This window comes from Nonomuraea terrae (genome assembly GCF_044465245.1).
GTDB classification, from domain to species: domain Bacteria; phylum Actinomycetota; class Actinomycetes; order Streptosporangiales; family Streptosporangiaceae; genus Nonomuraea; species Nonomuraea terrae.
Genome location: NZ_JBITLL010000002.1, coordinates 501,515 through 1,294,498 on the forward strand (window position 1 = coordinate 501,515; position 792,984 = coordinate 1,294,498).

The following is a 792,984-nucleotide window of genomic DNA, read 5'->3' on the forward strand; positions in this document are numbered from 1 at the left end:
GCCAGCGGCGTGCCGGCTCCCGGCGACAACCGCTCGGTCAGCGGGACGGGCATCTGCGCCATGAACCGCGGCTCGGTGCCGAGGTGCTCCTGCGCGGCGTGCACGGTGAACGGGTGCAGCACGTAAGCGTCGCCCGGCCGTCCGGTCGCGAACGCCAGGGGACGCCCCTGGCTGGCGTCGTCCACGAGCGGCCCGGCCTCCATCGGGTCGATCGCCTTCTCGTCCAGCACACCGGCCACGTCGCGGTGGGACCCGACGCGCACCCGGGTCGGCGCGTCGTCGGGGCCGACGTCGGAGAAGATGATCAGCAGCAGGAACGTGCCGGGACGGCCGCTCACTCCCCAGCTTCCGTCGGGCCGCTCGGTGTTGGCGTCGATGTGCCAGCCGCGGTCTTCGGCCGGCGGCACCCGGGGGAACCGGACCGGGATGTTCCCCGCGGCGCCGCGCGGGATCCACCGGCTCGGCCCGGCGATCGCGTCCAGCGCCGCGCGCAGCCGGGGACTCCTCATGAACTCCCCGAACGGGCCCTCGCCGGTCAGGTCGGCGGTCCACACCACCGGCTGCGTCCACCTGGAGGGGTCGTCGGGCGACAGGCCGATCCGCTGCCACAGCAGCGCCCTCGCGGCGTCGCCGACCTCGCGCGGCACCACCCCTTCGACCTTGGCGAACCCGTCCGTGACAAACTGATCGACATCGACAACGTTCATGCCTGGCACGCTACCAACGCCGTCTACCGGTTTTCCGCGTGGCGAAGCCCCGTGAGGAACTCGTCGGCCAGGCGGATCTGGTGCTCGGGCGGGAACCGTTCCGGATCGAAGAGCGCCTGCACGACCAGGCCGTGCGTGAACGACAGCACGGTCTGCGCGAGCCGTACCGGATCGGCTTCGGGGGGCAACTCGCCGAGGCGCCGCGCGTCGCAGATCGCGGCGCGCAGCGTCTCGCGGATGCGCTCGTAGCGGGCGGTCTGCGCGGCGAAGAGCGCGGGGTCGGAGAGCGCGAGGTCCCACGAGCCGACCCAGATGCGGCTCATGGCCGTGCTGTCCGGGGTCAGCGGGAGGATGTCGAGCACGCGGGCGCGCAGCGCGGGCAGGCCCGGGGCGGGCGTCGTCCGGCGCGGGCGCTCGCGCGTGCGGGTCTCCAGGATGTCGAGCGCGTGGGCGACGAGCTCCCGCTTGCCGGCGAAGTAGTGGGTGACCAGGCCGGTGGAGGCTCCCATGGCCGCGGCGACCGCCCGCAGCGTGAGCCCGCCGAAGCCGTGCTCGGCGAGGACCCGCCACACGGCCTCGGAGACGTCGTGGCGGCGGGCGTCGTGGTCGGTGCGGGCTGGGCTCATGAAGTGCTAGCTTACATACCGAACGTTTGTTATGTACTTCTTCCGGAGGCTTCCGATGTTCGCTCTTCCCCTCACCCCCGGCGCCGAGCTGCGGCCGCTGGAGCCGTGGCAGGCCGAGGAGTTCCTCGCGCATCTCGACCGGGCGCGCGAGCACATCTCGCCGTGGGTGTCGTCCTCGTTCGTCGCCTCCGACCTCGACGGAGCCCGCGCGGTGCTCCAGGGTTACGCGGACCGCCGGGCGCGCGACGCCGGCGGCATCTGGGGCATCTGGCTGGAGGGCACACTCTGCGGCGGCGTGATGCTCCGGTCGTTCGACGCCGGGCTGGGCGTCTGCGAGGTGGGCTGCTGGCTGGAGCCCGCCGCCGAGGGGCGCGGGCTCATCACGGGCGCGGTCGGCCGGATCGTCGACTGGGCGGTGCGGACGCGCGGCATCCAGCGCGTCGAGTGGCAGGCGGTCGCCGGCAACGTCCGCAGCCTCAACGTCGCACGGCGCCTCGGCATGAGCCGCGAGGGCGTGCTGCGCCAGGTCTACCCGCGCGGCGGCGGCCGCGTCGACGTGGAGGTCTGGTCGCTGCTGGCCGACGAGTGGCGCGGCTGAATCTGATTGGCTTGAGTCTCCAGTAAGGGGAGACGCGAAGGTGGGGTCATGGACGCGGACACGCTCTACTCGATCGGCGACCTGGCCCGGCGCACCGGGCTGACGGTCAAGACCATCCGGTTCTACTCCGACGAGGGGATCGTGCCGCCGGCCGACCGCAGCCCGGCCGGTTACCGCCGTTACGGCCCCGACGCCGCCGCCCGTCTCGACCTCGTGCGCACGCTGCGCGACCTGGGGCTCGACCTGGCCACGATCCGCAGGGTCGTGAACCGGGAAGTTCCCCTCGCCCAGGTCGCCGCCGCGCACGCGGAGGCGCTGCGGGCGCAGATCCGCACGTTGCGGCGGCGGCAGGCGGTGCTGACGGCGGTGGCCCGGCGCGGGTCCACCCCTGAGGAGATGGAATTGATGCACGAACTCGCCGGCCTGTCAGAGGACGAACGCCACCGCCTGATCGCCGACTTCCTCGACGCCGCCTTCACCCCTGACGGCCCGTTCGCGGCGGTCAGGGGCTCGATGACCCCGCACCTGCCGGACGATCCCGAGCCCGAGCAGGTCGAGGCGTGGATGGAGCTGGCCGAGCTGGCCCGCGACCCGGAATTCCGCGCGGTGATGCGGCGCATGACCGGCCTGCACGCGGCCGACCACGCCGGGGGCGGCCTCCCGCGCCCCGACGCCGCGGCGCTCGTGCGCGACGCGGTCCGGCCGGCGCTGGAGGCGGGCGTGGACCCGTCCGCGCCCGAGGCCGCCGCCGTCGTCGCGCAGGTCTGCTCCCGGTACGCCGGAGCGGACCTGCGCGCCCGGCTGGAGGCGGCCTGCGACGCCCGCAGGGACCGTTACATGGAGCTGCTCGCGACCGTCAACGGCTGGCCGCGGCCGGAGCCCCTGACGCCGGCGCTCACCTGGTTCGCCGAAGCGCTCCGCGATCAGGCCGTGTCGCAGTAGGGCCCCAGCGGCGTCCCGTTCGTGTGGAACGTCAGGCACAGCACGTCACCCGGCGCCGGCGGCGGGTACGGCTCGTACCAGCCCCGCACGTATCCCGGCTGGGGGAACGCGGTCAGGCTGCCCGTGACCGGGACGCCGTTGACCGTGGCCGTCACGGAGAGCGTCGCGGGCGGCGGCCTGAGGGTGAAGACGTACGAGCCGCCGTCGAGCTCCCCGCACACCGGGGTCTCGGGGCCGCAGTACGGCGCCTCGGCCCGCGCGGGAGAGGCCGCCACCAGCAGGACGAGAGGCGTCAGCAAGGCCAGCGCGATCCGGCCGGCGGTCATGGCGTGCCCCTCTCGTCGATCTACGAGCAGACGGTAACCCGGAGATCCACTCCCGTCCAGGGGTGTCAGGGTGCGTAGCGATGGCCGCCGTGGCGGGCCAGCGCCGCGCGGAGGCGAGCGGGCATCGCGGCGCGCGCCGGGTCCGCCACGGACAGCCGGGCCACGACGTGGCCGCCGTGCCCGGCGCGCAGGTCGTGGCGGGCGGGCTCGTCCTCGTCCGTGAACGTGACGACGACGCGATGGGCGCCGCCGCCGGGCTCGGCGACCAGGCGGACGCGTTCGACGCGGAACCACGGGATGACGACCGACCGGTCGCGGCGGCGGATCCACCGCTGGTCGGTGAGGGTGAGCCCGCCGGCGTCCACGGTGAGCAGGTCGTGCCCGTCGGAGCCGGAGTGGACGAAGGCGGCGCCCAGGCCGAGCACCCAGAACCACCACAAGTTCGCGGACAGGTGGCGGGTGAACTCCCACGCTCTGGCCGGGTCGCGGCTGATGCACAGCTCCACCAGGCCGGCGATCCCGAACAGGGCGGCGATCTGCAGCGCGCCCACGCCCACGTCGGTGACCCGTCCGGCGGCGCGCATGGCGGGCGTGGTGATCGGGAAGCTGTGCTTCGTGGCGCGGTCGCCGTCGTCCACGGCGACCGCCGTCCGGGACCGCTCCGTGCGGCCCTCGGGGGTCATGGTGAAGGAACGGCGGCCGGCGCCTGAGCGCGGCATCGCCTGTCCGGTGAGCGAGTCCAGCAGGTCCGGCAGCGCGGGGCGGCGTCCCGGGTTCTCGGCGAGGCAGGCGGCGACCAGGCCGGCGAGGTCGTCGCGCAGCCCCGACAGGTCAGGCTCGTCGTGGCGGACGGCCTCTTCGCCGAACGGGCTGCGGCCGGTGGCGGCGAACGCCAGCACCGCGCCCAGGGAGAACACGTCGCCCGGCGGCCCGGCGTCGTGACCGCGCACCTGCTCGGGAGGCGCGAACGTGCCCGGTACGCGGCGCACGCCGTCCAGCGCCCGGGCGATGCAGAAGTCGGTGAGCCGCGGCCCGTCGGCGGCCAGGAGCACGTTGCCGGGCTTGAGGTCGCGGTGCACCAAGCGGCGGGCGTGGATCGCGGCGAGCCCCTCGGCGAGCCCCGCCCCCAGGACGAAGATCGCGTCAGCGGGCAACGGCCCGTGCGCCCGCACGGCCTCCTCCAGGGAAGGGCCGGGGACGTACGCGGTCGCCAGCCACGGCCGGCCGGCTGAGGTGTCGGCGTCGAGCACGCGTGCGGTGAAGGGGCCGCCCACCCGGCGCGCGAGCCCGACCTCCTCGGCGAAGCGGCGGCGGAAGCCCGCGTCGCCTGCCAGCTCGGGAAGGACCACCTTGACCGCGACCGGCGGGCCGCCGCCCGAGCGCCCCAGGAACACCCGCCCCAGACCGCCGTCGCCCAGCCGCCCCCGCAGCGTGTACGGCCCCACCTGGCGGGGGTCGCCCGGCCGCAGAGGATCGATCACCCTTGCCAAGGACCCACCCGAAAACCGCTTGACGGACCTTCGCCATCATGCCAGCCCGCCAGCCAGAAGCGAAAACCGGCAGATCCCGCGCGGTCTCACTCAGGGCGCAGCCACCGTGCCAACGGCGTGGCGGCGATGCGGGCATGGCCCTCGTCGGGTACGAGCGTGCGCTCGCCCAGCTCGCCGCCGAAGTACGGCGCGTGCGGGTCCGTGATCACCGTGCGCGGGTCGCCCCACGCGGCCAGGGCCGTCCGCGCCACCTCGTCCAGCGGGAACACCTCGGGCCCCGCCACCTCCACGATGCCCCGCAGCGGCGGCCCGGTGACGATGTCGGCGAGCACGGCGACGACGTCGGCGGCGGCGACGGGCTGGACGAGCGCGGGCGGCAGGAGGATCGTGCCGCCCGCGGCGGCCGAGTCGGCGATGGCCCGGATGAACTCGAAGAACTGCGTCGCCCGCACGATCGAGTACGCGATCCCGGACTCCTCGATCAGCCTCTCCTGCGCGACCTTGGCGCGGTAGTGGCCGGAGGCCGGCAGCCGGTCGACCCCGACGATCGACAGCGCGACGTGATGCCACACGCCCGCGTTCCGCTCGGCGGCGAGGACGTTGCGGGTCGCGGTGGTGAAGAACTCCATCGCCGCCCCGGCCTCGAAGGACCGCCCTTTCGCCACGTCGGCCACGGCGTCGGCGCTCGCCAGCGCCGCGGCCAGGCCCTTGCCGGTGACCGCGTCCACCCCCGACGAGGGAGAGGCCGGGACCACGTCGTGCCCCCTCCCGCGCAGCGCGTCCACGAGTCCGGCCCCGATGAGGCCGGTGCCGCCGATCACCACGATCTTCATGGACGGAGGGCAGCCTTGAGCACGTCGACGGCCTGGGCGATGGCGGCGGAGGCCGCGCGGGTCCGCCGGACGGGGTTGAGCATCATGAAGTCGTGCAGGATGCCGTTGTAACGCACGCTCGTCGTCGGCACGCCCGCCTCGGTCAGCCGGCGCGCGTACGCCTCGCCCTCGTCGCGCAGCACGTCGTTCTCGTCCACGATCACCAGCGCGGGCGGCAGCCCGGCCAGGTCCTCCAGGCTCGCGCGCAGCGGTGAGGCGGTGATCTCGGCCCGCGCGCGATGGTCGGGGGCGTACGCGTCCCAGAACCACGCCATGGCCTTGGCCGTCAGGAACGGGCCGTCGGCGAACTCGCGGTAGCTGCCGGTGTCCTGGGCGGCGTCGGTGACCGGGTAGTACAGCGACTGCTGCACGAACGTCACGTCGCCCCGCCGCTTGGCGAGGATGGCCAGCGCGGCGGTCATGTTGCCGCCGACCGAGTCGCCGGCCACCGCCATCCGCCGCGCGTCCAGCCCTTCCTCCGTCCCGCTGCTGGTGATCCACTGCGCGGTGGCGTACGCCTGCTCGACGGCGACCGGGTAGCGGGCCTCGGGCGAGCGGTCGTACTCGACGAAGGCGACCGCGGCGTTCACCCCGGTGGCCAGCTCGCGGACGAGCCGGTCGTGGGTGCCCGCGTTGCCCAGGATCCAGCCGCCTCCGTGGACGTACAGGATGACCGGCAGCGCACCGGACGACCCGGCCGGCTTGACGATCCGCACCCGCACCTCCCCGGCCTCGGCCGGGACGGTGATCCACTTCTCGTCCACGTCGGGCATGTCGATCGGGGCGGACTGGATGTCGTCCAGCACCTCGCGGGCGCGTTCGGGCCCGAGCTCGTAGAGGAAGGGCGGTTTCGAGGTCGCGTCCGCGATCTCCTGGGCGGCCGGCTCCAGAACGTGCCTGCTCATGGCGGGCTCCTCACCATCGACGCGCTCACCAGAACCCACGTAACCCCCTGCCCCACGACCAGGGCAACAGCCGCCCAGAAGATCGTTCCCCACGCTTTGCCCGGGAACGAGGAGATCCCCGTGGGCCGGTCAGGCCGGCTGGGGGAAGCGTTCGGGGTTGGGGAGCTGGATCCAGCCCGGGTACTCCGGGGGGAGGGCACTGGCCTGGTCGAGGTCGGCGAGGTCCTGGGCGGTGAGTTCCAGGTCGACGGCGGCGAGAGAGTCCTCGAGCTGCTCCGGGCGCTTGGCGCCGACGATGGCGCTGGTCACCCCGGGCTGCGCGAGCACCCAGGCGAGCGCGACCCGCGCCACCGGCGCCTCGTGGCGGGCCGCGACCTCGCGCAGGACGTCGATGACGTCGTACGCGCGCTCCATGTCGACCGGCGGCCACGCGAGCGTGGCGCGACGGGCGCCGCTGTCGGTCGTGCCCTCGCGGCCGAACTTGCCCGTCAGCAGGCCGGCCACGAGCGGGGCCCACACCAGCAGGCCGATCCGCTGGTCGGCGACGAGCGGCACGATCTCCCGCTCGATGTCGCGCGCCGCGAGCGAGTAGTGCGACTGCAGGGAGCTGAAGCGGGCCCAGCCGCGCCGCTCGGAGACGCCCAGCGCCTTCATGGTCTGCCACGCGGTCAGGTTGGAGGCGCCGACGTAGCGGATCTTCCCCTGGCGTACGGCGTCGTCCAGGGCGGCCAGCGACTCCTCGAACGGGGTGAGGGGGTCGAGGTTGTGGATCTGGTACAGGTCGATGTGGTCGGTACGGAGCCGGCGCAGGCTGTCCTCCAGCGAGCGCATGACGTGCAGGCGGGACTGGCCGACGTCGTTCGGTCCGGGCCCTGAGCGCGCGGTCGTCTTGGTGGCCAGCACGACCTCGCGCCGCCGCGTCCCCAGCACCTGGCCGAGCAGGTCCTCCGACTCGCCGCCCGCGTACACGTCGGCGGTGTCGATGAGGTTGACGCCGTTGTCCAGCGCCATGCCCACCATGCGGTCGGTGTCCTTCGGCCCCAGGGCGCCGACGGCGTCCCAGACGGGCGATCCGCTGCCGCCGAAGTTCATCGCGCCGAGCGAGACACGAAGACCCCCGTTGTCCCCAATGCCGCATATTTCATCATTTATCCCCTTCTGTAGGGTCTCGTCCGGCACGCTACAAGTTGCACAATGGACACTCCATGCGGAAAAGTCCGATTTACCTGCGAGATCGTCCGGAGCCGCCGTGGACCCGCTCTCCGATGTCCTGACCCTGCTCAACCTGCGTGCCGCGTTCTCCTCGCGTTTCGAGGCCGGCGGGGAGTGGGCGCTGCGCTTCCCGGCGTACCAGCATGTCAAGATCGGGGTGCTGCTGTCGGGGTCCTGCCTGCTGACGCCCGACGGCGGCACGGCGCTGCGGCTGTCGGAGGGCGACTGCTACCTGCTGGTGGGCGGCCGGCCGTACGAGGTGGCCAGCGGGCCCGGCCTCGAACCGCGCGACGGCCAGGCCGTCTACCGCTCCGCCCCCAGCCGCAGGAACATCCGGTACGGCGACGAGACGGGCGAGCGCACGGTCATCGTCGGCGGCAGCATCAGCCTGGAGGACACGACGGCGACGCTGCTGCTCGACTGCCTGCCCCCCGCCGCTCACATCCCTGCGGGCAGCGACCATGCCAGGACGCTGCGGCCGGTGCTGGCGATGCTGGCCGAGGAGACGGCCACCGAGCCGCTCGGATCGGTGGTGATGATCGACCACCTGACCCAGATCCTCTTCGTCCAGGCCCTGCGCGCCCACCTGGCCGGCCCGGAGCAGATGGAGGGCTGGCTGGGCGCCCTGCACGACCCGCAGATCGGCGCCGCGCTCGCCATGATGCACCGGCGGGCCACCCATCCGTGGACGGTCGCCGCCCTCGCCGCCGAGGTGGGCATGTCGCGCTCCGGCTTCGCGCGGCGCTTCAAGGAGCTCGTGGGCGTGCCGCCGCTGACGTACCTGCTGCACTGGCGCATCCGGTCGGCGGCCCGCGCGCTGCGCAGCGACGGCCGCACGGTCGCCGCCACGGCCGCCGCATGGGGGTACGCCTCGGAGAGCGCGTTCAGCAACGCCTTCAAACGGGTCACCGGCCAGCCACCGGCCCGCTACCGCAGCGCTCCCCCGCCCACCCCCCAGCCGCCGGACGCCGCGGCCGGCGAGCGACCGTGAGAGGTCCGAAGCGGCGGCCGGGCTGTGTGTGCCGCCCGGCGCGGTGACGTCATCGCGCTCGGGCCCTCCTTGCGGACCCGGCCCGGTTCGCGCCCGGAGGACGTGATCGTCGTTTCCCGCGGCCGGCAGCGGGCAGGCGCCCAGGATGGATGACGAGGTCACGGTGACGCCGTGTGAGGACGGGCCGCTGCTGGTCAGAGGGGCGTTCGAGCTGGTGACTCAGGACGGTGAGCGCATCGAGCGGGGGCGTTCGACGGTGGCGCTGTGCCGGTGCGGGGGCTCGTCCACCAAGCCGTTCTGCGACGGCTCCCACAAGGCGCTCGGCTTCCGCGCCCCCAGCCAGGCCGACCCGCCGCCCTGACGGCGGATCCGGCGTACGGAGTTCGCGGCGCGGCGCAGGCGGCGGCCCGCGTACGGCACGCCGCCCCGCAGCGCGGCGCCCACCGCGAGCCAGCCGCACACACCCCGCTCCAGCACCCAGACCGGCGCGAACAGCGCCGTGTCCCACGGGAACACCCGCCGGCCCCCGGCCCTGCGCCGCCCCGCCTCGGCCAGCCCGACCGCCAGCACCGCGCCCACGCCCAGCGGCGCGTACGCACGCCGCAGCAGGCACGCGGCCACGGCGGGCAGCACCGACAGCGAGAACGCCAGCCGGGCCGGCTGCGCGAGGTCGTCGTAGGCCTGCCGCACCCGCTGCGACCAGAACCGCGACGCGTCCGGGGGCAGGCGGCGCACGTAGAGCCCGGGCGGACGGGCCTCGACGCCGCCGTGCGCGCGGACCGTGCGGATCAGCTCCAGGTTCTCGAACAGCACGTCGCCGTCGTAGCCGCCCATCCGCTCGAAGAAGGGACGCCGGATGCCGAACGTCCCCGGGTAGTCGGCGCCGAGTGCGCGGTTGAGCAGCGTGCGGGCGGTGTCCCAGCGGGCGTGCCAGGGCAGCGGGCTGAAGTGGTTCTGCGGCCTGACCAGGTCGGCGCGGCAGAGCAGCCGGTCGACGGCCGCGAGCGAGGCGGCGTCGTAGCGGACGTCGTCGTCGGCGATCACCACGTGCTCGGCGCGGGCCAGCCGCAGCCCCGTCGTCACCCCGGTCACCTTGCCGTTGGCGAAGCGCAGGTCGCGCGCGGGGCGCACGTGGGTGACGAGGCCGCGCCACCGCCGCGCGTGCCGGGCGAAGAGCGCGGCGTCGCTGCCGTCCACCACGATGACCCGGGCCCGGCGGGACAGCCATCGCAGGTACGCGGTCAGCTCGTCCAGGTCGGCGTCGTCGTCCCAGCGCAGCGGCAGTACGTAGTCGATCCGGGTCATGACGCGGCGGCGAGCGGTGCCTCCTCCAGCGAGGTCCGGCCCTGCCGCCAGCGGGACATGACGTGGTGGGCCCAGCGGCGTTCGACCTCCAGCGCGCAGGCGGCGCCGTAGAGGACGTCGCCGGTCAGCGACGGCTCCTGGGCGGCCAGGCGGGCGCACAGGTCGTGCGCCGCGATCTGCTCGTGCACGGCGTCGGCCTGCACGTGCTCGTCGAAGAAACGGGTGACGTCCGGTCCGTGGCCGAGGCGCCGCAGGCCGGCGCCGTAGCGGCGGTTGGGCGCGGACGAGGTCATCTCCAGAGCGGCGAGATGGCCGGCCAGGGCGCCGCGCCGGGCCCGGTGCAGCCCGAACAGCGACATGACGTTGGAGACGGCCAGCGTGACGCCGGGAACCCGATCGAGGTAGGCGCCGTAGGAGCCGTCCAGGCCGAGGCCGGTCATGGTGGCGCGGAACAGCTCGGCGTGCATGCGCTCGGCGCGGCCGCCGCCGTACTCGTCGGCCTGGATCTCGACCAGGGCCGCCTTGGGTCCGCCGTCCAGGCGCGGGATGGCCCAGGTGTGCGGGTCGGCCTCCTTGAGGTGGTAGATCGACCGGTGCACGACGAACTCGCGGAACTGTTCCAGGTCGGCCGCGCGCTGGAGGTGCTGTGAGAGGGGCGCCTCCCGCTCGGCCTCGGCGACGAGCCCGGCCAGCGCGGACCGTACGCGTTCCGGCGGCACGACCGGGGGCCGGGGCACGGCGCGGGCGAGCGCGCCCCCGAAGCAGCGTTCGAGGTCGAGGCGGACGGCCAGCAGCGCCGGCTGCCACTCCCAGCCGTCGTCCACGTCGTCGAAACCGCGGTAGTGCAGCTCGTAGCAGGCGAAGAGGGCGAGCTGGAGGTCGCCGTCGTCCAGCGCCCGCGCGGGCGGGGGCGTGACGAGCGGCGGCTCCAGGTCGCCCGGCGGGCCGGCGAGCCGGTCGAACAGGGCGGCCGTGATGGGACCGCGGGGAGCGGGCAGCCGCATCAGGCACCTCCAGTGAGACGGTAGACGGAGACGTGGGTGCGACTGTCGTCGGTGAACGGCGTGCCGGCCCAGTCGGACCAGCGGTGCTCGCGTTCCATCCCGGCCAGCCGGGCCATCAGGTCGAGCTCGGCGGGCCAGGCGTAGCGGTGGTTGGCCGGCAGCAGCCGCAGCCCCTCACCGGTCATCCGGACCTTGGTGGTGTACATCAGCTGCTCGGCCGGCGACAGGCGGGCGGCCTCGGCCAGGACCACGTCCTCCGACACCGACAGCAGACGCAGGCTGGAGCCGTCGCGGAAGCCGGCCAGGTCGGGCACCCACGCCTCGATCACGAACCTGCCGCCGGGCTCCAGGTGCGCGGCCGCGTTGCGGAAGCAGCTCACCTGGGCGTCCTGCGACGGCAGGGCGAAGATCGTGTTGGTGGTGAGAACGACCAGGCTGAACCGCCCGTCGACCCGGGTGGTGGCGAAGTCGCCGATGGTCACGGGGATGCCGTCTCCCCCGGACTTCCCCCGCAGGATCTCCACCATGTCGGGCGAGCCGTCGATCCCCGCCACGGTCAGCCCGCGGCTCACCAGCGGCAGCGCCAGCCGTCCCGTTCCGATGCCGAACTCCAGCACCGGCCCTCCGCCTGCCAGCTCGCAGAGCCGCTCCACCGCCGCCTGTGTCGGCAGGTCGCGCACCGTCGCGTCATAGATGTCGGCGATGCTCCTGCCGTAGGCGGCGACGTTGAACGACGTCACCGCGCACCCCCTTCCCAGGTTCGCCGGACACTGCCCCTGGGACGGATGTCCAAACCGGCCCGTCCGTCAGGGGCGTGCGAACCCCGTCCGGTTCCTTCAGCTGCTGGTCGGCGGGGTTATCGGTGCCGGTTCGAACCGTACGGGAGTGGCGGCCTCGACGCGGGCGTGCGCTCCGTGCGCCCGGTGGTCCGCGGGCTCCCCGTGTGTCCCGTGAGCGAGATGCCGGGCCACGCGCCGGCCGGGATGCGCGCGCGGGATCGCGACGCGGTGAACCCGGTGGGCGGGCCGTCGGTGTTGTCCGTGGGCGGCCGCCGGTCTGGAGTCCGGGGGGCCTTCCCCGGACTGCTCCTGAGGACCGGACGAGCGTGGCGGCGGGGGCAGCAGCGTCTCCTCCAGCAGCTGCATCAACATCAGGCCGATCAACGCCAAGAGCGGGATGGCCAAGGCCACGGCGAGGATGGGTGTTCACCTCCTGAGTTCGGCGCGCCGCGGATGCGAGCCGGCGGGGGTCGGCCCGGGGCTCCATCGCGAGCGCACGCGACGGGTCGGCATCGTGTTCAGGTACGCCGTCCGCTGCCCCATTCGTGCCCATTCGAACGAAATCTCATTGATTGTCCGATTGGGCAGAGTCATGATCTTCCACCTTCGTCGCGGCGGGAGCGGCCGCCGCCGGTTCGGGGATTCGCGGTCGGTGAGCCCTCCATCGTGGGAGCTACCTGCGCCCCTACCGCTGACAACCGCCCCTAAACCGGCCAGATCAGCCCATCAGCGGCAGGCTGTGCCGCAGGCCGGTGATGTTCAGCAGCCGGGTCATCCGCGGGCCCGGCCCCCGGAACCAGAGCGTGACGCCCTGGGTGCGCGCGCGGCGATGGGCGGCGACGAGCAGCCCGAGCCCGCAGGCGTCGCAGAAGGTCACCCGTGAAAGGTCGACGACGACCACGCGGTCGCCGGCGCACAGCGCTGCCGTCAGCCGCCGGCGTACGGCGTCGGCGGTGCAGAGGTCGATCTCACCCGACAGGGCGACGACCGTCGGGGACGATCCGGGCGGCATGGGACGCCTGGCTGTCATGGGGTTCCCCCTGATGGGTACGGGCAGCGAGCGTCGGAGACGGGCTCGATGGCAGGGAGCGGGCCGTCCCGCCTGACCTGCTCGGCCCCCGTCCGGCTCCGGTGGGGCGGCTCCGGTTCGCCGGGCGATGTCGAACGGCGACGTCCGGAGATTCCCTCAGCAATAGGAGGCTACCGGCGCCGACGACAATTGCCCGATAAATCGCCATACACCGCACCGAATCCATTCGGTTGTTTGACCTGGTCGCGCCAGGATGCCGCAGCTGCCGGGCCATCCGAGAGCCCTTGACGTGCGACCGGCCGTGACACGTCCCCGGACGAGCCACCCGAGAGCCTCGCCGGCCGCCATCCCGGCGCGCGCCGCCGATGCGGCGCCGCCGCGGCGCGGCGCGCACGACCTCCGGGACCGTACACATGACATTTTTTTGGGCAAAACCCGGACAACGGGAATAAAATCCCGGGAGGCTTATGCCGGGGCGCCCGCCCACGACCGACTGCGACATGCAGGTGCGGGCGAGATTTGCTTCGCGCCCCGCGCTTGTGGTAACGTCGGGGACGTTGCAGATGTGGTACCCAGCAAAAGACTTTGGCGCACCTGAGCAACTCGGGTGCGCTTTTTCTTTTTCCGGTCATCTCCGGGTGGGCTCATGCGGCGACAAGGGGTTTCGCAAGGTGCGTCACCCGTCTCAGCACCTATCTGAGGAGATCAAGATGGCTACCGGAACCGTGAAGTGGTTCAACTCCGAAAAGGGCTTCGGCTTCATCGCGCAGGACAACGGCGGCGCTGACGTCTTCGCGCACTACTCCAACATCGTCTCCAACGGCGGTTACCGTGAGCTCTTCGAGGGCCAGAAGGTGGCCTTCGACGTGGTCCAGGGCCAGAAGGGCCCGCAGGCGGAGAACATCGTCCCCGCCTGACACGGCACACGCCACGCGCCGGGGCCCGCACCTTTCACCAGGTGCGGGCCCCGGCCGCGTTTCCCGCCCTTTCCCGGAATTCCCGTTGACCGGCAAAAGTCCGGCATCCGCTACTAAAGCGTTTATATAGCGATATACGTCGAGATTTCGCCTTTCCTCGCGGCCCCCGCCGCCCTCACGGCTCTCCGCCGAACGGCGACCCCCGCCCGGTCGCGTCCCGGCGGGCGTGGTTGAATCGGCACGCCCGACCCCGGAGGAGGAAAGCATGCCGGTCGACCGCGAGCGCAGCGTGGTGTTCGGAAGCGTGGCCACGGAGTACGACTCCGCCCGCCCCGGCTATCCCGACCGGCTCGTCACCGACGTGCTCGCCTACGCGCCCCCCGGCCCCGCGCTGGAGGTGGGCGCCGGCACCGGCAAGGCCACGGTGAGCTTCGCCGCCCACGGCGCCGACCTCACCTGCGTCGAGCCCGACCCCCGCATGGCCGCCGTGCTGACTGCCAAGTGCCCGGACGCCCGGGTCGAGATCGGGATCTTCGAGCATTACGTGCCCGACCGGCGCTTCGCCCTGCTCTACTCCGCCCAGGCCTGGCACTGGGTCGACCCCGACCGCCGCTGGGACCTCGCCCACGCGGTCCTGGCCCCGTCGGGCGCGGTCGCGGTCTTCTGGAACCAGTACGTCGTCACCGACCCCGCCCTGCGGGCCGAGCTCGCCGCCGTCGACCGGCGCTACGAGGTGACGACGTCCAGCCTGCACCGCAGCACCGAGGTCCGCGCCCATCAGGCCGAGCACGAGCTGGCCGGCGACCCGCGCTGGACCGACCTGGAGGAGCGCCACTACGAGCATCCCGGCCGCTACGACGCCGGCCGTTACCTCGACCTGGTCCGGTCGATCTCGGCGTACCGGATGCTCGACGCCGGCGTCCGTGAGGCGCTGCTGGGCGAGATCGCCGCGCTCATCGGCGACGGCGTGGACATGACGTTCACCACCGACCTGACGCTGGGCCGCCGGGCGGGCTGAACACCGGTTCAGTAGCTGGGCGGGGTGATCGTGACGAGGAAGCCGGCCGGCTCCTCGCCCGGGTTGCGGTAGAGGTGCGGCAGCGAGGAGTCGAAGTAGCAGCTGTCGCCCGCCTCCAGCAGGTGATCCGTGCCCGACACCGCCACCACGAGCCGGCCCCGCAGCACGAGCACGCACTCCTCCGACGGGTGCGACCAGGGCTCGGCGGCCGAGGACCCGCCCGGCAGCAGGCAGCCCTCCAGCACCTCCAGCCGCCCGTGGCCGGGTGACACGCGGGTGTAGGAGATGCCGCCGGCCGGCGACCTGACGCGCATCCGCCCCTCCCGCCTGACCACGGCGACCGCGGCGGCGGCCGGCTCCTGGAAGAGGCTGAACAGCGGCAGGTCCAGCACCTTCGCGATCTTCCTGAGCGTCTCCAGGCTCGGGTCGGCGAGGTCGCGCTCGACCTGGCTGATCAGCCCGCTCGACACACCGGCCGCGGCGGCGAGCTGGGCGAGGGTCAGCCCGCGCTCGGTACGCAGCTCACGGATCCTGGCGCCAATCACCCGCCGATCCTAGTTCACCCTCCGATGGGCAGCTTCGTGAGGATCAATGCCATTAAAGACATATTGACCTGGTTAAACGACCGCGGATAGGGTGCCCGAAATGTCAGAGATGCTGAACGCCACTCAGTTCCGGGCCGAGTTCCCCTCCCTGGCCGACGCCGTCCACCTCGCGAGCTGCAGCCAGGGCGCGCTGTCGTCGCGGCTGGCGTACGCGCTGCAGGAGATCGGGCATTCGCTGCGGGAGCAGGGCGCGCCGTGGGGGCGGTGGATGGCCGAGGTGGGCCGGGCCAAGGAGCGGTTCGCCCGGCTCATCGGCGCGCGGCCGGACGAGGTGGCCGTGCTGTCGTGCGCGTCGGAGGCCGCCTACCAGGCCGCCTCGTCGCTCGACTGGTCGCGCCGTCCGGGCGTCGTCACCACCGACCTGGAGTTCCCGTCGATCGCGCACGTGTGGCTGGCCCAGGGCAGGCGTGGCGCGAAGGTCACGGTGGCGGCCGACACCGGCGAGAACGTCGCGGCGGAGGCGTACGATGCCGTCATCGACGAGAGCGTCAACCTGGTGTCCGTGCCGCTGCACACCTACCGCAACGGCGCCCGCCTCCCGGTCGAGGACGTCGCGCGCATCGCGCACGCGCGGGGCGCGCGGGTGTTCGTGGACGCCTACCAGGGCGCCGGCGTCGTCCCGATCGACGTCGACCGGCTGGGCTGCGACTACCTGGTGGCCGGGTCGCTGAAATACCTGCTCGGCCTGCCCGGCATCGCGTTCCTGTACGTGCGCGGCGGCCTGGAGCGGCAGCGCGACCCCGAGCTGACCGGCTGGTTCGGCCGCACGGACCCGTTCGCGTTCGATCCCCGGCTGCTCGACTTCCCCGCCGACGCGAGGCGCTTCGAGACCGGCACGCCGCCCGTCCCGTCGGCGTACGCGGCCAACGCGGGGCTGGACCTGATCGAGCGGGTGGACCTGCACGACGTGCGGGCGCACGTGTCGGCGCTGGTCGACGAGCTGGCCGAGCGGCTGACGGCCGACGGCGAGCGGGTGGCGAGCCCGGCGGGGGCGCGCGGCCCGCAGGTGGCGATCTTCGACGCCGACCCGGACCGGCTGGCGGCGCGGCTGGCCGAGCGCCGTATCTGGACGGCGCCGCGGGGCGACCTGCTGCGGCTGTCCTTCCACTACTACAACGACCGCTCCGACGTGGACGCGGTCGTCGACGCCATCCGCGCCTGCCGTAAGGCGTGATCATCCCCCCCGAGAGGTCACCAGTGGACATCGACACCACCTCCGGCCTGCATCGCAGGCTGACCAGCCGGCAGCTCACCATGATCGGGCTGGGCGGCGCGATCGGCACCGGGCTCTTCCTCGGCTCCAGCCTGGCGATCTCGCAGGCGGGCCCGGCGACCATCCTCGCCTACGTCATCTGCGCGGGCGTCGCCCTGGTGATCGGCTGGTCGCTGGCCGAGATGGTGGTCGTCCACCCGGAGGCGGGGGCGTTCGGGGCGATCGCCCACCGGTACCTGGGGCCGTGGGCCGGGTTCGTGGTGCGCTGGACGTACTGGACGATCCAGGTCATCGCGATCGGCGGCGAGGTGATCGCGGCGGGGATCTACGTGCAGTTCTGGTGGCCCGCGCTGCCGCTGTGGCTGCCCGTCGTGGTCTTCTCCGCGGTCGTGCTGGCGGTGAACGCGGTCGCGGTCAAGCTGTTCGGCGAGGTCGAGTACTGGTTCGCGATGATCAAGGTGGTGGCGATCGTCGTGTTCATCCTGCTCGGCGTGCTGCTCATCACCGTCGGCCTGCCCGGCGCCGAGTCCACCGGCACCGCCAACCTCACCGCGCACGACGGCTTCCTGCCGAACGGCGTGAACGGGCTGTTCCTGGCCATGGTGTTCGTGCTGTTCAGCTACATCGGCACCGAGGCCGTCTCGGTGACCGCCGCCGAGTCGGAGAACCCGGTGCGCGACATCCCGCGGGCGGCCCGCCGCATGGTCACCCGGCTTGCGCTGTTCTACGTGCTGGCCATCTCGGTCGTGCTCACCGTGGTGCCGTGGACGACCACCGCGCAGGGCGGCGAGGTGACCGAGAGTCCGTTCGTGAGCGTGTTCTCGGCGGCCGGCATCCCGGCGGCGGCGACCGTGATGAACTTCGTCGTGCTGACCGCCGCCCTGTCCAGCGCCAACACGAACCTCTACCTGACCACCAGGATGCTGCACTCGCTGGCCGCCAACCGGTACGCCCCCGCCTGGACCGGCCGGCTCAGCGCCTCAGGCGTGCCGCGTAACGCGCTCGCGCTGTCGGCGCTCGGGCTGGCGCTGGCCGCGGGCGTCTCGGCGGCCAGCGAGAGCGGGGCGTACCTGGCGCTGTTCGGGGTGTCGGTGTTCGGGGCGCTGGTGGTGTGGTTCCTGATCCTGCTCACCCACCATGCCTTCCGGCGTACCCGCGCGGCGCAGGGACTGCCGGCGTCGCCGGTGCGGCTGTGGGGCGCGCCGGTGACGTCGTCCGTGGTGATGGTCTTCCTGGCGGCCGTGCTGGTCTCGACGCTGTTCATCGATTCGCTGCGGCCGGCGTGGTGGGCGGGCGTGCCGTTCTTCGTGATCGTCAGCGTGGCTTACGTCGTCGCGTCGCGCCGCGCGGCCGCCAGAGCCTGATCGCGCGCCCGGGCGGCGGGATCACGAGCGGGGCCGGCGCCGTCCCCGCAGCAGGTAGGCGATGGGCCCGACCGGCTGGACGAAGATTCCCGCCCACCACAGCGCCTTCCGCCCGCGCACGTCGTCCTGGGGGCGGAAGGCGAGATCCACCGCGACGGCGGAGGTCAGTGCGATCTCCGCGCATCCCAGCGCCACCAGCGCGCCCCGTCGCCTCCTCGACATCTCGCTCCAGCGCATCGGGAGGCTCCTTCCCTCGCTCCTCCGCCACCAGAGTGCCGGACGGTGACGGCTAGAGCCTGATCGCGCCGGGACGGCGGTCCTCGACGACGAACGACGCGAACGTCGTCGCGGCGGCGTCGGGCCGGCTGACGGTCGGCACCATGCGCAGGTCGGTGCGCCACCGGTGCCGGTCCACCTGGCAGGTGACGTAGCCGCGCCGGTCGCCGTCGAAGAACTTGATGTGCGGGTTCCACTTGATCATCGGCCCGTAGTAGGGGCCGTAGACCTCGTCGTCGCCGTTCGTGGTGATCGACGTGCCGACGAACTCCGTCGCCACGACCGGCGAGTCGGGCCGGTCGAAATCCTGGTGGATGTCGTTGACGAAGGTCGAGTGCCAGTCGCCGGCGACCAGGATCGGGTTGCGCACCTTGGCCGAGACGAACGTGTCGGTGATGGCGCGGCGCGAGGCCGGGTAGCCGTCCCAGGCGTCGTGCCAGATGATGTCGCCGGTGGGGCCGTCGTGGTGGAGACGGGCCATCATCACGCTGGTCGCGATCACGTTCCAGCGGGCCTTCGACGCACGCAGCCCGTCCAGCAGCCAGCGTTCCTGGGCGGCGCCGAGCATGGTGCCCTTCGTCGGGTCGTCGCCCGCCGCACACGCGGGGGCCTCGCCCCAGCCGCACGGCGGCGCGCTGCGGTACTGGCGGGTGTCCAGCAGGTCGATCTGCGCCAGGCGGCCCCAGTTCGTCCGGCCGTGGAGCAGCAGCGAGCCGTCGGGGCGGGGCAGTGAGCGGCGGCTGACGGGCTGGTGCTCGTACCACGCCTTGTACGCGGCGGCGCGGTTGGCGTCGATCGGGCCGTACGCGCCGGCGTAGTCGTTGGCCACCTCGTGGTCGTCCCAGGTGACCAGCCAGGGGAAGCGGGCGTGGGTGCGCCGCAGGTCGGGGTCGGACTTGTACAGGGCGTACTGCATGCGCCAGCGGTCGAGGTCGCGCGGGCCGTCGCGGAGCACCTCGGGCGTGGGGGTCTCGCGCAGGCCGCCGTCGGCCGGCACGCCGTACTCGTAGACGTAGTCGCCGAGGTGGACGACCAGGTCGAGGTCCTCTTCGGCCATGCTCCGGTACGCCGCGTAGTAGCCGTGCGTCCAGTCCTGGCAGGAGGCGAAGGCGAAGCTCAGCGAGCCCGGGCCGCCGTGCTCGGGGGGCGCGGTACGGGTGCGGCCGACCTCGGACACGTCGCCGCGGTAGCGGAAGCGGTAGTAGTAGTGCCGCTCCGGCTCCAGCCCGTCCACCTCGACGTGCACCGAGTGGGCGAGCTCCGGCAGCGCCGAGACGGTGCCGCGCCGGACGACCTTGTTCATGTTCTCGTCCAGGGCGAGCTGCCAGTCGACCGGCACCGCGCTGGTCGGCATGCCGCCGTCGGGGCTGAACGGGTCCGGCGCGAGCCGGGTCCACAGCACGACGCCGTCGGGCGTGGGGTCGCCCGACGCGATGCCGAGGGTGAACGGGTACGCGCCCCCGCGCAGGGCGGGGGCGGCGAGCGCGGTGCCTTCGAGCGGGACCTGGCTGAAGGCGGCCAGCCCGGCGACGGCGCCGACGCCGGCGAGGAAGCCGCGGCGGCGTAAGGGATTGTTCGGGGAGATCACCGGGTCATCGCAGCGACCCCGCCCGACCGCCAGGTGTCCCCTGGCGGACCTGAACGTGACTTTTCCCGCAAAGATTGCCTTCCGTGCAGGGAGGCCTCAGGCATGGCAGTGACCTCCCGGCGTGCTCGTCGGGGCCAGGTCGATGGCGGGATCGAGGTCGAAGAACCCGGCGTGCTTGAGCGTGGAGCCGATGGCGGGCGGCTCGGCGACGTCTCCCTCTGGGATGTGGCTCGAACGGCCGACGCGCGAAGGAGCCGCAGCGGGCGACGATGCGCCGGCGGCCGGATCTCCCTCGGTGAGCCACTCAGCGTGACCGTCACCATGCCGGCCCCTGGCGGCGGCTCGATGGCGCCTGAATGCCTGTGGTCCTGAGCGGCGGCGGCATGCCGGACCTGGCATCAGCCGTCGTCCGTCGGCGTGGGAGGGCACTGGTCAGACCTGCTCGAAGTGGAACGCCTTGATGAAGCAGTCGCGGGGCTGGGCGACGGCGAAGAGGATGCACTCCACGAGCGAGTGCGCGGTGAGGGCGTCCTTGGCCGTGCGCGGGGTCGTCTCCCATTCCTCGGAGAGCGGATCGGCGTTGTCGAAGTCGGGCGGGTAGAGCGAGATCACCCGGACCCCTTGAGGACGCAGCCGCTTGGAGAGGATCTCGGCGAACCCCGCCTGAGCGCTCTTGGCCGCGTAGAAGGCGTCGTGCGCGTCCGACCGGTGGTGGCCCGGTGTTCCGCAGGCGGAGACCATCGTCACGACATCTGGCATCTCCGAGTTGCGCAGCAGAGGGAGGAAGTTCTTCGTGGTCAGGACCGTGCCAGTGGCGCCGGAGGCGATGGTGTCGACAACGTCGGCGTCGCTTGCTGACAGCAGGTCCGGCCCGGCGAGGTAGCGAGAGCCGTTGTTGACGAGTACGTCGACGCGGTCCGTGTGTTCCGCGACGCTGGCAGCGAAGTCGCGGATCGAGGAGGGGTCCGTCAGGTCACAGGCGAAGGCGTGCACCCGCTGATGGCCGCGGTCGCGAATCTCGTCGCGGACTCGTTGAGCGGCGGCGAGTTCGCGTGCCGAGAGGAAGACCTCGGCGCCGAGGTCCGCGAGGCGGATTGCCAGGGTTCGCCCGAAGTCGCGGCCGGCGGCCGTGATGACGACGCGGTGATCGTCCCATCTCATGGTGTCGCTCCTGGTTCGTGGATCGGTTGGTGCGGTGCATTACGGCGGCTGACATCGGCTGCGTAGGCGGCCCAGCCCCGGCCGATGCTTTCAGCCACTGAACGGCGGCCTTGATTCGGACGTACGACTGGGCCCCTGCCCAGCGTCGGCAACTCGGCATCGGTGAGCTCGGGCGGAGGTCCTTGGCGGGGTGCGTCTCCTAGCCAGTCGTCGACCGTCACGTACCGTGCGGTCTAGCGGCCCAGCCAGGCGTCCAGGCGGGACAGCAGCTGCGCCGTGGGAACCGTGCCGCCTGTGGAACCTGTGTACACGGCCTGGCAGGGGGCGCGCCAGATCCGTACCTCGGCGATGGCGCCGGTGTGGTCGCCTACCCACACCACGTCGAGTGCTGTCGGCCGCGTGGATCTCGCCAGCCCGCAGTCAGTGAGGTTGGTGACGTTTTCCGTTCCTCCGCTGTCGGTCACGGTGTTCACGGCCGTCGAAGTGTTGATCAGCGAACGCACGGATACGAGGTCGTCCGGGACGCGGAGCTGGGCTCGCAGCCGGAGCAGGTCGCCGTCGAGCCGGTACCGGCAGGCGGTGGCCGCCGACAGCGGGCTAGGCAGGAAAGTGCGCCAACCGGGGCCCCGGTTGGCCGCGACGTCATCTCGCGGCCAACCCCGTGCGTGGGTCAGGTCGATGTCCGCCGCGGGCAACTCGGCCGCGCATCCGGCGAGCGCCGAGGGCTTCGGCCGAGCCTCCAGTTGGGCCCGGTAACGGCGGAGAAAGGCGTCGCTCGGATTGCCGAACCTCGTCCGGTCCGCGTACCGGGCGGTGCCGCAGTTGCGGTCCACCAGCACGACGGCGGATGTGCGCCCGTCCCCGTAGTGCACGACGAAGGACAGGCTCGTGCCGTAACCGACGGCGGTGCATACCTCGCCGAGGTGAAGGTCGTCTCCCAGAACGCGTCCTTTGGCCGCCTCCCGCTCACGCAGCTCGGCCTCCAGTACGTCGCGCGTGGGTAACGCGTTGAGCTCGGCAACCATCGCGTCGACCTGCGTGGTGAGCTTTCTGACCGGTGCCGACGCTCCCGCGGGCCGCTGCGCCGTCGCCAGTGGCAGCTCACACATCGTCACGGAGACGGCCCCGTCTGGGGGCACCAGCGCCCCCGGCCGATCGCCGCCCTCCCACCCTCCGTCGGGCGAGGTCGGGCACCCGTCGGCTCCGAGCCGCGGGCCGAGGTTGTGCAGCGGGAAGGCGGCTGGAGCCGCGAACAGCAGCGCGAACACTCCCGCGATGACTCCGCCGATGCGCAGCACCATGGAAGAAGAATGTACGGGGTGACAGCCGTTGTGTGGGTGCGACCGGAAAACGGCGGGATCCTCCACGAGGAATCTTGTCAGGCGAACCGCTGACGGTGTATCCGGTCGTAGTCGGCGTGCCGGACCAGGCGGCGTGCGCCTCGGCCTGGCCATCACGCTCAGCGATCATCCGCTTGACGAAAGCTGCAGCCACTCACACCGTTCAGGCCTGCCGAGCGGGCTATCGGCTCGACATCCGCTGTGCGGGTTCGTGAATCGCCTTGGACGGCAGGTGTCGTTCGAGTTAGAGGGTGCCGCCGAGCGCGGCGATGTTGGCCGCCCCGAGGATGAGGAAGGGCGCCGCATGACTGACACCGAACAGAGGGGCGAAGAAGACCGGGGCGATGATCTCGGCTGCGACAAAGGAGTATTGGAACACTGCGAGGTAGCGTCCGCGTGCCTGGAGCGGGGAGGTCGCGGCTGCGAGGGCCATGGAGGCCGGAGCGTGCATGACCTCGGCGATGGTGCACAGGAGCATCGCGGCGATGAGCGCCGTCATCGCCCATGTACCCCGACCTTGGGTGATGGCAGCCAGTGCCAGGCCCCAGCAGGCCCGCAGTCCTGCAGCAGCGCACAGGACACGGGTACGTCGGTAGCGGGCGAGCCGGCGTGTGATGGTGCTGCCCAGGAGTGCGATGAGGACCGCGTTGCCGACCAGGACCGCCGATGTCAGCCACGCGGGGCCGTCCAGGGCGGCCTTGATGAACGTCGGTAACGCGAGCCCGAGCATGAGGGTCGACAGGGCGTAGACGATGTTGAGCACGGTAAGTCCTATGAAGGCCCGGTCTGCGAGCAGAGTCCCGTATCCGACGGAGGTGTGCGCGCGTTGTTCTGAACGGCGAGGCAGGTGCAGGAAGACGGCGAGTGCGAGCGCTGCGAGCGCGAGGCAGGCGCAGGAGGCGCACGCGATCGCGTGGTAGGTGATCTGCCGGCGTCGGCGATGAGGAGGCCGGCGCTGAGCCCTCCCACGCCGATTCCCACGGTCCGAGCGACGTTCGCCCGTGCGTACCAGAGGTCCTTGCGGGTGGAGGCGGAGTGGTCGGCATGGTCAGCGACGACCTGGGTGCCGGGGGCGCCCGCCGACCGTGCCCCTGTCACGCGCGCCGCGGAGGCGGCCACCGCCCTGGCCGCCTTCCTGACGGCACTTCACCACCCTGCCGCCGAACAGGCGCCCACGGCCAGGACCGCGGAGGGCCGCTGGCCGGCTGCTCCGAGGGTTTCGCCAGAGGACTCGCCTCGGCCACCGAGTTAGGGCTCATCCCCTCGCCGTCCGCGGAGTCTGGGAAGACGCCGCCGCGCCCGGCTGGGCAGGTCCGGCGCTCTGGCTCCACGGCGACCTGCGTCCGGCCGACGTCCACACCGCGGACGGCGCCATCTGCGGCGTGATCGACTTCGGCGACCTCTTCGCGGGCGACCGCGACCTCGCCGCCGCCTGGATCCTGCTGCCGGACGACACGACCGACCGCTTCCATGCGGCCTACCAGCCGGCCCCGGGCGGCGGGCGATCCTGCGCCGCGCCCGCGGATGGGCGGTGCTCCGCGCCCTCGGCGGCATCCTCATCGGCGAAGCCGGCGTCCGCGGCCGCCCAGGCGGCAAGGCCACATGGGGCCCACCTGCCCAGGCCGCACCGCGACGCCTCATCGCGACGACCCAGCACTGACCAACCGCTCCGCGCACCGGGCGGGATTGCTGGACCGGACCCGTCGAACGGTCGGCAGCGGCGCCGGATCACGGCGAGGCTCCGTGGTCGTTGTACGCTCACTGCCGCTCAGCTGTCACCATCGCGTCCGTGTCCGAGGCTGTCAGGGCGCTTCTTTCCAGGCGGGCAGTTCCTCGATGTCGCGGGTGCCGCGCAGGGCACGGCAGAGGGGCAGCGGGGAGAGCAGGATGATCACGGCGGCCGCCCACAGCGTGGCGCGCGGCCCCGCCGTCTCCCCCACAACGCCGCCAAGGAGGGCGCCGATGGGGAAGACGCCCATCATGAAGAAGCGCATGGTGGCGTTGACCCGGTTCAGCAGGTGTCCGGGGCACAGGCGCTGGCGCAGGGTGACGTTCGTGACCGAGTAGACGATCTGGCCGAGCTCGCCGGTCGCGGTGCCGATCACGAGCAGGACGACCCCCCACCCGGGTTCCGCCAGCGGTCCGAGCAGCGCGACGGGGCCGGTCACGGCCAGCGAGAGCCAGATGATCCGGGCGGAGCCGAAGCGCCGGGCGAGGCGGGGCGTGAGGGCCGCGCCGATCATGACGGCGGTCGAGCCGAAAGCGAGGACGACCCCGATCGCCACGGGCGGCAGGCCGAGGGTGCGCACCATGAAGACGAAGCCGGCCGCCGAGGCGACGGCGAAGGCGAAGTTGCAGGCGGCGCTGGTCAGCAGGGTCGCGCGCAGCAGCCGGGTCCGTACGACGAAGGCCAGGCCGCGGCGGATCTCCGTACCGAGCCGCTCCCCTCGCGGCCGGGGCGGGGCGGCCGGTTCGCGGGTCCTGATGGCCAGCAGCGACGCGGCCGACACGGCGAACGCGGCGACCTGGATCAGCACCACGTTCGCGGCCCCGACCAGGGTGGACGCCCAGCCGCCGATCCCCGGACCGGCCAGCTGGCCGCCGGCGCGGATGGTCTCCATGGCCGCGTTGCCGGCGAGCAGGCCGCCCTTGCCGACGACGGAGGGCAGGTAGCTCTGGTAGCCGACGTCGAAGAAGACCCGGGCGGCGCCGGTCAGCAGCGAGACGAGCACGAGGTGGGTGATGGACAGCGTGCCGAGAAGGGCCGCCACGGGGATCGTGGCCAGGAGCGCGGCGCGTACGAGGTCGGCGGCGACGAGGACCGGGCGGCGGCGGCACCGGTCGAGCCAGGCGCCGGCGGGCAGGCCGATCAGCGCGAACGCGATCGTCCCTGAGGCGGTGACGAGACCGAGCTGCAGTGGGGACGCCTGCAGGGTGACGACGGCGAGCAGCGGGATGGCGACCATGCTCACCTGCGCGCCGAGCTGGCTGGTGGTCTGGCCGAGAAGGAGCAGGCGGAAATCGCGCTGCCGGAACGTGGGGTCGCCGGGCATCGGATCCTCCAGAGAGCCGGTGGGGTCGGACCCCCACCCGCGGCTCCGAAGGCGTCGCCAGGGGTGGGGGACGTTACCGGTCCCTCCCGGGCGGCGTCAAATCAGGGGGGTGCGTTCCGCCGGGAAGATCGCCGCTCACGCCCGAGATCGCGAATTTCGCCACACCCATTCCGGCATTCAAGGATCGTGATGGTTTGACACAGGGAACGTATCTGGCGTGACCTTGTCCCAATCCTCCCATCGGTACCAGCCACCGTCGCAGAACCCCGGCGGTCTGGCGGAGACGATCATTGGGACGTCCCGCCGGCTCGTATCTCAAGAGGAAATCACCAGGTCAGGACGGTCACCAGCGCGCCGTGCGGCCCTCTCGGAGAGGGCCTCCGCGCGCATTCAGGTAACAAACATTTCCTGAAATAACCGGTCTATCGTATTGTCATTGACTGGAATTGTTGGAACATATGGTCAGAGTCATCGAGTGAGGTCCATAGATCGCTTCCAGGAGAAGACGGCGGCGAGGGGAAAGGGGCGACGCTCATGCACCAACGTGCTGTCCGAAACTTGGCCAAGCTCGATACGACGCAAGCCAGAATCACGCGGATTTTCGACGCGGCGGCCGGCGGGAAGAACCACTTCCTGGCGGACAGGGACACAGTGCGCCATTTCGACCAGGCGACCCCGGCCCTCACGAACGCGGCCCGCGCCGTGCTGGAGTTCCTGACCCGGATGATCCGCCATCTGGCCGCGAGCGAGGGCGTCGACCAGTTCATGATCGTGGGCAGCGGCATCCCCGGCCTGCCGGACGGGCTCCTGCTGCACGACATCGCCCGCCGCGCCGCCGCGACGCGTGATCTGCGGGTGGTGTACGTGGAGAACAACCCGATGGTCGTGACCATGGCGCAGGCCACCGTGGAGCCCTTCACCGACCTGGTGCGCGTGGTCGACGGCGACGTCCGGGAGATCGACGAGATGCTCCACGACCACGTCGTCCAGACGTACCTCGACTGGGACCGGCCGGTGGCGATCCTGCTGCTGTCGACGTACTGTCTCGACGAGGACGAGTACGCCCACTACGTCGTCAAGCGGCTGCGGCACACGGCGGCGCCCGGGAGCTTCCTCGGTCTGCTGCACACGACGTTCGACGGCGTGCCGGACGAGCTGCTGCCGGCGATCAGCGACCTGCTCGCCATGACGCTGCCCCGTCTCGCGATCCGCTCCCGCGAGGAGGTCGAGTCTCTGCTGGAGGGCCTTGACCTGCTGGAGCCTGGCCTGGTCTGGGTGCCGGAGTGGCGTCCGGACGGCTCCGCCGTCACCTGCGCCACCGACCCCGCCGCCTCGGGCACCTACGGCGCCCTGGCCCACATCCCCTGACCCTCGCGTGCGCAACAATCTTGTCCGCGGCGGATTCCCAAGAGTGAACATCAGCGTTTATCGTGGTATTGGGAGCGCTCCCAACCTGAGAGGTCTGATGCTGATGGCCCTTCCCCCCGGGCCCCTGTCCGCCCCTCCCCTCCACACCGTGGAGTGCCTGCTCCCGTCCGTCCCGGCCGGTGTGGCCAAGGCGCGCTCCCTGATCCGTACGGAGCTGACCCGCTGGGGACGTGTGCGGGAGATCGACGGCTGCCTGCTCATCGTCAGCGAGCTGGCCACCAACGCCGTCCGGTACGGCGGTTCCGCGTACGCGCTGCGCCTGGAGGACCGCGGCGACCGCCTCTACGGCGAGGTCTTCGATCCGGGCGACGGCGAACCCTGCCCTCGCTCCCCCGACGTCGAGGCGCTTTCCGGGCGCGGCCTGCAGATCGTCGCCGCGCTCGCCGACGAGTGGGGCGTCACGGCGGCCGAGGGCGGCAAGGCGGTCTGGTTCTCGGTCCGCTGCGCGGCGTAGATCGGCATTTGTCACATCTTGGTGATGGTCACGGAGTTCCGGGTAATGGGTCACCTCGGCCGGCCGTTCCGTGACGAACGGCCGGCGGGTGATGCCGATCGCGCCGGTGGAGGACGGTTTGCCGATCACGGGACAGCCGTGGCCGTTGGGCTTGGCGATCGCGGTCTTCCTGATCGCTTCGGTGGTCACGATGGTGTGCACGGTGCGGCTCGTCGGTCTCGGGGACGCGCTGGCGGACCGTACCGGCTGGGGCGAGGCGCTGTTCGGGGCGGTGTTCTTCGGCGCCGCCACCTCGCTGTCGGGGATCGTCATGACGGGCGTGAGCGCCGCCGACGGGCAGGCGCAGCTCGCCTACAGCAACGCGGTGGGCGGGATCGCGGCTCAGACCGTGGCGATCGTGGCGGCGGACATCGCCTATCGGCGCGCCAATCTGGAGCACGCCGCCGCCTCGGCGCAGAACCTGCTGTTCGGCTGGCTGCTGATCGTGCTGCTCAGCGTCGCGCTGCTGGCGTCGTTCAGCCCACAGGTCACCGTGCTCGGCGTGCACCCGGCGTCGGTGGTCATGATCGCCCTGTACGCGGGCGGGCTCAAACTCATCCACGGACAGCCGCTGATGTGGCGTGCCGTGACCCCGGGAGGTCAGGCCGGACACGCCGTCCGACCACGGCCCGCTCGGCCGCCGCCGCGCCTGGCTGCTGTGGGCGGAGTTCGCGGCGGTGGCCCTGCTCGTCGTGGCGGGCGGCTGGGCGGTGGCAGGGGCGGCGCAGGACATGGTGGTGCTGACCGGGCTGAGCGCCGGCGTGGTGGGCGCGATCTTCATGGGCGTGGTCAACGCGCTGCCCGAGTCGATCACCGCGGTGGCCGCCGTCCGCCGCGGGGCCGTGACGCTGGCCATCGCGGCGGTCATCGGGGGCAACAGCCTCGACGCGCTGAACCTCGTCGTGGGCGACATCGCCTTCCGCGGCGGGTCGCTGTTCCACGCCGCCCGGGCCGATCAGCTCTTCCTCACCACGGCCGCGTTGCTCATGACCGCCGTGCTCCTGGGCGGCATGCTCGTCCGCCAGCGGCGCGCATGGGCGCGGGTCGGTTTCGAGGGTGTGCTGCTCGCCGTCCTCTACGTCTCCACGGTGGTCATCCTGGCGTTCTGAGCCGGAGGTTGTTTACCTCTCCGGACCACCTTGCTGACCTGCGCGGGGGTATGACGAGGCCGCACATCGTCAACGATCTTCAGGGTGACCGCATGAGCGTGTACAGAGGGCTGATCGGCTGCGTTCTGCTGATGGCCGGCGGAGCCTCTCCCGCCCTCGCCGCACCGTCCGGCGCGGCGGCGCGCCCGAGCTCGATCGCCGACTGCCGGGATCTGCGCATCGACCCGCCGCGGGTCGCCGACGGCCCGGTGGTCTCTCTGCGCCTCGACGGCGGGAACCTCACGGTCGAGGACGCCTTCGCGGTGCTGACGGCACCGCGCCTGCGCGTCCGGCTCGACCCGGAGGCCGTACGGACGATGCGCCGCTACCGCGAGGACGCGGTGGCGCTGGTGACGCGGCAGGACCCGCCGCCGCCCCGCGTGTACGGGTGGAACCAGGCCCTCGGACCGCTCAAGGACAGGTCGATCGGCGTCGAGGAGTCCGCGGAGTTCCAGAGGCGGATCCTCGCCTCTCACGGGGTGGCCACCGAGCCCGTGCTGGACGGGGCGATCACCCGGCTGGCTCTGGTGATCCGCGCGAACCAGATGGCGCGCGGGCACATGGGCGTGCGGCCCGAACTGCCCAGGAAACTTCTCGAGCTGGTGAACAAGGGGGTCACCCCGGTGCTGCCGCAGGTCGGATCGCTGGGGTCGGGAGACCTGCAGCCGATGGCGGTGGCCGGCCTGGTGGCCACCGGAGGCGCCGGGGCGTGCGCCGGCCTGAGCCGTCCGGGACAGGCCACCCTGGTCGCCCCCGCCGGGGAGATCCTCCGCGAGGCGGGGATCGCGCCGCTGGAGCTGGAGATGGGCGAGGCGCTGCCGATCGTGAGCGGCAGTACGGTCGTCGCCGCCGGCCACGTGGCGGCGCTGCGCCGGGCCGAGGCGCAGGCCGACCACGCCGAGGGCGCGTTCGCCCTGTTCATGGAGGCCACCCGGGCCGAGGCCGGCTCGCTGGACCCGCGTACCCACGCCGAACGCGGGATCCCCGAGGAGGAGCGGGTCGCCGCGAGGCTGCGGGCGCTGGTGCGAGGTAGCGCGTTCATGACCGGCCGCACCCGCGTCCGGTTCAACCCCGACGACACCGACCGGATCCAGGACGCGGTGTCGGTGCGCGCGGCGCCGCACATCCTGGCCTCGCTCCGGCAGAACCTCGCCCACTCCCGGCAGGTCCTCCGCCAGGAGATGAACGCCTCGACCTCCAACCCGCTGCTCTTCAGGGACGGCGACGGACAGGTGGAGTTCGTGATGGGCGGCAACTGGGACGGGGCGGTCATGGGCCACAACCTGGACGCGCTCAACGCCGGCCTCGCGGACGTGGGCGTGCTGTCGCAGGAACTGTCGGCCCGGCTGTTGTCCAGCAGGTGGAGTTACGGGCTGCCGGCCAACCTGGCCGGCGGCCCGGTGGGGCTCAACTCCGGCATGGTGCAGCTCCAGACGGTCGCCACGGCGCTGATCCCCGAGATGCAGGTACGGGCGTTCCCGTCGGGGACTCTGTCGCGGCCCGCCAAAGACGGGCAGGAGGACCACAACAGCATGGCGATGGCCTCGCTGCGCAATCTGCTGGCGAACCAGGAGCGGCTCGACACCGTCCTGGCCGTGCTGTACATGATGAGCGCGCAGGGGGTCGACCTGGTCGTCCGCGGCATCGACGACGGCGCTCCGCCGCCGCGCCTCGGGGACGGCACCGGGCGCCTCCAGGCCGTGATCCGCTCCAGGATCGCGGAACTGGAGAACGACAGAAACCTCACCGGCGACCTCCAGGAGATGATCGTCCTGGTCAACGGCCGTGGCGACGACCGCCTCCGGCAAGCCGTCCGCGGCACGCCCACCACGCCGAACCCGGCACTCACCCAGACGACCGCCACACCGGCCCGCTGATCCCGCAGGTGGGTGGAGGAGGCCCTCAGCGACGTCATCGTCGCCGCGAACACCGGCTGGGGCCCGTCGCCCGTCCGCTCGGCCGCTCGCCGGACCGGCCCTGCCAGGCGGGACGTGCGACCGGGCGGCCCCGGGTCGCCGGGCGGGCGGGGTGCGGAAACTGTCGGCGGGGGGCGCTAGTTTCCGCGCATGGATCACTGGGGCGAGATCAGGAAGCTGATCGAGACGCGACACGCCGACCGGCTCGCGGAGCGGGTCAAGGAGCTCGACGAGGAGGGGCGCAAGGAGGTCGCGGCCCGGTTGCCGCACCTGCTGAAGGAGTTGCGCGGCCGCTTCGACCGGTGGGACACCGGCGTGGTCGACTACGCGATCGTGCTCCGCGTGGCGGGCGCGGCCACCCTCGGCGGGGCGGCGGCCGTGGCGTCGTGGCTCTACCGGCGCGACTTCGCACCCCAGTGGGCGGGCGCCGACAGCGACGTCGACCTCGTCCTGGCGGTGATCGCCGAACGGCCCGCCGCCTGGCGCGTCGATCTCGCCAAACGCCTGGCGCTGCGCACGCGCACGTCCGACGACCGCGGCATGCCGCTCGCCCTGGCGCTGCTGCGTGCGACCGGCGTCGAGCCGCCGCCGCACGACCCCCTCGTGAGCGGCTGGCTGACCAGCCACCTGAACGGCCCGCAGGAGGGCCTGCCCGACGATCCGCTGCTCGACCACCTCCTGCCGCGCCTGTTCGAGGCCGAGGGCGCCGGCCGGGTGCTCCAGTGGGAGAACGACCCGCGCAGGGGCTGGCTCGCCGCCCTGCCGGCGCTGGCCGAGTCGGGCCGGGTGAAGCGCGAGATGCTCATCGACGGCTGCGTACGCCGGTTCCTGCGCGGAGGCACCCCGATCGACCTGCGGTTCTTCGTCCGGCTCCACGAGGCGCTGGCCCCGTCACCCGCCGAGTCGGCCGCCTACGCCCGCGACTACCTGCGCCTGCTGCCCGCCTCCCCCGGTCAGGTGGCCGAGCTGGCCGTGAAACGCCTGCGCGCCCTCGACGACCACACCGCAGCGATGAGCGGCTCCACCGCAGGGGGCGGTCGTGCCGCGGGGGATGTCACACCCGGCGGGCTGACCCCGGATGACCTGGCCGAGGCGTGGGAGTCGTTGCTGTTCCGGTCCGAGCGGAAGCTCGTACGAGCCGGTCTGTCGTGGCTCGACCGTTCCGTGCGGCGAACGCCCGAGCTGGCCGGTGTGGTGGCCGCGCCGCTGGCTCGCGCGTTCGCCGCCGAGTCGCGCGACCTGCAGGAGAAGGCCGTCGAGCTCGCCGTCGCACACGCCGCCGCCATGGACGAGGAGGGCCGCGCCACCGTCCGGGAGGCGATCGAGTTGCTCCCGTACGATCTCGGCCGGCGCGCCGCCGAGGCGTTCCCCGGGGGCACGGTCGCGGAGCCCGAGCCCGCGTTCACTCCCCCGCCGCTGCCCGCCGCACCCGAGCGGTCCGGCAGGCTGGTCGCCCCGATCAGCTCCCTCGCCGAGCTGAGCGATCTGATGAACCCGCACATCGTCTCCTGGTCGAGCTGGGAGAAGTGGGAGCGGATGCTCGCCGGTTTCGTCGCGCTGGCCACGCTCGACCGAGCGGGCCTCGTGGCCGCGCTGCGTGACCGGATGCCCAGATCCTCCTATCCGTCGGTTCCCTGGCACTATCCCGACGGAAGCTGGAACCGCGCCGAACACTGGCTGTTCGGCGCGGCCCGCTCCCTGACCGGCACAGCGCCCGAAGCCGGCACCTGGCGACGCCTGCTCCCGACGCGACGCATGACCCCGCCGCACCGGATGCTGCTGCACCGGGCGGCCGAGGTCGTGCGAGCCGTCGAGGAGGGCACGCTCCCTCCCGTGCTGCTGGCCACGCCCACCCACAGCACCGGGCACGTCGCGGCGGACGAGCTGGTGCGGCGGCTGGAGATCCTGGCGGCGGCCGGGGCGAAACCGATGGCCGCCGACCTGCAGCAGGCGCTGCTGCGTCTGCCCCGCACCCCCGACCCCGAGGCGATGGCGCGGGCGGCCCGGCTGGCCTCGCCCGCCGCCCGGATCGTCGCCGAGTGGCGGTGCCCCGAAGTCCGGGTGGAGCTGGACTGGACCTGCGGGAGCGGAGCCGCCTGCGACGACTGGCACGACGGGAGCCACCACCACGACATGCGCCCGGTCCCGGCTGCCACCGCCGAGCTCACCGGGCTGCCGCTGGCCGACCTGCTGCTGGGCAGCTTCGAGAGCTCGGCGTCCGAGGCCCAGCATCTCGCGTGGTGGGCCGCGACGTTACCCTCGCACCGCGAGGTCGCCGCGGCACACGCGCTGCCACATGTGCTCAAACACCTCTGGACGGACTCCCCGGCCGGTTCCGGCCGGCTCCGCGGGCTCGCCCGGGCCGAGGGCGCGCCGGGGGCGGCGTTCGCGGCGATGCTCGCCCACGCCCTGGGCGATCCGGAGCAGGCCGATGCCGTCGACGTTCTGCTGGAGGTCGCCGCGCGGGACGAGCTGCCGGCTGACGAGGTGGGCCGGCAGGCCGGGCTGCTCGGGGCGAACGGCCATGTCAAGCTCACGGGCCTGACGGCCGCGCTCGACGCCGCCGCCAGGCGAGGAGCGTACGCGCAGGTGTGGCTCATCGCGGCGGCGGCGCTGCCGGCGCTGCTGCCCGCACCGGGACAGCGCCCGCGCCACGGCCTGACGGGATTCGTCACGCTCGCCGCCACCACCGCCGAGTGGTGCGGCGCCCACGGCGAGATCCCGGCGGTACGCGACGCCGCCGCCCGCAGAGGCACCAGCGGCCTCCTCCGCGAACTTCGCCGCCTGCACACCCTGCTCACGGCCGTCCCCACCACCGCCACATCCGGCCCGACCACCGCCGAACCCGGCGCCGCCGTGCCTGGCCCGGCCACCACCGAACCCGGCACCACCGCCCAACCCCGCGCCACCCCCCAACCCGCGCCACCACCAACTCCGGCGCCGCCACCCCCCAACCCCGCGCCACCACCAACTCCGGCGCCGCCACCGCCCAACCCCGCGCCGCCGCCACCGAACCTGGCGCTGTCACCACCGAACCCGGTCCTACCGCTGTCGGGTCCGGCGGCGGACGCGCGGTTCCCGGTGTCTTGAGCGGGCGGCCGCGCCGGAGCGCCGGCAGCGCAGTCGGACAGGAAGGATGATCATGATGAAGCGATCTGAGCGTTGGCGGTCGCGCGACGGCGAGGCGCACGCGCGCCGGACGTCGATCGGTGACGTGGTGCGTGCGGCGGCCGTGCCTGGCTGGTCGGAGCTGGTGGTCCGCCGGGCCCAGGTCGGGTCGTACGCGGTGACCTCCGTCATCCGCGACGGCCGGGAGATCGCCGTCGAGGCGGTGGACGAGCCGTTCCGGCTCCTGCGCGAGGTGTCCTACAGACCCGGCGTCGGCACCTGGTTCACCTGCGAGCTGGCGTTCGCGCCCCATGGCCGGGGATACACCGGCCGGGTGGACGCCTCCGCGCCGCCGCTGGCCGACGTTCCCCCCGCCGCGGCGCTGGCGGAGCTGACCACGTTCCCGCGTGAGGACACGCCCGGCTGGCTGCTGGACGCGTTGCCGACCACCGTGCCGCTCACCGCGCCCACGACGTACGGCGACCACTACGACCGGTGGCGCGAGCACCGCGGCAGGCATCCGTTGCCGCCGATCGACGGTGACCTGGTGTACGTTCCCGCCGCCGTCATGACCGCTCGTGTGTTCGATCACGGTGTGGAGCGCGGTCAGCACCTGTGGCACGTGGCGGAGAAGGACGCGGCCGGGGCCGACGCCCTGATGATCTCGGCGTACGAGCAGAAGTACTGGGTCGGCCGGGACGGTGCGCGCGGCATCGGTGAGGGGGTGCGCTCGCTCTCCCTCGACGGCGCGGTGCTCCGGCTTGAGCTGACGTCCGAGGCGGCCGACGAGCTGCGTACGGAGACTCTTTACGAGGTCCGGCTCGACCTGCCACCCGAGTCGATCGACCGGCTGCGCGCCGCCGTGCCGGACATGTTCCGGCTCGTGGACGACGCTCCCGAGCTGATCGGTTTCTGACCCATGCCACCACCCCTGACCTGTTCCGACTCCTAGACGTGGCGCCCTGGCACTGATCGGGTTTCCTCCCGGACATGCTCCGGCCCTCATCAGCGACCACCGGCTCGTGCCGCCGTCCCAAGCGGCCGCGGGGTCGAAGACGATCGGCCCGGCCGTCGCCCCCCGTCAGGGCTCGGGCCGGAGATGATCGACCCGTCCCGCACACGCTGGGGCCCGTGGCCCGCACACCGGCCGGGCCGCCATCCTGAGCGGCACCCGGCGCCAGAAGCGATGACTCCTTCACACCAAGGAGCAGCTGCCGCGACCACGGGTCCGGAGCGCCGAGCGGTGTCCGGGGCAGGGGCGAGCGGCCCCGGCCGGTGTCGCGGGCAGCGATCGATGTCAGGGCGATGACGGAGAAGGAGCTACGTGACGCGTTCAGGCCGGGCCGTGTTCCGGCTGTTGATCGGGGGTGGAGGTGATCGCCGCGCGCCGATGGTGCGGGGGCGGTCGGTTGCGGATGGTTGGTTCCGTGCCGGAACCGGAAACCGAGGGCCGCACGTGGTGCAGACGGTTCGTCCCGTGCCGGAAACCGACGGCCGCACGTAGTGCAGACGGTTCGTTCCGTGCCGGAAGCGGAGGGCCGCACGTGGTGCAGATGGTTCGTTCGGTGCCGGAACCGGGGGCCGCGCGTGGTGCGGGCCCCTGGTTCCGGCTCGGCCGCCGATGGAGGCGTGGCTGTTCGCGGTTACGGCTGGACGACGGTGATGTCGGCGCCGAGGAGCTCGGCGGTGGCGTGGAGGTCGGCGGCGCGGTGGCCGGTGCCGAGAGCCCAGTGGTGGGAGATGCCGGTGGCGCTCCAGGCGTCGGTCCATTCGCCCGGGTCGCAGCCGAAGTCCACCCGGGAGGTGGTGTTCCCGATCTGGAGCAGGGGGCCGTCCACCACCTCGCCCTCCGAGACGACGAAGCCGTAGCGGCCGTCGCGCGCCTGCCGCAGCCCGAACACGGTGACGGGCCCGTGCTTGACGTCGAACTCCACCGACACGCCCCACCCCCGCTTGCCGTGGTAGACGCCGAGGCCGCGCAGCAGCGGCCTGCGGGCGCTGATGGCCAGGTGGGCGGGGCCGTCGTGGCCCATCTCCACGTGACCGCGGTGGAAGTCGAGCGCCTGGAACTCGGTGAACGAACCGCCGGCGCCCAGCCGGTCCATGATGAGCATGGCCAGGCTGGTGCGCAGCTCGTACTCGCCGGCGGCCGGGATGCCGCGTGCGGTGAGCAGGGACGCGCCGAGGATCATGCCGGCGCCGAGCCGTTCGTGGATCTCGCCGTCCAGGCCGCGGTGGTAGTACGCGAGGCTGTCCAGCTCGAAGTCGTCGACCAGCCGGTCGAGGCCGACCGACACGCGGGCCGCCCACTCCAGGTCGTCCTCGTTGACCGAGTCGGCCAGCTCGAACACCTCGCGGGCCAGCTTGACGCGTTCGGCGGCCTCGTCGCCGGTGACCTTCTCGACGCGTACGCGCAGGTCGTCGAACTCCAGCACCTCGACGTGCCCGCCGAGGTTGGCGCTGACGAGGGTGAGGTCGGTGGCGACGTCCATCATGCCCGGGTAGAGGTGGCCCATGAGGCCGTGCCGGCCGCGGCGCAGCGCCGCGCGCACGCCGGCCGCCCGCACCCAGCGGCCGATCTTCGTCCACGCCCGCTCGTCCTCCAGGTACCCCGACACCGAGCGGAACGGGATGCCGAGCCGGGTGAAGGCGTTGGCCATCTCCGGCAGCGGGCACGCCCCGCAGTAGGCGAGCCACTGGCCGGTGTCGAACGTGGCGTGGTCCATCGACTCGGTCGGCTGCAGGTTGATCAGCAACATGGGGGCGCCGCTGCGCTGCGCGATGGGCGCGAGCATGGTGGCCGTCATGTACGTCGTCAGGAAGCCGACGATGAGGTCGCAGCCCGCGGCCCGCAGCTTCTCGGCCGCCTGGGCCCCTTCCTGGGCGTCCGAGATGAACCCGACGTCCACGATCTCCGCGTCGAACTCGCGCATCCGCTCCGACACGCGCGCGGACGAGCGCTGGAGCTGCGGAAGCAGGTCGGGGAACTGCGGCCAGTACGCCCCCAGCCCCCCGGCGACCAGCCCCACCTTGACGCGGGGCGGCGTGATGCGAGTTAACGTGCTCATGACGAGCCTCCTTCGGTCAGCGGACCTCGACCTCGATGATGCGGGTGTAGTCGTTGGCGCCGTTCGAGGCCAGCGCCACGATGCGGACGGCGTCCGCGGTGACGGGCGCGAAGTCGGAGCGGGCGTCGCCCGCGGTGTTGCCGCGCACCTGGGCGACGGTCTGCCACTGGCCGCCGACCTGCGCCTGGACGTCCCAGTCGCGCAGCCCGTAGGTGTCGGCCGGGTAGCGCTCGGTGTCGAGCGTGTACAGGTCCACCCGCGAGACCTGCTTGGCGCCGCCGAGCGCGATCGCCACGGTGTCGGGCCAGGCGCGTCCGGTGGCGTCGTTCCAGCCGTTGCCGCCGGCCCAGCCGTTGGAGGAACGGTCGCCGTCGACGACGCTGCACGGCGGGTAGTTCGCGCTGGCGTGCTGCGAGGAAGCGGTGACCGGGCGGCGCAGCGCGAGGTTGCCGCCGTTGTCGAGCTCGTCCACGGTCGTGACCTCGACCGGCACGGTCAGCGTCTCGGCCGGGGTGCGCAGGCGCAGGCCGTACCCGCCCTGCTCGGTGCCCGGCGGGACGGCGACCAGCAGCTTCGCGCGGACCTCGTGGCCGGGCGGCAGGTAGCTGGTCAGCATCGTGCGCGAGGCGGTGAGCGGCGCGTCGATCTCGACGTTCATGGTGGCGAACCGGGCCTTCTTGGCGTCGCTGCGCATGCCGATGTCGATCTTGGCCGGGCAGGCGGGGTCGACGCCGAGCGGGGCGACGAGCCGCTCGGCGCCCGCGACCGGGGTGAGCTTGCCGGTGCCCGTGGAGGAGCCGGGCTTGACCTTGACCGACACCGAGGACGGCGGCTCGGGGTCCGGTGCCCAGGCGGCGGCGGTGAGCGTGGCGACGGCGGCGACGGCCAGCGCGGCGGTGAGGGTACGCATGATCGTTCCTTCCTCAGAGCACGTTGACGCCGGGGGCGCCGTCGAGGGTGACCAGGCTGGCCCTGGTGGTGATGGGGGCGCCGGGCCGGTCCACGTAAGGGACGACCTTGAAGTCGGAGCGCCACCGGTCGCGGGTGACCTCGCAGGAGACGTAGCCGCGCTGGTAGCTGGAGAACCTCAGGTGCGGGTTGAGCGGGTCGGCGCCGCCGGGCGGGATGCCCTGGTTCGGGTTGCCGTTGCCGCCGCTGCTGATGGACGTGCAGACGAGCTCCACGCCGACGGTCCGGGAGGACGGGTCGTCGAAGTTCGCCTTCAGATCGCCCGCCATGTTGCAGTGGATGTCGCCGGTCAGCACCACGGGGTTGCTCACCTCGCGGTCGATCATGCCGTGCAGCAGGCGGTCCTTGGCGGCCTTGTAGCCGTCCCACAGGTCCATGCTGAGCTGCTGCTCGGGGCCGGGGGCGAAGTCGAGCTGCATCATGGCGATCTGCTGGGCCAGCACGTTCCACCTGGCGCGGGAGGCGCCGAGGCCGTCGAGCAGCCACTTCTCCTGCTCGGCGCCGAGCATCTGGCGGGCCGGGTCGAGGCGGTCGTCGCAGCCGATCTGCTGGCCGTCGCCGCAGAGCTGGTCGTCGCGGTACTGGCGGGTGTCGAGCACGTTGAACTCGGCCAGGTCGCCGAAGGTGAACCGGCGATAGATCCGGGCGTCCGGGCCCTCGGGCGCGGGAACTCTGATGGGCATGTTCTCCCAGAACGCCCGGAAGGCGTTGGCCCGGATCACCAGGAAGTCCTCCTCGGTGACCTCGCCGCCGGGGCCGTGGGGGCCGGCCCAGTTGTCGAGCACCTCGTGGTCGTCCCAGGTGACGATCCACGGCGCCCGGTGGTGCGCGGCCTGCAGGTCGGGGTCGCTCTTGTAGAGGCCGTACTGGATGCGGAAGCGGTCGAGGGTGTCGCACTGCACCCGGAACTGCTCGGGAACGGGGGTCCTGCGGTTGCCGCCCATCGGCAGGATGCCGAACTCGTAGAGGTAGTCGCCGAGGTGGAAGACCACGTCGGGCTCCTCCTCCGCGAGGTGGCGGTAGGCGGTGTAGTAGCCGTCCTGCCAGGCCGCGCACGAGGCGAACGCCAGCCGCATCGACTCGGGGCCACCGCCGGCGGCGGGTGCGGTCTTGGTGCGGCCGACGGGGCTGATCTCGCCGCCGGCGCGGAACCGGTAGAAGTACTCGCGGCCGGGGTCCAGTCCCTTGGCGTCCACGTGGACGGAGTGGCCGTACTCGGGGTGGGCCCAGGTGGAGCCGTGCCGGGCGCGCCGGCTGAACGTCTCGTCCTCGGCGACCTCCCACTCGACCTTGATCTTGCCGAACGGGAGGCCGCCGAGCGGCTCCAGAGGGTCGGTCGCGAGGCGCGTCCAGAGGATGACCCGGTCGGAGAGCGGGTCGCCGGAGGCCACGCCGAGCCGGAAGGGGTTGTCGCCCTTCACGGCCGCGCGTGCGGTCCAGGGGTCGGCCAGGTTGGTGGTGAAGGCCAAGGCCAGAGCGGAGCCGCCGAGCCCGAGGAACGTACGTCGCGAGGGACGATGCATGCTTGCTTCCTAAGGTGGGGGGCGAAAGCCCTCACTTTGTAGCAAGCAGGCAACGTCTTAACAAGATGCAAGTTACAAATAACATCTTCGTGCGTTACATCGGCGCGAAGCCGCCGGGTGCGGGGGACGCGGTCGTCGCGAAGCCGTCCCGGGGGCGGGGTGTCACATCTGCGCGACCTCGACGTGGGCGTGGTGGTCGCGGAGCCGTTTGAGGAGGTCGGCGGGGGCGTTCGCGTCGACCACGACGACGTCGAAGTCGCTCAGCGGCGCTACCCGGTGCAGCGCCACCCGGGCCAGCTTCGAGCCGTCGACGGCCAGGATCCGGCGCCCGCCCGAGCGCAACATCGCCCGTTTCACCAGCACGATCTCCTGCTCCTGGTGGAAGGCGTACTTCTCGGAGATGGCGGAGGTGGAGACCACGACGAGGTCGGTGCTGACCGCCTCCACCGCGTCCACACAGCCGAGGCCGAGAAAAGAGTCATGTGTGGCGTGATATTCACCGCCGAGGGCGATGAGCCGGATGTCGGGGTGGCCGGCCAGCAGCCTGATGGCCTCCAGGAAGTTCGTCACCACGGTCAGCGGGGCCAGCTCGTGCAGCTGCCGCGCCACGGCCAGCGCCGTGGTGGAGTCGTCCAGCATGATGGAACTGCCGGGCTCGATCATCCCCGCCACCACGCGCGCGATCGCGTCCTTCTCCGCCGTGTGGGCCTTGAGCCGGTAGGCGATGTTGCTCTCCCACACGTTGCTGGCCTGCGCGGTGGCCCCGCCGCGGACCTTGCGCACCATCCCCTGGCGCTCCAGCTCGTCGAGGTCGCGGTGGACGGTCATCACGCTCACGCCGAAGCTCTCGGCGAGCTCGGTGACGGAGGCGGAGCCCTGGCGCACGATGTGCTCGGCCATGCCGTGCCAGCGCGCTGACCTGCTCGAGGTGTGCGGCCGCGAATTCACCTGGTTCTTCCACCTCTCGGACGGCAGCGAATCCTAACTCTTGACACCCATCTTGGGCGACTCGTACTCTCCCCCCATCTATCAGTTTTAACAAGTTTGATTGTTAAGTTAACAAACCCTTTTCCAGGGAGGTGGGCGTGGAGCTCACCACGGAGATGCGGACGACAAGCATTAAAACGTTCGCATCGGAGCCGGGCCGTCGCCGTGCCCCGGCACGGAGGCCAGTCGCGGCACGGCGTGCCGGCGGGCAGGCCCACCAGGTTCTCTCGGGGGATCACACCTTCCGAACGACCGAGGAGACATTATGACCGACCTGCTGCACGACGCCCGGGTGAGTCGGGGCCAGTTCCTGCGCATGATGGGCGGCCTGGCCGCGGCCGCGTTCGCCACCGCCTGCTCCACCCGGCCCCAGACGAGCGCCCCGTCGGGCGGCGGGCAGGCGACGACGGAGCTGAAGTTCATCGGCGTGTCCGACCAGAAGGCGCCGATGGACCAGCTGGTGGCGGCCTACCAGAAGGCGAAGCCGTCGGTGCGGATCACCGCGTCGTACGCCCCGACCGATCAGGTGCAGACCTCGGTGCGCACCCAGCTCGGCGCCGGCAACGCCCCCGATCTGCACGTCGTCTACCCGGGCAACGGCAGCGCGATGTCGATGTCGCAGATCGCCGAGGCCGGGCTGCTGGCTGACCTGTCGGCGCAGGCGTGGACGCGGAGCATCCCCGAGGGCTTCAAGCCCGCCTTCCAGCTCGACGGCAAGACCTACATCCACTCGGCGGGCTCGTCGGTCATCGGCGCGGTGTACAACAAGAAGGCGTTCGAGCAGGCGGGCGTCGAGGCGCCGCCGACCACGTGGAGCGAGTTCCTGTCGGTCTGCGACCGGCTGAAGAAGGCCGGCCTGGTGCCGCTCGCGCTGGGCGCGCAGACGCCGTGGGTGACCCAGCTCATCACGTACGCGCTGGTGCCCTCCACCGTCTACGCCAAGGATCCGACGTTCGACGACAAGCAGCTCGCCGGGCAGACGAGCTTCGCGCAGTCCGGCTGGCGCGAGGCCATGGAGATGTACCTGGAGCTGCAGAAGCGCGGCTTCTTCAACGACAACCCGAACGGCACCACGTTCGAGCAGCAGACGTCCATGGTCGCCACCGGTAAGGCGGCGATGGCCGTGCAGGTGTCGGCCGTGCTGCCGGACTTCCGCAAGGCCGCCTCCACGCCCGACGACCTGTCGATGTTCCCCCTTCCCGGGGCCGACGACGCGGCGAGCGTGTGGATCCCGGCCGGTGTGGTCGTCGGGCTCGGCGCCGCGGCCAAGGGCGCGAACGTCGAGGAGGCCAAGGCGTTCATCGACTTCCTCGGCAAGCAGGAGAACATCAACGCCTGGGCGAAGTCCATCGCCGCCATCCCGCTCGTGCAGGACGCCTCCTCGACCATCGACCCGGCCGTGGAGTCGTTCCTGCCGTTCACCAAGGACCGCGCGGTGCCGTTCATGGACCAGCGCTGGCCGAACGCCGAGGTGCAGCCCGTGCACTTCGCGGTGATCCAGGAGCTGCTGGCCGGCGAGTCGACCATCGACGAGGCGCTGCGGAAGATGGACGAGGCGTACCAGAAGTGACCCCCCTGACGGCCTCCCGGGCCAGGCCCGCGCGGGCCTCCCGGCGGCGATTCAGCGTGACCAGCCCGCCGTGGCTGTTCGCCGCGCCCGCCCTCGTGGTGTACGCGGTGGTGGTGCTCTACCCGGCGGTGAGCGGCGTGGTGTACGCGTTCACCGACTGGAGCGGCATCGGCGAGGACATGTCGTTCGTGGGCCTGGCCCAGTTCCGCACGCTGCTCGGCGACGAGCAGGCCATGGGCTCGATCGGCAACACCCTGCTGCTGACCGTGACCATCGTGGTGGTGCAGAACGCCGTCGGGCTGCTGCTGGCCCTCGGCGTGCACGCCAGGCTGAAGAGCAGGGCGCTGCTGCGGGTGGTCTTCTTCGCCCCGGTCGTGGTCAGCCCGGTCATGGTGGCGTTCCTGTGGAAGTACATCTACAACCCCGACCCCTCGTCCGGGCTGAACGGGCTGCTGGGCCTGCGGGTGGACTGGCTGGGTGAGCCGTCGGTGGCGTTGTGGTCGATCGCCGGCATGGTGGTGTGGCAGTACGCCGGGTACTCCATGGTCATCTTCCTGGCCGGGCTGGAGGGCGTCGCGCCGGAGCTGCACGAGGCGGCGATGATCGACGGCGCGGGCACGTGGCAGCGCTTCCGCTACGTCACCTGGCCGCTGCTGGCGCCCGCGGTGACGATCAACGTGATGTTGTCCACGATCGGCGGGCTCAAGCTCTTCGACCAGGTCTTCGCCGCCACGAACGGCGGCCCCGGCTACGCCACGGAGACCCTGTCGACCGTGCTGTACAAGCAGGCGTTCGTCTTCGGCAAGTACGGCTACAGCACGGCGATCGCGCTGGTGCTGGCGCTGTTCGTGGCCGCGGTCTCGCTCGTCCAGGTGTACTACTTCCGCAACCGGGAGGTGGCCGCGTGAGAAGGACGTTCCTGCTCGAGATCGTGATGATCGCGGTGGCGGTGGCGTTCCTGTTCCCCGTCTACACGCTGGTGTCGTTGTCGCTGAAGGACCCGGCGCAGATCTCGCAGTCGCCGCTGGCGCTGCCGGCCCCGCCCACGTTCGCGAACTTCACCGAGGCGTGGACGGCGGCGGCGCTCGGCCCGTCGCTGGTGAACAGCACGGTGATCACGGTGGTCAGCCTGGTGGCGCTCATCGCGCTCGGCTCGTTCGCGTCGTACTTCCTGGCCCGGGTGCGGACCCGGCTCGGCTACGGCCTGTACGTGCTCTTCCTGCTGGGCATCGTGCTGCCGTTCCAGCTGGGCATGATCCCGCTCTACGGGCTGGTGAACGATCTGGGGCTGATCGGCACGCACGCCGGGATGATCCTGTTCTACACGGGCATCCAGCTGCCGTTCACCGTGTTCCTCTACACGGGGTTCATCCGGGCGCTGCCCCGCGAGTACGCCGCCGCCGCGCAGATCGACGGGGCCTCGCACTTCGTGGCGTTCACCCGGGTCGTCTTCCCGCTGCTGCGGCCGATCACCGGCACGGTGCTGATCCTCAACGCCGTCTTCATCTGGAACGACTTCTTCACGCCGCTGGTCTACCTCGGCGGCTCCGGATACGAGACGGTCCCGGTCAGCGTCTTCGCCTTCGTCGGCCAGTACGTCTCCCAGCACGGCCTGGTCTTCGCCGGTCTCGTGCTCGGCGCGGTGCCGATCGTGCTGGTGTTCCTGGCACTGCAGCGTTACGTCATCAAGGGCTTCGCGAGCGGACTCAAAGGGTGAACGTCCTCGACCTGCTGCGGGAGCCTCCCGCGACGTACTCGCCGGCGGCGATCTGGTGGTGGAGCGGCGAGCCGCTGCGCCGGGAACGGCTGCGCTGGCAGCTGGAGCGCCTGGTCACGGGCGGGGTGCGCAACCTCGTCATCCTGAACCTGGCGCCGTCCGGGCCGATGTTCGGCGCCGACGCCGACGACCCGCCGTTCCTGTCGGAGGCGTGGTGGGAGCTGCTCGACGGGGTGTGCGCGGACGCGTACGAGCTGGGGGCGCACCTGTGGTTCTACGACCAGCTGGGCTTCTCCGGCGCCGACCTGCAGGCCCGGCTCGTGGTGGAACGCCCCGAGTTCGCCGGCCAGTGGCTGGCGCCGGACGGCTCGGTGACGTCGCGCGGCTTCGACTACCTGTCGCGTGAGGCGTGCGCGGTGCTGCTGGACCGGGTGCACGGCGAGTTCGAGCGGCGGGTCGGGCACTGGTTCGGCCGGGTGATCGCCGGGTCGTTCCAGGACGAGCTGCCGACGCTGCCCACGTGGTCGGCGCGGTTCGCCGAGGAGCACCTGGCCCGGCGCGGCGAGGCGTTCTCGCTGGACGAGCCCGACTGGCTCGCCTACCAGCGGACGCGGGCGGAGCTGGCCGAGGAGGCGTTCTTCCGGCCGCTGGCGGCGTGGCACGAGCGGCACGGCCTGGTCAACGGTTGCGACCAGCAGGACCCGGCCCGCGGCGGGCACCCCGTCGAGGGCGTGCAGCTGTACGCGGACTACGCGCGCACCCACCGCTGGTTCGGCGCGCCCGGCTCCGACCACCACGGCGACGCCCGCCTGCACGCCTCCCTCGCCCACCTGTACGGCCGGCCGCGCACGTGGATCGAGGCGTTCCACTCCAGCGGCTGGGGCGGCACGCTGGAGGAGACGTTCGACTGGCTGCTGCCGTGGCTGCGCGCGGGGGCGACGTTGTACAACCCGCACGCGGTCTACTACACGACCCGGCGCGGCTGGTGGGAGTGGGCGCCGCCGTCCACCGACTGGCGGCAGCCGTACTGGCGGCACCACCGGGTGTTCGCCGACGCCGTCACCCGGCTGTGCGCGGTGTTGTCGCAGGGCCGGCACGCCTGCGACGTCGCCGTGCTGCTGCCGACCGCCACCGCGCAGGCGGGCACGGGCCTGGCCTCCGTGGACGCGGACGCCGCCCGGGCGCAGGAGGTCTACCGCGAGATCGTGGGCGACATGGCGTGGTTCGCCACGAAACCGGGCGTGCTGGACCGGCTGTGCCTGGACGCCGACGTGATCGACGAGGACTCGGTGCGGCGCGCGGCCGTCGAGGACGGGCGGCTGGCGGTCTCGACGGAGGCGTACCGCGCGGTCGTCCTGCCCGCCGCCACGGAGCTGGACGACGACGTCGCCGCCCGGCTGGCCGCGTTCGCCGCCGCCGGCGGCCTGCTCGTGACGGTGGGCGCGCTCCCCGCCGCCTTGGAGGGGGCCGCGCGTCACGTCGCGTCCGCCGCCGAGCTGGGCGAAGCACTCGCGGACCTGCCGCGCCGGGTGGAGGCGCCGGTGCCCGCGCTGGTGCGTGAGGTCGGGCGGACCACGCTGGTGTTCCTGACCGCGACGCACCCCATGGCGAGCAGGATCGGCGTGGGCCGCCCTGACGAGCGCGGCGTGGAGCTGGGCTGGCTGGACGCCTCCATCGACTTCGACCCCGCCCGGTACGCGCGCGAGACGCGCGTCACCGTCAGGGGCGTCTCGGGCACGCCTCGCCTGGCCCGCCTCTTCGATGGGGGCGAGCCGGTGGCGCTCCCGTGCACCCGTGACGGTGACGTGGTGGAGGTCGTGGTGCCGTTCGACGACGGGCCGGCCGCGTTGCTGGTCTTCGACGGCACCGAGGCCGAGCCGGCGCCGCCGCGGCCCGCCTACCCGGTGCAGACCGATCTCGGGGACGAGTGGGACGTCGAGCTGGTGCCCACCCTGGACGACACGTGGTCCGACTTCGGTGGCGGGGCGGGCGTCGAGCGCTGGACACTGCGGACGCCGGACGGGGAGCCGGTGCACGTGACGTTCGGGCCGCACGGCGAGCAGCGGGTCGGCGACGGCCCGTGGACCCCGTCGGTGTGGTCGGCCTCGCGGGGGCTGCGCAAGGACCCCGTGCACCGGGACACGCTCGGCCCCAAGGGGCACGTGCCGACCGAGTTCCTGGCGTTCGGCCGGGTCGCGGCGGGCGCGCGGGCGTGCTTCCGCGCGGTCCTCACCGTGCCGCCGGGCCCGGAGGTGTGGCTGGCCGTGGGCGCGGGGGCGGCCAAGACGCTGCGGCTCGACGGCGCCGAGCGGGCGCTGGACGATCCGGGCTACGCCGCCGTCACGCGCGCGCCGGTCGCGCCCGGCGAGCACCTGCTGGAGCTGACCCTCACCCCCGGCGAGGACCTCGACCTGCGCGCCTACGTCTGCCTGGTGGCCGACCCGGCCGACGCCGCCCGCCCCGAGTGGATCTCCGGCACGCCGCTGGAGACGACCGTGCGGGTCGCCGATCCGGCCGCCGCCGAGCCGCTGCAGGTGGCCTCGACCGCGTCCTGCCGGGTGCTGGTCAACGGCGTGGAGGCGGGCCGGCAGGGCGGCTTCGACCCGTACGCGGAGGCGGACATCCCCCGGGTGCGCCGCTACGACGTCTCCGGCCTGCTGCGCGCGGGCGCGAACACGATCAGCATCGAGTCGGACGGCTGGGTGCTGACGGACGGCCTGGCCGTCTCCGGCCCCGGCTGGTCACCCCGCCCCCGGGTACGCCGCCGCCAGCACGGCGAACCCGCCGCCCTCTACCTGCGGCCCCGCCCGCATCCGCTGCCGGAGGCCGGCTGGCTCGACGGCCTGCCCGCCGCGCTGCCCGCGACGTTCGCGGTGCCGGGCGCCCGCCCGCGCGTCGAGACCTTCCTCCTGGAGCCGCCGCCGGGCGCGATCCGCGTCGATGCCGGGCCTGCCGACGTCATCGGCGACCTGTCCGCGGCGACCGTCGAGCTGCGGGTGGCCACGCGGCCGGGCGCGCAGGGAGGCGCGGCGTTCGGCGGGCCCGTCCGGTTCGCCTGCGGGCCGGGACGGATGCGGCTCGGCGACTGGGAGGATCGCGGCCTGGCGGGGTACAGCGGCGGCGTCCGCTACCGCACCGCCGTCACGGCGACGGCCGGGCCCGGGCTGCTCGACCTGGGGCGGGTCAGGGGCACGGCCGAGGTGACGGTGAACGGGCGGGCGTGCGGGGTGCGGGTGTGCTCGCCGTACACGTTCGACGTGGAGCTGGACGAAGGGGTCAACACGGTCGAGGTGCTCGTCCTCGGGACGCTCGGGCCGTACCTGGACGAGGTGAGCCCCACCCACTTCGTCTTCCCCGGCCAGCGCAGCACCGGCCTGTTCGGCCCCGTCCGCCTGCTCACCGCCGATCGGGGGCAGCCGCCGCAGCAGCGTCATGGACACCACGGCCGGCGCGAGTGACAGCACGGCGCTCACGACCGCGACGGTGCGCAGGCTCTGGCCGAAGGCGGCCCGGCCTGCTCCACCCGAACAGCGAACGGCCGGCCGCCGCATCGATGCCGTAACCCGCCCAGTGCCCCTCTGGCCGAGGGGCCGCTCCTTCGGTGCGAGCCTGTCGGAAGACTGCTGCTTCGGTGCCGCCGGTCGAAGGGTCCTGCTTCGGTCGCGGGCGGTCAAGGAGCCCTGCTTCGGTACCGGCCGATCAAGGCGGCCCTGCTTCAGTGCCGGCCGGTCAAGGCGGCCCTGTTTCGGTACCGGCCGGTCAAACGGCCGTGCTTCGGTGCCGGCCGATCAAGGCGGCCCTGCTTCGGGTCGAGGGCGGTCGGGGGCCACCAGGGCGGTCAGTGGCCGGTCGCGCGGCGCAGGGCGCGTTTCACCGTGCCGGTGAGCTTGAAGCGCACGCCGACCTTGGCGGCGCGCTCGGCGCGGGTGGCCGCGTGCAGGTCGCGGCGCAGCGTGCCGACCTCGCGGCGCAGCTCGACGGCGCTCTTGCGCCACTTGCCGGCCTCGTCGCGCCACTTGCCGACCTGGGCGCGCAGCCGTTCGTTCTCCTTGGCGAGGCGGTCGGCCTCGGCCCTGGCCTCCGTCCTGGCCCGGTACGCCGCCCGCCGCCCGAGCAGCTCGGCGGGCTCGCGGCCGAACCCGTACGTCTCCCCCTCCACCCACCGGACGGCGGAGACCTCGTCCACCACGTCGTCGAGCGGCTCGCCGGGCCGGGCGAGAAGGCGGGCGCGGGCGAAGGACGACACGCGTTCCAGCCGCGCCGCCGTGACGCCCTCGGGCGTCTCGTCCAGCAGCACGCCCACCAGTCCCGCCTCGTCGGCCTTGGCCACGTTCAGCAGCCGGCTCACGGTGTCCTCGCCGGGGACCCAGCCGGCCGGGACGCGCAGCACGAACGGCACGGACGGGTGCACCTCCTCCGTGGTGGCGAGGTGGACGCGGCTCTCGTGCTCGTAGTGGCCGTGGACCAGCACGAGCTCCAGGTTCGGGTCCTTGAGCGGGGCGCGGCGGTCGCGGTCGAGTTCGTCCCACGGGCCGACCACGACCACGGACAGGTCGCCGGCCGTGCCGGCGAGCAGCGCGTCCACGGTGGCGCGGACGTTGTCGTAGCCGGCGGTGCCGTCCACCACCGCGGTCACGTACGGGATCTTCCACTGCCGGTCCGGGTGCGTGCGCAGCCACTGGTAGGCGGGGATGCGGTCGGCCACGAACGCGTGGCTGACCCGGTCGATGCGCTTCTGCTCGCGCATCCGCATGGTGGGGCCCAGGTGGTAGGCGCGGGCCCGCGGCTCGGGGATGAACACCGCGCCGGCCTGCGCGAGGCGGTAGCCCATCTCGGTGTCCTGGCCGAGGATCAGCTCGTCGTCCATGGGGCCGGCCGCCTCGACCAGGCGGGCGCCGACGGAGGTGGCGCCGCCCACGTGCAGGCTGAACGGCCGCTGCGTGCCGCCCGTCAAGCCGTCGGTGCGTTCGACCAGGCCGACGATCCAGGCGTGCGGCTCGGCCGGCTCGAACGCCGCCTCCAGGTCGTCGGGCAGGGCCTCGGGCAACTCGGCCGAGGTGAACCTGAGGTAACCGGTGACGGACAGGTAGGGGGCGGTGTGGTGCCAGCGCATGTGCGCCTCGATCGCCCCGGGGGTGAGCACCACGTCGGAGTCGAGCCAGTGGATGACGTCGCCGGTGGCCTCGGCCAGCCCCGCGTTGCGGGCACTGGCGCGGCCGGGCCGTTCGCACAGGACCAGTCGGGCGTCCACACCCTCCGGCAGCCGCAGCGGCGGCACGCTGCCGTTGTCGACCACGATGATCTCGGTCAGCTCCGCCGGGTACGTCTGCCGCGCCAGCGCCCGCAGCACCAGGTCGAGCTTCCGCTGCCCGCCGTAGGCCGGGATGATCACGCTGACCCGCAGCTCGGGCGTGAAGTGCTCCGGCGGCTGGAGGACCCGGTAGTCGTTACCGCGCACCCGTGCCACGCCGCCTCCGTCAGGCGGCTGGGGGCGGTCTCCTCGGGGTGTCGCGGACATACGTGCAGACGCTCCTCGGCGATCGGCTCGGTGACTGCGGCAACACACTTTACGCCGCTTTTCCGGGGGAACCTCCTGGTCACCCCTCTTCCGGGCCGTGTTCACACAGGTCATCCCGCACAGTAACCTCACAGAATCCTCTGTGGTGCTCGCCAGGGATCCACGCCGGCAGAAAATGGGGTTTTGAGGGGGTCGGCGGCGGTTACGCAACGTATCGGAGTAGTGTCATGTGTCGCGTGCGGCGTGACTCTGGACACTATCTCGACATCTCGTGGCCGATTCTCAGTCAATCTCCAGAAACAGCCGGTACCCTCGCCCATCATGATGTGGCAGCGTAGAGTCAGCGGCGCGCTGGCCAAGTACGCGGGTTTCCGAATCGAACGAGTAGGAAAAAGCGGAAAGGCTGTGCCAGAACGGCCGGCGCCGAAGAAGAAGCCCGCAGAAGTGTCGTTCCGGCCACCGGCCGACCCCGAGGCCGATCGCCTGCTCACCGCCCCCGTGTTCGTCATCTCCCCCGTGCGGTCGGGCTCGACGCTGCTGCGCTCGATGATGAACTCCCACCCCGACCTGCACGCCCCGCACGAGCTGCACGTCCGCAGGCTGAGTGTGGACTTCGGCACCGGGCTGGCGGAGCGGGCGATGGCCGCGCTCGGCCACAACCGCGCCGACCTCGAGCACCTGCTGTGGGACCGCGTCCTCCACCGTGAGCTGGTGCGCAGCGGAAAGCGCTTCATCGTCGACAAGACGCCCGCCAACGCCTTCGCCTACGACCGCATCGCGGCGTGCTGGCCGGACGCGCGCTACATCTTCCTGCTGCGCCACCCTGCCTCGATCGCGACGTCCTGGCACGAGGCGAGCCCCGACAGGCGCACGCCCGAGGAGGCCGCGACCGACGCGCTGCGCTACATGAAGGCCGTGGAGCGCGCCAGGAAGGCGCTGCCCGGCCTGACCGTGCGTTACGAGGACCTGACCGGCGAGCCGGAGAAGACGGGCCGCCGCATCTGCGAGTTCCTCGGCATCGACTGGGCCCCCGAGATGCTGACCTACGGCACTCCCGACGTCGTGACGAAGGGGCTCGGCGACTGGAAGGACAAGATCCGTTCGGGCGAGGTCCAGCCGGGCCGCGACCTGCCCACGCCGGAGGAGATCCCTGAGGCGCTGAAGCCCATGTGCCGGACCTGGGAGTACTTGCCATGAAGATCCGTTACATGCTGGTGCACGCCTACGGCATGGGCGGCACGATCCGCACAGTCGTCAACCAGGCCAACGCGATGGCCCAGGCGGGCCACGACGTAGAGATCGTCAGCGCGGTGCGCCGCCGTACCAAGCCGCAGTTCGAGATCGACGAGCGGGTCAAGGTGTGGGCGCTGGTCGACCAGCGTGACGGCGTGGTGCCCGACTCGTTCGCCCGCAAGGTGTGGCGGCGCGCCCGCGGCAAGATCGTGCCGTACGGCGAGTTCGCCGCCCACTACTTCACCCAGCGGGTGGAGGGCGCGCTGATCGAATACGTGTCGTCGGTCGAGGACGGCATCCTGGTGACCACCCGCCCGGCGCTCAACCTGGTCTCCGCCCGCCGGGGCTCCAGCAAGGCCGTCCGGGTGGCGCAGGAACACATGAACCTGGCCTCCTACCACCCGGCCGTGCGCGAGCACATCACCCGCTACTACGGCAGCTTCGACGCGGTCGCGGTGCTGACGGAGACGAGCCGGGCGGAGTACCGCGCGATCTTCAAGGACATGCCGATCGTCCGCATCCCGAACGCCGTGCCCATGGAGCACCGCAAGCACTCCGACCACAGCAACCCGATCGTCATCGCGGCCGGCCGGTTGGTGCCCCAGAAGGGCTTCGACATGCTCATCCCGGCCTTCGCCTCGATCGCGGAGGCCCACCCCGAGTGGAAGCTGCGGATCTTCGGCACCGGACCGCTCCAGCAGAAGCTGCAGAACCGCATCAACAAGCACGACATGGGCGACCGCATCAAGCTCATGGGGCGCAGCGACCGCCTCCACGAGGAGCTGGCCAAGGCGTCGATCTACGCGCTGAGCTCCCGGATGGAGGGGCTGCCGATGGCGATGATCGAGGCGATGGGCCACGCCCTGCCGATCGTCGCCTTCGACTGCCCGACCGGGCCGGCCGACGTGCTGACGCCGGGCCAGGACGGCGTGCTGGTGCCGCCGCGCGACGTCCCGAAGCTCGGAGAGGCGCTGTCGCAGGTGATGGGCGACACCGACCTGCGCCGGCGCATGGGCGCCACCGCCGCGGAGACCGCCCGCGGGTACACGCCGCAGGTCGTCATGCCGCTGTGGGAGGAGCTGTACACCGCGCTGCTCAACCGCGCCCCCATCGCCCACGACTACGGCGCCGCACGCGGCTGATCGTTCCCGGCTGACGGACACGCCGTCCCCCGGCCCCGCTCCGACGGGCCGGGGACGGCGTGCGTTCAAGGGTGCCCCGCCCCGAGGTCAAGGTCGCGCCCGCCAGGCCGTGCCCGAGATGGTGCACAAGGTAGGAATGACTTCATGGGGCTCGCACGGCTGCTGCACCACCACGCCGGCACGATCGACCACCCGCTCGCGTACGAGGTGTCGGCCACGGTCTGGTTCCTGGGGGCGCGCCGCGCGGTGTTCACCCGGCTGGCCGCCGCGGTCCGGCCGCGCGCCGGTGACCGGATCCTCGACGTGGGTTGCGGCACCGGCTACCTGAGCCGGATCCTCTCCCCCGTGGTCGGGCCCGCCGGTCAGGTGACCGGGATCGACCCGTCCCCCGCGATGATCCAGTACGCCGCCGCCCGCGCCCGCGGCAACTGCGCGTACGTCCTCGGCGGCGCCCAGACCCTGCCGTTCCCCGACGGGTCGTTCGACGCGCTGACCGCCACCCTGGTCGTCCACCACATCCCCGCCGAGGACCGGCCGGAGGCGCTGGGCGAGATGTACCGGGTGCTGCGGCCGGGAGGGCGGCTGCTCGTCGCCGAGCCCCGGCCGCTCGCCGGCCGGCTCGGGCCGATGGATGGCGACCCCCGTGACCTGCTGGGCTCGCTGATCCTCGACACCGGTTTCCAGGTGGAGTCGGAGGGCGAGCTGCCGTACCTGCTGTACTACGTCCGCGCGGCGCGGCCGTAGGCCGGCGTGAGGCCGGGCGTCTCGTGCCGGCGGGCGGCGACGATCCCCGCCGCGCTGAAGACCGCGGCGATCACCCACGTGATCGGGCCCTGCAGCCCCGGCCACAGCGGCGCGTAGCCCGGCACGATGACGAACACGACGAACGCGATGTCGAGCAGGGACACCAGGATGAGGTTGATCCAGAAGCCCGCCCTGGAGTTGCGCCAGTTCATGGCCGCGCCGACGACGATCACGACGATGGCGCCGGCCAGGATGTTCCAGGCGTCCTGGAAGACGCGGGCCTGCACCATGCCCGGATCGAGCGACCGCCCGAGCGTCAGCAGGGCGTAGGCCGCGTTGATGTGCACCAGGCCCCAGAGGATGTAGAAGATCGCCCCGATCTTCGGAGCAAGCCGATTCATCTGTCGTCGCTCCCGTGCAAGGAGTCGTATGGCTGTACGCTCAGGCGGCACTCGTCAGGGGACCGCCGCGAACGAGCGTCCCGGCAGCGACATGGCCCTCCCGAAGGGCCCCGCTGACCAGCTTTTTCACTTTCGCTCAGCGGAGCTATGGTGTCCAACGAAGACATTCGATCGCCGCCATCGATTCGGGGAATACCGATGGAGCTGCGTCAACTCGAGCATTTCGTCGCGCTGGCCGAGCATGCGAGCTTCACCAAGGCGGCCGAGCGGCTCAACCTCGTGCAGTCGGCCCTGTCGGTGTCGATCAAGAAACTGGAGAAGGACCTGGGCGCCGCCCTCTTCGAACGGACGAGCCGCGGGGTGCGGCTGACCCAGGCGGGTGAGGCGCTGCTCCCTTCGGCCCATCGGGTCCTGCGGGAGGTCGAGGCGGCCAGGGACGAGGTGGCTGCGGTCCGCGGCGTGCTCCGGGGGCGGCTGCGGATCGGCATGATGCAGTCGCTGGCCCTCATCGACGCCGGCACGCTGTTCGCCGCGTTCCACCGGGAACATCCCGGTGTGGTCATCGAGCCCCGGCCTGCTCCGGGCGGTGCCCTCACCCTCGCCCGTCAGGTGCGCGACGGCGACCTCGATCTGGCGTTCGCGTGGGTGCCCGAGGTGTGGGCGCAGGGGCTGCGCGTGGCCGAGCTGGCCCGCGAACCGATCGGGCTGGCGGCGCCGGCGGACCGCCGCCTGCCCGAAGGGCCTGAAGGGGAAGTGCGGATCGCCGATCTGGACGGGGAGGCGTTCGTCGACTTCCCGGAGGGGTGGGGCGCCCGGGCGCTGACCGACCAGGCGTTCCGGGAGGCGGGCGTGCGCCGGCGCATCGCGGTCGAGGTGGCCGACATCATGACGTGCGCCGAGCTGGTCCGTGCCGGGTTCGGCGTCGCCGTCGTCCCCAGATCCCATGTACGGCGGGCGCGGGGGCTGGCGTGGCGGCCGGTGGCCGGCCTGCCACCGTGGGGCGTCTCGCTGGTCGCGCCGAGCGGCAGACGGCTCACGTCGGCGGCCGCCGCCTTCGCGGATCTGGTCTGTACGACGTTCGGCGTCACACTGTCGCCGTGAGGCCGCTGAGGCCGCTGGCCGCAGAGGCCCGGGATGACTGTGTGGCCGCTCAGGCCGGGGTGAATGCCCGCTTCTTGCGGACGAAGCTTTTCGCACGTTCGGGGTGGGGGCATGCGCGCAAGTGCGCGTACTTCTTGACGGCGGTGGCGTCCTGGCCGGCGCGGGCGAGTCGCCTACTTCTTGACGGCGGTGGCGTCCCGGCCGGCGCGGGCGAGTCGCGTACTTCTTGAGGGCGGCGGCGTCGTGCCGGCGAAGCCGCGGTGTACGCACCGATGGAACGGGTCGCCTTCTGGTAGGGGCGGATCTTGAGGTCTTCTGCGCCGGTGAGGCCTGTCGCTTGCCCCTTGCACGGCGCGCGCCAGGGCGGCGTCGAGCGTCGCCGCGCTCGCGTCGTCCTGGCTACGTCATGTTGTGCTTCCCGGACGTCCCAGGTGGGCGTCAGCGGCGACGCCTGCGGCGGCGAGCACTCCGCGCGCTGTCGGAGCCGCCGCGGCCTCCCGGGTGCGGGTAGGGGTCATACGCTGTGCGGACCCCGAGTCCGAGGTATTGGCGGATCGTCATTGGTCCCCCCATTATCATGTGCCGGACGTTTTCCTGAGCCGGCGCTTCTCTTATCGATCGGATACAGTCGCCAACCAGCAAGCTATAAGGAAACTTCCCCGGATATCCGCATCAGGGAGAATTGACCCAGTCTTTTACCCGTGGCGTACCCGCGCGTGCCCTAGTCCGCAAGGTCGTGGAGGAGGTCGCGGATCTCGCGGGTGCTCGGGTGGCCGGGACCATGGCGCTGTTTGAGGTCGGCCAGCGGGCGCCGAGGGTGTGACGGGCCGCCGCGTGGTCGCCGAGTTCGAGCAGGCCGATCTGGCGGCGCAGCTCCAGCGTGCGCTCGTCGTCCAGCAGGTGTCTCAGCCGAGCGAGCGCGAGGGCCGTGTCGCCGAGCATGGCCAGGCAAGTGGCCTCCATCATGCGGAACCGCAGGGCCAGGTCGTCGGCCGGGCCCTGGCGCGCGGCGATGCTGGCGGCCGGCCGCGGCAAACTCCGCTGCGGCCCGGCGGTGGTCCCCGGCGAGGAAGAGCGCGTCGGCCAGGTCGATCCGGAGCGCGGTCACCTCGGAGTCGGTCGTGCCGAGCGCCCGACGAGCGGGCTCCGCGATCCGTCCCAGCACCTCGGCGGCCTGCGTGAAACGCGACTCCGCCTTGAGCGCCCCTCGTCCCACGCACGAGCGATGTCGCCGCGCCGGAACTGCGGCGCCTGCCTCGCGGCGGCGGGCCGTGACCGGCTCGCCGAGGTCTGCCAGGACTGCGGGGCTTGCGTTTCGACCGCGAGCCACGACGGCGAAGCCGGGGTCAGGCTCTCGCTGTCAGGCGGGAGGCGGCCTTTCGGAGGCGGGCCGAGACAGCCGGGTCGAGGCCGGACTCTCGCTGTCAGGCAGGACGGCGGCCTTTCGGAGGCGGGCCGGGACGGCGGGGTCGAGGCCGGGCTCTTGGAAGCGGGACGGGACGGCGGTGACGCGGGGGTGGTCAGGCGGCCGACCATGTGGGCGTAGATGCGGATCGGATGCGCGTCGGCCTGCACGTACCCAGGGAACCGGCGGGAGCGGGTCGCAGAACTCCAGGAGCCGGTCGTAGACCTCCGCCGCCGAGGAGGGCGGCCGGTCCTGGGCCTTCTCCAGCAGCTGCAGGACCGGGCTTTCGGGCCGTTCCGGCACCTCCCGCTGCGCCGGCGCAGCGGGCACGGCGCCCGGCGCAGGTGGTTGTGCAGGGACGCCAGCGTGTGGCCCCGCCGAACTGGTTCTCGCCCGTGATCATCTCGTCGAGGACCACACCGAGCGAGTACAGGTCGCTCCGCGGCCCGGTGGCGCCCGCCAGAGCCTGCTCGGGCGCCATGTACTGCGGGGTGCCGACCGAGACGCCGGTACGGGTTAGCCGGGTGGCCGAGGGCGAGATCGCCGCCGCGACGCCGAAGTCGAGGACCTTGACGGCGCCCTCAGGGGTCAGCATGAGGTTGCCCGGCCTCAGGTCACGGTGGATCAGCGACCTGTCGTGCGCCGCCGCCGGCACCGAGCACACCTGGGCGGCGATGGCCGCGGCCCACGGCACGGAATCTCGGTCTCGTCGAGCAGCGTCGCGACCGGAACTCCAGGAATCTGCTGCATGACCAGGTACAGCCGTCCTTCGTGGGTGCCGCAATCGTAGACGGCGGGCATGCCCGGATGTTCCAGCCGGGCCGTGATGCGTGACTCGCGGACGGAGGCGCTGCGCGAGGTCGTCGTCCGGTCGTCCGGTCGTCCGTCGGGCAGCCGGTCGACGCGGCTGAGCTTCATCGCGATCGGCCGGTCGAGGCGTTTGTCGTAGCCGATCCAGACCTCGCCCATGCCGCCTCCGCGGCGCGACAGCAGATCGAGCTCGTATCGGCCGCCGACCACCTGCCTGTCCACCCGGCCGACTTTCCCTCGGCTCGTTTCTCCGCGTCCGTAGCTCTGCGCTCATTTCACCGTGCTTATTACTCCGGGAGGGAAATTACTGGATATACCCGACACTCACATGGGTCACGCCGGACTTCGCTTTTACTAAGATTTGCGCCATGGCCCGCAGAACGACGATCGGCCCCATCCCGCCGGGCCCACGCATACGCGACCTCCTCTGACAGAGACGCTCAGTTTCGTGTGGGCGGTCGTTGCCCTGGTGTCGTTCGGGTTCCTGGCCTCCCTGTGCATCGGCTTCGCCGCGTTCCGGCTGCGGAGGCGGGCGGTCGCGCTGTCCGCCCTCGGCTATGTGAGCGCGCTCGTCGGTCTCGTGGCGACGGCCGACGTGCGCGAATTCCCCTCCGGCGACTGGCGTAACGAGCCGGCGCTGTTCGTGTGGCGCTTCGGCCCGTGGCTGGGGGCGACCCTGCAGGCGTTCGTGCTACGGGGCGGGTCTTCCCGCCGCGGCCTCTCGCCGCGTCCGCGCCGGTCGGCGGGATGCGGTCGTGGGAGCCACGGAACGGTCCGGCCGAGCCCGCCGCCGAAGAGCCGGCGCCGCCGGTCCTGGCGGGGCCCACCGGGATCGCCGACGCCGTGCCGTCTCTGCCCGGCCCGCCCGCCGAAGCCGGCCACCGGTGCGTCCCCGCCCGCCGAAGCCGGCCACCGGTGGGTCCCCGCCCGAACTCTTGACGACCCGGGGCGATCGCGGCCTCGAGGTTGTCGTAGCGCACCTTGCCGCGGGGCGCCGCATGGGGTGGCGCCGCCGCTGACCTACCAACGGTGCCGGTGCTCACCGTCAGCCCCAGCATGGCGCACGTGCAGATGCCCCTCCGTAGGGAAGACCGGAGGCTGCGGGGGCAACACGCGCTGAAAGCCGTAGCCGCATCGCTCGGCGACACGACATGAGCCGTGATTGTCCGCAACATGAAACAGCTCGATGCGGGCAAGCCGCAACGGCCCCTGCGCGCTGAACGCCCACCGAGTCACGGCCTCAAGCGCCCGGGACGCGACTCCCCGCCCCCGAATCTCGGCCGACATCCAATAGCCGACCTCGGCGACACCCGGCTCCGCGCCGGTCTTCAGCACGACCTGCCCGGCCAACCGCACCGAGCCGATCCCCTCGCCACCACCGACCTTTCGCCCGCCACTCCCGAACCCGACCCCGGCTTCCGCCCCGATCTCCGCGTTGCTTCCCGATCTGACCTCCGCCAAGCCACGCGGCCCCGTCTTTCCCGGCGGCTCCCGCGCGGCCTCCTGCCCCAGGCCCGTCTCCCCCGCTTCACCGCCCGAGACCGCTTCCAGGACGGCGAAGCTGAAGCGAGTGGCGGCGGCCCAGGCTTCGTGCTGGGCCGCGATCCAGCGGCGGGCGTCAGCTTCGGTGGTGACGAAGGTGGTGAGCCGGCGGCGCAGGACCGGGTCGCGGTGCGCCCGCGCGAGGGCCGCCGCGTCGTCGGCCTGCCAGGGGCGCAGGCGCAGCGCGGGGGCGGACGCGGTGGCCTTGACGGACAGGACGACGGTCATGACCCTCCGTGGCTCTCGGGATGGGCTCGGCGGTCGGTGAGACCGCGATCCGGTGTGCGATTTCTGGTGTTCGGTGGGGTTACCTCGCAGCGCGGAAGAACTCGGTCACCACCGGGCCGGCACGTCGTCGGGCACGCCGTACCACTGGCCCGGCAGACTTCGCCCGCGGCAGTCGGGCAGCGCCGCCACCGGGGCGGCCGTGCCGCTCGGTCGGTGCCGCATGCCGCCTCCCTCGTACGCCGCTGGCATCGGTCATACCGCGCGGGCGCGGAACGCGTCGGCCGTCACCAGCGCTCCACGAGGTGCTCGCGGCCGGCGGGCGGATCGTACGGCTCGGGCCAGAAGTCGGTGACCCGGCTGATCAGACCCTCGGCGGACAGCTCGAACCACGCGCACGCGTCCTGCGAGTCGTCGCCGACGCGGGCGTCGAGCCAGGCGGCGGCGTGACGGCCGTCAGCGACGACGTGACGCACTTTCAGATGCCAGTCACCCGGATAGTCGGTGTTGAACTGGAGATAGGCGGTCTTGCCTCGGATGCGCTCGCGCGTCTGCGGCATCTCGTAGACCACGTCGTCGGCGAGCAGGGCGGCGAACGCGGCCCAGTCGCGTCGCTCCGCCGAGTCGACGTAGGCGTGCACGACGCCGCGGGTGCGGGAGGTCTCGTCCATGCGCGGAACCCTAACGGCCGCCACCGACGTTTTCCCCGCCCGCGTCAGGCCGATCCGGCCGCCGTCGGCGTCCGACATAAACTGCCCGTTATGCGGCGTTTGATCAGTACGGTGGTCGTGGTGGCGGGCGAGGGCGCCGGCGACGTGGTGGCGGGCCTGGAGGGGCTGCACAACGTACGGGCGATCCCGCGGGGAGATCGGCGGCCGGCCGAGGTGATGGAGCTCGCCGGGCGTTCGCCGGCGACGTACGTGGTGCACGACGCCGACCCGCTGGCCGACGTCGCCGCGGCCTGGACGGCGTTCTTCGACGGTACGGCTCCCACCGGCGCCCTGGAGGTGGCCATCGAGGCGGCGCTGGCCGAGCTGCGCGCCGACCGGCTCGTCCTGCCCGACTATTACCTGGTGCTGGACCCCGACGGGATGACGGCGACCTGGCGGCACTGGTGGCTCGGCGTCCTGGCGGGGGCCGCACCCGTACGGGTGGTTCCCGTGCACGCCTCGGCGTCGGCGGTCGGCCAGGAGCTGGGCCGCCTGACCGCCGGCCGCTGGTGGCCCGCCGACCTGGAGGGCTGGCTGCGCGGCCTCCCCCGCGTGGTGCCCGACCAGGCCGGTCTCCCCGCCTCCGGCATCGCGGTCCCCTGACTGTCCGCACCGCGGCGGCGCCCGCACGGTCCGGCACGACCACGGCGAGCAGCCGGGGCCCGCAAGGACCGCGATCAGCAGCGCGCGGGCGAAGCGATCAGAAGAGGCTGCGCGGTGTGGCGGGAGTCACGGTCGTCCTGAGGCCCGGGCGGTCGTGACGCGCGCGACGAAGTGTCGCACGGTGCGCGGATTCCGCAGCACGTGCAGGTTCGCGTCACCCGCGTGGGCCTCGATCGCCGCGAGGAGGAGCGGCCGGCTCCGGCGTCGGTAGGCCCATACCCACCACCAGAAGTCGGCGCGTTCCCGAGAGCGCCGGATCGCTCGCCAGGCGCAGCGCCAGAACGAGAAGTCCAGCAGGATGACGGTGTCCGCCGCTCGGAGCCGGACGTCGGGGACGTCGTAGGGCCCGAGGTCGCCGTCCATGATCCAAGCCTCGGCTCTGCCGAGTTCACGTTGGACGGCGGCCCACTGCCAGGGAGGCGTCGCTTCGAGGTCGGGCCGCCAGAAGTGCTCGTCCAGCTCGATGACGGGAAGCCCGGTGATCAGGCCCAGGCGGGCGGCGAGCGTCGACTTCCCCGAACCGCCACGCCCGAGGATCACGACTCGCTGCACGGCGTCCATGGTTCCACAGGCCCATGGCGGGTGGTCAGCGGTTGTGCCAGCGGGGTGGGCGGTTCTCGGCCATGGCTCTGAGGCCTTCGGTGGCGTCCTCGGTGAAGAGGGCTTCGTCCAGGGCCGGGGAGGGGTGCGTGACGGCGTCGATCGGATCGGGGATGGCGGCGGTCTCGGACATGATCCGGAGTGAGGCATGCACGGCCGGCGGTGCGGCGGCCAGGAGGTCCTGGGCGAGGGCGCGGGCGCCTTCCAGTGCGCCGCCCGGTCCTGTCACGCGGTTGACCAGGCCGTGCCGATGGGCTTCGGCGGCGGTGAGGTGGCGGCCGGTGAGGATGAGCTCGGTGGCGAGCCTGGCGGGCAGGGCGCGTGGCAGCCGGACGAGCCCTCCCCCGGTCGCCACCTGGCCGGCCCTCACCTGGTCCAGCGCGAAGACGGCGGTCTCGTCCGCGACGACGAGGTGGCAGGCGAGCGCGATCTCGAAGCCGGCCCCCAGGGCGGGGCCGTTGACCGCGGCGATCACCGGCTTGGTCAGGGCGCGCCGGGCGGTCAGCCCGGCCAGGCCGTTCTTCGGGGCGGGCCGGCCCATGAGGCCGTCACCCGCCGAGAACATCCCGCCGCCCGCCCCCGTGAGGATCGCGACCCACAGGTCCCGGTCGGCGAGGAAGGCGTCGAAGACCTGGTCGAGCTCGTCGTGGGCGGCCGGGTCCAGCCGGTCGACGGCGGCCTCCAGGACATGCCCGTCGCGGCGGACCAGCACGTGCGCGTAGTCGTCGCGCAGCACGGCGGGCCGGGGCGGGAACAGCTCGTCCATCCGCGCGTCGCCGACCGTGACGCGGTTGCCGAAGCCGAAGGAGCGCACGTAGACGCGGCGGCCGACCGGCTCGCCCCCGGTGAGCAGGTCGAGCGCCGCGTCGTCGCCGTCGGCGGTCCTGGCGAGGAAGCGGCGGCCGTCGGCCTTCAGCCGTCCGATGACGATGCCGGTACGCCTGCCGTCGCGCCCGTGCTTGACGGTGTACGTCTCGACGGTGGCCCAGCCGTCAGGACGGGCCGTCTGCTCGACGGCCGGCCAGGAGTCGATCTCGGCCTGCAGGGTCGCGCCGCGGCCGGGCCGCCAGGGTGCCGGGGTGGTGGAGTAGACCCCGGCGGAGTACTTGCTCAGCATGCCGCCGTTCGCGCCGACCAGCCCGTACGCGCCGGGCTGCGCGCGCATCCGCCCCACGATCTCGGCGATGGCGTGCAGCGAGTAGGCGTTGCCGGGTCCGCCGAAGAACGGCAGGCCGCCGGTCACCGTCAGCTCGCGTGAGCCGTCCATGGGCAGCCCGAGCCCCTCGCAGACGTGGGAGACCGCGATCGGGAAGCAGCTGTACAGGTCGATGGCGGCCAGGTCGTCGGCGTCGATCCCGGCCAGCTCCAACGCGTGGCGGGCGGCCATGACGGAGGCGGGGCCCCTGCTAAGGTCGGCGCGTTCCAGCAGGTCGCGTTCGCGCAGGTCGGCGTGGCCGTGCAGGAACACCCACCGGTCCCGCGGCACCCCCAGCCGCTCCGCCTCCTCCACCGACGTCAGCAGCACGGCCGCGCCCTGGTTGACCTTCTCCCTGGCCACGAGGTAGCGGGTGTACGGGTCGGCGATAGGGCGGTTGCGCTCCGACGGGGTGACCAGCTCCTCCGCCGTGCGCTCGACGGGCGCGGCGGCGTGCGGGTTCGCGGCGGCGATCTTCGTGAACGGCGCGAACAGGGCGCCCATGCCGGCGGCGTACTCCTCGCGGCTCTGGCCGAGCCGGGCGCGGCGGGCGTTGTCGAACAGGGCGTACTGGGTCGGGGCGTCGGTGAGCCCGTGCGCGATCAGTGACCGGGAGACGAGACCGGCCAGGCCGTACCCGCGGTCTTCGAGGTCGCCGTCGACGGTCTCGGTGAAGTCGGGCCGGTCCGCGGCCCGGGCGAGGTGCTGGGCGGTGGAGATCGCCTCGGAGCCGACGATCAGAGCCGCCCGGGCGGCACCGGCCGCGATCGTCGCGGCCAGCTCGTTGACCAGGTGCTGCGGCGACTGGCCGCCCACCACCTCGAGGATCGCGCGCCGGGGCGCGGCGCCGATCCGGCCCGCGACGGACCTGGGGTAGTTCGTGGACCTGCCGAGCGGCGCCCGCGCGCCCGGCGTGGAGATCTCGAACTGGCGCACGCCGGCCACGGTGTCGACGGCGGCGGCGACCTCGGCGGGGTCGGCGCCGGTGTCGGCGAGGGCCTCACGCGCGGCGGCCGCGCCCAGCTCGACGGCCGACAGCCGCCGGTAGCCGGGCTCGTCGATCCGCTCGGACGCCTGCCCCGCGCCCACCAGCACCGGCGTACGGGGATCAACACCCTCGAACCGCTTCAAGCCCATCACCAGCCACGATTTATAGACGCGTTTCGTCCCAAAAAGTGCTGAACAACGGGAGCGTAACCGCGTCCGCGAGGCCCGGCAAGCATGATCGGCGGACATTCCCGAACCGGGACCGGTATCAGCCCCGTGCCCCTATCATCTCTGCCCTCTGCGCAGACCGTCTTCCAGGCAGGAGATCCCAGTGAAGCGCATCATCCCCCCGTGCCTGCTCGCCGTCGCCGCCCTGTCGGGCTGCTCGATCACGAACGTCGAGCCCGACGAGGGCGGCATCGTCTACGACGCGGGCATGTTCAGTTCCACGAAGTTCCAGGAGTGCCTCAGGCCGTCCACCCGCGACGTCTCGGGGCCGGGCGACGAGGGCTACCGCTATCCGAACGGCCAGCGCACCTACGACTTCTCCGGCCGGGACGAGTCGGAGGGCAGCCAGATCACGTCGGTCAGCGCGGACGGGCAGGTCATGACGATGTCCGGCGGGCTGACGTTCTACTTCTCCGCCTCCGACTGCAAGAAGCTGCAGTCCTTCCACGAGAACATCGGGAAGAAGTACGCCGCGTACGAGCCCGACGGCTGGACCAGGATGCTGCAGTTCTACATCGGCAACAGCGTCGAGCGCGCGATGGACGAGGCGACGCTCAAGTACGACTGGCGCGACCTCTACGCCGACCCCGCCAAGAAGGCCCTGTGGGAGCAGGACATGGCGAGGCTGACCAACCAGTACGTGGCCGCCCTGACGCAGGGGCAGTACTTCGAGCGGCTGCAGTTCATCATCCGCCAGCCCGAGCCGCCCGAGGCGATCGTGAACGCCCAGACCGAGACGCAGGCGGCTCAGGAGCGGCAGAAGGCCCAGGAGGCGGAGAACACCCGCGCGCTGACCGAGCTGAAGTCGCTGGAGCAGCTGGCGAAGGTGCTCGGGCCGCAGGGCGCGATCCTCTACAAGGCCATCCAGGACGGCAAGGTCTCGATCGTCCCGGTGCCGACGGGCAGCGCCGTGAACGTCACCCCGAACAACCAGTGAGGAACGCCGCCGTCGTGGCGGCGAACCATGGGGCGTCGTCGAGCCACGGGTAGTGACCCGCCTGCGGCTGGACGATGTACTCGGCGCCGGGGAGCAGCGCCGCGAGCCGGGCCACGGCGCCGGGCAGGGAGTTGAGGTCGAGCTCGCCGGCGAGCACCAGCGTAGGGGCGGGGAAGGAGGCGAGCGCGGCGCGGGTGGCCTCGGGGTCGAACGCGCCCTCGGCGGCGAGGACGGCCGCGGCCTCCGGGTTGCGGCGGCCGTCCTGGGCGGCCAGGTGCGCCCGGGCCGGCGCGTCCCATCGGCCGTAGAAGAAGGGGTCGATGGCCTTCCAGTCGTCGCCGTCGCCGGCCACGATCGACTCGAGGGCGGCGTAGGCGGGGCCGAACCACGGCTCGTCCGCGCGCAGCCGGGCCGCCGCGAGCCGGTCCTCGCCGGTGGGGGCGAAGCCGACGGCGACGGTGCTCGGAGTGATCAGGGCGAGCCTGGCGACGCGCTCGGGGTGGCGGACGGCGTACAGGAGGGCGAGGTTGGCGCCGGCACAGTGGGCGAGCAGGTCGATCCGGTCGAGGCCGAGGTGCTCGCGCAGCGCCTCGACGTCGCCGACGAGCCGGTCGCAGCGGTACGAGGCCGGGTCGGCGGGTGTCGCGGACCGGCCGGTGCCGCGCGGGTCCAGCAGGACGAGCCGCCGGTGGGCGGACAGGCCGCCGAGGTCGCCGAGATAGCCGGCGTCCTGTGCGCCGCCGGGCAGGCAGATCACCGGGCTTCCCCGGCCGGAGACGTGGTAGGCCAGCTCGGTGCCGTCGGGGGCGGAGAAGGAGGGCATGACCGACGAGCGTGTCAGCGCGCCCCCTCCGGGGGCAACCGATTATCCACTGTCTCGTATTACGATACGAACTTGCTCACTATGCGGACGCCTGCTTGGCTGACACCATGAGGACGAGTGAGGTCATCGTGGTGGGCGGCGGTGTGGCGGGTCTGCAGGCGGCGCTGGTGCTGGGGCGCGCGCGGCGCGCCGTGACGGTCGTGGACGGCGGCGAGCCCCGCAACGCGCGGGCACGCGCCGTGCACAACGTGGCCGGGCACGAGGGCGTGGCGCCGGGCCGCCTGCTGGAGCTGGCGCGCGACGACGCCCGCCGCTACGGCGCCGAGGTGGTCTGCGACGTCGTGACGCAGGCGCGGCGGGAGGGGGCGCGATGGCTGGTCGGGCTGCGGGACGGCGGCAGGCTGCGGGCCCGGGCGCTGGTGCTGGCCACGGGGGTGATCGAGGAGCTGCCGCCGGTTCCCGGCCTGGCCGCGTTGTGGGGCGGCGACGTGGTGTCGTGCCCGTACTGCCACGGGTGGGAGGCGCGTGACCGGCCGGTCGCGGTGGTGGGGGCGGGCGAGCGGGCCTGGCGGCAGGTGCTGCTGCTGCGGCGCTTCACCGGCGACCTCGTCGTGCTGACCGGCGGCCCGTCCGGGTTCGACGACGAGCGGCTGGAGTGGCTGCGCGCGGCGGGCGTGGCCGTACGGGAGGAGCCGATCGCGCGGGTGGTGGCCGACGGCGGCCGCCTCACCGGCGTCGAGTTCGCGCACGGGGAGTTCCTGCCCCGGGCCGTGGTGTTCGCGGCCACCTCCCGCCGCCCGGCCTCACCGCTGCCCGCCGAGCTCGGGTGCACGATCAGCGGCGCGGCCGTCGTCACGGACGCGGACGGCCACACGGGGGTGCCGGGGGTGTGGGCGGCCGGGTCGTGCGCGCAGCCGGCCCTGACCGTCGCGGGCTCCGCCGGCCACGCCACCGCCACCGCGATCGCCCTCAACGACGCCCTCCTCGACGAGGACACGGGGCTCGGTTCTCCGGGCCGGTGAGGCCGAGGCGCCGGTTCATGGCGATCGTCAGCGCTCGGATGGTGGAACGTCACCAGCCGCCGGTACCTCGCCTCACGGACGAAACCGGTCGCCGGCGACCACCCGCGCCCGGGGATGCCGGCCGAACACGTCCTGTCGAGGTCGTAGAGTGCGCGGCGGTGCTGCACGCCGTCGCGCGTCTCGGCCGGCGCGGTGAACGCGACGCCCGCCTCCCTGGCGCGCGCCGGGCACGGCTCCAACGCCGCCTCGTCGAACGCGTCCGCGTCCAGCCCCCGACGGGCCCGGTCGGCCATGGTCGGACCCTGTCCGGCCGCCCGTCCAGGGGATGAACCGGGAGCAATAGGATCATGCCGCATGAGCCTCATTCAGCGGATCAAGGACGACCCCGAGCTCGCCGATCTCCTCATCCACCCGTTCGACTTCGACCTGGACCGCCCCTACTGGGTCGGCGAGGAGGAGACGCTGCGGTCGGGGCAGCCGAAGGAGGCCGTGGCCGGCATGGCGAGCGGCTGCGGCTACTTCTTCTGCGGCGAGGGCGGCGAGGAACGCCCGGTGCTGTACCTGTCGTCCGACGGCATGACGAGCCTGGTCGCGGAGAACCTCACCGACCTGCTCACCCTCGTGGTGGCGGCGCCCTGGTGGCTCGACTGCCTCATCCGCTGGCGGGGCGGCGTCGAGGCCATGCGCGCGATGTCCGAGGAGTGCCGGGCCGAGTTCGTCGAGGAGGACTTCCCCGATCTCGCCGAGTGCCAGGAGCGGGTCGCCGCCGCGCTCGGGCTCGACCTGACGGCCGACGTCATGGGAAGGCTGCTGGCCGCCGCGCGGCGTACCGATCCCGATTTCATCCTCGTCCACGACGAGGGCCACGAGCTGACGCCGATCGTCCCGGCCGCCGCCGCCGTCTGAGAGGCGGTCAGGCGGGCGCGATGTTGTGGTTCACGCGGAACAGGTTGCGCGGGTCGTACCGCTTCTTGATCGCGGCGAGCCGGTCGTGGCGTTCGCGGCCGTAGGCGGCCCGCAGCTCGTCCGGGGTGGTGCCCTGGGAGGCGGTGAGGAGGTTGGCGTTCATCTCGTCCTGCGTCCACGGCGCCAGTGCCCCGGCCAGGGCGGCCAGCTGCGCGCGGAAGACCGGGGCCTGGTCGGGGGCGCCGGCGCCCGAGGCGATCAACGCCCATCGTGCGTTCCGGCCGGACACCGCGTTCGGCACCGCGGGCGGGCGGGCGAGTGCGCCGTCGAGGAGCCGCACCTCGACGAAGCCCAGCCGCGTCCCGGAATCGGGGCCGATCTGCCTGAGGAGCGCGTCGGCGGCCTCGCCGGGGAAGTCCCGCAGCGCCGACGACCGCTCGACCCACGGCGCGGGCCGGGGCGGGTCCATGTGCAACGTGCGGGCCATGCGGTAGGGGGTGTCGGCGATCGTGTCCAGCACGGGCGGCGCGATCGCCCGCATCGGCGCGAGCAGGCGTCCGGCCTCCTCCGCCGGCAGCAGGGACGAGAACCGGACGTGCACGACGAACGTCCCCCGCAGGGGCTCCGGCACCCCGGGCAGCGGCGGCCGGCGCAGGAACGCGATGGAGGACGTCGTCTCCAGCGGCAGGCCGGTCGTCCACTCGCGCCAGGTGCGCAGCACCTCCGCCGCGTGCTCGCCGGCGAAGAACAGGCCACCGCCGTAGAAGCGCTCAACCGGGAAGAGGCTGAACTCCAGCGCGGTGACCACGCCGAAGTTCCCCTTGCCGCCGCGCAGCGCCCAGAACAGGTCGGGCTCGGACGTGGCGGTGACCCGGCGCGACGCTCCGTCCGCGGTGACGATCTCGACGGCCTGTACGTGGTCGGCGGCGTACCCGTGCGTGCGGCCGAGGATCGGGCTGTGCCCGCCGCCGAGGTGGTAGCCGACGACGCCGACGGTGGGTGAGGCGCCGCTGACCCCGGCGAGGCCGTGCTCGCCCGCTTCGTCGAGCACCTGATGCCAGCGGGCGCCGCCCTCGACGCGGGCGAGCCGGCGGCCGGGATCGACGTGGACGGCGTCCATCCGCGACAGGTTGATCAGCACCGCGCCCCCGGCCTCGCCGACCACCTGGTGCCCGGTCGCCAGCACGGCCACCGGCAGGTCGCGTCCGGCGGCGAACCGGACCGCGGCCCGCACGTCGGCCACGCCGGTCGCCCCGACGGCGACGGCCGGTCGCACCGGGGTCATCAGGTTGAACGTGGCGCAATCGGCCTGGTAGCCATCGTCGCCGGGCAGCGACACAGGACCGGCGATCCGCGTGGCGAGATCGGCGGCTTCCGCGCTGCTCAGCGAGGCAGGGCCTGTCGTGTCGTACGAGGTCATCCGTCTCGGCCTTCCGTATCCGGGCTCGTGATGGCCTTACGTTACACATAGTGTGTGTAACGCAGAGAGGGCGGCTCGATGACACGCATCTCAGACGCGGCTTCCCTGCCGGGTCGCGTGAGAGCCTGAGCGCATGTTCCCGCAGACTCCCGCCGCCGCGGCGGCCCTGTCCGTGGCCAGGCGTTTCTGCTCGTCCGCGCTGCTCAACCACTGCCTTCGCTCCTACCTCTGGGGAGCGATGTACGCGACGGCGCACGGCATCGACCACGACGACGAGCTCTATTACGTCTCGGCGCTGCTCCACGACATCGCGCTGACGGAGACGTTCGACAGCCACACCGTGCCGTTCGAGGAGGCGGGCGGGCGGCTGGGCTGGGTCTTCGGGGTTGCGGCCGGCTGGCCGGCGGATCGGGCCGCCAGGGTCGAGGACGTCATCGTGCTGCACATGCGCGACGACGTGTCGGCGTTCGCCGACCCCGAGGCCCACCTGCTGCAGGTCGCCACCAGCTGGGAGGTGACCGGACGGCATCCCGGGGAGTTCGGCGCGGACGCGCGGGCGGAGATGCTCGGCCGCTATCCCCGGCTGGGGTTCGGCACGGAGTTCCTGGCGTGCTTCGAGGACCAGGCGAGACGGAAGCCGGACAGCGCCGCCGCGGCGTCGGTCCGCAACGACGTCGCGGGGCGGATCGCCGCCAACCCCCTCGAATCAGCCTCCTGACCCCGGGGCTCCGGGTCAGCCGGTGATGCGCATCAGGGTGATGCGGTCGCCGTTCACGGTGAAGGCGAAGTCGGACGGGCCGTTGAAGCCGTCGCCGCCGACCTGGGCCGACACCGTCGTCGTGGCGCCCGACCGGCGCACGCCGGTGACCTTCAGGCTCGCCCGCACGCCGATGAACTCCTTGTCGCTCCAGCCTCTGACGGCCTGGTGGCCGCGGAAGATCCGCCCCCAGTCGTCCACGGCCCCGTCGTCGGCGAAGAGCGCGAGGAAGGCGTCGGTGTCACCGGCGTTCGCGGCGTCGACCGCCTGCTGGATGACGGGAGGCAGATCAGTCATGAGCGTGTCCTTGGTACGGGTCCTGGGTGCGGGTCCTGGGTGGACGGCCGCATGAGCGCGGCGAGTCCCTGCCCATGCGGTCGTGTACGTCCAGGATCACAGCGCGGCCGCGGCGAGGGAATCGCCGGGCCTCGGGTTGTGGACCCCAGGTTGCGCGGGCTACGCGAGGCTCTTGTGGTAGACGCGGAAGTCGCACGCGGTGGCCAGCAGGGGCGCCAGCGCCGGATAGCTCTCCGCGACGTCGCCGACGCTGACCATCCGGTAGCCGAGCCGTCCGTACCAGTCCGCCAGGAACTCCTTCGACGGGTGCGACCAGGTCTGCGGGGTCAGCAGCTCCAGCTGCATGACGCGGCGGCCCTCCGCGCGGGCGCGCTCCTCGGCGAACCGGACGAGCTCGCGGCCCGCGCCGATGCCGCGGTGCTCGGGCGCGGCGGCGAGCATCCCGAACTCGCCCAGCTCGTCGCTCAACCGCTGGACGCGGACGCATCCGACGGCCCGCCCGTCCAGGCGGGCCACGGCGATCTGCCCCGCCCGGGTGAACTCCGCGAGCTCCGCCGCGCTCGTACGGGCGGCGCCCTCGCGCCACAACCCCTTCTCGGAGTCGGCGTACACCGCGTTGACCAGGTCGGCGAGCGTGGACATCAGCGCGGCGTCCTCGGCCGCCTGCTCGGGGAGCGGCTCCACCAGGAGCCGCTGCGGCGGCCGTCCGTCTTCCCGCATGTGGTCCCTCCTGACATCGGGAAAGGAACGCCCTTCAGGGCACAAAACGGCAAGTCTACGCACCGTCCCCGGCGACGGATCACCCGGTCCGGACGGTGACCTGAGGTTCGCGGAGCGGGAAGTGACACGCGGCCGAGTGGCCGGGGTCGAAGTCGCGCGGCTGCGGCTCCTCCTCGGCGCAGCGGGCCTGCGCGCGCGGGCACCGGGTGCGGAAGCGGCAGCCGGACGGCGGCTCGTACGGGCTCGGCATCTCCGAGCCGATCTCGATCCGGTCGCCGTCTCCGGCGTCGGGGTCCGGCTCGGGGATCGCGGCGAGCAGCCCCGCGGTGTACGGGTGCGCCGGGCGCAGGTAGATGTCGTCGGACGAGCCGGTCTCGACGAGTTTGCCGAGGTACATCACCCCCACCGTGTCCGCCATATACCTGACGACCGTCAAATCGTGAGAAATCACGACATAGGTGAGACCGTGCTTGGCCTGCAGCCGCTTCATCAGGTTGAGCACCTGGGAGCGTACCGAGACGTCCAGCGCGCTCACCGGCTCGTCCGCCACGATCACCCGCGGGTTGAGCGCCAGCGCGCGGGCCAGCGCGATGCGCTGCCGCTGCCCGCCGGAGAACTCGTGCGGGTAACGTTCGAGCACGCTGTGCGGCAGGCCGACCTCGTCCAGCAGCTCCCGGATGGCCGCCAGCTGCTCGGCGGCCGTGCCGATGCCCTGAGCCTCGAACGGCTCGCGCAGGATGGCGCCGATGCGCATGCGCGGGTCGAGCGCGTCGAGCGGATCCTGGAACATCATCTGCAGGTTGCGGCGGTGCCGGCGCAGGGCGCGTCCGCGCAGCTCGTTCAGCTTGCCGCCCAGGGCGGTGACGCTGCCGGAGCTCGGCGGCTCCAGCGCGACGATCATCTTGGCCAGGGTGCTCTTGCCGCAGCCGCTCTCGCCGACGAGCCCGAACGTCCGGCCCGGCTCCACCGCGAACGACACCCCGGAGACGGCCTTGACGCTGCGCTGCCGGCCGCGCAGCGCGAAGCGGCCGCCGCCGTACTCCTTGACGAGGTCGTCGACGTCCAGCACGGGGCCGGCCTGCTCCGTGTCCGGGACGGGCGCCTGCGCGGGGGTCGTGGCCGGGTCGAGGGGCCCGTCCACCGGATGCCAGCAGGCCAGGGTGTGCCCGGGGCGGGCGGCGGCGAGCGGCGGCGCCTCCCTCTCGCAGCGCTCGGTGGCGTGCGCGCAGCGGGCGGCGAACCGGCAGCCGGCCGGCGGATCCAGCAGGTCGGGCGGGGCTCCGGGGATGGAGTAGAGCGTGTTCTCGCGTGGCTGCGTCAGCCGCGGCGTGCACGCCAGCAGCGCCTGCGTGTACGGGTGCCGCATGCCGGTGAAGAGCTCGCGGGTGGGGGCGCTCTCGACGATGCCTCCGGCGTACATGACGCTGACCCGGTCGGCCCAGCGCGCGATCACGCCCATGTCGTGCGTGATCAGCAGCATGGCCATGCCGAGCCGGTCCTTGAGGTCGTGCAGCAGCCGCAGGACCTGCGCCTGCACGGTCACGTCGAGCGCCGTGGTCGGCTCGTCGGCGATCAGCACCTTCGGCTCGCACGACAGCGCCATCGCGATCATGACGCGCTGCCGCAGCCCGCCGGACAGCTCGTGCGGGTAACTGCCGAGCCGTTCGGCGGGGCGCGCGATCCCGACGAGCGCCAGCATCTCCAGCGCCCGCTCGCGGGCCTGCCTGGCGCTCGCGCCGAGGTGCAGCCGGATCGGCTCGGCGACCTGCTCGCCGATGGTCTTGGTGGGGTTGAGGGAGGTCATCGGGTCCTGGAAGACCATCGCGATCTCGTTGCCGCGGATCCGCCGGTACTGCCGCTCCGGCAGGCCGACCAGTTCGCGGCCCTCCAGCTTGATGGAGCCGGCGGCGACGTGCCCGCCGGGCGGGAGCAGACCCATGATCGACAGCCCGGTCATCGACTTCCCGCTGCCCGACTCGCCCACCAGCCCGAGGGTCTCGCCCTTGCGCAGCAGCAGGTCGACGCCGTTGACGGCGGCGACGGCCGACGTCCGCAGCCGGATGCCGGCGGACAGGCCCTCGACCGCCAGGACCTCACCGTCGCCGGCCATCATCGGCCCCTTTCCGTGCGGGCGGCCATCAGCGCCGCCTCAGCCGTACGTCGATCGAGTCGCGCAGCGCGTCGCCGACGAAGTTGAACGCCATGACGACGAGGACCAGGCAGCCCCCGACCGGGTAGATCAGCCACCAGGCGCCCTCGAACAGGTAGCTGACGCCCTCCGACAGCTGCGTGCCCCACTCGACGTCGGGGTAGTTGAGCCCGAAGCCGAGGAAGCCCAGCAGCGACACCGCGATGATCGCGTCGGCGACCTGGAAGGTGATGTTCACGATCACCACGCCCAGCGCGTTCGGGATCAGATGCCTGGTGATGATCCGCAGCTTCGTCGCCCCCATCACGGTCGCCGCGGCGACGAACCCGCGCGAGCGCAGCGAGAGCACCTCGGCCCGCACCAGCCGGGCGGGCGCGAGCCAGGAGAACGCGCCCAGGATCAGGCTGAGCGACAGGACCGTCGAGCTGAACCGGGTGGCCGCGATCAGCACGATGAACAGGAACGGGATCGACAGCAGCGTGTCGACCACGCGCATCATGACCCCGTCCACGACGCCGCCCGCGAGCCCGGCGACGGTGCCGTAGAGCGTGCCGATCGCGGTGGCGATCAGGGCCGCGAACAGCCCGATCTGCAGGGACGCCTGCCCGCCCCGCATGATCCGCCCGAGCACGTCGAACCCCTGCGCGTCGGTGCCGAGCGGATGGGCGGCGTCCGGCGGCAGCAGACTGCTGACCGGGTCGACCGTGACCTGGTCGGTGACGTAGAGGTGGGGGCCGGCGAAGCAGAACAGGACGAGCGCGACGATGATGCCGACGCCGAGGACGGCGAGCCGGTTCTGCGCGAACGACCGTACCGCGAGCCGCCATCCGCTCGTGAGCTCCGGTACCGGGCGTGCCGTTGCCGTCTCTGTCATGCGTTCTGCGTCCTCGGGTCGCTGACCGCCACGACCAGGTCCGCGAGGAGGTTCCCCAGCACGGTCATGATCGAGGCGACGAGGGTGTAGCCCAGCAGGACCGGATAGTCCTGGTTGTTGAGGCTGTTGAAGAACAGCAGCCCCAGGCCCGGATAGTTGAAGACCGACTCCACCACCAGGTTGCCGGCCAGCAGCAGCGGGATCGACATGCCGATCAGGGTGACCAGGGGCAGGCAGGCGTTGCGCAGCAGGTGGCGGGTGAGCACCATGCGCGTCGACAGGCCCTTCGCCCGCGCCACCCTGATGTAGTCCTGCGCCAGCTGGTCGAGCGCGGCCGAGCGCTGGTAGCGGGAGTACATCGCGACCGTGACGCCGGTCAGCGTCAGCACCGGCAGCAGCATGGCGCGCGGCTCGGTGAAGATCACGAAGTTCGAGCTCGACTGCGACGCCTGGGCCGGCAGAATGCCCAGCCCCAGCGCGAAGACCTGGATCAGCAGCATCGCGAGCAGGAAGACGGGCATCGAGTACGCGACGAAGGTCAGCGCGGTCAGCACGTTGTCGCCGACGCTGTTGCGCTTGACCGCCTGGAACACGCCCAGCGGGACCGCGATGCCGATGGCCAGCACGAGCGCCGCCCCGGCGAGCATCGCCGTCCGCCCGGCGTTCTCGGCGAGCAGGTCGTTGACGCTCTGGTTCAGCCGGTAGGAGTAGCCGAGGTCGCCCTGGAGGAGATCGCCCAGGTACATGACGTACTGCACCACGAGCGAACGGTCGTAGCCGTGCTCCCGGTCGAAGGCGGCCACCGCCTCCACGCTCGCCTCGACGCCCAGGATCGCCCGGCCGGGTGACCCGGACAACCCGTGCAGCATCATGAAGGTGATCAGCGAAACGCCGAGCACCACGACGGCCGACGTCGCCAGCCGCCGCAGCACGTACCGAGTCACACCGCCCTCCTCTCGCTCGCCGTCGCCGCTACTTCAGGTACCAGTACTCGGGGGTCAGCACCGTGGTCGGCAGGGCGGCGAACGTCTCCTGCGGCCCGGACAGCGTGTCCTTCCAGGCCCAGATGGTGTGCGCGTTCGGCAGCCAGAGCACGGGCAGGTTGGTCCGCAGGTGTTCGATCTCGGCCTTGACCGCGTCGCGGTCGTCGCCGTGCACCGAGGCGCGGATCAGCTCGTCGGTCTTCGCGTCGCTGTAGGCGCCCACGTTGCCCGAGCCCTCGGAGTCGAAGGTGCCCGTCATCGTGGGGTACGGCGTGATGCTGAAGCCGCCCCAGGTGGACATGGCCCATTCGCCGGCCTTGTCGGGGGCCGCGGGCACGTTGTAGTTCTGGATCAGGAAGCTGAACGTCTTCGGCGCGACCGAGATCGAGATGCCGAGCTTGCGGGCCTCGGAGGCGAACGCGGTGCTGACCGCGCTGTGCAGCTGCGGCTCGCTGCGGTAGAAGAGGTTGAACCTGATCGTCTGGCCCCGCGGGATGCCTTCGCCGCACTCCGTCGGCCCGCTGCCGGGGCGCTCGCACGTCGTGGCGCCGTTCGGCACGACCTTCCAGCCGTGCTCCTCCAGCAGCTTGCGAGCCGCGGCCGGGTCGTACGGGTAGGGCGCGGTGGCGACGTCGGGTGAGGCGTACGGGGAGGTCGCGGGCGCCGTGCCGTAGCTCTCGGCCGCCGCGCCGTTGTACATGCCCTTGCTGGCGATGTAGCCGGGCTGGTCGATGAGGTGCTGCAGCGCCTGCCGGACGTAGAGCTGGCCGAGGATCTTGTCGACGTTGTCCGTCGTGTCCTTGAAGTTCAGCATGATGAAGTTGAAGCCCAGCCGGGGCGCGCCGTAGACGTGGTATCCGGCCGCCTTGAGCGCCCTGACCTGGCCCACGTGGGCCTGATCCACCGTGGCCATCGTCAGGTTGCCGCTCAGCAGCTGGTTGAACTTCGCGGTCTCCGAGGTGAACGGCCGGAAGTTCAGCGTCTGGATGCGGGGCTTCTGCGGACCGGTGTACTTCTCGTTGGCGGTCATCGCGTAGAAGTTCGTGGTCACGTCGAAGGCGCTCAGCCGGTAGGGGCCGTTCACCGTCTGCCAGAGCGGGTTCGAGGCGAACGTGGCCGGGTCACGCGAGGCCTTGTCGAGGTAGGTGTAGATCGCCTCGGCGTTCTCCGGGTCGGCGTGGTCGAGGATCGGCCCGTCGGCCGAGGCGCGGGCCCACTGCTTGGCCGGGAGCGGCACGACCGAGGTGAGCTGGTCGGTGGTGAACCACTCCGGGTTGTAGGCCTCCTTCAGCTTGATCGTCACGGTGCTCGCGTCCGTCGCCGTCACGCTGTCGAGGTTGTCGGGGAACTGGCCGGGCGTGTAGCCGGCCCAGTTGGCGGCGTTCTTCCGCAGCGCCGCCTTCACCAGGTTGACGAAGAAGACCACGTCGCCGGCCTCGACCGGGTTGCCGTCGGACCACGTGTAGCCGGGCTTCAGCTTGATGGTCACCGTCTTGTTCTCGTCGGAGAACTCCGGCAGCTCGGCGAGGCTGAGCTGCGGGTTGACCTTGGGGCTGGCCCCCTCGGGGAACCAGTACAGCGGCCGGTACATCAGCCGCTGGAACTGGTACGTCACGTACGTCGAGTTGAACGCGCCGGGCACGATCGGCAGCACGTAGTACGGCCCGGCTCCGGGCTGCTGGGCGATGTCGACGGCGCCGCCGTCCTTGGGGGTGCCCGACTCGGGCGGCAGCTCGCCGAAGGTCTGCGAGCCCTGCGTACGGCCGGCGGCGGCGCCCTGGTCACCGGTGTCGCCCGTTCCGCCGCTGCACGCGGAAAGGGGCAGGAGCGTAACCAGGACCGCGGCGGCGAGTGCCCGCCGCGCGCGAACGCCGTTCATGACCGCACCATCGCGATGTCCGTGCCGTATCGGTCTGTGTCCACGTAAGCCCTGCTCCTTGTGCCGTATCCGGGGAGAACTGGGCGGCCGGGCCGTCAGCTGCCCCAGACCGCCTTCGCGTAGGTGTAGAAGTTCCGGCCGAGGATCTTCTCGATCCTGGCCGTCGAGTAGCCGCGTCGCTCCAGCAGACGCGCCAGCTCCCGGAACTGGTCGACGCCGCGCAGGTCGACGACGAACGGGAAGGTGTCGCTGCGCTCCCCCGCCGCGGACGCCCCGGCGGCGCGGCGCCGGGCGACCTGCTCGGCGAGCCGGTCGCGGTAGGCGTCGAGGTCGTCGATGGCGGTGATCGTGCCGTCGGTGCCGATGCCGACGTGGTCCTCGCCGCACACGTTCACCGCGTGCGCGATGTGCTCGACCACGTCCTCGGCGCGGGCGTGCCCGGAGGCGTCGAGGAACGGCATGAAGTAGATGCCGACGAAGCCGCCCTGTGAGGCGACCAGCCGGAGCTCCTCGTCGGTCTTGTTGCGCGGCAGGTCGACCAGGGCGCGGCAGCCCGTGTGGTTGATCGAGACGGGCTGCCGGGACGCCCGAGCGGCCTCCAGGCAGGTCCGCTCGCCGCTGTGCGACAGGTCGACCATGACGCGGTGTTCGTTGAGCCGCTCCACGACCTCGTGGCCGAGCGGGGTCAGGCCGCGGTTGCCCGGGGCCATGCAGCCGTCGCCGACCTGGTTGGCCTGGTTGTAGGTCAGCTGGATGACGCCTACGCCGCGCTCGGCGAAGGTGGCGACGCGCTCCGGCCGGTCCTCGACCGCGGCGGCATTCTGGAAGCCGTAGATGATGCCGATCCTGCTCCGCCGGGCGGCCTCGGCGATGTCCCGCGCGGTGCGGATGTGCGTCAGGTCGTCGTGGTGGGTGCGGATGATCGCGTCCCAGGTGTCGAGCTCGCGCAGCGTGTGCTCGTAGGGCGGGAAGTCACCCATGGTGTAGCCGAGCGTGACGTTGATCGCGGTCACGCCGGAGGCGTGCGCGTCCGCGAGCGTGCGCGCGTCGATGGTGAGCTGGTCGCTGGTCTGCACGAGGCCGGCGGAGGCCGAGGCCGACGCGACGGCGTTCGGGTTGTCCAGCACGCCCAGCGCGTTCACGACGATGCCGCCCGTGAGGTCATGGCTCATCGCGCCTGCTCCTCGGTGTTCGCGGCGGTCCGCCGGTCGTAGTCGGCGCGGTCGTGACGACGCCCCCGCTTGACCGTCGTGAGGACGCGGCGCAGGTGGCCGATGTCCTCGTACGGGTCGTCGGCGACGATCACGAAGTTGGCCAGTTTGCCGGGGTGCACGCTGCCCGTCGTGGCCTCCTGGCCCATCGCGGCGGCCCCCGTGAGGGTGGCGGCGCGCACGACCTCGCGGGGCGGCACGCCCATCGCGTGGACCAGGTAGTGGAGCTCGTCGTGGAGCGAGGGGTAGGGGTCGCCGGGCGGCGTCTCGTAGTCGGTGCCGGTGCACAGGGCGACGCCGGCCCGCCGCGCGCGGTCGATCAGCCGCCGCAGCACCTCCTCGGCGAGGCCGTCGGCGCCGGGCGGGCTGAGCGGGATCCGCGCCACGACGCTCGCGGTCGCGTCGAGGATCGTGCCGCGGCGCCGCATGTCGTCGAAGAGCCCGTCGACGGCGCCGGGCGGCGCGTCGAGGAAGCGCTGGTAGACCTCGGCGAGGTGGGCGCGCTGACCCCGGTAGGCCGGCGGCCGTAACCCGGACAGGTGGTAGGCGAGCATGTGGGCGTGGGAGAGCACGTCGACCCCGGCCGCCACGACCTCGCCGGGCAGGGCGGGGAACACCGACGCGTGCGCCCAGACACGCAGGCCCTGCCGGTGGGCCTCGGCGGTGACGCGGGCGACCAGCGCGGCGTCGAGGTCGGCGTAGACCTTGATCGCCTGCGCGCCGGTGCCGCGGGCCATCGCGACCGCCAGCGGCAAGTCGGTCTTGTCGTCGATCGCCCGCATCCACGGCACGGCGCCGGGCGTGGCACCCTGCGAGACCTGCCACGTGCGCGGGTCGTCGAAGAAGCTCGGGCCGGCCATCAGTGCGGCGGAGCAGATGTCGGGGCCGGCGATCTCGCCGAGCAGCGCGGCGCGCCCGAGGTCGGCCATCTGGCGCAGGTCGCCGGCCATCTCGCGGATCGCGGTGACGCCGCCGTACAGCTGGCGGCGCATCGTCTCCTCGGCCTGCGCGCGGTTGGGCGGGGTGGACAGGTGCTGGTGGGTGTCGATCAGACCGGGCAGCAGGTACGCCCCCGCCAGGTCGACGACCTCCGCCCCGGACGGCACGCTCAGCTCGGCGTCGGGGACGACCGCTTCGATCACCGGCCCGCCGGTCACCACCGCCATGCCGCGGCGCACGGGGCCACCCGTGCCGTCGATGAGGGACACGTCGCGGTAGACCGTCGTCTCGCCAGGCGCCGCGGGCGCGAAGGGCGTGGGGGCGGGGTCGTTGCCCGCGACGGGTCGCGCGTCGTTGTCGGTCATGGCGATCGCCGGATCTCCGTTCCAGGGCCGTCAGGCGGGGGTGCTGCGGACGGAATGTGTTACATACACCGTAACAACTGTTGTAACAGTAGCAACATCTGTTAACATGCGTCAACCATGGAATGATGTGCTCAGCCGACCGTGGAGGGACGTTGCCCAGACCGGCCAGCTCCGCCGTGGACAAAGCCCTGGATCTCATCGAGGCGGTCGGCCGGGCCGACCGCCCTGTTCGCCTCAGCGAACTGGCGAGCCAGGCGGGGATGCACCGCGCCACCGCCTACCGCATCCTGGTCGACCTGGTGCGGCGCGGCTGGATCATGCGCAACCAGGACCACTACCTTCCGGGCCCCGTCGTGCTGCAGTTCTCGCAGGCCGCGGCGGCCAACTCCATCACGGTGCTCAGCCGTCCCGTGCTGCAGACGTTGTCCGACCAGACGGCGATGATGGTCAACCTGCAGGTCCTCGAGCCCGAGGGCGGCCGCGTGATCGACGTCGTGCGGCCGCCCAGGCTCGCGATGATCACGGATCTGCTCGGCGAGCTGCTGCCGATCCACAAGTTCGCCGGGCCGCTGGCGCTGGTCTCCGCGCTCGACGAGGCCGCCCAGATCCCCTACGTACGCGCCGCCGAGGCGCAGGGCCATCCCCCCGAGGCCGGCGACGAGCTGCTGAAGGACCTGTCCCTGGCCCGGCGCACCGGGTTCGCGCTGGAGCGCGGCCGCAACGAGGACGTCGTGGCCTCGCTGAGCCGCGCGGTGCTCACCGGCAACGGCCGCCCCATCTGCGCGCTCACCGTCGTCGGCCCCGACAGCGAGTTCGACGACGCCACGCTGACGAAGCTGAAAGAGCATCTGTCCGCCGCCGCGGACGAGCTGCGCCGCACCCTCGACGGCACGACCCCCGGAGCCGACCTTGACTGACACCGCGGTGAGCGGAGTTCTCGTCCTCGACCGCGAGCAGACCAGGGCGGCGTTAACCGCCGAGGCACTCCTGGCCGCGGTGCGCACCGCGCTCGTCGCCATCAGCCGCGGCGAGGTCTCCGCGCCACCGCGCGTCGCCGCCCGCTCCGGCCACGGCCTGCTGGGCGCGATGCCCGGTTACGTGCCCGAGCTGGGGCTGGCCGCCAAGCTGGTGTCGGTCTTCTCGGCCGTCGCCGACGGGGGCCACGGCGCCCACCGCGGCATCGTGGCGTACTTCGACGAGGTGACCGGGCGGCCGCTGGCCGTCATGGACGCCGAGACGGTCACCGCGGTCCGCACGGCGGCCACCGCGACCGTCGCCATGCGGGCCCTGGCGCGCCCCGGCGTCACCCGGATGGCGGTGATCGGCACCGGCACCCAGGCCCGCGCCCAGATCGACCTCATCGCCTCGATGGACTCCGTCGAGCTGCTGGTCGGGGCCCGTGACGTGGGCAACGCCGAGAGCGTCGTCGCGCGGCTGGCGGCCGGCTCGGCGATGACGGTCGAGGCGGCGGCCCGGGGCGCCGACGTGGTGTTCTGCTGCACCTCCAGCCGCGAGCCCGTGCTGCGCCGGTCGTGGCTCGCCGACGGCGCGCACCTCAGCTCGGTCGGCGGCTCCGACGGCCCCGAGTTCGGCGACGACACCCTCGAGGCGTCGTCGTTGTTCGTGGAGTGGCCGGGCGCCGTGACCGAGCCGCCGCCGGCCGGCGCGTGGGAGCTGCAGAGCACCGATCCCGAGCGGGCGAGCCTGATCGGCGCCGTGCTCGACGGGGCGCACCCGGGGCGGCGCTCGGCGCGGGAGCTGACGGTCTTCAAGTCGACCGGACATGCCGCGCTCGACGTGGCGGCGGCGTCGGTGGCCTACCGGGTGGCCCGCGAGCGTGGGCTGGGCCTCAGCGTCGATCTGTAGCGGGTCGATCTGCAGCGGGTCGATCCGCAGCCGGTCGATCTGTGGCAGGCGGCACGGCGGTGACCGGCCTGCTGGTCACCGGGCTGGAGAAGATCATGGTGCTCGACGGCTTGCCGTACGCGGCCAGCCGGTCGATCAGCGACTCGAACGCCGCCATCGACGGGACGGCGATCTTCAGGATGCTGCACACGTCGCCGGTGACCCGGTGGATCTCGCGGATCTCCGGCCAGGTCGCGACATCCGGGTCGCGCAGCACGCACGAAGGCCCGTAGCAGGTCAGCTGCACGAACGCGGAGACGTCCCAGCCGGCCCGCGCCGGATCGACCACGGCGTGGTAGCCGGTGATCACGCCCGACTCCTCCAGCCGCCGGACCCGCTCCGCCACGGCGGGCGGCGACAGGTGGACGCGGCGCGACAGCTCGTTGAAGGAGAGCCGGGCGTTGTCCTGGAGCTCACGCAGCAGCTCCCAGTCCATGGCGTCCATCAGGCGGTCCTTTCGATCGTCAACGGCCTGGCCGATATTGATACCAAACGTGAAGTCACTCGGGTGAAGCGCCGTTGTCCTGGCATTCCTTCCGGCGTACGGCCGCACCATCATGATGGGCCGGCACGTGAAAGGAGCGCGGCGACATGCGGCAGACGGAACGGGTGCGTCCGACCTCGGACCTCGAACGGGCGGAGCGGGCCCGCGCGGGCGGCGGGACGCCGACCCTCGACTTCGAGCGGGAGACCCCCTACGACGCCTACGTGCGCACCGGCGTCCTGCACAGCCTGCAGCGCCCGCTCAGCGACGCACCGGGCGAGATGGCGTTCCTGGTGGTCACCCAGGTGATGGAGCTCTACTTCCACCTCGTCGCCCACGAGCTGGGCGCCGCCCAGGAGTCGCTGCGCGCCGACCGGTCCGACGAGGCCGCGGGGGCGCTGCGCCGCACGGCCCTGCACCTGGAGGCGCTGAACGCCGCCTGGCGTGGCCTGCGCTGGATGACGCCGGCGGACTTCAACCGGTTCCGCGACCTGCTCGGCGAGGCGTCGGGACTGCAGTCGGGCATGTACCGGCTGGTGGAGTTCCGGCTGGGGCTCAAGAGCGAGGCACTGCTGCGGCCGTTCCGGCGCAGCCCGGGCGGTGCGGCGCTGCGCCGCGCGTTCGCCGAGCCGAGCCTCTGGGACGACACCGTCGCCCTGCTCGCCCGGCGCGGCCACGACCTGCCGGACGAGGTGCTGCACCGCGACCCGCGGGCGGCGTACGAGCCGCACGAGGCGGTCGAGCGCGCCTGGGTCGCGGTCTACCGCGACGGACCCGACGACCTGCGCCGGCTCGGGGACGCCCTGGCCGAGGTCTCCGAGGGGTTCGGCGACTGGCGCCACCAGCACGTGGCCGCGGTGCGCCGCACGATGGGCGCCAAGCCCGGCAGCGGCGGCTCCAACGGCCTGGCCTGGCTCGAACGCGGCATGGCCCGCGTCGTCTTCCCCGAGCTCTGGTCGGCCCGTACGCACATGTGACGTCGGGCGCCGTCCGTTCGCCGCGACGAACGTGGCCCCTCTCATTGGTCGTCCGGCACGAATCGTCCCGCCCGCACCTTGGCATACCGTCGCCAGTGAACATCCCAGAACGAGAGGCGGCAGGTTGATCGCGGTCAGGGAACTCCATGAGGTGGCGGAGTTCGAGCGGCTCCTCGCCCTGTACGAGGAGATCTGGCACTTCGAACCGGGCGACCCGCCCATCACGATCGAGCTGCTGCGCGCGCTGTCGCACGCCGGCAACTACGTCGCGGGGGCGTACGACGGGGAGCGGCTCGTCGGCGGCTCGGCCGCCTTCTTCGCCGCGGACGGCGCGCTGCACTCCCACATCACCGGCAGCGCCGCGGGCCGCGGCGTCGGCCTGGAGCTGAAGCTGCACCAGCGCCGCTGGGCGCTGGAGCGCGGCGTGCGGCGCATCACGTGGACCTACGACCCCCTCGTGCGCCGCAACGCCCACTTCAACCTCGCCAAACTGGGCGCGCGCCCGCAGGAGTACCTGCCGTGCTTCTACGGCGTCATGAACGACGCGATCAACCACGGCGACGAGAGCGACCGCCTGCTCGCCTCCTGGCAGCTGACCGCGCCACACGTGGAGGCGCTCGTCCGCGGGGAGCCGCACGACGTCCCGAGGCCGCCGGACGCCGCGGTCGCGCTGGCCGACGAGGACGGGCGTCCCGTGACCCGCCGGGCCGGCGCCGCGACGGTGCTGGTCGCGCTGCCCGCCGACATCGAGGCGTTGCGCCGCGCCGACCCGGGCATGGCCAAGGCGTGGCGGCACGCCGTCCGCGACGTGCTGGGCGGCCTGATGGCCGACGGCGCGGCCGTGACGGGGTTCTGCGAGAAGTCCTTCTACGTAGTGGAGAGATAGTGAAGATCACCGGAGTTGAGCTGCGGCGGATCGCGATGCCGCTGGTGGCGCCGTTCCGCACCTCGTTCGGCACCGAGACCACCCGCGACATCCTGCTGGTGCGCGTGGTGACGCCGGACGGCGAAGGATGGGGCGAGTGCGTGGCGATGTCCGAGCCGCTGTACTCCTCCGAGTACGCCGACGGCGCCGCCGACGTGATCCGGCGTTTCCTGCTGCCCGCGCTGCCGCGGACGCTCCACGCCAACGACGTGGCCGGCGCGCTGGAGCCGATCAAGGGGCACCGCATGGCCAAGGCCGCCCTGGAGACGGCGGTGCTGGACGCGCAGCTGCGGGCGGCGGGCGAGTCGTTCGGCCGGTTCCTGGGCGCGGCCCGCGCCCGGGTACCGTGCGGCGTCTCCGTCGGCATCATGGACTCGATCCCGCAGCTGCTCGACGCCGTGGCGGGCTACCTCGACGAGGGTTACGTCCGGATCAAGCTGAAGATCCAGCCGGGCTGGGACGTCGAGCCGGTACGGGCGGTGCGCGAGCGCTTTGGCGACGACCTGCTGCTGCAGGTGGACGCGAACGCCGCGTACACGCTGGTCGACGCCCGGCAGCTGGCCAGGCTCGACGACTTCGACCTGCTGCTGATCGAGCAGCCGCTGGCCAACGACGACTTCGTCCAGCACGCCAAGCTGGCCAAGCAGCTGAAGACGCCCATCTGCCTGGACGAGTCGATCGAGTCGGCCGAGCACGCCGCGGCGGCGATCGCGCTCGGCTCCTGCTCGATCGTCAACATCAAGCCGGGCCGGCTGGGCGGCTACCTGGAGGCGCGGCGGGTGCACGACCTGTGCCGGGCCAACGGGATCGCCGTGTGGTGCGGCGGCATGCTGGAGACCGGCCTCGGCCGGGCCGCGAACGTCGCCCTGGCGGCGCTGCCGGGCTTCACCCTGCCGGGCGACACCTCCGGCTCGCGCCGCTACTTCGCCACCGACATCACGGCGCCGTTCGAGCTGGAGGACGGCCACCTGCGGGTGCCGACCGGCCCGGGCCTCGGCGTCGAGCCGCTCCCCGAGGTGCTCGACGAGGTCACCACCTCGACGGAGTGGATCACCCTCTGAGCCGCGGCACCGCCGCCAGCAGCGCGCGCGTGTAGTCGTGCGCGGGCTCGCCGACGACCTGCTCGGCGGGCCCGTGCTCGACCACGTGCCCGCGGTGCATGACCGCGATCGTGTCGGCGACGTACCGGACGACGGCCAGGTTGTGCGAGATGAACAACATCGACAGGCCGAGCTCGTCGCGGAGCTCCCGCATCAGGTTGAGCACCGCTCCCTGCACCGACACGTCCAGCGACCCGGTGATCTCGTCGGCGACCAGCAGCGCGGGCTCGCCGCCGAGCGCGCGGGCGATGGCCACCCGCTGGCGCTGCCCGCCCGACAGCTCGCGCGGGTAACGTCCGGCCAGCTCGGCGGGCAGCTGGACGAGGCCGAGCAGGCGCGGCACCTCGGTGGCGCGGCGCCGCTTGGCGATCCCCTCCCCCACCGTCTCGCCGACCGTCATGCGCGGGTCGAGCGACGCGTACGGGTCCTGGAACACCATCTGCACGCGCGGCGCGCCCGTGATCCTCCCGGTGTACGGGACGAGCCCGCTCACGGCCCTGGCCAGTGACGACTTGCCCGATCCCGACTCGCCCACGAGGCCGAGGACGTGGCCGTCCGGGATGTCGAGGGTGACGTCGTCGACCGCGGTGAAACCGCCGTAGCGGACGCTCAGCCCTTCGATCCTCACGACGTGACCTCCCAGCAGGCGACCCGCCGACGCGGGCCGTGGACGACGAGTTCTGGACGTTCGGTACGGCAGCGTTCGGTGGCCAGCGCGCAGCGGGCGGCGAACGCGCAGCCGGCGCCGACCTGGGCCGGGGCCGGCTGCGTGCCCGGGATGCCGGCCAGCGGGCGGCTCCGGTCGGTGTCGAGGTCCGGCAGGGACGCGATGAGCGCCCGCGTGTAAGGGTGAGCGGCGCCGGCGGCCAGCCGGTCGGCGGGCAGCTCCTCGACGACGCGGCCGGCGTACATGACGACGACGCGGTCGCACAGCTCACCGACGACGGCGATGTCGTGCGAGATGAACAGCAGGGCGGCGCCGGTCTCCTCGACGACCTCGCGCAGCAGCTTCAGGATCTGCCGCTGCACGGTCACGTCCAGGGCAGTGGTGGGCTCGTCGGCGATGATCAGGCGGGGCTCGCCCATGAGGCCCATCGCGATGACCGCGCGCTGCCGCATGCCGCCGGACAGCTCGTGCGGGTGCTGGCCGGCCTGCTTGGCGGGGTCGGGCAGGTGGACGTGGCCGAGCCGGTCGACGGCGCGGCGGCGGGCGTCCGCCCGGCTCATGCCCTGGTGCACGACGGCCACCTCGGAGAGCTGGCCGCCGACCCGCAGGGCGGGGTTGAGCGAGGCCATCGGGTCCTGGAAGACCATGGCGAGCGCGGTGCCGAGCTCCTTGCCGGACATGCCGGCGACGTCGGCGCCGCCGAGGCGCAGCCGCCCGTACGTGACGGTGCCCGGGTAAGGGACGAGGCCGCCGATGGCGGCGGCGGTCAGGCTCTTGCCGCTGCCTGACTCGCCGACCAGACCGACGATCTCGCCGGGGGCCATGGTCAGCGACAGGCCGCGTACCGGGGTGGAGCCGCCGGGGAAGGAGACGGTCAGGTCGCGCACCTCGAGGACGGCGTCCGGGTCGGGCTCGCCCTCGGCCCGCGGCGGTTCGGTGCGGGCGCTCTCCTGCCGTCCGGCCGAGGAGCGGGCGGCGGCCCTGGCCAGGGTGTCGCCGAGCAGGTTGAAGCCGATGCCGGCCAGCGCGACGAGCGCCGCCGGGCCGAGCGCCACCTCGGGATGGACGTAGATGCGCGCGAACCCGTCGAAGAGCAGGCGTCCCCAGTCGAAGTCCGGGGGCTGCACGCCGAGGCCCAGGAACGACATGCCGGCCAGGCCGAGCAGCGCGCCGCCGAGCGACTGGGCGAGGTTGAGGATGAGGGGTTCGGCGATGTTGGGCAGGATGTGCCGGGCCAGGATGCGGCGGCGCGGCACGCCCAGCATGCGGGCGGCGGCCACGTAGTCGGCGCCGGCGACGGAGGCGGCCAGCGTCTGGGTGAGCCGCGCGAAGCCGGGCGCGATGGCCACGCCGATGCCGAGCACCGCGCCGCGGGCGCCGAGCCCGGCGATCACTGCCGTGAACATGGCCAGCAGCAGGCCGGGGAAGGCCACCAGCGCGTTGACCAGGCCGGTGACCAGCCGGGCGCCGCGCCGGGGCAGCACCGACGGCAGGGCGCCGAGCACGGTGCCGAGCACGGCGCCGATGAGCGTGGCGGCCAGCGCCAGGGCGAGGGAGTAGCGGCCCGCCACCAGGACGCGGGCCAGCAGGTCGCGGCCCAGGTTGTCGGTGCCGAGCGGGTGCTCGGCGGAGGTCCCCTGGAGGATGGCGCCGGCGTTGATGCGCTCGGCGGCCTCGCCCCAGATCAGCGGCCCGGCGATGGCCAGCACCACCATGAACGCGACCAGCACGCCGCTGATCAGCGCGGACGGGCTCCGCCACACGGCGCCCCTGGACGCCGCCTTCCGCGCCTGCCCGCCCTCGTCCGGGACCGCTTCCGACTGGCCGGTGGGCCGGGCGTTGTCGTCGACCCGCATCAGGCCGCGACCTCCTTGATCTCCGAGGTGGGGTCGAGCGCGCCGAGCACCAGGTCCACGACGAGGTTCACGACCAGCACGATGGCGCCGTAGACGAGGATCACGCCCTGCGCGACCGGATAGTCCTTCTGCGTGATCGACTCGACGATCTTCTGGCCGAGACCGGGCCAGGCGAAGACGTACTCCACCAGGACGCTGCCGGCGATCAGCGAGGTCAGCAGCAGGCCGCCCATGGTCAGGGTGGCCGTGAGCGTGTTGGGCAGCACGTGGCGCAGGTGCAGGCGGAGCGCGGGCAGGCGTTTGGCGCGGGCCAGCCGGACGTAGTCGGTGCCCAGCTCGCGCAGCGTCTCCACCCGGGTGATGCGGGCGATCATCGCGATCGACCCGATCGACAGGGCCAGCACGGGCAGCACGTACGTGAGGGGCCCGTCCTTGCCCGCGGGCGGGAACCAGCCGAGCCCGACGGCCAGGACGGCCACCAGCGCGATCGAGTACAGGAACTCCGGCACCGCGACGGCCGCGCCGGTGACCGTGCCGAAGGTGACCTCGGTGCCGCGGTTGCGGCCGTTCTCGGTGCGGACGGCCGCCCACATGCCGAGCGGCACGGCCACGATCAGCGCCACGGCGGTGGCGAGCAGCGCCAGGGTGAGGGTGTTCGGCAGGCGGGCCGCGATGACCTCGCTGACCGGCTCGCCGGTGAGGAACGACGTGCCGAGGTCGCCGGTCAGCACGCCGCCGACGTACGTGACGAACTGCTCGGGCAGCGGCCGGTCGAGCCCGAGCGCGGCGGTGCGCTGCTGGACCAGCTCGATCGGCGCGGCCGGGCCGAGCGAGGCGCGGACCGGGTCGCCCGGGATCAGGTGGATCATCGCGAATGACGCCGTGAGCAGCACGGCCAGCGACACGGCGAACCGCACGATCCGGCGCACGGCCATGCGCAGCGCTCTGCGCACGGCCGTGCGGTCAGCCGTCCTGGCCGGCCGCGCCGCCGGGGCCCCCACCGGGGTCTCGGGCGGGGTCTCGGGCGGGCGCGCGTCCGTCCGTGGGTCGGTCACTCAACCTCCCTGCGTGAGGCGGATCGAGGTGGGGACCAGCGAGCCCGCCGAAACGCGGAACGTGGCGCCCTTGCCCGCGACGAGCACCGTGGTGTCCACGACGGGCACCAGGTCGGCGGTCTCGAACAGGGCCGACTCCGACTCCAGCCACTTCGGGCAGCCCTCGGCGGACGGCAGCTTGCTCGCCTCGGCCACGAGCTGCTCGTAGCGCTTGTTGGCCAGGTGGGCGAAGTTGGCGCCCTCGGGGGCGGCCGGGCCGGACAGGAAGCCCACCAGCTGGCTGGGCAGGATGACGCCGATCGGCAGCCAGACGACGTCCCAGTCCTGGGTGGAGTTGAGCGACTCCGACAGCTTGGTGTCGATGACGCCGTTGAGCTTCACCTCGACGCCGAGCTTCTTCCAGGCGTCGGCCATGTACTCGGCGGCGGCCTGGTAGCCGGGGCCGCGGGTGGTGGCGTACATGTAGCGCAGGCTCAGCCGCTTGCCGTCCTTCGTCCTGACGCCGTCGGCGCCGGGCTTCCAGCCGGCCGCGTCGAGTGCGGCGGCCGCGGCGGCGGCGTCGAAGGCGGGAACGTGGCCGCTGACCGTGTCGCCCTGGCAGGGGCGGGGGTCCATGACCAGGCCGGTGGCCGGCTGGCCGGTGCCGCCGGAGGCGATGCCGGCCAGCTCCTTCACGTTGAGCGCCTGGGTGAGGGCCTTGCGGACCTCGGGGTCCTTGGTGGGCCGGTCGTCGCCCTGGTGGTAGAAGAACTGGCCGTTGCCGGCCGAGACCAGCTGCTTGTTCACGCCGGGTGCGGACTCGATGCGGGAGCGGTCGGCGCCGATGAAGTTGGCGCCGTTGATCGTGCCGGCGATGAGCATGTTGGCGGCGGTCTGCTCGTTCGGCACGACCTTCATCACCAGCGTCTCGGGCAGCTCCTTGGCGGTGGCGCCGGCCGGTCCCCAGACATAGTCGCGCCGGGCCTTGAACGTGTAGTGGTCGCCGGGCACGGCCTCGGTGAGCTGGTACGGCCCGCTGCCGGAGGTCGCCCGGGCGATCGAGGCGCGGTCCTTCGCCCCCTTGCCGCAGACGATGAAGATCGACCGCGCGCTCTCCAGGATGAAGCTGAACGGCTCCGGCATGGACAGCGTCACGGTGCCGGCGGCGTCGTCGGCCTCCGCCTTCATGCCGGCGGGCACCATCACCCCGTAGATGGGCGACTTGGAGGCGGGGTCGGCGATGTGGTTGACGTTGTCGGCCACGTTGGTGGGGGTCACCGGGGAGCCGTCGGAGCAGGTGACGCCCTTGCGCAGCGTGAACGTGACCGAGTCGGGCTTGACGTCCCACTTCTCGGCCAGCGCCGGGACGATCTTGCCGTCCGCTCCGACGGCCACGAGAGTGTCGTACGCCACGGAGAGCACGTTGTTGGTGACCGTCAGCACGCCCTGGGCGGGGTCGAGGACGCCGGGGTCGGCGGGGATGGCGTAGGTGAAGGTGCCCGCGGTGACCGGTCCGCCCTGCTGCTCGGGGGCGCCCGTCGTGCCTCCGCACGCGGCCGTCAACAGAGCGAGGCCGGCGAGGGCCGCGACTGCGGGTTTTGTCATGGGGGACTCCAGACGAGCGTCGGGGGGTGGGCACAACCTTCCTGCCTGCGCAGATCCGGTTCTATGTGCCCGTACACGAAAAAAGCGGGTCTGTGTGGTGCTATCGGCCGAAGATCCGCATCTGCAGCATCACCGTGAGCCGGGCGTCGGGGTCGGACAGGTCGAGCCCGCTGATCTCGACCAGGCGCTTGAGCCGGTAGCGGAAGGTGTTGGCGTGCACGTGGACCCGCGCGCTGGCCACGTTGACGTCGCCGAACGCGTCGAGGTACGCCCGCAGGGTGGCGGCCAGCTCGGTGCCGTGCTCGGCGTCGTGCTCCAGCAGCCGCTGGTACGGCCCGGTCGGGGCCTGCTCCTCGGCGGCGGCCACGTCGGCGACCTGGAGCAGCAGCGACTCGAAGTGCACGTCGGTGTAGCCGGCCGCCTGGCCGGTGGTGCCGCGGGCGCGCAGCACGCGCAGCGCCCGGTCGGCGTCGGCCCGGGACCTGGCCACCTGCGAGAGGTTGGCGGCCAGCCGGCCCACGCCGATGTTGGCGGCGTGCCGGGGCCCGACCCTGGCCAGGAAGCTCTCGGCCACGCGCACCGCCCGCGCCTCCTCGTCGCCCACCGAGTGCAGCGGCAGCACGGCGTAGGCGATGGAGCCGACGGACGCGGCGGCGGCCTTCGGGTGGATGGCGGCGACGTGCAGCGCGAGCGCGTCGCAGAAGCGCTGCCGGTCGCTCTCGCCGCGCGCGGGGTCGGCGGCGGCGGCGTCGGTGAGCTGGGCGGCCAGCACGCACAGGCGGGTGGTGGCGATGCCGAGCCGTCCGGCGGCCTCGGGCGCGTCGGCGCCGCCCGCCAGCACGGTGGACAGCAGGTCGGCGCGCAGGCGCCGCTGGGTGTCGGCCCCGGCGCGCTCGCGCAGCAGCTGCAGCGCGACGATCTTGGCGGCGTCCGCGAGGGCGCGCCGGCGCTGCTCGCTGAGCGGCTCGCGCACGGCCACCCAGATCGAGCCGAGGATCTCGTCGCCGCTGCGCACGGCCACGGCCGTGCGGTTGATCACGCCGTCCGCACCGAGCTCCATGTAGACGGGCTCGCGGCTCTGGTAGAGCTCCTTGAAGAAGCCGCGCTCGTCGAGCATCCGCAGGTAGCGCTCGGGCACCTGACGGCCGAGCACGGTCTCGACGCGGCCCTGGTCGGCCTCGTCCTGCCGGCCGGAGAAGGCCAGCACGCGCGACGACCTGTCCTCGATCGTGACGGGCGCGTCGAGCAGCGCGCAGACGGCGTTGGCCAGCGAGAACAGGTCGCCCTGCGGGCCCTGCCCCGGCTCGGCCAGGTCGCCCTCGGCCAGCAGCGAGCGCAGCAGCGCGGCGACCTGCGCCCAGGAGGCGGCCCGGGTGAGGGCGAGCACGGCCACGCCGGTCTCCAGGACGGTGGCGCGGACCTCCTCCTCCACGTCGACGGGCAGCTTCACGACGACGCCGGCGGCTCGGGGGGCGCGCCGGATCAGGGAGCAGATCTCCGCGGCCCCGCGTACGCCGACCGCCAGCACGATCCCGCCCGGCGGCACGATGAGCTCGTCGAGCGGGTCGAAGATGTGCACGCCGGTGACCTCGGTGTCGAGGTCGCCGGGAGAGGCCGCCACGTCGAGGACGGTGGTGCCGAGATCCTGCAGAATCCGTCCCAGGCTGGCGCGGGGGCGGTTCCTCATCCGCTCACCATAGTCCACGAAAACGGACATCAGCGCAGCTGTTCCACGGCCAGGCGGGCGGCGCGGCCGATGACGGCGTCGGCGTGCGGCAGGCGTTCCCTGATGACCTCGCTGCGCACGAAGACGGCGACGGCGTAGCGCCTGCCGTCGGGGTACTCCACGACACCCGACTCGTTGCGCACGCCCCACAGGCTGCCGGTCTTGCCCGACACCTTGACCTCGTCGGGGAAGCCGGCGCTCAGCCGGTGCGGCCAGATCTGCTCGCCCATGAGCCCGCGCACCTCGGCGCACGCCTCGGGCGGGCCGGCCTCGTCGCGCCAGACGAGGCTGAGCAGCGCGGTGATCTCGCGCGGGGTCCCCGCGGTGGTGCGGGCCGGGTCGCGCACGGCCATGGCGCGCAGCTGCTCCTGCGAGGCGGCGTCCCAGTCGTCGCCGATGTCCTGCCTGACCTGGTCGAACAGCTCGGCGCAGCCGCCGATGAGCCGGGTGCGGCGCAGGCCGAGCGCGGCGAGCGTGCCGTTGACCCGGTCGAGCCCGACGCGGCGCAGCAGCACGTCGGTCGCGGCGTTGTCGGACATGGTGATCATGAAGTGGGCCAGGTCGCGCAGCGTGAGCGACACGTCGTCGTGGCAGCCGGAGGTGCCGATGCCGCCGTCCTTGTCGGCGGCGGCGACGGTGAGCCGCTCGGTGCGGCTGATCTCGCCGGCCGCGGCCTGCCGGGCGTACTCCAGCGCGACCGCGATCTTGAAGACGGAGGCGAGCACCACGGGCTCGTCGGGGTCCAGCCCCGTCTCGGCGTCGCCGTCCACCTCGCGGGCGTGCAGGAAGCCCCGCACGCCCGCGTCGGCGAAGACCCCGGCCAGGTCAGGCACGCGCCACCGCTCGGCCGTTGTGCAGGTAGGCGGCCCGCCCGTCCCGCAGCACGAAAGTGATCGAGTCGTAGCGGCCGTCCTGCGGCTCGGCGGAGATGAACGACTCGCCGTGGAAGTGCACATACCTCCTGGTCGTACGGGTGGCGCCCATGCTCTCCATGAGCGGGCCGGGCAGGAGTGTGACGTCGAGACCGTTCTCGGCGGCGGCGACCTCGTAGCCGTACTGCGGCCCGCGGTAGCCGCCCACGTACGGGGCGCCGTCGACGGCGGCCGGCTCCCGCGGCGGCACGCGCGGACTCGGCACCGTCAGGCCGGTCGCCTCCTCGATGACCGGCATCGCCACGTCGGCGACCAGCCCGGCGAAGGAGCCGCCGTTGCCGGTCATGGCGATGACGAAGTCCGAGCCGGGCACGATCCGCCAGAACGTGCTCTGCCCCGGCGTGTTGCCGTCGTGGCCGAACGCGCCCCAGCCGAACAGCTCCACCCCGAGACCCCACTTCTCGGCCAGCGGGGCGCCGCCGCCGGGCACGTCGATCTGGGGCGTGAGCATCGCGGCCACCGACTCCTGCGACAGCACCCGGGTGCCGTCGGGCGCGACGCCGCCCGCGGCCAGGGTGCGGCCGAACGCGACCAGCTCACGCAGCGCCAGGCTCATGGTGGCGCCGGCCGGGGCGTTGGAGCGGGGCATCAGCCACTCGGAGTAGACGGCGTTGTCCGGCCCGACGTGCCCGACCGCGGCGCGGAAGTACACCGCCTCCTCACCGAGGAGCGCGGCGTGCGTGACGCCCAGCGGGCCGAACAGGTGCTCGCGCATGGCCTGCTCCCAGCTGACGCCGCGCAGCCGGGCCACCAGCGCGCCGAGCACGCAGTAGCCGGCGTTGCAGTAGGAGAAGATCTCGCCGGGCTCGTGCACGCGACCGGCGCCGCGCAGGTACTCCAGGTACTTGTCCAGGCAGTCGTCGCCGCGGCCGGTGTCCTCGAACAGGTCGCCGTCGAAGCCGGCGCTGTGCATGAGCAGCTGCCGTACGGTGACGGCGCCGTGCGCGAAGTCCGGCAGGTACTCCCCCACGGGGCTGTCCAGCTCCACCAGGCCCTCGTCGGCCAGCTGCATGACCAGAGCCGCGGTCCACACCTTGGTGGTGGAGCCGACCTGGAACACGCTGTCGGTCGTCGCCGCCACGCCGGTGTTCCTGTTGACCACGCCCGCCGCGGCCTCGTGCAGCCGGCCGTCGCGCCACACCGCGACCGACGCGCCGGGCACGCCGTGCTCCTCTATCGCCTTCTGGAGGCGGTCCTGCAGGTCCATGTCCGTCTCCTCAGCCGACCTTGGGGGTGGCGCGCGCGCCCATGTGGATGTACGGGGTGCCGTCGGCCAGCTCGAAGAAGACGGCCGTCATCCAGTCGCGGGTGCCGGGCGCCTGGAAGGCGAAGAGGTTCTCGTCGATGGGGACGAAGACGGACTCCTCGGGCTTGTGCAGGCCGGCGAGCTCGCCGGTGGACTCCATGCGCAGCGTCCCCTTGCCGTCCTCGACGGCGATCGTGATCCGGGCGCCGGCCCGCTCGTACACGCCCGCGTACGGTTCGAGGTCCACCTCGGGCGGCGTGTCCGACGGGACCGGGGACGGCGGCACGGTCAGGCCGTCCAGCTCGGCGAACAACTCCGTGGCCACGGCCCGGGTGAACGCGCCGCTCTGGCCGCCGTTGGCGGTCACGCAGACGACGGTGCCGGTGCCGGGGACGACCCAGAGCATGGCGTGCTGGCCGATGGTGTTGCCGCCGTGGGAGATGACCTTGTGGCCGCTCCACTCGTCGAGGATCCAGCCGATGCCCCACTGCTTGCCCAGCGTGTACGGGTTCGGGATGTCGACCTGCGCCTCCCACATCGCGCTCGGGTCCTCCAGCAGTCCGCCCTCGAGGTGGGCGCGGCCGAAGGCGACCACGTCGGCGGGGCGGGCGCAGATGAGACCGGCCGGGCCCATCGACCGCATGAGGCCCCACTGCGGGACGGGCTTGCCGTCGTCGTGGCCGATCGCGGAGCGGAAGCGCAGCACGTCCTCGGGCAGCGTCCAGGTGTGGGAGAGGCCGAGCGGCTCGCAGATGCCCTCGCGCAGGACGTCGTCCCAGCGCTTGCCCTCCAGCACCTCCAGCACCCGGCCGGCGACGACGAACCCGGCGTTGCAGTAGGACTGGGTGACGCCGAGCGGGTGGTTCAGCGCCACGTCCGCCAGGGCCGCCACGTACTTCTCCACGCAGTCGTCACCGCGGCCCGTGTCGATGAACACGTCGCCGTTGATGCCGCTGGTGTGGCAGAGCAGCTGCCTGATGGTGACGGCCTTGGTGACCTCGGGGTCGACCAGCTTGAACTCGGGCAGCACCTCGGCGACTGGGGTGTCCAGCGTCAGCCGGCCCTTCTCGACCTGCTGCATGATCAGCGTGGCGGTCCACACCTTGCTGACCGAGCCGATCTGGTAGAGGGCGTCGGTGGTGGCGTCCAGGCCGGCGGTGGTGTTGAGACTGCCGGCCGCGAACTCGTGCAGCTCGCCTCCGTGCCAGTACGCCAGCGCCGAGCCGGGAACCTCGTACTCGGCGATCAGCTCGGCGAGCCGATGACCCATTGCTCCAGCCACGCGATGATCCTTTCGTTGTAGTCGTGCCTGTGCGAGGGGCGCCCGCTCAGGATGAACAGATGGCTAGCGCCGGGGTAGCGCACCAGCCTGACGGGGACCCGCCGCTCGCGCAGGGCGGCGAACCACTGCTCGGCCTGGCCGACGGGGCAGCGGTCGTCGTTCTCGCCGTGCAGGACGAGGGTCGGCGCGGTGACGCCGGCGACGTGGGTGATGGGCGACTGGGCGGCCAGGTCCCCGGCGTACTCGTGGGTCTTCATCAGGTGGCCGAGGTCGGAGGTGCCGCTCAGGCTGGACAGGTCGCTGACGAGGCCGCCCGGGATCGCGGCCTTGAACCGGCCGGTCGTGGCCGACAGCCAGCAGGTCATGTAGCCGCCGTAGCTGTAGCCGGTGACGGCCAGCCGGTCGGGGTCGGCGACGCCCTCGGCGACCAGGGCGTCGATGGGGGCGAGCAGGTCCTGGGCGTCGGCCAGGCCCCAGGCGCCGATCGAGGCGGTGTAGAACGCCTCGCCGTACCCGTCGCTGGCGCGCGGGTTGACGGTGAGCACGGTCCAGCCTTGGGCGGCGAGGACCTGGTGGTAGAGGTGGACGCCGTCGAAGACGGGCGACCAGGCGTTGTGCGGGCCGCCGTGCACGTCGAGGAGCAGCGGGCCGGGCGTCCGCGCGGACTCGTCGCGCAGGACGAACGCCTCGACCTGGGTGCCGTCGGGGGCGGTGAAGGTGCGGCGGCGGGCCTTGAACAGGTCTACGCCTTCGACGGCGTAGGTGGTGAGTCGGGATATATCCGGCGCTGACGCGCCAGATATATCCGACATTTCGCCTGACGCGACTTTTTTCGGGCCGGAGGTTGAGGCGGCGCCCGACTCCCCGCTCGACTCGGCGGCCGGGTCCTGGCCGGTGGCGGTGCCCGGGTCGGCGCCGGCACCAGGGCCGAAGGTGGCGAGATAGACGTCGCCGGCGCTCTCCTGGGTGGCGGCCACGTACGCGACCGCTCCGGCCGCCGTACTGATGCCCGAGATGTTGACCTCGCCGGGGACGAGGCGCTCGCCGGGCGCGCGGTAGAGGTGGGTCGAGCCGCCGTCGCGGGCGCAGAAGATCAGATCCTCGCCGAGCAACGCCGGGGTGCCGCCGGGGTAGCCGGGCGCGCCGGTCATGACGTTCCGGTCGAGGCCCGTCTCCACCTCGGCCGCTCCCCCGGGCCCGAGCGCGAACAGGCGCGCGTGCCCCACGGGGGTGTTCTTGCGCCCGGCGGCGATCAGCCGGTCGCCGATCCACCAGACGCCGCCGCACAGCAGCTCCGGCTCGCTCAGCGGGTCGGGGACAGCGCCCTTGGCCGCGTCCACGGCGTACGCGGTCCCGCCGAGGTCCAGGTCGCGGTCGGGGTGCATGGAGGCGACGAAGGCCAGCCTGAGCCCGTCGGGAGACCACGTCGGCTCGCTCGCGTGGAAGTCGCCCTCGGTGACCTGGACCGTCTCTCCGCCGTCCACGTCCGTGACGAAAAGGTGCCTGGTCACGCCGCGCAGCAGCCCCGCCCCGTCGGCCTTGTGGTCGAGCCGGTCGGCCACGACAGGAGCGTGCGGCGAGGCGGCGGCGCCGTCCGGGCCGGGGCCTACGGGGGCGGCGAAGGCGACGCGCGCGCCGTCCGGCGACCACACGGGCACGCCCGCGCCGAGCGCGGCCGAGGTGATCGCGACGGCCTCGCCGCCGTCCATCGGCAGCAGGTGGATCTGCGGCCGGCCGTCCACCGGGCGCAGGAACGCCAGTGTCCGCCCGTCGGGCGACCAGCGCGCGGCGCTGCCGGCGGCGAGCCTGCGCGGCTCGGCGCCGGGCGCGGCCAGCCAGATCTCGGTACGGCTCTCGTCGGCGTCGCGGTCGGCCGTCGTCAGCGTGTACGCCACGGCCTTTCCGTCGGGACGGATCCGCGGGTCTGAGGGGATGGCGATGCGGTAGAGGTCATCGAGGACGAGAGGCGGCATGAACGAACCGTAGAGCCCCGCGCTCCGGGCATCTTCGGTGCTTCCCACAAAGGGCGCCGCCCAGGTTGTGCCCGAGTCCAACGGCGCCCGCGAAGTTTCCGGCGAAGAAGGCGTTGACCATCCACCGGGATGAAAGTAACTTCCGGGCAGTGCCGTGACCTTGCATGAAATTTCCAGACATGCGAGGAGTTGGAGGAGACATGCGTCACCCGCGGTTCCTGGCCCTGGCGGCGGCGATGATTCTCAGCGTGGGGACGGCTCCGGCCGTACACGCTGACAGCGGTGAGGATCCGTGGATCCTCGGCAAGATCGCGAGCATGCCCCTGGAGGAGAAGGTCGGGCAGCTGTTCGCGACGAACGTCTACGGCGAGAGCGGCGACACGACCGCCCCCGCCGACGTGGCGGCGAACCAGGCGATGTACGGCCCTGGCATCGAGAACGGCGACGACCTCATCGCGCGGTACAAGCCCGGCGCGATCCTCTATTTCCGCTGGTCGAACAACCTGCACGACCCCGTGAGGACGGCGGGCCTCTCCAACGACCTGCAGCGGGCGGCGCTGGCGCAGCCTGCGAGGATCCCGCTGCTGATCGCCACCGACCAGGAGCACGGCGCCGTCTACCGGCTCGACGAGCCGTTCACCGCGTTCCCCGGGCAGATGGCGCTCGGCGCGACCCGCAGCGCGGGCCACGCGCTCACCGCGGGCAAGGTCACCGGCCGGGAGCTGGCCACGCTCGGCATCAACCAGGACTACGCGCCGGTCGCCGACGTCAACGTCGACCCGCGCAACCCGGTGATCGGCGTGCGCTCGTTCGGCGAGGACACCGGGCTGGTGTCGGAGCTGACCCGGGCCTCCGTCCGCGGCCTGCAGCAGGGCGGCGTCTCGGCGGCCGTCAAGCACTTCCCCGGCCACGGCGACACGGTCAACGACAGCCACAACAGCGTGCCGTGGATCTTCCACACGAGGGAGCAGTGGGAGCGGATCGACGCGCCGCCGTTCCGGGCCGGCATCGCCGCCGGCGCCGACATGATCATGACGGCGCACGTCGTCATGCCGTACCTGCAGAGCGACTGCGACGTACAGACCCAGGTGGGCTGCGACCCCGCGACGCTCGACCCGGAGATCATGACCGGGCTGCTGCGCGAGGAGCTCGGCTACGACGGCGTCGTGGTCACCGACTCGCTGTCGATGCAGGGGGTGCGCGACAAGTACGGCGACGACCGGGTGCCGGTGCTCGCGCTCAAGGCCGGGGTCGACATGCTGATGATCGTCGACGACCCGGCGAGCACGATCTCCTTCGACGTCGCCTACAACGCCGTCCTGAACGCCGTCCGCTCCGGCGAGCTGACCGAGGAGCGCGTCGACGAGTCCGTCCACCGGATCCTGCGCCTGAAGAAGCAGCGCGGCTTCTTCGACGGCGACCAGCAGGTCGACGAGGGCAAGGTGCTCCAGCGGCTCGGCTCCCCCGCGCACCAGGCGCTCGCTCGCGCGGTCGCCGACCACAGCGTGACGCTCGTACGGAACGACTCCGGCGCGTTGCCGCTGACGGACACCGGGCAGCGGGTGCTGGTGACCGGCTACCGCAACGTCGCGCCGCCGTCCGTCAAGATTCCGCCGGCCGAACGGCTGGCCGAGGCGATCGGCGATCTCGGGGTGACCACGGAGCTGTTCGAGACGGGGACGAGCCCGAGCGCGGCCACCGTCGCCGCGGCGGCGGCCAGGGCCCGTGCCAGCGACGTCGTGGTGGTCGCCACGGTGAACACCGCCGGCTCGGCGTCCCAGCGCAGTCTCGTCAACGCCCTCCTCGCCACCGGCAAGCCCGTCGTCGTCGTGGCCGCCCGCAACCCGTACGACGTCGCGGACTTCCCCGGCGCTGCGGCGTTCGTCGCGACGTACTCGTGGGAGCGGCCCGCGATGCAGGCCGCGGCGCGGGTACTGTTCGGCCGGACCGACCCCACGGGCAGACTGCCGGTGACGATCCCGGCCACCGACGGCTCGGTCCTCTATCCGTACGGACACAGCCTGAGTTATCGATCCTCCCCAGGACGGAGCAGCACCTGATGGGCACTTTCTTCTCGCGACGGGCGATCCTGTCGACCTCGGCCGTCGCCGTGGCCGGCACGGGCGTGGGCCTGCCGTCGCTCGACCGCCGTCCGCGGCCGGCCAAGCTGCGCACCGGTGTCGAGGTCCTGATGGCCGACGACTACCGGCTCGTACGGGGCCAGAAGGTCGGCATCGTGACCAACCCGACCGGGATCCTGCCGGATCTCGGCCACGAGGTGGACGTCATGGCCGCCAGTGACGACATCGACCTCGTCGCGGTGTTCGGCCCCGAGCACGGCTTCCGCGGCACGGCCCAGGCCGGCGGCTCCGAAGGCTTCTACGTGGACGAGCAGACCGGGCTGCCGGTCTACGACACGTACCTGCAGAGCGGCCAGGCGCTGGCCGACATCTTCACCAGGTCGGCCGTGGACACGATCATGTTCGACATCCAGGACGTGGGCGCCCGCTTCTACACCTACATCTGGACGATGTTCGACTCCCTGCAGGCGGCTGCGCTGGCGGGCAAGCGGTTCGTCGTCCTCGACCGGCCCAACCCGATCACCGGCCGCCGGGCGTACGGGCCGATCATGACGCCGCCGTTCGCCACGTTCGTGGGCCGGGAGGCGATCTCCCAGGCGCACGGCATGACCGTCGCCGAGCTGGCGCGGCTGTTCAACGCCGAGTTCCTGGACCGGCCGGCCCAGCTCGAGGTCGTGGAGATGCGCGGCTGGAAGCCGGACATGACGTACGAGGAGACCGGCCTGCCCTGGGTCATGCCGTCGCCGAACATGCCGACGGTGGACACCGCGTTCGTCTACCCGGGCACCGGCATGTTCGAGGGCACCAACCTGTCGGAGGGACGCGGCACCACCCGGCCCTTCGAGCTGATCGGCGCCCCGTACGTCGACCACCGGTGGGCGGACGCGCTCAACGAGCTGGACCTGCCCGGCGCCGCGTTCCGGCTCTCCTACTTCACGCCCACGTTCTCCAAGCACGCGAACACGCTGTGCGGCGGGGTGCAGGTGTACGTCACGGACCGGGAGGCGTTCGACCCGGTCAGGACGGGCGTCGCGATGATCGCCACGGCCAAGCGGCTCTACCCGGACGGCTTCGCCTGGCGCTACGACACCTCCGACCCGCAGCGGCCGTACTGGATCGACAAGCTGACCGGCTCGCCCCAGGTCCGTACCGACATCGACGCCGGCAAGGACCTGGACGAGGTCGAGGCCGGCTGGGCCGGCCCGCTGCGGACGTTCGCGGAAACGCGCGAGAAGCACCTGATCTACCGCCGCTAGCGGGTGGCCGGTGGATCAGCCGGCGGCCCAGCCTGCTGATCCACCGGCTTGTCCGCGTCTCGAAGGCCCCGGGCGCCCAGCCTGCCGAGGGCGGTCCAGGCGACGGCCGTGACGCCGGCGGCCAGAGCCAGGACGAGAGCGACCAGGAGACATTCGAGGACATGCCCGTTCAGCAGGGCAGGCGTGGGATGACTGACCACCACGATCGGGGCCGTCCGCGTGGGGCCCGCGCGAACGGCGACGATCATGTGCTGCTTCGAGGACAGCCGTGCCACGGGATCGCCAGGGCCCGGTGGGAGGCCGAGGAGGGCGGGCCGGTCCCGAGCGGCTGCGCTGGCCGTCAGGACGGTGCCGCGAGCGTCGGTGATCTGCACCATGTCGATGTCGCCGGAGAGCGGCAGCGGGTCGGGCAGCCTGCTCGGCGGGACGGTGCGGGCGGCGACGCACCACTGACGCGCCACCCGTTCGTCCAGGCGGTAGACCTCTTGGGGCAGCGTGTGGCGAACGGCCAGGTCGGCGGCGGCCCCGAGCGCGGCCAGAACGGTCAGTGCGACCAGGGCGGTGATCGTGGTGCATCGCGCTCGGGAGGACCGGGGACGGCAGATCGCGATCATGATGTGCCCCCCAGGTCTGCCTCCCAGCGGCGGCACGGTCAGGCCAGCACGCGGGGAGGCATGGCGATGCCGTACAGCCGCTGGGCGTAGGTGGCGTACGCCGCGGTGGCGACGTCCCTGATAGTCGGCCGGACGTCGGCGGGCATCCGGGCCATGATACCGGCGATCACCTCGGGGTCGCCCTCGTACATGACCATGCCGAAGACGACGGCGAATGCGTCGGGCGGCGTGTGCGCGGCGCCCTCCTCGGCCACGCGCGCGTACTCCTCCGCGGTGAGGTGTCTTTCGATGAGCGGGACGACCCGCGCCTCCTCGAGGGCGAGATGCTCGTCCAGCAGGGGCAGCAGAGCGTCGAGCACCTCGGCGACAGCGTCCCGGTCGTGGGCGGAGGCGCTCTTGCGCCAACTGGCCAGCGCCGTGTCGAGCCGCACGTAGCCCTGGTGGATGCGCTCGTGCTGGTCCTCCATGACGGAGACGATCGCGGTGAGCTCCGCGTCGACCCGCTCCAGCAGGAGGGGCCAGATGTGCGTGTCCTCGGCCATGTGATGGCCGTGCAGCACCTGGTTCATCAGCGCGATGTGGTCGGCGACCACCGTGAGGCGCGGCCGGTCGCCGGCGGTCACGGCGCGGACCAGGCCGGGCATCATGCTGTATTCGCGGCGGAACATGGTGTGCACCGCGAACATGTCGCGCGCGTCGGCAGGACGTTCATGGGTCATGGTGGATGTTCTCCTGATGGTCTTCGAGTCGGAGGGCGAGGCCGGACCCCGCCCTCACGGCACGCTAATGACCGGTTGTCCCGATGACTCCGCCGAAGAACCACATCCTGCGCGATGTGGACAGGCTTCCGCGTTCACCGGACCACGCGTGACGCCAGGCCGTTGGCGGCGCGCAGCCGCGGCGAGCTCTCCTTGCTCGCGTGCATGAGGATCACCAGGTGGTGATGCCTGACGCCGAACCACACATTGACGTTGTCAGAACAACTCACCGCCACCGCGTTCCCGCTCACGTCGCGCCCCGGACGCTGCGCTCGGCTGGACTGCCCGTACGCTCGGGACACGGGGGATGACCGAACGACATCAGGGGGGATCGTGACGCCATGCTCGTCCTCGATCCTGCGCCGTACGTGGGATCACGCACTGTCCTTGGACGACGAGAGAAAGGAGTTGGCCGGCCTCTTCGACTCCTTCGACATCGACGCTCCCGGCGGCGACCGGCCCTTGGTGAAAATGCGTTACGCGCAATGCGGGCCCGTCGCTTTCGGCGATGTGACTCATAGCGGGGACGTGCTGGTACGGCCCGCCGACAGCCGGTCCGGCTACCATTTGCTGGTCCCGCTGAACGGCCGGCTCCGATCCCATTACCTGGGGACGGACATCGTCCTGCCGTGCGGAACGGCGCTGCTGTACCGGGCGGAGGGAGCCGTCTCCACCAGGGTGGGCGCCGGCGTCCGGGTGCTGAACGCCAGGTTCGACCTGGCCCATGTCCACCGGGTGCTGGAGTCGCAGGTGGGCGAGCCGGTGGACGAGCAGATCCTCTTCTCGCCGGTTTTCGAGCGATCGACGGGCCGGGGTATGAGCTGGACCCGGATGCTGCTGACGATCATCGACCAGCTCGGCCTCGACGACAGCGTCATGCTGACCCCTTCGGTGGCGCTTCCCTACGCCGAGAGCCTCGTCCACGGTCTACTGCTGACGGCCGACCATCCCTACCGCCGGCTGCTCGACCGGCAGGCTGAGCCCGCCCGGCCCGGCGCCGTCCGTATCGCGATCGACCTCATGGAGGCCGCACCCGACCGGCCCCTCACCACGTCCGTGCTGGCGGCGGAGGCTCACGTCAGCGTCCGCAGCCTTCAGGAGGGCTTTCGGCACCATCTCGGCATCTCACCCATGGCCTACCTTCGGGAGGTACGGCTGCGGCGCGCCCACGAGAGCCTGCTGGCCGCCGACCCCTCAACGACCACCGTCGCCTCCGTCGCACGCCGCTGGGGCTTCACCCACCTGGGCCGGTTCGCGGCGGTCTACCAGACCGCTTATGGCCAGCCGCCGGCCACCACATTGCGCGCACCGCGTTAGACGCACCGGCCCGGCACCTCCCTGCCCCTCCGAGGGCCGCGGCGCAGGCCCGTACGCCGTCTATCCCCGGTGGACCATGGCGGTGATGTCGCGGAAGAGGCGGTCGCAGGCGGCGGTCGCCTCGGGGCTCGTGTCCTGGATGAAGCCGTGCGTCAGGCCGGGCTCGCGCCGGTGGGTCACCCGGACGCCGGCCTGGGCGAGACGGCGGGCGTAGGCGTCGCCTTCGTCGCGCAGGGTGTCGTGCTCGGCTGTCACGACGAGCGCGTCCGGCAGGCCGGACAGATCGGGCACGAGCAGCGGGCTGGCGCCGGCCCGGTCTGCGTCCTCGGGGATCCAGCGGGAGAGCGCCCAGCGGAGGAAGGCGGCGTCGGGTTCGAGGCCGTCCTCCAGGATGCTCGGCTGCGACAGCGTCAGGTCGGTGTTGGGGCAGAGCAGGATCTGCGCGGCGGGCAGCGGCTCGCCTTCGTCGCGTAGCCGCAGGCAGGTGAGGGTGGCCAGGTGGGCGCCGGCGCTGTCTCCGGCCACCGCGACCGGCCGGGAGCGGCGCAGCACCGCGGCCACGTCGTCCACGGCCGCCGGGTACGGGTGCTCGGGCGCGCGCCGGTAGCCGACGGACAGCACCTCGACGTCGCAGGCGCGGGCGATGCGCCGGCAGGCCCGGTCGTGGGTGTCCAGGTCACCCATGACGAACGCGCCGCCGTGCGCGTACACCAGGAGGGGTCGCGGCCGCGGTGCGGGCCGGTAATGACGCAGCGCCACCCCGTCCGGGCCTCGCACGTCCCGCACGGACGCGAGCTCGGGGCCGCGCGGCCGCCCGGCGGCCCGCCGCCGCGCGCCTTCCCGCAACTCGACCACATCAGGAACGGTCACGACGGCCGCTCCTCCGGAACGTCGCGGACGCTCATCGGGGGTCTGGCCGTGGGGCGGGGTGCGGTGATGACGGCGAGGGCGGTGGCCAGGTCGTGGCTGGAGGGGGCGCGTCCGGGGTCGACGAGGTACTGCGCCATGACGCCGGTCAGCAGCGCCTCGTAGAAGCCGCCCACCAGCCAGGCGTCGGGATGGTCGGGCCCGAGACCGCCCAGCACGTCGGCCAGGCCGAGGCGCGCCTGCTCCAGCCCGGCGGCCAGGTGCCGGCGGACCTGGTCGGCGTGCGCGCTCCGCCCGAGCGCGTCGAACGTGGCCGCCCAGAGGGGACGGTGAGCCTCGAACGACTTGATGATCTGGGCCCAGGCCGTCTCGAACCGCTGCAACGAGTCGGCGCCTGGATCGACGGGGACGGCCGCCAGCGCCTGCGTCAGCTCCTCGGCCCAGTCTCGCGCCGCCTGCGAGAGAGCCTCGTTGAGCAGCGCCTCCTTGGAGCCGAAGTGGTAGCCGACGGCGGCCGGGCCGACATCGCCGGCGGCGGCGGTGATGTCGCGGATGGTGGTGCGGGCGTAGCCCTTGGCGTAGAGGCAACGCTTGGCCCCGTCGATCAGGTCTTCGCGGTTCCCCATGAGGCGGGAGCCTACAGCAGCACTAAAACGCTTGACTTAGAGCCTGGCTGTGTGCCTGTCAGCCGGACGTGGCCGGAGAGGCTCGACCGAAGGCGTTCCCTGCCGGGGCCGGAGCGCGAGTCCGCGTTCTGGTGACCGGCGACCGCCTATGGGTCACGCCGCCATTCACCGACATCAGATCCGTTCTCTCTTGGCGAGTTCTGACCAGCCAAGAAATCGGACCTTATTTTCCCAGTGACACTAATAGTCACAAAGTTCGAGAATTGTCACTAGCATCTCACCTCGTGCCCAACGAGCATCACCACACCGAGCCGCTGCCCATGATCGCCTTCGAGCCGCAGTCCACGGCGGTCTCCGTGGACCAGAGCGGCCGTCGCCGGCGGCTCATCATCCTTGGTTCGATCGCCGGGACTCTGGCCTTGTTCGGGTTGCTCGTCGTCGTGGTCGGCGGGCTGTTCTCCAACACGACGCAGGCCGTGAGCGGCCGGCCCGGGGGCCAGCCCGGCGGCCCGGCCGCCACGGCTTCGCCCGACCGTTCGAGCCCCACACCGACGCGCCGTACCACGCAGGCGGGCCGGCCGCCGATGGCGACGCAGACCCTTGTCCGCTCGCCCTCCCCCACCGCCGACCGGCGCAGAACCAGCACGGCCCAGCCGACACGGGCACAGACCCAGCGGGATCCCGTGCAGTCGCGCACCAGAGCACCCGGGGAAAGTCCGGAGTCCGAGCAGCCGATCGCGGACCCCCGTGGCACGACGAGCGCGGAACCGAGCAGAGAGCCGACCCGCGGCGAGAGCACCGCATCCGCGCCCACCGCCGAGCCGGCGCCGACGCGCAGGGACAGGCCGGGCCGCGGCATTCCGCCGGGACACGACCCGAACAGACAGAAGGGGCCGAAGGGTTGAGCCATCCCGCCGACCAGGCCGGACCGCCGATTCCGGCCGGGCAAGACTCCTGCGCCGTCATGGTGACCCAGTCGGTGGCCATGGCGATCCTCGGCGTGCGGCTGCGCCGGCACACGATCAACCGTCAGCGCACGTTCACCGCGCCGGGCACGCTCGCCCGGCACGCCGGCCCGTGAGCGGCAGGCTACTCGCCGACGTGGTGGGAGCGCGCCTCCCACCACGTTCTCGGACGCTCGCTAGAGCGCGGCGTGCGTACGCCGCCGGGCCAGCAGGGCTCCGAGCGCGATCATCCCGACGCCCAGCACCAGGTGCAGCCAGTTGTCGGCCGTGTTGAACGGGGCGAAGTTGGCCGGGCTGCCGTGCGGGACGATCAGCCCGTAGAGCCAGAGCACCAGGTAGATGATGCCGCCGATGATCAGGAAACCGCGTGCCCCCGCCCACGTCCTGGCCAGGAGGACGCCGGCGACCCCGAACACCAGGTGAACGATGTTGTGCAAGATCGACACCTGGAACAGGCCCAGCAGCAACGCGCCCGACTCGTGGCCGGCGAACTGCATCTGGCCGTAGTTCGTGGTGATGCCCGGGATGAACCCGAGAATACCGATCAGCAGGAACACGGCACCGACGACGAGCGCCGCCAGCTGGACCGTGCTCTTGGTGGCGGAGGAAAGAACGCCGCTCATGGCGCCTCCCTTGTCGTACCGGTCATAACCCCCTGCGCCTACCCCCCAGACGGGCCATCACGCACACCGCGACCTGCGGAAATCCTTATTCGAAATCGTCCGGGTTCAGTTCCTTGATCCGGATGCACGGGTCCTCGTCGTAGCGGCTGCGCCCTTCGGTGTCGTCGCCCTCCTCGAAACCGGGCGTCGCGCCGGGTGTGACGCCCGCAGGGCGCCTCGACACCTCCGCCTCGGTCGGGGTCAGGGGCGTACGCGTCGCTTCCTCGGCGCTCCCCCGCTCGACGTGTTGTCCGGCCGCTTTCACGGGCGTTGTCTTTTCCTGCTTGCTCATCGTGCCTCCCCCGCCGGCGCCCGGGACGCCGTCCGAGGCCGTCGTTCACCTCATCCGGTTCCCTCTGCCCGCCTTGCCCCGTCTTCATGCGGATCGTTTAGCCGCAGGCCACGGGGTAGGTTTCGGCTCTCATGAGACTCAACGACAAGGTCGTCGTGATCACCGGCGCCTCCAGCGGGATCGGCCGGGCCACGGCGCTCGCGTTCGCCGCCAAGGGGGCCGCGGTGGTGCTCGGGGCGCGCGGGCACGAGGCCCTGGAGGAGACCGTACGGGAGTGCGTGCGCCGTGGCGGGCGGGCGGTCGCGGTGCCGACCGACGTGAGCGACGCGCACGCCGTGCAGCGCCTGGCGGGACAGGCGGCGGCCCGCTTCGGTGGCGTCGACGTGTGGGTCAACTGCGCCGCCGTCACGCTGTTCGGGCCGTTCGACCAGGTGCCGCTGGAGGACTTCCGCCGGGTGCTGGACGTCAACGTCATGGGGTACGTCCACGGAGCCCGCGCGGCGCTGCCGCACCTGCGTCACCGGGGCGGGGGCATCCTGGTGAACGTGTCGTCGATCGCCGGGGCGGTGGCCCAGCCGTACGCGCACGCGTACACGATGTCGAAGCACGCGATCCAGGCGCTCGGCTCGAGTCTCCGCCAGGAGCTGCGGCTGCAGGGGGCGGACGGAGTCGGCGGCGTGAAGGTGTGCACGGTGATGCCGGCCGTCATCGACACGCCGCTGTTCCAGCACGCGGCCAACCGGACGGGGCGGCAGGTGCGGGCGATGCCGCCGGTGTACTCCGCCGAGCGGGTGGCCCGCGCCGTCGTCGGCCTCGTTCGCCGGCCGCGCCGTGAGGTCGTCGTCGGGCCGATGGGCCGTTTCCTGGTGGCGCAGGCGAGGCTGGTGCCGGGCCTGACGGAGAAGATGATGGCCGGTCAGGTCGAGCGGTCCCATCTGGCGCACGAGGAGCCGGCCGAGGCGACGCACGGCAACCTGTACGAGCCTGCTCCTGGTCCCGGCTCGGTGCGCGGCGGCTGGCACGGCAGGCGCAAGACCGCCGTGCGCCGGGCCCTGGCCGCGGCGGCCGTCGTCGGCACGGTGACCGCCGCCCGCCGCGTCCTGCGCTGACCGATGCGTGATACTGCCGCGGCCTGCGAGCGCACGGCGAGAGACGCCCTCGGCCTGACCGAGCTGCGGCCCGGCCAGCTGACCGCGATGACGGCGCTGGCCGAGGGACGTGACGCGCTGGTGGTGATGCCGACGGGCGGCGGCAAGTCGGCGATCTACCAGGTTCCCGCCCTGCTGCTGGAGGGACCGACCCTGGTGGTCTCGCCGCTGATCGCCCTGCAGCGCGACCAGGTCGAGGCGCTGCGCGAGCGCGACGAGGACGCGGTGCGCCTGGACGCCGGCACCGCGGCGGGCACGCGGGCGGCGGCGTTCCAGTCGCTGCGCGCCGGGCGGACGGAGTTCCTGTTCTGCGCGCCGGAGCAGCTGGCCAACCCCGACGTGCTCGGCGAGCTGGCCGCCGCGCGCCCGTCGCTCATGGTGGTGGACGAGGCGCACTGCGTCTCGGCGTGGGGGCACGACTTCCGCCCCGACTACCTGCGGCTCGGCGCGGCGGCCGAGGCGCTGGGGCGGCCGGTGATCGCGGCCCTGACCGCGACCGCCGCGCCGCCGGTGCGGGCGGAGATCGCCGAGCGGCTGGGGCTGCGCGATCCGCTGGAGGTCGTCCAGGGGTTCGACCGGCCGAACATCCGGCTGGAGGTGCGCCGGGCGCTGGACGACCCCGCCGGCGACATCGTCGCCGGCGTCGCGGCCGAGAGGGGGCCGGGGATCGTCTACACGGCCGTGCGCAGGCAGACGACCCGGCTGAGCGGGCTGCTCGGCGAGCGGGGCGTGCGGGCGGCGGCGTACCACGCGGGGATGCGGCGGGCCGAGCGCGACGAGGTGCACGGCCGGTTCATGGACGGCGACGTGGACGTGGTGGTGGCGACCAGCGCGTTCGGCATGGGGATCGACAAGCCGGACGTGCGGTTCGTCTACCACGCGCAGACGCCGGGATCGCCGGACGCGTACTACCAGGAGATCGGCCGGGCGGGCCGCGACGGCGAGCCGGCCGGCGCGGTGCTGTTCTACCGGCCGGAGGACCTGGGGCTGCAGCGTTACTTCACCGGCGGCGCGCCCGACGAGGAGACGCTGGCGCGGGTGGCCGAGGCGGTGGCGGCCTGCGGGCCCGGGAGCACGCGCAAAGGGCTGGGCGAGCGTACCGGTCTGTCGGCGCGGCGGCTGACGAAGCTGCTCGACCTGCTGGAACGGGCCGGTTCCGTACGGCTGGGCGCGCGGCGGATCGACCCCGCACCCGGGGCTCCGGACCCGCGGGAGGCGGCCGGGATCGCCCGTGAGCTGGCCGAGCGCCGCCGGGACGTCGAACGCACCCGGCTGGAGATGATGCGCCGCTACGCCGAGACGGCCGACTGCCGGCGTCGTTTCCTGCTGGGGTACTTCGGCGAGGAGCTCGCGGAGCCGTGCGGCAACTGCGACACCTGCCGCGCGGGCACGGCCGAGCAGCAGCGGCGGGAGTCGGAGACGGGCCCGTTCCCGCTGCACGCCCGGGTGGAGCATCGCAGCTGGGGCGCCGGCCAGGTCATCCAGCGCGGCGAGGACCGGCTGACGGTGTTGTTCGAGGAGGCCGGCTACCGCGAGCTCCAGCTCGACACGGTGCTCGCCGAGGACCTGCTGAAGGAGCTGCCCTCCTGACGCTCAGCGCGCGGGATCTCCCGGTCGGGGTCTGCTGGGCCGCAGGGCGCGTACCTGCCGGGCGAGGCCGGCGCGGTGGAGGTTCATCGCGACCTGCACGCCGTGCCACAGGCCCTCCACCCAGCCCAGCAGCTGCGCGTGCGCGATGCGCAGCTCGGCGTGGGTCGGGCGGCCGTCCAGGGACGGGCGCAGCGTGTCCAGCTCCGCGCGCAGCTCGGGCGGCAGCACGTCGCCGATCTCCGCGCTGATCCGCTCGTACAGCGTGCCCAGGCGTTCGCGAGCCCGGTCGTCGAGGGTCATCTCGCGCAGCTCGCCGCACAGGTGCCGGACCGTCGTGGCCAGCCGGACGAGCTTGTCCTGCCGGGCCATGGCGGCCAGCTCCGCCGCGGGCCACATCTCCTTGCGCGGCGGCGACGTGGTGTCGCCGCGCCCCTGGCCGGCCCGCTCGTCAGGCTCCTTGCCGCTGTCGACGACGAACAGACCGGCCGGCGACCGCCTGATCCGGAGCTCGTCCGCCTGAACGCCGAACATCGTCTCTCCTTCCGCGCCGGCGGCGCCGCTCGCCGGCCCCGCCCGTCCGGGGCCGGTCGGCGTCGCACCGACCGGCCGGGTGCGTCGTCAAACGCGGGCCAGGTGCCCGCCGGACCGCTCCAGCTCGACCCCGCCCTCGGTGTTCCACAGACCGTTGGACAGATGAACCGGACAGATGAACCGCGCAGGCCGCGAGCATCACGCCGATCACCATCGCGGACGCCGGCGGCGTCAGGAGACCGGCGATCAGCAGCACGCCGCCCAGCGTCTCGGTGAGCCCGGCCGTCGGCGCCGGCCGCCGCGCCGGCCGGAAGCCGGCCGGGTCGAAGAACGACGCCGTGCCCGCGAGACCGTGACCGCCGAACCAGCCGAACAGCCTCTGCAGCCCGTGACCGGCCGGCAGCGCCCCCGGCACGACGCGAAGGACGAGCAGCCCGAAGTCCATGCATGTCTCCCTCGGAGCCGAACTGCATCTCCAAGATTATTAAACCTACAAGTGAAGTCACAAGTTCCCGCGAGTGCGCCGTGGGCGTGCGGCGGTGCGCCGAAGCGGAAGGCCGCGTCTCCGGGGCGATACGGGGACGCGGCCTTCCGGCGCGGCGGAGATCACGCGCTGGTGGACGCGGCCTCCTGCTTCGGGTTCGGCGCGGGCAGGTCGAGGCTGTCGCGCAACCGGGCGGGCTTGAGGAACGCCGCGGCCAGCAGGCCCACGACGGCGATGCCCGCTGAGATGAGGAAGATGTGGCCGGTGGCCTCGCCGTACGCGGCCCTGACGATCTGCTTGACGGGCTCGGGCAGGGCGGCGATGTTCAGGCTGCCGCTGGCCGCCGCCGCGTCCCCGGTGACCGGGATGCCGGCCTTGGCCAGGCCCGCGGCGATGTCGGAGGCGACCCGGTTGGCCAGCACGGCGCCGAGCACCGAGACGCCGACGGTGCCGCCGAGCGAGCGGAAGAACGTGATCGCGCCGCTCGCGGCGCCGATCTCACTGAGCGGGACGGTGTTCTGGATGACCAGGACGAGGTTCTGCATGGACATGCCGACTCCGATGCCGACCAGCAGCATGTACGCCGACACCAGCACCAGCGTCGTCTCGTGGTCGATCGTGGCCAGCCCGGCGAACCCGGCCAGCAGCACGACGAGCCCGACCAGGATGTACGGCTTCGTCCGGCCGCTCCTGGAGACCATCTTGCCGCTGATGGTGGAGGACAGCAGCACGCCGATCATCATGGGGATGGTCATCAGACCGGCGGCGGTGGGGCCGTACCCGCGGCCGATCTGGAAGTACTGGCCGAGGAAGACGGAGCCGCCGAACATGGCCATGCCGACCGCGAGGCTGGCCAGGATGGCGAACGCAGGCGTACGGCGGCTGATGATGTGCAGCGGCACGACGGGCTCGCGCACCTTCGACTCCACCCATGTGGCCACCGCGAGCAGCAGCAGGCCGCCGATCACCATGGCCGCGGTCTGCCAGGACAGCCAGTCGAAGTCGTTGCCGACGAAGGTGACCCAGATGAGCAGGACGCTGACGCCGGCCGCGATGAGGGTGGCGCCCCAGTAGTCGATGCTGACGCCGGAGCGGCGCACGGTCGGCAGGTGCAGGGTCTTGGCGAGCAGCCCGAAGGCCGCGATGGTGAACGGCACGGCGATGAAGAAGCACCCGCGCCAGCCGAGCCACGAGGTGTCGGCGATGAGCCCGCCGAGCAGCGGCCCGCCGACCGTGGCGACGGCCATGACGGCGCCGAGGTAGCCGTTGTAGCGGCCGCGCTCCTTGGGCGTGATCATGGCGGCGAGCACGACCTGCGTGAGGATCTGCAGGGCGCCCATGCCCAGGCCCTGGACCGCGCGGAAGGCGATGAGCTGGCCGGTGTTCTGGGCGAAGCCGCAGGCCAGCGAGGCGACCATGAAGATCACGATGGCGATCTGGAGCAACAGCTTCTTGTCGAACAGGTCGGCGAGCTTGCCCCAGATGGGCGTGGAGGCGGTGGAGGCCAGCAGGGACGCGGTGACGACCCAGGTGTACTGGGACTGGGTCCCGTCCAGGGCGCCGATGATCTGCGGCAGCGCGACCGAGACGATCGTGGCGCTGATCATGGCGACGAACAGGACGAGCAGCAAGCCGCTGAGGGCTTCGAGGACTTGGCGGTGAGTCATCGGCTCCGCCGTGGACGGCGCTGCCGGTTGTGCGCTCACGCGAACTCCGATCAGGAACAAGGGGGATGCAACCTGGACACCTTACATGCCCATGGAGCAAACTTGCGCATTGAGCATTTATTCCCATTGGGTAAGCTCGTACGCACCATGAGCAGTACAGCAGGGTTGCGCGAGCGCAAAAAGGCCGAAACACGGCAGGCGGTGCACGAGGCCGCTCTCCGGCTCACCCTTGAGCACGGCTTCGACAACGTCACCGTCGAGGCGATCGCGGACGCCGCCAACATCTCCCGCCGGACGTTCTCCAACTACTTCGCCGGCAAGGAGGACGCCCTGCTCTTCGGCGACGAGCAGACCCTGAACACGCTGGTGCAGCGTGTGCGCGAGCAGCCGGCCGGGCTCGCGGCGTGGCGCGCGCTGCGTGGCGCGCTGGACAGCCTCTTCGACGAGTACGGCGACGCCGACCGCGAACTGCACCTGCGCACCCGCCTGGCGCTGCGGCACCCGTCGCTGCTGGCCCGTCAGCTCGCCAGCAGATTCCGGCTGGAGAGCGAGCTCAGCCTGGCGGTGGCCGAGCGCGAACAGGCCGGCGACGTCAGCCCCGAGATGATCACCGCCGCCTTCCTGGCCGGCCTGCGCGTGGCCACGCAGTGGTGGTGCGCCGAACACGAGACCCGCCCGCTGCGCGACCTCACCCACGAGGCCCTCGACCAGATCGTCCGCCCCTTCGACTGAGGCGTGCTCACAGCGTCTGGAGAGGCTCCCCGAAGGGATTCCATCCGACGGCGACGAGTCCGCCGTACCGCTCGGCCAGTCTGCGGCGCAGCGCCTGGTCGAAGGCGTTCACCTCGTGAGGCCAGCTCACGTCCGCGCGGGGCGACGTAGGGGACGACGAGCCGGTACGAGCCGCCGTGCGCGATGTACGGGGGAGCCAGATCGTACGGGTGCGCCTCGGCCCGCTCCTCCGCGACGATCTGCGCCCGATTGAACGTCTCGATGCCGTCGTACGACCTCATCAGCACGGGCGAGGTGACCTCGACCGCGTCGTCGGCGGCCGGCTGCACGATCACCCGCCACTCACCGGGCAGGAAGGCGGGCGCCGCCGTGACGGCGTACACGGCGAGGAGCGCGAAGATCGTCTTCAGTCGCATGCGCGCCGAGTGTAGGCCAGCCGTCGATCATGGGTGCGCCGACTCCGCCGAGAGGTCGCTGTGCGCGCACTCCCCCGGTCGGGCCCCCGGACCGGCGAACTTCCGGCCCGCGGCCGGGATCCAAGCAGAGGACGGTGCACAGGGGAGGTCGCCATGAAGCAGGTTCTCGTAGCGGTGGTCGCGGGTGGGGCGCTGGTGCTCACCGGGACGCCCGCGCTCGCCGCGCCGACGCTTGGCCCGTACGGCTACGGAGCGGTCCGGCTCGGGATGAGCGCGAAGCGGGCCGCGGCGACCGGCGCGGTCGTGCGCAAGAATTTCGCCGGAGAGGGCACGTGCTCCGGCTGGGACTTCAAGGCCCACCCCACCGGTCGAAACAGCGTGGGGCTCTACATCTCCAAGAAGTGGGGCGTCGTCGTGATCTCCGCCCCCAAGGGGGTCCGGACACCCCGGGGCATCGGCATCGGCTCGACGATGAAGCAGGTCGAGAAGGCCTACCCGGGGGTGAAGCGCCCCAGGGACGGAGACCCGTACGCCGTGGTTCCCGGCAACCCCAAGGCCCGCTACTCCTTCGGCGCTTCGGCGAACGGCAGGATCGAGCAGCTGCTCCTGATCCACCTGAACCAGGACTGCGTGAGCTGACCATGACGGCCGACCCGGCGCCGGCGCGGTTCTCCCGTATCAGGATCCGCACCGGCGCTCTGGTGTTCTGCGGCGACCAGGTCGCCCTCATCCGCCGCGACCGTGCCGGCTCCGTCCACTACACCCCGCCGGGCGGCAACGTCGAGCCCGGCGAGGACCTCCTCGCGGCGCTCGGCCGCGAGCTCGCCGAGGAACTCGCCCTCGACCTTCGCGACGCCACGCCCCCACACCTGCTGTGTGTGGCCGACCAGATGGTCACCCGCCCTGGCCCCACCCCGCCGCCGCGGAAACTGCACCTCCTCTATCGGCTGCACATCACGCCGGCTGTACGCGCGCGCACGGCCGCGGTGGAGTACGACGTGTTGCCCGGGGGCGGGCGGGAGGCCGGGGTCGTCGAGTGGATCGGCTACCGGGCGACGGCCGTGCTGCCGATCTTCCCGCCGATCGGCCCAGCGCCGGCCGCGCTGCCCTCGCCGTACGCGCCCGTCGGCGACGCGGCTCTGCCCGCCGTCACCGACGACACCTATACGTGGATCTGAGGATCAGGTGAGGATGCGCAGGTCGGTGACGGTGTACGACAGGGAGCCGCGGAAACCGATGCCGGTGCGGACGATCTTGAGGTCGGCCAGCTCCTCACCGGGCGCCGCCAGGAAGCTCAGCTGGCCGGAGCCGGTCCACGTGCCCGCCGTACGAGGGTCGTCCAGGATGGACATGGTGAGCTCGTGCACGGCCGGGTTGTCGTGCTGGCCCGCCGTCAGGCGCGGGAAGTGCCGCAGGTTGACGATCGGGCGGCCGAGCGCGGGCAGCGTGTTCGAGGTCTGCTGCAGGGTGACCCGCGCCTCCGCCAGGCGGCGGCCGGCGGCGGAGAGGCTGGCGCCGAACTTCCCGCCCGGTCCCACGACCGGCGTCGCCTTGCCGGGAACCTGGAACGCGCGGGTCTGGTGGATGGCGCCCATCTTCTTGGGGAACCCCTGCACCCAGCCCCGCGCCAGCGACGAGTCGTTGTCGACGTAGATGTAGGGGCACCAGGCGACGGGCGTGTCCTGCCAGCGGGCGTCCATCAGGATCAGGAACTCGCTGTACAGGCTGCGCACCGGGTCGAGGTACTCCTCGTGCTCACCGGAGAACTGCCAGTCGATGAACAACGCGTACCCGTGTCCCGACGACGACGGATCCGGCGACAACCCGGTCGGCAGGGACGCCGCGGCCGCCTCGGCCGAGGTCCAGAACTCCACCCCGACGACGTCGCCCGCGTAGTTCCACGGGGGCGCTGCGGCCAGGTTCGCCACACCTCGGGGGCTGAGCGGAAGGGTGTAACCCCGCAGGCGTTCCTCCGTCACCTGCGCCGCCCCGTCGCCCGCCGCCCCGTCGCCCGCCGCCCCGTCGCCCGCCGCCGCGACCGCGGGCGAAGCCACCGCGGTCGCGGCGATGCCGGCGAGCCCGCCGGCGATCAGGCTCCGCCGGCCTATCTCGTTCTGCTCCACGAACGTTCCTTCACTGACTCGTCAATGACTGCGGTCCCCCGCAGGCGCGCAGGCTGGAGCTCGACGCGCGTCCGCGCGATCGGCTGCCTGCGCGCGGAGGTCATTGGAGCAGCAGGCGCATGCCCGCTTCCATGTCCTTTTACCGGTTCAGCCGAAGGTCAGCTGGTATTCGACCTGTTCGATCGGGTGGCCGTCGCCGAAGTCGTGGGCGCGTACCGCGCCCGACTCCGTGAAACCGTTCTTGGCGTAGAAACGGCGTGACTGGGGCGTGTCCCTCAGCGTCCACAGGTGGACACCGTCGAAGCCCGCCTCGCGCATCGCGCTCAAAGACGCTGTCATCAGGGCGCCCGCCACGCCGCTCCCCCACCCGTCCGGGTGACCGTAGAAACCGAAGAGCTCCGCCGAGCCCGGCCGCTCCGGCGATCGGCCGAAGTAGGAGAAGGCCAGCGGCCGCCCGTCGACCGCGGCCAGCATGACCGTGCCCTTTCCCTCAGGGCCCTTTCCCTCAGGGCCCTTTCCCTCAGGGCCCTCGGCGAGGACGGCGTGCCATTTGCCGCGACGCTCCCGCACGGCCTCGGCGAAGAACTCCGGGGCGAAGAATCCGGCGTACGCGGATTTCCAGGACTCCGCGTGTATCTCACCCACGACGTCCCCGTCGCCAGCAGAAGCCGTGATTATGGTGATATTTCGGGTCATCCGATCACCGTATCGCGGGCCTTCCGGACGCCGATCATCCCCCGCTGGACCGCCGGCTCGCCCATCGTCCGCCCCGCGCCGCACGTCGTTTCTGGCCGATACCGCCCCTTTCCATGCGCGATGCCATGCCATGATGTCGATAACCGTTTTCAATCCGGCAACCGGCGGCGGCGGTCGGCGTCGTCCGCCAGTCGCGCGGCGGGGACACGGGCCTCACGGAGGCGGCCCATGATCCAGTCCGCGAAGGATCTTCCCGAATCCGGATTTACACGGTCACCTGTGCCGTATGCGAGCGGAGAAAACCATGCGAAGGCGACTCTTGATCACGTTCATGGCCGTTCTGACGGCGCTGTTACCGGGGTGCGGCGGGCAGGAGGCGGGGCCGGAGACGGCGCAGCTGACCCTGGCGGCGCCGCGTGACCTCGTCGCGGGCCCGGAGGATCCGTACTACGTCCACCAGACCTTGCGGGTGTGGGAGCCGCTGGTCACGGTGGACGACCGGCTGCGGCCGGTCCCGGCGCTGGCCGCGTCGTGGAGCGCCGCCGAAGATGGGCGGCGGTGGACGTTCACGCTGCGCGAGGGCGTGCGCTTCAGCGACGGCACCCCGCTGACGGCCGAATCGGTGGTCGCCAACGTCGAGCGGTTCCTGCGGATCGCGCCCCGCCAGTCGGCCTTCTTCAGCCTCGACGCCGGCATGGAGGCGGCCTACGGCAAGGTCGAGGACGTCCGCGCCGAGGCGGACGCGGTGGTGTTCACGCTGGAGGAGCCGGTGGCCGACCTGCCGGCCAGGCTGGCGGGGTTCTTCAGCATGGTGCAGTCGCCGAAGGCGTTCACCGCCTCGGGCGGCTTCGCCGGCCGGCCGGTGGGCACGGGACCGTACACGCTGGCCGAGTGGGTGAAGGGGCAGCGGGCCGTGCTGACGGCCAACCCGCACTACCACGGCGCGGCGCCCGCGTACGAGAAGGTCGTGGTCAGGGTGATCCCGGACGCCAACGCCCGGGTGGCCGCGTTACGCGCCGGCGAAGTGGACGGGCTGATCGACAAGGGGGCGCTGCTGCCCGCGCAGGCGCCGGCGATCGCCGCCGACGACGCCTTCCGGGTGCTGCGCAGCCCGTCGGTGCTGACGCACTACCTGACCTTCAACGCCTCGCGGCGGCCCTTCTCCGACCCTCGCCTGCGCGAGGCGGCCGACCTGGCGATCGACCGCCAGGCGATCGCCGACACGCTGCTCGCCGGCACGGCCGCCCCGGGCGCGGCCTTCCTGTCGCCGGTCTTCGGCGACCTCGCCGCTCCCGGCGTCACCGCCGCGTACGACCCCGGCGGGGCCCGCGCACTGGTGGCTGAGGCGGGCGCGCCGTCCGCGCCGGTCACGATCCTGATCTCCTCCGCCGAGACCGGGCAGTTCCCGTACGCCGACATCGCCGAGGTGTTGCGCGCGGCGCTGGAGCAGGCGGGCATCCCGGCGAAGGTGACCGTGGCCGAGGCCACCAAGGCCGTGATGGAGTCGGGCGACTACGACGTCTTCCTCAGCGCGTACAGCGTGCCGAACGGCGACGCCGACTACCTGTTCCGCCGGTTCCTGCGCTCCGACGCGCCCTGGAACGTCGAACGCCGGCTGGGCTACCGCAGCGCCGAGTTCGACCGGCTGGTCGACCGGGCCGCGACGGAGACGGACGCCGCCGCCCGGCGTGACCTCTACCACCGGATCCAGGGGCTGCTCGCCGCCGACCGCCCGATGATCCCGCTGGCGTACCAGGACAATCCCATCGTGACGACCGCCGCGGTCGGCGGGGTGCGGCAGAGCGTGGCGTACGTGGTCGACCTGGGTGCGCTGGCGCCCTCGACGTGACGGCCGTGGTGGTGCGGCGCGGCGCCGAGCTGCTGTTCGCGCTGCTGGCGCTCTCGCTGCTGGTCTTCCTGCTCACCGCGCTGGCGCCGGGCGACCCGGCCGAGGAGATCCTGCGCCGCGGCGGCGTCCAGCCGACGCCGGAGAGCGTGGCGGCGCTGCGTGCCGAGCTGGGGCTCGACCGGCCGTTGTTCGACCGGTACCTGAGCTGGCTGGGCGACGTGCTCCGCGGTGACCTCGGGCGTTCCTACGCCGACCGGTCGCCGGTGGCGGGCGAGATCGCCGCGCGGCTGCCGGCGACGCTGCGGCTGGCGGGGGCGGCGGCGCTGGTCGCGGGCGGGCTCGCCGTGCTCGCCGCGCTCATGGCCGTCCTGCGGCCGGGCTCGCCGGTCAGCCGCGCCCTCGCTCTCGTGACGGTCGCGGTCTCCGGTGTGCCGCCGTACGTGGTGGGGATCGTGCTGATCAGCGTCGTGGCCGTCGGCCTGCGCGCCCTGCCCACGGGCGGCGGCGACGGCCCCGGCGCGGTGGTGCTGCCCGCCGTCACGCTGGGCCTGGCGGGCGCCGCGACGCTGCTGCGGCTGCTGCGCGCGGACCTCGCGCACGCCGTACGGCTGCCGTTCGTCAAGCTGGCCGCGGCCAAGGGGTTGCGGCGGCGGCGCACGATCGTCGTGCACGCGCTGCGGGTGGCCGCGCCGAACGCGATCACCGCGGCCGGGGTGATGCTCGCCGAGCTGCTGACCGGCGCGGTGGTGGTGGAGACGCTGTTCTCCTGGCCGGGCGTGGGGCAGCTGGCGGTGACGGCGATCAGGCAGCGGGATCTGCCCGTCGTGCAGGCGTACGTGCTGGTCACCGCGGTCGCGGCGGTGCTGCTGCTGGCGCTGGCCGAGCTCTGCCTGGCGGCCTGCGATCCGCGGGTGCGTCGCCGGTGAGGCGGCGTACCGGGGTCGCGGCGGGCGCCTCGCCGACGAGAGGGCGTACCGGGGTCGCGGCGGGTGCCTCGCCGGCGAGAGAGCGCGCCGGGGTCGCGATGCTCGCGGCGGTCGTGCTGTTCTGCCTGGTCACGCCGGTGGTGTCGGCGTACGATCCGCACCTGCCCGACCTGCGGCGGGCGCTGCTGCCGCCGGGGCCGGCCCACTGGCTGGGCACCGACCAGCTCGGCCGTGACCTGCTCACCAGGACCGCCGCGGCCGGACGTACATCGCTGCTGGTCGCCCTGGCCGTCACGGCGATCACCACGGCCCTCGGCGCGGCGCTCGGGACGGCGGCGGGCCTGGCCGGGGGGACGGCCGAGCGGCTGCTGCGCTTCGCCGCCACCGTGGCGCTCGCGCTGCCCGGCCTCACCCTGGCGCTCGCGCTGGCGGGCGCGCTCACCCCGGGGTACGGCACCGTGCTGGCCGCGCTCGTGCCGCTCGGCTGGGTGAGCTGCGCTCTCGTCGCCGCCACGGCGACCCGGCGGGCGGCCTCGGCCGACCACGTGCTGGCGTCGCGGGCCATCGGCGCGTCGGCGGGCTACCTGCTGCGGCGCGTCATCGGCCCGCACATCGCCGGGACCGTCCTGACCGTCGCCACGGCCGACTTCGCCAGGGCGCTCATCGCCGTGACCTCACTGAGCTTCCTCGGCGTCGGGCTCCCTCCCCCGGAGACCGACTGGGGCGGCATGGTGAGCGAGGCCACGCCGCTGCTGGTGACCGCACCCCGCCTCGCGCTCGTGCCCGCCCTCGCGCTGGCCCTCACCGGCCTGGCCCTCGCGCTCGTCGTGGACGCCCGCCATGGCCGGCCCGGCCAGGAGGCTTGACCGGGATTCGGGCGTGAGACGGGCGCGCCCATGATGTGATGACCAGCCATGAACACGGCGACGACGAAACGGAGGAGGCGGCGCGTACTGATCGCGGCCGTGCTCGCCCTCGTCCTGGGCACGACGGGCCTGTATCAGCTCATGAACGCGCGGTCCTTCCAGCTGGCCGGAGAGCTGACCCATCGCGTGCCGACCGCGGAGAAGGTCGTCGCCCTGACGTTCGACGACGGCCCCGGCGAGCAGACCGGCGAGATCATCGCCACGCTCGCCGAGCAGCGGGTGCGCGCCACGTTCTACGTCAACGGCGCGCAGGTCGCGGCCCGGCCGCAGGACGCGAGGGCCCTGGTCGCCGCGGGTCACGAGCTCGGCAACCACACGTACTCGCACCGGCGGATGGTGTTCGTCGGCCCGTCCACGGTGGCCGAGGAGGTCGAGCGGACGGACGTGGCCATCCGCTCGGCGGGTCAGCGCGGCGACATCACGTTCCGGCCGCCGACCGGCAAGAAGCTGCTGGCGCTGCCGCTGTATCTGGCCCGCACCCAGCGGCACACGGTCATGTGGGACGTGGAGCCCGACTCCGGCACGACCCCCACCGCCGCGGAGATCGTCGCGGCCGTGCGCGAGCGGACCCGGCCGGGCTCGATCATCCTGCTCCACCCCTGGTTCGGCGGGGGCGCGAACACCCGGGCCGCCCTGCCGGGCCTGGTGGCCGGCCTGCGCGAGCAGGGCTACCGGTTCGTCACCGTCTCGGAGCTGCTCGCCCTGCGCGACCGCTAGGGAGTGAGGGACTCCTCCCCCGCGAAGGGCCGTGCGCTTCTCGGCGCTTCGGGGGCGCAGAGTGCGCCCAGCACGAGGATGGCGGTGAGGACTCCGGTGACGACGACAGCGGTGCGGAAGCGCACGGGACCTCCTGGAAGGCGTTCCAACGACGCCCCATCTCACCCACCGCCACCGGCCGCGGGCCGGCACATGTCACCAATGGAAGTCACATCGTTACCTACAGCGACATTGACCGCAGGGGGCGCGGGATCGTCAATCGCCGGGCGGTCAGGTGAGCCGGCGTTCCGGCGCGACGGCGGCCCGGGTGTCCACCCCGACCTTGGCGAAGACGTTCGGGCACTCGACTTCGCTCACCGTCGTACGGCGCGCGCGGGTCCGTGCGGCATCACCCGATCGTGCCTGCGCCGCTCCTCGTGCGGAGAATGCCCGAACTGCTGGAAAGAAGGGACTTTGGTCCCTACCGGACACGGGGCCGGTAGGGGAACGTGGGCGCGTGCTCCACCTCTGGAGCGCCAGGCGGAGCAGGCAGGCATGCGGCTCCAGCGTCGCCGTGCGCATCCGCCCCTGGCAGGTCACCGCTTTTCACGTCTCTGCAGACAGGAACGTTGGGACCCCATGGAGAACGGCACGGTGCTGGCCGTCTTGTCGGCGGCCGAGCGTGGACAGGTGTTGCTCGCCCTCTTGGAAGCGCATCCCGATCTGGTCCCCGAGGCGGAGGAGATCGGCCGGCGGATGCTCGGCAGCGGCGACTGGACGGCGGTGGCGAAGGACGTCTCCGCCGCCCTGCGCGGCCTGCGCCTGAGCGACCTCGCCGAACGCGCGGGGCCGCAGTGGGGCGGCGGGTACGTCGACCTGCGCGTGGCGGCCTGGGAACTGCTCGACGAGGTGATCCGCCCCTACCGGGAGGATCTGGCCCGCCGGGTGCGGGCGGGAGCGTCCCAGGCGGCTCTGGAGATCGGCCTGAGGCTGCTCGCCGGCCTGTACGCCTGCCGCGAGCACCGGGCCTGCGAGCCGGCGCTGGCCCAGGCGGGCATGCCTGACGTCATCGACTTCCAGGCCGACCGCCTGCGCAGGACGCTGAAGGAGCACCGGCTGGAGGTCCCCGGCGGCTGGCTGGGCGAGCACTGCGCGAAGTGGTCCTGAGCCGGCCTCACGCCTCCCGTACGACGCCGCCCAGGACGGAGCTCACGTATCCGCGGACGGCCGCGGCCTCCGGCGGCGTGCCGTCCCGGCCGGAGAACAGCAGGTGCCCCGTCCCGACCAGGGTGAGGGCCAGCGTGTCGACGTCGGCGCCGGGCACGAGGCGGCCCCGATCGCGCTCGGCGGCGAGGTAGGAGGCGAACGCGGCGGCGGCCTCCGTGAGCACGGGGATCCCCGTCGGCCAGGTCTGGCGCAGCCGGGCGCGCAGGCCGTCGCGGAAGGTGAGCAGGCCGACGATGGACAGCTCGACCGGCCCGAACAGATCGGTCAGGGCGTCGGCGAGGTGGCCGGCGACGGAGCCGGTGCCGGCCGAGTCGCGCAGCGCGGCCTCCAGGTGGGCGATCCGGGCGGCCCGCTCGCGTACGAGCTCGGCCAGGAACGAGTCGAAGTCGGCGAAGTGCTTGTGCAGCACGCCCTTCGCGACCCCCGCCTCGGCGGTGACCGCGCGGCTGGTCAGCGCGCTCGGCCCGTCGCGGAGCAGGACGCGCTCGGCTGCGGCGAACAACTGCTCGCGTACGTCGCGGAGGGCCACCCCTGTCGGCACCGTGCATCGCTCCTTCGTTGACGAGTGGGCGCACGCCCACTTAAAGTGGGCGCATGCCCACTATACCTTCGGGGACCGACCCCCATCAGCAGCGGCAGATGGCCGAGTCGTTCGGCGTGGACGCCGAGCGCTACGACCGGGCCCGCCCCTCCTACCCCGCCGCCTTGGTGGAGCGGATCGTCGCCGCCGTCCCCGGGCGCGACGTGCTCAGCGTGGGCTGCGGTACCGGCATCGACGCCCGCCAGTTCCAGGCGGCCGGCTGCGAGGTGCTCGGTGTCGAGCCCGACGCGCGGATGGCCCGCTTCGCCCGGGACACCGGGGTCGAGGTCGAGGTGGCGACGTTCGAGGCGTGGGACGCGGCCGGCCGCACCTTCGACGCGGTCGTCGCCGCGCAGGCCTGGCACTGGGTGGACCCGGTGGCCGGAGCGGTGAAGGCGGCGCAGGTGCTGCGTCCCGGTGGCCGGCTGGCGGTGTTCTGGAACTCGTTCCAGGCGCCGGACGAGGTGGCCGAGGCCCTCGGGGCGGCCTACCGGCGGGTGCTGCCCGGCGCGCCGGACCCGCGTAGCCCCGCGGGCGGCCCGGAGCCGTACGCGTTGCTGTGCGAGAAGGCCGCGGACGGGATGCGGCAGGCGGGCGCGTTCGGCGAGCCGGAGCAGTGGCGGTTCGCGTGGGAGCGGGTCTACACCCGTGACGAGTGGCTGGACCAGGTGCCCACCAGCGGCCTGTTCACCCGGCTCGGGCCCGAGCAGCTGGACGAGGTGCTGACCTCCGTGGGCGCCGCCCTGGACGCCATCGGCGGCGCCTTCCCCGTGAAGTACACCACCGTGGCCGTCGTCACCCGCCGCACACCCTGATCACCGCGGACTCGCCGCTTCCCCGCCGAGCCGAACATGCCGCGGCATGCCAGGCCGGCCGTCTCGACCCGCCGGCGTGCCGTGGCTGCGGGATTCCCGCTGCGCGGTGATCCCGCCAGGGCGGCCGTCGCGACCCTGTTCGGCAGCGTGCCGGCCGTCATGGCGGGCTCGGTCTCGCCGCCCGAGGGCGGGCACCGGTCGGTCACGTCATCCCCTCGTCCGCAGGCCGTACGTGAGCAACGCGACGGCTGGCAGCGCCGCGGCGAGCGCCATGGCCAGTGCGGCGGGGAGGAGCCGTCCCGCATCGAGAAGGGGCGTCACGCATGCGGCGCCGAGGGGCGGGGTGGCCTGCATGAGCGTCCTGAGGATCGCGAAGCCCCGGCCGCGCAGCGGCGCGGGGATGCGCGCCATGCGCAGCGACTGCGCCCAGACCGTCATCGGGGCGCTGAACAACCCGATCACCAGGTAGCCGACGGCGACGGCGGCGGTGTGCGGCGCGAACGTCACCGCCAGGAAGCCGGTCGCGGCGACCAGCTGCACCACGGCGATGGCCACGACCGGGCGGCCCCGCGGCTGCCGGGCTCCGGCGGCGGCAGCTCCGGCCAGCTCGCCGGCCGCCATCGCGGCCAGCACCAGGCCGAGGGCGTTCGGGCCGCCGGACAGCTCGTTCTTGGCCAGCCAGGGGCCGGCGACGAGCAGCATGCCCATGGCGACGTTGAACGCCATGAACGCCGCCGTGGTGGCCACCAGCACCGGGTCCCGCAGCAGCACAAGCACACCGCCGGACGTCCCCCGGAGCCGGCCCGCCGAGCGGCGAGCCACGGAGGCGCCCGTCCGCGGAGGGCGACGGGAGGCGGGGGCGTCCGGATCGAGGGAACGGCGGACGTCACCCGCGTCCGGATCCAGGGAACGGCGGACGTCACCCGCGTCCGGCTTCAGCGGACGGCGGACGCACAGGGCCGTGACGGCGAGCACCGCGTACGTCAGCGCGTCGAACGCGAGCACGGCCTCACCCCCGGCCACGCCGATCAGCAAGCCGCCCAGGGCGGGCCCGATCATCCCGGCCACGCTGAAGCTCAGCGACTCCAGGGCGTTGGCCGCGTCCCGGTGCTCCGGCACGACCAGGTCGGGGATCGCCGCGGGGAACCCGGCCAGCGGCACCATCTTGAACAGCCCGTACACCGCGGCGACGACGAACGGCAGCGCCGCCGGCACCTCCCCGGCCCACGCGGCGACCGGCACGGACGCCATGGCCAGCCCGCGCACCACACTGTCCACCGCCAGCACGTGCCGCTTGTCGAACCGGTCGAGGACCGGCCCCGCGAGCAAGCCGCCGACGAACACCGGCAGCGTGTAGCAGACGGTCAGCAGCCCCAGCTGCCGGGTCCCGCCCGGCTGGGACAGCACGATCCAGGTGAGCGCCACGAACGTCATCCCGTCGCCCACCAGCGACAAGGACGAGCCGATCCACAACAGGCGGAAGTCGCGGCCGGCGAGCGCGCGCCGGTAGACGCCCGACCGGCCACGAGAAAGATCATCGACAACAGGCATGCGGGCCAGCCTGGCGGGCACGCGCCGCCCGGCGCTGGCGGGCATCGGCCGTCGAGCCGTCGAGCCGTCGACGTCCGATGCCCGCCGGTCCGGCGCGGTGAGCGGCTGGCATGCTGGCGGGGATGGTTGACGAGGAGGCCGTCTACGCGGCGATGCGCAGCCGCGACCCCCGCTTCGACGGGTGGTTCTACGTCGCGGTGACCACGACGGGCGTCTACTGCCGCCCGAGCTGCCCGGCGGTCATGCCCAGCCGGCGGAACGTGCGCTTGTTCCCCACCGCGGCGGCGGCCCAGGTCAACGGCTACCGGGCATGCAAGAGGTGCCGCCCTGACGCCGCTCCCGGCTCGCCCGAGTGGAACGCCCGCGGCGACCTCGTGGCCCGCGCGATGCGGCTGATCGCCGACGGGCTCGTCGACAGGGAGGGCGTGACGGGGCTGGCCGCGCGGCTCGGCTACAGCGAACGACACCTGCACCGCCTGCTGACGGCCGAGGTCGGCGCGGGACCGCAGGCCCTGGCCCGGGCACAGCGGGCGCAGACCGCCCGGACGCTGCTGGAGTGCACCGGCCTGCCGGTCAGCGACGTCGCCTTCGCCGCCGGGTTCGCCAGCATCCGGCAGTTCAACGACACCATCCGGCAGGTCTACGCCACCACGCCGACCCGGCTGCGGCAGGCCACCCGGCCCGATCAGCTGCCGCACACGCCCGGCGTGATCGCGTCGCGGCTGCCGTACCGGCCGCCGATGGACGTGCCCGCGCTGCTGCGCCGCCTGGGCCGCGACGCGGTGCCCGGGGTCGAGGAGTACGCAGAGGGCACGTACCGCAGGTCGTTGCGGTTGCCGCACGGCACGGGCGTGGTCGCCCTGCGGCACGTCCCGTCCGCCGCGTACGTGGCCTGCGAGATCCACCTGGAGGACGTGCGCGATCTGGCGGCGGCCGTACGGCGCTGCCGCAGGCTGCTCGACCTGGACGCCGACCAGCGGGCCATCGACGCCTTCCTCGGCGCGGACCCGGTGCTGGGGCCGCTCGTCGCGGCGCGCCCCGGCCTGCGCGTCCCCGGCCACCCCGATCCCGCCGAACTGGCTGTCCGCACCGTGTTGTCACGCCGCGTCCCCGCCGAGCGGGCCCGCGTCCGCCTCGCCGACCTGGTCGCGACCTACGGCCGCCCACTGACCACCCCGGTCGGGCAGGTGACGCACACGTTCCCCGACCTGCCGGCGCTGATCTGCTGGGCCCGGCGGCCCGCCCACGACCCCGGCCCGGCCTCCTCGGTCCCGCCGGCTCCCTACGGCTTCGGCCCGCAGTGTGCCGAGGGTCGCGGCACGGGGGCGGCGGAGCGTCGTCGCACGTTGCCCGCCCTTGTCGACGCGCTCGCGGAGGGCGAGGTCGTGCTCGACGCCGGGGCCGATCCCCGTGAGGTCCGTGCGGGTCTGCTGCTCCTGCCGGGGTTGGGGCCGCGCGCGGCGTCCCTGGTCCTCATGCGTGCCTTCGGCGACCCCGACGTCTTCATTCCCGACCTCGCCGTACGGCGTGCCCTGCACCGGATGCGCGCCCGGCCGAGCCGGTGGAGCCCGTGGGGCTCGTACGCCACCCAGCACCTGTGGGCGGTGGGTTCCCCGTGAACGTCTCCGAAGAGCGAGCGGGAAGGCCGCGCATGGCGCTTTCCCGGCGGCAACGCCGGAGGGTGAGTTCGGTGGACGAGATCAGCTCCGCGTCCCCCTTGGCCCTGCGCCGTTCCAGCGCCTCCAGGAGCAGCAGCTCGGCTTCGCGGAAACGCTTCTGGTCGATGCGCAGCTTGGCGAGGTGCTGGAGGGCGAAGTCGCGCAGCCGCGCCGGCGCGAGGTCGAGCGCTTCCAGGTTGAGAGGTTCGGCGCGGTCAAAGTCATCGGCGTACCGATGAGCGTCGGCCAGGTTGATCAGCACGGCCGTCCGGCGGCCTGGATCGTCCCCGGCCACGGCCAGCGCGCGTTCCAGGTATGAGACGGCTTCACCGCACGCGCGCAGGACGACCAGACCGGAGCCGATCGCTCGCAAGAGCTTGAACACCGCGGACGGCTCCGCCGCGCCGCCCAGCCGTTCCAGGTCGGCCTTCATCTGCTCGACCGCAGCCGCATACCGTTCGCTATCGACCGGCACCATGCGCAGACGGTCGTCATAGGTCACTTCGGTGCTCATAGCGGCAGATGCTACGCCGCGCCCATCGGCAGGAATCCTTTCCGTCCGTCGGGGAAGCCGTGCCGGAATGCGGAGCGAGGAAGGACATCTCGGGCTGAGGCTGGCGATGGCGAGCGTCGCGGTGGTGCTCGCCATGATCCCGTTCGGTCTGCTGCTGATCGTCGCCAGGATGCCGGTCGACGACCTGGACATGCGGGTCGCCGAGGACCTGCACGCGTACGCGCTCGAGAATCCCGGCGTGACGCGGCTGCTCATCGTGTGGACGAACCTGTTCGGGCCGTGGCCGTGGCGGATCGCGGTCGTCGCGTACGCCGTCTGGCTGCTGAACAAGGGCGCCGCGCGGCTGGCCGCCTGGGCGGTCACGACGATCACCGTGGGCGGGCTGCTCGCCCTCGTACTGAAGATCATCGTCGCCCGGGCCAGGCCGCACCTGCCCGATCCCGTCGCGCTCGCGCCCGGGGACTCCTTCCCCTCCGGCCACGCGGTCAACGCGACGATCGGCGCGGGCGTGATCGTCCTGCTCCTGCTGCCCGCGCTGCCTCGCTGGTGGCGGCGCGTGGCCTGGGGTTTCGCGTGGTTCCTGGCGCTGTCGGTGGCCTGCACGAGGGTCGCGCTGGGGGTGCACTGGGTGAGTGACGCGGTCGCCGGCGTCGTGCTGGGGGTGGCCGTGGTGGCCGCCACCACGGCGGCGTTCGAGACGTGGCGGCGGGATCAGGGGCGCAGGCCCGCCGCCCCGCTGGCCGAAGGAGTGGAGCCCGAGTCGGTGGAGGCCCTGCGTGACCGGACCTGATCATGTGGAGTACTGCGCGCTGACGTTGTTATGCGATGTCCGTCTCCGGCGTGGCGCCGGTCGCCTCGGCCACCCGGCGGCAGAACTCCGCCACGCCGGACGTCTGTGTCCGTTCCGTCCTGGCCGGGACGGCGTCGGCCGGGTAACCGCGCGGCCAGGTCCTCGGCCGCGCCCGGGGTGATGCGCTGCCCGAGCACTCCAGCACCGCCGCGGCGGCCCGCTCGGCCTCCTGGCGGGCGGTGTACTCGCCGCGAACGCGTCGTCCTGCATGGTCGTTCGTCCCCGATCAGAAGCTTCCCGGGTCGTACGCGGACGCGGCGGCCAGCTGCTCGTACAGCTTCCGCTCGCGTTTCGAGAGCGTCCGCGGCACCACGATCCGCACCTCCGCGTACACGTCGCCGGGCACGCCGTGGGGGTCGGGCAGGCCGCGTCCGCGCAGGCGCAGCCGCCGCCCGCTGGAGGTGCCGGGCGGCACCCTGACCCTCGTCTCGCCGCCCGGGGTGTCCAGCGCGACGGACGTGCCCAGGGCCGCCTCCCACGGCGCCAGGCGCAGCTCGGTGTGCACGTCGCGCCCCTCGACCCGGTAGCGGGGATGCGGCGCGATGCGCACCACCAGCCAAAGGTCGCCGTGACGGCCGCCACCGGAGCCGCGGCCGCCCTGCCCGGCCAGCCGGATCCGCTGTCCCTCCGTCACTCCCGCCGGGATGGCGATCCGGATGCCGTGCCCGCCGTCGCAGGTGATCGTGCGCCGAGTGCCGTGGTAGGCCTCCTCGACGGTCACCTCCAGCTCGGCCTCCCGGTCAGCGCCGGGGACGGGCCCCCAGCCCGCCCGCCTGCCGCCGAAGAAGCCGCCGAACAGGTCGTCGAGGATGTCGTCGCGGAAGCGGGTCTCGAAGCCCGCGCGCGGTCCGCCGTCCCACGGCCCGGCGGTCCAGCCCGCCGTACGCGCCCCCGCCCCGGCGTGCGCCCACACGTCGCCCGGCTCGCTGAAGGCGTCGTAGCGGCGGCGCCGCTCGGGATCGGACAGGATCGCGTACGCCTCGGCGACGTTCCTGAACGTCTCCTCGGCCTCCGGACTCTTGTTGACGTCGGGGTGGTAGGCGCGCGCCAGCCTGCGGTAGGCCCGCTGGATCTCGGCCCGCCCGGCGTGGCGTGACACCCCCAGCACCTCGTACGGGTCGCGCATCGCCATCACCTTCCGGATCTACGCGGCCTCCGCCGTACGTGCTGGTCCCAGGGATCGCGGCACACGCCGGGCAGGCGCGGCCCCGATGGCGTGCCCGGGGCGGGAGGCGTCATCGTCGGCGCGTCCACGCGGGGGCCGGCCCGCCGGTGTCATCCGGTCACGGCCTTGGTCCGGTCGCGGGTGTGGATCTCCACCTTGCGCGGCCTGGTGGTCTCGAGCGTCGGAATGCGCACGGTCAGCACGCCGTCGTGGCAGGCGGCCTCGATGTGCTCGGGGTCGAGCTGCTCGGACAGGTAGACGCGCCGGATGAAGCTGCCCATCGGCCGTTCCTGGACGAACATCCGCTCGTCGTCGCCGGCGGGCTCCTGCCGGGTGGCGCTCACCGACAACACGCCCCGGTCGACGGTCACCTCGATCGAGCCGGGGTCGACGCCCGGCACGTCGAAGCGCAGCAACACGTCGTCGTGGCGGCGGACGCCGTCCATCGGCATGACCGGCGGACCGGGCCGGTCGAGCCGCCGCGTGACCTCCTGGAGGAAGGGATCGATCGACGTCAGCAGCATCGTCATCACCTCCTGGTCGCCCGTCTGGGTCGACCTGACGTCGTCACTATCACCTTTATACCTCCGCGTACAGGAAACCTCAAACCGAACTTTGAGGTTGCCGGTGTCAGTAGCCGGGAGGCGGCTGCTGGCCGTAGTTCTGCACGGGGACCGTCCGCTTGACGCGCCAGCCGAAGAACGTCACCGGGATGGCGACCAGCAGCCAGAACCCGAGCGTGAACAGCATCAGCCACGAGTGCACGAAGATCCACAGGCACAGGTGGACGCCGAACGTGACCGGGTTGAAGCCGTGCTCCTTGACCTGCCGGTACTGCACCGGACCGTACTGCGGCCCGGACGGCACGGGCGCGTACGGCTGACTGGGGGGCTGCGAGCCGTAGGGATCCTGCGGCTGGGGCGGGTAGCTCATCGAGACTCCAGATCGTTGGGGCGACTTGTGAGACGTGTGGAACGTGCCAAAGGTTGGCGTCGGCGGCTGTCCTGATCCGGACACCGGTCGGATGTACGGCACCCGCCCGCGGGAGCCGGAACTGTCGGTGGCGGCGGGCATGATCGAGGCATGACCGAGACGCCGCCCTTCACCGTCCTGGCCGACGACACGGCCTACGCCGAAGCCGTCCAGCTCTCGCTGGACTCCGCCGCCGCCTACTACGCCGACGGCACCTCCACACTCGACGACGACGCCTACGACCGGCTGGTCCGGGGCATCCAGGCGTACGAAGAGGCCCATCCCGAGTCGGTGCTGCCGTCCTCGCCGACGGGCAAGGTGGCGGGCGGCGCCGTGGTCGGCGACGTGCCGCACACCGTGCCCATGCTGAGCCTCGACAACGTGTTCGGCGCCGAGCAGCTGGCCGACTGGGCGGCCGGGCTGGAGCGCCGGCTCGGGCGGCCGGTCACGGCGTGGAGCGTGGAGCCCAAGCTCGACGGGCTGGCGATCTCGGCCCGCTACCGCCACGGCAGGCTGGCCCAGCTGGTCACGCGCGGCGACGGCACCGCCGGCGAGGACGTCTCCCACGCCATCGGCACCATCGTCGGCCTGCCCGACCGGCTGGCCGATCCGGTCACGGTGGAGCTGCGCGGCGAGGTCATGATGACCACGGCGCAGTTCGAGGAGGCCTGCGCCAAGCGGCAGGCGCACGACGGCACCACGTTCGCCAACCCGCGCAGCGCCGCCGCCGGCACGCTGCGCGCGCAGGACCGGCCGTACGTCTGCGAGCTGACGTTCTTCGGCTACGGCGTGCTGCCGCCGCCCGGCGACGAGTCCGAGCTCGCCGCGCTGTAGCGTCCCAGCCTGGGTGGCATTTTCCCAAAGATCTTGGCGGCTTGATGGCATCTCGTCCCGGGTCAGTGACATTGCTTGGGGTGCCAGCTTGAGATTTGACTCTCCATAGCGTCATGAATCTGTCACTATGCGTCATATGGTTAGCGGTCCTGCCGCGACGGCTTCGTACGCGACAGCTACGGTGTCAGCACGCGCCGCGGACGGCAAAAGCCAGACCACCACGGCGCTATCGCTGGTAAGCATCGAGTGGATGAAGTCCGTTGCGCCATGGCGGACACTCCGCTGGCATGAAGGGCAGCGGCATTTTCCGGGTTTCTATTGGTCTGCCACCATGGCGGACCTGGTGATCTATGAATCTCGGTTGGAGCTGGCGAGATTGCTGTACGCCGACTTCGATCAATGCGTGTCCTGGATCGTAGCTCAGCCATTCCTACTCATGGCCCAAATTCGAGGAGATACCCGGCGGCACGTACCGGACTTCCTGCTGATCACGAACACCGGGCCGGTAGTAGTGGACGTCAAGCCGCGCAAGCGGCTGGAGGTAGAAAAGGTCGCGTTCACGCTAGCGTGGACGCGAGACCTCGTCGAAGAGCGTGGCTGGCGGTATGAGGTGTGGTCCGAGCCGCCGTCGGCCGAATTGGCGAACTTGCGACTGCTTGCAGGTTTTCGCCGCGACTGGTTGTTCGATTCGGATTTGTTGCGAGCGTTGATCGCAGCGGATCTCGAAGGTCGCACGGTACGCGAGGCTCTGGCTGCCGTCACTGGATGGCCGCAGCGGCTTGTTCGTTCTCATCTGCTTCACCTGCTTTGGAAGCAGGTCTACGGCGTGGATCTGACAATAATGCTTTCGGGCGACCATGTGCTGGAGCGGCCAAGATGAGCTGGGCCGGGGTGAGATTCGGGGTAGGGACTCGGCTGCTGTTGGACGCCGAGACGGTTGAGATCGTTGAGCTGATGGCCACCCAGGCGGGTAACGAAGTTGTCTTGAAGGACAGATTGGGCCGTATACGGCGTATGTCGCAGCGAGAGCTCCTGTTCGGCGATCGAGCCAGGGTGATCCCGAATGTCGACGGGCCGGAGGTCGATGACCTGTACGAGACCGCCAGTGCAGTCCTGAGTCGGCTGACACCCGCTCAACTGGCGCAAGTAGCAGAGCGAGCGGCCCACTTAGAGGAGACATTGACCGGTTATCGCTCGGGCAGCGCGGAGGTGCCGCAGCCTGGTGAGCCCCATGCCGGATACGACCCAACGCTACCGCTGACCAAGAGGTACACGGCCAAGGCCAGCGAACTCGGAGTCGGCCGTAGGACCTTGGAACGCTGGATCAGTGACTACAAGTCCTTCGGTCAGGCGGGCTTGGTGGCAAGTTTCGGCTTTGAGTCCCAGAGCGCGGGGCCGTTAGGCCGGGCCGATCCGCAGTGGGTGGAGATGGCGTTGGAAGTTATGGCCGAGTACACCAACGAGTCCGAGCCGACCATGGCCTTCGTCGCTGACCAGATCGCAGCCCGGTTGACGGCCCGCTACGGGCTAGACGTGGTGCAAGTGCCCAGCAGATCGGCGACCTATCGGTATCTGGAGGAGCTGAATCGCAAAGTCCCCACCTTCCACAGTAGCTCCAAGCGGCGCAGAGAAGCAGCTGACCGGCCAAAGAAGGCCTATGGACGGCTCCGTCCGACGCGGCCGGGCGAGTATGTGCTGTTGGACACCACCCGATCGGATGTGTTCGCGCTGGATCCGATCACGCTGCGGTGGGTGCAGGCGGAAATCACGGTTGCCATGGACTGGTATGACAGGTGCATCGCCGGGCTTCGGGTGACGCCAGTGTCGACCAAGGCCGTGGACGTCAGCGGCGTTCTATATCAGGTCTTCCGCCCACGCCCGGCCGGCAAGGACTGGCCGCCACATGCCGTCTGGCCCGAGCATGGCCTTCCGCGGGGTGTGCTGGTCGACCGCGATGCTTTCACCTCGACACCGTCACGTTCAGGAGCGATCGCGCCGCGAGTGCCAGAGACGATCGTGATCGATCATGGCAAAGTGTTCCTTTCGGCGCATGTGACCAGCGTTTGCCGACGATTGGGGATCTCAATTCAGCCCGCGAGGCTACGCACGGGCCGAGATAAGGGACCGCTCGAGCGGTTCTTCCGCACGTTGCGGCAGGGGCTACTGGAGCGGTTGCCCGGCTATAAGGGGCCAGATGTCTACTCACGAGGGCTCGATCCCGAGGGCCAGGCATTTCTGTTTCTGGATGAGCTCGAAGCGCGTATCGCCACGTGGATCGCGACCGTCTACCACCATCGGCCGCACCGTAGCCTGGTCGACCCGCACATGCCGGGTCTAAAGCTTTCGCCGGCGATGATGTTCGAGCACGGAGTCGCCCGATCGGGCTACGTGGAGGTGCCACGGGATCCGAACCTTGGCTTTGAGTTCCTGAGGGCGGAGTACCTGCCAGTCCATCACTATGGAGTGGAGGTGAATCGCTGCCGCTACAACGGCGACGTCCTGGAAGACTTTCGCCACCAGACCAGCCCTTACCTGGGCGAGGCCAAGGGCCGCTGGCCCTTCCACATCAACGTTGATGACATCACCAAGATTTATTTCCGGCATCCCGACACTCGTAAGTGGCATGCGCTCAACTGGGAACACGCCCCGATGCTGGATACCCCCTTCAGCATGGAAGCGCTGGAGTTCGCTCGTCGCCTCGCCGCAGCAAAGTACACCTACCCCGATGACAGGCTTGCACTGCATGACCTGCTGGAACGTTGGAACCTCGGACTGAACGTGAGTCGCACCGAGCGACGGATGGCGCTGCGACTCTCACGTGAGCAGGCTGCCATCGAACTGCCTGATCTGGACGACGATCCAGCGTCGTCACTGCCCTTACTCAAGAGAACTCTCTGCGGTCCAGCCGAGGCTGACCGCCAGTGGCAGGAGCTATCCCAGGAGGCAGTCGGGGATGACGATGATGCCGATGAACTCGACCTGCTCCCCGCGCCGCCGGCATCTGTGAGTACTCGCGGCCACGACGACGCGGTGCACGAAGCCGAAGATGACTTCTACGCGACCGCTTTTAAGGATGTCGATGACTAATCGCCATCAATCCAAACACGCCGATGACCTGCGCTCCAAGCTGGATCAGCTGACGTTGTCACGCAAGGAAGGCTTTAAGCGTCTGGCAGAAAGTCCCGCCCGACCCAGACCTGAGCCCCTCACCCGCTGCCAACTAAACAACCTCCATGAGTCGGCACGAGAGGAATACAATAAGCTACGGCGCAAACACCACGCAAACCTGGGACCGATCGAAACGCCGCAGATGGCAGCTCTGCATGAAGATCTGTGGGACATCTTCGATAGCAATGATCAGGACTGCGACAAGGTCAAAGGTGGAATCGCGATCGACGCGTTCCCTGGGCTCGGCAAAACCACCGCCGCCTTGGCATTTGCTAAGAAGCTGCACCGCCGTGAGATTAGAGACAAGGGCGAGCGCACCGATTTCGGCGATGAACGATGGCCCGTATGCCGGGTCGGGCTCACCAGCAACACCAGCATGCGAGACTTCAACCGTGCCATCTTGGAGTTCTACGGCCACCCCGGCCGTTTTAGTGGCACCGCTGCCGACTTCGGGTTTCGTGCTCTGGATGCCATGCTGTCATGCGAGGCGCAGCTTCTGATCATCGATGACCTGCATTTTCTAGGGTGGAGGACCAAGAACAGCATCGAGGTCAGCAACCACTTCAAGTACATCGCGAATGAGTTTCCTGTAACCCTGCTCATGATCGGCGTCGGACTGCAGAAGCGGGGACTATTCGACGAAGGTGATAGCTACGAGGACGCTGTCCTGGCCCAGACGGGGCGCCGGACCACGCAGCTAGGCATCGCACCCTTTCATATCACCACTGGCGAAGGCCGCACTACATGGCGCAACACCTTGCTGGCGATCGAGCAGCACGTCGTTCTAGCCGACAGGTACCCAGGCATGATCGCCGATGAGCTGTCGGACTACTTGTTCGCCCGAAGTACTGGACATATCGGCTCGCTGATGACGTTGATAAATCGCGGCTGCCAGAGAGCGGTCCGTACCGGAGCCGAACGTCTGAACGTCGCGCTGCTAGACCAGGTCAAGAACGACGCTGCTTCAGAGAAGGGCCGCCAGGAACTTGAGCTTGCCTTCGCTGGCGGCAGGCTGACTAGTCGGCCGAGCCAGCGCCTGACGTGATGGACCTCCGGACGCTGCCGATCCGACTAGAACCGGTGGCTGGAGAGGCAATCGACTCTTGGTTTGAAGCGACTGCCGCGCGCTTGCACACCCCGATGGGTGAGGTGCTGCAGCAACTTGGCCTCTACCGACCTTCGCACCTAGGCCATGCTGATGAGACTGTTGACAATCGCTTCAGCGGCTGGACTACACGCCTCCGCGAGCGCCAGACCGACGCGGTCGCATACGTCACCGGGACACACCCGCAAACGATCAAGGCGATGACGTTGGAGCACTACGATGGACGCGCCCTTCGCCTCGACCGATCCGCTGGCCGAGTCACCACGCAGGTGCTGTGGGGTCGAGCCCGAGTTTCACGATTCTGTCCACACTGCCTCACCTTCAGTTCGGGAAGATGGCAACTTTTCTGGCGCCTCGGGTGGGCCTTCGCCTGTCCAATTCACGACTGCCTGCTCGCTGACCTCTGCCCGGTATGCAAACGTGTTCAGCGCAAGCATGCCCATGCCACGTATGTGATCCCTCAGCCTGGATACTGCGCCAACCCGGGAGCTAACCATGCTCGGTGCGGAGGAGCGCTTACTACGGTCGGCTGTATCCAGGTTCCCTCTTCTCACGCGGCTATGACAACGCAGCGGCTGCTCCTTCAGGCGATCGACACCGGCACTGCCGGGTTCGGCCTTTATGCCGATGATCCACAGCCAGCCATGACGGCCTTGTCCGACGTCCGAGCCCTCGCCGGCCGCGTCCTGGCCCTAGCGACAACTCAAGAACTCGCCGAGTGCCTACCCGCGGATCTTCTGGAGCCTTACAACGAGCTGTTGTCCATGTCCGTAAGCGATGTGGCCAACCCGTCTGCCCGCTTGGGGTTTACGTCTCCCCCCAGTGCCATCGCTACAGCGGTTGGTCTCACCGCTGCAGTCAATATCCTCAACCAGCGCAGCGTCCGCGAAGCCGGGCAGGCGATGCGCTGGCTCATCTCCGCTCGTCAACAGACTGCCGCGAGAGTCAACCCATCGATGCTGGCGCAGTGGGGGATTGGTACGAGCGCCGTGTTCAGGTCCGCCCAGCTCGCGGCTGTCGGCCCAATGCTCAGACCTAGCGAACAGCTTCGGCACCGGGTCACCTCCTCAAGGCCGGACACCCTTGAGGCCGTATCCGCACGCACCCTGGACCGTTCACGATCCGTCCCTAGCGTTTTCTGGCCTGCATGGTCTCTGCGGATATCACCGACGCAGGGATCACTTACGCGGCTTCTGCGGCCTGCGCTCTCATGCGTGCTACTGATCATCGGCAATCGCCTGGAGTACGCAGACGTAAGTCGACGCCTCTCCACCGTGGTCAAAGCGTCGCGCACTTCATGGTTTCTTCAAAAACTTGCAGCTGATCCAGCGTGGCCCGACATACTTGCCGCGTTGACTCGGCTCGCCGACTATCTCGACGAGTGCCCTGCTCCCATCGACTACTCACGACGACGGCGCCTGGACTACACCGGCATACTCCCGGACGCCTATTGGACAGAGATCTGCCGCCGCACCGCATTGCTGCCAGGCAAAGGCGTTCGCGTCAGATTCGCCCGCTGCCTACTGTATGAAAGGCTCAGTGGACTGCCTGCTGAGCACGCACCCTCCACCTTCAACATCACGGGCCCTGTCTTCCGCGCCGGGCTGACCGACTTCGCCACGCAACTCACTCCCGAGCTCGTCATCGAACTCGACCGAGTCGCCGACCAATTCCTGCAGGTCAACTCCATCCACGAACCGCTTTCCTGGCAGCCGCCCAATCATCTACTTGAGGGCCTTAACTTTCCTGGTCGCGATCCAGAGACCATCGACGTCAATCTGCTACACGGCTTGATCCGCGAACCAGGAATGACGCTGCCACGAGCAGCTGAAAGTCTCGGCACGACATCCGATACCATCAGGTACCTCATGGAATGCCATCCTGCGATCCCGGTTCCCATGACCATTCAACGAGCCCGGGCTGTGGGGGATGTCAAACGCTGGGCACGTATCAATCTGACCGCCAACGAAGTTTCCCGGCTCTTAGAGGAAGAAGGGCTCTCTCTCCAACAGATCGGAGCAAGACACGGCATAGGCCGGAGAGCCATCGAAGCACTCGCCCGAGAGTACAGCGTCATCACCCACCGACCGCGCCGACCCGGCCCCGGACCCACACCCCGTGTCGTAATCTCCCGAGATTGGCTGTACGACCAGCACGTCAACAGCCAACGCACCTTGACCGAGATCGCCAGGGAAACTGGTATGAGCCAGCCCAACATGGTCCGCTGGGCAGCACGGCTCAACATCCCCGTCAGACCCGGGGGCGGCCGCAGCCACACTGCGGCTCTTAACATCGCGAAACAAGCAGCAACATGTCCATCGATGCTGCAGAAAGTGCTGACCGGCGCTGGAGCTTGGGAACGGCTTGACCGCTTCGTGGCCATCGCCGACCAACCCTCCATGACGGCTGGGGCTGCCGCGCTTGGCATCAACCGCAACGCTCTCGTTCTACAGATCAACCGAATCGAGAGAGAACTCGATGGCCCTGTATTCTTCCGAGGAAATCATGGCCGTCCCATGCGACTGACCGATCTCGGACACCAGCTTCTCGTCGCGATTGCACAAGCTCAGCCATTGCGCGGCTTGCAATCATGACCATGTCGGCTGACGAACCGGCCGGGCGATGGTGGTTGGTCCTGGCCTTCGCTGCGGGAATCGCGCTCGAGGTCCGTCTCGGTCGGTGCCCGTGTTGCGGCGGCGCAGCGCGCGGGGGCCGGCGTGCCGACCCCCGCGACGATGACTCACCTTGATTCAAGTGGGATCAGGACAGGTGCAGCACCCGGACGAGGGCACCGCGTACTTCAGGCGGGAGCAGATGCCACACGCGGATGATCCATTTCAGGATCGTGAGGCATCGGAGCAGGTAGAGCATTGGATTCTCGAGGAACCGCCTGCTATGGTCGAAGGCGGTCCTTGATTCAGACGGGGACATCTTGTGGCGGGGAGCTCCCACCAGGTTGCCGCCTGGTGATGCGGGGCTCCTCCGTCGTTTCTGCGGCGCAACGCGACGTCGCGCGTTACATCGCTTTCCTTTGCGGGGTTTGGACACGGTCGCTGTCATCTTCCCTTCCCCATGCCTGCTCGGCATAGTTGTCGTCAGGCGCAGCATCTTCTGCCTGCGCCTCCTCGTACTCGAGGTCTTCAATAGGGCGGCGCGAACGACAGCGGTAGACGCCCTTGCGTTCGCGGTGCAGGCGCCCGCGGGTCACCCAGTACCCCAACGCGTTGCTGACGCGGTTGGCGGGCCAGGAGGCGCCCAAAGCCTCGAGGCGCTGCACGACGTCGGCGACGGTGAAGTCCTGGTCTGGATCGATCACCTGCCAGACCAGCCGGCGCAACGGAACGTCCTCGGCGGGCACGCGTCTCCCCCTCGGCCCGCCCCGCTTGCCCGCCTCCCGGGGGACGGACGCGGCGGGCTGGTCGGCACGTGACACTGAGGCCGCGTTGACCGTTCGGGCGGGACGGTCGTGCTGGCCCGGATCCGGGCCCGGGTCGTGCCGGGTCACCACCTCCAGGCAGGCCTGGTACAGCGAGGCGGGCACGGCCACCGGCAGCCCGAAGGTGCGCGCGTGGTCGAACGCCTCGACCACCGCGCGCAGGGAGGAGACCAGCGCGTCGATGTCGGTGGAGTCGGCACCACCGTCGGAACCCGTCACGATGCACCTCCCTCCCACGCTCCACTGTTTCACGCTTACGTGATTCGACACTCTACATGACGTGACAGGCGCGGGTGACGACGACGCTCGTCGGCCAGCCGGGTTGCCTCGTTCCCATTGCCGCCCAGGCCGTTACTCATCTAGCCTGATCGGCGCGACCTGAGCGCTGGGGGGCCACCAGGTCATGTACCACCCGTTGCCCGAGCGCTCAGGGGCTGAGCGGTGCCACCGCATGGCCGCAGGAGCGTGGGAATGCCCGTGTCTCCGAAGGAGGACATGTGTCCACCGTGATTCATCTGCTGGCCCTGCGGATCGGTACGGCGCTCGGCTGGCAGGCACCCTATGAACTCGACGCCCCAGTCGTGGCCATCGTCGGACCGGTGGACACCGGCAAGAGCTCGATGCTGGACTGCATCGCCTACGCCCTCGGGCGCGAGGTGCGAGCCTTTCGTGGAGCGGTCCACACCCAGCTCACCGATGTCGAGCTGCGCGTCCGGTTCGGCACCAGTACGTACCTGCTGCGGCGCAGCCGTCGCGAGCACAGCCACGTCACGGTATACGACGCGGGCGGCACCCTGGAGGGACGCTTCCCGGTCAAGGCCGAGGAGGGCCGCCAGACGTTGTCGGACTGGCTGCTGGCGCAGCTGGACCTGGACGAGGCCTTCGCCGCCGTCAGGCTGTCCGGCAACCGCCGGCTGGATTTCGCCGACGCGCTCCTGCCCTACTGCTACATCCGCCAGAGCGCCATCGATAACCAGATCATCCGCGACCCCCGAGACGACGAGGAACGCCTCATCGTGGCCAGGCTCCTGCTCAACCTCACCACCCCCGAGTTCGAACGCAGGGCCAGCCAGATCCGCGACGTGGACAACCAGATCGAGCGCAGCCGCAGCCGGGCCAGCACGATCGACAAGTTCCTGGGTGAATCCCCGCACACGAGCCTGGCCAGCCTCGATGAACGGATCGCGGCCCTGACGGAACAACGCGGCCGCGCCAGTACCCGGCTCGCGCAGCTACGCAACGACGCGCGTGCGGCCGACAAGGCCCTCGACCTTCACCGCGACGAGCTCTCCGGCGCGCGCCAGGAGGTGTCCGACGCCGAGACGGAGCTGGACCGCACGCGACTCGCCCACGACAGGCTCCTCGCCAAGCTGAAGGAGACCGACAACGCGCTGCACGCCCTGGCGGAGATGGAGAGGCGTGCTGCTGACTACCAGCCGCCGTTGGGCCTGGTGCAGCCGGCGTGCCCGCTGTGCAAGTCGAGCATCGCCGAGCGCCCCGTCCAGCCCGATCACTGCCCGCTGTGCACGCAGCGCCACCCCGGCACGGTGGACCCGCAGGAGCGCCAGGTGCTCATGGCCATCCGTGAGACGATCAAGGCCGACCTGGCCACGGCTCACGGTGAGGTCGTCGAGGCGCAGCAGCGGGCCGATGCCGCCTACGCCGCCGCCAAGCGTATTCACGACGGGTTCAACCAGCTCATTGAGGAGCCCGTGTCGCCGTACGCGGATGCCCTCGCCGCCGCGTCATCGGCGGTGCATCAGATCGAAGGCGAACTCGCCGCGCTCGCAGCCCTCCAAGACGCCCACCGCCGGCTGCGGCAGCAGCGCTCGGACATCGACAAGCTGAAAGCCGAGCAGGCAGAGCGGCGGCGCGAGCAGGTCGCCAACGAAGCCGAGCTGGAGTCCGCGCGCGACGTCGTCAACGCGCTCAACGACATCTTCCGTTCCGTGATCAGCAGCATGGATCTCCCGCACGCGACGGGACGGGCCGAACTGGATCCGCACACCCTGCTTCCCCTGGTCGACGACCAGTCCTTCGAACAACGGGGTGGAGGGGCGCGCAGCGCCGTCGCCATCGCCTACAGCCTGGCCCTGCTCATCTACACGCTGGGAAACGAACTGGCGCGGCTGCCGTCCCTGCTCATGATCGACTCGCCGAAGAAGAACTTCGGCGCCAACGATGACGACAGCGCCTTGGCCCAGCGAGTCTACGACGGATTCCTCAACGCCAGAAGTCTGCGCGCCAGCCTGAAGGACGACCGTTTCGACCGGCCCTACCAGCTCATCATCGTCGACAACGACATCCACGAGGATGTGGAAAAGCGCGTCCTGGTGCACCGCTTCGAGCGGGGTGAGGGGTTCATCCGGGGCTTGCGGGAACCGCACGGCCCCCACGAGCAGGGCGAGCTGGACCTCGACACCTAAAACAGCGCACCCCAGGTCCCGGCCCGTCGGCGGCCACCTCGTCAGCGCACGGCCCCGGGGCGGTCGCCGCAGGCTTGCTGTCCGCACTCCGGCCATGATCCTGGCCGCCGCAGGCGCTCAAGGCTGCGGCGGACCGCCGCGCCCAAGGGGTGCCGAGCAGGTGGCACCGATCAGATGGGTCAGCTGGCGACGCCGTGGACAGCGACCGTGCTGGAGGGGTGCCCGCCGCCGAAGGGGGTGATGATAGCGAAGACCTCGCACGGCAGGAGCTCGGTGTCCTCCGGCGTGTCGCTGTCGAGCAGCCAATCCAGCGCGGCGGCCAGCAGGTGCGGGGGCACGAGGTGGCCTCGGGTATGCACGACCCGCCATGGCGTGGGCGGCTGGTCCGCCAGTTTCCACACCGGTGCGTCCGCTTGGCTGCCGTCGGCGACGAGCAGGCCGATGTCGTGCCAGAAGGCCAGCAGGTCGGCCATGGTGTCCAGGGGCGGGTCGTCGCAGGCCTCGACCAGGGTGGCGAAGCGGGCCTGCCAGAGCTCCCACTCACGCCGGCGTGTGGCCAGCGCGCCGCGCAGCACCTGGACGCTGGGGTGTTCGTCGAGCTCGGGGTCCTCGCCGAGGGCGGGCAGCACGAGATTGGGGGGCCGGATGCCGTCCCAGATGCTGGATTCGAGCCATTGCTCGCCGCAGGACCAGCGCTCTGGTGCCTTGGCGGCGGCGAGGTCGGCCAAGACGGCGGTGGTGGCACGCGGGCGCTGCAGCAGCGCGTCGACGATTTCCGCCGAGCGGGGGCACAACGTCAGCCAGCCGGTGTCGTACAGAGCGAGCATGGCCTGCTCGTCTTTGTCGGCCGTCAGGCCGGGATGTCCGTCGAGGGGCCCAACCAGGCGGAGGCGACTGGGTGCGGCGGGCAGTTCGACACGATGAGGGCGATGCCCGTAGCGGTCGATCCAGGTGGCGGCCAGCAGCGTGCGGTGCTCCTCCAGCGCGTCCTGGATGGCTTGCATGCGCCGGTCCTGGGCGGCGCGCAAGGTGTCACGGCGCTGGCGTTCGGCGGGTGTGAGATGCGAGGCGCAGTGCTCCGAGCCGATGCCGGTGACGATGGTCTTGGCACAACGCTCCTTCTTCAGCGTGGTGCCGGCGCATTGCGCGTCGGGGTCGGGGTCCTCGCGGTAGGCGGCCGCGACGTCGCGCTTGATCTGCGGGTCGATGGGCGGCCGTGTCAGGTCCACGTCCGGGCGGACCTCGGCCGGTTCGGTGCCGGCCTCGCGGGCCTGGGCGAAGATGGAGCGGGCACGGGGCGGGCCGCTGCCCCAGGCGGGAGCCAGCGGAAGCCGGGCTTCCATGACGGCGGTGGCATGGGCGGCGTTGAGCAGCATGTCACTGGCCTCGCTGTGAACCTGGAGCTCCTCGCTGAGGTTGAGCCGCATGCCGTTGATGAGCTGCAGCACGTTGCGGATCTCCCAGGACAACTGAGCGGCCTGCATGAGCAGCCAGGCGGGTGACATGCCGCCGTGGCGATCGCGGCGAGGCGGGGTGATAGTGCGGACCGGGAGGGAGTGGGCCGGGCGGAAGCGGGTCATGCCTTCTTCTCCAAAGAGCGCGGCGGGAACGGCTGCACGCGTAAGGGGTGCGGCTGCATGCTCGCACGTCACAGCAACGCGACTGAGCACTCCTGTCGTTATTTGTACCAACGTTGGTACAGACCTTGGTGGATCATGCCCGCCACCGTGGGTAAGTGCCCGATCCGATCACCCCACGCCTCGCTGAGCTGCGCAGACAGTTCGGCCTTCGGCTGCGTGAGCTTCGTGAAGGGCACGGCCTGACCCAGGAGCGGCTGGGCGAGCTGGCCGGTGTCGACCGCAAGACGATCAACCGTATCGAGAACGGCATGTACAGCCCGCACCTGGACAAGGTGTTTCAGATCGCCGATGCCCTGAGCGTGCCGCCCAAGGACTTGTTCGAGTGGGACGGCGTCGCAAGCCGCCCATAGATGTCGTTTTCTGACATGCACGCGGTTCGCTGGACGGGTGACGGCACGCAGGGGCCTTGGGTACATCGCTTCGTTCTTCACAGGGAGGGTGCTGCGTGCCCGTCTGGGCGGGCGGGCCCACTGGAACGGATCCGCTGGCGTTCCTCTTCGAGGAGGGCGTCGAGATCGACGCCTTGGCCGACGAAGTGGGCCTCGATGTCTTCGGCCAGGTCGCTCGGGTGGGCCACCCGGTTGAAGATGTCGGCCTTGACGTGCCCGCGCTGAACCAGTCGCTCCTCCAAGGTGTCCAGGGCGATGAACCGGTAGAGCGTCACGGGACGGGTCTGGCCGATCCGGTGAGCGCGCCCGGCCGCCTGCCATTCCGTGCTGGGCTTGTCCTGCGGCTCCAGGATGACGATCACGGAGGCGCTCTGCAGGTTCAGGCCTTGGCCGCCGACGGTGATCTGTGCGATGAGAACGGCGTAGCCGGGCGCGCGCTCGAAGGCCGAGATCCGCCGTGCCCTCTCGGAGGGGGACCGGACGTCGCCGTGCAGCACGGTGCAGCCGGGTCCCAGGACAGCCTCAGCCAGCACGAGTGCATCGCGGAAGAAGCTGAAGACCAGGAGCTGTTGCTCATTGGCGCGGCATTCCTGAGCGATCTCGTGCAACCGCCGCATCTTTCCCGAGGTTTCGCCGCCGAGCGTGGTCAGCCTTCTGCGAACGGTGCTGACGTGCTCAGTAAGCGCCATGCGCTGATACGTGCGCTGTTCGGAGTTCTTCAACGGGATGAGCTCGTCGTGCAAGGTGAGCGGGGGAAGTTCCTGCATCACGTCTTCTTTGGTGCGGCGCAGGTAGACGTCGGCGATGGCGCGCCGGAAGCGATCGGGCTCACGGTGAGCGCGTTCTCCGCGCCCGAAGGCGTTGCGCAGCTCACGTGCCTTGTCTGGGTTGGCCAGCTCGATCACGTTGAGGAATTCCGTGGCGTTGTTCTCCATCGGGGTGCCGCCCATGAGCAGGCATCGTCGAGCTCGGGCGACGAGGGCGGTGGTCGCCTGGGTGCGCTGGCTCTCGGGGTTCTTGACCAAGTGAGCCTCGTCGGCGACGGCGAATCCCAGGCGTGGGAGCGGATAGCCGGCCAGTGTGGCGGCCATGTTGTAGGAGACGACCATGAGGCCGCCTTCACTCATCCAGCGGCTCCGGTTGCTGTCGGCGCCTGGGCCGCGATAGGTGGAAGCGGGCACGTCCGGGAGCGTTTCGGTGATCTCTTGCAGCCAGGTGTCGATCAGTGAGGCCGGGCAGATGATGAGGTGGTGGTGCTCACGCTCGCGCGCGATCACATGCCCGATCGCCGCCAGCGACTGCACGCTCTTGCCCAGCCCTATCTCATCGCCCAAGATGGCCCGTCGGACGACCAGGGCGAAGGCCGCGCCCAGCTCCTGATACAGGCGTAGTTCCTTGCGCAGCAGCGAACGGTCGAGGTGGACGGCGGCAATCTGACCGGCGAGGTCGGCCGGAATCGAGCCGCGGCCCGCGCGAGCCAGGAGGACCTCCTGCTCGCTGGGTTCGCCCTCGTGCACGGTGAGCTGCTCGAGTAGGGCCATCAAGGTGGCGTTGTGCCGACTCCAGGCGGTCTTGACCTCGCCGCTGGCTGGCGGTGTTCGGATGAGTCGCGCCACATGTTCGCGTTGTTGTTGCACGGCGGCCAACGGCACGCCGATGGAGGGAGCGTGCGCTCGCTCCCACAGCGTCTGATGGTCGAGGAGGAGTTGCCGCTGCCGTTCCCCGGGCGTGGTGAACCACGATCGTCGTCGGGTTGCGTGAGTCAACTGGTGCAGGTCGTACATCAAGGGCTGCAGCAGTTGCCAGGCCGGGGCTTGGGCCAGGTTTCTGGCCGCGTGCAGGGTGTACAGGGCTCGGGCGAGGTCCACCTCGTCCGCCTGCCACGTGCGCTCGTCGAGCGAGGGACGCAAATCGTCCGCCAGTGGTCGCAGAGCGTGCAGCAGGCCTTGTTCGAGTCGGACGGCGTACGTCTGCCCGATGCCGTCGAGGCGCGTCAGGCGGTTTCGGCGACGGTAGAGGTCGGCCGCGGTGTGGAGTCCGGCGGCGTACAGCGGTGCGGTGGGGACTTTGCGGCCGTCATAGTCCATCTGCTGCACGGGAAGACGGGCGAGCCGTTCCTTGATCTTGCGGTCACGCATGGCGCGCCGGGCGCGATGCGTGGCTGCGATGGCACGCTCGAGCAGATGCTGTGCCGCCTGCTGATCGTCGTGCAGGGCGGTCAGCAGGTCATGCGCCCAAGTGTGAATCTCCCTACGTTCGCGTCGTCTGGAGAACAGCACGTCGTCCCCTCACCGTCAGGGCATGACCGGATGCCATGATGAGGATCGTTCACCATCACGTCATCTGGCTATCGGGCTGAATGCCTGACTCTTCTGCCGGTAGGTGAAGACAACTGTCACCATTTGCCGATCACCGCCGCGGCCGCCGGGGTGCCCGCCGTTGATTCCGCCCGCCGTCGATGTCCGGGAACGCCGTCTGGGGATGACGACAGGGTGGCGGGCAGAGCCAATGCAGGCGCCGTTTCGCTCCGCTGCCGCGCAGGGCGGCTTCGCGCTGCTGGGAGCAGGTCGGGCAGATCGGGGGCCGCGCGAACTCGTCGGCACGCTCGTGCCGCAGGATGTGGGCGGCGAAGTGCCGGCTGCGCATTACGGCCATGACTTCGCGCCGCCCGCCGACCCGCTGGTGGGAGAGCATGTTCATACTGCCGATAAAGGTGAGGCTGCCGTCGATGACGGCGAGCTTTTGATGCTCGTCCCGCAGGAATACCACGTGCTGGACAGCCTGGCGCAGCGCCTCGACGTAGGGTTCGTAGCGTTCCTCCTTCTCGCGCGGCGGCAGCACGACAGCCCGCACAATGACACCGCGCCGCGCGGCTGCCTTCAGCGCGGGCAGGATGTCAAAGACGCGCTGGCCGACCCAGGGGCTCCACATCCACACGCTCTGCTCGGCCGCGTCTATGGCCGCGCACAGCTCAGCAGGAAGGAGCTCCTCGTCGTACAGGCCGGTGACCTTGACGTGGCTGTGCAGCGCTTCCCACACGGTGCGCCGGGCCCCCGAAGGTTCCGGGGCGTGTTCGAGTCCGAGCAGGTCGCGTGCGGAGACGATTGTGACACGGCGTTCCCGGCACAGGTCGCCCAGAATGCGCAGCGGCCCGGACCCGGCACGGGCGACGACCGCACCGGGAGCGATGAGATAGAGCAGTTGGCGAGCCCGGGTCACGGCCACGTTGACGGTACGCCGTGCTCCGGGCATGTTCCGGGCGATCCGGCTCCAGCCATCCTCCACCAGATCCACGATCGCCGTGTCGAATTCCCGACCTTGGAACCGGTAGATAGTGCCCGCCTCGACCCGGGCGTCAACGTCGGTGTCGGTGAACACGTCGGTGATCAGATCGAGCTCGTCACGATACGGCGTGATCACGCCCACCGAGGTCTCGCCCCCGGCGAGATGGTGCTCGGCCAGGGCTCGGGCCAGTAAGGGACCGACCGCCCAGCACGGCGAGCCGCTGTCGCGCCGCACGGACACCAGCTCGGGCGGCAGACCTGAGGTATCGATCAGGACGATCTCGTCGGCGATGGGGCGGCCCACGACCAGGCGTCCGCCGTAGGCGAGCCGGTTGGCCAATTCGTTGATGGCCGGGCCGAACCGGTACTGGGTGCTGAGTGTGACGCATCCGGGCACCGGATGCCGGCCGTCGATCCCGAGGGCGGTGAAGGCGTCGCGTGCCAGCCAGGTCGTCACGTCCGGGCTGTGCGGCTCAGGCAGATCCACGATGGGGCCATTCTGCATGAAGTCGCCCAGCAGGCTGGCGCCGTGCGTGGCCCGGCTGAGGGCGTACAGCACCTCGGCGGGGTAGCACGCCGAGGCCTCATCGATGAGCACGTGGTCGTAGGAGCGCCGGTGTACGGCCGGGCGCATCCGCAGCATGGCGTGCGTCGTTGCCACCACCTGGGCCGAGTTGATGAGTTCCTGCTCGGCGTCGCGCTCGAGCCGCCGCCGCCTGGCCAGGACCTTCTCGTGCTGCTGTTCCAGGAGGATCAGCTGCTGCATTGGCTCGTGTGCGGCTTGTTCGAGTTCACGTAGGCGGGCATGCAGGGTGGGCAGCCCCGTGTCATCGGCGTGCTGGGCCAGCGCCAGGTCCTCCGGGGTGGGCTCCGGCACGTCGGGCAGCGCGTTCAGGGCGTGCTCGGCTCGGCCGAGTGTGGCTTGGGCCTGCTGGTACGAGCGCTGTGCTGTGGCCGCCTGCCGGCGCAGCATGGTGCGTTCGGCATCGTGACGGGCGATCTCGGCCTGCGAGCATGAGGCGGCCTGCTCGCAGGCGGCGATGCGCTGTCGGAGGTCGGGGGCGTATCGGGCCAGCGCGTCGCGGATCTGGCCGAGTCGTTGGCGGCTGTCGGCCAGGGCGCGCTCGGCCTGATCGGCCTCAGTACGTAGCGCTTTCAGCTCCGTTGCGCGGCGCATCCGCTTCCAGCGTGACCACGTCTCCTGCTCGCCCAGCCGGTCCTGCAGATCGCGCAGCGCGTCGTCCTGGCTCGCCAGGCGCAAGCTGGCGCGATCGGCTGTGCGGTGGTAGTCGTCCAGTTCGGTCCGCAGGCGAGCGGCCTCGGCATGCAGGCGCCGGTCGGCTTCCCGTTCCAGCCAGGCCGATTCCGCCTGCCGTACCAGCTCATCGAGCTTTTCGCAGTGTCGGCGCGCCTGGTCGCGGTGTGTCCGCGCCCGCTCGCATCGTTCAAGGTGCTGCTGCTTGTCGGCGGAGGCGGCGATGCGGGCGGTGGCTGCAGCGTGAGCGACGGGATCGAATCCGCGCAGGTGCTCCCCTGCTTCGCGCGCGGCGGCCAGACGTGGATCTGCACGGGTGTCGTCGATGCGGTCGGCGATCGCCAGGCGTTCCCGCTCCACCTGCTCCAGTGAGCCTCGGACCAGCTGAGCCAGAGCGAGTCGTTCATCCTCGGCGACCGCGCGCACCGTGGGCGCTCCGACCCGGACGAACTGGCCGGGCAGCAGATCGGTGGCGAGCTCGGCGGCGCGCTGCAGGGCGTTGTCGACGGCGACGTTCGTCCCCGAGACGAGCAGCACGCTCTTGCCGGCCGCGCGCAGGGCGCGCAGGGCGTGGGCGATGACACGCGTCTTTCCTGTTCCGGGAGGACCCCAGATCGCGTGCAACCCTGCGGCGCAGCAGGCCGAAACCGCCTGATTCTGTTCCGCATTTAGGCCGTGCTCCCGCGTGGGGGGCATGGGCGATAGCCGGCCCGTGGCGAAAGCGGACGTCAAGGGGGACGGCGACAGCTCGCGTAGGTGCTCGGTCAGCGACCGGACGAGCGTGCTGGACGCGGCCTGCTGAACGCACAGCACCATGTTCTCCGTCGGGGCGGATTCCATGACGCGGAGGTAGAGGAGTCCCTGGTCACTGAACGTTTCGAACACCGAGTAGCGGGTGGCATGCCCTTGCCCGCTGGTGAGGAAGACCGCCTCGGCCTTGTCGAGATCGAGCGGCTGGCGCAAAACCACCGTGAACCAGCCGCGGTCTCTGCCGGTCGCCGCATAGGCGGGTCCTACCTGCCGTGGACGGTCGGATGGCCGATCTTCCGCGCAGCTTGCCCACAACTCTTGTACTGCGGTGACAGCTGCGGTGAGCCACGACGGCTTTTGCCCAGAATCCATGATCCTCATCTGCTGCTGAGCGAGGGAGGCGGCTCTCGTCGATCCAGATGCGGCACTCCGCTGCCACAGCGTGACAGACGCCATTCTGCGTGACGGCGCAGGCGAATTCCGGAGAGCGACCAAGGCCCATGACGGATATCACAAACGGAGGTGATTCTTGTGCCGGATTGGACCGACCGGGAACAGGAGGGGCGAGCGGCGTTGCGGACGGTCGCGGCGTGTCTTCTGCCGCATGTCAGCGCGCCATCGGCATTTCGCCTTCGGGATGCGGGGGGCCTGCTAGCGCTTCTTCCTCTTGCTCTGGGAAGATCGCACCGAACAACGAATGCTGGGGTGCTTGAGTCCAGCAGGCAGCGCAACAAGTCAGAAAGAGATCACACGTGTCCCTTGCTGGCGGCATAGGCCAGGAACACGACGATCAATACGGCGATCAGGAAGCCCCAGCCCGAGTTGCCGGATACGGGCCGGTTGTTCGTTCCCCTGTTGCTTCGCATGTGGGAAGGGACGCGCACGACGCGCCCATTGGCAAGACGTCGCTCATGACTGCGGACTTTGTGCTGCATGTAGCTCACCTCCTTCAGGCACACGCAAGTGACGCAGACGACGGACTCTTGCCGTCGCTGCTGCAGCAGAGCAGAAGATCCCGGCAAGGGGAGGCCGTTAAGCGGAGAGCAGGATCTATCGAAAGGCGACACGGGAACTGTCGCGCGATGGCATACGGCCCGCGATCAGAAGGATCTCGCTGCATGCGCAGTCGGGCGTCGAGGAGAAACAATAGCGTAGCCATCAAAGCGCCCGTAGGCGAGTCGTAAAGATTTTCCGCAACCTGCAGGAAGAAATGCGCAGGTTGACCTGAGGCGGAGCAACTGGTGTACCACTGGACTGTTTGTAGCGCAGAAGAGTGCTGAGGTGGTCATGGCCTTTTCCTCATTAGGGGGTGGCCGCGAAAGCTGAAATCGGCAGGGCGATCGCCTTAACGCCACGCACGGGTGGGGCGGCGCACTTCTGTACGCGGCGGGTGCCAGCCCGGACTCCCTTCGAGTGGGGTGAAACAGCCAAGCACCGGCGGCGTTCCGGCTCCGCGGGAAGGTCGAGGTGGACGGGCAGCAGTTCCTACGCCGTTTGGTGCTGATCTTCCTGGCGGGCCTTGGCCAGGGCATAGGCGCTTGCGACGAATTCTTCCGCCTTCCTCGCGATTGCGTCCGCCTCGTTGTCAGGCTGATCCTGCGCCTGGAGAGTTTCCATCAGGACCGCGGTGATGTGGGCGCGCAGCGCCTCAGGGTCATCGGAAGCGCCGGTCGGCGTCGATTCTTCGGTCCAGCCGGCGCGGGCCGCGCCGAGCTCGCGTGCTTGGCGTAGCCCCATTTCGGCGGACAGCACCAGTTCGCTGAGTCCTTGCCGGGTCAGCCCCACCGTTTGTTCGGCGACCAGGCAGGTCAGGCGGGCTGCACGGGCGGGTGCCTCGTGCGGGTGGGCCACCCCGGCGAAGCCGCATACCCCGCACAGCAGCCATCCTGCGACGGCCTGCGGTTCCTGCCGGTGAACCGCATGGATGAGGGTGAGGAAGGTCTCCAGCGTTTCGAGGGGTTCCCGCCAGGCGCTGGGGCGGGCGAAGGGGACGGCTGCGCCGCGCGGCTGCCAGCCGTCGGACTGGGCTTGTCGGCTCAGCAGATCCGGGTGGAGGGGCAGATCGACCACGTAGTCGGCCAGGAAACGGCGGTGGTCATCGTCGGTGGTGTCGGCCAGTCCCTGGTCGTAAAGAACGTGCAGCAACGCCAACGTGCCGAACGTCGGGATATTCGCCCCAGCGGCTATGGCGCGCAGGATGACGTCGTCGCTCCAGAGCGGAGAGCCTGTCTCCAGGGCGAGTTGGACTGCCGCCAGCCAGGCACCTTCGCGCTGCGCAGTGAAGGTCGGGCTCTGTGGCACCAGGTTGGCATCGAGACCGCCGGTCATGAGTTCCGTCGCGAGGGTCAGATCCGCCACCGGGACGATGTCCGTGAGCCCGGCCGCCTTCACCAGTTGCTGCATCCGATCACCCAGATGGTCCCTGTCCTGTGGCGTGAGCTGGGACACGCGCAGGCCGAAGCCGGGTTCGACGCCGATGTTCATCGACGATTTCCGCACCTGCTCGATGGCGGTCGTGGTCATCATGAGGTCGTCGTGGCACGGGGACGGCAGGTGGACCGAGGCGAAGCGCGCACGGAGTGCGGCGAAGCCGGCGACGGTTTGGGTGGCCAGGTACAGCGTGCTGGTGTCGATCACCACGACCTGGTCCAGTGCCGCCTGAACGGCTGTTACCTCGGCGTCGAAGCGTACGGGATCGGCCTCGCCTGCGGGAATGCAGCCGGCCGCCCGCTGCAGCAGCGCCAGTGCATAGGGCCGGTTGAGCTGGCTGGCGAGAAGCCCGAGCGGGATGACGCCGGCCAGGACCTGGGTACGCAGGTGTTGAGCAAGACGGGCGCGCGGCTCCAGCATCCGGCTCAGCGTCTCCGGATCGGTGATGTCGCTCGGATCGATCGGGCGCAGCGGCCCGTCCGGGTTCAGGTGCAGCTGTGTCTCGAGGGCGGCCTGGAGCCGGGCGCCCAGGGCGGAAGGCAGGACGAGTGCGGAGGCCGGAGAAGTGGAGGGTGCGTCGTCCTGTTGAGGAGGTTCACCGGTGGCGAGCAGGATCGCGCTGAGTACCTGGCCCGTGAACTGTGTGTGTTCCGCGAAGCGTTCGACAAGGTCGAGCAGTTCCTGGACGGTATCGGACGACCATCCCGTCCGCGGCAGCACGGCTGCCTTGAGTTGCGCCTGCACCAGGGTGAGCACCGGTGGAAGGAGCGCCCGGTAGGCCCGGAGCGCAAGATCGGGCTGGCGTGCGAACCAGCGCGCGCCGATGAGGCTCCAGGCGTACCCCACCTGCTCGATCGTCAGCGGTCTGGTGCGTGTGCCCGCCTCCAGTACGGTCTCTCCTGGCGCGCCCGGGGTGTCGCTTTCGGTGAGAGCGGCGACAGCATGCTGCTCGACGGCCGTCCAGTCCTGGCGGTTGAAGGCGTCATCCAGGAGTTCGCGGCGTAGCGGCCCCCGTACGGCCTGGGGCAGGCTGGACCGGCTCAGCACCAGCAGGGCCCGGTACCTCCACTCGTCGTGCTGGCCCGGGCGCTGCAGGATTCGCAGCGCCCGCTGCAGGAATTCAACGTCGCCGAAGCGGGCGGCGGCGCGGTCGCACGCGTGCACGGCTTCGGTGTGGCGTTCCAGCTCGACCAGGGATTGCACCAGGGCGGCCGCGCCGGACAGGGATCGATCGGCGAGTTGCCGCAGGCGCATCAGGCCGGCTTGGTGGTGACCGTTGGCGATGTCGGCTCGTGCGTGCAGGGTCGAGGACTCCTCGTCGGTGACGACCTGGCGGGCCAGGAGGTCCTCGAGGCCGGGCAGTGGCCAGACGCCGAGTTCCGCCAGCGACCTGAAGGCGATCATGCGTTCTTCGAGGGCATCGCCATCGGCCAACTCCAAAACTTGGTTCCACAAGGCGATGAGGTCGCTCGGTTCGGCGGCTTGGGCATCGGCGCGGACGGCGTCGAGCACGGCGACGCCGACGGGGCTGCTCACCTTGGCGGCCAGGTCGTCTGCCTGAGGGTGGCCGAGTTGGAGCGCGGCCCGGGCGGCGGCCTGCGCCAGTTGCTCAGCGGCGGCCTCCCGGGCGTTCGCCTGCCCGTGCGGTGCCGGCAGCGCGACGGCGATCGCGGCGTCGAGATCGCTGGTGAGCAGGTGAGCATGGAACAGGACGTAGGCCGCGTGTTCACTTGGCCCGCCCCAGCGGCGCTGCTCGGCACGGGCGCTGTCGGCGAGCTTGCGCGCACGGGAGAGATCGCCCTCGTGCAGCGGGCTCATGCCTTTGCTGGCCCGCTGAGCCAGAGCCCTGGCCAGCGCGATGCGACCGGAGTCGCTCCGGGGAAAGGCGGAGACGAGCTTTTCGAACCAGGCGACGGCCGTGTCAAGATCCTGGTTGGCCATGGCCTGATCGGCGAGAAAACGCAGAGCCGTACCCTCCGCCCGGGCACTGCCGTCTTCGACGGCCTCCATGAGGCTGGCGGGAAGGGCGAGCGGTCCTCTGCCGCCAACCCTTTCGCGCTCGAGCAGGGCGAGGCCGAGGTCGGCCAGGAGCCGGCCGTCCGGCGATGTGGCGGCCTCGGTCAAGATCGCTGTCGCCTGTGCTGGGTCGGACTGGATCAAAGACAGCCCGGCGAAGGCTCGCCACCGCGGCGCCGGCGTGGCTCCCGCGGTCAGGGCACGGTTGAAGCATTCCGCCGCCTGAGGCTCCAGCAAATGCTCATTGGCGTAGTCGGCCACCGACGCCCACAGCTGCCATCCCCATTCATCGTCCGGCCACCACGCGGGAAGTTTCGCCAGAAGGGTGGAGACCGTCTCGGTCGGCGGGCCTGCCTGCAGCAGATCCGCCAGCCGTTCGACGGCACGCGCTGCCACGGTGTCGCTGTCTTGGAGGGCACGGCGCCGGGTACGTGCGAGCCGGTCGCGCGCCTCGCCGGGCAGGCGGTCCAGCCATCGTGCGAACCGCTGCTCGGCCGGGTCGCCGTCCTCGCGCGCCGGGCGCGCCAGGCTGGTGAGCGCCGGCACGCTAGCCTGGTCGATCTGCTGGTCGGCCGGGACGGTCACCTTCCAGTCCTTGCCCGTGGACTCGGCTGTGTCGTGCGAGAGTGACTGCCAGTAGAGCGCTCCAGAGATGGGGTCGTGCAGGACGATCACGACGGGAATGTCGTAGTCGAACCAGTATTGGGCGTGCTCGTCGTTGAAACGGAAGGTCCAGCCATCGCGAGTCGGCTTGTTGAACCAGCTTGTGCCGGACTTGATCTGCGCACCGAGCAGCCGCCCGGCGGTGTGGCCGTTCTCGACGAGCTCGAGGATGGCATCGACCCCGAAGTCGTTGACCGGTTGTTCTCGGCACAGCCAGCCGAGACGTTCGTGGGCGGCCTTGGCAAAGGCGGCCACGCCCGCACGCTCGACGTGTACAGAAGCATCGACCCGCACAGCCACTCCTTCGTGAGCCGGCTTGGATGAAGGGCTCCCACGAGCCAGATCGAACAGCTTAGCGAAGCGGCACAGACACCACCCGCATGACCAAGAGGGCACCGTCGTCCGGCAACGCGATTCCAACGCGCGGAATATTTTGATGCTTTAATCTGAGAGATAGAAGAGCGGTGGATGGCGAGATCAGGGGCGTGGCGTGGCCCAAGAGACGGCGCATGCGGGCATGCTGGCGCTGGCTCGTGAGTCGCGCGGGATGACCCAGACAGCGCTCGCCCACGTCATGTCGGACCTGGCGGGAGAGCCGATCAGCCAGGGCTACGTGAGCAAGGCCGAAGCGGGTCGGCTCGCCGTCGAAGGCGACCGCCTGGTCGTGTACGCACGCGCTCTGGGCTACCCGCCGGCGCTGCTCCAGCTGAACGCCGACCTGACCGGGATCGGCATCGGGCTGGTGCACCACCGCAAGAAGGCCGCACTGGGAGCCCACGCGCTACGCCGCATCCACGCGCAGCTCGCCCTGAGCCGCCTGCAAACTCACCATCTGCTCCGGGCCCAACCTGCCGACCCGACCCTGCACCGCTTCGAGCACATCGCCGTGAACGACCTCGACACCCCCACCGAGGCAGCACAAACCCTGCGCAAGCTGTGGGAGGTTCCCACCGGGCCGATCACCCACCTGATCAGGATGATCGAAGACGCTGGCGGACTGATCCTCGTACGCGATCTCGAAAGCCGTGACCTGGACGCGGTCAGCCAGTGGAACGGAGCCGAGCGCCCGCTGTTCCTGCTGGGCGCGCACGCTCCGGCCGACCGCTTCCGGTTCAGCCTCGCCCATGAGCTCGGGCACGTGATCATGCATCCCGAGCCCGGTGCCACCCCACAGCAAGAACGGCAGGCCGACGAGTTCGCCAGCGAGTTCCTGATGCCCGCCGCCGACATCGGCGGCGAGTTGAGCTCAGGCTTGGATCTGTCCCGTCTGCAGGCACTGAAGCGACGCTGGGGAGTGTCGATGGCCGCCGTGGCCCGTAAGGCGCTCACTCTGGCCGCCATCAGCGAATGGCAGTACCGCAACCTGATGATCGAAATGTCCACGCTCGGCTATCGCACCCACGAACCCGGCGCAATCCCGCGCGAACTCCCGCACGCCGTACCCACCGCCGCGCGACGCCTCGTCGCAGAGCACGGACTTGACCGCGCCGCCGAAATCGCGGGACTGCTCCCTGAGGAGTTTGCCCGCTTGCTGTTGCCCCACCCCGGCTCGCCGGACCCCAACCCCGCCTGACACCGGTTACGTCTCACGAGGTGAGCACATGGACGACCGCACCAGCGCACCATCCCGTACCGTGGCGAGTTCCCTGCTCACCTCGCCGCCCGACCACGGTACGGCCGGGCGCGCCATCACACAGCGCGCCCTAACCTTGGAGCGCGCCAAACTCCTACTCGAAGCGCCCGGTTACCTTCACCCCGACCACGGCGGCCTGGTGGTGTGCGGCACCGGCTGCTCAGCGCGGCTGTACGCGCTGCGGCGAACCTTCGCCGGAGTCCTGGCCGAGGACTGCGCCGCCTACGAAAAAGAAGTCGCCACCACCGACGCGCCGTTCAGCCTGCCGGAGGACGCCCTGTTCGGCGGCGACCTGGACAGCGCGCTGCAGGAGCAGCTCGACAACGGGGCCTCCTTCGCCATCACCCCGACCCGCTACATCAAGGCCGGCGATCCCGCGGCCTTGAAGGCCGTGGTGAAGGCGGCCAAGGCGCTGCGGCGCGACGACGTCGTGGTGACGCTCCCCGTCTCGATCGTTTGGCTCCGGCCGGAGACACGAGCCACCCTGGTGGCCGCGATCCGCGCGATCAACCACCCGGTCGCACTGATCCTCGGCGGACAGTACGACCCGCTCCAGCAGTTCGCGGCCGCGCCGCAGCAGCTTCGGGAACTGCTGGCCGATGTGCCGGGCACCGGGCTGTGGCGTACGGACCTGGCCGGGTTCGACGCGCTGGCCCACGGCGCCGGCTTCGCCGGCATCGGCGCGGGCGGCTCCTTGCGGCACCTCGTCCCCGCCGGGGAACGCGCCGAGACCTCCGGCGGCGGAGCGAACTATCCCTCGGTGCTCATGCCCGAACTGCTGCGCTTCAGCAGCGCCAAGTTCATCGCCGATCTCTACGCCAACACCGCCCCGCCCCGCTGCACCTGTAGCCAGTGCGAGGGCAGGCCGCTGGACGACTTTCTCGGGCTCACGAACCCCGTGAAGGCGGCCGCGCACGCGCACAACAGCGCCACCTGGAACGCCTGGTTGCCCGAGCTGCTGGAGCAGCCCACGCTGACCGACCGGCAGATCTGGTGGCGTGCCCGCTGTAAGCAGGCCGTGAACGCGCACGCCTTGGAGAACACCCGCATCAAGCAGCCCAATCGGCTCAAGCCACCGAAGTCGCTGGAGAAGTGGGCCAGCCTGCCGCTCCGTACTGACAGCCCGGCGGTCACGCCTCCGCCGGCACCATAGTGATCTGCTGGTAGGCCTGCTCCAGAAACAGCCAGTCTGCGGCGGTGCGCCGGCGGCGTCCGAAGGGCGCCGGCGGGACGACCACACACATTTCGCCGTCGGTGTCGACGATCACGCCAATGCCGTAGAAGTCGGCTTCCATCCGCAGCATGTGGAGATCACGCGGCGGCGTGGGCAGCAGCATCGCGCGGGAACAGAACGGCGCGAACCGGCCTGCCCGCTCCAGGCCGACGCGCCAAGATCGGGCCGGCACGACCGCCAGGCGCGCCTCGATCGGCGCAACCGCCAGGCGGGTCACACAGCCCCGGTCCACACGAACCGCACCGTTGGGGAGCAGACTGAGAGAGCCTGGTGCCGCCCGTTCGATAGCCGATAGCGGCAACGGCGCGTTCACCGGCAGATCCAGCAGCATGCGCAGCGCGTCAGGTGAAGTGATGGCCGCCAGCCCGCTGAGCCGCCGCCGCGCGATCTCGGCTTGGTGCGGCTCATAATGCAGCACGGCCGAAGTGCCCTGTAGCACCACGCACGACCTTGAGGCCCGGCCCAGGGCGAGGCCCGGCGCGTCGGCGACGGCCTGAGAGAAAGCCTCCGCAGCACCGGTCACGTCTCCACCTTCTTCTGCTCGCCCATGTCCTTCATATCGGTCCCCGCGATCAGGTCGTAATGCCCCCGCAGGCCCACGACCAACCGCCCCAAGGTCTCCCAGAGGGCCTCGCCGCCTGCTCGGCGATACCAGCGCCGCCGGTCCCGACCGACCTCCGTCACCCTGGTCACGAGCCGCAATGCCAGTAGATCCCGCATCACTGGGTAATACACCGCTGCTTGCACGCCCTGCCGGACGGCCAGCCTTCCAAGGTTCACCTGACCATCCGGTGCGTCGGCGAACGCCTCCAACACCTCCAACCGGTACCGATTGCCGAACATGCAGGCAGAGACTGCGCGTATGTCATTCAGGCCCGCTCCACGCATCCCTCCACCTTAGTGATTAATGAATCCGTAATCCATGAGCACCACGTCCTCTGCTTCCTGCCCTGGCGAGCGGACCAGGCACAAACATCGGCGACGATGCACGAGCGTACGCCTGCGTGGCTGGCCCTGAGCGAACTTTCTGCTATGAACCAACCACGATACGTACGCCGCCTGAAACCGAGAGACGTCGATGACGATCTTGGGCTGGCAGCCTTTCTCGTGCGGCTCACGACCCAGCCTGGAGGCGGAAAACGGCGAATGCGAACCAGAGTGGGGCATTCTCCGCGTACAGCGGAAAGCATCTTGTCCTCAGGTCATGGGATATCCGACCTCTGTGCGCATATCCTTGCGCTTGAGCCACGACTGTATGCCCTAGGCTATTTGTGTATCACCAGAAACAAGATCATCGACGTGTCCTGGTTTGGAAGTGGATAGCCGAAGGTGTACATCTCCGAGATCGAAGTCGAGAATTTTCGCTCCTGCGTTTTCGTACGCGTCCCCCTGCGGAAGGACGTCACGGTCCTGAGCGGCGAAAACAATGCCGGAAAGACCGCGATCATGGATGCGTTCCGGTACCTGACCGAGCCTCTCGACGGGCATCGGCCGACCGGGCTGGACAGTCGCGACACGTTTCGCACGGCGGCCGAAGACGGGCTTCGCCTGAAGGCGTGGCTGGCCGAGATCGCGGTTAGCCAGGCAGGCACCTATATCCAGGGCCTCCTTGAGGGCGTTGCGGAGAATGGGGCACGAACCGCTTCGTGGTCGCTGAAATACACGCCTGCGCCGCTTGCCCGGCGACGTGGCAGAACGCTCTGGTTCGTGGGCGCGAACAGGGAGATCGGCGGTGAGCCGGAGTTTCGTCACGCCGTCCGGCATGTCCACATGCCCGCACTTCGGGACGCCGTCCGGGAACTCGGCGAAGGCGGCAGTACGAGATTGCGTGTCATTCTCGAGGCGTTGCTCGGCAGCAAAGACGCCGTGGCGGAATTCGTGGAGCGCATCCACGGACAGCTGGCACAGGTCACCGAAGACAATGCCCTGATCGACCTGCGTGACCACGTTGTCCAGCCGCTGGGCGAGATCACCGCCGGCGCCCACAGACAACGGACAGAGCTACTTCCCAGCGATTCCAGTCTCTCCTCGATCACCCGGTCGCTGCGTATGATGCTCGGAGACGCGGCGGCCACCGAACTCGATCCCGTGCGCTCCTCCGGACTCGGGTACGCGAACATCCTGTACATCGCGACCGTACTGGCGGAGCTGGAGACGGCCCGGGAGTCCGACCTCACCTTGCTGCTCGTGGAGGAGCCCGAGGCACACCTTCACCCACAGCTCCAGACCCTGCTCCTGCGGTACCTGAAGCGCCGGGCCCAGGAATCGAGGAAACACGAACTCGCCGATCCCACGGCCCCGGCGGGCCATATCCAAGTGATCATCAGTACGCACTCGCCCGTGCTCTCCGCGGCGGTGAGCGTCGAGGACATCGTGGTCATGACACGGCACAAGCGGCAGGAAGGCCAGGAGTGGGAGAGCCGGGCGGTGCCGATCGCCCGGCTCGGCCTGAAGGCGAAACAGGTCCGCGAGCTGGACCGCTACCTCGACATCACGAAGAACACCCTGCTCTATGGGCCACGGGCATTGCTGGTCGAGGGGATGTCCGAAGCGCTGCTGCTCCCAGCGATCGCCGAGCTGGTGCTCGATCCCACGCAGTACGAGAAGCCTGAAGATAGGGAACGTGCCAAAGAGGCCATCGAGCGCTTCCACGGCACCACGCTTGCACTTGTCGACGGAGTCAACTTCAACCCCTATCTCCAGGTACTGATCACGCCCGTCAGCGGCGCGCGCGTGGCACGCAGAGTGGCCGTCATCACCGATACGGACCTACCGCCGGGCGGTGGCGAGCCGAAGCGGATCAAAGAGGCGAGGGATCTGGCGGCCAAGCATGGCATGACCGACTTCGCCGTCTTCGCCGGCGCGCCGACTCTGGAGCCGGAGCTGATGCGAACGGGAAATGAGGAACTGCTCCGCATGGCATTCCTCGAGTGTGCGTCGAGGTCCCAACACCGCTGGGACGGGGTGATGGCAGACGAAGATCGACCAGCGGCCTTCACGGCCTTGTTCGAGCGCGACACAGAAGGAACGAAGATCTCCAAACCCGAGTTCGCGCATGCGCTCGCGGATCTTCTCGTCCCTGGATGCGGGTTCATCGTCCCGCCCTACCTTGCCGCTGCGGTGAAGTTCATCTCGACGCCCGACCCGATGGAGGCCGGCGCCAGATGAGCCCAGAGGACAAGGAGGGAGCGGAAGCTCAGCAGCAGTCGGCCGTCACCGCTCTTGCGCCGCTGTACGTCCCAGCATGCCCAGGCTCGGGCAAGACGCACGTGATCGTCGCCCGCCACCTTACCCACCCCGCCGGCCACTTCCGCCAGGCGCGGGCCCTGATCTCGTTCACGAGGACCGCCCGCAACCAGATGGGAGAACGGTGTCGTGCTGAGGGCCGGGCCGAGCTGGCGGCCTTTCCGAACTTCATCGGGACCATGGACTCCTTCCTGTGGGAGTTCCTCGTGCGCCCGTACCTCTCGGCTGACCGTCAATGGCAACTGGTCGACACGTGGGCGGCGCTTGGCGCCGAGGTCAAGCTCGACCGAACCGTGGCCTTGGCTGAGTTCCCTTTCGTCATCGACCCTGACAACGGCCAGGAACGCATCTCGCAAGAGCGGCTCAGGGAGAACAACCCTGGCCTGATCAACAGCAGCAAATACCCGTGGGGAACGTGGGCGGGCGCTGCCTGGAAGGTCCGTGACCGACTGGTTGATCAGGGATACCTCAGCTGCCATGAGAACCGGCTGTACGCCTTCAGACATCTCACCACTCGCCCGTCCGAGGTACTGGGGCCGCTGAGATCACGCTTCAGCGAGATCATGGTGGACGAGGTCCAGGACTGCTCCGCAGTCGAGATCGCCATTTTGGGGATGCTTCACGACGCCGGAGTGAAGCTCACCCTGGTCGGCGATCCCGACCAGATGATCTACGAATGGCGGGACGCTGACCGCCAGCGCCTGGACGAGTTCACGGCGAAGTTCGACACCAAGATCGAGCTCACGGGCAACAGGCGTAGTACCCCGACCATCTGTGCGCTGGCGGCGACCTTGCGCTCGGGCAGCCGTCCGCCTGACATCTCGGTGGCCGGGCATGACGATGATCTGCCTGTTCTCCTCATGCCTGCCGTCTTCAAGAAGAAGGCCGTTGCCGAGTGCGCAGGTTCGGGAAGCGACGTGCTCGAGGTCTTCTGCGAGCAGGCGACGACCCGTGCTGGCATTCCCCCCGAGAACTGTCTCATCACGGCGCGGAACAGGGACACGCTGCCGATCATGCCGTCGCAGCGCGGCGCGAACCAGATCACCCACCTTGCGAGGGCTTGGGAGTTGGTGAACTCCGGCAGAGGCGCCGCAGCCGACGTTGTGCAGGCCTGCCGTGCCGCTGCCTCGACGCTTCTGAAGTATTGGTATCCCGACATCTCCGGCAGCGTGGAGGCCATCGCCAGAAAGCAGCATCTCCAGGTCCAAGACCTCCTCCGACAGGGCTATGCCTTCCTCGCAGCTCTCACGCAACCGCATGTGCGCTGGAACAACGACATCAACGCGCTGATCAAAAGCTGGCCGCGACCCGCGACCGCTACACCACGAGCCACCAAGGGGCTCTTCAGAGGGGGCCCCGCCAACGTGATGAGCACGGTCGCGGTCGATCCCCGCCCGAGAATCGACATCGTTCACCAGATCAAGGGAGACGCCGCAGATGCCGTTCTGCTCCTGTTGCCGACCTCCGGAGTGGGAGCCCGATGGCGAGACGGCGACCCCGCCTATGACGAAGAACTGCGCATTCTGTATGTGGCCGTGACCCGTGCCCGCCGACTTGTCGGCCTGGCCATGCCGGAGGGAGAAGTGAGCATCGTCCGTACCGTTCTGACGGCTGCTCGGGTTCCTCACCACGTGATCGGCCCGGCCGAGTCACTGAAGCTGGTGAGCGGCCCGTGAGGATTCAGATCCGGACAACCGGTCGGATCAGGGCGTTGTAAAAGGGTGCTTGGCGAGCAGAGTTTCGAAGAAATCCTGAAGCATCGCGGTGACCGCAGCCTCGCTCCTGTTCAGCTCGTGGCCGCCGAACCGGTACACCTCATACCCCTTGAGCCGCAGCGCCCGGTCTTCGGCCGCCATCTTGGAGTAGAGGCGGGGTGAGGCGGCCGCGCCTGCCTGCATGCCGTCGGCGTAGTGCTGCTGGCCATCGACCTCCAAGACGACACGGGTGTTGTGCGGCAGAAGGAGCAGGAAATCCATCCGCTCACGTCCCAGCACGCTGTCTTTGCCGCCTCGCTGCCTACGGGTCTGCGGGTCGTAGTGCAGGTAAACCTGCGGGATGAGGGCGGGACAGCGCACGGTGTCCTCGCGCAGGAGATAGGTCCGGGCGTAGGCGCGGAAGAGAGCCTGCTCGGGTTCGCTCGCCAGGGACTTCCACAGTCGATTGCACAAATCTCGTCCGGCATCGAGATCGGACATCTCGGCCGGCAGGGATTGCCGGTCGCGCCACCAAGACAACAGATCGGCCCAGGTGAGGCCCTCGGGGTGCAGGGGCCGGTCGTAGACCAGGCAGTTGTCGGCATTGCGCTCGATCCGGATGTCGTTGTTCACGGCATCCTCAAGCACGATCTTGGGTTTGGGGCCGTCCGCGGCGAAGATGATGTTCTTCATCGTCCCAGAGACCCCACCGCCGATCCTGTGGCCGGCGAAGAGCGGCGCTCCGCTGATCTGGCCGACCTGGACAAGCTCGTACCCGTCGTGGGCGAGGACGGCGTTGTAGAAGGCGTGCAGATGCCGGACCTCGACCTGCTCAGGACGCACCACTGGGTGCAGGGTTTCGGCCAGGAACCGCAAAAGTCGGCCATCGTGCGCGCCGATGCCGAACCGGTCGTCCCAGTAGATCCAGTCAGAGGGGAAGTCATCGTGGTTGATGCAGTGCTGGATGAGGTCCAGACGAGCGGTGGGATACCGGGGGTCGCGGCTTGGCATCTGGTCCAGGTTGTACAAGCGGTCGAGAAAGGCGACCTCGTCGAGGGTGCCCCACCAGAACAGAGCCGGGCGCTCGACCGAGGCACCTGTCTCCGCCCGCTCATCCATGATCTTCTTGCGGACCGCGTCGAGACCGTCGATGAGCCTGCGGCGGGTGACCTCCGTGATCTGGCCACCAGCGCCATCGCGGTCGGCCTGCTGCGCGGTCTGCAGGTCCTCGATGGTTTCCAGCTGTGTGAGTACCGGCTCGAACAGGCCGGCGAGGTAGGCCCGCCGCTTCGCCCAGCCTCCCGCGTCCGACATTCCCCGGCTCTTCCAGTACTGATGGAAACCGGATTGGTCACGAAATGGTGGGTCGAAGACGATACGCAGACGCCCCAGGACGGCACGCAGGGTCCGCAACGCGCTGGCGATCTCGGAGTTGTCCAGCCGGAGGTTCTTCTGCTCGGTGCCGTAATCCAGCAGTTCGTCCCAGGTCAGACGGGCTAGCGCCGACGCGGCGTCCACGTCGGCGAGGTCCGCTAACGGCCCCTTGCGCAGTTGCTCCACCCGCGCGGAATCGAAGATCGTCCCGCTCGGCGTCTGGCTGAAACCCTTCAGGAAGGAATTACCGGGAAGCATCGCCTCATTATCTCCTGGCCACTTTGGTCTCGGGCCGCGTATTGCTCAGCCGCGCGCCCCAGCACCTGAACCCCTGGGCGATCGCGCGGACAGCCACGTGCCCAACGTGGCTGAGCGACCTGCACGCGGCCAGCCAGCATTCTCACTTGACTACCGCAATCAACGATCCACATGTCAGCCGCTGCTGACGAGTCGAAGATCGGCTGAAGGTGACCGGCGCGCAACGTGATGCGCGATGCGTCGACCTCTCAAAACCAGCCAAGGTTGAGTGCCGTCTCATGCAGGAGATCTTCCGGATTCGGCGCGGCTACCAGTGTCGCCAGTTCCTTGACACGGAGTTCGCGGAACGCGGCGTACTCGTTCGCGAGCTCGGATCCTGTGAGCGCCGATCTCAGCGCAAGCTGGATTTCCCAGGAGGCAAGCAGACCGCTGAACTCTGTGATCGACTCGGCGGCGGCAACGGTGACGGGGCCTCCATGAGTGACGGCGTTGCGTGCTCGGTGGGTCCTCCTGATAAGGATCTCCCAGCGCTTCGCCAGCTTGCTCCGCCACTGCTCGATCGCTGGCTTGGGCGACGCGCTCTTCACCTGCGATCGGAGCCGGCGTCCCATCAGATGGCGCTCTGGGTAAACCGCGATAAGCGCGTGCAGGGCAGCCTTTGTCGTGCGAGGCACCAGGTCGACCTGCAGCAGGTCGTCGAACGCCAGCGTGTCCTTCCTGATGCTGTCCCAGGTTTCCAGCCTGTCGGCCGGCACGCGTTCGATGTCGCTGCCGCCTGCTGCTTCGATGATGGTGCTCGCGAACGTGCTGTTGATGGTGTAGATCAGCCAGGCTGCCTCGAACATGTGCCGCAGGTGGCTATCCCAGTCGGAGTCACCGAGGCGCGTGGCGAGGGTTTCTATCACCTTGACATTCGATATCACCCTGGCCAGGGGTGCCTGTTCCTGGGCCGCCTGCCACCAGTGCAGCAGGTCGATCACTTCACGCAGCCGAACACTGTCTGGAGCAGTGTGGTGCTTCATGTCCTGCCACGATCGACTGATCCCTTCGTGGACGACGGCGCCGAGACGAGAGCTCGTCCGGGGGTGGATCACGTTCTCCGTGGTCACTCGCAGGTGTCCTTCGGCTGAATAGTGCAGGAGCCATGGCTGGGGTTGCCACGCATGACTTCTTCGCACGCTCACGTCCAGGGCGCCGAGGGCAATCCAGGCTTCGATCCGGCGCTGTGCCTCCGCTATGGGGTCCTCGTACAGGCCCTGGGGAAGAAAGACGCGGGCGATGACCGTGTTGGCGCGCTGCTTGGGCAGATGGGCGACGGCCTTTGTGTCATGTTCGGTCCAGTTCTCCACCGTCTCGCCGTACTCGGACGCGGCGTCCTGATCCGAGTCAGGAATCGTGCCCCCGTTGAAGAACGACACACCGTCCATGCGGGCATGATTCGTGAGGCGGAGCCGCGCGTGTTCGTACCCCAGCCAGACGACATGCCATGCCTCCTGCGGAGGCAATTCGAGCACCCGCTCGCACAGGTCGAGGCGGTCCGACTCGGAAAGCCCTGCCTGCTCCCACAGTTGGTGCACGCCAGAGGCAACTGGGCTCTCACCGAGCAGTGCGCGCGCGTTGCTGATGGATGTTGCCAGGTCGTCGAGGACACCGTCCAAGAGGTCAAGGCGATTGCCACCATGGCCGGCGCGGAACATCAGAGCAATGAAGAGGTCACGGCAGAGTGCCACTTGCTCCGCAGAGCTTCTTTCCGCGCTCGCCTTTTTCTCGAGGTCTCGCCACGCGGCTTACAGGACAGGCGGCTGCTCCGTCTTTCTGCGAAGTGCCTCCACTGCTGCAGCGGCGACCTCTTTGGAACTCTTCTCCGCATAGTCCGCTTTTACGTGTACGAGCGCCGCGCGAACTCGACGGACCTCAGGTTCGAGAGCCTTGTAGACTTTTCCGCCAAGTTCATGTTCGGCTGAGTGGGCGAAGTCGCCGATCGCCGACTCCACGGCCGCAGGGTGGTTCGCCTTGTCGAAAACTCGTGGATCTCGCAGCCAGCCCAGCAGTTCGTCAACCGCTGCGGGGAAACCGAGCATGGCGATGGGAGTCCAGCGACGACTCGGTGTCCCGATGGCTTGTCTTAACGCGTCTAGGGATCCGAAGTCCTTCGGGGATCCGCCGGGGTCGACCATTGTGCTTCTCTTCTTTCTCACGGCGAAAGTGAACGACCTATACGCGTTGCCGGGGCGGGCGTTTTCGGACGCTTGCGACGGGCAGAGGGCCGCTCTTGCTGAAAGCCTGGATGAGGCTAACCGGGGTGGTTACCATCCAGTTGGAGAAATGACGCTTCCCGCTCTCGGAGCAGCCTCTCGGCAACTGCCGCCGCCGTTACCGCCTCCTCGCGCTGGTGCTGGGCCACAGCCAGTTCCGCCACGAGCGCGGCACACCTGGCACGCAACCGCTCAGACTCTCCGGCCTGCTGGCATCAGTCGACCCACCCGCCAGCGTTTTCAGGGTCTACAGGAAGGCGGCCACCTGGGCGGCGAAGTCGTCAGGGGTGACGACGCGCACGCCGAGCGTCTCGGCCTTGGCCCGCTTGGAGCCGGCCTTCTCTCCTGCCACCACCACGCTCGTCTTCGCCGACACGCTGGAGGACGCCCGGCCGCCCGCGCGCTCGATGAGCTCGTTGATCTCGTTGCGGGACAGCGCCTCCAGCTTGCCGGTCATCGAACCGGTGACGACGACGGTCAGCCCGGCCAGCGGCCGCTCTGCCGCCTCCACCTCCGCTGCCCTCTCCATCGTCGCCGCCTCTCCGGACTCCGTCGCGCCCGCGCCGTCGGCGTCGGAGGGAGCGGCCGCGAGCGGGGTGGCGCCGGGCTCGGTCATGTTGACCCCGGCCGCGACCAGCTTGTCGATGAGCGGCGCGATCTCGATCAGCTCGGCGACCACGACCGGCGCCTTCTCTGGCCCCATGCCCTCGACCTGCTGGATGGCCTCGGCGTCGGCGGCCCGGATGGCGTCCATGGCGGCGAAGTGGCGGGCGATGCGGCGGCTCATGGAACGGCCGGTGCCGCGCACGCCCAGCGCGCAGAACACCCGGCTGAGCGGCTGGCCTTTGGCCCGCTCGATGGCGGCCAGCAGCTTGGCGGTGCTGGTCTCGCCCATGCGCTCGAGACTGAGCAGCTGCTCGCGAGTCAGCGTGAACAGGTCGGCGAAGTCGGCGATGAAGCCAGCTTCGAGCATCTGCTCGATGCGGCTTTTGGCGAGCCCTTCGATGTCGAGCTGGTCGCGGCCCACGGCGTAGACGATGGAGGCCAGGGCGAGGCAGTCGCGCCCCTGGACGCACCGCCACCGCTCCTGCGACTTGTCGATGTCGCTGCCGCAGTTGGGGCAGACCTCCGGGATCGGGATCGACCGCTCGTCGCCGGTGCGCAGGTGGACGACCGGCGCTTCGACGCGTGGGATCACGTCGCCCGCCTTGTAGACGGTGACGCTGTCGCCGAGCATCAGGCCGCGGCGGGTGATGTCGGCGGCATTGTGGAGGGTGGCGTAGGTGACGACGCTGCCGTCGAGCTCGACCGGCTCCAGCACCGCGCGCGGGGCGATGATGCCGGTGCGGCCGGTGTTCCACTCCACGCCGACCAGCTTGGTGATCTTCTCGGTGGCGGGCAGCTTGTAGGCCACCGCCCAGCGCGGCGCCCGCGAGCTGAACCCCGCCTCGGCCTGGTCGGCCGCCAGGTCGCACTTGATCACGATGCCGTCGATGCCGAACGGCAGCGTCGCGCGGGCCGCGGCGATCTCACCGACGCGCTCCTGCACCCGCTCCAGCGTCTCGGCCACGATGCCGGCCACCGGGGTGGCCGCCGTGGTCTGCACGCCCTGCCCGGCCACCCATTCCATAACCCCGCTGTGCGGCAGCTCGCGCAGGCGCACTGCCAGTTCGGAGTCATCGCCGGAAGGTGGCATTGCCCCATAAGCGAAGAATGTCAGCTCGCAGACGTATGGCCTGTCCTGGGCGCGCAACGTGCCCGCGGCGGCGCTGCGCGGGTTGGCGAAGGTGCTGCCGTCGTGGGCCTGTCGCTTGGCGCACGCTTCCTCGAACTGGGTGGTGGTCATCATGACCTCGCCGCGCAGCTCCACCGTAACAGGCTCGGCCAGCCGGGCAGGCAGGCCGACGATGGTGCCGATGGCGTGCGAGACATCCTCGCCCGCCATCCCGTCGCCGCGCGTGACCAGCTGCGCGAGCCGCCCGTTTCGGTAGCGGGCCGAGATCGCCAGGCCGTCGAGTTTGGGCTCCACGCTCCACGCCGTGACTGGGCGCGCGAGCCGACGCTCCAGCCCCGCCGCCCAGTCGCCAAGCTGGTCAGCGCCGAACACGTTGTCGAGGCTCAGCATGGGCACGGTGTGCGGAATGTCGCCCACCACGGCGCCGCCGGCCACCTTGCCCGTCGGTGAGGACGGCAGCACCGATTCGGGGTGGGCCTCCTCGTACGCCTGGATGCCCCGCACCAGCCGGTCGTAGGCGTCGTCGTCAAGTGTGGAGGTGCCGTCGGCGTAGTAGGCGGCGGCGGAGTCGACGGCGAGTTGGACGGCCTCGGCGTAGGCCGTGTCATCGGCGAGGACGGTAAAGGGGGGCATCTCGGTCATGACACCACAATGCCGGTCGCCACCGACAATTCCGAGCCCAGAGCCCCTTTCGCCGACGATCAGACTGCGGTGCCTCAACGCTGGCCCGGCACGGCGGCTGCGAGGCTGCCCGCGACCTACAGTGGGCCCGAAAAGTCTACTCATGTGCAATTAAGTCCTTCTGGGCGTGGTGACACGGCGCAACAGCATGTCGGCTCGTCACCGAAATCCACATCAAGCTTGAGCGAAGTGAGCGTGTTCGGTGACCCAGAAATGTCATCAGGCTGGGACTGAGACTGATGACATTCGATTGGGACAACCGACGCGACGCAGGTCACGGGCACGAGGGACGTCAGCAGATTTGGGATCCTTCACGTGCGGCTGCGCGAGCTGCCGCACAGCCAGATCATGGAGTGGGTGGCCGGGCAGGGCGTGCAGACCACCGCCGCGACGCCGGTGGCCGGCATCGCCGCCGGGACGCTGGAGCGGGTGCAGGAGCGGGTCGGCGAGATCGCGGCGGCGCGGGCGGAGCTGCCGTTCGGCATCGACGGCATCGTGATCAAGTGCGACCTGGCCGCCGACCAGGCCGAGGCGGGGTTCAGCTCGCGGGCGCCGCGCTGGGCGGTGGCCTACAAACTGCCCGCCACGGAAAAGATCACCAAGCTGCTGGCCGTGGAGTGGAACACCGGCCGCACCGGCGTCATCGCCCCGCGCGCGGTGCTGGAGCCGGTCGAGCTCGACGGCAGCGTCGTCACGTACGCCACGCTCCACAACGTCGCCGACATCACCCGGCGCGGCCTGATGCTGGGCGACAGCGTCACCGTCTACAAGGCGGGCGACGTGATCCCGCGGGTGGAGGCGCCGGTCGTCCACCTGCGCACGGGCGACGAGCAGCCCATCCCGATCCCGGAGGTCTGCCCGTCCTGCGGGGGCGACATCGACGCCTCGCAGGAGCGCTGGCGCTGCGTGCGCGGCCGCGACTGCCGTGCGATCGCCTCCATCGTCTACGCCGCCGGCCGCGACCAGCTCGACATCGAAGGGCTGGCGGAAAACCGCATCAGGCAACTGCTCGACGCCGGGCTGATCGCCGACTTCGCCGACCTGTTCTTCCTGACCCGCGAGCAGCTGCTCGACCTGGAGCGCATGGGCCAGACCAGCGCCGACAACCTGCTCGCCGCTCTCGACCAGGCCCGGTCCCGGCCGCTGAGCAGGGTGTTCGCGGCGCTCGGCGTACGCGGCACCGGCCGCTCGATGAGCCGCCGCATCGCGCGCCACTTCGCCACGATGGACGCCATCCGCGCGGCCGACGCCGAAGCGATCCAGCAGGTCGACGGCATCGGCCCGGAGAAGGCGCCGGTCGTGGTGGCCGAGCTGGCCGAGCTGGCCCCGCTGATCGACAAGCTCGTCCGGGCCGGGGTCACCATGGTGGAGCCGGGCGCGACACCGCCGTCCGCGGAGCAGCCGGCGCAGACGGCGGTCGAGCTGCCGTTGTCGGCCATGTCGGTGGTGGTGACCGGCACGATGACCGGCCCGCTGGCGGCGCTGAGCCGCAACGAGGTCAACGAACTGATCGAACGCGCCGGCGGCAAGGCCTCCTCCAGCGTGTCCGCCAAGACCTCCCTGCTGGTGGCCGGCGAGAAGGCCCGCTCCAAACGAACGAAGGCCGAGTCCCTCGGAGTCCGCATCGTCACCCCGGAGGAGTTCGCCACCCAGGTCAGCGCCTTCCTGTGACGCGTCACCCGCGGACGGATCGGCACCGTCCCCGCTGACGATCGCGGTCCGACCGGTGTGGTCCCTTACCGACCAACCAGGTTCGGGCCTGGGGCCGGCCTGGTCATTCAGGTGGCGCTCATGTCGGCAAGGTGTGGTGCGTGCGCCACGATGAGCCGATGTTCACTTGCCACGCTCCAGAGGGCGCCACCTGGAGCGGCCACGACCCGCGCTTTCGGGGGACCTCCCCCGTACCTGATCGGTGACGGCGACTGGACTGGCCTCCTGATCGGCGCAGGCCGTACCGCCGAACAGGCCTTCTCCGAGGTTGCGGCCTCGCTCGGCGGCTCACGCTACGAGGCTCAACCTCACCGATCCGGCCAACAGGGCCGCTCATGCCCCTCCTTGAGGTACGGGCTGGAGCGGCCGGCGAGTAACTGTTCGGCCGCCGGCAAGGGGGCGATGCCGATCGCTCACACCGTGCCGCGGAGATACCTGCGGCACTTCCCTTGGCGAAACAAGGATGCGGCTGACACACATGTCCGCTGCTGAACACGATCCGCTGCCGTTGGTCGCCTCACACCTGAGTGGTGCACGACTCCTTGTCCCAGGCGACGGTGATCAGCGGGCGACGGCCTTTTCTGCATCGTCGACGGATCCGGCCTTGGCCTCGGATTCGCCTGTCGAGCGGCGGTGGCTGAGCGAGTGCGCCGCTGAGCAGTGCAATCCAGGAGTGGAAATTCCCTGAGGTAGACGCAACGGGCACAGCCGACGCGGATATCGGCCGGGCAGGCCTGCGAATGACGCGCACGTTGCCGGAATTCTGCTGCCGGCGGGCTCCATATGAGTAATCTTCTGCAAAAGATCAAGCGTCACCGCCCCCCTCTTCTTCCGAGAGATCGCGCAGTTTCGAAAGATCGCGGAGTGTCATGCCAATAGACCGACCTGAACTGGTATTCGATGGCGCGCCAGAGTTCCTGGAATGGCTCTACGCTCTCGCCCGGCGCCCCTGGCCACTCAACCGGGAGAAGCTGCTCCCCATCGTTCACCTTCACGTCGCGGAGCCTCCGGCAGAGTCGAGGAGGCTGCTGACGGCCTTGCACGAGCGCTGGACGGCGCATCGACTGCGCGGGGCGCGCCAGTGCGTCATGGTCGCGCCCTCCCACGTGGCGGCCGAGCAAGGAGTGGAACAACTGCTGGCCGCCGCGGCGGCGCAGTTCTTCCAGGGGAACCGCCTCGGCAGAGGGCGGGGCGCGCCGCATTTCGCGCTCGCCTCGTGGCTGGCGACCCTCCAGCGGGAGGGACGCGAACGGCTGTCGGAGGACGAGGTCGTCGCCCAGCTCTCCGCCCACTTCTCCCAATACGAGCTCTTCTACGAGGGGCAGGAGCTCCGGGAAGACGCGCAGATCAGGGTGCCCCTGGCCACCATCAGCGACCTGCCCTGGTGGATCAAGCTACCCGCGTCCGTGTTGCCGCGCTTGGTCCTGCACATCGCTGACACGGTGTTCGGACCGCAGAGGTGGTTCGAGCACCGGGGCGAAAGCCGGCAGCAGGAGAGGCGCCGAGACGAGCCGGAGCCTCTCAAGGGCAGTCTGTTCACCCTGGCCAAGAGGTTCGCGGGGATCGAGGGCCAAGCGCCGACGCGGCAGCAAGTGAACGCGCTGCTCGCCGATGCGCTGTTGGAGGATCTGCGGCGAGCGTACAGCAGAGGCGGCCTGTTCGGCCGCGGACGGCGCCGCCGCACCTACCCGGTCCTCCTGCTGGGGTGCGAGAGCGGAGAAGCGACGACCGACCTGCTCCGGGCGATCAAGGACGTGCGGAACAGCCGGCCCCGCCGCGGCACGTTCAAGAAGGATCCGCTGCTCGTCGTCGCCGCGGGCCCGCACGCGGCATCCGATGTCGACGCGCGTGCTCAGGAGGAGGCGGCACCCGGCAGTCCGGAGGCCGCCTACATGGGGTGGCACGAGGGGCTGAAGGAGGCGCCGAGGCGAGACCGCGTCTGGCTGCTTCCGTTCGCGATCCCTACGAATGCGCCGCCGGCGACAGTCCGCGACCGGGTCATGAAGTTGCGACCTCCTCAGCGGGTGCCGTGGATGTCGTTCGTGGGGCTGGGTTTGCTGGTCGCAGGCGTCGTGGCGGTGCCGGTCTCCAGTCACGAGTTCTGCCGACCGTGGTGGTCGCCGTCGGTGCGGGCCTGGCCGCCGGGTGTGCTCGATGCCATGACCCTCGAGGATCTGGGCGACGACGGGAAGCAGTGCGTGGGGCTGGCAGGCGAGGACCCGCCGCTGGTCGACACGAAAGAGCTGGGCGGAGCCATCGACAAGATCAAGGAAACCAACGCGAAGGTGGTGCTCAATCCGAAGCACATCACCGTGGTCCACCTGACGATCCTGTCCCCTGGCAACGAGCAGGGCGTGCGGGTCGCCCGTGAGGAGTTGCGCGGGCTGGCGATCGCGCAGCAGGAGTCACTGGAGGAAGACGCCCCGATCCGGCTGCTGCTGGCCAATGCGGGCGCGAACATGGAATACGCGGACCGCGCCGCACAGAAGATCGTAGCGGAGGCGCGCCGGGACCCGCGGATCGTCGGCGTTGTCGGGCTGGGGCTGAGCACGCAGCAGACGATCGACGCGGTCCAGCGACTGGGTCAAGCGGGCCTGCCGTCCGTCGGCTCGGCGACCACGGCGGACGAGCTGATCGACGCCTCGCCCTACTACTACCAGGTGAGTCCGGGCAACCGGCGCCAGGCCGTCTTCGCCGCCGGGTACGCCTCGGCGGACCTGCGTGCCCGGCGGGCCCGCGTGTACTACTCGGCAGACCCGGACGACACCTACAGCGCCGAGCTCGCCACCGCCATGCGCGACGAGTTGCCGGTCGCGGGGGTGGAGATCAGCGATCACGCGGGCTACCGCGTGACCGATGAGGGTCCGGGCGAAAGTGTCGGCCAACTGGGCAGAAGGGCCTGCCAGGCCGCGGAACGCCCGGACGAGATCGTCGTCTACGCGGGGCGTGCGGAGCGCTTCGAACAGTTCCTGACCGGCATGAAGCTCGCCTGCCAGAACCGCTACCCGCGCATCCTGGCCACCGATGACGTCTCCCGTTTCGTCCTGTCGGGCGCCAACCGCAAGTACCCGGGGCTGCGGCTGGAGTACATGACGCTGGCCAGCAGCGCGCTGTGGGGCGCCGACTGCCAGGCGACCCGGAGACAGAGCGGCTTCTACATCCGCTACAACGGTCTGTTCGGGGGCGCCTGCGAGGAGAACCGTGACGGCCGGGCGTTGCTGACGTTCGACGCGCTCGCGGTGATCCGGCAGGCGGCGGCGAACGTGCTGGCGAAGGACGCGGTCACGCTGAAGACCCAGGGCATCGTCGCCGGGCTGGCCGACATCCGCGGCAAGGGGCTGGTCAGCGGGGTCAGCGGCGACCTGGACTACTCGGATTCCGAGGCGCCGCGGACGCCTGTGGACAAGGCGATCCAGGTGCTGCGTGCCACCGAGGGGCAACCGTGCCTGGCCAAGGTGGAGGGCAAGTTCAGCTCGCAGCCATGGATCGCGCGCGACTGCCCTTGAACCTGCGGCGCTGTCATACGTGATGGTGGCTTGGTGTGTGCCGGTTCGAGGCCGGCCAGGGGCGATGCGGATGCTGTCAGGCGCCGGGGGCACGGTAGCCGACGGCGGAGAGGACGAAGTCCACGGTCTCCTCGACGTACTTGGTCTTGTGTTCGAGGAGGGTGGGGATCTGGCTCGTCGGCGTCGACAGGAAGTGGTTGGTGAGGATGCCGGCGAGCGCGTCCAGCACGAGTGCGGGGGACGTGCCGCCCGGGAGCTCGCCCCGTTCGATGGCGGCGAGCACGATCGCGCGGCCCCGGCGGATGCGCTCGCGCTGGAACGTCTCCAGCGCCTGCCCGAACAGTTCGGGATACACCCTGGCCTCGACCTGGGCCCTGAGGTAGACCAGGCCTCTGGGCTCCAGGTAGCTGTCGAGGATGTCGGTGGCCATGTCGAGCAGGTTCTTCCGCAGGGGGCCCGTACGGCTCGGCGGGAGGCTCTTCGACAGCCAGCTGGTCAGGGCGTCGGCGATCAGTTTGTCCTTGCTCTCCCAGCGGTTGTACATGGCGGCCTTGCCCACGCGCGCCCGGCGGGCCACGGCGTCGATGGTGAATCCGGCCCAGCCGACCTCTCCGTACAGCTCCAGCGCCGCGCCGTGCACCCGCGACTCCAGACCGGGATCCGGCCGCCGACCTCGTCCGCTCACAGGCACAGTGTGCCAGATTCGTGATCAGCTCAGCGGGTGAAGCGCTACGGCGCGGGCCTGGTCGGGACGGCCTCGGCCCGGCCGTCGGGGTGCGCCCGGGCGGGTTCCGGACGCCGGCGGCGCCGGGGCAGGAGCGCGGCGATGATCATGGCGACGGTCGCCGAGACGGCGGTGATGATCAGGGCCAGGTGGAGCCCGTTCTGCGAGGGCAGCGAGAAGGCGCCGCGCTGGACGGTCGCGGCGGCGAGGACCGCGCTGATCACCGCGCTGGCCGTGGAGGTGCCGATGGCGCGCATGAGGGCGTTGATGCCGTTGGCCGCGGCCGTCTCCGACGTGGGCACCGCGCCCATGATCGAGGCGGGCATGGCGGCGTAGCCGAGACCGGCTCCGGAGGAGACGATCGTCGCGGCCAGGACGACGTGCCAGATCTCGTCCATCAGGAACAGCGCGCTGCCGTAGCCGGCGAGCATGAGCAGAGCGCCGATCACGAGGGTCACCTTGGGCCCGTAGGCGCCGGTGACGCGGGCCGACACGGGGGAAAGGACGATCATCAGCGCGCCGCCCACGGCCATGCACAACCCGGCCTCGAGCAGGGACAGCCCCATTCCGTAGCCGGTGGCCGACGGGGCCTGGAGCACCAGGGGGAACACCAGGCTCATTCCGAACATGGAGAAGCCGAAGGCGATGGACGTCAGGTTCGTGATCAGCACCTGGGGCCGTGCGGTCGTCCGCAGGTCGACCAGCGCATCGCTGATCCTCAGCTGGACGAAACCCCAGACGAGGAAGACCACGGCCGAGGCGGCGAACAGGCCGAGGGTGAGCGGGCTGGTCCAGCCCCAGCTGCCGCCTTTGCTGATGGGCAGCAGGAAGCACACCAGGCCGGCCGTCAACCCGGCCGCGCCGAGGAGGTCGAACCGTCCCCCGGCCCGCACCCGCGAGTCGGGCACGACCGTGAGGGCCAGGACCAGGCCGGCCACGCCCATGCCGGCCGACACCAGGAAGAGCATGTGCCAGTCGGCGAACTGCGCGACCAGCGCGCCCAGCGGGAGGCCGGCCGCGCCGCCGGCGCCCATGGTGGCGCTCATCAGCGCCATGGCGGAGCCGAGCCGTTCGGCCGGCAGCAGGTCGCGCATGATGCTGATGCCCAGCGGGATCACGCCCACGGCGCAGCCCTGCAGCGCACGGCCCAGCACCACGAGGGGCAGCGAGCTGGAGACGACACAGATCGCCGACCCGGCGATCATCAACGCGAGACTGATCACGATCATCCGGCGCTTGCCGTACATGTCGCCGAGCCGCCCGCTGACCGGTGTGAACACCGCCGAGGACAGCAGCGTGGCGGTGATGACCCAGGAGGCGTCCTCGGCCGGGACGGACAGCAGCCGGGGAAGCTCGGGGATGATCGGCACCATCAGGGTGAACATCACGGCGACGACCATGCCGCAGAAGGCCAGTGCGCCGATGGCGATGTTCGATCGCCTGCGAGATAAGGGCGACGCCACCGTACTCCGTTCTGTGGAAGCTGATCGGCCGGGGCGACGTTCAGCCCTGATCATTATGCCCGTCGCTCCTTGCCCGCGGGGTCCAGCTTCGGCGCCATCGTGATCTCCCCTTCCAGCGATAACGACCTGCGAGCCGGCACTCCGCCGGCCGATCGGGGACGCGCCCGGGAGGAGGCGGTGCGGCATTGCGACAAAGGGATCGAATCGAGGAATCCCGCCGCACTCTAACTAGACAAGGATTGTCTGTAAATAGGCCGGCACGGCGCTCATACGGGCCCGGCACACCCTTGACACCGGTCGGAGCGCCGACTTAGCTTCTATTTACAGACATGTTGCGTCCAAATTAATTCCCAGCTCAACCCCGGCACCCAGCCGACGTCCGACACCGGCGTCGGCCCTGCGGGGCGACCGCCGCACGCCGGCAGGTCTGGAGGAAGCGCATGCCCCGTCATCCCCCGCGCAGCGCACCCGCATCACCCCATGGAGCACCCGGCGAAGGGCTCCTGAGACCCGGCCCGACCTGATCGGGCGGCGGGCCACGGCAACCTGAACGCGCCGGGCTCCACCTTCAGGCCCGCCACGGCGCCGGAGAACCGGCCGCATCTGATCATCACCACGCAGGGCGCGCGGCGTTCCGCCGCGTCCTCCACCCGTCATGCCCGCAACAGCCGCGCGGACCGCTCGCGCGGCCGCGCCGGCCTGCCCCCGTCTCCTCACCATGCTCCGGGCCGTCGCCGCGGAGCCGATCAGCCCTACCCCGACGTCACTCATGCCGTCCGGCCACCCGCCGGGCGCGCAGTCGGCCACGGATGTTCAAGGAGCCCCCCACCATGGTCAGCGAGCGTGTCCCACCGCAGAGCGAGCCGACAACATCGAGCACCGAGGCGGCGGCCGGCCCTCCGGCGCATTCCAAGGTCATGGCCTGGGCCATCACGCTCATGCTGCTCGCCTCCACCCTCATCGCCTATCTGGACAAGGCGATCCTCGGCCTGGTCGCCCAGCCCGTGATGGCCGACCTCGGGCTGACCGCCGCCCAGTTCGGCAGCATCAGCACCGCCGCCAGCCTGCTCGGCCCGCTCGTGGCCCTGCTGTTCGCGGCCGTGGCCGACCGGCTGCCGCTCAAGGGCACCCTGTTCACGCTCGTCCTGCTGTGGTCGCTGCTCCAGCTGCCGATCTTCTTCGCCGCCTCGGCCGGTCTGCTCATGGTGACCCGGCTCATGCTCGGCGCGGCCGAGGCTCCCGCCAACTCGGTGATGCACTCGATGGCGTACTCATGGTGGCCGAACGAGCGCCGCGGGCTGCCCGCGGCGCTGCTCACCACCGGAGCGTCGTTCGGCAAGCTGATCTTCGCCCCGATCATCGTCCTGATCATCGCCGCGTTCGGCTGGCAGTCCGGCTTCCTCAGCGTGGCCGTCATGGGCTTCATCTGGTGCCTCGGCTGGGCCTTCATCGGCAGGACCGGCCCGTACTCCGACCAGGTGACCCCGATCGCCAAAAGCCCGCAGACCCCCGAGGACCCGACGGCCGGCAAGCGGGCTCCGCTGCGCTCCATCCTGCTGACCGGTACCTTCATCGGCTTTCTGGCGATCTTCGCCTCCGTCGGCATGTTGGTGTCGATCGTCATGACCTGGCTTCCGTCGTACTTCGAGGCCGGTCTTGGCTTCTCCGCGGTGACGGCCGGCTCGCTGTTCGGGGTGCCGAGCATCACTTCGGTGATCTTCCTGTTCCTGTACGGCGGGCTGGGCGACAAGGCGCTCAAGAACGGCGCGTCGTCCCGGGTGGTCCGCGTGCTGATCGGCGGCGGCCTGGCGGCGGCCGGCGGCCTGTGCCTGATGACCCTGCCGCTCGCCTCCGGCGTGGCGGTCCCCATGGCCCTGCTGATGCTCGGCTACGGCCTGTCCACGAGCATCTACGCCATCGCCAACCCGGCGCTCGCGCAGATCGCGCCGCCCGCGCAGCGCACCAGCGTCCTGTCGATCGGCCTGGCCGTGAGCGGCCTGCTCGGCGTGTCGGGGCCGGTCCTCGCGGGCGTGGTCCTCGACGCCGCCACGGCTTCCGGCGCGCCGCCCGCCGAAGGCTACACCAGCGTGTTCATGCTGGCGGGAGGGATCGTCCTCATCGGCGGCGCGCTCTTCGCCCTGCTGGCGAACCCGGAGCGGGACGCCCTGAAGGTGGAGGCGGCCCGCGCCGCCCTCGCGGCCGACAAGCCCTGACCGCTCCCCAGGCCGGCGGCGAGCCTGACCGCTTCCCGGGCTCCGGATGTGGTGCGATGCCACCGCGTCCGGAGCCTTCTCCGTGTCCGGCGATGGCCTCGGTGCCGCCCTGCGCCCTGGCGCCGATCAGCTCGGCCGCGGCCGCGTCAGGCGGGGTCCTTGATCGCACAGATCACCGCGCCGGCGGCCACTGTGGCGCCCGTCTCGGCCGACATGCCGAGCACGGTGCCGTCCTTGTGGGCGGTGAGCGGCTGCTCCATCTTCATCGCCTCCAGCACGACGATGATGTCGCCCGTCGTCACGCTGTCGCCGTCGGCGGCCACGACCTTGACGATCGTGCCCTGCATGGGGCTGACCAGGGCGTCGCCTCCCGCCGCGGGAACCGCGCCGGCCCGCCGGGGCGCGCCGCGGGCAGCGGGCTTACGCGCGCCGCCGGCGAGCCCGGCGGGCAGGACGACCTCCAGGCGTTCGCCCGCCACCTCCACCGTGACCCGCTCCCGCGCTCCCGGCGCTTCCTCGGCCGCGACCGGTCCCGCGTACGGCGCGATCCGGTTGCCGAACTCGGTCTCGATCCAGCGGGTGTGCACGGTGAACGGCTCGGCGGTGAAGGCCGGGTCCGTCACGACGGCCCGGTGGAACGGCAGCGCGGTGGGCATGCCGTCGATCCCGAACTCGGCCGGCGCCCGCCCGACCCGCCGCAACGCCTGAGCGCGGGTGGCGCCGGTGACGATCAGCTTGGCGACCAGCGAGTCGAAGGCTCCGGGCACGGTCTCGCCCTGCCCGTAACCGCTGTCGAGGCGGACCCCTGGACCGGAGGGGGCGCGCCAGCCGGTGATGGTCCCGGGTGCGGGCAGGAAGCCCCGGCCGGGGTCCTCGGCGTTGATCCGGAACTCGATGGAGTGCCCGCGCGACGGCGGGTCGCCGTAGCCGAGCCGCTCACCGGCCGCGATGCGGAACATCTCGCGGACCAGGTCGATGCCCGTGACCTCCTCGCTGACCGGGTGCTCGACCTGCAGGCTCGTGTTGACCTCCAGGAACGAGATCGTGCCGTCCTGACCGACGAGGAACTCACACGTCCCCGCCCCCACGTACCCGGCCTCCCGCAGGATGGCCTTCGAGCTGTCGCGCAGCAGCGCCTCCTGCTCGGGCGTGAGGAACGGGGCCGGGGCCTCCTCGACCAGCTTCTGGTGACGGCGCTGGAGCGAGCAGTCGCGGGTGGAGACCACGACCACGTCGCCGTACGCGTCGGCCAGGCACTGGGTCTCCACGTGGCGCGGCCGGTCGAGGTAACGCTCGGCGAAGCACTCGCCCCGGCCGAAGGCGGCCACGGCCTCGCGTACGGCGCTCTCGTACAGGCCGGGGATCTCCTCCGGGGTGCGGGCCACCTTCAGCCCGCGCCCGCCGCCGCCGTACGCCGCCTTGATCGCGATCGGCAGCCCGTGCTCCGCCGCGAACGCCACCACCTCGTCCACCCCGGACACCGGGTGCTCGGTGCCGGCGACCAGGGGCGCGCCCACCTTCTGGGCGATGTGCCGGGCCCGGACCTTGTCGCCGAGCGCGGTGATCGCCGAAGGGGGCGGCCCGATCCAGACCAGCCCGGCGTCGATGACGGCCTGGGCGAAGGCGGCGTTCTCGGCCAGGAACCCGTAACCGGGGTGCACCGCGTCGGCGCCGGACCGCGCCGCCACCTCCATGATCTTCCCGATCGCCAGGTACGTCTTCCCCCGGCGTCGCCCCCTCCAGCGCGTACGCGCAGGGCGTCGCGGTCGGGGTCGGCGTAGACGGCCACGCAGCCGATCCCGGCGTCCCGGCAGGCCCGGACGACGCGTACGGCGATCTCACCGCGGTTGGCGACCAGCACCTTGCGCAGGCTCACAGGTGTCCTCCAAGATTCCATCTCGACTCCCGCCAGCCGCGGGGACCTCTGACAAGAGGACGGCGCAACGCCCGCCGGCCGCGGCGAGGGTTCCGCCCGGATCGGGCGCTCGCTCGGCCGGATCACCGCGTCCACGGAGCCGCGCTCGGCCGCCAGGTACGGCGTCGCCAGGGTGTCCTCGTACGCGCGGACCGGCTCGGCCCGCAGCGCGTCCGGGACGTCGGTCGGCGGCCAGGCGCCTGCGCCGCAGGATGTCGACCGCGCCCATGACCGCGATCTGCGCGGTGCGTGGTGCGTTGTCAGCGGGCTGTTCCGGGGGTTCGTGGCCGAGTGGCTTGGGCGACTCCCCGACGCCGGTCTGCGCGCCGAGCTCGTGGTGGCCTCCGTGGTGAGCACGCACAACGAGGTGCCGCGCGCCGGCGGCGCCCACGACCCGTCCGAGCCGCTCGACCACGCCCTCGGCTACGTCATCGCCACCTTCCGCCACCTCGAACGACCCCAGGAGAACTGGGGGCAGGTCGTCGTCGCGACCTTCTCCCAGGCCGTCATGGCCGCCGTCCGGCAGCACCTGGACTCCCGGCCTTCTTCGTGAAGGTGCCGTGGTCGAGCACGACCCGCCCGGCCACCGTGGTCTGGAAGCGGCAGGTCTCGCCTTCGTCCCAGATGGCGACCGACAGCTCCTCGCCGGGCAGCACCGGAGAGGCGAAGCGCGCCGACATGGAGCCGAACGAGGCGGGGTCGGAGCCGCAGACGGTGTGCAGCAGCGCCCTGCCGGTGAAGCCGAACGTGCACAGGCCGTGCAGGATCGGACGGTCGAACCCGGCCTTCCCGGCGAGCCAGGGGTCGGAGTGCAGCGGATTGCGGTCGCCGCTCAGCCGGTACAGCAACGCCTGGTCGGGCCGGGTGCGGTAGGTGACCACGTGGTCCGGCTCGGCCTGCGGCCGCTGCCAGGTCACGGAGGCGCCGCGGTCGCCGCCGAAGCCTCCTTCGCCGCGGATGAAGATGCCGCTGCTGACGTCGGCGAGCACCGCTCCCGAGGCCTTGTCCGTGATGGTCGACTCCGTCACGGCGATGGCGTGCCGCCCTTTGTCGTAGAAGCCGGCCACCCGGCTCCTGGTCACGGTGGCGCCCTCGACGGGCAGCACGCCGTGCAGGGTGATCGACTGTTCGGCGTGCAGCACCTGCGAGATGTCGAAGTCGCCGAGGGCGGGCATCGAGCCGGCGCCGCCGATCATCACCGCGAAGGTGGGCAGCACCTGCTGGGTGACGTCGTGGGAGTTCTCCGTCGTGAACGACAACTCCGCCAGCGGATCCTCGCTCCCCGCGCCGACGCCGAGCGCGTAGAGGATGGCGTCGGCCGAGGTCCATCGGCGGCCTTCGCCGTCCCATTCCTTGCCCACCAGGTCGAGGTTCAGCGCCACGTGATCATTCCTTCCGGGAGTCGGTCCGGGCCGATGCGTTCGTGCTGAGGGGCGGCTGGGAACCAGCGCACCGGGCTGCGCCCCTGCCTGCGGACGGCGCCGCGGGCCTCGAGGTGGTCCAGGTGTGACAGCGTCTCCCCGACCGCGCTGGTCAGCAGGAAACCGGAATACTCCGCCCAGTCGCGTGACCACGTGACCTGCGAGGCGATCTCCCACGCGGTCACACCGGGCGTGCCGGCCACCTGGTTGTGGATCTCCGCCAGCCGGCGATCATGGTGCGCCCTGACCGTGGCCGTGCGCGCCGCGATGCCGCGGAAGCGGTACTCGTGGCCCGGGAGGGCCTCGTACGCGTCGTGCTCCGGCAGCAGGGTCAGGCTGTCGAGGTAGTCGCCGAGGGGATCGAGCGTGTCGTAGGCGTAGCCGCTGATGTTGGGGGTGATCCGGGGCAGCAGGTGGTCCCCGGTGAGGATCACGGCGTCGTCCGGGGAGACGAAGCACAGGTGGCCGGGCGTGTGACCGGGCGTCCACAACGCGCGGACGTCCCGGCCCGGGATGCGGGCGTCGTCACCGTGGCCGAGGAAGAAGTCGGCCTCGAGATCGGTCAGGCCGGTCGGTGTCGTGGTGCCGCTCGCCCCGCTCGGCGGAGCGTCAGCGTCCGCGTCAGGGGGGATGCCGGCCGCGTCCCGCCAGCGGCGCGTCCTGGCCGCGCTCGTCTCCCTGTTCGCCTGCCGGCGCAGCGCCTCCTGCTCCGCCTCGTGCATCGCCACCCAGCAGCCGGACTTCTCGCGGACCCAGGACGCCAGCCCGTGGTGGTCGAGGTGGGCGTGGGTCACCAGCACGCCGGTCACGTCCTCGGGGCGGGCGCCGATCGTGGCGAGCCCCGCCGTGTGCGATTCGCCGCCGCCGTCGAAGGGCCAGCCGGGGTCCACGAGGGTCACTCCGGGCCCGCTCTCGAACGCGTAGCACAGCACGTAGCGCAGCGGGTTTCCCGTCATGGGCACCGGCAGCGACCACAGCCCCGGCCGGACCCGCTCCACGGGAGGCAACGTCCGGCGCCGCCACGCCTCCAGTTGCAGGCGCCCGGTGACCTCCATGTCAGGCCCCCTCGTCCCGGTCCTGGAGCTCTGTCAGGGCCTTGCGGATCTCGGCCGCCGGCATGCCCGGCGGCGGCTGGAGGTGGACCTGGTCGACCAGCCCCCCGAAGCGGCGGGAAACCTCCGCCGTCACCTCCGCCAGTGAGCCGCTCACGCAGAACGTGTCGAGGACCTCGTCGTCGACGAGGTCGGCCATCCGTTCCCAGCGGTCGGCCTCGGGACGGACCGACAACGCGTGCAGCCGCTCGTGCAGCTCCTCCCAGCCGTGCAGGGCGAGCACTCCCTTGTACGCCGGGGTGGAGCCGTAGAAGGCGATCCTCCCGCGCAACATCTGCCGCTCGCGGTCCTCCTCCGCTCCGAAGACGTGCACGAACCCGGGACAGTGCACCGTCACCTCGGCCCGGTCACGACCGGCCCGCTCCAGGCCCTCCTCCAGGGCCGGGACGGTGACCTCCCGGAAGTACCGCTCGGTGCTGAAGCCGTGCGGGATCAGCCCGTCCGCCACCTCGCCGGCCAGCCGGGTCATGAGCGGGCCCACCGCGGCGAGGTGGATGGGCGGGTCGCCGTGGCCGTGCGGCGGCGGGCGGAAAGTCGCCGTCATCAGGGTGTGCCGGTAGTACTCGCCTTCGTGCCGGACCTCCCGGCCGTGGTTCCAGTCGTCCCAGATCGCGCGCAGGGCCGTGACGTACTCACGCATCCGCGCCGCGGGATGGCTCCAGGGCATGCCGAACCGGCGGGTGATGTGCGGCTTGGTCTGGGTGCCGAGGCCCAGGACGAAACGTCCCCCGGACAGCGACTGAAGGTCATGGGCGACGTACGCGAGCGTCATCGGCGTGCGGGCGAACGCCACCGCGATCCCGGTCGTGAGCCGAATCCGGCTCGTCGCCGGGGCGGCCAGGGCGAGCGGCAGGAACGGGTCGTGGTCGACCTCGGCGCTGGTGACGGCGTCGAAGCCGGCCTCCTCCGCCCATGCGGCGAACCTTCCGGCCGCTGCCAGCGGCGCGGCGCCGCCGTGAACACTGACCTTCATGTCGCTTCTCCTCAACGGCTGGGGGCTATCGGCCGGCGTAGGCGTCACGGAGCCTGCGGCGCTGCAGCTTGCCGGTCTCCGTCCGCGGGAAGTCGGCCAGGAACTCGAACCGCCGGGGGATCTTGAACGAGGCCAGCCGCTCGGCGCAGTGGGCGCGCAGCGCCTCGGCCAGCTCGTCGCCGGGAACCGCGTCCTCGGAGGGCTGGACGACGGCGAGCACGCTCTGTCCCCAGTCGGGGTCGGGGACCCCGATGACGGCGACGTCGGCGACGGCGGGATGCGTGATGAGCTGCTGCTCGATCTCGGCGGGGTAGATGTTCACGCCCCCGGAGATGATCAGGTCGGTACGCCGGTCGAGGAGGAACACGTAACCGTCCTCGTCGAAGTACCCGTAGTCGCCGACCGTGGCCAGGTCTCCGCGCCGGCTGGCGGCGGTCTTGACCGGGTCGTTGTTGTACTCGAAGCGGGGCCGCTCCCCCGGGATGCCGAAGTAGATCGTGCCCTCCGTCCCCGCGGGCACCTCCTTGCCGTCCTCGTCGAGGATCTTGACGATCGTGTTCGGCGCCGGCCGCCCCACCGTGCCGGGCTTGCGCAACCACTCGTGCGAGCCCACCAGCGAGACGCCGCCCTCGGTGGCCGCGAGGTACTCCCACAGGACGGGCCCCAGCCACTCGATCATCTGCTGCTTGATGGCCACGGGGCACGGCGCGCCCGCGTGGATCACCGCCTCCAGGCTGGACAGGTCGTACTTCGACCGGACCTCCTCCGGCAGGCGCAGCATGCGGTGGAAGTGGGTCGGGACCATGTGGACGCTGGTCACCCGGTGCCGTTCGAAGGCCCGCAACACGCCCTCGGGGTCGAATTTGCCCTGGATGACGACCGTGTGACCGACGTTCAGGTAGGCGTAGGCGTGCCCGGACGGGGCGGCGTGGTAGATCGGCGAGCACACCAGGTGCACGCCCGCGTCGAGGGTGACCTCGTAACGGGCGGCCAGCGCCACGTACGTCGACTGGATCACCGGCTCGGGAGGAAGGTCAGGAAGGGCGGTGCGCACGCCTTTGGGATTGCCGGTGGTGCCCGAGGTGTAGCCCATCACGCTGCCGAACCGGCGATCCGGCGGCGCGTCCGACGACTCCCCCTCGCCGAACGACTGGTACGGCCGCCACCCGTCCACCTCGCCGCCGATCACGAACCGGTGCTCCGGCAGCGACTCGACAGGCAGCGTACGCGCCTGCTCGGCGTCCACGAGCACGGCCTTGGCCCCGGAGTCGCGGACGATGTAGAGCATCTCGGCCGGGGTCAGCCGCCAGTTGACCGGGACGAAGTACATGCCGACCTGGCCGGTGGCCAGCATCATCTCCAGGTACTCGTGACCGTTGTGCACCGCCACGGCGACGGCGTCGCCGGTCGAGAGGCCGTGGGAGCGCAGGGCACGCGAGACGCGGTTGACCCGCGCCAGGAGCTCACCGAAGGTGAGCACAGATCCGTCGGGATCGATGACGGCCCGCCGGCCGGGGTCGGCGGCGGCGATCTCGTAGAAGCCGATGGGTGCCGTGGTCGAGTGATGAGTAGAGGACATCATGCGTCCCTCTCCTGTCGGCTGAACTTCGGTGACGATCCCCTCGACGCCTGGTCGCTCATGGCCGCCCGCGCGGATCACCCGAGCGCTTCCAGGCAACCCCCGTGTTCGTACGTCCTCAGCTCACTTGGGGAGCTGTCCCATGAAGATCGAGGGGTGCAGGCCGTCCGCCTTCGGGCGGAAGAACTTCGCGGCCTTGTCCGCGAGGTCCTGCAGGTCCCACGGCCCGTCGGCGCTGATGGTCTCCACGACCTCGGGGTTGTTCCAGAGTTTCACCTCGTGGCCGGACGCGCCGAGGGTGCGGCCCGACAGCCAGTCCGACTCGGTGCCGGCGAGGTAGGTGACGATCGGCGCGACGTTGTCCGGCGACATGAGCTCGGCGCCGGAGGATTCGCCGATCTTCTTCTCGTCCGGGACGGTGGCGGTCAGGCGGGTGGCGGCGCCGGGCGCGATGGCGTTCGCCGTCACGCCGTACCGGGCCAGGCCGTTGGCGAGGGACGCGGTCAGCCCGATGATGCCCATCTTCGCGGCGGCGTAGTTGGGCTGGCCGGGGGAGCCCTGCAGGGCCGAGTCGGAGGTGAAGTTGATGATCCGGTAGTGGCCGTCCGGGTTGCGCTGCTCCCGCCAGTAGGCGGCGGCGGGCTTGATGGTGCTGAAGTGGCCGCGCAGGTGCACCCTGATGACCGCGTCCCAGTCGTCGTCGGGCAGGTTGAAGATCATCCGGTCGCGGAGGATGCCGGCGACGTTGACGACGACGTCGAGCTTCCCGTGATGCGCGACGGCCATCTCGACGAGGCGCCGGCCGGTCGCGGTGTCGGCGATGTCGCCCGCGTCCGCGACGGCCTGGCCGCCGAGGCCGTTGATCTCGTCGGCGATGTCCTGCGCGGGACCGGCGTCGCCGCCGCTGCCGTCCGGCTCGGCGCCGAGGTCGTTGAGTACGAGCTTCGCACCCTGCTGGGCGAACATGCGGCTGATGGACGCGCCGATGCCGCGGCCGGCACCGGTGATGATGGCCACCCTGCCGTCGAGAGATCCCATGGAATGCCTTTCGGAGCGGAGGGTCGTGCGGCGGTGCCACGACCGGTCACCAGGTTCGACGGAGATGCACCACAGCACTGGTCAGGCATCAAGTAGAACACGTTACGACAGTGTGAACAAGGGCTCCTCTCCCCTGAGACAGCTCATCCTGGCCAACCAAGAAGAACGTGTTATCTTTGGCTCTTGGCGGCCAGTCCTGCCCTCCGGCTCGCCCATGACGCACCGAATCACCTGGATGGCTGTCTGATGAAGCGTTTCAGGACGCTGCCTCCGGAGCTGCGGGTCTGCACCCTGATCTCGTTCGTCGTCGCGCTCGGTTTCGGGGTCGTCGCGCCCGCTCTGCCGCTCCTCGCGGACATGTTCGGGGCGGGCAACACGGCCGTGGGCGCGGCGATCAGCGCGTTCGCGGTGTTCCGGCTGGCCACGGCCGTGGTCAACAGCCGGTTCGTGCAGCGCTTCGGTGAGCGCCGGGTCATCGCCTGGGGCCTGTGGCTGCAGGGAGCCACGATGGTCGTCGCCGGCCTCGCGCCGAACTTCACCCTGCTCATCGCCCTGCGGGCGGTCGGCGGGATGGGCAGCTCGGCGTTCACCATCGCCGCCATGGCCCTGGTCCTGCGCCTGGCGCCGCCGGACGCCCGGGGGAACGCGGTGAGCGTCTACCAGACGGGGTTCATGCTCGGCGCCATCGCGGGCCCCGGGATCGGCGGCGTGCTGGCCGACGTGAACGCTCGCCTCCCCTTCCTGTTCTACGGGGTGGCCCTGTTCGTCGCCGCGGGGATCTCCCACTTCATGCTCACCCCTTCGCGCCCCGCCGAGCAGCCGGACGGCAGGCCGGCGCCGGCCGAGAACCGGTCGGCGCCGGCCCTTTCCCGTGGCGTGTACCTGCGCGCCCTCGTCGCGATCCTGGTCGCGAGCTTCGGCACGGGCTGGCTGTTCTACGGGATGCGCAACTCGGTGATCCCAATGTTGGGCACCAACGAGCTGGGCGGCAGTGGCACCTTCGTCGGCCTGGCGATGCTGAGCACGGCCGTCACCCAGCTGGTCTTCGTGCCGGTGTTCGGGCAGTGGGCGGACGCCCGGGGAAGGCGGCCGGCGATGATCACGGCCGGTCTGACCGGCACCGTCGCCGTGGGGCTGCTGGCCGTGACGTCCAGCGAAGCGGCCTTCGTCGCCTCCATGGTGCTCCTCGGCCTGGCCGGCGCCGGCCTGTCCACGACGCCGGCCTCCGTGCTGGCCGACATCAGCGGCCACAGCCGCGCCAGGAACGTGGCGTGGTTCAGCATGGCGTCCGACGCCGGCGCCATCATCGGCCCCCTGGTCGCCGGCGCGATCGCCGATGTCCTCTCCTTCGAGGCCGCCTTCCTCCTGACCACCCTGATGCTGGGCGTCGGCGTGGTCGGCTCCCTGGTGATGCGCGAAACACTCAGCCGCTCCTCAGGCACTCCGCTCCTTCCTCCAGCGAAAGGAAACGCCATGCCCGGCCCGGCCCCCGCACCCACTCCGGAGACCCTGCCCTTCTGGGAGGGCGCCGCGAACAAGCAGCTGCGCATCCAGCGCTGCGTCTCCTGCGCGCGGCACTACTTCTACCCGCGCCCGTTCTGCCCCCGGTGCGGCTCCGGCGACGTGGAGTGGACGACCGTCAGCGGTGACGCGCGACTGCTGTCGTACGTGATCAACTACCGGCCGCTGCCGCCCTTCGACCCCGGCACCCCGGTCATCGTGGCGCTGGTGGAACTCGCCGAGGGGCCGCACATGATGACGAACATCGTCGGAGTGGAACCCGACCCCGAGAAACTGGAGCTCGACATGCCGCTCAAGGTCACGTTCGTCGAACGCGAGAACTTCACGCTCCCGGTGTTCGCCGCCGCCAAGGCGGTGGCGTGATGACGTCGATGCACCGCGGCGACATCGCCGTCGTCGGCGCCTCGGAGACCACCGAGGTCGGGGTCCGGCCCGACGTGCCCGTGCTCGGCCTGCACGCCGAGGCGGCCAGGAACGCGCTCGCCGACGCCGGGCTCACGGTCAAGGACGTCGACGGGGTCGCCACCGCCGGTCCGTTCGCCCTGGAGGTCTCCCACCACCTCGGCATCCAGCCGCGCTGGCTCGACGGGACCATGGTCGGCGGCTGCAGTTTCATGCTGCACGTGCGCCATGCGGCGGCGGCGATCGCGGCCGGCGCCGCCGACGTCGTGCTCATCACCCATGGCGAGTCCGGCCGTTCGCGCGTCGGCGTGGCGCCCTGGGCGCCCAACCCGGCTTCGGCGGCCGGGCAGTTCGAGGCCGTCTACGGAGCCCAGACCCCGTACTCCACGTTCACCCTGCCCGCGCTGCGCTTCCTGCACGAGCGCGGCATGACCCGGGAGCACCTGGCCCATGTCGTCGTGGCGCAGCGGACGTGGGCGCTGAACAACCCGCGCGCCTTCCGGCGCAAGCCCACCTCGGTGGAGGAGGTGCTGGCGGGACCGCCGATCGCGTACCCGTTCACCAGGGACATGTGCTGTGTGGTGACCGACGGCGGCGGCGCGCTCGTGCTCACGAGCGCGGAGCGGGCGAAGGACATGCCGGGCGGCGAGCGCGCGGTGTACCTGCTCGGCTCGGGAGAGTCGGCCGAGGGGCCGCTGGTCTCGCAGATGGCGGACCCGGGCTCGTTCCTGGCCTTCCGCAGGGCCGGCGAGGAGGCGTTCAGGACGGCGGGGATCACCCGGTCGGACGTGGACCACTTCATGGCCTACGACGCCTTCGCCCACGTGCCGCTCTACATGCTGGAGGACCTCGGGTTCGTCGGACGCGGCGAGTCGGGCGACTTCGTCGCGGAGGGGAACACGCTCAAGGACGGCTCGCTGCCGATGAACACCAACGGCGGCGGCCTGTCGTACACCCACACCGGCATGTACGGCATGTTCGCCATCCAGGAGGCCGTGCGCCAGCTCCGCGGCGAGGCCGTCGAGCAGCTCCCGGACATCGGCGTCAGCTTCGTCCAGGGCGTCGGGATGTTCTTCGCCGCGGCCGGCAGCCTGGTGCTCTCGCGCCACCAGGGCTGAGCCGCGGCAAGCGCCGGAGCCCCGCCTCCGGCGCTTGCCCGGCCCCTCACGAGAACGTGTACTCTTTACAGACATGACCCGCGTCAACAGGCATGGACGCACGCCGGAGGCCCGGGCATTTCGCGTCGAACGCGTCCTGGAAGCCGGCATGGCGCTGGCCACTCGAGGCGGGTATGAAGCGGTCCAGATGCGCGAGGTCGCCCGCATTGCGGGGGTCGCCCTGTCGACGCTCTACCGCTACTACCCCTCCAAGGACGCGCTGCTCAGCGCGGCCATCCAGGTGCAGCTGGGCGAGCTGCGCAAGGACATCCTGCAGCGCCCGCCGCGGCAGCGCACCCCTGAGGGACGGGCCGCCGAGGTGCTGCACCGCGCGTTCCGGGCGATGCAGTACAACCGCGGGTTCGCGCACGCCGCGCTCAGCGCGTACCACATCCCCAAGCCCCTGGGCGAGCAGCCGGACGACGGCTCGCCCCTGATCAGCGGTGACGACTCCGCCGCCCTGGCCGACCTCATGGCGCTGGCGGCCTGGGGCCCGGAGCACCGCACCACCCCGGCCGAGTACCGCGTGCTGCACATGCTCGAGTCGTTGTGGAGCAGCAGCGTCGTCGCCTGGCTGAACGGCCGGATGACGCCGGAATACGTCGAGGATCGCCTGAAGTTCGCCGCCAAGCGGCTGCTGCCCGTGGAGGCGGCGGCCGGCAGGTAGGCACGGCCGCACGGCGGTGGGTGGCCCGGTCGCCCACCGCCACGCGCGTGTTCTAGATGCCGAGCTTGTCGGCGAGCCGGTCCAGCTGGTAGTCGGCGTCGCCGGCCAGGACGTTGCCGGCGATGGCGTTCTTGTAGAAGAAGTGGGCGTCGTGTTCCCAGGTGAAGCCGATGCCGCCGTGCAGCAGCATGGTGTTCTTGGCGGAGGCCAGGTAGCCGTGCGACGTCAGCGCCCGCGCCGCCGCGGCGGCCGCGCCGAGCTTCGCCGGCTCCTCGTCGGCCGCTCGCGTCGCCTCCCGCAGTGCCGCGTCGGAGAGCGCCCACAGGTTGTACATGTCGGCCAGCTTGTGCTTGACGCCCTGGTAGGCCCCGATGGGCTGGCCGAACGTGTAGCGGATCTTGGCGAATTCCGTGGTCATCGCCAGGCAGGCGCCCATGGCCCCGGACTGCTCCGAGGCGATCGCGAGGTTCGCCAGGTCGGTCACGTGGTCGAGTGCGGCGGCGGCGTCCCCGGCGACGAGCCGGGCCGCCGTGCCGTCGAACGTCACGGTGGCCGTGCCGCGGGTCGGGTCCACCCCGTCGTCCTTGGTCACCGTCAGGCCGTCGGCCGGGCGCTCCACGAGGTACACACCCGTGCCTTCATGGCCGGCGGCCTGGACGAGCAGGACCTCGGCCTCCGCGCCGTTGAGCACCGCCACCTTGGTGCCGGACAGGGCGAAACCACCGCCGGACCGCACGGCGGAGGTCGCCGGCCGCGCCGGGATCCACTGCCGGTTCCCCGGCTCGCTGACGGCCAGCGTGCCGACGACGTGACCCTCGGCGAGCCGGGGCAGCAGCTTCCGCTTGACCTCCTCGTCGCCGAGGGCGACGAGCGTGCCGGCCGCCAGGACGCACGCCAGGAGCGGCGAGGGCACGAGCCCCGCGCCCAGCTCCCGCAGCGCCGCCGACAGATCCGCGTGGGTGGCCCCGGCGCCGCCGTACTCCTCGGGGATGGTCAGTCCGGCCAGGCCGAGAGTGCCGGCCAGGCCGGCCCAGACCTCCGGGTCGTACGACCGGTCGCCGCCGATGACCTCGCGGACCTTCGGCAGCGGCGTGCGGTCGGCGACGAAGCGCTTGACCGTCTGAGCCAGGCTCTTCTGGTCGTCGGTGAAGATGAGTGACACGTGAGCTCCTGAGGGTGTCAGCGGGAGAGCTTCAGCTGGTTGAAGGGGGTGTTCCGGTCGACCCCTGGGTCCTTCGGCAGGCCGAGCACCCGTTCGCCGATGATGTTGCGCTGAATCTCGTTGGTCCCGCCGGCGACGGCGCCGCCGGGAGCGCCCACGACGGCCGCGACCACCCGGTCGAGGTCCGCCGACCCGAGGGCGAGGTCGCTGCCGAGGATGTCCTGCGCCAGGTCCGCGGCCCACAGGGCCAGCTCGGCGCCGGCGAGCTTCGCGGCGGAGCCGCGTGCGCCGATCTGGATGCCGGCGGTGGTCTCCTCGTGCAGCACCCGCCCGTACGCCGTGAGCGCGGACTCGCGGGCGTACAACAGCGCCAGCCTGCGCCGGATGGCGGGCTCGCTCTCCAGGCCGCGGGTGCGGGCCGCCTCGAGCAGCGAGTCGTAGCCGAGCGCGTTGGTGCGCGCGCGACCTCCGGCGCCGATGGCGACCCGCTCGTTGCGGAGCATCACCACCGCGGCGTCCCAACCCTTGTCGACCTCGCCGATCACGGCGTCCGCGGGCACCTCGACGTTGTCGAAGAACACCTCGTTGAACGGCGCGTGCCCGGTGGCCACCACCAGAGGCCGCACGGTGACCCCCGGATGGCGCATGTCGACGATGAACATCGTGATGCCCTTGTGCTTGGGCACGGTGGGGTCGGTGCGGGCGAGGATGGCGCCGAAGTCGCTGTACTGGGCGCCGGAGGTCCACACCTTCTGGCCGTTGACGACCCAGCCGGTCTCGGTGCGGGTGGCCGTGGTCTGCAGGCTCGCGACGTCCGAGCCGGCGCTCGGCTCGGAGAAGAGCTGACACCAGATCTCCTCGCCGCGCAGCATCGGGGGCAGGTGGCGCCTCTTCTGCTCCTCCGTGCCTAGCTCGAGGATCGTCGGCCCCGGCATGCCGAGGCCGATGACGAACGGGCCGGTGGGCAGCTCGAAGTCGGCGGCCTCCTGGTTGAAGGCGATCAGCTCCTCGGCGCCCAGCCCCTGCCCGCCGTACTCCTTGGGCCAGGTGATGCCGGCGAATCCCGCTTCCCACAGTGCTTTCTGGAAGCGCTTGGATTCTTCCAGCGGAACGGAGGTCCCCTCGCCGTCGTGGCCGGCGGCCTCGTCGAAGGGCTTGGCGTTCTGCTCCAGCCAGGCTCGTGCCCTGGCCCGGAACTCATCGATCGACGTCATGTGCGTTCCTCTCAGAGACGGGCCGTACGCCGGGCCGCTCCCCAGCTCCGTTCGCCCATACGAGAACACGTTCTCTTTAGCGAAAGAGTTGTCCTTCGGGGCGCGCATGTCAAGAGATCGACGTGTCGCCGTTGGTGACGGGAGAGGCGTGTGTCAACTGGAGAAACTAGTTCTCGTTGCTTCCCAGGGCCGGCGGGCTGACGTAGTGGTGCAGGACGGCGGGCTCGCCGGTGGTGTCGCGCCAGGTGGCGCGGGTGGTGCCGGTGCGGCGCCAGCCTGACCGTTCGTAGAGCGCGATCGCGGCCTTGCCCTCGGAGGAGACCTCCAGCCGCAGCGGGTTCCCGGCGGCGGAACGTACGGTGTCGAGGAGCCGGGGGGCCACGCCGCGGCCGCGGGCGGCGGGGGCGACGTACAGGCGGGTGACCTCCATGTCGCGGGTGAGGGCGACGTGGCCGAGCACCACGCCGTCCTCGACCGCGATCCACGCCTCGATCGCGTCGTCAGGGGTGAGCCAGCGGGCGGGGTCGTCCGGCCAGTCCACGGGGTAGCGGTCGGCGGCGTGCACGGCGGCGAGGGCTTCGACGCAGGCGTCGAGGTCGGCGGGGGTTCGGGGGCGGATCTCCACGCGCGCAAGCCTAGGCCGGTCAGGCCAGCCCGCACGAGAGCAGGAAGATCGCGCTCCCGTGGGCCAGGGCGGCGGCGATGACGCCGTGGCGCAGGCGCAGGAAGGCGCAGATCAGGCCCTCCGCGAGGGTGAACGCCAGCAGGGGCCAGCCGACGGTGGTGACGGTGGTGGCGAGGAAGGCGTGGCAGGCGGCGAACAGCACACCCGACAGCAGCGCCGCCCGTACGGGGGCGCCGTCCTCCTCCAGCCGGCCCTGCAGGAAGCCGCGGAACAGCACCTCCTCGGCCAGGTTGCCGGCCAGGCAGAAGAACAGCAGGACGGGCAGCAGCCCGGCGGCGACCGCTCCCCCGCGCCCGCCGAGCGGGGTGAACTGCGTGAGCAGGAGCACCGGGGCGGCGGCCAGCGCGCCGCCGCCGAGGCCCAGGCCCACCGCGGCGGCGCCGGGGCGGCCCCAGCGCACGAGCGCGCGCAACCCACGGTCCCGGAGCAGGAGCGCGGTGACGGCCAGCGTGCCCAGGCCGAGGACCAGCAGGGTGGGCGCGTGATCGGTGAAGCGGACCCACGGCACGACGCCCGCGGTCCCGAAGCGCCAGAACCCGATCGGGGTCATCGCGTCCCGGATCAGGATGAATCCCAGGACGAGCAGCAGGATGCGCAGCAGCGGATCGCGGTCGGCCCGCGCGAGGGCGAAGCAGGCGCCGATCAGCAGGATCCCGGGGGCGATGAGGACGGCGTAGTCGAGCAGCACGAAGAGAGCTCCGTTCCGGCGGGGAGAAGTGGGCGGCAAGCGCTGCGCTCCACCCATGATGCGAGCTATTCTCAGTTTTCGGTACTCGCATAGGAGGCCCGTGCTCACGCCCCGCAAACAGCCTCGCCAGCAGCGCTCACGCGAGACGGTGGCGGCGATCCTCGAGGCGGCCGCTCAGCTTTTCCAGCGGCACGGCTACGGAGAGACCACCACCAACAAGATCGCCGAACGGGCCGGGGTGTCGATCGGCTCGCTGTACCAGTACTTCCCGAACAAGGACGCCCTGCTGGTCGCGCTGGCCGAGCACTGCCTGGCCGAGATGGAGGGGCATGTCTCCGAGGTGTTCGTCCAGGCCGGCGAGGAGCGTCCCGGGCTGCACGGGCTGCTGACCCAACTCGTACGCCGCGTGGCCGACCTGCACACCGACCGCCCGGCGCTGCACCGGCTGCTGTACGACCTGAGCCCCCGCACCCCCGGCCTGGTGGCCCGTTTCCGCGCGGCAGAACAGCGCATGGCCGCCGCCCTCGCCGCCGAGCTCCGCCGTCTCGGCGCCGGCGGACCGGATCCCGAGCTGAACGCGCTCTTGGCCGTCCAGGGCATCGAGGCCCAGATCCACGGCGCCCTGCTGGACCCGTCGCACGACGCCGCCGGCACGCTGCCGGCCATCGTCGACCTGTGGCACCAAGCGCTAGCCGTCCCTGCGGACGAAGACGTGCCGGGCGAGGGCGACCGCCCCAACCGCCCATCCGGCCAGCACGACGAGCCCGGCGCCCGGCCCGAGCGCGGTGGCGGGATCGGCGGCCATCCCGGCGAGACCCAGAGCCGCTTCATCCGGAAGGAACCCGCACGACATCGGGGAGACCGCTCCGCAGCAGCGGTGACACGAGAACGGCCGTGACGACGAGCACGACCATCGGCACCGTCACCGACCTCACCACGACGGCGAACCCGAACCCGGCAAGCCGAGCAACACATGAACCGCCACCGAAGCCCCGAACCGGCCGCCGACGTCCCACCCACGCCCGTCACGGCCGCCAGCGCGGCGACCGCTCCGGTGACGGCGACGAGGAACCCGCGCACCCGCGACGCCCAGGTCAGGGCGATGCCGGACGCCCTCGTGCCGGAAATATGCCGCTATCCCGTCCTATCTGAGGGTTTGCGGCAACGGAGGGCGGTCACGAGGACATCGTGCCCGCATCGCCGATCCTCGTCACCGGCGCCGCCGGCGGCATCGGCCGCAGGGTGGCAGGCGACCTGCTGGAGCGCGGCCTGCCGGTGCGCGCCTTCGTCCACCGCGAGGACGACCGGTCGCACGGCCTCCGCGCCGCCGGGGCCGAGGTGGTCTCCGGCGACCTGACCCTCGCCGGGGACGTCGCCCGCGCCCTGGACGGCTGCCGCCGCCTGTATTTCGCGATGACCCCGTCGCCGAGCCTCGTCGAGGCGACGGCCGCCGCCGCTGCCGCCGCCCGTGCTCAGGGCGACCTGGAGGTCTTCGTGAACATGTCACAGATGACCGTCTCCCAGATGGACCTGCGCAGCACCGCCGAATCCCGCCAGCATCGGCAGCACTGGCTCGGCGAGCAGGTGCTGAACTGGTCGGGCCTGCCGGTCACGCACATCAGGCCCACCGTGTTCATGGAGAACCCGCTGCTGCGCGACCTGGCCGCCGCGTCGATCCGGCGCCACGACCAGATCCGCCTGCCGTTCGGGCCGGGTCGCACCTCGCCCGTCGCGGCCCGCGACGTCGCCGACGTGGTGGCCGCCGTGCTGGCCTGCCCCGCGCCGCACGTCGGCGCGGTGTACGAGCTGACCGGCGGCGCCTCCCGCGACCTACGCCAGCTGGCGGAGGAGTTCGGCGCGGCGCTGGGGCGGCGCATCGTGTACGTGGACATGCCGTACGAGAGGTGGGCACGGCAGGAGCTCGGCACGCTGGCACTGCCTGGGCACGTGACCGACCACCTGGCCACGATGGCCCGCCTGCACGCCGCCAACCGGTACGACCGGGCGACCGGCGACGTCCAGCGGATCCTCGGCAGGCCGCCCGCCACGATCGCCGACTTCGTCGCCGCCGACCCTGAGCGCTTCGCGCCCGAGCGGCGTTCCTGAGCGGCGTTCCCGGGCGGGCGCGGTCATCCCGCCACGGCGGCCGCCAGGCCGTCCAAGACGTCCAGGGCCGCGCCCTGCTCGTCGGTGAGGCCGTGCCGCCGCTTCAGTTCGCCGACGAGGTGGTGACTGACCTTGGTCTTGCCGGACGCGTCCTGCCACACGAGGAGCCGCAGGGGCAGGTCGAGCGCGGCCAGCGGAGCGGCGATCATGATCGGGGCGCCCACCTTCGGGTTGCCGAAGATCACCACCTTGGAGGGACGCATCTTCAGCCCGACGGCGGCGGCGGCCACGTCGTGCTCGATGACGGCGAAGAGCGTCAGCCCCCTGGCCGTGATCAACTCCTTGAGCCGCTCCACGGTCTCCTCCACGGAGCCGGTCGCGGTACGGGTGGTGCATTCCATGGGGTGAACTATGCCCACGTGAAGGGCTCCTACCGGACACCCCGCGCGTACAGGGATCACCAAGGGACGGGGCCGTCGGCGGCGAAGTAGCCGCCGGTCGGGCCGTCCGGCTCCACCCGCGCCAGGCGGACGATGATCTCGGCGCCCTCCTCGACGGTCTGGGTGCCGGTGCGGCCGTTGAGGTCGGTCCTGGTGAAGCCGGGGTCGGCGGCGTTGACCCGCATCTGCGGGAACGCCTTCGCGTACTGCAAGGTGATCATGTTGAGCGCGGCCTTCGACGCCGGGTACTCGAGGCCCGGGTAGGCGGACCCGGGCGTGCCGGGGTCGCTCATCCGGGTGAGCGAGCCCAGGCCGCTGCTCACGTTGACCACGACGGGGGCGGCCGAGCGCCGCAGCAGGGGCAGGAACGCGTGGGTGACGCGGACGACGCCGAAGACGTTGGTCTCGAACAGGTCGCGCACCATGCCGGGGGTCACGTCGGCCGCGCCGGGCACGCCGTTGTCCGAGGTCCGCGTCTCGATGCCGGCGTTGTTGACGAGCACGTCGAGACCGCCCTCGGCCTCGACGGCCCGGACGGCGGCGGCGACGGACGCGTCGTCGGTGACGTCGATGACGACGTGCCGGGCGCCGAGGGCGTCGGCGGCGCGGCGCACGCGTTCGGGGTCGCGGCCGCCGACGAAGACGGTGTGACCGGCGGCGACGAGCCGGCGGGCGGTCTCGAAGCCGAGGCCCTTGTTGGCTCCGGTGATGAGAGTGGTTGTCATGTCTCGACGATCTCGCCTGGCCAGGGGGTCAGCCAGTCGCCTCCGGATCCTGGGACTCTCCGTACCAGGCAGGACGCCGGCGCCGGGTGCAGACTGGGAGGCATGGCGACTACGGAATTCGGCCGGGCGGTGTGCCGCTGGCGCGACCGGGTCTCCCCCGAGGCCACCGGGCTGCCCTCGGGCGGGATACGGCGCGCCGCCGGGCTGCGCCGCGAGGAGCTGGCCCTGCTGGCCGGGATCTCCGTCGACTACGTCACCCGCCTCGAACAGGGCCGCGCGGCCCACCCGTCGGCGCAGATCGTCGAGGCGCTGTCGCGGGCCCTGCGGCTGTCGGCGGAGGAACGCGCCCACCTGTTCGGGCTGGCCGGCCTGGCGCCGCCCGGCCCGGAGACGGTGCCCGCGTACGTCACCCCGGGCGTCCAGCGGCTGCTGGACCGGATGACCGGCACGCCCGTCGCCGTCTACGACGCGTCCTGGACACTGATCGTGGCCAACCCGCCGTACGCGGCCCTGATGGGCGACCCGACGGGGTGGCGCGGCGACGAGCGCAACAGCGTGTGGCGCCACTTCGTCGGCCCCGGCTCCAGGGCCAGGCACACCCCGGAGTCGCTGCGCGCGTTCGAGGCCGCGCTGGTCGCCGACCTGCGTACGGCCGCCGGCCGCTACCCGGCCGACCGGCGGCTCCGGCGGCTGATCGCCGACCTGCGCGCCCACAGCGAACGGTTCGCCGGCCTGTGGGACTCCGGTGCCGTCGGCCACCACGAGTCCGCGCGCAAGACCATCGACCACCCGCAGGTGGGCCCGCTCAGGCTCGACTGCGACGTGCTCACCGTGACGGGCAGCGACCTGCGCATCATGATCTACACGGCCGAGCCGGGCACCGACGACGCCGACCGCCTCGCCCTCCTCACCGTGCTCGGCACCCAGTCCCTCGTGGAGTGACGACGACGGGATCCGCCGCAGGCGAGGCGCGGTGTCGCGCCGCAGGGCGCTCGGCCGGCCCCGGTAATCTGTTATAGTACTTCTATATCAGATAGAGTCTGAGTGTGCTTCTGACGATCGACCTCGACAGCGAGGTGCCGATTTACCAGCAGATCAGGGATCGGGTGGTGGAGGCCGTCGCCGACGGTGATCTGGCGGAGGGGTCGGCGCTGCCCTCCACCCGGCAGCTGGCCGCCGACCTGTCGATCAACTTCCACACCGTGAACAAGGCCTACGACCTGCTGCGCCGGCAGGGCGTCATCCGGATCAACCGCAAGAGCGGCGCCGTGGTGCGCCGCGACGCCGGGTCCGGGCCGCCGGAGGCCGGGTTCACCGACGAGTGGCAGGCGCGGTTGCGCACGCTGCTCGCCGAGGCCGCGGTCCACGGTCTGAACACCGATGAGGCGATGCTGCGCTGCGAAGAGGTGCTGAGCTCGTTCGCGGTCAAGAAAGGAACGCCGGCATGATCATGATGGCCCTGGCCTGCCTGTCCCTGGTCGCGCTGTTAACCGCCGCGGCCTGGGCGGCCCCCGTCCTGGCCCGTCCGACGCTGCCGTTCGGCGTGCGGGTGCCCGGCAGCCACGTGAGCGATCCCGCCGTCACCGTTCAGCGCCGCCGCTACGCCCGTGCCGTGCTGGTCACCGGCGCGGTCGCGGCGCCGGCCGCTCCCGTCGCGGTCGTCCTGCTCGGTTCGCCCGCCATGCTGCCCGCCACCGCCACGGTCCTGGCCGCCGCGCACCTGGCGCTCTACCACGCGGCCCACCGCGCGGTCGTGGCCGCCAAACGGCAGGGGAACTGGTACGCCGGCGCCCGGCAGGCTGTCACCGCCGACACCACCCTGCGTACCGGTCCGGTACGGCTGCCGTGGCCGTTGCTGATCCCGTCCGTCCTGCTGCTGGTGCTCACCGCGGTCACGGGGGTCTGGCGGTTCGGGGAACTACCCGCCACCCTGCCCACGATGCGAGGGATGGGCGTCGACGCGACCACCAGGACGGCCACCACCTTCGCCACCGCTTTCTCGCCGGTCATCACGCAGGCGGCGCTCACCCTGCTCACGCCGCTGCTGATCGCGGCCCTGCTGCGCGCCAGACCCGAGCTGGACGCCGCCCAGCCCGCCGGCTCGGCCCGCCGCTACCGCGTCTACCTGAACGGCATGGCGAGACTGCTGCCGGCCGTCGCGGCCGGCGCCGGCTGGGCCATGTTCCTGCTCGCCCTTCAGCTGTGGGAGGTCGTCGCCCCCTCCGCGGCGGTGACCGCCGCCACGTGGACGCCCCTGACCGCCGCCGCCCTGTCTTTCCTGATCTTCGGCGTACGGGTCGGCGAGGCCGGCCACCGGCTGCCCCTCCGGCCGGAGGAGGCGCGGGAGTCCGGATTCGTGCAGCGCGACGACGACCGGCACTGGCATCTCGCGGGAATGATCTACGCCAACCGGATGGACCCGGCGATCCTCGTCCACCAGCGGGCGGGCAGCCGCTGGACCCTCAACTTCGGCAATCCGGTGGCCTGGGCCGTCCTGTCGACCCTGGCCGTGCTGGGCCTGCTGTCCCTGCTCGGAGTGCTCGATCTTCCCGCGACCGTGACGCAGGGCCTCCGTACCTGAAAGGTCTCGAGGCAGTGCGGGCCCGCTCCGTCACCGCTGGTCGGTCTCCGCGTGTGGCGCTCCTCAGATGACCTTGCCGGGGTTGAAGATCCCGTGCGGGTCCAGCGCCGCCTTGATCGCGCGGTTCAGCGCGATCACGTCCTCGCCCAGCTCGGCTGCCAAGCCGCGCTTCTTCAGCAGGCCCACGCCGTGTTCGCCGGTGACCGTGCCGCCGAGCGCGATGGCGTCGTCGAGGATGGCCTCGAACGCCTGCTGCGCCCGGGCGCGCGCCTCGTCGTCGCCCGCCTGAACGACGATCAGCGGGTGCAGGTTGCCGTCGCCGGCGTGCGCGATGTTGGCGATGTGCACGTCGTGCGCCTTGGCGTGCGCCTCGATGCGGCCGAGCATCTCGGGGACCAGGCCGCGCGGCACGCAGACGTCCTCGGTCAGCACGGGGCCGAGCCGTTCGAGCGCCGGGTAGGCGAGCCGGCGGGCGGAGAACAGCGCCTCGGCCTCCTCCGCGTCGGTCGAGCGGGTGCTCCAGGTGGCGCCGGCGCGGTCGAAGCAGTCCTGCAGCGCCTCGGCCTCGCGCTCGTTCCCGGTGTCGATGCGGCCGAGCAGCAGGACGTCGCCGAGGTCGGTCAGGCCCATGTTCTTCCAGTCGTCCACGGCGCGCAGGCAGTAGCGGTCGACCAGTTCCAGCGCGGCCGGGGTGATCCCGGACGCGGAAGCCGCCGCCACACCCTGGCCCGCCGCCACCAGCGAGTCGTACGCGCCGACGACCGTCTGCGGTGGCTTGGCGGGCAGCGGCAGCAGCCGCACGGTGATCTCGGTGATCACGCCCAGGGTGCCTTCCGAGCCGACGAACAGGCCGGTCAGGTCGTAGCCGGCCACGCCCTTGCGGGTGCGCCGGCCGAGCGTCACGAGGTCGCCCGCGGCGGTCACGACGCGCAGGCCGAGCACGTAGTCGCGGGTGACGCCGTACTTGACGCAGCACACGCCGCCCGCGTTGGTGGCGACGTTGCCGCCGATCGTGGACCACGGCGAGCTGGCCGGGTCGGGCGGGTACCACAGGCCGTGCTCGGCGACCGCCGCGCGCAGGTGGTCGTTGACCACGCCCGGCTGCACGACGGCCAGCTGCTCGTCGGCGTCGATCTCGAGGATGCGGTCCATGCCGTCGAGCGCGAGCAGCACGCAGCCGTCGACGGCGTTCGCGCCGCCGGACAGGCCGGTGCCGGCGCCGCGCGTCACGACGGGCACCCGGTGCTCGGCGCAGACGGCCACCACGGCGCGCACCTGCTCGGCGTCCTCCGGCTTCACCAGCGCGACCGGCCGTCCGGCGGCGGCCCAGGCGGCCTGGTCGCGGGAGTAGGCGGCCATGACGTCGTCATCGAGGAAGATCCGGCTCGGGGGGAGAGCGGCGGAGAGCGCATCAAGAAAGGACACGCAAGAAACGGTACAACCCTCCCGGACCGGTCAGGCGACGTGCGGAAGCGGAATGGCCGGGAACGGGTTGTCGGGCAGCAGGATGACGCGGCGCGGGTGCTCGGACTGGGCGGCGGCGTCCAGGTGGAGCAGGGCCGCGCCGATGCCGGCCGCGCCCACCATGTAGCCGGTGTCGGCCGACACCTCCCCCGGCCGCAGCCGCCGGTACGCCTGGTACCAGCGGTAGCCCTCCCCGTCGTCGCCGGTGGCCCGGCCCGTCAGGTCGGCGGCGAGCACGCGGGCGTAGTCGAGATGCGACCCGTCACCGGTCGCCGCTCCTAAACCGACGAACAGCTCGATCAGCCCGGCCGTGCCGCAGCACTGGCAGGCCACGTTCCAGTAGCCCTCGCTGCGCCGGCCCGGCGCCCCGCTGGTGACGATGCCGCGCGCCAGCCGCTGCGCCCACTCCAGGTCGCCGGGATCGCCGGCCACCCGATAGAGCTCGTAGAACATCCTGGCCACGCCGGCCGAGCCGGAGCAGAAGCCGAGATAGTGCAGGCCGCGGGCCTGCGGCACGTGGTGTGGGACGACCGCGCAGCCGCCGGTCACGGCGCTGACCTCGCGGACGAAGGCGGCGCCGCTGCGGGCGGCGCTGAGGAAGAGCGGCTCGCCGGTGACGCCGTACAGCCGGGCCAGCAGGAACGCGGTGCCGGACGTGCCGGCCAGGAAGCCGGGGGTGACGGCGTCGACGGGCAGGTCGGCGCAGTCGCCGAAGCGGTGGCCCGGCACGGGCAGCCGGGCGATGCGCCGGCCCGCCTCGACGGCCGCCGCCTCGTACGCCGGCCGGCCGAGGTGGGCGGCGGCGCGCAGCAGCCCGAGGATGATGCCGCCCTCGCCGCGCTGGGCGGGCTCGCCGGACCATCGGACGCCGTCGCCCGACTCGGCGCCGCGGCGCACGATCCGGTCGGCGATGGCGGCGGCCTCGGCCTCGAAGCGTTCGTCGCCGAGGGCCCAGCCGGCCTCCATGAGGGCGACCATGACGCCGGTCAGCCCGTGGTAGAGGGTGAGGTCGTGCTGCTCGCGCCAGGTGGCGGCGAGCCGGCGCGCCCCCGCGCGGGCGTCCTCCAGGTACGCCTCGTGCCCGGTGGCGGCGGCGAGCTCGAGGAAGAACAGCACGATCCCCGCGGCCCCGGAGTACAGGGACCAGGGCTCGGGGGTGACGGCCGACGTGCCGCGCGGGTCGGGGTTGGCCTTCCAGCGTCGCCCGCGCTCGTCGTCGACGGCCGCGGACCGGATCCACCGGCCGGCCATGACGGCGGCGGCCAGCGGGGAGTCGGCACGGGCGCTCGACGCACGGATCTCGTCCAGGCTCATGACCCGATTTTCCCATACTTCTGGTAGGAATTAAAAGGAAGGAGCGCGCGAACCCAGAAAATCATGCATGTGCCGGCCCTCCCCCGTGCCGCCCAACCTACCGCGAGCGTCGTTCAGGGACGCAGTTCGGTACGCAGCTCGTGGGCTCCGTCGGCGCGGGTGAACTCGTAGTAGAGCCGGGCGCGTCCCCCCGGCAGGTCCACAACGTCGAGGTAGCGCAGGCCGCGCCCCGCGTGCGGCGACTCCGCCGCCGGACGGTCACCGAGCGGGATGAGCGCGCCGGGCTCGGTTCCCGCGGCGATGCCGGTCCGCTCCTCGCCGGTCTCGGCCGCGGCGGCCCGGCCGTCGTAGAAGGCCAGCACCCCGTCCCGGGTGAACCGTACGGCGCTGACCCGGACGCCGCGGGCGTCCCAGGCGTTCGGCCGGCCGCTCAGCGCGGTGCCGTGCCAGGTCCACAGGAGGCCGTCGGCACTGGTGGCGTAGTCGGTGACCATCTGGTCGGCCGCCTGCGGGTCGGCCAGCGGATGGCAGGAGGCCCACAGGTGCCAGGTGCCGTCGCGCTGGACGATCACCGCGTCCTTGACGCCCGTCTTCGGGTCGCCGGGCAGCACGGTCGTGCGCTTCCTGACGTCGAACGCGCCCGGGGCGCCCGCCTCCAGCGCCTCGACGCGCCAATGCCCCGTCCCATACGTCGCGCAGCTCAGGTAGAGCCGCCAGCGGCCCCGGGGCGTGCGCACCAGGGTGGGACGCTCCAGCGACTCGGCCTCCATCTCCTCCTTGGCGATCTCCTGGAGGGTCTCGAAGCGCTCGCCGTCACACGAGCGCGCCACGACGACGGTGTGGCCGCGTCCCCGCTCCACCGGCCGGTGCAGCCGGTAGGCGAGGTAGATCCAGCCGTCGCAGAGGACGGCGCTGGGCGCGCCCGCCCAGTGGCCCGGCCCCGTCTCCGCCGGAAGGATCGCGGTCACGGACCGCTCGGGAACGGGAAGCCAGGCATTCACATCGATCCGCATGCGCACGAGATTAGGCCGCTGACCTGGCATATTTCCGGAGATCGAGCCTCCATGGTCGGGTCTTGACCGTGCCGCCCGAGGCTATCCGCGGGGCAGGCGGGCGCGGCCGGTGACGTGGGTCAGACGGGGCATTCCGGGCTGGGGCGAGAAGGTGAACCGGTCGGCGGCCTCGACGGTGAATCCGGCCCGCCGGATCGTCGCGAGAGCGTCGAGGTTGAGGTGGCAGCCGCCCGCGGCCCGCCGCCAGGCGGGGGCGATCAGGTCTTCGAACAGGCCGAAGACGGGGTTCGGGGAGCGTACGTGCTCGTAGAAGCGCAGCACGCCGCCGGGTCGCAGCACCCGGGCGATCTCCGCCAGCGCCCGCTCGGGCGACGGCACCGTGCACAACACCAGCGACGTGACCGCCGCGTCGAACGCGTCCGCGCCGCCCGGCAGGTCCTCGCTGTGCCCGGGCACCACCGTCACCGGGACGGGAGCCGACGCCGCCGCGGCCGCCGCGTGGGCGCGCAGCGTGTCGTCCGGCTCCACGGCCACGACCTCGGTGACCGTCGCGGGATAGTGCGCGAAGTTCAGGCCGCTCCCGGCGCCGACCTCGACCACGCGCCCGCCGAGGCCGGTCAGGAGGCGGCGCCGATGCTCGTACGCGCCCCGCCGGTCGGCCAGCTCGGCGGCCGTGACGTACGCGCGTGCGAAGCGCGGGTTCTGAAATCCGGCCGTCCGCGCCATCGAGGCCCCTCTCACACGCACGCCGCACGGAGGTCACACGGCGCCCCTCTCAGCCTGCCGCACGAGGCGGGACCGCGCGCGCTCTGCCAGGATCGTACGGTTCCGACGCACGGCAGATCGTCCCCCCGAGGAGCCATCGCATGGACAGGAGACGTTTTCTCACCCTCACCGGCGCGGCCGGGCTGACGGCCGTGTCGGTCGCCGGCCCGGCGCAGGCGGCGGGCTTCCCGTATGTCAACCGGCGCATCCCCGACGAGGCGCACACGAAAATGGGCGAGCTGGCGCCGTACGGCATCACGGCGTTCGCGTTCACGCCGTCCAACGGCTGGGTCGTCGTGACGCGGGACGGCCGCTACTTCGCCCGCGGCATCCCCGACGCGTGCTTCGCCGAGCTCGGGCGGCTGGCCGGCGCCGGCCGGACGATCCACTGCGTGGCGTTCCCGCCGGAGGGCGGCGACCGCTGGGTGATCACCACGGACCGGGGGGTGTCCGCACGCGGGCTGCCCGAGGCGTGCCACCAGCGGATCTCGGCCGACTACGCCGCGGGCAGGCAGGTGGTCGACGTCGCCTTCCCCCCGGCCGGCGGAGAGCGCTGGGTGGTGACGTCCACGACCGGCTTCTTCGCCCGGGGCGTGGACGACGAGTGCTACCAGATGATGCGCAACCTGACGCAGGGCGGCCGGCGGGTCACCCGCGTGGCGTTCCCGCCCGGCGGCGGCTGGGCGGTCGTCGCGCAGGACGAGTTCCACGTGCGCGGCATCGACGACGAGTGCTACCGGCAGATGACCGCTCTGGCCGGCGACGGCTGGCAGCTCCACAACCTGGCGTTCTCGCCGGTCGCCGGTGGCTGGTCGCTGGGCTCGCGCGGCAAGGCACCGGCGCTGCCCGCCGACCGCGTCCGGCAGGTCGAGAACCGGGTGGGCATCCGGGAGCGCATGAGCGCCTGGAACACGCCGGGCGTGGCCGTCGCGGTGGTCGTCGGCAACACGATCGCCTGGTCCACCGGGTACGGCGTGCTGGAGGCGGGCGGCGCCGCCGCCGCGCACCCGGAGACGGCGTTCCAGGCGGCCTCCATCAGCAAGGCGGTCGCCGCGGTCGGCGTGCTGCGCCTGCTGCAGAACCGCGGCCTGCCGCTGGACGGCGACGTCCGCCCCCACCTCGGGTGGACGCTGCCGCGCCGGCCGTGCGTCCCGGAGACGGCGGTCCCCACCGTCGACCGGCTGCTCACCCACCGGGCGGGGGTCGTCGGCCGGGGCTCCACCTCCCCGGCCGACGCCTGCTCCGGCTTCACCTCGGGCGGCGGCGGGTTCGCCGGTTACGGCCCCGGCGCGACCGTGCCGACGCTGCTGCGGGTGATGAACGGCGAGGGGAACTCCCCGAGGATCGAGCTCACCACCGACCCGGGAGCCGAGTACCACTACTCCGGCGCGGGTTTCGTGCTGCTGCAGCGCATGGTGGAGCAGCTGACCGGCCTGCCGCTGGCGCGCTACATGGACGAGGAGGTGTTCGCGCCGCTCGGCATGCGCTCCAGCTCGTACGCGCTGTCACCCGGCTTCGAGCTGGCCTCCGGGCACACCGCGACCGGCGCGGTGATCCCGGGCAGGCGCAACCGCTACCCGGAGTCGGCCGCCGCCGGCCTGTACACAACGGTGCTGGACCTGTGCCGGCTCATCGCGTACCTCAACCGGGCCTGGACCTCCTCCGGCGACATCGGCGGCCCCCTGACCAGGGCCTCGGCCCGCACGCTGCTCACCACCGGCCCGCAGCCCGGCATGGGCCGGGGGCTGTTCGTCTCCGGCGCGGGGACGGACGGCTTCTCCTACACCCACGACGGCTCCAACTACGGCTTCAAGTCCGTCTTCAAGGGTTATCCGGAGCTCGGCGCGGGCTACGCCGTGCTCGCCAACGGCGACAACATGGCCCTCGTCAACGAGGTCGCCGCCGCCATCAGGTCGGTGTACGGCTGGGCGTGACGTCAGGACGTGGTGTCGGGGCGGGCGGAGCCGGCGGCGGCGATGGCGGCGGCGACGGCCTGGTCGAGGTGCTCGTGGACGGTGACCGCCTGGCGGGCGCCGGTGACGTTCAGCAGCCGGGCGGGCGTGGCCTGCAGGCCCGCCAGGTGAACGCCCGCGCCGTGGCCCCGGGCGAGGGTGGCGGTCGCGAGCAGGACGGCCAGACCCGAGCTGTCGAGGAAGGCCATGCGGCTGACGTCGAAGACGAGGTCGTCGCTCAGCTTGCGGTGGTGCTGGTGAATGTAGTCCTCCAGGCGCGCGGAGGAGGTGGTGTCCACTTGTCCTGCCACGGTGATGAGGGTGGCGCCCGGAAGGTGGCGGCAGGTGAGGTTCACGGGGAACTCCTGGCGATGGGCCGTGGGAACGTGACGTGCGGAGTCGGGGCTGAGCAGCGGGCGCAGCCGCTGCCGGCCATGAACGTGCGCCGGGCCGGGTCGAGGAGGAGCGGCCGCCCTGGGGTGCGGTGGCGGCTCGGATGTGCCTCGAGGTGGTCGGCGGTCGGGAGGCATCGTGTGCCCTCCCTCTCCTGAGGTGAGCCGGCGGGGGGTGGTGCCGTCGCCGCCACTCTAATCCTGCAGACCCTTTCCGGAAAGGCGGTTCGTCATAGGATCTTCGGGATCGAAACGTCCGGCGGGACCGAAAGGGTCGAATGCCGCTCACCGGCGCGCTCCATGCCGAGTGACGTTCGGTCACCGAACATCATGCCCGGCGGCCGGGATCTCCGCTCAGTTTCCGGCGTGCTGGGTCTCGTTGCTTCCGTGCCGCCCGAACGGCCGGTAGCGCGGGGACATGCCCCGGTGCACGTGCAGGGTCAGCCGGGAGCCGGCCGCCGTCTGCTCCACGACGACCTCGTCGCACAGGTGCCGGATCACCCACAGGCCGAACCCGTGGGAGCCGGCCGGGTCGATCGTGGCCGAGCCGAGGTGGTCGCCGGTGAGCCGGCCGGCGACGTCCATGACCTCCACGCGCACCCCCCGGCCGGTCCTGACCGCCGTGACCGTACCGGCCTTGCCGCCGTGGTCGAGGACGTTCGTGACCGCCTCGTTGACGGCCAGGACGAGGTCGTCCAGCCGTTCACCGCGCAGGCCGCTGTGGCGGGCGTGCAGACGTACGAGGTCGCGGATGAAGCCAAGGTCCGCACTGACCGGACACCGTAGCTCGAACTCCATGCTCATGGTCGTCTCGCCCGCCTGGTCGGAGGTGGAAAACGCGGGCCCTTGTCTGCTATCCCGGCGGTAGATCGTCAAACCGGTGAAGGCGGCACACGCGTCGGCGGGGTAGCGGATCCAGACATTCGCTCGCCGGCCCGACAAGTCGAGACTCCATCTCATACGATACTTGGTATCAATCCAGGGAGGTCTCATGAACGCCGTGCTCATCACCGGTGGCACCAGCGGGCTCGGGTACGAGGCGGCCAGGCGGGTGGCGTCCGGTCGGAACCGGGTGGTCGTCATCACCGGCCGCGACCTGGACCGGGTGGAGCGGACGGCGGAGCGGATGCGCGCGGAGACCGGCGGCGACGTGCGCGGCCGGGCCCTCGACCTGGGCTCGCTGGCCGAGGTACGCCGCTTCGCCGCCGCCCACCGCGACGAGGGGCTGCCGCTCGACGCCGTCGCGTGCAACGCCGGCGTACAGGTCGTCCGGGGGCTCACGTACACCCGGGACGGGTACGAGACGACCTTCGCGGTCAACCACCTGGCCCATTTCGCCCTGGTCGATCTGCTGCTGCCGATGATGGCCGGGGGAGGGCGGATCGTCTTCGTCTCCAGTGGCACGCACGACCCCGCGCAGCACACCGGCGTCCCCGCGCCGCGATACACCAGCGCCGCCGAGCTCGCCCGCCCGCCGGAGGACCACTCCCCCAAAGAGGGCCGCCGCCGCTACGCCACCTCGAAGCTGTGCAACGTGCTGACCGCGTACGAGCTGGCGCGCCGGCATCCCGAGCTGCGGGTGAACGCCTTCGATCCGGGCCTCATGCCGGGCACCGGGCTGGCCCGCGACTATCCCCCGCTCATGCGGTGGGCCTGGCGTCGCGTGCTCCCGGTGCTGACGCTGGTGCCCGCCCTCGGCGTGCGCACGCCTCAACGGTCGGGCGCCGCCCTCGCCGAACTTCTCGTCTCCCCGCGCTTCGCCGACACCACCGGCCGCTACTTCACCGGCCTGCGCCCCACGCGCTCGTCGGAGCAGTCGTACGACAGGAAGATCGCCCGGGAGCTGTGGGAGGGCAGCGCCGAGCTGACCGCGCCGCAGACCGGCTGACAGCGGAAATCCCCTCGCGGAACCGGCGATCCGCGGGTTAGATTCACCGGCGTGCCTGTCGAGATCGCGTGCGACGAGTCCGGCTCGGAAGGCGAGAAACTCGTCGGCGGCAACAGCGACGTGTTCGCGCACGCCGGCGCGCTGATGGACGCCGCGACGGCGGCTGCTGTCGTCGCGGAGCTGCGCGAGCGGGCGCCGACCCCGGCCGTCGAATACCGCGCCGGCCACGTCCTGCGCGAGAAGCACCGCGCGGCGCTGCTGTGGTTGCTCGGCCCCGAAGGGCCGGCGCTGGGCCGGGTGCACGTGTTCCTGACCGACAAGACCTTCTACGTCGCCGGCAAGGTCGCCGGGCTGCTCTCCCCCGACCACGCTCCCCGCCTCGGCCTCGACCCGCAGGCCGAGGCCACGGCTCGCACGCTCTACCGCGAGGGGCGGCAGGCGTTCGGGGCCGAGCGGTGGACGGCGCTGCTCGGCTCGTTCAACCAGCTCCTGCGGGTCAAGAACGGTGTCACCCCGTCGGTCGAGGAGACGTTCCTGCTGGTCGACGCCCTGCGCGCGGCCGAGGGCCCGGCGGGCGGCATCATGCGGGCGCTGTGGCTGGCCAGGGAGCGGGTCGAGGAATTCAGGGAGCGCCTGACAGCCGACCCGTACGTCTTCCCGGCGCTCGATCCGCTGATCCCGGCCGTCGTGCGGGTGGTCGACTTCTGGGGCGCGGACGGCCGGCCCGTCACGATCGTGCACGACCGCCAGACCATCCTGACCGACGAGCGCATCACGCAGCTGCGGAAGTTGCTCGGTGGCCGGATGGCGGGGCTGCGGCTGGTCGACTCGGTCCTGGACGAGCGGGTGCAGATCGCCGACGTGCTGGCGGGCGTGGCCCGCAAGATCGCCCTGGCCGAGCTGAACGGGCACGGCGACCCCGTCCTCACCGCCCTTATCCAGCCATACGTGGACACATCATCCATTTGGGGCGACGAGCGCAGTTGGGCACTGCTGTGCCCAGACGGTGTCATGGGGCGGTAAACAGGCCACCCCCGCCTCTATCGCCACAAATCGTGACTATAGAGTGACGTACCGTGAACGAATCCAAGCGTGTGGAAATAGCCTGGCCCGACCTCGGCATCACCGTGCGGGCCGATCTCGACCAGCGCAACCCCGCCCTGGCCCAGTGCCTGTGGGACGCGCTGCCCTACCGCAGCCTGCAGGGCCACGCCCTGGTCGCGGGGTACCACCTGTACCACGTGGCCCCGGCCCATTCGCTGCTCTACACACCCGCCGAATACCGCGTGGACCGGCGCACCGTGCCCGACGGCACGCTGTTCTGCTCCCGGCTCCAGCACCTCGGCATCAAGTACGGCGAGCTCACCGAGCCCATGAACGCCACCCCGATCGGCCAGATCGTGGAGGAGGACATCGAGGGCCTGGTGCAGGCGGGCCACGAGGTCTGGAACTCGGTCTACACCACCAAGAAGCCGATCATCGCCGAGGTGCGCCGCGCCGGCGAGCCCAGCGGCCACCAGCTGCCGCGCCTGCCGATCGGCGACCCGGAGCTCAACCGGCTCATCGCCGAGGTGCACGCCGAGACCCAGCGGATCTGGCTCAACCCGCCGCAGGAGCTGCTCGACCTGCACCAGGGCCGCATCCCGTCGGGCGCCGGCAGCTACGAGACGGTCCTGACGACGCTGCTGTTCGTCAACGGCGAGACCCGGCCGCTCGGCTACAGCTGCTACGGCGGCCTCGTCCGGGCCGCGCTCGACGGCATGCCGATGCCGTGGCTGCGCCAGATGACCCGCCAGCTGGCCCACACCCCGGCCGAGTTCCTCGGCTACTGCGGGCTGGACACCCTGTGGGACTTCACCCAGCGCATGCTGGACGGGCTGGAGCGGGTCGACAGCCACGAGGACTTCATCTCCGTCATGGCGCACATGGCGCTCTACTGCAACTGCCTGGGCGGCTGGAACCTCCACCTGTTCCCGTGGCAGGCGGGCGACCACCTGCGCAGAGAGCCGGTCCTCGCATGAGCGGCCGGCGGGTGGTGGTGATCGGCGGCGGCGTCATCGGGCTGTCGATCGCCTACCACCTGGCCGAGGCCGGGGTCGACGTGACGCTGCTGGAACGCGGCACGCTCGGCTCCGGGGCCTCCCGCGCCACCGCCGACGTGGTGCGCTCGTACTTCGCGGGCAACCCGGTCAGCTCGGCGCTGGCCGTGCGCAGCCTCGACGCCTACCGGGCCTTCCCGGCCCGGCCGGGCATGGACCTGCCGCTGCGGCAGGTGGGCTACCTGGTGCTGTTCACCGAGCCCGAGCAGGTCTCGGCGTTCGAGGCCGACCTGCCCGCCCAGCACGCCGCCGGCGTGGACGTCGGCCTGATCGAGCCGGAGGAGGCCAGGAAGCTCAACCCGCTCATCGGGGACGTGCCGCTGCTGGCCGCCGCGTACTCGCCGGACGCCTACATCTCCGACACCACGGCGATCGTCACCGCGTACGCGCGGGCGGCCGAGCGGGAGGGGGCGGCGCTGCGCACCGGCTGCGCCGTCACCGCGATCGACCCGGAGGCGGGCCGCGTGCGGACCGCCGACGGCGAGATCGGCGCCGACGCCGTCGTGTGCGCGGCCGGCGCCTGGTCGGCCTCCCTGGTGCGCTGCGCCGGGGTGGACCTGCCGCTCACCGAGCCCATCGAGCAGGAGCTGCTCACCACCGACCCGCTGCCGCCGACGACGCCCGACCTCCCGGTCACCCTGCACGCCGCCAGCGGCCTGCTGGTACGGCTGCGCGGCGACCGGCTGCTCATCGGCATGGGCTACCCGGGCCCGGACCGGGAGGCGTGGCGGCGTGACGTGGCGGACCGGCTCGGCGAGGTCTACCCGAGCCTGGCCGCGACGCGCCTGCACACCGCCGTCACCGGTCTGCGCGACGCCAGCCCCGACCGCACCGCGTTCATCGGCCACCGGCCCGGCCCGCCGGCCTTCCTGTACGCGACCGGCTTCTCCGGCCACGGCCTGTGCAACGCGCCGGCCGCCGGCGAGCTGGTCCGCGACCTCTACCTCGGCCGTGACCCCGGCATGGACGTGACCGCGCTCGCGGTCAGCCCGCGAAGAAGGGGATGACCATGGAAGACAGCCGCTTCGTCCTCGACCCCGCGACCAGCGACCTGCACGGCGACGACGACCTGCTGCGCAAGCTCGGGCCGCTCGTGCCCGTGACAGCGGAGGGCGTGCCGGCCTGGGCCGCGACCCGGTACGCCACGCTGCTGGCCGTCCTGACCCATCCCGACCTGTCGCGGGAGATCCGGTACTGGGACCCGGCCCAGCGCGCGGCCTCGCCGCCGGGCACCGCCATCGACCGCATCGTCACCGACACCTCGATGCTCAACGCCGAGGGCGAGGAGCACCGGCGGCTGCGCGCGCCGCTGAAGGCCGCGTTCACGCCGCGCCGGCTCGCGTCGCTGCGGCCGAGGATCGAGCAGCTCACCGCCGAGCTGATCGACCGGCTCGCCGAGATGCCGCCCGACCAGCCGGTGGACATGCGCAAGGAGTTCGCCTACCCGCTGCCGCGGGACGTGATCTCGTACATGATCGGCATCCCGGCGGGGCGCCAGGAGCGGCTGCACGAGCTGACCGACGCGGTGGCGCAGGTCGGCGGCAGCCTGGACGACTCGCCCGACCTGCGTGGGGACCTGCACGTGCTGCTCGGCCAGATCATTGAGGAGCGCCGTGAGACGCCGGGCGAGGACCTCATCACCGACCTGATCGAGCTGCGCGAGCGGGACGGCGAGCGGCTGTCGAACGACGAGCTGTTCGCCACGATCGAGCTGCTGTTCATCGCCGGGCACGTGACGACGGTCAACCTCATCACGAACGCCATCGGCGCCCTGGTGAACGCGCCCGACCAGGCCCAGCTGCTGCGCTCGGGCAGATGCCCGTACAGCGCGGCCGTCGAGGAGACGCTGCGGTGGGACTCGCCGATCGCGTACTTCCCGATGCGGTACGCCACCCGCGACGTCGAGATCGACGGCGTCCGGCTGGAGGAAGGCGAGCCGGTGCTGGCCTGCTTCGCCTCCGCCGGGCGTGACCCGGAGCAGTACGGCCAGGACGCCGACGTCTTCGACATGACGCGGCAGCCGGTCAACCACCTGTCGTTCGGGCACGGGCCGCACTTCTGCCTCGGGGCCCCGCTGGCCCGGCTGGAGGCGGAGGTGGCGCTGTCGGCGTTGTTCGAGGCGTTCCCGCGGATCGCCCCGGCCGCCGCGCCCGACGAGCTGGCCCCGCTGGACACCCTGCTGGGCAACAGCACCCGCACGATGCCCGTCCTGCTCGGCCCACGCGCCGCCCGCTGAGACCGCCCACTGAGCGGCCCGCTGAGACGGCCCGCTGACACCGGATCGCCGTGGCACACAAGGCGGCCTGGCCCGATGGGCCCGGCCGCCGCCACGGCGAGGCCCCGGGTACGCGTACGGGGCGACGGCGTTCTACGCTCCATCACGACGATTGGAGCCGACGCCGTGCCACAGCCCGACCTCACCGCGCCCCTGCGCCTGGTCACCGTCATCCGCCCCTACGACTGGGGTTCGGTCACCGCGCTGCCCGAGTTGTTCGGCACGGAGCCGACGGGCGAGCCGCAGGCCGAGCTCTGGATGGGCGCCCACCCGGGCGCGCCCTCGCTCGCCGGGGGCGTCCCGCTGAACGAGCTCATCGCGCGCGACCCGGTCGCCGCGCTCGGCGAGCGCACCGCCGCCCGGTTCGGCGCCGCGCTGCCGTACCTGCTGAAGGTGCTGGCGATCGAGCGCCCGCTCTCCTTGCAGGTGCATCCGACCGCCGAGCAGGCCAGGGCCGGGTACGCCGCCGAGACGGCCAGGGGCATCCCGCTGGACGACTTCGCCCGCACCTACAAGGACGCCTCGCACAAACCCGAGATGGTGTGCGCGGTCACACCCTTCCACGGGCTGTGCGGCTTCCGCGACCCGGCCGCCACGGCTGATCTGCTCGACGGCCTCGGCGTGCCGGGGCTCGCCCCTTGGATCGCGACGCTGCGCGGCGCCGAGCCCGCGCGGGCGGTGCGCGAGGTGTTCGCCGCGATGCTGGACGACGCCGCGCGCCCGCTGCGCGCCGAGATCGAGCGCGTGCTGCTCGACCGGCATGACGGCGATCAGGCCGTCTACGGCGACATCGCCCGCGCCTACCCCGGCGACCCCGGGATCGCCGCCGCCCTGCTGCTCAACCACGTCAGCCTGCGGCCCGGCGAAGCCCTCTACCTCGGCGCCGGGGTCCCCCACGCCTACCTGGGCGGCATCGGCGTGGAGATCATGGCGAACTCCGACAACGTGCTGCGCTGCGGCCTCACCTCCAAGCACGTGGACGTGCCCGAGCTGATGCGGGTGGTCGACTTCGGGCCGTCCGAGCCGTTCCTGGTGGAGCCGGCGAACGAGGGCGCGTACGCCTACCGGCCGCCGGCGGCCGAGTTCGGCCTGACGCGGTACGAGCTGACGGGCGAGGAGGCTGCGGTGTTGCCGGGGGGTGTGCCGCAGATCGTCCTCTGCGTCGAGGGCGAGGGGCGGCTCGGGGACGAGCTGACGCTGCGGCCGGGGCAGTCGGCGTTCGTGCCGGCGGCCGTACCGTCGATGCTGCTTTCCGGAAAGGGGACGATATATCGCGCTCAGCCGGGCGACTCTACGATGTAGCTTCAGAAGCGGAAACAGTGCCACAAGTCCTGGTAAAGCCAGCCTTATGGCGCTAGGCAGCGGGGCGGCCGCGCGGCGACCATCGTCTTGTCCGGATTGTGGAGGTGACGATGATGATGGGTGGCCGGGTGATCCTGGAGGCGCCCGTGGTCGACGTCGAGCTGGCCGCGCTGAAACGGCGCGTCGGCGAGCTCGAGGAGCACGTACGCACGCTCACGGCCGCGAACCTCGCCCTCGTCCGCGCCATGGAGGCCATGCGTGAGGAGGTCAGACGCATCCTCACGGGCCCGCCCGGGACGACGGTGGAGCAGGCCGCCGAGCCGGTGGCCGCACGCTGACCCCGTCCGCGCTCGCCGGCGTCCCGGCGAGCGACGCCGGCGGGCACGCTTCGACCGGGGTTTGATCGTCGCGTTCCTAGGCTCCGGTGCATGTCCATCCACGTGACCATCGAGCCGAGCATCCTGTACTTCGGGACGCCGGTCGTGTTGTTGTCCACCGAGAACCCCGACGGCTCGTTCAACCTCGCGCCCATGTCGTCGGCGTGGGCGCTGGGGAAGACGATCGTCCTCGGGGTCGGCCGCGCGGGGCAGACCGCGCGCAACCTGGCCGAACGGCCCGACCTGGTGATCAACCTGCCGGCCGCGTACCAGTGGGAGACGGTGGAACGCCTGGCGCCGCTGACCGGCCGCGACCCCGTCCCGGCGAGCAAACCGGACGGCTGCCGCTTCGAGCCCGACAAGTTCGGCGCCGCCGGCCTGCACGCCGCCCCCTCCGACGGCGTGCGGCCGCCGCGCGTGGTGGAGTGTCCGCTGCAGTTCGAGGCCAGGGCGGTAAGCGTACGCGCGGACGCGTCGGGCTCGTTCGTCATCGCCGAGGCCGTGGTGTCGAAGGTGCACGCCGACCCCCGCCTCGTCGTCCCTGGCACGAACCACGTGGACCCGGGGGCCTGGAGCCCGCTGATCTACAACTTCCGCCACTACTTCGGCCTGGGCCCAGAACGCGGCCGCTCCTACCGCTCCGAGACCCCGCCCGAACAACGCGGCTCAGTGGTCGGGATGGGCCAGGAAGCGGCCGAAACGGCCCTGGTGGTAGAGGAGCGGGCGGCCGGGCCGGTGCACGTCGGCCTCGGCGACCAGGCCGACGACCAGGATGTGGTCGCCGACCCCCGCTCTGTCGTACGGCAGGCAGATCAGGTGCGCTGAGACGTCCTCCAGCAGCGGGGCGCCCAGCGGGCCGGGGCGCCAGCGGGTGGGCGCGGCGAAGCGGTCGGCACCCTTGCGGGCGAACCGGGCCGCCAGCTCGGCCTGGTCGCTGGCCAGGATGTTGACCGCGAAGTGCCCGGCCGCGCCCAGCCGGGGCCAGGTGGTGGAGGAACGGTCGACGTAGAAGGAGACGAGCGGCGGTTCGAGGCTGACCGAGGAGAACGACGTGGCGGTGAGCCCGACGGGGACACCGCCGCTCTGCGCGGTGATGATCACGACGCCGCTGGCGTGCACGGCGAGCGTGCGCCGGAACCGCTCGGCCGCCACGGCGCGCTCGGGAAGGGTGTCGGTCATGCGGGCGCCCCCGTCCTGCCGGATGTCACTGATGGCACGATCACGAGAGAGTTCCTCACGGGAGAAGGTCATGGCCGGCCGTCGAGCGCCGCGCGCACGTGCGGCCCCACCGCGGCCTGCCAGGGATCCAGCACCTCCCGCAGCCGCGGGAGGTCCGCCTCGACCAGCGCGAGGCCGGGTGTCGGGACGCTCGCGCCCAGCTCCACCAGGAGCGGGCGCAGGTGCACCTCGACGGCGAGCGCGTGCCGCGGGTCGCCCATCACGAGCACGGGCAGCGCGACCGTGCCGGCCAGGGCCCGCGACGGCAGCCCGTCCAGGAACACCTTGAGCAGCCCCGTGTAGGTGCCCTTGTAGGTGGGGCCGGCCACGACGAGCACCTTCGCCGCGGCGACCCGTTCGCGGGCCGCCGTCACGTCGGGCGGCGGCCCGGGCGACAGCAGCCGCGGCGCCAGCTCCGACAGGTCCACCAGCGCGACGGGATCGTCATGCCCGGCTCCCTTGGCCAGGGTCTCGGCGATCTCGACCGCGGCGTCGAGCGTCCTGGACCCGCTGCGCGGGTTGCCGGCCAGCGCCACCACGCCCTCACCGGACACCGCGACCACCCCCGGAGACCTGGCGGGGTCCGTACTGGCTGGCGGGTCTGGGCAGGCCGTAGTGGGAGCGCAGGGTGGAGCCCTCGTACGCGGTCCTGAACAGGCCGCGGCGCCGCAGAATGGGCACCACCTCGTCGGCGAACACGTCGAACCCGCCGTTCAGGTAGGGCGGCATGACGTTGAAGCCGTCGGCCGCCCCGCCCAGGAACCACTCCTGCATGCGGTCGGCGATCTGCTCGGGCGTCCCGGCGGTCACCCAGTGCCCGCGGGCTCCGGCCAGGCGGTGCAGGAGCTGTCTGATGGTGGGCCGCTCCCGGTCGATGATGTCCACCACGACCTGGAAACGGCTGCCGTAGCCGCGCTGCTCGTGGGTGGGCAGCTTCTCCCGGGGCACCGGGCCGTCCAGGTCGTGACCGGACAGGTCGACGCCGAGGAACTGGCGCAGTTGCCGCAGCGAGTACTCCGGCTGGGTCAGCTCGTCGAACTCCTTCCGCAGGGCCAGCGCCTCCGCCTCGGTCGAGCCGATGAACGGGCTGATGCCCGGCAGCACCTTGACGAGGTCGGGGTCGCGGCCCTCGGCCCGGACCCTGGCCTTGACGTCGGCGTAGAAGGCACGGGCGTTGTCGAGGGTCTGGTGGGCGGTGAAGATCGCCTCGGCGTGGCGGGCAGCGAACGCCTTGCCGTCCTGCGAGGAGCCCGCCTGCACGTAGACGGGCCTGCCCTGGGGGATGCGCGGGGTGTTGAGCGGGCCGCGGACGCGCAGCCACTCGCCGGCGTGCTCGATGGGGTGGATCTTGGCGTCGTCGGCGAAGACCCCCGAATCGGGGTCGATGATGAGCGCGTCGTCCTCCCAGCTGTCCCACAGCGCGCTCACCACCCGGACGAACTCGTCCGCCCGCGCGTACCGCGACGCGTGCGGCGGGTGCTCGTCGAGCCCGAAGTTCTGCGCCGCCTGGGGGGCGCCGGTGGTGACGATGTTCCACCCGGCCCGCCCGCCGCTGAGGTGGTCGAGCGAGGCGAACAGCCGCGCCAGGTTGTACGGCTCCAGGTAGGTCGTGGAGGCGGTGGCGATCAGGCCGATCCTGCTGGTGGCCATGGCGAGGGCCGACAACCAGGTGAACGGCTCCAGCCGGAAGCGGCTGGCGTAGCGGACGTTGTCCGGCAGCGAGGGCCCGTCCGCGAAGAACACCGCGTCGAACGTGGCCTCCTCCGCCCGCCGCGCGAGTTCCTGGTAGTAGGTGATGTCCAGCACCCGGTGCGGTTCGGCGCCGCGGAAGCGCCAGGCGGCCTCGTGGTGCCCGGCCGGGTAGACGAACAGGTTGAGGTTCAGCTGTCTCACGTGCGCTCTTCTCCTGTCACGCCGAGCGCGCGCAGCAGCTCGGCCCGGATCTCGGTGGTGCCTCTGCCGCCGTCGAGCCGCTGCTCGGCGGCGATCCTGCCGTGGTCGAGCACGAGGACGCGGTCGGCCAGCGCGATGGCCTCGTCCACGTCGTGGGTGACCAGGAGCACGGCGGGCCGGTGCTGCTCGACCAGGCGGCGCAGCAGAACGTGCATCTTGACCCTGGTCAGGGCGTCGAGGGCGCCGAAGGGTTCGTCGGCGAGCAGCAGCCGGGGCTCGCGTACGAGGGAGCGCGCCAGCGCCACCCGCTGCTGCTCGCCACCGGACAGCTCGGTCGGCCAGGCGCGCTCCCGGCCGGCCAGGCCCACCTCGGCCAGGCTCTGCCGGCCGCGGGCCGCGGCCCCGTCGAGGCCGAGGACGACGTTGTCCAGCACCCGCTGCCAGGGCAGGAGCCTGGCGTCCTGGAAGACCACCGACACCTGCGCGGGCACCTCGACCAGCCCGTCCCCCGCCACGTCACCGTCCAGGCCGGCCAGGGCCCGCAGCAGGGTGCTCTTGCCCGATCCGCTCTGCCCGAGCAGGGCCACGAACTCGCCAGGCTCGATCTCCAGGTCCAGGGCGTCCAGGATGGTGCGGGCGCCGTACCGGCGGGTGAGGGCCTCGACGCGGATCAGCCGGCGAGTGTCCGTCGCCATGACAGGGCCCTCCTCTCCACCAGCCGCACCCCGGCGTCGGAGAAGAGGCCGAGCAGGCCGTACAGGACGATGCCGACGAGGATCACGTCGGTCTGCCCGTACGTGCGCGCCAGGTCCATCATGTAGCCGATGCCGGTGGTGGAGTTGATCAGCTCGGCCACGACCAGGTACAACCAGGCCGTGGTGACCGCGAAGCGCATGCCGAGCAGGAACCCGGGCAGTGCCCCCGGCAGGACCACCTTCCTGACGAACGCGCCGCGCCCGAGGCCGACGGTCTCGGCCAGCTCGACGTAGCGGCTGTCGATGCCGCGCAGCCCGTTGTGCGTATGGACGTAGATGGGCACGAACACGCCGAGGGCGATGACGGTCACCTTCATGCCCTCGCCGATGCCGAGCCACAGGATCAGCAGCGGCATCAGCGCGAGCGCCGGAACGGCCCGCTTGATCTGGACGGGCCCGTCGATCACGGCCTCGCCCCAGCGGCTCAGCCCGGAGACGAGCGCGAGCAGCGTGCCCAGCGGAATGCCGAAGGCCAGCCCCAGCAGAACGCGCCGGACGGAGGCGAGCAGGTTGTCCTGCAGGCGGCCCGACTCGATCAGCTCGGCCGCGGTGGTGACCACCGTCCACGGCGCCGACAGGAACCGGGGGTCGAGCAGGCCCGTCACCGAGGCCACCGACCAGAGCGCGAGCAGCAGCGACGGGCCCACCAGGAAGCCGAGCGCGATCCGCGGGCCGGGCCGCAGCCTCCTTCGCCGGCGGACGGCCGCCTCGGGGCGGGTGGCGACGAGGGTCATCAGGCACCGTCCTTGATCGCGTCCGCGCCCACCGGCTGGAAGCGCGGGTCGTACAGGTCCTCGGCCTTCAGCACCGGGTTGCCGGTCTCCTCGGCGAGGATGTCGATGACCTCCTGGTGCCGGGCGATGGCCTGCGACCAGTCGGCGGGGATGTCCGGCTCGCCGGCCAGCTCGGCCAGGTAGCGGCCGTCGGCGGCGCTGAGGCCCTGGTCCTTGACGTAGTAGCCGTCGATCCACTCCTCCGGGTGCTCGTACACCCAGCGGGAGGCGCGGGCCCAGGCGGCGACGTACGCGCGGATCGCGGCGGCCTTGGCCGGGTCCTCCAGCGTTTCGGTGCGGACGTAGAGGTGGCTCGGGTCGTCGCGCAGCCCGTGCCGGACGGTCGTGGCGCCGTCCCGGCCGAACTTGGCGACGTACCGCCTGATGTTGACGCCGCCGATGGGCGCCACGTCCACCTGCTTGGAGGCCAGGGCGTTGGGGTAGACGTCGCCGGTGCTCGGCAGCTCGACGAGGGTGACGTCGTTCTTGGTCAGCCCGGCCCGCTTGAGCACCTTGAGGACGAGCGCGCCCTGCGCCTGCCCGGGGCTGTAGGCGATCTTCTTGCCGCGCAGGTCGGCCAGGGTCCGCACGGTGACGCCCGGTGCGATGCCGAGCTCGTAGGTCGGATGGTCGAGGGGGTCCTTGCGGAACTTCGAGGCGACGATCTTCACGGGCAGGCCGGTCCAGGTCGCGTAGACGGCTGGGATCTCCGCGACCGCGCCGACGTCGAGCGCGCCGGCCCGGAACGCCTCGCTGGTCTGGGGGCCGCCGCTGATGTTGGCCCACTCGATGTCGAACGGGAGTGTGCCGAGCTCGCCGGAGAGCTCCAGCGCGACCTTGGTGGACGGATCTCCGACGATCAGCTTGGTGCCCTTGGGGACGGTGGCCGGCAGCGGCGCGTCCGGCGCGAGCGCCGCCGCGGCGGGCTCGCCACCCGGGGCGCACGCGACCGACGCGGCCAGCAGGAACGCGGCGAGCACGGGTCGTAGGAGGGAGGAGACAGGCATACGAGATGGCCCTTCACAAGCGAAACGGGATGTCGTAGGCGGTTTTCGAGATCAGCGACACTGCGCGCTGGCGACGTGGCCGTGGTCCACGTGCGGGCGGCGGGTCAGGTTCGCGGCCTGGCTCATGACCTCGAAGCTACGAGCCGTCCTCCCTAAAGTCAATATTTCCTACTGGATATACATGATTAGCGCGCGGCAGGTGGATCTGGTTTTATGTCAACTCCCCGGAAGAAATCGAGGAGCGCCCGTGAACAGCCCGTACCTCCCGCCGATCGACGCCTCCGACGCCACCGTGGTGTTCGGCCCCGAGAAGGAGGAGCCCGGCTACTGGGCAGGTGCGCCCGGCGTGCTGCACGACGGCGAGCGTTTCTGGCTCACCTACCGCCACCGCCGGCCCCGTGGCGCCGGGCACGAACGCGGCTGGCGCTGCGCCGTGGCCGTCAGCGACGACGGCGTGCGCTTCTCCGAGGTGTGGTCGGTGCACAAGGACGAGCTGCGCACGCCGTCCATGGAGCGCTTCCGCCTGACCCGGACGCCCGGCGGCTACCGCCTGTACCTGTCGTACGTCGATCCCGCCGACAACCGCTGGCGCGTCGACGCCCTGGCCGCCGACCATCCCTCGCGCTTCGACCTCACCGACGCCCGGCCCGTCCTGACCGCCGCCTCCACGGGCACCGAGGGCGTCAAGGACCCGTACGTCGTCCAGGACGGGCCGGTGACGTACCTGTTCGCCAGCTACGCCGAGCCGCGCGCCGGCCTGCCGGCCGACGCGCACGCCACCGCCGACGTCTACGCCGTCGGCGCCACCACCCACCCCACGGGGCTGGCCGTCTCCGTCGACGGCGGCGCGAGCTTCCGCTGGCACGGCGAGGTGCTGCCCGTGGGCTCCGGCTGGGACCGCTACCAGGCCCGGCTCAACAGCGTCGTCCCGGCGGCCGGCGGCTACCTCGGCTTCTACGACGGGTCGGCCTCACCCGAGGAGAACTACGAGGAACGCTGCGGCCTGGCCGTCTCGGCGGACCTGTTCACCTGGCGGCGGCTGACGAACACCGCGCCGTGGAGCGTCTCGCCGTACGGGACGGGCTCCCTTCGCTACCTGGACGCGTTGATCGTGGACGGGCGGTGGTGGCTGTACTACGAGCTGACCCGCGCCGACGGCTCGCACGACCTGCGGCTGACCAGGGTGAGCGCGGCGGGCTCACCCTGAACGTCACGGGCGACGGCGGATCTTGAGCACGTTGTCGTGACGGGTGCCGCGCCGGCCGTCCGGGGTGGCCTGGGCGCGGTCGAACTCCTCGCTGCGCAGCACGTCCCACTCCCCTTCGCCGAGCTCCAGAGACGCGAGCACCTCCTCGGGCGTCGGGAAGTGCACGTCGGGGTGGTCGTGGTCGTGCTCCCAGGACGGCCAGCCCGCGTGCCCGACGACGAGCAGCACCCCTCCTGGCGCGACGGCCGAGGCGGCGGCGCGCAGGATCTTCTCGCGCGGCATGTCGACGGGAGAGTGCAGGTAGCACGCGGAGACGAGATCGTAGGAGCCCTCGGGGAAGGAGGCCGCGAGGTCGTGCCGCTGCCAGTCGACACGGTCGGCCACGCCGGCCTCGGCGGCCTGGGCGGCGCCGCGTTCGAGGGCGACGCGGGAGATGTCGGCGGCGGTGACCCGCCAGCCCTGCCGCGCCAGCCAGACGGCGTCACCGCCCTCGCCGCAGCCCAGGTCGAGGGCGGTGCCCGGCGTCAGGTCCGCGGCCTCGCGGACGAGCGCGACGTTGGGCTCGCCGCTCCAGATCCGCTCGCTCTCGTTGTAACGGTCGTCCCAGAACTCGTCGGCCGGGCGGTCGTCGGCCGCGGACGTCCGCGCGCGTCGGGCGGCCACGGCGGTGCGGGTCTCCTCGGCGACCAGGTCGGCGTTGATGACGGCACCGGCGCGCACGCCCGCCGCCGCCGCCGAGATGACCTGGTCCATGAGGTTCGAGACGTTGCCCGCCACCCACACCCCCGGCACGCTCGTCGCCCCCGACGGGTCGGCCGGCAGGTACGTACCGAGGACGTGGCCGCCCATCTCCAGCTCGGCGGTCTCCAGGCCGAGGCCGGCCAGGTGCTCCGTACGGGCCGTCATGCGGCCGGCGGCGACGAGCACCCGGCGCGGGACCTCGCGCCCGTCGGCCAGCCGCAGGCCGCGCAGGCGTCCGCCGTCGACGACGGCCTCGGCCACCTCGCCCTCCACCACGGCCACGCCCCTGGCGGCGAGCTCCTCGCGCGCCTCCTCGCCCGGCTCCGGCGCGGTGTGCAGGAACAGGGTCACGTCGTCGCTCCACTGCCGCCACAGCAGCGCCTGGTGCACGGCCATCGGGCCGGTGGCCAGGACGCCGATCGGCTGGTCGCGCACCTCCCAGCCGTGGCAGTACGGGCAGTGCAGCACGTCGCCGCCCCACAGCTCGGCCAGGCCAGGCACCTCGGGCAGCTCGTCCACCACGCCCGTGGTCACCAGCAGCCGGCGGGCCTCGACCGCCGTCCCGTCCTCGCGGGTGACGCGGAAGCGGCCCTCGCCGAGCCGCTCGGCGCCCGTGACGGTGCCCGTCACGATCTCGACGCCGTACGCGGTCACCTCCTCGCGGCCGATGGCCAGCAGCTCCCGCGGCGGCACGCCCTCGCGCGTCAGGAAGGCGTGCACCCCTTGTGCGGGCGCGTTCCGCGGCGCGCCCGAGTCGATCACCAGCACCTTGCGCCGGGCCCGGCCCAGTGCGAGCGCTCCGCTCAGACCGGCGGCGCCGCCGCCGATCACCACCACGTCGTATGTCGTTTCCATGGCGCAACTGTCGCCGCGGTGATGACAATTTGCCAAATTACCTTGCCGTAATGGCAAACTGGTCGGCATGGATCTCGATGGGGTGCTTCAGTCGGTGGGCCCGCGGCTGCGGGCGATGCGCCAGGAGCGGGGCACGACGCTGGCGGAGCTGTCCACGACCACCGGCATCTCGGTGAGCACGCTGTCGCGGCTGGAGTCGGGGCAGCGCAGGCCGACGCTGGAGCTGCTGCTCCTGCTGGCCAGGGCGTACCAGGTGCAGCTCGACGAGCTGATCGGCGCGCCCGTGACCGGCGACCCGCGCGTGCACCTGCGGCCGGTCGAGCGCTTCGGCATGACGTACATCCCGCTGAGCCGGCGGGCGGGCGGGTTGCAGGCGTACAAGCAGATCTACCCGCCGCACTGGCCGGGCTACGAGCCGGAGCAGCGGGTCCACGAGGGTTACGAGTGGCTGTACGTGCTGGCCGGGCGGCTGCGTCTGCGGCTCGGCCCGCACGACGTCGTCCTCGGGGCGGGCGAGGTCGCCGAGTTCGACACGCGGACGCCGCACGCCTTCGTCAACCCCGGCGACGAGCCCACCGAGGTGCTCGCCCTGTTCGGCCCGCAGGGCGAGCGCATGCACGTACGCGCCCGCCCCGCCCCCAAGTGAGGGGCGCTCCCGCTCGACCGTGCTTGACAGCGGTGGTGTCCCGTGGTGAAGCTGATTCCAGAACTTAGTTCTAAAACATGCCGCTCGGCCGTGCAGGAGGAGCATGATGGGCGTACTCGACGGCAAGGTCGCGCTGGTGACCGGGGCCAGCAGAGGCATCGGCGCCGCCATCGCGGCGGAGTTCGCCGCGGCGGGCGCGCGCGTGGCGGCCAGCGCGCGGACGCTCTCGCCCGGCACCAGCCGGCTGCCCGGCACCCTTGAGGACACGATCGCCGGCATCCGCGCCGCCGGCGGGACGGCGGAGGCCTTCCAGGCCGACCTGGCCGTGCCGCAGGACCGCGAGCGGCTGGTCGAGCAGGTGCGCGCGCACTACGGCGACATCGACATCCTGGTCAACAACGCCGCCGTCACCTACTTCACGCCGGTGGCCGACTTCACCGCGCGCCGCTACGCGTTGATGTTCGAGGTGCAGGTGACGGCGCCGACGCAGCTGGCGCAGCTGGTCATCCCCGGCATGCGGGCGCGCGGACAGGGCTGGATCCTGAACATCTCCTCGATCGCCGCCCGCCACCCGAGCATGCCGCCGGGGCCGCACGCGGGGCTGGGCGCCACGGTGTACGGCATGTGCAAGGCGGCGCTCGAACGTTTCACCACGGGCCTGGCCGCCGAGCTCTACGCCGACGGCATCGCGGTCAACTCGCTCGCGCCGACCAAGGTGGTGCCGACCCCGGGCACGCTGTTCCACCGGCTGACCACCGAGGAGGACCCGAACGCCGAACCGCCGGAGGTGATGGCCGCCGCCGCGCTCGCCCTGTGCCAGGCCCCGCCCGGCAAGCTCACCGGCCGCATCGCCTACTCCCAGGAGCTGCTGGCCGAGCTCGGCCTGTCGTCCTGACCGTCCGTACGCCGTGATCTCCGCACCGCGACCGGCCCGGCCCGTCCGGCCGGGCTGGGTACGCGTCGACTGCCACCTGCACACCGTCGCCTCCGGCGACTCGGTCATGACGCTCGACCAGCTGGCCGAACGCGTGGCGGCCCTCCGGATCGACGTGGTCTGCGTCACCGACCACAATCACCTGGCGGGCGGCGCCGAGGAGCTCTCCCGCGCGGTCGGCGCCCGGGTGGTGCCGGGCGAGGAGATCCGGACCGGCTCCGGCGAGCTGATCGGCCTCTTCCTCACCGAACGGGTGCCGTACGTGCTGCCCGCCGAGCGGGTGGTCGAGCGGATCCGGGCGCAGGGCGGCATCGTGTGCGCGCCGCACCCGTACGATCCGCACCGGTTCGGGGTCGGCGACCGCCTCGAGGCGATGTGCGCCGCCGGGATGATCGACGCGGTGGAGGTGTTCAACGCGAAGACCCCCGACCATGAGCACAACCTGGCGGCGCTGCGCACGGCGCGGGCGTACGGACTGCCGGCCACGGTCGGCTCGGACGCGCACGACCCGGCCGGAGTCGGCGCCGCCTATCTGGAGATGCCGGACTTCGACGGCCCCGCGTCCTTCCTGGACGCCCTGCACGAGGCCGAGCCGCACGGCGAATACCGCCCGCACGCCCTGCGCTACGGTTTCCCGTAACGAAGGCGGCGGTTCGCCGCAATGGTGTGCGGCCGAGGGCGTCGTTAGCGTCGGCGCATGCTCACCACCCTCACGGCGATCTGCCTGGCCCTGTCCCCCGCCCTCCCGGCATCCGTCGACGCCTACGTCGAGCGGTACCGCGGGGCCACGGGATTGCCCGGGGTCGCCGTGGTGATCACGGAAGGGAACCGGGTCGTGCACGCCGCCGGGTACGGCCGCACCGCCACCGGCGAGCCCGTCACGGCCGACACGCCCATGGCGATGGCCTCGGTCAGCAAGTCGTTCACCGCCCTGGCCGTCATGCGGCTCGCCGAGCACGGCAAGGTCGCCCTCGACCAGCCGGTGCGCCGCTATCTGCCCGAGTTCGCCATGGCGGACCCGCGGGCCGCGAAGATCACCGTACGGCAGCTGCTCCACCAGACCTCCGGCATGGCCGACTCGGCCTTCCGCGAGAAGAGCCTGCCCCAGCCGGAGACGCTCGAAGGCGCCGTGGCCCGGCTCAGGACGGCGCGGCTCGCCACGGAGCCCGGCGCCGCCTTCAGCTACCACAACACCAACTACCAGGTCGCCGCGCGGCTCGTCGAGGTGGTCGGCGGCCGGCCGTTCGCTGCCTACCTCGACGCGCACGTGTTCGAGCCGCTCGGCATGCGCCGCAGCACCACCGTCGACACCGACCGCGACCTGCCCGGCAGCGCCCGCGGCCACCTGTACGTCCTCGGCCGGGCCGTCGCGGTGCCGGAGCCCACGGGGTTCGGCAACGGGTCAGGAGGGGTGCTCAGCACCGCCCACGACATGGGCCGGTGGTTGATCGCACAGCGCTCGGGGATCCTGTCGCCCCGGAGTGTCCGGGAGATGCGCACGCCGTCCGCGCAGAACGAGGACTACGCCCTCGGCTGGATGCTCGACGAGACCGAACGCGGCACGCCCGTCCTGGAGCACGGCGGCGACCTGTTCACCTCCACCGCGCACCAGCTGGTGATGCCCGGCACGGGGCACGGGATCGCGGTCATGGCCAACACCGGCATGGCCTACTCCGACGCGCACGAGCTCATGGCCGGCCTGGTCACTCTCATCGAGGGCGGCACCCCTCAGCCGCCCTCCCGGGCGCCCCTCCTCCTCACCGACGTGCTGTTCGCGCTGCTGACCCTGCTGACCGTCGGGCTCGGGGTGCGGGGCGCCGTGCGTGCCCGCCGGTGGGCCGGGCGGAGGTTGTGGCGGCTGGCGCCGTACCTGGCGCCGGCGGTGTTGTGCGTGACGATCGTGCCGATCCATCGCGTGCTGGCGCGTGGCCGGGACGCCTCGTGGGTGCAGCTGGCGTACCTCTATCCGACGTTCATGGTGTGGCTGGGGACGGCCTGCCTCGCGTGCCTGACGGTGGTGGCCGCCCGGCTTCTCGCCGCCGGGCGGCGCGGGCTGTGACCGGGGGCGGGGTTTGGATCGCCGTTCTCCGTCGGCGGCAAAGAGGAGGTTGGTCAGTTCGCACGCGGGCGTGACCTGCGCCGGGCGTCCGGGGCGGCATCGTGGAGAGATACGGGAGAGGAGCCCATGACGCAGCCGCCATGACCGGGGACGCGAATCGCGTTCCGCGCCCATCTGACGACGTCCGGAAATTTCTGGACTTCGGGGGGAAATCACATGGCCGAGATCACGACGCGTTCCGTCACGGCCCTCGTGCTGGCGGCCGCGTTCGCCACCGCGCCGCAGCCGGGCGCGCACGCTGCCCACGACGCCCGGCAGGCCGGTCAAGGGAGCCAGGCCGTTCCATCGGAGGCTCAGCGACCCGGCGACCGGGAAGGCGCGCGGCGCGACTTCTCGTGTGGCACGGCGGCCGGCGGGGCGCGGGTGACCACCCACATGGCCGACCCGCGCCTGGCCCGGAACCGGCCGGCCGCGTGCGCGCTCGCGCTGGACGTGGCCGACGCCTACCACGAGCACGTCCCGGCGGCGACGCCGCAGGACGGGCTGCCGTACTTCCTCGTTCAGGTGCGCGGCATCGGCTGGTCGTGCGCGCGGGTCGCGGGCGCGTCCGTCCCGTACGGGCAGTGCACGCATCCTCCGGGCGACGACGTGAAGGTGTACGGCTGAGCGGCGACAGGTCCTTCGTGGCCGTGACAGGCCTCTTCACCGGCCGGCCCTGCTCGTCGAAGCGGGTGCCGGTGCCGCGCCCGCCGTCGGCCGGATAGGCGAGGGCCGCTCAGAACGGGTAGTGCGCCTGCTGGGTGGCGAGCGTCAGCCAGCGCGTGTTCGAGAAGGCCTCCACCCCCCAGCGTCCGCCGGAACGGCCGTGGCCGGAGGAGCGGAAGCCGCCGAACGGGGCCTGCGGCTCGTCGGCGACCGACTGGTCCTTGACGTGCACGATGCCGGTCTTGAGGCGGCGGGCGCGAGGCCGCCGCCTCGATCACCGCGCCGCGCGGGAGGTCCTCACCGGATCATCACCGAGAACGGCGCGCGGGGCCCGGCATCTCGGCGGCCGGCGCCACGCTGAAGCCCGCCCACGGCCGGGTGCCGCCCACTTCCACGGCCATCAGCGCGATGACCTCCTCGGCGCGCGCCCGCAGCAGGTCCGCGGCCCGGAGGAAGATCGTGCGGCGGGTGAACGGGCTCAGCCCCACCCAGCGTCGAACGCCGCGTCGGCGGCGTCCACGACGTGGGTGACGTCCTCGACGCCGGCGGCGGCCACGGTCGCGTAGACCTCGGCGGCGTAGGGGCTGACGTCCTAGGTGGTGACCCGCCCGGAGACGGCGGGGACGGCCTTGCCGTCGATCAGCAGCTCGCGGCTGAAGCTCATGGGGTTTCCTCTGCTGTTTCGGTGAGGACGCGCTGCGCGACGGCGAAGGCGGCGTTGGCGGCGGGGACCCCGCAGTAGACGGCGCTCTGCAGCAGCACCTCGCCGATCTCGTCGGGAGTGAGCCCGTTGCGCAGGGCGGCGCGTACGTGCATCGCCAGCTCGTCCAGGTGGCCGCGGGCCACCAGCGCCGTGAGGGTGACGCAGCTGCGGGTGCGCCGGTCGAGGCCGGGGCGGGTCCAGATCTCGCCCCAGGCGTAGCGGGTGATGAAGTCCTGGAAGTCCCGGGTGAAGCCGGTGGTGCGGGCGACGGCGCGGTCCACGTGCGCGTCGCCGAGCACCTCGCGCCGCACCCGCATGCCGGAGGCAGTGGGCGACACGGTGGGCGACACGGTGGGCAGGTGGGCGAGCAGCGCGGCCGTGACCTGCTCGGGGCGGTCGGCGGGGGCCAGGTGGGCGGCGCCGGCGATCTCCACGAGCGTGGCGTCCGGGATGCCGTCGGCCAGCTCCCTGGCGTGCGCGGGCGGCGTGGCGGGGTCGGCGCGGCCGGCCACGACGAGGGTGGGCACGGCGATGGACGCAAGCTCGCCGCGCAGGTCGTAGGCGGCCAGGGCGTCGCAGCAGGCGGCGTACGCGGCGGGGTCGGCGGCGGCCACGTCGTCCAGGAGGTCCTGGCGGGGCGGCCCGGCGAACCAGCGGCCCACGCCGGCCTCCAGCAGCGGCCCGGTGCCCTCGGCCCGGACCAGCGCGGCCCGCTCCCGCCAGGAGGCGGGGTCGCCGAACCGGGCCGAGGAGCAGACCATGGCCAGGGAACGCACGCGTCCGGGGTGGCGGGCGGCCAGCGTGGCGCCGATCGCGCCGCCGATGGAGACGCCCGCGTAGTGGAAGGTCTCCATGCCCTCGGCGGCGGCCGTCTCCAGCACCAGGGCGGCCAGGTCGTCCAGGCTCGCGAACGGCTGCGCGGGCGAGCCGCCGTGGCCGGGCAGGTCGTACCTGAGGACGCGGAAGGTGCGGGCGAGCGCGGGCACCTGCGCGTCCCACAGGCGGGTGGAGGTGCCGAGCGACGGCCCGAGCACGAGCGGCTGCCCCTGTTCGGGGCCGTCCAGACGGTAGTGCAACATCACGGCTGTGCCTCGTTGTCCATGCCCGGCTCGACAGACGCGCGGCCGGGGATCTCGTCGGTCAAGGCTCGGTCCCCTTGCGAGCGGCCGGGGATCTCGTCGGTCAAGGCTCGGTCCCCTTGCGAGCGGCCGAGGATCTCGTCGGTCAAGGCTCGGTCCCCTTGCGAGCGGCCGGGGGTCTCGGCGGTCAGGGCTCGGTCCACGAGCGCGGGTGCGGGGCCGGGGTCTTCGGGGACGGTCAGGTTGGCGCGCATGCGGCCGGGGTGTACGCGCAGGCCGGTGACGAGTTCGGCGGCGTCGCGGGCGGCGCCGGCCACCAGGCGCAGCGCCTCGCGCAGCGGCTGCCACTCGGCGTGCCAGGCTCCGGACGGGCGCTCGTCCTCGGCGGCGAGGGAGCCGTACAGGACGGCGGCGAGCGACGGCACCTGGCGGGCCGCCGCGGCGATCATCGTGGCCCTGACGGGGTTGTGCTTGTGCGGCATGGACGACGACCCACCGCCCACGCCCTCGGACAGCTCCCCGATCTCGGTGCGCGACAGCACCAGCACGTCGGCCGCGAGCTTCCCCAGCGCCCCAGCGGTGAACGCCAGCGCCCCGGCCAGGTCGGCGACGGGGGTGCGCACCACGTGCCACGGCAGCCGAGGCTCGGCCAGCCCGAGCTCGGCGGCGAACACCCCGGGCAACCGCAGCGCCGTATCGACGCCTTTCTCCCCGAACGCGGCGAGGGTGCCGGCGGCGCCGCCGAGTTGCGCGGGCAGGGCCTGGCGGGCGGATGTCAGGCGGGCGCGGGCGGCGGTGGCGAGTTCGTGCCAGCCCGCCGCCTTGAGGCCGAACGTCGTGGAAACGGCCTGCTGCGTGAGCGTCCGCGCGGCCATCGGGGTGTCGCGGTGCTCGGCCGCCAGCGCGGCGAGCCGGTCGGCCACCTGATCCAGGTCGGCCAGGACGAGTCCGAGCGCGCGGCGGGCGATGAGCATGAGCGCGGTGTCGACGATGTCCTGGCTGGTCGCGCCCCGATGCACGTACGCGCCGTGCGGCGTGGCGGCCTTGCGCAGGTCCTCCACCAGCGGGATCACCGGGTTGCCGCCGGAGCGGGCCCGCTCCACCAGGGCCGGCAGGTCGAACGCCGCCGCGCGGGCGGCGGCGGTGACGGCCACGGCCGCTTCGGCGGGCGCCAGGCCGAGGGCCGCCTGGGCGCGCGTCAGCGCCGCCTCGGCGTCCAGCATGGCCTGGAGCACGGCGGCGTCCCCGGTGGCCTCGGCCGCCCCGCGCATCGGGGACAGCAGCCCGAGGTCGGCCGCCGCACCGCCGGGCCCCGCCGTGGAGGCGGGATCCGGCGGGGGCCCTTGATCAGCCGAAGTCAAGGAAGACCGTCTCCTTCTCGCCCTGCAGGTGGATGTCGAAGCGGTGCACGCCCTCCCGCTCCTCGGCCGCCACCAGCGTGGCCCGCCGCTGCGGCGGCAGGGAGTCCAGGAAGGCGTCCTGACCGAGGTAGATGCGGGTGTAGAGGTGGTGGAGCAGGCCGCGGGCGAACACGCACACGCTGATGTACCCGTTTCCCGGCCGCACCGTACGCAGGACCCAGTGGCCGTCGGCGTCGGTGGGGACCCGGCCGAAGCCGGTGAAGTCGACGCCGTTCCTGCCGATGACCGCGCCGTTCACCGGGTCACGCCGCAACGAGCCGGGCCTGCCCCGCAGGTCACCGTCCTCGTCGGCCTGCCAGAACTCCAGCAGCGCGTCCGGCACCGGCGCGCCCGCGCCGTCGTGGACGTACCCGTGGACGGTGATGCCGCCGAGCGCGATGTCGCCGCCGCCGGGGAACGGCAGGGCGTACCCGTAGAACGGGCCGACCGTCTGCGAGGGGGTGGGGTTCATCGGCCTTCCTCCATCCAGGTCGCGGCGGGGCCGTCGAGCACGATGTCCCACCGGTAGCCGAGCGACCACTCCGGCTGCGACAGCTCGTGCGCGTACGTGGCGACCAGCCGCTGCCGGGCGCTCTCGTCGGTGACCGACTGCAGGATCGGGTCGTACGGGAAGAGCGGGTCGCCCGGGAAGTACATCTGGGTCACCAGCCGCTGGGTGAAGGCGGTGCCGAACAGCGAGAAGTGGATGTGCGCCGGCCGCCAGGCGTTGACGTGGTTGCGCCACGGGTACGCGCCGGGCTTGATCGTGGTGAAGCGGTAGAAGCCGTCGTCGTCCGTCAGGCAGCGTCCGACGCCGGTGAAGTTGGGGTCGAGCGGCGCCGGGTGGTCGTCGCGCTGGTGCAGGTAGCGCCCGGAGGCGTTGGCCTGCCATACCTCCACCAGCTGCCCGCGCACGGGGCGGCCGTCGCGGTCGAGGACGCGGCCGGTGACGGTGATCCGCTCGCCCAGCGGCTCGCCGAGGTGCTGCTGGGTGAGGTCGTTGTCCAGCGCGGTCACGTCGGTGACGCCGAAGACGGGCCCGTTCAGCTCGGCCGCCTCGGGGTCCTTGATCGCGACCAGCGGCTGCTTGGGGTGGCGCAGGAGGGTGCTGCGGTAGGGGGTGTAGTCGCGGGCGGGGTGGCCGGAGGGTCCGCCGCCGGAGCCGGTCAGCTCGGCAATCTCGCGGTCGATGTCGGCCTGATGGAGGGGTTCTGACATGACGCTACCTTTCGAGTACGACGGCCAGCCCCTGGCCGACGCCGATGCACAGGGACGCGACGCCGGTGCCCGAGCCGGCCGCGGCCAGCCGGTGCGCCACGGCGCCGGTGACGCGGGCGCCCGACGCGCCGAGCGGGTGGCCGATCGCGATCGCTCCCCCGTCGGGGTTGACGATGGCGGGGTCAAGGTCGGGCAGCTCGGCCAGACAGCCGAGCACCTGCGCGGCGAACGCCTCGTTCAGCTCGGCGGTGTCCAGGTCGGCGAAGCGCTTGCCGGCCTTGGCCAGCGCCCTGGTCACGGCCTCGACGGGCCCGAGCCCGAAGTAGCGGGGCTCCAGGGCGCTGACGCCGCTCGCCACGACGCGGGCGAGGGGTTCGCGGCCGCGCAGCCCGGCCTCGTCGGTCAGCAGCAGCGCCGCGGCGCCGTCGTTGAGCGGGGAGGAGTTGCCGGCGGTGACGGTGCCGCCGTCCTTGCGGAAGACGGGCTTCAGCTTGGCCAGCGCTTCCAGGGAGGTGTCGTGGCGGATGCCCTCGTCGCGGGTGAGCCCGGCGACCGGCACGATCTCCCGCGCGAGGTCGGCCTTGGCCGCCTTCTGGTGGCTGGCCAGCGCGTACGCGTCCTGCTCCGCGCGCGTGATCCCGTGCTTGTCGGCGATCAGCTCGGCGCCCTCCCCCAGCGCCACCGTGTGCGCGGCGGGCATCTTCGGGTTGACCAGCCGCCAGCCGAGCGTCGTGGAGACGAGCTCCTGGCCGCCGGCCGGGAAGGCCTTCTCGGGCTTGGGCAGCACCCACGGCGCGCGCGTCATCGACTCGACGCCGCCCGCGATCACGGTCGAGGCGTCGCCGACGGCGATGGCGCGGTAGGCCTGAATGACGGCCTCCATGCCGGAGCCGCACAGGCGGTTCACGGTCGCGCCGGGCGTGGTCACGGGCAGCCCGGCGAGCAGCGCGGCCATGCGGGCGACGTTGCGGTTCTCCTCGCCGGCGCCGTTGGCGTTGCCGAGGATCACCTCGTCGGCGCCGTCCAGGCCGTTCCGCTCGGCCAGGGCCGCGACGACGTGGGCGGCGAGGTCGTCGGGGCGGATGCCGGCGAGCGCGCCGCCGTAACGGCCGAACGGCGTGCGTACGGCGTCGACGATGTAGACGTCCTTCATGCGGTGACCTCCGCGTCGGTACGGGAGCGCAGCTCCTCCACGCTCACCCCGGGCGCGCACTCGACCAGCTTCAGCCCCTCGCCGGTGATGTCGAGGACGCCGAGGTCGGTGATGATGCGGTGGACGCACTCCTTACCCGTCAAGGGCAGCGAGCACTCCTTGACGATCTTCGGGGCGCCGTCCTTGGCGGTGTGCTCGGTGATGACGATGACCTTGCGGGCCCCGTGGACGAGGTCCATCGCCCCGCCCATGCCCTTGACCAGCCTGCCGGGCACCATCCAGTTGGCCAGGTCGCCGCGGGCCGAGACCTGCATCGCGCCCAGCACGGCCACGTCGATGTGGCCGCCGCGGATCATGCCGAACGACATCGAGGAGTCGAAGAACGACGCCCCCGGCTGCACGGTCACGGTCTCCTTGCCGGCGTTGACCAGGTCGGGGTCGAGCTCGTCCGGCTTCGGGTACGGGCCGACGCCGAGGATGCCGTTCTCGGAGTGCAGGACGACGTCCACGCCGGCCGGCAGGAACGACGGGATGCGGGTGGGCAGGCCGATGCCCAGGTTGACGTAGTCGCCGTCGCGCAGTTCGGCCGCCGCCCGCGCGACCATCTCGTCGCGGGTCCAGCTCATGAGGTCGTCCTCTTCTCGATCGACTTGTCGGCGGCCTGCTCGGGGGTGAGCACGAGGACGCGCTGGACGAACACGCCGGGCAGGTGGACCTCGTCGGGGTCGAGTTCGGTCAGCTCCTCGACCTCGGCGATCGTGACGCGGCCGGCCATGGCGGCGAGGGGGTTGAAGTTCCTGGCGGCCTTGTTGAAGACGAGGTTGCCGTACCGGTCGCCCTTGGCCGCCCGCACCAGCGCGAAGTCCGTACGGATGCTGTGCTCCAGCACGTACGGCCGGCCGTCGAACTCGCGCACCTCCTTCGGCGGCGAGGCGGCCGCGACGGAGCCGTCGGGGTTGTGGCGCAGGGGCAGGCCGCCCTCGGCGATCGGCGTGCCGACACCGGCCGGGGTGTAGAAGGCGGGGATGCCGGCGCCGCCGGCGCGCAGGCGTTCGGCGAGGCTGCCCTGCGGGGTGAGCTCGACCTCCAGTTCGCCGGACAGGTACTGCCGGGCGAACTCCTTGTTGTCGCCGATGTAGGAGGCGGTGACGCGGGCGATGCGCCCGGCCGCCAGCAGGACGCCGAGGCCGCCGCCGTCGACGCCGCAGTTGTTGGACACCACGCCGATGCCGGTGACGCCGGTGTCGTAGAGGGCCTGGATCAGCACGTTGGGGATGCCGCTGAGGCCGAAGCCGCCGACGGCGAACGACGCGCCGTCCTGCACGCCCGCCAGCGCCTCCGCGGCCGTGGCGACCACCTTGTCTCTTGGCACGACGCTCCGTTCGCCCAGATGTGTTCGCTCTGCGAACTTTAGTTCACTATTGTGGTGTTTCGAGTATCTGCGCGGGGGGCTGTCCTGTCAAAGCCCTTCGGGAGGGAAACGCCCTTCGGGCAGGAGGCGGGAGGTGGAGCCGATGGAAGCGGCCGGAACCCTGGAGCGCGGCCTGGCCGTGCTGCGCGCGCTGGCCGCCGAGCCAGGACGGCCGGCGCGGGCGACCGACCTCGTCCGCGCGACCGGCCTGGCCCGCTCCACCGTGGACCGGGTGCTCGGCACGCTCGCCCACCTCGGCTACGTACGGCTCGACGGGCGCGACGTACGGCTCGCGCCGCGCCTGATGGAGGTGGGCGAGGCGTACCTGGGCGGCAGCGGGCTGCGCGACGCGCTCGCGCCGGTCGCCGAGCGCCTGGCCGAGGAGCTGGACGAGTCGGTGTCGCTGGCGGTGCGCGACGGCGACGGGGTGCGTTTCGTCGTGCAGGTGACCCGGCGGCGCACGATGTCGGTCACCTTCCGGGTCGGCGACCTGCTGCCCGCCGACCGGTGCGCGGCCGGCCTGGCCCTGCTCGACCCGTCGGCGCCGTACGCGCTGGACGACCAGCTCATCGAGCCCGGCCTGATCGCGGTGGCGGCGCCGGTGCGGGAGCCGGGCCGGCGGGTCGCCTGCGCGGTCAGCGTCGTCAGCCACACCAGCCGCCACACCGCGACGGGCCTGCGCGACCACTGCATGCCCGCCGTGCGCAAGGCGGTCGCCGAGATGGAGGCGGCCCTGACCGGCCACCACCCCACCGATTCCGCGGCGCAGCCCCCCGCCCCGTCCGCCGCGTCCGGCCCGGCCCCGCGGGAGCCGGCTGTCGTCGTGGGTGATGCCGCGCGGAGCGCGAAGCGGGAGCTCGGGATGGGGTTCCTGCAGTCGCTGGCCCGGGGCCTGGCCGTGCTGGTGGCGCTGGGGTCCGCGCGGGGCGGGCTGACCCTCGCCGACTGCGCCCGCGCCACCGGCCTGCCCCGGGCGACCGTGCGGCGCGCGGTCCAGACCCTCCAGAACCTCGGCTACGCCGCCGCCGACGGCGGCCGCTGCACGCTGCTGCCCAGGGTGCTGGAGCTGGGGTACGCGCACCTGTCCGGGCTGACGTTCGGTGAGATCGTCCTGCCGCATCTGACCGACCTGGTGGCGCGGGTGCGCGAGTCGGCGTCCGTGGCGATGCTGTCGGGCGACGACGTGGTCTACGTCGCCAGGGTGCAGACGGTCGGCATCATGAGCGTCGACATCACCGTCGGCACCCGGCTGCCCGCGTACGCGACCTCGATGGGGCGCGTGCTGCTGGCCGGGCAGCCGGAGGAGCGGCTGGCCTCGATCGTCCCGCGGCGGCTGTCGCCGCACACCGTCACCTCGCGGGCCGAGCTGACGGCGGCCGTGCGGCGGGCCGCCGCGGACGGGTACGCCCTGGTCGACCAGGAGCTGGAGGAGGGCGTCCGGTCGATCGCGGTCCCGGTCCGCGACCGTGCCGGCCGTACGGTGGCGGCCGTGAACGTCGCCACGCACGCCGGTCGCGACGGCGCCGCCGACCTCGTGCACCGCGTCCTGCCCGCCCTCAGGGAGAGCGCGGCCCGGATGGAGGCCGACCTCGCCTACACCGCCTGCGCCGTCGCTCAGCGCGGCTGAGCGGAGTTCAGCGCCGAGTGGCGCCTGCTGTAGGCGAAGTAGAGGACCAGCCCGAGGGCGAACCACGCGGCGAAGCGCAGCCACGTCACCGGGTCGAGGAACGTGATCAGCCAGATCGAGAACAGCACCCCGATGGCCGGCACCACCGGCATCCCCGGCGTGCGGAACGAGCGCGGCAGGTCGGGCCGGCGGTAGCGGAGCACGATCACGGCCACGCACACGACCACGAACGCCAGCAGGATGCCGATGTTCGTCAGCTCGGCGGCCTCCCGGATGGGCAGGAAGCCGGCGATCACCGCGGAGGCGGCGCCGACGATCCAGGTGACCCGGGACGGCACCCGCCGCACCGGGTGCAGGCGGGCGAACCAGCCCGGCAGCAGCCCGTCGCGGCTCATCGAGAACCACACGCGGGTCACGCCCAGCATGAACGTGAACATGACGGTGAGGATGCCGACGATGGCGCCCACCGCGATCACCGCCGCCAGCCCCGACAGCCCGACCGAGGCGAATGCCGAGGAGAAGCCGCTCTCCGGGTCAATGTCCCGGTAGTTCTGCATGCCGGTCAGCACGAGCGTGGCCAGCACGTACAGGATCATGGAGATGACCAGCGAGTAGACGATCGCCCTGGGCATGTGCCGCTGGGCGTCGCGCGACTCCTCGGCGGCGGTGCTCATCGCGTCGTAGCCGAACACCGCGAAGAACACCGTGGCCGCGCCGGTGATCGCGCCGCCGACCCCGAACGGGAAGAACGGCGTGTAGTTGGCGGTGTTGATGTGGAAGAAGCCGACCACGATGACCAGCAGCACGACGGCGACCTTGATGCCCACCACGAACGTCTCGAAGCGGGCCGCGGCGCGGATGCCGAGGTTCAGCAGGAAGGCGATCAGCAGGCACAGCACCACCGCGAACAGGTCGACCACGTGCCCGTCACCGGTCCCGGGCGCGCCGAGCATCCAGGCGGGCACGGTGAGGCCCAGCTGCTGGACGAGGAAGCCGAAATATCCGGAGATGCCGATGGCGACGACGGCCACGATCGCGGTGTACTCCAGCAGCAGGTCCCAGCCGATGAACCAGCCGACGATCTCCCCCAGGACCGCGTACCCGTAGGTGTAGGCCGAACCCGCCTTCGGGATCATGCCGGCGAACTCGGCGTACGAGAACGCCGCGGCGGCGCTGGCCACCCCGGCGATGAGGAACGACACCAGCACGGCGGGACCGGCGGTCTGGTTGGCGACCGCGCCCGCCAGGGCGAAGATGCCCGCCCCGATGATGCCGCCGACGCCGATGGCGGTCAGCTGCCACAACCCGAGCGAACGGGACAGCTCCCCTTCGTGCTCGGTGGCGATCTCCTCCACCGGCTTGCGCCTGAACACGCTGTCCGAAGCGACCATGACGCCCCCCACTGCCGATCGATCGGCTCCGTGGGTGCGACCTTCCCTCGCGGGGGCCGCCTAAGCAGGCCAGGCCGCGGAGCGGTCTCTGAGCACGTTCTTCTGGATCTTTCCGGTCGAGGTCTTCGGCAGCTCGCCGAAGTACACCGCCTTGGGGGCCTTGAAGTGCGCCAGCCGGCCGCGCACGTGCTCGATCAGCTCGGCGGCGGTAGCGTTCGCGCCCGCGGCGAGGGTCACGTACGCGATGGGCACCTCGCCCCAGTGCGGGTCGGGCCGGGCGACGACCGCGGCCTCCTGCACGGCGGGGTGGCTGACGAGGGCGTTCTCGACCTCGACGGAGGCGATGTTCTCACCGCCGGAGATGATCACGTCCTTGGCGCGGTCGACGAGCTGCACGTAGCCGTCGGGGTGCAGCACCCCCAGGTCTCCGGTACGGAACCAGCCGTCGGCCGCGGCCTGCTCCGTGGCCGCCGGGTCGCGGTGGTAGCCGACCATCACGTCGTTGCCGCGTACCGCGATCTCGCCGATCGTGGCGGCGTCGGCGGGCACGTCGCAGCCGTCCTCGCCGACGACGCGGACGCGCTGGGCGATCACGTTGCCGACGCCCTGGCGGGCGGTCAGCGCGGCCAGCTCCCCGACGCCGAGTCCGCTCCACTCGGGCTGGGGCTGGTTGATGACCGCGGGGCCGTACGTCTCGGTGAGCCCGTACAGGTGGATGACGTCGATGCCGGCCTGCAGGGCCCGGCCGAGCAGCGCGGGGCTGGGCGGCGCGCCGCCGACGCAGGCCAGCAGGCGCGGATCGAGGGCGGCCGTGGGCGCGTCGGCGTGCGCCAGCAGCGACGTCAGCACGGTCGGGGCGCCGCACAGGTGGGTGACGCGGTGTTCACGGATCAGCGCCCACGCCTGGCCGGGGTCGACCTTGCGCAGGCAGACGTGCCGGGCGCCGGCCAGCGTGACGGCCCACGGGAAGCACCAGCCGTGGCAGTGGAACATGGGCAGCGTCCACAGGTAGCCGCTCGCGGCCTCCAGCCGGGTGTGCAGCGCCATGGCCAGGGCCTGCAGGTAGGCGCCGCGGTGGTGGTAGACGACGCCCTTGGGGCGGCCGGTCGTGCCGCTGGTGTAGTTGATCGACAGCGGCGCCAGCTCGTCCTTCACCGGCACCAGCAGCGGCTCGGCGGCGTCGAGCAGGGTCTCGTACTCGGCGGTGGACACGAGCCTGGGCTTCTGCCCGCTCTCCTCGGCCGCCGCCGTGGCCAGGCCGGTGAGTTCGTCGTCGTGCAGCAGGACGGACACCTCGGCGTGGCCCAGGATGTAGGCCAGCTCACCGGACGACAGCCGGATGTTCAGCGGCACCATGACCGCGCCCGCCGCCGGCACGCCGAACGTCGACTCCAGCAGCAGGTGGCCGTTGGGGGCGAGCACCGCGACGCGGTCGCCCGGCCGCACGCCCAGCCCCGCCAGCGCCCCGGCCAGCCGGCGCGCGCGCTGCCACAGCTCGGCGTACGTGAGCCGCAGGTCGCCGTCCACGACCGCGAGGCGCGGCCCGAACACGGCCGCGGAGCGCTCGAGGAAGCTCGTGGGAGTCAGCGGTTCGAACGACAGAACGGACATTCGACCCTCCTAACGGACACCCAATGATCGTCGCACGCCCGCCGCCCGCCCAGAAGCCCTCACATGTCGCGGAACTCCCGCCACCCCCGCGCGAGGGCGACCACGAAGATCGCGCAGAAGGCGACGGCGAAGGCCTCCCTGGAGATCGCCAGACACCCCAGCGCGACCGCACCCAGCACGATGAGGACGGTGACGAACACCCGGTCGTCCATGAGCCCGGCCGAGCGCTCGGGGTACTCGACCGACGACGGGAACGGCTCCCATGACCGTCCGCACTGCAGGCACTGCCACGGCTCGGCCGGGGCCGTGACGGGGGGGTGACACCGGTGCATGCGTCCTCCACGGATGATCTCGTCAAGCGACGCCGTCCAGAATGCCGCCGAACCTCACTGCACGCATCAACGAGTTCCGCCGGTCGGCGGTCACGAGACCTGGAGACCCTGCGTCAGGCCGGTGCACGCCCGCGATTCTGGACGCCGTCCAGGATCACGTCGAGCCCGTCGACGAACCAGTCCCTGCCCCGTTCCGGGACGGGGTGCCGGACCAGCCGCCGCAGCCGCGGGAACCGTTCGAGATCGACGTCGAGCAGACGCCTCTGCCAGTTCAGGCCGGGATCGTCCGCCTGGCCGTCGCCCCGCTCGCCGAGAACGACCCGGACACTTCCCTGGACGTAGGTGTTCACGGTCATGATCACGCGGGCGGCGACGTGCGGCTCCAGGCCGAGAGGCGCCAATGCCTCCAGGGCCCATTCCATCGCCGCGAACGACTCCGTGCCGAACGGCGGGGCGACGCTGCTCGTGGCGTCGAGCATCCACGGATGCTCCAGGAACATGCGCCAGTCGGTACGGGCGAGCGCGTGCATGCGTGCCCGCCAGTCCATGCCCTCCGGGTCGGGATAGGCGTAACGTCCCGTCACCTGATCCACCATGGCCGAGATCAGGTCGTCCTTGCCGGCGATGTGCCGGTAGAGCGACATGGTGCCCGATCCCAGGCGCTCGGCCACGCGCCGGATGGAGACCGCATCGATGCCGTGCTCATCGGCGACCATGATCGCGGCGGCCGCGATGCCCTCCCTCGTGAGAGGGGCGGCGGTGCGCGGTCGTCTGCTCACGCCTGCTCCGCTCTCTCGACGTCACCCGGGCTTGCCTCAGCATATCGCCATGGGTACGGTGTACGCATCGCTTGATGCGTACACCGTACCCATGGACGAGGAGTGCGCGATGAAGATGTCCGCCCCGCCGCGTGCCATTTTCAGCATGATCGAGGGCTACCGGCCGATCACCAATCTGCTGGGCTCCGGAGACCCGAATGTTCACAAGATCGATGACAGGTGGTGGATGTTCTTCGGCGGGTTCCAGCGCAACTTCCGGAACAACCTGTTCAGCGCGAGCCTGCCGAGGGGCGCCGAGCTTCGGGACGGCGCGGACTGGACCATCACGACCGACCCCGACCGACCCGGCAGGGCGCTCCCCCTGATCGACCAGCCAGGGAAGGGCGAGTGGGATCACTACGGGCTGCATGAGCCCTGCTTCGTCACCGGAATGACGCGGACCTCCGCGGGTGACCGGGTTCCGTGCCGGCGTATCTACTACACGGGCAGAAGCTCCCGCAAGGTCATGGGTAACGACAGGCCGTTCTCGATCGGCTTCCTCGAGAAGACGTCCGGCGGATGGAGGCGGAATCCCGAGCCGGTGATCGTCGGCGACTCCAGGAACCCGAGCACCCTCGGCCCGAAGGTCGTGTTCGCGGACGGGAAGTGGCGGATGTGGTTCCGTGCGACTCCGGGCGAACCCGCGAAGGGGGAGCACCCGGTCGCGGAGATCCATTACACGGAGAGCGAGGACGGGATCGGCGGATGGGCGCGGCCCCGGCCGTTCCACTCCCGCGCCGAGGGCTTCGCGCACGCATACGTACGGGCGGGCGCGTCGTCGTACGAAATGCTGCTCAGCAAGAGCCCCAACCTCTTCGGCGCATCGCACTATCCGCCGCAGAGACTCTGGCTGAGCACCTCGTCCTCCCCCAGTGGCGACGTGCGCGACTGGTCGGCACCCGAGGTCGTCCTGGACGCGGCGGACGGCCCGCCCTGGCTCCGGAACGGCTTCTTCGGTTCGAGCCTGTGCGCGGACGACGCCCCCGACGCCGCCCATCTCCGCCACGTCTTCTTCACCGGAGTCCACGCCACGATCAACTGGCCGGGCCACGCGATCCGGAGGCTCGCCTCGCTCCGGCCACCGCCGGTGCCATCCCCGTTCTACTTCACCATCGGCCATGTCATGGTGAACCTGGCCGGCACATCCCCCCGCCGCGATCCGACCTAGGCGCGGCGGCGTCGATCACCAGGTCACACGTCGCACCGGACCATGCCCGGGATCGGGTCGTCCGGGTGCTGAACGTGGACGGCGGGCATGTAGCCCCACGCTTGGTTCTCCGGATCGACGACCACTCGGTCGCCCTGGGTGTAGTACCAGACGTTGTTGCCGCCGGGGTGCATGCGGATGCGGTCCCAGCACAGGAACCAGCTCCTGGTGGATTCCATGATCCCGACTTTGGTGGTGTTCCGGTAGACGCCTGCGCCGGCGTCGTTGTCGCAGTACCACTTCTGGTATCTGCCGTTCCATGGGTCGGTGATCCACTCGCTGGACTTCCTACAGGTCGTCGCCGCGCTGCCGGAGGTGCTCGCGGTCGCGGGAACGGATCCTGTCAGGAGCACTCCAGCGGCGATCGCGGCCGCGGCCATTTTCATCCTCATACGCCGGTTTCCTGTTCTCCATCGGTGCCCTGCGCAGGGCCTGTCAGGGCCTCAGCTTCGACCGCCGACGGATTGTCCGAAACCCGCTTTCACCAGTGCAGACAAACCTCCTCTCGGTTGCTCAGGAAGTGAGCGGCCCGGCCAAGGCGCCGGTCGCCCTCACGTCGGAGGGCGGCGAGCTGATCGCCGCCCTCCTGCCGACATCGGCGCCGAGCCCGCCGCTGACGGCAGCGCCGCGTTCCTGCGCGGCCGGGGACGGTGACCGCTCAGGAGCCGGCGGCGGCGCGCATGCGGTCGAAGTTGGCGACGTACTGCCGGTAGACGTTGCGGTCGTTGAGCCGCAGCAGCGTCTCGTCGTTGCGGCGCAGGGACGTCTCGTTGTAATTGTGGCTGCCGGTGAAGACCCAGTGGGCGTCGCGGTCGCCGTCGTAGGAGCCCTCGACCAGCAGGTACTTCGAGTGGATCCGGCCGGGCAGCGCGCCGCCGGACCCGAGGGTGCTCAGCTCGACCCGCGGCTGCGCCTCCAGGACCGCCTTCACCTCGTCGTCCATGATCCCGTACACGATCGTGACCTCGCACCCGCCGGCGGCCAGGTCACGCAGGCGCTCGGCGATCGCGACGCGGGAGGCGTCCCACTCGGACATGCCGACCCTGATCGCGGTGCCGCCGGAGCAGGAGACCTTGGCGAGGTCGTCCACGACGGGGTCGCCGCTCGCCTTCGGGAAGAACTGCGCCCGCACCGAGCCGCCGCGGGCGCCGGTCTGGACGGAGCGGAAGTAGTCGAGGTTCTTCCGCTCGGCGGCCAGGTCGGCGAAGTAGGCGTCGTACGCGGCGTACAGGCGCTTGTTGCCCGGCAGGACGACGGCGTTGTTCCAGTACGTGGTCGAGTTCAGGTCCGTGAGGTTGGCCGAGGACTGCACGACCACGTCGGAGGCGTCACCGGCCCGCGAGAACAGGTAGAACTTGTTGTGCTGCCCCTTGTTCCCGACGCAGGCCGCCGTGCCGCCGGACATCGGCCCGGTGCACACGTGCAGCCACGAGCGGGCGGTGACGTCGGTGCCCAGCTCGGCGGCGAGCTGCGCGGCGACGGCCGCTCCGCGCCGGTCGCCGTCCAGGACGACGCGCACGCCGACGCCGCGCCGGTGGGCCTTGACCAGCTCCGTGGCGAACTCCGAGCCCGCCGTGCCCGACATGACGAAGTGCGCGACCTGGATGCTCGCACCCGCCGGGGTCTGCCGGACGAGCCCGCAGAGCGTCCGCACGATGGCGACCGGGTCGCCGCCCACCGGCTCGCTGAAGACCGCTCCTGTCGCCACCGGCGCCGTGGGGGCGTCGGCGCAGGGGGACGCGGCCGTGCCGGCGCCCGCGCCCGTACCGGCGAGCACGGAGGCGGCCAGGGCGGCGGCGGACAGGACGGACAGGGACGGGCTGAACATGCGAACTCCTCCAACGTTTCGGCCAGCCTTGATCATCCGATTACGGGCTGGTCCGATACCGATCGTGGAGGTCCTTCCGCTGATCACGGTGACGCCCGTCAGAAGAGCCTCTGAACGATCAGCGAACATCTCGCGGTCGGCGCCCCGCCGTTTCGGCCGGGCGTCCGGGGAAGGAGACGACGGTCCGGGAACGCGGAAGCGAGGGATCATGAGCGACGGATACGACCGGGTGGCGATCGTGACGGGGGCGGACTCGGGGATCGGCAAGGCCACCGCCGTGGCGCTGGCGGAGCAGGGGTTCGACGTCGGCATCACCTACCACGAGGACCGCGACGGGGCCGAGGAGACGGCGGAGCTCGTCCGCTGCCTGGGGCGCGCGCCCGCCGTGCGCCGGCACGACCTCACCGACCCCGAACGGGCGTCGGCGATCGTGGACGAGCTGGCCGAGGAGCTCGGCGGGCTCGGCGTGCTGGTGAACAACGCGGGCACCGGCAGCCACGAGCCGCTCCTGGACATGGGCTTCGACCGATGGCGGCAGGTGCTGGCGGTGGACCTCGACGGCCCGTTCCTGTGCGCGCAGCGGGCGGCGCGGCGCATGGTCGCGACCGGCCGGGGCGGGCGCATCGTCAACGTCACCAGTGTGCACGAGGAGTACCCGAAGATGGGCTCGGGCCCGTACTGCGCGGCCAAGGGCGGGCTGCGCATGCTCAGCCGGGTGCTCGCGCTGGAGCTGGCCGAGCACGGCATCACCGTCAACACGGTGGCCCCTGGCGAGATCGCCACGCCGATGACCGGCCAGGAGGACATGCCGCCGCAGCCGGGCAGCCGTCCGGGCAACCCCGTCCCCCGGCCGGGTGACGCCCGCGAGGTCGCCGCCGTCGTCACCTTCCTGGCCGGGCCCGCCGCCTCGTACGTGACGGGGACGACGGTGTTCGTGGACGGCGGGATGACGATGATGGGCCCCCAGGGCGCCTCCGCCCTCAGCTCGGGCGAGTGGCGCAAGCTGTAGGCGCAGGTGTGCCGTCAAGGGGCCGGGCCAACGGCGAGTGCACCCTCGGCACACGGGCGGATGGAGGCGCGGCGAGGACCGTGACCCGGCCCCTGCTCGCCTCGTAGCGACGAGATCTGCCGGTGAATCGCGTCTTCCGAGATCACAGAAAGGTCCGCCGGCGGCGGGCCCGCGCACCGGCACGCCGATTCCGGTGGCGGGCGCGACGTGGCACAGTCTTGCCCATGAGCCGCCCTTCGATCTTCGAGTGCGCGGGCGGCGAGGACGCCTTCCTGGCCCTCGCCGCCGCGCACCACCGGCGTTGCCTGCTCGACCCGGTGCTGAACCACCCGTTCTCCCGGGGCACGCGCCCCGACCACGTGCGTCGCCTGGCCGACTACTGGGGCGAGGTGTTCGGCGGTCCGCCCCGGTACACCGAGGGCGACACCGGCCAGTCCGCCATGCTCGCCCGCCACGCCGGCAACGGCATGGAGGACGACCTGGGCGAACGCTTCGTGGCCTGCTTCGTCGCGGCGATCGACGACGCGGAACTGCCCGGCGACCCAGAGCTGCGACAGGCGCTGCGGGCGCACCTGGTGTGGGCTGTCGACGACGTCCTGACCTACGCGCCGCCCGGCTCCGAGGTCCCGGCGGGCCTGCGGGTGCCGCGCTGGTCATGGCACGGGCTCGAACGGCGGTGAGCCGGCCGATGACGGTTCTACGCAACGTCTTCCACGTGCCCGCCGCCCCGGACGCGGTGCTCGCGCACCTGAGCGAGCCGGCGAGCTACGTCGGCCTGTCGCCCCTCGTGGTGGAGGTGCGCGACGTGCGGCGCGAAGCCAGGGAGCTCCGGTACGTCTGCGTGGAGCGGTTCCGTTTCCTGCGCGTGGTGACGTACGACAACCTCATCGAGGTGACGCTGCGGCCGACCGGCGACGGCATCGAGGGCGAGGTGGACAGCCCCGGCGGCGTGCGGATGGGCTACCGCTTCGCCCTGGCCGCCGCCGACGGCGGGACCGAGGTCACGGACGTCCTCGCCGTGCGTGCCACGCTGCGCCCCGTCCAGCGGTACGCCGCCCGCAAGGCCCGCGAGGTGCAAGTCGCCCGCGCCGAGGTGCTCACCGAACGAGCCCCCGCACTCTGACGTCCACAGCCACCGCTCACCGGGGAGTGCTCAGGCCGGAGGTCATCACGTCGATCAGCAGGTCGTAGCTCTCGTCCAGTTGCTCGGGGAGCCCGGACCCGCCGCCGGCCCGCAGCACCGGGAACCCGTGAACCGCCGCGTGCGCCGAATTCGCCGGCCCGGCCCGAAGGCGGAGATCCCCTCTTCCCGGGCAGCGCGTCTCACAGCGGTAACGACTGACAGTGAGGGTAGGGAAGGCGAGGTACGAGAAGGGGGCTCGTGATGCCTGATGCCGTCGACCGTCTGCTGGACGCGGTCAACGCCCATGACATGGAGGCGGCCGCGCGCTGTTACTCCGCCCAAGCCGTCATGATCGGCCCCGAACTCCAGGCCGACGGACCCGAGGAGATCTGCTCGTACCACGAGCACGTGCGACAAGGCTTCCCCGACATGCGCATGACCGTCTTCGAACGCCTCGAACAGAACGACACCGTGGTGCTCGAAGGCGCCTTCACCGGCACCCACGATGGGCGGTTCCTGATCTCCGGGGGAACGCTGCTCGAACCTACCGGCAACTTGGTGAACAGCCGCTTCTGCTGGGTGTTCACCAAGGAGAACGACCTCATCTCCGCCCACCGCGTCTACCACGATCAGGCGGAGATCTACCATCAACTCGGCATCCGCTTCGTCCCGGTAACGGCCTGAAGGCGGAGCGACCGGCGAGGAAGCGCCATGTGCCGTCGTGTCACGACACGCCTCCCGTCCGCCCGGTCCGGATCGCCTCGCCGCTGCTAGGTATGGACGCGGATGAGGAAGTTACGGACCAGAGGGACGATCTCGTCCAGGCTCGTCTCCAGCGCCCAGTGCCCGGCGTCGAGGAGGTGCAGCTCCGCGTCCGGGAGGTCACGCAGGTACGCCCGGGCGGACCCCTCGGGCATGTAGCCGTCGTGCGGCCCCCAGACGATCAACGTGGGCGGCCGGTGCTTGCGCAGATACGCCTGCTCCCTGGGGAACCAGGCGAGAGTGGTCGCCTGATCTTCGAACAGGCCCACGACGTTCTCCCTGCGCCGAGGCGTGTTCATCAGGCTCCAATGCAGCTTCCACAGATCGGGGCCGACGCGCTCTGCCAGGTGCGGCGGAAGGTCCCCGACGAACTCGTCGCGGAAACCCTCCTCCGAGACGTTGCGGGCCATCTTGTTGCGTCCCTCCGGCGTCGGCGAGGCCCAATACTCCCTGAGCCAGGCGTACTTCGGGCCCAGGGCGTCCTCGTAGATGTCGCCGTTCTGGATGACGAGCGCGACGACCTGCTGGGGGGCGCGCAGGGCCAGCCGGAGCCCGAACTGCGAGCCGTAGTCGTGCAGGTAGAGCGCGTACCGCGACAATCCCATGACCTCGGTGAAGCGTTCGAGGAATCGCGCGTAGCCGTCGAAGGTGTACGAGAAGTGCTCGGGCGTGTCGCTGTAGCCGAACCCCGGCAGGTCCGGGGCGATCAGCCGCCAGCGGTCGCCCAGAGCCGGCATGAGTGCGCGGAACTCGTAGGAGGAGCATGGGTAGCCGTGCGGCAGCAGGAACACCGGCGCGTCGGCCGATCCCGCCTCTCGGTAGAAGGTCGCGATCCCATCGACGTCGATCGTCCGGTGGGCGACCGGGGCGGGCAGCGAAGACACGGGAACACCTCCGCAGCCGCCACTGCCCGTACTCGTCAGGATATGCACGGAACGGCCTCTGGACTCGGTCGCGGACGACGTCCGGGTTCCTTCAGGTGGTGACGCCGAGCCGGGCGCGTACGCGGACGAGGAGGTCCTGCGGGAGCGGGCCGTAGCCGTGCAGGGAGAGGTAGGACTGGCCGGCGTCGCTCACGGTGTAGCTCAGGAAGGTGCGCACCAGCGGGTCCAGGTCGTTCAGGCAGACGATCTCGTACGTGAGCAGCACGATGGGATAGGCGTTGCCGCGTTTGGCCAGGTAGTCGAACTCCACCACCAGATCGTCGTCGCCGCCGACGATGCGGACATCCTCCAGCGCCTGGCTGGCGGTCTGCGGAGAGAGCGCGACGAACCGGCCCGAGGCGTTGCGCACCTTGGCGGTGCGCAGGCGTGCGTCGCCGGCGAACCCGTACTCCACGTACCCGATGGAATCCTCGGTGTGCTGGACGACCCGGGCGATGTCCGTCGAACCCGTAACGCCTTGCCCAGCACCGGTCCACGTACGGGACGGCGGGTGCGGCCAGCGGCCCGCCGCCTTCAGATAGGCGGTGAAGTTGTACGTCGTGCCCGAGTCGTCGGAGTGGTGGAAGACCCGGATGCCGGTGTGCGGCAAGCTCGCGCCGGCGTTGTCGGCGGCGATCTCCGGGGAGTCCCATCTGGTGATCCGCCCGCTGAAGATGCCGGTCAAGGTGGCCGGCGAGACTTTCAGATCCGGCACTGACGGCAGGTTGTAGGTCACCGCGATGGGGCCGACCACCATGGGCAGGTGCACCGCCTTGCCGCCGCATCGCCGGTCGGCCAGCGCCTGTTCCCCTGGTCGCATCGGGACGTCGGAGCCGGCGAAGGCGGTGGTGCCGGCGATGAAATCGCGGATGCCGGCCCCTGACCCGTTGGCCCGGTAGTCCACCCGCAGTTCGGGATGGATGCGATGAAACTCGGCACGCCAGGCGTCCATCGCGCCCTTCTGCGCGGTTGAGCCGGAGCCGGAGATCGATGCCAGGATCCGGGTGCCCTCGGGCGCCTCGCCCACGTCGTCGCGAGTCAGGAGTGCGACCCCGCCCAGGCCGACGGCGAAGGCCGCCAGGATCAGCACGGCCAGCAGCCCCGGCCAAGCGGCCCGCCTCAGGTTCGCCACCCGACCCAGACTATGAACCGCCGGTTTCGGCGCACGTTAATCACTCGTCAAGCTAGCGGACATAAACGGTCGTGAGCCCGCATCCCGTTCCGTGCCTCCCACCACGTGCAGGCCAGGTCCACGGCATCCGCTGAGCCGAGCACACTGCCCGGCACCGCTTGACCTGTAGTCCACTCCAGGTCCCAGAATCCCGTTCCGTGGCCCGCCGTTGCACGGGCTTGGGAAACCGGATGGGAGTGACGCCATGAGGTACCGGACGATCGGCGCCGACCCGGCGCGGCGGCGTGAGGTGAGCGTGCTCGCCCTCGGCGCGATGTGGTTCGGCTCGGTGACGGACGAGAGAACGTCCTTCGCCATCCTCGACCGTTACGTGGAGGCCGGCGGGACGTTCATCGACACCTCCGACAACTACGCCTTCTGGGTCGACGGCGGTCAGGGCGGCCAGAGCGAGAAGCTGCTGGGGCGCTGGCTGCGCAGCCGGGGCGCCGACGGGCAGGTGGTGATCGCCACCAAGGTGGGCGCCCGGCCGCTCGCGCCCGGGACCGGCTATCACGACAACGCCGAGGGACTGTCGGCGAAGGTGATCCGGGAGTCCGCCGAGCGCAGCCTGGAACGGCTCGGCGTGGACCGGATCGACCTGCTCTACGCGCACATCGAGGACCGTACGGTGCCGCTGACCGAAACGGTCGGGGCCTTCGGCGAACTGGTGGCGCAGGGCACGGTGAAACTGCTCGGGGTGAGCAACCACGCGATCTGGCGGGTGGAGCGGGCCCGCGCCCTGGCCGCCGCGTCGGGGGTGGCCGGGTACGAGGTGCTGCAGTACCAGCACAGCTACCTGCGGCCTCGCCAGGACGTTCCCGACCGGCTCTTCGAGGACGGCAACCTCGGGCACGCCGGCGCCGAACTGCGCAGCTATCTGCGTGCCGAGCCGGACCTGACGTTGGTCGCCTACTCGCCGCTGCTGGCCGGCGCCTACTCCAGGCAGGACAAGCCCCTGGCGCCGGACTACGACCACCCCGGCACGCCGCCCCGGCTGCAGGCGCTGCGGCAGGTCGCGAAGGAGTGCGGAGCCACCGTGAACCAGGTGGTGCTGGCCTGGCAGATGGGCGGCCCGTTCCCGATCATCCCCTTGGCCGGGGCATCGTCAGTGGCGCAGTTGGAGGAGAACCTCGCCGCCGTGGACCTGGAGCTGACCGGGGACCAGCGCGCCCGCCTGGACGCGGCCTGCTGACGCGGCGCGGATACGGGTGACCGCGTGTCGGTGCGCCGGTGCCGGCCGCGGTCCTCATGCTCGCCAGCTGGCGGTAGATTTTAAATCAACCGCTTGACTTAATCCCGACATGTCGATTTACTGTCGCTGAAATCGCAGGTCAGAGGAGGCCACAGTGAGCCAAGGTGACGTACAGCAGACGCTGAGCTATCCCATCCCCAGCGAGGCGGCCCTGGAACCGCCCGCGGAGTGGGCCCTCCTGCGCCAGAAGTGCCCGGTCGCGAAGGTACAGCTGCCCAGCGGCGACGAGGCGAAGCTGGTGACGCGTTACGACGACGTCAAGCAGGTCCTCGCCGACCCGCGCTTCACCCGCCAGCTCACCGCGGACGACGCGGCGCGGCTCACCGACAGCGAGTCGGGCGGCGTGTTCAACAGCGAGATGTCGAAGATCATCCCCGATCACGGCGAGGGTCACCTGCGCTGGCGCAGACTGGTCGGCAAGTGGTTCACCGCCAAGCGCATGGCGGCCCTGCGGCCCCAGATGGCCGCCATCGCCGAGCAGCTCATCGACGAGATGGTCGAGCGCGGCCAGCCGGCCGACCTCAAGGCCAGCCTCGGGTTCCCGCTGCCCGTCTACGTGATCTGCGACATGCTCGGCGTGCCCGCCGACGACCGCGACCGTTTCTCGCGCTGGTCCGACATGCTGCTGAACCTCACCCGTTACACGGGCGAGGAGAGCACCGCGGCGCAGGTGGAGTTCTTCACGTACATGTCCGGGCACGTCGCCGCCAAGCGGGCCGAGCCGGGCGACGACCTGCTCAGCGAGCTGATCAAGCAGAGCGCCGTCGAGGGCGAGGGCCTGTCCGACATGGAGCTGCTCGCCACGGGCATCGGCCTGCTGGTCGCCGGGCACGAGACCACCGCCAACATGATCGGCAAGATGGTCTCGATGCTGCTGGCCGACCGTACGCGCTGGGAGGCGCTGCTCGCCGACCCGTCCCTCGTCCGCACGGCGGTGGAGGAGTCGCTGCGCTTCGACGCCAACTCCGGCTTCGGCCTGCCCCGCTACCTGCCCGAGGAGGCGGAGGTCGGCGGGACCGTGCTGCCCCGTGGCACCACCGTGATCTGCAACATGGCCGCGGCCAACCGCGACGACGGCGCCTTCGACAACGCCGGCGAGATGGACCTGCGGCGCAGCCCCAACCCGCACCTGGCTTTCGGCTCCGGCGCCCACTCGTGCCTCGGGCAGTCCCTGGCCCGTACGGAGCTGCAGGTCGTGCTGGAGGTGCTGCTGCGCAGGCTGCCCACCCTGGAGCTCGCGGTGCCGGTCGACGACCTGCAGCGGGTCGAGGGGCTCATCGTCGGAGGGTTGCGCGAAGTACCGGTTCGGTGGTGACCGTGCCCGCCAGGGCCGTGCACCCCGGGCGGGCCGGCGCCACCCGCGAGCAGATCCTGACCGCGGCGGAGCGCCTCTTCGCCGAGCACGGGGTGTACGCCGTGTCCAACCGTCAGGTCAGCGAGGCCGCGGGGCAGGGCAACAACGCGGCGGTCGGCTACCACTTCGGCACCAAGGCCGACCTGGTACGGGCGATCATGCGCAAGCACGCCGCCCCGATGGAGTCCGTCCGCCGTGAGCTGGTGGCGGAGACGGACGACGCGGCCGGCGTACGGGGGTGGGTGACGTGCCTGGTGCGCCCGATAACCACCCATCTGGCGGCCCTGGCGCACCCGACGTGGTTCGCGCGGTTCGCCGCCCAGGTCATGACCGACCCGGTGCTGCGCCCGATCATCATGGAGGAGGCGCTCACCTCGCCCACGCTGCAGCGGATCATCGACGGACTGAACCGTTGCCTACCGCACCTGCCCGCCGAGGTGCGGGCCGAGCGCGACGACATGGCCCGCCAGCTCCTGGTCCACATGTGCGCCGAACGGGAGCGGGCCCTCGCCGAGGGCCGGCCCACCTTCCGGTCCAGCTGGCACGACGCCGGGACCGGGCTGATCGACGCGATCACCGGCTTGTGGCTGGCCCCTGTCACGAGCCCCGAGTAATCAGCACGAGTAACCAGCACGAGTAACAGAGGGAAACCAGGATGAAAGTCACCGTTGACGAGGAAAAGTGCTGCGGCGCGGGCCAGTGCGTGCTGCTCGCGCCGGACGTGTTCGACCAGCGCGAGGATGACGGCATCGTGGTGCTGCTCGACGCGGCGCCGTCCGAGGAACTGCACGCGACGGTGCGCGAGGCGGCGGCCGTCTGCCCCGCGGCCGCGATCGACGTGGACGAGAGCGCGTGAGCGTGCCGTCCGGTGTGGTGGTGGTCGGCGCCTCCGCGGCCGGGCTGGCCACCGCGGAGGCGCTGCGCCGTAAGGGCTACCGCGGCGAGGTGAGCGTGGTGGGCGCCGAGCCGCACCTGCCGTACGACCGTCCGCCGCTGTCGAAGCAGGTTCTGTCGGGGGCCTGGGACCCGGAGCGGGCCCGGCTGCGGACGGAGGAGGCGCTGGCGGCGCTGCGGGCCGAGTTCGTGCTCGGCGACCCGGCGGTGGCCCTGGACGCGACGGCCCGCACGGTCCGCACGGCCTCCGGGCGTGTCCTGGGCGGTGACGCCGTGGTCGTGGCGACGGGGCTGCGGGCCCGCAGGCTGCCCGGCCAGGACGGGCTGTCCGGCGTCCACGTGCTGCGCACCCTGGACGACGCCCTGGCGCTGCGGGCCGAACTGCCGGAGTCCGTACGGCTCGTGGTGGTCGGCGAGGGGGTGCTCGGCGCGGAGATCGCCGCGACCGCGCGCGGGCTGGGGGCGGAGGTCACCATGGCGGGCCCGCAACCGGCGCCGCTGGCCGCCCAGCTCGGGCCGATGGTCGCGGACCTGCTGGCCGGGCTGCACGCCGAGCGCGGGGTCGCCCTGCGGCTCGGCACCGGCGTCACCGGGCTGACCGGGCAGGACGGCCGGGTCACCGGCGTGCGCCTGGGCACCGGCGAGGTGCTGCCGGCCGACGTGGTCGTGGTCGCGATCGGCGCCGAACCCGCGACCGGCTGGCTCGCGGGCAGCGGGCTGCGGGTGGCCGACGGCGTCGTGTGTGACTCACGCTGCCGCGCGGCCGAGGGCGTGTACGCGGTCGGCGACGTGGCCCGCTGGGAGCACGCCACGCTGGGCTCGCTGCGGCTGGAGAACCGGACGAACGCCGTCGAGCAGGCGCTCGCCGTCGCCGACAACATCCTGGGCGCCGAGCGGCACTACAGCCCCGTGCCGTACTTCTGGACCGACCAGTTCGACGCCAAGATCCATGTGTACGGGCTGCCGTCGGCCGCGGCCGAGGTGAGCGTCGTGGAGGGCGACCCGGCCGGGCGCCGCTTCGTCGCGCTCTACCGCGAGGACGGCCGGGTCACCGGCGTGCTCGGCTGGAACATGCCCAAGCAGGCCCGGCTGCGCCGCCAGGAGCTCGTCGAAGCCCTGACCCCGGCTTTGTGACGCGCGCTCATCCGCTCCGCGAGTCGTCGCGGCCGAAGCCTTCGAGCGACTCGCGTTCGTCCTCGGTGCGCAGCTCCTGGAAGACGGTGATGTGCAGGCCGGCGGGCGCGTCGAGGCGGGCGTTGAGCGACTGCCACGGCGTGACCACGGGCGGCGCGACCTCCGTGGCGCCCGCCTCGACCAGCCGCCCGGTCGTCCCGCGGGTGTCGTCCACCTCGAAGGCCACCCGGATGTGGGGGGCCACCTGCCGGCCCACCTCCACCTCGTCGATCATCTTCTTCTGCGCGGGGTCGGCGATCTCGAGCGTGGCGCGGCCGGCGTCGAGGATCGCCACGCGCGCGCCGTCGCCGCTGGTGAAGGCGGCCTGCTCGGGGAGGCCCAGCACGTCGCGGTAGAAGGCCAGCGCGGCCTCGTAGTCGTCCGCCTCGACCACCAGCCTGAGCTGGCGGACGGCGGGTTTGTCCGCGGGAGAGGTCATGGGGTCTCCTTCGCCGGTGCGACGGTCGTGGTGCCCTGATCAACCGCGCTGCCGCGTCGTTTCATCCCGTCGTACGGGCCCCGTGCGAAGCGCTAGCCGCGGCCGTACCTGTCCTCGGCGCGCCAGAAGTACCAGAAGCCGGCCACCAGGGCGACCACGGCCCAGACCAGGCACGACAGCCACACCGCCTGCGGCGGGTTGTGGCTGCCGATGAGGATGTCGCGCATCCACTCGATGTACGAGGCCGCCGGGTTCAGGTACATCGCCGTGGCCACCCAGTCCGGCAGGCCGGCGGTGCCGACCACCTTGTCGTGGATGGCGAAGAACACGCCGGAGGCGTACAGCCAGGTGCGCATGATGAACGGCAGCAGCTGGTTGAGGTCGCGCAGCTGGGCGCCGAGCCGGGCCAGCACCAGACCGGCGCCGATGTTGAACAGCGTCTGCAGCACCAGCACGACCGGGATCATCAGCCAGAACCACGTCACCGGCTCCCCGGTGATCAGCACGATGATCACCAGCACGCCCATGGAGATGACCAGCTGCTGCAGCTCCTGGATCGTGTACGCCAGCGGCAGCGACGCGCGCGGGAAGTGCAGGGCCCGGATCAGCGACAGGTTCCCGGAGATGGACCTGGCGCCGGCGCTCACCGTCCGCTGGGTGTAGGTGAAGACGAACATCCCGGTCAGCAGGAACGCCGTGTAGTTCTCGATGTTCCTGCTGCCGCCCAGGATGAGGCCGAACATCACGTAGTAGATCGCGGCGTTCAGCAGCGGGGTGATGACCTGCCAGAGCTGTCCGAGGGCCGAGCCGGAGTATTTCGAGACGTTGCGCGAGGTGGCGTACGTCAGGACGAAGTGCCGCCGCTGCCAGAGCTGGCGCAGGTAGACGGGGAACCTGGGCCGGGCGATGGCGGGGCGCAGCCCGTGCCGGCGGGCCAGCTCCGCCAGCGACTGCGGTGCGGTGTCTTCCACTTGGCTCATGTGCACCTCGTGACCGATGGGGCCGTACGGTTGACGATCATTCCCTCCCCCGGGGGACGGCGATCCCGTTCCTGGCGGGAGCGTCGTTCTCAGGTGGCGGCGTACGGCCGCAGCGCCTGGTCGACGGATTCGCGCATCGCCTCGGCGAGGGGGCCTTCCGCGGTCAGGGCCCACACGATGAGCGTGCCGTTGTAGGCGATCTGGACCGCGCGGGCCAGCGGGCCGACGTCGGCGGGGCCGGAGAGCTCGCCGGCGCTCACGGCGTCCGCGAGCAGGCCGGCGATCTCGTCGCGGGTGCGGCGGGCGTGCTCGGCCGCGTGCGCGCGGAACTCCGGGTCGGTCAGGTCGAGCTGGAGGAAGCCGAGGCTGCCGGCCAGCTCGCGCGGGCCGGCGACGCCCTCGGCCAGGCGGGCGAGGGCGGCCCGCAGCGCCTCCAGCGGCGAGCCGTGCTCCTTCCTGGCCCGCTGGAACGGCAGCCCGGCCACCTCGGCGGCATGAGCGGCGAAGGCGAGCAGCAGCCCGCGTTTGGAGCCGAACCGCTGCACCAGCGTGGCGGGGGCGAGGCCGGCCTCCTGCGCGACCGCGGCCAGCGTGAGCCCCTGCGGCCCATGGCGCTCGATCGCGCGCGCGGTGGCCCGCAGGATCGCCTCGTCGCTGGTCGTACGCGGTCTGCCCATACGGTTCTCCCGGAGGTTTCCTGAATGCGCGTGTAGAAATTAGCAGCACCGTCCCGGCTTCAGGACGGCGGGCGCACGCCCGTCACCGCGAAGCGTTCGACGGTCGCGACGTGTCCGCCGGTGGAGGCGACGACGGTGAGCGTCCTGCCCGGCGCGGCGGCGTAGGCGACCCGGGCCGACCAGGGGGCGTCCTCGCCTCCGGCCGGTACGCAGCACTCCTCGCCCGCCGGGCCGCCGGAACCCGGGCGCAGGACCTGGATCCTGATGCTCTCGTCCACGCCGGTGATGCGCCCGCCCACGGTCAGCGGGGAGCCCGCGGTCGCGCCGTACGAGGGACGGGTGAGGGTGAACGAGGTGTCGTCGGTGCCGACGACCTCCCAGGGGGCGTCCTCGCCTGTTCCGTACCGGACGAGGTGGACGACGGCGGCGACGAGCGGGCGGCGTACCTCCTCGCTGCGGAAGCCGACGTGGACGCGGGCGTGCCGGCCGTCGAGGACCGTCTTGACGGCCTGGTCGATCTCGGCGAAGCCGAGGTAGTCGCGGGTGAACGCCAAGGCGGTGCGGCGGGCGTCCAGGTGCCAGGCGCCGGTGCCGTTCTCGCGGTGGGCGCGCTGCCAGGCGGCCACCTCCGCGGGGCCGGAGAAGGGCCACAGCGGCTGGTAGTGGCCCTCGACGAGCACCTCGCGGCCCTCACCCGGATCGGGCCGTCCGTCGCTCGCGCCGGGAGCCGGTGTGCCGGACGGACCGGAGGTGCCGGTGGGCACGGGCGCGCCGGTGGACGGCGTGCCGGTCGGCGCGGGTGTCCCGGTGGGGTCCGGCGTGCCGCCGGACGGGGTGGCGGGCGGGGTGGCGGGCGGGGTGGCGGGCGGGGTGGCGGGCGGCGCGGAGGAGGCGGTCGCCGTCGCCCGGGACTCCCCCGCGCCACCGCAACCGGCCAGCACCGGCCCGAGCACCCCCAGCCCGGCGACCGCCAGCCTCACCACACCGATCCTGAACGCCCCCGGCCTGGACACGGCCGCCCTGATGCCCCGTCTCGCCGGAGGCGGTGGGGATCCGCCTGTGAACGACCTCATACCGGCACCCTCCTGGCGAACACGCGGCGGCCTGACGCGGAAGACGTACCCCGGTCCGGCCAGGCGCACGTCCGTGCAGGTCATTGGGGGGCGATCGCAGGGCTGGCGAGCGTGTTGGCGGGTATGCGTCCGATATGGCCACTTTTGACCTGACCAACCTGCGCGCCGTCGTGTTCGACACCGACGGAGTGGTCACGGATACCGCCCGCGTCCACGCCGCAGCCTGGAAACACGTGTTCGACGCCTTCCTGCGCGGCAGGTCGGCCCCGTTCGACCTGCCCTCCGACTACCTGGCCTACGTCGACGGCCGCCCGCGCCTGGACGGCGTACGGACGTTCCTCGCCTCGCGCGGCATCTCGCTGCCCGAGGGAGGCCCGGACGACGAGCCGGGCGCCCCTACCGTGCACGGGCTCGGCCTGGCGAAGGACGCGCTGTTCCGCCAGGAGATCGACCGGCGCGGCGCGGCGCCGTTCACGTCCACCGTGGCGCTGCTGCACGAGCTGCGGCGGCGCGGCTGCCGCACCGGGGTGGTGTCGGCGAGCCGGCACTGCCGGGCGATCGTCGCGTCGGCGGGGCTGCTGCACCTGTTCGACGTGCTGGTGGACGGCAACGACATGGCGGAGCTGGGCCTGCCGGGCAAGCCGGACCCGTCGCTGTTCCTGGAGGCCGCGCGCCGCCTGGAGCTGCCCGCCTCGGCGATCGCGATCGTGGAGGACGCGCTGCCCGGCGTCGAGGCCGGCCGCAGGGGCGGCTTCGGCCTGGTGGTGGCGGTGGACCGCAGCGACACGCAGGCCGCCGCCATGCTGGCCGCCGGGGCGGACGTCGTCGTGGCGGACCTGGCCGACGCCGACGTGACCGGACGGGTGCCCGTGGGGCGGCGATGAACTCCTGGACCCTGACCTACAACGGCTTCCGCCCGGAGGGCGAGGGCCTGCGCGAGGCGCTGTGCACGCTGGGCAACGGCCGCTTCGCCACCCGTGGCGCCACCCCCGACGGCGGCCCGCGGACCGCCGGCACGTACCTGGCCGGCTGCTACGACCGCCTGGACTCGGTGGTGGCCGGGCGTACCGTGACGAACGAGGACATCGTCAACCTGCCCGACTGGCTGCCGCTGACGTTCGCGACGCCGGGGTCCGGCTGGTTCCACCCGGACACGGCCGACCTGCCGCTCTACCGGTACGAGCTGGACATGCGGCGCGGCCTGCTGCTGCGCGACCTGCGCTGGCGCGACGGAGAGGGCCGGATCACCCGTGTGCGCCAGCGCCGCCTGGTGTCGATGGCCGACCCGTACCTGGCCGCCATGGAGACGACGTTCACCGCCGAGAACTGGTCGGGCCCGCTGCGTGTGAGCACCGGGCTGGAGGGACGGGTGCACAACTGCGCCGTGGCCCGTTACCGCGCCCTGCGCGGTGACCACCTCACCGGGCACGCGACCGGCACCGAGGGCGACCTGGCCTGGCTGACGGCGTCCACGCGTGCCTCGCACGTGACCGTGGCGCTGGCCGCCCGGATCGACGGGGACGCGCCCGCCGCCCGCCCGTCGCTCGGCCTCGGGCACGTCAGCTCCGAGCACGTGCTGGACCTCGCCCGGGGCGAGCCGGCCGTGCTGACGAAGATCGTGTCGCTGACGTCGTCGCGCGACCCGGCCAGCCACGACCCGCGCTCGTCGGCGCTGCGGCACGTACGCCGGGCGCCGGGCTTCGGCGAGCTGCTGGCCCGCCACGAGGCCGCCTGGGAGCGGCTGTGGCGGCACGCCTGCCTCGACGTGGACGGCCCCGAGCTGTCGCAGAACGTCCACCTGCACATCTTCCACCTGCTGCAGACGCTGTCGCCGCACACCGCCGACCTGGACGCCGGGGTGCCGTCCCGCGGCCTGCACGGGGAGGCGTACCGGGGGCACGTGTTCTGGGACGAGCTGTTCGTGCTGCCCTGGCTCGACCTGCGCTTCCCGGAGATCGCGCGCGGCCTGCTGCGCTACCGCTGGCGGCGCCTGCCCGAGGCCAGGGACGCCGCCAGGGAGGCGGGGTACGAGGGCGCGATGTTCCCGTGGCAGAGCGGCAGCGACGGCCGCGAGGAGACCCAGACCGTGCATCTCAACCCGGCGTCGGGGAACTGGCTGCCGGACAACTCCCGCCTGCAGCGGCACGTCGGCCTGGCCATCGCCTACAACGTCTGGCACCACTACCTGGCCACCGGCTCCATGCCGACGTGGTGCGGCGAGCTGCTGCTGGACATCGCGCGGTTCTTCGCCTCGCTCACCGTGCGCACCGACGGCCGCTACGAGATCCGCGGGGTGATGGGCCCGGACGAGTACCACGACGCCTACCCTGACGCCGCCGTCCCCGGCCTGGCCAACAACGCCTACACCAACGTCATGACGGCGTGGCTGATGCTGCGCGCCCGCGACACCGCCCAGCTCGTCCCGCATCTCGCGCCCTCGGCGGACGAGCTGGCCCGCTGGGACGACATCAGCCGCCGCATGCGGGTCGACTTCCACGACGGCGTCATCAGCCAGTTCACCGGGTACGGCGACCTGCTGGAGCTCGACTGGGACCGCTACCGCGGCGTGCGCCGCCTGGACCGGGCGCTGGAGGCCGACGGCGACGACGTCAACCGCTACAAGGCGTCGAAGCAGGCCGACACGCTCATGATCTTCTACCTGCTGTCCTCGGGCGAGCTGAGCGAGATCATGGAGCGGCTCGGTTACCCGGTCGACCCGGACCTGATCCCGCGCACGATCGCGTACTACCTGGAGCGCACCAGCCACGGCTCCACGCTGAGCGCCGTCGTGCACGCGTGGGTGCTGTCGCGCTCCAACCGCCCGCAGTCGTGGAAGTTCTTCACCGAGGCCCTCGCCAGCGACGTCAAGGACGTGCAGGGCGGCACCACCGCCGAGGGCATCCACCTGGGCGCCATGGGCGGCACGCTCGACCTGCTGCAGCGCTGCTACCTCGGGCTGGAGCTGCGGCGGGACGGGCTGCGGCTGGATCCGGCGGTGCCCCACCGGCTCGGCCTGGTGACCGTGCCGATCCACTACCGGGGGCGCCGGGTGTTCATCGACGCCGACCACCGTGTGGCTCGCGTGAACGGCGTCCCGCGACGTTCCTACACACGAGGAGAACCGATCATGCCAGGCACCGGTGATCTCGGACGGCGCATCATCCACCACCGCGAGCGGCTCGGCGCGACCCGCGAGCAGGTCGCCGAGAAGGCGCAGATGTCGCCGGGCTATCTGAAGTACCTGGAGGAGAACGCCGACACCCCCGACACCGGCACCCTCTACCGGCTGGCCAACGCGCTGGACACCACGGCGGCGGAGCTGCTGGGCGGCGGTCAGGACCGGCCGCCGGGCCAGGGTCCGGCCATGGCGCATCCGACGCTGGAGCGCCTGGACGAGACCGAGGCCCTGCGGCTGATCGAGCCCGGGGGCATCGGGCGGGTGGCGTTCAACGGCCTGCACGGGCTGACCGTGCTTCCGGTCAACTACAAGATGCACCACGGCGACATCGTGTTCCGCACCGCCGCCGGCGGCCCCATGGACAAGGAACTGCGCAGCGGGGTGGAGGGCGTCGAGATCAAGATCGGGTTCGAGGTCGACAGGATCGACGAGGCGAACCGTGAAGGGTGGAGCGTGCTGGTGCAGGGCCCGGCGCACCACGTGCCGCCGGAGGAGGTGGACGAGGTGGCCGGGGCGGGGGTGACGCCGTGGGCCGGCGGTGAGCGGCGGCTCTACATCCGCATCTCCCCTCATCAGATCACCGGCCGCCGCATCCACGGCGTGTGAGGCTCAGGGGCAGCCGCGTACGCCGAAGGCCATGAACTGGGTCGCCTCCCGGGCGTCGAAGTTGTCGTCGGACCCGATCACCAGCGTGCACTCCCCCGTGGCCAGGCGCGGCCCCCACGCCATGCTCTCCAGGTTCTGCACCGGCGGCCGGAAGTCGCCGAGGTCGCGCACCAGGCGCTTGGCCACCGGACGGTACGGCTCCCCGCCGAGGTACCGGCGGCCGAGGACGTCGGTCGCGCCGCTCAGGTCGATCTCGTACAGCTTGACGCGGTAGCCCACGCCCTCGATCCAGGAACGTTCCAGCGCCAGGTAGCGGCGCTCGTCGATGGCCAGGATCTCCGACACCCCGCTGTCGCTCTGCCCCGTGGGCGGGTTGGGCGCGGCGGGCAGCGGGTCGAGCGGGTAGGCGTACTGGGCGCGTACCTGGCCCTCGCGCTTCCAGACGGTCAGCCGCGCGACCGCGCCGCGCTCGGCGGTCGGCACCGGGCCGTCCTCGTAACGCGGGCCCTCGGTCACGGCGGTGACGGACCGCGCCGTGACGGCGAGACCCTCGAATCCGAAATTACGCCGCGGGCCGTTTTCCGTATTCGTCAGCCGCAAATTCGTCGGCGTCGGGAATTCGCGGATATAGCGTCCTTGGAGGTCCGTTCCACGAACGGCCGCCTGGGAAATGGGAATGTTCGGATTCGAGGTGTTCGGCCGGTCGCCCTCGTCGCCCCAGAGCAGCCGCCCGCTCCACGAGTCGAACCTGATCGACTCGGGATCGGCCGAGTCGGGCTGCCCGTAGGCGGGGTACGGCGTGCCGTCCTCGCGGGTCAGCGTGGTCACGCCGGTGATGCGCACGCCGGTGAAGTCGCCGGTGGCGGGGTCGAAGTCGAGGCGGCCGGTGTAGAAGCGGGCGGGGTTGTAGCGCCAGCGGTCGTCGGAGACGAAGTACCAGGCGCCGGTGGCGGGGTTGCGGTCGATCCCGGACAGCCCGCCGACGACGGTGCCCGCGAAGCGCGTCATGTGGGGGATGCGCTGCTCGCCGAGGAACCGGGTGATCCGCAGCGGCTCGGGCCGCGGCTCCGCGACCGCGGGCGGGGCCAGGGAGACCACCACCGCGCACGCTACGGCGATTTCCATGATTCTGCGCTTACGAGCCATTCGTGCCTCCGTCTGGGGAAATTGACGGAGCACATGAAAGCGCGGATCACCGGTGAAGTCCACGAACGAACAACGGCATGCCGTACAGCAAAAAGGGCGAAACTCAATTTCCGTCAGGGTGAACACGTGCAGGGACCCGTCCCCCGAGGCCCGCACCCGGCCGCCACGGTCTGCACGTGCGGGGCGCCGTCGAGGGGCGGCAGCCGACACGGCCTTGACGGCGTGCTCCTCCCACGTGCCCGGCGGCTCACGGTGGCGGTGCCACACCCCGCTGCCGGGCGCGTGTCCGCGTCCAGGCCCAGCGGTCCACCCCCTTGCCGATCGATGACCGATTCGGGCTATAATCGCCAAATGGCGATTGATTCTGACTGTGGCCGATGTGTCGGCGCCGGCATCTCCTCGGCTGCGGCGCCGCACCACTCCCTGGCCGACGAAACCCCGCTGCGCGTCGTGCGGCGACTCGCGCGCGGTGAGGCCCGCGTCCTGGACCTGACCACCCAGTTCGGCCAGGCCCGGTCCACCGCGTCCAAGCGTCTGGCCTGCCTGCGCGACCACCGCGCCGAAGGACGTCAGTCCTTCCGCTCCCTGACTCGGCCTGAGCTGATGGACCTGCTCGCCTCCGCCGAGCACCTGCCGGCAGCCACCGGCCACGCCGTCCCGCCGTGCCCACCACACGGCCCCCAGCCGGCCGGCGCGACCGCCGGCCACACCGATCCGGCGGCCGGACTCGACCACGACCTGGCCCACCTCGGCGAGCCGACCGGTGACCAGCGAACAGGCCATGGCCTCCCGGCGGCGAACCTGTCGAGGACGACGATCGCGGATCGTGAGCTCCGCGCCTCAACGGCATGCGGGAGAGGATGAGCCGGCCATCATGACCACATCGACACCGGGCCTCCTGCGGCACCTACGGTCGGTCCTGCTCGGGCCGGGAATCGTGGCGATCGCCGTCCCGGCCATCCTGCTGGCCTGGACCGGGACGGGACCGCTCGCCCCGGCCGACCTCTGGCACGTACTGGCGATGGCCGCGGGAGCGGTCCTGATCCTCACGGGCGTGGCCCTGCTGGCCTGGACCATCGCGCTGTTCGACCGAACCGGCCAGGGCACCCTCTCGCCGACGGATCCGACCCGGCACCTGGTGGTGCACGGCCCCTACCGGTACGTGCGCAATCCGATGTTCAGCGGCGTGCTGGCCATCCTGCTCGGCGAGGCCGCCGTGCTGCGCTCGCCGGCCCTGCTGGCCTGGTTCGCCGTGTTCTGGGCGGCTCTGGCGATCGCCATCCCCCGCGTGGAGGAACCCCGGCTGGAGCACCGTTTCGGCGCCGACTACGCCCGCTACCGCGCCGCCGTGCCCCGCTGGCTGCCCCGGCTACGCCCCTGGCAGCCTTCCACCCCCAAGCGATGACAGCCCCACGTCAAGGCCCCGAGTCGGTCCGCCGGCCCCACCATGAAAGACGCCTGTCCTGCCGATGAGCCGTCGCCGCATGCCGCCCGCCGTGCGGGCCGCCTACCAGGCCGAGATGCGCGCCGCCCGCACCGGCGCCGACCCCGGCATCCGCTGGCAGCACCTGGAGCGCGCCCACATCCTCTCCCAGCCATGGCCCTGGCCACACACCCGCAACCACCTGGCCATGTTCACCCTGGCCGTCGCCCAGCGCGACCGGCGCGAAGCATTCGGTCAGGTCATCCGGATCATTGTGGCCGCGCCGGGCAGCGCCTTGGGCCGATACCCGAAAGGCAACACAGGCCGCGCCCGCGTCGGTCTGACCCAGCCCATGCCCATGCCTGCCGACCTGGCCGAGCTGCTGCAGCTCGCCTGAGGCGAACCGGGGCGGGGGTCACCCCTGGCAGGCCACGCGGCGTGATGTCGAGCGCCGCGCCTATCTGATCGCTTCGGCCAGGCGGAGCTTCAGCGCGTGGCGCGTCGGTGCCGAACAAGCAGCGGCGGGACGTAGGCCCCGGCGTCGTTCATCGCCTTCCAGCATGTCGATGCCCGGAGGCAGCTCTGGTCCATCCATCCGAAGCGCACACGCAGGACAGGTTTCCGCGACACGAGAACACGGCATGTAGTCAGATGGATACATGGAGTAGCCATCAACTGTCTGACAGGAGATACTGTGCGCATCAACCCTGCGAGTCTCGCCGGCGGCCTGCTCGCCACCACGGCGCTGCTCTTCGCTCTCGCGCCCGCCGCGTCGGCGACGGCGAACCACGACCCCCGCGACGGTCGCCATTGGGGCCACTTCGGGCACCACCACGTCCATCCCCACTGGGGTCACTCCAGGCACCACCACGTCCATCCCTCCTGGCGCCACCACGGCTCCCGCCACGACCACTACGGCTCCCGGCACAATTGGGGCCACCACCGGGGCTGGTAAGACACCCCTGAGCGCTGCCGGCGGCCTGGCGGGGTCGTGACCCCGCCAGGCCGCCGGCCTGCCGTGACGGAGGCGCGGCGCGCTTCGTGGCGCATGGAACGCCTCCCCGGGCTGAAGTCGGCGGCCGTAGTTCCTTCTCCTGGTCCCACGACGCTGTGCGTCACAGGTAAGTCGGCGAGCGCGATGAGCGCCCACTGCGTGACCCCGTCGTCGACACGCGCATGATCACGGACCCGCCGCCGCCGGGCTCGCTCACCCCGGCGATGAGCACCGCGTCGGGGACGACATCGTCGAGCAGGTCCAGCGCCGCGCGCACGACCGTGTCGCGGGCCGCCCCTTCGGCGTCATCGCCGGCGCCTGGACAGCGCTAAGGAACGCGGGTTCCCATGACGGCCGTGGCGTCCAGTTCGTCGGAGTAGGCGGTCCGTGCGGACAGCCCGGCGCTCGTCATGGCCTCGGCGGTGGCCTCCGCCTGGCGTTCGCCGGTCTCCACCAGCAGGTGGCCGCCGGGGGCGAGCCAGGCGGGCGCGCCGGCGATCACCCCTCGCACGACGTCGAGGCCGTCGCCGCCGCCGTCGAGCGCCGTCAGCGGCTCGTGCAGCCGGGCCTCAGGGGGCAGCAACCCGACCGACTCCGACGGCACGTACGGCGGGCTGGCGATCAGGACGTCCACCCGGCCCCGCAGCGCGGCGGGCAGCGGCTCGTACAGGTCGCCCTGGTAGACGCGGGCGGCGGGCAGGTTGCGGCGGGCGCAGCGCACGGCGGCGGGGTCGAGGTCGGCGGCGTGGACCTCGACCCGCTCCAGCCCCGCCGCGACCGCCGTCGCCATCGCGCCCGTGCCGCAGCACAGGTCGAGCACGACGGGCGTCCCCGCGACGTCCCGCGCCAGCATGACGGCCTGCTCGATGAGGAACGCGGTACGCGGCCGGGGCACGAACACCCCGGGCTCGACGACCACCCGCAGCCCGCAGAACTCCGCCCAGCCCAGCACGTGCTCCAGAGGTTCTCCGGCGACGCGCCGCTCGACCATGGCGTCCAGCCCGCCGGGCGTGGCGGCGGCGCCGATGAGCAGGGCGGCCTCGTCCTCGGCGAAGACACACCCGGCGGCGCGCAGCCGGGCGACGATTGTGGCGCTAGATGCTGAAAAAACCGACATGGGGGCCTTTCGTCTGTTCAGGGCCGGAACGCGCCCAGAACCATATCCCCATAGCGGCGCCACAGAGCGGGGTCCCACTCGTCCAGCACGATCAGCTGCCTGATCACCCCGCAGAGGACGACGCGGAGATCGAGCTCATCGGCGTCCTGGCGCACCTGGCCGGACGGTTTGGCGGCTTCGACGAGCTGACCGATCAGACTCAGCAGGCGGCCGGCGGGGACGAGTTTGCCCTCGAAGAACACGGCAGCCAGCCCTCGGTTCTGGATGAGGTGTTCGAGCATGTCCGGGATGTATTCGCGCAGCGCCTGGTAGGCGTCATCGCCGCGCAGCGCGACGAGTGTGCGCTCCTCCAGCCGCTGGAACTGCTCTTGTGTGACGGCGACGATCAGGTCGTCCTTGGTGGGATAGCTCCGATACACGGTCGCCCGCCCGACCCCCGCCCGTTCCGCCACCTGGGGCACCGTCACCTGAAGGCCGTACTGGGCGAAGAGTTCCCTGGCAGCCGCGATCACTTTCTCGTGGTTGCGGCGCGCGTCCTGACGCCGATGGGACCGCTCCGATCCGATCGGCGCCTGGATGAGGTCGGAGGAAGCCATGAGCTCAGTGTGCCGCAGCATCTCCGCCGTGCCGACGTGCGGTGTCGGCCGGCAGTGCTTCGCCGGCGCCGTACACCTCGGTGATCTCGACGTCGAGCACGGTGCAGATCCGGCTGAACGCCCAGTAGTAGCCGGCGACCTGAAGCACCTCGACGATCTCACGCTCACTGAGGAACCGCCGCGCCTGGTCGAACAGTTCGTCGGACACCGTTGGCCGTCGCACCACCTCGGCGGTGAACCGGACGAGGGCCCGGTCGAAGGCCGACAGGTCGGGGTTGCCGAGGTCCCTGTCGCGAATCAGCTGCCGGGTGCGCTCATCGACGCCGGCCGAGTCCGACATCGGACCGTGCTGGGCTGCGACGAACGCGCATTCGGCGTACTCGGCCACGGTCAAGATCACCAGCTCCCGTGAGCGGGCCGCCAGCTCCAGCGAGCTGAACTGGGCCCTCGCGAGCTGGATGAACGGCTTCACGGTGCCGACCGAGTGGGTCAGCATCCGCACCAACGGGTCCGGCGGCAGCTGTGCGAGGAATTCGCGCACGTCGTCCGGGACGGTCTTCGGATTGGGATCCGCGAGACGGGGCATGTTCTCGTCCACCTTCCTGTGGGCCGGTCAGCGGGTCTCGTCCGGGCTGACGGTGAACCCCGTCTCACTGAGTTCCTGGAAGCGGCCGTCGTCGGCGAAGGACCCGAAGATGGAGATCTCCCGCTTCAGCGTGGAACCGTCCAGCATGGTGATCTCGAAGACGTGCCGCTCGGCATAGGTGGAGCCGTCCCGAAGCTCGTCGAGCACGGTCACCGTGCCGCCGGCTGTCCGGCTCCGGATGCCGGCCACCATCTCGGCGAACTGTGCGCGACTGAGCGACTTGCCGTCGCTGCGGTGGATGTAGCCGGGAGCGTAGTACTTGTCCAGGGCCTCGCCCAGCTCAAGTACGGGCTCGAAGGCGAGCTCCCGGAGGGCGTCGCTGATGCGCGCGAAGGTCTTCATCACATTCTCTCGATCCAGCAAACGGACTACCGTGTCCGGTTTCTGGGGAGCGTACCAGACCCATGAGTCCGGTTCTGGGCGGAGCCCGTCCCGGTCATGAAGGTGGACCGCCCTGGTCGGCGGGTGGGCGTCCGGTCTCGGTCATCCCCTCGATGGCGTTGACGGGGCGGTAAGCGGGTTGCCACATGGCCAGGCGGACCTGCTCCACGACGTCGTGGATCTCGGTGCGGGCGAGGCCCTCAGCGGCGGCCCGTCCCGCGACGGCCACGGCGACGGTGGCCGACACCTCCCTGAGGTTGTCGACCTGAGGCAGCAGGGAGGCGCCCGGCGGTGACGGGTCCACGAGCCCGGCGACGGCCTCGGCGGCGGCCTGGAGCATGCCGTCGCTGACCCGGCGCGCTTTCGCCACCACCACGCCGAGCCCGAGGCCCGGATAGAGCATCGCGTTGTTGGCCTGCCCGATGGCGTATGTGACCCCGTTGTACGTGATCGGCTCGATCGGGACGCCTGTGGCGATCAGGGCTCGGCCGTCCGTCCAGCGGAGCAGGTCGGACGGCCGCGCCTCGATCCGCTCGGTCGGGTTGGAGATCGGGAAGATGATCGGCCGGTCCACGCCTGCGGCCATCGCGCGGACGACCTCCTCGGTGAAGGCGCCGTGCACGGTGGACGTGCCCAGCAGCATGGTGGGTCTGATCCGCTCGACGACCTCCCTGAGCCCGATGCCGTGCCCGTCCCCGCTCCAGCCGTCCACGTCGGCGGCCGGGCGGGCGTAGGGCCGCTGGAACTCGCGCAGGTCCCTCATGTCGCCGGTGAGCAGGCCCTGTTTGTCGATGGTCCAGATACGGCGGGTGGCGGTGTCACGGTCGAGGCCGTCGCGGACCATGGCGTCGCGCAGCTGGTCGGCGACGCCGCAGCCGGCGGTGCCCGCGCCGAAGACGACGATCCGCTGGTCGCGCATGGCCGTTGCGGACACTCGCAGCGCGCTGAGCACGGCGGCCAGCACGATGGCGCCGGTGCCCTGCATGTCGTCGTTGAAGGTCGGGATCTCGCTGTTGTAACGCTGCAGGATCCGGCGGGCGTTGGACGGGCCGAAGTCCTCCCAGTGCAGCATGGCTTCCGGGAACATGCGGGTGGCGGTGGTGACGTAGGCGTCGATGAAGGCGTCGTAACGTTCGCCGCGCACGCGGGCGTGCCGGTTGCCGACGTAGGCAGGATCGTTGAGCAGGGCCTCGTTGTCGGTGCCGACGTCAAGGGCGACCGGGACGACACGGGCCGGGTCGATCCCGGCGGCCGCGGTGTAGACGGCCAGCTTGCCGGCCGCGATGCCGGCCCCGCCGCCGACGCCCCAGTCGCCGATGCCGAGGATCTCCTCGGCATCGGAGGCCACGACGAGGTCGACGTCGCCGGGCCCCATGTCGAGGTCGTCGAACGCCTTCGCGATCCCGTCGGGGTCGTCCACGGACAGGTAGAGGCCGCGGGGTCGGCGGTACTCGTGGCTGTAGCCCTTGATCGCCTCGGCGACCGTGGGGTCGTACACGATGGGGAGCATCTCGCGCAGGTGGTCGGTGAGGAGCCGGTAGTAGAGGACCTCGTTGCGGTCGCGCAGCCCCTCCAGGAAGACGTTCTTGAGCAGGTCGGTGGGCTGGGCACGGTACTGCGCGTACACCCGGCGGGCCTGCTCGTCCAGCGTCTCCACCACGGGCGGGATGAGGCCGTCGAGGTCGAGGTCGGCGCGTTCCCGGCGGGTGAAGGCGGTGCCCTTGTTCAGCAGCGGCTCCTGGAGGACGGCCAGCCCTCGCGCGGACGTGACGTAACTTCCGTCGTCCTGCTCGGTGAAACCGCGACCGGCCCTGGTGGATCGGCTGGCATAGGACATCGTCGCCCCCCGTGTGACCGTGTGCACCGTCGATGCCCCCGGCTCGTGCCCACAGGGCACGGGACATAGCTCCCCTGCACGACAAAAGTCCCCATCGAGCCGTAGATCCCACGCCTGAGTGCTTCAGGGTGCGCGGCGAGGGGCGGCCGGGCGGAACGGGTCGGCGGCGGGCAGCCAGGCCGTGCCGGCGTCCAGGCCGAGTGTGCCGACGCCACGGGTCAAAGCCTCGATCGCGGCATGTACGGCTTTGCGGGTCTCGGTGCGTCGGGAGACAAGGGCCCACGTCCAGTACGGCGCCGGGTCGGCCACCGGCCGCGCGACGAGGTCGGGCGGCACCGGCGTGGTGAGGCCTTTCGGTGAGTTGACGACGGGCCGGCGAAGCCTGCGCACGTGGTCGAAGAAGGCCGGGCCGGTGACGCCTCCGTCGGTGATGCGCACGATGCGGGCTCCTGTGTCGCGGGCGAACTCCTCGGCATAGCGGTTCCAGGAGCCCCAGCTCGTGCTGTCGGCGTCCACCAGCACCAGCGTGTCCCTGGCCTGAACGGCGGACTCCTCCGTGCCGGTGGAGACCGCGAAAAGCCGGTCCGCGCCGATCAGCCGGGCCTGGAGGTCGTGACGGGCCAGGTCGTCGGCCCGGACCCAGCAGATGGCCAGGTCGATGCTGCCGTCGGCGACCCGGGCGGCCTGGGCGTGCGAAGGCATGACCCACGTGTCGACGTGCAGCTGTGCGACCCCGGACAGGCGGGCGGCCAGGTCGGGCGGGCACCAGGTGACGTAGCCCAGCCGGACCGGCCGGCTGGCGGCCATGCCGCCCGCGGCGCGAACCAGCTCGTCGGCCTGGCCGAGCAGTGCCCGGGTCTGGGGCAGCAGCGCCTGGCCCGAGGGGGTCAGCGTGACCGAGCGACGGTTCCGGTCGAACAGGCGTACGCCCAGGTCCCGCTCCAAGGCCTTGATCTGCTGGGAGAGCGACGGGCCCGCGATGTGCAGCCTGGCCGCGGCGCGGCCGAAGTTCAGCTCCTCGGCCACTGCGACGAAATATCGCAGTTGGCGTAGCTCCATCCAGCCATCGTAGTGCGGTAGGAGGCTGCGCCTACCAGCAGGGAGCAAGCCGGTCGTGGCGCGACCGCGGCTGGTGGACGCACCATTTCGGCACAGGAAGAACCGGGGAGCCGTCCCGCCCGCAGCCCGAGGCCGGACAGGTCTGAACAGCCGGAAGGGGAACCATGAACGCACCCAAGGTAGCCGTGATCACCGGCGCGTCCCAGGGCATCGGCGCGGCGCTGGTGACCGCGTACCGCAAGCTCGGCTACGCGGTCGTCGCGAACTCACGATCGATCAAGCCCTCCGGGGACCCCATGGTACGGACCGTGGCGGGCGACATCGCCTCCCCGACCGTGGGAGCGAGCGCCATCGGAGAGGCGCTCAGCGCGTTCGGCCGCGTCGACACGCTGATCAACAATGCCGGCGTCTTCGTGGCCAAGCCGTTCACCGAGTACACCGACGAGGACTACGCCCGGGTGACGGGGATCAACCTGCGCGGGTTCTTCGAGATCTCCCAGCGGGCCATCGACGTGATGCTCACCGAGGGCGGCGGACACCTGGTCAACATCACGACCAGCTTCGTCGACCATGCCAACAGCAACGTGCCGTCCGCACTGGCGTCGCTCACCAAGGGCGGCCTCGACGCGGTCACCAAATCGCTGGCCATCGAGTACGCCTCCCGCGGCATCCGGGTCAACGCGGTCGCACCTGGGGTCATCCGCACCCCGATGCACCCCGCGGCGGCCCACGAGTTCCTCGCCGGCCTGCACCCGGTCGGCCGGATGGGTGAGATCGGCGACATCGTCGACGCGATCGTCTACCTCGAGACGGCCGATTTCGTCACCGGCGCGATTCTGCACGTCGATGGTGGCCAGAGCGCCGGCCACTGAACCCCCTCGGGCGAAGGCGGCATGGCGACGTCCGCAGCGGCGCACGTCACGGGTGGCGCTCGCCGGCGCCGCCCTGGTCGTGGCCCCGCCGGCGCGCTGCGCCACCGCCTCCCGCCGGCCCCTTCCTGAGCGCGTCGCGTCGGGAACCGATCGTTCGGCAGGAGAGAACACCATGGCTGACACCGAGACCGTCCTGCGCACCGTCCTGGACGGCTGGCAGACCGCGGTCGACGCACACGACCCGGAGCGCGTCGCGTCGTACTTCACCGATGACGCGATCTTCCAAGGGCTGAGCCCGTACAGCGTCGGACCCGGCGGCGTCGCCCGGTACTACGCCACGCAGCCGGTCGGCCTGACCGCCGTCTACACCATCCTGGAAATCCGGCGGCCGGCCGACGACCTCGTCCTCGGCTATCTGAGCGTCGACTTCGCCTTCACCGACCGGCCGGCCTTGCCCGTCCACCTCTGCGTGATGGCGCGGCAGGTCGGCGACGACTGGCTCATCAGCCATTACCAGGTTTCACACCTCGCGTGAACGTTCTTGCTCACCACCCTTCCCTCCCCCGTTCGCTAGGCCGACCTCTCGTGGCGGGTGGGGCCGCGCTGATCGCGCGGGACGAGGGTGGGGTTGACGTTGCGCAGCACCGTGTCGCGGGTGATCACGACGCGGGCCACGTCGTCGCGGCTCGGGACCTCGTACATGACGTTGAGCAGCACCTCCTCCAGGATCGCGCGGGCGGCCCTGGCCCCGGTGCGGCGCAGCAGCGCCTGCTCGGCGACGGCGGCCACGGCGTCCTCGTCGAAGACCAGCTCCACCCCGTCGAGCTCCAGCAGCCTGCGGTACTGCCTGGTCAGCGCGTTGCGGGGCTCGGTGAGGATGCGGGTCAGCGCCGTGACGTCCAGCGGCCGCAACGCCGCGACGACCGGCAGGCGGCCGACGAACTCGGGGATCAGCCCGTACGCCAGCAGGTCCTGCGGCATCACCTGGGACAGCAGGTCGTCGTCCCGCGCGGGCGGCACGGCGCCGAAGCCGGCGCCCCGGCGGGCGACCCGCCGTTCGATGATCTCCTCCAGCCCGGCGAACGCGCCGCCCGCGATGAACAGCACGTTCGTCGTGTCGAGCTGGAGGAACTCCTGCTGCGGGTGCTTCCTGCCGCCCTGGGGCGCCACGTTCGCGACCGTGCCCTCCAGGATCTTCAGCAGGCCCTGCTGGACGCCCTCGCCGGAGACGTCGCGGGTGATGGACGGGTTGCCGCCGCCCTTGCGGGCGATCTTGTCGATCTCGTCGATGTAGACGATGCCGGTCCCGGCCTTGGCGAGGTCGTTCCCGGCGGCCCGGACGAGCGACAGCAGCATGGTCTCGACGTCCTCGCCGACGTACCCGGCCTCGGTGAGCGCGGTGGCGTCGGCGACGGCGAACGGCACGTCGAGCAGCCGGGCGAGCGTCCGCACGAGGTAGGTCTTGCCGCTGCCGGTCGGCCCGACGAGCAGGATGTTGGACTTGCCGAGCTCGACCGGGTCGCCTGCGGTCGCGCGGACGCGCTTGTAGTGGTTGTGGACGGCCACCGACAGGGCGCGCTTGGCGTCGTCCTGGCCGATGACGTACTCGTCGAGGAAGGCGTGGATCTCACGCGGCCGGGGCAGGCCGGCGGGCTCGCCTGCCTGCGCCGCGCCCTCCTCGGCGATGAGCTCGCCGCACAGTCCCACGCATTCGTCGCAGATGTAGACGGACGGCGGCCCCGCGATGAGCCGGCGCACCTCGTCCTGGGCCTTGTCGCAGAACGAGCAGCGCGGGTCGCCGTCCTTTCCGGTGCGCGCCATGCTCAACCGGCCGGCCGCAGGGTCACGGGCAGGGACGTCAGCCGCAGCGTCCCCGGGTCCGGCGCGTACGGCGCCTCGCCGGCGAGCGCGAGATCGGGGAAGCGGCGCAGCAGGGCCCCCAGCGCGACGCCGGTCTGGACGCGGGCCAGCGAGGCGCCCACGCAGAAGTGCGGCCCGTGCCCGAACCCGAGGTGCGGCGCCGGCTCCCGCGTGATGTCGAACGTGCCGGCGTCGGCGAACACCCTCGGATCCCGGTTGGCGGCGGTGATCGAGGCGGTCACCGGCTCTCCCTTGGGGATGGAGACGCCGTCGATCTCGACGTCCTCCCGGGGGAAGCGCGGGACGGTGAGCAGCGCCGGGGCGCACCAGCGCAGCAGCTCCTCGACGGCGCGCGGCATGAGCTCGGGGTCGGCGCGCAGGGCGGCGAGCTGGCCGGGGTGGGCGAGCAGGGTGACGACGGCGTTGGCGATGAGGTTCGTCGGGGTCTGCCCGGCCAGCACGAGGTGCCAGACCAGGGTGACCAGCTCGTCGTCGGAGAGCCGGTCGCCGTCCTCCTCCATGAGACGGACCAGGTCGGAGACCAGGTCGTCGCCGGGTTCGGCCCGGCACTCGGCGACCGCCGCCCGGGCTCCCTCCATGATCGCCGGGATGGCCTCGCTGAACTTCTCGCCGTGGCCGGAGGCGACCGCGGCGCCGTACTCGCGCCACTGGGGACGGTCGGCGTCGGGGATGCCGACGAGCTCGCAGATCACCTCCATCGGCAGCGGGCGCGCGAAGTGCGCCAGCAGGTCGACGGGCTCGCCGGCGGGCAGCTCGTCGAGGAGGCGTTCGACGATCGCCTCGATCCGCGGCGCGAACGCGGCGGCCCGGCGCGGGGTGAACGCCGGTGCGACCAGCCTGCGCAGGCGGGCGTGCTCGGCGCCGTTCATCTCGGACATCGTGCGCATGTAGCGCAGGCAGTGCTCCGGCACGTCGGGGCGCATGAAGCTGCTCTCGTTGATCTCCAGGCGGGGATCGCCCAGCATCGCCCGCGCCTGCTCGTGCCGCGTCACCGCCCAGAACGGGCCGAACCCGGGTGCCACCAGCCGCGCCACGGGCGACTCCTCCCGGGCGTGCGCGTACGCGGCCACCAGGTCGCTCAGCACCGCCGGGTCGGTCAGGTCGATCTCGGGGACGTCGCCCATCACCACTCCATTTCGAATGATCCCATCATCTGAATGTTGACGGTATCCTGGTTCGGGGCACACGGCAACGAGGAGGGCGATGGTCCGGCTCAGCAGGGCCGAGGCACAGGAGCGCAACCGCGCGAAGGTGCTGGCGGCGGCCAGGGAGGAGTTCGCGCTGCGCGGATTCCGCGAAGCGAAGATCGACGCCATCGCCGACCGCGCCGAGCTCACGCGCGGGGCGGTCTACTCCAACTTCCCCGGCAAGCGGGCGCTCTATTTCGCCGTGCTGGCCGACCTGGCCGAGCGCACCCCGGTCAACCCGCCCGCCGAGCCGGCGCTGACCGTGCGGGAGGCGCTCGGCCAGGTGGCGCGCGCGTGGGTGACCCGGCTGCCGCTGGCCACCGAGGACGAGCGCGCGCCGAGCCGGCTGGGCGTGGACGTCATCCCCGAGATCCTCGCCGACGAGCTGACGCAGAAGCCGTACGCGCAGCTCATGAGGCTCAACGCGGTGCTGCTCGGGCTCGCCCTGGAGAAGCTGCGCCCGCCGAAGGAGCCCGATGGGCGGCTGGTGCGGCTCGCCGAGTCGGTGCTGACCGTGCTGCAGGGGGCGGGGCAGCTCGCGGCGGCGGCGCCGGGGTTCGGCGACCCGTTCGGCGTGATCCGGGTGTGCGAGCAGCTCGCCGACCTCGACCTGCACGACCGGTGGTCGGTCCCGCCGATGTTTCCCGAGGTACGCGAGAGCGACGAGCCGTGGTCGCCGCCCGAGGCGGTCGACGCGGTCACCGGCGAGCCCGCGCACCCGGCCCGCGACGGGGTGGTGGCGGTGCTCGGCCTGCACCGCCTGTCGGCCGCCGAGGACGCCGTACGCGCCGCGCCCCCCGGAGCCGAGGTCACCGCCGTCGTGGTGACGAGCACGCCACAGGAGCTGTTCCCGCTGGCCCGGCTGGTCGTCGCCGACCTGGCCACCTGCCTCCGCCAGGCCTTCCCCCGCCCGGCCTGGCCCCGCCTGCGCGTGGTCCACGACGAGACCGGTGCCATGGCCGCCGCCGCCGGCGTACCGGATCCCGCCGACATGACCGAGGTGGCGATCCGCGTGACGTCCGGCCGGATCACCCTGCGCACCCAAGGATTCGGCGCCTGCCACGCCGCCGCCCACCCGTCCCCATGACCGTCCTCGGGGACCTCGTTGTTCCTCCCCAAGGGGCGTCGTGGGGTCAGAGGGTGGTGGGAAGGACCTCGCGGCCGGGGATGCCGGGGTCGGCGGCGAAGAGGGCGCCGGCGAGAGGTTGTTCGGCGCGGTCCACGTCGAGGGCCGAGGTGGTGACGAACAGGCGGTCGAGGCTCTCGCCGCCGAACGCGACCGCCGTGACCTTGCGCACCGGCAGCGTGACGACCGCGTCGAGCCGCCCGTCGGGCGCGTACCGGTGGACGGCGCCGCCCTCCCACAGCGCCACCCAGACGCCGCCCTCGGCGTCCACCGTGAGGCCGTCGGGGGCGCCCCGCGCGGCGTCGACGGCGACGAAAGGCCGCCGCCCGCTCAGCCCGCCGTCCGGGTCGTAGTCGAGCACGTCCACCCGCCCGGTCGCGGTGTCGGCGTAGTACGCCAGCCGCCCGTCCGGGCTGAAGTCGAACCCGTTGGAGATCGTCACCTCCGGCAGCACCACGCGCAGAGCACCGTCAGGCCCGGCCACCGAGAAGGAGCCGCGTCCGGGGCGCGCGTCATAAGCCATGCTGCCGATGTAGAAGCGGCCGCCGGGGTCGCAACCGCCCTCGTTCATCCGGATCGCGGGGTCGGTCCACGCCTCGCCGAGCGAGCGCAGCGGGGCGTCGAGGTCGTCGGAATCGGCCAGCAGCAGCTCGCGTTCGGCCGCGACGACGTACCCGCCCGAGACGCGGGGCCGGACGACGGCGGCCAGCGGGCCGACCCGGCGGCGGCGCACGTGGCCGCCGGGACCGAGCGCGAGCACCTCGCCCGCCAGCATGTCCACGAACCGCAGCCCGCCCCAGCGCGCGCACCACACGGGCCCCTCGCCGTGCTCGGTGACGGGGTCGGTCACGGTGTACGCGGTGATGGTCATGCCGGCCTCCTGGGGGTTGATCACCACGACCTTAACGCCGGAAACGCGCCGATCAAGAGCCCACAGGCAACCAGCACCGGCGATGCCACTCGGCCTCCTCCAGCATCGCGACACGTCCGCACGACACCATCGACCCGCCGTGACCGGCGCCCCGGCGACGCCGAACTTCCCCAAGGATCTACCTTCATCACGCCCTCGAAACCCTCCGAAAAGGACACATTGGTACATATGGGCAGTGGGAAGGTACGAAAGTTCGCGGCGCTGTCGCTCGGAGTCTTCGATTCCGCGCCCGTGGGCGTGATGGTGACCGCCGGCCCGGACCATCGGCTGGTCTATACGAACGACGCCTACCAGAAAATCGTCGGTGAGCGCAGGATCGGGGCGCCCGTCCGGGAGGCGTTCTCCGACCTTCGCCAAGAGGGCTACTTCGTGCTGCTCGACCAGGTCCTGGCGACCGGCGAGTCATTGATCATGAGGGAGATACCGTTCGAACTCGGCGACTACGACCCGCTCGGGCGCGAGCGCTACTCCACGGTCAGCATGTCCAAGATCTCGATAGGGGACGAGGAAGGCCTGATTCTCGTCACCATGGACGTCACCGCCCAGGTCGAGTCGGCCGCGGACTCCGTCGCCGAGGGACGGCGCAGGTTCCTGCAGCGCTATCAGAGCCTGCTCCAGCTCGAATCCCAGGGAGTGTGGGTGACCGGGCAGGCGGGCGAGGTGATCGAGCCGAGCCTGGGGTGGCAGCGGCTGACCGGGCAGTCATGGGAGGAGCACCGGGGCAACGGCTGGCTGGACGCCGTGCACCCCGACGACCGCGAGCGCGCCGGAGAGCGGTGGGCCCGGGTGGTCGAGCAGCTGGACCGCCTGGACGAGGTGTTCCGCGTGAAGACGTCCGAGGGCCCGTACCGGCACATCCGCGTGCGCGCCGTCCCGGTGGTCGAGGGCCGTGAGGTGATCGAGTGGGTCGGCACCATCACCGACGTCGAGCAGGAATGGCGGGAGGAACGCCACCGCGAGCTGCTCGACCGGGCCGCCGCGGTGACCGCGGATCTCGCGAGCCTGGACGAGGTGCTGGCCGCGCTGGTCGACGTGATCGTGCCCACCGTGTCCGACGGGTGCGGCATCTACGTGCTGCCGGAGTTCGAGGACGAGTCGATCCCGACGCCGTTCGTCGCCCAGCGCCTGGTCAGCATCGTCCGGGAGAACGACGATCCGCCGACGCCCGGCCCGCAGCCGTTCGACCAGGACTGCGACTTCGTCACGGCGATCAGGACCCGCCGGCCGGTTCACCGGGTCTTCTCCCCGGGTGAACCGCCGCCCGGCGCCGTACCGCCCGGCGCCGAGGCGTGGTTCGGCACCGCCCGGGGCAACAGCCTGGCCCTGGTGCCGGTGGTCGTGGACGGCGTGGTGGCGGCGGTGGTGCACGCGGCGGTCTGCGGGGACCGCGAACCGCTCAGCGAAGCGGACGTCGACCTGCTCGGCCGGATGCTCGATCACGCGCACACCCACCTCAGCAACGCGATGCGCTTCCAGCGCACCCAGCGCATCGCCCTGGCCCTGCAGAACTACCTGCTGCCCGATCCGCCGCGGGTGCCGGGCCTGGAGATCACCGCCCGCTACCGGCCGAGCGCCACCGCGGCGGAGATCGGCGGCGACTGGTACGACTCGTTCCGGCTGCCGGACGGCTCGGCCGTCCTCACCGTCGGCGACGTGGCCGGGCACGACCTCGCCGCGGCCGTCACCATGAGCCAGCTGCGCAACATGCTCAGAGGGCTCGCGATGGACCGCCGCGAACCGCCCGGCGACATCCTGCGCCGCCTGAACATCGCCACCGAGTCCCTCTACCCCGACGGCACGGCGACCTGTGTCCTCGCCCGCCTGAACGGCCCGCTCGGCGGCGGATGGCGTCTGGAGTACGCCGTGGCGGGCCACCCGCCACCCCTGCTCGTCACCCCCGGCGGCGAGGCGCGCTACCTCGAGGACGGCCTCAGCCCCCTGCTCGGCATCACCTCCGACAGGCCGCGCGACAGCGCCACCGCGACGCTGCCGCCGCACAGCACGCTGCTGCTCTACACCGACGGGCTGGTGGAGGTGCCGGGCGAGCACCTCGACGAAGGCCTCGAACGGCTGCGCCGCTGCGGCGCGTGCCTGGCCGACGCGCCTCTCGACGAGTTCTGCGACAAGGTGCTCACCCGCCTGTCCATGGCGCGTACCGACGACATCGCCATGATCGCCGTACGCCTGCCCGGCGCCTGAGCGCGCGCGGCCGGGTCAGCGGCGGTTGCGGCGCCCTGAGGGACGGCGGCGGGGGCCGGCGGGGCGCGAGGCGGTGTCCGGCCAGTGGGCGGGACGGGTGAGGGCGGCGGGCAGGCGCGTGGCATTGTCGCCCCGGGCGGCGTTCACCTGGGGCTGGGTGAGGAAGATGCCGCCGGTCAGGTCGGCGCCGGACAGGTCGGCACCCCGCAGGTCGGCTCCGATGAGATCGGCCTGCCGCAGGTCGGCGCCGCGCAGATCGGCCCCGATCAGGTACGCGCCGCGCAGGTTGGCCCCGCGCAGGTCCGCCCCGCGCAAGCGGGCCCCGATCAGGTCGGCGCCGCGGCGTTCACCGCCGCCGAGCCCGGCCCGCGCCAGCTCGCTCGTCCGCAGCAGCAGCTCGTTGACCTCGGCCCGGTGCGCCGCCACGTCGAGCTTCTCCAGCACGGCCGCGCTCTCCCGGGTCAGCCGCTCGGTCCGGTCGAGCGCGTCGGCCAGCGCCGGGCGGATCGGCCGGGCGGCCTCGATCTCCAGGGCCTCCGCCAGATACCACAACAGCTCGTGCAGCTGCCGCATGACGGGGAAGACGGCGTACATCTGCCGCGCCGACCCGGGGGCCTCGCGCCAGCTGCGCCCCTCGAACGTGACCTGCGAGACCTTCTGACCGGCGCCGAAACAGTCGAACACCGTGCACCCCGGGAAGCCGCGCGGCCGCAGCTCGGCGTGGATGGCGCAGCGGAAGTCGTCGCGCAGGTTGCGGCACGGCTGCCCGGCGTCCTTGTCGGCGGCGAAGTCGGCCGAGGCCGAGAACGGCAGCGCGACGCAGCACAGCCCGAAGCAACTCTCGCAGTCGGCCAGCAGGCCGAGCTCGCGTGGGTTCGTCCCCGGCAACGTGTCGATCTCCTCAGGAGTGGTGGGTGCGGCAGGTCAAGGGTACTCACGCGTGGACGTACGGCGTCGTCGTGGTGAGCGGCGCGAAGCCCAGCCGCTCGAGGATGGGGCGGCTCTGGCCGGAGGCGTCCACCTGCAGGTATCGGTGGCCGCGGGCGACCGCCTCGCGGGCCCGGTGGGCCACCAGCGCCCGGTAGACACCCTTGCCCCGCCACTCCGGCGCGGTGCCGCCGCCCCACAGGCCGGCGAACCGGGTGCCGGGGTGCAGGTCCATGCGGGCGGCGCTGACGGGGACGTCGCCCGCCATGGCGAGGACGGCGACGACGGAGCCGGCGGCGAGCTGCTCGGGCAGGCGCGCCCTGATGTGGTCGCCCGGGCCGAAGGCGAGCTCGTGCACGCGGGCCACCAGCTCCACGTCCTCGGGCCCCGTCACCGGGACGAGCCGGACGCCGTCGGGGAGCACGACCTCCCCCGCGACCGTCGCGGCCTCGGCCACCATGAGCGTTTCGGCCGGCTCGGGGACGAAACCGGCGGCCAGCAGGCGCCTGTCGAGGTCGGCCGGCCGGTCGTGGCCGTACAGCTTCCACTCGAACGGACGCCCGAGCGCGCCGAAGTAGCGCACCTGCTCGGCGATCGCCGCCTCCGCGCGGTCGTCGTCGAGGTCGGACCAGATGACGCCGTTCCAGCCGTGCTCGGGGCCGACGTGGCGCACCACGTCACCGGCGCGTTCGGCGCGGGCGCCGGGGCCGTCGGGGGCGGACTCCCGGCGCAGCTCACGGTCGAACAGGGCCAGCACCTCATCGTGATTCATCCGGACACCTCACCAGCAGGTGTGTCCTCGTGGCAAACGGTTATCCGCCGTAGCGCCGCTGGCGGGCGGCGAAGCTGCGCAGCGCCCGCAGGAAGTCGATCTCGCGGAACGCCGGCCAGTACGCCTCGCAGAAGTACAGCTCGGAGTAGGCCGACTGCCACAGCAGGAAGTTGGACATGCGGTGCTCGCCGCTGGTGCGGATCACCAGGTCGGGGTTGGGCTGCCCGGCCGTGTACAGGTGGCGGGTGATGTCGTCGGCGGTCAGCGTCGCGGCCAGCTCGTGCATCGACTGGCCCGCCTCCGCCCGCTCGTACAGCAGCTCGCGCATGGCCTCCACGACCTCCTGGCGGCCGCCGTAGCCGATGGCGAGCGTGAGGTGGAATCCGGTGGTGCAGGTGCGGGTGGCCTCGACGGCGCTCTTGAGCGCCCGCGCCGTGGTGTCGGGCAGGAGGTCGAGCATGCCGGCGACGTGGACCTGCCAGTGGGAGTCCGGACGGTCGAACTGCTCGCTGACCATCTCCTCGAGCACCTGCAGCAGGAGGGCCACCTCCTCGTCGTCGCGGTGCTGCAGGTTCTCCGTCGAGCACAGGAACACGGTCACGTGGCTGATGCCCAGGCCCTCACACCACGACAGCACGTGCCTGATGTGCTCGGCGCCGTACTTGTGGCCCATGCTCGGGTGGGCCAGGCCCATCTGCCTGGCCCAGCGCCGGTTCCCGTCGGCGATCAGGCCGACGTGGCGGGGCAGCGGGCCGGCCATCACCTGGCGGCGCAGGCGCCGGGCGTACAGGGAGTGAAGGAGGTCAGTGTGCACACTTCCAGAATGGACCCGGTGCGGCACTGGAATCTGATCTTTCCTGATTTCCGATGCCGAGACATGTGATCGTGTGACGGGCGGTGCGCGGGGCGTCACCGCGGCGGCCAGGCGTCGCCCCATTCCACGTCGCGGGCGGCCCGGTAGAGGTCTCCCTGCCGTTTGGAGACGATCACGTCGCTGAGGCCGTCGTCGCTGCACAGGCGCAGGGAGACCACGCCCTTGCGCTTCTGCGGATGGCGCAGGACGCGCCCTTCGGGACGCGGCCCCGGGACGGCCGCGGCGGCCACGTACGAGAACTTCTCGTCCTCGAAGCTCAGCGTTCCTGCCTTGACGCGGCGGTGCAGGGGGCTCCTGGGGAGGCGTACGGAGAAGTGGCACCAGTCGCGGCCCGGCTCGATCGGGCAGCGGCCGTCGTGCGGGCAGGGGGCGAGCACGGTCAGCCCCGAGGCGGTCAGGACCTCGCGCGCCGCGGCGACCGTGGCGTAGCCCACGGGAGTGCCGGGCTCGACGATCACGACCATGGCGGCGTCCGCGGCCAGCCACCGCACGACCTGCGCCTGCTCCGCCTCCGGGAGCTCCCCCAGCGCGTACGACATGGTGACCAGGTCGGCGGCGGGCCGGTCGAGGCCGGGGCGGATGGCCGCCTGCCGCCACGTGGTGCCGTCCAGCGTGCGGGACGCGCGGGCCAGGCGCCTGCCGAGGTCGATGACGTGCGGGTCGTGCTCGATGACGGTGATCTTCTCGACCGACGGCCACACCTCGGCCGCCGCCCAGATCGCGGCGCCGGTGCCGCCGCCGGCGTCGAACTGGCTGCGCGGCGCGAACCCCGGGCTCAGCGCCGCCGCCCGCCGCAGGGCCGTGGCGGCGGCGGCGTAGGTGGCGGGCATGCGGTACGCGGCGTAGGCGGCGACGTCGGCGCGCGAGCGCAGATGGTTGCCACCGGTCGAGATGCCGGTGCGGTAGCGCTCGGTGAGCCGGGCCGTCGCCTCGGCCAGCTCCTGCGGCGTGAAGCGGGTCAGGGCGCGGTCGAGCGCGGTTCTGAGATCTTCGGGAAGCATGGCTGGATCCACCCAGGACGACGTGTTGAGGACGGGACGGGACGGGACGGCACCGGGCGGCCGCGACGGGCGACCACGACGGGCGACCACGACGGGCGTCCGTGACGCCGGGCGCGCGCCGGCGATCGGCTAGCGCGTGCGGTGCCCTCGCCAGGAAGCGGCGAAGACCTTGCCGAGACGCATGCGAACCCCCTCGATCGTGCCCTGGTCACCGGGCGGAGACGACCGTACCAATCATGCGCCACCATGCACGCCCCCACCACCGCCTTCGTGCCGGGAGTCAGTCCTGTGCGCCGCGCCAGGCGTCCAGACGGGCGTGGACGTCCCGCAGCGCCTCGTACGAGCTGGTGTAGACGTCGTAGAGCGGGTCGAGCAGGTCGGCGCGGGCCGGATCGGGGTCGAACACGCGGTCGACGAGGACCGCTGCGCGGGTGGCGGTGGTGATGTCCGGGTGGAGCCCCGCGCCGACGGCGCCGAGCAGGGCCGCGCCGAGAACGGCGCCGTTGTCGCGGGCCGTCAGCCGGGCGACGGGGCGGCGCAGCACGTCGGCGAAGATCTGCGCCCAAAGGTCGCTGCGGGAGCCGCCGCCGGACAGGGTGACGGTGTCCAGCGGGGCGCCGCAGGCGGCCTCGACCGCGGCCAGCGCCTGGCGGCCGGACATGGCGACCCCTTCCAGGACCGCCCGGGACAGATGGGCGTCCGTGGTCTCCGCGCCGAGCCCGAGGAACGCGCCGCGTACGGCGGAGTCCCACAGCGGGGCGCGTTCGCCGAGCAGGTGAGGGGTGAAGACCACGCCGGAGGCGCCGGGCGGCGCGCTCGCGGCGGCGTCCAGGACCTCCGGCACGCTCAGGGATCGAGCCCGGCTCCACCAGGAGAGCGCGTCGCCTCCGGCCTGGGTCGGGGCGGCGTGCACGTACAGGCCGTCGGTGCGCGGGAAGGTGACCACGCCACGGTTCGGCAGGCTATGCCGGGAGGCGCCCGCGACGATGAGGGAGGTGCCGCACGACAGGAGGGCGCGGCCGGGCTCGGTGGTTCCCGAGCCGAAGACGGTGCCGAACGCGTCCATGGTGCCGGTCACCGCGGGGACCCGCCCGAGGCCCTGCGCGGTCACGGGCCCCAGGGGCGAGGCGGGGGCGGCCAACGGCGGCAGCCGCTCGGCGAGCCCGTCGACCAGGGCGATGGCTTCTGGCGCGTACCGGTCGCCGGAGCCGTCGACCAGGCCGACGGAGGACAGGCCGTCGCTGCTGACCGTGCCGGTGAGCCGGGCGTTCACCCAGTCCTTCGGGCTGAGCACCCAGCGGGTACGGGCCCACAGCTCCGGATGGCGGCGGGCGAACCACGCGGCGCGGCAGACCAGCCGGGAGGCGTCCAGCGTGATCGGGCCGCCCCAGATGCGGGTCTTGTCCTCGGCGGTGAACCGTCCGTCGAGCTCCCGTGCGACGGCGGCGCAGCGCTGGTCCTGCCAGGTGATGGCGGGGGCCAGCGGGCGCAGCTGATCGTCGGCGAACACATGGGTGTTGACCTGGCTGACCAAGCCCACCGAGCGGACGTCTCCGCCCGGCACCCCGTCGAGGACCGCGGCGATGCCACGCAGGCAGCCGTCCCACCAGTCGCCGGGGTCCTGCTCGGCGTACCCGGGGCGGGGGCGCGCGGTGGCATGGCCGACGGTGTGTGCGCGCAGCAGCGCGCCACCTGCGGTGAACAGGGCGGTCTTGACCGCGGTGGTGCCGACGTCGATGCCGAGGATGAGATCGCGGGAGCGTCCCTGGCTGGCGTTCATGACCGGGAGGTTAGCGCCGTCCCCACACCTGCCGGAAAGGCGGCACAGCCCCTCCCCCACGCACGCCACCGCACAGCCCGGCTCACGCCGGCCCCTTCACGGCGGCGGCCGGGAGCGCGTCAACCATGCGGGGCGGGTGCGGAGGCGGTGCGGAAGAGGCGCCAGCAGGCCAGCGCGGCGTCCCCGGGCCCGCCGGGCTGCCCGGCCGACACCCAGTGGGCGATCACGCCGACGAGGGCGCCGGCCAGGTAGGCGGCGTGCACGTCCGCCGGCACGTCGTCCCACCCCGCGGGCCGCCGGCCGCCGGAGAAGCGCCCGGCGAGCTCGGCGGTGAGGCGTTCGCGCAGGCGGGCGGCGAAGCGGGCGCTGCCGTGGGGGCCGAGCATGCGCGTGTACAGGGTCGCGGCTCCCGCCACGTGCTCGAACAGCTCCCGCAGCGGGCCCGGGACGCGGTCGCGGGGCGCGTCGAGCGGGCACAGGGCGGCGGCCCGCGCGACCGCGGCGACGGCGTCCTCCATGGCGTCGGTCACCAGGGCGTCCACGTCGGGATAGTGCAGGTAGACGGTCGCACGGTTCACCTCCGCGCGCTTGGCCAGCGCCGACACCGTGATGGACGCGAGCTCCTGCCGCGCCGCCAGGTCGAGCACGGCGGCCTTGAGCCGGGCACGGGTGCGCTGCGCGCGAGGATCATCCGGGTTCACACCGGCCACTATACGACAGCCATCGCTTAAACGACACCTGTTGACTAATCGACATTTGTCGCTTAAAGTACGGGCATGATGATCGAGATTTGGGCGGACGTCGTCTGCGGGTGGGCCCACATCGGCAAGCGGCGGATGGAGAAGGCCCTCGCCTCCTGGGGCGGCGAGCCGATCGAGGTGGTCTGGCGGCCGTACCAGACCGACCCGATGGCGCCCGTCCACTCGGAGCCGCTGGAGCAGGCGCTGCGCGACCCGATCGCCGACGGCGCGCTGCGGGCCTGCGTGCCCGGGCTCTCCCCCGCCGAGAGCCGCGCGCGTGCGGCCGACGCGGCCGCCGCGGAGGGGCTGGGCCCGCGTTGGGGCGCCGAGTGGCGCCCCAACACCGTGCGGGCGCACCAGCTGATCGCGCTGGCGTACGAGAAGGGCGGCGCGGAGTTGCAGGGCCGCGTCGTGGAGCGGGTGCTGAACGCCCACTTCGTACAGGTCCGCGACATCGGCGACCCGGCCGTGCTGTCCGAGATCGCCGCCGCGGAGGGGCTCGCCGACGATCTCGCCGGCACCGGCCCGGAGGCGGTGCGGGAGCTGCTGCTGACCGGCAAGGCCAAGGGCGTGCGCACGTCCCCCACGATCGTCGCGAACGACCTCGCGCTGGAGGGCGCGCAGCCGCCGGAGGCGATCAGGGAGTTCCTGCAGGACGCGAGCCGGCACACGCCGCGCCGGCTGCCCGCCGAGGTGGTGCGGCTGCGCCACGCCGAGTCGCTGCTCGACCAGCGCGACCCGCTCGGCGCGCTCACACTGCTGCGGCCCCTGCTGGACGAGCACGGCGCCGACCGGGGCGTGCGCATGCTGGCCGCCCGGGCGTACTTCGCTTCGGCCCAGCTCAACCGGGCGCGCACGGCACTGGAGACCCTCGTGGCCGAGTCGCCCGACGACTCCTACGCCCGCCACCTGCTGGGCCGTACGCTGCAGCGCCAGGGCCGGCACGACGAAGCCGCCTCCCACCTGACCCTGGCCGCCGCCATGACCCCCGACTACGCCTAGCGAGTTCAACACTCGGCGTTCGGCGTCCCGGCCGGGCGCCCGCGCCAGTCGCGGGCGGCCGGCCGAATGGTGCGGCCTTCCGCGACGGCGTCGCGGAAGGCCTGGGCCACGAGCCGCCCTCCTGACTCCTGTGCGTCGCGGCCGTCGTCGTCCCGGCAGTTCGTCTCAGGGCGCCGCCTGATGGTCCGCGATCAGCCGGAGACGGCACGATGAATGGTGCGCATTCGTGTCGCTGTGGCCTTCGCTGCGCCCACGGTGAACGGGCACGCGTCTGCCCGAGGCCCCGGTTAGCGTGCGGGCATGCCGATGATCGACGAGCTCGCGATCGCGTACGAGGAGTGCGGGCCCCCGGCGCCGGCCGGCACCGTGGTGCTCGTGCACGCCGCCGTGGCCGACATGCGCATGTGGCACCACCAGTTCCGCGGCCTGGCCGAGCGTTACCGGGTGATCCGCTACGACTGGCGCGGCCACGGCCGCTCCGGCGACCCGGACCGCGAGGTCTCTCACCACGAAGACCTGCTCGCCGTCATGGACGCGCTGAAGGTCGAGCGTGCCGCGCTGGCCGGCTGCTCGATGGGCGGCGCGTACGCCGTCGAGGCGGCGCTCGCCGCGCCTGACCGGGTGGCCGGGCTCGCGCTGATCTGCTCCGGGCTGAGCGGGCACGTCTGGCCGCAGGAGATGCTGGAGCAGGCGCGTGAGCGCGTCCACTCGTCGGTGCCCGCCGAGCGCCTGGCCCGTTACCGCGCGGGGTCCGCCGGTCACGTCGATCCGGCGGACGCACAGGCCATGGCGGAGGCGCACACGCTGTGGCAGGTCGCCGGTCCCGGGCGCGATCGCGACGCGCTCCCCGACACGGTGTGGGAGGAGGCGGTGGACATGTGCCGGCTGATGTTCGAACGCTCCTGGTCCGGCCCCCGGGCCCCCGAGCGGTACCTCGACCCTCCGGCCGCCGGGCGGTTGCACGAGGTCGCCGCACCCACACTCGTGATCAACGGACTGTCGGACGTGCCAGGCATCCAGGAGGTCTCGGGCCTGCTCGCCGACGGCATCCCCGGCGCCCGCCGCATCGACCTCCCGGAGACGGGACACCTCCCGCCCCTGGAACGACCGGTTGAGGTCACGGAGGCGCTGACGACGTTCCTCCGCGAGGCGGTCTTCAGCCCTGAAACCGGATGTCGCACACCCGAAGCCCCTCGTCGTGCATAGCGCCCAGCAACGGCGCATGGGGCGCGACCTCCGCGCGAAGCCTGGCGACGGCACCGGAAGCCGCCTGCGGGCGGCCCGGACGGCGCACCACCACGACACACCAGACCATCAGGACGATCATGACGCAGATCATCGCCGAGCTTCTGGATCGGCAGGAGATTCTGAAGTACCTCACCGGCATCGCGGACGTGGAGGAGGAGTCGGATGTCTATGACATCGACACCGACGGCTGGATCGAGACTGGCGACAACGGAATCGCGATCGAAATCGACAGCGAAAGGTGCCTGATCAAATACGAGCTCTGGGACGGGGCGCCACCGCCGCTCGACTCCTGGGATCGGAGCTGGTCCGGAAGCGTACGCTTCGCCTCCGGGAAGGTGTGCACCCTGAGCGACTACGACGGCAACACGGCTTACGGAGAAGAGTCCCTGGGCCGCCGGAGCACGCTCTGGCAGGTGACCATCCATCGCAAGGCGCTCGGCCACGAGGAGTTCACGCCTGACCTCGTCGGCGTCACCCTGCTGAAAGCACAGTTCTGGCCCGCGTCTTGAGCGACGAGACCAGAAAGGACCGTCGCCGGCCCTGCAGACGACAGCAGTGAGCACAACGTGCCCTTTCATCGTGTGGGCCGCCAGCGCGCAAAGGTCGAAGGCTGACGAGACGTTCAACGTCAGGGCGTGCCGTCTGGCCAGCTTCTCGTCGATCTTGGCCGACCCGGAAAGGACGGGCCGTCCTGCGGGCACGTCCCTCCCCTGCATAGGCTCGGACAGGTCATTTCACGCCGAGAACAGCAGGGAGCCCGATAAGTGGTGATCATCGCCCAGGAGACGTCCTTCGACGAGGCCGAGGTGTTCGAGCTCTACGACTCGGTCGGCTGGCACCCGTGGACGGGCGACGTCGCCCGGGTGTGCCGGAGTCTGGCCAACTCGCACCTGGTCATCACCGCGAGGGACGAGTCGGGCAAGCTGCTCGGCCTGGCGCGGACGGTGTCCGACGACGAGATCGTCTGCTACGTGCAGGAGTTGCTGGTCAACGCCCGGCACCACGGCAAGGGTGTCGGCCGCCGGCTGCTGGAGCACCTCAAGGATCGGTACGCGCACTGCCGCTACTTCGTCCTCACCACCGACCACGAATCCACCCCGGAAGGCCCCGCGAACCATTCCTTCTACCGCCGCCTCGGCCTGATCGAGCACCACGAGCAGGGCCTGTCGGCCTTCGCCCTCCGGGTGCGCGACCCGCGCAGCCTCTAGACCCGCCGGGCCGGTATTCGCGCGTCGGTACGACTGCCCGCGCGCCTCCGCCGCACGTTGGTGCAGGTCCATCGGAGAACAGGGACAGGAGCGACGGATGCCTGTTCTCGTCGCGGCGGCCTGTGCACGCAGCCGCGAAGCGAACGTGGCGACCGGGAGGCCGGCGCCTTTACGATGTAGATTTATGCCGTCTCTCGCCGAGTTTCTCGCCGATGCGCAGCGTGGGTGCATGCCGGTGGCCGACGGCGGGGTGACCGTGGTCCCCCAGCCGTCGCCGCGGGACCTGGGTGTGCTGGCGTTCACCGCGCACTCGGTGGTGTTCGCCGACGTGGAGCCGGAATGGGTCCATGAGCGGCTCCCCGCCGACGATCTGTCGGCGCCGCTGTCCCCGCCGTTTCTCCAGGATCTGGCCGTACGTACGCGGCGTCACGTGGGCACCATCGATCTTCTCGTCCTGGCCGCGCCGGTCTCCGGCCCGGCGCCACTGCCGCTGCGGGAGGTCACCGGAGACGGGCATCCGCGGGTGGAGCGGGCGTGGCGCCATCGTGACGCGGTGCGGGTGTGGGCCGCCGAGGGCGGGGTGGTCACCGTCGGACGCGGTGTGGCCGGCCGCTGGGAGGTGGCGGTCGAGGTCGATCCTGGCCACCGGGGCCGCGGCCTGGGCCGGCTGCTGGCCGAAGCCGCTCGCCGTCTCTGCCCCGGCCCGGTCTGGGCCCAGATCGCGCCTGGCAACGCCGCGAGCGTGCGGGCGTTCCTCGCGGCCGGGTACGTTCCCCTTGGCGCCGAGGCGCTGCTCACCGATCAGGAGGTCACGTGATCACTTCCGACGACGTGCGCCGGCTGGCGCTCGCGCTGCCCGAGACCACTGAGGGCAAGCATTTCCGGAACACCGCGTTCAAGGTCCGCGGCAGGAGCTTCGCCGGGCTGGAAGGCGACACGCACGTCACGCTCTCCCTGGGCGAGGAGGAGGTACGGGCGGCCGTCGCGGACGAGGCGGGTGTGGCGGAGATCCGGCGCTCCGACCGGCCCATCGGGATCCGCGTTGACCTGGCGGCGATCGCGCCGGAGCGCCTCGCGCGCCTGGTCGAGCTGTCCTGGCAGCACGCGGCGCCCAAGCGGCTGGTGGCCGGGGATCAGTAACCCCTCTCCCCTCACCCTCATCGGCCTTCGCTTCTCACCGGGGCTGATGGCCGCGGGCGACGGGACCGGTGGCGCTCTCAGCTCGGCGAGAAGCGGGCGTGGCGCTGCCGTGGTGACACAAGATCGCTACGTATAGTGATGGCCGACGTCATTCCGTGACCCCAGGGGGAGATATGACAAGGAGCCTCATCGCCGCCGGCGGTGCGCTGCTCACCGCGGCCGCGCTGTTCGGATCTGCCGGCCCCGCCGCCGCCGACGACGAATGGCACGACCGGAGCCACAAGAACTCGCACCACTGCGGTCTGTGGATCAGCGACGACCGCAGCTTCGACTTCGTCACCAAGGACGGCATCTTCACCGGCAAGCGCGACTCCGACGCCTGCAAGGACGGCTGGAAGCACACCCACCACGACGACGACAAGAAGTGGGACTGGCACGACGACTGACCTTCCGCCACACCCCCGGTCCCGGCGCCCACCCCTGGGCGCCGGGACCGGCGCCTTTCCCCCTGGACCCGCCGAGATAGCCTGACCTGGTGCGACTCGGTGTGAACGTCCCCAACTTCGGTCCCGGCACCGACCCCGCGACGCTGCGGCGCTGGGCGCTGACCGTCGAGGGGCTCGGGTTCGACCTGCTGATGGTCTCCGACCACATAGCCGTCACCCCGGACGTGGCCGAACGGTATCCGGCGCCGTTCTACGACCCGTTCACCACGCTCGCCTGGCTGGCAGGCACCACCCGCATCGGGCTCGGCACCACGGTGCTGATCGTCCCCTACCGTCACCCGCTGCTCGTGGCGCGCATGGCGGCCAACCTCAACGACCTCAGCGGCGGCCGGTTCGTGCTGGGCGTCGGGGTCGGGTGGGCGCGGCAGGAGTTCGGCGCCCTGGGGGTGCCGTACGAGCGGCGCGGCCGTCTCACCGACGAGTACCTGACCGCCATCCGGGCGGCGTGGGCCGACGAGCGCGACTACCGTTCCGGCGGCATCCCCATCTGGGTGGGCGGCGGGAGCGAGGCGGCCCTGCGCCGGGCGGTGCGGTTCGGCCGGGCCTGGCATCCGCTGCGCAACACGCTGCCCTGGCTGCGCGAGACCTGGCCGCGGGTGCGGCAGATCGCCGGGGAGATGGGCCGGCCGGTGCCCGAGTTCGCGCCCAGGATCCTGCTGCGGGTCATGGAGTCGCCGGTCACCGGGCCCGACCGGCGCGCCGGCGAGGGCACGATCGAACAGGTCGCCGCCGACCTGGGCGAGCTGCGCCGGCTCGGCGCCACGACGGTGGTGCTCGACCCCTACCACGAGGACCCTGGCGAGACCCTCCATCCGGAGGCGGCCTGGGAGATGCTCGCCGCCGTCCGCGTCGCCGCTGACGGCCCGCTGCCGTGAAGAGTCGCCCCGCAGGGGAGGCAGGTGCCGCGGGCGTGGCCGGTGCTGGGGCCGGACGAGGTCGCGGTACGGCGGAGCACGGCGCGTCGTGACCTACGCCCGGCGGGACGCCAGCTCCTCCAGGTCGCGGACGAACCACAGCTGGTCGCCGCGGTTGGCCTCCCCGGCCCAGGCGCGCAGGGCCGAGCTGGCCGCCGTGTGGCGCGAGATGTCGCCCACGATCGCGAGCCCGAGGCGGTAGTTGGCGAACTTCTGCACGATCTCGCCGGCCACGCCGGTGCTGAGGGCGAAGAAGTCGTCGTGCAGCCGCTCGGCGGGGACGGCCACCCAGGTGGCGCCGTGGCCCCAGGCGTCGCCGATGAGGTCGAGCGCGTGGCGGGTCTCGCGCAGGGGCTCGCCGTGCGGGTCGCATACGAGGACGTCGGCGGGCAGTTCCATGGTCAGCCTCTCACGAGCGCGTCGATGATCCGGAGCACCTGAGCGCTCTCCTCCAGCCCGCCCAGCACGATGACCTTGAGGTGGGCGCGTTCCTCGTCGTAGACGAACTCGACGCGCAGGCCGTGCGGCCGGCTCGCCAGCGAGCCCAGGACCATCGTGCTGACCCGGTCCAACTCGGCCCTCGGCAGGCCGTCGACCTGGACGATGCTCGACACCTCGGCGCGGCGCGGCGCGGCCGGCTCGCCGACGGGCAGCCCGGCGAACGCCGCCAGGTCGTCCTTGGCGATCCGGTAGCGCCTGCCGACGCGCACGGCGGGCAGCCGGCCGTCGCGCACGTAAAGACGCACGGTCTTGACGTGCAGCCCGAGCACGGCGGCCGCCTGCTCAACGGTGTAGTACTCCATAATGTTCCCTATTATGGCGCACTTCAGGGAATGTTACGCCCTTCGAGGTAAGCGGCGAAGGCGTCCAGGGCCGGTTCGGGGTCGCTGCGGCCGATGCCGATGCGGAACCGGTCGTCCGGAAGCGGCGTGAGCTCGGAGCGGTAGACGCTCGCAGGGAGCAGCAGCACCCCGGCCTTCTCCACCAGGTCGGCGCAGAACGCCTCCACGCCGTCCGCGCCCAGGTAGCGGGGATAGGCGACGCAGCCGCCGTCGGGCGCCCGCCACTCGAACAGGCCGGCGTGCGCGGCGAAGAACGCCTCGAACTTCGGCAGGTTGGCGGCGATGATCGCCCGATTGCGGCCCAGGATGCGGTCACGGGCCTTGACGGCGACGCGGGCCAGCACCTCGCTCGGCGCGGCGTTGCAGATGGTCGTGTAGTGCTTGGCGCGTTCCAGCCGCGAGCGCAGCTCGCGGTCGCGGCAGGCGATCCAGCCGACGCGCAGGCCGGGCAGTCCGAGGGACTTGGAGATGACATTGAGGGACAGGGCGTCCGGCGACAGGTCGGCGGCCTGCGGCAGCATGCGGGCGGGATCGCGTTCCAGGCCGCGGTAGACCTCGTCGCTGAACAGGCGCACGCCGCGCTCGTCGCACAGCTCGGCGAGCCGGGCGAAGTCGGCGGCGTCGATGACCTTGCCGGTGGGGTTGTTGGGGAAGTTGACGGCGACCAGCCGCGTGTTCGGGCGGATCGCGGCGCGCACCTCGTCCAGGTCGAGGGCCCAGTCGCGGGCGGGGTCGAGGGCGACGCCGGTGACCTCGCACAGCGAGGCGGGCACGGTCTCGGCGGCCTGGTAGGCGGGCGTGACCACCACCGCGTGGTCGCCGGGTTCGAGCAGGACCTGCATGGCGAGGTAGAGGCCCTCCTCCGCGCCGGCGAAGCAGATGACGTCGTCCTCGTCCACCTGGTCGTAGGTGCCGGCGATGGCGCGGCGCAGGACGGGGTCGCCGTACGTGTGGGTGTAGCCGAGCGACAGCGTCTCCCAGGCGTGCCGGTCCTCGTCGTCGGCCAGGGCGAGCAGCTCCGTCATGGTCATGGTCTGGGCGTCGGAGGCGGTCAGGTGGTGGCGGGCGCTGAACTCCCAGCGGGAGAAGTGCAGCTCGAGCCGGAAGTCGGGCAGGCGGGTCACGATGGGGTCCTTCGCAGGTCGGACAGCAGGGCGTACAGGGTGGATCGGGAGATCCGCAGCGCGGCGGCGACGACGGGGACGGCGCGGCGGACGGCGAAGACGCCGGCCTCGTCGAGCTCGGCCAGCACGGCGAGCCGGTCGTCGCGGGTCAGGCGCTCGGCGGGCCGGCCGTGCGCGCGTACGTACGTGCCGACGACCTGGTGGACGCGGTCGGTCCAGTCCTGCTCGAACAGCGGCTCCGGGCGGGAGGCGGTGGGCGCGGCGAAGGCCGCGAGCAGCGTGGCGGCCTGGTCGAGCGGGGTGCGGTCGAGGTTCACGCAGAGCACGGCGGACGGCCGGCCGTCGGGGTCGCGCAGCACGGCACTGACCGACGACAGCCGACGGCCGTCGGGCAGCAGCTTCTCGTACGGCCCGTAGACGCCGTCGCCCGTGGGGTCGAGCCGCCGCAGCTCGCCGAGGAGGGACGGGTCACCGGTGGCGCGCCTGGACAGCGGGTTCCACACGCGCAACACGCGGTCGCGGCGGGCGTCGTGCAGGATCACCTCGGCGTGCGGGGCCAGCAGCGCGGCCACGGCCCCGCACACCGGCGCCCACATCTGTACGCGGGGGTCTTCGTCGGTCACATACTGGATGATACGTCCAGACTGGACAGAACATCCAGCCCGGGTCAGGCGTGCGGGCCTGCCGTGACCGGGCCGAGGGTCAGGCGGGGTCTGGCCTCCATCACCACGCCGAGGCGTTCCACCTGGTCGGCGAGCTCGCGTGACTGCGCCGGGGTGAGGTCGCGCACGGCTTCGACGGTGACGTCCATCCGGGAGCCGGAGCGCCGCGAATGCCAGACGCCGGCCACCTCGCCGTCCACGAGCAGGACCGGGAAGTTGCCCGCCTGCCCGCCGTTCAGCGCCCGCCGCGCGGCCTCGCCGGGGTAAAGCAGCTCACGCGGGCGTCCGGCCACCACGTACGCGTCGAAGTACGGCAGCAGCCGCACGCCCCGCGGCCGTTCGGCGGGCACGTCGGTGTCGCCCGCGAGCACGAAGGCCGGCTTGCCCTCCAGCAGCACCTCCTCCGGCTCCACCCGGGCGAACGCCTCGGCCGCCCACCGCGCGGGCCCGCCCGCCCACTGCGCGAACTGCGCGGGCGTCGCCGGCCCGTACGCGGTGAGGTAGCTCCTGACGAGCCAGGCGAGACCGTCGTCCGGCACGGCGCGGGCCTCCGGGGCGGCCGCGTAGGTGACCTTGCGCCCGCGTGCCGGGCCGAAGACGAACGCGCCGCGGTGGGCGGCGACCGGCATCGCCTGCCGCCAGCGCGGCCACCGGCCCTGGAACGCGGGCATGACGAGGTCGCCCGCCCACGGCCCGGTGGCGGCGACGACGGCGTCGCTCAGCTCGTCGATCGTCAGCGGGCCGCTCCTGACGGCCTCGCGGATGGCGGCCACGACCTGGCCGGTCTGCTCGGGCGTCATGCGCACGGGCGCGGGACCGGCGTGGTGGGCGTGCGGGACCGACGACAGGGCGTCCACCCAGCGGGGCAGGTCGCGGGCGGGCAGCAGGTGCACGGTGCCGCGCGGGCCGTACGTCTTGACCAGGGCGCGGGTGTTCCACAGGGCGTCGCGGACGTGCGCGCGGGTGACGCCCGCGCGCAGCCCGATGGACGCCTCGGCGGCCGGCATGATCTGGGCGTGCGTCCCGCACATCGCCGCCACGACCCCGTCGAGGCCCGCGCCCGTGCCGGGGGCGAGCAGCCCTGATCGAGCCAGGCGTCTGGCGCTGACCTGCGGCCACGACAGTTGAATCACATGTCCTCCTTCGTGCGCTGCGGCACACGCTAGAAGGACATGCGGAACGGACCGTTCCTCAAGCGTGCCATTCCTCGGTACGTTCGGGGCTCGCCTGGGCGAGGGCCTCGCGGACGCCGGCCGCGTCCTTGTCGGTCGTGTAGACCGGCGTGCCGGGCTGCTGCCGCCAGGACTCGTCGAGGCCGCCGGCGTCCACCGGGTCGAAACCGAGCTCGTCGACGAGCCGCATGACGACGTCCTTGGCGCGCGGGTCGTCGCCCGCCACGGGCAGCGCGATGCGCCCCGGCGTCCCGGCCGGGCGGCCCAGGTTGGACAGGTGGTCGGCGTAGATGTTGTTGAACGCCTTGACCACCGGACGGCCCAGCCGGCGCTCGACCCAGCGGCTCTCGGGGAAGCCGTTCTCGATCTCGTCGATGCGCCCGTCGCGCTGGCGCGGGTAGTAGTTTCCCGTGTCGATCACGACCGTGTCGGCGCCGACGTCGGTGAACAGGCCCGCGGGCAGGTCGGGCACCCTGCACTCGGGGATCGTCACCACGACCACGTCGGCCTCGCGCGGCGCCTCCTCGACGGTCACCGCCCGCGCCCCGGTCTCTTCCGCGAGGTCCTGGAGGGTGTGCGGGCCGCGCGAGTTGGCCACCGCCACGTGGTGGCCGAGCGCCGTCAGTCTGCGGGTGAGCGTGCCGCCGATGTTCCCCGCGCCGATGATGCCGATCTTCATGCGCCATTCCCCCGAAGGTCATGAGATCACTCCGTACACGAGCATAGACCTCGGCCGCCGGCCGCCCGCGCGGCACCCTGCGCGGCGGGTCAAGCGGCCTTGACCTTACAGGGAGTTATTTCACATAACCGGCGAGGAAGACGAACGAATGGATCTGCATCGTGGCCTCTCCGCCGGGCCGGGGTCACGTCAGCGGCGGGAGGTGCGGCTATCACGAGGGCCCGCGACTGTGCTGCTCACCGGGCACCGCGAAGCGGAAGCCCGGGGAGTTAGCGCGTGTCCTTTCCTGTCAACAGGCTCTCCCTGCAGGCGACGCTGGCGCTGGTCGCCGGCGCGTTCTCGCTGCTGGTGCTCGCCGGGGTCGCCGTCGTCGCGGACCTGACGGTCCGCATGGGCGTCGAGCGCAGCGTGTACGAGGGCACCCAGCGCGCGGCCACCGACTGGATCGCGTCGATGACCGACGCCCGGCCCGCTCCCCCGGTCACCACGTCGGACGTCGACCTGCTGCAACTGGTCGACTCCTCCGGCAATGTGGTCGCGGCCAGCAGGGCCGCCGCGAGGCTGCCGCGCATCAGCCGCTACTGGCCGCCGTCCGACAACCGGATCGAGCACCGCAGGGCGTGCTCCCCGTCCGGATGCCTCATGTTCACCGCGGTCAGGCCCTCGCCGCAGGAGGAGCAGCTGCTGTGGGGCGGCGAGTCCCATGTCGTGTACGCCGGGCAGGAGCAGCCGGCGATCCTCGGCACGTACCGGCTGGAGCTCTATCTGGCGCTGGGCGTCCTGACGGCGAGCACGCTGGCGATGGTGGCGGCGTGGGCGCTGCTCGGGCTGGCGCTGCGGCCGGTGGAGGCGATGCGGCGCAGGATGGCCGAGGTCACCGTGACCGATCTGAGCATGCGCGTGCCCGCGCCGCCCGGCCGGGACGCGGTCGCCCGCCTGGCGCACACGGTCAACGACACGCTGGCGCGGCTGGAGGCGGCCGTGGACCAGCAGCGCCGTTTCAGCTCGATGGTCTCGCACGAGCTGCGCACGCCGCTGACGGGAGTGCGGGCCGAGCTGGAGGAGGCGCTGATGTATCGCGACGTGGACCCGCACGAGTCCATCCGCCGCGCCCTCACCGCGCTCGATCGCTGCCACGGGATCGTCGAGGAGATGCTGATCCTGGCCCGGGTACGGACGGCCCCGCGCCGGCACGAGCGGGTGAACCTCACCGACCTGGCCCGCGACGAGGTCGCCGCGCGCAGGGCGCCGATCCGGATCCGGGCCGAGGAGGACGTGGTGGTCTACGGCAACGCCGTACAGCTGCGCGAGGTGCTGGTGAACCTGCTGGTCAACGCCGAGCGGCACGCCGAGTCCCTGGTCGAGGTGCGCGTGACGCGCGCGGAGGGGCAGGCGGTCGTCACCGTGCTCGACGACGGCCCAGGCATCGCGGAGACCGAACGCGAGCGGGTGTTCCAGCCGTTCGTCCGCCTGGACGACGCCCGGCGGCGCGACCCCCAGGGCAGCGGGCTCGGCCTGGCCATCTCCCGCGCCATCGCGCAGTCGCACGACGGCTCGCTGACGATCGGCGACTCGCCGCGAGGCGCCCTGTTCATCCTGCGCATCCCGCTCGCCGACGCCCGATGACCTGATGACGCTGACGGTACGGGCGTGTTCAATGGCGCTGAACGCCGTCGCGGGAGGAGCCCACGCATGCCTGACGTCCACGTGACCGTGTGGGACCGGACGGGCGGCGGTGGCCAGGCCGTCCTCTTGGTGCACGGCGCCATGTGCTGGGGCGACGACCCGGTACACGGCTTCGCGGCGCAGCGGCCGCTGTCCGATCGTTACCGGCTGCTGGCGATGGACCGCCGCGGTCACGGCCGCAGCCCGGACCCGGACGGCGGTCACCTCGCCGACTACCTGGCCGACGCCGACGACATCGTGGGGCTGCTCCAGGCGCTGGCCCCCGGCGGAGCCCACCTGGTCGGGCACTCGTACGGCGGAGTCTCGGTCATGCTGGCCGCGGCGCGCGTCCCCGCGCTGGTGCGGTCGCTGGCGCTGATCGAGCCCGGCTGCTACCAGGCCGCGGCCGACGACCCTGTGGTCGCCGCCGCGCTGACCGCCAACCGCGACATGACAGGGCGGATCCCCGCCGACCTTCCTGCCGAGGTGTATCTGCGGGCGGCCTGCGAGACGGTCGGGCTGCCGCCGCTGGAGGCGACGCCCGAGCGGCTGCGCGCCGCCGGCAGCTCCGTGCGGGAGCGCTTCTGCTGGGAGGCGCCGATCCCGGTCGCCGAGCTGGCCGCGGCGCCCTGGCCCAAGCTGATGATCAGCGGCACCTGGGAGACCGCCCCCGAGCTGTATCGCCGGCGCGGTGGCGAGCCGCTGATGGCGTGCGCCCGCGTCACCGCCCAGCGGATCGGCGCCGAGCTGCGCCGGATCCCCGCGGCGGCGCACAACCCGCACGTCGAGCAGCCGGAGGCGGTCAACGCCGCGCTGCTGGAGCTGTGGGAGGGGGTTGCGCGCGGCCGGGCGCGTTCCGGATGATCTGCTCCTGTGACCACTGACACGCGCCCGCTGGCGCTGGTGACCGGCGTCGGACGTACGGCCGGCATCGGCGCGGGCGTCGCCCGCCGGCTGGCGGCGGCCGGCTGGGACGTCGCCTTCACGTTCTGGAGCGCGTACGACGAGCGCATGCCCTGGGGCGCCGAGCCGGAGGCGGCGGACGCCGTCGCCGCCGAGCTCGCCGGGCAGGGCGCCGCCACCGCCGCGGTCGAGGCGGACCTCGCCGATCCGTCGGCCGCCGCGTACGTCTTCGACGAGGTGGAGCGGCGTCTGGGCGGGGTGAAGGCGCTGGTGATGTGCCACTGCGAGTCGGTCGCCTCCGGGCTGCTCGACACCGGCGTCGAGAGCTTCGACCGGCACTTCGCCGTCAACGCGCGCGCCACGTGGCTGCTGATCCGCGAGTACGGCCGGCGTTTCGGCGGCGCCCACGGCACCGGGCGCGTCATCGCCCTGACCAGCGACCACACCGTCGGCAACCTCCCGTACGGCGCCAGCAAGGCCGCCCTCGACCGCATCACCCTGGCCGCCGCCCACGAGCTCGCCCACCTGGGTGTGACGGCCAACGTCGTGAACCCGGGGCCGGTGGACACCGGGTGGATGTCCGGCGAGCTGCGGGAGCAGGTGACCCGGCAGACGCCGCTCGGCCGCCTCGGCACGCCGCTCGACACCGCTCATCTCGTCGAGTTCCTCTGTTCGCCGCAGGGACAGTGGATCAACGGGCAGCTGCTGATGAGCAACGGCGGGTTCGGCTAGGATCCGTCGATCTTCCGGCGTGCGGGCCGCCCCATCGGCCACAATGACGTGCTGTCATCGTCTCGTCACGTTCCGGGAGGCCGCCGTGATGTCCTGCCAGGCCGCGCCGCGTCACGCCGCGTTCCTCGCCGCCGCCGTACTCCTCGCCATGTCCGCCGCTTGCGCCGCGCCCCCGCTCAGCGTGACCGCCGCGACCGTTCTGTACGAGGAACGGGAGCCGGCCGGCGCGCCCATCTCGCCCGTCCCGTACGACAAGCGTGAGACCTACGAGACGTCGGAAACCGGCGTGGGTGGCGGGAGTGCGGCGGCCGGGCTGCGAGGCCTTGTCGCGGCGGCGGTCGAGCGGCTGTCGCTGGCGGACGAGGTGGCGGCGGCGAAGTTCGGGACGGCGAGCCCGATCACCGATCCGGAGCGGGAGTGGCGGTTGCTCGACGACGTCGCGGAACGGTCGGCGGCGATCGGGCTGGACCCGCGGACCGGGGTGCGGTTCTTCCAGGCGCAGATCGAGGCGGGCAAGACGGTGCAGCGCCGGCTGCACGCGCGATGGCTGGCCGACCCGGCCTCACGCCCCCGCGAGCGGCCCGACCTGGCCACCGAGCTGCGCCCCCGGCTGGACGCGCTCACTCCGCGCGTCCTTCGGCTCCTCCGCCAGGCCGAGCCGGTACGCCGGTCGTCCATCGGGTGCCGCGCCCACCTGGCCGCGGCCAGAGCGGAGGTCGAAGCCAGAACCCGCCCGGACGCCCTGCACCGCGACGCGCTGACCGTCGCCCTGACCCCCGTCTGCGAGATGCCCGTCGCCTGACCTCGCCTGCTACGCGGTCGGGGCGGAGGGTTCCACGTACTGGGCGGCCCCGTGGCCCAGGGACCAGTCGACGGGCTCGTTCTCCGTCACGGTGACGAAGACGTTGCGCGGCTCGGTTCCCGCGTACGCGTGGCAGAGCTCGGCGATCCGCCGGTACATCGCCTGCTTCCGCGCCGGTGTGCGGCCCGCGCGCATCGTGACCGCGACGAACACGATGCCGTCGTCGCGGGGGATGCCGAGATAGTCGCCGTGGCGCAGGGTGCTCGACGCGCCGTTGTGGCCGGTCACGACCTGGAAGCGATCGCCGGGCGGGACGCCCAGCGTCTCGACCAGGGCATCGTGGACGGCACGGCTCAGCGCGTCGAGACGACCGGCGTCCGTTCCCAGGGCGTCGATGCGGACGAAGGGCATGGCTCTCCTCGTGGTGATGGTCAGCGTGGTGATGGTCAGCGTGGTGACGGTCAGCGGGTGCGGGCGGCGAGGAGGCCGAGAGCGCCGTCGACCGCCTGCGCGTACATGTCGGGCGAGCCGGCGGCGCGGGCCAGCACGTACCCGCCCTGCAGGACCGCGACCAGTGCGGCAGCCGTCGCCCTGGGGTCGAGGGCGGCGTCGAGTTCGCCGTTCGCCCGGCCTTCCGTCAGCAGCCCGGCCAGACGGTCGGTGAGCCAGGCGAACGTCTCCTCGACCGGCCGGCGCAGCCCGGGATCGGCCATGACGTCGGGATCCTGGGTGAGGCTGCCGACCGGGCAGCCCTTGAGGACGTCTCTCTCCCGCCGCAGGTAGGCGGCGACCCGGTCGAGGACGCTGCCGGGGCCGGTGAACGCGCTCTCCGCCCGGTCCCGCAGCTCCGCGGCGCTGCGGACGATCGCGGCCCGCGCCAGGTCGGGTTTCCCCTGGAAGTGGTGGTACATGCTGCCCTGGCCCGCTCCGGCCCGCGCCTGGATCGCCTTCGGGCTGGTGCCGACGTAGCCGCGCTCCCACAGCAGCTCGCGGGTGCTCTCGATCAGCCGCTCCCTCGTGTCCATGTGGGAAGCATACATACTAGTAGGTACAGAATCCCCGCCGAACGGCTCGCCATCCTGGTCTATGCGGGAGATCCCCCGAGACCCGCGAGCGTCACCACCGGGTAGGCCACGGGCGCGGCGGCCTGTCCCGCCTGCGCGACCCAGGCCTGGCCCGTACGCCCATCGGCCAGGATGTGCTCCACCGCCTCGGCCATCTCGTCGGGGGCAGCGATCGGGAGGCCCGCGTCGGCGAGAGCGTGCCGGAACGGGGCGATGATCGGGGTGTCGGTCAGGCCGGGACAGAGGGCGTTCACCCGGACGCCGTCGGCGGCCAGCAGCATGGCGGCCGAGCGCACCAGGCCGATCAGCGCGTGCTTGGCGGCGGCGTAGAAGATGTCCGGGGAGGCTGTCAGCCCGGCGACGCTGGAGACCACGACGATCGAGCCGCCCCGCGCGCGCAGCGCCGGCAGGCAGGCGTCGAGGCCGTAGACGACGCCGTCCAGGTCGACGGCCATGGTCTCGCGGTAACGCTCGGCGGTGAAGTCGTGCAGGCCGCACCGCCCGGCGACCGCGGCGTTCAGCACGGCGACGTCCACCCGCCCGTACGCGGCGAGTGTCGCGTCGACGGCGGCCCGGTTGTCCTCGGGGCGCGTCACGTCCAGCGGGACGAACAGGCCGCCGACCTCGTCCGCGACGGCGGTTCCCGAGGCGGTGTCGCGGTCGGCCACGGCCACGCGCATGCCGGCGCGTGCCAGCCGGCGGGCGATCGCGGAGCCGAGCCCGCCGCCCCCGCCCGTGACGAGCGCCACGGTCATGCGCGCTCCTCGGCGTCGAGCCGGTAGACCTCCGCGCCGCGCATGGCCAGACCGTGCCGCCGCAGGTAGCGCGGCCCCCAGGAACGCTGGATCGCGACCAGCGCCAGCAGGGTGACGGCGAGCAGGACGTCGTCCAGCACCGGGACCAGGTCGATGGGCAGCGTCATCGCCATGAGCACGCGGACGGCGATGTCCAGCGCGAACGCCACCCCCCAGACGGCCGTGAACACCCAGAGCGCGCGCCGGAACGCGGGCCGGCGTTCCCAGCTGGACTCCCAGGCCGCCCGCCGGTCGCCGGCCATGAACATCCGCGCCTCGTACAGGGCCGGCTTGGCCCACAGGACGCTGAGCAGCAGCCACAGGGCCATCGCGGCGCTGCCCCAGGCGTCGCGGATCAGGAGCACCCGGGCCTCGCCCGTCACCGACGACATGGCGACCGTCAGCGACATCGTGCCCAGGACGAACAGGGTGACGCCGCTGACCCGCCGCTCCTTCACGATGCCGTGCACGGCTCGCCCGGCGGGGAGCACGGCGCCCGCCAGCAGCGCCAGCCACTGGCTCACACCGGCGGCCCGCAGCCCGTAGAAGATCAGGAGGGGGCCGGCGATCTCGATGGCGAGCAGGCGGTAGAGGGCCCGGCGAGAGGTCGCGGCGGCCGGCGTCATCGCGGCGGCTCGCCGGTGGTGGCGATGAGGAAGGTCGTGACGGTCTCGCGGATGTAGGCGGCCATGTCGAGCGCCTGCGGCCCGCTCGCCCGCGAGGCCGCCGCCTCCACCGCGCCGCGGATCATCACGGCCATGGACCTGGGGTCGAACTCCCGGAACTCTCCGCTGCGCTGCCCGTCCCGCAGCAGGTCCGCCAGGGCCTGCACGCCGGGCTCCTGGTATTCGGCCGTGGTGTGGCGCTCACCCGAGGGGTTGCGCAGGTGGGAGCCGAGCTCGGTGAGCGCGATGATCTCTTTGGGGTGGTCGCGGAGGAACTCCAGGTTCGCCGTCAGGTACGCCTTGAGCCGCCCCGGCGCCGTGTCCTCCGCCTTCATCCTGTCCACGATGTACGTGGCGCCGGCTCGGTAGACCTCCTCCACGATCGCTTTGATCAGGTCGTCCTTGCCGGCGAAGTGGTAGGAGATCAGCCGGGGGCTGCTCAGCCCGGCGCGCTCGGTGATGCGGGCGAACGACGCCTTGTCGTAGCCCAGCTCGGCGATGGTGTCGATGGCCGCGGCGATGATCTGCGCACGCCGGGAGGCGTTGGTGACGGAATCGCGGGACGCCTTCTGTTTTATCTGCATAGATAAATAATGGTACGCGTGGATAAATCTTTGCGCAACGGCGGGCTTCCGAGGCGTCGGCCGTCCCTCGCCGTCAACCTTCGGTCGGCCGAACGCAACCTGCGGCCGTACCGGGAGGCGGGGGTCTCTTCCTAGCGTGCTGCTCATGGATGCACGACGAGGCAGAGCCGTCCTGGGCGCGCTCGCGCTCCTGCTCACCCAGGGGTGCGGGGCGGCCCGGACGGAAGGCGACCAGGCGGTTGCCGGCGTTCCGGCCCGGGGCGGGACTGAGGTGAGGCTGGACAGCGGGTGGATTCGGGGGATCGAAGACGGAAATGTCGTGAGATTTCGGGGTGTCCGGTACGCGCAGCCGCCCGTCGGCGAGCTGCGCTGGCAACCGCCCCGGCCCGTCGCCCCGTGGCAGGGCGTCGTGCCCGCGGCAAGCTCCGGCCCGGCCTGCCCGCAGGCGAGCGACAACCCGAAGGAGAGCAGCGAGGCCGAGGACTGCCTCACGCTCGACGTGACCGTACCGAAGAAGGCGGCCAGGATGCCGAGGCCGGTGATGGTCTGGCTGCACGGCGGCGGGTTCAACGCGGGCCGGGGCTCCGACTACGACCCGCGCCGCCTCGTCGCCCAGGGCGACGTCGTGGTGGTCACCGTGGAGTTCCGGCTCGGCGTGCTCGGGTACCTGGCCATGCCCGGGATGCCCGGCGGGGGCACGTTCGGGCTGCAGGACCAACAGGCGGCCCTGCGCTGGGTACGGCGGAACGCGGCGGCCTTCGGGGGCGACGCCGGGAACGTGACGTTGTTCGGCGAGTCGGGCGGCGGCATCGCCACCTGCGGCCACCTCACCTCCCCCGCCGGCCGCGGCCTGTTCCACAAGGCGATCATCCAGAGCGGCACGTGCGGCACCGTCCTGCTGCCGAACGCGGCCGCCCCCGGCACGCCGAGGATCCCGTACTGGCGGCCGCTGAAGGAGACGTACGCCGCCACCCGGACGGCCGCCCGGCGGGCCGGCTGCCGTGACGCCGCCAGGACGCTGGAGTGCCTGCGCGCCAAGCCGGTCAGGGAACTGCTGGACCTGACCGAGTACTTCACGTCGGCGTCGTACGGCGGCCGCACCCTTCCCGTCGCCCCCGGCGAGGCGCTGCGCGACGGGGACTTCGCCCGGGTGCCGGTGTTGTCCGGCCACACGTCCGAGGAGGCCCTGATGATGGCCGGGGTGATGGGCCTGCTCGGCAGGCCGATCACCGACGACGACCTGCCCGGCCTGCTCCGCCAGGGCTTCGGCGACCGGGCGGACGAGGTCACCCGCCGCTATCCCCGCGACCGGTACGGCACCGCGAGCGAGGCGTGGGCGGCGCCGTACACGGATGCGATCTTCTCCTGCCCTCATGCCGCCGCCCAGGACGCCCTCGCGAAGCGCGCCAAGGTGTACGCGTACGTCTTCGGCGACGACACCGCGCCCCCGTTCATCCCGACCCTGCCGGGCTTCCCGGCCGGCGCGGGGCACGCCTCGGAGCTGGCGTACCTCTTCGACGTCAAGGAGAAGCCGATCAACCTCGACGGCAGACTCGTCCCGCTCACGGCGACCCAGCGGTCGGTGGCCCGGGATATGGTGGCCGCCTGGACCACGTTCGCGCGGACCGGCACGCCGGCGTCGGGCGGCAAGGCCTGGCCCCGCTGGCAGGGCGGCGAGCCGGTGGCCCGCCTGATCACCGAGCGCCCGGGCAGCACCGCCACCGCGCACGCGCCCCGATGTGACCTGTTCGACCGACCGTGACTCTCCCACCCCAGGCGAACGAGGCCAGGAGGGCTCAGGCCTTCCTGGTCCTCGCCATGGTCGCGTTCATGCTGCTCGACCTGGCCCTCCACCGGAACGTCCAGCGCACCAGCGGTCCCCTCGGCCCGGCCGCCGGGCTGGTGCTCAGCCTGGCCGTGGACGCCTGCCTGCCCTTCGTCGGCCGCTTCCCCCGGGCGGTGGCGCTGGTGGCGTGCGCGGCGACGGTGGTGGCGGCCGTCGGGGACACGCTGGCGGCCGGGACGTTCACCCCGGTCGAGCAGGTCACGCCGGTGACCGCGCCGCTGTGCGCGCCGGTGATCGTGTGGTTCCTGGCCCACGGGCTGCCGCGCCGGGAGACGCTGACGTACGTGACGGTGCTGGCGCTGGCCGCCGTCCGGCCGTGGGCCCCGGACTGGGAGACGGTGTACGCCGGTCTCACCACGACGGTCCTGCCCGCCGTGCTCGGTCTGTACGTCCGCGCCCGCCGCGAACTGGTGAGCTCGTTGCGGGACAGGGCGGAGAGCGCCGAACGGGAGCGACGGCTGCTCGCCGCGCAGGCGGAGAGCGCAGAACGGGAGCGGCACCTGCTGGCCGAGCGGGCCAAGGCGGGTGAGCGGCAGCGGCTGGCCGGGGAGATGCACGACATCGTCACCCATCACGTCACGGAGATCGTCCTGGCCGCCGGCGCGCTGAAGGTCTCGACCACCGACCACGCCGTCCGGTCCGCCGCCGAGCACATCCGCGACGCGGGCGCCCGCACGCTCACGGAGTTGCGCGACCTGATCGGCATCCTGCGCCGCGGCCACGACCGGCCCCAGGAGCCCGGGGAGCGGACGCGTGTGACGCTGACCTCCTCCGACCTCGGCACCCTGGTCCACGGGGCCGTCGCAGCAGGGAACCCGACCACCCTGCGCGTCACCGGCCGGCCGGGGGCGGTGACTCCGGCGATCGCGCGGACCGCGTACCGGGTGCTGCAGGAAGCGCTGACCAACGCGAGGAAGCACGCGCCCGGCACGCGGGTGCAGGTCGAGCTCGCCTACGGCGACCACACCATGACCGTCACGGTCAGCAACACCCCGCCTGTGGCCGCCTCCGAGCTGGCGGCGAGTGGCTCGGGCATGGGCCTCGACGGGCTGCGGCGCCGCGTCACCCTGCTCGGCGGCGCCCTCACCGCGGCCCCCACGCCGGACGGCGGTTTCCGCGTCGCCGCCACTCTCCCCGCCGCCGTCCCCACGGAGACCGGGCAGGACGCCGGCGGGCAGGATGTCCCTGCCGGGTGGCACGGACGGGAGGCGACATGATCAAGGTGCTCGTGGCCGACGACGACCCCATGGTCCGCCGGCACCTCCGGACGATCCTCGCCTCGGCAGGCGAGATCGAGGTGGTGGCGGAGGCCGAGGACGGGGCGGAGGCGGTGGAGGCGGTGCTGCGTACGGCCCCCGACGTCGTGCTGATGGACATCAGGATGCCGGGCGTGGACGGCATCACCGCGACCGCCGAGATCGCCAGGTTGAGCACCCCGCCGGTGGTGGTCGCGCTGACCACGTTCGACTCCGACGCCCACGTCCTGAGGGCGCTGGAGGCGGGAGCCGGCGGCTTCCTGGTGAAGTCCACGCCGCCGGAGGACCTGCTCGACCTCGTCAAGGTCGCGGCCCAGGGCCACACCGTGCTGTCACCGTCGGCGGCCCGTCACCTCGTCTCGCGCTCGGCGCGCACGGACGACGCCCGCCAGGCCGTACGCGCCAAGGTGGCCGCGCTGAGCGACCGTGAGCGCGACGTGCTCGGCTGCCTCGGTGAGGGCCTGACCAACGGCGAGATCGCGGCCCGCCTCTTCCTGTCGGAGACCACGGTCAAGAGCTACGTCTCGCGTCTGCTGGACAAGCTCGGCCTGGCCAACCGCACCCAGGCGGGCCTGCTCGCCCACCAGGCGGGCCTCCTCTGAACCCTGCGCCCGGCCGCCGGTCAGCGCAGGCGGGTGCGGTCCTGGCGCGGGGGGCGTGGCCGGGCGCCTCGGGCGGCGGCGGGCCGGCGGACGGCCGGGCCCGAGGTGCTCCCCGAGGCGGGCCGTCCGCCGGCCCGCCGCCACCGGACCAGGCGGGTTCCCGTACGCCGGGCGAGGACCCGCCGGGCGGCGGGCCAGATGGCCCGCGCGGACGTGGCCAGCCGCCGTACGCCGCCCGCGGGACCCTGCGGATGACGGCGGAGGTAGGTGACGAGTTCCGCGACCGCGAAGCCGGCCAGGACCAGGCCGAGCACGATCTCGAGGGCGCAGATGGCCAGGAGGCCGAAGATGACTACCGTGATCATTGGGCCGACTCCCCGGGCGGTGCCCATGACGTGGTACGGATGCGTTATGGGCCGGGAGTCTAGAGACGCCGCCCGCCGCGAAGGCGGCTCCTGTCGCCCGTCCGGGCACACCTTTACCCGGTTCCGGCCGATCTTTGACCCGGCGAGCGTTTACCCGGCCCGCGACGTCAGCCGGGCCACGTCGCGGCGCCGACCGGCGGATGCGCCGCCTGTCAGGTCCTCTCCGCGGAGACGGGCGCGGCTTCTCCAGCGGTGGCCATTGGCTTCGTAATCTTTTTGTGACCTTATGGAGGTGAATCTTCCCGGCACAGGGGAATGCTTGATCGTGAAGTCCAGCAGAGGGCTTCGTTCACGCGCAACAAACGCGTGCCTCTGCCTGGGCTTTTTCTCGTGGGCGGAGGCCGCCGCACCTTACGGGAGCAGCAATGTCCGTCCTTACCGTCGAACTCGAGCAGCTCACCGCCGAAGAACTCCTCGCCGACCTGGCCGACCCCGGCGTCTCCGAGCTGGAGGCCGAACGCATCCGCGAACGCCTGGTGCAGATGCACGAAGGGCTCGTGGCAGAGGTCACCCGGCGCTACCGCTACCGCGGCGAGCCGATGGAGGACCTGCGCCAGGCGGCCTACGTCGGCCTGATGAAGGCCGTCAACGGCTACGACCCCACCCTGGGCCACGAGTTCAGGGGCTACGCGATGATCACCATGATGGGCGAGGTCAAGCGGCACTTCCGCGACCGCACCTGGGCGGTACGCGTCCCGCGCGTCTACCAGGAACGCCGCATCGAGCTCAACAAGGCCACCGCCGAGCTCACCCAGACCCTCGGCCATTCCCCCACCGTGGCCGAGCTGGCCGCGAAGATGGGCATCTCGGAAGAGGACGTGCTGCTCTCCCTCGAAGCGTCGACCGCGTACTCCGCGCTGTCGCTCGACGCGCCCGTCACCGGCGGCGACGACGACGCGGCCGAGCTCAGCGACTTCCTCCCGGCGCAGGACGAGTCGCTCAACACGCTGCTGGACAAGCACGCGGTCAAGCCGCTCATCGACGCCCTGCCGCACCGCGAGAAGAACATCCTCCTGATGCGCTTCTACGGCAACATGACGCAGTCGGAGATCGCCAAGGAGTTCGGCATCTCCCAGATGCACGTCTCCCGCATCCTGCGGTCCGTGCTCGCCAAGCTGCGCACGGCCCTGTCCGAGTGACCGGTCGCCCGGCCACCCGGACGGAACACCGTCAGGCGGCCTTGGCGAGCATGCCGTGCGGGTCGAGCACGTACTTGCGCGCGGCACCCTCGTCGAACTCGTGGTAGCCCTGCGGGGCCATCTCCAGCGGGATCGACGTGGCGTTGACGGCCTTGGCGATCTGCACCCGGTCGTGCAGGATCGCCATCATCAGCTGGCGGTTGTACCTCATGACCGGGCACTGGCCGGTGGTGAAGGCGAGCGACTTCGACCAGCCGAGGCCCAGCCGCAGCGACAGCGAGCCGTGCTTGGCGGCCTCGTCGTGCGCTCCCGGGTCGCCGGTGACGTACAGGCCGGGGATGCCGAGCGCGCCGCCCGCCCTGGTCAGGCCCATGAGCGAGTTGAGCACGGTCGCCGGCTGCTCCTGCCCCGAGTCGGGCCCGTGGCCGCGGGCCTCGAAGCCCACGGCGTCGACGGCGCAGTCGACCTCGGGCACGCCGAGGATCTGCTCGATCTGGTCCTCCGGGGCGCCCTGCGACACGTCCACGGTCTCGCAGCCGAAGCTGCGGGCCTGTTCGAGCCGCTGCTTGTTGAGGTCGCCGACGATGACGACGGCGGCCCCGAGCAGGAACGCCGAGGCGGCCGCGGCCAGCCCCACCGGGCCGGCGCCGGCGACGTACACCGTGGAGCCCGGCTGCACGCCCGCCGACACGCAGCCGTGGAACCCGGTCGGGAAGATGTCCGCGAGCATGGCCAGGTCGAGCATCTTCTCCATGGCCTGGTCCTTGTCCGGGAACTTCAGCAGGTTCCAGTCGGCGTAGGGGACCAGCGCGAAGTCGGCCTGACCGCCGACCCAGCCGCCCATGTCGACGTAGCCGTACGCCGAGCCGGGCCGGTCGGGGTTGACGTTCTCGCAGATGTCGGTCTTGCGTGCCTTGCAATTACGGCAGCGTCCGCAGGAAATGTTGAACGGCACGGACACCAGGTCGCCGGTCTTGATGTATTCGACATCGGGACCGGTCTCGATCACCTCGCCGGTGATCTCGTGACCGAGCACCAGCCCGTGCGGGGCGGTGGTACGGCCGCGGACCATGTGCTGGTCGCTGCCGCAGATGTTGGTCGCGACGGTCTTGATGATCGCCGCGTGCGGGAGTTTGCGTCCCACGTTGGCCGGATTGACGCCCGGGCCGTCCTTGAGCTCGAAGTCGGGATAGCCGACTTCGCGGACCTCCACCTTGCCCGGACCCTCGTAGACAACACCCCTGTTCTCAGGCATGACGCACCTTCTCTCGTACGGTCATCCGCACCGGAGTCATCCGATGGCCTGTTCATGCCTTGCTCCCCGATTGTACTCTGAGCGGATAATTTGCCCGGATTGCACAATTCGGCACGAGCTTGGGGTTATCCCGAAATTTAGGGATTTGTGTGGGTGCGTACTGTACTGCCCATGCAACTAACCGGACAGATCTCCAGTGACCGTCCTCTGCTCGTGCTGGCGGTCAAGGAAGAGGCACAGTTCCTCGATACGTCCCTGCCCGTCCTGCTGACCGGGATGGGCAAGGTCAACGCCGCGACCGCGCTGGCGGCGGCGCTCGCCCGCGGCCCGCTGCCGTCGCTCGTCGTCAACCTCGGCACCGCGGGCGCCCTGCGTCCGGGCTGGACCGGCACGCACCTCGTCGGCACGGTCATGCAGCACGACCTGGACAGCGCGATCCTGCAGAGCCTCACCGGCGACGTCTACGGCGCTCCCCTGACGCTCCCCGAGGCCGGCGGCGCGACCCTGGCCACCGGCGACTCGTTCATCGCCGACGAGGCCGCGCGCGCCCGCCTGGCGGAGCACGCGCAGCTGGTCGACATGGAGGGCTACGCCCTGGCGACGGCCGCCCACCAGGCCGGCGTGCCGCTGCGCATCGTCAAGCACGTCAGCGACGACGCCGGCGACGGGGCGGCGAAGAGCTGGCGGGAGAGCATCGCCGACTGCGCGAACGTCCTCGCCGGCTGGGCCGCCCAGAACGTCCCGCACTACGCCTGAACCCTGGGCGGTTCAGCCCGCGCGGCCGGCGCGGCCGATCGCCTGCTCGATGCCGGGTGTCGTCCATGTCGCATAAGAGGACATCGTTGATCACCGGCGTGTCGCGCTCCCATGTCACAGAAGGCCCGGCTGTCTCGTCGCAAGAGCGACAGACCCCTTCGGACAGGAGCTTGGGCATGAACGAGCACACCACACAGGTGGCGTTGATCACCGGGGCGAACAAGGGCATCGGCCGCGCGACCGCCGAGCGGCTCGCCGCGCTGGGCATGACGGTCCTCATCGGCGCCAGGGACCCGCGGCGCGGCGAGGAGACCGCCGCGGCGGTGCGGGCGGCCGGCGGCGTCGCGCACGCGGTCGCCCTGGACGTCACCGACCCGTCCACCGTCGAGCAGGCGGCGAGGCTGGTCGAGGAGCGTTTGGGCCATCTCGACGTGCTGGTCAACAACGCCGGCATCACCGGCTCCGGGCAGGTCTCGCCCGAGGACGCCGTCGACCAGATCCCGAGCTCCGTCGATCTGGACATGGTCCGGGCGGTGTTCGAGACGAACGTGTTCGGGGTGATCGCGGTGACCAACGCCATGCTGCCGCTGCTGCGACGGTCGCCGGCACCGCGCATCGTCAACGTGAGCAGCTCCGCCGGATCGCTGACCATCGCCGGCGATCCGGACGGCCCGCTGGCGAGCCTGGTGTCCTCCGCCGCGTACGCGCCGTCCAAGACCGCCCTGAACGCGCTGACCGTGCAGTACGCCAACGAGTTGGGCAAGGACGGCTTCCTGGTCAACGCGGCCGACCCCGGCTTCGTCGACACGGAGATCAACAACCACACCGGGTTCCTCACCCCCGCGCAGGGCGCCGCGGTCGTGGCCCGCCTGGCCACGCTCGACGCGGACGGACCGACCGCCGGGTTCTTCAGCGCGGACGGCCCGGTGCCCTGGTAGCGGCCACCGGCGAAGCTGTCAGGAGCCGGGCGGGACCACCAGGCCGGATTCGTAGGCGAAGACCACGAGCTGAGCGCGGTCGCGGGCACCGAGCTTGCCCATGGCGCGGTTGATGTGCGTTTTCGCGGTCAGCGGGCTGATCACCATGTGGTCGGCGATCTGGTCGTTGGACAGGCCCCGAGCGACCAGGGCGACGGCCTCGCGTTCGCGGTTGGTCAGCTCTTCCAGCCCGGCGCCGGTGCCGACCGGCTGGGTGACGTACCTGTCGATGAGCTTGCGGGTGATCGACGGGGCGAGCAGCGCGTCGCCGCGCGCGGCGACGCGTACGGCGTGCAGGAAGTCTTCGGGCACGATGTCCTTGACCAGGAATCCGGCCGCGCCGGCGCGCAGCGCGTCGAAGACGTACTCGTCGAAGCCGTAGTTCGTCAGGATGACGACGTGCACCCCGGCCAGGGCCGGATCGGCGGCGATGCGCCGGGTCGCCTCGATGCCGTCGACGACCGGCATCTGGATGTCGAGGAGAGCGACGTCGGGCAGATGTTTCCTGACCAGGGTCAGGCCCTCCAGGCCGTCGCCGGCCTCGGCCACCACCTCGATGTCGTCTTCGAGGTCGAGCAGCGCGCGGAATCCGCTGCGCAGCAGCGGCTGGTCGTCGACCAGCAGGACACGGATCACGGCGTCCGCTCCACGGGGAGTTCGGCCTGGACGGTGAAGCCTCCCTCGCCGCGCGGCTCCGCGCGCAGGCGGCCGCCCAAGGCGGTGACACGTTCGCGCATCCCGAGCAGCCCGACGCCGGGCACGGCGACGGTGTCCGGCGTGGCCTTGCCGTCGTCGTCGACGCGGATCGCGACGGAGTCCGGGCGGCAGTCGATCCGGACGGACGCGGTGGCGGCGGCGGCGTGCCGGGCGACGTTGGTGAGCGACTCCTGGACGATGCGGTAGACGGTCCGGCTCACCGCGGCCGGCACGTCGGGTCGCCGCCCTTCGATCGTCAGCGTCGCGTCCAGGCCGATGGCGCGGGCGCGTTCCACCAGCTCCGGGACGTCGTCGAGCCCACGCGGCGGGGTCGTGTCGTCGTCGCGCAGCGCCTGCAGGGTCGCGCGCAGCTCCCGGGCGGCCTCCCGTCCGGCCTCCTGGATCGCGAGCAGGGCCTCCGGCACGTGTTCGCCGCGCCTGCGGGCCACGTGGACGGCGACTTCGGCCTGCACCTTGACGATCGAAATCTGATGGGTGAGCGAATCGTGCAGCTCCCGCGCGATGTGCAGCCGCTCCTCGTCGGCACGGCGCCGCGCCGTCTCCTCCCGCGTGCGCTCCGCCTCCTCCGCCCGCCGCTCGGCCTGCCGCAGCGCTTCGCCCGCGGCGCCGGCCGCGATCAGCCAGGCCAGCTCGAGCGCGCCCCGGGCCTGCGCGAACGCCTCCCCCGTGTCGTGCAGCCCGGAGGCCATGGCCGCGAGGGGAAGCAGGGCCAGCATGGCCACGCTCGCCGCCACCGTGACGGCGCGGTGTCCCGCCCGCACGGCGGTGTACACCGCGACCAGGTACGCGACGGCGGGCACGTCGAAGCCGGCCGCCTGGTGACCCACCGCGCACAGCCCGGTGACGGCCAGCACGGCGACCGGAGCCCGGCGGCGCGCGGCCAGCACCAGGCCGCCGGCCACCAGCGACGCGTAGCCGAACAGGTCGGGGTACGTGGCGGAGTGCGACCCGGACAGCCCGGTGACCAGCAGCGTCGCCGCCACGCCGACGGCGATCAGCCAGTCGCTGACACCGGACCACCGTGTGCTCATGCGCGCACATTATCCGGATGTCCGCGCGGGCGACTCCTGCGCGCGGCGTATCGGCCGGCTACCGCACGCGCGGTACTCTCGCGCCTCCTGCGGCGCCCGCGGCAGCCGGCTGCGGCATCGGCGGCAGCACGAAGTGTCCACACCTGCCGGACGACGGACGGCGGGGCCGGCGGACATGCTCAAGTCACGTCCAGTCGCAGGAGAAGTCGCTGGAGAAGTCGCGGGTGAAGTCGCGGGTGAAGTCGCGGGTGAAGTCGCGGGTGAAGTCGCGGGAGAAGGAGCACCTCATGTCCGTCCGATTCGTTGCGGTGACAGAAGCCGCGCTGGCCTCGGTCCAGCTGGACCCCGCCGGTGCCTACGCCATGAGCGCCGGGCGTCTCTGGTCCTTCGCCGCCGCGCTGCTGGGGCTGGCCGGCGCGGCCGTCGGCGGGCTGGCCCTGGCCCGCTCCGCCGGTCGCATCGGCAACGGCACCGGGAGGAAGGGGGCCTTCGTGGCGGTGGCGGCGGGGCTGGCCGGCGCGGTCGTCGGCGGCGTGGTCGTGGCCGCCGCCGAGGGCGGCCCCGGCACCGGCTACGGAATCGTCGGGGGCGTCGTGGCCGTGGTGGTGGGGCTGATCGCCATGGCACTCGGCGGGCTCGCTCTGGCCCGTTCCCGCCGCGAGGCGGCCGCCGGCGGGAAAAGGCGGTGAAACTCCATTGATTTCACCCTGGAACAATTTTTTTCCAGGGTGAAATCGCCGGTTCTCTCAGGCGCGGCCGGGGAAACTCACCGGGCTGCGGTTGCCCGACTTGTCGACCGCCCGTACGCCGAAGAAATGGTTGTCCTTGAAGAGATTCTTCAGGGTGACCGTGGTGACGTCGCCGACCTCGATGGTCTTCGTCCATTCCGGATCCGTCGTCGCCCGCATCACGACCTCGTAGCCGGCCACATCGGGCTCGGTGTTGGCGATCCAGGTGAGCGTGGTGTCGGTGTCGAAGCCGCCCGAGTCCATCACGGCGCCGGCGGGAGCGGCGGGAGCGAGCGCCAGCGAGGCGAGCGAGATGGCGTTCACCCGGGCGACCCGGGCGATGTAGTCGAAGTCGCAGTATTCCGGCAGGTCGCCGAACTGCACGCCGTCCTCGACGCGGACGTCCTGGTGCTGGTGGCGCCAGTCCTCGTTGGTCTCGGTGAACCGCGCCGCCGCATACCCCCGCTCCAGGAACGGCATGTGGTCGCCGCCCCGCCCGAACCGGTCACGGCGGTAGATCATCTTCACCTTCATGCGGGTCGCGTCGTTCTCGGCGACCTCCTTGACGAACCGCGCGAGCTGGCGGGCGGCCGACTCGGTCTCGCCGCCGCCGAACCGCCGCCAGTCGGCCTCGGCCGCCGACGGGGTCTCCGCCAGCCCCTCGGCGAAGATCCGCACCGTGTACGGGTCGCGGATGCCGTTCTGACCGACGGAGCTGCCGATGATGTCGTTGGTGAACATGCCGGCGATGTTGACGTTCTGCTGTTTGGCCTGCTCGGCGAAGTAGGTGGAGCCCCACAGGCCCTGCTCCTCGCCGGCGACGGCCATGAAGACGATGGTCGCGTCGAACGTCCGCGTCGCCATCACCCTGGCCATCTCCAGCACGGCGGCCACGCCGGAGGCGTCGTCGTTGGCGCCCGGCGCGTCGCTCTGGAAGTCGGCGACCCGGGTGGGCATCGAGTCGTAGTGGCCGCTCACCACGTAGGTACGGCCGGCCGACTCGGACTGGGCGCCGCGCAACGTCGCCACGACGTTGGTGACCGGCGTCGGCTGCGGGTAGCGCGGCGGCTGGGCCGGCTGCACGAACGTCTGCAGCTCCACGGTCATCCGGCCGCCGGACGGCGCCGCGGCCTTCTTGAACTCCTCGAACAGCCAGTCCCTGGCGGCGCCGATGCCGCGGGTGGGGTCGTCCTGCGCGGAGAGGGTGTTGCGGGTGCCGAACGAGACGAGCTTCATGACCGTCCGCCTGATGTTGGCCGCGCTGATCTCGCGCAGCATGCGGCGTAAGTCGGCGGTGGGTTCCCGGCCGTCGCGGCCGGTCGTCGCCGAGGCCGCGGGGGCCGCTCCGATGACGAACGGGGTGCTGCCGAGGGCCGCCGCTCCCGCGAGTGCCCGCCGCCGGGTGAGTCCCTGGTCCTGGGAAGGCTGATCGTTCATGGGGCTCCTTTGACGAGGGTGCCGAAATGCCGGCTCCCCGAAAATATGCGCCCGAACAGGGGCCGTCCAGATCACTTGACAAATTACGTCAAATAAGCATTCTCCTGCGTTTATGGAAAACGCATCTCAACGGGTGCAGGCGGCGCGGACCTCCGCGATGAGGGCGGTGGCGGCGTCGATGGTGCGGCCGATCTCCTCCGGGGTGCCGCCGATCGCCGCGAGCAGCGCCTGAGCCCGCTCGCCGAACCGCTCCGGAGCCGACGGCAACCGGCCGGCCGACGCGATCATGCCCTTCTCGTTGACGAGCCAGGCGCCGTCGGCCGCGTGCAGGGCGTGGCAGGCCACGCCGAGCGCGCGGAACAGCGTCGCCGCGGCGTACGCCGGGTCGCGACCGGCCGCCGCGTACCTCGCCGTGGCCAGGGCGAAGTCGCTCTCCCACAGGCCGCCGACCAGGGCTTCCCGCAGCGCGGGCGGATAGTGCGCGGCCTGCGCGCGCAGGGCGGTCAGCTCGCCGGAGGGATCGGCGAGCACCCGGCACAGGGCCACCTCCCCGGCGTAGACGTGGGAGTAGAAGCCGAGCGGGTGGCCGACCTGGAAGCCGATCTCGTAGCGGCCCTCCCGGCAGTCGTGCCAGACGCGGCGCACCCGGTCGAGGTCGCGGTAGATCCAGTCGACGCGCCACCCGTCCACGGTGAGCCAGCCGCCGCCGTCCACCCACGGTCCCCAGCCGCCCGGCTCCGTCACGCCGGTGTCCTCGCCGGTCAGGTCCCTGGCCAGCGCCCGCAACTCCGCGACGGCGAGCCGGCCCCGGTAGTAGAGGCCGAGGTCGATGTCGGAGTCGGGCCGGTGGGTGCCCCGGGCCCGGCTGCCGCCCAGCGCCACGGCCACCACCCCGGGCACCGCGGCGAGCCGCGCGGCGATCGCGTCAAGATCCGGTTCAGGCACGACCCTGAGCCTAGACCGGTTCGCGGAGACGAGGCTGGGACCATGGGGGTATGACGACGGCTTCGACGTACGCCGAGTTCGCCGTGCGGGAGGCGCACGGGGTGTCGCCCACGTACGAACGGCTGGCGTTCGCGGTGTCGCGCGACGCCGCGCTGCTGGCCAGGCTCGGCACGCTGCCGCCGGCCAAGCGGCAGCCCAACCTGCTCTTCGGTGTCGTCCGGCTGCTCGGCGGGCCGGTCGAGGACCCGGCGGCGTTCCGCGACTACGCGCTGACGCACTGGGCGCGGGTGGAGGCCGAGATCCGCGCCCGGGTCACCCAGACGAACGAGGCCGGGCGCTGCGCCGTGCTGCTGCCGGCGCTCACCGCGTTGCCGCAGCCGCTGGCGCTGCTGGAGGTGGGCGCGTCGGCGGGGCTGTGCCTCTATCCCGACCGGTACGCCTACCGCTACGGCGACCACCTGGTCGGCGCCGGCGAACCGGTCCTCGACTGCCGGCTCACCGGCCTGGCCCCGCCCGTCGTCCTGCCGCGCGTGGTGTGGCGGGCCGGCCTCGACCTGAACCCGCTCGACGTGCGCGATCCGGCCGATCTCGCCTGGCTCGACGCCCTCATCTGGCCGGAACACACCCACCGCCGCGCCCGGCTGCGCGCGGCGGCGGCCGTCGCCGCGGCGGACCCGCCGCGGCTCGTGCGCGGCGACCTGGTCGACGACCTGCCCGCCCTCGCGGCGCGGGCCCCGGCGGAGGCGACGCTGGTGGTGTTCCACAGCTCGGTGCTGTACCACGTGCCGCCGCCCAGGCGGGCGGAGTTCACCGAGCTCGTACGCCGCCTGCCCGGCCACTGGATCGCCAACGAGGCGCCGGCCGTGCTGCCCCACGCCGGGATGCCGGAGCCGCGCGGCGAAGCGCTCTACCACCTCCTCGCCCTCGACGGCAGGCCGCTGGCCTGGACCCGGCAGCACGGTCAGGAGCTGATCTGGTTCGGTCCCCTTCTAGGATGAGCCGGTGACCGACGTCGAAGGCCTGCTGCGTGAGCTGGTGCCGCAGGTGCTGGGCACGCTCGTGCGCCGCTACGAGCAGTTCGACGCCTGCGAGGACGCCGTCCAGGAGGCGATGCTCGACGCCGCCGTCCAGTGGCCCCGTGACGGCCTGCCGGACAACCCGCGGGCCTGGCTGATCACGGTCGCCTCCCGCCGGGTCGTCGACCACGTACGCAGCGAGCACGCGCGCCGGCGCCGCGAGGAGAGCGTGGCGGTGAGCGTGCCGGCCGACACGTTCGTGGCGCCCGCGCCCGGCGACGAGCGCCACGGCGACCGGGACGACACGCTGACGCTGCTGTTCCTGTGCTGCCATCCCGCGTTGTCGCCGCCCTCGCAGCTCGCGCTCACGCTGCGGGCCGTGGGCGGGCTGACCACGGCCCAGATCGCCGGGGCGTTCCTGGTGCCGGAGGCGACGATGGCGCAGCGCATCAGCCGGGCCAAGCAGCGCGTCAAGGCGGCCGGGGCGACGTTCGGGATGCCGCAGGAGAGCGAGCGGGCCGAGCGGCTGCGGGTGGTGCTCCACGTCCTGTATCTGATCTTCAACGAGGGCTACACCGCCACGTCCGGGCCCGACCTGCACCGGCCGGAGCTGACCCGGGAGGCGATCCGGCTGGCCCGCGCCGTGCACCGGCTGCTGCCGGACGACGGCGAGGTCGCGGGGCTGCTGGCGCTCATGCTGCTCACCGAGGCGCGCCGGCCCGCCCGCACCGGCCCCGACGGGCGGCTGATCCCGCTGGCCGAGCAGGACCGCGACCTGTGGGACCACGCACTCGTCGAGGAGGGTGTCGCGCTGGTCACCGGGGCGCTGTCCAGCTCGGCGGTGGGCCCGTACCAGCTGCAGGCGGCCATCGCGGCGGTGCACGACGAGGCGCCCACAGCGGGGAAGACCGACTGGGCGCAGATCCTGGCTCTGTACGACGTGCTGGCGGCGATCGAGGACAACCCGGTGGTCCGGCTCAACCAGGCGGTGGCGGTGGCCATGGTGCACGGCCCGCGGGCCGGGATCGAGCGGCTCGACGACCTGGCCGCCGACGCGCGCATGGCGCACCACCACCGGCTGGTCTCCGTACGGGCTCACCTGCTGGAGATGGCGGGTGACGAGGCGGCGGCGGTGGCCGCCTACCGCGAGGCGGCGCGGCTGACGACGAGCCTGCCGGAGCAGCGCTACCTGGAGGAGCGGGCGTCCAGGCTATCTTGACAACTTTTTTGTTCGGTGCGATGGTGCTGGCATGCACGAAGTCGCGGTGATCGAGGACCCGGCGGCGGCCGAGGCGTCGCTCGACCCCATGCGGTCGAAACTGCTGGCCGAGCTGGTGGAGCCGGGCTCGGCCACGTCCCTGGCGGCCAAGGTCGGGCTGGCCAGGCAGAAGGTCAACTACCATCTGCGCACGCTGGAGAAACACGGCCTGGTGGAGCTGGTCGAGGAGCGCAAGAAGGGCAACGTCACCGAGCGGGTGATGCAGGCCACGGCCGCCTCCTTCGTGATCTCCCCGACCGCGCTCGCGTCCGTGCAGCCCGACCCGGGGCGTTCACCCGATCGGCTGTCGGCGCGCTGGTTGCTGGCGCTGGCCGCCCAGCTCGTACGCGACGTCGGCACCCTTCTCACCGGAGCGGCCAAGGCGCAGAAGCGGGTGGCGACGTTCGCCCTCGACGGCGAGGTGCGCTTCGCGTCGGCGGCGGACCGGGCCGCGTTCGCGGAGGAGCTGACGCAGTGCGTGACCGCCCTGGTCAGCAAATATCATGACGAGTCCGCTGAAGGCGGGCGCGACCATCGCCTGGTCGTCGCCGTCCACCCCGCCGTGAAGGAGCGCTGACGTGGGGCAGGAGTTCGAGCTCCCCCAGGAGGCCGAGGTCGGCGCGACCCTCGAGGAGGTGTGGGAGGCCATCACGACCGGGCCCGGCATCGACTCGTGGTTCATGGGCCGCAGCGAGGTCGCCGAAGGAGTGGTGCGCACCGCGTTCGGGCCGGTCGAGATGCCCGCGTCCACGGTGACCGAGACCGAGCCGCTCAAGCGCTTCACCCACACCAGCGAGCGGGGCGACGACGGGCGTTTCGTGGCGTACGAGTTCATGATCGAGGGCCGCGACCGCGGCAGCACGCTCGTGCGCATGGTGACCAGCGGGTTCCTGCCGGGCGACGACTGGCAGGACGAGTTCGAGGCCATGTCGAGGGGCCTGGAGGTGTACTTCGCGACGCTGGTCGAATACCTGACGCACTTCGCGGGCCGCACGGCTACGCCGGTCACCGAGTTCGGCCCGCCGGTGAGCGACTGGCCGCGCGCCTGGGAGAGGCTGCACGCCGCCCTGGGCGGCCCGCCCTCCCCCGGCGACCGTGTGCGCTTCGGCCCCGGCTCCGTCGAGGGCGTCGTCTACCACCGCAACTCCCAGACTCTCGGCATCCGCTCCGGCGACGGCCTCTACCGCTTCCTCCAGGGCTTCGGCGGCACCATGATCGCCGCCCACGCGCTCTTCGGCGACGCGGCCGGCGAGGGGCCGCGCTGGAAGGCGTGGCTGGACGACCTGTACGCGCCGTGATCGACGCCGGGCGGCTGACCCTGCGGCGCTTCACCCCGGACGACATCCCCTGGGTGTACGAGGTCTCGCGTGATCCGGCGGTGCTGCACCACGTCGGCGTGCCGTCGCCGTACCTGCCGGAACACGCCGCCTTCTTCGTCGAGAGCCTCGCCATCGACGGCTGGCGCGACGGACGCCGGCTGGAGTTCCTCGCGGCGGACGCCGGCACGGGGGACCGGCTCGGGCGGGTCGGCCTGGGGCTGCGGGAGGACGGCACGGCCGAGATCGGCTACTGGGTCGATCCGCGGGCGCGTGGGCGCGGGGTGGCGACGGAGTCGGTACGCGCCGCGTGCCGGTGGGCCTTCGCCGCCCGCCCGCTGGAGCTGATCGAGTGGCGGGCCGAGGTCGGGAACACGGCCTCGCGGCGGGTCGCCGAGAAGGCGGGGTTCACGATCGAGGGGACGCTGCGCGGCCGGCTGGTCCACCGCGGGGTCCGGGTGGACGCCTGGGTCGGGTCGCTGCTCAGGGACGAGGTGGGAGCACCGGCGTCCGGTGGGCAGGGGTGACGGGGTGAGAGTGGTCGCCCTGTCCGACACGCACGCGCCCAGGCGCTGGCGCTCGTGCCCGCCGCGCGTGGCCGAGCACCTGCGCGGCGCGGACGTCATCCTGCACGCCGGCGACGTCTGCGTGCCGTCCGTGCTGGCGGAGCTGGCCGCGTACGCGCCCGTGCACGTCGTCAAGGGCAACAACGACGGCCCCGACGTCGAGGCGCCGGAGACGCTCCAGCTGACCCTCGACGGCCTGCGGGTCGGCATGATCCACGACAGCGGCCCGGCGAAGGGCCGCCTGGCCCGCATGCGGCGCCGGTTCCCGCACGCGGACCTGGTCGTCTTCGGTCACTCGCACATCCCGCTCGACGAGTCGGGCGAGGGCCTGCGCATCTTCAACCCCGGCTCCCCCACCGACCGCCGCCGCCAGCCGCACGGCACGATCGGCCTGCTCACCGTCGAGGACGGCGTCCTCGCGCGAGCGGAGATCGTCCCGGTCACCTGACGTCTCGCGCGGAGGCGTCACCGTGACGTCTCACTCGGAGACGACGTCGTCGCGTGACTTCTCCAGGTGGGTCTTGAGCTCCTCCATGACCTGGGCGTAGCCGAGGTAGCTGTAGCGCTCGGCGGCGTGCCACGGGTGGAGCTGACCGGCCTTGACGGCCGGCAGCTGGGCCCAGGTCGGCTTCTCCGCCATCTCCTCGATCTTCATCGACTGCGCGCGGGCGTCCACGAGGATCACGTCGGCCTGGTACTTGTCGGCGTTCTCCCAGCTCAGCACCTCCCAGAAGCCGCCCTCGCTCTCGGTGGGCCTCTCCGGGTAGACGATGTCCAGGCCGAGCTCCCCCCAGTACGCGATGTCGGGGTGGTCGGGCAGGTACGCGACGTACAGCGACTCGGGCGTGCCGGTGACGATCATCACCGAGAGGCCGGGGCGCTCGGCGGCGAGGGTCTTGAGGGCCGCGCTCGCGTCCTCGAAACGCTTCTCGGCCGCCACCACGGGGGCGGCCTCCGGGTCGGCGCCGAGCGCGGCGGCCAGCTCGCCGTACTTCTCGATGATGTCGACCAGGGGCCTGCCGCTGAGCTGCACGCCGACCGTCGGGGCGATCTGGTCGACGGCCTCGGCCGACTCCGGCGGGACGTACCAGAGGGTGTCCTTCTGGTACATGCCGGCCACGAGGAGGTCGGGCTGGAGCGAGGCGTACTTCTCGACGTTGAACTCGCCCCACACGTTGCCGATCGACTCGACCTTCGCGATGTCGACCTCGCCCACCTCGGGGTCGCGGCCGCCGTCCTTGAGGCGGTGCGGGCCGAAGACGGCGACGGGACGCACGCCGAAGTCCCAGAGGGCGGCCGCGGCGCCGGACTGGGCGACCACGCGCTGCGGGCGCTGCGGCACGGAGATCTGCTTGCCGCGGTCGTCGGTCCAGGTCCAGGGCCCTTGCGCGGAGGAGGAGGGGGCGGCGGCCGTCCCAGAGGGCGGCGCGTCCGTGGTGCCGCAGGCGCCCGCCCCCAACAGGACGGCGGCGCCGAGGACGGCGAGGGTACGTCGCGGGACACTGGCCATGGTCTCTCCTCTATGCGCAGGTTTATCCCGGCATATTAGATTAGCCTTACCTAACCCGAAAGAGCCTTTTCACGCCGGGACGACGTGGCCGACGCGGAAGAAGCCGTCCGGGTCGTAGGCCCGCTTGACCTCGCGCAGCCGGCGCAGGTCCCCCGTCGTGTAGGCCGCCGCCGTCCGGGACGGGTCGGCCAGGAAGTTGAGGAACGTCCCGCCGTTCGCGTACGGCCGCAGCTCCTCGGCCAGCCCCGGCACCGGGGTGTCCACGATGACCGACAGCCGGGTCGAGCGGTGGCTGACCGGGCCCGCGTCCGGTCCCGGCCGGCCCATGGCGCCGCCCCAGTGCCGGATCTCCACCGTCTGCGCCCGCTCGGCGGCGCGCAGCAGGATGTCGATCAGCGCGTCGGGGACGGTGTCGAACATGTCCATGTGCCGGTTGGGAGTGCCGCCCATGGCCGTGGCGGCGTACGCGGTGGCGCGGGTCTCGTCCAGCAGCGCCGGTCCTGCGGCCCGCCACAGCGGCGCGAGCAGCCGGCGTGCCTCGGCGGCGTCGCCCGCGTGCACGACCTTGAGCATCAGCACGTGGCGGTCGCGGACCTGCTCGGGCGCGTCGGCGGGCATGCGCCTGAGCACCAGGGCGGTGCTGAGGTCGTCGGGGGCGTCGTCGATCCACGTCCGGTACGCCGCCAGGGTCTCGGCCGCCCTCTCGACGGGGAAGTACGCGAACCCGGAGAACACCTGCGAGACCGGGTACAGCCGGAACTCCAGCGCGGTCACCACGCCGAACCCGCCCCCGCCGCCGCGCAGCGCCCAGAACAGCTCGGGGTGGCTGGAGGCGCTCGCCGTGACGTGCCGGCCGTCGGCCAGCAGGACGTCGGCCCGCACCACGCTGTCGGCGGCGAAGCCGTGCCGGCGCGCCAGCCAGCCGAGCCCGCCGCCGAGCGTGTAGCCGGTGACGCCCACCGAGGGCGCCGAGCCCGACAGCGGCGCCAGCCCGAACGGCGCGGCGGCGGCGATCACCTCGGCCCAGCGGGCGCCCGGCCCCACCCGGGCGATCCTGCGGATCGGGTCCACCAGCACCGACGCCATCGGGGACGTTCTGACGAGGACGCCGTCGTCGCAGGCGGCGTGCGTGCCGTGGCCGGTCGCCTGGACCGCGAACGGCACACCGTGGGCGCGGGCCGCGAGCAGCGCCGCTCGCAGGTCCTCCACCCCGTACGCCTCGGCGACCAGCGCCGGGCGGGCGTCGACCGAGGGGTTCAGCGAGCGGCGGGACTCGTCGTAGCCGGGATCGCCCGGCCGGTGCACGATCCCGGTGAAGCTCGGGAGGCGGATGTCGTCCTGGAGGGTGTACGGCTGGCTCATGTCTTTCGCGCCCTTCTGTCCGGTGATCTGGAATCACTGTGCTCAAGGGCGCTTACGACCTCGTTCAGACCGACTTACGCCGCCCCTTAAGCCCTGGCGAGGACTCCAGGATCAGGCCGTACGCGGGCACGGGCATCCGCCCGGCGTCGCCGCTTCCGCTACGCCGCCGGGTGTAGGCAGGGCCGGATGTCATTCGCCGGTCTGGCCGTCCAGCGACTCGCGGATGAGGTCGGCGTGGCCGTTGTGGCGGGCGTACTCCTCGATCATGTGAGTGAGGATCCAGCGCAGGTTGACCGAGCGGCCGTCCGGCCAGCTGTGCCGCGCCATGCGGTCGAGGCCGCCGTCGGCGAGCGCCTCGGCGACCGCCGCGCGGGAGCGGGCGACGGCCTCTCCCCACAGGGCGCGCAGGTACTCGGGTGGGTCGCCGGCGGCGGAGTGCCACTCCCAGTCGCGGTCGGCCTCCCAGTCGGCCGCGTCCCACGGCGCTCCCATCGGGCGGCCGTGCAGCCAGCGGGTGAACCAGTGGTCCTCGACCCACGCCAGGTGCTTCAGCATGCCGCCGAGCGTCATGGACGACTTGCCGACCGTGAAGTCGAGCCCGGCGGCGTCCAGCCCCGCGCACTTCCACTCCAGGGTGGCCCGCTGGAAGTCGAGGAAGCCCAGGAGGGTGTCGAGCTCGCCTGCGGCGAGCGGGGGCTCGGGACGGCCTTGCTCGTCAATGTCGGTCATGGCCGGTCAGTCTAGAACGCCGTGCCGACCGTGACCTCTTCGGTTCACGCGTCGCGGCGGCAGAGACAGAGTGCTCCTGCCGCCAGCGCCACGACCACATAGAAGGTCAGGACCGCCAGAGCCGCGGGAGGCGACAGCAGATACGCCGACTCGGCGCCTGCGACCTGGGGAGCGAGGTTGGGGATCAGCACCGAGGCGACCCGCAGGTGGAGGGGCTCCGGCAGGAAATGCGCGAAACTCGGCAGCACCACGGTGAGCGCGCCGACCACCGCCACCGTCGCGGCCGTCGACCGCAGGACCGCGCCGAGGCCCAGCGCCACCAGGCCCGCGGCAAGGGTGACCAAGGCCGTACCGGCCGCGGTGGGGACCGCGTCCCACCAGTTGACCCAGGGATTGACCGGCGGGGGCCGGTCGCCCAGGAGGAACAGGACGGCGATCTGTGACAGTCCCGCGAACAGCGCGCCACCGGCGAACGCGGCGCAGGCCACCACCACGGACTTGGCGGCCAGCAGCGTCCGCCGCCGAGGGACCGCGACCAGGCTGGGACCGATGGAGCCGGTCGAGAACTCGGTGGTGATGGCCAGAGCACCGAGACAGCCGATGAAGAACGCCACGATCGGCATGACGGCGACGGCCGGGTCGGCGCTCTCGAATGTCGCCTGCTCCTCCGGCGGGGCGTGGTCGTAGGAGCCGATGTGCATCATGATGACGACCAGGCCGACCACGGTGTACGCGGCCGCTCCGGCCCAGATCGCCCAGGTGGAGCGCATCGTCCGGAGCTTGAGCCATTCGGCCGCGACGACGTCCTTCATCGACGCGGCGGGCTCCCCCGCCGGCGGTATGACGGTCATCGGCTTCCTCCGCCGCCCGCGCGGTGATCGGCGGCCTGGGCGGTCATGTCGAGGTAGATGTCCTCGAGCGTGGCGCCGCGCGGCGTCAGCTCGTGGATCGGGATGCGGTGCTCGGCGGCGAGATCGCCGATCGTGGCCGGGTCGGCGCCCGTCACCGCGAGGGCGCCCTGCGGCTCGAACGCCACCGACGCGCCGGCGGCCCGCAGGATCCTGCCCAGCTCGTGTCGCCTCGGGGATCGGACCAGGACGTCGCGGCGGAAGCGCCTGGCGAGGTCCTCCATCGAGGTCTCGGCGATCAATCTGCCCCGCCCGACGATGAGGACGTGGTCGGCGATCAGCGCCATCTCGCTCATCACATGACTGGACAGCAGGACCGTCCGGCCTTGCGAGGCGAGCGTGCGCATCAGGTCCCGCACCCAGCGGATGCCCTCGGCGTCCAGGCCGTTCACCGGCTCGTCCAGCAGGACGACACCGGGATCGCCCAGCAGTGCCGCCGCGATGCCCAGCCGCTGCCGCATGCCGAGCGAGAACCCCCCGACGCGCTTGTGCGCCACGTCTCGCAGTCCCACCTGCTCCAGCAGCGTCGTGATCCTCGCGGAGCCGATGCGGTGGCTACGGGCCAGGCAGGCGAGCTGGTCGAACGCGGTGCGGCCCGGGTGCACGGCGCCGGCGTCGAGCAGCGCGCCCACCGCGTGGAGCGGTCGGCGGATGTCCGCGTATCGGCGCCCGTTGACCAGGGCCACGCCGGACGTCGCGTGGTGCAGGCCGACGATGACCCGCAAAGTGGTGGATTTTCCCGCGCCGTTGGGCCCCAGAAAGCCGGTCACCCGGCCGGGACGGGCTTGGAAGGACAGCCGGTCCAGGGCGAGCGTCGAACCGTATCGTTTGGTCAGCTCTCGTACTTCGATCACCTGAACACGGTGCCGGACTCGCCTCTGCCGGCGCGTCTGACCACGGTCGGAACTTCCGCGTCTGCCCGTGGTCGTACACGCGCGCCTGTGCGACGCGCGGCTCCGTGGCCTTCGGATGGGCCGTCACCCCACGCGTGACACGGCTGACCCGTTGGGCAGCCGTGTCACCTGGGAAGTCACCCCGGCCGGTGGCCGGGGCCGGCCCCGCTACGGGCGCGGGCCGCGGTGCGTGACGTGTTCGGCGGTTCCGACCTGATGGCGCTGCTTGCGCATGCCGGCGAGGCCCAGCAGGCCTAGCAGGCCGAGCAGGCCCCACAGGCCGGCGTTGCCGCCACCATCGTCCCGTGGCTGCGGTGCCGGTGTTACCTGGGTCTGCGCGACGGTATCTGCCGGTGTTTCGGCCGTCGCGGCTGCGGTCGGGACTAGCGTCAAGAAGAACGCGAGGCCCAGTCCTGTCAGGGTCTTGCGCATTGGGTTCCCCCGATCCGGCGGTCTCTCAACCGCGGAGACCGCCTTCTCACGCCTTCACGGTGGAAGGCTCCCGTTAGCGGGGCGATCTCCATTTCCCCTGCTGACTACGCACCTACCATCGTCCTGGAGCATCAAACGCCTTCTCCCCGCGGCCGGTCGCCGTACCGGGCGCGCAGGCCCGCGCGTACCCGGGCCTCGGCGATCCGGGCGAGTTCCGCACGAGCTCGCGTGCGCGGCGCCGCATGGGCCGGGCGTACGGGGGTGAGCAGCCGTACCTCGGCGACGAGGCCGCGGGTGGTGGCCACCCGCAGGACGGAGGCGAGCAACGGGTCGTCGCCCACGAACGAGGCGCGGGTGGAGGGCGCCGGGCCCTCGCGGTAGCGCAGCGCGACCGGGCGTACGGTGGCGCCCGCGTCGATCGCCGCCTGGAACACGGCGGGCCGGAAGCGCCCCATACGGCGCCCGCACCACGTGGTCCCCTCCGGGAAGGCGATCACCGTGTCGCCGCCGGCCAGCGCGCCGGCGACGGCGGCCACGGCCTGCGGCAGCGCGGGCAGCCGGTCCCGTTCGATGAGCAGCGCCCCGGCTCCCGCCACCAGCGTCCGGACCACCGGCCATCCGCCGACCTCCCGCTTGGCCAGCGGCCGCGACGGCACGACGGCCGCGAGCACCAGCGGGTCCAGCCAGGACACATGATTGGCCACCACCAGGGTCCCCGCCTCGCCTCTCTCCGCCACTCCCCTGCCGCCCGCGCCACCGGCTCCCAGCAGTCGGCTGTCACTGGTGCCTTTCCTTGCATCGGCCGGCCGCGTGCCTCCACCCACTGCCTCAGCTGTGACGTCGAGGCGGACGCCGAGGACGTGGAGGAGGAGGCGGGCCCACGCGCCGGTGGCCCGGGCGCGGACTGGAAGGGACGCGGCACGACAGGCAAGCGCGACCGGCACGCCCGCGAGCACCACGAGCGACGCCGCCACGATGCGGGCGGCGCGCAGGCACGGCCCCGCGACGGCGGCAGGTGCCCGCACGCAGGCGGCGGGCGTACAGGGCCCCAGCGGCCGCCACGGGTTGGCTTCCGCTGGGACAGCCCGGGGGATCACGTGAGCGCCGGCTGTGGCCGGGGCGGGCTCGACCGCGCCGACGTGCGGCCCACTCCCGAGAACGTGCGGAACCGCCGTCATCGGGGGGCTCCGGAGAGGAAGTAACGGAGGTAGCGGGGGTTGACGCGGTCCATGGAGAGCAGGACGAAGAAGTCGGCGGTGCCGAAGTCGGCGTCGTGCGCCGGCGCCCCGCACACCCACGAGCCGAGTCGCAGGTAACCGCGCAGCAGTGCGGGAGGGGCGAACCGTCCTGGTGGCACCGCGCGCCGGGAGCGCCACGGCGTGCGCGGCGTCACCCGGTACTCCTCGGGTCCCAGGGGCACTCGTCCGGCCACGGCCGCGGCGAGCGTGCCGCCGTCGTCGAGTGGCACCGAGCAGCAGCCCGCCAGCCACCGGTGGCCCCCGGCCGCCATGTAGCGGGCGATCCCGGCCCACATCAGCGCGACCACGGTGCCGCCGCGGTGGTCGGGGTGCACGCACGTACGGCCGGCCTCCACCAGGTCCTTGCGCAGCGGTGCCAGGGCGGACAGGTCGAACTCCGCGTCGGCGTAGAGCCGCTCGGCGCGTCCGGGGGGCAGCAGCCGGTACGTGCCGACGACCTCGCGGCCCTCGCGCACGACGAGATGATCGCAGTAGGCGTCGAACCGGTCGGCGTCCAGGCCGGAGACCGGACTGTCGAGCCGCGCTCCCATCTCGTCGGCGAAGACCGCGTACCGCAGCCGCTGGGCGGCCTGGACGTCGCCGGGGCTCACGGCCAGACCCACGGTGTAGCGGCCGTCACCCAGACGGCCGCCGCCCAGGGGACCGGGGTCGACCAGGCCGGTCCCGGGGGAGCCGTTGCGCCCGAGCACGGGGCCGGCAGGCCCGGTGGCGGCGGGGCCCGGTGTGAGGGGGTTGGGGGAACCGGGGGCGAGAGAGGTCGTCATGGGCGCGCGTCCTTCCCTGAAGGGGTCTCGCACCTATGTCGACATGCGGAAATGACGGCCGCCCCGCGCGTCGGGGGCAGCCAGACGTCGGCGTGGTGACGTTCAGGCGGCCATCGCCTCAAGAGGTCGCGCCGGCAGATCATCCCGACAAGGCGGCCACCCGCTGGAGATCGCGCGGTGGAACCGACCGGAAAAACCGCTTCCCCCGGCCGGGCGGGCGTGATTAAGATCGTCGCGACCGCGAGACGAGAGAGAGGAGCCGGCCGTGCGCCACCGCACCGTTGCCGTCGTCCTCCCGTCGCGCCACGAGGTGATCCTGATGTCTCGGCCGCTCCGGTGCCGGCTGCGCGGCCGTCACCGGACGACGCCCTGACGAGGACGCCTCATCCCCCCTCGCCGGGGCTGATCGCGCTGTCCCACCACGACCATCCCGAAAGGGTTCATGGGCCATGCGTGCTCGCCTCTCCAGTCCCCTTGCCACTGTCCGCAACATCGGCGTCCTCGCCCACGTCGACGCGGGGAAGACCACCGTCACCGAGCGGATGCTGTATCTCGCCGGAGCCACCCACAAGCGCGGCGAGGTTCACTACGGCACCACCGTCACCGACTTCGACCAGCAGGAGCGCGACCGGGGCATCACCATCTTCGCCGCCGCGGTCAGCTGCGACTGGGACGGCCACCGCGTCAACGTGATCGACACCCCGGGCCACGTCGACTTCTCCGACGAGGTGGAGCGGTCGTTGCGGGTGCTCGACGGCGCGATCGCGGTGTTCGACGGCGTCGCCGGGGTCGAGCCGCAGAGCGAGTCGGTGTGGCGGCGGGCCGACCGGCACGGCGTGCCGCGCATCGCGTTCGTCAACAAGCTCGACCGGGCCGGCGCCGACCTGGACGCGGCGGTGGAGTCGATCCGCCGGCGGCTGCATCCGGCGCCGCTGGTCGTGCAGCTGCCGATCGGGCGCGAGGACGGCTTCACCGGCGTGGTGGACCTCGTGGGCATGCGCGCGCTCGTCTGGGACGGCGGCGCCTGCCAGGCGGGCCCGGTGCCGGACGACCTGCTGGCGGAGGCGCGGGTGCGGCGCCGGCTGCTGGAGGAGGCGGTGGCCGAGCTGCACGCGGGCGCGCTGGAGGAGTTCTGCGCGCAGCCGTCGCTGTCGGAGGCGACGCTGAGCGCCGCGCTGCGCGACCTCACCGGAACAGGCGACGGCGTGGTGGTGCTGTGCGGCTCCGCGTACCGTGACCGCGGGGTGGAGCCGCTGCTGGACGCGGTCGTGCGTTACCTGCCCTCGCCGCTGGACGTGCCCGCGGTGCGCGGCCAGGACGGCGCGGCGCGCCCCGCCGACCCGGCCGCGCCGCTGGCCGCGCTGGCGTTCAAGGTGAACGCGACCGCGACCGGGCGGCTGACGTACGTGCGGATCTACTCGGGAACGCTGCGGAAGGGGGACACCGTGCTGGACGCGGGCACCGGCCGCGCCGAGCGGGTCGGCCGGATCCTGCGGGTGCAGGCCGACCGGCACAGCGAGGCCGAGCAGGCGGTGGCGGGCGACATCGTGGCGCTGGTCGGGCCGAAGACGGCCCGTGCCGGCACGACGTTGTGCGCGCCGGAGGCGCCGCTGCTGCTGGAGCCGCCGGTCGCGACCGAGCCGGTGGTGTCGGTGGCCGTGGAGGTTCGCCGGAGCACCGACGGCGACCGGCTGGCGGCGGCGCTGGCGCGGCTGGCCGAGGAGGATCCGTCGCTGGCCGTGCGGAACGACGCCGAGACCGGGCAGACCGTGCTGTCCGGGATGGGCGAGCTGCACCTGGAGGTGGCGGCGGAGAAGCTCCGCCGCGACCACCGGCTGGAGGTGAACGTCGGCCGGCCGCAGGTCGCCTACCGGGAGACGGTCGTGCGCGGGGTGAGCGGGCTGCTGTACCGGCACGTCAAGCAGGACGGCGGCGCCGGGCAGTTCGCCCACGTGGTGATCGACGTAGGGCCGCTGGAGGAGGGCGGGTTCGCGTTCGCCTCCACGGTGACCGGCGGGCGGGTGCCGCGCGAGTACGTACGGGCGGTCGAGGCCGGCTGCCGGGACGCGCTCGCGGCCGGTCCGCTCGGCGGCCATCCGGTGACCGGCGTGCGGGTGACGCTGACCGACGGAGCCACGCACACCAAGGACTCCTCGGACCTGGCGTTCCGCACGGCGGGGCGGCTGGCGCTGCGGGAGGCGCTGCGTTCCTGCGAGCTGCGGCTGCTGGAGCCGGTCGTCGAGGTCACCGTCACCGTGCCGGACGACATGGCCGGTGGCGTGCTCGGCGACCTGACGGCCCGGCGCGGCCGCATCTCGAGCTCGCGGGCGCGGGCGGGCGCGGTGGTCATCACCGCCGTGGTGCCGCTGGCCGAGGTGTTCGGGTACGCGACCCGGCTGCGCAGCCGTACCCAGGGCCGGGGCACGTTCACCACCCGCCCGGCCGGCTACGCCCCGGCGCGCTGACCGGAGGGCCGGGCCCCGCAGAACGGGGCCCGGCCCGAACCGGCGGCTACGGCGTCGTGACGGCCGCCCCCGTGACGGAGGACGACCAGTACAGCGCCCTGGCCACCTGCGGGAAGAGTCCCTTCGGGTGGTTGCGGAACATCGGCTCGGTGCCGAACATGACCACGGCCGCGCCGCGCTCGTCCCGGCCGCTGACCACGGCGGCCTGGCCGCGAGCCTGCTCGGGGCCGCCCATGCCGTTCTGGTCGGCACGCCAGTGGCCGGAGACCAGCGGCCCCTCCGCCGCGTACGCCTGCTCGACCTGGACCTCCGGGCCGAGGCCGGTGAACCAGCGCGGCGAGTACACGAACGAGTGCTCGGGCGAGCCGGCGCCGACGGAGCCGTCGGAGACGACCGTGCGGACCACGCCGTTGGCGTCGCTCCGCCCGGCCACCCCGGTCACGGTGAGCAGCCCGGCGGCGGCGTTGAACGAGGTGCCGGTGCCGCCGCGGGTGACCACGCCGCCGGTGGTCAGGAACGCGTCGAGCGCCGTCCTGGCCTCCGGAGAGAGCTGGGCGTGGTTGAGCCCGCTGGAGACGAACAGCACATCCGTCGCGCTCCAGTCGAACCCGTCGTTGAGCACCTGCGTGGAGACGGGCGTGACGGAGAAGCCCATCTCGCGCAGCGTGTACAGCTCGTCGGCGGACGCCGCCGCGGCGATGCGCACCTGCGTGAGCGGGGTGCCGCCGGACCGGCGCGCCGGGGTGAAGGCGACGCCGTAGCGGTCGGCGGCCGTCCGCGCGGCCGCCCTGGCGGAGGCGGGCACGACGGCCGTGCCGCCGTCGCCCCACGTCACCTCGACGCCCTGGGCCAGCAGGTCGTTGAGCGCCATGACCTCCTTGGCGTCGCCCACCTTCAGCGCGAGCGGGCCGAAGGTGCGCGGCACGGAGCCGGTCGGGGCCGCGGCCTTGACCGGGTCGGCCTTCACCCGCAGCGAGTCGACGGGCTCCACGGTGGCGCCCCACAGCAGGGCGTGGCTCCAGCCGGAGATGTCGTACATGGCGTCGACCCGCGGTGAGATGTCCTGGCCGGGCTCCAGCATGACGTTGGCCAGGCCACGCTTGGGCTGGCGCATGTCCACGACGTACGAGCCCTCGGGGTAGGTGGTGCGGCCGACGCGGAACGAGCGCTCGGCCCGCTCGACCCGGACGTCGTTGGCGATCAGGTGGTCCACCAGGCGCCCGGCGGCCGTCTCCGACCGCTGCCCGGAGCCCGCCGGGATGACGTACGCGCGCGGGTAGGTCGTCGTGTAGACGTCCTCGGGGCCGAAGCCGGGGACGATGCCGAGCGGCACCTCCTTGGCCGGCTCACCGGCCGTGCCACGCCGGAACACCTCGATCTGGTCGGCGACCAGCTGCTGGTGCCGGGAGTGCACGAACGTGTACGTCGCCCGGATGGCGGCGGCGGCCACGTCGGTGTTGATCGCCGAACGGCGGCGCAACTCCTCGACCGGCAGGTTGGTGTAGTCGGCGTTGTTGACCCGCAGCGGGATCTCCACGGTGTGCGAGGCGACGGCGCCGTGGAAGGGCGCGTACTGCGGGGTGAAGATCGGCGGCCAGTCGTCCCAGCCCTCGGGGTCGTCCCGGAACGGGATCTGCACCGGGCGCACGCCGTCCTTCTCCAACGTGTAGCCCAGGCCGTTGACCGCGGCCTCCATGCCGAGGCCGTTGGCGTAGGTGTTCTTGATGAACAGGTCGTACTCGTAGTTGGCGCCGTGCGGCGGCGTGGTCGGCTCGATGAGGGTGCCGTTGACGTAGCCGTGCAGGTCGACCATGGCGACCGGCTGGGTGTCCGTCATCAACTGGCGCATCGCCCGCGTCTCGGGCTGGGAGGCGGTGATGAAGTCGCGGTTGAGGTCGAACCCGGCACCGTTCGGGCGCTGGCCGAGGACGCGGCCGTCGGGGTTGGCGGTGACGTTGAAGTACAGCCGGGTCTTCGACAGCAGGTCGGCCACGGCCGGGTCGGTGCTGGTCGCCAGCTCCTCGACGGTGCGCAGGACGCCGTCGGTGCCCTCCCATTCGTTGCCGTGGATGTTGGCGTTGACGAACACCGGGGCCTTGTACCGCTTGGCCAGAGCGCGGTCGCGGGCGGCGGAGGCGGGGTCGTTCTCGATGCGCTCGCGCATGCGCGCCTGCTCGCGCGCCTCGGCGGCGCTCTCGGGCGCGGTGACCGTGACGAGGTACATGTCGCGGCCCTGGTGGCTGCGGCCGAAGACCTCGACGCTGACGCGGTCGCTGCGCCGCTGCAGCTCGTTCAGCCTGGGCGCGAGGGCGTGGTACGGCACCAGCCCGAGCTTGATCGAGGCGTCGGCCGGGTTCTCCGCGGGCTCCGGCAGCCGCGTCTGGCGCGGGTAGCCGTGACCGTGGGACGGCCAGGCCGGGTCGGGCCGTTTCTCCGCCTGCGGGGCGCGCAGCGTGCCGGCCTGCTCGGGCAGGCCGGCCGCCACCTCGTTCCGTTCGGGGCCGTTGCCGAAGTCGCGCACCGCCGGGGGCTGCGGGTCGGCGGGATCGGCCTGCGCGGACTGCGGGACGACCAGGAGCGCGGCCGAGACGGCCACGCCGAGAAGGGCGGTGGGTAAGCGCAAGGGAAGTCCTCCAGGGGTGCGTGTCGGGGAGATCGGCATGCCGGTCCGCCGGGAGCGCCGCCCTGTGACGGCGGCGCTCCCGGCGGGCCCGGGTCAGCGGTCGGGGGTCAGCGGTCGCGGTAGTCGGCGGCGATGCCGATGAGGGAGATCAGGCCGGCGGCGAACTCCATCGCCTCTTGATGGCCCTCGCTGAACGGCGGCTGGAAGCCCACGGGCTCCCACCTGCGGGTCTCGGAATTCCACAGGTCGGCGCCGACCTCGAAGTCCCAGCCGTAGATGCCGTAGTCGTACCAGAGCTCGTCGGCGGAGTTGCCCGCCGCCGAGTACAGCACGTCGGTGACCGGGCCCGTCTGCTGCGGCCAGATGACCGTGCCGCGCTCGGCGACGATCGCCTCCTCGATCGTGCGGGCCGAGTCGAGGAAGAACTCCTCCTCCTCGGGCGTCGGCCGCGGCAGGGTGACGCGGCCCTCGGCCTGGTAGGCGCCGGGAGGCCACATGAAGTAGCCGCCGTAGCTGTGCACGTTCATGGCGAACTTGATGTTGCGGTACGTGTCGGCCAGCCACATGACGTTGCGGCTCTCCGGCTCGGAATGCTCGGCCGGGCCGGCGTACGAGCCGCTCTGGCAGTTGGTCGAGCCGCCGACGTAGCCGTCGTGCACCGAGCCGGCGGCGTAGTTGCGGTTGACGTCCACGCCCCACTGGTTGCGCAGCGCCGGGTCGGACTGCTGCGGCGGGCAGTGGTTGGTCATGTTCTTCCGCTGGGAGTTGAAGTCGTAGAAGCTGTAGTTCGCGCCGTCGGGGTTGACGACCGGGACGATGAAGACGTCGGTGCGCTCCAGCAGCTTGCGGGTGGCGTTGTCGCCGGCGTAGTTGCGCAGCAGCCGCTCGGCGGCCTCGATGCTGACCAGCGGCGTCACCCATTCGCGGGCGTGCTCCTGGGAGTAGGCGAGCACGCCGGTGCGCGAGCCGTCGCGGTGCACGCCGATCCGCAGCGCCAGCACCTCGGCGGGCTCACGGGAGACGTCCGCCGGGGCGTTGAGGAAGTCGTCGAGCTGCGTGGCCGGGGCCGGGGCCATGACGCCCGCGCCCGGGTCCGTCCGGTAGACGGACGCCTTGACCGGCAGGCCGGCGGCGGCGTTGATCGCGGCGGTGACCTGCGCGGCGGTGCTGACCAGCGCGCCGGAGGCGTCGGTGGCCAGGCTGACGGTGACCAGCTTGCCGTCGAGGCTCGCCTGCAGCGGCCGGTCCGGCGCGCCGGGGTCGACCAGCTCGACGCTCAGGTCGTTGCCGCCCTCGGAGCCGTAGGCGTCGGAGGTGACGACCACGGCCGCGGCGGGCGGGGTGCCGAGCACGGCCTGCGCGTGCCGCCGGTAGCCGTTGGTCTTGTACGGCAGCGTGATGAGGTCGGTGAGCTTCGGGTAGCGCCGGTGCAGGTCCTTGACCCGCTCGTTGAGCTGGGCCGGCGTCATGTACTGGGTGACGAAGTCCTTCTGGTAGCCGCGCGAGGCGCGGTCGGGCTTGTCGCCGTCGGGCCACTGCCTGACCTTGGCCTCGGCCTGGCCGCCGCCCGCCGAGGTGACGGTGATGGACTGCGGCTGGTTCTCGGCCGGGACCGGGGTGCTGAACTGGTGTCCCAGGTACTGGCCGGCGTCGACGTAGGCGACCATCTCGGCCTGGCCGGTCGTGCCCTTCTTGCCGCGCCAGGAGACGGTGAGGTCGGCCGCCTGCGCGGCGCTGCTGGACGCCTCGACCGACAGGAAGTATCCGTCGCGGGACTCATACCAGACCGCCCGCTCGATGACGATCTGGTCCTGCGGGGCGGCGGCCTTCGCCCTGGCCTGCGGCGGGGACTGCCGGGCCTCGGAGGCCAGGGTGGCGCCCAGCGGACGCAGGGCCTCCAGCTGGCTCTCGGTGACGACCGCGTCCACCTGGACGCTGCCGTCGGCCTGCGGGCGGACCCGTTCGGTGAGGTCGGCGCCGGAGGCCACCAGCCGTTCCATCGCCGCCCGGTCCGGCACCGAGAGCGTGACCAGCGAGGCCGGCTCCGGGTCGGTCGGACCGGCGGCCACGGCCGGTGTGGACGGCTGCGCGCCCACGAATGTCGTTGCAAGGACGATCAGGGCGACTGCGGACGCCCGTAAACCACGCATTCGGACCCTCCAGGATCTTTCGTATGGAGATCATTGAAAGCTGACAAAGCTCCCACGGGCAAGACCCAAGAGGACGACGGACGGATCAGGAGGCGGTGACCTGCGGCACCGCCTCGTACAGCGCGAAGTCGGCGCTGATCGCGCTGGCCGTCTTCAGCAGCAGCGGCAGGTGCTCCTCGGTGAGCTTCTCGAGGGAGGTCTCGGCGGCGTGGGCGTTGACGTTCACGGCGGCGACGACGTTGCCGAGCCCGTCGCGCAGCGGCGCGGCCACCGACCTGATGCCGAGGGCGAGCTGCTCGTCGGTGATCGCCCAGCCCTTGGCCCGCACCGAGCGCAGCACCGCCTCGCGCTCCTTGGCGTCGGGACACCAGCGCGGCTCGATGCCGGAGCGGCTCGGCTCGGCCAGCACCCGCTCCACCTCCGCCGGCGGCAGCGCGGCCAGCAGCACCTTGCCCAACGAGGTCTGCAGCGCCGGGAAACGCGTGCCGACCTGCACCGACAGCGCCACGATCTTCGGCACCGCGACGCGGGCGACGTAGACGATGTCGGAGCCGTCGAGCTGCGCGATCGACGAAGACTCGTTCGTCTGGGCGACGAGCCGCTCCAGATGGGGGCGCGCGACCTCCCACAGGCCCATGGAGCGCACGTAGCACACGCCGAGCTCCAGGACGCGCGGCGTGAGCGCGAAGCCGCCCCGCTCGGCCCGGGCGTAGCCGAGCTCCTGGAGGGTGAGCAGGATGCGGCGGGCCGTCGGCCGGGCCAGGCCGGTCGCGGCCGCCACCTCGGTCAGCGACATGACCGGGCGGCCGGGCTGGAAGGCCCTGATGACATCGAGGCCGCGGGCCAGCGCCTCGATGAAGTCAGGTCCGGTCTCACCACGTGCCATGTACACCCTCACTAGCTCGGATACGTCCGGTCCGACTTTAGACGGTCGCCCGTCCGCACAGCGTCCGGTCAGAGGCGGTGCGTGGCGTCGGTGCGGTAGTCGGTGTAGGTGTACGGGTTGTCGAGGACCTTCGCCGTGGGGATGTCCGGGTTCATGCCCTTGGCCCACGCCTCCTCCCCCATCGCGCCGCGCAGGTACTCGATCGTGCGGTCGATCTGGGCGCGGGCCGCGGCGAGGTCGACGCCGAGCAGCCGGTGCTCGTGCTTGACCACCCGGCCGTCGACGATGACGGTGTGCACGTCGCCGCGCTGCGCCTGGAAGGCCACGTGCCCGTACGGGTTGAGCAGCGGGAACGACACGGGCGAGTGGTCGTTCTTGATGAGCACGAGGTCGGCCTTCCTGCCGGGCTCGATCACGCCGAGGTCGTCGCGGCCGAGCGCGCGGGCGCCGCCCCTGGTGGCCCAGTCCACGACCTGGTCGGAGCGCAGCGCGCCGTGCGTGACCGTCTCGCCCTTGGTCTGCGCCTCCAGGTGCTCGCGCGAGCGGTCGGCGCCGAGCGTGGTGCGCATGGCGGAGAACAGGTCGCCGCTCCACCAGACGCTGGTGTCCATGGACAGCGAGACCGGGATGCCGTGGGCGCGCAGCGTCCAGGTGGGCGGGTAGCCCTGGCCGGCGCTCTGCTCGCTCTCGGTGGAGACCGACACGGAGCCGCCGGTGGCCGCGATGCGGTGGTAGGAGTCGGCCGACAGCGAGGCGGCGTGGACGTAGATCGTCTCCGGGGTCATGAAGCCGTGCTCGTGCATCAGCCGGATGCCCTCGTCACTGGTGGCGCCCCAGACGCCGGCGTGCGTGGTGACCGGGACGCCGAGCTCCCTGGCCACCTCGAACGCGGGCCTCTCCGGGAACGCGGGATCGCCCAGCACGTCGAAGGCGATCTGGAAGCCGAGCATGTCGTCGCCGGTGATCCGGCGGCGCACGAAGTCGCGGAACTCGGGCGCGGCCGTCCACTCGGCGGGCGGCTGCTGGATGTTGCCGTACGCGAGCACGTACCGGCCGGGGACCGCCTGCAGCGCGTCCACGGCGGCGTCGGCGTGCTCGACCGTCCGCAGCCCGTGCGACCAGTCGACGACGGTGGTGACGCCGGCTTCCAGGGCCTCGATCGCGGCCAGCGTGTTGCCGGCGTGCACGTCCTCGGGCCGGAACAGCTTGCCGTGCTCCAGGTAGAACCAGACGAAGTACTGGGTGAGCGTCCAGTCGGCGCCGTAGCCGCGCAGCGCGGTCTGCCACATGTGCCGGTGGGTGTCGATCATGCCGGGCATGACGATGCCGCCGGACGCGTCGATCTCGGCGGTGCCCTCCGGCACCTCCAGGTCGGGGCCCACGGAGGCGATCCTGTCCCCCGTGACGAGGACGTCCGTGCGCTCCAGCACTCGCCTGCCGCCCTCGGGCGGCCCGTCCATGGGCAGCACGGTGCCGCCGCGCAGCACCACGGGCCGTCCTGCCTCGAACTCGTTCATGGCTCGCTCCTCGCTGAACTCCGCGGCGAACAGTTGTCCGCTGTACGGTCAAAGCAACTGTGATGAGCAGCTGCTGAGCTGTCAAGGCGGTTGACGCGGCGGCGCGATAGTGCTGGGATCACTTGAGCGGACATACGTCCGATGGACGGACGCGAGGATGGATTGTGAATGACTGACACCGTGGCAGCCGGGCCGCTGTCCGGCGTGCTGGTGGCCGACTTCTCCCGGGTGCTGGCCGGGCCGTACGCCACGATGCTGCTGGCGGACCTCGGTGCCGACGTCGTCAAGGTGGAGGGCCCGAACGGCGACGACACCCGCTCGTGGACGCCGCCGTCGCGGGGCGAGGCGTCCACGTACTATCTCGGGGTCAACCGCGGCAAGCGGTCGATCGCGCTCGACCTGCGGGACGAGGGCGACGCGGAGCTGGCCAGGGAGCTGGCCCGGCGCGCCGACGTGCTCGTGGAGAACTTCCGGCCCGGCGGCCTGACCAAGTTCGGCCTCGACCACGCCGCCGTCAGCGCGCGCAACCCCGGCGTCGTGTACGCCTCCATCAGCGGCTTCGGCTCAGGGGCCGGGGCGCGGGTGCCCGGGTACGACCTGATGGTGCAGGCCATGTCGGGGCTGATGAGCCTCACCGGAGAGCCGGACGGGCCGCCGTACCGCGCCGGGATCTCGGTGTTCGACGTGATGGCGGGCAACCACGCCGTGATCGGCATCCTGGCCGCGCTGCGCCACCGCGACGCCACCGGGCAGGGGCAGCACGTGGAGGTGAACCTGCTGTCGTCGGCGCTGACGGGCCTGGTCAACCAGAGCTCGGCGTACGTGGCGGGCGGCGTGGTGCCGTACCGGATGGGCAACGCGCATCCGAGCGTGTTCCCGTACGAGCCGCTGCCGACGGCCGACCACGAGCTGATCGTGGCCGCGGCCAACGACGGGCAGTTCCGCAAGCTGTGCGAGGTGCTCGGCATCCCCGAGGTCGCCGCCGACCCGCGCTTCGCGCGCAACGCCGACCGCACCGCCAACCGGGAGGAGCTGCGGCCGATCCTGGTCGAGCGGCTCGTCACCCGGCCGGCGCAGGAGTGGTTCGAGCTGCTGGTCGACGCGGGCATCCCGAGCGGCCCGATCAACACCATCGACGGTGGTTTCGCGATGGCCGAGCGGTTCGGGCTCGACCCGGTCGTGGTGGTCGGCGAGGGCGAGAAGGCGGTGCCGACCACGCGCCACCCGATCCGCTTCTCCCGGACGCCCGCCGGCTACCGCCTGCCGCCGCCCGACCTCGACGAGCACGGCGCCGAGCTGCGCAAGTGGCTCGCCTCCAGGGGCCAGGATGCCTGAGTACCCGACCGCCCTCGGGGCGTCCACGCCGACGTCGATCACACTGCTCGGTCACGACCTGGCCTCCGAGGTGATGGGCGAGGTGGGCTTCGGCGAGCTGGCGTTCTGGCTGGCCACGCAGCGCCGCCCGGCACCGGGCGAGACGCGCGTGTTCGAGGCCGTGCTGGCCGCGCTCGCCGACCACGGGTTCACGCCGACCGCGATCGTGACGCGGCTGACGTACCTGTCGGCGCCCGACTCCGTCCAGGGGGCGCTGGCCGCCGGACTGCTCGGCGGCGGCTCCCGCTTCCTCGGCGTCACCGAGGACTGCGGGCGCTTCCTGCACGAGGTGGTCGCCGCGCACGACCCGCTGCCGAGCGACGACGCCGGCTGGGACGAGCTCGCCCTCCAGACCGTCCGCGCCCGCAGGGAGCAGCGCGAGCTCATCCCCGGGCTCGGTCACCACGTGCACAAGGACGGCGACCCGCGCACGCCGCGGCTGTTCGAGATCGCGGCCGAGGAGGGCCTGGTCGGGCCGCACCTGTCGCTGTTCGCCGCCATCGGCCGCGTGCATCCCGCCGTGCTGAACCGGACGCTGCCGCTGAACGGCGCCGGGGTCTGCGGGGCCGCGCTCGCCGACCTGGGCCTGCCGCTGGAACTGCTGCGCGGCTTCGCGCTGCTGGCCAGGACCGCCGGGCTCATCGGGCAGCTCGCCGAGGAGCTGCGCCGCCCCGTGGCCAACGAGATCTTCCTGTCGGTGGACCTGAACAACAAGCCCATTCCGCCCGAGCCGTTCCCCCCTGGAGAATCGCATGGCTGAGGTCGTCGCGGTCATCGCGTCCACGCACCATCCCTTCTACCACCGCGCCAGCACCGCCACCGGAGAGGACCGCCCGCCGTTCGCCGACGAGTGGGTGCGCAAGGTGGAGGCGTTCCGCGAGACCCTGACCAGGGCGCGGCCGGACGTGCTGGTCATGGTCGGCTCCGACCACTTCCACCAGCTCTGGCTGGACAACATGCCGCAGTTCCTGGTCGGCAAGGCGCCCTTCTACGACGCGAACTTCTACAATGAGGAACGCGAGTTCGGCCTGCCACGGATGTTCTTCACCGGGCAGGAGGACCTGTCGTCGTACATCCTGCGCGAGGGGATCGACGCCGGGTTCGACCTGGCGTTCTCCAACGAGCTGCGGATCGACCACTCGATCACGTGCCCGATAATCACCCTGCGCCCGCAGAACGACCTGCCGATCGTGCCGATCTACACCAACATCTTCGCCCCTCCCCTGCCGCGGCCCTCGCGGTTCGTGCAGCTGGGGCGGATGATCCGGCAGCTCGTCGAGTCGTGGCCGTCGGATCAGCGGGTGGCGATCATCGGCACCGGGCACCTGTCGCTGGAGCTGGGCGGGCCGCGGCAGTTCGGGCCGCACGGCCCCGACCCGGAGTTCGACCGCAAGGCCGTGGAGTGGATCTCGACCGGCGACATCGAGGGGTGCCTGTCGGAGGTCACCCTCGACAGCCTGCACCTGCCGGGCAACGCCACCCACGGGTTCATGGACTTCATGCTGATGATGGGCGTCGCCGGCGAAGGCCGCAAAGCCGACTACGTCGACACCTACGACCTGTTCCACACCATGGAGGCGTACTTCACCTGGTACCCGGGAGGCCGGCCGTGAGCAAGTACCTGCTGAACAAGTTCCTGTTCACCGTCGACCGCGATCCCGAGCTGGTGGAACGCTACCGCGAGGAGCCGCGCGCCACCGTCGAGTGGTGGGAGTCGCAGTACGCCAACCGCATCCTCGGCTCCCACACCGGCGAGTCGTCCACGTGGCTGCGCTTCGACGACGTCGAGCGGGAGGCGCTGGCCGCCCACGACTACCCGAAGCTGTTCGAGCTGGGGGCGCATCCGTTCCTGACGCTGACGCTGTTCATCGCCATGTTCGAACGCGACCACCCGCCGCTCGGCTTCCAGACCGAGTACGCGCAGCGCCTGTCCCACATGAAGCTCCCGTATCCGGACATCGCCACCTGATGAACACTCTGACCCTGCGCATTCCGTTTCCGGGGACCTCGACCGCGCGAGAGGCCCGCATTCCGCTTCCGGGCACCTCGGGCGGGGAGGCGTGATGCGGGCGGCGTTGATCGAGTCGTGTGCCCGGCCGCCCGTCGTCGCGGACCGGCCGGCGCCCGAGCCGGGGCCCGGCTGGGCGGCCGTACGGGTGACCGCCGCCCCCATCACCCCGCTGGACCTGCTGTGCGCGGGCGGCACGTCGTACTTCGGCGTGCCGGCCCTGCCGTACGTGCCGGGGGTGCAGGGCGTCGGCACCGTCGGCGGGAGGCTCGTGTGGTTCCCGACCTCGGCCGGGATGGCGCCGGGCGACGGCAGCATGGCGGAGGTCGCCCTGGCCCGGTCCGAGGATCTGGTGGAGCTGCCCGCCGGGGCGGACCCGTACGCGGTGGCCGCGCTCGGCCTGTCGGCGGTGGCGGCGTACATGGCGCTGACGTGGCGCGGGGAGCTGCGCGCGGGCGAGCAGGTGCTGGTGCTGGGCGCCGGTGGCGTGGTCGGCCAGGCCGCGGTCCAACTGGCCCGCCTGGCCGGCGCCCGCCGCGTGATCGCGGCGGCCCGCTCGGCCGCGGCCCTCGAACGCGCCCGTCAGGCCGGCGCCGACGCCGTGGTCCCCCTAGATCCTTCCGAGATCGCCCGCCACAGGCCGGGGACGGCGGCGGAGCGAGGCACGGACACCGCTGCCGAGGTGGCGGAGCTGGCCGCCCGGTTGTCGGCTGCCTGTGACGGACCAGTCGACCTCGTGCTCGACCCGCTCTACGGGCTGCCGGCCGCGGCGGCGGCCCGCACGTTGGGCGAGGGCGGCCGGCTGGTCAACCTGGGCAGCTCGGCGTCGGAGACGTGCCCGCTCGACTCCGCCACGCTGCGCAGCCGCTCACTCCGGATCCTCGGCTACACCAACGCCTCCATCACCGCCGAGCAGCGCACCGCCGCCATCGCCTACATCGCCGAGCAGTCGACGGCCGGCCGGCTCGCGGTGGCGTACGAGGTGATACCGCTCGACCAGGTCGCCGAGGCGTGGCACCGGCAGGCGGAGGGCACCGCGAAGGGCCGCATCATCCTCCGCACCACCTGACCCCCGGCTTCGGGCCAACCGGGCCGTCTCCAGAACCCGCTACGACCGTCCGGTCACGCGACGTACGCAGCCGCTGATCACAGCTCGACGACGGAAACGGACCCGCGTCACATGGACGTGGGCCCGTGGTCGGAGCGCGTTCGACAGCCGTGAGCCGGCGTCCGTCGCGGCTTACCGGTCGTTGACGTTGGCCGTGACGATCCTGGGGCTGAACTCGAACAGGTTGGGGTCGCGCGGGTCGATGGTGGCCTCCACCCAGTGGGTGTTGCCGTCTCCGAACGTCTCGACCCGGGTGAACTTCTCCACCACCTGGCCGTTGTCGTACTTCAGCGGCTTGTCCAGCTTGAAGTAGTGGCTGTCACCGTGGACGAGCGCCGACTGGCCCGGGAACGCGAGAACCTGCTTGCGCAGTTCGGGGACGATCTCGTTGAAGCCGTCGTACTGAGCGGGCTGCAGTTTCTGCTCGTTGCTGAAATTCGGGTCGGCCTGCCAGGTCACGAGGACGCCCTTGACCCCAAGTCTCTTGGCCTCGGCATAGGATTCCGACAGCCAATGGATGTTGGCCGCCTCGCGCTCCTGGTGTTCGGCCGTCATACGCGCGATCTCGCTGTCCGGCCGGGTCTCGCCGTCGACGCCCGCGTGCGGCAGGTTGTCATTGGAGCCCTGGACATCGAGGGTGACGTACATCACCGGGCCGTACACCCAGCGGACGTTCTCCCGATACTTCTTGTAGCCGGGCTCGGAGCTCTGCCGCTGCAGGGTCATCGTGTGACCCCCGAGGCTCTGGTCGGTCGGGTAGAAGACCTGCCGCTCGTGGTCGAGCCGCTCGAGCGGGTCGAAACCGCCGGTGCCCGCGCCGTACCGTCCCCAGCAGTCCGTCCAGTCGTTGTCGCCGGGGATCACGACGACAGGACGCTTCTGGCTGTTGAACGAGGCGAGCGACGTGGTGTAGAGCGAATCCGCGCAAGTGCCGTCGCCCCCGGCCTTGAGGTCGCCGTCGAAGATCGAGAACTTGATATCCGACTTGTTCATGTCGTCGATCAGACGGGGGTACTCCACCCGTCCGGCGGCGCCGTAGGGCATGTCGCCGAAGAGCCCGATCGTGTAGGGGCGGTCCTTGGCGTGGCCGTCGTCGTGCTTGTCAGCGACGGCACTCGCGCTGCTCACGCCCATGGTCAGCGTCGCGATCGCAGCGGTCGCGGCCAGCGCCGCAGCGCCTCGCCAGATGTTGTGCATTCTCGGAAACTCCGTCATAAGGGGAAACGATCGGCCGCAGCGTATCGGGGCGCGACTGGACGGCTCCTCCCTCGGAGATTGCACCAAAGCGACACTTAAGGGAATAAATAGCTATATATCGGCGCTCGTGAAAGCTGCCACTGGAACAGGTAAGTGTTCACTTTTTGGATGGTCCGCCGTCATGATGTGACCTGGCGTGAACGACGGCGAGAATTGCTGGACCCGCATCCTTCCGCCCTCAGCCCATGGGCGAGTGAGCCACCACGCGCTCTTCTCAAGGCCGGCCAGTCGAGCTGCAGACAGTGAGCCCTCTTGCCGATGAGGGGTGCCGATCCTTCGCGACGCCCGTCGTCAGCCCTCTCGCCGATCATGTTAGAGGCTGCATCGAAGAGGATGACCCGAAGGCGTCGGCGGGGTCGAGCCCCGCGGAGCATCCCCAGTTCGCTACCCTGTGATACTTTGTAGCAGTACTCGGTAATACCGAGTACCGAAACGAAGAGGACCCACGATGGACGACCTGACGGAGATGCTGAAGGGCACGCTCGAGGGCTGCGTGCTGGAGATCATCGGCAGCGAGGAGACCTACGGGTACGCCATCACGCGTCGGCTGAACGAACTCGGCTTCGCCGACGTCGTCGAAGGGACGGTTTACACCATCCTGCTGCGACTGGAGAAGAAGGGCCTCGTCCAGGTGACGAAACGACCGTCCGGGCTGGGCCCGCCTCGCAAGTTCTACGCGCTCAACGACGCGGGGCGCCAAGAGCTCGCGACGTTCTGGGCGAAATGGGAGTACATCACATCACGGATCGGCAAGCTCAAGGAGGGCGGGAGATGAACTTCTGGGAGACCATCACAGGCAACGATCTCACCAGGGAATGGAAGGCGTTCGAAGCTCGGGCCGGGGCATTGCCGGCCGACCACCGGGCGGCGTGGGACGAGATCAAGGGTTGTCTTTTTCTCTACGGGGACTTCACAGGCCGAAACTTGATGCCGATTCTCGACGGTGCTCTGGGTCTGCTCGAAGAGACAGCGGCCGATGGGCAGAGCATTCACGAGGTGCTGGGAGACGACATCGCGGGCTTCTGCGCGGCGCTGGCCGGCGGAGAAGGAGCCCGGAACTTTCGCGACCGGTGGCGCGAGCAGCTGAACAGGAACGTCGCGAGGAAATTGGGCCGGCTAGGAGGCTGACGTGGGCATCCACGACATCATCGAGGGCAAGAAGCAGTGGCGGGCGCACATGGCGCGGGTCAAGGCGCTCCCGCCGGACTACGAGATCGTCTACAAGGAGATGCAGAGGTACTTCTTCAAGGTCGGACCGGTCGGGCTGGCTGACGGGTCGCTGCTCACGGGAATCGTCGATTTCTTCGAGGAGGGCGTCGCGGCCGGCAAGGGAGTCCTGGAACTCATCGGCGACGACGTCGCTGCCTTCTCCGACGACCTGATCAAGGACTCGCCTACCTACGCGGCCATCTATCAGGAACGCATCAGCACGAAACCCGGCACGGCCGAGGAGTAACGCCCGCTGACCAGCCGGTCATCGCGCCGATTACGTCCCGGATGCCGGAACCGCCGCTTCCGCTCGGGCAACAGCGGCTCGATCACCGCCCACAGCTCCGCGCTGGCTTCCCAGAGCCTTGGCTTGGCCACTCGTGCTCCTCTCGCCGTGACTACAGCGAGAGATCAAGCACAACGGCAGTAGTGAAGGACCCGCAATCCGACGTGTATGTCCCCGCGCCGGCAACCTTCCGGCGCGGGGACATGATGATCACCTACCCGGCTCGTCGGTGCGGCGGCCGAAGGTGGCGTGTCCGTTCGGACACTTAGGGATCTTGTCCCCCTTCTTGACCTGCACCTTCTCGCTGCACTTCGCGCAGTGAAAGACGCCGCTCTCTTGCGCCTTCTCCCCGGCTTTGGCTGCCATGGTTCCTTCTTCCACATGTGGGCCCCCGTGGACCGCGCCACAGGGCAGAGGCGAGGCGCGCGCTCTGCGACCAGGGCGCGCGCCGTGCCTGTCACTGCCTGTCAGTGAGTGCGGTTCGCACGGAGCAGGGCATCGAGGTGCATCTGCACGACGGGGCGGGCGTCGGACGCGACTTTCTTGACGTCCGGGTTCGCTCCATTGCGCAGCTGTTCCTCTATGGCCGCGAGCGTCTGGCGATGACCGGTGATCTGAGAGGCCACCCACGCCTCGTCGAAGTCCTCGCCGCTCTTGGCCGACACCTGGGCCAGTGCGGCGCGCTGCTGTGGGTTCGGTTCGCTCGGCAGGTCCACGTCGGCTTGGTCAGCCTCCCGCTTGACGGCGCGATCGAGTGTGGTGTGGTCCCTGACCAGGATCGTGCCCACTTCGCGGATCTCTTCCGTGGCCGCCTTGTCACCGGCGGCGGTTCCGGCCTGGATCTCGGCCAGGTTGGCTTGGTGCGCCTGGACAAGGAACGTACGGTCCTGGTCGTTCAGTTCGGGTTCGGTGACCGCGCCCGCGGCCACGGGAGAAAGCGCTACCGCTGCGACGGCGGTCATGATCATGACTCGTCCTGTCATCGACGCCCTCCACCAGTCGGTTCATCGGCTCAGGTCAGTTGCCCTGCACAGACGAGGTGAATCCGCACGCCGACCAGGCGGGCGCTTCTCTGACAGAGTCTTGGCAGTGAGCGCCCGGCGGTCGGGAAACATTGCCGGGAGCAGACCGAGTACACCTGGAAGAGGCGGTGGACCTTCCACATTGTCCGGCACCGGCACGGCAAGCGTTCCAGGGCTGTCACCCGAATCACCTTCGCCGCACACCGCAGGGGTGTCCAGCGGATCGGCCGGGGCTGGACAAGAAGGTAGGCGCGTGACTCCCAGCGACGCCAGGCGGGACGCCGACCGGGACGAGCTCAGGAGCGTCCGCGTCCGGTCAGCGCGTCGCGGATGCGGTCCACCAGCCCGGCCCCGGGAGCCAGCAACTTGTTGCCGGGCGGGGTGTCGGGCGCGGACGGGTGGGGACGGGTCGGCGCCATCTTCTTGGCCCGCTCCACCTTGGCGGCCAGCTCCACCAGTTGCTCCTGTGTGCAAGCCTGCCGCAGCCGCGGGAAGAGATCGTTCTCCTCTTCCTGAATGTGGTGGCGGATCTCCCGCATCAACCGTTCCATCGTCGGCCAGAACTCCGCGTCGCCCGGCTGCAGCCGCTCCAGCTGCTTCATCGTCTCCTCGGCCTCGGCGTGCTCGGCGATCTCCTCGTCGACGATCGCGTCACCGCCCTCGATGTGCTCCCGCGCGGCCGGGTACAGGTACGCCTCTTCGGCGACCGAGTGCCGGACCAGCTCGATGACCACCTTCTCGGCCAGCGTCTTGGCCCGCTCGCCGCCATCGCCGCTCATCTGCTCCAGCTGGGTGAACATCTCCTCGACCTCGCGATGATCGGTCACGAGCACCGCGATCACGTCCTGCTGCTCAGCCATCAAGGGCCCTTTCGTGATGAGACATCAGGGGCACGGCTACGGGCCGGACCGGTACGGTGGCCACAGCCCAGCCCCGGAGTCTTCCATCACATTCCCGGTGACGACGGATGAAACATGAGGGATTTCGCCTTCGAACCGGTTGCCCGCGTCTCTGTCCTGACCTGCCACTATTCCGCTCCCGCCGGCCGGCCGCATCCAGGACGTGGCCCGAACGGACACGTCGCGTACGTCACCGAGACGGAACTTCCGTTTCGGCGCCCGTTCGTTTCGGGGAACGGGCAGCGGGCAGCGGCGACACCCATGACGCGTAACCTCGTTCACGGCGTGGTCAGCGGCGCCGTGGCCACCGCCGCGATGAGCGCGGTGATGGTCGCGGGCGAGCGGGCGGGCATGATGCCCGACCAGCCGCCGAAACGTATCGTCCGCGCCGCCCTTCCCGGCCGCAAACACCGCCGCAAGCCGGGTGAGAAGGCGTTAGGAGCGGTCGCCCACCTCGGCTTCGGCAGCGCCTCCGGCGCCTTGTTCGGCCTCCTGACCCGGGGACGGCGGGCCCCGGTCTCGCTCGGCATCGCGTACGCGCTGACGATCTGGATCGGTAGCTACGCCGGCTGGGTGCCGGGCCTGGGCATCCTCCCGCCGATCCAGCGGGATCGGCCTGGCCGTCAGGCGGTGCTGGCGGCGGGGCACGTCGTGTACGGCGTCACGCTGGCCCGCACCATGAACCGGCTGAGGTCCAGGTGAACCGCGGCACTGTGGGATGAACCACTGGCGAGAGCCGTTTTCGTCTCCGGCTCCAGGGCAAGAGCGGCCCCATGGATCATTCTCAGGCGCCGATCCTGCGGGCACTCCAGGCTTACCACGACAGCGGTCAGCTGCCCTTCACCCCGCCGGGCCACAAGCAGGCCAAAGGCGTCGACCCCAGGGTCAGTGCGGTGCTGGGCGAAGCGGTGTTCCGCTCCGACGTGCTCTCGGTCGGCGGCCTGGACGACCGGTTGAGCTCCGGAGGGTTCCTGCAGCAGGCCGAGCAACTGATGGCGGACGCGGTGGGCGCCGACCAGACGTTCTTCTCCACCTGTGGCAGCTCCCTGTCGGTCAAGGCGTCCATGTTGTCGGTCGCGGGACCGCACGAGAAGCTGCTGATCGGCCGGGACGCGCACAAGTCCGTGGTGGCGGGTCTGATCCTGCCGGGGATCTGTCCGGTGTGGGTCGAGCCGCAATGGGACGAGAAACTGCATCTGGCCCACCCACCGGCCCCTGAGGCGTTCGCCGCGGCCTTCGCCGAGCACCCGGACGCCAAGGGGGCGCTGGTGGTCACGCCGACCCCGTACGGCGCCTGCACCGACCTGGCCGCTCTCGCCCGGGTCTGTCACGAGCACGGCAAGCCGCTGATCGTGGACGAAGCCTGGGGCGCGCACCTGCCGTTCCACCCGGACCTGCCGACGTGGGCGATGGACGCCGGCGCGGACGTGTGCGTCACCAGCATCCACAAGATGGGCTCCGGACTGGAGCAGAGCTCCGTCTTCCATCTCCAAGGTGACCTGATCGCGCCGGAGTTGCTCAAGGAACGGGCCGACCTGTTCAGCACCACCAGCCCATCGGTGCTGGTCTATGCCGCGCTGGACGGCTGGCGCCGTCACATGGTCGAGCACGGCCACGCCATCTACGACCGCACGCTCGCGCTGGCGAAGGCGACGCGTGCGCGGATCGAGGAGATCGGCGGTCTGCACGTGCACGGCCGTGACGACTTCTGCGGGCCCGGGCGCGCGTTCGACGCCGACCCGCTGCAACTCATGGTCGATGTGAGCGATCTGGGCACGGGCGGCTACCAGGCCGCCGACTGGCTCCGTGAGCAGCACCAGATCAACGTCGGCCTGTCCGACCACCGCCGCATCGGCGTCCAGCTCACCCACGCCGACGACGAGCACAGCATCGACCGGCTCCTGCGGGCGCTGCACGACCTCGCCGAGCGCGCCACCGAGCTGCCGCCCGCCCCTCGCCTGCGCATCCCGCCGCCGTCCGAGCTGCGGCTGGAGCAAGCCCTGTTGCCGCGAGACGCGTTCTTCGGCCCGGTGGAGCACGTGCCCTGGCAGCAGGCGAGCGGGCGGATCAACGCCGAACTGCTCACCCCGTACCCGCCCGGCATCCCGGCCGCGCTGCCGGGCGAGCGCCTCAACCGCGACGTCCTGGAGTACCTGCACAGCGGGCTGGAGGGCGGCATGGTCATTCCGGACGCCGCCGACCCCTCGCTGAAGACCGTCCGCGTGGTCGCCTGACCGCGTGGTGCGGGCGGGAACTGGTCCTGATCCAGCGGCAGAACAGAAGGCGCGCGCGGACGAGGTCGACGCCGCGGGCTTGTGGATCCAGTGCGGCACGCAGCAGATGGCGGCTGCACCTTGTCCTCGCCCGCGACGACGAACATCCCGCGGAACGTCCCCAAGACGGTCTCAAACACCAGCACGATGTGCGACGCGTCCAAGCACGTACCCCACAGGTCGTGGAGCGAGGCCGGTCGGCGCGCCGCGCGGGGTGCCGGACGAGGTCAGACGCCGCACGTCCCCTGCGTGGCGCGGGGGATGGCGTCGATGCCCGACACGTCTGTCCCGGCCAACTCGCCACGCGCCACCGCGTTCAGCACCGCCATCGTGGGCACGGTGAACAGCCGCTCGAGGTAGCCGTTGCTCTTCTGCCCGACCGAGCGAACCTCGTAGAAGATCGCGCCCTGCGTCGCGAAGCCGGGGCTGCTGCCGTCGGGGCCCGGCCCGCCAAGCAGCATCCGGGAGAGCACCGCGTTGGTGATGTCGATGTCCGGATAGCGCGCTACGTGCGTCTGCCCGAACCCGTCGAGCGCGTTCACCGACACCATCGACAGTTGCTGGGCGGTGCGCCACTGCGTCGCGGTCATCCGGGAGGGGTCGATCGGCCGGATGCCGATCTGGAACTGGTTCAGCTCGTCCGTCCCCTCCACCACCGGCGCGGTGCCCATGTGGTGCAGGTCGAGCGCCAAGCGTGGCCGCATCTGCTGCCAGAGCGCGTACCACGCGCGGGACTCGGGCTGGGCGAAGTTCTCCCAGTCGCGGTTGAGGTCGATGCGGGTGGGGGTGGTGCTCTGCCGGATGTTGGCCTCGGCGCCGTCCGGGTTGTACATGGGGATGACGATCACCGTCATCCGTTCCCTGATGAGCCGCGCGTCGGGGTCGCCCGAGGCCAGGTGGTCGAGGACCTGGAGGACCGACTCGGTGGAGTGCAGTTCGTCTCCGTGGATGCGGGCGTGCAGCCAGAAGACGTCGGGCCCGCGGCCGACGGTCGCGTACAGCAGGTCACGCCCCTCACCCGAGCGCCCGGCCTTGTGCACGGTCACCAGGCCTTTACTGGTCCGCGCGATGCGGTCCAGGCCGCTGACGACATCGGCGTAGCCGGCGACACTGCTCCGGCTGACGTTCTGGTTGTCCTGGAGGCAGGGGCCTCCAGGATGGGTGGGGGGATCGGCGGCGGCGGGAGCCGCAGGCAGGCCAACAACTGCGCAGGCCAGTACTACGGCGAGTAAGCGACGTGTCAGCATGAAAAGTTCACCTTTCTGGCATAACTTCACCGGCAGTCTTCATCCTCGACGCCAATCGATCAAGGCTGTTAACGTCCACGGAAGTGATATATGGGCGACCCCGTTCATAACGGCTCACGCCTCGCTGGACGCCGTCCCCAAGGTGCCGGCAAGCGCGGGACCCTGCTGCACCCTTCCGACGCCCGCGCGTCCGCTGGATAGCCGGCGCACAAGCCGGCCCGCGCAATCGTCTGCCGGCGACGCCTGTCCGCATCGCCTCACCAGCTCTGCAAGCGGACGCCGCCGGCTTGGATTCTGCCGGAGCGTGCGCCCTCGTTCCGTGAATTGCCGGACTGGATCGGCCGGCAGGCGATGAATTCGGCGACCGGGCCGGGTCTACTCCTGTGCACCGCAAGCCGCACACATGATCAGGAGAGACCATGAGCATGACCCCGCTACCGCCCGTCGTCGACGCCGGCACCTGGCAGCGTCAGCTCGAAGCACTGCGTGCCCGGGAGAAGGCCGCGACCCGGGAGCTCGACGCCATCGCCGCCGAGCGCCGCCGCCTGCCCATGGTGAAGATGCCGGACTACACCCTCGACGGCGAGCACGGACCGGTTCGGCTGGCGGACATCTTCGAAGGCAGGATGCAGCTGATCGTCTACAACCACATGTGGTTCCCGGGCAAGGAATGGCAGTGCCCCGGCTGCACCGGGTTCACCTCGCAGTTCACCCGGCTGGAGTTCCTGGACAACTACGATGCCCGGTTCGTCATCGTCACCCAAGGCCCCATCGACGAAGCACTCGCCTACAAACGGCGGGTCGGCAACGCGATGGCCTGGTATTCCACCGCCGACAGCCCGTTCGGCACCGACGTCGGCGCACCGCCCGGCGGAGGCTTCGCCGTCAACGTGTTCCTGCGCGACGGCGACGCCGTGTATCGCACCTGGCACACCAACGGCCGCGGCACCGAGCAGCTCAGCCACACCTTCGCGCTGATCGACCTGCTGCCGTACGGGCGGCAGGAGGAGTGGCAGGACTCACCCGACGGGTGGCCGCAGTCGCCTGCCTACAGCCGGTGGGCCACCGCCAAGGACATCGCCACGCTCTACGGCCCGGACACCGCCTAGGAACCTTCGTCCGTCCCAGCAAGCGGAACCGGCCGGGAACGCTGCGGCGTTCCGGCTGCAGGGGCTGTCAGCGGGTCGGGGTCCGGGGGCGGTTCCACCAGAGGGAGAGGGCCAGGGCCGCGGTGATGAGGATGGCGCCGCCGGCGGCGAAGGCGGCGGCGGTGTCGACCCGTCGGTGGACGACGGTGAAGCTGCCGGGCAGGGCGTCGAGGGCGCTTTGCAGCTGGTCGGCGTTCTCGGCGCGGTGGTAGGAGCCGCCGGTGGTCTGGGCTATCTGTTTGAGTGCGGGCTCGTCGATCAGGCGAACGTTGCGGCCGCTGTCGAATCTGCCGCGGCCGCCCCAGCCGCCGAAGCCGCGGCCGTCGAACTGGGAGTTGTCGCAGACCATCGGGGCCGGGTTCGTGGTGCCGAAGCCGATGGTGAAGACGCGGACGCGGCGCAGGGCCGCCTCCTGGGCGGCGGTCTGCGGGTCGACGCCCTGGGTGTTGGCGCCGTCGGTCAGCACGACGATCGCGGCGCCGGCGTAGCCTTCGCCACGGCCGCCGGGGTTCGCCCCGGTGGGGGCGACCGACGGGTCGACCTCCGCGATCGCGTCGATCGAGGTGAGCATGGCCTGCCCGATCGCGGTGCCGCGGGCCACGGTGAGGCCGTCCAGCGCCTCGATCAGTGACTCGGTGTCGTCGGTGGGAGGGACGAGCAGACCCGCGGTGCCCGCGAAGGTGACCAGGCCGATGCGCGGCCCGCCCCGCTGCGACTCGATGAACTCCGCGGCGGCCTTCTTCGCGGCGGTGATGCGGTTGGGGTCGACGTCCGTGGAGCACATCGAGCCGGAGGTGTCGAGCGCGAGCAGGATCGTCGCCGAGGTCTGCGGCACCGGCACCGACGCCTGCGGCCGCGCGGCCCCGACCGCGAGCAGCGCGAGTCCGGTGATGAGCAGTGCCGGGGGGATCTTCCGCGTCCAGCGCGTACGGCCGGGCAGGGCGCTTCGTACGAGCGCCATCGAGGTGACACGGACGGCGGCCCGCCTGCGGCGGCGCAGCGCCCACCAGCGGATGGCGAGGATCAGCGGGATGACGAGGACGGACAGCAGCGACCACGGCCATGCGAACGACATTCAGATCACCCGTCCAGACCGGAGCACGGTGAGCGCCGCTCCCCCGGTGAGCAGCGCGAGGGCGAGCCCGATCAGCCCGCCGGCGAGGGGCAGCGGCTCGTCGGAGACGGTGAGCCGCAGGTCGATGGTGTCGGCGATCCCGTCGAGCCGCGCGGCGTCGGAGGCGGGATGGTAGGCGCCGCCGGTGGTCCGCGCGATCAAGGTGAGGGTGTCCTCCTCGAGCGAGGTCTGCAGGTGGTAACCGTCGACCTTCACCGTCGCCCCCGCCGTGGTGCCGACCCCGACGGTGTGGATGTGGACGCCCGCCTCCTGGGCGACGGTGGCGGCGCGTTCGACGTCCGGGCCCTGGTTCTGCCCGTCGGAGAACATCACGATCGTCGCCGACGGCCAGTAGCCGATGTCGGGCGCGGTGCCGTCGCGGCCGAGGGCCACCTGCTTGCCGGTGATCGCCGACAGTGACGCCATGATGGCCGTCCCCAGCGAGGTGCCGCCGGTGAGCTTCAGCCGGTCGATGGCCTTGAGCGCGATGGAGTGGTCGGCGTCCGGCCGTGCGGTGGTGAGCGCGCCCCGTTCGAACGCGACGACTCCGATGTCGACGCTGCCGGGCTGCGCCGCCACGAACGCGCGGGCCGCCCGCTGCGCGGCCGCCAGCCGGGTGGGCGCGACGTCGTCGGCGCCCATGCTGTTGGAGACGTCGATGGCGAGGATGACGGTGCCCGCGGTCCGCGGGACCGGCACCATGGCCGCCGGTCCCGCGGTGGCGATCGCGAGCACCCCGACGCCGGCGATCGTCAGGCCGGTTCCGAGGTACGCCCGTCGTCCGCCCGTCACGGCGACGCCGGCCGCGGCGAGCGCGGCCGTCCGCCGGCGGGCCGAGACGACGGCCGCCCAGGCGAGCGCCGCCGTGACGAGCAGTCCGACGGCCAGCAGCAGCGGGGAGGACAGGGTCATGAGCCTCCTCCGGCGACCCCGGTCATGACGACCGGCCCCGGTTCCGGGCGACGACCTCGACGAGCGCCTCGGCCAGATCGCGGTCGGTGTCGACGCGGTGGACGGGCACCCCTGCCCGGCGCATGCCCGCCGCGAGCCGGGCGTCGCGGGCATCGACGGCGGCACGGAAGCGGACCCGCAACAGCGGGTCGGCGGAGTCGACGACGAGCTGCTCGCCGGTCTCGGCATCCTCTACCACGATCAGCCCGGCTTCGGGCAGCACGTCGTCGGCGGTGTCCACGATCCGCAGGGCGACCACCTCGTGCCGCCGGGCCAGGCGCTGGAGGGAACGCTCCCAGTCGCCGTCGCCGATGAAGTCCGACAGCACGACGACGAGTGCGCGGCGGCGCGCGAGCCGTCCGGCCGCGTCGAGCATCTCCGCCAGGTCGGTGGTGGCGCCGCCACGCGCCCCGGCGGTGCGTTCCAGCTCGGCGCCGATCCGCAGCGCGTGCCGCCGGGTGGTGCCGGGCGGCACGACGCGCAGCATCCCGGTGTCGAAGAGCAGGGCGCCGACGCGGTTGCCGCCCCGGCCGAACAGCCGGGCGAGGACGAGCGCGAGCTCGGCGAGCACGTCGTGCTTGCCGCGTCCCGGCCGGCCGGCCGCCATCGACGCCGACCGGTCGAGCACGAGCCACACCGTCAGCTCGCGATCCTCGGTGAACACGCGCAGGTGCGGCTCGTCCAGCCGCGCGGTCACGTTCCAGTCGATGTGCCGGGCGTCGTCGCCGTCGTTGTAGGGGCGCAACCCGGTGAAGTCGATCCCGGAGCCGCGGTACGCGGTGCGGTGGGCGCCCTGGAGCCGGCCGTCGAGCCTGCGGACGACCTTCCACTCCAGGCGGAGCAGGAGTCTCTCGGGAGCGGTGGCCATGGCTCAGCGGTTCTGCAGGACGACGTCGGGCGTCCGGACGGCCCCGAGCACCCTGGTGATGATCGTGTCGGCGTCGACGTCGTCCGCGAGGGCCTCGTAGGACAGCACGAGGCGGTGGCGCAGCACGTCGAGCGCGAGCTCGGACAGGTCGTGCGGCAGGACGTAGTCGCGGCCGCGCAGGAACGCCAGCGCCCGGGCGCCCGTGACGAGCGCGATGGACGCCCGCGGGCTCGCCCCGTGGGTGACGTACGGTTCCAGCTCGCCGAGCCCGGCCGTCGCGGGGGAACGCGTCACGGAGACCAGCCGTACCGCGTAGTCGACGATCGCCGGATCGACGTAGACCTGCTGGGCGCGGGCCCGCATCGCGATCAGGTCCTCGGCCGTCACCATCGGCTGTGGCGGCTCGGGCGGACGCAACGCCCGTCCGACGATCGCCTGCTCTTCGGCCTGTGTCGGATAGTCGACGATCACCTTCATCATGAACCGGTCGACCTGCGCCTCGGGCAGCGGGTAGGTGCCCTCCGACTCGATCGGGTTCTCCGTCGCCATGACCAGGAACGGCTCGGGCACCCGGAACGTCTCACGGCCGATCGTCACCTGATGCTCCTGCATCACTTCCAGCAGGGCGCTCTGCACCTTGGCGGGGGCGCGGTTGATCTCGTCGGCCAGCAGCAGGTTCGCGAACACCGGGCCGAGCTCGGTCTTGAACTCCCCGGAGTGCTGGTGGTAGACCCGCGTGCCCACGAGGTCGGCGGGCACCAGGTCGGGGGTGAACTGGACGCGCTGGAAACTCCCGGCGATCGCGGCGGCCAGCGATTTCACCGCGAGCGTCTTGGCCAGGCCCGGCACACCTTCGACGAGCAGGTGGCCGTCGGCGATCAGCGCGACGGCCATGCGCTCCAGCAGGACGTCCTGGCCGACGATCGTGCGTTTGACCTCGAACAGCACATGTTCGAGCGGATGGGCCGGCTCGGGGGGCTTGGTCGAGGTCATGGTGTCCCTTCTCGTGACGCTCTGGGTCAGATCTCGGGCCCGTCGCCCGGCGGGCCGTCGCCTTCGCCGCCGCCCAGCGCCGCGCCGATCGGCACCGCGAACGCGATGCCGGCGAACGCCTCGTCGCCTCCCGGGTCGGCGATCGAGACGACGATCCCGATGACCAGGCCGCGAGCGTCCAGGAGAGGGCCGCCGGAGCTGCCGGGGTTGACGGAGGCGTCGAACTGGATGAGCCCGCTCAGGTCGCCGTTCTCGGCGCTCCGGTTCAGGCCCGACACGACACCGGTGGAGACGCTGTAGGTCAGGCCCAGCGGATTGCCGATCGCCACGACGGGCGCGCCCACGGCCACGCCACCGCCGAGCGTCGCCGGGACGACGATCTCCGGCAGCTCCGCGGGTTGGAGGGTCGCCACGTCGCGCTCGGGATCCGACGACACGACAACGGCCTTGGCCTTGGTGCCGTCGGCGAACGTCAGGGTGACGTCTTCGGAGTCCTCGATGACGTGGTTCGCCGTCAGAATCGTCCCGTCCTCGGCCGCGATCACCCCGGTTCCGAGCGACTTCCCGGCCTGGATGACCACCACCGACGGCCCGACCTTCTCGAAGACCTCGGCCGTTGTGAGCGCCGCGCTGGGCGTCGGCGTCGCGCTCGGCCCGGGCGCGGCCGCTTCGCCGTTCCCCCCGCTGCTTCCCAGCCAGTACGCCAGCACCGCCACCACGACGAGTGCGCCGCCCACGATGCCCAACCGCCGAGCTTTCCCGGTCACGACTTTCCGAGCTTCGGCCGCACCGTCATCCTGCGGCACACGCTCCATCGTTCCATCTTCATAAAACTCAGCCCAAAACGCCACATAATCCACCTGAAAACTCCCGTGAGAACGGGTCCTCGCAGCCCAACGCGCGCAGGACGGCGACGACGCCCGCGGCGCCGGCTGTTCTGTCGGGCCGGTGACGCTCGGGGGGCCATCGCGGCAGCGGTACACGTGGCAGTGGGGATGCTGTTGCCGGTCGGAGCGGAGGAGCGGTTCGTGCCTCACGGCGCCCGCCGCCGGCCACCGATCTGGTGACCGGCCGGCGCCTCAGCGCTTTGTCGCCCTGGCGGGCGTGGCCGCCGCCCTCGCGATGCGACGACAGGCAGCCGCGAGAGGGATGGCCGTACGGCGGACTAGCGGTGCGTCGCCAGGACGGCGTGGTGATCCACGCCTTCGACGCCCCCCGGATCGGTGTGCACGGTGGCGGCGCGCAGGCGGGGCAGGTCATGGATGAGCCGGTGCTCGGCCTCCACCGCGATCGCGTGCGCGCCGACCAGCGTCTCGTCTTGGCTGACCACGATGTCGACCTCGGCGTGCAGGGCGTGGCCGACCCAGCGCAGCCGGACCGCGCCCACGTCCTGGACGCCAGGGGCGCCGCGCAGGATGTGCTCGGCCTGGTCCACGAGAGCCGGGTCGACGGCGTCCATCAGGCGGTGGTAGATCTCGCGCGCCGCGTCCCGAAGGACGAAGCAGATGGCCACGGTGATGAGCAGGCCGATGACGGGGTCGGCGATCGGGAAGCCCAGCGCCGCGCCTCCGGCGCCGAGCAGCACGGCCAGCGAGGTGAAGCCGTCGGTACGGGCATGCAGGCCGTCGGCGACCAGTGCGGCCGAGCCGATCTCGCGCCCGACCCTGATCCGGTAGCGGGCCACCCACTCGTTGCCGACGAACCCGATCACGCCCGCCGCCGCGACCCACCACAGAGCGCGCACGTCCTGCGGGTCGATCAGTCGCTTGGCGGCCTCGTACCCGGCCAGGGCGGCCGACGCGGCGATGATGACCACGATCACGATCCCGGCCAGGTCCTCGGCCCGGCCGTAGCCGTAGGTGAACCGCCGCGTCGCCGCCCGCCTGCCGACCCAGAACGCGATGGCCAGCGGCACCGCCGTCAGGGCGTCCGCGAAATTGTGCAAGGTGTCACCCAGCAGGGCCACCGATCCCGAGAACGCCACGATGACCGCCTGGGCGAGCGCGGTCACCATCAACATCGCGAAGGAGAGCGCGAGGACCCGCATGCCGCGGCTGCTCGACTCCAGCGCCGCGTCCGTCTTGTCGGCGCTGTCGTGGCTGTGCGGGGTGAAGGCATGTCCCACACGCGCAAGCAGACCGCGCAGCCGAGCGGCCCCACCCACCGCCTCGCGCCCGTGCCTGTGCCCGTGCCCGTGGCCATGGCCATGGCCATCCTGGGTCGACCCCTGCCGGTTGGACATGTCGCCCCTTTCCACATAAGTCGCAGAATGCCGACTATATGTATTTATGTACGCACGCGACAACGGTTCATCTGCCAACTACTCGCAGATGCAACCCGCACGAACCTTCTCCAGGCCATCAGGGTCCTGCCGACCTGCCGATTCGTAAGGTCGGCACGGCACTGAGAGACATCCCGGCCGGCCCACCGCCCGGACGCGGCTTGGCCACACCCAAGCGCGATGATCAGCGGGCGCCTCCGAATGTGTCCCGAGGTCATGCAGTGGGTGCCGCCACGGCCCTTGCCGAGCTCGAAGCCTTCGATCTCGATGACCTCCACACCCTGCTCGCCCAGCTTGCGGTGGGTGAACTGGTTCTTGTGGTAGCCGATGACCACGCCAGGGGAGACCGAGTACGGGAGAAGGGCAGCGAGCCGCCGGCCGGGCTGACGTGACCGTCTGCATGGATTTGCGTGCGCTTTGAGGAATGCGGCGGGCTGATTCGACCCTTTTGGGTCTAGCGTCTGAATCGACACGACCAGGTGGAGGCGGCATCGCGGGTCGCGCCGCATGGCGTGTCGGACAGGGAGCGTGACCGAGATGCAGGAAACCACGTCGGTCGATCAGGCTCGGTTGGCGGAACTGATCGAGCGGATCATCACGGACGCCGGGGCGGCGGTGGCGTTTCCCCTGGCGCTGGTCGGCGACCGGCTCGGAGTGTTCTCCGCGCTCGCCGCCGCCGACGGGCCAGTCACCGCCGAGCAACTGGCGGGACGGACCGGTCTGGCCGAGCGTTATCTCCGGGAGTGGCTGCTGGCGATGGCCGCCGCAGGCTATGTCACTTACGCGGGCGGCGGCGATCCCGGCCCCGAGGCCAAGCGCACCGCCCGCTATCGGCTGTCCCCGGAGCAGGCGGAGGCGTTCACCAACAGCGACAGCCCCGGGTATGTCGCGGGGGTGTTCCAGAACCTCACCGCGGCCACCCGCATGGTGGACCGGATCACCGAGGTGTTCCGCACCGGCGAGGGCATCTCCTGGCATGAACAGCACGACGACATGTTCGAGGGAACGGAGCGGTTCTTCCGCCCCAGTTATCTGGCGAACCTGACCAGCTCGTGGATTCCGTCGCTGTCCGGGATCGAGGAGCGGCTCGACGAGGGGGCCCGAGTCGCCGACGTCGGCTGCGGGTTCGGCACATCGACGATCATCATGGCGAAGGCCTACCCGAACTCGACGTTCGTCGGGCTCGACTCCCACGATCGGTCGATCGCCAGGGCACGCGAACGGGCTGCCGGGGCCCGGGTGGCCGACCGCGTCACGTTCCGGGCCGAGGGGGCCACCGACCTCCACGGGACCTACGACCTCATCGCCTTCTTCGACTGTCTGCACGATATGCCGGACCCAGTCGCGGCGCTGCGGGCCGCGCGCCCCGCGTTGACGCCTGGCGGCCGGGTCATGCTGGTCGAACCGATGAGCTGGGACACGGTCGAAGAAACCGTCGGCAACCCGCTGGGACGACTGCTGGCCGGCGCCTCGACGTTCGTCTGCCTGCCCAGCGGGTTGGCCGGTCCGCCCGCGTACGGGCTCGGCGCCCAGGCGGGACCCGCACGCATCCTCCAAGTGGCCGAGGAGGCAGGCTTCGGCGACGCCCGGGTTGCGTTGGCCACCGAGACCAACCGGGTCTTCGAACTGGCTCCGTGAGTTCCGGGTTACTCGGTGTACTGCGAGGGGTGCCGGACACCGTACGGCAGCACCCAAGAGCGGCCGGCCTGGGTGCTTTCCCCCTCCCGCCCGGCTTCGCGGTGAGCCGAGGGCGGCGACTCACCGAGGTGAAGTGTTCCGCCGTACTCGGATGACATGGTCGTGACTGTGGAGTCAGAGGTTGCTGCAACCTCGAATGCAGCTCGTCGCCGCGCCCGTGGTGGGCCGCTGTCCGATCGGTACGGGCGTCGGCCGCTGGTGCTGCCGCCCCTGGCCGGGTCGGCCGCGTCCATGGTGTTCACGGGCCTGGCCACGTCGCCGGCCGGGCTACTGGCCGGCCGGATGCCGGCGGGGGCGTGCGGGGCGAGCGTCTCGGTGGCGCGTTGCCCACGTCGTAGTCGCCGTGGGCCAAAGCCCACAACAGGCGCAGCCTGGTGGCGCCGGAGAGCATGCGGAACGCCCTGACCGCCACCTCCACCTGCGCTCCGGCCGGTTGTCCACCGTTGTGCTGCTGCATGGTTGACGCACCTGACATGTGCTTGCGTGCGCATATGGATACATATGGCGGGTATGACCCTGGAGCGCCCCGTTCTCCGCCGAGACAGGACGAGGAGCAGCAGATGAACGCGCGCAGACGCCCAGAACCGCCCCACGGGCGAGACCACGGCCACGGCCACCCATCCCCCAGCCGCACCCTTGGGGAACGGCTCCGCCATGTGGTGACGCCACACAGTCACGACGCGGCGACCAGGACCGATCAGGCGCTGGAGACCAGTCGCCGCGGCATGCGCACCCTGGCCATCTCCTTCGCCGTACTCACCGTCACCGCTCTCGCCCAAGTAGTGATCTTCATGATGTCGGGCTCGGTGGCCCTGCTCGGCGACACCCTGCACAACTTCGCCGACGCTCTGACCGCGGTGCCGTTGGCGATCGCCTTCACGGTGGGCCGGCGGATGGCGTCGCGCAGGTTCACCTACGGGTACGGAAGAGCCGAGGACCTGGCCGGCGTCATCATCGTGCTGATCATCGCCGCCTCGGCGGGCCTGGCCGGGTACGAGGCCGTCAAGCGGCTGATCAGCCCCCAGGATGTGGAGGCGCTCGGCTGGGTCGCCGCCGCGGGAGTGATCGGCTTCCTCGGCAACGAACTGGTGGCCCGCTACCGGATCAGGGTCGGCCGCGAGATCGGCTCTGCGGCCCTCGTCGCCGACGGCCTGCACGCCCGCACCGACGGCTTCACGTCACTGGCCGTGCTGCTCGGAGCGGCGGGAGTATGGGCCGGCTGGCCGGACGCCGACCCGATCATCGGCCTGCTCATCACCGTCGCGATCCTCTACGTACTGCGTGACGCCGCCCGCGAGGTCTACCACCGGCTGATGGACGCCGTAGACCCCGCGCTGATCGCCAAGGCCGAGCGGATCGTCGCCGGGACCCCCGGGGTGCGCCGGGTCGGCTCGCTGCGCATGCGCTGGATCGGCCACTCCCTTCGCGCCGAGATCGACATCGTGGTGAGCCACGAGCTCTCCCTGGTCGAGGCGCACGCCGTATCGGTGGAGGCCGAGCACCGGCTCGTCCACGACCTGCCGCGTCTGCAGGCCGCCACGGTGCACGCCGATCCCGACGGACCTGAAGGCACCGACCACCACGCCGTCCTGGTCGTCCACAGGTAGCCGCGACGCCCTCGACCGATCCGTGCGCGGCGGCTCTACGATGTGGTCATGAACATGCGCGCGGCTCATGTGGATGCGCTGGCCTCCGAGCAGAGAGGCGAGCGGTTCGAGGTCGCCGCGTCCGTTCTCGCCCTCCTCGCCGATCGCACGCGATTGGCCCTGCTGAACCAGTTGAGCCTCGGCGAGGCCGATGTCTCCACCCTGACGGAGGCCATCGGCGCTCCTCGTCCCTCGGTCAGCCAGCATCTGGCCAAGCTCCGGCTCGCCGGCCTGGTGGCCTCCCGCAGGGACGGGCGCCACGTCGTGTACTCCCTCCACCATGGGCACCTCCGCCGGCTGGTCGAGGAGTCGCTGAATGTGGCCGACCACCAGATCGGCGCACTGCCGCCGCACGACTGAGCGGCACGTCCGCGTCCCTCGGCGATTCTGTGATCCGCTGCCGCGGACGCAGGTCGACGCGGTCCGCGGCGCACGTGCCAGAGGTGGCGGCCTTTGCTGTTGTTTCCGCACGTCAGGTGGATATCGAGAATAAGCGCTGGGTACGTGCCGCTTCTGGAAGAGACATCTTCCTGGGGGCGGTAGATGGAGGCGGTACGGGCGTGGCACCTCGGTCGGTGAGGTCGAGGAGCAGCCCGACGGTCGGCAGCATCCGCCACGCCCGCGAACCGGGCATCAACGTAGCGAACGGACGGCGAGCCGGGAGCGGGTGTGGGCAGCGCCCCAAGGATGTCTCCCGCGCCGGCAGCCCTGGGCTTGTCGGGGCATACGCCCTGGTAGGTCGGCAAGGAGCACCTCATGCCACCGACGAAGCACACCGCGGGGAGCCTGCGCAGCCAGGCCTGGTGGGACAACGCGGGCAATCCGGAGATGACGGCTCTGTATCTGGAGCGCTTCCTCAACTACGGCCTCACCCCGGCGGAACTCCAGTCGGGCCGGCCGATCATCGGCATCGCCCAGACGGGTAGCGACCTGGTGCCCTGTAACCGGCACCACCTTGCCCTCGCCGATCGGGTCAGGGACGGGATCCGCGATGGTGGTGGCATCCCGTTCGAGTTCCCCGTTCATCCGCTGCAGGAGACGGGCAAGCGCCCCACTGCGGCGCTGGACCGCAACCTCGCCTATCTCGGGCTGGTGGAGGTGCTCTACGGGTATCCGCTCGATGGGGTGGTCCTGACGACGGGCTGCGACAAGACCACGCCCGCGTGTCTGACCGCGGCGGCGACGGTGAACCTGCCGGCGATCGTCCTGTCCGGAGGGCCGATGCTCAACGGCTACCACCATGGCGAGCGGATCGGTTCGTCGGGCTCGGGCCTGGTGATCTGGCAGTCGAGGCGGCTGCTGGCCAGCGGGCAGATCGACTACGACGAGTTCATGGCGCGCGTGGCAGCTTCCGCGCCCAGCATCGGGCACTGCAACACGATGGGCACCGCGCTGTCGATGAACAGTCTCGCCGAGGCCTTGGGGATGTCCCTGCCCGGTTGCGCGGCGATCCCGGCGCCCTATCGCGAGCGGGCGCAGATGGCCTACGACACAGGCCGGCGGGCGGTGGCCATGGTGCATGAGGACCTTACCCCGCGCAAGATCATGACCCGGCAGGCTTTCGAGAACGCGATCGTCGTCGCATCGGCGATCGCCGCCTCGACCAACGTCCCCATCCACATCAACGCCATCGCGCGCCACGTCGGGGTGGCACTGTCCATTCAGGACTGGCAACGGGTCGGAGCCCACATCCCGGTGCAGGTGAACGTCGCTCCTACCGGCGAGTTCCTCGGCGAGGACTTCTACCGCGCCGGCGGCGTCCCCGCGGTCATGCGGTCGTTGTTGACGGCGGGCCTCCTGCACGGCGATGCCCTGACGATCTCCGGTCGTACCGTGGCCGTGAACCTGGAGGATCTCGCCCCTGTCGACCCGGCGGTCATCCGTCCCCTCGACGAGCCTGTTGCCGCGCGGGGAGGACTTCTCATCATGACCGGGAACCTGTTCGACTCCGCGGTCATGAAGACCTCGGTCATCACCGACGACTTCCGGGCGCGCTACCTGCCGGATCCCGATGAACCGCAGGTGCTCGACCTTCGCGCCATCGTCTTCGACGGGCCCGAGGACTACCACGCCCGCATCCAAGATCCCGAGCTGGGCATAGACGAGAACTGCATCCTCGTCATCCGCTACACCGGGCCGATCGGCTATCCGGGATCGGCGGAGGTCGTGAACATGGAGGTGCCTACCGCGCTGGTCCGGCTGGGCGTCACCGTGCTGCCCACGCTCGGTGACGGCCGGCAGAGCGGCACCTCGGACGCGCCGTCCATTCTGAACGCCAGCCCCGAGGCGGCGGTCGGCGGCAATCTCGCCATCCTGCGCACCGGCGACCGCATCCGTATCGACATGGACAACGCGCGCGTCGACGTGCTGCTGTCAGCTGAGGAGATCGCCGAGCGGTGGGCTCACTACACATCGCCGACATTCGACAACCAGACACCGTGGCAGGAGATCTACCGCTCCACGGTCGGGCAGCTGGACAGCGGGGCCTGCCTCGAACTCGCCGTGTCCTACCAGGATCTCGTACACACCAAGGGGATTCCCCGTGACTCGCACTGACCCCAGAGGCACGATCATGATCGCCGACTCGGACTTCGGCGATGTGGAGACCGAACGTGCGATCGTCGAGGGCGCCGGATTCGAACTCCTCGCCGCACAGTGCAAGAGCGAGGACGAGGTCATCGAGAAAGGGCGGGACGTCGATGGCGTCCTGACCCAGTACGCGCGGGTCGGTTCCCACGCCATCGATGCCTTCACCCGTTGCCGGGTGATCGCCCGCTACGGCACCGGCGTGGACATCGTGGACGTCGACGCCGCGACCCGGCGAGGCATCCAGGTCACGAACGCGCCGAACGAGTGGTGCGCCGAGGAAGTCGCCGATCATGCCGTCGCGCTCTGGCTCGCCGCCGCCCGCAAGATCTGCCAATACGACCGGGCGACCCGGCAGGGCACATGGCGGTGGCAGAGCGGAGAGCCGATCTGGCGGCTGAGGGAACGGGTGCTCGGGCTGCTGTCGTTCGGCTCCATCGCACGGCTCATCGCCGAACGCGCGAGGGCGTTCGGGGTCGAGGTCTGGGCGCACGATCCGTTCCTCGACGAGTTCGAGATCCGATCCCGCCAGGTGCGGCCGGTGTCCTTCGATGAGCTCGTGGAAGGTGCCGACTACCTGGTGATCCAGTCGCCGCTCACCCCCCAGACACACCACACCTTCGACCGTGCGACGCTTCGCAGGATGAAGCCGGACGCCATCCTCATCAACACCGCGCGCGGACCGATCGTGGACGACGCGGCGATCTACGAGGCACTCACCGAAGGGTGGATCGCCGGCGCGGCGCTGGACGACCTGGAGGAGGAGCCCGCCAAACAACGCGACTGGCGCCCGCACAACCCGCTGCTCAGGCTGCCCAACGTGATCGTCACCCCCCATGCCGCGTACTACTCCGAGCAGGCCGTCACCATGGTGCGGCGCATCGCCGCCGAAGAAGCCGTGCGGGTTCTGACCGGGCAACCGGCGCGTTTCCCGGTCAACGACGTGACGGCCGGCTTCCGTTCGACCTGACGCGGCGGCCGCCGGAGTGAGCGGGTCGACATCGACGGAGACCACCGTGGGTGGCCTCCCGGCGCAGCAGGTGCGGGTCAGCTGAGGTCAGATCCAGCTCGCACAGGGCGCGGTTGTCCCCGCCGGCGGCGGTCAGCGGGGAGAGTCGCCTCCCTGCCGGCCCGCACCCGAAGCTCGGCACCGGCCGGCCGGGCCGTTGATCGTGCCGAAGCGTTGTGCCCGTGCCGCCAGGGCGAGCTCGCCTGCCCGCCGGTTCCCAGGCCCGCCTGCCGGCAAGCAGGCGGTGTCGCGGATCGACAGCGAGGAGCGATTCGTTCCATCGTCTCCTCGGCGAGCGCGAGCCGGACGACCTTGACGCCACCTCACTCATCGGAACGGGAACTCCCGCTCGCTGAGAACCGCAAGTCAGGCCGGCGGGCGACCTGAACTCCGCCGACGGGTGGCGGCCACCGGGCGCCTGGCCCGCTGATGCGCGACACGCGGCCCGGTGGCCGGCTCATCTCAATCGACGGTGATCAGACCGCGCTGGTAGGCGCGGATGAGGCGCCGGGGCACGAGCAGCTCCCGGCCGTTCACGGTGATCGGGACGAGGTCGGGCGCGGCGGCCTTCCACTGGCTGCGGCGGTGCCGGGTGTTGCTGCGCGAGGTCTTGCGCTTGGGGACGGCCACGGTCACCAGCTCGCTTTCGTGATGCCGGGCAGCTCGCCCCGGTGGGCCATCTCACGGAAGCGCACGCGCGAGAGGCCGAACTTGGTGAGGTGCCCGCGCGGACGGCCGTCGACGGAGTCGCGGTTGCGTACGCGGGTGGCGCTGGCGTCGCGCGGGTGCCGGGAGAGCTCGCGTACGGCGGCGTCCCGTTCCTGCGGCGTGCCGGTGCGGATGATCTCCTTCAGCTGGGCGCGCCGTTCGGCGTAGCGCAGAACGACGGTCTTACGTCGCTCGTTGGCCGCGATCTTGCTTTTCTTGGCCATCAGATCTTCTCTCCTCTGGCGCGGATCCGTGCGACAGCAGCCTCGACGCCGATCTTGTCGATGGTCTTGATCGCGCGAGCGCTGACCGTGAGCCGGACGTAGCGGTCCTCGCTGGGCAGCCAGTAGCGGCGCTGCTGGATGTTGGGGTTCCAGCGCCGGCGGGTGCGGCGGTGGGAGTGGGAGACGTTGTTGCCGAAGACCGGCTTGACGCCGGTGAGCTGGCAGTGCGCGGACATCAGGTCCTCCCGTAGCGCTGCTTGAACCGTTCGACCCGGCCCGCGGTGTCGAGGACGCGGCTGCGGCCGGTGTAGAAGGGGTGGCTCGCCGAGGACACGTCGACGTCCACCACCGGGTAGGTGTTGCCGTCGGTCCACTCGATCGTCTTGTCGCTGGTGATCGTGGACCGGGTGAGGAACGCGAAGTCCGCGCCGGGGTCGCGGAAGACGACCGGGCGATACTCCGGGTGGATGCCCTCCTTCATCGCTCCTCCCGGAAGAGGACGTGCTGGCGGATGGTCGGGTCGAACTTGCGGAGGGTGAGCCTGTCCGGGGTGTTCCGGCGGTTCTTCCTGGTCACGTAGGTGTAGCCGGTGCCGGCCGTGGATCGGATCTTGATCACGGGTCGCACCTCATTTCTGGCCAAAACAGTTCCTTCCCATGGGCGAACTCATGCCATGATAACGACAACGGTTTTCATTGCTGCAACAGGAGGCCCCCATGCCGACCCCCGTCGTACTCGTCGCAGGCCTGCATCACACGGCCCGTACGGCAACGGTCGAGCGGCTGCTCGCGCAGCATCCGGGAGCGGTCGCCGTCCACCACGACCTGGCCGACATCACCGACGGGCTCGTGCGGCGCAGCATCCGGGACAGGACGGGCGTGCTCGGCACCGCCGAGGTGCGGCTCGCGCACGGCTGCGTGACCTGCACCGTGCGCGAGGACCTGCTCCCCGAGCTCATCAGGCTCGCCCACGACTCGGAGCTGCTGATCGCCGACCTCTGGGACTCCGTGGAGCCCCGCTCGGTGGCCGAGGCCGTCGACTGCGACGAGGCCCAGGAGTTCCTGCGCCTCACGGCCGTGCTCAGCGCGCTCGACGCCGCGGCCATGCCCGACGACATCACCCGCGGCGAACGCCTCAGCGAGGTCGGCAAGCCCGCGGCCGCCGGCGACCAGCGCTACCTGGCCGAGGTCCTGGCCCGGCAGCTCGAGTACCCGACCGCCTTGGTGCTGCACGGCGGCGACGAGGACGACCACGAGCTGTCCCGCACGGTGCTCACCCACCTCGCCCCCTTCACCCCGGTCCACACCGTCGGCGCCCTGCCACCGGTCACCGGCGCCCGGATATGCGCCGACGAGCTGGCCGAACGCGTGGACCCCGCCACCGCCCAGCTGCCCGGCGACGCCCGGACCGACGAGATCGTCACCGCCGTCTGGCGCAGCCGCCGCCCGCTGCACCCCGCCCGTCTGTTCGACGCCGTGGACGAGCTGGTCATCGAGTCCGTACGCTCACGCGGCCGCTTCTGGCTGGCCAACCGCCCCGACCAACTGCTCGCCTGGGACGCCGTCGCCGGCATCGTCTCGGTCGAGGACGCCGGGCCCTGGCTGGCGGCGCTGCCCGGGGCCGCCTGGGACCTGGTCTCCCCCGCCCGCCGCACGGCCGCCTCGCTCGACTGGGACCCCGAACGCGGCGACCGCGTCCAGCACCTGGTCTTCACCGGCCCCGACCTCGACACCGAACGCCTGCACGCTCTGCTCGACTCCTGTCTCCTCACCGAGGAGGAGGAACGAGCCGGACAGGACGCCTGGAACCGCTACGACGACCCGTTCGCCCCCATCCTCATCAAGGAGAACGCATGAAGACCCACCGTGCCCCGCGCAGGAAGCCCAACCCCCTCCTGCATGTGGACCGCATCGACTACAAGGACACCGCGCTGCTGCGCAAGTTCATCTCCGACCGAGGCAAGATCCGCAGCCGCCGGGTCACCGGCGTCACCGTCCAGCAGCAGCGCCTGGTCGCCAAGGCCATCAAGAACGCCCGTGAGATGGCGCTGCTCCCCTACGCCTCGCGCTCCAGCAACATGAACACGCCGCGGTGACCATGCCCTCCGTAGATGACCCCACATGTCCTGATATCTAGTCGTTTCATGGTGTTGGAGGGTCCTGTGCCCATTCCCGTCGCCCTCGTCGGGGGCCTGTACGGCTGTGCCCGTGCCGAGGCGGTCGATCGGCTGCTGCACCGCCATCCACAAGCTGTCGCCATCCATCACGCCATCGCCGCGGGCCAGGTCGAGCGCGTGGTCCGCGACTTCTCCGGCGTCCTGGACCGCGCCGAGGTGCGCCGCACACACGACTGCGTCACCCGCACCGTCCGCGAGGATCTCCTCCCCCAGCTCGTACGGCACGCCGCCCGGGCATCGCTGCTGATCATCGACCTCTGGGACTCGGTCGAGCCGCGCCCGGTGGCCGAGGCGCTGGCCAGTGCCGACGAGCTCCTCCTGACGTGCGTGCACACGGCGCTGCGGGCGGAGCACCTGCCCGTGGACATCTGCCGGGGCGACCGGCTGACCGAGGCCCGCCTGGCCGCGGCGCCCGGCGATCAGCGTTACCTGGCCGAGGTGCTGGCCCGCCAGATCGAATACGCCACCAGCCTGTCCCTGCACGGGGGCGACGCCGACGACGCCGAGCTGTCGGCCGCCGTGCTCGGCCACCTGGCCCCGCACACGCCGATCGTCGCCATCCCCGACGTCACCGGCCCCGTACTGGACGTCCAGGGCCTCGCCGAACGCGTCGACCCGGCCACCGCCCAGCTCCCGGCCGGCAGGCAGACCGGCGAAGTCACCACGGTCGTCTGGCACCGGCTGCGCCCGCTCCACCCCGGCCGGCTGTTCGACGTCATGGAGGAGCTCGTCACCAGCACGGTCCGCTCGCGCGGCCGGTTCTGGCTGGCCAGCCGGCACGAACGCATGCTGGCGTGGGACGCCGTGGCGGGAGTGGTCTCCGTGCGGGACGCCGGCCCCTGGCTGGCGGCGCTGCCCGAGGCCGCCTGGGAGCTCGTCTCCCCGACCCGCCGGGCCGCCGCCGCCATGGACTGGAACCCGGTCATCGGCGACCGCGTCCAGCATCTGGTCTTCACCGGACCTGACATCGACGGCGACCGCATCTGCGCCCTGCTCGACTCCTGCCTCATCGATCAGGGCGACGTCCTGCCGGGCGCCGCGGCCTGGGCCCGTTACGACGATCCTTTCGCCCGCGTACTGAATCTGGAGGAGAGCGCGTGAAAACCTCATCACGTGGAGCGGGATGATCGCATGACGGACCCGTACGAGCGCTCCGCCGCGTTCGTGGACGTCATGCTCGCCCCCGGCCTGGACGGCGCCGGCACCTGCGCCGGCCGGGGCGTTACGCGGAGCCGCCTTGGCCGGTCGTGGACGTCGGAGCCGGAGGCGGCCACGGCACCCTGGTGATCGCGCGGGCGCTCCCGCAGGCGGAGATCTTCGCCGTGGAGCCGTCGCCAGGCCTGCGTGGATCATTTCGAGGGGCGAGGCGCACTGCCCCGCCTCCGCCCACGCGGAAAGCGCCTCCTGACGCCAGGCGCGGTGATCGGCTCGGTCAAGGCAGGATCTCGACGTACCCGTCGGTTCCGTGTACGCGGATCCGCTGCCCGTCCCGGATCAGCCGGGTGGCGTCCACCACACCGACGACGGCCGGCAAACCGTACTCGCGTGCGATCACCGCCCCGTGCGTCATCAACCCTCCGACCTCCGTCACCAGGCCTGAGACGGCGACGAACAGGGGCGTCCAGCTGGGGTCCGTATGGGCCGTGACCAGGATGTCGCCGGCGGCGAGCTCGGCCTCCGCCATGTCCAGGATCACGCGGGCCCTGCCCTCGATGGTCCCGGCGGAGACCGGCAGGCCGATCAGGGCACCGGCCGGCACGTCGTCGCGTCGGTACGCCCCGGTGATGACCTCGCCGTCCGAGGTGAGCACCCGGGGCGGCGTGAGCGCGTGGTACGACCGGTACGCGTCCTTGCGCTGCTGGATGAGCTGGTCATCCACCTGGTTGGTGCGCACGACGTCGTGGAGCTCCTCGAAGGTGAGGGAGAAGATGTCCTCCTTCTCGGGGAGTACGCCGGCCCGCACGAGACGCTCGGCCTCCGCCAGCAAGGCCTGCTTGTAGACGAAGGAGCGGCTGACGATGTCGTACTTCGGGTACTCGCGGTAGCCGATGAAAGTCCGGACCCGGTCGATCATCCGCTTGGCCTCGTCGGCTTTCCGCTCCCCGTCCGGCAGGGCCCGCAAGCGTGACAGCACGTCCCGCTCCTTCTTCTCCGCCTCCTGCCGCCCTTGCTCGAAGCGCCGCGCGGCGGCGCCCGGCTCGAAGAGCTTGACGTTGTCGAGGATCACGGGCACCAACGTGGTGGGGCGCTCGCTCCAGCGGGGCCTCGTGATGTCGATCTCGCCGACGCAGCGCATGCCGTACCGGTCGAGGTATGCCTCGATGGCCTCACGCGCTTCGGTCCCGCCCGCGAGCTTCGGCAACTCGTCCAGGAAGCCCTCGTCCTCGACGCCCTGCAGGAACGCCACCACCTCCGGATGCGGCCGGATCACGTCCGCGACGTCGAGCAGCGCCAGTCCCATCTCCGACGTGACGTTGCCCGGGGCGGACAGCGTGAGCGTGTCGGCCGCGTTCTTCTCGCCCAGCCACTCGTACAGCTTGTCGTTGAGCCACCACGTGGCCTCCATCCCCGCCATGATCGCCTGAAAGTTCAGCGGATCTCTGAGGACTCGCTTGTGCTCCTCGAAGGCGTCCAGCAGGAAGTCGAACAGCGCCGGCCCGGTCTTCGTCCGGATGTCGCGCCGCAGGGCGGCGATGGACGCCTGGCTGCGCTCGATCAGCTGGGTGACGATGGCCGGATCAGTCTCGATCGGGGCCGGTGGCCCGCCGGCCGGCGGGCCGCCTGGAGCTCCGTCCGGGAGTGACGGGACGAAGTCGCCGCGGTCGAGGACCGTCTCCAGCGCGTCCCTGATGAGCGGATCCGACCTGCCCGCCAGCTCCAGGAAGCCGGCGCGGCTCGCGGGCGACGCCAGGTGCCGGGTGACGTCGACGAACAGCCTGCCGCCGGCCTCGTGCATCGGCGCCATGGCCGTCAGCCGCCACATGGAGAGCCCCAAGGGCTTCATGGGGTCGGTCATCATCTGCCCATGACCGACGGAGACGTAGACGTGGTTGTCCTGGTCGCCGGCCTCGGGGATGGGGAACAGCGTGGTGATCGGCCGGCTCTGAACGACCTGGAAGTCATCATCGACCAGGCACCATTCGATGTCCTGCGGGCGGCCGAAGTGCGCTTCGAGGCGCCGGCCGAGCTGCACGAGCCGCACGACCTGCGCGTCCGTCAGCGCCGCCTGCTCCTGCCGCCGCGGGTCGATCGCCACTTCCCGCGTCCCGCCGTCCGGCAGCGGGTGGACGGCACGCTGCTTGGCGGCGACCGCCTTGGTGACGACCTCGCCGTCTCGCACCTTGTAGACGTCCGGGTTGACCAGGCCGGAGACCAGGGCTTCACCGAGGCCGAAGCCGGCGTCCACGGTGGCGACCTTCCGGTTGCCGGTGACGGGGTCGGCCGTGAACAGGATGCCGGACGCATGCGGGAAGACCATCTGCTGCACGACCACGGCCATGCGGACCTTCCGGTCGTCGATCCCGTTGCGCCGGCGGTAGGTCACCGCCCGTTCGGTGAACAGCGATGCCCAGCACCGGCTGACGTGCCGGAGGATCGCCGCCGGGCCCACGACGTTCAGGTAGGTGTCCTGCTGGCCCGCGAAAGAGGCCGTCGGCAGGTCCTCTGCCGTCGCGCTGGACCGCACGGCGTAGCCGGCTTGCTCGCCGAGCCGGGCGAGCGCGCGGGTGATCGCCGCCGCGAGATCGTCAGGGATGGCGATCCCTTCGATCGTCCGGCGGATGTCCGCGCTGAGCGTGCGCATCGCCTCCCGGTCGTCCGGGTTCAGGTGCGACAGCTGATCGAGCCGATCGGCCATCGACGGCGTATCCGCCACGATGCGCCGGTAGGCGTCCGTCGTCACGCAGAAGCCGGCCGGCACGCGGATCCCTTCGATCCGCGACAGCGCGCCCAGCTGCGCGCCCTTGCCGCCCACGACCGCGACCTGTGTCTCGTCGACCTCTCGCAGACCCATCACGTACTGCTCGATCACGCCGATACCTCCGCGGCAGTCTTGCTCCGTCGCGCTGCACCGGCCGCTCGGATCACCGGCGCCTCGCGCTTCGTCGAACCCGCTTGCCGGGCACGTCGCCGTCTCGGTTGCCTTCCCTGTGCCGAGCCGGCCTTCCGCTCCGCCCAGCCGGTCGGCGCGTACACCCGCATCCCCGACCCGAGCGCCCGCAACGGCGCCGGCAGTCCCGGCACCGGTTCGACGTCAGCGCGTCCCTCGTACATCGACAACGACACAGGCATGTCGAGCCCCCGTTTTCCGCAGGTTGTGACCTCGGCCGACGATTGTGCGGCAAGACCCGGGTCTTGCCGCAAGCCCCCCGGTGCGCTATACGGTAGAAGCGGCAAGGAGATCTCCTCGCCTTCACCTCTCGTCGTCCTCTGGAACTGACGAGCTCCTCGCGAAGCGGTGGGCCGCAGCGCGACGACCAGCCGCGAGACGCCCGGTCGGCATGCGACGGGTTTTCCTGATCGACGCGCCACCACGCCGCTCCGGCGTCGCGGACCGGCCGCGGTCGACGCGCTGCGCCACGTGCGCTCTGTCACACCAACAGCGCAGGGAAACGATGGCTCAAAAGGCAAGCGGCTGGCTTCGGCCCCGAATTGATGTCCAAGTGGTCACAGTGTGCGGATGTTCTCAGCTACGTAGTCAAAGCTGTCCTGCGGCCGTTCGACGACGTCGAACTCGACCTCGTCACCTGCCTCCAGGCTCCGATACCCGCTCGCCACGATGTCGCTGAAGTGGGCGAACGCATCACGACCGGCCGGGAGCTCAGGAGAGGAGATCGCTCCCCAACCCTTCTCGGCCTTCCAGAACTTCACAGTGCCACGTGCCATCACCATATGATCGCTGATCACCGCACTGTCGGAAGCCGCACTTCGTCGTGCCCCTTGCAACCCGGCTGCGCCCTGACAAGGCCTCCTGGGCCGTCGGCCCACGCCGTACTTGTGCTTCGACGCCTGATGGGACAGGCCCGCTCTCAGGCGATCATGCGCCCGCCTCCAGCGCACCGCTGACCGGGTCGCCCCGCGCACCATGACGTGCCGGCACCGCCCACGGGACACGCGAACATGCCGACCGGCGTACGGTCGACGACCGCCACCGCGTTCCCGCGCCGATTTCGCCGGTGGAAGGCGGCTGTGAGCGTACGGCGCGGGGTCAGCGGGCGTTCCAGGGGCGGGCGTGCTGGTCGACGATGGCGGCCAGGTGCTTCAGCCGCGGGACCGAGAGGTTCCGCAACCCGGCGGGTACGTCGGCGGAGCCGACGACGTCGCTCCAGATGGCACGGCCGGCGAGCATCCCCGAAGCGCCGGCCCGGCAGGCGGCACGTACGGCGGCCGGGAAGTCGTCGCGCTCCACACCCTGCGAGAGCACGACCCACGGGACCGGGATGACCTCGTCGAGGCGCGCGCACTCCTCGAGCAGGCGGTCCTCGGGCGCCGCCCCGCCGAGCGGCACCTGCGCCTTGTAGAGGCTCGGCCGCAGCGCGGCCAGCTCCCGTGCGGCCTCCCGGATCGCGGCGCGGCCGTCGAACGACGCCTCCTGCCCGGCGGCGGGCTTGGCCACGCCCTCCAGGACCGACAGCAGCCCGGCGTCGGCGCAGCGCCGGACGAACGCGGCGGCGGTGTCGAGGCGGCGCCCCCGGTGTTCGTCGTCGCGCCAGATGAGCAGCAGTTTGGCCGCGACGGCCCCGGCCTCCCTGGCGGCGGCGAGGTCGACGCGCTCGTCGATCGCCGTGTCCTCGACGGGGCCGTCGGGCTCCTGCCGCAGGCTGTCCACGGCGATGATGAGCCCGCCGCGCACCGTGCGTTCGGCGGCGATCCGGTGGAAGCCGTAGTCCTGGTCGACCAGGAAGCCGGAGGCGTGCGGCCCGACCTGCCTGGCCACCGCCAGCTTGAACGACGTCAGCGTCTCGTCGCCGACGCGTGCCCCCGTGGCCGCGGCGAACATCTGGCGCAGGCTCTCACGCTGGTCCATCGCGACCATGGCGAAACCGCCGGACGAGCGGGCCAGCACGTCGAGCGCCGGCGCGGTGGTCTCGGGACTGGTCAAGGAAGGCTCCGATCCGGTGGCGGTCTACGACCATGTTGTCACGACAAATCCAAAACATGGCGGAAATCTGCCATCTTTTCCGACATCATGGTCATATGAGTGATATGGAGCCGGGACTGCGCTACTCGTCGGCTCCGCACCGCCGCGAGGCGATCCTGCGCCGCGTCGCGCTGGACGGGTACGTCGCCGCGACCGACCTGGTCGACGAGCTGGGCGTCTCTTCCAACACCGTCCGCCGCGACCTGCGGAGACTCGCCGGCGACGGACTCATCCGGGCGGTGCGCGGCGGGGCCGCCGCCACGGAGACGGGATCCGTGCCGTTCGCCGACCGTTCGGCCCAGGCGGGCGAGGCCAAGCGGGCGATCGCCGCCGCGGCCGTGCGGCACGTCGAGGCGGGTACGGCCGTGGCACTCGACTCGGGCACCACGACGCTGGAGATCGCCCGGCTCCTGCCCGCGGACGCGGGCCTCACCGTGATCACCCATTCGCTGCCCGCCATCGCCGCGCTGGCCCCGAGGCCGGACGTGACGCTCATCGGCATCGGCGGCCAGTACGGCAGGGACACCCGCTCCTTCAGCGGCCCCGAGACCCTGACGGCGCTGGAGCACCTGAGCGTGCGCACCCTGTTCCTGGCCGCAACCGCGCTGGACGCCTCGGGGGTGTACGGGGCGACGCCGTACGAGGCGGAGACCAAGCGGCGGCTCATCTCGATCGCGCGCCGGACGATCGTCGTGGGCGACGCGCGGAAGTTCGCCCTGAGTGCCCCGATCCGGGTGTGCGGCTGGGACGCGGTCGACCGCCTGGTGACCGACACCGTGCCGACGGGATTCACCGGCGTCCTGCTGGAATTCGCGCGATGACGGGAACACGCGCCGCGACAGAGACGCGCGCTCAACGCCATGAGGCGACGCCGTAACAAACCCTTGACAAAGCTAACAACTCGCCAATATCGTCCGCAATAGGATTGAATCGATTTAATCTGCGGAGTGCGCATGAAACCCCCCGACAGCATCCGCCGCATCATCACCACCGGCCTCGCCGCCCTGCTCGCCTTACCCCTCGCCGCGTCACCGGCCGGCGCGTCAGGCGAGAAGACCACGGGCCGCGACTCCCCCGTCATCCGGCTGGAACACCTCGACCGCGGCCTCGTGGCCGTCCCGAGCAGCGAGGGCGTCTTCCTGAGCTGGCGTCTCCTCGGCGACGAGGTCACCGGACACGGCGACTCCGGCATGACCGGCGCCGACTTCCGCGTCTACCGCGACGGCCGCCGCATCGCGACGGTCACCGACAGCACCAACTACCGCGACCCCGGAGGAACGGCCGCGTCCGAGTACCGCGTGGCCCCGGTCGTCAAGGGTCGCGAGGGCCGGCGCAGCACCCCCGCCACACCCTGGGTTAAATCGTTTTACGACCTTCCGTTGCAGAAGCCGGCCGACGGCGTGACCCCGGCGGGCGAGGCCTACACGTACGAGGCCAACGACCTGAGCGTGGGCGACGTGGACGGCGACGGCCAGTACGAGTACGTCGTCAAGTGGTACCCGTCGAACGCCAAGGACGTCTCGCAGCGCGGCTACACCGGCAACACGTACCTGGACACGTACGAGTTGGACGGCACCCTGCGCTGGCGGCTCGACCTGGGCGTGAACATCCGTTCCGGCGCCCACTACACCCAGTTCCTCGTCTACGACTTCGACGGCGACGGCCGCTCGGAGCTGATGCTCAAGACCGCGCCGGGCACGAAGGCCGTCCGGTACGGCACCGGCGGCCGGGTCGTCTCCGAGCGTTACGTCACGATGCCGCGCGCGGACGTCAAGGCGGGCTACTCCCACGACGACGACTACCGCATGAGCGCGGCGGACTACTTCGACCACGTCGTGCGGATGTTCGAGCAGTGGCACGAGCACCCGGAGGTCAAGGCCGGACGCTGGCCCGCGACCCTGGAGCAGGCCTTCGGCATCGAGCCGCGCCACTCCTACCCGCTCTCGCACGACGACGCCGTCGAGCTCGCCACGTACTTCGTCGACACCTACGCGCCGTCCCGCAGCGGCAACAACCGGCTGCGGGAGTTCGCCGGGTTCGTCCTGACCGGCCCCGAGTACCTGTCGGTCTTCGACGGCGCCACCGGCAAGGAGCTGCAGACGATCGCCTACAAGCCCGGCCGCGGCGACGACGGCCTGCTGTGGGGCGACTACGCGATGTCCAGGATCGAGCCAGGCAACCGCGTGGACCGCTACCTGGCCTCGGTCGCCTACCTCGACGGCAGGCGCCCGTCGGCGATCTTCGCCCGTGGCTACTACACCCGGGCCACGCTCGTCGCCTACGACTGGAACGGCCGCCGCCTCAAGGAGGTCTGGGACGTCGACAGCGGCCACGTGCCGATGGCCAACCCGTTCAACGCCGCGCCCCACGGCGTCCCGGGAAGCAACCCGGAGTACGCCGACCTGACCACGCAGGGCTTCCACTCGCTGAGCGCGGCCGACGTGGACGGCGACGGCCGCCAGGAGGTCGTGTACGGCGCCGCGACCATCGACGACGACGGCGACCTGCTGTACTCGTCCTTCGCCGAGGGACCGCCGCAGAGCAACGTTCCGGGGCAGAACGTCCGCCTCGGCCACGGCGACGCCATGCACGTGGGCGACCTCGACCCCGACCGGCCCGGCCTGGAGATCTGGACGGTGCACGAGGGCGGCGCGTCGGCCCCGTACGGGTGGGCGCTGCGCGACGCCGCCACCGGCGAGGTGATCCACGGCGGCTACAGCGGCGTGGACACCGGGCGCGGCATGGTCGGCGACATAGACCCGGCCGTCCGGGGCGTCGAGACATGGTCGTCCATGCCGCCCGACCAGCAGGTCCAGGCGGGGCTGTGGTCGGCGCGCGGCGAGTACCTGGGCCGGAACGCACCGGGCACGAACATGAGCATCCGCTGGGCCGCCGACATGACCACCCAGATCGTCAACGGCTCCGGCGCGCAGGCGCCCACCGTGGACGACTGGAAGCGCGGCAGGCTGCTGACCGCCGACGGCACGGTGACGAACAACGGCACGAAGGGCAACCCCGGCCTGGTGGCCGACGTGCTCGGCGACTGGCGGGAGGAGCTGCTCGTGCGCACCGCCGACAGCTCCGCGCTCCGGGTCTTCGTCAGCACCGAGGTGACCGGCAGGAAGCTGTACACGCTGATGCACGACCCGCAGTACCGGGTGGAGGTGGCCCGGCAGCAGACCGGCTACAACCAGCCGGCGTACCCGAGCTTCTACCTCGGCTCGGACATCGACTGGTCGAAGGTCCCCATCCCCCGCACCAAGTGAGAAGAGGGCGCCCCGCGCAGGGGCGCCCTCTTCGAGAGGTCCGTCGTCAGCCGGTCGGCTTCTTCACCGAGACGGGCTGCACGGTCTCGGTGTCCTTCTCGGCCCAGGCACCGGTGGAGAAGGCGACCGGGTGGCTCTTCTTGCCGACGCCGTCGCCCCACTTGGTGATGACGTACTGGACGTCGATGTGGCCGGCGCCGGAGCCGCCGTCGACGCCGAGGGTCTCGGTGTTGAAGCGGCCGCCGGTCAGCTCGGCGAAGGTCTTGCCGTCGAGGTCCAGCATGATGCCGCGGCTGGAGGGCTCGCCGGGACCGCGGTCACCGACGAAGAACGGCATCTTCTTGCCCTTGTAGATCACGTAGCCCTCGGTCATCAGCGGCCAGCTGGGGCTGGCGACCATGCCCTTCTGCATGGGCTTGCCGCTGGCGGGCAGGCCGGTGTCGCCGGCGCGGCCGGAGGCGTCGTCCCAGAAGTACGACGCCGTCGTCGTGCCCTGCAGCATGACCCTCTCTTCCACGCCGGTGTCGGCGTGCGCGGCGGCGGTGCCCATCGTGAGGGCGGTCACGGCGGAGGCGGTGAGCATGGCGACGGTGCGCAGGCGAGCAGACATCAAGAATTCAGGTCCTTTGATAGGGGCCGGGACGCTTTGCGCTCGCGTGAATGACGTAGCCGGGCAGCACGCCGTACGGACACTACGTTGGAGCGCTGGGGATACCGTGGAGAGATTCTCCTGCCGCGAGGGGCCTGCCTCCGTAGGTAAGGTGCAGGTCACCCGCCGGGGCAACAGACACCACGTTAGCGTCTCAAACCGGACAAACGCAAACGTATCGCCATGAATCGGGCATAGATCTACCTCTGAACGTCAAGCGCACGGCACGGGGCTCCTCCAGGCACGCCCTTCCCGGGCGCGGCCACGCGGCGTTCATCGCCGCCGCCAGCGGCCGTTTCCATGCCCGCCCGGGTCACGATCGCCGTGCTGCTCCTCGTACCGGCGGTCGTCGCTATCGTGGTTCGCACGTCATCGCCGGCCGAGGGCCTGACGGTCGTCTCGGCCGGGCCCCCGCCGAGAAAGGACCGCGTTGTGACGGAGCAGACCGGCCGGGTCGTCGTGGTCACCGGGGCCGGGTCGGGCATCGGCAGGCACGCCGCGCTCGCCCTCCACGACGACGGGTACCGCGTGGTGCTGGCCGGCCGGCGTGAGGCCGCCCTCCAGGAGACCGCGCGGGCCGCCGGCGGCGGAGACGACACCGTGCTCGTGGCGCCGTGCGACGTCACCGAGCCGGAGGCCGTGCGCGCCTTGTTCGCCCGGTGCGCCGACCGCTTCGGCCAGGTAGATGTGCTCGTCAACAACGCCGGGGTCTTCGGGCCGTCCATGCCGTTCGACGAGATCTCCCACGAGCAGTGGTCCGGCGTCGTACGGACGAATCTGACCGGCGCGTTCCTGTGCGCGCAGGAGGCGTTCCGCCACATGAAGGCGCGGGGCGGCAGGATCATCAACAACGGGTCCCTGTCGGCGCACGTGCCGCGCCCGCACGCCGCCGCCTACACGGCCACCAAACACGCCATCACCGGTCTGACCAAGGCGATCTCCCTGGAGGGGCGCGCGTACGGGATCGCGTGCGGGCAGATCGACGTCGGCAACGCCGCGACGGACATGACCGAGGCGATGAGCCGGGGCGTGCTGCAGGCCGACGGCTCGGTCGCGCCCGAGCCGACCATGGACGTGCGGCGGGTCGCCGAGGCCATCGTGTTCATGGCCGGGCTGCCGCTCGACGCGAACGTCCCGTTCATGACCGTCATGGCGACCACGATGCCGTTCATCGGGCGGGGCTGAATCCGTACCCCGCGCCTGTGGCCGGGTTCCAGGCGCGGGGCACGGCAGGGGTCCAGGGCAGGGTCAGGGTGTCCGGCGGTCGGGGAGCATGTCGTCGGCCGGGACGGCCGCCGCGTCCGCGGTCCGCAGCGCCGGCGACACCCCGGCCCAGCGGCGCAGGGTGGCCGTCGCCGCCGCGCGGTCGGCCTCGGGCAGGCGCGCGATGTTGGCGCCGTGGTTGGCGCCGGGCGCGACGTACAGGTACGAGTCCCGCCGGCTCGGGGTGAACCGCTCGGCGCTCCACGGGTCGTTCTCGCCGTAGACGAACATCATCCGCTCGGATCGGGTACGCACCCACCGGTCCACGTCCAGCATCGGCCGGGGGTCGTGCCGGGAGCGGAGCTCGGCGGGGATGACCGAGTTGGGCTGGTAGAGGCCGCGATGGCGGACCAGCCCGCGCAGGTGCTCGAACCTGAGGTCGGGCCAGCCGAGCTGGGTGGCCGCCTGGTAGTAGTACGGCGTGTAGTAGTCCAGGCCCTGGTCGGTGTAGAAGCCGAAGAACGTGACGGCGTCGATCCAGGCGTACAGCTCGGCGTCCGTGGCGGTCGCGGGCGGCACGGCCGGGCAGTCCGCCACCGACATGTACTGCCAGAACGCCCACGCCGTGTCGAGCACCGTCATCTCGAACGACCGGTCGGCGCTGCCGAGCGTCCTGGTGAAGGTGTAGCCGTTGCGGGCGGCGTCCTGCTCCAGCAACGCCACCATGCGGTCGCGCCGCTTGAGCGCCTCACGCTGCACGTCCTCCAGCGCGGTACGGCAGTCCTCGGGGCCGACGCGTGCGAAGAACCGGTCGTAGGCGTGGTCCTGCGGGTTCACCGGGTCGTTCGGGGCGACGTAGGCCACCACTCCGTCCACGTCGCCGGGGTAGAAGCGGCGGTGGTAGACGGACGTCATCCCGCCCTTGCTGGCGCCCGTCTGGATCCATTTGCCGGAGTAGATCGTCTTGAGTGCCCGGACGATCCGGTGCTCGTCGGTCGCCTCCTGCCAGATGGTCAGGTCGTCCCAGTCGGCCGGGTCGGGGCGGGAGGTGCGGAAGAACCGGTGTTCCACCGAGACCTGGTTGCCGTCGAGCAGCTGGGTGGGCTCGGTCCGCGACGGCGCCGGGTTCACGGGCAGGCCGTACCCGCCCGTGAAGAGGACGACGGGCGCGTCGGCCGAACGGTGGAGCAGCGTCAGCCGCTGCTCGAACGTCCCCTTTCCGGGATTCTTGTGGTCGACCGGCTGGGTGTAGGACAGGACGAAGAAGCGGTAGCCGGCCTGCTGCGACTCCGACACCACGGTGAGCCCGGGGATGGCCCTGAGCCTTTCCAGCAGGTCGTCCTGCGCGGTGGGGGTGCCCGCGTGGGTAGCCGTCCGGGTGGCCGGCCGGGCTTCGGCGGGGAGGGCTTGGAGGGTGAGGGCCGAGGTGACGGCCATCGAGGCGGCCAGCGCCGCCAACAACCGGGATCGCACGGGTTCCGTCTCCTTGGAGGGGGGTGTACCGCCCGACGGTATACGCGTCATGCCCAACCCGAACAGCCCGTCGGGGCGTGGGTTTCCCCGCCCCCGCCCTGGGACACTGTTGGCGAAGCAGTCCGAACAAAACGGCCGCCTGTTCACGCCGCCGTTTCGTGTCGCGTGGCATTCCGGTTGTTGATCAACCGACTCCGTGGCAGGCCATGAGGTGCCCGATCGGAGTCCTGCCAGGTCCATGCGGCCCCGCTCCTACCATCAGGCCTGCGGAAACCGTCCGGGTGCACCCGAAGCCGGCGCCGGCGGATGACGTTACGCCCGCAGGCCGCACACGAGGCCCTGGCCCGGCCGCGGGCCGAACAGCGGATGTGCTGGGCCCAGGCCACGAAAACCGTGTGCGAGCGGCTCAGCGAGGTCCGTATCCTCCCCACCATGGATCTTCGCGAAGAACGTGCGGGCGACGGGCAGGCAGTGCGGGACGTTCACCTGCAGGCGTTCGGTGACCACGGTCTCGTCGTCGCCGACCTGGTCGATTCCCTGCGGGACACCATCACGCCGGAGGACGGCCTCTCGCTGGTCGCTGAGCAGGACGGGCGGATCGTCGGGCATGTCATGTTCACCCGCAGCCTGCTCGATGCCCCTCGGCGGCTGGTTGACGTGCACGTGCTCAGCCCGCTGGGTGTGGTGCCCGAAGTCCATCAGCGTGGCGTGGGCTCCGCCCTGGTCCGGCGCGGACTGGAGACCATCGCTGAGCGGGGCACTCCCCTCGTCTTCCTGGAAGGGGATCCCGGCTATTACTCACGTTTCGGCTTCGTACCCGGCGGCGACCTGGGTTTCCGTAAGCCATCTCTACGCATCCCGGATGGAGCCTTTCAGGTGGTCACGTTCCCGGCATACGAGCCGTGGATGACGGGGACGCTGGTCTATGCCGAGCCTTTCTGGCGGCATGACGCAGTCGGTCTCCGAGACCCCGGCGCATAGAGCCGCGCCGGGGCTTGACGCCGGATCCCGTTCCAAGTCCCTGACCGCCGACACCGCCGGCGGCGGCTTGGGCGGCGACACCTGCGCGACCGGCCGCCCTGGGTGGGCGGGACGTGGGGGCAGGGGCCGCCCCCACTGCCTCACACTCCCGCGGCGACTCGCAGCAGAACGACGCCGCCGATGATCGCGGCGAAGGAGACCAGCTTGACCGGCGTGATCTTCTCCTTGTAGATCAGCGCGCCGAGGATCACGGTGCCGATGGAGCCGATCCCCGTCCAGATGGTGTAGCCGACGCCCACGTCCAGCGTCTTCAGCGCCAGGCTGAGTGTGAAGATGCCGCCGGCGGCCGACAGCAGGGTGAAGACGGAGGGCCACAGGCGGGTGAAGCCCTTGGTCGCGTTGGTGCCGAGCGCGAAGCCGATCTCGAAGACGATCGCGATGGCCAGGTAGATCCATTCCATGACGAGATGCCTTCCTGTGTCGAGGGGTGAGGGGGGTCAGGCGGCGGCGGCGCGCCGGTCGGACAACTTGAGTCCGGCCAGCCCGCCGATGATCAGCACGAAGGCCAGGGCCTTGCCCGGCGTCATCGCCTCGCCGAAGATCAGCGTGCCGAGCACGACGGTGCCGATGGAGCCGATCCCCGTCCAGATGGTGTAGCCGACCCCCACGTCCAGCGTCTTGAGCGCCAGGCTCAGGAAGAAGATGCCGCCCGCGGCTGCGGCGACGGTGAGCAGCGACGGGCCCAGCCGGGTGAAGCCTTCGGTGGCGTTCGTGGCGAGCGCGAAGACCACCTCGAACGCCGCGGCGATGAGCAGGTAGATCCAAGCCATGGCCAATCCCTTTCCAGTGTTTGCTTGTACATGCATATTCTGTGCATGCATGTACAGTGGATGTCAATCCGGAAGGAAGGCGCCTCGATGACGAAGACCGATGACGAGATGTGGGTCGGCGTCGTACGGCTGCACGCCCGGGTCGAGCACGCGCTGGCCACGGCACTGCAGCGCCACGGGCTCGGCCTGTCGGAATACCGCGCCCTGTGTCACCTGTCCACGGCGGACGGCGGCGAGCTGCGCATGCAGGAGCTCGCCGACCTGCTGGGCCTCAACCAGAGCTCGGTCACCCGCCTCGTCGGGCGCCTGGAGGCGGCCGGCCTGACCCGCCGCGATCTGTGCGCCGACGACCGGCGCGGGGTGTACACCGTCATCACCGACGAGGGCAGGGCCCGCAAGGAGGCCGCCACCGACCTCTACGAGCAGACCCTGACCTCCGCCCTCGACCGCGCCGCCACCGACGGCCTGTCCCCCCTGGTAACCGCCCTGCGTACCTCCCCCACCCCCGCCTAGCCCGGCCACCCCGGAAACCCGGCACGGAGCGTTCCGCCGGCGCGGATGTGCCGGGATTCAGCGGATGTCCGTGCGGAGGACGCGCAGGAAGCCCGCCGCCAGAGGGAGCACGATCCAGGCCAGGGCCGAGGTGGCCAGTTGGGCGGCTGCCGTGGGCGACATGTCGGCGTTCATCAGGGCGTTCGTGGTGGCGTTGAGGTCCAGCCAGCTGGCCGGCGTCTCCCCTGTCGTGCCGAGCCGGGCGACGAAGCCCCACAGCATGGGGCTCACCAGGCAGATGACGATCGCGGCGGGCGCGTTGAGCAGCAACAGGCCCAGAGCCAGCCCCTCCCCTGTCATGAGGACCATCGTGGCGATCCACCCCAGCAGGGCCAAGGGGTCGACGCCCCAGCGGGCCTCCCCGCCGTGTGCGGCCGTCACCAGCGCCGCGAACAGCAGGGAGATCAGGCTGACCACCACGGCCGCGGACCCGGCGGACAGGCACTTGGCGGCCAGCACCCGCCCCCGCCGCGGCTCCAGCGTGAACGTGGTCAGCGCCGTGCGGTGGCTCCACTCCCCCGTCATCGTCAGGACGCCGAGCACGGGCAACAGCACCCCGAGCGCGATCGCCGCCGTCCCGGCCAGGGTGAAGAAGCGCGTCTCGCCGGTCACCACGCTGCGCCCGACGACGAGCGCGAGCGACAGGACGAGCAGGACGGCGCTCAGCACGAGGTTGCCGCGCGTGTCGAACAGCTTGCGCGTCTCGACCCGCAGCAGCCTGCCGAAGGGAACGCCCCGGGAGGCGCCCGCGGCCTCGGAACGGGAGGGAGTGCCGGAGGCGGTGGTGGTCATGCGGGGCTCCGATCGGTGTCTGCGGTGAGGTCGAGGAAGGTCTGTTCGAGGCTGCGGCCCCGTCCGAGCTCCTCCAGGGAGCCTTGGGCGAGCACGCGGCCGCGGCCGATCATCACGATGTGGTCGGCGACCTGCTCCACCTCGTGCAGCAGGTGGGAGCTGAGCAGCACCGCGCACCCCGAGCCGGCCAGGCCGCGCAGCAGCTCGCGCATCCAGCGGATGCCCTGCGGGTCGAGGCCGTTGGCCGGCTCGTCGAGGACGAGCGCCCTCGGGTGGCCGAGGAGGGCGTGCCCGATGCCCAGCCGCTGCCGCATGCCCAGCGAGTAGCGGCCGACGGTCTGCCCGGCCTCCTTGCCGCTCAGGCCGACCAGCTCCAGCACCTCGCCGACGCGCGTGCGGGGCAGGCCGAGCAGCATGGCGCCGAGGGTCAGCACCTCGCGCCCGGTGCGTCCGGGGTGCAGTGCCCCCGCGTCGAGCAGCGTGCCGATCTCGTAGCCGGGGCGTTCCAGCTCCGCGTACGGTCGCCCGAGCACGGTGGCCGAGCCGGAGGTGGGCCGGGCCAGGCCCGCCAGGACGCGCAGGGCCGTCGACTTGCCGGCGCCGTTGGGCCCGAGGAAACCGGTGACGGTGCCGGGCCGGACCGTGAAGGACACGTCGTCCAGGGCCCGCACCCCTGTGTACGCCTTGCTGACGCGGTGGAATTCGATCACGGATCGAGTCCATCGCGAACGCGGCCGTTCCTCATCGGACCCGAGGCCAGACTTCCGGGCGGCGTTCCGGACAGCGGTCTCCCGCCCGGTAGCCCTGGGTCCACAACGGATACCGACCAAGGGCCATCCCGTACGCGACCTGGGCATCTGAAGGGCGGGCCGGCCGGTCTCTAGGCTGGAGCCCGTGCACGACCACCCCGACCCGCGCAGCGTCCCGTCACACCCGCCCATCGGCGGGGGCGGCCGTTGGTGGGTGCAGGAACGGCTGGGGAGCGTGCTCCGCTATCTCTTCGCCGCGCTGCCGCTGTCGGTCGCCTGCGTCGCCCTGATCACCTTCTCCAGCCGCGTTCCCGTGATCGATGAAGGTCTCCCGGGGCTGCTGACCGACCTGGGCCTCGGCGCCGCCGGGATCGCGCTGCTGCCGTGGCGGCGGCGCCGGCCGTGGCTGGTGGCGCTGGCCACGGTGGCGCCGGTGGCGTTCTCGTCCACCGTCGTCGGCCCGGCGCTCGTGGCGATCGCGTCGCTGGCCACGCATCGCCGGTGGCGGCAGGTGGCGCCGGTCGCGGCGGTGTGCTGGCTGTCCCTGGTCGCCTCCGCCTGGTGGCACATCAGCCCGCAGGCGGCCGTGCTCCACGGCGTGGTGGGCGCCGCGTTGCTGGGCGCCGCCATCGTGTCCGGTCTGTACGTGGGCGGACGCCGCGACTGGGAGGCCGCGTGGCGGGCGGCGGAGGCGCAGGCGCAGGGGCAGCGCGTCGAGCAGGCCAAACTGGAGGAGCGGCTGAAGATCGCCCAGGAGATGCACGACGTGCTGGCCCACCGGCTGTCGCTGCTGGCGATGTTCGCGGGCGGGCTGGCGTACCGGGAGAATCTGAGCACCGAGCAGACCCGCGAGGCCGCGCTGGCCGTCCAGGAGAACGCCCACCAGTCGCTCAACGAGCTGCGCGCCGTGCTCGGCACGCTGCGCCGCGAGGACGAGCGCGGCCTGGAGGCCCCGCAGCCGACGCTGGCTCACCTGGAGTCGCTGTTCGACGAGGTACGCGCCGCCGGGCAGCGCGTCGAGGTGGACGACACGGTGAAGGCGCGGGAGGCGCTGCCGGCGCAGACCGGGCGGCACGCGTACCGGATCGTGCAGGAGGCGCTCACCAACGCGCGCAAGCACGCGCCCGGCCGCCCCGTGCGGGCCGAGCTGGACGGGCGGCCGGGCGGCGGGCTGCTCATCCGGGTGAGCAACCCCGCGCCGCCGCACGCGGCAGGGCCGGGCGGGCGGCTGGGGCTCGTCGGCCTGGCCGAACGCACCCGGATGGCCGGGGGCACCCTCACTCACGCCGTACGCGACGGACGGTTCGTCCTGGAAGCACGCCTGCCGTGGGAGGCTTGACGCCGTGATCCGAGTGGTGATCGTGGACGACGACCCGATGGTCCGCACGGGCCTGCGCCTCATCCTGGGCGGCGAGCCCGACCTCGACCTGGCCGGCGAGGCGGGCGACGGGCGGCAGGCCATGGCCGTGATCCGCGACCTGCGTCCCGACGTGGTGCTGATGGACCTGCGGATGCCCGAGCAGGACGGCCTCGTCACCACCGAGCTGCTGCTCAGCCGTCCGGCGCCGCCGCGCGTGCTGGTGCTGACCACGTTCGACGCCGACGACATGGTGCTGTGCGCGCTGCGGGCGGGCGCGCACGGGTTCCTGCTGAAGGACACGCCGCCGGCCAAGATGATCGAGGCCGTGCGCGCGGTGGCCAACGGGGAGCCGGTGCTGTCGCCGAGCGTGGCCCGGCAGGTGATCGCCGCGGCGACGGACCGGCACGAGCCCGGGCGCGAGCAGGCGGCGCGTGAGCTGGCCGCGCTCACCGACCGCGAGCGCGAGGTCGCCGTCGAGGTGGCCAGGGGCGCCTCGAACGCGGAGATCGCCCGCACGCTCTCGGTGAGCGTGGCGACCGTCAAGGCCAACATCACCCGCATCTTCGCCAAGCTCGGCACCGACAACCGCGTCCACGTCGCCATGAAGGTCCGCGACGCCGGCCTCCTCTGACGCCACCCGCCGGCCCCGGTCCCGGCCGCCCCGCCGCGACGGCCGCTCCAGACGGGGCCGACCGGCGCGCCCGCTCGGGTGCGAGCGGCCGTCCGGCGGGGCACATGGAGGGCATGACGTCCGTCTCCTCCGCCCTCGGGAGCCCCATGCGTCACGATCGGCTGCTGTCCGCGCTGGCCGCCTGGCAGCTCCCCGTCGAGGGCACCGAGCCCCTCACCGGCGGCCTGAACTCCACCACGTGGCTGGTCCGCGCTCCCGGTGGCGTCCGCCACGTCGCCAAGCTGGCCGGCACCGCCGACGCCGCCGCCTTCGCCGGCGGCCTGCGGGTGACCGCGCGCGCCGGGCGGCGCGGCCTGGCCGGCGGCGCGCCCGTCGCCCTGCCGGACGGCCGACTGGCGGCGGAGCTGCCCGAGGGGCTGCTGGCGCTGCTGGAGTACGTCCCCGGCACGGTCCCCGACGCGGGCTCGCCGCACGACCTGCGCCGGATGGGCGCCGTCCTGGGCAGGGCCCACCGGCTCCTGGCCGACGCCGTGGACGACCTGCCCGAGCGGCTCAGGTGGCCCTGGCCGTGGGCGAGCGCCTGCCTGCGGGAGGTGCCCATGCCGCCGCACGTACGCCGGGCGGCCGCACAGGTGCTGGACGAGGCGCGCGAGGCCACGCCGCTGCTGCGCCTCGGCGTGGTCCACGGTGACCCGAGACTCGGCGGTTTCCGCCTCAGCGGCGGCTCGTCCGCCCTGGACGGCCTGGCCGGCTGGGACGCGGTCCTGCACGCCCCGCTCCTGTACGACGTGGCGTGCGTGGCCGTGCTGACCCGCGACACCCCGCGGGCGCTGCGCCACGTGCTCGACGGCTACCGCACGGTGGACCCGGCGATCGTCCGCGACCTGGACCACCTCGACCTGTTCGTCCGGCTGCGGTGGGCGGTGGCCGCCATCCACGTCGCCGGCCGCACCGCGCGCGGCGTGCGGAGGGGCGCCGGCGGCCCGGAGGACAACGAGGCGGGCCTGGCGCAGGCGTACGCGGGGATGCGCGGCTGAGCGTCAGACGGCCTTGGCGAGCAGGAGGGCGATGTCGTCGCGGTCGCTGTGCGGGCACTGGGTGCGGATCACCATGTCGCAGATGCGCTCGATGCCGTGCGGCGGCCCGGTCAGCAGGGCGCACAGCTTGGCCAGCCCCTCGTCGATGTTCCACTCCCGGCCCTCGACCAGCCCGTCGGTGTAGAGGGCGAGCAGCCCGCCGGCGGGCAGGGGGAACTCGCACAGCTCGTACTGCTCGGAGCCGATGCCGAGCGGCGGGCCAGGGACCACGGGCAGCGTCTCGGCCACCCCGTCCGGCCGCACGAGCACGGGAGGCAGGTGGCCCGCGCTGGCGATCTGGACCGTGCCGGCCGCCACGTCGTAGCGCGCGTACAGGCAGGTGGCGATCTGGTCCAGGTCGAGCCGGCCGGCCACCCGGTCGAGCCGGTAGAGCAGCTCGGCGGGGTCGAGGTCGAGGCTGGCCAGGGTCTGGGTGGCGGTGCGGAGCTGGCCCATGGTGGCGGCGGCGCGCACGCCGTGCCCCATGACGTCGCCGACCACGAGCGCCGTGCGCTCGCCCGCCAGGGGGATCACGTCGAACCAGTCACCGCCCACCCCGGCCAGGTCGCCGGCCGGCAGGTAGCGGTGGGCCACCTCCAGCCCCGGCGGCGCCTTCAGGCGGGCCGGCAGCAGGCTGCTCTGCAGGGCGAGCGCGGTGCGCCGCTCCCGCGCGTACAGGCGGGCGTTGTCGATGCAGATGGCGGTGCGCGCGGCCAGTTCCTCGACCAGGGCGACGTCGGCGTCCTGGAACGCCTCGCTGGAAGCCTCGCGGACGAGCACGAAGAAGCCGAGCACGTTGCCGCGCGCCAGCAGCGGCGCGACGAGGAAGGAGCAGCCGGGCAGGAGCTCCGCGATGACGTCACGGCCGAACGCCTTGGCGTTGTCGTCGCCCACGCCCTGGTCGAGCCGCGGTACCAGGACGGTCCTCGCGGTGGCCATGGCCTGGCCCTGCGGCAGGAACGGCGGGTAGACGGCCACCTCGCCGACCGGGAACGCGCGGTCCCAGTCGAAGGGGTTCTCGACCGCGACCGCGGTGGCGACCCGGCGCACCAGCGCCGTGCCGTCGTTGGGGCGCGCGGGGAACTCGCCCTCGGTGATGAGCCGCTCCTGCACCATGATGCCGCCGGCGTCGGCGCACCGCGGCACGGCCACGTCGAGCACCTCCCGGCAGGTCTGGGCCAGGTCGAGCGTGCTGCCGATGCGGGTGCTCGCCTCGTTGAGGAACGCCAGGCGTTCCTGCGAGGCGGTGGCACCGCTCAGCCGTAATCCGGCACGGCTGCGAGGATCTTTGATGAGGAACCCGGGATTCACCGACGTCCGTCCTCCGAAATGACGGGGATAACCGCGTGCCACACAATAGGGCTCCCGGCCGTCATTTCCTACGAACGAACGTTATTTCACAGCTATTCGTGGGGTTCTTTCGCATTCTCCCGCAATTGCGCGGCACTGCCGCGGACGATGAGGGTGGTGGCGAGTTCGATGCGCGTCCCGGCAGGGCCCCCCGGGTGGGTCAGGGCCTCGGAGAGCAGGCGCACGGCCTCGTTGGCCATGTCGTCGAGCGGCTGGCGGACGGTGGTGAGCGGCGGCGAGAGCATCTCGCACAGCGGCGCGTCGTCGAACCCGACCACGGACAGGTCGTGGGGCACCCGCAGGCCGCGTTCTGTGGCGGCCTGGTAGACGCCCGCGGCCTGCAGGTCGTTGCCAGCGAAGACGGCGGTGGGCGGGTCGTCGCGGTCGAGCAGCTCGGCGCCGAGGCGCTTGCCGCCGCCGACGAGGAAGTCGCCGTAGCGGGTGAGCGCGGGGTCGGAGTCGACGCCGAACGTACGGTGTGCGGCGAGGTAGCCCTCGTAGCGGTCGAGCGTGCACTGCGTGTCGAGCGGCCCGCCGATGAAGCCGATCCTGGTGTGCCCGAGGTCGAGCAGGTGGGTGGTGGCCATGACGCCGCCCAGCCAGTTGGTGCAGCCGACCGTGGACAGCCGCGGGTCGCGCTGCCCCACCGGGTCGAGCAGCACGAGCGGCACGTGCAGCAGCTCCTCGACGGTCTCGATCTCGCGCTGGTCGGCCCGCGAGAGCACCAGCACGATGCCGTCGGTGCCGCGTTTGCGCAGCATGCCGATCCAGCGCCGCAGGTCGAAGTCGGAGCGCGCGGAGGAGGTGACGACGAGCGAGAACCCCCAGCGCGCCGCCGCCTTCTCCGCGCCCCTGATGAGGACCTGCGCCCACGGCGAGCCGAGCCCGTCGATGAGCAGGTCGACCAGGCCGACGCGAGGGGCGCTGGGCGCGCGCGGGGCTTCGTACCCGGAGGCTCTGACCGCTTCGAGGACCTTGTCGCGGGTCGCCGGGGACACGTGTTTCTTGCCGCTCAGGACCTTGGAGACGGTCGGCACGGACACTCCGGCGGCCGCCGCGACGTCGGCCAGCGTGGCTCGGGCCACAGGACCTCCCGTGTGCCGCGGTGCCGCCGTATCGGATGGCACCGGCTTCTCATGACTTTCGGAAAATCACGCGAAACAGACAACCCTCTGACCTGGCACATTTGGCGGCATATCGCCGTACATCCCAGGCGGTTGACAGGGCTACGGGCGGGAGCCTAGCGTAACCGATCGGCAATGTCACGGTAATATTTCAGGAAATTGTCCGGAAACTTTCCGATGGCATTGATGCTGTTTCTCGCTTAATACGCAGGAGAAGGTGACATGACACGTATGGACGCATTCCGCCGTCGTGTGGGCGGTTTCGCCTTCGGCGGGGACTACAACCCCGAGCAGTGGGACCGTTCCGTGTGGCAGGAAGACATGCGCCTCATGCGCGAGGCGGGCGTCAACACCGTCAGCCTGGGCGTGTTCGCATGGGCGTCGCTGGAGCCGGAGCCCGGCCGGTACGAGTTCGGCTGGCTGGACGAGATCATGGACCTCCTCCACGACCACGGCGTCAGCGTCAACCTGGCCACCCCCACGGCGGCGCCGCCCGTCTGGCTCACCCACCTGCATCCCGAGGTCTTCCCGATCATGGCGGACGGGCAGCCGTTCGGCTTCGGCAACCGCCTGCACTACGACCCGTCCTCGCCGATCTACCGCCACCACGCCGCCCGGATCACCACGAAGCTGGCCGAGCGCTACTCCTTCCACCCGGCGCTGGCGATGTGGCACATCAGCAACGAGTACGGCCCGACGGCCTACAACGAGGCCGCCTCGGTGAACTTCCGGCGCTGGCTCCAGCGCAGGTACGGCACGCTGGAGGCGCTCAACGACGCGTGGACCACCCGTTTCTGGGGCCAGGTCTACACCGACTGGGAACAGGTCGAGGTGCCGAACATCCCGCGCACCTGGATGAACCCGGCCCGGCGGCTCGACTTCAAGCGCTTCACCTCCGACGCGCTGCTGGAGTGCTACCTCGCCGAGCGCGACATCGTGCGCTCCTTCCGCGACGACATCCCGGTCATGACCAACTTCATGCGCTTCTACCGTCACGCCGACTACTGGAAGTGGGCGCCGGAGGAGGACGCCGCCGCGCTCGACATCTACCCGAACCCGGCCGAGCCCGACTCCCACGTGTCGGCCGCGTTCAACTACGACCTGTTCCGCTCGCTCAAGGGCGGGCAGCCGTGGATGCTCATGGAGCAGGCGGCGAGCGCGGTCAGCCAGTGGAAGCTCAACGTCGTCAAGGAGCCGGGGCGGATGAGGCTCGGCTCGCTGCAGGCGGTCTCGCGGGCGGCCGACTCGGTGATGTTCTTCCAGTGGCGGGCCGGCCGCGGCGGCCACGAACGGTTCCACTCGGCGATGTTGCCGCACTCGGGGCCGGACTCGCGGACGTACCGGGAGGTCACCGACCTCGGGCGGGAGCTGAAGCTGCTCGCGCCGGTGGCCGGCACGACCCAGCGCGCGCAGGTCGCGATCCTGTTCGACTGGGACGGCTGGTGGGGGCTGGAGGAGGTGGCGGGGCTGCCGCGCAACGACTTCAGCTACACCGACACCGTCATGCGGCACTACACGCCGCTGTGGGAGCGCCACCTGCCGGTGGACGTGGTCTCCGCGACCTCGCCGCTGGACGGTTACCAGGTGCTGGTGGTGCCGAACGCGTACCTGATCGGCGACGAGGGTGTGGCGCGGATCGAGGCGTTCGCCCGCGACGGCGGGACGGTGGTCATGTCCTTCTTCTCCGGTGTCGTGGACGACTGCAACCGGGTGCGGCCCGGCGGCTACCCCGGGGCGTTCCGCCGGCTGATCGGGGCGAAGATCGACGAGTACTGGCCGGCCAGGCCGCACGAGGTGTTCGCCGTGGAGTTCGCCGACGGGCGGCGCGCGACGGCCACCTGGTGGCGCGACGACCTGCACCTGGAGACCGGCAAGGCGCTTGCCACGTACGCCGACGGGCTGCTGGCGGGGCGCGCCGCGGTGGTGGAGAACCCGTACGGCGCCGGACGCGTCGTCTACGTCGCGACCCTGCTGGAGCAGGCGGCGCTCGACGCCGTGGTGGCCGGCGCGGTGGAGCGGGCGGGCGTCCGCTCCCGCTTCGAGGGCGTGCCGGCGCACGTGGAGTGCTCGGTGCGCGAGGACGCCGCGCACGAGTACGTCTTCCTGCTCAACCACAGCGCGGACGAGTCCGCGTCCGTCCCGCTGGACGGCGGGACGGATCTGCTCACCGGCCGCCCGGTGTCAGGGCAGGTCGTGCTCGGCCCGCTCGGGGCGGCGGTCGTCCAGGTGGCCAGGGCGTAGCCAGACGTCGACGCCGGCCAGCAGCTGGGCCTTGAGGTCGTCGGGGGCGAACGACGCCTCGATCGAGGCGCGGGCCAGCTCGGCCAGGCCGGCGTCGTCGAACCCGAGGGTCTGCCGCAGCCGGTCGTACTCGTCGGCCAGCGCCGTCTCGCCGTCGGTGTTGACCGTCACCGCCAGGCCGGCCGCCCGCAGCCGGGGCAACGGGTGCTCGGCCAGCGAGGGCACGAGGCCGAGCAGGACGTTGGAGGTGGGGCAGACCTCCAGCGGGATGCCGCGCTCGCCCACCTCGGCGACCAGCTCCGGGTCGTCCAGCACCCGGATCCCGTGGCCGAGGCGCTCGGCGTGCCCCAGGTCGAGCGCCTCACGGACGCTGGCCGCCCCGGCCGTCTCGCCCGCGTGGTGCACGAGGTGCAGCCCGGCGTCCCTGGCCGCGTCGCACACCCGCGCGAACGGCGCCAGCGGGTGGCTCTCGTCGCCCGCCAGCCCGATGCCGATCACCTGCTCGTGCCGGCGGGCCAGCTCGTACGTGCGCCACAGCCGCTCCACCGGCCGGCGCCTGGAGTGGTCGAGCAGCACCCGGCACTCGACACCGTAGCGCTCCCGGCCCTCGGCCAGCCCGTCGAGCACCGCCGCCAGCGGCATCTCCGGATCGCCCACGCGCTCGCCGTGGGAGGCGGCGGTGAACGTCACCTCGGCGTAGCGGGTGCCCTGGGCGGCCTCGTCCTCGCAGAACTCCACCGCGACCCGGCGGAAGTGCTCGGCCGTGCGCAGCAGCTCCCTGACCCGGGCCCGCTGGTCGGCGAACTCCCTGAAGGTCGCGAACACCCGTTCGGGCTCGGCGGCCCCGCCCAGGTCGCGCACGGTCCGCGGCCGTACGGTGCTCTCGAGGTGGACATGCAGATGGGCCTTGGGCAGCGACCGTACGTCTCTCACGTTCCGGCACCCTAGGGAGCGCTCCGGAACGTCCGCAACCGGATATCCGCCCTCATCGGGATGCTCGTCAGGGCTTGACGAGGCGGATCTTCGACTGCTTGTGCAGCGGCTCCCAGTCGTCCATGAACGTGGCGCGGAAGCCGTACTTCTCGGCCAGGGCGATCAGGGTCTCGGCGCGGTAGTAGAAGTCCTCGCGCAGCACCTGGTGCTCCTTGCCCTCGGTGCGGTCGAAGGTGAAGTCGAACCAGGCGCCCGGCTTCATGACCCTGCCGACGTGGGCGAAGCACTCCTCGATCACCTCGATCGGGGAGTGGGAGAAGACGCTGTGCGCGTGGACCACGTCGAAGTGCTCGTTCGGCAGGAACGCGAAGCGCATGTCGCGCACCGGCGTGAGGTACGGCAGCTTCTCCCCCAGCCCGTGCCGCACCAGCGTGTCCTGGGCGGCCATGAGGATGTCGGGCGAGATGTCGACGCCGTAGTAGTTGCCGGTGTGCAGGTAGTCGATGAACAGGTGGCCCGCCCGCAGGTTGCCGCACCCGATCTCCAGCATCCGGCACTCGGGCTTCAGTCCGTGCTCGACGAGGTAGTCGAACTGCAGCCTGCCCAGCTGGAGCCACCGCTTGTGGGTGTGCGAGCCGACCGCGCCCTCGGGGTCGCGCGCGGTGTCGGACCTCATCACGGCCCGGTAGTAGGAGACGTGGTCGCGCGTGTGCAGCCGAAACCACGTGTCGCGGGCCAGCCGCCGCAGGTGGGGGAGGATTTTCCGCGGATTCTTGATCGCGTACGTCACTTGGTGGACGAGGCTGGAACGGGAGCGTTTCACAGTGGGGAATCTAAGTCAGCCGCACCCGATCCCCACGGCCTGAGGCGACACTCTTGATCCCTCGTTTGCGCAGCCTTTCTCCACCGCCACAATAGACGCGACAATTTGTACGGATATCAGCCGAGCGCCCCAAAAGTCGTGCTTTAGCAGCCGAATATTATTCGGCAGTCAGGAGCCGGGAAGTTCGTCGGCGAGTTTCTCCGCCGCGCTCGATCCCGTGCTGGAGGGCTCCCGGAACCACCCGCCCGCTCCCGGACACGTCCCCAAGGTGCGCGGCGAGCGGCCGCCCACGGCAACGCCCCGACATCGTCCTCGCCGACCGCGGCTACGACCATGACAGCGGCGGGCCGCCTACCTACGGTAGGCGAGGCGGCGCAGCAGGATCTCCGCCGGGCCGCGGTGTCCGGCGCGCCGCATGAGATCGGCGATGACCAGCGAGACCAGCCACGTCGCCGCGGCCACCCCCAGGGCGCCGGTAAGCCCGAGTTCGTCCTGGAGCCCGAGCCCGTACGGATGGAAGACCGCGACGAACGCGACGGACTGGAAGAGGTACAGCGTCAGTGAGCGCTGGCCAAGCGCTTCGACGGCCGTGGTCAGGCGCTTGCGCCGCCGGACGGCCACGATCGCGATCAGTGCCATGATCGCGGCCATGCCGATTCCGCCCAGGAATCCGGTGAGCGCCTGCGCGAGGGCCGCGATCCACACCGCGGCGTCCGACGGCCCCGTCCACTCCCCTTCCTGGATGAGGGCGGCGGGAACGCCACCGGCGATGGACACGACCGTGGTGAGCACCGAGGCGTGGAGCAGGAACCTCCGGTGCTGAGCGGGCTGGTCCAGCAGGCGCCGCCGCGCCGCCCACATGCCGATGATCACCCCGGGAGTGATCGAGACGACGCCCACGACCACGCCGTAGGGCCAGTCCTGGATCCGGGAGAGGAACATCTCCCCGAAGTCCCTGTCGCCGGCGGCGATGGAGCTCGCGGCGTAGGCGGCGACGTGGTGTGACATCGCCCGCCACATGGGGTATCCGACGACGAAAGTGGACAGCGCCAGGCTGATGCCCGCCGCCCACAGGAGCATGGCGTCCTTGGCCCGCAGCAGACCGGCGAGCAGTACGGCGGCCACGCCGTACACCGCGAGGATGTCGATCGGCACCAGCACCGCCACGTGGACGAAGCCGATCGCGACCAGCCACCATCCCCGGCGGCGCTGCAGCTTGCGGATGCTCACCCAGTCGTTGCCGCGCCTTACCTCCCGGTCCATCAGCTGCACCAGCGCGTAGCCGAACAGGAAGGCGAACATCGGCCGCGCGTGGTTGTGGACGAAGAGCTGGTAGAAGAAGCCGGCGATCTCGTTGGCCACGGCGGAGCCGCGATTGGCCGTGACCACGAACAGCGGCGCGTGCGCCAAGGCTATGGCCAGCAGCATGACGCCACGGGCCAGGTCCGGGGCCAGCGCGCGTGCGGCCATGCCGTGCGGCGGAGCTTGTTCGTGGGGGGACGTCTGCAAAACTGCTCTCCTCAGCCGCTTTCTGCCGGGCAGCGGCATTCCTTCCGCCGCCAAGGGATGGATCATATGCAACAGATGCCTGCGGAGGCAGTGGCTGATGCCTTTAGGGCTCTGTACGGCCTGCTTTGTTCCGGTGTCGGCGGAACATGACGCCTCCACCTTCGTCGTATCGCCGACGGACAGCCAGTGCCCCGCGTGACCTATGGACCAGCAGTACCAGGTGTCCCGAGTGTCATGGCGCCACATACCGGTACATGGGGCAGATCCAGAGAACTGGGCAGGGCACTGCGTGGCCGGCTCGGCCGTACAGCCCCTGCCGCGGTTGGAGTGCTCGCCGGCGGGGCACGGCGGGCCGCCGGGTTACGGCGCGAGGAGCCGGCGCCGCCGGCCGGCCTGTCGGTGGACCACCTCGTCCGTCTGGAGCAGGGCCTGGCCACCTCTCCTGGGCGCAGGCGCTGTCCGCGCACTGCGGCCCGCGTGCGGAGGAGCCCGCGGGACGTCGTCGACCACGAGCCGTCCCGCGTGATCGACGTCGAGCCCGCTGTCGCGTGCCTGGCACGGCGAACGACGCGATGCGCCGTCCTGAGGGCGTGTGCGCCGTTCCGGCCAGGCAGTTGGCGCTCATCACGCCCGCGTACCGCCGCCCGGCGCCAGGACCCCCCAAGGTTGTGTGATGCTCATATCCCAACGACGACACAACACGCGCCCGAGTGAGGCGTGACCAACCGGCCGGGGTCAGCGGGGCTGATCTCCTGCTTCAACGCCACCGCCACGCGCCTGTGGGCGCGGGGCTCAAGTTGCACACGCGCAACGCCGTGCGCTGAGGAAGCGGTGCTGGAGATCGTCAGCGTCATCGGCGGCGACGCGGCCACCAGGGCCGCCCCCGTGCCGGGGCGGGCCGTGGCCGCGACCTCGAACGCACAGCCGTCCGCGTGACGGCCGGAGGCGAGGGCCGGCAGGCGGGACGCGCCGGCCCCGCGCTAGCCCAGGTAGTCGCGCAGGGCCAGGGAGCGGGAGGGGTGGCGCAGCTTGGACATCGTCTTGGCCTCGATCTGGCGGATGCGCTCACGCGTGACGCCGTAGACGCGGCCGATCTCGTCGAGGGTCATCGGCTTGCCGTCGTTGAGGCCGTAGCGCATGCTGATCACGCCCGCCTCGCGGTCGGAGAGCTGGCCGAGCAGGGCGCGCAGCTGCTGCTGCAGGAGAGTGAAGGAGACGGCGTCGGCCGGGGAGACGGCCTCGGTGTCCTCGATGAGGTCGCCGAACTCGCTGTCGCCCTCGTCACCGAGCGGGGTGTGCAGGGAGATCGGCTCGCGGCCGTAGCCCTGCACCTCGATGACGCGGTCGACCTCGAGCTCGCACTCCTTGGCGATCTCCTCGGGCATGGGCTCGCGGCCGAGCTCGCTCTGCAGCCGGCGCTGCACCCGCGCCACCTTGTTGATCAGCTCCACCATGTGGACGGGGATGCGGATCGTCCGGGCCTGGTCGGCCATCGCCCGGGTGATGGCCTGCTTGATCCACCACGTGGCGTAGGTGGAGAACTTGTAGCCGAGCCGGTAGTCGAACTTCTCGATCGTCCGGATCAGGCCGAGGTTGCCCTCCTGGATGAGGTCGAGGAAGAGCATGCCGCGGCCGGTGTAGCGCTTGGCGATGGAGACGACCAGCCGCAGGTTGGCCTCCAGCATGCGGCGCTTGGCCCGCTCGCCGTCGTCGGCGATCCACTCCAGGTCGGCGCGCAGGTCGTCGGGAAGCCCCGGCTCGGTGTCGAGCCGCTCCTTGGCGAACAGCCCGGCCTCGATGCGCTTGGCCAGGTCGATCTCCTGCTCGGCGGTCAGCAGCGGGACACGGCCGATCTCCTTCAGGTACGCCTTCACCGAGTCGGCGCCGAGCGTCCCGCCGTCGGCGACGTTGTCGTCCAGTTCGAGAACCTCTGCTGCTTGGGACAAAACTCTCTCCTCGCTCGCTTTGGACGGACGGCGGCCTTGAAGCCCGCGGGAGCCCGGAATCGCACCGGGAAGACTGCGGCGACGGGCACCTTGGAGTTGTGAGGACGTGCGAACGTGACGGGCACCTGATGGACCGTCTCCTTATCACGCTACCCAACGCATCCGACAACATGGGCCCGCGCGGGCCGCGCTAGTGCGGAAGGGAGGCCTGCGCGGCGCGCAGTTCGGCGAGGGAGCCGGGCAGATATCCGGCCAGTTCCCACGCGTCGGGCACCATCTCACGGTCGGTGAGCACGCCGACGTGGAGAGAGCCGTCGTAGGAGAAGGCCGTGATGTTGACGCCGCCGCTCACGTCCGAGATGACGGAGACGGGATAGAGGCTGAGCAGCCGGGCGCCGCACACGTACAGGGGGAACTGCGGGCCCGGCACGTTCGAGACGATCACGTTGATCGGCGGCGAGGCCTGGCCGATCAGCCCGAACGCGGAGCGTGAGGCCAGCCCCATGAGCGCGGCCGGCATCGACTCGCTGAACTCCCGCAGCCACCGCGCGGGCGCCACCGAGAACCGGTCCTTGATCCGGTGCATGGCGTGCCGTACGTGGTGCAGCCGGGCGACCGGGTCGGCGACGTGCACGGCGAGCGGCGCCGTCATGAGCGTCACCTGGTTGCCGGGCTCGTCGACGCCGGCGTCCCGCAGCGAGAACGGCACCCCCGCCACCAGCGGCCGGCGGGGCACGCCGCCGTGCGCGGCCAGCCACGTCCGCAGCGCGCCCGCGCACACGGTCATGACCACGTCGTTGACGGTGACGCCGAACGCCTTGCGGACCTCCTTGATCTCCTCCAGCGGCAGCGACGCGAACGCGAAACGCCGGTGCCGCGACACCGGCCCGCTGAACGGCGTTTTCGGCGCGGGCAGCGTCGGCAGGCCGGGCGCCCGGCCGCGCCCGGCCAGACGGCGGGCGAATCCGGAGACCACGCCGGCGCCGGGCAACCGGGACAGCAGCGGGATCTCGTCCAGGACGGGCACCGCCTGGGCGGCGAACCGGAGGGCGTGCGCCGGGTTGCCGGCCAGCCTGACCAGCCCGCGGGCCAGCATCCCGGCCGGGCCTGGCGGCGGCGCGTCGTGCTCCGGCTCGTACGGAGGCGGCTCCGCGGGCTCGGGGCCGAGGTCGAGCAGCGCGGCCAGCACGTCGGCGCCGCCCACGCCGTCCACGGCCGCGTGATGGATCTTCGTGTACAGGCCCATGCGGCCGCCGGACAGACCGTGGATCAGGTAGATCTCCCACAGCGGCCGGCCGCGGTCGAGCCGCCGGGCGTGCAGCCGCGAGACCTGCTCGGCGAGCTGCCGCTCGTCGCCGGGCGGCGGCAGGCCGATCTCTCGAACGTGGTAGTCGAGGTCGAGGTCGTCCTCCTGCGCCCAGTACGGATGGTCCAGCCCCAGCGGCACCGGGGCGAGCCTGCGCCGCAGCGCGGGGACGTACGGGAGCCGCCGCTCCAGCAGGGCCTGCAGGTCGGCGCGGTTGAGGTCGCCGTCGACGATGGCGAGGCCCGCGATGTTCGCGATGTTCGTGTCGGTCTCGAACTGGAGGAACTGCGCGTCGAGAGCGGTCAACTGCGGCATCCGTCACACCTCCGCACCGAACCAATCAGACTCCGCCCATCACTGCAAGGAACGACTTCCGGTGAAAAAGAGTCAGAGGAGAAGAAATGGCGCGATTGAGGTTGGGCTTGGCGGAGAATCTATACATCATGCTCCCCTCCCAATACCCCATCAAGCAGGTACGCGCGACGTATCCTGCGCTCTCCGACGGTCACGCCTATCTCGACGGCGCCGCCGGCACCCAGGTCCCCCGATCGGTGATCGAGGCCATCGCCACCGCCTACCGGTCCGGCCTCGGCAACGTCGGAGGCGCCTTCCCGGCGAGCCACCGTTCCGACGCGATCGTGGCCGCCTGCCGCGCCGCGGTCGCCGACCTGGTCGGCGGCCGGCCCGGCGGCGTGATCCTCGGCCCCAACATGACCACGCTCACCTACCGCCTGGCCCGGGCCATCGCCGGGCCCGGTGACGAGGTCGTGGTCTCGCGGCTCGACCACGACGCCAACGTCCGGCCGTGGACGCAGACCGGCGCCACCGTGCGCTGGGCCGAGGTCGATCCGGTCACCGGGGAGCTGCCGGTCGAACAGTACGCCGACCTCGTCAACGAGCGCACCAGGGTGGTCGCGGTGACGGCGGCCAGCAACATCATCGGTACCCGCCCCGACGTGCCCGCCATCGCCGAGATCGCCCACGCCGCCGGCGCGCTCGTGTACGTCGACGGCGTGCACGCCACCCCGCACGGCCCGGTCGACATGCGCGCGCTCGGCGCCGACTTCTACGCCACCAGCGCCTACAAGTGGTCGGGCCCGCACATCGGCGCGGTCATCGCCGACCCGGCGCTGCTGGAGACGCTGCGGCCCGACAAGCTGGCCCCCTCGTCCGACACGGTGCCGGAGCGGTTCGAGACGGGCACCTCGCCCTTCGCCGACCTCGACGGGGTCACCGCCGCCGTCGACCACCTGGCCGCCATGGTGCCCGGCACCGGCAACCGCCGCGAGCGCCTGCTGAACTCGATGGCCGCCGCGGAGGCGTACGAGCAGGCGCTGTTCGCGGTGCTCGTCGAGGGGCTGGAGACGATGCCGCACGTCACGACGTACGGCAAGCCCGCCCGGCGCACCGCCACCGTCTACTTCAACGTGGCCGGGCGCACCCCGCACCAGGTCGCCGAGCACCTGGCCAAGCGGGGCGTCAACGTCTGGCACGGCCACAACTACGCCTGGGAGCTGACCGGCGCGATGGGCATCCGCGACACCGGCGGCGCGGTGCGGGCGGGCCTCGTCCACTACAACGACCGTTCGGACGTCGACCGGTTGCTCGACGGGGTGGCGCGCCTGGAATGAACCGCGGGTCCCGGTTGCTGTCCGGGACGAAGTCGTTCATGGAAGAAGGCGTTTCGCATGTCAGCGCAGGCCGTCGCGGCCCGGCTCATCGTGCAGGCCCTGGAGGCCGAAGGCGTCGAGTACGTCTTCGGCATCCCGGGCGAGGAGAACATCCATTTCGTCGACGCTCTCAGAGACTCCCCCATCCGCTACGTCCTGGTGCGCCACGAGCAGGGCGCGGCGTTCATGGCGGAGATCTACGGCCGGCTCACCGGCAAGGCGGGCGTGGCCTCGGCCACGCTCGGACCCGGCGCCATCAACCTGCAGCTCGGCGTGGCCGACGCCACCACCAACAGCACCCCGGTGGTGGCGATCACGGCGCAGGTCGGGCTCGACCGCATCTACAAGGAGTCGCACCAGGTGGTCGACCTGGTGTCGCTGTTCAGGCCGATCACCAAGTGGTCGGAGCTGGCGCCCTCCGCGCAGGCGCTGCCCGAGCTGATCCGCAAGGCGTTCAAGACGGCGCAGACCGAGCGCCCCGGCGCCGTCTACCTGGCCATCCCCGAGGACGTCGAGTCGGCGCCGCTCCCCGCCGACCTGCGCCCGCTCCCGGTCAACGTCGTACGCCCGCAGGACCCCTCCCCCTCCCAGATCGCCCGTGCGGCCGACGTGCTGGCCACCGCCCGCCGGCCGATCGTGCTGGCCGGTCACGGCGCCACCCGCGCCGGGGCCTCGGACGCGCTCGTCCGCTTCTCCGAGCGGCTCGGCCTGCCGGTGGCCACCACGTTCAACGGCAAGGGTGTCTTCCCCGACGACCACCGGCACGCCCTCGGCGCGGTCGGGTTCATGCGGCACGACTACGTGAACTTCGGCTTCGACGAGGCCGACGTGCTCATCACGGTCGGGTACGAGCTGCAGGAGTTCGACCCGGTCAAGATCAATCCGCTGCGCGACAAGAAGATCATCCATATTCACCGGTTCCCCGCCGAGGTGGACGATCACTACCCCGTGGACGTCGGCGTGCAGGGTGACATCTCACGCTCGCTGCACGCGCTCGGCGACGCCGTGCACCGGCGTTTCTCGCTGAACGGCACCGGCGAGCGGATCCGCCGCATGCTCAAGGAGGAGCTGGAGCAGGGGCGTTCGGAGGACGGCTTCCCGCTGTCGCCGCGCCGGGTGGTGGCCGACATCCGCGAGGCGATGGGGCGCGAGGACATCGTGCTGGCCGACACGGGCGCGGTGAAGATGTGGATGGCCCGGATGTACCCGACGTACGAGCCGAACACGATGCTGGTCTCCAACGGGCTGTCGTCGATGGGGTTCGCGGTGCCGGGCGCGCTGGCGGCCAAGCTGGCGTTCCCGCGGCGGCGGGTGCTCGCGGCGACGGGCGACGGGGCTTTCCTGATGAACGTGCAGGAGCTGGAGACGGCCGTACGCGAGAACGTGCCGTTCGTGGTGCTGGTGTGGGTCGACGGCGCGTACGGGCTGATCGAGTGGAAGATGAACCTGGAGCTGGGCCGCGGCTCCCACGTGGCCTTCGGCAACCCCGACTTCGTCAAGCTGGCCGAAAGCTTCGGAGCCCGCGGCTACCGGATCACCGCGGCCGACGACCTCCTGCCGACCCTGCGCAAGGCGTTGTCCGACGACGCGGTGTCGGTGATCGCCGTCCCGGTCGACTACTCCGCCAACCTCGAACTCACCAGCAAACTCGGCGAACTCACCGGCCCCTTCTGACCGGACACACCTGGGGCGGGCCCGCCTGGCCGTTCTAAGATCGGCTGGGTGAGCCTGCCCGCCGTACCCGCCGCCGAGTCCCCCGCCGGATCCGCTGCCGGGCTGCTGCCGGTCGAGCCGGCGCGCGACCCGTACCACGTCTATCTCGACTCGCTGACCAGCCCAGAGTCGCGCCGGACGATGCGCGGCTGCCTCGACCGGCTGGCCAAGCTGCTCACCGGCGACGAGAACGCCACCGGTGCGGGCCAGCCGTGGCACCTGCTGCGTTACGAGCACACCGTGCGCATCCGCACGATGCTCACCGACCAGGGGTGGTCGGCGGCGTACGTCAACAAGCACCTGGTCGCGCTGCGCCGGGTGCTGAAGGAGGCGTGGCGGCTCGGGCAGACCACCGCGGAGGACTTCGCCCGCGCCGCCGACCTGGCCCCCGTGCGCCAGAGCCGCCTGCCGACCGGACACCACGTGCCGCCCGAGGTGGTGGGGGCGGCACTGGCGGCGTGCGACGACTCGCCGGCCGGGGTGCGCGACGCGGCCCTGATCGCGGTGCTGTACTCCACCGGCTGCCGCCGCGCCGAGCTGGGCGGGCTGGAGCTGCCCGACTACGACCCGGGGGCACGTTCGCTGCGGGTGCGCGGCAAGCGCGACAAGGAACGCCTGGTCTACCTGACCACAGACGCGATCGGGCTGGTGGAACGCTGGCTGGCGGTCCGCGGAAACGCGCCGGGCGCGCTGTTCAGCCCGATCAGCAAGGCGGGACGGGTGCGCGTGCGCGACGGGCGGCCGGTGGGGCTGACCGGGCAGGGCATCGCCGACATCCTGGCCCGCCGGTTCGGGGCGGCGGGCGCGGCCCGGCGTACTGCGCACGACTTCCGCCGGACGTTCATCGGCGAACTGCTGGACGCGGGGGTGGATCTGGCGACGGCCCAGGCTCTGGTGGGCCATTCCAGCCCGGCCACCACGGCCCGCTACGACCGCCGCCCGGAACGCACCCGCCGCGAGGCCGTCGACCGCCTCCGCCTCCCCGCCCCACGCCCTCTCGCCTGACCGCTCGCAAGGCCTCCACACGCTGAGCCCCCGATGCTCCCGACGCTCATCGACGCCCTCGACGTGTCAGCTCACCAGGCGGGGGACGACGCCGGTGGTGTGCAGGCGTTCGCGGGCGGCGGCGATGGCCTCGTCGGTGGTGGCGAACACGCGGCCGGCACGGTCGAGCCGGGCGATCACGCCGAGCGCCTCCAGCGGCTGGTGGTGGCCGTCGGGGATGCCGGAGACGTAGACGGCGATGCCGCGCCGTTCGAGCCGTTGGATGGCGTCGCCGAGGACGAGTGCGCCGCTGGCGTCGATCGTGGTGACGCGGCGCATGCGCAGCACGACCACGGACACCCCGGTCACCTCCGACAGCTCCAGCAGGAAGCGCTGGGCGGCGGCGAAGAACAGGGGGCCGTCGAGCCGGTAGGTGACGATGTGCTCGGCGAGCAGGGCGTGCTCGTCCTCGGTGTGCTGGGGTTGCAGGTCGTGCCGGAGCGGCTCCTGGTCGAAGCGGACGTTACGGGCGATGGCCCGCAGCGCGAGCGCGCCCGCCACGACGAGGCCGAGCAGGACGGCGAGCACGGTGTCGAGCATGAGGGTGGCGACGGCGGTCAGCACGAGGACGGCGCCGTCGCCCCGGGTGGAGCGGATCATGGCGCGCACCGCGCCGATCTCGACCATCCGCACCGCCGTGGCCAGCAGCACCCCGGCCAGCGCGGCGAGCGGGATGCGGGAGACGAGCCCGGCGGCGAGGTAGACGATGCCGCCCAGGATGAGGGCGTGCGACAGCGCCGCCAGCCGGGACTGGGCCCCGGAGCGGACGTTGACCGCCGTGCGGACGATGGCGCCCGTGCCGGCCATGCCGCCGAACAGCGGGGTGATGAGGTTGGCCACGCCCTGGCCGAACAGCTCGCGGTCGGGGTCGTGGCGGTGGCGGCCGGACATGCCGTCGGCGACGCCGGCCGACAGCAGCGACTCGAGCGCGGCGAGCGCGGCCACGGCGACGGCGGGGCCGAGGAGCGCCGGGATCGCGCCGAGGTCGAAGAAGCCCAGCGACGGCGCGGGCAGCCCGGGGGGCAGGTGGCCGATCCTGGTCAGGGGCAGCGCGGCCAGCTCCGCGACGAGGGTGGCGGCGGCCACGGCGAGCAGCGAGAACGGCACGGCGGGCCGGATTCTCGCGCCCACCAGCAGCAGCGCGGCCACGGCGAGGGTGACGCCGGCGGCCCACCAGTGGGGCGCGGCGAGGAAGTCGGCGACGGCGTGCCAGGCGATCACCGGGACCTGGTCGCTGTCGTGGGGCCGGACGCCGAGGGCGTGGGGGAACTGCTGCAGGCCGATCACGCACGCGATGCCGACCGTGAACCCGGCCACCACGGGCGCGGGGACGAGCGCCATGTAGCGGCCGGCGCGGGCCAGGGCGAGCGCGACGAGCAACAGCCCGGCGAGCAGGCCGACGGTCAGCACGCCGGCGGGGCCGTGGGTGCCGACGATGGGCATGAGCACGACGGTCATGGCGCCGCTGGTGCCGGACACCTGCAGGGCCGACCCGCCGAAGAGCGCGGCGAGCGACCCGGCGACGACGGCCGTGGCCAGGCCGGAGGCGGCGCCGAGGCCGGAGGAGATGCCGAAGCCGAGCGCCAGAGGCAGCGCGATGACGGCCACCGTGAGCCCGGCGAGCAGGTCGTTACGGGGGCGGCGGCCCATGGCGGCCAGGTCGGCGCGTCGCGGGAGCAGAGCGCGGACCCGCCCCCACACCACGGCCGTCACGCCGCGTCTCCTTTCGTGTCGGCTCCGTCACCGGCGATGCGCGTGAAAGGTCCCTTCACCATCACTCCCTCTGCTGCGTAAAGAGAACGCCAACTTGTCCCAAATTGCATAACTCTGCAATTCGTGAAGAGGGCACTAGGATAACAAGGGAAACCGCGCTGACCTGGCCCGATTCCGCCTGGCCGGTGATATTCGCCGTACGCGGAATCGGGCCATCGCCTAAAAAGCCGCAGCCGCCTTCAGCCCACTAAAAAAGGGTTCCTTTTCCGAAAAAGGGGGCTCTCAGAATGAGGTTTCCAGCATGGAGAACGCGCGCTCCGCCGCGCGTACCGCCTCCGGCTCGACCTCCGCCATCGGGCGGCCCTGCGCCAGCATCCGCCAGTTGCGCCTGGCCAGCACCCGCTGCGCGGCCAGCACCTGTGCGGCCAGCAGCCCGGCGGCCAGTTCGTCGCCCGCCTCATCGGGCGGCTCCGTGAGAGCATCCGCGAGGGCGCCCGTGAGGGCCTCGGCGAGGGCCTGCTCGTCCTGCGAGATGTGCTGGAACAGTCGAGCCTGCAGGCCGGGCGTGGTGAACACCATCCGGTGGAAGGCCAGCACCTCGGGGTCGTCGTTGAGGCCCGTCACGGGGTCGCGCCGGGCGAGCCCGCCGAGGAAGTGGCGGCGCAGCGCCTCCAGCGGGCGCTCCCCCGCCGCCCGCTCCCGCACGACCCGCGCCGCCTCGCCCCGGTGATCGGCGATGCGGTGCAGGACGAGGTCCTCCTTGGCCGGGAAGTACTTGAACAGCGTCGGCTTCGAGACGCCGGCCGCCGCCGCGATCTCCGTCACCGGCACCTCGTCGAAGCCGCGCTCCAGGAAGAGCGCGATGGCCGCCGCCGAGATCGCCTCGTGCACCCGCCGCCGCTGCAGCTCCCGCAGTCCCGTCATGGGCTCCATCCTAGCAACGCGTTAACCTGGTCAATCTCTTTACCGAGTCAACACGCGACCGAGGCGGCGGCGCAACCGCACATGGACCTTCGGCACTGCGGACCGGCTTCGACGGAGCGAGACCCAGGGGCAGGGCCGGGCGTTCGGCGCTCGGCCACGGGGTCTCACTTCTCGCTGTCGAGCATGGCCAGGTGCTGGGCCGCGTAGCGCTCCCCGGCCGCGGCATCCGCCGGCACCGCCGCTTCGATCTCGGCGAGTGTCTCCTGGTCGAGGGTGAGGTCCACGGCGGCGAGGGATTCGGCCAACCGGTCGCGGCGGCGGGCGCCGACCAGCGGGACGATGCCCTCGCCCTGGGCCGCGACCCAGGCGATGGCGACCTGGCTGGTCGTCGCCCCGATGCGCTCGGCGACCCGGGTCAGCGCGCCGACCAGGCGCAGGTTGGCCTCGAGGTTCCCGTCCTGGAAGCGGGGGCTGTGCGCCCGGAAGTCGCCGCCGCTCAGCTTCCTGTCGGGGTCCCAGTGACCGCTGAGCAGGCCGCGGGAGAGTACTCCGTAGGCGGTCAGGCCGATGCCGAGCTCACGCAGCGTCGGGATGATGGCCCTCTCGGGGCCTCGCGACAGAAGCGAGTACTCGATCTGCAGGTCGCTGATCGGGGCCACGGCGGCAGCGCGGCGAAGGGTGTCCGGCCCGACCTCCGAGAGGCCGATGTGCCGGATATATCCGGCTTGCTGCATCTCCAGCATCGCCCCGACGGTGTCCTCGATCGGAATCTGCGGGTTCAGCCGGGAGGGGCGGTAGATATCGATGTAGTCGGTTCCCAGACGCCGCAGCGAGTACGCCAGCCGGTCTTTCACCGCGGCCGCCGAGACATCGGCCGCCGCGGGCTGGAAGCCGCCGTCCGGCGTGCGCCGCGTGCCGAACTTCACGCTGATCACCACGTCCTCGCGGCGGCGGTCCTTGAGGGCACGGCCGATCAGCATCTCGTTGTGGCCGGAGCCGTAGAAGTCGCCGGTGTCGACGAGCGTGACGCCCGCGTCGATCGCGGCGTGGAGGGTCGCGATGCTCTCCTGCTCGTCGGCCGGCCCGTACAGGTCCGACATGCCCATGGCGCCCAGGCCGATGACCGAGACCCGGGGTCCGTGCGCGCCGAGTGGGCGGGTACCGATGGTTGGCACTCTGGTTCTCCTTGACGTGTCGCCTTCTTGGTCGCGGGACGCGGCTCAGGCCCGTGACGTCCGGCAGACCTTCGCCGGCAGCCGGGCCGCGAGCCGGCCCGCCCCTGTACATCCAGCGTGCACCGCTGTTCACGGGGCAGCCACGGCTGCCCCGACCCAGGGGTTCACGTCCCCTGGCTCAGGCCCCTCGGCATCGGCGACGATCGAGAGATGAACCACTCGGAACTCGCCGCGTACCTGAGGTCGCGGCGTGACAGGATCCGTCCGGCCGAGGTCGGTCTGCCCACCGGTCCGAGACGCCGGGTGCCGGGACTGCGGCGCGAGGAGGTCGCCCAGCTGGCGGGGCTGTCCGCGGACTACTACACCGAGCTGGAACGGGGCCGCGGCGTACAGCCCTCGGCACAGGTGCTGGCCGCACTCGCGCGGGCGCTGCGGCTGGACGGCGACGAACGCGACCAGCTGTTCCACCTCGCCGACCGGCCGGTCCCCCAGGCCGCGCACGGCCCGACCGCACACGTCCAGCCGGCGCTGCTCAGCCTGCTGGACCGGCTCTCCACCACCCCCGCCCAGATCATGACCGACCTGCACGAGACCCTCGCCCAGAACCCTCCGGCCGTCGCACTCGTCGGCCATCGAACCGGGGTACGGGGCCCCGCGGCCGGCTTCGTCCACCGCTGGTTCACCGACCCCGGCGCCCGCACGCTGTACCCGGTGGAGGACCACGACCACCACTCGCGCGTCTTGGTCGCCGACCTGCACGCCGTCGCCGCCCGTCGGGGGAAGGACCCAGAGGTGAGCCGGATGGTCTCCACACTGCGACGGCGCAGCCAGGAGTTCGCGAGCCTGTGGGAGACGCGTGACGTGGCCCTGCGGCGGGCCGACCACAAGCGGATCGTCCACCCCGCCCTCGGCGTCATCGAGGTGGACTGCCACAGCCTGTTCAGCGAGGACGGGCGCCAGCGCCTGCTGTGGTTCACCGCGCCGCCCGGCAGCAACGGCGCCGCCCAGCTGGAGCTGCTCTCCGTCATCGGCACCCAGGACATGACGACCGGCGCCGACGACACCCAACCGACCGGCACGTCCCGGATGACGACCGAGTAACGGAGGCATCCACGACCCGCCCCGCAAAGTGTTAACCTGGTTAATCTATTAACCGAGTTAACAGTTTGGAGGGGTGATGGGAACGCTCGACGACGAGCGACGGCACGTCGAACGCTGCCGGGCCGGCCTGCGCCGGATACTGGAGGGCGCGCGGGAGAACGTGATCGTCGGCGAGACCGTGGCCGGCGACCGCTACAGCGCCGAGCGCCTGGGCCGCCACCTCAAGAGCCTGGCCAAGGAGCTGAGCGAGGAGCCCGACGGGCCGCCGTTCTTCGGCCGGCTCGACTTCGGCGCGGGCGAGCACCAGGGCCGCGCGTACCACATCGGCAGGCGGCACATCACCGGCGAGCACGGCGGCCCGCCCGTGGTGGTCGACTGGCGGGCGCCGGTCGCGCGGGCGTTCTACCGGGCCGGCGCCGGGGATCCCCAGGGCGTCGCCCTGCGCCGGCGCTTCGGCTGGTCCGGCACCACCCTGACGGGCTTCGAGGACGAGCGGCTGGACCGGGGCGAGGAGGGCGGCGGCCACATCCTGGCCGCCGAGATCGAACGCCCCCGCGTCGGCCCCATGCGCGACATCGTCGCCACCATCCAGCCCGAGCAGGACGACCTCGTCCGCGCCGACCTCGACACCTCGATCTGCGTGCAGGGCGGGCCGGGCACCGGGAAGACCGCGGTGGGCCTGCACCGGGCCGCGTTCCTGCTCTACGCCCACCGCCGCCGCCTGGAACGCTCCGGCGTGCTCGTGCTCGGCCCCAACCCGGCCTTCCTCGGCTACATCTCGGCGGTGCTGCCCGCGCTCGGCGAGATGGACGTCGAGCAGACGACGCTGGAACGGCTGCTCGCCACCGTCCCGGCCACCGCCGCCGACACCGAGCAGGCGGCGGTCGTCAAACACGACGCGCGGATGGCGCGGGTGCTGCGCAAGGCCCTGTACGGCCGGATCTCGCGGCCCGCCGAGCCCGTCGTGGTGCCGGACGGCTCGACCCGTTGGCGGGTGCACGAGGACGAGCTGCGCCGCATCGTGGACGACACCCGCCGTGAGCCGCTGCCGTACGGTGTCGGCCGCGAACGCGTCCTGGCCCGCGTGGTGGCCGCGATCCGCCGCCAGGCGGAGGCCCGGGGCCGGACGGCGACCGCGGCCTGGCTGCGCGGGGTCGGCCGCGCCGTCACCCCCGCACTGGACGCCGTCTGGCCCGCCGTCAGACCCGAGGAGATCCTTTACGAGGTGCTGCGCGACCCCGTCGCGGCCGCCGGTGTCCTCACGGACGCCGAGCGCGCCGCGATCACCTGGTCCAGGCCGCCCCGAAGCCCCGCAAGCGCCCGCTGGTCGGCCGCCGACCTGGTGCTGCTGGACGAGGTCGGCGGCCTCCTCGAACGCCCCCGCGGCTACGGCCACGTCATCGTGGACGAGGCCCAGGACCTGTCGGCCATGGAGTGCCGGGCGGTGGCCAGGCGCAGCGAGCACGGCTCGCTCACCGTGCTCGGCGACCTGGCGCAGGGCACCACGCCGTGGGCCGCCACGTCGTGGCCGGAGCATCTGGAGCTGCTCGGCAAGCCCGACGGCCGGGTCGTCGCCCTCACGACCGGCTTCCGGGTGCCGGCGGCCGTGGTGGAGCTGGCCAACGCGCTGCTGCCGGCGCTCGGCGCACGGGTGCCGCCGACGCGCTCGTACCGGTCGGACGGGCTGCTGCGGGTGCGGCGGGTGACCGACGTGGACAAGGGGGTGGCGGCGGCGGTGCGTGCGGCGCTCGCGTTCGAGGGGTCGATCGGGGTGATCGCGGCGGACGCCGCCGTGGAGACGCTCACGTCCGCGCTGTGGGACGAGGGGCTGGACGTGGGCGGGCGGCTCACCGTACTGCCCGCCTCCATGTCGAAGGGGCTGGAGTACGACCATGTCGTCGTGGCGGAGCCGGCCGCCATCGTGGCGGCGGAGCGGCGGGGGCTGCACCGGCTGTACGTGGCGCTCACCCGGGCCGTCTCCCGGCTCGACGTCGTGCACGCCCGTCCGCTGCCGCCGCCGCTCACGTCGCCGGACGAAGCCTTCTGAGATGGGCGGATGTCCTCGACAGGTACGCGGCTTCGGTGTGTGATGTGGTTTCCCGTCCTGACAGGAGGCCCCGTGACGTCATCCCCGGACCCTCCCTCACCCGGCGACCCGCCCGCCGCTCCGGATCCCGTACCCCCTGGATCCCGCGCACAGCAGCCCCCGCCCCGCGACCTCCCCGCACCGCGGCCCTCAGCCTCCGAGACGACGGAACCCCGACCGCGCGTGACAGAGCCCGCGGAACCTCCGCCCCGCACACCCGGGCCCGCGGAAGCCCAGCCGTCGCCTCCGGCACGCACATCAGGCACTCCCCCGCGGCGGTCAGGGGTCGCCGAGCAGGTGCTGTCCGTCGTGGGGTTCGTCTGTGCGGCGGTGGCGGTCCTGTTCCAGCCGGTGGTGTTCGGGCTGGCCGGTGTCGCGCTCGGGGTCGCCGGTCACGTCCGGGGCGAGCCGCTGGGCCGGTGGGCCGCCATCGCCGCCGGCGCCGGGATGCTCGCCGGCACCGTCCTCAGCATCCTGCTCACCCCGGGATGACCGCGTACGGCGTGAGATCCTTGACGCGTGCTTTCGCCGATCGACGTGCTGCGCGTGGAGATCACCGCCCGGCTGGCCGCCTTCGAGCGCCGGCCGGTCCCCCCGGCGGAGGGCGTGCGCCGGGCGGCCGTCACGGTGTGCGTGCTGGAGGACGGCGCGCGCAGCCCGTACGTAATCGTGATCAAGCGGGCGGCGGCGGGCCGCAACGCCGGGCAGTGGGCGCTGCCCGGCGGGCGGCTCGACGACGGCGAGGAGCCGCTGCAGGCGGCGCTGCGGGAGCTGGCTGAGGAGACCGGCGTGACGGGCGTCGAGGTGCTGGGGCTGCTCGACGACTTCGTCACCGACTCCGGGTTCGTGATCACACCGGTGGTCGCGTACGGCGGCCGGCAGGAGCCGGTGCCCGACCCGCGCGAGGTGGCCTCGGTGCACTCCGTGCCGCTGGAGCGGTTCCTGGCTCCGGGCGTGCCGCGCTGGCGGGGCGAGCTGCTGCAGATGCCGCTGGGTCCGTCCATCGTGATTCACGCGCCGACGGGGGCGATTCTGTGGCAGTTCGCGGAGGTGGCGCTCCGGGGTCGTGAGCAGCGGGTCTTCGACGTCGCCCAGCCTCGCTGGACGCGGAGATGACCGGTTCACGTGTCGCTCATGGGAGCGCCACGATTACCTCCCCGGCCCGACCGTGTGCTTAACTCAAGGTGCCGATGTGGTCTGTGTCCCCCGGGCCGCAAATTACCGCCTTCACGGAATACCGTTCGGCTGGAGCCGTGTTGTGCACCTCGCCGAGGAGGCGACCGCCACATCGGCCTCAACAGCTTTTCCAGGCGTCCCCCGATCTCTCGGGGGACGCCTGACTTATTGTTGGTGGCCAGCCGATGATCAGGAGAGCTCGTTGCTGTACCAAGTGGTCAAGTTCGCCGCCACGCCGCTGACGCACGCGATGTGCCGCCCGCACATCACCGGCGCGGCGCACGTGCCGAGGAAGGGCCCGGCGATCCTGGCCGCCAACCACCTGTCGATCCTCGACTCGTTCCTGCTGCCGGCGCTGCTGCCGCGGCACGTGACGTTCACCGCCAAGAACGAGTACTTCGACGGCAACCCGGTCTCCGGCTTCTTCATGCGGCTGGGCAAGAGCCTGCCGATCGACCGCGACAGCGCCCACGCCGCGCAGGCCATGCTCGACGCGGCGGCCGAGCTGCTGGAGCGCGGCGAGCTGTTCGGCATCCACCCCGAGGGCACCCGCTCCCCCGACGGCCGCCTCTACCGCGGCAAGGTCGGCGTGGCCTGGCTGGCGCTGAAGACCGGCGCCCCGGTGCTGCCGGTTGCGCTCAGCGGCACCGAGAAGGTGCTGCCGCTCGGGGCGAAGGTGCCGAGGCCGGCCAGCATCGGCATCACCATCGGGGCGCCCCTGCGGTTCGACGGCGACCACGCCAAGGCGCGCGATCGGCGGCGGGTCACCGACGAGATCATGGAGGCCATCCAGAAGCTGTCGGGCCAGGAATACGTCCCGACCTATGCCGCCAGTTATAAGGCAGCCAATGGAATGTCTTAGTTTGTCCCCGCTAGGCTCGGAGGCCAGTCGTCGAAGAGCGAGGGGCTGATCAGTGGCACGGGGCCGTACCATCGCGATCGCGTCCGTCGCCGCCGTGCTCGTGGTGGGGGCCGCGGGCGGTGGCGCCTACTACGTGCTGCACACCAGGGGCACGCCCGCGGAGACGGCTCAGCGTTTCGCGACCGCGTGGCAGGCCGGCGACGCGAGCGCGATGGCCGCGGTGCTGGCCACGCCGCAGCAGCTGAGCGCGTACGACCAGCAGCGCAAGGCTCTCGGGGTCGAGTCGACGCAGGTCAGGCTCGGCCAGGTCGCCGAGGGCGACGACCGGGCCCGCGTCCCCTACACCGCGACCCTCACGTTGAAGAACCTCGGCACCTGGTCCTACCAGGGCCAGATCGACCTCGTGGTGGCCGACCGCACCTGGAAGGTCGACTGGAAGCCGGCCACGCTGCACCCGTCGATGACCCAGGGTGCGGCCTTCTCGATCAAGACGAAGTGGCCCGAGCGGGCGGCGATCACCGACGCCGAGGGCGGCCGCATCGACACCGGCACGGTCGGCGGCTCGGTGCAGCAGCTCGTCGGCTACCTGGACAAGGCGACCAAGAAGGACGTCGGCAAGCTCGGCTCCTCCTACAAGGTCGGGCAGGCCGTCGGGCGCGGCGGGCTGCAGGAGACGTTCCAGACGAGGCTGGCCGGCACGCCGACCACCGAGATCCAGCTGGGCGGCAAGACGCTGCAGACCATCGAGGGCAGCGACGGCGAGCCCCTGCGCACGTCGCTCGACCCGGGTGCGCAGGCCGCGGCGGTGACGGCGGTCAAGGACGTCGGCAAACCCGCCTCCCTGGTCGCGATCAGGCCCTCGACGGGCGAGATCCTCGCCGTGGTGAACAACCGCGGCGGCTTCAACCGGGCGCTCGACGGCCGCTATCCGCCGGGCTCGACGTTCAAGGCGGTCACGGCCATCGGGCTGGTGGCGGCGGGGATGTCGCCTCAGGACACCGTCACCTGCCCCATGTACGCGAACGTCGGCGGCCTGCGGATCCGCAACTCCGACAAGGAGGAGTTCGGGTCGTTGTCGCTGCTCGACTCCTTCGCGTACTCGTGCAACACGACGTTCGCGCCGCTGGCGCAGCAGAAGCTGGGCGCGGAGAAGTTGCTCGACGTGGCCGAGGACGTCGGGTTCAACCAGCCGCTCAACATCGGCGTGCCGGCGGCGAAGGCGAGCTTCCCCAGGGCGCAGTCCGACGCCGAGCTGGCCGCGGAGGCGTTCGGGCAGGCCCGCATCACCTCCAGCCCGCTGTCGATCGCGTCGGCGGCCGCGGCCATCGCCGACGGCACCTGGCGCCCGCCGACGCTGGTGCCGTCGCTGAAGCAGAAGGCCAAGGAGCGCCCGCTGCCCGAAGGGGTGAAGCCGGCGCTGCACGAGATGATGGCGGCCGTGGTGACCAAGGGCACCGCGAAGTCGGCCGGGCTGCCCGCCGGCACCCACGGCAAGACCGGAACGGCCGAGTACGGCACCGGCGAGAAGCTCGACTCGCACGCCTGGTTCATGGGGTTCAAGGACGACGTGGCCTTCGCCGTGGTCGTCGAGGGCGGCGGCGGGGGCGGCGCGGTCGCCGCCCCCATCGCCGCGACGTTCCTCAAGGAGCTCTGAGCCCTTCTCAGGACTCACCGAGGAAGCGGCGGACCGCCTCCGCCACCGGCTCGGGCCGGCCGCGCTGGGCGGCGTTCGAGGTGGCGCTGTGGTTCAGGCCCGGCAGGACGATGCGACGGGCCCGCGGCAGGACCCGCTGCAGCTCGCCGAGCGCGGCGCGCAGGTAGGCCGCGCTCCTGGCGCCGCCGATCAGCAGCACCTCCGCCTCCACCGACCGGTACGGCTCCAGGTCTCCGGACGCCTCCGCCACCAGGTGCAGGTCCTCGTGCAGCGTCGGGGCCAGTTCCCCGAACGTCAGCTCCCGCAGCGCCGGCTCGACGCCGGCCACGGCGCGTTCCTGTCTCTTGACCATCGAGCTCGTCATCAGTTCCATCAGCGGACGCGGGATGGCGCGCATGATCGGGGGACCCATCCGGCCGGCTCTCATGCCGGTGACGAGCGCCGCCGAGATCCGTCCTTCGGCGAGCTCGCGGTCGAGGCGGGGCAGCCAGCCGGTCGAGTGGGAGCCGTGGATGTCCAGGGGCGGTTCGAAGATGACGGCCTTGCGCAGCGCCGGCTGGACGCGCGCCGTGTGCAGGGTGATGATCGCGCCCGAGCTCACGCCCATGGCGTACGGCGCGCCGGTGGCCCGCAGCAGCGCGTCGAGGTCCTCGACCTCCCGCTGGAGCCCGTACGCGGCGCCGGCCGGGCCGCTGCGGCCCCGGCCCCGGCGGTCGGGCAGGTAGCACGTGAAGTCACCGGCGAGTGCCTGGGCCAGCTCGATCTGGCTGCGGCCGCTCTGCATGGCTCCGTGCAGGATCACCAGGCCCGGACCGCTCCCGACCTGGTGATAGTGGATCGTGGTGCCGTCGGCCGAGGTCACGGCGCCGCTCGTGGTGGTCGTGGTCATGGTTGCTCCCTTTCGGTTCGGCAGGCGAAGGGAGCCCGGCTATCGTTGCCAGTGCCATCTCGTGGCCGGGTCTCCGCCTCGCGGGATCTTGGTGCGAGATCTCCCGGCGGCGGTGTTGCAGCACCGCCGCCGGTTCTTGCTCGGTCACTCCGCCGGGCGGCCCCTTTCCGCGAGGTCCGCCACGTCGCCGGTCAGTTCGCCGGTCCGGTGGTAGGCGCGCCACTCCTCCAGGCCGGGGAACGCGCCCGCGTCCAGCTCCGCCAGCAGTGAGCGCACCCAGGCCGCCTCGGCCTCGCGCATCGCCAGCGCGTACTCCGATTCGACGAGGAACAGCCGGGGCAGCTCGCCCCGCTCGCGCTCCAGTGTCCGCCGGTCCGTCTCGATCCGGCTTTCCAGCAGTTCCAGCCGCCGCCGCAGCAGCGAGGGGACCTCGTCGGGCCCGAGGCCGCCCATCACCGACAGGCCCGACTCGAACGGCGACGGCTCCCACCGGGGCGTGGACAGCAGCTCGCGCGTCCAGTCGGCGGCCTCGCGCCGGCCGGCGTCGGTGACGCGGTAGACGGTGCGCTCGGGGCGGGCACCCTGACGGTCGGTGCCGACCGCCTCCAGAAGACCGTGTTTCTCCAGGTTGCGGACGACGGTGTAGAGCGAGCCCCATTTGATCGGCATGTCGTCGTCCTTGCCGCGGGCCCGCAGCACGGAGGCCATCTCGTACGGATGCATCGGCCGCCGGACGGCCACGGTCAGCACGGCCAGTGCCAGCAGGTTGGCCACCGGGCGCCGCTGGGCCATTCCGATCACTCCTCGTCGGCGAATACTTGTCTGCGAGTATAGGCATCGGGCCGATCGTCCGGCAAGACCCGTGGTTCCGTAACGTTGATCGGAAGAGGCGGCGGGGTGTCCCGCCGCCGGAGCCGATCACCCGCGGAGGACTGAGCAGAGATGAGCCGCGAACACACCTACCGGACCGTCGTGACCTGGACCGGGAACAAGGGCACCGGCACCAGCGGCTACCGCGACTACGGCCGTGACCACGAGCTGTCGGCCGCGGGCCCGCCGGTCATCCCGGGCAGCTCCGACCCCTCCTTCCGCGGTGACCCGTCCCGCTGGAATCCCGAGCAGCTCCTGGTCGGATCACTCTCGCAGTGCCACATGCTGTGGTATCTCCACAAGTGCGCCACGGCCGGGGTGGTCGTCACCGAGTACGCCGACACCGCGACCGGCACCATGGCCGAGTCCGCCGGCGGCGGTCACTTCACCGAGGTGGTGCTGCGCCCGGCGGTCACCGTGGCCGCGCCCGAGATGCTGGAGAGCGCTCTCGCGCTGCACGACGACGCCCACAAGGCGTGCTTCATCGCCGCCTCCGTCAACTTCCCGGTACGCCACGAGCCGACCGTCCGCACGGCCGGCTGACCCTCAGCGGGCGCGCCCGGCCGCGGCGTCGTAGTCGAGGCCGAGCCGGGGCGCCAGCTCCCGCAGGCACTCCTCGAAGACCGGCTCCAGGTCGGAGTAGGCGAAGTCGAGCTGGTCGAGCACCTCCATGCAGAGCAGGCCGTACAGCCTGGTCCAGCACGACAGGAACACGTGGATCGCCTCCACCGGCAGCCCGGAGCCCGTGTCGGCGGCGTACGCGCGCAGCTGCTCCCTGATGGACGGGTCCAGCTCGTCAGGCGCGGGCACGGGGAAGCGGCGCGCCCGCCACAGGTCGGCGATCTCGTCGAGGAAGACCTGCTCGAAGTCGCGCCCGGCCAGCTCGCGCGGCGAGCCGGGGCGCCTGGTGATCGGGCTGGCGAACACCCACCCGAACTCCGCCCGATGGGTGACGGCCCAGCGCCGCATCGCCCGGCACGTCGCCAGCAGCCGCCGCGCGTGGTCACCCGGCGGGTACGCGTCACGCGCGGCCTCCATCGCCTCCGTCAGCTCGCGGAAGAAGTCGGCCGTCACCGCTCCGACCAGCTCCTCGTGACCGGCGAAGTAGTGGTAGAGCGCGGGGCCGCTCATGCCCATCTCCCGGGCCACCGCGTTGATCGTGACCGCCGCCTGCCCCTGCTCGATCAGCAGCCTGCGCGCCGCGGCGCGGATCTCCGCCAGCGTCGCCTGCCGTACGCGTTCGCGCCTGCTGGTGCCCTGCGCGGCCATCGCCTGCCCTTCTCCTCGAACGTCCGTTGACATCCTAGGGCATCTATGTTTGCTTAATGGCTCTAAACATTTTTTATACCCCTAAGGAGCGGCAGTGGCGCGCAACCCCTTGACCAGCGCCTTCGCCAAGTACGTCATGACGGCGTACGTCAAGGAGGCCGAGCTCGTCACGCCCACGATGCGGCGGATCCGCCTGGCCGCCGACGCGCCGATCGCGTTCCCGTACCGGCCGGGACAGCACATCAGGGTCCAGCTCAACGACCCGCTGTCGATGTACGGGATCCTGCGCCCGGCGGAGACGCTGCGCACGTACACGATCTGGGATCTCGACCCCGACCGGCGGGGGCTGGAGCTGCGGGCGCACCTGTACGACGGCGGGGGCATCGGGCTGCGCTGGGCCCGGGAGGTCTCGCCGGGCGACGCGGTGACGTTCTGGTGGCCGCAGGGCGACTTCCACACGCGCGAGGACGCGCCGTTCCACCTGTTCGCGGGCGAGGAGACGGCGAGCGCGGCGTTCGGTCCGATGATCCGCGCGCTGGGGGCGGGGGCGCGGGTGATCGGAGTGCTGGAGAGCGAGTCGCCCGAGCACGACATGCCGCTGCCGGGGCCGCACGACCTGATCCGCGTGCATCGCGGGGGCGCGCCGGCCGCGTCGTCGGCCACACTGGTCGCGGCGGTGTCCGCCCTCGACCTGCCCGGCAACACCGGGGCGGCGTACCTGGCGGGCGAGGCGCTGACGTGCCGGGTGATCCGCGACCATCTGGTGCGGGACCGGAACTGGCCGCGTACGGCGATCAAGATCAAGCCGTTCTGGACGCCCGGCAAGCGCGGACTCCATTGAAATGCGGTGGCCGATCGCCCGGCGCCGCGGCAGGCTGGCGGGCGTGACCGCGCACCTCACCGCCGAGACGCGGACGCTGATCGTGAACTGCGACGACTTCGGGATGTACCGGGCGGTCAACGAGGCGGTCGTCCGCTCGATCGAGGACGGCATCGCGGCCTCGTGCAGTCTGATGACGCCGTGTCCGGGCGCCGCGCACGCCGCCGGCCTGCTGTGCGAGCGGCCGGAGATCCCGTTCGGCGTCCACCTGACGCTGGTGTGCGAGTCGCCGGTGCTGCGGTGGGGGCCGCTGACTCCACGGGAGAAGGTGCTGTCGTTGCTGGACGACAACGGGCGGTTCCACCCGCCGGAGCGCATCCCCGACCTGCTGGCCGCGGGCATCGAGGAGCTGGAGTTCCGCGCCCAGATCGACGCCGTGGCCACCGCCGGGCCGACGCCCGCCCACCTCGACTGGCACTGCCTGGCCGACGGCGGGCGCGACGACGTCCTCGACCTGACGATGGCGCTGGCCGGCGAGTACGGGCTGGCGGTGCCGGCCTGGCTCGACCCGGCGCGGCGCAAGCCGCGGGCGCGCGGGCTGCCGGTCGTGCAGCCCGGCTTCCTCGACAGCTTCGCGCTGGATCCGGAGGGCAAGGCGGAGACGTACGCGCGGCTGCTGCGCGAGCTGCCGCCCGGGTTGAGCGAGTGGGCGGTGCATCCGGGGCTGGGCGGGCAGGAGGTGCGGGCCGTGGATCCGGGCGGGTGGCGGGTGCGGGAGAGCGACCACGCGTTCCTCGCCTCGGCGCGGGCACGCGAGCTGCTGCGGGAGGAGGGGGTCGCCGTGATCGGCTACGACAGCGTGCGGGCCGCCTGGACGGGCTCATCGACGTCTCGCCTCGATGCCGCGCCGAAACGCCATGGCTGAGAACGTACGCGGCCTTTAACCACCTCATGCGTCAAGAGGTGGCGAAAACGGAAAAAGTGGGGATCACCATCGATAGGTGACAGAAGCGATCAGAGAAGCGTAGACCCCAGGGCCATCGCGGCGGCGGCCTCATGACGGAGAACCATGACCAGCAATGTGGCGACCAGCGTGGCGATGAGCAGCCAGCTCACCAGGATGATGACCGTCGATCGTCGGGGCCTCACGGCCCCCGGCTCCGCGCTCTCCCTCGATCGCGCCTCGCTGCGGCGGACCCGCTCGTTGAACGACTCCAGCCGTGCGACGAGTCGCGGATCGTCGTCGACGAGGTGCTGCTCGATCTGGGCCAGCATTCGCTCCTCGTCCTGCGACCAGGCCATGGGTGCACCTCCGGAACGCAAGCTCTCTCGCGTCTTTCTGCCCAACCCTGAAGATCATTAGCCCCGAGCTGACCATGTAATTGCCACCTCTTTTCGGTTTGCGATCAAGCTCGAATCTTTGTTCTAATCAAGCTATGCGCTGGGACAACCTGCGTCTGACCGGGACTGGCGGGGACGATCCGGCCGTGCCGCTGTTCGCCCGCGGCGCGGTGACGCGTACGTTCGACACGCCCGAGTTCAAGGGGATGACCTTCTACGAGATCCAGGCCAGATCCATCATCAACCGCGTGCCCGCGGCCAGCCGGGTCCCGTTCGAGTACACGATCAACCCCTACCGGGGCTGCGGCCATCGCTGCATCTACTGCTTCGCCCGAAAGACGCACGAATATCTGGATCTGGATTCCGGTGCGGACTTCGACTCGAAGATCATCGTCAAGGTCAACGCCGCCGAGCTCGCCCGCAAGGAGCTCGCCTCGCCCCGGTGGGGCGGCGAGCACGTGGCCATGGGCACCAACGTCGACTGCTACCAGCGCGCCGAGGGCCGCTACCAGCTGATGCGCGGCATCCTGGCCGCGCTGCGCGACGCCGCCAATCCGTTCTCGATCCTCACCAAGGGCACCTTGATCCTGCGCGACCTCGACCTGCTGACCGAGGCCGCCGACGTGACGGAGGTGAGCGCCAACGTCTCGGTGGGCTTCGTCGACGCGGAGATCTGGCGCGCCGTCGAGCCCGGCACGCCCAACCCGCGCCGCCGCCTGGAGACCTGCGCGACGCTCAACGACAACGGCATCGCCTGCGGCGTCCTGATGGCCCCGATCCTGCCGTATCTCACCGACTCGCCCGCGCAGCTGGAGCGCACGGTCAAGGAGATCGCCGCCTCGGGGGCCACCCACATCGCGCCCATCGTCCTCCACCTGCGCTCCGGCGCCCGGGAGTGGTGGCTGAGCTGGCTCTCCCGCGAGCACCCGCGCCTGGTGCCCCGCTACCTGGAGCTGTACGGCCGCGGCGCGTACGCGCCGAAGTCGTACCAGCAGCGGGTGACGGGCCTGGTCAAGGAGTACGCCGAACGCCACGGCGTCGGCCGCGCCACCCCCGCCATGGCCCGCCGCCTCCCACCCCGCCGCGAACCTCCCCCACCGGAGCCCGAACAACTCCGCCTGCTCTAGCCCCGATGTCGTGAAGTCAAGGGCGTGGAGCAGCCGTCAACGCCGGCGGCGGACCTGTCAATGTCCCGCTCCGGCGAACCGGCCTGCCGCCGGCAGCGGACACACCACCGCCCGCGATGGCGGCTCGCACACCCGCCGCTCGGTTCCGCCCGCCCCGGCCGGCCCCTCATCGACCAGCTGAACGCGCTCGGCGTGCCGCCGTACGCCCGACTGAGCCTGGCGCCCGGCGCGGGCGTGCGAGAACGAGGTCACGGTGAACCACCCGCCCGGCGAGGGCGCCACGGTGGAGTGGACCGTGATCCGCGCGTACCGCCCAGCGCCCCGCCCCTGACCGGCGCGTACGGTCGCGCGTCTCCGCCGGTCGGCCTCAGACGAAGGCGGTGACGCCCGCGTATTCGCCGTGGGGTGCCCGGCCTGTCGTGTCGTATTCGAGGAGCAGCAGGCCGTTCGGCGTCGCCTCGTGACGGACCAGGCGGAGACCGGACGTGGCACCCGGGCCCGCCAGAAGACGGCGGCCGGTCCTGAGCACTGTGGGCGCGACCACGAGGCGGAGCGTGTCGATCAGGCCCGCCGTCAGCAGCGCGTCGCCCAGGCGGGCGCTGCCGTGGATCTGGAGCTCCCGTCCCGGTCGCGCCTGGAGTTCGGCGACCGTCCGGAGCGGGTTGCCCTTGAGGACGGTCGTGGGGTGCCAGGTCCCCTCGGCGAGGCTGTTGGACACGACGTACTTCGGCAGCGCGTTCATCCGCTCGGCGAACGGGTCGGCCGGGTCGGTGATCTTCGGCCAGTCGCGCGCGAACGCCTCGTAGGTGCGCCGGCCGAGCAGCAGGCCGTCGGCGAGGCCGAGCCACTCGGAGGCGCGCTGGACGAACGTCGCGTCGATGTGGGGCACGAGCCAGCCGCCGTGGGCGAAGCCGTCACCGGTGTCCTCGTCCGGCGAGCCGGGGCCCTGGCTGACCCCGTCGAGCGTGACGAACTCGGTGAGGGTGATCTTCATCGCGCGACCATGCTCTCGGCGAAAGCGGTCAGCTGGCCGGCGACCGTGCCCCAGCCTTCGGCGAAGCCGAGCTTCTCGTGGTGGGCGCGGGCCTCCGGGTCGCCGTGCCGGACGACCACCCGGTAGTCCGTGCCGTCCGGGTGATCTTTCAGGCTGATCGTGGCGGTCATCGCGACGGGAGCGGGATGCGCCGGGCGCCAGGTGCTGTCGATCGCGTTGGTGAACACGATCCGCTCGAGTTCGTCGACGGCGAGGAAGCAGGCGTCCAGGTGCGGGACGAACTCGGCCCCGTCGTCACTCAGACGGGTCACGAACGCCCCGCCGGGCCGCAGGTCCAGGTGGTCCACCCGGCAGCGGGACGGAGCCGGCACCCACCACCGCTCAAGCCGGGCCGGGTCGGTCCAGGCGCTCCACACGGTGGCGCGCGGGGCCCGGATGATGCGCTCCAGGCCGAGGTCGAGGTCGGGATTCACTGTCTGCTCCGCTCCTGGTCGGTGACGAACTGTTCGAGGCGGTCGGTGCGCTCCTCCCAGATCCGGCGCTGCTCCGCGAGCCAGTCGTCGATGAGGGCGAGCCTCTCGCGGTTGAGCACGCACGTGCGCACCCGGCCGGACTTGACCGTGCTGATGAGCCCGTTCGATTCGAGCGTCCGCACGTGCTTCATGAACGAGGGGAGGGTCATCGGGAACTCGCGGGCGAGATCGCCGACGGTCGTGGGCCCGTGGCCGAGTCGCCGGACGACGGCCCGCCGGGTCGGGTCGGCGAGGGCGACGAACACGCCGTCCAAGGGCGCCGAATACTGTGCCATGAGGCTAAGTATTTCGGGACCGCAATGGTGAGCGCAAGAGCTACGTGTCGAGTCGGTGGCCGCCGTGGCCGGGGCGCGTAAATGGTTGGACGCTGTTGCCGGGCCGGTGGCAGGATGGCCGGCGTCGTTCTGTGATCCCACGTCAGGAGCTTGAGATGCGGCGTCGCCTCGGAATCTCCCAGCGCCCCATTGGCACGAGAGTTCTCGAGGGCTCCTGCACCCATGCACATCCTGAACATCGGCATCCTCGCGCACGTAGACGCGGGCAAGACCAGCCTCACTGAGCGGCTGCTGTTCGAGACCGGCGTGATCGACCGGCTCGGCAGCGTCGACGAAGGCAGCACCCAGACCGACAGCAACGCGATCGAACGCCGCCGCGGCATCACCATCCGCACCGCCGTGGCCTCCTTCACCCTGGGTGACCTGCGGGTCAACCTGGTGGACACGCCCGGTCACGCCGACTTCGCGGCCGAGGTGGACCGGGCGCTCGGCGTGCTCGACGGCGCCGTGCTGGTGTTGTCGGCCGTGGAGGGCGTCCAGCCGCACACCCGCGTCCTGATGCGGGCGCTCAGCCGGTTGCGCCTGCCGACACTGATCTTCGTCAACAAGATCGACCGGGCTGGGGCCCGGGAGGGCGGGCTGCTGGACGACATCCGGCGGCGGCTGTCGCCGTCCTGCGTCCCCGTCAACACCGTGTCCGGCATCGGCGGCCCGCGGGCGCGGACCCGTTCGCTGGGCTTCCTCGGGGAGGCGGCCGACGCCTTCGGCGCTCGCCAGGAGGCGGCCGAGGTGCTGGCCGAGCAGGACGACGGGCTGCTGGAGGCGCTCGTCGAGGGCGGGACACCCGGTCCCGAGCGGGTTCGGGCGGCGCTGGCGCGGCAGTGCGCGGCCGGGGTCGCGTACCCGGTGCTGTTCGGGTCGGCGATCACCGGCCAGGGCGTCCCCGAGCTGCTCGACGCGGTCGCCGGCCTGCTGCCGTCCGTGCCGCAGCCCGGTCCCGCGCGGGCGGTGCGGGGGACGGTGTTCGCGATCCAGCGGGCGCCCTCCGGCGAGAAGGCGGCGCTGCTGCGGATCCGCGGCGGTGAGCTGCGGGCGCGCGAGCGGCTGACGTTCCACCGCGGGCCGCACGCCTACGAGGGACGCGTGAGCGCGCTCGAGGTCGCCGGCGCCCCCGACCGGCGCAGCGCCGTGACCGGCGACATCGTCAAGGTGTGGGGCGTGCCCGAGATCCGCGTCGGCGACCACCTGGGCGAGCCGGGGCCGGCCGCGGCCCACTTCCCGCCGCCCGCCCTGGAGACCGTCGTGCGCCCGCGCGTTCCCGGCCAGGAGCCGCGCCTGCACGCCGCCCTGCTGACGCTCGCCGAGCAGGACCCGCTCATCGGCACCCGTACGCTGCCCGGCGGCGATACCTCGGTCCTGCTCTACGGCGAGGTGCAGAAGGAGGTCATCGCCGAGACCCTGGTGGCGGACTTCGGCGTCGAGGCCCTTTTCGCGCCGAGCAGGCCCGTCTTCTTCGAGCGTCCCGCGGGCGTCGGCGAGGCCGTCGAGGAGATGGCCCGCCACGGACGCAACGCATTTATGGCGACGGTCGGCCTGCGAGTACAGCCCGGACCGCGCGGCTCGGGGGTGGACTACCGGCTGGAGGTCGACCTCGGATCGCTGCCGCTGGCCTACCACCGGGCGATCGAGGAGAGCGTCCGCCTGACCCTGGGCGAGGGGCCGCACGGCTGGCCGGTGACCGACGTCGTCGTGACGCTGACCAGGACCGGGTACGACGCGCCCGTCACCGTCGCGGCCGACTTCCGCGGGCGTACGCCGATCGTGCTCATGGAGGCGCTGCGCCGGGCGGGCACCACGGTGTACGAGCCGTGCCACCGCTTCGAGCTGGAGGTGCCCGAGGAGACGCTGGGCCAGGTGACGGCGGGGCTGGCGGCGCTCGGCGGGGCGCCGCACGACACCGGACGCGCCGGAGACACCTGGATGCTGGCGGGCGAGATCCCGGCGGCCGCGGTCCACGTGTTCGAGCAGCGGCTGCCCGGGCTGACGCACGGCGAGGGCGTGTGGTCCTCGCGGCCGGCCGGCGACCGGCCGGTCCGCTCCCCAGCCACAGCCGGACACACCACCCCTTAAGGCGGTATGTCGGGTTTCGACGCTAGATGGGTATTAACGGGCTTGGTGCACCGATCAGGTGCACCTCGTCCGTACAGGGGGGGAATTTCCATGGCTGACACCAAGAAGAAACCGGCCGCCAAGTCCGGCAAGTCCAAGAAGCAGGCCATCAAGACCAGCAGGCAGGCCAAGGAGACGAAGAAGGAAACCAGGCAGGCTCCGCCGGACGAGGCGTGACCCCGGGCCTTTGACCGGGCGGCCGGCTGACCCCGCCGCCCGGCGGTGACATGATCGGGCGGCTGGACGGTGTTCCGGCCGTCCGATCGACTGTGGAGCGGCACTCATGTCGGGTTACCTGCGCTTCCCCGCTGTCTTCCAGGACGTGGTGGTCTTCGCCGCCGAGGACGACCTGTGGATGGTCTCCGCCCGCGGCGGACGCGCGTTCCGCCTGACCGCGGGCCTGGCCGAGGCCGGCTATCCGCGCATCTCGCCGCGCGGCGACCAGCTGGCGTTCGTCGGCCGCGAGGAGGGCCCGGAGGAGGTGTACGTGATGCCGTCCGCGGGCGGCGCGGCCCGCCGGGTGACCTTCCACGGCGCCCGCTGCGCGGTGACCGGCTGGGATCCGGAAGGCCGCATCCTGTACGCCAGCGACCAGTCCCAGCCGTTCGAGGGCCGCAAGTGGCTGCACCGGGTGGACCCGGGCGGGGTGCCGGAGCGGCTGCCGTACGGGCCGGCGAACTCGATCGCGTACGGACCCGACGGCATGATCGTGCTCGGCCGCAACACCGCCGACCCGGCGCGGTGGAAGCGCTACCGCGGCGGCACGGTCGGCGACCTGTGGATCGACCCGCGCGGCGACGGCGAGTTCCGGCGGCTGATCCGGCTGCCGGGCAACCTGGCCTCACCCTGCTGGAGCGGCGGCCGGGTGTGTTTCATCTCCGACCACGAGGGCGTCGGCAACGTCTACTCGTGCGACCCCGGCGGCGGCGACCTGCGCCGGCACACCCACCACGACGACTACTACGCGCGTAACCTGTCGGGCGACGGGCACCGCCTGGTCTACCACGCGGGCGCCGACCTCTACCTGCTGGAGCCGGGCGAGCGGCCACGCCGGCTGGACGTGCTGCTGGCCAGCTCCAGGACCCAGCGCAACCGCAGGTTCGTCGACGCCGCCGAGTACCTCGACGGCGCCACGCTCAGCCCCGACGGCAGCGCGCTGGCCGTCATCGCGCGCGGCAAGGCGTACGCGATGGCCGGCTGGGAGGGCCCGGTGCGGCAGCACGGCTCCCCCGACGGCGTCCGCTACCGTTTCCTGACCTGGCTCAACGACGGCGTCCGGCTGGTCGCGGCGGCCAGCGACGACGGCGACGAGGAGCGGCTGGTCGTCCTTTCCGGCACGCAGGGCGGCCCCGGCACGGAGGTGGCCAGGCTGGGGCGGATCAGCGAGCTGGTGCCCGACCCGGCGCACGACCGGGTGGCGGTCGTCAACCACCGTGACGAGCTGCACCTGCTCGACCTGGCCACGGGTCAGGCGACGCTGGTCGAGGCCAACCCGCACGGCCCGCCGGAGGATCCGGCCTGGTCGCACGACGGGTGCTGGCTGGCGTACGCGAGCCCGCTCAGCTCGCAGACCACCGCGATCAAGCTGCATCACCCCGAGACCGGGCGGACGACACAGGCCAGCGAGCCGGTGCTCAAGGACTCGGCTCCGGCGTTCGACCCGCGGGGCCGCTACCTGTACTTCATCGGGCAGCGCGTCTTCTCCCCCGTCTACGACCAGCTCCAGTTCGACCTGGGCTTCCCGCTCGGCACCCGGCCGTACGCGGTGGCGCTGCGCGCGGACGTGCCCGACCCGTTCGTGCCCGTGCCGCGTCCGCTGGAGGACAGGGACGACGACAAGGACGACGAGGACGACGAGGAGCCGGAGCCGCTGCGGGTCGACCTGGACGGGCTGGCCCGCCGGGTGACCGCGTTCCCACTGCCGGAGGGCCGCTACGAGCGGGTGGCGGGGCTCAAGGGCAAGGCACTGATCCTGGCCAGCCCGCTCGAAGGGGACGACACGCTGCATTTGTTCGACTTCGCCAAGGGCCGCGCCGAGACGTTCGCCGAGGACGTCACGAGTTTCGAGCTGAGCCGCGACCACAAGACGGTGCTGTACCGGGCGGGCAGCCGGCTGCGGGTGGTCAAGGCGGGCGAGGCGCCCGGCGACGACGAGGGGCCGGGACGCGAGAGCGGCTGGATCGACCTGTCGCGGATCAAGGTGTCGCTCTGCCCGGAGGCGGAGTGGCGGCAGATGTTCCGCGAGGCGTGGCGGCTGCAGCTGGAGAACTTCTGGACCGAGGACATGGCGGGCGTGGACTGGCCGGCCGTCTACGCGCGCTACCAGCCGCTGGTGGACCGGGTGACGACCCGGGGCGAGTTCTCCGACCTGCTGTGGGAGCTGCACGGCGAGCTGGCCACCAGCCACGCGTTCGAGAGCGGCGGCGAATACCGCCCCGGGCCCGACTACAGCCAGGGCAAGCTGGGCGTGGACTGGGACCACCGCGACGGCGTCTACCGCATCCGCGCCATCGTGACCGGAGATCCGTGGGACCCGAAGGCCACCTCACCGCTGAACCGGCTCGGGCTGGACGTCCGGCCCGGCGACGCCGTGCTGGCGATCAACGGCGCGCCCATCGGCACGGCGGCCACGCCGAACGAACGGCTGGTCAACCAGGCGGGCGAGGAGGTCGAGCTGACGCTGCGGCGGGAGGACCGGGTCTTCACGGTCACCGTACGCGCTCTCGCCGACGAGCAGCCGGCCCGCTACCGCGACTGGGTGAACCTCAACCGCGCCCGCTGCCACCAGCGCTCCGGCGGCCGCGTCGGCTACCTGCACGTGCCCGACATGGGCACGGACGGGTTCGGGGAGTTCCACCGGGGGTTCCTGGCCGAGTACGACCGGCACGCGCTGATCGTGGACGTACGGTTCAACGGCGGGGGCCACGTCTCGGCGCTGCTGCTGGAGAAGCTGGCCCGGCGCCGCATCGGCTACGACTACCCGCGCTGGGGCGATCCGGAGCCGTACCCGCCGGAGTCGCCGCGCGGGCCGCTGGTGGCCATCACGAACGAGTGGGCCGGCTCCGACGGCGACATCTTCAGCCACACCTTCAAGCTGCGGCGGCTCGGCCCGCTGGTGGGCAGGCGCACCTGGGGCGGCGTGATCGGCATCTGGCCGCGCCATCGGCTGGCCGACGGGACCGTGACCACGCAGCCGGAGTTCTCCTTCGCCTTCGACGACGTCGGCTGGCAGGTCGAGAACTACGGCACCGATCCCGACATCGAGGTGGACATCACCCCGCAGGACTACGCCAGAGGCGTGGACACCCAGCTGGAGAAGGCCATCGACGTGGCGCTCGAGCTGCTGGCCGAGCACCCGCCGCACACTCCCGACCCCCGGCACCGACCGCGCATGCAACCTTAGTCACCTTTGTGGCGTCTAAAGATCATAGGTGGGGAAAGCGCACAGGGGATGAACATCGTGCACTCCACCAGAGCGAGACGCAGGGCCGGTGGCGAGGCGGAAACGCTTCGCCACCGGCCGCGTGTGTTGGGGCTTCACCACCTCAAGAGGGGAATCTGACAAGGTGCGCGCACTGGCACGCAAGGGCAGATCGGCAGCCGTGGGGCTGCTTCGGGGGCTCGACCGGCGCAAGGCGCGCAACGCGCCTCCGCCCTCCACCGAGCAGGTACGCATCCTCTTACTGCACGCCCACGGCATGGGCGGCACGATCAGGACCGTGTTCAACCTGGCCGGCTACCTGGCCGACGAGCACGACGTGGAGATCGTGAGCATCCTGAAGGAAGCCGAGAAGCCGTTCTTCCCCGTGGACCCGCGTGTGCGGTTCCGGTTCCTGGACGACCGCCTGCGGCCCGGCGGCGGCCCGCTGCGCGCGATGTTGTCGAAGCGGCCGAGCCGGCTGATCCCCAAGGCGGAGAACGCCTACCACCGCTTCAACCAGTGGACCGACCTCCAGCTGGCGCGCTACATCCGTTCGCTGGACACCGGCGTGCTGATCGCCACCCGCCCGGGGCTCAACCTGGCGATGGCCCAGCTGGCGCGGCCCGGCGTCATCACGATCGGGCAGGAGCACGTGGCCCTGCGCACCCAGCCCGAGGAGGTCCAGGAGCTGATCAAGTGGCGTTACCGCCGCCTCGACGCCCTGATCACGCTGACCAAGGCCGACCTGCAGGACTACCGCGAGGCGCTGCCGAAGAAGCCGCGCAGGCTGGCGCGCATCCCGAACGCCGTACCGCCCATGGGCGGCGGGGTGTCCCCGCTGGACACCAAGGTGGCCGTCGCGGTGGGGCGGATGACCAAGATCAAGGGTTTCCACCGGCTGATCACCGCCTGGGAGACCGTGGCCGCCGCGCACCCCGACTGGAAGCTGCGCATCCACGGCGCCGGGCCGCAGCACGAGCCCCTCGCCCGGCAGATCGCGGAGGCGGGGCTGGAAGGCTCGGTCGAGCTGCCGGGGCCGGCCTCCGACATCGGCGCGGAGCTGGAGAAGGCCTCGATCTTCGTGCTCAGCTCCCGTCATGAGGGCTTCCCCATGACGATCCTGGAGGCCATGGCCAAGGGGCTGGCCATCGTGAGCTTCAACAGCCCGCACGGCCCCAAGGAGATGATCACGCACGGGGTGGACGGCCTGCTGGTCAAGCCCAGGACGAACGCCGAGCTCGCGTCCTCGATCATCCGCGTCATCGAGGACGAACGGCTGCGCCGCGACCTCGCGGCCGGCGCGCTGGAGACCGCCCGGTCCTACGACGTCAACGCCATCGGCCGCCAGTGGGACGCCCTGCTGTCCGACCTCCTGGCCCGCCGCCGGCGCACTCTCCAGAACCCGTCCGCCGACTCCTCACCGGAGGCCAAGACGCCACGCCCGGCCCCTGGCCCGCCGCCAGGATCCCAGGCCGCACGGCCGGCGAACGGCTCGGCATCGGCTCCGGCGACGGTCACGCCCCCGAGCCAGTGAGCTCCACCGGCTCGGCGATGACGTCCACGAGGGCGCCGTTGCGGTAGACGGTGATCGGCAGCGGCCGTCCGATGGCGTCGGCGAACATCAGCCGCTGCAGGCCCTGCGCGTCGGTCACCGGCGCGCGCCCGGCGCTCAGCACCAGGTCGCCGGCGCGCAGCCCGGCCCGGCCGGCGGGTGAGCCGGGCACGACCTCGACCACGCGCAGCGCGCCGTGCTGCCCGGTGCGCCGTCGCAGGTGCTCCGGCAGCGGCGCGGGCGAGGTCACCAGTCCGAGGAACGCCCGCCGGACCCGGCCGTCCCTGATCAGCGCGGAGATGATGGAGCGGGTGGTGCCGTTCACCGGTACGGCCAGCCCCACGCCGATCCCGGCCACGGCCGTGTTGATCCCGACCACCCGGGCCCGCGAGTCGGCCAGCGCGCCGCCGGAGTTGCCCGGGTTGAGGGCGGCGTCGGTCTGGATGACGTCCTCGATCAGGCGGGTGGCGTTGCCGGCGCCGGCGGGCAGCGACCGGCCGAGGCCCGAGACGACCCCGGCCGTCACCGACCCGGCCAGCCCGAGCGGGTTGCCCACGGCCACGACGAGCTGCCCGACCACCAGCCCGTCGCTGTCGCCGAGCTCGGCGGGCGGGGGCGTGACCGTCTGCGCCCTGATCACCGCGAGGTCGGACAGCGGGTCGCGCCCGACCACCTCGAACCCGCCGGACGTGCCGTCGGCGAAGGCGATCGTGCCGGCGCGGGAGGCGCCGACCACGTGCGCGTTGGTGAGCAGGAACCCGTCGGCGGTGAACACCACCGCGGACCCGCTGCCCCGTCCGGCCCGCACACGGGCCACTTTCGGCAGCAGCTCGGCCGCCACGGACGACACGACGCGCGAGTAGGCGTCGAGGGGATCCGCCATACGTGCACTCCTTTGCTTACACAATTACACGCTAACTCGCCCTCTCCACACGTGCGCCCCCGAACGAAGCGCCCTTGGTGCGTGGTCACGGAATCGTTGCCGTATCGGAACGGGGCTGGGTGGGAATCCCTTAAGCGACCTGGAGCGCACGGAGGACGGGTTTGAGCACCAAGGACGCGGTCGCGTTCCTCGCCGGAGCCATCATCGTCGTTTCGTTCATCGGCACCGCCAAGCAGTCACCGGCGACGGCGGCGAGCCCGTTGACCAACGTCAGCGGCACGTTGCCCGGCCTGGCCCCCATCACCGCCCGCGACGACAGATCCGACGCCCGCCGCCTCATCCAGCGCCTGCGCGTCAAGCCCATGGGCCCGAACACCGGCTACTCCCGCCTCCGCTACGGCGCGAACTGGGCCGACACCGCCACCGGCGTGCCGTACGCCCGCAACGGGTGCCGGACCCGTGACGACCTGCTGGCCCGCGACGGCCGGAACGTGCGCTACCGCAAGGGCTCCGACTGCGTGGTCGTCGCGATGGAATTATCCGACCCCTACACCGGCCGGCTGATCCGCTGGCACAAGGACAACGCCGGCGAGGTGCAGGTCGACCACGTGGTGCCGCTCAACTACGGCTGGCGGATGGGCGTGCCGCGCTGGCCGATGGCCAAGCGCCTCGATTTCGCCAACGACCCGCTCAACCTGCTGCCGGTGTACGGCGACGCCAACGAGCAGAAGGACGCCTCCGGCCCGGCGAACTGGCTGCCCCCGCGGCGCGGCATCCGCTGCGCGTACGTCACCCGCTTCGCCCAGGTGGCGCTCAAGTACAACCTTCCGGTCACGCGCGCCGACAAGCGCGCGATGCTGACGCAGTGCCGGTAGCGGCTAACGCGGGTCGATCCAGGAGAAGCCCCGCTTGAACGTCTGCTCGGCGAGCACCCGCTGCCCGGTCGAGTTGGGGTGGAAGAAGTCCCACTTGCTGACGTGGTCGAGGGTGAACGGGAAGTCGAAGATCGCTCCCCCGTCGGTGCGGCAGGCGGGCCCGTACGCGGCGCACGCCTGGGCGGCGGCGCGGTTGTAGGCCATCACCCGTGCCCGCACCCGGTCGCGGCGCTCGGTGTCGGCCCGCTTGGTGGAGATCGGGTCGGCCAGCATGCTCGGGCAGACCCGGCCGATCGTCCAGAACGTGCGGGCGATGGGGTTCTTCCTGCCGACCTGCCACAGCCGCCGCAGGTCGGGGATGCTGGCGACGAACACCCGGGCCCGCGGCATCCCGGCCCGCAACTCGGCCAGCGCCGCGTCCATCCGCTGGCGGTAGGTCCGCACGGAGGTCATCGCCTGCTCGGTGCTGCGGCAGGCGTCCTGGGCGCCGACGAGGACGGTGACGTAGTCGGCCTTGGCGGCGACCGCCTTGCGCACCTGGCCGAGCAGGTCGGCGCTGGTGGCGCCGGGCGCGGCGAAGTTGAGGTTGTGCTTGCTCAGCGTGGCCGACAACTTCGACAGGCGCAGGTAGTGGCTGCGGACGTCGGCGTTGTCACCCGCCGACCACGAGCGGGAGGTGCAGGAGACGTACCAGCCGCAGGCGTTGAACCCGGTGGAGATGGAGTCGCCGAGCGCGGCCATGACCTCGGGCACGGGCTGGGCCGTGGCGGCGTGGGCGGTGCCGGACGCGGACAGGACGGCGACTGCGGCGAGGGCGGGACCCAGGCGAGCGATCATGGGGTCCAAGGTAGGGAGCCGATCTTCGGCTCACTATGACCTCATGGCAAGGTCTGCCAGTTCAGGACCTACTTCCTATCCCCGCTTGACAGAGCGGGGCCGAACTGGTTGCGCAGAATAGGCAGCGAGACGTGGCTTTTTCTGCGTTCATTGCCCGTAACCTCTCATTCACGGGGGTCCGAGTCGAACGTGTTCAGTTCCCGCATAGAGTGTGTCGGGTGAGTGTCGCGCTCGGAACAACCCGCCCGCTGCCGGTTCGCACCACCCCTGTCGGCGACCCCGGTAACCTGCTGGCCTCCCTGCCAGCAACAACGCCTTACGCCTGGGTCAGGAACGGCGAGGGCCTCGTCGGATGGGGTGAGGCCGCGCGGGTGGCCGTGCCGCCCGGCCCAGGACGGTTCGCCTGGGCCAGGGAGTGGCTGGCCACCGTGCTCGGCGACGCGCAGGTCGACGACGGCGTGCGCCATCCCGGCTCGGGCCCCGTCGCCTTCGGCAGCTTCACCTTCGACGAGAACGCCCACGGCTCCGTCCTCGTCGTGCCGCGGGCGGTGCTCACCCGGCGCGGTGGCCGGGCCTGGCTCACCACGATCGGGGAGGCGCCGGTGAAGACGTTCTCCCCCATCACCGACCCGGGCCGCATCAGCTACGGCGACGGCAGCCTGAGCGCCCCCGAGTGGGAGCGGGTCGTGGCGCGCGCGGCGCGGCGCATCCGCGAGGGCGAGCTGGAGAAGGTGGTGCTGGCCCGCGACCTCCTCGCCACCGCCGAGCGGCCGATCGACGTGCGGCTGCTGCTGATGCGGCTGGCCAGGCGCTACCCGGAGTGCTACACGTTCTCGGTCGCCGGGCTGGTCGGCGCCACGCCGGAGCTGCTGATCCGCCGCACGGGGCAGGAGATCGAGTCGCTGGTGCTGGCCGGCACGACGCCGCGGGGCACCGGCCCGGCCGACGACTTCGCCCGGGGCGCGGCGCTGTTCGCCTCGCCGAAGGACCGCCACGAGCACGAGTGCGCGATCGCGTCCGTACGCGAGACGCTCGCGCCGCTGTGCTCCTCGCTGACCACGCCCGACGAGCCGGAGCTGCTGGTGCTGCCCAACGTCCAGCATCTGGCCAGTCACGTCACCGGGCGGCTGGCCGACGGCGCGTCGGTGCTCGACGTGGTCGCGGCCATGCACCCGACGGCCGCCGTGGGCGGCACGCCGACCAGGACCGCGATCGAGGTGATCCGCGAGCTGGAGGGCATGGACCGCGCGGGCTACGCCGGCCCCGTGGGCTGGATCGACGCCAACGGCGACGGCGAATGGGGCATCGCGCTGCGGTCGGGGCTCGTCCAGGGCCGCCGGGCCCGGTTGTTCGCGGGCGGCGGCATCATGGGCGACTCCGACCCGGCCGCCGAGCTGGCCGAGGCCCAGGCGAAGTTCCGGGTCATGCAGTACGCCCTCGAGGGCTGAGGCCTCAGCCGGGCACGTGGATGTCCTCGCCGACGTGCACGCGGGCGCGGCCGGCGGTCAGCGTGGCCACCCAGTCGGTGAACGCGGCGACCTCGTCCTCGCCCACCGCGACGGCGAAGGTGACCTGACCGGCGTACGTCACGTCGCGCACCGCGTGGCGTGAGGCGCGCAGGTCGTTCTCCACCCGGCCGGCCTGGTCGTGCGCCACCGTGACGCGCACCAGTTTGGCCGGGACCATCCGCACGGGGTCGGCGCGGTCGAGGGTCTCGGTCACGGCCGAGCCGTAGGCGCGCACCAGCCCGCCCGCTCCCAGCAGGGTGCCGCCGAAGTAGCGGGTCACGACCGCCACCACGTCGCTGAATCCGCGCCCCACCAGCGCCTGGACCATCGGTGTGCCGGCGGTGCCGCCCGGCTCGCCGTCGTCGTCGCCCTTCTGGACGCGCTGCCCGATCACGTACGCGGTGCAGTTGTGCGTCGCGGAGGGGTGCTCGCGGCGGCGCCCGGCGATGAACGCCACCGCCTCCTCGACGCTGCCCGCCGGGGCGAGGGCGCAGATGAAGCGCGAGCGCCGGGCCTCGGTCTCGTGCTCGATGACGGTCTTGAGAGTGAGGAACGGCGCAGACACATTCGACAGGGTATGCCTTGCCGCGGCACGCCGGAGAGCTACGATCGCGTCATCCCCTACGGGAGGGTGCCATGGAAACGGCGAACCACGTCATGCCTCACGTCATGCCCTACGTCACGGCGGCCATCGACGCCTACGGTGAGACGGTGCTGGCGAAGACCCGGGAGCTGGCCGCCGGCACGCCCGCGGCCCGCGGCGGGCGCATCCTGCAGCGGGTCTTCGGCCGGGGTGACCGGCGCTCCCTGGAGGTGATCGGGCGGGTGGCCGGCGCCAAGCCCGACGACGAGCCCAGCCGGGCGGCGTTGCGGCGCGCGCTCACGGAGGCGTTCCACGCCGACCCGCTGCTGCGCCGCGAGGTCGCCGCGATGCTGCCCCGGGACGCCGCGGACGCCGCCATCCCCAGCGGACACTGAACCGCCGCCGGGCACGCTGGGCCGCCGCCCGTCGAGGAACGCTCATCTGAGCATGACGTGGCAGGCGAGCTGGAGGGCGAGGCGGGTGGCGGGGTCGTCGAGGTCGAAGCCGGCGGCCTTGATGCGGTCCAGGCGGGTGGTGACCGTGTTGCGGTGGACGCCCAGCCGTTCGGCCGCCTTGAGCGCGCCGCCCTCGTCCAGGACGGCGGCCAGCGTCTCCAGCAGCGTGCCGTCCCTGTCGATCGTGAGCAGCGGGCGCAGGATGACGGTGGCGGGCGCTCGCAGCGCCCGCGAGGGCAGCGCGCCGAGCAGCTCGGCGGGCCCCATCTCGTCCGCCCTGGCCACCGTGCCCGGGCCGGCCATGGCGGCCGCCGCCTCCGCGCCGGTCAGCGACTCACCGGCCGCCTCCAGCCCCGGCACCTGCGCGCCGACGCCGGCGGAGCACGGCCACGGCATCGTCGGGAGGCAGCGTTCGAGGCGTACGGTCAGCTCGGCGGGGTCGAGCGCCGACCAGCCCGCCCACCCCTCGCCCCGGACGGTCACCGGGACCTGGCCGAGTGCGGCGGTGATGAGCGTCTGCGCCAGGGCCGCGTCCCCTGCCCCGGACGCCGGGCGCACCTGGTAGCCGGTGAGCGGCCCGCGCACCGGCCAGCCCAGCGCGACCGCCGCCATCCTGACGGCCCCGGCCGACTCCTCAGGGACGGCCGTCGCGGACGCGGACGCGGTCCCGTCAGCCGACGCGAGATCGGCTTCCGTGGTGGCGGCCTCGGCGAGCAGGCGTTCGGCCAGTGACGCCTGCCGGGCGAAGTCCCGGCTGGCCCGCAGCCGTTCGCGCGCGGCCCACGCGGTCAGCGGCGCCACCGCCAGGCTCAGCACGGTACGCACCACCGACGGCCACCCCGGCGACCGGGACGAGCCGCCGGCCACCAGCGTGCCGAGCACGCCGCCCTCCTGGTCGGGCACCTCCGCCTGCGCCGACCACCCGCCGATGGTCTCCTCGCCCTCAGGCCGGCCGCCCGCGGCGGCGTCGCGGCGGCCCGCCAGGAGCAGGCCGTGGCGGTCCAGGAAGGCCACCGACGTGCCGGGAAGCTCGGCGTTCAGCACGCCGAGGACCCGGCGGGCCGACGTCCCGGCCTCGGCGAGCCTCGTGGCGCAGCGGGCGACGAGCTGCATGCGGGCCGCGTCCGGGCGCGAGGCCGCCGAGGCGACCCGTACGGCGACGAGCAGCGGATCCTCGTCCACGAAGATCAGCGTGATGCCGAGCCGCTCCGCCAGCACCTCCCCGGAGCTCTCGCTCAGCCCTGCGGAGGGCGCGATCACGCAGGCCGCCGCCTGTTCCCAGGCCCGGCGCATGGCCATCTCCACTGCCCAGCCGCCGCTGGCGGCCGTGCCGATGAGCACCACCGCGGTGTGCGGGGCGACCGTCCCGAGGACCGACAGCTCGTCCACGATGCGGACGCCGCGCACCGGGTTCTCGCCCGCGCCGTACATGCGGGCCCCCGCGAGGGTGCCGGCGTTGACCAGCTCGGTCACCGTGACCGGCGCCTCCCAGCCCGGCGCCCGTACCCCGGTCACAGCGCGATCCCGAACGCGCGCGGGCCGCCCAGCGCCAGCCCGCGCTCGGTGTGCCACACCGGGGCCGCCTTGACGACCATGATGTCCACCTCCAGGCCGGGCCGGGCCTCGTCGACGTCGACGACCATGCCGTCGCCCGTGCAGATCATGCAGATCTGGTCCGGTACGGTCGCCACCACGGCCCCGTCGGCCAGGGCGAGCACGATCTCGTTGTGCGCCTCCAGCCGTACCAGGCGGCGCATCCCGTCCGGTTCGCGCAGCACGATGCTGGACGGCTGCGACGGCAGCGACACCTCGGCGTCGTGCCCCGTGCTGCCCTCCACGGACAGGATCAGTCCGCGGCACAGCCGCCGCACCCCGAACGGCGCCGCCGCCGACCGCGGCGCACCAGGCGTCCCGGCGCGGACCAGCAGGCTGACCGTCCCGGGGACGAGCACCCGCGCCAGGTCGGCCGCCGCCATCGGATAGCAGGCCACGACCGCCCACCCTCCGACCGCCAGCACGACGGGACGCAGCAGCTCCTCCACCCGCCCGGCCTCCGTCTCCAGCAGGATCAGCTCGCCCGAGCCGCCCGCCAGCGCCAGCGGGGCAGGACTCATCCCGCCCAGCGCGTACGTGGTCTGCTCCACCAGCGGGAACACCCGTCCGGAGCCGTCGCCGTCCACCAGCGGCAGCCGCAGCATGGCGGCGGCGATCAGGGGGACGAGCGCGTTCTCGGCCGCCAGGTTCAGCGCCACCACGGCCCCGGCCCGCTCCCCCAGCCGGCGCTCCAGGGCGCGTACGGCCCGCTCGGGCTCGTCGCCGCGGGGCAGGTGCTCGCCCAGCGCGGTCGTGGAGCCCGCCAGGCTGACCGCGACGCACAGGGTCTCCGGCTTCAGCTCCCCCGCCGTCACCAGCTCGACGCCCTTCCCCGCCACCGACCTGGCCCAGTCGAGCGCCAGGTGGTACGGGGAGTCACCGGCCCCTGTCGCGAACACCCGCGCGCCCGCCGAGAACCGGCCCAGCTCGTCGAGGCCGATCAACCGGCTCACGGCGTGGCCCCCTCCCCTATGACCCGCACCCGGTACAACCCGTCGGGCAAATACGACATCGGGTTCACCGTCGTCTCCGCGATCCTGGCCGAGCCCGGCGCGGCCCCCGCGCTGACCACGCGGGTGAGCGCCTCGTCGCGGGCGCGCTGCAGCTCCCGGTCCAGCTCCGCCTGTCCCCGCGCCTGCACGATCCGCTCGACCTGCGCCTCCGGCCGTCCGAGCGTCGCGCCGTACGCCGCCGCCTCGTCGTCGGGGACCGGCACGCCGAGGGCGGCCCGGCCGCGTTCCAGGCTCGCGGCGGCACCCCGGTAGCAGGCCAGCGGATAGCGGCGGAAGTAGTGCGCCGACACGAGGCCGCGGCCCGACCGGGCGAAGTACGCCGGCACGCCGGGCAGCTCTCTCGCCACCTCGTCGGCGATGCGCCCGGCTTCGGAGCCGAGCCCCGCGTTGCGGATGGCGTCGGCCTCGCGCTCGCGCAGTCCCGGGTGGCCGAACTCGTACGACAGGGTGATGCGGGCGTCCGGCACCTCGGCCGTGATCGCGGCGGCGACCTCCAGCTCGTGGTCGGCCAGCATGGTGGAGCCGGTGGCGGTCACGGCGAAGTCGGCCAGGCCGCAGGTGGCGGCGAAGCGCCGTACCGCCTCGGTGTCCAGGGGCGCGAGCGGCCGGCCCGTCACGCCGTGGCCGCCGCGCACGATGGTGGCCACGCCGCGGCTCACGACCGGGCGCAGCGCCTCGGGGCACGCCCCGCCCACGCGGATCGCCGCGACGGGCGCCGTACGCGAGCGGCTCAGGTCGAGCGCCACGCAGGCGCGCTCGGCCGTACGGGCGGCGGCCCTGGCGACGGGCCAGGCGGGGACGCCGTCCACGACCGCGACCAGGACAGGGCCCGTCCTGCCGAGGACGACGCCGAGGATCACGCCGGCTCGTGTCCTGGAATCGTGCCCGGGCCGGCCGCCCTGGCGTGCCGCACCCGCCAGGGAGACCGGCCCGGAGCTCTCACCCGCGCCCCGTCGCTCCGGGAGTCAGCTCCGGGCGGACGGGCGCGGGACGCCACGGTGTAATAACGGCGATGGCCGCACATCGCGCCACATCTCCACGCCGGGGTTGTGGTCGGTCGAGGGGAGCCGGCCGGTGTCGCCGGCCGGAAGGGGTGTGTGCGCACCCACGGGGCGGCGCGATGCCGCCCGTTCGGGATGAAGCAGCCCGGGGCGGGCGCACGCGAGCACGCGTGTCGGCCTCCGGAGGCGGCGTCCGCCAGATGGTGAAGCGAGTGGGCGTTCGTGCGGCCGGCCCCCTGGGCGGCCCCGTGGGCGGCCGCGTACGCCGATGCGGTGGGGCCGGGTACGAAGCGGGCGCGTCGTGCTACGGCGCGGCGCGTGAGATAAGGGACGTTCGCCATCGGCGGGCCGCCCCACCGCCCGCCCCAGCACGACCCGGTCGCTGATCGTCGTGGCCATGGTGATCCCCCGGCTCTTCCTGGTTCGGCGTGCCGAGGTGTTCGTTCCCTGACCTTACCTCCCAGTGACCGCCAGAATCGGTCAAAACTCCACCAAACTCACTCGCGTCTCAGCTCGTGCGCCAGCTCCTCCAGCTCCGCCCCGCCGGCCATGAGAGCGGTCAGTTCCTGCGGGGTGATGTCCTGTTTGGCGTACTGGCCGAGGGTGGTGCCGCGTTTGAGCAGCAGGAACCGGTCGCCGACCGGGTAGGCGTGGTGCGGGTTGTGGGTGATGAAGACCACGCCGAGCCCTCGGTCGCGGGCGCGGGCGATGTAGCGCAGCACGACCCCGGCCTGCTTGACGCCGAGCGCCGAGGTGGGCTCGTCGAGGATGAGGACGCGGGCGCCGAAGTGGACGGCGCGGGCGATGGCCACCGACTGGCGTTCGCCGCCGGACAGCGTGCCGACCGGCTGGTCCACGTCGCGGATGTCGATGCCCATGGCGCGCAGCTCCTCGCGGGCCACCCGGCGGGCCTTGGCGACGTCGAAGGCGAGGCCCTTGCGCGGCTCGGAGCCGAGGAAGAAGTTCCGCCAGACCGACATGAGCGGGATCATCGCGAGGTCCTGGTAGACGGTGGCGATGCCGCGGTCCAGCGCGTCGCGGGGGCTGGACAAGCGCACCTCCCGGCCGTCCACGAGGTACGTGCCCGCGTCGTGCTGGTGCACCCCCGACAGGATCTTGATGAGGGTGGACTTGCCGGCGCCGTTGTCGCCGAGCACGCAGGTGACCTCGCCGGCCGCCACCCCCACCGACACGTCGCGCAGCGCCAGCACCGAGCCGAACGTCTTGCCGATGCCGCGGGTCTCGAGGATCAATGCTTCACCTCCTCGGCGTACCGCCTGACCAGGCGGTTGGCCAGCGTGGCCAGCAGCAGCATCGCACCCAGGAAGAACGTGAACCAGTCGGCGTCCCAGCCCAGGAAGACGATGCCCTTGTCGGCCATCCCGAAGATCACCGCGCCGAACGCGGCGCCGATGGCGGAGCCGTACCCGCCGGTGAGCAGGCAGCCGCCGATCACGGCGGCGATGATGTAGATGAACTCCTGCCCGATGCCGATGTTGGCCTGCACCGACGTGTAGCGCAGCGCCAGGATCGAGCCGACCAGCCAGGCGGCGAACGCGGTCGTCATGAACAGCGCGATCTTCGTCCGGGCGGCCGGCACGCCGACCGCGCGGGCGGCCTGCTCGTTGCCGCCCACCGCGAAGATCCAGTTGCCGGGGCGGGTGCGCATCAGCACCCAGGTCGCCACGGCGGTCACCAGGATCCACCACAGGATCGCCACCCGGAACGAGGTGCCGCCGACCTGGATCGTCCCGGCGAAGATGGCCGCGGCGCCGTCGTACCCCTCGGCCCGGCGCAGGCCGCTGACCTGGACGGTGCCGGTGATGGCCTTGGTGACGCCGAGGTTCACGCCCTGCAGCATGAGGAACGTGCCCAGCGTCACGATGAAGCTGGGCAGTTTCGTCCTGGTGACGATCATTCCGTTGGCGAATCCGACGGCCAGCGCGACGATCAGGCCGACGAGCATCGCCGACCACACGTCGAACCCGAAGCGGGTGGCGAGCGTGACGAGGATCAGCCCGCTGGTGCCGGTCAGCACGCCCGCCGACAGGTCGAACTCGCCGCCGATCATGAGCAGCGCGACCGCGACCGCCATGATGCCGAGCGTGGCGGCCGGGTCGAGCCAGTTGGCGATGCCGGCCGGTGACCGGAACACCGGCGACTGCGAGGCGAAGAACGTGAACACCGCCACGAGCCCGACCACCGCGCCGAGCTCGGGCCTGATGAGCAGGCGGCGGGCTAGGCCGACGTGGGCCACCCGTTCGTCGGCCTCCGCGGGGGCCGTCGTCATCGCGTACCCGCCTCCGCCAGCCTGGCCACCTGCTCGGCGTTGTCCTTGGTGACGAATCCGGGCCCGGTGTTGACCGGCAGGCCGCCGCCGACGGTGTTGAGGTTGTTCTTGTACAGGTTGAGGAACGTGATCGGCAGGTAGCCCTGGAGGTACTGCTGCTGGTCGACGGCGAACAGGATCTCGTCGTCCTGGATCGCCGTCACCACGTCGGCCGACAGGTCGAACGTGGCCAGCTTGGCCGGCGACCCGGAGTCCCTGATGGCGTCCCTGGCGGCGACCGCGATGGCCGGGTTGAGCGCGAGCACGCCGTTGACCTGCTGGTCGGACTGCAGCGTCGCGGTGACCTTGGAGGTGACGTCGGCCAGGTTGCTCACGTCGACCTGGAGCCGTTCGACCGTGCCGCCCAGCGTCTCCTCGGCGCCCCGGCAGCGCTGGTCGAGGCCGATGTTGCCGGCCTCGTGGACGACGCACAGCAGCTTGGTGACGCCGGCGGCCTTCAGCTGCTCGCCCGCGCCGCGCCCGGCGACGTCCTCGGACTGGCCGACGTGGGTGAGCGCGCCGAACGCCTTGGAGGAGTCGGCGCCCGAGTTGATGGTCACCACCGGGATCTTCGCCGCGACGGCCCCGCCGACGGCCTCGCGCAGCGCGTCGGGGTTGGCCATGGAGACCACGATGCCGTCCACCTGCTGGGAGACGGCCTGGTCGATGAGCTGCGACTGCCTGGCCGGGTCGCCGTCGCCCTGGTAGGTGACCGTCACGCCGTACTGACTGCCCGCGGCCTCGGCGCCGTTCTTGACCACGTCCCAGAAGGAGTCGCCGGCGGCTCCGTGGGTGATGACGGCGAAGGTGGCGCCGCTCCCGGCGGGGGCGGAGGAGGCGGGCGGGGCGGCGCTCTGCGCGCTCTGCCCTCCGGAGGAGCAGCCGGTGAGGGCGAGCGCGCCCAGCAGGGCCAGCACGATCGGGGTACGTCTCATAGGACACCTCCAAGACCAACGGGCTCGCCCCGGTTGTACCTCAATATCATTTATTTGTATAGACATAAGGACGAACAGCCGGATTCATCGTCCGTACACCGAGGGCGGCGGCCTGTACGCCTGCTCCCTGATCCGCTGACGCACCGCCGCCGCGATGTTGGCGCGACGACCACCACGGCGGGCCGTCCGCCGCCCGCCTACCAGCGAACTCACCAGTGCCGGATGGCTAGAGTGGAACGGAGGTACGAAAGGAAGGAAATCGCGTGAAGTCATCGCGGTGATCGGCCCCTATGACGGCGAAGCTGTTGTCGGTGAACGTCGGGATGCCGAAGGAGGTGTCCTGGCAGGGCAGGACTGTGCGCACCGGCGTGTGGAAGCACGCGGTCACCGGCCCGCGGATGGCCAGGCGGCTCAACATCGACGGTGACGGCCAGGGCGACCTGCAGGGACACGGCGGTGAGCAACGGGCCGTGCTCGTCTACCAGATCCAGTCCTACCACTACTGGCAGCGATACTTCGGGCGGGCCGACTTCGAGTACGGCCAGTTCGGGGAGAACTTCACCGTCGACGGGCTGCCCGACGACGAGGTGTGCATCGGCGACCGTTACCGCATCGGCGAGGCCGAGTTCGAGGTCACCCAGCCCCGCGTCACCTGCTACCGGGTCGGGCTGCGCCTGGGCGAGCCCGAGCTGCCCGCCCTCCTCGTCTCCCACCACCGCCCCGGCTTCTACCTCCGGGTCCTCACCGAGGGAAGGATCCAGGCGGGCGACGCCATCGTACGGACGAGGACCGGTCCTGGCGCGCTCACCGTCGCCGACATCGACGCCCTGCTCTACCTGCCCGGCCACGACCCCGACACTCTGCGCAGAGCACTCGCCGTCCCGGCCCTGAGCCCCGGCTGGCGGAGCTCCTTCGAGGCCATGGCCGCCGGCGGTCCGGCGGCGCCGCGCCCCGAGGGCTGGACGGGCTTCCGCCCGATGCGGGTGAGCAGGATCGCCAGGGAGACCCCGTCGGTGCTCTCCCTCTACCTCGAAGCGGACGGTGGGGAGCCGTTGCCCGTGGCGGGGGCCGGGCAGTACCTCACGCTCCGGATCGGCGGCATCGGCGACCCCGCACCGGTGCGCAGCTACTCCCTCTCCTCACCGCCCGGCGCCCCCGCCTACCGGGTGAGCGTCAAGCGCGAGGAGCTCGGCCACGTCAGCCGATATCTGCACGAGTCCCTGAGGGTCGGCGCCGTGGTGGAGGTCGCGGCCCCACGTGGCGACTTCGTCCTCGCCCCGGGCACCGGCCCCGTGCTCCTCGTCTCGGCGGGCATCGGGGCGACGCCGGTCATGGCGATGCTGCACCGGCTCGCCGCCGAGCATGCCGAACGCCCCGTCTGGTGGATCCACACCGCACGGCACAGCACCGAGCACGCCTTCGCCCGCGAGGCCCACACCCTGCTGACCTCGCTCCCGGACGCGCACGAACACATCTTCTACACCGCCGCCGGAGCCGGCGAGGCCGGCCCAGGAGGGGTCGTCCACCACGGCCGGCCCACGTCGGAGAGCCTGCGGGCGCTCGGCGTCCCCGCAGACGCCACCGCCTACCTGTGCGGGCCGGTGTCCTTCATGAGCGCCGTGCGCGACATGCTCCTGGCCGTCGGCCTCGCGGCCGGCCGCATCCACACCGAGCTGTTCGGCGCGCTCGCCCCCATCACGCCGGGCGTCACGCCCGGCACCGCCACGCCTCCCCACCAGCCGCCGGGCGAGCCGGGCACGGGACCGCTGATCACGTTCGCCCGCAGCGGGCTGTCGGTCCGCTGGTCGCCCCGCTACCGGTCCGTACTGGATCTCGCCGACGCCTGCGCGGTGCCGACGCGCTGGTCCTGCCGTACCGGCGTCTGCCACACCTGCGCCACGCCGATCCTGGCCGGGGACGTGAACTACTCCCCGGACCCGCTGGAACCGCCCGCCGCCGGCGAGGTCCTGATCTGCTGCGCCAGGCCGGAGGCCGACCTGGTACTCGACCTTTGACATCGAGGAGGCCAGGGCCCACCGATGGCCATCGAAAGGCGCAAAGGTGAACGCACGCCCCGCGGACGGCTCGACCTGCACCCTCACCGATGACCAGCGCCGTTAAGATCCTCACCAAATCGGCATCCATCGCGATTGGCCGCCTTCCGCGCAGGATATGACACGGGCCGCGATCTCCATCGGACTGAAAATCATATGTCCGATATGCAAGCCATTAGTGGATATTTCCTTTTACGGGGCGATTAGTGAAGAAATCGAAAATGTTGTCCGGCCTCATCCTCATCGGCGCGGCCACGCTGATGGCCGCACCTCAGTCGGCGTACGGCCGCGACGCACAACCGGGGGCGGCCGACTCCGCCCCCGCGAAGGCCCAGGCGACCGCGGCGGCACTCCTCCCCAGCGGGCGGTGGGGCGTCATCGGGCGCAACACCCTGGGCGGGCCGAACGCGGTCCTTCGCGACGGCCCTTACGGGCGCACCGGCACCGCGTTCGCGGCCACCCAGGCGCCGCCCTACGGTCAGGGCAGCCTCGGCATCATCGTCGGCAGCGGCAACGACAAGATCGCGTACGGCAACGAGACGATCTTCGCGAACGATCGGCTCTCCACCATCCGCACGCTGGGGTACTGGGTGTTCGCGGGTGTCGACTCCCTGGCCGGGGTCAGCCTGCCGAACATCACCATCGAGGCCGATCCCCAGGTGGGCACCGCGGACTACACGAGCCTCGTCTACCTGCCCGACACCTCCACCGGCCCGTCCGCTCCGGCGACCCGCCTCCCCAACGTCTGGCAGCGGTACGACGCGTCCGCGACCGGAAGCAGGTGGTACGCCACAGGAGCCACCGGGACGGCCATCGGCTGCACCCAGGCCACGCCGTGCTCGTTCGCCGATCTCAAGACCCGGCTGCCCGACGCGGTGGTCAGCCTCAGCCTGGGGTTCTCCAAGGGCCGGGACAACCGGTTCGTCGGCGCGGTCGACGGGCTCCGGGTCAACAACACGGTCTATGACTTCGAGCGCTCCGGCGTGCGTACGAGGTTCGCGCGCTGAGGCGCCTGGCGTGACGCGGACGTGGGGGTGTGCGCCTCCCAGGCGCGCCAGAGCTCGACGTACCGGCCGCCCGCGGCGAGCAGGTCCTGATGCGTGCCCTCCTCCACGATCCGGCCGTGCTCCAGGACGACCACCCGGTCGGCGGTCGCGGCCTGGGTCAGGCGGTGGGCGACGATCAGGGTGGTCCGTCCGCGCGTCGCCGCGGCCGCGGCCTCCTCCAGCGTGCGGGCGCCCAGGCTGCCCGCCTCAGCGGTGGCTTCGTCCAGGACGGCGATCGGAGGGTTCACGAGGACCAGGCGGGCGAGGGCGAGCTGCTGGGCCTGGGCCGTGGTCAGCTCGTGGCCGCCCTCGCCGACCACCGTGTCGAGGCCGTCGGGGAGGGCAGTCGCCCACTCCAGCGCGCCGACGACGGCCAGCGCGGAGCGGACCTCCTCACGCGAGGCGCCTGGCCGCGCCAGCCGCAGGTCCTCGATCAGCGGGCCGGCGAAGACGTGGATCTCCTGGGTGACGATGGCCACCCGCGCGCGCAGGCGGTCGGGCGGGAGCGCCACGCCGCCGACGCGCACGGCGCCGCCGCCGGGCCGCAGGATGCCCGCCGCGATGGCCGCGAGCGTGGACTTGCCCGCGCCCGTCGAGCCGACCAGCGCGACCCGGGCGCCCGCGGCCACGTCGACGGAGACGCCGTGCAGCACCTCCGGCCCGCCGTCGTAGCGGAAGTGCACGCCGGACAGCCGGATGGAGGCGTCCGCCGGCTCCCCCGGGTCGCCGCCGGCGGCCGGAGCCGCGGCGGGCGCGAGGTCGATCACGCCGACGAGCCTGGCCAGGCTCGCCCCGGCGGCCTGCACCTCGTCGAAGGTGAACAGCAGCATGCCGATGGGGTTGAACAGGCGGTGGAACAGGACCGCGGCGGCGGCGCTCTGGCCGACGGTGACGGACCCGTCGCGCACGAGGAGGAAGCCGGCCACGAGGATCACGGCCAGCCCGAAGAACTCCGCGCGGTTGACGCGGCCGACGAAGCGGGTGAACAACGTGAAGACCGACACGGCGATGTCGCGCACCTGGTGCGACGCCTGATGGATGTCGTGCAGGCGGCGTTGTTCCAGCCGGTAGGCGTGCACCGTCCGGACGCCTTGCATGCTCTCCGCCAGCAATCGCGCGTTGTCGCCGACGGCACGGCGTTCGCCGGCGTACTTCGGTGCGGAGCGTGGCAGGTACCACCGCAGCGCCGCGACGTAGAGCGGGATCGCGACCGCTCCGGCCAGCCCGAGCCGCCAGTCGAGCCCGGCCATCGCGGCGAGGCTCAGCACGACCAGCAGGAAGGCGGAGATCAGCGAGGGGACGACGCTGGTCGCGGCCTTGCCGATCGACGCGACGTCGGTGCTCACCCGGGCCAGCAGGTCTCCCTTGCCGACCCGTTCCAGCGTCGTGACCGGCAGGGAGAGCGCGCGGGCCACGGTGCGCTCCCTGAGGTCGGCGAGCACATGCCCGCACACCCGGCCGATCAGGTACGTGCCCGCGCCCGTGGCCACTCCCCCGGCGACGGCCGCGACCACGATCACGGCCGCGATCTCGACGAGCGCCGAGGCGGGCGCGTGCTCCCTGACGCGGTCCACGAGCGTGCCCAGGGCGTACGCCGGAACCACGGACGTGGCGGCGCCCAGGACCCCCACCAGCGCGGCCCACGTGACGCCCGTCCATTGAGCGCCCAACCGGCGGCGCAGCCAGGCCCAGGTCCGGCGTCCGCCGGCGACGGGGAGCCGGTCCTGCCCGGCCGGCGGCTGATCGGGTCCGGTCACCGCAGCACCATCCGGTTGTAGTCGTCATCGGTGACGGCCAGCTCGGCGTGGGTGCCTTCGGCGGCGACCCGGCCGCCGTCGAGGACCACGACCCGGTCCGTCAGGGCGAGCAAGGAGGGGCTGCTCGTCACGATCACGGTGGTGAACGCACCGGGACCGGGATGGCGCAGCGCCCGCAGCCCGCGGGCGATCTCGTGCTCGGTCACCGCGTCCACGGCGGTGGTGGGGTCGCGCATCACGAGGATCGGCGGACGCGCCGTCAGCGCGCGGGCCAGCGCCAGGCGTTGCCGCTGCCCGCCGGACAGGCCGGCGCCCCGCTCCGCGACGACGTGCGCGAGGCCGCCGGGATGGGCGCGGACGACCTGGTCGGCCGCCGAGGCGGCCAGCGCCTGCGCGTCCAGCGGCCCGCCGGCGGTGACGTTCTCCTCGATCGTTCCGGTGAAGAGGTCTGTGAGGTGTGGTTCCACCAGCATCGTCCGGCGGGCGTCCGCCGGGTCGAGACGCGCGAGGCGCGTGCCGCCGAGCAGGACCTCGCCTTCGTACTCCTCCGGCGCCACCCGCCCGGAGAGTATCGTGACGAGCGCCTCCCCGTCGGCGGGCCGGTGCGCCACCACCCCGACGAACTCGCCGGGGCGCACGCGCAGGTCCACGCCGTCGAGCGTGCCGTACCTGAGCGCGCGCAGCTCCAGCTCGGGGCGGGTGCCGTCGAGCGTCTCCGCGCCCTCGGGAAGCAGCGCCGGGGCGTCCAGGACCGCGGCCACCCGGCAGGCCGACGCCTTGGCCTCGGCGAGCCGGCTGGGCATGAGGGTGAGCATCCCGACGGGCTCCATCAGGAACTGCGCGAGACCGATGACGGTGATGAGCTCGCCGACCGTGATCCGCCCGTTCAGCGCGAACCATCCGGCCAGGATCGCGACGCCGCCCGCCAGCAGCGCGCCGCCGGCCGTGGAGGCGGACAGGTACCAGCCCTGGGTGCGGGCCGCGCGCAGTGCGGCGCGCAGGGAGCGCCTGCTGACCTCGTCGTACCGCGCGGCGGCGGCGTGCTCCGCGCCGATGCCGCGCAGCGGGCGCACCCCGCCGACCAGGTCGGCCGCCAGGGACGTGGCCTCTCCCGCGAGGTTCTGCTGCTCGGTCACCCGCCTGGTGATGACGGGCGCGGCGACCTGCAGCGCGAGGAGCACCAGCGGCGTCCCGGCGAGCACGGCCAGCCCCAGGCGCACGTCGATCACGAGCAGCGCGACCGCGCTCACCGCGGTCGCGGTCACCGCGCCCGCGATGCGCGGCACGTAGTCCAGCAGGTAGGAGGTGTTGTCGGTGTCGGTCGTGGCCACGGTGAGCAGATCACCCGCCCGCCGGTCGGTCCTGATGCCGCGCGGGTGCATGATCTTGGCGGCCACCTCGGCGCGCAGCAGGTGGGCCTCGTCGGCGATCGCGAGCATCAGCTGTCGCGCGCCGAAGCGGTACGCCAGGGTCAGCGCGGTGAACAACGCGGCGAGGGCCGCCAGCCACACCACCAGGGCGCCGGCGTCACCCGGGCCGATCGCCTGGTCGACGATCACCCCGATGAGGATCGGCACCAGCGACTCGCACACCTGGTGCAGGCTGGTCAGGCCGATGCCCGCGCTCAGCCGCCGGCGGTTGCGCGTCACCGCGCGCGCCATGATCCGGCGGCCGGTCATGGGCGTCACCGCTCCGTGCTCTCGTACGACGTGATCAGCGCTTCCTCCACCGAGGCATCGCCCCTTCCGCCCAAATAAGGAAAGGCTAACCTTACAAGATCCGCATCCTCAGATCCACGGCTGGCAAAAGAAGCGTAAGTATGGTTAGCCTTACCTAACTCACCCCTGGGGTTCACCTCGTACGAGAACGGAAACTCCGCCATGCGCGCACGGCCCCCGCTCCTGCTGCTCACCGCCCTGAGCGTCGCGCTCACCGCCTGCGGCGCCGCGAACACCACCGGCGCGGCGACCACCGGCTCATGGTCGTTCACCGACGGCTCCGGCAAGGTCGTCACGGCGGTCAGGACCCCGACGCGCATCATCGCGCACGCGGGCGAGGCCGCCGCGTTGATGTCGTTCGGCATCAAGCCGGTCGGCGTCTACGCCGACGAGTCGGTCAAGACCGACCCGAACCTGAAGGATCTCGACCTCACCGGCATCGAGATCCTGGGCCAGGAGTGGGGGAAGATCGACGTGGAGAAGGCCGCGGCCCTGCGTCCCGACCTGATCGTCGGCGACTGGTGGCCGGCGGAGAAGGCGCACAGCGGTCTGGAGGAGGGCGTCGACGAGAAGAGCAAGAAGCTCGCCGAGCTCGCGCCGGTCGTGGGAGTCGCGCAGGGCGAGTCGATCGTCGACCTGGCCGAGGGGTACGAGGACCTCGCCAGGAGCCTCGGCGCCGACGTCGACGCCCCGGAGATCGCCGCGAACAAGAAGGGGTTCGACGCGGCGGTCACCGCGTTCAAGCAGGCGGTCGCGGCCGAGCCAGGCCTCACCGTGGCCGCGATGTCGCCCGCCGACGACAAGCTGTACGTCGCCAACCCCAGGTACGCCCCCGAGCTGCTGGATCTCCAACGCTGGGGGCTGAAGGTGATCAATCCGGACAGCCCCGACCCCGGCTTTCCGTACTGGGAGAACCTGAGCTGGGAGAACGCCGACAAGTACCAGCCCGACCTGATCCTGTGGGACGGCCGGAGCTTCCAGCCGACCGCCAACGCCGAGTGGGGGAAGAAGCAGCCCACCTGGTTCAAGATCAAGGCGGCCGAGGCGGGGGCGGTCGTGGCGTGGCCGGCGTACTGGCTGCACACGTACGGCCACTTCGCCGCCGAGCTGGAGAAACTGACAGACGCGATCAAGGTCGCGGACCCGGGCATCGGCGACTGACCACCCCCGATGAGCAACCCCACCTACGTCACACGCCGGGCCTCCGCCCTCGGACCCGGGCTCGCCGTGCTGTTCCTGGTGCTCGCCCTGGTCGCCTTCCTCAGCGTCACCCTCGGCTCGCGCTCGATCGGCCTGCCTGAGGTGCTGCGCGCCCTGGGCGGCCTGGACGCCGGCGGGTCGATCGACAGCACGGTGACGCTGCGGCTGCGCGTGCCCCGCACGCTGCTGGGCATCCTGGCGGGCGCCGCGCTCGGCGTGGCCGGCGCCATCCTGCAGGGCGTCACGCGCAACCCGCTGGCCGACACGGGGATCATGGGCGTCAACTCCGGCGCGGCGGTCTTCGTGGTCTTCGCGATCACGGTGCTCGGCGTACGCGGCGCCGGCGTCTACGTCTGGTTCGCCTTCGCCGGGGCGATCGCGGCCCTCGTGCTGGTGTACGCGATCGCGTCGCTCGGCCGGGAGGGCGCCACCCCGGTCAAGCTCGCCCTGGCCGGCGCGGCCGTCACCGCGGGCCTGACGTCGGTGACCACCGGGATCGTGATGACGAACGTCGACGCGCTGAACGAGCTGCGGTTCTGGCAGGTGGGATCGCTCGCCGGGCGGTACGCGCCGATCCTGGCCGGGGTCGCGCCGTTCCTCGTCCTGGGGCTGATCGCCTCGCTGGGTTTCGGGCGCGCCCTCAACGGGCTCGCGCTCGGCGAGGACCTGGCCCGCGGCCTCGGCCAGCACGTCACCCGGACGCGGGCGGCGGCGTTCTGCGTGGTCGCGGTGCTCGCCGGGGCGGCCACGGCCGCCTGCGGGCCGATCGTCTTCGTCGGGCTGGTCGTCCCGCACGTCGCGCGGTTCGTCTGCGGCCCCGACCATCGCTGGATCCTGCCGTACTCCATGCTGCTGGCCCCCATCGTGCTGCTGCTGGCCGACGTGCTGGGCCGGGTGGTGGCCGCTCCCGACGAGCTGCAGGTCGGCGTGGTCCTCGGCGTGCTCGGGGCGCCGGCCTTCGTCGGCATCGTCCGCTACGGCCGGCTGTCGGAGGCGTGAGCATGACGGCGACCACACCCGCCACCGCCGGCACGTTCCGGATCACCCGGCGCCGCCGGGCCGTACGCGCGCTCGTGGTGACGAGCGCGCTCGGCGCCGCCGCCGGTGCGCTGTTCGTGCTCACCATGATGGTGGGCAGCTTCCGGCTCGGGGCGGCGGAGGTCGTCGCCTCGGTGCTGCACCTGCGCGACGACCCCAGCGTCGACTTCGTCGTCCGGGAGCTGCGGCTGCCCACCGCGGCGTCCGCGCTGGCGGTCGGTCTCGCCCTCGGCGCCGCCGGGACGATCTTCCAGCAGCTGCTGGGCAACCCCCTGGCCTCCCCCGACTTCGTCGGCATCACCTCCGGCGCGGGGTTCGCGGCGGTCACCGGGATCGTGCTGTTGCAGGCCGGCGGGCCGGTCGTCAGCGGGCTCGCCCTCTGCGGCGCCGTGGTCGCCGCCCTGCTGATGTACGTGCTCGCCTGGCGCGACGGGGTCGCCGGCTACCGGTTCATTCTCATCGGCATCGGCGTCGCGCTCTTCTTCGACGGCCTCATCGGTTACATGCTGACCAGGGCGCGGCTGTCCGAGGCCAGGCAGGCGGTGCACTGGCTGACCGGCTCCGTCGGCCAGGCCGGCGCCGGCGAGCTGCGGCTCCTCCTCGGCGCTCTGGTGTTCCTCCTGCCCGTCGCGCTCGTGTTGCGGCGGCAGCTGCGCGCGCTCGAACTCGGCGACGACACCGCTCGGGCGCTGGGCCTCCGGACCGAGCTCAGCCGCGCCGGCCTGCTCGCCACCGCGGTCGCGCTGGTGGCCCTGGCCGTCGCGGTGGCCGGCCCGATCGTCTTCGTCGCGCTCGTCGCCGGGCCGATCGCCAACCGGCTGCTCGGGCCCGCCACGGGCGGAATCGTGCCGGCGGCGCTGGCCGGCGCGGTGCTGCTGCTCACCGCCGACCTCGTCGCCGTCCACCTGCTGCCGGCGCCGCTGCCCACCGGCGTGGTGACCGGCGCGGTCGGCGCACCCTACCTGCTGTGGCTGCTGGCCACCACGAACCGGCAAGGAGACGGCGGATGACCCGACTGCGCGCCGACGACCTGACCCTCGGCTACGACGATCGGGCGATCGTGACCGGCCTCGACGTCGAGATCCCGGCCGGGAAGGTCACCGCGATCGTGGGGGCGAACGCGTGCGGCAAGTCCACGCTGCTGCGCGGCCTGGCCCGGCTGCTCAAGCCGCGCCACGGCGCCGTGTACCTCGACGGGAAGGCGATGACCGAGCTGAGCACCCATGAGGTGGCCAAGGTGCTCGGCCTGCTGCCGCAGACCCCCGTCGCGCCCGACGGCATCACCGTCGCCGACCTGGTCGGCCGCGGCCGCTACCCCCACCAGGGCTGGTTCCGCCGGTGGACCGGACACGACGACGACGCCGTCGCACGTGCCCTCGACGCCACCGGCACCGCGGACCTGGTGAACCGGCCGCTGCGGCACCTGTCCGGCGGGCAGCGGCAGCGCGTCTGGGTGGCGATGGCGCTCGCCCAGGACACCGACCTGCTGCTGCTCGACGAGCCCACGACCTACCTGGACATCAACCACCAGGTGGAGCTCCTGCGCCTGCTGCGCCGGCTGAACGCGGAGTCCGGGAAGACGATCCTGCTCGTGTTGCACGACCTCAACCTCGCCTGCCGCTTCTGCGACCACGTCATCGCGATGGCGGACGGCGCCATCGTCGCCGAGGGCGCGCCGAGCGCGGTGATCACCGCGGAGCTGGTCGAGAAGGTCTTCGGACTCAGCTGCGTCGTGGTCCCCGACCCGGTCGCCGGCACCCCGATGGTGGTGCCGTCCTGACGTGCCGGCGCCGGGGAAATCGATCAAGGTCGTGATGGACGGCACAATGGTGCGATAGTGTCGAAACAAGTATTCGATCTTGATATGGGATGGTCTTACCATGCGTGACAGCGATGCCGAGGCGTCCGCCTGGGCCCGTGTCGACACCACCGTGCCCCACTCCGCCCGGGTATGGGACTTCCTTCTCGGAGGCAAGGACCACTTCCCGGTGGACCGCGAGGCCGGCGAGACCTTGCTGCGGCTGTTCCCCGACTTCGCGATGGTCGCGCGGCTGCAACGCGAATTCCTCATCCGCTCCGTCCGCCATCTCGTCCAGGAAGCCGGTATCCGGCAGTTCCTGGACATCGGCACCGGCCTGCCCACGGCGAACAACACGCACGAGGTCGCCCAGGGCATCGCGCCCGAAACGCGCGTCGTGTACGTCGACCACGACCCCATCGTGCTGGCGCACGCCCGGGCCCTGCTCACCAGCACCCCCGAGGGCGCCACGGACTACGTCGACTCGGATGTCCGCCGGCCGGACCTCATCCTGGAGCAGGCCGCGAGGACGCTGGACTTCACCCGGCCGATAGCGGTCATGATGCTCAGCATCGCCGGGCAGGTGACGGACGACGACGACCCGCGCGGCATCGTCGAACGGCTCATGCGTCCTCTCCCGTCCGGAAGTTACCTGGTGCTGAGCGACGGGACGAACACCAACCCCGCCCTGATCGAGGCCGTCACCGCCTACAACCGGAACGCCGCCAACAGCTACCAGCTCCGCAGCCCCGAGCAGATCGCCGATTTCTTCACCGGTCTGGAAGTCGTGGAGCCCGGCGTGGTGCCGACGCCGGAGTGGCACCCCGATCCCGACCGCTGGGACGAACCGGCCACCGTAATCAGCGCGGTCTGCGGCGTGGCCCGCAAACCCTGAGCCCGCAAAACCTGAGCCCGCAAAACCTGAGCCCGCAAAACCTGAGCTCACGAACCGGCCGGCGTCACACCAAGTGTTCGAGGACCAGCAGGGCGATGTCGTCGGCGCGCTGTGCGGTGTGCGGCGCGTGGTTGAGCAGGATGTCGGCGAGCTCCTGCGGCGGCCGGCCGGCCGCGCCGGTGAGCAGGCCGGCGAGCGCGCCGATGGCCTGGTCGAGGTCGCCGCGGGGCGTCTCGACGAGCCCGTCGGTGTACAGCGCCAGCAGGGCGCCGGGCGGGAACGGCACTACGAGGGTGGGATAACAGGCGCCGTCGTCCACGCCCAGAGGCGGTCCGACCGGCACGTCGATGACCTCTCCCGGCGCGTTCGGCGGACGCAGCAGCGGCGGCGGGTGGCCGGCGCTCGCCGCGCGGAGCGTGCGCAGCCGCAGGTCGACGTGGACGAGCAGGCAGCTGGTGAACAGCTCGGTCTCCGTCTCGATGAGCAGCCGGTTGGTGTACGTGAGCGCCTCGCCGGGGCCGACGCCGGCGGCGGTGTGGGTGCGGACGGCGGTGCGTACCTGACCCATGAGCGCGGCGGCGGTGATGTTGTGCCCCTGGACGTCGCCGATGACCGCCATGGCCGTGTCGTCCAGGCGGATGAGGTCGTAGAAGTCGCCGCCGATGTCCACGCCGTGGGTGGCGGGCAGGTACCGGGCCGCCGCCGCCAGGCGGGGTATCTCGGGCAGCCGTCGCGGCAGCAGCGTCTCCTGGAGACCGTGGGCCAGTCGCTCCTTGGCGTCGTAGAGCAGGGCGCGATCCAGGGCCTGGGAGATCAGCTCGGTCAACGTGGTGAGGCCGGCACGATCCTCGCCGGTGAACGAGCGGGGCTCGTCGAAGGCGAGCACGCAGGCGCCGGCCGTGCCGTCCGAGCCGCCGATGGGCAGGAACGCCCACGACGACATCCGGTCATGCTGCGCGGCGTACGGGTACAGCTGCCGGAGCTCGTCCGGGCTGGAGAAGAACGCGGGCTCGCCGGTGCGCATGACGCGTTCGGCCGGTGTGGGCAGGGCCAGCGGCACGCCGTCGAACCGGTCCAGCACCTCGCGGTCGTACCCGCAGGAGCCGACGATCTTCAGCTTGCCGCCCTCGGCTATCACCACCGCCATCGCCTGGACCTTGACAACGGGCATGATGTGGTCGGCGAACAGATCGATGATCTCCTGCACCTTGAGCGCCCGGGTCAGTGCCGCCGCGAACGGGACGAAGTTATAGAAGACATCTTCTCTCGACAGGTCGCGGGCGCCGAACACCGGAGGATGCGGCGGTGCCGCCTCCTCCGGCGGGGCGAGGGTCAGGCGCAGGCTGATGCCGGTCGGATCCGGGAAGAGCTGGAATTCCAGGCGGCGGCCGTCCGGCCGGTGCGCCACGCAGCAGGTGACCTCCTGGCTGACCACCGCGGCCCTGCAGCGGTCCTCGAACAGGGGCTCCTGGAGCCAGGCCGTCACCTCCCACAGGAGCTTTCCCAGCAGTTCGGTCACGTCGCCGCCGAGGAGTTCGGCCGCCATGGGGTTGACGAACGTGATGCGGCCTTCCAGGTCGAGCGTGACGCACCCCTCGCGCAGGCGGTCGACGTAGTCGGAGGCGGCGCTCGCAATTCCGGGGTCCGGCTCCCGTCTCCGCATGGGAGGGATGACGCGGGGCATGCCGGCGGGCCGCACGGGATGTCCGCTCTCGGCCGCCTGCTCCAGCAGGTCGGCCATCTTCTTGGAGCTCAGGGTGATGACCTCCAACTCGTGGGGGGTGAGCTCACGGGGGCGCGATTGCGGCCAGAGCAGCGACCAGCAGCCCCACACATGGTCCCCGCTCTCGATCGGGGCCGAGGCCACGGCGAAGCGGTACGGCAGGGCCAGGGCGGTCGAGGGATAGCGGCGGGCCATCTCTTCGTGGTCGGGAACCCATACGAGGCGGCGCTGTTGGACGGCGACCGTCGCCGGGGCCGCGGCGTTCAGCCTGACCCTGGTCCACGGCCTGGCGATCTGGGCGGGCAGGCCCATCTCCGCGTCCATGAGCAGCAGTTCACCCCTGTCGGCCATGAGGTAGAGCACGCTGATGTGCGCACCCGTCGCGCGAACGGCCTCGCCGAGCACCTCGTCCAGCGCTGAGGCGCACTGTCGGGCGGTCCGGTCATCGCTGGGCACGGCTCAGCAGGCTCCGCTCCGCGATGACCTGGACCACCAACCTCCCAAACCGGTCATATCGCCCACGATAGGCACCCGAGGGCCGGACGACCGCGTTCATGGCCGGATCCTGATCGCCGCTTGGCGTGACCATTGGCATATCCGGGCATCTCACCCCCCTGCCGTCAATCCGGTCGGGCAGCGCTGTCGCGCAGTCGCGCCACCGCGTGGGCGATGAGGTCGCCGCGGCGACGATCCCGGCGGGCGTGGACGACGATGCGCCGCAGGACCGCGGGGCGGACCACGGGTCTGGCGACGAGTCCGCCGGGCAGCTCCGCGACGGCCAGGCGCGGCAGGACGGTGACCCCGATGCCCGACGCCACCAGCCGCAGCGCCGCCCGATGGTCGTCCAGGCGGGCCGCGTAGCGCGGCGTGAATCCGGCGGCCCTGCACGCGTTCTGGATGATCTGCCCGATCGGGCTGTCGTAGATGTCGTGATCTACCCAGGGCTCGCCTTCGAGGTCGCGCAGAGCGAGTTCGGGAGCATCGGCGAGCGGGTGCGTACCGGGGAGCACGACGACGAGTCGCTCGACGGTGAGCTCGTGACGCCGGTAGCCGTCGAGGTGCACCTCGGCTCCGTCGGCGGGCTCCGTCCGGATGTCGAGGTCCGGTCGCCGGCGGCCGCGCCCGTCGACGGGCTCGTTGAGGCTGATCTCGACGGTGAGGTTCGGCTGGTGCCGGCGGACGGCCCGCACGACGTCCGGGATCCACCGTTCGGCCGCGGAGGCGAAGCAGGCGATCGCCAGGTGCTGCGCCTGACCGCCCCGCAGGTCCGCGACGACGCGTTCGAGGCGTCCGAAGTCGGCGAGGAGCGACTGGGCCTGATCCGCCAGGTGATGTGCGGCATCGGTGGGAACGATGCCGCGCCCCTGCTTCTCGAACAGGATCAGCCCGGTCTCCCTCGCCAGGGCGGCCATGTGCTGGCTGACCGTCGCAGGCGCGTAGCTGAGGTTTCTGGCCGCCTTGTTGATCGACCCGGCCTCCAGGACCGCGCGCAGGATCGCGAGACGTCGCGGGTTCAGCATGACGCCAACCGTAAGGCAATGCCGAACGTTGGGCCGCATGTGTTTGCTTGTGACGACTCATGCGCCCGATCGAAGATGGCATCACGACATTTCGGCCAGAGAGGGTTGGCGATGGACACGACATTCTGGGACGAGGCGGACCGCCTCCTGGTCCGCTACGGAGCCGGCTTCACCCCTCGGGTCATCGAACGCGCCTGCGGTGCGCATGTCTTCGATCGCCAGGGCAGGCCGATTCTCGACTTCACCTCCGGGCAGATGAGCGCCATCCTCGGCCACGCGCATCCGGACATCGTGGCGACGGTCTCGTCCGCGGTCGCGTCGCTGGGTCACCTCTACAGCGGCATGCTCAGCACTCCGGTGCTGGAGCTCGCCGACAGGCTCACCGCGACCCTGCCCTCCGAGCTGAGCAAGATGTTGCTGCTCACCACAGGGGCCGAGGCGAACGAGGCCGCGATCAAGATGGCCAAGCTCTTCACCGGCCGCTACGAGATCGTCTCCTTCGACCGCTCGTGGCACGGCATGACCCAGGGGGCGGCCTCCGCGACCTTCTCGGCCGGGCGGCGCGGCTACGGCCCGCCGGCGCCGGGGAACCTCGTTCTGCCCACGCCGAACGCCTACCGCTCGCCCTTCCGGTCCCCCGACGGGTCATACGACTGGGAGGCCGAGCTCGCCTACGGCTTCGCCCTGGTCGACCAGCAGTCCGCCGGAAGCCTCGCCGCCTGCCTCGCCGAGCCCATCCTGTCCTCGGGCGGGATCATCGACCTGCCGCCCGGCTATCTGCGTCGCCTCAAGGAGATGTGCGAGGAACGCGGGATGCTGCTCATCCTCGACGAGGCGCAGACCGGGCTCGGCCGCACCGGGACGATGTACGCGTTCGACCGCGACGGGGTCACCCCGGACATCCTGACGTTGTCGAAGACCCTCGGAGCCGGGTTGCCCGTGGCGGCCGTCGTCACCTCCGGAGAGATCGAGCAGGTCTGCCACGAGCGGGGGTTCCTCTTCTACACCACGCACGTCTCCGACCCGCTGGCGGCCGCCGTCGCGCTGACGGTCCTCGACGTCATCGACCGGGACGGGCTCGTCGAACGCGCCGCGCGGCTGGGCGGCCGGCTCGCCGACCGGCTGCTGGCGCTGCGCGACCGCTACGAGGTCGTCGGTGACGTCCGCGGCCGTGGCCTGCTCCAAGGTGTGGAGCTCGTGAAGGACAAGAAGAGCAAGGCGGCCGCCGACGCGCTGGGCACCGCGGTCACCGCGGCCTGCCTCGAACGAGGCCTGCACATGAACATCGTCCAGCTGCCCGGAATGGGGGGCATCTTCCGCATCGCCCCGCCCCTCACGATCACCGAGGACGACCTCCACACCGGCGTGGACATCCTCGAGGCCTCTCTCCAGGCCGTACTCGACACCGCCCCCGAATTGAGGTGAACCGGCATCCCGCGCCGCATGGGGCGGCGAACGCCCGCCACCATGTCGTGGATCTCCATGTCCTCGAAGGGCGCATTGACGTTCAGACGGTCACGGAGGTCCTCGTTGGGGGGAAGGGCGGGATCGCCGGGCGGCGTACCGACTCGGTCTGAGGGTTCCCGTGCCGGGGTCATTTCTCGGAAAGGCGGCTTTTCGCATGGGAGCCGCGGCGGAGGCGCCGCATAGCGTCGGCGCATGGACATCGACGTGGTGATGCCCTGCCTGAACGAGGCGGAGGCGCTTCCATGGGTGCTCGGGCGCATGCCGCGCGGCTTCCACGCGATCGTGGTCGACAACGGGTCGACCGACGGATCCGCCAAGATCGCGGCCGAGCTCGGCGCCACGGTCGTGAGCGAGCCGCGCCGCGGGTTCGGGGCCGCCTGCCACGCGGGCCTGACGGCCGCCGCCTCGGACGTCGTGTGCTTCATGGACGCCGACGCGTCGCTGGACCCCGAGCAGCTGCCGCGCGTGTGCGGGCCCGTCGTCTCGGGTGCGGCCGATCTCGTGCTCGGCCGCCGTGTCCCGCGGCCGGGCGGCTCGTGGCCGGTGCACGCCAGGCTCGGCAACGCCGTGCTGGCCAGGACGTTGCGGCGCCGTACCGGTGCTCCGCTGCACGATCTGGGGCCGATGCGGGCCGGCAGGCGGCTGGAACTGATCGCTCTCGGGCTGGTCGACCGGCGCTTCGGCTACCCGCTGGAGATGGTCCTGCGCGCGGCGGAGGCGGGCCGGCGCATCGGCGAGGTCGAGGTCGACTACCTGCCCCGTAAGGGCAGGTCGAAGGTGACCGGCACGCTGCGCGGGACGCTGCGGGCGATCGGCGACATGCGCCGCGTCATGGCCGGGCGGGCCCCGTGAACCCGGCGTACGGCCCGCGCGAGCAGGACCGCGCCGACGGTCAGCTGCTCGTGATCGCCAAGGAGCCCGTCCCCGGACGGGTCAAGACCCGGCTCGTTCCGCCGCTCACCCCAGGTGAGGCCGCCGCCCTGGCCGGCGCGGCCCTGGAGGACACGCTGCGGACGGTCGCCCGGGTCCCGGCCGCGCGCCGGGTGCTCGCCCTGGACGGCGCGCCCGGCGCGTGGCTGCCCGCGGGCTTCACCGTGCTGCCGCAGCGCGGGCGGGGGCTGGACGAACGGCTGGCCGCGGCCTTCGAGGACGCGCACCGCTCGCTGCCCGTGCCGACCGTGCTCATCGGCATGGACACGCCGCAGGTCACCCGCGGCCTGCTGGCCGACGCGCTGTCGCTGCTGACCGGCCACGACGCGGTGTTCGGCCCCGCGAACGACGGCGGCTTCTGGCTGCTCGGCCTGCGCGTCCCCGACCGTGCGCTGCTGCTGGGCGTGCCGATGTCGGAGCCCACCACCGGAGAGATCCAGCTGCGAAGACTGAGGGAGATGGGGATGCGCGTCGCCTTGCTGCCGTGCCTGACCGATGTGGACACCATCGCCGACGCCATCGAGGTGGCGGCGTTGATCCCGGGTTCCCGTTACGCCGCCGCGCTCGACGCGATCGGTGCGGCACGATGACCGATTCGCGGATGACCGATTCGCGGATGACCGATTCGCGGATGAACGTGCTGGTGACCGGCGCGGCCGGGTTCATCGGCGGTCACGTGGCCGAGGCGCTGGAGGCGGGTGGCCACCGGGTGACCGCGCTCGATCTCCGGACGGGCGACGACGTACGCGACCCGGCCGTCCTCGGCCGGGTGCTGCCGGGCATCGACGTGGTCGTGCACCAGGCGGCCAAGGTCGGGCTCGGCGTGAACGTGGCGGACATGCCCGACTACGCCTCGGTCAACGTGTACGGCACGGCGGTCCTGCTGGCCGCGATGGCGGAGCACGGGGTCGGCCGGCTGGTGCTGGCCTCGTCGATGGTGATCTACGGTGAGGGGGCCTACGACTGCGCGCGGCACGGCCGCGTACGGCCCGGTCCCCGCTCGGCCGAGGACATGGCGCGAGGACGGTTCGAACCCCGCTGTCCCCGCTGCGGGGCGGACCTGGTGGCCGCCGCCATCGACGAGGACGCGGCGGCGGATCCGCGCAACGCGTACGCCACCACCAAGCTGGCCCAGGAGCACCTGGCCGCCAACTGGGCCCGCGAGACGGGCGGAACGGCCGTCGCCCTGCGCTATCACAACGTGTACGGCCCGAGGATGCCGCGGGACACCCCGTACTCGGGCGTCGCCGCGATCTTCCGGTCCGCGCTGGAGGCAGGGCGCGCGCCGCGGGTGTTCGAGGACGGCGCGCAGCGGCGTGACTTCGTCCACGTCCGCGACGTCGCCGACGCCAACGTGGCCGCGCTCACCGGCGGCCGGCCGGGGACGCTGACCGCCTACAACATCGCCAGCGGGCAGCCGCACACCGTCGGCCAGATGGCCCGCGAGCTGGCGGCGCAGCGCGGCGGGCCGGAGCCGGTCGTCACCGGGGAGCATCGGCTGGGCGACGTGCGGCACATCGTGGCCTCGCCGGAACGGGCCGCCGTCGAGCTGGGCTTCCGCGCCCGCGTCGGTTTCGGCGAGGGGATGAAGGAGTTCGCCACCGCGCCGCTGGCCTGACCGGCGCGTCATCATGCCGATCCTCGGAGGACCAGACCCATCAGAACGGAAGACCGCGACGAACCGCCGCGGACGGCGACGAACCGCGTGATCGGCGCCGCCTGGGCGGCCGTCCCGCTCCTGGCCCTGGTCTGCGCACTGGCCCTGACGGTGCGCGCGGGCTCGCTCTCCACGGACCCCACCGGCCTGCTCGGGCCGTACGCGATCTGCTGGGCACTGTTCGCCGTGGCGGTGTGGCGGCTGCGGCGCGTACCGAAACGTGCCGCGCTGTTCATGGTGGGCGCCGGTGGGTTCGCGGTGGCCGCCACGGGCCTGCTGGCGCCGCCCGCGACCAGCACCGACTCCTTCCGGTACGCCTGGGACGGCCGGGTGCAGGCGGCGGGCCTGTCGCCCTACGACCACGCGCCGGCCGATCCCGCGCTGGCGCCGTTGCGCGACCGCTGGCTCTTCCCCGAAGGCGCCGCCTGCCGGGGCCGCGACCGTTACCCGCTCCCCTCCTCCACAGGTGTCCTGTCGTGTACGCGCATCAACCGGCCCGCGGTCCACACGATCTATCCGCCGCTGGCGCAGGCGTACTTCTGGGCCGTGCACCGGCTCTCGCCCGAGGGGTCACGGCACAAGCCGCTCCAGATCGGCGGCGCGGTGCTGGCGTTCGCGACGACCATCGTGCTGCTGAGGGTGGCTCCCGCGCGGGCCGCCTGGTGGGCGTGGTGCCCGGCCGTGCCGGTCGAGGCGGTCAACAACGCCCACGTGGACGTCCTCGGCGTGCTGCTCACCGTCATCGCGCTGATCGTCGTCGCCCGGCGCAGAGTCCTCGGCGGCGCGTTGCTCGGCGCGGCCACCGCCGTCAAGCTGCTGCCTGCCGTCACCCTGCCGGGCGCGCTGTCCGGCCTGCTCGCCAGGCCGCGGCGGGCGGCGGACGCTCTGGCGGTCGCGGGCTCCGCCGCGCTCGTCGTGACACTCGCGTACCTGCCGTACGTGCTGGCTTCCCGCGCGTCCGTCCTCGGGTACTTCTTCGGCTACGTGAAGGAGGAGGGCTACGACGACACGGGAGGTCATCGTTACGCGGTGCTGCGGCTGTTCCTGCCGGACTCGTGGGCCATGCCGGCCGCCCTGGCCGTCGTCGCGGCCGCGGCCGTGGCCGTGCTGTGCCGGGGCGACGCCGAGCGGCCCTGGCACGGCGCTCTCACGGTGACCGGGATCGCGTTCGTCGTCTTCACACCCGGCTACTCCTGGTACGCCCTGCTGGTCGTCGCGCTCGTCGCCCTCGACGGCCGGTGGGAATGGCTCGCCGTCCCTGTGGCGGGCGCCGTCGCCTACCTGGGCCGGGCCGAGCCCGCGGCGGGGACGGCCGCCTACGCCGTCGCCGCCCTGGTGGTGGCCGCAGCGTCCGCCGTGCGCCTGCGTTCACGGGCGGGACGTACGCCTCCGCCACCGCCGCCTCCCCCACCGCCGCACCGCGTACAGGAGCCCTGAGACGGCGAACAGCGCCACGGTGACCGCCAGCCATCGGGCGAGGTAGGGAGAGGTGCTCAGGCCGACGGCGCCCCGGTAATCTCGCTCCGAAGCGCGCAGGACGAGCGGGAACCACACCAGCAGCAGCAGAGCGGCCAGCCCGGCCGGCACGCGCAGATAGTTGGTCGCGGCAGGCCGGCGCGGGACACGCCCGGACACGGCGCGGGCGGCGGTGTCGCCCATCGAGTACAGCGGGAACAGCACCAGGTCGTGCAGGATGACCGCGCCCACGAACCAGGCGAGGAAGCCCGTCCAGATGCCGGCGGCGACCACCCGGGTGGCGACGTACGCCGCGAACCCGAAGCAGGCCGCCAGGAGGAGAAGGTGCCACGGGCCGGCGCCGTAGAGGCGTCGCCACCGGCTCGCGCGCCGGTTCACGCTCGCTCCGGGCGGAAGTCGAGTTCGCGCACCCATTTGGTGTTGTGGACGCCGGGGGCGTTCGGCACGATGATCCGGGCGGGGAATCCGTGGTCGAGCGACAGGTCCGCGCCGTTGACCCGGAGCGCCAGCAGCGCACGCGGGTCGGCGACCTGCCCGGCGCTCAGGGACGCCTGACCGAAGTAGCCCACCCGCTGCAGGGACCTGACGGTGACCATCGCCGAGCCGGGCGTGGCTCCCGCCAGCCGGGCGAGGTCCGCCAGGCGCACACCCGTCCAGACCTGCTCGGTCGACCACCCCTCCACGCAGGCGATCGGCAGCGCGTACGTGTGCAGGGGCATCCTCAGCAGGTCCGCGCGCGACAGCCGCAGCCCGGCGGCGCCCACGACCGCCAGCCGCCACTGCGCGCCGGTGTCGGCCGCGGTGACGCCGAGGCTGGCCGCCGTTTTGTTGACCTGGAAGTCGTTGGGGCCCGTCCCGTACTCGCGTCCGTGCGGCGCCAGCAGGGCCGTACGGCGCAGGGGGCCGTCCAGCGTCTGCCCGACGGACAGGCCGAACATCATCGCCGAACCCCCGCCGACGAACGCCAGCAACCCGCGCCGCGACATGGTGGGCGGCGCCGGATCGGCCGCCACCAGACCGTACGGGTCGCGCGGCTCGGGCCGCGTGCCGTCCACGCCCGTGCGCAGCTCGCGGCGCAGGTCCCGGGACCGCAGCTCGCGGACCGCCCGCGGCAGCCGTACGGCGACGTGTACGGCCAGCGCGGCGAGGAAGATCCACGCGCCGTACAGATGCGCCGGGTAGAAGGAGAACGGGAAGACGTAGAAGAGCTGGATGTTGAGGATCCCGGTCGCGAACTGGAACCCGGCCCCGCCGACCAGGAGCACCAGGCTGACCCGTTCGATCCCCTCGGCGACCGAACGCGCGGGCGGCCACACGAACAGCTTGGGGATCACCGACCAGAGCTTGGCCAGCAGCACCGGCACCAGCGTCAGCCCGACGACGACATGGGCCCCCTGCGTGACCCGGTACAACCAGACCGGCCGCGTCGGCCAGTCGAACAGATAGAACCCCAGCAGCCCCTTGCCCGGCGTCATGTCGTTCCCCGGCAGCCAGGGGTTGTACGCGGCGTACGACAGCAGCCCGGTGACCGCCACGATCACCAGCCCCGCCAGCAGGACCAGACCGAGCACCGACGTCAGCCAGGGGCCCCGCAGCGGGCTCCGCCAGAACCTCGGCCGGAACGGCCCCGGCGGCCCCTCCCGCACCCACGCGGTCAGGCGTCTTCTCGCCGCGGCCGCGCTGCCCCCGTCGGCATGTCCCTCCGGCGTATCCGGCATTGATCCCCCCGAAGTCGATGTCGGATGCCGGTGTCCTTACCGGATACACCGCCTTCTACGCATGACCAGGGCAGCGGGTGCGGAGCAGTGACGCGGACGTGCTGCCGGTGCTCGGCCCCGGCCCGGGCCGGGTGATCAGCCGAGAATGCCGGCGGGAATGACGGACGAGAGCAGTTGACCGACCACGTCGCCGAGCCCTCCGTCGAGGGGGCCGCCGGATGCGGCGGCGGGAGCGGCGAGGGCGGCGGTGAGCACCGCGGCGGTGGCGAGGACGACGGTAAGGCGAGCTTTCACGGACAACTCCTCTGGTGATGACGGAAAGAAATGCAGTCGGCACTCTATGTGATGGGTGTGCCGACCGGACGGCCTGCCGGGTCGGCCGAGCGGCAAAGCCTGGTCGCCGGTCGGGAAAGTGCGCCACGACCACTCGACAGCCGTACCAGCCGAACACGGCAGGGGAACCGCGTCACGGTCTGAGCCTCTGAGCCAGGTCCAACCAGACAGTGACGTCGGAGGCGGTGAAGTGGCGGTTCGTCCGATCCTCAGCCCTGATCGGGCGGCGTGCGGTCCCTGGCGTTCCCGCCGGGGGCTTCCCATACGTCTGCACCATGCCGTCGCCTTTACGATGTAGATTCGCCAGGGTCCGCGCAGGGGCAGGCCGGGTTGCCGCTTGACCTGCGCATACGTCAGTATTGACGTGATTGGCGTCACATATCGTTTTCGTTTCCTCCCCCGTGTAGAGAGCAGACATCTTCCCCGCAGAGCGGCTGAGGGGGTCGGAGGATGAGCGTCAGCCACAACATCTCCATCACCGGGCGCGTCACACTGTTCACCGCCGCGGTATCGGCTCTGCTGTGCACGCTGCTGGCGCTCGTCGTGATGGTCGCCGTCCAGCGCTACGCCACCGGTGTGCTCACCTCCGAGATCCGCTCGGCCGGTGGGCGTGTGGCGATGACGGTGGAGGACCGGGGCAGAGCGGATGGGCCGCTCGCACAGCAGCCGGGCCGCAACATCCAGGTCGTCGACACCCAGGGGCGTGTCGTCGAGTCCACCCCGACGCTGCGCGGCAGTCCTCCGATGGCGACGTTCACCGCGGACGGCCAGAACACCAGGCAAGAAGTGGTGTGCGGCGGCGTCTTCGGAGAGGGCAACTGCAACATCGTGATCGCCCAGTCGGCGCACCGCCCGGAGGGGCACTGGACCGTCTACGCCGCCTCCCCGGTGGTGCCCCTGTGGGTCGAGCCCTGGCTGGCGACCCTGGTCGGCGGATCGGCGGCCCTGCTGGCGGTGGCCATCACCTATCTCGGCAACCGGATCGTCACCGCGTCGCTGCGGCCGGTGTGCGCCATCCGCAGGGAACTGGACGAGATCAACGCCTCGTGCCCGTCACGCCGGGTTCCGGCGCCGGCCCGCCGTGACGAGATCCACGACCTGGCCGACAGCATCAACCACACCCTGGCCCGTCTCGACGCGGCGATGACGCAGCAGCGCCAGTTCGCCTCGGACGCGTCCCACGACCTGCGAAGCCCGATCGCCGCGATGCGCGCGGAGGTGGAGGACGCCCTGCTGGCGCCCGACGAGACGAGCGTGACCACGTTGTGCGACACCCTCATGGGCAGTCTGAGACGGCTGGGGTCGATCGTCACCGACCTGCTGACCGTGGCCAGGCTGGACGCGGGCGCGCCGGCCGTGCCGGCCCCGATCGACCTGGGCGAGCTGGCGGCCCAGGAGTGCCGGCTGCACCACCAGACGACCAAGAGACTGACCTGCCGGCTCGAACCGGGCGTGGTCGTGCTGGGCGACCGGCTGCGGCTGGGCCGCCTGCTCACGAATCTGCTCGACAACGCCGACCGGCACGCGGAGAGCGCCATCACGGTCAACGTCCAGCACAAGGACGATGATCGGTTTCCGCACGGCGTCGCGGTGCTGGAAGTGATCGACGACGGGCCGGGCATCGACCCGGACAAGCGCGAGCTGGTGTTCCAGCGGTTCGCCCGGCTGGACGCCGCCCGTACCAAGGACGCTGGAGGCAGCGGGCTGGGGCTGGCGATCGCCCGGCAGATCGCCGAGATGGGCGGAGGCAGTCTGCGGATCGAGGACAGTGACCGGGGCGCCCGCTTCGTCCTGCGGCTCCCGCGTCACGCGGGGCACGCCTCCGACCCCACGACCGTCGGCTGATCAGGGCGACATCTCCCCCGGTATGACAAATGTCATCGGCTGAACCGGTGAAAATCACGGCGGACTGCTGAGATCACACACTGCCGGGCGAGCGCGCGTACCGGCAGAGTTCTGGATGTGAACACGACGGCGATCGAGGTGCAGGACCTGCACCAGAAGTACGGCGGCTTCGAGGCGGTCAGGGGGATCGGCTTCGAGGTGGGCCGCGGAGAGCTGTACGCGCTGCTCGGCACCAACGGCGCCGGCAAGACGACCACCCTCGACGTGCTGGAGGGCTACGCCGCCCCGACGAGCGGCCGGGTGCGGGTGCTCGGCCACGACCCGATCAAGGAGCGCGCCGACGTCCGTCACCGGATGGGGATCGTGCTCCAGGAGGCGGGCTTCTACAAGGACCTGACGGTGGACGAGACCGTGTCGGCCTGGCGCCGCTGGACGCCGCGGGCGCAGGGCACGGCCGAGGTGCTGGAGCGGGTCGGGCTGCTCGGCCGTCGCGAGGTGCGCGTCTCGCAGCTGTCCGGCGGCGAGAAGCGGCGGCTGGACCTGGCCCTGGCCGTGCTGGGCAGGCCGGAGGTGCTCTTCCTGGACGAGCCCACCACCGGTCTGGACCCGGAGGCCCGGCGGAACGTGTGGGACCTGGTTCGGGCCATGGTCGACGACGGCGCCACCGTGCTGCTCACCACCCACTACCTGGACGAGGCCGAGCAGCTGGCGCACCGGCTGGCCATCATGCACTCCGGCCGGATCGTCACCGAGGGCACCGTGGCGGGCGTCCTCGGGGAGCGGGGCACGCGGATCACGTTCCGCCTGCCGGGCGTGAGCCCGAGCGACCTGCCGTACCCGCCGGGCAGGGGGCGGCGCTCGATCAAGCACGACGGCACCGCGTTCACCGTCGAGACCCACCAGCCGCAGCAGGACCTGCGGGAGCTGCTGGCCTGGGCCGACACGCACGAATGGGAACTCGACGGCCTAGAAGTGCGCAGGCCGTCGCTTGAGGAGCTGTTCCTCGAGGTCGCGGAGACGGAAAGGGTGGCGGCGTGAGCTGGCTCTCGATGACCTGGGCCCAGGCCCGGCTCAACCAGACGGTGCTGCTGCGGCAGCGCGGCCTGGCGTTCAGCGTGCTGGTGCTGCCGCTGTTCCTGGCGTTCGTCTACAGCAGCGGCCCGGCCGCGGGCGGCGCCGTGGCGGGGGTTCCGGCGGGGGTGTTCGCCGCGGTCGGGGCCATGGCGGTGGTGTTCCCGTTCTCGTACATGACGATCGCGACCGGCGTGGTGGTGCGGCGGGAGGAGCGCGTCTACAAGCGGCTGCGCGGCACCGCGCTGCCGACCAGCGCGATCTTCGCCGGCGACGTCGTGCACGCCACCCTGGTCGGGGCGGTGCAGGCGGCGATCATCCTGGTGTACGCGATCGCGGCGGTGGGCGTGCCGGCGCCGGCGAACGTCCCGCTCATGCTGGTGGCTTTCGTGCTGGGCGCCGCGGTGTTCGCCGCGCTGGCCATCGGCACGGCCGGGCTCATCCCCAACTACGAGGTGGCGCAGCTGGTGGCGCTGCCGGTGCTGTTCCTCAGCCTGTTCGGGACGGGGATGCTCTTCCCGCTGTCGGTGCTGCCCGACTGGGGGCAGCGGGTGGCCGAGGCGCTGCCGCTGACGCCGATCGTGACCATGCTCCGCGTCGCGTTCCTCGGCCGTGACGTCGCCCAGGAGGGCGCGCCGGCGATCGGCTTCCTGGAGTCCTTCCAGGTGTCGGGGCCGGGCATCGGGATCGCGCTGCTGTGGATCGGCGTGGGCTTCTGGTCCACCCGGAAGTACTTCCGGTGGGACCCCCGCAGGGCATGATCATAAGATCGCATCACATGAGCACTCCTGTCGTCAGCACGAGGGTCATCGCCGGACTGGCGGTGGCCCTCCTGGCCGGTTCGATGGTGACGGCGCTCGCGCTGCCGGTGGTCCGGATCTCGGCGCGGACCGGCACGCCGTGGAGCTTGATCATCGCGACCCCGTTCGGGCTGCTGCTCACCACGTGCTACGCGCGGGTGCTCTGGGCGTCCTTCCTGCGCCGGCTGACCTGGCGGCACCGGCTGGACACGGCGGTGGTGGTGCTCATCGCGTACGGCGTGCCGCTGTTCGCCGGCCCCGACTGGGCGCCGCTGCCGATGGCGGCCATCTCGGTGGCGCCGGTCGTGTTCGCCCGGCCCGCGGCGGCATGGGCGGCCACGGCCGTGTCGATCGCCCTGGCACCGCCGGTGCTGCTGGCGATCGGCCTGCCGTTGCCGGTGGTGCTGCTCTACGCGCTGTTGCTGCTGCCGTTCATCGCGCCGATGACGTACGGCGTGGCCTGGCTCTGCCACCTGATCGACGACCTGCGCGAGGCGCGGGCGGAGCTGGCGCGGCGCGCGGTGGACGAGGAGCGGTTGCGGTTCGCGCGCGACCTGCACGACACGCTCGGCCACACGCTGCACGCGATCGCGCTCCGGGCGGAGCTGGGCGAGCGGCTGGCCACGTCCGACCCGGCGGGCGCCGGGGCGGAGCTGGCCGAGATCCAGCGGATCGCCCGCTCCGCGGTGCACGACGTGCGCGAGGTGGTGCGCGGGTATCGGGCCACGTCGCTGACGACGGAGCTGGACGGGGTGGTGGCCGTGCTGGGGGCGGCCGGGATCCGGTGCGAACGGCCGGAGCCGCCCGGTGACCTGCCCGCGCACGTGCACGGTCCGCTGGGCTGGGTGGCGCGCGAGGCCGTCACGAACGTGCTGCGGCACAGCACCGCCACCTGGTGCGAGCTCACCGTCCACATCGAGGAGGGGAACGTGGTGCTGGAGATCGTGAACGACGGCACGCCGGGCGGTGCGCGGGTCGTCCCCGGCAACGGCCTGACGGGTCTGGCGGAGCGGGTGGGCGCCGCTGGCGGCACGCTGGAGACCTCGGCGGGCGACGGCCTGTTCCGTCTCACGGCCGGCCTGCCGCTCGCCCTCGAACCGGGCGCCGGGCTCCGCGAGGCGGTGCCGGCATGATCAGGCTGCTGCTCGCGGAGGACCACCATCTCGTACGCGGGGCGTTCGTGGCGCTGCTGGGCACCGAGCCGGGGATCGAGGTCGTGGGCGAGGCCGGGCGCGGTGACGAGGCGGTGCGGCTGGCCGCCGAGCTGCGCCCGGACGTGGCCGTGCTGGACATCGACATGCCGGTGATGGACGGTCTGGAGGCCGCCGAGCGCCTGGCCACGGTCACGCCCGCCTGCCGGGTCGTCATCGTCACCGGCCACGGCAGGCCCGGCTACCTGCGCCGGGCGATGGAGGTGGGCGTGCGTGGGTTCGTCGGCAAGGAGCAGCCGGCGACCGCCCTTGCCAAGATCATCCGCCAGGTTCACGAGGGGCGCCGCTACATCGACCCGGAGCTGGCCGCCGACGCGCTGGCCCTGCGGGAATGCCCTCTCACCCCCAGAGAGCTCGACACGCTGCGGGCCGCGGCCGGCGGCGCCCCCGTCTCCAGGATCGCCCGCGGGCTCGGGCTGTCGGAGGGCACGGTCCGCAACTACCTGTCCGCGGCGGTCACCAAACTCGCGGCCGACAACCGTCACGCCGCCGTGCGCCACGCCAAGGACATGGGCTGGCTCTGACCGGCGCAAAGAAGGATCTTCCCGAACGGTCGCGTAGCCGGGCGGGCTGGGGTAGCCGATGTCACATGAGCGGCAAGCGTGACAACGATCCGTCCGTCGGCGACGAGGTCTCCTGGAAGAGCCACGGGTCCACGGCCCACGGCAAGGTGGAGAAGAAGATCTCCAAGAGGACGGAGGAGGCCGGCCGCACCGTCGCGGCCTCCCCCGACGACCCTCAGTACGTCGTTCGAAGTGACAAGAGCGGGAAGAAGGCCGTACACAAGCCGTCAGCCCTGCGCAAGGACAAGGACGCCGAATGACCGGCGGCGACAAGGATGTCGCAGCCGAGTTCGGCCAGGCGGTGAACATGACCGCCGCGGAGCTGGAGCGCTGGCTGGCGACGGAGGAGTCGAAGTCGGTCGGGCAGAAGGACGACGGCGGCGAGTCGGCCGGGCACGCCTCCGGCCGCAGGATCGTCGAACTGCTCACGAAGCGGAAGTCGTCCTGGACCGACCAGGACTACGCGCACATGGCCAAGGTCGTCGGCTACGTCCACCGGCATCTGGCGCAGCGCCCTTCCGGGGACGTGCGGGAGAGCCGGTGGCGCTACTCGCTGATGAACTGGGGCCACGACCCGCTCAAGTGAGCGCCGGACCTCGCCCGGCGCCGGTGTGCCGGTGCGGTCAGCAGGGTCAGCGGGGTCAGCGGCCGAAGCCGGTCACGCCGCGGGACTCGTCGAACTGGTGGATGCGGGTCAGCGGCCATTCCTCGTACGGGAAGGTGCGCAGCGTGTCGCCGTCGAAGGCGTCGGCCACGCCTTCGGCGCGCAGGTGGTCGGCCAGCAGCGCGGTCAGCCGGTCGGCGTCCTGCGGCCGCCCGGCCTGCATCGGCTTGACCTCGTGAGGGTCGGCCGCGAGATCGAACAGCAACCGGTGCCCGCCGTTGGCCAGCCAGATCAGCTTCAGGTCGCCCTGCCGCACCATCGCCTTGAACCGCCGGGTGCCGGGCCGCCCGTGGTAGCCGTACAACGTCTGCCGGGGCGGCGCCGTACCGGTCAGCAGTCCGAGCAGGTCGCTGCCCTGGCGCAGCTCCGGCTCCCCCGCGGCCGAGGTGGCCAGGCCGAACAGGTCGGTCAGGCAGACCAGCTCGGATCGGCGGTCGCCGGCCGCGATCCGCCCCGGCCAGGAGACCAGGAAGGGGACCCGGGCGGACGCCTCGAAGAAGCTCTCCTTCTGCCAGCCGTGATGGTCGCCGAGCAGGTCGCCGTGGTCGGCGTAGAAACAGATCACGGTGTCGTCCGCGTCGGATCTTCGCTCCACCGCGTCCAGCAGGTCGCCGATGCAGGCGTCGATGTAGCTGATCTCGCCGTAGTAGCGGGCCTTCAGCGTCCTGGCCCGGTGCGGGTCGACGTCCTCGGCGTAGACCAGGTGGTTCATCCACGGGATGTGCTGGTCGAGGTGGTCGACGGCACGATCACCGCACACCGGGTCGGGCATCCGGTCGGGGTCGTACATCCGGTTGTACGGCAGCGGCGGCGCGAACGGCGGATGCGGGCCGATGTAGGAGACGAGCCCGAACCAGGGCCGGCCGTCGTCGGCGGCCATCAGCCCGAGCGCCTCCCGGGTGGCCCAGGACTCGACCGTGCAGTCCGCCGGCAGCGGGCTGAGCTGCGGCATGTAGTACATGTCGGTCCGCTCCCCCATGAGCGCCTCGATCCAGTCGTACTCGGGGTGCTCGGTCGCGATCCACCGCGCGTACGCGTCGCCGGCGCGCTGCTCGGCGGTGGTGTAGAACTCCTCGCTGTGCCGCTGCACCTCGTAGCCGACCGGCGCGTCCCAGGGCGAGGTGTGGAACTTGCCGACTCCCCAGGTGCGGTAGCCGCGCCGGCCCATCGCCTCGGCCAGGTACGGGCCGCAGCGCTCGCGGATGGCGGCGTGTCCCCCGTCCGGAACGGTGTTGTCGTACACGCCGGTCCTGGTCGGCTCGCATCCGCTGCGCAGGGTGTAGCGGGCCGGGACGCAGACCGGGGTGGTGGAGTACGCGTTGTCGAAGACGGTCCCGCGGGCGGCCAGCCGGTCGAGGTTGGGCGTCGCGATGCCGGTGTTGCCGAGCGTCGCGATGGTGTCGAACCTCTGCTGGTCGGTCATCACGAACAGCACGTTCGGGCGGGTTGACATGTACGGATATCTCCTCATGAAACGATCAGACGGGCGCGGTCGCCGCGCAAGGCGGACTCGCGGGCGTTCCAGTCGCCGACCAGGCCGAGCTCGGTGAGCAGCCGGTCGGCCGGCCAGAAGGCGTCCCCGGACTCCGCCAGCAGCGCGGTCAGCCGGGCGTCGGCCTCGGCGACCCGCCCGGCCGCCGCCGGGTCGGCGACCAGGTTGTCCAGCTGCCAGGGGTCGGCACGGTCGTCGAACAGCAGCCACGGCCGCCCGTCGGCGGTACGCGCGTAGGTCAGGTCTTCGGCGACCAGGCCGCGCCACTCGCCGATGCCCTGGTCGTAGCCGTTGTCGAAGCTGACCCAGTTGCCGGTCAGCAGCTCACGGCGCAGCGGCCCGCCGGCGCGCAGCCGATCGCTGAGGTCGCGGCCGTACGTCCCGATCGGCGGCAGCCCGAGCAGGCCGAGCAGGGTGGGGGCGAGGTCCACCAGGCCGAGCAGCCCGGCGGGCCGGCAGGCGGGAACGCCGGGCCCGTTGATCACCATCGGCACCCGGACGGCCTCGGCGTACGGGCTCTGCTTGGCGCGCAGGCCGTGGGCGCCGAGCAGGTCGCCGTGGTCGGAGGTGACCACGATGATCGTGTTCCGGCGCAGCCCGAGCCGCTCCAGCTCCGCCGCGACCCGGCCGATCTGCGCGTCCACCGCCGTGATCGCGCTCCAGTAGAGCCGCTGCAGCTCGCGCTGCTCAGGGGTGTCAGGGGTGTTCGGCGGCACCGTCATCCGCTCGATCGGGTACCCGGCCCGCAGCGGCGCCGGCACCGAGTCGTACGGGTCGTGCGGCGGGTTGTAGGAGACGGTGAGGAAGAACGGGCCGTCCTGCTCGGCGAGGAACTCGACGGCCAGATCGGTCTGCACCTCCGGCTCGTAGCCGGTGAAGCCGATCCTGCTCTCGGGGCCGGTGTAGTAGTGGCCGTCGACGTGCTCGTGGGAGCAGTCGACTCCGGCGTAGTGGTCGATTCCGGGGCGGGCGGCGGGCGGCACCCACTTGTCGCGGGGCAGCCCGGCCAGGTGCCACTTGCCGATCCAGCCGGTCCGGTACCCGGCGCCGGACAGCGCCGTGGCCAGGGTCTCCAGCCGCGGCGACAGCGGCAGGTCGTTGGCGACCACGCCGTGCTCGTGCGGCAGGCGGCCGGTGAGCAGGCTCGCCCGGCTGGGCCCGCAGACCGGCGAGCTCGCGCGTCCCCCGGCGATCGCGGCGCCGCCGGCCGCCAGCCGGTCCAGGTCGGGGGTGCGGACCCGGGAAGGGCCGCCGATCCAGCCCTGGTCCTGCCCCCGCCACTGGTCGGCCAGCAGCACGACGACGTTCGGGGGCGTCACGCCTGGAACTCCTGCGGGTCGACCTCGCCGTTCTTGACCGCGGCGTCGTAGGCGGCCTGCATACGCTGCTGCATCGCGGCGAGCGCCGGTCCGAGCGCGGCCGACGGGTCGAGCAGCAGCTTCTCCACGGTCTGGTCGACGCTCTCGCCCTCCACCTGCAGCAGGCCGCCGGGCGTCTTCGGCCACTGCCGGTCGAGCTCTCCCGGCCGGAACTGCTGGAGGAGCGCGTTGTCCTTGATCGCGGCCGACTCCCAGACGGCGCCGTTCAGCGGCGGCGCCGCCTTCGCGGCCAGGGCCTCCTGGACTCCGTCGCCGACCATCACCTCGAACACCTTCGCGGCCTGCTCCGGGTTCTGGCTGGTCGAGGAGATCGCGTACGGGTAGCCGGCGTTCATGGGTGAGCGCGCCAGCTGCTGCCCGTCCGGCACCGGCAGCGGCGCCGCGACCGCCTTGACGGTGCTGCCGAGGTCGGCCAGCGACGACACGATCGCGCTGCTGGTGAGGTACATCCCGGCCTCGCCCTTGCCGAAGGCGTTGATCGCGACGTCTCCGGTCAGGGTCGCGGCGCCCGGGTACGCGGTCTTGTCGACGATCATGGCCCGGTAGAGCTCGATGACCGGCGCGTACTTCGCCGACTCGTACGTCTGCGCGGCGGCGTTGAACAGCCCGAACTGGGCCAGTGCCGCGTCGCCCGCCATCAGCGGGATGTCCACGCTCCACTGCCGGAACCCGGTCGCCTTGATCGGGATGAGCATGCCGAACGCCTCACCCTTGCCGATCTTGGTGATCGCGGCCGCGGCCTGGCGTACCTCCGAGAAGGTCGCCGGCGGCGCGTCCGGATCCAGCCCGGCCTTCTCGAACAGCTCGACGTTGATCAGCATCCGGTTGGTGAACGCGGTGGTCGGCACCGCGTACGGCACGCCGCCCCAGACCAGCTCGCTGTTCTTCTGGTGGTACGGCGCCGCCTTGTCGAGCACCGCCTTGCCGACCAGGTCGGGCAGCGGCTGCACCCACCCGGCCGCGACGAACGCGCCCAGCTGCGCCGAGGGGCTGTGGAACAGGTCGGGCGCCCGCTTGGTCTGGAAGCCGAGCCGGACGATCTCCTCGTACTTGTCCGTCGCCTGCGGCTCGTACTTCACCTCGATGCCGAGGGACTTGCCCTGCTGCGCGTTCCAGGTGCGGAAGAACTCCTGGCGGGCCTTGGCGTGCGCGCCGGCCCGGTCCCAGACCACGATCGTGGTCGGCCCGCCCGAACCGGCGGAGCCGGACGAGGAGCCGCCGCAGCCGACGAGGGACGCCGCGGCGCCGGCGGCGAGCGTGCCGAGGAACCCGCGGCGGGTCAAGGAGGAATCAGTCATCGGGGGGCCTTTCTCAACAGGACGCGAACCGCGGCGGCTCGGTCGCAGAGCACGATCACGAAACTGGCCGTCGCCGCCGGCAGCGCGATCGCCGCCGGCAATCCGAGGTACGGCACCCCGGTCGCCAGGAAGGGCCCGGCCGCGGCGGCGGCGATCACGGCCACGCTCGCGGTCAGCGCCAGCTCGATCCGCGACAGCGCCAGCAGGTAGGCCGTCCGCAGCGCCTCGGCGGTACGGCCGGTACGCTCGAAGATCACCACTGACCAGGGGGCGACCAGCAGCCAGGTCACGCCGGCCACCACGCTGGTCGTCAGCACCAGCCCGCCGTAGGCCCCGCCGGGTGAGGGCCCGAGCAGGCCGACGAGCACCAGGGCGGCGATGCCGAGATGACAGCCGGCCAGCGGCAGGGACGGCAGCAGCCGGCGGCCCAGGAACCGCAGGGTCTCACCCGGGCCGAGGGCGGCCTCGCCGCGGGCGTACCGGCGCTGCTGGGCGATCAGCCACAGGCCGGCCGCCGGCGCGGTGAGCACGGGCAGGCTCAGCAGCAGCCAGCAGCAGCTCGTCCAGGCCCAGAACCACCAGCGGGACCAGCCGCGCAGCAGGGCGCCGTCCGGCGCGAACGGAGTCATCCCTTCACCGACCCGTCCGTCCAGCCGCGGACGAAGTGCCGCTGCAGCACGATGAAGATCACCACGATCGGCACCAGCGCCATGTTCGCGCCGGCCAGCACCGTGTTGTACGGCGTCATCCCCTCGGCGGCGTCGTACTGCAGCGCGCTCACGCCCACGACCAGGGTGCGCAGGTCGGGCTCGGCGAGTGAGAACACCAGGGGCACCTGGTAGTTGTTCCAGGAGGCCTGGAAGCCGAGGATCACCGTGGTGGCGAGGATCGGCCGCATCATCGGGAAGGCGATCCGCCAGTAGGTGCCGAACAGCCCGCAGCCGTCGACCCGGGCGGCGTCCTCCATCTCGGTGCCGAGGCCCTGCACGAACGCCTTGATCAGGAAGATGTGCACCAGCATGATCCCGGCCAGCTGGACCAGCGCGATGCCGAGCAGGTTGTCCAGGCCCAGCGCCTCGGCGATCACGTACTGCGGGTAGAGCGTCGCCGTGGTCAGGCCGACGAACAGGGTGCCGACGTACAGGCCCTCGACCAGGCGCTGGCCGCGCAGGCGGCGCCGGGCCAGCACGTAGCCGGTCATGCTGGACACGAGCGTGTCCAGCAGCACGACCAGGGCGGTGACGATCAGGCTGTTGACGAAGTAGCGGGAGAAGTTCGCCGTGGTCCAGGCGTGCAGGTAGGTGCCCCACTCCCACACGCGCGGCAGGATCCCGCCGTCCCTGCTGAGGATCTGGTCCAGCGGCGAGACCGACGCGAACAGGCCGAAGACCAGCGGCGAGAGCATGATCAGCGCCGCCACGACCAGGATCGCGTGCACCAGCACGGTGAGCGGGCGGACCCGCCGCCTGCGCGGGGTCGTGACGGGCGGGGCGGCCGTCCGGCCGGCGGTTTCGGTGATGACGGGTGTGCTCATGCCGCGGTCCTCCCGCTCCGGTTGATCCGCAGATAGGCGACGGAGATGATGCCGACGATCACGCTGGCGGTGACGCCGAGCGCGGCGGCGTACCCGATCTGCGGCACCGATTCCGGCTCGAAGAAGAACCGGTAGAGGTAGGTGAACATCACCTCGGTGCTCCCGGCGGGGCCGCCGTCGGTGAGCGTCTTGACCAGGTCGAAGCTGCGCAGCGTGCCGATGATCGAGATCAGGATCACCACGCGCGTCACGGGGGCCAGCATCGGCAGCACGATGTGCCGCAGCGTCGCCCAGTGGCCGGCGCCCTCCAGCGCCGCGCTCTCCAGCAGGGCGTTCGGGATCGTCATCATGCCGGCGAAGAAGAGCAGCAGGTTGATCCCGAGGTGGGCCCAGACGCCGACCCCGATCAGGCTGCCGAGCGCGGCGCCGGCCTCGCCCAGGAACCGGATCGGCGCCTCCAGCAGGCCCGATCCGGTGAGCAGCTGGTTGACCGGGCCGCCGGTCTCGCGCAGCAGGAAGACGAAGATGATGCCGACGATCGCGGGCGACAGGACGTGCGGCAGGAACAGGATCGTGCGGTACACCGTTCCGGCGCGGACGCCGCGGAAGAAGACGTAGGCCAGCACCAGCGCCAGCGGGATCTCGATGACCAGCCGGCCGAAGCCGAACTTCACCGTGGTCAGCACCGCCAGCCACCATTGTTCGTCCCCGAGCATGCGCTCGTAGTTGGCCAGGCCGGTGAACCGCGGCGCCGAGAAGCCGTTCCAGCGCTGGAAGCTGAACCAGAACAGCCAGCCGATCGGCAGCAGCGCGAAGGCGAGATACGGCAGCAGGGCCGGCAGCAACATCAGGCGGCCGACGCCGTCCTCGCGCCGGTGCCACTGCGCGCGATGCGGCGTTGACTGCCGTGGCGAACGGACAACTGGGGACATCCGTGCCCTTCCTTGGTCGAGCGCGCCGGGCTGGCCTCGCGCGATGCGTCGGCAGCCTTTCGGTTCGGGCCAACTTAGATCGATCTAAACCGAAGGTCAACCTAAACCATATAAACCTACAGGTCAACCATGAAATACGGTTCTCACGAATCCGCAGGTCGCTCAGTGACAGCCACGTGGATCTCGGGGCCGCACTCAGCCGACCGGCACGCCGGCTCGGCGGGTCGCCCAGCCGGGCACGGCCGGCAGGCCAGGTCGCTCAGTGGCAGCCGCAGGAGGCGCGCGCGTGCATTTCCGGGGCCGGCGGGACACGGCTGCCCTCGGCCGGCATGCCCATCTCGGCCAGCAGCACCCGGCCGCAGACCCGGCCCAGCTCGACCGGGTCGGTGGCGATGCTGCTGATCGACGGGTTCCACATCGCCGACTGGTGGAGGTCGTCGATGCCGAGCACCGCGCAGGGCGCGGCCTCGGGCGTGCCGAGCCGCAGCGCCCTGGCCAGGCCGTAGGCCACGTTGTCGCTGTGGCACAGCACCCCGTCGGGCGGCGGCCCGGCTTCCAGCAGCTCGGCGGCGCGGCGGTAGGCGGCGTCCGCGGTCGCGTCGAGCGGCTGCGACCACGCCGCGTCCCACCCGGCGCCGGCCTCGGTGACCGCCCGCAGGAAGCTCTCCATGCGGCCGACCCGGGGCGAGGCCAGCGGGTCGCCGCCGAAATAGGCCACCCGGCGGCAGCCGTGCACGGCGGTCAGGTGCTCGGCGCCGAGCCGGCCGATGGCCGCCTCGTCGGTGCCGACGAACGGCAGGTCGACGCCGTCGATGCGGCGCAGCAGCAGCACCGTCGGCAGGCCGCTCTGGCGCAGGCCGGCGAAGTCGTCCGCGGTCGAGGTCAGGGCGGGGATGGTCACCACGCCGGCCGCCCGGTGCCCGACCAGCGAACCCAGGATCTGCCGTTGCACGCCGACCCGGTCGACGGTGTTGGCGATCATGACGAAGAAGCCGACCTCGCCGAGCACCTCCTGCACGCCCAGCGACACCTCGGCGACGAACGGGTTCATCACGTCGGGCATCACCAGCCCGACCAGGTCGTTGCGCTGGGTCCGCAGGTTGGCGGCGGCCTGGTTGTAGATGTATCCCAGCCGCTCGGCCTCGGCCAGCACGGCGTTCCTGGTGGCCTCGGACACCAGGGGACTGTTCCGCATCACCAGCGAGACGGTGGCCCGGGACAGGCCGAGCGAGTTGGCCACGTCGATCATGCGCACCCGGCGCACTCCAGGCCGGCCACCCTGCATGCCTGTCCTCCCCCGCCGATGATCATCGCGTGATCGGGAGGCCTCAGGATAGCCGCTGACGCCAGGGCTGAAGGCCGAGGTTCGCGCGAGGGCGCGGCCGAACCCCGATGCGGCAGTCCGCTGACCGCTGCCTGCCCTCCTGCCGGCCCCTCGGGCTGACGGGACCGCACGACGCGATCGCGAGCCGGCCCGGATCGGCGACATCGCCGCCCTGATGGACGGCCCCGATGCCGCGTGTAACCCCGTCGGCTCCGGACGCGTGCGGCACGGATTCGTCGCCGGGCATGCGCCGCCGGCCTCGAACGGAGGGCCGCGCTGGGGCCCGGCCCTCTCGCCCGCACCACCCCCATCGGCTACCTGGCCGACCGGCTCGGCTCCGAGCGGGCCGGCGTGCATGCTGGGGGCCCGTCGCCCTCCCTTAGCACACGGGTCCCAGCGGACGAACCCGCCCGGGCACGCGCCGGCCGCCGCTCCGGGGGTGGAGCGCTTTCCAGGGTGGCCACGCCCCGGTGAACCCGGCCCGAGCGCTCACCGCCGGAGAAGACACACAACAGGCTTCACCTGCGGAAACTCTGAGAACACCTCCGGCTCCGGACGATCATTCTCCCGTCTCTGCTCATATGAGCAAATTCCGGCTCAAGTGTTGCATCCAGGTTAAAACCCGACTTACGGTGCGTTACCAAAGTCACATACGGAGGCCCATATGCGTGCATTCCGGTCACTAACCATCCCCCTCCTCCTGGTCAGCCTCATGTCCGCCTGCTCGGTGTCCACCACCCCCGGCGGAACCACCGAGGGCGCCGGCGGTCAGGACGACGGCCCGGTCGCCATCGGATTCAGCCAGGCGACGCAGCAGTCCCCCTTCTACGTCCAGCTCCGCGAAGGAGCCGAGGCCGCCGCCAAGCAGGCCGGCGCCGAGCTGTACTTCGCCGACGCGGGCGGCGACGTCACCAAGCAGAACAACGACATCCAGGACCTCATCACCCGGCAGGTCGACGTCCTGCTCATCAACCCGGTGGACCCCCAGGGCGTGCAGCCGGGCATCGCCGCGGCCGAGGCGGCCGGCGTCCCGGTCGTGACCGTGGACCGGCCGGTGCCCGAGGGCGCGGTCGCGCACGTCGGGCGCGACAACAAGGCGATGGGCGCGCTCGTCGGCAAGCGGCTCAGCGAGCAGCTCGGCGCCCGGGGCGGCAAGGTCATCGAGATCCGCGGCGACGCCGGCGGCGCCGTGGCGCGCGACCGCAGCGCGGGGTTCCACGAGGCCGTGGCGGCCAACGCCAAGATCCAGATCGTCGAGGGGCCGTACTCCGACTACGTGCGCTCCAAGGCGGTCACCGCGATGCAGGACCTGCTCCAGGTCCACCCCGACGTGGCCGCCGTCTACGCGCACAACGACGACATGGCGCTCGGCGCGCTCCAGGTCCTCAAGGAGAACGGCAAGGCCAAGGTCCTGGTCGCCGGCGTCGACGGGCTCATGGAGGCGGTCAAGCAGATCCCGTCCGGCCAGTACGTGGCCACCGCGCTCAACGACCCCATCTCGCTCGGCACGAAGGCCGTGGAGACGGTGCTCAAGGTCCAGAAGGGCGAGAAGGTCGAGCCCTCCATCGACGCGGGCACCGCGCTGATCGACACGGACAACGCCGGCGAGTACATCGGGCCCGGCGAGTTCGCCCAGGCAGGCCAGTAGTCACAGGCACAAGGAGAACAACGATGCCGGAAACCATGAAGGCCGCGGTGCTGCACGCCCCCGGCGACATCAGGGTGGAACAGGTGCCCGTGCCCGAGCCGAGCCCCGGCGAGGCGCTCGTCAGGGTGGCGGCCTGCGGGGTGTGCGGGTCGGACATCCCGCGCATGCTGCACGCGGGGGCCTACCACTTCCCGATCATCTGCGGCCACGAGTTCTCGGGGCACGTCGTACGCCTCGGCGACCGCCTGGCCGCCGCCGGCCAGGTACGCGAGGGCGACCTGGTCACCGTGCCGCCGCTCATCCCCTGCCACGAGTGCGCCCCCTGCAGCCAGGGCCACTTCAGCCTGTGCAAGAACTACGGCTACTTCGGCAGCCGCAGGGACGGGGCGTACGCGCAGTACGTCACCGTGCCGGCGGACAACCTCATGGTGCTGCCCGCCGGCCTCGACCCGCGGGCGGCCGCCATGCTGGACCCGGCGGCGATCGCGCTGCACGCCCTGTGGCGCACGAACATGCGCGGCGGCCGCCGGGTGGCGGTGGTCGGCGCCGGTCCGATCGGGCTGTTCGCCGTGCAGTGGGCCAGGATGGCCGGGGCGTCCGAGGTGCTCGTGATCGAGCTGAACGAGCAGAAGGCCGCCATGGCGACCGAGGCCGGCGCCACGCACACCGCGACCAGCGTGCGGGAGGCCGCCGAGCCGGCGGGTGACGGCTACGACGTGGTGATCGAGTCCGCGGGCGTGCCCGCCACGATCGACCAGGCGGTGAGCCTGGTGGCCCGGCACGGCGAGGCGGTGTTCATCGGCATCCCGCACGAGCCGGTGGTGTTGCCCAAGTCGACCTTCGGCTCGTTCCTGCGCCGCGAGGTCACCCTGCACGGCGCGTGGAACTCCTTCTCGGCGCCGTTCCCCGGGGAGGAGTGGCGGGTGGCCGCCAGGGCGCTGGCCTCGGGTGACCTGGCGTGGAAGTTCATGATCACGCACGAGCTGGGGCTGGACGCGCTGCCCGAGACCATGGTCAGCCTCGGCGAGCGGTCGATCTTCAGCTCCAAGGTCCTCTTCCTGCCGAACGAGGAGTGACGGTGACTGCTTTCCTCGCCCTCGACCTGGGAACCGAAGGCGCGCGGGCGGCGGTCTACAGCGTGGCCGGTTCGCCGATGGGGGCGGGCGACGACGCGTACCCGACGAGTTTTCCGCGGCCCGGCTGGGCCGAGCAGGACCCGGACGACTGGTGGCGGGCGAGCGTGCACGCGGTGCGCAAGGCGCTCGCCCAGGCGGGCAACCCGCCCATCGCCGGGGTCGCGGTGGCGACCACGGCCTCGACGGTGGCCGTCCTCGACCGGCACGGGCGTCCGCTGCGGCCGGCGCTGCTGTGGATGGACTGCCGGGCGGGTGAGGAGTCGGCGCTGACCGCGCGGACCGGGCACCCGGTCCTGCGCTACTCCGGCGGCAGCAACGCGGTGGAGTGGCTGGTGCCCAAGGCCATGTGGCTGGCCCGTCACGAGCCCGAGACCTACCGGGCCGCCGCGCGCATCACCGAGGCGGTCGACTACCTGGTCTGGCGGCTCACCGGCCGCTGGGCCGGCTCGCGGATGAACGCGGTGTGCAAGAGCAACTACGACCCGCGCGGGGCGGGCGTCCCGCACGACCTGTACGACTCGCTCGGCATCGGCGACCTCGGCGGCAAGCTGCCGGACGACGTCGTACCCGTCGGCGACCCGGTCGGCCCGCTCAGCGCCGCCGCCCGCGCCGAGCTCGGCGTCACCGGCCCGGCCGTCGTCGCGTCCGGCGGGATCGACGCGCATCTGTCGCTGCTGGCCGTCGGCGGCGCGCCCGCGGGGCGGGTGTCGATGGTCTGCGGCACGTCGAACGCGTTCGTGACGGAGATCGACGAACCGGTCTTCCCGCCCACCGTCTGGGGGCCGTACCCGGACGCGCTGCACGAGGGCCGCTGGCTCGTGGAGGGCGGCCAGGTGAGCGCAGGCTCCGTGCTGGCCTGGGCGGGCGAGCGGCTCATCGGACGGCCCCGGGCCGATCTCGGCGGGCTCATCGAGGCCGCGGCGGCGCTGCCGCCGGTCGACCACGGCCTGATCGTCCTGGACTACTTCATGGGCAACCGCACGCCGCTGCGGGACCCGCACCTGCGGGGCGCGGTGCTCGGGCTGACCCTGGCCAGCTCTCCCGAGCAGGTCTACCGGGCGGCCGTGGAGGGCGTCGCGTACGGCACCCGCCAGGTCCTCGACTCCTTCGCCGACGGCGGCGTCCCCGTGGACGAGGTCTTCCTGTCGGGCGGCATCCGGCACAACGAGTTGTGGCTGCGGACGACCGCCGACGTGCTCGGCCGGCCGGTCCACCTCGTCGCCGGCGACAACCTCACGCTGCGCGCCTGCTCGGTGCTGGCCTCGGTCGCCTCAGGACGGCACGCCTCCCTGACGGAGGCGGCAGCGCAGTACGCGCCCCGCGTCCGCACGGTGGAGCCGGTCGCCGCGCACGTGGAGGCGTACCGCGGCGGTTACGCCGACTACCGCGCGGCCAGCGCCGCCACGACGGAGATCTCCCACCGGCTGAGCGAGAGGTCCCGCTCATGACCGACGAGGACCAGCTCTACCAGGTGGCCGTCCGCTACTACGAGGGCGGCGAGACGCAGGAGCAGATCGCCCACGCGCTGCACCTGACCCGCTGGAAGGTGGGCCGGATGCTGGCCGAGGCGCGCGAGGTCGGCATCGTCCGGATCGAGGTGCTCCATCCGCGCTCCCGGGTGCATGCCCTGGAGCGCTCGCTCAAGGAGCGCTTCGGGCTGCGGGACGCCATCGTCGTCGCGAACGGCGGCAGCGGCGACGACGAGCAGGTGCGCGACCGGGTGGCCGCGGCGGGCGCCGACCACCTGATGGAGCTGCGGCCCGTGCCCCGGCTGATCGGGGTCTCCTGGGGACGCACGCTCGATCGGCTGGCCGGCGGGCTCACCCCCGGGTGGGCCACGGGCGTCAACGTGGTGCAGATCAACGGCGCGCTGAGCAGGTCACGGCAGCCGACCAGCGCGCGCAGCATGGCGAGCCTGATCGCCCACCGCGGCGGCGGCACGGCGACGCTGCTGCCGGCGCCGGCGATCCTGGAGCAGGAGAGCACCAGGAAGGCGCTGGAGAGCGACCGGTCCGTCTCCGACGTGCTGGCGCTGGCCACCCGGGCGGACCTGTTCCTGTTCAGCCCCGGCGGCATGGGCAGCGACTCGGTGCTGGTGGACTCCGGCCAGATCGACGCGGCCGACCTGGCCAGGCTCGGGCGCGCGGGCGCGGTGGGCGACGTGCTGGGCCGCTTCATCGACGCGCGCGGCCGGATCGCCGACCCCGAGCTGGACCGGCGCACGCTCGGCCTCTCCCTCGACGTCCTGCGCTCGGCCACCACCTCGGTCGCGCTGGTCAGCGGCGAGGCGAAGCGGGCGGTGTGCCGGGCCGTCGTGACGAGCGGCCTGTGCGACGTGCTGATCGTCGACGACCAGAACGCCACTCACCTGCTGGAGGAGTCATGACCGCCGAACGGCTGCGCATGACCGGGATCGTCAAACGTTTCCCCGGCACCGTCGCCCTGGACGGCGTGGAGCTGAGCGTGCGCCCCGGCGAGGTGCACTGCCTGCTGGGCGAGAACGGGGCCGGCAAGAGCACGCTCATGAAGATCCTGGCGGGCTCGTACCGGCCGGACGAGGGGACGATCCTGCTGGACGGGCGGCCCTTCAGTCCCGCCACCCCGCACGCGGGGCTGGCGGCCGGCATCGCCGTGATCTATCAGGAGCTGGACCTGCTGCCCGACCTCACCGTGGCGCAGAACCTGCTGCTGGGCAGGGCGCCGCGGCTCGGCCCGTTCGTACGGCGGGGGCGGCGGGGCCGGCTGGCCCGCGAGGCGCTGGACCGGGTCGGCGCGACCTTCCCGGTGACCACGCGCGTCCGAGACCTGCCGATCGCGGCCCAGCAGCTCACCGCCATCGCCAAGGCGCTGACCGCCGACGCGCGCGTCATCGTCATGGACGAGCCGTCCGCCACGCTCAGCGAGAGCGAGCTGCGCGGTGTCTTCGACGTCATCCGGTCCCTCACCGCGGAGGGCCGTTCGGTGATCTTCATCTCGCACCGGATGGAGGAGGTGATGGAGATCGGCGACCGCGCCACGGTGCTGCGCGACGGCCGTACGGCGGGGGTCTACGACCTGGCCTCGACCGGCCGTGACGAGATCGTGGCGGCGATGATCGGCGAGGCCAGGGAGCTCGTGGGCGCGACCGGCCGTCCCGTGCCCGAGGGCGAGCCGCTGCTCAGCGTCGAGCGGGTGCACGTGCCGGGGCTGATCGACGTACGCGGCCTCGACGTGCGGCCGGGCGAGGTGGTCGGGCTCGCCGGGCTGGGCGGCGCGGGACGCACCACCCTGCTGCGCGCGCTGTTCGGCGACCTCAGGGCACACGTGGCGGCCCGGCTGGACGGCCGCCCGCTCAAGGTCGCCGGCCCGGCCTCCGCCGTGCGCGCGGGCCTGGCGCTGGTGCCGGAGAGCCGCAAGGAGCAGGGCCTGATGCTCGGGCTCTCCGTGAGCCGCAACGCCGCGATCAGCGCGCTCGGCCGGCCGCCGTGGCTGCTGCCGGGCCGGCTGGGGCGGCGCGTCACCGAGCCGGCGCTCGCGAGCCTGGGCGTCAAGGCGGCCGGGCCTGGCCAGCCCGTGGGCCAGCTGTCCGGCGGCAACCAGCAGAAGGTCGTGCTGGCCAAGTGGATCACCCGCGGCGGGATCAGGGTCCTGCTGCTGGACGAGCCCACGCGCGGCCTCGACGTCGGCGCCAAGGCCGACCTGTACCGGCAGGTGCGCCACCTCGCCGACCAGGGCGTGGCCGTCCTGCTCGCCAGCAGCGAGCTCAACGAGCTGACCGCCAACGCCGACCGGATCCAGGTCCTGTACGAGGGCCGCAACGTCGCGTGCTTCGACCCCCGGGTCAGCCCGGAGAGCGTCATCGCGCACACCGTCATCACAGGAGCCACACCATGACCGCATCCATCGGATCCACGGTGACCGCGACCGCAGGGAAGGAAGGCGGCGCCCGCTCGCGCCGCGGCGCCGACCTGATCGTCAAGTCGAACCTGCTGCTGGTCTTCCTCGCCCTGTGCGTGGTCGCGTCGCTGCTGGCGCCGCAGTTCCTGACCGGCCGCAACATCGCCAACCTGCTGCAGCAGTCGTCGCTGACGGGCATCGTCGCCATCGGCATGACCATGGTGGTGCTGACGGCCGGCATCGACCTGTCGGTGGGCAGCGTGGCCGCGTTCGGCGGCATGGCCATCGCGCTGCTCATGGCGGCCGGCGTGCCGGTCGTGCCGGCGATCCTGGTCAGCGTCGCGGCCGGCGCGGTGTTCGGCGCGTTCATGGGCGGCCTGTCGGCCTACCTGTCGCTGCCGTCGTTCATGACCACGCTGGCGGGGCTGACCGCCGTGCGCGGGCTCACGTACCTGCTGACCGACGGCAAGCCGGCGGAGGCGAGCGGCTCGGAGGCGTTCCAGCTGCTGGGCGGCGGCTTCATCGGCTACGTCCCGATCGTCGGGATCATCTTCGTGGTGATCACCGTGCTGGCCGCCGTGGTGCTGCGCGGCACCACGTTCGGCGAGTACGTCTACGCGGTCGGCAGCAACAAGGAGGCGGCTCGGCTGTCCGGGCTGCCCGTGCGCGGCGTGATCACCACCGTGTTCGCGGTGTCCGGCGCGCTGGCGGCGCTGGCCGGGGTGCTGCTGACCTCCCGCCTGACCGTGGGCCAGCCCACCGCGTTCAACGGGCTGGAGCTGGACGCGATCGCGGCGGTGGTGCTCGGCGGCACCAACCTGTTCGGCGGCCGGGGCGGCGTGTTCGGCACGTTCGTGGCGGTGCTGCTGCTGTCGGTGCTGCGGAACCTGTGCAACCTGCTCGGCCTCGGCTCCTTCTTCCAGATGGTGGTGACCGGACTCATCCTGCTGGTCGCCCTCGTCCTCAACATGCTCATCGAGAGGCGTGGCGCTCGTGCCTGACACCATCCCCGGCTCGTTGCGGAGCTACCTGCACGGCCTGCCCGGCGTCGACGAGGTCGGCGTCCGCCGGCGGGCCGCCGAGCTGGCCACCCGGTCCATCAAGACCACGGCCAAGCGGGCGGCGCTCGACCTGGCCATCAGGATGGTCGACCTGACCACCCTGGAAGGGGCGGACACCCCGGGCAAGGTGCGTGCGCTGGCCGCCAAGGCGAAACGTCCCGACCCGGCCGACCCGACCGCTCCCCCGGTCGCCGCGCTGTGCGTCTACCCCGACATGATCGCAGTGGCCGCGCAGGCCCTGGCGGGCAGCGGGGTCGGCCTCGCCTCGGTCGCCACGGGCTTCCCGGCCGGGCGTACGCCGCTGGAGGTCAAGCTGGCCGACACCCGGGCGGCGGTGGCCGCGGGCGCCACCGAGATCGACATGGTCATCGACCGGGGGGCGTTCCTGGCGGGCGACCACCGCAAGGTCTTCGACGAGATCACCGCGGCGAAGTCCGCCTGCGGCGACGCCCACCTCAAAGTCATCCTGGAGACCGGCGAACTGGTCACCTACGACAACGTACGCCGGGCGTCCTGGCTGGCGCTGCACGCCGGGGCCGACTTCATCAAGACCTCCACCGGCAAGGTCACGCCCGCCGCGACCCTGCCGGTCACCCTGGTCATGCTGGAGGCCGTCAGGGACTACCGGGCCGCCACCGGACGGCAGGCGGGGGTGAAAGCGGCCGGCGGCATCCGCACCGCCAAGGACGCGATCCGCTACCTGGTGCTGGTCAAGGAGATCGCCGGGGACGACTGGCTGGACCCGGCGTGGTTCCGGCTCGGCGCCTCGACGCTGCTGAACGACCTGCTCATGCAGCGCACCAAGCTCGGCACCGGCCACTACGGCGGCCCCGACTACTACACCATCGACTAGGGAGAGGCGTGGAGATCTTCGAGTACGCCCCCGCGCCGGAGTCACGGTCCATCGTGTCCATCCGGCCGTCGTACGACCTGTTCATCGACGGCGAGTTCGTCGAGGCCAAGAGCGACGAGCGCATCGTCACGGTCAACCCGGCCGACGAGGAGCCGCTGGCCGAGGTGGCCGCCGCCGGCGAGGCCGACGTGGAGCGCGCGTTCGCCGCCGCGCGGCGGGCGTTCGAGCGGGTGTGGTCGGCCCTGCCGGGCGCCGAGCGCGGCAAGTACCTGTTCCGGATCGCGCGGATCATCCAGGAACGCGCCCGCGAGCTCGCCGTGCTGGAGTCGCTGGACAACGGCAAGCCGATCAAGGAGACCAGGGACGTCGACCTGCCGCTGGTCGCGGCCCACTTCTTCTACCACGCCGGCTGGGCCGACAAGCTGGCGCACGCGGGGCTCGGTCCGGCCCGGCCGCTGGGCGTGGCCGCGCAGGTCATCCCGTGGAACTTCCCGCTGATGATGCTGGCCTGGAAGGTCGCGCCCGCGCTGGCCACCGGCAACACCGTGGTGCTCAAGCCCGCGGAGACCACGCCGCTGACGGCGCTGGCGTTCGCCGAGATCTGCCAGGAGGCGGACCTGCCGCCCGGCGTGGTGAACATCGTCACCGGCGCCGGCGACACCGGCCGCGCCGTGGTCGCCCACCCGGACGCCGACAAGGTCGCCTTCACCGGCTCGACCGAGGTGGGCAAGCAGATCGCCCGCGCCGTGGCGGGCACGGGCAAGCGGCTGACGCTGGAGCTGGGCGGCAAGGGCGCCAACATCGTCTACGAGGACGCGGCGATCGACCAGGCGGTCGAGGGCATCGTGTCCGGGATCTTCTTCAACCAGGGCCACGTGTGCTGCGCGGGCTCGCGGCTGCTGGTGCAGGAGTCGATCGCCGAGGAGCTGCTGGCGCGGCTGCGCGCCAGGATCGAGCGGCTGCGCCTGGGAGATCCGCTGGACAAGAACACCGACATCGGCGCGATCAACTCCGCCGCGCAGCTGGCCAGGATCCGCGAGCTGGCCGCCGCCGGCGAGGCGGAGGGGGCCACGGGCTGGTCGCCGCCGTGCCCCCTCCCGGAGCGCGGCTACTGGTTCGCGCCCACCGTGTTCACCGGCGTCACGCAGGCGCACCGGATCGCCCGCGAGGAGATCTTCGGGCCGGTGCTGTCGGTCCTCACCTTCCGCACCCCGGAGGAGGCCGTCGCCAAGGCGAACAACACGCCGTACGGGCTCTCGGCCGGGGTGTGGACGGAGAAGGGCTCCCTGATGTTGTGGACCGCGAGCCGGCTGCGCGCCGGCGTGGTGTGGTCCAACACCTTCAACGTGTTCGACCCGGCCAGCCCTTTCGGCGGCTACAAGGAGTCCGGTTACGGCCGCGAGGGCGGCAGGCACGGGCTGGAGGCTTACCTTGGCTGACAACCCTTCGCGCATCCCCCCGCGCATTCCCGTGCGCAGGACGTACAAGCTCTATGTCGGGGGCGCTTTCCCGCGCTCGGAATCAGGCAGGTCGTATCCCGTGACGTCGTCGGCAGGAGTGCACCTCGCCAACGCCGCCCTGGCCTCCCGCAAGGACGCGCGCGACGCCGTGGTGGCCGCGCGCAAGGCGTTCCCCGGCTGGTCGGGGCGGACGGCGTACAACCGGGGGCAGATCCTCTACCGGATCGCCGAGATGATGGAAGGCCGGCGGGCCCAGTTCGCCGAGGAGGTCGCCGCCGCGGAGGGGGTGGGCACGGGCCGGGCGCAGGCGATCGTGTCGGCGGCCGTGGACCGCTGGGTCTACTACGCCGGGTGGGCGGACAAGTTCGGCCAGGTGCTGGGCGGCGCCAACCCGGTGTCCGGCCCGTACTTCAACCTGTCCCAGCCGGAGCCGACCGGCGTCGTGGGCGTCTTCGGGCCGCCTGGCTCGCCGCTGCTCGGGCTGGTCTCCGTGCTCGCCCCGGTGATTACCGCCGGCAACACGGCGGTGCTGGTGGCGAGCGAACGCGCCCCGCTGCCGGCCGTCACGCTGGCCGAGGCGCTGGCCACCTCCGACCTGCCGGCGGGCGTCGCGAACATCCTGACCGGCCGCCTGGCCGAGCTCGCCCCGCCGCTGGCCGGCCACGCCGACGTCAACGCCCTCGACCTGACCGGCGCGGGCGCTCTGGCGGCCGAGCTGGAGGCCCTCGCGGCGACCACGCTCAAGCGGGTGCTGCGGCCCGGCCAGGACGACTGGGCCGACCCGGATCCCGGGCTGTCGCGCATCAGGCCGTTCGTGGAGACCAAGACGGTCTGGCACCCGATCGGCCGCTGACCGCCGCTCAACGAGAGCGGAAGGAGGAGCGGTAGGACTGAGGGGTGACGCCGACGACGCGTTTGAAGCGCTCGCGGAACGCGGTGGCCGAGCCGAAGCCGGCCTGCGCGGCGACGCGTTCGACGCCGTGGTCGGTGGTCTCCAGCAGGAGCTGCGCCCGTCGTACGCGGGCGCGCAGCAGCCACTGCAGCGGGGTGGTGCCGGTCTGCTCGCGGAAGCGGCGGCTGAAGGTGCGCTCGCTCATGCCGCCGCGCCTGGCCAGGTCGGCCAGCGTGACGGCCTGGTCGAGGTTGTCCTCGATCCACGACAGCACCGGCTCCAGCCGCGAACCCTGCGGCACGGGCGGCCGGGCGTGGCTGATGAACTGCGCCTGGCCGCCCTCGCGTTCCAGCGGCATCACCGACAGCCGGGCCGAGTCGGCGGCGACCGCGGAGCCGTAGTCGCGCCGGACCAGGTGCAGGCACAGGTCGAGCCCGGCGGCGGCGCCCGCCGAGGTCAGGATCCGGCCGTTGTCCACGTACAGCACGTCCGGCCGCACGTCCACCCGCGGGAACATCCGGGCCAGCCGCCCGGCCGCCATCCAGTGCGTGGTCGCGCTCAGCCCGTCGAGCAGCCCGGCCGCGGCGAGCGTGAACGCTCCCGCGCAGATGGAGGCGATCCTGGTGCCGGCGGCCGCGGCCGCGCGCAGGGCGTCGAGCACCTCGGACGGGGGCGGGGCGGCGTCCTCGGAGCAGCCCGGCACGACGATCGTGCCGGCCTCGCGCAGCGCCTCCAGGCCGTGCGGCGCGACGAGGGTGAAGGTGTCGCTCGCCACCCGCGGCGCCGCCGCGCAGACCAGGACGCGGTACGGCCGGCGCCCGTCGGCCAGCCGGGTACGCCCGAACACCTCGACCGGCATCGCCAGGTCGGCCGCCACCACATGGTCCAGAGCCAGGACCGCCACCGTGTGCATGAGGACACCGTAGGCGCCTCGCCGGAGACGGCCGCGGGAGGTGGCGGGAACCCGTGGGAGATTGTCGTTCCGGCCCATGGGAGACCGCGGACGGCCGCACTAGCGTGGCGGCCGCGCCGCGGGAACGCGGCGCGGACCGACCACCTCAGAACGGATGCCGCACCCCATGTTCATCGTCATGCCGATCGTCATCGGACTGATCTGCGTCTGCCTCCTCTCCCTGATCCCGGAGCCGCACCGGCGGCAGGTCAACGCCGTGCTCGTCGCGGGCGCGGGCGCCGCCTACCTCAGCGGAGGGGGGCTCGGGTACGCGGAGTTCGTCCTGCCGGTCGTCATGACCTACGTCGCCTACCGGGGCCTGAACAGCTGGACGTGGATCGGCGTCGGCTGGCTGCTGCACACCGCCTGGGACGTCGTGCACCATCTCCAGGGCAGTCCCATCCTGCCCTTCGCGGAGCACTCCTCCTTCGGCTGCGCCGTCTGTGACCCGGTGGTGGCGCTGTGGTGCTTCGCGGGCGGCCCGCCGGTCCTCGGGTGGCTGCGCCGCCGGCCCGCCGGGGACGCCACGGCGTGATCGGAGCGGAGGGCACAGCTTGGCCAGGAAGGGCAGCACCACCTCGGCCACCTCGTCCGGCACCTCCTCGGTGAGGTCGTGCCCGGCGGCGAGGACGTGGCCGGTGACGTCATGGGCGAGCAGCCGCATCTGGGCCTCGTTCCGCTCGCCGATGAACGCCTCGCTCCCGAGGGCCAGCACCGGGATGTCCAGCTTCGTCCGCGCCGCCTGCCGGTTCTGCTCGGCGTCGACGAGCAGGGCGTCGGGTGTGGCGGTGTCCGGGTGGACGCGCTCGTTCTTGATCATGTACGTGAATCAGCTCGCGTTCGTGCCCGGCGATCAGCATCTCGGGCACGTCCGGCTGGAAGGAGAAACCGAGGTGCCACAGGAACAGCCCGCCCGAGACGTTCTCCACGGTCAGCGCCGTGTGGTCCTCGAAGCCCAACCCGGGGAACAACGCCTCGGCGAACACCAGGGCGTCGACGCGATCACGGTGCCGGGCGGCCAGCTGGTAGCCGATCACCACCCCCAGCCCTCGCCCATCACGCCGTAGGAGTCGTGCCCGAGAAAGGCCATCAACGCGGCGATGTCGTCGCTCATCGTCGCGGAGTCGTACCCGTCCGCCGGATGGTCGGAGTCGCCGAGGCCGCGCAGGTCCGGCACGACGACGGTGTGCCGGGCCGTGAGCCTCGGGACGAGGTACCGCCAGTGGTGGCCGGTCCTGGGCACCCTGTGCAGAGACGGAGTGGTGCACAGGACCGTGTACGCGACGGTGCCGCCGCGCGTCGACTACCGCCTCACCGAGCCGGACAGGGCCCTGCGCGACATGGCCGGTGCCGTGTGCGCGTGGACCCGCCGCCACCTCGACCACATCGAGGGGTCCCGGCGCCGCTTCGACAACCCCGGGACGACGGACCCGGACGTCAGCGGGTGAAGCGGGGCAGGACTCCTTCACCGAACCAGTAGGCCTCCTCCAGGTGCGGGTAGCCCGACAGGACGAACTCCTCGACGCCCAGCGAGGCGTACTCCTCCACCAGCTCGGCCACCCGGGCGTGGCTGCCGACCAGGGCCGTGCCGGCCCCGCCGCGCACCAGCCCGACGCCCGCCCACAGCCCGGGGTGGATCTCCAGGGACCTGACGTCGCCGCCGTCGAAGCCGGCCTGCAACGCCAGCATGCGCTGCTGCCCGACCGACGAGCTGCGGCCCAGCACCGTACGGGCGCGGGCGATGTCGGCGGGGTCGATCGCGGACAGCAGCCGTTCCGCCTCGGCCCAGGCGGCGGCGTCCGTGTCGCGGGAGATGACGTGCAGCCTGATCCCGAAGCGCAGCTCGCGGCCCTCCGCCGCGGCCAGCTCCCGCATCCAGGCGATCTTGCCGGCGACCTGCGCGGGCGGCTCGCCCCAGGTGAGGTAGACGTCGACGTGCCGGGCGGCCACCGGCCCCGCGGCGGGCGAGGAGCCGCCGAAGTAGATCCGCGGCAGCGGGTCGGGCGGGATCGAGACGGTCGCGCCGTCCACGTGGTAGTGCTCGCCCTTGAAGTCGTACGGCGTGCCGCTCCACGCGCCGCGCACGATGCCGAGGAACTCGTCGGTACGCGTGTACCGCTCGTCGTGCGACAGGTGGTCGCCGAAGCGGCGCTGCTCGGCGTCCTCCCCGCCGGTGACGACGTTCAGCAGCAGCCTGCCGCGCGACATGCGCTGGTACGTGGCGGCCATCTGCGCGGCGAGCGTGGGCGACAGGAAGCCGGGCCGGAAGGCGACCAGGAACTTCAGCCGTTCGGTCTCCCGGGTCAGCGCGGCGGTGACGAGCCAGGCGTCCTCGCACCACGTGCCGGTGGGCGTGAGCACGGCCTCGAAGCCGAGCTGCTCGGCCGAGCGGGCGACCTGGGCGAGGTATTCGATGTCGGGCTCGCGGAGGCCGCCTCGGTGCCCGTGGTCACGGGTCAGGCCGTGACCGCCCCCGACGAGCTGCCTGCTGTCTCCGTTCGTGGGCAGAAACCAGTGGAACTTCACTGCGCTCCCTCGTTGTACCTGGCGTCGGTGATGTCGGCGATCTCGACGGTGCCGGGGATCAGCCCGGCTTCGGCGAAGGCGTCGGCGACCTGCTGTTCGCGGCCGATGACGTCGGCGTCGAGCTTGAGGTCGGTGTAGCGGTTGCGCGGCACCGCCATGGCGATGACGCCGGGGGCCAGCCCGGTGAGCCGGGCGTAGACCTCGGTCCACTCCGCGGGGTGTTCGTTGGCCCAGGTGTGGGCGCGACGGACACGGGCCATGAGGTCGCCCAGCGCCCTGGCCCTGGCGGGGTCGCCGAGGGCGTCGGTCCCGGCGATCTGGAACTCGAAGCCGTTGGCGTACCCGGTGGCGTCCACCAGGATGCGCGCGCCGATCTGGTGCTGGGCCTGGGCGGTGTACGGGTCCCAGATCGCCCACGCGTCGACGCGACCGGTGGACAGCGCGGCCAGCGCGTCGGGTGGCTGCAGGTACTGCGGGCTGATGTCGGCGAAGCTCAGCCCGTTCTTCTTCAGCACGGCGAGCAGGTGGTAGTTCGCCGAGCTGCCCTTGGCGACCGCGATCTTCTTGCCCTTGAGCCCGGCGACGGTCGTGATGGGCGAGCCGGACGGCACCACGACGGCCTGCCCGCCGAGGCCCTTCTCCGACACCCCGACGATGGTGATCTTCGACCCGGCCGCGGCGGCGAAGACGGGCGGCGCGTTCCCCACGGTGCCGACGTCGACGGAGCCGGCGTTGACGGCCTCCAGCATGGGCGGCCCGGAGGTGAACTGCGACCAGGTGATGTCGTAGGGAAGGTCCTTGAGCTGGCCGGAGGCTTCGAGCAGGGCCTGCATGCCGGTTCCCTTCTGGTCGCCGACGCGCAGCGTCACCCGCCCGCCGTCGGCCGCGTCGGCGGCGCCTCCGGATCCGCCGCAGGCCGCCGCGCAGGCGAGCATGACGGCGAGCACGACGGCTCTGATGGCTTTCACGCGGTCTCCTCCGGGTCGACACCGAGCCGCCGCAGCAGGCCGGCGCGCAGGGCGACGAGGTCGTGGTGGTCGCGATGCCGGGGCCTGGCCAGCGGCACGGCGCTCTCGTGGGCGATGCGGCCCTCGTCGAGCACGAGCACCCGGTCGGCCAGCAGCAGGGCCTCGTCCACGTCGTGGGTGACGAGCAGGATGCCGGGCCGGTGGCGTTCCCACAGGTCGAGGACGAGCCGGTGCATGGAGATCCGGGTGAGCGCGTCGAGCGCGCCGAACGGCTCGTCCAGCAGGAGCAGAGCGGGCTCGCGCACCAGGGCGCGCGCCAGCGAGACGCGCTGGGCCTCGCCGCCCGACAAGGTCAGCGGCCAGGCGTTCAGGTGCTTGGTCAGTCCCACCTCGGCCAGCGCGGCGCGCGCCCGCCCCACGGGGTCGTGGCCGCGCAGCCCGAGCGCGACGTTGGCGAGGACCCGCTTCCACGGCACCAGGCGGGGCTCCTGGAACGCCACCGCCACCGCCGCGTCCACGCCGATCTCGCCGCGCGCCTCGCGGTCGAGCCCGGCCAGCACGCGCAGCAGCGTGGACTTGCCCGAGCCGCTGCGCCCGAGCAGCGCCACGAACTCACCGCGCGCGATGTCGAGGTCGATGCCGCCGAGGACGCGCCGGTCGCCGAAGCTCCGGGTCAGGCCGCGTACGCCGGCCGCCTGCCCGGCGGCCGGCTCCGCGCTCAGCCGAGCAGCCCGCGTCGCCATGCCAGCGCCCTCCTCTCCAGCAGCCGGACGAGCCAGTCGGTGACGAGGCCGAGCGCGCAGTACACGAGCAGGCCGACCACGATCACATCGGTCCGCAGGAACTCCCGGGCATCGTTGATCATGTAGCCGAGGCCGGAGTCGGCGTTGACCTGCTCGGCCACGATGAGCACCAGCCAGCCCACGCCCAGGCTCTGCCGCAGCCCCACGAGCACCTGCGGCAGCGCGCCCGGCAGCACGACGTGCCGGATCAGCTCGCCGCGGCTCAGCCGCAGCACGTCGGCGACCTCGGCCAGCTTGGCGTCCACTCCCCTGATCCCGGCGAAGGTGTTGAGGTAGAGCGGGAACGCCACCCCGAGTGCCAGCAGCGTGACCTTGGGCGTCTCACCGATCCCGAACCACAGGATGAACAGCGGGATCAGGCCGAACAGCGGCAGGGCGCGGAGCATCTGCATGGGCGGGTCCACGGCGTACTCCCCCGCCCGGCTGAGCCCCGCGACGAGCGCGAGGCCGACTCCGGCGACCGCGCCGACGGAGCACCCGGCGGCGACGCGGCCCAGCGAGACGGCCAGGGCCTCGGGCAGCGTCCCGGAGCTCACGAGGTCGAGCGCGGTGGCGGCGACGGCGGAGGGAGCGGCGAGCAGGCGCTCCGGCAGCAGCCCCGTGGAGCTGGCGAGCTGCCAGAGCGCGAGCAGCGCCAGCGGACTGACCAGCCGCCACCCTGTGCCGCCGGGAAGACGCCATCGGACCGGCGCCGCCCTGGACGCCGCGGGGAGATCGAGCTCAGTGGAGGCCATACCGCCATGCTGCGCAGTATTACCCTCTAAGTCAATAGGAATTGCCTGGAATGCGGTCCTGCTACCGTCCGTCGTGCGGCAAGCGAGGTTTGCGACAATTTGGAAGGTATAGTCCACTAAACCTACTGAGATTTTATGGAGTGACGTTGACCAGCAAGTTCGTCGGCGTGATCGCCGCGCTCGCCCTCGCTCTCGCCGCGTGCGGATCCGGCGGCGGCGAGCCGGGCGGCGGTTCGGCCGGGACGCCCGACGCCGGCGCGACGATCGAGATCGGCTCGCTGTACGAGCCGCAGAACCTCGACAACACCGCCGGCGGCGGTCAAGGCGTGACGGAGGCCTTCAACGGCAACGTCTACGAGGGCCTGTTCAAGCTGACCGACGACGGCAAGGTGGAGAACCTGCTGGCCGAGAGCTACGAGGTCTCCGACGACGGCCTGACGTACACCTTCAAGCTCCGTCAGGGTGTGAGGTTCCACTCCGGCAAGGCGCTGACCGCCGCCGACGCGAAGACCAGCATCGAGCGGGTCATCTCCGACGATTCGCAGTCGGCGCGCAAGAGCAGCCTCACGGCGATCGAGTCCGTCGAGGCGCCCGACGACGCCACGGTCGTGGTCAAGCTGTCGAGCCGGTCGATCTCGCTGGTCTACAACCTGAGCTACGTCTGGGTCGTCAACGCCGAAGGCAAGGACCTGACGACGGGCGAGGACGGCACGGGGCCGTACAAGCTGGGCGGCTGGAAGCGCGGCTCCACCCTCAGCCTGGAGCCCTTCCCCGGGTACTGGGGGACGGCTCCCGCCAACGGCGGCGTGGTGTTCCACTACTTCACCGACGCCACGGCGCTCAACAACGCCCTGATCACCGGAGCCGTGGACATCGTCACCAGCCAGCAGAGCCCCGACGCGCTGGCGCAGTTCACCGGCAACCCCGACTACAAGATCAGCGAAGGCCACTCGACGACCAAGCTGCTGCTGGCCTTCAACGACCGCAAGGCGCCGTTCGACGAGCCGCTGGTGCGCAAGGCCGTCTCCTCGGCCGTCGACGACGCCAAGCTGCTGGAGTCGGTCTGGGCCGGCCACGGCAGCGTGATCGGCTCGATGGTGCCCCCCACCGACCCGTGGTACGAGGACCTGACCTCGGTCAACCCGTACGACGTCGAGCTGGCCAAGAAGCAGCTCGCGCAGGCCGGGTACGCCGACGGCTTCCGGTTCACCCTCGACACGCCCAACTACGACCCGCACCCGACGGCGGCCACGTTCATCAAGAGCGAGCTGGCCAAGGTGGGCATCACGGTCGACATCAACGTCATCACCGCCGACGAGTGGTACACGAAGGTGTACAAGAACCACGACTTCACGGCGACGCTGCAGGAGCACGTCAACGACCGCGACGTGGTCTGGTACGGCGACCCCGACTTCTACTGGGGTTACGACAACAAGCAGGTCACCGACTGGATCGAGCAGGCCGAGCAGGCCAGCACCGCCGAGGAGCAGACCGAGCTGCTGAAGAAGGCCAACCGGCGGATCGCCGAGGACGCCGCCAGCGACTGGATCTACCTCTACCCGCAGATCGTCGTGGCGGCCTCCGACCTGTCGGGCTACCCGGTCAACGGCCTGAACTCGCAGTTCTACGCCTACGGCATCAAGAAGGGCTGATGGGGCGCTACCTGCTGCGCCGTACCGCCTTCCTGCTCGGCTCGCTGCTGGCGGCGGCGGCGCTGCTGTTCGTGCTGCTGCGGCTGCTGCCCGGCGACCCGGCGAACGCGCTGCTGTCCGTCGGCGCCACGCCCGAGCAGATCGCGGCGGCGCGCCGGCAGATCGGCTCGGACCTGCCGCTGCTGCAGCAGTTCGGCTCGTGGCTGGCCGGGCTCGCGCGGCTGGATCTCGGCACGTCGTTCGTCAGCAGGCTGCCCGTCGGCCCCGAGATCGCCGCGCGGCTGGTCGTGACCGTGCCGCTGACGCTGCTGGCGTTCGTCCTGGCGGTGGTGATCGCGCTGCCGGTCGGGTTCGTCGCGGCGTGGCGGTCCGACCGCTGGTACGGCCTGCTGCTGAACGGCGTCTCGCAGCTCGGCATCGCGGTCCCCGCGTTCTGGATCGGCATGTTGCTGGTGACGGTGTTCGCGCTGCGGTTGCGGCTGCTGCCGGCGGGCGGGTTCCCGCGCGGCGACTGGGCCGAGCCCGGCAGGGCGCTGACCTCGCTGGCGCTGCCGGTCGTCACGATCGCGCTGGTCATGTCGGCCTCGCTGATCCGCTACGTCCGCTCGGCCACCCTCGACGTGCTCGGCAGCGACTACCTGCGCACGGCCAGGGCGCTCGGCTCGTCGTTCGCCGGCGCCATGTGGCGGCACGGGCTGCGCAACGCGGCGGTGCCCGTCGTGTCCATCCTCGGCATCGAGCTGGCCACGACGTTCCTCGGCGCGGTGGTCGTGGAGAGCGTGTTCACGCTGCCGGGGCTCGGCACGATGCTGGTCGAGGGCATCGCCGAGCACGACTATCCGGTCATCCAGGGCGTGCTGGTGGTGAGCACGTTCGCGGTGCTGGTGATCGGCTTCGCCGCCGACCTCGTCCAGCGGCTGATCGACCCGCGGCTGCGGGCCCACGTGGGCGGAGGACGTCCGTGAGGGGCCGGACCGCGTTCGTGATCGGCTGCGTGCTGGCCGGGCTGATCCTCGCCATGGCCGCGCTGTCGCTGGTCTGGCTGCCGTACGACCCGTCCGACACCACGGGCGGGCGGCTCGCGCCGCCGGGCGACGGCCACCTGCTGGGCACCGACAAGCTGGGCCGCGACCTGCTGACGCAGCTCATGGTCGGCGCCCGCATCGCGCTGACCGTCGGGATCGGCTCCGTGCTCCTCGGCGCGCTGCTCGGGGTGGCCGGCGGGCTGCTGGCCGGGTTCGCGAGCGACTGGCTGGACGACGCGCTGTCGGCGGCGCTCGACATCCTCATCGCGTTCCCGACGCTGCTGCTCGCCATGCTGGTGGTGGCGGCGCGCGAGGCGTCGCTCGGGTCGGCGGTGCTGGCGATCGGGCTGGCCATGTCGGCGATCGTGGCCCGGCTGACCCGGGTGCTGGTCAAGCGCGTGCTCGCGCAGGACTACGTCACGGCCGCGCGCACCTCGGGCACCTCGTGGCCACGCGTGGTGATCGAGCACGTGCTGCCGAACATCTGGCCCACGCTGCTCGTCAACCTCTCCCTCCAGCTCGGGCTGGCCGTGCTGGCCGAGGCGTCGCTGTCCTACCTCGGGCTGGGGCCTCCGCCGCCGAACGCCTCGTGGGGCCGGCTGCTGCAGGAGGCGCAGGCCACCGTGCTGACCGCGCCCCTGGGCGCCGTCGCGCCCGGCGTGCTGCTCGTCGTCCTCGTGGTGGGCGTGAACCTGCTGGCCGACGGCTTCCGTGACCTGGCCGACCCGACGCGCAGGAGGAGTCGATGACGCTGCTGGACGTCGCCGGCCTGTCGGTGCGCCGCGCCGACGGCCGCGACCTGGTGCGCGACCTGTCCTTCACCCTCGCTCCCGGCGAGCGGCTCGGCCTCATCGGCGAGTCCGGCTCCGGCAAGTCGCTGACCGCGCTGGCCGTCATGGGCCTGCTGCCCGCGGGCATGACCGCGCACGGCAGCGTGACGCTGGCCGGGACACAGGTGGTCGGAGCCCGCGACAAGGAGCTGGACCGGGTGCGCGGACGCAGGGTCGGCGTGGTCTTCCAGGAGCCGCTGACGGCCCTGGACCCGTTGATGCGCGTCGGCCGGCAGATCGCGGGGCCGATCCGCCGCCGTCGCGGGCTGCGCGGCGCACCGCTGCGCGCGGCCGTCGCCGCGGCGCTGGGCGAGGTACGCCTGCCGGAGAGCCTCGCCCGCGCCTACCCGCACGAGATCTCCGGCGGGCAGCGGCAGCGGGTGGCCATCGCCATGGCGCTGGCGTGCGAGCCCGAGGTGCTGATCGCCGACGAGCCCACTACGGCGCTGGACGTCACGGTGCAGGCCGAGGTCCTCACGCTGCTGGACCGGCTGGTCGCCGGGCGGGACATGGCACTGCTGTTCATCAGCCACGACCTGGCGGTCGTCGCGGACGTGGCCGACCGGGTGATCGTGCTCAAGGACGGCTCCGGCGTGGAGTCGGGAAGGACGCGTGACATCGTGCGCGAGCCCCGCCACCCGTACACGCGCGCACTCGTGGACAGCGCGCGGGCGCTGGAGGGCGCGCTGGATCGGCTGGCTCCATGAAGGGGCCGACGGAGGTGCTGGCGGCGCGCGAGGTGGGCTTCGCCTACCGCGGCGGCCGTCCGGTGCTGGAGGACGTCTCGGTCTCCGTGACGACGGGGCGCAACCTGGCGCTGGTCGGCGAGTCGGGAGCCGGCAAGACCACGCTGCTGCGGCTGCTGCTGGGCCTGGCCAGGCCGACGGCCGGTCAGGTGCTCTTCGACGGCGCCCCGATCGCCCCGCGCGACCGGGCGTTCCGGCGGGCCGTGCAGCCGGTGTTCCAGGATCCGTACTCCTCGCTCGATCCGCGCCAGCGGGTCGAGCGGATCGTCTCCGAGCCCCTGCGCTCGCTCGGCCTGCTGTCCGGCTCCCGGGCGGCCCGGCGCGAGGAGGCCGCCGATCGGGTGGCCGAGGCGCTGCGCTCGGTCGAGCTGCCCGCCGACGCGGCCCGCCGGTACCCGCACGAGTTCTCGGGCGGCCAGCGGCAGCGCATCGCGATCGCCCGGGCCATCGTGTGCCGGCCGCGCGTACTGCTCGCCGACGAGCCGGTCAGCGCGCTCGACGTGTCGACGCGGGCGCGCGTGGTGGAGCTGCTCGCCGGTCTGGCGGAGAGCCACGGCCTGACGGTGGTGGTGGTCTCGCACGACCTCAGCCTGGTGGCGGCGCTGTGCGCGGAGACGGCGGTCATCGAGCAGGGGCGCGTGGTGGAGCAGGGGGCGACGGCGGACGTGCTCGGCTCCCCCGCGCACCCGTACACGCGCAAGCTCATCGCGAGCGTCCCCCGCCTCAGCCGGGCCGCCCGGCTGCGCTGACCGGCGCGCTCGTCCTGCCACCTCCAGCCGGGCGGCACCGCTGCGCTGACCGGCGCGCACGTCCTGCCACCCCGGAGGGCCCGTCCACCAGGCGGCTGCCGGTGTCCCTGTGGGCTCACCCGAAGTCGCGGCGGCGGAGGGCGAGCAGTCCGCCGCCGAGCAGGACCGCCGTGACGGCGAGCAGGGCCAGGATCGGTCCAGCGTCCATAGGTGCTGCGGCGAAGGCGTTGGGGATGTAGTGGAACGGCTCCAGCGGGCTGCCGCCCCACCGCCCGTACAGGGGGCCGGCGACCTGCCCGAGCGCGACGGTCAGGATCCAGACGGCCCAGGAGATCCCCGCGCTCGCCCGCGGCAGCGTCGCGTAAGCGAGCAGGCACGCCGCCCCGACGCACCAGGCGGCCGGCACGGCGCCCAGCGCCCCGGCCAGAAAGCGGGGCAGGTCGGTGGCGAGGTCGCCCACGAGCGCCGAGTACAGCGTGCCGAACACGAGCCCGGCGGCGGCCATCAGCGCCGTCGTGCCGAACCCGGTCACGACCAGGTGCCCGGCCGCCCACCGGAGCCGGGTCACCGCGGTGGCCTGGACGGCCTGCGCGCGGCCTGAGGTCTCCTCCGAGCGCAGCCGCAGTGTCATGAGCACCGGGTAGAGGGCGATGGCGTAGGCGAGGATCAGGATCATGTACCAGGAGTAGGCGCCGAGCGTCTGATCTGCGGGTACGCCGAGGGTGTTCCTGATGTTGTCGGCCACGATGCTCGGTCGCGAGAGCAGATCCCGGCCCAGCGGGCTCAACCCGGCTGCCGCCGCCGCGAAGAACGCGACCCCGGCCGTCCATTTCAGCAGCAGGCCGCGGTGCAGCCGCCAGGCCAAACTGATCGGGCCGCGCAGCTCCGGTGCCGTCGCGCGCCCGAGGCGTTCGGGCAACAACCCGGCGCCGAGGTCACGGTGGCCGAGCAGCTGAGAGGCGACGGCGGACAGGACGGCGCCGGCCAGGATCGAGATCCCGAGCATCCACCACCGCTCGTCCTGGTAGGGCTGCACCAGATGGCTCCAGCCGATCGGGGACAGGTACTTCAGCCAGTACTGGGCGCTCGCATCACCGGCATAGCGCATCACGAAGGAGATGGCGAGCACGGACAGGCCGATCGCGGTGGCCGTACGGGCGTCGCGCGCCAGTTGGGCGGCGACGGCGGCGACGCCCGCGAACACCCAGCCCGCCACCGTGATGGCGGCCCCGTAGGCCAGCGATCCGACGGGTTCGAGCCCGACCCCGATCAGCACGACGGCCGCCACCAGCCCCCCGAGCAGACTGATCCCCGCCGCCACCAGCATGGCGGCGGTCAGCTGAGCGTGGCGGCTCACCACGGCGGAGCGGACCAGCTCGCTGCGGCCGGCGTCCTCCTCCCCGCGAGTGTGCCGGACGACTGACATGACCGCCGCCAACGCGCTCGCCAGATAGAGGAACCCGCCGCTGCGCCACGTGGCGAGCACCTCCAGCCGCGGTTCGGCGAATCCCCCGCCTAACCCTTGGAGGAAGGCGTTGCTGCGGATGATCTCGATGTAGGCGAGTTTCAGCTCGTAGGTGCCCATGTTCCTGTTGATGTAGGCGACCATCGTCAGAGCCAGGGTCGCGATCAGCAGGATCCACCAAGGGGCGATGGCCCGTTCGCGGCGCAGCGCCAGGCGGGCGAGGTGACCGGCGCCCGTGAAAGAGGTCATCGTGCCGCTCCTACGTGTCGCCCGTCGTTCCTGCCGGTGCGGTCGTAGTGCCGAAGGAACAGCTCCTCCAGGGTGGGGGGCCGGCTGACAAGGCCGCGTACGCCGGTGCCGGTGAGGTGGCGCAGCACGGCGTCCAGGTCCGTGGTGTCGACGTCGAACCACACCCGGCTGCCCTCGGTGCGCAGGTCGTGCACGCCGGGCAGGCCGGCCAGCCCCTCCGGCGGCGCCGCCAGGTCGGCCTGGATGGAGGTGCGGGTGAGATGGCGCAGGCCGGCCAGGGTGCCGGTTTCGACCGTGCGCCCGTCCTTGATGATGGTCACCCGGTCGCACAGCGCCTCGACCTCGGCCAGGATGTGGCTGGACAGCAGTACGGTCCGGTTTCCGCGGCGCTGCTCCTGGCGTACCGTCTCGCGGAAGACCTCCTCCATCAGGGGGTCCAGACCGCTGGTGGGCTCGTCGAGGATGAGCAGCTCGACGTCGGAGGCCAGCGCGGCGATCAGGGCGACCTTCTGCCGGTTGCCCTTGGAGTAGACGCGGCACTTCTTGCGGGGGTCCAGGTCGAAGCGCTCCAGCAGCTCGGCGCGGCGCCGCTCGTCGAGCCCGCCGCGCAGCCGTCCGAGCAGGTCGATCACCTCGCCGCCGGACAACTGGGGCCACAGCGTGACGTCTCCGGGCACGTAGGCCAGCCTGCGGTGCAGCCGCGTCGCGTCGGCCCACGGATCGCCGCCGAGCAGCCGGGCGGTGCCCGCGTCGGCGCGAAGCAGGCCGAGCAGGATGCGGATCGCGGTGCTCTTGCCCGCGCCGTTGGGCCCCAGGAAGCCGTGCACCTCTCCGGTTCCCACGACGAGATCGAGCCCGTCCAGCGCGCGGGTGGTGCCGAACGTCTTGACCAGGCCTGTTACCGACATCGCGTCACTCATCGGGATGCTCCTCGGTCGAACGGAGTGCGGCTCCGGGGTCTGTCCTGGTCCTGTCCAGGGCGTCGCGGTACGCGGCGGCCTCCTCAGGGCTGAGCCAGGGGTGGGAGTAGAGGTCGAGCACGGTCAGGGCGAGCAGGTGGGCGCCTTCCTGGCTGGACACGTCGACGCCCAGCCCTCGGGACACGTGTCGGCGAAGGATTCCGACGGCCAGCGCCATCGCCGTGCCCACCGTCGCCCTGGCCTTGCGGTCGGTGAAGGGAGGATCGGAGCGGCGCTCGTCGAGCCCCGCGAGCCACTGCTCGCCCATCTGGACCATCGCGTCGAACACCGGCTCGGCCCATCCCTCGGTCAGGGCGCGCGCCAGATATCGCTGGTAGGGGCCGAGGGCCGCCATGGAGGCCGCGACGTAGTTCACGCCGTTCATGCCGCCGGCGGCCGTGTCGGCGCCTACCTGCTCGTTGATCCTGCTGATCAGCTTGACCAGGTGGGCGTCGCACGCCTCGCGCAGCGCCTGCTTGGACCCGAAGTGATGGCGCAGCAGTCCCGGGGAGACGCCCGCGGTCTCGGCGATCGCCCGGGTTGTCGCCCTCTCGAAGCCGTGCTCCCCGAAATGCCGCAGGGCCGCGTCTCTGATCCGCGCCCGAGCGGTCAGGTCCTCAGGATCCGGCCTGATGTCGTCACTGCCCATGGCTCCTGTCCATTCGCATAGAGAATTGTCCGTGCGGACAGCATGCTATGCGGTTGCATAGGAGACGTCCAGCGGGCGAGAGGGGATGGGGCCTTCGGGGCGGCTGGTCGAGCAGGGATCAGCGGCGGCCGGCCCCCGGATGCCTCGCCGTCCAGGGGTCACTGCGGGCACTCTCGTGGCGGGGACTCCACCGAGACGCGTCGGCGGAAGCCGCTCGTCCGGGGTTGTCGAGCGACCTGGCCAGGCCAGGAATTCGAAGGTCATCAAGCCACGTCAGCCAAGTAGGCTGGCACGCGGATGCCACGCCGGAGAAGGAGCCGCTCATGAACACCGACCCGACGCTCACCCGGATCGGCCAGGGGGTGGAGCTGCATCACCACCGAGGTGAGCGCGAAGCCGCTCGCGAGCTGTTCGCGCAGATCTGGGACGACATCGGCGGCGAGCAAGGCGACCCGCTGCATGTTTGCGTCCTTGCCCACTCGATGGCCGACGTGCAGGACGACGTGCACCAGGAGCTGATGTGGGATCTGCGGGCGCTTGCCGCCGTCGGCCTGATCACCGATGAGCGGGTGGCCCAAGCGGGGGTGCCGCTTTCGGTGGCCGGCCTGTATCCGTCGTTGCATCTCAACCTGAGCGAGTGCTATCGCAAGCTGGGCGATCTCGGCCGCGCCCGCGAGCACCTCCAGCAGGCGCGGGCCCAGATCGGCGCGCTCGGCGACGACGAGTACGGGCGGCTCATCAAGAGCGGTCTGGAGCGGCTGACCGAACAGTTGGGTGACGCCACCTGACCGCGCCCCGGCGCATTCTTCTTCGTGAAACGCTTGAGCCAGGCCAGGACCGACGGTCTCGTGCGTCTTCCAGACCCTCAGTTGTCGGTCAGGGCGGATTCCCCCTCGCGCGCACGCCTCGACCCGCGGCCCTGCCGATCGTGGGCAGGCCGCGGGTCAGCGTGAGCGGTGGACGCGCCGGCTGGGTCAGCGGTCGTTGGTGAGCATGGCGCGGTAGGCCGGGTTCTCGTGCGGGGGGCGGTGCGGGCCGTCGCCGAACTCGTCCGCGACCACGTCCCACCAGTCGTACTGCTCCAGGTAGACGAGGTCGAAGAGCATGATGCCGTGCGTCTTGTCCAGCGCCATCCGCAGCGCGCGGCGGAACTTGTCCGCATCGCCCTCGTACTGCAGGAGGTAGAGGCTCGCGTAGGTGAACGTGGCCTCGTCGATCACCTCGGTGGCGAGCTCGGCGGAGCCCTCCACGGAGTACCACGGGGCCGGCTGGCCCTCGGCCACCGCCTCGTCCTTCGTGATGGCCGTGAAGTACGTCCCGGTCATGAGGAAGTCCATCGTCTCCGCGTACCCGGTGCGGTGGTAGTCCTCGCTCGCCCACGCGTACGGCGGGTGGTAGTGGCGGCTGCCCCAGTTGACCCCTTCCGCGTAGTACTCGGGATACCACGCCCCGACGTAGTCGGTGTAGATCAGGCCGGGGTCGATGCCGTGGACGAGCCGCTCGGCACGCTCGAAGAACGCGCCGATGTTGCCCGCCCGCCACTCGATCCACTTCTTGTAGAGCGGGCCCTCGACGCGCTTCTGGGTGAAGCCGTCCAGCTCGTACCGGAACACGTCGGAGGGCCAGTTCCGCACCTCGCTCCCGAGGTGGCGCTCGAACGCCTGCCGGCTGGCGTCGCTGAAGTCGGCGTCGACGTTGGAGTAGCGGGTGCGGTCCAGTGAGATGCCGTCCACGTCGTACTCGCGGGCGATCTCCTCGATCACGCTCAGCTCGTACCGCTGCACGTCCGGGTTGATCGGGTTGACGAACGTGGAGGAGGTCGGGTACTCGGCGGCGGGGACGATCGAGGTCTCGGCGGACACGCCGGCCTCGTCGCCCACGCGCAGGTGGGCGAGCAGCCAGTCGGCCGCGGCGCCGTGGCCGGACAGCACGTACCCGTCGTCGGGCACCACCACCGCGGGGGCGCCGCCGCGCCGGTCGGTCAGCTGGGTGACCACGCCGTCGCGCACCTGCGCCTCGACACCCCATCGGTTCGCCGGCGAGACCTCGTACGCCGCCGGGGTGAAGGCGACGAGCTGCTGGTCACCGCGCGCGCCGTCGACCGCCGACAGCGGGTGCGTCGCCCCGCCGGGCGCGGTCACCACCCGCCTGGCGTGCTGGTACCGGGTCTGCCATTCGGGGTGTTCGAAGGCCGGCCCGTCCTTGTAGGTGTTCTGGCCCTCGCTGAAGACGTTGACCGCGGCGATCACGTCGAGCCCGGCCGCGTGACCCTCCTCGATCACGGTGCGCAGCAGGTCGTAGCCGGCCGGATAGCCCTGGTACGACGGGATCTTCGTGGTGGACAGGTGCGGCGCGATCGCCGAGTCGTAGGCGACGTAGCCGGTGTAGTTCTTCACGTCCACCACGACGGTGTCGAAGCCGGCCTGCGCGGTCTTGGCGACGATGTCGCGCACCTCCGCGCGGGTGTCGAGCCGCTTCAGGTTCGCCGCGAGGTCGTACCAGAGGATCCGCGCATTCCAGTACGCGTGGCCGTACAGGCTCTCCAGGAGTGCGTGGCGCGCCCGGTCGGCGGGCGGTGAGGCGCTCGCCGGCGGGGCCAGGGACGCGACGAGCGCGACCGCCAGGCAGGCCGCGGCGACGAGCCGTCCGCGCAGGGCGTGGGGGGTGAGCATCCGCATGGGACTCCCATCTCAAGGGGGATCGATGCCGGCCGTGGGGCACGCGAGGCCCAGACCATTGAAAGAAGTGGTACGGACAGATTCCGAATCGATCAGGCAGCATATTGACAGGTAATTGCCAGTACGTCCACACTTTCCGGCTAGTGGTACGGACCACTTCGCCCACCCCTCCCCCCTGGAGCACCATGCGTACGACCGTTCCCGTCCGGCTGGCCGCCGGCCTGGCCGGGCTCGCCCTGGCCGTGTCCGCCTGCGGCCTCGGCGGCGCCGAGCAGCAGACCCCGCAGCAGCAGTCGACCGGCCCCGCGAAGATCGTTTTCCAGACCCTGCAGCTCAAGCCGACGTTCACCGACTACATCGAGAAGACGGTGGCCGCGTTCGAGTCGGCGAACAAGGACATCGACGTCGAGTGGGTCGACATCCCCTTCCAGGGTGCACAGGAGAAGCTGGTCGCCGACGCGGCCGCCGGCAAGCTGCCCGACGTCGTCAACCTCAACCCCAGCTTCGCCCAGCCGCTGGAGGCCCAGGGTGTCTTCGTCGACCTGGAGAGCGCGGCGGCCGACGCCAAGCCCCTGTACGTGCCCGGCGCCTGGGACGCCTTCAAGGTGCGCGGCCTGACCGGCTCGTTCGGCTTCCCCTGGTACCTCACCTCCGAGGTGACCATGTACAACAAGAAGCTCTTCGAGCAGGCGGGCCTGGACCCGGACAAGCCGCCGGCGACGCTGGACGAGCTCTACGCCACCGCGGAGAAGATCGCCGAAAAGGGCAAGGGCGACTTCTACGGGCTGCACCCCGCGCTGGAGAACCGCTTCCACACCGACCTGGCCAAGCTCGGCGTCCCGATGCTGGACGAGAGCGGCTCGTGGGCGTTCAACACCCCCGAGGCGGTCGCCCACGTCGAGCGGCTGGCCAAGCTCTACCAGGACGGCGCGTTCGCCAAGGACTCCCTCACCCAGGACCACGCCAAGGAGAACGAGGCCTACCAGGCCGGCAAGATCGCGCTCTACCCGAGCGGGCCGAACTTCCTGACGATCGTCAAGGAGAACGCCCCGGACATCGCCGCGGCGACCGGTGTCGGCCCCCAGATCACCGGCCCCGACGGCGTGGCGAACATGTCGGTGATGGGCCTGCTGGTGCCGAAGTCCAGCCCGAACCAGGCGGCCGCCATCAAGTTCGCCACGTACATGACGGACGGCCCGAACCAGCTCGCCTTCGCCAAGGTCACCACGGTGCTGCCGAGCGTGAGCGAGGCGCTGAAGGACCCGTACTTCGCCTCCAGCGACGGCACGCCCGAGGGCGAGGCGCGCAAGCTGTCGGCCGCCGCGATGCAGAACGCCGCGAACCTGACCCCCGTGGAGTACGACGACCGGGTCAAGAAGATGGTCGTCGGCAAGGTCCAGCTCGCGCTGCAGGGCGAGCTGAGCGCCAAGGAGGCGCTGGACCAGGCGGTGGAGGAGGCCGGCCAGATCACCGGCTCCTGATCCCGCTCCGGTCCCGGACGTCCGCGCCGGGACCGGCCCGCTCCTCACGAAAGGTCCTCCCATGATCGGCCGCCGACCGGCCACCCCATGGTTGTTCGCCGCCCCGGCCCTGGTGGTCGCGCTCGTCTTCTCGCTCGGGCCGTTCGTCAACACGGCCGTGCTGGCCTTCACCAACGCCACGACGCTGGGCGGCGGCACGTTCACCGGCCTGGAGAACTTCTCCCGGCTGGCCGAGGACGAACGCTTCTGGCAGGCGCTGCGCAACACCGGGTTGTACGTCGTCGTCTGCGTCCCCGCGATGGTCACGCTGCCGCTGCTGCTGGCGCTGCTGGTGGAGAAGAAGATCTTCGCCATCGGGTTCTTCCGCGCGCTGTTCTACTCGCCGGTCGTCGCCTCCATGGTGGTCGTCGGCCTGATCTGGTCGTGGCTGCTGTCGAGCGACGGCCTGGTCAACGCCGCGCTGCGCGGCCTGCACCTGATCAGCGAGCCGCTGCCCTTCCTGACCGACGCCGACCTGCTGCTGCTCAGCGCGATCGGCGTGACGATCTGGAAGGGGCTCGGCTACTACATGGTCGTCTACCTGGCCGCTCTGGCGAACGTGCCGCGCGAGCACCACGAGGCCGCCCAGGTGGACGGCGCGGGCGCGGTCCGCAGGTTCTGGTCGGTGACGGTGCCGGCCATCCGCCCGACCATGGTGCTCGTGGGCACGCTGGCGGCGGTCGCCTCCGCGAAGGTGTTCGCCGAGATCTACGTGCTCGGCAACGGCTCGGCCGGACCCGGCGGCCAGGCCGCCAGCATCGTCTACTACATCCGCGAGGCCGGGCTCGGCCTGGGCGGCGAGGCCGGTTACGCCTCGGCGATGAGCCTGGTGCTCTTCTTCGCCACGCTCGGCTTCTCGCTGCTGGTCACCCGGCTCAACCGACGGGAGAAGAGCCTGTGACCCCCGCCCTCGCGGCGGCCCGCCGGATCGCCGGCCGGACCGTCCGCTACCTGCTGCTGCTCGTGGTCCTCGTGGTGCTGATCGGCCCGTTCGCCTGGCAGTTGTCCACCTCGCTCAAGGGGCTGGGCGAGAGCATCTTCAGGTACCCGCCCGACCTGTGGCCGGACGAGCCCACCCTGCGCAACTACGCCAAGGCCGCCGACACGGTGCCCGTCTGGCGCTACGGCCTCAACTCCCTGGTCGTGGCCGTGCTCTCGGCCGTCACGAACTGCGTGTTCGGCGCCATGGCCGGCTACGCGCTGGCCAGGATGAACTTCAGGGGCCGCAAGCTCGTCTTCGCCGCGTTCCTGGGCACGATGATCATCCCGTTCGAGGTCATCATGGTGTCGGTCTTCCTCACCTCGCGGTCGCTGGGCCTGGTCGACACCCTGCTCGGGGTGGTGCTGCCGACCGCGGTGACCGGCCTGTCGGTGCTGCTGTGCCGTAACGGCTTCCTCAACCTGCCGATGGAGGTGGAGGAGGCGGCGATGCTCGACGGGGCCGGCGAGTGGCAGCGGTTCTGGCGCGTCGCCCTGCCGTCGGTGCGCGGCACGCTCGCCGTGGTCGCGATCTTCAGCTTCGTCTTCGCCTGGGACGAGTTCCTGTGGCCGCTCATCGTGCTGTCCACCCCGGACAACTACACGCTGACCGTGGGCATCCAGTACCTGTCGGGGACGTTCACCGCGGACCAGCGGGTCATCGCGGCGGGCACAATGATCGCGGTTGTTCCGTTGCTGGCGTTGTTCTTCGCCCTGCAGAGATTCTTCTTCCGGGGCGTCGGAGAGGGAGCGGTCAAAGGATGACGCAGGAGACCAAGTACGAGACGCTCCGGCGCGTTCTCGCCGAGCTCATCGACACGAACATGGCGCCGCACGACCCGTTGCCGAGCGAGCGGGAGCTGATGCAGCGCTACAGCGTGAGCCGCATGACCGTGCGTCAGGCCGTGGAGGGCCTGGTGCGCGACGGGCGCGTCTACCGCGTCCAGGGGGCGGGCACGTTCGTCACCGACTCGGGGAAGATCACCAAGTCGCTGACGTTCAGCTCGTTCAGCGAGGACATCAAGGCCCGGCGCATGGTGCCGGGCGGCAAGCTGCTGCGGCTGGAGAGCGAGCCCGCCGAGATCGACGTGGCCCGCGACCTGTTCGTGGAACCCGGCACGCCGGTGGTGCACATCACCCGGCTGCGCACCGCCGACGGCGAGCCGATGTGCCTGGAGAACGCCTGGGTGCCCGAGCACCTGGTGCCGGACCTCGCCTCGCGGGGACAGGTGGAGAGCCTGTACGACGTGCTGGAGGCGGCCGGCGCCGCGCCCGAGCACGCCGACCAGACGATCTCGGCCACGGTCGTCAACCGTGAGCAGGCGGAGCTGCTCGGCGTGCCGAACAACTTCCCGGCGCTGCGCGTCTCGCGGGTGACGCACGACGCGCGCGGCCGGGTGGTGGAGCGCGCGATCAGCCTGTATCGCGCCGACCGCTACGACTACCGGCTGTCGATCGCGAGAGGCCGCAGGAAGTGAGGGTGGGCGTCGACATCGGCGGCACGAAGATCGCCGTCGGGCTGGTGACGCGGGACGGCACCGTCCACCGGCGGGCGTGCGCGCCGACGCCGGCCGCGCAGGGGCCGCGCGCGGTCGTGCGGACGGTGGCGGAGCTGGCCCGCGGTCTCGGCCTGGACGGCGTCGCCTCGGCCGGGGTGGGCACGGCGGGCGTCGTGGACCCCGGCGGCCGGGAGATCGTCGGGGCGACCGACGCGATCCGTGACTGGGCCGGCACTCCGCTGGCCCGGCTGCTGGAGGACGAGCTCCAGCTGCCGGTGCTGGTGCGCAACGACGTGCACGCGTTCCTCGCGGGCGAGCTGGCGGGCACCGCGTGGCGCTCGGCGCTGGGTGTGACCGTCGGCACCGGCGTCGGCGGGGCGCTCGGGCTGGACGGCCGCGTCGTGCCCGGCTCGCGCGGCGCCGCCGGTCATCTGGGACACGTGCCGGTGCCCGAGGCCGAGGGGCTGGCCTGCTCCTGTGGCGCGGAAGGTCACGTCGAGGCCGTCGCCGCCGGGCCCGCCATGGCGGCCGCCTCGGGAGAGCGCGATCTGCGCCAGGTGGTCGAGCGGGCCGAGGCCGGTGACGTGGCGGCGGCCGGCGTGCTGGCGCGCGGCGGCCGGGCCCTGGGCCGGGCACTGGCGGGCGTGGTGAACGTGTGGGACCCGCAGGTCGTGATCATCGGCGGCGGCGTCCTGGCCGCCGGGGATCTCTACCTCGCGCCGCTCCGCGAGGCGCTGGCCGCCGGGGTCCTGCCCGTGCTGACCGGAGTGCCCATCGCCTCGGCCCGCCTGGGTGACGACGCGGTACTGATCGGCGCGGCCCTGGCCGCCGATGGGCAGCGGGGGCGCGGATGACGCTCACGCTGGCCCTCGTCCCGTTGGACGAGCGGCCCGCCTGCGCCGCGCTGCCCCGTGAGATCGCCGCGGTCGCGGGGGCGCGCGTGCTCCTGCCGCCGCCGTCCGCGCTGCCGCGCGTCCGCCGCGCCGGTGACACCGCCGCGCTCGCGGACTGGCTCCGGTCAGTACGCTGCGACGCCGCGGTGGTGGCGCTGGAGACGCTCGGGTACGGCGGGCTGATCGCGTCCCGGACGGTTCCGGCCACGGTGGAGGAGGTCGCCGGCAGATGGTCGGCGCTGCGGGAGGTGCGCGCGCCGGTGCACGCCGTCACCCTGGTCACCAGGACGCCCGACTCGGACGACGCCATGGAGGAGCCCGGCTACTGGTCGGCCCACGGGCCCGCGCTGCACCGGCTCTCCGCCTCCCTGCACCGGCTCTCCGCCGGCCAGGACGCCTCTCGCCCGTCGGATGTACCTGGCCTGCCCGACGTGCCGGGTGTGCCGAGCGCGCAGGGCGCCGGCATCCCGGGCGAACCGGAGGTGCCGGATGACGTTCGCGGGGACTTCCTGCGGCGGCGGCTGCGCAACCACGCGCTCAACCTGACCGCGCTCGGCCTGCTCGCCGACGGGACCCTGGAGTCGCTGGTCATCGGCGCCGACGACACCGCCGTGTGGGGCCTGGCGACGGCCGAGCTGGGCTGGCTGCGGTCGTGGGCCTCCTGGCTGGGCGACGGGCGCGTCAGCGTGCGGCCGGGCGCGGACGAGGCGGTCTCGACGCTGGTCGCCCGCGTGTTGTCCGGCGGAACGCCCGTCGGCTTCTCCGTGGAGGCCGCGGGCCCGCTGGACCGGGTGGCGCCGTACGAGAACATGCCCGTCGAGCGGACCGCCCTCGGCCAGATCGCGGCCTGCGGCGGGGTCGCGGGCAGTGACGTGTGCCTGGTGGTCCACGTGCCCGACCAGAGCGGCGCCGACTGGGCGGTGGCCCCGCCCGCGGCGACCGACGCCCGGGCGGCCGAGAAGGTCGCCGCGCTCGTCGAGCGACTGCTCGGCGAGGGGCGGCGGGTCGCCGTGGCGGACTGCGGCCAGCCCAACGGCGCCGACCCGGCCCTGGTGGCGGCGCTGGCCGGGCGCGGGCTGCTGCACCGGCTGACCGCGTACGCCGGCTGGAACACCGCGGGCAACACGATCGGCACGGCGGTGGCGCACGCGGTGGCGGTGGTCGCCGGGCAGCGGGCGGGCACGTTCGACGCGCGGGCGCACCGCCGCCTGCTGATGCGCCGCCTGGTCGAGGACTACGGCTACATGACCGGAGCGCGCGCGGCGGCCCGCGCCCGGCTGGGCAGCGACCCGGCCCGGCACGACCACGTCCCGGCCGGGCATCCGGTGCTGCGGGAGATCGCCGCGGCGCTGGACGGGCTGCGGCTGCCCGGGTTCGCGGGGTTGCGCGTGAGCGGGGTCGGCCTGCCGTGGGAGCGCACGTTCGAAGTGGATTTCGACATCACCGACAACAGCGAGGAGGGGGACGGCGCGTGCTGACAGCCGACGTCGTGGTCATCGGGGGCGGGCTGGGCGGCGTGGCCGCCGCGCTCGCGGCCGCCGAGTCGGGGCGCAGCGTGGTGCTCACCTGCGCGGAGGAGGAGCCGGGCGGGCAGATCACCAGCCAGCTCGTGCCCGCGCTGGACGAGCACCCGCATGTGGAGACCGGCGGTGTCTCGGCCTCCTACACGCGGCTGCGCGAGCTCGTCCGCGCCGGGTACGGCGGCGTCGCCAACCCCGGCGGCGGCTGGGTGAGCCGGTTGTGCTTCGAGCCGCACGCGGGCGCGAAGGCGATCGCGGACCTGCTGGCCCCGCAGGTGGAAAGCGGGCGGCTCACCGTCGTCACCGGCGCCGCGCCGGCCGGCGTCCGCCTGCACGCGGGCCTCATCGAGGCGGTGACGCTCACCACCGGGCAGAGCGTCGCCGGCGAGGTGTTCTGCGACGCCACCGAGCTGGGCGACCTGCTCGTCCTGGCCGGAGCCCCGTGGGTGTGCGGCTCGGAGGGCGGCGACGCCCACGGCGAGTCGCTGGCCGTCGAGGGCGCCCCGCGCCCGCGGGCCGTGCAGTCGTGCACGACGGGTTTCCTGGTCGAGCACCTGCCGGGAGAGGACCACACGGTGCCGAGGCCGCCGGGGTACGAGCGCTGGCGGGACGGCCAGCCGTTCACGCTGGAGATCGACGGCTGGGACGGCAGGACGCACCGCTACCGCATGTTCGAGGACGGTCCCGACGGCCACCCGCCGTTCTGGACCTACCGGCGGCTGCGCGACGGCGCGGTGCTCGGCGGCCGCGACCTGGCGCTGATCAACTGGGCGGGCAACGACTACGCCGACCGGTCGCTGATCCACGAGCCCCGGGAGGCGGCGGCCGGGGCGCGCCTGCTGTCGCTGGCGTTCCTGCACTGGCTGCAGACCGAGGCCGGCTTCCCCGGGCTGCGGCTGGCCGCCGAGACGCCCGGCACGAGCGGGGGCCTGGCCCGGCACCCGTACGTGCGCGAGTCGCGGCGGCTGGCCGTGCCTGGCCCGGTGACCGAGCACCACCTGCGGCCGGTGCCCGGGCAGGCGCGGGCCGCGGCGATGGCCGACGCCGTGGGCGTGGCCTGGTACCACATGGACATTCACCCGCGGGTGGGCCATCCCGGCAGCCACTACGCCGACACGGCACCGTTCCAGATCCCGCTGTCGGCGCTGGTCGCCCCGGAGCCGGGCAACCTGCTGGCCGCCGCCAAGAACCTGGGCGCCACCCAGGCCGCCGCCTCGGCCTACCGGGTGCACCACGGCGAGTGGGCGGTCGGCGAGGCCGCGGGCACGGCCGCCGCCCACTGCGTGCGCCGAAGCATCCGGCCCGGCAGGTTGAGCGCGCCCGCCGAGCTCCTGGCGGTGCGGCGGAGCCTGGTGGCGCGCGGGGCGCCGATCGCCTGGGTGCTCGACGTCGCCCCCGGCGACCCGCTGTTCGCGCCGGTGCAGCTGCTGGCGGCGGCGGGCGCCGTCCGGCCGGACAGCCTGGACGTACGGCCCGATCAACCGCTGACCGAGGCCGATCGCACGGTGCTGCGCGCGGCCGCCGCCCGTCTGGGCCGGCACGACATGACCTCGGACCCGGGACGGACCTGGGCCGACGCGGCGAGCACGCTCGCCGGAGGGGGAGGAACGGCATGACCGGCGTCGAGATGCTCGGCCTGCTGCGCGGTGGCCTGGTGGTCTCCTGCCAGGCCTACGAGGGCGAGCCGTTGCACGGGCCGCGGTTCATGACCGCGATGGCGCGATCCGTGGTGCTGGGGGGCGCGGCCGGCGTGCGGGTCAACGGCCCGGCCGACGTCGAGGCCGTTCGGGCGGCCGTGCCGGTCCCGTTGATCGGTCTGTGGAAGGACGGCGACGGCGACGTCTACATCACCCCCACCGCCGAGCACGCGCTGACGATCGCGCGGGCGGGCGCGGACATCGTCGCGCTCGACGCCACTTCGCGTCCCCGGCCCGACGGTCTCGGGCTGGCCGAGACGATCGCCCGCGTCCACGAGGCGGGCGCGCTGGTCATGGCGGACGTCTCCACCGCGGCGGAGGGGGTGGCCGCCGCGGAGCTCGGCGCGGACTGCGTCTCGACGACGTTGTCCGGCTACACGCCCACCTCGCCACCTCTCGACGGGCCGGACCTGGAGCTGGTGGCCGAGCTGGCGGGCAAGCTGAACGTCCCGCTCTTCGCCGAAGGCCGCATCAGCACCCCCGCCGAGGCCGCGCAGGCCCTGGAGCTGGGCGCGCACGCCGTCGTCGTCGGCGGCGCCATCACCCGGCCGGCCGACATCACCCTGCGGTTCTCCCGCGTCCTGAAGGAGGCCCGGTCGTGACCGTCTGCCATGTCGTCAGCCACGTGCACTGGGACCGCGAGTGGTACCGCACGTTCGAGTCGTTCCGCTCCCGCCTCGTGGAGCTGGTGGAGCACGTCTGCGCGGAGCTCGAGTCCGGCGCGATGGCGGGCTTCCACCTGGACGGGCAGACCGTCACCCTGTCCGACGTGCTGGCCGTCCGGCCCGACCTCGCCGGACGGATCAGGCGGCACGTCGTCGCGGGCCGCCTGACCATCGGCCCCTGGCACGTCCTGGCCGACAACCAGCTCGTCTCGGGCGAGAACATGATCCGCAACCTGTTCGCGGCGCGGCGCGCGGCCGAGCCGGTCGGCGGGCTCACCCCGATCGGCTACTCCCCGGACGCCTTCGGCCATCCCGGCGACCTGCCGCGCGTGCTGCGCGGCTTCGGGCTGGACACCGCGCTGGTGTGGCGCGGCGCGCCCGCCGGGGCGGCGCGGTTCCGCTGGCGGGCGCCGGACGGCTCGGAGGTGTACGCGGTCAACCAGGCCTACCACGAGGCCGAGGTGCTGTGGGAGGACGCCGGGCGGCGCCTGGCCGCGTTCCTGGACAGGGAGCGGGAGCGGTGCGGCGACGGGCCGTGGCTGCTGCTGAACGGCGGCGACCACCTGGCGCCGTCCGGCACCACCGCCCGGGTGGCCGAGCTCGGCGGACCGCTGCGGGAGAGCACACTGCCGGCGTTCTTCGCCGCCGCCAGGGCGGCCGACCCCGAGCCGCCGCTGGTGACGGGCGAGCTGCGGCATCCCGGCGGGAGACTCACGTTCCTGCTGCCGGGCACGCTCAGCGCGCGAACCCCGCTCAAGCAGGCCAACTGGCGCGCCCAGACGCTGCTGGAGCGCTGGGCCGAGCCGTACACGGCGCTGTCGGGGCGCGCCGAGCAGGTGCCGAACCTGCGTCACGCCTGGGACCTGCTGCTGAAGAACGCGCCGCACGACTCCATCTGCGGCTGCAGCGTGGACGAGGTGCACCGGGAGAACATGACCCGCTTCGACCGCGTCACCTCGGCGGGCGAGCAGGTGCTCAACCGCTGCCTGGGCGCGCTGGGGCTGGACGTGCGGCTGTACGGCGACCCGTGCGCGGACGAGGCGGTGCTGGCCGTGCTGAACCCGCACGGCGGCCCGGTCACCCAGGGCGTGGAGGCCGACGTGCTGACCGCGCCCGGGCGCTACCCGCGCGCGGTGTACGGCCCGGACGGCGAGAGCATTCCCTTCGAGTCGGTCACGATCGGGCCGGAGAAGGCGTTCGAGGCGGACCTCGACCTGCTGCCCGACACGCGGGACGCGCTCCGGCACCGGGTGGCCCTCCTCGCCCAGGAGGTGCCGCCGCTGGGCTGGGCGGCGTACCGGATCGAGCTGGGCGGCGATCCCGTGGCCGTCCCGGAGACCTCGCCCGGCCGCCGCGCGCAGGCGGGCCCGTACACGCTGGAGGCCGGCGGCGACGCCACGGTCACGGTCAGCGGCGGCGGGCGGGTCTTCGCCGGGCTCGGCCTGCTGGAGGACGTGGGCGACCGCGGCGACGCCTACACCTTCGATCCGGTGCCGGACGCCCCGGTGCACGCCCGCCTGTCCGGCTCGTCCGTGACCGTCTCCCCCGTCCGCACCCGGCTGTCGCTGCGGGCCGTGCTCGACCTGCCCGCCGGCCTGGACGACTCGCGCGAGCGCCGCTCCCGCGACACGGTGGCCGTGCCGGTGACCGTCGACGTCACCTGCTGGCACGGGACACCGGAGCTGCACTGGGACGTACGCCTGGACAACCGGGCCGGCGACCACCGGCTCCGCCTGTTGTTCCCCGCCGGGGACGCGCCGGGCGAGTGGCTCGCGGACGCGCACTTCTCGCTCGTGCGCCGCCCCGTCGAGCCGGAGCTGGGTCCGCTGCCCGACGAGCCGGCCATGGAGGCCCGGCACCCGGTCGCGCCGGCGCAGACGTTCGGCTCGGCGGGCTCCGGCGCCGGTCGGGTCTTCGTCGCCGCGCCGGGCCTGCCCGAGATGCAGGGCCTGCCCGGCCGGGACGGTGACGTGCTCGCCGTCACGCTGCTGCGCGCGGTGGGCTGGCTGTCGCGCTTCGACCTGCGCACGCGGACGACGGGGGCCGGGCCGCAGCTGCCCGTCCCCGAGGCGCAGTGCCGCGGCCCGCAACGGTTCGGCCTGGTCGTCCGGCTCGGCGACGCGGACGACCTGACGCTGGCGCACGCCGCCGCCCAGGCCCGGGCACCGATGCGGGCCGTGCAGGCCAGGCCCGGCACGGCGGTCGCGCCGCGGCACGCCGGCCCGCGCCTCGCGGGCGGCCTGCTGACCGCGCTCAAACCCGCCGAGGACGGCGACGGCTACGTGCTGCGCGTGTCGAACCCGACGGGTGAGACGGTGACGGCGGGCCTGACCCTGCCCGAGGGTGCTCAGGTGAGCGAGGCCCGCCTGGACGAGACGGCGTACCCGGCGGCGGAGCTCGCCCTCGAGGAGTTCGCGCTGCCGCCGTACGCGCTGCGCACGTTCAGGGTGCGCTGACCCCCAGCCAGCGCTGGTACATGGACAGGTCGCGCAGCACGCGGGCACGGAAGCGCGGCTCGGTCTCCCCCTCCGCCGAGGTCGCGCGGAGGCGGGCGGCCGCGGCGTCGAGGGAGGCGTGGGCGCGCTCCGGCCTGCCGAGCCGGGTCCAGCGGTCGGCGGCGGCCAGGTCCTTGCCCATCCGCTTGGCCGTCCCGGCGGGCGCGCACGCCCCGCCGAGCTGGCCGCTGGTGTAGGCGATGCCGGCACGGACGGCGGCCTCGGGGTCGGCGTGCGGCACCACGGCCCCGGTCCGGAAGACGCCCTCGCCGACGGCGGCCGCCTGGTCGTTGCGGAGCTGGACGTAGGAGAACAGCGCCGCGCCGTCGGAGTCGGCCTCGCGCACCGCCTGTACCTGGTCGGTGACGGTGTCGGGCGAGCTGCCGCGGTAGGGGCCGTACGTGGCGGTGTAGAGGAGGTTGTCCGCGCCGACCGAGGCGCGCATCTTGGCCGTGTCGCCGGCCACCGCGTCGGCGGACGTCCCGAAGGCCATCCCGGTCAGCACGTCCACGTAGCCCTTGCCGACCCAGTCGGCCCAGTTCTGGAACTTCTTGTCGAGCCCGTCGCTCGGGTCGGGGAAGACCGCGGCCGACAGTCGCGTCTCAGGGGCCGCCTCGCGCTGCAGCGCCCGCACCTCGGAGACGAACGACGTCACCTGACGCTCGCGCCAGGCGTTCCACTGCGTCCAGCGCGGATCGTCCATGGTCAGCGTGTACGGGTCCACCCCGTCGTGCTCCCGGGCGAAGGCCGCCCTGCTGTGGTCGCTGTAGGAGAAGGACGCCTGGTACGGCACCGACACGGGGTAGCGGATGTAGTCCAGGTGCAGCCCGTCGGTCCGGTAGCGGGTCAGGATCTCCCGGAAGACCTCCTTGACGTACTGCCTGGGCTCCGGCATGGCCGGGTCGAGGAAGTAGTAGCCGGCCTCCTGCGACGACGGCTGCGGCCCCGCCTTGCCGACGTCCTCGCGCTCGACCGCGGCCCACTCGGGGTGCGCGGTGAGGATCGGGCCGGGACCGCCGTTCGCGCTCTGGTGCCCGGCGTAGAAGGTGTGCACCCAGGCGTGCAGCTCGATGCCACGCCGGTGGGCGCCGTCGATCCACACCTGGAGCGGGTCGAACCCCTTCATGTTCGGGCGTTGTGCCTCGATCCCCCACTTCGCGGCCACCTCGCTCGGGAAGATCGTGTAGCCCTGCCAGAGCGTCTCCAGGAAGATCAGGTTGACGCCGGTGCGCTGGATGCGGTCGAGGGACTTCTCGATCTGCTCCGGGGTCGTCTCGGTCGGGCGCACCCAGAGGCCGCGTCCTTCGGCCGGGCGGGATTCCCTGGTGCGGTACCACGCCCGTACGGCGGCCTGCCCGGCCTGCTGCGCCAGCTCCGCGGCGGCCCGCTCGTCCGGCTCCACCCCGGCCCGGCCGAGCAGGTCGCGGGCCTCGGCGAGGTGCCGCCCGGCGGCCTCCGCGTCGACGGGCAGGCAGCTCCCCTCGGCTTCGGCGAGCCCGGCCTCGGCGGCGGCGATCTGCTGCTCGGCGCCGCGCGCGTACGTCCCCGCGTCCACGGAGACGGTGACCCGGCCGGCGTCGAGGGTGACGGACGCGCCGAGCACGGCGTTGGCCGACAACCATTCGCCCTTGGAGCCGTGACCGCTGAGCACGAATCCGCCCGGCGGGATGAGGCTGTCGCCGCCGCCCCGGGCGGTCACCCTGCCGTCCACCACGGTGACCTCGAAGCCGTAGGCGTTCGTGCCGGTGCGCTCGCCCTGCGTCGGCGAGCTGGTGTAGGCGAGGAGCTGCTCGGCGCCGCGGCACCCGGGGAAGCACGCGCCGGTGGCGGGGTCGACGCCGCCGGGGTTGCCGGCTGCCGTCGGATTCGTCGCGTCCAGAGTGGCGGAGACGCTTCTGAACAGCATGCCGTCCAGCCGGATCCGGTCGCCCTCGCGCACGTGGTCGCGCAGGAAGAGGCGCACGTCCGGGCTGCCGCCCGGGGAGGCGGACAGGACCGCGCCGTCGGCGGGGATCGCGTTGTCGCCGGGGTTGGGGCATGCGGGGCTGGTCAGCGCGGTGCACACGTCGAGCACCTCGTACACGTCCCGTTCCGCCGTCCGGCGCAGCACGGCCTCGGCGCCGAACGCGTTGGTGCCCGTGGTGGGCTGGAAGGCCGGGGTGTACAGGGCCAGGACGCCGGCGGCCCTGCTGGGCGGGTCGATGGCGGTGATCTCCTGGCGGACACCGTCGGCGGCGATCACTCCAGGGCCGCTCGCCGGCTCCTGGGCCGCGTGGACCGGACCGGCCGTCGGGAATGTCAGCGCGGCGGCGCCCAGCAGTGCGGTTCCCCATCGTCGAGTGCGCACGAATCCTCCTGATCAGCGAATGGTGTCAGGAGTCTGGCGTAGTGGTCCGTACAAGTAAAGAGGCGATATCCCAGGATAAAGCCCACTTGTCGGTAGTGGTCCGGACCACTTCGGCGAGACGTCCGCTCGTGCCGGCGCCGGAAATACGCCGGAGCGGGCGGCAGTTCAGGCGGCGGCGGTCCTAAGGCGCGGGCGATAGGACGAACCTCGATCAACTTCTGCTTGACCATCGGTAAAAGTCGCTCTTAACTGACATACCGTATGCACCTCGCATATGGCATGAAGCCCGACACACAGGAGCTTCCATGGACAAGGTCGGTGTGTGGCTCATCGGCGCACGCGGATCCGTGGCGACCACCGCGACCGCCGGCGCCGCCGCGATCAAAGCCGGACTCGCACCCCCGCAGGGATGCGTGACCGAATCCCCCCACTTCCCCGCAACGCTCGTCCCGCTCGCCGGCCTCGTCTTCGGCGGTCATGACATCACCGAGACGCCTCTGCGCAAACGCGCCGAGCAACTCGGCAGAGCCGGAGTCGTCCCCCCTCACCTGCCCGACCTGATCGCCGCCGACCTCGACGCCGCCGACGCCGAGATCCGCCCCGGCCACGTGCCCAGCCACGTGCCCAGCCACGTGTCCGGCGACGTGCCAGGCGACGTGCCCGGCGACCGTGACCAGGCGGCCGCCGCCGCCCGCCTGGGTGACGACATCGCCGCCTTCCGCACCCGCCACCGCCTGGCCCGGGTCGTCGTCGTCAACGTCTCCTCCACCGAGCCGCCCGCCGCCGACCGCCCGGAGTTCGCCCGGCTGGCCGACCTGGAGGAGCGGCTCGCGGCCGGCGACGACGTCCTGCCGCCGAGCAGCCTGTACGCCTACGCCGCCTTCCAGGCCGGCTGCGGCTACGTGGAGTTCACCCCGTCCACCGGTCCCACCCTGCCCGCGCTGGCCGAACTGGCCGCCTTACGGCAGGTGCCGTACGCGGGGCGGGACGGCAAGACCGGCGAGACGCTGGTCAAGAGCGCGCTGGCGCCCATGTTCGCGAGCCGGGCGCTGCGCGTGCGCTCCTGGTCCGGGCTCAACCTGCTCGGCGGGGGCGACGGCGCCACGCTCGCCGATCCGGCCGCCCGATCCAGCAAGCAGCTGTCCAAGGACCAGGTCGTCGCCGGCGTCTTCGACGAGCCCGTCGAGGGGCAGACGCACATCGACTTCGTCGCCGACCTCGGCGAGTGGAAGACCGCCTGGGACCACGTCACTTTCGAGGGCTTCCTCGGGGTGCGGATGGCGCTGCAGTTCACCTGGCAGGGCTGCGACTCGGCGCTGGCCGCCCCGCTCGTGCTGGACCTGGCCCGGCTGGTGGCCCGCGCGCACGAGAAGGGACGGCACGGCCCGCTGCCCGAGCTCGGCTACTTCTTCAAGAACCCGCTGGGCGGCGGCGAGCACGCACTGGCCGCCCAGTACGCCCGGCTGCGCGCGTTCGCCGAGGAGCTGTCGTGAGGGCGCTGCTGGAGCTGGTCCGGGCCCCGGCCGCGCTGTCGGTGCCCGGCGACACCATGGCCGGAGCGGCCGCCGCGGGCCGATGCCCGAACGCCGGACTGGCCCTGGCGTCGGTGCTCATGTACTGGTCGGGCATGGCGCTCAACGACTGGGCCGACCGCGAGGCCGACGCCGCCGTGCGGCCGGAGCGGCCGATCCCGTCCGGCAGGATCCGTCCGGGCACCGCGCTCGGCCTCGCGGCCGCCCTCACCGGGGCCGGCCTGGCCGTCGCCGCCGCCGCCGGCGGGCGCCGCGGCCTCACCACCGCCGGGCTGCTGGCCGGCGCGGTGTGGGCGTACGACCTGGGCCTCAAGCGGACGGCGGCGGGCCCGGCGTCGATGGCGGCCTGCCGCGCCCTCGACGTGCTCATGGGCGCGGGCGCGCAGGCGCGGGCCGCCGTGCCGATGGCGCTGGCGGTCGGCGCGCACACGTACGGGATCAGTGTCCTGGGCCGCGCCGAGGTGACGGGGGCGTCGCCCGCGACCGCCGGGCGCGCGCTGGCCGCCAGCGGGGCGGCGGCCGGTCTGGCGGTCGCCTCCAGCCTGCGCGGCGACGCCGCCGCCCGGGCGGGCGCGGGCGTCCTCATCGCCGGGTATCTCGCCTCGACGCTGCCGGTCCAGGCCGGCTTACGGGCCAGTCCCGACCCCGAGAGCGTACGGCGAGCCGTCCGCCTGAGCATCCTCGCGCTGATCCCGCTCCAGGCGGCGGCGGTCGCGGGGAACGGCCGGTTCGCGGCGGCGGGCGCGCTGCTGTGCTCGCTGCCCGTGGGCCGGTGGCTCTCGTCCAGGATGGCGACGTCATGAAGTGGGCGTACTGCACCAACGGCTTCGGCGACCACCGGCTCACCGAGGCCCTCGAGGTCCTGGCCGAGCTGGGTTACGCCGGTGCGGCGATCACGCTCGACCGGGGGCACCTCGACCCGTACTCCCCCGGTCTGGCCGCCGAGGTGTCCAGGATCGCCGGGCTGCTCGACCGGCTGGGCCTGTCCGCCGTCGTCGAGACGGGCGGGCGCTACACCCTCGATCCCTGGCACAAGCACCATCCGACGCTCATCAGCGACGGCGCGGAGCGCCGTTCCGCGTTCCTGACGACGGCGATGCGGATCGCCGCCGACCTGGGCGCCCCCGTGGTGCACCTGTGGAGCGGGGCCCGGCCGGACGGCGTGACCGAGCAGGAGGCCTACGCCCGCCTGGCCGGCCGGTGCGAACGGCTCCTCGACGAGGCGGACCGGACCGGCGTCACCCTGGGGTTCGAGCCGGAGCCCGGGATGCTCGTCCAGGACCTGGACGGTTTCGAGCGGCTGCGCGCGCTGCTCGGCGCCCATCCGCGCTTCGGTCTCACCTTCGACGTCGGCCACGCCCACTGCGTGGAGCGGGACGACGTGGCCGCGTGCGCGCGGCGGGCGCTGCCGTACACCGTGCACGTGCAGATCGAGGACATGCGCCGCGGGGTCCACGAGCACCTGGAGTTCGGCGAGGGCGAGATCGACTTCCCTCGCGTGCTCGCCGAGCTGCGCGGCTACTCCGGCCTGGTGGCGGTCGAGCTGGCCCGGCACGGTCACGCGGCCCCGCAGGTCGCCCGCCGATCGATCGATTTCCTGAGGAGGGCACATGAGTCAGGCGGAGCACGAGTGGCTGGCGCAGGCGGTCCGGCGGGTGGAGGCTGACCCGCGGGCGATCCACCTGCTCTTCCCGCAGGCCGAGCGGCGCGGCGGCCCCGACGCCCGCGGCGCGCTGCTGCGGGCGCTGCGCGGCGACAGCGCCGCGAACAGCGCGGTGATCAGCGCCGTGATCAGCGCCGTGATCAGCGACCTGTACGTACGCGGTGACAGCGGCGAACGGCTGGCGATCCTGTCCGCGCTGCCCGATCTCGACGCGGGACCGGAGGCGGTGGGGCTGGTGGAGGACGCGCTGCGCACCAACGACACCCGGCTGGTCGCCGCCGCCCTCGGCCCGTACGGCTCGGCGTGGCTGGACGACCACTCCTTCCGCCAGGGCGTGCTCAAGTGCGTCTTCATGGGGATCCCGCTGGCCTCGGTCGCGGGCCTGGAGCGCCGGTTCGACGCCGAGCTCGCCCGCATGTTGTCGGACTACGCGGCGGAGCTGCGGGCGGCCGGCCGGCCCGTCCCGCATGACGTCATGGAGAGGATCTGAATGCGCATCTTCGACCCGCACATCCACATGACCTCCCGGACCACCGACGACTACGAGCGCATGCACGCCGCGGGAGTACGCGCCGTGGTGGAGCCCGCCTTCTGGCTGGGCCAGCCGCGCACCAACGTGGGCAGCTTCCTCGACTACTTCGACGCGCTGCTCGGCTGGGAGCCGTACCGCGCCGCGCAGTACGGCATCCGCCACCACTGCGCGCTCGCGCTCAACCCGAAGGAGGCGAACGACCGGCGCTGCGCGGGCGTGCTGGCCGAGTTGCCGCGCTATCTGCTGAAGGACTCCGTGGTCGCGGTCGGCGAGGTCGGCTACGACTCGATGACGGCCGAGGAGGAGCACGCCTTCGAGACCCAGCTCACCCTCGCCCGGGAGAACGACCTGCCCGTCCTGGTGCACACGCCGCACCGGGACAAGGCCGCCGGCACCCGCCGCACGCTCGACGTGGTGCGGGCCTCGGGGACGCCTCCCGAGCGGGTGCTGGTCGACCACCTCAACGAGGTGACCGTCGGCCTGGTCGCGGACTCCGGCTGCTGGATGGGGTTCTCGATCTACCCGGACACCAAGATGGACCCGGAGCGGATGGTGGCCGTGCTCAGGCAGTACGGCACCGCCAGGATGCTGGTGAACTCGGCCGCCGACTGGGGCCGCAGCGATCCGCTGAAGACGCGCGCGGTCGCCGACGCCATGCTGGCGGCCGGCTTCGGCGCGGACGACGTGGAGCAGGTGCTCTGGCGTAACCCGGTGGCCTTCTACGGGCAGAGCGGGCGGCTCAGCCTGGAGTCGGGCGCCGAGGCGGGCCCCGACTACGCCGGCAACACGATCAAGCGAGGCTGACCATGCGGCTGCGGCATCCGGACGGCTCGGCCGTCCACCTGTCCTACTGCACCAACGTGCACCCCGCGGAGGATCTGCCCGGCATCCGCCGCCAGCTCTCCGGCGTCGCCGCGCGGGTCAGGGCGCTGCTCGGCGCCGACCGGCTCGGCGTCGGCCTCTGGCTGCCCCAGCCGGCCGCGGCCGGGCTGCTCGCCCGGCGCGACGACCTGGCCGCGCTCCGCGAGCAGCTGACCGCGCTCGGGCTGGAGGTCGTGACCCTCAACGGGTTCCCGTACCGGGGCTTCCACGACGAGGTCGTGAAGTACCGGGTGTACCAGCCCGACTGGGCCGAGGCGGAGCGGCTGCGGTACACGCTCGGGCTGGCCGAGATCCTGGCCGCGCTGCTGCCGGACGACGTCGCCGAGGGCACGATCTCGACGCTCCCGCTCGCCTGGCGTACCGGTTGGACGGCGGACAAGGCGGCGGCGGTCATGGCCAACGTGGACGCGGCCGCCCAGGGGCTGCGGGCGCTGACCGCCAGGACCGGCAAGGTGATCCGGCTGGGCTTCGAGCCGGAGCCCGGCTGCCTCATCGAGACGACCCCCCAGGCGGCCGCCCTGCTCGGCGACGTCGACCACGACTACCTGGGCCTGTGCCTGGACGCCTGCCACATGGCCGTCGGGTTCGAGGAGCCGGGTGCGGGCGCCCGTACGGAACTGCCGGTCGTCAAGCTCCAGGCGTCGTGCGCGCTGGAGGCCCCGCCAGGGGCGCAGCGGGCGCTGGCGGCGTTCGACGAGCCCCGGTTCCTGCACCAGACGCGCTCCGCCGGCGGGTTCACCGACGACCTCGGAGAGGCGCTGGCCGGCGGCCTGCCCGCGGACGAGAGCTGGCGGGTGCACTTCCACGTCCCGCTGCACGCCGACCCGCCCGCGCCGCTCACCACCAGCGCGCCGTACCTGGACGGGCTGCTGCGCACGCTCCTCGGCGGCCCCGCCCCGCTGACCCGGCACGTCGAGGTGGAGACCTACACCTGGGCCGTGCTCCCGGACGCGCCGCCGGACCTCGCCGCCGGCATCGCCGCCGAGGTCGACTGGATGCGGGGCCGGCTGGCCTCGCTGGGACTGAAGGAGCAGTGGTGACTCCTCCGCTCCTTGAAGGGAGCGGCTTCTCGCCAAGCCGCTCCCGCAGCCTCACGAAGGGCAAGCCCTGCCCTCAGGATGTTCTCGGCTGCGTTGACGTCGGCGTGCGCAGCGTGGCCGCACGCCATGCATCGGAACTCGGCTTGGGTGAGGCGGTTCTCCTTCGCCACGTGCTCGCAGCGGGCACAGGTGCGGGAGGTGTTGGCGGGGTTCACCGCGATCAACTCTCGACCGGCGCTTTCAGCCTTGTGCGACAAGATCGCCAGAAACACCCCCCAACCCGCGTCGCGGATGCTTCGGTTGAGCCCGGATTTCGCGGACCCGCCGTTGGGCAGGTAGCCGCCGTCGCCGTCCGGCTTGGGCGTGACACGCCTGGTCATGCCCGCGACGTTCAGCGCCTCGTGCACGATCACGTCATACCTGCGAACCAGGCGCAGGGCGGCCTTGTGCACGCCGTCCAAGCGCTGCCGTCGCACTTTGTCGTGCAGCGCGGCCACTCGCGCGACGGCCTTACGGCGACGCTTGGAGCCGCGCTTCTTGCGGGCCAGGTCCCGCTGTGCCGCCGCAAGACGGTCAGCGGTCGCTGCCGAGTAACGCGGGTTGGCCACGTGTTCGCCGTCGCTCGTGGTGACCAGCGACGCCACGCCCATGTCGATCCCGGCGACCGCACCGGTCGCGGGCAGGGTCTGCGCGGGGACGTCCGCGCACGACAAAACCACGTACCAGCGGGAGGCCTCCCGCTTGACGCTGATCGTCTTCACCCGGCCCTTCACGGCCCGGTGCTGGTGCACCCGCACATGTCCGATGCCGAGCAGATAAACCCGTGTCGCCGGTTCGTGTGGCTGGGAGTCCCACGTCGCGCCGTTCTTGACCGCGGGCCACTCGACCGTGTCGAACCGGCCCCGGCCCTTGAAGCGCGGGTACCCGGCCTTCCGTCCAGCCTTCACCCTGCGGAAGAACGCCGTGAACGCCCTGTCGAGACGGCGAAGGGTCTGCTGCTGGGAGCCTGCCGACCAGCGGCCCTGACCGTCAGGGTCCGCCCTGCGGATCTCCTTCAGCTCCGCCGACTGCTCGCCGTAGCGGATCGTGACACCGGCCTTGGCGTAGGCGGTGCGGCGGTGCTCCAGCGCGGCGTTGTACAGCTGCCGATGATCCTCCAGGCACCGCGTAAGCGCGGCGGCCTGCTTGCTGGTGGGGCGCAACAGGAACACGAACGACCTGCGCACTCCCACCTCCCACGTTCGGTAACCAGACGACCACGGTACCGGCTGGCACCGACAAAATCCGGAAGGACATCTGTGATGCGCGGACCCGGCAGGTCAGAGCACACTCGGGCCGTGACGGCCCTCCCACTCCCGATCCCGCCGACGGCTGAAGCCGCCGGCCCCCTCGGGAGGTTCTGATGGCACCGCTCGTCGTGATCAACGTGGTGGGGCTGACCCCGCGCCTGCTGGCGCACATGCCGAACGTGGCCAAGGTGGGCGCGGCGGCCACGCTGCGGCCCGTGCTCCCGGCGGTCACCTGCTCGATGCAGGCCACCCTGCTGACCGGCACGATGCCGCGCGAGCACGGCATCGTCGGCAACGGCTGGTACTTCCGCGACCTCGGCGAGGTCTTCCTGTGGCGCCAGCACAACGCGCTCATCCAGGGCGACCAGCTGTGGACCGCCGTGCCCGGCCTGCGTACCGCCAACGTCTGCTGGTGGTACGCGATGGGCGCGCCCACCGACCTGCTCGTCACCCCGCGCCCGATCTATCACGCCGACGGCCGCAAGTCGCCCGACTGCTACACCCGGCCGGCCTCGCTCCACGACGATCTGGAATCCGCGCTGGGCACGTTCCCGCTGTTCAACTACTGGGGCCCGACCGCGGGGATCGCCTCGTCCGAATGGATCATCGGCGCGGCCCGCCGCATCCTCGAGCGTGAGCGGCCCGACCTGATGCTGGTCTACGTCCCGCACCTCGACTACGACCTGCAGCGGTACGGCCCCGACGGTTCCGAGGCGATCGCCGCCGCCCGCGCCGTGGACGCCGCACTGGCGCCGCTGCTCGCCGAGGACGCCGAGGTGGTCGTGCTGTCGGAGTACGGCATCACGCCGGCGTCCCGCCCGGTCGACGTCAACCGGGCGCTGCGCGGTGCGGGACTGCTGGAGGTCTACACCCAGGAGGGGATGGAGTACCTCGACCCGTGGGCGTCGCGGGCGTTCGCCGTGGCCGACCACCAGGTGGCCCACGTGTACGTACGCGACCCGGCCGACCTCGCCCGCGCCCGCGACGTCGTCGCCGGGCTGCCCGGCGTGGACGAGGTGCTCGACCAGGCGGGCAAGGCGAAGTACGGGCTCGACCACGAGCGCGCCGGTGAGCTCGTCGCGGTGGCGGAGCCCGACGCCTGGTTCACCTACTACTACTGGCTGTCCGACGACCGGGCCCCGGACTTCGCCAGGCTCGTGGAGATCCACCGCAAGCCCGGCTACGACCCGGCCGAGCTGTTCATGGACCCGCGTGACCCCTTCGTCAAGCTGCGTGCCGCCGCGGCCCTGGCCAGGAAGACCCTGGGGTTCCGCTACACGATGTCGGTGGTGCCGCTGGACCCGGCGCCGGTGCGGGGCAGCCACGGCCGGCTGCCCGACGCCGCCGAGGACGGCCCGGTGCTCATCGGGCCGTTCGAGGGGGACGCGTACGAGGCGACGGACGTGAAGGGGTTGCTGGCCGGCCTGGCGCGCGAACGGGCGACGTAGGCTGAGGGCCGGCGGAAGGGGCCGGCGTGCCAGTGTGGCGGTTGCGGGGGATCATCCTGCCGGGCGACGAGCCGGGCGAGGTCTACGTGGACGGGGACCGGATCACGTTCACGCCGGTGGCCGGCGCCGAGACCGTCGCCGACGGCGGCTATCTCATGCCGGGCCTCGTCGACGCCCACTGCCATCCGGGCACGTCGGGGATCGGTGAGCCGCTGGACGAGCGGCTGCTGCGCACCCACGGCGAGCAGCTGCGCGCGGCCGGCGTGTCCGCGGTGCGGGTGCCGGGGTCGGCGGGCCGGCTGCCGTCCTGGTTCGGCGACGATCCCGGTCTTCCGCGGGTGTGGGAGGCCGGTCTGGCCGTCGCCGCGGAGGGAGGCTTCTTCCCCGGCTGGGGCCGGCAGCTCCCGCAGGAACGGATCCCCGCGGCCGCCGTGGAGGAGTCACGAGCCTCGGGCGGCTGGTGCAAGCTCATCGTCGACTGGCTGACCGGCGACGACGGGTACGCCCCCACCATGTCCCCCGAGGTCGTGGCCGCGGCGACGCGGGCGGTCCGGCAGGCCGGCGGCCGGGTGGCGGCGCACACCCAGCACGCCGGCGGCGGCACCGCCGCGGTGCTGGCCGGCGTCGACTCCGTCGAGCACGGCATGCACCTGCCGGAGCACCTGCTGGCCACCATGGCCGCTCAGGGCACGGCACTGGTCCCCACCGCGACGGCCTTCGCGCAGCTCGCGCCGCTGATGGCCGATCCGCAGGTGCCGGCGGGCACGCGTACGTGGTTCGGCGAGGGATGGCGGCGGCATCCCGGCCTGGCCCGCGCCGCGTACGAGGCCGGGGTGACCGTCCTGGCGGGCACCGACCTGCCGCCGGGTCACCTCACCGACGAGATCAGGTGGCTGGCGGAGGCCGGCCTGCCCGGTGACGTCGCCGTCGGCGCGGCGTCGTGGACGGCCCGCGCGTGGCTCGGCCTGCCGGGCATCGAGGAAGGCGCGCCCGCCGACATCCTCGCCTTCGCCACCGACCCCCGCCGCCGGCTCGACGTCCTGGACCGGCCGAGCCGCGTCGTCGTGCGCGGCCGCCTGGTCCGCTGACCGAACCGGTACACACTCCCCTGCCCGCTCCGGCCGCGCTCAGCTTCCGAGGTCCGCGACGGGATGTGTTCCGGAACCGGCAGGAGTGACGGCTCCAGAACGATCTCAGTTCTGGGGGGTGAGAGGCGCGGGCATGCCGTCGGTGAACAGTCGGGAGTCGACCTCGTCCAAGGCGACGCGCAGTGCGCCGAGGGCGACGCTGTCCGCGCCCAGATTGGACGCCCTGATCTCGGGGACACGCAGGCAGAGGCGGCGCAGCTCCCGCTCCAGGGGGTCGATGAGGAGGTCGGCGGAACGGGAGTAGCCGCCGCCGAGGACGACGACCTGCGGGTCGAGGGTCAGCACGAGTGCCGCCGCCCCCACGGCGAGGTCTTTGACATAGCGGCGGAGCGCGGTGCTGGCGTCGCGGTCGCCTTCGCGGGCGCGTTCGAAGACCCAGGCGGCCTTGTCGTTCGGGTGGATGCCCTCGGGCACCCCGGGACAGTTCTGGATGTGGGAGGGAGCGGAGAGCCAGCGGACCGCTTTGAGTGCGCCGATCTCCCCGGCCGCCCCGCCGTAGCCGCGTCGCAGGGTGCCGTCGAGGATGAGACCGGCGCCGGTCCGCATGCCCGCCAGCAGGTAGACGATGTCGTCGGCGTCCTGCGCGGCACCCTGCCAGCGTTCGGCGACGGCGGCGAGCTTGCAGTCGTTCTCGACCAGGATCGGGCAGCTGAAGCGGGCCGCGAGGTGCTCGGCGGGAGAGACGCTCGCCCAGCCCGGCAGCGGGGTGAACAGCGTGGTGCGGCCGGTGGCGTCGACCGGGCCGGTCACTCCGACCGTAACCGCCCAGATCTGGTCGGGCCGCATACCGGCGGCTGACAGGCACTGGGAGATGGCGGTGTCGACGGCCTCCAGCCGTGCGGCCGGGGCCGCGTCCGGGTCGACCGGCAGCCGGTGGCTGCGCAGCACCTGTCCTTCGAGGTCGGCGAGGAGGACCAGGATCTTGTGGCCGCCGACGTCGACGCCGAGCACGTGTCCTGCGCCGGCGTTGAAGCGGTAGCGGCGAGCCGGGCGGCCGACGCTGCTGCCGTCGGGTTCGACGACCTGCACCCATCCGTCGGTGACCAGCCCGCGGACCACGACGTCGGTCCCCGGACGGGACAGGCCGGTGCGTGCGGCGAGCTCGGTGACGGTGGCAGGTGGCTGACCACGCATCGCCCGGACGATGCTGAGCGAGTTGAGTTCGCGCAGCTTGCTGACATCGGCTCCGGCCGCCTCGGGCACCGCTTACCCCCCAATTATGCTTCGTTGAAGCGAAATTCTAGCGGTCCCCTCACGAGATCGGGTACTGCTGCCCCGCGTCCAGCGCGGCGGTGAAGTCCACCGTGCGGCCGTCGATGGCGAAACTGTATCGGCCTACCTGGCGGATCTCGGGCTGCTCGGCGAGGTAGGCGGCCATGCGCTCGAGCTCGTCCGGGCTGAGCCAGGACGGCGGGTCGGAGACGGCCTTGAACCCGCAGATCGCGGCCAGGTCCCGCAACCAGCTCATCTGGGTCTCGGTGAGCAGGTTGAGGCGGCTGCGGAAGTACACGACGTCGGGGTCGACCTGAAGGAGACGCGACTGCCAGAGCCGGTGCAGCGTGTTCACGACGGCGTTGTAGGCCATCGCGTCCGAGGGGTCGTCGCTGGCGTAGTTGGTCCACAGCGGGGCGACGTCGGGGCCGCTGCGCAGCCCGTCGACCAGTCCGAGCGAGGGCAGCAGCAGGCCTCCGCTGCCGAGCAGGTAGACCTCCGGACCCGCGACGCGCCGGATCAGGGCGAGCGCGTCCCGGTACGCCTGCTCGCGAGGTGCCCCGGAGTGCCGGACGCCGGGGATGGCGCCGGCGTTGATGAAGTCGATCTTGAGATAGGTGAAGCCCCATTCGTGCACGACGCGGTTGATCAGCCGGGTGAGGTGTTCCTGGACGCCGGGGTGGGTGAGGTCCAGGGCCCAGTAGGCGGTGCCCCAGTTGTGGCCGGCGACGACGGGCTGCCCGTCGGCGCCGCGCAGCAGGAACTCGGGGTGTTCGCGGGCCGTCGCCGACGTGGGCAGCACGATGAACGGCGCCAGCCAGAGGCCCGGGTTCATCCCGATGGCGGTGATCCGTTCGGTCATGGCCCGCATGCCGGAGGGGAACTTGTGGTTGGGCTCCCAGTCTCCGACCGCCAGCTCCCAGCCGTCGTCGATCTGGACGACGTCGAACGGCAGACCGGCCAGTTCGTCGATGTCCTTGTTCAGCGTCTGTTCGGTGATGCCTTCGTAGTAGGCGTACCAGGTGCACCACACGTTGCCCGCGCGCCGGTCGCTGCTGCCCAGCCGCTCGGCCAGCTGCTCGGTGTACTGGGCGAGGACCTCCTGCTCGGAACCGTACGCGAGGAACCAGGGGGCCCCGTCGTCCTCGCACCAGCCGGCGAGGGTGTCGTGGTCGGCGGCCAGCCGCGGGGTGCCCAGCCCGAGAGAGCCCAGCAGCAGCACGCGGCCGTCGGCGCCCTGCAGCGCGGCCACGGCCGAGGAGTGGTGACGGGCCGGGTCGTCCCAGACGGTGTCGTCGGCGGTCAGGCGCCGTTCGGGGCCGGCGATCCGCAAGGGGGGCTCGCTGAGACGGCGCCACCCGCAGGGGCTCCAGGAGTTCTGGCCGTGGCGGTAGAACAGGGCGTCGGTGAGGCCGTGCAGGATCGCGACCCGGCCCGGCGGCAGGATCAGACCACCGGCGACGGGCGTCGGGGGCTCGGAACCGGTGAGTTCGACCGCGAAGTCGCGGCCGGCCAGGTTGACGAGCAGGGGCATGGTTCTCCTTCGAGCAGCGGTGACCGTCCGGCGGGATGCTCAGCGTGGATCCCGCCGAACGGGGCAGATGATGGAACGGTCAGCCGAACAGGGCGTTGACCTGCTGATTGGCTTTCGTCAGGGCCTCAGCGGGCTCGATCTGACCGAGGATGACCGACTGCAGGGCGTCCTGCACGATCTGGCTGATCTCGGTGCCGTGCTCGGTGATCGGCAGGAGGAACGTGCCCTCGGGAGTCTTGGTGTAATCGACGTACACCTGCACGTCACGGCCCTTGGCCTGGTGCGCGGCCAGCGCCTTCTCGGTCGAGGTCTTGATCGCGGGGAAGACCACGGCGTTGCCGGCGACCAGGTCCTGGCAGTCGGCCGACCCGAGGTACTTCACCCACTTCCACGCGGCGTCCTTGTTCTCGGTGCCCGCCCAGATCGCGTCCGACAGGCCGTTGATGGCGCTCTTGCGGACGCCGACCGGGCCGACGGGCAGCGGTGCGAGCGCGAACTTCTGCTTGGCGCCGTCACCCAGGTAGGTGTTGATGGTCCAGGAGCCCGCGATCGTCAGCGCGGCCTTCCCCGAGTTCATCACCGCGTCGATGCCGAGCGTCGACTGCGTCTCGAACGGGGCCGCGTATCCCTTGTCTGTCAGCGCCTTGTACCAGCTGATGGTCTCGATCAGTTTGGGGTCGTCGTACTTGTACTGGGTGCCCCACGGGTTCTTGTCCAGGTAGGTGAAGCCGTTGGCGGCGGCCAGCTCGCCCCATCCGTTCTGGCCCTGGGAGCCGTCGTTCCATTCCGGCTGGTATCCGTAGACCGCGACGTTGTCCTTGTCGAAGGCCGGGTCCAGCCCGTTGCGGCCCTGCTCGTCGGTGGTGAGCTTGGCGATGACCTGCTCGAAGGTGCCGCCGTCGGCGGGGTTCCAGGTGAGGTCGGCCAGCTCCTCGGGCTTGACGCCGGCCTTCTCGAGCATCTCGCTGTTGTAGACGATCGCCTCGGTGTCCCAGTCCTTTGGCAGGCCGTACCGGCGGCCGTCCTTGGTCCAGAGCTCCGCCAGCCCCTCCTGGTACTGGCTCAGGTCCATCTTGTCGGCGTCGACGTAGGGCTGGATGTCGAGGATCTGCTGGCTGGACACGAACTGCGGGTAGTACGACACCTGGTTGGTCCACACGTCCGGGGCTTCGCCGGCGGCCAGCTGCGTGGTCAGGTTCTGCCAGTACTGCGCCCAGGCCGTCTGAGTGATCTTGACGGTGATGTTCGGGTTCGTTGTGTGGAAGGCATCGGCGCAGGCCTGGTAGGAGGCCTGCTGGTTGTCGTCCCACAGCCAGTAGTCGAGCGTGATCTGGCCGTCCGCCGCCTCGCCGGTCTCCGAGCCGCTGCACGCGGTGAGCGCGGTGCCCGCCAGCAGCCCGCACAGCAGCGCCGCGCCGATCCGCTTCCTGTTGGTCATCGAGGTGCCTCTTCCTGGGGGGAGGTGGGCCGAGGGCCGCGAAAAGTCCCTCTTGCCTTGTTCGCTCTATCGAATAATGATGTGGCTCATCGAAAATTTGTCAAGGCTAGCTCATAAGTGCCTTGACGGACGTCATGTGGAGGCTTCGATGGTCCACTCTCCGATGAAGCGGCCCGCCCGGCTGGCGATCGTCGCCGTCCTGGCCGCGGTCGTGGCGGCGGCGCTGCCCGCCACCGGCTCGACCGCGGCCACACAGCCGGGCTGGCGGCCCCTGGCGGCGGCGGAGGCCCCGGACGCCAATCCGTTGAAGGGCTTCATCCCGTACGCAGGCGCCTATACGACGTTCCCGCACTCGATGGAGTGGTTCTACCTGCCGCTGAACGCGGTGATGACCGGTCCCCACCGGTTCGACTGGCGGCCCCTGGAAGAGCAGCTGAACACGATCGCCGCCCGAGGCCACCAGGCGGCGTTCCGGTTCTACCTGGACTATCCGAGCAAGCCCAGCGGCATCCCGCAGTTCCTGCTCGACCAGGGCCTGATGACCCGCCCGTACGACGACTTCGGCAACAACGGGCAGAGCGTGTCGCCCGACTACGACGACCCGAACCTGGTCGCCGCGCTCGACCGGTTCATCGCCGCGCTCGGCCGGCGCTACGACGGAGATCCGCGGGTGGGGTTCGTCCAGCTCGGCCTGCTGGGCTTCTGGGGCGAGTGGCACACCTGGCCGTACAACGGCGACGGAACGGAGAACTGGTTCGCGTCCCCGGCCCAGCAGCTCAGGATGCTGAACGCGTACGACGCGGCCTTCGACGAGACCAGGCTCATGGTCCGCTACCCCGGCGCCGACAACAGGGCGCACGACCTGGGTTACCACGACGATTCCTTCGCCTACTCCACCCTGCCCGGACCCGGCTGGCACTTCATGGACCTGATGCGGCAGGCCGGGACCACCGACAAGTGGAAGAGCAACACGGTCGCCGGCGAGTTGCGGCCGGAACTGCAGGGCTGCCTCTTCAACACGCCGATGGACTGTGCCGGTGACGGGGACAAGGACTTCGCCGCCGGCGTCGCCCAGACCCACGCCACCTGGCTGCTCAACCACTACGCCTTCAGCCCCGGCTACACGGGCGCCGCCTACGGCAACGCTCTGGCCGCAGCGAAGTCACTGGGCTACGAGCTGCAGGTCACCGCCGTGAGGAGCGAGGCCCGGCACCGCGGCCTGGACCTCGCCGTCCGGATCAGGAACGACGGCGTCGCCCCGTTCGCCTACGACTGGCCTGTGCAGGTGGCCGCCGTCGGCGGCGACGGCCGGATCGCCCGGGTCTGGACGACCTCGTGGCGGCTGACCGGCGTCATGCCCGGCGTCCCGGCCGAGCTCACCGCCGCCCTGTCCACCGAGGACCTGCGCAAGGGCGACTACACACTGGTGCTACGGGCCGCCAACCCGCTGCGGCACGGCATGCCGCTGCGCTTCGCCAACGCCGGCCAGGACACGACCGTTTCCGGCTGGCTCACGCTGGGCCGGACCAGGATCTCCTGACCTCGGCCGACGGAATCACCGGCGGGCTGACACCCGTAACCGACCCCGGGCCGGTCACCGGCCCGGGGTCTCGCTGTTCACTTCATGCCGGAGAAGTTCATGGACTGCACCAGCCGCCTGCCGAGGAAGACGAGCAGGAGGAGCACCGGCAGGATGGACAACACCGATCCGGCCATGAGCCCGCTCCAGTCCGGTGCCCGGTTCGGGGACTGCTGGAGGAACACGCCCAGGCCGACCGTGAGGACACGGGTGCTCTCGCCCTTCGCGACCAGCAACGGCCACAGATAGTCCTTCCAGCTCCACACGATGGTGGTCAGCCCGATGGTGATCAGCGGACCCCGGCTCATCGGGAGCACGATCCTCCAGAACATCCCCCACCGGCTGATGCCCTCGAGTGTCGCGGCCTCCTCCACGTCCCTGGGGATGGACAGGAAGAACTGGCGCAGGAAGAACACCGCGAACGGGGTCATCAACAGGCTGGGCAGGACCATGCCAGGAATGGTGTTCAGGATCCCCAGCTGCTTGACGAGGACGAAGTTCGGCAGGAGCGTGAAGATCGGCGGCACCATCAGCGCGGCCACGACGATTCCGAACACCACGTCCCTGCCCGGGAAGCGCAGCCGGGCGAAGGCGTAGCCGGCCATGGCGCAGCAGAAGGTCTGTACGGCGGCGATCAGTCCGCTGTAGACGAGCGAGTTGATCGTGTACCGCAGGAAGTCGATCTGCGCGCCCGACCCGCCGGCGGCTCTGGCCTGTTCGGCGTCGACCAGGCCCAGGATCCGGGCGAAGTTGATCAATGTGGGGTTCTGGGGCCACAGCCCGGTCGAGTCGCTGTAGAGGTCGGCCGCGGGAGTGAGGGCCGTACGGACCATCCAGTAGAAGGGGAAGACGGTGAGCACGACCGCGGCGATGAGGGCGAACCAGGTGACGCCTCTGCCGATCCTCAATCCGGAGAACATCAGAAGGCTCCTTAACCCAGGTCCGAGCGCGACGCGCGCAGCATCCGCATCTGGACGGCGGTCAGCACGCCGAGGATGACCACGAGGACCATCGCCACAGCGGCGGCGTATCCCATGTGGAAGTAGGTGAAGGCCTGCTGGTAGATGTAGTAGTAAATGACGCGGGTCTCCGGAATGGGCGGTTTGCCACCGTACACGACCGCGACCGTGTCGAAGATCTGGAACGAGCCGATCAACGACACCACCAGCACCAGCGCCAGGATCGGCCGCAGGAGCGGCAGGGTGATCGATCGGAACATCCGCAGCTCGCCGGCGCCGTCGATCGCCGCACCCTCGTACAGATGTTGCGGTATCTGCAGCATCCCGGCGTAGAGCAGCAGCGCGGTGTAGCCGGTGTAGGCCCAGCTGTTGACCAGGGCCACCAGCGGCATCGCCCAGGTCGGGGAGTTGAACGACAGGGTCGTGTCGAGTCCGGCGAGGTCGAGGAGGTGGTTGACGAATCCGAGGTCGGGATCCAACAGCCACGCCCATAACAGGCCGATCGTCACGTTGGGCACCAGCCACGGCACCAGGAGCGCCGCACGCAGCACGATGGACCGGGTCAGCCGGTGCATCAACGCCGCCAGGCCCAGTGCCGCCACCGTCTGCGAGACGATGTTCACGACCACGTAGTAGCCCGTGACCTTCAGCGCGTTCCAGAACTGATCGTCGGTGATGAGCTTCGTGTAGTTGTCGGCGCCCACGTACGACGGATCGTTGAGCAGGCTGTAGTCGGTGAACGAGTACCACACGCCGCGGACGGTCGGGTAGGCGTAGAAGACGAGGAAGCCGACGATCACCGGCAGCAGGAACAACCATCCGACGAGCCGATCGTCCCGCCGCTTCCGTGGGCCGCCTCCGCGGCCGGGAAGCCCCGCACGCCGGCCGGCGCCAGCATCGAGTCGTGGCTCAACCGCGTGCATGCGTGCTCCTCATCGACAGCCACTCACCGGCATTCCACGGCCGGCCATCGGTTAATAATGATGCGGGCTAGCGATATTTTGTCAAGAGCTAATCATATATACGGCTGGCCAGGAGCGCGCGTTCGCCCGTGCGGGGTCGGAAGGCGGCGATTTCGCTGAGCAGGATCCATGCGGCCGGCCTTCGTCGCCGAAGATCCGCCGACGTGCCGTCGGCATGCTGGACGCCGGCGTGAGCCGGTCGATGACGAACGGACGGCTCGCGCCCCGGCGTGAGTGCTCTCAGAGGCCGGCTGGTGGGGCAGCGGCCGCGCTCACGTAGGCGATCGGGCCGCCGGCCAGGGATTCGAGGCGCTTGCCGAGAAGGAGTTCGGCGATGCGCAGGTCGTCGGATGCGCCGGCCGTGATCATGTTGACGGACGTGTCGAGGTCGCTGATGTAGCCGGCGAGCCTGGCATCGAAACGATGGCGGACCAGGCCATTGTCGGTCAGTTTGGTGTCCCAGTCGCTCAGCCCCGTCAGTACGGCGACGACGAAACCGCCGAGTGTCACCGGGAGAACCCCGGCCTGGGCCACCTTTTCCGGCCTGCCCATCCACCATCCGCGCAGCGCCTCCAACAGGTCCGCGGATGGCAGATCAGCGTGAAAGCCGATGAAGGAGCGATCTTCTTGTAGGACAGGCTTCGCCACGTCGACGCGTAACACTGCCATCGTGGTGCCGCCCGTTGCCGTGGGCAGCAGGCGATGGAGCGCCACAGCGGAGCGAGCCTGGATTCGTCGCGCCACGTCCGTAGGGATGAGCACTTTGCCGCCGGGTTGACCGGCCGCAGGAAGCAGGCCCGCAGCCGTGATCTTCCGCAGAGCGTCGTAGGAGAGGTTGAGGTGGGCGGCGGCTTGCCGCAGGGTGAGGGGCATGGGCTCGTGAGGCCATCTCTCGGTCAGCTGCGTTCGGACGTCCGAAGTCGATCAGGTGAACGTGCGAGTTGTCCAGAAAATGGCCGGAGCGACGGCGGCGCCGGATCGGATGACCGGACAGCGAACGCAAGCCCGGCGGCGGTGAGCGCTTCCGTCAGAGCCGTCTTCAAGTCCGACAGTTCGGCCCTGTTGCGTTCCTGCCGGGAGCCGGACCGGCTGCCGGTGGCCTCGGGCGCGTACCGGACCAAGCCCTGAAGTGCGTTTGCTCGATCGTGGCCGCGCCTGGCCGCCGGCGCGGCGAGGTGTTCGAGCAGGCGCGCGGCTCCCTCGACCACGGGCGCGTACAGCGCCCCCGGTGGCTGTCGTGGATCTTCCACAGCACCGCCACCGGCAGGTCGACCAGCTGCGGCGGTGTCCGCACGCCGAACAGGTCGACCATCGGCGCGAACGGCACGATCGAGAACGCCGGGAACGCCGGCACCACCATGATCACCGGCGTCAGGAAACAGAGCACCCGGTCGACGGTGCGCGGGAAAAGGTCCTCCTCATCGAGTCATGAGCATGCCTGCACGAGCCCGGACGAGGATGCGGCGCGCGCTTTCGGAAAGGCCGCCAGGAATGTTTCCTCTCTAGCCGATGAGGGCCTCGGTGATCTGGCGGGTGGTCTGCGCGGCCACCCGGGCGTCGGTGGCGGCGTAGGCGGTGTAGGCGTTCAGACCGGTGGCCAGGGCCCAGCCGCGGCCGCGCGTCCAGGTCGCCTCGTCCACACCGAGCGCGGTCCGGAAGACGGCGCGGCTGGCGGCCGACATCAGGGTGAACGCGATGACCAGGTCGCAGGCCGGGTCGCCGGCGCCGAGCCCGCCGAAGTCGATGACCGCGCTCAGGCGGCCGCCGACGGTCAGCAGGTTGCCGGTGTGGAAGTCGCCGTGGAACCAGACCGCAGGGCGGTCCCATTCCGGGGCGCTCAGCGCCGCGTCCCACAACTGGGTCATGGCCGCCCTGTCGAACACGCCGCCGACCCGCGCGATGGCGGCCCGCGTCGCGCGATCGCGGTCGGCGAGCGGCCGGCCGGCGAGCCCCTCGGGCGCGTCCCCGAACCGCTGCAGGGCGGTCAGGAACTCCGCCAGCTCGACGGCGGCCGCGGAGGAGCCGCCCAGCGCCTCGACGGTGGCCACCTCGCCGTCCAGCCAGCGGGACACCGCCCAGTGCCAGGGGTAACCGAAGGCCGGCCGGCCCACGTCCACCGGCACCGGGATGGCCAGGGGCAGGTGCGGGGCGAGCCGGGGCAGCCACTCGAGCTCCTTCCTGGCCTGCCCGATCGCCCCGGCGTGGCGGGGCAGCCGGACGGACAGCTCGTCGCCGAGCCGATGGATCACGTGGTCGGAGCCGGCGGGGTCGACGAGCCGCAGCGGCAACCCGGCCCACTGCGGGAACTGCGTGTCGACCAGCCGCCTGACCAGTGCGGCGGTGATCACCGGGCGGGTGTCGGTGGTCGTCAACAGAGCGCCTCCTGCGATCGGTCCGCTGCGCACGGCGGACGGCCGCGACCTATCACAGTGCGCCGCGGACCCGCCTGTCCACGGGTTTTCCACGGCGCAGGGGCCGCACCGCCCAGGCCAGCCCGGCCGTGACCAGCGCCGCCGCCACCAGCAGGGCGCTGACCCACAGCGGCGAGCGGTATCCCAGCCCGGAGGCGAGGGCGAGGCCGCCGACGGCGGGGCCGGCCGCCGCGCCGACGTTGAAGGCCGCGGTCGCGAACGAGCCGCCGAGCGAGGGCGCCTCCGGCGCCGCGTACATCACCCGCGTGATCAGGGTCGAGCCGACCGCGAACGACAGGGTGCCCTGGACGAAGACGAGCACGATCACGGCGGCGGGGCTGCCCGCCGTGGCCGTGAAGAGCCCCCATCCGGCGAGCAACGCGACCCCGCCGGGAACCAGGACCCACATCGGCCGCGCGTCGGACATGCGCCCGCCGACGGTCACCCCGGCGAACGCCCCGAGGCCGAACAGCGCCAGCATCACCGGCACCCACCCTTCGGAGAACCCGCCGACCTCGGTGACCACCGGCGCCAGGTAGGTGAAGGCGCAGAAGGTGGCGGCGTTCACCAGCGCGGCGACCAGCAGCACCACCAGCAGGCGCGGGCGGCGCAGCGCCCGCAGCTCGCGCCGGGCACTGGGACGGGCACCGGGACGGGCACCGGGACGGGCACCGGGACGGGCACCGGCGGAGGTCGTGGCGGGCACGGACCGCAGCACGGCGACGACGGCCGGCAGGCAGATCAGGGCGACGGCCCAGAACGCCGCCCGCCAGCCGTACGCCTGGCCGAGCACGGCGCCGGCGGGCACACCGGCGACGCAGGCGAGCGTGGTGCCCGTGAGCAGGACGGAGGTCGCCCGTCCCTTGGCGTCCGGCGCGACCATGCCGGTCGCCGCCGCGAGCCCCACGGCGAGGAAACCGGCGTTGGCCAGCGCCCCGAGCACCCTGGTCGCCAGGAGCACGGAGAAGTCGGTGGTGACCGCGCCGATGACGTGCACGACCACGAACGCGGTCAGGAAGACGAGCAGCGCCCGGCGGCGCGGCCAGCGCAGGCTGAGGACCGCCATGAGCGGCGCTCCGACGATCATTCCCACGGCGAAGGCGGACGTCAGCGCGCCGGCGGCCGAAAGGGACACGTTCAGTTCAGCGGCGATATCCGGAATGAGCCCGGAAAGCATGAATTCAGAGGTCGCCTGGGCGAATACCGCCAGTCCGAGGACGTAGATGGCGAAAGGCATGAGCGGACAACTCCAGAGCCGTCGATGTGAAACGGCAGCACGTGCGGAAATCGGGCGCACGCCGACGCTGCCGTGTGCAGGAGACCCGGCTCGACGCCACCCATGGGGTGGCGGAGTCACGGGGAAGAATCAGTCCGTACGACGGTGATCCGGCGGCGGGCACGGCGGCAGATGGCGCGCCTCAGCGACGGCGCGTCCGCGTGACACCTCGGCAGGCCACCGGAGACCGGTGGCTAGCGTCTTGACGCCTCAGGACTGGACACGGGCGACACCCTAGTGAAAGCCCTCGGGACCCGTCCACCGGATTAGAGCCCGGCGGCCCGCCGGGGAAGGGCGCCTGCGGCCCCGCGTGACCAAAGACGTGCCGTGCGTGACCAAAGACGTAAGGCCGTACATCGTTCAGTGTACGGCCGTATTCGCCCCAGGTGAGGAGGTCGCCGGGCGCGCCGGCCGGGAGGCTGTGAAGTGTGACGAAACGCATCGACGCTCTCGACGTGCTCAGAGGTGTGGCGATCTTGGGCACGCTCGCCTCCAACATCTGGATCTTCACCGAACCGAACGGCCCGGCCGGCTTCTTGGCGCTCGGCGGCGGCGTCGTGGAGAGGTTCCTGCTGTTCCTGTCCAACGGCAAGTTCCTCGGCCTGCTGACGTTACTCTTCGGCATCGGCCTGGAACTGCAGTACCGCAGCGCCGTACGCAAGGGCCTGAGGTGGCCCGGCAGGTATCTGTGGCGGGCCACCCTGCTGTTCGTCGAGGGCGCCCTGCACTACGTCCTGATCTTCGAGTTCGACGTGCTCATGGGGTACGCGATCACGTCGGTGATCGTGGCGTACCTGATCGGCAGGAGCGACCGCGTGGTCAGGGCCTGGATGATCGTCGCGGGCGCCGTGCACCTCCTCCTGGTGGCGTCGCTGACCGCGCTCCTCCTGGCCGGCGGCGGCGCCGTCACCGGCACCGCGACCAGCCTCTACACCGAGGGCAGCTGGCCCGAGCAGGTCGCCGCGCGCCTGCAGAACCTCGCCGTCTACCGGCTGGAGCTGATCCTCATCATCCCGATGGGGACCGTGCTGTTCCTGCTCGGCGCCCGCCTCCTGCGGGCCGGCGTCTTCGAGGAACGCGGGGCGGCCCTGCGCAGACGGCTGACCGTCCTCGGGCTCGGCGTCGCCGCGCCGCTGAACCTGGTCACGACCTTCGCCGGCCCCGCCTGGTTCGCCGTCGACCGCTACGTCCTGCCGCCCCTGGTCGCCCTCGGCCTGCTCGGGCTGATCACCTCGATCGTGCTCGGCCTGCGCGGCGAGCCGGGCCCGGTCCGCACGGCCGTCACGAACGTCGGCCGCACGGCCCTGTCCTGCTACGTCCTGCAGAACCTGATCGCCAGTGCGCTCTGCTACGGCTGGGGCCTGGGCCTGGCGGCCCAGCTCGACTGGATGCGCCCCTGGTGGGTGCCGGTCGCGTGGGCGGCCATCTGCCTGCTGTTCGCGGCGCTGGCCTCGCTGTGGCTGCGTCGCTTCCAGCGCGGCCCGCTCGAACTGGCCTGGCAGTGGGCCTACCAAGCACCGATCACCGTCGGCTCGGCCCGCTGAACGTCAGTCCTCGCCCGCGTTCCAGTGGAAGAGGTACGACATCGCGAAGCCGAGCAGCCCGGTCAGCCCGGCGGAGACGGTCATGGCCATGCCGAGCGCCGAGACGGCGCCCGACACCAGACCGGGGCTGCCGGCGACCAGGCCCACCGCCTGCACGAGCACGACGACCACGCCCAGCGCCAGGAAGACGACGACGCCGGTCTTGAACGCGGCCATGGTGAGGCGTTCCAGCATGGAAGGCTCCTCTCAGATCGGCAGCACGCCGGTCGCGACCAGCACGCCGATGACCAGGGTCGGGATGACGAACCAGAGGATCAGCCGGCCGAACGTCCTGGCCGGGTCCACCTGGGCGATGCCGCTGGCGATGTAGATCGGGGCCGCGCCGGGCGGTGACGCGCCCTCGGTGGAGGCGAAGATCATGATGGCGGTGGCCGCGGCGGCGGGCGCCATCCCGGCGGCCGTGAGCGCACTGAAGGCCACCCCGCCGACGGCGGCGATCGTGGCCGTGCCGGTCAGCGGTGCGGCGATGACGACGAGCAGCAGGCCGACGAGCGTCGCGATGACGAAAGCGGGCGCGTCGAGGCCGTTCATGATCGCGGTCAGCTGGTCGACCAGGCCCAGCTCGCCCAGACTGGCGGCGGCGGCGAAGGCGAAGAAGAGCGTGGCGCCGATGACGGCGTACCGGGGCGCCATGTCACCGAGCAGCTCGTTCCAGCCGCGGGCGGTGCGCGGCAGCCGCTTCCACGCGACCGCGAACGTGGCCAGCACGGTCAGCACGGGGATCCACACGACGATGCTGACGTCACCGGCGGCCTCGCCGACGCGCGACTCCATCAGCGCCACCCCGAAGTCCAGGGTCATCAGCACCGGCACGAGGATGCCCGCGTACACCAGCAGCGACGTCCACCCCTCCCGCAGCGCGACCCGCAGCGGGACGAGGTCGGAGGCGTCGGTCGCGGCGATCTTGTGCCGCCGCACCCACAGGAACACCACGACGAACCGGTACGCCACCGTCCACAGGCCGCCGACGAGGGCGGGCACGAAGAGCTGGTCGGCGGTCAGCACCGGCGCGACGGCGGCCGAGCCGAGCAGCAGGAACATCGACGAGCTGGGCGGGATCGAGATGCCCAGCCCGGCGTTGCCGGCCACGAGCGAGGCGGCCAGGTCGGGGCGCCAGTTCGAGCGGGTCATCCACGGGATCGTCACCGACCCGACCGACGCGGCGATGCCGGATCCGGACCCGGCCGGGCCGCCGAGCAGCGCGGCGGCGGAGGTGGAGACGTAGCCGGCGCCGCCGCGCAGCCGGCCGAAGATCGAGTTCAGCACGGTGACCTGCTGCTGGATGAGCCCGAGGCGGGTGAGCAGGTAGCCCATGAAGACGAACGCCAGGGCGGCGAAGACGACCTCCTCGGCCAGCGCGTCGGCTATGCCGGCCCACGCCAGCTCGAAGAAGCCGGTGCCACCGAACAGGCACACGCCGGCGAAGCCGATGAGCATCGCCTCACCGATGTTGCGTTTCAGCACTCCGTTCCAGATGACGATGATGGCGATGTAGGCGATGAGCGCCCATACGGCGACTCCCATGGCGAACGACCTCCAAGGGGGGTTGGAGCTGGGGGTGGTCGGGCTCGCGCCGGCGGCTACGCGTCAGAGACGGGCGCCTCCGGCGAACCCACCGCCCGGTCGCCCGGACGGCCTTCTTCTCGGTCTCGCACGCGGCCCTCGTCCGCGCCTTCCGCTCGACCTGGGCCCTCGTCCGCGCCTTCCGCTCGCTCTCGCGCGCGATCTTCTGCGCGGGCCGCGGCGGCGGCTTCCGGGGGGTCGGTGAGGCGGTGGGAGAGGGCGAGGGTGCGGCGGGCGCGGGTGACGATCGGGGCGTCCACGAAACGGCCGTCGGGCAGCGCGACCGCGCCGAGCCCCGCCGCCTCCGCCCGTTCGGCGGCCTCGACGACCTCGGCGGCCCTGGCCGCCTCCTCCTCCGAAGGCCGGAACGCCCGCCGGATCAGCGGGATCTGCCGCGGATGGATCGCCGTCCTGCCGAACAGGCCGATCGCGCGCCCGGCCCGGCAGGACGCCAGCAGCCCCGCCTCGTCCTTGACGTTCGGATAGACCGACATGGGCACGGGCGGCAGCCCGGCCGCCGCGGCGGCGAGGACGACCTGGAGCCGCAGGTGGTTCATCGCCTGCTCGTCGGTGATGGCCAGCTCGGCGGCCAGATCCTGCTCGCCCAGCGCCACACCCGCCACGCGCGGGTGCGCGGCGATCTCCCCGGCCGCGACGATCCCCGCCGCCGACTCCAGCAGCGCGTACGCGGGCGCGCCGGTGACCGCGTCGAGCGCGGCCGCCGACTCGACCTTCGGCAGCCGTACGGCGTCGGCCAGCTCCCCGACGGCGGCCAGGTCGTCGCGCCCGCGCGCGGTGGCCAGGTCGTTGACCCGGACGTGCACCTGGCCGGCCGTCGTGGGCCGCGACCGCAGGTAGGCGACGGCGTTGTCGCGGGCCTCGTCCTTCTTGGCGGGCGCGACGGCGTCCTCCAGATCCAGGATCACCACGTCGGCGCCGGACGCCACCGCCTTGGCGAACCGCTCAGGACGGTCCCCCGGCACGTACAGCCAGGTGACAGGCAGCCAGGTGACGGGCGGCCACGTCACGCGATCACCCCTTCCGAGCGCAGCGCGGCGATGCGCTCCTCCGGGTAGTCCAGCTCCGCGAGCACCTCGTCGGTGTCGCGGCCGACCGGGCGGCCCGGCCAGCGGATCTCGCCGGGCGTGTCCGACAGGCGGAAGAAGACGTTCTGCATGGTGAGCGAGCCGAGCTCCTCGTCGGGCACCTCGACGAACGTGCCGAGCGCGGCGTACTGCGGGTCCTCGGCGATGTCCGTGACGTCGTAGATGGGCGCGACGGCGGCCTGTGCCTCCTCGAAACGGGCGACGACCTCGTCGGCGTCCCGCTCGGCGATCCACGTCGCGACGGCCTCGTCCAGCTCGTCCACGTGCTGCACCCGGCCGTGACCGGTGGCGAACCACGGCTGCTCGACCAGGTCGGGCCGGCCGACCAGGGTGACCACGCGCTCGGCGATGGGCTGCGCGCTGGTGGAGATCGCCAGCCAGCGGCCGTCGCGGGTGCGGTAGGTGTTGCGCGGCGCGTTGCTGCTGGAACGGTTGCCCGTCCGCTGAGGCACGGCCCCGAGCGCCTTGTACGCGCTCATCTGCGGCCCGAGCAGCCCCAGGATCGGCTCGATGATGGCCATGTCGATCACCTGGCCGCGTCCGGTCCGCTCGCGGGCGTGCACCGCCACCATGATCGCGTACGCCATGGCCAGGCCGGCGATGCCGTCGGCGAGGGCCAGCGGGGGCAGCGTTGGCGGGCCGTCGGGCTGCCCGGTCATGGCGGCGAACCCGCTCATGGCCTCGGCCAGCGTCCCGAAGCCGGGCTGCCTGGCCATCGGCCCGAACTGCCCGAACCCGGTCATCCGCGCCACGATCAGCCGCGGGTTGAGCTCCAGGAGGTCCTCGGGGGCGAGGTTCCAGCGTTCCAGAATGCCGGGCCGGAAGTTCTCGATCAGCACGTCGGACCGCTGCGCGAGGCGGCGCAGGATCTCCTGGCCGTCGCCGTGCGACAGGTCCACGGCGGCGGCGCGCTTGTTGCGGGACAGCGTCTTCCACCACAGGCCCACGCCGTTCACCGAGGCGCCGTGGCCGCGCGACGGGTCGCCACGCCGGGGGTGCTCGATCTTGATCACGTCGGCGCCGAAGTCGCCCAGCATCATCGCGGCGGAGGGGCCGGCGAACAGCGTCGCCGCGTCGATGACCCGCAGGTCGGCGAGGCTCGTCATAGGTATGTAACTTATAAGAAATAAGTCATAGGTCAACAGGTCGGCCCAAATCAGCGACACTTGGGGCATGTCATCCAGCGAGCCGCGGCCGCCCATGAGCAAGGCCGAATACGTCTACACCGTGCTCCTGGAGGAGATCCGCAGCTCACGGATCCCCGGCGGCACGGCGCTGCGCGCCGGCGAGGTGGCCAAGCGCCTCGGCGTGTCGGTGACGCCGGTCCGCGAGGCGCTGCGCAGGCTGGAGAAGGACCGGCTGATCAGCTACGAGGCCCACCACGGCGCGACCGTGGTCGACCTCGGCGACGAGGCGCTGGCCGAGTACTACGGGCTGCGCGCCGTGGTCGAGGGGCTGGGGGCGCGGCTGGCGGCGTCCCGGATCACCGCCGCGGAGCTGGCGGAGCTGCGGGAGCTGCACGCCGCGATGGCCGAGGACGCCGTCCGCGGCAGGAACGAGCGGCTCGGCGAGCAGAGCAGGCGCTTCCACCTGCGCATCGTCGACATCGGCGGCCCCGCCTTCCTGGGCGAGCACGCCCGCTCGGTGCGCAACAGCTTCCCGGTGCCCGCCGAGGCGTCGTTGTGGCTCGACGAGACCCAGGTGAGGATCCAGCTCGACGCGCACGAGGGCATCCTGGCCGCCCTGGAGGCGGGCGACGGCGAGCGCGCGGAACGCATCATGATCGAGCACGTCCGCAACGCCGGCGACTACCGCCAGCGTCACTGACAGGGACGTACGTCACGTTCGCCGATGACAAAAATCAGCGTTTACACCCTGTCTGTTGCACGGGGGTGGGCCGTGGTGCACGATGGCCACCTCTAGGCGTCTGACGTCGTGGAACACGTCGATCGGAAGGGGCTGACACTGTGGCGGACACGTGGGTCCTGCATCCCGACTACCGGACTCCCCGGGTCCCCGCAGACTCCTCCGCCGCCCCCGGGCCATGGCGCCACCCCGACGGCGGCCAGGTCATGAACGGCACCTACGAGCGCGCCCTGCCCGACCACCAGGTCGAGGTCGTGACCATCTGGTACGGCTACCCGCTCAGCCGCTGGCGCGGCCCCTGCATGCCGCGTTTCTCCAGCCCGATGGTGTCGGCGTGGAACCCGGTCCTGGCCCAGGGCCTGACCCTCGACCCGGCCGCGCCGTCCCCCTACCGCGACGAGCTGTGGTGCGACCGCTGGATCGCCGAGGCGCTGCTCTACGGGCGCAAGCCGTACGGCACGTTCACGCTGCCCGCCGAGCAGGCGCTGCGCTGGTTCGCCAAGTGCGGCGGCACGAACCTCGTCTACCACGCGCGCGTCGAAAGCGAGCTGGTGCGGGTCGTGGCCGGCACCTCCGAGCGGTACGGGCAGCTGTTCGACCTCGACGCGCTGATCGCCGACTACCGGGAGTCGCTGCCGCGCGAGCTGGCCGAGCCGGAGACGGCCGCCCTGGCCGCCCACCGCTCCCTGTCCCCCGCGCTGCACTACGTGCTGCCCCAGGAGGGCGAGGAGCGCTTCGAACGGGCCCCGCTGTCGGTCCGCGGTCTCACGCTGGGCTACCCTCCCCCTGAGACGGCCGCCCGCATCGTCACGGCTTCCGGCCAGTGACGACCCCGACCCGGAGTGCCCCATGACGTCTTCCCCGGTCAAGGGGATCCTGTTCGACCTCGACGGCACCCTGCTCGACCACCGGGGCGCCGCCGACGCCGCGATCGTGGCCTGGGTCGAGGCCCGCGCGCCCGGCCACCCGCGCCTGGCCGAGACGGCCGCGCTGTGGGAGGCGATGGAGGGCCCATACCTCGCGATGTGGCAGGCGGGCCGGTGCACGGTGCAGGAGCAGCGCCGCCTGCGGGTGACCGCCCTGTGCCGGGAGCTGGGCCTGGCCGTCCCCGCCGACCTCGACGCGGCGTTCGACGACTTCGCCGGGCGCTACCGGCGGGGCTGGGCGGCCTTCCCCGACGCGGCGCAGGCGGTGGCGGGGCTGCGCGGGTTCGCGCTCGGGGTGCTGACGAACGGCGCCCAGCGCATGCAGGAGGCGAAGGTCCGCGCGATCGGCCTGGAGGGGCAGGTCGGCCCGGTGCTGACGGGCGAGGTGCTCGGCGGTTTCAAGCCCGTGCCCGCCGCCTACACCGGGGCCGCCGCCGCGCTGGGGCTGGCGCCGGAGGAGGTGCTGCTGGTGGGCGACGACGTGCGCAACGACGTGACGGCCCCGGCGGCGACCGGGATGCGCTCGGTCTGGCTGGACCGGCTGGGCGCCGAGCCGGCACCCGCCGGGTTCCCGCGCATCACCTCGTTGGCGGAGCTGGCCGGCCTGCTCGGCGCCGCGTCAGTGTGGGGCCACCTCGGCGAGCGCGGACGACGTTAAGTCGAACCCGCCCACGTGCGCCAGGTAGTCGCCCGTGGCCAGCGGGTCCCCCAGGTAGACGCCGCCGGCCGCGCGCACGAGCAGCGCCCCGGCGGCCACGTCCCACGGGTTGGAGCGGGTGCCGTACGCGGCGTCGGACCAGCCGGCGGCGACGTGGGCGAGCTTGAGCGCGGCGCTGCCCGGCTTGCGCACGGCGGCGAACGACGCCAGGAAACGGCCGTAGCGCTGGAGCGCGGCCTCGCCGTCGGCGTCGAGGTCGCGCGGTGTGGGGTAGCTCGACAGCAGCATGGCCTCACGGTCGTGGGTGGCTCCGGCGCTGCGCAGCGGCGTGCCGTTGCACCAGGCGCCGTCGGGGGTGGCGGTGAACTCGTCGTCGCGTACGGGGTCGTAGACGACTCCCGCCACCAGCTCCCCGCGGACGGCGGCGGCGATGGAGACGCAGAAGAACGGCAGCCCGGCGGCGAAGTTGGCGGTGCCGTCGATGGGGTCGACGTACCAGACGATGTCGCCGGCGCCGGTAGTGCCGCCCTCCTCGCCGATGATCGTGCTGCCCGGCACGCGGGAGGCGATGACGGTGCGGATGGTCTCCTCGGCGGCCCGGTCGTGCTCGGTCACGGGGTCGTGGAAGTCGCGCTTGGTGGCCACGCCGGGCCGGGATCTGAAGGCCTTGCGCAGACGGGGGCCGACGGCCCTGGCGGCCTCGGTGGCGGTGTCGAGCAGATGCGTCGCGTCCATGCCCTCTCCCCTACCTCCCGGGCGGGCGCCGCACACCCGGTCGGCGCGTTTGTCTGGACATTCTGACCTGCGTTAGGCTGATCAGTATGACCGCCAATCTCGCCATCGACCTGGATCGATCCAGCCCCGTGCCGCTCTACTTCCAGGTGGCCGAGCAGATCGCCGAGGCCATCCGGCGAGGCGACCTGGCGCCGGGCTCGCGGCTCGACAACGAGATCCTGCTGGCCGACAAGCTCGGCCTGTCGCGGCCCACGATCCGCCAGGCGATCCAGTACCTCGTCGACAAAGGCCTGCTGGTCCGCAAGCGCGGCGTCGGCACGCAGGTGGTGCACGGCCAGGTCAAGCGCTCGGTCGAGCTGACCAGCCTCTACGACGACCTGCGCCGGGCCGGCCAGGAGCCGGCCACGCAGGTGCTGAGGCTGGAGCCGCGCCCGGTGGAGGAGGAGGTCGCCGGCATTCTCGGCGTGGAGTCCGGTTCCGAGGCTCTCTACCTGGAGCGGGTGCGCTTCGCGGCGGGCGAACCGCTGGCGGTGCTGCACAACTGGCTGCCGGTGGGGCTGGCCGCGCTCACGGCCGCCGATCTGGAGAGCCGCGGCCTGTACGAGCTGCTGCGTTCGGCGGGCGTGCGGATGCGCGTGGCCAACCAGCGCATCGGCGCGCGGGCCGCCACGCAGGTGGAGGCCCGGCTGCTGGAGGAGCGCCGGGGCGCGCCGCTGCTGACGATGATCCGCACCACCTACGACGACCAGGGCCGGGCGGTCGAGCACGGTTCCCACGTCTACCGGGCCTCCCACTACTCCCTGGAGGTCACGCTCATCGAGCGCTGAGCCCTCAGCGTTCGCTGTCGAGCTCTGCCATGGCCGCCTCGGGGTAGCGGGCGCCGGCGGCCCGCCCGGCGGCACCCGCGGCCTCGATCGCGGCCAGGGCGTCGCCGGTCAGGGTCACCCGCAGGGCGCCGAGTGCCTCGGCGAGCCGTTCGCGGCGGCGCGCGCCGATCAGCAGCACGATGTCCTCGCCCCGGCCGAGCACCCACGCGATGCTGCGCCACCGTGACGCCCTTGGCCTCGGTGATCCCCCGCGGCGCCTCGACGAGCGCGAGGTTGTGGTCGAGGTTGCCGCCGGGGAAGCGCGGGCTGAAGCCGCGGAAGTCGCCCGACGCCGCCGACCGCTCTAGCTCCAGTGGCCGCCGATCAGCCCCCTGGACAGCACGCCGTACGCGGTCACGGCGACGCCGAGCTCGCGGCAGGCGGGCAGGATCTCCCGCTCGATGCCCCGCCACAGCAGGGAGTACTCGAGCTGCACGTCGGCGATGAGGTGGACGGCGTGGGCGCGCCGGATGGTCTCGGCCCCGGCCTCCGACAGCCCGATGTGCCGGACGCGGCCCTTGACGGCCTCCTCGGCGATGGCGCCGACGGTCTCCTCGATCGGCACGGCCGGGTCGACGCGGGCGAGCCGGTAGACGTCGACATGGTCGGCGTTCAGGCGGCGCAGGGTGTAGGCGAGCGAGGTCTTGACCGCGGCCGGGCGGCCGTCGTAGCCCAGCCCGTTGCCGTCGTGGTCGCGCTGGGCGCCGAACTTCACGCTGCACGGAGTCGCGCGGTCGCCCGCGCAGCGCCTCGGCGATCAGCAGCTCGTTGCGGCCCATGCCGTAGAAGTCGCCGGTGTCGAGCAGGTCGATGCCGGCGTCAAGGGCCGCGTGGATGGTGGCGATCGACTCGGACCGGTCGGCGGGCCGTAGAAGTCGGACATGCCCATGCAACCGAGCCCGAGGTCGGAGACGACGGGCCCGCCGGTTCCCAGAGTTCTCATGTCGTCAGTATGTTCACCGGGGGCCCGGCCGCGCACCGTGGACCCCGGCGACCAGCCGCTCGGCGGTCCGTCGGGGTGGCGACACGGACGAACGTGAGGTGCGCGTCGGCCGGGTCGGCGGCGGCGAGCCGAAAGCCCTCGGGGACGGCCGAGCAGTTGCCGTGGGGCGCCTACGCGGGGCCCGAGATGAACCGGCCCGCCTCCGCTCGGAACTCCTCCACCGGGCGCGGCGCCCAGCCGGGCATGTGGAAGGCCGAGTCGAGCTCCAGCCACGGCACGCCGAGCCGGCCCGCCGGCGCCTCGGCCGGCGTCGACTTGCCCGAGCCGGAGCTACCGGCGATGGAGACACGTCGCACCGGGCAAATCCACCTCAGGCGACATACGGTGAATTACGTTCTCTTTACGTACTTGACCCAGATCTTGGCAACACACCCGCCGGACACCTAGGGTGCAGTGCAATGCCACACATTACTGGGATGGTCCATGACGTCTGAGCAGGTCAACCCCCCGGCCGGCGCCGTACGCACGGAACGCGGAGCCGTCCGCCCGCTGCCCGGAGCACGCATCACCGGCGGCCTGCTGCACCACTGGCAGCGCCGCAACAGCACGGCCACGGTCCCCCACACCATCGAGCAGCTCCGCGCGGCCGGCAACGTCGCCAACCTGCGCCGCCTGCTGGATGAGGATCCGCCGCCGTACCGGGGCCGCTACCCCTTCCTCGACACCGATCTGTACAAGACCCTCGAAGGGCTGGCGTACGAGCTCGGCGAGGGCGAGGAAGGGCCGCGGGAGTTCTACGACGAGGTCGTCGGCCTCCTGGAACGCGTCCAGGCCGACGACGGCTACCTCAACTCCTACTTCCAGGACCCGGCCGGCCCCAAGAAGCCGTGGGAGGACCTGGCCTGGGGGCACGAGCTGTACAACCTCGGCCACCTCGTCCAGGCCGCCGTCGCGGCCTCGCGCCGGTTGGGCGACGACCGGCTGCTGCGCGTGGCCCGGCGCTTCGCGGACCTGGTGGTGGAGCGGTTCGCGGAGTCGGGGCTGTGCGGCCATCCCGAGGCGGAGATGGCGCTGGTCGAGCTGTACAGGGAGACGGGCGAGCGCGGCTACCTCAGCCTGGCCGGGGCGCTGGTCGACCGGCGCGGCCACGGGCAGCTCAAGCACAGTATCTTCCCCGGCGACTACTTCCAGGACCACGTCCCGTTCAGGGAGCTGCCCTCCGTGACCGGGCACGCGGTGCGGATGATGTACCTGGCGGCGGGCGCGGCCGACGTGTTCCTGGAGACCGGCGACGAGTCGCTGCTCAGGACGCTCGACCGGCTCTGGGACGACATGGTGGCGGCCAAGCTGTACGTCACCGGCGGCCTCGGCAGCCGCCACTCCGACGAGGCCATCGGCGACCGCTACGAGCTGCCGTCCGAACGCGCCTACAGCGAGACCTGCGCGGCCATCGGCCTCATGCAGTGGGCGTGGCGGATGTTCCTGGCCACCGGCGGCGCCACGTACCTCGACGTGTTCGAGCGGGTGCTCTACAACGCCTTCGCCGTGGGCCTGTCGGCCGACGGAAAGGCGTTCTTCTACGACAACCCGCTGCAGCGCCGCCCGGACCACGAGCAGCGCAGCGGCGCGGAGCCCGGCGGGGAGCCGCTGCGCCGCGCCTGGTTCGGCTGCCCGTGCTGCCCGCCGAACATCGTGCGCTGGATGGCGCAGCTGCCCGACTACCTGGCGGCCGAACGCGACGGCGCCGTGCTGGTCGCCCTCTACACCAGCGGCGAGATCACGACCGCCGCGCTCGACGTGTCGATGGAGACCTCCTACCCCTGGGACGGCGACGTCCGGCTCGCCGTCCGGCGGGCCGCCGCCGGCCCGTACGCGCTGGTCCTGCGGGTGCCCGCGTGGGCGCGCGGCGCGGCGGTCACCGTCAACGGCGAGCCGGTGGACGCGGCGCCGTCCGGCGGCTGGCTCACCCTCGACCGCGTCTGGACGGCCGGCGACGAGGTGCGGCTCACTCTGCCGATGCCGGTCAGGGCGCACGGCTCGCACCCGTACCTGGACGCCACGCGGGGCGCGCTCTGCGCGGCGCGCGGCCCGCTCGTCTACTGCGTCGAGCAGCACGACAGCCCGCAGGCCCCGGTCGACGACCTGGTGGCCGGCGTGGCCGACATCGTCGACGCGACCGTCGGACGCCGCGACGACGGCGCCGTCGTCCTCGGTGTGACGGCCAAGGCCGTACCCCCGCCCTCCGAGGAGCTCTATCCGGAGCTGCCGCCGGAGCCGGCGCCATCGCGGACTTCGGTCCCGGTGACGTTCACCCCTTACTTCCTGTGGGGCAACCGCGGCCCCGCTGCCATGAGGGTCTGGATCAGGTCCTCCTGACCGACGGCAGGTTCAACGAAAGAAGGCGACATGAGAAGATCGGCGGCGCTCGCGAGCGTCACCATGGCGGCCGTGCTGACACTCACCGCGTGCGGAGGCGGCGGCGGAAACACCGCCGCCCCCGGAGCCCCGGCGGCGGGCGCGTCCGGCGGGCCCGGCTCGGCGCCCGCCACCGGCGGCACCCTGCACTTCCTGGCCAACGCGGACTTCTCGCACCTGGACCCGGCACGCGGCTGGGACGGTGGCGTGAACAACTTCTACCGGCTCGTCTACCGCGGCCTGACGACGTTCGGCGCGGGCCCCGGCAAGGAGGGCACGAAGATCGTCGCCGACCTGGCCACCGACACCGGGACGCCGTCCGACGACGCCAAGACGTGGACGTTCACCCTCAAGGACAACCTCTTCTTCGAGGACGGAACCCCGATCACCAGTGAGGCGGTCAAGTTCGGGTTCTCGCGGGCGTTCGACCCGGAGGCCGGGATCGGCTCGCCGTACGGCAGGCTGCTGCTGGACGCGCCGGAGGACTACAAGGGCCCCTACCTGTCCGGCGACCTGGACACGATCGAGACCCCCGATGACAAGACGATCGTCTTCCACCTGAAGAAGCCGTTCCCCGACTTCCCGAGCGCGCTGGCGCAGCCGGTCTTCACGCCGTTCCCCAAGGGCACGGGCGCGGCGGCCGCGTTCGACAGCAAGCCGATCGCGAGCGGCCCGTACAAGGTGGAGAGCTACCAGCGCGGCGCCTCGCTCAAGCTCGTCCGCAACCCGCACTGGAAGGCCGAGACCGACCCCGTGCGGGCGGCCAAGCCGGACTCCTTCCAGTGGACGTTCGGCCTCGACCCGGCCACCATCGACGAGCGGATGCTGGCCGGGCAGGGGGCCGACGCCAACGCCATCGCCGGAGCCATTCAGGCCGCGACCGTGGCGCGGGTGCAGACGCCGCAGATCCAGGCGCGTACCCTGTCCGGCTTGGGCGGCTGCACCACGTACATGGGGATGAACACCACCAAGAAGAACATGAGCGACCTGCGGGTGCGGCAGGCGATCAACTACGCGATCAACAAGGACACCGTGGTCGCCGCGCTCGGCGGCTCCACCCAGGCGCTCAAGGCCACCTCGATCCAGCCGCCCACCATCGCGGGCCGGGTGGACTACGACCCGTACCCCTACAACGTCGAGACGGCCAAGAAACTGCTGGCCGAGGCGGGGCTGTCCAGCGGGTTCACGATGACGCTCGACTCCCGGCCGGTGCCGAAGATGCAGGCGGTCGCGGAGGCGATCCAGGAGTCGCTGAAGCAGGTCGGCATCGAGGTCAAGATCAACAACATCGACACGTCGTCGTTCTACGAGACGATCGGCACGCCGTCGCAGCAGAACGACGCCGCGGTCACCGGCTGGTGCCCCGACTGGGCCTCCGGCGCGACGTTCCTGCCGCCGCTGTTCGACGGCCGCAACATCGTCGAGAAGGGCAACTCGAACCTGGCGCAGATCGACGACGAGGGCATCAACAAGCGGATCGACGAGATCGCCGTCATCCAGGACGTCGACGAGGCCAACGCGGCCTACGGCGAGCTGGACAAGCAGATCATGCAGCTGGCTCCGGTCGTGCCGCTGGCCTACGAGAAGGTCGTCCTGGTGGTGGGCTCGAACGTCGCGGGCGCCTACCAGTCCGACTCCTTCTCCGGCGGCATCGACCTGGTCTCGGTCGGGCTGAAGGACCCGAACAAGTAGATGGCGCTCGCAGCTCAACCGCAGGAGGTGGCGGGTGTCGCGCCCGCCACCTCGGGCCGGCGCGTGGCCCGCGTGCTGCTGCGCGACAAGGGCGCCGTGCTCAGCGGCGCCTACCTCGCACTGATCGTGCTGATGGCGATCTGCGCGCCGCTGATCAGCGCGATCGTCGGCCACGGCCCGAACGACTTCGACACCGCCGCGGTCAACACCGACCTCGGCGGTGTGCCGTACGGCGCCCTCGGCGGCATCAGCGCCGAGCACCCGCTCGGCGTCGAGCCGACCAACGGCCGCGACATCCTGGTGCGCATCGCCTACGGGGCGCGCGTCTCGCTGCTCATCGCCCTGGCCGCCACCGCGCTCACCACGCTGCTCGGCGTGGTGCTGGGCATGCTGGCCGGGTTCTACCAGGGCTGGGCGGACCAGGTGATCAGCCGGGTCATGGACTTCCTCATGGCCTTCCCCGCGCTCATCTTCATGATCGCGATCCTGTCGGCGCTGCCCCAGGGCAACCGGCCGGTGCTGCTGATCGTGGTGATCAGTGTGTTCGGCTGGCCGTACCTGGCGCGGGTGGTGCGCGGGCAGACGATGAGCCTGGTGAACCGGGAGTTCGTGGAGGCCGCGCGGGCCTCCGGCGCCAGCACCTCGGCGCTGGTGTTCAAGGAGATCCTGCCGAACCTGCGCAGCTCCCTGATCGTGATGACGACGCTGGCCGTGCCCGGCTACGTGGGCACCGAGGCGGGCCTGTCGTTCCTGGGCGTCGGCGTGACGCCGCCCACCCCGTCGTGGGGGCAGATGATCGCCGGCGCGGTCGGCTGGTACGCGGTCGACCCGATGTACTTCGCCATCCCCGGCACCTTCCTGTTCCTCCTGGTGCTGTCGCTGACCGTGCTCGGCGACCGGCTGCGGGCCGCCTTCGACTCGGGGGAGGCGTCATGATGGCGCGTTACCTGGCCGGACGGGCCCTGTCGATGGTCCTGATCCTCTTCCTCGTCTGTCTGTTCACGTACGTCATCTTCTTCGCGCTCCAGCCGGACCCCGCGGTGATGATCTGCGGGAAGTTCTGCACGCCCGAGCGCATCGACCAGATCCGCGACGTGCTGGGGCTGAACGAGCCGTTCCTGGCGCAGTTCTTCGGCTTCCTCGCCGGGATCTTCGCCGGGCGCGACTACGGCGAGGGCGCGAACCTGGTGCACTGCCCGGCGCCGTGCCTGGGCTACAGCTTCCAGAGCAACCAGTCGGTGTGGGAGATGGTGCTGGAGCGGTTGCCGGTCAGCGTCACGGTGGCGGTCGGGGCGGCCGTGCTCTGGCTGCTCATCGGCATCGTCGCGGGCCTGGTCAGCGCGGTCAAGGAGGGCACCTGGTGGGACCGGGCCGCGATGGGCCTGGCCCTGGGCGGCTCCAGCGTCCCCAACTACGTGCTGGCGCTGGCGCTGCAGTACGTGCTGGTGGTGCAGCTGCAGGTGCTGCCGTTCCCGCAGGCCGTGCCGTTCTCCGACGATCCCGTGCTGTGGTTCCAGTCGTACCTGATGCCGTGGCTGGTGCTGGCCACCGGCTACGCCTGCCTGTACGCCCGCCTCACCCGCGCCAACGTGATCGACACGCTGGCCGAGAACTTCATGCGCACGGCCAGGGCCAAGGGGCTCAGCCCGGTGCTGACCATGCGCAGGCACGCGCTGCGGCCCGCGCTGACGCCGATCGCGACGATCTTCGGCATGGACTTCGCGGCGCTGCTCGGCGGCGCGCTGATCACCGAGACGGTCTTCGGGCTGAACGGCGTCGGCAAGATGGCCGCCGACTCGATCACCAAGAACGACCAGCCGGTGATCATGGCGGTGACGCTGCTGGCGGCGTTCTTCGTGGTGGTCGGCAACGTGGTGGTGGACCTCGTCTACACGGCGCTGGACCCGAGAGTGAGGATCACGTCCCCATGAGCGAACTGCTTGTCGTGGAGGATCTCACCGTCACCTTCCCGACCTCGCGCGGCCCGGTGGACGTCGTCAAGGGCGTCTCCTTCACCGTCGGCCGCGACGAGACCGTCGGCATCGTCGGCGAGTCCGGCTCGGGAAAGTCGATGACCAGCCTGGCGGTCATGGGGCTGCTGCCCAAGGGAGCCGGCACCAGCGGGAGCATCCGGCTGGACGGCGCCGAGCTGCTCGGCCGCCCCGACCGCGAGCTGCGGGGGCTCCGCGGCGACCGGATGTCGATGATCTTCCAGGACCCGCTGTCGTCGCTGAACCCGTACTACACGGTGGGGCTGCAGATCGAGGAGATGTACCGCGCCCACCGCGGCGGCTCCCGCAAGGCTGCGCGGCGGGTCACGATCGAGGCGCTGGAGCAGGTCGGCCTGCCCGACCCCGCCCGGCGGGTGGACCACTACCCGCACCAGTTCTCCGGCGGCCAGCGCCAGCGCATCATGATCGCGATGGCACTGGTGTGCGGGCCCGAGCTGCTGATCGCCGACGAGCCGACCACGGCGCTGGACGTGACCGTGCAGGCCCAGATCCTGCGCCTGCTCGACGGCCTGCGGCGGGAGAGCGGCATGGGCATGGTGTTCATCACGCACGACCTGGCCGTGATCAGCTCGATCGCGACCCGGGTGCTGGTGATGCGCCAGGGCGAGCAGGTCGAGTACGGCACCGCCGAGCAGGTCTTCGCCGAGCCCCGCCACGAATACACCAAGATGCTGCTGGAGAGCATCCCGCGCATCGACGACCCCCTGACCGACGAGGTGACGCCGGCATGACGCTCCTGCGCGCCACAGACCTGACCAAACGGTTCGTCGCCCGCGGCCCGCTGGGCGCCAAGGCCGAGTTCACCGCCGTCGACAAGGTGAGCTTCGAGGTACGGCTGGGCGAGACGCTGGCCGTCGTCGGCGAGTCGGGCAGCGGCAAGTCGACGACCGCCCGCATGATCGCCAAGCTGATGGACCCCACCGAGGGCACCCTGGAGTTCGACGGCGAGGACGTCACCCGCGCCAAGGGGGCGGCGCTGGCCCGCTTCCGCGCCAACGTCCAGGTCGTCTTCCAGGACCCGTTCTCCTCGCTGAACCCGCGCCACACCGTCGAGCGCATCATCACGGCGCCGCTGGTCTACCAGGGCATCGCGCCGAAGGGCGGCCGGCGGGCGTTCGCGAAGGAGCTGATGGAACGCGTCGGGCTGAACCCCGACCACTCGCTGCGCTACCCGGCGCAGTTCTCCGGCGGGCAGGCCCAGCGCATCGGGATCGCCCGCGCGCTGGCCGTGAGCCCCAAGCTGGTGATCTGCGACGAGGCCGTCTCGGCGCTGGACGTCTCGGTGCAGGCGCAGATCATCGACCTGCTGCGGCGGCTGCAGCGCGAAAGCGGCTTCAGCTACGTGTTCATCGCGCACGACCTGGCCGTGGTGCGCCAGATCGCGCAGCGGGTCGCGGTGATGAGCAAGGGCAGAATCGTCGAACTCGGCCCCACCGGGCAGGTCTTCGGCGACCCACAGGATGATTACACGCGCACGCTGCTGGCGGCCATCCCCCGCATCGACCCGGAGTGGGACCGCCGCAGGAGGGAGAGAGCTTGATCACCGCGACCTACACGATCCCCGGGATGCGGATGCGTGATCACGTCGAGCAGGTGCCGCTCGACTGGTCCGACCCCGGGGAGACCATCACGGTGTTCGCCCGCGAGGTGGTCGACCCCGCCCGCGACGGTGAGGACCTGCCGTGCCTGCTCTACCTGCAGGGCGGCCCCGGCGGCAAGAGCCCCCGGCCGCTCGACCGGTCGGGCTGGCTGGGGCGGGCGCTGGAGACGTACCGGGTGGTCCTGCTCGACCAGCGCGGCACGGGCCGCAGCTCGCGCGTCGACGGGCGGACGATGAGCGCGCTCGGCGCCAAGGAGGGCGCCGACCATCTCGGACGCTTCCTGGCGGACTCGATCGTGGCCGACGCCGAGCACCTGCGCAAGACGATCTTCGGTGGGCGGCGCTGGTCCACGCTCGGGCAGAGCTACGGCGGCTTCCTCACGCTGCGCTACCTGTCGGCCGCGCCGGAAGGGCTGACCGCCTGCTACGTCACCGGCGGCCTGCCGTCGCTCGACCCGGACGCCGAGGAGGTCTACCGGCGCACCTATCCGCGGGTCGCGGCCAAGAACGCCGCGTTCTACCGCCGCTACCCGCAGCACGTCGAGACGGCGGGCAGGCTCGCCGACCGGCTGGCCGAGGGCGACGTGCTGCTGCCCGACGGCGACGTGCTCACCGTGCGGCGGCTGCAGTCGCTCGGCATAGACTTCGGCATGAAGCCGGGCTACGAGCGCATGCACTGGCTGCTCGACGAGGCCGTGCCGGACGATCGCGGCGAGCTGCCCGAGACGTTCCTGCACCAGGTGCTGGCCCGCTCGTCGTACGCCGACAACCCGCTGTTCGCCGCGCTGCAGGAGAGCATCTACGGCTCGGGGCCGGGCGCGACGGCCTGGGCGGCGCAACGCGAGCGCGCCCGTCACCCGGCCTTCGCCGAGGACGCGCGGCCGCTGCTGTTCACCGGGGAGATGATCTACCCCTGGATGTTCGAGGAGATCCGGGCGCTGCGCCCGTTCCACGCGGCCGTCGAGCTGCTCGCCGAGCGGGCGGAGTGGCCGCCGCTGTACGACCTGGACCGCCTGGCGGCCAACGAGGTGCCGGTGGCCGCCGCCGTCTACTTCGACGACATGTACGTCGACGCCGGCCTGCAGCTCGACACCGCCGCCCGAGTGGGCAACACACAGGTCTGGGTCACCAACGAGTGGGAGCACGACGGCATCGGCGACGACCGGGTCTTCACCCGGCTGACCGGCCTCGTGCGTGAGATGGGAGGAGGAATCACCGGTGAGTGACGGCAAACTGCCCAGGTTGTCGGAGATCCCCGCGTTCGCCGAGTACATCGCCCAGGGGTGGGACTCCCCCGCCCGCACCCCCGATCTGGTCCCCGGCGCCGCCGAGGCCGCGGCCGCGCACCGGCGCCGCCTCGCCGAGGCCCTGCCCGGCCGCACCGTCGTCGTGGCGGCCGGCCGGGCGCCCGTGCGCAGCAACGACACCACCTACGACTTCCGGGTGGACAGCGACTTCTCCTGGCTGACCGGCTGCGCGCAGGAGAACGCGGTGGTCGTGGTCTCCGGCGGCGAGGCGACCCTCTACCTGCCGCCGCCCGCCCGCCCCGGCCAGACGGGCTTCTTCGCCGACGCCCTCTACGGCGAGCTGTGGGTGGGCCCGTCGCCGTCGCTCGACGAGTGGTCGGCGGCTCTCGGCATCCCGGTGCTGCCGGTGGCGGACTTCGCCGGGCCGCCCGAAGGCGCGCTGCTCGCCGGGCCGGGCTGGCCGGAGGCGTCACAGGAGCTGCGGCGGGTGCTGGCCGAGCTGCGCATGATCAAGGACGCGTGGGAGGTCGGGCAGCTGCGCGAGGCCGTGGACCGCACGGTCGAGGGCTTCGCCGCCGTGCTGGACGAGGTGCCGGCCGCGATCGCGGGCGGCGGCGAGCGCTGGCTGCAGGGCACCTTCGACCGGTACGCCAGGACGTACGGCAACGGCCCCGGCTACGCCACCATCGTCGGCAGCGGCCCGCACGCGCCCACCCTGCACTGGGTGCGCTGCGACGGCCCCGTCCTGGAGGGCGAGGTGCTGCTCCTCGACATGGGGGTGGAGGTCCGCTCCCACTACACCGCCGACGTCACCCGCACCTTCCCCGCCTCCGGCGCCTTCTCCCCCGCCCAGCGGCAGGTGCACGACCTGGTGGAACGGGCGCACCGGGCGGGCCTGGCCGAAGTGGCGCCGGGGCGGCCGTTCACCGCGTTCCACCACGCGGCCATGGAGGTCGTCGCGCGCGGCCTGCACGACTGGGGCCTGCTGCCGGTCTCGGTCGACGAGGCTCTGTCCGACACCGGCCAGCACCACCGCCGCTACCTGGCCTGCGGCGTCGGCCACCACCTCGGGCTGGACGTGCACGACTGCGCCCAGTCACGGCCGCAGGCCTACCACGGGGCCCGGATGGAGCCGGGGATGGTGCTGACCGTGGAGCCTGGGCTGTACTTCCACGCCCACGACCGCACGGTGCCTCCGGAGCTGCGCGGGATCGGCGTGCGGATCGAGGACGACCTGCTCGTGACGGAGACCGGCGCGGAGAACCTGTCCGCGGCCCTGCCCATCGACGCGACCGGCCTGGAGCGCTGGGCCAAGGAACGACGCTAGCCTCCCCGTACGGCTGCCCGTCACTCGAGCAGGACGGGCAGCCGTACGGGCTGATACGTCAGGCCCTGCGTGGTCCACTCCACGTCCTCCAGCGGGACGGCGGGACGCAGCCAGGGTTCGCAGGATCAGTGCGCTCAGCGCCTCCTGCAGCTCCATCCGGGCCAGCGCCTGGCCCAGGCAGAAGTGAGCGCCGTGACCGAAGGCCAGGTGCGGGCGCGTCGCCGTGCCGGGCGCGTAGCGGGCGATGTCGAACCGCTCGGGGTCGCCGAACGCGTCCGGATCATGGTTGGCCGCCTGCAGGTGCGGCAGGACCACCGCGCCCGCGGGAACGACAGTGCCAGAGGGCAACCGGAGCTCGGCGGTGAGATGCCGCAGCAGACCCGGGGAGCCGGGCCCGTCGTAGCGCAGGATCTCCTCGATTGCCGGCCGGATCAGCGACGGCGTGGCGACCAGTCTGCGGAACTCGTCCGGGTGCAGCAGCAGCCGGTACACCCCGCGGGAGATCATCAGGGCCGTGGTCCCGTGACCTGCCGTGATCAGCATGAAGAGCACGTTGACCAGCTCGCTCTCGCTGAGCATGTCGCCGGCGTCGTGCGCCTGGATCAGGTCGTCCACCAGGTCGTGACCTGGGCTCCCCGGCGCTCGGCCACCAGCTCCGCGGCGTACGCCAGGAACTCCCCGTAGGCGTGCGCGCGCGCCTCGGCCGAGTCGCCTGAGGCGCTCAGGAACGCCGACAGCCAGCCGCCGAACCGGGCCCTGTCGCCGGCCGGGACGCCGACGACCTGGCAGATCACCCGGGACGACAGCGGCAGCGCGTAGTCGCCGACCACGTCCATGATCGGGCCTTCGACGCTGTCGATGAGGTCGTGGGCGATGTCGCGGCAGAGGGCGCGCCATCGTTCCGCCGCGGTCACGGTGAAGGAGCCCTGCAGGATCCGCCGCTGCCGGGTGTGGGCGGGTGGGTCCATGGTGCTGAGCACCCCGGGCACGCTGTCCACGCCGACACCCCGCACCATTCTGGGCAGGCCGGGCGCGGTCAGCTCGCGGCTGCCGTACGGGCAGTTCAGCAGGGCGCGGACGTCGGGGTAGCGGACGGCGGTGAGGATCTCCTCACCGCTCGGCGCGGTCATCGGAGCCACGGGCTGCGACTGCCGGCGCTGGGCCAGGGCGGGCGAGGGGGTGCCGTGCGGTCCGGGCGGCAGATCCGGCCAGACGGTGTCGGACGAGATGGTCACGGTGATCCTCTCTCCTGCGGGTGTGGTGGACGCAGTGCTGAGAACGCGGACCGCCGCTCGATGACGCAGGCCCCTGGAGATGGCGGCCCGGATGAGCGACAGGGGGAACCCGCCCCCGCGAGGTCTCCCCGGGGGCGATCAGGTGGCGGGCGATGCTCCGGCGCCGGTCAGCGCCGCTGCGGCCGGGCCGTCGCCGGGCGCACGTGCCCTTCGCCGTGCGCTTCCTCGTGCGCTCCGCCGTGGGCTTCCTCGTGCGCTCTGCCGTGGGCTCCGCCGTGGGCTTCGTCGTGGGCTTCGTCGTGGGCTTCGTCGTGGGCGAAGACCGGCCATGCGGGGTGTCCGGCGGGGCGGAACGTTCCAGACGCGGGGGCGGTAGGCGAGACGGACACGCGGGCCCTCCCTGCTGACGACGAATCAGGCCTCTGATGAGCCGACTTTTCACCCGTTGCCCTCACCATCAGTCCTGACAAGAGGCGTGTCAACGGCGTCGGCGGCGCGAAAGGGAAACGTGCCGGAAATGTGGCGTCAGCGGCCAGAGGATGGGAATGCGGTGAACGCGAAGCGAATTCTGCCGTACGGTCGGCTTTCGCTCCTCGCGGGCTCCGCCACGGCCATTCCATAATCCCAGTTATGGGGGTTATTTCGAGAAACGGGGTTCGATGAAGCGGTGGATCGGCGTCGTTCTGGCCGCGGTTCTGGCCGGGGTGGCGGTGGTCGCGGTCGTGACCGGGAACGAGGAGGACGACCGGCCCGAGTCGACGGTCGTGCGGGGCGTCATCGGGTCGGAGAAGAAGCCGTTCTTCGACGACGCGCGGGTGCGGGCGGCCTTCGCCGAGCACGGCCTGCGCGTCGAGGTGGACACCGCCGGGTCCCGGCAGATGGTCACCGACGTCGACCTGAGCCGCTACGCCTTCGCCTTTCCTTCGAGCGTCCCGGCCGCGGAGCGGATCAAACAGGATCGCGGGGCGAGTGTCACGTACTCGCCGTTCTACTCGCCGATGGCGGTGGCCACGTTCGAGCCGATCGCGGGGTTGCTGGAGAAGCTGGGAGTACTCCGGAATTCCGGCAGCGGTTACCCCATCTTCGATATAACGAAATATCTCGAAATAGTAGCCAAAGGCACGCGCTGGGATAACATTCCGGACAATTCGGATTATCCAGCACGAAAGCGGGTGTTGCTCACCACGACCGACGTCCGTACCTCCAACTCCGCCGCCATGTACCTGTCGATGATCGGCTACGTCGCCAACGGCGACGACGTCATCAGCTCCGACGAGCAGATCGCGAAGATCGCGCCGATTCTCGCGCCCGCGGTGCTCGACCAGGGCTTCTCCGAGACGGAGAGCGAGGAGGCGTTCGAGAACTACCTCGTGCAGGGGTCCGGCAAGACGCCGATGACGGTCGTCTACGAGGCCCAGTACCTGTCGCACGTCTTCACCGGCGACGGGAGGATCAGGCCCGAGATGCGGCTGGTCTACCCGTCGCCCACCGTGCTCAGCAAGCACACCCTGGTGCCCCTGTCGGCGCCCGGCTCGCGGGTCGGCGAGCTGCTCATGAAGGACCCCGAGCTGCAGTCCCTGGCCGCCCGGTACGGCTTCCGCACCAGCGACCCGAAGGCGTTCGCCGACCTGGTCGCCAGGACGGCGGCGCCGGCCGCCACTGCCCTGGTTGACGTGGTCGAGCCACCTACCTGGGAGCGGCTCGACCGGCTCATCACCGCCATCGACTCCACCCGTCCCTAGCAAGGAGATCCCGTACGTGTCCGATCTGGTGCTCACGCCGCCCGAGCCGGTCGCCCCGGTCCCGGCCGAGACGGCGGCCACCATGCTGCCCGTGGCCGGCGAACGCGCGGCCGAGCTGACCGCCAAGGCGCGGGAGTTCGCCGACGAGCTGAGCGGCATCGACCCGCGCTCGCCGGAGTTCACCCGCAAGGTGCACGACATCTCCTCGATGGGCGACACCGAGGTCAGGTCCGCATCCCAGGTGGCCAACCGCATGCTCAAGCGGCCGGTCGCGGCGCTGGACGCGGCCAGGGACGAGGGCTCCGACGCCCAGACCAAGGTGGCGAGCGGGCTGGTGGCGCTGCGCCGTACCGTCGTGGACCTCGACCCGAAGCACGCCACCGGCGGGCCGCGCAGGCTGCTGGGGCTCATCCCGTTCGGTGACCGGCTGCGCGACTACTTCGCGAAGTTCCACTCCGCGCAGCACCACCTCGACGACATCATCCGCGCGCTCAAGTCCGGCCAGGACGAGCTGCTGCGCGACAACGCCGCCATCGAGGGCGAGAAGGCGAACCTGTGGGAGACCATGACCCGGCTGCAGGAGTACGCGGTCATGGCCCAGGCGATGGACGCCGCCCTGGAGGAGCGCATCGCGCGGGCCGACGAGGCGAGGGCGACGGCGCTGCGCTCCGACGCGCTGTTCGCCGTCCGGCAGAAGCACCAGGACCTGCTCACCCAGCTCGCCGTCTCCGCGCAGGGCTACCTGGCCCTCGACCTGGTGCGCAAGAACAACCTGGAGCTCAGCAAGGGCGTCGAGCGGGCCACCACGACGACGGTCGCCGCGCTGCGCACGGCGGTGACGGTGGCGCAGGCGCTGGCGAACCAGAAGCTCGTCCTCGACCAGATCACCGCGCTGAACGCGACGACCGGCGACCTGATCCGGGCCACCAGCGAGATGCTGCGCACTCAGGCGGGCGAGATCCAGAACCAGGCGGCCGCGGCGACCGTGGACCTGGACACGCTGCGCCAGGCGTTCGACAACGTCTACGCCACGATGGACCTGATCGACTCCTTCCGCGCCAAGGCCACCGAGAGCATGGCGGCCACGGTGGACAGCCTGTCGTCGGAGCTGCAGCACGCCAGGACCTACCTGGAGCGCGCCCGGGAGACCCCGTCATGAGCCGCGTCATGAGCCGCGTCATGAGCCGCGTCATGAGCCGCGTCATGAGCCGCGTCATGAAGGGGACGGCCCTGCTGTCGGCGCTGCTCCTGGTGGCCGCCTGCGGCTCCGCGGGCGAGCCCGCCGACGGCCCCGACGTCCTGCGGGTGCTGGCCGGCAGCGAGATCAAGGACCTGGAGCCGCTGCTCCGGCGGGCCGAGAGCGAGACCGGCGTCCGGGTGCGGCTGACGTACACCGGCACTCTGGACGGCGCGGAGCAGGTGGCGAGCGGCCGCGCGGACGGACGGCAGGACGCCGTCTGGTTCTCCGCCAACCGCTACCTGTCCCTCATCGACGGCGCCCAGGCCCGGCTGTCCACCCAGACCAAGATCATGATCTCGCCGGTCGTGCTGGGGCTGAAGCCGGCCAAGGCGAGCGAGCTCGGCTGGGACACCAAGCCGGTCACCTGGACGGGCATCGCCGAGGCGGCGAGACAGGGCCGCTTCAGCTTCGGCATGACGAACCCGGCCTCCTCCAACTCGGGCTTCTCCGCCCTGGTCGGCGTGGCCGCGGCGCTGTCGGACGCCGACGGCGCGCTCAGCGCCGACCAGGTCTCCTCGGTGACGCCCCGGCTGAAGGAGTTCTTCTCCGCGCAGCGGCTGACGGCCGGCTCGTCGGGCTGGCTGGCCGACGCCTACGCCCGCGACCCGCGCGTGGACGGCATGGTCAACTACGAGTCGGTGCTGCTGGGCGCACGCGAGCCGCTCACGATCGTCTACCCGGCCGACGGCGTGGTCAGCGCCGACTACCCGCTCACGCTGCTGGCCTCCGCGCCGGAGGGCAAGAAGGCGCTGTACGGCAAGCTCGCCGCCTGGCTGCGCACCCCCGCCGTGCAGAAGGAGATCATGACCGGCACCCACCGCCGGCCGATCGTCGCCGGCGTCCCGCCGGACCCGCGCTTCGGCTCCGCCCAGCTCATCGAGCTGCCCTTCCCCAACCGGCGCAGCACCGCCGACGAGCTGATCGCCACCTACCTCAACCAGGTGCGCGTCCCGGCGGAGGCGGCGTTCGTGCTGGACACGTCCGGCTCGATGCAGGGCGACAGGATCGCGGCGCTGCGGCGGGCGCTGGTGGCGCTGACCGGCGCCGACACCTCCGCCTCCGGCGCGTTCTCCCGGTTCCGCAACCGCGAGTCGGTCACGATGATGCCGTTCGACGACGCGCCGGGGTCGCCGGTCCCGTTCACCGTGCCAGAACGCGACCCCGCGCCCGTGCTGGGCGAGATCAGGCGGTTCGCCGAAGGGCTGGAGGCGGCGGGCGGCACGGCGATCTACGACAGCCTGAAGGCGGCCTACGACCGGCCGGTCACGCCGGGCCACTACGGCTCGATCGTGCTCATGACCGACGGCGAGAACACCGACGGCTCCGACTACGCCGCCTTCGAGGCCCACTACCGGTCCCTGCCGGAGGAACGGCGCCATACGCCGACGTTCGTGGTGCTGTTCGGTGAGAGCGACGCCGAGGAGATGCGCCGGGTGGCCGAGCTGACCGGCGGAGCCGTGTTCGACGCCCGGTCCACGTCGCTGACGGAGGCGTTCAAGGAGATCCGTGGCTACCAGTGAGCGGATCCTGCGCTACCTGGGCTCCACCAGGAACATCGCCGGCTCGTGCCTGGCGCTGCTCGGCCTGGCAGGGCACTTCCTGGGGCTGACGGGCGCGTTCTGGCCGGTCGTCGTGATCGCGCTGTACGGGGTGGGCGCGCTGCTGGCCCCGCCGGAACGGGTCCGGCTGACGATCTCGCACGCCGAGGTGGAGACGCGGGCGCTGCGGGCCGACCTGGACGGGCTGCTGCGGCGGATCGACGGGCGCTTCCCGCCGGACGTGCACGCCGCCGTCCACGGGCTGGCCGAGGTCATCGGGGACGTGCTGGCCAGGGCCGACCAGCTCACCACCTCCCCCGACCAGCTCCACGTGGTGTCGCAGACGATCCGCCGCTACCTGCCGGCGAGCCTGGAGGCGTACGCGAACCTGCCGCGCCGCTACGCCCTCACCCGGCGGGCCGGGCGGGAGCGCAGCGCGCACGACGAGCTGCTGGCCCAGCTGGCGCTGCTCGACGCCCGGATGGGCCAGGTCGCCGAGGCGATCCACCGGGGCGACGAGCAGGCGCTGCGCGACCAGGGCCGGTTCCTGCGCGACCGCTTCGGCGGCTCCGGCCTGGACCTGACCTGAGGCCCGTCAGACCTGTTCCAGCTCCACCAGCAGCGCCGACGCGGGCCGCAGCGCCGGGGCGGGCAGTCCCAGCTCCCCCAGCACCGAGCCCGCCACCCGCACCGGCGCCCCTGCCCACTCCGGCAGCAGCGCCCGCTCGGGCACCGGCCCCGCGACCCGCACCTCGTACACGGCCTGCGGGTCCAGCCCCGGCAGCCGCAGCGGCTCGGCGCCGGACGCCACCCGCGAGGTCAGCTGCACGAACGCGTACACCGCCCGCTCGGGCAGGACCACGCCGTGCAGCAGCGCCGACGGGTCCGGATGGTCGGCGCGCACCACCCGGCCGGCGTGCAGCAGCGGCCGCAGCCGCTTGTGCAGCGCGATCCAGGTGGCCAGCTCCTCCAGCTCGGCCTCGCCGGCGGAGGTCAGGTCCCACTCCACGCCCATGTGCCCGAACAGCGCGGTCGCGGCCCGGAACGCCAGTGGCAACATCCGCCCGGTGATGTGGTCGCGCGGCGCGCCGACGTGGGCGCCCAGCCGCTCCGGCGGCACGAGCAGGCCGGTCCAGCGCTGGATCTGCTGCCGGTCGAGGGCGTCGTTGCTGTCGGAGGTCCACACCCGGTCGGTGCGCGCCAGGATGCCGTAGTCGACGCGGGCCCCGCCGGACGAGCACGACTCGATCTCCAGCCCGGGGTGGCGGCGGCGCAGCTCGTCCAGCAGCCGGTAGGTCGCCAGGGTCTGCGCGTGCACGCCGGGCGCGCCGTCGTGCACGGGCTCGGCGATGTCGCGGTTGTGGTCCCACTTGATGTAGTCGAGCGCGTACTCGCCGACCAGGGTGTCCAGCCGTTCCAGCAGGTACGCGTACGCCTCCGGCCGGGCCAGGTCGAGCACCTGCTGGTGGCGCTGCGGCGGCGGCATGCGCTCGGCCCGGCCGAGGATCCAGTCGGGGTGCTCGCGGGCCAGGTCGGAGTCGGGGTTGACCATCTCCGGCTCGAACCACAGGCCGAACTGCATGCCCAGCTTGCGCACGCGGTCGGCCAGCGGGTGCAGCCCGCCGGGCCACACGCCCTCGTCGACGTACCAGTCGCCGAGGCCGGCGCGGTCGTGGCGGCGGTGCCGGAACCAGCCGTCGTCGAGCACGAACCGCTCGATCCCGGCCGCCGCCGCCTTGTCGGCCAGCTCCAGCAACCGGTCGAGGCCGTGGTCGAAGTAGGTGGCCTCCCAGTTGTTGAGCGTGACGGGACGCACCGGCAGGGGGCGGGCGCGCAGGTGGCCGTGCAGCCGGGCGCTCGCGTCGTCCAGCCCCGTGCCGGACCAGGAGAAGTACACCCACGGCGTGGAGTAGCTCTCGCCCTCGCCGAGCACGACCTCGCCCGGGTCGAGCAGCTCGCCCGCGCCGATCAGCGCCGCGCCCTCGGGGACGCGCTCGGCGTAGTGAACGTGGTCGCCGCTCCAGCCGGCGTGCACGGCCCACAGCTCGCCGGAGCGGAACCCGAACCCCTCGGTGCCGGCCACCAGCAGCCCGGTGCCGTCGTGACCGGTGCGCCCGCGCCGGTTCTCCCGCGACCACACCCCGTGCCCGAACGCCCTGCGCTGCGGCACCTTCTCCAGCGCCCACCGGCCGGTGAAGTCGAGCAGCTCGCCCGCCCGCCCGGGCACCGGCAGCGCGCACACCAGCCCGCCCACCCGGTACGGCGAGGCGGCGGTGTTCGTCAGCGTGTGTCGCATCGACACCAGGCCGCCCGCGTCCATGACGAGCTCGCTCACCAGCCGCAGACCCGCCCGGTCGTCGGCGGCCACGACGGTCACTGTCCCACCCGCTGTGCCACCCGCTGTGCCACCGCCGGTTTCCATGCTCTCCACGGTCCACCGCACCGGCCAGTGCTCGCCGTCCCTGACGCCCGACAGGCCGGGGCGGCCGTACCAGCCGTCGCCCTGGGCGGGCAGCAGCGGCGGCGCGGAGCCCAGGGACGCCGGCGCCGGCAGCAGTCCCGGGCCCTCGACGGGCCCGAGCCCGGCGCCGAAGTGGCGCACCCGAGGCAGACCGGGGCCTGAGTCGTCGAGCACCAGGGCGGCGCTCGCCGCCGAAAGGATGACGGGAGACACGAGCAGCTCCTTACGCGGGGGCAGGCGCCGGACCTCAGGGCCCGCCGCCTGACGGGGCTACAGACGTACCGACGCTACCGCCAGGCCGGGTTCCGCACGAGGCCGGGCGGACTGGCGCGAACCGCCCCGATCGATTAGGTTAGGCTCACCTAACATTGATCGGAGTTTTCCGGAATGGCCGAGCCCTTTCGCATGTTCGACGTCCGCGTGGACCGGCTCCAGCGGCTGAGCCCGTCGTTCCTGCGCGTCACCTTCACCGGCGACGACCTGCACCTGTTCGCCGACAACGGCTTCGACCAGCGGCTCAAGCTCATCCTCCCGCTGCCGGAGCACGGCCTGGCGCATCTGCCGAAGGGTTCCGACTGGTACCTCACATGGCGGGCACTCGACGACGACAAGCGCAACCCGATGCGTACGTACACCGCCCGCAGGGTCCGCCCCGAGGCGCGCGAGCTGGACGTCGACGTGGTCATGCATCCCGACGGCGGCCCGGTCGCCCGCTGGGCCGAGACCGTGCGGCCCGGCGACGTGGCCGCGCTCTACGGCCCCAACGCCGCCCACGAGGGACGGCACGGCGGCCTCGAGTTCCACCCGCCGGCCGCGACGGGCTGCGTGCTGATCGCCGGGGACGAGACCGCGGTGCCCGCCATCTGCGCCATCCTGGAGCGGCTGCCGGCGCACCTCGCGGGCGAGGTGCTCATGGAGGTGCCCGGCGACGACGACGCCCTGCCGGTGGAGACGGCCGCCTCGGTCAAGGTGACCTGGCTGGCCAGGAACGGCGGCGCGCGCGGCGCCGGCCTGATCCCGGCCGTCCGGGCCGCCGCCGACCGCCTCCTGCCGCCCCTGCCCACGCCGGAGAGCTTCGAGGACGTGGACGTCGACTCCGAGGAGCTGTGGGAGGTCCCGCAGGAGGACGCCCCCGACTACGGCCCTCTGTACGCGTGGCTGGCCGGCGAGGCCGGCGTCATCAAGACCCTGCGCCGCCACCTGGTCGCCGAACGCGGCATGGACCGGCGCTCGGTCGCCTTCATGGGCTACTGGCGCGACGGCCGCCCCGAGAACTGACCCGCTCCCCGGCACGAGCGCGGCCGTGCCGGGACGGGAGAATCCCGTCGTCCGAGCCCTTGTCCCGAAGAGAACCATCTGCCGGGGAACCCCTCCCGCCAACCCCGGACAGACATGTACACTCCATTCCGGAAGCACTCAGTCGCTCTAAGTGACGCATCCATCTACATCTGGTGCCTAGGGCACAGGGCGGAACCGCGCTCCCATTTTGGAACGATCCCGGCCCTGAGAGAGCGCGGAAAGACCGAATGGACCCACTCCACCTGACCACCACGCGGCGTGCGGACACGCTCACCGTGAGCCTGTCCGGCGAGCTCGACATCGCCAACTCCGAGGCGCTCCGCGGCCAGCTGTTCACGCTGCTGCACGAGGCGGGCCACGCGCGACTGGTCGTCGAGCTGAGCCGGCTGTCCTTCATCGACGCCGCCGGGCTCGGCATCCTCGTCTCCGTACGCAACCAGGCCCGCCGCCAGCACACGCCCATGCGGATCGACGGCGTGCCCCCGGCCATACGGCGGCTGCTGCGCATCACCGGTCTGGAGACCCACCTCACCACCTGACCGGCGGCCCGCCCGATAGGTTGTCGGGCGTGCAGGTCCCCGATCAGATACCCCTGAAGCTGGACGACGGGTTCCACCGGATCGAGCGGGAACACCGCCTCCCCACCGGCTTCCCGCCGGCCGTCCTCGACGAGGCGGACTGGGTCGCCAAGGTGCCGCGGCTGCCCGCCACCGACATGACCGACGTGCCGTTCGTCACGATCGACCCGCCCGGCTCGATGGACCTCGACCAGGCCCTCCACCTGGAACGGCTGGGCGCCGGCTACCGCGTCTGGTACGCCGTCGCCGACGTCGGCGCGTTCGTCCGCCCCGGCGGCGTGATCGACGCCGAGGCCCGCTCCCGCGGCGAGACCGTCTACCTGCCGGCGGGCCGGGTGCCGCTGCACCCCGTGGTCCTGTCGGAGGGCGCCGCCAGCCTGCTGCCCGGCGCCGAGCGCCCGGCCGCGGTGTGGTGCGTCGACCTCGACGCCGACGGCCGCGTGATCGGCGCCGACGTGCGGCGCGCCCTCGTCCGCAGCCGCGAGCGCCTCGACTACGCCTACGTGCAGGCCGCCGTCGACACGGGCACCGCCGACGGCGTCCTGGCGTTGCTGGCCGAGATCGGCCGGCTGCGCCTGGCCCTCGAACGCGAGCGCGGCGGCGTCACCCTGCCCGTCCCCGAGCAGGAGGTGACGCACGACGGCGGCCGCTACCGGCTGCGCTTCCGGCTGCCGCTGTCCGCCGAGGCGTGGAACGCGCAGATCTCGCTGCTGACCGGCATGGCGGCGGCCGCCATGATGCTCGACGCCGAGGTCGGCGTGCTGCGCGTGCTGCCCCGGCCGAGCCCCGGCGACCTGGCCAAGGTCCGGCGGGTGGCGCAGGCCCTGGACGTGCCCTGGCCCGACGGGGCCGGCTACGGCGCCGTGGTGCACGACCTGGATCCCAAGAACGGCCGGCAGGCGGCGTTCCTGCACGAGTCGAAGGTGCTGCTGCGCGGCGCCGGTTACGTGGCCTTCGACGGCGCGCCGCCCCGGACGGCCGAGCACGCGGCGGTGGCGGCCCCGTACGCGCACGTCACGGCTCCGCTGCGGCGCCTGGCCGACCGGTACGCGACCGAGGTGTGCCTGGCGGTCGCCGCGGGCGAGCCGGTCCCGTCGGACGTGCGGGCGGGGCTGGAGGTGCTGCCGGGCCTGATGTCGGCGGGTGGGCGGCGGGCGGGGGCGGTCGAGCGCGCGTGCGTGGACCTGGTGGAGGCGTTCCTGCTGCGCGACCGGATCGGGCAGGCGTTCGAGGCCGTGGTGATCGACGTGGACCAGCGGCACGGGGACGGGCAGGTGCAGATCACCGAGCCCGCCGTCATCGCCCGCTGCGACGGCGACCTGCCCCTGGGCGAGCAGGTCGTCGTCCGGCTGTCCCGCGCTGATCCCGCCACCCGCGAGGTCCGCTTCACCCTGGCGGGCTGACGAAAACGCGGCACCCGCCCCGCGCGACAGCGGGACGGGTGCCGGGAGGTGCCCTCAGGGCGTTCCGCAGTTGTTGCCGCGGAACGGCCGGAACGGGACGCCGACGCGCCGCAGCCGGATCCGCTCCCCCCGCGGAACCGGCTCGATCCGCACCACACGCGCCCCCTCCGGCACGTGCCGCATGTCGTGCGTGATGAGCAGCGTCGTCCGCCCGGCCATGAGCCGCTGCAGCGGGCCCATCACCTGGGCGGCGGTGACCTCGTCCAGCCCGGTCATGGGCTCGTCGAGCACCAGCACCGGCGCGTCGCGCAGGATGGCCCTGGCGATCGCGATCCGCTGCCGCTGCCCGCCGGACAGCAGCCGTCCGCGCTGTCCCACCGGCGTGTCGTAGCCCTGGGGCAGCACCTTGGCGAAGTCGTGCACGCCCGCCGCCTCCGCCGCCTTGATCACCTCGTCGAGCGAGGCCTCCGGGCGGGCGTAGGCGATGTTGTCGCGCACCGACCCCGAGAACAGCAGCGTCTCCTGCTGCAGCACGGTGACGTTCTCACGCAGCGACCGGCGCGTCAGGCGCCGGATGTCCGTGCCGTCCAGCAGGATGCGCCCGCTGTCCGGGTCGTAGAACCGCAGCAGCAGTTTGACCAGCGTCGACTTGCCCGCGCCGCTCGGCCCGGTGAGGACGACGACCTCGCCGGGACCGGCCGTGAACGACAGGTTCCGCAGCACCTGCCGCCCCCGCCCCGGATAGGAGAAGCCGACCCCGTCGAACTCGATCCGGCCGCTGGTCCTGCCCGCGTCCACGGCGTCCTCGGCGTCGGTGACGCGCGGCTTGGCCGACAGGACCTCGATGACCCGGTCGGAGCCCGCCGCCGCCTCGGAGACCGTCAGGGCCAGCTCCCCCAGGCTCTGCACGGCCGGGTAGAGCATGGCCAGGTAGGCCGCGAAGGCGAGCAGGCCGCCGATCGTCAGCCGGCCGGACGCGATCTCCCACGCGCCGACGCCCAGGATGACGATCAGGCACAGCGTCTCGATGACCTGGACGGAAGGTCCGTACACGCCGGACAGCCACGCCTGCGTCATGTTGGCGCGCAGCCAGCCGCGGCCCTCGGTGTGCAGGCGTCCCGACTCGGCCTCCTGACGGTTGTACGCCTGCACGAGCGGCTGGTTGGCCAGCCCCTCCTCCAGGACGCTGTTCATGGCGCCGTTGCTGGTGCGCTCGCGCGCCGCCGCCGTCCTGAACCTGGAGGCGAAAACCTTGGAGACCACCAGGAACAGCGGGATCAGCGCCATCGTGACGAGCGCCAGGTCCCAGCGGATGAAGAAGGCCGCACCGGCGAAGAAGACCACGCTGGCGGCCGTGGTGATGATACGGACGAGTCCGGATCCGACGAGTTCCTCGATGGCCTCCACGTCGTCGGTGAGACGCGCCATCAGGTCACCCAGCCGCCGCTTCTCCGAGAACTCCGGCGCGAGCGTCTGGATGTGCGCGTACACGCGGTCACGCAGGACCAGCAGGAACCGTTCGCCGCCCAGCGCGGTGAGATAGGACCCCGCGAAGGACGCCACCCCGGCGAGCGCGGCGAGCCCGAGCCAGACGAACGCGGGCACCCAGAAGGCGTCCAGCCGGCGGGTCGTCAGCACCTCGTCGGTGATGTATCCGAACAGGCGGATCGCGGCCACTTCGCACAGCGCGGCCAGGATGGCGAACACCACTCCTGCCGCGAACAGCCGGCGCAATCCGCGAGTGTCCGGCCAGAATTCCCGAAATGTACGGCGAATGGAAATCGCCGGCGCGAGTTCCCGGCCGGAGACGTTCAATGAGAGCCGGCGGACAGGCCGCCGGCCCTCATGGGTGCTATCTACTAGCAGCACCCCCACCACCTAACGACACGGACGCAGCAGTACCGGCGCCAGCGGCGCCGCCTGCGGCAACCCCATCCCTGCTGGTAGCCGACTTTGGCGAATCGCGTGCTAGCCATCTTTCCTCCCCCGATCGATTGACTGCACAAATCGGACATTAGCACCCGAAAGACGTCAAAGCAGCTGATAACTGGTGATTTCAGAGAGACTTGACTGGCCAATCCAGACTGGACAGGCAGTTGGGAACCAGCGTTAAATGCGATGCAAATGAGTAAAGACATAAGACAACGTCAAACCAGCCCCAATGATGCTTCTCAGCACTAGCACCCACCGACCCCGCCCTGAGCCGGGAAACAGCGATCGGCCCTCCCCGTCCGCGACGAGAAGGGCCGATCCGCGCAGGCTCAGGTCAGCGACGAATACGCCACCACACCGCGCCGCATCGCGTCGATCGCCTTGACCGCGGTCTTCCTGACCTTGCTCTGCTCCGGCGCCGCGTTGCCGAGCTGCCCGAGCAGGTCCATCAACTGCTTGATCCACCGCACGAAGTCACCGGCCGCCAGCTCGCTGCCGTTGACGCCGTCCATCAGCACCGCGTCGAGGCTGTGGCCCTTCGTCCACCGGAACGCCGCCCACGCGAACCCCAGGTCGGGCTCGCGGATCGTGGACAGCCCGTGGTCGGACTCGATGCCCTCCAGCTCGCCCCACAGCCGGATCATCGCCGTCAGCGCGTCCTGCGCCCGCCCGGCGGGGATCTTGGGACGCCGCGCGTCGTCGGCCGCCCGCGACTCGAACACCAGCGCCGACACGCACGCCGCCAGCTCCGCCGGGTCGAGCTCCTCCCACAGCCCTTGCTGCAGGCACTCGGCGGTCAGCAGGTCGAGCTCGGTGTAGAGGCGGCCCAGCCGGCGGCCCTCGTCGGTGACCGTCTCGCCGTCGAGGTAGCTCAGCTGCTCCAGCACCGAGCAGATGCGGTCGAACGTCTTGGAGATGACGTGGGAGCGGCCCTCGACGCGGCGGCGCAGCCCTTCCGCCTCGCGCAGCAGCTTGTGGTAGCGCTCCGCCCAGCGCGCGTGGTCCTCGCGCTCGTCGCAGCCGTGGCACGGATGCTGCCGGATGCGCCGGCGCAGCTCGTTGACCTCGTCGTCCTCCACCGCGTGGTCGCGCGCCCGCGGCGGCTTGCCCAGGTCACGGTCGCCCATCTTGGCCAGCAACGTGGAGACGAGGTTGGCGCGCTCCTTCGGCGAACGACCGTTGAAGTTCTTCGGGATGCGCAGCTTCTCCAGCGGCTCGACCGGCACCGGGAAGTCGGCGGGGTCCAGCTTCTTGATCTGCTTGCCGATCGTCAGCACCAGCGGGCTCGGGCCGTGACCGCGCGGGTTGCGGCCCGGGTCGAGCACGATCGCCAGGCCCGCCCGGCGCCCGCCGGGCACCCGGATGACGTCGCCCGGCTGCAGCGCCTCCAGCGACCGCACCGCCGCCGCCCGCCGCGCCGCGCCGCGCTGGCGCGACAGCTCCGCCTCGCGGTCGGACAGGCGCCGGCGCAGCGCCGCGTACTCGGGGAAGTCGCCCAGGTGGCACGTCATCGCCTCCTGGTAGCCCTCCAGGGCCTCCTCCTGCTTGCGCAGCTGCTTGGCCAGGCCCACGACCGCCCGGTCGGCCTGGAACTGCGCGAACGACTCCTCCAGCAGCGTCCGCGTGCGCTCGCGGCCGAACTGCCCGACCAGGTTGACCGCCATGTTGTACGACGGCTGGAAGCTCGACCGCAGCGGGTACGTGCGCGTGCCGGCCAGCCCCGCCACCGACAGCGGGTCCATGCCCGGCTGCCACAGCACCACCGCGTGACCCTCGACGTCGATGCCGCGCCGCCCCGCACGCCCGGTCAGCTGGGTGTACTCCCCCGGCGTCAGGTCGGCGTGGGTCTCGCCGTTCCACTTGTCGAGCTTCTCGATCACCACGCTGCGGGCCGGCATGTTGATGCCCAGCGCCAGCGTCTCGGTCGCGAACACGGCCTTGACCAGCCCGCGCGTGAACAGCTCCTCCACGACCTCCTTGAACGCCGGCAGCATGCCCGCGTGATGGGCCGCCAGACCGCGCTCCAGGCAGTCGCGCCAATCCAGGTAGCCGAGCACGGCGAGGTCCTCGTCCGGCAGGTGCGCCGTGCGCTCGTCGACCAGCTGGCGGATCTCGTGGCGCTCGCGGTCGGTGGTGAGCCGGATGCCGGCATACAGGCACTGCTGCACCGCCGCGTCGCACCCGGCCCGGGAGAAGATGAACGTGATCGCCGGCAGCAGCCCCTCGGAGTCGAGCTTCTCGATCACCTGCACCCGGTCGGGCGGGCGCGAGCGCTGCGGCCTGCCGTAACCGCGCCGGCCCCGACCGGCCGTCAGCCGCTCGGCGTCGCGGGTCACCCGCATCAGCGTGGGGTTGATGCGCGGCGGCAGCTCGTCGGTGATGAACAGGTCGTAGACGCGGTTGCCGACCATCATGTGCTGCCACAGCGGCACCGGGCGGTGCTCGTCGACGATCACCGTGGTGTCGCCGCGCACCTCGCCCAGCCACTCGCCGAACTCCTCGGCGTTGCTGACCGTCGCCGACAGCGCCACCAGCCTGACCGACTCGGGCAGGTGGATGATGACCTCCTCCCACACCGCCCCGCGGAACCGGTCGGCGAGGTAGTGGACCTCGTCCATCACCGCGAAGCCGAGCCCGGCCAGCGTGGCCGAGCCGGCGTAGAGCATGTTGCGCAGCACCTCGGTCGTCATGACGACGATGGGGGCCTCGCCGTTGACGCTGTTGTCGCCCGTCAGCAGGCCGACCTTGGCGGTGCCGTAGCGCTTGACCAGGTCGTTGTACTTCTGGTTGGACAGCGCCTTGATGGGGGTGGTGTAGAAGCACTTGCGCCCCTGCTCCAGGGCCAGATGGACGGCGAACTCACCCACCACCGTCTTGCCCGACCCCGTCGGGGCCGCCACCAGAACACCGTCTCCTGCTTCGAGGGCCCGGCAGGCGTCGAGCTGGAAGTCGTCCAGCTCGAAGTCGTAGAGACCTCGGAACGATCTCAGCGCCGCCCCGTCGTCCTCGAGCTTCTGACGGAAGGCCGCATAGCGTTCCGCTGGCGTTGTCATACTCGCCAGCCTACCGAAATCGGGATTCCGGTCCGTCCTGCCGGCGGGCGCCTTTACAAAGTAGATTTCACGCGATGACGCGCAACGCGCCGGGCCGCACCTCGCACTCCACCGGGGCCGCCCCCACCCGCTCGCCGTCGGCGTAGGCGACCACGCCGGGCGCCTCCAGCCGTACGCTGCGCACCCGCCGCACCGACACCGCGCGGTGGCCGACGTGCGTGCCCCGGTAGACGCTGGGGAAGACGCGCAGGAACTCGGCCTTGGAGACGGCTTCCAGCATCACCACGTCGAGCAGCCCGTCGTCGGGCAGCGCGCTCGGGCACACCCGCATGCCGGCGCCGTACGAGCCGGTGTTGGCCACCGCGACCAGCATCGACTCGCGTTCGACCACCTCACCCCCGTCGAACGTGACGCGGAACGGGATCGGCCGGAACGTCCGCAGCTCCTGCGCCATCGCCACCAGGTAGCGGCTCTGCCCCGGCGGCCAGGCGCGCAGACCGGCCCACCCGCCGGCCCGCTCGCCGGCCCGCTCGCCGGCCCGCTTGTTGGCCCGCTCGTTGACCCGCGAGTCGAACCCGCAGCACAACACCCCGGCGAACAGCTCCTCGGCCGCCCCCGTACGGACGCTCACGGCGTCGACCGGCCGCTCCTTCATGCGCAGCACCGCACGCGCGGCGGCGATCGGGTTCGCGGGCACGCCGAGCGCGGCCGCGATGTCATTGCCGGTGCCGGCGGGGATGATGCCGAGCGGCACGTCGGTGCCGGCCACGGCCTGGACGGCCAGGTGCACGAGACCGTCGCCGCCGAAGGCCACGAGCGCGTCAGGACGCTCGGACACCGCGGTGCAGGCGCGTGCCAGCGCGTCGGCGGCGTCGTCTCCGACGATCACCGACAGCTCGGCGCCGCCGGCGCGCAACCGGCGCGCCACGGGCTCGAGCACGCGCAGCGTTCGCCCGCCGCGCGCGGCGGGATTGACCAGCAGGGCCAGATGGGGGGACACCCCCGGAACCTATCGCCTATCGCCCCGGACGGGAATGGCGTTCAGGCGGGCGTCAGCGCTTGTCCGTGCCTGCTTCTCCGTCGACCGGGGCCGGGTCGTCCAGCGGCGTCGGATCATCCAGCGGCGAGGTGTCCTCGGCCAGCGGCGAGGCCTCGTCGTCGGACAGGCTGGAGAAGTCTTCCGCGGGCCTGCGCTTCTCCCGCATGTACATGAAGAACTCGGCGAGGAAGTACAGAACGATCATCGGCATGGCCAGCGCCATCATCGTCAGCGGGTCGCCGCCGGGCGTGATGACCGCCCCGAAGACGAACATGACGAAGATGACGGTACGCCGGTGCTTCTTCACCGTCGCGTACGACAGAATTCCGATGATGTTCAGGAACACCAGCAGCAGCGGAAGCTCGAAGGAGACGCCGAAGATCAACAGCATGATCAGGACGTAGTTGAGGTAGTCGTCGATGCCGATGGTGGCGACGGCGCCCTCGGGCGAGAACCCCAGCAGGATGCCGAGGCTGGTGTCCATGATGAAGTACGCCAGCGCCGCGCCCAGCGCGAACAGCGGGACGGCGAGACCGAGGAAGGTGATCGAGTACCGCTTCTCGCTGCGGTAGAGCGCCGGGGTCACGAACGCCCAGATCTGGTAGAGCCAGACGGGCGACGACACCACGAGGCCGATCATCAACGAGACCTTCAGCGTGGTGAAGAAGGACTGGAAGATGCCGGTATAGGTGAGACTGCAGTCCCCGTTGAGCTGGCGCGACTGAGCGGTTTCGCAGAAGGGGGCCTTGAGCGTGTCCCACACCGGGTCGAAGAAGAACCACCCGATGACGATGCCGACCACGATGGCGGCAAGCGCGATGAGCAGCCGGTTGCGCAGCTCACGGAGGTGCTCCATGAGCGGCATGCGGCCCTCGGGGTCACGTGTGGGCTGGCTTGACCGTTTGAGCAGCGCCATCTAGCAGTCCTGGTGACGAGGAGGGACGGGGGTCGGTCAGTCGCGCTTGTCGGCCTGCGCGGCGGCGCCGGCGCGCAGCCTGGCGGCCTGCTCCTCGAGCTGGCGGGCCTGCTCCTCGGCCGACAGCGTCGGCTGGGGGGCCGGGATCTGCTGCGGCTGCACGGGCTGCGGCTGCGGTTGAGCGGCCTGGGCCTGCACGGTGTGGGTGGTCTCGTCATCGTCGTCGCGGAGCTTGGCGGTCTCCGACTTGAAGATGCGCAGCGACCTGCCGACGCCGCGGGCCATCTCGGGAAGCTTCTTCGCGCCGAACAGGAGGACGAGCACCAGTGCGATGATCAGAAGTTCGGGGACACCGAGTTGCGACATGAAACGCCCTTTTCTAACTAGTGCCTGTTTCAGCCACGATCGTACGCTGCCGGAGGCGTGCTCTCACCCCCCCTGCACCGTCAATCTTGGCCGGTCGATCTTGGCCCAGTCGATCCGGCCCGCCCCGGCTCCAGCCGAGCCTTGGCCACGTCGACCTCCCTCCTCAGGGTACGCGCCGCGCCGACGACGCGAGCACCGGCCACGGCGAGCGCGACCAGCCCGGCCACGCCCAGGCCCAGGGAGATGAACAGCATGGTCATGACTGGTGAGCGTACAGGGCCAGGGCACGACCGGCCTCGCGGCGTACGGCCTCGGTCATCTCGGGCGGCGAGACCACCCGGCCGGTGTCGCCCAGGCGCAGCGCCAGCTTGATGATCCAGTCCTGGTCGCGGGCCCGCAGCGCCACCCGCAGCCGCCCCTCGCCCAGCTCGGTGACCTCCTCGCACGGGTAGTACTCGGCCACCCACCGCCCGGCGGCGCTCAGCTCCAGCTCGACCAGCTCGTCGGTCGGGGAGGGCCGGAAGACGCCCTGGGTGACGTCGATGGGCTCGGCCTCCTCCGGCGGATCGGCCGGCACGTCGAGCACGTCGACGCCCAGCATCCGGTCGAGCCGGAACAGCCGCATCGCCTCGGCGCGGTAGCACCAGCCCTCGAGGTAGCCGCGACCGTCGACGACCACGATCCGCATGGGGTCGACCTCGCGCGGGGTCACCTCGTCACGGCCGGGCACGTAGTAGCGCAGCGACAGCCGCCGGCCCCGCGAGAGCGCCTCGCGCACCCGCGGCAGCGCGTCCGGCGCGGCGTCGACGTCGACCGCGACCTGGCTGCTGACGGTGGCGGCGCCCTCGCCCGCGGCACGCTCCAGCTTGGCCGTCACCCGGGCCAGCGCGTCGCCGGACTCCCCGCCGTTGACGGGCAGGGCCAGCTCGGGGGTTGCGGCCAGGGTGCGCAGCGCGACCAGCAGGGCGCTGGCCTCGTCGACACCGAGCCGCAGCGGCCTGGCGATGGTCTCGGCGTTGTCGATGAGGATCTCGCCGCCGTCCCACGAGACGTCGATGAGGTCGCCAGGGGTGTGGCCGGGCAGCCCGCACATCCACACCAGTTGCAGGTCGTCGATCAGCTGCTTCTCGCTCAGCCCGAAGACCGCGGCCACCTCGCCGACCTGCGCCCCGGGGTGGGACATCAGGTACGGCACCAGCGCCAGCAGCCTCGGCAGCCGATCCGCGGACGCGCTCATGCCGACCCCCCGATCGAAGACCCGGCGCCCCTGCCGTGCCGGACGCCTCGCGCCGTCACGCCGGTTCGTGTTGTCACGCCAGTGCCCCCTTCAGACGACAGATGACGGCCTCGCGGGCGTCCGGCGGCTCGACCACCTCGACGTCGGCGCCGAGGCTGGCCATCCAGCCGGCCAGCCGCTCAGGATCGGTGAAGGTCAGCTCGGCCACGTCCCACCCGTCGGTTCCTGGACGCACGTCCTTGGCGAGGCTGCGCAGCCCCTCGCAGGCCCCCTGCCGGACGCGGACGACGGCGACGCGTTCCTCCACCGGCTCGTCGCGGTAGCCCACCATGCCGCGCAGGTCGATGCCCTCGGGCACCTCGACCACGCCTGCCTTGCCGACCGCGGTGACCGGGCCGGTGATGCGGCTCAGCCGGAAGACGCGCGGGGCGTCGCGGTCGCGGTCGAACCCGGCGAGGTACCAGCGCCCGCGCCGGCTGACCACGCCCCACGGCTCGACCGTGCGGCCGCGCACGCTCTCACTGCCGGCGCCGCGGTAGTCGAAACGCACCACGCGGCGGTCGCGCACGGCGTCCCACAGGGCGGGGAAGGCGGGGTCGCGGGTGTCGACCCGCAGCTCCAGCGGCCCCGTGCCGACGGGATGCTCGGTGGCCACACCGGCGGCGCGCAGCTTGAGCAGCGCCCCCGAGGCGGCCTCGGCCAGGCTGGCCCGCTGCCACACCTGGGCGGCCAGCCCCAGCACGGCGGCCTCGTCGGGCTCCAGGGTGATCTCCGGCAGCTCGTACGACTCCCGCTCGATCCGGTAGCCCGGCTCGTCCTCCCACGGGTCGCGGACCACGTCGATGGGGATTCCGATCTCGCGCAGCTCGTTCTTGTCGCGCTCGAACATGCGCTGGAACGCCTCGTCGCCGTCGCGGTCGTAGCCGGGCACCGCCTGGCGGATCTGCTCGGCCGACAGCGGGCGGCGGGTGGCGAGCAGGCAGATCACCAGGTTGAGCAACCGTTCTGTCTTACGGCGCGACATCTGCCTCACTCCTCCTTCATCGACGCTACCCTGCCCCCGTGATCAGATGGCGCAAGGGCGAGGTCGTACGGATCCGACGCGAGTGGCCGGGAGCGGTGGAGCTGGACGTCACCGTCCCCGAGGGGGAGTGCCGGGCGCTGGCGTATCCGCCGCTGGTGGGCCGCCCGGAACCCGGTGACGAGGTGCTGCTCAACACGACCGCACTCGCGATGGGTCTCGGTACGGGAGGTTACGCCATGGTGGTGGCCGTCCCGAACCGTTTGCCGGAAGATCCGCAGGGTCCCGGGCACCTGGTGAAGGCCCGCTACACGCCGCTGCAGGCCACGGTGCTGGGCGCCGACGAGCAGGGCTCGCCCCATCACGACGTGTTGCGCGAGGCCGACTCGGTCGACGGCATGCCCGTCGTCGTCGCCGACCTGCACTCGGCGCTGCCGCCCATCCTGTGCGGCCTGTACGCGTCGCGGCCGGGCGTGCGGGTGGCGTACGTGATGCTGGACGGCGGGGCGCTGCCGGCGTGGTTCTCGATGGCGGCGGCCCGGCTGCGGGAGATCGGCTGGCTGACGGGCGTGGTGACGGTCGGGCAGGCGTTCGGCGGCGACGTGGAGGCGGTGACCGTCCACACCGGGCTGCTGGCGGCGCGCCACGTGCTCCAGGCCGACGTGGCCGTCGTCGCGCAGGGCCCGGGCAACCTGGGCACGGGCACGCGCTGGGGCTTCTCCGGGGTGTCCGCGGGCGAGGCGGTGAACGCGGCGGGCGTGCTGCTGGGCCGCCCGGTGGCGGCCCTGCGGGTCAGCGAGGGCGACCGGCGCGAGCGCCACCACGGCCTGTCCCACCACTCGCTGACCGCCTACGGCCGGGTCGCGCTGACCCCCGCCGACGTGCCGGTGCCGGAGCTGCCGGGCGCGTTCGGCGAGCGGATCAGGCGGCAGGCCGAGCCCTTGGCCGAACGCCACCGGCTGGTGCCCGTCCCGGTGGACGGCCTGCACGAGGCGCTGCGCGAGTCACCGGTGCGGCTGTCCACGATGGGCCGCGGCCTGGAGGAGGACCTCGCCTACTTCCTGACCTCGGCGGCGGCGGGCAGGCTGGCGGCCTCGCTGCTGGCGTAGAACTCCTTGAACGTGAACGCCTCCGGGCCGGGCCCCTCGGCCCTGAGGCGTTCGAGGCGTGCCATCCCCTCGGCCAGCGACGGGATGTGCCCCTCGGGAACCCACCACATCACCGTGTACGGCTCCGCCATGCGCAGGAACCACTCCTTGCGCCGGCGCAGCACCTCGAGGTGGGGGCTTCGGTAGATGTAGTTCCACAGCGACTCGCGCGACTCCCACACCGAGAAGTTGACCAGCAGGTAGTCCCCGTAGTCGTGCACGACGGTCGCGGTGGGGTCGGCCTCGCTCTCCTTGAGCCGCCAGACGAACCCCGGGGCCTGGTCGGCGATGGCGTTGACGGGCTCGAGCAGTGCGACGAACTCGGCGAGCTGGGGGCTGTCGATGGGGGCGCGCAGATGGGCGATGTTGAGCTCCGCGAGATGCATGACGCTCAGCACACCACCCGCACCGCTTCTATGTCAATATCCATTTATTTTAGAAACCCTTGGAGCCGGCACCAGGACCGGGCGGCACGTCGACGTCCGCCTGAACCCATCGATGTTCCGCCCCCGCCATCCCGACGACTCCTGGTCACCACCGCATCTCACACCCGCCACCCCTACGCCCTTGAGCCGCCTGACCACGCACCAGCTACCCCTACGTCCTCGGCCCCGGGCTCTTGGCGGGTACCCCTTCACTGTGCGTCGGCCGCTCCTGGGCTGTTCGCCACGCCCTTGGCCGTCCCAACATCCTTGGACTCACCGCCAAGGTCACCCCCGCCCCGACTCCACACCAGCAGCCGTGCATGCCGCCGCACCTCCGATGCCCCGCCAGACAACCCTGGACGCTCCCCCAACACATCCCGACGGTCGCGAACAACCCTTGGCTCCTGCGCACTCAAGCGCGGCTGACGGGGTCCTTCATGGCGTCGGCGAGGCGTCGAGCACAACACAGCACTCCCCCGGGCGTGGGTCCAGCCGCGCCCGGCCCGGGTCGTCACCCAGCCCCTCCAGCAATCCCTGGCACAGCGCCAGATTCATCGAGCACACCAGCAGCGGCTGCTCCTCCGCCAGCACGTGGAACGGACAGTTACGCAGACGCGTCCGGCCGCCCTCAGCGGTGTAGGGCTCGTAGCCGCGCCCAGTCAGCACCCGGTCGACCGGCTCACCCCGCCGGCGCCCGCCGATCCGCGCGCCCGCGGAGCGAGCCGCCTTCTCCGCCGCCTCCTCGGCACCGAGCGCGTCCACCACGTCGGCCAGCGCAGCAGCCAGGGTGACGTAGTCGCGCGGCGGCAAGCTCACCGACCGCTCGCCCGCGGCCCTGCGGTACACCTTGGCGGGCCGCCCGCTGCCCGGCCCCTTCTTCACCGGCGCCCGGAAGCCGCTCTCCAGCAGCCCGGCCTCCACGAGCTTGTCCAGGTGGTGACCGGCCAGCGTGCGCGACACCCCCGCGGCATCAGCCGCCTCCCCGCGCCCCACATCACCACCGCTGGAGACGACCACGTCGTACAGACTGCGGCGAACGGGATCGTGCAGCAGGGCCATCGCCTCGAGGTCGTCGCTACTCACAGCGGGAGTCTACGAGCCGACGCCACCCGGCCGGCCGTGCCCAAGCCCGCCTCCTCACGGTCCTCCGGTGGGACGGCCGCGGTGGCCCCCTGCCCGCCCCGCAACCTATGGGCACCCGCTCCAGCCCCGCCGGCAGCTCCCCACGGGAAACCCACCGAGGCCCCACGGACGAACGTGAAGTCGATGAGACAGTGACCCACCCCCACACGTGAGCGGTGTACTGGACGATCGCCCCCGCCGCCGGTTGACCGCCCGACGACCATCTCGCTCACCCTCCCCGTCCGACGGCCACCCTCGTCGCCCATGGAGACGCCGCGCCATGGCGCGAACCGGGACAGAGATCAATCCGTCGCCGAATCCGGAGCCGACCATGCGCCCCAGGTCCCCGCCAAGAACGGCCGCGTCGTCCAGACCGACCGCACCACGACCTGCGGGCCGCCGCCCGCCAGGCCGCCACCGATCCGGACTGGCAGGCCGACTACCGCCGCCGGCGACCACCCATCGCCCGCACCGTCTCCTGGATCGTCGCCCGCGCGGACCGGCGATCACGCTACATCGGCACCGTCAAGAACAACGCCTGGCTCCACACCCACGCCGCAGCCCTCAACGTGCGAACCCTGATCAACCTCGGGCTCACCCGGACCGACGGCATCTGACACTCGCCCCAGCCCGGCCAAGCCACCCCGCGCAGCCCATCCACCCGCTCAGGAACACAGCGGGTGACAAGACCTTCAGTGATCTTCTACCCCGCCACCCGACGGCGACGGCGCCACCCGGAAGGGACACCGGCGGCGGCTCGGCGCTCCTGCTCCTCCCATGCGAAAGGCCCGGCGGTCGGATGCCGCCGGGCCTCGCAATTGCTACCGAATCGTCACATAGCCCGTCAGTACGCTCCCAGGACGTCCACCACGAACACGAGCGTGCTGTTGGCGGGGATGCCCTGCTGCTCCTGCGCGCCGTAGCCCATCTCCGGCGGGATGCTCATCACGACGCGGCTGCCGACCGGCACCCCGGCCAGGCCCTTCTGCCAGCCCTGGATCACCTGGTTGAGCGGGAACTCGGCCGGCTCCCCGCGCTCCCAGCTGGAGTCGAACTGCTGGTCGCTACCCCAGATCTTGCCGGTGTAGTGGACGGTGACCATCTGGTTCGGATTCACCTTGGCGCCGGTGCCCTGGATGACGGTCTTGACGACGAGATCCTTGGACGCCTTCTCGTCGGTCTTGGTGGTGAGCGTCGGCGCCTTCTCCCCACCCGGGTTGTCCACCTTGACGCCCTTGATGCTCTCGCCGGTCTCCTTGCCGGTGGCGACCTTCAGCGCCGGCGGCTGCGTACCGACCACGTCGAACACGAACACCTTCGTCGGCTCGGCGGCCGTCGCCTGCGGCTGGGCCTCGACGTCGCTGGCGAGCACGGCCAGCAGCCGGCCGCCGTGCTTGACCTTGGTGAAGCCTTCCTGCAGCACCTGGGGCAGCTGCTCGTTGACCGGAATCGTCTCCGGCGCCTTGGTGTCGTAGGAGGAGCCCTGGGCGGCGTTGCCCTTGCCGTCCCAGTTCCAGACACTCAGGTTGACGATCACGCGGTCGCCCGCCTTGATGCCCTCGCCCGAGCCCGGCTGGATCACCTCGTAGGAGGACTTGGTCGCGGGCGAGCCTGCGGGGAAGGTCACCGTGGGCTTGGCGCCCACGCTCCCGCTGACCTTGAACCCGGAGGCGGCGGCCCCGCTGGCGGTGGCGGTGGCGGTGGCGGCGCCGGTGCCGTTGTCGGATCCGCACGCGGCGGCGAAAAACATCAAAGGCACGGCGGCCAGTACGGCCAGAGCGCGGCGCATCGAATTTCCCTCGGAAAAGACATCAGATTCGCGTCACACTACCCGAATCCGCAGTAGGGCCGAGGTAAACGAACCTCCACGTCCCCGGCAACCCAGCGCTCACCCCCCATTTCTCCGGGCATCCCGCCCGCTACCAAACACACAGAAGGCGCAACTCCGAGAAGAGACTTTGCACAGTCCACAGGGTTATCCCGTCACACACCTTGTGTCCGACAGCCCCGGCTGAAGTCCATGACGGGTCCAACGATTAAGGCAGGAACAGACACCTGACGTAGGCCGAAAGTCGCATCAACCCCTCGACAGCGCTGCTCCAGCGCCCCCGCCACACCTGATCGGGAACGAATCCCCGAAGCGGCCCGCCGCGGGTCACCGAGCAGCCCCCACGGAGACGCATCGGCCGGTCGCTCCAACACGGCGAGCCCCCGCACACCTGCGCCAGCCGGCCGCTGAGCAGCCTTCGCCGCCCGTCCTACCGCACCCGAGCTGACCGACGCCCGGATGAACCTGCGGACACCCCATCCTGGAGAAGCCTGATCCAGGCTCACCGGCCACCAGAGCCGGCGCCTCATGGGCCGGCCGCCGCCCGCGACGTACCCGAATCGACGCCCCCCGGACACACCGGCACGAGCTGTGGCACCGGACAGACCTGCACCGGGCGTACCGCACGACCCCGGGCCGATCGGCACCGGGCACACGCCCTGGCCGACCGGCGGGCCGCCGTAGCGGGCGGCAGCCGAGGGAGGGTTCACTCCCCCGGCCACCGGGCGCTTCGGCGGCTACATGCCCGCGATCAGCTTGTCGACCCGCTCGTCCACGCTGCGGAACGGGTCCTTGCACAGCACCGTGCGCTGCGCCTGGTCGTTCAGCTTCAGGTGGACCCAGTCGACGGTGAAGTCGCGCCGCTTCTCCTGCGCCTTGCGGATGAACTCCCCGCGCAGCCGCGCCCGCGTGGTCTGCGGCGGCACCGACTTGGCCTCGAAGATCTTCAGATCGGACGCCACCCGCTCCACCGAGCCGCGCTTCTGCAGCAGGTAGTACAGCCCCCGCTTGCGGTGCACGTCGTGGTAGGCCAGATCCAGCTGGGCCACCCGGGGCGAGGACAACGGCAGATCGTACTTCTTCCGGTAACGCTCGATGAGCTGGTATTTCGTCACCCAGTCGATCTCGCGCGAGACCAGGTCGAGGTTGCCGGTGTCGACCGCGTGCAGCGTACGCTCCCACAGGTCGAGGACCCGGTGCGTGATCGCGTCACCGCCCCGGCGGTCGACGAAGTCTTTCGCCTTCGACAGGTATTCCTGCTGGATCTCCAGGCTGGACGCCTCACGCCCGTTGGCCAGCCGCACCCTGCGCCGGCCGGTCATGTCGTGGGAGACCTCGCGGATGGCCCGGATCGGGTTCTCCAGCGACAGGTCGCGCATCACGATGCCCGACTCGATCATGCGCAGCACCAGGTCGGTGGCGCCGACCTTGAGCAGCATGGTGGTCTCGCTCATGTTGGAGTCGCCCACGATGACATGCAGGCGCCGGAAGCGCTCGGCGTCGGCGTGCGGCTCGTCGCGCGTGTTGATGATCGGCCGGGAACGCGTGGTGGCGCTGGAGACGCCCTCCCAGATGTGCTCGGCCCGCTGCGAGACGCAGTAGACCGCGCCGCGCGGCGTCTGCAGCACCTTGCCGGCCCCGCACACGATCTGCCGCGTCACCAGGAACGGGATGAGCACATCGGCCAGCCGCCCGAACTCCCCGTGCCGGCCGACGAGGTAGTTCTCGTGGCAGCCGTAGGAGTTGCCGGCGGAGTCGGTGTTGTTCTTGAAGAGATAGATGTCACCCGCGATGCCCTCTTCACGCAGCCGCTTCTCGGCGTCGACGAGCAGCCCTTCGAGGATGCGCTCGCCGGCCTTGTCGTGCGTGACGAGCTCGATGACGTTGTCACACTCGGGTGTTGCGTATTCAGGATGACTGCCCACGTCGAGGTACAGACGTGCGCCGTTACGGAGGAAGACGTTGCTCGATCGGCCCCAAGACACGACCCGCCTGAACAAGTAGCGCGCGACCTCGTCGGGCGACAGCCTGCGCTGCCCCCTGAACGTGCAGGTCACGCCGTACTCGTTCTCGAGCCCGAAGATGCGACGATCCATCACCTCACACTATGCCCACGGATCGGCCTACGGGAGAGATCTCCCAGGTGTTTTCCCATCGGAACCCCCACATGACCGTTTCGTCCCGCGCCCGCCCCCACGGGGCGCGGGACCCGCGGCCTCCCTCAGGGCGTGAAGATCTCCTGCACCCGCACGATCTTCCCCTTGTGGACGGTGATCAGTGCGGGGTGCCGGGCGCGGTCGTGCCGCTTGACCAGCGTGGCCGTGGAGCAGCGCTTGGCGCCGAGCCCCGTCTTCCGGTCGACCGTCAGATCCGTCATCGCCGGCCCGCACCCGTACGCGGACAGGTACACCACGCCCTTGGCGACGGGCGAGGCGTACGCTCTGACGTCACCCTCGGGCGGCCCCTCGAAGTGCCCCTCCGTGCGGGTGCCCTTCTTCCAGCGGATCGGCTCGTACTCGGCGACGCCGCCGCGCACGTCCGTGATCCAGCCGCGCAGGACACCGTTGCCGCGCGGGCTCAGGGCCTTGGTGAAGTCGTGCTTCGGGTCGGCCTGGAACGTCGTGCCGAAGATCTTCGGCGCCTTGTACTTCGGGTACGCGGTCGTGGCCTGCGCCGCCACACCCGAGGTCAGCATCACGGCCACGGCCGCGCCGGCCGCGAGAATGCCACGCAGAGGAGTGTTCACGGACCATCAGACCCAGCGTTTCCCCCGCAAGTTCAGACGATCCCGAGTGAAACACATCACACCCACACCACCCCTCCCCCAAGACACCGCCCCGGAACGAACCTCCGCGCGCCCGGCAGCGACAACTGAACGCGACAGCCCACTGCGAGCCATAGCCACCCACGCCCGCGACCCGACAGCAGCCAACGGCCACTCGATGGCATGCCATACGCGCCCCAGCCGCGACGAGGCGCCCTCATCCACACCCGGCCCCAACGGCGACCGAGACAACGACCTCAAGCTCGCGGAGCTCCAGGTTCAGCCCGGAAGGCCCCCGCAGATCACCCGCGCCGTCCAAGTCCCACAGTCGGTACGCCTCGCGGCCTGCCCTGATGACTCGTCCACTCAGCCCGCCCTGGTGACCGATCTTCTCGGTACCGCTCTGACGACCGCTCGCCGCCGCCCGGAGACCCGGCACTCCCACACCAGACCGAAGCGCCCGAACGCGCCTTGCAGAGCCGCAGCAAGCCCCTGACCGCGACGACGCCCATGCTGCCCAGCCGGGGCGCCTGATCGCGGCGGATCGCGTTCAGGGCGTCCGGCTCCCGCGATATCGGGCCTCTCGGCCAGAGTGCCGGGCCAGCGGGCCGGCGTGTCCATCGGTCGACGAAGCCGGGCAACGGGTCCTGGCGTACCTTCCTCCGGACGGGTGACAGGCGTGGGGACACGGCTACGTACCGGACGGCCAGGCGCACCGGCGGCGGCGTCCCAGGGGCCAGCAGGAGCCTGCTCGCCCCCCTCGCGAGCTTGCCCGGCCCACTGAGGAGCCCCGCCCCGACAGCAGCACCGTGGGGTTCAACGTGCTGCGCCACTGTGAGTGTCTGCTGAGCGCCCCCTCAAGCCACTCCATCCCGACCGGGCAGGGACGAACGTAGCGCCGACACGGGCCCTCTCCGCCCCAACGGCCCGCAGGGTCAGCAACCGGTCCTCGCACCGGACACGCGTAGCCCCCTCAGAACGTTCGACCAGTACCCGTGCCGGCCGGAGTGGGAAGCGCGGGTGTCCCTTGTGTCCCTGCCCGGTGGACCGGCCACCGGGAGCACGTCTACAGGCATGGCGGGGATGGCCGTTGGGCGTCCCGCAGGGGATGGCCGTTGGGCGTCCCGCAGCTTGCCCCATCCCAGGATCCCTGCGGGCGCATTCACCCGTCCGTGCAGCCACCAGCCCGGCCACGCACGCCCGTACCCCACAGGAACGCCCAGAAGTGCGCTGCGGCACAACGGCGGCGGGGGCCGCCATCGGCAGCCCCCGCACGACATCCTCAAGCCCCTACAGAGGCGAAGAGCCGTCGTCCACGTCGCCGTCAGGCCCCGTGGGCGGCGGCGTGGGAGAGTCGCCGGAAGACGAGGACGGGGTCTCAGGCGAGGCCGGCGGAGTGGACGCCTGGGTGAGCAGACGCTCCAGGCGCGCCCCGGTCAGCCGCTGGAACTTGCGGTTCTCCCGGTTGCGGTCGAGAACGGCCACCTCCAGCTGCGTCACCGGCGGCCGCTCCCCACCCGGCTCGGTCAGCGCGCCCAGCGCCACATCAAGGGCGTCCGCCAGCGACATCGACTCGCGGTAGCGCTCCTTCAACCGGCCCACCACGGCCTCGGCCTGGCCGCCCATCGCGGCGAAACCGTGCTCGTCGAAGACCGACCCGTCGAAGGTGAGGCGGTAGATCGCGTCGCCGTCCTTGGTGTCGCCCACCTCCGCGACGACGACCTCCACCTCCAGCGACTTGATCGACTCGGTGAAGATGCGGCCCAGGTTGGAGGCGTAAAGATTGGCCAGGCCGCGCCCGGTGACGTCGGAGCGGTCGTAAGTGTAGCCGTTGATGTCGGCGTAGCGGATGCCGCCGAGCCTCAGCTCCTCGAACTCGTTGTAGCGCCCCACCGCCGCGAACCCGATGCGGTCGTAGATCTCGCTGATCTTGTGCAGCGCCCGTGACGGGTTCGGCGCGACGAACAGGATGCCGTCGATGTACTGCAACACGACGACGGACCGGCCCCGCGCGATGCCCTTGCGCGCGTAGTCGGCCTTGTCCCGCATGATCTGCTCAGGGGACGCATATCCGAAAGGCATGGACACGTGTGGTGGTCCTTTCTTAACGCAGCGGGGCGATAGGGCCGTCGGGCGAGATCAGGCGCGCATCGAGCATCTGCTGAACGTAACCGGCGACCTGGTCGTCGGACAGGCGGCGGAAGCCGTCCGCGTCGATCACCCCCACGATGGGCCAGATCTTCCTGGTGACGTCGGGCCCACCGGTGGCAGAGTCGTCGTCGGCCGCGTCGTAGAGCGCCTGGATCACCGTCATCGCCATGTCGTCACTCGACGCGCCCTCGCGGTAGAGCTTCTTCATCGCCCCCCGAGCGAAGATCGAGCCGGACCCGATGGCGTCGAACCGCTCCCGCTCGTACGGCCCGCCCGCCACGTCGTAGCTGAAGATACGACCCTCGTCCTTGTCAGGGTCGTAGGCGGCGAACAGCGGCACCACCACCAGCCCCTGCATCGCCATGGCGAGATTGCTCCTGATCATGGTCGCCAGCCGGTTGGCCTTACCGGCCACCGACATCGTGCGACCCTCGAGCTTCTCGTAGTGCTCCAGCTCGACCCGGAACAGCCGGGCGAACTCGATGCCGGTGCTGGCCGTGCCCGCGATGCCCATGCACGAGTAGTCGTCGGCGCGGAACACCTTCTCCACGTCACGCTGCGAGATGATGTTGCCCGACGTCGCCCGCCGGTCGCCGGCCATCACCACGCCGCCGGCGAAGGTGGCGGCCACGATCGTGGTCGCGTGCGGCACCTGGTCGCCGATCGGCGTGGCCAGCACCTCGTCCCGCTGCGGCAGCAACTGAGGAGCATATGAGCTGAGAAACTCCGAGAACGAGGAAGTTCCGGTGTTGCTGAAAAGCTGATTCACCAAGCCGACGGGCAGATCCCTGTGCGATGCCACGCGACTCCCTCCAAACGTCAGTGTTCCTAGGGCGACCCTACTCATGTTGGGTTGCTGTCTGCACTTCCCACGATCAGCTCACGGCGAACCCACCACTACCACTCCGCCCCAAAGCCCCGCCAGGCGTTCCGCGCTCCAACCGTCTCCCAACGGCCGCCACCACCCAGGCGATCGTCCGCGTGTCCGCGCACACCGAACAGGACCTCCCCTCGGCCACGCACTCCCCCGACGCGACGACACCCATCTGACCAGCGGCCATACTGAGCACATGTCCACCAGGGACTGGATCCTGCACGTCGACCTCGACCAGTTCATCGCCGCCGTCGAACTCCTGCGCCACCCCGAGCTCCGCGGCCGGCCCGTCGTCGTCGGCGGCACCGGAGACCCCACCCGTCCCCGCACCGTCGCCGCCACCGCCACCTACGAAGCCCGCGCCCACGGCATCCACTCCGGCATGCCCCTGCGCACCGCCCTGCGACGCTGCCCCGACGCCGTCTTCCTCCCCAGCGACCCACCCGCCTACGAAGCCGCCTCAGAACGCGTCATGGCCGTCCTCCGCGAATTCCCCGTCCGCGTCGAAGTCTGGGGCTGGGACGAAGCCTTCCTCGGCGCCACCACCGACGACCCGGAAACCCTCGCCGACGCCCTGCGCGACGCCGTACGCACCCGCACCCGGCTCGAGTGCTCCATCGGCGTCGGCGACAACAAACACCAGGCCAAACTCGCCTCCGGCTTCGCCAAACCCGCCGGAACCTACCGCCTCACCAGCGACAACTGGGCCGACGTCATGAACGACCGCCCCACCGACGCCCTCTGGGGCATCGGCGCCAAAACCGCCAGGAAACTCGCCGCCCTCGACCTGCACACCGTCGCCCAACTCGCCGCCGCCGACCCCGCCGAACTGGCCCGCCACTTCGGCCCCACGAACGGCCCCTGGTACCGCTACCTCGCCCTCGGCAAAGGCGAAACCGAGATCGTCACCACACCCTGGATCGCCCGCGGCCACAGCCGCGAAACCACCTTCACCGAAGACCTCACAGCACCGGACGACATCGCCCGCCACATCGCCGACCTCGCCGCGCACGTCACCCACGACGCCGCCCAAGCCGGCCGCGAGATCACCCGCGTCTCCGTCAAGATCCGCTTCAGCCCGTTCCTGACCCGCACCCGCCAGGCCAAACTCCCCGCCCCCACCACCGACCCCGCCACGATCACCCGGACGGCCCTCGCCATCCTCGACCGCTTCGAACTCACCCGCCCCATCCGCCTGCTCGGCGTGGGCGTCGACTACACCATGCCCCCAACGGAACGGTGACGCTCAGCCCACCCGGCTCACCGTCGCATAGAACGCCGAACGCAACTCCTCCTCCGCCCGCACCAGCTCCCGCAACTCCTCGTCCGACACCACGACCTCCTCGCCGTACGGCTCCACGGCCTCCACGTACGCCAGTGCCCGCCACACCACCGCCGGATCATCCCGGAACTGCCCGATCCCCGTGTTACACGGCAGGCACAACGCGTACCGCACCTCGCCCGTACGGTGACAGTGATCCACATGCTCCGGCGGCCGATCCCAGCACACCACGCACAACCCGTGCTGAGCCGCGACCATCCGCTCGACGTCCGCCGGCCCCAGCCGATAACGACGCGCCAGGTGATACGCCCGCGTCCGCGCCACCGCCCCGCCCTCGCGGCGCTCCGGCAGCACCACGAACTCCGGCCAGAGCACCTCCCCGTCCAGGTAGAGCGCGGCCAGCTCCAGCAGCACCGGGTTGTCGCCGAAGTGGCCGAGCCCGTTGTTGCAGTTGAAGCACAACACGCCCCGGACCTGCCCGGTGCGGTGACAGTGATCGACGAACGTGCCCGGGACGGCGCGGCAGACGGCGCAGAGCCCGCCCTGACGGGCGAGCATGCGCGCGAAGTCGTCCTCGGTGATGCCGTAGCGGAGCTTCAGCTTGTAGTTACGGTCGCTGCCATGATTTTTGATCTTGTTTTCGCGCACCACGAGCGTGTGGCACTGCTTGCAGTAGGAGGTGAGGCCGTCTTTGCTGGCCCGGTTGCTGCCGAATTCGACGTGAGGCTTGATCTCCGAACAGCGCGGACAGAACTTGTGCCCTTCGGGAACCTGAATCCGCTCCCGCACGGCCTTGCCCTGCTCGGCCCTGCGCTTGCGGTAGCTCTCCTGGGAACGTCTCCGGAAGCAGGTCTTGCAGTACCGCGCCAGCCCGTCGGCCATACGCGCATTGCGCCCGAACTCGGAGACCGCCTTGAGCTCTCCGCAGTCCGGGCACCGCTTCACGTCCACCCGAGCCACCCCTCAGATTTCGGACAACTCCCCCTATTCCCCGCCCTTCTGCACGTAGCTCCTCACGAACTCCTCGGCGTTCTCCTCGAGGACCTCGTCGATCTCGTCCAGAATCGCGTCGACATCGTCCGTGAGCTTCTCCTGGCGCTCCTGGACGTCGGGCGCCGCCGAAGCCTCGGTCTCCTCAACTTCGGTCTCGCGCCGACCGGTCTGCTTCTGGCCGCCGGTGTCCTTGGTTGCCATGTCGTACCTCCGCTTTGGGGGACTGCCTCTACGGATATCTTCCCCGAACCGGGCGACATTTCGCGTCGATCGCCCGGTGATCTTGCATGGTAGATCAGATAGCAATCCTATCCAATCTTGGATCCCCGCAACCGCACCAGATCGGGATGTTCCCGGCGTCCCCGAGGAGCACTGAATGTGCTCCTCGTCACACCAGGGTCACTCGCCGCCGGTGAGCGCGGCGACGAGGTCGGCGGCGGTCTCGCAGCGGTCGAAGAGCTCCCCGACGTGCGCCTTGGTGCCGCGCAGCGGTTCGAGGGTGGGGACGCGCTGGAGCGACTCGCGGCCGGGGATGTCGAAGATCACGGAGTCCCAGGAGGCCGCGGCGACCGACTCGCTGTATTGGCGCAGGCATCGGCCGCGGAAGTAGGCGCGGGTGTCGTTGGGCGGGTGTTCGACGGCGCGCTGGACCTCTTCCTCGGTGACGAGCCGCTGCATGCGCCCGCGGGCGACGAGGCGGTTGTACAGGCCGCGGTCGGGCCTGATGTCGGAGTACTGGAGGTCGACGAGCTGGAGTCTGGGGTGGGACCAGGCGAGGCCGTCGCGGCTGCGGTAGCCCTCGAGGAGTTCGAGTTTGGCGACCCAGTCGAGCTCGGTGGAGAGTTGCATGGGGTCTTCGGCGAGGCGGGTGAGGACGGATTCCCAGCGGTCGAGGATGTCCTTGTTCATCTCGTCCTGGGCGGTGCCGCGTTCTTCGACGAATTTGCGCGCTTGTTCGAGGTACTCCATCTGGAGCTGGACGGCGGTGAGCTTGCGGCCGTCGCGCATGGGGATCTCGTAGCGGCAGGTGGGGTCGTGGGAGACGGCCCGCAGGGCTTGGACGGGGTTCTCGACGGTGAGGTCGCGGGTGAGGAAGCCGTCTTCGATCATGGCGAGGACGAGGGCGGTGGAGCCGAGTTTGAGGTAGGTGGAGATCTCGGACATGTTGGCGTCGCCGATGATCACGTGGAGGCGCCGGTATTTCTCGGGGTCGGCGTGGGGCTCGTCGCGGGTGTTGATGATGGGCCGCTTGAGCGTGGTTTCGAGGCCTACTTCGACTTCGAAGAAGTCGGCGCGCTGGCTGATCTGGAAGCCGTCGCCGCGGGAGTCCTGTCCGATGCCGACTTTGCCGGCGCCGACGACGACCTGTCGTGAGACGAAGAAGGGCGTGAGGTGGCGGACGATGTCGGCGAAGGGGGTGGCGCGGCGCATGAGGTAGTTCTCGTGGCAGCCGTAGGAGGCGCCTTTGGCGTCGGTGTTGTTCTTGTAGAGCTGGATGGGGGCGTTGGCGGGGATGGCGGACGCGCGGGTGGCGGCGTCGTACATGACCCTTTCGCCTGCTTTGTCCCAGATGACGGCGGCCCGCGGATTGGTGCATTCGGGCGCGCTGTACTCGGGGTGGGCGTGGTCGACGTAGAGCCGCGCGCCGTTGGTCAGGATGACGTTGGCCAGGCCCAGGTCCTCGTCGGTGAGCTGGGTGGGATCGGCCACCTCTCTGGCCAGGTCGAAGCCGCGCGCGTCGCGCAGCGGGTTCTCCTCCTCGAAGTCCCATCGTGCTCTGCGCGCGCGAGCCGCCGAGGCGGCGAGGTAGGCGTTCACGACCTGGGAGGAGGTCACCATCGCGTTGGCGCCTGGCTGGCCGGGTACGGAGATGCCGTACTCGGTCTCGATGCCCATCACCCGACGCACCGTCATGCAACACCCTCTGTTCGTCCGGATCTGTCTATCCGCCGTTTATATGCCCGAGCCTATGCCCTTCACAGTGCCCCAGGGTCACAGAGTTATGGCACCGACGCCTTTTGGACCTCTACGGCGCGAGCCGCTGGGGTTTCTGGGCGTCTGCGGGGCTTGAGAAGCCGCTGGATGGGGCGTTCGGCAAAGGAGTAGACGAGATATGACAGGAGAATCGCGGCGAGTGTCGTGATCGTCACGGTCGTCCATGCGGGCAGGTCGCCGGCGAGCAGCAGCGGGATGAGGGCCACGGCGACGGCGCTGTGGAACAGGTAGAGCGGGTAGGTGGTGCCGCCGAGCGCGGTGAGGAGCCGGGAGGGCTTGAGCCGGAGCAGGCCGAGGGCGGCGAGCGACATCGCGATGTAGATGAGGGTGACGGTGACGATGACGCCGGTGTCGGTGACGGGCATGTTCTTGAAGCCGGCGAGGTCGATGCGGCGGTGGACGCGGTCGAGGGCGGAGCCGATCGACAGGGCGTAGCCGGCGGCCACGTAGAGCCAGGGCAGCCAGGCGCTGCCGCGTTTGTGGCCGTGTTTGTGGATGAGGTAGAGGGCCATGCCGGCGATGAAGTACGGGGCGTAGTCGGGCATGACGATCTCGTTGACCAGGCTGTCGTCGAGCAGCCGGGCGCCGATGACGGCGGCGAGCCAGCTGCCGGCGAAGGTGAGGACGCGCCCGTACGTGACGCCGATGATCACGAGGATGGAGATCAGCAGGTAGAAGCGGAGCTCGGCCCAGAGGGACCAGTAGACGCCGCTGGCATCGGTGATCTTGAACAGCCGCTGGAACATGGTGGCGTTCACCAGGTACTCCCCTGGTGAAAGTTTTGGGTCGAGCGGCTTGGCGGCGGTGAGCCCGTAGAGGGCGGCGATGGCGGCGAGGCTCAGCCAGTACGCGGGGTAGAGCCGGACGAGGCGGGAGCGGGCGAAGGCTCCGAGGCCGCGCCCCCAGACGCTCATGAGGATGACGAAGCCGCTGATGATGAAGAACAGCTCGACGCCGAGGATGCCGAGGCCGGCGATGGGCGCGAGGGCCGGGAACAACTCGGCCGGCCGGTCTCCCCAGACGGAGGCGTACGCGACCAGGTAGTGGAAGGCGACGACCGCCAGGGCGGCGAGGAAGCGGAGGAGGTCGAGTTCGGCCAACCGGCCGTCTCCCCGCGCATGCTTCGGCCGGTTAGGTGAATGCACGCTCCTTTGACGTCACTCTGATCACTTTGGTTCCACTGGTCCTTCGGTTCCCACGAGAAAAATCCGTGACGTCCGGTCGAGGGCGAGCGCGGCGCGGGCTTCGGGGGTGAGGGCGAGCAGTCCGGCGGCTCCGGCCGCGCCGCAGCCGGACAGGCGCACGCCGTGTGCGGCCAGTTCCCGGGCGGCGGCGCGGGCCTGCTCGTCGGTGACGGTCAGGTAGAGGTCGGCGAGGCGGCTGAGGAGCCGGTGGGCGATCAGGGAGGGTTCGTGGCAGTCGAGCCGGCCGAGCGCGGTGGGGGCGCCGGCGACCCGTACGGGGCGGCCGGCGCGGGCGCTCTCGATGAGGCAGGGGGCGCCTTCGGGTTCGACGACCACGATGCGGGGCGCCTCTCCCCAGCGGTCGCGTGCGTACGCCGCGGCGGCCGCGGCGAGTCCTCCGACGCCCGCCTGGACGAACACGTGGGTCGGTGCCGCGCCGGTGTCGGCGAGTTCGTCGAACAGGACGCCGTAGCCGCGCATGACGTGGAGGGGGACGTCGGTGTAGCCCTCCCAGGAGCTGTCGGCCACGAGCCGCCAGCCGTGCTCCTTGGCGGCGTGCAGGGCGGCCGCCATGCTCGCGTCGTAGTCGCCGCCGCTGCGGCGCACGTCTGCGCCGAGGGCGCGTAGCCGCTGGGCGAACGCCTCGGGGACGCCGTCGCCGAGGTAGACGACGCAGGGCACGCCCGCTTCGGCGGCGCCCCGGGCGACGGACAGGCCGTGGTTGCCGGCGCTGGCGCACACGAACGGCGGGCCGCCGGGGTCGTGCTGGGCGAGCAGGTGCACGGCGTACGCGCCGCCGAGCGCCTTGAAGCTGCCGAGCCCCATGCGGGCGCTCTCGTCCTTGACGTACGCGGTGTGGGTGCCGGCGAACCTCGGGATGGTGTGCACGGGGGTGGGCCGGTAGCCGGGCCGCCGGGAGAAGTGGGCCCGGGCCCGCTGAGCGTGCCGGGCGCCGATGAGCTCGCGTTCGCGTTCGGTGTAGGGGGCGCGGCCGGGGTTGGCGAACTCCATGATCGCCATGGTAGGGCGCGCGTCGCCCGGCGAACAGACGACAGGGCCGCACGGGTATGCCGCGCGGCCCTGTCGTCAGGGTCCTACAGGTACTGACCGGTGTTGGCGACCGTGTCGATGGAACGGCCTGCCTCGGTGCCCTGCTTGCCGGAGACGAGCGTGCGGATGTAGACGATCCGCTCGCCCTTCTTGCCGGAGATGCGGGCCCAGTCGTCGGGGTTGGTGGTGTTGGGCAGGTCCTCGTTCTCGGAGAACTCGTCCACGCAGGCCGTGAGCAGGTGCTGCACCCGCAGGCCCTTCTGGCCGGTCTCGAGGAACTGCTTGATGGCCATCTTCTTGCCCCGGTCGACGATGTTCTGGATCATCGCGCCGGAGTTGAAGTCCTTGAAGTAGAGGACTTCCTTGTCGCCGTTGGCGTAGGTCACCTCGAGGAAGCGGTTCTCCTCGCTCTCGGTGTACATGCGCTCGACGACGCTCTGGATCATCCCCTGGATGGTGGCCCCGCGGGAGTCGCCGTGCTCGGCGAGGTCGTCCGGGTGCAGAGGCAGGTCGGGCACGAGGTACTTCGAGAAGATGTCCTTGGCCGCTTCGGCGTCCGGCCGCTCGATCTTGATCTTGACGTCCAGGCGGCCGGGCCGCAGGATCGCCGGGTCGATCATGTCCTCGCGGTTGGAGGCGCCGATGACGATGACGTTCTCCAGGCCCTCGACGCCGTCGATCTCCGACAGCAGCTGAGGGACGATGGTGTTCTCCACGTCGGACGACACGCCGGAGCCTCGGGTCCGGAAGATCGAGTCCATCTCGTCGAAGAACACGATCACCGGGGTGCCCTCGGAGGCCTTCTCACGCGCCCGCTGGAAGACCAGGCGGATGTGCCGCTCGGTCTCGCCGACGTACTTGTTGAGCAGCTCCGGGCCCTTGATGTTGAGGAAGAAACTCTTGCCGGACTGGCCGGTCTTCTCCGCGACCTGCTTGGCCAGGGAGTTGGCGACGGCCTTGGCGATCAAGGTCTTGCCGCAACCGGGCGGGCCGTAGAGCAGCACGCCCTTGGGAGGACGGAGCTTGTGCTCGCGGAACAGGTCGGAGTGCAGGTAGGGCAGCTCGATGGCGTCCCTGATCTGCTCGATCTGCCGCATGAGGCCGCCGATCTCCTCGTAGGAGATGTCCGGGACCTCTTCCAGCACCAGTTCTTCGACTTCGGACTTCGGAATGCGCTCGTAGACGTAGCCGGAACGAGGTTCGAGCAGGAGCGAGTCGCCGGCCCTGATGGGCTGGCCGACCAGCGAGTCGGCCAGGCGCACGACGCGTTCTTCGTCGGCGTGCGAGATGACCAGCGCGCGCCTGCCCTCGTCGAGCAGTTCTTTGAGCATCACGATCTCGCCGACCTCTTCGTAGCCGAGGGCTTCGACCACGTTGAGCGCCTCGTTGAGCATGACCTCCTGGCCACGCCGCAGCGAGTCGATGTCGACACTGGGGCTGACGTTCACCCGGAGCTTGCGGCCTCCGGTGAACACCTCGATCGTGCCGTCTTCTCGGGCCTCCAGGAAGGTGCCGAAACCGGATGGCGGTTGCGCCAGCCGGTCGACCTCCTCCTTGAGGGCGACGATCTGGTCCCGGGCCTCCTTGAGCGTTGCGACCAGGCGTTCGTTCTGGCCGGTCACGGCCGCGAGATTCGCCTGTGCCTCATGGAGACGCTCTTCGAGGACCCTGGCCTGACGGGGTGACTCGGCCAGCTTCCGCCGCAGCGCGGTGATCTCCTCCTGCAGGAAGGAGACCTGTGTTGAAAGATCAGCGACCTCCCGTTCGCGCTGCGCGGCTCGAGCCTCAGCATCATCGCGAGCTGCCACGCCCCGTCACCTCCTTCCCAGTCGAGGGCGACTACTTAGGACCTTACCTATCTCGGGCCCCTCCGTAACCTGGCCGGGCAGTGTTCGTAGAGTGACATTCAGTATTCGTTGAATAATCCCCAATAGGGCGTTTAATACTCCCAGCATATGAACACGGTCATCTGTTCCCGTGTCACGCACCAGCGCACCCTCGTGGCCAAATTGTCATAGTTCTTCGGTGGTCCCCTTCGGTCGTCGGCGGCGCGGCGGCGGGGCGACGCCGTCGGCCATGCGACGGGCGGAGACGAGGAACCCGGTGTGGCCGATCATCCGATGATCGGGTCTCACCGCGAGTCCTTCGACATGCCAGTCGCGAACCAGGGTCTCCCACGCATGGGGCTCGGTGAAACACCCGTGATCGCGAATGACCTCCACGGTCTTGGACATCTGGGTGGTCGTCGCGACATAGCAGCAGATGACGCCACCGGGAGTGAGCGCCTTGGCGGCGGCGTCGACGCACTCCCACGGGGCGAGCATGTCGAGGATGACGCGGTCGACGTCGGCCTCGTCGATCGAGGTGACCAGGTCGCCGACGACCAGCCGCCAGTTGTCGTCCATCGGGCCGCCGTAGAACTTCTCGACGTTCTTGCGCGCCACGTCGGCGAACTCCTCGCGGCGCTCGTAGGAGGTGACGTGGCCCTCGGGGCCGACGGCGCGCAGCAGGAAGCAGGTGAGCGCGCCGGAGCCGACGCCGGCCTCGATCACCCGTGCGCCGGGGAAGATGTCGGCCATGCCGACGATCATCGAGGCGTCCTTCGGGTAGATGACGGCGGCGCCGCGCGGCATGGCGAGCGTGTAGTCCTGCAGCAGGTGACGGAAGGCGAGGTACTGGGTGCCGCCGGACGAGCGCACGACGGAACCCTCAGGCTGCCCGATCAGGTCGCCGTGGGGGATGGCGCCCTTGTGGGTGTGGAAGACGCCGTCCTCTTTGAGGGTGATCGTGTGGCGCTTGTTCTTGGGGTCGGTGAGCTGCACCTGATCCCCCACCTGGAAAGGCCCATGCCTGCGGAAACCCATGGCGGCAAGGTTATAGGGCTTTCGGGGGCGTCAGAACGCACGATATCTATGGGGGATGCTCCCTCGCGACGTGATCTCCACCGGCTCCTTGATCCTGCGGCCACCGGCCGGGTCCGACCTCGAGGACATCGTGAAGATGAGCGATGACCCGGTGACGGCGCGTTACCTTCCGCTGCTGGCGCGGCCGTACCGGATCGAGCACGCGCGCGAGTACCTCGGCATGGCGGCGGCGCGATGGGAGGACGGCGGGGCCGAGTACGCGATCACCGAGGGCGGGCGGCTCGTCGGCTCGATCGGGGTGCGGCCGCCCGACCACTGGGGGGTCTCGGAGATCGGTTACGTGGTGGCGCCGTGGGCGCGCAACAGGAACGTGGCCGCCACGGCGGCGCGGGCGCTGACGGACTGGGCGTTCGACCACGGAGTGCGCCGGGTCGAGCTGCAGGCCGAGGTGGAGAACCTGGCGAGCCTGCGGGTGGCGTACAAGGCGGGGTTCCGGGAGGAGGGGCGGCGGCGGGAGGCCAAGCGGCTGCGCGACGGGCGGTACATGGATCTGGTCACCTTCGCCAGGCTCAAGGGGGAGGCGGCGCCGCCGGCGGAGCCGTACCTGCCGTTCTTCGCGGGCGGGGAGCTGAGCGACGGCGTGGTGCGGCTCGTGCCGCTGACCGTCGAGGACGCGCCCGACTACCACCGGATGATGGCCGACCCGGACGTGGCCGCGTACGCGGTGAGCCCCCCGAGCACGCTGGAGGACGACGAGCGGCGCTGCCGGTACACCGGCTACTGGTGGGTGTCGGGGCAGCGGGTGGAGCTGGCGATCCGCGACGCGGCCTCCGGGGAGTTCGCCGGGCACCTGCAGCTCACGCAGGTGCTGCCGCCGCTGGCGCAGGCCATGGTGGGCTATTCGCTGCTGCCGTCCCACCGGGGCAAGGGCTACATGACGCGGGCGGTCCGGCTGCTGGTGGACTGGGCGTTCGCGAACACGCCGCTGCACCGGCTCGTGGCGGGCACGGACGTCGGCAACGCGGCCTCGCACGCGGTGCTGGAGCGGGTGGGGTTCCGGGTGGAGGGCGTGCACCGGGAGTTGTTCCCGAAGCCGGACGGCACGCGGGCCGACGACATGGAGTGGGCGCTGCTGCGGTCGTCGTGGCAGCGGTAGTGGTTGCGGTAGTGGTTGCGGTCGGCCGTGCACCTTGGCGCCATTGTCCGAAATTTCCGATTTCTTGCCCAGGGCGGCGCCGGGGGCGATAGTCGGGGCAGCCGCACGTGACGGCTCCCATCTCGCCGCCTCCGCTCCGAGGGACCGCGATGCCCCAGCACAGTGTCGATGTCGCCATGCGTGAACTCATCACCGCGTTCTCCTGCCTGCAGGCCGCGCAGCTGCTCGATCGGCTGGCGCGGGCCGCGGCGGCGGTCGGGGGAACGTCGTCCGCGGGCTTCGTGTCCGTGGACGCGCTGGGCGCGCGGGCGTGTCCGGTCCACGTGCACGTGCCGCCCGGCGATCCGCTGCGGGTGCGCCGGTGGCTGAGCGAGTCGGGGGTGCTGAAGGAGCTCGCCGCCTCCCGGGCGGTGGTGCGGCTGCCGCGCGACGCCGCGGTGGGCGAGCCGGGATTCCTGGCCGTTCCGGTGCCGGTCGTGGCGCGGGACCACCTGTTCGTGTGGGTGGCGGGGCGGGAGTTCGGGGACGGGGAGGAGCATCTGCTGGGCCGGTACGCGACGGCGGCCGGGCGGGCGCTGGAGGCGGCGAGCGGGCTGGAGGCGGCGGTGCGGCTGCTGCGCGGCGTGGGGGCTTTCGGCGCGCAGGGCCGGTTCGGTACGGACCGGATCACAACGAAAAGGACGGCCGGTTAGGGGGCGCCATTTCGCGGATGCTCCCGCCAGGTCTGATTTCGGAGAATGTCGCCGGACTGCAGATTTCTCATTATTCACAAATGGCAGTCGGCATATTACCGCCATTTCGCGGAAGCGGTTGCCGGCGTATTCTCGCCTCTCCAGCCGGAGCCTGGAGGCCCCACGTCGCAGCGGATCCCCGCCCTCGCGGTGGCCCGCGCCGACGGTCGCGACCCACCCATTTCGGCACCATTTCGGTCCTCGGGGCGTGGGCCATCTGGGACATCCGTCACCAACTAATGCCGCTTTTTCGCCATAAAACGCGCACGTGTGCGACTGCTGTGGTCCAGTAACGTGACCGTCCATGAAAGTGCTCATCGCAGGCGGCACGGGTTTCCTGGGCGGCGAGCTCGTACGGCTCTGCGCGGCCTCCTGTCACGACGTGGGCGCCACCTGCCGGTCCACCCGGCCACCGGAGCGGGCGGGCGTGGCGTGGCTGCCCGTCGACCTGCGTTCGCGCGAGGGGGTGTGCGCGGCGCTGGAGGCGTTCCGGCCCGACGTGACGATCAACGCGGCGTACCGGCAGGGCGACTGGGCGGCCACCGCGGACGGGGCGGCGCACGTGGCCGTGGCCGTGGCGCGCACCGGCGGGCGGCTGGTGCACGTCTCCAGCGACGCGGTCTTCTCCGGGGCGCGGCCCCGCTACGACGAGACGTGCCCACCCGACCCGATCACCCCGTACGGCGCGGCCAAGGCGGCGGCCGAGACCGCCGTGCGGGCCGTCCTGCCCGAGGCCGTGATCGCCAGGACGTCCCTGATCGTCGGGGACGGCGCGTCGGTCCACGAGGCGCTGGTGCGCGCGCTGGCGACGGGCGCGGGCGGCGGGCGGGTGCTGTTCACCGACGACGTACGCTGCCCGGTGCACGTCCGCGACCTGGCGGCGGCGCTCCTGGAGGTGGCCGGAGGCGACTTCGGGGGCGTGCTGCACGTCGCGGGCTCCGACGCGGTCAGCCGGTACGAGCTGGGCGTGCTCATCGCCCGCCGCGACGGTCTCGACCCGGCCCGCCTGCCGTCCGGCCGCCGCGCCGACGCCGGCGTGCCGGGCCCCGTGGACGTACGCCTCGACTGCACGGCCACCCAGCGGCGGCTCACCACCCGCCTGCGCGGCGCCCGCGAGTTCGTTCCCCGCTGAAGCCGTACGCCCGCGCCCCGTCATCGGGACGCGGGCGTACGGCGACGAAGGGTTACCCGCGGTGCGCCTCGAAGCGGAGGGTGCGGGACACGCCCACGCGCACCGTCGTGCCGGGGGCGATCGTGACCGGTTCGTTCGGCGGGATGTCGTAGAAATTGGGATCGCCGGGCGGCTGGATCTGGGTGCCGTTGACCGAGCCGAGGTCGACCAGGTTGACGTCCCAGCCGTCGAGCGCGACCCGCAGGTGGCGGCGCGACACCGAGCCGTCGGGGCTGGTCACCTTGGCGGGCCTGGCGCTGCCGCCGGCCACCTCGGGCGCCCGCTCGGGGTCGCGGCCGAGCAGGTAGTCGGTCTCCAGGGGCAGCGCCGTGCCGTCGTCGAGGATGAAGACGCCGAGCGAGGGGCGCGGGCCCTTGTAGGGGACCAGAGTGCGCTGGACCAGGGCGATGCCGCAGACCGCGCAGTAGGGCGCGCGGGGGTCGTTGAAGTGGTCGTTCTTGCAGTCGACGCCGTAGACCATGGGGCGGTCGCCGTGCTCGGGCTGCTGCTCCTGCTGTCCCTGGTGCTCGTAGGGGTCGGGCGGGCCGAGCACGGGCGGCGCCGGCTGGTCGTAGGGGTCGGGCGGGCCCATGCGCTGCGGGAGCGGCTGGTCGGCGGCGTCGCCGCCGGAGGGCGGCTGCTCGTCGTAGGACGGGTACTGCGGCTCCGGCGCGGGCGGCTGCTCCTGCGGCGTGTGGTAGGCCGGCTCCTGCGGCGGCAGGTAGGGGGACGGCTCCGGCGCGGACAGGTAGGGCGGCTGCTCCAGCGGCTGCGGCCCCGAGTGGGCGCCGGTCTGCGGCACCGGCTGGGGGCCCGACTGCGGCGCCGGGGAGACCGGCGGCTGGTCGGCCAGCGGGTACGGCGGCCGCTCGACGGGCTGGGGCTCCGGCTGCTGGGCCGGCTGGGCGAGCTCGGGGTCGACGTACAGGCCCGTGTCGGGCATCTCGGTGGTCAGCGGCCGGGACGGGGCGGGCGCGGCGGGCCGGTCGGTGAAGTCGCCGACGAGGCCGCCGCCGTGGACGACGCCGCCGTCGAACCGGACGGCGGGGTGGGCGCTGCCGGCGCCGGGCAGGCTCAGCTCGACCCGGTCGACGGGGCCGCTGACGAGCCGGTCGGCCCAGGTGAGCGAGTCGCTGCCGGCCAGCCGCGTCTCGCCTCCGGGCGTGGCGATGACGGCCGCGGCAGAGCCGCTGACCAGGACGGCGACGCCGCCGCCCACGGGCCCCGCGACGGCGCACGTGGCCGGGTCGCCGGCCATGTTGGCCGCGAGCACCTGGGCCGCGCGGCGGGCCAGCGCCCTGCCGTCGCCGCCGGACTCGGCGGTCTGGCGCAGCGCGGTGAGCAGGTCGTCGGCTGCGGCCTCCGCGGAGTCGCACACCAGCAGCAGCCCGCCCAGGTAGGCGACCAGCCCGTTTCCAGGAAGCGGACGCACCACTCCGAAGCCGTGGTCGGTCATGCGTCCTCCCTCACGACCGTGCTGCGCTCATCGGTGCCCTCGCTGCGCTCGGTCACTCAACTCTCCTCCCCGGAAGCCGGCGGTGTCGCGGCACCCGCGCTGCCGTGCCCACCAGCCATACGCATACCCAGACGGCGGGGCCGTGTCGCGATCCCCTCGTCTCGATTCGATGAACCAGTGGCCCGCAACGAACCCCTTAACTGTGCAAGTTTGGCCAAACAGCACACTATCGGCCAGTCGTCGCATCCCAGAAATCGCCGCGGCCCGCCGCTTCGGCGTACCGAAACTGCTGGACACGACCCTAGCGAGGGCCCGCTCCTTAAACGAGTGGGACAAATCAGGCGCCGGTGAAAACCCGGTTCACATCGGCTGTGGCGAGCACGCCGTAGATCTCGCCGCCGTGCTCGACGAGCAGGTATTCGCTGCCCGGCGCCTCTCGCATGGCGTCGATGAGCGGCTCGCCCCTGAGGTCGGCCGCGAGCACCATGGTGGGCTCCAGCGACTTCGCCAGGGAGGCGACGGTGATCCACGGGCGGCGGTGCTCGGGAGTGGCCTGCACGGCCACCTCGTTGACGATGGCGACGGGCCGGCCGTCGTGGTCGACCACGACGATGGCGCCCGCCCGGGTCTCGGCGGCCTGGCGCAGCGCCTCCGACAGCGGCGTCTCGCCGGTCACCGGGATGGCCCTGCGGGCCAGGGCGCGCGCGTCCACCCGGGGGATGCGCTCCCGGATGCGGGCCGCGCGCAGCGACTGGCCGGCGCCCATCCAGATGAACGCGCCCAGCACCAGCGGCCACAGCACGTTGGAGACGTCGCCCTCTCCCCCGCCCCAGAGCACGCTCGCCAGCGGGAAGATCACCAGCAGCGCGGCCAGCGCCCGGCCGCCCCAGGCCGCCACGACGGTGCCGGAGCCCGGGCTGCCGCTGAGTTTCCACACGCCGGCGCGCAACATCCGGCCGCCGTCGAGCGGGAGGCCGGGCAGCAGGTTGAACACGCCGACGATGAGGTTGGCGACCCACAGCTGCCAAATGAGCGCCTCCAGGATGCCGCCGCCGTCGACCAGCCACAGGTCGGCGCCGAAGCCGAGCGCGGCGAGGGCGAGCGACAGCAGCGGCCCGACCGCGGCGACCATGAACTCCTTGCCGGGCGTGGGCGGCTCCTTCTCGATCTCGGAGACGCCGCCCAGGAGGTAGAGGGTGATCCTGCGGACCGGCAGGCCGTACGCCTTGGCCAGGACGCTGTGCGCGAGCTCGTGCAGCAGCACCGAGACGTACAGCAGCACGGCGAACACGAACGCGACGCCGTAGGCGGCGGCGGTGCCGAGCTGCGGGAGCCTGGCCTCCATCTGCGGGCCGAACAGGAAGGTGATGAACCCCGCGACGAGGAACCACGTCCATGAGACGTACACCGGAATGCCGAACGGCTTCCCCATCCTCAGACCGGAGAACTCCTGCCGCGGGCTCTGCTCGCTCACCGCACTCCTCGAACGTCCACTACATGCCGATGCTGCTTTGATGCTACGCGGCGGATCAGGTGATCCTCCTCGCGCGAAGGTTATTCTGTCGGGGTCTTGACCTAGAGTGCGGTGCATGACGTTGACCGAACCGGTGATCATCGGAGCTCTCTCCCCGTCCCGGGCGGGCGACTTCATGACCTGTCCCCTGCTCTACCGCTTCCGGGTGATCGACCAGCTGCCCGAGAAGCCGTCGCCGGCGGCGGTGCGTGGCACGGTGGTCCACGCGGTCCTGGAGCGCCTCTACGACCTGCCCGCCCCGCGGCGCTCGGTGGGGGCGGCGCTGGAGCTGCTGGAGCCGCAGTGGCTGCGGCTGCTCGCGGAGGAGCCGCTCTACGCGCAGATGTTCGCCGACGACGCCGAGCGGGAGCAGTGGCTGGCGCAGGCGCGCGGCATGCTGGAGCGCTACTTCAGGCTGGAGGACCCGACGCGGCTGGAGCCGGCCGAGCGGGAGCTCTACGTCGAGGCGGTGCTCGACGGCGGGCTGCTGCTGCGCGGCTACGTCGACCGGCTCGACGTGGCGCCGACCGGCGAGGTCCGGGTGGTCGACTACAAGACGGGCAGCGCTCCGGGGCCGGAGTTCGAGGCCAAGGCGCTGTTCCAGATGAAGTTCTACGCGCTGGTGCTGTGGCGGCTGCGCGGGCAGGTGCCCCGGCTGCTGCAGCTGGTCTACCTCGGCGGCCAGGGCGAGGTGCTGCGTTACGCGCCCGACGAGGCCGACCTGCTGGCCACCGAGCGCAAGGTGATGGCGCTGTGGGCGGCGATCGAGCGCGCGCTGGAGTCGGGCGAGTGGCGGGCGCGCCGCAGCCGGCTGTGCGACTGGTGCGATCATCAGGCGCTGTGCCCGGAGTTCGGCGGCAGTCCCCCGCCGGTGCCCGACCGGCAGCCGGGCGACACGGTGCGCAGCAGCCGGCGCGCGGCCACCGACGAGCTCTGACCCCCGCCCTCGGGGGTAGGGGCCGCTTATCCTCCCAGGGGAGGAGGCTGCGGGCTCGCGGCCGGTCCTACAGTGAAGCGGTGCGGATCGACCGGAGCAGGCTCCACGACGTGGTGCTCGCGGGGGCCGTGGCCGCGGCCTCGGTGGCGATGTTCTCCCTGTACGGCCCCGCGCAGCTGCGGGCCGAGGGGCTCCGGGTCGACGGCATGCGGCCGCCCGACGCGTTCGGGGCGCTGCTGGTGGTGCTGGCGTGCGTCCCGGTGGCGGTGCGCAGGCGCTGGCCGCTGGCGGCGTTGTGCGCGGGGCTGGTGCCGGAGACGCTGCTGGCGGCGTTCGGCTACGGCATGGGCGCGGTCGGGCTGGCCGGGCTGGTGCTGCTCTACTCGGTGGCCTCCCACCGGGGGCTGGCGGTGGCGCTGGGCGCGCTGCTGCTCGCCGCCGTGGCGTACGCGCTGACGGCCGCGGCGGGCGGGATGCGGACGGGGTGGAACGAGCACCTGGTGGTGGCCGTGCTGCTGGCGGCGGTGTGGGGGGCCGGCAGGAGCCTGCGGCTGCGGCGGGCGTACATGGAGGAGCTGAAGGACCGGGCGGCCAGGCTGGAGCGGGCGCACGCGGCCGACACCCGGGCGGCGCGGGCCGAGGAGCGCTCCCGGATCGCCCGCGAGCTGCACGACGTGGTGGCCCACCACGTGAGCGTGATGACGGTGCAGGCGGCGGCGGCGCGACGGGTGCTGGCCGCCGATCCCGAGCTGGCGCGCGAGGCGCTGACGGCGATCGAGCACACCGGCCGGCTGGCGATGACGGAGATGCGCAGCATCGTGGGCGTGCTGCGTACCGACACCGCCGCCGGGACGCGGGCCGAGCTGGGGCCGCAGCCGGGCGTGCGTGACCTGTCCGCGCTGGTGGAGCAGATGCGGGAGGCGGGCCTGCCCGCCCGGCTGGTGACGGAGGGCGAGCCGCGGCCGCTGCCCGCGGGGGTCGACCTGGCCGCCTACCGGCTGGCCCAGGAGGGCCTGACCAACAGCCTGCGGCACGCCGGCGCGGGGGCGAAGGCCGTGGTGACCCTCCGGTACGGCCCGCGTGAGCTGGACGTCGCCGTGGCGGACGACGGCGCGGGCGTGGCGGCGCAGCCGTCGTCGCCACCGGGCCACGGTCTGGTGGGCATTCGCGAACGCGTGGCCCTCTATGGTGGAATCCTGAACATCGGTCCGCTGGCAGGGGGCGGTTTCGAGGTGCGGGCGAGGTTCCCGTTGAAGGACGGCCAATGACGATCAGAGTGCTGCTGGTGGACGACCAGCCGCTGCTGCGCACGGGATTCCGCCTGATCCTCGAGGCCGAGCCCGACATCACGGTGGTGGGCCAGGCCGGCGACGGCAAGGGCGCGCAGGAGCAGACGCGGGCGCTGCTGCCCGACGTCGTGCTGATGGACATCCGGATGCCCGGGGTCGACGGCATCGAGGCGACCCGCCGGATCGTGCGGGAGGCGGCGCCGGCGGCGCACGTGCCGAAGGTGCTCGTGCTGACCACGTTCGACCTCGACGAGTACATCGTGGAGGCGCTGCGCGCGGGCGCCTCCGGGTTCCTGTTGAAGGACGTGCCGCCCGACGAGCTGGTGCAGGCGATCCGGGTGGTGGCGGCCGGCGACGCGATCGTGGCGCCGAGCGTGACACGGCGGCTGCTCGACCGGTTCTCCGCGAAGCTGCCGTCGGCGTACGAGGAGGCGACGCCGGCGCGCCTCGACCGGCTGACCGAGCGGGAGCTGGAGGTGCTGCGGCTCATCGCCAAGGGCATGTCCAACGCCGAGATCGCGGCCAAGCTCGTGGTGAGCGAGACGACGGTGAAGACACACGTCGGCAACGTGCTGACCAAGCTGGGGCTGCGCGACCGCGTGCAGGCCGTGGTGCTGGCCTACGAGACCGGGCTGATCACTCCCGGCGCCCTTCCATGACGGCGCCGCCCGTCCCGGTTCGGGGGCGGGCGGCGGTCACGGGGCTTCAGCCGGTCTTGGCGGCGGTCTCCGCGGCGGGCACCTCGGGGGCGTTCTCCGGGAAGTGGCAGGCCACCTGGTGGCCTTCGGCCATCTGGGCGAGCGGCGGCTCGACCTTCTTGCAGATGTCCTGCGCCTTCCAGCAGCGGGTGTGGAAGCGGCACGCGGGCGGCGGGTTGAGCGGGCTCGGCACGTCGCCCTTGAGCCTGATCCGGTCGCGGTCCTTGCGCACCTTCGGGTCGGGCACCGGCACGGCCGACATCAGCGCGTTGGTGTACGGGTGCATCGGCACGCTGTACAGGCTCTTGCGGTCGGCGACCTCGACGATCTTGCCGAGGTACATGACGGCGACCCGGTCACTGATGTGGCGCACCACCGACAGGTCGTGGGCGATCACCACGTAGGTCAGGTCGAGCTCTTTCTGCAGGTCTTCGAGCAGGTTGACGACCTGGGCCTGGATCGACACGTCGAGCGCGGAGACCGGCTCGTCGGCGATGATCAGCTTGGGCTTGAGCGCGAGCGTACGGGCGATACCGATGCGCTGGCGCTGGCCGCCGGAGAACTCGTGCGGGTAGCGGTTGTAGTGCTCGGGGTTGAGGCCGACGAGCTCCAGGATGTCCTGGACGGCCTTCTTGACGCCGTTCTCGGTCTTCACGCCCTGGATGCGGTAGGGCGCGCCGACGATGGCGCCGACCGTGTGCCGGGGGTTGAGCGACGAGTACGGGTCCTGGAAGATCATCTGCATGTCGCGCCGGAGCGGCCGGAGCCGGCCCTGGCCCATGTGCGAGATGTCCTGGCCCTCGAAGACGATCTTGCCGGCGGTGGGCTCCAGGAGCCGGGTCACCAGCCGTCCCGTGGTGGACTTGCCGCAGCCGGACTCGCCCACCAGGCCGAGCGTCTCGCCCTTGAACACCTCGAAGCTGATCCCGTCGACCGCCTTGACGGCGCCGACCTGTCTCTTGAACAGGCCCTTGGTGACGGGGAAGTGCTTCTCCATGTTCTGCACGGACAGAAGCGGCTCGTTTTCGCTCACTGGGTCTCCAGCACTGGCTTGATCTCGTTCTCCCACAGGCCCCGCCGCTCTTCCCTGCTCATGTGGCAGCGCACCAGATGGCCGCCCTCGGTCTCGGCGAGGGCCGGGACCTCGGTCGTGGCCTTGTCTCCTGTGCGCTCGGCGTACGGGCAGCGGGGGTGGAAGGCGCATCCGGGCGGCACGTTGATCAGCGACGGCGGCGAGCCCTTGATCGGCAGCAGCCGCTCGGTGGGCTCGCGGTCGAGGCGCGGCATGGAGCCCAGCAGGCCCCAGGTGTAGGGGTGCTCGGGGCGGTAGAAGACGTCTTCCGCGCTGCCGTACTCGACGCACTTGCCGCCGTACATGACGAGGATGTCGTCGGACAGCTCGGCGACCACGCCCAGGTCGTGCGTGATGATGATCAGCGCGGAGTTGAACTCGCGCTGCAGGTCGCGCATGAGGTCGAGGATCTGCGCCTGGACGGTCACGTCGAGCGCGGTGGTCGGCTCGTCGGCGATGAGCAGCTCGGGGTCGCACGAGAGCGCCATCGCGATCATGGCGCGCTGGCGCATGCCGCCGGAGAACTCGTGCGGGTAGCTGTCGACGCGCCTGGCCGGCTCGGGGATGCCGACGCGGCCCAGCATGTCGACGGCGTGCTTGCGGGCCACCTGCTTGGAGACGTCGTTGTGGATGCGGTAGGCCTCGATGATCTGCTGGCCGACCGTGTAGTAGGGGTGCATCGACGACAGCGGATCCTGGAAGATCATCGCCATCTTCTTGCCGCGCAGGGAGCGGACGTGCTCGGTGCTGGCCCCGATGAGCTCCTCGCCGTCGAGCCAGATCTCGCCGGACAGCCGGGCGCGGCCGCCCTTGTGCAGCCCCAGGATGCCGAGGCTGGTCACGCTCTTGCCGGAGCCGGACTCGCCCACGATGCCGAGGGTCTTGCCGCGCTCGACGCCGAACGACAGCCCGTCGACCGACTTGACGAGGCCGTCGTCGGTCGGGAAGTGGATCTTCAGGTCTTTGACGTCCAGGAAGCTCACGACAACCTCACCCTCGGGTCGACCACGGCGTAGAGCAGGTCGACGACCAGGCTCGCGATCACCACGAACATCGCGGCGACCAGTACGACGCCCATCACCTGCGGCATGTCCTGGGTCCTGATGGCCAGGATGGCGTACTGACCGAGCCCGGGCAGAGTATAGGTGGTCTCGGTGAGGATGGCGCCGCCGATGAGCAGGCCGAAGTCGATGCCGAAGAGGGTCAGGATGGGCGTCAGCGTGGCGCGCAGGCCGTGCTTGACGACCACCTGTCTCTCACGCAGGCCCTTGGCCCTGGCGGTGCGGATGTAGTCCTCCCCCATCGTCTCCAGCATCCCGGCCCGGGTGAGCCGGGCGTAGGTGGCGGCGAACAGGAACGCCAGCGTGATCCACGGCAGCAGCAGGTTGTAGGCCCACTCGGCGGGATTCTCCGAGAAGTCGGTCCATGCCCCGCCCGGCGGGGTCCAGCCCAGGCCGTAGCTGAAGACGACCAGGGAGATCATGCCGGTGAAGAAGATCGGCAGCGACACGCCCGCGAGCGCGGTGCCCATCGTCAGCCGGTCGAAGAAGCTGCCCCGGCGCAGCGCGGAGAGCACGCCCACGGCGACGCCCGCGACGACCCAGATGAGCGCGGCACCGATGGCCAGGGAGAAGGTCACCGGCAGGCGATCGAGCAGGTCCGGCCAGACCGGCTGCCCGGTGATGAAGGAATATCCGAAGCACGGTGCGGGGCAATGCTCGACACCCGCTCCGTAGTCGTACTGGGCGCCGGCGAACAGGCCCTTGACGAAGTTGCCGTACTGCACGACCACCGGGTCGTAGAAGCCCAGCCGCTCGGCCACCAGGTGGACCGTCTCCGGTGTGGCCGCCCGGCCGACGTAACGCGACGCCATGGCCTCGGGGGTCGCCCCCGCCCACTGCGGCACGACGTAGAAGATGCCGAAGGTGACCATGCTGATGACGACGAGCATGGCGAACGCGCCGATCAGACGCCTGATGATATATGTGAGCACCGCTACCGGCCGAGTGGCCCGCCCGCGGGCGGGCGGGCCACTCCTGCCTTCACCTGCCTTCGCTAGATCCCCGAACCTCGCCGTGTGGTCACTCGACGCCGAGCATGGCGTAGTCGTACATGCTCTGGCCCTCGTTGTAGGCGACGTTCGTCACGCCCTGGCCGCGCATGAGCAGCGACTTGGCCCACACCACGGGAAGGATGGAGGCGTCCTCCATGACCTTCTTGTCGACCTCGACCCACAGCTTGGCGCGGGCCGTCTCGTCAAGCTCGGCCGAGGCCTGGTCGATCAGCTTGTCGACCTCGGGGTTCTTGACGCTGAGGTTGTAGTTGCCGGCGTCGCGGATCGTGCGGCTGTCGACGATGGCCTGCATGAAGCCGTAGCCGTCAGGCCAGTCGGAGCCCCAGCCGTGGCCGGCCAGGCCGATGCCGTTCTTCTTGACGTAGTCGACGTTGCCGGCGTAGTCGGAGAAGTAGCTGGAGGCCGGGAAGCCCTTGAGCGTCAGCTTGATGCCGACCCGGGCGAGGGCCTGCTCCATGGCCTCGGCCAGCGCCTTCTCGCGCGGGCGGTCGGCCCGGAAGGCCATCGTGGTGGAGAAGCCGTTCGGCTGCCCGCAGGCGGTCAGCGCCTCCTTGGCCTTGGCCACGTCACCCTTGTTGTCCGCCGAGGGGTACTGGTCGAACTTCTCCTGGCCGACGATGCCGGGCGGCATCACGTTGGTCGCGATCTCGCCGCCGGCGACCTCGCCTCCGTAGGCAGTCTGGTTGGCGACGCGGTCGGCGGCCCACATGACGGCCTTGCGGCAGTTGACGTTGTCCAGCGGCGGCGTGTCCGGGATGACCGAGACGTACCAGAGCCTGGGGATCGTCGGGTTGTCCGTACGAGCCTTCAGCGCCGGGTCGGGCAGCACCTTGCCGAGCGCGGCGGGCTGCATGCCGGTGCCGGGGATGTCGAGCTGGATGTCACCGGCGATGAGCTGGTTGTCCAGGTCGTCGGCGTTGACGTTGAGCTGCACCTCGATGCGGTCGGGCAGCGCGGGACGGTTCGGGTCGGTCGCCGGGTCCCACTGGTCGTTGCGGACCAGCGTGAACCGCTTGCCGATCTCGTTCGTCTCGAACTTGTACGGGCCGGACGAGACGACCTTCTCGCGGTACTTCGCGCCCGTGTCCTTGTCCTTCGGCACCGGGGCCGTCATCGGCATCTGGACGACGTAGTCCATCGACGCGAACGGCTTCTTCAGGTGGAAGACCAGCGTCGAGTCGTCGGTCGCCTCGACGGCCGAGGAGAAGTCGACGTCAGGCGTCTTGTAGACGCCCTTGAAGTCCTCCGGCCACTCGAGCAGCTCGTTGAGGTAGGAGGGGCCGTGCGGGAAGGTCTCCTTGTCGAAGCTGCGGGCCACCGCGTACGCCACGTCCTTGGCGGTGATCGGCGTGCCGTCCTCGAACTTCAGGCCGCTCTTCAGCTTGTACGTCCACGTCTTGCCGTCCTCGCTCGGCTCACCGAGCGACTCGGCCAGGTCGGGGACGACCGTGTTGCCCTCGGGACCGGGGCCCGGCTTGTACATCGTCAGCGTCCGCCAGTAGAACCGGCCGAAGTTGAACGAGTAGCCGTAGTAGGTGTCACCCGGGTCGAGGCTGTCCCAGTCGGAGGAGTGGGCCGCCTTGAGGGTCCCGCCCTTCTTCGTGGACGGGTTGAACACCCCGGTCACGGCGGCGTTGAACGCGGCTTGCGCGCCGCCACCCGACGCGGAGGCGGCCGGCTGGGCCGTGCCGCCACCGCCGCCACAGGCGGAGAGCACCAGGGCGAGCACCGCTGTCGCGGCTCCTGCCAGTGCGTGTTTCCTTCTCATTGACTAACCCCTTGATGAGTGAGATGCGGGGGATGAAGCGCCTTGCGGTGGATCAGTGCGCTCGGGGGTCGAAGGCGTCCCTCAAGCCATCGCCGAACAGGTTGAACGCCAGGACGGTGATGAAGATCGCCAGACCCGGGAAGATCACGAAGTGGGGCAGCGTGTAGAAGCGAACCGCCTCGGACAGCATGCCACCCCAGGTGGGGGTGGGCGGGTTGATGCCAACGCCCAGGAACGAGAGCGAGGCCTCGAACAGGATGTTGGTCGGGATGAGCAGGGTCGCGTACACCAGGATCGGCGCCACCAGGTTCGGCAGCACCTCACGGAAGATGATGTAGCCGTTTCGGGCGCCGAGGCTCTTGGCGGCGTCCACGAACTCCCGCTCACGCAGCGACAACGTCTGGCCGCGCACGATGCGGCCGATGCTGGGCCAGCTGAAGAACCCGATGATGAAGATCAGCATCGCGATCCGCAGGCCGTTGCCCTCCAGGCCGAACCCCTGGTCGGGGATCACGCCCGCCAGCGCGATCGCGAAGACCAGCAGCGGGAAGGCGAGGAAGACGTCCATGATGCGGCCGATGACCTGGTCGACCCAGCCGCCGAAGTAGCCGGCGATGACGCCCAGGACGGTGCCGATGATCACCGAGACCACCGTGGCGAGGAAGCCGATCAGCAGCGAGATCCACGCCCCGGCGACGATCCGGCTGAAAATGTCACGGCCGTTGACCGGCTCGACACCGAGCAGGTACTCGCCGCCCATGCCGCCGAGAGCGCCCTTGGGCAGCAGCGTGGCCGGGTCGATCTGATCCTGGTGGAACTCCAGCGGCGGATGGCCGAAGGCAGCGATGATCGGCGAGGAGAAGATCGCCACGAGGATCAGCAGGACGACGACACCGCCGCCCGCCAGCGCGACCTTGTCGCGCCTGAGGCGCATCCACGCGATCCGGGTGAGAGACCGGCCCTGGATGGCCTTGCCCGCTCCCGCGAGCACCGACTCCGGATGCGCTTCTGCCGCGGAACCGGACACGTCTAGCGGTGCGGTCATGCCGAATTGCCCCCTGGAACCAGACGACGCTGTCTAAACGCGTAGTGAACTTCAGACCGCGTGGTCGCGGACCTCAGGAGGCAGAATCTATGCGTTGAGCTGCGCTGACTAGTCCCCCAGGGCGCTATGTGGCTAATCTGTGATTCAGGCGAAACGGATTCGTATCGGTCCCCGGGACGATGTCCGGAGTGCGTACCGATTACGTCTCGAAACCGTGACAAACCCGCCCGGAGCGCCCAAGTCTCAGCCGATGCCGCGGCGCTTGAGAAGCTCCTCGATGTCCGAAAAGTCGTCGTCCGCGGCGGCCGGTTTCCGCTCGGCCTTCTGGGCCGGCTTCGGCTTGGTCCCCGTGTTCTGCGGCGGTGTGGCGCCCACGGCCGGACGGCTCGCGCCCTGCTGCACCGCCGGCTCGGCGGCGGCTTCCTTCTTCTTGAGCTTGCGCCCCCGCATCACGCCGGAGACCACGAACAGCACGGCCGACAGGCCCGCCACCGCCACGCCCGCCCACACGGCGGGGTTGAACACCAGGTTGGTCACGAACCCCACGAGGGTGGAGCCGATCGTCCACAGCGCCGGCAGCGCGCCGGTCAGGTAGGCCGCCAGCGGCAGCAGCGCCCACGCCGTCGTGCGCAGCCCCGGGGCCGCTCCCCTGCGCCGGAAGGCCAGGAACGCCAGCACCAGCCCCGCGATGGTCAACCCTCCGCACAGCGGCAGCCAGGCGATCTGGTTGAACGTGTCCATGTGCCGTCCCCTCGTCGTGGCTCCTGCCTCCATCCTGGCACGCGAATCCGCGCGCGCCTCCTCCCCGAGAATTACTTGTCCCTTAGGGGAAACCCGGACAGGGCCCGCCTTCGCGCGGGCTCAGGACCTCAGCAGCGCCCGCAGATCGGCCACCCCCACGTCCTCCAGCGAGGACACCACCAGGCGGCCCGGAGCGGGCTCGACGGGCAGCAGGTTGGGCACCGCCACGACGGCGCAGCCGGCGGCCGTCGCCGCCGCCACGCCGTTCGGGGAGTCCTCCAGGACGACGCAGTGCACCGGCTCCACGCCCAGCCGCCGCGCGGCCGTCAGGTAGGGCTCCGGATCCGGCTTCGTCCGCAGGACGTCGTCGGCCGTCACCACGAGGTCGAACCGGTCGCGGCCGAAGCCCTTCAGCACGGCGTCGGCGATCTCCTTCAGCGACGAGGTCACCAGCCCCACGGGCACCCCCTCGGCCCGCAGCGCGTCGAGCAGCTCGGCGGCGCCCGGCATGACGACCACGCCCTGCGACAGGCGCGCCACCATCCCGGCCACCATCCAGTCGCGGACGTCCTCGGGCGCCACGTCGGCGCCGGACACGTCCAGCATGTACTCGACCGTGCGTTCCATGGACCCGCCGACCAGGTGGGCCTGGTGCTCGGGCGTCCACCGCGCGCCCAGCCGGTCCATCACCTCGGTCTCGATCTCCAGCCAGACCCGCTCGCTGTCGACCAGCAGGCCGTCCATGTCGAAGAAGACCGCTTCCACCCGTGCTCCCGATCGGTTGTGTCCGCCCGCCAGTGTGGCCGCCCGTGCTGAACGCCGGGCGAGGACGACCCCGCCCGTACGTGAACGGCGGCCGAGAACACCGTGCCGACCCGCGCGCACGCGGCGTCGCGGCCCGGGAGGCGCGGCGGGAGGCCGCCACCCGGGCCGGACGCCAGGCCGTCAGACGTTGAAGTATTTCGCCTCGGGGTGGTGGGCGACCAGGGCCGAGGTGGCCTGCTCGGGGTGGAGCTGGAACTCCTCCGACAGCGTCACCCCGATGCGCTCGGGCGCCAGCAGCTCGAACAGCTGCTTCTGGTCCTCCAGGTTGGGGCAGGCCGGGTAGCCGAAGGAGTAGCGGCAGCCCCGGACGTTGACCTTGAGCATGTCGTCGAGCGACTCCTCGCCGCCGATGCCGAGCTCCGCGCGCACCCGCGCGTGCCAGTATTCGGCCAGCGCCTCGGTGAGCTGCACCGACAGGCCGTGCAGCTCGAGGTAGTCGCGGTAGGCGTCCTTCGCGAACAGCTCGGCGGTGGCCTCGGCGATCCTCGAGCCCATGGTGACGATCTGGAAGCCGACCACGTCGACCTCGCCGGAGTCCTTCGAGCGGAAGAAGTCGGCCAGGCACAGGTGGCGGTCGCGGCGCTGGCGCGGGAACGTGAAGCGGGTGCGCTCGCCCCCGTCGTCGTCGAGGATGATGAGCGAGTCTCCGTCGGAGACGCACGGGAAGTAGCCGTAGACGACGGCCGCCTCCAGCAGGCCCTCGGTCTGGATGCGGTCGAGCCACATGCGCAGCCGCGGCCGGCCCTCGGTCTCGACCAGCTCGTCGTAGCCGGGGCCGTCGCCGCCCCTGGTGGGCTTGAGCCCCCACTGGCCGAGGAACAGCGCCCGCTCGTCGAGGAAGGCGGAGTATTCAGCCAGCGAGACGCCCTTGACGATGCGGTCGCCGATGAACGGCGCCGTCGGCACCGGGTTGCCGGTGGCCACGTCGGAGCGGGCCGGCAGCTCCTCGACGGGCGTGCGCTGCAGCACGGCACCGGTCTTGACGCGGCGCTCGCGCAGCGGCGGCAGCGCCGCGCCCGGCACGCCGCGCTTGACCGCCATGAACGCGTCCATCAGCCGCAGCCCCTCGAACGCGTCGCGCGCGTAACGCACCTCCCCGTCGAACACCTCCGCGAGGTCCTGCTCGACGTAGGCGCGGGTCAGGGCGGCGCCGCCGAGCAGCACGGGGTATTTCTCGCCCAGGCCCCTGGAGTTCATCTCCTCCAGGTTCTCCTTCATGACGACCGTCGACTTCACCAGCAGGCCGGACATGCCGATGACGTCGGCCTTCTGCTCGTCGGCGGCCTCCAGGATGGCCGAGACCGGCTGCTTGATGCCGAGGTTGACCACCTGGTAGCCGTTGTTGGACAGGATGATGTCGACGAGGTTCTTGCCGATGTCGTGCACGTCGCCCTTGACGGTGGCCAGCACGATGCGGCCCTTGGTCTCGCCCTCGACGCGGTCCATGTGGGGCTCGAGGTAGGCGACGGCGGCCTTCATCACCTCGGCCGACTGCAGCACGAACGGCAGCTGCATCTCTCCGGAGCCGAACAGCTCGCCGACCGTCTTCATGCCGTCGAGCAGCACCTCGTTGATGATCTCGAGGGCGGGACGCTGCTCGAGCGCGGTGTCGAGGTCGGCCTCCAGGCCCTTGCGCTCGCCGTCGATGACGCGCCGCTTGAGCCGCTCGTTCAGCGGCAGCGCGGCCAGCTCCTCGGCCTTGCCGGCGCGCACGGCGGCGGCGTCGACGCCCTCGAACAGGTCCATGAAGCGCTGCAGCGGGTCGTAGCCCTCGCGGCGGCGGTCGTAGACCATGTCGAGCGCGACCTGGCGCTGCTCGTCGGGGATGCGGGCCATCGGCACGATCTTGGAGGCGTGCACGATGGCGGAGTCGAGCCCGGCGTTGACGCACTCGTTGAGGAACACCGAGTTGAGCACCATGCGGGCGGCCGGGTTGAGGCCGAAGCTGATGTTGGACAGCCCCAGCGTGGTCTGCACACCCGGGTAGCGGCGCTTGAGCTCGCGGATGGCCTCGATGGTCTCCAGGCCGTCGCGCCGGGTCTCCTCCTGGCCCGTCGCGATCGGGAAGGTCAGGCAGTCGACGATGATGTCGTCGACCTGCATGCCCCAGTTGTTCGTCAGGTCCTCGATCAGGCGGGTGGCCACCCGCACCTTCCACTCGGCGGTGCGGGCCTGGCCCTCCTCGTCGATGGTCAGCGCGACGACGGCCGCGCCGTGCTCGCGCACGAGCCGCATGATCTTCTGGAAGCGGGAGTCGGGGCCGTCGCCGTCCTCGTAGTTGACGGAGTTGACCGCGGCGCGTCCGCCCAGCATCTCGAGACCGGCCTGCAGCACCGCGGGCTCGGTCGAGTCGAGCATGATCGGCAGCGTGGAGGCGGTGGCGAAGCGGAAGGCCAGCTCCTTCATGTCGGCCACGCCGTCGCGGCCGACGTAGTCGACGCACAGGTCGAGCATGTGGGCGCCGTCGCGGGCCTGCTCGCGGGCCGTCTCCACACAGTCGTCCCAGCGGCCCTCCAGCATCGCCTCGCGGAAGGCCTTGGACCCGTTGGTGTTGCAGCGCTCGCCGATGGCGAGGTAGGAGGTGTCCTGCCGGAACGGGACGGTCTGGTAGAGCGAGGACGCGCCCGGCTCCGGGTGGGGGCGGCGCGCCTCGGTCTGCTTGCCGCGCACCCGCTCGACCACCTGGCGCAGGTGCTCGGGCGTGGTGCCGCAGCAGCCGCCGACCAGCGACAGGCCGTAGTCGTGGGTGAAGGCGTCGTGGGCGTCGGCCAGCTCCTCCGCGCCCAGCGGGTAGTGGGCGCCGTCGGAGGTCAGCACGGGCAGGCCGGCGTTGGGCATGCAGGACAGCTTCAGCCGCGAGTGACGGGCGAGGTAGCGCAGGTGCTCGCTCATCTCGGCCGGGCCGGTGGCGCAGTTGAGGCCGATGACGTCGACGCCGAGCGGCTCGATCGCGGTCAGCGCGGCGCCGATCTCCGAACCGAGCAGCATCGCGCCGTTGGTCTCGATCGTCACCTGGGCGATGATCGGCACGTCCCTGCCGGAGGCCTCGATGGCGCGCCTGGCCCCGACGACGGCGGCCTTGACCTGGAGCAGGTCCTGGCAGGTCTCGATGATGATCGCGTCGGCGCCGCCCGCGATGAGGCCCGCGGCGTTGTCGCGGTAGGCGTCGCGCAGGCTGGCGTACGGCAGGTGGCCGAGCGTGGGCAGCTTGGTGCCGGGGCCCATGGAGCCGAGCACGAAGCGCGGCTGGTCGGGCGTGGACCAGTGGTCGGCGGACTCGCGGGCGATGCGGGCGCCCGCCTCGGAGAACTCGAAGACGCGCTCGGAGATGTCGTATTCGCCGAGGGCGGCCAGGTTGGCCCCGAAGGTGTTGGTCTCCACGCAGTCGACGCCGACGGCGAAGTAGGCGTCGTGGACGCCGCGCACGATGTCGGGCCGGGTGACGTTGAGCACCTCGTTGCAGCCCTCATGGCCGTGGAAGTCGTCGAGGGTCGGCTCCTGCGCCTGGAGCATCGTGCCCATCGCGCCGTCGGCTACCACGACGCGCTGGGACAACACTTCTCGGAAGGACGGGGAGATGCTCATGAGGTGAAGCTTATCGGGTGCGTCTCAAGCGGCTGCGCGCCGGCGCTTCCCCCCTGGACCTTACCGGCCCCCTGCACCCGGAACGACCACCGCGTACGGACGGGACGGCGTGCCTCGCGCGCGGGTGGAGCAGCTGCCCCGTTTCGTCGCGGCCATGCCTGGGTTCGCCCGACGCGAAACGCCCGCCCGTCCGCCGTGGCGGGGCCCCGGGCGGGACGGCGTCGGGCGGCGGCGCGGAGCGGGAGCAGCGGCGGCGCGGCACCGCGGTGGAAGGCCCCGTGGAGCTGCGGGAAGATCGCGCGGAGCCGGCGGGAACGCCGGTGACGGGGGTGACCGCCGCGACGGTGGGGACGCCGGGGAACGGGTCACGCGGCGGCCGGCGGCGGGCGCGGGGCGGGGAAGATTCGGGGGGAGAGTCGGTGACGGCGACGCGTCCGCACCGCATAGGCTTAGCGGGACGATGGAAGTGGAGGCGACACGTGATAGAGCTCGAAGGGCTCCCCGAGCTCGTCGACCCGGTGCTGATAGCCGCGTTCGAGGGCTGGAACGACGCGGGTGAGGCCTCCAGCGGTGTGATCGCCCATCTCGAGTCCGCGTGGAAGGCCGAGCCTCTCATCTCGCTCGACCCCGACGACTATTACGACTTCCAGGTGACCAGGCCGTCGGTGGAGCTGAACGACGGGATGACCACGTCGATCGTGTGGCCGACGACCCGGCTGCTGCGCGCCCGCCCGCCGGGCGTCGAGCGCGACGTGGTGCTGCTGCGCGGCATCGAGCCCAACATGCGCTGGCGCTCCTTCTGCGCCGACATCATCTACATCTGCCGCGAGCTGGGCGTCGAGCTGGCCGTCATGCTGGGCGCGCTGCTGAACGACTCCCCCCACACCCGGCCCGTGCCGATCCTCGGCAGCGCGACCAACGAGGGGCTCGCCCGTTCGATCAACCTGGAGCTGAGCCGCTACGAGGGGCCGACGGGCATCGTGGGCGTGCTCGGCCACACGTTCGCGCAGGCCGGGCTCGACGCGATCTCGCTGTGGGCGTCGGTGCCCCACTACGTCGCCCAGCCGCCCAACCCGAAGGCCACCCTCGCGCTGCTGCGCCGGCTGGAGGACGTTCTGGAGATCCCGATGCCGCTGGGCGACCTCGACGAGGAGGCCCGGGCGTGGGAGCACGGCGTGGACGAGCTCGCCTCCCAGGACAGCGAGGTGGCCGACTACGTCAAGGAGCTGGAAGAGCGCAAGGACGCCGCCGAGCTCCCCGAGGCCAGCGGCGACGCGATCGCGGCCGAGTTCGAGCGGTACCTGCGGCGCAGGGACCGCGGCACGGACAGCTGATGCTCAAGGCGTAAATCTGTCAATTTTTCGTCGTTTCAGGTAATAATCAGAAACCTCTTCACCACAGGCGGGGGTCCTGGCGATCCCCCGCACCCGGCTTCGCACGCGATGCCTGTCACCTGACCGCGCACGTTAGGCACGCCATGGCGACTTCCCCCGTAGACCCCCATCGCAGGAGCCAGGACGCCAGGCGGCGCATCCTGGAGATGGCCCTCTCGCTGCGCAACGACCGTGCCGGGGGCTCCCTCGACCACTACCTGGCCCTGCTGCAGGACCGGATGCCGCTGTGGTTGAGCATCCTGCACGACCTCTCCCACCGCGCCGGCAAGGGCGACGTCGCCGACAACCTGCTGCAGGTGGCGCGGGCGGGCATCGACTACTACCTGGCGGTGCAGGGCGCGGCCCAGCCCGCGTTCACCTCGCCCAGCGTGACGGTGCGCTTCCGTGACGCGCTGCGGGAGGCGGGGCTCGGGCCGGAGACCGAGGTCGCGCCGGTCGCGGCGTACCTGGAGGCGGAGCGGCGGCTCGGGCGGGTGCGGCCGGACGTCGATCCTGAGGCCAGCGCGCGACTGCTTCTCGCGGGCTGCTTCCACCGGGCTCACCTGGAGATGTTCGCGGGCGCGAGCGACGGCCCGGAGCGTGACGCCGGCGCCCGAGGCATCGTCCGCGAACTCCGCCTGGAGCCCGTCCTGAACCCGGCCTGACGCCGTCGCAGGGCCGTGAGCGCGCCAGAGGCGTCTCACGGCCCTGCGACGGTGTACGCGGTCTCGCGCCGCGGCTCAGAGCCGGCGCGCGGCATGCGGGTGCGTGGCGTGGGTCAGGCGCGGCGGAGGGTGCGTGGCCGGGCGGCGCGGCTCAGCGCCTCGTCGTAGCGGTGCCAGATGAGTGCGGCCACGTCCGGGTCGGCGCCCAGCGGTTCGCTCACCAGTCCCGCGCCGGCCCCGACGAGCCGGTCGTGGAAGAAGCCGGGCGCGAGTACGTACGAGGCGATGGCCACGCGGGCGGCCGGGGTGGAGCCGACCCGTTCCATGGCCTCCTCCAGCGACGGCGTGCCGGCCGAGGCGAACGCGGCCGTCACCGGGCGGGCCAGCCGTACGGCGAGCCGGTGGGCGGCCGCGCGCACGTCGGCCAGGGCCGCGGGGTCGGACGAGCCGGCCGCTCCCAGCAGGACGGCGTCGGTGGCGCGCAGGCCGGCGCGCGCCAGCTTGCGCGCCAGCGCCGAGGTCAGCAGCCGGTGCGGCCCCAGCCATCCGGACACCACCGCGTCGGGACGGTGGTCGGCGACGACGGCCGGCAGGTCGATGTGCGCGTGGTAGCCGCCGGCCAGCAGCAGCGGCACCACGACCACCGGGCCGCGCACCGCGGGCAGGACCTCCCCCAGCAGTGGCGAGCTGATTTCCAGGTAGCTCAGCTCCACACGCTGCCCGGGCCGGACCCTCCTGACCGTCTCGGCCAGCGCCGCCAGCGTGTGCTGCCCCGCCGGGCTACGCGTCCCGTGCGCGGCCAGCACGAGTACGGGCGTCACCGGAACCCTCCGGCGGACACCACGACGGTCCGGTCGGCGCCACCAGGGACAGGCGCGGCGGACCTCACGGCGGGCACGGCGGCCAGGCCAGTGGCAGGCGAGGCGGACCTCACGGCGGGCACGGCGGCCGGCCCGGTGGCAGGCGCGGCGGACCTCACGGCGGGCGTGGCGGCCGGCCCGGTGGCAGGCGCCACGACAGTCGCGGAGCGCCCGCGGGCGCGCCCCGCACGGCACACCGTCACAGGTCGAGCGCCGCGCACGGCGGTGCAACGGGACGTCGGGGAAGGCGATGCGCTCCGCCGCATGTCGCCGGCCAAGGCCCGCCGCGCCGGCCGGCGGCACGCTCCAGCCCGCATGGGCGCCGAAGGCCTGCACATGGTGTTCTCCTCATCGAGTCGGGGTGCTACGTGGGTGGGCCGGCAGGGCAGTCAGACCCAGGCCGGAGCACGGGCCGACCTGTCACCCGGGACGCACGCCACGCCGTGGGCCGGGATCCGCATCACGAGCCGCGCGGTCACCCGGGGTGCACGACGCACCCTGGTCCGGAGCAGAGGTCAGGCCGCCGAGCCGGCGCCGGTTGGGCGGTGGTCAGGGGTGGGTCATAGGGCGGCCTCGTAGAGGCAGGCGAGGCGGTAGCCGCGTTTGACGACCGTCTCGACGACGCCGCCGGCTCCGAGTGCGCGGCGCAGCCGGGTGATGGCCATCTCCACCGCGTGCTCGGCCGAGTCGCGGGCGACGCTGCCGGGCAGCACCGTACGCAGGTCGCCCCGCGACACCACGTGACCGGGCTTGTCGGCCAGGCGTTTGAGCACCGCCATCGGCGCGGGCGGCAGCGGCCGCAGCTCGCCGTCCACGACGACCGCGTGGCCGCGGATCTCCAGGCGGTGGCCGCCCGCGGTGAGCCGGGTGACGCCGTGCTCGGGCAGGTGCCGGGCGAGAACCCGGGCCAGCGCCCCCAGCCGGGAGCGGTCGGGCTGCAGCGTCGGGACGCCGCGCGAGGTGAGCGGATCGGCGGTGACGGGCCCCACGCACGCGGCCACCACTCCCCCGCCGAACGCGGCCAGCAGCGCCTCCTCCAGCCCGTCCGCCCGGGCCGCGCCCAGCATGGCGTTGACGGCGGGCGCGCTGGTGAAGGCGACGGCGTCGACCGCGCCGGAGATCGTCTGGGTGATGAGGCGGCGCAACGGCGAGATGTCCCGGTACGGCAGCCACCGGTAGACGGGGATCTCGATGACCTCGGCCCCCGCCCGGCGCAGGTCGGCCACGAACTCGGCGAGCGGCTCGCCGTGCTGCTGCACCGCGATGCGCCGCCCGCGCAGGTCCTGGGCGAGGAGGTACTCCTTGACCTCCTGGCAGGACTCGGTGGCCGGGGTCCAGTGGTCGTTGAGCCCGGCGGCGCGTACCGCTCCCCTGGCCTTGGGGCCGCGGGTGAGCAGGCGCGCCCGGGACAGGTGGTCGGTCAGGTCGGCGGACAGGCCCCAGCCCTCGGCGGCGGCCATCCAGCCGCGGAAGCCGACGCCGGTCGTGACGACCACGTCGTCGAGCGGCGCCTCCAGGCCCAGCCGGGTGGCGGCGAGCAGGTCGGCGTCCTCGGCGAGGGGGACGAGCCGGATCGCGGGGGCGCTCACCACACGGGCGCCGCGCCGTTCCAGCAGTGCGCCGAACTCCTCGCGGCGTCTCGTCGCGGTCACGCCGACGGTGAAGCCCGCCAGGGCGTCGGGGGCGGTCTCCGGTGCGGAGCCGCCGTCCAGGGGGAGCGCGCTCATGCCCATACCTCCAGCCGGTCAGGGATGCCCGGCCGGGCCCCGAGCACCCGGCCGGGCATCACAGGCGCGTGTGACGCAAGTGAGATCACCCTCCGATACTGCTTTCGGGGGGTTTCGCGGCTGGGTCTCTTCTGTTACCGCTGTGCTACAAGGCTCGGCTCCGGCGGTTGGCGCGGGAGACGCCGGGGAAACGTAGATCGTGACGACGCCGCCTATCGGGGAGTTACGGGTGACGGTCCGGCCTATTCGCACGTTCGACGATCCGGTGCTGCGCCAGGTCTCCGCGCCGGTGCGGGATTTCGACCGGGAGCTGCGGCGGCTGGTGAAGTCGCTGACGGCCACGATGGGCGCGGGCGCCGGCCGGGCCGGGCTCGCCGCCCCGCAGATCGGCGAGCCGCTGCGGGTGCTGGTCTACTCCTACGACGGCAAGTCCGGCCACCTGGTCAATCCGCGCCTGGAGCTGTCGCAGCGGCGCATCACCGCCGACGAGGCGTGCCTGTCGGCCCCCGGCGTGTGGTGGCCGCTGGACCGCTCCTACATGGTGACAGCGCGCGGCCGCGACATGTTCGGCAAGCCCGTGACCGTGCGCGCGCTCGGTGTGCTGGCGCGTGTGCTCCAGCACGAGGTCGACCACCTCGACGGGGTGCTGTTCAGCGACCACCTCGAAGAGAGCGAGCGGGAACGGTTTCTCGCGGCGGCGTTGCCAGGCTGAGCTCGCGCCGCTGCGCGGGATCGGTGCCGCCCCAGACGCCATAGGCCTGCCTGGTGTCCAGCGCGTATTCGAGGCACGGCCGCCGTACGGGACATCGGCCGCACACTCGCTTGGCCTGCTCGACCTGTGACCGGCTCGGCCCTTCCACGGAGATCGGGAAGAACAGCTCCGGGTCAAGGTCCAGGCAGGCGGCCCTGCGGGTCCAGTCGAGCATCATCATGACGTTCGCGCCTACCCAGCGTGAGGGGGCTCATACCTGCGTGAGCAGGTCGTCCCAGTCCGCCAGGAATCGGGCGAGTCCGTAGCGCGACAGCGCCGCCGCCCTGGCGGCCTTGCCGGCCTGGCGGGCGGTCTCCGGGTCCTCGGCGTAGGCGTGCAGCGCGTCGGCCAGCACGTGCACCTTCGTGGAGAGCACGCCGGCCTCGGGCGGCACCGCCTCGACGGCCTCGGTGGCCGCCAGCGCGACGACGGGCATGCCCAGCGTCATGGCCTCGATGAGGGCCAGGCCCAGCGACGTCCACCGGTAGGGGTGCAGGTAGACGCGTCTCCTGGCGAGCTCGGCGTGCATGACGTGCTGGGGCAGGTCCTCGTACGTGCCGTACGGCAGGCCGGCGACCTTCATGCCGAACACGTCGAGGGGCACGCGTTCGGCGAAGCGCGGCAGCAGGTCGGTCCCGGCGACGCGGGTGCGGCGTACCGGCTCGTTGACGACGACGCCGGCGCGGGGCAGCTCGCCGGTGTACAGGTGGCCGGGGTCGGGGACGCCGTGCTCGATGACGCGAGTGGGCGCCCTGCCGTTGTCCCAGAAGAGCTCGTTGAAGTGGGTGACGTGGACGAGCGTGATGTCGCTCCGGTCCGCGAGCGGGTGGCGGGTGCGGGGCACGTCGCCGGCCGGGGTGTTGTGCTCGACGTACACGCCCGGCACGTCGCGGCCGAGCCATTCGCGGGCCAGGTCGATCTCGTGCGGACGCTGGTAGACGACGACGTCGACGGGTTCGCGGCGCAGCCGGTCCCACGGCACCTCGCGGGCGCTGCCGGGCCAGTCGTAGGTGGCGGCCCGTCCCCGTCCGTCGGGACCCCGATCGGGGACGAGCGGCAGCAGGTACTCGTGCGACCCGCGGATGAACGCGCTGGTCCACGAGCCGTGCACGTGCCAGATGAGGATCCTCACCAGCGGCTCCACCCCATGGCGCGGGCCCACGGCGCCGACGCGGCCGGCACGGCGGCCGCCACGTCGTTGAGCACGCGATCGACGGCGTCCCAGAGGTCGTGCGCGACCTCGGGGGCGTCCTCTATCTCCACGGGCAGCGTCTGCGGGGTCGGGATGAGGATGCCTCGCGCCCCGGCGGCTCGGGCGGCGTCCATGTCGCGGCCGATGTCGCCCACGACCACGCAGTCGCGGGGGCTGACGTCCAGCACGGCGGCGGCTCTGATCACCAGGCCGGGCGCGGGTTTGCGGCAGGTGCAGCCGTCGCCGTCGTCGTGCACGCAGATCGCCCACGCGTCGAACGGGCCCAGCAGCTCCTCCACCCTGGCGTTCACCTGGTCCATGTCGTCCGGCGAGAGCAGCCCCTTGGCGACGCCCGACTGGTTGGTGACCACGGCCACCGGCACGTCCGCCTGTCTGAGCCGGCCCAGCGCCTCGACCGCGCCCGGCATGGGCTCGACGAGTTTCGGATCCCCGTTGTACGGCACGTCCCTGATCAAGGTCCCGTCCCGATCGAAGAGCACTGCGCCGGGACGTCGCTTTTCGAACACCATTCACCTCCGTCAGCGTGTCCGGCAGCTACCCGGCCCTTGACCGGGCAAACAACTACTCTGCGTGACCAACCGCAGGACGCCGGGGCTGTTTTCGCATCTCCCGAGCCCGTCCAATGTTTGAGAACCGCTTCTCTCGGTAGCGGTTCTCCACGCCTTAGGGGGAGGAAGCATGAAGTTTCTCGGCATCAACGCGATCTTCCACGACCCGGCCGCGGCGCTGGTGGTCGACGGGAGGATCGTGGCGGCGGCGGAGGAAGAACGCTTCAGCCGCCGTAAGCACGGCAAGCGGCCGCTGGCGTTCTCCGCGTGGGAGCTGCCGGAGCAGGCCGCCGCCTGGTGCCTGCGCGAGGCCGGCCTGGCCCCCGAGGACATCGACGCCGTCGCCTACTCCTACGACCCCTCGCTGGTGGTGCGCAGGCCGGAGGGCGAGTGGGAGGACCTGCGCACGAAGTACGCGGTGCGGGCTCCCGCCTTCCTGGCCACGGCGCTGCCCGGCCTGGATCCGGGCCAGGTCTCTTACGTGCCGCACCACGTGGCGCACGCCGCCTCCGCGGGCCTGGCCTCGCCCTGGCGCGACTGCGCGGTGCTGGTGTGCGACGGGCGCGGCGAGGACGTCTCGCACCTGGCGGGCGTCTACCGCGACGGCGAGCTGGAGATCCTGGCCACGCAGGAGCTGCCGCACTCCCTGGGCCTGATGTACGAGGAAGTGACCGAGCACCTCGGTTTCCTGCGCTCCAGCGACGAGTACAAGGTCATGGCGATGGCCTCGTACGGCACTCCGCGGCACCTGGCCGCGCTGCGCGAGGTGCTCTACACCACGGGCGACGGCGGGTTCCGGGTGGAGCCGGTCGACTGGAACGTCTACGCCAAGGCGCTGCCCAAGGGCGGCACGTGGACCTCCGACCACGCCGACCTGGCGGCGAGCGTGCAGGCCCGGCTGGAGGAGGTGCTGCTGGAGCTGGTGCGCTGGCTGCACGCGCGTACCGGCGAGCGGCGGCTGGCGCTGGCCGGCGGGGTGGCGCTCAACTGCGTGGCCAACACCCGGCTGCTGGACGAGGGGCCTTTCGAGGAGCTGTGGGTGCAGCCGGCCGCGGGCGACTCGGGCACCGCGCTGGGCGGGGCGCTGCACCTGGCGCAGACGTACGGCGAGCCGGCCGCGCCGATGCCGGGCGCGGCGCTCGGGCGCGGCTTCACCGACGAGGAGCTGGGCGCCTGGCTGGACGTGGCGCGCGTGCCGTACTCGCGGCCCGCCGACCTGGCCGCCGCCGTGGCCGCCGAGCTGGCGGCCGACCGGATCGTGGCGTGGTTCCAGGGCCGCTCCGAATACGGGCCCCGGGCCCTCGGGCAGCGGTCGTTGCTGGCGCATCCCGGTCACGCGCGCAACACCGAGCGGCTCAACGACGTCAAGGGGCGGGAGCAGTTCCGGCCGATCGCGCCGATGGTGCTGGAGTCGCGGGCCGGTGAGATCTTCGGGCGGGGGCCGGTGCCGTCGCCGTACATGTTGTTCGTGCACGACGTGCACCCCGACTGGGCGCCGCGCCTTCCGGCGGTGGTGCACGTGGACGGGACGGCACGCATCCAGACGGTCTCGCCGCGGGCGCATCCGCTGATGGCGCGGGTGCTGAGCGAGTTCGAGGCGCGTACAGGGCTGCCGGTGGTGGTGAACACGAGCCTCAACACCGCGGGGCGGCCCATGGTGGACGATCCGCGTGACGCGCTGGAGTGCTTCGGGTCGGCGCCGGTGGACGTGCTCGTGCTGGGGCCGTACATGGTGCGCCGCGGGGAGGTGTTCGCCGCGTGATCACCGTCGTGATCCCCACCGTCGGGCGGCCCAGCCTGCGTGACACCGTGGCGGCCGTGGGGCCCGGCGTGCCGGTGGTCGTGGTGGACGACCGGAAGGCCGGGGCGCCGCTGGAGCTGCCGGCGCACGTACGCGTCGTGCGCTCGGGCGGGCACGGCCCGGCGGCGGCGCGCAACGCCGGGTGGCGGGCCGCGGAGACGCCCTGGGTGGTGTTCCTCGACGACGACGTGGTGCCGGCGCCCGGGTGGACCGAGGCGGTCTGGAAGGACCTGGTGGACCTGCCCGACGAGGTGGCCGGCAGTCAGGGGCGCATCACGGTGCCGCTGCCCGCCGAACGCCGGCCCACCGACGCCGAACGTCACACGGCCGGGCTGGTCGACGCCGCGTGGGTGACGGCCGACATGGCCTACCGGCGTGCGGTGCTGGAGGCGGTGGGCGGGTTCGACGAGCGGTTCCCCCGGGCGTACCGGGAGGACTCCGACCTGGCGCTGCGGGTGCGGCGGGCCGGTCACCGGCTGGTCAGGGGCGAGCGGGTGACCGAGCATCCGGTGCGCGCGGACGGGTTCTGGGCGAGCGTGCGCTTCCAGCGAGGCAACGCCGACGACGCGCTCATGCGCCGCCTGCACGGCCCGGACTGGCGCGCCGCCGTCGGGAGCGGCCCCGGACGGCTGCGGCTGCACGCCGTGACCACCGCCGCGGGCCTCACGGCGGCGCTGCTCGCGGGCGCCGCACTCGCCAGGCGCGGTGGGCGGGTGGCCCCCGCGCTCGCGGGCGTGGCGGGTCTCGGGTGGGGGGCGCTGACCGCCGAGTTCGCCTGGCGGCGCGTCGCGCCGGGGCCGCGTACCCCGGACGAGGTGCTGCGCATGGTGCTCACCAGCGTGGTGATCCCGCCGGTCGCCTGCGCGCACCGGCTGCGGGGGGAACGGAAGGTGCGCCGATGACCGATCGCATGCGCGGGCGCGTGCTCGTGGCCCGGCTCGACGACGCCGGGGACGTGCTGCTGGCCGGACCGGCCGTGCGGGCCGTGCGCACGCTGGCCCGCGAGGTGGTCTTCCTGGCCGGTCCGCGTGGCCGGGCGGCCGCGGAGCTGCTGCCCGGCGTCGACCGGGTGGTCACGTGGCACGCGCCGTGGATCGACCACACCCCGCCGCCCGTCACCGAGGAGCGGGTCGCCGATCTGGTCGGCAGGGTGCGCGGCGTGGACGAGGCGGTGATCCTCACCTCGTTCCACCAGTCGGCGCTGCCGCTGGCGCTGCTGCTCCGGCTGGCGGGGGTCGGCCGGATCGCCGCGATCAGCAACGACTACCCCGGCTCGCTGCTGGACGTCCGCCACCGGGTGGACGAGGACGTCGACGTGCCGGAGGCCGAGCGGATGCTGGCGGTGGCGCGGGCGGCCGGGTTCGAGCTGCCCGACGGCGACGACGGCGGGCTCGCGGTCCGGCGGCCGCTGCCGGACATCGGCGCGTTCGCCGGCGGCGGTTCGTACGTCGTGGTGCACCCCGGTACCTCCGCCCCCGCCCGTACGTGGCCCGCGGAACGGCACCGGCAGACCGTCCGGGAGCTGACCGAGGACGGCCACCGGGTCGTCGTGACCGGCACCGAGCGCGACCTGACCGCCTACGTCGCCGGCGGCGACGCCGCGGACCTGGGCGGCCGGACGACGCTGGCCGAGCTGGCCGCCGTGATCGAGGGCGCCGGCGTGCTCGTGGCGGGCAACACCGGCCCGGCGCACCTGGCGGCGGCGGTCGGCACCCCGGTCGTGAGCCTGTTCGCCCCCGTCGTCGCCGCGGCGCGGTGGGCGCCGTACGGGGTGCCCGCGGTGCTGCTCGGCGACCAGGACGCGCCCTGCCGGGGCACCCGGGCGCGCCTGTGCCCGGTGCCCGGACATCCATGCCTGTCGCAGGTGACCAGTGAGCAGGTGGTCAAGGCAGTGAGGGAGCTGACGCAGTGAAGGTGGATCTCATCTCGGAACACGCCGACCCGCTGGCCGCGGTCGGAGGCGTGGACTCCGGCGGCCAGAACGTGCACGTCGCCGCGCTGGCGGTGGCCCTCGCCGAGCGCGGGCACACGGTCGTGGTCCACACCCGGCGGACTTCGCGGGAGCAGCCGGAGTCGGTGCCCCTGGCGCCGGGCGTCACGGTCCAGTACGTCACGGCCGGCCCGGCGGCTCCCGTGCCGAAGGACGAGCTGCCGCCGTTCATGCCGGAGTTCACCGAGCGGCTGGCCCGGCGCTGGTCCGAACACCCACCGGACGTGATCCACGCGCACTTCTGGATGAGCGGCCAGGCGGCGCTGGGGGCGGCGCGCGGCGTGCCCGTGGTGCAGACGTTCCACGCGCTCGGCACGGTGAAGCGACGCTGGCAGGGCGAGGCGGACACGAGCCCCGCGCACCGCCTGGAGACCGAGCGGGAGATCGGCCGGCGCGCCGACGCCGTGGTGGCCACCTGCAGCGACGAGGTGGGCGAACTGGTCGCGATGGGCGTTCCCGAGCGCCGCGTCATGGTCGTGCCGTGCGGGGTGGACCTGTCGGCGTTCTGCCCGGAGGGTCCGGTCGCACCGCGTACGGACGGCCCGATGGTGCTCAGCATCGGCCGCATGGTGCCGCGCAAGGGCGTGGACACCGTGATCAGGGCGTTGCGCCAGCTGCCCGGGGCGGAGCTGGTGATCGCGGGCGGCAGCCGGGACGACGCGGAGGTCGTCCGGCTGCGGGAGCTGGCCGAGGGCTACGGCATCGACGACCGCGTCCACGTGATCGGCAGCGTCCCGCGCCGGGAGGTCCCGGCGCTGATGCGCGCGGCCGACGTGGTGGTCACGGTGCCGTGGTACGAGCCGTTCGGCATGGTGCCGGTGGAGGCGATGGCGTGCGGCGTGCCGGTCGTGGCCTCGGCGGTCGGCGGCCACCTGGACACGGTCGCGGGCTGCGGCGTGCTCGTGCCGCCGCGCCGCCCGCGGGCGCTGGCCAGGGCGCTGAAGGACCTGCTCGGCGACCGGGAACGGCGGGCGGCGCTGGGCGCCGCCGGGGCGAGGAGGGCCCGCGCCCGCTATGGCTGGCCGCGGGTGGCCGAGCAGACGGAAGCCGTGTACGCGCAGGTCATCGACGGAAAGGTGTGCCGCCTGGCGGCCCTGGGGGGTTGATCATGGATGCTCATCTGGAAAAGCTGTGGAACACCCTGGAGAAGGTCGACGACCACGCGGTCACCGTCCGGGCCTGGGGCGGCAAGCTGGCCGGTGTGCTGGCCGCCGGAGGCAGGCTGCTGGCCTGCGGCAACGGCGGCTCGGCCGCGGAGGCCCAGCACCTGACGGCCGAGCTGGTCGGCAGGTTCCGCGACGACCGGCGGCCGTACGCGGCGATCCCGCTGCACGGCGACGCCTCGTCACTGACGGCGATCGTCAACGACTACGGCGCCGACGAGGTCTACGCCCGCCAGGTGCGGGCGCACGGCCGGCCCGGTGACGTGCTGCTGTGCCTGTCCACCAGCGGCTCCAGCGCGAACGTGCTGGCCGCGGCCCGGGCGGCGCAGGAGAGCGGGGTCCTGGCCTGGGCCCTGACGGGGCCGGCGCCGAACCCGCTGGCCGACCTGTGCGACGACGCGGTCGCGGTGCCGGCCGAGGAGACGGCGACCGTCCAGGAAGTGCATCTGGCCCTGATCCACCTGCTGTGCGACGCGGTGGAGGGGGCGCTGTGACGGGACCGCTGGTCGTTCTGGGGGACACGCTGCTCGACGTGGACGTCGAGGGCGAGGCCGAACGCCTCTGCCCCGACGCGCCCGTGCCGGTGGTGGAGGTCTGCGCCGAGCACGCCCGCCCCGGCGGGGCGGGCCTGGCGGCGCTGCTGGCCGCCCGTGACGGCGCCGAGGTCGTGCTGGTGACGGCGATCGGCGACGACGCCGACGGGCACCGCCTGTGCGCGCTGCTGTCGGAGGAGGTCGAGCTGGTACGGGTCCCGCTGCGCGGCGGCACCGTGCGCAAGACCCGGGTCAGGGCACGCGGCCAGACGCTGGTCCGGCTGGACACCGGCGACGGCACGGCCCGCTACTCGCCCACGCCGGAGGCGGCCGAGGCGATCGCGGCGGCCGGGGCGGTGCTGGTCTCCGACTACGGCAGGGGCGTGGCCAGGATGGCCGGGGAGCTGCTGCGCGGGAGCACCGTGCCGGTGGTGTGGGACCCGCATCCCAGGGGCGAGCGGCCGATGCCGGGCTGCGCGTTGCTGACGCCCAGCGAGGCGGAGGCCAGGCAGCTGTGCCCCGACGGCTACCACGGCCCGGACCAGGCCGCCCGCAGCCTGGTCCGGGCCCTGCGGGCCAAGGCGGTGGCCGTCACCACCGGCGAGCGCGGGGCCGCGCTGGCCGTGGAGGGCGGCCCGCTGACCCGGGTGCCGCCGCCGGTGCGGGCCGGCGGGCAGGACGCGTGCGGGGCGGGCGACCGGCTCGCCAGCGCCGCGGCCCTCGCCCTGGCCGGCGGCGCCGACGCGGAGAAGGCGGTGATCGTCGGCGTCGGTGCGGCCTCGCACTTCGTGCAGCGCGGCGGCGCCGCCGGCGTCAAGGTGCAGGAGCAGCGGCTCGGCGACCGGCCGCGCACGGCGCTCGAGGTGGCCAAGCTCACCCGGGCCTCCGGCGGCCGGCTGATCGCCACGGGCGGCTGCTTCGACCTGCTGCACGCCGGCCACGTGAGCCTGCTGCGGCGGGCCAGGGCGCTGGGCGACGCGCTGGTCGTCTGCGTCAACTCCGACGACTCGGTACGCCGGCTCAAGGGCCCGTCCAGGCCGATCGTGGACATGCGCGACCGGGTCGAGGTGCTGCGGGCGCTGGGCTGCGTGGACGCGGTGATGGTGTTCGACCAGGACACCCCGGCCGCCGCCATCGAGCAGCTGCGTCCCGACGTGTGGGTGAAGGGCGGCGACTACGAGGGGGAAGAGCTGCCCGAATCCGAGGTCCTCGGCAGGCTCGGCGCGGAGATCGTCGTGCTGAGCACGCTGCCGGGGCGTTCGACAACGAATCTGATCAGGGAGATCCAGTGAACATTTTGATCACCGGGGGAGCCTCCGGGCTGGGCCTGGCCACCGCCGAGGCCGTGGAGAAGGAGGGCTGGAAGGCCCTGGTCGTCGACGTGCGCGCGCCCGACCAGCGCTTCGAGCACGTCACGGCGGACCTGGCCGACCGCGGCGAGGCCGAGCGGGCCGTACGCGAGCTCGCCGAGCGGGCCGGCGGCCTGCACGGCGTCGTGACGGCCGCCGGCATCGACGCGTGCGGCCGGCTGGAGGACGTGCCCGCCGACGACTGGGAACGCGTCATCAAGGTCAACCTGCTGGGCACCGCCTCGGTAGTGCGGGCGGCGCTGCCGTACCTGAAGCACACCAGGGGCACGGTGGTCACCTGCGCCTCGACGCTGGGGCTGCGGCCGCTGAGCGACGCCTCGGCGTACTCGGCCTCGAAGTTCGGCGTCGTCGGCTTCACCAGGGCGCTCGCGACCGAGATGCGCGGCGAGGTCGGGGTCACCCTGCTCATCCCGGGCGGCATGCGGACGGGCTTCTTCGACGGCCGTCCCGAACAGTACAAACCGGGCCCGGAGGCGGGGCTGAACGACCCGGCGGACGTGGCGCAGGCCGTGGTCTTCGCGCTGCGGCAGCCGGCCGGTTGCGAGGTGAGAGAGCTCGTCGTCTGCCCCTCCACGGAGACGTCATGGCCCTAGACCTGCTGGTGCTTCGCGGGCTCGGCCTGGGCGACCTGCTCACGGCCGTGCCCGCGCTGCGGGCGCTGCGGCAGGCCTTCCCCAAGCATCGGATCACCCTGGCCGCGCCCCGGGCGCTGGACGCCCTGCTGCCGCTGACCTGCGCGGTCGACGCGAGCGTCGATGTGTCGGGCCCCGGCCCGGTGCCGTTCCAACGGCCGGACATCGCGGTCAACCTGCATGGGAAGGGGCCGCAGAGCATCGACGCGCTGCGCGCCACCGACCCGGGCAGGCTGATCAGCTTCGGCACCGGCCCGCCGTGGAAGGACGGCGTGCACGAGGTACGGCGCTGGTGCGAGCTGCTGGAATGGCACGGCATACCGGCCGACCCGGCCGACCTGACGCTGGGCATCTCCGACCGGACGGGCCCCGCGATCGTGCATCCGGGGGCCGCCTTCCCGGCGCGCCGCTGGCCGCCCGAGCGGTTCGCCGAGGTCGCCGGCGCGCTCGGCGACGACGTGGTCGTCACCGGCACCGAGAACGAGGTGCCGCTGGCCAGGAAGGTCGCCGAGCTGGCGGACCTGCCGCCGGAGCGCATGCTGGCCGGGCAGACCCGGATGGCCGACCTGATCGACCTGGTGAGCACCTCGCGGCTGGTGGTCTGCGGCGACACCGGAGTGGCGCACCTGGCGACCGCGTTCTGCGTGCCGTCGGTGGTGCTGTTCGGGCCGGTCTCCCCCTCGTTGTGGGGGCCGCCGCCGGGCTGGCGGCACGTGGCGCTGTGGGCGGGGCAGAACGGGGATCCGCATGGGGAGCGGCCCGACCCCGGCCTGCTGAAGATCGAGGTATCCGAAGTCGTCGACGCTGCCATGGAGGTCACGTCATGAGGGCTCTGGTCACCGGGGGCGCCGGGTTCCTCGGCTCCTATCTGTGCGAACGGCTGCTGGACGAGGGCGCGGAGGTGATCTGTATGGACAGCTTCCTGACCGGGGGCCCGCGCAACGTCGAGCACCTGCTCGACCGTCCGCAGTTCCGGCTCATCGAGTGCGACCTGACCGGGTACGTGCACGTGCCCGGCGGGGTGGACCTCGTCCTGCACTTCGCCTCGGCCGCCTCGCCGGCCGACTACCTGCGCTACCCGATCGAGACCCTGCGGGTCGGCAGCGTCGGAACGCTGCACGCCCTGGGCCTGGCCAGGGAGAAGAACGCCCGTTTCGTGCTGGCATCGACCAGCGAGGTGTACGGCGACCCGCTGGAGCATCCGCAGAAGGAGACGTACTGGGGCAACGTCAACCCGGTCGGCCCGCGCAGCGTCTACGACGAGGCCAAGCGGTTCGCCGAGTCGCTGACCACCGCCTACCGGCACTCGCGCGGCGTGAACACCGGCATGGTGCGGATCTTCAACACCTACGGCCCGCGCATGCGGCCCTTCGACGGCCGGGCGATCCCGACGTTCATCCGGCAGGCGCTGACCGGCGAGCCCATCACGATCACCGGGGACGGCTCGCAGACGCGCTCCATCTGCTACGTCGACGACACCGTGTCGGGGATCATGGCCATGGCCGCCAGCGACTTCGACGGGCCGGTCAACATCGGCAACCCCGACGAGCTGACCATGCTGGAGCTGGCATCCATGATCAAGGAGCTGGCCGGGTCGTCGTCGGAGATCACGTTCGTCGACCGGCCGGCCGACGACCCGAAGGTGCGGCGGCCGGACACGACGCTGGCGGCCGAGCGGCTCGGCTGGCGGGCGAAGGTGCCCGCCGCCGAGGGGCTCAAGCGCACGATCGCGTGGTTCGCCAAGGAGCTGGCCGCCATCGAACAGTTGGAACGCTCCAAGGTCTGAGCCGCCGCGGCTCCTACCGTCAGAGGGCGACGCCGAGCAGGGCGTCGGCCAGGTCCTTCACCAGAGCGGGGGCGGCCGGGTCGGAGCCCTGCCCCGCCAGCGCCTGCTCGACCCAGGAGTCGATCGCGGCCAGCGCGCCCGGCGCGTCGAGGTCGTCGGCCAGCCGCTCGCGCACCCGGGCGGACAGCTCCTCGGCGGGCGGCGCGGCGGCGAGCGCGACGGCCGAGCGCCACCGCGCGAGCCTGCGCTCGGCCTCGGCCACCAGGCCGGGGGTGTACTCCCAGTCGGCCCGGTAGTGGTGGGCCAGCAGCACCAGCCGCACCGCCATCGGGTCGTGCTCCTGGCGCAGCTTGGAGACGAAGACGAGGTTGCCCTTGGACTTCGACATCTTCTCGCCGTCGAGCCCGACCATCCCGGCGTGCGTGTAGAACTTCGCGAACGGCCACTCCCCCGTCGCCGCGTGCCCTTCGGAGGCGCCGCACTCGTGGTGGGGGAACGTCAGGTCGGAGCCGCCGCCCGCCACGTCGAAACCTCCGCCCAGGTTGTCCAGGGCGATCGCGGTGCACTCGATGTGCCAGCCGGGCCTGCCGCGCCCGAGCGGCGACTCCCAGGCGGGCTCGCCGGGACGCTCGGCCCGCCACAACAGCCAGTCGAGCGGGTGGCGCTTGCCCGGCCGGTCGGGGTCGCCGCCGCGCTCGGCGAACAGCGCCAGCATCTCCTGCTCGTCGTAGCCGGACACCTGGCCGTACTTGGGGGCGTCGGCCACGCTGAAGTAGACGTCGCCGTCGAGGACATACGTGACGCCCTTGGCGGCCAGCTGGGAGATCAGGTCGGCGACCCGGCCGACGACCTCGGTGACCGCGACGTACTCGCGGGGCGGCACGATCCGGAGGGCCTCCATGTCGCTCCGGAACAGCTCGATCTCCCGCTCGGCCAGCTCCTGCCAGTCGACGCCGGTCTGCTCGGCCCGCTCCAGCAGCGGGTCGTCGACGTCGGTGGCGTTCTGCGTGTAATGCACCTCGTGTCCGGCGTCGCGCCACAGCCGACCCACGAGGTCGAAGGCCAGGTAGGTGTTGGCGTGGCCGAGGTGGGTGGCGTCGTAGGGGGTGATGCCGCAGACGTACATGCGCGCGGTGGGCCCGGGATCGGTCTGCCGCACCTGCTTGGCCGACGTGTCGTAGAGACGCAGCGGAACGCTCTCACCTGGGAGCTTGGGGATGTTGGGGGCAGACCACGATCTCATGCCAATGAGCCTATCCGTCCAGATTCGCCGTCAGGTCGGCGAACTCGTACGTCACGCCCTCAGGCGTGATCGCGACCTCCATGGCCGACAGGGACGCGAAAACGCGGCCGTCGGGCAGTTCGTGCCGGATGATGAGCGCGGCCCGGTCGGAGGACGGCCGCTCCTTGATCAGCTCGCCCCACGCGGCCGCCTCGCGGAAGCGCGGCAGGTACGCCACCACCCGCTCGCTGCCGGGGTCGAAACCCGAGTTGACGACCATGCTGGTGCCCTCGGGCAGCTCGGAGACGGCCAGGCGCTCGCCGTCCCAGCTGAACAGCCGCACCCGCGCCAGGTCACCGACCACCAGGTGGAACGGGTCGTAGTGGGTCAGGTCGGTGTCGGGCATCTCCCCCGTGTACGCCGCCCGCAGCGCCAGGTCGCCCCGCGAGACCTTGGTCGTCTCGTTCGCGGGGGTGCCGTGCCCGTTCAGCAGCGCCGCGGCGCGACGGGCCGCCGGGTTGACGGCCAGCCAGGTGCCGCCGGCCTTGAGGTCGCGTCCGCCGATCAGGCCCGGGTACTCCGGCCAGTGCTCGCCGGGCCCCTCCCAGGGGCGGTCGGTGAACTCGTCTCTCACCCCGAGGAACGTGAGCGGCCGCCCGGTCCTCACGATCAGCGTGCACATGGGCAAAGCGTAATCTACGTGTTCGGGATGAATCAGATGGGGGGCCAGGGTACGGCCGGCCACCCCTCCGACGGGTACGGATGCACTCCCGTGTCGAGCAGCCGCCTGACCCGCCGCCACGTGGCCTCGACCTCCGCCAGCGTCAGCAGCTCGCGCAGCCGCCGCCCCAGGGAGCCCGACTCGATGTCGCGCTCCAGCTTGGCCAGCACCGCCACCGCCTCGCGGGCCAGCGGCTTGCCGCGCCACTGCCACAACACCGTGCGGAGTTTGTCCTCGACGGCGAAGCAGACGCCGTGGTCGACGCCGTACACGTGGCCGGTGGGCAGCGGCAGCAGGTGACCGCCCTTGCGGTCGGCGTTGTTGATCACCGCGTCGAACACCGCCATCCGGCGCACCACCGGGTTGCGGCTCCTGACCAGCCGCATGAGGTCGATCTCCCGCTCGGTGTCGATCCACAGCTGGCACATGCCGGGGCCGAAGGGGCCGTCGCGGTAGACCGTGGGCGGCACGACGCGCCAGCCGGTCGCCTGCGAGACCTCGAACGCGGCCACCTCGCGCGCGGCGAGGGTGCCGTCGGGGAAGTCCCACAGCGGGCGCTCGCCGCGTACGGGCTTGTAGACGCAGGCCGCCTTGCGGTCGCCCAGCGTGACGGAGCAGTAGAGGGTCATGTTGGTCGCCTCGACCAGGCGGCCCGCGACCTCCAGGCTGCCGTCGCGCAGCAGCGTGAGCGCCTCGTCGTCACGCATGGTCTGAGGCGGGGCTGGGGGCTTGATGGCCGGTTCGCTCTCGGGAGCGGTCATGAAGCCGCCTCACCCCCGCGGTAGCCGTTGAGTCGGACGCAGACATGCCCGGCCGCGTCGAGCGGCTGGCCGCACAGGGGGCAGGGCGGCCGGCCCGCGGCGACGATCTTGAGAGCGCGCTGGGTGAACGCGCGTGCGGCGCCCGCGCTGATGCGCACGCGCAGCACCGCGGGGTCGGCGTCCTCGGCGTCGTCCTCGTCGATGACCTCCTGCGCCTCGATCACGACCTGCGACTTCTCGGCGTCCCAGGCCAGCGCCATGGTGCCCACCCGGAAGTCCTCCGAGACCGGCAGGTCGAGGGGACCGTCGTCGGCCAGGTCGGCGGGGGCCAGCGCGGGCACGTGAGCGGTGCCCCCGCTGAGGCGCAGCACCTCGTCGAGCAACTCGTCCAGTCTGCCCGCCAGCGCCGCGACCTGCAATTTCTCCAGCGACACCGTGGTCAGTCTGCCCTCGGCCCTGGCCTGCAGAAAGAAGTGCCGCGCGCCCGGCTGCCCGAGGGCGCCGGCGACGAACCTCTCCGGTGGGTCGTAGTCGAAGACCGGCATAGCCTGACCTTACGTGGTTCCTGATCCACCGCCGACGGCGGCATCGCTCCCGGTGATGTTTTCTCCCCCGTCTTTCTCCTCCGAATCCTCGGGGAGCTTCAATTCCCCCATATCGTTGATCCTGAGAACAAAGGGACGCAAGGGGGCATAGCGAATCACGGTGAGAGCGGCCGGATCGGCCGTTATCCGTTGAAAATGATCGAGATGGAGGCCCAGCGCGTCGGCCACGATCGCCTTGATCACGTCGCCGTGACTGCAGACCAGGTATACAGCCTTCTCCCCCAGGCGTTGATTCCACTCCCGGACGGCGGAGACCGCCCGGTGCTGCATCTCGGCCAGCGACTCCCCTTCCGGAAATGTCGCCGCGCTCGGGTGGGCCTGGACGACCTGCCACAGCGGGTCCTTGGCGAGTTCCTTCAGCGGCCGGCCGGTCCAGGTGCCGTAGCCGCACTCGATGAAACGCTCGTCGATCTGGACCTCGAGCTCGCGTCCGTCGGACACCGCCTGCGCCGTTTCCCTGCAGCGTTCCAGCGGACTGGAGACAATGGCGTCGAGCCCGACGCCCGCGATGCGCCCGGCGAGCGCGGCGGCCTGCGCCCGGCCCGCGTCGCTCAGATGCACCCCTGGGGTGCGGCCGGCCAGCACCGGCCCGGTGAGGTCCGTCAGCCCATGGCGGGCCAGAAGCAACGTGGTCACCAAGCCAGTGTCGCAGGCGTCGATCACGACGTTTCATCGGCCCGGACGGTACCCTGGCGGGATCATGGAGCAGCGCTATGTCGGCCACAGCGGTCTGTCGGTGTCCCGGCTGGGGCTCGGCACGATGACCTGGGGCCGTGACACCGACGCGGACGAGGCCGCCGCCCAGCTCCGCACGTTCCTCGACACCGGCGGCACCCTCGTCGACACCGCCGACGTCTACACCGGCGGCGACGCCGAGCGGCTGCTCGGGCGGATGCTGCGCGACTCCGTGCCCCGCTCGGAGCTGGTCATCTCCACCAAGGCGGTGGTGACGCCGGCCGGTCGCCGGCCGCGCGACGCCTCCCGCCGCCATCTGATCGCCGCGGTCGACGCCTCGCTCAACCGCCTCGGGCTCGACCACGTCGACCTGTGGCAGCTGCACACCTACGACGACGAGGTGCCGCTGGAGGAGACCCTGGGCGCGCTCGACGCGATCGTCTCCTCGGGGCGGGCGGTGTACGCCGGCGTCTGCGACTACACCGGCTGGCAGCTGGCCGCCGCCGCGGTCGCCCAGAAGTCCGTGCCCGGCCGCATCCCGATCACCTCGGCGCAGGCCGAATACTCCCTGCTGGCCCGCGAGCCCGAGCGCGAGCTGCTGCCCGCCGCCGCCCACCTGGGGGTGGGCGTGCTGGCCTGGTCACCGCTGGGGCGCGGGGTGCTGACGGGCAAATACCGCACCGGCATCCCGGCCGACTCGCGCGCCGCGACGCCGCACTTCGCCGACTTCGTCCGGCCGTACCTCGACGAACGCAGCCGCCGGGTCGTCGAGTCGGTGACGACGGCCGCCGACGGGCTCGGCGTCACGCCGCTGGCGGTGGCCCTGTCGTGGGTGCGCGACCAGCCCGGCGTGGCCTCGGCGATCGTCGGGGCGCGTACGCACGCGCAGCTCAAGGGTGTGCTCCCGGCCGAGGACGTCGTGCTGCCGCGGGAGATCCGGGAGGCCCTCGACGATGTGTCGTCCCTTGACTGACTTAGAACCCGAGGCTCTCTCGCGTATCACTACTCGATACCGAATCGCAACTTTACCCGTCAAACGCCTGCGTCTGGCGTGCGTTGTCCATAAAGATTTCTCGTGGAGGCGACGCAGGAGGGGACGGGGACGGATGGGGAGCAGGACCGCGATCCCGGCTGGAGTTCTCGCGGTGGCCCTGGTGGCCGTCCCGATGGGGGCGCCGGCCGCGGCGGACGCGCAGGACTGCTCGCGCGAGGGAGGCTTGCTCTCGGGGGTGACCAACACGTTGTGCGACGTGGTCGACGTGGTCACGGGCACGGTCGACACCCTGACCGGCGGGGCGACCGACCAGCTGACCTCCGGCGTGGACAAGACGACCGACGAGGTGCTGGGCCGCGTGGGCGAGGTCGTGCCGACGACCAGGCCCTCGGCCACGCCGTCCGGCAGGGACACGCCCACGTCGCAGCCGTCAGCGAGGCAGGAGGAGCCGACGCGGACGGCGAAGCCCTCGCGCCCGACCCGCACGGCGCTGGTACCGGAGAACCTGGAGGACGTCTGCCGCGGGGTGCCGGCCTGCGTGGAGCACGGGATCGTGGACAAGCCGGCGCGCCGGCCGACGCCCTCTCCCGAGCGTACGAAGCGGCCCGGCAAGCAGCGCCAGGACGAACGCGACACCGCGGTGGTGCCGCCGCCCGTCACGACGCGGCCGGAGAGCCGGCCGCAGAGCATGGACACCCCGCGCCCGGTGCGTGAGAAGCGGGCCGACGCCGACAAGCCACGGGTCGACCTGTTGTGGCCCAACCCGTTCGCGCATGAGCTGAGCGTGCCGATGCAGGACCGCCGGGTCGTGCGTCCCACGCCGCCGGCCTCCGACGTGCTCGGCACGGTGCTGACGATCGCGCTGCTCGGCTCGGCGGTGCTGGCCACCCGGATCGTGCAGCAGCGCCGCCACCGTGCGGAGCCGGCGGAGTCGATCCCGTTCGAGCCCGCCCGCGCGGGCAACGGCCGCCACCGCCTGGCGTGAGCGCTTCACAAGACTGACGGGCGGCGCGCGCCCCCATGGCGCGCCGCCCACCCGGTGGGCGGCCCCGCCCGGGGACCGGCCCGCGCCGGCTCAGGCTCCGATGGCGTGGACGCCGCCGTCGACGTGGACGATCTCGCCCGTCGTGGCGGGGAACCAGTCGGACAGCAGCGCCACGCAGGCCTTCGCCGCCGGCAGCGTGTCGGACAGGTCCCAGCCCAGCGGGGCCTTGTCCGGCCAGCTGTCCTCGAACTCCTTGAAGCCCGGGATGGACTTGGCCGCCATGGTGCGCAGCGGGCCGGCCGCCACCAGGTTGACGCGGATGTTCTGCTTGCCCAGGTCGCGGGCGAGGTAGCGGCTGCAGGACTCGAGGCCCGCCTTGGCCACGCCCATCCAGTCGTAGACGGGCCAGGCCTTGGAGGCGTCGAAGTCGAGGCCGACGACCGCGCCGCCCTCCTTCATGAGCGGCAGGCAGGCCACGGCCAGCGACTTGAAGGAGTACGTCGAGACCTGCAGCGCGGTGGCGACGTCGTCCCACGAGGTGTTGAGGAAGTTGCCGCCCATCGCGGTCTGCGGGGCGAAGCCGATCGAGTGGACGACGCCGTCGAGCCCCTCGACGTGCTCGCCCACGCGGTCGGCCAGGGTGTCGAGATGGTCGGTGTTCTGGACGTCGAGCTCCAGCACCGGCGCGGGCTCCGGCAGGCGTTTGGCGATGCGCTCGACCAGGCTCAGCCGGCCGAACCCGGTCAGCACGACCGTGGCGCCCTCCTGCTGAGCCAGCTTGGCCACCGAGAACGCGATCGAGGCGTCGGTCAGGACGCCGGTCACGAGGATCCGCTTGCCTTCGAGAATGCCCATGTCAGTGCCCCATTCCGAGTCCGCCGTCGACCGGGATCACGGCCCCGGTGATGTAGGAGGCGTCGTCGCTCGCCAGGAACCGCACGACGCGCGCGACCTCCTCCGGGGTGGCCTGCCGCCCGAGCGGGATGTTGGCCACGATGGCCTCCGTGTCGAGCTCCGCGGTCATGTCGGTGGCCACGAAACCGGGCGTGACGACGTTGGCCGTGATGCCGCGCGAGCCGTACTCGCGGGCCAGGGAGCGGGCGAAGCCGATGAGGCCGGCCTTGGAGGCGGCGTAGTTGGTCTGGCCGGCCTGGCCGGTCACGCCGACGACGGAGGAGATGAGGATGATCCGGCCGCGCCTGAGCTTCATCATGGGCCGGATGGCCCGCTTGGCCACGCGGTAGGCGCCGGTCAGGTTGGTGTCGACGACGTCGGTGAAGGTCTCTTCCTTCATCATGGCCAGCAGGGTGTCCTTGGTGATGCCGGCGTTGGACACCAGCACCTCGACCGGGCCCTGCTCGGCCTCGACCTTGTCGAAGGCGGCCTCGACGTCGGCCATGCTGGTGACGTCGCAGCGCACGCCGAACAGGCCCTCGGGAGGCTCCCCCGATCGGTAGGTGACCGCGACGGCGTCGCCCGCCGCGGCGAGTTCACGGGCGATCGCGAGGCCTATGCCGCGATTGCCCCCGGTGACGAGTACAGAGCGTGCCATGACAATTGACGCTATCCCCTACCGGCGGGTATCCGCTTGTCCGGGTGACACAAGATCACAGGGTTAGGATCGTGGACATGCGCCAGATCGATCCCGACTTCCTGGAGCTGCCGCTGCGGCAGCTGGCGGACGCCGCCCTGCAACGCGCACGCGACCTCGGCGCCGAACACGCCGACTTCCGCCTCGAGCGCGTACGGGCGGAGACGCTGAGTCTCTACGATGCCCGGCTCGAAGGCGCCATGGACGCCGACGACCTGGGTTACGCCGTGCGCGTGGTGAAGGGCGGCACATGGGGGTTCGCCGCCGGCATCCACCTGACGCCCGAGGCGGCCGCGACGGTGGCCGAGCAGGCGGTGCGGGTGGCGGAGGTGAGCGCCCCGATCAACCGGGAGCCCATCGAGCTGGCGCCCGAGCCGGTGCACGCCGAGGCGGTGTGGGTGTCGGCGTACGACGTCGACCCGTTCGAGGTGGCGCAGGCCGACAAGGTGGGCCTGCTGGCCGACTGGTCGGCCGGGCTGCTGAAGGGCGCCGACCACGTCTCGGCCCGGCTGCTGCAGGTCAAGGAGCAGAAGTTCTACGCCGACACGGCCGGCACGGTGACCACCCAGCAGCGGGTGCGGGTCTACCCGAAGCTCAACGCGATGAAGGCGGCCGGCAGCGGTTTCGACGACATGTCGACGATCGCGCCGCCGGTCGGCCGCGGCTACGAATACCTGACCGGCACGGGCTGGGACTGGCAGGACGAGCTGGCCAGGCTGCCGGAGCTGCTGGCGGAGAAGCTGGCGGCGCCCTCGGTCGAGGCCGGCGACTACGACCTGGTGATCCACCCGTCCAACCTGTGGCTGACGATCCACGAGTCGATCGGCCACGCGACCGAGCTCGACCGCGCGCTCGGTTACGAGGCCGCCTACGCCGGCACCAGTTTCGCCACGTTCGACCAGCTGGGCGAGCTGGTGTACGGCTCGTCGCCGATGAACGTGACCGGCGACCGCACGGTCACCCACGGCCTGGCCACGATCGGCTACGACGACGAGGGCGTGCAGGGGCAGAGCTTCGACGTCATCCGCGACGGCGTCCTGGTGGGCTACCAGCTCGACCGGCGGATGGCGCTGATGAAGGGGTTCGGGCGCTCCAACGGGTGCGCGTTCGCCGACTCGCCCGGCCACATGCCCATCCAGCGCATGGCCAACGTGTCGCTGGTGCCGGCGCCCGGCGGGCCCTCGACCGACAAGCTGATCGCGGGCGTCGAGCGCGGCATCTACATCGTCGGCGACAAGAGCTGGTCGATCGACATGCAGCGCTACAACTTCCAGTTCACCGGGCAGCGGGCGTACAAGATCTCCCATGGGCGGCTGGCGGGGCAGGTCAGGGACTTCGCCTACCAGGCGACGACGACCGACTTCTGGCAGTCGATGGAGGCGGTCGGCGGGCCGCAGACGTACGTGCTGGGGGGCGCCTTCAACTGCGGCAAGGGGCAGCCCGGGCAGGTCGCGCCGGTGAGCCACGGCTGCCCGTCGGCGCTGTTCCGCGACGTGCGGATTCTCAACACGGTGCAGGAGGGCGGGAAATGAGCGGGCTGTCGGTGCGGACCTCCGCGCAGCAGACGGTGGAGCGGGCGCTGGAGCTGTCGCGCAACGACGCCTGCGTGGTGCTCGTGGACGAGGGCTCCACGGCCAACCTGCGCTTCGCGGGCAACACGCTGACCACCAACGGGGTGGCCCGCTCGGCGCAGCTGACCGTGATCTCGATCGCGGGCCAGGGCGTCGGGGTGGTGTCGCGGGCCGCCGTACGTCCCGACCAGCTGGCCGACGTGGTGGCGGCGGCCGACGCCGCGGCGCGCGCGGCCAGGCCCGCCGAGGACGCCCGCCCGCTGGTCGAGGCCGGCGCCGCGTCGCCGCACTGGGACGACGAGGTACGCCCGACCGACATCGGGGTGTTCGAGCGGTTCGCGCCCGCGCTCGGCGAGGCGTTCGCCGCCGCCGAGGCGGGTGGCACGAGGCTGTACGGCTTCGCCGAGCACTCGCTGACCTCCACCTTCCTCGGCACGTCGACGGGCGTGCGGATGCGTCACGACCAGCCGGCCGGGCGGCTCGAGGTCAACGCCAAGTCGGCCGACCTGAAGCGCTCGGCGTGGACGGGCGTGTCCACGCGTGACTTCACCGACGTCGACGTGGCCGCGCTCGGCTCGTCGCTGGCGCAGCGGCTGGAGTGGGCCAAGACGCGGGTCGACCTGCCCGCGGGGCGCTACGAGACGCTGCTGCCGCCGAGCGCGGTGGCCGACCTGATGATCTACCTGTTCTGGTCGGCGGGGGCCAGGGACGCGCTCGACGGGCGTTCGGTGTTCTCCAAGCCGGGCGGCGGCACGCGGGTGGGCGAGCAGCTGGCCACGCTGCCGGTGACGCTGTCGAGCGACCCGGGCGCCGAGGGCATCGCGTGCCCGCCGTTCGTGACGGCGCACGCCTCCAGCAGGGAGAGCTCGGTGTTCGACAACGGGCTGCCGCTGGCGCCGACCGACTGGATCAGGGACGGCCGCCTGGAGGCGCTGCTGCAGACCCGCTACTCGGCCGAGCTGAGCGGGCTGCCGGTGACCCCGGCCATCGACAACCTCATCATGCGGGGGCCGGGCGGCGGGCCGTCGCCGTCGCCGTCGCTGGAGGAGATGATCGCCTCGACGCGGCGCGGCCTGCTGGTCACCTGCCTGTGGTACATCCGCGAGGTCGACCCGCAGACCCTGCTGGTGACCGGGCTGACCCGCGACGGCGTCTACCTGGTCGAGCACGGCGAGGTCGTGGGCGAGGTGAACAACTTCCGCTTCAACGAGAGCCCGGTCGACCTGCTGGGGCGGGTGACGGAGGTGGGCGCGAGCGAGCGCACGCTGCCCCGCGAGTGGAACGACTACTTCCAGCGCACGATCATGCCGGCCGTCCGCGTGCCCGACTTCAACATGTCCACGGTCAGCCAGGCCAGCTGACCCGCGGCAGGTTCAGCAGGGCCGGTGGCGTTGCGCTCCGCCGGATTCGGCGGTGAGCCGGCGCGTCGGCCCGCGCACCGCCGCGGGCCACGGGGTGCCGGTCAGCCGCCGGACGTGCGCCTCGTTCGCGGTGGCGACCTGCCCCGCGGCGTAGCTCAGCGACCGGCGCCGGCGGACGCGGTGGCGGTGCCGCGCGCTCACCAGGTGGGCGGTGGCGGCGTTCAGGTGCGGACGACCGACTGACGCGGGGCCGCCGGTGAGGTCGACGTCGGAGCGGCGCCTCAGGGCGATCGACCGCCGCACGGTGGCGGCGTGGTCGAGGAGCGGCCGGTGCCGCCGGTCGGCCGCTCTGTCAGGGCCCAGGCCGCTCCTGTGCGTCGCGCGGCCCGCGGGCGGATCCGTGGGGCGGCTGCGGGCCCGCGGGCGTTCTCGTGGGCGTCAGGCGTCTTCCAGGCGGAAGCCCACCTTCATGCCGACCTGGATGTGGGCGACCTCACCCGACTCGATGTGCCCGCGGATCTCCGTCACCTCGAACCAGTCCAGGTGCCGCAGCGTCTGCGAGGCCCGCCGCAGGCCGTTGCGGATGGCCTCGTCGACGCTCTCCTCCGACGTGCCCACGATCTCGGTGACCCGGTACGTACGATCCGTCATCTCCCCGTCCTCCCTTGCCGAAGGGCCATGATCGCATGACCCCGTGCCCGCTCCGGGGCGCGGTGGCGACCACCATCCCCTGGGTCTACCGTGGAAGGTATGAAGGGGTGGCGCAAGAAGCCGGACGTCCACCAGGTGACGGACGCCAAGCCGTCGCTGACCGACGACATTCGCAGGCGTGAGATCAGCTACCTCATCAAGATGGGGATCCGCACGATCTGCCTGATCCTGGCGGTCGTGGTGCCCGTTCCGTGGCCCTACCGCATGCTGTTCATCGCCGCTGCGGTCTTTTTGCCATACATAGCCGTAATCGGGGCCAACGAGAGGGGCGAACCCGCCCCGCCGCAGACCTTTCAGTCGCCTGAGGCTAACCAAACCGAGATACCGCTGCACCGACGCGAGATCGGGTCGTGACTAAGTCTTGACGCATCCCATGGGTTGTAGGTGTACGCTTTAGCCAAGCGCTCCGGTCCCCCGTCGGAGCGCTGGTGCCGGCGTTCCGGGCCCCCGTCGGAACGCCGATGAAGCGACGCCGGGTGGTTTGCCCCCGTAACCACCCGGCGTCGCCCTTTTCCCGTGACTTTTCGATCAGCCACCGGGCTTGCCGGCCCAGTCGGATAGGGCCGCTTTCCCGAAATCGTTTACACTCACCCCCGCCCCGATATTCACAGGAAAACCTCAGGCGGGGGCGGCTTGACTTCGGCAGTTCGCTCGGTGTCAGCTGTCAGTCAAGGTCTCTTCGGTGGCCTGCCCCCAGTTGTTCGCCAGCGCCACGATCCGCTCCACGGCGTCCTCGGAGGCCGTTCCCGACCCCTGGGCGAGCCCCACCAGGTACGCCGTCAGCGGCGCGGCCGGGCGGGCGACGTTGTGGGCGACCTCCTTGGTGAGGTCGAGGATCTTGTCGCGGTCCACCCGGGCCGGGTCGATGCCCAGTTCCTTGCAGGCCAGGTTCGTCCATTCGTTGAGCACGTGCATACGAGTCTCCTCAGATCGTCGATGGTGTCGCGCGGGGAGTCGTCAGCCGCCGATGGCGGACATGGGGCGGGACGGCTGCAGGAAGGACGGGTCGTCGATGCCGTGCCCCGCGCGCTTGCGCGCCACCGCCGCGATCCACCGCTCGGCCAGCTCCTCGTCGGAGGCGCCCGCGCGCATCGCCGTCTTCAGGTCGGACTCCTCGGTCGCGAACAGGCAGTTGCGCACCTGGCCGTCGGCGGTGAGCCGGACGCGGTCGCACGAGCCGCAGAACGGCCGCGTCACCGAGCCGATCACGCCCACCCTGGCGGGCCCGCCGTCGACCAGGAACCGCTCGGCGGGGGCGCTGCCGCGGTCTTCCAGGTCGTCGGCCGCGAGATCGAAGTCGGCGGACAGGAGCTGGAGGATCTCGTCGGCGGTGACCATCTCGTCGCGGCTCCAGCCGTGCTGGGCGTCGAGCGGCATCTGCTCGATGAAGCGCAGCTCGTAGCCCTGCTCGAGGCACCAGCGCAGCAGCGGCACGGCCTCGTGGTCGTTGACGCCGCGCATCAGCACCGTGTTGACCTTCACGGGACGCAGCCCCGTGCGGTCGGCGGCGGCGAGGCCGGCGATCACGTCGGCGTGCCGGTCACGGTGGGCGAGCCGCTTGAACGTGGCGGGGTCGAGGGTGTCGAGCGAGACGTTGACGCGGTCGAGGCCGGCGTCGGCCAGTGACTCGGCCAGGCGGGCCAGGCCGATGCCGTTCGTGGTCAGCGAGACCTGCGGCCGGGGCTCCAGCGCCGTGGTGCGGGCCACGATGTCGACGAGCTCACGCCGCAGGAGGGGCTCGCCGCCGGTGTAGCGGACCTCGGTGACGCCGAGCCGCTCGACGCCGATCGTCACGAGGCGGACGACCTCGTCGGCCGTCAGGAGCTGGGCGTTCGGCAGCCAGTCGAGGCCCTCGGGAGGCATGCAGTACGTACAGCGCAGATTGCACTTGTCGGTGAGGGACACCCGCAGATCCGTCGCCACCCGTCCGAACGAGTCTCGCAACATGGGGCGTCACCTCCTGTTCGTTCGCCAGAGCGCCAGACTACGTCGGCCGACGTCCGGCGCGGGGAATCGGTTCCTCAGCCTCGACAACACATTGTCCCCTAGATCGATTCCTCATTACCGCGCGAATGCCTACTTTTCGCGACAGATCTCGTGGTCGGAGTCATGGTCCGGCCAGGGCGGCGTCGTCCACGGCGGCGTCGGCGTCCGTCCAGCCGCCCTCCGGCGGGTGGGCCAGGTGCCAGCGGACCGACTCGGCGACCCTGGTCTCGGGATCGCCGGGCGCCCACCCGAGGAGCCGCTCGGCGCGGGCCGAGGAGACCAGGAGATGCTGCGCCGGCGCGCCGGCCAGGGCGAGGTCGGGCGGGAGACGGTCGTCGGGTACGCGTTCCAGGCGGGTGCGGGAGCCGGCGGCGCGCAGGATCTGCTCGAACCAGACCCCGATCGGGACGGTCGTCGACTCGCCGAGATTGACCGCCAGGCCGTCGGCGGAGCGGATGTCCAGGGCCGCCAGCACACCGGTCGCCATGTCGTCGACGTGGCCCCTGGTCCACAGGAGGTTGGCGGCGCCGACCGGGACGCGGTCGCGGCCGGCGCGGACCCGGCGCAGGATCGGCTCCTCCCTGCGCTGGTAGTCGTGGGGGCCGTACACGAAGGGCAGGCGCAGCACGACCGCGCCCCGATCCAGCCAGCGCGCCTCCACGTCGAGCTTCTCGTAGTCGTCGGGCACGCCGGGATAGCCCTTGCCGCGGTACGGGTAGCGTTCGCGGCGCAGCGGGGACTCCTCGGTGATCGGCACGGGCGACAGGCACTGGCCGGTCTGCAGGCCGGTGTACGCCTCGTAGACGTCCTGGCTCGACAGCACCACGGACGGCACCTGCGGCAGCACCGGCAGGACGGCGTCGACGTCGGCGCCGGTCAGCGCGAAGGTGTCGACCACCGCCTGCGGGGCGAAGTCCTTGATCTGGCCGGCGTGCCGGGCGAGGTCGTGGCGGTCGGTGCGCAGGTGGACGCCCGGCACGCCGGGATCGGAGCGTGCGGAGCCGCGATGGGCGATGAGAACCTGGTCGCCGCGCTCGGCGAGGCGTTCGGCGATGCGGCGGCCCAGGAACCAGGTGCCGCCGAGGATCAGCACTCTCATGCGGCCCACCCTGCCACTTCCGGGCCCGGCGGCGCGCCGCCCGCGCTCAGCCGGCCTGCCAGGAGGCGCGGGCGCGGGTCAGCTCGGCGAGATGCGCGCGCGACCAGGCGCAGCCGGCGTTCATCGGCTCGATGAGGCTGCGGCCGAGGTCGGTCAGCGCGTACTCGACGCGCGGCGGGATCTCGTCGTACGCCGTGCGGGTGAGCAGGCCGTCGCGTTCCATGGCGCGCAGGGAGGCGGTGAGGACCTTCGGGGTGATGCCGCGCAGCGGCGCCTGCAACTCGGTGAAGCGCCGGGGGCCGGACTCCAGGCAGCGGATGATCTTCGCGGTCCACTTGTCGCCGATGCGGACCGGCCCGCCGACCGGCGGACATCCGGCGAACATGTCGGGATCGAGCGGCTCGGGCATCCCGCCATCGTAGGCGCGGACCCTCCCTGGCGGGGGTCACTATCGTTGCGGAAAGCGACACACCGCCGCTTACGGTCTGCCGTGACGGCCGGACGGACCGGCCGCGGGACGGAGTGCGTGATGAGCGGCATCGTGGTGTTCGGCGCCGGCGGGCGGGCCGGGCGGCGGGTGGTCGCGACGGCGGCCAGGCGCGGGCACGAGGTGACGGCCGTGGTGCGTGACCCCGGCAGGCATCCCGATCTGGCCGGGGAGCGGGTGCGGGTCGTGGCCGGGGACGTCACCGACGCGGACAGCGTGGCCCAGGCGGCGGCGGGACACGACGTGGCGGTGCAGGTGGCGGCGCGGCTGGACGTGCCCGCGCGGGAGTTCTTCCCCGCGGCGGCCCGCGCGCTCGTGGACGGGCTGGCGCGGGCCGGGGTCTCCCGGCTGGTGGCGCTGGGCATCGGCTCGCTGCTGGAGGTGGCGCCGGGCATGCGGCTGGTGGACACTCCCGGCTTCCCGGCGGACGCGCGGGCGTTCTCGCTGGGGCACGCGGCGGAGCTGGAGGTGTTCGAGGGGTCGGCGCTCGACTGGGTGGTGATCGCGCCGCCGCCCGTGTTCCTGGACGCCGACGCGCCCGGGACGGGGCGGTACCGGGTCGGCGGGACGCGGGTGCCCGTCGAGGGCGACGCCGCCTTCTCGTACGCGGACGTGGCGGGGGCGATCGTGGACGAGGCGGAACGGCCCGCGCATCACCGGGTTCAGGTCGCGGTCTTCGGTTAGCCCTCCGCGGCTGGAGCCGGGGGTTCGCGACGGGCGGTGGTGCGTTGTTGCGGCGAAATACCGTGATGCCGGAAATTTCGCTAAATGGCGCGGGAAAACGTGCGTAATTGCAGGTCGGCCTGCAGATATGGCGAACGCCCGGCCGCGATGGCCGGGCGTTCTTTCTGCCGATCCAGGTGGTCGGCCCGGTGGGTCGGTCCTGGTCGGGCCGATCCAGGAGGTCGGTCCAGGCAGGTCGGGCCGATCCAGGAGGGCCGATCCAGGAGGACCGGTTCGATGGGGCGACCCGTGGCGGGCCGGTCACGGCGGTCCGGGCTGGTGGGTCAGCGGCGGTGACCGATGACCTTGAGCCAGTCCGTGCCCTCCGACGGGGACAGCGACCTGGCGCCCTCGAAGACCGCGCGCCACGTGCCCGACGTGCGGGCGGGCACCTTCGTGCTGAAGTAGCCCTTGCCGCTCGTGCGGAGGGTGTCGACGTACTCCCACTTGCCGCTGCCGGCGGGCTGGAAGAGGATCACGATCCGCTTCCACGCCAGCCGGTGCCAGCGCTCCTGCTTCTTGCAGGTGTCGGCGTGGTGCACCGAGACGAGACCGCTGATGTAGTCGGCGTCGCACTGCACCGTGAGTTTGCCCGAGAGGGTGATGGGCTTGCCGCGCCAGGCGGGCTCGGGGCTCGCGTCGAGCTGGAGGCTGGTGCGGCCACCGGCGACATCCGGGTCGAGGCCCGGGTCGTCGGCGAGCGCGGGCGAGGCGGCGGTGGCCACCATCGTGGCGCCCAAAGCGGCGGCCGCGAGGCCGGCGGCTAGACGTCGCATCATCACTGCAGAATTCCTTCCCCGTGTGAGAACGCCCCCGAATCCGGGGACGTCAAACGCCAATGACGCGTAACAGTACGGAAAAGTTGCAATACGGCAGATCACGATTTAGCAACGAAGATTGATGCAACGCCCATTTGAATTGTGTTTATCGCCTTATTGAGTGATTTGGTGTGCTTTCGAGATGTCTGAGGCGTAGTGGGCGGTTCCGGAGTAGCGGACGCGCCAGTAGCCGCCGGTGCGACCCTTGACCGTGCCGGCGAACGCTCCGGCCGCGTCCGTCGTCGTCTCGCCCGCCTTCTCCCAGTCCGAGGACGTGTCAGGACGCCACAGCAGCTCCAGCCGCTGCCTGCCGAAGGGGCCGTAGTCGGTCAGGCCGCGCGGGTCCACACGGGTCAGGGACCCTCGCAGCCGTACGGCGTCCGTGCGGGGCGACTTCTCCACCCGCACCGACGAGAGCCTGGTCTCGCGCCGGAGCTCGAACGAGGCGTATTCCTTGATCGTCGCGCCGTTCGCGCCGGTGGCGGTCGCGGTGATCGTCCAGGTGCCCGCCGGGTAGTAGCGGGTGAGCCTCTTGTCCGGCAGGAAGCGCCAGGTCTGCCAGCCGTCCGCGACGCGGGCCGCGGCCGTGCGCCGGACCATGTGCGGCGGGAGCTGCGGCCGCTCCTGCGCGATGGCGCCGTCCTTGGAGGCCGGGGCGGGCTGCGGGTTCAGCGGCCGCCGGTCGTTCTGGCCCAGCGGCTGCGGGCCGAGCGGCTGCGGGTTGCGGGGCCGCGGCTCGGGCCAGTCCGGCACCCACGCGTACTGGGGCTCCGGCTCGACGGCCGGCGCCGCTCCCGGCTGCGGGAAGGTGTCCGGCCTGTCCGAGGTGTCCCGCGAGTCGGAGGTGTTCGGCGAGCCCGAGGTGTTCGGCGAGCCCGAGGTGTTCGGCGAGCCCGAGGTGTTCGGCGAGCCCGAGGTGTTCGGGGTGCCGGGGGGTGGTGTGGCGGCCGCGGCGGGGACGGGAGCCTGAGTGAAGCCGTGGCCCCTGCCCTGGGCCATCACCTGAGACGGCGGCCGGATCTGGCCGGGAACCTGGGCGGGCGCGTAGACGGACGACTGGGGCGGCGGCTGGATGGGCACCTGGACGGGCGGCTGCGTCGGGGCCGGCTGCACGTCCTGCGGCGCCGGCTGCTTGTCGGCCAGGACCGGCCCAGGAGGATCGCCCGGCTCCACCTTGACGGTGACGCCGTTCTTGCCCCGCGCCCCCCTGGCGATCACGTCGATCACGAGGCGGACGGAGCCTTGCGCGCCGACCACGGGCTGCTCGGGACGTACGGTGATGGAGCGGATTTCCGGCTCGGTCGCGGCGGCTGCCCAGGCGGCGGCCCCGGTCGCGGGCGCCGTGAGGGATCCCGCCGCGAGCGAGACGAGAAGAAGGCTTCTGGTCATGATCGAGACGGTAGGAACCGGTCGGTAATGACCACGGCCCCGACACGCGCCCCCATTGGCAAAGCCCCGCCGGAGCGCTCGCGGCCGGTCAGGAGTCGGTGTAGAGGGATTCGATGATGTCGGCGTACTTGGCGTGGATGACGCGGCGCTTGAGCTTGAGGCTCGGGGTCAGCTCCTCGGTCTCCGCGGTCCACTCCGTGCCGAGCAGCGCCCACTTCTTCACCTGCTGCACCCTCGCCAGCTTGGCGTTGGCCGCCTCCACCGCTGCCTCCACCTCCTTGAGGACGTCCGGGTGCTCGCTCAGCTCGGCCAGCGAGGCGAAGGTGATGCCGCGCGCCTGTGCCCAGCCGGGCGCGACCTCGCCGTCCAGGGTGAGCACGGCCACCGGGTGCGGCCGGTTGTCGCCGTAGGCGAGGGACTGCCCGATCAGCGGGTGCTCCTTGAGGTGGTTCTCGATCTCGGCGGGCGAGATGTTCTCCCCGCCGGCCGTGATGATCAGCTCCTTCTTGCGGTCGATCACCCGGTAGAAGCCGTCCTCGTCGACGGTGCCGATGTCTCCGGTGTGCAGCCAGCCGTCGGCGTCGATGAGCTCGGCGGTGGCCTCGGCGCGGTTGACGTAGCCGGCGGTGTTGAGCGGGCTGCGGGTGAGGATCTCGCCGTCCTCGGCGATGCGGACCTCGACGCCGGGCTCGGGCCTGCCGACACTGCCGAGGCGGTAGCAGGCGGGGCTGTTGGCGGTGAAGGCGCCGGTGGTCTCGGTCATGCCGTACACGTCGATGACCTTGAGGCCGAGGCCGGCGTAGAAGCGCTGCACCTCGGCGGGCAGCGGCGCGGCGCCGGTGGCGGTCCACTCGGCGCGGTCGAACCCGATCATGCCGCGGATGACCGACAGCAGCGCGGCGTCGGCCCGCTCGTACGCGGCCCTGATCTCGGGTGTGACGGTGTGGCCGTACTGGCCGGCCTCGACGTAGGCGACGCCGGCCTCCATGGCGCCGCGCACGGCGGCCTGCTGCTCCGGCGGCTGGGTGGCGAGGACGGCGAGCAGGCGGGCCATCATCTTCTCCCACACCCTCGGCACGCCGAAGAACATCATCGGCCGCACCTGCCCGAGCGTCGCGCCCAGGTTGGCCAGGTCGGTGCAGAAGTACACGTGGGAGGCCTTGACCAGGGGCAGGTAGAGGCTGAGGATGCGCTCGGCGATGTGCGCGTAGGTGAGGTAGGAGATCTGCGTGCCGCGTACGGGCAGCGAGGTCATCCGGTCGGTGGCGGCGACCTCGTAGAAGATGTTGGCGTGGGTGAGCGGGACGCCCTTGGGCGTGCCGGTGGTGCCCGAGGTGTAGAGCACGGTGGCCACGTCGCCGGCGGTGACCGCGCGCCAGCGCTCCTCGACCGCCGCCGGGTCCTCGGCGAGCCGGCGCCTGCCCAGGTCGAGGAAGTCGGCCCAGCTCATGAACCGCTCGCCGGCCGGCGCCCCCTCCAGCATGATGATCTTGCGCACGCCGTCCAGCCGGTCGAGCACCGGCTGCCAGCGGGCCAGGTCGGCGGGGCCGCCGAGCACCGCGTAGCGGGCGCCTACGTCGGAGACGACGAAGGCGATCTGCTCGGGCGCGAACGTGGAGTAGACCGTGCACCCCACGCCGCCCGCGTGCACGGCGCCGAGGTCGGCGAGGACGTGCTCGCTGCGGTTGACCATCATGAGCGCCACCGGCTCCCCCGGCCGCAGCCCGAGCGCGGCGAACGCGGCGGCGATCTCCAGGACGCGCGTGCGCGCCCGCCCGTAGGTGAGGGTGGCCCAGCCGCCGTCTTCCGGGTCGGAGTAGGCGGGTGCGTCGGAATGCTGCTCGGCGGCACGTCTGAGCTGCTCGCAGACGGTACGGCCCGAGATCTCCTGCTCGATCTCGGCACGAACTTCGAGGACTTCGGCCATGGCACCCGCCTCCGGTAATTCACTTGTATGAATTGCCTCGCATCGCACCACAGCCCCGGGGTAGCGGCAAGGGCCTTTGGCCTGAGCACTCGCAGGTCTCACATAAAGTGATCGATTAGTTACAGGACGGGGGTTGTGCATGAGTGACGGCGGTGGCAGGACGTTCTTCGGTCACCCACGAGGTCTGGCCACGCTGTTCGGCACCGAGATGTGGGAGCGGTTCTCCTGGTACGGCCTGCGGGCGATCCTCGCCACGTTCATGGCCGCGTCGCCGGCGAACCAGGGTCTCGGCCTGTCCGACGTGACGGCCCAGGCGGTCGTGGGCGTCTACGGGGCGCTCATCTACCTGGTGGCGCTGCCCGGCGGGTGGATCGCCGACCGCATCCTGGGCGCACGCAGGTCGGTGTTCTGGGGCGGGTTCATCATCATGCTGGGGCACATCAGTATGGCGATCCCGGTGACGACGCCGTTCTTCGTCTGGCTGGGGCTGGCGCTCATCATCACCGGCACGGGCCTGCTCAAGCCGAACATCTCCGTCATGGTCGGCCGGCTCTACCCCGAGGAGGACGACGGCCGCCGCGACGCCGGGTTCTCCCTGTTCTACCTCGGCATCAACCTCGGCGCCTTCTTCGCGCCGCTCGTGGTCGGCTGGCTGGCCGCAGGCGACCGCTGGCACCTCGGCTTCGGCGCGGCGGCGGTCGGCATGGCGCTGGGCCTCGCGCAGTACGTAGGAGGCAGGCGCCACCTGAGCGGCGTCGGCGAGCGCCCCGGCATGCGGCTGACGCCGGAGGAGCGGCGTCGCTTCGGCCGCCTGGCCGGCCTCGGCACGGCGCTGACGGTGGTCGCGCTCGCGGCGTGGGCGGCGACCGGCACGCTCACCATCGACCGGTTCACGGTGGCGGTCACGATCGTCATCCTCATCGTGCCGGTGGCGTACTTCGGCTACATCATGCTCGGCAGCCACGACCTGACGGACGACGAACGCATCCGGATGAAGGCGTACATGTGGCTGTTCGTGGCAGCCGCCGTCTTCTGGATGATCTACGACCTGGCGCCGAGCAAGCTGCTGTTCTTCGCCCGCGACCACACCGAGCTGTCGCTGTTCGGCGTCCCGATCCAGCCGGCCACGACGCAGGCGTTCAACCCGCTGTTCATCATGATCTTCGTGCCGGTGTTCGCCGCGCTGTGGGTGAAGCTGGGCACGCGGGTGAGCACGCCGCAGAAGTTCTCGTTCGCGCTGGTCATGGTGGGCCTGAGCTTCGTGGTCATGGCCGTGGCCGCGGCGCTGGCCGGGACCGGCCGGGTGTCGGTGTGGTGGCTGGTGCTGGTCTACCTCGTCCAGGTGTTCGGGGAGCTGTCACTGAGCCCGGTCGGGCTGTCGGTGACGGCGAAGCTGGCGCCCGAGGCGTTCAAGGGACAGATGCTCGGCCTGTGGTTCATCGCGGTGTCGGTGGGCGACGCGGTCGGCGGGCAGACCGGGCGGCTCGGCGAGGTGCTGTCCGAGCCGATGTACTACCTGCTGCTGGCCGCCCTCGCGGTGGTGGCGGGGATCGCGCTGTTCATGTTCACGCGGCGGCTGCGGGTGATGATGGCCGAGCACCACGAACCCGCCATGCGGTAGACCTTCCAGCGTGTTCCAACTTCTCGACCTCGCGGGCGTCTTCGTCTTCGCCCTGTCCGGGGCACTCATGGGGGTGCGCAAACGGCTCGACGTGGTCGGGATGGGCGTCCTGGCCGGGATGACCGCGCTCGGCGGCGGCGTCGTGCGCGACCTGATACTCAACGTGCGGCCGGCCGCCTTCCAGAGTCTCGGCTACGTGCTGGTGCCGGTGGCCGCGACGGTGATCGTCTTCTTCTGGCATCCGCACGTGGCCCGGGTGATGCCGGCCATCCTGGTGCTGGACGCGGCCGGGCTCGGCCTGTTCTGCGCCGTCGGCACGCAGAAGGCCATGGAGTACGGCCTCAGCCCGCTGCACGCGACGCTCCTCGGCGTCACGACCGCCGTGGGCGGGGGCATGCTCCGCGACATCCTGTCCGGGGAGATCCCCACGCTCCTGTACGACCGCCAGCTCTACGCCGTGCCCGCCCTGGTCGGCTCGGCGCTGATGGCGGGCCTGCACGCGTACGGGCTGCAGGGCTGGCCGGCGACCCTGGCGGCGGCGCTGCTGGCCTTCGGGCTGCGCATCGCGGCCATGCGCCGCAAGTGGCGGGCCCCGCTGGCCCGGGGCCTCGGCGACTGACTCGAACCCAGCGGCTCAGCCCAGCGGCTCACACCAGCGCTCGAACCGGTGGCTCAGACCGATGGCTCAGACCGGTGGCTCAGACCGATGGCTCAGACCATGGCGACCAGCGGGTCGGGCACGCGGGCCGAGCCCGCGGACACCCCGTCGCGGGCGGCGCGGATCCGGGGAACCGCCTCCTCCAGCACCGAGGGCGGCAGCGTGTACGGCAGCCGCAGGCAGCCCTCCAGCGTGCCCTCGGGGCCGAACCAGGGGCCGGGCGCGAGACGTACGCCGTGGGCGGTCGCGGCCTCGGCGAGCGGGGTGGCGCCGCCGCGGTCGAGGCGTACCCACAGGGCGCCGCCGCCGGGCGGCACGGTGAACGTCCACTCCGGCAGGTGCCGGCCCAGCGCCGAGACGAGCGCGTCGCGCGAGGCGCGCAGGGTGCGGCGGCGCTCGGCGCGCGACTCCTCCAGCCGGTCGAACAGCCGCGCCACGACGAGCTGCTCCAGCACGGGGCTGGCGATGTCGACCGAGGAGCGGAACAGGGCGAGGCGGCGCGCCAGCGCGGCGGTGGCGCGGATCCAGCCGACCCGCAGACCGCCCCACCACAGCTTGTCGGCCGAGCCGATGCTGATCACCCGGCTGTCGGTGTCGAAGGCCGCCGCCGGCGACGTGGCGGGCACGTCGTCCAGCGCGAGCTCGGCCCAGGTCTCGTCGACCAGCAGGATCGTGTCCGTACGCCGGGCCGCCTCGGCGACGGCGGCGCGCACCGGGTCGGGCATGAGGGCGCCGATCGGGTTGTGGAAGTCGGGCATGAGGTAGGCCAGGCGCGCCCCCGACTGCCGCAGCCCCGCGGCGACCAGGTCGGGCTGCCAGCCCTCGGGCGAGACCCCGACCGGCACGATGCGGGCGCCGCGCCGGCGGGCCGCGTCGAGGGCGTGCGGGAACGTCGGCGACTCCACCAGCACCGGGTCGCCCGGCCCGAGGAGCAACCCCATGGCCAGGTGGATGGCGAACTGGGAGCCGGTGGTGACGACGATCTGCTCCGGCCTGGTGGCCACTCCCCTGGCGGTGTAGCGAGCGGCGATGCGTTCCCTGAGCGCGGGCAGGCCGAGAGGGTCGTAACCGTTTCCCATGGCGTACCGCGGCAGGTCCTCGACCGCCTCCGCCACGGCGGCGGTCAGCGCCGACGGGGCGGGCGGGGCGGCGCTGTGCAGCGGAATGAGACCGTCGCCGGTGTCGTGCCACGGATTGTCGGCGGTGGTGGCGGGGTCGGGCAGGGCGGTCCAGCTGCCGGAGCCGCGCCGGCTCTCCAGGTAGCCACGCTCGCGCAGCAGGTCGTAGGCCGCGGTGACGGTGGTGCGGCTGACACCCAGGGTCTCGGCGAGGTGGCGTTCGGCGGGCATGCGGACGCGTACGGGGATCTGGCCGTCCATGACGAGGGCGCGCACGCCGTCGGCGAGGGCGCGGTAGTACGGGCGCGCCGCGGGATCGATCGTGACGAGCCGCGCCACCTGCTGTGCCGACAAGTACCTCATAAGGCCACTTTTCGTGATTGGCCCTGTTTTGGCAAGCCGGGCCATGCCACTGTGAGGCCACCATGAGTGAGACAGCCATCCCCTTGCCGCGTTCCCTGCCCGCCCGTCTCGCCCGCCTCTACGGCGGGCTGGCCCTGTACGGCCTCGGCATCGGCCTGCAGGTCGAGTCGGGCCTCGGCAACGGCCCGTGGGACGTCTTCCACCAGGGCCTGGGCCTGCGGCTGGGACTGTCGATCGGCACGGTCATCATCCTGGTGGGCGCCCTGGTGATGCTGCTGTGGATCCCGCTGCGGCAGCGGCCCGGGTTCGGCACCGTCAGCAACGTGGTGTTCGTGGGCCTGTTCGCCGACGCGGCGATACACCTGCTGCCCGCGCCCGGCCACCTGGTCTACCAGAGCGCGTACGTCGCGCTCGGGGTGACCTCCATCGCTCTGGCGACCCTGCTGTACATCGGCGCCGGCATGGGGGCCGGCCCGCGCGACGGCATCATGACCGGCCTGATGCGCCTCGGCCTGTCGGTGCGGCTCGCGCGTTTCCTCATCGAGCTGACCGTGCTGGCCGCGGGCTGGCTGCTCGGCGGCACGGCGGGCGTGGGGACGCTGGTCTTCGCCCTGGCCATCGGGCCGCTCACGCAGCTGTTCACCCGCTGGCTCCCCCTGAGCGATCCCGCGGGCCGGGCCCGGCATGACGCGACATGATCGGATCCGGCCGCGGGATCACCCTTCCGGCGAGTAGCGTCTAGGCATGCGGATCGAGGATTATGCGCTGATCGGAGACATGCAGTCGGCCGCGCTCGTGGCGCGCGACGGGTCGATCGACTGGCTTTGCCTGCCCCGGTTCGACTCCCCCGCGAGCTTCGCGGCGCTGCTCGGCAGCGACCGCAACGGCCACTGGTGGCTCGGGCCCACCGGCCGCAGGCCGGCCACCCGGCGCCGCTACCGGGGCGACACTCTGATCCTCGAGAGCGAGTGGGACACCCCGACCGGCACCGTCCGGGTCGTCGACTTCATGCCGCCGCGCGACCGCAACCCCGACGTGGTGCGGATCGTCGAGGGCGTCTCGGGCAGCGTGGAGATGTCCACACAGCTGCGGGTGCGCTTCGACTACGGCCGCATCGTGCCGTGGGTGCGGCGCAGCAACGGCCATCTGCAGGCCGTCGGCGGGCCCGACTCGGTGTGGCTGCACTCCCCCGTGCCGCTGAAGGGCGGCGACTACGCCCACCGGGCCACGTTCACGGTGCGGGAGGGCGAGCGGCTGGCGTTCGTGTTCACCTGGCACCCGTCCCACGAGCCGATGCCGGCGCAGATCGACTCCGACGTGCAGCTGCGCGAGACCGAGGCGTTCTGGGCGGAGTGGGTGTCGAAGTGCTCCTACACCGGCCCCTACCGCGAGGCGGTGGTGCGCTCGCTGATCACGCTGAAGGCCCTGACGTATTCGCCGACCGGCGGCATCGTGGCCGCGGCCACCACGTCCCTGCCGGAGGACCTCGGCGGGGTGCGCAACTGGGACTACCGGTACTGCTGGCTGCGCGACGCGACGCTGACACTCGACGCGCTGATCAGCTCCGGCTTCCTGGAGGAGGCCGCCGACTGGCGCGCGTGGCTGCTGCGCGCCATCGCCGGCCGCCCGCAGGACCTGCAGATCATGTACGGCGTCGGGGGCGAGCGCCGCCTGCCGGAGCTGCTGCTCGACTGGCTCGACGGCTACGAGGGCTCCCGGCCGGTGCGCATCGGCAACGAGGCCGCCAAACAGCTCCAGCTCGACGTGTACGGCGAGGTCATGAACTCCCTGTACGTCTCGCGCGCCCGCGGCCTGTCCCCCGACGACCGCGCCTGGACGATCCAGCGCCAGCTGCTCGACTACGTGGAGGACCACTGGAACGAGCCCGACGAGGGCCTGTGGGAGGTCCGCGGGCCGCGGCGGCATTTCGTGCACTCCAAGGTGATGTGCTGGGTGGCGCTCGACCGGGCCGTCAAGTACGTCGAGAACTTCGGCCGCACCGGGCCGGTCGACAAGTGGCGGGCGCTGCGCGACGTGGTCCACGCCGAGATCTGCGACAAGGGTTTCGACGCCGAGCGCAACACGTTCACGCAGTCGTACGGCTCGTCGGAGCTGGACGCGGCGCTGCTGATGATCCCGATCGTGGGGTTCCTGCCGGCCGACGACCCCCGGGTGCTGGGCACGGTCGCGGCGATCGAGAAGGAGCTCATGGCCGACGGGTTCGTCCTGCGTTATCCGCTGGCCGAGGACAACGACGTCGACGGCCTGCCCGGCGGGGAGGGCGCGTTCCTGGCGTGCAGCTTCTGGCTGGTGGAGGTCATGGCCGCGCAGGGGCGCAAGGACGAGGCGAAGGACCTGTTCGAGCGCCTGCTGGGCCTGCGCAACGACGTGGGGCTGCTGGCGGAGGAGTACGACCCGCGCTACGGCCGGCTGGTCGGCAATTTCCCGCAGGCCTTCAGTCACGTGCCCCTGGTCCACGCCGCCCGCGCCCTGTCGTAGGGCCCGGGGCTCTGCCGCCGGGTGCGGCACCGATTCGGCATGCGGTGATCTTCCGGGACCCACGTCGGCGTCATGGACGGCCTGCGCACCCGCCGCGTCCGGGTCGACCACGGCGGGCTGATCAGCGGCCTCATGGTGCGGGCGCGCGCCGCCGGCGACGGCCGGCGCGGGGTGACACTCGGCGACACCCCCCACGTGCGCGGGGGCGCCCGCGTCGAGATCACCCTGGCCGGGCGTTACGAGGAGCTCACCGGCAGTGGGCTACCGCCTCCGATCTGCGGGCCACTTACCGGCAGCACCGGCCCATGGTCGAACGTTCCATCGCCTGGCTGATCGGTGCGGACGGCGGTGCCCGCAACGGCCTTTGGCTCCATCCGCGAGCTGTGGCCTTGAACCTGCGCCGCCTGGTCAACCTGGGACTCGCTCCTGTCCAGGGCGTCTGGACGCTGCAGCCCATGACCGGTTGAAGCGCGCGCGGCGGGGCAACGATCACGCAGCTGCAATCCCAAGCCCTGGCGGCGATCGGTCCGTTACCTGCCGACCATCACACAAGCGACATTCTCACAAGGCTCCTAAGGGCCGGTCAGACGGCGCTCGCCCTCCGTGGTGAGCACGAACACCTGCCAGGCGTAGTACGCGTAGTAGGCGCGCGGGTCGCGCTTGATCTGGCGGGCGTGCAGCTGGATCGCGTTCACGTACGCCTGCGACGGGTTGTAGGCGTGCAGCGCGCGCCGGTAGTCGCGGGGGGCGCCGCTCGCCTTCAGGTAGTTGGCGGCCCCCATGACGGCGTCGCGCGGGTCCTGGACGTCGCCGCCCATGCCGTACGCCCGCCAGGTGGCCGGCATGAACTGCATGGGGCCCTGCGCGCCGACGTGACTGTCGGACCTGACCCGGCCGAACTTCGTCTCGGCGAACATCACCGCCGCCAGCACCTCCCACTCCACGCCGAACCGGCGCTCGGCCCGCTTGAAGTAGCCGAGCAGCTCGGCCGCCGGGCGGGGCCGCCGGGTCTTGAACACCGCGTCCGGCTTGATCGGGCGGGCCAGGGCGAGCAGCTCGCGGATCGCCTCGGTGTTGGCCTTGGCCTGCGCGGCCAGGGCCTTCGGCAGGCGGGCGAAGGCGCGGGAGGCGACCTCGGGGTGGCGGGCGGCGTGCCGGTAGAGGCGCTGCTGGTGGAGCGCCAGCAGCTCGACGTCCTCGGGCGGCTCGCCGGGCGCGGCCTCGCCGCCGTCCGTCCAGGCGTCGATGGCGTCGTTGAGCCGGGCGGTGGTCTCCTCCAGGGCCGTGGCGAGGCCGGCGGCGTTCTTCGGGATCTTCGCGTCGGGCGCGGGCAGCTCCTCCGGCGGCTGCGCGGTGGTCTCGCCTGCCGTCGCAGACGGAGAGGCCGCGGACCGCTGGCGCACGGGCGCACTGTCGGTGGGCGAGCCGCAGGCCGCCGTTCCGGCGAACGCGGCGACGGCCGCCACGAGCGCGACGATCCTGCGGGAGGGGCGTGGATGCTGCGGGCGTACCTCCATGCTGCGCCAACCTACCCGCCGTGCCGTCCTTCTCTCAGGCATCTCGCGAAGCGTGGCGGACCGACCCGATACGCCTGGCACGACAGCAGGCCCCCATGTCACCGTTCTCTGAGACACTGTGCCGGCTGGGCGGATCGCCGGCGTGGGCCGGGCTGCTGGGGAAAGGTGCGGGATGCCGGACATGCGCCCGCTTCGGCCGGGTGATCCGGAGCGGATCGCCGGATACCGCCTGCTCGGGGTGCTCGGGTCGGGCGGGCAGGGCGTCGTCTACAAGGCAGTGGGCGAGGCGGGGCGCGAGGTCGCGATCAAGGTGCTGCACGGGCATCTGGTCCAGGACGACGACGTCCGGCGCGGCTTTCTGCGGGAGGCGGAGGCGGCGCGGCGGGTGGCCGCTTTCTGCACGGCCGCGATCCTGGACGCGGGCGTGGCCGACGTCGGGCCGTACATCGTCAGCGAGTACGTTCCGGGCGACACGTTGCAGGCGCTCGTCCGGGCGTCGGGGCCGCGTACCGGCGGGGCGCTCGACCGGCTGGCGATCTCCACGCTGACGGCGCTGGCCGCGATCCACCAGGCGGGGATCGTGCATCGCGACTTCAAGCCGGCCAACGTCCTCATGGGCCCCGACGGGCCGATCGTCATCGACTTCGGCATCGCCAAGGCGCTCGACGCGACGACGCACACCTCGGGGGTGACGGGGACGCCGGCGTACATGTCGCCGGAGCAGTTCAGGGGTGAGCGGGTCGGGGCCGCGTCGGACGTGTTCAGCTGGGCCGGGACGATCGTCTTCGCCGCCACGGGTCACCCGCCGTTCGCCGGCGGGACGCTGCCGGACACCATGAACACCATCCTGAACGGCACTCCCGACCTTGACGACGTGCCACCCCACCTGGTGTCCGTCCTCGAGACCTGCCTCGCCAAAGACCCCTCCCTCCGCCCGCGCCCGTCCGCCCTTCTCCACTCCCTGATCCACCGGTCCGACCCCGTCATCGACTCCCCGGACGGACGGGGGTCGGGGAGTCCACGCGCGCTGGGAAAGCCGCGTGTCCCGGCGGACCCAGGCCCACCCCCGAGCCCGGTCGTGCGGGAACGGGAAGTCGGGCGTGGTGGCCGGGAAGCCGGCGCCTTGGACGCGCAGGCTCCGTCGGGCGGGCAAGGGGCTGACGGGACGACGCCGCAACGGGGCGGGAGCGTGAGCCGGCGGGTGTTCATCGGGGGCTCGGCCGCCGCGGCGGCTGTGGGGGTGTCGGCGTTCGCGGTCTTACGGTCAGGAAACGGCCTCTTCCGGGCGGACGCCCAACCGACTCGGACGGCGGACATGCGCCGGACGGCGACCGGCGAACCGTACCCCTCGGACGGGCCGAGCCCGTCGTCCTCGGACGGGCCGGGTGGGGTGCCTTCGGGTGGGCCGAGTGGGGCGGCGGAGCCGTTGGGGACGGTGGTCGGAGAGCCGGTGGCGTTGGGCGGGCGGAAGCCCACCGCGTTGGGCGCACGCGGCGGGACGGTCGTGTGCGGGACCGGCACCGGCGAGGTGTTCGTGTGGACGCCTGGGGCGCAGGTCGTCAGAGTCGGGGACGGCGGGGGGGCGGGTGACGTCCGTGGCCGTCGGTGACGTCGACGGACGGGCGGTCGTGGTCTGCGGGCACGGCGACGGCAGGATGCGGGTGTGGAGCCTGACCGGCGAGAGCCTCGCCTCCCATCGGGCCGCCGACCCGATCAGGGCGGTCACGGTCGCGGGCGGCCGCGCCATCGCGGTCTCGGAGAAGTACGACCTCGTGCGTGACCTGCACAGCGTCGTCGGCCTGTGGGACGTGTCCACCGGCAAGCAGTTCGGCCCCGCGATCGACGACCACTTCCAGGGCCTGCACGGGCTGGCGTTCGGCACGCTGGACGGCGAGGAGGTCCTGGTCACCGGTGACGGCGCCGAGCGGGTGCGCGTGCGCCGCCTGTCCACGGGCCGGACCGCGCACACGTTCCGCACCGGCGACATCGGCGGCATCGAGCTGCTGGCCTGCGGAGAGGTGGACGGCCGGCCGGTCCTCGTCTCCACGCACCTCGACGCCACCCTGCGCGTCCACGACCTGGCGACCGGCAGGCGCGGGAAGAGCCGGCGGTTCAGCACGCGCAGCCCCGACGACCGGGGCGCGACCGCGCTGGCCACCGGCCGGCTCGGCGACGTTCCGATCGCGGCCGTGGCGCACACACCGGACGGCGGCCCGGCCACCGTCCGCGTCTGGAACCTCCGCACCGGGGACGTCCTCGGCGAGCCGGGCCGGGGCGCGGGCGGTGAGATCCGCACGCTGGCCCTCGCCGAGCTGGACGGCCGTCCCGTCGTCGCGGGAGCGGACGACGAGGGCACGTTACGCGTCTGGAGCCTCGGCCCGGCGGCGTGAGGCGGTCAGCACCTCTCGGGACGAGCGCACGTCACGCGTCCGGCGCCCTGCGGCGTGAGGCGGTCACGAGCTCGCGGACGGCGTCCAGGCGGGTCATCGCGGGCGTGGCCGTGACGCCGTGCAGCACGACCGAGGCCACCACCGTGAACCCCGTGACGGCCCACAACTCCTGCGCCGGGACGCCGAAGTCCGTGTGCCCCAGCGCGTACGCCAGGTAGAACAGCGAGCCCACCCCCCGGATGCCGAAGAACGAGATCACCAGCCGCTCCTTCGGCCCGGCCGGTCCGCGCCACTGCGACAGCCACCCCGCCAGCGGCCGGATCACCAGCAGCAACGCGATCCCCACCGCCGCGCCGCGCCAGGTGAGCGCCGCCAGGCCGCCGGTCGCGACGAAGCCGCCGAGCAGGAGCAGCAGCCAGGCGGTGAACAGGCGCTCGACCTGATCGACGAAGCCGTGCAGGACGTTGTTGTAGCCGTGCCCGAACTCGGCCCGCCTGATGGTGCACGCGGTGACGAACACGGCCACGAACCCGTACCCCTGGGCGAGTTCGGTCACCCCGTACGCGAGGAAGGTGGCGGCCAGCGCGACGAACCCGTCGCGGCGCTCGGACAGGCGCAGGCCGCCGGCCGTGGCGCGGAAGAACAGGCGGCCGAGCAGCCGGCCGATGACCAGGCCCGCCACGATCCCCGCCGCGGTCCGGTAGAGCACGTCGACCAGCGCCCACTCCCCCGCCCAGGCGGTGCCGCCGGCGACGGCCACGCCGATGGCCGCGTACACGATGGGGAAGGCGAGCCCGTCGTTGAGCCCCGCCTCCGACGTCAGGGCGAAGCGGACCTCGTCGTCGGCGTTCTCGGCGTCCACCGGCTCGCCCACGTGCACGTCGGAGGCCAGCACCGGGTCGGTGGGCGCGAGCACGGCCCCCAGCAGCAGCGCCGCGGCGATCGGCCAGCCCGCGAGACCTGCCGCCGCCGTCACCCCGGCCACGGTCAGCGGCATGGCCACGCCGAGCAGCCGCCAGGTCGTCGACCAGCGGCGCAGCCCGACCCGCCGGTTGATCGCCAGGCCCGCCCCCATGAGGGAGATGACCACGCACAGCTCGGTGATGTGCTCCAGCACCGCCCGATGGGCGATCGGGTCGGGCCGGGGCAGCCCGAGCGGCAGCGAGAACAGGACGACCCCGGCCAGCAGGTAGACCAGGGGCAGGGACAGGGGACGGCCCTCGAGCACGTCGGGCAGGATCGCGGCGAGCAGCGCCGCTCCGCCGCCGAGCGCGAGGAGGAGGTCTAAGGTGGACATCCCCGCCCCACTGCCCCGAAGATCACCCGTTACGCCCCCCGGGAGGCCGCCACGCCTCCGCTCGGGAGGAGGCGTGACGGCCGGTACGGGGTCAGCGCCGCAGGGCGGCCATGTTGCGGTAGCTCAGCTCCGAGTGCCGCAGTGACTGGGCGGGGTCGGAGCCGGGCGCGTTGTCCTGCTCGTACATCGGGTTGTGGAAGCCCTTGGCGCGCAGGGCGGCGAAGAAGCCGTGGTAGTCGATGTCACCGGTGCCGAACGGCACCATGTCGTAGCCGTTGGTCACGGCCGGGTTCGACGTGCCGTCCTTGGCGTGGAACAGCGGGAAGCGCTTCTCCCTGGCCAGCACGGTGGCCAGCGGGTCGAACACGTCGTTCTGCGCCGAGCCGTCGGGCGCGGTGTACGTACGGTGCCGGAACTGAGCCACGTGCGCCCAGAAGATGTCCATCTCGAAGTGCACGACGGCGGGGTCGCTGATGCCGAAGAAGTACTCCAGCCTGCGGACGCCCGACGAGCGCGTCGGCCGCCCCTGCGCGTCGAGCGGGCCGCTGTCCAGCAGGAACGCGTAGGCGGCGTCGTGGTTGTGCGTGTACAGCTTGAGCCCCGCCTCGGTGGCGATCGCGCCCAGCGTGTTCCACTTCTCCGCCGCCACGTCCCAGTCGGCCTTGTACGCGCTGTTCGTCGGGTCGTTGCCGGTGCCCACGTGGCCGAGGCCGAGGATGTTCGCGATCTCCAGCGTCCGCTTGAACCGGTCGAGGTCGGCGGCCGTCAGCGGCCACGAGCCGGGGATGAAGCCGTGGTTGCCCTCGGCCCGCAGCCCGTTGTCGTCGAGCCAGCCGCGCAGCAGCCGGGCGCCCTCCACGGTCTCCAGGTCGGCGCCGCCCTCGGCGTTGGCGTGCTGGCGGTAGCCGGCGAACTCGACCTGCCGGTAACCCATGTCCGCCAGCGCCTCCAGCACGCGGCGGAAGCCCGACGGCACGGACGTGGACAGCGGGTCGCGCGAGATCGCGTCGCGCACGGTGTAGAGGATGATGCCGCGCTTGCCCGGCGGCACGAGCACGTCACCGCGCCCGCCACCCGGTGACGCGGCGTGGGCGGCGCCGGCGAGGGCGCCCGTGAACGGCAGGGCGGCCGCGGCGGCGATGCCGGTGGTGGCCGCGAAGAGCCGGCGGCGGCTCAGCCCGAGGCGGCCGCGGAGCGTTTCGGCGTGTTCGCGTTCTTCGGCGATCTTCTCGGTGTCCGCCTGCGGCCGGCGGCCGGGCTCTGCGGAGGCGTGCTGATGGCTCACGCGGGGTTCCCTTCCTTCAGGGACGCGTGCGCCGACCGCGTCACGGTGGATCTGCGACCGGCCCCGCCGGGCATGCCACCGCCCTGGAGCTCGAGACGATCACATTGTTACTACGCCGTTGTGAAGCGGTCAATGGCGCTCATCCCGCCACGGCCCGGTCGATCGCGGCCGGGGCGAGCACGTGCTCGGCCACCAGGACGGCGGCTCCCACGATCCCCGCGCGCTCGCCGAGCGCGCTCACCCGGATGCCGAGGTGCTGCGTGGCCAGCGGCAGCGACCGGCTGTAGATCGTCTCGCGGACGCCGGCCAGCACCTGCTCGCCCGCCTCGGCGACGTCCCCGCCGACGACGATGAGCGAGGGGTTGAAGAAGTTGACGATCGAGGCCATCACGGCGCCCACCTCGCGGCCGGCCTGCCGCACGAGCCGCGTGGCGTGCAGGTCGCCGGCCCGCATCAGCGCCACCACGTCCCTGCTGCCGTGCGCCTCGATCCCGGCCTCGCGCAGCGCGGCGGCCATCGAGCCGCCGCCCGCGACGGCCTCCAGGCAGCCGGTGTTGCCGCACCGGCACTGCGCCTCGGAGGCCGGGACGCGGATGTGGCCGACGTCGCCGGCGGCGCCCTGCGCGCCGCGGTGCAGCCGGCCGCCGGAAATGATGCCGCAGCCGATGCCGGTGCCCATCTTGATGAAGAGCAGGTGGTCGACGGCCGGGCGGGCGGCCCAGTGCTCGCCGAGCGCCATGATGTTGACGTCGTTGTCGACCAGGACGGGCACCCCCAGCCTGGCCCGCAGCCACTCGGGCACCGCGAAGCCGTCCCAGCCGGGCATGATCGGCGGGTTCACCGGCCGGCCCGAGCGGTGCTCGACCGGGCCCGGCAGCCCGACGCCGACCCCGCACACCTGCGCCGCGTCGCGGCCGGCCGCTGCCAGCAGCTCGCCGAGCGCGGTGACGACCCGCTCGAGGGTCGGCTCGGGCCCGTAGGCGACGGGCAGCTCCTCGGCGCGCTCGGCCAGCACGTTCATGCCGAGGTCGAGGACGGCGAGGCGGGCGCGGGTGGCGCCGAGGTCCGCGGTCAGCACGACGCGGGCGCCGTCGTTGAACGCGAACACCGTCGCGGGCCGGCCCCCGGAGGAGACGGCGCTTTCCCGCGGCAGGACCCAACGCTGGCCGATGAGCCCGTCCAGGCGCTGCGACACGGTGGATCTGGAGAGCCCGGTGAGGCGGGCCAGCTCGCCGCGGGTGCGGGCGTGGCCGTCTCTGAGGATCGCCAGCAGCACCCCGGCCCCCTGTGCGCTGGATCCGTTCGACATAGGCTCAGCTTACTCCGATCATCGACGGACTTATGTTGACAAAAATTTAAAGTCGGATCTATCGTCTCGAAATATGTCGGATATATGCGGCGTTGAGCTGCAAAGCTAGACTTATCCGGCGTTTGGGTGGCTTATCGCGACGACGGGCGTGAGCCCGGAGGTGGTGCCCCATGCACGACTCGCTCATCGCTCCATCGGCCGGCCACCGGTACGCGCCTGCCTGACGTCCCCGCGAGCCGCGTCCGGAGGAGCCGGTCCCGGTCCCCGCCCGACGTCGCGCCGAGACACGGGCTCACGGGAATGCCACCCGGGCCGGATCCTCCCCGCACGGTTCTCTTCCGGATTGCGCCCGGCCGATCGGGTGTGATGTCGTACCCCTCCTGGCTCTTCATCCGGTTTCAGGAGGCTTGGCTGTGCCGTTCGCTGTGCCGTTCGCTGTCCCGTTCGTGGTGGATCTGACCAGCGGGAACGTCGACAAGGGCGACTTCTGCGCGGAGCCGGGGCACTTCGGGGGGTCCATCCTCGGGTTACGGCTGCTGACCGAGCGGACGCCCGCCGGCCTCGACCCGTACGATCCGCGGGCGCTGCTCTTCGTGGCGGCCGGGGCGCTGGGCGGGACCCTGGCGCCGGGGCTGGCCAAGGCGGTGTTCCTGGCGAAGTCGCCGCTGACCGGCGTGGCCGGCGAGGCGCACGCGCTGGGGCCGTTCGCGGCGGGCATGCGCGCGGCAGGGGCCGAGGCGCTGGCGGTCGCCGGACGGGCGGAGCGGCTGTCGTACCTGCTGGTGGAGGACGGCGAGGTGACGCTGCACGACGCCGAGGCGCTGCGCGGGCTCGGCACTGCCGCCACCACCGACGTCCTGCGCGACCGGCACGGGCCGCACGCGCGCGTGGCGGCGATCGGACCCGCCGGGGAGAACCTCGTCCGGTACGCCTCCGTGGTCACCGACCGGGCCTTCGCTGCCGGCCGGTACGGGCTCGGCGCGGTCTTCGGCGCCAAGAACCTCAAGGCCGTCGTGTGCGCGGGCGACGCGGCGGCGCCGGTCGCCGACCCCGAGGCGCTGGCCCGGCTGACGCTCTCCTATCACGGGGACATGGCCGCGAACCCGCTCGCCGCCCTGCAGGCGGGGCAGCCCGGATACGCCGCGTGGGCCGACGACCCCATCGACCCCGGGTACGCCGCCGTCCGCAACTTCTCCGTCGCCGGCGCGCCCGGCCTGCGCGTCCCTCGGGCGCGCGACTACGACGGCCGCGCCGTGGCGACCACCGGCACGTGCCCCGGCTGCCCGAACGACTGCCTCAAGGTGTACGCGCCCCCGGGTGCGGCCGAGCGGCGGACCGGCGGGCTCGGCCAGGAGGCGTTCCTGTCACTCGGCTGGAACCTCGGCATCGACGACGTCGACGTGGTGCTCGCCGCCAACGCCCGCTGCAACGACCTGGGCCTCGACGTCGTGTCGCTGGGCGGCACGCTGGCGTTCGCCATGGAGTGCGCGGAACGCGGCCTGCTGCCCGGCGGCCCGGCGTTCGGCGACGCGGCGGCGCTGCCGGGGCTGATCGACGACGTCGGCGCGCGGTCGGGGGCTCTGGGCGACCTGCTCGCCGAAGGCTCGGCCCGTGCGGCGCGGCGGATCGGGCGAGGGTCGCAGGCGTACGCGATGACGGTCAAGGGCGCCGAGGTGCCCTGCTTCGACCCGCGTCCCCAGCCGGGCATCGGCCTCGGGTACGCCATCGCGCCGGGCGGGCCGCGTTACGACGCGCTGGAGCACGACCTGGACTTCGACCCGGTGGCCGGGCTCGGCTACTCCTTCCCCGAGGCCGCCAGGATCGGCGCCGCCCCCGCTCCGGCGGGCACGCTGGACGAGGAGCGCGGCCGGCGCAGCGCCCGGCTGCTGCGGCTGTGGAGCGGCCTGGACGCGCTCAACATCTGCGTCTTCGCCTCCTCCCCGACCCGGCCGCTGACCCTGGACCGCCTGACCTCCCTGGTCACCGCCGTCCTCGGCGCCGGCTTCAGCCTGGAGGACCTGCTGGCGGCCGGGCAGGCACGCCTGGACGGGATGCGCGCGTACGCGCTGCGCGAAGGCGGCGGCCCCGACGACCTGCCGGCCCGCTTCCACGACGAGCCCGTCACGGCGGGCCCGCACGCCGGCGCCGTCCTCGACCGCACCGCCTTCACGCAAGCCCGCACCGCCTTCTACGAGGAGCTCGGCTGGTCCGCTGAGCCGTAGGAACGGCCACCTCCCGCATTCACCCTCCGGCGCACCGCACGGCCGCCTTCGGCCCGCACGGCCGCTGGTCGCCGCGCTTCCCCTACCCCGAGCCCGCCCGGGTCGCCGGATACCTCGTGCGCGACCCCACGATGATCCGCACCCCGTCCGGCTACGTGCTCTCTTCCACCCACGGTCATCTGGAGGCCCGAACCGGCGACCGCGTCCACTCCACCCGGGCCGGGTCCGCGTTCCGCACGCCGCCGTCGTGGTGGCGTGCGTACTCGCCCGGCGACGACCCGCAGGCGCCCGGCATCTCCCGGCGAGGCGGGAGATGCCGGACCACTGCGCGATCGGCCTGGCCGGCAGCCGCACCGGGCAGCCCGGCTCGTGGCCCGACCAGGGCATCGTGGCGAACACGTGCTCGATGGGTTCGCCCTTGACGCCGACGGTCTGCCGGGATCAAGGTGCCGTCCAGGATCACGGCCGACTTGTCCGGCGATCACGCTGCCACGCGCCCGCAGGGACCTACGCGAAGGCGGCGTGTTCCCCGGCCCGGCCCCGCCTGCTAACTTCGCCTGCACGAGCTGGATCGTTCTCACCGGCACCACGTCGAAGGCGGAAAAGGTGAACACGCCGCATCCCCCCGTCCAGCCCTCGCCGGGCTACTACCGAGACCCGGGCGGTCAGCCCTGCCTGCGCTGGTGGGACGGACACCGCTGGACGCCCCGGACGGCCCCGCTCCCGCCGCACTCTCCGGCGCCCGCGCCGTCGAAGGGCTCGGCCGGCACATGGCTCACCGGCATCGGGATCGCCGCGGTCCTGGCGGCCCTGGGGTGGCTGATCCCGACGGCGGTGGCCATAGTCGGGGATGCCGATCCGGTGGTCGTCGTCCTGGGCGGTCAGGAGGTCCGGCGCGACGACCTCGCCGGGGCCATGGAAGCCCTGTCCACGTACGCCGGCATGGAGCCCGGAGACCCCGACAGCTCCGCGCGGCACGCCTTCTGCGACGCCCTTCCCGCGGCTTTCGCGGCGAAGGGCATAGAGGTGAGCTATCCGAGCGGCGAAGGGTCGTTCGTGGGGTCGTGCGTCAGGGCACGATGACACGCCGTCGGCGCTTCCGGTCTGTCCGAATCGGCGACATTGACAGCCGCACAAACCCGACTTTAGGTTGTGCGAAGCGTTTCGACTCCCTCGTCCCAGCCCCCGACGGTGACCGGCCGCGGCGACGGCGCCCTCCGCCTCGCGAGGGGCCGTCCCATGACGAAGCCGCCCAGGAGGCATAGGCTCTCGACCGCGTGTTGGGAGCGCTCCCGCACCGCCGTTATCCCGCCCAAGGAGTGACATGCCCGCCTTCCCCGAGAACTTCCTGTGGGGCACCGCCACCGCCGCCTACCAGGTCGAAGGGGCCTGGAACGAGGACGGCCGCACCCCGTCGATCTGGGACACCTTCTCCCACACCCCCGGCCTGGTCGCGAACGGCGACACCGGCGACGTGGCCTGCGACCACTACCACCGCCTGGAGGAGGACCTCGACACCCTGGCCGCGCTGGGCGTCGGAGCGTACCGCTTCTCCATCTCCTGGCCGCGCGTGCAGCCGGGCGGGCGCGGCCCGGCCAACGGGCCGGGGGTGGCGTTCTACTCGCGGCTCGTGGACGGCCTGCTGGCCCGCGACATCTCCCCGGTGGCCACCCTCTACCACTGGGACCTGCCGCAGGAGCTGGAGGACGCCGGCGGCTGGCCGCACCGCGACACCGCGCTCCGCTTCGCCGACTACGCCCGCCTCATGGGCGACGCGCTCGGCGACCGCGTGCACACCTGGATCACCCTGAACGAGCCGTGGTGCTCGGCCTACCTGGGCTACGCCTCCGGCGTGCACGCCCCGGCCCGCACCGAGCCCGCGGCCGCGCTGGCCGCCGTGCACCACCTGAACCTCGGCCACGGTCTGGCCGTCCAGGCGCTGCGCTCGACCGCCGCCAAGGACGCGCGGATGTCGGTCACGCTCAACCTGCACCACGTGCGCGGGGTGTCCGAGGCCGACGGCGACGCCGTGCGGCGCGCGGACGCGGTGGCCAACCGGGCCTTCCTCGGCCCGATGCTGGAGGGCGCCTACCCGCGCGACCTCATCGAGGACACCGCGTCGGTGACGGACTGGTCGTTCGTGCGCGACGGTGACGAGGCCGCCGCCTGCCAGCCGCTCGACGTGCTCGGGGTCAACTACTACAACCCCACCCTGGTACGCCAGTGGGACGGCGCCAGCCTCCGGGAGACCGCCGACGGGCACCAGGACGGCGCCGCCTCGCCGTGGATCGGCTGCGAGAACGTCGAGTTCGTCAGGCAGCCGGGGCCGTACACGGAGATGGGCTGGAACATCGACGAGACGGGCCTGACCGAGCTGCTGCTGCGCCTGCACCGCGACTACCCCGCCATGCCCACGATGATCACGGAGAACGGCGCCGCGTTCCCCGACCCGGTGGACGCGGACGGCCGCGTCCACGACGAGGACCGCGTCGACTACCTGCGCCGTCACCTGACCGCCGTGGCCGCGGCGATGGAGGCCGGCGCGGACGTGCGGGGCTACTTCGTCTGGTCGCTGATGGACAACTTCGAGTGGGCGCACGGGTACGCCAAGCGCTTCGGCATCGTCCGCGTCGACCGCGACACGATGGAGCGCACCTGGAAGGACAGCGCGCACTGGTACCGCGACGTGGTGGCCACGGGCAAACTGGCCTGATCGAGTAGGCCCAGAGGCGCTGCGGTACGGGCGTGGGAATCACGACCATCTTTCGGCGTGAAGGCGTGATGAAACACGTCCTTCACGCCGAAGTGGTCTTCGTCGGCCGCGTCGACTAGCCGCAGTTGCCGAAGGTCTTGCGACCCCCGGTCGCCTCGGCGAAGTCCAGTCGGGTGTCGCGGGTGCTGCCCCAGTACGAGACGCACTCGCCGCGGGCCTTCAACTTGACCGGCCCGGCGTAGTACTTGAACTTGCCCGCGTCGGTCTTCGGCTTGCTGCCCTTCACCGTCAAGGTGGCGGTGGTGTACGTGGCGGTCCGGTAGAAGGCGGTCTTGATGGTGACCACGCAGTTGTAGCCGTTGCTGCGGTTGTACAGGAGGTAGACGTAGCCGAACGTGTCGCGCCCCGACTTGAGGGCACGGGTGCCGTCCTTCACCCGCGCGTACCCCGCGCCGCAGACTCCCTCGGGCGTGTACGCGGCGGAGGCGGCGTTCGCCGTGTACGCCGGGTTGGCCACGAGGACACCGGCCGCCAGCGCGGTCGCGGCGACGACCTTCGGAACGGACTTGATCACGTGTCTCTCCTTCGACGGTGGGTCGCGGCGTGTGCCACGACTCCGTCGAGTTTTGCCCATCCTTTACCGCCCGGCAAACGCGTACCGGATCTCCGGCATGGCCGGTGGCGGCCGTCAGCGGGTCCTTACTGCCTGCCCATCGAGGCCCGACAGGGCCCGCCTTGGGCGCCCTCTTCACCGGACGCTCACGCGCGGGTGATCACGGCGGTCTAGATCCGGCGGGCCCTGTCCTCGGCAGCGCGCCCCCGGCGGGCCCATCACGCGCTCACTGATCTCCTATGATCTCGAGAGCTCTCCCAGCTCCGCGCGCAGCAGGCGGGCGGCGCCGGCCATGGCCCGCATCTTGCCCTCGGCCGACGCCCTGGGCAGGTACTTCATGCCGCAGTCGGTGGAGATGACCAGGCGGTCGGGCGGCACCCGGTCGAAGGCCCTGCGCACCCGGTCCGCCACCACCTCCACCGGCTCGACCTCGGGCGTGGACAGGTCGATCACCCCGAGGATGACCGTCTTGTCCTTGAGGTCGGTCAGCACGCCGAGGTCCAGCCCGGACTGCGCGGTCTCGATCGACACCTGCCGGACGGGGCAGGCCGCCAGCTCCGGCAGGAACGAGTACGCCTCGGGCCGCTCGTGGATGATCGCGGCGTACCCGAAGCAGATGTGCACCGCGGTCATGCCGGTGACGCCGTCGAGCGCGGCGTTCAGCGCGGCCAGCCCGTACGCGCGCGCCGCGTCCGGCCGGGCCTGCATGTACGGCTCGTCGATCTGCACGATGTCGGCCCCGGCGGCGAACAGGTCGCGGATCTCGGCGTTGACCGCCGCCGCGTAGTCCATCGCGGCGGCCTCGGCGTCGGGATAGTGGTCGTTCTGCGCCTGCTGGCTCATCGTGAACGGCCCCGGCACCGTCATCTTGACCACCCGGTCGGTGTGCGCGCGCAGGAACCGCAGGTCCTCCACCTGGACCTGGCGGGCACGGCGGATCGGGCCGACGATGCGCGGCACCGGGTTCGGGTGTCCGCTGCGGTCGAGCGCCGTGCCCGGATGGTCCACGTCGATGCCGTCGAGGGCGGTGGCGAAGTGGTTGGAGTAGCTCTCGCGGCGCATCTCTCCGTCGGTGACGATGTCCAGCCCGGCCCGCTCCTGGGCCCGGATCGCCAGCTCGGTGGCGTCGTCCTGGGCCTGGGAGAGGTACTCGGGCGGGACCCGCCACAACTCCCGGGCGCGCACGCGCGGCGGGAACCGTCCGGCCAGCCGGGCGCGGTCGATGAGCCAGTCGGGCTGGGGACAGCTGCCTACCAGGGACACCGGGAGCGGCGGGAGCGATCTCATGAGTCCACTGTGCGCTCCCGGCGCCGCCGTTACCAGCGGTCGAGGTGGAGAACCTCGTCCAGCGGCTGCCTGGGGGCGGGGCGGAAGGCGTCGCCGGTGTAGTAGGCGGTGGGCAGCAACACGCCCTGCCGGACGTCTCCGGGAATGCCGAGCAGCTCGGCGACCTCGCTCTCGTACGCGAGGTGCAGGGTCGTCCAGGCGGTGCCGAGGCCGCGGGCGCGGGCGGCGAGCATGTAGCTCCACGCGGCCGGCAGCAGCGAGCCCCACAGCCCCGCCTGGTTGCCCTCGGGCAGGCCGCCGGGCGTGGAGATGCACCCGATCACCAGCACCGGCACGTCGCCCATGTGCTCACCCAGGAACGCGGCGCTGGCCGACACCCGCTCCTGGACCTTCGCCCGCTCCGGGTCGGCGGCGTACAGCGACGCCGCCGAGGAGCCGGAGCCGTAGTAGGTGTTCCAGGACCGCGCGTAGTAGTCGCCGATGGCCTTGCGCAGGTCGGGGTCGGTCACGACGATCCAGTGCCAGCCCTGCCGGTTGCCGCCGGTGGGCGCCTGGAGGGAGATTTCCAGGCACTCGCGGACGAGCTCCAGGGGGACGGGGCGGGTGAGGTCGAGGCGCTTGCGCACGCTGCGGGTGGTGGTGAGCAGTTCGTCGAACGTCATGCGCCCATGATGTCAAGCCGCGTCGAGATGATCAGCCGCGGCCGGGAGCCAGAGGTCGGACCCGAAAACCTCGTAGTGGACGTCCTTCGGGGCGACGCCGGCCTTCAGCAGGGCGCCGCGGACCTCCCGCATGAAGGGGACAGGGCCGCACATGTAGACGACCGCGCCCTGGGGGATCTCGACGCCGTCCAGGTCCATCAGGCCGGCGTCGTCCTCGTACCAGAAGACGCGCTCGGCGGCGGGCAGGGCGTCGGTGAGGCGCTCCATGTCGGCGCGCAGCGCGTGGTCGGCCGCTGAGCGGTCGGCGTGCAGCAGCAGCACCCGCCGGGTTCCGCCGGTGTGCGCGAGGTGCTCCAGCATCGCGGTGATCGGGGTGCAGCCGATGCCCGCCGAGACCAGGACGAGCGGCGCGTCGCCGTCCTCCAGCGCGACGTCGCCGAACGGCGCCGACAGGGTCAGCTCGTCACCCTCCCGCACGGTGGCGTGCAGCAGCGCGGACACCTCGCCCTCCGGCGCGTCGCCGCCGCGCACCCGCTTGACGGTGATGCGGCGCAGCCCGTCCGGGCCGTGGCCGGACAGCGAGTACTGCCGGAGCTGGTGGACGCCGTCGGGCATGCGGACGCGGACGCTGACGTACTGGCCGGGGCGGGCCGGCGGCACCGGCTCGTCGCCGACCGGCCGCAGCACCAGCGACATGGCGTCGGCGCTCTCCTCGCGCCGCTCGACCACCGTCCAGGTGCGCCAGGTCCGCCCGCCGCGGGCGCCCGCCTCGGCGTAGACGCGGGCCTCCATGGCGATCAGCGCGCCCGCCATCAGCCAGTAGACCTCGTCCCAGGCCGCCGCGACCTCGGGGGTGACCGCGTCGCCGAGCACCTCGGCGATCGCGCCGAACAGGTACTTGTGCACGATGACGTACTGGTCGTCGGTCACGCCCACGGCGGCGTGCTTGTGCGCGATGCGCGTCAGCAGCGCGTCGGGGCGCTCGTCCGGGTGGGCGAGCAGCGCGCCCGCAAACCCGGCGATGGCGCCCGCCAGCGCCCGGCGCTGCTCCCCGCTGCGCTGGTTGCCCCGGTTGAACAGTCCGTCGAGCAGCTCGGGCCGCTCGGCGAACATGGTGTCGTAGAACCTGGCCGTGATCTCGTCGAGTCGGGCCCCCACCAGCGGCAGTGTGGCGCGGACGATGGCCGCGCTCTCCCCGGACAACATGCTTGACCTCCCGATGAACCATAATTGGTATCTGGGATTCATATTAAAGCGCCGGGGTGCCGGTCTTCTTTCCGGGGTCGGTGAGCGACAGGAGCAGGGGACCGGTGGGGGCGTCCACCAGAGAGTCGACGGTGACCGTGTCGAGCGAGGCGTAGAAGGCCTCCTGCGCCAGGCGCAGCGCGGCGCGCAGCCGGCAGGCGGCCCGCAGCGGGCATGGCGGGTCGTCCTCGCAGCCCACGACGTCGCCGGCGGACTCGAGGGAACGCACCAGGGCGCCGACCGTCGTGCCGCGCCCGGCCTCGGTGAGCTGCAGCCCGCCGCCCCTGCCGCGCCTGGCCTCCACCACGCCCAGCTCGCCGAGCCTGGCGACGGCCTTGGCGGCGTGGGTGTACGGGACGGCGAGCACGTCGGCCACGGCACGGGTGGTGAGCAGGTCGTGCGGCCGCGCCACGGCCAGGCGCATGACGATGCGCAGGGAGATGTCGGTGAAGGCGGTCAGGCGCATGCCCCTACGGTAGGCGCTGCTGCTGAGTGGCGCCCGCGTAGACCCAGCGGCCCTCGAAGCGGACGAACCTGCTGTTCTCCTCCAGCTCGCCCGGCCGGCCGCGGTCCTGGTAGTGGGCACGGAAGCGTACGGTGCCCTCGGTGTGGACGACGCTGCCGCCGGTGGTCTCCAGGATCTCCAGCCGCACCCAGCGCACCCGCCGGTCGAGCCCCGCGCTGGGCGGACGGGCCGAGGGGTGCCAGGTGTGCCGCAGGTAGGCCTCGTCTCCGGCCGCGAACGCGCTGAAGCGGGAGCGCATGAGCTGCTCGGCGGTGGCCGGCGCGGCCTCGCCCCGATGGAACCGGCCACAGCAGTCACGGTAGGGATTGCTCGAACCACACGGACACGTACGCGGAGACATGCCTCCCATTCTCCCCGCCCCCGCGACCCGCTCTCCCTGCCGGCGGCATCCGGGACCTCCCGCCGCCGGGCGTACGCGGCCCTCCCCTACCGCCGCGAGATGGGACGGCCTTCGCCGGCGAGCCGGGTGGTCAGGTGGGTCAGGGTCGGGCCGAGCGGTGCGTCGAGGGTGAGCTCCGCCTCGGCGTCGCCACCGGTCGGCCCCTGGTTGACGATGGCGATGGGGATGCCCAGCTCGGCCGCCTTGGTGACGAACCGCCGCCCGGACCTGACCGTCAGGGACGACCCCAGCACGAGCAGCACCCGCGCGCCGCAGACGAGCGCGTAGCACTCATCGACCCGGGTCCGGGGCACGTTCTCGCCGAAGAACACCACGTCAGGCTTGAGCATCCCGCCGCACGAGGCGCAATCCACCACCCGGAACCCGGCGACCTGCTCGTCGGTGAGCGTGGCATCGCCGTCGGGGTTGATCTCGTCACTGGTGACCCGCCAGCCGGGGTTGGCCTCAAGCAGCCGGCGCTCCAGCTCGGCACGCGACGTACGCTCCCGGCACGTCAGGCACACGACGCGGTCGAGCCCGCCGTGCAGCTCGATCACGCGGCGCGCGCCGGCCGCCTGGTGGAGGCCGTCGACGTTCTGGGTGACGATGCCGGTCAGCAGGCCGCGCCGCTCCAGCTCGGCCACCGCCTGGTGCCCGGCGTTGGGGCGGGCGCGCTCCATCTGCCGCCACCCGACGTGACTGCGCGCCCAGTAACGCCGGCGCGCCTCCGCGCTGCCGACGAACTTCTGGTACGTCATCGGGTCGGCTCGCCTGGCCAGGCCGGTCGGCCCGCGGTAGTCGGGGATGCCCGACTCGGTCGACAGGCCGGCCCCGCTGAGCACGGCCACCCCTCCACGGCCGACCAGCTCCATCAGCTCGGCCACGTTCCCGGTGCTCGGTCTCACGTTCCCATGGTGCCTCACCCGCGCCCCCGCCTACGCCGCGCGGTCAACCGCGCTCGCCAGGCCGCGGATACGGGTACGGATGCCCCGCGGACGCAGCTCTCCTCACACCCGTCGTGCCCTTCGGACGGGAGCCCGGTCCCGCCGACGCGTTCGAGGTCGTCAAGGAACCCGACGCGGTGGCGGGGCCGACGGGTGGGGTGGAGTCGACGGGATGGCGGGACGGGTCTCGGCGTGTGCGCCGGCCGCGGACCGGAGGTAGACGCAGCGGAGTTCGGCCGCGAACCGCTGCTCGCCGTCCCGCAGCCAGCACTCCTCCGGCCCCGGCGACACCTCCGTCAGCGTGAGCCGCTCCGCCGTCGCCGCCAGGCGCCCGAGCGCTTCGACGAGCGCGGGCGAGCGCGTGTCCACGTAGAAGGGCCTGCGCCTACGTGGCGACGCGGCGAAGAACGTCACCGGCAGGCCATGGGACTCGCGCAGCCGCGCCATCGCCACCAGCAGCTCGACGTCGCCCGCCGCCTGCCCGAGCCCCTCGAACGACGCTCGGCCAAGGCGCCACCGGCGCCGCGAGATGACGATGTTCCCCCAGGTCAGACGGGGCACGTGCGGAAGGTCGGGAAGGCGCGGCAGCCGGATCATGGGCAGGGCCAGCGCCGTGTGGAGCGCCGTGACGTGCTCGCCGTTGTGGAACAGCAGCGGCTCCTCCACCCCCTTGGCGTTCAGGACGGCCCGCCGGCCGTCGCTGTGCACGTACAGCTCGTCGAGGCCGATCCTGCGGCGCGGGTCGGCCGCCACCCCGCCGAGCTCCAGCACGGGGCCGGGGAGTTGCGGCGGCGGCGCGCCCTCTGAGCGGTGCGGGACGACGTTCAGCACGGTGAACCCGGACAGCGCCCGCCTGACCGCCGCGTCCCGCTCGGCGAGGCACTCGGCGGCCTCCTCGTGGAACTGCAGCGACCACGGCGTGAGCAGCACCGTGTCGTGGAGCCCGCCGAGGACGAGCGGGGTCACACCCGCTTCGTACGCCTCCAGCGAGGACGCGGCCACCAGCAGGTCTGCCGAGCAGAGCACGGGCGCGGCCGGCGGATCGGGGTCGTCCAGCAGCGCGGCGAGGTCGAGCACGGCCTCGCCGTCCGGCGCGTCCCGGATGAGGCAGGCGAGGCGGCCGGTCAGGCGTCCGCCGTGTTCGACGTCGAGTCCGGCGGTCGTCCGCTGCGCCTCCGCCAGCGCGAACGTGCCGGGGCCGAGCCGCCCGGCGACCAGCCGGTTGGTCAGCCGCCTGGTCAGGTCCGCCTCGCCGGCGAGCAGGTCGAGCACGCGCGGCACGCGGTCGCGCAGGTCGGCCGCCAGCGCGCCGCCCGCCGTGACCCGCAAGGTGCCGGCCGCGGCCTCGTGGACGACGACACGGCCGTCGCCCGGCCCGCCACCCGTCAGTGCCTCGACCCGCCGCTGCACGGCCAGCTTCACGTCGGGCGAGGCGCCCGGGTATTGCTCAAGCAGCTCGGAGATCTCACTCACACGCCGCCCGACCGACGGCTCGGCGGCGGTGCGCACCGCGGCCACCGGCCTGCGCTGCGCCGGCACCTCAACCGCTCCGGAGACGAGCTCCGGAGCCTCCCACGCCCGACCGGCCTCATCCCTCCCTGCCTCCTGCACCCCGAACTCCGGGGCGTCGGCGATCCCCGGACCGCCTGGGCCCGCCCCTCCCTCCACCCCGCCGAATCCTCCGGACAGTCCCGCCGTTCCGCGGTCGCGAGCCCCAGCGCGGGCCTGGCCGGACACCTCCGCCGCATCGCCCACACAGCCGCCGGCCTCTCCGAGCCGGCCACCATCCGGGCGTGAGGTATCGGCCACCTCACGTTCACCGGGCTGACCTGAGACCTCCACAACAGCCGCGTCACAGCCCGCCGCCCCCGCGAGCCGGCCGTCATCCGGACCGGCGGTATCCGTCGCCGCCGCGGCGCCGATCTCCTGCCGGGGATGAGGTGGCAGGGCGCGGGCGGCCAAGCGGTCGCGTAGCCAGCCGAGGGGGTCGCAGACGGTGGCGGGCGGGCACAGGTCGTGGACGAGCAGCCCCCGGCGTACGGCCACGGCCAGCGCCGCCGCGGCCCGTTCCAGGCCGATCCCCGTCTCGGCGGCGATCTCGGCCACCGTGCGGCGCCCGTCGCAACAAGCCACGAACGCGGCGCCGTCGGGCACCTCCCCCGCCCACGTCTTGCGCCGCGGCACAAGCCCGGACACCAGCACCGGATCGGCCAGGACGCGCTGCTGCATCGCCTCGACCACGCGCGCCGCCGGGAACGCCACCCGCCGCGGGCACGCGTACGGCCCGTCCCAGACGTGACCGAGGACCGCGCCGGGCACCACGGCCGCATAACCGACCGGCCCGAAGCAGTTCGCCGTCCCGGGCGCCGCCGCCAGCCGCTGCACGCGCGAGGCGAGCTGCCTGCGTATCGTGCCGCCCTTGGCCCCGTGACGCAGCTCGCGGTAGAGGCCGGGCGAGGAGCACACGAGCGCGTCGAGCAACCGCTCGTCGGCCACCATCGCCGCCACCGCGGCCCGTACGGCCGCCGCGTCCTCGCCGACCGCGCCGGCCAGCGTGACGCGTGCCTCCTCCAGCAGGTGCGTCACCCGGTTCCAGTCGGCCAGCCAATCGCCGGATCCCGGCGTATCGGGCGGCAGCGGACGCAGGTCACGCAGCCGGCCGCGAACGGCGCGAAGCAACCGCCCGCCTCTCGCCCCGACGGGTGCCGCGGCGGCAGCGGCGCGCACGTCCGCGTCCCACCCGCCCCCGGAAAGAGCGCCACCGCCTTGAGGCACGGGAGGGGGGTCCCCGCCCGCCCCGCCGCCCGGAGGCACGTGCACACCGGGACGGGAAATCCCACCGGGCACGGCGCCAGGAGGCGCATCCGCTCCTGGACGCGAGGTCACGCCGGGCATGACGGCGTCGGGAGCATCCTCGCCAGGACGGGGCGCGGTGGCGTCAGGTGTCTCCGCGCCGGGCCGGGAGCCGCCGGCGGGTGCCGTGGGAGGGGTGTCGGGGCGGGGGTCAGGGAGCGGCGGGGTGGCGAGGAGGTGGAGGGCCTGGCGTTCCAGGTGGACGACGGACTCGGCGGCCCGCGCGGCCCGGGTGTAGGCGAGGGACAGGACCGACTCCCAGGGAAAGGCGGCGCTCCGCACGACCACGGCCGGCAGCAGGGTCCAGTGCCCCTCCCCCACGCGGTCGCCCTCTCCGGATCCCGCGCGTTCGATGTCCATATGGGCCGCTCCCTTTCCTGGCATGGATTGTGCGCAGCGTTTCTGAACTCCGATATTTACAAGATCATCTTTTTCTGTCAATGCATTCCCCAATGAAAAGAAAGCATCAGTCGATAATCCGCCGCCGCCCCGGCGGGCAATCAACGACCAACCCCTATATATCTCGCCATAAGGGATGGGGTTGTTTACTTTACGTAGCCACTGTGCCTATCATTCCGCTACAGACAGTCATCCCCGCTGGCCCACGACCACCCGAGCGTGAGCGGGCACCCAAAACGAAACCGCGCCGCCATGCCCCGCCAAGCGGTCCGGAAAACGCACCCGCAGCACACCTCCGCACATTTTTCGGTGCCCCATGAACCGCGCCCGATAACGCACCGGCCGGCGTTCTTCATCGCACCCCGAGAACGGGAGAGGGGGGTCAATGGAGCGCGCCGCACACCTGGGAAGGACAATGGGCCTGGTACCAGGGCGACATGGGGGGTGACCGGGACCGGTGAAGGAAGACGGCACACGCGCGGGGCCGCGCCTGTCGGCGCCGGCGTTCGTGGTGGGGTCGGTCCTCATCACGGCGGCGGTGCTGACGCTCGACCTCACCACGGGCCCGGTCGTGCGACTGTTCCCGCTGCTGATCTTCCTGCCCGCCATCGTCTCCGGCCTCGGCACGGTACGCCAGACGATCATCGCCTCGGCATGGGTGGTGCTGGCGGAGAGCGGGATCGTCGGATTCACCGGCGCCGCCCTCGACGACAACCTGCTGGCGACGGCGTGCACGGCGGTGTTCGGGGCGCTGAGCGTCATCGGCTGCCGCTACCGCGTGCGCCGCGAGGAGGAGGTCCACCGGCTGCGCTCGGCGGCGGCCGCGCTGCAGCGGCTCGTCGTCCGGCCGCTGCCCCTGCGCACCGCCGACATCGTGGTGAACGGCGTCTACCAGCCGGTCGAGGAGGACGCGATGGTCGGCGGCGACATGTACGAGGTCGCCGTCTCCCGGCTCGGCACCCGCGTGCTCATCGCCGACGTCCAGGGCAAGGGCATCCCGGCGATCGGGACCGCGCTCGCCGTTCTCGGATCGTTCCGCGAGGCGGCCTACCGGGAGGACACCCTCACCGGCCTCGTGTCGTCCCTGGAGAACACCGTGGTCCGGCAGAACACCTTCGCCGCCCAGACCGGCGAGCCCGAGCGCCTGGTCACCGCGCTCGTGCTCGACTTCGGCACCGGAGTCCTGGTCGAGGCGGTCAACTGCGGGCACATCGCCCCGTACGTCATCGCCGACGGTCACGCCCTGCAGGTGAACCTCGGCGAGCCCGCCGTGCCGCTCGGCCTCGCGTCGCTCACCGACACGCCGCGATGCGGGGTGCGGTTCGCGTTCCCGCCGGGCGCGACGCTGGTGCTGTGCACCGACGGCGTGACCGAGGCCCGCGACCCCGGCGGCGCGTTCTACCCGCTGGAGGAACGGCTGCGCGACTGGGCCGCCGCCCCGCCACCCGGCCCGCTGGCGCAGACGCTCGCCGCGGACCTGCGCGCCTTCACCGGCAGCGTCCCGCGCGACGACATCGCCATCCTCACCCTCACCCGGACGGCACCCGGCCTGTCGGAGGCGTGAACGCCGTCAGGCCCGGATCCCGGCCATCAAACCGGCCATGCCCCGTACGTACGCCCGCATCCGGGCCACCCCCAGCTCGCGCAGCTCCTCCACCCGGGCCGTGATCCGCTCCGGCCCCGCACCGGCCTCCTCGCGCCGCCGCCGCAGCCCGGCCTCCAGGTCCTCCAGGGCCGCGTTGACGGCGCTCACCACGCGCGCGCCCACCTGTCCGGCCCCGCCGTGCAGGACCCGCGCCGGCACGCTCAGCGACACCAGCCGCGGCCCCGGCGCGCACACGGCGCTCACCGGGCCGCAGGACGCGCCGCGCACGTCGTCGTCCGGCACCCGGCCGATGGTCTCCAGCACGTCGATGAGCGGCCCGAACAGCTCGCCGAAGTCGAGCGCGGGCACGCCGCCGCCGGCGCGCACGCTGGCCTCGATCGTGGCCGTCACCCGCGCCATCCGCGCGTCGAGCCCGGCCTGCACGGCACGCAGCTCCCGCGCCAGCGCCAGCGGTTCCACCAGCCCCGGGTCGCCGCCGTCGGCCCTGGCCTGGCGGAAGGCGGCGTCGACGGCCTCGGCGACGCCGGCCGCGACCCGGCCGGGCGGCTCGCGCAGCAGCCCCGGGTCGATCTCCAGCGAGACGAGCCTCCCCTTGGCGTAGACGGCGCGCACGCGCGTCCCCCGATCATTTCCACGCACTCGAACGAACTCCGACAACCGACCGGCACAACCAGTGCTGACACGGTATCCGCCGGAAAGAGCCCAGGACGGCGGGGTCGCCGGGCGTTCGTCGTGATTTCACGGGACGTTGGCGGGCCCGCACGCATTGTCGGTCCGCCCATGTACGCTGTCCGGTTCATTCCCCATCAACCGTCGGCAGACGATGGAAGGTCCCGTGCGATCCCACGACTACACCGCCGCTGACAGCCACGACCGCATCCAGGTCCGCGGCGCCAGGGAGAACAACCTCAAGGGCGTCTCCCTCGACATCCCCAAGCGCCGCCTCACGGTCTTCACCGGGGTCTCCGGCTCCGGCAAGTCCTCGCTCGTGTTCGACACGATCGCCGCCGAGTCGCGGCGGCTGATCGACGAGACCTACACCGCGTTCATCCAGTCGTTCATGCCGAGCCTGGGCCGGCCCGACGTCGACGCGCTGCACAACCTGAGCGCGGCGATCATCGTCGACCAGGAGCGCATGGGCGCCAACCCGCGCTCCACGGTCGGCACCGCGACCGACGCCCACACCATGCTGCGCATCGTCTTCAGCCGCATCGGCGCCCCCTACGTCGGTCCCGCCTACGCCTTCAGCTTCAACCGGGCCGAGGGCATGTGCCCGGAGTGCGAGGGCCTCGGCAAGGCGTCCGAGATCGACGTCGACGAGCTGGTCGACCGGGAGCTGTCACTCGACGAGGGGGCCATCAAGGTGCCCGGGTTCGCCGTCGGCAGCTGGCAGTGGCAGGTGGTGGCCGGCTCGGGCCTGTTCGACCCCGCGGTCAAGCTGACGGAGTTCACTCCCCAGCAGTGGGACGACCTGCTCCACAAGCCCGCCACCAAGCTCAGGTACGGCACCAACAACTTCACCTACGAGGGCCTGGTCCTCAAGGTCAAGAAGTCCTACCTGGGCAAGGACCGCGACTCGATGCAGCCGTCCGCGCGCGCGTTCGCCGAGCGGGCGATCAGGCTCGCGGTGTGCCCGTCATGCGGCGGCTCCCGGCTCAACGAGGCCGCCCGCTCGGCCCGGATCAACGGGCTCGACATCACCCAGTGCTCGGCGATGCAGATCAACGACCTGGCCGAGTTCGTCCGCGGCATCGGCGAGGCGGCGGTCGGCCCGGTGCTCGACGGGCTGCTGTCGACGCTCGACTCCCTGGTGGGCATCGGCCTGGGCTACCTCAGCCTCGACCGCGAGTCGTCCACGCTGTCGGGCGGCGAGGCGCAGCGGGTGAAGATGGTGCGCCACCTCAACTCCAGCCTCACCGACGTCACGTACGTCTTCGACGAGCCCACCGCCGGGCTGCACCCGCACGACATCCAGCGGATGAACACCCTGCTGCTGCAGCTGCGCGACAAGGGCAACACGGTGCTGGTGGTCGAGCACAAGCCGGAGCTGATCGCCATCGCCGACCACGTGGTCGACCTCGGCCCGGGCGCGGGCACGGCCGGCGGCCAGGTCTGCTACGAGGGCGACCTGGCGGGCCTGCCCGCGTCCGGCACCCTCACCGGCCGCTACCTCGACCACCGGGTGAGCCTGCGCGAGAGCGTCCGGCAGCCCTCCGGATGGCTGCCGATCACGAACGCCACCCTGCACAACCTGCGCGACGTGAGCGTCGACCTGCCGCTCGGCGTGCTCACCGTGGTGACCGGCGTCGCCGGGTCGGGCAAGAGCTCACTCATCCACGGCCACGTCGCGGGCCGCGAGGGCGTGGTGGTGGCCGACCAGTCGCCGATCCGGGGTTCGCGCCGGAGCAACCCGGCCACCTACACCGGCGTGCTCGACCCGATCCGGGCGGCGTTCGCCAAGGCCAACGGGGTCAAGCCGGGCCTGTTCAGCGCCAACTCCGAGGGCGCCTGCCCGGCGTGCAAGGGCATCGGCCTGATCTACACCGACCTGGCGATGATGGCCGGGGTGGCCTCGGTGTGCGAGGACTGCGAGGGCAAGCGGTTCACCCCTCAGGTGCTGACGTACCGGCTGCGCGGCAAGAACATCAGCGAGGTGCTGGAGATGCCGGTGGCCGAGGCGCGCGCGTTCTTCCCCACCGGCCAGGCCGGGGTGATCCTCGACCGCCTCGTCGCCGTCGGCCTCGGCTACATCGGCCTCGGCCAGCCGCTGACCACGCTGTCCGGCGGCGAGCGGCAGCGGCTCAAGCTCGCCATCAACATGGCGAAGAACGGCACCACGTACGTGCTGGACGAGCCCACGACGGGCCTGCACCTGGCCGACGTCGACCAGCTCCTCGGCCTGCTCGACCGGCTGGTCGACGACGGCAACACGGTGATCGTGATCGAGCACCACCAGGCCGTCATGGCCCACGCGGACTGGATCGTCGACCTCGGCCCGGGGGCCGGTCACGACGGCGGCCGGGTGGTCTTCTCCGGGCCTCCGGCGCGGCTGGTGGCGGAGGGCGACTCGCTGACTGCCGTCCACCTGCGCGCATACGTGAGCTAGACGGCCAGGCGGGCCAGCACCCTGGCGAACTCCGGGGGCGGCGCCACCACGAGCCGGGTCTGACCCTCGCGGGTGACGATCTCGGCCTTGATGAGGGCCAGCCGCCCCCCGTGCCACCAGTAGACCTGCGGGCTGAGCCCGTCGGTCTGCGCGGCGTGCACCCGCAGCCGCTCGATGGCGCGCACGACGCCGATGCCGTCGACGGGGTGCAGCAGCAGCGTGTACGGGTCGGGCAGCACGACGAGGCAGCCGTCGTCCGGCACGGCCAGGTAGTCGTCCAGCCAGCGCAGGTGCGTGGCGGCCGACGGCCGCTCGGCGGTCAGCCGGGTGACCGCGGTGCCCGACAACACGATCGACTCCGTGCGCAGTCGTTCGGCGCGGACGTTGGCGACGGCCAGGTCGAGCGCCCGCGCGGTGGGCAGCGGCCAGCAGCCGGCCTCCTCGGGGCGCACGACGCGCCCGCCCACGGTGAGCAGCTCCACCAGGTCGGCGTTGAGGTGACGGCCGACGACGCGGGTCAGGTCGGCCACCTCGTCCACGGCCTCGACGCGGGTGCGCATCAGCGGCCGGGCCTGCCCCAGGTCGCACACGTCGACGCGGTCGGCCGCGGTGGCCAGGGCGTTCGACAGGTGCTCGGAGACCAGCATGGGCCAGTCTTCCCTGGCCCTGCGCCCGGCCTCGCGCCGCAACCCGGTCAGCTTGACGACCAGGTCGCCGTCCGGCCTCCCCCGCAGCGTCAGCGAGGCCCCGTCACGGGCGAACTCGAAGGAGTATCCGAGGGACTCCGCGACGAGCGCCAGCAGCGAGTCGAGGTCGACGTCCTCGACCGGCCGGCGGGAGGGCTCGCGGTCACGCCTGAACCAACTCACGCGCCGTGTCCCTTTCTGTCGGTTTCGTCCCTCTACCTTGCCTGCTCCCCATCGCGGTTCGAACCGGTCAGCGAGCACGATTCGGTATCGATAACACCAAGCGTCCCCAGCCACACGCTCATCTGCGGCGACCCGTGCCCCACCGGCAACCCGGCCAGGATCGGCACCCCGAGCGGCCCCAGCCGGTCGGCCAGCACCGCGTACGGGTCGCCGCACTGAACCCACGACCCGAGCGCGATCCCCCGCACCCCGTCGAACGCGCCCGCGTGGAGCAGCTGGGTCAGCATCCGGTCGATCCGGTACGGCTCCTCCCCGATGTCCTCGAGGAAGGCGAGCTTCCCCGCGAACGAGGGCTGCCAGCGCGTGCCGCACATCGAGGCCAGCAGCGACAGGTTACCGCCGCTCAGCACGCCCGCGGCGCGGCCGGGGACGAGCACCCGGTCGCCGGCCACCCGTACGGGCTCGCCCGACAGCGCCGCGCGCAGGCTCTCCCACGTGCGCGGCTCCGGCCCGTCCTCGGCGGCGATGGCGTCGCAGGCCACCATCGGCCCGTGCAGCGTCGGCACGCCCAGCTCGACGGCGAACGCGTTGTGCAGCGCCGTGATGTCGCTCGACCCGAGCAGGACCTTGGGGCCGGCCGCCCGCATGGCGTCCCAGTCGAGCAGGCCGAGCAGCCGGCCCGCGCCGTAGCCGCCGCGGGCGCAGAACACCGCGGAGACGGACGGGTCGCACCAGGCGGCCTGCAGGTCGGCGGCCCGGGCGGCGTCGTCGCCCGCGAGGTAGCCGAACTCCTGCCGGTCGAGCGCGTGCGCGCCCACCACGACCTTGTGGCCGAGGCCCTCCAGCCGTTCGACGCCGCGCTTGAGCATCGCGGCGTCGGCGGGTCCCGACGGTGAGACGACGGCGACGGTGTCACCTTGCTGCATCGATCAGCTCCTTGACGAGCGCGGGCAGGGCCTGGCCGATCGGCTCGCGGACGACCCGGTCGGCGAAGGGATCGTAGGGCGTGGGCTCGGCGTTGACGATCACCAGTTCGGCGCCCGCGTCGAGCGCCACACCGCAGAGCCCGGCGGCGGGGTGGACGGTCAGCGAGGTGCCGACCGCGACGAACAGCCCGCACGAGCGGGCGGCCTCGATCGCCGCGTCGATCACCTCGGGCTTGAGCTCCTGCCCGAACGAGATCGTGTTGGACTTCTGGATGCCGCCGCAGCGCGGGCACGGCGGGTCGTCCTCGCCGGCGGCCACCCGGGCCAGCACCTCGCTCATGGGCGTGACCAGGTCGCACGACAGGCACTCGGCGCGGCGCATCGTGCCGTGCAGCTCGATGACCTTCTCCGGCGACGACCCCGCGCGCTGGTGCAGCTCGTCGATGTTCTGCGTGACGAGGGCCCGCAGCAGGCCCGCGCGCTCCAGGTCGACCAGGGCGCGGTGGGCGGCGTTCGGGCGGGCCTCCCAGGCGGGATGGCCGAGCCGGGCCTGCCACGCGGCGCGCCGGACCTCGGGGTCGGCCAGGTAGCGGTCGATGGTCGCGTTCACCGCCGCCTGTGGGTTCTTCGTCCACACGCCCTGCGGCCCCCGATAGTCGGGGATGCCGGAATCGGTGGAGATGCCCGCTCCCGTGAGCACCGACACTGGCATTGGCTCGTTCACCTGGCAAACGGTGTCACACTTACCTGACGTATGCGACTTCCGCCCCACATCCTCGTGGTCAACGGCATCAAGGTCCGCCGGCCGGTCTTCCTGCTCGGAGCTCCGCATTCCGGCACGGACCTGCTCGCTCGCGCGCTCAAGCGCTCCCCCGGCTTCCACATGACGATGGGCCGCCCGTGCGTGGCCCACGTGGTGTACGCCTTCGCCCGCAAGCCGTCCATCGCCCAGACCTCCGGCGCCGTCCGCGTGCTGCGCGACGCGCTCGCCGAGTCGTGGCATGTGCTGCCGGGGTCGTGCGGCGCGTGCGCGCCGGCGTGCCAGGAGGCGGGCGGCGTCACGGGCAGCGGGCCGTGCGTGTCCACGGCCGAGGTCACGCGCTTCGGCGACGGCAGCCCCGACCTGCTCTACAGCGCGCCGGTGTTGTTACGGGCCTTCCCCGACGCCCGCTTCGTCCAGCTCATCCGCGACGGACGTGACGTGGTGGCCGACATGCTGGCCGATCCGGCGTGCCTGGCGTGGTTCAGGCCCGCGATGCTGACCGAGCAGACCGAGTTCCCCAACGCCTTCCTCGGCGTCAACAAGGACGAGCACCTCGACCGGTGGAAGGTCATGCCGGCGGCGGGCAAGAGCGCCCTGCGCTGGCGCAGCGCCGTACGCCTGAGCGCCGAGCTGCGCCGCGCCCTGCCCGCCGGGCAGCTCATGACCGTCCGGTACGAGGACCTCGTGCGCAAGCCACCGCAGACGGTCTCCGTGCTGGGCGAGTTCCTGGAGACCAGGGTCGCCAAGGCCGTGCTGTACGACGCCGCGGTGCCCCAGGTGGGCGCCTGGCGCACCCGGCTCAGGGGCGAGGACCTGGCGCTGGTGGAGAAGGTGGCCAGGGAGGAGCTCAAGCGGCTGGGCTACCGGAGTCCTTGAACTGGGTGCGGTAGAGCTCGGCGTACAGGCCGCCGCGCGCCAGCAGCTCGTCGTGCCGGCCGCGCTCGGCGATGCGCCCGTCGTGGACGACGAGGATCTCGTCGGCCTCCCTGATCGTCGACAGCCGGTGGGCGATGACGAGCGACGTGCGGCCCTGCAGCGCCGTCTTCAGCGCCACCTGCACCGCCGCCTCCGACTCGGAGTCGAGGTGGGCGGTGGCCTCGTCGAGCACGACCACCCGCGGCGCCTTCAGCAGCAGCCGGGCCAGCGCCAGGCGCTGCTTCTCGCCGCCGGACAGCCGGTAGCCGCGCTCGCCGACCACGGTCTCCAGCCCGTCGGGCAGGCTCTCGGCCAGCTCACCTATCTGCGCGGCCCTGAGAGCCTCCCAGATCTCCTCGTCGGTGGCCTCCGGTCTGGCGTAGCGGAGGTTGGCCGCGATCGTGTCATGGAAGAGATGAGCGTCCTGCATGACCACGCCCACGGTGTCGCGCAGCGAGCCGAGCGTGGCCTCGCGCACGTCGAGCCCGTTGATCCGCACCGCGCCCTCGTTGACGTCGTAGAGCCGCGACACCAGGGAGGTGATGGTGGTCTTGCCCGCGCCGGAGTGGCCGACGAGGGCGATGAGCCGGCCTGGCTCTGCCGTGAACGACACGCCCTTGAGCACGGGCTGGGACGCCCCGGTGTCCTGCCTGGCGACCGACTCCAGCGAGGCGAGCGACACCTCGCCGGCGGCCGGGTAGCGGAAGTGGACGTCGTCGAACTCGATCGTCACCGGGCCGGCGGGCACCGGCACCGCGCCGGGCCTCTCGGCCACCATGGGCTTGAGGTCGAGGATCTCGAAGACGCGGTCGAAGCTCACCAGCGCGGTCATCACGTCGACGTGCACGTTGGACAGCGACGTCAGCGGCCCGTAGAGCCGCATGAGCAGCGCGGCCAGGGCCACGAGGGTGCCGAGCTCGAAGGCGCCGGAGATCGACAGCACGCCGCCGATGCCGTACACCAGGGCGGTGGCGAGGGCGGCGACGAGGCCGAGCGCGACCCGGAAGACGGTGCCGTACATCGCGACGGTCACGCCGACGTCGCGCACCCTGGCGGCCCGGCCGCCGAACACCGCGGCGTCGTCCTCCGGGCGGCCGTAGAGCTTGGCGACCGTCGCGCCGGCCACGTTGAACCGCTCGGTGGTGACCGAGCTCATCTCGGCGTCGAGCTGCATCTGCTCGCGGGTCAGCACGGACATGCGGCGGCCGACGTATTTCGCCGGCACGACGAAGATCGGCAGCAGCACGAGCGCGACGAGCGTCACCTGCCACGACAGCACCAGCATCGCGCCCAGCACGAGGACCAGGCTGACCACGTTGGACACGACGGACGACAGCGTGCTGGTGAGGGCGCGCTGGGCGCCGATCACGTCGGTGTTGAGCCGGCTGACCAGCGCGCCGGTCTGGGCGCGCATGAAGAACGCCACCGGCATGCGCTGCACGTGGTCGAACACCTCGGTGCGCAGGTCGTAGATCAGGCCCTCGCCGATGCGGGCGGAGAACCACCGCTGCACCAGCGTCAGCCCGGCGTCGACCAGCGCCAGCGCACCGATCGCCACGGCCAGCCAGACGACCACGCCGGTGCGCCGCGGCAGGATGCCCTCGTCGATGATCGCCTTCATCAGCAGCGGGTTGGCGATCACGATGAACGCTCCCGCCACGACGAGCACCAGGAACGCGGCGATCTGCCGGGAGTAGGGGCGGGCGTAGCGCGCGATGCGCCGCACGGTGCCGGGACGCAGCCGCTGCTTGGTCACCGACTCGTCGCGCCGCAGCGACGCCATCACCTGGGGGCCGAAGCCCCCTCCCATCATCGCCATGCGGGGGATCCCCTCTTTCTCCCCCGGTGTCGCGCAGCCGGGGCCTCAGCGACGACAGCGCCCGGCGTGCGCCCGGAGATTCCCCCGTCCGCTCACCGCGAAACCGGCCTCCAAACCAGCCTCCACACCGGCCCAGCAAGCGGCCCAGAAAACGGCCCGGAAAACGGCACCGCGACCAGGCCGGAAACGGCCCCCGACCAGGCTCAGCCTCCGAAGAGCGCCTTGAGGCGCGCGGCCTGCTCCCTGCCCTCGGCCGCGCACTGCTCCTCCAGGGAACGGCCGTGCGCGCCCTGGAGGAGTCGCTTGGTCGCGATCGCCGCGTCGCGGTTGGTCGACAGCAGCTCCGCGACCTTGTCTCGTACGGCTTGTTCCAGGTCGCTCCCGGCGACCACGTTCTCGGCGAGGCCGATGCGCATGGCCTCGTCGGCGTACACGGTCCTGGCGGTCAGGCAGATGTCGATCGCCTTGGCCAGGCCGACCAGCTCCACCAGGGGCTTGGTCCCCGTCAGGTCGGGCACCAGGCCCAGTGCGGGCTCTTTCATGCAGAACTTGACGTCGTCGGCCACGATCCGCAGATCACAGGAGAGCGCGAGCTGGAACCCCGCACCGATCGCGTGCCCCTGCACTGCGGCGATGGAAACGATCTCCGGGCGGCGCAGCCAAAGGAACCCCGCCTGGGCCTTGCTGACGCTCTGCGCGATGTCCGTGTCGCCGTTCGTGGCCGCCGAACTGAACGAGCCCTGTCCGGGCACCCCCTCGGGTGTGAACATCCGCAGGTCGATCCCTGCCGAGAAGGACGGTCCCTCACCTTTCACGACGACGACGCGCACCTGCCCCGGCAGGTTCTCGCCGATGCGAGCCAGCGCCGACCATGTCGCGAACGTCTGCGCGTTGCGCTTTTCCGGCCGGTCCAGCGTGATCGTCGCTATCTCACCGTCCACCTCGAAGCGGAGCCCTGCCTCCGTCGGCCTTTCGGCGGAGACGTCCTCCGCATTCCCCCCACGCTGCCGCGCCCGCGCTTCCGCCATCGCCCGCTCCCTGTCGCCCGAATGCTGACCGTCGCGCCCGAGCCTACAGAACATCGTTCTGGCTCGGGCGCGACGTCGGCTGACTGGGGACGAGCGGCTGCGGTCGCACGTTCCGAGGCGGCCGTCAGCGCTTGGACTTGCCTCGGGTCGCCCCGCCGCGCCCGCGCAGAGTCACACCGGACTCGCTCAGGATGCGGTGGATGAACCCGTAGGACCGACCGGTGGAAGCAGCCAGGGCGCGGATGCTCTCACCCGCGGCGTAGCGCTTCTTCAGATCGCCGGCCAGTTTCTCCCGGTCGGCCCCGGTGACCCGGGTGCCCTTCTTCAGTGTCTCGGCCACGAGTACCTCCTGTAGTGCCGGACTTCCGCAGCGTTACTCCGCCATGATCAGTCATTTCAGCGGGATCGGCTACCTACTCCACGGGAAAAGATCCGTACCCACTCAAATTAAGATCAGGCAAGTGCCACAAGATCGGAAAATTCGGCGCTCCATGCGTCTTCAGTTCCGTCCGGTAGCAAGATCACCCTATCCGGTGACAGGGCGTCAACGGCACCCTCGTCATGTGTGACCAGGACGATTGCTCCTGAATACGACCTCAGAGCATTGAGAACCTGCTCGCGGCTGACGGGATCGAGGTTGTTCGTGGGCTCGTCGAGAAGCAGGACATTCGCGCTGGAGAGCACCAGCATGGCGAGCGCGAGGCGGGTCTTCTCACCACCGGAGAGCACCCCGGCGGGCTTGTCGACGTCGTCCCCGGAGAACAGGAACGAGCCCAGCACCTTGCGCAGCTCGGTGTCGGTGAACGTGCCGCCGGCCGAGCGCATGTTCTCCAGCAGGGTGCGGTCGGCGTCGAGCGTCTCGTGCTCCTGGGCGTAGTAGCCGACCTTCAGGCCGTGGCCGGGCTTGACCTCGCCGGTGTCGGGCTCCTCCAGACCGCCCAGGATGCGCAGCAGCGTGGTCTTGCCCGCGCCGTTCAGGCCGAGGATGACGACCCTGTGACCTCGGTCGATGGCCACGTCGACGTCGGTGAAGACCTCCAGGGACCCGTACGACTTCGACAGGTCCTGCGCCATCAGCGGCGTGCGGCCGCACGGCTGGGGGTCGGGGAAGCGCAGCCGCGCCACCTTGTCGCTCTGGCGCTCCTCCTCCGTGGACGACAGCAGGCGGTGCGCCCTGCGCATCATGTCCTGGGCCGCCTTGGCCTTGGTCGCCTTGGCGCGCATCTTGTCGGCCTGCGCCAGCAGGGCCCCGGCCTGCTTCTCGGCGTTGGCCCGCTCGCGCTTGCGGCGCTTCTCGTCGGTCTCGCGCTGGGCGAGGTACGCCTTCCAGCCGACGTTGTAGTGGTCGATCACGGACCGGTTGGCGTCCAGGTGCAGAACCTTGTTGACCGTCGCTTCAAGAAGCTCGACGTCGTGGCTGATGATCACCAAGCCACCTTGATGACTTCGCAAAAAATCGCGAAGCCAGCCGATTGAGTCCGCATCTAGGTGGTTTGTCGGCTCGTCGAGAAGGAGAGTTTCCGCTCCGCTGAAAAGAATTCGTGCCAATTCCACGCGGCGCCGCTGACCGCCGGAAAGCGTTTGCAACGGCTGGCCGAGCACCCGGTCGGGCAGGCCAAGGCTGGAGGCGATGGAGGCGGCCTCCGACTCGGCGGCGTACCCGCCGAGCACGTGCATCTGGTCCTCGAGGCGGCCGTACTTCCTGACGGCCCGCTCCCGCGTGCGCTCATCGGCGGAGGACATGCCGAGCTCGGCCTCGCGCAGCTCCTTGATGACCTGGTCGAGGCCGCGCGCGGACAGGATGCGGTCGCGGGCCAGCACCTGCAGGTCGCCGGTGCGCGGGTCCTGCGGCAGGTAGCCGATGCTGCCGCTGGTGGTCACGGTGCCGGTCGCGGGCAGGGCCTCGCCCGCGAGCACCTTCGTGAGGGTGGTCTTGCCGGCGCCGTTGCGGCCGACGAGCCCGATCTTGTCACCGGGGTTGACCCGGAAGGAGGCTTTTTCGATGAGCAGGCGCGCGCCCGCGCGCAACTCGATGTCACTGGCGATGATCATGATGGCGGAACCACTCCCGAGCTAGGAAACGAGGGTTGGGCGTGCGACGCCGGTCAATCGGGAGTAGGCATACAGATCAGTGTAGGTGCCGATGGTCGGGCTCCACCTCCGGTTAACGTCGCGGCAGGTGCCCGCCGATCAGGGCCAGGTTGTGAATGGCGGCCAGGCCGTACTGCGCGGCGCCGTTGGTGCCGACGAACGGCGCCTCGTGCACGGGGTGCGGCACGTGCGGCCCGTCGACCAGGGTCAGGCGCCAGTCCGGCTCGCGCTGCAACGGGTTGCTGTTGAGCTGGTCGCCCTCGTCGAGGAAGAACGTGCGCCAGGCCCAGGCCGCCAGCTCGGCGTCGCCGCTGCGCGCCGCCGCGTACGCGGTGAGCCTGCTGTGCGCCTGGACCAGCGAGATCCCGCTCAGCCGCCGGCCCAGCTCGGCCTCCTGCCGCTCCGGCGGGGCCAGGTAGAGGCGGCAGTAGTCGAGCCAGGCCCGTTCGAACCCGGGCACGTCCAGGTCGAGCGCGATCAGCTCGGCGCAGATCTCCGGCAGCCCGAACAGGGCCGACAGGTGCGAGACGGAGATGGCGTCACGCGTGGTGTCGAAGCGCCCGGTCGCCAGGTCGAGCCGGGCCTCGCCGGTCAGGAAGCCGCGCGGCAGCGCGCCGATCCCGGCCATCGTGCCGAGCAGCCGGTCCCTGGCCCGTTCGTCGCCGTGCCGCTCCCAGCGGGTCAGCCAGGCCGCCGCGAGCGCGCCCCAGTCGGTGCCGAGGCCGACCGACAGGGCCGACGGGTCGGGGGTGTAGACGTCCTCGCGCACCTTGCGCAGCGGGTCTACGACCAGGAACGTCTCCTCGGGCGCGCTCAGCTCGTCCAGGAGGTCGCCGGTGCGCTCGTCGGCGGTCAGGTAGTGGAGGAAGCGCCGGTAGGCGGCGTTGGAGATGCGCACCTGCTTGCAGCTGCAGCCCCAGTGCTGCACGTTGTGCCGGCTGCCGAGACCCTTCCAGCGGCCGAGGTGGTGGACGTCGACCTCGCCGGTGTGGCGGGTCATGGCCTCGGCGAAGCGGAAGACGTCGGCCCGGCCGGTGCGCAGGTACTGCAGCCACAGCCACAGGTCGGGCGAGAGCTCGGAGTTGTCCCAGGCGTAGCCGCCGACGTCGTAGCGCCAGGTGTGCCGGTCGGGATCGTAGGTGTGCATGACGTCGCCGTAGTCCCAGAAGCCGTACCAGCGGCGTTGTTCGCGTTCGCGGACATAGAGGTCGAACAGGAAATCGAGGCGGTCCTCGATCTCGGCATGGGCGGGGGTGGAGCGGTCGGGCAGGCCCCAGACGCCGAACACGCCCGTCGCGCGCACCCGCTCGGGCGCGCAGGTCAGCAGGCCGGGCTCGGTGAGGGCGGCGGCGTGCGCGGCCAGGTCGGCCGCGCGGGGCGTGCCGTCGTGGGCGCGCAGGCCCAGCTCGTGCGTACGCGCCACGCCGCGCGCGTCGCCGAAGCCGGGCTCGTAGTCCTCGTACGTGATCTCCAGGCCCTCCAGTTGCTCGGCGAAGGTGTCCTGGCCCAGGCCGTCGTGGTAGAAGCGCACGTCCATGGCGGGGGCCGACGGCGACCAGAGCCAGACGGTGACCGTGGCCAGGCCGGTGGCGGCGTTCCTGACGTCGAGGCGGGCAGGGTGCAGGCGCCAGAAGTCGCGCAGCCCGAAGGCGAGGCCGCCGCTCGCGCCGCCGGCGTAGCCGTACCCGGCCGAGCGGGTGCCGGACGGGGCGGTCACCCAGGCGTGCCCCTCACCGGTGCGTTTGCGCAGCGTGTAGCCATCAGCGCTGCCCTGGTCGAGGGTGTGGTCGTTCCAGGCGGGGATCAGGTGCAGCCGGCTCGCGACCTCGGGGTGCAGCTCGCCGGCGGCCCTGCCCTCGACCTGGGCGCGGCGCGCGCTCTCGCCGGGGTCGCGGCGCAGGCCCGTCAGGCCGCGCACGGCCTCGGTGTGGAAGCCCTGGCTGCCGGCCAGCCGGATGTGCCGGTCGTGCGGCTCGTCCCGCATGACGACGTCGGCGCGCAGGCCGAGCCCGGCCAGGAAGTCGCGCCGCGGGTCGCCGTCCCAGACGAAGGTGTGCATGATCCGCACGTGCTCGGCGCCGGCGTAGAAGTACAGGCGCACGCTGAACGGCAGCCAGTCGCCGTGCCGGCCCTCCAGGCGCACGACGGCGCGCACAGGACCGTCCTGCTCGACGGTGACCTGCTCCACGACGCCGGTCGCCTGCTCGCGGGCGACCGTTCCGCCCTCGTCGGGGGTGGGCTCGCGCTGGCGCAGGCTCACCAGGCGGACGTCCCTGGCGATCTCGCGTCCGCCGCGCGCGATCGAGCGGGCCAGCGTCCCCTGCCCGCCGATCGCCCCGCCGATCGCCCCGCCGATCGCCCCGCCGGTCGCCCCGTCAATCGTCCACGTGACGACGCCGGTGTCCACGCGCAGCACGCCGTCCTCGCGGGCGACGGTGACGGGCGTGCCGGGAGCCGCGGGTTCGCGTCCCGGTTCCAGCCGGTACGACTCCGCTGCGGGCCCAGCCCCTGCGGCGTGCGCCGACCACTTGACCGAGCCGTCCGGCCACGTCGCGGTCACCCAGCTCTGCACCGGCACGTCCCGGCCCGATGCGTCGGTCAGCGCGAACGGCGTGCCCGGCCGCACCTCGCCGCGCGGCCACGGCACCCCCCAGGTCACCCCCTGCTCTCCCGGCCGGTCCAGCCAGCGCAGTTCGGTCATGCGGTCACTCCTTCACGCTTCCGATCAGCACGCCCTTGGAGAAGTGCTTCTGCAGGAACGGGTAGAAACACAGGATCGGCAGGGTCGCGATCACGACGACGGCGAACTTGAGCCCCTCGGCGGGGAAGAAGGCCACCGAGTCCAGCGAGCCGATGGCGTTGGCGGCGTCCGGGCTGGTGAGCTGGCGCACCAGCACCTGCAGGGTCCACTTCTGGTTGTCGTTGATGTACAGCAGCGGTGACATGTAGTCGTTCCAGATGGCCACCGCGTAGAACAGCGAGAACGTCGCGATGATCGGCTTCGACAGCGGCAGGACGATCTTGAAGAAGACGCCGATCTCGTTGCAGCCGTCGATCCGCGCCGCCTCCTCCAGCGCCTGCGGCAGCTCCTGGAAGAACGACTTCACGATGATGAGGTAGAACGGGTTGATCGCCAGCGGCAGGATCAGCGCCCAGTAGCTGTCCAGCAGCCCGAGGTCGCGCACCACCAGATACGTCGGCACGATGCCGCCGCCGAACACCAGCGTGAAGATCACCAGGTTCAGCATCAGCGTCCGGCCCGGCAGGTACCGCTTGGCCAGCGGGTAGGCCATGGTGAACGTCAGCGTCACCTGCAGCACCGTGCCGACGGCCGTCACCACGATCGTGGTGAGCACCGCCCGCAGCAGCGTGTCGTTGGCGAAGACGAACGCGTACGTGCTGGTGACGAAGTTCTCCGGCCACAGGAAGAACGGCCGCGCGGAGATCTCGCCCTCGGTGGCGAACGACCCGGCCAGCACGTAGAACAGCGGCAGCACGGTGATCAGCGCCAGACCGCCGAGCAGGATGACGTTCAGGGTGTCGAACACCCTGCTCCCCAGCGAGCTGTAGTGTCTGACCGGGGAGGCCTTCGCGGTGGTTTCAGCAGTCTGAGTGGACACAGGCCCGGCGCTCCCTTAGAACAGTCCGCGCTGGCCGAGGCGCTTGGCCAGCCAGTTGCAGCCGAAGATCAGGATGACGCCGGCCACGCCCTTGAACAGGCCGACGGCGGTGGCGTAGCTGTAGCCGCCCTGCTGGACGCCCACGTAGTAGACGAAGGTGTCGAACACGTCCGCGACCGAGCGGTTCAGCGAGTTGGTCAGCAGCCAGATCTGCTCGAAGCTCTGGTCGAGCAGGTTCCCCGAGGTCAGGATGGCCATCACCACGATCGTGGGCCGGATGGCGGGCAGCGTGACGTGCCAGAACTGCCGCCGGCGTCCGGCGCCGTCCATGCGGGCGGCCTCGTACAGGTTGCGGTCCACGCCGGCGAGTGCGGCGAGATAGATGATCGTGCCCCAGCCGGACGTCTTCCACAGCAGCTGCAGGATCACCAGCGGCCGGAACCACTCCGGCTGCGCCAGGTGGTCGACCTTCGCCCCGCCTCCGGTCAGGCTGTGGATCCAGCCGGCCACCAGCCCGAAGTCCACCGAGAACAGCAGGTACGTCAGGGAGAAGACGATCGTCCAGGACAGGAAGTGCGGGATGTAGATCAGCGACTGCACGAACCGCTTGTAGACGCCGATCCGCAGCTCGTTCAGCAGCAGCGCGACGATGATCGGCGCGGGGAAGACGAACACCGCCGTCAGCAGCGCGAGGAACAGCGTGTTGAACAGCAGGCGGCCGAAGTCGGGGCCGGTGAAGAGGTTCTCGAAGTGCTTGAAGCCGACCCAGGGGCTGCCGGAGTAGCCCAGGAACGGCACGAAATCCTGGAAGGCGATGGTCAGGCCGTACATCGGCAGGTACTTGAACAGCGCGAAGTACACCAGACCGGGGATGAGCATCAGATACAGCCAGCGGTAGCGCAGCAGCGCCGTGCGGACCGGCAGCCGGGCCGGCCTCTTGTCCTTGGAAGCCGCCTTCGTGGCGGGCGGCGCCAGGTCGGTGGCCACAGCGGCCTCCTTTCGCGGAAAGGGGCCCGGGTCGCTCCGGGCCCCTCGGTCGAGCCGGCTCAGCCGCCTGTCTTGACCATCCCGGCCTGCAGCTCGGCCAGGATCTGGGTGCCGCCGGAGTCGTACCAGCGCTTGATCTCGGCCCTGAACTGCTCCTCGGTGAGGTCGCCCGCGAGGTACTTGATGCGCGCGTCGGTCGGGATCGGGTTGAGCGTCGCGCCCCTCTGGACCGCGGTCTCCGAGATCACCGGCAACGACGGATCGTGCACCGCGGTCTGCAGGTCGAGGTTCATCAGCTCGTCGCGCTGCTTGAGCCAGTCCTTCTCCGCCTGGCTGGGCCGCATCCACTCGTACGCCTCACCGGCCACGCCGACGCTGGAGGTCATGCCGAGCTGGATGAAGGCGAACTCCACGTCGTTGTTGATCACCTTCATCGCCGGGTCCTGGTCGTTGACCTTGACGGCGTAACCGTCCTCGACCTTGAAGTTGCGGCCCTCGATCCCGTTGTTGAGCAGGATCGAGCCCTCCTTCGAGGCCAGCTTGTCGAGCGTCTTCAGCACGTCGTCGAGCTGCTGCTCGGTCCTGACGCGCTGCTTGGAGACGGCGACGATGCCGTTGTAGCCGGTGAACGGGTAGGAGAACTTCTCGCCGTCCGGCCGCGACAGGTTGCCCGCCATCGCGACCTTCTCGTCGTAGGTCTCGGGGTCGAGCTCCTTGAAGTCGTCGAACAGCTCGCCCGCACGGACGTTGACGTCGATGATGATGCCGCCCTTGCCCTGGACGAACGGGTCGTTCCACTTGCCGGTGTCCAGGGTCGCCCAGTCGGGGTTGACCAGGCCCTCGTCGATGAACCTCTTGATGTACTTCTGGGCCTCCCAGAACTCGGGCACGTCGAACTCGGGGACGAGCTTCCCGTCCCGCATGCCGTAGTTGTTGGGAGTGCCGAACCACACGTCGATGACGTTGTAGGGGTTGGAGGCGGAGAAGTTGGTGCTGGGCCACTTCGGCAGGATCAGGCCGTAGGTGTCCTTCTTCCCGTTGCCGTCCGGGTCGCGCTCGGTGAACGCCTTGGCGATCTCGTAGAGGTCGTCGGTGGTCCGGGGCGGCTCCAGGTCGAGCTTGTCCAGCCAGTCCTTGCGCAGGACGATGGCCGAGCGCAACAGCGCACGCACCCGGTAGACGCCGTAGTTGCGGCCGTCGGTCTTGGAGTTGATCCAGGCCTGCTCGGACTTGGGCCTCAGATTCGGGTACTTGTCGAGCTTGTCGGTCAGATCCCAGAACGCCCCCGCCTTGGCCGCCTGGACGAAGGACGGGCTCTTGTTGTCCTGGATGACCATGACGTCGGGGATCGAGTCGGAGGCCAGCACGACGTTGGTCTTCTCGTTGTACTCCGCGTTCGGCGTCCAGGTGATGGCGAGCTTCTTGCCCGCCAGTTTCTCGACGGCCTGGTGCATCTCGCCCTTGGGATCGGGGGCGGTGCCGAACAGCGGGACCATCATGGTCAGCGTGTTGCCGTCCGCCTCGGTTCCGCCGCCGCCCGCGCAGGCGGACACGGCTAATGCGGTCGTCAGCGTTAACACACCGGCGAGGATCCGGCGGGGAGATGCGCTCATGGGTTCCCTTTCGCTTGCAGCCGCGCCTCGTTCTCCTCGAAGAAGCGCAGGCAGAGCCACGTGTTCAGACAGATCCACGCGCCGACGCTGACGATCGGGGCGAGGACGGGCACCGTCGCGGTCACGAAGGCCATGGCCGACAGGACGAACAGCAACAGCGCGGTGGAGGCCGGCCTGGTCAGGGCCACGAGCGACGCCTTCGCGAAGTAGCTCCACAGCGGCAGCTCGTAGTGCGCGTACAGCGGCCCGAGGTAGACGCCGGCCGCCGCCAGGACGGTCAGCGCGGCGTACGTCGCGGCCCGCAGCGGACCGGCGTCGACGGCGGACAGGTTCCCCGCCAGCACGACGGCCGGCAGTGCCACGGGAAGGACCAGCAACGAGGCGCGGACGAACTCCCTCCGGTAGACGGTCCAGTAGTCGCCCCAATGAATCGATTCACCGCGCGCGTGTCGCCGGGCCAGGACGTACGCGGCCACGGTGGCCGGGCCGAAGCCCAGCACCACCCCGCCGAGCAGGGTGAAGACGATCCACATCAGGTTGAGCCTGGCCGCCCAGAAGACCTCGGAGCAGACCGCGTGCACCTTCATCGACATGGCTGGATGGCTCATCCCGCAGCACCTTCTGACGGCGTGTGCGCGGACACGCGGTGGGGGCGTCACCCCGGGGTTCCCCGCTCGTTACGAACGGATGAACCGCGGCCGGTGTTGCGAAAGTAGTGTTGAATCGACTCAAAGTCAATGACGCTAAAACCGCATATTTCTGTACTCTGCGGCTCGTTGGGACAGCGCTTCTGACGGTGCTTCCGGCGCCGGTCGTCGAACGGGCGCGGATCAGAGGGTGCGGTGCGGGGCGCTGGACTCCCGGACCACCAGGTCGGGCTGGAAGATGACCTGCCGGTGGCGGTGCTGCCCGGGGTCGGCCACCTCGTCGAGCAGCAGGTCGACGGCGGCCCGCCCGAGAAGCTGGCGAGGCTGGCGGACCGACGACAGCGGCACGGCCGCCGCCGCCGCGAAGTCGATGTCGTCGTAGCCGACGATGGCGAGGTCGTCCGGCACGCGCAGCCCGTGGGCGGCCATGGCCTGCAGGAACCCCAGCGCCATCATGTCGTTGGCGCAGAAGGCGGCCGTCGGGCGCTCACCGGCGGGCAGGCCCGCCACGCGCTCCCCGATGGCCCGCCCCCCGGCCACGGTGAGCGCGGGCGCGGTGCAGGTGAGCAGTTCGGCCGCCCCAGCGGCGACGGCCTCGGCCACGCCCGCGTGCCGGTCGGCCACCTGCCTGACGGACGGCGGCCCGCCGGCGAACACGACGCGCCGATGCCCGCGTTCGAGCAGATGGTCGCCGGCGAGCCGCCCGCCCATCCGGTCGTCGACGGCCACCGAGCAGCGCGGCCCGGTCGCCGGGCTGTCGACCAGCACCACGGGCGTGCCCCTGCCGGCCATCTCGGCCAGCCACGGGTTGTCCTGCTCGACCGGGGTGATGAGGACGCCCAGCACCCGGTGCTGTTCGAGCTGGTCGAGGTGGCGGCGCTCGCGCCCGGGGTCGCCGGCGCTGTTGCAGAGCACCACCATCGTGTCGTGCTCGTCGGCCACCGCCTCGGCGCCCTGGGCGACGTCCACGAAGAACGGGTTGGAGACGTCGAGCACGACGAGCCCGACCGTGCGGCTGCGGCCGACGCGCAGGTGGCGGGCCACCTCGTTGCGGACGAAACCGAGCTCTCGGATGGCGTCGAAGACGCGTTCGCGGGTGGCGGGCGAGACGATCTCGGGGCGGTTGAGCACGTTGCTGACCGTGCCCACGGAGACGCGCGCCAGCTGCGCGACCTCCTTGATGCTCCTGGTCGCCATCGATCCTCACGGGGCCGTGCTGCCGGAAGAAGAGGGGGAACGCGCTGCTAGGGGCAGGCCTTCCGATGCGGCCCACCGGGAACGCGGCTCATCATAGCCGCATTCAAGATTGTTTTGAATCGTCTCAACCGATCGGATCCGCTGACGGCGCCTTCATGCCGTCGAGCATCAGCCGCAAATACCGTCCGGGGTCGGCGGCCACGGGCTCCGGCAACCCGTTCGGATGGCAGGTGAAGACGGCCAGAAGGTGGATGAGCTCCTCGACGCCGGCGTCGGTTCGCATGTCGCCCTCCGCCTGGGCGCGGCGGACGAGCCTGTCGAGCCGTTCCATCCACTCCCTGCGCGCCTCGGCGAACTCGGCGCCGCCCGTGGTCGCCTCCTGCGGCAGCACGGCGAGCGCGGAGGCCAGCGCGACGCGGCCGGGCGCGGCGGCCCAGGCCACGAACCGCCCGATCGCGCTCCAGGCGTCGGCGCTCTGCCGGGCGGTGACGTCGACCACCTCGGCCATCGCCCGCACGTAGTGGTCGCCGACGGCCGTGATCAGCGCGTCCCGGTCGGGGAAGCGGCGGTAGAGCGTGCCGACGCCGACCCCGGCACGCCTGGCGATCAGCTCCATGGGGACGTGGACGCCGCGTTCGGCGACGATCTCCGCCGCCGCTTCGACGATCTTGTCCCGGTTGCGCCTGGCGTCCGCGCGCACGTACGACTCCCAAGTGGACGGTTTGCTTCCGCTTAGTGTAGCGTCCGCGCAAGCGGAAGCTTCTCGTCCACTTATGGAGGTGTTCTCGTGATCGTGGTGACCGGCGCGACCGGCGTCATCGGCCGCGCGCTCGTCGGCCTGCTGCGCGGGGGCCGGCGGCCGCCGCCGGAGGTGCTCGCCGTCGTCCGGCGTCCCGCCGGCGACCTGGACTGCCCGTACGCCCTGGCCGACTTCGAGCGGCCCGAGACGATCGGCGCGCTGCTGTCGCCGGGCGACCGGCTGTTCCTCAACAGCTCGCTGTGGCCCGGCTTCGCCGACGCCCACCGCGCCGTCATCGATCTGGCCGCCCGCGCGGGCGCCACCCAGATCGTCTCCGTGTCCGTACGCGGCGCCGCGCCGGGCGGGCGGCTCGGCACGGGCATGCACGGCCTGGTCGACGCCCATCTCAGGAAGTCGGGCGTGCCGTGGACGATCCTCCAGCCGGGCGGCTTCCTGCAGAACCTGCCGCACGACTTCCGCGACGGCGTCATGCACGGCTCCTACGGCCCCGGCCCGGTCTCCTACGTCGACGCCCGCGACCTCGCCGAGGTGGCCGCGTCGTTGCTCACCCGCCCGGTGGGACCGGACGCCGAGCACGTCCTCACCGGCCCTGAGTCGCTCTCCCACGACCGCGTCGCCGAGGAGATCACCAGGGCACTGGGCCGCCCCTTCCGCTACGTGGACCTGCCCGTCCGCGAGATGACCGCCCACCTGGAACGCCAGGGCATGCCCCGCCCGCTCGCCACCGACCTGGCCGCCCTCATGGCCGAGACGGGCGACGGCCGCTGGTCCACGACCACGACCGCGGTCCAGGACCTGACCGGCCGCCCACCACGCTCCCTGAGCGCCTTCCTCGCCGACCACCGGGAGGCGTTCGCCTGACGGCTCACTCCGGATCGACGACCCGCACCCGTACGGCCCGGAACTGGGCGGGCGTGTCGCGCAGCACCGCGTGCCTCGGGTCGGGCACCACGAGGAAGGGCTCCTTCTCCAGCGCCAGCAGCGGCGCGAGCCGCCGGTCCGGCCGCAGGGCGTCCACCGCGCGGCGGTCCCCGCCGAGCACCACGCCGTCGAGATCCCCCAGGTACGGCGTCAGGACCCGCACCGCCGTCTCCACCGCGTCGTCGAACACCCGGTCGGCCTGATTGCGCCGACGCCTGGCGAACCGCTGCTGCGACCAGCCGCCGGCCGCCGTGCGGCCCTGGACCAGTCGCGAGCCCACCTTCGAAGCCACCAGCGCCGACCCGTGGAACACCCCCGCCGCGTAGCCACCGAGACGTACGAGAAAGACCCCGATCCGCCGGTCGGCGTTCGCGTGGGCGACGAGCCGGGTGACGTGCGGCGGCCCGGGCGGCGTCATCGGCGGGAACGGCACGTACAACTCCGCCACCGCCCCGTCCTCGGCCACCAGCCGCACCACCCGCTCGTCCCCGGTGGTGGAGAAGGGCCCGTGACGGTCGGCGAACCCGTCAATCCACGGATGCACCCGCTCCGGCGGCACCGAGACCCACCGCCCACCACCCTTCGCCGGCCGCCCGCTCATGCCCCGAGGCTAACCGATCACCACCCCCGCCCTGGTGGTTGCGGTCAGTGCGCGGGCGGGGCCAGTGGTTTTGGGGAACCTCAACCGAAATATCGGTTAATTCTGTTTCGCGGGGCTTCTGATGCGGTCGTGGCAGGAGCACGATTCGGTACGTGTCCTCCCTGCTCGCCAGTCCCCTGGTGGATCTCGACACCGGGGCCGTCATCGCGCACCCCGCCTTCGTGGAGGCCGGCGGCGTCCTGCGGGCGGCGCCGCTCCCCATGGTGCTGGAGTTGCCGATCCGGGTGGTGCTGGCGGGCGCGGGCGCGCTGACCCCGCTCCACGAGGCGCTGAGACGAGCGGGCCGCCACCCCCGGGAGGCCATCCTGCTCATCACTGGACCGTGCCAGGAGCACGAACGCCCCCTGCTCAGGGTGGCTCTGGACGGCCTGCGCGCGATCGGCTACCTGTACGGCTTCACCGACGTCGGCAGCATGGGCCCGACCCTGGACACCGTCACCGACACCGCCCCGTACCTGGTGGCCCTGCACCCCGAGCTGGTGGCGCGCATCCCGGGCGACCACCGGGCGGCGGCGGTGGCGCGCGCGGTGGCCACGCTGGCCCGCGGCATCGGCGCGCACGTCATGGCCCCCGGTGTGAAGCACGAGGCCCAGGCGGCGACGATCCGCGGCCTCGGCGTACGCCTCGCGCACGGCCCCCTGCTGGCCCCGGGCCCCGACGGCCGGGTACGCGTCCCGCTGCCGATCGCCGACGAGTCCGCTGCCTCGGCGATGCTCGGGCCGCGCGTGCAGGAGCTGCTGCTCCCGGCCGTGACCCTGCCCGCGGAGGCCATGGCGGAGGAGGCGGTGGCGGCGTTCGGGGAGGAGCCGACGATCACCAGCGTGATCCTGGTGGACGAGTTCCAGCGGCCCAAGGGCAGCCTCGACCGCGGCCGCTTCCTGCTGTCGTTCGCCACCCGCTACGGCCACGCCCTGCACGGCTCGAAGCCGGCGCAGCGCCTGGCCGACCCGCCCCGCACGGTCCCGCGCACGACCCCGGCGATCGCCGCCATGCAGGCGGCGGGCCGGGACACGGCCCGCGTCTACGACGACCTGGTGGTCACCGACGAGCTGAACCGCTGCCTCGGCATCGTCCGCGTCTCCGACCTGATCAGGCAGGTCACCTCGCTGAGAAGCTGAACGGACCGGCGCTGCGCGCTGGGCGGCCGGGCACGGGCGGGATAGGAAGGGAGCATGGATCGGCCGCTGAACAGACGCACCCTGCTGGGCGCGGGCATGCTCGCCGGGGTGACCGCGTGCGCCGCGAGCCCCTCCCCCGCGAACCCGTCGCCCAGGAACCCGTCGCCCGGAAACAACGCGTCCCGGGCCTTCGACCCCACCGACTGGGCTTCCGTACGCGCCCAGTTCGCGCTGGACCCCGCGTACGGGCAGTTCGCGGCGTTCGTGCTGGCGCCGGCGCCGGCGCCGGTGCGCGAGGCGATCAGCACGCACCGCGACGCCCTGGACGCCGACCCCGAGTACATCCCGCCCGGCGGGGACCCCGACCAGACGGTACGCGAGGCCGCGGCCCGCTACCTGGGCGGCGGGCCCGGCGACATCGCCCTGACCGACAGCACCACGATGGGCCTGGCCCTGCTCTACTCCGGCATCGCGCTGCGCCCCGGCCAGGACGTGCTGACCACCGAGCACGACTTCCTGGCCACCCACGAGGGCCTGCGGCTGCTCGCCGCCCGCACGGGCGCGCAGGTCCGCAGGGTCAGGCTGTACGACGACCCGGCCGCCGCCTCGGTGGACCGGATGGTCTCGGCGATCAAGGAAGGGCTGGGCCCGCGCACCAGGGTGGTGGCGGTGACCTGGGTGCATTCGAGCACGGGCGTGCGCGTGCCCGTGCGGGCCATCGCCGACATGCTGGCCGAGGCCAACAAGGACCGGGCCGAGCACGACCGGGCGCTGTTGTGCGTCGACGGCGTGCACGGGTTCGGCGCGCTGGCCGACGACGTGACCGACCTGGGCTGCGACTTCCTGGCCAGCGGCACGCACAAATGGCTGTTCGGCCCGCGCGGCACCGGGATCGTGTGGGGCCGCGCCTGGGACACGATCGCGCCGATCGTGCCGAGCTTCAGCGGGGCCGCGTTCGCCGCCTGGCACGGCGGCGCCTCGCCGGGGCCGGGCACGGCCGAGCTGGTCACCCCCGGCGGCTACAAGGCGTTCGAGCACCGGTGGGCGATGCCGGAGGCGTTCGCGTTCATGACGGCGATCGGCAAGGCCCGCGTGGAGCGGCGTACGCAGGAACTGGCCACCCGTCTCAAGGCGGGCCTGGCCGAGCTGCCGCACGTCACGCCGGCCACCCCGCGGGCTCCTGAGCTGTCGGCGGGGCTGGTGTGCTGCTCGATCGCGGGCATGGAGCCGTTCCAGGCCGTGCAGCGGCTGCGCGCGCTGAAGGTGGCGGCGAGCACGACGCCGTACAACCCGCCGCTGCTCCGCTTCGGGACGAGCATCGTGACCGGCCCGGAGCAGGTGGATCACGCGATCAGGGTCGTGGAGGGGCTGAGATGAACTGGGCGGAGCCGTACGGGCCGCCGGTCGGGACGCGCGTGCGCGTGCTGACCTGGAACGTGTGGGGCGAGTACGGCCCGTACGCCGAGCGCGCCCGGCGGATCGGGAAGGTGGTCCACGAGCACGCGCCCGACGTGGTGCTGCTGCAGGAGTGGGCCGGTCAGGCGCTCGGCTACGAGCACGCCGCCTCCGCCTCGGGGACGCTGCCCTGCGCGGTGCTGTCGCGCTGGCCGGTCACCCGGCAGGAGGAGCGTCAGCTGCCGGGCGGCCGGATGCCGGGCACCGCGCTGTTCTGCGAGCTGGCCGGACCACGCGGCCCCTTACAGGTGTTCAGCGTGATCATCGGCTCGTTCCGGCTGGACGAGTCGGAGGTGCGCCAGGCGCAGGTGCGGGCGCTGACCGCGTTCGTGGCCGAGGCGGCCTCCCGCAGGCACCCGGCGCTGGTGTGCGGCGACTTCAACGCGCCCCCGGACAGTGACGAGATCCGCATGCTGACCGGCCGCAGCGCGCCGCCCACGCCGGGGCTGGTGTTCTACGACGCCTGGGAGGTGGCCGGCGACGGCGGCCCCGGCCACACGTGGAGCAACGCCAACCCGTGGGCCCGTCCGGGCCTGTATCCGGACCGCCGCTTCGACTACGTGCTGAGCGCCTGGCCGCGGGCGGGCGGCGCGGGCCACCCGCTGAGCTGCCGGATCGTCGGCGACGGCCCCGAGCCGGCCTCCGACCACTACGCGGTCCTGGCCGAGCTGCGCTACTAGAGCCAGCCCTGGGCGCGGGCGTGCCGCACGGCCTCGATCCGGTTGCGGGCGCCGGTCTTCTGGATGGCCGACGACAGGTAGTTGCGCACGGTGCCCTCCGACAGGTGCAGCCGCCGCGCGATGTCCCCGATGGTCGACCCGTCGGACGCCGCGGCCAGCGCGTCCCGTTCGCGGGCCGACAGCGGGTTGGGCCCCGCGCTGAGCGCCGCAGCGGCCAGCGCGGGATCGATGACCCGCTCCCCGGCGTGCACCCGCCGGATCGCCGCCGCGAGCTCCCTGGCCGGGCTGTCCTTCACCAGGAACGCCGCCGCCCCCGCCTCCATCGCCGTACGCAGGTAGCCGGGCCGCCCGAACGTGGTCAGGATCATCACCCGGCATCCCGGCACCCGGGCGCTGATCTCGGCCCCGGCTGTGAGACCGTCCGTGCCGGGCATCTCGATGTCCAGCAGCGCGATGTCGGGCCGCACCTTCGCCGCGACGGCGACCGCCTCCGCGCCGTCCGCGGCCTCGCCGACGACCTCGATGTCGGGCTCCAGGCCGAGCAGCGACGCCAGGGCGCCGCGGACCATGCCCTGGTCTTCCGCGATCATCACCCGGATCACGCGTCCGCCTCCGCCGGCACGCGTACCGTCAGCCGGTGCCCGCCCGGCTCCTGGCCGGCCGTGACGGTGCCGCCCGCCTGCGCCACCCGCTCGCCGAGCCCGCGCAGCCCGCTCCCCTGCGTGTACGGCCCGCCGCCGCCTTTCCCGTCGTCCACGACGTCAAGCGTGGCCCGCCGGCCGTCGTACGTCACCTCGATCCGGCACGACGTGGCCCTGGCGTGCCGTACGACGTTGGTGGTGCCCTCGCGCACCGCCCAGCCGAGCAGTCCGTCGAGCGGCCCGGGCAGCGGCGTGCCCGAGACCCGCACCTGCTCGCGCACGCCCGCCGCGCGCAGCACGGCCCTGGCGGCGTCGAGCTCCTCCGGCAGGCTGCGCCGCCGCCAGCCGGTGACCGCCTCGCGCACCTCGCCCAGCGCCTTCCTGGCGACGGCCTCGATGTCCTCGATCTCCTTGCGCGCCCGCGGCGACTCCTCGGCCAGCCGCCCGGCCAGCTCGCTCTTCAGCGCGATCAGCGACAGGCTGTGGCCCAGCAGGTCGTGCAGGTCGCGGGCGATGCGCAGGCGTTCCTCGGTGGCGGCCAGGCGGGCCACCTCGTCGCGGGCCAGGCCCAGCTCGCGGGTGAGCACCCTGGTGTTGCGCACGCTGATGAACAGCACGCCGAGCGTCACGACCTGCAGCGCCAGCATGATGAGCAGCCCCGGCTCGTCGTGGTGGAGCAGGCCGGCGCCGATCACGACGGCGACGCTCGCCGCGACGGCCCAGATCGCCCGCACCGCCGGGAGGACGAATCCGTAGAGCACCACGGTGTAGACGGGCAGGCTCAGCCAGGACCCGCCGAAGACCACCGCGCCCGCCACACCGAGCACGGTGGTGACGGCGAGCAGCGGGTAGGTCCACCGGCCCCGTTCCACGAAGCTCCTGGCGCTCAGCGTGGTGCCGAGGAAGAACCCGATGTACACCACGAGCAGGGTGCCCGCCCACACCGCGCGTACGCCGGTGACGGCTCCCGTCACGATCTCCCCGGCGGGGAAGACGAGGTAGACCAGCCCGACCGAGATGCCGAGCAGCCGACGTCCGGCCGACGGCGTCTCGTCGGCCGCGCCGAAGCTGATCCTGTCGGCGAAGCTCATGCCCGCACAGTAGCCCTGCGGTAGAGGACGGCCGCCGCCGCCCCGAGCGCGGCCGCCCAGCCCAGGACCACGAGCACGTCCGCCAGCGGCAGGCCGTGCCCGGCGACGAGGCTGCGGCCGAGCGCGGCGTAGTAGAAGGTCGGCAGCAGCTCCATGAACGGCCGCAGGGACTCGCCGAGCACCTCGGGCGGGAACCACAGCCCGCCGCCGACCGCCAGCCCGAACACGCAGATCAGCGAGGCCGGCTGCGCCGCGTCGGCCGACAGCACGGACCCGATGGCCAGCCCCAGCGCGGCGAACGGCAGCGCGCCGAGCCAGAGGGCCAGCAGCAGCGCCACCCACGTGCCCACCGGCAGCGCCACGCCCTGCTGCACCACCGCGACCACACCGACCAGCACCAGCGCGGGCAGCACCAGCAGCAGCGCGACGGCCAGCTTGGTGGCGACGACCGCCCGGCCCGGCAGCGGCGTGATCTGCAGCTGGCGCAGCCACCCCGACTGCCGCTCGGTGGCCCACGGCACCGCCGTGCTCATCATGGCGGCGGACAGCGCCCCGTACGCGGCCATCGACACCATGATCACCACGCTGTACGTCACACCGCCCGGATCGGTCTGCCGGCCGTACATGTTGGCGTTGATCAGGTAGAGCAGGACGGGGAAGGCGACGACGAAGATGATGTAGCGCCGGTTGCGCAGCAGCCGCAGGGTCTCGGTCCTGGCGTAGTGCGGCATCAGGACTGCCTGGTGAGGGTGAGGAAGGCGGATTCGAGGCCGGCGTCCGGCAGGCACACGTCGCGTACGTCGAGCGTGGTGCCCCGGTAGAGCCCGGCGAGGGTGGCGTCCACGTCCGAGGTGTGCAGCGTGGCGACGCCCGCGGCGATCTCGACGGCGCTGACGCCCGGCAGCAGGCCGAGCCCGGCGGCCGGCTGGTCGCGGAGCGAGAAGCGCACGCTGCGGCCGCCGGCGGCCGCCTTGATCTCGGCGGGGGTGCCGTCGGCCGCGAGCCTGCCCCCGGCGACGACGACCACCCGGTCGGCGTGCTCGTCGGCCTCCTCCAGGTAGTGGGTGGCGAACAGCACGGTCCTGCCGCCGGCCGCGTAGTCGTGCATGCCGGCCCAGAAGCGCAGTCTCGACTCGACGTCCATGGCCACGGTGGGCTCGTCGAGCAGCAGGATCCTGGGCGCCCCGGCGATCGCGAGAGCGAACCTGACGCGCTGCGCCTGCCCGCCCGACACCTTGCCGGCCCGGCGGTCGGCCAGGTCGGACAGGTCGGCGAGCCGGAGCACCTCGTCCAGGGCGAGCGGGCGCGGGTAGAGGCGTCGTACCAGGTCGACGAGCTCTTTGACGGACAGCTCGGGGATGAGCGCGCCGTCCTGGAGCATGGCTCCCAGCTCGCCCGCCCGCACCGCCTCGGCGGGAGTGCGGCCGTTCAGGGTGATCCGGCCGCGCGTGGGCGCGAGCAGGCCGAGCAGGAGCTTGACGGAGGTCGACTTGCCCGCGCCGTTCGGGCCGAGCAGGGCCACGGTGGTGCCTGGCTCGATGGCGAGTGAGAGGTCGTCCACGGCGAGCACGTCTCCGTAGAGCTTGCTGACGTGGTCGAACACGATGGCGTTCATGTTCAGAACGCTATGGCCGGGGATCTCGCGCGGTTAGTGCGATCCATCCGGCTTAGACCATGACATTTGTCAGACCACGCGGCTCACCAGTCCCGTGTCGAGGCTGTAGTACGCGCCGATCACGGTGGCCGCGCCGTGCAGGAGGGGATCGGCTCTCAGGAGGGCCACGGTACGCCGGATGTGCGCGTGCGCCATGGGCTCGACCTGGCCGTCGGCGGTGGAGTAGGCGGGTTCGAGCGCCGCGACGAGGTGGGGCAGCGCGCCGGGCAGCGTCTCCCGCCCGCGTAAGGCCTCGGCGGCCGCGGTGACCGCGCCGCAGCGCTGGTGGCCCAGCACTACCACGAGGGGCGCGCACAGGGCCTGCGGACCGTACTGGACGGCGGCCGTGACGAGGGAGTCGAGAGTGTGCGCGGCCGTACGGACGACCAGGAGGTCGCCGAGTCCGACGTCGAAGACGACCTCGGGCGGCACACGGGAGTCGATGCACGACAGGACCACCGCGCACGGTGACTGGCCTGCCGCGACCTGACGGCGACGCTCGGGATCCAGGCCCGGGCGGCGGTACGAGCCCGCCGCCCAGCGCCGGTTGCCCTGCTTGAGCATGATCCAGATCCGCCTGGCGTCACCACGCCAGGCAACCGTTTCATTACGCACGGCTGCGATATGCCCGGCATGCCGGTGACCTAGCGGGAAGAAGTCAGAGGCGGCAGGCGTAGATGTCGGTGACCAGAATGGCTCTTGCGCCGATGTCCCACAGTTTGTCCATCACCTGCTGGTGGCCCTTGCGCCGCACCATCGCGCGGACCGCCACCCAGCCCTCGCGGTGCAGCGGGGAGACCGTGGGGCCCTCCATGCCGGGCGTGAGCGCGATGGCCTCCTCTATGCGCTCGGCACGGATGTCGTAGTCCATCATGACGAAGTCGCGGGCGGTCACGACGCCCTGCAGGCGGCGTACGAGTTGCTCGACGCCCGGCGCGTCGATCGCGCCCTGCTGCTTGATGAGCACCGCCTCGGAGCGCATGATCGGGTCGCCGAACACCTCCAGGCCGACGTTGCGCAGAGTGGTGCCGGTCTCCACGACGTCGGCCACCGCGTCGGCCACGCCGAGCCGGATCGCGGTCTCGACGGCGCCGTCAAGTTTGATCACCCGCGCGTCCACACCCTCGTCGGACAGGTATTTCTCCAGCAGGCCCGCGTAGGAGGTGGCGATGCGCTGGCCGTCGAGGTCTTTGACGGACGTCATCGCGCCCGCGCGGGCGGCCAGGCGGAAGGTGGAGGCGCCGAAGCCGAGCGACATGATCTCCTCGACCGGCGCGCCGGAGTCGATGAGCATGTCGCGGCCGGTGATGCCGGCGTCGAGGGTGCCCTCCCCGACGTAGACGGCGATGTCGCGCGGGCGCAGGAAGAACAGCTCACAGCCGTTCTCCTCGTCGACCACGACGAGCTCCTTGCTGTCTCTGCGCGACCGGTAGCCGGCCTCTTTGAGCATGTTCTGCGCGCCCTCGCTGAGCGCGCCCTTGTTCGGTACTGCCAGACGCAGCATGTCAGGTCCTCGATGTCTCGATGGTGCTTCTCCAGGGGCTTTCTGCGGCGGCGGGCGCGGCGCGCCCTAGAGATGCTTGTAGACCTGGTCGAGGCCGATGCCCTTGGCGATCATGAGCACCTGAACGTGGTAGAGGAGCTGCGAGATCTCCTCGGCGGCCCTGTCGTCTGACTCGTGCTCGGCCGCCATCCAGCTCTCGGCGGCCTCCTCGACGACCTTCTTGCCGATGGCATGGACGCCGGCGTCGAGCGCGGCCACGGTGCCCGAGCCCGCGGGCCTCGTCCTGGCCTTCTCTGACAGCTCGGCGAACAGCTCTTCGAAGGTCTTCATGGTCTCTCTCGTCGGTCGGCTGACGTGCGTGTCAAGCCTAGTCTGCGTCATGCGATGGCCTCGCCCCACGTCCGCCACGCGAGACAGCCCAGGTCAAATCCCCGGAAAACAGCGCTGCCCGCCGGGCCTCCTGCGAGGGAGGCCCGGCGGGCAGCGGTGAGACAGGGGTCAGCGCTCGAAGCGGCGCCCGCCGGTGTTGCTGCGGAAACCACCGTTGCCGCGCTCGTCCGTGCGCCCGCCACCGGAACGGTAGCCGTCGCGCGGCCCGCGGTCGTCGGACCGGGAGCCGCGGTCACGCTCGGCCGAGAACGGACGGCCCCGGTCGGAGCCGAAGCGCGTGCCGCGGTCGTCGGGACGGAAGCCGGGGCCGCGCTGGCCGCGGTCGTCCTGACGGACAGGGCGGTCGTCGGAGCGGTAGCCGCCCCGCGGCCGGCTGTCGCGGCGGCGATCGTCACCGACCGGCCGCGACTCCTGGGGACGGCCGAACGGCCGCTCCCCCTCGGTGTGCCGGCGCGGCCGGCGGTCGTCCGAGCCGGACACGAACGGCCGATCGCCGTTCTCGTGCCGGCGCGGGCCCGACCCGAACGAGCGCTCGCCGTCGTTGTCGTGTCGGCGCGGACGGCGGTCACCGTCGAAGTCACGGCGGCCGCGACGGCCACGGCGCTCGGAGGCGCCGCCGCCCTCACGGCGCGGGCGCAGCGGCTTGCGGACGTCGGGCTCCCACACCGGGATGGACTCGCCACTCGGCGTGCGGGCGCCCGTCACCTCGGCGATCCGGGGATGACCGGGGGTGGCCTTGAGCCGGAACGGCTGGATGCCGGCACGGCGGGTCAGCGCGTCGGTCGCGCGGCGCTCGTTGGGCAGCACCAGCGTGACGACCGTGCCCTTCTCGCCCGCGCGGGCCGTACGGCCGCCGCGGTGCAGGTAGCTCTTGTGGTCCTGCGGCGGGTCGACGTGCAGCACCAGGCTGATGTTGTCGACGTGGATGCCGCGGGCGGCGACGTCGGTGCAGACCAGCACGTTGACGGCGCCCTCGCGGAACTCGGCGAGGATGCGCGTGCGCTGGTTCTGGCGCTTGCCGCCGTGCAGGCCGCCCGACTTGACGCCGACCCGGGCCAGCTGCTTGCAGAGCCGGTCGACGCCGTGCTGGGTGCGCACGAAGATGATCGTACGGCCCTCGCGGTTGGCGATCTCGGCGATGACGTCGAACTTGTCGTCGCGCGTGACCTGCATCACGTGGTGCTCCATGGTCTCGACCGGCGAGGTCGCGGGGGCCACGGAGTGGGTGATCGGGTCCTTCAGGAAGCGCCGCACCAGCTTGTCGACGTCGCCGTCGAGCGTGGCGGAGAACAGCAGCCGCTGCCCGTCGGACGGAGTCTGCGCGAGCAGCTCGGTGACGACGGGGAAGAAGCCGAGGTCGCACATGTGGTCGGCCTCGTCCAGAACGCTGACGTCGATCTCGGCCAGCGAGCACTCGCCCTGCCGGATCAGGTCACCGAGGCGGCCCGGGGTGGCGATGACGACGTCGACACCGCGCCGCAGCGCCTCGATCTGCTTGCCCATGGACATGCCGCCGACGATGACCTTCATCCGCAGCCCGAGGCCGCGGCCGAGAGGCTCCAGGGCGTCGTGGACCTGGAGGGCGAGCTCACGGGTGGGCACGAGGATCATCGCGCGCGGACGGCCAGGGGCGGGCCTGGTGCCGGCGATGCGGGCCATGGTGGGCAGGCCGAAGGCCAGTGTCTTGCCGGAGCCGGTCTGGCCGCGGCCGAGCACGTCGTGGCCGGCGAGCACGTCGGGGATCGTCGCGCTCTGGATGGGGAACGGGCTGTCGAAGCCCAGCTTGGCCAGTCCGGTGACGAGCGGCTTCGGCAGGCCGAGCAGCTCGAACTCGGACGGGCCCGGCTCGGGAGTCTCACCGAGCGTGGGCATGACAGCGTCAAGCATGGTCACGAAATTCGTGCCTTTCCGTCGAAGTGGCACGTCACTTCTGCGAAAGGACGAGCCGGGACGTGCGGCTCGGGGCCGCACTCGTTCAGGGGCACCCGCCGCCATGGGAGCGGGATCAAAGTGAGGGGGGATACACCAGGGCACCGGCCGCAGGCGATGCGAGACGCGCGATGAGACGTTGGTGTATGTGTACCTCGTGCCAACGCCCGGGATGTTATCGGATATTCCCCGTCATGGACCGGGACTTTCCGAAAACCCGCTGCTGGCACACTGAAGCGGCTGACGTGGGACGCCAGCCGAGACAGCGACGAGAAGATCAGACGTTGAAGCCTAGCATACGGAGCTGCTCACGCCCTTCGTCGGTGATCTTGTCCGGCCCCCATGGCGGCAGCCAGACCCAGTTGATCTTCACTTCGGAGACCATGCCGTCCAGCGCCGAGTTGGCCTGGTCCTCGATCACGTCGGTCAAGGGGCACGCGGCGCTGGTCAGCGTCATGTCGATGGTGGCCACGGGCTTGCCGCCGTCAGTGGGGTCGAGGTTGAGCCCGTAGATCAGGCCGAGGTCGACGACGTTGATGCCGAGCTCGGGGTCGACGACGTCCTTCAGCGCCTCCATCACCTCGTCGACACTGCTGTCGCCGTCGAAGTCGGTAGGGGTCTCCACTGGCTTGCTCATTCGGCGCTCCTCACAACAGCGTCCTTGTACGCCATCCACGAAAGCAGCGCGCACTTGACGCGCGCCGGGAACTTTGCCACGCCCGCGAACGCGACCGCGTCGCCGAGGACGTCCTCGTCGGGCTCGATCTGTCCCCTGCCCTGCATGAGGCGGGTGAACTCGTCGACCACGGCGAGCGTCTCCTCGACCGTCGAGCCGGTGGCGAGCTCGTACAGCACCGAGGCGGCGGCCTGGCTGATCGAGCACCCCTGGCCCTCGTAGGAGACGTCGAGCACCTTGCCGGCGTCGCCCACCTTGACCCTGAGCGTGATCTCGTCGCCGCACGTCGGGTTGACGTGGTGGACCTCGGCGTCGTACGGCTCACGCAGCCCCCGCCCCTGCGGGTGCTTGTAGTGTTCCAGGATCAGCTCCTGGTACATCGACTCGCCGATCATGGCTATGCGAACACCTTCTGAACGTGGTGGAGGCCGCGCACCAGGGCGTCGATCTCGCCCGTGGTGTTGTACAGGTAGAACGACGCCCGCGTGGTCGCCGGTATTCCGAAGCGTAGGTGCAGGGGGCGCGCGCAGTGGTGACCGACGCGTACGGCGACGCCGAACCGGTCGTCGAGGATCTGCCCGACGTCGTGCGGGTGGATGCCCTCGATCGCGAACGACACCGTGCCGCCGCGCTGCTCCAGCGAGTCGGGGCCGATGATCCGCAGGCCGGGGATGTCCCTCAGGGCGTCGAGCGCGTAGGCCGTCAGCGTGCGCTCGTGCGCCTCGATGGCGTCCATGCCGACCTCGGTGAGGTAGTCGACCGCCGCGCCGAGCCCGATGGCCTCGACGATCGGCGGCGTGCCGGCCTCGAACTTGTGCGGGATCGGCGCGTACGTCGAACGGTCCATCCAGACCGCCTCGATCATCTCGCCGCCGCCCAGGAACGGGGGCATGGCCTCCAGCAGCTCGGTCCGGGCCCACAGCACCCCGATGCCCGAGGGGCCGACCATCTTGTGGCCGGTGAAGGCCACGAAGTCGGCGCCCAGCTCGGTCACGTCGACCGGGTGGTGCGGCACGGACTGCGAGGCGTCCAGCATGATCAGCGCGCCGACCTCGTGCGCCCGCCTGGCCACCTCGGCGACCGGGTTGACGGTGCCGAGCACGTTGGACTGGTGGGCGATCGAGACGATCTTCGTCCGCTCGGTGATCAGGCCGGGCGCGTAGTCGAGCCGCCCGTCGTCGGTGACGCCGAACCACTTCAGCGTCGCGCCGGTGCGCTGCACGAGCAGCTGCCACGGCACGATGTTGGAGTGGTGCTCCATCTCGGAGATGACGATCTCGTCACCCGGGCCGAGCGTGAAGCGCGGATCGGTGTTGGCGGGGTTGCCGAAGGAGTAGGCGACGAGGTTGAGCGCCTCGGAGGCGTTCTTGGTGAAGATCACCTCGTCGCGGGACGGCGCCCCGACGAAGCCCGCGATCTTGTCGCGGGCGTTCTCGTAGGCGTCGGTCGACTCGGCCCCGAGCACGTGCATGGCACGCCCGACGTTGCTGTAGTGCAACGCCAGGTGCTCCCGCATGGTCTCGATGACCTGATTGGGCTTCTGTGAGGAGTTGCCCGAGTCGAGATAGACGAGCGGTCGCCCGTCGGGCAGCTCGCGGGAGAAGACCGGGAAATCCTTCCTGATCTTCTCCACATCGAAGCTGATGGAAGTCATGCAGATGCCTTCGTGTACTGCTCGTAGCCCTCGGACTCGAGCTTGTCGGCCAGTTCGGGGCCGCCCGCCTCCACGATGCGCCCGCCCGCGAAGACGTGCACGAAGTCGGGCTTCACGTAGCGCAGGATGCGGGTGTAGTGCGTGATCAGCAGCACACCCGTCTCACCCGAGGCGCGGAAGCGGTTGATGCCCTCCGACACCACGCGCAGCGCGTCGACGTCGAGGCCGGAGTCGGTCTCGTCGAGCACCGCGATCTTCGGCTTGAGCAGCTCCATCTGGAGGATCTCGTGGCGCTTCTTCTCGCCGCCGGAGAAGCCCTCGTTCAGGTTGCGCTGGGCGAAGGCGGGGTCGATGGACAGCGCGTCCATGCCGTTCTTCAGGTCCTTGGCGAACTCGCGCAGCTTGGGAGCCTCGCCGCGGACCGCGGTGACGGCCGAGCGCAGGAAGTTGGACACCGACACCCCGGGCACCTCGACCGGGTACTGCATGGCGAGGAACAGGCCGGCACGGGCCCGCTCGTCGACCGACAGCTCCAGCAGGTCGGCACCGTCGAGCAGCACCTGGCCGCCGGTGATCGTGTACTTGGGGTGACCGGCGATCGCGTAGGCGAGCGTCGACTTGCCGGAGCCGTTTGGGCCCATGATGGCGTGAGTCTCACCCGACTTCACGGTCAGGTTGACGCCGCGCAGGATTTCCTTGTCCTCGACGGCGACCTGCAGGTCACGAATCTCCAGGGTTGACACTTATGACTCCTTCGAGAGCGAGACGAGGACGTCATCGCCGTCGATCTTGACTGTGTAGACGTTCACGGGCTTGGTGGCGGGCGGGCCGGTGGGCTTGCCGGAGCGGACGTCGAAGCACGAGCCGTGCAGCCAGCACTCCAGTGTGCCGTCGTACACCTCGCCCTCGCTCAGCTTGACCTCGGCGTGGGAGCAGACGTCGTGCAGCGCGAAGACCTCGCGGCCCTTGCGCACGAGCGCGACCGGCGTCTCGCCCACCTCGATGCCGAGCACCCCCTGGTCGGGGATGTCGTCGAGCCTGCACACCTTCTCGAAACTCATCGGGCGAGCTCAGCCTCCAGCGCCCCGAAGACCCGCTCGCGGATCTCCTCGATCTGGATCTTCTCGATCAGCTGGCCGAGGAAGCCCCGCACGACCAGGCGGCGGGCCTCGTCGTAGGGGATGCCGCGGGCCTGGAGGTAGAAGGTGTGCTCGTCGTCGAGGCGGCCGGAGGCGGAGGCGTGCCCCGCTCCCGCGACCTCGCCGGTGAGGATCTCCAGGTTGGGCACCGAGTCGGCGCGGGCGCCGTCGGTGAGGATGAGGTTGCGGTTGAGCTCGTACGTGTCGGTGCCCTCGGCCTCGACCCGGATGATCACGTCGCCGATCCAGACGGCGTGCGCGTCCTGGCCCTGCAGCGCGCCCCGGTAGTCGACGTTGCTCTTGCAGTTGGGCTGCGAGTGGTCGACCAGGAGGCGGTGCTCCAGGTGCTGACCGGCGTCGACGAAGTAGACGCCCGACAGGTCGGCGTCGCCGCCGGGGGCGGTGTAGGACACGCTGGGCGACAGGCGTACGAGGTCGCCGCCGAACGTCACCACGAAGCTGCGGAACGTCGCGTCCTTGGCGAGCTGGGCGTGGTGGTGGGAGACGTGGACCGCGTCGTCGTCCCAGTCCTGGAGGCTGACGACCTTGAGGTTGGCCCCGTCGCCGACGATGAACTCGATGTTGTCGGCGTAGACCGCGCTGCCCTTGTGGTCGAGCACGACCACGGCCTCGGCCAGCGGCTCCACCTTGACCACGATGTGGCCGTAGGCGGCGCCGTCGCCCGAGCCCGTCAGCGTCAGCACGGTGTGCTTGGACGTGACGGCCTCGCGCGGCACCGTGATGACGGTGGCCTTCTCGAAGCTGTTCCACGCCTGGGCGCTGACCCGGTCGCCCGGCACGAACGACTTGCCCACGCGGGCGTCGTCGCGGCCGACCGTCTCGACGGTGACCTCGGGGGCCGCGTCGACGTCCACGCGGACGTGACCCACGGCCTCCGAGGACGCCGCCTCGCCGTTGTGCAGGCCCTTCAGCCGCGACAGCGGCGTGAAGCGCCACGCCTCCTCGCGCCCGGTCGGGACGTCGAAGTCGGCCAGGTCGTAGGACGCCTTCTCGTGCAGGGTCGACAGGGGCTTCTCGTTCAGGCCCATCAGCCGACGGCTCCTTCCATCTGCAGCTCGATCAGCCGGTTGAGCTCGAGCGCGTACTCCATGGGCAGCTCGCGCGCGATCGGCTCGACGAAGCCGCGCACGATCATCGCCATCGCCTCGTCCTCGCCGAGGCCGCGGCTCATGAGGTAGAAGAGCTGGTCCTCGCTGACCTTGGAGACCGTGGCCTCGTGGCCCATCGAGACGTCGTCCTCGCGGACGTCGACGTAGGGGTAGGTGTCGGAGCGGCTGATCTGGTCGACCAGGAGCGCGTCGCACTTGACGGTGCTGGCGCTGCCGTGGGCGCCCTCCTCGATCTGCACGAGACCGCGGTAGGAGGTACGGCCGCCGCCGCGCGCCACCGACTTGGAGATGACGCTGGAGCTGGTGTTGGGCGCCAGGTGCACCATCTTGGAGCCGGCGTCCTGGTGCTGGCCCTCGCCGGCGAACGCGACGCTCAGCGTCTCGCCCTTGGCGTGCTCGCCCATGAGGTAGACGGCCGGGTACTTCATCGTGACCTTGGAGCCGATGTTGCCGTCGATCCACTCCATGGTCGCGCCCTCGTAGGCCACGGCGCGCTTGGTGACCAGGTTGTAGACGTTGTTGGACCAGTTCTGGATGGTCGTGTAACGGCAGCGGGCGTTCTTCTTCACGATGATCTCGACGACGGCGCTGTGCAGCGAGTCGCTGGAGTAGATCGGCGCGGTGCAGCCCTCGACGTAGTGGACGTAGCTGTTCTCGTCGACGATGATCAGCGTCCGCTCGAACTGGCCCATGTTCTCGGTGTTGATCCGGAAGTAGGCCTGCAGCGGGATCTCGACCTCGACGTTCGGCGGCACGTAGATGAACGAGCCACCGGACCACACGGAGGTGTTGAGGGCGGCGAACTTGTTGTCGCCCACCGGGATCACGGAGCCGAAGTACTCCTGGAAGATCTCCGGGTGCTCCTTCAGGCCCGTGTCGGTGTCGAGGAAGATGACGCCCTTCTCCTCGAGGTCCTCACGGATCTTGTGGTAGACGACCTCGGACTCGTACTGGGCGGCGACACCGGCGATGAGGCGCTGCTTCTCCGCCTCGGGGATGCCGAGCTTGTCGTAGGTGTTCTTGATGTCGGGGGGCAGCTCGTCCCAGGAAGCGGCCTGCTTCTCGGTCGAGCGCACGAAGTATTTGATGTTGTCGAAGTCGATGGCGGTGAGGTCGGAGCCCCACGTCGGCAGCGGCTTCTTGTGGAACAGGCGGAGGCCCTTCAGGCGAAGGTCGAGCATCCACTCCGGCTCGTTCTTGAGCGCGGAGATGTTGCGGACGACCTCCTCGGACAGGCCGCGCTTGGCCGCCGCACCCGCGGCATCCGGGTCGGCCCAGCCGAACTTGTAATTCCCGAGGCCTTCCAGCTCCGGGCGGTCGGTGACAGTCACCTTCCGGTCTCCTTGCTCTTGTCTCTCTGTGCGGGATCGCCCAAACTCTGCGGGCTCACATGTGTCGTGCAGACCCCGTCGCCGTGGGCGATCGTGGCCAGGCGCTGCACCGGCGTGCCGAGCAGTTGCGCGAACGCCTCCGTCTCGGCCTCACACAGCTGCGGGAACTCCGCGGCCGCGTGCGCCACCGGGCAGTGGTGCTGGCAGAGCTGGTCTCCGCCCGACTTGGCCTTGCTGGCCGAGGCGGCGTACCCCTCCGCCGACAGCGCCTGCGCCAGCACCTGCACGCGCTGGTCCGCCGGCACCGTCCGCATGACCGGCTCCAGCCGCTTCAGCAGGCTTGAGACCTGCGAGCGGGCGAAGTCGGCCACGGCTTCTTTCCCCATGCGGTCGGCCAGGTAGCGCAGCGCGCTCCCGGCCAGGTCGTCATAGGCGTGCTCGAAAGCACTGCGCCCCGCGTCGGTGATGGCGAACAGCTTGGCCGGCCGTCCGCGCCCGCGCTGCCCGCGCGGCCGGACCGTGCGGGGCTCTATCATTCCGTCCGCCAGCAGCGCGTCGAGATGACGGCGGACCGCTGCGGGGGTGAGCCCGAGCCGCTCGCCCAGGGCGGCGGCCGCGACGGGACCATGCTCAAGAATCAGCCTGGCGACGCGGGCACGCGTGCCGCGCTCACCGCCTGGCTCCATCGTGGGCATGTTTTTCACAACATCAGTGTGCCGTAATTCCTTCCCGCTTCACAAACGGATCTGAGCAGGGACCGGAATGGCATTACTCACGCAGGGTAGCCTTACCTAACTGCGCGGACCGCCGTTCGGCGGCCCAGCAGGACGAACATGAGGCCCGCGCAGATGATGAGGCCGAACATCACGCACGCCATCGGCACGGCGGTGCCGGAACCCACCAGGCCGACGAGCGGCGCCGCCAGCGCGCCCAGGGCGAACTGCAGCACGCCGAGCAGGGCGGAGGCGCTGCCCGCGATCTGCGGGGGCTGCGAGGCCAGCGCCAGCGCGCCCGTGCCGGGCATCACCAGGCCCTGGCCGAGCATGATGACGAACAGCCCGCCGACGACCCCCCACAGGCCCATCCCGGTCAGCGCCGCGGTCAGCAGCAGCACGGCGCCGGCCAGGGCGATCACCAGGCCGATGAGCACCAGGCGCACCGGCGGCACCCGGCCCGACAGCCGTCCGCCGACCTGGGCCGTGAGGGTCAGGCCGAAGGCGTTGAGCCCGAAGATGAGCGAATACTGCTGGGGCGTGGCGCCGTAGACCTCCTGCAGCACGAACGGCGAGCCGGAGATGTAGCCGAACATCGCCGCGAACGCCAGCCCCGCGGTCAGCGCGCAGGCCATGAACGCCCGGTCGCGCAGCAGGTGCCAGAAGGTGCGGATGGTGTGCCGCAGCCCGCCGCTCTCGCGCGCGGAGGCGGGCAGCGTCTCCCGTACGCCGGTCAGCACGCACACCAGCAGCACGACCCCGGCGACGCTGAGCGCGACGAAGACGCCCCGCCAGGAGGTGAAGGCCAGCAGCTGCGCCCCGGCGATGGGGGCCAGGATGGGCGCCAACCCGCTGACGAGCATGAGCGTGGCGAAGATGCGGGCGATGGCCGCGCCGTCGTACAGGTCGCGGACGACGGCCCGCACGATGACCAGCGCCGCGCCGCCGAGGATGCCCTGCAGCAGCCGGAAGGCGATGAGCATGGGCACCGAGGGGGCGAACGCGCACAGCAGCGAGGCCGCCATGAAGCCCGCCACGCCGACGATGAGCGGCACCCGGCGCCCGCGTACGTCGCTCACCGGGCCGGCGATCACCTGGCCGACGGAGACGCCGATGAGACACGCCGTCAGGGTGAGCTGGACCTGCGCCGGCACGCTGAGCATCTCGGAGGTGATGGCGGGCAGGGCGGGCAGGTACATGTCGATGGACAGCGGGCCGATCGCCGAGAGCGCGCCCAGGATCACCAGCAATAACGCCCGGCGGCTCCTCCGCTCCGGCCGTACGGCGGTGGCGGTGGCCTCTGCCACGGACATTCCTGACCCCTTCCTCGCAGGCATGGGCGGCCCACGAGGGCCCTCGGGTCAAACCGGGTTAAGGATCCTCCTAATTCCCGGTTATCAGATATTTAACATGATAGTTTCCTGCCCCTCTGTCTCATAGGTCCCGGCCGCATGAACGCCCGGCGGCGGCGGGCCGCGCCGTCGCCGGGAAGAACGCACCTGAGGCCCGGACCGGGCGGGACAGTCCCTAAACTCGTGGCCATGGATTCCCCAGCCGTCGAGATCGTCGACCTGGTCAAACGCTACGGGGGCACGACCGCCGTCGACGGCCTCACGCTCAGGGCCCGCCGCGGCGCGGTGACCGCGGTCCTCGGCCCCAACGGCGCGGGCAAGACGTCCACGGTCGAGATCTGCGAGGGGTTCCGCACCCCCGACGCGGGCACGGTCCGGGTGCTGGGCCTCGACCCCGCCACTCCCGGGCTGCGCCCGCGGATCGGGGTGATGCTCCAGGCGGGCGGCGTGCCGCCGGCGATGCGCTGCGCCGAGTGGCTGCGGCTGGTCGCGCGCTTCTACGCCCATCCCCTCCCGCCACAGGCGCTGCTCGACCGGCTGGGGCTCGCCGACCACGCCCGCACGCCCTACCGGCGGCTGTCGGGCGGCCAGCAGCAGCGGTTGTCGCTGGCCGCGGCCGTCGTGGGCCGGCCCGAGCTGGTCTTCCTCGACGAGCCGACCGCCGGCCTGGACCCGCAGGCCCGCCACGCCTGCTGGGACCTCGTCGGCGAGCTGCGCGCGGCGGGCGTCTCGGTGGTGCTGACCACCCACCACATGGACGAGGCCGAACGCCTGGCCGACCACGTGGTGATCATCGACAGGGGCCGGGTCGTGGCCGAGGGCACCCCCGCCACCCTGACCGGCGCCGAACGCCAGCTCCGCTTCCGCGCCCGGCCGGGGCTGGGCCTGGAGGAGCTGCTCAACGCGCTGCCGACCGGCAGCGCGGCCAAGGAGTCGCCGGCCGGCCACTACATCATCGAGGGCCAGGTCGGCCCCGAGCTGCTGGCCACGGTGACGGCCTGGTGCGCGGCCGAGGGCGTCACGGCCGACGACCTGAGCATCGAGCGGCGCACCCTCGAAGACGTCTTTCTCGAGCTGACCGGCAGGGAGCTGCGTTGACCGCCCACGATCCGGCACTCGACCTCACCCCGGCCCCCGGCGCGGCGCCGTTCGGGCGCATGGTGGCCGCCCAGGCGGGCGCCGAGCTGCGCGCGATGCTGCGCAACGGCGAGCAGCTGCTGCTCACGCTGGTCATCCCGGTGCTGCTGCTGGCCGGGTTCTCCCTCGCGCCGCTGATCGACGTCGGCGGCGGCCGGCGGGTCGACTTCCTGGTGCCCGGCGTGCTGGCGCTGGCGGTGATGTCCACGGCGTTCACCGGGCAGGCCATCGCGACCGGGTTCGAGCGCCGCTACGGCGTGCTCAAGCGGCTGGGCGCGACCCCGCTGTCCAGGAGCGGGCTCATGCTCGCCAAGACGACGGCGGTGGTGGGCGTGGAGGCCATCCAGGCCGCGGTGATCGTGGTCGTGGGCCTCGCGCTGGGATGGCGGCCGCAGGGGTCGTTCCTGGGCGCGGCGCTGCTCGTCGTGGTCGGCACGGCCGCCTTCACCGGGCTGGGGCTGCTCATGGCCGGCACGCTGCGCGCGGAGGCCACGCTGGCCGCGGCCAACCTGGTCTACCTGGTGCTGCTGGGCGCGGGCGGGGTGGTGTTCCCGCTGTCGAAGTTCCCCGAGTCGGTGCGGCCGGTGCTGGAGCTGCTGCCCATCTCGGCGCTGACCGGCGGGCTGCGCTCGGTGCTGGCCCAGGGCGCGGGGCTGCCGCTGGTGCCGCTGGCCGTGCTGGCCGTCTGGGCGGTGCTGTCGCTGGGGCTGGTCTCGCGGACGTTCCGCTGGGAGTGACGGCCCGCTGGGAGTGACGGCCCGCTGGGAGTGAGGGCTCAGCCGGGCTGCGTGCCGTAGCGGTGCCGGGTGAGCACGGCGACCGCGGTCAGCGGCACCGCGGCCACCGCCGCGATACCGAACAACAGCCCGTACCTGCCGTGCTCGGCCAGGGGGCCGGCCGCCCACGAGGCGATGGCGCTGCCGGTGAACAGCGCGCAGGCGAAGAACGCGATGGTCGTCCCCCTCGCCTCGGGCACGACCGAGGTCGCCCAGTTCTGCAACGAGGAGTGCAGGAACGAGTAGCCGCCGCCCAGCAGCAGCGCGGTGACGACCACCGCCGGGACGCTGACGTGCACGCTCACCAGGGCGAACCCGGCGCACAGCTGGCTGCCGCCGGCGAGCATGAGCGCGGGGGCGGGCCAGCGGCCGGACAGCCGCTTGACCAGCCGGGAGAACGCCCACAGCCCGAGCCCGTACGCGGTGATGGCCAGGCCCGCCACGGCGGCGGCCAGCCCGTCGTGCTGCAGCGCGGTGGCCAGGAACGGCATGGTGCCGAGCATGATCGCCCCCTCGGTGAAGGCCAGCGCGAACACCAGCAGCGCCCACCGGTGCCCGAGCACCAGACCGAGGTAACGGGCCACCCCGTGACCGGCGCCCTCGTGGCGGGGCGGCTCGGGCAGCGTGCGCAGCGCCAGCGCGCACACCAGGGCGCACGCGGCCGGCACGGTGAAGGCCACCCGCCAGTCGACCAGGCCGGCGAGCACGCCGCCGAGGCCCGTGGCCACGGCGGTGCCGAGGGCGGTGGCGGCCATCAGGTCGGTGAGCGCCCGCTGGCGTACGGCGGACCGCACGGTGTCGCCCACGTACGTCAGGCTCGTGGGGATGACGGCGCCGAAGCACGCGCCCGTCACGACGCGGGCCACCACCAGGGCGGCGAGCGCCGGCATCAGGGCCGAGACGGCTCCCGCCAGGGCCGCGCCGTACAGGGCGAAGCGCATCACCCGCACCCGGCCGAACCGGTCGGACAGCACGCCCCACAGCGGCTGCGTCAGCCCGTAGGCGAGGTAGTAGCCGCTGGCGGCGGCGACCGAGGCCGACAGCGAGACGCCGAGGTCGGCCGCGATGAGCACGAGCATGGGGCTGACGGCGAAGCGGTCGAAGGCGCTGACGAACGAGGCCACGGCGAGAGCCGGCGGCGGTCGGGTGAGGCTCACGGGGGATGGCTTCATTACGTCCATTTGTCCGAAAAAATGATCAATTTGGCAGTAGGACTACCTTAAAGGCCGCCACTTTGGGCGGGGTCAGTAGGCTCGGACGGTTGACGCGCATTCCTACAAGGAGCCCTGTGACCTCCTACGACGACGCACTCCCGGGTGACCGGCGCCTGCCGGGCAACCCGCTGCGCAGCGCCGCGGACTCGATCCCGCCCGCCGGGCTCGTGCTGCTGGCGATCTTCTCGGTGCAGCTGGGCGCCGGTTTCGCCAAGGAGCTGTTCGCGGCGCTGCCGCCGAGCGCCGTGGTGTTCCTGCGCATCGCGGCCGGGGCGCTCATCATGGGGGCCGTCGCGCGGCCCCGGCTCAGAGGGCTCTCCCGGGGCTCCTGGGCGGTGGGGCTCGCCTTCGGCGTGACGCTCGCCCTGATGAACCTGACCTTCTACGAGGCCCTGTCGCGGCTGCCGATGGGCATCGCGGTGGCGATCGAGTTCCTCGGGCCGCTGGGCGTGGCGGTGGCGGCCTCGCGGCGCCGGATCGACCTGCTGTGGGTGGCGCTCGCGGCGGCGGGCGTGGTGATGCTGGCCCCGTGGTCGGAGTCGGCGTCGGTGAGCTGGATCGGCATCGGGTTCGCGCTGCTGGCCGGGGTCTGCTGGGCCGGCTACATCCTGTTGTCGGCCGCCGCCGGGCAGCGCTTCCCCGGGACGACAGGGCTGTCGTTCGCGATGATCGTCTCGGTCGTGGTCATCGCCCCGGTCGGCGTCACGACCGGCGGGACCGACCTGCTGCAGCCGGAGCTGCTGCTCATCGGGCTGGGGGTCGGGCTGCTGTCGTCGGTGATCCCGTACTCGCTGGAGCTGCAGGCGCTGCGGCGGATGCCCAAGCACGTGTTCGGCATCCTCATGAGCGTGGAGCCGGCCGTGGCGGCGCTGATCGGGCTGCTGGTGCTGAGCGAGGTGCTGCACGTGCAGCAGTGGGCGGCGATCCTGTGCATCGTGGCGGCCAGCCTGGGCTCGACCCGCACGTCGCGGCGCCAGTAGCTCCCGGAGCCGCCGCGCGCCCGTTGGGATGGGGTCTCGGGCGCGCGGCGGAGGGCTCGGCTCGGTGGGCGGGGTTGTGCCGAGCCCTGCGACGGTCAGCGGAATGCGGGTGTCCGCGTGACCAGGCACGAAGCCACCACCTGGGGAAGGGGTGACCGGGACGGTGGGACCGCCGGCGCTCTCGCGCGGCGTCACTCGGCCGTTCCGCTCCGAGATTACCGCCATCGGGGAGCCGACGATCCCCGAATATCCGAACTTTTCCTCAGTGTTCAGCCCAGATGCCGCGTACGTGCCCGATGTGCTCGGTCATGATCCGCCCGACGGCCTCGGCGTCGCCGTCCTTGAGCGCGTCCAGCAGCGCCAGGTGCTCACGAGCGGAGTCGGTCAGCGTGCCGCGCTCGGACAGCTGCGACAGGCCGTAGAGGCGGGCCCGGTTGCGCAGGTCACGCACCACCTCCACCAGGTGGACGTTGCCCGACAGTGCCAGCAGCTCGACATGGAAGCGCAGGTCGGCGTCGACGTAGGCGAGCAGGTCGCCGCGCTCGCCGGCCGCGACGATCTCCTCGGCTACCGGCCTGAGGCGTTCGAACTCCTCGGCGCGCGAGCGGTCGGCCAGCCTGGCCACGGTGGGCACCTCGATGAGCTGGCGGATCTCGGTGAGCTCGTCGAGATCGCGGTCGGACAGCTCGGTGACCCGGAAGCCCTTGTTGCGCACGGCCTCGACCAGGCCCTCCTTGGCCAGGTCGAGCATGGCCTCGCGGACCGGCGTGGCCGAGACCCCGAACTGGGCGGCCAGCACGGGAGCGGAGTAGACCACCCCGGGCCGCATCTCCCCGGTGATCAGCGCGGCGCGCAGCGCGTGCGCGACCTGCTCGCGCAGGCTCTGCCGCTCCCCCACCATCGGCAGGTCGAGCCGGTCGTCGGCAGCCATCCGCCCATCCCTTCCTACGTCCACGCCTCGTAAGCGGCAGCCGCGACCACGAGGTCCTCCCATGCCATGCCCGTGCTCTTGAACACGCGCGGCCCCGGGCCGGCGACCACTCTTCCGGCGATCAGATCGGCGAGGTCTCCGGCGAGATGACGGGAGGTGATCGTACCCCGGCGGATCGCGACGATGACGTCTCCAGCCTCTTCCAGGGCGGCCGTCCTCGCCTCGACGACCACCGTGGCGCGGGCGACGAGGTCGTCGCCGAGCTCCCGGGCGTCGGGCTCGTGCGAGCCGACGGCCACGACGGTGGCGCCGTCGCGGACGAGCTCACCGGGGAAGAGCGGCTCCCTGGCCGTCGTGCAGCAGGCGACCAGGTCGGCCCCCGCCACGGCTCCTGCCACCGCTTCGGCCACGGGGCCCGCCGCGGCGCTCGTGAGCCCTCGTGCCGTCAGTCCGAGATCGCGGCAGCGGGCGGCCAGCGCCTCCGCACGGTCCAGGTCGCGGCCGACGACCGTCACGTCCCGCACCGGCCGCACCGCGCGCAGGGCCAGGACGTGCCCCCACGCCTGCGGGCCGCTGCCGAAGACCACCAGCCGCCGCGCGTCCGGCTCGGCCAGGTGCCGGACGGCGAGCGCGGAGACGGCGGGCGTGCGCAGGGAGGTGAGCGCGATGCCGTCGAGCACGGCCAGCGGCGCCAGGCTCTCCCCGTCGAACAGCAGGTACGTCCCCTGGATCCGGGGCAGCCCGCGCTCGGAGTTGGCGGGGGCGATGGTGACGGCCTTGACGCCGGCGTACCGGCCCGTGGCCGCGGGCATGAGCAGGAGCTGCCCGGCGGGCACGTCCACGATCGGCCGCTGCGGCGTGGCCTCCGGGTCGAGCCCGGCGCGCAGGGCGTCCTCCAGCACGTCCACGGCCCGCTCCATCGGCACCAGCCGCTCCACGGTGGCGGCGTCGAGATACGGCAGCGCGCTCATCGCAGGGTGAACCCCGTTCCGATCGGATCGTCGGGGTCGAGTTCGAAGGCGTGCCGCCCGGTGCGGTACGCCATGCCCTCGATCTCCGGGACGACCCCGTCCCCGGTGACCTCGGCCACCCGCGCGCGGAACTCGCTGCCCACGATGCTCGTGTGGAGCAGCGGCCGGCGCAGCCCTTCGTCGTGCAGCAGCGCGAGCCGGGCGGCGGTGCCGGACCCGCAGGGCGAGCGGTCCACCTCGCCGTCGGCGAACACCGTGACGTTGCGCTGGCACGCCGCGTCGCCCGCGTCGGGCAGCTCGTCGTAGAAGATCACGCCGTAGACGCCGGACAGCCGCTCGTCGGCGGGATGCCGGGAGGCCGGGTGGCCGGCCAGGTCGGCCTTGATGCGGCGGGCGTACGCGATGAGCTCGGTCAGGTGCCGGGGCTCCACCGACAGCCCCAGTGCCGCGGCCGGCACCGAGGCGTAGATGGCTCCCCCGTAGGCGAGGTCGGTCTTCACCCCGCCGGCCGGCACGCCGCGGGCGATGACGTACGACGGGACGCTGACGAAGGTCACCCCGCGCACCCTGCCGCCGGCGCGGCGCACGCGGGCCGTGACGCGGCCGGACGGCACGTCGATCACCACGTCCGTCTCGCCGTCGGGGTCGGCCTCGACCAGCCCCTCGTGCACCGCGTACGCGCCCAGCGCGATGGTGCCGTGCCCGCAGGCCGTCGAGAAGCCGTCCTTGTGCCAGAACAGCGCCCCGAGGCGGGCCCCCGGGTCGTCCGGCGGGACGAGGAAGCAGCCGTACATGTCGGCGTGGCCGCGCGGCTCGTGGCAGAGCAGCCGCCGCACGTCGTCGAGGCGCTCCATGGCGGCGCCACGGCGGGAGAGCACGTCGGAGCCGGGGATCTCGGGCACCCCGCCGGTGACGATCCGGAACGGCTCGCCACCGGTGTGGTAGTCGACGGTGGTGATCACGGCGCCGGCCGCGCCGGCGCCGTGATCGTGATGCTGCTGGTTCACCGGCTACGCTCGCTCACAGCTCGAACCCCGCCGGGAACGGGTCGCGGGGGTCGAGGAAATACTGGGCGGTGCCGGTGATCCAGGCCCGCCCGTTGATCGACGGCAGGACCGCGGTGCCGCCGCCCACGGTCGTCTCCTCCAGCAGCCGGCCGATGAACCGGGTGCCGATGAACGACTCGTTGACGAAGTCGCGGCCGAGCGGCAGCTCGCCGCGGGCGTGCAGCTGCGCCATGCGAGCGCTGGTGCCGGTGCCGCAGGGCGAGCGGTCGAACCAGCCGGGGTGGATGGCCATGGCGTGCCGCGAGTGGTGGGCGTCGGAGCCGGGGGCGGTGAAGTACACGTGGTGACAGCCGCGGATGCGGTCGTCCTCGCGGTGCACGGGCTCGTCGGCGGCGTTGATCGCCTCCATGGTCGCCAGGCCGGCCGCGATGATCTCGTTCTTGGCCTTGCGGTCGAACGGCAGGCCGTAGCGGTCGAGGTCGACGACGGCGTAGAAGTTGCCGCCGTAGGCCAGGTCGTACGGGATCTCGCCGAAGCCCGGCACCTTCACGGAGGCGTCCAGCCGGTCGCAGTAGGAGGGCACGTTGCGCAGCGTCACCGACATCGCCTGGCCGTCCTCGACGGCCACGTCGACCTCCACCAGCCCGGCCGGCACCTCCAGGCGCACGGTCGTGACCGGCTCGACGACCTCCACCATGCCGGTCTCGACCAGCACGGTGGCCACGCCGATGGTGCCGTGGCCGCACATCGGCAGCAGCCCGGACACCTCGATGAACAGCACGCCGAAGTCCGCGTCGGGCCGGGTGGGCGGCTGCAGGACGGCCCCGCTCATGGCCGAGTGGCCGCGCGGCTCGGTCATCAGCAGGGTGCGGATGTGGTCGAGGTGGTCGCGGAAGTACACCCGGCGCTCGGCCATGCTGGCGCCGGGGATCACCCCGATGCCGCCGGTGATGACGCGGGTCGGCATGCCCTCGGTGTGGGAGTCGACGGCGTGGAAGACCCGTTTGGTCCTCATCTGAGGCCCTCCGCGAGCGCCTTCTCGGTCGCCGCGCGGATGACGGTGGCCTGCTCGTCGGTCAGCGGCTGCCGCGGTTGCCGGCAGGGGCCGCCGTGGCGGCCGGCGAGGTCCATGGACAGCTTGATCGCCTGGACGAACTCGGTCTTGGAGTCCCAGCGCAGCAGCGGGTGCAGGGTGCGGTAGAGCGGCAGCGCGGTCTCCAGGTCGCGGGCGACCGCGGCGCGGTAGAGGGCGACGTTGGAGGCGGGCAGCGCGTTCGGGTAGCCGGCGATCCAGCCGACCGCCCCGGCCACGGCCAGTTCGAGCAGCACGTCGTCGGAGCCGACCAGCAGGTCCAGCCCGGGCGCGAGCTCGGCCAGCTCGTACGCGCGCCGCACGTCGCCGCTGAACTCCTTGATCGCCACGATCAGCCCCTCCTCGTGCAGCTTGGCCAGCAGCGCGGGGGTCAGGTCCACCTTGGTGTCGTAGGGGTTGTTGTAGGCCACGATCGGCACGCCGGCCTTGGCCACCTCGCGGTAGTGGGCGATGACCGCCCGCTCGTCGGCCCGGTAGGCGTTGGGCGGCAGCAGCAGCACCGAGCCGCAACCGGCCTCGCGCGCCTGCTCGGCCCAGCGGCGCGACTCGGCGGCGCCGTACGCGCCGACCCCGGCCATCACGTTGCGGCCGCCGACGGCCGCGACGGCGGTCTCGATGACCTTGGCGCGCTCCTCCGGGAGGAGCGTCTGGTACTCGCCGAGCGAGCCGTTGGGCACCACGCCGTCGCAGCCGTTGTCGACCAGCCAGCCGCAGTGCTCGGCGTAGGCGTCGAAGTCGACGGACAGGTCCTCGCGCAGGGGCAGCGCCGTGGCGACCATGACGCCCTGCCAGGGCTTGCTGCGGTGTTCCATCAGGGAGTCCTCCATGTCATCGGGCGGCATCATCGGGCGAATCTTCTGCGGCGGCCTCGGCGAGGGCGCCGAGGGTGACCGGCTGGGCGACGGGCCTGCGGGGCGGCCGGGGCGCCTCCCCGGCCAGGCAGGATACGGCGTAGCCGCAGACGCGGCCCTGGCACCACCCCATGCCGGGGCGGGCCAGCAGCTTGACGGAGCGCGCGTCGGTGGCGCCGAGCTCCAGCGCCTCGCGGACGCGGGCGAGCGGCACCTCCTCGCACCGGCACACCAGCGTGTCGTCGCGCAGCCAGCTCTGCCAGCCGGGCCGCACCGGGTAGGCGCGCTGCAGCGCCTCGCCGAACGCCCGCCACTGCCTGCGCCGCCGCAGGAGCACACCGTCGGGACCGCGGCGGGCGACCGGGCGGGCTTCGCTCACGACGGCGCGGCCCGCGATGCGGCCCTCCACCTCGGCCTGCCGCCAGCCGGCCACACCGGTGGGCTCGCCCGCGGCCCAGACGCCGGGGACGCTGGTGCGCTGGGCGGCGTCGACGCGCAGCACGGGGCTGCCGTCGGGGTCGCCACGCGTCTCGCAGCCGAGCTGCGTGCCGAGCTCGATCTGCGGCACGAACCCGTAGCCGACGGCGAGCGTGTCGCAGCCGACGATCCGGGTGGACAGAACGTTCCAGTCGGGGTCGAGGCGGGCCACGGTGACGGCCTCCACCTCGCGCTCGCCGTGCGCCGCGATCACCGCGTGACGTGTCCGGTACGGCACGCGGTGGCGGGCCAGCGCGGCGGCGTACGCGGCGGCCTCGCCGGCCTTGCCCAGGGCCAGCAGCGGGTGGCGGGCCAGGCCGAGGCCGCCGTTGGCCTCGTACACGCCGAGCACCGCCGCCCCGGCCCCGGCGAGCCCGGAGGCGACCGGCAGCAGGAACGGCCCGGTGCCGGAGATCACGACGCGCCGGCCGGCGAGCACCCCGCCGCCCTTGAGCAGCGCCTGCGCGCCCCCGGCGGTGAGCACCCCGGGCAGGTCCCAGCCGGGGAACGGCAGCGGGCGATCGTGGGCGCCGGTGGCGATCAGCAGCCTGCGCGCCCGCAGCGTCACCGGCCGCTCGCCGGAGGAGTCGCGCGTCAGAGCGTGCACGGTGAGGTCGCCGCCGGGCTCGCGGGAGACGTTCCACACCTGGTGGCGCGTCAGCACGTCGGCCCGCCCGTCGAGCAGGCGGGCCTGCAGCAGGAACCGGTCGAGCCCGGGCTCCCGCTCCGGGACGGCCGCGTGCCGGAAGTACTGGCCGCCGAGGCGCGCGCCGGAGTCGAGCAGCGCCACGCGCAGCCCGGCCAGCGCCGCCGTGAGCGCGCCCGCCACCCCGGCGGGCCCGCCGCCGACCACCACGAGATCGTACGGTGCGCCCGTCATGCCGTCGTCACCTCGTCGCCCGGCTCGGCCTCCAGCAGGCAGGCGCGTTCGGGCGGCCGCCCGTTGACCGAGATCAGGCAGTCGAAGCAGACCCCGATCCCGCAGAACAGCCCGCGCGGCCGCCCGCCGAAACGGGTCGTGCGCCAGGACCGCACCCCGGCGGCGTGCAGCGCCGCGCCGATGCTCTGGCCCGGCACGACCGGCACCGGCCGGCCGTCGACGGTGATGTGGAAGGTCACGCGGCCTCCTCGGAGAAGCGGTCGGGGCGGAAGGGACGCAGGTCGAGGTCGGGCCGCTCACCGGTGAGGAGCTGGGCGAGCAGGTGCCCGGTCGCCGGCGCGAGCCCGATGCCCGCGCCCTCGTGCCCGCACGCGTGATAGAGCCCCGGCACGCGCGGGTCGGCGCCGATGACGGGCAGGTGGTCGGGGCAGTACGGCCGGAAGCCGCAGTAGGAGCGGATGGCGCGCACCTCGCGCAGCGCGGGGAAGAGCGCGACGGCCTGCTCGGCCAGCCGCGCCAGCACCGGCACCGACGTCGTGCGGTCGAAGCCGACCCGCTCCCTGCTGGCCCCGATGAGCACGGTGCCGGCGGGCGTGCCCTCGACGACGGCCGAGGTCTCCAGGCCGGCGGAGTCGCTGGCGACGTTCGTCACGTAGGCGGCGGTGTAGACCTTGTGCCGGATGAGCGGCTCGCGCAGGGGCTCGGTGACGAGGATGAAGCCGCGCCTGGGCAGGATCGGCAGCTCGACGCCGGCCAGCGCGGCGATCTCACCGCCCCACGTGCCGGCCGCGTTGACCACGGCGTCGCCGAGCACGTCGCCCTGGGAGGTGCGCACGCCCGTCACGCGGCCGCCCGAGCGCAGGACGCCGGTCACGGTGACGCCGAGCCGCAGCCGCAGCGTGCCGCGCCCGAAGCTCTCGGCGCCGTGGCGCAGCAGGCTCGCGGCGGCCAGCATGGGCTGGACCTGCGCGTCCTGCGGGTAGTAGACGCCGCCGGCCAGCCCTTCGGCCAGGTGCGGCTCGTAGTCGCGCAGCTCGGAGCCGCTCACCATGGCGTGCTCGACGCCTTGCTTGCCCGCCAGCTCGGTGAGCCGGCGCTGGATCTCGTCGGTCTCGGCGACCACGAGGCCGCCCTTGGGCTCGAACTCGAACCCGCCGTGCTCGGCCAGCGCCCGCCACAGCCCGTTGGAGAGCATGGCGAGCTCCAGCTCCGGCCCGGGCTCCTTGTCGGACACCAGGACGTTGCCCTCGCCCGAACCCGTGGTGCCGCCGGCCACCGGCCCCCGGTCGACCACGGTCACGTCGAGGCCCGCGCGCGCGGCGTAGTAGGCACAGGCGGCCCCCACGACTCCGGCGCCGACCACGATCACGTCGGACATCGTCACCTCCCTTCGGTAATATGTCACATACTTATACGCTTGAGAAGCCCGTTCCCGGTGGCGGGACCGGGCACCACGGCCCGTACCATCGATGCCGTGAAGCTACCCTCGGACTCTGTCAACCCTCTCGTGCGCCTCCTGCGGTCGTTGTGGGCGCCCACGACGCGGTCGATGCGTGGCTGGGCGATGGCGTCCGTGGTCGTCAACGCGGGCATCGCCGTGACCGGCGCCGGTGTCCGTGTCACCGGTTCCGGCCTCGGTTGCCCGACCTGGCCGAGGTGCACGCCGGACAGCTTCATCCCGGTCGCGCACCCCGAAGTCTCAATGATCAACATGGCGGTCGAGTTCGGCAACCGGCTGCTGACGTTCCTGGTGCTGGCCGTGGGCGCCGCCTGCGTGATCGCCGCACTCCGGCTCGCGCCGCGCCGGCGCTCGCTGCTGAGGCTGGCCTGGTTGCAGCCCGCGGGCATCGTGCTGCAGGCGCTGTGGGGCGGGGTGGTGGTCAACACACTGCTCAACCCGTTCACGGTCGGCATGCACTTCGTCTTCTCGGTCGGGCTGATCTCCGCCTGCTGGCTGCTCTACGTCCGGGCGGGCGAGGGCGACGGCCCCCTGCGGCGGGTGGTCCACCGCGACGTCCGCAGGCTCGGCCACGTGCTGGTCGCCGCGACGTTCGCGCTGGTGGTGGCGGGCGTGGTGGTCAGCGGCACGGGGCCGCACTCCGGCGACGAGATGGCCTCGCGCTTCGACCTCGACATCGAGGCGATGGCCCGGCTGCACGCCGACGTCGCCTACCTGGTGGTGGGTCTGACGTTCGCGCTGCTGTTCGCGCTGCACGTCGGCGGCGCGCCGCGGGCGGCCAGGAGAGCGGCCGGTGCGGCGCTGGCGGTCGAGCTGGCCCAGGGCGTGATCGGCTACACGCAGTGGTTCCTGGCCGTGCCGGCCATGCTGGTCCTGCTCCACGTCCTCGGCTCCACGCTGGTCTGGATCTCCGTGCTGCGGGCCACGACCTCGCTGCGCACGCGCGAGCCCGAGCCCTTCCCCGTCGACCACTCCCCCACCGAAGCAGCCGCCGTCGCCTGAGTGGATATGCCAGGGTATGTGGCGATAGATCCGCCACTCCCCCGGCCCGGAAGGGGTGCGATTTGCGAGGAAAAGTCCGCCCCTCTCGGAAGGCGCTGCGCCGCGCGTACCAGGGGCTGGTGCTGCTCAGCGTGCTGGCCCTGGCGCCCATGACGTGGGCCTGGCTGGGCAGCTCGGCGCACCGGGTGACGGCCGAGGGCGCGGGGTGGCTCGCGCGGGTGCCCGAGGCACAGGCCGCGCTCGTGCTCGGAGCCGGCCTGTACGCCGGCCGCCCCACCCCCATGCTGGCCGGCAGGCTCGACATCGCCGCCGACCTCTACCACGCCGGCAAGGTGCGGGCGCTGCTGCTGTCGGGCGACAACAGCCGCCCGGACTACGACGAGCCGACCGCCATGCGCGACTACCTGCGCGCCAAGGGCGTGCCCGACGCGGTGATGGTGCTCGACTACGCGGGCTTCGACACCTGGGACTCGTGCGTACGGGCGCGCGAGGTGTTCGGGGCCGAGCGGGTGACCGTGGTGACCCAGGAGTTCCACCTGCCCAGGGCCGTGACGCTGTGCCGGACGGCCGGGCTGGCGGCGTTCGGGGCCGGTGACGACTCCGCACGCCACTGGGCCGCCACGACGTACGCCTACGCCGCCCGGGAGTTGCTCGCCACCGGAAAGGCGTTCGCCGACGCGGTGGTCCTCGGGTCGGACCCGGTCTTCCCAGGGCCGCGCGAGGTCTCGCTCTCCCGGATCCTCGCCCAGCGCTAGACAGACCGGCACAGAGACCGGCACAGAGACCGGCGCTGAGACCGGCACTGAGGTCAGCCGGGAGCGCCGGGCGCGTAGCCGGGCGGCGGTGAGCCCCTGGCCACCGAGCGGGCGTGCGGGCTCGGCACCGGGAAGTCGGCGCGGGCCGTGCTCATGCACTCCAGCAGGGCCCGCTGCTCCTCGTGGAAGGCGTGCTCGTCCACCATGTGACGGGCCGCGCGCTCGTGCAGCAGACCGAGCTCGGTGGCGGCCAGCTGGTAGTCGCGCATCGCGCGCAGGCCCCGCTTGCCGCCGTGGGCCCTGGCCCACTGGCGGGCCTGGCGGCGCCGGGCGAAGGCCGACAACATGTAGATGTCGGCCTCGGTGACGAGCTTCGTCGGCTCGTACGGCGGCAGGTAGCGCTGGATGAGGGCCACGATGCGCCGCCGGTCGCGGAAGACCACGCCGACGAGCACGACCAGCACCACCAGCAGCGCCAGGTAGGCCACCACGAGCCCGGGGAAGCCGCCGTAGGAGGCCAGGCCGTTCCACAGTCCGTGCAGGATCATCGCCCCCGACCAGCCCGCCAGCACGTACGGCACCCGGTCGGAGCCGCCGCGCCGGGCCGCGTACGCGACGCCGACCCCGATCATGGAGCTGAACAGCGGGTGCGCCAGCGGCGACAGGATGCCGCGCAGCACCACGGTGACCGCCAGGCCCTTGACGCCCGAGGTGGACAGGGCCGCGATGTAGTAGCTGACGTTCTCACTCATGGCGAAGCCGAGGCCGACCATGCTGGCGTAGATGACGCCGTCGGTCGGCCCGTCGAGCTCGGCCCGCCGGAACCTCAGCAGGCCCAGCAGCACCAGGCCCTTCATCGTCTCCTCCACCACGGGCGCGCCGAAGGTGGCCGCGATGTTGCGGGCACTGGCCTCCGACAGCTTGGCGGTGTCGGTGATGTAGTGCAGGTTGAGCGAGTTGATCACACCGGCGACGAGCACGGCGACGCCCGCGCCCCACGCGAAGGCGAAGATCAGATTGCTGCGCGGCTCGGGCTCCAGGCGGTCGAGCGCCAGCACCAGGGCCAGCAGCAACGGCACCGGCGCCAGCGCCAGCATGAGCGCGATGAAGAACTGCACCGGAGCGCCGTTGACGAACACGTCGAAGGAGAACGAGACGAGCGCGCAGATGCCGGTGAGGACCAGCCCGATGATCAACGCGAACGAGGGGCGGTCCTTCAACACCCAGCGTGGATCACGGGTCGCCATAGGGTGACTTTAACGGATCAGGGTGGCGGAACGCCGACCAGGCGGACACCAGCCGGACACCCCACGGCCACCGGGCGGACACACGGGCGACCACACGGGCGACCACATGGGGCGGCAGGTCAGGACAGCAGCGGGTCGATGGCCACGGCCAGGAACAGCAGCGCGAGGTAGGCGTTGGACCAGTGGAAGAAGCGCATGGGACGCAGGTCGACGCCGCTCTTGCCGGCGTTGAGCCGGCCCAGCAGGCGGTGGACCTCCCACAGGCACATCGCGCCCAGCACGGCTGCGACGACGGGGTAGAACAACGTCGTGCCGGCCACCGGCCACAGCGCCAGCGAGCAGAGCACGGTGGCCCAGGTGTAGGCGATGGACTCCAGGACGACCCGCCGCTCGGTGGCCACGACGGGCAACATCGGCACCTTGGCCGCCGCGTAGTCCTCCTTGTAGCGCATGGCGAGGGTCCAGGTGTGCGGCGGCGTCCAGAAGAACACCACGCCGAAGAGCACCAGCGGCGCCCAGTCGAGCCGCTCGGTGATGCCCGCCCAGCCGATCATCACCGGCATGCAGCCCGCGATGCCGCCCCACACGATGTTCTGGGCCGTGCGCCGCTTGAGGATCATCGAGTAGACGAGCACGTAGAACAGGATCGCGCCGGCCGACAGCAGCGCCGCGAGCCAGTTGGTGGTGACCCACAGCCCAACGGTGGACAAAATTCCGAGCACGATACCGAAAACCAGCGCGCCGCGCGGCGAGACCTGGTGGCGGGCCAGCGGGCGGCGCCGGGTGCGGCGCATCTTCTGGTCGATGTCGCGGTCGACGTAACAGTTGAGGGCGTTGGCGCTGCCGGCCGACAGGGTGCCGAAGACCATGACGGCGAGAGACGTCCACAGCGGGGGCAGGCCGCCGGCCGCGAGGAACATGACCGGCAGCGTCGTGATCAGCAGCAGCTCGATGATCCGCGGCTTGGTGAGCGCGATGTAGGCCTTCACGACCGTGCCGATCGTGCGCGGCGGCCCCGTCTGCGGTGAGGGGGCCGTCGCCTGCCTGTTGGTCAGCACCGTCAAGGCGCTTCCAGCCTGTGCGGAGTCAACGCGTAACCTCTGATTAGAGCGGATCCATGGGTGGGCGCCGTGGCGCCTCTGCGAACAACCAAACTGTAGTCGCAGGGGCGGCCGGTCCGGCCAATGGGGGGCTTGAGCCCCCATGGAACCGCAAGGGTGGGATGGGAATCGCCGGCAGGCTCCGCTCGGTTAAGGTCCGGTGTGGGCGGGATAGCCAACCGGTACATACCAATGACAACTAGACTCCGGAGATCGAGCTTGAGCACCGAACTCGTGCCAGCCCTTGAATGGACCGACCTCGACAAGAAGGCGGTCGACGTCGTTCGAGCACTGGCGATGGACGCAGTGGAGAAAGCGGGCTCGGGTCACCCCGGCACCGCGATGAGCCTGGCTCCCGCCGCATACCTGCTCTTCCAGCGCGTGATGCGCCACGACCCGACCGACCCCAACTGGCTGGGGCGCGACCGGTTCGTGCTGTCGTGCGGCCACACCAGCCTGACCCTGTACCTCCAGCTGTACCTGTCCGGCTACGGCCTGACGCTCGACGACCTGCGGCGGCTGCGCCAGTGGGACAGCCTCACGCCCGGTCACCCCGAGCACGGCCACACGGCCGGCGTCGAGACCACGACCGGCCCGCTCGGCCAGGGCCTCGGCAACGCGGTCGGCATGGCCATGGCGGCCCGCCGCGAGCGCGGCCTGTTCGACCCCGACGCCGCGCCCGGCGCCTCGCCGTTCGACCACCACATCTGGTGCTTCGTCAGCGACGGCGACATCGAGGAGGGCATCAGCCACGAGGCCAGCGCCCTCGCCGGTCACCAGAAGCTGGGCAACCTCGTCGTCATCTACGACGACAACCACATCTCCATCGAGGACGACACCCTGATCGCCAAGTCGGAGGACGTGGTCGCCCGCTACGAGGCCTACGGCTGGCACACCCAGAGCGTCGACTGGACCGCCACCGGCGAGTACACCGAAGACGTCCAGGCCCTCTACGACGCGCTGATGGCGGCCAAGTCCGAGACCGACCGGCCGTCGTTCATCCGGCTGCGCACGATCATCGGCTGGCCCGCGCCCAACAAGCAGAACACCGGAAAGATCCATGGATCGGCCCTGGGCGAGGCGGAGGTCGCCGCCACCAAGGAAGTCCTCGGCATGGACCCGGGCCAGACCTTCCACGTGCCGGACGAGGTGCTCAAGCACGCCCGCGGCATCGCCCAGCGCGGCCGCACGCTGCACGCCGAATGGGAGAAGGGCTACGCCGAGTGGCGCCTGGCCAACCCGGAGCGCGCCGACGAGCTCGACCGCATCTCCCACCGGGTGCTGCCCAACGGCTGGGCCAAGGCGCTGCCGTCGTTCGAGACCGGCACCTCGATGGCCACCCGCAAGGCCTCCGGCGAGGTGCTCAGCGCGCTCGCGCCGGTGCTGCCCGAGCTGTGGGGCGGCTCGGCCGACCTGGCGGAGTCCAACAACACCACGATGAAGGGCGAGCCGTCGTTCATCCCGGAGGAGTACCAGACGAAGGACTTCCCGGGTAACCGCTACGGCCGCACCCTGCACTTCGGCATCCGCGAGCACGCCATGGGCGCCATCCTGAACGGCATCGCCCTGCACGGCGGCACCCGCCCGTACGGCGGCACGTTCCTGGTCTTCTCCGACTACATGCGCCCGTCGGTGCGGCTGGCCGCGCTCATGAAGCTGCCGGTCACGTACGTGTGGACGCACGACTCCATCGGCCTCGGCGAGGACGGCCCCACCCACCAGCCGATCGAGCACCTGTGGGCGCTGCGCGCGATCCCCGGCCTCGACGTGGTCCGCCCGGCCGACGCCAACGAGACGGCGTACGCGTGGAAGGCCGTGCTGGAGCACACCGACCGGCCGGCCGCGCTGGCGCTGACCCGGCAGAACCTCCCCGTCTACGAGGGCACCAGCGCCGACGGCGTGGCCCACGGCGGCTACGTGCTGCGCGAGGCGTCCGACGGCCAGCCGCGGGTGATCCTCATGGCCACGGGCAGCGAGGTGCAGATCGCGGTCGAGGGCCGCGATCTGCTGGAGGCGCAGGGCATCCCGACGCGCGTGGTGTCGATGCCGTGTGTCGAGTGGTTCAACGGGCAGGAATCGGCATATAAGCAGACGGTTCTGCCCTCGTCGATCCGGGCCCGGGTGGCGGTCGAGGCGGGCGTCGCGCTCGGCTGGCACCAGTACGTCGGCGAGTGCGGCGAAGTGGTCAGCCTCGAACACTTCGGTGCCTCGGCGCCGTACAGGACGTTGTACGAGCAGTTCGGGCTGACGCCGGAGAGGGTGGCGGCGGCGGCCAAGGCGAGCCTGGCCAAGCTGGGCCAGGACAAGGGCGAGACGACGGGAAACTGAAGAAGAGATGAGCGAGATCCTCAAGAAGCTGTCCGGCCAGGGCGTTGCCATCTGGCTCGATGACATCAGCCGTGAGCGCCTGCGCAGCGGCAACCTCGAACAGCTGATCCGCGAGAAGAACGTCGTCGGGGTCACCTCCAACCCGACGATCTTCGCCAGCGCCCTCAGCAAGGGCGACGCGTACGACGCCCAGCTCCACGACCTGGCCGTACGCGGCGTCGACGTGGGCGAGGCCGTGCGTTCCATCACCACCTACGACATCCGCTGGGCCGCCGACGTGCTGCGCCCGGTCTACGACGCCACCAGCGGCGTGGACGGCCGCGTGTCGCTGGAGGTCGACCCGCGCCTGGCCCGTGACAGCGAGAAGACGATCGCCGAGGCCAGGGCGCTGTGGTGGCTGGTCGACCGGCCCAACCTGTTCATCAAGATCCCGGCCACGGTGGAGGGGCTGCCCGCGATCACGCAGGCGCTGTCGGAGGGCATCAGCGTCAACGTCACGCTGATCTTCTCCCTCGAGCGCTACCGCGCGGTCATGGACGCCTGGCTGGCCGGTCTGGAGGCCGCGCAGGCCAAGGGACTCAACCTGGCCACGATCGAGTCGGTGGCCTCGTTCTTCGTCAGCCGCGTCGACACCGAGATCGACAAGCGGCTCGACAAGCTGGGCAAGACCGACCTGAAGGGCAAGGCGGGCGTGGCCAACGCGCGCCTGGCGTACGCGGCGTTCGAGGACGTGATGAACTCCGAGCGCTGGCAGCGCCTGCGCTCGGCGGGCGCCCGTCCGCAGCGGCCGCTGTGGGCCTCGACCGGTGTGAAGAACCCGGAGTACCCCGACACCCTCTACGTCGACCAGCTCGTGGCGCCCGGCACCGTCAACACGATGCCGGAGAAGACGCTCGACGCGACCGGCGACCACGCCAACGTCACGGGCGACACCATCCGCCCCTTCTACGAGCAGGCCTGGAACACCATGGCCGCGCTCAAGGAGGCCGGCATCGACTACGACGACGTGGTCAAGGTGCTGGAGGACGAGGGCGTGGAGAAGTTCGAGGCGTCCTGGAACGAGCTGCTCGAGAGCGTCACCAAGAACCTGGTTCCGTGATGGAGGTCTCCTACCGCGAGGAGGAGGTGGCCTCCGCCGCCTCCTCCGTCGCGGGGCGTCTCACCGCCCACGGCGTGCCCGCGCGGCTCGCCGGGGGCGACCCCACGTTGTGGGGCGAGGACGCCGAGGCGGAGGCGGCGGCCGGCCTCGGCTGGCTGGCGCTGCCCCGCTCCTCCCGCGAGCTGCTGCCCGAGCTGGGCCGGCTCGCGGGTCGCACCCGCGCCGCGGGGCTGACGAACGTCGTACTGGCCGGGATGGGCGGCTCCGCGCTGGCCGCCGAGGTCATCTGCGACACCTGCGACGTGCCGCTCACCGTGCTCGACACCACCGACCCGGCGCAGGTCCGCCGGGCCTTGGCCGAGCAACTGGACGACACCGTCGTGGTGGTGGCGAGCAAGAGCGGCACCACCGTCGAGACCGACGCCCTGCTGCGCGTCTACGAGGCCGCCTTCGCCGAGGCCGGCATCGACCCGGCCGGGCGCTTCGTGGTGGTCACCGACCCGGGATCGCCGCTGGAGAAGCGGGCCGTCGAGGCCGGCTACGCCCTCGTCACCGCCCGGCCCGACGTGCCGCCGGTGGGCGGCCGCTACGCGGCGCTGTCGGCGTACGGGCTGGTGCCGGCCGCGCTGGCGGGCGCCGACGTGGAGCGCCTGCTCGACGAGGCCGGGCAGGTGCTGCCGCTGCTGTCGCGTGACACCGGCAACCCCGGCCTCGACCTGGGCGCCGCGCTCGGCGGCGCGGCGCTGGCCGGTCGCGACAAGCTCGTGCTCGAGGACCAGCTCTCGGCCATCAACGGGCTGCCCGGCTGGATCGAGCAGCTCGTCGCCGAGTCCACCGGCAAGCAGGGCAGGGGCATCCTGCCCGTCGTCGCCGCCGACCCCAACGGGACCGGTGACGAGCTGGTCGTCGCGATCGAGTCCGACGTCGGCGACGTGCGCGTGGACGGCCCGCTGGGCGCGCAGTTCCTCGTCTGGGAATACGCGACCGCGATCGCCGCGCTGCTGCTGGAGGTCAACCCCTTCGATCAGCCCGAGGTGGCCGAGTCGAAGGCCAACACCACCGAGCTGCTGACCCTGCCCGACCTGCCGGCCGGCGCTCCGGCGTTCACCGACGGGCCGGTCGAGGTGTACGGCGCGGTGCGGGCCACCGACCTGCCGGGGCTGTTCGCCGAGGTGCTGCACGCCATCCCCCGCGACGGCTACCTGGCGGTCATGGCCTACCTCGACCGGCTGGCCGCGTTCGACGCGCCGGTGCCCGACGGCGCCGACTTCGAGCACATGACCGACGCCTGGATGATGGCCGACGCCGCCACGCTGCGGGCGCTGCTCGCGCTGCGCACCGACCGGCCGGTCACCTTCGGGTGGGCGCCCCGGTTCCTGCACGCGACCGGGCAGTACCACAAGAGCGGGCCGCAGAACGGCGTGTTCCTGCAGATCACAGGGGAAGTGGCCGAGGACGTCGCGGTCCCCGGTCGGCCGTACACGCTGGGCCGGCTGCAGCTGGCCCAGGCGCTCGGCGACCTGGGGGCGCTGGAGACGCGCGGGCGTCCGGCCGTACGCCTGCATTTGACCGACCGCGCGGCGGGAGTCGCGCGTTTGCTCGAAGCCGTACAGGAGGCTTGAGATGACTGACGACCCGGCAGCTCCCGTGGAGGAGGCCGCCACCGTGGCGGCCGCCGTCGCGGGCACCGCCACCACGCTGGAGGTGGAAGCCGCGAACCCCCTGCGCGATCCGCGCGACAAGCGGCTGCCCCGGGTGGCGGGTCCATGTGTGATGGTGTTGTTCGGCGTGACGGGTGACCTGGCCAAGCGCAAGCTGTTGCCGGCGATCTATGACCTGGGGAACCGGGGGCTGCTGCCACCGGGCTTCTCGCTGGTCGGCTTCGCCCGGCGCGATTGGAAGGACCAGGACTTCGCCCAGTTGACGTACGACGCTGTCAAGGCTCATGCCCGTACGCCCTTCCGCGAGGAGGTCTGGAAGCAGATCCGCGAGGGCATTCATTTCGTCCCCGGCGAGTTCTCCGACGACGGGGCGTTCGACGCGCTGGCGATGGCGTTGAGCGAGATCGACGAGACCCGGGGCACGGGCGGAAACTACGCGTTCTACCTGTCCGTGCCGCCGAAGTTCTTCCCCATGGTGGTCAACCAGCTCAAGCGCACCGGGCTGGCCGACGCGCCCGAGGGGTCGTGGCGGCGGGTGGTCATCGAGAAGCCGTTCGGGCACGACCTGCGGTCGGCCCACGAGCTGAACGAGATCACCACCTCGGCCTTCCCCGAGAGCTCGATCTTCCGGATCGACCACTACCTGGGCAAGGAGACCGTCCAGAACATCATGGCGCTGAGGTTCGCCAACAACCTCTACGAACCGATCTGGAACCGCGGGTTCGTCGACCACGTGCAGATCACGATGGCCGAGGACATCGGCATCGGCGGCCGGGCCGGCTACTACGACGGCATCGGCGCCGCCCGCGACGTGATCCAGAACCACCTGCTGCAGTTGCTCGCGCTGGTCGCGATGGAGGACCCGACCTCGTTCGAGGCCTCCTCGCTGCGCCGCGAGAAGGAGAAGGTGCTCAAGGCCGTGCGGCTGCCGGACACCCTGGCGCTCAACACGGCCCGCGGGCAGTACGCGGCGGGCTGGCAGGGCGGCGAGAAGGTCGTCGGCTACCTGCAGGAGGAGGGCATCTCGCGCGAGTCCACCACCGAGACGTACGCGGCCATCAAGCTGGAGATCGCCAACCGGCGGTGGGCAGGGGTGCCGTTCTACCTGCGCACGGGCAAGCGCCTGGGCCGCCGGGTCACCGAGGTGGCCGTGGTGTTCCAGCGGGCGCCGCACCTGCCCTTCAGCAAGGACGACACCGAGATCCTCGGCCAGAACGCGCTCGTGATCCGCGTTCAGCCGGACGAGGGCATCACCGTGCGCTTCGGCTCGAAGGTGCCGGGGACGGCCATGGAGGTGCGCGACGTGTCCATGGACTTCGCCTACGGCGAGTCGTTCCTGGAGTCGTCGCCGGAGGCGTACGAGCGGCTGCTGCTCGACGTGATGATCGGCGATCCGCCGCTCTTCCCGCACCAGCGGGAGGTGGAGCTGTCGTGGAAGATCCTCGACCCGATCGAGGAGTTCTGGGCCACGCAGGGGCAGCCGGAGCCGTACGAGTCGGGCTCGTGGGGGCCGCCGTCGGCCGACGCCATGATGGCCCGCGACGGCCGTGTCTGGAGGAGGCTCTAGATGACCACGTTCATGTTGTCGGACACGACGGCGGGCAAGATCTCGGCGCAGCTCATGCACCTGCGCCACCAGATGGGCGCGCCGGCCATCGGCATGGTGCTGACGCTGGTCGTGGTGTGCGAGGAGCGCGACCAGTACGACTCGCTGCGCGCCGCCACCGAGGCGGCCCGCGAGCACCCCTCGCGCATCATCGTGGTCGTCAACCGCGAGCCGGACGAGCCCATCCGGCTCGACGCCGAGCTGCGCATCGGTGAGTCGACGCCCGGCGAGGTCGTGGTGCTGCGCCTGTACGGCGAGCTGACCCAGCACGCCGACTCCGTCGTCAGCCCGCTGCTGCTGCCCGACACGCCCGTGGTGGCGTGGTGGCCGGGCAAGGCGCCCGAGGTGCCGTCCAAGGACGCCGTCGGGGCGCTGGCGCAGCGGCGCATCACCGACGCCAAGGGGTTCGACGACGGCGGCATCCGGTCCCTGGTGACGCGGGCCAAGGGCTACGCGCGCGGCGACACCGACCTGGCCTGGGCCAGGCTGACGCCGTGGCGCAGCCTGCTGGCCGCCGCGTTCGACCAGCCGGTGGGCCAGGTGCAGGAGGGCGTCGTGGAGGCCGCGAGCGGCCACCCGAGCGCGCCGCTGCTGGCCGCGTGGCTGTCCGAGCGGCTCGGCGCCCCGATCCGGGTGGCCGACACGCAGGGGCCCGGCCTGACCGCCGTGCGGCTGCGGCTGGCCGACGGTGAGCTGTCGGTCTCCCGGCACGACGCCCGTCTGGCCACGCTCTCCCGTCCCGGCCAGCCCGACAGGAACGTCGCCCTGGCGCGGCGGCAGACGTCGGAGCTGATGGCCGAGGAGATGCGCAGGCTCGACACCGACGAGATCTACGAGGCCGCGGTCAAGCGGTTCGCGAGGACGTACAAGGGATGACCGTGACCACTCCCCACATCGTCGTACACCGCGACGCCGGTGTCCTGGCCGAGGCCGTGGCCGCGCGGATCATCACGCGGCTGGTCGACGTGCAGTCGGCCACGGGGTCGGCGTCGATCGTGCTGACCGGCGGCACGGTCGGCATCGCGACGCTGGCGGCCATCGCGGCGAGCCCGGCGCGCGACGCGGTCGACTGGCGGCGTCTGGACGTCTGGTGGGGCGACGAGCGTTTCGTGCCCACCGGCGACAAGGAACGCAACGAGACCGGCGCCCGCGACGCGCTGCTCGACCACGTGGACGTGGACCCGGAGCGGGTGCACGTCATGCGCGGCCCCGACTCGGGCATGACGGCCGAGGAGTCCGCCGACGCGTACGCCGCCGAGCTGCGCAAGGCGGCCCGGCCCGAGGACCACGGGCCGGTGCCCGCGTTCGACGTGATGCTGCTCGGCATGGGGCCCGACGCCCACGTGGCCTCGCTGTTCCCCGGCCTGCCCGCGCTGTACGACACCCGTACGGTGGTGGCCGTGCACGGCGCCCCCAAGCCGCCGCCCACGCGCATCTCGCTGACGCTGCCCGCCGTCCAGGCCGCGCGCGAGGTGTGGGTGGTGGCCGCCGGGGAGGAGAAGTCGGGCGCGGTCCGGCTGGCCCTGTCGGAGTCCGGCCCCGTCCAGGTGCCGGCGGCGGGGGCCCGCGGCCGCAGCCGCACCCTGTTCCTCCTCGACCGCGCCGCCGCCGCCAAGATCCCCCCTCAACTGGGCCGCCTGGCCTCCCCGTGACCCATCAGCCGGGCGGCGGTGCCGAACCGCCGCCCGGCCGTCGTCATCACACACGGGCCGCATGCTCGATCCACTTGGCCAGTGGCGTGGACGTCAGCCAGTGCTGGTTGAAGTAGTCCGTGAAGTACTTGGCGGCCTCCGGGTCGTCCATGCTCATCCCTCGGATGACCTGGCTCGTGCCGCCGGAGAACGCCAAGAACACCACCTGTTCGTCCACGATCGCCATGTTGAGAAGATCTGCCTTGATGTCCCACTCGACGACGTGGGCCTCGTAGTTGCGGACGGACCGTGTCTGTTTGTAGTGCTCCACCGCCCACGCGCGCATCGCGTCGGAATTCACGCAGATGAGTCGGCGTACTGAACGCGAGGAATTCTCCTTCGCCCAGCGCAGCACGGAATCGAAGTACTGCCGGGCTTCCTTCTGGGCGAGCGTGCTGGGTGGAAACTGCCGCACGTACCACACATCGAGCTGGTTCTGCGCCTCTTCCAGCACAGCCGACTTCAGGGCACCATAAAACTCGCGGTTGTTGGGGTAGCGCTGGAACTCCGTGCATTGATGACCCGGTCCGGCGAGGTCGCGCTTCAAAGCCGCCAGTTCGGCCTGCGCCCGCCGGAGAGTCTCGTGCATGCCCCGCAAAGGCAGCAAGATACGCAAGATGGCATAGATCGCGACGAAAATCAGTGGGAGAAGCACCGTCGGCGGCCAGTCGTAGATGGCTCCGATAACGCTGGCGCCGACCACCACGACGCAAGCGACCAGAATAATCCGGTCCTCGACGGAGTCGATGGTGCTCGGCGCACGGAGTTTGAAGCGGTTGCGCGCGGGGGTCGCCATCGTGACGTTTCCTTTCTCGTCGGCCTAGTAGACGAGTTAAACCCGGAAACCGCTTCCGCGTGTAGGGCCCGACGGTTGCCGTTTCTCTTCGGCTCCTGTCGGCCTGTGGCGCCCCCGGGTCAAAGTTGTGCGGCCAGGAGGGCGTCGATCTCGGCGAGGAGGGACTGCTTGCGGGGCTCCGGCAGGTACGACGCCCGTACGCCGTTGGCGGCCAGGCGGGCCAGGTCCGCGCGGGCGAGACCGAAGACCTCGGCGGCCACCCGGTACTCCTCGGCCAGCGTCGTCGCGAACATCGGCGGGTCGTCGCTGTTGAGCGTGACGTACAGGCCCTCCTGAAGCATCCGCGGCAGCGGATGGTCCTCCATCCGGGCGATCTGGCCGGTGCGGAGGTTGGAGGTGGGGCAGACGTCGAGGGGGAGCTGGGTGTCGCGCAGGTGGGCCACCAGGCGGGGGTCGGCCAGGCAGGTGATGCCGTGGCCGATGCGCTCGGCGCCGTAGCCCTCGATGACCTCCCAGATCGTCTCAGGTCCGCTCATCTCCCCACCGTGCGGGACGCTGTGCAGGCCCGCCGCGCGGGCCGCCGAGAACGCCGACCGGTACGCGTCCCGATATTTCGTACGTTCTTGTTCTATGCCGCCGATGCCGAAACCTACCAGCGCCGCGGGAGGTTCACGCAGTGCGTGCTCCAGCGTCACCTTCGCGGCCTCCTCGCCGTACTCGCCGGGGATGTCGAAGATGTACGCCATCTCCACCCCGTGCTCGTCCAGCGACCGGCGGGCGGCCACGTCGAGCGCCTCGGTCACCTCGCGCATGGGCATGCCGACGACATGGTGGGCGTACGGCGTGACCTGGAGCTCCGCGTAACGGGCGCCCTGTGGGGCGAGGTCGCGGGCCAGGCCGAGGACGAGCGTCGCCACGTCCTCCGGCTCCCGCACCAGCGCGTTGACCGCCCCGTACACCTGGGCGAAGTGCGGGAAGTCGCGGAAGGTGTAGAAGCGGCGCAGTTCCTCCTCATCGGTGGGGACCTGGCTGCCGGGGTGCCGGCGCGAGAGCTCCAGCACGGTGCCGACCGAGGCCGAACCCACCAGGTGCACGTGCAACTCGACCTTGGGAAGGGCTGCGATGAAGGCGTCGATGCTCATGCCGACGACCATAGAGCCGATATTTCCCCGAAAAACAGGTTTTCGCCGGTAATGTCACTCCAGAATGTCAAGTTCTCCGTGGTTCCGCTAGGCTGGCCGCCGTGACCAACGCCGAAGCGTACGACCGCGGCTTCGCCTGCCTCACCTCCCACGCGGTCGGCCCCCTCCTCGCTCCCGCCCGCGAGATCCGCGCCGGGCGCCTGCTCGACGTCGGCTGCGGCACCGGTGTGGTCACGGCGGCCGCCCTGGCGCTGGGCGCAGAGGTCACCGCCGTCGACGCCGACCCCGCCATGCTGGCGCTGACCGCCCGCCGCCACCCGTACGCGACCATCCGGCAGGCGACGCTGCCCGAGCTGCCGTTCGAGGACGAGCGGTTCGACGCCGTGGCCGGAAACTTCGTCATCAACCACGTGCCCGACACCGCTGGAGCGCTCCAGGAGCTCCGCCGTGTGCTGCGGCCCGGCGGCTCGCTCGCGCTGACCTGGTGGAAGGCCGACGAGATGACGGCCACCGACGTCGTCGCCGAGGCCATCGCCGCCGCCGGGATCCCCTACGACCCTCCGCCGCGCCCGTTCTCCGCCTGCGACACGCCGCCGCGTTTCGCGGCCCTGCTGGAGGAGGCCCGGTTCAGGGACGTGACGATCGACACCGTCAGGTGGCGTCACCGGGTCGACCTCACGGCCTGGTGGACCGACGTCGTGCAGGCGGGCGGGCCCCGGTTCGGGTTCATCGCCGGCCAGCCGCCCGAGGTCGCCGAGCGCGTCAGGGCTCACTACCTGCGCCTGGCGGCCCCGTACGCGGAGGACGGCTTCCCGGTCTGCGCCCATCTCGCCCGCGCCACCCGCTGACGCCGCCTCCTGCCGACTCTCCCCTCAGCGCTCCGACCAGCCCTGCCTGCCAAGCCCGCCTGCCTGCCTGCCAAACCTGCCTGCCTCCGTACCAAGCCTGGCTGGCTGCCAAGCCCGCCTGCCAAGCCTCCCCGTGTCAGGCCTCCGTGCCAGGTCTCCCTGCCAGGTCTCCCTGCCAGGTCTCCCTGCCAAGCCCTCCGCCTGTTCTCCGAACCCGGCGCTCCCTGCCGGACATCCGTCCCGGTATGGCGGGCCGCAGTGGGCGTTCATCGGGACTAGCCGTTCAGGCGACGGCGTGCGTTGCGTTCCTCGCGCCGTGCGACCTCCAGCCGCTGGGTCACGTCGGCGAGCTTCTTGCGCGCCTTGGCCAGCTTCCGCTCCAGCCGCTCGACGTTCTCCGCGCGCTCGTCGTGCTCCCGCTGCGCCGTCTCCAGCACCTCGAGCCACTCCCGGTGCGCCGCCTCGGCCTCGGCGCGTTCCTTCGCCTTCCTGGCCTCGGCCTCCTCACGCCGCCTGGCTTCCTCCTCCTCGCGCCGCCTGGCCTCGTCAGCGCGGGCCTTCGCACCCCGCCCGGAGTCGGGCCTCTCCGCCTCGGCGGCGCCCGCCTTCGTGTCCCGCCGGGAACCGGCCATCTCCTCCTCGGCAGCGGCCTTACGCCGGGGGGCGGGGCGCTCGCGCGCGACAGGGGCCGGAGCGAAGCCGCTGTAGTGCAGCGGCTTGGCCAGCCGGCCGCGGCGGACCTCCTCGGCCGCTCCCGCGTCCACGACGGCGGCATCGAGGGTCTGGTCCACCTCGGTCCCGGCCGCGGCCGACAGGTCACCGGACTGCCTGGCCAGCCGCCCCACCCGGGCCGTCACGTCGCCGCGGCGCTGGGCCAGCTCGGCCAGCCGGCCCGCGTCCTGCTCCTCCCAGGCGGCGCGCAGCCGCTCCCCCACGTCGAGGAGCTCGGCCAGCTCGTCGGCGTGTTCGCGGGCGAGGCGGTTCACCGCCCAGGCCGACACCGTGGGCTTGCGGAGCTTCGCGATCTCGCGCGACAGCCGTACGTCCCCGGCCTCCTTCGCCGCGCGGGCCTCGGCGGTGCGTGCGGCGGTGAACTCCGACGGCGGCAGCGCGTAGAGGCGGTCGGCCACCTCGTCAAGATCCACACACGACAAATACCCCACTTCACCGGTTTTCTAGCGCATAGTGGAGACAGCCCCAGCCGAACGGAGGCCTCCGTGTTCGAGCGCTTCACCGACCGGGCCCGCAGGGTCGTCGTCCTCGCCCAGGAGGAGGCCCGGACGATGAACCACGACTTCATCGGCACGGAGCACATCCTGCTCGGCCTGCTCAAGGAGGGCGAGGGCCTGGGCGCCCTGGTGCTCGACGCCTGCGGCGTCGAGATCGACCACGTACGCGGGTTCGTCGAGCGCATGGTGGGCCGCGGCGCCGAGTCGCCCGGCGGGCACATCCCGTTCACGCCGCGGGCGAAGAAGGTGCTGGAGCTGTCGCTGCGCGAGGCTCTGCAGCTACGGCACAACTACATCGGCACGGAGCACATCCTGCTCGGCCTCATCCGGGAGGGTGACGGCCTGGCGGTCCAGGCGCTGACGGACGCCGGGGCGGATGGGACCGACGTACGCCAGCGGGTGCTCGGCCGGGTGGGCCGCGGCCCCAAGGAGCGTCCCGGCGAGGCGTTCTTCCCCGGGGCGTCCGAGCTGACCGAACGGCTCGCCCGGATCGAGGAGAGACTCCAACGCATCGAACGGCACCTGGGCATCCAGGACGGCGAGCCCGAGCAGGAGGAGGGCCTAGGCTGACACCATCGTGGCCACCGGCAGCCGCGCCTCCACGACCCCCGGGTCCTCGCTGTAGCCGAGCGTGGCGCCCATGGACAGCAGGAGCCTGCGCATCCTCGCGTTGTCGGACAACATGGTGGCCCTGACCTCGGCACAGCCCAGGTCGCGCGCCACGCCCACGAGCATGCGGGCCATCGCCGTGCCCAGACCGCGCCCCTGCCAGCGGTCTTCGACGAGGAAGGCGATCTCCGCGATGCCGGGATCCGGAGTGAACTGCAGATTCGCCATCCCCACGACCTGCCCGTCGTGTCCGGCGACCAGCGAGTATCCCTTGCTCCTGTCGCACAGCTTGTCGAACGTGCGCGGCGGGAGGGCGGGCATGGCGGTGAAGTAGCGGAACCTGCGCGACTCCGGCGAGCACCTGTCGTGCAGGTCGCGCACGGCCTCGCGGTAGATCGACGTGAGCGGCCGCACGGTGACCTCGACCCCGTCGGCGAGCTTGATCGCCCGCTCGCTCCCGGTCGGCTCCGCGGCCGGCTGGGCGAGCCGGGCGAAGGAGGCCGCCCTGGCCGCCTCGGTCAGCGTGAACGGCAGCCCCGCGCGGCGCAGGCGGACCGCGCGCCGCTGCGCGACCGGCACGACGAGCAGGGTGGGGTCGGGAAGATCACTCACGCAGTCACCGTAGACCCAGCGGGCGTCGTCCGCGCGCAGCAGTTCGGCCAGCAACTCAGGCAGCCGCCACGGCATCGCGCGCAGGCGGGAGGCCAGCAGCAGCGCCCTGGTGGGCTCGTCGGTCAGCTCGTGCGCGGTCGCGGGCACGACCTGGACGCGGCGGCCGCCGGCCGCCTCCAGGGCCTCGCGCACGGTCTCGGGGTGGGCGGGGATGTCGGCGATGAACTCGTCTACGGTGCCGTCGGAGTCGGACTGGACGCTCAGGCCGAGGATGTTGCCGCCTCTGGCCGCCAGGGCCGAGGCCAGCGAGGCCAGCCGGCCGGGTCGCTCGTCCACCGTGGTCCGGATGCGCAGGAATCCCATGGCCATGAGCATGCCGGGCAGCTGTTACACAGCCGCTAACGATGTGTTTCATTGCGTACTTCGTCGCATGATGTTGCGATTTATCCCGACATCGGCAGAAATGTGGCTAGTGTCGCGTCGGCCTCGGGCACCGGCGAGGCGCGGGAACATGAAGTGACCGAATAAGGAGACCCCATGAACATCCTCTTCCGAGGCGGCCGCGCCTTCACCCCGCGCGGGGTCCTGGCCGAGGCCGTGCTGGTGCGTGACGGTGTGATCGCGGCCGTGGGCCCGGAGGGAGACCTGGCGCGGCAGGCCCACGAGACGGTCGATCTCGACGGCGGCCTGCTGACGCCCGGCTTCACGGACGCCCACCTGCATCCGGTGCAGGCGGGCCTCGAACGCGCAAAGTGCGACTTGTCCGAGATTTTCGGCCTTGAGGCATACATAGAGAAGATCGCTGACTATGCCGCGAAAAATCAGGACAAGGAATGGATCGACGGCGGTGGCTGGGACATGTCGGCATTCCCCGGTGGGCTCCCCCACCGCGAACAGCTCGACTTCCTCGACCGCCCCGTCTACCTGATCCAGCGCGACCACCACGCCGCCTGGGTCAACACACGCGCCCTGGAGGTCGCCGGCATCACGGCCGCCACGCCCGACCCCGCCGACGGCCGCATCGAGCGCGACGCCGCCGGCGCGCCCACCGGCGTCCTGCACGAGGGCGCCATGGACCTCGCCGGCCTGCTCACCCCCCGCCCGACCGAGCAGGACCTCCTGGACGCCCTGGAGGACGCCCAGCGCCACCTGTTCTCCCTGGGCGTCACCGGCTGGCAGGACGCCATCGTGGGCTCCTACGCCGGCTCCGACGACCAGCTGCCCACCTACCTGGCCGCGGCCCGCTCAGGGCGGCTGCGGGCGCGCGTGGTGGGCGCCCTGTGGTGGGACCGCACCCGCGGCCTGGAGCAGATCGATGACCTGGTCGCCCGCCGGGCCTCCGCCGAGGGGCTCGACCGCTTCCGCGCCACCTCGGTCAAGATCATGCAGGACGGCATCACGGAGAACTTCACCGCCGCGACGCTGGAGCCGTACTGCCGGTGCGGGGGCACCGGGCTGTCGTACGTCGACCCGGCCAAGCTGAAGGAGTACGTCGCCGAGCTGGACCGCCTCGGCTTCCAGGTGCACTTCCACGCCATCGGCGAGCGCGCCGTGCGCGAGGCCCTGGACAGTCTGGTGGGCACCGATCCTGCCAACCGGCACCACATCGCCCACCTGCAGATCATCGAACCGTCCGACGTGCCGCGCTTCGCCGCGCTCGGCGTCACGGCCAACCTGCAGCCGCTGTGGGCCACCCACCACGCCCAGATGGACGAGCTGACCCTGCCCTATCTGGGAGAGCCGCGTTCGTCGTGGCAGTATCCGTTCAAGGACCTGCTCGACCGCGGCACCCGCTTCTGCGCCGGCAGCGACTGGCCGGTCTCGGACGCCGACCCGCTGCAGGGCATGCACGTCGCGGTCAACCGTACGGAGCCGGGCGGTTCGGTGCACGCCGGCTACCCGACCGCGCGGACGCCGTTCCTGCCCGGCCAGCGCATCGACCTGGCGACGGCCATGGCGGCGTACACCGCGGGCTCCGCCTGGATCAACCGCTCCCCGGCCGGGGTGATCGAGGCGGGCCGCCCGGCCGACCTCGTGGTGCTCGACCGCGACCCGTTCGCGCTGCCGCCCGAGGAGATCTGGACGACGCGGGTGCGGATGACGTTCGTGGACGGCGAGCCGGTCTACGAGCGCCGATGACGACGAAGGGGCCCCGGGCAATGTGCGCCCGGGGCCCCTTCGCCTTCGTTCCTACCAGGGGGACTTGTTGTTACGCAGGCGCTCCAGTGCCTCCTCGAGGATCGCCTTGCCGTCCTTGTCGCTCCGGCGCTCCTTCACGTAGGCCAGGTGCGTCTTGTACGGCTCGTTCTTCGGCGGGGCAGGCGGGGCGGCCTCGTCCTGTCCGGCTGGGAGGCCGCAACGAGGACAGTCCCACGTCTCGGGGATCGCCGCGTCACTGGCGAAACTGGGGCGCGTCTCGTGCATGTTGGCGCACCAGAACGAGACCCGCACTCTCGGAGCTGCCTCGCCGCGCTCGGCCTCCCCCATAGGGCCGGCGCCGACTCGGCTGCCACGGATCGCGTTGCCACTACCCACGGATGAACTCCTCGCTCGATCGCCCCGTGTGCGGACACGGGGGGAGAATCACTGTCACGCGTTACGTTTTTTGCTCAGGGCCTGAGCAGCAGGCCGAGGGCGATGATGCAGACCAACCAGACCACGCCCGTGATGACCGTGAGCCGGTCGAGGTTGCGCTCCACCACCGAGGAACCGCCGAAGTTCGACGAGAAACCGCCGCCGAACATGTCAGACAGGCCACCGCCCTTGCCCTTGTGAAGCAGGACGAGCAGGATCATGAGAAGGCTCGCCAGGATGAGGGCGATGGAGATTCCGAGTTCCACGGTATGCCTGTTCCTTCAGTGCTCTGTGACGCGTGACGATTCAAACTTGCCTCTAGAGGGTACGGCCTGTTGTCAAGTCGCACCCCCCGAACGGCTCAGTTAGCCTGGCATATCGGAGAAACGGCAGATCTTCGCGAACTCCCCTGCGTCGATGCTGGCACCGCCCACGAGCGCGCCGTCGACATCGGGTTGAACCATGATCCCCGCGATATTGCCTGACTTGACCGACCCTCCGTAAAGGATACGGACCCCGGAGGCCACTTCGGCGTCGTAGAGCTCAGCGAGTCTGACTCGCAGGGCCCCGCAGACCTCCTGGGCGTCCTCCGGGGTGGCCACCTCGCCGGTGCCGATCGCCCACACCGGTTCGTAGGCCACCACTATCGATTTTGCCTGCTCGGGCCCGACTTTGCGCAGTGCGCCGTCGAGTTGTCCAAGACTGTACGCGATGTGGCCGCCCTCTTGGCGCACCGCCAGGCCCTCGCCCACGCACAGGATGGGCGTGAGGGAGTGGCGGTGGGCGGCGTGCACCTTGGCGTTGACGAGGTCGTCGTCCTCACCGTGGTGCTGGCGGCGCTCGGAGTGGCCGACGACCACGTACGTGCAGCCGAGCTTGGCCAGCATGGCGCCCGACACCTCGCCGGTGTAGGCGCCGCCGTCGTGCTGGGACAGGTCCTGGGCGCCGTACGCGATCCTCAGCTTGTCGCCCTGGACCAGGGTCTGGACGCTGCGCAGGTCGGTGAACGGCGGCAGGACGGCGACCTCGGCCTTGTCGAAGTCCTTGTCGTTGAGTGCGAAGGCCAGCTTCTGGACCAGTGCGATGGCCTCGAAGTGGTTGAGGTTCATCTTCCAGTTGCCGGCGATGAGCGGCTTCCTCGTGGTCATCGGTCGCTCACCAGCTCCTCGTTCGCGCCGCGGAGAGCCGCTTTCGGCCCTCCACTCCGCTCACTGCGTCGGGTAACTTCCGTCAACTCAGTCCTCCAACGCGGCGAGTCCGGGCAGGGTCTTGCCCTCAAGGTATTCCAGACTGGCCCCGCCGCCCGTGGAGATGTGCGAGAAACCGTCCTCGGGCAGCCCCAGCCTGCGCACGGCCGCCGCGGAGTCGCCGCCGCCCACCACGGTGAAGGCGTCGGAGCCGATCAGCGCCTCGGCCACCGCCCTGGTGCCGCCGGAGAACGCGTCGAACTCGAACACGCCCATGGGCCCGTTCCAGAAGACGGTCTTGGCGTCGGCCAGCTTGGCGGCGAACAGCTCGCGTGTCCTGGGCCCGATGTCGAGACCCTCCCGGTCGGCCGGGATCGCGGTGGCCTCGACCACGTCGTGCTCGGCGTCGGCGGCGAAGCCGGTCGCGGCCAGCACGTCGACGGGCAGCACCAGCTCGACGCCGCGCTTGGCCGCCTCGTCGAGGAAGCCCCGCACCTGGTCGATCTGGTCTTCCTGGAGCAGCGAGTTGCCCACCTCGTGGCCCTGGGCCTTGAGGAAGGTGTAGGCCATGCCGCCGCCGATCAGCAGCCGGTCGACCTTGGTCAGCAGGTTGGCGATGACGCCGAGCTTGTCGGAGACCTTGGCGCCGCCCAGCACGACGACGTACGGCCGCTCGGTGTCGTCGGTCAGCCGCCGCAGCACCGCGACCTCGGCCTCGACCAGTCCGCCGGCCGCGTGCGGCAGCAGCCGGGGCACGTCGTAGACGCTGGCGTGCTTGCGGTGCACCGCGCCGAACCCGTCGCCGACGTAGAGGTCGGCCAGCCCGGCCAGACGCTCGGCGAACGCCCGCCGCTCGGCCTCGTCCTTGGACTCCTCACCCGGCTCGTAGCGGAGGTTCTCCAGGAGGGCGACCTGGCCGTCCTGGAGCGTGTCGACCGTGGCGCGCGCGGCGTCGCCGACCACGTCGCTGGCGAAGGCGACGTCCTGGTCGAGCAGCTCGCCGAGCCGCCGGGCCACGGGCCGCAGGGAGAATTCCGGTTTGGCCTGGCCCTTGGGCCTGCCCAGGTGGGCGCAGACCACGACCTTGGCCCCGCGCTCCACGAGGCTTCTGATCGTCGGCACCGACGCCCTGATGCGGCCGTCGTCGGTGATCGTCTCCCCGTCGAGAGGGACGTTGAGGTCGGCGCGCACGAGCACGCGCCGCCCCTTCACGTCGAGATCGTCGAGCGTGCGCATGCTCAAGCTCCCGTTGCTGTGTCGAGGTCCCCGGTGTCGATGCGCCCAGTGAGCGCGGTGCGTGACGCGGCTCGGTGCGCCGCGGCCGTCGCGGGGCGCGCCTGGCGCGCGCCCCGGCGTGTCGCCCTCGGCATCAGAGGTCGCGGCCCACCAGCTCGATGAGGTCGGCGAGGCGGTTGGAGTAGCCCCACTCGTTGTCGTACCAGCCGACGACCTTGACCTGGTTGCCGATGACCTTGGTCAGGCCGGCGTCGAAGATGCAGGAGGCCGGGTCGGTGACGATGTCGGAGGAGACGATCGCGTCCTCGGTGTAGCTGAGGATGCCCTTGAGCGGGCCGTCGGCGGCGGCCTTGACGGCGGCGTTGACCTCCTCGACGGTGACGTCGCGGCTGACGTCGACGGTGAGGTCGGTGGCCGAGCCCGTGGGGATCGGCACCCGCATGGCGAAGCCGTCGAGCTTGCCCTTGAGCTCGGGCAGCACCAGGCCGATCGCCTTGGCGGCGCCGGTCGAGGTGGGCACCACGTTGAGCGCGGCGGCGCGGGCGCGGCGCAGGTCCTTGTGCGGGCCGTCCTGCAGGTTCTGGTCCTGCGTGTAGGCGTGGATGGTGGTCATCAGACCCTTCTCGATGGTGAAGGTGTCGTGGATGACCTTGGCCATGGGCGCCAGGCAGTTGGTCGTGCAGGAGGCGTTGGAGATGATCGTGTGGCTGGACGGGTCGTAGGCGCCGTCGTTGACGCCCATGACGATGGTGACGTCCTCGTTCTTGGCGGGCGCGGAGATGATCACTTTCTTCGCGCCGTTGTCGGCGTGCACCTTGGCCTTGGTGGCGTCGGTGAACAGACCGGTCGACTCGACGACGACGTCGACGCCGAGGTCGCCCCAGGGCAGCTTGCCCGGGTCGCGCTCGGCGAAGACCTTGATGGACTTGCCGTCCACGGTGATCTCATCGCTCGTGGCCTTCACCTCGTACGGCAGCCGGCCCAGGATGCTGTCGTATTTCAGCAGATGGGCCAGCGTCGCGTTGTCGGTCAGGTCGTTGACCGCGACGATCTCGATGTCCTTGCCGCTGGCGGCGACAGCGCGCCAGAAGTTGCGACCGATACGGCCGAAGCCGTTGACGCCTACGCGGATGCTCACGGAACCGATCCCCTCGTCAGATGGCGGGCTGAAACCTCAATCACGAACCCTATCTGACCGAAATTGGTTTAGACCACTTCAGGTCCCGCCCTGCGAATCACCGTTCCAAAGACACGTTTTGCGAGGTTCGAGTAAAGTGCCCGACTCGTTGGAATAAATTCGTGCATTCTCTGGGGGCTGAGATGTCACAGAAGCGGTCCGGCCTGCTGCCCGGACTCCTCCTCGGTCTGCTCTCCGCGCTCGTCTGCTCGGCGTGTCTCGGGGCGGCGGTGCTGTTCCAGCGAAGCCTGCCGGAGGCCGTGACGGGCTTCGGTGGCGGTGTGCCTCTCTCCCTGGCCCTGTCGGTCCTCATCGCGCTGCTGGTGGCGCTCACGATCGGCGCCGCACGCCCGCGCGGCCTCGTCCTGCTGCCGTTCGCCGCCCTGTACGCGGGCGGGGCCGTCGTGGCCGGCCAGATCGCCGGCTCGGCCCTCATGATCGGCGCGGCCCTGCGCACCCCGCCCGCGGAGCGCGACGTCCCGGACCTGTCCGACGTCACCGTGGCCAACCTCACCGGAGGCCTCCCCGACGCGCTGTCCCTCTACCGGCAGCCGCTGGCGGAGACCTGGGCGGTGTGGCTCTACATCGCCGTGGCGGCCGTGGTGTCGCTCCTCCTCGTCACCTTCGGGGTGCTCCGCGTCCGCCGGGCCGACCGCGCCCGTCCGGCCGAGGCGCAGGAGTCGCCGGAGCCCGAGTACCGCGCGCCCTTCGAGCCCGCCCAGCCGCCCTCCCCGAAGCCGGCCCCCGACCTGTTCACCCCCCGCAACCCCGCCCAGGACTGACGGCACCCTTCGCGCAGCCGGTCTGGAACCGACGGGAACCCCTGCCGCTCATCCCGTGCGGCGCCTCCCCCCGGGCACGCGCCCCGACCCCGCCCCTGCGGGCACCGGTCGGCAGAGGGACGCGGGCGAGCGCCGTCCGCTTGACGGCGCTCCCATGCGCCAAGGCCGCGTCAGGGGGCGAGCATGTCCACCGTGAGGTTGGCCTCGGTGTTGGGGATGCCCATGTCGGAGGCCCGCTTGTCGGCCATCGCCAGCAGCCGGCGGATCCGCCCCGCGATGGCGTCCTTCGTCAGCGGCGGGTCGGCGATCTGCCCCAGCTCCTCCAGAGACGCCTGCTTGTGCTCGACCCGCAGCCGCCCGGCCACCACGAGGTGCTCAGGCGCCTCGTCCCCGAGGATCTCCAGCGCCCGTTGCACCCGCGCCCCGGCCGCCACCGCGGCCCGCGCCGACCGCCGCAGGTTGGCGTCGTCGAAGTTGGCCAGCCGGTTCGCGGTGGCCCGCACCTCGCGGCGCATGCGCCGCTCCTCCCAGGCCAGCACACTGTCGTGCGCCCCGAGCCGGGTGAGCAGCGCGCTGATCGCGTCACCGTCGCGTACCACGACGCGGTCGACGCCGCGCACCTCGCGCGCCTTGGCGTGGATCTTCAGCCGCCGCGCGGACCCGACCAGCGCCAGCGCCGCCTCCGGCCCCGGGCAGGTGACCTCCAGCGACATGGACCTGCCCGGCTCGGTCAGCGAGCCGTGCGCCAGGAAAGCGCCACGCCAGGCCGCCTCGGCGTCGCAGGCGGCGCCCGCCACGACCTGGCGGGGCAGGCCGCGCACCGGGCGGCCGTGGTTGTCGATGAGACCCGTCTGCCGGGCCAGCGCCTCGCCGTCGCGGTAGACGCGTACGACGTAGCGCGAGCCCTTGCGCAGGCCGGCGGGCGCGAGCACGAGCACTTCCGCCTTGTGCCCGAACACCTCGCCGATGTCCTTGATCAGCCGCCGTGCGGTGGCGTTGGTGTCGAGTTCGGCCTCGATCACGATCCGCCCGCCCACCAGGTGCAGGCCGCTGGCGAACCGCAGCAGCGTAGAAACCTCCGCCTTACGGCAGCACGGCTTGAGCACCGGCAGGCGGCTCAGTTCGTCTTTGACCACACCTGTCATCGCCATGCGATAGTCCTCTCCCCCATTCAGACCGGCTCTCTTGAGTCTCTCGCACCTTCTCGCCACGCCGACCAGGATCAACGCTTCTGGAGGAAAATCTCGTCCAGGACGGAGGCAAGACGTCGTGGGTCATGCCTCGGCGAGCCGTCACCGGCGGCCACATCGGCCATAACGAGCCGGGCGCCGAGCGCGGCGGCCGACTTCTCCAGAGCGCCGGGGTCGTCCACGATCCCGGTGTCGGCGAGCACGACGTCGATCGACAGATCGGGAGCGTGCTGCCCGAGCACCTCCAGATGCTGCTGGGGGGAGAAATCGTCGGTCTCGCCCGGTTGCGGCGCCAGATTGAGCGTGACCAGCCGCTTGGCCTTGGTCGCGTGCAGCGCCCTGGCCAGCTCGGGCACCTTGAGGTGCGGGAGCACGCTGGTGAACCACGACCCGGGCCCGAACACCACCCAGTCCGCCTCCAGCACCGCCGCGACGGCCTCAGGACGCGCGGGCGGGTCCTCGGGCACGAGCGAGATCGCCTGCACCCGTCCCGGTGTCAAAGCGCACGCCACCTGCCCGCGGATGGTCGAGATGACGCCGTCGAGCTCCACCTCGGCCACGATGTCGAGCGGTACGGAGGCCATCGGCAGCACCCTGCCGTGCGCGCCGAGCAGCCGGCCGACCCAGTCGAGCCCTGTCACGGGGTCGCCGAGCAGCTCCCACAACGCCACGATCAGCAGGTTGCCGACCGCGTGCCCGTGCAGCTCACCCTCGCTGCGGAAGCGGTGCTGGACGACCTCGCTCCAGGTGCTGCCCCACTCGTCGTCGCCGCACAGCGCGGCCAGCGCCATGCGCAGGTCGCCGGGGGGCAGCACGCCGAGCTCGCGGCGCAGCCGCCCGCTGGAGCCGCCGTCGTCGGCCACTGTCACGACCGCGGTCAGGCGGTCGGTGACCATCCGTAATGCCGACAGGGAGGCGTAGAGGCCATGCCCGCCGCCCAGTGCCACGACCTGGGGACCGAACCCGGAGTGTCCGGGTTCAGCACGGCGAATCGCCCGGGGCCCGACCTCTTCCCGCAAAACGCGCTCACCGCTCTCTCATGCGCCCGGTCCCGGGTCTTCCCGGGCGGGCGTCTCGTCCATGTCCGGGACGTGCTCGCGCACGCCCTGCTCACCACTCCCCCGTACGGGGGATCCGCCATCTGCGCCCGGCCCCCAAGGGGATGCGCCACCATAACCGACCGGCCGAACTCCGTTACCCCGCCCAGCCGATCGAGAACCCTCATCGCGCCCACCAGACCGAACTCCAGCCGGTCGGCGATGGACGCGGGGACCGGCCGAAGGAACGCCGTCAGGGCCCTCATCACCGCCGCCAACCGAGCGGATCCCACCGGAGCCGCCACAGCGCCCCACCGGGAGAACCCCTCCGGCCGAGCGGAAGTCACTCCGCCCGGCCGAACCGGGTCCGTCACCGTGATCGGCCGGTAGCGGGCCCACGTCGACGGCTGACGCGACCGGCTCGTCGCCCTGCGGAGGAGGCGAGCCGGCTTCGACGGCACCATCGGTCACTCGCGGCCCACATCCCGGTGGCTCACCTGGACCTCCACCCCGCGATCACGCAACCGAGCGGCGATCTGCTCGGCCATGGCGACACTGCGGTGCTTGCCGCCGGTGCAGCCCACGGCGAGCGTCGCGTAGCTCTTGCCCTCGCGCCCGTATCCGGCGGCGACCACCTGCAGGACCTCCTCGTACGCGTCGAGGAACTCCTTGGCACCCGGCTGCCCGAGGACGTATTCGCTGACGGCCGGGTCGAGCCCGTTCATCGGCCGCAGGTCGGGCACCCAGTGCGGGTTGGGCAGGAAGCGGCAGTCGACCACGAGGTCGGCGTCGACCGGCAGGCCGTACTTGAACCCGAAGGACACGACGTTGAGCCGCAACCCGGGCCGGTCGTCCCCGCCGAAGTACGTGACGATCTTGTTGCGCAGCTCGTGGACGTTGTGCGTCGAGGTGTCGATCACCAGGTCGGCGTTGGCCCGCACCTCGCGCAGGATGCCGCGCTCACGGGCGATGCCGTCGACCAGCCGCCCCTCGCCCTGCAACGGGTGGGGCCGGCGGACGTTCTCGAACCTGCGCACCAGCTCCTCGTCGCTGGCCTCCAGGAACACCACCCGCACCCGCACGCCGCGGGCTTCGAGCTCCTCGATGGCGGCGTTGAGGTCGGTGGTGAAGGCGAGGCTGCGCACGTCGACGACGGCGGCCACCTTGTCGGCGGCGAGCTTGACCTTGCCCGCCTCCTCGGCCATCGCGAACAGCAGCCCCGGCGGCAGGTTGTCGATGACGAACCAGCCGAGGTCCTCAAGGGCCTTGGCCGCGGTGCTGCGGCCCGCCCCCGACATGCCGGTGACGATGACGAACGCCGTCTCGGTGCGCACGCCCTCACCGGGCTCGGCGCCCGGCCTGGCGCTCATGTCGTCGTCCTGCCCGGGGGCCGGCCCGCCGGTGTGGTCGGCGCTCATCGGCTCACCCCGCCCGCCGGCCCGCCCGGCGCGACGGCCCGGCGGCTCTCACGGCTCTCCACGGCGGCGCCGCGTACGGCGTGGCCGCCTGATGCTCCTGCGTGAACACCCTGGCATCCTGACGAGATCAAGGTGACTCTCCCTTCAGCGTCGACACGATGACCTCGGCGATGGACGGGCCGATGCCGGGAACCGCGCAGATCTCGGCGGCAGTGGCATCGCGCAGCTTTTTCACGGAGCCGAAGTGTCTGAGCAACGCCTGCCGCCGGGCCGGCCCCAGGCCGGGCACGCCGTCGAGCGCGCTCTCCTTCACCGTCTTGGACCTCTTCGAACGATGGTAGGTGATGGCGAAGCGGTGTGCTTCGTCCCGCACGCGTTGCAGCAGGTAGAGACCCTCGCTTGAACGAGGCATGATCACCGGCTGGTCGTCGCCCGGCAGCCACACCTCCTCCAGCCTCTTGGCCAGCCCGCACACCGCCACGTCGTCGATGCCGAGCTCGTCGAGCGCCCGCTGCGCCGCGGCCGCCTGGGGGCCGGCGCCGTCGACCACGACGAGGTTGGGCGGGTAGGCGAACTTGCGCGGCTTGCCCGTCTCGGGGTCGATGGGGCCGTGGGCGTCGTCGTCGGGCGCGAGCTCGCCGGTCGCCGAGCGTTCCTCCAGGTAGCGGCGGAAGCGGCGGGAGATCACCTCGTGGATCGAGGCGACGTCGCCCTCCTTGGTCTTGACGGCGAAGCGGCGGTATTCGCTCTTGCGCGCCAGGCCGTCCTCGAACACCACCATGGACGCCACGACGTTCTCGCCCTGCAGGTGGGAGACGTCGTAACACTCGATGCGCAGCGGCGCCTGGTCGAGGTCGAGCGCCTCGGCGATCTCCTGCAGCGCCTTGCTGCGGGTGGTCAGGTCGCTGGCGCGGCGGATCTTGTGCTGGGCCAGCGACTCCTTGGCATTGCGCTCGACGGTCTCCATGAGCGCCTTCTTGTCGCCGCGCTGCGGCACGCGTACGTCGACGCGGGCGCGACGCTGCTCGCTGAGCAGCTCGGTCACCGCGTCGCTGTCGGGCGGTAGCGCGGCCACGAGCACCTCACGGGGCATCGCGTCGGGGCTCGCCTCGGCGTACATCTGCAGCAGGAACTGCTCGACCAGCTCGCCCGGCGAGGTCTCCTCGACCTTGTCGACCACCCAGCCGCGCTGGCCGCGGATGCGCCCGCCGCGTACGTAGAAGACCTGGACGGCGGCTTCGAGCGGGTCCTCGGCCAGCGCGATCACGTCGGCGTCGGTGCCTTCGCCGAGCACGACCGCCTGCTTCTCCAGCGCCCGCTGCAGCGCCTGGATGTCGTCGCGCAGCCGGGCGGCCCGCTCGTACTCCTGCTCGGCGGCGGCCTCGCGCATCTCCTTCTCCAGCCGCTTGATGAAGCGGCTGGTGTTGCCCCCCATGAAGTCGCAGAAGTCTTCGGCGAGCGCGCGGTGCTCCTCGGGGGTGACCCGGGCAACGCACGGCGCCGAGCACTTGTCGATGTAGCCCAGCAGGCACGGCCGGCCGATCTGCCCGGCCCGCTTGAAGACCCCGGCGCTGCACGTGCGCACGGGGAAGACGCGCAGCAGCAGGTCGACGGTCTCGCGGATGGCCCAGGCGTGGGAGTAGGGGCCGAAGTAGCGCGTGCCCTTGCGCTTGGCGCCGCGCATGACCTGCACGCGCGGGAAGTCCTCGCTCATGGTGACGGCGAGGTACGGGTAGGACTTGTCGTCGCGGTACTTGACGTTGAAGCGCGGGTCGAACTCCTTGATCCAGGAGTATTCGAGCTGCAGCGCCTCCACCTCGGTGCCGACCACCGTCCAGTCGACGCCGGCGGCCGTGGTGAGCATGGTCTGCGTGCGCGGATGCAGGGCGGAGAAGTCGGCGAAGTAGGAGTTGAGCCGCTGGCGCAGGCTCTTCGCCTTGCCGACGTAGATCACCCTGCCACCGGCGTCCCTGAACCGGTAGACCCCTGGGGATTCGGGGATCGAACCCGGCTTGGGCCGGAAACTCAAGGTGTTGCCCGCTGATCTCGCCACGTTTCAAGCCTAGTAGCCCGCACCGACAAGGTGGCCCGCCGTACTTTGCGTGAACGTACGGCGGGCATGCCCTGACAGCGTAGGTGCTCCCGCTCAGGCGAGCATGATCTGGTCGCCCTCGACGGTGATCTGCTGAGCCGGCAGCGGCTGCTCGGCCGGGCCGTTCGTCACCGCGCCGTCGGCGATGGCGAACGTGCTGCCGTGGCAGGGGCAGACGATCGCCCCGTCCTCGACGCTGCCGACCGCGCAACCCTGGTGGGTGCAGGTGGCGCTGAACGCCTTGAACTCGCCCTCTGTCGGCTGCGTCACCACGATCTTCTGGTCCTTGAAGATCGTGCCGCCGCCGACCGGGATGTCGGCCGTCTTGGCCAGCGCGGTGCCGCCCTGCGGGGCGCTCGACTGCGGCGCCCCGGACTGCGCGGCGCTCGACTCGGTGGCGGGGGTGCCGGCGGCAGGCTGCGCGGTATCGGTGCCACCGCACGCGGTGACCGCCAGCGCCAGGCCACCGGCTCCGACGCTCGCGATCATCGCCCTGCGGCTCTTCAGGTCTTGTCCCATAAGTCCACCCAAACGCACCCAGGTGAAAAATTCATGAGACGCGTCTCAAGCGAGCCTGATCTTCTCGCCGTCCACGGTGATCTGCTTCTCCTCCAGCGGCTCGCTCGCCGGGCCGTTGGCGACGGAACCGTCCTGGATGCTGAACTTGCTGCCGTGGCAGGGGCAGTTGATCGTGCCGTTAGACACGCCGGCGACCGCGCAGCCCTGGTGGGTGCAGGTGGCGCTGAACGCCTTGTACTCGCCCGCCGCCGGCTGCGTCACCACGACGTTCTGGTTCTTGAAGACCTTGCCGCCGCCCTCGGGGATGTCGGCGGTGTCGGCCAGCGCCTTGGGCTTGGCACCGCCCTTCTGCTCGGGGGCGCTGTTCTCGGGGGCCGCGGACGCCGGCTCGTCGGCCTGCACGTTCGCGTCCGTCGTCGGCGCGCCGTAGCTCGCGCACGCCGTCAGCACCGCCGCGAGCCCGGCGCCTCCGGCGCCGAACACCACTGTCCGCCGCGTCGTTTCCGTCATGGTGCGTCCTCTCAGATCTGCTCTTGCTGTCAGGTACGGCCAGCGCACTGGCGCCGGTTCAGCCTGTACGAGCCCGATCCGGGAAACTACGCACTATTACCGGTTCAGACCGCCACGATGCCGTCGCCTTCGAGCTTGACCTTGAAGGAGGCCAGCGGGGCGGTGGCAGGGCCCTTGGTGGCCTTACCGGTGTCGGCGGCGAACTCGCTGCCGTGGCACGCGCACCTGATGACGTTGTCCTTCGGCGTGCTCACCTTGCAGCCCTTGTGCGTGCAGCGCGCACTGAACGCCTTGTAGACGCCCTGTGCGGGCTGCGTCACCACGACCTGCAGGTCGTCGACCAGCGTGCCGCCGCCCACGGGCACGTCGGCGGCCTTGGCGATGACCTTGCCCTTGAGGCTCGGCGGCTCCTGCGCCTGCCCCGCGCCGCAGGCGGTCAGCGCCAGCCCGCACGCCGCGACCCCCGCCGCACCCAGCATCTCGCGACGTCCCAACCCGTTGTCGGACATGGCTCCGCCCCGCTCCGTGTCGATCTCCCCTGCCCGCCCTCCGTGTCGCTGTTGACCCCCAGGAGGTGCGGTCGTTACCTGGTCTCAACCTTATTGACGGCAACCCTCGGTCCGGCCATCGGGTGCGGTACGCGAGGTGGCCCCTGCGGTCAGCGCGCGGTAGGTCTCCGGTCAGCGGCGGGCCGCAGGCTGCGCGCATGACACTTTCTACCGCGCCCTCGCCCGCCGGCCCCGCGCGATCGGCCCGGCCCCGGTGGTGGCGGCGTCCCTGGGTGGCGCCGCTGATGGTGGTGGCGGCGGCTTTCCTGGCGTTCTCGCTGCCGCCGTACCTGTCGCTGGATCCGAGTCAGTCGCGCGTGCCCGCCCCTGACTTCTTCCCGCCGCACTTCGTGGTGCTCTCCCTGCACGTGGTGTTCGGGTCGGTGGCGATGGTGACGTGCTGCCTGCAGATCTGGCCGTGGTTCCGTGGCCGCCATCCGCGTGCGCACCGCGTCATCGGCCGCGTGTACGTCTTCGGCGGCTGTCTGCCGAGCGGGCTGCTGGGCCTGGTGGCCGGGCTGGCGACGCCGTGGGGCCCGGTCACGATGGTGAGCAACGTGCTGCTGGCGCTGCTCTGGCTGGGCTGCACGCTGGCGGGATGGCGGATGGCCCGGCAACGCAGGTTCGTCGACCACCGCCGCTGGATGGTGCGCAGCTTCGCCCTGACGATGTCGATCATCACCAACCGGCTCTACGGCGTCCTGTTCACGATCCTGCTGCTGCCGCAGTTCGAGACGACCTTCCGCGGCGACGAGGCCCTCATGGGCAGCACCGTGGCGGCACTGTCGGCGTGGCTCGGCTGGGTGCTGCCGCTGCTGGTCGCCGAGTGGTGGCTGGAACGCGGCGACGCCGCCGGACGCCGCCGCCGCGCCACCCGCTCCCCCGCGCCGGCCGCCGCCCGACCGGCCGACACGGCCCCGCGGCCCTGAGCCCGCCGTGGCCCGTCTCCGCTCCACTCCGGCGCGGAGACGGGCCACGTGCCCGTCAGAGGCGGCGAGCGGCCGTCACAGGGACAGGATCTTCCGCAGGAAGCGTCCCGTGTGGCTCTCGTCCACCAGCGCGATCTCCTCCGGCGTGCCGTTGGCGACCAGCGTGCCGCCGCGCGCCCCGCCCTCGGGACCCATGTCGATGACCCAGTCGGCGGTCTTGATGACGTCGAGGTTGTGCTCGATGACGATCACCGTGTTGCCGCCGTCGACCAGCCGCCCCAGCACGCCGAGCAGCCGCCGGATGTCCTCGAAGTGCAGGCCGGTGGTCGGCTCGTCGAGCACGTAGACCGTCCGCCCGGTCTGCCGCCGCTGCAGCTCGGAGGCGAGCTTGACGCGCTGCGCCTCGCCGCCGGACAGCGTCGTGGCCGGCTGCCCGAGGCGTACGTAGCCGAGCCCCACGTCGTGGAGCGTCTGCAGGTGGCGCTTGATCGCGGGGATCGCGTCGAAGAAGCCCAGCGCCTCCTCGATCGGCATGTCGAGCACCTCGGAGATCGTCTTGCCCTTGTAGTGGACCTCCAGCGTCTCCCGGTTGTAACGGGCGCCGTGGCAGACCTCACAGGGGACGTAGACGTCCGGCAGGAAGTTCATCTCGATCTTGATGGTGCCGTCGCCCGCGCACGCCTCGCAACGCCCGCCCTTGACGTTGAAGCTGAAGCGCCCCGGCTGGTAACCGCGCACCTTCGCCTCCGCCGTGGCCGCGAACAGCTTGCGGACGTGGTCGAAGACCCCGGTGTAGGTGGCCGGGTTGGAGCGCGGGGTGCGGCCGATCGGCGACTGGTCGACGTGGACCACCTTGTCGACCTGGTCCATGCCGTTGATCCGCGAGTGCCGGCCGGGCACCGTGCGGGCGCCGTTGAGCTCCTTGGCAAGCGCGTTGTAGAGGATGTCGTTGACCAGCGTCGACTTGCCCGACCCCGACACGCCCGTGACCGCGGTGAACACGCCCAGCGGGAAGTCGATGTCGACGCCCTTGAGGTTGTGCTGGCGCGCGCCCTTGACGGTGATCTGCCGCTTCTTGTCGCGCTTGCGGCGCTGGGCGGGGATCGGGATGCTCCTGCGCCCGGACAGATACTGGCCGGTGATGGACTCCTCGCTGGTGAGGAGGTCCTGCACGGTGCCGGAGACGACCACCTGGCCGCCGTGCTCGCCGGCGCCGGGCCCGATGTCGACCACCCAGTCGGCCGCGGCGATGGTGTCCTCGTCGTGCTCGACGACGATCAGCGTGTTGCCCATGTCGCGCAGCCGGACGAGCGTGTCGAGCAGGCGCATGTTGTCGCGCTGGTGCAGGCCGATGGACGGCTCGTCCAGCACGTAGAGGACGCCGACCAGGCCGGAGCCGATCTGCGTGGCCAGCCGGATGCGCTGCGCCTCGCCGCCGGCGAGGGTGGCGGCGGCGCGGTCCATGCTCAGGTAGTCGAGGCCGACGTCGAGCAGGAAGCCCATGCGGGCGTTGATCTCCTTGACCACCTGCTCGGCGATCTGCATGTCGCGGTCGGACAGCTTGAGCGCGGCGAGGAACTTCGCGCACTCGCCGATCGACATGGACGACACCTCGGCGATCGACTTGCCGGCGACCGTCACCGCGAGGCTGACCGGCTTGAGCCGGGCCCCCTTGCAGGCCGGGCACGGGATCTCCCGCATGTAGCCCTCGAACCGCTCGCGCGCGGAGTCGCTCTCGGCCTCGGCGTGCCGGCGCTGCACCCACGGGATGACGGGGGTGAACGTCGTGTAGTAGGAGCGTCTGCGGCCGAAGCGGTTGCTGTAGCTGACGTGAACCTGCTCGTCGTGGCCGTACAGCAGGGCCTTCTGGGCCTTCTTCGGCAGCTTCTCCCACGGCGTGTCGAGGGTGAACCCGACCGTGTGGCCGAGCGCCTCGACCAGCCTGGTGAAGTATTCGCTGGCGTGGCCACCGGACCACGGGTGGATCGCGCCCTCGGCGAGCGTGCGCTCGGGGTCGGGCACCACCAGATCGGGATCGACCTCCATCTTCGTGCCCAGGCCCGTGCACTCGGGACAGGCGCCGAACGGCGAGTTGAAGGAGAACGAACGCGGCTCCAGCTCCTCGAACGACAGGTCGTCGTAGGGGCAGTAGAGGTGCTCGGAGTAGAAGCGCTCGCGGTTGGGGTCGTCTTCCGGCAGGTCGACGAACTCGAGCGTGATCGTGCCGCCGGACAGCTGCAACGCCGTCTCGACCGAGTCGTTGAGCCTGCGTCGCGCCGACTCCTTGACCGACAGGCGGTCGACGATGACCTCGATGTCGTGCTTCTCGTACTTCTTCAGCGTCGGCGGCTCCTCCAGCCGGACGACGGTGCCGTCGACCCTGGCCCTGGCGTAGCCCTTGCTCTGCAGCTCACGGAACAGCTCGCCGTACTCGCCCTTGCGGCCCCTGATGACCGGCGCCAGCACCTGGAACCGGGTGCCCTCCTCCAGATCCATCACGCGGTCGACGATCTGCTGCGGCGACTGCCTGGCGATCGGACGGGCGCACACGGGGCAGTGCGGCTTGCCGATGCGCGCCCACAGCAGCCGCAGGTAGTCGTAGACCTCGGTGATCGTGCCGACGGTGGAGCGCGGGTTCTTGCTGGTGGACTTCTGGTCGATGGACACGGCCGGCGACAGGCCCTCGATGAAGTCGACGTCGGGCTTGTCCATCTGGCCGAGGAACTGGCGGGCGTACGCCGACAGCGACTCGACGTAGCGCCGCTGCCCCTCAGCGAAGATCGTGTCGAAGGCCAGGCTCGACTTGCCTGAGCCGGACAGGCCGGTGAAGACGATCAGCGAGTCTCGCGGCAGGTCGAGCGAGACGTCCTTGAGGTTGTGTTCTCGTGCACCACGCACGATCAGGCGGTCTGCCACGGCGATCCCGGAGGTCAAAAGGCGGATAGGTCCACGGGGGATGGTAGACGGGGGCTCCGACAGTTTCGGGCCGGCGCCGACTCCGTCCGCCGAGAACCCGTCCCTCTCAGCGTACGGCCATCTCCCGCCGTGCCAGGAGCCCTTCAACGTTCAACCTCCTGACCTGGAGTTTTATGTCCCTAGGCCAATTCACCTTAAACGATGAAATATCGAGGTATGACCGTTTTGCCGAGGCTCCAGGATGAGCTGACCCGCGCCACGAACCGGTTTCTGGCCACGGCCGCCGCCCTCTCCGACACCGACCTCACCGCCCCGTCCCTCATGCCCGGCTGGACCAGGGGGCACGTCCTCGCCCACGTCGCCGGCACCGCCGATTCCCACCTGAACCTCCTCGCCTGGGCGAGGAGCGGCGTCCGCACCCCCCAGTACGCCTCGTACGCGGCCCGCGCCGCCGAGATCGAGGCCGGATCCACCCGATCCGCCTCCCAGCACCTGGCCGCGCTGGAGGACGGCGCCGCCCGCCTGGCCGCCGCCATCCGCGACCTGCCCGAGCACGCCTGGTCCGCGCAGGTGGAGGGCATGCGCCCGCCGCCCCATCCCGCCTGGTACGTCCTCGTACGCCGCCTGCGAGAGATCGGCCTGCACCACGTGGACCTGGCCGCCGGGTACGGCCCCGCGGACTGGCCGCAGGCGTTTGTGCGCCGGGAGCTGCACGACTGCCGCAGGTCGTGGCCCCGGGAACGCAGCACGGTGAGCGAGGTCGTGCTCATGGACAACGGCCGGGAGGTCGAACGGTGGCGCGACCTCGGCCCCGGCCCGGCGATCGCCGGCGCGCCCGCCGACATGCTGGCCTGGCTCACCGGCCGCTCCGGTGGCGAGGGGGTTAGGCTGGTGCCAGTGGGGCGATCGTGCACACCGGGCCCCGGGGGCGCACGCCTTCCAGAGCCGCCACCGTGGCTGACGATGCCGGCCCCCGCTGATCTGCCCGCGACGCCCACAGAGGACTACCCATGACGTACACAGGTGACGTCCAGGTCGGCGGTCCCGCCGACGTGCGTGAGCTGCCGGCTCTGACCATCTGCAAGCTCGCCGTCGGCCCGTTCGACAACAACGCCTATCTGCTGCGCTGTACCGCCACCGGTGAGGGCCTGCTCATCGACGCCGCGGCCGAGGCCGACCGGCTGCTCGCGCTCATCGCCGACCAGCCGGTCCGCTCGATCGCCACCACCCACCAGCACGGCGACCACTGGCAGGCGCTGGAGCAGGTCGCCAAGGTCACGGGAGCCGAGGTGATCGCCCACCCGCTCGACGCCCCCGCGCTGCCGGTGCCGGTCGCCCACCCGGTCGAGCACGGCGACACGATCGGCGTCGGCGAGGTGAGCCTGGAGGTCATCCACCTGCGGGGCCACACGCCGGGCTCGATCGCCCTGCTGTACGACGGCGGGCCGGCCGGCCTCCACCTGTTCACCGGCGACTCCCTGTTCCCGGGCGGCGTCGGCAACACGCAGAAGGACGCCGAGCGCTTCACCCAGCTCTACACCGACGTGGTGGAGCGGATCTTCGACCGCCTGCCCGACGAGACCTGGGTCTACCCGGGCCACGGCAAGGACACCACCCTGGGCGCCGAGCGCCCGGCCCTTCCGGAGTGGAAGGCCCGGGGCTGGTAGAAACCGCGAGCGCCCGCCGGGCGATCACCGGCGGGCGGTCAGCACGTGCACGATGCGCTCGGCCGCGAGGGCGGGGTCGTCGGCCGGTCCGACCGGGTCACCCCACGACCACCGGTAGAACCACCCCTCGGCGAGCGGCACGCAGTCGATCGTCTCGGCGAGCATGATCGTGCCGTCCGGATCGCTGATGCGCAACGCGGGCGGATACGGCCGCAAGGCGGCCGTCAGCCCGCGCTGCTCCAGCTCGGCGGCCAGTTTGCCGAGGTAGTACGTGCGCGTGTGCTCGCGCGGCGTAGCTGACATGGATCCATCAAAGCCGAAATATGCCGAAAAATCCCGCCGGCAGGGCGTTGTCAGTTGCTGACGTGCTCCACGCCCTCGGCCTCACGGCGCTTGTTGTACTGGCGCTGCTCACGCTTGTAGAAGAGCATCCGCAGCGGAATCGCCGCCACCAGCGCGATCTGCATGGTCGCCCCGATCTTGATCGGCAGGTCGCCGCCTTCGGGCCAGGCCACCCAGAAAGTGAGGAAGGCCACATTGACCATGATCCACCCGAGGACGACCGCCGCGAGCTGCCCCTTGGGCTTCGGGTACTCGATGCGGCTGACCATCAGCCAGGCCACGCCGAGCACGCCCACCAGGGCCCAGATGCTCGGCTGGAACAGCAGCACGATCGAGATCACGCTCATGGCGCCCATCGGAATGGGCAGCCCCATGAAGTCGCCGCTCTTGGTCTTGACGCAGGCGAATCTGGCCAGGCGCACGACACCGGCCACCAGCACGGCCGCCGCCGCGACGAGCACCGCCGCGAAGGGGACCCTGTCGCTGAAGCCCATGCCCCAGATCACCACCATGAAGGCCGGCGCGAACCCGAAGCTGATGACGTCGGCCAGGTTGTCGAGCTCGGCGCCCATCGCGGAGGCGCGGAAGCGCCGGGCCACGAGGCCGTCGAACAGGTCGCACGTGGCGCCGATCAGCAGCAGCACGATGGCGGTGGCGAAGTAGCTCGGGTCCGGTGTGAACCGGCCGGGCGCGACCTGGAGTTGCTGGATCGCGGAGTAGGCCAGGACGCACACCGCGAGGAAGCCGCAGACGGCGTTGCCCAGCGAGAGCGAGTCGGCGGCCGACAGGCGGAACGCCTTGCCGACGGGCCCACGAGGCTCTTCGTTCTCCGCCTGCCAGCTGCCGGCGTCAGCCGTGGTCAATTCTGGTCACCCCCGCAACCGTCTTCTCGCCCACGGACACCGCGGGAGAGATGCCTTCGGGAAGGTAGATGTCGACCCGCGAACCGAACCGGATGAGCCCGATGCGCTCGGCCTGCGCGACCTTCACGCCCGCGTTCACGTACGGCACGATCCTGCGCGCCACGGCGCCCGCGATCTGCACCATCTCGATGTCGCCCAGCGCGGTCTCGAAATGCCACACCACGCGCTCGTTCTGGTCGCTGTCCTTGTTGAACGCCGGCAGGAACCCACCTGCCACATGCTGCACGGAGGTGACATTTCCCGCAAGAGGGGCACGGTTGACGTGCACGTTCAGCGGGCTCATGAAGATGGCGATCCTGGTGCGCCCGTCCGGCCACGGATCGATGCTCTGCACCACGCCGTCGGCGGGAGACAGGATGCGCCCCTGGCCCGCGGTGCGGTCGGGGTCGCGGAAGAACCAGAGCATGGCCCCGGTGAGCGCGCTCAGCGGCACCGCCGCGAGCGCCCATCGACGGTCTCGGCGCGTCAGCAGCGCGGTGGCGACCGTCGTGGCCGCCGTCGGGAGGAGCCACGGGGAGACCCCCCGTGCGAGCCTCATGCGGCTCGGCTTGGCAGAATCGTCTGACACGTACAACCTTATGGTGGTGACTGGACTAGGCGCTTTGCCGCGCTGTTACGGAACCAGTAACTATTACACGGCCTAACTACACAAGCAAAGCGCCCTGAGGTCCATTTCGCTAGACCTGTTCCGGTTGCGTCTCCTCGCCCTTGCGCATGTCGATGCGGGCTTTGATCAGGCTGGCCACGGTGGTGATGACCATGGTGGCGCCGATGACCGAGAGCGACACCCAGATGGGAATGGCGGGCGCCCAGGAGACATGGCTGGCATGCAACGCCTCCAATACGAGCTTAACCCCGATGAACCCCAGGATGAACGCCAAACCATAGCTGATGTAGACCAGTCGCTGCAGCAGACCGCCCAGCAGGAAGTAGAGCTGACGCAGTCCCATCAGGGCGAACGCGTTGGCGGTGAAGACGATGAACGGGTCCTTCGTCAGGCCGAAGATCGCCGGAATCGAGTCGAGCGCGAACAGCAGGTCGGTGCTGCCGATGGCGACCATCACGATGAGCATCGGCGTGACCATGCGCTTGCCGTCGACCTTGACGGTGACCTTGGAGCCGACGTAGCCGTCGGTGGTGGGGAAGGCCCTGCGCACCCAGCGCAGCACGATGTTCTCGTTGAACTCCTCGTCGTCGCCCTTGAGGTGGTCGCGGACGATGGTGATCGCCGTGTAGACGAGGAACGCGCCGAAGACGTAGAACAGCCAGCTGAACCGCTCGAGCGCGGCGGCGCCCAGCGCGATGAAGATGCCTCGCATCACGAGCGCGAGCAGGATGCCGACGAGCAACACCTTGTGCTGGTAAGCCCGTGGGACCGCGAACCGGCTCATGATGATGAGGAAGACGAAGAGGTTGTCGATACTGAGGCTGTATTCGGTGATGTAGCCGGCGAAGAACTCTCCGGCCTTCACACCCCCGACCGTCATCCACAACACCACTCCGAACGCCACGGCGAGGGCGACGTAGAACGTCACCCAGTAACTCGCCTGACGCATGGAGAATTCTCGGGCTTCGCCTCGGTCGACGATCCACAGGTCGATCGCGAGGACAAGGAGGAGACCGCCGATGACGACGATCCAGGCCCACAAAGGTTCGTTCACTCAACCCTCCGGCATGCGCGGTTCATAGCCGGAGGTCTCTCCCGCCCGCGAGAAGCGGCGAGCCGGCAGCCCCGGGGGCCCCATGGGGCGGGGCTGCACCGTGATGACGAGGCTGTCGCGAAGGGATACTCCCCTCCCTAACCCCGGCAGTATATGAGAACGCATCGACCCCACCTAACCGCCGGGTGGCGCGCTACCGCTGATAGACCGCGAGCACGCTCTCCACGACGTCGTCGCCGCCGGGCATCTCCCTGCCCCGCCGCGCCGCCGCCGCGGCCAGTCTTTCCGTGGTCGCGGCGTCCGTCAGCAGCGTCCGTACGGCCGCGCGGAACCCTTCGGCGTCGCCGTACGGCACCAGAATTCCAGCATCTGCCAAGATTTCCGGAATGCCGCCCACGTCGGAGGCGATGGCCGGAGTACCGGTCATGAGGGCCTCCCGCAGGGTGAGCGGCTGTCCCTCCCACCGGCTCGGCATCACCAGCGCGACAGCGGCCCCGAGCAGGTCGGGCACGTCGTCGCGGTTGCCCAGGAGCATGACGGGAAGTCGTTCGGCGTCGATGCGGCGCCGCAACTCCTCGCGCAGCGGCCCCTCTCCCGCGACCGCGAACAGCGGCGCGCCGGCGCCCGGCCATGGCCCGGCCGCGACGTCGAGCAGCGTCTCCAGCCCCTTCTGCTGGGCCAGCCGGGCGACGGTCAGCAGGAGGGGGCGCTCCCCGGCGCCCAGGTCGTCCTTGACCTCCTGAGGCGTGCGCCTGGCCGGCGGCGGCACGGGCGCGGCCACCAGCGCGGCGCGCACGTCACGGGCGCCGAGCCGGGTCATCCGCTCGCCGAGGTCGGGCGAGACGACCAGCACGCGCCCGGCCCGCCGGGCCACGATCCGCTCCAGCGCGCCGTAGACGAACCCCACGAAACCGCCCGCCGTCAGCGCGTTGTGCAGCGTCACCACGGGCCCGCGGCGCCCGAGCGCGGTCAGCGCCCCGGCGCGCAACCCGTGGGCGTGCACGACGTCGGCGTCACGCGTCAGCCGCCGGATGGCCAGCACCGCGCGCAGGTCGCCGAGGGGCTGCGGCCGGTCGGACACGGCCACCTCGGCGAAGACCGCCCCCGCCGCCTCGAACCGGAACCGCTCCTCCACGCTGCGCGGCCCCGCCACGACCACCCGATGCCCGCGCCGTAGGAGCCCCTCGACCAGCATCAGCACATGCCGCCCCGTCCCACCGGACGTCGTCCCCAGCACAAAGGCCACCCGCACAACCCACTCCTTCCTCAGCCGACCCCTCGGGCCCGCACACCGACCACCCGACCGCTCGCGCCGCACACCGACCACCCGACCGCTCGCGCCGCACACCGACCACCCGACTCCTCGCGGCCGCACATCGACCAACCGGCCGCTCGGGCCGCACACCGACCACCCGACCGCTCGCGCCTGCACACCGGCCAACCGGCGCTTGCGACACCGGCCGGCCGGCCGCTCGGGGCGCACACCGTTCAGCCGGAGGCGCCGCGGCGCAGCAGCGCGGTAAGCGCGGCCGCGTCGGGACGGTCGGCCAGCGCAACCACCGCGGCCCCCACGCCCAGCGCCACGACGGCGGCCAGCACGGTCGCGCCCGCGCTGGGCCACACCCCGCTCGGCCCGAGCAACGCCACCACGCCGGCCCCCGCCAGATAGCCCAGCAGCCCCCCGGCGGCGCAAGCGCCGACGGCCCGCGGCAGCCCGGCCACGGCCGCGCGCCCCCGGGCCCGCACCACGGACCCGAGCAGCAGCGCGCCACCCACGCTCATGCCGACGCTCATCCCGAGCGCCATCCCGCCGATCTCCCACGCGTCGGGCAGCACCAGCACGAACACCGTCTGCGCGACCATCACGACGATCCACCCCGCGACGGTCCCGGTGGCGACGGCCCGCCCCCGCCCGGCGGCGTACAGCACCCGGCTGAGGTGGGCGATGAGCCCGTAGCCGAGCAGCCCGGGGGCGAACAGCGCGATCGCCGCCGCCAGCTCACCCGCCGGCACGTCGCTCTTGCCCGCCAGGAACACCACCGCGCCGGGCCCGGACGCGGCCGCCAGCACCCCAGCGGAGAGGCCCGACACCAGCACCACGGCCCGGGTCGTGCGCGCCGCGAGCGCCGAGAACGCCGCGGGCTCCCCCACCTGCGCGGACAGCCGGGGAAAGGCGCTGGTGGCGATCGGCACGGCCAGCACTGCGTACGGCACCAAGTAGATCGCCCACGCGTAGTTGTAGGCCGCGAGGGCACCGCTGCCGATCGCCTGGTTGGCCAGCAGCACCACCACGACCATGGCCGCCTGCTGGGCCAGCAGCGCCGACACGCCCGCCAGCGCGAGCCTGCGCACCCGGACCGCCACCCCGTCGGGGAAACGCAGGGTGGGCCGCCATCGCAGCCCCAGCCGCCCGACGGGCCCGAGCACGGCCAGCACCAGGGAGAGCACGCCCAGGCTCGTCCCGACCGACAACGCCAGCTCGGCGGGCTGTGGCAACTCGCCCGGGACCCTCTCCCCGCCGCTGAGCGGCACGAACAACAGGTAGGCGACGATGACCACGATGCTCGACACCAGAGGCGCGACCGCCGGCCCGGCGAAGCGCTTGTGCGACTGCAGCACGCCGTAGAGCACCACGGCGACGCCGTACAGGGGGATCTGGGGGGCGAAGACGACGAGCATGCGGGTGGCGACGGCGCTCATCGGGGCGAGGTCGCAACCTTCCACGCCCGAGCCGAAGAGCAGCCCGGTGACCGGCCCGGCGAGCACCGCGACGAGCACGCCCAGCGGCACGAGCACGACGACCACCCAGGTGAGCAGCGCCGAGCCGATCCGGCCGGCCCGCTCGCGCGCGCCCTCGTCGGCCGCCCCGGCGAGCACGGGCACGACCATCCCCGCCAGCGCACCCCCGGCGACCACCTCGAAGACGATGTTGGGGATCTGGTTGGCCGTCATGTAGGCCGTGGCCAGGCAGTTGGTGCCGACGGTCTGGGCGAAGGCGTACTGCTTGGCGAAGCCGGCGACGCGCGCGAGTATGGTGATCGCCCCGATGAGCATCGCCCCGCCCGCGACGCCCCGCGCAGTCACCACTCCCATCGGGCCTCCAGAAAGCCGCCGACGTACGCTGACGCAGACATCCTGGCAGGCCGGGCCGACAATCGCGGCCGGCGGGTCACACAGGGTCGGCCGGGCGGCGGCCGAGCATGTCGATCCGGTCGAGCACGGGGTTGCCGGCGATGACCTTGGTGAAGCTGACCTTCTCGGCGGCGGCGGTCAGCGCCACGACGGTGCCGAGCACGGCGTACCGGCCGGGTCTGCCGAGCCTGGTCACCGCGGCCAGCCCGAGCAGCGCGCCGAGGGAGTTGGCGCCGGCGTCGCCGAGCATCGCGCGCTCGCCGAGGTCGTCGGGCAGCAGCGCGGCGGCGGCGCCCAGCGGGACGGCGGCCAGCGCCGCGGCGGCGGGCGAGCCGCGCAGGACCGAGGCGGCCAGCAGCGGCCCGCCGGTGAGCAGAGCCACCTTGATGGCGCGGCCGGGACGCAGGTCGAAGAGGTTGGCGAGATTGGCGGCGCCCGCGATGGTGGCGCCGTTGACCAGAGTGTCGACGGGCCCCTCGGACACCAGCGCGGCCGACAGGAGGCCGGTGGCGCCGATGCCGAGGATCTTGACGGCGCCGCTGGTGACCTCGCCGCGGGCGAGCGCGCTCAGGTGGCCCTTGAAGCCCTTGGAGTCGGTGGTGCCGTAGAGGTCGTCGTAGGCGCCGAGCGCGCCGCTGCCGGCCCCGGCGAGCAGCGCGGCGGCGCGTACGCGACCGGGCAGGCCCGGCGCGAGGGCGGCGGCGGCTCCGGATCCGGCGACGAACGCTGGCCCCTCCAGCAGGGTGAGGGGCTCGCCGCGGTGGTTCTTCCGCGTCCAGCGGCTGCTCAGATCGGCCTGCCGGTTACGGGTGAACCCGGCGTAGGCCGCGCGGGCGGCGACGGCGCCGATGGCGGCGCCGGCGAGGGCGTAGAGGAGGCCACGGGCCCGGCTGGCAGGCATGTCAGCTCCCGGAGTCACTGGTGGTGGGGGACGGAGACGGGGTCGCCGGCGGCGGCATGGGCGCCGAGGCTCCCGGGCCCACGCCGTACTGGCCGGCGCGACCGCTCAGCTGCTCCCGCAGAGAGTAGACCATGACGACGCGGCCCAGCGGCATGTCGACGATGTCGACCGTGGACACGCGCTTGGAGACCTCGCCCTCGTCGCGCAGGGCGCTGATCACGTCGCCGGGCATGGCGACGGGCGGCACGATGCCCGCCAGCACCGTGCCGCGCCCGGCCGCGTCGAAGCCGTCGGCGACCGCGACGAGGGCAGCCGCCTGCACCTCGGCGCCCTCCCCCTCGTACGGCCGCTCGGGCGCGAGCATCACCGCGAGCGTGGCCCGCTCGTCCGCATCGCCCTCGACGCTGAGCAGGCCGCCGGCCTCGAACGTGCTGAGCACGTCGCCGGCGGCGGCGTTGGGCGTGCCGGCCTGCGCCGGGTCGGTCGTGACGAGCGCGGAGGCGAGCAGCGTGGACGCGCGCCCCCAGCTGGTGCCCGTGGGCGGGAAGATCATGTTGACCGGCTTGAGCTGGTTGACCAGGCCGTCGAGCACGCCCACGCCCTTGGGGTCGAGGAACTTCTCGGTCAGCGTGACGCGCCCGGAGATCTCGGCGCCCGCCTGGTCGAGCACCTTCTCGGCCGACTCGCGTACGGCGGTGCTGGAGCCCGGCGTCTCGATGAGCAGCACCCGCTGGCCGGTCAGGTCGCCCGCGACGAGCTCGGGCGTCGCGGAGTCGATGAACGCGTCGTTGCCCGCCTGGCGGCCCTGCAGCGTGTCGATCTCCACGCGCAGCTCCTCCTTGGTCTTGGTGAGCTGCGCGGTCATCTCCTGGGCGGACCTGACCGCGGGCTCCTCCAGGAGCGTGGTGCCCAGCACGATGCCCACCGCCAGGGCCAGGAAGATGGCGACGATGGAGACGAGGTGGTAACGAAAATCGATCACGAGAAGAGTCCGACCAGCCAGAAGATGAACGCGTTCCAGACGTCCTGCAGGCCGTTCAGCCAGGTCTGGCCGAGTGGCGACAGGGAGAGCGCGACGCCCATGGTGATCAGCGCGGTGATCACCAGCAGGAGCAGCTGCGAGGTGGTGATGCGGCTGCGGTAGAGCCTGCTCACGCCCTTGGCGTCGATGAGCTTGCTGCCGATGATCAGCCGGGTGAGGAAGGTGCTCGCCATGCCGGCGCGGCCCTTGTCGAGGAACTCCTCCAGGGTGCCGTGGGTGCCGACGGCGACGATCAGCTCGGCGCCCTTGTCGTCGGCGAGGAGCATGGCGATGTCCTCGCTGGTGCCGGTGGCGGGGAAGATCACCGCTTCGCGGCCGAGCTGGTGGACGCGTTCGAGCCCGGGCGCCCTGCCGTCGCGGTAGGCGTGCACGACCAGCTCGGCGCCGCAGGTCAGGGCCTTGGTGGAGACGGAGTCGAAGTCGCCGACGATGACGTCGGGCAGGTAGCCCGCCTCCAGCAGGGCGTCGGCCCCTCCATCGACGCCCACCAGGACGGGACGGTATTCGCGGATGTAGGGGCGCAGGGTGGCGATGTCTTCTTTGTAGTGGTATCCGCGCACCACGATGAGGACGTGCCGGCCCTCCATGGAGGTGCGGATCTCAGGGACGCCGACCCCGTCGATGAGGAGCTTGCCCTCGCCGCGGACGTATTCCATCGTGTTGACGGCGAAGGCCTCGATCTGCACCGCGAGCCCGGCGCGCGCCTCGGCCATGGCGGCATCGACGGTCTCGGGCGTCTGCTCGACGCCCTTGCCGACCACCTCGTCGTCGAGGTGGACGACGCCGTCGCAGACGCGCACGACGTCGCCGTCCTTGACGCGTTCGAAGAGCTCCGGGGTGGCGTGGTCGACGAACGGTACGCCGGCTTCGATCAGGATCTGCGGCCCCAGATTGGGGTAGCGCCCGCTGATGCCCGCGGCGACGTTGACCACCGCCGCGGCTCCGCATGCGACAAGAGCCTCCGCGCTGACCCGGTCAACGTCAACATGGTCGATAATCGCTATTTCTCCGGGCTGGAGGCGTTTTGTCAGCCTCTTGGTGCGCCGGTCGATTCTCGCCACTGCCGTTATACCGGGAAGGTCACCGACCTTCCGCCCACGGAGGCCCGGCATCTTGCTTCCGGGAACCTTCATCAACGACCATCCTGCCAGAGCCAAACGGCGCGCAGGCCACGCATTACGCGGCGTGTCCACTATGTCACCCGCAATCACCTGTCGGCTGCCGCCAGTCCCAGCAGTTCCTCGGCGTGCGCCCGGCCCAGTTCGGAGTCCTCGAGGCCGGCGAGCATGCGCGACAGCTCGCGTACGCGACCCTCGTGGTTGAGCGTGACGACGCCGCTGCGCACGACGCTGCCGTCGCTCGCCTTCTCGACCACGAGATGCTGGTCGGCGAAGGCCGCCACCTGCGGCAGGTGGGTGACCACGATCACCTGCGCGGTGCGGGCCAGCCGGGCGAGCCGGCGCCCGATCTCGACCGCCGCCTTGCCGCCGACGCCGGCGTCCACCTCGTCGAACACGAACGTCGGCACGGGATCGGCGCCGGCGAAGACCACCTCGATCGCGAGCATCACGCGGCTCAGCTCGCCACCGGAGGCGCCCTTGTTGAGCGGCAGCGGCGGCGCGGCGGGATGGGCGGCCATGCGCAGCTCCACCTCGTCGCGGCCCTCCGGCCCGAAGTCCTCGCTCTGGCTCAGCTGGACGACGACCCGGGCGTGGGGCATCGCGAGCGCGGTCAGCTCCTCGGTGACGGCGCGACCGAACCGCTCGGCGGCGGCCTGGCGCACCTTCGTCAGCTCGGCGGCCAGCTCGGTGAGCCGGGCCGTCAGCTCTTCGTACTCGCGGGCCAGCTCCTCGATGCGCTCGTCGTCGCCTTCGAGCTCGATCAGCCGGGCCGCCGCCTGCTGCGCCCACGTCAGGACGGCCGTGGTGTCCTCGCCGTACTTGCGGGTCAGGCCCGACAGCACCGACCTGCGCTCCTGCACGGCCGCCAGCCGGGCGGGATCGGCCTCGACGGACTCGGCGTACGCCGCCAGGTCGGTGGCCACGTCGGAGATCAGATAGCCGGCCTCGGCCAGCCGGTCGGCCACCCCGGCGAGCTGAGCGTCGAAGTCGCGTACGGCCTCCACCGCGGCCCGCGCCTCCCCCAGCAGCGAGACGACGTCGTGAGGGCCGCTCGCGGCCTCCATCGGGTCGCCGAGCAGCGCGGTGTGCGCGCTCGTCGCGGCGTTGCGCAGCGCGTCGGCGTGTGAGAGACGTTCTTCCTCGGCTCGCAGCTCGGTGTCCTCGCCCGCCTTGGGGTCGACCTTCTCGATCTCCTCCAGGCCGAAGCGGAGCATGTCGGCCTCCTGCGTCCGCTCCCTGGCCCGGGTGGTCAGCTCCTCCAGCAGCGCGGCGACCTGCTTGTGCCGTTTGTACGCCTGCGTGTAGGCCCGCAGCGGCTTGACCAGCGCGTTGCCGGCATAGCGGTCGAGCGCGGCGCGCTGCCTGGCCGGCTGCAGCAGCCGCTGCTGGTCCATCTGCCCGTGCACGGCGACCAGGTCGTCGGCGAGGTACGTCAGCGTGCCGACGGGCACCGATCTCCCGCCCAGCCACGCCCTGGACCTGCCCTCGGCGGAGACGGTGCGTGAGATGATCAGCTCGCCGTCCTCGATCTCGCCGCCGATGTCCTCGACCTGCTGGGCGACGCGACCGCCGGCCTCGATGACGAGTGTGCCCTCGACGCTCGCCCGGTCGGCTCCCGGGCGGATGCGCGAGGGATCGGCCCGGCCACCGAACAGCAGGCCGAGCCCGGTGACGACCATCGTCTTGCCCGCGCCGGTCTCGCCGGTGACCACGTTGAAGCCCGGGGATAGCTCGAGCACGGCCTCGTCGATGACGCCGAGCCCCTGGATGCGGACCTCCTCGACCCTTGGTCGCACTGCCCACTCCCGTTCACTGCCGTGTCTGACGCCGCTGCCCGCGCGGCCCGCCATGCCCACGTGATCCTACGCGCTCTCCTGTCCATTCACTCAGGGTCGCGCCCTTCCGCGCCAGCCCTGAACAGGTAGCTCGAACTTGGCGACCAGCCGGTCGGTGAACGGCGCGCCCGTGCTCTCCACTCCGTGCAGGCGGGCCAGGCGGACGGGCTCGGCGCCCCTGCGCACCTCGACCCTGGAGCCCGGCGGAAGCTCGAACCTGCGGCGCCCGTCGCACCACAGAACGCCGCGCGGCGTGTCCGGCAGGATCTCGACGGCCAGCGTGGAGCACGGCGAGACCACCATCGGCCGGTCGAACAGCGCGTGCGCGCTGATGGGCACCATCAGCAGTGCTTCCACCTCGGGCCACACGACCGGGCCGCCGGCGGAGAACGCGTACGCGGTCGAGCCCGTCGGAGTGGCGCAGATCACGCCGTCGCAGCCCCAGCGGGACAGCGGCCGCCCGTCGATCTCGGCGACCACCTCCAGCATGCGCCCCTGCTTCTCCACGGTGACCTCGTTGAGCGCCCACGTGTCGGCCAGCACCCTGCCGTCGTGCCGGGCGATGACGTCGACCGTCATGCGCTCCTCGACGTCGTAGCGGCCCGCCACGACGTTGTCGACGGCCGCGGCCAGGTCGGCCACCTCGGCCTCGGCCAGGAAGCCGACGTGGCCGAGGTTGACGCCCAGCAGCGGCGTGCCCGTCGATCTGGCGAGCTCGGCCGCGCGCAGCAACGACCCGTCGCCGCCGAGCACGAACATGACCTCGGCGTCCTTGGCCGCGCTCGCGTCGGCCGGGACGGCCTCGGCCTCCGGGCAGCCGATCTCGCCGGCCTCGGTGTCGAGCACCCTGACGGCGATGCCCGCCTTGACCAGCCGGTCGATGACCAGCCGGGCGCTGTCGACGGCGGCGGCGCGCCCGGTGTGCACGGCGACCAGCACGGTGCGTTTCATTGCGGCCCTTCCGCGACGGCCCGCTGGATCTCGGCATCGAGGTCGGCGACCGGCGGCTCGCCCTCACCCTTGCCGAGCCACAGCAGGTATTCGACATTTCCCGACGGCCCGGGCAGCGGGCTCGCGGTGACGCCGCGCACGGTCAACCCCAGCTCGACGGCCTTGGCCGCGGCATCGCGCACCGACCGTGCCCGCAGCTCGGGATCGCGGACGACGCCGCCCGCCCCGACGAGGTCCTTGCCCACCTCGAACTGCGGCTTCACCAGCATCACGAAGTCGGCTCTCGGCGCCGCGACCGCGGCCAGCGCGGGCAGCACGAGCCGCAGAGAGATGAACGACAGGTCGCCCACGACCAGCGTGGGCGGCTCGCCGACCATGTCGGGGGTGAGGTCGCGCACGTTGACGCGCTCCATCACGGTCACCCGCTCGTCGTTGCGCAACGACCAGGCGAGCTGGCCGTAGCCGACGTCGACGGCCAGCACATGGCCGGCCCCGCGGCGCAGCAGCACGTCGGTGAACCCACCGGTGGAGGCGCCCGCGTCCAGGCAGCGGCGGCCCTCCACCGACAGACTTTTGAACGCCTCCAGCGCGCCGAGCAGCTTGTGCGCTCCGCGCGAGACGTAGTCGGGGCCGTCGTCGGAGGCGGCCACGACGATGGCGGCGGCGGTGTCGACCTGGGTGGCGGGCTTGCGGGCCCGCTGGCCGCCCACGCTGACCCGCCCGGCCTCGATGAGCTGGGCGGCCTGCTCGCGCGACCGGGCCAGGCCGCGGCGCACGAGCTCACTGTCGAGACGGATCCTGCGGCTCACGGGCGCTCCGGGACCCCCGCGTCCGTGAGCCGCCCCGCCGTCGTATGCTCGCCCTGCGCGTCGTCCACTGCAGCGAGCGTGCTCTCCAGCCCGGAGAACGCCTCCTCGAAGACGGCCACGTGCTCGCTCACGGGCAGCTCGCCCAGCCGGGCCAGGCCGGCGACGATGGCGTCGACCCGCGCGTCCGCGGTCTCCTCGGGCAGCTCACTCATGACTCGACCGTAACGCCTCCCGCGAGCGCCCGGGACCTCGGCAGGCGTGTCACGCGTTGGAGGTCATACGGGGGTGCTACTCATGTGGAACGCTACCCTCCGCAAAGGGAAGAAAGGATATGCAAATGGCAAGCGTCGAGGAGTGCCGGGCGGCACTGGTCAAGCTCGTCGCCCAGTTCGACGAGATCGACCATGAGGATCGTGCCAAGCACGTGGTCGAGCGCACGGTCAGCTGCCGGGTGTCCGACCTCGACGTGACCTTCTACGGCCGGCTGCACCACGGAGGGCTCGACCCGTTCTCGGAGCAGCCGCCGCCGGACGGCAAGGCCGCCGACGTCAAGCTCACGATCCTGAGCGACGACCTGATCGCGCTGGTCGACGGGGAACTGGACCTGGCACGCGCGCTGCTCGGAGGGCGGGTGAAGGTCGACGCGAGCTTCGGCGATCTGATGCGCCTGCGCCGGCTCATCTGACGTTCTTCAGCGACGGGCGAAACCTCTTCAGCGAAGGGCGTCCTTCCCCTCCCCACCCCGGCCGGCCGGAGGGCCGTGCGAAGATCACCCGATCCGGTCGAGCACCGGCTTGACCGCGTCCCCCTCGATACGTCCCTCACCGGCCGCCGTCCATGCGGCGTCGCAGGCCGCCCTCAACCCGTCGATCCGGCTGCCGTCGCCGTCGAGCCGCAGTGTCCCGTCCTTCCAGCCGGCCCGCCATCCGCCGCAGGCGCCGTCGCGGACCTCCGGATACGGCAGGAGCAGCGCCCCCAGGTCCTCCCCGATGTACGTCGGCCGGTGGCGGGGCTCCGCCGTCAACACGTCGGTCGCCGTCGCCACCCCGGTCAGCACCAGCAGGCTCTCGACGCCCGCGTTGAAGGCCCCTTCGATGTCGGTGTCCAGCCGGTCGCCCACGACCAGCGGCCGGCGCGCGCCCGTGCGGATCATCGACTCGCGGTGCAGCGGCGGGTCGGGCTTGCCGGCGTAGACGGGTTCGACGCCGGTGGCCACGGCGATCACGCTGACCAAGGCCCCGTTACCCGGCAGAATCCCCCGCCCGCTCGGCAGCGTGCTGTCGCGGTTCGCGGCCACGAACAGCGCCCCGTGCCGTACCGCCAGCGCCCCCTCGGCCAGCAGCCCGTACGCCAACCCCGGCGCGAACCCCTGCACCACCGCCACAGGGGACTCTGCGGCCGTGGACACCGGACGCAGCCCCAGGTCGCGTACCGCCAGCCGCAGCCCCGACCCGCCGACCACGAGCACGTTCGCGCCCGGCGCAACCCGCTCGGCCACCAGCCGGGCGGCGGCCTGCGCGGAGGTCACCACGTCGGCGGCGGTCGCGGGCGCGCCGAGCTCCCGCAGGTGCTCGGCGATGGCCGCCGGCGTGCGGGAGGCGTTGTTCGTCACGTACGCCAGCCGCGCCCCGCGCCGGCGGGCCTCCTCCAGCGCGGCCGGAGCGCCGGGCACCGCGTGGCTGCCCAGATAGACCACGCCGTCGAGGTCGAGCAGCAGGGTGTCGTAGCCGTCGATCAGCACAGTCCCTCTTCCCGGTTGACTCTCACGCCGCGTGAGACTTTAGCGTCGCCGTCGTACCCACCTACAGGAAGGATCCGGTCATGTCCGCACACGTCAACCTGTCGGCCGAGGAGCGCGCGGAACTGTTCGGCGGCTTCGACCCGGACGAGCACGCGGCGGAGGCCGAGCGGCGCTGGGGCGGCACCCAGGCGTGGGCCGACTCGGCGCGGCGCACGGCGTCGTACACGAAGGAGGACTGGCAGCGCTTCCTGGCGGAGGCGGCCGGCATCTCCGCACGCATGGCCGAGGCGATGCGGGCGGGGCTGCCCGCCGACGGCGGGCAGGCCATGGACCTGGCGGAGGAGCACCGCGCCCACATCACGCGCTGGTGCTACGAGTGCACGTACGAGATCCACCGCGGCCTCGGTGAGATGTACGTCACCGATCCCCGCTTCACCGCCTCCATCGACGCGACGGCTGCGGGACTGGCCGAGTACTTCCGCTCCGCCATCATCGCCAACGCCGTCCGTCACCAGGGCTGACTTCCCACAGGCTTCCTCCGTTCCGCCTCGCCGAGCGGAGCGGGTGCGCCTGTGGTGAACCCGCATGTCATGTCTCAGGGACCACCATCACATCTCACGGCGCGCGCGCAATGTGGCGCGAACGCTCCGCAACGCCGACACGTAATGGCGTTCGTCCGGGCGCATGGCCACGGCGATGGCGAGAGGCTCCTGGGCCCCCTCCACGTCTCCCGTGCGCCACAACGACAATCCCAACCCGAAGTAGGCATAGTCCTCGGCCGGATTGAAGTCCACGATCTGCCGGAAGCTGGCCGCGGCCTCCGCGTACTGCCGGGAGTTGAACTGGGCCCGGGCCAGCGCCTCCAGGATGCTCCGGGACTCGGGCTCGGCCGCCGCGGCGCGTTCGAGCAGGGCCGCCGCGGCGGCCGGACTGCCTTCCTGGAGCAACTTGACCCCACGCTGGTACCAGTCGTAAACGCCGCCCATGGGAGCGCCCGAGCTTTCACCGTGAACGTTTTGATCTTGACACATGTGGGAGGACTCCTTCATCGCTGCTACGGCGACCCCCGCCCCGCCCTGACTGCCGGGACGGCACGACTGCGACCACAACCACGGGGCGACTTCCGGAAGACACAAGCACTTATGGGAGCATGCCCGGTATGGGGACTCCTGAACTGCCGGTGCCGGATGGACTGGTGCTACGGCCCTTCCGAGGCGTGCGTTTCGCTGTCGAAGATCCCGCCAAGGTGACCTCCCCGCCGTACGACCTGATTTCGGACGCCGACGTAGAGGTCCTCCTCGACTCCCACCCGAACAATGTCGTCCGGCTCATCCTTCCCCGCTCCCCCCAAGAGACCTCCGACGACCCAGCGCGTCCGACACCCCCAGATGCGCACCCGAAACGGCACGCGCAGGGGGAAGCCGCACAGGACGCACCTGCGGAACCCGCACGGGACGCGAGGGGGGAAGCCGCACGGGACGAACACCCGGAAGCCGGACAAGACGGAGACACGGTCGCCACACAGGGCACACACGGGTCATCCCACCCAGCCCCTGACGCAACGCCCGCATCCCGACCCGCTCCCAGCGCGACAACGGCGTTCCGCCCTGCCCCGTCGTCGTCGACCGGCGAGGTGCCGCTGCAGAGCCGCTACACCGAGGCACGCGACACCCTGAGGGCGTGGCTGGGCTCCGGCGTCCTCGCGCCCGACCCCGAGCCTGCACTCTACGTGTACGAGCAGAGCGGCCCCGGCGTCCTGCAACGCGGCCTGATCGGCGACGTCGGCCTCGTGGACCCGGGCGAGCACATCGTCCTGCCCCACGAGGACGTCGTTCCCGGCCCCATCGCGGACCGGCTCGCCCTCATGAGCACCACCCAGGCCAACCTCGAACCCATCTTCCTCCTCTACGAGGGCGGCGACGGCACCGCCACCCGGCTGGTCGACGAGGTGGCGTCGACGCGCACCCCTCTCGTCTCGGCCCACACCGAAGACGGCCTCACCCACCGTCTCTGGGCGATCACCGACCCGGCCGAGATCGCCGCGATCAACGCCGATCTCCACGACCGCCAGGCCCTGATCGCCGACGGCCACCACAGATACGCGACGTACCGCGTCCTCCAGCGTCAGGAACGCGTCACCCGCCACGCCTCACGACCGCCTGCCGAACGCCTTACGCCCTCAGGCGACGTCCCGCTGGGCCCCTGGGACTTCGGGCTGGCCTTGCTCGTGGACTCCGCCGCGTACCCGCCCGACCTCAAGGCGATCCATCGGGTCATCCCGGGCCTCCCCCTCGAAGAGGCGGTCGCCAGAGCCAAGGGAGCCTGGCGCGTCCAGGACTACTCGGAGCTCGCCTTGGGCCTGACCGCCCTGGAAAGAGCCCAGGAGCCCGCGTTCCTGCTCGCCGGAGCGGACGGTGCGCACCTGCTCACGGACCCCGACCCCGTGCAGCTCGCCCGCGCCATGCCGGCCGACCATTCCGACCGCTGGAACTCGCTCAACACCTCCATCCTCAGCGAATTCGTGCTCCCCGTGGTCTGGGGCATGCGCGACGACGAGCACGCCGTACGCATCGTGCACCACGACACCGAAGCGGCAGTGCGCCTGGCCCGCCACACGGGAGGCACCGCTGTCATCCTCAAACCGCTCGCGGTCGAGGACGTCCTGGCGGTCGCAGCCGGTGGCGAACGAGTCCCCCGCAAGTCCACCTCCTTCGGCCCCAAACCACGAACCGGCCTCGTCCTCCGCACCTTCGCCATCGACTGACCACCGCCACGGCCCCACAGCAGAACAGCTGTGTCAGGCATGACGAAGACCGTGCCTGACACACCGGGGGCTGCGACGGCACCCGTCTGGCTTGCCGTAGCACGAAGCTGCGGCTACTTGGCGCCGTGCGTCAGAGCAGCGTCCGGCCTCCCGGGTGGAGAGGGGTCGCGCCGACTCGACTGACGGAAGCGTGCATTGCGCGGAGACGGCCTGGCCCGTGCGACCGCTCCCCGCACACATGAGGCGACCCAGAGACGGACGGCCGGCGGCCGGACCATCACGGCCCCTGCCGCCGCTCCTCACAACCCGACGGCAGGCGCCGAACCTGCCGACCCACAACACCCCCGCCCATCAACGTCGACGTATCACACATCAACCACGAGCAGGCTCCCGCTGCCGAGGAAAGCGCCTGACAAGCCGGGCTCAACCTGGCGTGAACCGGTGCATACTTGCGCCACTGGGATCCAACAGAAACGTGCGTTCACCTGGTGATCACACACCCACAAGCGCGCACGAGCCCCTACTGGCCGCAGCCAAGCGCATTGACAGGCGCCGCACCTGCCGACCCACAACACCCCCGCCCATCAACATCGACGTACCACGCATCAACCACGAGCAGGCTCCCGCTGCCGAGGAAAGCGCCTGACAAGCCGGGCTCAACCTGGCGTGAACCGGTGCATACTGGCCACTGGGATCCAACAGAAACGTGCGTTCACATGGTGATCACACACCCATAAGCGCGCACGAGCCCCTACTGGCCGCAGCCAAGCGCATTGACAGGCGCCGCACCTGCCGAACGTCGACCGCCCGACCATCGACGTCGATGCCGACGTGCCATGCGTCAACCCGAGTACACCACCACCTCCCGCAGCCGGCAGGGCAAGTTGCCGACGGGCCGGCTTGGCCTGTGGCAAGCCGCAGCCGCGTGCATGCCCTGGGGTGTCAGAGTCGTAGGCGTTGCATGTTGATCGCATCGACAGAAGCGACGTACGAGCCCGACCGGCGACCAGTCGTATTGACAGACGCCCTACCCGTCCACCGACAACTGCCGCCCATCGTCCGGCGCCCATGGCGCGCACCAATCACGAGCACGCCACCAGCTCTCCCGCTGAGGAGAAGGCAAGCCTGCCTCATCTGTGGTGAGCCCTCGGATGCGTACAGGCCTCCGGGATGCGTGACAGCCTTGCACCCGGCAAGGTGATCACGTCCACGGAAGCGACGCACGAGATCCCGGCCACAGGCTGACTCTTTGACAGGCGCCGTACCTGTCGGCAGGCGCCGTACCTGTCGGCCCGACAACAGCCGCCTATCGGCCCCGCACCGACAGGACACGCATCGGACCACGCGTACGTCAGCAGCTCCCGCCCCTGCGGGAAGGTTGCTGCCAGGCTCGCTTTATCTGTGGTCAATCAGCCGCTGCGTACAGGCCCCTGGGGCGTACCAGAACATGGGATACATGGTGATCACACCCCCAGAAGTGACGTACGAGTTCAGCTGGTCGCAAACTGGCATGTCGGCAGGCGGCGTGCAGCACCACACATCAGGAGCGCTGCAGTCAAGACATGCACCCGCGCTCAGGTGAGATGAGGACGGCCATCGCGCGAAGCTGCGGCAGGCGTGCAATTCAAGATCGAAGGACGTCATGGCCGCGGGCAGCCGTGTGACACCTGGGCAGTGGCCGCGCAGTGAATCAGAACCGTCAGCTGAAGGGATCGGTGAAAAGCATGGTCGAAGCGCTGGCGCCGAGCCGAGGCCGACAGCCGGTGCGGTGCCGCTACGGCCAGCGCAGTGACCAACGTGACGGCCCCCGAACAGACTGGGTGACACACGTGCGGTCACCGCTTCATCGCCCGGCAGGAGATGGCCCCCGGGTCGTGTCACATGTGCCCGTACGGCGTGACCGGCCCGCACGGGCACGCGAGACGAGCGCGAACCCGGTGAAGTCTCAGGCGGTAGCCGCCAGGTACGCCACCTGCCGGGGTATCAGGACGGCAGCCACTTCACCTCCGCCCGGCTTGTCCGTGGGATCGTCGGGCTCAGCCGTTTCCGCCTCGTAAGGCCGCACGGCGCTGACCTCCACCTCGTACCGCCAGATCTTGGCGGCCGACGGGCCGAAGACGCGGCAGCGGAACGCTCCGGTCACCTCGACGTAGTCGCGCGGCTTGAGGTCGCGCACCACTGCCGCGACCTCCGGGCTGAACGTGACGCACGGAATGCTGTCGGTCAGCGCCGCCCCGCGCCGATGACGCCGACGGCGCACGATGATGCGCCACTTCGTCACGGTGTCGCCGCTCGGCAACGGGTGCTCCTCGACCGCCGCCGACAGCCTCCCCACCAGCAAGACCTCGTTTCTGTCCACGGTCGTCCTCCTATCGGTGCTCTGGTGGAGATCACTCTCTACGATGAGGACAAGCCCGGATCGGCCGAACACCGTTCTGGGGATAACGGCTGGACGTTCGGGAGTGCCTGTGGAGAACATCACCGCGCTGGGCGGCGACGTCTACGAAATCGACACCAAGATGGCGGGATACACCGGCATCACAGCGGGTTACCTGATTCTCGGCGACCGGCCTTGCCTGGTGGAGACGGGCACCTCGACCTCGGCCCCCGTCGTCCGCGACGCGATCGCCTCCCTCGGCGTCGGCCCGGACGACCTGGCCACGGTCGTGGTGACGCACATCCATCTCGACCACGCCGGCGGGGTGGGGGACATCGCCAGGTTCTTCCCGTCGGCCCAGATCGTCGTCCACGAGAAGGGCGCCCGCCACCTCGCCGAGCCGTCTCGACTGATGGCCAGCGCACGCATGGTGTGGGGCGACCGACTCGACACGCTCTTCGGCGAACTGTCCCCCACCGAAGCCGAACGCATCGTCGCCCTCGGCGACACCGGCGCCATCGACCTCGGCAACGGCCGCACCCTGAGCAGCCACTACTCCCCGGGCCACGCCAAACACCACGTCGGCCTGATCGACTCCGCCACCGGCGACCTGTACGTCGGCGACGCGGCCGGCGTCTACCTGCCCGAAACGGGCGACCTGCGCCCCGCGACCCCTCCGCCGGACTTCGACCTCGACATCGCACTCGGTTCGATCGCACTGTTCAAGGCGCTGCAGCCGCAGCGCTTGCTGTTCAGCCATTATGGGCCGGTCGGCGCCGTTCAAGAGACCCTTGAACGATCCGCGGAAGAGCTCCGCGTCTGGGTGGACCTCACACGGCAGGCCAAATCCGAGGGCATGGACCTCGACCACGCCGTCGCCATGGTCAGAGACCGCACCAAGGAGCGTTACGCCGCGCTGACGACCGACGAGGGCACGGCCGAGCAGTTCGAGCTGCTGAGCGGGGCGCCCTCCAACGTCGCGGGCATCCTCCACTGGCTCGACCGCGTCTCGCCCTGACCTCATCAGCCCCGGACGCGACTAACCCGCCGTACCACGAAGGCACGGCGGGCTAGTCGGTACGTCAGTCCTCGCTCTTCGGCCGCTTCTGGGCCGTTTCGTCGGGCACGTCCAGTACGTCACCGAAGTTCGGCTCGATGAACGCCGGCGTGATGCCCGGCGTCCCCGCCTGCTCCGCCGGCTTACCCGCGTCCTCGGCGCCACCAACGGTGTCCTCAGCCACCTCGGAGTCGTCCTCGTCGGAGAGGTCCTGGTCGGAGTCGTCCTCGTCGAAGCCGTCCTCGTCGGAGTCGTCGTCGGAGTCGTCGTCGGAGAGGTCCTGGTCGGAGTCGTCGTCGGAGAGGTCCTCCTCAGAGAGGTCCTCCTCGGATTCGTCCTCCAGGACGTCGGCGGAGCCGGTCTCAGACGACGGTTCGCCGGTAGCGACCGGCTCCTCGTCGACGTCGTCGGCCGAGTCCTCGTCCAGAAGCTCGCCGGCCTCGTCGAGGAGCTCCTCGTCAGCCTCGGCAACCTCCCCGGACTCCGCCACACCGACCGATTCGTCCTCGTCGTCGAGGTCTTCCTCGATGTCCTCGATGACGGATCCGGTCAGCTCGGCGTACCGCTCGGCCGCGTCAGTCTCGCCGTCCTCGTCGAACGTCATCGCCCGCTCGAACCAGTCGGCGGCCGCCTCCTGGTGCCCGGCGTCGGCCAGCGCGTCCGCGTACGCGAACGCCAGCCGCGCCGACCAGGGCTTGGGCTGCGGGTCACGCAGCTCAGGCAGGCGCTGCAGCGTGATCACCGCGGCGTCGAACTGACCGAGGTCACGACGGGCGCCGGACTCGACGATGGTCATCTCGATGCGGCCGTCGCGGTCGAGCCGTTCGGCCTCCGGCGAACGTACGAGATCGATGGCCCGCTCCGGCCGGCCCAGACCGCGCTCGCAGTCCGCCATGACGGGCAGATACGAGTCGGAGCCCGTCATCCTCCTGGCCGCCCGCAGATCGCTCAGCGCCTCGGAGTAGTGGCCGGCGCGGTAGGCGACGATGCCCGCGGCCTCGCGTACGACACCGATGCGCGCCGCGAACCTGCGCGCCACCTTCGTGTGCTCGTGCGCCTGCTCGGGGTCGTCGTCCTCCAGCGCCCGCTCAGCGGCGACGAGATGCCGGCCGACCAGGTCGGCGAGGTCACCCGGGAGCGAGCGCAGCTCCTCCAGGACCTCCTTGTCCAGCTCCTCCGCCGTGATGTCGGGCGCCACTTCGGGCAGCCTCTCCCTCTGCGGGGCCTCGGCCTCGTCGCGGTCGGGCCTGCCGTAACGCGCGCGGGTGCCGGAGTCGGGACGCTCCTCACGACCTTCACGTGAGAACGGCCGGGAACCCTGGTACCCGCCCTCACGATGACCGCCGTAACCACCTTCGCGGCGCGGCCTGTCGTAGCCCCCTTCACGACGGGGCCCACGGTCATCGCGGAAACCGCCTTCACGGCGCGGTCCCCGGTCGCCCCCGAAGCCGCCTTCACGGCGCGGACCACGGTCATCCCGGAAACCGCCACCTTCACGACGGGGGCCGCGGTCACCCTGATAGCCCCCACCTTCACGGCGCGGACCGCGGTCACCCTGATAGCCCCCACCTTCACGGCGCGGACCACGGTCACCCTGATAGCCCCCACCTTCACGGCGCGGACCACGGTCACCCTGATAGCCCCCACCTTCACGGCGCGGACCACGGTCACCCTGATAGCC

At 71.8% G+C, this 792,984-nt stretch carries 738 protein-coding genes and 11 pseudogenes (1 of these 749 running past the window's edge); 330 read left to right on the forward strand and 419 right to left on the reverse strand.

Annotated elements, in window-relative coordinates; all coding sequences use genetic code 11:
• On the reverse strand, positions 1-707 hold the 5' portion of the coding sequence (locus ACIBP6_RS08705; RefSeq protein WP_397050177.1) for a phytanoyl-CoA dioxygenase family protein. Its footprint begins 19 nt before the window's first position; 707 of the gene's 726 nt are visible here — the first part of the coding sequence; it begins with the start codon at positions 705-707; its stop codon lies off the left edge, out of view.
• A 23-nt stretch (positions 708-730) separates the two neighbouring features.
• Positions 731-1,333, reverse strand: a complete 603-nt coding sequence (locus tag ACIBP6_RS08710) for a TetR/AcrR family transcriptional regulator (RefSeq protein ID WP_397050179.1) — start codon at positions 1,331-1,333, stop codon at positions 731-733.
• 55 nt (positions 1,334-1,388) lie between these two features.
• On the opposite strand from ACIBP6_RS08710, the gene ACIBP6_RS08715 reads away from it, so the two are divergent.
• Positions 1,389-1,931 (forward strand): GNAT family N-acetyltransferase, encoded by a 543-nt coding sequence (locus ACIBP6_RS08715; RefSeq protein ID WP_397050181.1) that lies wholly within the window; start codon positions 1,389-1,391, stop codon positions 1,929-1,931.
• Positions 1,932-1,979: 48 nt separating this feature from the next.
• Positions 1,980-2,873, forward strand: coding sequence for a MerR family transcriptional regulator (locus ACIBP6_RS08720; protein WP_397050183.1), 894 nt, complete (start codon positions 1,980-1,982; stop codon positions 2,871-2,873).
• Here ACIBP6_RS08720 and ACIBP6_RS08725 read toward each other — a convergent pair.
• From ACIBP6_RS08725 to ACIBP6_RS08745, 5 genes are all read right to left on the reverse strand, one after another.
• Positions 2,855-3,199, reverse strand: a complete 345-nt coding sequence (locus ACIBP6_RS08725) for a hypothetical protein (RefSeq protein WP_397050185.1) — start codon at positions 3,197-3,199, stop codon at positions 2,855-2,857. The two genes, ACIBP6_RS08720 and ACIBP6_RS08725, sit on opposite strands and share 19 nt — an antisense overlap.
• Before the next feature lie 65 nt (positions 3,200-3,264).
• Positions 3,265-4,680, reverse strand: a complete 1,416-nt coding sequence (locus ACIBP6_RS08730) for a serine/threonine-protein kinase (RefSeq protein ID WP_397051489.1) — start codon at positions 4,678-4,680, stop codon at positions 3,265-3,267.
• Positions 4,681-4,775: 95 nt separating this feature from the next.
• On the reverse strand, positions 4,776-5,522 hold the full coding sequence (locus ACIBP6_RS08735) for an SDR family oxidoreductase (protein WP_397050186.1): 747 nt from the start codon (positions 5,520-5,522) through the stop codon (positions 4,776-4,778).
• Positions 5,519-6,466 carry an alpha/beta hydrolase gene (locus ACIBP6_RS08740; protein ID WP_397050188.1) on the reverse strand — a complete coding sequence of 316 codons (948 nt, stop codon included), beginning with the start codon at positions 6,464-6,466 and terminating at the stop codon, positions 5,519-5,521. Before ACIBP6_RS08740 ends, ACIBP6_RS08735 begins: the two co-directional genes overlap by 4 nt.
• Positions 6,467-6,595: 129 nt before the next feature.
• On the reverse strand, positions 6,596-7,558 hold the full coding sequence (locus ACIBP6_RS08745) for an aldo/keto reductase (RefSeq protein WP_397050190.1): 963 nt from the start codon (positions 7,556-7,558) through the stop codon (positions 6,596-6,598).
• A 157-nt stretch (positions 7,559-7,715) separates the two neighbouring features.
• Here ACIBP6_RS08745 and ACIBP6_RS08750 point away from each other — a divergent pair, with 157 nt between their 5' ends.
• Both ACIBP6_RS08750 and ACIBP6_RS08755 read left to right on the forward strand, forming a co-directional pair.
• Positions 7,716-8,669: an AraC family transcriptional regulator gene (locus ACIBP6_RS08750; protein ID WP_397050192.1), complete on the forward strand. Its 954-nt coding sequence runs from the start codon at positions 7,716-7,718 to the stop codon at positions 8,667-8,669.
• Between the two features lie 145 nt (positions 8,670-8,814).
• Positions 8,815-8,925, forward strand: a pseudogene (locus tag ACIBP6_RS08755) (hypothetical protein); the annotation flags it as partial.
• On the opposite strand, the gene ACIBP6_RS08760 reads toward ACIBP6_RS08755, so the two are convergent.
• The 4 genes from ACIBP6_RS08760 to ACIBP6_RS08775 all read right to left on the reverse strand — a co-directional run bounded on the left by ACIBP6_RS08760 (position 8,889) and on the right by ACIBP6_RS08775 (position 12,787).
• The gene (locus tag ACIBP6_RS08760; protein WP_397050194.1) at positions 8,889-9,974 is read right to left on the reverse strand and encodes a glycosyltransferase; all 1,086 of its coding nucleotides are present in this window, start codon (positions 9,972-9,974) and stop codon (positions 8,889-8,891) included. The pseudogene ACIBP6_RS08755 and the gene ACIBP6_RS08760 sit on opposite strands and share 37 nt — an antisense overlap.
• Positions 9,971-10,978 carry an iron-containing redox enzyme family protein gene (locus ACIBP6_RS08765; protein ID WP_397050196.1) on the reverse strand — a complete coding sequence of 336 codons (1,008 nt, stop codon included), beginning with the start codon at positions 10,976-10,978 and terminating at the stop codon, positions 9,971-9,973. The genes ACIBP6_RS08760 and ACIBP6_RS08765 overlap by 4 nt, the downstream gene beginning before the upstream one ends.
• Positions 10,978-11,718: a class I SAM-dependent DNA methyltransferase gene (locus ACIBP6_RS08770; protein WP_397050198.1), complete on the reverse strand. Its 741-nt coding sequence runs from the start codon at positions 11,716-11,718 to the stop codon at positions 10,978-10,980. Before ACIBP6_RS08770 ends, ACIBP6_RS08765 begins: the two co-directional genes overlap by 1 nt.
• 757 nt (positions 11,719-12,475) lie before the next feature.
• Positions 12,476-12,787, reverse strand: coding sequence for an STAS domain-containing protein (locus ACIBP6_RS08775; RefSeq protein ID WP_397050199.1), 312 nt, complete (start codon positions 12,785-12,787; stop codon positions 12,476-12,478).
• A gap of 710 nt (positions 12,788-13,497) precedes the next feature.
• On the opposite strand from ACIBP6_RS08775, the gene ACIBP6_RS08780 reads away from it, so the two are divergent.
• Entirely contained in the window at positions 13,498-13,704 is a 207-nt protein-coding gene (locus tag ACIBP6_RS08780) for a cold-shock protein (protein WP_090764044.1), read from the forward strand.
• A gap of 265 nt (positions 13,705-13,969) precedes the next feature.
• Positions 13,970-14,722 carry a methyltransferase domain-containing protein gene (locus ACIBP6_RS08785; protein ID WP_397050201.1) on the forward strand — a complete coding sequence of 251 codons (753 nt, stop codon included), beginning with the start codon at positions 13,970-13,972 and terminating at the stop codon, positions 14,720-14,722.
• Positions 14,723-14,730: 8 nt separating this feature from the next.
• On the opposite strand, the gene ACIBP6_RS08790 is transcribed toward ACIBP6_RS08785, so the two are convergent.
• Positions 14,731-15,267, reverse strand: a complete 537-nt coding sequence (locus ACIBP6_RS08790) for a helix-turn-helix domain-containing protein (protein ID WP_397050203.1) — start codon at positions 15,265-15,267, stop codon at positions 14,731-14,733.
• 100 nt (positions 15,268-15,367) lie between these two features.
• Between ACIBP6_RS08790 and ACIBP6_RS08795 the strand changes: the two genes are divergently transcribed.
• Together ACIBP6_RS08795 and ACIBP6_RS08800 are read left to right on the forward strand one after the other, a co-directional pair.
• The gene (locus ACIBP6_RS08795; protein WP_397050204.1) at positions 15,368-16,501 is read left to right on the forward strand and encodes an aminotransferase class V-fold PLP-dependent enzyme; all 1,134 of its coding nucleotides are present in this window, start codon (positions 15,368-15,370) and stop codon (positions 16,499-16,501) included.
• Between the two features lie 23 nt (positions 16,502-16,524).
• The gene (locus ACIBP6_RS08800; RefSeq protein ID WP_223190176.1) at positions 16,525-17,904 is read left to right on the forward strand and encodes an amino acid permease; all 1,380 of its coding nucleotides are present in this window, start codon (positions 16,525-16,527) and stop codon (positions 17,902-17,904) included.
• A 21-nt stretch (positions 17,905-17,925) separates the two neighbouring features.
• On the opposite strand, the gene ACIBP6_RS08805 is transcribed toward ACIBP6_RS08800, so the two are convergent.
• The 6 genes from ACIBP6_RS08805 to ACIBP6_RS08830 form a co-directional block, all read right to left on the reverse strand.
• Positions 17,926-18,141: a PLDc N-terminal domain-containing protein gene (locus tag ACIBP6_RS08805; RefSeq protein WP_397050206.1), complete on the reverse strand. Its 216-nt coding sequence runs from the start codon at positions 18,139-18,141 to the stop codon at positions 17,926-17,928.
• Positions 18,142-18,193: 52 nt separating this feature from the next.
• Entirely contained in the window at positions 18,194-19,768 is a 1,575-nt protein-coding gene (locus tag ACIBP6_RS08810; RefSeq protein WP_397050208.1) for an alkaline phosphatase D family protein, read from the reverse strand.
• Between the two features lie 432 nt (positions 19,769-20,200).
• A complete protein-coding gene (locus tag ACIBP6_RS08815) occupies positions 20,201-20,929 on the reverse strand; it encodes an SDR family oxidoreductase (protein WP_397050210.1) in 729 nt (242 codons plus the stop codon).
• Between the two features lie 233 nt (positions 20,930-21,162).
• Positions 21,163-22,230, reverse strand: a complete 1,068-nt coding sequence (locus tag ACIBP6_RS08820; RefSeq protein WP_397050212.1) for a hypothetical protein — start codon at positions 22,228-22,230, stop codon at positions 21,163-21,165.
• A gap of 283 nt (positions 22,231-22,513) precedes the next feature.
• Positions 22,514-23,032 (reverse strand): hypothetical protein, encoded by a 519-nt coding sequence (locus ACIBP6_RS08825; protein ID WP_397050214.1) that lies wholly within the window; start codon positions 23,030-23,032, stop codon positions 22,514-22,516.
• Between the two features lie 1,039 nt (positions 23,033-24,071).
• Positions 24,072-25,322 carry an MFS transporter gene (locus ACIBP6_RS08830; RefSeq protein ID WP_397050216.1) on the reverse strand — a complete coding sequence of 417 codons (1,251 nt, stop codon included), beginning with the start codon at positions 25,320-25,322 and terminating at the stop codon, positions 24,072-24,074.
• Positions 25,323-25,880: 558 nt separating this feature from the next.
• Between ACIBP6_RS08830 and ACIBP6_RS08835 the strand changes: the two genes are divergently transcribed.
• The 7 genes and pseudogenes from ACIBP6_RS08835 to ACIBP6_RS08865 all read left to right on the forward strand — a co-directional run bounded on the left by ACIBP6_RS08835 (position 25,881) and on the right by ACIBP6_RS08865 (position 34,331).
• A complete protein-coding gene (locus tag ACIBP6_RS08835; protein ID WP_397050217.1) occupies positions 25,881-26,690 on the forward strand; it encodes an SAM-dependent methyltransferase in 810 nt (269 codons plus the stop codon).
• 103 nt (positions 26,691-26,793) lie between these two features.
• A complete protein-coding gene (locus ACIBP6_RS08840; protein WP_397050219.1) occupies positions 26,794-27,204 on the forward strand; it encodes an ATP-binding protein in 411 nt (136 codons plus the stop codon).
• A 190-nt stretch (positions 27,205-27,394) separates the two neighbouring features.
• A pseudogene (locus ACIBP6_RS08845) lies at positions 27,395-27,724 on the forward strand (cation transporter); the annotation flags it as partial.
• A gap of 196 nt (positions 27,725-27,920) precedes the next feature.
• Positions 27,921-28,352, forward strand: coding sequence for a hypothetical protein (locus ACIBP6_RS08850; protein WP_397051491.1), 432 nt, complete (start codon positions 27,921-27,923; stop codon positions 28,350-28,352).
• 92 nt (positions 28,353-28,444) lie between these two features.
• The gene (locus ACIBP6_RS08855) at positions 28,445-30,268 is read left to right on the forward strand and encodes a histidine ammonia-lyase (RefSeq protein ID WP_397051493.1); all 1,824 of its coding nucleotides are present in this window, start codon (positions 28,445-28,447) and stop codon (positions 30,266-30,268) included.
• 189 nt (positions 30,269-30,457) lie between these two features.
• A complete protein-coding gene (locus ACIBP6_RS08860) occupies positions 30,458-33,397 on the forward strand; it encodes a DUF7824 domain-containing protein (protein ID WP_397050221.1) in 2,940 nt (979 codons plus the stop codon).
• A gap of 52 nt (positions 33,398-33,449) precedes the next feature.
• Positions 33,450-34,331: a hypothetical protein gene (locus ACIBP6_RS08865; protein ID WP_397050223.1), complete on the forward strand. Its 882-nt coding sequence runs from the start codon at positions 33,450-33,452 to the stop codon at positions 34,329-34,331.
• Between the two features lie 727 nt (positions 34,332-35,058).
• On the opposite strand, the gene ACIBP6_RS08870 is transcribed toward ACIBP6_RS08865, so the two are convergent.
• From ACIBP6_RS08870 to ACIBP6_RS08885, 4 genes are all read right to left on the reverse strand, one after another.
• A complete protein-coding gene (locus tag ACIBP6_RS08870) occupies positions 35,059-36,483 on the reverse strand; it encodes an arabinose isomerase (RefSeq protein WP_397050225.1) in 1,425 nt (474 codons plus the stop codon).
• 16 nt (positions 36,484-36,499) lie between these two features.
• A complete protein-coding gene (locus ACIBP6_RS08875) occupies positions 36,500-37,393 on the reverse strand; it encodes a discoidin domain-containing protein (RefSeq protein ID WP_397050227.1) in 894 nt (297 codons plus the stop codon).
• Between the two features lie 13 nt (positions 37,394-37,406).
• Entirely contained in the window at positions 37,407-38,975 is a 1,569-nt protein-coding gene (locus ACIBP6_RS08880) for an alkaline phosphatase D family protein (protein ID WP_397050229.1), read from the reverse strand.
• Between the two features lie 162 nt (positions 38,976-39,137).
• Complete coding sequence (locus ACIBP6_RS08885; RefSeq protein ID WP_397050231.1) at positions 39,138-39,875, reverse strand: DeoR/GlpR family DNA-binding transcription regulator; 738 nt, start codon at positions 39,873-39,875, stop codon at positions 39,138-39,140.
• Between the two features lie 352 nt (positions 39,876-40,227).
• Between ACIBP6_RS08885 and ACIBP6_RS08890 the strand changes: the two genes are divergently transcribed.
• From ACIBP6_RS08890 to ACIBP6_RS08905, 4 genes are read left to right on the forward strand one after another with little or no spacing between them, the layout of a single operon-like run.
• Positions 40,228-41,532: an extracellular solute-binding protein gene (locus tag ACIBP6_RS08890; protein WP_397050233.1), complete on the forward strand. Its 1,305-nt coding sequence runs from the start codon at positions 40,228-40,230 to the stop codon at positions 41,530-41,532.
• Positions 41,529-42,440, forward strand: a complete 912-nt coding sequence (locus tag ACIBP6_RS08895; RefSeq protein ID WP_397050235.1) for a carbohydrate ABC transporter permease — start codon at positions 41,529-41,531, stop codon at positions 42,438-42,440. The genes ACIBP6_RS08890 and ACIBP6_RS08895 overlap by 4 nt, the downstream gene beginning before the upstream one ends.
• Positions 42,437-43,249, forward strand: coding sequence for a carbohydrate ABC transporter permease (locus ACIBP6_RS08900; RefSeq protein ID WP_397050237.1), 813 nt, complete (start codon positions 42,437-42,439; stop codon positions 43,247-43,249). The genes ACIBP6_RS08895 and ACIBP6_RS08900 overlap by 4 nt, the downstream gene beginning before the upstream one ends.
• Positions 43,246-46,707, forward strand: coding sequence for a hypothetical protein (locus tag ACIBP6_RS08905; RefSeq protein WP_397050239.1), 3,462 nt, complete (start codon positions 43,246-43,248; stop codon positions 46,705-46,707). Before ACIBP6_RS08900 ends, ACIBP6_RS08905 begins: the two co-directional genes overlap by 4 nt.
• Positions 46,708-47,087: 380 nt before the next feature.
• Here the strand turns inward: ACIBP6_RS08905 and ACIBP6_RS08910 are convergent, their stop codons facing one another.
• Complete coding sequence (locus ACIBP6_RS08910; RefSeq protein WP_397050241.1) at positions 47,088-48,716, reverse strand: glycosyltransferase; 1,629 nt, start codon at positions 48,714-48,716, stop codon at positions 47,088-47,090.
• Positions 48,717-49,172: 456 nt separating this feature from the next.
• Between ACIBP6_RS08910 and ACIBP6_RS08915 the strand changes: the two genes are divergently transcribed.
• The 3 genes from ACIBP6_RS08915 to ACIBP6_RS08925 all read left to right on the forward strand — a co-directional run bounded on the left by ACIBP6_RS08915 (position 49,173) and on the right by ACIBP6_RS08925 (position 51,886).
• Positions 49,173-49,964 carry a sulfotransferase family protein gene (locus tag ACIBP6_RS08915; RefSeq protein ID WP_397050243.1) on the forward strand — a complete coding sequence of 264 codons (792 nt, stop codon included), beginning with the start codon at positions 49,173-49,175 and terminating at the stop codon, positions 49,962-49,964.
• A complete protein-coding gene (locus tag ACIBP6_RS08920) occupies positions 49,961-51,142 on the forward strand; it encodes a glycosyltransferase family 4 protein (RefSeq protein WP_397050245.1) in 1,182 nt (393 codons plus the stop codon). The genes ACIBP6_RS08915 and ACIBP6_RS08920 overlap by 4 nt, the downstream gene beginning before the upstream one ends.
• 144 nt (positions 51,143-51,286) lie before the next feature.
• A complete protein-coding gene (locus ACIBP6_RS08925) occupies positions 51,287-51,886 on the forward strand; it encodes a methyltransferase domain-containing protein (protein WP_397050247.1) in 600 nt (199 codons plus the stop codon).
• Here ACIBP6_RS08925 and ACIBP6_RS08930 read toward each other — a convergent pair.
• Positions 51,862-52,287: a hypothetical protein gene (locus tag ACIBP6_RS08930; protein WP_397050249.1), complete on the reverse strand. Its 426-nt coding sequence runs from the start codon at positions 52,285-52,287 to the stop codon at positions 51,862-51,864. The genes ACIBP6_RS08925 and ACIBP6_RS08930 overlap by 25 nt on opposite strands.
• A 198-nt stretch (positions 52,288-52,485) precedes the next feature.
• Between ACIBP6_RS08930 and ACIBP6_RS08935 the strand changes: the two genes are divergently transcribed.
• On the forward strand, positions 52,486-53,388 hold the full coding sequence (locus ACIBP6_RS08935; protein WP_397050251.1) for a LysR family transcriptional regulator: 903 nt from the start codon (positions 52,486-52,488) through the stop codon (positions 53,386-53,388).
• Between the two features lie 672 nt (positions 53,389-54,060).
• On the opposite strand, the gene ACIBP6_RS08940 is transcribed toward ACIBP6_RS08935, so the two are convergent.
• The 5 genes from ACIBP6_RS08940 to ACIBP6_RS08960 all read right to left on the reverse strand — a co-directional run bounded on the left by ACIBP6_RS08940 (position 54,061) and on the right by ACIBP6_RS08960 (position 58,041).
• Entirely contained in the window at positions 54,061-54,423 is a 363-nt protein-coding gene (locus ACIBP6_RS08940; RefSeq protein WP_397050253.1) for a hypothetical protein, read from the reverse strand.
• A gap of 485 nt (positions 54,424-54,908) precedes the next feature.
• The gene (locus ACIBP6_RS08945; RefSeq protein ID WP_397050255.1) at positions 54,909-55,487 is read right to left on the reverse strand and encodes a serine/threonine-protein kinase; all 579 of its coding nucleotides are present in this window, start codon (positions 55,485-55,487) and stop codon (positions 54,909-54,911) included.
• Positions 55,418-55,825, reverse strand: coding sequence for a hypothetical protein (locus ACIBP6_RS08950; RefSeq protein WP_397050257.1), 408 nt, complete (start codon positions 55,823-55,825; stop codon positions 55,418-55,420). Before ACIBP6_RS08950 ends, ACIBP6_RS08945 begins: the two co-directional genes overlap by 70 nt.
• 798 nt (positions 55,826-56,623) lie before the next feature.
• On the reverse strand, positions 56,624-57,373 hold the full coding sequence (locus tag ACIBP6_RS08955; protein ID WP_397050258.1) for a GNAT family N-acetyltransferase: 750 nt from the start codon (positions 57,371-57,373) through the stop codon (positions 56,624-56,626).
• A gap of 284 nt (positions 57,374-57,657) precedes the next feature.
• Entirely contained in the window at positions 57,658-58,041 is a 384-nt protein-coding gene (locus ACIBP6_RS08960) for a nuclear transport factor 2 family protein (protein WP_397050260.1), read from the reverse strand.
• Between the two features lie 90 nt (positions 58,042-58,131).
• Here ACIBP6_RS08960 and ACIBP6_RS08965 point away from each other — a divergent pair, with 90 nt between their 5' ends.
• Entirely contained in the window at positions 58,132-58,683 is a 552-nt protein-coding gene (locus ACIBP6_RS08965) for a hypothetical protein (RefSeq protein ID WP_397050262.1), read from the forward strand.
• Between the two features lie 126 nt (positions 58,684-58,809).
• On the opposite strand, the gene ACIBP6_RS08970 is transcribed toward ACIBP6_RS08965, so the two are convergent.
• Together ACIBP6_RS08970 and ACIBP6_RS08975 are read right to left on the reverse strand one after the other, a co-directional pair.
• On the reverse strand, positions 58,810-59,295 hold the full coding sequence (locus ACIBP6_RS08970) for a hypothetical protein (protein ID WP_397050264.1): 486 nt from the start codon (positions 59,293-59,295) through the stop codon (positions 58,810-58,812).
• A gap of 34 nt (positions 59,296-59,329) precedes the next feature.
• Entirely contained in the window at positions 59,330-61,669 is a 2,340-nt protein-coding gene (locus ACIBP6_RS08975; protein WP_397050266.1) for an acetyl-CoA acetyltransferase, read from the reverse strand.
• Between the two features lie 187 nt (positions 61,670-61,856).
• Between ACIBP6_RS08975 and ACIBP6_RS08980 the strand changes: the two genes are divergently transcribed.
• The gene (locus ACIBP6_RS08980; protein WP_397050268.1) at positions 61,857-62,690 is read left to right on the forward strand and encodes an SPFH domain-containing protein; all 834 of its coding nucleotides are present in this window, start codon (positions 61,857-61,859) and stop codon (positions 62,688-62,690) included.
• On the opposite strand, the gene ACIBP6_RS08985 is transcribed toward ACIBP6_RS08980, so the two are convergent.
• A complete protein-coding gene (locus ACIBP6_RS08985; RefSeq protein WP_397050270.1) occupies positions 62,671-63,513 on the reverse strand; it encodes an alpha/beta fold hydrolase in 843 nt (280 codons plus the stop codon). The genes ACIBP6_RS08980 and ACIBP6_RS08985 overlap by 20 nt on opposite strands.
• 107 nt (positions 63,514-63,620) lie before the next feature.
• Between ACIBP6_RS08985 and ACIBP6_RS08990 the strand changes: the two genes are divergently transcribed.
• Positions 63,621-64,535 (forward strand): NAD(P)/FAD-dependent oxidoreductase, encoded by a 915-nt coding sequence (locus ACIBP6_RS08990; protein ID WP_397050272.1) that lies wholly within the window; start codon positions 63,621-63,623, stop codon positions 64,533-64,535.
• A 354-nt stretch (positions 64,536-64,889) separates the two neighbouring features.
• Positions 64,890-65,441 (forward strand): hypothetical protein, encoded by a 552-nt coding sequence (locus ACIBP6_RS08995; protein WP_397050274.1) that lies wholly within the window; start codon positions 64,890-64,892, stop codon positions 65,439-65,441.
• A gap of 7 nt (positions 65,442-65,448) precedes the next feature.
• On the opposite strand, the gene ACIBP6_RS09000 is transcribed toward ACIBP6_RS08995, so the two are convergent.
• Positions 65,449-66,861, reverse strand: coding sequence for an FAD-binding oxidoreductase (locus ACIBP6_RS09000; protein WP_397050275.1), 1,413 nt, complete (start codon positions 66,859-66,861; stop codon positions 65,449-65,451).
• 133 nt (positions 66,862-66,994) lie between these two features.
• Between ACIBP6_RS09000 and ACIBP6_RS09005 the strand changes: the two genes are divergently transcribed.
• Entirely contained in the window at positions 66,995-67,579 is a 585-nt protein-coding gene (locus ACIBP6_RS09005; protein WP_397050277.1) for an HD domain-containing protein, read from the forward strand.
• A gap of 15 nt (positions 67,580-67,594) precedes the next feature.
• Here the strand turns inward: ACIBP6_RS09005 and ACIBP6_RS09010 are convergent, their stop codons facing one another.
• The 8 genes from ACIBP6_RS09010 to ACIBP6_RS09045 form a co-directional block, all read right to left on the reverse strand.
• Entirely contained in the window at positions 67,595-67,915 is a 321-nt protein-coding gene (locus ACIBP6_RS09010) for a nuclear transport factor 2 family protein (protein WP_397050279.1), read from the reverse strand.
• Positions 67,916-68,074: 159 nt separating this feature from the next.
• Positions 68,075-68,635 (reverse strand): GNAT family N-acetyltransferase, encoded by a 561-nt coding sequence (locus ACIBP6_RS09015; RefSeq protein WP_397050281.1) that lies wholly within the window; start codon positions 68,633-68,635, stop codon positions 68,075-68,077.
• Between the two features lie 79 nt (positions 68,636-68,714).
• Positions 68,715-70,745 carry a dipeptide ABC transporter ATP-binding protein gene (locus ACIBP6_RS09020; RefSeq protein ID WP_397050283.1) on the reverse strand — a complete coding sequence of 677 codons (2,031 nt, stop codon included), beginning with the start codon at positions 70,743-70,745 and terminating at the stop codon, positions 68,715-68,717.
• A gap of 28 nt (positions 70,746-70,773) precedes the next feature.
• Positions 70,774-71,658: an ABC transporter permease gene (locus ACIBP6_RS09025; RefSeq protein ID WP_397050285.1), complete on the reverse strand. Its 885-nt coding sequence runs from the start codon at positions 71,656-71,658 to the stop codon at positions 70,774-70,776.
• Positions 71,655-72,602 (reverse strand): ABC transporter permease, encoded by a 948-nt coding sequence (locus ACIBP6_RS09030; protein WP_397050287.1) that lies wholly within the window; start codon positions 72,600-72,602, stop codon positions 71,655-71,657. The genes ACIBP6_RS09025 and ACIBP6_RS09030 overlap by 4 nt, the downstream gene beginning before the upstream one ends.
• Positions 72,603-72,630: 28 nt before the next feature.
• The gene (locus ACIBP6_RS09035) at positions 72,631-74,520 is read right to left on the reverse strand and encodes an ABC transporter substrate-binding protein (protein ID WP_397050289.1); all 1,890 of its coding nucleotides are present in this window, start codon (positions 74,518-74,520) and stop codon (positions 72,631-72,633) included.
• A gap of 95 nt (positions 74,521-74,615) precedes the next feature.
• Complete coding sequence (locus tag ACIBP6_RS09040; protein ID WP_397050291.1) at positions 74,616-75,692, reverse strand: dipeptidase; 1,077 nt, start codon at positions 75,690-75,692, stop codon at positions 74,616-74,618.
• Positions 75,689-77,035, reverse strand: a complete 1,347-nt coding sequence (locus ACIBP6_RS09045; protein ID WP_397050293.1) for an amidohydrolase family protein — start codon at positions 77,033-77,035, stop codon at positions 75,689-75,691. The genes ACIBP6_RS09040 and ACIBP6_RS09045 overlap by 4 nt, the downstream gene beginning before the upstream one ends.
• A 152-nt stretch (positions 77,036-77,187) precedes the next feature.
• Here ACIBP6_RS09045 and ACIBP6_RS09050 point away from each other — a divergent pair, with 152 nt between their 5' ends.
• Together ACIBP6_RS09050 and ACIBP6_RS09055 are read left to right on the forward strand one after the other, a co-directional pair.
• Positions 77,188-77,952: an IclR family transcriptional regulator gene (locus tag ACIBP6_RS09050; protein WP_397050295.1), complete on the forward strand. Its 765-nt coding sequence runs from the start codon at positions 77,188-77,190 to the stop codon at positions 77,950-77,952.
• Entirely contained in the window at positions 77,945-78,901 is a 957-nt protein-coding gene (locus ACIBP6_RS09055) for an ornithine cyclodeaminase family protein (protein ID WP_397050296.1), read from the forward strand. Before ACIBP6_RS09050 ends, ACIBP6_RS09055 begins: the two co-directional genes overlap by 8 nt.
• On the opposite strand, the gene ACIBP6_RS09060 is transcribed toward ACIBP6_RS09055, so the two are convergent.
• A complete protein-coding gene (locus ACIBP6_RS09060; RefSeq protein ID WP_397050298.1) occupies positions 78,885-79,385 on the reverse strand; it encodes an Lrp/AsnC family transcriptional regulator in 501 nt (166 codons plus the stop codon). The two genes, ACIBP6_RS09055 and ACIBP6_RS09060, sit on opposite strands and share 17 nt — an antisense overlap.
• 146 nt (positions 79,386-79,531) lie before the next feature.
• On the opposite strand from ACIBP6_RS09060, the gene ACIBP6_RS09065 reads away from it, so the two are divergent.
• The 3 genes from ACIBP6_RS09065 to menC all read left to right on the forward strand — a co-directional run bounded on the left by ACIBP6_RS09065 (position 79,532) and on the right by menC (position 82,387).
• Complete coding sequence (locus ACIBP6_RS09065) at positions 79,532-80,401, forward strand: tryptophan 2,3-dioxygenase (RefSeq protein ID WP_397050300.1); 870 nt, start codon at positions 79,532-79,534, stop codon at positions 80,399-80,401.
• A 151-nt stretch (positions 80,402-80,552) separates the two neighbouring features.
• Positions 80,553-81,287 (forward strand): GNAT family N-acetyltransferase, encoded by a 735-nt coding sequence (locus ACIBP6_RS09070; protein ID WP_397050302.1) that lies wholly within the window; start codon positions 80,553-80,555, stop codon positions 81,285-81,287.
• Positions 81,287-82,387 (forward strand): o-succinylbenzoate synthase, encoded by a 1,101-nt coding sequence (gene menC, locus ACIBP6_RS09075; protein WP_397050304.1) that lies wholly within the window; start codon positions 81,287-81,289, stop codon positions 82,385-82,387. The genes ACIBP6_RS09070 and menC overlap by 1 nt, the downstream gene beginning before the upstream one ends.
• Here menC and ACIBP6_RS09080 read toward each other — a convergent pair.
• From ACIBP6_RS09080 to ACIBP6_RS09120, 9 genes are all read right to left on the reverse strand, one after another.
• The gene (locus ACIBP6_RS09080; RefSeq protein ID WP_397050306.1) at positions 82,377-83,054 is read right to left on the reverse strand and encodes an ABC transporter ATP-binding protein; all 678 of its coding nucleotides are present in this window, start codon (positions 83,052-83,054) and stop codon (positions 82,377-82,379) included. The genes menC and ACIBP6_RS09080 overlap by 11 nt on opposite strands.
• Entirely contained in the window at positions 83,051-84,949 is a 1,899-nt protein-coding gene (locus ACIBP6_RS09085) for a dipeptide/oligopeptide/nickel ABC transporter permease/ATP-binding protein (RefSeq protein WP_397050308.1), read from the reverse strand. Before ACIBP6_RS09085 ends, ACIBP6_RS09080 begins: the two co-directional genes overlap by 4 nt.
• Positions 84,949-86,004, reverse strand: coding sequence for an ABC transporter permease (locus tag ACIBP6_RS09090; RefSeq protein ID WP_397050310.1), 1,056 nt, complete (start codon positions 86,002-86,004; stop codon positions 84,949-84,951). Before ACIBP6_RS09090 ends, ACIBP6_RS09085 begins: the two co-directional genes overlap by 1 nt.
• Positions 86,005-87,588 (reverse strand): ABC transporter substrate-binding protein, encoded by a 1,584-nt coding sequence (locus tag ACIBP6_RS09095; protein WP_397050312.1) that lies wholly within the window; start codon positions 87,586-87,588, stop codon positions 86,005-86,007.
• A gap of 100 nt (positions 87,589-87,688) precedes the next feature.
• Entirely contained in the window at positions 87,689-89,275 is a 1,587-nt protein-coding gene (locus ACIBP6_RS09100; RefSeq protein WP_397050314.1) for a PucR family transcriptional regulator, read from the reverse strand.
• A gap of 29 nt (positions 89,276-89,304) precedes the next feature.
• On the reverse strand, positions 89,305-90,147 hold the full coding sequence (locus ACIBP6_RS09105; protein ID WP_397050316.1) for a serine hydrolase: 843 nt from the start codon (positions 90,145-90,147) through the stop codon (positions 89,305-89,307).
• Positions 90,140-91,453, reverse strand: a complete 1,314-nt coding sequence (locus ACIBP6_RS09110; RefSeq protein ID WP_397050320.1) for a serine hydrolase domain-containing protein — start codon at positions 91,451-91,453, stop codon at positions 90,140-90,142. Before ACIBP6_RS09110 ends, ACIBP6_RS09105 begins: the two co-directional genes overlap by 8 nt.
• Before the next feature lie 10 nt (positions 91,454-91,463).
• A complete protein-coding gene (locus ACIBP6_RS09115) occupies positions 91,464-92,774 on the reverse strand; it encodes a serine hydrolase domain-containing protein (protein WP_397050322.1) in 1,311 nt (436 codons plus the stop codon).
• Complete coding sequence (locus ACIBP6_RS09120) at positions 92,738-94,747, reverse strand: S9 family peptidase (RefSeq protein ID WP_397050324.1); 2,010 nt, start codon at positions 94,745-94,747, stop codon at positions 92,738-92,740. Before ACIBP6_RS09120 ends, ACIBP6_RS09115 begins: the two co-directional genes overlap by 37 nt.
• Before the next feature lie 200 nt (positions 94,748-94,947).
• On the opposite strand from ACIBP6_RS09120, the gene ACIBP6_RS09125 reads away from it, so the two are divergent.
• Together ACIBP6_RS09125 and ACIBP6_RS09130 are read left to right on the forward strand one after the other, a co-directional pair.
• The gene (locus tag ACIBP6_RS09125; RefSeq protein ID WP_397050326.1) at positions 94,948-96,807 is read left to right on the forward strand and encodes a glycoside hydrolase family 3 protein; all 1,860 of its coding nucleotides are present in this window, start codon (positions 94,948-94,950) and stop codon (positions 96,805-96,807) included.
• A complete protein-coding gene (locus ACIBP6_RS09130; protein WP_397050328.1) occupies positions 96,807-98,084 on the forward strand; it encodes an exo-beta-N-acetylmuramidase NamZ family protein in 1,278 nt (425 codons plus the stop codon). The genes ACIBP6_RS09125 and ACIBP6_RS09130 overlap by 1 nt, the downstream gene beginning before the upstream one ends.
• Here ACIBP6_RS09130 and ACIBP6_RS09135 read toward each other — a convergent pair.
• The 3 genes from ACIBP6_RS09135 to ACIBP6_RS09145 form a co-directional block, all read right to left on the reverse strand.
• On the reverse strand, positions 98,081-98,698 hold the full coding sequence (locus ACIBP6_RS09135; protein ID WP_397050330.1) for a hypothetical protein: 618 nt from the start codon (positions 98,696-98,698) through the stop codon (positions 98,081-98,083). The two genes, ACIBP6_RS09130 and ACIBP6_RS09135, sit on opposite strands and share 4 nt — an antisense overlap.
• Before the next feature lie 38 nt (positions 98,699-98,736).
• Positions 98,737-99,417, reverse strand: coding sequence for a hemerythrin domain-containing protein (locus ACIBP6_RS09140; protein WP_397050332.1), 681 nt, complete (start codon positions 99,415-99,417; stop codon positions 98,737-98,739).
• 134 nt (positions 99,418-99,551) lie between these two features.
• Complete coding sequence (locus ACIBP6_RS09145; protein ID WP_397050334.1) at positions 99,552-99,686, reverse strand: hypothetical protein; 135 nt, start codon at positions 99,684-99,686, stop codon at positions 99,552-99,554.
• A gap of 157 nt (positions 99,687-99,843) precedes the next feature.
• Here ACIBP6_RS09145 and ACIBP6_RS09150 point away from each other — a divergent pair, with 157 nt between their 5' ends.
• Entirely contained in the window at positions 99,844-100,773 is a 930-nt protein-coding gene (locus tag ACIBP6_RS09150) for an AraC family transcriptional regulator (RefSeq protein ID WP_397050336.1), read from the forward strand.
• A 60-nt stretch (positions 100,774-100,833) separates the two neighbouring features.
• Here ACIBP6_RS09150 and ACIBP6_RS09155 read toward each other — a convergent pair whose 3' ends face one another.
• Together ACIBP6_RS09155 and ACIBP6_RS09160 are read right to left on the reverse strand one after the other, a co-directional pair.
• Positions 100,834-101,643 carry an alpha/beta hydrolase gene (locus ACIBP6_RS09155; RefSeq protein WP_397050338.1) on the reverse strand — a complete coding sequence of 270 codons (810 nt, stop codon included), beginning with the start codon at positions 101,641-101,643 and terminating at the stop codon, positions 100,834-100,836.
• Positions 101,640-102,266 (reverse strand): TetR/AcrR family transcriptional regulator, encoded by a 627-nt coding sequence (locus ACIBP6_RS09160; protein ID WP_397050340.1) that lies wholly within the window; start codon positions 102,264-102,266, stop codon positions 101,640-101,642. The genes ACIBP6_RS09155 and ACIBP6_RS09160 overlap by 4 nt, the downstream gene beginning before the upstream one ends.
• Positions 102,267-102,550: 284 nt before the next feature.
• Between ACIBP6_RS09160 and ACIBP6_RS09165 the strand changes: the two genes are divergently transcribed.
• Together ACIBP6_RS09165 and ACIBP6_RS09170 are read left to right on the forward strand one after the other, a co-directional pair.
• The gene (locus ACIBP6_RS09165) at positions 102,551-103,171 is read left to right on the forward strand and encodes a hypothetical protein (RefSeq protein WP_397050342.1); all 621 of its coding nucleotides are present in this window, start codon (positions 102,551-102,553) and stop codon (positions 103,169-103,171) included.
• The gene (locus tag ACIBP6_RS09170; protein ID WP_397050344.1) at positions 103,168-103,347 is read left to right on the forward strand and encodes a hypothetical protein; all 180 of its coding nucleotides are present in this window, start codon (positions 103,168-103,170) and stop codon (positions 103,345-103,347) included. Before ACIBP6_RS09165 ends, ACIBP6_RS09170 begins: the two co-directional genes overlap by 4 nt.
• 60 nt (positions 103,348-103,407) lie before the next feature.
• On the opposite strand, the gene ACIBP6_RS09175 is transcribed toward ACIBP6_RS09170, so the two are convergent.
• On the reverse strand, positions 103,408-103,854 hold the full coding sequence (locus ACIBP6_RS09175; protein WP_397050346.1) for a DUF4383 domain-containing protein: 447 nt from the start codon (positions 103,852-103,854) through the stop codon (positions 103,408-103,410).
• 85 nt (positions 103,855-103,939) lie between these two features.
• Entirely contained in the window at positions 103,940-104,185 is a 246-nt protein-coding gene (locus ACIBP6_RS09180) for a hypothetical protein (protein ID WP_397050348.1), read from the reverse strand.
• A 131-nt stretch (positions 104,186-104,316) separates the two neighbouring features.
• On the opposite strand from ACIBP6_RS09180, the gene ACIBP6_RS09185 reads away from it, so the two are divergent.
• The gene (locus tag ACIBP6_RS09185; RefSeq protein WP_397050350.1) at positions 104,317-105,294 is read left to right on the forward strand and encodes an SDR family oxidoreductase; all 978 of its coding nucleotides are present in this window, start codon (positions 104,317-104,319) and stop codon (positions 105,292-105,294) included.
• Positions 105,295-105,297: 3 nt separating this feature from the next.
• On the forward strand, positions 105,298-106,923 hold the full coding sequence (locus tag ACIBP6_RS09190) for a RecQ family ATP-dependent DNA helicase (RefSeq protein ID WP_397050352.1): 1,626 nt from the start codon (positions 105,298-105,300) through the stop codon (positions 106,921-106,923).
• Positions 106,924-106,926: 3 nt separating this feature from the next.
• Here ACIBP6_RS09190 and ACIBP6_RS09195 read toward each other — a convergent pair whose 3' ends face one another.
• From ACIBP6_RS09195 to ACIBP6_RS09205, 3 genes are all read right to left on the reverse strand, one after another.
• The gene (locus ACIBP6_RS09195) at positions 106,927-107,454 is read right to left on the reverse strand and encodes a proteasome activator (RefSeq protein WP_397050354.1); all 528 of its coding nucleotides are present in this window, start codon (positions 107,452-107,454) and stop codon (positions 106,927-106,929) included.
• Complete coding sequence (locus ACIBP6_RS09200; protein WP_397050356.1) at positions 107,372-107,899, reverse strand: DoxX family protein; 528 nt, start codon at positions 107,897-107,899, stop codon at positions 107,372-107,374. The genes ACIBP6_RS09195 and ACIBP6_RS09200 overlap by 83 nt, the downstream gene beginning before the upstream one ends.
• 161 nt (positions 107,900-108,060) lie before the next feature.
• Positions 108,061-109,605: an MDR family MFS transporter gene (locus ACIBP6_RS09205; protein ID WP_397050358.1), complete on the reverse strand. Its 1,545-nt coding sequence runs from the start codon at positions 109,603-109,605 to the stop codon at positions 108,061-108,063.
• 147 nt (positions 109,606-109,752) lie between these two features.
• On the opposite strand from ACIBP6_RS09205, the gene ACIBP6_RS09210 reads away from it, so the two are divergent.
• The 3 genes from ACIBP6_RS09210 (at position 109,753) to ACIBP6_RS09220 (ending at position 111,931) form a co-directional block, all read left to right on the forward strand.
• The gene (locus ACIBP6_RS09210; RefSeq protein ID WP_397050360.1) at positions 109,753-110,337 is read left to right on the forward strand and encodes a TetR/AcrR family transcriptional regulator; all 585 of its coding nucleotides are present in this window, start codon (positions 109,753-109,755) and stop codon (positions 110,335-110,337) included.
• Positions 110,338-110,906: 569 nt separating this feature from the next.
• Positions 110,907-111,392, forward strand: a complete 486-nt coding sequence (locus tag ACIBP6_RS09215) for a hypothetical protein (protein WP_397050362.1) — start codon at positions 110,907-110,909, stop codon at positions 111,390-111,392.
• Between the two features lie 2 nt (positions 111,393-111,394).
• Complete coding sequence (locus tag ACIBP6_RS09220) at positions 111,395-111,931, forward strand: NUDIX domain-containing protein (RefSeq protein ID WP_397050364.1); 537 nt, start codon at positions 111,395-111,397, stop codon at positions 111,929-111,931.
• A gap of 3 nt (positions 111,932-111,934) precedes the next feature.
• On the opposite strand, the gene ACIBP6_RS09225 is transcribed toward ACIBP6_RS09220, so the two are convergent.
• Both ACIBP6_RS09225 and ACIBP6_RS09230 read right to left on the reverse strand, forming a co-directional pair.
• Positions 111,935-112,876 (reverse strand): acetoacetate decarboxylase family protein, encoded by a 942-nt coding sequence (locus tag ACIBP6_RS09225; protein ID WP_397050365.1) that lies wholly within the window; start codon positions 112,874-112,876, stop codon positions 111,935-111,937.
• Between the two features lie 147 nt (positions 112,877-113,023).
• Positions 113,024-113,521: a GNAT family N-acetyltransferase gene (locus tag ACIBP6_RS09230; protein ID WP_397050367.1), complete on the reverse strand. Its 498-nt coding sequence runs from the start codon at positions 113,519-113,521 to the stop codon at positions 113,024-113,026.
• Positions 113,522-113,876: 355 nt separating this feature from the next.
• Here ACIBP6_RS09230 and ACIBP6_RS09235 point away from each other — a divergent pair, with 355 nt between their 5' ends.
• Genes ACIBP6_RS09235 through ACIBP6_RS09250 form a run of 4 tightly spaced genes read left to right on the forward strand, consistent with a single transcriptional unit; the run spans position 113,877 to position 117,990 of the window.
• Positions 113,877-115,421 carry an ABC transporter substrate-binding protein gene (locus ACIBP6_RS09235; protein WP_397050369.1) on the forward strand — a complete coding sequence of 515 codons (1,545 nt, stop codon included), beginning with the start codon at positions 113,877-113,879 and terminating at the stop codon, positions 115,419-115,421.
• Complete coding sequence (locus tag ACIBP6_RS09240; protein WP_397050371.1) at positions 115,418-116,347, forward strand: ABC transporter permease; 930 nt, start codon at positions 115,418-115,420, stop codon at positions 116,345-116,347. Before ACIBP6_RS09235 ends, ACIBP6_RS09240 begins: the two co-directional genes overlap by 4 nt.
• Positions 116,344-117,213 (forward strand): ABC transporter permease, encoded by an 870-nt coding sequence (locus tag ACIBP6_RS09245; RefSeq protein ID WP_397050373.1) that lies wholly within the window; start codon positions 116,344-116,346, stop codon positions 117,211-117,213. The genes ACIBP6_RS09240 and ACIBP6_RS09245 overlap by 4 nt, the downstream gene beginning before the upstream one ends.
• A 48-nt stretch (positions 117,214-117,261) precedes the next feature.
• Positions 117,262-117,990: a polysaccharide deacetylase family protein gene (locus ACIBP6_RS09250; protein ID WP_397050375.1), complete on the forward strand. Its 729-nt coding sequence runs from the start codon at positions 117,262-117,264 to the stop codon at positions 117,988-117,990.
• Here ACIBP6_RS09250 and ACIBP6_RS09255 read toward each other — a convergent pair.
• On the reverse strand, positions 117,987-118,115 hold the full coding sequence (locus tag ACIBP6_RS09255) for a hypothetical protein (RefSeq protein ID WP_281282644.1): 129 nt from the start codon (positions 118,113-118,115) through the stop codon (positions 117,987-117,989). The genes ACIBP6_RS09250 and ACIBP6_RS09255 overlap by 4 nt on opposite strands.
• 493 nt (positions 118,116-118,608) lie before the next feature.
• Here ACIBP6_RS09255 and ACIBP6_RS09260 point away from each other — a divergent pair, with 493 nt between their 5' ends.
• Complete coding sequence (locus ACIBP6_RS09260; RefSeq protein WP_397050377.1) at positions 118,609-119,136, forward strand: hypothetical protein; 528 nt, start codon at positions 118,609-118,611, stop codon at positions 119,134-119,136.
• Positions 119,137-119,143: 7 nt separating this feature from the next.
• On the opposite strand, the gene ACIBP6_RS09265 is transcribed toward ACIBP6_RS09260, so the two are convergent.
• Positions 119,144-119,737 (reverse strand): TetR/AcrR family transcriptional regulator, encoded by a 594-nt coding sequence (locus ACIBP6_RS09265; RefSeq protein ID WP_397050379.1) that lies wholly within the window; start codon positions 119,735-119,737, stop codon positions 119,144-119,146.
• Between the two features lie 53 nt (positions 119,738-119,790).
• Between ACIBP6_RS09265 and ACIBP6_RS09270 the strand changes: the two genes are divergently transcribed.
• Positions 119,791-120,591 carry a class I SAM-dependent methyltransferase gene (locus tag ACIBP6_RS09270; protein WP_397050381.1) on the forward strand — a complete coding sequence of 267 codons (801 nt, stop codon included), beginning with the start codon at positions 119,791-119,793 and terminating at the stop codon, positions 120,589-120,591.
• 207 nt (positions 120,592-120,798) lie between these two features.
• Here the strand turns inward: ACIBP6_RS09270 and ACIBP6_RS09275 are convergent, their stop codons facing one another.
• A complete protein-coding gene (locus tag ACIBP6_RS09275) occupies positions 120,799-122,142 on the reverse strand; it encodes an MFS transporter (protein WP_397050383.1) in 1,344 nt (447 codons plus the stop codon).
• 122 nt (positions 122,143-122,264) lie between these two features.
• Here ACIBP6_RS09275 and ACIBP6_RS09280 point away from each other — a divergent pair, with 122 nt between their 5' ends.
• Positions 122,265-123,761, forward strand: a complete 1,497-nt coding sequence (locus tag ACIBP6_RS09280; protein WP_397050385.1) for an AlkA N-terminal domain-containing protein — start codon at positions 122,265-122,267, stop codon at positions 123,759-123,761.
• On the opposite strand, the gene ACIBP6_RS09285 is transcribed toward ACIBP6_RS09280, so the two are convergent.
• Complete coding sequence (locus ACIBP6_RS09285) at positions 123,646-124,314, reverse strand: tetratricopeptide repeat protein (protein ID WP_397050387.1); 669 nt, start codon at positions 124,312-124,314, stop codon at positions 123,646-123,648. The two genes, ACIBP6_RS09280 and ACIBP6_RS09285, sit on opposite strands and share 116 nt — an antisense overlap.
• Before the next feature lie 67 nt (positions 124,315-124,381).
• On the opposite strand from ACIBP6_RS09285, the gene ACIBP6_RS09290 reads away from it, so the two are divergent.
• Positions 124,382-125,104 (forward strand): phosphatase PAP2 family protein, encoded by a 723-nt coding sequence (locus tag ACIBP6_RS09290; RefSeq protein ID WP_397050389.1) that lies wholly within the window; start codon positions 124,382-124,384, stop codon positions 125,102-125,104.
• A gap of 286 nt (positions 125,105-125,390) precedes the next feature.
• On the opposite strand, the gene ACIBP6_RS09295 is transcribed toward ACIBP6_RS09290, so the two are convergent.
• From ACIBP6_RS09295 to ACIBP6_RS09305, 3 genes are all read right to left on the reverse strand, one after another.
• On the reverse strand, positions 125,391-126,290 hold the full coding sequence (locus ACIBP6_RS09295; RefSeq protein ID WP_397050391.1) for a DnaJ C-terminal domain-containing protein: 900 nt from the start codon (positions 126,288-126,290) through the stop codon (positions 125,391-125,393).
• Between the two features lie 149 nt (positions 126,291-126,439).
• Complete coding sequence (locus tag ACIBP6_RS09300) at positions 126,440-126,853, reverse strand: Hsp20/alpha crystallin family protein (RefSeq protein ID WP_397050393.1); 414 nt, start codon at positions 126,851-126,853, stop codon at positions 126,440-126,442.
• 106 nt (positions 126,854-126,959) lie between these two features.
• Positions 126,960-127,262 carry a hypothetical protein gene (locus ACIBP6_RS09305; RefSeq protein WP_397050395.1) on the reverse strand — a complete coding sequence of 101 codons (303 nt, stop codon included), beginning with the start codon at positions 127,260-127,262 and terminating at the stop codon, positions 126,960-126,962.
• 150 nt (positions 127,263-127,412) lie between these two features.
• Here ACIBP6_RS09305 and ACIBP6_RS09310 point away from each other — a divergent pair, with 150 nt between their 5' ends.
• The 6 genes and pseudogenes from ACIBP6_RS09310 to ACIBP6_RS09335 all read left to right on the forward strand — a co-directional run bounded on the left by ACIBP6_RS09310 (position 127,413) and on the right by ACIBP6_RS09335 (position 135,002).
• On the forward strand, positions 127,413-128,135 hold the full coding sequence (locus ACIBP6_RS09310; RefSeq protein ID WP_397050397.1) for a hypothetical protein: 723 nt from the start codon (positions 127,413-127,415) through the stop codon (positions 128,133-128,135).
• A gap of 250 nt (positions 128,136-128,385) precedes the next feature.
• On the forward strand, positions 128,386-129,015 hold the full coding sequence (locus tag ACIBP6_RS09315) for a TnsA-like heteromeric transposase endonuclease subunit (RefSeq protein WP_397050399.1): 630 nt from the start codon (positions 128,386-128,388) through the stop codon (positions 129,013-129,015).
• A gap of 41 nt (positions 129,016-129,056) precedes the next feature.
• Positions 129,057-131,222 (forward strand): hypothetical protein, encoded by a 2,166-nt coding sequence (locus ACIBP6_RS09320; RefSeq protein ID WP_397050401.1) that lies wholly within the window; start codon positions 129,057-129,059, stop codon positions 131,220-131,222.
• The gene (locus ACIBP6_RS09325) at positions 131,215-132,348 is read left to right on the forward strand and encodes an ATP-binding protein (protein WP_397050403.1); all 1,134 of its coding nucleotides are present in this window, start codon (positions 131,215-131,217) and stop codon (positions 132,346-132,348) included. The genes ACIBP6_RS09320 and ACIBP6_RS09325 overlap by 8 nt, the downstream gene beginning before the upstream one ends.
• Positions 132,348-132,791, forward strand: a pseudogene (locus tag ACIBP6_RS09330) (TniQ family protein); the annotation flags it as partial. The gene ACIBP6_RS09325 and the pseudogene ACIBP6_RS09330, both read left to right, overlap by 1 nt.
• 177 nt (positions 132,792-132,968) lie before the next feature.
• Positions 132,969-135,002, forward strand: coding sequence for a LysR family transcriptional regulator (locus tag ACIBP6_RS09335; protein ID WP_397051495.1), 2,034 nt, complete (start codon positions 132,969-132,971; stop codon positions 135,000-135,002).
• A 422-nt stretch (positions 135,003-135,424) separates the two neighbouring features.
• On the opposite strand, the gene ACIBP6_RS09340 is transcribed toward ACIBP6_RS09335, so the two are convergent.
• On the reverse strand, positions 135,425-136,063 hold the full coding sequence (locus ACIBP6_RS09340) for a hypothetical protein (protein WP_397050404.1): 639 nt from the start codon (positions 136,061-136,063) through the stop codon (positions 135,425-135,427).
• A 278-nt stretch (positions 136,064-136,341) separates the two neighbouring features.
• On the opposite strand from ACIBP6_RS09340, the gene ACIBP6_RS09345 reads away from it, so the two are divergent.
• On the forward strand, positions 136,342-138,270 hold the full coding sequence (locus ACIBP6_RS09345) for an AAA family ATPase (protein ID WP_397050406.1): 1,929 nt from the start codon (positions 136,342-136,344) through the stop codon (positions 138,268-138,270).
• 179 nt (positions 138,271-138,449) lie between these two features.
• Here the strand turns inward: ACIBP6_RS09345 and ACIBP6_RS09350 are convergent, their stop codons facing one another.
• The gene (locus ACIBP6_RS09350) at positions 138,450-139,850 is read right to left on the reverse strand and encodes a hypothetical protein (RefSeq protein ID WP_397050408.1); all 1,401 of its coding nucleotides are present in this window, start codon (positions 139,848-139,850) and stop codon (positions 138,450-138,452) included.
• A 155-nt stretch (positions 139,851-140,005) separates the two neighbouring features.
• Between ACIBP6_RS09350 and ACIBP6_RS09355 the strand changes: the two genes are divergently transcribed.
• A complete protein-coding gene (locus ACIBP6_RS09355) occupies positions 140,006-140,260 on the forward strand; it encodes a helix-turn-helix transcriptional regulator (RefSeq protein ID WP_397050410.1) in 255 nt (84 codons plus the stop codon).
• Between the two features lie 77 nt (positions 140,261-140,337).
• Here ACIBP6_RS09355 and ACIBP6_RS09360 read toward each other — a convergent pair whose 3' ends face one another.
• The 4 genes from ACIBP6_RS09360 to ACIBP6_RS09375 all read right to left on the reverse strand — a co-directional run bounded on the left by ACIBP6_RS09360 (position 140,338) and on the right by ACIBP6_RS09375 (position 150,991).
• Positions 140,338-142,578, reverse strand: coding sequence for a DEAD/DEAH box helicase (locus tag ACIBP6_RS09360; RefSeq protein ID WP_397050411.1), 2,241 nt, complete (start codon positions 142,576-142,578; stop codon positions 140,338-140,340).
• Between the two features lie 130 nt (positions 142,579-142,708).
• Positions 142,709-145,960: an AAA domain-containing protein gene (locus ACIBP6_RS09365; protein ID WP_397050413.1), complete on the reverse strand. Its 3,252-nt coding sequence runs from the start codon at positions 145,958-145,960 to the stop codon at positions 142,709-142,711.
• Positions 145,961-146,334: 374 nt separating this feature from the next.
• Entirely contained in the window at positions 146,335-146,523 is a 189-nt protein-coding gene (locus ACIBP6_RS09370) for a hypothetical protein (protein ID WP_397050415.1), read from the reverse strand.
• Positions 146,524-147,073: 550 nt separating this feature from the next.
• On the reverse strand, positions 147,074-150,991 hold the full coding sequence (locus ACIBP6_RS09375) for a DUF4365 domain-containing protein (protein WP_397050417.1): 3,918 nt from the start codon (positions 150,989-150,991) through the stop codon (positions 147,074-147,076).
• Positions 150,992-151,187: 196 nt separating this feature from the next.
• Here ACIBP6_RS09375 and ACIBP6_RS09380 point away from each other — a divergent pair, with 196 nt between their 5' ends.
• Positions 151,188-152,270 carry an ImmA/IrrE family metallo-endopeptidase gene (locus ACIBP6_RS09380; RefSeq protein ID WP_397050419.1) on the forward strand — a complete coding sequence of 361 codons (1,083 nt, stop codon included), beginning with the start codon at positions 151,188-151,190 and terminating at the stop codon, positions 152,268-152,270.
• Between the two features lie 28 nt (positions 152,271-152,298).
• Entirely contained in the window at positions 152,299-153,483 is a 1,185-nt protein-coding gene (locus ACIBP6_RS09385; RefSeq protein WP_397050421.1) for a hypothetical protein, read from the forward strand.
• On the opposite strand, the gene ACIBP6_RS09390 is transcribed toward ACIBP6_RS09385, so the two are convergent.
• Together ACIBP6_RS09390 and ACIBP6_RS09395 are read right to left on the reverse strand one after the other, a co-directional pair.
• Positions 153,461-154,087: a hypothetical protein gene (locus ACIBP6_RS09390; protein ID WP_397050423.1), complete on the reverse strand. Its 627-nt coding sequence runs from the start codon at positions 154,085-154,087 to the stop codon at positions 153,461-153,463. The two genes, ACIBP6_RS09385 and ACIBP6_RS09390, sit on opposite strands and share 23 nt — an antisense overlap.
• Positions 154,084-154,407 carry a hypothetical protein gene (locus ACIBP6_RS09395; protein ID WP_397050425.1) on the reverse strand — a complete coding sequence of 108 codons (324 nt, stop codon included), beginning with the start codon at positions 154,405-154,407 and terminating at the stop codon, positions 154,084-154,086. The genes ACIBP6_RS09390 and ACIBP6_RS09395 overlap by 4 nt, the downstream gene beginning before the upstream one ends.
• Positions 154,408-154,893: 486 nt before the next feature.
• On the opposite strand from ACIBP6_RS09395, the gene ACIBP6_RS09400 reads away from it, so the two are divergent.
• Together ACIBP6_RS09400 and ACIBP6_RS09405 are read left to right on the forward strand one after the other, a co-directional pair.
• On the forward strand, positions 154,894-156,732 hold the full coding sequence (locus tag ACIBP6_RS09400) for an ATP-dependent nuclease (protein WP_397050427.1): 1,839 nt from the start codon (positions 154,894-154,896) through the stop codon (positions 156,730-156,732).
• The gene (locus ACIBP6_RS09405; protein WP_397050429.1) at positions 156,729-158,486 is read left to right on the forward strand and encodes a UvrD-helicase domain-containing protein; all 1,758 of its coding nucleotides are present in this window, start codon (positions 156,729-156,731) and stop codon (positions 158,484-158,486) included. Before ACIBP6_RS09400 ends, ACIBP6_RS09405 begins: the two co-directional genes overlap by 4 nt.
• A gap of 27 nt (positions 158,487-158,513) precedes the next feature.
• On the opposite strand, the gene ACIBP6_RS09410 is transcribed toward ACIBP6_RS09405, so the two are convergent.
• From ACIBP6_RS09410 to ligA (ACIBP6_RS09425), 4 genes are all read right to left on the reverse strand, one after another.
• Entirely contained in the window at positions 158,514-160,136 is a 1,623-nt protein-coding gene (locus ACIBP6_RS09410; protein ID WP_397050431.1) for an AbiJ-related protein, read from the reverse strand.
• A gap of 248 nt (positions 160,137-160,384) precedes the next feature.
• On the reverse strand, positions 160,385-161,833 hold the full coding sequence (locus ACIBP6_RS09415) for a hypothetical protein (RefSeq protein WP_397050433.1): 1,449 nt from the start codon (positions 161,831-161,833) through the stop codon (positions 160,385-160,387).
• Positions 161,834-161,923: 90 nt separating this feature from the next.
• Positions 161,924-162,334 carry a hypothetical protein gene (locus tag ACIBP6_RS09420; protein ID WP_397050435.1) on the reverse strand — a complete coding sequence of 137 codons (411 nt, stop codon included), beginning with the start codon at positions 162,332-162,334 and terminating at the stop codon, positions 161,924-161,926.
• Between the two features lie 304 nt (positions 162,335-162,638).
• Positions 162,639-164,768: an NAD-dependent DNA ligase LigA gene (gene ligA / locus ACIBP6_RS09425; RefSeq protein ID WP_397050436.1), complete on the reverse strand. Its 2,130-nt coding sequence runs from the start codon at positions 164,766-164,768 to the stop codon at positions 162,639-162,641.
• A gap of 354 nt (positions 164,769-165,122) precedes the next feature.
• On the opposite strand from ligA (ACIBP6_RS09425), the gene ligA (ACIBP6_RS09430) reads away from it, so the two are divergent.
• Both ligA (ACIBP6_RS09430) and ACIBP6_RS09435 read left to right on the forward strand, forming a co-directional pair.
• Positions 165,123-166,478, forward strand: a complete 1,356-nt coding sequence (gene ligA / locus ACIBP6_RS09430) for an NAD-dependent DNA ligase LigA (protein ID WP_397050438.1) — start codon at positions 165,123-165,125, stop codon at positions 166,476-166,478.
• A gap of 908 nt (positions 166,479-167,386) precedes the next feature.
• Positions 167,387-170,023 (forward strand): hypothetical protein, encoded by a 2,637-nt coding sequence (locus ACIBP6_RS09435; RefSeq protein WP_397050440.1) that lies wholly within the window; start codon positions 167,387-167,389, stop codon positions 170,021-170,023.
• A 76-nt stretch (positions 170,024-170,099) separates the two neighbouring features.
• Here the strand turns inward: ACIBP6_RS09435 and ACIBP6_RS09440 are convergent, their stop codons facing one another.
• The gene (locus tag ACIBP6_RS09440) at positions 170,100-170,708 is read right to left on the reverse strand and encodes a TetR/AcrR family transcriptional regulator (RefSeq protein ID WP_397050442.1); all 609 of its coding nucleotides are present in this window, start codon (positions 170,706-170,708) and stop codon (positions 170,100-170,102) included.
• A gap of 44 nt (positions 170,709-170,752) precedes the next feature.
• Positions 170,753-172,210 carry an MFS transporter gene (locus ACIBP6_RS09445; RefSeq protein WP_397050444.1) on the reverse strand — a complete coding sequence of 486 codons (1,458 nt, stop codon included), beginning with the start codon at positions 172,208-172,210 and terminating at the stop codon, positions 170,753-170,755.
• 830 nt (positions 172,211-173,040) lie between these two features.
• Here ACIBP6_RS09445 and ACIBP6_RS09450 point away from each other — a divergent pair.
• On the forward strand, positions 173,041-174,423 hold the full coding sequence (locus tag ACIBP6_RS09450) for an MFS transporter (RefSeq protein ID WP_397050446.1): 1,383 nt from the start codon (positions 173,041-173,043) through the stop codon (positions 174,421-174,423).
• 146 nt (positions 174,424-174,569) lie between these two features.
• Here ACIBP6_RS09450 and ACIBP6_RS09455 read toward each other — a convergent pair.
• A pseudogene (locus ACIBP6_RS09455) lies at positions 174,570-176,293 on the reverse strand (acetyl/propionyl/methylcrotonyl-CoA carboxylase subunit alpha).
• Positions 176,294-176,471: 178 nt separating this feature from the next.
• Here ACIBP6_RS09455 and ACIBP6_RS09460 point away from each other — a divergent pair.
• Positions 176,472-176,891, forward strand: coding sequence for a hypothetical protein (locus tag ACIBP6_RS09460; protein ID WP_397050448.1), 420 nt, complete (start codon positions 176,472-176,474; stop codon positions 176,889-176,891).
• Here ACIBP6_RS09460 and ACIBP6_RS09465 read toward each other — a convergent pair.
• The 5 genes from ACIBP6_RS09465 to ACIBP6_RS09485 all read right to left on the reverse strand — a co-directional run bounded on the left by ACIBP6_RS09465 (position 176,845) and on the right by ACIBP6_RS09485 (position 182,461).
• Positions 176,845-177,720, reverse strand: a complete 876-nt coding sequence (locus tag ACIBP6_RS09465; RefSeq protein WP_397050450.1) for a MaoC/PaaZ C-terminal domain-containing protein — start codon at positions 177,718-177,720, stop codon at positions 176,845-176,847. The genes ACIBP6_RS09460 and ACIBP6_RS09465 overlap by 47 nt on opposite strands.
• A complete protein-coding gene (locus ACIBP6_RS09470) occupies positions 177,711-178,814 on the reverse strand; it encodes an MBL fold metallo-hydrolase (protein ID WP_397050452.1) in 1,104 nt (367 codons plus the stop codon). The genes ACIBP6_RS09465 and ACIBP6_RS09470 overlap by 10 nt, the downstream gene beginning before the upstream one ends.
• A gap of 1 nt (position 178,815) precedes the next feature.
• Positions 178,816-179,844 (reverse strand): TIGR03617 family F420-dependent LLM class oxidoreductase, encoded by a 1,029-nt coding sequence (locus tag ACIBP6_RS09475; RefSeq protein ID WP_397050454.1) that lies wholly within the window; start codon positions 179,842-179,844, stop codon positions 178,816-178,818.
• Positions 179,845-179,869: 25 nt separating this feature from the next.
• The gene (locus ACIBP6_RS09480; RefSeq protein WP_397050456.1) at positions 179,870-181,423 is read right to left on the reverse strand and encodes an AMP-binding protein; all 1,554 of its coding nucleotides are present in this window, start codon (positions 181,421-181,423) and stop codon (positions 179,870-179,872) included.
• Positions 181,424-181,546: 123 nt separating this feature from the next.
• Positions 181,547-182,461, reverse strand: coding sequence for an SDR family NAD(P)-dependent oxidoreductase (locus ACIBP6_RS09485; protein WP_397050458.1), 915 nt, complete (start codon positions 182,459-182,461; stop codon positions 181,547-181,549).
• 246 nt (positions 182,462-182,707) lie between these two features.
• Between ACIBP6_RS09485 and ACIBP6_RS09490 the strand changes: the two genes are divergently transcribed.
• The 3 genes from ACIBP6_RS09490 (at position 182,708) to ACIBP6_RS09500 (ending at position 186,208) form a co-directional block, all read left to right on the forward strand.
• Complete coding sequence (locus ACIBP6_RS09490; protein WP_397050460.1) at positions 182,708-184,345, forward strand: MFS transporter; 1,638 nt, start codon at positions 182,708-182,710, stop codon at positions 184,343-184,345.
• A complete protein-coding gene (locus ACIBP6_RS09495) occupies positions 184,345-185,502 on the forward strand; it encodes a thiolase C-terminal domain-containing protein (RefSeq protein ID WP_397050462.1) in 1,158 nt (385 codons plus the stop codon). Before ACIBP6_RS09490 ends, ACIBP6_RS09495 begins: the two co-directional genes overlap by 1 nt.
• Positions 185,503-185,575: 73 nt before the next feature.
• The gene (locus tag ACIBP6_RS09500) at positions 185,576-186,208 is read left to right on the forward strand and encodes a TetR family transcriptional regulator (RefSeq protein ID WP_397050464.1); all 633 of its coding nucleotides are present in this window, start codon (positions 185,576-185,578) and stop codon (positions 186,206-186,208) included.
• 52 nt (positions 186,209-186,260) lie between these two features.
• Here the strand turns inward: ACIBP6_RS09500 and ACIBP6_RS09505 are convergent, their stop codons facing one another.
• From ACIBP6_RS09505 to ACIBP6_RS09520, 4 genes are all read right to left on the reverse strand, one after another.
• On the reverse strand, positions 186,261-187,370 hold the full coding sequence (locus tag ACIBP6_RS09505; protein WP_397050466.1) for an acyl-CoA dehydrogenase family protein: 1,110 nt from the start codon (positions 187,368-187,370) through the stop codon (positions 186,261-186,263).
• A 17-nt stretch (positions 187,371-187,387) separates the two neighbouring features.
• On the reverse strand, positions 187,388-188,584 hold the full coding sequence (locus ACIBP6_RS09510) for an acyl-CoA dehydrogenase family protein (RefSeq protein ID WP_397050468.1): 1,197 nt from the start codon (positions 188,582-188,584) through the stop codon (positions 187,388-187,390).
• A 166-nt stretch (positions 188,585-188,750) separates the two neighbouring features.
• Positions 188,751-189,209 (reverse strand): GNAT family N-acetyltransferase, encoded by a 459-nt coding sequence (locus ACIBP6_RS09515; RefSeq protein ID WP_187368217.1) that lies wholly within the window; start codon positions 189,207-189,209, stop codon positions 188,751-188,753.
• Between the two features lie 19 nt (positions 189,210-189,228).
• Positions 189,229-189,957 carry a CPBP family intramembrane glutamic endopeptidase gene (locus tag ACIBP6_RS09520; RefSeq protein ID WP_397050471.1) on the reverse strand — a complete coding sequence of 243 codons (729 nt, stop codon included), beginning with the start codon at positions 189,955-189,957 and terminating at the stop codon, positions 189,229-189,231.
• 100 nt (positions 189,958-190,057) lie between these two features.
• On the opposite strand from ACIBP6_RS09520, the gene ACIBP6_RS09525 reads away from it, so the two are divergent.
• Positions 190,058-190,855 carry a TetR/AcrR family transcriptional regulator gene (locus ACIBP6_RS09525; protein WP_397050473.1) on the forward strand — a complete coding sequence of 266 codons (798 nt, stop codon included), beginning with the start codon at positions 190,058-190,060 and terminating at the stop codon, positions 190,853-190,855.
• A 290-nt stretch (positions 190,856-191,145) separates the two neighbouring features.
• Positions 191,146-192,063, forward strand: a complete 918-nt coding sequence (locus ACIBP6_RS09530; protein WP_397050475.1) for an NAD(P)H-binding protein — start codon at positions 191,146-191,148, stop codon at positions 192,061-192,063.
• Positions 192,064-192,086: 23 nt separating this feature from the next.
• Here ACIBP6_RS09530 and ACIBP6_RS09535 read toward each other — a convergent pair whose 3' ends face one another.
• Positions 192,087-192,464 (reverse strand): DUF302 domain-containing protein, encoded by a 378-nt coding sequence (locus ACIBP6_RS09535; protein WP_397050477.1) that lies wholly within the window; start codon positions 192,462-192,464, stop codon positions 192,087-192,089.
• A 56-nt stretch (positions 192,465-192,520) separates the two neighbouring features.
• A complete protein-coding gene (locus ACIBP6_RS09540; protein WP_397050479.1) occupies positions 192,521-193,228 on the reverse strand; it encodes an SDR family NAD(P)-dependent oxidoreductase in 708 nt (235 codons plus the stop codon).
• A 102-nt stretch (positions 193,229-193,330) separates the two neighbouring features.
• Between ACIBP6_RS09540 and ACIBP6_RS09545 the strand changes: the two genes are divergently transcribed.
• The 3 genes from ACIBP6_RS09545 (at position 193,331) to ACIBP6_RS09555 (ending at position 195,809) form a co-directional block, all read left to right on the forward strand.
• Positions 193,331-194,170, forward strand: coding sequence for a helix-turn-helix transcriptional regulator (locus tag ACIBP6_RS09545; protein WP_397050481.1), 840 nt, complete (start codon positions 193,331-193,333; stop codon positions 194,168-194,170).
• A 104-nt stretch (positions 194,171-194,274) separates the two neighbouring features.
• On the forward strand, positions 194,275-194,676 hold the full coding sequence (locus ACIBP6_RS09550; RefSeq protein ID WP_397050483.1) for a GntR family transcriptional regulator: 402 nt from the start codon (positions 194,275-194,277) through the stop codon (positions 194,674-194,676).
• A complete protein-coding gene (locus ACIBP6_RS09555) occupies positions 194,673-195,809 on the forward strand; it encodes a DUF1648 domain-containing protein (RefSeq protein ID WP_397050485.1) in 1,137 nt (378 codons plus the stop codon). Before ACIBP6_RS09550 ends, ACIBP6_RS09555 begins: the two co-directional genes overlap by 4 nt.
• A 63-nt stretch (positions 195,810-195,872) precedes the next feature.
• Here ACIBP6_RS09555 and ACIBP6_RS09560 read toward each other — a convergent pair whose 3' ends face one another.
• The 4 genes from ACIBP6_RS09560 to ACIBP6_RS09575 all read right to left on the reverse strand — a co-directional run bounded on the left by ACIBP6_RS09560 (position 195,873) and on the right by ACIBP6_RS09575 (position 200,326).
• The gene (locus tag ACIBP6_RS09560) at positions 195,873-197,168 is read right to left on the reverse strand and encodes an FAD-binding oxidoreductase (RefSeq protein ID WP_449594203.1); all 1,296 of its coding nucleotides are present in this window, start codon (positions 197,166-197,168) and stop codon (positions 195,873-195,875) included.
• 96 nt (positions 197,169-197,264) lie between these two features.
• Entirely contained in the window at positions 197,265-198,587 is a 1,323-nt protein-coding gene (locus ACIBP6_RS09565; protein ID WP_397050488.1) for a lanthionine synthetase LanC family protein, read from the reverse strand.
• A 113-nt stretch (positions 198,588-198,700) separates the two neighbouring features.
• Complete coding sequence (locus tag ACIBP6_RS09570; RefSeq protein WP_397050490.1) at positions 198,701-199,600, reverse strand: hypothetical protein; 900 nt, start codon at positions 199,598-199,600, stop codon at positions 198,701-198,703.
• Between the two features lie 81 nt (positions 199,601-199,681).
• The gene (locus tag ACIBP6_RS09575) at positions 199,682-200,326 is read right to left on the reverse strand and encodes a class I SAM-dependent methyltransferase (RefSeq protein ID WP_397050492.1); all 645 of its coding nucleotides are present in this window, start codon (positions 200,324-200,326) and stop codon (positions 199,682-199,684) included.
• A 140-nt stretch (positions 200,327-200,466) separates the two neighbouring features.
• Here ACIBP6_RS09575 and ACIBP6_RS09580 point away from each other — a divergent pair, with 140 nt between their 5' ends.
• Positions 200,467-202,299, forward strand: a complete 1,833-nt coding sequence (locus ACIBP6_RS09580; RefSeq protein ID WP_397050494.1) for a serine hydrolase domain-containing protein — start codon at positions 200,467-200,469, stop codon at positions 202,297-202,299.
• Positions 202,300-202,301: 2 nt separating this feature from the next.
• Here the strand turns inward: ACIBP6_RS09580 and ACIBP6_RS09585 are convergent, their stop codons facing one another.
• Both ACIBP6_RS09585 and ACIBP6_RS09590 read right to left on the reverse strand, forming a co-directional pair.
• Positions 202,302-202,673 carry an STAS domain-containing protein gene (locus tag ACIBP6_RS09585; protein WP_397050496.1) on the reverse strand — a complete coding sequence of 124 codons (372 nt, stop codon included), beginning with the start codon at positions 202,671-202,673 and terminating at the stop codon, positions 202,302-202,304.
• Positions 202,674-203,063: 390 nt separating this feature from the next.
• Positions 203,064-203,513, reverse strand: coding sequence for an ATP-binding protein (locus tag ACIBP6_RS09590; RefSeq protein ID WP_397050498.1), 450 nt, complete (start codon positions 203,511-203,513; stop codon positions 203,064-203,066).
• A 187-nt stretch (positions 203,514-203,700) separates the two neighbouring features.
• Here ACIBP6_RS09590 and ACIBP6_RS09595 point away from each other — a divergent pair, with 187 nt between their 5' ends.
• From ACIBP6_RS09595 to ACIBP6_RS09630, 8 genes and pseudogenes are all read left to right on the forward strand, one after another.
• Positions 203,701-204,597: an SDR family NAD(P)-dependent oxidoreductase gene (locus ACIBP6_RS09595; RefSeq protein ID WP_397050500.1), complete on the forward strand. Its 897-nt coding sequence runs from the start codon at positions 203,701-203,703 to the stop codon at positions 204,595-204,597.
• Between the two features lie 51 nt (positions 204,598-204,648).
• A complete protein-coding gene (locus ACIBP6_RS09600) occupies positions 204,649-205,620 on the forward strand; it encodes a hypothetical protein (protein WP_397050501.1) in 972 nt (323 codons plus the stop codon).
• A gap of 53 nt (positions 205,621-205,673) precedes the next feature.
• Positions 205,674-206,618 (forward strand): cucumopine synthase-related protein, encoded by a 945-nt coding sequence (locus ACIBP6_RS09605; protein ID WP_397050503.1) that lies wholly within the window; start codon positions 205,674-205,676, stop codon positions 206,616-206,618.
• Entirely contained in the window at positions 206,615-207,703 is a 1,089-nt protein-coding gene (locus tag ACIBP6_RS09610) for an NAD(P)/FAD-dependent oxidoreductase (protein WP_397050505.1), read from the forward strand. The genes ACIBP6_RS09605 and ACIBP6_RS09610 overlap by 4 nt, the downstream gene beginning before the upstream one ends.
• Before the next feature lie 2 nt (positions 207,704-207,705).
• On the forward strand, positions 207,706-208,932 hold the full coding sequence (locus ACIBP6_RS09615) for a cytochrome P450 (RefSeq protein WP_397050507.1): 1,227 nt from the start codon (positions 207,706-207,708) through the stop codon (positions 208,930-208,932).
• Between the two features lie 165 nt (positions 208,933-209,097).
• Positions 209,098-210,273 carry a mannose-6-phosphate isomerase, class I gene (manA, locus tag ACIBP6_RS09620; RefSeq protein WP_397050508.1) on the forward strand — a complete coding sequence of 392 codons (1,176 nt, stop codon included), beginning with the start codon at positions 209,098-209,100 and terminating at the stop codon, positions 210,271-210,273.
• A gap of 110 nt (positions 210,274-210,383) precedes the next feature.
• Positions 210,384-210,611 (forward strand): hypothetical protein, encoded by a 228-nt coding sequence (locus ACIBP6_RS09625; protein ID WP_397050510.1) that lies wholly within the window; start codon positions 210,384-210,386, stop codon positions 210,609-210,611.
• A gap of 90 nt (positions 210,612-210,701) precedes the next feature.
• Positions 210,702-211,250 (forward strand): annotated as a pseudogene (locus ACIBP6_RS09630) (flavin reductase family protein); the annotation flags it as partial.
• Between the two features lie 66 nt (positions 211,251-211,316).
• Here ACIBP6_RS09630 and ACIBP6_RS09635 read toward each other — a convergent pair.
• The 6 genes from ACIBP6_RS09635 to ACIBP6_RS09660 form a co-directional block, all read right to left on the reverse strand.
• Entirely contained in the window at positions 211,317-211,829 is a 513-nt protein-coding gene (locus ACIBP6_RS09635; RefSeq protein ID WP_397050512.1) for a flavin reductase family protein, read from the reverse strand.
• Positions 211,830-211,897: 68 nt separating this feature from the next.
• A complete protein-coding gene (locus tag ACIBP6_RS09640; protein ID WP_397050513.1) occupies positions 211,898-212,422 on the reverse strand; it encodes an NADPH-dependent FMN reductase in 525 nt (174 codons plus the stop codon).
• Complete coding sequence (locus ACIBP6_RS09645; protein ID WP_397050515.1) at positions 212,412-213,761, reverse strand: LLM class flavin-dependent oxidoreductase; 1,350 nt, start codon at positions 213,759-213,761, stop codon at positions 212,412-212,414. The genes ACIBP6_RS09640 and ACIBP6_RS09645 overlap by 11 nt, the downstream gene beginning before the upstream one ends.
• The gene (locus ACIBP6_RS09650; protein ID WP_397050517.1) at positions 213,758-214,456 is read right to left on the reverse strand and encodes an ABC transporter ATP-binding protein; all 699 of its coding nucleotides are present in this window, start codon (positions 214,454-214,456) and stop codon (positions 213,758-213,760) included. Before ACIBP6_RS09650 ends, ACIBP6_RS09645 begins: the two co-directional genes overlap by 4 nt.
• Positions 214,432-215,250, reverse strand: a complete 819-nt coding sequence (locus ACIBP6_RS09655; protein WP_397050519.1) for an ABC transporter permease — start codon at positions 215,248-215,250, stop codon at positions 214,432-214,434. The genes ACIBP6_RS09650 and ACIBP6_RS09655 overlap by 25 nt, the downstream gene beginning before the upstream one ends.
• A complete protein-coding gene (locus ACIBP6_RS09660) occupies positions 215,250-216,296 on the reverse strand; it encodes an ABC transporter substrate-binding protein (RefSeq protein ID WP_397050521.1) in 1,047 nt (348 codons plus the stop codon). The genes ACIBP6_RS09655 and ACIBP6_RS09660 overlap by 1 nt, the downstream gene beginning before the upstream one ends.
• Before the next feature lie 247 nt (positions 216,297-216,543).
• Between ACIBP6_RS09660 and ACIBP6_RS09665 the strand changes: the two genes are divergently transcribed.
• Positions 216,544-217,503: a hypothetical protein gene (locus tag ACIBP6_RS09665; protein ID WP_397050523.1), complete on the forward strand. Its 960-nt coding sequence runs from the start codon at positions 216,544-216,546 to the stop codon at positions 217,501-217,503.
• 3 nt (positions 217,504-217,506) lie between these two features.
• Here the strand turns inward: ACIBP6_RS09665 and ACIBP6_RS09670 are convergent, their stop codons facing one another.
• Positions 217,507-219,099, reverse strand: a complete 1,593-nt coding sequence (locus tag ACIBP6_RS09670) for an FAD-dependent oxidoreductase (RefSeq protein ID WP_397050525.1) — start codon at positions 219,097-219,099, stop codon at positions 217,507-217,509.
• 67 nt (positions 219,100-219,166) lie between these two features.
• Between ACIBP6_RS09670 and ACIBP6_RS09675 the strand changes: the two genes are divergently transcribed.
• The 5 genes from ACIBP6_RS09675 (at position 219,167) to ACIBP6_RS09695 (ending at position 223,404) form a co-directional block, all read left to right on the forward strand.
• Positions 219,167-219,745, forward strand: a complete 579-nt coding sequence (locus tag ACIBP6_RS09675) for a helix-turn-helix domain-containing protein (protein ID WP_397050527.1) — start codon at positions 219,167-219,169, stop codon at positions 219,743-219,745.
• A gap of 103 nt (positions 219,746-219,848) precedes the next feature.
• Positions 219,849-220,640 carry an SDR family NAD(P)-dependent oxidoreductase gene (locus ACIBP6_RS09680; RefSeq protein ID WP_397050529.1) on the forward strand — a complete coding sequence of 264 codons (792 nt, stop codon included), beginning with the start codon at positions 219,849-219,851 and terminating at the stop codon, positions 220,638-220,640.
• Between the two features lie 13 nt (positions 220,641-220,653).
• Positions 220,654-221,319 (forward strand): PHP domain-containing protein, encoded by a 666-nt coding sequence (locus ACIBP6_RS09685; RefSeq protein ID WP_397050531.1) that lies wholly within the window; start codon positions 220,654-220,656, stop codon positions 221,317-221,319.
• Between the two features lie 57 nt (positions 221,320-221,376).
• The gene (locus tag ACIBP6_RS09690; RefSeq protein WP_397050533.1) at positions 221,377-222,738 is read left to right on the forward strand and encodes a serine hydrolase domain-containing protein; all 1,362 of its coding nucleotides are present in this window, start codon (positions 221,377-221,379) and stop codon (positions 222,736-222,738) included.
• 216 nt (positions 222,739-222,954) lie between these two features.
• Positions 222,955-223,404 carry a hypothetical protein gene (locus ACIBP6_RS09695; RefSeq protein ID WP_397050535.1) on the forward strand — a complete coding sequence of 150 codons (450 nt, stop codon included), beginning with the start codon at positions 222,955-222,957 and terminating at the stop codon, positions 223,402-223,404.
• 109 nt (positions 223,405-223,513) lie between these two features.
• Here the strand turns inward: ACIBP6_RS09695 and ACIBP6_RS09700 are convergent.
• The 9 genes and pseudogenes from ACIBP6_RS09700 to ACIBP6_RS09740 form a co-directional block, all read right to left on the reverse strand.
• Positions 223,514-223,687, reverse strand: a pseudogene (locus tag ACIBP6_RS09700) (aldehyde dehydrogenase family protein); the annotation flags it as partial.
• A 64-nt stretch (positions 223,688-223,751) separates the two neighbouring features.
• Positions 223,752-223,931: a hypothetical protein gene (locus tag ACIBP6_RS09705; protein ID WP_397050537.1), complete on the reverse strand. Its 180-nt coding sequence runs from the start codon at positions 223,929-223,931 to the stop codon at positions 223,752-223,754.
• 172 nt (positions 223,932-224,103) lie between these two features.
• Positions 224,104-225,225 carry a bifunctional 3-oxoadipate enol-lactonase/4-carboxymuconolactone decarboxylase PcaDC gene (gene pcaDC / locus ACIBP6_RS09710; protein ID WP_397050539.1) on the reverse strand — a complete coding sequence of 374 codons (1,122 nt, stop codon included), beginning with the start codon at positions 225,223-225,225 and terminating at the stop codon, positions 224,104-224,106.
• Positions 225,225-226,586 carry a 3-carboxy-cis,cis-muconate cycloisomerase gene (gene pcaB / locus ACIBP6_RS09715; RefSeq protein ID WP_397050541.1) on the reverse strand — a complete coding sequence of 454 codons (1,362 nt, stop codon included), beginning with the start codon at positions 226,584-226,586 and terminating at the stop codon, positions 225,225-225,227. Before pcaB ends, pcaDC begins: the two co-directional genes overlap by 1 nt.
• Positions 226,573-227,097, reverse strand: a complete 525-nt coding sequence (gene pcaG, locus ACIBP6_RS09720; RefSeq protein WP_397050543.1) for a protocatechuate 3,4-dioxygenase subunit alpha — start codon at positions 227,095-227,097, stop codon at positions 226,573-226,575. The genes pcaB and pcaG overlap by 14 nt, the downstream gene beginning before the upstream one ends.
• Complete coding sequence (pcaH, locus tag ACIBP6_RS09725; protein ID WP_397050545.1) at positions 227,094-227,843, reverse strand: protocatechuate 3,4-dioxygenase subunit beta; 750 nt, start codon at positions 227,841-227,843, stop codon at positions 227,094-227,096. The genes pcaG and pcaH overlap by 4 nt, the downstream gene beginning before the upstream one ends.
• A gap of 4 nt (positions 227,844-227,847) precedes the next feature.
• Positions 227,848-228,996, reverse strand: coding sequence for a thiolase family protein (locus ACIBP6_RS09730; RefSeq protein ID WP_397050546.1), 1,149 nt, complete (start codon positions 228,994-228,996; stop codon positions 227,848-227,850).
• Positions 228,993-229,622 (reverse strand): CoA transferase subunit B, encoded by a 630-nt coding sequence (locus tag ACIBP6_RS09735; protein WP_397050548.1) that lies wholly within the window; start codon positions 229,620-229,622, stop codon positions 228,993-228,995. The genes ACIBP6_RS09730 and ACIBP6_RS09735 overlap by 4 nt, the downstream gene beginning before the upstream one ends.
• Entirely contained in the window at positions 229,619-230,368 is a 750-nt protein-coding gene (locus tag ACIBP6_RS09740) for a CoA transferase subunit A (protein WP_397050550.1), read from the reverse strand. The genes ACIBP6_RS09735 and ACIBP6_RS09740 overlap by 4 nt, the downstream gene beginning before the upstream one ends.
• Positions 230,369-230,510: 142 nt before the next feature.
• Here ACIBP6_RS09740 and ACIBP6_RS09745 point away from each other — a divergent pair, with 142 nt between their 5' ends.
• Positions 230,511-232,034, forward strand: coding sequence for an IclR family transcriptional regulator domain-containing protein (locus tag ACIBP6_RS09745; protein WP_397050552.1), 1,524 nt, complete (start codon positions 230,511-230,513; stop codon positions 232,032-232,034).
• Here ACIBP6_RS09745 and ACIBP6_RS09750 read toward each other — a convergent pair.
• From ACIBP6_RS09750 to ACIBP6_RS09765, 4 genes are all read right to left on the reverse strand, one after another.
• The gene (locus ACIBP6_RS09750; RefSeq protein WP_397050554.1) at positions 232,022-233,425 is read right to left on the reverse strand and encodes an amino acid permease; all 1,404 of its coding nucleotides are present in this window, start codon (positions 233,423-233,425) and stop codon (positions 232,022-232,024) included. The two genes, ACIBP6_RS09745 and ACIBP6_RS09750, sit on opposite strands and share 13 nt — an antisense overlap.
• 60 nt (positions 233,426-233,485) lie before the next feature.
• Positions 233,486-235,036 carry an AMP-binding protein gene (locus tag ACIBP6_RS09755; protein ID WP_397050556.1) on the reverse strand — a complete coding sequence of 517 codons (1,551 nt, stop codon included), beginning with the start codon at positions 235,034-235,036 and terminating at the stop codon, positions 233,486-233,488.
• Between the two features lie 59 nt (positions 235,037-235,095).
• Positions 235,096-235,368, reverse strand: a complete 273-nt coding sequence (locus ACIBP6_RS09760; RefSeq protein WP_397050558.1) for a hypothetical protein — start codon at positions 235,366-235,368, stop codon at positions 235,096-235,098.
• Between the two features lie 113 nt (positions 235,369-235,481).
• Entirely contained in the window at positions 235,482-236,147 is a 666-nt protein-coding gene (locus ACIBP6_RS09765; RefSeq protein ID WP_397050560.1) for a TetR/AcrR family transcriptional regulator, read from the reverse strand.
• Between ACIBP6_RS09765 and ACIBP6_RS09770 the strand changes: the two genes are divergently transcribed.
• The gene (locus ACIBP6_RS09770; RefSeq protein ID WP_397050562.1) at positions 236,128-237,354 is read left to right on the forward strand and encodes a hypothetical protein; all 1,227 of its coding nucleotides are present in this window, start codon (positions 236,128-236,130) and stop codon (positions 237,352-237,354) included. The genes ACIBP6_RS09765 and ACIBP6_RS09770 overlap by 20 nt on opposite strands.
• Before the next feature lie 23 nt (positions 237,355-237,377).
• Here the strand turns inward: ACIBP6_RS09770 and ACIBP6_RS09775 are convergent, their stop codons facing one another.
• Together ACIBP6_RS09775 and ACIBP6_RS09780 are read right to left on the reverse strand one after the other, a co-directional pair.
• A complete protein-coding gene (locus ACIBP6_RS09775; RefSeq protein WP_397050564.1) occupies positions 237,378-237,785 on the reverse strand; it encodes a hypothetical protein in 408 nt (135 codons plus the stop codon).
• Positions 237,786-238,051: 266 nt separating this feature from the next.
• Complete coding sequence (locus ACIBP6_RS09780) at positions 238,052-239,221, reverse strand: phosphatidylserine/phosphatidylglycerophosphate/cardiolipin synthase family protein (RefSeq protein WP_397050566.1); 1,170 nt, start codon at positions 239,219-239,221, stop codon at positions 238,052-238,054.
• 208 nt (positions 239,222-239,429) lie between these two features.
• On the opposite strand from ACIBP6_RS09780, the gene ACIBP6_RS09785 reads away from it, so the two are divergent.
• The 4 genes from ACIBP6_RS09785 to ACIBP6_RS09800 all read left to right on the forward strand — a co-directional run bounded on the left by ACIBP6_RS09785 (position 239,430) and on the right by ACIBP6_RS09800 (position 242,037).
• Entirely contained in the window at positions 239,430-240,230 is an 801-nt protein-coding gene (locus tag ACIBP6_RS09785; RefSeq protein WP_397050567.1) for an SDR family oxidoreductase, read from the forward strand.
• A gap of 224 nt (positions 240,231-240,454) precedes the next feature.
• Entirely contained in the window at positions 240,455-240,910 is a 456-nt protein-coding gene (locus ACIBP6_RS09790) for a globin domain-containing protein (protein ID WP_397050569.1), read from the forward strand.
• Positions 240,911-240,918: 8 nt separating this feature from the next.
• Positions 240,919-241,353, forward strand: a complete 435-nt coding sequence (locus ACIBP6_RS09795; RefSeq protein ID WP_397050571.1) for an SRPBCC family protein — start codon at positions 240,919-240,921, stop codon at positions 241,351-241,353.
• 261 nt (positions 241,354-241,614) lie between these two features.
• Entirely contained in the window at positions 241,615-242,037 is a 423-nt protein-coding gene (locus ACIBP6_RS09800; RefSeq protein WP_397050572.1) for an ester cyclase, read from the forward strand.
• 86 nt (positions 242,038-242,123) lie between these two features.
• Here the strand turns inward: ACIBP6_RS09800 and ACIBP6_RS09805 are convergent, their stop codons facing one another.
• Together ACIBP6_RS09805 and pstS are read right to left on the reverse strand one after the other, a co-directional pair.
• A complete protein-coding gene (locus ACIBP6_RS09805) occupies positions 242,124-242,999 on the reverse strand; it encodes an alpha/beta fold hydrolase (RefSeq protein WP_397050574.1) in 876 nt (291 codons plus the stop codon).
• A 91-nt stretch (positions 243,000-243,090) separates the two neighbouring features.
• Positions 243,091-244,170: a phosphate ABC transporter substrate-binding protein PstS gene (pstS, locus tag ACIBP6_RS09810; RefSeq protein ID WP_397050576.1), complete on the reverse strand. Its 1,080-nt coding sequence runs from the start codon at positions 244,168-244,170 to the stop codon at positions 243,091-243,093.
• A 244-nt stretch (positions 244,171-244,414) separates the two neighbouring features.
• On the opposite strand from pstS, the gene ACIBP6_RS09815 reads away from it, so the two are divergent.
• The 5 genes from ACIBP6_RS09815 to ACIBP6_RS09835 all read left to right on the forward strand — a co-directional run bounded on the left by ACIBP6_RS09815 (position 244,415) and on the right by ACIBP6_RS09835 (position 248,843).
• On the forward strand, positions 244,415-245,401 hold the full coding sequence (locus tag ACIBP6_RS09815; protein WP_397050578.1) for an aldo/keto reductase: 987 nt from the start codon (positions 244,415-244,417) through the stop codon (positions 245,399-245,401).
• A gap of 154 nt (positions 245,402-245,555) precedes the next feature.
• A complete protein-coding gene (locus ACIBP6_RS09820) occupies positions 245,556-246,776 on the forward strand; it encodes a cytochrome P450 (RefSeq protein WP_397050580.1) in 1,221 nt (406 codons plus the stop codon).
• Positions 246,770-247,429, forward strand: coding sequence for a TetR/AcrR family transcriptional regulator (locus ACIBP6_RS09825; RefSeq protein ID WP_397050581.1), 660 nt, complete (start codon positions 246,770-246,772; stop codon positions 247,427-247,429). Before ACIBP6_RS09820 ends, ACIBP6_RS09825 begins: the two co-directional genes overlap by 7 nt.
• A 41-nt stretch (positions 247,430-247,470) precedes the next feature.
• Positions 247,471-247,671 carry a ferredoxin gene (locus ACIBP6_RS09830; protein ID WP_132618328.1) on the forward strand — a complete coding sequence of 67 codons (201 nt, stop codon included), beginning with the start codon at positions 247,471-247,473 and terminating at the stop codon, positions 247,669-247,671.
• Positions 247,668-248,843: an NAD(P)/FAD-dependent oxidoreductase gene (locus ACIBP6_RS09835; protein WP_397050584.1), complete on the forward strand. Its 1,176-nt coding sequence runs from the start codon at positions 247,668-247,670 to the stop codon at positions 248,841-248,843. Before ACIBP6_RS09830 ends, ACIBP6_RS09835 begins: the two co-directional genes overlap by 4 nt.
• Before the next feature lie 7 nt (positions 248,844-248,850).
• Here the strand turns inward: ACIBP6_RS09835 and ACIBP6_RS09840 are convergent, their stop codons facing one another.
• The 4 genes from ACIBP6_RS09840 to ACIBP6_RS09855 all read right to left on the reverse strand — a co-directional run bounded on the left by ACIBP6_RS09840 (position 248,851) and on the right by ACIBP6_RS09855 (position 251,958).
• A complete protein-coding gene (locus tag ACIBP6_RS09840) occupies positions 248,851-249,321 on the reverse strand; it encodes a VOC family protein (protein ID WP_397050585.1) in 471 nt (156 codons plus the stop codon).
• Between the two features lie 92 nt (positions 249,322-249,413).
• Positions 249,414-250,301, reverse strand: coding sequence for an ABC transporter permease (locus ACIBP6_RS09845; RefSeq protein ID WP_132618334.1), 888 nt, complete (start codon positions 250,299-250,301; stop codon positions 249,414-249,416).
• 89 nt (positions 250,302-250,390) lie between these two features.
• Positions 250,391-250,978, reverse strand: coding sequence for a TetR family transcriptional regulator (locus tag ACIBP6_RS09850; protein ID WP_397050587.1), 588 nt, complete (start codon positions 250,976-250,978; stop codon positions 250,391-250,393).
• 59 nt (positions 250,979-251,037) lie between these two features.
• Positions 251,038-251,958 carry a hypothetical protein gene (locus tag ACIBP6_RS09855; protein ID WP_397050589.1) on the reverse strand — a complete coding sequence of 307 codons (921 nt, stop codon included), beginning with the start codon at positions 251,956-251,958 and terminating at the stop codon, positions 251,038-251,040.
• A 227-nt stretch (positions 251,959-252,185) separates the two neighbouring features.
• Between ACIBP6_RS09855 and ACIBP6_RS09860 the strand changes: the two genes are divergently transcribed.
• Both ACIBP6_RS09860 and ACIBP6_RS09865 read left to right on the forward strand, forming a co-directional pair.
• Complete coding sequence (locus ACIBP6_RS09860) at positions 252,186-252,935, forward strand: HAD-IA family hydrolase (protein ID WP_397050591.1); 750 nt, start codon at positions 252,186-252,188, stop codon at positions 252,933-252,935.
• Positions 252,932-255,835, forward strand: a complete 2,904-nt coding sequence (locus ACIBP6_RS09865) for a pyridoxamine 5'-phosphate oxidase family protein (RefSeq protein ID WP_397050593.1) — start codon at positions 252,932-252,934, stop codon at positions 255,833-255,835. Before ACIBP6_RS09860 ends, ACIBP6_RS09865 begins: the two co-directional genes overlap by 4 nt.
• Positions 255,836-255,838: 3 nt before the next feature.
• On the opposite strand, the gene ACIBP6_RS09870 is transcribed toward ACIBP6_RS09865, so the two are convergent.
• Positions 255,839-256,960, reverse strand: a complete 1,122-nt coding sequence (locus ACIBP6_RS09870) for an esterase-like activity of phytase family protein (RefSeq protein WP_397050595.1) — start codon at positions 256,958-256,960, stop codon at positions 255,839-255,841.
• 372 nt (positions 256,961-257,332) lie between these two features.
• Here ACIBP6_RS09870 and ACIBP6_RS09875 point away from each other — a divergent pair, with 372 nt between their 5' ends.
• The 4 genes from ACIBP6_RS09875 to ACIBP6_RS09890 all read left to right on the forward strand — a co-directional run bounded on the left by ACIBP6_RS09875 (position 257,333) and on the right by ACIBP6_RS09890 (position 259,359).
• Positions 257,333-257,845 carry a hypothetical protein gene (locus tag ACIBP6_RS09875; protein WP_397050597.1) on the forward strand — a complete coding sequence of 171 codons (513 nt, stop codon included), beginning with the start codon at positions 257,333-257,335 and terminating at the stop codon, positions 257,843-257,845.
• Between the two features lie 10 nt (positions 257,846-257,855).
• On the forward strand, positions 257,856-258,386 hold the full coding sequence (locus tag ACIBP6_RS09880) for a methyltransferase family protein (RefSeq protein WP_397050599.1): 531 nt from the start codon (positions 257,856-257,858) through the stop codon (positions 258,384-258,386).
• A 64-nt stretch (positions 258,387-258,450) separates the two neighbouring features.
• Positions 258,451-258,801, forward strand: coding sequence for a DUF3703 domain-containing protein (locus ACIBP6_RS09885; RefSeq protein ID WP_397050601.1), 351 nt, complete (start codon positions 258,451-258,453; stop codon positions 258,799-258,801).
• Between the two features lie 297 nt (positions 258,802-259,098).
• A complete protein-coding gene (locus ACIBP6_RS09890; protein ID WP_397050603.1) occupies positions 259,099-259,359 on the forward strand; it encodes a hypothetical protein in 261 nt (86 codons plus the stop codon).
• Between the two features lie 160 nt (positions 259,360-259,519).
• Here the strand turns inward: ACIBP6_RS09890 and ACIBP6_RS09895 are convergent, their stop codons facing one another.
• From ACIBP6_RS09895 to ACIBP6_RS09925, 7 genes are all read right to left on the reverse strand, one after another.
• Positions 259,520-259,675, reverse strand: coding sequence for a hypothetical protein (locus tag ACIBP6_RS09895; RefSeq protein WP_397050605.1), 156 nt, complete (start codon positions 259,673-259,675; stop codon positions 259,520-259,522).
• A 51-nt stretch (positions 259,676-259,726) separates the two neighbouring features.
• A complete protein-coding gene (locus ACIBP6_RS09900) occupies positions 259,727-260,515 on the reverse strand; it encodes a putative protein N(5)-glutamine methyltransferase (protein WP_397050607.1) in 789 nt (262 codons plus the stop codon).
• Between the two features lie 17 nt (positions 260,516-260,532).
• Entirely contained in the window at positions 260,533-261,111 is a 579-nt protein-coding gene (locus ACIBP6_RS09905) for a TetR/AcrR family transcriptional regulator (RefSeq protein ID WP_397050609.1), read from the reverse strand.
• Positions 261,112-261,115: 4 nt separating this feature from the next.
• Positions 261,116-261,697 carry a carboxymuconolactone decarboxylase family protein gene (locus tag ACIBP6_RS09910; protein ID WP_397050611.1) on the reverse strand — a complete coding sequence of 194 codons (582 nt, stop codon included), beginning with the start codon at positions 261,695-261,697 and terminating at the stop codon, positions 261,116-261,118.
• Between the two features lie 27 nt (positions 261,698-261,724).
• Positions 261,725-262,099, reverse strand: coding sequence for a hypothetical protein (locus tag ACIBP6_RS09915; protein ID WP_397050613.1), 375 nt, complete (start codon positions 262,097-262,099; stop codon positions 261,725-261,727).
• Positions 262,100-262,193: 94 nt separating this feature from the next.
• A complete protein-coding gene (locus ACIBP6_RS09920) occupies positions 262,194-263,975 on the reverse strand; it encodes an NAD-dependent malic enzyme (RefSeq protein ID WP_397050615.1) in 1,782 nt (593 codons plus the stop codon).
• A 123-nt stretch (positions 263,976-264,098) separates the two neighbouring features.
• Positions 264,099-265,034 (reverse strand): LysR family transcriptional regulator, encoded by a 936-nt coding sequence (locus ACIBP6_RS09925; protein WP_397050617.1) that lies wholly within the window; start codon positions 265,032-265,034, stop codon positions 264,099-264,101.
• 164 nt (positions 265,035-265,198) lie between these two features.
• On the opposite strand from ACIBP6_RS09925, the gene ACIBP6_RS09930 reads away from it, so the two are divergent.
• The gene (locus ACIBP6_RS09930) at positions 265,199-265,906 is read left to right on the forward strand and encodes an SDR family NAD(P)-dependent oxidoreductase (protein ID WP_397050619.1); all 708 of its coding nucleotides are present in this window, start codon (positions 265,199-265,201) and stop codon (positions 265,904-265,906) included.
• A gap of 172 nt (positions 265,907-266,078) precedes the next feature.
• Complete coding sequence (locus tag ACIBP6_RS09935; protein WP_397050621.1) at positions 266,079-266,441, forward strand: YybH family protein; 363 nt, start codon at positions 266,079-266,081, stop codon at positions 266,439-266,441.
• A gap of 35 nt (positions 266,442-266,476) precedes the next feature.
• Here ACIBP6_RS09935 and clpX read toward each other — a convergent pair whose 3' ends face one another.
• Together clpX and ACIBP6_RS09945 are read right to left on the reverse strand one after the other, a co-directional pair.
• Positions 266,477-267,727 (reverse strand): ATP-dependent Clp protease ATP-binding subunit ClpX, encoded by a 1,251-nt coding sequence (clpX, locus tag ACIBP6_RS09940; protein ID WP_397050623.1) that lies wholly within the window; start codon positions 267,725-267,727, stop codon positions 266,477-266,479.
• A gap of 2 nt (positions 267,728-267,729) precedes the next feature.
• Complete coding sequence (locus ACIBP6_RS09945) at positions 267,730-268,911, reverse strand: cytochrome P450 (RefSeq protein WP_397050625.1); 1,182 nt, start codon at positions 268,909-268,911, stop codon at positions 267,730-267,732.
• Positions 268,912-268,990: 79 nt separating this feature from the next.
• Between ACIBP6_RS09945 and ACIBP6_RS09950 the strand changes: the two genes are divergently transcribed.
• The gene (locus tag ACIBP6_RS09950) at positions 268,991-270,061 is read left to right on the forward strand and encodes a TetR/AcrR family transcriptional regulator (RefSeq protein ID WP_397050627.1); all 1,071 of its coding nucleotides are present in this window, start codon (positions 268,991-268,993) and stop codon (positions 270,059-270,061) included.
• Between the two features lie 46 nt (positions 270,062-270,107).
• Here ACIBP6_RS09950 and ACIBP6_RS09955 read toward each other — a convergent pair whose 3' ends face one another.
• Positions 270,108-270,971 (reverse strand): SMP-30/gluconolactonase/LRE family protein, encoded by an 864-nt coding sequence (locus tag ACIBP6_RS09955; RefSeq protein WP_397050629.1) that lies wholly within the window; start codon positions 270,969-270,971, stop codon positions 270,108-270,110.
• A 228-nt stretch (positions 270,972-271,199) separates the two neighbouring features.
• Between ACIBP6_RS09955 and ACIBP6_RS09960 the strand changes: the two genes are divergently transcribed.
• On the forward strand, positions 271,200-273,230 hold the full coding sequence (locus ACIBP6_RS09960; RefSeq protein WP_397050631.1) for a SpoIIE family protein phosphatase: 2,031 nt from the start codon (positions 271,200-271,202) through the stop codon (positions 273,228-273,230).
• A gap of 15 nt (positions 273,231-273,245) precedes the next feature.
• Here the strand turns inward: ACIBP6_RS09960 and ACIBP6_RS09965 are convergent, their stop codons facing one another.
• The 6 genes from ACIBP6_RS09965 to ACIBP6_RS09990 all read right to left on the reverse strand — a co-directional run bounded on the left by ACIBP6_RS09965 (position 273,246) and on the right by ACIBP6_RS09990 (position 279,285).
• Complete coding sequence (locus tag ACIBP6_RS09965) at positions 273,246-274,118, reverse strand: pentapeptide repeat-containing protein (protein ID WP_397050633.1); 873 nt, start codon at positions 274,116-274,118, stop codon at positions 273,246-273,248.
• A gap of 46 nt (positions 274,119-274,164) precedes the next feature.
• Positions 274,165-274,929 carry a GNAT family N-acetyltransferase gene (locus tag ACIBP6_RS09970; RefSeq protein WP_397050635.1) on the reverse strand — a complete coding sequence of 255 codons (765 nt, stop codon included), beginning with the start codon at positions 274,927-274,929 and terminating at the stop codon, positions 274,165-274,167.
• Between the two features lie 40 nt (positions 274,930-274,969).
• Positions 274,970-275,689 (reverse strand): polyprenyl diphosphate synthase, encoded by a 720-nt coding sequence (uppS, locus tag ACIBP6_RS09975; RefSeq protein ID WP_397051497.1) that lies wholly within the window; start codon positions 275,687-275,689, stop codon positions 274,970-274,972.
• Between the two features lie 149 nt (positions 275,690-275,838).
• The gene (locus ACIBP6_RS09980; RefSeq protein ID WP_397050637.1) at positions 275,839-276,804 is read right to left on the reverse strand and encodes a small ribosomal subunit Rsm22 family protein; all 966 of its coding nucleotides are present in this window, start codon (positions 276,802-276,804) and stop codon (positions 275,839-275,841) included.
• Between the two features lie 280 nt (positions 276,805-277,084).
• A complete protein-coding gene (locus ACIBP6_RS09985) occupies positions 277,085-278,584 on the reverse strand; it encodes an FGGY-family carbohydrate kinase (RefSeq protein WP_397050639.1) in 1,500 nt (499 codons plus the stop codon).
• A gap of 119 nt (positions 278,585-278,703) precedes the next feature.
• A complete protein-coding gene (locus ACIBP6_RS09990; protein WP_397050641.1) occupies positions 278,704-279,285 on the reverse strand; it encodes a TetR/AcrR family transcriptional regulator in 582 nt (193 codons plus the stop codon).
• Between the two features lie 75 nt (positions 279,286-279,360).
• On the opposite strand from ACIBP6_RS09990, the gene ACIBP6_RS09995 reads away from it, so the two are divergent.
• From ACIBP6_RS09995 to ACIBP6_RS10030, 8 genes are all read left to right on the forward strand, one after another.
• A complete protein-coding gene (locus tag ACIBP6_RS09995; RefSeq protein WP_397050643.1) occupies positions 279,361-280,326 on the forward strand; it encodes a DsbA family protein in 966 nt (321 codons plus the stop codon).
• Between the two features lie 300 nt (positions 280,327-280,626).
• Positions 280,627-281,532 carry an alpha/beta fold hydrolase gene (locus ACIBP6_RS10000; RefSeq protein ID WP_397050645.1) on the forward strand — a complete coding sequence of 302 codons (906 nt, stop codon included), beginning with the start codon at positions 280,627-280,629 and terminating at the stop codon, positions 281,530-281,532.
• Between the two features lie 119 nt (positions 281,533-281,651).
• On the forward strand, positions 281,652-282,083 hold the full coding sequence (locus ACIBP6_RS10005) for a hypothetical protein (RefSeq protein WP_397050647.1): 432 nt from the start codon (positions 281,652-281,654) through the stop codon (positions 282,081-282,083).
• Positions 282,084-282,338: 255 nt separating this feature from the next.
• A complete protein-coding gene (locus ACIBP6_RS10010; RefSeq protein ID WP_397050649.1) occupies positions 282,339-282,782 on the forward strand; it encodes a GNAT family N-acetyltransferase in 444 nt (147 codons plus the stop codon).
• A gap of 184 nt (positions 282,783-282,966) precedes the next feature.
• A complete protein-coding gene (locus ACIBP6_RS10015; RefSeq protein WP_397050651.1) occupies positions 282,967-283,599 on the forward strand; it encodes a GNAT family N-acetyltransferase in 633 nt (210 codons plus the stop codon).
• Positions 283,596-283,922: an MmcQ/YjbR family DNA-binding protein gene (locus ACIBP6_RS10020; RefSeq protein ID WP_397050653.1), complete on the forward strand. Its 327-nt coding sequence runs from the start codon at positions 283,596-283,598 to the stop codon at positions 283,920-283,922. Before ACIBP6_RS10015 ends, ACIBP6_RS10020 begins: the two co-directional genes overlap by 4 nt.
• A gap of 173 nt (positions 283,923-284,095) precedes the next feature.
• Positions 284,096-284,368, forward strand: a complete 273-nt coding sequence (locus ACIBP6_RS10025; protein WP_397050655.1) for a hypothetical protein — start codon at positions 284,096-284,098, stop codon at positions 284,366-284,368.
• Positions 284,369-284,457: 89 nt separating this feature from the next.
• A complete protein-coding gene (locus ACIBP6_RS10030; RefSeq protein ID WP_397050657.1) occupies positions 284,458-285,303 on the forward strand; it encodes an LLM class flavin-dependent oxidoreductase in 846 nt (281 codons plus the stop codon).
• 93 nt (positions 285,304-285,396) lie between these two features.
• Here the strand turns inward: ACIBP6_RS10030 and ACIBP6_RS10035 are convergent, their stop codons facing one another.
• Genes ACIBP6_RS10035 through ACIBP6_RS10060 form a run of 6 tightly spaced genes read right to left on the reverse strand, consistent with a single transcriptional unit; the run spans position 285,397 to position 289,821 of the window.
• Complete coding sequence (locus ACIBP6_RS10035) at positions 285,397-285,741, reverse strand: DUF4180 domain-containing protein (RefSeq protein ID WP_397050659.1); 345 nt, start codon at positions 285,739-285,741, stop codon at positions 285,397-285,399.
• A 2-nt stretch (positions 285,742-285,743) separates the two neighbouring features.
• Positions 285,744-286,145: a helix-turn-helix domain-containing protein gene (locus tag ACIBP6_RS10040; RefSeq protein WP_132621036.1), complete on the reverse strand. Its 402-nt coding sequence runs from the start codon at positions 286,143-286,145 to the stop codon at positions 285,744-285,746.
• 23 nt (positions 286,146-286,168) lie between these two features.
• Positions 286,169-287,308 (reverse strand): aminotransferase class I/II-fold pyridoxal phosphate-dependent enzyme, encoded by a 1,140-nt coding sequence (locus tag ACIBP6_RS10045; protein WP_397050661.1) that lies wholly within the window; start codon positions 287,306-287,308, stop codon positions 286,169-286,171.
• The gene (locus tag ACIBP6_RS10050; RefSeq protein WP_397050663.1) at positions 287,305-287,931 is read right to left on the reverse strand and encodes a transcriptional regulator; all 627 of its coding nucleotides are present in this window, start codon (positions 287,929-287,931) and stop codon (positions 287,305-287,307) included. Before ACIBP6_RS10050 ends, ACIBP6_RS10045 begins: the two co-directional genes overlap by 4 nt.
• Before the next feature lie 44 nt (positions 287,932-287,975).
• Positions 287,976-289,103 (reverse strand): winged helix DNA-binding domain-containing protein, encoded by a 1,128-nt coding sequence (locus tag ACIBP6_RS10055; protein ID WP_397050665.1) that lies wholly within the window; start codon positions 289,101-289,103, stop codon positions 287,976-287,978.
• Positions 289,104-289,161: 58 nt separating this feature from the next.
• Positions 289,162-289,821 (reverse strand): NADPH-dependent F420 reductase, encoded by a 660-nt coding sequence (locus ACIBP6_RS10060; RefSeq protein ID WP_397050667.1) that lies wholly within the window; start codon positions 289,819-289,821, stop codon positions 289,162-289,164.
• Positions 289,822-290,097: 276 nt separating this feature from the next.
• Between ACIBP6_RS10060 and ACIBP6_RS10065 the strand changes: the two genes are divergently transcribed.
• The 4 genes from ACIBP6_RS10065 to aroQ all read left to right on the forward strand — a co-directional run bounded on the left by ACIBP6_RS10065 (position 290,098) and on the right by aroQ (position 293,923).
• Positions 290,098-291,447 carry a sensor histidine kinase gene (locus tag ACIBP6_RS10065; protein WP_397050669.1) on the forward strand — a complete coding sequence of 450 codons (1,350 nt, stop codon included), beginning with the start codon at positions 290,098-290,100 and terminating at the stop codon, positions 291,445-291,447.
• Positions 291,448-291,513: 66 nt separating this feature from the next.
• Positions 291,514-292,350, forward strand: coding sequence for an alpha/beta fold hydrolase (locus ACIBP6_RS10070; RefSeq protein WP_397050671.1), 837 nt, complete (start codon positions 291,514-291,516; stop codon positions 292,348-292,350).
• 9 nt (positions 292,351-292,359) lie between these two features.
• Positions 292,360-293,121, forward strand: a complete 762-nt coding sequence (locus tag ACIBP6_RS10075) for an SDR family oxidoreductase (RefSeq protein ID WP_397050673.1) — start codon at positions 292,360-292,362, stop codon at positions 293,119-293,121.
• 88 nt (positions 293,122-293,209) lie between these two features.
• A complete protein-coding gene (aroQ, locus tag ACIBP6_RS10080; protein ID WP_397051499.1) occupies positions 293,210-293,923 on the forward strand; it encodes a gamma subclass chorismate mutase AroQ in 714 nt (237 codons plus the stop codon).
• Between the two features lie 9 nt (positions 293,924-293,932).
• Here the strand turns inward: aroQ and ACIBP6_RS10085 are convergent, their stop codons facing one another.
• From ACIBP6_RS10085 to ACIBP6_RS10105, 5 genes are read right to left on the reverse strand one after another with little or no spacing between them, the layout of a single operon-like run.
• The gene (locus ACIBP6_RS10085) at positions 293,933-294,334 is read right to left on the reverse strand and encodes a tautomerase family protein (protein ID WP_397050675.1); all 402 of its coding nucleotides are present in this window, start codon (positions 294,332-294,334) and stop codon (positions 293,933-293,935) included.
• Between the two features lie 50 nt (positions 294,335-294,384).
• Positions 294,385-294,948 (reverse strand): TetR/AcrR family transcriptional regulator, encoded by a 564-nt coding sequence (locus ACIBP6_RS10090; RefSeq protein ID WP_397050677.1) that lies wholly within the window; start codon positions 294,946-294,948, stop codon positions 294,385-294,387.
• A 59-nt stretch (positions 294,949-295,007) separates the two neighbouring features.
• Entirely contained in the window at positions 295,008-295,742 is a 735-nt protein-coding gene (locus ACIBP6_RS10095; protein ID WP_397050679.1) for an SDR family NAD(P)-dependent oxidoreductase, read from the reverse strand.
• Entirely contained in the window at positions 295,739-296,407 is a 669-nt protein-coding gene (locus ACIBP6_RS10100; protein WP_397050681.1) for a VC0807 family protein, read from the reverse strand. The genes ACIBP6_RS10095 and ACIBP6_RS10100 overlap by 4 nt, the downstream gene beginning before the upstream one ends.
• On the reverse strand, positions 296,404-297,030 hold the full coding sequence (locus ACIBP6_RS10105; RefSeq protein WP_397050683.1) for a TetR/AcrR family transcriptional regulator: 627 nt from the start codon (positions 297,028-297,030) through the stop codon (positions 296,404-296,406). Before ACIBP6_RS10105 ends, ACIBP6_RS10100 begins: the two co-directional genes overlap by 4 nt.
• Positions 297,031-297,175: 145 nt before the next feature.
• Between ACIBP6_RS10105 and ACIBP6_RS10110 the strand changes: the two genes are divergently transcribed.
• From ACIBP6_RS10110 to ACIBP6_RS10120, 3 genes are read left to right on the forward strand one after another with little or no spacing between them, the layout of a single operon-like run.
• Complete coding sequence (locus ACIBP6_RS10110) at positions 297,176-298,792, forward strand: carboxylesterase/lipase family protein (RefSeq protein ID WP_397050684.1); 1,617 nt, start codon at positions 297,176-297,178, stop codon at positions 298,790-298,792.
• Positions 298,789-300,093: a sensor histidine kinase gene (locus ACIBP6_RS10115; protein WP_397050686.1), complete on the forward strand. Its 1,305-nt coding sequence runs from the start codon at positions 298,789-298,791 to the stop codon at positions 300,091-300,093. Before ACIBP6_RS10110 ends, ACIBP6_RS10115 begins: the two co-directional genes overlap by 4 nt.
• A complete protein-coding gene (locus ACIBP6_RS10120) occupies positions 300,090-300,734 on the forward strand; it encodes a response regulator (protein WP_397050688.1) in 645 nt (214 codons plus the stop codon). Before ACIBP6_RS10115 ends, ACIBP6_RS10120 begins: the two co-directional genes overlap by 4 nt.
• 20 nt (positions 300,735-300,754) lie before the next feature.
• Here ACIBP6_RS10120 and ACIBP6_RS10125 read toward each other — a convergent pair whose 3' ends face one another.
• On the reverse strand, positions 300,755-301,099 hold the full coding sequence (locus ACIBP6_RS10125; RefSeq protein ID WP_397050689.1) for a hypothetical protein: 345 nt from the start codon (positions 301,097-301,099) through the stop codon (positions 300,755-300,757).
• 425 nt (positions 301,100-301,524) lie between these two features.
• Between ACIBP6_RS10125 and ACIBP6_RS10130 the strand changes: the two genes are divergently transcribed.
• On the forward strand, positions 301,525-302,298 hold the full coding sequence (locus ACIBP6_RS10130) for a SigB/SigF/SigG family RNA polymerase sigma factor (RefSeq protein WP_132619232.1): 774 nt from the start codon (positions 301,525-301,527) through the stop codon (positions 302,296-302,298).
• Positions 302,299-302,329: 31 nt separating this feature from the next.
• Here ACIBP6_RS10130 and fdhA read toward each other — a convergent pair whose 3' ends face one another.
• Positions 302,330-303,553 carry a formaldehyde dehydrogenase, glutathione-independent gene (fdhA, locus tag ACIBP6_RS10135; protein ID WP_397050691.1) on the reverse strand — a complete coding sequence of 408 codons (1,224 nt, stop codon included), beginning with the start codon at positions 303,551-303,553 and terminating at the stop codon, positions 302,330-302,332.
• Positions 303,554-303,724: 171 nt separating this feature from the next.
• On the opposite strand from fdhA, the gene ACIBP6_RS10140 reads away from it, so the two are divergent.
• Positions 303,725-304,309 carry a nucleosidase gene (locus ACIBP6_RS10140; protein WP_397050693.1) on the forward strand — a complete coding sequence of 195 codons (585 nt, stop codon included), beginning with the start codon at positions 303,725-303,727 and terminating at the stop codon, positions 304,307-304,309.
• A 176-nt stretch (positions 304,310-304,485) separates the two neighbouring features.
• Positions 304,486-305,247 carry an SDR family NAD(P)-dependent oxidoreductase gene (locus ACIBP6_RS10145; protein WP_397050695.1) on the forward strand — a complete coding sequence of 254 codons (762 nt, stop codon included), beginning with the start codon at positions 304,486-304,488 and terminating at the stop codon, positions 305,245-305,247.
• An 18-nt stretch (positions 305,248-305,265) separates the two neighbouring features.
• Here ACIBP6_RS10145 and ACIBP6_RS10150 read toward each other — a convergent pair whose 3' ends face one another.
• Both ACIBP6_RS10150 and ACIBP6_RS10155 read right to left on the reverse strand, forming a co-directional pair.
• The gene (locus ACIBP6_RS10150; protein ID WP_397050697.1) at positions 305,266-305,922 is read right to left on the reverse strand and encodes a response regulator; all 657 of its coding nucleotides are present in this window, start codon (positions 305,920-305,922) and stop codon (positions 305,266-305,268) included.
• Entirely contained in the window at positions 305,919-307,034 is a 1,116-nt protein-coding gene (locus tag ACIBP6_RS10155) for a sensor histidine kinase (protein WP_397050699.1), read from the reverse strand. Before ACIBP6_RS10155 ends, ACIBP6_RS10150 begins: the two co-directional genes overlap by 4 nt.
• A 287-nt stretch (positions 307,035-307,321) precedes the next feature.
• On the opposite strand from ACIBP6_RS10155, the gene ACIBP6_RS10160 reads away from it, so the two are divergent.
• Positions 307,322-307,723, forward strand: a complete 402-nt coding sequence (locus ACIBP6_RS10160; protein ID WP_397050701.1) for a DUF6223 family protein — start codon at positions 307,322-307,324, stop codon at positions 307,721-307,723.
• 57 nt (positions 307,724-307,780) lie between these two features.
• On the opposite strand, the gene ACIBP6_RS10165 is transcribed toward ACIBP6_RS10160, so the two are convergent.
• Both ACIBP6_RS10165 and ACIBP6_RS10170 read right to left on the reverse strand, forming a co-directional pair.
• The gene (locus ACIBP6_RS10165) at positions 307,781-309,199 is read right to left on the reverse strand and encodes a M20/M25/M40 family metallo-hydrolase (protein WP_397050703.1); all 1,419 of its coding nucleotides are present in this window, start codon (positions 309,197-309,199) and stop codon (positions 307,781-307,783) included.
• A 126-nt stretch (positions 309,200-309,325) separates the two neighbouring features.
• The gene (locus tag ACIBP6_RS10170; protein WP_397050705.1) at positions 309,326-310,144 is read right to left on the reverse strand and encodes a nucleotidyltransferase domain-containing protein; all 819 of its coding nucleotides are present in this window, start codon (positions 310,142-310,144) and stop codon (positions 309,326-309,328) included.
• Positions 310,145-310,194: 50 nt separating this feature from the next.
• Here ACIBP6_RS10170 and ACIBP6_RS10175 point away from each other — a divergent pair, with 50 nt between their 5' ends.
• From ACIBP6_RS10175 to ACIBP6_RS10200, 6 genes are read left to right on the forward strand one after another with little or no spacing between them, the layout of a single operon-like run.
• Positions 310,195-311,142: a DUF2332 domain-containing protein gene (locus ACIBP6_RS10175; RefSeq protein ID WP_397050707.1), complete on the forward strand. Its 948-nt coding sequence runs from the start codon at positions 310,195-310,197 to the stop codon at positions 311,140-311,142.
• A 4-nt stretch (positions 311,143-311,146) separates the two neighbouring features.
• Positions 311,147-312,379: an RNA polymerase sigma factor gene (locus ACIBP6_RS10180; RefSeq protein ID WP_397050709.1), complete on the forward strand. Its 1,233-nt coding sequence runs from the start codon at positions 311,147-311,149 to the stop codon at positions 312,377-312,379.
• Between the two features lie 31 nt (positions 312,380-312,410).
• Entirely contained in the window at positions 312,411-312,995 is a 585-nt protein-coding gene (locus ACIBP6_RS10185; RefSeq protein WP_397050711.1) for an ArsR/SmtB family transcription factor, read from the forward strand.
• A 1-nt stretch (position 312,996) separates the two neighbouring features.
• Positions 312,997-313,716: an SRPBCC domain-containing protein gene (locus ACIBP6_RS10190; RefSeq protein ID WP_397050713.1), complete on the forward strand. Its 720-nt coding sequence runs from the start codon at positions 312,997-312,999 to the stop codon at positions 313,714-313,716.
• Positions 313,689-314,261, forward strand: coding sequence for a GNAT family N-acetyltransferase (locus tag ACIBP6_RS10195; RefSeq protein ID WP_397050715.1), 573 nt, complete (start codon positions 313,689-313,691; stop codon positions 314,259-314,261). The genes ACIBP6_RS10190 and ACIBP6_RS10195 overlap by 28 nt, the downstream gene beginning before the upstream one ends.
• Positions 314,262-314,265: 4 nt before the next feature.
• On the forward strand, positions 314,266-314,748 hold the full coding sequence (locus tag ACIBP6_RS10200; protein WP_397050717.1) for a metallophosphoesterase family protein: 483 nt from the start codon (positions 314,266-314,268) through the stop codon (positions 314,746-314,748).
• A 30-nt stretch (positions 314,749-314,778) separates the two neighbouring features.
• Here ACIBP6_RS10200 and ACIBP6_RS10205 read toward each other — a convergent pair whose 3' ends face one another.
• The 8 genes from ACIBP6_RS10205 to ACIBP6_RS10240 form a co-directional block, all read right to left on the reverse strand.
• Complete coding sequence (locus tag ACIBP6_RS10205) at positions 314,779-315,810, reverse strand: ABC transporter substrate-binding protein (RefSeq protein WP_397050719.1); 1,032 nt, start codon at positions 315,808-315,810, stop codon at positions 314,779-314,781.
• A 69-nt stretch (positions 315,811-315,879) separates the two neighbouring features.
• Positions 315,880-317,172, reverse strand: coding sequence for an FAD-binding oxidoreductase (locus ACIBP6_RS10210; protein ID WP_397050721.1), 1,293 nt, complete (start codon positions 317,170-317,172; stop codon positions 315,880-315,882).
• A gap of 189 nt (positions 317,173-317,361) precedes the next feature.
• Positions 317,362-317,901: a DinB family protein gene (locus ACIBP6_RS10215; RefSeq protein ID WP_397050723.1), complete on the reverse strand. Its 540-nt coding sequence runs from the start codon at positions 317,899-317,901 to the stop codon at positions 317,362-317,364.
• Between the two features lie 44 nt (positions 317,902-317,945).
• Entirely contained in the window at positions 317,946-318,752 is an 807-nt protein-coding gene (locus tag ACIBP6_RS10220) for an ABC transporter permease (RefSeq protein ID WP_397050725.1), read from the reverse strand.
• Positions 318,749-319,663: an ABC transporter ATP-binding protein gene (locus ACIBP6_RS10225; protein ID WP_397050726.1), complete on the reverse strand. Its 915-nt coding sequence runs from the start codon at positions 319,661-319,663 to the stop codon at positions 318,749-318,751. Before ACIBP6_RS10225 ends, ACIBP6_RS10220 begins: the two co-directional genes overlap by 4 nt.
• 207 nt (positions 319,664-319,870) lie before the next feature.
• On the reverse strand, positions 319,871-320,134 hold the full coding sequence (locus ACIBP6_RS10230; protein WP_132619269.1) for a WGxxGxxG family protein: 264 nt from the start codon (positions 320,132-320,134) through the stop codon (positions 319,871-319,873).
• A 131-nt stretch (positions 320,135-320,265) separates the two neighbouring features.
• Complete coding sequence (locus ACIBP6_RS10235) at positions 320,266-321,159, reverse strand: lysophospholipid acyltransferase family protein (protein ID WP_397050728.1); 894 nt, start codon at positions 321,157-321,159, stop codon at positions 320,266-320,268.
• Between the two features lie 149 nt (positions 321,160-321,308).
• Positions 321,309-322,157, reverse strand: a complete 849-nt coding sequence (locus ACIBP6_RS10240; protein WP_397050730.1) for a GNAT family N-acetyltransferase — start codon at positions 322,155-322,157, stop codon at positions 321,309-321,311.
• Positions 322,158-322,606: 449 nt separating this feature from the next.
• Between ACIBP6_RS10240 and fusA the strand changes: the two genes are divergently transcribed.
• Positions 322,607-324,622, forward strand: a complete 2,016-nt coding sequence (gene fusA / locus ACIBP6_RS10245) for an elongation factor G (protein ID WP_397050732.1) — start codon at positions 322,607-322,609, stop codon at positions 324,620-324,622.
• 46 nt (positions 324,623-324,668) lie between these two features.
• Here the strand turns inward: fusA and ACIBP6_RS10250 are convergent, their stop codons facing one another.
• The 4 genes from ACIBP6_RS10250 to ACIBP6_RS10265 form a co-directional block, all read right to left on the reverse strand.
• Positions 324,669-327,245, reverse strand: a complete 2,577-nt coding sequence (locus tag ACIBP6_RS10250; RefSeq protein ID WP_397050734.1) for a M14 family zinc carboxypeptidase — start codon at positions 327,243-327,245, stop codon at positions 324,669-324,671.
• Positions 327,246-327,352: 107 nt separating this feature from the next.
• The gene (locus ACIBP6_RS10255; RefSeq protein WP_397050736.1) at positions 327,353-329,341 is read right to left on the reverse strand and encodes a M14 family zinc carboxypeptidase; all 1,989 of its coding nucleotides are present in this window, start codon (positions 329,339-329,341) and stop codon (positions 327,353-327,355) included.
• A 139-nt stretch (positions 329,342-329,480) separates the two neighbouring features.
• Positions 329,481-330,281, reverse strand: a complete 801-nt coding sequence (locus ACIBP6_RS10260; protein WP_397050738.1) for an IclR family transcriptional regulator domain-containing protein — start codon at positions 330,279-330,281, stop codon at positions 329,481-329,483.
• Positions 330,282-330,349: 68 nt separating this feature from the next.
• Positions 330,350-331,798: an amidohydrolase family protein gene (locus ACIBP6_RS10265; protein WP_397050740.1), complete on the reverse strand. Its 1,449-nt coding sequence runs from the start codon at positions 331,796-331,798 to the stop codon at positions 330,350-330,352.
• A 168-nt stretch (positions 331,799-331,966) separates the two neighbouring features.
• Between ACIBP6_RS10265 and ACIBP6_RS10270 the strand changes: the two genes are divergently transcribed.
• The 5 genes from ACIBP6_RS10270 (at position 331,967) to ACIBP6_RS10290 (ending at position 336,249) form a co-directional block, all read left to right on the forward strand.
• Entirely contained in the window at positions 331,967-333,133 is a 1,167-nt protein-coding gene (locus ACIBP6_RS10270) for a CaiB/BaiF CoA transferase family protein (protein WP_132611666.1), read from the forward strand.
• On the forward strand, positions 333,126-333,932 hold the full coding sequence (locus tag ACIBP6_RS10275) for a citryl-CoA lyase (RefSeq protein ID WP_397050742.1): 807 nt from the start codon (positions 333,126-333,128) through the stop codon (positions 333,930-333,932). Before ACIBP6_RS10270 ends, ACIBP6_RS10275 begins: the two co-directional genes overlap by 8 nt.
• Positions 333,925-334,785, forward strand: coding sequence for a DODA-type extradiol aromatic ring-opening family dioxygenase (locus tag ACIBP6_RS10280; RefSeq protein WP_397050744.1), 861 nt, complete (start codon positions 333,925-333,927; stop codon positions 334,783-334,785). Before ACIBP6_RS10275 ends, ACIBP6_RS10280 begins: the two co-directional genes overlap by 8 nt.
• Positions 334,782-335,141, forward strand: a complete 360-nt coding sequence (locus tag ACIBP6_RS10285; RefSeq protein WP_397050746.1) for a hypothetical protein — start codon at positions 334,782-334,784, stop codon at positions 335,139-335,141. The genes ACIBP6_RS10280 and ACIBP6_RS10285 overlap by 4 nt, the downstream gene beginning before the upstream one ends.
• A gap of 94 nt (positions 335,142-335,235) precedes the next feature.
• Positions 335,236-336,249, forward strand: coding sequence for a zinc-binding alcohol dehydrogenase family protein (locus ACIBP6_RS10290; protein WP_397050748.1), 1,014 nt, complete (start codon positions 335,236-335,238; stop codon positions 336,247-336,249).
• A gap of 171 nt (positions 336,250-336,420) precedes the next feature.
• On the opposite strand, the gene ACIBP6_RS10295 is transcribed toward ACIBP6_RS10290, so the two are convergent.
• The gene (locus ACIBP6_RS10295; protein WP_397050750.1) at positions 336,421-337,485 is read right to left on the reverse strand and encodes a hypothetical protein; all 1,065 of its coding nucleotides are present in this window, start codon (positions 337,483-337,485) and stop codon (positions 336,421-336,423) included.
• A 508-nt stretch (positions 337,486-337,993) separates the two neighbouring features.
• On the opposite strand from ACIBP6_RS10295, the gene ACIBP6_RS10300 reads away from it, so the two are divergent.
• The 3 genes from ACIBP6_RS10300 to ACIBP6_RS10310 are packed head-to-tail and all read left to right on the forward strand — an operon-like array spanning position 337,994 to position 339,001.
• The gene (locus ACIBP6_RS10300) at positions 337,994-338,320 is read left to right on the forward strand and encodes a PadR family transcriptional regulator (RefSeq protein WP_397050752.1); all 327 of its coding nucleotides are present in this window, start codon (positions 337,994-337,996) and stop codon (positions 338,318-338,320) included.
• Complete coding sequence (locus tag ACIBP6_RS10305) at positions 338,317-338,673, forward strand: DUF1048 domain-containing protein (RefSeq protein ID WP_397050754.1); 357 nt, start codon at positions 338,317-338,319, stop codon at positions 338,671-338,673. Before ACIBP6_RS10300 ends, ACIBP6_RS10305 begins: the two co-directional genes overlap by 4 nt.
• 1 nt (position 338,674) lies before the next feature.
• Positions 338,675-339,001, forward strand: a complete 327-nt coding sequence (locus ACIBP6_RS10310) for a DUF1048 domain-containing protein (protein WP_397050756.1) — start codon at positions 338,675-338,677, stop codon at positions 338,999-339,001.
• A gap of 249 nt (positions 339,002-339,250) precedes the next feature.
• Here ACIBP6_RS10310 and ACIBP6_RS10315 read toward each other — a convergent pair whose 3' ends face one another.
• From ACIBP6_RS10315 to ACIBP6_RS10325, 3 genes are all read right to left on the reverse strand, one after another.
• Positions 339,251-339,406, reverse strand: coding sequence for a zinc ribbon-containing protein (locus ACIBP6_RS10315; protein WP_397050758.1), 156 nt, complete (start codon positions 339,404-339,406; stop codon positions 339,251-339,253).
• A 101-nt stretch (positions 339,407-339,507) separates the two neighbouring features.
• Positions 339,508-340,008 carry a DUF4142 domain-containing protein gene (locus tag ACIBP6_RS10320; RefSeq protein ID WP_397050760.1) on the reverse strand — a complete coding sequence of 167 codons (501 nt, stop codon included), beginning with the start codon at positions 340,006-340,008 and terminating at the stop codon, positions 339,508-339,510.
• Between the two features lie 350 nt (positions 340,009-340,358).
• A complete protein-coding gene (locus ACIBP6_RS10325) occupies positions 340,359-340,922 on the reverse strand; it encodes a hemerythrin domain-containing protein (protein WP_397050762.1) in 564 nt (187 codons plus the stop codon).
• A 300-nt stretch (positions 340,923-341,222) separates the two neighbouring features.
• On the opposite strand from ACIBP6_RS10325, the gene ACIBP6_RS10330 reads away from it, so the two are divergent.
• Both ACIBP6_RS10330 and ACIBP6_RS10335 read left to right on the forward strand, forming a co-directional pair.
• Entirely contained in the window at positions 341,223-341,663 is a 441-nt protein-coding gene (locus ACIBP6_RS10330; protein WP_397050764.1) for a DUF6789 family protein, read from the forward strand.
• 71 nt (positions 341,664-341,734) lie between these two features.
• A complete protein-coding gene (locus ACIBP6_RS10335) occupies positions 341,735-343,195 on the forward strand; it encodes an aminotransferase class I/II-fold pyridoxal phosphate-dependent enzyme (protein WP_397050766.1) in 1,461 nt (486 codons plus the stop codon).
• Between the two features lie 266 nt (positions 343,196-343,461).
• Here ACIBP6_RS10335 and ACIBP6_RS10340 read toward each other — a convergent pair whose 3' ends face one another.
• Positions 343,462-344,481 (reverse strand): M14 family zinc carboxypeptidase, encoded by a 1,020-nt coding sequence (locus ACIBP6_RS10340; protein ID WP_397050768.1) that lies wholly within the window; start codon positions 344,479-344,481, stop codon positions 343,462-343,464.
• Positions 344,482-344,900: 419 nt separating this feature from the next.
• Between ACIBP6_RS10340 and ACIBP6_RS10345 the strand changes: the two genes are divergently transcribed.
• On the forward strand, positions 344,901-345,590 hold the full coding sequence (locus ACIBP6_RS10345) for a DUF899 domain-containing protein (RefSeq protein ID WP_397050770.1): 690 nt from the start codon (positions 344,901-344,903) through the stop codon (positions 345,588-345,590).
• Positions 345,591-345,657: 67 nt separating this feature from the next.
• Here the strand turns inward: ACIBP6_RS10345 and ACIBP6_RS10350 are convergent, their stop codons facing one another.
• The 7 genes from ACIBP6_RS10350 to ACIBP6_RS10380 all read right to left on the reverse strand — a co-directional run bounded on the left by ACIBP6_RS10350 (position 345,658) and on the right by ACIBP6_RS10380 (position 352,129).
• Complete coding sequence (locus ACIBP6_RS10350) at positions 345,658-346,704, reverse strand: VWA domain-containing protein (protein WP_397050772.1); 1,047 nt, start codon at positions 346,702-346,704, stop codon at positions 345,658-345,660.
• The gene (locus tag ACIBP6_RS10355) at positions 346,705-347,655 is read right to left on the reverse strand and encodes a VWA domain-containing protein (RefSeq protein WP_397050774.1); all 951 of its coding nucleotides are present in this window, start codon (positions 347,653-347,655) and stop codon (positions 346,705-346,707) included.
• 22 nt (positions 347,656-347,677) lie between these two features.
• Positions 347,678-348,562 carry a DUF58 domain-containing protein gene (locus tag ACIBP6_RS10360; RefSeq protein WP_397050776.1) on the reverse strand — a complete coding sequence of 295 codons (885 nt, stop codon included), beginning with the start codon at positions 348,560-348,562 and terminating at the stop codon, positions 347,678-347,680.
• A gap of 3 nt (positions 348,563-348,565) precedes the next feature.
• A complete protein-coding gene (locus ACIBP6_RS10365) occupies positions 348,566-349,555 on the reverse strand; it encodes an AAA family ATPase (RefSeq protein ID WP_397050778.1) in 990 nt (329 codons plus the stop codon).
• 26 nt (positions 349,556-349,581) lie between these two features.
• Positions 349,582-350,322 (reverse strand): S1C family serine protease, encoded by a 741-nt coding sequence (locus ACIBP6_RS10370; RefSeq protein ID WP_397050780.1) that lies wholly within the window; start codon positions 350,320-350,322, stop codon positions 349,582-349,584.
• A gap of 398 nt (positions 350,323-350,720) precedes the next feature.
• Positions 350,721-351,680, reverse strand: a complete 960-nt coding sequence (locus ACIBP6_RS10375; protein ID WP_397050782.1) for a cation diffusion facilitator family transporter — start codon at positions 351,678-351,680, stop codon at positions 350,721-350,723.
• A 161-nt stretch (positions 351,681-351,841) separates the two neighbouring features.
• Positions 351,842-352,129 carry an arginine deiminase family protein gene (locus ACIBP6_RS10380; protein ID WP_397051501.1) on the reverse strand — a complete coding sequence of 96 codons (288 nt, stop codon included), beginning with the start codon at positions 352,127-352,129 and terminating at the stop codon, positions 351,842-351,844.
• On the opposite strand from ACIBP6_RS10380, the gene ACIBP6_RS10385 reads away from it, so the two are divergent.
• Together ACIBP6_RS10385 and ACIBP6_RS10390 are read left to right on the forward strand one after the other, a co-directional pair.
• On the forward strand, positions 352,058-352,228 hold the full coding sequence (locus ACIBP6_RS10385; protein ID WP_397051533.1) for a hypothetical protein: 171 nt from the start codon (positions 352,058-352,060) through the stop codon (positions 352,226-352,228). The two genes, ACIBP6_RS10380 and ACIBP6_RS10385, sit on opposite strands and share 72 nt — an antisense overlap.
• Positions 352,229-352,373: 145 nt before the next feature.
• A complete protein-coding gene (locus ACIBP6_RS10390) occupies positions 352,374-353,474 on the forward strand; it encodes a class I SAM-dependent methyltransferase (protein WP_397051503.1) in 1,101 nt (366 codons plus the stop codon).
• A gap of 298 nt (positions 353,475-353,772) precedes the next feature.
• Here ACIBP6_RS10390 and ACIBP6_RS10395 read toward each other — a convergent pair whose 3' ends face one another.
• The gene (locus tag ACIBP6_RS10395; RefSeq protein WP_397050784.1) at positions 353,773-353,991 is read right to left on the reverse strand and encodes a hypothetical protein; all 219 of its coding nucleotides are present in this window, start codon (positions 353,989-353,991) and stop codon (positions 353,773-353,775) included.
• 199 nt (positions 353,992-354,190) lie between these two features.
• Between ACIBP6_RS10395 and ACIBP6_RS10400 the strand changes: the two genes are divergently transcribed.
• The 4 genes from ACIBP6_RS10400 (at position 354,191) to ACIBP6_RS10415 (ending at position 358,736) form a co-directional block, all read left to right on the forward strand.
• Complete coding sequence (locus ACIBP6_RS10400; protein WP_397050785.1) at positions 354,191-355,141, forward strand: cation diffusion facilitator family transporter; 951 nt, start codon at positions 354,191-354,193, stop codon at positions 355,139-355,141.
• Positions 355,142-355,189: 48 nt separating this feature from the next.
• Complete coding sequence (locus ACIBP6_RS10405) at positions 355,190-355,540, forward strand: ArsR/SmtB family transcription factor (RefSeq protein ID WP_397050787.1); 351 nt, start codon at positions 355,190-355,192, stop codon at positions 355,538-355,540.
• A gap of 396 nt (positions 355,541-355,936) precedes the next feature.
• Positions 355,937-357,736 (forward strand): IlvD/Edd family dehydratase, encoded by a 1,800-nt coding sequence (locus ACIBP6_RS10410; protein ID WP_397050789.1) that lies wholly within the window; start codon positions 355,937-355,939, stop codon positions 357,734-357,736.
• Positions 357,723-358,736 carry a C-terminal binding protein gene (locus ACIBP6_RS10415; RefSeq protein WP_397050791.1) on the forward strand — a complete coding sequence of 338 codons (1,014 nt, stop codon included), beginning with the start codon at positions 357,723-357,725 and terminating at the stop codon, positions 358,734-358,736. The genes ACIBP6_RS10410 and ACIBP6_RS10415 overlap by 14 nt, the downstream gene beginning before the upstream one ends.
• Positions 358,737-359,237: 501 nt before the next feature.
• Here ACIBP6_RS10415 and rpmF read toward each other — a convergent pair.
• From rpmF to rpmG, 5 genes are read right to left on the reverse strand one after another with little or no spacing between them, the layout of a single operon-like run.
• Complete coding sequence (gene rpmF / locus ACIBP6_RS10420; RefSeq protein ID WP_132611726.1) at positions 359,238-359,405, reverse strand: 50S ribosomal protein L32; 168 nt, start codon at positions 359,403-359,405, stop codon at positions 359,238-359,240.
• Between the two features lie 2 nt (positions 359,406-359,407).
• On the reverse strand, positions 359,408-359,707 hold the full coding sequence (gene rpsN / locus ACIBP6_RS10425) for a 30S ribosomal protein S14 (RefSeq protein WP_397050794.1): 300 nt from the start codon (positions 359,705-359,707) through the stop codon (positions 359,408-359,410).
• Positions 359,707-359,943, reverse strand: coding sequence for a 50S ribosomal protein L28 (gene rpmB / locus ACIBP6_RS10430; protein ID WP_132611730.1), 237 nt, complete (start codon positions 359,941-359,943; stop codon positions 359,707-359,709). Before rpmB ends, rpsN begins: the two co-directional genes overlap by 1 nt.
• Entirely contained in the window at positions 359,943-360,188 is a 246-nt protein-coding gene (locus tag ACIBP6_RS10435; protein WP_397050796.1) for a type B 50S ribosomal protein L31, read from the reverse strand. The genes rpmB and ACIBP6_RS10435 overlap by 1 nt, the downstream gene beginning before the upstream one ends.
• A complete protein-coding gene (gene rpmG, locus ACIBP6_RS10440; protein ID WP_132611734.1) occupies positions 360,185-360,349 on the reverse strand; it encodes a 50S ribosomal protein L33 in 165 nt (54 codons plus the stop codon). Before rpmG ends, ACIBP6_RS10435 begins: the two co-directional genes overlap by 4 nt.
• A gap of 74 nt (positions 360,350-360,423) precedes the next feature.
• On the opposite strand from rpmG, the gene ACIBP6_RS10445 reads away from it, so the two are divergent.
• The 4 genes from ACIBP6_RS10445 to ACIBP6_RS10460 all read left to right on the forward strand — a co-directional run bounded on the left by ACIBP6_RS10445 (position 360,424) and on the right by ACIBP6_RS10460 (position 363,170).
• Positions 360,424-361,563: a CobW family GTP-binding protein gene (locus tag ACIBP6_RS10445; protein WP_397050799.1), complete on the forward strand. Its 1,140-nt coding sequence runs from the start codon at positions 360,424-360,426 to the stop codon at positions 361,561-361,563.
• Entirely contained in the window at positions 361,560-361,802 is a 243-nt protein-coding gene (gene rpsR, locus ACIBP6_RS10450; protein WP_397050801.1) for a 30S ribosomal protein S18, read from the forward strand. The genes ACIBP6_RS10445 and rpsR overlap by 4 nt, the downstream gene beginning before the upstream one ends.
• Before the next feature lie 66 nt (positions 361,803-361,868).
• A complete protein-coding gene (locus tag ACIBP6_RS10455) occupies positions 361,869-362,984 on the forward strand; it encodes a GTP-binding protein (RefSeq protein ID WP_397050803.1) in 1,116 nt (371 codons plus the stop codon).
• 30 nt (positions 362,985-363,014) lie between these two features.
• Positions 363,015-363,170 (forward strand): hypothetical protein, encoded by a 156-nt coding sequence (locus ACIBP6_RS10460; protein WP_397050805.1) that lies wholly within the window; start codon positions 363,015-363,017, stop codon positions 363,168-363,170.
• Positions 363,171-363,315: 145 nt separating this feature from the next.
• Here the strand turns inward: ACIBP6_RS10460 and rph are convergent, their stop codons facing one another.
• The 3 genes from rph to ACIBP6_RS10475 form a co-directional block, all read right to left on the reverse strand.
• Positions 363,316-365,913 (reverse strand): rifamycin-inactivating phosphotransferase, encoded by a 2,598-nt coding sequence (rph, locus tag ACIBP6_RS10465; RefSeq protein ID WP_397050807.1) that lies wholly within the window; start codon positions 365,911-365,913, stop codon positions 363,316-363,318.
• Between the two features lie 635 nt (positions 365,914-366,548).
• Entirely contained in the window at positions 366,549-366,767 is a 219-nt protein-coding gene (locus ACIBP6_RS10470) for a cold-shock protein (protein WP_397050808.1), read from the reverse strand.
• Between the two features lie 322 nt (positions 366,768-367,089).
• Positions 367,090-367,983, reverse strand: a complete 894-nt coding sequence (locus tag ACIBP6_RS10475) for a hypothetical protein (protein ID WP_397050810.1) — start codon at positions 367,981-367,983, stop codon at positions 367,090-367,092.
• Positions 367,984-368,078: 95 nt separating this feature from the next.
• On the opposite strand from ACIBP6_RS10475, the gene ACIBP6_RS10480 reads away from it, so the two are divergent.
• Positions 368,079-368,843 (forward strand): DeoR/GlpR family DNA-binding transcription regulator, encoded by a 765-nt coding sequence (locus ACIBP6_RS10480; RefSeq protein ID WP_397050812.1) that lies wholly within the window; start codon positions 368,079-368,081, stop codon positions 368,841-368,843.
• A 132-nt stretch (positions 368,844-368,975) separates the two neighbouring features.
• Complete coding sequence (locus ACIBP6_RS10485; RefSeq protein WP_397050814.1) at positions 368,976-371,288, forward strand: rhamnogalacturonan lyase; 2,313 nt, start codon at positions 368,976-368,978, stop codon at positions 371,286-371,288.
• Between the two features lie 46 nt (positions 371,289-371,334).
• Here ACIBP6_RS10485 and ACIBP6_RS10490 read toward each other — a convergent pair whose 3' ends face one another.
• On the reverse strand, positions 371,335-371,898 hold the full coding sequence (locus ACIBP6_RS10490) for a hypothetical protein (protein ID WP_397050816.1): 564 nt from the start codon (positions 371,896-371,898) through the stop codon (positions 371,335-371,337).
• A 471-nt stretch (positions 371,899-372,369) separates the two neighbouring features.
• Here ACIBP6_RS10490 and ACIBP6_RS10495 point away from each other — a divergent pair, with 471 nt between their 5' ends.
• Positions 372,370-373,122, forward strand: coding sequence for an SDR family oxidoreductase (locus tag ACIBP6_RS10495; protein WP_397050818.1), 753 nt, complete (start codon positions 372,370-372,372; stop codon positions 373,120-373,122).
• A 63-nt stretch (positions 373,123-373,185) separates the two neighbouring features.
• Here the strand turns inward: ACIBP6_RS10495 and ACIBP6_RS10500 are convergent, their stop codons facing one another.
• On the reverse strand, positions 373,186-374,613 hold the full coding sequence (locus tag ACIBP6_RS10500) for a S28 family serine protease (protein ID WP_397050820.1): 1,428 nt from the start codon (positions 374,611-374,613) through the stop codon (positions 373,186-373,188).
• A 432-nt stretch (positions 374,614-375,045) separates the two neighbouring features.
• Here ACIBP6_RS10500 and ACIBP6_RS10505 point away from each other — a divergent pair, with 432 nt between their 5' ends.
• The gene (locus ACIBP6_RS10505; RefSeq protein WP_397050822.1) at positions 375,046-375,594 is read left to right on the forward strand and encodes a GNAT family N-acetyltransferase; all 549 of its coding nucleotides are present in this window, start codon (positions 375,046-375,048) and stop codon (positions 375,592-375,594) included.
• Between the two features lie 140 nt (positions 375,595-375,734).
• Here ACIBP6_RS10505 and ACIBP6_RS10510 read toward each other — a convergent pair whose 3' ends face one another.
• Entirely contained in the window at positions 375,735-376,055 is a 321-nt protein-coding gene (locus ACIBP6_RS10510) for a DMT family transporter (protein WP_132611756.1), read from the reverse strand.
• 36 nt (positions 376,056-376,091) lie between these two features.
• Positions 376,092-376,424, reverse strand: coding sequence for a DMT family transporter (locus ACIBP6_RS10515; protein ID WP_397050824.1), 333 nt, complete (start codon positions 376,422-376,424; stop codon positions 376,092-376,094).
• Between the two features lie 87 nt (positions 376,425-376,511).
• Between ACIBP6_RS10515 and ACIBP6_RS10520 the strand changes: the two genes are divergently transcribed.
• On the forward strand, positions 376,512-376,937 hold the full coding sequence (locus ACIBP6_RS10520; protein WP_397050826.1) for a MarR family winged helix-turn-helix transcriptional regulator: 426 nt from the start codon (positions 376,512-376,514) through the stop codon (positions 376,935-376,937).
• A gap of 57 nt (positions 376,938-376,994) precedes the next feature.
• On the opposite strand, the gene ACIBP6_RS10525 is transcribed toward ACIBP6_RS10520, so the two are convergent.
• Complete coding sequence (locus tag ACIBP6_RS10525) at positions 376,995-377,768, reverse strand: hypothetical protein (RefSeq protein ID WP_397050828.1); 774 nt, start codon at positions 377,766-377,768, stop codon at positions 376,995-376,997.
• Positions 377,765-378,478: an ABC transporter ATP-binding protein gene (locus ACIBP6_RS10530; RefSeq protein WP_397050830.1), complete on the reverse strand. Its 714-nt coding sequence runs from the start codon at positions 378,476-378,478 to the stop codon at positions 377,765-377,767. Before ACIBP6_RS10530 ends, ACIBP6_RS10525 begins: the two co-directional genes overlap by 4 nt.
• A gap of 184 nt (positions 378,479-378,662) precedes the next feature.
• Between ACIBP6_RS10530 and ACIBP6_RS10535 the strand changes: the two genes are divergently transcribed.
• The 3 genes from ACIBP6_RS10535 to ACIBP6_RS10545 all read left to right on the forward strand — a co-directional run bounded on the left by ACIBP6_RS10535 (position 378,663) and on the right by ACIBP6_RS10545 (position 381,545).
• Positions 378,663-379,856, forward strand: coding sequence for a sensor histidine kinase (locus tag ACIBP6_RS10535; RefSeq protein WP_397050832.1), 1,194 nt, complete (start codon positions 378,663-378,665; stop codon positions 379,854-379,856).
• A 4-nt stretch (positions 379,857-379,860) separates the two neighbouring features.
• Positions 379,861-380,508 (forward strand): response regulator, encoded by a 648-nt coding sequence (locus tag ACIBP6_RS10540; RefSeq protein WP_397050834.1) that lies wholly within the window; start codon positions 379,861-379,863, stop codon positions 380,506-380,508.
• A gap of 146 nt (positions 380,509-380,654) precedes the next feature.
• Positions 380,655-381,545: a phosphotransferase enzyme family protein gene (locus ACIBP6_RS10545; RefSeq protein ID WP_397050836.1), complete on the forward strand. Its 891-nt coding sequence runs from the start codon at positions 380,655-380,657 to the stop codon at positions 381,543-381,545.
• Between the two features lie 3 nt (positions 381,546-381,548).
• Here ACIBP6_RS10545 and ACIBP6_RS10550 read toward each other — a convergent pair whose 3' ends face one another.
• The gene (locus tag ACIBP6_RS10550; RefSeq protein ID WP_397050838.1) at positions 381,549-382,895 is read right to left on the reverse strand and encodes a PP2C family protein-serine/threonine phosphatase; all 1,347 of its coding nucleotides are present in this window, start codon (positions 382,893-382,895) and stop codon (positions 381,549-381,551) included.
• A gap of 92 nt (positions 382,896-382,987) precedes the next feature.
• Positions 382,988-384,019, reverse strand: coding sequence for a LacI family DNA-binding transcriptional regulator (locus ACIBP6_RS10555; RefSeq protein WP_397050840.1), 1,032 nt, complete (start codon positions 384,017-384,019; stop codon positions 382,988-382,990).
• A 270-nt stretch (positions 384,020-384,289) separates the two neighbouring features.
• On the opposite strand from ACIBP6_RS10555, the gene ACIBP6_RS10560 reads away from it, so the two are divergent.
• Positions 384,290-386,299 (forward strand): beta-galactosidase, encoded by a 2,010-nt coding sequence (locus ACIBP6_RS10560; RefSeq protein ID WP_397050842.1) that lies wholly within the window; start codon positions 384,290-384,292, stop codon positions 386,297-386,299.
• Here ACIBP6_RS10560 and add (ACIBP6_RS10565) read toward each other — a convergent pair.
• The 5 genes and pseudogenes from add (ACIBP6_RS10565) to ACIBP6_RS10585 form a co-directional block, all read right to left on the reverse strand.
• On the reverse strand, positions 386,240-387,232 hold the full coding sequence (add, locus tag ACIBP6_RS10565) for an adenosine deaminase (RefSeq protein ID WP_397050843.1): 993 nt from the start codon (positions 387,230-387,232) through the stop codon (positions 386,240-386,242). The two genes, ACIBP6_RS10560 and add (ACIBP6_RS10565), sit on opposite strands and share 60 nt — an antisense overlap.
• Positions 387,233-387,299: 67 nt before the next feature.
• Positions 387,300-388,055, reverse strand: a complete 756-nt coding sequence (locus ACIBP6_RS10570) for a class I SAM-dependent DNA methyltransferase (protein ID WP_132617703.1) — start codon at positions 388,053-388,055, stop codon at positions 387,300-387,302.
• Positions 388,056-388,406: 351 nt separating this feature from the next.
• Positions 388,407-389,564 (reverse strand): DUF418 domain-containing protein, encoded by a 1,158-nt coding sequence (locus tag ACIBP6_RS10575; RefSeq protein ID WP_397050844.1) that lies wholly within the window; start codon positions 389,562-389,564, stop codon positions 388,407-388,409.
• Positions 389,565-390,544: 980 nt separating this feature from the next.
• A pseudogene (locus ACIBP6_RS10580) lies at positions 390,545-391,468 on the reverse strand (RNA polymerase sigma factor); the annotation flags it as partial.
• A gap of 232 nt (positions 391,469-391,700) precedes the next feature.
• Positions 391,701-393,131 (reverse strand): wax ester/triacylglycerol synthase family O-acyltransferase, encoded by a 1,431-nt coding sequence (locus ACIBP6_RS10585; protein WP_397050845.1) that lies wholly within the window; start codon positions 393,129-393,131, stop codon positions 391,701-391,703.
• A 128-nt stretch (positions 393,132-393,259) separates the two neighbouring features.
• Between ACIBP6_RS10585 and ACIBP6_RS10590 the strand changes: the two genes are divergently transcribed.
• From ACIBP6_RS10590 to ACIBP6_RS10600, 3 genes are read left to right on the forward strand one after another with little or no spacing between them, the layout of a single operon-like run.
• Entirely contained in the window at positions 393,260-394,447 is a 1,188-nt protein-coding gene (locus ACIBP6_RS10590; RefSeq protein ID WP_397050846.1) for a cysteine desulfurase-like protein, read from the forward strand.
• A gap of 57 nt (positions 394,448-394,504) precedes the next feature.
• Positions 394,505-396,160, forward strand: a complete 1,656-nt coding sequence (locus ACIBP6_RS10595; RefSeq protein ID WP_397050847.1) for an acetolactate synthase large subunit — start codon at positions 394,505-394,507, stop codon at positions 396,158-396,160.
• Positions 396,161-396,208: 48 nt separating this feature from the next.
• On the forward strand, positions 396,209-397,204 hold the full coding sequence (locus ACIBP6_RS10600) for a tyrosine-type recombinase/integrase (protein ID WP_397050848.1): 996 nt from the start codon (positions 396,209-396,211) through the stop codon (positions 397,202-397,204).
• A gap of 66 nt (positions 397,205-397,270) precedes the next feature.
• Here the strand turns inward: ACIBP6_RS10600 and ACIBP6_RS10605 are convergent, their stop codons facing one another.
• From ACIBP6_RS10605 to ACIBP6_RS10615, 3 genes are all read right to left on the reverse strand, one after another.
• A complete protein-coding gene (locus tag ACIBP6_RS10605; protein ID WP_397051505.1) occupies positions 397,271-398,893 on the reverse strand; it encodes a SulP family inorganic anion transporter in 1,623 nt (540 codons plus the stop codon).
• 345 nt (positions 398,894-399,238) lie between these two features.
• A complete protein-coding gene (locus ACIBP6_RS10610) occupies positions 399,239-399,880 on the reverse strand; it encodes a TetR family transcriptional regulator (protein ID WP_397050850.1) in 642 nt (213 codons plus the stop codon).
• A 164-nt stretch (positions 399,881-400,044) separates the two neighbouring features.
• Positions 400,045-401,055, reverse strand: a complete 1,011-nt coding sequence (locus ACIBP6_RS10615; RefSeq protein WP_397050851.1) for an aldo/keto reductase — start codon at positions 401,053-401,055, stop codon at positions 400,045-400,047.
• A gap of 210 nt (positions 401,056-401,265) precedes the next feature.
• Here ACIBP6_RS10615 and ACIBP6_RS10620 point away from each other — a divergent pair, with 210 nt between their 5' ends.
• The 6 genes from ACIBP6_RS10620 (at position 401,266) to ACIBP6_RS10645 (ending at position 407,934) form a co-directional block, all read left to right on the forward strand.
• Complete coding sequence (locus ACIBP6_RS10620) at positions 401,266-402,156, forward strand: helix-turn-helix transcriptional regulator (RefSeq protein ID WP_397050853.1); 891 nt, start codon at positions 401,266-401,268, stop codon at positions 402,154-402,156.
• A gap of 76 nt (positions 402,157-402,232) precedes the next feature.
• Complete coding sequence (locus ACIBP6_RS10625) at positions 402,233-404,203, forward strand: HelD family protein (RefSeq protein WP_397050855.1); 1,971 nt, start codon at positions 402,233-402,235, stop codon at positions 404,201-404,203.
• A gap of 348 nt (positions 404,204-404,551) precedes the next feature.
• A complete protein-coding gene (locus ACIBP6_RS10630) occupies positions 404,552-404,734 on the forward strand; it encodes a hypothetical protein (protein WP_397050857.1) in 183 nt (60 codons plus the stop codon).
• 27 nt (positions 404,735-404,761) lie between these two features.
• Positions 404,762-405,358 carry an NUDIX hydrolase gene (locus ACIBP6_RS10635; RefSeq protein ID WP_397050858.1) on the forward strand — a complete coding sequence of 199 codons (597 nt, stop codon included), beginning with the start codon at positions 404,762-404,764 and terminating at the stop codon, positions 405,356-405,358.
• 262 nt (positions 405,359-405,620) lie between these two features.
• On the forward strand, positions 405,621-406,280 hold the full coding sequence (locus ACIBP6_RS10640; protein ID WP_397050860.1) for a lysophospholipid acyltransferase family protein: 660 nt from the start codon (positions 405,621-405,623) through the stop codon (positions 406,278-406,280).
• A 52-nt stretch (positions 406,281-406,332) separates the two neighbouring features.
• A complete protein-coding gene (locus ACIBP6_RS10645) occupies positions 406,333-407,934 on the forward strand; it encodes a penicillin-binding transpeptidase domain-containing protein (protein ID WP_397050862.1) in 1,602 nt (533 codons plus the stop codon).
• Positions 407,935-407,941: 7 nt separating this feature from the next.
• Here ACIBP6_RS10645 and ACIBP6_RS10650 read toward each other — a convergent pair whose 3' ends face one another.
• Both ACIBP6_RS10650 and ACIBP6_RS10655 read right to left on the reverse strand, forming a co-directional pair.
• Positions 407,942-408,823 carry an alpha/beta fold hydrolase gene (locus ACIBP6_RS10650; RefSeq protein ID WP_397050864.1) on the reverse strand — a complete coding sequence of 294 codons (882 nt, stop codon included), beginning with the start codon at positions 408,821-408,823 and terminating at the stop codon, positions 407,942-407,944.
• A 144-nt stretch (positions 408,824-408,967) separates the two neighbouring features.
• Entirely contained in the window at positions 408,968-409,615 is a 648-nt protein-coding gene (locus ACIBP6_RS10655; protein ID WP_397050866.1) for a PadR family transcriptional regulator, read from the reverse strand.
• A 150-nt stretch (positions 409,616-409,765) separates the two neighbouring features.
• Between ACIBP6_RS10655 and ACIBP6_RS10660 the strand changes: the two genes are divergently transcribed.
• Positions 409,766-410,236, forward strand: a complete 471-nt coding sequence (locus ACIBP6_RS10660; protein ID WP_397050868.1) for an OsmC family protein — start codon at positions 409,766-409,768, stop codon at positions 410,234-410,236.
• Positions 410,237-410,239: 3 nt separating this feature from the next.
• On the opposite strand, the gene ACIBP6_RS10665 is transcribed toward ACIBP6_RS10660, so the two are convergent.
• Positions 410,240-410,995 (reverse strand): TetR/AcrR family transcriptional regulator, encoded by a 756-nt coding sequence (locus ACIBP6_RS10665; RefSeq protein WP_397050870.1) that lies wholly within the window; start codon positions 410,993-410,995, stop codon positions 410,240-410,242.
• Positions 410,996-411,056: 61 nt separating this feature from the next.
• Between ACIBP6_RS10665 and ACIBP6_RS10670 the strand changes: the two genes are divergently transcribed.
• Positions 411,057-411,803 carry a siderophore-interacting protein gene (locus ACIBP6_RS10670; protein ID WP_397050872.1) on the forward strand — a complete coding sequence of 249 codons (747 nt, stop codon included), beginning with the start codon at positions 411,057-411,059 and terminating at the stop codon, positions 411,801-411,803.
• A gap of 43 nt (positions 411,804-411,846) precedes the next feature.
• Positions 411,847-412,707 (forward strand): ChbG/HpnK family deacetylase, encoded by an 861-nt coding sequence (locus ACIBP6_RS10675; RefSeq protein WP_397050874.1) that lies wholly within the window; start codon positions 411,847-411,849, stop codon positions 412,705-412,707.
• An 89-nt stretch (positions 412,708-412,796) separates the two neighbouring features.
• On the opposite strand, the gene ACIBP6_RS10680 is transcribed toward ACIBP6_RS10675, so the two are convergent.
• Positions 412,797-413,084 (reverse strand): DUF3040 domain-containing protein, encoded by a 288-nt coding sequence (locus ACIBP6_RS10680; RefSeq protein WP_397050876.1) that lies wholly within the window; start codon positions 413,082-413,084, stop codon positions 412,797-412,799.
• Positions 413,085-413,218: 134 nt separating this feature from the next.
• On the opposite strand from ACIBP6_RS10680, the gene ACIBP6_RS10685 reads away from it, so the two are divergent.
• Positions 413,219-414,250: an Rv2578c family radical SAM protein gene (locus tag ACIBP6_RS10685; protein WP_397050878.1), complete on the forward strand. Its 1,032-nt coding sequence runs from the start codon at positions 413,219-413,221 to the stop codon at positions 414,248-414,250.
• Positions 414,251-414,617: 367 nt separating this feature from the next.
• On the opposite strand, the gene ACIBP6_RS10690 is transcribed toward ACIBP6_RS10685, so the two are convergent.
• The 3 genes from ACIBP6_RS10690 to ACIBP6_RS10700 are packed head-to-tail and all read right to left on the reverse strand — an operon-like array spanning position 414,618 to position 416,052.
• Positions 414,618-415,244 (reverse strand): dihydrofolate reductase family protein, encoded by a 627-nt coding sequence (locus tag ACIBP6_RS10690; protein WP_397050880.1) that lies wholly within the window; start codon positions 415,242-415,244, stop codon positions 414,618-414,620.
• Positions 415,241-415,717: an SRPBCC domain-containing protein gene (locus ACIBP6_RS10695; protein WP_397050882.1), complete on the reverse strand. Its 477-nt coding sequence runs from the start codon at positions 415,715-415,717 to the stop codon at positions 415,241-415,243. The genes ACIBP6_RS10690 and ACIBP6_RS10695 overlap by 4 nt, the downstream gene beginning before the upstream one ends.
• A complete protein-coding gene (locus tag ACIBP6_RS10700) occupies positions 415,714-416,052 on the reverse strand; it encodes an ArsR/SmtB family transcription factor (RefSeq protein WP_397050884.1) in 339 nt (112 codons plus the stop codon). Before ACIBP6_RS10700 ends, ACIBP6_RS10695 begins: the two co-directional genes overlap by 4 nt.
• 222 nt (positions 416,053-416,274) lie before the next feature.
• Between ACIBP6_RS10700 and ACIBP6_RS10705 the strand changes: the two genes are divergently transcribed.
• From ACIBP6_RS10705 to ACIBP6_RS10720, 4 genes are all read left to right on the forward strand, one after another.
• On the forward strand, positions 416,275-418,182 hold the full coding sequence (locus ACIBP6_RS10705; RefSeq protein WP_397050886.1) for a GTP-binding protein: 1,908 nt from the start codon (positions 416,275-416,277) through the stop codon (positions 418,180-418,182).
• A 90-nt stretch (positions 418,183-418,272) separates the two neighbouring features.
• Positions 418,273-418,398 carry a hypothetical protein gene (locus ACIBP6_RS10710; protein ID WP_281282706.1) on the forward strand — a complete coding sequence of 42 codons (126 nt, stop codon included), beginning with the start codon at positions 418,273-418,275 and terminating at the stop codon, positions 418,396-418,398.
• Between the two features lie 106 nt (positions 418,399-418,504).
• Entirely contained in the window at positions 418,505-421,624 is a 3,120-nt protein-coding gene (locus ACIBP6_RS10715; RefSeq protein ID WP_397050888.1) for a S41 family peptidase, read from the forward strand.
• Positions 421,625-421,787: 163 nt separating this feature from the next.
• On the forward strand, positions 421,788-423,176 hold the full coding sequence (locus ACIBP6_RS10720) for a glycosyltransferase family 4 protein (protein WP_397050890.1): 1,389 nt from the start codon (positions 421,788-421,790) through the stop codon (positions 423,174-423,176).
• On the opposite strand, the gene ACIBP6_RS10725 is transcribed toward ACIBP6_RS10720, so the two are convergent.
• Entirely contained in the window at positions 423,157-424,077 is a 921-nt protein-coding gene (locus tag ACIBP6_RS10725) for a S1C family serine protease (protein WP_397050892.1), read from the reverse strand. The two genes, ACIBP6_RS10720 and ACIBP6_RS10725, sit on opposite strands and share 20 nt — an antisense overlap.
• 161 nt (positions 424,078-424,238) lie before the next feature.
• On the opposite strand from ACIBP6_RS10725, the gene ACIBP6_RS10730 reads away from it, so the two are divergent.
• Entirely contained in the window at positions 424,239-424,952 is a 714-nt protein-coding gene (locus ACIBP6_RS10730; protein WP_397050894.1) for an HNH endonuclease family protein, read from the forward strand.
• A 3-nt stretch (positions 424,953-424,955) separates the two neighbouring features.
• Here the strand turns inward: ACIBP6_RS10730 and ACIBP6_RS10735 are convergent, their stop codons facing one another.
• On the reverse strand, positions 424,956-425,789 hold the full coding sequence (locus ACIBP6_RS10735) for an SGNH/GDSL hydrolase family protein (protein ID WP_397050896.1): 834 nt from the start codon (positions 425,787-425,789) through the stop codon (positions 424,956-424,958).
• 218 nt (positions 425,790-426,007) lie between these two features.
• Between ACIBP6_RS10735 and ACIBP6_RS10740 the strand changes: the two genes are divergently transcribed.
• Positions 426,008-427,237, forward strand: coding sequence for an isochorismate synthase MenF (locus ACIBP6_RS10740; RefSeq protein WP_397050898.1), 1,230 nt, complete (start codon positions 426,008-426,010; stop codon positions 427,235-427,237).
• Between the two features lie 4 nt (positions 427,238-427,241).
• Here the strand turns inward: ACIBP6_RS10740 and ACIBP6_RS10745 are convergent, their stop codons facing one another.
• Positions 427,242-427,862 carry a YigZ family protein gene (locus tag ACIBP6_RS10745; protein WP_397050900.1) on the reverse strand — a complete coding sequence of 207 codons (621 nt, stop codon included), beginning with the start codon at positions 427,860-427,862 and terminating at the stop codon, positions 427,242-427,244.
• Positions 427,863-427,933: 71 nt separating this feature from the next.
• On the opposite strand from ACIBP6_RS10745, the gene ACIBP6_RS10750 reads away from it, so the two are divergent.
• Positions 427,934-428,275 (forward strand): hypothetical protein, encoded by a 342-nt coding sequence (locus tag ACIBP6_RS10750; RefSeq protein WP_397050902.1) that lies wholly within the window; start codon positions 427,934-427,936, stop codon positions 428,273-428,275.
• A gap of 42 nt (positions 428,276-428,317) precedes the next feature.
• Here the strand turns inward: ACIBP6_RS10750 and ACIBP6_RS10755 are convergent, their stop codons facing one another.
• From ACIBP6_RS10755 to ACIBP6_RS10780, 6 genes are all read right to left on the reverse strand, one after another.
• Entirely contained in the window at positions 428,318-429,850 is a 1,533-nt protein-coding gene (locus ACIBP6_RS10755) for a PucR family transcriptional regulator (protein ID WP_397050904.1), read from the reverse strand.
• Entirely contained in the window at positions 429,847-430,881 is a 1,035-nt protein-coding gene (locus ACIBP6_RS10760) for a DUF917 domain-containing protein (RefSeq protein ID WP_397050906.1), read from the reverse strand. The genes ACIBP6_RS10755 and ACIBP6_RS10760 overlap by 4 nt, the downstream gene beginning before the upstream one ends.
• A complete protein-coding gene (locus tag ACIBP6_RS10765) occupies positions 430,878-431,801 on the reverse strand; it encodes a hypothetical protein (protein ID WP_397050908.1) in 924 nt (307 codons plus the stop codon). Before ACIBP6_RS10765 ends, ACIBP6_RS10760 begins: the two co-directional genes overlap by 4 nt.
• Before the next feature lie 638 nt (positions 431,802-432,439).
• Positions 432,440-433,195, reverse strand: a complete 756-nt coding sequence (locus ACIBP6_RS10770; protein WP_397050910.1) for an ATP-binding cassette domain-containing protein — start codon at positions 433,193-433,195, stop codon at positions 432,440-432,442.
• Positions 433,192-434,232: an ABC transporter permease gene (locus ACIBP6_RS10775; RefSeq protein ID WP_397050912.1), complete on the reverse strand. Its 1,041-nt coding sequence runs from the start codon at positions 434,230-434,232 to the stop codon at positions 433,192-433,194. Before ACIBP6_RS10775 ends, ACIBP6_RS10770 begins: the two co-directional genes overlap by 4 nt.
• Positions 434,229-435,206, reverse strand: coding sequence for a sugar ABC transporter substrate-binding protein (locus tag ACIBP6_RS10780; RefSeq protein ID WP_397050914.1), 978 nt, complete (start codon positions 435,204-435,206; stop codon positions 434,229-434,231). The genes ACIBP6_RS10775 and ACIBP6_RS10780 overlap by 4 nt, the downstream gene beginning before the upstream one ends.
• A gap of 290 nt (positions 435,207-435,496) precedes the next feature.
• On the opposite strand from ACIBP6_RS10780, the gene ACIBP6_RS10785 reads away from it, so the two are divergent.
• Together ACIBP6_RS10785 and ACIBP6_RS10790 are read left to right on the forward strand one after the other, a co-directional pair.
• Entirely contained in the window at positions 435,497-437,221 is a 1,725-nt protein-coding gene (locus ACIBP6_RS10785) for an MOSC domain-containing protein (protein WP_397050916.1), read from the forward strand.
• Between the two features lie 245 nt (positions 437,222-437,466).
• Entirely contained in the window at positions 437,467-438,267 is an 801-nt protein-coding gene (locus ACIBP6_RS10790) for a hypothetical protein (protein ID WP_397050918.1), read from the forward strand.
• Here the strand turns inward: ACIBP6_RS10790 and ACIBP6_RS10795 are convergent.
• Together ACIBP6_RS10795 and ACIBP6_RS10800 are read right to left on the reverse strand one after the other, a co-directional pair.
• Positions 438,222-440,063 (reverse strand): ABC transporter ATP-binding protein, encoded by a 1,842-nt coding sequence (locus ACIBP6_RS10795; protein WP_397050920.1) that lies wholly within the window; start codon positions 440,061-440,063, stop codon positions 438,222-438,224. The genes ACIBP6_RS10790 and ACIBP6_RS10795 overlap by 46 nt on opposite strands.
• On the reverse strand, positions 440,060-441,742 hold the full coding sequence (locus ACIBP6_RS10800; RefSeq protein WP_397051507.1) for an ABC transporter ATP-binding protein: 1,683 nt from the start codon (positions 441,740-441,742) through the stop codon (positions 440,060-440,062). Before ACIBP6_RS10800 ends, ACIBP6_RS10795 begins: the two co-directional genes overlap by 4 nt.
• 201 nt (positions 441,743-441,943) lie before the next feature.
• Between ACIBP6_RS10800 and ACIBP6_RS10805 the strand changes: the two genes are divergently transcribed.
• The 5 genes from ACIBP6_RS10805 to ACIBP6_RS10825 all read left to right on the forward strand — a co-directional run bounded on the left by ACIBP6_RS10805 (position 441,944) and on the right by ACIBP6_RS10825 (position 446,712).
• Entirely contained in the window at positions 441,944-442,942 is a 999-nt protein-coding gene (locus tag ACIBP6_RS10805) for an ABC transporter substrate-binding protein (protein ID WP_397050922.1), read from the forward strand.
• Positions 442,943-442,951: 9 nt separating this feature from the next.
• A complete protein-coding gene (locus ACIBP6_RS10810) occupies positions 442,952-443,980 on the forward strand; it encodes a FecCD family ABC transporter permease (protein WP_397050924.1) in 1,029 nt (342 codons plus the stop codon).
• Positions 443,981-443,982: 2 nt separating this feature from the next.
• Positions 443,983-445,029, forward strand: a complete 1,047-nt coding sequence (locus ACIBP6_RS10815) for a FecCD family ABC transporter permease (RefSeq protein WP_397050926.1) — start codon at positions 443,983-443,985, stop codon at positions 445,027-445,029.
• Complete coding sequence (locus tag ACIBP6_RS10820; protein WP_397050928.1) at positions 445,026-445,799, forward strand: ABC transporter ATP-binding protein; 774 nt, start codon at positions 445,026-445,028, stop codon at positions 445,797-445,799. The genes ACIBP6_RS10815 and ACIBP6_RS10820 overlap by 4 nt, the downstream gene beginning before the upstream one ends.
• A 100-nt stretch (positions 445,800-445,899) precedes the next feature.
• Positions 445,900-446,712, forward strand: coding sequence for an SAM-dependent methyltransferase (locus ACIBP6_RS10825; protein WP_397050930.1), 813 nt, complete (start codon positions 445,900-445,902; stop codon positions 446,710-446,712).
• 64 nt (positions 446,713-446,776) lie between these two features.
• On the opposite strand, the gene ACIBP6_RS10830 is transcribed toward ACIBP6_RS10825, so the two are convergent.
• Both ACIBP6_RS10830 and ACIBP6_RS10835 read right to left on the reverse strand, forming a co-directional pair.
• Entirely contained in the window at positions 446,777-448,891 is a 2,115-nt protein-coding gene (locus ACIBP6_RS10830) for a SpoIIE family protein phosphatase (RefSeq protein ID WP_397050932.1), read from the reverse strand.
• Positions 448,892-449,055: 164 nt separating this feature from the next.
• Positions 449,056-449,955, reverse strand: coding sequence for a LysR family transcriptional regulator (locus tag ACIBP6_RS10835; RefSeq protein WP_397050934.1), 900 nt, complete (start codon positions 449,953-449,955; stop codon positions 449,056-449,058).
• A gap of 111 nt (positions 449,956-450,066) precedes the next feature.
• Here ACIBP6_RS10835 and ACIBP6_RS10840 point away from each other — a divergent pair, with 111 nt between their 5' ends.
• The 5 genes from ACIBP6_RS10840 to ACIBP6_RS10860 all read left to right on the forward strand — a co-directional run bounded on the left by ACIBP6_RS10840 (position 450,067) and on the right by ACIBP6_RS10860 (position 455,446).
• Positions 450,067-451,380 carry an aspartate aminotransferase family protein gene (locus tag ACIBP6_RS10840; RefSeq protein ID WP_397050936.1) on the forward strand — a complete coding sequence of 438 codons (1,314 nt, stop codon included), beginning with the start codon at positions 450,067-450,069 and terminating at the stop codon, positions 451,378-451,380.
• Positions 451,381-451,614: 234 nt separating this feature from the next.
• Positions 451,615-452,274: a glycosyltransferase family 2 protein gene (locus tag ACIBP6_RS10845; protein WP_397050938.1), complete on the forward strand. Its 660-nt coding sequence runs from the start codon at positions 451,615-451,617 to the stop codon at positions 452,272-452,274.
• Positions 452,271-452,942, forward strand: coding sequence for a TIGR04282 family arsenosugar biosynthesis glycosyltransferase (locus tag ACIBP6_RS10850; protein ID WP_397050940.1), 672 nt, complete (start codon positions 452,271-452,273; stop codon positions 452,940-452,942). Before ACIBP6_RS10845 ends, ACIBP6_RS10850 begins: the two co-directional genes overlap by 4 nt.
• Positions 452,943-452,983: 41 nt before the next feature.
• Complete coding sequence (locus ACIBP6_RS10855; RefSeq protein WP_397051508.1) at positions 452,984-453,970, forward strand: NAD-dependent epimerase/dehydratase family protein; 987 nt, start codon at positions 452,984-452,986, stop codon at positions 453,968-453,970.
• Positions 453,971-454,057: 87 nt separating this feature from the next.
• Positions 454,058-455,446 (forward strand): glycosyltransferase 87 family protein, encoded by a 1,389-nt coding sequence (locus tag ACIBP6_RS10860; protein WP_397050942.1) that lies wholly within the window; start codon positions 454,058-454,060, stop codon positions 455,444-455,446.
• Here ACIBP6_RS10860 and ACIBP6_RS10865 read toward each other — a convergent pair.
• From ACIBP6_RS10865 to ACIBP6_RS10875, 3 genes are all read right to left on the reverse strand, one after another.
• Positions 455,378-455,863 carry a hypothetical protein gene (locus ACIBP6_RS10865; protein WP_397050944.1) on the reverse strand — a complete coding sequence of 162 codons (486 nt, stop codon included), beginning with the start codon at positions 455,861-455,863 and terminating at the stop codon, positions 455,378-455,380. The genes ACIBP6_RS10860 and ACIBP6_RS10865 overlap by 69 nt on opposite strands.
• Positions 455,860-457,203, reverse strand: coding sequence for a molybdopterin-dependent oxidoreductase (locus ACIBP6_RS10870; RefSeq protein ID WP_397050946.1), 1,344 nt, complete (start codon positions 457,201-457,203; stop codon positions 455,860-455,862). The genes ACIBP6_RS10865 and ACIBP6_RS10870 overlap by 4 nt, the downstream gene beginning before the upstream one ends.
• Before the next feature lie 135 nt (positions 457,204-457,338).
• Positions 457,339-457,497 (reverse strand): hypothetical protein, encoded by a 159-nt coding sequence (locus ACIBP6_RS10875; protein ID WP_397050948.1) that lies wholly within the window; start codon positions 457,495-457,497, stop codon positions 457,339-457,341.
• Between the two features lie 489 nt (positions 457,498-457,986).
• Here ACIBP6_RS10875 and ACIBP6_RS10880 point away from each other — a divergent pair, with 489 nt between their 5' ends.
• The 7 genes from ACIBP6_RS10880 to ACIBP6_RS10910 all read left to right on the forward strand — a co-directional run bounded on the left by ACIBP6_RS10880 (position 457,987) and on the right by ACIBP6_RS10910 (position 463,612).
• The gene (locus ACIBP6_RS10880; RefSeq protein WP_397050950.1) at positions 457,987-459,381 is read left to right on the forward strand and encodes a sensor histidine kinase; all 1,395 of its coding nucleotides are present in this window, start codon (positions 457,987-457,989) and stop codon (positions 459,379-459,381) included.
• Positions 459,382-459,498: 117 nt separating this feature from the next.
• Positions 459,499-460,419, forward strand: coding sequence for an ABC transporter ATP-binding protein (locus tag ACIBP6_RS10885; protein WP_397050952.1), 921 nt, complete (start codon positions 459,499-459,501; stop codon positions 460,417-460,419).
• Positions 460,416-461,213: an ABC transporter permease gene (locus ACIBP6_RS10890; protein ID WP_397050954.1), complete on the forward strand. Its 798-nt coding sequence runs from the start codon at positions 460,416-460,418 to the stop codon at positions 461,211-461,213. The genes ACIBP6_RS10885 and ACIBP6_RS10890 overlap by 4 nt, the downstream gene beginning before the upstream one ends.
• Positions 461,214-461,230: 17 nt before the next feature.
• Entirely contained in the window at positions 461,231-462,385 is a 1,155-nt protein-coding gene (locus ACIBP6_RS10895; RefSeq protein WP_397050956.1) for a sensor histidine kinase, read from the forward strand.
• Entirely contained in the window at positions 462,382-462,987 is a 606-nt protein-coding gene (locus ACIBP6_RS10900) for a DNA-binding response regulator (protein WP_397050958.1), read from the forward strand. Before ACIBP6_RS10895 ends, ACIBP6_RS10900 begins: the two co-directional genes overlap by 4 nt.
• A gap of 65 nt (positions 462,988-463,052) precedes the next feature.
• Positions 463,053-463,286, forward strand: coding sequence for a DUF2945 domain-containing protein (locus tag ACIBP6_RS10905; protein ID WP_397050960.1), 234 nt, complete (start codon positions 463,053-463,055; stop codon positions 463,284-463,286).
• Positions 463,283-463,612 (forward strand): DUF3140 domain-containing protein, encoded by a 330-nt coding sequence (locus tag ACIBP6_RS10910; protein ID WP_397050962.1) that lies wholly within the window; start codon positions 463,283-463,285, stop codon positions 463,610-463,612. Before ACIBP6_RS10905 ends, ACIBP6_RS10910 begins: the two co-directional genes overlap by 4 nt.
• Positions 463,613-463,667: 55 nt before the next feature.
• On the opposite strand, the gene ACIBP6_RS10915 is transcribed toward ACIBP6_RS10910, so the two are convergent.
• From ACIBP6_RS10915 to ACIBP6_RS10945, 7 genes are all read right to left on the reverse strand, one after another.
• A complete protein-coding gene (locus ACIBP6_RS10915) occupies positions 463,668-465,143 on the reverse strand; it encodes a sulfatase (protein ID WP_397050964.1) in 1,476 nt (491 codons plus the stop codon).
• A gap of 14 nt (positions 465,144-465,157) precedes the next feature.
• Positions 465,158-466,501 carry a sulfatase-like hydrolase/transferase gene (locus ACIBP6_RS10920; protein ID WP_397050965.1) on the reverse strand — a complete coding sequence of 448 codons (1,344 nt, stop codon included), beginning with the start codon at positions 466,499-466,501 and terminating at the stop codon, positions 465,158-465,160.
• On the reverse strand, positions 466,498-467,859 hold the full coding sequence (locus tag ACIBP6_RS10925) for an ABC transporter substrate-binding protein (RefSeq protein WP_397050967.1): 1,362 nt from the start codon (positions 467,857-467,859) through the stop codon (positions 466,498-466,500). Before ACIBP6_RS10925 ends, ACIBP6_RS10920 begins: the two co-directional genes overlap by 4 nt.
• On the reverse strand, positions 467,856-468,488 hold the full coding sequence (locus ACIBP6_RS10930) for a hypothetical protein (RefSeq protein ID WP_132609802.1): 633 nt from the start codon (positions 468,486-468,488) through the stop codon (positions 467,856-467,858). Before ACIBP6_RS10930 ends, ACIBP6_RS10925 begins: the two co-directional genes overlap by 4 nt.
• Entirely contained in the window at positions 468,485-469,393 is a 909-nt protein-coding gene (locus ACIBP6_RS10935; protein ID WP_397050970.1) for a carbohydrate ABC transporter permease, read from the reverse strand. The genes ACIBP6_RS10930 and ACIBP6_RS10935 overlap by 4 nt, the downstream gene beginning before the upstream one ends.
• Complete coding sequence (locus ACIBP6_RS10940) at positions 469,390-470,325, reverse strand: carbohydrate ABC transporter permease (protein ID WP_397050972.1); 936 nt, start codon at positions 470,323-470,325, stop codon at positions 469,390-469,392. Before ACIBP6_RS10940 ends, ACIBP6_RS10935 begins: the two co-directional genes overlap by 4 nt.
• A 259-nt stretch (positions 470,326-470,584) precedes the next feature.
• Positions 470,585-471,610, reverse strand: coding sequence for a LacI family DNA-binding transcriptional regulator (locus ACIBP6_RS10945; RefSeq protein ID WP_397050974.1), 1,026 nt, complete (start codon positions 471,608-471,610; stop codon positions 470,585-470,587).
• A 703-nt stretch (positions 471,611-472,313) separates the two neighbouring features.
• Here ACIBP6_RS10945 and ACIBP6_RS10950 point away from each other — a divergent pair.
• From ACIBP6_RS10950 to ACIBP6_RS10990, 9 genes are read left to right on the forward strand one after another with little or no spacing between them, the layout of a single operon-like run.
• Positions 472,314-473,297, forward strand: a complete 984-nt coding sequence (locus ACIBP6_RS10950) for a substrate-binding domain-containing protein (RefSeq protein WP_397050976.1) — start codon at positions 472,314-472,316, stop codon at positions 473,295-473,297.
• 23 nt (positions 473,298-473,320) lie between these two features.
• Positions 473,321-474,373: a galactitol-1-phosphate 5-dehydrogenase gene (locus tag ACIBP6_RS10955; protein WP_397050978.1), complete on the forward strand. Its 1,053-nt coding sequence runs from the start codon at positions 473,321-473,323 to the stop codon at positions 474,371-474,373.
• Positions 474,374-474,375: 2 nt separating this feature from the next.
• Positions 474,376-475,881: a ribulokinase gene (locus ACIBP6_RS10960; RefSeq protein WP_397050980.1), complete on the forward strand. Its 1,506-nt coding sequence runs from the start codon at positions 474,376-474,378 to the stop codon at positions 475,879-475,881.
• Positions 475,878-476,819 carry a sugar-binding transcriptional regulator gene (locus ACIBP6_RS10965; RefSeq protein WP_397050981.1) on the forward strand — a complete coding sequence of 314 codons (942 nt, stop codon included), beginning with the start codon at positions 475,878-475,880 and terminating at the stop codon, positions 476,817-476,819. Before ACIBP6_RS10960 ends, ACIBP6_RS10965 begins: the two co-directional genes overlap by 4 nt.
• The gene (locus ACIBP6_RS10970; RefSeq protein ID WP_397050983.1) at positions 476,816-478,306 is read left to right on the forward strand and encodes a sugar ABC transporter ATP-binding protein; all 1,491 of its coding nucleotides are present in this window, start codon (positions 476,816-476,818) and stop codon (positions 478,304-478,306) included. The genes ACIBP6_RS10965 and ACIBP6_RS10970 overlap by 4 nt, the downstream gene beginning before the upstream one ends.
• Positions 478,303-479,310: an ABC transporter permease gene (locus ACIBP6_RS10975; protein WP_397050985.1), complete on the forward strand. Its 1,008-nt coding sequence runs from the start codon at positions 478,303-478,305 to the stop codon at positions 479,308-479,310. Before ACIBP6_RS10970 ends, ACIBP6_RS10975 begins: the two co-directional genes overlap by 4 nt.
• On the forward strand, positions 479,303-480,223 hold the full coding sequence (gene deoC / locus ACIBP6_RS10980; RefSeq protein ID WP_397050987.1) for a deoxyribose-phosphate aldolase: 921 nt from the start codon (positions 479,303-479,305) through the stop codon (positions 480,221-480,223). Before ACIBP6_RS10975 ends, deoC begins: the two co-directional genes overlap by 8 nt.
• A gap of 14 nt (positions 480,224-480,237) precedes the next feature.
• A complete protein-coding gene (locus tag ACIBP6_RS10985; RefSeq protein WP_397051510.1) occupies positions 480,238-481,662 on the forward strand; it encodes an aldehyde dehydrogenase family protein in 1,425 nt (474 codons plus the stop codon).
• The gene (locus ACIBP6_RS10990) at positions 481,655-482,536 is read left to right on the forward strand and encodes an aldehyde dehydrogenase family protein (RefSeq protein WP_397050989.1); all 882 of its coding nucleotides are present in this window, start codon (positions 481,655-481,657) and stop codon (positions 482,534-482,536) included. The genes ACIBP6_RS10985 and ACIBP6_RS10990 overlap by 8 nt, the downstream gene beginning before the upstream one ends.
• 7 nt (positions 482,537-482,543) lie before the next feature.
• Here ACIBP6_RS10990 and ACIBP6_RS10995 read toward each other — a convergent pair whose 3' ends face one another.
• Positions 482,544-483,488, reverse strand: coding sequence for a GlxA family transcriptional regulator (locus ACIBP6_RS10995; RefSeq protein ID WP_397050991.1), 945 nt, complete (start codon positions 483,486-483,488; stop codon positions 482,544-482,546).
• Between the two features lie 178 nt (positions 483,489-483,666).
• Between ACIBP6_RS10995 and ACIBP6_RS11000 the strand changes: the two genes are divergently transcribed.
• The gene (locus ACIBP6_RS11000) at positions 483,667-484,062 is read left to right on the forward strand and encodes a DUF6010 family protein (protein WP_397050993.1); all 396 of its coding nucleotides are present in this window, start codon (positions 483,667-483,669) and stop codon (positions 484,060-484,062) included.
• Between the two features lie 184 nt (positions 484,063-484,246).
• Positions 484,247-484,594 carry a hypothetical protein gene (locus ACIBP6_RS11005; protein WP_397050995.1) on the forward strand — a complete coding sequence of 116 codons (348 nt, stop codon included), beginning with the start codon at positions 484,247-484,249 and terminating at the stop codon, positions 484,592-484,594.
• Here the strand turns inward: ACIBP6_RS11005 and ACIBP6_RS11010 are convergent.
• On the reverse strand, positions 484,561-484,770 hold the full coding sequence (locus tag ACIBP6_RS11010; RefSeq protein ID WP_397050996.1) for an alpha/beta fold hydrolase: 210 nt from the start codon (positions 484,768-484,770) through the stop codon (positions 484,561-484,563). The two genes, ACIBP6_RS11005 and ACIBP6_RS11010, sit on opposite strands and share 34 nt — an antisense overlap.
• Before the next feature lie 19 nt (positions 484,771-484,789).
• On the opposite strand from ACIBP6_RS11010, the gene ACIBP6_RS11015 reads away from it, so the two are divergent.
• Positions 484,790-484,975, forward strand: coding sequence for a winged helix-turn-helix transcriptional regulator (locus tag ACIBP6_RS11015; protein WP_397050998.1), 186 nt, complete (start codon positions 484,790-484,792; stop codon positions 484,973-484,975).
• On the opposite strand, the gene ACIBP6_RS11020 is transcribed toward ACIBP6_RS11015, so the two are convergent.
• From ACIBP6_RS11020 to ACIBP6_RS11035, 4 genes are read right to left on the reverse strand one after another with little or no spacing between them, the layout of a single operon-like run.
• Positions 484,965-486,053 (reverse strand): LLM class flavin-dependent oxidoreductase, encoded by a 1,089-nt coding sequence (locus tag ACIBP6_RS11020; RefSeq protein WP_397051000.1) that lies wholly within the window; start codon positions 486,051-486,053, stop codon positions 484,965-484,967. The two genes, ACIBP6_RS11015 and ACIBP6_RS11020, sit on opposite strands and share 11 nt — an antisense overlap.
• A complete protein-coding gene (locus ACIBP6_RS11025) occupies positions 486,050-487,021 on the reverse strand; it encodes an ABC transporter substrate-binding protein (protein WP_397051001.1) in 972 nt (323 codons plus the stop codon). Before ACIBP6_RS11025 ends, ACIBP6_RS11020 begins: the two co-directional genes overlap by 4 nt.
• A complete protein-coding gene (locus tag ACIBP6_RS11030; RefSeq protein WP_397051003.1) occupies positions 487,018-487,764 on the reverse strand; it encodes an ABC transporter ATP-binding protein in 747 nt (248 codons plus the stop codon). Before ACIBP6_RS11030 ends, ACIBP6_RS11025 begins: the two co-directional genes overlap by 4 nt.
• Positions 487,740-488,558 carry an ABC transporter permease gene (locus ACIBP6_RS11035; RefSeq protein WP_397051005.1) on the reverse strand — a complete coding sequence of 273 codons (819 nt, stop codon included), beginning with the start codon at positions 488,556-488,558 and terminating at the stop codon, positions 487,740-487,742. The genes ACIBP6_RS11030 and ACIBP6_RS11035 overlap by 25 nt, the downstream gene beginning before the upstream one ends.
• A 146-nt stretch (positions 488,559-488,704) precedes the next feature.
• On the opposite strand from ACIBP6_RS11035, the gene ACIBP6_RS11040 reads away from it, so the two are divergent.
• Genes ACIBP6_RS11040 through ACIBP6_RS11060 form a run of 5 tightly spaced genes read left to right on the forward strand, consistent with a single transcriptional unit; the run spans position 488,705 to position 493,560 of the window.
• Positions 488,705-490,210: an ABC transporter substrate-binding protein gene (locus ACIBP6_RS11040; protein WP_397051007.1), complete on the forward strand. Its 1,506-nt coding sequence runs from the start codon at positions 488,705-488,707 to the stop codon at positions 490,208-490,210.
• Positions 490,210-491,175 carry an ABC transporter permease gene (locus tag ACIBP6_RS11045; protein WP_397051009.1) on the forward strand — a complete coding sequence of 322 codons (966 nt, stop codon included), beginning with the start codon at positions 490,210-490,212 and terminating at the stop codon, positions 491,173-491,175. The genes ACIBP6_RS11040 and ACIBP6_RS11045 overlap by 1 nt, the downstream gene beginning before the upstream one ends.
• A complete protein-coding gene (locus ACIBP6_RS11050) occupies positions 491,172-491,984 on the forward strand; it encodes an ABC transporter permease (RefSeq protein WP_397051011.1) in 813 nt (270 codons plus the stop codon). The genes ACIBP6_RS11045 and ACIBP6_RS11050 overlap by 4 nt, the downstream gene beginning before the upstream one ends.
• Positions 491,981-492,772: an ABC transporter ATP-binding protein gene (locus tag ACIBP6_RS11055; RefSeq protein ID WP_397051013.1), complete on the forward strand. Its 792-nt coding sequence runs from the start codon at positions 491,981-491,983 to the stop codon at positions 492,770-492,772. Before ACIBP6_RS11050 ends, ACIBP6_RS11055 begins: the two co-directional genes overlap by 4 nt.
• Positions 492,769-493,560, forward strand: a complete 792-nt coding sequence (locus ACIBP6_RS11060) for an ABC transporter ATP-binding protein (protein WP_132609758.1) — start codon at positions 492,769-492,771, stop codon at positions 493,558-493,560. The genes ACIBP6_RS11055 and ACIBP6_RS11060 overlap by 4 nt, the downstream gene beginning before the upstream one ends.
• Positions 493,561-493,675: 115 nt before the next feature.
• On the opposite strand, the gene ACIBP6_RS11065 is transcribed toward ACIBP6_RS11060, so the two are convergent.
• Genes ACIBP6_RS11065 through ACIBP6_RS11075 form a run of 3 tightly spaced genes read right to left on the reverse strand, consistent with a single transcriptional unit; the run spans position 493,676 to position 496,882 of the window.
• Positions 493,676-495,274, reverse strand: a complete 1,599-nt coding sequence (locus ACIBP6_RS11065) for an ABC transporter permease (protein WP_397051015.1) — start codon at positions 495,272-495,274, stop codon at positions 493,676-493,678.
• A complete protein-coding gene (locus ACIBP6_RS11070; protein WP_397051017.1) occupies positions 495,271-496,194 on the reverse strand; it encodes an ABC transporter ATP-binding protein in 924 nt (307 codons plus the stop codon). Before ACIBP6_RS11070 ends, ACIBP6_RS11065 begins: the two co-directional genes overlap by 4 nt.
• Positions 496,187-496,882, reverse strand: coding sequence for a TetR/AcrR family transcriptional regulator (locus ACIBP6_RS11075; RefSeq protein WP_397051019.1), 696 nt, complete (start codon positions 496,880-496,882; stop codon positions 496,187-496,189). Before ACIBP6_RS11075 ends, ACIBP6_RS11070 begins: the two co-directional genes overlap by 8 nt.
• 323 nt (positions 496,883-497,205) lie before the next feature.
• Here ACIBP6_RS11075 and ACIBP6_RS11080 point away from each other — a divergent pair, with 323 nt between their 5' ends.
• Positions 497,206-497,670 (forward strand): hypothetical protein, encoded by a 465-nt coding sequence (locus ACIBP6_RS11080; protein WP_397051021.1) that lies wholly within the window; start codon positions 497,206-497,208, stop codon positions 497,668-497,670.
• Positions 497,671-497,856: 186 nt separating this feature from the next.
• Here ACIBP6_RS11080 and ACIBP6_RS11085 read toward each other — a convergent pair whose 3' ends face one another.
• Positions 497,857-499,560 (reverse strand): alpha amylase family protein, encoded by a 1,704-nt coding sequence (locus ACIBP6_RS11085; RefSeq protein ID WP_397051022.1) that lies wholly within the window; start codon positions 499,558-499,560, stop codon positions 497,857-497,859.
• A 185-nt stretch (positions 499,561-499,745) separates the two neighbouring features.
• On the opposite strand from ACIBP6_RS11085, the gene ACIBP6_RS11090 reads away from it, so the two are divergent.
• The 9 genes from ACIBP6_RS11090 to ACIBP6_RS11130 all read left to right on the forward strand — a co-directional run bounded on the left by ACIBP6_RS11090 (position 499,746) and on the right by ACIBP6_RS11130 (position 510,788).
• A complete protein-coding gene (locus ACIBP6_RS11090; protein ID WP_397051024.1) occupies positions 499,746-501,041 on the forward strand; it encodes an ABC transporter substrate-binding protein in 1,296 nt (431 codons plus the stop codon).
• A 61-nt stretch (positions 501,042-501,102) separates the two neighbouring features.
• Complete coding sequence (locus tag ACIBP6_RS11095; RefSeq protein ID WP_397051026.1) at positions 501,103-501,981, forward strand: carbohydrate ABC transporter permease; 879 nt, start codon at positions 501,103-501,105, stop codon at positions 501,979-501,981.
• Entirely contained in the window at positions 501,978-502,823 is an 846-nt protein-coding gene (locus ACIBP6_RS11100; RefSeq protein WP_397051028.1) for a carbohydrate ABC transporter permease, read from the forward strand. The genes ACIBP6_RS11095 and ACIBP6_RS11100 overlap by 4 nt, the downstream gene beginning before the upstream one ends.
• The gene (locus tag ACIBP6_RS11105) at positions 502,820-503,536 is read left to right on the forward strand and encodes a GntR family transcriptional regulator (protein ID WP_397051030.1); all 717 of its coding nucleotides are present in this window, start codon (positions 502,820-502,822) and stop codon (positions 503,534-503,536) included. Before ACIBP6_RS11100 ends, ACIBP6_RS11105 begins: the two co-directional genes overlap by 4 nt.
• A 2-nt stretch (positions 503,537-503,538) precedes the next feature.
• The gene (locus ACIBP6_RS11110; RefSeq protein ID WP_397051032.1) at positions 503,539-504,411 is read left to right on the forward strand and encodes an ROK family protein; all 873 of its coding nucleotides are present in this window, start codon (positions 503,539-503,541) and stop codon (positions 504,409-504,411) included.
• A complete protein-coding gene (locus tag ACIBP6_RS11115) occupies positions 504,408-505,928 on the forward strand; it encodes a DUF4127 family protein (RefSeq protein WP_397051034.1) in 1,521 nt (506 codons plus the stop codon). Before ACIBP6_RS11110 ends, ACIBP6_RS11115 begins: the two co-directional genes overlap by 4 nt.
• The gene (locus ACIBP6_RS11120; protein ID WP_397051036.1) at positions 505,922-507,586 is read left to right on the forward strand and encodes an FAD-dependent oxidoreductase; all 1,665 of its coding nucleotides are present in this window, start codon (positions 505,922-505,924) and stop codon (positions 507,584-507,586) included. Before ACIBP6_RS11115 ends, ACIBP6_RS11120 begins: the two co-directional genes overlap by 7 nt.
• Positions 507,583-508,269, forward strand: a complete 687-nt coding sequence (locus ACIBP6_RS11125; protein ID WP_397051038.1) for an N-acetylmannosamine-6-phosphate 2-epimerase — start codon at positions 507,583-507,585, stop codon at positions 508,267-508,269. Before ACIBP6_RS11120 ends, ACIBP6_RS11125 begins: the two co-directional genes overlap by 4 nt.
• Complete coding sequence (locus ACIBP6_RS11130; protein WP_397051040.1) at positions 508,266-510,788, forward strand: glycoside hydrolase family 38 N-terminal domain-containing protein; 2,523 nt, start codon at positions 508,266-508,268, stop codon at positions 510,786-510,788. Before ACIBP6_RS11125 ends, ACIBP6_RS11130 begins: the two co-directional genes overlap by 4 nt.
• Here ACIBP6_RS11130 and ACIBP6_RS11135 read toward each other — a convergent pair.
• Positions 510,775-513,174, reverse strand: coding sequence for a glycoside hydrolase family 10 protein (locus tag ACIBP6_RS11135; RefSeq protein ID WP_397051042.1), 2,400 nt, complete (start codon positions 513,172-513,174; stop codon positions 510,775-510,777). The genes ACIBP6_RS11130 and ACIBP6_RS11135 overlap by 14 nt on opposite strands.
• A 305-nt stretch (positions 513,175-513,479) precedes the next feature.
• Between ACIBP6_RS11135 and ACIBP6_RS11140 the strand changes: the two genes are divergently transcribed.
• From ACIBP6_RS11140 to eboE, 6 genes are read left to right on the forward strand one after another with little or no spacing between them, the layout of a single operon-like run.
• Positions 513,480-514,667: an inositol-3-phosphate synthase gene (locus tag ACIBP6_RS11140; protein WP_397051044.1), complete on the forward strand. Its 1,188-nt coding sequence runs from the start codon at positions 513,480-513,482 to the stop codon at positions 514,665-514,667.
• Entirely contained in the window at positions 514,664-515,509 is an 846-nt protein-coding gene (locus ACIBP6_RS11145; RefSeq protein WP_397051046.1) for an SCO3242 family prenyltransferase, read from the forward strand. The genes ACIBP6_RS11140 and ACIBP6_RS11145 overlap by 4 nt, the downstream gene beginning before the upstream one ends.
• Positions 515,506-516,372 carry a sugar phosphate isomerase/epimerase family protein gene (locus tag ACIBP6_RS11150; RefSeq protein ID WP_397051048.1) on the forward strand — a complete coding sequence of 289 codons (867 nt, stop codon included), beginning with the start codon at positions 515,506-515,508 and terminating at the stop codon, positions 516,370-516,372. The genes ACIBP6_RS11145 and ACIBP6_RS11150 overlap by 4 nt, the downstream gene beginning before the upstream one ends.
• On the forward strand, positions 516,317-516,859 hold the full coding sequence (locus ACIBP6_RS11155; protein WP_397051050.1) for an EboA domain-containing protein: 543 nt from the start codon (positions 516,317-516,319) through the stop codon (positions 516,857-516,859). The genes ACIBP6_RS11150 and ACIBP6_RS11155 overlap by 56 nt, the downstream gene beginning before the upstream one ends.
• Complete coding sequence (locus ACIBP6_RS11160; RefSeq protein WP_397051051.1) at positions 516,860-517,705, forward strand: TatD family hydrolase; 846 nt, start codon at positions 516,860-516,862, stop codon at positions 517,703-517,705.
• A gap of 2 nt (positions 517,706-517,707) precedes the next feature.
• Positions 517,708-518,823 carry a metabolite traffic protein EboE gene (eboE, locus tag ACIBP6_RS11165; RefSeq protein ID WP_397051053.1) on the forward strand — a complete coding sequence of 372 codons (1,116 nt, stop codon included), beginning with the start codon at positions 517,708-517,710 and terminating at the stop codon, positions 518,821-518,823.
• On the opposite strand, the gene ACIBP6_RS11170 is transcribed toward eboE, so the two are convergent.
• Positions 518,709-520,049 (reverse strand): RNA-guided endonuclease InsQ/TnpB family protein, encoded by a 1,341-nt coding sequence (locus ACIBP6_RS11170; RefSeq protein WP_397051055.1) that lies wholly within the window; start codon positions 520,047-520,049, stop codon positions 518,709-518,711. The two genes, eboE and ACIBP6_RS11170, sit on opposite strands and share 115 nt — an antisense overlap.
• Before the next feature lie 176 nt (positions 520,050-520,225).
• Here ACIBP6_RS11170 and ACIBP6_RS11175 point away from each other — a divergent pair, with 176 nt between their 5' ends.
• Positions 520,226-521,560 carry an alkaline phosphatase family protein gene (locus ACIBP6_RS11175; protein WP_397051057.1) on the forward strand — a complete coding sequence of 445 codons (1,335 nt, stop codon included), beginning with the start codon at positions 520,226-520,228 and terminating at the stop codon, positions 521,558-521,560.
• Positions 521,561-521,586: 26 nt separating this feature from the next.
• Positions 521,587-522,648, forward strand: coding sequence for an amidohydrolase family protein (locus ACIBP6_RS11180; RefSeq protein WP_397051059.1), 1,062 nt, complete (start codon positions 521,587-521,589; stop codon positions 522,646-522,648).
• Between the two features lie 105 nt (positions 522,649-522,753).
• Here the strand turns inward: ACIBP6_RS11180 and ACIBP6_RS11185 are convergent, their stop codons facing one another.
• From ACIBP6_RS11185 to ACIBP6_RS11195, 3 genes are all read right to left on the reverse strand, one after another.
• Positions 522,754-523,911: an ROK family transcriptional regulator gene (locus ACIBP6_RS11185; RefSeq protein ID WP_397051061.1), complete on the reverse strand. Its 1,158-nt coding sequence runs from the start codon at positions 523,909-523,911 to the stop codon at positions 522,754-522,756.
• 49 nt (positions 523,912-523,960) lie between these two features.
• The gene (locus tag ACIBP6_RS11190; RefSeq protein ID WP_397051063.1) at positions 523,961-525,454 is read right to left on the reverse strand and encodes a glycoside hydrolase family 36 protein; all 1,494 of its coding nucleotides are present in this window, start codon (positions 525,452-525,454) and stop codon (positions 523,961-523,963) included.
• Between the two features lie 79 nt (positions 525,455-525,533).
• Positions 525,534-526,892, reverse strand: a complete 1,359-nt coding sequence (locus ACIBP6_RS11195; protein ID WP_397051065.1) for an ABC transporter substrate-binding protein — start codon at positions 526,890-526,892, stop codon at positions 525,534-525,536.
• Positions 526,893-527,040: 148 nt separating this feature from the next.
• Between ACIBP6_RS11195 and ACIBP6_RS11200 the strand changes: the two genes are divergently transcribed.
• Entirely contained in the window at positions 527,041-528,432 is a 1,392-nt protein-coding gene (locus ACIBP6_RS11200) for a hypothetical protein (protein ID WP_397051067.1), read from the forward strand.
• Positions 528,433-528,509: 77 nt separating this feature from the next.
• On the opposite strand, the gene ACIBP6_RS11205 is transcribed toward ACIBP6_RS11200, so the two are convergent.
• The 5 genes from ACIBP6_RS11205 to ACIBP6_RS11225 form a co-directional block, all read right to left on the reverse strand.
• Positions 528,510-529,391 carry a carbohydrate ABC transporter permease gene (locus ACIBP6_RS11205; protein ID WP_397051069.1) on the reverse strand — a complete coding sequence of 294 codons (882 nt, stop codon included), beginning with the start codon at positions 529,389-529,391 and terminating at the stop codon, positions 528,510-528,512.
• A gap of 11 nt (positions 529,392-529,402) precedes the next feature.
• The gene (locus ACIBP6_RS11210) at positions 529,403-530,245 is read right to left on the reverse strand and encodes a carbohydrate ABC transporter permease (protein WP_397051071.1); all 843 of its coding nucleotides are present in this window, start codon (positions 530,243-530,245) and stop codon (positions 529,403-529,405) included.
• Between the two features lie 387 nt (positions 530,246-530,632).
• The gene (locus tag ACIBP6_RS11215) at positions 530,633-531,265 is read right to left on the reverse strand and encodes a helix-turn-helix domain-containing protein (RefSeq protein ID WP_397051073.1); all 633 of its coding nucleotides are present in this window, start codon (positions 531,263-531,265) and stop codon (positions 530,633-530,635) included.
• A 629-nt stretch (positions 531,266-531,894) separates the two neighbouring features.
• Positions 531,895-532,764: an aminoglycoside phosphotransferase family protein gene (locus ACIBP6_RS11220; RefSeq protein ID WP_397051075.1), complete on the reverse strand. Its 870-nt coding sequence runs from the start codon at positions 532,762-532,764 to the stop codon at positions 531,895-531,897.
• Between the two features lie 52 nt (positions 532,765-532,816).
• A complete protein-coding gene (locus ACIBP6_RS11225; protein ID WP_397051077.1) occupies positions 532,817-534,040 on the reverse strand; it encodes a Cmx/CmrA family chloramphenicol efflux MFS transporter in 1,224 nt (407 codons plus the stop codon).
• 467 nt (positions 534,041-534,507) lie between these two features.
• On the opposite strand from ACIBP6_RS11225, the gene ACIBP6_RS11230 reads away from it, so the two are divergent.
• Positions 534,508-535,623, forward strand: a complete 1,116-nt coding sequence (locus ACIBP6_RS11230) for a DUF418 domain-containing protein (protein WP_397051079.1) — start codon at positions 534,508-534,510, stop codon at positions 535,621-535,623.
• Between the two features lie 3 nt (positions 535,624-535,626).
• Here ACIBP6_RS11230 and ACIBP6_RS11235 read toward each other — a convergent pair whose 3' ends face one another.
• The 4 genes from ACIBP6_RS11235 to ACIBP6_RS11250 are packed head-to-tail and all read right to left on the reverse strand — an operon-like array spanning position 535,627 to position 539,458.
• Positions 535,627-535,857, reverse strand: coding sequence for a hypothetical protein (locus tag ACIBP6_RS11235; protein WP_397051081.1), 231 nt, complete (start codon positions 535,855-535,857; stop codon positions 535,627-535,629).
• Positions 535,858-535,869: 12 nt separating this feature from the next.
• Complete coding sequence (locus tag ACIBP6_RS11240; RefSeq protein ID WP_397051083.1) at positions 535,870-537,207, reverse strand: TRAP transporter large permease subunit; 1,338 nt, start codon at positions 537,205-537,207, stop codon at positions 535,870-535,872.
• A gap of 56 nt (positions 537,208-537,263) precedes the next feature.
• Positions 537,264-538,274 (reverse strand): HpcH/HpaI aldolase/citrate lyase family protein, encoded by a 1,011-nt coding sequence (locus ACIBP6_RS11245; RefSeq protein WP_397051085.1) that lies wholly within the window; start codon positions 538,272-538,274, stop codon positions 537,264-537,266.
• Positions 538,271-539,458 (reverse strand): CaiB/BaiF CoA transferase family protein, encoded by a 1,188-nt coding sequence (locus ACIBP6_RS11250; protein ID WP_397051087.1) that lies wholly within the window; start codon positions 539,456-539,458, stop codon positions 538,271-538,273. Before ACIBP6_RS11250 ends, ACIBP6_RS11245 begins: the two co-directional genes overlap by 4 nt.
• 67 nt (positions 539,459-539,525) lie before the next feature.
• Here ACIBP6_RS11250 and ACIBP6_RS11255 point away from each other — a divergent pair, with 67 nt between their 5' ends.
• From ACIBP6_RS11255 to ACIBP6_RS11265, 3 genes are all read left to right on the forward strand, one after another.
• Positions 539,526-540,179, forward strand: a complete 654-nt coding sequence (locus ACIBP6_RS11255; protein WP_246074508.1) for a GntR family transcriptional regulator — start codon at positions 539,526-539,528, stop codon at positions 540,177-540,179.
• Between the two features lie 140 nt (positions 540,180-540,319).
• Complete coding sequence (locus ACIBP6_RS11260; RefSeq protein ID WP_397051089.1) at positions 540,320-541,045, forward strand: hypothetical protein; 726 nt, start codon at positions 540,320-540,322, stop codon at positions 541,043-541,045.
• Positions 541,046-541,067: 22 nt separating this feature from the next.
• A complete protein-coding gene (locus ACIBP6_RS11265) occupies positions 541,068-541,802 on the forward strand; it encodes an HAD family hydrolase (RefSeq protein ID WP_397051090.1) in 735 nt (244 codons plus the stop codon).
• Here ACIBP6_RS11265 and ACIBP6_RS11270 read toward each other — a convergent pair.
• Positions 541,764-542,537: an inositol monophosphatase family protein gene (locus tag ACIBP6_RS11270; RefSeq protein ID WP_397051092.1), complete on the reverse strand. Its 774-nt coding sequence runs from the start codon at positions 542,535-542,537 to the stop codon at positions 541,764-541,766. The two genes, ACIBP6_RS11265 and ACIBP6_RS11270, sit on opposite strands and share 39 nt — an antisense overlap.
• An 86-nt stretch (positions 542,538-542,623) precedes the next feature.
• Here ACIBP6_RS11270 and ACIBP6_RS11275 point away from each other — a divergent pair, with 86 nt between their 5' ends.
• Positions 542,624-543,364: a GntR family transcriptional regulator gene (locus ACIBP6_RS11275; protein ID WP_397051094.1), complete on the forward strand. Its 741-nt coding sequence runs from the start codon at positions 542,624-542,626 to the stop codon at positions 543,362-543,364.
• 4 nt (positions 543,365-543,368) lie between these two features.
• Here ACIBP6_RS11275 and ACIBP6_RS11280 read toward each other — a convergent pair whose 3' ends face one another.
• The 4 genes and pseudogenes from ACIBP6_RS11280 to ACIBP6_RS11295 form a co-directional block, all read right to left on the reverse strand.
• Positions 543,369-543,566: a hypothetical protein gene (locus tag ACIBP6_RS11280; protein ID WP_397051096.1), complete on the reverse strand. Its 198-nt coding sequence runs from the start codon at positions 543,564-543,566 to the stop codon at positions 543,369-543,371.
• Positions 543,567-543,707: 141 nt separating this feature from the next.
• A complete protein-coding gene (locus ACIBP6_RS11285; protein ID WP_397051098.1) occupies positions 543,708-544,118 on the reverse strand; it encodes an aldo/keto reductase in 411 nt (136 codons plus the stop codon).
• 64 nt (positions 544,119-544,182) lie between these two features.
• Positions 544,183-544,296, reverse strand: a pseudogene (locus ACIBP6_RS11290) (aldo/keto reductase); the annotation flags it as partial.
• Positions 544,297-544,516: 220 nt separating this feature from the next.
• Positions 544,517-544,702, reverse strand: coding sequence for a hypothetical protein (locus tag ACIBP6_RS11295; RefSeq protein ID WP_397051100.1), 186 nt, complete (start codon positions 544,700-544,702; stop codon positions 544,517-544,519).
• A gap of 127 nt (positions 544,703-544,829) precedes the next feature.
• Here ACIBP6_RS11295 and ACIBP6_RS11300 point away from each other — a divergent pair, with 127 nt between their 5' ends.
• From ACIBP6_RS11300 to ACIBP6_RS11335, 8 genes are read left to right on the forward strand one after another with little or no spacing between them, the layout of a single operon-like run.
• Entirely contained in the window at positions 544,830-546,722 is a 1,893-nt protein-coding gene (locus ACIBP6_RS11300; protein ID WP_397051102.1) for a glycoside hydrolase family 127 protein, read from the forward strand.
• A 30-nt stretch (positions 546,723-546,752) separates the two neighbouring features.
• Positions 546,753-548,453 carry an ABC transporter substrate-binding protein gene (locus ACIBP6_RS11305; protein WP_397051104.1) on the forward strand — a complete coding sequence of 567 codons (1,701 nt, stop codon included), beginning with the start codon at positions 546,753-546,755 and terminating at the stop codon, positions 548,451-548,453.
• Complete coding sequence (locus tag ACIBP6_RS11310; protein ID WP_397051106.1) at positions 548,454-549,389, forward strand: ABC transporter permease; 936 nt, start codon at positions 548,454-548,456, stop codon at positions 549,387-549,389. It begins immediately after the preceding gene.
• Positions 549,386-550,384 (forward strand): ABC transporter permease, encoded by a 999-nt coding sequence (locus ACIBP6_RS11315; protein ID WP_397051108.1) that lies wholly within the window; start codon positions 549,386-549,388, stop codon positions 550,382-550,384. The genes ACIBP6_RS11310 and ACIBP6_RS11315 overlap by 4 nt, the downstream gene beginning before the upstream one ends.
• Positions 550,381-551,196, forward strand: coding sequence for an ABC transporter ATP-binding protein (locus ACIBP6_RS11320; RefSeq protein WP_397051110.1), 816 nt, complete (start codon positions 550,381-550,383; stop codon positions 551,194-551,196). Before ACIBP6_RS11315 ends, ACIBP6_RS11320 begins: the two co-directional genes overlap by 4 nt.
• On the forward strand, positions 551,193-552,005 hold the full coding sequence (locus ACIBP6_RS11325; RefSeq protein ID WP_397051112.1) for an ATP-binding cassette domain-containing protein: 813 nt from the start codon (positions 551,193-551,195) through the stop codon (positions 552,003-552,005). The genes ACIBP6_RS11320 and ACIBP6_RS11325 overlap by 4 nt, the downstream gene beginning before the upstream one ends.
• Complete coding sequence (locus ACIBP6_RS11330) at positions 552,002-553,291, forward strand: alpha/beta fold hydrolase (RefSeq protein ID WP_397051114.1); 1,290 nt, start codon at positions 552,002-552,004, stop codon at positions 553,289-553,291. Before ACIBP6_RS11325 ends, ACIBP6_RS11330 begins: the two co-directional genes overlap by 4 nt.
• The gene (locus ACIBP6_RS11335; RefSeq protein WP_397051116.1) at positions 553,284-554,639 is read left to right on the forward strand and encodes an aminopeptidase P family protein; all 1,356 of its coding nucleotides are present in this window, start codon (positions 553,284-553,286) and stop codon (positions 554,637-554,639) included. The genes ACIBP6_RS11330 and ACIBP6_RS11335 overlap by 8 nt, the downstream gene beginning before the upstream one ends.
• Before the next feature lie 180 nt (positions 554,640-554,819).
• On the opposite strand, the pseudogene ACIBP6_RS11340 reads toward ACIBP6_RS11335, so the two are convergent.
• Together ACIBP6_RS11340 and ACIBP6_RS11345 are read right to left on the reverse strand one after the other, a co-directional pair.
• Positions 554,820-555,218, reverse strand: a pseudogene (locus ACIBP6_RS11340) (cytochrome P450); the annotation flags it as partial.
• A gap of 23 nt (positions 555,219-555,241) precedes the next feature.
• Positions 555,242-555,874 (reverse strand): hypothetical protein, encoded by a 633-nt coding sequence (locus ACIBP6_RS11345; protein ID WP_397051118.1) that lies wholly within the window; start codon positions 555,872-555,874, stop codon positions 555,242-555,244.
• A 659-nt stretch (positions 555,875-556,533) separates the two neighbouring features.
• On the opposite strand from ACIBP6_RS11345, the gene ACIBP6_RS11350 reads away from it, so the two are divergent.
• From ACIBP6_RS11350 to ACIBP6_RS11365, 4 genes are read left to right on the forward strand one after another with little or no spacing between them, the layout of a single operon-like run.
• Positions 556,534-557,616, forward strand: a complete 1,083-nt coding sequence (locus ACIBP6_RS11350; RefSeq protein ID WP_397051120.1) for a hypothetical protein — start codon at positions 556,534-556,536, stop codon at positions 557,614-557,616.
• A gap of 16 nt (positions 557,617-557,632) precedes the next feature.
• A complete protein-coding gene (locus ACIBP6_RS11355; RefSeq protein WP_397051122.1) occupies positions 557,633-558,775 on the forward strand; it encodes a toxic anion resistance protein in 1,143 nt (380 codons plus the stop codon).
• On the forward strand, positions 558,772-560,376 hold the full coding sequence (locus ACIBP6_RS11360) for a vWA domain-containing protein (RefSeq protein WP_397051123.1): 1,605 nt from the start codon (positions 558,772-558,774) through the stop codon (positions 560,374-560,376). The genes ACIBP6_RS11355 and ACIBP6_RS11360 overlap by 4 nt, the downstream gene beginning before the upstream one ends.
• Entirely contained in the window at positions 560,363-560,983 is a 621-nt protein-coding gene (locus ACIBP6_RS11365) for a hypothetical protein (protein WP_397051125.1), read from the forward strand. The genes ACIBP6_RS11360 and ACIBP6_RS11365 overlap by 14 nt, the downstream gene beginning before the upstream one ends.
• Positions 560,984-560,989: 6 nt before the next feature.
• On the opposite strand, the gene ACIBP6_RS11370 is transcribed toward ACIBP6_RS11365, so the two are convergent.
• Positions 560,990-563,068: an alpha-galactosidase gene (locus ACIBP6_RS11370; RefSeq protein ID WP_397051127.1), complete on the reverse strand. Its 2,079-nt coding sequence runs from the start codon at positions 563,066-563,068 to the stop codon at positions 560,990-560,992.
• A 174-nt stretch (positions 563,069-563,242) separates the two neighbouring features.
• Between ACIBP6_RS11370 and ACIBP6_RS11375 the strand changes: the two genes are divergently transcribed.
• From ACIBP6_RS11375 to ACIBP6_RS11385, 3 genes are all read left to right on the forward strand, one after another.
• Positions 563,243-564,133: a siderophore-interacting protein gene (locus tag ACIBP6_RS11375; RefSeq protein WP_397051129.1), complete on the forward strand. Its 891-nt coding sequence runs from the start codon at positions 563,243-563,245 to the stop codon at positions 564,131-564,133.
• A 248-nt stretch (positions 564,134-564,381) separates the two neighbouring features.
• Positions 564,382-564,693: an STAS domain-containing protein gene (locus ACIBP6_RS11380; RefSeq protein ID WP_397051130.1), complete on the forward strand. Its 312-nt coding sequence runs from the start codon at positions 564,382-564,384 to the stop codon at positions 564,691-564,693.
• A 29-nt stretch (positions 564,694-564,722) separates the two neighbouring features.
• Positions 564,723-566,135, forward strand: coding sequence for an RNB domain-containing ribonuclease (locus ACIBP6_RS11385; RefSeq protein WP_397051132.1), 1,413 nt, complete (start codon positions 564,723-564,725; stop codon positions 566,133-566,135).
• 54 nt (positions 566,136-566,189) lie between these two features.
• Here ACIBP6_RS11385 and ACIBP6_RS11390 read toward each other — a convergent pair whose 3' ends face one another.
• The 8 genes from ACIBP6_RS11390 to ACIBP6_RS11425 form a co-directional block, all read right to left on the reverse strand.
• A complete protein-coding gene (locus ACIBP6_RS11390; RefSeq protein ID WP_397051134.1) occupies positions 566,190-567,869 on the reverse strand; it encodes an ABC transporter ATP-binding protein in 1,680 nt (559 codons plus the stop codon).
• Positions 567,870-568,396: 527 nt separating this feature from the next.
• A complete protein-coding gene (locus tag ACIBP6_RS11395) occupies positions 568,397-571,120 on the reverse strand; it encodes a DEAD/DEAH box helicase (RefSeq protein ID WP_397051136.1) in 2,724 nt (907 codons plus the stop codon).
• Between the two features lie 67 nt (positions 571,121-571,187).
• Positions 571,188-572,120 carry a diacylglycerol/lipid kinase family protein gene (locus ACIBP6_RS11400; RefSeq protein ID WP_397051138.1) on the reverse strand — a complete coding sequence of 311 codons (933 nt, stop codon included), beginning with the start codon at positions 572,118-572,120 and terminating at the stop codon, positions 571,188-571,190.
• A 52-nt stretch (positions 572,121-572,172) separates the two neighbouring features.
• A complete protein-coding gene (gene tatC, locus ACIBP6_RS11405) occupies positions 572,173-573,075 on the reverse strand; it encodes a twin-arginine translocase subunit TatC (RefSeq protein WP_397051140.1) in 903 nt (300 codons plus the stop codon).
• Positions 573,076-573,111: 36 nt separating this feature from the next.
• Positions 573,112-573,441, reverse strand: a complete 330-nt coding sequence (gene tatA, locus ACIBP6_RS11410; RefSeq protein WP_397051142.1) for a Sec-independent protein translocase subunit TatA — start codon at positions 573,439-573,441, stop codon at positions 573,112-573,114.
• Positions 573,442-573,521: 80 nt separating this feature from the next.
• Positions 573,522-573,701, reverse strand: a complete 180-nt coding sequence (locus tag ACIBP6_RS11415; protein WP_132622294.1) for a hypothetical protein — start codon at positions 573,699-573,701, stop codon at positions 573,522-573,524.
• Positions 573,698-574,678 carry a helix-turn-helix transcriptional regulator gene (locus ACIBP6_RS11420; RefSeq protein WP_397051144.1) on the reverse strand — a complete coding sequence of 327 codons (981 nt, stop codon included), beginning with the start codon at positions 574,676-574,678 and terminating at the stop codon, positions 573,698-573,700. Before ACIBP6_RS11420 ends, ACIBP6_RS11415 begins: the two co-directional genes overlap by 4 nt.
• Before the next feature lie 73 nt (positions 574,679-574,751).
• Positions 574,752-575,702, reverse strand: a complete 951-nt coding sequence (locus ACIBP6_RS11425) for a helix-turn-helix transcriptional regulator (protein ID WP_397051146.1) — start codon at positions 575,700-575,702, stop codon at positions 574,752-574,754.
• Positions 575,703-575,740: 38 nt separating this feature from the next.
• On the opposite strand from ACIBP6_RS11425, the gene ACIBP6_RS11430 reads away from it, so the two are divergent.
• Positions 575,741-576,808, forward strand: a complete 1,068-nt coding sequence (locus ACIBP6_RS11430) for a DUF3866 family protein (protein ID WP_397051148.1) — start codon at positions 575,741-575,743, stop codon at positions 576,806-576,808.
• Here ACIBP6_RS11430 and ACIBP6_RS11435 read toward each other — a convergent pair.
• Positions 576,754-577,233 carry a DUF3291 domain-containing protein gene (locus tag ACIBP6_RS11435; RefSeq protein ID WP_397051150.1) on the reverse strand — a complete coding sequence of 160 codons (480 nt, stop codon included), beginning with the start codon at positions 577,231-577,233 and terminating at the stop codon, positions 576,754-576,756. The two genes, ACIBP6_RS11430 and ACIBP6_RS11435, sit on opposite strands and share 55 nt — an antisense overlap.
• 474 nt (positions 577,234-577,707) lie before the next feature.
• Positions 577,708-578,355 carry a helix-turn-helix transcriptional regulator gene (locus ACIBP6_RS11440; protein ID WP_397051152.1) on the reverse strand — a complete coding sequence of 216 codons (648 nt, stop codon included), beginning with the start codon at positions 578,353-578,355 and terminating at the stop codon, positions 577,708-577,710.
• Between the two features lie 428 nt (positions 578,356-578,783).
• Between ACIBP6_RS11440 and ACIBP6_RS11445 the strand changes: the two genes are divergently transcribed.
• Positions 578,784-579,011 (forward strand): transposase, encoded by a 228-nt coding sequence (locus ACIBP6_RS11445; RefSeq protein WP_397051512.1) that lies wholly within the window; start codon positions 578,784-578,786, stop codon positions 579,009-579,011.
• A gap of 227 nt (positions 579,012-579,238) precedes the next feature.
• On the opposite strand, the gene ACIBP6_RS11450 is transcribed toward ACIBP6_RS11445, so the two are convergent.
• The 5 genes from ACIBP6_RS11450 to prcB all read right to left on the reverse strand — a co-directional run bounded on the left by ACIBP6_RS11450 (position 579,239) and on the right by prcB (position 585,939).
• Positions 579,239-580,183 carry an FKBP-type peptidyl-prolyl cis-trans isomerase gene (locus tag ACIBP6_RS11450; RefSeq protein ID WP_397051154.1) on the reverse strand — a complete coding sequence of 315 codons (945 nt, stop codon included), beginning with the start codon at positions 580,181-580,183 and terminating at the stop codon, positions 579,239-579,241.
• 776 nt (positions 580,184-580,959) lie between these two features.
• Complete coding sequence (gene pafA, locus ACIBP6_RS11455) at positions 580,960-582,318, reverse strand: Pup--protein ligase (RefSeq protein WP_132623400.1); 1,359 nt, start codon at positions 582,316-582,318, stop codon at positions 580,960-580,962.
• A gap of 125 nt (positions 582,319-582,443) precedes the next feature.
• The gene (locus tag ACIBP6_RS11460; RefSeq protein WP_397051156.1) at positions 582,444-582,968 is read right to left on the reverse strand and encodes a hypothetical protein; all 525 of its coding nucleotides are present in this window, start codon (positions 582,966-582,968) and stop codon (positions 582,444-582,446) included.
• 1,308 nt (positions 582,969-584,276) lie between these two features.
• Positions 584,277-585,068, reverse strand: a complete 792-nt coding sequence (prcA, locus tag ACIBP6_RS11465; RefSeq protein WP_132623884.1) for a proteasome subunit alpha — start codon at positions 585,066-585,068, stop codon at positions 584,277-584,279.
• A 22-nt stretch (positions 585,069-585,090) separates the two neighbouring features.
• Positions 585,091-585,939: a proteasome subunit beta gene (gene prcB / locus ACIBP6_RS11470; RefSeq protein ID WP_132623882.1), complete on the reverse strand. Its 849-nt coding sequence runs from the start codon at positions 585,937-585,939 to the stop codon at positions 585,091-585,093.
• A gap of 268 nt (positions 585,940-586,207) precedes the next feature.
• Here prcB and ACIBP6_RS11475 point away from each other — a divergent pair, with 268 nt between their 5' ends.
• Positions 586,208-587,254 carry a DNA polymerase IV gene (locus ACIBP6_RS11475; protein ID WP_397051159.1) on the forward strand — a complete coding sequence of 349 codons (1,047 nt, stop codon included), beginning with the start codon at positions 586,208-586,210 and terminating at the stop codon, positions 587,252-587,254.
• Positions 587,255-587,257: 3 nt separating this feature from the next.
• Here the strand turns inward: ACIBP6_RS11475 and ACIBP6_RS11480 are convergent, their stop codons facing one another.
• The 7 genes from ACIBP6_RS11480 to ACIBP6_RS11510 form a co-directional block, all read right to left on the reverse strand.
• Positions 587,258-588,244 (reverse strand): endonuclease VII domain-containing protein, encoded by a 987-nt coding sequence (locus tag ACIBP6_RS11480; protein ID WP_397051161.1) that lies wholly within the window; start codon positions 588,242-588,244, stop codon positions 587,258-587,260.
• Between the two features lie 33 nt (positions 588,245-588,277).
• The gene (locus ACIBP6_RS11485) at positions 588,278-588,487 is read right to left on the reverse strand and encodes a ubiquitin-like protein Pup (RefSeq protein ID WP_020547596.1); all 210 of its coding nucleotides are present in this window, start codon (positions 588,485-588,487) and stop codon (positions 588,278-588,280) included.
• 198 nt (positions 588,488-588,685) lie between these two features.
• Complete coding sequence (gene dop, locus ACIBP6_RS11490; RefSeq protein WP_397051163.1) at positions 588,686-590,200, reverse strand: depupylase/deamidase Dop; 1,515 nt, start codon at positions 590,198-590,200, stop codon at positions 588,686-588,688.
• Positions 590,201-590,286: 86 nt separating this feature from the next.
• Positions 590,287-591,381 carry an acyltransferase family protein gene (locus ACIBP6_RS11495; RefSeq protein WP_397051165.1) on the reverse strand — a complete coding sequence of 365 codons (1,095 nt, stop codon included), beginning with the start codon at positions 591,379-591,381 and terminating at the stop codon, positions 590,287-590,289.
• A gap of 66 nt (positions 591,382-591,447) precedes the next feature.
• On the reverse strand, positions 591,448-592,476 hold the full coding sequence (locus tag ACIBP6_RS11500; RefSeq protein WP_397051167.1) for a pyridoxal-phosphate dependent enzyme: 1,029 nt from the start codon (positions 592,474-592,476) through the stop codon (positions 591,448-591,450).
• 83 nt (positions 592,477-592,559) lie between these two features.
• Positions 592,560-594,323 carry a proteasome ATPase gene (gene arc / locus ACIBP6_RS11505; protein WP_397051169.1) on the reverse strand — a complete coding sequence of 588 codons (1,764 nt, stop codon included), beginning with the start codon at positions 594,321-594,323 and terminating at the stop codon, positions 592,560-592,562.
• Between the two features lie 204 nt (positions 594,324-594,527).
• Positions 594,528-595,379: a tRNA (adenine-N1)-methyltransferase gene (locus ACIBP6_RS11510; protein ID WP_132622207.1), complete on the reverse strand. Its 852-nt coding sequence runs from the start codon at positions 595,377-595,379 to the stop codon at positions 594,528-594,530.
• Between the two features lie 55 nt (positions 595,380-595,434).
• Between ACIBP6_RS11510 and ACIBP6_RS11515 the strand changes: the two genes are divergently transcribed.
• The 3 genes from ACIBP6_RS11515 to ACIBP6_RS11525 all read left to right on the forward strand — a co-directional run bounded on the left by ACIBP6_RS11515 (position 595,435) and on the right by ACIBP6_RS11525 (position 598,398).
• Positions 595,435-596,535: a GNAT family N-acetyltransferase gene (locus ACIBP6_RS11515; RefSeq protein WP_397051171.1), complete on the forward strand. Its 1,101-nt coding sequence runs from the start codon at positions 595,435-595,437 to the stop codon at positions 596,533-596,535.
• A gap of 176 nt (positions 596,536-596,711) precedes the next feature.
• Positions 596,712-597,227, forward strand: coding sequence for a hypothetical protein (locus ACIBP6_RS11520; protein ID WP_397051173.1), 516 nt, complete (start codon positions 596,712-596,714; stop codon positions 597,225-597,227).
• Between the two features lie 343 nt (positions 597,228-597,570).
• Positions 597,571-598,398, forward strand: coding sequence for an SDR family oxidoreductase (locus ACIBP6_RS11525; protein WP_397051174.1), 828 nt, complete (start codon positions 597,571-597,573; stop codon positions 598,396-598,398).
• 52 nt (positions 598,399-598,450) lie between these two features.
• Here the strand turns inward: ACIBP6_RS11525 and ACIBP6_RS11530 are convergent, their stop codons facing one another.
• Together ACIBP6_RS11530 and ACIBP6_RS11535 are read right to left on the reverse strand one after the other, a co-directional pair.
• The gene (locus tag ACIBP6_RS11530) at positions 598,451-599,893 is read right to left on the reverse strand and encodes an FHA domain-containing protein (RefSeq protein WP_397051176.1); all 1,443 of its coding nucleotides are present in this window, start codon (positions 599,891-599,893) and stop codon (positions 598,451-598,453) included.
• Between the two features lie 337 nt (positions 599,894-600,230).
• On the reverse strand, positions 600,231-601,325 hold the full coding sequence (locus tag ACIBP6_RS11535; RefSeq protein ID WP_397051514.1) for a site-2 protease family protein: 1,095 nt from the start codon (positions 601,323-601,325) through the stop codon (positions 600,231-600,233).
• 157 nt (positions 601,326-601,482) lie between these two features.
• Between ACIBP6_RS11535 and ACIBP6_RS11540 the strand changes: the two genes are divergently transcribed.
• From ACIBP6_RS11540 to ACIBP6_RS11550, 3 genes are all read left to right on the forward strand, one after another.
• Positions 601,483-602,343, forward strand: coding sequence for a RecB family exonuclease (locus ACIBP6_RS11540; RefSeq protein WP_397051178.1), 861 nt, complete (start codon positions 601,483-601,485; stop codon positions 602,341-602,343).
• Positions 602,344-602,423: 80 nt separating this feature from the next.
• Positions 602,424-603,611 (forward strand): sensor histidine kinase, encoded by a 1,188-nt coding sequence (locus tag ACIBP6_RS11545; RefSeq protein ID WP_397051180.1) that lies wholly within the window; start codon positions 602,424-602,426, stop codon positions 603,609-603,611.
• A complete protein-coding gene (locus ACIBP6_RS11550) occupies positions 603,608-604,291 on the forward strand; it encodes a response regulator (protein WP_397051182.1) in 684 nt (227 codons plus the stop codon). Before ACIBP6_RS11545 ends, ACIBP6_RS11550 begins: the two co-directional genes overlap by 4 nt.
• 46 nt (positions 604,292-604,337) lie before the next feature.
• Here the strand turns inward: ACIBP6_RS11550 and ACIBP6_RS11555 are convergent, their stop codons facing one another.
• From ACIBP6_RS11555 to metH, 8 genes are all read right to left on the reverse strand, one after another.
• Positions 604,338-605,327 carry an ABC transporter ATP-binding protein gene (locus ACIBP6_RS11555; RefSeq protein ID WP_397051516.1) on the reverse strand — a complete coding sequence of 330 codons (990 nt, stop codon included), beginning with the start codon at positions 605,325-605,327 and terminating at the stop codon, positions 604,338-604,340.
• A 32-nt stretch (positions 605,328-605,359) separates the two neighbouring features.
• Positions 605,360-606,385, reverse strand: coding sequence for an ABC transporter ATP-binding protein (locus ACIBP6_RS11560; protein WP_132620814.1), 1,026 nt, complete (start codon positions 606,383-606,385; stop codon positions 605,360-605,362).
• The gene (locus ACIBP6_RS11565) at positions 606,382-607,395 is read right to left on the reverse strand and encodes an ABC transporter permease (protein WP_132620812.1); all 1,014 of its coding nucleotides are present in this window, start codon (positions 607,393-607,395) and stop codon (positions 606,382-606,384) included. Before ACIBP6_RS11565 ends, ACIBP6_RS11560 begins: the two co-directional genes overlap by 4 nt.
• Positions 607,396-607,483: 88 nt before the next feature.
• Complete coding sequence (locus ACIBP6_RS11570) at positions 607,484-609,244, reverse strand: ABC transporter substrate-binding protein (protein ID WP_397051184.1); 1,761 nt, start codon at positions 609,242-609,244, stop codon at positions 607,484-607,486.
• A 52-nt stretch (positions 609,245-609,296) separates the two neighbouring features.
• Positions 609,297-610,289: an ABC transporter permease gene (locus tag ACIBP6_RS11575; RefSeq protein ID WP_397051186.1), complete on the reverse strand. Its 993-nt coding sequence runs from the start codon at positions 610,287-610,289 to the stop codon at positions 609,297-609,299.
• 243 nt (positions 610,290-610,532) lie between these two features.
• A complete protein-coding gene (locus ACIBP6_RS11580) occupies positions 610,533-611,030 on the reverse strand; it encodes a cellulose synthase (RefSeq protein WP_132620808.1) in 498 nt (165 codons plus the stop codon).
• A 120-nt stretch (positions 611,031-611,150) separates the two neighbouring features.
• Positions 611,151-611,795, reverse strand: a complete 645-nt coding sequence (locus tag ACIBP6_RS11585; protein ID WP_397051188.1) for an HAD family hydrolase — start codon at positions 611,793-611,795, stop codon at positions 611,151-611,153.
• Positions 611,796-611,975: 180 nt separating this feature from the next.
• Entirely contained in the window at positions 611,976-615,440 is a 3,465-nt protein-coding gene (metH, locus tag ACIBP6_RS11590) for a methionine synthase (protein ID WP_397051190.1), read from the reverse strand.
• A 479-nt stretch (positions 615,441-615,919) separates the two neighbouring features.
• On the opposite strand from metH, the gene ACIBP6_RS11595 reads away from it, so the two are divergent.
• Both ACIBP6_RS11595 and ACIBP6_RS11600 read left to right on the forward strand, forming a co-directional pair.
• Complete coding sequence (locus ACIBP6_RS11595; protein ID WP_132623818.1) at positions 615,920-616,774, forward strand: PAC2 family protein; 855 nt, start codon at positions 615,920-615,922, stop codon at positions 616,772-616,774.
• A gap of 143 nt (positions 616,775-616,917) precedes the next feature.
• Positions 616,918-617,478 carry a hypothetical protein gene (locus ACIBP6_RS11600; protein ID WP_397051193.1) on the forward strand — a complete coding sequence of 187 codons (561 nt, stop codon included), beginning with the start codon at positions 616,918-616,920 and terminating at the stop codon, positions 617,476-617,478.
• Between the two features lie 113 nt (positions 617,479-617,591).
• On the opposite strand, the gene ACIBP6_RS11605 is transcribed toward ACIBP6_RS11600, so the two are convergent.
• Complete coding sequence (locus ACIBP6_RS11605) at positions 617,592-618,299, reverse strand: sirohydrochlorin chelatase (protein ID WP_397051195.1); 708 nt, start codon at positions 618,297-618,299, stop codon at positions 617,592-617,594.
• Between the two features lie 599 nt (positions 618,300-618,898).
• A complete protein-coding gene (locus ACIBP6_RS11610; RefSeq protein WP_397051197.1) occupies positions 618,899-620,065 on the reverse strand; it encodes a uroporphyrinogen-III synthase in 1,167 nt (388 codons plus the stop codon).
• 229 nt (positions 620,066-620,294) lie between these two features.
• Between ACIBP6_RS11610 and ACIBP6_RS11615 the strand changes: the two genes are divergently transcribed.
• Positions 620,295-620,777: a peptide deformylase gene (locus tag ACIBP6_RS11615; RefSeq protein ID WP_397051199.1), complete on the forward strand. Its 483-nt coding sequence runs from the start codon at positions 620,295-620,297 to the stop codon at positions 620,775-620,777.
• Here ACIBP6_RS11615 and ACIBP6_RS11620 read toward each other — a convergent pair.
• Genes ACIBP6_RS11620 through ACIBP6_RS11630 form a run of 3 tightly spaced genes read right to left on the reverse strand, consistent with a single transcriptional unit; the run spans position 620,716 to position 622,538 of the window.
• Positions 620,716-620,997, reverse strand: coding sequence for a WhiB family transcriptional regulator (locus ACIBP6_RS11620; RefSeq protein ID WP_223190932.1), 282 nt, complete (start codon positions 620,995-620,997; stop codon positions 620,716-620,718). The two genes, ACIBP6_RS11615 and ACIBP6_RS11620, sit on opposite strands and share 62 nt — an antisense overlap.
• 30 nt (positions 620,998-621,027) lie before the next feature.
• On the reverse strand, positions 621,028-621,948 hold the full coding sequence (locus ACIBP6_RS11625; RefSeq protein ID WP_397051201.1) for a glycosyltransferase: 921 nt from the start codon (positions 621,946-621,948) through the stop codon (positions 621,028-621,030).
• Positions 621,945-622,538, reverse strand: coding sequence for a D-glycero-alpha-D-manno-heptose-1,7-bisphosphate 7-phosphatase (locus ACIBP6_RS11630; RefSeq protein ID WP_397051203.1), 594 nt, complete (start codon positions 622,536-622,538; stop codon positions 621,945-621,947). Before ACIBP6_RS11630 ends, ACIBP6_RS11625 begins: the two co-directional genes overlap by 4 nt.
• A 169-nt stretch (positions 622,539-622,707) precedes the next feature.
• On the opposite strand from ACIBP6_RS11630, the gene ACIBP6_RS11635 reads away from it, so the two are divergent.
• From ACIBP6_RS11635 to ACIBP6_RS11675, 9 genes are read left to right on the forward strand one after another with little or no spacing between them, the layout of a single operon-like run.
• Complete coding sequence (locus ACIBP6_RS11635) at positions 622,708-624,339, forward strand: carbamoyltransferase (protein WP_397051204.1); 1,632 nt, start codon at positions 622,708-622,710, stop codon at positions 624,337-624,339.
• Positions 624,336-625,280, forward strand: a complete 945-nt coding sequence (locus ACIBP6_RS11640; RefSeq protein ID WP_397051206.1) for a glycosyltransferase family 2 protein — start codon at positions 624,336-624,338, stop codon at positions 625,278-625,280. Before ACIBP6_RS11635 ends, ACIBP6_RS11640 begins: the two co-directional genes overlap by 4 nt.
• Positions 625,277-626,290, forward strand: coding sequence for a glycosyltransferase family 9 protein (locus tag ACIBP6_RS11645; RefSeq protein ID WP_397051208.1), 1,014 nt, complete (start codon positions 625,277-625,279; stop codon positions 626,288-626,290). The genes ACIBP6_RS11640 and ACIBP6_RS11645 overlap by 4 nt, the downstream gene beginning before the upstream one ends.
• Positions 626,287-627,474 carry a glycosyltransferase gene (locus ACIBP6_RS11650; protein WP_397051210.1) on the forward strand — a complete coding sequence of 396 codons (1,188 nt, stop codon included), beginning with the start codon at positions 626,287-626,289 and terminating at the stop codon, positions 627,472-627,474. The genes ACIBP6_RS11645 and ACIBP6_RS11650 overlap by 4 nt, the downstream gene beginning before the upstream one ends.
• A 2-nt stretch (positions 627,475-627,476) precedes the next feature.
• Complete coding sequence (locus tag ACIBP6_RS11655) at positions 627,477-628,025, forward strand: D-sedoheptulose-7-phosphate isomerase (protein ID WP_132615560.1); 549 nt, start codon at positions 627,477-627,479, stop codon at positions 628,023-628,025.
• The gene (locus ACIBP6_RS11660; RefSeq protein ID WP_397051212.1) at positions 628,022-629,356 is read left to right on the forward strand and encodes a PfkB family carbohydrate kinase; all 1,335 of its coding nucleotides are present in this window, start codon (positions 628,022-628,024) and stop codon (positions 629,354-629,356) included. Before ACIBP6_RS11655 ends, ACIBP6_RS11660 begins: the two co-directional genes overlap by 4 nt.
• The gene (locus tag ACIBP6_RS11665) at positions 629,353-630,027 is read left to right on the forward strand and encodes an SDR family oxidoreductase (RefSeq protein WP_132615558.1); all 675 of its coding nucleotides are present in this window, start codon (positions 629,353-629,355) and stop codon (positions 630,025-630,027) included. Before ACIBP6_RS11660 ends, ACIBP6_RS11665 begins: the two co-directional genes overlap by 4 nt.
• On the forward strand, positions 630,018-630,893 hold the full coding sequence (locus ACIBP6_RS11670) for a glycosyltransferase family 9 protein (protein ID WP_397051214.1): 876 nt from the start codon (positions 630,018-630,020) through the stop codon (positions 630,891-630,893). Before ACIBP6_RS11665 ends, ACIBP6_RS11670 begins: the two co-directional genes overlap by 10 nt.
• On the forward strand, positions 630,890-631,852 hold the full coding sequence (locus ACIBP6_RS11675; protein WP_397051216.1) for a UDP-glucuronic acid decarboxylase family protein: 963 nt from the start codon (positions 630,890-630,892) through the stop codon (positions 631,850-631,852). Before ACIBP6_RS11670 ends, ACIBP6_RS11675 begins: the two co-directional genes overlap by 4 nt.
• Before the next feature lie 19 nt (positions 631,853-631,871).
• Here the strand turns inward: ACIBP6_RS11675 and mshC are convergent, their stop codons facing one another.
• The 5 genes from mshC to ACIBP6_RS11700 are packed head-to-tail and all read right to left on the reverse strand — an operon-like array spanning position 631,872 to position 635,797.
• Positions 631,872-633,101 (reverse strand): cysteine--1-D-myo-inosityl 2-amino-2-deoxy-alpha-D-glucopyranoside ligase, encoded by a 1,230-nt coding sequence (mshC, locus tag ACIBP6_RS11680; RefSeq protein ID WP_397051518.1) that lies wholly within the window; start codon positions 633,099-633,101, stop codon positions 631,872-631,874.
• A 4-nt stretch (positions 633,102-633,105) separates the two neighbouring features.
• Positions 633,106-633,756, reverse strand: a complete 651-nt coding sequence (locus ACIBP6_RS11685; RefSeq protein WP_397051218.1) for an NRDE family protein — start codon at positions 633,754-633,756, stop codon at positions 633,106-633,108.
• Positions 633,757-633,788: 32 nt separating this feature from the next.
• Positions 633,789-634,502 (reverse strand): SCO1664 family protein, encoded by a 714-nt coding sequence (locus ACIBP6_RS11690; RefSeq protein ID WP_246075058.1) that lies wholly within the window; start codon positions 634,500-634,502, stop codon positions 633,789-633,791.
• 50 nt (positions 634,503-634,552) lie between these two features.
• Positions 634,553-635,101 carry a DUF3090 domain-containing protein gene (locus ACIBP6_RS11695; protein WP_397051220.1) on the reverse strand — a complete coding sequence of 183 codons (549 nt, stop codon included), beginning with the start codon at positions 635,099-635,101 and terminating at the stop codon, positions 634,553-634,555.
• A gap of 9 nt (positions 635,102-635,110) precedes the next feature.
• Entirely contained in the window at positions 635,111-635,797 is a 687-nt protein-coding gene (locus ACIBP6_RS11700) for an MSMEG_4193 family putative phosphomutase (RefSeq protein ID WP_397051222.1), read from the reverse strand.
• 64 nt (positions 635,798-635,861) lie between these two features.
• Between ACIBP6_RS11700 and ACIBP6_RS11705 the strand changes: the two genes are divergently transcribed.
• On the forward strand, positions 635,862-636,809 hold the full coding sequence (locus ACIBP6_RS11705) for an aldo/keto reductase (protein ID WP_397051223.1): 948 nt from the start codon (positions 635,862-635,864) through the stop codon (positions 636,807-636,809).
• 133 nt (positions 636,810-636,942) lie between these two features.
• Positions 636,943-637,815 carry a hypothetical protein gene (locus ACIBP6_RS11710; protein ID WP_397051225.1) on the forward strand — a complete coding sequence of 291 codons (873 nt, stop codon included), beginning with the start codon at positions 636,943-636,945 and terminating at the stop codon, positions 637,813-637,815.
• A 90-nt stretch (positions 637,816-637,905) separates the two neighbouring features.
• On the opposite strand, the gene fabI is transcribed toward ACIBP6_RS11710, so the two are convergent.
• The gene (gene fabI / locus ACIBP6_RS11715) at positions 637,906-638,670 is read right to left on the reverse strand and encodes an enoyl-ACP reductase FabI (protein WP_397051227.1); all 765 of its coding nucleotides are present in this window, start codon (positions 638,668-638,670) and stop codon (positions 637,906-637,908) included.
• Between the two features lies 1 nt (position 638,671).
• The gene (locus tag ACIBP6_RS11720; RefSeq protein WP_132615548.1) at positions 638,672-639,367 is read right to left on the reverse strand and encodes a beta-ketoacyl-ACP reductase; all 696 of its coding nucleotides are present in this window, start codon (positions 639,365-639,367) and stop codon (positions 638,672-638,674) included.
• A 77-nt stretch (positions 639,368-639,444) separates the two neighbouring features.
• Here ACIBP6_RS11720 and ACIBP6_RS11725 point away from each other — a divergent pair, with 77 nt between their 5' ends.
• Both ACIBP6_RS11725 and ACIBP6_RS11730 read left to right on the forward strand, forming a co-directional pair.
• On the forward strand, positions 639,445-640,938 hold the full coding sequence (locus tag ACIBP6_RS11725) for a TldD/PmbA family protein (RefSeq protein ID WP_397051229.1): 1,494 nt from the start codon (positions 639,445-639,447) through the stop codon (positions 640,936-640,938).
• Complete coding sequence (locus tag ACIBP6_RS11730) at positions 640,935-642,338, forward strand: metallopeptidase TldD-related protein (protein ID WP_397051231.1); 1,404 nt, start codon at positions 640,935-640,937, stop codon at positions 642,336-642,338. Before ACIBP6_RS11725 ends, ACIBP6_RS11730 begins: the two co-directional genes overlap by 4 nt.
• Before the next feature lie 12 nt (positions 642,339-642,350).
• Here the strand turns inward: ACIBP6_RS11730 and ACIBP6_RS11735 are convergent, their stop codons facing one another.
• On the reverse strand, positions 642,351-642,641 hold the full coding sequence (locus tag ACIBP6_RS11735) for a hypothetical protein (protein ID WP_397051233.1): 291 nt from the start codon (positions 642,639-642,641) through the stop codon (positions 642,351-642,353).
• Positions 642,642-642,776: 135 nt separating this feature from the next.
• Complete coding sequence (locus tag ACIBP6_RS11740; RefSeq protein WP_132615545.1) at positions 642,777-642,989, reverse strand: dodecin; 213 nt, start codon at positions 642,987-642,989, stop codon at positions 642,777-642,779.
• Between the two features lie 99 nt (positions 642,990-643,088).
• Here ACIBP6_RS11740 and ACIBP6_RS11745 point away from each other — a divergent pair, with 99 nt between their 5' ends.
• Entirely contained in the window at positions 643,089-643,403 is a 315-nt protein-coding gene (locus ACIBP6_RS11745; protein WP_132615544.1) for a DUF3099 domain-containing protein, read from the forward strand.
• 303 nt (positions 643,404-643,706) lie between these two features.
• Here ACIBP6_RS11745 and ACIBP6_RS11750 read toward each other — a convergent pair whose 3' ends face one another.
• The 4 genes from ACIBP6_RS11750 to ACIBP6_RS11765 all read right to left on the reverse strand — a co-directional run bounded on the left by ACIBP6_RS11750 (position 643,707) and on the right by ACIBP6_RS11765 (position 646,543).
• The gene (locus ACIBP6_RS11750; RefSeq protein ID WP_397051236.1) at positions 643,707-643,964 is read right to left on the reverse strand and encodes a DUF6457 domain-containing protein; all 258 of its coding nucleotides are present in this window, start codon (positions 643,962-643,964) and stop codon (positions 643,707-643,709) included.
• 42 nt (positions 643,965-644,006) lie between these two features.
• Positions 644,007-644,996 (reverse strand): GTP 3',8-cyclase MoaA, encoded by a 990-nt coding sequence (gene moaA / locus ACIBP6_RS11755; protein ID WP_397051238.1) that lies wholly within the window; start codon positions 644,994-644,996, stop codon positions 644,007-644,009.
• A gap of 160 nt (positions 644,997-645,156) precedes the next feature.
• On the reverse strand, positions 645,157-646,134 hold the full coding sequence (locus ACIBP6_RS11760; protein ID WP_397051240.1) for a hypothetical protein: 978 nt from the start codon (positions 646,132-646,134) through the stop codon (positions 645,157-645,159).
• 46 nt (positions 646,135-646,180) lie between these two features.
• Positions 646,181-646,543: a winged helix-turn-helix transcriptional regulator gene (locus ACIBP6_RS11765; RefSeq protein ID WP_397051242.1), complete on the reverse strand. Its 363-nt coding sequence runs from the start codon at positions 646,541-646,543 to the stop codon at positions 646,181-646,183.
• Positions 646,544-646,663: 120 nt separating this feature from the next.
• Between ACIBP6_RS11765 and ACIBP6_RS11770 the strand changes: the two genes are divergently transcribed.
• Positions 646,664-647,305: an NAD(P)-dependent oxidoreductase gene (locus ACIBP6_RS11770; protein ID WP_397051244.1), complete on the forward strand. Its 642-nt coding sequence runs from the start codon at positions 646,664-646,666 to the stop codon at positions 647,303-647,305.
• A gap of 323 nt (positions 647,306-647,628) precedes the next feature.
• Here ACIBP6_RS11770 and ACIBP6_RS11775 read toward each other — a convergent pair whose 3' ends face one another.
• From ACIBP6_RS11775 to ACIBP6_RS11785, 3 genes are all read right to left on the reverse strand, one after another.
• Positions 647,629-648,123, reverse strand: a complete 495-nt coding sequence (locus ACIBP6_RS11775; RefSeq protein ID WP_397051245.1) for a hypothetical protein — start codon at positions 648,121-648,123, stop codon at positions 647,629-647,631.
• A 153-nt stretch (positions 648,124-648,276) separates the two neighbouring features.
• The gene (locus ACIBP6_RS11780) at positions 648,277-649,551 is read right to left on the reverse strand and encodes a hypothetical protein (protein WP_397051247.1); all 1,275 of its coding nucleotides are present in this window, start codon (positions 649,549-649,551) and stop codon (positions 648,277-648,279) included.
• 88 nt (positions 649,552-649,639) lie between these two features.
• Positions 649,640-651,478: an AMP-dependent synthetase/ligase gene (locus tag ACIBP6_RS11785; RefSeq protein WP_397051249.1), complete on the reverse strand. Its 1,839-nt coding sequence runs from the start codon at positions 651,476-651,478 to the stop codon at positions 649,640-649,642.
• Between the two features lie 139 nt (positions 651,479-651,617).
• Between ACIBP6_RS11785 and ACIBP6_RS11790 the strand changes: the two genes are divergently transcribed.
• Together ACIBP6_RS11790 and ACIBP6_RS11795 are read left to right on the forward strand one after the other, a co-directional pair.
• Positions 651,618-653,099 (forward strand): peptide MFS transporter, encoded by a 1,482-nt coding sequence (locus ACIBP6_RS11790; RefSeq protein ID WP_397051251.1) that lies wholly within the window; start codon positions 651,618-651,620, stop codon positions 653,097-653,099.
• A gap of 10 nt (positions 653,100-653,109) precedes the next feature.
• The gene (locus ACIBP6_RS11795) at positions 653,110-653,718 is read left to right on the forward strand and encodes a trimeric intracellular cation channel family protein (RefSeq protein ID WP_397051253.1); all 609 of its coding nucleotides are present in this window, start codon (positions 653,110-653,112) and stop codon (positions 653,716-653,718) included.
• A gap of 92 nt (positions 653,719-653,810) precedes the next feature.
• Here the strand turns inward: ACIBP6_RS11795 and yczR are convergent, their stop codons facing one another.
• Positions 653,811-655,238, reverse strand: a complete 1,428-nt coding sequence (yczR, locus tag ACIBP6_RS11800) for a MocR-like transcription factor YczR (RefSeq protein ID WP_397051255.1) — start codon at positions 655,236-655,238, stop codon at positions 653,811-653,813.
• Positions 655,239-655,300: 62 nt separating this feature from the next.
• Between yczR and yczE the strand changes: the two genes are divergently transcribed.
• From yczE to ACIBP6_RS11815, 3 genes are all read left to right on the forward strand, one after another.
• Positions 655,301-655,936 (forward strand): membrane protein YczE, encoded by a 636-nt coding sequence (yczE, locus tag ACIBP6_RS11805; protein WP_397051257.1) that lies wholly within the window; start codon positions 655,301-655,303, stop codon positions 655,934-655,936.
• 46 nt (positions 655,937-655,982) lie between these two features.
• Entirely contained in the window at positions 655,983-657,737 is a 1,755-nt protein-coding gene (locus ACIBP6_RS11810; protein ID WP_397051259.1) for a glycoside hydrolase family 15 protein, read from the forward strand.
• A gap of 72 nt (positions 657,738-657,809) precedes the next feature.
• Positions 657,810-658,070 (forward strand): hypothetical protein, encoded by a 261-nt coding sequence (locus tag ACIBP6_RS11815; RefSeq protein ID WP_397051260.1) that lies wholly within the window; start codon positions 657,810-657,812, stop codon positions 658,068-658,070.
• Positions 658,071-658,309: 239 nt separating this feature from the next.
• On the opposite strand, the gene ACIBP6_RS11820 is transcribed toward ACIBP6_RS11815, so the two are convergent.
• Complete coding sequence (locus ACIBP6_RS11820; RefSeq protein ID WP_397051262.1) at positions 658,310-659,254, reverse strand: lytic transglycosylase domain-containing protein; 945 nt, start codon at positions 659,252-659,254, stop codon at positions 658,310-658,312.
• Positions 659,255-659,435: 181 nt separating this feature from the next.
• On the opposite strand from ACIBP6_RS11820, the gene ACIBP6_RS11825 reads away from it, so the two are divergent.
• Both ACIBP6_RS11825 and ACIBP6_RS11830 read left to right on the forward strand, forming a co-directional pair.
• Positions 659,436-660,863, forward strand: coding sequence for a serine/threonine-protein kinase (locus ACIBP6_RS11825; RefSeq protein WP_397051264.1), 1,428 nt, complete (start codon positions 659,436-659,438; stop codon positions 660,861-660,863).
• Positions 660,850-661,644, forward strand: coding sequence for a WD40 repeat domain-containing protein (locus ACIBP6_RS11830; RefSeq protein WP_397051266.1), 795 nt, complete (start codon positions 660,850-660,852; stop codon positions 661,642-661,644). Before ACIBP6_RS11825 ends, ACIBP6_RS11830 begins: the two co-directional genes overlap by 14 nt.
• 31 nt (positions 661,645-661,675) lie before the next feature.
• Here ACIBP6_RS11830 and ACIBP6_RS11835 read toward each other — a convergent pair whose 3' ends face one another.
• The 3 genes from ACIBP6_RS11835 to ACIBP6_RS11845 all read right to left on the reverse strand — a co-directional run bounded on the left by ACIBP6_RS11835 (position 661,676) and on the right by ACIBP6_RS11845 (position 665,535).
• Positions 661,676-662,941 (reverse strand): cation:proton antiporter, encoded by a 1,266-nt coding sequence (locus ACIBP6_RS11835; RefSeq protein WP_397051268.1) that lies wholly within the window; start codon positions 662,939-662,941, stop codon positions 661,676-661,678.
• Positions 662,942-663,032: 91 nt separating this feature from the next.
• Entirely contained in the window at positions 663,033-664,226 is a 1,194-nt protein-coding gene (locus tag ACIBP6_RS11840) for a sugar phosphate isomerase/epimerase family protein (protein ID WP_397051270.1), read from the reverse strand.
• Between the two features lie 139 nt (positions 664,227-664,365).
• Positions 664,366-665,535 carry an ROK family transcriptional regulator gene (locus tag ACIBP6_RS11845; protein WP_397051272.1) on the reverse strand — a complete coding sequence of 390 codons (1,170 nt, stop codon included), beginning with the start codon at positions 665,533-665,535 and terminating at the stop codon, positions 664,366-664,368.
• A gap of 413 nt (positions 665,536-665,948) precedes the next feature.
• Between ACIBP6_RS11845 and ACIBP6_RS11850 the strand changes: the two genes are divergently transcribed.
• The 3 genes from ACIBP6_RS11850 to ACIBP6_RS11860 all read left to right on the forward strand — a co-directional run bounded on the left by ACIBP6_RS11850 (position 665,949) and on the right by ACIBP6_RS11860 (position 670,470).
• Positions 665,949-667,757, forward strand: a complete 1,809-nt coding sequence (locus ACIBP6_RS11850) for an aldehyde ferredoxin oxidoreductase C-terminal domain-containing protein (protein WP_397051274.1) — start codon at positions 665,949-665,951, stop codon at positions 667,755-667,757.
• A 606-nt stretch (positions 667,758-668,363) separates the two neighbouring features.
• Positions 668,364-668,840: a DUF2510 domain-containing protein gene (locus tag ACIBP6_RS11855; RefSeq protein ID WP_397051276.1), complete on the forward strand. Its 477-nt coding sequence runs from the start codon at positions 668,364-668,366 to the stop codon at positions 668,838-668,840.
• 241 nt (positions 668,841-669,081) lie between these two features.
• Positions 669,082-670,470, forward strand: a complete 1,389-nt coding sequence (locus ACIBP6_RS11860) for a GH1 family beta-glucosidase (RefSeq protein ID WP_397051277.1) — start codon at positions 669,082-669,084, stop codon at positions 670,468-670,470.
• Between the two features lie 115 nt (positions 670,471-670,585).
• On the opposite strand, the gene ACIBP6_RS11865 is transcribed toward ACIBP6_RS11860, so the two are convergent.
• From ACIBP6_RS11865 to ACIBP6_RS11900, 8 genes are all read right to left on the reverse strand, one after another.
• On the reverse strand, positions 670,586-671,044 hold the full coding sequence (locus ACIBP6_RS11865) for a spore-associated protein A (protein ID WP_397051279.1): 459 nt from the start codon (positions 671,042-671,044) through the stop codon (positions 670,586-670,588).
• Positions 671,045-671,320: 276 nt separating this feature from the next.
• Complete coding sequence (locus ACIBP6_RS11870) at positions 671,321-672,370, reverse strand: hypothetical protein (protein WP_397051281.1); 1,050 nt, start codon at positions 672,368-672,370, stop codon at positions 671,321-671,323.
• A gap of 29 nt (positions 672,371-672,399) precedes the next feature.
• Positions 672,400-673,032: a nitroreductase family protein gene (locus tag ACIBP6_RS11875; protein ID WP_397051283.1), complete on the reverse strand. Its 633-nt coding sequence runs from the start codon at positions 673,030-673,032 to the stop codon at positions 672,400-672,402.
• 12 nt (positions 673,033-673,044) lie between these two features.
• Positions 673,045-674,238, reverse strand: coding sequence for a globin domain-containing protein (locus tag ACIBP6_RS11880; RefSeq protein ID WP_397051285.1), 1,194 nt, complete (start codon positions 674,236-674,238; stop codon positions 673,045-673,047).
• A gap of 43 nt (positions 674,239-674,281) precedes the next feature.
• On the reverse strand, positions 674,282-674,743 hold the full coding sequence (locus tag ACIBP6_RS11885) for an RrF2 family transcriptional regulator (RefSeq protein ID WP_397051287.1): 462 nt from the start codon (positions 674,741-674,743) through the stop codon (positions 674,282-674,284).
• A 4-nt stretch (positions 674,744-674,747) separates the two neighbouring features.
• Positions 674,748-675,143: a YchJ family protein gene (locus ACIBP6_RS11890; RefSeq protein WP_397051289.1), complete on the reverse strand. Its 396-nt coding sequence runs from the start codon at positions 675,141-675,143 to the stop codon at positions 674,748-674,750.
• Positions 675,144-675,229: 86 nt separating this feature from the next.
• A complete protein-coding gene (locus ACIBP6_RS11895; protein WP_397051520.1) occupies positions 675,230-676,054 on the reverse strand; it encodes an NAD-dependent protein deacetylase in 825 nt (274 codons plus the stop codon).
• A gap of 192 nt (positions 676,055-676,246) precedes the next feature.
• Positions 676,247-679,339, reverse strand: coding sequence for a lantibiotic dehydratase (locus ACIBP6_RS11900; RefSeq protein ID WP_397051291.1), 3,093 nt, complete (start codon positions 679,337-679,339; stop codon positions 676,247-676,249).
• A 496-nt stretch (positions 679,340-679,835) separates the two neighbouring features.
• Here ACIBP6_RS11900 and ACIBP6_RS11905 point away from each other — a divergent pair, with 496 nt between their 5' ends.
• Positions 679,836-680,942: a PP2C family protein-serine/threonine phosphatase gene (locus ACIBP6_RS11905; protein ID WP_397051293.1), complete on the forward strand. Its 1,107-nt coding sequence runs from the start codon at positions 679,836-679,838 to the stop codon at positions 680,940-680,942.
• Between the two features lie 6 nt (positions 680,943-680,948).
• Here the strand turns inward: ACIBP6_RS11905 and ACIBP6_RS11910 are convergent, their stop codons facing one another.
• Positions 680,949-681,596 carry a hypothetical protein gene (locus ACIBP6_RS11910; protein ID WP_397051295.1) on the reverse strand — a complete coding sequence of 216 codons (648 nt, stop codon included), beginning with the start codon at positions 681,594-681,596 and terminating at the stop codon, positions 680,949-680,951.
• 211 nt (positions 681,597-681,807) lie between these two features.
• Here ACIBP6_RS11910 and ACIBP6_RS11915 point away from each other — a divergent pair, with 211 nt between their 5' ends.
• Entirely contained in the window at positions 681,808-684,090 is a 2,283-nt protein-coding gene (locus ACIBP6_RS11915) for an ATP-binding cassette domain-containing protein (RefSeq protein WP_397051297.1), read from the forward strand.
• Here ACIBP6_RS11915 and ACIBP6_RS11920 read toward each other — a convergent pair.
• Genes ACIBP6_RS11920 through ACIBP6_RS11930 form a run of 3 tightly spaced genes read right to left on the reverse strand, consistent with a single transcriptional unit; the run spans position 684,087 to position 686,597 of the window.
• Positions 684,087-684,959: a hypothetical protein gene (locus ACIBP6_RS11920; RefSeq protein WP_397051298.1), complete on the reverse strand. Its 873-nt coding sequence runs from the start codon at positions 684,957-684,959 to the stop codon at positions 684,087-684,089. The two genes, ACIBP6_RS11915 and ACIBP6_RS11920, sit on opposite strands and share 4 nt — an antisense overlap.
• Positions 684,960-684,991: 32 nt before the next feature.
• Positions 684,992-685,885, reverse strand: coding sequence for an LD-carboxypeptidase (locus tag ACIBP6_RS11925; protein ID WP_397051300.1), 894 nt, complete (start codon positions 685,883-685,885; stop codon positions 684,992-684,994).
• Positions 685,872-686,597 carry an SIR2 family NAD-dependent protein deacylase gene (locus tag ACIBP6_RS11930; RefSeq protein WP_397051521.1) on the reverse strand — a complete coding sequence of 242 codons (726 nt, stop codon included), beginning with the start codon at positions 686,595-686,597 and terminating at the stop codon, positions 685,872-685,874. Before ACIBP6_RS11930 ends, ACIBP6_RS11925 begins: the two co-directional genes overlap by 14 nt.
• Positions 686,598-686,639: 42 nt before the next feature.
• Here ACIBP6_RS11930 and ACIBP6_RS11935 point away from each other — a divergent pair, with 42 nt between their 5' ends.
• Positions 686,640-687,524, forward strand: coding sequence for a sulfotransferase family protein (locus tag ACIBP6_RS11935; protein ID WP_397051301.1), 885 nt, complete (start codon positions 686,640-686,642; stop codon positions 687,522-687,524).
• On the opposite strand, the gene ACIBP6_RS11940 is transcribed toward ACIBP6_RS11935, so the two are convergent.
• From ACIBP6_RS11940 to ACIBP6_RS11990, 11 genes are all read right to left on the reverse strand, one after another.
• Complete coding sequence (locus tag ACIBP6_RS11940) at positions 687,496-689,382, reverse strand: ABC transporter ATP-binding protein (RefSeq protein ID WP_397051303.1); 1,887 nt, start codon at positions 689,380-689,382, stop codon at positions 687,496-687,498. The two genes, ACIBP6_RS11935 and ACIBP6_RS11940, sit on opposite strands and share 29 nt — an antisense overlap.
• A 203-nt stretch (positions 689,383-689,585) precedes the next feature.
• Entirely contained in the window at positions 689,586-690,410 is an 825-nt protein-coding gene (locus ACIBP6_RS11945) for an enoyl-CoA hydratase/isomerase family protein (RefSeq protein ID WP_397051305.1), read from the reverse strand.
• Positions 690,411-690,534: 124 nt separating this feature from the next.
• Entirely contained in the window at positions 690,535-690,750 is a 216-nt protein-coding gene (locus ACIBP6_RS11950) for a helix-turn-helix domain-containing protein (RefSeq protein ID WP_020547488.1), read from the reverse strand.
• 113 nt (positions 690,751-690,863) lie between these two features.
• The gene (locus ACIBP6_RS11955; protein ID WP_397051307.1) at positions 690,864-692,462 is read right to left on the reverse strand and encodes an ABC-F family ATP-binding cassette domain-containing protein; all 1,599 of its coding nucleotides are present in this window, start codon (positions 692,460-692,462) and stop codon (positions 690,864-690,866) included.
• A gap of 112 nt (positions 692,463-692,574) precedes the next feature.
• Positions 692,575-695,202 carry an exo-rhamnogalacturonan lyase family protein gene (locus tag ACIBP6_RS11960; RefSeq protein WP_397051309.1) on the reverse strand — a complete coding sequence of 876 codons (2,628 nt, stop codon included), beginning with the start codon at positions 695,200-695,202 and terminating at the stop codon, positions 692,575-692,577.
• Positions 695,203-695,206: 4 nt separating this feature from the next.
• Positions 695,207-696,049: a carbohydrate ABC transporter permease gene (locus ACIBP6_RS11965; protein ID WP_397051311.1), complete on the reverse strand. Its 843-nt coding sequence runs from the start codon at positions 696,047-696,049 to the stop codon at positions 695,207-695,209.
• Between the two features lie 87 nt (positions 696,050-696,136).
• On the reverse strand, positions 696,137-697,108 hold the full coding sequence (locus tag ACIBP6_RS11970) for an ABC transporter permease (protein WP_397051313.1): 972 nt from the start codon (positions 697,106-697,108) through the stop codon (positions 696,137-696,139).
• A 59-nt stretch (positions 697,109-697,167) separates the two neighbouring features.
• Positions 697,168-698,721, reverse strand: coding sequence for an extracellular solute-binding protein (locus ACIBP6_RS11975; protein ID WP_397051315.1), 1,554 nt, complete (start codon positions 698,719-698,721; stop codon positions 697,168-697,170).
• Positions 698,718-699,329: a YesL family protein gene (locus ACIBP6_RS11980; RefSeq protein WP_397051317.1), complete on the reverse strand. Its 612-nt coding sequence runs from the start codon at positions 699,327-699,329 to the stop codon at positions 698,718-698,720. The genes ACIBP6_RS11975 and ACIBP6_RS11980 overlap by 4 nt, the downstream gene beginning before the upstream one ends.
• A gap of 222 nt (positions 699,330-699,551) precedes the next feature.
• The gene (locus tag ACIBP6_RS11985; RefSeq protein WP_397051319.1) at positions 699,552-700,565 is read right to left on the reverse strand and encodes a LacI family DNA-binding transcriptional regulator; all 1,014 of its coding nucleotides are present in this window, start codon (positions 700,563-700,565) and stop codon (positions 699,552-699,554) included.
• Positions 700,566-700,689: 124 nt separating this feature from the next.
• The gene (locus ACIBP6_RS11990) at positions 700,690-701,265 is read right to left on the reverse strand and encodes a TetR/AcrR family transcriptional regulator (protein WP_397051321.1); all 576 of its coding nucleotides are present in this window, start codon (positions 701,263-701,265) and stop codon (positions 700,690-700,692) included.
• A gap of 87 nt (positions 701,266-701,352) precedes the next feature.
• Between ACIBP6_RS11990 and ACIBP6_RS11995 the strand changes: the two genes are divergently transcribed.
• Complete coding sequence (locus ACIBP6_RS11995; protein WP_397051323.1) at positions 701,353-702,186, forward strand: NAD(P)H-binding protein; 834 nt, start codon at positions 701,353-701,355, stop codon at positions 702,184-702,186.
• A gap of 4 nt (positions 702,187-702,190) precedes the next feature.
• Here the strand turns inward: ACIBP6_RS11995 and ACIBP6_RS12000 are convergent, their stop codons facing one another.
• Positions 702,191-702,847, reverse strand: coding sequence for an acVLRF1 family peptidyl-tRNA hydrolase (locus ACIBP6_RS12000; protein WP_397051325.1), 657 nt, complete (start codon positions 702,845-702,847; stop codon positions 702,191-702,193).
• A gap of 152 nt (positions 702,848-702,999) precedes the next feature.
• Here ACIBP6_RS12000 and ACIBP6_RS12005 point away from each other — a divergent pair, with 152 nt between their 5' ends.
• Genes ACIBP6_RS12005 through ACIBP6_RS12015 form a run of 3 tightly spaced genes read left to right on the forward strand, consistent with a single transcriptional unit; the run spans position 703,000 to position 706,160 of the window.
• The gene (locus ACIBP6_RS12005; RefSeq protein WP_397051327.1) at positions 703,000-704,025 is read left to right on the forward strand and encodes an EAL domain-containing protein; all 1,026 of its coding nucleotides are present in this window, start codon (positions 703,000-703,002) and stop codon (positions 704,023-704,025) included.
• A gap of 54 nt (positions 704,026-704,079) precedes the next feature.
• On the forward strand, positions 704,080-705,402 hold the full coding sequence (locus tag ACIBP6_RS12010) for an aminotransferase class V-fold PLP-dependent enzyme (protein ID WP_397051329.1): 1,323 nt from the start codon (positions 704,080-704,082) through the stop codon (positions 705,400-705,402).
• Positions 705,399-706,160: an endonuclease/exonuclease/phosphatase family protein gene (locus ACIBP6_RS12015; protein ID WP_397051330.1), complete on the forward strand. Its 762-nt coding sequence runs from the start codon at positions 705,399-705,401 to the stop codon at positions 706,158-706,160. Before ACIBP6_RS12010 ends, ACIBP6_RS12015 begins: the two co-directional genes overlap by 4 nt.
• On the opposite strand, the gene ACIBP6_RS12020 is transcribed toward ACIBP6_RS12015, so the two are convergent.
• The 17 genes from ACIBP6_RS12020 to ACIBP6_RS12100 form a co-directional block, all read right to left on the reverse strand.
• A complete protein-coding gene (locus ACIBP6_RS12020; protein WP_397051332.1) occupies positions 706,157-706,762 on the reverse strand; it encodes a DNA-binding response regulator in 606 nt (201 codons plus the stop codon). The genes ACIBP6_RS12015 and ACIBP6_RS12020 overlap by 4 nt on opposite strands.
• Positions 706,759-707,892, reverse strand: a complete 1,134-nt coding sequence (locus tag ACIBP6_RS12025) for a sensor histidine kinase (RefSeq protein WP_397051334.1) — start codon at positions 707,890-707,892, stop codon at positions 706,759-706,761. The genes ACIBP6_RS12020 and ACIBP6_RS12025 overlap by 4 nt, the downstream gene beginning before the upstream one ends.
• Positions 707,889-708,623 (reverse strand): ABC transporter permease, encoded by a 735-nt coding sequence (locus tag ACIBP6_RS12030; RefSeq protein WP_397051336.1) that lies wholly within the window; start codon positions 708,621-708,623, stop codon positions 707,889-707,891. The genes ACIBP6_RS12025 and ACIBP6_RS12030 overlap by 4 nt, the downstream gene beginning before the upstream one ends.
• Entirely contained in the window at positions 708,623-709,507 is an 885-nt protein-coding gene (locus ACIBP6_RS12035) for an ABC transporter ATP-binding protein (RefSeq protein ID WP_397051338.1), read from the reverse strand. The genes ACIBP6_RS12030 and ACIBP6_RS12035 overlap by 1 nt, the downstream gene beginning before the upstream one ends.
• A 69-nt stretch (positions 709,508-709,576) precedes the next feature.
• A complete protein-coding gene (locus ACIBP6_RS12040) occupies positions 709,577-710,161 on the reverse strand; it encodes a carbonic anhydrase (protein WP_397051340.1) in 585 nt (194 codons plus the stop codon).
• 43 nt (positions 710,162-710,204) lie between these two features.
• Entirely contained in the window at positions 710,205-711,050 is an 846-nt protein-coding gene (hisG, locus tag ACIBP6_RS12045; protein WP_397051342.1) for an ATP phosphoribosyltransferase, read from the reverse strand.
• Positions 711,051-711,116: 66 nt separating this feature from the next.
• On the reverse strand, positions 711,117-711,380 hold the full coding sequence (locus tag ACIBP6_RS12050) for a phosphoribosyl-ATP diphosphatase (RefSeq protein ID WP_020547470.1): 264 nt from the start codon (positions 711,378-711,380) through the stop codon (positions 711,117-711,119).
• A gap of 168 nt (positions 711,381-711,548) precedes the next feature.
• Positions 711,549-713,327, reverse strand: coding sequence for a DEAD/DEAH box helicase (locus tag ACIBP6_RS12055; RefSeq protein ID WP_397051344.1), 1,779 nt, complete (start codon positions 713,325-713,327; stop codon positions 711,549-711,551).
• A 319-nt stretch (positions 713,328-713,646) separates the two neighbouring features.
• Positions 713,647-714,006, reverse strand: coding sequence for a metal-sulfur cluster assembly factor (locus ACIBP6_RS12060; RefSeq protein WP_397051346.1), 360 nt, complete (start codon positions 714,004-714,006; stop codon positions 713,647-713,649).
• The gene (gene sufU, locus ACIBP6_RS12065; RefSeq protein ID WP_132614909.1) at positions 714,003-714,440 is read right to left on the reverse strand and encodes a Fe-S cluster assembly sulfur transfer protein SufU; all 438 of its coding nucleotides are present in this window, start codon (positions 714,438-714,440) and stop codon (positions 714,003-714,005) included. The genes ACIBP6_RS12060 and sufU overlap by 4 nt, the downstream gene beginning before the upstream one ends.
• Positions 714,441-714,442: 2 nt before the next feature.
• Positions 714,443-715,699 (reverse strand): cysteine desulfurase, encoded by a 1,257-nt coding sequence (locus ACIBP6_RS12070; protein WP_397051348.1) that lies wholly within the window; start codon positions 715,697-715,699, stop codon positions 714,443-714,445.
• Positions 715,696-716,442 carry a Fe-S cluster assembly ATPase SufC gene (gene sufC, locus ACIBP6_RS12075; RefSeq protein ID WP_132614913.1) on the reverse strand — a complete coding sequence of 249 codons (747 nt, stop codon included), beginning with the start codon at positions 716,440-716,442 and terminating at the stop codon, positions 715,696-715,698. The genes ACIBP6_RS12070 and sufC overlap by 4 nt, the downstream gene beginning before the upstream one ends.
• Entirely contained in the window at positions 716,443-716,760 is a 318-nt protein-coding gene (locus ACIBP6_RS12080; RefSeq protein ID WP_397051350.1) for a non-heme iron oxygenase ferredoxin subunit, read from the reverse strand.
• A complete protein-coding gene (gene sufD, locus ACIBP6_RS12085) occupies positions 716,757-717,887 on the reverse strand; it encodes a Fe-S cluster assembly protein SufD (protein ID WP_397051352.1) in 1,131 nt (376 codons plus the stop codon). Before sufD ends, ACIBP6_RS12080 begins: the two co-directional genes overlap by 4 nt.
• The gene (sufB, locus tag ACIBP6_RS12090; protein WP_132614919.1) at positions 717,887-719,299 is read right to left on the reverse strand and encodes a Fe-S cluster assembly protein SufB; all 1,413 of its coding nucleotides are present in this window, start codon (positions 719,297-719,299) and stop codon (positions 717,887-717,889) included. The genes sufD and sufB overlap by 1 nt, the downstream gene beginning before the upstream one ends.
• Positions 719,296-719,994, reverse strand: a complete 699-nt coding sequence (locus tag ACIBP6_RS12095; RefSeq protein WP_397051523.1) for a helix-turn-helix transcriptional regulator — start codon at positions 719,992-719,994, stop codon at positions 719,296-719,298. The genes sufB and ACIBP6_RS12095 overlap by 4 nt, the downstream gene beginning before the upstream one ends.
• 92 nt (positions 719,995-720,086) lie before the next feature.
• Complete coding sequence (locus tag ACIBP6_RS12100; RefSeq protein ID WP_397051354.1) at positions 720,087-721,325, reverse strand: multidrug effflux MFS transporter; 1,239 nt, start codon at positions 721,323-721,325, stop codon at positions 720,087-720,089.
• Between the two features lie 228 nt (positions 721,326-721,553).
• Between ACIBP6_RS12100 and ACIBP6_RS12105 the strand changes: the two genes are divergently transcribed.
• Together ACIBP6_RS12105 and ACIBP6_RS12110 are read left to right on the forward strand one after the other, a co-directional pair.
• A complete protein-coding gene (locus ACIBP6_RS12105; protein WP_397051356.1) occupies positions 721,554-722,462 on the forward strand; it encodes an ABC transporter ATP-binding protein in 909 nt (302 codons plus the stop codon).
• Positions 722,463-722,521: 59 nt separating this feature from the next.
• Positions 722,522-723,238, forward strand: a complete 717-nt coding sequence (locus ACIBP6_RS12110) for an ABC transporter permease (RefSeq protein WP_132614969.1) — start codon at positions 722,522-722,524, stop codon at positions 723,236-723,238.
• Positions 723,239-723,276: 38 nt separating this feature from the next.
• Here the strand turns inward: ACIBP6_RS12110 and ACIBP6_RS12115 are convergent, their stop codons facing one another.
• Positions 723,277-724,434 carry an MFS transporter gene (locus ACIBP6_RS12115; protein ID WP_397051358.1) on the reverse strand — a complete coding sequence of 386 codons (1,158 nt, stop codon included), beginning with the start codon at positions 724,432-724,434 and terminating at the stop codon, positions 723,277-723,279.
• 131 nt (positions 724,435-724,565) lie between these two features.
• On the opposite strand from ACIBP6_RS12115, the gene ACIBP6_RS12120 reads away from it, so the two are divergent.
• Complete coding sequence (locus tag ACIBP6_RS12120; RefSeq protein WP_397051360.1) at positions 724,566-725,471, forward strand: EamA family transporter; 906 nt, start codon at positions 724,566-724,568, stop codon at positions 725,469-725,471.
• A gap of 262 nt (positions 725,472-725,733) precedes the next feature.
• Here ACIBP6_RS12120 and ACIBP6_RS12125 read toward each other — a convergent pair whose 3' ends face one another.
• From ACIBP6_RS12125 to ACIBP6_RS12160, 8 genes are read right to left on the reverse strand one after another with little or no spacing between them, the layout of a single operon-like run.
• On the reverse strand, positions 725,734-726,402 hold the full coding sequence (locus ACIBP6_RS12125) for a GntR family transcriptional regulator (RefSeq protein ID WP_397051362.1): 669 nt from the start codon (positions 726,400-726,402) through the stop codon (positions 725,734-725,736).
• A 14-nt stretch (positions 726,403-726,416) separates the two neighbouring features.
• Complete coding sequence (locus ACIBP6_RS12130; RefSeq protein WP_397051364.1) at positions 726,417-727,373, reverse strand: ornithine cyclodeaminase family protein; 957 nt, start codon at positions 727,371-727,373, stop codon at positions 726,417-726,419.
• The gene (locus ACIBP6_RS12135; protein ID WP_397051366.1) at positions 727,370-728,380 is read right to left on the reverse strand and encodes a proline racemase family protein; all 1,011 of its coding nucleotides are present in this window, start codon (positions 728,378-728,380) and stop codon (positions 727,370-727,372) included. Before ACIBP6_RS12135 ends, ACIBP6_RS12130 begins: the two co-directional genes overlap by 4 nt.
• Positions 728,381-728,393: 13 nt before the next feature.
• Positions 728,394-729,395 (reverse strand): proline racemase family protein, encoded by a 1,002-nt coding sequence (locus ACIBP6_RS12140; protein WP_397051368.1) that lies wholly within the window; start codon positions 729,393-729,395, stop codon positions 728,394-728,396.
• Complete coding sequence (locus tag ACIBP6_RS12145; RefSeq protein WP_397051370.1) at positions 729,392-730,318, reverse strand: dihydrodipicolinate synthase family protein; 927 nt, start codon at positions 730,316-730,318, stop codon at positions 729,392-729,394. The genes ACIBP6_RS12140 and ACIBP6_RS12145 overlap by 4 nt, the downstream gene beginning before the upstream one ends.
• Positions 730,302-731,681, reverse strand: a complete 1,380-nt coding sequence (locus tag ACIBP6_RS12150; RefSeq protein WP_397051372.1) for an NAD(P)/FAD-dependent oxidoreductase — start codon at positions 731,679-731,681, stop codon at positions 730,302-730,304. The genes ACIBP6_RS12145 and ACIBP6_RS12150 overlap by 17 nt, the downstream gene beginning before the upstream one ends.
• Entirely contained in the window at positions 731,678-731,920 is a 243-nt protein-coding gene (locus ACIBP6_RS12155) for a (2Fe-2S)-binding protein (protein ID WP_132614937.1), read from the reverse strand. Before ACIBP6_RS12155 ends, ACIBP6_RS12150 begins: the two co-directional genes overlap by 4 nt.
• Positions 731,917-733,059 (reverse strand): NAD(P)/FAD-dependent oxidoreductase, encoded by a 1,143-nt coding sequence (locus ACIBP6_RS12160; protein ID WP_397051374.1) that lies wholly within the window; start codon positions 733,057-733,059, stop codon positions 731,917-731,919. The genes ACIBP6_RS12155 and ACIBP6_RS12160 overlap by 4 nt, the downstream gene beginning before the upstream one ends.
• Before the next feature lie 96 nt (positions 733,060-733,155).
• Between ACIBP6_RS12160 and ACIBP6_RS12165 the strand changes: the two genes are divergently transcribed.
• Both ACIBP6_RS12165 and ACIBP6_RS12170 read left to right on the forward strand, forming a co-directional pair.
• Positions 733,156-734,142 carry a heme A synthase gene (locus ACIBP6_RS12165; RefSeq protein WP_397051376.1) on the forward strand — a complete coding sequence of 329 codons (987 nt, stop codon included), beginning with the start codon at positions 733,156-733,158 and terminating at the stop codon, positions 734,140-734,142.
• A 62-nt stretch (positions 734,143-734,204) separates the two neighbouring features.
• Positions 734,205-734,897, forward strand: a complete 693-nt coding sequence (locus tag ACIBP6_RS12170; RefSeq protein WP_397051378.1) for a vancomycin high temperature exclusion protein — start codon at positions 734,205-734,207, stop codon at positions 734,895-734,897.
• A gap of 53 nt (positions 734,898-734,950) precedes the next feature.
• Here the strand turns inward: ACIBP6_RS12170 and ACIBP6_RS12175 are convergent, their stop codons facing one another.
• The gene (locus ACIBP6_RS12175; protein ID WP_397051380.1) at positions 734,951-736,144 is read right to left on the reverse strand and encodes a PrsW family intramembrane metalloprotease; all 1,194 of its coding nucleotides are present in this window, start codon (positions 736,142-736,144) and stop codon (positions 734,951-734,953) included.
• A gap of 119 nt (positions 736,145-736,263) precedes the next feature.
• Entirely contained in the window at positions 736,264-737,208 is a 945-nt protein-coding gene (locus ACIBP6_RS12180) for a heme o synthase (RefSeq protein ID WP_397051382.1), read from the reverse strand.
• A 228-nt stretch (positions 737,209-737,436) separates the two neighbouring features.
• On the opposite strand from ACIBP6_RS12180, the gene tkt reads away from it, so the two are divergent.
• The 6 genes from tkt to pgl are packed head-to-tail and all read left to right on the forward strand — an operon-like array spanning position 737,437 to position 745,590.
• Positions 737,437-739,572 carry a transketolase gene (gene tkt, locus ACIBP6_RS12185; protein ID WP_397051384.1) on the forward strand — a complete coding sequence of 712 codons (2,136 nt, stop codon included), beginning with the start codon at positions 737,437-737,439 and terminating at the stop codon, positions 739,570-739,572.
• Positions 739,573-739,579: 7 nt separating this feature from the next.
• A complete protein-coding gene (gene tal, locus ACIBP6_RS12190; RefSeq protein ID WP_397051386.1) occupies positions 739,580-740,671 on the forward strand; it encodes a transaldolase in 1,092 nt (363 codons plus the stop codon).
• Positions 740,671-742,293 carry a glucose-6-phosphate isomerase gene (locus ACIBP6_RS12195; RefSeq protein ID WP_397051525.1) on the forward strand — a complete coding sequence of 541 codons (1,623 nt, stop codon included), beginning with the start codon at positions 740,671-740,673 and terminating at the stop codon, positions 742,291-742,293. Before tal ends, ACIBP6_RS12195 begins: the two co-directional genes overlap by 1 nt.
• 1 nt (position 742,294) lies before the next feature.
• Complete coding sequence (gene zwf, locus ACIBP6_RS12200) at positions 742,295-743,899, forward strand: glucose-6-phosphate dehydrogenase (RefSeq protein WP_397051388.1); 1,605 nt, start codon at positions 742,295-742,297, stop codon at positions 743,897-743,899.
• Complete coding sequence (opcA, locus tag ACIBP6_RS12205; protein WP_397051389.1) at positions 743,900-744,814, forward strand: glucose-6-phosphate dehydrogenase assembly protein OpcA; 915 nt, start codon at positions 743,900-743,902, stop codon at positions 744,812-744,814.
• Positions 744,811-745,590, forward strand: coding sequence for a 6-phosphogluconolactonase (gene pgl, locus ACIBP6_RS12210; protein WP_397051391.1), 780 nt, complete (start codon positions 744,811-744,813; stop codon positions 745,588-745,590). The genes opcA and pgl overlap by 4 nt, the downstream gene beginning before the upstream one ends.
• Before the next feature lie 46 nt (positions 745,591-745,636).
• Here pgl and ACIBP6_RS12215 read toward each other — a convergent pair whose 3' ends face one another.
• Together ACIBP6_RS12215 and add (ACIBP6_RS12220) are read right to left on the reverse strand one after the other, a co-directional pair.
• Positions 745,637-746,425 carry a hypothetical protein gene (locus ACIBP6_RS12215; RefSeq protein WP_397051393.1) on the reverse strand — a complete coding sequence of 263 codons (789 nt, stop codon included), beginning with the start codon at positions 746,423-746,425 and terminating at the stop codon, positions 745,637-745,639.
• A 119-nt stretch (positions 746,426-746,544) separates the two neighbouring features.
• On the reverse strand, positions 746,545-747,567 hold the full coding sequence (add, locus tag ACIBP6_RS12220) for an adenosine deaminase (RefSeq protein ID WP_397051395.1): 1,023 nt from the start codon (positions 747,565-747,567) through the stop codon (positions 746,545-746,547).
• 101 nt (positions 747,568-747,668) lie between these two features.
• Between add (ACIBP6_RS12220) and ACIBP6_RS12225 the strand changes: the two genes are divergently transcribed.
• On the forward strand, positions 747,669-748,415 hold the full coding sequence (locus tag ACIBP6_RS12225; protein ID WP_397051397.1) for a class I SAM-dependent methyltransferase: 747 nt from the start codon (positions 747,669-747,671) through the stop codon (positions 748,413-748,415).
• A 275-nt stretch (positions 748,416-748,690) separates the two neighbouring features.
• Here the strand turns inward: ACIBP6_RS12225 and ACIBP6_RS12230 are convergent, their stop codons facing one another.
• Positions 748,691-749,560, reverse strand: a complete 870-nt coding sequence (locus ACIBP6_RS12230; RefSeq protein ID WP_397051399.1) for a hypothetical protein — start codon at positions 749,558-749,560, stop codon at positions 748,691-748,693.
• Positions 749,561-749,632: 72 nt separating this feature from the next.
• Between ACIBP6_RS12230 and ACIBP6_RS12235 the strand changes: the two are divergent.
• Positions 749,633-750,073 (forward strand): annotated as a pseudogene (locus tag ACIBP6_RS12235) (Clp protease N-terminal domain-containing protein); the annotation flags it as partial.
• A 132-nt stretch (positions 750,074-750,205) separates the two neighbouring features.
• Here the strand turns inward: ACIBP6_RS12235 and ACIBP6_RS12240 are convergent.
• Positions 750,206-751,228, reverse strand: coding sequence for a GNAT family N-acetyltransferase (locus tag ACIBP6_RS12240; RefSeq protein WP_397051400.1), 1,023 nt, complete (start codon positions 751,226-751,228; stop codon positions 750,206-750,208).
• A gap of 174 nt (positions 751,229-751,402) precedes the next feature.
• On the opposite strand from ACIBP6_RS12240, the gene ACIBP6_RS12245 reads away from it, so the two are divergent.
• On the forward strand, positions 751,403-753,004 hold the full coding sequence (locus ACIBP6_RS12245; protein WP_397051402.1) for an amidohydrolase: 1,602 nt from the start codon (positions 751,403-751,405) through the stop codon (positions 753,002-753,004).
• 51 nt (positions 753,005-753,055) lie between these two features.
• Here ACIBP6_RS12245 and ACIBP6_RS12250 read toward each other — a convergent pair whose 3' ends face one another.
• From ACIBP6_RS12250 to gap, 5 genes are all read right to left on the reverse strand, one after another.
• Positions 753,056-753,400 carry an RNA polymerase-binding protein RbpA gene (locus ACIBP6_RS12250; protein ID WP_132623114.1) on the reverse strand — a complete coding sequence of 115 codons (345 nt, stop codon included), beginning with the start codon at positions 753,398-753,400 and terminating at the stop codon, positions 753,056-753,058.
• A gap of 74 nt (positions 753,401-753,474) precedes the next feature.
• On the reverse strand, positions 753,475-753,705 hold the full coding sequence (gene secG / locus ACIBP6_RS12255; protein ID WP_132623116.1) for a preprotein translocase subunit SecG: 231 nt from the start codon (positions 753,703-753,705) through the stop codon (positions 753,475-753,477).
• 99 nt (positions 753,706-753,804) lie between these two features.
• Positions 753,805-754,587, reverse strand: a complete 783-nt coding sequence (gene tpiA / locus ACIBP6_RS12260; protein ID WP_397051405.1) for a triose-phosphate isomerase — start codon at positions 754,585-754,587, stop codon at positions 753,805-753,807.
• Positions 754,588-754,674: 87 nt separating this feature from the next.
• Entirely contained in the window at positions 754,675-755,862 is a 1,188-nt protein-coding gene (locus ACIBP6_RS12265) for a phosphoglycerate kinase (protein ID WP_397051407.1), read from the reverse strand.
• Between the two features lie 133 nt (positions 755,863-755,995).
• The gene (gene gap, locus ACIBP6_RS12270; RefSeq protein ID WP_132623122.1) at positions 755,996-757,000 is read right to left on the reverse strand and encodes a type I glyceraldehyde-3-phosphate dehydrogenase; all 1,005 of its coding nucleotides are present in this window, start codon (positions 756,998-757,000) and stop codon (positions 755,996-755,998) included.
• Between the two features lie 182 nt (positions 757,001-757,182).
• Between gap and ACIBP6_RS12275 the strand changes: the two genes are divergently transcribed.
• Positions 757,183-757,821, forward strand: a complete 639-nt coding sequence (locus tag ACIBP6_RS12275; RefSeq protein ID WP_397051409.1) for a hypothetical protein — start codon at positions 757,183-757,185, stop codon at positions 757,819-757,821.
• A gap of 170 nt (positions 757,822-757,991) precedes the next feature.
• Here ACIBP6_RS12275 and whiA read toward each other — a convergent pair whose 3' ends face one another.
• From whiA to ACIBP6_RS12310, 7 genes are all read right to left on the reverse strand, one after another.
• Positions 757,992-758,972: a DNA-binding protein WhiA gene (gene whiA / locus ACIBP6_RS12280; protein ID WP_364855081.1), complete on the reverse strand. Its 981-nt coding sequence runs from the start codon at positions 758,970-758,972 to the stop codon at positions 757,992-757,994.
• A 71-nt stretch (positions 758,973-759,043) separates the two neighbouring features.
• Positions 759,044-759,907: a uridine diphosphate-N-acetylglucosamine-binding protein YvcK gene (locus ACIBP6_RS12285; RefSeq protein WP_397051411.1), complete on the reverse strand. Its 864-nt coding sequence runs from the start codon at positions 759,905-759,907 to the stop codon at positions 759,044-759,046.
• A gap of 608 nt (positions 759,908-760,515) precedes the next feature.
• Entirely contained in the window at positions 760,516-761,418 is a 903-nt protein-coding gene (rapZ, locus tag ACIBP6_RS12290; RefSeq protein WP_132620568.1) for an RNase adapter RapZ, read from the reverse strand.
• A gap of 175 nt (positions 761,419-761,593) precedes the next feature.
• Complete coding sequence (uvrC, locus tag ACIBP6_RS12295; protein WP_397051413.1) at positions 761,594-763,519, reverse strand: excinuclease ABC subunit UvrC; 1,926 nt, start codon at positions 763,517-763,519, stop codon at positions 761,594-761,596.
• A gap of 93 nt (positions 763,520-763,612) precedes the next feature.
• On the reverse strand, positions 763,613-764,077 hold the full coding sequence (locus ACIBP6_RS12300; RefSeq protein WP_397051415.1) for a Rieske (2Fe-2S) protein: 465 nt from the start codon (positions 764,075-764,077) through the stop codon (positions 763,613-763,615).
• Between the two features lie 45 nt (positions 764,078-764,122).
• On the reverse strand, positions 764,123-764,587 hold the full coding sequence (locus ACIBP6_RS12305) for a ubiquinol-cytochrome c reductase iron-sulfur subunit (RefSeq protein ID WP_397051417.1): 465 nt from the start codon (positions 764,585-764,587) through the stop codon (positions 764,123-764,125).
• 104 nt (positions 764,588-764,691) lie between these two features.
• Entirely contained in the window at positions 764,692-765,096 is a 405-nt protein-coding gene (locus ACIBP6_RS12310) for a Rieske (2Fe-2S) protein (RefSeq protein WP_397051419.1), read from the reverse strand.
• A gap of 197 nt (positions 765,097-765,293) precedes the next feature.
• On the opposite strand from ACIBP6_RS12310, the gene ACIBP6_RS12315 reads away from it, so the two are divergent.
• On the forward strand, positions 765,294-766,064 hold the full coding sequence (locus ACIBP6_RS12315) for a DUF2306 domain-containing protein (RefSeq protein WP_397051421.1): 771 nt from the start codon (positions 765,294-765,296) through the stop codon (positions 766,062-766,064).
• Positions 766,065-766,139: 75 nt separating this feature from the next.
• Here ACIBP6_RS12315 and uvrA read toward each other — a convergent pair whose 3' ends face one another.
• The gene (gene uvrA / locus ACIBP6_RS12320; protein ID WP_397051423.1) at positions 766,140-768,980 is read right to left on the reverse strand and encodes an excinuclease ABC subunit UvrA; all 2,841 of its coding nucleotides are present in this window, start codon (positions 768,978-768,980) and stop codon (positions 766,140-766,142) included.
• 216 nt (positions 768,981-769,196) lie between these two features.
• Here uvrA and ACIBP6_RS12325 point away from each other — a divergent pair, with 216 nt between their 5' ends.
• Together ACIBP6_RS12325 and ACIBP6_RS12330 are read left to right on the forward strand one after the other, a co-directional pair.
• On the forward strand, positions 769,197-769,994 hold the full coding sequence (locus ACIBP6_RS12325) for a maleylpyruvate isomerase family mycothiol-dependent enzyme (RefSeq protein ID WP_397051425.1): 798 nt from the start codon (positions 769,197-769,199) through the stop codon (positions 769,992-769,994).
• Positions 769,991-770,647: an MBL fold metallo-hydrolase gene (locus ACIBP6_RS12330; protein ID WP_397051427.1), complete on the forward strand. Its 657-nt coding sequence runs from the start codon at positions 769,991-769,993 to the stop codon at positions 770,645-770,647. Before ACIBP6_RS12325 ends, ACIBP6_RS12330 begins: the two co-directional genes overlap by 4 nt.
• Positions 770,648-770,671: 24 nt before the next feature.
• On the opposite strand, the gene ACIBP6_RS12335 is transcribed toward ACIBP6_RS12330, so the two are convergent.
• The 13 genes from ACIBP6_RS12335 to ACIBP6_RS12395 all read right to left on the reverse strand — a co-directional run bounded on the left by ACIBP6_RS12335 (position 770,672) and on the right by ACIBP6_RS12395 (position 783,576).
• Complete coding sequence (locus ACIBP6_RS12335) at positions 770,672-770,950, reverse strand: hypothetical protein (RefSeq protein WP_397051429.1); 279 nt, start codon at positions 770,948-770,950, stop codon at positions 770,672-770,674.
• A 50-nt stretch (positions 770,951-771,000) separates the two neighbouring features.
• A complete protein-coding gene (gene pssA / locus ACIBP6_RS12340) occupies positions 771,001-771,852 on the reverse strand; it encodes a CDP-diacylglycerol--serine O-phosphatidyltransferase (RefSeq protein ID WP_132620558.1) in 852 nt (283 codons plus the stop codon).
• Positions 771,839-772,450, reverse strand: a complete 612-nt coding sequence (locus ACIBP6_RS12345; protein WP_397051431.1) for a phosphatidylserine decarboxylase — start codon at positions 772,448-772,450, stop codon at positions 771,839-771,841. The genes pssA and ACIBP6_RS12345 overlap by 14 nt, the downstream gene beginning before the upstream one ends.
• 139 nt (positions 772,451-772,589) lie before the next feature.
• Positions 772,590-773,573 carry a TerC family protein gene (locus ACIBP6_RS12350; RefSeq protein ID WP_397051433.1) on the reverse strand — a complete coding sequence of 328 codons (984 nt, stop codon included), beginning with the start codon at positions 773,571-773,573 and terminating at the stop codon, positions 772,590-772,592.
• Positions 773,574-773,766: 193 nt separating this feature from the next.
• Entirely contained in the window at positions 773,767-774,825 is a 1,059-nt protein-coding gene (locus ACIBP6_RS12355) for a glycosyltransferase family 4 protein (RefSeq protein WP_397051435.1), read from the reverse strand.
• Between the two features lie 236 nt (positions 774,826-775,061).
• Positions 775,062-776,666, reverse strand: a complete 1,605-nt coding sequence (gene murJ, locus ACIBP6_RS12360; protein ID WP_397051437.1) for a murein biosynthesis integral membrane protein MurJ — start codon at positions 776,664-776,666, stop codon at positions 775,062-775,064.
• Between the two features lie 76 nt (positions 776,667-776,742).
• Positions 776,743-777,606, reverse strand: a complete 864-nt coding sequence (locus ACIBP6_RS12365) for a hypothetical protein (RefSeq protein ID WP_397051439.1) — start codon at positions 777,604-777,606, stop codon at positions 776,743-776,745.
• A gap of 1 nt (position 777,607) precedes the next feature.
• A complete protein-coding gene (locus ACIBP6_RS12370) occupies positions 777,608-778,588 on the reverse strand; it encodes a copper transporter (RefSeq protein ID WP_397051441.1) in 981 nt (326 codons plus the stop codon).
• Complete coding sequence (gene steA, locus ACIBP6_RS12375; RefSeq protein ID WP_132622322.1) at positions 778,585-779,781, reverse strand: putative cytokinetic ring protein SteA; 1,197 nt, start codon at positions 779,779-779,781, stop codon at positions 778,585-778,587. The genes ACIBP6_RS12370 and steA overlap by 4 nt, the downstream gene beginning before the upstream one ends.
• 74 nt (positions 779,782-779,855) lie before the next feature.
• Positions 779,856-781,565, reverse strand: a complete 1,710-nt coding sequence (gene recN / locus ACIBP6_RS12380; protein ID WP_397051443.1) for a DNA repair protein RecN — start codon at positions 781,563-781,565, stop codon at positions 779,856-779,858.
• Positions 781,566-781,655: 90 nt separating this feature from the next.
• Positions 781,656-782,555 (reverse strand): NAD kinase, encoded by a 900-nt coding sequence (locus ACIBP6_RS12385; protein WP_397051445.1) that lies wholly within the window; start codon positions 782,553-782,555, stop codon positions 781,656-781,658.
• Positions 782,552-783,364: a TlyA family RNA methyltransferase gene (locus tag ACIBP6_RS12390; protein WP_397051447.1), complete on the reverse strand. Its 813-nt coding sequence runs from the start codon at positions 783,362-783,364 to the stop codon at positions 782,552-782,554. The genes ACIBP6_RS12385 and ACIBP6_RS12390 overlap by 4 nt, the downstream gene beginning before the upstream one ends.
• Positions 783,361-783,576 (reverse strand): hypothetical protein, encoded by a 216-nt coding sequence (locus ACIBP6_RS12395; RefSeq protein ID WP_397051449.1) that lies wholly within the window; start codon positions 783,574-783,576, stop codon positions 783,361-783,363. The genes ACIBP6_RS12390 and ACIBP6_RS12395 overlap by 4 nt, the downstream gene beginning before the upstream one ends.
• Positions 783,577-783,701: 125 nt before the next feature.
• Here ACIBP6_RS12395 and ACIBP6_RS12400 point away from each other — a divergent pair, with 125 nt between their 5' ends.
• On the forward strand, positions 783,702-784,049 hold the full coding sequence (locus tag ACIBP6_RS12400) for an SCP2 sterol-binding domain-containing protein (RefSeq protein WP_397051450.1): 348 nt from the start codon (positions 783,702-783,704) through the stop codon (positions 784,047-784,049).
• An 84-nt stretch (positions 784,050-784,133) separates the two neighbouring features.
• Here ACIBP6_RS12400 and ACIBP6_RS12405 read toward each other — a convergent pair whose 3' ends face one another.
• A complete protein-coding gene (locus ACIBP6_RS12405; RefSeq protein WP_397051452.1) occupies positions 784,134-785,105 on the reverse strand; it encodes an HAD-IIA family hydrolase in 972 nt (323 codons plus the stop codon).
• 80 nt (positions 785,106-785,185) lie between these two features.
• Between ACIBP6_RS12405 and ACIBP6_RS12410 the strand changes: the two genes are divergently transcribed.
• The gene (locus ACIBP6_RS12410; RefSeq protein WP_397051454.1) at positions 785,186-785,626 is read left to right on the forward strand and encodes a TipAS antibiotic-recognition domain-containing protein; all 441 of its coding nucleotides are present in this window, start codon (positions 785,186-785,188) and stop codon (positions 785,624-785,626) included.
• An 87-nt stretch (positions 785,627-785,713) separates the two neighbouring features.
• On the opposite strand, the gene ACIBP6_RS12415 is transcribed toward ACIBP6_RS12410, so the two are convergent.
• Positions 785,714-786,091: a tetratricopeptide repeat protein gene (locus ACIBP6_RS12415; RefSeq protein WP_397051456.1), complete on the reverse strand. Its 378-nt coding sequence runs from the start codon at positions 786,089-786,091 to the stop codon at positions 785,714-785,716.
• 173 nt (positions 786,092-786,264) lie between these two features.
• On the opposite strand from ACIBP6_RS12415, the pseudogene ACIBP6_RS12420 reads away from it, so the two are divergent.
• A pseudogene (locus ACIBP6_RS12420) lies at positions 786,265-786,462 on the forward strand (DUF1015 family protein); the annotation flags it as partial.
• Positions 786,463-786,738: 276 nt separating this feature from the next.
• Positions 786,739-787,869 (forward strand): DUF1015 family protein, encoded by a 1,131-nt coding sequence (locus ACIBP6_RS12425; RefSeq protein ID WP_397051527.1) that lies wholly within the window; start codon positions 786,739-786,741, stop codon positions 787,867-787,869.
• 1,945 nt (positions 787,870-789,814) lie between these two features.
• Here ACIBP6_RS12425 and ACIBP6_RS12430 read toward each other — a convergent pair.
• Positions 789,815-790,228, reverse strand: coding sequence for a single-stranded DNA-binding protein (locus tag ACIBP6_RS12430; RefSeq protein ID WP_397051458.1), 414 nt, complete (start codon positions 790,226-790,228; stop codon positions 789,815-789,817).
• Between the two features lie 109 nt (positions 790,229-790,337).
• Between ACIBP6_RS12430 and ACIBP6_RS12435 the strand changes: the two genes are divergently transcribed.
• A complete protein-coding gene (locus ACIBP6_RS12435) occupies positions 790,338-791,264 on the forward strand; it encodes an MBL fold metallo-hydrolase (RefSeq protein ID WP_397051460.1) in 927 nt (308 codons plus the stop codon).
• Between the two features lie 64 nt (positions 791,265-791,328).
• On the opposite strand, the gene ACIBP6_RS12440 is transcribed toward ACIBP6_RS12435, so the two are convergent.
• The gene (locus tag ACIBP6_RS12440; RefSeq protein WP_397051462.1) at positions 791,329-792,501 is read right to left on the reverse strand and encodes a tetratricopeptide repeat protein; all 1,173 of its coding nucleotides are present in this window, start codon (positions 792,499-792,501) and stop codon (positions 791,329-791,331) included.
• A gap of 138 nt (positions 792,502-792,639) precedes the next feature.
• Between ACIBP6_RS12440 and ACIBP6_RS12445 the strand changes: the two genes are divergently transcribed.
• Positions 792,640-792,984 (forward strand): hypothetical protein (locus ACIBP6_RS12445; RefSeq protein WP_397051464.1); only part of this gene is annotated, 345 nt, incomplete at its 3' end.

Coding starts and splice junctions, on each gene's coding strand:
- ACIBP6_RS08710 (WP_397050179.1), bottom strand. CDS start 1,333: ATGAGCCCAGCCCGCACCGACCACGACGCCCGCCGCCACGACGTCTCC.
- ACIBP6_RS08715 (WP_397050181.1), top strand. CDS start 1,389: ATGTTCGCTCTTCCCCTCACCCCCGGCGCCGAGCTGCGGCCGCTGGAG.
- ACIBP6_RS08720 (WP_397050183.1), top strand. CDS start 1,980: ATGGACGCGGACACGCTCTACTCGATCGGCGACCTGGCCCGGCGCACC.
- ACIBP6_RS08725 (WP_397050185.1), bottom strand. CDS start 3,199: ATGACCGCCGGCCGGATCGCGCTGGCCTTGCTGACGCCTCTCGTCCTG.
- ACIBP6_RS08735 (WP_397050186.1), bottom strand. CDS start 5,522: ATGAAGATCGTGGTGATCGGCGGCACCGGCCTCATCGGGGCCGGACTC.
- ACIBP6_RS08740 (WP_397050188.1), bottom strand. CDS start 6,466: ATGAGCAGGCACGTTCTGGAGCCGGCCGCCCAGGAGATCGCGGACGCG.
- ACIBP6_RS08745 (WP_397050190.1), bottom strand. CDS start 7,558: ATGAACTTCGGCGGCAGCGGATCGCCCGTCTGGGACGCCGTCGGCGCC.
- ACIBP6_RS08760 (WP_397050194.1), bottom strand. CDS start 9,974: ATGACCCGGATCGACTACGTACTGCCGCTGCGCTGGGACGACGACGCC.
- ACIBP6_RS08765 (WP_397050196.1), bottom strand. CDS start 10,978: ATGCGGCTGCCCGCTCCCCGCGGTCCCATCACGGCCGCCCTGTTCGAC.
- ACIBP6_RS08775 (WP_397050199.1), bottom strand. CDS start 12,787: ATGACAGCCAGGCGTCCCATGCCGCCCGGATCGTCCCCGACGGTCGTC.
- ACIBP6_RS08780 (WP_090764044.1), top strand. CDS start 13,498: ATGGCTACCGGAACCGTGAAGTGGTTCAACTCCGAAAAGGGCTTCGGC.
- ACIBP6_RS08785 (WP_397050201.1), top strand. CDS start 13,970: ATGCCGGTCGACCGCGAGCGCAGCGTGGTGTTCGGAAGCGTGGCCACG.
- ACIBP6_RS08795 (WP_397050204.1), top strand. CDS start 15,368: ATGTCAGAGATGCTGAACGCCACTCAGTTCCGGGCCGAGTTCCCCTCC.
- ACIBP6_RS08805 (WP_397050206.1), bottom strand. CDS start 18,141: ATGCGCTGGAGCGAGATGTCGAGGAGGCGACGGGGCGCGCTGGTGGCG.
- ACIBP6_RS08815 (WP_397050210.1), bottom strand. CDS start 20,929: ATGAGATGGGACGATCACCGCGTCGTCATCACGGCCGCCGGCCGCGAC.
- ACIBP6_RS08820 (WP_397050212.1), bottom strand. CDS start 22,230: ATGGTGCTGCGCATCGGCGGAGTCATCGCGGGAGTGTTCGCGCTGCTG.
- ACIBP6_RS08830 (WP_397050216.1), bottom strand. CDS start 25,322: ATGCCCGGCGACCCCACGTTCCGGCAGCGCGATTTCCGCCTGCTCCTT.
- ACIBP6_RS08840 (WP_397050219.1), top strand. CDS start 26,794: ATGGCCCTTCCCCCCGGGCCCCTGTCCGCCCCTCCCCTCCACACCGTG.
- ACIBP6_RS08855 (WP_397051493.1), top strand. CDS start 28,445: ATGAGCGTGTACAGAGGGCTGATCGGCTGCGTTCTGCTGATGGCCGGC.
- ACIBP6_RS08860 (WP_397050221.1), top strand. CDS start 30,458: ATGGATCACTGGGGCGAGATCAGGAAGCTGATCGAGACGCGACACGCC.
- ACIBP6_RS08865 (WP_397050223.1), top strand. CDS start 33,450: ATGATGAAGCGATCTGAGCGTTGGCGGTCGCGCGACGGCGAGGCGCAC.
- ACIBP6_RS08870 (WP_397050225.1), bottom strand. CDS start 36,483: ATGAGCACGTTAACTCGCATCACGCCGCCCCGCGTCAAGGTGGGGCTG.
- ACIBP6_RS08875 (WP_397050227.1), bottom strand. CDS start 37,393: ATGCGTACCCTCACCGCCGCGCTGGCCGTCGCCGCCGTCGCCACGCTC.
- ACIBP6_RS08880 (WP_397050229.1), bottom strand. CDS start 38,975: ATGCATCGTCCCTCGCGACGTACGTTCCTCGGGCTCGGCGGCTCCGCT.
- ACIBP6_RS08885 (WP_397050231.1), bottom strand. CDS start 39,875: ATGGCCGAGCACATCGTGCGCCAGGGCTCCGCCTCCGTCACCGAGCTC.
- ACIBP6_RS08890 (WP_397050233.1), top strand. CDS start 40,228: ATGACCGACCTGCTGCACGACGCCCGGGTGAGTCGGGGCCAGTTCCTG.
- ACIBP6_RS08920 (WP_397050245.1), top strand. CDS start 49,961: ATGAAGATCCGTTACATGCTGGTGCACGCCTACGGCATGGGCGGCACG.
- ACIBP6_RS08925 (WP_397050247.1), top strand. CDS start 51,287: ATGGGGCTCGCACGGCTGCTGCACCACCACGCCGGCACGATCGACCAC.
- ACIBP6_RS08930 (WP_397050249.1), bottom strand. CDS start 52,287: ATGAATCGGCTTGCTCCGAAGATCGGGGCGATCTTCTACATCCTCTGG.
- ACIBP6_RS08935 (WP_397050251.1), top strand. CDS start 52,486: ATGGAGCTGCGTCAACTCGAGCATTTCGTCGCGCTGGCCGAGCATGCG.
- ACIBP6_RS08955 (WP_397050258.1), bottom strand. CDS start 57,373: ATGACCGTCGTCCTGTCCGTCAAGGCCACCGCGTCCGCCCCCGCGCTG.
- ACIBP6_RS08960 (WP_397050260.1), bottom strand. CDS start 58,041: ATGGACGAGACCTCCCGCACCCGCGGCGTCGTGCACGCCTACGTCGAC.
- ACIBP6_RS08965 (WP_397050262.1), top strand. CDS start 58,132: ATGCGGCGTTTGATCAGTACGGTGGTCGTGGTGGCGGGCGAGGGCGCC.
- ACIBP6_RS08985 (WP_397050270.1), bottom strand. CDS start 63,513: ATGCCCTCCTTCTCCGCCCCCGACGGCACCGAGCTGGCCTACCACGTC.
- ACIBP6_RS08990 (WP_397050272.1), top strand. CDS start 63,621: ATGAGGACGAGTGAGGTCATCGTGGTGGGCGGCGGTGTGGCGGGTCTG.
- ACIBP6_RS08995 (WP_397050274.1), top strand. CDS start 64,890: ATGAGCCTCATTCAGCGGATCAAGGACGACCCCGAGCTCGCCGATCTC.
- ACIBP6_RS09000 (WP_397050275.1), bottom strand. CDS start 66,861: ATGACCTCGTACGACACGACAGGCCCTGCCTCGCTGAGCAGCGCGGAA.
- ACIBP6_RS09005 (WP_397050277.1), top strand. CDS start 66,995: ATGTTCCCGCAGACTCCCGCCGCCGCGGCGGCCCTGTCCGTGGCCAGG.
- ACIBP6_RS09010 (WP_397050279.1), bottom strand. CDS start 67,915: ATGACTGATCTGCCTCCCGTCATCCAGCAGGCGGTCGACGCCGCGAAC.
- ACIBP6_RS09015 (WP_397050281.1), bottom strand. CDS start 68,635: ATGCGGGAAGACGGACGGCCGCCGCAGCGGCTCCTGGTGGAGCCGCTC.
- ACIBP6_RS09020 (WP_397050283.1), bottom strand. CDS start 70,745: ATGGCCGGCGACGGTGAGGTCCTGGCGGTCGAGGGCCTGTCCGCCGGC.
- ACIBP6_RS09025 (WP_397050285.1), bottom strand. CDS start 71,658: ATGACAGAGACGGCAACGGCACGCCCGGTACCGGAGCTCACGAGCGGA.
- ACIBP6_RS09035 (WP_397050289.1), bottom strand. CDS start 74,520: ATGAACGGCGTTCGCGCGCGGCGGGCACTCGCCGCCGCGGTCCTGGTT.
- ACIBP6_RS09040 (WP_397050291.1), bottom strand. CDS start 75,692: ATGAGCCATGACCTCACGGGCGGCATCGTCGTGAACGCGCTGGGCGTG.
- ACIBP6_RS09045 (WP_397050293.1), bottom strand. CDS start 77,035: ATGACCGACAACGACGCGCGACCCGTCGCGGGCAACGACCCCGCCCCC.
- ACIBP6_RS09060 (WP_397050298.1), bottom strand. CDS start 79,385: ATGGACGCCATGGACTGGGAGCTGCTGCGTGAGCTCCAGGACAACGCC.
- ACIBP6_RS09065 (WP_397050300.1), top strand. CDS start 79,532: ATGCGGCAGACGGAACGGGTGCGTCCGACCTCGGACCTCGAACGGGCG.
- ACIBP6_RS09085 (WP_397050308.1), bottom strand. CDS start 84,949: ATGCGGGTCGACGACAACGCCCGGCCCACCGGCCAGTCGGAAGCGGTC.
- ACIBP6_RS09095 (WP_397050312.1), bottom strand. CDS start 87,588: ATGACAAAACCCGCAGTCGCGGCCCTCGCCGGCCTCGCTCTGTTGACG.
- ACIBP6_RS09100 (WP_397050314.1), bottom strand. CDS start 89,275: ATGAGGAACCGCCCCCGCGCCAGCCTGGGACGGATTCTGCAGGATCTC.
- ACIBP6_RS09110 (WP_397050320.1), bottom strand. CDS start 91,453: ATGGACCTGCAGGACCGCCTCCAGAAGGCGATAGAGGAGCACGGCGTG.
- ACIBP6_RS09120 (WP_397050324.1), bottom strand. CDS start 94,747: ATGCCGCCTCTCGTCCTCGATGACCTCTACCGCATCGCCATCCCCTCA.
- ACIBP6_RS09125 (WP_397050326.1), top strand. CDS start 94,948: ATGCGTCACCCGCGGTTCCTGGCCCTGGCGGCGGCGATGATTCTCAGC.
- ACIBP6_RS09130 (WP_397050328.1), top strand. CDS start 96,807: ATGGGCACTTTCTTCTCGCGACGGGCGATCCTGTCGACCTCGGCCGTC.
- ACIBP6_RS09135 (WP_397050330.1), bottom strand. CDS start 98,698: ATGATCGCGATCTGCCGTCCCCGGTCCTCCCGAGCGCGATGCACCACG.
- ACIBP6_RS09140 (WP_397050332.1), bottom strand. CDS start 99,417: ATGACCCATGAACGTCCTGCCGACGCGCGCGACATGTTCGCGGTGCAC.
- ACIBP6_RS09160 (WP_397050340.1), bottom strand. CDS start 102,266: ATGGGGAACCGCGAAGACCTGATCGACGGGGCCAAGCGTTGCCTCTAC.
- ACIBP6_RS09175 (WP_397050346.1), bottom strand. CDS start 103,854: ATGAGCGGCGTTCTTTCCTCCGCCACCAAGAGCACGGTCCAGCTGGCG.
- ACIBP6_RS09180 (WP_397050348.1), bottom strand. CDS start 104,185: ATGAGCAAGCAGGAAAAGACAACGCCCGTGAAAGCGGCCGGACAACAC.
- ACIBP6_RS09185 (WP_397050350.1), top strand. CDS start 104,317: ATGAGACTCAACGACAAGGTCGTCGTGATCACCGGCGCCTCCAGCGGG.
- ACIBP6_RS09190 (WP_397050352.1), top strand. CDS start 105,298: ATGCGTGATACTGCCGCGGCCTGCGAGCGCACGGCGAGAGACGCCCTC.
- ACIBP6_RS09195 (WP_397050354.1), bottom strand. CDS start 107,454: ATGTTCGGCGTTCAGGCGGACGAGCTCCGGATCAGGCGGTCGCCGGCC.
- ACIBP6_RS09200 (WP_397050356.1), bottom strand. CDS start 107,899: ATGGACTTCGGGCTGCTCGTCCTTCGCGTCGTGCCGGGGGCGCTGCCG.
- ACIBP6_RS09205 (WP_397050358.1), bottom strand. CDS start 109,605: ATGACTCACCGCCAAGTCCTCGAAGCCCTCAGCGGCTTGCTGCTCGTC.
- ACIBP6_RS09210 (WP_397050360.1), top strand. CDS start 109,753: ATGAGCAGTACAGCAGGGTTGCGCGAGCGCAAAAAGGCCGAAACACGG.
- ACIBP6_RS09215 (WP_397050362.1), top strand. CDS start 110,907: ATGAAGCAGGTTCTCGTAGCGGTGGTCGCGGGTGGGGCGCTGGTGCTC.
- ACIBP6_RS09220 (WP_397050364.1), top strand. CDS start 111,395: ATGACGGCCGACCCGGCGCCGGCGCGGTTCTCCCGTATCAGGATCCGC.
- ACIBP6_RS09235 (WP_397050369.1), top strand. CDS start 113,877: ATGCGAAGGCGACTCTTGATCACGTTCATGGCCGTTCTGACGGCGCTG.
- ACIBP6_RS09250 (WP_397050375.1), top strand. CDS start 117,262: ATGAACACGGCGACGACGAAACGGAGGAGGCGGCGCGTACTGATCGCG.
- ACIBP6_RS09260 (WP_397050377.1), top strand. CDS start 118,609: ATGGAGAACGGCACGGTGCTGGCCGTCTTGTCGGCGGCCGAGCGTGGA.
- ACIBP6_RS09270 (WP_397050381.1), top strand. CDS start 119,791: ATGCCCACTATACCTTCGGGGACCGACCCCCATCAGCAGCGGCAGATG.
- ACIBP6_RS09275 (WP_397050383.1), bottom strand. CDS start 122,142: ATGCCTGTTGTCGATGATCTTTCTCGTGGCCGGTCGGGCGTCTACCGG.
- ACIBP6_RS09280 (WP_397050385.1), top strand. CDS start 122,265: ATGGTTGACGAGGAGGCCGTCTACGCGGCGATGCGCAGCCGCGACCCC.
- ACIBP6_RS09285 (WP_397050387.1), bottom strand. CDS start 124,314: ATGAGCACCGAAGTGACCTATGACGACCGTCTGCGCATGGTGCCGGTC.
- ACIBP6_RS09290 (WP_397050389.1), top strand. CDS start 124,382: ATGCGGAGCGAGGAAGGACATCTCGGGCTGAGGCTGGCGATGGCGAGC.
- ACIBP6_RS09295 (WP_397050391.1), bottom strand. CDS start 126,290: ATGCGCGACCCGTACGAGGTGCTGGGGGTGTCACGCCACGCCGGGCGG.
- ACIBP6_RS09300 (WP_397050393.1), bottom strand. CDS start 126,853: ATGCTGCTGACGTCGATCGATCCCTTCCTCCAGGAGGTCACGCGGCGG.
- ACIBP6_RS09305 (WP_397050395.1), bottom strand. CDS start 127,262: ATGAGCTACCCGCCCCAGCCGCAGGATCCCTACGGCTCGCAGCCCCCC.
- ACIBP6_RS09310 (WP_397050397.1), top strand. CDS start 127,413: ATGACCGAGACGCCGCCCTTCACCGTCCTGGCCGACGACACGGCCTAC.
- ACIBP6_RS09315 (WP_397050399.1), top strand. CDS start 128,386: ATGAAGTCCGTTGCGCCATGGCGGACACTCCGCTGGCATGAAGGGCAG.
- ACIBP6_RS09325 (WP_397050403.1), top strand. CDS start 131,215: ATGACTAATCGCCATCAATCCAAACACGCCGATGACCTGCGCTCCAAG.
- ACIBP6_RS09335 (WP_397051495.1), top strand. CDS start 132,969: ATGACAACGCAGCGGCTGCTCCTTCAGGCGATCGACACCGGCACTGCC.
- ACIBP6_RS09350 (WP_397050408.1), bottom strand. CDS start 139,850: ATGACCCGCTTCCGCCCGGCCCACTCCCTCCCGGTCCGCACTATCACC.
- ACIBP6_RS09365 (WP_397050413.1), bottom strand. CDS start 145,960: ATGGATTCTGGGCAAAAGCCGTCGTGGCTCACCGCAGCTGTCACCGCA.
- ACIBP6_RS09370 (WP_397050415.1), bottom strand. CDS start 146,523: ATGCAGCACAAAGTCCGCAGTCATGAGCGACGTCTTGCCAATGGGCGC.
- ACIBP6_RS09385 (WP_397050421.1), top strand. CDS start 152,299: ATGGACGACCGCACCAGCGCACCATCCCGTACCGTGGCGAGTTCCCTG.
- ACIBP6_RS09395 (WP_397050425.1), bottom strand. CDS start 154,407: ATGTTCGGCAATCGGTACCGGTTGGAGGTGTTGGAGGCGTTCGCCGAC.
- ACIBP6_RS09405 (WP_397050429.1), top strand. CDS start 156,729: ATGAGCCCAGAGGACAAGGAGGGAGCGGAAGCTCAGCAGCAGTCGGCC.
- ACIBP6_RS09410 (WP_397050431.1), bottom strand. CDS start 160,136: ATGCTTCCCGGTAATTCCTTCCTGAAGGGTTTCAGCCAGACGCCGAGC.
- ACIBP6_RS09415 (WP_397050433.1), bottom strand. CDS start 161,833: ATGTTCCGCGCCGGCCATGGTGGCAATCGCCTTGACCTCTTGGACGGT.
- ligA (WP_397050436.1), bottom strand. CDS start 164,768: ATGACCGAGATGCCCCCCTTTACCGTCCTCGCCGATGACACGGCCTAC.
- ACIBP6_RS09435 (WP_397050440.1), top strand. CDS start 167,387: ATGCCAATAGACCGACCTGAACTGGTATTCGATGGCGCGCCAGAGTTC.
- ACIBP6_RS09450 (WP_397050446.1), top strand. CDS start 173,041: ATGGTCAGCGAGCGTGTCCCACCGCAGAGCGAGCCGACAACATCGAGC.
- ACIBP6_RS09470 (WP_397050452.1), bottom strand. CDS start 178,814: ATGGAGGTCACCGGGCGCCTGCAACTGGAGGCGTGGCGGCGCCGGACG.
- ACIBP6_RS09475 (WP_397050454.1), bottom strand. CDS start 179,844: ATGAAGGTCAGTGTTCACGGCGGCGCCGCGCCGCTGGCAGCGGCCGGA.
- ACIBP6_RS09480 (WP_397050456.1), bottom strand. CDS start 181,423: ATGTCCTCTACTCATCACTCGACCACGGCACCCATCGGCTTCTACGAG.
- ACIBP6_RS09485 (WP_397050458.1), bottom strand. CDS start 182,461: ATGGGATCTCTCGACGGCAGGGTGGCCATCATCACCGGTGCCGGCCGC.
- ACIBP6_RS09490 (WP_397050460.1), top strand. CDS start 182,708: ATGAAGCGTTTCAGGACGCTGCCTCCGGAGCTGCGGGTCTGCACCCTG.
- ACIBP6_RS09495 (WP_397050462.1), top strand. CDS start 184,345: ATGACGTCGATGCACCGCGGCGACATCGCCGTCGTCGGCGCCTCGGAG.
- ACIBP6_RS09500 (WP_397050464.1), top strand. CDS start 185,576: ATGACCCGCGTCAACAGGCATGGACGCACGCCGGAGGCCCGGGCATTT.
- ACIBP6_RS09510 (WP_397050468.1), bottom strand. CDS start 188,584: ATGACGTCGATCGATGAGTTCCGGGCCAGGGCACGAGCCTGGCTGGAG.
- ACIBP6_RS09535 (WP_397050477.1), bottom strand. CDS start 192,464: ATGGAATGCACCACCCGTACCGCGACCGGCTCCGTGGAGGAGACCGTG.
- ACIBP6_RS09540 (WP_397050479.1), bottom strand. CDS start 193,228: ATGACAACCACTCTCATCACCGGAGCCAACAAGGGCCTCGGCTTCGAG.
- ACIBP6_RS09545 (WP_397050481.1), top strand. CDS start 193,331: ATGGCGACTACGGAATTCGGCCGGGCGGTGTGCCGCTGGCGCGACCGG.
- ACIBP6_RS09555 (WP_397050485.1), top strand. CDS start 194,673: ATGATCATGATGGCCCTGGCCTGCCTGTCCCTGGTCGCGCTGTTAACC.
- ACIBP6_RS09560 (WP_449594203.1), bottom strand. CDS start 197,168: ATGGCCGCCTACTCCCGCGACCAGGCCGCCTGGGCCGCCGCCGGACGG.
- ACIBP6_RS09565 (WP_397050488.1), bottom strand. CDS start 198,587: ATGAGCCTGGACGAGATCCGTGCGTCGAGCGCCCGTGCCGACTCCCCG.
- ACIBP6_RS09570 (WP_397050490.1), bottom strand. CDS start 199,600: ATGCGGATCGATGTGAATGCCTGGCTTCCCGTTCCCGAGCGGTCCGTG.
- ACIBP6_RS09575 (WP_397050492.1), bottom strand. CDS start 200,326: ATGGCGCGGACGGCCGGATTTCAGAACCCGCGCTTCGCACGCGCGTAC.
- ACIBP6_RS09580 (WP_397050494.1), top strand. CDS start 200,467: ATGGACAGGAGACGTTTTCTCACCCTCACCGGCGCGGCCGGGCTGACG.
- ACIBP6_RS09590 (WP_397050498.1), bottom strand. CDS start 203,513: ATGAGCATGGAGTTCGAGCTACGGTGTCCGGTCAGTGCGGACCTTGGC.
- ACIBP6_RS09595 (WP_397050500.1), top strand. CDS start 203,701: ATGAACGCCGTGCTCATCACCGGTGGCACCAGCGGGCTCGGGTACGAG.
- ACIBP6_RS09610 (WP_397050505.1), top strand. CDS start 206,615: ATGAGCGGCCGGCGGGTGGTGGTGATCGGCGGCGGCGTCATCGGGCTG.
- ACIBP6_RS09615 (WP_397050507.1), top strand. CDS start 207,706: ATGGAAGACAGCCGCTTCGTCCTCGACCCCGCGACCAGCGACCTGCAC.
- ACIBP6_RS09625 (WP_397050510.1), top strand. CDS start 210,384: ATGATGATGGGTGGCCGGGTGATCCTGGAGGCGCCCGTGGTCGACGTC.
- ACIBP6_RS09635 (WP_397050512.1), bottom strand. CDS start 211,829: ATGACCGACACCCTTCCCGAGCGCGCCGTGGCGGCCGAGCGGTTCCGG.
- ACIBP6_RS09650 (WP_397050517.1), bottom strand. CDS start 214,456: ATGGCGACGGACACTCGCCGGCTGATCCGCGTCGAGGCCCTCACCCGC.
- ACIBP6_RS09655 (WP_397050519.1), bottom strand. CDS start 215,250: ATGACCCTCGTCGCCACCCGCCCCGAGGCGGCCGTCCGCCGGCGAAGG.
- ACIBP6_RS09660 (WP_397050521.1), bottom strand. CDS start 216,296: ATGCCTGTCTCCTCCCTCCTACGACCCGTGCTCGCCGCGTTCCTGCTG.
- ACIBP6_RS09670 (WP_397050525.1), bottom strand. CDS start 219,099: ATGGAAACGACATACGACGTGGTGGTGATCGGCGGCGGCGCCGCCGGT.
- ACIBP6_RS09675 (WP_397050527.1), top strand. CDS start 219,167: ATGGATCTCGATGGGGTGCTTCAGTCGGTGGGCCCGCGGCTGCGGGCG.
- ACIBP6_RS09680 (WP_397050529.1), top strand. CDS start 219,849: ATGATGGGCGTACTCGACGGCAAGGTCGCGCTGGTGACCGGGGCCAGC.
- ACIBP6_RS09690 (WP_397050533.1), top strand. CDS start 221,377: ATGCTCACCACCCTCACGGCGATCTGCCTGGCCCTGTCCCCCGCCCTC.
- ACIBP6_RS09695 (WP_397050535.1), top strand. CDS start 222,955: ATGGCCGAGATCACGACGCGTTCCGTCACGGCCCTCGTGCTGGCGGCC.
- pcaDC (WP_397050539.1), bottom strand. CDS start 225,225: ATGTTGCACTACCGTCTGGACGGCCCCGAACAGGGGCAGCCGCTCGTG.
- pcaG (WP_397050543.1), bottom strand. CDS start 227,097: ATGAACCCCACCCCCTCGCAGACGGTCGGCCCGTTCTACGGGTACGCC.
- pcaH (WP_397050545.1), bottom strand. CDS start 227,843: ATGTCAGAACCCCTCCATCAGGCCGACATCGACCGCGAGATTGCCGAG.
- ACIBP6_RS09730 (WP_397050546.1), bottom strand. CDS start 228,996: ATGAAGGACGTCTACATCGTCGACGCCGTACGCACGCCGTTCGGCCGT.
- ACIBP6_RS09735 (WP_397050548.1), bottom strand. CDS start 229,622: ATGAGCTGGACCCGCGACGAGATGGTCGCGCGGGCGGCGGCCGAACTG.
- ACIBP6_RS09745 (WP_397050552.1), top strand. CDS start 230,511: ATGGAAGCGGCCGGAACCCTGGAGCGCGGCCTGGCCGTGCTGCGCGCG.
- ACIBP6_RS09750 (WP_397050554.1), bottom strand. CDS start 233,425: ATGGTCGCTTCGGACAGCGTGTTCAGGCGCAAGCCGGTGGAGGAGATC.
- ACIBP6_RS09755 (WP_397050556.1), bottom strand. CDS start 235,036: ATGTCCGTTCTGTCGTTCGAACCGCTGACTCCCACGAGCTTCCTCGAG.
- ACIBP6_RS09760 (WP_397050558.1), bottom strand. CDS start 235,368: ATGCACCGGTGTCACCCCCCCGTCACGGCCCCGGCCGAGCCGTGGCAG.
- ACIBP6_RS09775 (WP_397050564.1), bottom strand. CDS start 237,785: ATGAGGATGAAAATGGCCGCGGCCGCGATCGCCGCTGGAGTGCTCCTG.
- ACIBP6_RS09780 (WP_397050566.1), bottom strand. CDS start 239,221: ATGTTCAGCCCGTCCCTGTCCGTCCTGTCCGCCGCCGCCCTGGCCGCC.
- ACIBP6_RS09785 (WP_397050567.1), top strand. CDS start 239,430: ATGAGCGACGGATACGACCGGGTGGCGATCGTGACGGGGGCGGACTCG.
- ACIBP6_RS09790 (WP_397050569.1), top strand. CDS start 240,455: ATGAGCCGCCCTTCGATCTTCGAGTGCGCGGGCGGCGAGGACGCCTTC.
- ACIBP6_RS09795 (WP_397050571.1), top strand. CDS start 240,919: ATGACGGTTCTACGCAACGTCTTCCACGTGCCCGCCGCCCCGGACGCG.
- ACIBP6_RS09800 (WP_397050572.1), top strand. CDS start 241,615: ATGCCTGATGCCGTCGACCGTCTGCTGGACGCGGTCAACGCCCATGAC.
- ACIBP6_RS09815 (WP_397050578.1), top strand. CDS start 244,415: ATGAGGTACCGGACGATCGGCGCCGACCCGGCGCGGCGGCGTGAGGTG.
- ACIBP6_RS09830 (WP_132618328.1), top strand. CDS start 247,471: ATGAAAGTCACCGTTGACGAGGAAAAGTGCTGCGGCGCGGGCCAGTGC.
- ACIBP6_RS09840 (WP_397050585.1), bottom strand. CDS start 249,321: ATGACCTCTCCCGCGGACAAACCCGCCGTCCGCCAGCTCAGGCTGGTG.
- ACIBP6_RS09845 (WP_132618334.1), bottom strand. CDS start 250,301: ATGAGCCAAGTGGAAGACACCGCACCGCAGTCGCTGGCGGAGCTGGCC.
- ACIBP6_RS09850 (WP_397050587.1), bottom strand. CDS start 250,978: ATGGGCAGACCGCGTACGACCAGCGACGAGGCGATCCTGCGGGCCACC.
- ACIBP6_RS09860 (WP_397050591.1), top strand. CDS start 252,186: ATGGCCACTTTTGACCTGACCAACCTGCGCGCCGTCGTGTTCGACACC.
- ACIBP6_RS09865 (WP_397050593.1), top strand. CDS start 252,932: ATGAACTCCTGGACCCTGACCTACAACGGCTTCCGCCCGGAGGGCGAG.
- ACIBP6_RS09870 (WP_397050595.1), bottom strand. CDS start 256,960: ATGGAAATCGCCGTAGCGTGCGCGGTGGTGGTCTCCCTGGCCCCGCCC.
- ACIBP6_RS09875 (WP_397050597.1), top strand. CDS start 257,333: ATGGCGATTGATTCTGACTGTGGCCGATGTGTCGGCGCCGGCATCTCC.
- ACIBP6_RS09880 (WP_397050599.1), top strand. CDS start 257,856: ATGACCACATCGACACCGGGCCTCCTGCGGCACCTACGGTCGGTCCTG.
- ACIBP6_RS09885 (WP_397050601.1), top strand. CDS start 258,451: ATGAGCCGTCGCCGCATGCCGCCCGCCGTGCGGGCCGCCTACCAGGCC.
- ACIBP6_RS09900 (WP_397050607.1), bottom strand. CDS start 260,515: ATGTCGGTTTTTTCAGCATCTAGCGCCACAATCGTCGCCCGGCTGCGC.
- ACIBP6_RS09905 (WP_397050609.1), bottom strand. CDS start 261,111: ATGGCTTCCTCCGACCTCATCCAGGCGCCGATCGGATCGGAGCGGTCC.
- ACIBP6_RS09910 (WP_397050611.1), bottom strand. CDS start 261,697: ATGCCCCGTCTCGCGGATCCCAATCCGAAGACCGTCCCGGACGACGTG.
- ACIBP6_RS09915 (WP_397050613.1), bottom strand. CDS start 262,099: ATGAAGACCTTCGCGCGCATCAGCGACGCCCTCCGGGAGCTCGCCTTC.
- ACIBP6_RS09920 (WP_397050615.1), bottom strand. CDS start 263,975: ATGTCCTATGCCAGCCGATCCACCAGGGCCGGTCGCGGTTTCACCGAG.
- ACIBP6_RS09925 (WP_397050617.1), bottom strand. CDS start 265,034: ATGGAGCTACGCCAACTGCGATATTTCGTCGCAGTGGCCGAGGAGCTG.
- ACIBP6_RS09930 (WP_397050619.1), top strand. CDS start 265,199: ATGAACGCACCCAAGGTAGCCGTGATCACCGGCGCGTCCCAGGGCATC.
- ACIBP6_RS09935 (WP_397050621.1), top strand. CDS start 266,079: ATGGCTGACACCGAGACCGTCCTGCGCACCGTCCTGGACGGCTGGCAG.
- clpX (WP_397050623.1), bottom strand. CDS start 267,727: ATGGCGCGCACCGGAAAGGACGGCGACCCGCGCTGCTCGTTCTGCGAC.
- ACIBP6_RS09945 (WP_397050625.1), bottom strand. CDS start 268,911: ATGGGCGACGTCCCCGAGATCGACCTGACCGACCCGGCGGTGCTGAGC.
- ACIBP6_RS09950 (WP_397050627.1), top strand. CDS start 268,991: ATGGTCCGGCTCAGCAGGGCCGAGGCACAGGAGCGCAACCGCGCGAAG.
- ACIBP6_RS09955 (WP_397050629.1), bottom strand. CDS start 270,971: ATGACCATCACCGCGTACACCGTGACCGACCCCGTCACCGAGCACGGC.
- ACIBP6_RS09960 (WP_397050631.1), top strand. CDS start 271,200: ATGGGCAGTGGGAAGGTACGAAAGTTCGCGGCGCTGTCGCTCGGAGTC.
- ACIBP6_RS09970 (WP_397050635.1), bottom strand. CDS start 274,929: ATGAATCACGATGAGGTGCTGGCCCTGTTCGACCGTGAGCTGCGCCGG.
- uppS (WP_397051497.1), bottom strand. CDS start 275,689: ATGGCCGGCCCGCTGCCCCGCCACGTCGGCCTGATCGCCGACGGGAAC.
- ACIBP6_RS09980 (WP_397050637.1), bottom strand. CDS start 276,804: ATGCTTCCCGAAGATCTCAGAACCGCGCTCGACCGCGCCCTGACCCGC.
- ACIBP6_RS09985 (WP_397050639.1), bottom strand. CDS start 278,584: ATGAACGCCAGCCAGGGACGCTCCCGCGATCTCATCCTCGGCATCGAC.
- ACIBP6_RS09995 (WP_397050643.1), top strand. CDS start 279,361: ATGATGATCGAGATTTGGGCGGACGTCGTCTGCGGGTGGGCCCACATC.
- ACIBP6_RS10000 (WP_397050645.1), top strand. CDS start 280,627: ATGCCGATGATCGACGAGCTCGCGATCGCGTACGAGGAGTGCGGGCCC.
- ACIBP6_RS10005 (WP_397050647.1), top strand. CDS start 281,652: ATGACGCAGATCATCGCCGAGCTTCTGGATCGGCAGGAGATTCTGAAG.
- ACIBP6_RS10015 (WP_397050651.1), top strand. CDS start 282,967: ATGCCGTCTCTCGCCGAGTTTCTCGCCGATGCGCAGCGTGGGTGCATG.
- ACIBP6_RS10025 (WP_397050655.1), top strand. CDS start 284,096: ATGACAAGGAGCCTCATCGCCGCCGGCGGTGCGCTGCTCACCGCGGCC.
- ACIBP6_RS10035 (WP_397050659.1), bottom strand. CDS start 285,741: ATGGAACTGCCCGCCGACGTCCTCGTATGCGACCCGCACGGCGAGCCC.
- ACIBP6_RS10040 (WP_132621036.1), bottom strand. CDS start 286,145: ATGGAGTACTACACCGTTGAGCAGGCGGCCGCCGTGCTCGGGCTGCAC.
- ACIBP6_RS10060 (WP_397050667.1), bottom strand. CDS start 289,821: ATGAAGATCGGCATCATCGGCGCGGGGAACATCGGCGGCACGCTCACC.
- ACIBP6_RS10070 (WP_397050671.1), top strand. CDS start 291,514: ATGCCTGACGTCCACGTGACCGTGTGGGACCGGACGGGCGGCGGTGGC.
- aroQ (WP_397051499.1), top strand. CDS start 293,210: ATGTCCTGCCAGGCCGCGCCGCGTCACGCCGCGTTCCTCGCCGCCGCC.
- ACIBP6_RS10085 (WP_397050675.1), bottom strand. CDS start 294,334: ATGCCCTTCGTCCGCATCGACGCCCTGGGAACGGACGCCGGTCGTCTC.
- ACIBP6_RS10090 (WP_397050677.1), bottom strand. CDS start 294,948: ATGGACACGAGGGAGCGGCTGATCGAGAGCACCCGCGAGCTGCTGTGG.
- ACIBP6_RS10095 (WP_397050679.1), bottom strand. CDS start 295,742: ATGACCGTGGCGCTCGTCACGGGCGGGGGCGGCGGGCTCGGCTCCGCG.
- ACIBP6_RS10100 (WP_397050681.1), bottom strand. CDS start 296,407: ATGACGCCGGCCGCCGCGACCTCTCGCCGGGCCCTCTACCGCCTGCTC.
- ACIBP6_RS10105 (WP_397050683.1), bottom strand. CDS start 297,030: ATGCAGATAAAACAGAAGGCGTCCCGCGATTCCGTCACCAACGCCTCC.
- ACIBP6_RS10110 (WP_397050684.1), top strand. CDS start 297,176: ATGGATGCACGACGAGGCAGAGCCGTCCTGGGCGCGCTCGCGCTCCTG.
- ACIBP6_RS10120 (WP_397050688.1), top strand. CDS start 300,090: ATGATCAAGGTGCTCGTGGCCGACGACGACCCCATGGTCCGCCGGCAC.
- ACIBP6_RS10125 (WP_397050689.1), bottom strand. CDS start 301,099: ATGATCACGGTAGTCATCTTCGGCCTCCTGGCCATCTGCGCCCTCGAG.
- ACIBP6_RS10130 (WP_132619232.1), top strand. CDS start 301,525: ATGTCCGTCCTTACCGTCGAACTCGAGCAGCTCACCGCCGAAGAACTC.
- fdhA (WP_397050691.1), bottom strand. CDS start 303,553: ATGCCTGAGAACAGGGGTGTTGTCTACGAGGGTCCGGGCAAGGTGGAG.
- ACIBP6_RS10140 (WP_397050693.1), top strand. CDS start 303,725: ATGCAACTAACCGGACAGATCTCCAGTGACCGTCCTCTGCTCGTGCTG.
- ACIBP6_RS10145 (WP_397050695.1), top strand. CDS start 304,486: ATGAACGAGCACACCACACAGGTGGCGTTGATCACCGGGGCGAACAAG.
- ACIBP6_RS10155 (WP_397050699.1), bottom strand. CDS start 307,034: ATGAGCACACGGTGGTCCGGTGTCAGCGACTGGCTGATCGCCGTCGGC.
- ACIBP6_RS10160 (WP_397050701.1), top strand. CDS start 307,322: ATGTCCGTCCGATTCGTTGCGGTGACAGAAGCCGCGCTGGCCTCGGTC.
- ACIBP6_RS10165 (WP_397050703.1), bottom strand. CDS start 309,199: ATGAACGATCAGCCTTCCCAGGACCAGGGACTCACCCGGCGGCGGGCA.
- ACIBP6_RS10175 (WP_397050707.1), top strand. CDS start 310,195: ATGACGACGGCTTCGACGTACGCCGAGTTCGCCGTGCGGGAGGCGCAC.
- ACIBP6_RS10185 (WP_397050711.1), top strand. CDS start 312,411: ATGCACGAAGTCGCGGTGATCGAGGACCCGGCGGCGGCCGAGGCGTCG.
- ACIBP6_RS10205 (WP_397050719.1), bottom strand. CDS start 315,810: ATGGCCAGTGTCCCGCGACGTACCCTCGCCGTCCTCGGCGCCGCCGTC.
- ACIBP6_RS10210 (WP_397050721.1), bottom strand. CDS start 317,172: ATGAGCCAGCCGTACACCCTCCAGGACGACATCCGCCTCCCGAGCTTC.
- ACIBP6_RS10215 (WP_397050723.1), bottom strand. CDS start 317,901: ATGACCGACATTGACGAGCAAGGCCGTCCCGAGCCCCCGCTCGCCGCA.
- ACIBP6_RS10220 (WP_397050725.1), bottom strand. CDS start 318,752: ATGACCGTCATACCGCCGGCGGGGGAGCCCGCCGCGTCGATGAAGGAC.
- ACIBP6_RS10230 (WP_132619269.1), bottom strand. CDS start 320,134: ATGCGCAAGACCCTGACAGGACTGGGCCTCGCGTTCTTCTTGACGCTA.
- ACIBP6_RS10240 (WP_397050730.1), bottom strand. CDS start 322,157: ATGACGACCTCTCTCGCCCCCGGTTCCCCCAACCCCCTCACACCGGGC.
- fusA (WP_397050732.1), top strand. CDS start 322,607: ATGCGTGCTCGCCTCTCCAGTCCCCTTGCCACTGTCCGCAACATCGGC.
- ACIBP6_RS10260 (WP_397050738.1), bottom strand. CDS start 330,281: ATGGCACGTGGTGAGACCGGACCTGACTTCATCGAGGCGCTGGCCCGC.
- ACIBP6_RS10265 (WP_397050740.1), bottom strand. CDS start 331,798: ATGAACGAGTTCGAGGCAGGACGGCCCGTGGTGCTGCGCGGCGGCACC.
- ACIBP6_RS10270 (WP_132611666.1), top strand. CDS start 331,967: ATGACTGACACCGTGGCAGCCGGGCCGCTGTCCGGCGTGCTGGTGGCC.
- ACIBP6_RS10275 (WP_397050742.1), top strand. CDS start 333,126: ATGCCTGAGTACCCGACCGCCCTCGGGGCGTCCACGCCGACGTCGATC.
- ACIBP6_RS10280 (WP_397050744.1), top strand. CDS start 333,925: ATGGCTGAGGTCGTCGCGGTCATCGCGTCCACGCACCATCCCTTCTAC.
- ACIBP6_RS10290 (WP_397050748.1), top strand. CDS start 335,236: ATGCGGGCGGCGTTGATCGAGTCGTGTGCCCGGCCGCCCGTCGTCGCG.
- ACIBP6_RS10295 (WP_397050750.1), bottom strand. CDS start 337,485: ATGCACAACATCTGGCGAGGCGCTGCGGCGCTGGCCGCGACCGCTGCG.
- ACIBP6_RS10300 (WP_397050752.1), top strand. CDS start 337,994: ATGGACGACCTGACGGAGATGCTGAAGGGCACGCTCGAGGGCTGCGTG.
- ACIBP6_RS10305 (WP_397050754.1), top strand. CDS start 338,317: ATGAACTTCTGGGAGACCATCACAGGCAACGATCTCACCAGGGAATGG.
- ACIBP6_RS10315 (WP_397050758.1), bottom strand. CDS start 339,406: ATGGCAGCCAAAGCCGGGGAGAAGGCGCAAGAGAGCGGCGTCTTTCAC.
- ACIBP6_RS10320 (WP_397050760.1), bottom strand. CDS start 340,008: ATGATCATGACCGCCGTCGCAGCGGTAGCGCTTTCTCCCGTGGCCGCG.
- ACIBP6_RS10325 (WP_397050762.1), bottom strand. CDS start 340,922: ATGGCTGAGCAGCAGGACGTGATCGCGGTGCTCGTGACCGATCATCGC.
- ACIBP6_RS10330 (WP_397050764.1), top strand. CDS start 341,223: ATGACGCGTAACCTCGTTCACGGCGTGGTCAGCGGCGCCGTGGCCACC.
- ACIBP6_RS10335 (WP_397050766.1), top strand. CDS start 341,735: ATGGATCATTCTCAGGCGCCGATCCTGCGGGCACTCCAGGCTTACCAC.
- ACIBP6_RS10340 (WP_397050768.1), bottom strand. CDS start 344,481: ATGCTGACACGTCGCTTACTCGCCGTAGTACTGGCCTGCGCAGTTGTT.
- ACIBP6_RS10345 (WP_397050770.1), top strand. CDS start 344,901: ATGAGCATGACCCCGCTACCGCCCGTCGTCGACGCCGGCACCTGGCAG.
- ACIBP6_RS10350 (WP_397050772.1), bottom strand. CDS start 346,704: ATGTCGTTCGCATGGCCGTGGTCGCTGCTGTCCGTCCTCGTCATCCCG.
- ACIBP6_RS10355 (WP_397050774.1), bottom strand. CDS start 347,655: ATGACCCTGTCCTCCCCGCTGCTGCTGGCCGTCGGACTGCTCGTCACG.
- ACIBP6_RS10360 (WP_397050776.1), bottom strand. CDS start 348,562: ATGGCCACCGCTCCCGAGAGACTCCTGCTCCGCCTGGAGTGGAAGGTC.
- ACIBP6_RS10365 (WP_397050778.1), bottom strand. CDS start 349,555: ATGACCTCGACCAAGCCCCCCGAGCCGGCCCATCCGCTCGAACATGTG.
- ACIBP6_RS10390 (WP_397051503.1), top strand. CDS start 352,374: ATGCAGGAAACCACGTCGGTCGATCAGGCTCGGTTGGCGGAACTGATC.
- ACIBP6_RS10395 (WP_397050784.1), bottom strand. CDS start 353,991: ATGCAGCAGCACAACGGTGGACAACCGGCCGGAGCGCAGGTGGAGGTG.
- ACIBP6_RS10405 (WP_397050787.1), top strand. CDS start 355,190: ATGAACATGCGCGCGGCTCATGTGGATGCGCTGGCCTCCGAGCAGAGA.
- ACIBP6_RS10410 (WP_397050789.1), top strand. CDS start 355,937: ATGCCACCGACGAAGCACACCGCGGGGAGCCTGCGCAGCCAGGCCTGG.
- rpsN (WP_397050794.1), bottom strand. CDS start 359,707: ATGGCCAAGAAAAGCAAGATCGCGGCCAACGAGCGACGTAAGACCGTC.
- rpmB (WP_132611730.1), bottom strand. CDS start 359,943: ATGTCCGCGCACTGCCAGCTCACCGGCGTCAAGCCGGTCTTCGGCAAC.
- ACIBP6_RS10435 (WP_397050796.1), bottom strand. CDS start 360,188: ATGAAGGAGGGCATCCACCCGGAGTATCGCCCGGTCGTCTTCCGCGAC.
- ACIBP6_RS10445 (WP_397050799.1), top strand. CDS start 360,424: ATGCCGACCCCCGTCGTACTCGTCGCAGGCCTGCATCACACGGCCCGT.
- rpsR (WP_397050801.1), top strand. CDS start 361,560: ATGAAGACCCACCGTGCCCCGCGCAGGAAGCCCAACCCCCTCCTGCAT.
- ACIBP6_RS10460 (WP_397050805.1), top strand. CDS start 363,015: ATGACGGACCCGTACGAGCGCTCCGCCGCGTTCGTGGACGTCATGCTC.
- ACIBP6_RS10470 (WP_397050808.1), bottom strand. CDS start 366,767: ATGGCACGTGGCACTGTGAAGTTCTGGAAGGCCGAGAAGGGTTGGGGA.
- ACIBP6_RS10480 (WP_397050812.1), top strand. CDS start 368,079: ATGAGTGATATGGAGCCGGGACTGCGCTACTCGTCGGCTCCGCACCGC.
- ACIBP6_RS10485 (WP_397050814.1), top strand. CDS start 368,976: ATGAAACCCCCCGACAGCATCCGCCGCATCATCACCACCGGCCTCGCC.
- ACIBP6_RS10490 (WP_397050816.1), bottom strand. CDS start 371,898: ATGTCTGCTCGCCTGCGCACCGTCGCCATGCTCACCGCCTCCGCCGTG.
- ACIBP6_RS10505 (WP_397050822.1), top strand. CDS start 375,046: ATGGATCTTCGCGAAGAACGTGCGGGCGACGGGCAGGCAGTGCGGGAC.
- ACIBP6_RS10510 (WP_132611756.1), bottom strand. CDS start 376,055: ATGGAATGGATCTACCTGGCCATCGCGATCGTCTTCGAGATCGGCTTC.
- ACIBP6_RS10515 (WP_397050824.1), bottom strand. CDS start 376,424: ATGGCTTGGATCTACCTGCTCATCGCCGCGGCGTTCGAGGTGGTCTTC.
- ACIBP6_RS10520 (WP_397050826.1), top strand. CDS start 376,512: ATGACGAAGACCGATGACGAGATGTGGGTCGGCGTCGTACGGCTGCAC.
- ACIBP6_RS10525 (WP_397050828.1), bottom strand. CDS start 377,768: ATGACCACCACCGCCTCCGGCACTCCCTCCCGTTCCGAGGCCGCGGGC.
- ACIBP6_RS10545 (WP_397050836.1), top strand. CDS start 380,655: ATGCGTCACGATCGGCTGCTGTCCGCGCTGGCCGCCTGGCAGCTCCCC.
- ACIBP6_RS10560 (WP_397050842.1), top strand. CDS start 384,290: ATGGACGCATTCCGCCGTCGTGTGGGCGGTTTCGCCTTCGGCGGGGAC.
- ACIBP6_RS10585 (WP_397050845.1), bottom strand. CDS start 393,131: ATGCCGCAGTTGACCGCTCTCGACGCGCAGTTCCTCCAGTTCGAGACC.
- ACIBP6_RS10590 (WP_397050846.1), top strand. CDS start 393,260: ATGCTCCCCTCCCAATACCCCATCAAGCAGGTACGCGCGACGTATCCT.
- ACIBP6_RS10595 (WP_397050847.1), top strand. CDS start 394,505: ATGTCAGCGCAGGCCGTCGCGGCCCGGCTCATCGTGCAGGCCCTGGAG.
- ACIBP6_RS10605 (WP_397051505.1), bottom strand. CDS start 398,893: ATGGGCCGCCGCCCCCGTAACGACCTGCTCGCCGGGCTCACGGTGGCC.
- ACIBP6_RS10610 (WP_397050850.1), bottom strand. CDS start 399,880: ATGACGGGACTGCGGGAGCTGCAGCGGCGGCGGGTGCACGAGGCGATC.
- ACIBP6_RS10620 (WP_397050853.1), top strand. CDS start 401,266: ATGAACCACTCGGAACTCGCCGCGTACCTGAGGTCGCGGCGTGACAGG.
- ACIBP6_RS10625 (WP_397050855.1), top strand. CDS start 402,233: ATGGGAACGCTCGACGACGAGCGACGGCACGTCGAACGCTGCCGGGCC.
- ACIBP6_RS10650 (WP_397050864.1), bottom strand. CDS start 408,823: ATGACCACGACCACCACGAGCGGCGCCGTGACCTCGGCCGACGGCACC.
- ACIBP6_RS10655 (WP_397050866.1), bottom strand. CDS start 409,615: ATGGCCCAGCGGCGCCCGGTGGCCAACCTGCTGGCACTGGCCGTGCTG.
- ACIBP6_RS10660 (WP_397050868.1), top strand. CDS start 409,766: ATGAGCCGCGAACACACCTACCGGACCGTCGTGACCTGGACCGGGAAC.
- ACIBP6_RS10665 (WP_397050870.1), bottom strand. CDS start 410,995: ATGTCAACGGACGTTCGAGGAGAAGGGCAGGCGATGGCCGCGCAGGGC.
- ACIBP6_RS10680 (WP_397050876.1), bottom strand. CDS start 413,084: ATGGCCTGGTCGCAGGACGAGGAGCGAATGCTGGCCCAGATCGAGCAG.
- ACIBP6_RS10685 (WP_397050878.1), top strand. CDS start 413,219: ATGCGCTGGGACAACCTGCGTCTGACCGGGACTGGCGGGGACGATCCG.
- ACIBP6_RS10690 (WP_397050880.1), bottom strand. CDS start 415,244: ATGAAGATCACCCTCACCGAGTTCGTCACGCTCGACGGGGTCAGCCAG.
- ACIBP6_RS10700 (WP_397050884.1), bottom strand. CDS start 416,052: ATGGCACAGTATTCGGCGCCCTTGGACGGCGTGTTCGTCGCCCTCGCC.
- ACIBP6_RS10705 (WP_397050886.1), top strand. CDS start 416,275: ATGCACATCCTGAACATCGGCATCCTCGCGCACGTAGACGCGGGCAAG.
- ACIBP6_RS10710 (WP_281282706.1), top strand. CDS start 418,273: ATGGCTGACACCAAGAAGAAACCGGCCGCCAAGTCCGGCAAGTCCAAG.
- ACIBP6_RS10715 (WP_397050888.1), top strand. CDS start 418,505: ATGTCGGGTTACCTGCGCTTCCCCGCTGTCTTCCAGGACGTGGTGGTC.
- ACIBP6_RS10725 (WP_397050892.1), bottom strand. CDS start 424,077: ATGGCGGATCCCCTCGACGCCTACTCGCGCGTCGTGTCGTCCGTGGCG.
- ACIBP6_RS10735 (WP_397050896.1), bottom strand. CDS start 425,789: ATGATCGCTCGCCTGGGTCCCGCCCTCGCCGCAGTCGCCGTCCTGTCC.
- ACIBP6_RS10750 (WP_397050902.1), top strand. CDS start 427,934: ATGGAAACGGCGAACCACGTCATGCCTCACGTCATGCCCTACGTCACG.
- ACIBP6_RS10775 (WP_397050912.1), bottom strand. CDS start 434,232: ATGACGACGGCCCCCGCGGAGGCCGACGAACGGGTGGCCCACGTCGGC.
- ACIBP6_RS10780 (WP_397050914.1), bottom strand. CDS start 435,206: ATGAGACGTACCCCGATCGTGCTGGCCCTGCTGGGCGCGCTCGCCCTC.
- ACIBP6_RS10785 (WP_397050916.1), top strand. CDS start 435,497: ATGACGGCGAAGCTGTTGTCGGTGAACGTCGGGATGCCGAAGGAGGTG.
- ACIBP6_RS10800 (WP_397051507.1), bottom strand. CDS start 441,742: ATGACCGGCCGCCGGATCATGGCGCGCGCGGTGACGCGCAACCGCCGG.
- ACIBP6_RS10805 (WP_397050922.1), top strand. CDS start 441,944: ATGCGCGCACGGCCCCCGCTCCTGCTGCTCACCGCCCTGAGCGTCGCG.
- ACIBP6_RS10810 (WP_397050924.1), top strand. CDS start 442,952: ATGAGCAACCCCACCTACGTCACACGCCGGGCCTCCGCCCTCGGACCC.
- ACIBP6_RS10815 (WP_397050926.1), top strand. CDS start 443,983: ATGACGGCGACCACACCCGCCACCGCCGGCACGTTCCGGATCACCCGG.
- ACIBP6_RS10820 (WP_397050928.1), top strand. CDS start 445,026: ATGACCCGACTGCGCGCCGACGACCTGACCCTCGGCTACGACGATCGG.
- ACIBP6_RS10825 (WP_397050930.1), top strand. CDS start 445,900: ATGCGTGACAGCGATGCCGAGGCGTCCGCCTGGGCCCGTGTCGACACC.
- ACIBP6_RS10835 (WP_397050934.1), bottom strand. CDS start 449,955: ATGCTGAACCCGCGACGTCTCGCGATCCTGCGCGCGGTCCTGGAGGCC.
- ACIBP6_RS10840 (WP_397050936.1), top strand. CDS start 450,067: ATGGACACGACATTCTGGGACGAGGCGGACCGCCTCCTGGTCCGCTAC.
- ACIBP6_RS10845 (WP_397050938.1), top strand. CDS start 451,615: ATGGACATCGACGTGGTGATGCCCTGCCTGAACGAGGCGGAGGCGCTT.
- ACIBP6_RS10855 (WP_397051508.1), top strand. CDS start 452,984: ATGAACGTGCTGGTGACCGGCGCGGCCGGGTTCATCGGCGGTCACGTG.
- ACIBP6_RS10870 (WP_397050946.1), bottom strand. CDS start 457,203: ATGCCGGATACGCCGGAGGGACATGCCGACGGGGGCAGCGCGGCCGCG.
- ACIBP6_RS10880 (WP_397050950.1), top strand. CDS start 457,987: ATGAGCGTCAGCCACAACATCTCCATCACCGGGCGCGTCACACTGTTC.
- ACIBP6_RS10895 (WP_397050956.1), top strand. CDS start 461,231: ATGAGCACTCCTGTCGTCAGCACGAGGGTCATCGCCGGACTGGCGGTG.
- ACIBP6_RS10900 (WP_397050958.1), top strand. CDS start 462,382: ATGATCAGGCTGCTGCTCGCGGAGGACCACCATCTCGTACGCGGGGCG.
- ACIBP6_RS10905 (WP_397050960.1), top strand. CDS start 463,053: ATGAGCGGCAAGCGTGACAACGATCCGTCCGTCGGCGACGAGGTCTCC.
- ACIBP6_RS10910 (WP_397050962.1), top strand. CDS start 463,283: ATGACCGGCGGCGACAAGGATGTCGCAGCCGAGTTCGGCCAGGCGGTG.
- ACIBP6_RS10915 (WP_397050964.1), bottom strand. CDS start 465,143: ATGTCAACCCGCCCGAACGTGCTGTTCGTGATGACCGACCAGCAGAGG.
- ACIBP6_RS10925 (WP_397050967.1), bottom strand. CDS start 467,859: ATGACTGATTCCTCCTTGACCCGCCGCGGGTTCCTCGGCACGCTCGCC.
- ACIBP6_RS10930 (WP_132609802.1), bottom strand. CDS start 468,488: ATGACTCCGTTCGCGCCGGACGGCGCCCTGCTGCGCGGCTGGTCCCGC.
- ACIBP6_RS10935 (WP_397050970.1), bottom strand. CDS start 469,393: ATGAGCACACCCGTCATCACCGAAACCGCCGGCCGGACGGCCGCCCCG.
- ACIBP6_RS10940 (WP_397050972.1), bottom strand. CDS start 470,325: ATGTCCCCAGTTGTCCGTTCGCCACGGCAGTCAACGCCGCATCGCGCG.
- ACIBP6_RS10945 (WP_397050974.1), bottom strand. CDS start 471,610: ATGCAGGGTGGCCGGCCTGGAGTGCGCCGGGTGCGCATGATCGACGTG.
- ACIBP6_RS10950 (WP_397050976.1), top strand. CDS start 472,314: ATGCGTGCATTCCGGTCACTAACCATCCCCCTCCTCCTGGTCAGCCTC.
- ACIBP6_RS10955 (WP_397050978.1), top strand. CDS start 473,321: ATGCCGGAAACCATGAAGGCCGCGGTGCTGCACGCCCCCGGCGACATC.
- ACIBP6_RS10965 (WP_397050981.1), top strand. CDS start 475,878: ATGACCGACGAGGACCAGCTCTACCAGGTGGCCGTCCGCTACTACGAG.
- ACIBP6_RS10970 (WP_397050983.1), top strand. CDS start 476,816: ATGACCGCCGAACGGCTGCGCATGACCGGGATCGTCAAACGTTTCCCC.
- ACIBP6_RS10975 (WP_397050985.1), top strand. CDS start 478,303: ATGACCGCATCCATCGGATCCACGGTGACCGCGACCGCAGGGAAGGAA.
- ACIBP6_RS10995 (WP_397050991.1), bottom strand. CDS start 483,488: ATGCACACGGTGGCGGTCCTGGCTCTGGACCATGTGGTGGCGGCCGAC.
- ACIBP6_RS11000 (WP_397050993.1), top strand. CDS start 483,667: ATGCCGATCGTCATCGGACTGATCTGCGTCTGCCTCCTCTCCCTGATC.
- ACIBP6_RS11005 (WP_397050995.1), top strand. CDS start 484,247: ATGTCCAGCTTCGTCCGCGCCGCCTGCCGGTTCTGCTCGGCGTCGACG.
- ACIBP6_RS11030 (WP_397051003.1), bottom strand. CDS start 487,764: ATGGCGACGCGGGCTGCTCGGCTGAGCGCGGAGCCGGCCGCCGGGCAG.
- ACIBP6_RS11035 (WP_397051005.1), bottom strand. CDS start 488,558: ATGGCCTCCACTGAGCTCGATCTCCCCGCGGCGTCCAGGGCGGCGCCG.
- ACIBP6_RS11045 (WP_397051009.1), top strand. CDS start 490,210: ATGGGGCGCTACCTGCTGCGCCGTACCGCCTTCCTGCTCGGCTCGCTG.
- ACIBP6_RS11055 (WP_397051013.1), top strand. CDS start 491,981: ATGACGCTGCTGGACGTCGCCGGCCTGTCGGTGCGCCGCGCCGACGGC.
- ACIBP6_RS11060 (WP_132609758.1), top strand. CDS start 492,769: ATGAAGGGGCCGACGGAGGTGCTGGCGGCGCGCGAGGTGGGCTTCGCC.
- ACIBP6_RS11065 (WP_397051015.1), bottom strand. CDS start 495,274: ATGACCTCTTTCACGGGCGCCGGTCACCTCGCCCGCCTGGCGCTGCGC.
- ACIBP6_RS11070 (WP_397051017.1), bottom strand. CDS start 496,194: ATGAGTGACGCGATGTCGGTAACAGGCCTGGTCAAGACGTTCGGCACC.
- ACIBP6_RS11075 (WP_397051019.1), bottom strand. CDS start 496,882: ATGGGCAGTGACGACATCAGGCCGGATCCTGAGGACCTGACCGCTCGG.
- ACIBP6_RS11080 (WP_397051021.1), top strand. CDS start 497,206: ATGAACACCGACCCGACGCTCACCCGGATCGGCCAGGGGGTGGAGCTG.
- ACIBP6_RS11085 (WP_397051022.1), bottom strand. CDS start 499,560: ATGCGGATGCTCACCCCCCACGCCCTGCGCGGACGGCTCGTCGCCGCG.
- ACIBP6_RS11090 (WP_397051024.1), top strand. CDS start 499,746: ATGCGTACGACCGTTCCCGTCCGGCTGGCCGCCGGCCTGGCCGGGCTC.
- ACIBP6_RS11095 (WP_397051026.1), top strand. CDS start 501,103: ATGATCGGCCGCCGACCGGCCACCCCATGGTTGTTCGCCGCCCCGGCC.
- ACIBP6_RS11105 (WP_397051030.1), top strand. CDS start 502,820: ATGACGCAGGAGACCAAGTACGAGACGCTCCGGCGCGTTCTCGCCGAG.
- ACIBP6_RS11115 (WP_397051034.1), top strand. CDS start 504,408: ATGACGCTCACGCTGGCCCTCGTCCCGTTGGACGAGCGGCCCGCCTGC.
- ACIBP6_RS11125 (WP_397051038.1), top strand. CDS start 507,583: ATGACCGGCGTCGAGATGCTCGGCCTGCTGCGCGGTGGCCTGGTGGTC.
- ACIBP6_RS11140 (WP_397051044.1), top strand. CDS start 513,480: ATGGACAAGGTCGGTGTGTGGCTCATCGGCGCACGCGGATCCGTGGCG.
- ACIBP6_RS11150 (WP_397051048.1), top strand. CDS start 515,506: ATGAAGTGGGCGTACTGCACCAACGGCTTCGGCGACCACCGGCTCACC.
- ACIBP6_RS11155 (WP_397051050.1), top strand. CDS start 516,317: ATGAGTCAGGCGGAGCACGAGTGGCTGGCGCAGGCGGTCCGGCGGGTG.
- ACIBP6_RS11160 (WP_397051051.1), top strand. CDS start 516,860: ATGCGCATCTTCGACCCGCACATCCACATGACCTCCCGGACCACCGAC.
- eboE (WP_397051053.1), top strand. CDS start 517,708: ATGCGGCTGCGGCATCCGGACGGCTCGGCCGTCCACCTGTCCTACTGC.
- ACIBP6_RS11175 (WP_397051057.1), top strand. CDS start 520,226: ATGGCACCGCTCGTCGTGATCAACGTGGTGGGGCTGACCCCGCGCCTG.
- ACIBP6_RS11190 (WP_397051063.1), bottom strand. CDS start 525,454: ATGCCCCTGCTCGTCAACCTGGCCGGCCGCGACTTCGCGGTCGAACTC.
- ACIBP6_RS11195 (WP_397051065.1), bottom strand. CDS start 526,892: ATGACCAACAGGAAGCGGATCGGCGCGGCGCTGCTGTGCGGGCTGCTG.
- ACIBP6_RS11200 (WP_397051067.1), top strand. CDS start 527,041: ATGGTCCACTCTCCGATGAAGCGGCCCGCCCGGCTGGCGATCGTCGCC.
- ACIBP6_RS11205 (WP_397051069.1), bottom strand. CDS start 529,391: ATGTTCTCCGGATTGAGGATCGGCAGAGGCGTCACCTGGTTCGCCCTC.
- ACIBP6_RS11215 (WP_397051073.1), bottom strand. CDS start 531,265: ATGCCCCTCACCCTGCGGCAAGCCGCCGCCCACCTCAACCTCTCCTAC.
- ACIBP6_RS11225 (WP_397051077.1), bottom strand. CDS start 534,040: ATGCCTTTCGCCATCTACGTCCTCGGACTGGCGGTATTCGCCCAGGCG.
- ACIBP6_RS11235 (WP_397051081.1), bottom strand. CDS start 535,857: ATGCTGGAACGCCTCACCATGGCCGCGTTCAAGACCGGCGTCGTCGTC.
- ACIBP6_RS11240 (WP_397051083.1), bottom strand. CDS start 537,207: ATGGGAGTCGCCGTATGGGCGCTCATCGCCTACATCGCCATCATCGTC.
- ACIBP6_RS11250 (WP_397051087.1), bottom strand. CDS start 539,458: ATGACGAGCCTCGCCGACCTGCGGGTCATCGACGCGGCGACGCTGTTC.
- ACIBP6_RS11255 (WP_246074508.1), top strand. CDS start 539,526: ATGTCATCCAGCGAGCCGCGGCCGCCCATGAGCAAGGCCGAATACGTC.
- ACIBP6_RS11265 (WP_397051090.1), top strand. CDS start 541,068: ATGACGTCTTCCCCGGTCAAGGGGATCCTGTTCGACCTCGACGGCACC.
- ACIBP6_RS11270 (WP_397051092.1), bottom strand. CDS start 542,537: ATGGACGCGACGCATCTGCTCGACACCGCCACCGAGGCCGCCAGGGCC.
- ACIBP6_RS11275 (WP_397051094.1), top strand. CDS start 542,624: ATGACCGCCAATCTCGCCATCGACCTGGATCGATCCAGCCCCGTGCCG.
- ACIBP6_RS11300 (WP_397051102.1), top strand. CDS start 544,830: ATGACGTCTGAGCAGGTCAACCCCCCGGCCGGCGCCGTACGCACGGAA.
- ACIBP6_RS11305 (WP_397051104.1), top strand. CDS start 546,753: ATGAGAAGATCGGCGGCGCTCGCGAGCGTCACCATGGCGGCCGTGCTG.
- ACIBP6_RS11310 (WP_397051106.1), top strand. CDS start 548,454: ATGGCGCTCGCAGCTCAACCGCAGGAGGTGGCGGGTGTCGCGCCCGCC.
- ACIBP6_RS11315 (WP_397051108.1), top strand. CDS start 549,386: ATGATGGCGCGTTACCTGGCCGGACGGGCCCTGTCGATGGTCCTGATC.
- ACIBP6_RS11320 (WP_397051110.1), top strand. CDS start 550,381: ATGAGCGAACTGCTTGTCGTGGAGGATCTCACCGTCACCTTCCCGACC.
- ACIBP6_RS11325 (WP_397051112.1), top strand. CDS start 551,193: ATGACGCTCCTGCGCGCCACAGACCTGACCAAACGGTTCGTCGCCCGC.
- ACIBP6_RS11350 (WP_397051120.1), top strand. CDS start 556,534: ATGAAGCGGTGGATCGGCGTCGTTCTGGCCGCGGTTCTGGCCGGGGTG.
- ACIBP6_RS11360 (WP_397051123.1), top strand. CDS start 558,772: ATGAGCCGCGTCATGAGCCGCGTCATGAGCCGCGTCATGAGCCGCGTC.
- ACIBP6_RS11375 (WP_397051129.1), top strand. CDS start 563,243: ATGGCCGAGCCCTTTCGCATGTTCGACGTCCGCGTGGACCGGCTCCAG.
- ACIBP6_RS11380 (WP_397051130.1), top strand. CDS start 564,382: ATGGACCCACTCCACCTGACCACCACGCGGCGTGCGGACACGCTCACC.
- ACIBP6_RS11395 (WP_397051136.1), bottom strand. CDS start 571,120: ATGACAACGCCAGCGGAACGCTATGCGGCCTTCCGTCAGAAGCTCGAG.
- tatC (WP_397051140.1), bottom strand. CDS start 573,075: ATGGCGCTGCTCAAACGGTCAAGCCAGCCCACACGTGACCCCGAGGGC.
- tatA (WP_397051142.1), bottom strand. CDS start 573,441: ATGTCGCAACTCGGTGTCCCCGAACTTCTGATCATCGCACTGGTGCTC.
- ACIBP6_RS11415 (WP_132622294.1), bottom strand. CDS start 573,701: ATGACCATGCTGTTCATCTCCCTGGGCCTGGGCGTGGCCGGGCTGGTC.
- ACIBP6_RS11420 (WP_397051144.1), bottom strand. CDS start 574,678: ATGAGCGCGTCCGCGGATCGGCTGCCGAGGCTGCTGGCGCTGGTGCCG.
- ACIBP6_RS11425 (WP_397051146.1), bottom strand. CDS start 575,702: ATGTCGCGCCGTAAGACAGAACGGTTGCTCAACCTGGTGATCTGCCTG.
- ACIBP6_RS11435 (WP_397051150.1), bottom strand. CDS start 577,233: ATGCATCTCGCGGAGCTCAACATCGCCCATCTGCGCGCCCCCATCGAC.
- ACIBP6_RS11450 (WP_397051154.1), bottom strand. CDS start 580,183: ATGCGCCGCGCTCTGGCCGTACTGGCCGCCGTGCCTTTGATGTTTTTC.
- pafA (WP_132623400.1), bottom strand. CDS start 582,318: ATGGATCGTCGCATCTTCGGGCTCGAGAACGAGTACGGCGTGACCTGC.
- prcA (WP_132623884.1), bottom strand. CDS start 585,068: ATGCCTTTCGGATATGCGTCCCCTGAGCAGATCATGCGGGACAAGGCC.
- ACIBP6_RS11475 (WP_397051159.1), top strand. CDS start 586,208: ATGTCCACCAGGGACTGGATCCTGCACGTCGACCTCGACCAGTTCATC.
- ACIBP6_RS11485 (WP_020547596.1), bottom strand. CDS start 588,487: ATGGCAACCAAGGACACCGGCGGCCAGAAGCAGACCGGTCGGCGCGAG.
- dop (WP_397051163.1), bottom strand. CDS start 590,200: ATGACGGTGCGTCGGGTGATGGGCATCGAGACCGAGTACGGCATCTCC.
- ACIBP6_RS11500 (WP_397051167.1), bottom strand. CDS start 592,476: ATGGAGTTCGCCAACCCCGGCCGCGCCCCCTACACCGAACGCGAACGC.
- ACIBP6_RS11510 (WP_132622207.1), bottom strand. CDS start 595,379: ATGGGTTTCCGCAGGCATGGGCCTTTCCAGGTGGGGGATCAGGTGCAG.
- ACIBP6_RS11515 (WP_397051171.1), top strand. CDS start 595,435: ATGCTCCCTCGCGACGTGATCTCCACCGGCTCCTTGATCCTGCGGCCA.
- ACIBP6_RS11520 (WP_397051173.1), top strand. CDS start 596,712: ATGCGTGAACTCATCACCGCGTTCTCCTGCCTGCAGGCCGCGCAGCTG.
- ACIBP6_RS11525 (WP_397051174.1), top strand. CDS start 597,571: ATGAAAGTGCTCATCGCAGGCGGCACGGGTTTCCTGGGCGGCGAGCTC.
- ACIBP6_RS11530 (WP_397051176.1), bottom strand. CDS start 599,893: ATGACCGACCACGGCTTCGGAGTGGTGCGTCCGCTTCCTGGAAACGGG.
- ACIBP6_RS11535 (WP_397051514.1), bottom strand. CDS start 601,325: ATGGGGAAGCCGTTCGGCATTCCGGTGTACGTCTCATGGACGTGGTTC.
- ACIBP6_RS11540 (WP_397051178.1), top strand. CDS start 601,483: ATGACGTTGACCGAACCGGTGATCATCGGAGCTCTCTCCCCGTCCCGG.
- ACIBP6_RS11550 (WP_397051182.1), top strand. CDS start 603,608: ATGACGATCAGAGTGCTGCTGGTGGACGACCAGCCGCTGCTGCGCACG.
- ACIBP6_RS11555 (WP_397051516.1), bottom strand. CDS start 605,327: ATGGAGAAGCACTTCCCCGTCACCAAGGGCCTGTTCAAGAGACAGGTC.
- ACIBP6_RS11570 (WP_397051184.1), bottom strand. CDS start 609,244: ATGAGAAGGAAACACGCACTGGCAGGAGCCGCGACAGCGGTGCTCGCC.
- ACIBP6_RS11575 (WP_397051186.1), bottom strand. CDS start 610,289: ATGACCGCACCGCTAGACGTGTCCGGTTCCGCGGCAGAAGCGCATCCG.
- ACIBP6_RS11580 (WP_132620808.1), bottom strand. CDS start 611,030: ATGGACACGTTCAACCAGATCGCCTGGCTGCCGCTGTGCGGAGGGTTG.
- metH (WP_397051190.1), bottom strand. CDS start 615,440: ATGAGCATCTCCCCGTCCTTCCGAGAAGTGTTGTCCCAGCGCGTCGTG.
- ACIBP6_RS11600 (WP_397051193.1), top strand. CDS start 616,918: ATGGCGACTTCCCCCGTAGACCCCCATCGCAGGAGCCAGGACGCCAGG.
- ACIBP6_RS11610 (WP_397051197.1), bottom strand. CDS start 620,065: ATGAGCGCGCTCCCCCTGGACGGCGGCTCCGCACCGGAGACCGCCCCC.
- ACIBP6_RS11620 (WP_223190932.1), bottom strand. CDS start 620,997: ATGATGATGCTCGACTGGACCCGCAGGGCCGCCTGCCTGGACCTTGAC.
- ACIBP6_RS11630 (WP_397051203.1), bottom strand. CDS start 622,538: ATGGTGTTCGAAAAGCGACGTCCCGGCGCAGTGCTCTTCGATCGGGAC.
- ACIBP6_RS11635 (WP_397051204.1), top strand. CDS start 622,708: ATGAAGTTTCTCGGCATCAACGCGATCTTCCACGACCCGGCCGCGGCG.
- ACIBP6_RS11645 (WP_397051208.1), top strand. CDS start 625,277: ATGACCGATCGCATGCGCGGGCGCGTGCTCGTGGCCCGGCTCGACGAC.
- ACIBP6_RS11655 (WP_132615560.1), top strand. CDS start 627,477: ATGGATGCTCATCTGGAAAAGCTGTGGAACACCCTGGAGAAGGTCGAC.
- ACIBP6_RS11670 (WP_397051214.1), top strand. CDS start 630,018: ATGGCCCTAGACCTGCTGGTGCTTCGCGGGCTCGGCCTGGGCGACCTG.
- ACIBP6_RS11675 (WP_397051216.1), top strand. CDS start 630,890: ATGAGGGCTCTGGTCACCGGGGGCGCCGGGTTCCTCGGCTCCTATCTG.
- ACIBP6_RS11685 (WP_397051218.1), bottom strand. CDS start 633,756: ATGTGCACGCTGATCGTGAGGACCGGGCGGCCGCTCACGTTCCTCGGG.
- ACIBP6_RS11690 (WP_246075058.1), bottom strand. CDS start 634,502: ATGCGTGACGACGAGGCGCTCACGCTGCTGCGCGACGGCAGCCTGGAG.
- ACIBP6_RS11695 (WP_397051220.1), bottom strand. CDS start 635,101: ATGCCGGTCTTCGACTACGACCCACCGGAGAGGTTCGTCGCCGGCGCC.
- ACIBP6_RS11705 (WP_397051223.1), top strand. CDS start 635,862: ATGGAGCAGCGCTATGTCGGCCACAGCGGTCTGTCGGTGTCCCGGCTG.
- ACIBP6_RS11710 (WP_397051225.1), top strand. CDS start 636,943: ATGGGGAGCAGGACCGCGATCCCGGCTGGAGTTCTCGCGGTGGCCCTG.
- fabI (WP_397051227.1), bottom strand. CDS start 638,670: ATGGGCATTCTCGAAGGCAAGCGGATCCTCGTGACCGGCGTCCTGACC.
- ACIBP6_RS11720 (WP_132615548.1), bottom strand. CDS start 639,367: ATGGCACGCTCTGTACTCGTCACCGGGGGCAATCGCGGCATAGGCCTC.
- ACIBP6_RS11725 (WP_397051229.1), top strand. CDS start 639,445: ATGCGCCAGATCGATCCCGACTTCCTGGAGCTGCCGCTGCGGCAGCTG.
- ACIBP6_RS11730 (WP_397051231.1), top strand. CDS start 640,935: ATGAGCGGGCTGTCGGTGCGGACCTCCGCGCAGCAGACGGTGGAGCGG.
- ACIBP6_RS11740 (WP_132615545.1), bottom strand. CDS start 642,989: ATGACGGATCGTACGTACCGGGTCACCGAGATCGTGGGCACGTCGGAG.
- ACIBP6_RS11745 (WP_132615544.1), top strand. CDS start 643,089: ATGAAGGGGTGGCGCAAGAAGCCGGACGTCCACCAGGTGACGGACGCC.
- ACIBP6_RS11750 (WP_397051236.1), bottom strand. CDS start 643,964: ATGCACGTGCTCAACGAATGGACGAACCTGGCCTGCAAGGAACTGGGC.
- moaA (WP_397051238.1), bottom strand. CDS start 644,996: ATGTTGCGAGACTCGTTCGGACGGGTGGCGACGGATCTGCGGGTGTCC.
- ACIBP6_RS11760 (WP_397051240.1), bottom strand. CDS start 646,134: ATGAGAGTGCTGATCCTCGGCGGCACCTGGTTCCTGGGCCGCCGCATC.
- ACIBP6_RS11765 (WP_397051242.1), bottom strand. CDS start 646,543: ATGCCCGAGCCGCTCGATCCCGACATGTTCGCCGGATGTCCGCCGGTC.
- ACIBP6_RS11770 (WP_397051244.1), top strand. CDS start 646,664: ATGAGCGGCATCGTGGTGTTCGGCGCCGGCGGGCGGGCCGGGCGGCGG.
- ACIBP6_RS11775 (WP_397051245.1), bottom strand. CDS start 648,123: ATGATGCGACGTCTAGCCGCCGGCCTCGCGGCCGCCGCTTTGGGCGCC.
- ACIBP6_RS11780 (WP_397051247.1), bottom strand. CDS start 649,551: ATGACCAGAAGCCTTCTTCTCGTCTCGCTCGCGGCGGGATCCCTCACG.
- ACIBP6_RS11785 (WP_397051249.1), bottom strand. CDS start 651,478: ATGGCCGAAGTCCTCGAAGTTCGTGCCGAGATCGAGCAGGAGATCTCG.
- ACIBP6_RS11790 (WP_397051251.1), top strand. CDS start 651,618: ATGAGTGACGGCGGTGGCAGGACGTTCTTCGGTCACCCACGAGGTCTG.
- yczR (WP_397051255.1), bottom strand. CDS start 655,238: ATGAGGTACTTGTCGGCACAGCAGGTGGCGCGGCTCGTCACGATCGAT.
- yczE (WP_397051257.1), top strand. CDS start 655,301: ATGAGTGAGACAGCCATCCCCTTGCCGCGTTCCCTGCCCGCCCGTCTC.
- ACIBP6_RS11810 (WP_397051259.1), top strand. CDS start 655,983: ATGCGGATCGAGGATTATGCGCTGATCGGAGACATGCAGTCGGCCGCG.
- ACIBP6_RS11815 (WP_397051260.1), top strand. CDS start 657,810: ATGGACGGCCTGCGCACCCGCCGCGTCCGGGTCGACCACGGCGGGCTG.
- ACIBP6_RS11820 (WP_397051262.1), bottom strand. CDS start 659,254: ATGGAGGTACGCCCGCAGCATCCACGCCCCTCCCGCAGGATCGTCGCG.
- ACIBP6_RS11825 (WP_397051264.1), top strand. CDS start 659,436: ATGCGCCCGCTTCGGCCGGGTGATCCGGAGCGGATCGCCGGATACCGC.
- ACIBP6_RS11835 (WP_397051268.1), bottom strand. CDS start 662,941: ATGTCCACCTTAGACCTCCTCCTCGCGCTCGGCGGCGGAGCGGCGCTG.
- ACIBP6_RS11845 (WP_397051272.1), bottom strand. CDS start 665,535: ATGTCGAACGGATCCAGCGCACAGGGGGCCGGGGTGCTGCTGGCGATC.
- ACIBP6_RS11860 (WP_397051277.1), top strand. CDS start 669,082: ATGCCCGCCTTCCCCGAGAACTTCCTGTGGGGCACCGCCACCGCCGCC.
- ACIBP6_RS11870 (WP_397051281.1), bottom strand. CDS start 672,370: ATGAGATCGCTCCCGCCGCTCCCGGTGTCCCTGGTAGGCAGCTGTCCC.
- ACIBP6_RS11875 (WP_397051283.1), bottom strand. CDS start 673,032: ATGACGTTCGACGAACTGCTCACCACCACCCGCAGCGTGCGCAAGCGC.
- ACIBP6_RS11880 (WP_397051285.1), bottom strand. CDS start 674,238: ATGTTGTCCGGGGAGAGCGCGGCCATCGTCCGCGCCACACTGCCGCTG.
- ACIBP6_RS11885 (WP_397051287.1), bottom strand. CDS start 674,743: ATGCGCCTGACCGCCTTCACCGACATCTCCCTGCGCATCGTCATGCGC.
- ACIBP6_RS11890 (WP_397051289.1), bottom strand. CDS start 675,143: ATGTCTCCGCGTACGTGTCCGTGTGGTTCGAGCAATCCCTACCGTGAC.
- ACIBP6_RS11895 (WP_397051520.1), bottom strand. CDS start 676,054: ATGGAGCTGGTCGGCCGTGGAGGGGTGGCCGTGCTCAGCGGGGCCGGC.
- ACIBP6_RS11900 (WP_397051291.1), bottom strand. CDS start 679,339: ATGGACATCGAACGCGCGGGATCCGGAGAGGGCGACCGCGTGGGGGAG.
- ACIBP6_RS11915 (WP_397051297.1), top strand. CDS start 681,808: ATGGAAGGTCCCGTGCGATCCCACGACTACACCGCCGCTGACAGCCAC.
- ACIBP6_RS11925 (WP_397051300.1), bottom strand. CDS start 685,885: ATGCAGCAAGGTGACACCGTCGCCGTCGTCTCACCGTCGGGACCCGCC.
- ACIBP6_RS11930 (WP_397051521.1), bottom strand. CDS start 686,597: ATGCCAGTGTCGGTGCTCACGGGAGCGGGCATCTCCACCGATTCCGGC.
- ACIBP6_RS11935 (WP_397051301.1), top strand. CDS start 686,640: ATGCGACTTCCGCCCCACATCCTCGTGGTCAACGGCATCAAGGTCCGC.
- ACIBP6_RS11940 (WP_397051303.1), bottom strand. CDS start 689,382: ATGGCGATGATGGGAGGGGGCTTCGGCCCCCAGGTGATGGCGTCGCTG.
- ACIBP6_RS11945 (WP_397051305.1), bottom strand. CDS start 690,410: ATGGCGGAAGCGCGGGCGCGGCAGCGTGGGGGGAATGCGGAGGACGTC.
- ACIBP6_RS11955 (WP_397051307.1), bottom strand. CDS start 692,462: ATGATCATCGCCAGTGACATCGAGTTGCGCGCGGGCGCGCGCCTGCTC.
- ACIBP6_RS11960 (WP_397051309.1), bottom strand. CDS start 695,202: ATGACCGAACTGCGCTGGCTGGACCGGCCGGGAGAGCAGGGGGTGACC.
- ACIBP6_RS11975 (WP_397051315.1), bottom strand. CDS start 698,721: ATGAGCGCATCTCCCCGCCGGATCCTCGCCGGTGTGTTAACGCTGACG.
- ACIBP6_RS11980 (WP_397051317.1), bottom strand. CDS start 699,329: ATGAGCCATCCAGCCATGTCGATGAAGGTGCACGCGGTCTGCTCCGAG.
- ACIBP6_RS11985 (WP_397051319.1), bottom strand. CDS start 700,565: ATGGCGACCAGGAGCATCAAGGAGGTCGCGCAGCTGGCGCGCGTCTCC.
- ACIBP6_RS12000 (WP_397051325.1), bottom strand. CDS start 702,847: ATGAGCGGGCGGCCGGCGAAGGGTGGTGGGCGGTGGGTCTCGGTGCCG.
- ACIBP6_RS12010 (WP_397051329.1), top strand. CDS start 704,080: ATGGATCGGCCGCTGAACAGACGCACCCTGCTGGGCGCGGGCATGCTC.
- ACIBP6_RS12015 (WP_397051330.1), top strand. CDS start 705,399: ATGAACTGGGCGGAGCCGTACGGGCCGCCGGTCGGGACGCGCGTGCGC.
- ACIBP6_RS12025 (WP_397051334.1), bottom strand. CDS start 707,892: ATGAGCTTCGCCGACAGGATCAGCTTCGGCGCGGCCGACGAGACGCCG.
- ACIBP6_RS12030 (WP_397051336.1), bottom strand. CDS start 708,623: ATGCCGCACTACGCCAGGACCGAGACCCTGCGGCTGCTGCGCAACCGG.
- ACIBP6_RS12035 (WP_397051338.1), bottom strand. CDS start 709,507: ATGAACGCCATCGTGTTCGACCACGTCAGCAAGCTCTACGGAGACGTG.
- hisG (WP_397051342.1), bottom strand. CDS start 711,050: ATGCTGCGTCTGGCAGTACCGAACAAGGGCGCGCTCAGCGAGGGCGCG.
- ACIBP6_RS12050 (WP_020547470.1), bottom strand. CDS start 711,380: ATGAAGACCTTCGAAGAGCTGTTCGCCGAGCTGTCAGAGAAGGCCAGG.
- ACIBP6_RS12055 (WP_397051344.1), bottom strand. CDS start 713,327: ATGCTTGACGCTGTCATGCCCACGCTCGGTGAGACTCCCGAGCCGGGC.
- ACIBP6_RS12060 (WP_397051346.1), bottom strand. CDS start 714,006: ATGAGCAAGCCAGTGGAGACCCCTACCGACTTCGACGGCGACAGCAGT.
- sufU (WP_132614909.1), bottom strand. CDS start 714,440: ATGATCGGCGAGTCGATGTACCAGGAGCTGATCCTGGAACACTACAAG.
- ACIBP6_RS12070 (WP_397051348.1), bottom strand. CDS start 715,699: ATGACTTCCATCAGCTTCGATGTGGAGAAGATCAGGAAGGATTTCCCG.
- ACIBP6_RS12080 (WP_397051350.1), bottom strand. CDS start 716,760: ATGAGTTTCGAGAAGGTGTGCAGGCTCGACGACATCCCCGACCAGGGG.
- sufD (WP_397051352.1), bottom strand. CDS start 717,887: ATGGGCCTGAACGAGAAGCCCCTGTCGACCCTGCACGAGAAGGCGTCC.
- ACIBP6_RS12095 (WP_397051523.1), bottom strand. CDS start 719,994: ATGCCCACGATGGAGCCAGGCGGTGAGCGCGGCACGCGTGCCCGCGTC.
- ACIBP6_RS12100 (WP_397051354.1), bottom strand. CDS start 721,325: ATGTCCGTGGCAGAGGCCACCGCCACCGCCGTACGGCCGGAGCGGAGG.
- ACIBP6_RS12105 (WP_397051356.1), top strand. CDS start 721,554: ATGGATTCCCCAGCCGTCGAGATCGTCGACCTGGTCAAACGCTACGGG.
- ACIBP6_RS12110 (WP_132614969.1), top strand. CDS start 722,522: ATGGTGGCCGCCCAGGCGGGCGCCGAGCTGCGCGCGATGCTGCGCAAC.
- ACIBP6_RS12125 (WP_397051362.1), bottom strand. CDS start 726,402: ATGGCTGCCGACGACCGGCTCGACCTGCCGATGGTGGGGGAGCGGCAG.
- ACIBP6_RS12130 (WP_397051364.1), bottom strand. CDS start 727,373: ATGAGCGCGCTGCCGTATCTCGACGCCGCCACCGTGGAGCGGCTGGTG.
- ACIBP6_RS12140 (WP_397051368.1), bottom strand. CDS start 729,395: ATGAGGACCAAACGGGTCTTCCACGCCGTCGACTCCCACACCGAGGGC.
- ACIBP6_RS12145 (WP_397051370.1), bottom strand. CDS start 730,318: ATGATGCCGCCCGATGACATGGAGGACTCCCTGATGGAACACCGCAGC.
- ACIBP6_RS12150 (WP_397051372.1), bottom strand. CDS start 731,681: ATGACGGGCGCACCGTACGATCTCGTGGTGGTCGGCGGCGGGCCCGCC.
- ACIBP6_RS12160 (WP_397051374.1), bottom strand. CDS start 733,059: ATGTCCGACGTGATCGTGGTCGGCGCCGGAGTCGTGGGGGCCGCCTGT.
- ACIBP6_RS12175 (WP_397051380.1), bottom strand. CDS start 736,144: ATGGCGACCCGTGATCCACGCTGGGTGTTGAAGGACCGCCCCTCGTTC.
- tkt (WP_397051384.1), top strand. CDS start 737,437: ATGACAACTAGACTCCGGAGATCGAGCTTGAGCACCGAACTCGTGCCA.
- tal (WP_397051386.1), top strand. CDS start 739,580: ATGAGCGAGATCCTCAAGAAGCTGTCCGGCCAGGGCGTTGCCATCTGG.
- ACIBP6_RS12195 (WP_397051525.1), top strand. CDS start 740,671: ATGGAGGTCTCCTACCGCGAGGAGGAGGTGGCCTCCGCCGCCTCCTCC.
- zwf (WP_397051388.1), top strand. CDS start 742,295: ATGACTGACGACCCGGCAGCTCCCGTGGAGGAGGCCGCCACCGTGGCG.
- opcA (WP_397051389.1), top strand. CDS start 743,900: ATGACCACGTTCATGTTGTCGGACACGACGGCGGGCAAGATCTCGGCG.
- pgl (WP_397051391.1), top strand. CDS start 744,811: ATGACCGTGACCACTCCCCACATCGTCGTACACCGCGACGCCGGTGTC.
- ACIBP6_RS12215 (WP_397051393.1), bottom strand. CDS start 746,425: ATGGCGACCCCCGCGCGCAACCGCTTCAAACTCCGTGCGCCGAGCACC.
- add (WP_397051395.1), bottom strand. CDS start 747,567: ATGAGCATCGACGCCTTCATCGCAGCCCTTCCCAAGGTCGAGTTGCAC.
- ACIBP6_RS12240 (WP_397051400.1), bottom strand. CDS start 751,228: ATGGGATTCCTGCGCATCCGGACCACGGTGGACGAGCGACCCGGCCGG.
- ACIBP6_RS12245 (WP_397051402.1), top strand. CDS start 751,403: ATGAACATCCTCTTCCGAGGCGGCCGCGCCTTCACCCCGCGCGGGGTC.
- tpiA (WP_397051405.1), bottom strand. CDS start 754,587: ATGACCACGAGGAAGCCGCTCATCGCCGGCAACTGGAAGATGAACCTC.
- ACIBP6_RS12265 (WP_397051407.1), bottom strand. CDS start 755,862: ATGCGCACGCTCGACGATCTCGACGTGAAGGGGCGGCGCGTGCTCGTG.
- ACIBP6_RS12275 (WP_397051409.1), top strand. CDS start 757,183: ATGTCACAGAAGCGGTCCGGCCTGCTGCCCGGACTCCTCCTCGGTCTG.
- whiA (WP_364855081.1), bottom strand. CDS start 758,972: ATGGCGATGACAGGTGTGGTCAAAGACGAACTGAGCCGCCTGCCGGTG.
- ACIBP6_RS12285 (WP_397051411.1), bottom strand. CDS start 759,907: ATGGTCACCGACCGCCTGACCGCGGTCGTGACAGTGGCCGACGACGGC.
- rapZ (WP_132620568.1), bottom strand. CDS start 761,418: ATGAGCGCCAGGCCGGGCGCCGAGCCCGGTGAGGGCGTGCGCACCGAG.
- ACIBP6_RS12300 (WP_397051415.1), bottom strand. CDS start 764,077: ATGGGACAAGACCTGAAGAGCCGCAGGGCGATGATCGCGAGCGTCGGA.
- ACIBP6_RS12305 (WP_397051417.1), bottom strand. CDS start 764,587: ATGACGGAAACGACGCGGCGGACAGTGGTGTTCGGCGCCGGAGGCGCC.
- ACIBP6_RS12310 (WP_397051419.1), bottom strand. CDS start 765,096: ATGTCCGACAACGGGTTGGGACGTCGCGAGATGCTGGGTGCGGCGGGG.
- ACIBP6_RS12315 (WP_397051421.1), top strand. CDS start 765,294: ATGACACTTTCTACCGCGCCCTCGCCCGCCGGCCCCGCGCGATCGGCC.
- ACIBP6_RS12325 (WP_397051425.1), top strand. CDS start 769,197: ATGACCGTTTTGCCGAGGCTCCAGGATGAGCTGACCCGCGCCACGAAC.
- ACIBP6_RS12330 (WP_397051427.1), top strand. CDS start 769,991: ATGACGTACACAGGTGACGTCCAGGTCGGCGGTCCCGCCGACGTGCGT.
- ACIBP6_RS12335 (WP_397051429.1), bottom strand. CDS start 770,950: ATGTCAGCTACGCCGCGCGAGCACACGCGCACGTACTACCTCGGCAAA.
- ACIBP6_RS12345 (WP_397051431.1), bottom strand. CDS start 772,450: ATGAGGCTCGCACGGGGGGTCTCCCCGTGGCTCCTCCCGACGGCGGCC.
- murJ (WP_397051437.1), bottom strand. CDS start 776,666: ATGGGAGTGGTGACTGCGCGGGGCGTCGCGGGCGGGGCGATGCTCATC.
- ACIBP6_RS12365 (WP_397051439.1), bottom strand. CDS start 777,606: ATGCCTGCCAGCCGGGCCCGTGGCCTCCTCTACGCCCTCGCCGGCGCC.
- steA (WP_132622322.1), bottom strand. CDS start 779,781: ATGAAGGTTCCCGGAAGCAAGATGCCGGGCCTCCGTGGGCGGAAGGTC.
- ACIBP6_RS12385 (WP_397051445.1), bottom strand. CDS start 782,555: ATGAAACGCACCGTGCTGGTCGCCGTGCACACCGGGCGCGCCGCCGCC.
- ACIBP6_RS12395 (WP_397051449.1), bottom strand. CDS start 783,576: ATGAGTGAGCTGCCCGAGGAGACCGCGGACGCGCGGGTCGACGCCATC.
- ACIBP6_RS12400 (WP_397051450.1), top strand. CDS start 783,702: ATGGCAAGCGTCGAGGAGTGCCGGGCGGCACTGGTCAAGCTCGTCGCC.
- ACIBP6_RS12410 (WP_397051454.1), top strand. CDS start 785,186: ATGTCCGCACACGTCAACCTGTCGGCCGAGGAGCGCGCGGAACTGTTC.
- ACIBP6_RS12415 (WP_397051456.1), bottom strand. CDS start 786,091: ATGGGCGGCGTTTACGACTGGTACCAGCGTGGGGTCAAGTTGCTCCAG.